General features: G+C 36.9%; 783 protein-coding genes, 27 tRNA genes, 12 rRNA genes, 9 pseudogenes and 1 CRISPR repeat array (2 of these 832 cut by a window edge). Of the genes and pseudogenes, 430 read left to right on the forward strand and 401 right to left on the reverse strand.

From position 1 onward, the window contains the following. The 6 genes in view from NG809_RS10625 to hflX are tightly spaced (at most 15 nt apart) and all read right to left on the reverse strand, a layout consistent with a single transcriptional unit that may run on beyond the window. A protein-coding gene (locus tag NG809_RS10625; protein ID WP_262150487.1) for a hypothetical protein crosses the window boundary here: on the reverse strand, positions 1-2,042 show its 5' portion. Its footprint begins 70 nt before the window's first position; the window shows 2,042 of its 2,112 coding nt (coding positions 1-2,042); its start codon is at positions 2,040-2,042; its stop codon lies beyond the left edge, outside the window. A 12-nt stretch (positions 2,043-2,054) separates the two neighbouring features. Next, the gene (locus tag NG809_RS10630; protein WP_262150488.1) at positions 2,055-2,741 is read right to left on the reverse strand and encodes a hypothetical protein; all 687 of its coding nucleotides are present in this window, start codon (positions 2,739-2,741) and stop codon (positions 2,055-2,057) included. Then, positions 2,738-3,448 carry a DNA alkylation repair protein gene (locus tag NG809_RS10635; protein WP_262150489.1) on the reverse strand — a complete coding sequence of 237 codons (711 nt, stop codon included), beginning with the start codon at positions 3,446-3,448 and terminating at the stop codon, positions 2,738-2,740. The genes NG809_RS10630 and NG809_RS10635 overlap by 4 nt, the downstream gene beginning before the upstream one ends. 7 nt (positions 3,449-3,455) lie before the next feature. Further along, on the reverse strand, positions 3,456-4,745 hold the full coding sequence (locus NG809_RS10640) for a cation:proton antiporter (protein WP_262150491.1): 1,290 nt from the start codon (positions 4,743-4,745) through the stop codon (positions 3,456-3,458). 15 nt (positions 4,746-4,760) lie between these two features. Beyond that, positions 4,761-5,387, reverse strand: coding sequence for a DUF4919 domain-containing protein (locus NG809_RS10645; protein WP_262150493.1), 627 nt, complete (start codon positions 5,385-5,387; stop codon positions 4,761-4,763). Between the two features lie 12 nt (positions 5,388-5,399). Continuing rightward, positions 5,400-6,617: a GTPase HflX gene (gene hflX / locus NG809_RS10650; protein ID WP_262150494.1), complete on the reverse strand. Its 1,218-nt coding sequence runs from the start codon at positions 6,615-6,617 to the stop codon at positions 5,400-5,402. 228 nt (positions 6,618-6,845) lie between these two features. Here hflX and NG809_RS10655 point away from each other — a divergent pair, with 228 nt between their 5' ends. Continuing rightward, on the forward strand, positions 6,846-7,553 hold the full coding sequence (locus NG809_RS10655; RefSeq protein ID WP_262150496.1) for a LytR/AlgR family response regulator transcription factor: 708 nt from the start codon (positions 6,846-6,848) through the stop codon (positions 7,551-7,553). Here NG809_RS10655 and NG809_RS10660 read toward each other — a convergent pair. Beyond that, the gene (locus tag NG809_RS10660) at positions 7,533-9,536 is read right to left on the reverse strand and encodes a tetratricopeptide repeat-containing sensor histidine kinase (RefSeq protein WP_262150498.1); all 2,004 of its coding nucleotides are present in this window, start codon (positions 9,534-9,536) and stop codon (positions 7,533-7,535) included. The genes NG809_RS10655 and NG809_RS10660 overlap by 21 nt on opposite strands. A gap of 149 nt (positions 9,537-9,685) precedes the next feature. Here NG809_RS10660 and NG809_RS10665 point away from each other — a divergent pair, with 149 nt between their 5' ends. From NG809_RS10665 to NG809_RS10675, 3 genes are read left to right on the forward strand one after another with little or no spacing between them, the layout of a single operon-like run. Continuing rightward, on the forward strand, positions 9,686-10,165 hold the full coding sequence (locus NG809_RS10665) for a T9SS type A sorting domain-containing protein (protein WP_262150500.1): 480 nt from the start codon (positions 9,686-9,688) through the stop codon (positions 10,163-10,165). A 4-nt stretch (positions 10,166-10,169) separates the two neighbouring features. Then, the gene (locus tag NG809_RS10670; RefSeq protein WP_262150502.1) at positions 10,170-12,689 is read left to right on the forward strand and encodes a beta strand repeat-containing protein; all 2,520 of its coding nucleotides are present in this window, start codon (positions 10,170-10,172) and stop codon (positions 12,687-12,689) included. Between the two features lie 6 nt (positions 12,690-12,695). Then, entirely contained in the window at positions 12,696-13,115 is a 420-nt protein-coding gene (locus NG809_RS10675) for a hypothetical protein (RefSeq protein WP_262150504.1), read from the forward strand. 89 nt (positions 13,116-13,204) lie between these two features. Here NG809_RS10675 and NG809_RS10680 read toward each other — a convergent pair whose 3' ends face one another. Beyond that, on the reverse strand, positions 13,205-13,639 hold the full coding sequence (locus tag NG809_RS10680) for an META domain-containing protein (protein ID WP_262150506.1): 435 nt from the start codon (positions 13,637-13,639) through the stop codon (positions 13,205-13,207). A gap of 85 nt (positions 13,640-13,724) precedes the next feature. On the opposite strand from NG809_RS10680, the gene NG809_RS10685 reads away from it, so the two are divergent. Both NG809_RS10685 and NG809_RS10690 read left to right on the forward strand, forming a co-directional pair. Further along, complete coding sequence (locus tag NG809_RS10685; RefSeq protein ID WP_262150507.1) at positions 13,725-15,923, forward strand: S46 family peptidase; 2,199 nt, start codon at positions 13,725-13,727, stop codon at positions 15,921-15,923. Positions 15,924-16,045: 122 nt separating this feature from the next. Then, positions 16,046-16,891: a hypothetical protein gene (locus NG809_RS10690; RefSeq protein WP_262150509.1), complete on the forward strand. Its 846-nt coding sequence runs from the start codon at positions 16,046-16,048 to the stop codon at positions 16,889-16,891. Positions 16,892-17,079: 188 nt separating this feature from the next. Here the strand turns inward: NG809_RS10690 and NG809_RS10695 are convergent, their stop codons facing one another. The 9 genes from NG809_RS10695 to NG809_RS10735 all read right to left on the reverse strand — a co-directional run bounded on the left by NG809_RS10695 (position 17,080) and on the right by NG809_RS10735 (position 24,685). Beyond that, the gene (locus NG809_RS10695; protein ID WP_262150511.1) at positions 17,080-17,583 is read right to left on the reverse strand and encodes a hypothetical protein; all 504 of its coding nucleotides are present in this window, start codon (positions 17,581-17,583) and stop codon (positions 17,080-17,082) included. A 75-nt stretch (positions 17,584-17,658) separates the two neighbouring features. After that, positions 17,659-17,940, reverse strand: a complete 282-nt coding sequence (locus NG809_RS10700; RefSeq protein ID WP_262150513.1) for a type II toxin-antitoxin system RelE/ParE family toxin — start codon at positions 17,938-17,940, stop codon at positions 17,659-17,661. Next, the gene (locus NG809_RS10705) at positions 17,937-18,185 is read right to left on the reverse strand and encodes a hypothetical protein (protein WP_262150515.1); all 249 of its coding nucleotides are present in this window, start codon (positions 18,183-18,185) and stop codon (positions 17,937-17,939) included. The genes NG809_RS10700 and NG809_RS10705 overlap by 4 nt, the downstream gene beginning before the upstream one ends. A 52-nt stretch (positions 18,186-18,237) precedes the next feature. Further along, the gene (gene scpA / locus NG809_RS10710) at positions 18,238-20,355 is read right to left on the reverse strand and encodes a methylmalonyl-CoA mutase (protein ID WP_262150516.1); all 2,118 of its coding nucleotides are present in this window, start codon (positions 20,353-20,355) and stop codon (positions 18,238-18,240) included. A gap of 273 nt (positions 20,356-20,628) precedes the next feature. Further along, positions 20,629-21,009 carry a DUF5071 domain-containing protein gene (locus NG809_RS10715; RefSeq protein ID WP_262150517.1) on the reverse strand — a complete coding sequence of 127 codons (381 nt, stop codon included), beginning with the start codon at positions 21,007-21,009 and terminating at the stop codon, positions 20,629-20,631. 23 nt (positions 21,010-21,032) lie between these two features. Then, the gene (locus NG809_RS10720; protein WP_262152571.1) at positions 21,033-23,078 is read right to left on the reverse strand and encodes a prolyl oligopeptidase family serine peptidase; all 2,046 of its coding nucleotides are present in this window, start codon (positions 23,076-23,078) and stop codon (positions 21,033-21,035) included. Between the two features lie 140 nt (positions 23,079-23,218). Beyond that, positions 23,219-23,293 (reverse strand) — tRNA-Val (locus NG809_RS10725). 33 nt (positions 23,294-23,326) lie between these two features. Next, positions 23,327-23,401: transfer RNA gene (locus NG809_RS10730), tRNA-Val, on the reverse strand. A gap of 39 nt (positions 23,402-23,440) precedes the next feature. Continuing rightward, a complete protein-coding gene (locus NG809_RS10735; RefSeq protein ID WP_262150518.1) occupies positions 23,441-24,685 on the reverse strand; it encodes a bifunctional folylpolyglutamate synthase/dihydrofolate synthase in 1,245 nt (414 codons plus the stop codon). Between the two features lie 170 nt (positions 24,686-24,855). On the opposite strand from NG809_RS10735, the gene NG809_RS10740 reads away from it, so the two are divergent. The 5 genes from NG809_RS10740 to NG809_RS10760 are packed head-to-tail and all read left to right on the forward strand — an operon-like array spanning position 24,856 to position 29,069. Further along, entirely contained in the window at positions 24,856-26,190 is a 1,335-nt protein-coding gene (locus tag NG809_RS10740) for a TolC family protein (protein WP_262150519.1), read from the forward strand. Position 26,191: 1 nt separating this feature from the next. Continuing rightward, positions 26,192-26,782 carry a SprT-like domain-containing protein gene (locus NG809_RS10745; RefSeq protein ID WP_262150520.1) on the forward strand — a complete coding sequence of 197 codons (591 nt, stop codon included), beginning with the start codon at positions 26,192-26,194 and terminating at the stop codon, positions 26,780-26,782. Between the two features lie 3 nt (positions 26,783-26,785). Next, on the forward strand, positions 26,786-27,868 hold the full coding sequence (locus tag NG809_RS10750; RefSeq protein WP_262150522.1) for a mannose-1-phosphate guanylyltransferase: 1,083 nt from the start codon (positions 26,786-26,788) through the stop codon (positions 27,866-27,868). Positions 27,869-27,901: 33 nt separating this feature from the next. Beyond that, positions 27,902-28,567, forward strand: coding sequence for a hypothetical protein (locus tag NG809_RS10755; RefSeq protein ID WP_262150524.1), 666 nt, complete (start codon positions 27,902-27,904; stop codon positions 28,565-28,567). Next, positions 28,533-29,069, forward strand: coding sequence for a GNAT family N-acetyltransferase (locus tag NG809_RS10760; RefSeq protein ID WP_262150525.1), 537 nt, complete (start codon positions 28,533-28,535; stop codon positions 29,067-29,069). Before NG809_RS10755 ends, NG809_RS10760 begins: the two co-directional genes overlap by 35 nt. A gap of 65 nt (positions 29,070-29,134) precedes the next feature. Here the strand turns inward: NG809_RS10760 and NG809_RS10765 are convergent, their stop codons facing one another. From NG809_RS10765 to NG809_RS10775, 3 genes are all read right to left on the reverse strand, one after another. Then, positions 29,135-29,461: an SUF system Fe-S cluster assembly protein gene (locus tag NG809_RS10765; protein WP_056083710.1), complete on the reverse strand. Its 327-nt coding sequence runs from the start codon at positions 29,459-29,461 to the stop codon at positions 29,135-29,137. An 18-nt stretch (positions 29,462-29,479) separates the two neighbouring features. Continuing rightward, positions 29,480-30,172, reverse strand: coding sequence for a 3'-5' exonuclease (locus tag NG809_RS10770; protein WP_262150529.1), 693 nt, complete (start codon positions 30,170-30,172; stop codon positions 29,480-29,482). 87 nt (positions 30,173-30,259) lie between these two features. Next, the gene (locus NG809_RS10775) at positions 30,260-30,607 is read right to left on the reverse strand and encodes a tRNA-binding protein (protein WP_262150532.1); all 348 of its coding nucleotides are present in this window, start codon (positions 30,605-30,607) and stop codon (positions 30,260-30,262) included. 165 nt (positions 30,608-30,772) lie between these two features. Here NG809_RS10775 and NG809_RS10780 point away from each other — a divergent pair, with 165 nt between their 5' ends. Together NG809_RS10780 and NG809_RS10785 are read left to right on the forward strand one after the other, a co-directional pair. Next, positions 30,773-31,189, forward strand: coding sequence for a hypothetical protein (locus tag NG809_RS10780; RefSeq protein ID WP_262150534.1), 417 nt, complete (start codon positions 30,773-30,775; stop codon positions 31,187-31,189). A 67-nt stretch (positions 31,190-31,256) separates the two neighbouring features. Beyond that, the gene (locus tag NG809_RS10785; RefSeq protein WP_262150536.1) at positions 31,257-32,792 is read left to right on the forward strand and encodes a YifB family Mg chelatase-like AAA ATPase; all 1,536 of its coding nucleotides are present in this window, start codon (positions 31,257-31,259) and stop codon (positions 32,790-32,792) included. A gap of 63 nt (positions 32,793-32,855) precedes the next feature. Here the strand turns inward: NG809_RS10785 and NG809_RS10790 are convergent, their stop codons facing one another. The 3 genes from NG809_RS10790 to NG809_RS10800 are packed head-to-tail and all read right to left on the reverse strand — an operon-like array spanning position 32,856 to position 36,095. After that, a complete protein-coding gene (locus NG809_RS10790; protein ID WP_262150538.1) occupies positions 32,856-34,016 on the reverse strand; it encodes an FtsX-like permease family protein in 1,161 nt (386 codons plus the stop codon). Between the two features lie 5 nt (positions 34,017-34,021). Beyond that, the gene (locus NG809_RS10795) at positions 34,022-34,669 is read right to left on the reverse strand and encodes an ATP-binding cassette domain-containing protein (RefSeq protein WP_262150540.1); all 648 of its coding nucleotides are present in this window, start codon (positions 34,667-34,669) and stop codon (positions 34,022-34,024) included. Further along, positions 34,662-36,095, reverse strand: coding sequence for a DUF4836 family protein (locus NG809_RS10800; protein WP_262150541.1), 1,434 nt, complete (start codon positions 36,093-36,095; stop codon positions 34,662-34,664). Before NG809_RS10800 ends, NG809_RS10795 begins: the two co-directional genes overlap by 8 nt. A gap of 841 nt (positions 36,096-36,936) precedes the next feature. Here NG809_RS10800 and NG809_RS10805 point away from each other — a divergent pair. The 10 genes from NG809_RS10805 (at position 36,937) to NG809_RS10850 (ending at position 48,792) form a co-directional block, all read left to right on the forward strand. Continuing rightward, entirely contained in the window at positions 36,937-38,328 is a 1,392-nt protein-coding gene (locus tag NG809_RS10805; protein ID WP_262150544.1) for an RtcB family protein, read from the forward strand. Between the two features lie 214 nt (positions 38,329-38,542). Next, a complete protein-coding gene (gene prfH / locus NG809_RS10810) occupies positions 38,543-39,241 on the forward strand; it encodes a peptide chain release factor H (protein WP_262150546.1) in 699 nt (232 codons plus the stop codon). Beyond that, entirely contained in the window at positions 39,228-39,731 is a 504-nt protein-coding gene (locus tag NG809_RS10815; RefSeq protein WP_262150547.1) for a tetratricopeptide repeat protein, read from the forward strand. Before prfH ends, NG809_RS10815 begins: the two co-directional genes overlap by 14 nt. Before the next feature lie 371 nt (positions 39,732-40,102). Continuing rightward, on the forward strand, positions 40,103-40,816 hold the full coding sequence (locus NG809_RS10820; RefSeq protein ID WP_262150549.1) for a C40 family peptidase: 714 nt from the start codon (positions 40,103-40,105) through the stop codon (positions 40,814-40,816). A 1,736-nt stretch (positions 40,817-42,552) separates the two neighbouring features. Further along, a 16S ribosomal RNA gene (locus NG809_RS10825) occupies positions 42,553-44,069 on the forward strand. Between the two features lie 274 nt (positions 44,070-44,343). Beyond that, positions 44,344-44,417, forward strand: a tRNA-Ile gene (locus NG809_RS10830). A gap of 94 nt (positions 44,418-44,511) precedes the next feature. Continuing rightward, positions 44,512-44,588: transfer RNA gene (locus NG809_RS10835), tRNA-Ala, on the forward strand. A gap of 202 nt (positions 44,589-44,790) precedes the next feature. Then, positions 44,791-47,553, forward strand: a 23S ribosomal RNA gene (locus NG809_RS10840). A gap of 163 nt (positions 47,554-47,716) precedes the next feature. Further along, positions 47,717-47,824: ribosomal RNA gene (rrf, locus tag NG809_RS10845) — 5S ribosomal RNA — on the forward strand. Together the 16S, 23S and 5S rRNA genes with 2 tRNA genes alongside form the textbook arrangement of a ribosomal RNA operon. A 479-nt stretch (positions 47,825-48,303) precedes the next feature. Then, entirely contained in the window at positions 48,304-48,792 is a 489-nt protein-coding gene (locus tag NG809_RS10850; RefSeq protein WP_262150551.1) for a hypothetical protein, read from the forward strand. A 213-nt stretch (positions 48,793-49,005) separates the two neighbouring features. On the opposite strand, the gene NG809_RS10855 is transcribed toward NG809_RS10850, so the two are convergent. Both NG809_RS10855 and NG809_RS10860 read right to left on the reverse strand, forming a co-directional pair. Then, the gene (locus NG809_RS10855) at positions 49,006-49,428 is read right to left on the reverse strand and encodes a DUF6146 family protein (protein WP_262150552.1); all 423 of its coding nucleotides are present in this window, start codon (positions 49,426-49,428) and stop codon (positions 49,006-49,008) included. A 69-nt stretch (positions 49,429-49,497) separates the two neighbouring features. After that, positions 49,498-50,685, reverse strand: coding sequence for an endonuclease/exonuclease/phosphatase family protein (locus tag NG809_RS10860; protein WP_262150553.1), 1,188 nt, complete (start codon positions 50,683-50,685; stop codon positions 49,498-49,500). 240 nt (positions 50,686-50,925) lie between these two features. Between NG809_RS10860 and NG809_RS10865 the strand changes: the two genes are divergently transcribed. Together NG809_RS10865 and NG809_RS10870 are read left to right on the forward strand one after the other, a co-directional pair. Further along, on the forward strand, positions 50,926-53,790 hold the full coding sequence (locus NG809_RS10865) for a carboxypeptidase-like regulatory domain-containing protein (protein ID WP_262150555.1): 2,865 nt from the start codon (positions 50,926-50,928) through the stop codon (positions 53,788-53,790). A gap of 26 nt (positions 53,791-53,816) precedes the next feature. Continuing rightward, positions 53,817-55,208, forward strand: coding sequence for a DUF5689 domain-containing protein (locus NG809_RS10870; RefSeq protein ID WP_262150557.1), 1,392 nt, complete (start codon positions 53,817-53,819; stop codon positions 55,206-55,208). Positions 55,209-55,587: 379 nt separating this feature from the next. On the opposite strand, the gene NG809_RS10875 is transcribed toward NG809_RS10870, so the two are convergent. The 6 genes from NG809_RS10875 to NG809_RS10900 form a co-directional block, all read right to left on the reverse strand. After that, a complete protein-coding gene (locus tag NG809_RS10875; protein ID WP_262150560.1) occupies positions 55,588-56,058 on the reverse strand; it encodes a DUF6702 family protein in 471 nt (156 codons plus the stop codon). 60 nt (positions 56,059-56,118) lie between these two features. Further along, positions 56,119-56,871: an LOG family protein gene (locus NG809_RS10880; protein ID WP_262150562.1), complete on the reverse strand. Its 753-nt coding sequence runs from the start codon at positions 56,869-56,871 to the stop codon at positions 56,119-56,121. An 89-nt stretch (positions 56,872-56,960) separates the two neighbouring features. Next, positions 56,961-57,674 carry a nucleotidyltransferase family protein gene (locus NG809_RS10885; protein ID WP_262150564.1) on the reverse strand — a complete coding sequence of 238 codons (714 nt, stop codon included), beginning with the start codon at positions 57,672-57,674 and terminating at the stop codon, positions 56,961-56,963. Between the two features lie 72 nt (positions 57,675-57,746). Then, positions 57,747-58,157: a RapZ C-terminal domain-containing protein gene (locus NG809_RS10890; protein ID WP_262150565.1), complete on the reverse strand. Its 411-nt coding sequence runs from the start codon at positions 58,155-58,157 to the stop codon at positions 57,747-57,749. Between the two features lie 85 nt (positions 58,158-58,242). Further along, complete coding sequence (locus NG809_RS10895) at positions 58,243-58,647, reverse strand: GxxExxY protein (protein ID WP_262150567.1); 405 nt, start codon at positions 58,645-58,647, stop codon at positions 58,243-58,245. A gap of 88 nt (positions 58,648-58,735) precedes the next feature. After that, positions 58,736-59,755 carry an aminoglycoside phosphotransferase family protein gene (locus tag NG809_RS10900; protein ID WP_262150569.1) on the reverse strand — a complete coding sequence of 340 codons (1,020 nt, stop codon included), beginning with the start codon at positions 59,753-59,755 and terminating at the stop codon, positions 58,736-58,738. Positions 59,756-59,806: 51 nt separating this feature from the next. Here NG809_RS10900 and xrtF point away from each other — a divergent pair, with 51 nt between their 5' ends. Together xrtF and NG809_RS10910 are read left to right on the forward strand one after the other, a co-directional pair. Beyond that, on the forward strand, positions 59,807-60,328 hold the full coding sequence (xrtF, locus tag NG809_RS10905; protein ID WP_262150570.1) for an exosortase family protein XrtF: 522 nt from the start codon (positions 59,807-59,809) through the stop codon (positions 60,326-60,328). After that, positions 60,325-60,759, forward strand: a complete 435-nt coding sequence (locus NG809_RS10910) for an exosortase F system-associated membrane protein (RefSeq protein WP_262150572.1) — start codon at positions 60,325-60,327, stop codon at positions 60,757-60,759. Before xrtF ends, NG809_RS10910 begins: the two co-directional genes overlap by 4 nt. Before the next feature lie 279 nt (positions 60,760-61,038). Here the strand turns inward: NG809_RS10910 and NG809_RS10915 are convergent, their stop codons facing one another. From NG809_RS10915 to NG809_RS11015, 21 genes are all read right to left on the reverse strand, one after another. Beyond that, on the reverse strand, positions 61,039-62,031 hold the full coding sequence (locus NG809_RS10915) for a cation diffusion facilitator family transporter (RefSeq protein ID WP_262150574.1): 993 nt from the start codon (positions 62,029-62,031) through the stop codon (positions 61,039-61,041). Positions 62,032-62,258: 227 nt separating this feature from the next. Continuing rightward, positions 62,259-63,251, reverse strand: a complete 993-nt coding sequence (locus NG809_RS10920) for an aspartate-semialdehyde dehydrogenase (protein WP_262150576.1) — start codon at positions 63,249-63,251, stop codon at positions 62,259-62,261. A 76-nt stretch (positions 63,252-63,327) separates the two neighbouring features. Then, entirely contained in the window at positions 63,328-63,759 is a 432-nt protein-coding gene (locus NG809_RS10925) for a hypothetical protein (protein WP_262150578.1), read from the reverse strand. Between the two features lie 90 nt (positions 63,760-63,849). After that, positions 63,850-66,447, reverse strand: coding sequence for a TonB-dependent receptor (locus NG809_RS10930; protein WP_262150579.1), 2,598 nt, complete (start codon positions 66,445-66,447; stop codon positions 63,850-63,852). A gap of 210 nt (positions 66,448-66,657) precedes the next feature. Next, positions 66,658-67,518 carry a carboxylating nicotinate-nucleotide diphosphorylase gene (gene nadC / locus NG809_RS10935; RefSeq protein ID WP_262150581.1) on the reverse strand — a complete coding sequence of 287 codons (861 nt, stop codon included), beginning with the start codon at positions 67,516-67,518 and terminating at the stop codon, positions 66,658-66,660. Between the two features lie 180 nt (positions 67,519-67,698). Further along, complete coding sequence (nadB, locus tag NG809_RS10940; RefSeq protein WP_262150582.1) at positions 67,699-69,276, reverse strand: L-aspartate oxidase; 1,578 nt, start codon at positions 69,274-69,276, stop codon at positions 67,699-67,701. A gap of 31 nt (positions 69,277-69,307) precedes the next feature. After that, a complete protein-coding gene (locus NG809_RS10945; protein WP_262150584.1) occupies positions 69,308-69,937 on the reverse strand; it encodes an NAD(P)H-dependent oxidoreductase in 630 nt (209 codons plus the stop codon). Between the two features lie 127 nt (positions 69,938-70,064). Beyond that, positions 70,065-72,332: a T9SS type B sorting domain-containing protein gene (locus tag NG809_RS10950; protein ID WP_262150586.1), complete on the reverse strand. Its 2,268-nt coding sequence runs from the start codon at positions 72,330-72,332 to the stop codon at positions 70,065-70,067. Positions 72,333-72,496: 164 nt separating this feature from the next. Then, complete coding sequence (locus NG809_RS10955) at positions 72,497-74,764, reverse strand: T9SS type B sorting domain-containing protein (protein ID WP_262150588.1); 2,268 nt, start codon at positions 74,762-74,764, stop codon at positions 72,497-72,499. 217 nt (positions 74,765-74,981) lie between these two features. Continuing rightward, complete coding sequence (rnhA, locus tag NG809_RS10960) at positions 74,982-75,458, reverse strand: ribonuclease HI (RefSeq protein WP_262150590.1); 477 nt, start codon at positions 75,456-75,458, stop codon at positions 74,982-74,984. A gap of 85 nt (positions 75,459-75,543) precedes the next feature. After that, positions 75,544-77,121 carry a replicative DNA helicase gene (gene dnaB / locus NG809_RS10965; protein ID WP_262150592.1) on the reverse strand — a complete coding sequence of 526 codons (1,578 nt, stop codon included), beginning with the start codon at positions 77,119-77,121 and terminating at the stop codon, positions 75,544-75,546. A 155-nt stretch (positions 77,122-77,276) separates the two neighbouring features. Further along, complete coding sequence (locus NG809_RS10970) at positions 77,277-79,337, reverse strand: gliding motility-associated C-terminal domain-containing protein (protein ID WP_262150593.1); 2,061 nt, start codon at positions 79,335-79,337, stop codon at positions 77,277-77,279. Positions 79,338-79,449: 112 nt separating this feature from the next. After that, positions 79,450-81,540: a T9SS type B sorting domain-containing protein gene (locus NG809_RS10975; RefSeq protein ID WP_262150595.1), complete on the reverse strand. Its 2,091-nt coding sequence runs from the start codon at positions 81,538-81,540 to the stop codon at positions 79,450-79,452. A gap of 31 nt (positions 81,541-81,571) precedes the next feature. Then, entirely contained in the window at positions 81,572-82,180 is a 609-nt protein-coding gene (locus tag NG809_RS10980) for a hypothetical protein (protein ID WP_262150598.1), read from the reverse strand. A 124-nt stretch (positions 82,181-82,304) separates the two neighbouring features. Next, positions 82,305-83,540 carry an MFS transporter gene (locus NG809_RS10985; RefSeq protein ID WP_262150600.1) on the reverse strand — a complete coding sequence of 412 codons (1,236 nt, stop codon included), beginning with the start codon at positions 83,538-83,540 and terminating at the stop codon, positions 82,305-82,307. Between the two features lie 71 nt (positions 83,541-83,611). Next, the gene (locus NG809_RS10990; protein WP_262150602.1) at positions 83,612-83,974 is read right to left on the reverse strand and encodes a hypothetical protein; all 363 of its coding nucleotides are present in this window, start codon (positions 83,972-83,974) and stop codon (positions 83,612-83,614) included. A 69-nt stretch (positions 83,975-84,043) separates the two neighbouring features. Further along, positions 84,044-85,543: a GH3 auxin-responsive promoter family protein gene (locus tag NG809_RS10995; RefSeq protein ID WP_262150604.1), complete on the reverse strand. Its 1,500-nt coding sequence runs from the start codon at positions 85,541-85,543 to the stop codon at positions 84,044-84,046. 90 nt (positions 85,544-85,633) lie between these two features. Then, complete coding sequence (locus NG809_RS11000; RefSeq protein WP_262150606.1) at positions 85,634-85,879, reverse strand: hypothetical protein; 246 nt, start codon at positions 85,877-85,879, stop codon at positions 85,634-85,636. Between the two features lie 138 nt (positions 85,880-86,017). Beyond that, on the reverse strand, positions 86,018-86,410 hold the full coding sequence (locus NG809_RS11005; RefSeq protein WP_262150608.1) for a hypothetical protein: 393 nt from the start codon (positions 86,408-86,410) through the stop codon (positions 86,018-86,020). Between the two features lie 194 nt (positions 86,411-86,604). Further along, positions 86,605-87,201: a porin family protein gene (locus NG809_RS11010; protein WP_262150609.1), complete on the reverse strand. Its 597-nt coding sequence runs from the start codon at positions 87,199-87,201 to the stop codon at positions 86,605-86,607. Then, positions 87,201-87,566 carry a hypothetical protein gene (locus NG809_RS11015; RefSeq protein ID WP_262150610.1) on the reverse strand — a complete coding sequence of 122 codons (366 nt, stop codon included), beginning with the start codon at positions 87,564-87,566 and terminating at the stop codon, positions 87,201-87,203. Before NG809_RS11015 ends, NG809_RS11010 begins: the two co-directional genes overlap by 1 nt. Positions 87,567-87,719: 153 nt before the next feature. Between NG809_RS11015 and mfd the strand changes: the two genes are divergently transcribed. The 4 genes from mfd to pth all read left to right on the forward strand — a co-directional run bounded on the left by mfd (position 87,720) and on the right by pth (position 94,069). Beyond that, a complete protein-coding gene (mfd, locus tag NG809_RS11020; protein WP_262152572.1) occupies positions 87,720-91,103 on the forward strand; it encodes a transcription-repair coupling factor in 3,384 nt (1,127 codons plus the stop codon). A 122-nt stretch (positions 91,104-91,225) separates the two neighbouring features. Beyond that, positions 91,226-92,137, forward strand: coding sequence for a hypothetical protein (locus NG809_RS11025; RefSeq protein ID WP_262150611.1), 912 nt, complete (start codon positions 91,226-91,228; stop codon positions 92,135-92,137). A 338-nt stretch (positions 92,138-92,475) separates the two neighbouring features. Further along, the gene (locus NG809_RS11030) at positions 92,476-93,417 is read left to right on the forward strand and encodes a hypothetical protein (RefSeq protein ID WP_262150612.1); all 942 of its coding nucleotides are present in this window, start codon (positions 92,476-92,478) and stop codon (positions 93,415-93,417) included. A gap of 88 nt (positions 93,418-93,505) precedes the next feature. After that, the gene (pth, locus tag NG809_RS11035; RefSeq protein WP_262150614.1) at positions 93,506-94,069 is read left to right on the forward strand and encodes an aminoacyl-tRNA hydrolase; all 564 of its coding nucleotides are present in this window, start codon (positions 93,506-93,508) and stop codon (positions 94,067-94,069) included. 125 nt (positions 94,070-94,194) lie between these two features. Here pth and NG809_RS11040 read toward each other — a convergent pair whose 3' ends face one another. The 8 genes from NG809_RS11040 to NG809_RS11075 form a co-directional block, all read right to left on the reverse strand. Then, on the reverse strand, positions 94,195-95,790 hold the full coding sequence (locus NG809_RS11040; RefSeq protein WP_262150616.1) for a SulP family inorganic anion transporter: 1,596 nt from the start codon (positions 95,788-95,790) through the stop codon (positions 94,195-94,197). A 116-nt stretch (positions 95,791-95,906) separates the two neighbouring features. Then, the gene (locus NG809_RS11045; protein WP_262150618.1) at positions 95,907-96,209 is read right to left on the reverse strand and encodes a hypothetical protein; all 303 of its coding nucleotides are present in this window, start codon (positions 96,207-96,209) and stop codon (positions 95,907-95,909) included. A gap of 15 nt (positions 96,210-96,224) precedes the next feature. Beyond that, positions 96,225-96,893 (reverse strand): carbonic anhydrase, encoded by a 669-nt coding sequence (locus NG809_RS11050; RefSeq protein ID WP_262150620.1) that lies wholly within the window; start codon positions 96,891-96,893, stop codon positions 96,225-96,227. Positions 96,894-97,028: 135 nt separating this feature from the next. Continuing rightward, positions 97,029-97,586, reverse strand: a complete 558-nt coding sequence (locus NG809_RS11055) for a serine O-acetyltransferase (RefSeq protein WP_262150622.1) — start codon at positions 97,584-97,586, stop codon at positions 97,029-97,031. A 47-nt stretch (positions 97,587-97,633) separates the two neighbouring features. Beyond that, positions 97,634-98,884 carry a glycosyltransferase gene (locus NG809_RS11060; protein ID WP_262150623.1) on the reverse strand — a complete coding sequence of 417 codons (1,251 nt, stop codon included), beginning with the start codon at positions 98,882-98,884 and terminating at the stop codon, positions 97,634-97,636. A gap of 76 nt (positions 98,885-98,960) precedes the next feature. Then, complete coding sequence (locus tag NG809_RS11065) at positions 98,961-99,524, reverse strand: acyltransferase (RefSeq protein WP_262150625.1); 564 nt, start codon at positions 99,522-99,524, stop codon at positions 98,961-98,963. 2 nt (positions 99,525-99,526) lie between these two features. After that, the gene (locus NG809_RS11070; RefSeq protein ID WP_262150627.1) at positions 99,527-100,678 is read right to left on the reverse strand and encodes a glycosyltransferase; all 1,152 of its coding nucleotides are present in this window, start codon (positions 100,676-100,678) and stop codon (positions 99,527-99,529) included. Positions 100,679-100,689: 11 nt separating this feature from the next. After that, positions 100,690-101,517 (reverse strand): glycosyltransferase family 2 protein, encoded by an 828-nt coding sequence (locus tag NG809_RS11075; protein WP_262150629.1) that lies wholly within the window; start codon positions 101,515-101,517, stop codon positions 100,690-100,692. Between the two features lie 99 nt (positions 101,518-101,616). On the opposite strand from NG809_RS11075, the gene NG809_RS18375 reads away from it, so the two are divergent. From NG809_RS18375 to NG809_RS11090, 3 genes are read left to right on the forward strand one after another with little or no spacing between them, the layout of a single operon-like run. Beyond that, complete coding sequence (locus tag NG809_RS18375; protein ID WP_262150630.1) at positions 101,617-102,387, forward strand: O-methyltransferase; 771 nt, start codon at positions 101,617-101,619, stop codon at positions 102,385-102,387. 54 nt (positions 102,388-102,441) lie between these two features. Next, on the forward strand, positions 102,442-103,875 hold the full coding sequence (locus NG809_RS11085) for an MBOAT family O-acyltransferase (RefSeq protein WP_262150631.1): 1,434 nt from the start codon (positions 102,442-102,444) through the stop codon (positions 103,873-103,875). After that, positions 103,876-104,799 (forward strand): hypothetical protein, encoded by a 924-nt coding sequence (locus tag NG809_RS11090; protein WP_262150632.1) that lies wholly within the window; start codon positions 103,876-103,878, stop codon positions 104,797-104,799. It abuts the gene before it with no gap. On the opposite strand, the gene NG809_RS11095 is transcribed toward NG809_RS11090, so the two are convergent. From NG809_RS11095 to NG809_RS11240, 30 genes are all read right to left on the reverse strand, one after another. Continuing rightward, complete coding sequence (locus tag NG809_RS11095) at positions 104,791-105,729, reverse strand: glycosyltransferase family 2 protein (protein ID WP_262150633.1); 939 nt, start codon at positions 105,727-105,729, stop codon at positions 104,791-104,793. The genes NG809_RS11090 and NG809_RS11095 overlap by 9 nt on opposite strands. 5 nt (positions 105,730-105,734) lie before the next feature. Next, a complete protein-coding gene (locus NG809_RS11100; RefSeq protein ID WP_262150635.1) occupies positions 105,735-106,982 on the reverse strand; it encodes a hypothetical protein in 1,248 nt (415 codons plus the stop codon). A gap of 57 nt (positions 106,983-107,039) precedes the next feature. Then, complete coding sequence (locus NG809_RS11105; protein ID WP_262150637.1) at positions 107,040-108,128, reverse strand: hypothetical protein; 1,089 nt, start codon at positions 108,126-108,128, stop codon at positions 107,040-107,042. After that, on the reverse strand, positions 108,118-109,065 hold the full coding sequence (locus NG809_RS11110; RefSeq protein ID WP_262150639.1) for a glycosyltransferase family 2 protein: 948 nt from the start codon (positions 109,063-109,065) through the stop codon (positions 108,118-108,120). Before NG809_RS11110 ends, NG809_RS11105 begins: the two co-directional genes overlap by 11 nt. Next, positions 109,062-110,210 (reverse strand): glycosyltransferase family 4 protein, encoded by a 1,149-nt coding sequence (locus NG809_RS11115; RefSeq protein ID WP_262150641.1) that lies wholly within the window; start codon positions 110,208-110,210, stop codon positions 109,062-109,064. Before NG809_RS11115 ends, NG809_RS11110 begins: the two co-directional genes overlap by 4 nt. Position 110,211: 1 nt before the next feature. Then, complete coding sequence (asnB, locus tag NG809_RS11120; RefSeq protein ID WP_262150643.1) at positions 110,212-112,014, reverse strand: asparagine synthase (glutamine-hydrolyzing); 1,803 nt, start codon at positions 112,012-112,014, stop codon at positions 110,212-110,214. A gap of 57 nt (positions 112,015-112,071) precedes the next feature. Further along, positions 112,072-112,887, reverse strand: coding sequence for an FkbM family methyltransferase (locus tag NG809_RS11125; RefSeq protein ID WP_262150645.1), 816 nt, complete (start codon positions 112,885-112,887; stop codon positions 112,072-112,074). 25 nt (positions 112,888-112,912) lie between these two features. After that, a complete protein-coding gene (locus NG809_RS11130) occupies positions 112,913-113,875 on the reverse strand; it encodes a glycosyltransferase family protein (RefSeq protein ID WP_262150647.1) in 963 nt (320 codons plus the stop codon). Between the two features lie 4 nt (positions 113,876-113,879). Continuing rightward, on the reverse strand, positions 113,880-114,671 hold the full coding sequence (locus tag NG809_RS11135; RefSeq protein ID WP_262150649.1) for a glycosyltransferase family 2 protein: 792 nt from the start codon (positions 114,669-114,671) through the stop codon (positions 113,880-113,882). Between the two features lie 9 nt (positions 114,672-114,680). Next, positions 114,681-115,637: a glycosyltransferase family 2 protein gene (locus NG809_RS11140; RefSeq protein WP_262150651.1), complete on the reverse strand. Its 957-nt coding sequence runs from the start codon at positions 115,635-115,637 to the stop codon at positions 114,681-114,683. Between the two features lie 3 nt (positions 115,638-115,640). Then, entirely contained in the window at positions 115,641-116,327 is a 687-nt protein-coding gene (locus tag NG809_RS11145) for an NAD-dependent epimerase/dehydratase family protein (protein ID WP_262150652.1), read from the reverse strand. 6 nt (positions 116,328-116,333) lie between these two features. Beyond that, positions 116,334-117,266, reverse strand: coding sequence for a glycosyltransferase family 2 protein (locus tag NG809_RS11150; protein ID WP_262150654.1), 933 nt, complete (start codon positions 117,264-117,266; stop codon positions 116,334-116,336). Between the two features lie 16 nt (positions 117,267-117,282). Next, a complete protein-coding gene (locus tag NG809_RS11155) occupies positions 117,283-118,227 on the reverse strand; it encodes a glycosyltransferase family 2 protein (protein WP_262150655.1) in 945 nt (314 codons plus the stop codon). After that, the gene (locus NG809_RS11160; RefSeq protein WP_262150657.1) at positions 118,224-119,048 is read right to left on the reverse strand and encodes a glycosyltransferase family 2 protein; all 825 of its coding nucleotides are present in this window, start codon (positions 119,046-119,048) and stop codon (positions 118,224-118,226) included. Before NG809_RS11160 ends, NG809_RS11155 begins: the two co-directional genes overlap by 4 nt. A 373-nt stretch (positions 119,049-119,421) precedes the next feature. Then, on the reverse strand, positions 119,422-119,949 hold the full coding sequence (locus NG809_RS11165; protein ID WP_262150659.1) for a hypothetical protein: 528 nt from the start codon (positions 119,947-119,949) through the stop codon (positions 119,422-119,424). A 287-nt stretch (positions 119,950-120,236) separates the two neighbouring features. Next, complete coding sequence (locus NG809_RS11170; RefSeq protein ID WP_262150661.1) at positions 120,237-121,145, reverse strand: glycosyltransferase family A protein; 909 nt, start codon at positions 121,143-121,145, stop codon at positions 120,237-120,239. Continuing rightward, the gene (locus NG809_RS11175) at positions 121,142-122,011 is read right to left on the reverse strand and encodes a glycosyltransferase family 2 protein (protein ID WP_262150662.1); all 870 of its coding nucleotides are present in this window, start codon (positions 122,009-122,011) and stop codon (positions 121,142-121,144) included. The genes NG809_RS11170 and NG809_RS11175 overlap by 4 nt, the downstream gene beginning before the upstream one ends. Next, positions 121,996-122,886 carry a glycosyltransferase gene (locus NG809_RS11180; RefSeq protein WP_262150664.1) on the reverse strand — a complete coding sequence of 297 codons (891 nt, stop codon included), beginning with the start codon at positions 122,884-122,886 and terminating at the stop codon, positions 121,996-121,998. Before NG809_RS11180 ends, NG809_RS11175 begins: the two co-directional genes overlap by 16 nt. A 20-nt stretch (positions 122,887-122,906) precedes the next feature. Next, on the reverse strand, positions 122,907-123,836 hold the full coding sequence (locus tag NG809_RS11185) for a glycoside hydrolase family protein (protein ID WP_262150665.1): 930 nt from the start codon (positions 123,834-123,836) through the stop codon (positions 122,907-122,909). Between the two features lie 3 nt (positions 123,837-123,839). Then, positions 123,840-124,520, reverse strand: a complete 681-nt coding sequence (locus tag NG809_RS11190; RefSeq protein WP_262150667.1) for an acetyltransferase — start codon at positions 124,518-124,520, stop codon at positions 123,840-123,842. Between the two features lie 6 nt (positions 124,521-124,526). Beyond that, the gene (locus tag NG809_RS11195; RefSeq protein WP_262150668.1) at positions 124,527-125,234 is read right to left on the reverse strand and encodes a WbqC family protein; all 708 of its coding nucleotides are present in this window, start codon (positions 125,232-125,234) and stop codon (positions 124,527-124,529) included. Positions 125,235-125,237: 3 nt separating this feature from the next. Next, positions 125,238-126,320: a DegT/DnrJ/EryC1/StrS family aminotransferase gene (locus NG809_RS11200; protein WP_262150670.1), complete on the reverse strand. Its 1,083-nt coding sequence runs from the start codon at positions 126,318-126,320 to the stop codon at positions 125,238-125,240. A gap of 6 nt (positions 126,321-126,326) precedes the next feature. Further along, positions 126,327-127,517 (reverse strand): ABC transporter ATP-binding protein, encoded by a 1,191-nt coding sequence (locus NG809_RS11205; RefSeq protein WP_262150671.1) that lies wholly within the window; start codon positions 127,515-127,517, stop codon positions 126,327-126,329. A 1-nt stretch (position 127,518) separates the two neighbouring features. Next, a complete protein-coding gene (locus NG809_RS11210) occupies positions 127,519-128,361 on the reverse strand; it encodes an ABC transporter permease (protein ID WP_262150673.1) in 843 nt (280 codons plus the stop codon). A gap of 172 nt (positions 128,362-128,533) precedes the next feature. Next, entirely contained in the window at positions 128,534-129,394 is an 861-nt protein-coding gene (rfbA, locus tag NG809_RS11215) for a glucose-1-phosphate thymidylyltransferase RfbA (protein WP_262150674.1), read from the reverse strand. 64 nt (positions 129,395-129,458) lie between these two features. Continuing rightward, positions 129,459-129,839, reverse strand: a complete 381-nt coding sequence (locus NG809_RS11220) for a GxxExxY protein (protein ID WP_262150675.1) — start codon at positions 129,837-129,839, stop codon at positions 129,459-129,461. Positions 129,840-129,857: 18 nt separating this feature from the next. After that, complete coding sequence (gene rfbB / locus NG809_RS11225) at positions 129,858-130,949, reverse strand: dTDP-glucose 4,6-dehydratase (RefSeq protein ID WP_262150678.1); 1,092 nt, start codon at positions 130,947-130,949, stop codon at positions 129,858-129,860. A 641-nt stretch (positions 130,950-131,590) separates the two neighbouring features. Further along, the gene (locus tag NG809_RS11230; protein WP_262150680.1) at positions 131,591-132,919 is read right to left on the reverse strand and encodes a UDP-glucose dehydrogenase family protein; all 1,329 of its coding nucleotides are present in this window, start codon (positions 132,917-132,919) and stop codon (positions 131,591-131,593) included. A 173-nt stretch (positions 132,920-133,092) separates the two neighbouring features. After that, positions 133,093-133,581 (reverse strand): Hcp family type VI secretion system effector, encoded by a 489-nt coding sequence (locus NG809_RS11235; protein ID WP_262150682.1) that lies wholly within the window; start codon positions 133,579-133,581, stop codon positions 133,093-133,095. 266 nt (positions 133,582-133,847) lie between these two features. Further along, complete coding sequence (locus tag NG809_RS11240) at positions 133,848-136,601, reverse strand: fibronectin type III domain-containing protein (RefSeq protein WP_262150684.1); 2,754 nt, start codon at positions 136,599-136,601, stop codon at positions 133,848-133,850. A gap of 304 nt (positions 136,602-136,905) precedes the next feature. Here NG809_RS11240 and rimP point away from each other — a divergent pair, with 304 nt between their 5' ends. The 12 genes from rimP to pckA all read left to right on the forward strand — a co-directional run bounded on the left by rimP (position 136,906) and on the right by pckA (position 155,911). Then, positions 136,906-137,373, forward strand: coding sequence for a ribosome assembly cofactor RimP (gene rimP, locus NG809_RS11245; protein WP_262150686.1), 468 nt, complete (start codon positions 136,906-136,908; stop codon positions 137,371-137,373). A gap of 70 nt (positions 137,374-137,443) precedes the next feature. Further along, entirely contained in the window at positions 137,444-138,679 is a 1,236-nt protein-coding gene (nusA, locus tag NG809_RS11250; protein ID WP_262150688.1) for a transcription termination factor NusA, read from the forward strand. Positions 138,680-138,752: 73 nt separating this feature from the next. After that, complete coding sequence (gene infB / locus NG809_RS11255; protein WP_262150690.1) at positions 138,753-141,755, forward strand: translation initiation factor IF-2; 3,003 nt, start codon at positions 138,753-138,755, stop codon at positions 141,753-141,755. Between the two features lie 306 nt (positions 141,756-142,061). Continuing rightward, positions 142,062-144,872: a SusC/RagA family TonB-linked outer membrane protein gene (locus tag NG809_RS11260; RefSeq protein ID WP_262150691.1), complete on the forward strand. Its 2,811-nt coding sequence runs from the start codon at positions 142,062-142,064 to the stop codon at positions 144,870-144,872. A 13-nt stretch (positions 144,873-144,885) separates the two neighbouring features. Further along, a complete protein-coding gene (locus NG809_RS11265) occupies positions 144,886-146,283 on the forward strand; it encodes a RagB/SusD family nutrient uptake outer membrane protein (protein ID WP_262150692.1) in 1,398 nt (465 codons plus the stop codon). Positions 146,284-146,351: 68 nt separating this feature from the next. Continuing rightward, complete coding sequence (locus tag NG809_RS11270) at positions 146,352-147,023, forward strand: hypothetical protein (RefSeq protein WP_262150694.1); 672 nt, start codon at positions 146,352-146,354, stop codon at positions 147,021-147,023. Positions 147,024-147,067: 44 nt separating this feature from the next. Further along, positions 147,068-148,996, forward strand: coding sequence for a putative porin (locus tag NG809_RS11275; protein WP_262150696.1), 1,929 nt, complete (start codon positions 147,068-147,070; stop codon positions 148,994-148,996). A 12-nt stretch (positions 148,997-149,008) separates the two neighbouring features. Next, a complete protein-coding gene (gene bshC / locus NG809_RS11280; RefSeq protein ID WP_262150698.1) occupies positions 149,009-150,595 on the forward strand; it encodes a bacillithiol biosynthesis cysteine-adding enzyme BshC in 1,587 nt (528 codons plus the stop codon). A gap of 40 nt (positions 150,596-150,635) precedes the next feature. Then, entirely contained in the window at positions 150,636-152,336 is a 1,701-nt protein-coding gene (locus NG809_RS11285) for an amino acid ABC transporter substrate-binding protein (protein WP_262150699.1), read from the forward strand. A 37-nt stretch (positions 152,337-152,373) separates the two neighbouring features. Next, positions 152,374-153,249, forward strand: a complete 876-nt coding sequence (gene fabD / locus NG809_RS11290) for an ACP S-malonyltransferase (RefSeq protein WP_262150701.1) — start codon at positions 152,374-152,376, stop codon at positions 153,247-153,249. A gap of 12 nt (positions 153,250-153,261) precedes the next feature. Continuing rightward, positions 153,262-154,167: a GYDIA family GHMP kinase gene (locus NG809_RS11295; protein WP_262150703.1), complete on the forward strand. Its 906-nt coding sequence runs from the start codon at positions 153,262-153,264 to the stop codon at positions 154,165-154,167. 127 nt (positions 154,168-154,294) lie between these two features. Next, entirely contained in the window at positions 154,295-155,911 is a 1,617-nt protein-coding gene (pckA, locus tag NG809_RS11300) for a phosphoenolpyruvate carboxykinase (ATP) (RefSeq protein ID WP_262150705.1), read from the forward strand. A gap of 99 nt (positions 155,912-156,010) precedes the next feature. Here pckA and NG809_RS11305 read toward each other — a convergent pair. Further along, positions 156,011-157,577 (reverse strand): annotated as a pseudogene (locus NG809_RS11305) (IS1182 family transposase). 179 nt (positions 157,578-157,756) lie between these two features. Beyond that, positions 157,757-158,164 carry a type II 3-dehydroquinate dehydratase gene (locus tag NG809_RS11310; RefSeq protein ID WP_262150707.1) on the reverse strand — a complete coding sequence of 136 codons (408 nt, stop codon included), beginning with the start codon at positions 158,162-158,164 and terminating at the stop codon, positions 157,757-157,759. Between the two features lie 206 nt (positions 158,165-158,370). Between NG809_RS11310 and NG809_RS11315 the strand changes: the two genes are divergently transcribed. From NG809_RS11315 to NG809_RS11330, 4 genes are all read left to right on the forward strand, one after another. Then, entirely contained in the window at positions 158,371-158,733 is a 363-nt protein-coding gene (locus NG809_RS11315) for a hypothetical protein (RefSeq protein WP_262150708.1), read from the forward strand. 220 nt (positions 158,734-158,953) lie between these two features. Next, the gene (locus tag NG809_RS11320; RefSeq protein ID WP_262150712.1) at positions 158,954-159,229 is read left to right on the forward strand and encodes a YHS domain-containing protein; all 276 of its coding nucleotides are present in this window, start codon (positions 158,954-158,956) and stop codon (positions 159,227-159,229) included. Further along, entirely contained in the window at positions 159,216-159,902 is a 687-nt protein-coding gene (locus NG809_RS11325) for an SCO family protein (RefSeq protein ID WP_262150714.1), read from the forward strand. The genes NG809_RS11320 and NG809_RS11325 overlap by 14 nt, the downstream gene beginning before the upstream one ends. A 110-nt stretch (positions 159,903-160,012) precedes the next feature. Further along, positions 160,013-160,687 carry a superoxide dismutase gene (locus NG809_RS11330; protein ID WP_262150716.1) on the forward strand — a complete coding sequence of 225 codons (675 nt, stop codon included), beginning with the start codon at positions 160,013-160,015 and terminating at the stop codon, positions 160,685-160,687. A gap of 106 nt (positions 160,688-160,793) precedes the next feature. On the opposite strand, the gene NG809_RS11335 is transcribed toward NG809_RS11330, so the two are convergent. From NG809_RS11335 to rpsT, 3 genes are all read right to left on the reverse strand, one after another. Further along, positions 160,794-160,865: transfer RNA gene (locus tag NG809_RS11335), tRNA-Glu, on the reverse strand. Positions 160,866-160,967: 102 nt separating this feature from the next. After that, positions 160,968-161,039, reverse strand: a tRNA-Glu gene (locus tag NG809_RS11340). A 10-nt stretch (positions 161,040-161,049) separates the two neighbouring features. After that, the gene (gene rpsT, locus NG809_RS11345; protein ID WP_056035301.1) at positions 161,050-161,304 is read right to left on the reverse strand and encodes a 30S ribosomal protein S20; all 255 of its coding nucleotides are present in this window, start codon (positions 161,302-161,304) and stop codon (positions 161,050-161,052) included. 692 nt (positions 161,305-161,996) lie between these two features. Here rpsT and NG809_RS18380 point away from each other — a divergent pair. The 5 genes from NG809_RS18380 to NG809_RS11365 all read left to right on the forward strand — a co-directional run bounded on the left by NG809_RS18380 (position 161,997) and on the right by NG809_RS11365 (position 170,814). After that, the gene (locus tag NG809_RS18380; protein WP_317619148.1) at positions 161,997-162,329 is read left to right on the forward strand and encodes a DUF6660 family protein; all 333 of its coding nucleotides are present in this window, start codon (positions 161,997-161,999) and stop codon (positions 162,327-162,329) included. A gap of 154 nt (positions 162,330-162,483) precedes the next feature. Continuing rightward, positions 162,484-166,848: a CusA/CzcA family heavy metal efflux RND transporter gene (locus tag NG809_RS11350; RefSeq protein ID WP_262150721.1), complete on the forward strand. Its 4,365-nt coding sequence runs from the start codon at positions 162,484-162,486 to the stop codon at positions 166,846-166,848. A gap of 4 nt (positions 166,849-166,852) precedes the next feature. After that, the gene (locus NG809_RS11355; protein WP_262150722.1) at positions 166,853-168,166 is read left to right on the forward strand and encodes an efflux RND transporter periplasmic adaptor subunit; all 1,314 of its coding nucleotides are present in this window, start codon (positions 166,853-166,855) and stop codon (positions 168,164-168,166) included. Positions 168,167-168,178: 12 nt separating this feature from the next. After that, complete coding sequence (locus NG809_RS11360) at positions 168,179-168,778, forward strand: methyltransferase family protein (RefSeq protein WP_262150724.1); 600 nt, start codon at positions 168,179-168,181, stop codon at positions 168,776-168,778. After that, entirely contained in the window at positions 168,778-170,814 is a 2,037-nt protein-coding gene (locus tag NG809_RS11365; protein WP_262150726.1) for a heavy metal translocating P-type ATPase, read from the forward strand. The genes NG809_RS11360 and NG809_RS11365 overlap by 1 nt, the downstream gene beginning before the upstream one ends. A gap of 181 nt (positions 170,815-170,995) precedes the next feature. On the opposite strand, the pseudogene NG809_RS18420 reads toward NG809_RS11365, so the two are convergent. Continuing rightward, positions 170,996-171,265: pseudogene (locus tag NG809_RS18420) on the reverse strand (hypothetical protein); the annotation flags it as partial. A 22-nt stretch (positions 171,266-171,287) separates the two neighbouring features. Between NG809_RS18420 and NG809_RS18425 the strand changes: the two are divergent. From NG809_RS18425 to NG809_RS11385, 4 genes are all read left to right on the forward strand, one after another. Further along, entirely contained in the window at positions 171,288-171,428 is a 141-nt protein-coding gene (locus NG809_RS18425; protein ID WP_396124856.1) for a winged helix-turn-helix transcriptional regulator, read from the forward strand. 157 nt (positions 171,429-171,585) lie between these two features. Then, positions 171,586-172,818 carry a hypothetical protein gene (locus NG809_RS11375; RefSeq protein WP_262150730.1) on the forward strand — a complete coding sequence of 411 codons (1,233 nt, stop codon included), beginning with the start codon at positions 171,586-171,588 and terminating at the stop codon, positions 172,816-172,818. Positions 172,819-172,837: 19 nt separating this feature from the next. Further along, the gene (locus NG809_RS11380) at positions 172,838-173,128 is read left to right on the forward strand and encodes a hypothetical protein (protein ID WP_262150732.1); all 291 of its coding nucleotides are present in this window, start codon (positions 172,838-172,840) and stop codon (positions 173,126-173,128) included. A 140-nt stretch (positions 173,129-173,268) separates the two neighbouring features. Continuing rightward, positions 173,269-173,553: a hypothetical protein gene (locus NG809_RS11385; RefSeq protein WP_262150734.1), complete on the forward strand. Its 285-nt coding sequence runs from the start codon at positions 173,269-173,271 to the stop codon at positions 173,551-173,553. Between the two features lie 79 nt (positions 173,554-173,632). On the opposite strand, the gene NG809_RS11390 is transcribed toward NG809_RS11385, so the two are convergent. The 17 genes from NG809_RS11390 to NG809_RS11470 form a co-directional block, all read right to left on the reverse strand. After that, complete coding sequence (locus tag NG809_RS11390; RefSeq protein WP_262150736.1) at positions 173,633-173,848, reverse strand: hypothetical protein; 216 nt, start codon at positions 173,846-173,848, stop codon at positions 173,633-173,635. A 95-nt stretch (positions 173,849-173,943) separates the two neighbouring features. Then, positions 173,944-174,432, reverse strand: coding sequence for a hypothetical protein (locus tag NG809_RS11395; protein WP_262150738.1), 489 nt, complete (start codon positions 174,430-174,432; stop codon positions 173,944-173,946). Positions 174,433-174,443: 11 nt separating this feature from the next. Next, complete coding sequence (locus NG809_RS11400; protein WP_262150739.1) at positions 174,444-175,136, reverse strand: hypothetical protein; 693 nt, start codon at positions 175,134-175,136, stop codon at positions 174,444-174,446. Between the two features lie 392 nt (positions 175,137-175,528). Further along, the gene (locus tag NG809_RS11405) at positions 175,529-176,056 is read right to left on the reverse strand and encodes a hypothetical protein (protein ID WP_262150740.1); all 528 of its coding nucleotides are present in this window, start codon (positions 176,054-176,056) and stop codon (positions 175,529-175,531) included. Between the two features lie 220 nt (positions 176,057-176,276). Then, the gene (locus NG809_RS11410; RefSeq protein ID WP_262150741.1) at positions 176,277-177,071 is read right to left on the reverse strand and encodes a phosphatase PAP2 family protein; all 795 of its coding nucleotides are present in this window, start codon (positions 177,069-177,071) and stop codon (positions 176,277-176,279) included. Between the two features lie 69 nt (positions 177,072-177,140). Then, entirely contained in the window at positions 177,141-177,815 is a 675-nt protein-coding gene (locus tag NG809_RS11415; RefSeq protein WP_262150742.1) for a phosphatase PAP2 family protein, read from the reverse strand. Further along, positions 177,805-178,833: a sulfite exporter TauE/SafE family protein gene (locus tag NG809_RS11420; protein ID WP_262150743.1), complete on the reverse strand. Its 1,029-nt coding sequence runs from the start codon at positions 178,831-178,833 to the stop codon at positions 177,805-177,807. Before NG809_RS11420 ends, NG809_RS11415 begins: the two co-directional genes overlap by 11 nt. 95 nt (positions 178,834-178,928) lie before the next feature. Next, positions 178,929-180,911, reverse strand: coding sequence for an LTA synthase family protein (locus NG809_RS11425; protein ID WP_262150745.1), 1,983 nt, complete (start codon positions 180,909-180,911; stop codon positions 178,929-178,931). A gap of 89 nt (positions 180,912-181,000) precedes the next feature. Beyond that, positions 181,001-182,404 (reverse strand): outer membrane protein assembly factor, encoded by a 1,404-nt coding sequence (locus NG809_RS11430; RefSeq protein ID WP_262150746.1) that lies wholly within the window; start codon positions 182,402-182,404, stop codon positions 181,001-181,003. A gap of 202 nt (positions 182,405-182,606) precedes the next feature. Further along, complete coding sequence (locus tag NG809_RS11435; protein ID WP_262150747.1) at positions 182,607-183,893, reverse strand: sensor histidine kinase; 1,287 nt, start codon at positions 183,891-183,893, stop codon at positions 182,607-182,609. A 10-nt stretch (positions 183,894-183,903) separates the two neighbouring features. After that, the gene (locus tag NG809_RS11440; protein ID WP_262150749.1) at positions 183,904-184,581 is read right to left on the reverse strand and encodes a response regulator transcription factor; all 678 of its coding nucleotides are present in this window, start codon (positions 184,579-184,581) and stop codon (positions 183,904-183,906) included. Between the two features lie 709 nt (positions 184,582-185,290). Then, positions 185,291-186,667 carry a hypothetical protein gene (locus NG809_RS11445; protein ID WP_262150751.1) on the reverse strand — a complete coding sequence of 459 codons (1,377 nt, stop codon included), beginning with the start codon at positions 186,665-186,667 and terminating at the stop codon, positions 185,291-185,293. A gap of 165 nt (positions 186,668-186,832) precedes the next feature. Beyond that, complete coding sequence (locus NG809_RS11450; RefSeq protein WP_262150754.1) at positions 186,833-187,156, reverse strand: hypothetical protein; 324 nt, start codon at positions 187,154-187,156, stop codon at positions 186,833-186,835. 2 nt (positions 187,157-187,158) lie between these two features. Beyond that, a complete protein-coding gene (locus NG809_RS11455; RefSeq protein WP_262150756.1) occupies positions 187,159-187,362 on the reverse strand; it encodes a helix-turn-helix domain-containing protein in 204 nt (67 codons plus the stop codon). A 195-nt stretch (positions 187,363-187,557) separates the two neighbouring features. Further along, positions 187,558-188,637, reverse strand: a complete 1,080-nt coding sequence (locus NG809_RS11460; protein ID WP_262150758.1) for a tyrosine-type recombinase/integrase — start codon at positions 188,635-188,637, stop codon at positions 187,558-187,560. A gap of 199 nt (positions 188,638-188,836) precedes the next feature. Next, positions 188,837-188,908 (reverse strand) — tRNA-Glu (locus NG809_RS11465). A 54-nt stretch (positions 188,909-188,962) separates the two neighbouring features. Continuing rightward, complete coding sequence (locus NG809_RS11470) at positions 188,963-190,252, reverse strand: N-acetylmuramoyl-L-alanine amidase family protein (RefSeq protein WP_262150760.1); 1,290 nt, start codon at positions 190,250-190,252, stop codon at positions 188,963-188,965. A 54-nt stretch (positions 190,253-190,306) separates the two neighbouring features. On the opposite strand from NG809_RS11470, the gene NG809_RS11475 reads away from it, so the two are divergent. The 3 genes from NG809_RS11475 to NG809_RS11485 all read left to right on the forward strand — a co-directional run bounded on the left by NG809_RS11475 (position 190,307) and on the right by NG809_RS11485 (position 193,879). Then, positions 190,307-192,931: a putative LPS assembly protein LptD gene (locus NG809_RS11475; RefSeq protein ID WP_262150762.1), complete on the forward strand. Its 2,625-nt coding sequence runs from the start codon at positions 190,307-190,309 to the stop codon at positions 192,929-192,931. Positions 192,932-193,052: 121 nt separating this feature from the next. Further along, positions 193,053-193,433: a RidA family protein gene (locus NG809_RS11480; protein WP_056074412.1), complete on the forward strand. Its 381-nt coding sequence runs from the start codon at positions 193,053-193,055 to the stop codon at positions 193,431-193,433. Beyond that, a complete protein-coding gene (locus tag NG809_RS11485; protein ID WP_262150766.1) occupies positions 193,433-193,879 on the forward strand; it encodes a hypothetical protein in 447 nt (148 codons plus the stop codon). Before NG809_RS11480 ends, NG809_RS11485 begins: the two co-directional genes overlap by 1 nt. A 53-nt stretch (positions 193,880-193,932) precedes the next feature. Here the strand turns inward: NG809_RS11485 and NG809_RS11490 are convergent, their stop codons facing one another. Then, complete coding sequence (locus tag NG809_RS11490; protein ID WP_262150768.1) at positions 193,933-195,456, reverse strand: trypsin-like peptidase domain-containing protein; 1,524 nt, start codon at positions 195,454-195,456, stop codon at positions 193,933-193,935. 331 nt (positions 195,457-195,787) lie between these two features. On the opposite strand from NG809_RS11490, the gene trhO reads away from it, so the two are divergent. From trhO to NG809_RS11505, 3 genes are all read left to right on the forward strand, one after another. Then, complete coding sequence (gene trhO, locus NG809_RS11495) at positions 195,788-197,146, forward strand: oxygen-dependent tRNA uridine(34) hydroxylase TrhO (RefSeq protein ID WP_262150770.1); 1,359 nt, start codon at positions 195,788-195,790, stop codon at positions 197,144-197,146. A gap of 171 nt (positions 197,147-197,317) precedes the next feature. Further along, the gene (locus NG809_RS11500; RefSeq protein WP_262150772.1) at positions 197,318-197,989 is read left to right on the forward strand and encodes a hypothetical protein; all 672 of its coding nucleotides are present in this window, start codon (positions 197,318-197,320) and stop codon (positions 197,987-197,989) included. Between the two features lies 1 nt (position 197,990). Continuing rightward, positions 197,991-198,566: a 5-formyltetrahydrofolate cyclo-ligase gene (locus NG809_RS11505; protein ID WP_262150774.1), complete on the forward strand. Its 576-nt coding sequence runs from the start codon at positions 197,991-197,993 to the stop codon at positions 198,564-198,566. On the opposite strand, the gene NG809_RS11510 is transcribed toward NG809_RS11505, so the two are convergent. Next, positions 198,515-199,096 carry a hypothetical protein gene (locus NG809_RS11510; protein ID WP_262150776.1) on the reverse strand — a complete coding sequence of 194 codons (582 nt, stop codon included), beginning with the start codon at positions 199,094-199,096 and terminating at the stop codon, positions 198,515-198,517. The genes NG809_RS11505 and NG809_RS11510 overlap by 52 nt on opposite strands. Beyond that, entirely contained in the window at positions 199,080-200,249 is a 1,170-nt protein-coding gene (locus NG809_RS11515; protein WP_262150778.1) for a hypothetical protein, read from the reverse strand. Before NG809_RS11515 ends, NG809_RS11510 begins: the two co-directional genes overlap by 17 nt. 182 nt (positions 200,250-200,431) lie before the next feature. Here NG809_RS11515 and NG809_RS11520 point away from each other — a divergent pair, with 182 nt between their 5' ends. Continuing rightward, positions 200,432-200,662, forward strand: coding sequence for a hypothetical protein (locus NG809_RS11520; RefSeq protein ID WP_262150780.1), 231 nt, complete (start codon positions 200,432-200,434; stop codon positions 200,660-200,662). 78 nt (positions 200,663-200,740) lie between these two features. On the opposite strand, the gene NG809_RS11525 is transcribed toward NG809_RS11520, so the two are convergent. From NG809_RS11525 to NG809_RS11555, 7 genes are all read right to left on the reverse strand, one after another. Next, on the reverse strand, positions 200,741-201,508 hold the full coding sequence (locus NG809_RS11525) for a TrmH family RNA methyltransferase (RefSeq protein ID WP_262150782.1): 768 nt from the start codon (positions 201,506-201,508) through the stop codon (positions 200,741-200,743). 88 nt (positions 201,509-201,596) lie between these two features. Then, a complete protein-coding gene (locus NG809_RS11530) occupies positions 201,597-202,484 on the reverse strand; it encodes a hypothetical protein (protein WP_262150784.1) in 888 nt (295 codons plus the stop codon). A gap of 9 nt (positions 202,485-202,493) precedes the next feature. Beyond that, a complete protein-coding gene (locus NG809_RS11535) occupies positions 202,494-203,867 on the reverse strand; it encodes a DNA recombination protein RmuC (protein ID WP_262150786.1) in 1,374 nt (457 codons plus the stop codon). A gap of 112 nt (positions 203,868-203,979) precedes the next feature. Beyond that, a complete protein-coding gene (locus NG809_RS11540; protein WP_262150788.1) occupies positions 203,980-204,735 on the reverse strand; it encodes a DUF5995 family protein in 756 nt (251 codons plus the stop codon). Positions 204,736-204,792: 57 nt separating this feature from the next. Further along, on the reverse strand, positions 204,793-205,248 hold the full coding sequence (locus NG809_RS11545) for a hypothetical protein (protein WP_262150790.1): 456 nt from the start codon (positions 205,246-205,248) through the stop codon (positions 204,793-204,795). A gap of 353 nt (positions 205,249-205,601) precedes the next feature. Next, entirely contained in the window at positions 205,602-206,780 is a 1,179-nt protein-coding gene (gene pncB / locus NG809_RS11550; RefSeq protein WP_262150792.1) for a nicotinate phosphoribosyltransferase, read from the reverse strand. A 96-nt stretch (positions 206,781-206,876) separates the two neighbouring features. Then, complete coding sequence (locus NG809_RS11555; RefSeq protein ID WP_262150794.1) at positions 206,877-207,353, reverse strand: Dps family protein; 477 nt, start codon at positions 207,351-207,353, stop codon at positions 206,877-206,879. 108 nt (positions 207,354-207,461) lie between these two features. Between NG809_RS11555 and NG809_RS11560 the strand changes: the two genes are divergently transcribed. From NG809_RS11560 to rpsJ, 5 genes are all read left to right on the forward strand, one after another. Continuing rightward, complete coding sequence (locus NG809_RS11560) at positions 207,462-209,045, forward strand: hypothetical protein (RefSeq protein ID WP_262150796.1); 1,584 nt, start codon at positions 207,462-207,464, stop codon at positions 209,043-209,045. Between the two features lie 112 nt (positions 209,046-209,157). Then, complete coding sequence (rpsL, locus tag NG809_RS11565; RefSeq protein ID WP_027383325.1) at positions 209,158-209,571, forward strand: 30S ribosomal protein S12; 414 nt, start codon at positions 209,158-209,160, stop codon at positions 209,569-209,571. Between the two features lie 23 nt (positions 209,572-209,594). Next, positions 209,595-210,071, forward strand: a complete 477-nt coding sequence (gene rpsG, locus NG809_RS11570) for a 30S ribosomal protein S7 (protein ID WP_034962875.1) — start codon at positions 209,595-209,597, stop codon at positions 210,069-210,071. Positions 210,072-210,077: 6 nt separating this feature from the next. Next, complete coding sequence (gene fusA / locus NG809_RS11575) at positions 210,078-212,195, forward strand: elongation factor G (protein WP_262150800.1); 2,118 nt, start codon at positions 210,078-210,080, stop codon at positions 212,193-212,195. Positions 212,196-212,212: 17 nt separating this feature from the next. Beyond that, the gene (gene rpsJ / locus NG809_RS11580; protein WP_002661363.1) at positions 212,213-212,518 is read left to right on the forward strand and encodes a 30S ribosomal protein S10; all 306 of its coding nucleotides are present in this window, start codon (positions 212,213-212,215) and stop codon (positions 212,516-212,518) included. 300 nt (positions 212,519-212,818) lie between these two features. Here the strand turns inward: rpsJ and NG809_RS11585 are convergent, their stop codons facing one another. After that, positions 212,819-213,724: an IS1595 family transposase gene (locus NG809_RS11585; RefSeq protein WP_262147160.1), complete on the reverse strand. Its 906-nt coding sequence runs from the start codon at positions 213,722-213,724 to the stop codon at positions 212,819-212,821. Between the two features lie 120 nt (positions 213,725-213,844). Between NG809_RS11585 and NG809_RS11590 the strand changes: the two genes are divergently transcribed. From NG809_RS11590 to rrf (NG809_RS11625), 8 genes and pseudogenes are all read left to right on the forward strand, one after another. Then, positions 213,845-214,138: a hypothetical protein gene (locus NG809_RS11590; RefSeq protein WP_262150804.1), complete on the forward strand. Its 294-nt coding sequence runs from the start codon at positions 213,845-213,847 to the stop codon at positions 214,136-214,138. A 127-nt stretch (positions 214,139-214,265) separates the two neighbouring features. Then, on the forward strand, positions 214,266-215,069 hold the full coding sequence (locus NG809_RS11595; protein ID WP_262150806.1) for a GLPGLI family protein: 804 nt from the start codon (positions 214,266-214,268) through the stop codon (positions 215,067-215,069). Between the two features lie 140 nt (positions 215,070-215,209). Next, positions 215,210-216,776 (forward strand): annotated as a pseudogene (locus tag NG809_RS11600) (IS1182 family transposase). Positions 216,777-218,018: 1,242 nt separating this feature from the next. Then, positions 218,019-219,535, forward strand: a 16S ribosomal RNA gene (locus tag NG809_RS11605). 275 nt (positions 219,536-219,810) lie between these two features. Beyond that, positions 219,811-219,884, forward strand: a tRNA-Ile gene (locus NG809_RS11610). A gap of 94 nt (positions 219,885-219,978) precedes the next feature. Next, a tRNA-Ala gene (locus NG809_RS11615) sits at positions 219,979-220,055 on the forward strand. 202 nt (positions 220,056-220,257) lie between these two features. Continuing rightward, a 23S ribosomal RNA gene (locus tag NG809_RS11620) occupies positions 220,258-223,020 on the forward strand. 163 nt (positions 223,021-223,183) lie between these two features. Then, positions 223,184-223,291, forward strand: a 5S ribosomal RNA gene (gene rrf / locus NG809_RS11625). 1,092 nt (positions 223,292-224,383) lie between these two features. Here rrf (NG809_RS11625) and NG809_RS11630 read toward each other — a convergent pair. The 10 genes from NG809_RS11630 to NG809_RS11675 all read right to left on the reverse strand — a co-directional run bounded on the left by NG809_RS11630 (position 224,384) and on the right by NG809_RS11675 (position 233,528). Then, the gene (locus tag NG809_RS11630) at positions 224,384-225,958 is read right to left on the reverse strand and encodes a BamA/TamA family outer membrane protein (RefSeq protein WP_262150808.1); all 1,575 of its coding nucleotides are present in this window, start codon (positions 225,956-225,958) and stop codon (positions 224,384-224,386) included. 53 nt (positions 225,959-226,011) lie between these two features. After that, a complete protein-coding gene (locus NG809_RS11635; RefSeq protein WP_262150810.1) occupies positions 226,012-226,809 on the reverse strand; it encodes an SDR family oxidoreductase in 798 nt (265 codons plus the stop codon). A gap of 65 nt (positions 226,810-226,874) precedes the next feature. Next, positions 226,875-227,438 carry a hypothetical protein gene (locus NG809_RS11640; RefSeq protein WP_262150812.1) on the reverse strand — a complete coding sequence of 188 codons (564 nt, stop codon included), beginning with the start codon at positions 227,436-227,438 and terminating at the stop codon, positions 226,875-226,877. Between the two features lie 9 nt (positions 227,439-227,447). After that, entirely contained in the window at positions 227,448-227,942 is a 495-nt protein-coding gene (locus tag NG809_RS11645; protein WP_262150814.1) for a hypothetical protein, read from the reverse strand. Between the two features lie 20 nt (positions 227,943-227,962). Next, entirely contained in the window at positions 227,963-228,541 is a 579-nt protein-coding gene (locus NG809_RS11650) for a Uma2 family endonuclease (RefSeq protein ID WP_262150816.1), read from the reverse strand. 9 nt (positions 228,542-228,550) lie between these two features. Continuing rightward, positions 228,551-229,132: a Uma2 family endonuclease gene (locus NG809_RS11655; protein ID WP_262150818.1), complete on the reverse strand. Its 582-nt coding sequence runs from the start codon at positions 229,130-229,132 to the stop codon at positions 228,551-228,553. Between the two features lie 41 nt (positions 229,133-229,173). Beyond that, on the reverse strand, positions 229,174-230,397 hold the full coding sequence (locus NG809_RS11660) for a 3-phosphoshikimate 1-carboxyvinyltransferase (RefSeq protein ID WP_262150820.1): 1,224 nt from the start codon (positions 230,395-230,397) through the stop codon (positions 229,174-229,176). Then, positions 230,394-231,602: a hypothetical protein gene (locus NG809_RS11665; RefSeq protein WP_262150821.1), complete on the reverse strand. Its 1,209-nt coding sequence runs from the start codon at positions 231,600-231,602 to the stop codon at positions 230,394-230,396. Before NG809_RS11665 ends, NG809_RS11660 begins: the two co-directional genes overlap by 4 nt. Before the next feature lie 6 nt (positions 231,603-231,608). Next, positions 231,609-231,935 (reverse strand): nucleotide pyrophosphohydrolase, encoded by a 327-nt coding sequence (locus NG809_RS11670; protein ID WP_262150823.1) that lies wholly within the window; start codon positions 231,933-231,935, stop codon positions 231,609-231,611. A 180-nt stretch (positions 231,936-232,115) separates the two neighbouring features. Next, positions 232,116-233,528 carry a hypothetical protein gene (locus NG809_RS11675; protein WP_262150825.1) on the reverse strand — a complete coding sequence of 471 codons (1,413 nt, stop codon included), beginning with the start codon at positions 233,526-233,528 and terminating at the stop codon, positions 232,116-232,118. A 181-nt stretch (positions 233,529-233,709) separates the two neighbouring features. Here NG809_RS11675 and NG809_RS11680 point away from each other — a divergent pair, with 181 nt between their 5' ends. The 7 genes from NG809_RS11680 (at position 233,710) to guaB (ending at position 239,967) form a co-directional block, all read left to right on the forward strand. Continuing rightward, a complete protein-coding gene (locus NG809_RS11680; RefSeq protein WP_056075185.1) occupies positions 233,710-233,961 on the forward strand; it encodes a type B 50S ribosomal protein L31 in 252 nt (83 codons plus the stop codon). Between the two features lie 203 nt (positions 233,962-234,164). Continuing rightward, on the forward strand, positions 234,165-235,325 hold the full coding sequence (locus NG809_RS11685) for a GlmU family protein (RefSeq protein ID WP_262150828.1): 1,161 nt from the start codon (positions 234,165-234,167) through the stop codon (positions 235,323-235,325). Between the two features lie 96 nt (positions 235,326-235,421). Next, positions 235,422-235,931, forward strand: coding sequence for an RNA polymerase sigma factor (locus tag NG809_RS11690; RefSeq protein ID WP_262150829.1), 510 nt, complete (start codon positions 235,422-235,424; stop codon positions 235,929-235,931). Next, positions 235,906-236,559, forward strand: coding sequence for a hypothetical protein (locus NG809_RS11695; protein WP_262150831.1), 654 nt, complete (start codon positions 235,906-235,908; stop codon positions 236,557-236,559). Before NG809_RS11690 ends, NG809_RS11695 begins: the two co-directional genes overlap by 26 nt. Positions 236,560-236,571: 12 nt before the next feature. Continuing rightward, positions 236,572-237,846, forward strand: coding sequence for a DUF4252 domain-containing protein (locus NG809_RS11700; RefSeq protein WP_262150833.1), 1,275 nt, complete (start codon positions 236,572-236,574; stop codon positions 237,844-237,846). Between the two features lie 12 nt (positions 237,847-237,858). Beyond that, a complete protein-coding gene (locus tag NG809_RS11705) occupies positions 237,859-238,359 on the forward strand; it encodes a DUF4252 domain-containing protein (RefSeq protein ID WP_262150835.1) in 501 nt (166 codons plus the stop codon). A gap of 147 nt (positions 238,360-238,506) precedes the next feature. After that, positions 238,507-239,967: an IMP dehydrogenase gene (guaB, locus tag NG809_RS11710; protein ID WP_262150837.1), complete on the forward strand. Its 1,461-nt coding sequence runs from the start codon at positions 238,507-238,509 to the stop codon at positions 239,965-239,967. Between the two features lie 110 nt (positions 239,968-240,077). Here guaB and NG809_RS11715 read toward each other — a convergent pair. Beyond that, positions 240,078-241,644, reverse strand: a pseudogene (locus NG809_RS11715) (IS1182 family transposase). Positions 241,645-241,945: 301 nt separating this feature from the next. Here NG809_RS11715 and NG809_RS11720 point away from each other — a divergent pair. Continuing rightward, positions 241,946-243,367 (forward strand): T9SS type A sorting domain-containing protein, encoded by a 1,422-nt coding sequence (locus NG809_RS11720; protein ID WP_262150838.1) that lies wholly within the window; start codon positions 241,946-241,948, stop codon positions 243,365-243,367. A 189-nt stretch (positions 243,368-243,556) separates the two neighbouring features. Here the strand turns inward: NG809_RS11720 and NG809_RS11725 are convergent, their stop codons facing one another. Beyond that, complete coding sequence (locus NG809_RS11725) at positions 243,557-244,633, reverse strand: DUF4407 domain-containing protein (RefSeq protein WP_262150840.1); 1,077 nt, start codon at positions 244,631-244,633, stop codon at positions 243,557-243,559. A 151-nt stretch (positions 244,634-244,784) separates the two neighbouring features. Here NG809_RS11725 and NG809_RS11730 point away from each other — a divergent pair, with 151 nt between their 5' ends. Beyond that, positions 244,785-245,186: a hypothetical protein gene (locus NG809_RS11730; RefSeq protein ID WP_262150842.1), complete on the forward strand. Its 402-nt coding sequence runs from the start codon at positions 244,785-244,787 to the stop codon at positions 245,184-245,186. 3 nt (positions 245,187-245,189) lie between these two features. On the opposite strand, the gene ruvC is transcribed toward NG809_RS11730, so the two are convergent. From ruvC to NG809_RS11770, 8 genes are all read right to left on the reverse strand, one after another. Beyond that, positions 245,190-245,744, reverse strand: a complete 555-nt coding sequence (gene ruvC, locus NG809_RS11735; RefSeq protein ID WP_262152573.1) for a crossover junction endodeoxyribonuclease RuvC — start codon at positions 245,742-245,744, stop codon at positions 245,190-245,192. Between the two features lie 53 nt (positions 245,745-245,797). After that, complete coding sequence (locus NG809_RS11740) at positions 245,798-246,892, reverse strand: serine hydrolase domain-containing protein (RefSeq protein WP_262150844.1); 1,095 nt, start codon at positions 246,890-246,892, stop codon at positions 245,798-245,800. 65 nt (positions 246,893-246,957) lie between these two features. Then, complete coding sequence (locus NG809_RS11745) at positions 246,958-247,767, reverse strand: hypothetical protein (RefSeq protein WP_262150846.1); 810 nt, start codon at positions 247,765-247,767, stop codon at positions 246,958-246,960. Between the two features lie 18 nt (positions 247,768-247,785). Beyond that, positions 247,786-248,634: a hypothetical protein gene (locus NG809_RS11750; protein ID WP_262150848.1), complete on the reverse strand. Its 849-nt coding sequence runs from the start codon at positions 248,632-248,634 to the stop codon at positions 247,786-247,788. Between the two features lie 13 nt (positions 248,635-248,647). After that, positions 248,648-249,520 (reverse strand): hypothetical protein, encoded by an 873-nt coding sequence (locus NG809_RS11755; protein ID WP_262150851.1) that lies wholly within the window; start codon positions 249,518-249,520, stop codon positions 248,648-248,650. Positions 249,521-250,112: 592 nt separating this feature from the next. Continuing rightward, positions 250,113-250,820: a Dph6-related ATP pyrophosphatase gene (locus tag NG809_RS11760; protein WP_262150853.1), complete on the reverse strand. Its 708-nt coding sequence runs from the start codon at positions 250,818-250,820 to the stop codon at positions 250,113-250,115. A gap of 2 nt (positions 250,821-250,822) precedes the next feature. Beyond that, positions 250,823-251,602, reverse strand: a complete 780-nt coding sequence (locus NG809_RS11765; protein WP_262150855.1) for a hypothetical protein — start codon at positions 251,600-251,602, stop codon at positions 250,823-250,825. Between the two features lie 108 nt (positions 251,603-251,710). Then, the gene (locus tag NG809_RS11770; protein ID WP_262150857.1) at positions 251,711-255,082 is read right to left on the reverse strand and encodes a methylmalonyl-CoA mutase family protein; all 3,372 of its coding nucleotides are present in this window, start codon (positions 255,080-255,082) and stop codon (positions 251,711-251,713) included. 211 nt (positions 255,083-255,293) lie between these two features. Between NG809_RS11770 and NG809_RS11775 the strand changes: the two genes are divergently transcribed. The 4 genes from NG809_RS11775 to rpsB all read left to right on the forward strand — a co-directional run bounded on the left by NG809_RS11775 (position 255,294) and on the right by rpsB (position 257,572). Then, positions 255,294-255,626 (forward strand): hypothetical protein, encoded by a 333-nt coding sequence (locus tag NG809_RS11775; RefSeq protein WP_262150858.1) that lies wholly within the window; start codon positions 255,294-255,296, stop codon positions 255,624-255,626. A gap of 127 nt (positions 255,627-255,753) precedes the next feature. Continuing rightward, on the forward strand, positions 255,754-256,209 hold the full coding sequence (gene rplM / locus NG809_RS11780; RefSeq protein ID WP_056075141.1) for a 50S ribosomal protein L13: 456 nt from the start codon (positions 255,754-255,756) through the stop codon (positions 256,207-256,209). 7 nt (positions 256,210-256,216) lie between these two features. Then, the gene (gene rpsI, locus NG809_RS11785) at positions 256,217-256,603 is read left to right on the forward strand and encodes a 30S ribosomal protein S9 (RefSeq protein WP_262150860.1); all 387 of its coding nucleotides are present in this window, start codon (positions 256,217-256,219) and stop codon (positions 256,601-256,603) included. A 207-nt stretch (positions 256,604-256,810) separates the two neighbouring features. Next, the gene (gene rpsB / locus NG809_RS11790; RefSeq protein ID WP_262150862.1) at positions 256,811-257,572 is read left to right on the forward strand and encodes a 30S ribosomal protein S2; all 762 of its coding nucleotides are present in this window, start codon (positions 256,811-256,813) and stop codon (positions 257,570-257,572) included. A 205-nt stretch (positions 257,573-257,777) separates the two neighbouring features. Here the strand turns inward: rpsB and NG809_RS11795 are convergent, their stop codons facing one another. The 11 genes and pseudogenes from NG809_RS11795 to tsf all read right to left on the reverse strand — a co-directional run bounded on the left by NG809_RS11795 (position 257,778) and on the right by tsf (position 276,733). Next, complete coding sequence (locus NG809_RS11795; protein ID WP_262150864.1) at positions 257,778-258,212, reverse strand: DUF6759 domain-containing protein; 435 nt, start codon at positions 258,210-258,212, stop codon at positions 257,778-257,780. Further along, positions 258,209-258,427 (reverse strand): annotated as a pseudogene (locus NG809_RS18430) (hypothetical protein); the annotation flags it as partial. The pseudogene NG809_RS18430 and the gene NG809_RS11795, both read right to left, overlap by 4 nt. A 202-nt stretch (positions 258,428-258,629) precedes the next feature. Further along, positions 258,630-259,322, reverse strand: coding sequence for a DUF6759 domain-containing protein (locus tag NG809_RS11800; protein ID WP_262150866.1), 693 nt, complete (start codon positions 259,320-259,322; stop codon positions 258,630-258,632). Between the two features lie 13 nt (positions 259,323-259,335). Further along, positions 259,336-260,013: a tRNA (guanosine(46)-N7)-methyltransferase TrmB gene (gene trmB / locus NG809_RS11805; RefSeq protein ID WP_262150869.1), complete on the reverse strand. Its 678-nt coding sequence runs from the start codon at positions 260,011-260,013 to the stop codon at positions 259,336-259,338. Between the two features lie 82 nt (positions 260,014-260,095). After that, positions 260,096-260,875 (reverse strand): DUF6759 domain-containing protein, encoded by a 780-nt coding sequence (locus NG809_RS11810; protein WP_262150871.1) that lies wholly within the window; start codon positions 260,873-260,875, stop codon positions 260,096-260,098. 214 nt (positions 260,876-261,089) lie between these two features. Beyond that, positions 261,090-261,881: a hypothetical protein gene (locus NG809_RS11815; RefSeq protein WP_262150873.1), complete on the reverse strand. Its 792-nt coding sequence runs from the start codon at positions 261,879-261,881 to the stop codon at positions 261,090-261,092. 118 nt (positions 261,882-261,999) lie between these two features. Continuing rightward, positions 262,000-265,413, reverse strand: a complete 3,414-nt coding sequence (locus NG809_RS11820; protein WP_262150876.1) for a T9SS type B sorting domain-containing protein — start codon at positions 265,411-265,413, stop codon at positions 262,000-262,002. A gap of 112 nt (positions 265,414-265,525) precedes the next feature. Next, positions 265,526-268,363, reverse strand: coding sequence for a T9SS type B sorting domain-containing protein (locus NG809_RS11825; RefSeq protein ID WP_262150878.1), 2,838 nt, complete (start codon positions 268,361-268,363; stop codon positions 265,526-265,528). Between the two features lie 272 nt (positions 268,364-268,635). Next, positions 268,636-271,497 carry a T9SS type B sorting domain-containing protein gene (locus NG809_RS11830; RefSeq protein ID WP_262150880.1) on the reverse strand — a complete coding sequence of 954 codons (2,862 nt, stop codon included), beginning with the start codon at positions 271,495-271,497 and terminating at the stop codon, positions 268,636-268,638. An 80-nt stretch (positions 271,498-271,577) separates the two neighbouring features. Next, entirely contained in the window at positions 271,578-275,720 is a 4,143-nt protein-coding gene (locus tag NG809_RS11835; protein WP_262150881.1) for a T9SS type B sorting domain-containing protein, read from the reverse strand. Between the two features lie 188 nt (positions 275,721-275,908). Next, positions 275,909-276,733: a translation elongation factor Ts gene (tsf, locus tag NG809_RS11840; protein ID WP_262150883.1), complete on the reverse strand. Its 825-nt coding sequence runs from the start codon at positions 276,731-276,733 to the stop codon at positions 275,909-275,911. Between the two features lie 143 nt (positions 276,734-276,876). Between tsf and NG809_RS11845 the strand changes: the two genes are divergently transcribed. Further along, complete coding sequence (locus NG809_RS11845; protein WP_262150885.1) at positions 276,877-277,560, forward strand: DUF6759 domain-containing protein; 684 nt, start codon at positions 276,877-276,879, stop codon at positions 277,558-277,560. A gap of 72 nt (positions 277,561-277,632) precedes the next feature. Here the strand turns inward: NG809_RS11845 and NG809_RS11850 are convergent, their stop codons facing one another. Further along, entirely contained in the window at positions 277,633-278,589 is a 957-nt protein-coding gene (locus tag NG809_RS11850) for an acetyl-CoA carboxylase carboxyltransferase subunit alpha (RefSeq protein ID WP_056035611.1), read from the reverse strand. A 47-nt stretch (positions 278,590-278,636) separates the two neighbouring features. Then, positions 278,637-280,145, reverse strand: a complete 1,509-nt coding sequence (gene gltX, locus NG809_RS11855) for a glutamate--tRNA ligase (protein WP_262150886.1) — start codon at positions 280,143-280,145, stop codon at positions 278,637-278,639. A 120-nt stretch (positions 280,146-280,265) separates the two neighbouring features. Here gltX and NG809_RS11860 point away from each other — a divergent pair, with 120 nt between their 5' ends. From NG809_RS11860 to NG809_RS11880, 5 genes are read left to right on the forward strand one after another with little or no spacing between them, the layout of a single operon-like run. After that, entirely contained in the window at positions 280,266-280,610 is a 345-nt protein-coding gene (locus tag NG809_RS11860; protein ID WP_262150888.1) for a phosphomannose isomerase type II C-terminal cupin domain, read from the forward strand. 32 nt (positions 280,611-280,642) lie between these two features. Beyond that, complete coding sequence (locus tag NG809_RS11865) at positions 280,643-281,566, forward strand: FkbM family methyltransferase (RefSeq protein ID WP_262150890.1); 924 nt, start codon at positions 280,643-280,645, stop codon at positions 281,564-281,566. Beyond that, on the forward strand, positions 281,567-282,697 hold the full coding sequence (locus tag NG809_RS11870; protein ID WP_262150892.1) for a glycosyltransferase family 4 protein: 1,131 nt from the start codon (positions 281,567-281,569) through the stop codon (positions 282,695-282,697). A 15-nt stretch (positions 282,698-282,712) separates the two neighbouring features. Next, positions 282,713-283,543 (forward strand): glycosyltransferase family 2 protein, encoded by an 831-nt coding sequence (locus tag NG809_RS11875; protein WP_262150893.1) that lies wholly within the window; start codon positions 282,713-282,715, stop codon positions 283,541-283,543. A 40-nt stretch (positions 283,544-283,583) separates the two neighbouring features. Continuing rightward, entirely contained in the window at positions 283,584-284,429 is an 846-nt protein-coding gene (locus NG809_RS11880) for a glycosyltransferase family 2 protein (RefSeq protein ID WP_262150895.1), read from the forward strand. Here the strand turns inward: NG809_RS11880 and NG809_RS11885 are convergent. Both NG809_RS11885 and NG809_RS11890 read right to left on the reverse strand, forming a co-directional pair. Next, the gene (locus NG809_RS11885) at positions 284,426-285,610 is read right to left on the reverse strand and encodes a glycosyltransferase family 4 protein (protein ID WP_262150897.1); all 1,185 of its coding nucleotides are present in this window, start codon (positions 285,608-285,610) and stop codon (positions 284,426-284,428) included. The two genes, NG809_RS11880 and NG809_RS11885, sit on opposite strands and share 4 nt — an antisense overlap. Continuing rightward, complete coding sequence (locus NG809_RS11890) at positions 285,607-286,578, reverse strand: glycosyltransferase family protein (protein WP_262150899.1); 972 nt, start codon at positions 286,576-286,578, stop codon at positions 285,607-285,609. Before NG809_RS11890 ends, NG809_RS11885 begins: the two co-directional genes overlap by 4 nt. A 163-nt stretch (positions 286,579-286,741) precedes the next feature. On the opposite strand from NG809_RS11890, the gene NG809_RS11895 reads away from it, so the two are divergent. Then, positions 286,742-287,818 (forward strand): glycosyltransferase family 4 protein, encoded by a 1,077-nt coding sequence (locus tag NG809_RS11895; protein ID WP_262150903.1) that lies wholly within the window; start codon positions 286,742-286,744, stop codon positions 287,816-287,818. Here NG809_RS11895 and NG809_RS11900 read toward each other — a convergent pair. From NG809_RS11900 to NG809_RS11945, 10 genes are all read right to left on the reverse strand, one after another. Then, positions 287,815-288,558 (reverse strand): polysaccharide deacetylase family protein, encoded by a 744-nt coding sequence (locus NG809_RS11900; protein WP_262150905.1) that lies wholly within the window; start codon positions 288,556-288,558, stop codon positions 287,815-287,817. The genes NG809_RS11895 and NG809_RS11900 overlap by 4 nt on opposite strands. After that, positions 288,558-289,316 (reverse strand): glycosyltransferase family 2 protein, encoded by a 759-nt coding sequence (locus NG809_RS11905; protein WP_262150906.1) that lies wholly within the window; start codon positions 289,314-289,316, stop codon positions 288,558-288,560. The genes NG809_RS11900 and NG809_RS11905 overlap by 1 nt, the downstream gene beginning before the upstream one ends. A 133-nt stretch (positions 289,317-289,449) precedes the next feature. Continuing rightward, the gene (gene rocD / locus NG809_RS11910) at positions 289,450-290,694 is read right to left on the reverse strand and encodes an ornithine--oxo-acid transaminase (RefSeq protein ID WP_262150907.1); all 1,245 of its coding nucleotides are present in this window, start codon (positions 290,692-290,694) and stop codon (positions 289,450-289,452) included. 340 nt (positions 290,695-291,034) lie between these two features. Next, on the reverse strand, positions 291,035-291,592 hold the full coding sequence (locus NG809_RS11915) for a hypothetical protein (RefSeq protein ID WP_262150908.1): 558 nt from the start codon (positions 291,590-291,592) through the stop codon (positions 291,035-291,037). Positions 291,593-292,000: 408 nt separating this feature from the next. Then, positions 292,001-292,438, reverse strand: coding sequence for a hypothetical protein (locus NG809_RS11920; RefSeq protein WP_262150909.1), 438 nt, complete (start codon positions 292,436-292,438; stop codon positions 292,001-292,003). A 674-nt stretch (positions 292,439-293,112) separates the two neighbouring features. After that, on the reverse strand, positions 293,113-293,697 hold the full coding sequence (locus NG809_RS11925; protein ID WP_262150910.1) for a hypothetical protein: 585 nt from the start codon (positions 293,695-293,697) through the stop codon (positions 293,113-293,115). A gap of 186 nt (positions 293,698-293,883) precedes the next feature. Next, complete coding sequence (locus NG809_RS11930; RefSeq protein WP_262150911.1) at positions 293,884-294,039, reverse strand: hypothetical protein; 156 nt, start codon at positions 294,037-294,039, stop codon at positions 293,884-293,886. 689 nt (positions 294,040-294,728) lie between these two features. Next, complete coding sequence (locus NG809_RS11935) at positions 294,729-296,942, reverse strand: M1 family metallopeptidase (RefSeq protein ID WP_262150912.1); 2,214 nt, start codon at positions 296,940-296,942, stop codon at positions 294,729-294,731. An 82-nt stretch (positions 296,943-297,024) separates the two neighbouring features. Beyond that, positions 297,025-297,906, reverse strand: coding sequence for an SDR family oxidoreductase (locus NG809_RS11940; RefSeq protein ID WP_262150913.1), 882 nt, complete (start codon positions 297,904-297,906; stop codon positions 297,025-297,027). Between the two features lie 159 nt (positions 297,907-298,065). Beyond that, on the reverse strand, positions 298,066-298,479 hold the full coding sequence (locus NG809_RS11945) for a DUF1573 domain-containing protein (RefSeq protein ID WP_262150915.1): 414 nt from the start codon (positions 298,477-298,479) through the stop codon (positions 298,066-298,068). 171 nt (positions 298,480-298,650) lie between these two features. Here NG809_RS11945 and NG809_RS11950 point away from each other — a divergent pair, with 171 nt between their 5' ends. The 3 genes from NG809_RS11950 to NG809_RS11960 all read left to right on the forward strand — a co-directional run bounded on the left by NG809_RS11950 (position 298,651) and on the right by NG809_RS11960 (position 302,976). Next, positions 298,651-299,901, forward strand: coding sequence for a sensor histidine kinase (locus tag NG809_RS11950; protein WP_262150917.1), 1,251 nt, complete (start codon positions 298,651-298,653; stop codon positions 299,899-299,901). A gap of 9 nt (positions 299,902-299,910) precedes the next feature. Then, the gene (locus tag NG809_RS11955; protein WP_262150918.1) at positions 299,911-300,591 is read left to right on the forward strand and encodes a response regulator transcription factor; all 681 of its coding nucleotides are present in this window, start codon (positions 299,911-299,913) and stop codon (positions 300,589-300,591) included. An 87-nt stretch (positions 300,592-300,678) separates the two neighbouring features. Next, positions 300,679-302,976 (forward strand): GH92 family glycosyl hydrolase, encoded by a 2,298-nt coding sequence (locus NG809_RS11960; protein ID WP_262150920.1) that lies wholly within the window; start codon positions 300,679-300,681, stop codon positions 302,974-302,976. Position 302,977: 1 nt separating this feature from the next. Here NG809_RS11960 and NG809_RS11965 read toward each other — a convergent pair whose 3' ends face one another. Then, a complete protein-coding gene (locus NG809_RS11965) occupies positions 302,978-303,553 on the reverse strand; it encodes a TetR/AcrR family transcriptional regulator (RefSeq protein ID WP_262150922.1) in 576 nt (191 codons plus the stop codon). Positions 303,554-303,983: 430 nt separating this feature from the next. Here NG809_RS11965 and clpB point away from each other — a divergent pair, with 430 nt between their 5' ends. After that, entirely contained in the window at positions 303,984-306,578 is a 2,595-nt protein-coding gene (clpB, locus tag NG809_RS11970; protein WP_262150925.1) for an ATP-dependent chaperone ClpB, read from the forward strand. Positions 306,579-306,675: 97 nt separating this feature from the next. Here clpB and NG809_RS11975 read toward each other — a convergent pair whose 3' ends face one another. Beyond that, positions 306,676-309,810 carry a UvrD-helicase domain-containing protein gene (locus NG809_RS11975; protein WP_262150927.1) on the reverse strand — a complete coding sequence of 1,045 codons (3,135 nt, stop codon included), beginning with the start codon at positions 309,808-309,810 and terminating at the stop codon, positions 306,676-306,678. Positions 309,811-309,991: 181 nt separating this feature from the next. Between NG809_RS11975 and NG809_RS11980 the strand changes: the two genes are divergently transcribed. After that, positions 309,992-310,744 (forward strand): carboxypeptidase-like regulatory domain-containing protein, encoded by a 753-nt coding sequence (locus NG809_RS11980; RefSeq protein WP_262150929.1) that lies wholly within the window; start codon positions 309,992-309,994, stop codon positions 310,742-310,744. Beyond that, on the forward strand, positions 310,741-311,523 hold the full coding sequence (locus NG809_RS11985) for a carboxypeptidase-like regulatory domain-containing protein (protein WP_262150931.1): 783 nt from the start codon (positions 310,741-310,743) through the stop codon (positions 311,521-311,523). Before NG809_RS11980 ends, NG809_RS11985 begins: the two co-directional genes overlap by 4 nt. Here the strand turns inward: NG809_RS11985 and NG809_RS11990 are convergent. The 5 genes from NG809_RS11990 to NG809_RS12010 form a co-directional block, all read right to left on the reverse strand. Continuing rightward, positions 311,520-312,032, reverse strand: coding sequence for a GNAT family N-acetyltransferase (locus tag NG809_RS11990; RefSeq protein ID WP_262150934.1), 513 nt, complete (start codon positions 312,030-312,032; stop codon positions 311,520-311,522). The two genes, NG809_RS11985 and NG809_RS11990, sit on opposite strands and share 4 nt — an antisense overlap. A gap of 29 nt (positions 312,033-312,061) precedes the next feature. Beyond that, positions 312,062-312,283 carry a PspC family transcriptional regulator gene (locus NG809_RS11995; RefSeq protein ID WP_262150936.1) on the reverse strand — a complete coding sequence of 74 codons (222 nt, stop codon included), beginning with the start codon at positions 312,281-312,283 and terminating at the stop codon, positions 312,062-312,064. Between the two features lies 1 nt (position 312,284). After that, the gene (locus NG809_RS12000; RefSeq protein ID WP_262150938.1) at positions 312,285-313,550 is read right to left on the reverse strand and encodes a DUF2851 family protein; all 1,266 of its coding nucleotides are present in this window, start codon (positions 313,548-313,550) and stop codon (positions 312,285-312,287) included. Between the two features lie 1,088 nt (positions 313,551-314,638). Next, a complete protein-coding gene (bshA, locus tag NG809_RS12005) occupies positions 314,639-315,787 on the reverse strand; it encodes an N-acetyl-alpha-D-glucosaminyl L-malate synthase BshA (RefSeq protein WP_262150941.1) in 1,149 nt (382 codons plus the stop codon). Between the two features lie 33 nt (positions 315,788-315,820). After that, positions 315,821-317,509, reverse strand: coding sequence for a glycoside hydrolase family 3 protein (locus NG809_RS12010; protein ID WP_262150943.1), 1,689 nt, complete (start codon positions 317,507-317,509; stop codon positions 315,821-315,823). A gap of 115 nt (positions 317,510-317,624) precedes the next feature. Here NG809_RS12010 and NG809_RS12015 point away from each other — a divergent pair, with 115 nt between their 5' ends. After that, positions 317,625-318,137 (forward strand): hypothetical protein, encoded by a 513-nt coding sequence (locus NG809_RS12015; protein ID WP_262150945.1) that lies wholly within the window; start codon positions 317,625-317,627, stop codon positions 318,135-318,137. A 68-nt stretch (positions 318,138-318,205) separates the two neighbouring features. Here NG809_RS12015 and ribA read toward each other — a convergent pair whose 3' ends face one another. From ribA to NG809_RS12055, 8 genes are all read right to left on the reverse strand, one after another. Then, entirely contained in the window at positions 318,206-318,802 is a 597-nt protein-coding gene (ribA, locus tag NG809_RS12020; RefSeq protein WP_262150947.1) for a GTP cyclohydrolase II, read from the reverse strand. A gap of 8 nt (positions 318,803-318,810) precedes the next feature. Then, positions 318,811-319,260, reverse strand: coding sequence for a hypothetical protein (locus NG809_RS12025; RefSeq protein WP_262150949.1), 450 nt, complete (start codon positions 319,258-319,260; stop codon positions 318,811-318,813). Continuing rightward, positions 319,257-319,868 (reverse strand): DUF4254 domain-containing protein, encoded by a 612-nt coding sequence (locus tag NG809_RS12030; RefSeq protein WP_262150951.1) that lies wholly within the window; start codon positions 319,866-319,868, stop codon positions 319,257-319,259. Before NG809_RS12030 ends, NG809_RS12025 begins: the two co-directional genes overlap by 4 nt. Before the next feature lie 12 nt (positions 319,869-319,880). Further along, positions 319,881-320,102, reverse strand: coding sequence for a twin-arginine translocase TatA/TatE family subunit (locus NG809_RS12035; RefSeq protein WP_262150953.1), 222 nt, complete (start codon positions 320,100-320,102; stop codon positions 319,881-319,883). Between the two features lie 30 nt (positions 320,103-320,132). Next, positions 320,133-321,695, reverse strand: a complete 1,563-nt coding sequence (locus NG809_RS12040; protein WP_262150955.1) for a murein hydrolase activator EnvC family protein — start codon at positions 321,693-321,695, stop codon at positions 320,133-320,135. Continuing rightward, positions 321,692-322,537 (reverse strand): DUF4292 domain-containing protein, encoded by an 846-nt coding sequence (locus tag NG809_RS12045; protein ID WP_262150957.1) that lies wholly within the window; start codon positions 322,535-322,537, stop codon positions 321,692-321,694. The genes NG809_RS12040 and NG809_RS12045 overlap by 4 nt, the downstream gene beginning before the upstream one ends. A 91-nt stretch (positions 322,538-322,628) precedes the next feature. Continuing rightward, a complete protein-coding gene (locus tag NG809_RS12050; protein WP_262150960.1) occupies positions 322,629-323,654 on the reverse strand; it encodes a sugar phosphate nucleotidyltransferase in 1,026 nt (341 codons plus the stop codon). Positions 323,655-323,685: 31 nt separating this feature from the next. Further along, on the reverse strand, positions 323,686-325,140 hold the full coding sequence (locus NG809_RS12055; protein WP_262150961.1) for a lipopolysaccharide biosynthesis protein: 1,455 nt from the start codon (positions 325,138-325,140) through the stop codon (positions 323,686-323,688). A gap of 122 nt (positions 325,141-325,262) precedes the next feature. Between NG809_RS12055 and NG809_RS12060 the strand changes: the two genes are divergently transcribed. Further along, positions 325,263-326,603 (forward strand): dihydroorotase, encoded by a 1,341-nt coding sequence (locus NG809_RS12060; protein ID WP_262150962.1) that lies wholly within the window; start codon positions 325,263-325,265, stop codon positions 326,601-326,603. Between the two features lie 115 nt (positions 326,604-326,718). Here NG809_RS12060 and NG809_RS12065 read toward each other — a convergent pair whose 3' ends face one another. The 3 genes and pseudogenes from NG809_RS12065 to NG809_RS12075 all read right to left on the reverse strand — a co-directional run bounded on the left by NG809_RS12065 (position 326,719) and on the right by NG809_RS12075 (position 328,856). Continuing rightward, entirely contained in the window at positions 326,719-327,615 is an 897-nt protein-coding gene (locus tag NG809_RS12065) for a helix-turn-helix domain-containing protein (protein WP_262150964.1), read from the reverse strand. A 233-nt stretch (positions 327,616-327,848) separates the two neighbouring features. Then, positions 327,849-328,646: pseudogene (locus NG809_RS12070) on the reverse strand (aldo/keto reductase); the annotation flags it as partial. A gap of 21 nt (positions 328,647-328,667) precedes the next feature. Beyond that, complete coding sequence (locus NG809_RS12075; protein WP_262150966.1) at positions 328,668-328,856, reverse strand: hypothetical protein; 189 nt, start codon at positions 328,854-328,856, stop codon at positions 328,668-328,670. 215 nt (positions 328,857-329,071) lie between these two features. Between NG809_RS12075 and NG809_RS12080 the strand changes: the two genes are divergently transcribed. The 18 genes from NG809_RS12080 (at position 329,072) to NG809_RS12160 (ending at position 345,555) form a co-directional block, all read left to right on the forward strand. Further along, complete coding sequence (locus tag NG809_RS12080) at positions 329,072-330,391, forward strand: phenylacetate--CoA ligase family protein (protein ID WP_262150967.1); 1,320 nt, start codon at positions 329,072-329,074, stop codon at positions 330,389-330,391. Then, positions 330,388-331,473, forward strand: a complete 1,086-nt coding sequence (locus NG809_RS12085) for a 2Fe-2S iron-sulfur cluster-binding protein (RefSeq protein WP_262150969.1) — start codon at positions 330,388-330,390, stop codon at positions 331,471-331,473. The genes NG809_RS12080 and NG809_RS12085 overlap by 4 nt, the downstream gene beginning before the upstream one ends. Positions 331,474-331,598: 125 nt before the next feature. Continuing rightward, on the forward strand, positions 331,599-332,537 hold the full coding sequence (gene paaA, locus NG809_RS12090; RefSeq protein WP_262150971.1) for a 1,2-phenylacetyl-CoA epoxidase subunit PaaA: 939 nt from the start codon (positions 331,599-331,601) through the stop codon (positions 332,535-332,537). 11 nt (positions 332,538-332,548) lie between these two features. Beyond that, positions 332,549-333,001 (forward strand): lipocalin family protein, encoded by a 453-nt coding sequence (locus NG809_RS12095; protein WP_262150972.1) that lies wholly within the window; start codon positions 332,549-332,551, stop codon positions 332,999-333,001. 50 nt (positions 333,002-333,051) lie between these two features. Next, positions 333,052-333,333, forward strand: coding sequence for a 1,2-phenylacetyl-CoA epoxidase subunit PaaB (paaB, locus tag NG809_RS12100; protein WP_034703047.1), 282 nt, complete (start codon positions 333,052-333,054; stop codon positions 333,331-333,333). Between the two features lie 12 nt (positions 333,334-333,345). Then, positions 333,346-334,152: a 1,2-phenylacetyl-CoA epoxidase subunit PaaC gene (paaC, locus tag NG809_RS12105; RefSeq protein WP_262152574.1), complete on the forward strand. Its 807-nt coding sequence runs from the start codon at positions 333,346-333,348 to the stop codon at positions 334,150-334,152. Positions 334,153-334,246: 94 nt separating this feature from the next. Beyond that, on the forward strand, positions 334,247-334,711 hold the full coding sequence (gene paaD, locus NG809_RS12110; protein ID WP_262150978.1) for a 1,2-phenylacetyl-CoA epoxidase subunit PaaD: 465 nt from the start codon (positions 334,247-334,249) through the stop codon (positions 334,709-334,711). Positions 334,712-334,805: 94 nt separating this feature from the next. Further along, the gene (locus NG809_RS12115; protein ID WP_262150980.1) at positions 334,806-335,606 is read left to right on the forward strand and encodes an enoyl-CoA hydratase-related protein; all 801 of its coding nucleotides are present in this window, start codon (positions 334,806-334,808) and stop codon (positions 335,604-335,606) included. Between the two features lie 79 nt (positions 335,607-335,685). After that, the gene (locus tag NG809_RS12120; protein WP_262150982.1) at positions 335,686-336,819 is read left to right on the forward strand and encodes a 3-hydroxyacyl-CoA dehydrogenase NAD-binding domain-containing protein; all 1,134 of its coding nucleotides are present in this window, start codon (positions 335,686-335,688) and stop codon (positions 336,817-336,819) included. Between the two features lie 317 nt (positions 336,820-337,136). After that, positions 337,137-337,439, forward strand: a complete 303-nt coding sequence (locus tag NG809_RS12125) for a hypothetical protein (protein ID WP_262150984.1) — start codon at positions 337,137-337,139, stop codon at positions 337,437-337,439. A gap of 289 nt (positions 337,440-337,728) precedes the next feature. After that, positions 337,729-338,142 (forward strand): hydroxyphenylacetyl-CoA thioesterase PaaI, encoded by a 414-nt coding sequence (gene paaI, locus NG809_RS12130; RefSeq protein WP_262150986.1) that lies wholly within the window; start codon positions 337,729-337,731, stop codon positions 338,140-338,142. Between the two features lie 10 nt (positions 338,143-338,152). Continuing rightward, on the forward strand, positions 338,153-338,860 hold the full coding sequence (locus NG809_RS12135; protein ID WP_262150988.1) for a DUF6624 domain-containing protein: 708 nt from the start codon (positions 338,153-338,155) through the stop codon (positions 338,858-338,860). Positions 338,861-338,916: 56 nt separating this feature from the next. Next, positions 338,917-340,125 (forward strand): 3-oxoadipyl-CoA thiolase, encoded by a 1,209-nt coding sequence (pcaF, locus tag NG809_RS12140; protein ID WP_262150990.1) that lies wholly within the window; start codon positions 338,917-338,919, stop codon positions 340,123-340,125. Between the two features lie 116 nt (positions 340,126-340,241). Then, the gene (locus NG809_RS12145; protein ID WP_262150992.1) at positions 340,242-340,835 is read left to right on the forward strand and encodes an acyltransferase; all 594 of its coding nucleotides are present in this window, start codon (positions 340,242-340,244) and stop codon (positions 340,833-340,835) included. A gap of 21 nt (positions 340,836-340,856) precedes the next feature. After that, positions 340,857-341,684, forward strand: a complete 828-nt coding sequence (locus NG809_RS12150; RefSeq protein ID WP_262150994.1) for an alpha/beta hydrolase — start codon at positions 340,857-340,859, stop codon at positions 341,682-341,684. Between the two features lie 295 nt (positions 341,685-341,979). Further along, a complete protein-coding gene (gene paaZ / locus NG809_RS12155; protein WP_262150996.1) occupies positions 341,980-344,475 on the forward strand; it encodes a phenylacetic acid degradation bifunctional protein PaaZ in 2,496 nt (831 codons plus the stop codon). A gap of 315 nt (positions 344,476-344,790) precedes the next feature. After that, on the forward strand, positions 344,791-344,967 hold the full coding sequence (locus tag NG809_RS18385) for a hypothetical protein (RefSeq protein WP_317619149.1): 177 nt from the start codon (positions 344,791-344,793) through the stop codon (positions 344,965-344,967). After that, a complete protein-coding gene (locus tag NG809_RS12160; RefSeq protein ID WP_396124915.1) occupies positions 344,968-345,555 on the forward strand; it encodes a trans-aconitate methyltransferase in 588 nt (195 codons plus the stop codon). 102 nt (positions 345,556-345,657) lie between these two features. Here the strand turns inward: NG809_RS12160 and NG809_RS12165 are convergent, their stop codons facing one another. Next, positions 345,658-346,488 (reverse strand): T9SS type A sorting domain-containing protein, encoded by an 831-nt coding sequence (locus tag NG809_RS12165; protein ID WP_262150997.1) that lies wholly within the window; start codon positions 346,486-346,488, stop codon positions 345,658-345,660. Positions 346,489-346,510: 22 nt separating this feature from the next. Further along, positions 346,511-347,053: a phage tail protein gene (locus NG809_RS12170; RefSeq protein WP_262150999.1), complete on the reverse strand. Its 543-nt coding sequence runs from the start codon at positions 347,051-347,053 to the stop codon at positions 346,511-346,513. Between the two features lie 164 nt (positions 347,054-347,217). Here NG809_RS12170 and NG809_RS12175 point away from each other — a divergent pair, with 164 nt between their 5' ends. After that, entirely contained in the window at positions 347,218-347,982 is a 765-nt protein-coding gene (locus tag NG809_RS12175) for an enoyl-CoA hydratase/isomerase family protein (RefSeq protein WP_262151001.1), read from the forward strand. Between the two features lie 44 nt (positions 347,983-348,026). Here the strand turns inward: NG809_RS12175 and NG809_RS12180 are convergent, their stop codons facing one another. Next, a complete protein-coding gene (locus tag NG809_RS12180; RefSeq protein WP_262151002.1) occupies positions 348,027-348,569 on the reverse strand; it encodes a GNAT family N-acetyltransferase in 543 nt (180 codons plus the stop codon). A 203-nt stretch (positions 348,570-348,772) separates the two neighbouring features. Continuing rightward, entirely contained in the window at positions 348,773-350,374 is a 1,602-nt protein-coding gene (locus NG809_RS12185) for a class I SAM-dependent methyltransferase (protein WP_262151004.1), read from the reverse strand. Between the two features lie 101 nt (positions 350,375-350,475). Here NG809_RS12185 and NG809_RS12190 point away from each other — a divergent pair, with 101 nt between their 5' ends. From NG809_RS12190 to NG809_RS12245, 12 genes are all read left to right on the forward strand, one after another. After that, complete coding sequence (locus NG809_RS12190) at positions 350,476-351,093, forward strand: hypothetical protein (protein WP_262151006.1); 618 nt, start codon at positions 350,476-350,478, stop codon at positions 351,091-351,093. Positions 351,094-351,253: 160 nt separating this feature from the next. Beyond that, positions 351,254-351,556 (forward strand): hypothetical protein, encoded by a 303-nt coding sequence (locus NG809_RS12195; RefSeq protein WP_262151008.1) that lies wholly within the window; start codon positions 351,254-351,256, stop codon positions 351,554-351,556. Between the two features lie 16 nt (positions 351,557-351,572). Further along, complete coding sequence (locus NG809_RS12200; protein ID WP_056076403.1) at positions 351,573-351,863, forward strand: winged helix-turn-helix domain-containing protein; 291 nt, start codon at positions 351,573-351,575, stop codon at positions 351,861-351,863. A gap of 66 nt (positions 351,864-351,929) precedes the next feature. Beyond that, positions 351,930-352,220, forward strand: a complete 291-nt coding sequence (locus NG809_RS12205) for a hypothetical protein (protein ID WP_262151013.1) — start codon at positions 351,930-351,932, stop codon at positions 352,218-352,220. Positions 352,221-352,353: 133 nt separating this feature from the next. Next, the gene (locus NG809_RS12210; RefSeq protein WP_262151014.1) at positions 352,354-353,193 is read left to right on the forward strand and encodes a metallophosphoesterase; all 840 of its coding nucleotides are present in this window, start codon (positions 352,354-352,356) and stop codon (positions 353,191-353,193) included. A 12-nt stretch (positions 353,194-353,205) separates the two neighbouring features. After that, complete coding sequence (locus tag NG809_RS12215; RefSeq protein WP_262151015.1) at positions 353,206-353,577, forward strand: hypothetical protein; 372 nt, start codon at positions 353,206-353,208, stop codon at positions 353,575-353,577. A 4-nt stretch (positions 353,578-353,581) separates the two neighbouring features. Next, entirely contained in the window at positions 353,582-353,881 is a 300-nt protein-coding gene (locus NG809_RS12220; protein WP_262151016.1) for a hypothetical protein, read from the forward strand. 154 nt (positions 353,882-354,035) lie between these two features. Then, complete coding sequence (locus NG809_RS12225; RefSeq protein WP_262151018.1) at positions 354,036-354,425, forward strand: hypothetical protein; 390 nt, start codon at positions 354,036-354,038, stop codon at positions 354,423-354,425. Positions 354,426-354,436: 11 nt separating this feature from the next. Continuing rightward, positions 354,437-354,922: a ubiquinone biosynthesis protein COQ4 gene (locus NG809_RS12230; RefSeq protein ID WP_262151019.1), complete on the forward strand. Its 486-nt coding sequence runs from the start codon at positions 354,437-354,439 to the stop codon at positions 354,920-354,922. A gap of 64 nt (positions 354,923-354,986) precedes the next feature. Continuing rightward, positions 354,987-356,363 carry a DUF4153 domain-containing protein gene (locus NG809_RS12235; RefSeq protein WP_262151020.1) on the forward strand — a complete coding sequence of 459 codons (1,377 nt, stop codon included), beginning with the start codon at positions 354,987-354,989 and terminating at the stop codon, positions 356,361-356,363. A gap of 1 nt (position 356,364) precedes the next feature. Then, positions 356,365-356,910: a hypothetical protein gene (locus NG809_RS12240; protein WP_262151021.1), complete on the forward strand. Its 546-nt coding sequence runs from the start codon at positions 356,365-356,367 to the stop codon at positions 356,908-356,910. A 42-nt stretch (positions 356,911-356,952) separates the two neighbouring features. Continuing rightward, positions 356,953-357,468, forward strand: coding sequence for a hypothetical protein (locus NG809_RS12245; protein ID WP_262151023.1), 516 nt, complete (start codon positions 356,953-356,955; stop codon positions 357,466-357,468). Positions 357,469-357,545: 77 nt separating this feature from the next. On the opposite strand, the gene NG809_RS12250 is transcribed toward NG809_RS12245, so the two are convergent. The 4 genes from NG809_RS12250 to NG809_RS12265 form a co-directional block, all read right to left on the reverse strand. Continuing rightward, a complete protein-coding gene (locus NG809_RS12250; RefSeq protein ID WP_262151025.1) occupies positions 357,546-358,250 on the reverse strand; it encodes an FKBP-type peptidyl-prolyl cis-trans isomerase in 705 nt (234 codons plus the stop codon). Between the two features lie 165 nt (positions 358,251-358,415). Beyond that, positions 358,416-359,366: a hypothetical protein gene (locus NG809_RS12255; RefSeq protein ID WP_262151027.1), complete on the reverse strand. Its 951-nt coding sequence runs from the start codon at positions 359,364-359,366 to the stop codon at positions 358,416-358,418. A 221-nt stretch (positions 359,367-359,587) separates the two neighbouring features. Then, a complete protein-coding gene (dtd, locus tag NG809_RS12260; protein WP_262151029.1) occupies positions 359,588-360,037 on the reverse strand; it encodes a D-aminoacyl-tRNA deacylase in 450 nt (149 codons plus the stop codon). Continuing rightward, entirely contained in the window at positions 360,038-360,490 is a 453-nt protein-coding gene (locus NG809_RS12265; protein ID WP_262151031.1) for a hypothetical protein, read from the reverse strand. Positions 360,491-360,598: 108 nt separating this feature from the next. On the opposite strand from NG809_RS12265, the gene greA reads away from it, so the two are divergent. From greA to NG809_RS12340, 15 genes are all read left to right on the forward strand, one after another. Then, complete coding sequence (gene greA, locus NG809_RS12270; protein ID WP_262151032.1) at positions 360,599-361,069, forward strand: transcription elongation factor GreA; 471 nt, start codon at positions 360,599-360,601, stop codon at positions 361,067-361,069. Positions 361,070-361,093: 24 nt separating this feature from the next. After that, the gene (locus tag NG809_RS12275; RefSeq protein ID WP_262151033.1) at positions 361,094-361,483 is read left to right on the forward strand and encodes an HIT family protein; all 390 of its coding nucleotides are present in this window, start codon (positions 361,094-361,096) and stop codon (positions 361,481-361,483) included. Positions 361,484-361,548: 65 nt separating this feature from the next. Beyond that, a complete protein-coding gene (clpX, locus tag NG809_RS12280) occupies positions 361,549-362,715 on the forward strand; it encodes an ATP-dependent Clp protease ATP-binding subunit ClpX (protein WP_262151035.1) in 1,167 nt (388 codons plus the stop codon). A gap of 98 nt (positions 362,716-362,813) precedes the next feature. Further along, the gene (locus tag NG809_RS12285) at positions 362,814-364,835 is read left to right on the forward strand and encodes a T9SS type A sorting domain-containing protein (protein ID WP_262151037.1); all 2,022 of its coding nucleotides are present in this window, start codon (positions 362,814-362,816) and stop codon (positions 364,833-364,835) included. A gap of 5 nt (positions 364,836-364,840) precedes the next feature. Next, complete coding sequence (locus NG809_RS12290) at positions 364,841-365,065, forward strand: signal peptidase (protein WP_262151039.1); 225 nt, start codon at positions 364,841-364,843, stop codon at positions 365,063-365,065. 61 nt (positions 365,066-365,126) lie between these two features. Further along, complete coding sequence (locus tag NG809_RS12295) at positions 365,127-366,410, forward strand: TlpA family protein disulfide reductase (protein WP_262151040.1); 1,284 nt, start codon at positions 365,127-365,129, stop codon at positions 366,408-366,410. A 44-nt stretch (positions 366,411-366,454) separates the two neighbouring features. Next, positions 366,455-366,528: transfer RNA gene (locus NG809_RS12300), tRNA-Met, on the forward strand. A 164-nt stretch (positions 366,529-366,692) separates the two neighbouring features. Then, entirely contained in the window at positions 366,693-368,072 is a 1,380-nt protein-coding gene (locus NG809_RS12305) for a rhamnogalacturonidase (RefSeq protein ID WP_262151043.1), read from the forward strand. Next, positions 368,069-370,924, forward strand: a complete 2,856-nt coding sequence (locus tag NG809_RS12310) for a glycoside hydrolase family 2 protein (protein ID WP_262151044.1) — start codon at positions 368,069-368,071, stop codon at positions 370,922-370,924. The genes NG809_RS12305 and NG809_RS12310 overlap by 4 nt, the downstream gene beginning before the upstream one ends. 1 nt (position 370,925) lies before the next feature. Then, positions 370,926-372,248, forward strand: coding sequence for a rhamnogalacturonan acetylesterase (locus NG809_RS12315; protein ID WP_262151046.1), 1,323 nt, complete (start codon positions 370,926-370,928; stop codon positions 372,246-372,248). Between the two features lie 367 nt (positions 372,249-372,615). Then, positions 372,616-375,390: a glycosyl hydrolase gene (locus NG809_RS12320; RefSeq protein ID WP_262151047.1), complete on the forward strand. Its 2,775-nt coding sequence runs from the start codon at positions 372,616-372,618 to the stop codon at positions 375,388-375,390. A 9-nt stretch (positions 375,391-375,399) separates the two neighbouring features. Beyond that, positions 375,400-376,203 carry a lacto-N-biose phosphorylase central domain-containing protein gene (locus NG809_RS12325; protein WP_262151049.1) on the forward strand — a complete coding sequence of 268 codons (804 nt, stop codon included), beginning with the start codon at positions 375,400-375,402 and terminating at the stop codon, positions 376,201-376,203. A gap of 380 nt (positions 376,204-376,583) precedes the next feature. Beyond that, the gene (locus tag NG809_RS12330; protein WP_262151050.1) at positions 376,584-378,458 is read left to right on the forward strand and encodes a rhamnogalacturonan lyase; all 1,875 of its coding nucleotides are present in this window, start codon (positions 376,584-376,586) and stop codon (positions 378,456-378,458) included. Between the two features lie 240 nt (positions 378,459-378,698). Further along, a complete protein-coding gene (locus NG809_RS12335; protein WP_262151051.1) occupies positions 378,699-379,487 on the forward strand; it encodes a rhamnogalacturonan acetylesterase in 789 nt (262 codons plus the stop codon). 220 nt (positions 379,488-379,707) lie between these two features. Next, positions 379,708-380,868 (forward strand): glycoside hydrolase family 88/105 protein, encoded by a 1,161-nt coding sequence (locus tag NG809_RS12340; RefSeq protein ID WP_262151053.1) that lies wholly within the window; start codon positions 379,708-379,710, stop codon positions 380,866-380,868. A 155-nt stretch (positions 380,869-381,023) separates the two neighbouring features. Here the strand turns inward: NG809_RS12340 and NG809_RS12345 are convergent, their stop codons facing one another. Next, a complete protein-coding gene (locus tag NG809_RS12345) occupies positions 381,024-381,401 on the reverse strand; it encodes a GxxExxY protein (RefSeq protein WP_262151054.1) in 378 nt (125 codons plus the stop codon). A gap of 271 nt (positions 381,402-381,672) precedes the next feature. Between NG809_RS12345 and rhaT the strand changes: the two genes are divergently transcribed. The 9 genes from rhaT (at position 381,673) to NG809_RS12390 (ending at position 397,436) form a co-directional block, all read left to right on the forward strand. Beyond that, positions 381,673-382,761: an L-rhamnose/proton symporter RhaT gene (gene rhaT / locus NG809_RS12350; protein ID WP_262151056.1), complete on the forward strand. Its 1,089-nt coding sequence runs from the start codon at positions 381,673-381,675 to the stop codon at positions 382,759-382,761. Beyond that, positions 382,761-383,075: an L-rhamnose mutarotase gene (gene rhaM, locus NG809_RS12355; RefSeq protein ID WP_262151059.1), complete on the forward strand. Its 315-nt coding sequence runs from the start codon at positions 382,761-382,763 to the stop codon at positions 383,073-383,075. Before rhaT ends, rhaM begins: the two co-directional genes overlap by 1 nt. Before the next feature lie 352 nt (positions 383,076-383,427). After that, positions 383,428-386,478, forward strand: a complete 3,051-nt coding sequence (locus NG809_RS12360; protein WP_262151061.1) for a SusC/RagA family TonB-linked outer membrane protein — start codon at positions 383,428-383,430, stop codon at positions 386,476-386,478. Between the two features lie 19 nt (positions 386,479-386,497). Continuing rightward, positions 386,498-388,564: a RagB/SusD family nutrient uptake outer membrane protein gene (locus NG809_RS12365; protein WP_262151063.1), complete on the forward strand. Its 2,067-nt coding sequence runs from the start codon at positions 386,498-386,500 to the stop codon at positions 388,562-388,564. Positions 388,565-389,047: 483 nt separating this feature from the next. After that, positions 389,048-391,150, forward strand: a complete 2,103-nt coding sequence (locus tag NG809_RS12370; RefSeq protein ID WP_262151065.1) for a bifunctional aldolase/short-chain dehydrogenase — start codon at positions 389,048-389,050, stop codon at positions 391,148-391,150. Positions 391,151-391,337: 187 nt separating this feature from the next. Then, positions 391,338-392,615, forward strand: coding sequence for a TIM barrel protein (locus NG809_RS12375; protein WP_262151066.1), 1,278 nt, complete (start codon positions 391,338-391,340; stop codon positions 392,613-392,615). A gap of 345 nt (positions 392,616-392,960) precedes the next feature. Beyond that, positions 392,961-394,346, forward strand: a complete 1,386-nt coding sequence (locus tag NG809_RS12380) for an FGGY-family carbohydrate kinase (RefSeq protein ID WP_262151068.1) — start codon at positions 392,961-392,963, stop codon at positions 394,344-394,346. Between the two features lie 121 nt (positions 394,347-394,467). Further along, positions 394,468-395,619: an alpha-hydroxy acid oxidase gene (locus NG809_RS12385; protein WP_262151070.1), complete on the forward strand. Its 1,152-nt coding sequence runs from the start codon at positions 394,468-394,470 to the stop codon at positions 395,617-395,619. Positions 395,620-396,035: 416 nt separating this feature from the next. Next, the gene (locus NG809_RS12390; protein ID WP_262151073.1) at positions 396,036-397,436 is read left to right on the forward strand and encodes a glycoside hydrolase family 140 protein; all 1,401 of its coding nucleotides are present in this window, start codon (positions 396,036-396,038) and stop codon (positions 397,434-397,436) included. Between the two features lie 21 nt (positions 397,437-397,457). Here NG809_RS12390 and NG809_RS12395 read toward each other — a convergent pair whose 3' ends face one another. The 10 genes from NG809_RS12395 to NG809_RS12440 all read right to left on the reverse strand — a co-directional run bounded on the left by NG809_RS12395 (position 397,458) and on the right by NG809_RS12440 (position 412,104). Further along, complete coding sequence (locus NG809_RS12395) at positions 397,458-398,015, reverse strand: hypothetical protein (RefSeq protein WP_262151075.1); 558 nt, start codon at positions 398,013-398,015, stop codon at positions 397,458-397,460. 50 nt (positions 398,016-398,065) lie between these two features. Next, on the reverse strand, positions 398,066-398,500 hold the full coding sequence (locus tag NG809_RS12400; protein ID WP_262151077.1) for a nuclear transport factor 2 family protein: 435 nt from the start codon (positions 398,498-398,500) through the stop codon (positions 398,066-398,068). Between the two features lie 130 nt (positions 398,501-398,630). Continuing rightward, complete coding sequence (locus NG809_RS12405; RefSeq protein ID WP_262151080.1) at positions 398,631-399,677, reverse strand: GntR family transcriptional regulator; 1,047 nt, start codon at positions 399,675-399,677, stop codon at positions 398,631-398,633. 385 nt (positions 399,678-400,062) lie between these two features. Then, a complete protein-coding gene (locus NG809_RS12410; RefSeq protein WP_262151081.1) occupies positions 400,063-402,198 on the reverse strand; it encodes a hypothetical protein in 2,136 nt (711 codons plus the stop codon). A 169-nt stretch (positions 402,199-402,367) separates the two neighbouring features. Continuing rightward, the gene (locus NG809_RS12415) at positions 402,368-405,931 is read right to left on the reverse strand and encodes a DUF4450 domain-containing protein (RefSeq protein WP_262151083.1); all 3,564 of its coding nucleotides are present in this window, start codon (positions 405,929-405,931) and stop codon (positions 402,368-402,370) included. 1 nt (position 405,932) lies between these two features. Then, positions 405,933-407,336, reverse strand: a complete 1,404-nt coding sequence (locus tag NG809_RS12420; RefSeq protein WP_262151085.1) for a glycoside hydrolase family 28 protein — start codon at positions 407,334-407,336, stop codon at positions 405,933-405,935. Between the two features lie 730 nt (positions 407,337-408,066). Continuing rightward, positions 408,067-409,125 (reverse strand): DUF3810 domain-containing protein, encoded by a 1,059-nt coding sequence (locus NG809_RS12425; RefSeq protein WP_262151087.1) that lies wholly within the window; start codon positions 409,123-409,125, stop codon positions 408,067-408,069. After that, positions 409,115-410,878, reverse strand: coding sequence for an MFS transporter (locus NG809_RS12430; RefSeq protein WP_262151089.1), 1,764 nt, complete (start codon positions 410,876-410,878; stop codon positions 409,115-409,117). The genes NG809_RS12425 and NG809_RS12430 overlap by 11 nt, the downstream gene beginning before the upstream one ends. Before the next feature lie 40 nt (positions 410,879-410,918). Further along, entirely contained in the window at positions 410,919-411,653 is a 735-nt protein-coding gene (locus tag NG809_RS12435; protein WP_262151091.1) for a lysophospholipid acyltransferase family protein, read from the reverse strand. Beyond that, on the reverse strand, positions 411,646-412,104 hold the full coding sequence (locus tag NG809_RS12440) for a GtrA family protein (RefSeq protein WP_262151093.1): 459 nt from the start codon (positions 412,102-412,104) through the stop codon (positions 411,646-411,648). Before NG809_RS12440 ends, NG809_RS12435 begins: the two co-directional genes overlap by 8 nt. A 233-nt stretch (positions 412,105-412,337) precedes the next feature. Between NG809_RS12440 and NG809_RS12445 the strand changes: the two genes are divergently transcribed. The 3 genes from NG809_RS12445 to NG809_RS12455 all read left to right on the forward strand — a co-directional run bounded on the left by NG809_RS12445 (position 412,338) and on the right by NG809_RS12455 (position 416,162). Beyond that, positions 412,338-412,601 (forward strand): hypothetical protein, encoded by a 264-nt coding sequence (locus NG809_RS12445; RefSeq protein ID WP_262151096.1) that lies wholly within the window; start codon positions 412,338-412,340, stop codon positions 412,599-412,601. A gap of 85 nt (positions 412,602-412,686) precedes the next feature. Further along, the gene (locus NG809_RS12450; RefSeq protein WP_262151098.1) at positions 412,687-413,538 is read left to right on the forward strand and encodes an ATPase; all 852 of its coding nucleotides are present in this window, start codon (positions 412,687-412,689) and stop codon (positions 413,536-413,538) included. Positions 413,539-413,873: 335 nt separating this feature from the next. Next, complete coding sequence (locus NG809_RS12455; RefSeq protein ID WP_262151100.1) at positions 413,874-416,162, forward strand: NADP-dependent malic enzyme; 2,289 nt, start codon at positions 413,874-413,876, stop codon at positions 416,160-416,162. A gap of 161 nt (positions 416,163-416,323) precedes the next feature. Here the strand turns inward: NG809_RS12455 and NG809_RS12460 are convergent, their stop codons facing one another. Beyond that, complete coding sequence (locus NG809_RS12460) at positions 416,324-416,734, reverse strand: type II toxin-antitoxin system VapC family toxin (protein ID WP_262151101.1); 411 nt, start codon at positions 416,732-416,734, stop codon at positions 416,324-416,326. Then, positions 416,734-416,979, reverse strand: coding sequence for a DUF6364 family protein (locus NG809_RS12465; protein ID WP_262151102.1), 246 nt, complete (start codon positions 416,977-416,979; stop codon positions 416,734-416,736). Before NG809_RS12465 ends, NG809_RS12460 begins: the two co-directional genes overlap by 1 nt. A 215-nt stretch (positions 416,980-417,194) precedes the next feature. Between NG809_RS12465 and ruvA the strand changes: the two genes are divergently transcribed. The 12 genes from ruvA (at position 417,195) to NG809_RS12525 (ending at position 436,966) form a co-directional block, all read left to right on the forward strand. Beyond that, entirely contained in the window at positions 417,195-417,779 is a 585-nt protein-coding gene (gene ruvA, locus NG809_RS12470; protein ID WP_262151104.1) for a Holliday junction branch migration protein RuvA, read from the forward strand. Positions 417,780-417,785: 6 nt separating this feature from the next. Further along, the gene (gene sov / locus NG809_RS12475; RefSeq protein ID WP_262151106.1) at positions 417,786-424,859 is read left to right on the forward strand and encodes a T9SS outer membrane translocon Sov/SprA; all 7,074 of its coding nucleotides are present in this window, start codon (positions 417,786-417,788) and stop codon (positions 424,857-424,859) included. 329 nt (positions 424,860-425,188) lie between these two features. Further along, on the forward strand, positions 425,189-425,566 hold the full coding sequence (gene gcvH, locus NG809_RS12480; RefSeq protein ID WP_262151108.1) for a glycine cleavage system protein GcvH: 378 nt from the start codon (positions 425,189-425,191) through the stop codon (positions 425,564-425,566). A 97-nt stretch (positions 425,567-425,663) separates the two neighbouring features. Continuing rightward, positions 425,664-425,915: a VanZ family protein gene (locus tag NG809_RS12485; RefSeq protein WP_396124857.1), complete on the forward strand. Its 252-nt coding sequence runs from the start codon at positions 425,664-425,666 to the stop codon at positions 425,913-425,915. Between the two features lie 1,595 nt (positions 425,916-427,510). After that, a 16S ribosomal RNA gene (locus NG809_RS12490) occupies positions 427,511-429,027 on the forward strand. A gap of 274 nt (positions 429,028-429,301) precedes the next feature. Then, positions 429,302-429,375: transfer RNA gene (locus tag NG809_RS12495), tRNA-Ile, on the forward strand. 94 nt (positions 429,376-429,469) lie between these two features. Next, positions 429,470-429,546: transfer RNA gene (locus NG809_RS12500), tRNA-Ala, on the forward strand. A 202-nt stretch (positions 429,547-429,748) separates the two neighbouring features. Further along, a 23S ribosomal RNA gene (locus tag NG809_RS12505) occupies positions 429,749-432,511 on the forward strand. A gap of 163 nt (positions 432,512-432,674) precedes the next feature. After that, a 5S ribosomal RNA gene (rrf, locus tag NG809_RS12510) occupies positions 432,675-432,782 on the forward strand. Between the two features lie 1,119 nt (positions 432,783-433,901). Continuing rightward, positions 433,902-434,078 (forward strand): hypothetical protein, encoded by a 177-nt coding sequence (locus NG809_RS12515; protein WP_262151110.1) that lies wholly within the window; start codon positions 433,902-433,904, stop codon positions 434,076-434,078. A gap of 270 nt (positions 434,079-434,348) precedes the next feature. Then, positions 434,349-435,470 (forward strand): vWA domain-containing protein, encoded by a 1,122-nt coding sequence (locus NG809_RS12520; RefSeq protein WP_262151112.1) that lies wholly within the window; start codon positions 434,349-434,351, stop codon positions 435,468-435,470. Between the two features lie 56 nt (positions 435,471-435,526). After that, complete coding sequence (locus NG809_RS12525; protein WP_262151113.1) at positions 435,527-436,966, forward strand: sigma 54-interacting transcriptional regulator; 1,440 nt, start codon at positions 435,527-435,529, stop codon at positions 436,964-436,966. An 87-nt stretch (positions 436,967-437,053) separates the two neighbouring features. Here the strand turns inward: NG809_RS12525 and NG809_RS12530 are convergent, their stop codons facing one another. The 3 genes from NG809_RS12530 to NG809_RS12540 all read right to left on the reverse strand — a co-directional run bounded on the left by NG809_RS12530 (position 437,054) and on the right by NG809_RS12540 (position 440,208). After that, entirely contained in the window at positions 437,054-437,518 is a 465-nt protein-coding gene (locus tag NG809_RS12530; protein ID WP_262151116.1) for a VanZ family protein, read from the reverse strand. A gap of 250 nt (positions 437,519-437,768) precedes the next feature. After that, positions 437,769-438,434, reverse strand: a complete 666-nt coding sequence (locus NG809_RS12535) for a hypothetical protein (RefSeq protein WP_262151117.1) — start codon at positions 438,432-438,434, stop codon at positions 437,769-437,771. Positions 438,435-438,579: 145 nt separating this feature from the next. Next, positions 438,580-440,208, reverse strand: coding sequence for an acyl-CoA carboxylase subunit beta (locus NG809_RS12540; RefSeq protein ID WP_262151119.1), 1,629 nt, complete (start codon positions 440,206-440,208; stop codon positions 438,580-438,582). A 348-nt stretch (positions 440,209-440,556) separates the two neighbouring features. On the opposite strand from NG809_RS12540, the gene NG809_RS12545 reads away from it, so the two are divergent. The 3 genes from NG809_RS12545 (at position 440,557) to NG809_RS12555 (ending at position 443,464) form a co-directional block, all read left to right on the forward strand. Next, entirely contained in the window at positions 440,557-441,435 is an 879-nt protein-coding gene (locus NG809_RS12545) for a DMT family transporter (RefSeq protein ID WP_262151122.1), read from the forward strand. A 12-nt stretch (positions 441,436-441,447) separates the two neighbouring features. Then, entirely contained in the window at positions 441,448-442,530 is a 1,083-nt protein-coding gene (locus tag NG809_RS12550) for a putative type IX sorting system protein PorV2 (RefSeq protein WP_262151125.1), read from the forward strand. A 178-nt stretch (positions 442,531-442,708) separates the two neighbouring features. Next, positions 442,709-443,464 (forward strand): hypothetical protein, encoded by a 756-nt coding sequence (locus tag NG809_RS12555; RefSeq protein WP_262151127.1) that lies wholly within the window; start codon positions 442,709-442,711, stop codon positions 443,462-443,464. A gap of 48 nt (positions 443,465-443,512) precedes the next feature. Here the strand turns inward: NG809_RS12555 and uvrC are convergent, their stop codons facing one another. Continuing rightward, positions 443,513-445,315 (reverse strand): excinuclease ABC subunit UvrC, encoded by a 1,803-nt coding sequence (uvrC, locus tag NG809_RS12560; RefSeq protein ID WP_262151129.1) that lies wholly within the window; start codon positions 445,313-445,315, stop codon positions 443,513-443,515. A gap of 186 nt (positions 445,316-445,501) precedes the next feature. On the opposite strand from uvrC, the gene NG809_RS12565 reads away from it, so the two are divergent. Beyond that, positions 445,502-446,323: a GLPGLI family protein gene (locus NG809_RS12565; protein WP_262151132.1), complete on the forward strand. Its 822-nt coding sequence runs from the start codon at positions 445,502-445,504 to the stop codon at positions 446,321-446,323. A gap of 63 nt (positions 446,324-446,386) precedes the next feature. On the opposite strand, the gene NG809_RS12570 is transcribed toward NG809_RS12565, so the two are convergent. Further along, entirely contained in the window at positions 446,387-447,148 is a 762-nt protein-coding gene (locus NG809_RS12570; RefSeq protein ID WP_262151133.1) for a hypothetical protein, read from the reverse strand. A 128-nt stretch (positions 447,149-447,276) separates the two neighbouring features. Between NG809_RS12570 and hutH the strand changes: the two genes are divergently transcribed. From hutH to NG809_RS12585, 3 genes are all read left to right on the forward strand, one after another. Next, positions 447,277-448,767 carry a histidine ammonia-lyase gene (gene hutH, locus NG809_RS12575; protein WP_262151134.1) on the forward strand — a complete coding sequence of 497 codons (1,491 nt, stop codon included), beginning with the start codon at positions 447,277-447,279 and terminating at the stop codon, positions 448,765-448,767. A 10-nt stretch (positions 448,768-448,777) separates the two neighbouring features. After that, positions 448,778-449,251: a DUF2059 domain-containing protein gene (locus NG809_RS12580; RefSeq protein ID WP_262151137.1), complete on the forward strand. Its 474-nt coding sequence runs from the start codon at positions 448,778-448,780 to the stop codon at positions 449,249-449,251. Positions 449,252-449,393: 142 nt separating this feature from the next. Then, positions 449,394-450,887: a S8 family peptidase gene (locus tag NG809_RS12585; protein WP_262151140.1), complete on the forward strand. Its 1,494-nt coding sequence runs from the start codon at positions 449,394-449,396 to the stop codon at positions 450,885-450,887. A 53-nt stretch (positions 450,888-450,940) separates the two neighbouring features. On the opposite strand, the gene NG809_RS12590 is transcribed toward NG809_RS12585, so the two are convergent. From NG809_RS12590 to NG809_RS12605, 4 genes are all read right to left on the reverse strand, one after another. Beyond that, complete coding sequence (locus NG809_RS12590; protein WP_262151142.1) at positions 450,941-452,113, reverse strand: carboxypeptidase-like regulatory domain-containing protein; 1,173 nt, start codon at positions 452,111-452,113, stop codon at positions 450,941-450,943. A 123-nt stretch (positions 452,114-452,236) separates the two neighbouring features. Then, positions 452,237-453,061, reverse strand: a complete 825-nt coding sequence (gene ygiD / locus NG809_RS12595; RefSeq protein ID WP_262151144.1) for a 4,5-DOPA-extradiol-dioxygenase — start codon at positions 453,059-453,061, stop codon at positions 452,237-452,239. 177 nt (positions 453,062-453,238) lie between these two features. Further along, a complete protein-coding gene (locus NG809_RS12600) occupies positions 453,239-453,751 on the reverse strand; it encodes a YceI family protein (protein WP_262151146.1) in 513 nt (170 codons plus the stop codon). 896 nt (positions 453,752-454,647) lie between these two features. Further along, the gene (locus NG809_RS12605; RefSeq protein ID WP_056034800.1) at positions 454,648-454,839 is read right to left on the reverse strand and encodes a cold-shock protein; all 192 of its coding nucleotides are present in this window, start codon (positions 454,837-454,839) and stop codon (positions 454,648-454,650) included. Positions 454,840-455,506: 667 nt separating this feature from the next. On the opposite strand from NG809_RS12605, the gene NG809_RS12610 reads away from it, so the two are divergent. The 3 genes from NG809_RS12610 to NG809_RS12620 all read left to right on the forward strand — a co-directional run bounded on the left by NG809_RS12610 (position 455,507) and on the right by NG809_RS12620 (position 459,440). Continuing rightward, the gene (locus NG809_RS12610) at positions 455,507-457,651 is read left to right on the forward strand and encodes a S9 family peptidase (protein WP_262151147.1); all 2,145 of its coding nucleotides are present in this window, start codon (positions 455,507-455,509) and stop codon (positions 457,649-457,651) included. A 1-nt stretch (position 457,652) separates the two neighbouring features. Further along, positions 457,653-458,285 carry a DUF4919 domain-containing protein gene (locus tag NG809_RS12615; protein WP_262151149.1) on the forward strand — a complete coding sequence of 211 codons (633 nt, stop codon included), beginning with the start codon at positions 457,653-457,655 and terminating at the stop codon, positions 458,283-458,285. 135 nt (positions 458,286-458,420) lie between these two features. Further along, on the forward strand, positions 458,421-459,440 hold the full coding sequence (locus NG809_RS12620; RefSeq protein WP_262151151.1) for an LLM class flavin-dependent oxidoreductase: 1,020 nt from the start codon (positions 458,421-458,423) through the stop codon (positions 459,438-459,440). A gap of 306 nt (positions 459,441-459,746) precedes the next feature. Here NG809_RS12620 and NG809_RS12625 read toward each other — a convergent pair whose 3' ends face one another. The 3 genes from NG809_RS12625 to NG809_RS12635 form a co-directional block, all read right to left on the reverse strand. Then, a complete protein-coding gene (locus tag NG809_RS12625) occupies positions 459,747-462,785 on the reverse strand; it encodes an AAA family ATPase (protein ID WP_262151153.1) in 3,039 nt (1,012 codons plus the stop codon). 161 nt (positions 462,786-462,946) lie between these two features. Continuing rightward, entirely contained in the window at positions 462,947-464,155 is a 1,209-nt protein-coding gene (locus NG809_RS12630; RefSeq protein ID WP_262151155.1) for a metallophosphoesterase family protein, read from the reverse strand. Continuing rightward, a complete protein-coding gene (locus NG809_RS12635; RefSeq protein ID WP_262151157.1) occupies positions 464,152-464,322 on the reverse strand; it encodes a hypothetical protein in 171 nt (56 codons plus the stop codon). Before NG809_RS12635 ends, NG809_RS12630 begins: the two co-directional genes overlap by 4 nt. Before the next feature lie 803 nt (positions 464,323-465,125). Between NG809_RS12635 and NG809_RS12640 the strand changes: the two genes are divergently transcribed. Together NG809_RS12640 and NG809_RS12645 are read left to right on the forward strand one after the other, a co-directional pair. Further along, a complete protein-coding gene (locus NG809_RS12640) occupies positions 465,126-465,377 on the forward strand; it encodes a VF530 family protein (protein WP_262151158.1) in 252 nt (83 codons plus the stop codon). 105 nt (positions 465,378-465,482) lie between these two features. Beyond that, complete coding sequence (locus NG809_RS12645) at positions 465,483-465,983, forward strand: FKBP-type peptidyl-prolyl cis-trans isomerase (protein ID WP_262151160.1); 501 nt, start codon at positions 465,483-465,485, stop codon at positions 465,981-465,983. Between the two features lie 278 nt (positions 465,984-466,261). Here the strand turns inward: NG809_RS12645 and NG809_RS12650 are convergent, their stop codons facing one another. Then, complete coding sequence (locus NG809_RS12650) at positions 466,262-466,639, reverse strand: YchJ family protein (RefSeq protein ID WP_262151161.1); 378 nt, start codon at positions 466,637-466,639, stop codon at positions 466,262-466,264. 361 nt (positions 466,640-467,000) lie between these two features. After that, a complete protein-coding gene (locus tag NG809_RS12655; protein WP_262151163.1) occupies positions 467,001-469,145 on the reverse strand; it encodes a M3 family metallopeptidase in 2,145 nt (714 codons plus the stop codon). 218 nt (positions 469,146-469,363) lie between these two features. Here NG809_RS12655 and NG809_RS12660 point away from each other — a divergent pair, with 218 nt between their 5' ends. After that, positions 469,364-470,173 (forward strand): head GIN domain-containing protein, encoded by an 810-nt coding sequence (locus tag NG809_RS12660; protein WP_262151165.1) that lies wholly within the window; start codon positions 469,364-469,366, stop codon positions 470,171-470,173. On the opposite strand, the gene NG809_RS12665 is transcribed toward NG809_RS12660, so the two are convergent. From NG809_RS12665 to NG809_RS12690, 6 genes are all read right to left on the reverse strand, one after another. Beyond that, on the reverse strand, positions 470,174-472,051 hold the full coding sequence (locus tag NG809_RS12665; RefSeq protein WP_262151167.1) for a monovalent cation:proton antiporter-2 (CPA2) family protein: 1,878 nt from the start codon (positions 472,049-472,051) through the stop codon (positions 470,174-470,176). 2 nt (positions 472,052-472,053) lie between these two features. Continuing rightward, positions 472,054-472,575, reverse strand: a complete 522-nt coding sequence (locus tag NG809_RS12670) for an NAD(P)H-dependent oxidoreductase (RefSeq protein WP_262151169.1) — start codon at positions 472,573-472,575, stop codon at positions 472,054-472,056. Between the two features lie 111 nt (positions 472,576-472,686). After that, positions 472,687-473,163, reverse strand: coding sequence for a hypothetical protein (locus tag NG809_RS12675; protein ID WP_262151171.1), 477 nt, complete (start codon positions 473,161-473,163; stop codon positions 472,687-472,689). A gap of 18 nt (positions 473,164-473,181) precedes the next feature. Further along, positions 473,182-473,988 carry a TPM domain-containing protein gene (locus NG809_RS12680; RefSeq protein ID WP_262151173.1) on the reverse strand — a complete coding sequence of 269 codons (807 nt, stop codon included), beginning with the start codon at positions 473,986-473,988 and terminating at the stop codon, positions 473,182-473,184. Next, positions 473,969-474,397: a TPM domain-containing protein gene (locus NG809_RS12685; protein ID WP_262151175.1), complete on the reverse strand. Its 429-nt coding sequence runs from the start codon at positions 474,395-474,397 to the stop codon at positions 473,969-473,971. Before NG809_RS12685 ends, NG809_RS12680 begins: the two co-directional genes overlap by 20 nt. Before the next feature lie 13 nt (positions 474,398-474,410). Then, positions 474,411-475,019: a LemA family protein gene (locus tag NG809_RS12690; RefSeq protein ID WP_262151177.1), complete on the reverse strand. Its 609-nt coding sequence runs from the start codon at positions 475,017-475,019 to the stop codon at positions 474,411-474,413. Between the two features lie 162 nt (positions 475,020-475,181). On the opposite strand from NG809_RS12690, the gene NG809_RS12695 reads away from it, so the two are divergent. Both NG809_RS12695 and NG809_RS12700 read left to right on the forward strand, forming a co-directional pair. Next, positions 475,182-475,667, forward strand: a complete 486-nt coding sequence (locus NG809_RS12695) for a dihydrofolate reductase (RefSeq protein WP_262151179.1) — start codon at positions 475,182-475,184, stop codon at positions 475,665-475,667. 118 nt (positions 475,668-475,785) lie between these two features. Continuing rightward, positions 475,786-476,349, forward strand: coding sequence for a DUF2892 domain-containing protein (locus NG809_RS12700; protein ID WP_262151181.1), 564 nt, complete (start codon positions 475,786-475,788; stop codon positions 476,347-476,349). Positions 476,350-476,408: 59 nt separating this feature from the next. On the opposite strand, the gene NG809_RS12705 is transcribed toward NG809_RS12700, so the two are convergent. The 3 genes from NG809_RS12705 to NG809_RS12715 form a co-directional block, all read right to left on the reverse strand. Next, positions 476,409-477,041, reverse strand: coding sequence for a trimeric intracellular cation channel family protein (locus NG809_RS12705; protein ID WP_262151183.1), 633 nt, complete (start codon positions 477,039-477,041; stop codon positions 476,409-476,411). 79 nt (positions 477,042-477,120) lie between these two features. Beyond that, positions 477,121-477,585, reverse strand: coding sequence for a pantetheine-phosphate adenylyltransferase (gene coaD / locus NG809_RS12710; protein WP_262151186.1), 465 nt, complete (start codon positions 477,583-477,585; stop codon positions 477,121-477,123). Positions 477,586-477,712: 127 nt separating this feature from the next. Continuing rightward, positions 477,713-478,696, reverse strand: a complete 984-nt coding sequence (locus NG809_RS12715; protein WP_262151188.1) for a D-alanine--D-alanine ligase — start codon at positions 478,694-478,696, stop codon at positions 477,713-477,715. 156 nt (positions 478,697-478,852) lie between these two features. On the opposite strand from NG809_RS12715, the gene NG809_RS12720 reads away from it, so the two are divergent. The 5 genes from NG809_RS12720 (at position 478,853) to murI (ending at position 484,135) form a co-directional block, all read left to right on the forward strand. Beyond that, the gene (locus tag NG809_RS12720; RefSeq protein ID WP_262151190.1) at positions 478,853-479,875 is read left to right on the forward strand and encodes a PASTA domain-containing protein; all 1,023 of its coding nucleotides are present in this window, start codon (positions 478,853-478,855) and stop codon (positions 479,873-479,875) included. Between the two features lie 70 nt (positions 479,876-479,945). After that, on the forward strand, positions 479,946-481,016 hold the full coding sequence (locus NG809_RS12725; protein WP_262151192.1) for an RluA family pseudouridine synthase: 1,071 nt from the start codon (positions 479,946-479,948) through the stop codon (positions 481,014-481,016). Between the two features lie 51 nt (positions 481,017-481,067). Continuing rightward, on the forward strand, positions 481,068-482,018 hold the full coding sequence (locus NG809_RS12730; protein WP_262151194.1) for a PorP/SprF family type IX secretion system membrane protein: 951 nt from the start codon (positions 481,068-481,070) through the stop codon (positions 482,016-482,018). Positions 482,019-482,070: 52 nt separating this feature from the next. Continuing rightward, on the forward strand, positions 482,071-483,195 hold the full coding sequence (hemW, locus tag NG809_RS12735; protein WP_262151195.1) for a radical SAM family heme chaperone HemW: 1,125 nt from the start codon (positions 482,071-482,073) through the stop codon (positions 483,193-483,195). A 109-nt stretch (positions 483,196-483,304) separates the two neighbouring features. After that, the gene (gene murI, locus NG809_RS12740; RefSeq protein WP_262151197.1) at positions 483,305-484,135 is read left to right on the forward strand and encodes a glutamate racemase; all 831 of its coding nucleotides are present in this window, start codon (positions 483,305-483,307) and stop codon (positions 484,133-484,135) included. A gap of 38 nt (positions 484,136-484,173) precedes the next feature. On the opposite strand, the gene NG809_RS12745 is transcribed toward murI, so the two are convergent. The 6 genes from NG809_RS12745 to NG809_RS12770 all read right to left on the reverse strand — a co-directional run bounded on the left by NG809_RS12745 (position 484,174) and on the right by NG809_RS12770 (position 487,904). Further along, entirely contained in the window at positions 484,174-484,773 is a 600-nt protein-coding gene (locus tag NG809_RS12745; RefSeq protein ID WP_262151200.1) for a nitroreductase family protein, read from the reverse strand. An 84-nt stretch (positions 484,774-484,857) separates the two neighbouring features. Beyond that, positions 484,858-485,445 (reverse strand): 16S rRNA (guanine(966)-N(2))-methyltransferase RsmD, encoded by a 588-nt coding sequence (gene rsmD, locus NG809_RS12750; RefSeq protein WP_262151202.1) that lies wholly within the window; start codon positions 485,443-485,445, stop codon positions 484,858-484,860. A gap of 62 nt (positions 485,446-485,507) precedes the next feature. Then, a complete protein-coding gene (locus tag NG809_RS12755; RefSeq protein WP_262151204.1) occupies positions 485,508-485,861 on the reverse strand; it encodes a four helix bundle protein in 354 nt (117 codons plus the stop codon). Between the two features lie 55 nt (positions 485,862-485,916). Continuing rightward, positions 485,917-486,633, reverse strand: coding sequence for a DUF3822 family protein (locus NG809_RS12760; RefSeq protein WP_262151205.1), 717 nt, complete (start codon positions 486,631-486,633; stop codon positions 485,917-485,919). A gap of 18 nt (positions 486,634-486,651) precedes the next feature. Further along, positions 486,652-487,146, reverse strand: coding sequence for a Smr/MutS family protein (locus NG809_RS12765; protein ID WP_262151207.1), 495 nt, complete (start codon positions 487,144-487,146; stop codon positions 486,652-486,654). Between the two features lie 260 nt (positions 487,147-487,406). Beyond that, positions 487,407-487,904: a metallophosphoesterase family protein gene (locus NG809_RS12770; protein ID WP_262151209.1), complete on the reverse strand. Its 498-nt coding sequence runs from the start codon at positions 487,902-487,904 to the stop codon at positions 487,407-487,409. A 307-nt stretch (positions 487,905-488,211) separates the two neighbouring features. On the opposite strand from NG809_RS12770, the gene NG809_RS12775 reads away from it, so the two are divergent. Both NG809_RS12775 and NG809_RS12780 read left to right on the forward strand, forming a co-directional pair. Beyond that, positions 488,212-489,756, forward strand: a complete 1,545-nt coding sequence (locus NG809_RS12775) for a serine hydrolase (RefSeq protein ID WP_262151211.1) — start codon at positions 488,212-488,214, stop codon at positions 489,754-489,756. Between the two features lie 76 nt (positions 489,757-489,832). After that, a complete protein-coding gene (locus NG809_RS12780; protein WP_262151213.1) occupies positions 489,833-490,300 on the forward strand; it encodes a hypothetical protein in 468 nt (155 codons plus the stop codon). A 488-nt stretch (positions 490,301-490,788) separates the two neighbouring features. Here NG809_RS12780 and NG809_RS12785 read toward each other — a convergent pair whose 3' ends face one another. Then, complete coding sequence (locus NG809_RS12785) at positions 490,789-491,271, reverse strand: SixA phosphatase family protein (RefSeq protein WP_262151215.1); 483 nt, start codon at positions 491,269-491,271, stop codon at positions 490,789-490,791. A 124-nt stretch (positions 491,272-491,395) separates the two neighbouring features. Between NG809_RS12785 and ruvX the strand changes: the two genes are divergently transcribed. From ruvX to NG809_RS12810, 5 genes are all read left to right on the forward strand, one after another. Then, entirely contained in the window at positions 491,396-491,812 is a 417-nt protein-coding gene (ruvX, locus tag NG809_RS12790) for a Holliday junction resolvase RuvX (RefSeq protein ID WP_262152576.1), read from the forward strand. After that, entirely contained in the window at positions 491,809-492,381 is a 573-nt protein-coding gene (def, locus tag NG809_RS12795; RefSeq protein ID WP_262151217.1) for a peptide deformylase, read from the forward strand. Before ruvX ends, def begins: the two co-directional genes overlap by 4 nt. A gap of 73 nt (positions 492,382-492,454) precedes the next feature. Continuing rightward, positions 492,455-493,012: a DUF5606 family protein gene (locus tag NG809_RS12800; RefSeq protein ID WP_262151219.1), complete on the forward strand. Its 558-nt coding sequence runs from the start codon at positions 492,455-492,457 to the stop codon at positions 493,010-493,012. Positions 493,013-493,273: 261 nt separating this feature from the next. Further along, positions 493,274-494,047 (forward strand): nucleoside triphosphate pyrophosphohydrolase, encoded by a 774-nt coding sequence (gene mazG / locus NG809_RS12805; RefSeq protein WP_262151220.1) that lies wholly within the window; start codon positions 493,274-493,276, stop codon positions 494,045-494,047. Between the two features lie 70 nt (positions 494,048-494,117). After that, entirely contained in the window at positions 494,118-494,984 is an 867-nt protein-coding gene (locus NG809_RS12810; RefSeq protein WP_262151222.1) for a hypothetical protein, read from the forward strand. 78 nt (positions 494,985-495,062) lie between these two features. On the opposite strand, the gene NG809_RS12815 is transcribed toward NG809_RS12810, so the two are convergent. Continuing rightward, positions 495,063-498,776: a metallophosphoesterase gene (locus NG809_RS12815; protein WP_262151224.1), complete on the reverse strand. Its 3,714-nt coding sequence runs from the start codon at positions 498,774-498,776 to the stop codon at positions 495,063-495,065. Positions 498,777-498,801: 25 nt separating this feature from the next. Here NG809_RS12815 and NG809_RS12820 point away from each other — a divergent pair, with 25 nt between their 5' ends. Next, positions 498,802-499,965, forward strand: coding sequence for a Pycsar system effector family protein (locus NG809_RS12820; protein WP_262151226.1), 1,164 nt, complete (start codon positions 498,802-498,804; stop codon positions 499,963-499,965). 67 nt (positions 499,966-500,032) lie between these two features. Here the strand turns inward: NG809_RS12820 and NG809_RS12825 are convergent, their stop codons facing one another. From NG809_RS12825 to NG809_RS12950, 26 genes are all read right to left on the reverse strand, one after another. Then, positions 500,033-502,324, reverse strand: coding sequence for a GAF domain-containing protein (locus tag NG809_RS12825; protein WP_262151227.1), 2,292 nt, complete (start codon positions 502,322-502,324; stop codon positions 500,033-500,035). A gap of 136 nt (positions 502,325-502,460) precedes the next feature. Then, positions 502,461-503,117 (reverse strand): DUF4412 domain-containing protein, encoded by a 657-nt coding sequence (locus tag NG809_RS12830; protein WP_262151229.1) that lies wholly within the window; start codon positions 503,115-503,117, stop codon positions 502,461-502,463. A 131-nt stretch (positions 503,118-503,248) separates the two neighbouring features. Further along, the gene (locus NG809_RS12835; RefSeq protein ID WP_262151231.1) at positions 503,249-504,436 is read right to left on the reverse strand and encodes a hypothetical protein; all 1,188 of its coding nucleotides are present in this window, start codon (positions 504,434-504,436) and stop codon (positions 503,249-503,251) included. 61 nt (positions 504,437-504,497) lie between these two features. Further along, positions 504,498-504,944, reverse strand: coding sequence for a hypothetical protein (locus tag NG809_RS12840; protein ID WP_262151232.1), 447 nt, complete (start codon positions 504,942-504,944; stop codon positions 504,498-504,500). Between the two features lie 14 nt (positions 504,945-504,958). Next, positions 504,959-505,366, reverse strand: coding sequence for a hypothetical protein (locus NG809_RS12845; protein WP_262151234.1), 408 nt, complete (start codon positions 505,364-505,366; stop codon positions 504,959-504,961). A 6-nt stretch (positions 505,367-505,372) separates the two neighbouring features. Next, the gene (locus NG809_RS12850) at positions 505,373-507,055 is read right to left on the reverse strand and encodes an N-acetylmuramoyl-L-alanine amidase (RefSeq protein ID WP_262151237.1); all 1,683 of its coding nucleotides are present in this window, start codon (positions 507,053-507,055) and stop codon (positions 505,373-505,375) included. Further along, positions 506,946-507,263, reverse strand: a complete 318-nt coding sequence (locus tag NG809_RS12855) for a hypothetical protein (RefSeq protein WP_262151239.1) — start codon at positions 507,261-507,263, stop codon at positions 506,946-506,948. Before NG809_RS12855 ends, NG809_RS12850 begins: the two co-directional genes overlap by 110 nt. An 11-nt stretch (positions 507,264-507,274) precedes the next feature. Then, on the reverse strand, positions 507,275-508,210 hold the full coding sequence (locus NG809_RS12860) for a hypothetical protein (RefSeq protein ID WP_262151241.1): 936 nt from the start codon (positions 508,208-508,210) through the stop codon (positions 507,275-507,277). A gap of 273 nt (positions 508,211-508,483) precedes the next feature. Further along, on the reverse strand, positions 508,484-509,875 hold the full coding sequence (locus NG809_RS12865; RefSeq protein WP_262151243.1) for an NADH-quinone oxidoreductase subunit N: 1,392 nt from the start codon (positions 509,873-509,875) through the stop codon (positions 508,484-508,486). Positions 509,876-509,987: 112 nt separating this feature from the next. Continuing rightward, positions 509,988-511,481 (reverse strand): complex I subunit 4 family protein, encoded by a 1,494-nt coding sequence (locus NG809_RS12870; RefSeq protein WP_262151245.1) that lies wholly within the window; start codon positions 511,479-511,481, stop codon positions 509,988-509,990. After that, a complete protein-coding gene (nuoL, locus tag NG809_RS12875; protein ID WP_262151247.1) occupies positions 511,481-513,394 on the reverse strand; it encodes an NADH-quinone oxidoreductase subunit L in 1,914 nt (637 codons plus the stop codon). Before nuoL ends, NG809_RS12870 begins: the two co-directional genes overlap by 1 nt. A 3-nt stretch (positions 513,395-513,397) precedes the next feature. Further along, positions 513,398-513,727, reverse strand: a complete 330-nt coding sequence (nuoK, locus tag NG809_RS12880) for an NADH-quinone oxidoreductase subunit NuoK (protein ID WP_056034936.1) — start codon at positions 513,725-513,727, stop codon at positions 513,398-513,400. Between the two features lie 4 nt (positions 513,728-513,731). Next, positions 513,732-514,229, reverse strand: a complete 498-nt coding sequence (locus NG809_RS12885) for an NADH-quinone oxidoreductase subunit J family protein (protein WP_262151250.1) — start codon at positions 514,227-514,229, stop codon at positions 513,732-513,734. After that, positions 514,229-514,786, reverse strand: a complete 558-nt coding sequence (locus NG809_RS12890) for a NuoI/complex I 23 kDa subunit family protein (protein WP_056034942.1) — start codon at positions 514,784-514,786, stop codon at positions 514,229-514,231. The genes NG809_RS12885 and NG809_RS12890 overlap by 1 nt, the downstream gene beginning before the upstream one ends. Positions 514,787-514,877: 91 nt before the next feature. After that, a complete protein-coding gene (locus NG809_RS12895) occupies positions 514,878-515,267 on the reverse strand; it encodes a four helix bundle protein (protein WP_262151254.1) in 390 nt (129 codons plus the stop codon). An 80-nt stretch (positions 515,268-515,347) separates the two neighbouring features. Then, positions 515,348-516,409: an NADH-quinone oxidoreductase subunit NuoH gene (gene nuoH, locus NG809_RS12900; RefSeq protein WP_262151256.1), complete on the reverse strand. Its 1,062-nt coding sequence runs from the start codon at positions 516,407-516,409 to the stop codon at positions 515,348-515,350. A gap of 177 nt (positions 516,410-516,586) precedes the next feature. Continuing rightward, on the reverse strand, positions 516,587-517,585 hold the full coding sequence (locus tag NG809_RS12905; protein WP_262151258.1) for a 2Fe-2S iron-sulfur cluster-binding protein: 999 nt from the start codon (positions 517,583-517,585) through the stop codon (positions 516,587-516,589). Positions 517,586-517,615: 30 nt separating this feature from the next. Then, positions 517,616-518,449: a hypothetical protein gene (locus tag NG809_RS12910; RefSeq protein ID WP_396124917.1), complete on the reverse strand. Its 834-nt coding sequence runs from the start codon at positions 518,447-518,449 to the stop codon at positions 517,616-517,618. An 11-nt stretch (positions 518,450-518,460) separates the two neighbouring features. Next, positions 518,461-519,816, reverse strand: a complete 1,356-nt coding sequence (gene nuoF / locus NG809_RS12915) for an NADH-quinone oxidoreductase subunit NuoF (RefSeq protein WP_262151261.1) — start codon at positions 519,814-519,816, stop codon at positions 518,461-518,463. A 73-nt stretch (positions 519,817-519,889) separates the two neighbouring features. Further along, positions 519,890-520,399, reverse strand: coding sequence for an NADH-quinone oxidoreductase subunit NuoE family protein (locus NG809_RS12920; protein ID WP_047447219.1), 510 nt, complete (start codon positions 520,397-520,399; stop codon positions 519,890-519,892). A gap of 190 nt (positions 520,400-520,589) precedes the next feature. Beyond that, positions 520,590-521,813: an NADH-quinone oxidoreductase subunit D gene (locus tag NG809_RS12925; protein WP_262151266.1), complete on the reverse strand. Its 1,224-nt coding sequence runs from the start codon at positions 521,811-521,813 to the stop codon at positions 520,590-520,592. Between the two features lie 67 nt (positions 521,814-521,880). After that, entirely contained in the window at positions 521,881-522,375 is a 495-nt protein-coding gene (locus tag NG809_RS12930; RefSeq protein ID WP_262151268.1) for an NADH-quinone oxidoreductase subunit C, read from the reverse strand. Positions 522,376-522,381: 6 nt separating this feature from the next. After that, positions 522,382-522,942 (reverse strand): NADH-quinone oxidoreductase subunit B, encoded by a 561-nt coding sequence (locus NG809_RS12935; RefSeq protein ID WP_056034962.1) that lies wholly within the window; start codon positions 522,940-522,942, stop codon positions 522,382-522,384. A gap of 101 nt (positions 522,943-523,043) precedes the next feature. Next, positions 523,044-523,415, reverse strand: a complete 372-nt coding sequence (locus NG809_RS12940) for an NADH-quinone oxidoreductase subunit A (RefSeq protein ID WP_056074660.1) — start codon at positions 523,413-523,415, stop codon at positions 523,044-523,046. 121 nt (positions 523,416-523,536) lie between these two features. Further along, the gene (locus NG809_RS12945) at positions 523,537-523,713 is read right to left on the reverse strand and encodes a hypothetical protein (protein WP_262151269.1); all 177 of its coding nucleotides are present in this window, start codon (positions 523,711-523,713) and stop codon (positions 523,537-523,539) included. Position 523,714: 1 nt separating this feature from the next. Then, positions 523,715-524,839, reverse strand: coding sequence for a GNAT family N-acetyltransferase (locus NG809_RS12950; protein ID WP_262151271.1), 1,125 nt, complete (start codon positions 524,837-524,839; stop codon positions 523,715-523,717). Between the two features lie 104 nt (positions 524,840-524,943). Here NG809_RS12950 and NG809_RS12955 point away from each other — a divergent pair, with 104 nt between their 5' ends. Both NG809_RS12955 and NG809_RS12960 read left to right on the forward strand, forming a co-directional pair. Next, positions 524,944-525,633 (forward strand): zinc metallopeptidase, encoded by a 690-nt coding sequence (locus tag NG809_RS12955; protein ID WP_262151273.1) that lies wholly within the window; start codon positions 524,944-524,946, stop codon positions 525,631-525,633. A gap of 98 nt (positions 525,634-525,731) precedes the next feature. Next, positions 525,732-526,856 (forward strand): hypothetical protein, encoded by a 1,125-nt coding sequence (locus NG809_RS12960; protein ID WP_262151275.1) that lies wholly within the window; start codon positions 525,732-525,734, stop codon positions 526,854-526,856. Here the strand turns inward: NG809_RS12960 and NG809_RS12965 are convergent, their stop codons facing one another. The 7 genes from NG809_RS12965 to rbfA form a co-directional block, all read right to left on the reverse strand. Then, positions 526,857-527,462 (reverse strand): IMPACT family protein, encoded by a 606-nt coding sequence (locus tag NG809_RS12965; protein ID WP_262151277.1) that lies wholly within the window; start codon positions 527,460-527,462, stop codon positions 526,857-526,859. Between the two features lie 12 nt (positions 527,463-527,474). Continuing rightward, positions 527,475-528,500, reverse strand: a complete 1,026-nt coding sequence (gene ribD / locus NG809_RS12970; RefSeq protein ID WP_262151279.1) for a bifunctional diaminohydroxyphosphoribosylaminopyrimidine deaminase/5-amino-6-(5-phosphoribosylamino)uracil reductase RibD — start codon at positions 528,498-528,500, stop codon at positions 527,475-527,477. A gap of 63 nt (positions 528,501-528,563) precedes the next feature. Next, positions 528,564-530,360 carry a DUF349 domain-containing protein gene (locus NG809_RS12975; protein WP_262151280.1) on the reverse strand — a complete coding sequence of 599 codons (1,797 nt, stop codon included), beginning with the start codon at positions 530,358-530,360 and terminating at the stop codon, positions 528,564-528,566. A 74-nt stretch (positions 530,361-530,434) separates the two neighbouring features. Continuing rightward, complete coding sequence (locus NG809_RS12980; RefSeq protein ID WP_262151282.1) at positions 530,435-531,175, reverse strand: shikimate dehydrogenase family protein; 741 nt, start codon at positions 531,173-531,175, stop codon at positions 530,435-530,437. Positions 531,176-531,237: 62 nt separating this feature from the next. Then, positions 531,238-533,298 (reverse strand): endonuclease, encoded by a 2,061-nt coding sequence (locus NG809_RS12985; protein WP_262151284.1) that lies wholly within the window; start codon positions 533,296-533,298, stop codon positions 531,238-531,240. Positions 533,299-533,346: 48 nt separating this feature from the next. Next, positions 533,347-534,552 (reverse strand): ABC transporter permease, encoded by a 1,206-nt coding sequence (locus NG809_RS12990; protein WP_262151286.1) that lies wholly within the window; start codon positions 534,550-534,552, stop codon positions 533,347-533,349. 3 nt (positions 534,553-534,555) lie between these two features. Further along, on the reverse strand, positions 534,556-534,915 hold the full coding sequence (rbfA, locus tag NG809_RS12995; protein ID WP_262151288.1) for a 30S ribosome-binding factor RbfA: 360 nt from the start codon (positions 534,913-534,915) through the stop codon (positions 534,556-534,558). A gap of 80 nt (positions 534,916-534,995) precedes the next feature. Here rbfA and mce point away from each other — a divergent pair, with 80 nt between their 5' ends. Then, positions 534,996-535,394 (forward strand): methylmalonyl-CoA epimerase, encoded by a 399-nt coding sequence (gene mce, locus NG809_RS13000; protein WP_262151290.1) that lies wholly within the window; start codon positions 534,996-534,998, stop codon positions 535,392-535,394. A 62-nt stretch (positions 535,395-535,456) separates the two neighbouring features. Beyond that, a tRNA-Ile gene (locus tag NG809_RS13005) sits at positions 535,457-535,530 on the forward strand. Between the two features lie 81 nt (positions 535,531-535,611). On the opposite strand, the gene NG809_RS13010 is transcribed toward NG809_RS13005, so the two are convergent. Beyond that, positions 535,612-536,250 carry an MBL fold metallo-hydrolase gene (locus tag NG809_RS13010; protein WP_262151292.1) on the reverse strand — a complete coding sequence of 213 codons (639 nt, stop codon included), beginning with the start codon at positions 536,248-536,250 and terminating at the stop codon, positions 535,612-535,614. A gap of 71 nt (positions 536,251-536,321) precedes the next feature. On the opposite strand from NG809_RS13010, the gene NG809_RS13015 reads away from it, so the two are divergent. Further along, a complete protein-coding gene (locus NG809_RS13015) occupies positions 536,322-537,533 on the forward strand; it encodes a type IX secretion system plug protein (protein WP_262152577.1) in 1,212 nt (403 codons plus the stop codon). Between the two features lie 114 nt (positions 537,534-537,647). On the opposite strand, the gene NG809_RS13020 is transcribed toward NG809_RS13015, so the two are convergent. The 5 genes from NG809_RS13020 to NG809_RS13040 all read right to left on the reverse strand — a co-directional run bounded on the left by NG809_RS13020 (position 537,648) and on the right by NG809_RS13040 (position 540,742). Continuing rightward, positions 537,648-537,908 (reverse strand): hypothetical protein, encoded by a 261-nt coding sequence (locus tag NG809_RS13020; RefSeq protein WP_262151294.1) that lies wholly within the window; start codon positions 537,906-537,908, stop codon positions 537,648-537,650. 4 nt (positions 537,909-537,912) lie between these two features. Next, positions 537,913-538,143: a hypothetical protein gene (locus tag NG809_RS13025; protein WP_262151296.1), complete on the reverse strand. Its 231-nt coding sequence runs from the start codon at positions 538,141-538,143 to the stop codon at positions 537,913-537,915. 231 nt (positions 538,144-538,374) lie between these two features. Next, complete coding sequence (locus NG809_RS13030) at positions 538,375-538,752, reverse strand: VOC family protein (protein WP_262151297.1); 378 nt, start codon at positions 538,750-538,752, stop codon at positions 538,375-538,377. 11 nt (positions 538,753-538,763) lie between these two features. Then, positions 538,764-539,792, reverse strand: coding sequence for a ferrochelatase (gene hemH / locus NG809_RS13035; RefSeq protein WP_262152578.1), 1,029 nt, complete (start codon positions 539,790-539,792; stop codon positions 538,764-538,766). Positions 539,793-539,863: 71 nt separating this feature from the next. Next, the gene (locus tag NG809_RS13040; protein ID WP_262151299.1) at positions 539,864-540,742 is read right to left on the reverse strand and encodes a NifU family protein; all 879 of its coding nucleotides are present in this window, start codon (positions 540,740-540,742) and stop codon (positions 539,864-539,866) included. A 367-nt stretch (positions 540,743-541,109) separates the two neighbouring features. Between NG809_RS13040 and NG809_RS13045 the strand changes: the two genes are divergently transcribed. Beyond that, complete coding sequence (locus NG809_RS13045; RefSeq protein WP_262151300.1) at positions 541,110-541,628, forward strand: gamma carbonic anhydrase family protein; 519 nt, start codon at positions 541,110-541,112, stop codon at positions 541,626-541,628. Positions 541,629-542,040: 412 nt separating this feature from the next. Here NG809_RS13045 and NG809_RS13050 read toward each other — a convergent pair whose 3' ends face one another. Beyond that, complete coding sequence (locus tag NG809_RS13050; RefSeq protein WP_262151301.1) at positions 542,041-542,475, reverse strand: hypothetical protein; 435 nt, start codon at positions 542,473-542,475, stop codon at positions 542,041-542,043. A 71-nt stretch (positions 542,476-542,546) separates the two neighbouring features. Here NG809_RS13050 and NG809_RS13055 point away from each other — a divergent pair, with 71 nt between their 5' ends. Continuing rightward, on the forward strand, positions 542,547-544,667 hold the full coding sequence (locus NG809_RS13055) for a helix-turn-helix domain-containing protein (protein ID WP_262151302.1): 2,121 nt from the start codon (positions 542,547-542,549) through the stop codon (positions 544,665-544,667). A 252-nt stretch (positions 544,668-544,919) separates the two neighbouring features. Here the strand turns inward: NG809_RS13055 and NG809_RS13060 are convergent, their stop codons facing one another. After that, the gene (locus NG809_RS13060) at positions 544,920-545,474 is read right to left on the reverse strand and encodes a thioredoxin family protein (RefSeq protein ID WP_262151303.1); all 555 of its coding nucleotides are present in this window, start codon (positions 545,472-545,474) and stop codon (positions 544,920-544,922) included. 299 nt (positions 545,475-545,773) lie between these two features. Between NG809_RS13060 and NG809_RS13065 the strand changes: the two genes are divergently transcribed. The 4 genes from NG809_RS13065 (at position 545,774) to NG809_RS13080 (ending at position 552,830) form a co-directional block, all read left to right on the forward strand. Next, positions 545,774-546,370 (forward strand): TetR/AcrR family transcriptional regulator, encoded by a 597-nt coding sequence (locus tag NG809_RS13065; RefSeq protein WP_262151304.1) that lies wholly within the window; start codon positions 545,774-545,776, stop codon positions 546,368-546,370. A gap of 344 nt (positions 546,371-546,714) precedes the next feature. Next, on the forward strand, positions 546,715-547,875 hold the full coding sequence (locus tag NG809_RS13070; RefSeq protein WP_262151305.1) for an efflux RND transporter periplasmic adaptor subunit: 1,161 nt from the start codon (positions 546,715-546,717) through the stop codon (positions 547,873-547,875). A gap of 120 nt (positions 547,876-547,995) precedes the next feature. Beyond that, positions 547,996-551,178 carry an efflux RND transporter permease subunit gene (locus NG809_RS13075; protein WP_262151306.1) on the forward strand — a complete coding sequence of 1,061 codons (3,183 nt, stop codon included), beginning with the start codon at positions 547,996-547,998 and terminating at the stop codon, positions 551,176-551,178. Positions 551,179-551,417: 239 nt separating this feature from the next. After that, positions 551,418-552,830: an efflux transporter outer membrane subunit gene (locus NG809_RS13080; RefSeq protein WP_262151308.1), complete on the forward strand. Its 1,413-nt coding sequence runs from the start codon at positions 551,418-551,420 to the stop codon at positions 552,828-552,830. Positions 552,831-553,030: 200 nt separating this feature from the next. Here the strand turns inward: NG809_RS13080 and miaA are convergent, their stop codons facing one another. After that, positions 553,031-553,963, reverse strand: coding sequence for a tRNA (adenosine(37)-N6)-dimethylallyltransferase MiaA (gene miaA, locus NG809_RS13085; RefSeq protein WP_262151310.1), 933 nt, complete (start codon positions 553,961-553,963; stop codon positions 553,031-553,033). A gap of 240 nt (positions 553,964-554,203) precedes the next feature. Here miaA and NG809_RS13090 point away from each other — a divergent pair, with 240 nt between their 5' ends. From NG809_RS13090 to NG809_RS13150, 13 genes are all read left to right on the forward strand, one after another. Beyond that, positions 554,204-555,061 carry a YicC family protein gene (locus tag NG809_RS13090; RefSeq protein ID WP_229985906.1) on the forward strand — a complete coding sequence of 286 codons (858 nt, stop codon included), beginning with the start codon at positions 554,204-554,206 and terminating at the stop codon, positions 555,059-555,061. Positions 555,062-555,143: 82 nt separating this feature from the next. Beyond that, positions 555,144-555,719 carry a guanylate kinase gene (gene gmk / locus NG809_RS13095; RefSeq protein ID WP_262151315.1) on the forward strand — a complete coding sequence of 192 codons (576 nt, stop codon included), beginning with the start codon at positions 555,144-555,146 and terminating at the stop codon, positions 555,717-555,719. A 61-nt stretch (positions 555,720-555,780) separates the two neighbouring features. Continuing rightward, positions 555,781-556,131, forward strand: coding sequence for a type II toxin-antitoxin system RelE/ParE family toxin (locus NG809_RS13100; protein WP_262151317.1), 351 nt, complete (start codon positions 555,781-555,783; stop codon positions 556,129-556,131). Further along, positions 556,094-556,396, forward strand: a complete 303-nt coding sequence (locus NG809_RS13105) for a helix-turn-helix domain-containing protein (protein WP_262151319.1) — start codon at positions 556,094-556,096, stop codon at positions 556,394-556,396. The genes NG809_RS13100 and NG809_RS13105 overlap by 38 nt, the downstream gene beginning before the upstream one ends. 15 nt (positions 556,397-556,411) lie before the next feature. After that, positions 556,412-557,428, forward strand: coding sequence for a quinolinate synthase NadA (gene nadA / locus NG809_RS13110; protein ID WP_262151322.1), 1,017 nt, complete (start codon positions 556,412-556,414; stop codon positions 557,426-557,428). Between the two features lie 212 nt (positions 557,429-557,640). Then, a complete protein-coding gene (gene folB / locus NG809_RS13115) occupies positions 557,641-558,024 on the forward strand; it encodes a dihydroneopterin aldolase (RefSeq protein ID WP_262151324.1) in 384 nt (127 codons plus the stop codon). 11 nt (positions 558,025-558,035) lie between these two features. After that, positions 558,036-559,391, forward strand: coding sequence for a DUF4403 family protein (locus tag NG809_RS13120; RefSeq protein ID WP_262151326.1), 1,356 nt, complete (start codon positions 558,036-558,038; stop codon positions 559,389-559,391). A 7-nt stretch (positions 559,392-559,398) separates the two neighbouring features. Beyond that, positions 559,399-559,896, forward strand: coding sequence for an RDD family protein (locus NG809_RS13125; RefSeq protein WP_262151328.1), 498 nt, complete (start codon positions 559,399-559,401; stop codon positions 559,894-559,896). 57 nt (positions 559,897-559,953) lie between these two features. Further along, positions 559,954-560,024: transfer RNA gene (locus NG809_RS13130), tRNA-Cys, on the forward strand. 133 nt (positions 560,025-560,157) lie between these two features. Further along, the gene (locus NG809_RS13135) at positions 560,158-560,739 is read left to right on the forward strand and encodes a YdeI/OmpD-associated family protein (protein ID WP_262151330.1); all 582 of its coding nucleotides are present in this window, start codon (positions 560,158-560,160) and stop codon (positions 560,737-560,739) included. Positions 560,740-560,847: 108 nt separating this feature from the next. Next, on the forward strand, positions 560,848-561,357 hold the full coding sequence (locus NG809_RS13140) for a CinA family protein (protein ID WP_262151332.1): 510 nt from the start codon (positions 560,848-560,850) through the stop codon (positions 561,355-561,357). Positions 561,358-561,395: 38 nt separating this feature from the next. Further along, on the forward strand, positions 561,396-561,650 hold the full coding sequence (locus tag NG809_RS13145) for a SemiSWEET transporter (RefSeq protein WP_262151334.1): 255 nt from the start codon (positions 561,396-561,398) through the stop codon (positions 561,648-561,650). A gap of 67 nt (positions 561,651-561,717) precedes the next feature. Then, entirely contained in the window at positions 561,718-562,704 is a 987-nt protein-coding gene (locus tag NG809_RS13150) for an SDR family oxidoreductase (protein WP_262151336.1), read from the forward strand. Between the two features lie 149 nt (positions 562,705-562,853). Here the strand turns inward: NG809_RS13150 and NG809_RS13155 are convergent, their stop codons facing one another. After that, positions 562,854-564,590, reverse strand: a complete 1,737-nt coding sequence (locus NG809_RS13155; protein WP_262151338.1) for a RagB/SusD family nutrient uptake outer membrane protein — start codon at positions 564,588-564,590, stop codon at positions 562,854-562,856. Between the two features lie 23 nt (positions 564,591-564,613). Further along, positions 564,614-567,379, reverse strand: coding sequence for a SusC/RagA family TonB-linked outer membrane protein (locus tag NG809_RS13160; RefSeq protein ID WP_262151341.1), 2,766 nt, complete (start codon positions 567,377-567,379; stop codon positions 564,614-564,616). Positions 567,380-567,660: 281 nt separating this feature from the next. Here NG809_RS13160 and NG809_RS13165 point away from each other — a divergent pair, with 281 nt between their 5' ends. The 3 genes from NG809_RS13165 (at position 567,661) to NG809_RS13175 (ending at position 572,729) form a co-directional block, all read left to right on the forward strand. Continuing rightward, positions 567,661-568,788 carry an alkaline phosphatase gene (locus NG809_RS13165; protein ID WP_262151342.1) on the forward strand — a complete coding sequence of 376 codons (1,128 nt, stop codon included), beginning with the start codon at positions 567,661-567,663 and terminating at the stop codon, positions 568,786-568,788. 247 nt (positions 568,789-569,035) lie between these two features. Then, positions 569,036-570,817, forward strand: coding sequence for an alkaline phosphatase (locus NG809_RS13170; RefSeq protein WP_262151344.1), 1,782 nt, complete (start codon positions 569,036-569,038; stop codon positions 570,815-570,817). A 103-nt stretch (positions 570,818-570,920) separates the two neighbouring features. Continuing rightward, entirely contained in the window at positions 570,921-572,729 is a 1,809-nt protein-coding gene (locus NG809_RS13175) for a metallophosphoesterase family protein (RefSeq protein WP_262151346.1), read from the forward strand. On the opposite strand, the gene NG809_RS13180 is transcribed toward NG809_RS13175, so the two are convergent. The 5 genes from NG809_RS13180 to NG809_RS13200 all read right to left on the reverse strand — a co-directional run bounded on the left by NG809_RS13180 (position 572,730) and on the right by NG809_RS13200 (position 580,554). Then, positions 572,730-573,281 carry a hypothetical protein gene (locus NG809_RS13180; protein WP_262151348.1) on the reverse strand — a complete coding sequence of 184 codons (552 nt, stop codon included), beginning with the start codon at positions 573,279-573,281 and terminating at the stop codon, positions 572,730-572,732. Between the two features lie 11 nt (positions 573,282-573,292). Then, on the reverse strand, positions 573,293-573,610 hold the full coding sequence (locus NG809_RS13185) for a hypothetical protein (RefSeq protein WP_262151349.1): 318 nt from the start codon (positions 573,608-573,610) through the stop codon (positions 573,293-573,295). A gap of 93 nt (positions 573,611-573,703) precedes the next feature. Beyond that, complete coding sequence (locus tag NG809_RS13190; RefSeq protein ID WP_262151351.1) at positions 573,704-574,129, reverse strand: hypothetical protein; 426 nt, start codon at positions 574,127-574,129, stop codon at positions 573,704-573,706. Positions 574,130-574,247: 118 nt separating this feature from the next. Beyond that, a complete protein-coding gene (locus NG809_RS13195) occupies positions 574,248-574,799 on the reverse strand; it encodes a hypothetical protein (RefSeq protein WP_262151353.1) in 552 nt (183 codons plus the stop codon). A 61-nt stretch (positions 574,800-574,860) separates the two neighbouring features. After that, positions 574,861-580,554, reverse strand: a complete 5,694-nt coding sequence (locus NG809_RS13200; RefSeq protein WP_262151355.1) for a DUF3320 domain-containing protein — start codon at positions 580,552-580,554, stop codon at positions 574,861-574,863. A 264-nt stretch (positions 580,555-580,818) separates the two neighbouring features. Between NG809_RS13200 and NG809_RS13205 the strand changes: the two genes are divergently transcribed. Further along, the gene (locus tag NG809_RS13205; protein WP_262151357.1) at positions 580,819-581,259 is read left to right on the forward strand and encodes a cupin domain-containing protein; all 441 of its coding nucleotides are present in this window, start codon (positions 580,819-580,821) and stop codon (positions 581,257-581,259) included. A 261-nt stretch (positions 581,260-581,520) separates the two neighbouring features. Here NG809_RS13205 and NG809_RS13210 read toward each other — a convergent pair whose 3' ends face one another. Then, complete coding sequence (locus tag NG809_RS13210) at positions 581,521-581,997, reverse strand: hypothetical protein (RefSeq protein ID WP_262151359.1); 477 nt, start codon at positions 581,995-581,997, stop codon at positions 581,521-581,523. Between the two features lie 250 nt (positions 581,998-582,247). Between NG809_RS13210 and NG809_RS13215 the strand changes: the two genes are divergently transcribed. Together NG809_RS13215 and pelA are read left to right on the forward strand one after the other, a co-directional pair. Beyond that, positions 582,248-583,432, forward strand: coding sequence for a DUF4861 domain-containing protein (locus tag NG809_RS13215; RefSeq protein ID WP_262151361.1), 1,185 nt, complete (start codon positions 582,248-582,250; stop codon positions 583,430-583,432). 7 nt (positions 583,433-583,439) lie between these two features. Then, positions 583,440-584,462 carry a pectate lyase gene (gene pelA / locus NG809_RS13220; RefSeq protein WP_262151363.1) on the forward strand — a complete coding sequence of 341 codons (1,023 nt, stop codon included), beginning with the start codon at positions 583,440-583,442 and terminating at the stop codon, positions 584,460-584,462. A gap of 514 nt (positions 584,463-584,976) precedes the next feature. Here pelA and NG809_RS13225 read toward each other — a convergent pair. The 16 genes from NG809_RS13225 to NG809_RS13300 form a co-directional block, all read right to left on the reverse strand. Beyond that, on the reverse strand, positions 584,977-586,269 hold the full coding sequence (locus NG809_RS13225) for a DUF1593 domain-containing protein (RefSeq protein WP_262151365.1): 1,293 nt from the start codon (positions 586,267-586,269) through the stop codon (positions 584,977-584,979). 14 nt (positions 586,270-586,283) lie between these two features. Beyond that, on the reverse strand, positions 586,284-588,758 hold the full coding sequence (locus tag NG809_RS13230) for a glycoside hydrolase family 95 protein (protein WP_262151367.1): 2,475 nt from the start codon (positions 588,756-588,758) through the stop codon (positions 586,284-586,286). A 265-nt stretch (positions 588,759-589,023) separates the two neighbouring features. Continuing rightward, positions 589,024-589,929 carry an alpha/beta hydrolase gene (locus NG809_RS13235; protein WP_262151369.1) on the reverse strand — a complete coding sequence of 302 codons (906 nt, stop codon included), beginning with the start codon at positions 589,927-589,929 and terminating at the stop codon, positions 589,024-589,026. A 329-nt stretch (positions 589,930-590,258) separates the two neighbouring features. Continuing rightward, complete coding sequence (locus tag NG809_RS13240) at positions 590,259-591,158, reverse strand: alpha/beta hydrolase (RefSeq protein ID WP_262151371.1); 900 nt, start codon at positions 591,156-591,158, stop codon at positions 590,259-590,261. Positions 591,159-591,218: 60 nt separating this feature from the next. Beyond that, the gene (locus tag NG809_RS13245; protein ID WP_262151373.1) at positions 591,219-591,560 is read right to left on the reverse strand and encodes a cupin domain-containing protein; all 342 of its coding nucleotides are present in this window, start codon (positions 591,558-591,560) and stop codon (positions 591,219-591,221) included. Positions 591,561-591,798: 238 nt separating this feature from the next. After that, positions 591,799-592,536: a rhamnogalacturonan acetylesterase gene (locus tag NG809_RS13250; protein ID WP_262151375.1), complete on the reverse strand. Its 738-nt coding sequence runs from the start codon at positions 592,534-592,536 to the stop codon at positions 591,799-591,801. A gap of 106 nt (positions 592,537-592,642) precedes the next feature. Further along, complete coding sequence (locus tag NG809_RS13255) at positions 592,643-593,620, reverse strand: pectinesterase family protein (RefSeq protein ID WP_262151377.1); 978 nt, start codon at positions 593,618-593,620, stop codon at positions 592,643-592,645. A 206-nt stretch (positions 593,621-593,826) separates the two neighbouring features. Further along, positions 593,827-594,729, reverse strand: a complete 903-nt coding sequence (locus tag NG809_RS13260; RefSeq protein WP_262151378.1) for an alpha/beta hydrolase — start codon at positions 594,727-594,729, stop codon at positions 593,827-593,829. A 318-nt stretch (positions 594,730-595,047) separates the two neighbouring features. Continuing rightward, positions 595,048-596,709: a glycoside hydrolase family 28 protein gene (locus tag NG809_RS13265; RefSeq protein ID WP_262151381.1), complete on the reverse strand. Its 1,662-nt coding sequence runs from the start codon at positions 596,707-596,709 to the stop codon at positions 595,048-595,050. A 191-nt stretch (positions 596,710-596,900) separates the two neighbouring features. Further along, positions 596,901-598,541, reverse strand: coding sequence for a glycoside hydrolase family 43 protein (locus NG809_RS13270; RefSeq protein ID WP_262151383.1), 1,641 nt, complete (start codon positions 598,539-598,541; stop codon positions 596,901-596,903). A gap of 216 nt (positions 598,542-598,757) precedes the next feature. Next, positions 598,758-600,017, reverse strand: a complete 1,260-nt coding sequence (locus NG809_RS13275) for a glycoside hydrolase family 88/105 protein (RefSeq protein ID WP_262151384.1) — start codon at positions 600,015-600,017, stop codon at positions 598,758-598,760. Positions 600,018-600,029: 12 nt separating this feature from the next. Beyond that, entirely contained in the window at positions 600,030-601,040 is a 1,011-nt protein-coding gene (locus NG809_RS13280) for a DUF4861 domain-containing protein (protein WP_262151385.1), read from the reverse strand. A gap of 48 nt (positions 601,041-601,088) precedes the next feature. Continuing rightward, positions 601,089-602,507, reverse strand: a complete 1,419-nt coding sequence (locus NG809_RS13285) for a pectate lyase family protein (RefSeq protein WP_262151387.1) — start codon at positions 602,505-602,507, stop codon at positions 601,089-601,091. 154 nt (positions 602,508-602,661) lie between these two features. Beyond that, positions 602,662-603,678, reverse strand: coding sequence for a pectinesterase family protein (locus tag NG809_RS13290; protein WP_262151390.1), 1,017 nt, complete (start codon positions 603,676-603,678; stop codon positions 602,662-602,664). 88 nt (positions 603,679-603,766) lie between these two features. After that, entirely contained in the window at positions 603,767-605,593 is a 1,827-nt protein-coding gene (locus NG809_RS13295) for a RagB/SusD family nutrient uptake outer membrane protein (RefSeq protein ID WP_262151392.1), read from the reverse strand. A gap of 11 nt (positions 605,594-605,604) precedes the next feature. Then, a complete protein-coding gene (locus tag NG809_RS13300) occupies positions 605,605-608,607 on the reverse strand; it encodes a SusC/RagA family TonB-linked outer membrane protein (protein ID WP_262151394.1) in 3,003 nt (1,000 codons plus the stop codon). An 854-nt stretch (positions 608,608-609,461) separates the two neighbouring features. On the opposite strand from NG809_RS13300, the gene kduI reads away from it, so the two are divergent. The 14 genes from kduI (at position 609,462) to NG809_RS13370 (ending at position 630,398) form a co-directional block, all read left to right on the forward strand. Next, on the forward strand, positions 609,462-610,298 hold the full coding sequence (gene kduI, locus NG809_RS13305) for a 5-dehydro-4-deoxy-D-glucuronate isomerase (protein ID WP_262151396.1): 837 nt from the start codon (positions 609,462-609,464) through the stop codon (positions 610,296-610,298). 10 nt (positions 610,299-610,308) lie between these two features. After that, the gene (locus NG809_RS13310; protein WP_262151398.1) at positions 610,309-611,091 is read left to right on the forward strand and encodes a gluconate 5-dehydrogenase; all 783 of its coding nucleotides are present in this window, start codon (positions 610,309-610,311) and stop codon (positions 611,089-611,091) included. A gap of 18 nt (positions 611,092-611,109) precedes the next feature. After that, positions 611,110-612,507 (forward strand): glucuronate isomerase, encoded by a 1,398-nt coding sequence (gene uxaC / locus NG809_RS13315; RefSeq protein ID WP_262151401.1) that lies wholly within the window; start codon positions 611,110-611,112, stop codon positions 612,505-612,507. 309 nt (positions 612,508-612,816) lie between these two features. Beyond that, positions 612,817-613,821: a sugar kinase gene (locus tag NG809_RS13320; RefSeq protein WP_262151403.1), complete on the forward strand. Its 1,005-nt coding sequence runs from the start codon at positions 612,817-612,819 to the stop codon at positions 613,819-613,821. Between the two features lie 314 nt (positions 613,822-614,135). Continuing rightward, positions 614,136-614,795 carry a beta/alpha barrel domain-containing protein gene (locus NG809_RS13325; protein ID WP_262151405.1) on the forward strand — a complete coding sequence of 220 codons (660 nt, stop codon included), beginning with the start codon at positions 614,136-614,138 and terminating at the stop codon, positions 614,793-614,795. Positions 614,796-614,805: 10 nt separating this feature from the next. Continuing rightward, the gene (locus NG809_RS13330) at positions 614,806-616,335 is read left to right on the forward strand and encodes an MFS transporter (RefSeq protein ID WP_262151407.1); all 1,530 of its coding nucleotides are present in this window, start codon (positions 614,806-614,808) and stop codon (positions 616,333-616,335) included. 356 nt (positions 616,336-616,691) lie between these two features. Then, positions 616,692-618,155: a tagaturonate reductase gene (locus NG809_RS13335; RefSeq protein WP_262151409.1), complete on the forward strand. Its 1,464-nt coding sequence runs from the start codon at positions 616,692-616,694 to the stop codon at positions 618,153-618,155. Positions 618,156-618,161: 6 nt separating this feature from the next. Then, positions 618,162-619,775 (forward strand): UxaA family hydrolase, encoded by a 1,614-nt coding sequence (locus NG809_RS13340; RefSeq protein ID WP_262151411.1) that lies wholly within the window; start codon positions 618,162-618,164, stop codon positions 619,773-619,775. Positions 619,776-621,953: 2,178 nt separating this feature from the next. Then, positions 621,954-623,470, forward strand: a 16S ribosomal RNA gene (locus tag NG809_RS13345). Between the two features lie 275 nt (positions 623,471-623,745). Further along, positions 623,746-623,819 (forward strand) — tRNA-Ile (locus NG809_RS13350). Positions 623,820-623,913: 94 nt separating this feature from the next. Then, a tRNA-Ala gene (locus NG809_RS13355) sits at positions 623,914-623,990 on the forward strand. 202 nt (positions 623,991-624,192) lie between these two features. Then, a 23S ribosomal RNA gene (locus NG809_RS13360) occupies positions 624,193-626,955 on the forward strand. A gap of 163 nt (positions 626,956-627,118) precedes the next feature. Then, positions 627,119-627,226, forward strand: a 5S ribosomal RNA gene (gene rrf / locus NG809_RS13365). 1,045 nt (positions 627,227-628,271) lie between these two features. Then, positions 628,272-630,398: a type IA DNA topoisomerase gene (locus tag NG809_RS13370; protein ID WP_262151413.1), complete on the forward strand. Its 2,127-nt coding sequence runs from the start codon at positions 628,272-628,274 to the stop codon at positions 630,396-630,398. Positions 630,399-630,460: 62 nt separating this feature from the next. Here NG809_RS13370 and NG809_RS13375 read toward each other — a convergent pair whose 3' ends face one another. From NG809_RS13375 to NG809_RS13385, 3 genes are all read right to left on the reverse strand, one after another. Next, a complete protein-coding gene (locus NG809_RS13375) occupies positions 630,461-631,285 on the reverse strand; it encodes a ferritin-like domain-containing protein (RefSeq protein WP_262151415.1) in 825 nt (274 codons plus the stop codon). A 34-nt stretch (positions 631,286-631,319) separates the two neighbouring features. Further along, a complete protein-coding gene (locus NG809_RS13380) occupies positions 631,320-632,021 on the reverse strand; it encodes a ferritin-like domain-containing protein (RefSeq protein WP_262151417.1) in 702 nt (233 codons plus the stop codon). 78 nt (positions 632,022-632,099) lie between these two features. Continuing rightward, the gene (locus tag NG809_RS13385; protein WP_262151419.1) at positions 632,100-632,669 is read right to left on the reverse strand and encodes a fasciclin domain-containing protein; all 570 of its coding nucleotides are present in this window, start codon (positions 632,667-632,669) and stop codon (positions 632,100-632,102) included. 346 nt (positions 632,670-633,015) lie between these two features. Here NG809_RS13385 and NG809_RS13390 point away from each other — a divergent pair, with 346 nt between their 5' ends. Further along, positions 633,016-633,525 carry an RNA polymerase sigma factor gene (locus tag NG809_RS13390; RefSeq protein WP_262151421.1) on the forward strand — a complete coding sequence of 170 codons (510 nt, stop codon included), beginning with the start codon at positions 633,016-633,018 and terminating at the stop codon, positions 633,523-633,525. A 1-nt stretch (position 633,526) separates the two neighbouring features. After that, positions 633,527-634,351: an anti-sigma factor gene (locus tag NG809_RS13395; protein ID WP_262151423.1), complete on the forward strand. Its 825-nt coding sequence runs from the start codon at positions 633,527-633,529 to the stop codon at positions 634,349-634,351. Here the strand turns inward: NG809_RS13395 and NG809_RS13400 are convergent. Continuing rightward, positions 634,348-634,722 (reverse strand): DUF1304 domain-containing protein, encoded by a 375-nt coding sequence (locus NG809_RS13400; protein ID WP_262151425.1) that lies wholly within the window; start codon positions 634,720-634,722, stop codon positions 634,348-634,350. The genes NG809_RS13395 and NG809_RS13400 overlap by 4 nt on opposite strands. Positions 634,723-634,788: 66 nt before the next feature. Between NG809_RS13400 and NG809_RS13405 the strand changes: the two genes are divergently transcribed. From NG809_RS13405 to NG809_RS13435, 7 genes are all read left to right on the forward strand, one after another. Next, a complete protein-coding gene (locus NG809_RS13405; RefSeq protein WP_262151427.1) occupies positions 634,789-635,361 on the forward strand; it encodes a Crp/Fnr family transcriptional regulator in 573 nt (190 codons plus the stop codon). A gap of 465 nt (positions 635,362-635,826) precedes the next feature. After that, complete coding sequence (locus NG809_RS13410; RefSeq protein WP_262151429.1) at positions 635,827-636,258, forward strand: DoxX family protein; 432 nt, start codon at positions 635,827-635,829, stop codon at positions 636,256-636,258. A gap of 5 nt (positions 636,259-636,263) precedes the next feature. Continuing rightward, entirely contained in the window at positions 636,264-636,707 is a 444-nt protein-coding gene (locus NG809_RS13415) for a carboxymuconolactone decarboxylase family protein (RefSeq protein ID WP_262151431.1), read from the forward strand. A 341-nt stretch (positions 636,708-637,048) separates the two neighbouring features. Further along, positions 637,049-641,437 carry a type II CRISPR RNA-guided endonuclease Cas9 gene (gene cas9, locus NG809_RS13420; protein ID WP_262151433.1) on the forward strand — a complete coding sequence of 1,463 codons (4,389 nt, stop codon included), beginning with the start codon at positions 637,049-637,051 and terminating at the stop codon, positions 641,435-641,437. A gap of 9 nt (positions 641,438-641,446) precedes the next feature. Beyond that, a complete protein-coding gene (cas1, locus tag NG809_RS13425; RefSeq protein ID WP_262151435.1) occupies positions 641,447-642,340 on the forward strand; it encodes a type II CRISPR-associated endonuclease Cas1 in 894 nt (297 codons plus the stop codon). Between the two features lie 51 nt (positions 642,341-642,391). Then, complete coding sequence (gene cas2 / locus NG809_RS13430) at positions 642,392-642,730, forward strand: CRISPR-associated endonuclease Cas2 (protein WP_262152579.1); 339 nt, start codon at positions 642,392-642,394, stop codon at positions 642,728-642,730. A 178-nt stretch (positions 642,731-642,908) separates the two neighbouring features. Then, positions 642,909-647,949: direct repeats of the CRISPR family, unit length 47 nt; unit sequence GTTGTTGTGTATCCCAAAGATACCGAAAAATGAAAGCAATTCACAAC. Positions 647,950-648,093: 144 nt separating this feature from the next. Continuing rightward, complete coding sequence (locus NG809_RS13435; protein ID WP_262151437.1) at positions 648,094-648,642, forward strand: type 1 glutamine amidotransferase domain-containing protein; 549 nt, start codon at positions 648,094-648,096, stop codon at positions 648,640-648,642. Positions 648,643-649,236: 594 nt separating this feature from the next. Here the strand turns inward: NG809_RS13435 and NG809_RS13440 are convergent. Beyond that, positions 649,237-649,746 (reverse strand): PPC domain-containing DNA-binding protein, encoded by a 510-nt coding sequence (locus tag NG809_RS13440; RefSeq protein WP_262151439.1) that lies wholly within the window; start codon positions 649,744-649,746, stop codon positions 649,237-649,239. A gap of 114 nt (positions 649,747-649,860) precedes the next feature. After that, positions 649,861-650,421 (reverse strand): NAD(P)H-dependent oxidoreductase, encoded by a 561-nt coding sequence (locus NG809_RS13445; protein ID WP_396124918.1) that lies wholly within the window; start codon positions 650,419-650,421, stop codon positions 649,861-649,863. On the opposite strand from NG809_RS13445, the gene NG809_RS13450 reads away from it, so the two are divergent. The 7 genes from NG809_RS13450 to NG809_RS13480 all read left to right on the forward strand — a co-directional run bounded on the left by NG809_RS13450 (position 650,420) and on the right by NG809_RS13480 (position 657,792). Further along, positions 650,420-650,584, forward strand: coding sequence for a hypothetical protein (locus NG809_RS13450; protein WP_262151441.1), 165 nt, complete (start codon positions 650,420-650,422; stop codon positions 650,582-650,584). The genes NG809_RS13445 and NG809_RS13450 overlap by 2 nt on opposite strands. 269 nt (positions 650,585-650,853) lie before the next feature. Next, positions 650,854-651,090, forward strand: coding sequence for a hypothetical protein (locus NG809_RS13455; RefSeq protein ID WP_262151443.1), 237 nt, complete (start codon positions 650,854-650,856; stop codon positions 651,088-651,090). 197 nt (positions 651,091-651,287) lie between these two features. Next, positions 651,288-653,096, forward strand: a complete 1,809-nt coding sequence (typA, locus tag NG809_RS13460) for a translational GTPase TypA (RefSeq protein ID WP_056084933.1) — start codon at positions 651,288-651,290, stop codon at positions 653,094-653,096. 399 nt (positions 653,097-653,495) lie between these two features. Beyond that, a complete protein-coding gene (locus NG809_RS13465) occupies positions 653,496-654,611 on the forward strand; it encodes a M23 family metallopeptidase (RefSeq protein WP_262151447.1) in 1,116 nt (371 codons plus the stop codon). A 239-nt stretch (positions 654,612-654,850) separates the two neighbouring features. Continuing rightward, positions 654,851-655,372: a DUF6624 domain-containing protein gene (locus NG809_RS13470; RefSeq protein WP_262151449.1), complete on the forward strand. Its 522-nt coding sequence runs from the start codon at positions 654,851-654,853 to the stop codon at positions 655,370-655,372. A gap of 128 nt (positions 655,373-655,500) precedes the next feature. Next, positions 655,501-655,848, forward strand: coding sequence for a hypothetical protein (locus NG809_RS13475; protein WP_262151451.1), 348 nt, complete (start codon positions 655,501-655,503; stop codon positions 655,846-655,848). Positions 655,849-656,184: 336 nt separating this feature from the next. Beyond that, entirely contained in the window at positions 656,185-657,792 is a 1,608-nt protein-coding gene (locus NG809_RS13480) for a glycoside hydrolase family 10 protein (RefSeq protein ID WP_262151453.1), read from the forward strand. Between the two features lie 168 nt (positions 657,793-657,960). On the opposite strand, the gene NG809_RS13485 is transcribed toward NG809_RS13480, so the two are convergent. Further along, complete coding sequence (locus NG809_RS13485) at positions 657,961-658,110, reverse strand: hypothetical protein (protein ID WP_262151455.1); 150 nt, start codon at positions 658,108-658,110, stop codon at positions 657,961-657,963. A 427-nt stretch (positions 658,111-658,537) separates the two neighbouring features. Then, a complete protein-coding gene (locus tag NG809_RS13490; RefSeq protein ID WP_262151457.1) occupies positions 658,538-659,083 on the reverse strand; it encodes a hypothetical protein in 546 nt (181 codons plus the stop codon). A 337-nt stretch (positions 659,084-659,420) separates the two neighbouring features. Here NG809_RS13490 and NG809_RS13495 point away from each other — a divergent pair, with 337 nt between their 5' ends. Then, positions 659,421-660,008: a dual specificity protein phosphatase family protein gene (locus NG809_RS13495; protein ID WP_262151459.1), complete on the forward strand. Its 588-nt coding sequence runs from the start codon at positions 659,421-659,423 to the stop codon at positions 660,006-660,008. A gap of 10 nt (positions 660,009-660,018) precedes the next feature. Here NG809_RS13495 and NG809_RS13500 read toward each other — a convergent pair whose 3' ends face one another. The 6 genes from NG809_RS13500 to NG809_RS13525 form a co-directional block, all read right to left on the reverse strand. After that, positions 660,019-661,047, reverse strand: a complete 1,029-nt coding sequence (locus NG809_RS13500; protein WP_262151461.1) for a LacI family DNA-binding transcriptional regulator — start codon at positions 661,045-661,047, stop codon at positions 660,019-660,021. Between the two features lie 309 nt (positions 661,048-661,356). Then, on the reverse strand, positions 661,357-662,778 hold the full coding sequence (gene xylE / locus NG809_RS13505; protein ID WP_262151463.1) for a D-xylose transporter XylE: 1,422 nt from the start codon (positions 662,776-662,778) through the stop codon (positions 661,357-661,359). A gap of 231 nt (positions 662,779-663,009) precedes the next feature. Continuing rightward, positions 663,010-664,338 (reverse strand): xylose isomerase, encoded by a 1,329-nt coding sequence (gene xylA / locus NG809_RS13510; protein WP_262151465.1) that lies wholly within the window; start codon positions 664,336-664,338, stop codon positions 663,010-663,012. Between the two features lie 706 nt (positions 664,339-665,044). Next, entirely contained in the window at positions 665,045-665,755 is a 711-nt protein-coding gene (gene deoD, locus NG809_RS13515) for a purine-nucleoside phosphorylase (protein WP_262151467.1), read from the reverse strand. Between the two features lie 159 nt (positions 665,756-665,914). Further along, on the reverse strand, positions 665,915-666,763 hold the full coding sequence (locus tag NG809_RS13520) for a GLPGLI family protein (protein ID WP_262151469.1): 849 nt from the start codon (positions 666,761-666,763) through the stop codon (positions 665,915-665,917). A 171-nt stretch (positions 666,764-666,934) separates the two neighbouring features. Beyond that, on the reverse strand, positions 666,935-667,291 hold the full coding sequence (locus tag NG809_RS13525; RefSeq protein WP_262151470.1) for a winged helix-turn-helix transcriptional regulator: 357 nt from the start codon (positions 667,289-667,291) through the stop codon (positions 666,935-666,937). A 108-nt stretch (positions 667,292-667,399) separates the two neighbouring features. On the opposite strand from NG809_RS13525, the gene NG809_RS13530 reads away from it, so the two are divergent. Further along, entirely contained in the window at positions 667,400-667,690 is a 291-nt protein-coding gene (locus NG809_RS13530) for an SDR family oxidoreductase (RefSeq protein WP_262151472.1), read from the forward strand. A 62-nt stretch (positions 667,691-667,752) separates the two neighbouring features. After that, entirely contained in the window at positions 667,753-668,244 is a 492-nt protein-coding gene (locus tag NG809_RS13535) for an SDR family oxidoreductase (protein ID WP_262152580.1), read from the forward strand. A 64-nt stretch (positions 668,245-668,308) separates the two neighbouring features. Here NG809_RS13535 and NG809_RS13540 read toward each other — a convergent pair whose 3' ends face one another. Continuing rightward, positions 668,309-669,277 carry a S41 family peptidase gene (locus tag NG809_RS13540; RefSeq protein WP_262151474.1) on the reverse strand — a complete coding sequence of 323 codons (969 nt, stop codon included), beginning with the start codon at positions 669,275-669,277 and terminating at the stop codon, positions 668,309-668,311. Between the two features lie 223 nt (positions 669,278-669,500). On the opposite strand from NG809_RS13540, the gene NG809_RS13545 reads away from it, so the two are divergent. The 9 genes from NG809_RS13545 (at position 669,501) to NG809_RS13585 (ending at position 678,752) form a co-directional block, all read left to right on the forward strand. Then, on the forward strand, positions 669,501-669,833 hold the full coding sequence (locus tag NG809_RS13545) for a DMT family transporter (protein WP_262151477.1): 333 nt from the start codon (positions 669,501-669,503) through the stop codon (positions 669,831-669,833). A 548-nt stretch (positions 669,834-670,381) separates the two neighbouring features. Next, a complete protein-coding gene (locus NG809_RS13550; protein WP_262151479.1) occupies positions 670,382-671,062 on the forward strand; it encodes a hypothetical protein in 681 nt (226 codons plus the stop codon). An 86-nt stretch (positions 671,063-671,148) separates the two neighbouring features. Further along, complete coding sequence (locus NG809_RS13555; RefSeq protein ID WP_262151481.1) at positions 671,149-672,282, forward strand: AAA family ATPase; 1,134 nt, start codon at positions 671,149-671,151, stop codon at positions 672,280-672,282. After that, complete coding sequence (locus tag NG809_RS13560; RefSeq protein ID WP_262151483.1) at positions 672,255-672,998, forward strand: hypothetical protein; 744 nt, start codon at positions 672,255-672,257, stop codon at positions 672,996-672,998. The genes NG809_RS13555 and NG809_RS13560 overlap by 28 nt, the downstream gene beginning before the upstream one ends. Then, a complete protein-coding gene (locus tag NG809_RS13565) occupies positions 672,989-675,391 on the forward strand; it encodes a hypothetical protein (protein WP_262151485.1) in 2,403 nt (800 codons plus the stop codon). The genes NG809_RS13560 and NG809_RS13565 overlap by 10 nt, the downstream gene beginning before the upstream one ends. After that, positions 675,375-677,105: an APC family permease gene (locus tag NG809_RS13570; RefSeq protein WP_262151487.1), complete on the forward strand. Its 1,731-nt coding sequence runs from the start codon at positions 675,375-675,377 to the stop codon at positions 677,103-677,105. Before NG809_RS13565 ends, NG809_RS13570 begins: the two co-directional genes overlap by 17 nt. Next, on the forward strand, positions 677,098-678,117 hold the full coding sequence (locus NG809_RS13575) for a tetratricopeptide repeat protein (protein ID WP_262151489.1): 1,020 nt from the start codon (positions 677,098-677,100) through the stop codon (positions 678,115-678,117). Before NG809_RS13570 ends, NG809_RS13575 begins: the two co-directional genes overlap by 8 nt. 1 nt (position 678,118) lies before the next feature. Continuing rightward, positions 678,119-678,478, forward strand: coding sequence for a hypothetical protein (locus tag NG809_RS13580; protein ID WP_262151491.1), 360 nt, complete (start codon positions 678,119-678,121; stop codon positions 678,476-678,478). A gap of 1 nt (position 678,479) precedes the next feature. Continuing rightward, complete coding sequence (locus tag NG809_RS13585) at positions 678,480-678,752, forward strand: hypothetical protein (protein ID WP_262151493.1); 273 nt, start codon at positions 678,480-678,482, stop codon at positions 678,750-678,752. Positions 678,753-678,798: 46 nt separating this feature from the next. Here the strand turns inward: NG809_RS13585 and NG809_RS13590 are convergent, their stop codons facing one another. The 4 genes from NG809_RS13590 to NG809_RS13605 all read right to left on the reverse strand — a co-directional run bounded on the left by NG809_RS13590 (position 678,799) and on the right by NG809_RS13605 (position 683,326). Beyond that, positions 678,799-680,160, reverse strand: coding sequence for a DUF3526 domain-containing protein (locus NG809_RS13590; RefSeq protein ID WP_262151495.1), 1,362 nt, complete (start codon positions 680,158-680,160; stop codon positions 678,799-678,801). A gap of 2 nt (positions 680,161-680,162) precedes the next feature. Beyond that, positions 680,163-681,608 carry an ABC transporter permease gene (locus tag NG809_RS13595; RefSeq protein ID WP_262151498.1) on the reverse strand — a complete coding sequence of 482 codons (1,446 nt, stop codon included), beginning with the start codon at positions 681,606-681,608 and terminating at the stop codon, positions 680,163-680,165. 33 nt (positions 681,609-681,641) lie between these two features. Beyond that, positions 681,642-682,337 (reverse strand): ABC transporter ATP-binding protein, encoded by a 696-nt coding sequence (locus tag NG809_RS13600; protein WP_262151500.1) that lies wholly within the window; start codon positions 682,335-682,337, stop codon positions 681,642-681,644. Positions 682,338-682,873: 536 nt separating this feature from the next. Continuing rightward, complete coding sequence (locus NG809_RS13605) at positions 682,874-683,326, reverse strand: hypothetical protein (RefSeq protein WP_396124919.1); 453 nt, start codon at positions 683,324-683,326, stop codon at positions 682,874-682,876. A gap of 261 nt (positions 683,327-683,587) precedes the next feature. Between NG809_RS13605 and NG809_RS13610 the strand changes: the two genes are divergently transcribed. The 17 genes from NG809_RS13610 (at position 683,588) to NG809_RS13690 (ending at position 694,552) form a co-directional block, all read left to right on the forward strand. Continuing rightward, positions 683,588-683,716 (forward strand): penicillin-binding protein, encoded by a 129-nt coding sequence (locus NG809_RS13610; RefSeq protein ID WP_262151504.1) that lies wholly within the window; start codon positions 683,588-683,590, stop codon positions 683,714-683,716. Between the two features lie 566 nt (positions 683,717-684,282). Continuing rightward, positions 684,283-684,353: transfer RNA gene (locus tag NG809_RS13615), tRNA-His, on the forward strand. Positions 684,354-684,486: 133 nt separating this feature from the next. Continuing rightward, a tRNA-Lys gene (locus tag NG809_RS13620) sits at positions 684,487-684,560 on the forward strand. A gap of 302 nt (positions 684,561-684,862) precedes the next feature. Then, positions 684,863-684,934: transfer RNA gene (locus NG809_RS13625), tRNA-Glu, on the forward strand. Between the two features lie 5 nt (positions 684,935-684,939). Then, positions 684,940-685,012, forward strand: a tRNA-Arg gene (locus tag NG809_RS13630). 557 nt (positions 685,013-685,569) lie between these two features. Then, a tRNA-Leu gene (locus NG809_RS13635) sits at positions 685,570-685,643 on the forward strand. 96 nt (positions 685,644-685,739) lie between these two features. Continuing rightward, positions 685,740-685,811, forward strand: a tRNA-Gln gene (locus NG809_RS13640). A gap of 73 nt (positions 685,812-685,884) precedes the next feature. Continuing rightward, positions 685,885-685,958: transfer RNA gene (locus NG809_RS13645), tRNA-Leu, on the forward strand. 68 nt (positions 685,959-686,026) lie between these two features. Then, complete coding sequence (locus NG809_RS13650) at positions 686,027-686,512, forward strand: ribonuclease H-like YkuK family protein (RefSeq protein WP_262151506.1); 486 nt, start codon at positions 686,027-686,029, stop codon at positions 686,510-686,512. Between the two features lie 102 nt (positions 686,513-686,614). Next, the gene (locus NG809_RS13655; RefSeq protein ID WP_262151508.1) at positions 686,615-687,427 is read left to right on the forward strand and encodes an ATP-grasp domain-containing protein; all 813 of its coding nucleotides are present in this window, start codon (positions 686,615-686,617) and stop codon (positions 687,425-687,427) included. A gap of 22 nt (positions 687,428-687,449) precedes the next feature. Further along, on the forward strand, positions 687,450-688,223 hold the full coding sequence (locus NG809_RS13660; protein WP_262151510.1) for an ATP-grasp domain-containing protein: 774 nt from the start codon (positions 687,450-687,452) through the stop codon (positions 688,221-688,223). A 28-nt stretch (positions 688,224-688,251) separates the two neighbouring features. Next, a complete protein-coding gene (locus tag NG809_RS13665; RefSeq protein ID WP_262151512.1) occupies positions 688,252-688,983 on the forward strand; it encodes an ATP-grasp domain-containing protein in 732 nt (243 codons plus the stop codon). Positions 688,984-689,073: 90 nt separating this feature from the next. Continuing rightward, the gene (locus tag NG809_RS13670; RefSeq protein ID WP_262151514.1) at positions 689,074-689,637 is read left to right on the forward strand and encodes a metallophosphoesterase family protein; all 564 of its coding nucleotides are present in this window, start codon (positions 689,074-689,076) and stop codon (positions 689,635-689,637) included. An 87-nt stretch (positions 689,638-689,724) separates the two neighbouring features. Beyond that, the gene (locus NG809_RS13675; RefSeq protein ID WP_262151516.1) at positions 689,725-690,273 is read left to right on the forward strand and encodes a 3'-5' exonuclease; all 549 of its coding nucleotides are present in this window, start codon (positions 689,725-689,727) and stop codon (positions 690,271-690,273) included. A 222-nt stretch (positions 690,274-690,495) separates the two neighbouring features. Next, the gene (locus tag NG809_RS13680) at positions 690,496-692,013 is read left to right on the forward strand and encodes a TROVE domain-containing protein (RefSeq protein ID WP_262151518.1); all 1,518 of its coding nucleotides are present in this window, start codon (positions 690,496-690,498) and stop codon (positions 692,011-692,013) included. 1,060 nt (positions 692,014-693,073) lie between these two features. Continuing rightward, complete coding sequence (locus tag NG809_RS13685) at positions 693,074-693,829, forward strand: hypothetical protein (RefSeq protein ID WP_262151520.1); 756 nt, start codon at positions 693,074-693,076, stop codon at positions 693,827-693,829. 531 nt (positions 693,830-694,360) lie between these two features. After that, positions 694,361-694,552 carry a hypothetical protein gene (locus NG809_RS13690; RefSeq protein WP_262151522.1) on the forward strand — a complete coding sequence of 64 codons (192 nt, stop codon included), beginning with the start codon at positions 694,361-694,363 and terminating at the stop codon, positions 694,550-694,552. Between the two features lie 24 nt (positions 694,553-694,576). Here NG809_RS13690 and NG809_RS13695 read toward each other — a convergent pair whose 3' ends face one another. Then, on the reverse strand, positions 694,577-695,188 hold the full coding sequence (locus NG809_RS13695; protein ID WP_262151524.1) for a helix-turn-helix domain-containing protein: 612 nt from the start codon (positions 695,186-695,188) through the stop codon (positions 694,577-694,579). A gap of 200 nt (positions 695,189-695,388) precedes the next feature. Between NG809_RS13695 and NG809_RS13700 the strand changes: the two genes are divergently transcribed. The 4 genes from NG809_RS13700 (at position 695,389) to NG809_RS13715 (ending at position 705,379) form a co-directional block, all read left to right on the forward strand. Continuing rightward, positions 695,389-696,036, forward strand: coding sequence for a hypothetical protein (locus tag NG809_RS13700; RefSeq protein WP_262151526.1), 648 nt, complete (start codon positions 695,389-695,391; stop codon positions 696,034-696,036). A gap of 210 nt (positions 696,037-696,246) precedes the next feature. Beyond that, the gene (locus tag NG809_RS13705; RefSeq protein ID WP_262151528.1) at positions 696,247-698,256 is read left to right on the forward strand and encodes a flotillin family protein; all 2,010 of its coding nucleotides are present in this window, start codon (positions 696,247-696,249) and stop codon (positions 698,254-698,256) included. Between the two features lie 543 nt (positions 698,257-698,799). Continuing rightward, positions 698,800-703,611, forward strand: a complete 4,812-nt coding sequence (locus tag NG809_RS13710; RefSeq protein ID WP_262151530.1) for a DNA repair ATPase — start codon at positions 698,800-698,802, stop codon at positions 703,609-703,611. A gap of 226 nt (positions 703,612-703,837) precedes the next feature. Continuing rightward, positions 703,838-705,379, forward strand: a complete 1,542-nt coding sequence (locus NG809_RS13715; protein WP_262151532.1) for a SulP family inorganic anion transporter — start codon at positions 703,838-703,840, stop codon at positions 705,377-705,379. 166 nt (positions 705,380-705,545) lie between these two features. Here the strand turns inward: NG809_RS13715 and NG809_RS13720 are convergent, their stop codons facing one another. Continuing rightward, positions 705,546-706,481, reverse strand: coding sequence for a LamG-like jellyroll fold domain-containing protein (locus tag NG809_RS13720; RefSeq protein ID WP_262151534.1), 936 nt, complete (start codon positions 706,479-706,481; stop codon positions 705,546-705,548). A 364-nt stretch (positions 706,482-706,845) separates the two neighbouring features. On the opposite strand from NG809_RS13720, the gene NG809_RS13725 reads away from it, so the two are divergent. The 7 genes from NG809_RS13725 to NG809_RS13755 all read left to right on the forward strand — a co-directional run bounded on the left by NG809_RS13725 (position 706,846) and on the right by NG809_RS13755 (position 712,917). After that, entirely contained in the window at positions 706,846-707,520 is a 675-nt protein-coding gene (locus NG809_RS13725; RefSeq protein ID WP_262151536.1) for an HAD family hydrolase, read from the forward strand. 2 nt (positions 707,521-707,522) lie between these two features. Continuing rightward, positions 707,523-708,347 (forward strand): phosphoribosyltransferase family protein, encoded by an 825-nt coding sequence (locus tag NG809_RS13730; RefSeq protein WP_262151537.1) that lies wholly within the window; start codon positions 707,523-707,525, stop codon positions 708,345-708,347. Then, positions 708,337-708,891, forward strand: a complete 555-nt coding sequence (locus tag NG809_RS13735; RefSeq protein ID WP_262151539.1) for a TerD family protein — start codon at positions 708,337-708,339, stop codon at positions 708,889-708,891. The genes NG809_RS13730 and NG809_RS13735 overlap by 11 nt, the downstream gene beginning before the upstream one ends. 6 nt (positions 708,892-708,897) lie before the next feature. Continuing rightward, positions 708,898-710,055, forward strand: coding sequence for a toxic anion resistance protein (locus tag NG809_RS13740; RefSeq protein WP_262151541.1), 1,158 nt, complete (start codon positions 708,898-708,900; stop codon positions 710,053-710,055). Positions 710,056-710,093: 38 nt separating this feature from the next. Beyond that, complete coding sequence (locus NG809_RS13745) at positions 710,094-711,014, forward strand: hypothetical protein (RefSeq protein WP_262151543.1); 921 nt, start codon at positions 710,094-710,096, stop codon at positions 711,012-711,014. Positions 711,015-711,163: 149 nt separating this feature from the next. Next, entirely contained in the window at positions 711,164-711,775 is a 612-nt protein-coding gene (locus NG809_RS13750; protein WP_262151545.1) for a TerD family protein, read from the forward strand. A gap of 104 nt (positions 711,776-711,879) precedes the next feature. Then, complete coding sequence (locus NG809_RS13755) at positions 711,880-712,917, forward strand: TerC/Alx family metal homeostasis membrane protein (protein ID WP_262151547.1); 1,038 nt, start codon at positions 711,880-711,882, stop codon at positions 712,915-712,917. A 181-nt stretch (positions 712,918-713,098) separates the two neighbouring features. Here the strand turns inward: NG809_RS13755 and NG809_RS13760 are convergent, their stop codons facing one another. Further along, positions 713,099-714,100 carry a catalase family protein gene (locus tag NG809_RS13760; protein WP_262151549.1) on the reverse strand — a complete coding sequence of 334 codons (1,002 nt, stop codon included), beginning with the start codon at positions 714,098-714,100 and terminating at the stop codon, positions 713,099-713,101. A 276-nt stretch (positions 714,101-714,376) separates the two neighbouring features. On the opposite strand from NG809_RS13760, the gene NG809_RS13765 reads away from it, so the two are divergent. The 5 genes from NG809_RS13765 (at position 714,377) to NG809_RS13785 (ending at position 718,302) form a co-directional block, all read left to right on the forward strand. Further along, positions 714,377-714,811: an FKBP-type peptidyl-prolyl cis-trans isomerase gene (locus tag NG809_RS13765; protein WP_262151551.1), complete on the forward strand. Its 435-nt coding sequence runs from the start codon at positions 714,377-714,379 to the stop codon at positions 714,809-714,811. Between the two features lie 101 nt (positions 714,812-714,912). Then, positions 714,913-715,497 (forward strand): helix-turn-helix domain-containing protein, encoded by a 585-nt coding sequence (locus NG809_RS13770; RefSeq protein ID WP_262151553.1) that lies wholly within the window; start codon positions 714,913-714,915, stop codon positions 715,495-715,497. Positions 715,498-715,584: 87 nt separating this feature from the next. Then, complete coding sequence (locus NG809_RS13775) at positions 715,585-716,817, forward strand: class A beta-lactamase-related serine hydrolase (RefSeq protein ID WP_262151555.1); 1,233 nt, start codon at positions 715,585-715,587, stop codon at positions 716,815-716,817. 319 nt (positions 716,818-717,136) lie between these two features. After that, positions 717,137-717,547: an Rrf2 family transcriptional regulator gene (locus NG809_RS13780; protein ID WP_262151558.1), complete on the forward strand. Its 411-nt coding sequence runs from the start codon at positions 717,137-717,139 to the stop codon at positions 717,545-717,547. A 101-nt stretch (positions 717,548-717,648) separates the two neighbouring features. Beyond that, positions 717,649-718,302: an NAD(P)-dependent oxidoreductase gene (locus tag NG809_RS13785; RefSeq protein ID WP_262151560.1), complete on the forward strand. Its 654-nt coding sequence runs from the start codon at positions 717,649-717,651 to the stop codon at positions 718,300-718,302. A 140-nt stretch (positions 718,303-718,442) separates the two neighbouring features. Here the strand turns inward: NG809_RS13785 and NG809_RS13790 are convergent, their stop codons facing one another. Continuing rightward, complete coding sequence (locus NG809_RS13790; protein WP_262151562.1) at positions 718,443-719,468, reverse strand: M23 family metallopeptidase; 1,026 nt, start codon at positions 719,466-719,468, stop codon at positions 718,443-718,445. A 219-nt stretch (positions 719,469-719,687) separates the two neighbouring features. Here NG809_RS13790 and NG809_RS13795 point away from each other — a divergent pair, with 219 nt between their 5' ends. The 6 genes from NG809_RS13795 (at position 719,688) to NG809_RS13820 (ending at position 724,965) form a co-directional block, all read left to right on the forward strand. Continuing rightward, entirely contained in the window at positions 719,688-720,725 is a 1,038-nt protein-coding gene (locus NG809_RS13795; RefSeq protein ID WP_262151563.1) for an NAD(P)H-dependent glycerol-3-phosphate dehydrogenase, read from the forward strand. Between the two features lie 277 nt (positions 720,726-721,002). Next, on the forward strand, positions 721,003-722,505 hold the full coding sequence (gene mqo, locus NG809_RS13800) for a malate dehydrogenase (quinone) (protein ID WP_262151565.1): 1,503 nt from the start codon (positions 721,003-721,005) through the stop codon (positions 722,503-722,505). Positions 722,506-722,589: 84 nt separating this feature from the next. After that, positions 722,590-722,982, forward strand: coding sequence for a hypothetical protein (locus NG809_RS13805; RefSeq protein ID WP_262151567.1), 393 nt, complete (start codon positions 722,590-722,592; stop codon positions 722,980-722,982). Continuing rightward, on the forward strand, positions 722,982-723,599 hold the full coding sequence (locus tag NG809_RS13810) for a DUF1684 domain-containing protein (protein WP_262151569.1): 618 nt from the start codon (positions 722,982-722,984) through the stop codon (positions 723,597-723,599). The genes NG809_RS13805 and NG809_RS13810 overlap by 1 nt, the downstream gene beginning before the upstream one ends. Before the next feature lie 3 nt (positions 723,600-723,602). After that, positions 723,603-724,088: a GNAT family N-acetyltransferase gene (locus NG809_RS13815; protein ID WP_262151571.1), complete on the forward strand. Its 486-nt coding sequence runs from the start codon at positions 723,603-723,605 to the stop codon at positions 724,086-724,088. Between the two features lie 67 nt (positions 724,089-724,155). Continuing rightward, on the forward strand, positions 724,156-724,965 hold the full coding sequence (locus tag NG809_RS13820; protein ID WP_262151573.1) for a glucose 1-dehydrogenase: 810 nt from the start codon (positions 724,156-724,158) through the stop codon (positions 724,963-724,965). 7 nt (positions 724,966-724,972) lie between these two features. On the opposite strand, the gene recO is transcribed toward NG809_RS13820, so the two are convergent. The 4 genes from recO to NG809_RS13840 are packed head-to-tail and all read right to left on the reverse strand — an operon-like array spanning position 724,973 to position 729,636. Beyond that, a complete protein-coding gene (recO, locus tag NG809_RS13825) occupies positions 724,973-725,662 on the reverse strand; it encodes a DNA repair protein RecO (RefSeq protein WP_262151575.1) in 690 nt (229 codons plus the stop codon). 3 nt (positions 725,663-725,665) lie between these two features. After that, entirely contained in the window at positions 725,666-727,927 is a 2,262-nt protein-coding gene (gene porZ, locus NG809_RS13830; RefSeq protein ID WP_262151577.1) for a type IX secretion system anionic LPS delivery protein PorZ, read from the reverse strand. A 3-nt stretch (positions 727,928-727,930) separates the two neighbouring features. Further along, positions 727,931-728,881 carry a bifunctional metallophosphatase/5'-nucleotidase gene (locus NG809_RS13835; protein ID WP_262151579.1) on the reverse strand — a complete coding sequence of 317 codons (951 nt, stop codon included), beginning with the start codon at positions 728,879-728,881 and terminating at the stop codon, positions 727,931-727,933. After that, positions 728,881-729,636, reverse strand: a complete 756-nt coding sequence (locus NG809_RS13840) for a 5'-nucleotidase C-terminal domain-containing protein (RefSeq protein ID WP_262151581.1) — start codon at positions 729,634-729,636, stop codon at positions 728,881-728,883. Before NG809_RS13840 ends, NG809_RS13835 begins: the two co-directional genes overlap by 1 nt. 106 nt (positions 729,637-729,742) lie before the next feature. Here NG809_RS13840 and dapA point away from each other — a divergent pair, with 106 nt between their 5' ends. Beyond that, positions 729,743-730,615, forward strand: coding sequence for a 4-hydroxy-tetrahydrodipicolinate synthase (gene dapA / locus NG809_RS13845; RefSeq protein WP_262151583.1), 873 nt, complete (start codon positions 729,743-729,745; stop codon positions 730,613-730,615). A gap of 244 nt (positions 730,616-730,859) precedes the next feature. Further along, positions 730,860-731,366: a GNAT family N-acetyltransferase gene (locus tag NG809_RS13850; RefSeq protein ID WP_262151585.1), complete on the forward strand. Its 507-nt coding sequence runs from the start codon at positions 730,860-730,862 to the stop codon at positions 731,364-731,366. Positions 731,367-731,460: 94 nt separating this feature from the next. On the opposite strand, the gene recG is transcribed toward NG809_RS13850, so the two are convergent. From recG to NG809_RS13880, 6 genes are all read right to left on the reverse strand, one after another. Continuing rightward, entirely contained in the window at positions 731,461-733,569 is a 2,109-nt protein-coding gene (recG, locus tag NG809_RS13855; RefSeq protein WP_262152581.1) for an ATP-dependent DNA helicase RecG, read from the reverse strand. A gap of 264 nt (positions 733,570-733,833) precedes the next feature. Further along, positions 733,834-734,367, reverse strand: a complete 534-nt coding sequence (locus NG809_RS13860) for a thioredoxin family protein (protein ID WP_262151587.1) — start codon at positions 734,365-734,367, stop codon at positions 733,834-733,836. A gap of 21 nt (positions 734,368-734,388) precedes the next feature. Further along, positions 734,389-736,062 (reverse strand): peptide MFS transporter, encoded by a 1,674-nt coding sequence (locus NG809_RS13865; RefSeq protein WP_262151589.1) that lies wholly within the window; start codon positions 736,060-736,062, stop codon positions 734,389-734,391. A gap of 149 nt (positions 736,063-736,211) precedes the next feature. Then, positions 736,212-737,933: a peptide MFS transporter gene (locus tag NG809_RS13870; RefSeq protein WP_262151591.1), complete on the reverse strand. Its 1,722-nt coding sequence runs from the start codon at positions 737,931-737,933 to the stop codon at positions 736,212-736,214. 136 nt (positions 737,934-738,069) lie between these two features. Continuing rightward, complete coding sequence (locus NG809_RS13875; RefSeq protein ID WP_262151593.1) at positions 738,070-739,722, reverse strand: peptide MFS transporter; 1,653 nt, start codon at positions 739,720-739,722, stop codon at positions 738,070-738,072. 163 nt (positions 739,723-739,885) lie between these two features. Then, on the reverse strand, positions 739,886-742,015 hold the full coding sequence (locus NG809_RS13880) for a S9 family peptidase (protein WP_262151595.1): 2,130 nt from the start codon (positions 742,013-742,015) through the stop codon (positions 739,886-739,888). Between the two features lie 116 nt (positions 742,016-742,131). On the opposite strand from NG809_RS13880, the gene NG809_RS13885 reads away from it, so the two are divergent. Next, positions 742,132-742,608, forward strand: a complete 477-nt coding sequence (locus NG809_RS13885; protein ID WP_262151597.1) for a hypothetical protein — start codon at positions 742,132-742,134, stop codon at positions 742,606-742,608. A gap of 90 nt (positions 742,609-742,698) precedes the next feature. Here the strand turns inward: NG809_RS13885 and glgP are convergent, their stop codons facing one another. After that, positions 742,699-744,375: an alpha-glucan family phosphorylase gene (glgP, locus tag NG809_RS13890; RefSeq protein WP_262151599.1), complete on the reverse strand. Its 1,677-nt coding sequence runs from the start codon at positions 744,373-744,375 to the stop codon at positions 742,699-742,701. A gap of 192 nt (positions 744,376-744,567) precedes the next feature. Between glgP and NG809_RS13895 the strand changes: the two genes are divergently transcribed. Beyond that, on the forward strand, positions 744,568-745,368 hold the full coding sequence (locus NG809_RS13895; RefSeq protein WP_262151601.1) for a hypothetical protein: 801 nt from the start codon (positions 744,568-744,570) through the stop codon (positions 745,366-745,368). 108 nt (positions 745,369-745,476) lie between these two features. Next, the gene (locus tag NG809_RS13900) at positions 745,477-747,309 is read left to right on the forward strand and encodes a T9SS type B sorting domain-containing protein (RefSeq protein WP_262151603.1); all 1,833 of its coding nucleotides are present in this window, start codon (positions 745,477-745,479) and stop codon (positions 747,307-747,309) included. A gap of 46 nt (positions 747,310-747,355) precedes the next feature. Here NG809_RS13900 and NG809_RS13905 read toward each other — a convergent pair whose 3' ends face one another. Next, positions 747,356-747,715, reverse strand: coding sequence for a nuclear transport factor 2 family protein (locus NG809_RS13905; RefSeq protein WP_262151605.1), 360 nt, complete (start codon positions 747,713-747,715; stop codon positions 747,356-747,358). A gap of 101 nt (positions 747,716-747,816) precedes the next feature. Between NG809_RS13905 and NG809_RS13910 the strand changes: the two genes are divergently transcribed. Continuing rightward, positions 747,817-748,458: a hypothetical protein gene (locus NG809_RS13910; protein ID WP_262151607.1), complete on the forward strand. Its 642-nt coding sequence runs from the start codon at positions 747,817-747,819 to the stop codon at positions 748,456-748,458. A 66-nt stretch (positions 748,459-748,524) separates the two neighbouring features. After that, positions 748,525-749,871 (forward strand): tRNA (N(6)-L-threonylcarbamoyladenosine(37)-C(2))-methylthiotransferase MtaB, encoded by a 1,347-nt coding sequence (gene mtaB, locus NG809_RS13915; protein ID WP_262151609.1) that lies wholly within the window; start codon positions 748,525-748,527, stop codon positions 749,869-749,871. On the opposite strand, the gene NG809_RS13920 is transcribed toward mtaB, so the two are convergent. Further along, on the reverse strand, positions 749,868-750,548 hold the full coding sequence (locus NG809_RS13920; protein WP_262151611.1) for a hypothetical protein: 681 nt from the start codon (positions 750,546-750,548) through the stop codon (positions 749,868-749,870). The two genes, mtaB and NG809_RS13920, sit on opposite strands and share 4 nt — an antisense overlap. A gap of 166 nt (positions 750,549-750,714) precedes the next feature. Here NG809_RS13920 and NG809_RS13925 point away from each other — a divergent pair, with 166 nt between their 5' ends. Further along, complete coding sequence (locus NG809_RS13925; RefSeq protein WP_262151614.1) at positions 750,715-752,220, forward strand: FMN-binding glutamate synthase family protein; 1,506 nt, start codon at positions 750,715-750,717, stop codon at positions 752,218-752,220. 217 nt (positions 752,221-752,437) lie between these two features. Here the strand turns inward: NG809_RS13925 and NG809_RS13930 are convergent, their stop codons facing one another. Next, on the reverse strand, positions 752,438-753,193 hold the full coding sequence (locus NG809_RS13930) for a hypothetical protein (protein ID WP_262151616.1): 756 nt from the start codon (positions 753,191-753,193) through the stop codon (positions 752,438-752,440). Positions 753,194-753,248: 55 nt separating this feature from the next. Here NG809_RS13930 and NG809_RS13935 point away from each other — a divergent pair, with 55 nt between their 5' ends. Then, positions 753,249-753,686: an RNA-binding S4 domain-containing protein gene (locus NG809_RS13935; RefSeq protein ID WP_262151618.1), complete on the forward strand. Its 438-nt coding sequence runs from the start codon at positions 753,249-753,251 to the stop codon at positions 753,684-753,686. A gap of 16 nt (positions 753,687-753,702) precedes the next feature. On the opposite strand, the gene NG809_RS13940 is transcribed toward NG809_RS13935, so the two are convergent. Next, positions 753,703-754,218: a shikimate kinase gene (locus tag NG809_RS13940; RefSeq protein ID WP_262151621.1), complete on the reverse strand. Its 516-nt coding sequence runs from the start codon at positions 754,216-754,218 to the stop codon at positions 753,703-753,705. 117 nt (positions 754,219-754,335) lie between these two features. On the opposite strand from NG809_RS13940, the gene NG809_RS13945 reads away from it, so the two are divergent. From NG809_RS13945 to NG809_RS13955, 3 genes are all read left to right on the forward strand, one after another. Continuing rightward, positions 754,336-754,408: transfer RNA gene (locus NG809_RS13945), tRNA-Lys, on the forward strand. Positions 754,409-754,443: 35 nt separating this feature from the next. Further along, positions 754,444-754,526, forward strand: a tRNA-Leu gene (locus tag NG809_RS13950). Positions 754,527-754,603: 77 nt separating this feature from the next. Continuing rightward, positions 754,604-754,676, forward strand: a tRNA-Lys gene (locus NG809_RS13955). 86 nt (positions 754,677-754,762) lie between these two features. Here the strand turns inward: NG809_RS13955 and panC are convergent. Continuing rightward, on the reverse strand, positions 754,763-755,611 hold the full coding sequence (gene panC / locus NG809_RS13960; protein WP_262151623.1) for a pantoate--beta-alanine ligase: 849 nt from the start codon (positions 755,609-755,611) through the stop codon (positions 754,763-754,765). A 165-nt stretch (positions 755,612-755,776) separates the two neighbouring features. Between panC and NG809_RS13965 the strand changes: the two genes are divergently transcribed. The 8 genes from NG809_RS13965 (at position 755,777) to NG809_RS14000 (ending at position 765,986) form a co-directional block, all read left to right on the forward strand. Beyond that, complete coding sequence (locus NG809_RS13965) at positions 755,777-756,547, forward strand: glycogen/starch synthase (protein WP_262151625.1); 771 nt, start codon at positions 755,777-755,779, stop codon at positions 756,545-756,547. An 11-nt stretch (positions 756,548-756,558) separates the two neighbouring features. Beyond that, on the forward strand, positions 756,559-758,133 hold the full coding sequence (locus NG809_RS13970) for a DUF4270 domain-containing protein (protein WP_262151628.1): 1,575 nt from the start codon (positions 756,559-756,561) through the stop codon (positions 758,131-758,133). Between the two features lie 27 nt (positions 758,134-758,160). Continuing rightward, a complete protein-coding gene (gene glmS / locus NG809_RS13975; protein WP_262151630.1) occupies positions 758,161-760,014 on the forward strand; it encodes a glutamine--fructose-6-phosphate transaminase (isomerizing) in 1,854 nt (617 codons plus the stop codon). Positions 760,015-760,124: 110 nt separating this feature from the next. After that, a complete protein-coding gene (gene porK / locus NG809_RS13980) occupies positions 760,125-761,540 on the forward strand; it encodes a T9SS ring complex lipoprotein PorK/GldK (protein WP_262151632.1) in 1,416 nt (471 codons plus the stop codon). A gap of 61 nt (positions 761,541-761,601) precedes the next feature. Next, positions 761,602-762,294 carry a type IX secretion system motor protein PorL/GldL gene (gene porL / locus NG809_RS13985; protein WP_262151634.1) on the forward strand — a complete coding sequence of 231 codons (693 nt, stop codon included), beginning with the start codon at positions 761,602-761,604 and terminating at the stop codon, positions 762,292-762,294. 40 nt (positions 762,295-762,334) lie between these two features. Next, on the forward strand, positions 762,335-763,930 hold the full coding sequence (porM, locus tag NG809_RS13990; protein WP_262151636.1) for a type IX secretion system motor protein PorM/GldM: 1,596 nt from the start codon (positions 762,335-762,337) through the stop codon (positions 763,928-763,930). 24 nt (positions 763,931-763,954) lie between these two features. Continuing rightward, a complete protein-coding gene (porN, locus tag NG809_RS13995; RefSeq protein ID WP_262151638.1) occupies positions 763,955-764,893 on the forward strand; it encodes a type IX secretion system ring subunit PorN/GldN in 939 nt (312 codons plus the stop codon). 55 nt (positions 764,894-764,948) lie between these two features. Further along, positions 764,949-765,986: an NAD(P)/FAD-dependent oxidoreductase gene (locus NG809_RS14000; protein WP_262151640.1), complete on the forward strand. Its 1,038-nt coding sequence runs from the start codon at positions 764,949-764,951 to the stop codon at positions 765,984-765,986. A 21-nt stretch (positions 765,987-766,007) separates the two neighbouring features. On the opposite strand, the gene NG809_RS14005 is transcribed toward NG809_RS14000, so the two are convergent. From NG809_RS14005 to NG809_RS14015, 3 genes are all read right to left on the reverse strand, one after another. Next, positions 766,008-766,385 carry a hypothetical protein gene (locus NG809_RS14005; RefSeq protein WP_262151642.1) on the reverse strand — a complete coding sequence of 126 codons (378 nt, stop codon included), beginning with the start codon at positions 766,383-766,385 and terminating at the stop codon, positions 766,008-766,010. 176 nt (positions 766,386-766,561) lie between these two features. Continuing rightward, positions 766,562-766,648, reverse strand: a tRNA-Ser gene (locus NG809_RS14010). 47 nt (positions 766,649-766,695) lie between these two features. Continuing rightward, positions 766,696-767,721 (reverse strand): asparaginase, encoded by a 1,026-nt coding sequence (locus NG809_RS14015; RefSeq protein ID WP_262151644.1) that lies wholly within the window; start codon positions 767,719-767,721, stop codon positions 766,696-766,698. A gap of 236 nt (positions 767,722-767,957) precedes the next feature. On the opposite strand from NG809_RS14015, the gene NG809_RS14020 reads away from it, so the two are divergent. Together NG809_RS14020 and NG809_RS14025 are read left to right on the forward strand one after the other, a co-directional pair. Further along, the gene (locus NG809_RS14020) at positions 767,958-768,617 is read left to right on the forward strand and encodes a TrmH family RNA methyltransferase (RefSeq protein WP_262151646.1); all 660 of its coding nucleotides are present in this window, start codon (positions 767,958-767,960) and stop codon (positions 768,615-768,617) included. Positions 768,618-768,626: 9 nt separating this feature from the next. Further along, entirely contained in the window at positions 768,627-769,286 is a 660-nt protein-coding gene (locus NG809_RS14025; RefSeq protein WP_262151647.1) for an XAC2610-related protein, read from the forward strand. Here the strand turns inward: NG809_RS14025 and NG809_RS14030 are convergent. The 3 genes from NG809_RS14030 to tsaD all read right to left on the reverse strand — a co-directional run bounded on the left by NG809_RS14030 (position 769,283) and on the right by tsaD (position 771,631). Then, complete coding sequence (locus NG809_RS14030; protein WP_262151649.1) at positions 769,283-769,978, reverse strand: RsmE family RNA methyltransferase; 696 nt, start codon at positions 769,976-769,978, stop codon at positions 769,283-769,285. The genes NG809_RS14025 and NG809_RS14030 overlap by 4 nt on opposite strands. 134 nt (positions 769,979-770,112) lie before the next feature. Further along, positions 770,113-770,523, reverse strand: coding sequence for a hypothetical protein (locus NG809_RS14035; protein WP_262151650.1), 411 nt, complete (start codon positions 770,521-770,523; stop codon positions 770,113-770,115). 91 nt (positions 770,524-770,614) lie between these two features. Further along, entirely contained in the window at positions 770,615-771,631 is a 1,017-nt protein-coding gene (tsaD, locus tag NG809_RS14040; protein ID WP_262151653.1) for a tRNA (adenosine(37)-N6)-threonylcarbamoyltransferase complex transferase subunit TsaD, read from the reverse strand. A gap of 4 nt (positions 771,632-771,635) precedes the next feature. Between tsaD and NG809_RS14045 the strand changes: the two genes are divergently transcribed. From NG809_RS14045 to NG809_RS14090, 10 genes are all read left to right on the forward strand, one after another. Further along, the gene (locus NG809_RS14045; RefSeq protein WP_262151655.1) at positions 771,636-776,423 is read left to right on the forward strand and encodes a translocation/assembly module TamB domain-containing protein; all 4,788 of its coding nucleotides are present in this window, start codon (positions 771,636-771,638) and stop codon (positions 776,421-776,423) included. A 134-nt stretch (positions 776,424-776,557) separates the two neighbouring features. Next, the gene (locus tag NG809_RS14050; RefSeq protein ID WP_262151657.1) at positions 776,558-777,028 is read left to right on the forward strand and encodes an Lrp/AsnC family transcriptional regulator; all 471 of its coding nucleotides are present in this window, start codon (positions 776,558-776,560) and stop codon (positions 777,026-777,028) included. A gap of 68 nt (positions 777,029-777,096) precedes the next feature. Beyond that, on the forward strand, positions 777,097-777,486 hold the full coding sequence (locus tag NG809_RS14055) for a hypothetical protein (protein ID WP_262151659.1): 390 nt from the start codon (positions 777,097-777,099) through the stop codon (positions 777,484-777,486). Between the two features lie 87 nt (positions 777,487-777,573). Then, positions 777,574-778,554 carry a pyruvate dehydrogenase complex E1 component subunit beta gene (locus NG809_RS14060; protein ID WP_262151661.1) on the forward strand — a complete coding sequence of 327 codons (981 nt, stop codon included), beginning with the start codon at positions 777,574-777,576 and terminating at the stop codon, positions 778,552-778,554. 127 nt (positions 778,555-778,681) lie between these two features. Beyond that, the gene (locus NG809_RS14065) at positions 778,682-780,679 is read left to right on the forward strand and encodes a KUP/HAK/KT family potassium transporter (RefSeq protein WP_262151662.1); all 1,998 of its coding nucleotides are present in this window, start codon (positions 778,682-778,684) and stop codon (positions 780,677-780,679) included. 71 nt (positions 780,680-780,750) lie between these two features. After that, the gene (locus NG809_RS14070; protein ID WP_262151664.1) at positions 780,751-781,224 is read left to right on the forward strand and encodes a Fur family transcriptional regulator; all 474 of its coding nucleotides are present in this window, start codon (positions 780,751-780,753) and stop codon (positions 781,222-781,224) included. A 3-nt stretch (positions 781,225-781,227) separates the two neighbouring features. After that, positions 781,228-782,967, forward strand: a complete 1,740-nt coding sequence (locus NG809_RS14075; RefSeq protein WP_262151665.1) for an OstA-like protein — start codon at positions 781,228-781,230, stop codon at positions 782,965-782,967. A gap of 237 nt (positions 782,968-783,204) precedes the next feature. Beyond that, entirely contained in the window at positions 783,205-784,380 is a 1,176-nt protein-coding gene (locus NG809_RS14080) for an aspartate aminotransferase family protein (protein ID WP_262151667.1), read from the forward strand. A gap of 125 nt (positions 784,381-784,505) precedes the next feature. Next, positions 784,506-784,892: an START-like domain-containing protein gene (locus NG809_RS14085; protein WP_056033608.1), complete on the forward strand. Its 387-nt coding sequence runs from the start codon at positions 784,506-784,508 to the stop codon at positions 784,890-784,892. 72 nt (positions 784,893-784,964) lie between these two features. Then, positions 784,965-785,774, forward strand: coding sequence for an aminotransferase class IV (locus NG809_RS14090; protein WP_396124866.1), 810 nt, complete (start codon positions 784,965-784,967; stop codon positions 785,772-785,774). A gap of 78 nt (positions 785,775-785,852) precedes the next feature. Here NG809_RS14090 and NG809_RS14095 read toward each other — a convergent pair whose 3' ends face one another. Together NG809_RS14095 and NG809_RS14100 are read right to left on the reverse strand one after the other, a co-directional pair. Next, the gene (locus NG809_RS14095) at positions 785,853-786,434 is read right to left on the reverse strand and encodes an N-acetylmuramoyl-L-alanine amidase family protein (RefSeq protein WP_262151672.1); all 582 of its coding nucleotides are present in this window, start codon (positions 786,432-786,434) and stop codon (positions 785,853-785,855) included. 105 nt (positions 786,435-786,539) lie between these two features. Further along, the gene (locus tag NG809_RS14100; protein ID WP_262151674.1) at positions 786,540-787,088 is read right to left on the reverse strand and encodes a YqgE/AlgH family protein; all 549 of its coding nucleotides are present in this window, start codon (positions 787,086-787,088) and stop codon (positions 786,540-786,542) included. Positions 787,089-787,112: 24 nt separating this feature from the next. Here NG809_RS14100 and pdxH point away from each other — a divergent pair, with 24 nt between their 5' ends. Continuing rightward, positions 787,113-787,754 (forward strand): pyridoxamine 5'-phosphate oxidase, encoded by a 642-nt coding sequence (gene pdxH, locus NG809_RS14105; protein ID WP_262151676.1) that lies wholly within the window; start codon positions 787,113-787,115, stop codon positions 787,752-787,754. Between the two features lie 65 nt (positions 787,755-787,819). Here the strand turns inward: pdxH and NG809_RS14110 are convergent, their stop codons facing one another. Continuing rightward, positions 787,820-788,122, reverse strand: coding sequence for an HU family DNA-binding protein (locus NG809_RS14110; RefSeq protein ID WP_262151677.1), 303 nt, complete (start codon positions 788,120-788,122; stop codon positions 787,820-787,822). A gap of 399 nt (positions 788,123-788,521) precedes the next feature. On the opposite strand from NG809_RS14110, the gene panD reads away from it, so the two are divergent. The 3 genes and pseudogenes from panD to NG809_RS14125 all read left to right on the forward strand — a co-directional run bounded on the left by panD (position 788,522) and on the right by NG809_RS14125 (position 791,075). Further along, positions 788,522-788,872 (forward strand): aspartate 1-decarboxylase, encoded by a 351-nt coding sequence (panD, locus tag NG809_RS14115; RefSeq protein WP_056033595.1) that lies wholly within the window; start codon positions 788,522-788,524, stop codon positions 788,870-788,872. 4 nt (positions 788,873-788,876) lie between these two features. Then, complete coding sequence (locus NG809_RS14120) at positions 788,877-789,956, forward strand: lysylphosphatidylglycerol synthase transmembrane domain-containing protein (protein ID WP_262151681.1); 1,080 nt, start codon at positions 788,877-788,879, stop codon at positions 789,954-789,956. Positions 789,957-790,013: 57 nt separating this feature from the next. Beyond that, a pseudogene (locus NG809_RS14125) lies at positions 790,014-791,075 on the forward strand (NAD(P)H-dependent flavin oxidoreductase). A 190-nt stretch (positions 791,076-791,265) separates the two neighbouring features. Here NG809_RS14125 and NG809_RS14130 read toward each other — a convergent pair. Genes NG809_RS14130 through NG809_RS14145 form a run of 4 tightly spaced genes read right to left on the reverse strand, consistent with a single transcriptional unit; the run spans position 791,266 to position 794,518 of the window. After that, positions 791,266-792,606: a UDP-N-acetylmuramate--L-alanine ligase gene (locus NG809_RS14130; RefSeq protein WP_262151682.1), complete on the reverse strand. Its 1,341-nt coding sequence runs from the start codon at positions 792,604-792,606 to the stop codon at positions 791,266-791,268. A gap of 2 nt (positions 792,607-792,608) precedes the next feature. Further along, positions 792,609-793,049, reverse strand: a complete 441-nt coding sequence (locus tag NG809_RS14135; protein ID WP_262151683.1) for a hypothetical protein — start codon at positions 793,047-793,049, stop codon at positions 792,609-792,611. A gap of 6 nt (positions 793,050-793,055) precedes the next feature. Beyond that, positions 793,056-793,862 (reverse strand): lysophospholipid acyltransferase family protein, encoded by an 807-nt coding sequence (locus NG809_RS14140; RefSeq protein WP_262151685.1) that lies wholly within the window; start codon positions 793,860-793,862, stop codon positions 793,056-793,058. Positions 793,863-793,888: 26 nt separating this feature from the next. Next, a complete protein-coding gene (locus tag NG809_RS14145) occupies positions 793,889-794,518 on the reverse strand; it encodes an NUDIX hydrolase (protein WP_262151687.1) in 630 nt (209 codons plus the stop codon). 228 nt (positions 794,519-794,746) lie between these two features. Between NG809_RS14145 and NG809_RS14150 the strand changes: the two genes are divergently transcribed. The 7 genes from NG809_RS14150 to NG809_RS14180 are packed head-to-tail and all read left to right on the forward strand — an operon-like array spanning position 794,747 to position 801,305. Next, the gene (locus NG809_RS14150; protein ID WP_262151689.1) at positions 794,747-796,543 is read left to right on the forward strand and encodes a beta strand repeat-containing protein; all 1,797 of its coding nucleotides are present in this window, start codon (positions 794,747-794,749) and stop codon (positions 796,541-796,543) included. Between the two features lie 20 nt (positions 796,544-796,563). Then, the gene (locus tag NG809_RS14155) at positions 796,564-796,773 is read left to right on the forward strand and encodes a hypothetical protein (RefSeq protein ID WP_262151691.1); all 210 of its coding nucleotides are present in this window, start codon (positions 796,564-796,566) and stop codon (positions 796,771-796,773) included. Positions 796,774-796,831: 58 nt separating this feature from the next. Then, a complete protein-coding gene (locus NG809_RS14160) occupies positions 796,832-797,239 on the forward strand; it encodes a hypothetical protein (protein WP_262151693.1) in 408 nt (135 codons plus the stop codon). Between the two features lie 2 nt (positions 797,240-797,241). Then, entirely contained in the window at positions 797,242-797,967 is a 726-nt protein-coding gene (locus NG809_RS14165) for a CsgE family curli-type amyloid fiber assembly protein (protein ID WP_262151696.1), read from the forward strand. 12 nt (positions 797,968-797,979) lie between these two features. Next, the gene (locus tag NG809_RS14170) at positions 797,980-798,399 is read left to right on the forward strand and encodes a curli assembly protein CsgF (protein WP_262151697.1); all 420 of its coding nucleotides are present in this window, start codon (positions 797,980-797,982) and stop codon (positions 798,397-798,399) included. 6 nt (positions 798,400-798,405) lie between these two features. Further along, positions 798,406-799,806 carry a CsgG/HfaB family protein gene (locus NG809_RS14175; protein ID WP_262151699.1) on the forward strand — a complete coding sequence of 467 codons (1,401 nt, stop codon included), beginning with the start codon at positions 798,406-798,408 and terminating at the stop codon, positions 799,804-799,806. Then, positions 799,803-801,305, forward strand: coding sequence for a carboxypeptidase-like regulatory domain-containing protein (locus NG809_RS14180; protein WP_262151701.1), 1,503 nt, complete (start codon positions 799,803-799,805; stop codon positions 801,303-801,305). Before NG809_RS14175 ends, NG809_RS14180 begins: the two co-directional genes overlap by 4 nt. 85 nt (positions 801,306-801,390) lie before the next feature. Here the strand turns inward: NG809_RS14180 and NG809_RS14185 are convergent, their stop codons facing one another. The 4 genes from NG809_RS14185 to NG809_RS14200 form a co-directional block, all read right to left on the reverse strand. Beyond that, entirely contained in the window at positions 801,391-802,038 is a 648-nt protein-coding gene (locus NG809_RS14185) for a response regulator transcription factor (protein WP_262151702.1), read from the reverse strand. Between the two features lie 755 nt (positions 802,039-802,793). Then, positions 802,794-804,353, reverse strand: coding sequence for a ribonuclease E/G (locus NG809_RS14190; RefSeq protein ID WP_262151704.1), 1,560 nt, complete (start codon positions 804,351-804,353; stop codon positions 802,794-802,796). 339 nt (positions 804,354-804,692) lie between these two features. After that, on the reverse strand, positions 804,693-805,031 hold the full coding sequence (locus NG809_RS14195) for an HU family DNA-binding protein (protein WP_262483851.1): 339 nt from the start codon (positions 805,029-805,031) through the stop codon (positions 804,693-804,695). A gap of 84 nt (positions 805,032-805,115) precedes the next feature. Continuing rightward, positions 805,116-805,787: a response regulator transcription factor gene (locus tag NG809_RS14200; RefSeq protein WP_262151715.1), complete on the reverse strand. Its 672-nt coding sequence runs from the start codon at positions 805,785-805,787 to the stop codon at positions 805,116-805,118. A gap of 182 nt (positions 805,788-805,969) precedes the next feature. Between NG809_RS14200 and tssO (NG809_RS14205) the strand changes: the two genes are divergently transcribed. From tssO (NG809_RS14205) to NG809_RS14395, 38 genes and pseudogenes are all read left to right on the forward strand, one after another. Then, positions 805,970-806,500 carry a type VI secretion system transmembrane protein TssO gene (tssO, locus tag NG809_RS14205; RefSeq protein ID WP_262151716.1) on the forward strand — a complete coding sequence of 177 codons (531 nt, stop codon included), beginning with the start codon at positions 805,970-805,972 and terminating at the stop codon, positions 806,498-806,500. Positions 806,501-806,517: 17 nt separating this feature from the next. Next, entirely contained in the window at positions 806,518-807,039 is a 522-nt protein-coding gene (gene tssO, locus NG809_RS14210; protein ID WP_262151717.1) for a type VI secretion system transmembrane protein TssO, read from the forward strand. A gap of 30 nt (positions 807,040-807,069) precedes the next feature. Continuing rightward, complete coding sequence (locus tag NG809_RS14215) at positions 807,070-807,978, forward strand: PKD domain-containing protein (RefSeq protein WP_262151718.1); 909 nt, start codon at positions 807,070-807,072, stop codon at positions 807,976-807,978. Positions 807,979-808,028: 50 nt separating this feature from the next. After that, complete coding sequence (gene tssR / locus NG809_RS14220; RefSeq protein ID WP_262151720.1) at positions 808,029-810,431, forward strand: type VI secretion system protein TssR domain-containing protein; 2,403 nt, start codon at positions 808,029-808,031, stop codon at positions 810,429-810,431. A 107-nt stretch (positions 810,432-810,538) separates the two neighbouring features. Further along, the gene (locus NG809_RS14225; RefSeq protein ID WP_262151722.1) at positions 810,539-811,042 is read left to right on the forward strand and encodes a DUF4280 domain-containing protein; all 504 of its coding nucleotides are present in this window, start codon (positions 810,539-810,541) and stop codon (positions 811,040-811,042) included. 18 nt (positions 811,043-811,060) lie between these two features. Continuing rightward, on the forward strand, positions 811,061-813,484 hold the full coding sequence (locus NG809_RS14230) for a peptidoglycan DD-metalloendopeptidase family protein (RefSeq protein ID WP_262151723.1): 2,424 nt from the start codon (positions 811,061-811,063) through the stop codon (positions 813,482-813,484). A gap of 17 nt (positions 813,485-813,501) precedes the next feature. After that, on the forward strand, positions 813,502-814,605 hold the full coding sequence (locus NG809_RS14235; protein WP_262151726.1) for a hypothetical protein: 1,104 nt from the start codon (positions 813,502-813,504) through the stop codon (positions 814,603-814,605). 76 nt (positions 814,606-814,681) lie between these two features. Then, the gene (locus NG809_RS14240; RefSeq protein ID WP_262151727.1) at positions 814,682-815,485 is read left to right on the forward strand and encodes a hypothetical protein; all 804 of its coding nucleotides are present in this window, start codon (positions 814,682-814,684) and stop codon (positions 815,483-815,485) included. A 568-nt stretch (positions 815,486-816,053) separates the two neighbouring features. Then, the gene (locus tag NG809_RS14245) at positions 816,054-817,007 is read left to right on the forward strand and encodes a hypothetical protein (RefSeq protein ID WP_262151728.1); all 954 of its coding nucleotides are present in this window, start codon (positions 816,054-816,056) and stop codon (positions 817,005-817,007) included. A 139-nt stretch (positions 817,008-817,146) separates the two neighbouring features. Continuing rightward, a complete protein-coding gene (tssD, locus tag NG809_RS14250; protein WP_262151730.1) occupies positions 817,147-817,551 on the forward strand; it encodes a type VI secretion system tube protein TssD in 405 nt (134 codons plus the stop codon). Positions 817,552-817,919: 368 nt separating this feature from the next. Next, entirely contained in the window at positions 817,920-818,324 is a 405-nt protein-coding gene (gene tssD / locus NG809_RS14255) for a type VI secretion system tube protein TssD (protein ID WP_262151732.1), read from the forward strand. A gap of 242 nt (positions 818,325-818,566) precedes the next feature. Next, the gene (gene tssD / locus NG809_RS14260) at positions 818,567-818,971 is read left to right on the forward strand and encodes a type VI secretion system tube protein TssD (RefSeq protein ID WP_262151734.1); all 405 of its coding nucleotides are present in this window, start codon (positions 818,567-818,569) and stop codon (positions 818,969-818,971) included. 191 nt (positions 818,972-819,162) lie between these two features. Continuing rightward, positions 819,163-821,382, forward strand: coding sequence for a type VI secretion system Vgr family protein (locus tag NG809_RS14265; protein ID WP_262151736.1), 2,220 nt, complete (start codon positions 819,163-819,165; stop codon positions 821,380-821,382). An 11-nt stretch (positions 821,383-821,393) separates the two neighbouring features. After that, positions 821,394-822,284, forward strand: coding sequence for a hypothetical protein (locus NG809_RS14270; RefSeq protein ID WP_262151738.1), 891 nt, complete (start codon positions 821,394-821,396; stop codon positions 822,282-822,284). A 233-nt stretch (positions 822,285-822,517) separates the two neighbouring features. Next, positions 822,518-823,957, forward strand: a complete 1,440-nt coding sequence (locus NG809_RS14275; protein ID WP_262151740.1) for a hypothetical protein — start codon at positions 822,518-822,520, stop codon at positions 823,955-823,957. A 25-nt stretch (positions 823,958-823,982) separates the two neighbouring features. Then, positions 823,983-824,291: a hypothetical protein gene (locus tag NG809_RS14280; protein ID WP_262151742.1), complete on the forward strand. Its 309-nt coding sequence runs from the start codon at positions 823,983-823,985 to the stop codon at positions 824,289-824,291. A gap of 107 nt (positions 824,292-824,398) precedes the next feature. Then, positions 824,399-824,662: a hypothetical protein gene (locus tag NG809_RS14285; protein ID WP_262151744.1), complete on the forward strand. Its 264-nt coding sequence runs from the start codon at positions 824,399-824,401 to the stop codon at positions 824,660-824,662. 34 nt (positions 824,663-824,696) lie between these two features. After that, on the forward strand, positions 824,697-825,521 hold the full coding sequence (locus NG809_RS14290; protein WP_262151746.1) for a PoNi-like cognate immunity protein: 825 nt from the start codon (positions 824,697-824,699) through the stop codon (positions 825,519-825,521). Between the two features lie 378 nt (positions 825,522-825,899). Beyond that, on the forward strand, positions 825,900-826,301 hold the full coding sequence (locus NG809_RS14295) for a hypothetical protein (protein WP_262151747.1): 402 nt from the start codon (positions 825,900-825,902) through the stop codon (positions 826,299-826,301). Positions 826,302-826,307: 6 nt separating this feature from the next. Next, positions 826,308-827,114 carry a hypothetical protein gene (locus NG809_RS14300; protein ID WP_262151749.1) on the forward strand — a complete coding sequence of 269 codons (807 nt, stop codon included), beginning with the start codon at positions 826,308-826,310 and terminating at the stop codon, positions 827,112-827,114. 4 nt (positions 827,115-827,118) lie between these two features. Beyond that, entirely contained in the window at positions 827,119-828,732 is a 1,614-nt protein-coding gene (locus NG809_RS14305) for a polymorphic toxin-type HINT domain-containing protein (RefSeq protein ID WP_317619151.1), read from the forward strand. Between the two features lies 1 nt (position 828,733). Beyond that, the gene (locus tag NG809_RS14315; protein WP_262151750.1) at positions 828,734-829,300 is read left to right on the forward strand and encodes a DUF6707 family protein; all 567 of its coding nucleotides are present in this window, start codon (positions 828,734-828,736) and stop codon (positions 829,298-829,300) included. A 123-nt stretch (positions 829,301-829,423) separates the two neighbouring features. After that, positions 829,424-829,951: pseudogene (locus tag NG809_RS14320) on the forward strand (hypothetical protein); the annotation flags it as partial. After that, positions 829,948-830,421, forward strand: coding sequence for an Imm30 family immunity protein (locus tag NG809_RS14325; protein WP_262151752.1), 474 nt, complete (start codon positions 829,948-829,950; stop codon positions 830,419-830,421). The pseudogene NG809_RS14320 and the gene NG809_RS14325, both read left to right, overlap by 4 nt. 161 nt (positions 830,422-830,582) lie before the next feature. Further along, on the forward strand, positions 830,583-830,972 hold the full coding sequence (locus NG809_RS14330; protein ID WP_262151754.1) for a hypothetical protein: 390 nt from the start codon (positions 830,583-830,585) through the stop codon (positions 830,970-830,972). 137 nt (positions 830,973-831,109) lie between these two features. Further along, a complete protein-coding gene (locus NG809_RS14335; protein WP_262151756.1) occupies positions 831,110-831,547 on the forward strand; it encodes a hypothetical protein in 438 nt (145 codons plus the stop codon). Positions 831,548-831,722: 175 nt separating this feature from the next. Next, the gene (locus NG809_RS14340) at positions 831,723-832,121 is read left to right on the forward strand and encodes an HNH endonuclease (RefSeq protein WP_449727700.1); all 399 of its coding nucleotides are present in this window, start codon (positions 831,723-831,725) and stop codon (positions 832,119-832,121) included. A gap of 10 nt (positions 832,122-832,131) precedes the next feature. Beyond that, on the forward strand, positions 832,132-832,722 hold the full coding sequence (locus NG809_RS14345; protein ID WP_262151758.1) for an SMI1/KNR4 family protein: 591 nt from the start codon (positions 832,132-832,134) through the stop codon (positions 832,720-832,722). Positions 832,723-832,945: 223 nt separating this feature from the next. Then, the gene (locus tag NG809_RS14350) at positions 832,946-833,509 is read left to right on the forward strand and encodes a hypothetical protein (RefSeq protein WP_396124921.1); all 564 of its coding nucleotides are present in this window, start codon (positions 832,946-832,948) and stop codon (positions 833,507-833,509) included. A gap of 3 nt (positions 833,510-833,512) precedes the next feature. Then, positions 833,513-833,950, forward strand: a complete 438-nt coding sequence (locus tag NG809_RS14355) for a hypothetical protein (protein ID WP_262151760.1) — start codon at positions 833,513-833,515, stop codon at positions 833,948-833,950. Between the two features lie 212 nt (positions 833,951-834,162). Next, positions 834,163-834,702, forward strand: a complete 540-nt coding sequence (locus NG809_RS14360) for an HNH endonuclease (protein WP_262151762.1) — start codon at positions 834,163-834,165, stop codon at positions 834,700-834,702. A 10-nt stretch (positions 834,703-834,712) separates the two neighbouring features. Beyond that, positions 834,713-835,123 (forward strand): SMI1/KNR4 family protein, encoded by a 411-nt coding sequence (locus tag NG809_RS14365; RefSeq protein WP_262151764.1) that lies wholly within the window; start codon positions 834,713-834,715, stop codon positions 835,121-835,123. Positions 835,124-835,170: 47 nt separating this feature from the next. Next, on the forward strand, positions 835,171-835,551 hold the full coding sequence (locus NG809_RS14370) for a hypothetical protein (RefSeq protein WP_262151765.1): 381 nt from the start codon (positions 835,171-835,173) through the stop codon (positions 835,549-835,551). Between the two features lie 2 nt (positions 835,552-835,553). Beyond that, entirely contained in the window at positions 835,554-836,435 is an 882-nt protein-coding gene (locus NG809_RS14375; RefSeq protein ID WP_262151768.1) for a PAAR-like protein, read from the forward strand. 5 nt (positions 836,436-836,440) lie between these two features. Further along, positions 836,441-837,004 carry a hypothetical protein gene (locus tag NG809_RS14380; protein ID WP_262151770.1) on the forward strand — a complete coding sequence of 188 codons (564 nt, stop codon included), beginning with the start codon at positions 836,441-836,443 and terminating at the stop codon, positions 837,002-837,004. Between the two features lie 289 nt (positions 837,005-837,293). After that, positions 837,294-840,161 carry a DNA polymerase I gene (polA, locus tag NG809_RS14385; protein ID WP_262151772.1) on the forward strand — a complete coding sequence of 956 codons (2,868 nt, stop codon included), beginning with the start codon at positions 837,294-837,296 and terminating at the stop codon, positions 840,159-840,161. Between the two features lie 55 nt (positions 840,162-840,216). Continuing rightward, on the forward strand, positions 840,217-840,354 hold the full coding sequence (locus NG809_RS14390; protein ID WP_262151773.1) for a hypothetical protein: 138 nt from the start codon (positions 840,217-840,219) through the stop codon (positions 840,352-840,354). Between the two features lie 53 nt (positions 840,355-840,407). After that, positions 840,408-841,151 carry a hypothetical protein gene (locus NG809_RS14395; RefSeq protein WP_262151774.1) on the forward strand — a complete coding sequence of 248 codons (744 nt, stop codon included), beginning with the start codon at positions 840,408-840,410 and terminating at the stop codon, positions 841,149-841,151. 17 nt (positions 841,152-841,168) lie between these two features. Here NG809_RS14395 and NG809_RS14400 read toward each other — a convergent pair whose 3' ends face one another. Both NG809_RS14400 and NG809_RS14405 read right to left on the reverse strand, forming a co-directional pair. Then, positions 841,169-841,555, reverse strand: coding sequence for an immunity 22 family protein (locus NG809_RS14400; RefSeq protein ID WP_262151776.1), 387 nt, complete (start codon positions 841,553-841,555; stop codon positions 841,169-841,171). A 518-nt stretch (positions 841,556-842,073) separates the two neighbouring features. Next, positions 842,074-842,625 carry a DUF4256 domain-containing protein gene (locus NG809_RS14405; RefSeq protein ID WP_262151778.1) on the reverse strand — a complete coding sequence of 184 codons (552 nt, stop codon included), beginning with the start codon at positions 842,623-842,625 and terminating at the stop codon, positions 842,074-842,076. A gap of 179 nt (positions 842,626-842,804) precedes the next feature. On the opposite strand from NG809_RS14405, the gene NG809_RS14410 reads away from it, so the two are divergent. Further along, entirely contained in the window at positions 842,805-845,675 is a 2,871-nt protein-coding gene (locus NG809_RS14410) for a M16 family metallopeptidase (protein WP_262151780.1), read from the forward strand. A gap of 79 nt (positions 845,676-845,754) precedes the next feature. Here the strand turns inward: NG809_RS14410 and NG809_RS14415 are convergent, their stop codons facing one another. The 6 genes from NG809_RS14415 to NG809_RS14440 form a co-directional block, all read right to left on the reverse strand. Then, positions 845,755-846,864 carry a T9SS type A sorting domain-containing protein gene (locus NG809_RS14415; RefSeq protein WP_262151781.1) on the reverse strand — a complete coding sequence of 370 codons (1,110 nt, stop codon included), beginning with the start codon at positions 846,862-846,864 and terminating at the stop codon, positions 845,755-845,757. A 111-nt stretch (positions 846,865-846,975) separates the two neighbouring features. Beyond that, positions 846,976-848,055 (reverse strand): GNAT family N-acetyltransferase, encoded by a 1,080-nt coding sequence (locus tag NG809_RS14420; protein ID WP_262151783.1) that lies wholly within the window; start codon positions 848,053-848,055, stop codon positions 846,976-846,978. Continuing rightward, positions 848,052-848,999: a polysaccharide deacetylase family protein gene (locus NG809_RS14425; protein ID WP_262151785.1), complete on the reverse strand. Its 948-nt coding sequence runs from the start codon at positions 848,997-848,999 to the stop codon at positions 848,052-848,054. The genes NG809_RS14420 and NG809_RS14425 overlap by 4 nt, the downstream gene beginning before the upstream one ends. Positions 849,000-849,074: 75 nt before the next feature. Beyond that, a complete protein-coding gene (locus NG809_RS14430) occupies positions 849,075-851,204 on the reverse strand; it encodes a S46 family peptidase (RefSeq protein ID WP_262151787.1) in 2,130 nt (709 codons plus the stop codon). 228 nt (positions 851,205-851,432) lie between these two features. After that, positions 851,433-852,020: a Crp/Fnr family transcriptional regulator gene (locus NG809_RS14435; protein WP_262151789.1), complete on the reverse strand. Its 588-nt coding sequence runs from the start codon at positions 852,018-852,020 to the stop codon at positions 851,433-851,435. A 184-nt stretch (positions 852,021-852,204) separates the two neighbouring features. Beyond that, positions 852,205-852,849: an MgtC/SapB family protein gene (locus NG809_RS14440; RefSeq protein WP_262151790.1), complete on the reverse strand. Its 645-nt coding sequence runs from the start codon at positions 852,847-852,849 to the stop codon at positions 852,205-852,207. A gap of 77 nt (positions 852,850-852,926) precedes the next feature. Between NG809_RS14440 and NG809_RS14445 the strand changes: the two genes are divergently transcribed. Then, complete coding sequence (locus NG809_RS14445; protein ID WP_262151792.1) at positions 852,927-853,484, forward strand: sugar O-acetyltransferase; 558 nt, start codon at positions 852,927-852,929, stop codon at positions 853,482-853,484. Between the two features lie 163 nt (positions 853,485-853,647). Here NG809_RS14445 and NG809_RS14450 read toward each other — a convergent pair. Together NG809_RS14450 and ligA are read right to left on the reverse strand one after the other, a co-directional pair. Beyond that, positions 853,648-853,881 (reverse strand): annotated as a pseudogene (locus tag NG809_RS14450) (DoxX family protein); the annotation flags it as partial. 218 nt (positions 853,882-854,099) lie between these two features. Next, positions 854,100-856,100: an NAD-dependent DNA ligase LigA gene (gene ligA, locus NG809_RS14455; RefSeq protein ID WP_262151793.1), complete on the reverse strand. Its 2,001-nt coding sequence runs from the start codon at positions 856,098-856,100 to the stop codon at positions 854,100-854,102. 225 nt (positions 856,101-856,325) lie between these two features. Here ligA and NG809_RS14460 point away from each other — a divergent pair, with 225 nt between their 5' ends. The 9 genes from NG809_RS14460 to NG809_RS14500 all read left to right on the forward strand — a co-directional run bounded on the left by NG809_RS14460 (position 856,326) and on the right by NG809_RS14500 (position 867,807). Next, complete coding sequence (locus NG809_RS14460) at positions 856,326-857,072, forward strand: glycerophosphodiester phosphodiesterase family protein (protein WP_262151795.1); 747 nt, start codon at positions 856,326-856,328, stop codon at positions 857,070-857,072. Between the two features lie 325 nt (positions 857,073-857,397). Next, complete coding sequence (locus NG809_RS14465; protein ID WP_262151797.1) at positions 857,398-860,376, forward strand: SusC/RagA family TonB-linked outer membrane protein; 2,979 nt, start codon at positions 857,398-857,400, stop codon at positions 860,374-860,376. 10 nt (positions 860,377-860,386) lie between these two features. Continuing rightward, a complete protein-coding gene (locus NG809_RS14470; RefSeq protein WP_262151798.1) occupies positions 860,387-861,838 on the forward strand; it encodes a SusD/RagB family nutrient-binding outer membrane lipoprotein in 1,452 nt (483 codons plus the stop codon). Positions 861,839-861,868: 30 nt separating this feature from the next. Then, positions 861,869-863,452 carry a calcineurin-like phosphoesterase family protein gene (locus tag NG809_RS14475; RefSeq protein ID WP_262151800.1) on the forward strand — a complete coding sequence of 528 codons (1,584 nt, stop codon included), beginning with the start codon at positions 861,869-861,871 and terminating at the stop codon, positions 863,450-863,452. Between the two features lie 395 nt (positions 863,453-863,847). Continuing rightward, positions 863,848-864,561 carry a 3-ketoacyl-ACP reductase gene (locus NG809_RS14480; protein WP_262151801.1) on the forward strand — a complete coding sequence of 238 codons (714 nt, stop codon included), beginning with the start codon at positions 863,848-863,850 and terminating at the stop codon, positions 864,559-864,561. A gap of 230 nt (positions 864,562-864,791) precedes the next feature. Further along, the gene (locus NG809_RS14485) at positions 864,792-865,004 is read left to right on the forward strand and encodes a hypothetical protein (RefSeq protein WP_262151803.1); all 213 of its coding nucleotides are present in this window, start codon (positions 864,792-864,794) and stop codon (positions 865,002-865,004) included. A gap of 397 nt (positions 865,005-865,401) precedes the next feature. Then, the gene (prmA, locus tag NG809_RS14490) at positions 865,402-866,229 is read left to right on the forward strand and encodes a 50S ribosomal protein L11 methyltransferase (protein WP_262151804.1); all 828 of its coding nucleotides are present in this window, start codon (positions 865,402-865,404) and stop codon (positions 866,227-866,229) included. 175 nt (positions 866,230-866,404) lie between these two features. Beyond that, positions 866,405-867,244, forward strand: a complete 840-nt coding sequence (locus tag NG809_RS14495; protein ID WP_262151805.1) for an SH3 domain-containing protein — start codon at positions 866,405-866,407, stop codon at positions 867,242-867,244. A 62-nt stretch (positions 867,245-867,306) separates the two neighbouring features. Further along, on the forward strand, positions 867,307-867,807 hold the full coding sequence (locus tag NG809_RS14500; protein WP_262151807.1) for a hypothetical protein: 501 nt from the start codon (positions 867,307-867,309) through the stop codon (positions 867,805-867,807). Between the two features lie 122 nt (positions 867,808-867,929). Here NG809_RS14500 and NG809_RS14505 read toward each other — a convergent pair whose 3' ends face one another. The 4 genes from NG809_RS14505 to NG809_RS14520 all read right to left on the reverse strand — a co-directional run bounded on the left by NG809_RS14505 (position 867,930) and on the right by NG809_RS14520 (position 871,541). Beyond that, entirely contained in the window at positions 867,930-868,235 is a 306-nt protein-coding gene (locus NG809_RS14505) for a cysteine methyltransferase (RefSeq protein WP_262151809.1), read from the reverse strand. Between the two features lie 336 nt (positions 868,236-868,571). After that, complete coding sequence (locus NG809_RS14510; RefSeq protein ID WP_262151812.1) at positions 868,572-869,213, reverse strand: YiiX/YebB-like N1pC/P60 family cysteine hydrolase; 642 nt, start codon at positions 869,211-869,213, stop codon at positions 868,572-868,574. Next, positions 869,191-869,646, reverse strand: a complete 456-nt coding sequence (locus tag NG809_RS14515; RefSeq protein WP_262152584.1) for a DUF1801 domain-containing protein — start codon at positions 869,644-869,646, stop codon at positions 869,191-869,193. The genes NG809_RS14510 and NG809_RS14515 overlap by 23 nt, the downstream gene beginning before the upstream one ends. 98 nt (positions 869,647-869,744) lie before the next feature. Beyond that, positions 869,745-871,541: a T9SS type A sorting domain-containing protein gene (locus tag NG809_RS14520; RefSeq protein ID WP_262151814.1), complete on the reverse strand. Its 1,797-nt coding sequence runs from the start codon at positions 871,539-871,541 to the stop codon at positions 869,745-869,747. A 265-nt stretch (positions 871,542-871,806) separates the two neighbouring features. Between NG809_RS14520 and NG809_RS14525 the strand changes: the two genes are divergently transcribed. The 3 genes from NG809_RS14525 to murB are packed head-to-tail and all read left to right on the forward strand — an operon-like array spanning position 871,807 to position 874,544. Beyond that, positions 871,807-873,006 carry a pyridoxal phosphate-dependent aminotransferase gene (locus NG809_RS14525; RefSeq protein WP_262151816.1) on the forward strand — a complete coding sequence of 400 codons (1,200 nt, stop codon included), beginning with the start codon at positions 871,807-871,809 and terminating at the stop codon, positions 873,004-873,006. 18 nt (positions 873,007-873,024) lie between these two features. Continuing rightward, positions 873,025-873,510 carry a hypothetical protein gene (locus NG809_RS14530; protein ID WP_262151818.1) on the forward strand — a complete coding sequence of 162 codons (486 nt, stop codon included), beginning with the start codon at positions 873,025-873,027 and terminating at the stop codon, positions 873,508-873,510. After that, entirely contained in the window at positions 873,507-874,544 is a 1,038-nt protein-coding gene (murB, locus tag NG809_RS14535) for a UDP-N-acetylmuramate dehydrogenase (protein WP_262151820.1), read from the forward strand. The genes NG809_RS14530 and murB overlap by 4 nt, the downstream gene beginning before the upstream one ends. A gap of 83 nt (positions 874,545-874,627) precedes the next feature. Here murB and NG809_RS14540 read toward each other — a convergent pair whose 3' ends face one another. The 10 genes from NG809_RS14540 to NG809_RS14585 all read right to left on the reverse strand — a co-directional run bounded on the left by NG809_RS14540 (position 874,628) and on the right by NG809_RS14585 (position 882,882). Then, on the reverse strand, positions 874,628-876,913 hold the full coding sequence (locus NG809_RS14540) for a cation:proton antiporter (RefSeq protein ID WP_262151822.1): 2,286 nt from the start codon (positions 876,911-876,913) through the stop codon (positions 874,628-874,630). A 299-nt stretch (positions 876,914-877,212) separates the two neighbouring features. Then, positions 877,213-877,923, reverse strand: a complete 711-nt coding sequence (locus NG809_RS14545; RefSeq protein WP_262151823.1) for a LytR/AlgR family response regulator transcription factor — start codon at positions 877,921-877,923, stop codon at positions 877,213-877,215. Further along, the gene (locus NG809_RS14550) at positions 877,901-878,671 is read right to left on the reverse strand and encodes a histidine kinase (protein WP_262151825.1); all 771 of its coding nucleotides are present in this window, start codon (positions 878,669-878,671) and stop codon (positions 877,901-877,903) included. Before NG809_RS14550 ends, NG809_RS14545 begins: the two co-directional genes overlap by 23 nt. Positions 878,672-878,688: 17 nt before the next feature. Next, complete coding sequence (locus NG809_RS14555; RefSeq protein WP_262151827.1) at positions 878,689-878,991, reverse strand: helix-turn-helix domain-containing protein; 303 nt, start codon at positions 878,989-878,991, stop codon at positions 878,689-878,691. Continuing rightward, on the reverse strand, positions 878,981-879,334 hold the full coding sequence (locus tag NG809_RS14560) for a type II toxin-antitoxin system RelE/ParE family toxin (protein WP_262151828.1): 354 nt from the start codon (positions 879,332-879,334) through the stop codon (positions 878,981-878,983). The genes NG809_RS14555 and NG809_RS14560 overlap by 11 nt, the downstream gene beginning before the upstream one ends. A gap of 144 nt (positions 879,335-879,478) precedes the next feature. Continuing rightward, positions 879,479-879,850, reverse strand: coding sequence for a hypothetical protein (locus NG809_RS14565; RefSeq protein ID WP_262151829.1), 372 nt, complete (start codon positions 879,848-879,850; stop codon positions 879,479-879,481). After that, entirely contained in the window at positions 879,851-881,044 is a 1,194-nt protein-coding gene (locus tag NG809_RS14570) for an alanine dehydrogenase (RefSeq protein ID WP_262151831.1), read from the reverse strand. A gap of 158 nt (positions 881,045-881,202) precedes the next feature. Continuing rightward, positions 881,203-881,610, reverse strand: coding sequence for a tRNA (adenosine(37)-N6)-threonylcarbamoyltransferase complex ATPase subunit type 1 TsaE (tsaE, locus tag NG809_RS14575; RefSeq protein WP_262151833.1), 408 nt, complete (start codon positions 881,608-881,610; stop codon positions 881,203-881,205). A 134-nt stretch (positions 881,611-881,744) separates the two neighbouring features. Next, entirely contained in the window at positions 881,745-882,209 is a 465-nt protein-coding gene (locus NG809_RS14580) for a hypothetical protein (RefSeq protein ID WP_262151835.1), read from the reverse strand. A gap of 55 nt (positions 882,210-882,264) precedes the next feature. After that, positions 882,265-882,882, reverse strand: a complete 618-nt coding sequence (locus NG809_RS14585) for a hypothetical protein (RefSeq protein WP_262151837.1) — start codon at positions 882,880-882,882, stop codon at positions 882,265-882,267. A 106-nt stretch (positions 882,883-882,988) separates the two neighbouring features. Here NG809_RS14585 and dnaG point away from each other — a divergent pair, with 106 nt between their 5' ends. The 5 genes from dnaG to clpP all read left to right on the forward strand — a co-directional run bounded on the left by dnaG (position 882,989) and on the right by clpP (position 888,160). Beyond that, entirely contained in the window at positions 882,989-884,950 is a 1,962-nt protein-coding gene (dnaG, locus tag NG809_RS14590) for a DNA primase (RefSeq protein ID WP_262151838.1), read from the forward strand. A gap of 96 nt (positions 884,951-885,046) precedes the next feature. Next, positions 885,047-886,450, forward strand: a complete 1,404-nt coding sequence (locus NG809_RS14595; protein ID WP_262151840.1) for a beta-lactamase family protein — start codon at positions 885,047-885,049, stop codon at positions 886,448-886,450. An 81-nt stretch (positions 886,451-886,531) separates the two neighbouring features. Continuing rightward, positions 886,532-887,014, forward strand: a complete 483-nt coding sequence (locus NG809_RS14600) for a hypothetical protein (protein WP_262151842.1) — start codon at positions 886,532-886,534, stop codon at positions 887,012-887,014. Between the two features lie 145 nt (positions 887,015-887,159). Beyond that, on the forward strand, positions 887,160-887,309 hold the full coding sequence (locus NG809_RS14605) for a hypothetical protein (RefSeq protein ID WP_262151843.1): 150 nt from the start codon (positions 887,160-887,162) through the stop codon (positions 887,307-887,309). 167 nt (positions 887,310-887,476) lie between these two features. After that, positions 887,477-888,160 (forward strand): ATP-dependent Clp endopeptidase proteolytic subunit ClpP, encoded by a 684-nt coding sequence (gene clpP / locus NG809_RS14610; RefSeq protein ID WP_262151845.1) that lies wholly within the window; start codon positions 887,477-887,479, stop codon positions 888,158-888,160. A gap of 126 nt (positions 888,161-888,286) precedes the next feature. Here the strand turns inward: clpP and tpiA are convergent, their stop codons facing one another. The 4 genes from tpiA to NG809_RS14630 all read right to left on the reverse strand — a co-directional run bounded on the left by tpiA (position 888,287) and on the right by NG809_RS14630 (position 891,269). Continuing rightward, the gene (gene tpiA, locus NG809_RS14615) at positions 888,287-889,045 is read right to left on the reverse strand and encodes a triose-phosphate isomerase (protein WP_262151847.1); all 759 of its coding nucleotides are present in this window, start codon (positions 889,043-889,045) and stop codon (positions 888,287-888,289) included. A gap of 132 nt (positions 889,046-889,177) precedes the next feature. Continuing rightward, complete coding sequence (locus tag NG809_RS14620; RefSeq protein ID WP_262151849.1) at positions 889,178-889,528, reverse strand: tellurite resistance TerB family protein; 351 nt, start codon at positions 889,526-889,528, stop codon at positions 889,178-889,180. A 60-nt stretch (positions 889,529-889,588) separates the two neighbouring features. Further along, complete coding sequence (locus NG809_RS14625; protein ID WP_262151851.1) at positions 889,589-890,701, reverse strand: BT_3928 family protein; 1,113 nt, start codon at positions 890,699-890,701, stop codon at positions 889,589-889,591. Between the two features lies 1 nt (position 890,702). After that, positions 890,703-891,269, reverse strand: a complete 567-nt coding sequence (locus NG809_RS14630; protein WP_262151853.1) for a DUF1599 domain-containing protein — start codon at positions 891,267-891,269, stop codon at positions 890,703-890,705. A gap of 101 nt (positions 891,270-891,370) precedes the next feature. Here NG809_RS14630 and folP point away from each other — a divergent pair, with 101 nt between their 5' ends. Continuing rightward, positions 891,371-892,198 (forward strand): dihydropteroate synthase, encoded by an 828-nt coding sequence (gene folP, locus NG809_RS14635; RefSeq protein WP_262151855.1) that lies wholly within the window; start codon positions 891,371-891,373, stop codon positions 892,196-892,198. Positions 892,199-892,307: 109 nt separating this feature from the next. Here folP and NG809_RS14640 read toward each other — a convergent pair whose 3' ends face one another. The 5 genes from NG809_RS14640 to NG809_RS14660 all read right to left on the reverse strand — a co-directional run bounded on the left by NG809_RS14640 (position 892,308) and on the right by NG809_RS14660 (position 898,043). Then, positions 892,308-894,749, reverse strand: coding sequence for a DUF5686 family protein (locus NG809_RS14640; protein ID WP_262151857.1), 2,442 nt, complete (start codon positions 894,747-894,749; stop codon positions 892,308-892,310). A 105-nt stretch (positions 894,750-894,854) separates the two neighbouring features. Further along, on the reverse strand, positions 894,855-895,091 hold the full coding sequence (locus NG809_RS14645; RefSeq protein ID WP_262151859.1) for a hypothetical protein: 237 nt from the start codon (positions 895,089-895,091) through the stop codon (positions 894,855-894,857). Positions 895,092-895,134: 43 nt separating this feature from the next. Continuing rightward, positions 895,135-897,372 (reverse strand): hypothetical protein, encoded by a 2,238-nt coding sequence (locus NG809_RS14650; protein ID WP_262151860.1) that lies wholly within the window; start codon positions 897,370-897,372, stop codon positions 895,135-895,137. Between the two features lie 130 nt (positions 897,373-897,502). Then, positions 897,503-897,802 carry a type II toxin-antitoxin system RelE/ParE family toxin gene (locus NG809_RS14655; protein WP_262151861.1) on the reverse strand — a complete coding sequence of 100 codons (300 nt, stop codon included), beginning with the start codon at positions 897,800-897,802 and terminating at the stop codon, positions 897,503-897,505. Then, positions 897,789-898,043, reverse strand: a complete 255-nt coding sequence (locus NG809_RS14660; protein WP_262151862.1) for a type II toxin-antitoxin system ParD family antitoxin — start codon at positions 898,041-898,043, stop codon at positions 897,789-897,791. The genes NG809_RS14655 and NG809_RS14660 overlap by 14 nt, the downstream gene beginning before the upstream one ends. Positions 898,044-898,283: 240 nt before the next feature. On the opposite strand from NG809_RS14660, the gene NG809_RS14665 reads away from it, so the two are divergent. The 6 genes from NG809_RS14665 to NG809_RS14690 are packed head-to-tail and all read left to right on the forward strand — an operon-like array spanning position 898,284 to position 905,544. Beyond that, the gene (locus NG809_RS14665; RefSeq protein ID WP_262151864.1) at positions 898,284-899,753 is read left to right on the forward strand and encodes a hybrid sensor histidine kinase/response regulator; all 1,470 of its coding nucleotides are present in this window, start codon (positions 898,284-898,286) and stop codon (positions 899,751-899,753) included. Between the two features lie 3 nt (positions 899,754-899,756). Then, complete coding sequence (locus NG809_RS14670) at positions 899,757-903,368, forward strand: response regulator (RefSeq protein WP_262151866.1); 3,612 nt, start codon at positions 899,757-899,759, stop codon at positions 903,366-903,368. 7 nt (positions 903,369-903,375) lie between these two features. Next, positions 903,376-903,741, forward strand: coding sequence for a response regulator (locus NG809_RS14675; RefSeq protein ID WP_262151868.1), 366 nt, complete (start codon positions 903,376-903,378; stop codon positions 903,739-903,741). Then, positions 903,741-904,571: a CheR family methyltransferase gene (locus NG809_RS14680; protein WP_262151870.1), complete on the forward strand. Its 831-nt coding sequence runs from the start codon at positions 903,741-903,743 to the stop codon at positions 904,569-904,571. The genes NG809_RS14675 and NG809_RS14680 overlap by 1 nt, the downstream gene beginning before the upstream one ends. A gap of 1 nt (position 904,572) precedes the next feature. Beyond that, positions 904,573-905,154, forward strand: a complete 582-nt coding sequence (locus tag NG809_RS14685; protein WP_262151871.1) for a chemotaxis protein CheB — start codon at positions 904,573-904,575, stop codon at positions 905,152-905,154. A gap of 27 nt (positions 905,155-905,181) precedes the next feature. Continuing rightward, complete coding sequence (locus NG809_RS14690) at positions 905,182-905,544, forward strand: response regulator (protein ID WP_262151873.1); 363 nt, start codon at positions 905,182-905,184, stop codon at positions 905,542-905,544. 98 nt (positions 905,545-905,642) lie between these two features. On the opposite strand, the gene NG809_RS14695 is transcribed toward NG809_RS14690, so the two are convergent. Continuing rightward, positions 905,643-907,793: an outer membrane beta-barrel protein gene (locus tag NG809_RS14695; protein ID WP_262151876.1), complete on the reverse strand. Its 2,151-nt coding sequence runs from the start codon at positions 907,791-907,793 to the stop codon at positions 905,643-905,645. Positions 907,794-908,298: 505 nt separating this feature from the next. On the opposite strand from NG809_RS14695, the gene rhuM reads away from it, so the two are divergent. The 3 genes from rhuM to NG809_RS14710 all read left to right on the forward strand — a co-directional run bounded on the left by rhuM (position 908,299) and on the right by NG809_RS14710 (position 913,182). Beyond that, the gene (gene rhuM / locus NG809_RS14700) at positions 908,299-909,297 is read left to right on the forward strand and encodes a virulence RhuM family protein (RefSeq protein ID WP_262151878.1); all 999 of its coding nucleotides are present in this window, start codon (positions 908,299-908,301) and stop codon (positions 909,295-909,297) included. 87 nt (positions 909,298-909,384) lie between these two features. Further along, the gene (locus NG809_RS14705) at positions 909,385-912,735 is read left to right on the forward strand and encodes a DEAD/DEAH box helicase (protein WP_262151880.1); all 3,351 of its coding nucleotides are present in this window, start codon (positions 909,385-909,387) and stop codon (positions 912,733-912,735) included. Between the two features lie 18 nt (positions 912,736-912,753). After that, entirely contained in the window at positions 912,754-913,182 is a 429-nt protein-coding gene (locus NG809_RS14710; protein ID WP_262151881.1) for a UPF0158 family protein, read from the forward strand. A gap of 16 nt (positions 913,183-913,198) precedes the next feature. Here NG809_RS14710 and NG809_RS14715 read toward each other — a convergent pair whose 3' ends face one another. Continuing rightward, positions 913,199-913,594: a winged helix-turn-helix transcriptional regulator gene (locus tag NG809_RS14715; RefSeq protein ID WP_262151883.1), complete on the reverse strand. Its 396-nt coding sequence runs from the start codon at positions 913,592-913,594 to the stop codon at positions 913,199-913,201. Positions 913,595-913,719: 125 nt separating this feature from the next. Here NG809_RS14715 and NG809_RS14720 point away from each other — a divergent pair, with 125 nt between their 5' ends. Further along, on the forward strand, positions 913,720-914,154 hold the full coding sequence (locus tag NG809_RS14720; protein WP_262151885.1) for a nuclear transport factor 2 family protein: 435 nt from the start codon (positions 913,720-913,722) through the stop codon (positions 914,152-914,154). A 139-nt stretch (positions 914,155-914,293) separates the two neighbouring features. Here NG809_RS14720 and NG809_RS14725 read toward each other — a convergent pair whose 3' ends face one another. Together NG809_RS14725 and NG809_RS14730 are read right to left on the reverse strand one after the other, a co-directional pair. Continuing rightward, on the reverse strand, positions 914,294-914,590 hold the full coding sequence (locus NG809_RS14725) for a DUF3817 domain-containing protein (RefSeq protein ID WP_262151887.1): 297 nt from the start codon (positions 914,588-914,590) through the stop codon (positions 914,294-914,296). A 44-nt stretch (positions 914,591-914,634) separates the two neighbouring features. Next, on the reverse strand, positions 914,635-915,069 hold the full coding sequence (locus tag NG809_RS14730; RefSeq protein WP_262151889.1) for a DUF1801 domain-containing protein: 435 nt from the start codon (positions 915,067-915,069) through the stop codon (positions 914,635-914,637). Between the two features lie 433 nt (positions 915,070-915,502). Here NG809_RS14730 and NG809_RS14735 point away from each other — a divergent pair, with 433 nt between their 5' ends. The 3 genes from NG809_RS14735 to NG809_RS14745 are packed head-to-tail and all read left to right on the forward strand — an operon-like array spanning position 915,503 to position 919,291. Further along, positions 915,503-916,090, forward strand: a complete 588-nt coding sequence (locus NG809_RS14735; protein ID WP_262151890.1) for a (2Fe-2S)-binding protein — start codon at positions 915,503-915,505, stop codon at positions 916,088-916,090. Further along, positions 916,087-917,064 carry an FAD binding domain-containing protein gene (locus tag NG809_RS14740; protein ID WP_262151891.1) on the forward strand — a complete coding sequence of 326 codons (978 nt, stop codon included), beginning with the start codon at positions 916,087-916,089 and terminating at the stop codon, positions 917,062-917,064. Before NG809_RS14735 ends, NG809_RS14740 begins: the two co-directional genes overlap by 4 nt. 13 nt (positions 917,065-917,077) lie before the next feature. Beyond that, positions 917,078-919,291, forward strand: a complete 2,214-nt coding sequence (locus NG809_RS14745) for a xanthine dehydrogenase family protein molybdopterin-binding subunit (protein WP_262151893.1) — start codon at positions 917,078-917,080, stop codon at positions 919,289-919,291. Positions 919,292-919,338: 47 nt separating this feature from the next. Here NG809_RS14745 and NG809_RS14750 read toward each other — a convergent pair whose 3' ends face one another. The 3 genes from NG809_RS14750 to NG809_RS14760 form a co-directional block, all read right to left on the reverse strand. Further along, positions 919,339-920,013: a hypothetical protein gene (locus tag NG809_RS14750; RefSeq protein ID WP_262151895.1), complete on the reverse strand. Its 675-nt coding sequence runs from the start codon at positions 920,011-920,013 to the stop codon at positions 919,339-919,341. Then, positions 920,013-920,765 carry a hypothetical protein gene (locus NG809_RS14755; protein ID WP_262151897.1) on the reverse strand — a complete coding sequence of 251 codons (753 nt, stop codon included), beginning with the start codon at positions 920,763-920,765 and terminating at the stop codon, positions 920,013-920,015. The genes NG809_RS14750 and NG809_RS14755 overlap by 1 nt, the downstream gene beginning before the upstream one ends. A gap of 268 nt (positions 920,766-921,033) precedes the next feature. After that, positions 921,034-922,746: the 3' portion of a cytochrome-c peroxidase gene (locus NG809_RS14760; RefSeq protein WP_262151899.1), read on the reverse strand. 96 nt of this gene lie beyond the right edge of the window; only the last 1,713 of its 1,809 coding nucleotides appear in the window; the start codon falls outside the window, past its right edge; the stop codon is at positions 921,034-921,036.

Consider the following 922,746-nt stretch of genomic DNA (forward strand, 5'->3'; position numbering starts at 1 on the left):
ATCAGGCTGTTTTCCGCGGACGTTTTGATTTTGTAATCAATCTCAGTCTGAATGCTGTTGCCTTTCACTTCACTTTTATAATTAAATTCGCCGGCATTTTTCTTCATCAGATTCAGCATTTTTATCTCCGAAGAATCCTTGAATTCCTGATCAAGCCCAATGAGTAACTTCTGAAGATCAAATCTTCCTGAAACTGCGTATCTCTCAGAATCTTTCATCCATTTTTTGGAAATTTCTGTCTGAGATTTAGGATTAATGTTTTCTTTGGAAGTTGTCAGATACACGATGCCGTCTTTTACCGTAAAGTACAGCTGATCCACCGGTCCCTGATTTGTTCCTTCTTTAAATCTGTAGAAATCACCTTCTTTGATGAATTTTTCTTTTGTGTCTTTGTTGGAAGCAAGCATGTCAAAAATTCTGACCCAATATCTTTCGTTTTCAGTAGCAAATGCAAATGTGAAATCCGGAACCATCACATCTTTGGTTTTTTTCACTTCTTTTTCGTTATAATCCTCGTCGTACTCGTAATCTGTATAATCTACTTTTTTAGATTTCAATTCATTCAAAACAAAAATTCCGTTTCCTGGAGCGATTTTCGAAATGGCTTCTTCATCCAGAACGATTTTAACAGTTTCCATCATCAGCTGAATTTCTTTCTGATATTTTCCGTCACCGGTATTTTCAAATAAAGTGTAGATGAGGTCAAAATATTTATAACCATTCAGGTTCAGGGCATAATAACCAATACTTTTGTCATTGATGAGCGCGGTGAGTTTTTTGTTCTTTTTACCTTTGTAAACCGCCGCAAAACTGTTGTTGATGTTGCTGTCTTTGTGCTGGTAATTGTTGATGAGCCTTACCTTATCGTCGTCAAAATATAGATTGTATGAAGAGTTGGAGTTGTACATTTTACCTATGAGATTTTCAATGTCAAACTCTCTGTAGAAGCTTCTGTAGGATTTTAATCCAAATATTTTTGCGTAATCTGTATAGATAAACACATCAGAATTGCTGTCTCTGAAACTCAATACATCTTTTGCCACTTCAAGCTCAAGGTTTGAACTGAAATATTTATCGAAATCTGCTTCTGCAAACTTCTTTACCATTTTAAATGTTTCAATATTAATTGAATCCATTTCCTTCATGTAAAGAGAGTCGGCAACAGCTTCAGCCTCGTAGTCGTAGTCATCCATTTCCTCGGTCATGTCATCCTCCTCACCGGATTTTCGTGGCCCGACTGGAGGTGGAGGCGGCGGAATTTCTTCATCGTAGCTGCCTTCTCTGTAGGTGGTGTCTCTTATGGCTACATCTGTTTTTTCTTCAGGATATTTTTTGTGCTTCTCAAGATATTTTATATCTTTCTGAAGCTTTAAAATTTCGGCATTATTGTCTTTAATATTTTGTTTGATGTAGGAAATTTCATCCTTTAAATTTTGGATTTCTTCCTTGTAATCAAAAGGTCTTTCTGGCTCCTCTTCATAATCGGCGGCCACTGCAACACTGTCCACGGCTACTGCTGTGCTGTCTACATAAGCGACCACACTGTCTGCATAAACATCGTAATTGTACGGTTTGCTGTAGTTCATCATTTTCAGAACCGCTTTTTTGTCGTTCCATGCTACAAAAATATTGTTGTCGATGTCTACAAATTCGTAATTGTTCTTTTTGGTTACCTCCTGACCTTTTTTCTTTACAGAATTGATGAATTCTTTAAATTTTACATTATTATCCAAAGTAAAATAAGTCGTGTAGGCATAGATAGAATCATTCGCCGAAGCAAAATGATATTGCGTTGCATCGTATTTTATTCCCGTCTTTGAAAAGTCGTTCCATGAGGCGGTTTTTTTGTCATTTTCTTTTGAAAGTTCTTTGAAGAAAGGATTTACCTTCTCCCAATTTATTTTTTTATTGAGCTGCTTTCCGTTGATTTCCATGTAGAAAAGTGCGTCTTTGGGCAGCTTTGAGCTCTGCTGTGCACCGAGAAACGCAAAAGCGAAGAGCAGGAAAAAGATCTTCTGTGTTTTTATTAAATATGTTTTCATGAAGTTTTTGGTTTATTGAAATTGAATGTTGTTTTGAAGCTGTTTTTTCTGAAGGATAAAATCAAGAATATTACCATCAAGTTTCAAGGCTCTTTTATTGGGCGAAAGTTGGTAAACACTGTTGCTTTGGGATTTGATGGTGTTTTCAAACTGCATTACAGAAACATATTTTGCCGTTGCGAAAACTTCTTTATCTGCCGCGCTGAGTTTGTTGTAATCTTCTTTGAAAGTATTGATTTTATTTCTCGTAAATGTTTTATTCTGAATATTCTGGCTGTACATATTCGTCGGAATCATCTTTCCGATGATGTTTTTTGCCTTTAAATTTTCCAGTCCGGCGTTGATGTTTTCAATTTTTTTGAAACTGCAGCTGAGTTTAAGGATGTAATTGTCAAAGTCCATCGAAGTTTTCACATTTGAAATTCCAGGTGTGGTTTTAAAAATCTGTGCAGCCTGATTGATTTTAGATTCAATCTCAGATCTTTTCGGAACTTTTTTTCCATTCACGGTCTCCATTTTTGAGAGGGAAGCGATGCGGGTTTTGCTTTTGCTGGCGTTCAGAATCAAAGTATAGTCTCCGCTTCCGTCAGCTTTGATGTTGACTTTATCTAAAATATCAAAACAGCTGGTCAGCAGCAGTAATGGAATCAGGAGCAAAAAGTATTTTAAATTCATATTGTAATCTGTGGTTTGGTTCAAATTCTTCCTTTTAAATAATCCTGTCTCACACTTTCATCCAGCTTTTCAATCGCATAGCGGAGGCTTGTTCGGGGCATGCGTTTGTAGTGTGAATTTAGAAAACTGATCAGTTCAGTTTCATTTTTATTTCCCATTTCCCGCAGAAGCCACCCGTTTGCTTTGTGCATCAGGTCGTGAGTATGAAAAAGGTTTCTCAATACAAGCTTTTTCGTCAGCTCAAAATTACCTTTTTTTACGTAATGCATTGTGCCAACAACTGCAATTCTTTTGTGCCACATATCTTCAGATTCCGAAAGATTAATTAGCAAGTCATCTTTTTGATTTTCAAAAGCATAGCGACCTAAAATTTTGTAGCAGCTGGTGTCTACAAGATCCCAATTGTTGATTCCTTTCAGATTATTAAGATAAAACTGAACGATTTCATCTTTTACAGATGATTCTTTAGCTTTTTCAAATTTAGAAATCAGCATAAAAAGTGCTGTCAACCGATGTTCGTGATATTTCGAAGATAAAAGTTTGGCAATTTCATTTAAAGAAATTTTAGTGCAAAATTCTTTTGCCACAGCTCTTTGGTCAGGAACTTTCACTCCTAAAAACAAATCGCCTTCGCCGTATTCACCTTTTCCGGTTTTGAAAAATTTAGGTAGAAAAGCTGCCTTTTCGGGAATGGCAAGTTCGGCAAGGGCGGTTTTCAGTTCTGTAAGCATGAGAGTATTAATTCTGATTTTCTTCCAACGCAATTGATTCAAGATCTTTTTCTTCGTCAGCAATCTTCTTCGGATTGGCAACCTTTGCAATTGTAAGTCCCTGAACGATAATTGAAAATACAACCACAAAATAAGTGATACTTAAAATCGTGTTGTGATATTCTCCTTTCGGAATTGACATTGCCAACGCTATGGAAACACCACCCCGAATTCCGCCCCAGAATAAAACCTTTATCGTCTGCGGACTGAATCTCGTTCTGAAAGACATGAATTTGGAAGGACCCCAAATCGAAATAAATCTGGCGACGAGCACAACGACAATTGCAATCAATCCTGGAATAACGAAATGATTTAAGTCTTTGATCATCAGAAGCTCAAACCCGATGAAGAGAAATAAGACAGCATTCAGAATTTCGTCAATAAGTTCCCAGAATTTAATGAGATAATCCTGAGTGACTGATTTCATTTTAAACTTAACATTAAAATTACCCATAAACAATCCCGCCGCAACCATCGTCAGAGGTCCTGAAACGTGCATCTGTCGGGCAACAAGGTAGCCACCCATAACCACAGCAAGTGTAACTAAAACTGAAATGATGTAGTCATCCACTTCACGCATCAGTCTGGAAGTAATCCAACCTAGCACAACTCCCAGAAGCAAGCCGCCGCCTGCCTCATGAAGCAGTAAGATGCCAATATTTTCAATACCCAAATCAACCTCTTTTCCTATCGCCAGCTGCAAAACAACCGTAAAAACCACAACAGCCATACCATCGTTAAACAGCGATTCGCCTGCAATTTTTGTTTCCAGGGCTTTCGAAACATTGGCCTGCTTCAAAACACTTAAAACCGCAACAGGGTCAGTCGGAGAAATCAAAGCTCCGAAAACGAGACAGTAGATAAAAGGTATTTTCAGTCCTACCAAAGGCAATAGATAAAACATTCCGAAACCGACAATAAAGGTGGAAATAATAACACCTGCCGTGGAAAATATCAGCACCGGCCGGAACTGTTCCTTTAAATCATTGATGTTAATGTGAATTCCTCCTGCGAATAGAAGGAAATTCAGCATCGCTCCCATGAGAACTTCTGTAAAGTCGATGCTGTTCATCAGATCATTCAAATGACTGAATGTTTTGGGAAGGAAGTTTTCACCAAATAATACCAGAATGATAGAAACCACGATGGCAATAACCATAATTCCGATGGTGCTCGGAAGTTTTAAAAACCTGTAATTGATGTAGGCGAATATAGATGCTAAAACGATAAGTGCTGAAAATGAATAGTATAATTCCATTAAAAAATTTTAAGTTTAAAAGCCCGTGTAAAGTACTTTTATATAGAGTTTCTGGTCCCCTTTCTGCCAGATGTCATACATGGCCCCGTTGGCAGCCTGAGAACCACGTGTATAATCCTGCCCGATGTTGAGCATGTTGAGAAGAATGTATTCGTCACCAACAGAATTCACAACGTAAGCTGTTTTTTCAGATTTTCCGTCGCCCGAACTTTTCATGGCGTCGGTAAGACTTCTGAGCTGATTCATGTGGTGAGAAAAATTGTTAATGTCTTTTTTAATCTCATAGCCGCGAAGCAGAATGAGTAAAACATCAAGATTTGTCGGGTCTTTCCCGTAAATTTCCTTTCCGAGGGTGATGGATTTATCCACATCTTTATCTTTAAAAGCATCTGCAAGCCCCTTAAATTCAGGGCTCGAAGTAGAAATCGTTTTCTGGTAATTTCTGCCGTAGTACAGATGCTGAGCTTCAAGGCTGTCTAAAGATTTCGGAAGACCTTTGTATTTGAAAATCAGTTTGTCGTAGTGAAAATCAGACTTTTTATTCTGAAGATTTTTCTCAATATTTTTAAGGTCGATGTTTGCTTTCTGAGCAGAAAACAGCCCAAAACAAAGAATCACGAAAAGGATGAAATATTTTTTCATCAGAATGTATTTTTAGTTGTTCTCTTCGTCATTGTCAAAATATTCAAAAAGAAAATCGTTGTACGGGAATCTTGAGATATGAATTTTCATCACCTCATCGTAAATCATCCTCTTCATTTCAGGGAAATTTTCTTTTGTTAAAGCTGAAATAAATACGGTTGGATATTTCGATCTTGCCATCCACGTTTTCGTCCATTCTTCAAGCGAAATATTTTTCTTTGAGGCTGGAGTAAGATCGTCTTCATCTTTCTTTTCATAACTGAAATCGTCAATTTTATTGAAAACCATGATCATCGGTTTTTGATGGGCATTGATTTCCATTAAAATCTGATTTACAGATTCGATGTGATCGTCGAAACTTTCATGAGAAATATCAACCACGTGAATCAACAGATCTGCCTCACGCACCTCATCCAAAGTAGATTTGAAAGATTCTACCAGCTGAGTCGGCAATTTTCTGATAAATCCAACGGTATCGGTCAAAAGGAAAGGTAAATTTCCGATCACCACTTTTCGTACAGTCGTATCGAGTGTTGCAAAAAGTTTATTTTCCGCAAAAACTTCAGATTTGGAAATGGCATTCATCAAAGTAGATTTTCCTACGTTTGTGTAACCTACCAAAGCAGCACGAACCACTTTGCCACGGTTGTTTCGCTGGGTCGCCATCTGTTTGTCGATGATTTTAAGTTTATCTTTCAGCAAACTAATCCGGTCACGGATAATTCTTCTATCGGTTTCAATTTCCGTTTCACCCGGACCACGCATCCCGATTCCCCCTTTTTGTTTGTCAAGGTGAGACCACATTTTGCTCAGTCGGGGCAATAGATATTGGTATTGAGCCAGTTCTACCTGAGTTCTTGCATACGAAGTTTGAGCTCTTTGTGCAAAAATATCTAAGATCAAATTGGTTCTGTCGAGGATTTTTACTTCAATTTCTTTTTCAAGATTTTTTAGTTGGGAAGGCGATAATTCGTCATCAAAAATAATGGTTCCGATGCCGTTTTCTTTGACGTATTCTTTTATTTCCTGAGCTTTACCGCTTCCTACAAAGGTTTTTGAATCTGGTTGAGTTAAATTCTGTGTAAACCGTCTGTCTATAGTAGCACCGGCGGTATGAGCCAAAAACTCCAGCTCGTCCATATATTCCTGTAATTTTTCAGCATCCTGATTTTGGGTAACAACGCCCACCAAAACTGCCTTTTCGTAATTATGTTGTTTCTTTTCTAGCATTAAATTCTGTATAATTTATAAGATTTACAAGATACCATTTTTTATCTTTAGATGCAAAAAAGAGTCCGTAAAATAGGGAATCGTTCGGGATTGAAGCTTTTTTTCGTATTAAGACGGGTTATTAAATTATCATCAAATTGATTGTATTTAAATAAAAATTTCGTCATTTATTGACTATCTTTAATTTTTAAATTCTTTTCAGTTAAAATTATTCACACCTCAACTGCGATGAAAAGGGAAATCAAATGCATTATTGTAGAAGACGACGAGCTCGACAGACTGGTTCTGAAACAGCACCTGAAAGGTTATAAAAATATCATCGTTGAAGGAGTTTTCGGGTCTGCTGAAGAAGCGGTTTCTGCAATTTCCTCTGAAACAGATGTTCTTATACTCGATATCGACCTGCCAGGAATAACGGGAATTGAGCTCAGAAAAATCTGCAAAAACGTTCCTGCCTGTATTTTTATCAGTTCACATCCTGAATATGCCATTGATACTTTTGAACTGGATACTTTGGATTTTATTTCCAAGCCTTTGAAAGCCGCCCGTTTCGACTACGCCATGCAAAAGCTTACAGATTTTTTTGAAATGAAAGAAAAATCTGAAGGTTTTGATGCTTTGATTGGTGAAAATACCGTCAAAATAAAAGACGGAAACGAAATTTTTCAGATCAGGATCAGTGATATTCTGTATTTTGAGGCCCTGAAAGATTACACGAGAATTATCACGGCTGATAAAAAGCACTGTATTTTAGATTCTATCGGAAATCTTTTACAGAAGGAGCATTTCAGCAATTTCGTAAGAATTCACAGGAGTTTTGCCATTCCGAAACATCACATCAGAAAAAAATCGGCGCATGAGGTTGAGATTGTTCAGCAAATTAAACTTCCGATTGGCAGGGCTTTTAAAGCTAATTTAGATTTTTTTAATCCTTAACGAAATTTCACTTCCGCTACCGGTTTCAGAATGTACCTCGAGTGAAATGCCGATCGCTTTGCTCATGTCTCTGATGAGGTGCAATCCAAGTCCTTTTTTAATTCCGACCGCAACAGTATCATCAAAAAGCGCTTTAAATTTTTCCTGAGACGCACCTTTTCCGTTGTCTGAAATGGTAAGGCAGACATATTCTGGGTTTTCCACGGCTTTCCAGCTGATTGTTTTCCTGTCCTGTTTTTCTTCCAGCACTTTTACGGCGTTGTTGGTGAGATTTCGGGTGATGGTTTTGAGGTATTCAAAATCGGTTTTAACAGTTAGATTCTCCGGAAAATCAAATTCAAAAATGATATCTTCCGTCCATGTGAAATTGTTTTTGATGTCGTCAAAAATTTCTTTCACTTCAATTTTGGTAATCTCCGGCGAAAAATGATCCATCTGGCCTTTACTCCATAGCAGAAGGTCTTCCATTTGCTGAAGAAGTTTTTCTGAGGCGTCGATGGTTTTGTTTTCCAAACGCAAACGGGTTTCGGCATCCATCATCTCGGGAGCGTCTTTCTGCAGGTGTAAAAAATGAATCAGCCCCGCAACCGGACTGCGAAGGTCGTGATTTAAAATTCCGAAAAATTTAATTTTAGTTTTATTGGCGGTTTCAAGTTCTTTATTAAGTCTCGTAAGTCTGTCGCTGTTTTTCTTACTTTGTCTGTACATAAAGAAAAGGAGAATTACAATGATGAAAAAGGAGGCTAAACCCAGAAGATAAAGCCATTTTTCTCTTTCTTTATTTTTAATGACCAGCTTGTTGAAGGCAATTTCCTTATTCTTTTGTTCAACCACTTTCATGCTTTCCAGCTTGGCCATCTCGTTTTTCCTGTCCTGTGAGTACACCGAATCTTTGATGCTGTAATATTCGTTGATGTTTTTAGCGTAGTTATCTATGTCTTTTGTAATCTTGTAAAGTTCAGACATGCCAAGATGATTAAACATTACCCATTGCTGATTGTTGTTTTTCTGAGCAATCTCTTTGCTGATTTTGAACTCCTGCATTGCTTTTTCGAGCAGTTCTTGTTTAGAAAAACCATGCTTTTTGCTGTAGACCGAAAAGTTTAGGTAAAAATCCATGTAAGAGAATCCCGTGTTGTAATGATTGGCTACCGACATATAATGATGAGGTGAAATTCTGTCCCAGATAGACTGTGCTTCCTTCTGCATTTGATAGCTTTTATCCACATTTGAAACATCAAGTAAAGACCAGTTGGTCAAAAGCCACGCACGGCCATATTCATTTTGATTTTCTTTAAAATACCTGTCTGCCAAAAGAAAATTTTTCTCTGCATTTTTAGTTTTGCCTAAACTCCTTTCCATCTCTGCCAAAACGCCGTAGCAGAATCCCAGTTCGTCAGAAGTTTTTGCCTGTTGGGCTGATTTAATGGCTTTATTAATGTTTTCGTAGGCTTTTTTCTCATCAGATTCATCAAGATAGAGAAAGGCGAGGCTTCGGTAAGCGCTGCTTACAATGCGGGAATTTTTACTTTTTTCTGCGAGATCAACAGCTTTAAGATAATTGGCAACAGCATTTTTATGGTCTGCTTTTAAGTGAAAAAGCCTGCCGTACATATAATAATTGTCGGCTAGAGAATAGTTGTCTTTGTTTTTGAGATTTATTTTTTCAGATTCCTTATTGTAACGTACACCGTCATTGATCTGATTTTTTTCGGTTGCGTAACTCACAAGTCCCAGCAGGACTTTCCCTTTTTTGCTTTGCCAGTTGTTTTTGGTAATGAGTTCGAGATTTTTTTTGGTGTAGATGAGACAGCTGTCAGGATTATAGGTTCTGTAGATATCAACGAGTTTCTGATGAATTTCAAATCTTTTTTCATCCGGAAGCTTTGTTAATAATGCTTTCTGATCATTGGCCGTCTTTGATGAACTCTGCGCAAAAAGGGCAAGAGGAACAAAAACAAATATGAACAGCCTGAATTTCATGGTGGTAGCTAGCTTGTGCCTAAGATACAAACATTTTATCTGTCATTTGTCGATTTTTTAGGTCGTTTATCTATTTTTTTGAAACCGACTGATATGCTGTGCTAATTTAGCCTCATCAAAACATGACCACAATCATAAAACTAATCACCATGAAAATTTTTTACTCACTAAAATTTGCTCCTATTCTGTTGTTCATTGGCACGGGTGTTCAGGCTCAGAAGGCTGTTCTGGTCACAGGATCAAATGCTTCAGGCGCTTCGGGATCTGTTTCCTACAGTGTCGGACAAGTCGATTTTAATCACAAAGGCAGCGGTCTGCCGATGATGGAGGGCGTGCAGCAAAGTTACGAGATCATCACGCTGGCAGTAAACAGTGCTGTTGCAAATACCGAAGGCATTAAACTTTATCCCAACCCTTTTCAGGATTTCATTTATCTGGATTTTCCCGTGAAGGATTATAAGGATGCTGAAATTCAGCTTTTCGATTCTTCCGGAAAACTTTTAAGAACAGAGAAAATTCAGAATTCAAAATCTGAATTTAATTTTTCTTCACTTCCTTCAGCGATGTATTTATTCAATATTGTAGAGAAGGGAAGAAGTATCAAATCATTCAAAATAATCAAAAAATAATACCATGAAAAAACTTTTACTATCAGCCGGGCTACTGCTTGGCTCCATTTGGATATCGGCTCAGGCTCCTGAAAAAATGAGCTATCAGGCTGTAATGAGAAATTCGGGAGGTCAACTTCTTCTAAATCAAAATATTGCTGTACGTGTAAGTGTTTTGCAAAGCACGCCAACAGGAACCGTTGTGTATTCTGAAAGACTTACGGGAACTACCAATGCCAACGGTTTGGTGAGTCTGGAAATCGGCTCGGGAACAGTTTTATCCGGAACATTTGCAGGTATCAACTGGGCTTCAGGAAATTATTATCTTAAAACAGAGACAGATCCATCGGGAGGAACGGCTTATTCCATAGCAGGTACAAGTCAGCTTTTAAGTGTTCCCTATGCAATGTATGCCAAAACAGCAGGGGGAACTTCCGGAGGCGGTTTAACCTTGCCTTATGCAGCAACTGTAAATAATGCAGCAACTCTGTTTTCTCTGACTAATGATGGTGACGGAACTTCTTTGGAAGGTGTAAATAACACTACAACATCAAGCATTGCCGCCGTTCGGGGTGTAGTAAACAGCACAGCTCCGGGAGGATTTTCTTCTGCGGTACGAGGTATCAATAATGGAACAGGAGGTTTGGGAATAGGAACATGGGGCTCACAAAATGGCAGCGGTTGGGGAGTTTATGGTGTAACGCCAAATGGTCTGGGAATTTATGGAAATTCCTCAGGTGCAGGAACTGGTGTGTATGCAAACAGCAATACCGGAACGGGACTTACTGCGACCAGCACAAACGGAATCGCGGCAAGTATTTCAATTTTTAATAATGCAAATAATAACAATGTTCTTAATGCCAATACATTAGGAAACGGAACGGTAGTCAATGTATCTACCACAGGTACAGGGGCTGGCGTTGTGAGTAATTCGGGATCAGGTTTTGCCATCCATGGAATTACTTCTGCGCAGACTTCTGCCGGTGTTATTGCCGATAATAACGGAGCGGGTGAAGCAGTAGTAGGTAGAAATACAAGTGACATCGCAGGAGCAGTAGTTGGTAGAAATGATGGTGGGGGCTATGGCGTAAGAGGTTTTGTCTCAGGAAATACCACAGGAACCAGCGTCGGAGTATTTGGGCAGGTAGGTCTTAATTCCGGGAAAGGTAGAGCCGGACGTTTTGTCAATACAAATACCAATAACGATAAAAATACTTTTGAGGTAGAATCAAACGGGGCTGGAAACATTCCGGATAACACATTAGGGAATGTTTCATCTTTTCTTAATACCAATACAAACAGCGTAAGTGCGGCAGTAAGAGGTGAAGTAAAAACAATCTTTGCAAACTTTGGTGCCGCAGGTATATTTGGAGTGTCGTCCGGAACCGGGGGATTTGGAGGTCTTTTTTATTCTTCCAATGCTACAGGAAACGGTGCCGCTTTGGTAGCTCTCACTGATGGAAACGGAAATGCTATCACAGCAAATGCCGGAAAAAACGGAAATGCAGTAGAAGCCAATATTGATGGCACAGGGCGCGCAATCTACGGTTGGACACCATCTTTCGGTCTGGGTAAAGCTGCAGAATTCAGACATTTTAATGCATCAAATACAAACGATGTGGTAACAGCTATAACAATTGGAAATGGAAATGCCGGAAACTTTAAAGTCGACAGAACATCAGGTACTTCTGCTGCTGTAAAAGGCGAAGTAAATTCGATATTTGCTAATTTCGGAACTGCCGGAATATACGGTATTTCATCAGGAACAGGAGGTTATGCCGGGCTGTTTCACGCTTCAAATCCAGCAGGTAATGGTCCTGCTTTAATAGCCATTGCTGATGGAAACGGAAATGGAGTGACAGCTAATGCGAGTGGTCTTGGAGATGGTGTAGAAGCAACGGCAGACGGAACAGGTTCAGCAATTTACGGATGGATTCCTAATTTTTCGAGCGGTCGTGCTGCAAGATTTACAAATTTTAATACAGGAAATACAAATCCTGTAATCACTGCAGAGCAGAGAAGCGGAGGGAACATTGCGTTATTCAGAGCGGGAAGCACACCTGCGAATGTTGCCAGAATTGATGCTACCGGAAAAGGTTTTTTCAACGGGGGAACTCAAAATAGCGGTGCCGATTTGGCGGAAGCATTCGATGTGGAAGGAAAAACTTCAGAATACGAACCGGGAGATATTCTTGTTATATCAACTGATACAGACAGAACAGTGGAGAAATCATCAAAACCATATTCAACTTTGGTGGCTGGAGTTTATGCTACAAAACCAGGTGTTCTTTTAACAGAAGAAAATATAGATTCTGAGTTGATAAGTAAGGTTCCAATGGGTGTAGTAGGTGTAATTCCTACAAAAGTCTGCCTGGAAGGTGGAAAAATCAAGAGAGGAGATTTTATTGTAACCTCTTCAAAATCCGGAATAGCAATGAAAGGCAATCCTAAAAAAGTGAAAATCGGACAGGTCATCGGAAAAGCCCTTCAGGACTACGATCAAAACGGAATCGGTAAAATTAAAGTATTGGTAAACATTAAATAAAATATTATGAAATCACTATATATCATCGCATTTTTGGCTTTAGGTTTAAATATTTACGCTCAGGAAAATAAAAAGTCCGGTGAAAATCTGACTCAGGAAGCAGAATCCTATAAAGAATCCAAAGCATTTGAGGCTAAAATGATGCAGGAGGCAAAAGATAATCAGAATAAAAAACCCTCTGTGACATTGGCTTCGGAACAGGGTCTATCTGAAAAGCAAAAATCTGCACCAACTGAAACTGTTCAGAATAATTCCGGCAAAATGGTGCCGGGTGATGCAAGTCTGGAAGAAATTTTAGCATCCATTCCGGGAAGAAAAGCAAGAAGATCTGAATTTAAAAGCACTTCTGCAAGTTCTTCTAACGGAGTAGTTATGACCGCGGAAATGACGGTTTACGACATTAAAAAAACGATTCCAAAAAAATAAAACTAAACACAAAAACTGATAACCATTTTCTTTTCATGAATAAGTCCGCCTTAAAAACGGACTTATTTTTATTTAAATTTCAATTAAAATTAATCCCAATCGGCTGCTACAAATTTCATTTGATTACCATCTTCATCAGACAAGATTAGAAAATGACCTTCAATCTGATAATTTTTCACTTTTTTAAATTCTTTAGAAAATTCATCTTCCAGTTTCATGTTTTCACAGGCCATTAAAGTAGAACCTAACCCTGAAATTTCTATTTTATTTTTGGATGTCATCTCAGCGGTAAAAAACATTCTGTTGCAGCCCATGAATGCACCACCCTGTATTTTTTTATCCTTAATTTCTGAGGTTAGATTGATTTCAGCTTTACTTTTAACCAATTCTTCTTTGGTGAAATTTTTAAAAGAGACCAGCATCCACTGTCTTTGGATTTGCTCATTTTTAATCTTTGCTGATGAGCAGTTTACCAGCAATCCCAAACATAAAAAGCCGATAAATATTGATATTGTCTTTTTCATTCGCTTCATATCTCCATTTTCATACCATTTAAAGGTTAAATAGCATAAAAATTAGTAAATTAGCCACACAAAAATTATTTAAAAAATGAAAAGAATATTTTTATTATTCACTTTCTTACTGAGTTTCGCTCAGATGAGAGCTGATGAAGGAATGTGGCTTCTGATGCTTGTCAAGAGACTTAATGGTGTTGATATGCAGAAAGAAGGTCTGCATCTTACTCCGGAAGAGATTTATTCTGTAAACAATTCAAGCCTTAAAGATGCTATTGTAAGCTTCGGAGGATTCTGTACAGGAGAAATCGTTTCAGACAGAGGTCTTATTTTTACTAATCACCACTGTGGTTATGGTGCTGTAGCTGCGGCTTCAACGCCTGCCAAAGATTATCTGAAAGATGGTTTTTGGGCAATGAAAGACAAAGACGAGTTTAATGCTAAAGATCTATACGTAAGATTTTTGGTGAGAATGGATGATGCTACGCAAAGAATCAATTCAAAATTAAACAACAATATGTCTGCTGCTGAGAGAAAAGCAGTAATTGATGCTGAAAGCAAAGCAATTCAGACAGAAAATTCAGAAAATGGAAAATATACAGTTGTAGTAAGAGATTTCTTCAACGGAAATGAGTTTTATTATTTTGTATATCAGGATTATAAAGACATCAGATTGGTGGGTGCACCACCTTCATCTTTAGGTAAATTTGGTGGAGATACAGACAACTGGGAATGGCCAAGACATACTGCAGACTTTACGGTTTTCAGAGTATATGCTGATGCCGCAGGTAATCCTGCAGAATTTTCTCCAAGCAACGTTCCTTTAAAGCCTAAGCATTCGCTTCCGGTTTCTTTGAAGGGAATTAAGCCTGGTGATTTCTCAATGATCTTAGGATATCCAGGTAGAACAAACCGTTACCTTACTTCTTACGGTATTGATCAGATGGTGAATAAAGACTATCCGGCTTGGGTAGCTGCTTCAAAACTGGCGATGGATGTAATGAAGAAGTACATGGATAAAGACAAAACCACACAGTTGGCTTACGCTTCTCAGTACGCTTCAGTAGCAAATTACTGGAAAAACAGACAGGGAACAATTGATGCCGTAATCAAAAACGGAACAATTACAGACAAGCAAAATGTAGAAAATACATTCAGAACATGGGCAGTGCAGCCTGCAAATATCGAGAATGAAATGGTTTTAGATGAAATTAAAACCTATTACAAACAGACTTCAGACAGAAATGTTGAGAGAAACTATGCTTCTCTTTTAACAAGAAATTCAAAATATTTCTCAGTAGCACTTCAGCTTTCAAGTTTACTGAACAGCTATGCAGCACAGGATTTGGCCGGAAGAGTGGCTATGAAACCAAAAGTTGAAGATGCAATCAAGCAGACTTATGAAAGCATCAACACCCAACTTGAGGGCGAAATGATGAATTCTATGGTAAATCTTTATCAGACAAAAGTAAAAGCAGATGTTGCATCGCCTACATTAATGGCTCTTGATGCCAAAAATCTTTCAAACATTGCATTTTCTTCGATTTTTGCCAATAAAACTTCAGCTACCAACTTCCTTTTGAATCCTGATCGTGTAAAATTGGATGCAGACCCTTTATTGAAAATTGCAAGAGGAATTATGGCAGATCAAAAAGCTTCAGCTGAGAGATTTGTGAAAATTGATGATAATTTTGCAAAGAACAACAGACTTTTCTTAGCTGGATTAATGAAGGCTATGCCTGAGAAAAAATTCTATCCGGATGCCAACTCTACAATGAGACTTACTTACGGACAGATCGATACATTGCCATTGAGAGACGACAGAAACTACTTCGGAGTTACTGACAACTATTACACTACAATGGAAGGTTTAGTAGGAAAGTACAAGCCGAAGGATGAAGAATTTGATCTTCCTCAAAGAGTTCTGGCACTTCAGGGAGCAAAAGATTACGGAATGTATGCTGACAAAGCGGGTTATCTTCCAGTAAACTTCCTTTCAAACAACGATATTACAGGTGGAAACTCTGGTTCTCCGGTAATCGATGGTGACGGAAACCTAATCGGAATCGCATTCGACGGAAACAGCGAAGCGTTAAGCGGAGACATCGTTTTCGAAAAAGAATGGCAGAAAACCATCAGCGTAGACGTTCGTTTTGTACTTTGGACAATCGATAAGTACGCAGGTGCAAGAAGAATCGTAGACGAGCTGAAATTAGTAAAGGACGAAAACACTCCTGCAGATACAGGAAAGTCTAAAGTTCCAACTAAGGCTCCTGTGAAAAAGAAAAAGTAATTTTTCTCAAATATATTTTAAAACCGTAGAAATTTTTCTGCGGTTTTTTTATTTTTGAATTTTAGGAGAATGTAATTTTAACTCTAATGAAAATTTAGAAAAAGTTCCAAAGTGTTTATTTTATGAAACATATTTTACTGATTTTATTGACCTTATTTTTTGTCAAAGGTTACTCTCAGAATGATAAAAGTTTTTCAGATAAGGTTAAAAACAAAACACTTAAGACACAGATTAAAAATCATGAGGCGATTTCCAAAGAAATCATACAAATCTTTGACGCCGATAAAACCGCACGTAAATATGCAAATGCAATGACCGATAAAAATGCGATGGAATTCAGAAAATTATATGATATGAAAGATGATCAGAATCTTGTGATTGAACAGTATGTTTTGAGCATTGAAGATTCTGTAAAACTAAAATTGTATGATCAAAATGAACTTTTATACCAAAAGTTTTTGGAGTATTCTTTGAATTTTAATTATATAGAAAAATTAAGTAAAGAGGACGAGAAAATACAGAAGCAATTCTATCGTGAAAACCTCAATTATATTGATAGTCGATATACTGAATACTTTGAAAAGATAAGAAAGAATGAAACTAAATACCAAAAAATCAGATCCCAAACCTATAATTTTAAATATCCTCAACTTATAAAATGCGAAGGAGATTTAGATCTGAAAAAATGTTTTTCCACTATTTTTAAAACTGAGATTGAAAATAATTATGTGGTTGAAGATTACATTATTGATAATTATGAAGGGATTATCAAAACTAATATCCTTTTAAGAATTACAAAAGATGGTACATATGAGCCTTTAGAAATAGCATTTTCTTCTCACAAGTTCTTTTTGGATATGACTGCTCTGGACATTGCAGATGATTTGTTTAAAGATAAAAAAATTGCTATGCCAAATGATAAAGATTTTAATATTGAAATTCCATTAATCTTTAACTTCGAAGACTGAAATTGACTTTTTTAAAATATTCACAAGAACTCCTTGTCTGCGGATCATTTGTGTGATTTCCCTGAATTATATATTTGATTGATGAAAAGGAAATTTTACTCCAATTCATATAGAAGAAACTTACGAGAAACTTCAATGCATAAAAAGGATGGTAGTGAGCCATCCTTTTGCTTTTTTTTAGTGGTCCTTTAATCTTTAGAACCTAAATTATCCATTCTGTCATCCATGCCCTGTTCCGGCGTGGTTGAATAATTTCTTTCTGAACCAAGGAAGTATAAATTGTGTTTTGCCTTGGCAATAATTCCTCGTTCCACATCCTCTGGAATGTCATCTGCAACACCTTTTCTGATAGTTTCTCCTTCTCTCTGTTTAATGATTTCGATGGCACCTTTTCCGTCTAAAATAGATTTTGCTTTTTGGGCTTCATCGTAACTGTTGGTGTACAGAACAATCGTGGTGTTTCCTCTGCTTTTTTTGCTGTAGGCATCAAGCATCTCGGTGTCATTGGCAAACATGTGGTCCCAAAAATGTCTCGTATTTTCGTCATCTTCAAGATCATTTGCAGAATCAGCATCTACTTTGGATTTCGAAACGATGATATTATCATCTGAAAATCCCTCACTCCTTAATTGCGATTTTACTTCCTCGGTATCTGTAGCCGGCGGAAATACTGAAATTACTGTATAAGCCATAATATTTTGTTTTTGGTTATGGCTTTAAATGCAAATGGTGTGCAATTTACAGTCTAATGAAATGTTAAATTGATTTCAATACTGATTTAACGATCTGCTGTTAACAATTGTCACAATATAAATAATGTTATTTTCAAATAAGTAAATTAAGGCATTATTTTTATCTACAAAGCATTTTCTGAGGTTCAGAATTTTAGATTTTGGAAAAATTGAGGTATATCCTGAAATATTGTCTGTAAGAATACTGATTTTAGATTTAAAGTTTTTAACCTCTCTTAAACTCCAGTTTTCAAATAAATAATCGACTGTCTTTCTGAGATTTCGTTTTGCTAAATCCGACCAGACAACCTTAGTCATTTTTTTCTGGATTTAATGTATTCTGAAATCTCATCCATCACAGACTCATGAGAATGGATACGACCGTTATTTATGTCATCAAGTCCCTGCTCATTGCTGTTTTTTTCTTCTTCAGATAAATTTTCTGCCCAATCTTTTTCTTTTTTAAAGAGTAAATAATCCACAAAATCCGACAGTTCATCCGACAGATAATCCGGAATCTGTTTTATTTTATCCGAAATAGTTTTGTGCGTAATTGCTTCCATTTTGCTTGAAATTAGAAATAAATTTACAAAAATTATTAATTTCGTCTTGAATTTAATCTAAAAACCTCTTCAAAATATCCACCGCACATTTCGGTAAATTCGTTCCCGGGCCAAAAATAAAATCAGCACCATTGGCATACAGATATTCATAATCCTGCTTTGGAATTACACCACCAACAACAATCGTTATATCTTCTGCTCCCAGTTTTTTCAGCTGTTCAACAACCTGCGGCACCAAAGTTTTGTGACCAGCAGCCAGCGAAGAAACACCCAAAATGTGAATGTCATTTTCCACAGCCTGCTTCGCCACTTCTTCCGGAGTCTGGAACAAAGGTGCGACATCCACGTCAAATCCCATGTCGGCAAAGGCAGTTGCAACTACTTTTGCACCGCGGTCATGACCGTCCTGACCCATTTTTGCCACCATAATTCTCGGTCGGCGGCCTTCCTCTTCTTCAAATTTTTGGGTAAGCTCAAGGGCTTTTCCAAAGTATTCGTTTTTACCTGCATTCATAGCGTAAACTCCCTGTATGGTTCTGATGTTGGCTTTGTAACGTCCGAAAGTTTCTTCCATGGCATCGCTCATTTCGCCCAAAGTCACTCTTCTGCGTGCCGCCTCGATGCATAATGCCAAAAGATTTCCGTTTCCGGTTTTTGCAGATTCACGGATTTCATTTAAAATTTGCTCAACCGCTTCCGCGTTTCTATTTAATTTTATAGATTCAAGTCTTTCAATTTGCTTGCGGCGAACTTCGGAATTATCGATATCTAAAATCTCAAGTTGCATCTGTTTTAAATTTGATTTAAAAGAGTTGACCCCGATTATAAATTCTTCTCCACTATCGATTTTAGACTGCTTTATCGCTGAAGCTTCTTCAATTCTCATCTTTGGAATTCCCGCTTCGATGGCTTTCGTCATTCCGCCCTCTTTTTCCACCTCATCAATGAATTTCATGGCTTCTTCAATCATTTGCTGAGTCATGGCTTCCACCAGATTACTACCGCCCATCGGATCTACGACATCGCAGATTCCGCTTTCCTGCTGGAGAATAATCTGAGTATTTCTCGCAATTTTCGCCGAATAATCTGTAGGTAGTGCAATGGCTTCATCCAAAGCATTTGTATGTAACGACTGTGTTCCACCTAAAGCTGAAGACAAAGCTTCAATGGCAGTTCTTGTGATATTGTTAAATGGTTCCTGCTCTGTCAAAGACCAACCCGAAGTCTGAGAATGCGTTCTTAAAGCTAAAGATTTTGGATTTTGAGGGTTGAATTGCTTCAACAAGGTTGCCCAAATGTATCTCGCAGCACGCATTTTTGCAATTTCCATGAAGTGATTCATTCCGATTGCCCAGAAAAAGGATAGCCTTGGGGCGAAATCGTCGACATTCATTCCTGCCTTTATACCGGTTCGCACATATTCCAAACCGTCAGCTAAAGTGTAAGCCATTTCCAAAACCGGCGTGGCTCCGGCTTCCTGCATGTGGTAACCTGAGATGGAAATTGAATTGAATTTCGGAATATTTTTAGAGGTGTATTCAAAAATATCAGCAATGATTTTCATGGAAGGTGTTGGCGGATAAATGTAGGTATTTCGCACCATAAATTCCTTTAAAATATCATTCTGAATGGTTCCTGAAAGTTGAGCCTGAGAAACGCCCTGTTCTTCAGCAGCGATAATATAAAAAGACAAAATTGGCAAAACTGCACCATTCATCGTCATCGAAACTGAGATTTCATCCAAAGGAATTTCATTAAATAAAATCTTCATATCCTCAACAGAATCGATTGCTACACCGGCTTTTCCCACATCGCCAACTACTCTTGCGTGATCTGAATCATAACCACGATGTGTTGCCAAATCGAAAGCTACTGAAAGGCCTTTTTGTCCGGCTGCCAGATTTCTTCTGTAAAAAGCATTGGATTCTTCAGCTGTTGAAAATCCGGCGTACTGACGGACAGTCCACGGTTTCTGAACATACATTGTGGAGTACGGACCTCGCAAAAAGGGCGCAATACCGGGAGAAGAGTCGCTGATGGTTTTGTCTTTAATATCTTCTGAAGTGTATTTTGACTTCAATTCAAGTCCGTCTTTCTCGAACTGATAAACTTCCAAATGCTTTTCTGATATGGTAAATTGGGGATTTTTATTTTGAATTTCCCTTCTCATGAGTTATGATTTAAGATTTTAAAAGTAAGCATTTTTGGATTAATGTTTTAGTGCTGATTTTCAATGTAAAAGAATAATTTTAAACACATCAGTCACAGAGAATTTTTAAAATAATTCCGCAGAATAGAACACATTAGTCTTTGAAAATCTTTGATTTTCGTATGTGTTCTAAATATTTTTAAACAATAGAAAATGTAATGTGACTGATGTATCAAATAAAAAGCGACTTTGCATTGTTACAAAACCGCTTTTGAATTTGAATATTTGATAGACTTAATTGTAATCTCCATTTAAAATTGCCTGTGCTTCCAAATCAACCTCATCATCAATTTCATCTTTGGTGGGGAAATTTGCAATTCGGGTAATTTCATTTAATAAAATTTCGTCCTTGGTTCCTCTTCCAAAAAATGTTAAAATCCACAATTTCCATAAGCCATCATTGGTTTTGAAAATCTCCGTGAAATATGGAGTCAGTTTGTCGGCAAAAGGCTTTAGAACATCAGCAACATCGTCCGAGATTGGCCAATTAATATCTTGAAGCCATATTAACAAATCCGGAATAATCGGCTGAATTTCTTCAAATGAAAGATTTTTAAGTTTTTGAATGTTCTCATGATCGCCTTTTTCCTTGGGAACTAAATCTTTAAAATTCATAAATAATTCATTTGAACATAAACCTATTTCCCAAGCTTTCTAATCCCCATTTCATACAAAGCAAAAGAAATCAGATCCGCATTCTCACTAATCACCTGATCGGTTGCTCTTCCCGCGCCGTGACCTGCATTTTTTTCAATTCTTAATAAAATCGGGTTGGCACACTTCTGTTTTTCCTGCAATTCTGCACCGAATTTAAATGAGTGCGCCGGAACCACTCTGTCATCATGATCACTTGTAATAATCATGGTTGAAGGGTAACAGGTTTCTGCTTTTACATTGTGAACCGGAGAATAGGATTTCAAATAATTAAACATTTCTTTGTTGTCTTCGGCTGTACCGTAATCGTAAGACCATCCCGCTCCGGCTGTGAATTTGTTGTATCTCAGCATATCCAAAACGCCAACTCCCGGGAAAGCTACTTTAGCCAGATCAGGACGCATCGTCATGGTCGCACCTACCAACAATCCTCCGTTTGATCTTCCGGAAAGAGCCATGTATTCTTTTGAAGTATAGCCTTTGCTTTGAAGATATTCTCCGGCAGCGATGAAATCTTCGAATACATTTTTCTTATCCATTTTGGTACCTGCATCGTGCCACTTTTTGCCGTATTCACCACCTCCACGGATGTTTGGTACCGCGTAAATTCCGCCGTTTTCCATCCAGATGGCGTTGACTACAGAAAAAGAAGGCTGTAAACTGATGTTGAAACCACCGTAGGAATACAGAATTGTGGGGTTTTTGCCATCCAGCTTCGTTCCTTTTTTGTAGTTGATCATCATCGGAATTTTGGTACCGTCTTTCGATGTGTAAAATACCTGTTCGGAAATATAATTTTCAGGATTGAATTTCACTTTTGGTTTCTGATAAACTTCAGATTTTCCGCTGTCTGCATTGAATTTATAGGTTGTTCCGGGTGTAATATAATTGCTGAAGGAGTAATACATTTCTTTCTCAGCCGTTTTTCCTCCAAAACCTCCGACATTTCCTTTTCCCGGAAGTGAAATTTCTCTGATGAGTTTTCCTGTTTTGTCGAACTGTTTTACTTTGTCAATCGCATCCACCATATACGTTGCAAAGAAATATCCTCCGCCGGTAGAAATTCCCAAAACATTTTCTGTCTGAGGAATCACATCTTTCCACGTTGCAGGAGAAAGATTTTGAATGGTTGTTTTTACAAGACGCATATTTGGCGCATCTTTATCGGTAAAAATGTAGAGATTGTCGCCGTCTGTATCCACAATGCTTGCGTTGATGTCAAAACCGCTGTTGATCTGAACAAAATCGCCGCCTTTTTTTAAATCTTTAATATAGACTTCATTTCCGTTTGTCGCATTTGCTGCGGAGATAATCAAATACCTTTCGTCTTCAGACAGGTAAGCGCCTAAATATCTTCTCGGTGTTTTTTCTCCCCCGAAAATCAACTGATCAGCAGATTGTTTTGTTCCTAATTTGTGATAATAAACCTTGTGTTTATCGGTCATTCCGGAAAGTACCGTTCCTTCTTTCGGCTTGTCATAGCTTGAGTAGTAAAAACCTTCATCGCCCTTCCAAGCAACACCGCTGAATTTTACATCAACAATCGTTTCGTCAATTTGTTTTTTGGTCAGCGCATCGATAATGATGATTTTATTCCAGTCGCTTCCGCCTTCTGAGATAGAGTAGGCTGCCAGATTTCCTTTTTTGTTAAAAGACAGGTTGGCAAGCGAAGTTGTTCCTTTTTCCGAAAATTTATTTGGATCTAAAAACACCTCCGTTTCTTTTGTTTTGTTGTCTGTTCTGTACAAAACAGATTGCGCCTGAAGTCCGTTATTCTTATAATAATATGTATAATCGCCTTCCTTAAAGGGTGCTCCGATTTTTTCGTAATTCCAGATGTCTGTCAGTTGCTTTACAATGTCCTGTCTGAAAGGAATTTTAGATAAATAATTCTGGCTGTAGGCAACTTCCTCGTCTACCCATTTTTTGGTAGGTTCAGAATCATTTTCCAGATCTCTGTATGGATCTGAAACAGCAGTTCCAAAGTAAGTATCGGTCTGATTTCCTTTTATAGCTTTAGGATAATTCATTTTCTGGGAATAAATAGTAGCTGAAAACAAAACTCCAGCGGTTAGCAATACGGGTTTAAAATTCATGATGAAGGATTTTCTCAAAAATAAGGAAAGTTGTGGGAATAAAAAAAGTCTCCTAATAAATTAGAAGACTTTTGTGGGCCCTGAGGGATTCGAACCCCCGACCCTCTGGGTGTAAACCAGATGCTCTGAACCAACTGAGCTAAGAGCCCTGAATTTTTTTGAAAGGTTTCAGTAAACCTTTGTGGGCCCTGAGGGATTCGAACCCCCGACCCTCTGGGTGTAAACCAGATGCTCTGAACCAACTGAGCTAAGAGCCCTAGACGATTTCTCGTTTTGAGTGGTGCAAATATACACACTTATTTTATATCAGTCAAGTTTTTTTCTAAAAATTCTCCCACTACAAAGTTGCTTCCGCCAATAAATATCATTTCTTCATTTGTACATTTCTGTGTTGCAGAAAGATACGCGTCCTGAACCGAATCGAAAATTTTATAAAATATTTTTGAATTTTTTAATAAATCTTCATAATCTAAAGGATGTCTTCCTCTTTCGATAGCTGGTTTTGCAAAATAAAACTCAGAATTTTCGGGAAGAACCGACATCACATCATCAATTTTCTTGTCATTCACAAAACCTAAAACAATATGTTTCCGTTTCGGAATTGAATTTAACTGTGAAAAAACATATTCCAATCCAGTCTGATTGTGTCCTGTATCACAAATCGTCAGTGGATTTTGAGAAAATTCAAACCAGCGGCCGATGAAACCTGTGTTTTGATGAACATTTAAAAGCCCTTTTTTAATATTTTCATCTGTAATGTTGAAATTCTGTTTTTTGAGTTCATCAGTTAGAGCCAGAACAACTTTTATATTCTTTTCCTGATAGTTTCCTTTTAAGTCTGATTTCAAATCTGTATTGATCAAAGTCGCATCGATGAAGGGTGCATTTTCCTTTTCAGCTTTGGCTTTGATGATATTTCTTACCACCTCATTTTCATCTCCTGAAACAATGGGAACGTTTGGTTTAATAATTCCTGCTTTTTCAAAAGCGATTTCTTCAATTGTATCTCCCAGAATATTCTGATGATCGAGCTGAACGTTGGTAATCGCCGAAACCAAAGGTTTAATGATATTCGTAGAATCCAGTCTTCCGCCTAAACCAACTTCAATAATGGCAAAATTCACATTTTTCTGAGCAAAATATTCAAATGCCATGATCGTGGTAAATTCAAAAAACGATGGCAGAATATCTTCGGGCAGGGTTTTTAATTTTAAAATAAAATCATAAACAAATTCTTTATCGCAGTTTTCACCATCAATCTTAATTCTTTCGGTAAAATCTATTAAATGTGGAGAATTGTAAAGTCCAGCCGTATAACCGGCTTCCTGAAGAACAGAGGCCAGCATGTTGCTCGTAGAACCTTTGCCATTGGTTCCTCCGATATGAATGCATTTAATCTTTTCCTGAGGATTGCCAAAAAAAGCACACAATCTGGTAATGTTATCCAATCCTGGTTTGTAGGCCTTCTCGCCGTCAATCTGATAATTCGGAGCCTGTACGAAAAGCCATTCCACAGCTTCCTGATATTGCTGATTTGTCATGCCACAAAATTCCTGAAAGTTTTGTTAAAATAAAATATAAATTTTGCAGTTGCTGTAACTTTTTTGTCATCACTTCGTCTAATGTGAAAAAGCTGATGTGAAGTCGCTGTCGTTTTAAAAATTAAAAACCACCGGTCACCTGTCACTTTAAAAACTATAAATAACTCAATATGAAAAAATTTCTGATTCTTTTTGCGGGACTTTCTGTTTTGAGCCTTAATGCTCAGAAAAAATGGTCGCTGCGGGAATGTGTGGATTATGCCGTGAAAAATAATCTGCAGGTAATTCAGAATGAATATAACAAACAGATTCAGGACGCCAACCTGAAAATTGCCAAAAGCAACTATCTGCCTTCGGTATCTGCCAATATGGGAAATACTGTGAGTTTTGGGCGTGCCTCTTTGGGAACGGGAAGTATCAGAAACGACAGATTCAGCAACAATGCGAATATTGGAGCCGATATTTTGCTTTACAATAACGGAAGACTCGAGAAAACAGTCAGAAAAACCCAGTTTGATGTAGAAGCAAGTCAGTACGACATCGAAACCATCAAAAATGATATTTCCTTACAGATTGCCCAGCAATATCTGAATACACTTTTGAATAAAGAGATTGTAAAAATCAATCAAAGCGCTGTTACGAACGCTCAAAAACAATACGACCGCTCTAAAGCAACTACAGAAGTGGGAACCACTGCGCAGACCGTTCTGGCAGAAGCTGCCGCTGCTTTGGCAAGAGAGAAGCAAAATTTAAAAACTGCCGAAATCAATGTGGGACGAAGCCTTTTTGCGTTAGCTCAACTTCTTCAGCTTAAAGAATACAAAAATTTTGATGTGGAAGATGTAGAAGTATCTGATCAACTGACACCTCAATTGGTAAATGTAGATGAAGTTCTGACTACGGCTTACGAAAATCAGCCACAGGTGAAGGCTGCCGAAAGCAGAATTAAAGCTGCTGTGGCACAAACTGTAGTTACCCGAACAGCATTTTATCCTACGCTCACCGCAAGTGTAGGAGTGGGAAGTTTCTATAATAACCTCCTGAACAGGTACGATGCATTTGGTAGTCCAAACATTAATCCTTCATTTTTTAATCAGTACAGCGATAACTTCGGGCAGCAGGCAGGCTTGTCTCTGAATGTTCCGATTTTCAACAAAGGAATTACGAGATTGCAGGTGGAGCAGGCGAAAATCAATGAAAGCATTGCCAAAAACAATTATGAACAGCAGAAATTTGCAATCAGACAAAGCGTTCAGCAGGCTCAGTTTGATGCTGATGCCAATTATGAAATTTACCTCGCAGCAACCGAAGCTGAAAAGAATACAAAACTTTCACTTGATTTTGCAGAAAAAAGTTATGCTGCAGGCCGCTCCACAATATTTGATGTGAATATTGCGAGAAACAATTACGCAAACGCACAGGGTTCTGTGGCTCAGTCTAAGTACAACTATCTTTTTAGTTTAAAATTATTGAACTTCTATGCGGGAATTCCTTTAAGTTTGTAAAATGTCTATTCAGCCGCTCGAAAAATTTTTGCCGGATAACTGCGTGAGTCATTTAAAGAAATGGTTTTCAGGACATTCCATCCATATTAAGATTACGAGAGACCGGAAATCCAAGCTTGGAGATTACAGAAAAATGCGTGACGGCTCGCACGAAATCACCATTAATTCTACACTTCAGCCTGAGTTATTTTTCTTCGTTTTCACTCATGAGCTCGCTCATTTACTGGCATTTGAAAAATACGGACGGAGAATTGCTCCCCACGGAAATGAATGGAAACACACTTTCAGATTGATGCTTTTGGAAAGCCTTGATGTTTATGGTGAAGATTTACAATCTATTATTATCCGTTTTTCAAGATCTCCGAAGGCCAATTTTATGGCAAGTCCGGAACTTGTTAAGTATTTTCAATTCGAAAAAAACGATGATGAAGGCGTTTACGTAGAAAGCATTAAAAAAGGAGAAAATTTTATCTACCGAAATCAAAAGTATGTTTTAGAAGGTCTGATCAAAAAAAACTATCTTTGTAAGAACCTCGAAACGGGCAGAAAGTATTCTTTCAGGCCTTTGGCGAGGGTGCAAAATTGTAGTTAAAAAATGTCAACATCAAATCAATACTGCGTTATCATGGCAGGAGGAATCGGCAGCCGGTTCTGGCCACTGAGCACGCAAAAATTTCCAAAACAGTTTCAGGATATTCTCGGGACGGGCCGCACGATGATTCAGCAGACCTACGACCGCATCAGCAAACTTATTCCCAAAGAAAATATTTTCGTCATTACGAATAAAGAGTATGTTGCCCTTTCTCATCAGCAGCTTCCGGAAATACCTGAGGCAAATATTGTGGGTGAGCCGCTTGTGAAAAATACTTCGGCGTGTAATCTTTATATGGCCAATAAAATCGGAGAATTAAATCCTGATGCCACGCTTATTGTTCTCCCAGCCGATCATTTAATTTTAAAGGAAGATGTTTTTCTTGAAAAAGTGAAACTTGCCTTGAATTTAGCTTCCGAAAAAGATTATCTCATCACTTTGGGGATCGTTCCTACCAGACCGGAGACAGGTTACAGATACATTCAGTATGTAGAAAGCAGGCAGTCTGATCTGCATAAAGTAAAGACACTTACCGAAAAACCAATTTTAGAACTGGCAAATACTTTTCTGGAAAGCGGCGATTTTCTTTGGAATGCAGGAATTTTTATTTGGAACGTAAAGACAATTCAAAAAGCGTTTGAAGATTTTCTTCCGGAAATGACGCAGCAGTTTACTTCGTGTGAGTACAATTCTGAAAATGAAATCAGCTGCATTGAAACCATTTATCCTAAAATTCAGAAAATTTCTATTGACAACGGAATTTTAGAAAAAGCAGAAAATGTACATGTCATTCCCGCAGATCTTGGCTGGAGTGATCTGGGAACATGGAGATCTGTGTTTGAGAACAGCGAAAAAGATGAAGATAACAACGCTAACCCGCACAAACACTCACTTTCCTACAATTCTACAGGCAACATCATTCATTTAAAAAACGTAAATAAAGCGGTCATCGTAGACGGTTTAAACGATTTTATCGTTGTAGATACAGATAAGGTTCTTCTGATCTGTCCTAGAGATCACGATCAGCGCATTAAAGACTATGTTCTTGATCTGAAAAACCTTAAAAAAGGAGATAAATTTATGTAAAAAGGCGGCATTTTTTCTGCCGCAAATTCGATTATGAATATTTTAAGGAACACTGGATTATTAGTTTTAATGCTTTTTTCAACTCTTGTATTTTCTCAGGAGAAAAAGAAATTTGCCAGCCTGCAGAATGTTTTGGCTAAAATTATTCCGAATGACAGATATGATTTTTGGGTGCTGGTGTACAATGAATACGGCAAAAATAAGGAGATAAAAATTTCAGGGACGAAAAAGGATTATGTTCCGCAGTTTTCCGGTTTTGATCTGATGCCAAGTGAGGATTCATTTTTTTATATCGTTAATTCCAAAGGGGGAAAGATCAGTTATATTACAGATTTAAAAGATTTAAAACCATTTATAGGAAGCATCGACATTGCCGAAGAAGCCGCGCTGTCAGCGGTTTTGGAAGGTTACATTATTGACGAAGAGTTTGTAGATCTTGCCGCAAATTATTATGAGGATGCCAAAAATTATTATCTTGATTTGGGTAAAGTGACTTCTGTGGAATGTCCGTATCAGAAAAAACATTTCACACTTACAATGTCCAAAGCTTCCGGTATGATTGAAAAAGCAGAAGAGAACGGATCTTACATCGAACTTTATAATAAAAAGTGTAAAAACAATCCGCGACTTTTAAAAATAGAAAAAAAGCCTGAGCAGCCAAAAGATGACCCTAAAAAACAACCTACAAAACGAAGATAATTTCTTCGAAACCGAAAGACTCATCATCCGGCTCATTTCTCTGGATGATGCTCAGCTTATTTTTGATCTTTATAATATACCAAATTTTATAAAGTTCATTGGTAACAGGCACATAACAAGTCTTGAAGCGGCTGAAAATTATATTGAACACCGATTTTTCCCGCAGATCAACCGTTTGGGTTACGGGAATTATGCTGTAATTTTAAAGGAAGGAAATATTAAGATTGGTGCAGTCGGAATTTTTGACCGTGAAGGTCTGGATGTTTCGGATATTGGTTTTTCAGTCCTGGAAGAATTTGAGGGAAAAGGTTTGATGTACGAGGCTTCTGCCAAAATTAAAGATGAGGTAATGAACAGGTTCGGTTTAAAAAAGATCTCTGCGATTACTACGAAAGACAACATTTCTTCCCAAAAATTAATCGAAAAGTTGGATTTAAAATTCAAAAACTTCGTTACGCTTCCCAATGAAGATGAAGAATTGATGTATTTTGAAACGGAGTAAAACGCAAGTAAAAAGCCGCCACAATTGTGGCAGCTTTCTGTATGTTTCAGTTAAATTTTTAAAAATTAAAGCATTCCGAGCTCAAATTTTGCCTCTTCGCTCATCATATCTTTGTTCCAGCTTGGTTCAAAAGTAAGTTCGAGATCTACGTCATTTACATTTTCCACCTCTTTCACTTTGTCTTTTACTTCCTGCGGAAGCGTTTCCGCTACCGGACAGTTGGGTGTTGTAAGCGTCATGATTATTTTTACGTCAGCCTCTTCAGAGATCTGCACGTCGTAAATTAATCCCAATTCATAAATGTCAACCGGAATTTCGGGATCGTAAACCGTTTTTAAAACACCAATAATTTCTTCACCAATATCTGCGATCTGATCGTCTGTAAATTTCATTTTTATAATTAATCTAAATTAAGAATACCTTTTCAACAAATCTTCCTGACGCATGCGTCGGAAAATATTCGCCAAAGTTAAGACATCTTTTTCACAATAGTCTACAATTCTCTGCAAGTCTTTTTCAATGTAATAGATTGATGAAACCATTGAACCGTCGATATCATCTTTGGGAGTTGGAATTCCGAAGACGTGGGCTAAAAGTTCCAGTGAAACGAAGCTTTTGTAATCTCCGAATTTCCACAGTTCCATGGTGTCGATGTGCGGAATTTCCCAAGGTTTTTTTCCGAAAAGCTGAAATGGGGAAGGAGGTTGCATGCCATTGATGAGAAATCGTCTGGCAATCCATGGAAAGTCGAATTCTTTACCGTTGTGGGCACACAGAATTACATCACGAAGTCTCGGACTGTTGAAAAGCTCGCCAAATTCTTCCAACAGAACTTTCTCGTCATCGTTAGCAAAACTCTTAATTTTTAACGTGTCGTTTTTTTCCAGCATTCCGATGGTGATGCAAATAATTTTTCCGAATTCTGCCATGATTCCGGCTCTGTCGTAGAATTCTTCTGCTTCAATTTCATTCTTACGCTGGTATTTTGTTTTTTTATCCCAAAGCGTTTGCTCAGTTTCGGGAATTTCATTCCAGTTTCCGTATTGCGGAACGGTTTCTATATCGAGAAATAACACTTTTTCTAATGGAATATTCTGAATCATATTGTGTTTGGTTTTTATAAGTGATAATATTTGTCATTCCGAAACCTAAAGGTTTTTAATCCATTAGATTTAAAAATTTTATTGAATTTACCCAACCTGCAAACCATTTTTTACAGGCAATGAAGGCGAAAGAAGTGTCACATCTTTAGAATCTTCACCATAAACGCCCAAAACAAGGCATTCGCTGAAGAAATTGGCAATCTGTTTTTTCGGAAAATTCACTACAGCTAAAATCTGTTTTCCTACCAAATCTTCCTTACTGTAAAGAGTAGTTATCTGCGCTGCAGATTTTCTGATTCCCAAATCTCCAAAATCAATTTCAAGCTGATAGGAAGGGTTTCTTGCTTTTTCAAAATCGTTTACAGAGATAATAGTTCCGCAACGGATGTCTAATTTTTCAAAATCTGACCAGGATATTTCGGGTTTGATGTTCATTTATTCTTGTATTTTCTGATGTTAAAACAAAAGTATTAAAATTTAGATTTAAAATTTAGCTAAAATGATTTACTGCCAAAAGATTTTCTTTATGTTTGTTGAAACGCTTGCTGTTTTAATAAAACAAAAAGAACTAAATCCAGAAACTAAAAACATTGCGATTTTATGAAAAAGTTTATTTTAATTATTATCTCCTTCCTTTTCTTTGGATGTGTATCAAAGGATAATGAAATTTTAGAAGCTGAAAAAACAATTCAAAATTTTTATACCTTCTTGAAACAGCATAATAAAGAAGATGCTTTTAAATTATTCGATCCACGAGAAACTGATAAAGAAAAATTTGATTTCATTTATGATAAAGTAGAAAATGAAAATGGATCAATTGTCGATTTCAAGCTCGTCGGCTGGCAAAAAACAACAGCTATTGGAACAGGTTCACAATCAGAATATTTATTAACTTATGATGTAATTCGGTCAATTTCTAATACTAAAGAATCTTTTTTACTTCAGAAAATTAATGATTCTATCAAAATTCAAAAGACTAAAATTGATTTTGATCTTTCACAAAAGAAACCACAATAGTAAAATTTAGATTTAAAACTTTGATGATTTGGTGGAAAATTTTTAAATTTACTTCAAACACAAAGCAATGCTGATCAAAATTTACGGAAGTGCCATCTTCGGAGTATCTGCTCAAACCATTACCATTGAAGTTAATATTGATACCGGCGGTGTCGGCTACCATTTGGTAGGTCTTCCAGACAATGCCATCAAGGAAAGCAGCTACAGAATTTCTGCTGCACTGAAAAATGTCGGTTTCAAAATCCCTGGAAAGAAGATTACAATAAACATGGCTCCTGCTGATCTCAGAAAAGAAGGGGCGGCTTATGATTTGAGTATTGCAATGGGAATTCTGGTCGCTTCAGACCAAATCGTTGCCGAAGATATTAGAGATTACATCATCATGGGTGAACTTTCGCTGGACGGAGGTTTACAGCCGATAAAAGGCGTTCTTCCCATTGCTATTCAGGCTAGGGAAGAAGGTTTTAAGGGAATTATTTTACCAAAACAAAACACAAGGGAAGCGGCAATTGTGAATAATCTCGACGTTTATGGTGTGGAAAATATTAAGGAAGTTATTGACTTTTTTAATGAAGGAACACCGCTTGAAAAAACAGTTCTGGATACGAGAAAAGAATTTCAGGATAAAATCAATTCATTTCCCTTTGATTTTTCTGAAGTGAAAGGTCAGGAAACCGCAAAAAGAGCCATGGAAGTTGCTGCAGCCGGCGGTCACAACATCATTCTCATCGGTCCTCCCGGAAGCGGGAAAACGATGTTGGCAAAAAGAGTTCCCAGCATTTTACCACCTTTAACCTTAAAGGAAGCTTTGGAAACTACAAAAATTCATTCTGTTGCCGGAAAAATGGGAACTGAAACTTCGCTGATGACGGTTCGGCCTTTCCGCAGCCCGCACCACACAATTTCGGACGTCGCCCTCGTCGGTGGCGGAAGTTATCCTCAACCCGGAGAAATTTCTTTAGCTCACAATGGTGTTTTATTTCTGGATGAAATGCCCGAATTTAAAAGAACCGTTCTTGAAGTGATGCGGCAACCTTTGGAAGATCGGGAAGTAACGATCTCGAGGGCGAAATTCACAGTCAATTATCCTTCAAGTTTTATGCTGGTGGCATCGATGAATCCCAGTCCGAGTGGCTATTTTCCGGATGATCCGAACAACACTTCCTCTGTTTTTGAGATGCAGAGGTATATGAATAAGCTGTCCGGACCTCTTTTAGACCGAATTGATATTCATGTCGAAGTTCAAAAAGTGGAATTTGAGCAATTGGCAGAGAAAAGAAAAGGCGAAAAAAGTGAAGACATCAGAAAACGTGTTTTGATTGCCCGTGAGATTCAGAATGAACGGTATAAGGATTTGTCTATCAGTTACAATGCACAAATGGGTTCGCGGGAGCTTGAAAAATTTTGTGAACTGGATGATACTTCTTTTAATCTCATTAAAATGGCAATGGAAAAACTGAATCTTTCCGCCAGAGCGTATGACAGAATATTAAAGGTTGCCAGAACAATCGCTGATCTGGAAGAATCTGAAAAAATCCTGTCCCAACATATTTCCGAGGCGATACAGTACAGAAGTCTGGATCGGGAATTTTGGAATGTTTAAAAAATTAATTTAAAAACATTTTGAAAAAACAAAAACGACCATCATCACGACGGTCGTTTTCTGTTATATTTTCCAGCTTTTCAGCAGCCAGCGGTAAATCAGAATATTTACGAAGAAATAAACCAACAGTGGAATGATGATAATCACCGACCACAGAAACGGATTCACATACATGGACAGCAAACCGTTGGAAACATCAGATTTTGCAATCAGATACTGTCCCAAAGCTATCAGTCCTAAACTTAAAATTAATACAAACATTAAGTTTAAACTGAATTTCCTGCTGATATCGCTCACCATTTTCTTCGGTGAATACCCAAGACTGTTTTTAATGGAAACTTCTTCCTGCTTTTCAAGGAACTGAATTTTAATGAAACTTACAATAATATAAAGGCATAAAGCGAAAATGAAAATCCCCAAAACTGCAATCACTTTTAAAACCAAAAACAGTTTCGACTTCATTTTTGCTGAGCGCAGGCTTTCCTGATTCGATTCGTAACCGTTTTCTTTCATTTTAGAGACCAAACCTTCATCTCCGGAATCTTTCACCTGAACCAAAACCCTGTTGTAAATTTTAGGCTGACTGGCAAGCTCCGGTTTTGCAGCAAGATTCAAAGAGTCAAGAAATTTTTTCGGAATCAACACAGAATGAATTCTGTCTGAAAGGCCAACCATTTTTCCTCTGTAGGTTTTGTTTTCCTTATTGATGGTAATATTGATATTGACTTCAATTTTCTTGGCAAAATCCTCAGAAATCTGTGGCAAACCTTGGTTGATGGCAAATCCGTAATTGTAAAGATTCAGATATTCTCTTGAAATAATAATTGGAATTTCGTCACCTTTTACCTGAAATTCTTCTTCCGTCAGAGGCACGTCAATCGCCTTCAAATCTACACTTTCAAAATACAGATCAGTGTAAAAAGGAATAAAATCGCCGCCGTTCGCCGAAGCTTTAAATTCATTGGCAGAAAATGGATAGATGTTTTTTACTTCAGACCATTTTTTAATTTTGGCAACATCATTTTCATTAAAACCAAGAAGCTCTTTTCGTCCGATATTATCCGGAGTCAGTTTTTTGCTGAATGTGAGCCAGTAATTGCTGTCACTGCTTTTGCTTCCGAAAAGTCGGTTGGCATTTTCGTACAGTTGCAGACAGGACAACACCAAAATAAAGGCAATGAACAGTCCGGCGTAAAGAATAAGTGAATTAAAAATTTTCTTCATAGAATTTATAGATGAAGAATTTGATAATTATGCTCAAAAGGAAACTCGTTCAGCTCAAAAAAGATCACCGAACTTCCGCTTTCTTCAGAAACTTCGTTGATGAGAGAAAATGCGATCTTCTTATTATTGATATCAAGATGACTGAAACATTCATCGTAAATCAAAAAATCTGTAGGATTGATCAGACTTCTCACGATGGCACTTCGCTGGCGTTCACCATACGAGCAGTTTTCGGCTTTTTTATTCAGAAGACCTTCAATACCGAGTCTTCTTGAATATCCCTCCATTTTTGGAATAAACTGTTTTTTATCTTTATTAAAAGTGCGCAGCAGAATATTTTCAGAAATGGTCAGATTTTTAATCATTCTCACATCCTGAAAAAGCAGACTGATGCCTTGCCTTCTGTGTTCAACGATTTTCTCAAGATGCAGATTTTTCACAACTTCCGTTCCGTATTTTATCTCTCCTTCATACTGAAAGTGAGTGCCGAGCATTGCCGTCGCGAGAGTAGATTTCCCACTTCCGGACGGTGCAATGATCAGATTTTTTTTACCTTTTCCGAAGGTGATATTCCGATTCCATATTTCAGAATCTTCAATATTTTTCGGAGTAAAATATTTTGGCGAAATATTATTTAGAACAATATCAGTCATTCATCAGTAGGTAATACAGTGCGTTTTCGTCTTTTTTATCTAAAGTGAAAGTAGATTTAGAAAGCAGGTTTCCTCCGTCTTCCTTCGATTCGTTCACCATGCTGATGACTTTCACCGGCGGATTTTCTCTTTGATTGTAATCCTTACCGTCAGACCATGAATAAGACATCACACCTGATTTTTTATCCAAAGTTGAATTTTTTCCGGCTTTTTTCCCTTGAAACTGAGAAAGTACCTCAGGATTTTCAGAAACGATCACCTGATTGTCTGTTACTACATATCTTTTTCCTGCAGAAGTCAGGTACTGATCCATCAGACTTGTCAGTGTAGCTTTGTTTTTTGGGTTAAATCCTAAAACGACCGCATTGTCTGATCTGTAATTATAATAATCAGCCGTATCCTGTTTTACTTTGAAATCAACAAAAGCGTAATCTCCTGTGAAAGTAGAAGTTATATCTTCCAAAGACTTGTTGCTTGAAGCTAAATAATGATTTACCGTAGCCTCAAAACCGGATTCTTTTACAAGATATCTCATAAAATCCAAACTGAAAAACCCGATTGAGTAAGACTTCGCATTATCCAGTTCCACATTCTTTACAAGGTCATAGTTTACTTTATTTTTATCGTAATATTTTTCTACGATTTTCTTCATATCGCTGTTAAAGAAAGTTTTCGTTTCCATATCAGCTTTTCCTTTGTCGAAATTAAAATCAAAACCAATTCCTGAATCTTTGATCAGCTTATTCACCGCAAGCGTTTCAATATAACCTTTAGATGCGAAACTCGCTACAGCAGCAAGGTTTATCCATCCGCTCACATCTTTATCGCCAACTAAAGATTGATTTACCTGCTCTTTGATTGCAGCATTTTTACTTCCTTTTCTTGCCCAGAAATCTATGAAATATTTGTCGTTGATTCTTTCCGAACCTTCAGGCATCGCAGAATTGTATCCACCGTAAGGATTGTACGCTTTTTCGCTGACCATGATGGCCATGTCGCCTTTCATACTTCCGGCAAGTTTCCCACCAATGTAGATATGATCTTTGTTGTCGATGGTAACTTTCGTTCTGGTAAGATCAGTCATACTTTTCTGGAACTTCGCCTTGTCATTAATCCAGAGAAAAGATTTTACATCAAATTCAGAATTTGTTTTTCCCTGATCAACGAGAAGGTAAAGAGGTTTGTCGATGTCGATTCCTGATTCTTCAGGCTTATTGACCAACTGCAGAAACAGCTTTTCTTCTGCCTGAATGTTTTTCTTCTCCTTCAGAATTTTGTCTACCGGAATTTTTTTTGAAATTTCCTTCAGATTCACTCTGGATATTCCCAAAGTAGTGTCTGTTGTGTAGTTTAAGATTTCATCATTCTTGTTAGAATTACATGAAAATAAGATTACCAGCGCAAATGCACACAGTAAAGTTTTCATTAAAGTGCTTTTCATATGTATATACTTATTGTTTTTTTGCCATATCTTATCGCCAAGTCATAATTATTGATTGTTTGGCAAAAGGTATTTATGGCGATTTCATAAATGTTTGAGTTAAGGAAACAAATATAACATTTTGTATCACATGGAAATCATGCTGACGTGAAAAAAAATTACAATTTTATTTTGAGTTTCAAAAAAAATAATATCTTTGCATCTGAAAATCAAGTTTAACCATTTTAAAAACAACGAAGCAATGTTCAGATTCAACTTACATTCAACAGTAGGATTGCCTTTTGCAAAGGCGGGGCTTCGTGGTTTGGTACCTTCTTAGAACAACAGTATAATGAAATATCAAAACCCGAAGTCCTAAGATTTCGGGTTTTTTATTGCGCAATATTTCAAACTCAAAACAAGTTTCCCCGAAATCATTTACATTTTTTTAAATCACAATTGAAGTTACCTGCTCCATAGGAGCAACATCTGTGTAGCAACAAGGTATCATTTTACGAAAGAACTCCGTAGGAGTTCAATCTTTAATGAGCAGATTAGAAGAAATGGAATTTTTATTAGGAGCTTAATCCCGCTGTCCACTGTATCTTTTTTTGCCAACGCTTTTTTCAAGCCAATGCAAAAAAAGGATGCCGTTACCATCGGGGCTAGGACAAACTCCTGCCATAAAACCTAACGGGTTTCAAAAACCGATAGGTTTGTCAAACAAAATAAACCTTCAAGGTTTCCAAAACCTTGAAGGTTTGAATAAAATCAACTAAAAATTTAGTTGGAAAATTAGATGCGAGCTTATCAATCATCTCTCATCAATCATCAATTATATAAAACAATGGGAAATTTAAAACTAAAAGGAAAAGATATATTAAAATTAGGCTATCCAAACAACCAGAGTGTAAACATCGCTTTGGAAGTCATGAAAAGAAACTTTGCAACCAAAAACATTCATTATGTAAAATCTCTTCTCAAGGAAATTCACCAAAATCCGGAGAACTTCGAGAAAGATTTAACCTTCGGACAAATCGCGGAAGCTTTGCTTTCATCCAAGAAAACGGAGAAAAGAATACTCAACACCAACAGAGCCTCTTTTCAGATTTTCGGGAACAATATTTCAGATGAAGCAAAAAACCAATTGTACACCGCATTGAAACTGCCAATTGCAACACAAGGCGCGTTGATGCCCGATGCACACAGTGGTTACGGACTTCCAATAGGTGGCGTTCTCGCGGTAGAAAATGCTGTAATTCCTTACGGAGTCGGGATGGATATCGGTTGCAGAATGTCACTCAGTATTTTGGATACACCAATTTCATATCTCGACGGCGCAAGAGACAAATATGAAAAAGCCCTTGCCGAACACACTAAATTCGGGATGTATGAAACGCACAAATCTCACGTCGACCACGAGATTTTCGACAGAGATACGTTTGATTTGATTCCGATTTTGAGAAGATTAAAAGGAAAAGCCATCAAACAAATGGGAAGTTCCGGCGGCGGAAATCACTTTGTGGAATTCGGGGAAGTGGAAATTATGGAAGCAGATGAACAAATCAATCTTCCAAAAGGAAAATACCTTGGAATCCTTTCTCACAGCGGTTCACGTGGATTGGGAGCAGAAATCGCCCAGTATTATTCAAGAGTGGCGACAGAGCAATGTCCGTTGCCAAAAGAAGCACAAAATTTCGCCTGGCTGGATTTGAACACGCATCTCGGATTAGAATACTGGACAGCGATGAATCTCGCAGGAGATTACGCTTCGGCCTGTCACGACGACATTCACAGAAGACTGGTGAAAGCAGTCGGCGGAAGAGTGAAAGCCAGAATCGAAAACCATCACAACTTCGCGTGGAAAGAAATCCACAACGGAAAAGAAGTGGTAGTTCACAGAAAAGGCGCAACTCCAGCCAATGAAAACGAGTTGGGAATGATTCCCGCTTCGATGACTGCGAAAGGTTTCATCGTCCGAGGAAAAGGAAATCCGGATTCGTTGAATTCAGCTTCTCACGGAGCAGGAAGAGCTTTTTCGAGAGGAGAATGCAGAAACCGTTTCACTCAAAATGACATTAAGAAAGAATTAAAACTCAAAAATGTCACCTTGATGGGCGGAAATGCCGAAGAAGCACCGATTGCGTACAAAGACATCAACGAAGTGATGAACGCACAAAGTGAATTGGTCGATATTCTCGGAACTTTTCAACCTCGAATTGTGAGGATGGATAAATAATGATTAATGTTGGATGCGGGATGTTGGGTGTTTGATGTCAAAAACCTGCATTTTAATTCTTTTGAAAGTCATTAAATAATTTATAACAAATAGTAATACAAAGGAGAAAAACCATAGCCCCGATTGAAGCGGCATCCTTTTTTTGCGTTGGCTTGAAAAAAGCGGTGGCAAAAAAAAGATATAGCGGAAAGCGGGAAATAGCTCCTAAAAAACAATGGACAAAATAATACAAATCACCTCGGGAAGAGGACCTTTAGAATGTCAATGGGTAGTTGCCAAAGTTCTGAAGGTCTTTCTTGAGGAAGCAAAACAAAATAAAATCGATTATGAAATCATCCACCGTGAAAATGGCGATGAAAACCTGACTTTGAAATCTGCGACCTTACTTTTAAAAGGAAAAGAGGTCAACGAGTTTTTGAAAAACTGGCTCGGAAGCATTCTTTGGATTGGAAAAAGCACTTTCAGAAAATTCCATAAACGAAGCAATTGGTTTATCGGGATTTTTGAACTGGAAGGTTTGGAGAAAATGGATTTTAATGAGAAGGAAATTCAGTTTCAGACGGCGAGAAGTCAGGGAAGCGGCGGACAAAACGTGAACAAAGTGGAAACCGCTGTTCGTGCAACCTATCCGAAAACCGGACAAAGTGTTTTCGTACAGGATTCCCGTTCGCAACTGGAGAATAAGAGACTTTCCATTATTCGCTTGAAAGAAAAAGTGATGGAATTTCACATTCAGCAACTGGAAAAACAGATGCAGGAAACGTGGAACAATCATTTGAATGTTCAGAGGGGAAATCCGATTCGAACATTCTCAGGAACCGATTTTAAAAAGAATCATCAGGAGAAATCTTTTAAAAAAGAAAGACATCAACTGAAAAATGAATTAAAAAATTACAGAAATGACCTTAACTAAAAGTAAATATTATTTCGAAGCCTTGGATAATTATCCATACAGCTTGCCGGATTGTTTGGAAGCCTTGAATTATGCGCTTTCTTACGACCCTGAAGATGCAGATTCGCTTTGTCTGATGGGAAGAATCTACAGCGAAATGCTCATCGATTATGAAAAAGCGAAACTTTATTTTGAGGAAGCGATGCAATGTGACGTCACGAATCTGAATACGCCAAAATACTACATCAAATGCCTTTTGGACAACGAAGATTTGCAGGAAGCGGAAAAGCTGATTAACTATTCTTTAAAAATAAAAGGAATTGATAAATCGGTATTATGGTTTTACAGAGCGTTGCTTTCTGAGATAAGAGGAAGTTTTTTGAATTCTTTGAAGTTTCTGAAAGAAGCGGAAAAGTATTGTTTCACTCCTCAAAGTCTGGATTGCATGAAAAGCCGTAGAAAATTTGTTAAATCCAAGTTGCAGAAGAAATCTAAAAACATAAAAAAGTGATAAAAGCATTTCAAGTGTTAATATAGTTTTGATAAAAAAAATTAACTATGCATCAAATATATAAGGTATAGTTTTATACAAACCTTTTTTAAGCGAATAAAATGCTGGAAATCAGATAAAAATCTATGACGTTTGTCATGTTTTTCAAACAAACGTTTCAATTTGTTAAAAAACCTTAATAAAAAAAACCGCTCGACGGCCATTTACGGGCGTCAGCGGTTTTGATTGCTTTAACATAGTTAATAAATATGTTAAAGTGTGTTAAATGCAGTCTTCGCAAGTATGAGATTCGACAGGTTTATAATGCGAATCGATACTTTTGTAACGCTTTAAAAATAAAAGACAACGTTTAACACGGAAATAATTTATCTATGAAGAAAAAAGTTTTGTTGTATTTGGTGATGCTGATCTCTACTGTAAGTTTACAGTCTTGTGTTACTAATTATGTAGTTTCAAAACCAACAACCTATATTAAGGACAACAAATCAGATGCCAATTATGCGGCAGTTGAGAGCAAAAGGTTGGAAATGGATAAAAAGCAGCTAATCAGCTCTTTTGTATCTGAAAAAACAGTAGCGCTATCCAACGCAAAAAACAAATTAAAGAACTCTGAAATTGCTAAGGCAATCAAATACAATAAGGTAATAGACAACATCCTTACAGAGGCAGAAACTTATTTGGGTACTCCTTACAGATATGGTGGTACAACGAGAAACGGAATAGACTGTTCAGCATTTGTACTTTCAGTTTTCGGTGCAGCAGCAAGCCTTACATTGCCAAGAGTGGCAGCTTCACAAGCTAAAGAAGGAGAATCAATTGATAAAACAGAATTACAGAAAGGAGATTTGGTTTTCTTTTCACATGGCAGAAGAATTTCTCACGTAGGAATAGTAGAAAGCATTTCAGAAGACGGTGACATCAAATTTATACATGCCGCAACATCAAAAGGAGTCATGGTTTCGTCACTAAGCGATTCTTATTGGGGTCCAAAATTCAGATTTGCGAAGAGAGTAATCGACGAAAACGGAGACAATTATAATGCAACAGCAAAATTAGACTCACAAGCATCGCTTCAAAATTTTTAAAAATAAATAATTGATATTTAAAAAGAGACTGGAATTTTCAGTCTCTTTTTTTTTAGTCAAAAATCTAACTCAATATTTATTAGCTTTCAACCCTTACTCTCACTCTCAAACCCTCAAACTCTCCAATCCTCCCACATAATTTTCAGGAGCCGGGAACCCGCTGTCCACTATATCTTTTTTGCGGCAGCCTCCATTTCATTCCGTCCGCCACAAAAAAGGATGCCGTTTCCATCGGGGCTAGTAACGATTTTGCTTTTTTAGAACGACTGTATTTTGATAAGTAATGAGTAATAAGTAATGAGCAATCAGCCATTGTCCAAAATAATCTCATTACAGAACGCTACAAAAACTAAAATCGAAAAGACAAAAATTCAATACCAAAGTTTCAAGCATCCATTCTCCACTACAATTTCACTGCAACTAGCAGTAAAAAAAACAATCTCTCCTTATAATATACCCCGTTGAATCATTCCCCTCCTTTGGAGGGGATGTCAAAATCGCAGATTTTAGACGGGGGTGGTTACTCCCACGCAAAACCACTCTTTTAAGAATCGAAGTATAACAACATCAAGTAAAACTCTCACCGCTGGTGCGGGCGTCCCGCCCGTACCCACTTAGATAAGCACAGTTTCCCTAACAAGCACATTTTAGGAATGCCACTCGCTCGTTTTGGAGTTCCGCCCGGAAACCACAAAAAAAATTACACCAACAAAAACTCTCTATTTTCAAAACCCAAACAACTCGTCACCTTCATTTCGCAGCCCGTAATCCATAACCCGCACCCCGAATCTCAAACATCAAATCTCAAATCTCAAACATCAAATCTCAAATTTTTTTTGTCCGCTGGTTCTGGCGTCCCGCCCATACCCACTTAGAAAATCATAGTCTCTCTTCCGGCAACTGTTAGAAATGCCACATTTGTCAAAAATCCGAACAGCAAAATCACATCCACCATCACCGCACTCCGGAGGATTGCTATCTGAAAAACCTGTACAATGACCTTCCGCCCAACATTGCCACACCCCGTAACCTGAAATCAATCATCCCTTCATTCCCCGGCTCTCCAACTCAACCACTAACCAACTCAACCACTAAAGTCCTCCAAACCCCGTACCCTGAAATCAATCAATCCTTCACCCTCCGGCTCTCCAACTCAACCACTAACCAACTCAACCACTAAAGCCCTCCAACCCCGCACCCCTAAAACTCCCATCTCCCAACTTCCATCTCCTATCTTCCATCTCCCATCTTCCCACAACTTTTCCCACACTTAACCAGCGTGTTGTGACATTATGTTAAATAAATATGAATAAAAGTTTGGTGGGGATATTAAAAGTTTCTACTTTTGCACCACTGAAAACGGAAGGAAGTAAGTAGCGCAGGAGGATAAAGATAAGAACAAAACTTCAGAAAAAATATCAGCTGAAAAATTTGCAAGAATAAAAAACAGTTGTATATTTGCAGACCCAATTATGGGGAAGCGCAGAAGTTAGAGATTGAGTGAAAAGGTAAGAAAATTAAGGTCGTCAAAAAACTTTAAAATTTCTTGAAAAAACATTTGGTCATGTTAAAATAACTTATTACTTTTGCACACGCAAATGCGGGGCGAAACTGACAGAAAAGTAGCCCGGTTAAAAAGCGGAAGAGAAGAGATCATTGAAGATACAATATAACAACCAAAAAATAAGGAAAAACTAAAGCGTAATTAAGAAACTTTGAGTGAGTCAGACAAACATACAATGGAGAGTTTGATCCTGGCTCAGGATGAACGCTAGCGGGAGGCCTAACACATGCAAGCCGAGCGGTATTTGTCTTTCGGGACAGAGAGAGCGGCGTACGGGTGCGGAACACGTGTGCAACCTGCCTTTATCAGGGAGATAGCCTTTCGAAAGGAAGATTAATATCCCATAATATATTAAGTGGCATCATTTAATATTGAAAGCTCCGGCGGATAGAGATGGGCACGCGCAAGATTAGATAGTTGGTGAGGTAACGGCTCACCAAGTCAGTGATCTTTAGGGGGCCTGAGAGGGTGATCCCCCACACTGGTACTGAGACACGGACCAGACTCCTACGGGAGGCAGCAGTGAGGAATATTGGACAATGGGTGAGAGCCTGATCCAGCCATCCCGCGTGAAGGACGACGGTTCTATGGATTGTAAACTTCTTTTATACTGGGATAAACCTACCCTCGTGAGGGTAGCTGAAGGTACAGTATGAATAAGCACCGGCTAACTCCGTGCCAGCAGCCGCGGTAATACGGAGGGTGCAAGCGTTATCCGGATTTATTGGGTTTAAAGGGTCCGTAGGCGGATCTGTAAGTCAGTGGTGAAATCTCACAGCTTAACTGTGAAACTGCCATTGATACTGCAGGTCTTGAGTAAAGTAGAAGTGGCTGGAATAAGTAGTGTAGCGGTGAAATGCATAGATATTACTTAGAACACCAATTGCGAAGGCAGGTCACTATGTTTTAACTGACGCTGATGGACGAAAGCGTGGGGAGCGAACAGGATTAGATACCCTGGTAGTCCACGCCGTAAACGATGCTAACTCGTTTTTGGGTTTTCGGATTCAGAGACTAAGCGAAAGTGATAAGTTAGCCACCTGGGGAGTACGTTCGCAAGAATGAAACTCAAAGGAATTGACGGGGGCCCGCACAAGCGGTGGATTATGTGGTTTAATTCGATGATACGCGAGGAACCTTACCAAGGCTTAAATGGGAATTGACAGGTTTGGAAACAGACTTTTCTTCGGACAATTTTCAAGGTGCTGCATGGTTGTCGTCAGCTCGTGCCGTGAGGTGTTAGGTTAAGTCCTGCAACGAGCGCAACCCCTGTCACTAGTTGCCATCATTCAGTTGGGGACTCTAGTGAGACTGCCTACGCAAGTAGAGAGGAAGGTGGGGATGACGTCAAATCATCACGGCCCTTACGCCTTGGGCCACACACGTAATACAATGGCCGGTACAGAGGGCAGCTACTTAGCGATAAGATGCGAATCTCGAAAGCCGGTCTCAGTTCGGATTGGAGTCTGCAACTCGACTCTATGAAGCTGGAATCGCTAGTAATCGCGCATCAGCCATGGCGCGGTGAATACGTTCCCGGGCCTTGTACACACCGCCCGTCAAGCCATGGAAGTCTGGGGTACCTGAAGTCGGTGACCGTAAAAGGAGCTGCCTAGGGTAAAACAGGTAACTAGGGCTAAGTCGTAACAAGGTAGCCGTACCGGAAGGTGCGGCTGGAACATCTCATTTTAGAGCGTCTTTCGACGTTAAACAAAAACAGTACGCAAGTACATTGTACTTATTTAAAGTTTTTTAGCTTTAGTTTTTTTATTTGGTTGGTATATATATGAATGATAAAAGATAATTGATCAGTGATAAAACATCATACATCAATCATCATTTATCACTTATAAAAAACATAAACCCACTAGAAATTAGTATAAGGGATAAGAGATTGGGAATGAAAATGAAATATGCGGTATGAAAATATCAATTATAACTCATTAATCATCACTCATAACAAAGTCTCGTAGCTCAGCTGGTTAGAGCGCTACACTGATAATGTAGAGGTCGGCAGTTCGAGCCTGCCCGAGACTACTAATTTAAGTGATTTGAAATTGAAGGTTTGAAATTTGAAATTCGTTAAGTCTGAATATCAAATCTCAAATATCAAATCTCAAATCAAACTAGAGGGGAATTAGCTCAGCTGGCTAGAGCGCCTGCCTTGCACGCAGGAGGTCAAGGGTTCGACTCCCTTATTCTCCACCATCACCGATGGTTTAATTTTAAAAAGCAGATAGAGCCAAAAACAATATTTTGCGAATTAGATCAGAAGTAGAGAAAAGATCATTGACATTAACGGTAAAGATATCACAAAGAGAAAACCGGGCGCGGAAAAGCGCTTGAGTTTACAAAAATATTATTGGCAGCAATGCTGATTAAAAAATACTGAACTAATCAACAAATTAGGAAAGAAATCGTTAAGGGCGTATGGCGGATGCCTAGGCTTTCAGAGGCGAAGAAGGACGTGGTAAGCTGCGAAAAGCTCGGGGGATTGGCACACACGAATTGATCCCGAGATGTCCGAATGGGGCAACCCGGCATGTTGAAGACATGTCACTCCGCAAGGAGAGCAAACCAGGAGAACTGAAACATCTAAGTACCCTGAGGAAAAGAAATCGAAGAGATTCCGTAAGTAGTGGCGAGCGAACGCGGATTAGCCCAAAAGCTTTTATATGTTTAATAGAATGTTCTGGAAAGAACAGCCAAAGAGGGTGATAGCCCCGTATATGAAAGGCATATTAAAGTGATAAATGAGTAGGGCGGGACACGTGAAATCCTGTCTGAATATGGGGGGACCATCCTCCAAGGCTAAATACTCCTGAAAGACCGATAGTGAACAAGTACTGTGAAGGAAAGGTGAAAAGCACTTCGAATAGAAGGGTGAAACAGAACCTGAAACCGTACGCCTACAAGCGGTCGGAGCCCACAAGTTGGGTGACGGCGTGCCTTTTGCATAATGAGCCTACGAGTTAATTTTACTAGCGAGGTTAAGCACTTCAGGTGCGGAGCCGGAGCGAAAGCGAGTCTGAACAGGGCGCATAGTTAGTAGGATTAGACGCGAAACCTTGTGATCTACCCATGGGCAGGTTGAAGCTTTGGTAACACAAAGTGGAGGACCGAACCGGTTGACGTTGAAAAGTCTTCGGATGACCTGTGGGTAGGGGTGAAAGGCCAATCAAACTGGGAGATAGCTCGTACTCTCCGAAATGCATTTAGGTGCAGCGTCGATTTACAGTTTATTAGAGGTAGAGCTACTGATTGGATGCGGGGGAGTCAAATCCTACCAATTCCTGACAAACTCCGAATGCTAATAAATGATGGTCGGCAGTGAGGGCATGGGTGCTAAGGTCCATGTCCGAGAGGGAAAGAACCCAGACCAACAGCTAAGGTCCCCAAATATATGTTAAGTTGAAGCAACGCGGTTGGACTGCATTGACAGCTAGGATGTTGGCTTGGAAGCAGCCATTCATTTAAAGAGTGCGTAACAGCTCACTAGTCGAGCGGTCCGGCATGGATAATAATCGGGCATAAACATATTACCGAAGCTATGGATTTACAGTCACGGGACTGTATCTGGTAGGAGAGCATTCTGTTTGCGCCGAAGCAGTACTGTGAGGTATTGTGGAGCGGACAGAAAAGAAAATGTAGGCATAAGTAACGATAAAGCGGGCGAGAAACCCGCTCACCGAAAGACTAAGGTTTCCTCAGCCATGCTAATCAGCTGAGGGTTAGTCGGGACCTAACGCGAACCCGAAAGGGGTAGTGGATGGACAATGGGTTAATATTCCCATACTTGCTCACACTAAAAAGGGGACGGAGTGCCGTACTTACTGGAGACTGACGGAATAGTCAAGACCTAGCCTTCGGGCGAAGTTGCTGTAGGGAAAGTGCTTCCAAGAAAAGCCGAAGTGAAGCAACCCGTACCATAAACCGACACAGGTAGTCGAGGAGAGAATCCTAAGGTGCTAGAGTGAATCATGGTTAAGGAACTAGGCAAAATAGTCTCGTAACTTCGGGAGAAGAGACGCCATCAGCAATGGTGGCCGCAGTAAAAAGGCCCAGGCGACTGTTTATCAAAAACACAGGACTCTGCAAAATCGAAAGATGCAGTATAGGGTCTGACACCTGCCCGGTGCTGGAAGGTTAAGGAAGGGCGTTAGCAGCAATGCGAAGCGTTTGACTGAAGCCCCAGTAAACGGCGGCCGTAACTATAACGGTCCTAAGGTAGCGAAATTCCTTGTCGGGTAAGTTCCGACCTGCACGAATGGTGTAACGATCTGGGCACTGTCTCAACCATGAGCTCTGTGAAATTGTAGTCTCGGTGAAGATGCCGAGTACCCGCAATGGGACGAAAAGACCCTGTGAACCTTTACTATAACTTCGTATTGACTTTGAGTAAGTAATGTGTAGGATAGGTGGGAGACTATGAAGCAGGCACGCCAGTGTTTGTGGAGTCAACGTTGAAATACCACCCTTTACTTACTTGGAGCCTAACTTCTTAATTGAAGGACACTGCGTGGTGGGTAGTTTGACTGGGGTGGTCGCCTCCAAAAGAGTAACGGAGGCTTTCAAAGGTACCCTCAGCACGCTTGGTAACCGTGCGTAGAGTGTAATGGCATAAGGGTGCTTGACTGTGAGACCTACAAGTCGATCAGGTGCGAAAGCAGGACATAGTGATCCGGTGGTTCCGTATGGAAGGGCCATCGCTCATAGGATAAAAGGTACTCCGGGGATAACAGGCTAGTCTCCCCCAAGAGCTCATATCGACGGGGAGGTTCGGCACCTCGATGTCGGCTCGTCACATCCTGGGGCTGGAGAAGGTCCCAAGGGTTGGGCTGTTCGCCCATTAAAGTGGCACGCGAGCTGGGTTCAGAACGTCGTGAGACAGTTCGGTCTCTATCTATTGCGGGCGTTAGATGTTTGAGAGGGCTTGAATCTAGTACGAGAGGACCGATTTGAACAAACCTCTGGTGTATCAGTTGTTCCGCCAGGAGCACCGCTGAGTAGCTACGTTTGGAAGAGATAAGCACTGAAAGCATATAAGTGCGAAACTCGCCTCAAGATGAGACATCTTTTAAGGGTCGTGGGAGATGACCACGTTGATAGGCTACAGGTGTAAAGCTGGTAACAGCATAGCCGAGTAGTACTAATTACCCGTAGATTTATAGCCTAATTGGCAGCGTTAATCCGCGCCGCTCAGGTTCTCTCTTTGTGAATGTTTTTATCGATAAAATTATGTAGAATGTATGAAAGTACAATGTACAGAGTAAAGCACAACGCTTACATACTTTATACATTATACAACAGTACGTCCCTACGTTATATACAGCCTTTAGGGTGGTTTTAGCGGTGGGGCTCACCTGTTCCCATTCCGAACACAGAAGTTAAGCCCACCAGCGCCGATGGTACTGCGAAAGCGGGAGAGTAGGTCGCCGCCAGTTTTTTATTCAAATCCTCAATCATTTATTTGATTGGGGATTTTTTTTGTTTTGATGCGGGGTGCCAGATGCGGGATGCGGGGTGTGAAATTCAAGATTTAAGGTTCAATATTCAAGGTTCAAGGTTCGGGATGCGAGATACGGGATGCGGGATGCGGGATTCAAATTCAAGATTTAAGATTTAAAATTTAAGTTGGATGCAAGATTGGGTTAAGATTTACAATGCTGGTAGGTATTAACATCTTAGTTTGAAGACAAATAAACCATTCACCAAACGGACTTTTACCATGCTTTTGATAAAAAAATGATGATGTCTCAGGCACGCATCACCCATCATCCATCATTAATCATCCAACATCAGTTATAATTTAAAGTTCAAAAGAGGCGACTGCCTGTTTTTAAAGTATTTTTTAAATATCCCTCGTTCGGTCATTGTAATTTTCAAAAATATTCACGAATGTTTTTGGGTACAAAATTTTGATATGTTTGTTTATAATTTTAGGCAGAAGATGAATGAGCTTACTGCTTTGTTACTGATAGATATTTCCAACGGTCATAATCCTTCTGCTTTTGAGGAGGGAACACCGGAACAAACTGTTGAAAATCATTTTGCAGATGTAGAAAAGTATTTATATGGATTTACTCCAATGCGAACATTCAGTAGCTACTGCGGTCTAGAGTCACAATACTTTCCTCCGGCTGATTTCTTTACAGATGAAGAATTATTGCTGATCTGCAATGCGTTTGAAAAGATGATGTTCAGTTGGAATCTTGGTGTAGATTACCCAGAGAATCTTCCAATAGCACGTAGATATAAAGCAATAATTCAGACGTTGGATATGAAGACTGGAATTGTAAGCAGTGGAATGTTGCACTTTGATTATTGTACAGGTAATGCACCAGACTGCGTTTGGAAAGAATACTGTCCTTGTCTACGAATATGGAACTCGGAAACCTATGATCATGAATGAATTTAACAGCGATTTCTTTGTTATAAACGCTTCAGGTTTTAACCAATTTCTATTTAATTAACTGGTTTCAGCAACTTAATTAATTTATTATCGGCAAAGTCCCTAGCCCCGATCGCAACGGCATCCTTTTGTGAAGCGGTGGGGAACTTGCGGTGGCCACAAAAGATATAGTGAAGAGCGGGAAATAGCTCCTAAAAGATCTCATTTTAATTTTTAAAATCTTGTTGAGTCTCTTGCTCCCAAGCCACTCATTTTTAAACCGTATTTCCATTGGACATAAGCGAAAACCTGATAGAGTCTGTACTCGAATTTGATACCGTACTTTTCTGTGGGATCGTATTGTATTGATGATTCTATAACGTTTCTGTAGCGTCCTGATGTGAAGTAGGAGTTCCATTCTGTAACGAGGAAGGTGTTTCTGTTTTTCAGGTAGCTTTCAGAATACTGCGAAATAGGTTGGGCAATTGCATTGAGAAAGTAATCGTACTGCGTGTCTATGACTGTAAGTTCCCATTCTCCATCGTCATTTTTTTCCGGTTTCATCACCGCTTCTTCTTCGCTCTTCTGTGGCTTGTTCTGAGCGTAATGAAACGTCGGAAAAAGTGTGAGGGCGAATATTATAAGTAAGTTTTTCATTTGTACATGTTTTTAAATAAGTAAGGCACTCCAATTAGAGTGCCTTTAATGCTGTAGGTTAAATTTTCGTTACGGTTCTTTCTGCAAAACCACGAAAGCAGGAAAGTGATCGCTGTAACCTCCTGTAAACTGATCACCATTCCATGAGCGGAATGGGTAGCCACGGTAATTTCCTTCTTTGTTAACTAAATAAGGCGGTGCAAACACCTCTGCTTTGTAAACAGAGTATTCTTTGGTAACCTCTTTTGAAGTGACATTTTGCGAAACAATGATCTGATCAAACAGGTTTGGAGCATCCTGATACGCCAAAGATGCAACTCCTTTTTTGTACAGTGGATACATCAAATTGAGGTATGGTGTTGTCTCACTAAGATCTTTTGGATTTGCCTGTGCTTTCAGGTGATTTTTTAAACTTGAACTTACAGGGTCGTCGTTAAAGTCACCCATTGCAAATAATTTTACGGTTGGATCTGCTGCACGTACACTGTCCATCTGCTTTTTGAGCAACTGTGCTGCTGCAATTCTTTTTGGTAGAGAGGCTGCCTCACCGCCTCTTCTTGAAGGCCAGTGATTCATAAAAACAGTGATTTTTTCGTTGTCTAAAAGCCCGCTTACCACCAAAATATCTCTTGTATATTCTCTTTTCCCTTCTTCATTAAAAACTTTAAGTTCTTTCTTGAGTGAGTTGGTTACCTTAAATCTTTTTTTCTGATAAATCAGTGCGACATCAATACCTCTGTAGTCGTAAGAATTGTAATGCACTATTCCGTAATCATATTTGGCTAAAGTAGGATGTTTTACCAAATCTTCTATGACCTGACGGTTTTCTACCTCGATAAGGCCAACAACTGCCGGAGCTGTTTTGGTGTATAGTGCGCCCATTTCGGAGATTACTTTTGCTTCGTTAGCCAGTTTCTGCCTGTAGACTTTTGTATTGTAATTTTTGCCGCTTGATGGCGTAAATTCGTCTGCTCCGCTTTGATAGCGAACAGCTTTTTTGCCTTTCAGGGACTCGTCATTCCAAACGCCTTCATATTTTTCTGATTCAAGAAATTTTATACTGTCTAAAGGGATGCTGCGATGAAAAGCAGGGTTTTTTATATCTTTCGTTCCGTCTATATAATCCGCAGATTTTATGGTGTCCCAAAGATTTTCTACGTTTAAAAATCCTACTGTCGCAACTTTTCTAAGCTTTCCCTGCTGTGCAAAACTCCATGTTGTAATTACAAGCATCAGTATGCTCAATGACTTTTTCATTTCTGATATTACGTTTAATTAATGTGCAAATTTAAATTATTTTAAAACACTGCGTTTTAAATATTTGTAAATTTATATCTCAAATTTTTATGACAAGGTATACTGTATTATTAAAATTTAACTATGTTAAGAAAAAGTAACATTAAAATAATTTTTAAATAAATAATTTAATTAAATTTGTGCCCCCAAAAGTTTTTAACTTCTTGAGAATAAGCTAGAAAGTATTAAAAAAGTATATACATGTTTAAAAAACTATCATTAGTCTCTTTATTTACTTTACTTCCCGCATCTTACTATTATGCGCAGACTACAGTCTATGCATATCTGAAAGATGCCGATGGTAAGCCCGTCGAAAGAGCGGAAGTAGATCTTAAAGGGAGCGAAAATGATGTAACGGCAGACAAGATTGGATATTTTCAGTTTGTAGATCTTCAGCCGGGACACTATCAGATGGTGATCACAAAGCCTAACTACGAAACCAAGGTAGTGGATTTTGATGTTACCAGCGATGAAAAAAGAAAGGATTTAGGTGTAGTGGTTCTTGGTTCTGCGCTTACCAGTGCAGATCAGGGATTGGCGATCATCGACAGTGATGACGATGAAGATTCAAACAGCCAGGCATCTACTGTAGGACTTTTACAGTCTTCGCAGGATGTATTCAGCAGAATAGCTTCTTTTGACTTAGGTTTCTACTGGTTCAGACCAAGAGGGATTGACGGCAGAATGGGAGAAAATATGCTGAATGGTGTTTCTATGGTAAAATCTGATAACGGAAACGTTGATTTCGGAAACTGGGGTGGTCTTAACGAGATTACAAGATACCCTGAGATTTCTCAGAATCACGCTCCTTCAGAATATGCCTTCGGTGGAAATTCTTCTGTAATTTACAAGAATACCAAAGCAAGCGAATACAGAAAAGGCTTCCAGGGAACTTATTCTATTACCAACAGAAATTACAGAAACCGTTTTTCTTTGAGATATACTTCGGGGATGAGCAAAAAAGGTTGGGCTTTCACAATTATGGGAGCAAGAAGATGGGCAGAAGAAGGAATTCAGGAAGGTACTTTCTACGATGCCTACGGAGCTTATCTGGGAATTGAAAAGAAGTTTAATGATAAGCATACGATGACTTTCAACTTCATCGCTGCACCTTACAGAAGATCTACTTCAAGCCCAAGTACACAGGAAGTTTATGACTACAGAGGTGTACACTACAACTCTTATTGGGGTTATCAGAATGGTGAGCAGAGAAGTGAAAGAGTGAGAAGAGGTTTCCAGCCGATTTTTCAAATTCAGGATTTCTGGAAAATCAATCCTAAAACCAATTTGTGGACTTCAGTTTCTTACCAGTTCGGAAAAGATAAAGGTTCACGTTTAGACTGGCAAAATGTTCAGAATCCTTCACCAACATATTACAGAAATCTTCCGAGTTATTACGATTTCTTAAATCCTGATGCTTCAGTTACGAATCCGGACGGAAGCCAAACTACAGCTCAGGAAGCTTTTCAGACATCATTAGCGGCTTGGCAAAATGGTGATGCGAATACTACACAGCTTAATTGGGATAGACTTTACAGAAGAAATATGTCTCAGCCGGTGGGCAACTATTATGGTCAATCTGGTAAAAGAGCTTTATATTACATGGTGAATGATGTAAGTGATGATAAAATTTTTAATGCTGCGACTCACCTGACGCATAATTTTAATGATACTTCAAAACTTATCTTAAATGTATCTTATCAGAATTACCGCACTCAGCAATATAGAGAAGTAAATGATCTTTTAGGTGCAGATTTCGTTTTAAACAGAGATCCTTTTGCAGCAACAAACCAGCCGGGAAAATCTGGATTGTTTAATGAACTGGACGATAACGTTACTAAAAAAGTAGGTGATAAAATGACCTACGATTATATTTTCAGAAGACAGGAATTTAAGGTGAATCCTGGTTTTAAATTTACTACAGGAAAATTTGATGTTTTTGTTTCTGCGATGGCAGGATACTCATCTTCAAGCAGAGAAGGCCTTTTCAAACATTACCTGTATAATGATTCTTACGGAAAAGGTAAAAACTACAACTTCCTGAATTTTGGTTTGAAAGCCCAGGCTATCTACAGAATGAATGGTAGGAACTTCTTCGTTTACAACGGTGCAATGTACAATCAGGCGCCTTTCCTGGAAGATTTGTTCTTCAACCCAAGAGTAAATGGTTCGGTAGCTCCAAATATCAAGAGTACAGTAGTAAATGCTAACGATTTGAGTTATGTAGTAGCTACACCTTTTGTAAAAATGAGACTTACAGGTTTCTTGGTTAATACTGAAAACGAAACAACCGTTCAGAGGTTCTTTGCAGACGGTCTTCCTTTAGCCGGTGTAGATGCAGACGGAAATGCTACGAATGTTCAGAGTGCTTTTGTAACTCAGGTAATGACTGATGTGAAAAGACGAAATATGGGTGGGGAATTTGGTATTGATGTGAAAGTTTTACCAACATTATCTGTACAGGGTGTTGCAAGTTATGGCGAATACACTTATCAGAACAATCCTACAACCTATTTCGCATCTGATGCAGTGGGTGCATTCTCAAACGGGCTTTCTTACACCAATTTAGGCAAGTCTTACATTAAGAATTACAGACAGGGCGGAACTCCGCAACAGGCTTATTCATTAGGTTTAAGATACAATTCACCTAAATATTACTGGATTGGTGCCAACTGGAATTTCCTTGATGATAATTATATTGATCCGGCGGCTTTGGTACGTACAGAATCATTCGTTCAGAACAATACTTCCGGAACGCCTTTTTATGGTTTGACAGATGAACAACTGAGAGATGTTTTAAGACCAAACAAATTGCCTTCAGCTCATTTCTTTAATGTGAACGCAGGGAAATCCTGGATTATCGGTAAATATTATGTGCTTATTTCAGCTTCAGTAAATAACGTTTTCGACAATACGAAATATATTACAGGAGGATTTGAGCAGGTAAGAAATGCCAAATTCAATACTTATCAGGAAGATTTCAGCAGAGAATATACTTTGTTTGCACCAAAATTCTGGTACACTCAGGGAAGATCATATTTTGTAAATTTACAGTTTAGATTCTAACATTAATTATCTTAAAAATTACTACAATGAATATAAAAAAATACTTAAGCCTGGTAACAGGAGTTGCATTGTCTGCAATTGCTGTTACTTCTTGTACACAAAAAGACGAGTGGGAAACTCCGCCAATCAATTGCGAAAACAGATTTCCTGCCACCAATACTACTTTGGCAGATTTTAAAGCTCTTACGCCATCTACAGGTTTTAAATTAATTGAGGATGAAAAAATCTTTGACGGTTACGTAGTTTCTTCTGACGAAAGTGGAAATTTCTACAAAACAATTTCTATTCAGGATAAACCTGAAAACCCAACAGCCGCAATTCAAATGGAAGTTGACAGAGCGAGCAACTATGCAGATTTTCCTGTAGGTGCACACGTGAGAATCAGTGCAAAAGGTTTAAGATTGGCGTTAGACAGAGGTACAGTGAAAATAGGTTCTGTAGATCCAAGTTTTACGGTAGGTAGAATTCCGGCATCACTCTTAAGCAAATATATTGCAGGTGTTTGTAACGGAAACGGTCTTGAAGTAGCTACAATCAAACCATTGGAATTACCAAACCTTGCTGCCGCGAAAAATGATCAGTATCTGAATATGTTGGTAAAAGTTCCTGCATCTCAGTTTGCAGATGGTGAACTGGAGCCAACTATAAAAAACTTTATTGATTATGTTGCAGGTGCAGGTGTAGATACAGACAGAACGATAGAAGATGCATTCGGAAACACTGTTGCAATCAGAAACTCTGGTTTCTTTGCTCAGGGTTCATCAAAACTGCCTACAGGAAGTGGTTCTGCAACTTTTGTGGTAAGCAAGTACAACTCCACATGGCAAATGCTGATCAGAAATTCTGCTGATCTTAATTTTACTGCGACAAGAGTAGATCCGGCTCCACCGAAAGGAGGTACTCAGATTGCTTATTTAGGTGCATTCCTTGAAAATTTTGAAAGCTATTCTTTAACGCCTACAAATTTAGAAGTTTACCCTAAATATGTAAACGATCCTACTAAAGGTAACCGTTACTGGCAATTGAAGACTTTCAGCAACAATAAATATATTCAGCTGGGAGCAAATGGAGGTTCAGGTAATTACATTACGTATTTTGCAGTGCCTATCGACTTTACTGCGGCAAGCCAGTTTAAATTTAACGTAAATGTTGGATTCTGGAATGCGAATGTATTGAAAGTTTATACTTCAACAAACTACACTCCACTTGGTAATATCGCTACAGCTACAAAAACAGATATTACTTCTGCGTTTACAATTCCTCAGGCTCCAGCAGGTGGATACGGAACATTGGCTCCTGCCGGTACGTATGATATTCCTGCATCGCTTACAGGAAACGGATTTATCATTTTTGAATATTCAGGTAACGCAGCTACTGCATCTACTACAATTCAGTTGGATAACATTCAGGCTTTGTAATCCAGCAAAGATTTAAAATACTAAAAGGAATCGTTTGAAAGAATGATTCCTTTTTATTTTTGACAATGCACGAGAGATTCTGAGTTTGTTTAAATTTCATTAAAAGGATTTAGATAAACTGTAAGATATAGTTCGGTTGAAGCCTTAAATATATTTCTTCAAAACAAACAGGCTAAAGGTATTCCCATTGAATTGCAGAACCTCCGTTATCCAAAGCCAGGTGAAATTAATGTAATAGTAATTCCGCTGCAAAAGTTTCGCTTCTGCGGAGTTTTGCAAATTTTCTTCTAATGATTTTTAATCTTTTTAAATCAATTTTAAAAAACAAAAAAACCACTGAATATTCAATGGTTTTATAGTTGTAAAGGGATAATTAAATTTAGAAATCAACTTCGTTAACTTCTTTGCCTCGCTGGAAATTCATTGTTTTCTGACTTCCTTTGTAGGCGATGTTGACCAGATTGATCTGTTTCGGAAATGCTCCGAGTAAGATTGTATTTTTTATTTTAAGTGTATTTACATCCGAAATTCCATTGGCTTCAAAATACACCCAAACTGTTTCTCCGCTCACCTGGCTCCCTGTGAAAGTGAGCGTTTTTGGCGATCCGTTGACGTACACATCGAAATTGTTATTCACATATTTCTTTACTTCAGCTTCAAATCCGGCGGTGTTTCTGTTGATTTTTATGGCATCAGAAATGTGACCGGTATTTATTTTTGAGGTAAATTTTAAAGTTTTACTGCCTTCGATATAATCTGCTTTGGTCATTGAAGAGTAAAAGTCAAAAACTGTAAAACTCATCAGAGAAACCAACGCTAAAACTGCTGTTAAATATAAAATTTTTCTCATTTCAGTTGATCTTTTTTTCAATCATTTGTGTTCGGATTAAAATCTCAAATTATGTGCCAATCAGAAGTTTACGTTCACCGAATACTTGTCGTAAAAAGCTTTTATATGCGCAACAGCCTCGTCAGCAGTATCTACCACGCGGTAAAGATCGAGATCGGGCTCAGAAATCATTTTTTCTTTCAGTAAAGTTTCTTTAAACCAGTCTAATAAGCCACCCCAAAATTCGGAACCAACCAAAACAATTGGAAATTTCCCGATCTTATTGGTTTGGATTAAAGTTAAAGCTTCAGTAAGTTCATCCAAAGTTCCAAAACCTCCAGGCATCACAATAAATCCCTGTGAATATTTGATGAACATCACTTTTCTCACAAAGAAATAATCAAAATTCAGAGAATACATTTTATTGATGTACGGATTGAAATGTTGCTCAAAAGGCAAATCGATATTCAAACCGATCGATTTTCCCTGAGCGTTGAAAGCTCCTTTATTTCCTGCTTCCATAATTCCCGGACCGCCACCGGTAATTACTCCAAAGCCAATTTTGGTAATCTTTTCGGCAATTTCAACTGCCATATTATAATATTTGCTTTCCGGCTGCAGTCTTGCAGAACCAAAAATAGAAACACAGGGTCCTATTTTTGCCATTTTTTCGTAGCCATTCACAAACTCTGCCATCACCTTGAAAACCATCCAGCTGTCTTTGGTAATGGTTTCGTCCCAAGTTTTATCTTTCAGGCTGTTGTGCAGTTTTGTTTCGTTAATATCAAATTCAGGGTTTTGTAAACTTTCATCCCTGCTTCCTTCAATTCCCATTTATTTTGTCTCAAATTATAATTAAAATTCTTTTTTTTTTCAGCCAAACTCACTTTATATCAAACACTTTACGTGAGAAATGAATTTTTTTATTTAAAATATTTTTCAGCTTCGATTACAGATTCCGGTCTGCCGACATCGATTAAAATACTGTCATGTAAAAATCCGTGGATCTGTTCTGTATGCATCAAGTCGAGATATTCCTCCATTACAGAAAATTTGCCTTTCCTTTTTATCTTGTTAAAAATCACTGGATTAATACAATGAACTCCGCTGAATGCAAACGGCTTAAAGCCTTTGTTAAATTCAGCAAGACGCTGTTCGCCTGTCTGTACATTAAGCCATCCTCTCAACACAAAATCATCATTAAAGAATAATTTTCTTGAACTCTCCCGATCTGATACCGCTAAAGTAGCAAAATCTTTCATCTTTTTGTGGTATTCTACCAAATCATTGATGTTGATTTCTGTAAGGATGTCTGCATTCATAATAATAAAATCTTCGCCGTGGTCTAAAAATCTTTTGGCAAAGACCAATCCACCGCCGGTTTCGAGAAGTTCTTCAGACTCGTCCGAAATCTCAATTTTAGCATTGAAATTATTATTTGCTTTTAAAAAATCAACAATCTGATTTCCAAAATGATGAACGTTGATTACAAAATCGTTAATACCAAAACTCTGTAAATATTTAATATTCCTTTCCAAAATCGGAACATCATTCACCTTCGCCAGAGCCTTTGGATGATGATCTGTAAAAGGTTTCAAGCGGGTGCCTTTCCCAGCTGCAAAAATAAGTACCTTCATTTTATGATTGATAAGTGATGATTGATAATTGATATTGAAAGTTCTGCATGATCATTCATAAATTATCAATCATCATTTATTATTTAGTTGATGCTGCTCGTCGTGGTGCAGGCTGATTTCTACCTGTTCGCCATATTTTTCTTCGATAAAGTGAGCAATTTTTATGGCAGAATATACCGATCTGTGCTGTCCTCCGGTGCATCCGAAATTAATTTGTAGATTTTCAAAACCTCTCCCTAAATAATTGTCGATGTTGATAGAAACCATGCTTTTTACCAGCTCAAGAAATTTAGGCATGTCTGTTTTTGTTTCCAGATATTCCTGAACGCCGATGTCATTGCCGGTTTGGATTTTATATTCTTCCACTCTTCCGGGGTTTAAAATTCCGCGGCAATCGAAGGTAAAACCTCCGCCGTTACCGCTGTCGTCTTTGGGAATTCCACCCTTTTTGTATGAAAAACTGTGAATGTCTATGTGTAGCATATTTCTAAATTTTTATGTTGAAACATTAAGTTATTTTAGTTTTTAAGTTTTCTTAAGATTTAGATAAATCTAAATTAAGGCACTGTTAATCAGGTAATGTTTTAAAATATTCATTTACGAATGGTCTCAATGATTTAGTGATATTATTTGTAAAGAAGTTTATCAGGAGACCTTGTGGCTTCTTCAAAATCTTCATGTAAGTCAGTAATTGTGCTTCATGTATTGCTAAAATCTCCTCTACAGCTTTCAATTGCACCACGATACAATCATTGATCAAAAGGTCAACTTTCAAATCTGCATCAATTATTATATCTTCATAAATAATAGGAACGCGCACTTGCTGCTTTACATCATAACCGTTTCTAAGCAGCTCATGCACTAAACATTTTTCATAAATGCTTTCAAGAAGTCCCGCACCTAATGATTTATGAACTTTTATTGCATAACCTGTAATTTCGTAAGATAATTGTGTTACCTCTTTTTTCGTCATTTGTTTTTATAAAATATTATTAACAGAAAATTCCAAAGCTTAATAAATCGTTAGATTTCCCTTAAAAAAACTTAAAAATTTAATTCTCTTAATGTTTCAAAATTCCATCAATTTGTAACCTTGTCTTTTCAGAACTGAGTTGTGTAACTACATTTTTCAACTCAGGGTAATTTTTCATTTCGTCCCAGTTTTCTGAGAATTCGGTGATGTTTTGAATTCCTTTTTCTAAGCTGGAGATAAAGTGTGATTTTCTCTGAACCAATCCTCTTAACCCGTAAGCGCCCAAAACCTGTAAAAATCTCATCAGCTGAATGGGTTTTACCGAATTCTTTAGTTGAAATTTTGTTTCTTCATTTTCAAATTGGTTGATGTAGAAATCAAGCATTTCATTTTTAAAATTCTCAGGGAAATTAGCTTTTGCCTGAAATAAAAATGAAATAACATCGTACATCAAAGGTCCTTTCATGGCAGACTGGTAATCAATAAATGAAACCTGACCTGCATCATTCACCATAATATTTCTTGCCTGAAAATCACGAATCATCAAACCGTTTGGCTCAAGATTTCCGATAAGTTTTGTAATTTCCTTAAATTCTTTCAGCAAGGTTGACTTGTGATATTCCAAATCAAGAACGTCTGCGATGAAGTTTTTGAAATAATAGAGATCGTGCATTACAGGAAGTTCATCGTAGCTTTCGTACTCAAAAGTTTGAGAGTAATCAATCTTGTCTTCAGTTTTAATTTGAAGTTCAAAAAGCTTTTGAAGCGTTTGCTTTACCAAACTTTGTACTCTTTCCGAAAGGCCTTCTTCGGCGATGATGTCGGAGAAGGTTTTTGTTCCTAAAAATTCCTGAATGTAGAGCCTTCGGTCATCCGAAACGGCAAAAATCTTAGGAGTATTTAAATTTAAATTCTGAAAAATCTCAGAAAAATACAGAAACGCTTCGTTTTCCCTAAGATTTTCGTTGAAGGTAATAATGTAGTCTCCGTCGGCATTTGAAGCCTTGAAATTCACTCTTGCGGAACCGCTTTGAGCTAAAACTGTAAAGTCATCTGCGGGCTGGCCGAAATGGTTTTCGAAAAAATATTTTGCTTGTTCCTGAGTCATAATAAGGTAACAAATATAACGATTTACCGCCGAATATTTTATCTTTGTGCTATGCTAAAGGACTTTAAACCTGTACTCGGTATTCTGCTGCGTTTCATCATTATTTATGTGGTGTTTATTTTGACGTATCAGTTTTATCTGAACAGTTTTCAGGCGGAAGGTCTTGATCCTTATTCCCGAATGGTTGCCAATCAGGCGGCTTTTCTGCAAAATAAACTTGGGTATGCTACACTTTTGTATAATGATGTGCCGAATGAACAGGTCTGGTTTTATGTAAAAGAAAAATATGTAAGCAGAATGGTGGAAGGTTGCAATGCGATTTCAGTAATCATTTTGTTTATGGCGTTCGTATTTGCATTTTATAAAGGTGCGAAGACATTTGTTTTTACACTGGAAGGTTTTGTTTTTCTGTACATAATGAATGTTTTGAGAATTGTGGGACTGAATATTGTGGTGAGAGATCATCCGCAGTACAGCAAGATTGGGCATGATTATGTTTTTCCAGCAATTATATATGGTTCTGTAGTGATTCTTTGGCTGGTTTGGATTAAATTTTTTGCTCTAAAGAAATGAAAGTTTTAAACTGGTTTTTTGTTTTAATAGGAATTGCAGGGATTGTTTCTGTCAGAATTTTTGAAGATTCACTGTTCTATGATCCTTTTCTGAATTACTTTCACGACGCTACAAAAAATGCGAAGTTTCCCGATTTCGAATGGACTAAATTGATTTTAAGTCATCTCTTCAGATTTATTTTAAATCTTATTTCATCCTGCATTATCATTCATTTTATATTTAAGAATAAAAGCTGGACGGTTCAGGGAGCGATTTTGATCACGATTATTTTCGCCATTACTTTTCCGATTTATCTGTATTGTGTTTCAGACAGGTTTGAAATCGGCTATCTTTTTTCTTTTTACATCAGAAGGTTTGTGATTCAGCCTTTGATTTTACTTTTGATTATTCCTTTGTTCTATTACAGAAAACAAATTTTGGCTAAAGCGTAATATTCCGTTTCATATTACATGGATTTCTTTCGACAGGCTCGGGATGAAATGTTCTTATCTTGAATGGTAGAATTTCTGTTTTCCCGAACTCAGGGTAAATAGTGTAAAAAAGTACTTCCGTGTTCCTAGCCCAGATCGCAGCGGATACCCCACAGCAGGCGTTGGGGAGTTGATGGGCCTCAGCGGTGGAGAGGGAAGGCGCGAGGAGTATGAGCGGAGAGCTGGAAATAGCTCCTAAAAAAATCTCTACAAAATTTGACTTGATTGAAATGTTTTTAATTAAATAGTATGTTTGTCCACGCTTGTGACGTTTTCCGGCGTCCATTTTACGCGCTGAACGAAAGGTAATTCCCGTACAGGGCAGTCGAAGATCTGACAAACCGGACAGGAAATGGTTTTGCAGTCATCCATGTGAAAATTGAATTCAACAGTTCTTTTTGTGTTTTTGGCTAGGAGAAGAATTACTTTTTCCATCTCCTGATGGGCTTCCCGAAGGCTGTAATAATAGGGAAGGGTGATGTGCGCATCGATGTGAAGTGACGAACCAAACTGCTGGATTTTCATGTTGTGAATGTCGATCCATTCGGTATGTCTGTTTTTTTCCAGAAGGTCGATGATGTTTTGGAGAAGTTCAGGATTTTGTTCATCCATAATCCCGCTCAGAGATTTTCTCACAATTTTGTAGCCTACGAAAATGATGTAAAAGCCGAATATCAGGGCAACTACAGAATCGATCCAGTAATTTTTGGTAAAATAAACGATGACCAAACTGATGACCACGCCCAAAGTCGTAATCGTATCGGACTGCAAATGCTTTCCGGATGAAATTAATACAAGTGAATTTTCTTTTTCACCTTTTTTAATGGAAATATATCCTAAAATATAGTTGATGACAGCCGTGGCAGCGATGATGGCGATTCCCCAGTCGATGCTCTTCAGAATTCTGCCGGTCACCAGACTGTTGATGCCTTCGTAGATGATCATGATTCCGGCAATGGCGATGAGGGCGCCCTCAATTCCTGCGGTAACGAACTCTACTTTTCCATGGCCGTAAGGATGATCTTCGTCTTTCGGTTTTGAAGCTAAATACAGGGAATACAGTCCCATGAAGGCACTGATGACATTCACGATGCTTTCCATTGCATCAGAAAAAACGGCGTCGGAATCAGTGAGTTTCCAAGCAATGATTTTTCCGACAAAAAGTACAATCCCAAAAACCGCGATGAGTTTCTGGAAGCCTATTTTGTCTTTGTTGTTGTTTATAGTTGTCATTTCTTCAATCTTGAATTCTTCATTTGCTATATTCTACCTGTTGGGTGCTTTGTAACAGGATTGCATCCGGTCCTTTGTTGTTGGTGTGTTTGATAGGATTTTATCCTATCCTTTGTTAGGTCGTCCCTTTGGGACTTTTACAAGATGTTTTGTACGTAAGAAGCTAAGAGTCAAATGCCAGAAGCCAAAAGCAAAAAGAATCTCAACAGAGATTCTTTTTTGTTAGCTTATACTAAGTTGTTTGCAACAAGGTATTCTGCGATCTGCACTGCGTTGGTAGCAGCTCCTTTTCGGAGGTTGTCTGCTACGATCCAGCAGTTGAGCGTTTTCGGCTGCGATGCGTCTCTGCGGATTCTTCCGACGAAAACTTCATCTTTTCCTTCTGAGTAGAGCGGCATTGGGTATTCGTTGTTTTTTACATTGTCCATTACAACTACACCAGGTGTTTCAGATAAGATTTTTCTTACTTCATCCAAATCAAATTCGTTTTCAAATTCGATATTCACACTTTCAGAATGACCTCCCTGAACCGGAACTCTTACTGCAGTTGCTGTTAAATTGAATGTGTCGTCACCTAAAATTTTCTTAGGCTCTTTCATTAGTTTAATCTCCTCTTTCGTGTAATCATCATCTGAAAATACATCGCAATGAGGCAATGCGTTTTTGAAGATTTGGTAAGGATAAACTTTAGCTACAGAATCGTTGCCTTCAATTTCTCCGTTCAGCTGGTCTACAGCAGCTTTACCCGTTCCTGTTACCGATTGATAAGTAGAAACGATGACTCTTTTAAGATCGTATTTTTTATTTAAAGGCCCCAAAACCATTACCAACTGGATTGTTGAACAGTTTGGGTTGGCAATAATCTTATCTTCCTTTGTCAATACATCAGCATTGATCTCGGGAACGACTAATTTCTTGGTAGGATCCATTCTCCATGCAGAAGAATTGTCGATTACGGTAATTCCGGCTTCGGCAAATTTTGGAGCGTACTCTAAAGAAGTGTCGCCACCTGCAGAGAAAATCGCGATATCAGGTTTGGCAGCTATAGCGTCGTCGATGCTTACGATAGTGTAATCTACCTGTTTATACTTCACCTGTTTACCAATAGATCTTTCCGAAGCTACCGGAATTAATTCAGTTACAGGGAAATTTCTCTCTTCGAGAACTTTAAGCATCACTTGTCCAACCATTCCTGTTGAACCTACTACAGCTACTTTCATTGATTTAATTAAAAAATTTAAAGATTATAATATTTACAAATTATAAACACTGTGTTTACAATTCTTTTTTAAAATTTTAAGCTCCGAAGACTCTTGCCCACGGAAACGCATATCCGAATAATGCAACAGCGATCAATCCCATTACCACAACCGGTACAGTGATTCTGTCGCTTGATTTTACTTTTTTGTTTACTATTGTCATTAAAACTGCTGCTATAAGCATAGAAAACGGGTGTTCTACATATTGAAATCTCAGTTCCGCATTCTTCATTACTCCGCCCATATCTAAGCCTTTAGAGAAATTGACAATCAACATAATGATTCCGATCAAAAACTGAACGTGGAAAAAGATCATGGTGAACAAAGTCGTTTTCTTTAAAAACTTGTTTACTTTACCGCTGAAGCCGAACATTGTAGCTAAAAGTGCGATGATAAAAAGTACCACTAAAAGCAGTTCCAGATAGGCAAAACCTTTGTGTGCGCTGAGTAAAATTTTGTAAAAGTCCATAGTATATTTATTTCTAATTTTTCGCTAACAAAGATAATAAAAAAACCCAGCTGTGAGGCTGGGTTTTGTATGTAATAAAAGTGAATTTTATTAGAAGTTGAAAGATAAATTGGCAGCCCAAGTTCTACCGAAACCAAAGAATACTCTGTTGGCTGTTGCTACACCGTTGTACATTCTTCCTGCCTGTTCATAAGTTTTACCTTTATCAGGGTCAGTATTCCCTGTAATCACATCACTTCCAAATATGTTTGTGGCACCGTCGGCGATGTAAGTTGTATCAAACAAATTATAAACGTTTGCTCCGATAGTGAAGTACTGAGTTGTGTTCTTAAGTCTGATTTTGTAGGATGCTCCGATATCAAATAAATCAAAATCAGGAAGCTGCAATACTCCTCTTTCTTGATTGGCAATATTTGAGAAAGTAGCTACGTCTATAGATGAATATAATTTTCCCACATATCTCCAAGTTCCGTACACATTTAAATCTTTTACAGGTCTTACAGTAGTTCCCAATGATGCTGTTACCTGAGGAATACTGTTGCTGCTGCTACCTCCTACTTTTACACGATCCAAGTATAGCGTTGAATTGGCACCTGCACCTGCAATAGTGATAGGGTTGTTGTTATCATCAAAAGTAGAACCACTAGCATTTCCTCTGTACTGATAGTCTCCGTAAGAAAGCATTCCCTGGAATTCTAAGAATTGGAAAGGTTTGTAAACCGCATCAACTTCTACTCCCATGTGTACCTGAGTGATTCCACTGATTTCTGCATAACCGTTAATTGTAGGAGATCCTGGAACACCTGTGTCAAACTGCATTGATCTTCTTAACCATCTGTCTTTCCATTCAGTTCTGTATAAGTTTACATTAGCATTCAATTTAGATGATCTGAAACCATAACCTACTTCTGCCGAGAATATCTTTTCATTTGTTAAAGTCGGGTTAACAACTTGAAGGTTGCTTGGGAATACAGAGTTCATAAATGGCTGCTTGCTGTAGTATCCAATATTCGCAAACACATTATGATTGTCATTAATATTATAGTTTGCGCCCCCTTTCACATTGTATCCGAATAAATTTTGAAATCCTGTTTTTCTGTTAACAGTCTGACCTTGCTGTTTAGTCACTCCGTCGATCACAAAATTATCAATTCTCTGATAAGACTGATTTGAAACCGATCCTTGTACGAAGGCAGAAAGATTATTCTTCGTATATTCTACCTGGGCAAAACCACTATACCATAGAACTTCCCCGTCATTGCTGTATCCTATCTGATCTGTAAGCGGAGCTGTACTTCCTCCAAATGGATTCCATGATAATTTTTTATAATCATAAACATTGCTGACCACGTATGGAGCAACATTTAAGTTTTTATTCTCTTTGTAGCCCGAAGCACCATATAGATCAGATGCTACTTGATAATGATAACCATAATAGTATCTGTCATCTGTTCCAATAGAGAAGTTCCAGTTATCATTTAATTTATGCTGGAAGTTAGCCAAGATACCATACCAGTCATGAGAGTTTACACTTGCTCTACGAATTAATGTGCTATTTGCTGGTGCCGCTGGATTGCTTAAATTTACAGCCTGGTTTGCTGCAAATACAGCGTCGTAATCAAAATGGCCAGTAGTGTCATAGAAGCCGGTTAAACTTTTGTTCGCAACTCTACCTAAATCTCCAGTTCCACCACCTCTACCATTGGACATGTAAAGCACGGTGCTCAATTTAGACTTTTCACTCATGTTAAAATCCCAGTTGAGCATCATTACCGGTTTTGCGTAGTAATTAGCTCTGTTTGCAATCGCATATCTTTCGCCGTTTGCACCAGTTTTATACCCAAAGTCAGAATTGTACTGTCTGTAAGGAGTTCCGTCTTTATCTGGATTGAAGTTGATATAATTTGCAATAGTTGGAGCAAATGTTCTTTGATTATGCCATTGCGGAGAAGAAGTCAAAGTGAATTGGAAATTATGCTTTTTATTTGGTTCCCATCCTAAAGCAAAGTAATATGCGTAAGCTTCAAACTCTGTATTTTCTACATATGTGCCTCCCGCAGTTCTACTCATTAAGAACGATGAAGACCATCCTTTATCAGTTTTTCCAGTGTTGTAAGCAAAAGAAGTTTTTAAATAATCATCATTACCTACTCCAAGTCTTACTACACCACCTTTTCTCATATCGGCTGATCGTGTAATGAAATTAATTGTTCCACCCACGGACGCAATTCCCAGTTTTGATGATCCTAAACCTCTTTGTGTCTGTACAAAACTCGTAACATCTGCTAGACCAGTCCAGTTAGAATAGTAAACTGAACCACCTTCCATGTCATTTACGGGCATACCATTTACCATTACGGCAATGTTTCTTGATTCAAATCCTCTCATGGTAATACCACCGTCTCCGAAACCACCACCAGATTTTGTAGCGTAAACGGAAGGAGTTGTATTTAGGATTTCAGTAAGTTCCTGATTTCCAAGTCGTTCAATAATCTGTGCTGCTTTAATTGTTGATGCAGCTACTGGTGTTTTTCTGTCCTTTGCGATATCAGTTACACCCTGTAATATAACTTCCTCAATGTCTTTAGACTTGGATTTTACCGTGTCCTGTGTTTCTTGTGCATAATAAATGCTAGCCGTAGATAGCGTAATAAGCACAGTTAGCATCGATTTGTTGATTAATTTCATAATCGTAGTAATAGTTAGAATTAATTTGGTGCAAAATTCATAAAATAAATCCTAACTATTGTTAACGCAATGTTAATTTTTAATCAGTCCAAATACTATGCAACTCATTGCTTTTCAGATCAATGTAAAGTTTTTGAATTTCAACGTGAAAAAAATCATATTATTTAATTTTTAACAAAATAGCGATGTTTTTATTAAAAATGTAATAGTTTATTTAACAGCTTTTAAACTTAAATCTATATTGTGAGCCGAGTGGGTAAGGGCTCCCGCAGAGATATACGTTACTCCGGTTGAAGCAATTTCTTTCAACTGATCTCTTGTAATTCCACCTGAAGCTTCACTTTCGCAAACTCCGTTGATGAGTTTTACCGCTTTCTTCATTGTTGCAATATCCATATTGTCAAGCATAATTCTGTCGACTTTTGCGTTGATCGCTTCCTTTACTTCATCAAGATTACGGGTTTCCACTTCAATCTTAAGTTTCTTCTTCGATTTTTTTACGTAATCTTTCGCCATTTTCACAGCATTGGTGATGCTTCCGTTGTAATCGATGTGGTTGTCTTTCAGCATAATCATGTCATACAAACCGTATCTGTGATTGGTTCCGCCACCGATGGCAACTGCCCACTTTTCGCAAACCCTGAAGTTAGGAGTTGTTTTTCTTGTATCTAAAAGTTTTGTTTTTGAACCCACCAATCTGGAATCCCAGTCCTGGGTTAAAGTCGCGATGCCACTCATTCGCTGCATGCAGTTTAATACTAATCTTTCTGTGGAGAGAATTGATCTTGCACTTCCGGTCACAATAAATGCAACGTCCCCGACTTTTGCCAGTTCGCCGTCTTTGATGTAGTTTTCTACTTTTAATTTTTTATCAAAGGTTTTGAAAATAATTTCAGCCAGTTCAACTCCGGCCAGAATGCAGTTTTCTTTTACCAAAAGTTTTGCACTCTGCTGAAGGTCTTTCGGGATTGTTGACAGCGTAGAATGATCGCCATCCTGAATGTCTTCCTCCAAAGCATTTTTGATGAATTGTTTTAAAACTTTATCGTTTGCGTAGTCTGGTCTTTTCATTATTGTAATTTTTTTAATTCATTTTCAACCTCTTCAATTGATGGAAGATGAGATTTGAAATTTTCGGGGAGTGTTTGTAAATCTTAAATTCAACGGATATTTTTCATTGCTTTTTTGCGGCATTTAAAAATTTACTATAAATTCTACATTTTGATTTGAGAATTATTAAAAAATAATCAATTATGCCTGCACTAAATCTTTATTGTAAAATGCTCCTTTATTTTGAGTCATTTCCATAGATTGAGTGATAATTAAATGAGCAACTGTGGTTAAGTTTCTCAATTCTGAAAGTTGAGGTGATAAAATAGAGTAATGGTAGATTTCATCGACAGCGGCAGCGATTTCTGCATGTTTCTGTAATGCCATTTTCAGTCTTCTGTTGCTTCGCACGATTCCAACCAAGTCACTCATCATTTCCTGAAGCTGTTTTCTGAGGTAAGAAACAATGACCATCTCGTCGATTATTTTCATTCCTTCTTCGTTCCATTCCGGAACAGCTTTCAAATCATCGAAATCAAAATTGTTTTCCTTTAATAATTCTATGGTTTTGATGGCTGCGTTGTGTCCAAAAACCAAACCTTCAAGTAAAGAGTTGGAGGCCAGTCTGTTCGCTCCGTGAAGTCCAGAATTGGTGCATTCTCCAACAGCGAAAAGATTATTTAAAGAAGACTGTCCGTCTTTATCCACATCAATTCCGCCCATTAAGTAATGGCACGCCGGAACTACCGGAATCAATTGTGTGAAAGGATCAATACCTTCTTCTTTACATTTTTTGTAGATATTCGGGAAATGTTCAAGGAACTTTTCGTGGTTCATATCGCGGCAATCGAGACCGACGAATTCGTCTCCCGTAACTTTCATTTCGGCATCAATCGCTCTTGCGACGATGTCTCTTGAAGCCAGTTCTTCACGCTCATCATATTTGTGCATGAATTTTTCGCCTTTTTTGGTTCTCAGTTTTGCTCCGTCTCCGCGAACGGCTTCTGAAATTAAAAACAGCATTCCATCTAATTTGCTAAACAAAGCTGTCGGATGGAACTGATAATACTGCATGTTGCTCACTTTCCCTTTAGCACGGGCAACGAAAGCGATTCCGTCTCCGGTTGCGATAACGGGGTTTGTGGTGTTTTTGTAAACGTGTCCCGCTCCGCCGGTGGCAACCAAAGTGATTTTTGAAGTGATTTTTTTGATTGATTTCGATTTTTCATCTAAAATATAGGCACCGTAGCAATTGATTTCACCTTCGTTCAGTTCTTTGCCTGGAACATGATGTTGGGTTATGATATCGATGACGTAATGATGATCTAAAATCTCAATATTCGGGCTGCTTTTAGCGGTTTGAAGTAAAGCCCTTTCAATTTCAAAACCCGTGATGTCTTTGTGATGTACGATTCTGTTTTCGGTGTGACCACCTTCTCTTCCTAAAGCAAATTCGCCGTTTTTCATATCGAAATTAGCGCCCCATTCTACGATTTCGTTAAATCTTGCAGGTGCTTCTCTTACGACCATTTCCACGACGTCTCTTTTGTTTTCGCCATCTCCGGCACGCATGGTGTCTTCGATATGTTTTTCAAAATTATCATTTTTAGAATCTGTAACTACGGCCAGACCGCCCTGAGCATACTTTGTGTTGCTTTCGTCTTCATCAGACTTGGTAACGATGATGATTTTGGCATCGGGAAACTGCTCTGAAACTTTTATGGCATAAGAAAGTCCGGAAATTCCCGAACCGATTACTAATACATCCGCTTTTATCATATTCTTGCTTTAAGACAGTCGTCTAAAATAATTAAATAAATTTAAACAATTTATCGTTGGGTTTTCTTACTTTTTTCATGTGCTGAAATTCGTCTTCATCAGATCTGTAGCCTAAAGCCAGCGTTACGGTTACTTTTTCATTTTCAGAATCGATATTTAAAATTTCTTCAATCACATCCTGTCTGAAACCTTCCATTGGACAAGTGTCGATATTTTCAATCGCTGCGGCGTACATTAAGTTGGCCAAAACAATATAAGACTGTTTTTCTGCCCAGTTCAGAATATCATCATGTTCACGAGTGTTGAAATGTTTGGTAATGCTTTTTCTGAAAGGGTCTAAATTTTCAAGCGGATGATCGCGGACTTCAGAAATATGTTTAAAGTAGCCATCAAGATAAGCTTCTTCAACATTTTTTTTTGAAACTAAAACAATGAGATGCGAGCAGGTAGAAATCTGTGACGGATTGTAAAAGGCGGGAATGAGTTTATCTTTCATACCGCTGCTTTCCACGACCAAAATTCTGTAGGGCTGAAGTCCCTGCGAGCTTGCAGCCAGTTTGCCGGACTCGAGTATATTTAAAAGCACATCCTGTGGAATGCGCATTTCTGGGTTGAATTTTTTTACAGAATATCTTCTGCTTAAAGCTTCCAAATAATTCATATAACAAATTTAAGAATTGAATGTGAATAAACTGTCTTTTAAACGAATTATCTGTTTGTAAATTGTCTCAACAAAAAAGCCGCTCCTTTTTAGAGGAGCGACTTCGCTAATTAAGTATGAAAAAAAATTATTCTCTGTTTTTCACCACGATCCATCCTGAGAATTTCACTGGTGTTCTGTTTTTATTGTTTTCCGTCCATGTTACAGAGTACCAATAGCTTCCTGTAGGAACTTTTCTTCCGTTGGCGGTTCCGTCCCATTTGTACTGGTTGGTTTTGTCTCCCTGATGAATTTTAGCTCCATATCTGTCATAAACATTAAAGACAAGATTGATCTTATTTCCTAATGCTGAATAATCAATATAATCATTCATTCCATCGGCATTTGGAGTGATTACGTTTACCAGATTTGGTACCGTTACAACTACCTGAATTGGTTCACACTGGTAAGCATCTCTTACATAAATTGTATATTCTCCACGGGCAATATTTTTAAACTCGTTTGAATCCTGCCACACGATATTATCCAGAGAATATTGGTATGGCGGGGTTCCGCCTGCAACATTTACAGTGATGCTGTTGTTTGAGATTTCAACGTAGTTAATGACTGGCTGGTCAGAAGGGAAAATTTTCACGTTCTGAGTTGCCCAACAGTCACCAGACTTTAATTTTACCCAGTATGTTCCTACGCCAACTCCGCTGATGGTTTGTGTAGTTGCTCCTGTGCTCCACTCATATCCATCGAAACCTGAGCCAGCATCTAGTGTTGTTTTAGCTTCAAAGCAGATTACTTTATCCTGTAAAACCGTAGAATAAACCGGAGGAATTACCTGCAAAGTGATTTTAGCAACTCCATAACATTCGTTGTTGGTGTCGCTTACTCTCACATAAACTACGCCTGTTGGAGCAACATAATTGTTGATCAGCGTAATTTCATTGGTATCGTTGATAGCGTCAGTAAGTGATGGATAGAATTTTTTTGCAGTTCCCGGCTGCAGAGTTACAGATGCTGACGACAGATTAAACAGTCCCATTGACGGATTATCCTGTATTGAGCACGCTCTGAGGATGGCATCATTTACCGTAACAACAGGGTAGTGGTTTAATGTTATTTTAGCATTATCAATACATCCCTGCGGAGTAATTACTTTCGCAAAAACAGTTGCTCCGTTTGCTGCGGGATAGGCAGGCCAGTTCATAATTTCATTTGTTCCGGCATTCAGGGCTGCAAGAGTTGGATAATAATGTTTTGACACACCAGGTACGTTAGTTACTGCCGCATCATCAAGATTAAAAATTCCTACGCCGGCATTGTTATTATTACATTCTGTAAGCGTGGCATCTGCTGCATCAAAAGGCTGTGGATTTAAGACTATCCTTCCGTCTCCGTTGTCGCAAAGGGTTGCCGAAGGATCGCTTACAATCACAGTGATGTTGGTTGGTCCGGTGTAAGTGAAGTTTGTCGGATTTGCAATAGGTGTTCCGTTTCCTGTAACAAAGTATGTTATAGTGTAGTTTGCGGGATTGTTCACAAACTGTGATGCATACGTTGTTAGATCTATAGCGCCATTTCCAGTACTTGGGTTGATGCAGACATAAGGTGTTACTGTATTGGTAAAGATGGGCACTTTGTCTACAAATATTTTCACGTTTTTTATAGACTGTCTTGCACTTGCAGCACCGGTAGCAGATGAAAAGCCGAAATATCCTGTCGTCATACCGATTGCACCTCCGGATGGGGCAAAAGATTGATTGGTGATGGTATTTCCATCAATCTTAATGTGGATGAGCCAGTTGTTTGGATTGTTGGGATCAGTTTCACCATTTACTTCAACGTGCTTGTAGTTGGCTCCTACAAATGGTTGTGTAGGATTTAAATCAGCAGAGTGATAAGTGCTGTTGGCAGTTGTATTGTACTCAATATTAGGATTTCCTGCGGGAAGGTTGTTGGTTCCGTAAAGCAGGTGTACTTTACTCATTTGCCCTTCAGTGGAATTGTTGAAAATATCGAATGCAACCATTAACCCGTTGGCATTGGAGGGAATTCCGAGTCCACCTCCGGAAGTAAACCCAGTTGGTGGGTTTGAAAGGTACCAGAACGTCAGTCCGTCGCCTCTTCCGTAAGATGTGGTTCCGTTTCCGTCGATTCTGAAATCAAATTCAACTTTCCATTTATCACAGTATTTCAGGTTGATTGGATCTGAAAGTTTGATAGCCCCAAACTGACTCGTCTGGTCTGGAGTTAATCTGATAAAGTCTGTGCTCACAGTTGCTGCAGAAACAAGATCCCATCCGGTAGTTACCACGGGATTCCCCGTCAGCTGATACGTCTGAGCTTTGTTTAAATTAAAGAGAAAGCATAAAGTGATACTAAAAAATAATAAAGTTTTTTTCATTTAATTATTAGATTTTTGATTAGGTAAATGTATAGGTTTTGTCAAACAATAAATTGTCTGAAATAACTTTAAAGTATCAAATGTGTAGCTGAAGAGTCTCTTTTTGCGATAGAGAAGCGGTAATAAAAATCACTCCCTGAGTTAAGGAGTGATTTTTTCAGGGATTACTCCCTGTTTTTTAATAAAACCCAGCCGTTATAAACAGTCTGTGTATTGTTTTTGTCGTCTTCGTTCCAGGAAATAGTGTACCAGTATGTTCCTGTAGGAAGTTTTTTGTTGCCCGAAGTCCCGTCCCATTTGAAGTTTCTTATTTTGTCTGCTTCAAACTTTTTGTTTCCATATCTGTCGTATACCGTAAAGACAAGATTCTTTTTGTAAGCAAGCGCTGTATAATCAATCACATCATTTACATTATCTCCGTTAGGTGTAATCGCATTCAAAAGATTGGGTACAGTAACCTGAATCTGAACCGGCTCACAATCATAAGAATCTTTAACGAAAATCTTGTTTTCGCCTCTTGGCAAACCAGTAAATACATTAGACGTCTGCCATGCTGTACCATTTAAAGAGTACTGATAAGCAGGAGTTCCGCCAGAAACATTGACTGTAATTGTATTGTTTTTAATGTCTAAACTTGAAATTGTAGGATTTCCGGCAGCTTTTACGTTTACCATCTGCATGGTAAAGCAAGTTCCGGTCTGAAGTCTCACCCAGTAGCTTCCCACGGGAACTCCGGTAATAGATTGCGTTGTAGCGCCGGTACTCCACTCGTAACTCGCAAAGCCAGGCCCTGCATCCAGGGTCGTTCTGTCTTCAATACAGATAATCTTATCTTTTAAAACCGCAGATCTTGTAGGTGGGATCACAGTAAGAGTAATTTTTCTGATAACCCAACAGGAGTTTGTTCCTGTTATTTTCACATAAACCACCGAATTGGATGCGTCGTGAGCCGTAGGATCAGCAATAGGGTTGATATTGTTTACGGCATTGTCTAATGTTGTATAATATACTTTTGTAATCCCCGATTGTGAAGATACATTTGCGGTGGTAAGGTTAAATGTTCCTATCAGACCAACCTCTGTTTTAAAACATGTCTGCAAAGTGGCATCAGTGGCCACAGGAAGAGGGGAGAAGCTCAGTGTAATTTCAGCATTTCCTGTGCATCCCTGTGGAGAGGTTACTTTTACGTAAACTTTTCCGGGAGCAGAAACATACGTTGCAGGATTTGTGATTTCGTTTACATTATTATTCAGATCCTGAATGTTTTTATAGTACTTCTTGGTTGCTCCAGGTGTGGATGTCACCGCTGCTAATGTAAGATTGAATGTCGCAGTGGTTGCATAATTATTGTTACAGGTTGAAAGTGTAACATTGGATGCTGTAAAATCTCCTAATGTGAGCTGGATCCTTCCATCTGCATTGTCGCAGAGAAGACCCGCATTATCCTTAACTCGAACAATAATAGTCGTATTGGCATTGTACTGAAATGTTGCAGGAATAGCGATCGGTGTAGGATTTCCCTGAACAAAATAAGTAAAGGTAAAGTTGGCCGGGTTGGCCACAAACTGATTATTGAATGCTGTTAAATTCACTGTTGCAAAGCCTGTCGTAGGATTTGGGCAGTTGGACTGCGAAATGGTAGGCTGTAAAAGCGGAACTTTATCGGTGTAGATTTTTACATTTTTAATAGAATGTCTTGATCTGTTCCCTCCCGTAGAAGCTGAAAATCCAAAATATCCCTGAGTCATTGCTGCTGCTGTCCCGGATGGTACAAAAGGCTGGTTACAGATTGTTGTTCCGTCAATTTTTATCTGAATTGTCCATCCCGTCGGGCTTGCAGTACTCACTTCGGCAGTTACTTCTACATGTTTGTAAGTCGTTCCCTGAAAAGGCATTGTGGTGTTCAGATCCGGGGAGTGAAATGAGCTTCCTGCTACGTTGAAAAACTCAACATTATTCTGGTCTGTTGTATTGGCAACCTGTCCGTAAGCTACGTGAACTTTACTCATTACGGCTGTCGTGGTATTGTTATAAGTGTCAAAACCCACTATTAAACCTACAGCATTTTGCGAAACACCTAATCCCGAACCTAAAACACTGGCTACCGGTGGATTTTGAAGATACCAGAAGGCAAGTCCGTCACCGTTTGCAGTTTGGTTAGAATCCATTCTGAAATCGAATTCTACCCTCCATTTATCGCAAAATTTAAGGTTGATAGGATCGTTTAGCCTGATTGAACCCGATTGATTATTGGTGTCTGGTGTAAGCTGCACAAAAGCGTCTGTGCCGTTAACCTGTGTTGTTGTAGGAGCAACGACAGTCCATCCTGTTGTGTTTACAGGGTTTCCGGCGAGCTGATATGTTTGGGATTTGAATAAAGCACTGGTACAAACGAGAAAAAGTGCTATATAAGACAATAGATTTTTATTCATATACAAGGGAACTTTGGAATTCAGCCGTAAAGATATAAATAAAAAGTCTATATAATGAAAATATATTATTAATTTTATGATAAATGGTGATTATTTTTCAAAAAATAACAAAGAAGACAGTGAATTGAATAACAATCTATTTTTTCATTTTGATTCATTAAAAATAAGAGAATTAAGTTTTAAATTTAAACATCTGTAAATCAATAAGATTTAGATTTTAAAAAAGTCCGCCGTTTTCAGGCGCTTCAAAGTTGATATCTACTTCAAGGTTTGATCCTGCGGCGGCAGCAACGGCAAGTCTGTCACAGAGCTCATTTTCAAAATGGCCGGCGTGACCTTTAATCCAATGGAATTTTGGCTGATAAGTATTATACAGCGGGATCATTCTTTTCCAGAGATCAGGATTTTTTACATTTTTCCATCCGCGTTTTACCCAACCCGAAATCCAGTTCTGGTTAATGGCATCAGAGACATACTTGCTGTCTGTAAAAATATGAATGTCATTTTCCGCCGACTTCAGTTTTTCGAGAGCGGCAATCACAGCAAGAAGTTCCATTCTGTTGTTGGTGGTTTTTCTGAAACCTTTTGAGAAAGTTTTCTGATAGTTTTTTTCAGGAACACGCATCAGAATTCCGTAACCGCCTTTTCCGGGGTTTCCGCTGCATGCGCCGTCTGTGTAAATTTCGATTCTCAAAGTGATGGGTTGAGGCTGAGGTTAAGGTTGAGGATGGGATAGAGTTCGTAAAAATTTAAATTCAGTATTGATTTTAAAATTAAATTTAAAACGGAAAATCTTCCTCGTCATCAAAATCATTCATCGATGAACCTGAAAGTTTGGAATTATCAGGCAAATCAAATGCTGCTCCCGGCTGAATGGTGGTTTTAATTTTTTCAAATCCGCTCGGTTCATTAAAATTACCTCCGGAATTCATATTAAACGCCTCTTCCACATCACCGAATTTAGCAAAATGCTTCAGGAACGATAATCTCACGTCTGCTGTGGCACCATTTCTGTGTTTTGCGATAATTAATTCTGCCTGATTTTCTGTGGAGGTTTCTGCTCCTTCTTCATCATTATCCCAGGTTGTAATTTTATAATATTCAGGTCTGAAGATAAATGATACGATATCCGCATCCTGCTCGATCGCACCGGATTCCCTCAAATCTGAAAGCTGAGGTCTTTTTCCCGGCCGTGTTTCCACACTTCTTGAAAGCTGTGAAAGTGCAATTACAGGTATATTCAGTTCTTTTGCGATGGCTTTTAGAGATCGGGAAATCATCGAAATCTCCTGCTCACGGTTTCCGCTTCCTTTTCCACTTCCTCCACCGGCGGTCATCAGCTGAAGGTAATCTACCATCACCATCTTTACGCCATGTTGCATCACCAGTCTCCGGCATTTAGCACGGAAATCGAAGATGGAAAGTGAAGGGGTTTCATCTATGTAGAGTGGAGCATTTTCGAGTTCAGAAACGTTGGAGAATAATCTCTGCCATTCTTCGTCATCCAGTGTTCCTTTTCTTAATTTTTCTGATGAAATTCTTGTTTCCGAAGCAATCATCCTGGTAATTAACTGTACAGATGCCATCTCCAGAGAGAATAATGCCATCGGAATTTTATGACCCACAGCAATATTTCTTGCCATGGAAAGAATAAACGCCGTTTTTCCCATTGCCGGACGTGCCGCAATGATAATAAGGTCGGAATTCTGCCAGCCTCCGGTTTCTTTATCGATATCCCTAAAGCCGGAAGGTACACCCGAAAGTCCTTCTTTATCCTTTAAAGATTTAATGGTTTCAATAGCCTGTTTTACCAAAGAATTGGCAGTATCAAATCCTTTTTTTATTGTTCCGTTGGTGATTTCGAAAAATGACTGTTCTGCTTTGTCTAAAAGCTCGAAAACATCGGTAGATTCTTTATACGAGGAATCAATAACGTTTGCTGAAACATTGATGAGGCTTCGGAGGATATATTTTTCGAGAATTACTCTTACGTGGTATTCAATGTGCGCACTTGAACTTACTCCCATCGTCAGTTCAATAATGTAATGATCGCCACCTGCCAGATTCAGTTTCTCTTCTTTTTTAAGTTCCTGAATGATGGTCATGATGTCAACGGGATGGTTGCCTTCGTAAAGCTTAAGAATTACTCTGAAGATCACTTGATGTCTCGGATCGTAAAAAACTTCCGGCGTTAGTAAGTCTATGGAATGGTCCAGACCTTTTTTGTCGATAAGAAAAGTTCCGATTACCAATCGCTCAAATTCTACTGCATTGGGAGGCATTTTCCCATCTGAAATGGAAAGCTCTCTGGCAAAGTTGCCCTGGGTAAGTGATGATAATGTTTCTTTCTGCGCCATAGTGCAAAGATAAATTTTTTAGCAATGAAATAATAAATACTAATCCCCAATTTGCAATGATAATATTCATAAAGCCTTTTGTTGCGGGGTTTTTGGTGTTAATAAAAAAAACACCCTCAAAATTTGAAGGTGATTTTAAAATTTACTTAAAAAAATTATTCTCTGTTTTTAACGAGGATCCAGCCGCTGTATTTTGTCTGCGTGCTGTTTTTGTTATCCTCAGTCCAGGTAATGGTATACCAATATGTTCCGGTAGGGATTTTTTTTCCTCCTGAAGTACCGTCCCATTTAAAGTTTCTGATTTTATCAGCTTCATAAACTTTGTTTCCATAACGGTTGAATACTGTAAATACCAGATTTTTCTTATATGCTAACGCTGTGTAGTCTACTGCATCATTTACATTATCGCCGTTTGGTGTAATTGCATTTACCAAGTTCGGAACAGTCACTGTCACAATTACTGGATCACAATCAAAAGAATCTTTCACATAAAACGTATTTTCACCCCTTGGCAATCCGGTGAATACGTTAGAAGTCTGCCACGTTGTACCGTTGATAGAGTATTGATACGCAGGATTTCCTCCATTAGCAGTAATTGTTACCGTATTATTTGTTATGTCTAGAGAAGAAACAACAGGTTGATCGCTTGGATAAACATTTACATTCTGCGTAGTAAAGCATTTCCCTGTCTGAAGCTTCACCCAGTAAGCTCCCACAGGAACTCCTGAGATGCTGGATGTAGTTGCTCCTGTACTCCATTCATAACTTAGGAAACCTGGTCCTGCATCCAGAGTTGTTCTGTCTTCCATACATATAGTTTTATCTTTAAGGATTGCAGATTTTACAGGAGGAAGTACAATCAGGGTGATTTTTGTAATTGCCCAACATCCGTTAGTGTCAAAAACTCTTACATACACATCCGTGCTTGCTGTGATATAGCTGTCAGCTGGTATAATTTCGTTTGTTCCGTTATTGGCATCCGCTAAGGTTTTATAGAATTTTTTTGTAAAACCAGACTGTGTTGTGACAACTGCTGAAGTAAGATCAAATTTTGCTGTGGTAGTAGCCGTTTCAATAAAGCAAGATTCCAAAGTTGCTGGAGTTAATACTATCGTTGGATAAAATTTAAGTTGAATTTGCGCAATATAAGTACAGTCATACTGATTGGTAGCTTTTACGTAGACAGTCTTTTCGTTTGAGGTGTAGCTGCCTGGAGCTATAATCTCATTGGTGCCCGCATTCAAATCTGTCATCGAAGGATAATATTTGAGTACAAGATTAGGAATTGAAGTAGGGTTTATTGCAGCAGCGGAAAGGTTGAATACTGCAGTCCCTTTGTTGTTGTTGTTACATTCCGTAAGTGTAACGTTGCTCAACTTAAATGATCGGTCAACAAAAGTTACAGTTCCAAATTCTCTACATTGATTAAGAAAGCTCGTGGGATTTACAGGATCTACATAGCTTATTGCATAATAGTATACATTATTTACATTTACAGAAATCGGCGTGTTTATCGGACTCTGCTCATCTAAGGCATTTGATGCATTCAGATAGTATTGAACAGAAAAGTTTGGATTTCCGTTTATAATGCCTGCAGAAAGAGTATTAAAGTTAAATATTGTTGGGTTTTCACAGACCTTGATTGGTAGAGGTGCAATGAAAGGATTTGGCTGATAGGATTGAGCATACTGATTATCAAAAGGGGTAAGTAACGTAGCTGTTCCACCAAAAGATAATGAGAAGCCATTGGCAGTACTTTGAAAATTATCTACCAAAAGATAATAGACCTGTCCTGCAATAACGTTAAGTTCTGCTTCAAAATAGGTGTTAGTCACTGCTGCAAGTCCCGTATTTCCAGTAGGTGAAGATCCTGCATAGTTACATCTGATAGGATTTACAAGCGTTGCAGGTGTACAGTCTGGATCAGGTCCATAAACTGCGAAATCGTAATCGTTGGTATCTACGTTTGCATCAATTATAAAATTAAATGTTCCAGACGTAGCAATGGTAAACTTGTACCAAACCGAGAAATGTTCACCAGTTTTCAGGCATAAAGTTGGTGGAACATTGGTAATTGGTAGTTCTTGCGTGCCATGGCCATTCGGGGTGTAAGAAATATCTAAATTACCACAGATCGGGATGGCAGAACTACAATCTGACTGCGCATAGAATAATTGTGATGATATTAAAATAAAAAGGAGTAGTAGTTTTTTCATTTTAAATTAATTTTTAACAAAGTTAATTATTTTTTTACTTAATGAGTTGTGTTTGTTTAAAGAAAATAAAAGCCGCACAAAAAATGCGGCTTTCTATTATTGATTTGGTAATTTATTCTCTGTTTTTCAACATTACCCATCCTGAAAATTTGATTGGAGTGCTATTCTTATTATTTTCATTCCATGTAACCGAATACCAGTAGGTTCCGGTAGGTACTTTTTTACCACCTACAGTACCGTCCCATTTGAAATTGTTCATTTTGTCTGCCTGATGAATTTTTGTTCCGTATCTGTCGTATATATTCAGAATTAAATTCTTTTTGTTAGACAGTGCGGAATAATCAATTACATCATTTATGCCGTCTCCGTTTGGTGTAATAACATTGATAATGTTCGGAACAACTACATTCACCACAATCGGCTCACAGTCATAAGCATCTTTTACATATATTGTATGATCGCCTCTACTCAGATCTTTAAATATATTCGAGTCCTGCCAGTTGTTATTATCTAGTGAATAGCTGTATGCCGGCGTTCCTCCCACTGTAAATACTGTAATAGTATTATTGGAAATTTCAATGTTTGAGACCACTGGTTGCTCAGAAGGAAATATTTTAACTTCCTGTTTTGCCCAGCAGTCACCTGTCTGTAATTTCACCCAATATGTTCCTACACCTACATCAGAAATTGACTGTGTAGTTTCACCGTTGCTCCACTCATATCCATCAAAACCAGGTCCTGCGTCAAGGGTGGTTTTGTCTTCCATACAGATTACTTTATCAACCAAGACAGTCGAATAAACCGGAGGAATCACAATTAAAGTAACTTTGGCAACTGTATAGCAACCGTTTCCATTCATTACTCTCACGTATACAACACCGTTAGGAGCGGTATATGTTCCGAAATTTAAAATCTTGTTCGTTTGATTGATTGCGTCTGTTTCAGACGGATAATATTCTTTGGTTGTTCCACTGTCTAAGTTTACGACTGCACTTTCAAGGTTAAAAAGTCCTGTTGAAGGATTGCCTTCGATGAAACATGCTCTGAGAGTAGCCTCAGTCACAGAAACAGTAGGATGGAATGTCAGTTTTATTTCAACAATCGTTACGCAGTCAAACTCATTGGTGGCTTTTACAAATACGGAACCTGCAGCAGCTGTATAAGCATACGGAACGGTAATCTGGCTTGTGCCGGCGTTCAGTGCTGCCATTGATGGGTAATACTGCAAAGTAAGGTTAGGAGTAGCGCCAATGGCTGCGGCAGTAAGATCGTATGTTGCTGTTCCGGTATTGTTATTACTACATTCTGTAAGTGTAACCGGTGTAAGCTGGAAAGATTTATCTAAGAAATTAATAGTATTAAATTCCCTACACTGATTAAGGAAACTTGTTGGCTGAGTTGGGTCTACATAAGATATTGCATACGTATAAGTATTTGCGGCATTCACAACAATCGGGGTTGTGATAGGATTAAAGTCATCTAAAGCATCTGTAGCAGATCTGTAATATTTTACAACGAAATTGGTGTTGTTATTTAAAATCTGTGCAGACAAAGTTGAGAAATCAAATGTTGCCGGATTGCTGCAGATTGTAATTTCACCATCCTGATTTTCACCTGGTTCTAAAAATGGATAGGGTTGATAAACCTGAGCAGAACTATTGTCGAAAGGCGTTAGCAAAGTTGCTGTTCCTCCGAATGATAAAGAAAATGGTGCAATGGTAGGAGAGAAATTATTTAAAAGTAAATAATAAACCTGTCCCGGTAAAACATCAATGTATTTCACAAAACCATCTCCGCCAGCATTTTCTGTAGTGTCAGTAGCGGTCATGTTCAGACCGGTAACGGGAAAAAAAGCACTTCCTGATCCAGCGTATGAGCATCTGAGAGGTGTTGCATTCACATTGGCACAGTTGTGATTTGGGCCGTACAGTGCCCAGTCGTAATCAATATTGTTTGCGCCAGGTCCGGTAGGCGTAATCACGAAAGTAAGAGTTCCCGCAGTCTCGACGCTGAAGGTAAGCCAAAGAGAATTACTTTCCCCACTCAGACATCCCCCCGTTTCTGCTTCTTCAACGTTTCCTACACCACCCGGTGTAAGTGCAATATCAGAATCTCTACATACCGGGATTGCCGTTACACAGTCTTGCTGCGCAAACATCAGTTGAGTAACGAGAAGGGTTAAAATAAATAGATATTTTTTCATTTTTATTAACGTTTTAATGTTAATCCGAAGATTATTTAATTGAAGAAATCAGCTGTCTGCCCCAGTTTGGAGAGGTTTCAGTTTCAAAGTCTTTTGCTGCTTTCGCATAGAGTTGGTCAGAATTCAGACTGTTGAATTTCAGATCAGAAAATTTTGCTGCCATTCCCGCTTTCAAAAGAGTAAGTCTTGGGTTGTCCGGAGATAAAGCTTCAGATTCTGAAATAATTTTTATGATAAGTTCTTTATCTTTCTGTACATCTGGTGAATTATCAAGATGAATTCTCTGCAATCTCGCAAGACCCACCAAAACCTTTACATCAGCATTGTTTGGCTGTGCACCCACGATGCTTCCGGCATATTTTAGAGCCAAAGCATTAGATTCAAAAAGTGCTTGATTGGAAGACTTTTTGAGTAAGGATTCAGTTTTTAAGTATTGAGCAACAGCAGAATAATAATATGACCTCCATTTCTCAAGCGAGGTAGATTTTGAAAATTTCGCAAACATAACTTCATAGTCTGATGCGTTTTTAGCAGCATTGATCATCGCAATTTCGTTGTCAGCCGTTTTACCAGCGGTAATCTGTGCCGATACTCCTATTGATGCAACAAATGTGCAGAGAATGAGTATAATTTTATTCATATTTTATATATTTAACAAAAACAAATTTATATAAATTGACAGTACTGAACAAATTTTAGATATGATTATTTAAGAAATTGTCAATGAAAAGGCTTTGTGGTTGAAAAAAAATAATTTTATCGCCTTAATATTGCATTTTCCTTAATTTCGGATTTGTGCTTCCCACGAGTACCGCAATGAGCACCGTTAAACTCCCGCCAATAACCACAGATCTTACAGCGCCTAAAAGTTTTGCAGCCAGACCGCTTTCAAATTGTCCCATTTCGTTGCTCGACATAATGAATATTGAGTTTACGCTCAAAACCCTGCCACGAATGTGATCAGGAGTTTTCAGCTGTACAATGGTTCCCCGGATCACTACCGAAATTCCATCCAGCATTCCACTCATCACTAAGAATAAGAATGATAACCAATAGTAATTTGAAAGTCCGAAACCAATAATGCAAATTCCGAACCCTGCTACAGCAACAAGCAAAATTTTACCCTGATTTTTTCTGAGTGGAACCAACGCCAAGGTTGTTATAATAATCATCGAGCCTATATCTGAAGCTGCGTTTAATAAACCTAAACCGTCTGCTCCGGATTTTAATATATCGGTTGCAAAAACGGGAATCATGGCTACTGCTCCTCCAAAAAGTACAGCAAACATATCCAGATACAAAGCTCCGAGAATTTCTTTGGTTTTATAAATGTACGAAACGCCTTCGCGAATGCTTTCCATTACTTTTACACTTCCTTTTTTATGCTCAGAAAACTGTTTGTTGAGCTGCCAGAAAAATACAGATGAAACTGTAATCAGAATCACAACCGTTAAAACGGTCCATTTAATTCCGTAAAATTCAATCAAAAATCCGCCGGCAGCGTGACCGCAAACTGATGAAATTAAAAATGTTGCCTGATTAAGCGTGATCGCATTGGGAAGATTAATTTGTTTTACAATTTTAGGAATCATAGAAGGAACTATCGGTCCGATAAAAGCCCTTGCAATTCCCGTAAAAAAGATGACAGCGTAGATAAAATAAGTAATCTGATGACCAGTAAAATGAAGTTCGGAACTGTAGAATGCCGGAATCAACAAAAGCCCAATCAGGAAAACGTAAGCGTAAGTACAAATCAGTAAAAGTTTCTTTTTCTCGTTGGTATCAATAACGTGCCCGGCGTACAAAGCACAGCTTACCGCAGGAATCACTTCAGAAAGTCCGATAAGTCCGATGGAAAAAGGGTCTTTTGTCAGCTGATACACCCACCATCCCAACAATGTAGCGAGCATTCTGAAAGCCAAAACAATAAAAAATCTTCCGGTAAGAAGATTTCTGAACTCAACATTTTTCAATGTCTGCAGCGGAGAGAGTGAAATCATATACAAAAGTAGCCCTAAAAATTAATTTAGAGCTACTTATCATTTATTTTAAATTAAAATTAAATCATTTTTTAATCTGCTCTGTTCGAGCTGATCACGATTGCTGCCACTGCTGCTGCGCCAATTACTACGGCACCGCCCGTTACTCTTGCTATGGAACGGTCTTTCACAGATGCGATAGCACTTTTTGGGATGGTAACTTCTGTACTGTCTTTTTTACCTTTTGTACCTACGATATTATCACCAACAATGTTTTTGAAAAGTATTTTTTCTTTTGCTGAACCGTCTTTTTTCTCTACGATGTAGATTTTCCCGGTTTTAAGATTAGAATAATTGTTTTGAGAAATATCTTCGCTATACTTTGTCGTCGCACATGATGAAATCACGAATAATGATGTAAGAAGGGAAGATTTTATTAGTACAGATGCTCTCATTTTAATTTTTTAGTTTTTCAAATTTATAATTTTTTTCGAATATATCTTTTGGGAATTGAAAAAATGTGATTATAATTTATAAATTTCAAGTAATTCTGCCAGTTTTCTGTCATTCGCGAGTCTAGGAATTTTATTTTGTCCACCCAGTTTTCCCTGAGATTTGGCATATTCATTAAAAGCACTCTTTTTAAGTTTTGAAATTTTAAGCTTTTGCAAAATATTTCCGGAAATCAAATCATCATAATAAGTATTTCTGCTTCTGAGCTGACTGTCGAGTTCTTCTTTGAATAATTCTAAATTTTCAGGTTCTTCTTCGAACTCAATAAACCATTCATGGTAAGGAAGTTCGCTCCCTGCATTCACCTGTGGAGCAAGGTGGAATTCTGTAATTTTCGCAGGGTATTTCAGAACGGTAGATTTCAACGCTTCTTCTACTTCAAAAGCAATAACGTGTTCACCAAAAGCTGAAGTAAAATGTTTTGTTCTTCCGCTCACCAGAATTCTGTGTGGGTTTTTATCAATAAACCTGACCACATCGCCGATAGAATAAGCCCAAAGACCTGAATTGGTGGTTAAAATTAAAGCATAATCTTTATTGAGTTCAATATCTTTTAAAGTTAATCTCTCGGCATCCGGTTTTCCATATTGTTCCAATGGAATAAATTCGTAGAAAATACCGTGATTGGTCAAAAGTAAAAGTCCGTCTTTCGTATAATCATCCTGAAAGGCAAAAAATCCTTCCGATGCCGGAAATGTCTGTACAATATCAACTTTTCCTCCCAAAAGAAATTCCATTTTATCTTTGTATGGCTCGTAATTTACGCCACCTGTAACAATTAATTGAAGATTTGGGAAAAGCTGCTTGATTTTTTTACCGTGCTTCTCGGTGAGTTTTTCAAAATACATCACCAGCCAAGGCGGAATTCCGGAAATCAAAGTCATGTTTTCGTGCTCTGTTTCTTCCACAATTTTGTCGACTTTGGTTTCCCAGTCTTCAATTAAATTGGTTTCCCAGCTTGGAAGTCTGTTTTTCTGAAGATAATTCGGGATATGATGCGCTACAATCCCTGAAAGGCGTCCTGTTTTAATTCCGAAAACCTCTTCCAGTTCCGGACTTCCCTGCAGGAATATCATTTTTCCGTTAACGAAATCGGCATTGTTTTTCTTCGCGATGTAATGGAAAAGCGCACTCTGAGCTCCTTTCACCTGAAAAGGCATCCCTTCTTTAGAGATCGGGATATATTTTGAACCCGAAGTTGTGCCCGAAGTTTTGGCAAAATATTCAGGCGTTTCCGGCCAAAGAATACTGCGCTGGCCTTTCTTTACTTTTTCAATGTACGGTTTCAGGTCTTCATAATCATTGATGGCTACTTTGTCCTGAAAATCTTTTACCGTTTTGATATCTTCAAAATTAAAAGTTCTTCCGAATAGTGTTTTTTCAGCAGTTTGAACCAACGACAGCAATAGCTCTTCCTGCAGTTGAGGTGCATTTTTTTTGAAACTTTCAGTTTGGGCTACATGTTTTTTAGCCCAGACAACAGCGATATTTTTCTTGAGGAAATTTAGCATGGTTCAAATTTATAAATAAAGCCGTTTCATTCCACCAAAAAACCGATGAATGTCATCGGTTAGTCTGTATTTTTCACAAAAAGGAAGTGATTATTTGTTCTGTTTGAATTTTTTGTCAGGCGTTCCGTCCTTTTTCAGTTTTTGGTTTTCCTTGTATCGTTTGTCGGGAGTTCCGTCTTTTTTAAGCTTTGCAGCAGGTTTTGCGGCTGGTTTGGGTGCAGCAGCTTTTGTTGTCTGTGCTGTTTTAGGAGCAGTTTTTGTTGCGGGAGCCACTTGCTGTGCCTGAGCAATTCCCAATCCGATGATGAGAAACAGGACCTTAATTAAATTCTTCATGTATTTTTTTTAAAATTTCAAATCAAATATAAAATAAATATTCATCATAACAAACACAACATCAAAAGTTTAAATCTATTTCATAAAAAAACCTGCATCAGTATTGAAGCAGGTTTTAAAATTTTAAATTCTATAAGATTATCTGTTACAGTTGGCGGTCCATGTTTTACCGTCCTTACTGTACGCAATCTTTAAATCATTGTTGTCGATTCTTACGTAAACCAAAGCGTTTGATCCCACCATTACCAATGAGTTGTCGCCTGTTTTTTGAAATTCAAGTCCGTTCAGGTCAGGAATTCCGTTGCTGAATGCGAAATTGTATTTAGTTCCGCTCGCAATCTTAGTTACAAATACACTTCCTTCGTTGGTGCTGATATTATTGCCATCTCCATTGTAAGAAACACTTCCCTTGTAGGTTCCTGCAAAAAAATCATTATCTGCCGGATCGTCGTCGTCCTTGCAAGAAGATAAACTGATCGCTGTGAACATCACAAGCACTAAGACACCGAAAATTTTCATTAAATTTTTCATAAAACTTAAATAGTTTGGTTAGGCTAAAGTCATTTTCAAACGATGTGCCGAAGCGGTAAGCATTAGGTAGTTTTTAACGGAAATTTATAATAATTGGGTGAATTTTAGAAATTAATAAGAATAATTGCTCGTGCATTTCTTCAGATTAAATAGAAATATGGTACTTGATTTTCTCAAAGTTTAGATAATAAAAATTATTTCTCATTTAAATTCAGCCTGACACCAACATTAATGTAAAGCAATTGAGATCTGGAATAATACCTGCTAAGATCACTGTCATCAAATTTTATCTGAGAATTGTAAAAATAAATTTTAGGCGAAGCAAAAACTTCAACAATTTTGTTCTTTGGAAATTTGTAAGAAATCTCAGTTCCTAACAAAAATCCAGCAGCAGTTTCTCTGTAATCATCATCAACATACTGAGATAGGTTACTGAGCCTCATGATTCCGGCTCCAATCTGACCCTGCACGTTTAATCCGTTTTTAAAAGGGTATTTATAAAGAAAATAGGCGGAGAAATTGGTAAGTTGTGGTTTTTCCAAGTCCCCGTAAACACTTTTGTTCTTCACCTCAGAAAAAGCCTGGCTTAGTTCCAGACCAAATCCCATGTTTCGCTTGAATACAGTTTGAAACGTCAGTCCGAAGCCGAAAAAGTTTTTTACGCCGTCTTTTAGATAGTTGTCGCCCATCGGAGTTACACTTACCACATCAATTCCCAAAGATGGCTGTGGTTTTTGACCGAATGACAGAGCAAAACAAAAAACTGTGATTGATAGTAGAAATCTTTTCATTATTTGATCGTTATGTTTGAGAATTTCACGTGACTAAAATTTTCCGGAAGTACTATAGATAAAGAATCCTGTGCTATCGTACAATCTTCTGAATCTGTAGTAAAACTGATTATTTTTTTACCTAAATAGAGATGAACTGTCTCTGCAACATCCGGTGCACCCATTTCGAAAGACCCATCACTTTTTGTAATTGCATTTGAGATTGGATAAGAGAACGTTTCCAGTGAAACTGATGCTTTGCTCACGGGCTGATTATTGGAAGTGATTTTCCCTTCCACAAAAACTCTGGAATTGTTTACGTAATCTGTTTCGCAGGAAATCAATGCCAGTAAAATGAGCATTAAAGGGATAAATTTTAAATTCATAACAAATATTTTCACGAATGTAATCTTTACTGCTTAAATCTCAAAACCGGGAAGATGAATTTTTCTTAAATATTAATTTGCGTATTTTTGCATTCAGTAACGATTTCAGGAACAATTCTTGAAATCGCTTTTGTCGTTGACACCAATATTATTATGCAGCTAAAAAAAATAAGCGAAACTTTACTTCCTGCTTTTCTCAAGAATGAGTTTGGAAAAGATATTTTTACCACTTTACAACAGCAAAATCACGTTTCTGTAAAAGGTTTTGCAGGTTCTGCGGTTTCAATATTTACAGCAGAACTTTTTCTCACGCAGAAAAAAACTGTCTTATATATAATTGATGATAAAGAAGATGCATTGTATGTAAGCACCGAAATGGAAGATCTTTTGGGGAAAGAAAAAGTGCTTTATTTTCCTGCTACTCACCTCGAGCCTTATCAGGTTGAGAAAACACAGAATGCCAATCTGGTTCTCCGCACCGAGGTTTTAAATAAAATCAATGCCGGGAAATATCCTAAAATGATTGTTGCCTATGCCGGAGCTTTGTCTGAAAAGGTTTTAAAGAAAGAAGATTTTAAAGCCATTTCACACCATATAAAAGTAGGCGATCAGCTAGATTTTGATTTTGTGGATGAATTGCTCAATCATTACCAGTTCAATCAGATCGATTTTGTTTCCGAGCCGGGCGAATTTTCTGTACGTGGTGGGATCGTGGATGTTTTTTCTTTTTCCAACGAAAAACCTTACAGAATAACCTTCTTCGGAAATGAAGTGGAAAATATTAAAACTTTTGACATCGAAACACAGCTTTCGGTTTCAAAGGTTGAAAGTTTTCAACTTGTGTCAAATATGAATTTTTCAGTTTCGGGAACTAAAGTTTCTCTCCTCGAAATTTTGCCTAAAGAATCCCTCATTGTATCTAAAAATCTTGAATCTTCCAAATCAAAAATCAGAACTTTCTACGAAAAAGCTCTGGAGAAATTTGAAGGTTTAAGTAAAGATATCGCTCACAGGTCTCCACAGGAATTATTTATTTCAGATGAAGATTTTCTTTTTGAATATAAAAAGTTTAAGACCGTTGATTTTTCCAGCACTGCTGCATCGGGAATCCCGGATCAGTCATCCATCGTTTACAGTCAGACTGCACAGCCTTCATTTCACAAAAATTTTGAACTTCTTGTCGAAGATTTGGAAGAGAAAGAAGCAGCAGGATTTGAAATGTGGATTTCATTCTCCGGCGACAAGCAGAAAGAAAGACTGGAGTCTATTTTTGAAGATTTGGGAAGAGGCGATATCGGGAAGCGCGAAATTAAATTTAAAAGTTTTAAATCTGAACTTCATGAAGGTTTTGTAGATCCCGACAGTAAAATAATTGTTTATACCGATCATCAGATATTCGACCGATATCAGCGTTATAAAGCCAAAAATTCTTTCGCCAAATCTGAACAGCTTACTCTGAAAGATCTGATGTCTCTGAAAGTCGGTGACTACATTGCCCACATCGATCATGGTATCGGAAAATTTATGGGTCTGGTAAAAGTAAACAATGACGGAAAAGTGCAGGAATGTTTTAAATTAACGTATAAAAACGGAGATCTTCTGTACGTCAGCATTCATTCTCTTCATAAAATTTCAAAATACAACGGTCCGGATGGGAAAGAAATAGTTTTAAGTAAACTGGGTTCACCTGCCTGGAAATCATTAAAACAAAAAACAAAAGCCAAGGTAAAACAGATCGCTTTTGACTTAATAAAATTGTATGCCGAGCGGAAAACAGCCAAAGGATTTTCTTTTGCACCGGATTCTTACCTTCAAAACGAACTGGAGGCGAGTTTTATCTATGAAGACACACCTGATCAGGAAAAAGCAACCATCGACGTGAAAAACGACATGGAAGCAGAAACCGTGATGGACCGTTTAGTGTGTGGTGACGTAGGTTTTGGTAAAACAGAAATTGCAATTCGTGCCGCCTTCAAAGCAGCGACAGACAGTAAACAGGTGGCGATTTTGGTTCCGACCACGATTTTGGCGTTTCAGCATTACCGCAGTTTTAAAGAACGTCTGAAAGATTTTCCGGTAAATGTTTCTTATCTGAACAGATTCCGTACGGCTAAGCAAAAGGCAGAAACCATCGCCGGTCTGAAAGACGGAAAAGTTGATATTGTGATCGGAACACATCAGCTGGCATCAGAAAAAGTAAAATTCAAAGATCTTGGCCTTTTAATCATTGATGAAGAGCACAAATTTGGAGTGGCAGTTAAAGATAAACTGAAAACTTTAAAGGCAAACATAGATACGCTTACTCTTACAGCGACGCCAATTCCGCGTACTTTGCAATTTTCTCTGATGGCAGCGCGCGATTTGTCGGTTATTAAAACGCCACCACCAAACCGTCAGCCTGTAGAAACACAGATTGTAGGTTGGGATGAAGAAATTATCCGTGATGCGGTTTCCTATGAACTTCAACGTGACGGGCAGGTCTATTTTATCAACAACAGAGTTGAAAACCTGAAAGATATCGCAGGTTTAATTCAGCGTCTCGTTCCGGATGCAAAAGTGATCACCGGTCACGGCCAGATGGAAGGTAAACAGCTTGAACAGAACGTTCTTGATTTTATGGACGGAAAATACGACGTTCTCGTCTCCACAACCATTGTAGAAAGTGGTGTAGATGTTTCTAATGCCAACACCATTTTCATAAATGATGCGCAACGTTTTGGGATGGCAGATATTCACCAGATGCGGGGAAGAGTGGGACGTAGCAACAGAAAAGCTTTTTGTTACCTCATCACACCGCCATTTGACATGATCACATCTGACGCTAAAAAAAGGCTTGAAGCAATCGAGCAGTTTTCAGATTTGGGAAGCGGTTTTCAGATTGCAATGAAAGATCTGGAAATCCGTGGAGCCGGAGATCTTTTGGGCGGCGAGCAGAGTGGTTTCATCAATGAAATGGGTTTTGAAACGTATCAGAAGATGATGCAGGAAGCTTTGGAAGAGCTGAAAGACGATGATGAATTCGGAAGTTTATTTGAAAATGAAGAAGACCGTAAGAAATTGTTTAAAACCGTAAAAGAAGTCAACATCGAAACCGATTTAGAACTGATGTTGCCGGATTCCTATGTTTCTAGCACCGAAGAAAGACTGTTGCTCTATCAGAAATTAGCTGATATCGACAATGAAAGTGATTTGGAAAAATTTGAAGCGGAACTGAAAGACCGTTTTGGCAAATTGCCGGAAGAGGTGGTTAATCTTTTGAAAAGTGTTGCCCTGAAATGGCTCGCTGCAGAAATCGGTTTCGAAAAAATTGTAATGAAAAACGGAATTTTCTTAGGGTATTTCCCGTCTAATCCTCAGGATAAATTTTATCAGACCGAAAAATTCAGAAATATAATTTCTTATCTTACTCAAAATCCTGCCCGTGCTCAACTGAAAGAAAAGGCAGGCAAAGAAGGAAATAATCTCATGATGCGGAAGGATAAAGTGAAAAATGTGGATGAGGTGAATATTCTTCTGAAAGCTATCTTAGGAAATTAATCTATTGCTCTGCAAATAAATAAAAATCTAAAATTCGTTTTAGATTTTTTTTGTTAATAGTGTAAAAAAAATCACATCGTATTGAAAATAAATTATATTTGTGTCTGAATAATTAAAAACTTATGACTAAAAACAAATTTATTACTGGTGTGGCAACATTGCTTCTCGGTTTCCTTTTTTCCTGCGATAATACTACCGCAGATCCTATCAACAATAATCTTAACAATCCGAACAATCCGAACAATCCGTCAGGCGGTGGTGGCGGTGGAACGCCAACTATTTCTGGACCACGAATTTTACACAAAGTTACAGTAAACAATGTAACGAATCAGGAGTATTTTACCACGGGAACTACTTTGGAAAAAGCAGTTTTCAAAGAAGCGAGCGGGCCAAGTTCTTTTCTGATTGGAAGAGTGACTTATACATCAGGTAAAATTTATAGAGTTAAATTTGAACAGGAAGTTAATGGTTCCGTTCCGGCAAACAGCCTGTCTTACGAATACAATCTGACCTATGATTCAAGCGGGAAAATAAATTATACAACATGTACAACAATGGCTGGATCAATACCCAGCTTCAACAGTGAATACACTTACACGTACGATGGCTCAGGAAAAATGACAAAAATTGTTGAAAAGAAAAAAGCAGGGACAACCTATACTCATTTTACCAATTACACACTTACAAATAGCGGTGACAACATCACTAAGGTAGCTATAGAAAACGGGATGACGAGTCCTACAGGTGTGCCGGATATGTCGACTGTATATATGAGTACTTCGTATAATTTTGACGGGTATGACACCAAAATTAATCCTTACACTACACTACCTAAAGCATTTTTTATAACCTGGAGTCTGTTACACCCTGCTAATTTTTGCTCACTTTCAGCCAACAATGTGATGACCTTTAATATTATAAATCCTGCTCCAATCCCAGCAATTCCGGGAGCGTACACTTATTTGTATGATTCTCAGAATTATCCTGTTTCAGATCAGAGTCAGATGCAGAAATATCTTTACAAAGCATTATAATTTAGCTAAAAATGATTTTCAAACAAGAGAAATTGAATAGAACTTAATTCAATGATAATGTTCGGGAATTTTTAAATTATCCATTGAAAGCTGTCTTTACGGGCAGCTTTTATGTTGAAGTAAATCTGAATTTTGTTTTTAACTGACTTAAATGATATCGTGAATAGTGTTGTTTTAAATTTAAAACCTGAAATATTTTAAGTTTAAGAAGCAGTTATTACACCGATATATTCAATTCTTTAAATTTTTAATATTATTTTGCGACATTCTGCATTAGAAAGTGTTTCTTATTTAAAAAAAAATTATATTTGTGGAAAATATAAGTAATCTCTTTGAAAATGAAACAACTCTTCTATTTTATATTGCTGGTTGCAGGTTTGTCTTCTGTACACTCCTGTAAAGATTTGGTGGATGAAGAAGGAAATCCGCTGATCGACCTTAACGAAAACAGTGGTCTTATCGGGCCGAGATCTTTATTTAGAGAAATTACAGATTCTGATACCATCGCAGAATACCGTTACAACGGTCTTTTGCTTTCTAAAGTTCTTACAAAAGGAAAATATACAAGATCAGTAACAGATCTGATGTGGAGTGGTGATAAAGTCAGCAAGATTACATTCTACGGATTTTTAGATGAAGATAAAAACGGTGCCCTGGATGCCGACAGTGTGGCTTACACGCAGTTGCTTACTTACGGCGCTGGTGGCAGACTTACGATTATCGCAGAAAACAGAATCACTTATGTGAAGAAAATTCCGCCAGGAGGTACTGTACCTGCATTACCTTGGGTAGTTGATAAAAAATATAAAAAAATCTATAACCTTGAATACGCAACCGGTACAGATAAGCTAAGCAAAATCACCATGAGAAACGGTGAGGAAATTACAGGAGTGCCGTTTGATTATACAATGTATTCAGTTTCAAACTATGTTTATTCGGGTGACAATATTGCTACAGTAGAAAGAAACTACGGGCCAATTAATGCAGGGACATTCGGAGCAGCTACTGAGAAATACAAGTATGAATATTTCACTTTAGATACACAGATTAATCCTCATACACTGTTGCCTTTTGCTTACAAAATTTCTCACTTACTTTCTACAAGAGTAAATGATGAGAAAAGCCACAGCTTATCAATCAACAATCCGCGAAGAATGACGATTACCGATCTGATGATTCCTATTCCTACTCCGGTTGTATTTACAACCAATTATACATACGATCCACAGACGTATATGACTAAAGGTTTTGGAATTAATTACATCTACAAGCCACAATAAGAACAAAGTTTTTACACAAACCAAGCCTCATCTTTTATAAGATGAGGTTTTTTTATTTTTAAAAATTTAATTTTGCAAAAAAAATAGAATGAAATACCTTATCGTAGGATTAGGAAATAAAGGAGTTGAGTATGAAAATACCCGTCATAATATTGGTTTTAAAGTAGCTGAAAAAATTGCTGAGACATTAGAAGTATCATTCAACACAACTAATTTTGGCTGGATGGCTGAAGGAAAATATAAAGGAAGAAAAGTTTTTGTTCTGAAACCTGATACTTACATGAATCTCTCCGGAAATGCCGTTAAATACTGGATGCAGAAAGAAAATATCCCTTTGGAGAATGTTTTGATTATCACCGATGATCTTGCACTTCCCTTCGGAACTTTAAGAATGAAAATGAAAGGATCTGATGCTGGACACAATGGTTTAAAAAATATCAACGAAGTTCTTCAGACTCAAAATTATGCTCGTTTAAGATTTGGAATTTCCGCTGAATTTTCTGAAGGCAGACAGGTAGATTATGTTTTAGGAACGTGGAATGCTGAGGAATCTGAAAAGCTTTCTGAAAGAATTGAAAAATTTGCCAAAGCATCTTTGTCTTTCGTCTTTGCAGGAATTGGCAATACAATGTCTGCATTTAACGGAAAATAAATAAAAAAGACCATTTCTAAAACTTTGAAATGGTCTTTTTTTAAATTGAATATTTGAAATCTGAATATCCTCAATCGTCTAAATATATAACACCCAGCATCCAGCACCGAGCACCCAACATTCCGCTACATCGCTCTTTTGTGTGTAATCACAATATGAGAATTTTCGTCGGTCTCATAATCTTTATAGGAAGTTTTAAAACCGAGTAATTCTACTTCAATATCTTCTTCACTCGCTCTGATGTTGGCAAATTCCTGAATCATTTCCAGCACATCTGTGGCAATATAAGCTGTTGATCTGGCGTCAAAAATAACTTTAGAGTTAGGTTTAATGTTTTTCAGTGTTTTTTTGATGGCTGCTTTATTAAGAAATGAAACTTCTTCAGCCAGTTTAATAGTGATTTCATCTGCGTCGTCCAGTTTTTCTTTACTCAGATAATAGGCACGTTTCATATTTCCCTGAAGAATATAAAATACTGAAATTGCAAGACCAATGCCCACGCCTTTCAGCAAATCTGTTGCTACAACAGCCACTACAGTGGCTACAAACGGAATAAACTGAAATTTGCCCAGTTGCCAGAAGTGTTTGAATGTAGCCGGCTTTGCAAGTTTATACCCTACAAGAAGTAAGACCGCCGCCAAAGTTGCAAATGGAATCAGATTTAAGACAACTGGAATTGATAAAACACAGATTAAAAGCAAGACACCATGAATGATTGTTGATGCTTTAGAAGTAGCTCCCGCATTTGCATTAGCAGAGCTTCTTACTACAACAGATGTCATCGGCAGTCCGCCTATAAACGAACTTACAAGATTTCCGAGTCCCTGGGCTTTTAATTCGAGATTGGTATCTGTAATTCTTTTCTGCATATCAAGACGGTCTGATGCTTCTATGCACAATAGTGTTTCAATAGAAGCCACAACGGCAATGGTTGCTCCCGTAAGCCAAACTTTCCAGTTGAGAAAGCCTGCGAAATCAGGAAGGGTTATATAATTTTTAAAATCATCTAAATTTTTTGGAACCGGAAGTGAAACTAAATGTTCTTTCCCAATAGCCAAAGAACTGCCCGTTGATTTAAAGATCTCATTCAACAAAATTCCTATCGTAACAGCTACTAATGCTCCGGGGAGAACTTTAAGCCTCTTTAAAGCGGGGATTCGGTCCCATGACAATAGTACTGCAAGTGAAATCACTGTGATAACAATGGCTCCGGGATGAATAGCACGGATAAGTTCGGAGAAATAATTAAAATTAATTCCGTTGTCAAATATTGATTCATGACCTTCGTAATCTTTATCAAAACCTACCGCATGCGGAATCTGTTTTAAAATAATAATAATTCCGATGGCTGCGAGCATTCCTTCAATTACATTATTTGGAAAATAATTAGAAATACTGCCTGCACGAATGAAACCTAAGACAAGCTGAATAAGTCCTGCGATAATGCCTGCACAAAGAAACAGTTCAAATGCTCCCAAATCTGTGATTGCAGTTAAAACAATAGCTGTAAGACCTGCTGCAGGTCCGGAAACTGAAATGTTTGAGTTGCTTAATGAGCCTACAATTATACCACCTACAATACCCGCAATGACACCTGATAACGGCGGTGCACCTGAAGCTAATGCGATACCCAGACACAAAGGAAGGGCAACTAAGAAAACCACTAAACCTGAAGGCAGATTTTCTTTGATCCCTCCTGAGAAACTTTTATTTTTTTTCATGGCTGAAAAAATGTTTAAAAAAATTTTGAAATATGGACGAATTGCCGCTGGATGAGCGGCATATTATAAAGTAAAAGCAGTGCATTAAATGGATTATTAATACACTGCAAATTTATCTAGGCCTCTGGAGGAGGTGAAAATATATTGAGGTAAGGCGACAGATGACTGCGGTCATCGGTCTGCACAAAAAGTGCACCTTCAGAATCTGGCTCAAAAAACTTCAGGTGATCATACACGCTGAGGGTTTTTGGAAGCGTCTTTTCAACAACAGATAAGAATGATGAATAATGAGAATGAGTTTCTTCTTCATTCACCACCACATTGGTTTTCACCAAATCCCATTTCAGAACCGCAGCGATGCTTGGCAAGGCTGTAAAGTTCAATACAATGAGTAATGTGATCGTGCTCCAGATTTTCATTCTTTTCTAAGATTTTTAAAGAGTTCTTCTGCTCATCGTCCAGGAATCTTCGCTAAGATTATAGATCTTTTGGATGTCTTTCAATTCTTTTTCGAAATCGATTTCAAGATCAATAATTTTACCCGTTCTCATATCGAAAACCCATCCGTGTACAACAGGATACTCTTCTGCGATGTATCTTTCCTGTACACATGCCATTTTGATAACATTGATGCACTGTTCGAGTACATTCAATTCTACCAGTCGGTCATAACGCTTATCGGCATCCTCGATACCGTCCAGCTCTGCCTGATGAATTCTGTAAACATCACGGATGTTTCTTAACCAGGGATTAAGAATTCCCAAATCCTGAGGAGTCATGGCTGCTTTCACCCCACCACAGTTGTAATGGCCACATACTATGATATGCTTCACTTTAAGATGAGATACTGCGTATTCTACTACAGAAGCTGCGCTCATATCTAAAGCATTTACAACGTTGGCAATGTTTCTGTGCACAAAAACTTCCCCTGGCTTTGCCCCCATCAGTTCTTCAGCTGTAGCTCTACTGTCTGAACATCCGATGTAAAGATAATCAGGTGTCTGACCGCTTGCCAATTCACTGAAAAAATCAGGGTTGTCTCCTAACTTAGACTCTACCCACTTTCTGTTGTTTTCGAAAATAACTTCGTACGATTGTGACATAAAAATAAATATTTAAAGGTTATAATTATTTGTTTCGTTTAAATTATTTTCTTTTCTAATAGGTATAATCAATAATTATACAAATCTACTTTATTTGTTTCAGTATAAAAATTTTTTTAACAATGTTTAATATTTTCAGATCTGATTATTTATATAACCTTCTGTAGCGTCCTGATTAGGATAAATTTTTGCCGGATTCCCTGCCACTACAGAATTATCCGGCACATCAAAGTTAACATAAGCGTTCGGAGCTACCAAAACATTTTTTCCGATGATCACTTTTCCCACAATTACAGCATTGGAACCAATCCAGACTTGATCACCAATTACAGGATAACCTTCGTTTTTGCCTCTGTTCTGTTGCCCGATGGTAACTCCCTGAGCAATATTACAGTTTTTACCGATTTTAGTTTTGGGATTGATGACCAGGCTTCCCCAATGCCCGAGATAAAATCCTTCTCCAATTTCTGTTTCAGGGTAAATCTGGAAACCATATTTAATCTGAAAATGACGGAGAACAATTCGCCAGTATAGGCCTAAAACAGGCATTTTGCTGTATTTTTGAGCTTTTCTTAAAATGTAAATAAAATGTAGATTGGGATTCAGACATTTGGTCCAAATCTGAAAAGTTGAAAGCCATTTTCCGCTTTCACGGTAAAAATCTTTTTGAATAGTAGAGTGTTGATCTGCCATAAAACAAATGTAGAAAAATCTGATTCAGTTTTAAAATTACAATTTATTTATAATTCATCAAGTATAGATGCAATTTTCTGAACCGAATTTTCAAGATTAAAAGGCATTTCTGCCTGACTGAGCTTTGCCAGATGCGAATTGAAAAATGTTTTGTCGGTAATGGCGGTTTTCATTCCTTCGTAAATTCCGTTTTCAGAATTTTCCACAATCAGACCTAATTCACCATTATTCAGCATTTCTCTCACGCCTGAAACATCGGTAGCAATAATTTTCTTTTTCAGAGTAATCGCTTCAAACAAAACGGTCGGAAAGCCTTCATATCTGGAACTTAAAATATAAAAATCCGCTTTTTTAAAATAAGGATAAGGATTGTCTGTAAACCCCAGCATTGTTGCGGTATTATCAACGTCGAGTTCGGTTTTTAGCTTTTTGATATTTTCAAAATCGTAGCCGTCACCAACGATTAAAATTTTATTTTGAAAACCTTCATCTAAAAGCTTTTTATGCACTTTCAGAAGTCTGTCGAAACCTTTTTGAGGAAAAACAGTTCCTACGGAAATAAAGGTAGGAGGTTGGGAGTTGGAAGCGGGAAGCGGGAAGCTGGGAGTGTGAAGTTCAGAATTTGAATTTGAAGTTTTTGTGTCTTCCAACTCCCAACTTCCAACTCCCAACTTCCGACTCCCGACTTCTGACTTCCGACTTCCATCTTCCGACTTCCTGATAATTTCTTCAGTATCTAAAGGATTGTAAATTTTTACGATTTTTTGTTTTTCAGTTTCACTTTCAGCTAAATCATGGAAAAGTTTCTCAATTTTTTCTGAAATCACCATAATTTTATCAAATTCGAAGAATTTTTTAATTTCATCTTCATTATAACCTTTTACTTCTGAAAGATCGTTATGAATCCAGACTATTTTTTTCGATGATTTTAAAGGAGAATTCAAAATTTCATCCCGCATTCCGTGGATGGCTGCGAATTCAACATCATATTTTTTATTCTGAAGTTTTCCTTTGTAGAGTAGGTTTGGGCATTTTTTTAAAGCTTTTTGATAAATCACCCGTGCCGCTTTTTTGGGAAGATCCTGAAGTCGGTTGGTGGTGATCATTTCGCCTTTATTCAGATAGATAATATTAATCCAGTCCGGAACATCTTTCAGATATTTTCCTGAATATAAATTAAGAAGAAGATCAATCTCATACTTGTCCTGCGGAAGATTTTTAAGAAAAGTAACCAAAACTTTTTCTGCTCCACCGTGACGGAGAGAACCGATTCTGATGAGAATTTTTTTCTTTTTCATTTTTTCGTGTAAATGTTTTTTTATTTGTCTTAACAGGTTTCGATTGTCATATTAAGATTTCTGCATTTTCTACATATTATTTCCTGACAGGTTTATAAATATGAGGAAGATGGGCTTTGATATGTGCTTCCAAAAGCTCTCGTGTAGGTTCCAGATCACGCGGATACATCACATTATTGGCCAGCAGTTTGTCACCATACTCCTCAATCGTACAGATAAATTTTGCAGGAACACCGGCAAAAACAGTTCCTTTGGGCATCGATGTCGTTAAAATTGAGCCGGCTCCAAGAATACAGTTGTCCTGCATTTCCACGCCCGGCATAATGATGGTGTCTGCGCCAATGAGACACTGTTTCCCGATTTTTATTCTTCCGAAAGTTCTCACGTCCTTATATTTTTCAAAAAAATGCAGTGCGTTTTGTCCGCCGTCATGATTTACAAAACGGATATTGTTTGAAAACGTAGTCTCATCTCCGATTTCTATTAAAAAAGGCTCTGTACCAAACTCCGGAACTTCTACAAATCTCACATTTTTGCCTACTTTCAGTCCTTTTGCGATACATACCTTTAAATATATCCTTTGAATCATAAACTGATACGATGTGTGGAGTTTTAGAACTAATCGGTATAAAAGAAGCATTTCTAATTTTTTGTTAAGTTAATAATGATATTTTCAACAGCGTCAAAAATCTGCTGATTGTCAAACAGTTTTTCGATATCCACCAGATTTGCCCTAATCTTTGCGATGTATTCCGGTTCAGTCATAAATTTTTTCATGGCTGAATACATTTCATCTGCTTCATAATTGATGAGGTAACCGGTTTTGTCGTGAACAATCATTTCAGGAATTCCGCCAACGTTGGTAGAGATGATCGGTTTCTGTAAAATCAAAGAATCGGCGATAATTAGAGGCCAGCTTTCTGATTCTGATGGTAAAATGAAAAAATCTGCGTTTTTAACATAAGGATAAGGATTTAAAAGTGATCCTAAAAATTTAAAACTGTCAGTAACACCTAATTCAGTTGCCTGTTTTCTTAAATTCGACATTTCTTCACCGTCGCCGATTACAATAATCTGCTGATCAAAACCGTCTTTTAAAAGTTTTGCGTGGGCATCCATGAGTTTATGAAAACCTTTCCTGCTGTGAAGTCTTGCCACCGACACAAAAACAGGTTTCTGTGGAAAGTCAGGTGTAAATTCTTCTGATTTTTTCTTTAATTCTTCAATCGGAATCGCATTTCGCACAACCTGATTTTCTGGAATCTGAAGATTGGGATAAGTTTCAATTAAAATATCTTTAGTCTGCTGAGATCCGAAAATAAAATAATCAAACTGTGGAATCTGTTTCAAAATTTCCGGAACCAAAGGCTGAAGTTTCGGTAAAGTAATATCTGAATGAAACCAACCTATTTTTTTTGAATTTTTATTGGATGAATTTAAAACTGCTGCAAAAGTAGCGTACGTAGGTGCGATTTCCACATCGAAATTATCATTTAAAATTTTTGCAGAAACTTTTGGGTTTTTGTGAGCCTTATCCAGCTTTATTTTTCTCTTCGCCAGCTGAATTTTCTGAATCAAACCGTTTTTAGAAAAATTCTCGCGGCCTTCACCGATAAAAACTTTTCTTACATGCACCGGAATTTCATTTCGCAACTCGCCCTGATTGATATTCAGACAAATGGTCATGTCGAATTTTTCTTTATCAAGACCATTGAGCATGCTGAGAATTACTTTTTCCACGCCGCCCATTTCCATGGATCGCTGCCTGAAAAGCACTTTTGTTTTTTTATTCATCATCATCGTTTTTATTGAAACAGGATCTTCATTTTTTTCATGATTCTGAAAGGAATCGAGTTCTGGTATTCCAAAAGATCATAAATTTCTTTCGGATTAGAATACTTTTCAGGAATTTTCTTACCGTTAATGGTTGTAAGATTCCTTCTTTTCATTGCATTAAAGATCACTTTGGCAAAATATTCACGTGATTTTGGCAGATTTTCGTTTTGAGAAATTCCTCCTGAATGCGTTCTGTACAGATAGTTGGCTTCATCGATGAACTTCACTTTGCCTTTTTCATATATTTTTAAGTATAAATCCTGATCTTCGGCAATTTTCATTTCAGAATTCATCTTTTCTGTTTTTTCGTAAACATCTTTTCTGAAACATACAAAATGAACAATATGGACCGGACAATTGAAAAAATAAGGATCGCTGTTCACCACCTGCATTCCCGATTTAAACTGTTCGAGAGGCTTTAAATGCTCATCACATTTCATAAAACTGGAGTAGGTGAGAACAGTTTTTTTATCTTTTTTAAAAACATCAATTGAAGATTTCAAAGCATCGGGAGTAATCGCATCATCAGGATCTACAAAACCGCAAATGTCGCCGTTGGACAGTTCTATAAGTTTGCTTTTTGTTATACCGACGCCGCTGTTTACTTCATTCCTGAAAATTTTAAAACGGCAATCGTCTTTTACCAAAGCAGAAATAACTTCCAGAGAATCGTCTGTGGAAGCATCATCAAGAATAACAGCTTCCCAGTCTGTAAAAGTCTGAGCGATAATAGAATGGTAGCAGTCTTCAAAGAACTTTCCGTTGTTGTAATTGGCAATTAAAATGGAAAACTTCATGAGGAGGGAGGCGTCTTTGTATTAATAAATTTTCACAAAGATAAATATTCTGCTCAATCTGATAAAAATCTTTATTTTTGCACCATTAATAATAACACTGTGAGCGAAATAACCCGAGTTCTCAAGACCTTTATTGGCTATGCGAAACGTCCTGATCTCTATCCTGAATTAGGAAGAAAAATAATCAAAAATATTTTTAACCGGAACAGCGCGTTTAAAGGCAAAGAAAAGACGAACCTTTGGGCTTCGCAAATTGCTGTAAGTCAAAAACATGCTATAAAGGAACTGTTCAGTCTTGATTTTCAGCCTTTCTCAGAAAAATATCCACAGGAATTTCAAAAAGCTTTAGATACCCAAAACGCCTGTCCGATAAAGATGGGTGGTGCGGGAGCTCTGGAACTTTTATACAGTGCCTGTGAATTTGCCAAAGCAAAATCTGTTGTGGAAACAGGTGTTGCTTACGGCTGGAGTTCTTTCGCAACACTTACATCATTACAAAAAAGAAACGGAACTCTTTACAGTTCTGATATGCCTTATTTAGGGCAAAACGGCGATCAGTACGTTGGCTGTGTGGTTCCTGACCATTTAAGGTCAAACTGGAAGCTTTTCCGTCATGCCGATCGTGAATCTTTACCTAAAATTTTAAAGGAAAGTAGCGAAATCGATGTGGTACATTACGATTCTGATAAATCTTACGAAGGAATGAAATGGGCTTACGAAACACTTTATCCGAGATTACGAAGAGGAGGTGTTTTTATTTCTGATGACATAAATGACAATTCTGCTTTTCAGGATTTCTGCGAGCAGGAGAAGATTTTGCCGACTGTAGTGGAATTTGAAGGAAAATTTGTGGGAGTTTTTGTGAAGTAAACGGATTAAAATTCGTGCAGCTAAGGCTTTTGTTACTTAAACTTTTGTACTGTTATGTTATTTAATTCCCTCAGTTTTTTAATTTTTCTTCCGATAGTATTTTTTCTTTATTGGTTTGTTTTCAACAAGAAATATCAGAATCAGAACCGGCTTCTGCTTTTAGCCAGTTTCTATTTTTATGCATGCTGGGACTGGAGATTTCTTTTTCTCTTAATCTTTTCGATTGGACTTGATTATTTCTCTGCTCTTAAAATTGAAGAGAGTAGAAGTAAAAAAGCGGCGAAATTCTGGCTTATTCTCAGTATAGGAATTAATCTGGGATTTTTAGGCTTTTTCAAATATTACAACTTTTTTACAGAAAGTTTCAGTGATTTGCTGTCAGGATTTGGTTTTCAGACAAATATGTGGCTGCTGAATATAGTTCTTCCTGTCGGAATTTCATTTTATACCTTTCATGGTTTATCTTATATTATCGATGTCTACAAAAAGCGGATTAAGGCTGAGCAAAATTTTATAGACTATGCTGTTTTTGTGAGTTATTTCCCACTATTGGTGGCTGGTCCTATAGAAAGGGCAACGCATTTGCTGCCACAGATTCAGAAAAAAAGAGTTTTCACTTATGAACAGGCTGCTGATGGGATGAGGCAGATCCTTTGGGGGTTTTTCAAAAAAATGGTTATTGCCGATAACTGTGCTCCTTTAGTAAACGATATTTTCAATAATTATGAAAATCAAAATCCTGTAACATTGATAATAGGTGCAGTCTTATTTGCATTCCAGATCTACGGCGATTTTTCGGGATATTCGGATATTGCTTTAGGAGTTTCGAGATTATTTGGTATTGAGCTTCTGAAGAATTTTGCTTTTCCGTATTTTTCAAGAGATATTGCAGAGTTCTGGAGACGGTGGCATATCTCGCTCTCGTCTTGGTTCAGAGATTACGTGTACATCCCTTTAGGGGGAAGCAGTGGCGGATTGGGTATGAAAATCAGAAATACATTTATCATATTCCTGCTTTCAGGTTTCTGGCATGGTGCGAATTGGACATTTATGCTGTGGGGATTTCTTAACGCTCTGTATTTTCTGCCGCTTCTCGTTGTTAATAAGAACCGACAGAATATAGAGGTCGTTGCCAAAGACCGTATTTTACCAACTGTTAAAGAATTTTTACAGATGGGTATTACATTTACCCTTACATGCATTGCTTGGATATTCTTCCGTGCAGAGTCGGTATCGCAGGCTTTTTCGTATATTGGTAGAGTTGTAAAGTTTGATTCATTTGCGGTCTCACAATCTTTTCCTGCAAAGGTATTTGCCCTTATTGTTGTGATGCTGCTTATTGAATGGATGAACCGCACCAAGTTTCATGGTTTGGAAATTCGGCGTTACCATCCGGTGGTGAGAAGAGCAGTATATGTTTTTATACTGTTTGTAATTTTTCGTTATGCCAATTTTGGCAATAATGAATTTATCTATTTTCAGTTTTAGATGAAAAAGTTTTTACTAAAAATATCTGTTTACATTGTTGGTGTTATTGCGCTCCACGTCATTTTAGGCAGTTATGCAGATGGCAATACGGATGATAATTATATGCATTTTGCTGTTCCAAAACCCCAAAATATAATCATGGGAGATTCGCGCGGATCTCAGGCAGTTGTATCAAGTGTTTTAGGAAAAAAGCTCTCCGGGAAATTTGATAATTTTTCTCTGAATATTGTGCAGTCTCCATACGGTAAAATTTATTTTGAAGCTTTAAAAAGAAAGATTGACCCTAAAACAAAAGACGGAATTTTTGTTCTGACTGTTGATCCCTGGAATCTGGCATTACACAATGGTGTGAAGCGTGAGGAAGATTTTCCTGAGCAGAAATCTCCGTTTAAAGATATGAAGTTTTACAGCATGTCTCCTAACTATGAATATCTGTTGAGAAATTACTCGAGAAGCTGGTTTAAAATCTATCTCGAAAGAGCTGAAGCAGGTCGTTCCAATACCTATCTCCATGATGACGGATGGATGGAAGTGAACATCAGTATGGAATCGGATTCTGTAAAAATAAGAACCGAAAAGAAAGTTGAATTTTATAAGCAACTTGCGACGGAGCATCACCAGTCTAAAGAAAGAATGAGTGCGTTGAATGATATTATAGCCTACTTGCAGAAGAAGGGTAAAGTATATATTGTAAGAATTCCAGCTGCTGAAGGTATTACAGATATTGAAAATAAAAAGTTTCCAGAGTTTGACGACATCATGAAAAATGTAGCCTTCAAATATAAAATTGATTATTTTAACTTTTCAAAAGACTATAAAAAATACACTTATACCGATGGAAACCACATGCATAAGGAGTCTTCCAGGCTTTTTTCTGCACAGATTGCTGATTCTATTCTGCAAAGCAGAAAAAGATTAAAATAAATCCTTCCTGAAATTAATATTGTACAACCCTGAACGAATACTTTTAAAATCAATTATTAAATATTTCGCAATCATTACCCATTTATTCAGAAATGAGGCATTGGCAATTTCAAAACTACGATGCGTTCTGTTGATATGCGTTTTGTATTCTTCAGGTAATTTTTGTTCGGTTTCTGCCCAGTTTTTCAGTTTTTGCCAAAGTAGAATTTTTGTCGTTGCTGGTTTTGTCTGCTTGGTTTCTACCTTGGTAATTCTGTTGCTTTCATGAATTCCCCTTATCGCAATCGCCCGATCGTTTATTCCTGTATAAAGCTGAAGGTAAAAGGCTAATCTGATGGTAAACTCAGTGTCCTGATGCAGTCTTAAAGACGTCTCAAACATTTTATCCATTTTAGAAAGTGCAGATTTTCTGATGGTCAAGGTGTCCAAATGAATCAGTCCGAAACTTCCGCGTAAATTCATTTGTCCCGGGCAAACATCTTTTGGATCAGCCTTTTTGTAAACCGTATCAAGTTTATCCTGATAAATGTGATAATATTGTTTCTTTGCTTTTTCGGTATAATAATGAACGCCTAATGCGCCGTAAACGCCTTCAACTTCAGAATTTTTAAACAATTCTTTCTCAGCATCAAAACGGTTTGGTAGATAGTAATCATCGGCATCAAGAAAGGCAATGAAATCTCCCGCAGCTTTTTCTAGTCCTAAATTTCTGCTGGCTCCGGCACCGTGGTTTTTTTTATCGGGATGCTGAAATAATTTCACACGGTCATATTTATTGCACAATTTCTGGCAGACCTCCAGAGCATTGTCGGGAGACTGATCTTCAATCAAAATCACTTCAAAAACTTCATTAAACTGAAGCGCAGATTCTACGGCCTGTACGATATATTTTTCAGCATTGTAAACGGGAATGATGACGGAGATTTTCATGCGATTTACAGAAAGTAATTAAAGATTAAACTTAACTTGGTGATCATTTTATAGATAAAAGTGGAATTCAGATAGTTTTCTGTATTCATAATATAACCGGGAATTCCTAAAATAATAAAAAGAATATACAAACTCATCTTTTCTGACACAAAAATAGGATTTTCAGTAAAAAATGAATCTTTTATCCTCATAAACCGGATTATATAGTCCACTGTATTCTCAGGAACAAAGAGAAATGCTGCTATGGATGTAGAAGACCAATAAAAAAACCATCTACCATAATCACATCCCAGTATAAACAACGGTACAACAGCTGTTAATTGTATCAAGGCAACCGTCAGCATAAATTTTCTGTATTTGAGTTTTTTATGAATATCAGCAAAGAAGATACTTAAATTAATAAGAATATAGAAAACGGATGCTGAAATAATAAGCCAAACCAAAGGCGGGAAAATCAAGCCATTGTCTGTAAATGCCTTTCCTTGTGCAAAGGCAATCCGTACTCCGAACTCCAAAGACCAAGACAGCGAAGTTACAGCATTTTCTATCGTTTTATCGTGTAGATTCCATGAGTTTAATATAGCCTCTACTGTTTGCTCATTTCCGCTGAAAATACAGACGGTTAGAAATGTGAAAATTGGAATAACGAAAGAATAGAATTTATTGAAGGTCAAGTGTAAGCATTTATTCTCCGCTATCTGTAAAAAGGTCAGTATAGGGAATGTGATAAAAAATAAGGATTCGTGTATAAGGATTCCAACTGATAACAGTAGATTTGCCATCAGCGTTGAACGCATGGCAGTGGTGTAAAACAATTTCAGTATTAAGATGAAAAATACAATAATCAGTACGTCCTTCCTCACCCAGTCTCTGCTAAAAACGGGAGCTGCAGCAAGTAGAACAGATCCAGCAATGAAAGGCGGAATTTTTTTATTTAGAAATCCTTTGAAGAAAAGGTAAAAGTAAACACCTAAACTTACCACACAAATGCTGATCACGGTATAGTAGGTTGAAAAACTGAAAGTGTTGCAAGCCACATAAATCATCTGACCCAAAAGCCCCCTTCTCACAAAACCTCCTTCGTAATTGATCAGAATCTCACTGATATTCCAGCTGTAAAAACTGAATCCCTCCAGCAGATCGTCTGTAATCTGCCAGATGATGAGAATCATCTCCATCGCCAGAATCACCATTGGAACCGTAAAATATTTTTTTACAGAATTCCAAAGATTTGTATTAAGATTTTCAGACACTATAGATTGGTAATTTTGAATAATGATACTGTAAAAGTGAGAAGTTCCAGCTCTGATTTATACATAAAATCTATAGTCTTTAAACCTGATACTTCTGTGCTCTGCCTGAAGATATATTGTATTTTTTTCTTTAATATTTTGATTAGCAGCAGTTACCACATTTATGGGTGAAAGAAATTCATTATAATAAGCTAAAGCATTTTGTCTCATTTTAATAATTTCATCCTCAGGAAGATTAAAAATTTCTTCTGAAACAATTTTCTCAAGATTCTCCAAACCTTCAAAAATAATCGCGTTCACATTATTTTCTAAATGAGGATACATTACTTCTGCATATTCCTTTTCAATCAAAGGTATGGTTCCCACAGACATTGCTTCTACAACATTGTGGCACAGTGGCATCACAACACCGGGACAGCAAAGATAAAAGTTAAAATAAGACAATAATTCTCTTATTTCCCTCATTTCTATCTGAAAATTTTCTTTGATGGCAAAAGTAAATTTTTCATTTAAATCTGAATTTCCCTCAATGATTTCTTCTCTGGAATTGATCGATAAAAATTGCTGTTTTTCTTTGAAAAAAGATAAAAGTTCTGTTCTCGGAATTACCTTAAAATCAGTTTTTTCTATCTCTGAATAGGCTTTCTGATCAAAATTTCCATAGCAGAATACCGAATTTAACCTCTTCCGGTCTGTTTTAACTTTCATATTCCAGATTTCTTTATGATACATCAAAGGATGAAAACTCATCGGAATATGAAAAGCATCAGAAACCCGATTGTTTTGTTCAAAATAATGGCTGAAATAATCTGCACTGAACATTTGATCATTGATTTCGATAAATTGATCGGGGAGTTTGTTTTTATTAACAGACAAAAAGTTTTTCTCTCTCACAATCAATGCGAGATACTGATCTTTATTTCTGAGATTTCTGAATTTTGAAAAACTCAGCGGATAGTAGATATTATAGCCCGAAATTTTATAAAATTTTAAAAGCAGATAAAAAAAACGGTGATACAATTGTGGGTTTTCAAAATTAACCAAAAGATTATTCTGGCTCGTAGGCGGATCGTAAGAATTCAGCTCACGAAAAGCAACCCAATCACTGACGAGTTTTTTAGCCTGATTTATTTTCTTACGAATCATGGTGTTTATTTAAAGCATGAAAACGGTATCTCGTTTTTAAAATTTTCGGGTTGAAAAGTGCAGCCAAAAAGAAAGAAAACCATTTTTTTAATCCTTTTTCATGGGCGGTTTTAAAACTGAGATAGTTAAGTTTTATTTTTTCAGAATATGGATTTTTTAATTTTACTTCTTTACTCCACAAATAAAGCGATCCGTGAAGAGCAGCCATATTTTTGTAGTACTGAGACGAATACAGCTTCAGTTTTGTAATTCTGTTATCGTCATGAACACCTCTTATCGCTACAGCCTGATTAATGATGCCTGTTTTAAGATAACATCTGTAGGCAAGCTTAAAAATAAAATCAGAATCCTGATGCACACGGAGGTTTTTATTAAAACGCAAATTCGATTTTTCTACCGCAGTTTTTCGAAGCGTAAGTGTATTCAAATGAAAAAAATGACCGAAAGGTTTCGGTGTCAATCCCAAAAGTCCTTTGAAGACATCAATTCCTTCTGCATCAAAGTTTACTGTTGTCAATTTGCTGTCTTTAAATTTTTCCCGGTACTCTTCCTTTCCTTTTTCCGAAAGAAATTCTACACCAATGGCTCCAAAAACGCCCTCAACTTTTTCGTCTTTGAAAATAATTCTTTCAGCATCAAAACGGTTCGGAAGGTAATAATCATCGGCATCTAAAAAAGCAAAAAACTCCTGCGAAGATTTCTCCAAACCTAAATTTCTCGTTGAAGCAGCGCCGTGATTTCCTTTGTCAGGATGTTGATAAAGTTTTACCCGAAAATCCTTTTTTACAAGCTGATTACAGATTTCCAGTGAATTGTCTGTAGAGCAGTCATCAATCAAAAGAATCTCTTTCACCTCATCAAAAAACAAAGCAGAATCTACCGCTTTCTCCAAAAAAGCGGCGGCATTGTAAACCGGAATGATGACTGATATATTCATGCTCTGTCGTAAATTTCTTTTAATTTTACTTCAAATTTCTCAGGGTCGTGCATTTCCCTGATTCTCTTCACCGAATTTTCTGATTTTACAATTAGATTTTCCGGATGCTCAAAAATACCATTTAAAATTTCCTCAAGCTGATTTTTCAGGGTTGTTTTTAAATTTTCCTTTTGTTCATCGGTAAAATAAAGCGCCTGTTTCAGTCGGTTTTGCGGCAGATGAATCAGCCAGCCACAATTTTCATTATTGATTTCCGGCAAAGCTCTGATGTCTGTTGTGATGACGGGAACTCCTGCAGCCTGCATTTCGAGGACAGAAAATCCGTACGTATCTGACCAGGTAGGCAAAATTCCAACGTGGGATTTTTTGATTAATTCTAAAACCTGCTCATTCGGAATGTTTTCATATAGATCAATCCAGTCTTCTTTTTTTAAAGCTTCTTTGGTTTCAAGAGCTTCTCTTTCGGTGACTTTTGTTACGTAATGATCTGTTTTAAATGACGAAATCAGGATCAGTTTAAACCGATGTTTTTCTTTTAATTTCCTGAAGACTTCCACCATTTCAACGCCGCCTTTCAAATGAAACTGGGTTCCTACAAAAATAAATTGCAGGGTTTCAGTTTCATTGTAAATTTCAATATTGTTCCTTGGAATGATATTTTGAGAGGGATGAATTACAGAAAGTTTGCTTTTCACCTGATCTGCAATCTCCGGATAATGTTTCAGTAATTCTAATTGAATGTTAGCAGAAGCTTGGCTTATCGCAATAATTCCTAAGCAGTTTTTCTTTGCAATTTGTTCAAAAGCATTTTTCGTTTTCTCGTTGATTTGATGAGAAGGTTCGGTTTTTTGATGGTCATTTTTGGTTTCAGCAAATCGGGGAACCAATGTTTCGAATGAAGCCATCCATTTTTGAGAGGAATAATTGATATCGTTATAAAGATGAAGAATATCGATTTTGGGTTTCTGATAGAAGAAATATTTCCCTTCAAAATTTAATTTCTTTCTGAAAATCAGTTTTTTAATCGTTGAGAGCGTATGAAAGAGATTGTTGTTTTTCCGTAAAACCAAATATTCTGCTCCGGAAATTTTATTTAAAATATTCCGCCTGATGGGGTAGCCGTTTTCTGCAATACCAATTTTCATTTTACAGCAGATTTTTTTTATTATTTTCAAACCAAAGCGCCAAAACCAGAAGACTCCAGTGTTGAAGCTGCTGATTCAGTTTTTTCTGAACTTCATTAAAATCTAAATAATTAAAGATAAAACTTTCACGGTTTTCCAAAAGATTTGTGCTTAATTCCTGAAGTTCAGTTTCTTTAAACCATTCATTCACGGAAGCCGCAAAACCATTTTTCCCACGTTTTGCAATTTCTTCGGTCCACATTTGGGAATAGGCCTTTCTTAAGATAATTTTATCTTCACTCTTATTTACTTTGTACTGCCAGGGAAGCTGAATGCAGAATTCCGCAAAATCAATGTCCAAAAATGGGATTCTTACTTCTACAGAATTGTACATTGAAGTTCTGTCGCCCTTCAGCAGCATGTTTCCGGGGACATATTTTTCCAGATCGATTCTCATTAAATCATTAAAATCTTTTCCGGTGGGCTCAAAACTGAAATCCTGTCCGGGAATTTTTTCATTGAGTCCCAAATTTTTTATTTCGGATGAGGTAAAATAATTTCTGACTTTATTCTGGTGATAATCAATCGTGTCGTTATATTGTGCACGATGTTGTCTTTCGGATCCTATATTTTTAAATTGATTTGCTAAAAGAAACATTTTTGAAAGATAAGCGGGATAAAACCCTTTCTGGGAAAGATCTATATTATATTTATAAAAAGTATATCCACCAAATAATTCATCGCCCACATCGCCTGAAAGAACTACTTTCAGATTTTTGGATGCTTCTTTAAAAATAAGATGAGTAGGAAGCAGCGAAGAATCCATCAGCGGTTCATCCATGTAAGAATAAACTTCCTTCAGCGTTTCTGAAATTTTTTGTTTCTTATCTAGAAGAATATGATGATCGGTTTCGTATTTGTCTGCAATCGCTTTTGCGTAGGGCATTTCATTCAAATCGCCGCTTTCATATCCGTAAACTAATGTTTTGAGATTCTTTTTATATTTCGAAGCAACCGCCACAATCGTGCTGGAATCTAAACCTCCTGAAAGAAAGGAACCTACCGGAACATCGGCAACCAGCTGTTTTTTAACTGCATTATCCAGTAAATATCTGAATTTTTCTATGCTTTCCTCTAAACTTAATTGAGAAGTTTCAGTCGGAATTGTCCAGTAGGGTTGGGTTTTAATCTTTCCGTTTTTCAGAATTAAAGTGTGGGCAGGCTTCAGGTTAAAAATATTTTTATAAATCGTTTTGTGAGGATGAATGTATCCGTTTTTCAGGTAGTAAGCAATCTGAGCTTGATCAATTTCGGGCTTTACCAATTCTGAAGCAATGATCTGTTTGATTTCTGAAGCAAAAATAAATTCCCCGTTTTTACCAGTTGCATAATAAAATGGTTTTTCTCCAAAACGGTCTCTGGCGCAGAAAAGTTCCTGTTTTTTTTCGTCCCAAATCGCAAAAGCAAACATTCCCGGAAGTTCATTAATGAGATTTTCCTGTTTTTTCTGATACATCGCAAGAATAACTTCTGTATCTGAAGCGCCTTTGTAAGGATAGTCTGAATATTTAGCTTTAATTTCCTGATAACCGTAAATTTCCCCATTCAGAACAATGCATTCGTTTTGTGTAGACGAAAACATGGGCTGTTTTCCGTTTTCAGAGAGATCAATAATCGAAAGTCTGCGGTGTCCCAAAGCAGCATGATCAAAAAATTCATGATCTGCAGAATCGGGACCACGATAAGCGATGACATCGGTCATTTTACCGATTTCTTCGGTATAATTTCGGGCGTTGGGTGAGATGATTCCTGCTATTCCGCACATGGTTTTAAAAATTTATCGCTTTAAAAATGTTATTATACTCCTGTGGAAGGAGTGTTTTTATAATGGTTTCAAAATCCAGTTTCCTGTCTGGTTTAATTCTACACTGTCTTTATCCAGGGGTTTGTTTGAATTTCCTTTAAAAATCTGATAATTGTTTTCTAAAATAAAGTCTGTTAATTCCTTTGAAGAATGAGTTCCTTCTCTGTCTATACATGTGGGACTGAATTCTAAAAAGATAGTGGGTCTGTTTTTAAGAAATAGTTCTTTATTGCCTAGAATGACAACAGCCTCATACCCTTCAACATCAATTTTAACAACATCAAACCGCTGCTCTTTTGGTAAAACATTGCTTAGCAAATCTATTTTTACCTGAAGCAATTTTGCTGATTTACTATTCTGTAAAAATGAACTCGCTCCTGTATTTGCAGGATTAAAATAAAAGCTTTTTGTTTCCTTTTTGTTTCCTATCGCCACATTTTGAAGTACGATATTTTTATAATTGTTTGCTTTTATACTGTTCTGAAATTCTGTATAAATTTCAGATATGGGTTCAAAAGCAAATATCCGCTTGCAGTAAGGTGCCAGAATTAAACTGTGCTGTCCAATATTGCTGCCAATATCCAGCATCACCAAATCTTTGTTAAGTGTATTTCTGATATTATCAATCACATCTTTTTCATAGATACCTTCTGTGAAAATATAGTTGTCAACATATCCAAATTTTTTATTTAAGAATATTTTTGTTGATGTATTATTGTATTTTATTTTAAACAACGTTCTGTTATCCAGGAAAGTGATGTTTTTTTTTCGTTTAATGAAGTTTATAATTCCTTCCTGAAGAACGGTGGATGATAATGATTTGAAAGGATTCATATCTGTTTTTAATTTATTTCAGTTATCAGTCTATAAATACATTTTTAAAAATATCCATCACGGGCTCCGGCAAAAACTTTTCGTAAGCCGTTTTCGGAGACAGACTGAGATCTGAATCAAGAATAATTTCTTTCAGATCTTTTTTGTCATGATAAAGATAAGCTTGTCCTTCCAGCTGCGAAATATGAGCTTTTTCCGGTGAATTTGCGAAAGTAATCACGGGCTTTCCCTTCACGGCAAATTCTGCGACCGTAATTCCGAAAGTTTCGCCTCTCTCTCTACCGTGAAGCAAAGCATTACAGGTATTGATAAATTTCTGTTTTACAGGAATTTCTGCACTTGGCGGGAGAAAAATAATATTTTTTAAGGATGACTTCCACCACTTTTCTTTGATGAAAGAATTGACGCCCATGAAAATGAAGTAAATATCTTTATATTGAGATGCAATTTTCTCTACAGTTTTCTGTACAAAGGCAATATTAAAACTCTCTGATCCACCATGATATCCAAACACTTTTGCGGTTTTGGGAATACTGAGTTCTGCTCTCATATCTTCTGAAACTTCTTCTTCAAAATTAACCATGTGCGGCACGAAAGGGTATTGAGAGCCTGAAACTTCCTCGCTCAGCCATTGAGAAACATAAGCATACACATCACCGTGAGGTTCAAGATGCTTAAAAATAGTGTGAATACCACATTTGCATTCTTTGGTAAGAATATTATCAGGGTTGCCGTTTTTGATGGCGTAAAAAAGATCGACATTGTTTTTTCTGATATACTGATCCACTTCGCTGAAGTCTGAATAGCCGAAAACATTGAAGCGTTTTTCAAATTTTTCGATTCCGAGAGGGTGGTTGCTGGGTACGGTTTTATTATAGATAATCAGAGATTCGTTTCCAAGATATTTTTCATTAAAATCTGCGTAGTCATACAATGCGATGGACGTTCCCCTGTAATTGAGTTCATTTTCGTGGAAAAGTATTTTCATTGATTTATCTCTTGATTTTATTTTTAAGTTTAGACATTATTTTTCTGAAAAAACTCTTTTTTGGATATTTTTTCAGGTCATTATGGGTAAAAAGACCCTCACCCTGTGCTATTCTGAAGTTCTGCTTCACCCACCATGATGCAATATTTCTTTCAAAGGATACAGATTCGCCTGCAAAAGGAAGGATGGTGTCCAACAGGAAATGTCTGTTGATGAGAAAAGGATTGTTCGTCCAGTTCGCCCATCTTGAGGTGGTCACAAATTCATCTCCATCTTTCTGAATCTTATCGGGGAATTTTTCTGCGGGATCCAGCCAGTGGAGAGATTCCAAAAGGTGAGGCGAGGTGCATTCGTGCCAGTCATCGTAATAATTGAGTTCGTTGCCTTTGTGGGTTATTGAAAATAACGGATGCCCAGGATTTTTACGGCTTCTGAAGCGTACTACATCAAATCCATTGTGAATTTTTGAAAGCCCACTTTTGAGTCTGTTACGCGTGTTTTCTTTTTTCTCTATAAGCTCCCAGTCGTTTTCCAGGAAAAGAATATTTTCAAATACAGCATTTTCTGCCAGAAACGTGATACCATTTCCTATTCCCACATTTTCCTTCAGACCAATATATTTTAGTTTAAATTTTTCGGCAATGGCTTTATCAGCGTCTGTCACCTCCTGAAAAAGGATCACAATATCATCAGAAAGATCGAGAAGACCGTTCTTTTTATAGGATTTGAGCGTATTGTGTAAAGTTTTTAAATTGTTCCAGGAAAGGATTCCAATACTCACCGGCAGTTTTTCCATAGGTCAGCTTCAATCTAGTTTAAGAAAAGGGTGTTTTGCTGTAAGCGAGATTTTTCGGAGATCTTCAATTTCCTTAAAGCGGTTTTGAAAATATTTAAGCTGTTCCATGTAGAAATCCGATTCAGATTTATTGCCTTTCAGACGAAGCTTAATGATATTGGAATAAAACTCTTTCTTTTCATTTTTGATATTATAGTAATAACCTGGGTTGAGATATCTCGTTTCCCTTTGCATACGGATAGAAAGTCTTCTCTGCTGAAGGTTATATACCTCATCTTCATTTTCTGTTTTTGCAAAAGACTGCACTTTGGCGTCATGCACCACCTTGCTGTGTGGGCAGACCACAATTTTGTATTCAAAATAATGAACGCGGTTGACATACTCATAATCTTCAGCACCATGAAAAAAATACGGATTGAAACCTCCTATTTTTTCAATGACATTTCTTGGTATAAACCAATGCGCAGCATTCACAAAGTTGATTTCGTACCAAGGCTTTGTATTTCCTATAAAAATATCAGAAAAAATTCTGTTGTCTTTTGTTTCTCTACCCAGATAATTTTCAAAATGAAGATCAAACCTCTTTTCTGTTCCATCGAGGTGCATGGGGCTCAAAATTGCCAGTTTTTCCGGTTCCGGATGTGCGGCATACGCATCAAGCAGTTTCTGAATAGAATCTTCAAAAATCCATGCATCCTGATTCATCAGGTAGAAAAAATCTGCTCCTGCTTTATGAGCCATTGCAATCCCGGTGTTGTTGGCTATCCCGAAGCCTCCATTGGTTTCAGACTGTACAAGCTCTACCTCGGGAAAGTTTTCCTGAATATATTTCTGAGTGCCGTCTGATGACCCATTATCTACCACAATGGTGTGTAGTGGTACTGAAGATTTCCTCAGACTGCTGAAGCACCTTTCAGTCCATTTCATGGCATTGTATGAGACAATAATTACGTATACTTTAGGCATGTTTTATCTGTTTTTATAATATTTAGTAATCAGGTTCACCAGATACTGTTCTTTATCGGTAAGATTATTTTTCCTGAAATAATCTTCGATTTTAGAAACTTCAATCTCATATCCGGAACCTTCGTTCTGAAGCTGCAATAGTGGCTCTGTAAGTAACACTTTCGAAATAGCTTCTGTGATTTCAATGATTGAAAAATTCTGTAGATAGGCAAGGTTGATAATTTGGTTTGAGCTGAAGTTTTCAAGAATGTTTTTTGTAATGGCACACACGTCGCTTACATCAATGAGATTTCTTGTAGCTTTTGTGTGAAGCGTAATTTTTGCCTTATTTTTTATTTCCCTCACCAGATAATTTACCAGAAGATTCGGGTTGCCTCCGTGTCCTACAGCATTGCTTATTCTTAAAATAAAATAGCGCTCGCACAGATCTGAAATAATCTGTTCCATTTTGAGCTTATGCAGAACGTAGTGGCTGTTGTTTTTGGAAGAATCATAAATGCTGCATGTAGAGAAATAAACAAAGGTTTTATCTGGATTTTCTTCTATATTTTTTTTCAGAAGAGCGTGTTCCCGCTCAAATTCAGAACTTCTTGTTTCCAGTGAATTGGAAACACCTGATGCGAAAAAAAGAACACCATCAGAATCGATGCTTTGTAGGGATTTTGCGATAAGTCCGTTGCCTGTAATCATTTGTAGTTATATAAAACCGTTATTCAGTTTCTTAATATTATATTTTTGCATCACAGTGTGATGTGTCCATTTTATAATATTGTAGAGTTTGAAAGGACGGAGTGTAAATTTAGATAAAATATTATAAAAAGCATAGCCTGCGGCAGCCCTGTAAAAGTTTGTCCTGCTGACTGTTTTCGGATAAGTCATGAGGGTATAATAAAAATACGCCATCAATTTTGAAGTTCCGTATTCTGAATTATGTTTTTTGATAAAAGGTACAATTGCAAAGTCTTTCTTCATCACTTCATAAGGCACGTTCTTGGAAATGCTGCCCTGAAACTGTCTGTAGGCTGCAGTTTCTTCTGACATATATTTTACATCACCAAAACATCCTGCAAGTAAATACAGACCGCGGTCAGCAGAAATAATATCGGTTGGAAAATCAGCCTGCAGGATTTCTTTTCTGAAAAAGAAAGTAGAAGTCTGGAAAATGGATAAATCTGTAAGATCTTCCTTTTTTAAAATTCTCGCAGGTCGGTCTGAGTAACTGTGGCTTTCCTTATCCACATCCTCATAAATAACTCTTGAATTGCTGCCTGCAGCAGAAAGAAGACTGTTTTTTTCCAGAAGGTCAAACTGCTTCTGAAGTTTTAAACTGTCGATCCAGTAATCATCACCATCCAGTACGGCGATGTACTTTCCTCTGGCTTGTGAAAAAGTAAACAGTGTGTTTTTTACATATCCTAAATTCGGATTGTTTTTAAAATAACGGATTGTTTTGCCTTTAGAATGGGTTTCTGCGATATGATGAATGATATTTTCAGTTGCATCAGAAGAATTATCGTTGCCGATGATAATTTCGTACCTGCCAGAAAATTCCTGTGCAAAAATACTCTCAAGACATTTCCCAATGTATTTTTCGTGATTATAAGTGGTGATACAGATACTTACGTCCATTGCTACGATGTAATATTTAATGTTTGAAAAGATCAGCCGGTTTTAAATCTAAATACTGATGGCGAACACATTGCAGAATGTATTTTTTTCTTTTGAAAAATGAGAGGGTAGACAGGTATCTGTTTCTGTTTTCAATAAAAACGGTGTATAGCGGCGTTTTCTTTACATCCTCGTTGGGATAAAGGTGCTGATATTTTTTGATGGCCAATAACGAAGGCCCCACCATCTGATGAAAATCCGGATTTTCTTTGGGTTGCGTCTGTTTGTTTTCAGGACTCTTCGCCGCTTCACGGAGACCGCAAACCTGTTCCTCATGCTGACGGTAGAACGACAGAACTGCCGGGATAAAACCCAGTTTCGCTTTAGCAGCCAGTTTTTGAGCAATAAAGTAATCGTGGGCAATTTCAAAATTACTTAATTCGTACTGCTTTAATGCTGTCCTTCTAACAGCCAGTGCACAACCCAAAACGAAGCTTCCCAGTATTTGCTGTTGCACAAACAGAGTATTGTTTATGATATTTTCTTTTATGAATTCATAAGAAATATGTTTCCAGTTGAGGTAAGAAGGTTCAAGTATTTTTTTACTGTTATCTATAATTGCCAAATCATTAAAAACTCCGTCATATTGTGGGTTTTCAAGAAAGAAAGTTTGAGTAGCTTCAATCTTGTTGGGTTTCCAGATGTCATCCTGATCACTCGTTATAATAAAATCTCCGCTACAGGCATAGATGGCTTTTTCAAAATTTTTGAAATACCCCAGATTCGTCTCATTGACCATGATTTTAAATAAGCCGGGGCTTTTCAGCTGATATTCCTTCAAAATCTCCATGGTACTATCCTGTGATCCGTCATCACAAATCACGATTTCATCTGCTTTCACAGTCTGGCTGAGGATGCTGTCCAGCTGTTCAGCAAGATATTTTTCTCCGTTATAGGTGCAGATGGCTACTGATATGGTCATATTTTCAGGAGATTAAAAATTTTATCGACAAACTGGTGTCTTTTGCTGGTGAGGATCTTTTTCAATTGCTGATTTTGCTTATCTAATTTTCTTTTCTCAAAAAAAATATCTGCAAATGATTTTATATTGTCAAGATAGAGTTCAGGGTATTTTTTACAAAGATATTTTCTGATGTTGAGGTCTTCTTCCTGCATAGCCACAGTGTTTCTTGAAGTACTTTTTATTCTGTACTTAAAACCTGAGTAGTTGATTTTTTTTACTTTAAGATCTGCGCGTTTCAGGTTGAGCATTCCTAACCAAAAATCCCAGTCTTCATAACCCTTTAGCATGGATTCATCGAAACCTTCGGTGTTTTTCCAGTCTTGTTTTTTAAAGAAAGCGGTACAGAAAATCTGGTTTTCTAAAAGGATTTCGACAGCGTTGAAATCATCAACTATAATCTCCCCCTGTTTTTCTCCAAAGTATTCTCCTTTACAGTAAACAATGTCATTGTCTGAAAATTCTTTTGATGCCAAATCTAAATATTGGTTGGAGATTCTGTCGTCCCCATCCAACGGTAAAATCCATTCTCCGGCAGCTTTATCAATCCCAAAATTTCTTGCTGCAGAGACACCTCTGTTTTCTTTTCTGAAATATTTGAAGCGGGAATTCCGTTCAGCCCAGCTCTTTGCGATTTCTCCTGTATGGTCAGGCGAACCGTCATCTACAATGATGCATTCCCAGTTTTGGTAGGTTTGGTCAATTACAGACTGCAGACATTCGTCCAGATAATCAGCCTGATTGTAACAGGGAACGATAATGGAAATAAGAGTTTGGGACATACCGTGTTTTTCAACCGCAAAGATATTAAAATTAGGAAATTAACAGGGCGTATTAAGAGGTTTTAATCTGATCTGGATTTGATTTAATTTACATTCAGTTGGCTTCAGACCGTTCACAAAGGGTTCCAGCCAGTTCAAAAGTGGTCATGCCCCGTTATATAAGAGGTTGAGGCTGCTTCAGAACTGGGGATACGCCCCCTTGCGAAAGGGGGTAGGGTGCTTCCGAAGAGGGTGCGGGCAGTTTGGTAAAGGGGCAGGTGTGGTCCGGAGTGGTCTCCAGGGACTTGTACAAGTGGCTGAGTATACTGTAAGAATAAAAAAACTGCCTCAGGATACTGAGGCAGCGGGATATCTGATGCAGATCTTCTTTCAGTTATTCGTCTTTTTCACTGCTTTTCTCTTCGTTATTTTCCATTTTTCTACGGTTGGGTTCTGTGATTTCTCCTGTGGTGGAGCTGATAAAGAACTGTCGCATATCTTCATAAAGAAAAGTCGTTCCCGGAACATTCTCACCAGCCAGATATTTTATGTTTCTGTAGAAGGTGATGGCGTTGTGGTAGTTGTCATGATCCAGCAGTGTTTTGGTGTCAGATAATTGTTCCAATATAGAAGACATTCTCTGATACCTTGCTTCTAACTGTGCGCGGGCAGTAAAATCTCTGTCAAACTCGGGTTTGTCTATGAAAACAGGAACGTGCTGCGGATACTGTTCCATAATTCCTTTTGCTTTGTTGACGAAGAGTTTGTTTTGCTCCGCAATACGCCCGTGCTGTTGTCTCTGTTCGGGTGTAAGATGGATGGTTTTACCCAGTAAAACTGCTTCAAACATGGTTAAAGCCTGATCCATTTGTGCAAGTTCAGCTTCTGTGAAAATTACACTTAGCAAATTGTTGAGTGCCATATTAAAAAATTTTGTTTGTTAATGTCTCTCGAAACTAATAAAAAAAACATGACGTACATCATGTTTTAGGGAATATTATTTTATGTTAAATTGCAGTTTCTCTGTCGTTTATGTACTGGTAAAATATTTATTTTGATATTTTAGTGGGAGTATAAATTTATGGTTTAAAAGATGAAAAAAATATGCAGATTATTTTGAATAATCTGCATGTGAAATTTTTTTAGTTGGGTATTTTGATGAGCCCAAGACTGTGTAAAAGTTTTACCAGTCTGTACTTTTTAAGATGATTAATTATTATGAATTTTTTTTATGTAGAAAATTTTGCGAAGGGTTTTCAGAAATGCAATAATCCCGTTTCTTTTTAAGACCTGGAAAGCAATCAGATATTTTACAGGAAAGTTCTCGATGTGTGCCTTGTACAGGTATTGATCTGTGATCTCGTTGATAAAAATTGATGGAAATATTGAAGTGTTTTCTAAAATAATTTTTTCACGAAAAATCTGGATGGCAAATTCTTTGTCTCGATCGAATTTTGACGAACCTGATATGCTGGATGTAGAAATTCTGACCGATACCTTTGTATTCATATTGTAAAAGATTCTTTTGTATCCGGAAAACTGAAGCAGTGCCAGATCGTCACTTCCCCATGCTAGAGGCAATTGCTGAAATCTAAATTTTCTCCACATTTTTGTTGTAAAAATGTTTTCTGAAAGGCTGCTTTTTACTTCACCAGAATATTTTTTCATGATGAAATGTACAGATTCTAAAAAATATTCTTTATAATTAAAAGATTCCAACAGATTGTTATTTTTATCAATCCAATCATGGGTAGTTTTAAATGCAGTAATATTTTCTTTTTCTAAAACTGGTAAACTTTTGTAAAATTCATCAACAAAATTATTTGCAATCATATCATCATCGCCCAAAATCTGAAACCATTCTTCCTTTACATTGTCGAGAATACGTTCCCATTGAAGAGCAAGATTTTTACTTCCTAAATTATCTTTATACTCAAAATAGATAAACTGATCTGAACTGAAGTATTTTGTGATCAGAGGAAGAGGATTATGCGGGCTTGCATCGTTCCCGATATATAAGACAAAATTTTTATCACTCTGTCGAGCGACAGACTTCAGTGTTTCTTCAAAAAAATCAATCTTGTAGTAAGGTATTACGATGGCGAGTTTCCGTTTCATGGAAAAATTTTATAACGAAGTAAAATCAATTTTCTTAGCAGTGGATATTTTTTTACAAGATAATATTTTGCTTTTTTTCTGTCAATGTAGAGGATATGTTTAGTGTACAAAAGATTCAAAATAATGTCTCCTTCGTATAATTTTGATTGTGTATTTACATTAGATGCCTGCTCGTCATGATGCCTGAATTTCATTAATTTTTCTGGTATAATTCCAATATCATAATAAGCGAGTACCCGAAGCCAGTATTCATAATCTAAAATCTGTTTAGACTTTATATTAAAGGGGCCTACACGGCTGTAAAGTTTTCTTGTAAATAGACTTACGCACGGCTCGCCGATAATATTGTCAATGGAGTATCTTTCAAAATTCAGAGTTCTTAAATGCTTTCTTTTTAATATGACAAATTTGTTAATCTCCATACCTGCGGGTTTCTGCAGATCGTTAAAGTTTTCATACCAACTCCCTTCAGTAATTTCATTTGAATTCTGATCTATGATTTTCCTTTTAGAAACAACAATTTCGAGCTTATGACTTATTAGATGTTGCACCATTGATTCTAAACATTCAGGTACCATCACATCGTCTTGAAAGAGTATTTTTATATAAAAACCATTAGATTTTTCAATAGAATTATTCCAGTTAGCACCAATACCAGATGGAATATGAGAATGTATATGAACCGGAAAATTTACTTCGCGTTTAAATTGCGCACAGATTTCGAGGGTGCGGTCTTTTGATTGGTCATCGGAAATGATTACTTCAATGTTTTTATAGGTCTGTTGTTTGATGGAATCTAAACTTTCTTGAAGGTACTTTTCGCCGTTATATGTTGGAATGCATATGGATATTAATTTGTCTTCCATATTTTACTAAAAATTTTTATTTTTAAAAGTTGAAGTATATGTCCTATATACATTTTTTTAGAAATGAGATGCAAATCTCTATAATCGGCATCAAGAATAATTTTTTTAGTTACTGTCGCTTCTTCTAAAAGTAACCTTACTTGATTTTCAAGATTTTGTTTTACAACTGCGTTGTTTTTGAAATACATTATCAAATAAGTAATGGTGTACACGGTTTTCAATATCTGTGTTTTCACATCCTGTTTGCTCCAAATCCCGCTTCCAATTCTGTAGCAAGCCATTTTTTCAGGGAAATATTTTATTTTTCCATACTGTGCATTTATTAAATGCAGAGGATAATCGCCAATCGGGCAGAACTCGAAAAATTCTGGAAGTCGAGAATAATTTTTTCTAAAAACCACAGAAGGGGTATGGATAAAATTTACTTTTGAAAGATCTTCTATTGTATATACTTTTTCTGAAGATTCCGACTTAAGGATTCTCTCGTGTCTCGTTTTTCCTTCTACATCAACTTCTTCAATATTATGAAAGCATACACTAAAATCTCTGTTATCTTCCAAAAAGGTTATCTGCTTTTGAAGTTTTAATGGATCGGTCCAGTAGTCGTCGCCGTCACATAAAGAAATATATTCACCATCGCACATATTTAAAGTAGATACAAAGTTTTCTTTGCCTGGAATTCCAATACCTCTTTTTTCTCTTAAGTTTAACTTAATTAAGTTCGGGTACTGCAATGCATATTTTTGCAGTAATTCTCTTGTACCATCTGTCGAAAGATCATCGCCGATAACAATCTCAAAATCAAAATTAGTTTGTTGCATTAAGATCCCATCAATACATTGTGAAATGTAGTTGACGTGGTTGTATGTAATCACATGACAACTAACTTTTTTTATTAGTCCTCCCATTCTGCGTATCCTATGCCTGTCTTACCAAAGCCATTACCATTATAAAAAAGGAATTTTCGGTTTTCGACTTCGATTACTGAAGGGTAAGTCTGCATAGTAGAATCCCATCCTTCAGCAGAAAAATCAATTCCTGCTTGTTTATCATTTCTGGTCCAATTCAGACCATCTTGAGATTCTGCGTATCCAATTCTGTAACTTTCTTTACCATCCCGATAATCAAACGATCCACGATAAGTAAACCACATTTTGTATAACGAATCTTCATATATTACTGTAGGTCTTGCTGTACATTGGTATTTTTCTGCAGGAGGAATACAGGTAATATTCGGACGTTCCCAATTGATACCATCTGTTGAATAAGCATATTTAATTTCATAGAGTGGCTCGGGTTTACCTTCGCTATTTACAAAACCAGTGCTTGAGGCATACCACATCAACCATTTTTCGTCTTGTTTAAAGACACATGGTGAAGCGGTGAAGAATGGCTCATCTCTATTTCTTTCAACAATAGCTCCTCTAAATGCTTTTTGAAACGTTTTACCGTTGTCATTACTTATTGCTAAACCTATAGCATTCCGGTAAGGTACCATAACACTAGCATTCCATCCTACATAATAAAGATATAAACATGTTTCTGAAACACGAACAATAGAACAGGGCATTATGCCACCATCATCAAAAGTTCCCAACTCACCCAGTTCCAAAATAGGAGTTTCGTGAATGTAAAGTATTTTTTTGGGATTTTCTGCTGATACATCAATGTAAGTAGGGATGCTTTTACCTTCAGAATTCCTTGGTGCGTAGTAAATGCGAATAGTTTGATCATCTAAAAGGACTGCGGTGGGAACACATGAGTGGGAAACCATCCACTCATTGTAATTATCTATGCTATGTATTCTGCCTTTTTTCTGCCACATAAATTAGCCGTTTGTTTTATGAGAAATACTGTCAATGTCGATACTCTTGGTATCTCTCATTGTAGATTTTGCTCCTAACCAAATACTGTATTCAGGAGTATCTTTAGTAATTATAGCGCCCATTCCAATTAATGAAGCTTTACCAATATTAGTTTCATCCCTTACCGTAGCATTTACACCGAAGAATGAATTTTCACCAATTTCACAACATCCGGAAATTACAACGTGTGAAGTTATAAAAACATGATCGTGGATGTTTGTGTGATGACCTATGTGATTACCACTCCATAAGACACAATTGTCTCCAATAGTAACGAATGGCTGTATAGTATTGTCTTCGAAAATAAAACAGTTTTCACCCACAGTTAAATCTGGCCATGTGCTTGCTTTGCTGGATACATAGCTCACGCAACTGTAACCTTTTTCTTTTGCCTCTTCAAACTTTCTTTTTCTCAAGAAACTCATTTGCTTGAAGCTTATTGGTAAAAATATTTTGTATTCAGACGGTGGGTAAAGTTTTTCCACCTCTTCAAATGAAACGACCGGTAAACCTCTAAATTCATTGTCTGTGATGTAGTCGCTGTCTAAAGTGAAAGCTACAACTTCATGTGGTGAATCATGTGTAAAATAAAAATGTGCTAAACTTGCTAATTGGCTCGTTCCGAAGATTACAATTTTTTCCATAATATTTTAGTTTATTAATTCGTATTGATTTAACATTATTTGTATCTCATCAACGCTATTAAACATCAACACGTCAATGATAGAGAGGTAAGGTACAAATTCATTTTTAAATTGCTGATATTCTTCTGACAAGTTTTTAATGAAATTTAATTCAATTCCCTCATTTAAAAAACTATTTTTCTCATACAATTCCTGACCTCCAATAGAGTTGATATAATGTGTAGCTTTTTCTATTTTGCAAATGTTGAAGAGCCTGACTTCCTTTTTTAAATCTGTATTATTGTAAGATTGGGAAGAAGTTTTAAATTCTGTAGTAATTTGTAAGTACTTAGACACCTTTTTAATGCTGTCAATTGCGATCACACTTATTGTAGTTGGATGTTGTGAAAATACAGATAATATTAAATTATAAATCTGCTCAAAAAAGGGTGCATTCTTATAATTCTGAGTAATAGACAGTAAAAATTTCATTCTCCACTTATCGTATAACTTTTTACTTATCTCTGTATCTTTAATTTTTGTGAAAGAATCTGCCTTTTCTAAAGGTATTGAAAACATAAAACTTTTGCCGTTGACAAGAACTTTATTTCTATTGATCCAACCTTGTTTTATAAAATTAACGTCATCATAAAAAATAAACTTATCCACTGCATTAATCATTTGAAAATATGCAATATGAGGAAATATATAAGGTTGCATTATTGCAATTTTCATGTATTAATTATTTTGAGTTCGCAATAGTAATCTGCAGATCAAATCAACTTCCTCAAAAGTTAGATCATAAAATAAAGGAAGGCAAAGAACCTTCGATGAAATACTATCTGTTGTTACCAAAGCTCGTTTTTCTATATAAGGTAAGGTGCTTGCTAAAGATGGATAGAAGTATCGTCTGCTAAAAATTTCATTGTGCAAAAGTTGGCTCATGCATTCTAACATTAATGCTTCTGTTTCAAATATAACAGGATAGTATGAATGGTTGTTTTCCGATTGCAAACTCCAGATTGGTCGTCTTGCTTTTAAAGTTTTTAAATTACTGTCGTATCGTAAACTAAGTTCTTTTCTTTTTTGATGAATTTTTTCTATGTATTTCAAATTGGCAAGTCCCATTGCAGCATGAAATTCGGAGTTTTTCCCATTAAGCCCCAGTTCTGCAAAAGTATCATAACCTGAGATCCCAAAATTTCTTATATATGCCAGCTTTTTAAGCATATCAGGATCTTTTGTAATTATCAAGCCTCCTTCGATGGAATGATATAGCTTTGTCGCATGCAATGAGCATGTAGAAATATCACCGAATTCAAAAATTGATTTGCCATTGACTTTTACACCAAAGGCGTGGGCAGCATCGTAAATCACTTTCAGATTATGCTTCTTTGCAATCTTTTCAATTTGTTCCACATCACAAGGATTGCCATAGACATGTGTAGCTAAGATAGCTGAAGTCTTTTCTGTGATAGCTGCTTCAATTTTCGAAGCATCAATATTTAGAGAGTTTTGATCAATGTCTACAAACACGGGCTTACAATTTTCCCATACGATACAACTTGTAGTAGCAACAAACGAAAAAGGGGTAGTGATAATTTCTCCTTTTAGATCAAGTGCTTTGATTGCCATCTGTAATGCAACAGTACCATTGGTGACAAATAATAAGTGACTAACTTTAAGATGTTCTTTAAGTTCCATTTCTAGCTGGCTGGCTAAAGGTCCCATGTTAGTAAGCCATTTTCTAGTCCAGATACCATCCAGATACTTTTGATATTCTTCATGAGGAGGAAGAAAGGGTTGCGTTACAGGAATCATTCTTTTTTAATTTAAAGTGATTGTATTTTCTGACTCCAATTCTATTGGAATCCATTGTTCTTCGTCACCACTAACAATGAATTCTAAAATATTATTAATTCGGAGGTGTGGAGAAAAATCATATATACTTAAGTCGACTATATATTTGCCTAATGTGAATAATGGGTTTTTGATCGTTACTAAATATGTTAAAATACTTTTTTCCGGTGAGAATTTCATTTCGGTCTTTACATAAACGCCTGCAATAGGCCGTTGCTCCTTGTCTTTAACCTCTAAGTATAAAGTTGGCAATTTTTGTAGTTCTTTTTTTATTTTGAACACAAAAGTTAACTGAAAATCATTATTCCGATGGACTGTATTATGTAGCAAATTGGTTTCTTTTGAAACTAGTTCTAATGTACCATCGTCGAACACAGTGTTTTCAGCATTGTTTGAAAATTTATTATAATATAATTGAACGCCTTTGCCAATTTCTTTTCCGTAATATTCCACCTTTCCGTGATCCATTAAGATGATTTCATTGCAAATTCTTGAAACCATTGGCATACTGTGAGATACAAAGATAACAGCAGTATGAGGTAGTAGTTCATCAATTTTTTGAAAACACTTTAAAACAAATCCTAAATCTCCTACGGCTAATACCTCATCAATAATCAATACATCAGGTTCAAGATGCGCGGCAATTGCAAATCCTAATCGTACTTTCATCCCAGAAGAATAATTCTGAATTGGCATATCAATAAATTCCCCAATCTCTGAAAACTCAACGATAGAATCTATTCGTTCTTCAACTTCCTTTTTTGTAAAACCTAGAATAGAAGCATTGTTATAAATATTCTCTCTTCCTGTAAGTATTGGATTAAAGCCTGCGCCCAATTCAATAAGTGCACCGATCTTGCCTCTCAGCGTAATCTGCCCTTTATCTGGGGCATAAAGGCCATTTAAAACTTTGAGCAAAGTGCTTTTTCCGGCACCGTTGTGGCCGATCAAGCCGATACATTCTCCTCTGCGAAGTTCGAAACTGATGTCTTTTACAGCCCAGAATTCCTTAGGACGAAGATCTTTGTTGATCTTTATTCCTAATGTACTTTTGATAATATCCGATGCTCCGTATTTAAGCGAAGATTTTAGATCCATCGAAAATTTCTTGGATACATTCTGCACAGAAACTAAAACTTCTTTGTCTTCATTCTTCATCTTATCCTCCGATTTTTTCGATTATAATTGGCATTGATTTTCTAAAAATTACCATTCCCACCAATATTACTATGAAACTGATTCCGGCCAGCACCAGAGAAAATGTAATGTTTTCCAGCTGCATATTGGTTAAACTGCTTCTTGCATCATTAAAAAGAAAAGTGAGCGGATTGAAGTGAAACAGCTTTTTGAACAGTCCCTTGGCAGGCACTGCATACACAACAGGAGTAATATACATTATAAAAGAAACTCCGGTAGTAACTATTTTACTGATGTCTGTATAAATAAGCCCAATTGGAGTAAACAGCAATCCTAAACTGAGGGAAAATGCAATAATTACCGCTAAAATTAATGGGAAATAAAGAATGCCAACCCCTGGATTGATTCCGTACACTACAAGGACTCCGGCAATTAATATCAACTTTAAAATGAGATTGAATATCATTTTATAAAGCCCGGACATTAAAAGTGCTTCTTTCGGAAAATTGATTTTAGACAGCAAACCTCTGGCTCCATTCACTGACGTTAGAGGAATAAACAGTGTCTCACTGAAAATACTCCACAGCGTTGTTCCTATCACTACAAACGCAATATAAGGAATGCTTTGATCTGCGTTAACATTTACAGTTCCTGAACTGCTTAGAAAAATCCAGACTAAAGAATTGGTGATGATTGGCATAAATGCCCAGAAAAATCCTAAAAATGATTGTCGGTACTGCGACTGCAAATCTCTTTTAGCCATTTGATAAGCCAAAAAATTCGATGACCTGGTATCCTGAAAGATCGATTTCAGTTCCTGGAAAAAATGGGTCTTCTTATCAGATGTGTATACTGTGGTTTTCAAAGAGGGAATTTTTGTTGCAAATTTAGTGTTTTTAAAAGTATAAGAGCCGGAGTGAAAAAGAGCCAAGTCAAAAGTAGAAAGAGCCGGGTGGAATTGTGTTTTGAGGGTTTGGGGTCAGTACTAAAAAAGTTAACCACTAAATCACTAAACAACTATACCACCCTGTTTCCTGCTACTTAATCAATTTCTTGAGATATTCCCCGTAGCCGCTTTTACCGTATTTCGCTGCTGTTTCCAGAAGCTTTTCTTCGTTGATGAAACCGTTTCTGAAAGCGATTTCTTCAATACAGCCGATTTTAAAATCCTGTCTTTTCTCAATAACTCTTACAAATTCTGAAGCGTCATTCAAAGAATCAAAAGTTCCGGTGTCGAGCCATGCCGTTCCTCTGTCGAGTACGCCTACTTCAAGTTTTCCTTTTTGAAGGTAAACGTTGTTAATGTCAGTGATTTCAAGCTCGCCACGTGGGGAAGGCTGAATGTTTTTGGCAATTTCCACTACTTCGTTATCGTAGAAATATAATCCGGGAACTGCGTAGTTTGATTTAGGCTGAGCCGGCTTCTCTTCGATTGAAACTGCTTTCAGGTTTTTATCAAATTCTACCACACCGTATCTTTCAGGATCGGCAACGTGGTATGCGAAAACAACACCTCCATCGGGATTGGTTTTATTTTTTAATAAAGTTCCCATTTCAGAACCGTAGAAAATGTTATCTCCAAGAACCAAAGCGGCAGCATCGTTGCCGATAAACTGTTCGCCCAAAATAAATGCCTGCGCCAATCCGTCCGGACTGGGCTGAACTTTATATTCTATATTACACCCAATCTGCGATCCGTCACCCAAAAGTTTGATGAATCCCGCCTGATCGTGTGGAGTGGTAATGATTAAAATATCTTTTATCCCTGCCAAAAGCAATGTTGACAGCGGATAGTAAATCATCGGTTTGTCGTACACCGGCATCAGCTGCTTGCTTACAGCGATTGTCAGTGGATAAAGTCTTGTACCGGATCCTCCGGCGAGTATTATTCCCTTCATTTTTAGATGCGAATTACACGAATTTTTTCGAATTGTACGAATTCTACTAAATATTCTGTTTTGGTTATAAATTAATTATTCTTTTGTGTTTTAAAGATTTCTCGCCAAAATTGATGAGTAAACCTAATTTTTTATGAGTCGCTTTCAGATAGTTTAATGTCTGTCTGGTGAAACTGTCGTGCAAAAAAGAGACAGATTTAATTTCCAAAATGATGTCATCATAACAGACAAAATCAGCTTTGTACTTTTTATCTAATTTCTCACCGTTAAAAAATAAATCAAGCTTTACTTCCCGCTGATATGGTATATTGTTTTTAATAAATTCCTTTTCCAACAACTCCGCATAAACCGCCTCTAAAAAACCAAATCCCATAATGGAATGAATATTCATACAAATTCCGATAATCTTATAACTTTCGTCCTTGTATATAATTTTCTTTTCCATCAATTAGTGAAATTCGTCTTAATTCGAGTCATTCGTATACTGCGAAGCATAATATTTCTGATAGTCTCCGGAAGTTACATTCTCCAGCCATTCTTTATTATCCAAAAACCAATCGATTGTTTTTCCTAATCCCTGCTCGAATGTTACAGATGGTTTCCAGCCTAAATCTTTATTAAGTTTAGTAGCATCGATGGCATAACGTTTATCGTGACCAGGTCTGTCTTTTACATAAGTGATTAGTTTTTCTGAATGTCCTGCAGGATTTCCAAGCTTTTCATCCATTTGTTTGATGAGTTCTTTTACCAAATCAATATTCTGCCACTCGTTGAAACCTCCGATGTTGTATGTTTCTCCGGTTTTAGATTCATTGAAAATCTGATGGATGGCTTTGGCATGGTCGATTACAAATAACCAGTCTCTTGTATATTTTCCGTCACCGTAGATCGGTAAAGGTTTTTCATTAATGATATTCGAAATACAAAGCGGAATTAGTTTTTCCGGAAAGTGATTAGGACCGTAATTGTTTGAACAGTTGGAAAGGATAAACGGCATTCCGTACGTATTTCCGTAAGCTCTTACCAAATGGTCAGACGCAGCTTTTGATGCTGAATAGGGAGATTGCGGATCGTAAGGAGTGGTTTCTAAAAAAAATCCTGTTTCACCTAAACTTCCGTACACTTCGTCTGTGGAAACGTGGTAGAATAAATTTTTTCTCGGCTCGTTTGGAAATCTTCCGTGCGTGTGATCCGGGTTTAATGTCCAGAATTCGATGCACAGATTCAGAAGATTGGCAGTTCCGTTTACATTCGTGTTGATGAATGCGTTCGGGTCGGTAATGCTTCTGTCTACGTGAGATTCTGCAGCCAAATGCACAACAGCATCAGGATTGTATTTTTCAAAAACCTTTCTTAATTCTTCAGGTTTTGTAATATCTGCTTTTTCGAAAACATAATTGGGTTCGTTTTCGATGTCTTTTAAGTTTTCTAAATTTCCGGCATACGTCAATGCATCAAGATTGATGATTGTAGATTCAGGATTATTTTTTACAAATTCACGAACAACGTGTGATCCAATGAAACCGGCACCTCCGGTGATAATAATGTTTTTCATAAGTCTATGCCTTTTCTTTTTATTCTACAGATTTCGTCTGTGTATTATAATGTTGAACCCTGCCGGGTTCTGAATTATTTTTTGTTTTTTCGTAATCCCATAGGTTTCACCTACGGCTACTGATATTAAACCCTGCGGGGTTTCTGAATTATTTCTTGTCTTTCAAATCCCATAGGTTTTTACCTACGGCTACTGATCTTGAACCCTGCCGGGTTCTGAATTATTTTTTGTTTTTTCGTAATCCCATAGGTTTCACCTACGGCTACTGATATTAAACCCTGCGGGGTTTCTGAATTATTTCTTGTCTTTCAAATCCCATAGGTTTTTACCTACGGCTACTGATCTTGAACCCTGCCGGGTTCTGAATTATTTTTTGTCTTTCAAATTCCATAGGTTTCACCTACGGCTACTGATATTGAACCCTGTCGGGTTCTGAATTATTTTTTGTTTTTTTAAATCCCATAGGTTTCACCTACGGCTACTGATCTTGAACCTTGTAGGGTTCTAATTGTTTCATGCAATTCTCAACAGCTAAGGAGTCAAGCAACTCTATGGTTCCACCAAAATATTCATCTCTCTCCATTCTCTGCATTCACCTTGGCTCTTTTTACTTTTGCCTTGGCTCTTGCAAAAGGCTGATCCTACTTTTGCCCTGACTCTTGCAAAACAGTTTTCCTCCCTATCGATTTATAGAAGAAACCATTTTGCTCAGGAATTTCCAGCGGGAACATGTTTCTGCCGTCGAAAATCGCTTTCCCATTCATTTTTCTTGCCATCATTTCAAAATTGGGATTTTTAAATTCAGGCCATTCTGTAGCGATAAATAATGCGTCTGCACCATCCAATGCATCATACATGGTGTTGGCGTACGATATTTTTTCGCCTAAAAGCTTTCTTACATTTTCTTCGGCGATGAGATCGTAAGCAACGATTTCAGCACCTTTTTCCAGAAGGAGTTTTATATTGTCTAAAGAAGAAGCTTCTCTGATGTCGTCTGTATTGGCTTTAAATGCCAGTCCCCACATTGCAATTTTCTTTCCTTCAAGGTTACCCCCGAAGTATTTTTCAATTTCAGATACCAAAATTACTTTCTGTGAAGTATTTACATTCTCGGTAGCCTCTAAAATCTGAAAATTAAATCCATCGTCTTTCCCTGATTTAATCAGAGCCTTAACGTCTTTAGGGAAACAGCTTCCGCCATATCCGATGCCCGGGAATAAGAAACGGTGGCCAATTCTGTCGTCGCTCCCCATGCCAAGTCTTACTTTATCTACATCGGCACCTACTTTTTCGCAGTAGTTGGCGATTTCATTCATAAAAGTAATTTTTACCGCTAAAAATGAATTGGAGGCATATTTAGTAAGCTCAGATGATTTCTCATCCATGAAAATAATCGGTATTCCAGTGTTGGTAAATGGCTGATAAATCTGCGCCATAATGTCTTTCGCTTTATCAGAGCTCGCTCCAACAACCACTCTGGCAGGATTCATTGAATCTTCTACGGCAAAACCTTCACGCAAAAATTCAGGGTTGGATACTACGTCAAAGCTGATGTCTGTTTTTGCAGAGATGGTTTCTCTTACTCTGTCTGCAGTACCTACGGGAACAGTGCTTTTATTTACGATAACTTTATATTCCGTCATCATTTCACCAATATCATTGGCAACTTTCAGAACGTAAGAAAGGTCTGCAGAGCCGTCTTCTCCGGGTGGAGTAGGAAGGGCAAGGTAGATAACTTCGCTTTTATCCAAAGCTTCCTTTAAATTGGTAGTGAAAAACAGTCTTTCAGACTGAATGTTTCTCAGGAACATTTCTTCAAGATTCGGCTCATAGATCGGGACGATGCCCTGCTTCATGCCTTCTACTTTATTTTCATCGATATCTACACAGTACACCGAGTTTCCCAGTTCTGCAAGTGTGGTTCCTGTGACCAATCCTACATATCCTGTTCCTACTATCGTAATATTCAAAATTGTATGTTTTTAATAAATTTCCGACAAAAATACTAAAAATTGTAGAACGGTCTTTTAATTTAATAATAAGTTGTCTCCTTTTGGGCATAAACAGAAGATCAAACCTTTAAATATCTAAAGATTTGAAGTTGTGGTGTTGGTTTGGAGAATACTTAATTATCACATGAAGTTTACCAGTCGTCCTGTGCACTGATTCCTCCTTCATTCCAGATCCAGTCAATTTTCTGATAGGTGAAAGATATTTCTTCATATTCGGTCAGATTCACTAGCTCAGGATTTTTGTTGTTGGGCATTCTGAATTTAATATCCGAAATGCCTGCATTCGTAAGCCTGATGGTGTAATGTTGTTTTTCGGCTCCGACTCCTGAAGTTACTCCTTTTTGTGGCGTCCAGAACTGAAGCTCAAACTCGGTCATCGAATCATTGGTGCAGAGTGCATTATAAAGAAATGGACTGGATTTATCTAATTCTTTAGTGATAATAAGTGGTTTGTGCATTACTTTTCCGGTAGGAAGTCCGCTTGCTGCATCTCTCGGGGAAGTAATGTCGTGATTTACGGCAATGACTCTGATTTTGTTTTCTTTTCCTTTTTCAACTACAGAGCCTTTTATTTCGCCCTGTTTTTTGCCTTTAAGCCTAAGGTATGCATTGAGTGCCATGGTAATTGATTTTAGTTTTAGTAAATTTAAATATAATTATGATTTTCCGCAAAGTTTTGTTTATCGAATTGATCTCTAAATGTTTCTTTTCTAAATATTTAGATTTGTTTTTTGTTTAAATTTTAAGAGATGAAAACTTAAAACTTGTTTAAAACAAAAGAAATCCGCGCTGCAAAATTTCTTGCAAAGCGGATGGATGTTTAATTCTGATTTCCAATATTTGAAGGAAAATCTTCGAAGTTTATCTGCTTTTTTTAAGACTAAAACTATTCAACAATCAGTTTTAAAGTAAATAATTTTCTGGTATGAACTTTCACGAAATATACACCTTTTGGTAAATTTTCATTCACCAAAGTAAATTTCTGATCATTTACATTTTTCGTTTCATACAAAAGTTGTCCTGCTGCCGATAAAAGCTGAATTTTCTCGATAGGATAATCGCTCTTAATAAAGGTTGGCTGCCCTGGCTTTGAAGGATTAGGATACAAAATCACATTTTTTTCTGTTTTGCTGGTGGTTTCGGCTGTTCCCAGTGTTGCTCCAACTACTTCAAACGAAACTCTGTTTGAAACTTCCGTGTAGGAATCATTTGTGAACATGACCATATAATAATTTCCGGTCGTTGTCGGTACTCCGTTCACATTTCCGGTAATGGTTTTACTGCCCTGCGTGATTCCGTCAAAATACGTATAGGAAGTAAACTGGTCATTCGGAGTCTGCACAGCCTGAGGGTAAATTCCCAGCCAGTCTTTGATGATTCCCGGAGAATCCGTCCATGAAGCGGTGATGTTTTCTCCTAAAGTATAAACCGGTTTGTTGATCCAAAGATCGGTAACAATGTCTCCTACTTTAAAGAATACTTTCTCTCCAATTTGCGTGTAGCCGTCCTCTAAAAGATAAGTTGCGTAGTAATATCCTTTTGGCAATCCTGTGAAATTTTTGGTTCCTGAAGCAGTGGTTACATAGCTCCAGGTAGCTGATGGGTTGGCTGATCCGGGCACCTGTCCCATTTTGTAGATTCCTATCCAGTCATTCGTCAAATTCGGCCCGTTGGAATAGTTCACAACCACCGTTCCGCCTACAGGATAAGAATCTGCTGTGGTTTGAAGGAGTACTTTGGGGCCTACGTAGAAATTTTTTCTTCCTGTAATTTCGGTATAACCATTATTGGCAAAGAAACCTGCGAAATACTGTCCTTTGGTAGCAAGACCTGTATTGAAATTGGCTGTACCGGATGTTTGTCCGTTCGTGTATTTATATCCCTGAGATGTTACTGCGGATGGATTTTGTCCTTTTTTGTAAATTCCTACCCAGTCCTGCTGATTTCCGGGGCCGTCTGTATAGGTTGCCAGAATCGCTTCGTTTTGTAAATATTCAGTTTTGTTTAAAACCAATTGAGGATTAGAAACCACACTTCCTGTCACCTCAAAAGATTTTACGTCACTCCAGTCGCTCCATTCAAGATTTCTGTCTCTGTATCTTACTTTTACATAGTAAATACCGTTGGTAATCGAGTTGGCAGCAATGGTTGCTTTGGTGATATCCAGTCCTGCGTTGATGTTTTTCGTTACATCAGGATTTCCGGTGCCGTCTTTCCCAAACCAGTTTTCGTAGTCGCGGTAAAATTCTTTGTCAATCACAGAGAAATCAGCTGTTTTGCTCACAAGAAACTGGGTCGTATTCAAAAGTTCTGCTGTGGTTGTGGCAAATGCACTTCCGTTTAAAGTTAAAGGCAAAGTAACCGGAGCTGTAAAAGTGTTTGTGACAGACGGTTTAGCCGGCTTAGCCTGATTTTTGTACCTGTGGAAACTGTCTACCGTCACACTGTTTTTCTGTTGATAAATGCTTCCGATAGAGTAGCTTTCAATATCCATTTTACCGGTGTTTACATCGACTTCTATAATTTGATAAGTCCAGTCTGTCAGAGTTTTCTGTACGTCGTCAAAGTCCTGTTCATTAGACATACCCCAATATTGATCCCAAGCCGTTCCTCCTGAAATAATCTGGTAATTTGGCGAATTTTTAAGCTGACCTCTGTGGTATAAATGGTGGTGAGCACCAATGTGCATCACATATTTATCAGAAGCCGTCAGCATCGGAACTGCTGTGTTTCTTACCCAAGTAGAAATATCGCCAACATATTGCTCTGCCTGATAAGGTCTGTGGCTTAAAGAAATAATCCATTGAACTGTGCTGTCAGTCGCTGCGGCTGCAAGAATTTGCTGTAACCATATTTGTTGTGCAGATCCGGTGTGTTCTGAGCTTAAACTTACAAAAAGAACATTTCCTGCCTGTTGAGCGTAATAGTTTTCGTTTCCTGAACTGATATTTTTATAGCTTAGTTCATCTATAAAAAAGTGAGCATAGTAAGAGCTCATTCCCAACGTTCCGTACGTTTCATGGTTTCCTACTGTTGTTTGAATAGGAAGATAAGGCGAAAGCTTTTGGTTTTTCTTAAAGTGAACATTCTCATAATGGTCAAGCGTTCCTACATCCACCTGGTCCCCAACCATAAAAGTAAGAGCAATATTATCTGAAGGATCATTGCCTGCTCCAAATCTTTCTTTTATTTTCTTGTAAGCATGAAGGTTTAAAGAATCGTATCTCGGCTCGTTCTTCAATTGGTTGTCTCCCATAATCAGAAATCTGATTTTTCCGTTGGCAGTTACAGCCTGTCCCGGCAAAGGAAGCGTACGGAAATTGTACACTGCAGATTCAGAAGTTCCTGTTTTGGTTTTGTAATAATATTTTGTGTTGGGTTGTAGATTGGTAATTTTCGCGGTGTGATAATAATAATTGTTGCTGTATCCGGTATCTGTAAAGATATTGGTGGTTCCGGTAACAGTAACGTTGAGGTTGGTGGGCGAGGTTCCGTAGTACACCGTCGTCTCATTGTTGGAAGACGTTTTCCAGTTTACAATCATTGAACTTGGGGTGGGGTTTTGAAGATACGGAACTATGGTCTGCCCAAAGCATAAGCTTGTGACAAAGCAGCACAGCAGCAGTAGATAATGTTTCATAAAAGCGGTTTTAGGATTTAATTTTTGATTGGCCAAAACTACCATCCTGAGATTACGGCACTGTTACAAAGCTGTTAAATGATATTTAATTAAAGTGATGATTTTTGGCAAATGACTTTTTTATTATGAATTTTAAATTAAATTTGAGGAAGAGGCTGATATCTCATTACATATATCATTCTGATAATTAGACTTATTTGTATTTTCTTAAAAAATATCTTATATTTGCACAAGATTTACGGGAAAAATGGAAAGGCTTCGAAAAGAAAGCCTTTTTTCGTACTGTAAACCAGTAGTATAACGTATGGAGTTTAGAAAAAAAATTGAAGACTTATTAAATGAATTTCTCGCAACAAGAGAAGATCTTTTTTTAATAGATTTAAAAATCTCAACAGGAGACGATATCACGGTAATCCTGGATGGAGACAACGGAGTTTCGGTGCAGGACTGTCTGGATGCAAGCCGCGCGATTGAATTTAATATGGATCGTGAAGAGCATGATTTCAGCCTTCAGGTAATGTCTGCGGGATTAAGCGAGCCTTTGGTAACGCCGAGACAGTTTCAGAAAAACATCGGAAGGGAAATTGAAGTGATGTTTGAAAATTCTGAAAAAATTGAAGGGGAACTTGCAAAAGTGGATGAGGAAAAAATTACACTAATTCTTCGTTACAGAAAACCGAAAGAAGTAGGTAAAGGCAAAGTGGATGCAGTGGAAGAAAAAGAAATTCTTTACACTGAAATCAAAAAAGCTTTGGTAGTAATTAAATTTTAACTAAAAGGTGAACGGTTTTTGATTTATTAAAATCAATGATCATTCATCATTTATCAATTATATAATAGATATGGATAATATAGCGTTGATTGAATCATTTGGTGATTTTAAAGACGAAAAAGGGATCAGTAAAATTGATCTGATGGCAATTATTGAGGATGCTCTGAAGACTCTTTTGAGAAAAAGATATGATTCTGATGACCATTTTGATGTGATTGTAAATCCTGATAAAGGAGATTTTCAGATTTTCTTAAATAAAACAATCGTGGAAGACGAAATGTCTGAAGACGATGATCTTGAAATTGAAATTTCTGAAGCCAAGAAAATTGACCCAACTTTCGAAGTAGGTGAAGATTTTACAATGGAAATTCCTGTGGCTCAGCTGGGAAGAAGAAATATTCTTACATTGAAGCAGATTTTGGCAACAAAACTGCAGGAGCACAACAACGCAATGTTGTATGAGCAGTTCAGAGACCGTATCGGCGAGATTGTGATTGGAGAAATTCACCACATCCGTCACAAGCACGTTATTCTTCTGGACGATGAGGAAAATGAATTTATCCTTCCAAAGGAAAATCAGATTCCTTCAGATTTCTTCAAAAAAGGAGAAAGCATCAGAGCTATTGTTGAAAGTGTTGATTTTAAAGGTTCTAAGCCTCAGATCATCATTTCAAGAACAGCACCGAAGTTTTTGGAGAAATTACTCGAGCTTGAAATTCCAGAAATCCAGGATGGAACGATCATGCTGAAAAAAGTAGTGAGAATTCCTGGTGAGAAAGCAAAAATCGCCGTAGATGCCTACGACGACAGAATAGATCCAGTAGGAGCGTGTGTTGGTGTGAAAGGTTCCAGAATTCATGGAGTTGTAAGGGAACTGAGAAACGAAAACATCGACGTTATCCAATGGGCAAAAAATCCTGAGCTTTTGGTAAAAAGAGCGCTTGGGAATGTGATTATCAATAAAATTGACATCAACGAAGAAACCAATTATGCATTGGTTTATACACCAGTGGAAGAAATTTCCAAGGTGATTGGTAAGCAGGGACAAAACATCAGATTAGCTTCTTGGCTGAGTGGCTTCGAAATTGATGTGTACAGAGAAGCCAGTGAAGATGATGACGTAGAATTGAAAGAATTTGATGACGATATCGAAGCATGGGTATTGGAAGAATTCAGGAAGGTGGGTCTTACCACAGCAAAATCGGTATTGGATAAAGATACATCGACTTTACTGAACATGGTAGATCTTGAAGAGGAGACAATTGAGGATGTGAAGAGAATTCTGAAAGAAGAATTTGAGGAATGATCATGAGTTGATATCCTGATAAAAAGTAGAAAGTACTTTAATTTTAAAAATTAGAAAACAGTAAAAATATTAGATGCCAAAAATTAGATTAAATAAAGCGGTAAAGGAATTCAATATTTCAACATCCAGATTAGTAGAGTTTTTACAGTCGAAGGGTATTGAGGTTGAAGCCAATCCTAACGCTCAATTAGAAGAAGCGGCATATTCTGCATTGGAAGCTGAGTTTGCCAAAGACGGCGAACAAAGAAAAGCGTCCCATGAGGTGGTGATTACCAAAGTTCCGGAAGAAAAACTGGAAATTGAGGAAAAGAAAACCCCTGAAGTAATAAGAGCTAAATCAAACCGACCTGAAACTAAAATTTTAGGTAAAATAGATCTGGAAGGTAAAAAGCCAGAGCCGGAAGCTGTTAATCCGGAACCACAGAAAGTGGAAGAAAAGGTAGAAGAACCTGTACAGCCAAAAGAAACTCCTGAGCAGAAACCTGTTCCGGAAAAACAGGAATTTAAGGTTCTTGATAAAATTGATCTTTCACAAATCGAGTCTAAGAGCAGACCCGTTAAAAAAGAACAGCCTAAGCAGGAAGATAAGAAACCAGTTGAAAAACCGGCTGAGCCTGTAAAGGAAACTCCAAAACCTGTTGCAGCAAAAGAAGAGGTGAAAACGGAGGAAGCTAAACCAGCTGAACCAAAACCAGTTGAAACTGCATCCGCGGAAACAAAATCAGAAACTCCTGCTGAACCTGAATCTCAAAAAATCGAAACCGTTTATCAAAAGCTTGACGGACCGAAAATCGTTGGTGAAAAAATTGACTTAACTCAATTTGCACCTAAAACCGGTCCGGGAGCAAAGAAGAAACGTAAGAGAATAGAAAAACCAGGTGGCCCTAACCAAAATACTGGAAACAACCAGCAAGGTGGAAACAACCAGGGTGGTCAAAACCGTCCGCAAGGTCAAAATGGTCCGGGAGGAAACCGTCCTCCAGGTCAGGGTGGCTATCAGGGTAACCGTCCAGGCGGTTCGGGGCAGGGTGGTCAAAGCCGTCCAGGCGGTCCACAGGGTAACCGTCCTCCAGGACAAGGTGGAAACCGTCCAGGCGGTCCGAGTCAGGGTGGCGGAAACCGTTTCGGAAACAACAACAGACCAGGACAAAGAACCATGCCTGTTGAGTTGACAGATGAACAGGTTAAAAACCAAATCAAGGAAACCCTTGAAAAATTAACAAATAAAGGAGGTAAATCTAAATCTGCTAAACACAGAAAAGATAAAAGATCTTACCGTAGAGAACAGGATAATCTTCAGCAGGAAGCGGATGCAAGAGATACTTCATTAAAAGTTACGGAATTTATCACTGTCGGGGAACTGGCAAGTTTGATGGATGTAAGTGCAACTGAAGTAATTTCTGCATGTTTCTCTCTTGGTGTAATGGTGACCATGAATCAGAGATTGGAAGCTGATACCTTATTATTGGTAGCCGACGAATTTGGTTATAAAATTGAATTCTCAGACGCTGATCTTGAAGATACAGAAGCTGACGATGAAGTTGATACTGAAGATACATTAGTTTCTAGAGCTCCAATTGTAACAGTAATGGGTCACGTTGACCACGGTAAAACTTCATTACTGGATTACGTGAGAAAAACCAATGTTATCGCTGGTGAATCCGGAGGTATCACCCAGCATATCGGAGCATACAACGTGAAACTGGAAAATGGTCAGAGAATTACATTCTTAGATACACCGGGTCACGAAGCGTTTACCGCGATGAGAGCGAGAGGTGCACAGGTTACCGATATTGCAATTATCGTAATCGCTGCTGATGATGACGTGATGCCACAAACAAAAGAGGCAATTTCTCACGCACAGGCTGCAGGTGTACCGATGATCATTGCAATCAACAAGGTTGATAAGCCAAATGCAAACCCTGATAACATCCGTCAGCAACTTTCCGGAATGAATATTTTGGTGGAAGAATGGGGTGGAAACGTTCAGGCACAGGAGATTTCAGCTAAAATGGGTAATAATATGGATCTTCTTTTAGAGAAAGTATTGTTACAGGCAGAAATGCTTGAACTGAAAGCCAACCCTGACCGTACAGCAAACGGAGTTGTTATTGAAGCATCTTTGGATAAAGGTAGAGGTTATGTAGCAACAATGTTGGTACAGACCGGAACTTTAAAAGTTGGAGATTATGTTGTAGCAGGTAAAAATCATGGTAAAGTGAAAGCCTTGCTTGATGAAAGAGGGAAAAATCTTGCAGAAGCAGGTCCGTCTATCCCGGCAACAATCTTAGGTCTTGACGGAGCTCCTACAGCAGGTGATAAATTCCGTGTTTATGCCGACGAAAGTGAAGGTAAAGCTATCGCAAATAAGAGAGAACAACTTCAAAGAGAACTGTCCATCAGAACCAAGAAACATACGACACTTGAAGAATTGGGTAGACGTATTGCTTTAGGTGAATTCAAGGAATTGAATATTATCCTTAAAGGTGACGTGGATGGTTCAGTGGAAGCACTTTCTGATCAGTTACAGAGATTATCAACAGAAGAAATCAGCGTAAAAATCCTTCACTCAGGTGTTGGACAGATCACTGAGTCTGATATCAACTTAGCGGCAGCATCTGATGCAATTATCATCGGATTCAACGTAAGAGCCGGTGCTAATGCAAAAGAATTGGCAGACCGTGAAGAAATCGAAATCAGAACATATTCTATTATCTACAAAGCTATCGACGAAGTGAAAGAAGCGATGGAGGGAATGCTTTCTCCGGAAATCCAGGAGCAGGTGATCGGTAATGTAGAAATCAGAGAAGTATTCAAAATCTCCAAAGTAGGAACAATTGCAGGTTGTATGGTTCTTACAGGAAAAGTAACGAGACAGTCTAAAGTAAGATTGCTGAGAGACGGTATCGTGAAATTCGATGGTGAACTTGAAAGTTTAAAACGTTTCAAGGACGACGTAAAAGAAGTTACAAAAGGCTACGAATGTGGATTAAACCTTAAAGGTTACAACGACATCGAGCAAAATGACATTCTTGAAGTTTACGAAGAAGTAGCAGTGAAGAAGAAGCTAAAATAAGCTATTCATCGCATAAATAAATTAAAGACCGCAGTTAAATGATTGTGGTCTTTTTTTACAATAAATTTAATTTATAACAATTCTAAATAATATTTTAAATATTGCTTATAAACTGTTAATATTTTTTAACAATTGTCCGTTTTTGAATATTAATCAATAACATTACTTTATCGTTAAATGTTACATACTAATTTAATTAAATGCTTGTTTGAAATAAGTGCACTAAAAGAAGTCTATACATTGATGAGTTTTTATTGTTAATAATTTTTAACATATTTGCAAAGTTAAATATTAAAATTTGTTAATATGAATGTGAAATTAAAAGTGCTAAGTGCTGGTGTATTGTTTTTTACTGGGCAGGCGCTAATTGCTCAGAATATCAAAAGAGATACCGTGCAGCAAATCGAAGAGGTTGTTATGGTTGGTTTTGGGCAGAAGAAGACTATTCAGGAAATCACGGGTTCAACGAGTACAATGACGGCCAAGTCAATTGAAGATGTGCCTGTAGCTTCTGTTGATAAAATGTTGCAGGGAAGGGTGACTGGTGTGCAAACTGGTAGTGCGTCTGGTCAGCCTGGAGGCTTTGCAAACGTAAGGGTAAGAGGGATTTCTTCGATTAATGGTGTCAATTCACCAATTTATATTTTAGATGGAGTTAGAATCGCTAATGGTGATCTTACTACAGCAAATACTACAGCAAACATTCTGGCTAACTTAAACCCGGACGATGTTGAAAGTATAACAGTTCTCAAAGATGCTGTATCCACAGCAGTATATGGAGCTGATGCTGGTGCTGGTGTAATTGTAATTACCACAAAATCTGGTAAAAAAGGTAAAGCAAAGTTTAATCTGTCTTTCAATTCGGGTTTCAATCAACAAGCTGTTGACAGCTATAGAGCTTTTTCCACAGATGAATATAAGACTTACTTACGGACACAGGTAAATAACTACCTTGGAACCAATTATACAAATGAACAAATTGCAGGAGGAGCTCTAAATGCAACATTTTCAAGTATATTTAACTCGCCTTACAGTACAAATTGGCAAGACATTGTGAGAAAAGATGGGTACCAGCAAAATGCTGATTTCAGTATGTCCGGTGGTAATGATAAATTTACATATTATGCTTCGGCAAATATATTTGATCAAAATAGCATCATTAGAAACTCGTTCTTCAAAAGATTATCTTATACAACTAAATTGACTTATCAGGCAACTGACAAGCTGAAAATCAGTACTGATTTCCAGATCTCGCATGGTAAGACCCGGACACTGACAGATGGTGGTGCGTTTTCCAACCCTATCTTAGCTCAGTATTTTAACAGACCGAGTGATCCTGCATATAATCCTGACGGTACATGGTATTGGAACCCTTCAACACTTAGGTTGAGTAATAATCAGTTTAATCCTGGTTATCTGCTTGAGAATAATTACGTACAAGCCGGAACACTCAGAGCTTTTGCGAATCTAAGTGCAGAATATAAAATTCTGAAAAATCTGACATACCGATTTGTTTTTTCTCCAGAGTATGTAAATGCAGAAGAAGATACGTATTGGAATCCGCTACATGGTGATGGAAATACCTATGGAGGTTATCAGAGAACATCTACCAATAGATATTTCAATTTCAATATCCAAAATATTTTAGATTACTCTGTGAAATTTGGAATGCATAATCTAGGAGCATCATTAATACAGGAAGCTTATAAATCTGATCGTAAGTTTCTGAGAGCGACAGGGATTACAGTGGGTTCCCCAGAGCTTGAGACTCTTTCTAATTTTGTTGTGCCATACGGATTCGAAGGATCGAAAGTTATCAGTTCAAGATATGGATACGCTGTTACAGGTCATTATGATTATGACAAATTATTTCTACTCGATGGTTCATATAGAAGAGATGTACTGTCTCAATTTTTGCCTGGAAAAAAAGCAGGTGATTTTTGGTCTGTTGGAGCGGGAGTTGACTTAGCAAGAATTAATTTTGTTAAAGATATAGACGCTATTTCTATGTTCAAATTCAGAGCATCATATGGTAAGCTAGGAAATCAGGTGACGGCCAATCCATTTGCTTTATATGCCTATACAACCAATTATAACGACTTTGCGGCAGCGACCTATTCTGGTGTTTTAAATCCTAACTTGTCATGGGAAACTGTCAACCCATTTAACGTAGGGTTGGATATGGGATTCTTTAATGACAGATTAAAAGTCAGTGCCGAATACTATAATAAAAAGACAAAAGATCTAATATATAATCTTCCTTTATCAGGTGCACAAGGTTTGACCTCATACGTAGATAATATTGGTAGCCTGGTAAATAAAGGTTTTGAATTTTCTGTAAATGCAGATATCTTCAGAGGAGGTAGAGATCAATTCAGCTGGTCTGTTGGAGGAAACTTATCAACACTTAAAAATGAAATTACAGAATTATATGGTGGTGCAGTAAATACAACTACCACAACAATTAGAGTGGGAGAAGGAGTTCGAACATTTTACCTAAGAAAATGGGCAGGTGTTGATTCTGCAAATGGTGATCCGCTGTGGTATGTAAATGGCGTTGATGGCGAAACTACAAATGATTACAACAAGGCTCAGCAAGCTGTGCAGGGTTCATTTATAAGTGATCTTTTTGGAGGATTTAACACAAATCTTGCCTATAAAGGATTCAATTTAGATCTACAGTTCACGTATGGATTTGGTGGTAAGATATTTGATGATTGGTCTCAATATACATTCAGTGATGGTCAATATACTCTAAACTATCCTGGATATGGTGATGTAATGGGAGATTACTGGACACCGGAAAATCCTAATGCGTCAAATCCCAAACCAGTATATTTGGGTAACAAATTATCCAATAGAGCTTCAACAAGATTCTTGTACGATGCAGACTTTATCAGATTGAGCAATGCTAGCTTTGGATATACTTTTGCCGGAGATTTTGTAAAAGGGTCAGGTTTAAATAGTGTTAAAGTTTACGTCATGGCTAACAATGCATGGACTCATATGTTTGATGACAGATTAAAATTTGATCCAGAAACAAATGTATCCGGATTTACAAATTTAAGTTTACCAGTATTAAAGACATACTTATTTGGTGTAAATATTAGCTTTTAAAAATAGAAAAACAATGAATAAAATTATAAAAATAGGATTATTATCACTGGCTGGTGCAATAAGTACCGTCGCATGCTCAGATGATTTTGTAGAAAGAGAGTTTTATCAGGATGTAGAACAGGCTCCTTTGAAAACTTCGCAGGAAATGCAGGCTTTTGTAAGAGGTATCTACACCTCAATGCGTACAACTGCATACTACGGAGCTGATTTTTTAGCCTATGCTGAAGTAAGATCAGATGAAATGTACAGTACGTTGGCAGGAGGCTATTACCAAAATGTATATAACTATACTATGTTGTCTAATGATCCATATGCTGTAACTACTTATAACCAAATTTATACTGCAATTGCGAAAGCAAATATTGTTATAAATAGTGATTTAGGTGCCATACAGGGAACTTCTCAAGACAAAGCGTATGCAACTTTTGCTCAGGGTCAGGCTTATGGACTTAGAGCTATCGCTTTTTTTGATGCATTTAGATTATATGGACAAAAATATACACCTGGTGGTACCTTAGGTATTGTTCTTCCACTAAAATATGATCCAAAAGCTCTAATGCCACGAGCAACCATAGCACAGACAGAAGCACAGATAGATGCAGATTTTACTAAAGCATTACAAATAATGACATCATCTGCTGCACTCAATTATACTTCGGCTAGCAACAAAACTGAACTCTCCGTTAATGCACTGAGAGGTATGATGTCAAGGTACTATTTGTACAAAGGTGATTATGCTAAGGTGCGTACATTAACTAATGACCTTGTAGGTAAGTATACGGTTGCTACTGCTGGATTATTACAGACAACGTTTCAATTTGTAATGAATGGGGCAGCGCCAAATTCAATATTTGAGTTAGCTGTGGGAACAAATGCTTCCTTATCAACTGGATCATACAGACAAAGATTAAATCCACTGGGATACGCAAATATTGTAGTTTCTGCAGATGCTTATAATTCATATTCTACAAGTGATATACGAAGAGGATTAATAACTGTTTCCGGAGGTGTGAGATATCTTTCAAACAATAATGGTACAGGTAAATATACCAATACAGTCGGTGCGGATAATATTAGAATGCTTAGGTATGAAGAGATTCTCTTGAATGGAGTCGAAGCCGAACTCAATGGAGGTAGTGCAGTCACTGCTCTAAATTATTATAATCAAATAGTAACGAACAGAGGATTGCCAGCAGCCACATCTGTTGATATGACAATGCTTAAATCTGAAAGAAGAAAAGAACTTCTCGGAGAAGGTTTAAGACAGTGGGATTTAAGACGTTGGGGGGATGCTGTGCCTAGACCCGCAGGTGTAAGTACGGATCAGAGATTAAATGCATTCCCTATCCCTAGGGGTGAAACAGATTTAGCAAATACGCCGGTTGTGTCAAACCCCGGATACGATAACTAGATAGATTATTTTTTAGCCACTTTTTTTAAAGTGGCTTTTTATTTATAGATTTGTTTAAAATTATTAATATGAAGAAAATACTTTTTTTTATTCTAATCTCATCCATGCTATGCGCGCAGGCAGGAAATGAAAATATTTCTTATTCAACCGGAAATTTTTTCATGAAAGGCAATAGGCCAACAACAAAGGAATATATTGTAGACGGTCTTCCTTACATAGATGGAGATAAGTTTTATAAGGTGGAAGTAAAAGACTACAGTAAAGATGTACAGACTCTAAGATATAATGCATTTGAGGATGAAATGGAATTCAAAAATGGTGACCAGCTCTACTATGCTAATAAAGAAAATAATCTTTCAATACATTTTACGGATTTAAATAAAACCTACAGATGTTTACAGTATAGGTATAATGGTAATACAAAGTTTGGGTATTTGGTTATACTTGTGGAAAATTCTAAAAACTCGTTATATAAAAAAGAAAGTATAGAGCTACTGAAAGGCGAAAAAAGTCCAAATGCGTACTCGAAAGATGCTAATGATTATTATGCAAAAGAAAAAGATCTTTTTTTAATCGGTAAAGACACCCAGCTTTTGAAGTTTCCTAAAAACGCTGGTGATTTTGCTGAAACCTTTTCTTTAGATAAAAATATAGTTGCTGACTACATAAAGAAAAATAAAATTAATTTTAATAAAGAAAAAGATTTAATAAAATTAGTTGACTTTCTGAATCAACGTTAGATATTGTGAAAACATATGTATTTTTGTAATCCAAAATTAATTTAATGAAATACATATTTCTCTTTATTATATTATTTTGCACAAATCTCCGTGCCCAAATTGTAACTGACACACTGGCAGGTAAGTCAGATTCAGACACCATCATCGTAGATTCCGGCAAGAAAGATTCTTTGCAGATTTTCAAGCCAACCATCAACGATTATCTCATACAAAAACAGTGGGCTGAGAAAAAAATATTTGATACGGTGCTGACTGCCGATAAAACCTATATTTTTTCTCAGTACAACAACAGAGATAATTTCGGGAAAGTACAGTTTTCAAATATTGGTGCAGGATTCAATCCTTTGTCTTATGAAGTAATGGCTGAACAAAATCTATCGCTTGTTCCTACAAATAAAGGTTACAATCTTTTAGGAGCGGATGATGTTTTATATTATGATGTCAAAACACCAACAGCATCTTTCATTTATCATAATGCCATGCGAAATGGTGCTGCGCTTCGCTCAACTTACACTCAGAACATTGGGAAAAGATTCAATTTTGCTTTGGAATATGCCGGATTGAGGTCTCAGGGGATTTACAGAAATTATCTTGCTTCCAACAACAACACTATTTTCTCAGGCCACTACACTTCAAAAAGCGGAAATTACGAGTTGTTCGCACACTATCTCCACCAAAATGTTAACAATCAGGAGAACGGCGGGATTGTAGACGATGACCTTTTTCAGGCGGGCGATTCAGATTACAGCAACAAGTGGAACGCTCAGGTAAATCTTGAAAATTCGAGTTCTCAGTTTTCTTACAGAAGATATTATCTCAGCCATCAGTTTTCGCCTTTCAATTCGGAGAAATTTCCTTTCAGAATAAGACATACCCTTTCACATCAGGGCAACAAATATTACTATACTCAGGGTGGTGCAGATCCATACTGGTACGATCTTCCGGCACAGTTGGTCAATGGTTTTTCTCCTTCTACCAAAAAATATTCAGATAATTTCAGCAATACTGTAAGTCTGGTTTTTGATAATGCTAAATTTAAATTGGATGCCGGTTTAAGATATCAGATGTTGAAATTTGGTTTAAATGAAATCAATCTTTCCAACCTTTCCGTTCCCGCAGAGATGAAAGAAAGCAGAATCGGAGCTGTAGGAAATCTTCAGATTAATCTCTTTGATAAAATTGCATTAAAATCATTCCTCGAATTCTCCAACGGAAGTCAGTTTGGAAGTTATCTGAAAACGACAAACAACCTGAAGTTTGAACCGATCAAAGACTATTTTGTTGATGCTCATGTGAATTTCCAGACTGCAACGCCTTCGTTTAATTATCTGGCAAATACTTCCATTTACAGAAGATTCAACTATATGCTTCAGAACCCTGCGAATCAGACCATATCAGATATTGGAGGAAGTGTAAATCTGAAATGGTTCAAAACCCAGCTTTTTGCAAATTATTTCAGAATTGATAATTATGCCTATTTCAATTCTTCTGCACAGCCGATGCAAAGCGATGCCTCGGTAAATATTACTCAGATTGGAGGTGATGCAACTTTCAGCTACGGTAAATTTCATTTCAATACAAGACTGCAGTTTCAGGATGTTCTGTCCAATGGAAATCTTTTGCCATTGCCATCTTTCATTGGTCGCGGAAATCTTTATTTTCAATCCAGAGCATTCAAAAATGCGGCAGAAATTCAGGCTGGGGTGAAGGTGTATTATTTCACTAAATTTGCTTCAAGAGAATATTTCCCGATCTTAAACGAATATATTCTACCGGGCAGCGACTCATTTTCTATAGGAGGAAAGCCGATTGCAGATGTTTACTTTAATTTAAAAGTTAAAAAAATGTTTTTCTTCATCGAAGGACAACAGATTGGAAACCTTGTAGTACCCAACACGGCGTACGCTTTTCCACATTATCCGGTATATGATTTCAGGCTGAATCTTGGAATCGTCTGGTATTTGTTCAACTAAAAACTAAAAAAGTTGAAAACTTTAAAAACCTTAGATTTTAAAAACATAGAAAGTATTCCGCAGCTGATCAAAGATTTTGTCAGCCGTCAAATTGAAGGATTTGAGGAATATACTTTTTCAAAAGATAATTTTCAGAAACAGATTCAAAACAAAAAGACAACTTTCTCAGATGAGCGAAGGCAGATTCTGTTTTATGAATTAAATAATCAGCTTTCAGATTTAAAACTATCAGATCTTCAGAAAAGCAATTTAGATTTAATTAAAAATCCTGAAACGTTCACTGTTACGACCGGACACCAGCTTAATCTTTTTACAGGTCCTGCATTTTTTATTTATAAAATTTTACAGACTGTTAAGACTTGTCTTTATTTAAAAGAACAGTTTCCAAATCAGGAGTTTGTTCCAATCTATTGGATGGCGTCAGAAGATCATGATTTTATAGAAATCAATCATTTCAAAACTCAAAACGGTTTCTACGAAATCAACGAGAAAAGTGGTGGTGTAGTTGGTAAAATTAAACTGACTGACACTCATTTTATATCAGAATTTGAAAAGGAATTTAAAGATCACATTTTCGGAACTGAACTGATTTTAATGTTAAAAGAATCCTATCAGTCAGGAAAAACACTGACTGAATCGATTAAAATTTTAGTCAACAGGCTTTTTTCAGAATATGGATTACTCATCATTGACGGCGATTCAAAAGCTTTAAAATCTCAGATGACAGCTGTTTTTAAAGATGAAATTTTAAATTCTTCTTTAAAACAGAAATCAACAGAAAAAGTAGATTTTCTTACTGAAAAGTACGGAAAAGTACAGGTCAACCCGCGGGATATCAATCTTTTTTATCTTTCGGAAACCCGTGACAGAATTGATCCTTTTCAGGACAAATTTTTGGTCAATGACACTGAAATTTCTTTTTCTAAAGATGAAGTTGTAGCTGAACTTGAAAGTTTTCCGGAAAAATTCAGTCCGAATGCATTAATGAGACCTGTTTATCAGGAAAAAGTGCTTCCGAATTTAGCTTACATCGGCGGAAATGCCGAAATCATGTATTGGTTGGAGCTGAAAGATTATTTTGAATCATTACAAATTACGTTTCCGATTCTTATTCCGAGAAACTCTATGGTGTTTGTTGAGGAAAAAGTGTTGAAAAAAATTGATCATTTACATTTAAATGTCGAAGATTTTTTCGGAAATTTCACCAAGGTTATCAATAAGAAAATTTTGGATAACAATGAAATTTTAAAGACTTTAGAAGAAAAAGAAAGCCTGCTTAAATCTCATTTTGAAAACCTGAAACTCGTCGCTGAAAAAACCGAAAAGTCCTTTGGAAACATGGTGAAAGGCGAAGAAGTGAGGCAGATGAAATCTTTTGAAAGACTGAAAAAAAGACTTTTAAAAGCTGAAAAAATCAAACAGGGCGAGCTTTTGGAAAGACTTGAAACTGTTTTTACCGAAATCAATCCAGCAAAAATCTGGCAGGAAAGGGTTTTGAATTTCAGCGTATTTTTTGCGGATCACGGCACAGAATGGATTGAGACGTGCTACAGAGAAATGGATGTGACAGAATCAAAACTAATAATTGTTGCCATTTAATTTTAAAGAAGTATTTTTGTAAACTATTTAAGATCACAGAATGATTAAAAAGCTTTTCGTTTTATCCGGATTAATCGCATTTATAGGGCTTTCTGCACAGAAGACCCATAAAGTCGTAAAAGGTGATACCCCGTACAATGTTGCAAAAAAATACGGCATCACCATTGACGAATTTTATAAATTAAACCCAAAAACCAAAGACGGATCTTTAGCTATAGGACAGGTTCTTAATGTAAAGTCTTCATCTGCTGCTCCGGCACCAAAAGTTCAGACTTCTGAGCCTAAGGTAAAAGAGTTGGGTAAAATAGTTCTTCAGCCAAAACAGACCATCTACGGGATTACAAAGCAGTATAAAATTTCTGAAACGGACCTCAGAAAACTGAATCCTGATCTTGACTCTCACACTAAAATCGGAGACGAGATTACGCTCCCTTTAGAAAGCATCAAAAAATACGGAGGAACTCAGGCAGCTGTTGTGGAACAGCCAGCAAAAGTAACTCCGGCAAACAACAGGACAAAAATCGACAGCGGCAACGAAAGAACTTCTGCGTCTGTTCAAAACGACGAATATGTAACGTACACTGTTGAAGCCGGCGACACCGTTTTCTCTATTGTCAACAAATACGGAGTAACGATTGATGAGCTGATTGCCCTCAATCCGGATTTGGCAAAAGGTTTGAAAACCGGAATGGTTTTGAAAATCAAAAAACTGGATCCTGCTTACGTAAAGAAAAATGGTGATGCCTTAAATGTAGTATTGATGCTGCCTTTCGGATATAATTCAAACGATTCCCAGTACAGAGCCATGGCTTTGGATTTCCTTACAGGTGCTAAATTAGCTATAGAAAGAAATGCAGGAAACGGACAGAAATTAGATATAAAAGTCGTGGATTCAGGAAGTGAAGCTTCGTTTAGAAATTCTCTTACACAGATTAATCCAAACAATACAGATTTGGTGATCGGGCCTTTCTTTAAATCTAATGTTGTAGATCTTTTAGATTTTACAAAAACACAGAAAATACCGGTAGTTTCGCCATTTGCAAATGCTCCGGATCTCCATGGTTACAGCAATCTGATTATTTTGGAAACCAGCGATCAAACGTATGCAGATAAAATAGTGGACGAGGTAAAAGCTGTTTATTCCAATCAGAAAATTTATGTTGTTGCGGATGCAAAGAAAGACAATGCCAATTATCTGAAAGCAGGATTTGAAAAAGTTTTGAAGAATGCAAACATTATGATCGTAAATTCAGCAGCAGATATTCAGCTGGATCAGAATATGATGACAGGTCAGTCAGCACCGGTGATTGCCGTGTTGGCTAATGACAATGATGGTGTGGGAGAGGCTTTTTCAAATAAAATCATTGCACTTTCAAAAGAAGTTCAGGGTATGAAAGCATTCAGTATGTATTCGGTTCCTAGCTTCGAAAAGAAAGCAGATGATTTGGTACAGGCAAGTTTGGTCTATTTAATGGACAGAAAGATTGACCCGGACGGAAATTTTGAAAAAGAAATTCTTGCTGCCTACAAGGCAAAATACTGCAAAACTCCAGGCAAATATGCCATCATCGGATTTGATGTGGTGAATGATATGCTGACGAGAGAAAATAAAAAAGGAGAAATCTTTAAACAGATGAATAAGGTGCAGACTCAGTTGGCGACCAAATATGAGTTTGAAAGAGCCAAAGCCAATGGAGCTTATATCAACAAAGGCTTCAGAGTCATTAGATTGATGCCTTAATAACTAGAAACTATTTTATAAATATTTAATTAAATACATGAAAGCACTTGTATTTCCTGGGCAGGGTTCACAGTTTGTCGGGATGGGAAAAGAATTATACGATTCCCGAAAAGACATCAAAGATCTGATGGAGTATGCCAACGAAATTCTGGGATTTGATATCACAACCATCATGTTTAATGGGGCTGATGAAGATCTTAAGAAAACCGAAGTTACACAACCTTCAATTTTTATACATTCCGTTGCTGCTTTGAAGGCGGTAAACGGTCTCGGTGCCGAAATGGTGGCCGGTCATTCTTTAGGGGAATTTTCAGCTTTAGTCGCCAACGGAGTTTTATCTTTTGATGACGGTCTGAAGCTGGTTTCAGAAAGAGCAAAAGCAATGCAGGCAGCATGTGATGCCAATCCAAGTTCTATGGCAGCGATTTTAGGATTGGATGATGCTAAAGTGGAAGAAATTTGTGCATCAATCAGCGGAATTGTGGTTCCGGCAAATTACAATTGCCCCGGGCAGCTTGTGATTTCGGGAGAAACTGCTTCTGTAGAAGAAGCCTGCGCAAAATTAAAGGAAGCAGGAGCAAAAAGAGCTTTGCTTTTACCAGTTAACGGGGCTTTCCATTCACCTTTGATGCAGCCGGCTCAGGAAAGACTGGCGGCGGCAATTGAAGTTACAAAATTCAGAAAGGCAACGATTCCTGTTTATCAGAACATTACAACGACTGCAGTTACAGATCCTGAGCAGATTAAAAATAATCTGATCGCTCAGTTGACAGGTCCTGTAAAATGGACGCAGTCTGTACAGAATATGATCAAAGACGGTGCTACCAATTTCATCGAAGTTGGTCCTGGAAAGACATTACAAGGTTTGATCAAAAAAATAGATGGCGAAGTGACATCCGCTTCAGCAATTTAAATTTAAATAAAAATGGGCGAAATTTATTCACCGGGAAAGCTGATGCTTACTTCAGAATATTTCGCTGTAGACGGAGCTCTTGTCCTGGCGGTACCAACCAAGCTGGGACAAGAGTTTTTTTTTGATGAAACTGCAGATGCAAAATCGCTCATTTTCTGGGAAGCATATCATCAGAATAAATTTTGGTTAAAGGCTGTCATCGATTATAAAAACTGGCAGATCTTAGAAACCAATATCAACTCGAGTGCTGAGTTTATTCTTAAAACACTCAAAAATGTTCAGAGTCTTTCTGAAACTAAATTTAAAGGCACAGATTCCTATAATTTAAAAACAAACCTTCAGTTTCCGGCCGATTACGGGCTGGGAAGCAGTTCAACTCTAATGAACAACCTTGCGGAATGGTCAGGAATTGATCCTTTCCTTCTCAATGCGCTTAGTCTGGGCGGCAGCGGCTACGACATTGCAGTGGCAAAAGCTAAATCGGCAGTGCTCTTTCAGAATAAACCTCAGATTCATTTTGAAAAAGTTGATTTCAATCCTGAATTTAAGAACGAATTGATTTTCATTCACTTAAATCAGAAACAGGATAGCAGGGAAGGAATTAACCATTACAGAACAAAACCGAAGTCTCAAAAACTGATAGACGAATTTTCTAATCTCACAAAGAATATTTTGTTGTGTGATGAATTAGATAAATTTTCCGAGCTAATGATGCTGCATGAACAACATATTTCGAATTTCATTGAAATTCCGACAGTTAAATCGATTTTCTTTGCAGATTGTGCAAAATTTGTCAAAAGTTTGGGTGCCTGGGGCGGTGATTTTGTGATGAGTGCAAAATTTGACGGCTACGAGGACTATTTTTGGGGCAAAGGTTTCACTACTATATTCGGGTGGGATGATTTAATTGATTGTTAATCAATTGCTTAAAACGTCTTTTTTTTATTTGTCATTTTCACATATATTTTTATATTTATCGAAGTTTAACAATTCGTTAATATTAACGACGTTAAATAAACAAAAAGCAAAAAGAAAATATAGTAAAATGAAAAACGCTAAAATCATCCAGGATTTACAAAAATTAGGGATTAAAGGAGATTACGAATTAATTTATAATCCTTCCTACGAAGAATTATATCAAGCGGAAATGTCGCCTGAAAATCAGGGTTTTGAAAAAGCTGAACTGACAGAATCCGGTGCGGTTTCTGTACAGACAGGGATTTTCACAGGTCGCTCGCCTAAAGACAGGTACATTGTACAGGATGATGTTACAAAAGATACTATTTTCTGGGACGGTAAAGTAAATTTGCCTACAACACCCGAAATTTTCCAGTCCTGTAAAGATTTAGTTTTAACTCAACTTTCTGATGCCAAAAAAATATATGTTGTAGATACATTTTGCGGTACCAATGATGATACGAGACTAAAAGTAAGATTTATCGTTGAAGTGGCGTGGCAGGCGCATTTCGTTACGAATATGTTTATCCGTCCTTCTCATTACGATTTGGAAAACTATGGAGAGCCTGATTTCACGGTCATCAACGGTTCAAAAACAACCAATCCAAACTGGGAAGAGCAGGATTTAAATTCTGAAAACTTTGTAATGTTCAACCTTACTGAAAAACTTCAGATTATTGGCGGAACCTGGTACGGTGGCGAAATGAAGAAAGGAATGTTTGCGATGATGAATTATTACCTTCCTTTGAAAGGTATGGCATCGATGCACTGTTCTGCAAACGTAGGTGAAGAAGGAGATGTAGCGTTATTCTTCGGGCTTTCGGGAACAGGAAAAACAACTTTGTCTGCAGATCCAAAAAGATATTTAATCGGTGACGACGAGCACGGCTGGGATAACAACGGTGTTTTCAACTATGAAGGCGGATGTTATGCTAAAGTAATCGATTTGTCAGCAGAAAAAGAACCGGATATTTTCAGAGCAATCAAAAGAGATGCACTTCTTGAAAATGTCGTGGTAAATGACGGAATCGCTGATTACACAGACGGATCTATCACAGAAAACACAAGAGTTTCTTACCCGATTTACCATATCAATAAAATCGTTTTGCCATCTAAAGCAGGTCACGCAAGCAAGATTGTTTATCTTTCTGCTGATGCGTTCGGGGTTTTGCCTCCGGTTTCTATTTTAGATGAAAACCAGGCTCAGTACCACTTCCTTTGCGGTTATACTTCAAAATTGGCGGGAACTGAAAGAGGAATTACAGAACCGGAACCATCTTTCTCTCCGGCATTTGGAGAAGCTTTCTTAACATTACACCCAACAATGTATTCAAAAACATTGATCGGGAAAATGAAAGAACACGGTGCAAAAGCATATTTAGTAAATACAGGCTGGAACGGAACCGGAAAAAGAATTTCTTTAAAAGATACAAGAGCAATCATTGATGCCATCATCGACGGATCAATTGAAACTGCTGATAAAACAACGATTCCTGTAATGAATCTGGAAATTCCAACTTCGTTACCAAATGTTTCTGAAGGAATTTTAGATCCAAGAAATACTTATAGTGACGTTGCAGAATGGGAAGAAAAAGCAAAAGATCTTGCTGCAAAATATATCAAAAACTTCGAGCAGTACTGCGGTAATGACGAAGCCAAAAAGCTGATTGCTTCTGGTCCTCAACTTCAGGAACAGACCATTTAGAAATAGTGAAATGGAATCCGTCTCACAACAAAATTTGAGGCGGATTTTTTATTTCAGTAAAATGTATATTATTTTGGAAAATAGAAAAAGTTGTCCTCTTTAGGCAACTTTCTTTCTTAGATTGTGTGCTAAAGCGTGTAAACCGAACTCCAATTCTACTTTTTTCAGACCTTTGAGGGTAAACCGCTTAAAATTATTGCAATGTTTGAGATGTGCAAACACAGGTTCTACTTCAACCGAGCGTTGTTTTCTTTTTTTAATGCCTTTTTCACTGTTTAAAAGCTTTCGTATTTTCTCTTTGTAATCTTCCAAATGATGGTTCCGTTCGATGCTTCGGTTTTCTTTGGAACTGTGGCAAACGCCTCTAATTGGGCATCCATAGCAGTTTTTAGCCTGATAATGGGAGAGCTTTTGAGGATAACCGGTCTTGGTTTTGCGCGTGCTTTCGTGCGTTTTTTCCATCTTTTGTCCCATCGGACAGATATAAAAATCGCCTTCCCCGTTGTAATGCAGATTTTCTTTGCTGAAAGTCTTGTGTTTCGCCTGATAATGGGCATTCTGCTCTTTGTCGAAAGTATTGTATTTTACAAATGGTGTAATATTGTTCTGTTCCAATAATTCGTAGTTCTGCTCGCTTCCGTACCCCGCATCGGCAGTGAGTTCTTCCAACTCTTCCATTCTTTTTTTACCAAACAATTTCTCAAAATTTTCCAAATGACGCTCCAAAGTATTGATATCATTGGTTTGCTGATGGATGGTATAATTGACGATGATTTGATTTTGACTTCGTCGAATCTTCGATTTCTGTGGAAATCTGTGCATTATAAGCCGGTTTGAGCTGTCCATTCATCATGTGATCGTCCTTCATTCTCATGAAAGTAGCATCTTCATCGGTCTTGCTGTAGGAATTCCGCTCTGCTAAAATAGCTTCCTGAGCTTCGTATTTATCGAGGTTTTTCTCAAAATTGTTTTTAATGTAATTCAGTTTGGCTTTGGCTTTTTTGTCGGAATCGGTTTTACCCCCGCTGCCTTTTAATTTGGCATTGATATTTTCTGCCGTTTGCCGGATTTTTTCTTTGCTGATCTCTTTGAACTCCGGCGGTTCAGGGTCTTTATCTTCTTCCTTTGCCACACTTTGAGCGTATTTCCAGAGCTCTTCCAGTTGACGAAGCATTTTTTCTTTGTTGGTTTTGATGGAATTTGCCCAGACAAAAGTGTAGCGACCCGCCTGTGCTTCAATTTTGGTTCCGTCTACAAACACCTGTTTCAGGCTCACCAAACCTTCTTCTGCCAAAAGCAAAACCACCTGGGAGAAAATATTTTTGAAGGCGGCTTCAAGTTTATGGGCACGAAAACGGTTCACGGTATTGTGATCTACAATACTCATGTTGGAGAGCCACATGAAGTTGATGTTTTCACGAAGCGCTTTTTCGATTTTCCGCGATGAATAAATATTGTTCATATACGCAAAAACCATCACCTTGAGCATCATCACAGGGTGATAACTGGGATTTCCTTCTTTACTGTAAGCTTTCAGGAGCGGGTCAATGTTTACCTTCTCCAAAATATCATTAACGATCCGAACAGGATGATTTTCGGGAATCAAATCCTCAAAACTATAAGGAAACAAAACCAACTGATTTTGATTATAATGCTTAAAATTCATAAACAACTATCTGATTATCAGATATAAATATACGAAATCCTGCAATAATTACCAAAAAAAACCGCCTCAGTTGTGAGACGGATTCTTTTTTATTTTAGAGAAAATCTGTATAATTATTTTGATTTGAATGAGGAAAATTCACAATTTAATCTGTGTAAATCCGTGCAATCTGTGGGAAACTACTTCAAACTCAATATCGCCAACCGATACCCCTCCATCCCAAAGCCAGACAAAACCGCATCCGTACAAGCTGCCGTTACAGATTTCTGTCTGAATTCTTCCCTTTTGTAAATATTGCTGATATGCACTTCCACCTTTGGTTTCTGAATATTTTTTAAACAGTCAGCAATTGCATAAGAATAATGAGTGAAAGCTCCGGGATTGATCACAACCGCATCAAAATCATCTTCCTGCAGACGGTTGATCAGTTCACCTTCAATATTGGATTGATAGTACAAAATCTCATGAGAAGAAAACTCCGATTTCAGTTTTTCCAGATATTCTTCCATAGAAACACTTCCATAGATTTCCGGCTCCCTTGTTCCGAGAAGATTTAAGTTAGGACCATTTACAATTAAAACTTTCATAGGATAAATTTAAATAATTTAAATTTAAAAAAGAGATGATCAGTTTATAACCAAGAAATTTTGAAAAAAAATTTGCTTCTCCTCACATCTTGGACGTCGCATCCCGCATCCGGCAACTCGTACCGCGAACCCCGCCTCCCTGACTTTCATCATAAATCAACGCCAAACTCAATTTTCTACACTATATTTGTAGTAAAGATTTTTGTTTGAAGTTTTTCGTATCCTTTTTCATCGTTTTTACCATCGCTATTCGTCCCGTTTTGCCGATGCTTAATTATGCGGTGAATTATGACTACATTGTAAGAAATCTTTGTGAAAAAAGAAATGTGGTAGATTCCAACTGCAAAGGGAAATGTTATGTTGGAAAAGAGCTGGCAAAAACTGAAAAGCAGTCCAATAGTTCTCAGAATGTGAAAATTGCGGGTCTGGATGTATTTCTTTCAAATGAAATTATGTCTTTTTCAGATTGTTTAAGTCTTAATCTTGAATTGAAAAATCCAAATTCCGATTACCTTAATTTTAACACTTCAGAATATCATTTCAGAATATTTCATCCTCCGTTAGCGTAAATTTATTTAAACTAAATTCTTCGTTTGAATGTAATATCTCATCCATTTACATTAAATCTACAGACTCATCTGCATCTTGCTTAAAAATCTATATGATTTTCTTAAAAAAAACTTAACCATTTAAATTTCTTAATGGTTCAGATTTCCAATTCATATTAAATTTAGTTTAAACATTACTCAGTTTTATTCAGTCAAATTATTAATTTCAATTTAAAATAAAATGAAATCAAAATTCTTTTTAACAGCATTTTTGTCGGTTTCTTTAATTGCCTGTGCACAGGAAACCCCGAAAGTAAAACATAAAACAAAAAATAAAAGTTCAAAGTCAGTTTCAAAACCTGTAAAATTCGCCAACGCCATTGATCCTATTTGCGAGATGAAAACCGAACCGGATATGAAGCATACTTTTGAGTACAAAAATAAAACGTACGGTTTTTGCAGTGCTTACTGTAAGGACGAGTTTAAGAAAAATCCGGAGAAATATGTCCAAAAATAAGAAGGCGGAAAGCAATACAAAAAAGAAGATTATTCTTCCGCTTGTAGTGATCGCACTGTTGTTTTTTGGAATCGGTTTTGGAATGAATTATTTTAAAACCAGTCTTTTTACAGTGATGAAGGTTCCTGATTTTAAATTAACCAATCAGAACAACAGGCAGATCACCAATAAAGATATGATCGGGAAAGTTTATCTTGTGGAGTTTTTCTTCAGCAAGTGTCCAACAATTTGTCCGGTGATGAATAGCAATATGAGATTTATTGAAGATGAAATCAAAAGTCCTGATTTTGGAATTATTTCAATCAGCATCGATCCTGAAAATGATACACCAGAATTATTAAAGCAACATTCTCAAAAGATTGGTGCGAAATCTCCTAACTGGCATTTTTTGACTGGCGATCGGGCATATATAGGTAAATTAGCTGATCAGTTTGATATCTATGTTGGAGATCAGGAAGATGAAAGCGAAAATCTCAATCACAGTGGGATGATTGCCTTAGTAGATAAAGAGGGGAAAGTGCGTTGTAGGTTTGATCAGCAGAATAAACCGATTCTCTATTATTCAGGTTTGAATTACGAAGATGCTGAAGGAACAAATCCTCAGCTGAACGGAAAATTTCATCCCGACAGAGAAAAGCTGATTGAAGATATTAAGAAATTATTGAAAGAGTAGGAAGAGGGAAGAGGGAAGTCGGAAGTTATGGCATTTTGTTGTAGACTTCCAGCTTCCATCACCCCGCTTCCAGCCAAAGAATTAAAAGTTTAACCTTACATAAAAATGTTATGAAGATTTTTAAAGTAGCTGCATTCACTGCAGTATTTGCGGCGCAGTTTGCGTTTGCACAGTTCAAGCAGACGCCATTGCCTTATGCTTACAATGCACTGGAAGGTAATGTGGATGCGGAAACCATGGAGATTCACTATTCAAAACACGCAGCAGCTTATGTTGCTAATCTGAATAAAGCAATAGCCGGAACTCCACAGGAAAAGCAGACCCTGTTTCAGATTTTGTCTACTGTTTCAAAGGCAAATCCTGCCGTGAGAAACAATGCAGGTGGGCATTACAACCACGAATTATTCTGGACTGTTCTTACGCCACAGAAAGACACAAAACCTTCAGAAAAATTAGCAAAAGCGATTACTTCAACTTTCGGAAGCATGGATGCATTCAAGGAAAAGATGGCAAAAGCTGGTGCAGACCGTTTTGGCTCAGGTTGGGCTTGGCTTTCTGTCGATAAAAGCGGAAAGTTATTCGTTTCTTCAACACCAAATCAGGATAATCCTCTGATGGATGTTGTAGAAGAAAAAGGGACGCCAATCTTCGGTATCGATGTTTGGGAACACGCCTATTATTTGAAATATCAAAACAAAAGAGCGGATTATTTAACTGCCATCTGGAATGTGACCAACTGGAAAGAAATCAGCAGAAGATATGATGAAGCTTTAAGCAAGAAGTAATCTTATATTATACATTACAAAACCGCATTTCAATCAGGATTGCGGTTTTTTATGATTAAAGATTTAACTTAAAACAAAAAACCATTGAAATAAATCAATGGTTTTGTAGCCCGTAGGGGAATCGAACCCCTCTTACCAGAATGAAAATCTGAGGTCCTAACCGATAGACGAACGGGCCATCTACCAAACTGTAAATAAATGAATATTTGCAGGGTTAGTTTTTTGTTTTTATAAGTTTCAACTCTTATTTAATTGTCCGGTTAGAAACAATTAAGTTTAGTAGCCCGTAGGGGAATCGAACCCCTCTTACCAGAATGAAAATCTGAGGTCCTAACCGATAGACGAACGGGCCAACTATATAATTACGCTAATTTATTAACGTGCTTAGTCAATTTGCTTTTCAAGTTAGCTGCCTTATTCTTGTGAATAATGTTTTTCTTAGCTAATTTGTCCAACAAAGCGATAACTTTTGGCAATTGCTCAGTAGCAGCTGCTTTGTTTTCTTCGCTTCTCAAAACTTTTAATGCAGTTCTTGCAGTCTTGTGGTAATATCTGTTACGAAGTCTTCTTACTTCGTTTTGTCTGATTCTCTTAAGTGCTGATTTATGATTTGCCATATCGTTCAAATGTGAGTGCAAAAGTATAGACTTTTTTTTTATCTGCCAAATTTATTTGTGAAAATTTTTAATTTTCTTCAGATAAATATTTCTGAGCTTTTCTCTTGCGGGTTTTAATTTTTATTTTGTAGTCTATAGGAGAATCGAATAATCTCTGTAAAGTACCATCAATAAAGACTTTCTAAAAACAAGGATAACGTTTTACTAACGTTTTTTCAAATTTCTATAAAACCTTAAAATTTTAGATCTCTGTTCTACCTATTGGTTTAATTGCGGGCAAAGATAAAATAAATTGTTTAATTGTAAAATACTAAATGTGCATTACAATGCCCTGCTATTAAGTTTTTTTTGAAAATCTGTCTGTTTGGTGAGAAGTAAGTAAATATGCGGCTTGTCAAATTAAAGCTTTTTTGAGAGCATTTATTTATGAAAGAGTAATATTGCTCAAATATTATTTTTTAGCAAAGCGGTTCCGTTAGAAAATATTTGGAGTCCTCCAACTCCACTTTAGAAAAAACAACTACCTGTTCAAAAGTGTTTTTTTTAAGCCAGATCTAGTCAGCGTTTCTATTTTTCTCAGTGGGTGTTAAGTTCTCTATTTGTGCGTAATATTTATTTTTAAGTATAATTGCGTACTAACAATTTTGTCTTCAATTAGTCGTTTACTTTAAAAAAAACTTTAAATTTGCTTAATGAATTTTCTGAAACTATTATTAACGATTTATTTTATGGTGCTTTCTGTGGTTCCATGCAATGATGTTAGTGCTCAGTCGAAGAATGGCATAGACCAATCCTACAGCAATTTGATGGATTCTGAAGGGACACATGCAAAAGACCATGGGGATATATGTTCACCTCTATGTACTTGCAACTGCTGCCAGATGACGGTAGCTTCTTTTAAAGTTGAGCCTTTAATGCCTTTATCAAAAAAGGCAACCGAATATTTCTCAAAGAAAATTCATTTCCAAAAAAACGATTTCGCATATTTGGTTTACGACCAAATTTGGCAACCCCCCAAAATATAATTTTTATTGATTAGATGGGAGACGTGTGTCTTTCATCCATTTGTCGTGGAAACTTTGCAATACCGTTGCGATGTATTCCTGTTCATCTTTGTCGCTCATAATTCATCAATTTTATTGATGAAATGAGTTCGATATTCAATAAAAATTAAATCCAATGTTAGATAATATCATACGATTTAGCATCAAAAACAAAATCATTATAGGATTGATGACTTTGATGCTGGTCATCTGGGGGACGTGGAGTGCCACCAAACTACCAATTGATGCCGTACCTGACATCACAAACAATCAAGTACAGATTATTACCGTTTGTCCTACACTTGCAGGACAGGAAGTTGAACAACTCGTTACATTTCCTATTGAACAGAGCATTGCCAATGTTCCGAATATTGAAGAAACGAGAAGTATTTCCCGTTTCGGACTTTCAGTAATTACGGTTGTCTTTAAAGAAGATGTCGATATTTATTTTGCCCGTCAGTTAATCAGTGAGCAGTTGAAGCAGGCTTCTGAAGAAATCCCTCAAGGAGTAGGAACTCCTGAGATGGCTCCTGTGAGTACGGGTTTAGGAGAGGTATACCAGTACATTCTTCATCCTAAAAAAGGAAGTGAGAAAAAGTACAGTAGCAAGGACTTGAGAACAATGCAGGACTGGATTGTTCGAAGACAGCTTAACGGAACTGTCGGAGTTGCAGAAATTAACAGTTTCGGAGGAGAGTTGAAACAGTATGAAGTAGCTGTCGATCCTAACCAATTAAAAGCAATGGGAATAAGTATTTCTGATGTTTTTACCGCTTTGGAAAAAAACAATCAGAATACGGGAGGTGCTTACATTGACAAAAAGCCAAATGCTTACTTTATTCGAGGGATCGGGATTGTAACGTCAATTGATGATGTGAAAAACATTGCTGTAAAAAATGAAACAGGAAGTGTTCCCATTTTCATTAAAGATGTAGCAAACGTAGGTTTGGGTCATGCAGTTCGTTACGGTGCTCTAACGTATAATGGCGAAGTTGATGCCGTTGGAGGTGTTGTTATGATGCTCAAAGGCGCAAACAGTAACGAAGTTGTTCAAAGAATTAAAGATAAAATCCCGACAATTCAAAAGTCGTTGCCTGAAGATGTTGTCATCGAGCCATTTTTAGACAGGACAGATTTGGTAGGAAGAGCAATCAGCACTGTTGAAAAAAACTTAATTGAAGGGGCTTTAATCGTAATTTTTGTTCTCGTTGTTTTTTTAGGAAATTTTAGAGCCGGACTGATTGTAGCATCAGCGATTCCACTTTCATTGTTATTTGCTTTAGGAATGATGAATATTTTTGGGGTAAGTGCAAACCTAATGAGTTTGGGAGCCATCGATTTTGGTTTAATTGTCGATGGAGCCGTAATTATCGTCGAAGCAACTTTACATCATTTAGGATTGAGAAAAACAAATAAAATTCTTTCACAGTCTGAAATGGATGAAGAAGTTTTCCTTTCTGCATCGAAAATTAGAAGCAGTGCGGCTTTCGGTGAAATTATCATTCTTATCGTTTACATTCCAATTCTCACTTTGGTGGGTGTCGAAGGAAAAATGTTCACGCCTATGGCTAAAACAGTCGGGTTTGCGATTTTGGGAGCATTGATTTTATCTTTGACCTATATTCCGATGATGAGTGCTTTGCTTCTGTCTAAAAAGCCGATGAACAAAGAAACTTTTTCAGATAAAATGATGAATAAACTTCAGGAAATTTATCAACCATTATTAGAAAAAGCTTTAAAGATTAAATATTGGCTGGTAGGTGGAACAATAGCATTATTTGCTTTTTCAGTTTTAATTTTTGGAAGAATGGGTGGCGAATTTATTCCGCAATTGCAGGAAGGAGATTACGCTTTTCACTGTATTCTTCCACAGGGAAGTTCGTTGAGTCAAAGTATTGAAACTTCGATGCAGGCTTCAAGAATTATCAAGCAATTTGATGAAGTTAAAATGGTTGTCGGAAAAACCGGAGCTGCCGAAGTTCCAACCGACCCGATGCCACCTGAAGCAACGGATTTAATTGTTGTTTTAAAACCCCAAAAAGATTGGGAAACAAAAAAATCCTACGAGGAATTAGCCGATGAAATTTCGGAAAAGCTGGAAAATATTCCCGGAGTTTTCTTTGAAAAAAATCAACCGATTCAGATGCGATTTAATGAGTTGATGACCGGTATCAGGCAAGATGTTGCTGTGAAGATTTTTGGTGAAAATTTGGATTCACTGGCAATTTATGCTGATAAGACTTCAAAAGTGATTCAGTCAGTAAATGGCGCAACTTCGCCACAAATCGAGCGGGTGAGCGGACTTCCGCAAATCAATGTCGAGTATGACAGAACAAGAATGGCGAATTACGGATTGGATATCGAAGATGTCAATAATGCTGTAAGTACTGCATTTGCAGGGAAATCTGCGGGTCAGGTTTTTGAAAATGAAAGGAGATTCGATTTGGTTGTCCGTTTAGACAGCCTCAACAGGACGAACATCGATGATGTCAACAATCTGATGATTTCAACCAATTCAGGCGTGCAGATTCCGCTTTCGCAGGTTGCAAATATTGATTATAAACTCGGTCCGGCACAAATCAGCCGTGAAGCCGGAAAAAGGAGGATCGTTATTGGGTTTAATGTCAAGGGGCGTGATGTGCAAAGTGTTGTAGAAGAAATTCAAGGAAAACTGGATAAGCAGATGAAGTTACCTTCCGGTTATTATTTCACTTATGGCGGTCAATTTGAGAATTTACAGGCGGCGAGCAAAAGATTGATGATTGCAGTTCCGGTGTCGTTACTGTTGATTTTTATGTTGCTGTATTTTACATTCCATTCATTTAAACAGGCAGCGTTGATTTTTACAGCGATTCCTATGAGTGCAATCGGAGGAGTTTTCGCATTATTATTGAGAGATATGCCTTTCAGCATCAGTGCAGGAATCGGATTTATCGCTTTGTTTGGAGTTGCCGTTTTGAATGGAATTGTTCTGATTGGGACTTTCAACCAACTTGAAAAAGATGGCGAAACCAATATTCTAAAAAGAGTAATGGAAGGTACCAAAACCAGATTAAGACCGGTTCTAATGACTGCAACTGTTGCTTCTTTGGGCTTTTTGCCAATGGCGATTTCCACAGGAGCAGGCGCGGAAGTTCAGAAACCTTTGGCAACTGTTGTAATTGGAGGTTTGGTTACAGCAACGTTTTTGACTCTGTTTGTATTACCGATGTTGTACATTATTTTCAGTAATAAATTTAGAAGAAAAAATATTGGTTCTAAACCTTTAACAACGGTTATAGTCTTGGGGTTTTTATTTTTCGGGCAAACTTTCACTGCACAACAAAGAAGTACTTTGACCGTAGAACAGGCAACGCAGATGGCTCTGACTAATAATGATTTAATGAAATCGAAAGATTTTGATATTAAATCGACCGAAGCTTTAAAACCAACGGCGAAAGAACTTCCAAAAATGAATATTGATGCTCAGTTAGGGCAATATAACTCCAGAAAATTTGACCAGTCTTTTGCTATTTCTCAGACGATTCCTTTTCCGACTTTGTTCAAAGCGCGGAGAGATTTGATTAATTTGCAAATAAGAGGAAAACAAATCAGCAGAGAGATCTCAGAAAACGAATTGGCAAAACAGGTCAGAACTTATTTCTATCAGATAGAATATTTGCAGTACAATCAGTCGAAACTGAAAAATCTTGACAGTTTGTACAATGATTTTATACGAATTGCTACGGTGAGATTCAAAGCCGGAGATATTAAAAAGATTGAGATTAATACTGCTGAAACTCAAAAGGGAGAAATTAATTTATTGTTGAAACAGAACGAAGTTTATTTGATGAATGCCTATAAAAATTTAAAAACGGTTTTAAATACTTCTGAAAATATTGCTGTTGCATTTGACAAAAATTACCAACCTTTAAAAGCCGATTACGTTTTAGATAGTTCAGCAATTGGCAAACATCCTACCGTAAAAGCATTTTATCAGGAAATGGAAATTGCGGATAGATATAAGAATGTCGAAAAATCTCAGGGACTTCCTGAATTTACCATCGGTTACACAAATCAGTCGTTGATTGGATTTCAAAATGTGAATGGAATGGAGCAATATTTTAATGGAAGTAATCGATTTCATTCCGCAACAGTCGGTGTTTCAATTCCTTTGACGTTTGGAGCGACAAAGGCAAGAATGCATTCTTTTGATTATCAAAAACAGATAGCTGCAAGTAATGCCAAATTTCAGCAAAAACAACTGGAAGCACAATTGGAGAATGCGTTTAACCAGTACCGGCAAAATGTAGAACAATATGAGTACTACGTAAATCAGGCAATTCCAAATGCTGAAAAAATTACAAAAGCCGGACAACTCGGATATAAAACGGGTGAGATTTCTTATGTGGAATATCTATTCGCATTGCAAACAGCAACCAACATTCAGTTAAAATATCTGGAATCCATTCAGCAGGTAAATGAGTCTGTTGTTATCATCAATTCAATCATCAATAAATAGACAAATGAAAATCAAAAACAATATAATTTCAGGAGCATTAATATTACTTTTCGCCGTAAGCTGCGGAAAAAAAGAAACAGGTAATCAAGATACCGAAAAGCCTGAGATCGAGCAATCGGAAGAAGGGCATGAAGAGGCACCTCTAACTATTGCGGAGTTAACAGATGAACAAATGAAATCTGTAGGTGTGACTTTGGGAACTGTTGAAATGAAAGAACTGACTTCAACCATAAAAGCCAATGGTTTGTTGAGGGTTCCAAACAACAAAAAAGCTACTGTAACTTCACTGTACGGGGGTGTGATTCAAACAATTAAGGTGCAAATTGGGGATTTTGTAAGACAGGGTCAGGTGTTGGCAACAATCAGCAATCCAGAATATATTCAGTTGCAGGAACAATATTTAACAGTGAATAGCAGAATTTCTTTTGCAGAACAAGAGTATAGAAGGCAAAAAGAATTATTTGACAATGATGCCGGAGCAAAGAAAAATCTTCAGAGTTCCGATGCAGAACTGAAAAGTTTGAGAACTCAAAAGGCTTCTTTACAAAAACGATTGCAATTGATGGGAATCAGTCCGGGTAAAGTTGCCAACGGAAACTTACGTTCAGGACTGGTTATCACTGCGCCAATCAGCGGAACAGTCAGTATTATCAATGCACAGATTGGAAGTTATGTTGATGTTTCATCTCCGGTTTTGGATATTATTGATAACAATTCGATTCATCTGGATCTACAGGTTTTTGAAAAAGATTTGCCAAAAATGAAAGTAGGACAAATCGTTCATTTTAAACTAACCAATAATCCTGAAACGGAATATGATGCGAAAGTTTACAGCATAGGTTCGTCATTTGAAAATGAGAGTAAAACGATTTCAGTCCATGCAAATGTAACCGGAATTAAAACAGGTCTGATTGATGGAATGAACATCACAGGAATCGTAAGTCTGGATAAGAGTACAACGCCTGCAATTCCCAATGAAGCCATTGTAGAAGCTGACGGGAAGTATTATGTTTTTGTTCACACAAATAAGAAAGCTGAAGAACACGCCGACAAAAATGGGGATGATGACCATGGTCACGGTCGCGATGAAGGCGAAGCAGAGCACGGTCATGCATCTGAAAAAGAAGCCGGAAATCACGCAAAAGAACAATCTAAAAAGATGAATTTTGAGAAAGTTGAAATTGTAAAAGGTGCTTCCGATTTGGGATATACCGCAATAACATCCGTAACTCCAATTTCTGCCGATGCTAAAATTGTGGTAAAAGGTGCTTTTTTCGTAAATGCAAAATTGTCTAATTCCGGTGATCACGGTCATTAAACCAATAACATTATGATGATATTAAAATTTTATTTACCGGTGTATTTGGTGTTGTATATGATGGTAGCTTTTGTGCTGCCATCATACCGCACCTACAAGCAAACAGGCATCAATCCGGTAACTTTTGGTAAAACAGATAATGCACACGACTATATCGGTTTTGTGATGAAAGTTTTGATAGCATTGCTTTTCGTTGCGGTATTCATCTATTCGTTCAGCGATAAAATATATCAATATTTAGTGCCGATTTCTTATTTGATGAAAGATGTGTTTTTAATTATTGGATTAATTCTAATACACTTTTCGTTACTATGGATTTCAGTAGCGCAATATCAAATGAGTAACAGTTGGCGCATCGGTATCGATGAAAATAATAAAACCGAATTAATAACAAAAGGATTATTCTCTTACAGCCGGAACCCGATTTTTTTGGGAATGATAATCAGCGTGACGGGAATATTTTTTATACTATCCAATACGGTTACATTTTTCCTGATGCTTGCTACCTATATCGTTATTCAAATTCAGATAAGATTGGAAGAAGAGTTTTTGGAAAAACAACATGGAGAACAATATTTAATTTATAAAAAAACAACTAAAAGACTACTCTAATGGAACACAAACATAAATACGATGCACAAGGCAAACAGCTTTGCTGCACACCACAGGAAGAAAAAATATATACCGATGCCAATGCTAAAAAATTATTGGAGAAGCATCACAACAATGACGGTCACAATCATAAACATAGCGATGATGACGGTCACAACCACGGAAGTACCGACAAATCTACCTTTCAAATGTTTTTACCTGCCATTATCAGTTTTGTCTTACTGATGATTGCAATTGCTTTTGATAATTGGTTAACGCAATCCTGGTTCACAGGTTGGATTAGGATTATTTGGTACATCGTTGCCTATGCGCCTGTTGGATTTCCTGTGATTAAAGAAGCATATGAGAGCATCCGCAAAAGCGATGTTTTTTCAGAATTTTTATTGATGAGCATTGCTACTATCGGAGCTTTTGCTATTGGCGAATATCCTGAAGGTGTTGCCGTAATGTTGTTTTATTCGGTTGGCGAAGTGTTTCAAAATTTGGCGGTTACAAGAGCAAAAGCCAACATCAAAACCTTGCTTGACCAAAGACCCGATGAAGTAACTATTTTAGAAAATAACCAACCTAAAACCGTAAAAGCAGAAACCGTAAACATCGGTACTATCATTCAATTAAAACCCGGAGAAAAATTAGGATTGGATGGCGAATTGTTATCCGAAACGGCAGCATTCAACACCGCTGCATTAACAGGAGAAAGCAAGCCCGATACCAAAACAAACGGCGAAACCGTTTTGGCTGGAACGATAAATTTAAACACCGTAACACAAGTAAAAGTAACCACAGCATATACCGATAGCAAGCTTTCAAAGATTTTGGAATTGGTACAAAACGCTACTGCTCAAAAAGCACCAACAGAATTATTCATCAGAAAATTTGCAAAAATTTACACACCAATTGTTGTGTTATTGGCAGTGCTTATTACTGTTTTTCCTTACTTTTTTGTTGATGATTATTTGTTCAGTCAATGGTTATACAGAGCGTTGGTTTTCCTTGTTATTTCTTGTCCTTGTGCTTTGGTTATTAGTATTCCTTTAGGATATTTTGGTGGAATTGGTTCAGCTTCTAAAAATGGAATTTTATTCAAAGGAAGTAACTTTTTAGACGTAATTGCGGGTATTCAGAATGTTGTGATGGATAAAACCGGAACAATGACCGAAGGCGTTTTCAAGGTACAGGAAGTTAATTTAAAACCTGAATTGAATAAAGATGAAATTCTGAAATTGGTAAATGCTTTGGAAAGCCAGAGTACACATCCGGTTGCTACCGCCATTCATCAATATGTAGGAGAAATCGACAATTCCATAAAATTAGAAAACACAGAAGAAATCGCAGGTCACGGTTTAAAAGCTACCGTAAACGGAAAAGAATTATTGGTAGGAAATTTCAAACTGATGGACAATTTCAATATCAGTTATGATTTAGACCCAAGTACTATTGTGTACACTTTAATCGCCATTGCTTACGATGGCAAATTTGCAGGTTACATTACCGTTGCCGATAGTATAAAAGAAGATGCGCAGATTACAATTGACAAACTAAAAGCATTAGGCGTAAAAACTACAATGCTGAGCGGAGATAAAAGCACGGTGGTAAAATTTGTTGCCGATAAATTAGGAATTAGTAATGCCTTTGGCGATTTATTGCCGGAAGACAAAGTAAATAAAGTAAAAGAAATCAAAGCCAAAAACGAAACCGTAGCATTTGTTGGCGATGGCGTGAATGATGCGCCTGTAGTAGCTTTGAGCGATGTAGGTATTGCAATGGGCGGTTTAGGAAGTGATGCCACTATTGAAACTGCTGATGTAGTCATTCAGGATGATAAGCCAAGCAAAATCCCAATGGCAATCAATATCGGAAAGCAAACCAAGAAAATAGTTTGGCAGAATATCATTTTAGCATTTGTAGTAAAAGGAATTGTACTCGTTTTGGGAGCAGGTGGTTTAGCCACAATGTGGGAAGCTGTTTTTGCAGATGTTGGTGTAGCATTATTGGCAATTTTAAACGCTGTAAGAATACAAAGGATGAAATTTTAAATAAGATAATTATCATAAATGTGATGAGCATAACGTTTATGTAGGTAAATCCTAATATTAGCAGTTTATAAAAGACATAAAAGTCCGTTTCACAGGATGTGAAAACGGACTTTCTGCTGCTTTTTTAAAATATGGTTTGGTTTGTTACAATACAAAAATCGTATTTCATAAATTTCACCTGTTAGTTGTTCATCTTCTGCCTTGGCAACCCAATCTCATGCTCTTGCGGATAGGGTTTTCTGAAAGTCATGCTGACATCTTCCTTCAGGCTTCTCGCTGCTTCGCCTGATTTAATTTTATCCATGGAATAACGTGGATCGGGAATAAACGGCATTTTAGTCATTTTATGAATCGTGATCGTTGGGAAGTGGAAATCCACTTCGGCAGTACCTAATAGCAGGTAACAACCACCGCCCTGAAAAGGATATTGCTCTAAGCAATTAGGGATATACCATAATACCATAAGTCTCGCCTTGCGTTTTATGAATTTAAAAAGGGAACTTTTCAATATTGCTCTAAGAATGTTGTCCAAGGAGTTAAAGCATTTAGAGATGAATCAATTTATTAAGCGTACCATACTTGATTCTCATCCGGTGAAGATAGAATATACTTAAACAGAAAAGAGAAAAGCCTAAATAGAGTTATTAAAGAAATGGCTGGCTGGGGAATTGGCTATAGAGAAAGATTGTTAGAAGGAGATATCAATAAAAACGAGTAAATTAGCTAATAGAAAAACCGAATATTTTACAATTTAATTAAGAAAAAACATTTATGAAATACGGTAGAAAAATTAAATCATTCAGTGAAATTAGTAACTTCGATTTTATCCCACAGCTTAAAGAGTATATAAAAAGAGAGATCGAAGGTAAGTCAAAGGATTACATACTCGGAGTTGATGAAGAGGAATTTAAGTCCTACTTGATTGATAAGCATAAATTAGAATCTTTAGCAATAGATTTTAATAACGAAATCGTCCCACCTCCACTAGTGACAAAAGAATGGGTTGAAGATAGATTTTACAGAGAAAAATACGAAACTGATGTTTACATTTTCACGGTACAATATCCATTTATAGGTTCAGCGGATTTGTTTAGAGTTCAACCTAGTTCTTGGATTATGACATCAGCTGAAATTACTGTAGATGAGCATGATTCATTAGTTTCGTTTGATTTTAAACTATATAAACAAGATCCAGAGGAATTTTTGCAAACAAAAGCAGAATATAAAAGGAAAGTATTTGCTAACTTAGATAGTGCTAATCAAATAGCACAAGGTTGGATGCAATCCTTACCTTCTTTAGTTGATTCGTTATTTTCTGAACAAAAAAATAAATATCAAAAGGAAAATGATTTTTTTACTGCCATCAATGTAAAGGTAGATCCTGATACGACATCTCTTTTTACTGCTCCAACGATAAAGAAAAAAGTCATCCCACAGCCCATTGTTTCTGAAAATAAAGAGTTTTCCTCTGAGCCCATGATGGCAAAGGAAATGTATAACGATATACTTAAAGTCATCTATGATTTAGGAAAAAGTATGGAAAAAAAGCCATCTACATACAAAGACAAGGATGAAGAGGGTATAAGAGATCAATTTTTACTGGTTTTAGAAACTCGATATGATGCAACAACAGCCAGTGGTGAAACATTTAACCGTGGTGGTAAAACTGATATTATTCTGAAATATGCTCCGGATGCGAGCAATTTGTTTGTAGCTGAATGTAAATTTTGGCATGGAGCATCAGAGTTTCACAGCGCTATTTCCCAGCTTTTCGATCGTTATCTTACATGGAGAGATTCTAAGGTTGCAATTTTGCTTTTTGTACAAAACAAAGATTTTACTAAAGTACTGCAGACAATCAAAAATGAAATTGGAGATCATCCGTATTTTCGTAAGCATGTTGGAGAAAGAGGAGAGAGTTCATTAAGCTATGAATTTTGTTTACCACAGGATGAAAATAAAACTGTTTACTTGGAAGTAATGGCATTCCATTTTGATAAATAATCTTCACATTTTATTAATTATGTTGGAAAATTTAAATATTTCACCTGAAATTCTTAGAGGATTTTCAACAGGTGTTTTGAGTGCAATAATATCAGGCTTAGCAGTATACCTTGTTGAAAGTGTTAAAAATCGTAGATTAAAAAGAGATAATGTAAGACTTGTTCAAGAGGGGGAAGAAGTAAAATCGTATTATTCAAAACAGTTAGAAGAACTTAAAAAAGATCATCAACTCGATTTACAAAAAAGAAATATCGATACGAAAGTAAAACTAAGTCCTACTCGAATTTTTTTGCTTAGGTTGATGAAATGAATACAGAAATAAATATTAAAGGTGGAGAAAAAATGTAGATGTATATAGCTGAATACACTAAAAATCTGATGAGATCTTTTACAGATAAAGAGAAACAAAAAGCTACAGTAAACTACCAAAGGAAGACGTAAACGTTAATGATGGATGCAAGCAAAGGACTGGTGAAGTTAAGACACGAGACTAGTGAAATAAGACTTCATGCAAGTAATACTGTAATACAACAATTGGATCTTTTAGAAAGTGCATACAGTAAATTGGTTGATGAAAGTAATAATTTATTGGCATCAATGCCACAGCTTGTTAAATCAAATTCAGGAGAATTACTGCAGCTTCTGCAAGCACCACTTCTTGAAGAAGCTATAAAAGTGGAATATATTAAAGCCGAATTAATAAATCAAATGAGATTGGAATTAGAGGAAATTTAAAAATTCCCGCTAATACTTTTTAACTTACACACTCTGTGGAATAGTGTCTAAATTTATTTTTTCAACTAAAATTCCAAGCTTATCTGTCTTCATTTTCCTTTTTCAAAATAGCTTTATAATACAAAACTGTCATTGTAATCAGAAGTGAAATATCCCATAATATATACAGCACAATATAAAGCTTTGCATTGTGCTTTAAGAGGAATACTAAAAACTCTGAAGCTGAAATAAAAACGTGACCAAGCATAGCAATCATCAAAAGCCATGTGAAAAATAGAATTTGTTTTTGTTTCATTTCATAAAGATACAGCACTGAATTGCGTCCAGCTTTTTTGCTTAAAAGAGAAAAACCGCTTCAAATGAAACGGTTTTTGCTTTTATAAAAACTGATTATTGCTTGACCAAAATTGTAACAACCTTATCAGTTACACCATCGTTATTATAATCCTTATCAAAATAGTCTACATAACCTTCATCAAAACTCTCAATCTGAAGTTCAGAATTTGTAATCGACTTTACTTTATACTCTATATCTCCGTAGAAGCCAATCATTTTTGTTGATGAATTATAACTCCATACACCATTGTCGTTAGTGGGAGTGTCCAAGCAAGCACCTCCGTTAACGTTTTTATACATTCTGATATTTAACCAGTTGTTTTCTCTCAGCTGATATAGATTTTTCCCTGAGCAGTCCGGATTAGCACTTCCAATCTGCTGACCGTTCAGGTTGTTTATAAAGACATACTTTGAAATTTTCCAGTCTCCAATAAAAGCGTTTGCAGGCTGATTTGAAGCTTCCGGTTCATCAGTTGAACTGCTGCAAGAAAATGTAAAAAATGAAGCCATTAAAAGGCTAAGGATAATAGATTTGTTTTTCATTTTTTTAATTATTATAATTGGGATTGATAGAGGTTTTCAGAAATTATCTTTTTAATCCTATAGTTGTAAGATTCAATTTCATCTTCGCTGGAAAGTTGTTCTAAATCTCGTGGTTTGCCGTGAATATAATCAAGTAATGTATCTGTCGAAAGCATTAAGCCTTCTGAAGGTTCGTAATAGTACAAGAGCCATGTAAAAACTTTGTCGTAGTTTTCTTTATCTAATTGTCCGTCAACTGGTCGAATATACCATGAAATTCTAGCTAGTTGATTTGCGAGCATAGAAAAGATCTGTATGGGCATAATTTTCATGTGTATAAGGCTATGTTCGATGAGATCGTCATCCAAATCTAAGGGGAAGTAGCGATACTGAAATGAGTAATTTTGTCTTTGTATGGTTACAAGTTGATTGATTATCTTTTTGCAGGGATGACAATTGTACCATTCTACAAGTTCCATTCTTTCTTTTTTCGAAGAAATTTCTAAAAATAGAGTAATGGTTTTTTCAAAATGTATCATTAACTGATCTTGGTTTACATCTCTTTTCATTCCATCAAATGGGTTAGCTTCAAGGTAGTCTGCTAAATCAGAGGTGAGATAACGGGTGTCCGTGATAAAAACTGATCGCCCAAAAAGAAATAAATCTACAAATCTTCTAATAATGCTGAATTGGGGAGGGGATTCCGGTAGGTCGTTTAAGTCCATAACACTGTTTTTTATGGCACAGTTCCTAATACCTCGTTAGAATGCAAAAAGCGTGGAACTACAGCTTAATTTGCAAACAGAGGTTCTTGGTAGACCATACATCACAAACAAGTTTGCAGTCCACGCCATCGGCGGGACGAAAACTGTTTGTTCTGTGATGATTGAGAATTTACCAAGATTCCTGTTTACAGAACAAAAGCTAACGCTTCGTTAGTTATCGATAAAATTTTAGGGTGTAAATGTAATACAGAAAATGGAAATAAACCATTATTTTACGGCTTTTTTATTGAAAAAAGACCAGATGATACAAAGCTAATGTTTTATACCTTAGAAACGTATCATGTTGGATGGAGGAGTTTAAATTTGCGACTGTGCTGTATTAGGAATAGAGTTTAAAAGAAAAGTCTTTTACGGATTTCTTTTACATCCTGCCAACTGGATTTTTTATATTCGGCTAAAGCAGTTTGATCTAAAAAACTAGTTAAAGAATTTCCAAGAATTGTTTTTTGTTCTTCAAGCTGGTTTCTTACGTGCAGCAAACTAGGAAGAATTTGATCATTAGAAAAAAGGTTTGCAAGCAGCATTACGGAAATTTGGTTGTAAACCGTAATTGGAATCTGAAGCCAATCTAATAGTGGTTTTTGAAATCGAGTGTGAGCCATAATGTCACCGTAGTAATGTATATGACTGATCTTATTTGAGAAATCTTCTGTTAGAAAATATTCTTCAGATACATCTCCATCGTGTTCATTAACAATGTCAGCAGCTAGTCCTGCAAGTTGTGATAGGCAGAATAGGTCGTTTTCGTAAGGATTAAGGCTATCGGGATGCTTAATAAATTTGTATAACATTCCGCCGTCGGAGTAAAGGCTAAATTCCTGACTGTAGTCTGTATCAATAGTGACGTGCTGTATTTCCATTAATTAGGGAATCAAATAACCGAACACTGCATGACCAGCTTCATGGATAGCAATGTCGTTATGAATGGTGAGAGCCATAGATAATCTAGTTTTTAGTTTAGAACATAAAATTACAAAATTTTTTAGTACCTGAAAGTAAGGCTAAATTTAGATTGGGCGTTAGATGAAACAGTATCTAAAAGATTTTGTATTTTATTCGCATCTTTGAGAAATTTAATAATTAAAAACTCGTAACCAATCCAATGCCCATCGTTTTACTTTGATAAAAGGGCATCACCATTGTTGAACTTGTATTATTTTTTCCTGAAATCAATTTATTAATTTTAGGATATAGCCAATAAGCCAATTCGGTTGAAATAATCCCAAATCCTGCACCAGCCATCACATCACCGAACCAGTGTTTGTCATTCAACATCCTATAAATGCCGGTAAAAGCAGCAAACGAATAACCAGAAATACTCAAAAGGAAATTTACGTCTTTATATTCTTTATACATAAAGTGTGCTGATGCAAAAGCGACTGCTGTATGTCCTGACGGAAAAGAAAGTCGGTTGGATTGATCAGGTCGCTCCTCGTTTACGAGATGTTTCAGCGGAACTGTTATTGCTGAAGTGATCAACATTGAAGTTCCGTAAATAATGCTTCTGTCTTTGAAATTATGTTTGCCTTTGATGCCAGCCGCATTTAAGCCATAGACTAGAACCGCCGGAGCAAACTGAGTGTAATTGTCCAGTCGAATGTGATCCGGCTGATGTTCTTTAATTTCATCTCTTGTCGAAAAATTTAGCTGTTTAAGATCCGGGATGGTTAAACTCGCAACGCCGTACCCGACAAGTGCAGAGGGTAGAATGTATTTTTTATAATTTAAAACGACATTTTTCTTTTCTGAAAGCACCGTACTATCTCGTACACTTTGAAAATTAGATATAGAATCACTGACTGTCTGCGCTGAAATGTGTTCGAAAACCGATAGCAAAATAGGAAGGAAGCATAATTTTATAAAATATCCTGACATAATTTTAAAGGATTTTGAGAATTAAAAATGATAAGAAGTTATAATGAATTGATGCGCAAACTGTGTCTGCTAAATTTTATGTTTAAGATAGATTTTTCCTGAAATCAAAAGACAGATTATGCCCAATACAAATGCTGCCAGAACATCTGTAAACCAATGTGCACCGAGATAAACTCTTGATACGGCTCCTAAAAAAATCATAGAAAGACAGCTTACTATCAAAAATGACCTAAATATAAAAGTCATAGTTCTCCAACTCCAAAAGATTATCGTAAGAGAACCAAAAAACATTGTGTAAAACAATACGTGCCCGCTGGGGAAACTCTGATATTTTGTCTCTTCTAACAGTACAACCAGATCATCGGTCGGGCGTGGTCTGTTAATCAGAATTTTCAGAATTAAACCGATAAAACCTGATAATAAGGACGAAAGAATTAAAAGTGCTTCCTGTCGCTTTTTGATGATGGTAAAGAATAATGATAACAGTGAAACCACCAATACCGAAACATGTATTCTTCCCAACAAGCTTATCCAGATCATAATGGTATTTAAATTCACAGTCTGATGCTCCTGAATTTCGTTCGATATCTGTATGTCTAAATATTGCGTAGGATTAAGTAATACGTATACTGAAAGCAGCAGGAAACTTATGGGTAGTAGAATTAGAGCCCAATGGTAAAAAGCTGTCTTGTTTTTGCTGATAAAATTCGATAGCCTGATCATCTTCATTTTTCTAAATTTCAAATTTTGTAAGCTTTTTATTTTTATAGCAGTAAAACTCATGCGCGGGTTCACTTCCTAAAGTGAAAACTTTTTCAATATACACCGTGTCATATTGCTTTTTTAAATTGATATACTTCTGCTTTAGTGGTTCAGGCAATTCTTCAGGCTGTATGGGTCGTTCTATTTCCAGACCGTCTTTTATAGCATATTCCAAAACCATATCGGTATTTCGCCAGGAAATTACCGAACTGTGTTCGTTGTTGTTATTCACTATAGAAATTTTGTCCTGTTCGATTATTTTACCAGATGTTCCTGCCAGCAAAGCAACTCCGGAAATAACCATCGCTCCGTAACCCACTTTCTTAAAAATATTTTCGCTCAGATAAGGAAGAATAAATTTTACTGTATACGATGAAATGATGGTAGCTGCTGCGATTGCCAATCCAAGCCACAACGCAAGATTTGAATATAATCCTAAAGAAATATAGATCAACAGTTTAATGAGATGCAGAAATACTTCATTCGCTGCACGTGTAGCCACGATTTCTTCTTTAGAAAGCCCGAATTTCAGATAAAAACGGTTAAACAAAAGTCCTGTTGCCCCCGTAATTCCCGAAACAAAACCAGCAAGGAAACCAATGACTGCCAAAGCAAAATCAGGATATGGTTTTTCAGATGTAACTTCAATTTTCTTTGATTTGAAAAGCTGTGGAGTATTGCTTACAAGAAAAAGGGCTACAATAAGTTGAAGATAGTTAGGATTAATATATTTGATTAAATAAGCACTAGCCAAAACCGCAGGAATTGAAAATGGAACAAACCAGAAGAATATTTTCCAGTTGATATGCTTCTTAAAAATGGCAATTCTGGATGCAGAACTTGTAAACGTCCCAATCATCAGAGAAAATGGAACAACAGAGGTCGGTAAAAGAAGATTTAAAATCGGAATAAGAATCAGGCTTGCGCCTCCACCACAGATTGCACTCAGCCAAAAAGCTAAGACAGTTCCGAAAAATAATAAGATTATTTGTAAAATCATTTAAAAAAAATTAAAAAAAGTTACACCTGCATTTTAATGATACAAAGGTGTAACCTGATTTTGAAGAAATTTTGAATTTCTATTTTCAGAAAAAATTATTTTAATTTCATTTTTCCATTTTTAAATCTTTCACTTGCTGTCTGATAATGGGCAATTGTTTCCGAAATATGATAATTGTTTGAAGCGTGAACTTCAGACAGTGATTGGTCGGAAGGATTGACTTCAAACTGCTTTATCCTTTTACGGTCATCAATTTGGGTGAAAAGATTATTTTTCAGCATTCCCAAAGTTCTGTAGTTGCCGATAAATGCACGTTCGTCTCCTGCTTTAGTCTGGTTGATGTCTTTGCCATACAGTTCAGTTTTGTAGTTCCAGCCTAAATACCCGAATAATGTTGGCATCAGATCAATTTGTGAAGTCAGACGTGTGATGTTTTGGTGGGGTTGATTCAGATTATAAATTATGGCAGGAATGTGATGTTTAGCAATATTAATTTCCCACTTTCCTGCGCTGCTTGCACAATGATCGGCAACAATTACAAAAACTGTATTTTTAAACCAGGACTTAGTTTTAGCATCTCTGATGAATTTTCCCAAGGCATAGTCGGTGTATTTCACTGCAGCATTTCTGTCTCCCTGAGCAAGATTGATTTTACCAACAGGAAAAGTGTACGGTTTATGGTTTGAAGTCGTCATTACAAACTCGAAAAACGGCTTGTTTTCTTTCATACTTTTATCAGCATACTTCATGGACTGAGTATAAATATCTTCATCACAGATTCCCCAGGCATTTTCAAAAGTGACTTCCTGATCAGGGATTTTAAATCTATGCGTATGAATTTTATCGGATAAAGGATTTCCTCTGTTGCGGTCTACAATATCAAAGCCCTGTCCTCCGAAAAAATTGTTCATATTGTCAAAATAACCGTCGCCTCCGTAGATAAAATAAGGATGATAGTTTTTAGATTTCACAATGGTTGAGACTGAAAACAGGTTGTCATTATCAGGTCTTCTTACGATACTGTTTCCGGGAGTTGGCGGCACGCAGAGTGTAAGGGCTTCCATGCCTCTCACGGTTCTTGTCCCGGTAGCATAAAGATTCGTGAAGAAAACGCTTTGAGTAACGAGTTGATCGTAATTGGGTGTTAAGTGGTCTTTGTTTCCGAATTCTGTCAGGAAATCAGCACTGAAGCTTTCAATTGCAATAACGATGATGTTGGGACGCTGTTCCTGAACGCCTTTTGTAATTCTTGAAATATCATCCTCTTGTGTTGTTTCATACTTTTGGTTTTCCTGCAACAGCGAAGCTTTCAGAACAGAATAGGCTTCTTTATCAGAAAGTTTTGGATAAAAAGTTTTGTAATCAAGTTCATTGGATCTGTAGGCGGAAATAAATGAGAATGCACCGTTTTTACCGATTTCGTTGATCACAAGATTATTGCTGAAATCCGCCATTTTGTTTTTCATTAAAAATCCCAGAACAGAACCTAATAGTATTATAATAACGGCAGGTGTTAATCGTGAAGAAATTGGTCTCTTATCCGAAAAAGTATTTTTAAAAACACGTAATTTTTTAAAACAGATAAAGGTTAAAACAATAACTAAAATCAAAACACCTGCGATCAGAGGAAGAGGATAAGACTGGTTGATATTCCCGACAACTTCGTATGTGTAAATTAGATAATCAACTGCTATAAAATTAAATCTTACCCCAAATTCATCCCAAAATGGAATTTCTGCCATCAGACTGAAATAAATTATAATGAAAATGAGTGTTAAATAAAAATATGTGAAAGCTTTATCTGCAACCGATCCAATCCATCTTTTTGGAAATAATAAAAGATACAGTGCGTATAGAAACAGTAACATTGAACCTATCGCCAAATCATAAAGAAAACCCGTTAAAAATGCCCTAAAAATATAGAAAGGATTAAAATCTACATCTGCTGAAGACCAAACTAAAAAAGCAATTCTGATCAAAAATGAAAGTATTATGTAAAGGCTCAGAACGCTAAAAAGCGCAGAAAATCTTGAATTGAAATGGGTTTTAGCATAACCCGAAAGTTTTTTGAATATCATCACAAATTATTTGAGACGACAAGTTTAGACTTCAATTTTGAAGAAATTTTGAATTTTCAACCCAATTGAAGTCTAAGATTATAAAAGTATTAAAAATTCTGTCCGATTCCGAAGAAAAAAAGACCATCTTCTTTTGATCTTCCGTAATCAAAATACAGTATAGTAGATTGGTTCCAGCCAATTCTCAAACCTGCTCCGTAAGAAGTCTTGATGTTCTGGAAATTTAGATCCTGCCAACGGTTTCTTACAGTTCCCATATCAAAGAATGGAGCAACAGTAAAAGAGAAATGCTGCTTCCATAGATTAGTTTCAGCAAGACGGGCACGCAATTCAAAATTAGCAAACCACATTGATCTTGCCAGAAAACGGTTGGCACGGTAACCTCTTAAAGAAGCTTTTCCACCTAATGCATTAATACTGCCTTCTGGGCTCCATTGATCCTGAAATTCAAAAAATGGAGGATTTTTACCAAAGACATTTCCAACTCCCGCCCGACCTGCAAGTACGGTACGTTTCCCGAAAGGAAGTTTCTGATAATACCTTCCCTGAATCAATAATTTATCAAAATCAAACTGAGAACCGATGTATTTCCCTGAATATTCATTGGCAATCTCAAAATAAGCACCTTTTGACGGATCGGGTTCAAAATCTCTTGTGTCATAGATCAGAGCATTCTGGATGATCGAAACCCAGCCACCGTCTACACCTGAAATATTTCCCTGCTCAAAATCTCTCCTGAGAAGTGAAGTTCCGTTAGGCGCTTTGGTGTTATTTCTCGTAAGCGGATCGATGGCATCGGCTTCCATTCCTTCGAAAGTTGTATAATCAAGGTGTTGAATTTCATAACCTCCCATTATTCTCCATTTTCCGTTTCCAAGAGTATAATCCGCTTTCAGGTTCAGCATAAATTCCGTTTCTCTGAATCGGTTAGAAAGAGCATCCGTTACGAATGCAGCTTCATTACCAAGACCGGGACGTAATGTTTTTCTTGCTTTGTCAAAATCTTTGTAAGTTGAAAATGTAACATTTTCATTGGAGGGAAGGCTTATGTCTCCCAAGGTCTTTTCCGTAAGACCGAAATAAAGGTTTGCAGGATTTTGCTGGGCTTTAAAATCAACTTTAAATCTCCATCTGCTGCCTTTGTAATAGGGAACATCTAATGAGAGTGCCAATTCTCGTGCATTTGATGTGTAGTAAGCAGCATTGGCTTTTAACTTCATCAGATATGGGGTGTAAGCAAATAATTCATTGTCCCGTTTTCCGTTCCAGATGACGTTGGTTCTCACACCAAAACCAAATCCTGTAACGGGATCAGAGGAAATATCAGGAATTCCTGTTACAAAGATTCCCTCTTTTTTTTTAGCTAAATCTGCATCGCTCATCCTTTTGGATTTTGCATACGAAATCGTATCACGTGCTGTTGATGAAATTTCCTGCGCTTCTACTGCGACCGACGAAACTACCGTTGCAGCAATTGAAATAAATTTTCTCATTTAAAATATTTTGATAGTAAATAATATGTAAGAGCAAACACAAAAGCTAATGATCCCCAAGAAGTGTTTCTAAGGAATATTTTTAAAAAAGAATATTTAGGATTAATTTTTTTCTGAGAGTGCCATTGTTTATTTTGACACAAAGAAAAATTCCAATTTTGAAGAAATTTAGAATTAGGGAAAATGAGTGGGAATTTAGATGTTATAATGTCACAGAAAAGATGTGATTTTGCTCTGAAAAATGATAGTCAACAGTCCAGTTTTGCGATTTTGATATTTCTTTAATAATTGCCAAACCCAAACCGCTTCCACTGTTGGCAAAAGATAATTTTGAGAACCTTTTAAAAAGCATGTTTTCATCTAGTTTTTCAGAACCTGAATTGGATACTGATAAGACTGAATTTTCTAAATTAATTTTAATATAGCCTTCAGATTTTGTATGCCTGATAGCGTTTAAAACCAAATTATTGATCAGAATTTCTGCCAGACTGATGTTGCCTTTAATTATTGTTTTCTGCAAAGTAGAAACCTCTAAGGTGATGTTTTTCTGAAGGATGTGCTCTTCAAGATTTGCTAAAATCTGTTTTACAATTAAATCAAATTGGATAGTTTCTGACTTATTAAACTGACTGTTCTCAATTTTAGCCAGAAGTAAAAGGTTTTGATTAATTCTTGCACTTCGGGAAAGTGCTTTGTTCATATCTTCAGCAATATTATACTGCTTTTCCGTAAGATCTGAGTTCTGCAGAAGAAGATCCAGCTTGTTTTTAAGGATTGCCAAAGGGGTTTGCAATTCGTGGGAAGCGTTTTCTGTAAACTCTTTCTGGGTTTTGTAAACCGATACATTTTGAGCAATGAGTTTTTGAAGAGAAACATTCAGTTCCTGAAATTCAATTGTGTCTGATGGCTCGAACTCAATCTGAGTATGATTGTTAAGGTTAAAATGTTTAAGCTGATCCAAAGTTTTACGAAAGGGCTTCCAGATTGATTTGGAAAGTTTCCTGTTTAAAATAAATAAACCGCTTACAATCAGTATAAAAAAGAAAAACGTAACCATTCCGATAATCATTACTGTTCCTTCAGTTTCTTCAATGTTGGTTTCTATAGTAAAAAGGTACGTTTCGTTTTTGATATAGATTACTTTTTCCAGACATCGGTAACGTTCAATTTTGGTATCTGAAGAAAAAGGTTTGTATTTTTCTGTCGTAAAAATCTTGTCCTGTTTCAGAATTTTAGCATTCAGTTTTTCAATATTGGTTCCTGGCTGAATTTGATTCCACAGCGCAATATTCCGTTGCATTTCTTCAGAAGAAATAGACATCCGGTTAAATTCATAAGAAGTTTTTTCAGCTACGATCTCATTGTGCTCGTCAAGTTCATCCTGCCAGATCGCATCTACCACAAAATAATAAACAGGAATACTGATCGTGAGAACAATCAGTACAAAAATTAAGAACGGTCTTGTGGTTTTGCTTAATAAAGGCTTCATTGAAATCTTTTTATTGACTTTCCCATTTATAACCCGTTCCATAAACCGTTTTCAGATAATGGTCACATCCTGCATCATATAATTTTTTCTTAAGATTTTTTACGTGAGCATAAACAAAATCATGGTTTTCAAGCATATCTGCAAAATCACCGGAAAGATGCTCTGCCAAAGTACTCTTTGAAATTACACGGTTTTTATTTCCCAAGAAATATACCAATAAATCGAATTCTTTCTTTGTCAAAGTTATTAAACTGTTATTTACTGAAACCGTTTTTGCCAAAAGGTCGATCTGAAGTTCATTTTGAGCCACGACATTTGTGCTATTAAACTGTTTTCTTCTGATAATGGAATAAATTCGTGCTGCCAATTCCGAGAGATGAAATGGCTTGGTTAAATAATCATCTGCTCCGATTTCGAGACCTTTGATTTTATCGTCCAATGCATTTTTTGCAGATATGATGATTACGCCATCCTGTTTTTGCTCTTTTTTTAGTTCTTCCAGAATTTTTAAACCGTTTCCGTCAGGCAAAGTAATGTCTAATAAAATACAGTCGTACTGAAAGACTTCAATTTTGCTCATCGCTTCGTTGAATGTTGATGCAAATTCACACAGATATTTTTCTTCCGAAAGGTATTCTGCAATACTTTTTGCCAATTCTTCTTCGTCTTCAACAATCAAGATTTTCATATCGCTAATTTAGTCATTCAATTTTGAAGAAAATTTGAATTTTAAGATGATTCTTCATTTTTCTATTAAAACATTGTAAACGTATCGCCAAGCTTGGCATAATGTTATGGCACTATATTGCCAAATCCTTTCTGTAATCATAAGGGAAGAACTGTTTGTCTAACTATATATTAGACCAGCCCTACAAAAAAGCTGTTTTCTAATTTTTATTTTTGACCCACCCCCATCCTTATTTCGCAATTCCAAATCTGAAATTGAAACTCGATTTTTCCGCAGTCTTCTGGCGTATCGCAATGCTCGATTTAAGGTTTCGTTTTCCATGTGAAAACGCCACTAAATCTAAATTTTGTTCTGATAAAATAGATAGATGATAGGTTAAAAAGATTAAAAAAATTTCTGTAATACAATTTGACGAATGATAAGCATAGTCTGTGAAGGACTGTTATTTCAAGCACTCCTACATCATCAAAAACGCTATCACTATAAATTTAGTTATAAAATTATGATGTGACAAAGTATAGCTTTAAATACTTTCCCCCTGACATCTTGATCAATATCTAATAAAAAAGTATCCATCAGTATTATTAATAGAGATAGATGAATAGTATGCCTAGTGTATTATTATGCAGATTATATTTACGAAACGTTACGCTTTATAATTCAGATTTACTGACCAAAGTAAATTTTGCTATTTTTAATTGTAATAGCTTTAGACTTCTATATTCACTTGCGGTTGCACGCCATTAGCTTCCAGCATTATTTTTTGAATTAGGACTGCAAGATCAGTCTTTTTAGCCCATTCTACTGTTGTCATAATGCTATCATGAATCGTGAACAGAGGCATTTTTGGAAACATTTTACTCAACCGTGGTGTAACTATTTCTAAGATGCAGAACGCTTCTATATTCTGCATTTCTTTACTTAAGTCAGTAAAATCATTCTTTTTTAATTTTTTAAGAAATTCTGAAAAATGTGGGAATCTTGATTCAAATACTTTAAAATCTTCGTTTTGATATGCAGCAGAAGCCGTGTCAATATAGAATAGTCGTAGGATCAGCTTCTTAACCAAATCTCTTTTGCTTCCATAGGTTACCCTTCTCACTTTATTTTTTTTCCACTCGTTTCGTGTTAATGGGGTCTCTCGATTACCAAACCAAATGTCAGCCATTCGTGTATAAAAATCGTCTTTTAAAATCCACTGTTTTATGGTCTGATACTCCTCTTGGAAACCATCTTTATGTATTAAATCTTTGACGTTCTCGAACATAAGGGTACGTCTACCCGTTGGCTTTCTAGTTGTTGTTCCAATATTTCCTAGCATTTCTTCAATAAAGACTACTAGAAAGTAGGGTTGGCTAGCCTTAAGGTCGATATTGAAAAAAAATTCGGTGTTGAAACGAAGAAAAGGACGTATTTTTTTCGATAAATTGGTTAGGTTAGTATGAAGCCGATCGTCTGACAGCTTTTTTCGGCTAAAATAGAATTCTTTATTTTTTATTTTTTCAATTGCAAGTAAGTAAGATTGTCGTTTCAAAATATTTGGTTCTTTATTCGCTGTCTGAACAGCTGCGTCGTAATCAATTTCTAAACCTTGATAAAACCATTTTGTAAGATGTGAGCACTTAATACTTCTTCCATTAAAATACTCAACAACGTTTATGTTTTTTAGTTTATTAAGGCTCGTAACATCGATTACTTCAAATTCCGTAGATTCAAATTTTGAATCATTGATGAACCTATATGACTTTGATTTGTTATGGTAGGTCGAATAATTTTTCATCTCAATAATGCCATTTTCTATAAAATAATTGAAGTATTTTCGGTAACCATAAAAGTGTTTTTCCAAAATCTTTGAAGATAAAGGGACAAAGCCGTCAAAACACTCGTTAAATTCAGGGTATTTAAACCTGCGTGAAGCGATTAAGTTTAAAAAATGACAAGCCAGAGGTATGTGTAGATGAAATTTTGGCTTGTTAGTGGCAATTGCGTTGTGTAGATTATTAACCACGGATTTTGGTAGAGTGATCGACTTAGGTATTATAAGAGAATTAGAAGTAGAAAATATCGAAGTTTTGTTTTGTTTCATTATAGATGAAATAAGGATTTTTCACCTTGTTCCTTGCGATATAGGCATAAGACTGTTAGCACAGAAGAATTTCGGTGTTTTGATATTGCTTTAAAAAATGTGGAGTTATCCTGCTGTAGCAACAGGGCAAATTAGAAATCCGTTTTTAATAGAACGGATATGAGATTAGGAAATTCTATCGACTTGATTTTGAATAGCAGATAGGTAAGATAGCAGTTTCTTAGGTACATTTTTTGAGAGACCTGATAAGAGACTGACTTTTTGAAAAAAGCTAATGCAGATATTCTTCGCAACTTTAGAAAGTATACGGAATGCCATTAAGCTATCTTTCATAAAATGAAAATCAATTTCATTGGCTTCATCAAAAAAATTTGATACCCTAAGCTTACTAAAAAACTTAATTTTCGATACTGCCCGCACAACGCAACCCCCCTCTTGGATAATTCTATCTAAGTGATCTTGGACTTCTTTTGCTGTTATTGTGGGCATATTTAGTTATTATTGAGAAAATAATGGGCAGTTTCTATCTGCAATTCTTGTTCAGTTTTTGCTGTGTTTAGAGCGATAAAATCGTCTATTTTTTGCCTGCTAAAAACAAGTTTTCTTCCAAAAGGCTTTGAGAATGGAATCTTTTTTTTATGGATTAGCTGATAGATGTATTTAGGCTTATATCCTAAATATGCTGCTACCTCCATAAGGGTCATAGTGTCCTTCATTTAGTGTAAAAAACTAAATACATTGTTTCGGTATTTTAGTTTAGTGGTATAAAATTAATTAGAATAAAATTAAATACAAAACCATGTAAATGTTGAAATTACGCTAAATAATAAAAAAATTATCATTCAGGTATCTGAATGATAATTTTACATTATTTAAAAAGTTATCCACAATTAGCATAATCCAGCGGTCGCCTGATCTCTCAGGTCAGTAACATGGTTTAAATACTTTGCGGTTGTGTTAATATTTTTATGCCCCATAGTATCTGCTACAACCTTCAAATTAACACCGTTTTTAAGCAATCTTGTGGCGAAAGAGTGTCTGCCGCAGTAACTTGTCAGGTGCTTCGTGATTCCAGCTTTTAAAGCCCATCTTTTTATTACTCCGTTTATGCCGTTAAGCGTTAGATTTTTGCCTGTACTTTTATTTTTAAGGTTAAAAACTAGTTCATCGCCAGATCCTGCTTTTCCTAGTTCAAAGAGCATACGTTCGCTAATTTTATTTCTTATCGAAATTTTGTTTTTCTTACGAAACGTTGATAGTATGGAATCAGGAATTTCGCACCATTTCAAATCAAACATCTCAGCCATTCCTAGACCTGAATAGCAGCCAAACATAAAAGCTTTCTTGACTTCATTATTGCCACAAGGAGTTTCCCATAATAGTAGAATTTCATCTTCGTCTAAAATTTGTTTTTTCACGACTTTTTCAGAGGCTTCAGGCTTCTTTTTAAATATCACATCTTCGAATACCGAAGCCTGTAAGTAGTTTTCCTTTTTTGCGCAGTTTAAAATTTTTTTAAATTTTTTAAAATATCCGGCTGGCGTGGTTCCATTGAGATTCGCTTCGTAATTTAAGTATGTAGCAAAATTTTCGACAATGAATTCTGTAAGATTGGGAAAGGTTAATTTTTCCTGTTTAACCTTCTCTTTCAGAAAAAGCCGGAACTTTTTAACGGATGATATGACTGTGTTGATATCGGTCTGCACATAATTCTCAATATATCTATCGCAGTAGTCGATGATTGATACATCCTTTTTATATGCAGGTACTTTTCCTTGTTTTATTGATTCATACTCATCCAGAAAAGCTATTAAAAGCCTGTCAGCCTCTAATTTTTTATTTTTGAGATTGTCTCCCTTTCGAACTTTTAAAATTGTTTTAGTTCTTCGTTGATTATTTTCAATAATGTCAACATAATAAGAAAACGTCCCATCATCTTTGTGTTTTCTCTTTCTTAGAATTACACCCATAATTTTATACTTTTAAAATTAATAATTTTAAAATCTTTAAACTGTACGGGTTTTAAATAAAAATAAAGAAACGTTTTAGTAACGTTTTTATATGAAATAAAGTAAAGTTGAATAAATTAAAATAAATTTGATTCTACCTTGAATGCCCTAAAATAGGGCGTTTATGCACTCATAGATCCTTGCGGAAAGTGCGATATTGTAGTCTATAGGAGAATCGAACTCCTGTTGCAAGGATGAAAACCTTGAGTCCTAACCACTAGACGAATAGACCAGATTTTGAGGATGCAAAAATATATATTAAGTTTTACATTTCAAAATTTTTCTCCTATTTATACATCTTTTGGATGATTGTATTTTTAATTCCTTTGGCTTCCAGCTCTTTCTGAAGTTTCACAGCATCTTCCAGAGAATACTCCTTTCCGTAAGTATAATAGAAAATTCCGTTCATTTTGTTTCTTTCCACATCTTTCAGAGTCTGCAGTATATGGGAATTTGCACTCAATTTATCTTTCCCTACGTATACTTCTATATTATAATACCCGGAACTTAATTTTTGATTAGGCATAAATCCAACTGCGTAAGCGTTTTTAAATCCGGCATCCTTAGCGGTTTTAATATTCTGGTCTTTCACTGAAGCCATATTGGTAACGCTGTAATAGTATTTATAAACACCACCTTCTTTCAGAGTTAGAATATAGTTTAAACCTCTCAAAGCAGGGTCATTCTCATCATATTTGATAGATGTAGTCATTAAAAGAATTCTGAAATCGTTTTTCAGCGGAACTTCCACAGGTTTTTCCGGCTCTGGTTTTTTATTTGAAGCTACGTTTCCGGTTTTTCTGTCGTAGGCTTTTTTATAATCAATAATTGCAAGATAAATACTCTCAGCAATTTCTTCCTGACCTTTATCTGATGCTAAATAGTGACTTTCTTCAGGATGATTAATGAACCCTGTCTCAATTAATACTGACGGCATCGCGTTCATCCTCAAAACGTGAAGGTTTTTCTGGAATACACCACGCGAAAATCTTTTATCTCTGTTAACGAAATTTCCTTCTACCAGCCCTCCTAACAGCATGCTGGCTTCAAGGTATTTACTTTGCTGAAGTTTAAGAGCTATTAAAGATTCAGGGGAACTTGCGTTGTAGGAGCCGAAAGTCTGCTTATCTTTTTCATCCAAATAAATTACGTCGTTTTCACGTTTTGCCACTTCAAGATTTTCATCATTCTGGTTAGGGCCCTGTACAAAAGTTTCAGTACCGTATGCAGTGTTTCTGGCTGCGGAATTACAGTGAATAGAAACGAAAAGATCAGCCTTACTCCGGTTGGCAAGGTTAGTACGGTCCGAAAGGGAAGGGAATTCATCTATCTTTCTCGTATAAATGATTTTAAAATCTTTATTTTTTTCGAGTCTTGCTCCTAATTTTAAAGTGATGGCGAGCGTAACATCTTTTTCTGCAATTCTGCCAATATCACTGTAGGATCTGTAGGCTCCATGGTCGCTACCGCCGTGTCCTGCATCCAAAACTATCGTGAATTTTTTTTGAGAAAATGCAATACTGGATAAAACAACGAACAGAAATGCTAAAATTATTTTAAATTTTGATTGGTACATCTTTAAGTTTTAAAAATTATACTAATTTTGACCCCAAATTATAGCAAACAAAAATTGGACAAAACCGTCTTCAAAAATATATTACAATTTCTTATTATCCTAATTTTTAACAGTTTTTTAGCACAGACAGTGCCTCAGAAATTGCAGAAAAATACGGTAGTAAATGATACCCTACCGAAAGTGGTAGGTGATACCATCGCAAAAAAAGACACAATTGCTCTGCCACGGGAGTCTTTGACAGACGTACTCCGAACTAAAGCCGACTCAAAAAGAAGAGACGTGCCTGCAAGGATGATTTATCTGAATCAGAACGCACAGGTAAAGTATCAGGATATGCAGATTGATGCAGATTATATCCAGATTGATGAGCGTAAAAGCCTGATCTACGCAAGAGGCAAGCTGGATTCTCTGGGAAAGAAGGTTATAGAACCTGTAATCGTTGTCCAGGGCGGCAAAACCTATGAAACAACAGATTTTAATTACAATACCAAAACAAAACAGGCAATAGCCTACAATGCCCGTACCGAAGAGAATGAGGGAGTTATTGTAGCACAGAAAACAAAAAAATACAATGATTCTGTATTTGTAATGCGCCGCGGTTTATTTACCACAGATGATTATTTCATTAAAAAGAAAGACAGTCTTGCCGATTACCATCTTCTGGCTTCTCATATTAAACTTGTGAAAGGACAAACAGGTTCTCAGGTTATCACCGGGCCGGTTCAGATGTATGTTGAGCAGGTGCCAACACCTCTGGTAATGCCTTTCGCCATTCTTCCGTTTTCAGATAAGCGTTCTGCGGGTATTTTAATTCCGAGTTTTGGAGAAAGGGAAGATGTAGGGTTTTTCCTGAATGGTTTGGGGTATTATCAACCCATCGGAGAGCATTTTGACCTCAGGGTTTTGGCTGATATTTATACAAAAGGCAGCTGGAACTTAAGGCCGGAAATGAATTATATCAAGAAATACCGCTACGGAGGAAATTTCTCCGCAGATATCGGATCAACCGTCCGTGGTATTAAAGGTCTTGATAATTACGGAAAAACCGGAACTTACAGAATTGCATGGAGACACACTCAGGATACCAAAGCCAATCCGTTTCTTACGTTTTCTGCTTCAGTAGATGTTACCAGCCAGACGTTCTACAACAATACGGTAAACAACAACTATATTATGGACCAAAGTGTGCTTAGAACCCAGCAGAATTCTACGCTTACCCTAACCAAAAGATTTTTGACATTACCTATCTCCATCACAGGAACAGCTTCCTACAATCAGAATTTCGCAACGGGACTGGCAGATCTCCGTCTTCCGCAGATGAATATTGCCATCAACCAGTTTTATTTATTTGGATCAAAAACAGGTGTGAGACAGGGTTTACTTGAAAATATTACCGTAAATACCGGTATCAACCTTACCAACTCCGTAAGTACAGAAGAAGGTGAACTTTTCACTCAGGCGATGTGGGATAAAATGCAAACCGGTGTAAAAAATAATATCGCTTTGGGAACCAATACTACCATTGCCAAATATTTTACTTTCAGTTTAGGAGCTAATATTGATAATGCATTAACCACAAAAACACTCACTAGACAATACGATCCTATTCAGAATAAAGTGGTGGATCAGATCAATAAAAAAGTGGCTGGATATTCTACATTCAGCACGAGTGCATCTTTACAGACTACACTTTACGGAATGCTGAATTTCAAAAAAGGAGGTGCTGTTGAGGCTATCCGTCACATGATGATGCCAAGTCTTAGTTTTTCTTATTCTCCCGATTTTGGATCGCCAGGCTTCGGGTATTTCAGAAATTATTATGATGCTGCGGGTGCCTTGACTCCTTATTCAATTTTTGATATGGGTATTGTTGGAAGTCCTTCTTCCGGCGAAACGGGTGCTTTGGGGTACAATATTTCGAATAATATCGAAATGAAAATTAAATCTAAAAGCGATTCCACAGGAGTAAAAAAGATTAAAATATTTGAATCTCTGAATATTAACGGGAATTATAATTTCTTAGCCAAATCCCACCCATTCTCAATCATCACAGTGAACGGGCAGACTTCGCTTTTCGACAGCAAGCTGAGCATCAATACAAGTCTTGCTATTGAGCCATACAAAGTTTTATTTTTACCGGGACAAAATACGGGCATCAGAACAGAAGATTTCGGATCTTTCAGTGTGCAGGGTTTCAACGTGCAGATGTCTTATCCTCTGAGCAGTGAGATTTTTGAAGATAAGAAAGAGAAAAAGGATCTCTCTAAAATATACAGTAAAAAAGGTGAGATCAGAAATGAAAATTATTATTTTGATGACGATAATTATGCTCACTTTAACCAGACCTGGAGTCTGAATATCAATGCAAGTTACGCCTACACCAGAAATTTAACCCGAGAAGGCACGAGAATTGCCTCCGTTGGTTTGGATGGCAATATGAAACTTACACCGTACTGGAATGTAACCGGAAGCACCCACTACGACATGATCACAGGGAAACTTGCCTACACAAGAATCGGTTTTGCGAGAGATCAGCGAAGTTTTACAATTAATTTTAACTGGGTTCCTTTCGGGCAGTACAAAGTCTATGATTTCTTCATCGGAATTAAAGCCAATATTTTAAGTGATGCGCTGAAATATAAAGACAGAAGTTTTACACAGCCTAATGCACCTTTTTAAGATCATCATTTAATTAAAATAGAAATTTTATATTTGCAGCCAAATTAAAATCAGGAAGAGAATAGATTTTAATCAAAATTAAAATTCTTCAAAACATTTGAAATTTATCTAAATCTAAATAATGAAAACAATAATCAACACAGAAAATGCTCCTGCGGCTATCGGACCTTATTCACAGGCTAATTTTGCCAATGGCGTGCTTTATATTTCAGGTCAGATTCCGGTAGATCCTTCAACAGGGAAGCTGGTGGAAGGAATTGAAAAAGAAACGCATCAGGTGATGAAAAATCTTGAGGCAATTCTTACTGAAGCGGGAATGACTTTTAAAAACGTTGTAAAAGCTACAATTTTTTTGAAAAGCATGGACGATTTTGCTGTGATGAATGATATTTATGCATCATATCTTGATGCAGAAAGCTATCCGGCGAGAGAAACAGTACAGGTTTCCTGCCTGCCAAAAAATGTTGACATCGAAATCTCAATGATTGCACACCAGGATTAATGAATTTTTTAAGAAATACATTGGCGGTTCTGGTAGGTCTTGCGATTGCAGGGCTTATGATTACTCTTGGGATAAGAGCATTTCCGCAATGGGTTACTTTTGACGCTTTTGCTCCGTTTGAGCACTGGCAGCGCTTTTTGGAGAGCATGAAAGGCCAAGATGCCTTTTTTGGTTTCCTTCTTTTTATTTCAGGTTTGGGAACTACCGTAGGCGGCGTCGTTACAGCAATGATTGTAAAGTATGCTAAAGTGGCTTATGCTATTTTAATTGGCTTTATCATGCTGTTTATTGCAATGCTTGATGTGATAATTTTCCCATATCATCCTACATTTTACAAGATAAGTATCTTTCTCACTTTTTTTCCTTTTTCATGGCTCGGCGGAAAAATCGTTTCTGTCATTTATGAAAGAAAGAATAAAAGGTTAAGGTTGAAGATAAAACAATAAAAAAATCGCCGTTTCATTTCTGAAGCGGCGATTTTCAATTTCATTCTAATTCTTTAAGGCATCTTAAATCCTTTTGTGTAAATTCTTCCGTACTCATCTACGAATTTCACCTGCACGTTTCCTTTGTAATTGTTAAGTATCTTTTCTACATCTGCTTGTGAATTTACCGGTTTGCCATTGATTTCAATGATGATATAATTATCTACAATACCGATTTTTGCCATTTCACCTCCTTCAACTACACCTTTTGCAACAACACCGCTGTTCAGGCCATAATCAGTTTTGAATCTTTCGCTCAGTTCAGTGAAATCTGAACCTATCTTTTCGCTTACACTCAGATCCGCTTTGGTTCTTGTAGAAGTTCCACCTTTCTGATCTTTAAGTGTAACTGTTGTCGTATTTTCCTTGCCATTTCTCAAATAAGTCAGCTGTACTTTGTCACCAGGTCTTCTGCTTCCTACAGCTGCAGAAAGATCCGCAAAATCTGTTATGGTATATGAATCCACTTTGGTGATGATATCTCCTTTTTTCACGCCGCCATCTTCAGCACCACTATTTTCAGAGAAGCCCGTTACATACATTCCGTTTCCTGCTTTCAGGCTGGTTTTCTGTTCTCTGTTATAGGCTGCTACCAGTTGGTCATTAGATAAATCCAGTGTCATTACGCCAAGGAAACCTCTTTGTACAATACCAAATTTCTTAATATCCTCAACGATCTTTCTGGCAAGATTCGAAGGTACTGCAAATCCGTATCCCTGATAATATCCTGTGGTAGACTGAATCGCAGAGTTGATTCCGATAAGCTCTCCACTTGCATTCACAAGAGCTCCGCCTGAGTTTCCAGGATTAATCGCTGCATCTGTCTGGATAAAGCTTTCAATAGGATTGCTTGCTTTTCCCTGAGAGCCCAGAATTCCAATTCCTCTGCCTTTCGCTGAAACAATACCTGCTGTAACTGTTGAATTTAAACCTAAAGGATTTCCTACCGCCAAAACCCACTGTCCAACTTCAATATTATCTGAATTGGCAAAGTTCAGGAACGGCAAACCTTTTTCTTCGATTTTTAATAATGAAATATCTGTATTCGGGTCAGTTCCCACCAAAGTTGCGATGTATGCTTTTTTATTGCTTAAAACCACTTCAAGCTTGTTGGCTCCTGCCACAACGTGGTTGTTTGAAATAATGTATCCATCCGGAGAAATAATTACCCCGGATCCCATTCCCGATGGCATATTATCCGGTGCCTGTTGTCTTTGCCCACGCTGATTTCTTCCACCCATGGGATCACCAAAAAAGAAATCCCACATATCCTGCTCAGAAGCTCTGCTTGATGCTTTATTTTGATAATTTTTAATGCTCACTACAGCAGGCACAGTTGCCTTGGCCGCTTTCGTAAAATCGTCACCAACTGCTGAAGTATTCATTCCTACAAAAGACGTGTTGCCCGATTTTGTAAAGTAAGATTGATCAGTCATGCCGGTGCCGTCATTAAAATACTGCTGAACACCAACTGTGGTAGCTCCGGAAATTACTCCCACTACTGCAAAAGGTAATAGTTTTTTTAAAGTACTCTTCATTTTATATCTTTTAATTTATAATTATTAAGTTGTTTTCTTTTATAAACAAATTTAATGCTAAATAAGTAGTCAATTCATTTAAAGTGTTTCAGTTTTAACTAAAATTTAACGGGATTTAATGCATTTTAAAGTTTAAGTCATAATTTGAGACATGCTTTAACTAAACTTAAAAATTTATTAAAGTCAAATTGTCATACTTTAGATGCCAAATGTCCCATGAAAGTTAAATTAATGATTGTAACTGGCTCGATTCCGGCAACATTGGCATTATTTAAAAATTCATTAAAATGTTTATCTTTGCAAAAATTTTCTCACTTACAACGTTTATAGCATGCAACTGTACAACACCTTAAGCGCAGAAGAAAGAGCTCAACTTATTGATGAAGCTGGTAAGGAACGCCTTACACTGTCTTTCTATGCGTATGCCAAAATTCAGGATCCCCAAAAATTCCGTAACGATTTATTTATAGCCTGGAATGCACTCGATGCATTAGGTCGTATTTACGTTGCCCACGAAGGAATCAATGCTCAGATGAGCGTACCTGCAGACCATTTTGATGCTTTTAAGGAAACTTTGGAAGCGTATGACTTCATGAGAGGAATCAGATTGAATGTTGCAGTTGAGCAGGATAATCATTCATTTTTAAAGCTGACCATTAAAGTTAGAAACAAAATTGTTGCCGACGGTTTAAATGACGAGACTTTTGATGTTACCAATAAAGGAGTTCACCTTAAAGCTCAGGAATTCAACAATATGCTTGCAGATCCAAACACGATTGTTGTGGATTTCAGAAATCATTATGAAAGTGAGGTAGGTCATTTTGAAGGAGCAATTACTCCTGATGTTGAAAATTTCAGAGAAAGTCTGCCGATTATTAACGATCAGCTTCAGGATTTCAAAGAAGATAAGAATCTTTTGATGTATTGCACCGGAGGAATTCGTTGTGAAAAGGCAAGTGCTTACTTTAAACATCAGGGTTTCAAAAATGTGTTTCAGCTCGAAGGTGGAATTATTGAATATGCAAGACAGGTAAAGGAAGATGGTGTCGAAAGTAAATTCATTGGAAAAAACTTTGTTTTTGATCACCGTCTGGGAGAGAGAATTACCGATGACATCATCGCTCAGTGCCACCAGTGCGGAAAGCCTTGTGACAATCACACCAATTGTGCCAATGATGCGTGTCATTTACTTTTTATCCAGTGTGATGAATGTAAAGCTGCGATGGAAAATACGTGTTCTGCAGAATGTTTTGAAACAATTCATTTGCCTTGGGAAGAGCAGGTTGCCAAAAGAAAAGGGCTTAAAGTCGGTAATAAAGTATTTAGAAAAGGAAAATCTGATGCTTTGAAGTTCAAAAATTCAGGCGATTTGCCTAAACAGACTTTAGGAAAAGCCGAAACCAAAGATATACGCCAAAAGATTAAGATTAAAAAAACATTAATCGGAAAAGCGGAACATTACTATTCAAAATCAAAAATTGCTCAGTTTTTATTGGAAAAAGAACTTTCTATTGGAGATAAAGTTTTAATTTCCGGACCAACTACAGGCGAGCAGGAATTTTCTGTTACGGAAATCTTCGTAGATGGGAAGTCTGTAAATGGGGGGAATGCGGGAGATCAAATTACTTTTGAATTGCCGTTCAGAATTCGTCTTTCGGATAAAATTTATAAGATTTTGGATAAAATTTGAATCAAAAACTCCATCGGAGTTTTATCTGTGTAGCATTATTTTACATTTTTTCATATTGGCGCTCCGTAGGAGCGCTATCTTTTTATACATTTGGATATGAAATGTAAGTCCTATGTAATTACTATAGTTATGCGAAAAAGTCTCTTATTTCTGTTTTTATGTTGCTCAAGAATGTTTTTTTCACAAAATCACTTTGATTGTGAAAAGGAATATAATATAGCAAAACAAAAATATGATTCACTTTTCAGCGATATAAAAAAAGTGAATTACAAATCTTTGCCAAAAGTAATAATTCAGAATATGGATTTAAAAAAGTTTACAGGAAAGAATCTCATACTATATTATTCAAATGTTGTTGAGTCTGATCCTTCGGGTGTGCCAAAAGACATGATAGACTGTAAACATTTTTATCCTCAAATTCCTTATTTTAATGAGAGAAAACTTTGGAGTGGAGAGAATATTTTATTTCTAAAATCAAAAATTAAAAAAAATATAGTACCTAAAACATCTTTTGGTTTTGAAAAATATAATAACGAGTTTGTCAGATTGTTTAACACGGAAAATTTTAGAGAAGGTCTTATGGTAAGATCTAAAGAAATTTATTTTCCAAATTCTGAGAAACAGTTTCTGTATTTTCCCGTAAATTCACAAAAACTGATTCTTAAAAAGGTTTCTAACGGTGCAGATATTTATGAAAATTCGTCAACATTTATAACTAAGGTTATTAATGTTTCTTCAAAAGAAGTAAAAATAGAATACATCTTTGAAAACGACCCATCTTTAAATTATTTTCAGGTTTTTAATTTCATTAATGATGAATGGACATTAGTTAAAAATGAGTAATATGCAAAAATCCGAACTCAGAAAAATCTATTTAGACAAGAGAAAATCTCTTTCAGAAAAGTATATCTTCAAATACTCCAATGATATTTTTGAAAACTTCATCAATCATTTTAAACCTTTACCCAATCAAAAAATTCACATTTTCATTCCAATAGAAAAGTTTAAAGAAATCAATACTCAGATTTTTATTGATTACTTTTTAAGCCGAAAGATCAGGGTTTTTGTTCCGAAAATTGTTGATACGAAATTAATCTCCGTTGAAATTTTCTCTGACTCAAAATTTGAAGTCAACAACTGGGGCATTTCCGAACCTATTTCAAATGTTGATTCAGAAATTTTAGATTTTGATTTTGTCATCACTCCTTTGCTTTATTGTGACGCTAAAGGCAATAGAGTGGGGTACGGAAAGGGTTTTTATGACGGATTTTTCAGTAGTATTTCAAAAGATTCAAAAAAAATCGGAGTTAATTATTTTAACCCCGATGATTCTGTTGATGATTTCTGGGAAAACGATATTCCTCTTGACTATTTGGTTACACCCACCGCTGTGCTGTCCTTCGCCGGCGGATCTGAGTAGAATTTTAAGAAGTAGAATTTAAATTCCTTATTCTTCTGTTCTGGTTTTGAAACGAGCGTGTACTGAGCATTTCTCTCAAAAACACCTATCGGTTTGTTTTTGGCATCAAGATATTCCACATTAAATTTGGCAAAATCCAAAGTATCAAGATCCTTAATTTGCTTGAAAACATTGATATTGCTCACTTTTATTTTCTTCACCTGAAGGCTTTCAAGTTCTTTAAATAATCCCTGAAAAGTGGTGGAATCAGATTTTTCAAAATACTTTTCAATTTTGGCATAAATTGCTTTGTCAATCTCCGTTTTTTTATTTCCGGAAAGATAAAGGGTGGAAAGATCCAGAACGTCCTGTACTTTCTGCATCGTAATGGCGTTGATGGCTTGCGCACTGTCCATTTTTACCGAAATATTTTCTGTGTTTCTGAGTTTTTCAAGGTCGCTTACAGGAGGAGTTTCATCTTTTTTCCTGCATGCAACCGTAGCAATGCTGAGAATGATCGTCAAAAACAAAAAGTTAAGGATTATTTTCATTGTTTGAGATTTTAAATTTTATAGATACAATTTTTCCTTTGTTATCTTTTTTCATTTCGATAACGTTAAGGTTTTTGAGGGATGTTGTGGGAGTTGTTACGAGAGTGATGTAATCTTCCTTATCTAAAGCTTCCAAACCATAAATATCGCTGTCATACACCTGTGTAATTACGGCTGCATTGCTGATCAGGTTTTCAAGCTGTTTCCTTTTTTGCTGGATAAGCTGCTCAGAATTTTCTCCTTTAATATCTTTTATGGAGAAATAATAAAGCGCCATCTTATAATCATCTGGTTTCAGTTCAATGGTTTCTTCTTTTGGAGCATTTTCAAGGTTTCTATTCACTTCAAGATTCTCGTAAACTGCCGAACTGATCTGCATCTTTAAAGCTTTATCCTTTGAAGGATACACAAATTTCTCACCCGGTTTTATTCTGTAAAGAATCGGTGATTCATTTTCCTTGATTACTTTTATTTCAATGTCACTTTGTACACCCTGATTTCTGTCGGCATCGGTAAAATGGTAAGTATAAGTTTTCTGGAAAATTTCATCTTTAAATCCTAAAAGTCCGAGTAAAATCACAAAAACGGCACTTGCAGCGATCCATGCAGTTTTCTGGTAGCTTTTTTTAGCAGGTGAAAGCAGCATGTTTTCTGCTGTGGAATTATTTTGCGAAGATTCTTTAACTGTTTGGTTTTCAGTATTTGATTTTTGTAAATCAGTTGAAAGTACCTCTGTTTTAGCCTCGGAATTTTGGTTTTCCTGCTTTTCTTCGAGATTGATAGAGGCTGAAACTGTTTTTTCCAGTTCTTTTACATCATCATTGGTAATTTCTTCGTCATCTTTCAGCAATTCACCGGCAAATAAGTTTTGTTTTTTGAAATCATACCATGAGTCGAAACCTGCATAAATACTGAGTAAATTAAGCATGTCAATTCTCGGAAGTTTGGTAACGGGAGAAGATTTAAAATAAGTATAAAAAGATTTTTCGCTGATGTTTCCCTTCGCCTTTTTTCTCAGATCTTCCTGAAAATAGATGATATCAATACCCTTCCATTTTGAAATTTCATCAAATGAAGGGGTATATTCTGTTAAATATTGAGCCTGAACTGATTTTTTCAGTTGCTCAAAATGTAATAATTCCAGATCAGTCAATTTTTAAAATATATTTAAAGTATTGATTTTCAATAAAGTTTAATTGTAAAACTGTTTTACAAAGTTATTACAATTGTTTTTCATAAACAAATTTTTCATCTGCTATACCTTTGTCTTGTTCAAATAACGGAACAGAAAAGAGATTTTAAAAAACAATATTAACAAATTAAATTTAATTTATTATGAAAAAGTCATTATTCGTAGCTGCTATCGCTGCAATTTCATTAGTTGCTTGTAAGAAAGGAGATGCTAATGCTGAGAACAAAGATTCAATCGAAGCTTCTAAAGATTCAGCTGTTGAAGCTATTGATTCTGCTGCTTCTGCAGGTAAAGATTCAGTTAAAGCTACTGCTGATTCAGCTAAAGCTGCTGTTGATTCTACAGCTAAGACTGCTGCTCCAGCTGCTCACTAATCAGTTACGAACTGAAAATAAAAGAACCGTTTCGCTCAGCGAGACGGTTTTTTTGTGTTATTAAGTTTCAGATTTATTCTATGACTTCTTTTGTTTTAATGTTTCGTAGCATGTAATTGCTACAGCATTACTCAAATTTAAAGAATCAATACTTCCGCTCATAGGAATCAAGGTGTTTTGTCCTTTTCCATTCCAGAAATTACTTAAACCGGAATGCTCTGTGCCAAATAATACTGCAGAACGTTTCGTGAAATCTCTTTTATACAAGTCATACGACGTTTCATCCATAATCGTTGTATAAATATTAAAATTGTTTTTTTGTAGAAATTCAAAAACATCACTGTTCTCAGCCTGAAAAATTTCCATTCCGAAAAGACAGCCAACACTTGATCGGATAACATTGGGATTGTAGAAGTCAGTCTTTCCGTCGGCTACTATCAAAGCATCAATACCAAAAGCTTCGCAACTTCTTAGAATTGCTCCCAGATTTCCCGGTTTTTCAACACCTTCTACGATAATTACGGTAGAATTATCTTTAGGTTTAAAATCATTTAAATCTGATTCTTTGGTTTTATAAACTCCAATTATTCCCTCCGAAGTTCCGCGGTAAGCTATTTTTTCATAGACTTTATCATTCACGAAATGTGTTTTTTGGTTAGGAAGTTTCCCCTTAAAAATATTTTCGCAGATATAAAATTCCACAGGTTCGAAATTGTATTTTAAAGCTCTTTCGTTTTCCTGCTGGCCTTCAACGACAAAAACATCAGCCTTTTTTCTGAATCTGTTGTCCGTTAAAAGTTTGGTGATGTGTTTTATTTTTTCGTTTTGAAAACTCTCGATAATCATGATTGTTCAATTATGAATAATAATTGTTGCAAAAATACTTTTTTAAAAATGATTTATCAAGAGTTCTGAGGTCGTCGGTAATTTATGATTATTTATAAGTCCTTTTCGTTAATCTATCCATCTGACCGCCGGAATATTGTTCCTTTATCTGCCAATTGTTGTCGGTATTGTAGTTTCTATATTGAGTTTTTCCTGCAAACTGCTTTTGTACCTCTGAGATAAGTTGGTTTTTGTCGTTGTAAAAATATTCTGTAATCATAGGGTTTGGCGAAATACTTTCGTACCATTCCATTTTAGACAGAAGTTTATTGTTGTAATGATAAATGATTCTCTCGTCTACGACACCTTTTGTTATATGTTTATAAAGCGTAACTTTGTTATCCTGATTGTATTCATATACATTTTCAGATTCCGCAAACTTTTCTTTTACCAAGTTACCGTGGTCATCGTATTCAAAATTCGTTTTGTCAAACGTTTTGCCACTGGTTTGTGAAACTGCAGATGTTTCAGAAAGTAGATTATTTCGATAGATGTTATTGTATTCTATATAACTTATTATGCCATTATCTTCTGTCGCCAACAGTGTTATATTCTCGTGATTGTCAAGTTCTTTCCGGAATGTCTTATATGAATCTTTTAAATGAAGAGTAGTCTTGCTTTCAATGCTGTTACCGTTCGAATTAAATTTATTATTAGTAGTTAGATTCAATGTGTCATTCACAAAGTATTTATTGTTGGCGTGGGTAAGTAAACCATTTTTCACCTCAAAAACGTTTACAGTTTCTAATTTTTGCACTCCATCTTTAAAAATAAAAATACTGTCAATAATTTTGGTTGTTTTAGGATTAAGCTTAATTTCTTTAGGCAGCATATCATTTTTCTTGATTGTGGCTTGCGTATTTTGTCCGCAGGAAATCGTGAAAAATAAAAAGGCTGTTATGCCGGTAAGAATTTTAATTGACGGTTTTGATTTCATAGATTGAGATTAGTCGTTGATAAAGTTTTCAGAATCCGTTTCCGAATGATCGATCAGACTTTGTGGGAGCTCTTTTTTATTTTTAATTCCTAAAGATTTTAATTTCTGAGTTTGAGAAATTAAATTATCATTACCTGTCGAAAGCTGTTTGAAGGCATCATTATAAACATTTTTTGCCTGATCCAGATTTTTACCAACCTTTTCCAAATTTTCTACAAAACCTGCAAATTTATCATACAGTTTTGCGCCACGTTCCGCAATTTCCAAAGAATTTCTGTTTTGATATTCACGTTTCCAGAGATCAGATATTAGTTTTAAGGAAGTAATTAAATTGCTTGGGTTTAGCAATAAAATCCGTCTGTCGTAAGCAAAATTCCAGAGATTTTGATCTGCCTGCATCGCAGCAATATAAGCCGGTTCGCTTGGGATAAACATCATGACAAAATCCAAAGATTTCCCGTAATCGTCATACGCTTTTTGACTGAGTTGATTGATGTGATTTTTTATGGAAGATAAATGCTGATTGATTTTTATCTGATAAATTTCGGGATCGGTTTCATCAAAAAGTTCGGTAAAAGCAGTTAGAGAAACTTTAGAATCGATGATCACATTTCTCTCATCAGGATATTTAATAACCGCATCAGGACGCATTTTTTTTCCTGAAAATTCTGAAAATAGCGCTTTGTTATCTTCATCTTTAAGTTCGTGTTCCAAAAAGTACTCTCTTCCTTTTACCAATCCGGATTTTTCCAGAATGCTTTCCAGAATCATTTCGCCCCAGTTTCCCTGAGTTTTGCTTTCACCTTTTAATGCTTTGGTCAGTCTTTTGGCGTCTTCAGAAATCTGCTGATTGAGAAGTGCAAGTTCCTTAACCCGTTCTCCAAGAGAAAAACGTTCTTTGTTTTCCTTTTCATACGCTTCGTTGACTTTATTCTTTAAATCATTGATTTTTTCCTGAAAAGGTTCAAGAATATTTTTAAGATTATTTTGATTTAAAGTGGTAAACTTTTCGGTTTTTTCTTCTAAAATTTTATTGGCCAAATTTTCAAACTGAAGTTTTCCTTCTTCGTGGATTTTTTTTGTTTCTTCTTTTTGGGCTTTCAGAAAAGTGTTTTCGGCGGAGACTTTTGCAAATTCGTTTTTCAAATCATTTAAAAGATCAGCTTGTTGAAGATTGTTTTCTTTTTCAAGTTGGATGATTTGCTCTAAATCCTGAATTTTAAGATTCAAATTTTCTAAATCTGCGTTGGATTTAATATTTAGACCATTTAATGCATCAAAAGAATTTCTTGAAACTGTTGATGATTTGAGATAAAAATAAATCATGGCTGAACCTAAAATTCCTCCAATAAAACAGCCGATGATCAGGTAAGTGATTTCCATTTTTCAAAAATACGAAACGGAAAATAATGAATTTGATTTTGTTTTCCACAAACCTCATAGGTTTTTAAAACCTGTGAGGTTTAAATAGGATATTTTGAAAAATGAATTTCTGTTAAGTTGTTGTTGTTTTCTCCAGAATCTCAATATTTTTGACCACGTCATTGCTTTCGCATTTCTTCAGTTCTTTAGCCAAATTGGAAGAAAGTAATTTCGGATGAAGAATTTGTGAAGCTACTTTTGCGGCAGCGTAGTCTACAATTCCGATGACGTTTTCTTTTAAAAAGTTGGGTGTGTTGGAAGAAATTACAGCCGTTGCCCATGAAGTATCTCTTGCTTTTGAAATTGCAAAATCTAAAACTGCATTATCTTTTCCGTTGGATAATTTGTCAATCAAATTCACGGGATAGCAGATTTTATTTAAAGAATCCTGAACATTCTGATTGATGGACGCGATGACAGAATTGATCCTTTCAAAATCAGTTTTTAATGGTGTGATTTTACGGTATGGCATAATTGAAGCGGCGGAAATTCCCAAATCTAAATTGATGTGTGCATTCATTCCCAAAAATATGTGCTGAAGAATCAAAAGATCTTTATTTTTGGAGGCTTCAAAAGCCAGAAACCAAGCGTTGGTGCATTTTTTTCCTTTAGAATAATTTTCCCAGGCATCTAAATATCTTGTTGCGAAAGCGATGTCGAGCAAAGTCATTCTCGGGTTGTCTTCAAATTTTTTCTGTTGAATTCCTTTTAAAACCTGTGCGGTCATAATTCTGTAGGTGCAGGCAAAATAACCGATGGTGCTTTTGTTTTCTTTGCTCCAGATGATGATTTCGTCTAATTTTTTCAGTACTTCTTCGATGGTTTTCATAGTGGTTTAGTTTTAAATAAAGATATGAAAAAACCCCGCAGGTTTGTGAGGCTGTAGTTATTTCAATTTTTTATAGTCGTACGAAAACTGACAGTCTTTTTCTAAGTATCCAAACAATCCCCATTTTTCATTATTAAAATATTTCATGTTTTCAATCAAAAATTCATGACCGGCAGTTTTTATGAGGATGGTACTTGATATGGGCGCTTTTTCAAATGGCAAAGTAAACTCAATTCTATCTTTATGCTGATTCGAAATTTCTGCTGAGTCAATTTTTACTGAATCCTTTGTAAGGTACAGTTTTATATTTCCGGAATCCTTAGCCATGAGACTATCTGAAATTTCTATTTTAGTATCATTCATAATATATTGAATGCTCGCACATTCTAAATGATCTGCCTCACTGCGTTCTCTGCTGGTAGACATTTGATAATAAAAAAATCCTGCAACAGTAGAAGCGGCCAAGATTAAAATTCCGAGAATTAATAGACAGCCTTTTAGATATTTATTCATAAGATTATGTGTTGAGCCTTATGGCATTACAATCGTGTAGCCTTTCATTCCGTATTGGTCTGTGCATAAGGAATCTGCCGGTTTATGGTTGTATATTGAAAAATCTGTTTTCTTTTGCTGAGCCAGAATCAAAGAAGAGATTAAAAATAATTAAAAAAAAGAAAATTTTGATTTCATATTATAGTTTTTTAATTTTTATTGCTGCGAATTGCACGCGCCCCGACCTGAGTGGAGCTCTTTTTGTTATTGCGATTTACCAAAGTTCAATTTTTTATTCCTCTGATCGCAATGACAAAAAAGCGGGAACGGAGGGCGGAAACAGGCGCCCAAATAATATTATCTAAGTTTAGTTTTCAATCTTTTATTCTCAAAAACTCTTTCGCCAGCTCAATCATTTTCGGATCGCCGGTGTATTTTCCGTGTTCGTCGGAGAGTTTTACCGTGGGAATCCATTCTTTGTTTAAGGCCTGAACTCCAATTAATTTCATTACGATATTCATTGGTTTTAAACCGACGTCGTTGGTCAGATTGGTTCCGATTCCGAATGAAACTCCTATTTTTCCTTTACAGTAATTGGTGATTTCTTCTACTTTCTCAAGATTTAAGGCATCAGAAAAGATAATGTATTTAAATAAAGGATTGATTCCGTGGGATTTATAATGAGCAATGGTTTTGTCGGCAAATTCCAAAGGATCTCCGCTGTCATGGCGTACGCCGTCAAACAGTTTTGCGAATTTTTTGTCGAACTGCTGGAAGAAAACATCGGTCGTGTACGTATCTGAAAGTGCCACTCCCAGATCTCCACGGTAAACATCAACCCAATGTTCAAGCGCCAATCCGTTGGCCATTTTGAAACCAAATTCGGCTCCGTGAAACATGAACCATTCGTGAGCGTGGGTTCCGATTGGTTTTACACCGTATTTCATAGCAAAATGAACGTTAGAACTTCCTATAAATGTAGATTCTTTTTTCTGTGTCAAAGCCTCCATGACGAGATTCTGTACTTTATAAGAATGCCTTCTGCGGGTTCCGAACTCTGCGAACGTAACGCCTAAATTATTGAGTGATTCTGCTTTTTCAAGGGTTTTATTCATCACCACTTCGTTGGAATCTCTTTCAAGATGATTCATTTCGTAATGCAGTTCGCTGATTAGAGCCAATAACGGGACTTCCCAAAGAATTGTTCTGTACCATAGTCCTTCAACTGTCACCGATAAATCATTTCCGGTCTGTAAGATTTTCACTTCTGACGGATCGTAATGATAACCTTCCAGAAAATCGAGGTAAGGTAAATCTAGATACGGACAGGTTTTGGCTAAAAACTTTTTCTCGTCTTTTGTCAATTTGAGTTCAGCCATTTTGTTGACGGTTTCTCTTAAAGCGTGGTCAAAACCTTCGGGAAAATAATGTTTGCCGCGGTTGATGAATTCGTATTTTACGGTTTGGCTTGGGAAGAGTTTTACCACAGCATTTTGCATGGTGATCTTATAAAAATCGTTGTCGAGAATGGAATTGAACGTCATGTTTTGCATATTGTGTAATTTTTACACAAATTTAATTATTTAAAACTAAAAATCGCCTAAATGTAAGACGATTTTTTAAATTTTGTAATGATTTTGGTTTTGTTTTTACTTTCCTAAATAAGAATTATACATCCAGACCTCTTTTTCCTGCTCGGTGATGTAGTCGCTCATCTGTGAATTGGTTCCTTCGTCCCCGGCTTTGTCGGTGATTTCTAAAAGTTCACGCTGCAAATCGATTACGGTTTTAAAAGAATTTAGAATAATTTCTACACTTTTATTTCCGTCTGAAACTTCCTTACTTTCTTTAATTGTAGAAACCTGAAGGTAGTCTGAATAGTTGTGTGCCGGAGTTGCTCCCAGTGTAAGGATTCTTTCTGCAATTTCATCAATTTTTAAAACAAGACTGTTGTAAAGTTCTTCGAATTTCGGGTGAAGGGTAAAGAACTGTTCGCCCTTGATGTTCCAGTGTGAACCGCGTGTGTTTTGGTAGAAAACAGAGTAGTTGGCTAATAAAATATTTAGTTTTTCTGAGATGTTCTGGCAGTCGGTTTCCTGCAGACCGATGATATTGGCGTTTTTCATAATGAATTTATTATTTTATCAACTTGTAATTGTAAATATTATGCCGAAGAGGGAAGTGGATGATTGATGATGATTATCTTTGCTATTTTTACAGTAAATCATTTTTGAATGTATATTCCGAAAAATCCTGTTAGGACTTATGTAATTTCACTTCTTATTTTTCTGGCGATTTGCGCAGGATATTATTTTTTATCCCTGACTAAAACCGACGGACATTATATATATGTAATCGATGATGCTTATATTCATTTGGCGATGGCAAAGAATTTTGCGCTGCATGATGTTTGGGGCGTTACGAAATATAAGTTTTCCTCAAGTTCGTCTTCTCCGCTTTTCACATTTCTGATTGCGGTTTTAATAAAAATTTTTGGCAATCATGATTTGATTCCATTGTATTTTAATTTTGTTTTTTCGGGTGGAATTGTCTTTGTTTTGAATCAGTTTTATTCGAAAATTTTTTCATCAGATTTAAAAGTTGTTTCGGCTGGTGTTTTCACCATTTTATTTGTAACGCTTCATTTGCAGGTTCTTTCAGGAATGGAACATGTGTTTCAGGTTTTTGTTTTTGCCCTGAATGTTTTCTGTTTTTATCATTTAAATCAAAATAAATCTGCCAAATACGGTTTTTTTATTACATTGTTTTTTTTGGGATTAATCAGGTTTGAAAGCATGTTCTACTTTGTGTGTCTTGGTTTTCTTTTCTTTTTACTTAAAAACTGGAAGTATGGAACTGCTGTTCTATGTTTGGGATTCCTGCCGATTGCGGTTTTCTGTGTTTTCAATCATTCTCAGTCTGGATATTGGTTTCCAAATTCGGTGGTGGTGAAAGGGACGGCGGTGCATTTTGATAAAAATTTTTTTAAAGAATTAATTAAAATCATTGATTATAAACTGATTTCCAGCAACAGTCTTTATAAGATTGGATTGTTTCCTATGCTGATCAGTGCATGGTTTATTTATAAAGACAGAAGAAAATCATTCAGTGAAATTTTAAAGCACAACTTTATGCTTATTGTGTTGTCCGGTACTTTTATTCTACACTGTCTGTTTGCGGAAACCAAATCTCTGTTCAGGTATGAAGCTTATATTCTCACGGGTTTTTCAATGGCAGTTTTTGAGCGGATTTCCAGAGACTATGTGTTTTCAGCCTTCTTACGGGTAAAGAAAGCTCTGATCTCAGGTTTTCTTTTGATGAATGTTGTTTTATTGGTTTACAAAGCTTTTGTATCTCATAAAATGCTGGTTTTTGGAAATAGAAATATTTATGAACAACAGGTTCAGTCGGCAAAATTTCTTCATACTTATTATAATGATGCAAGAGTGGTTGCAAATGATATTGGTGCTGTAACTTATTTTACAGATATTCATCTTTTGGATATTGTGGGATTGGGGTCTTCTGAAGCCATTCCTTTTAATGGAAACGAAGTTACTTTTGATTCCAGATTCAAAAACTTTCTTACTGAATATACCGCAGATCAAAAATTTGATGTGGCAGTTGTTTATGATCATTGGTTTAATGGTCAGATTCCTGAAACCTGGGCGAAAGCTGCAGAACTTCGGATAAATGATAATGTGAATAACGCCGGCAGTACGGTTTCTGTTTATTCGGTTGACAGCAAAGATCTGCAAAATTTAAAAACCAATATCCAAAATTTCAAATGGAACAAAAATGTTCAGGTAGTGATAAAATAGGAAAGCGTAAGTTTCTGTGAACTAATTTTTAAGAATGTAAATTATTTGTATACAACTGCTTGTGGATTAAAAAATTATTCATACTTTTGCACCCTAAAATAAAAGCAATTAAATGCCTACTATTCAACAATTAGTTAGAAAAGGAAGAGTCGCACTTACCAAGAAGAGTAAATCGGCTGCCCTTGATTCTTGTCCACAAAGACGAGGTGTATGTACGAGAGTATATACTACCACTCCTAAGAAACCTAACTCTGCACTTAGAAAAGTTGCAAGGGTAAGACTTTCAAACGGTAAAGAAGTTAACGCCTATATCCCAGGTGAAGGACATAATCTTCAAGAGCACTCGATAGTATTGGTACGCGGGGGGAGAGTAAAAGATTTACCAGGAGTAAGATACCACATCGTAAGAGGTGCGTTGGATACTGCTGGAGTAAGCGGAAGAACTCAAAGAAGATCGAAGTACGGAGCTAAGAGACCTAAACCAGGTCAGGCAGCAGCTGCACCGGCTAAAGGAAAGAAAAAATAATCATTAAATAAGGTACAGAAACAATGAGAAAGACAAAAGCGAAAAAAAGACCGTTGTTACCAGATCCAAAGTTTAATGATCAATTGGTAACTAGATTCGTAAACAACCTGATGCTTGACGGTAAGAAGTCAATCGCATTCAAAATATTCTATGATGCATTAGATATCGTAGAAACTAAAAAAGGAGAAACTGAAAAGACTGCCCTTGAAATCTGGAAAGATGCATTAACTAACGTTATGCCTCACGTAGAAGTACGTTCCAGAAGAGTAGGTGGAGCTAACTTCCAGATTCCTATGCCAATCAGAGCTGACAGAAAGATTTCTATGGCTATGAAATGGTTAATCCTTTACTCTAAAAAGAGAAATGATAAGTCAATGGCTTTGAAATTGGCTAACGAAGTGGTAGCTGCTTCAAGAGAAGAAGGTGCTGCTTACAAGAAAAAATCTGATACTCACAAAATGGCGGAAGCTAACAAGGCTTTCTCACACTTTAAATTCTAATCTGAAATGGGTAGAGATCTTAAATTTACAAGAAATATTGGTATTGCTGCGCACATTGATGCCGGTAAAACTACCACTACAGAAAGGATTTTATTCTATACAGGAGTAAATCATAAAATTGGTGAGGTTCACGATGGTGCTTCTACAATGGACTGGATGGAGCAGGAAGCAGAAAGAGGTATTACTATTACTTCTGCTGCAACGACTTGTTCTTGGAATTTTCCAACAGACCAAGGTAAAGCTCTTCCTGAAACAAAACCTTACCACTTCAACATCATCGATACACCGGGACACGTTGACTTCACAGTAGAGGTAAACAGATCTTTGAGAGTATTGGATGGATTGGTATTCCTTTTCTCTGCAGTAGATGGAGTAGAGCCTCAGTCTGAAACAAACTGGAGACTTGCTGACAACTACAAAGTTGCAAGAATGGGATTCGTAAACAAAATGGACAGACAGGGTGCTGACTTCCTTAACGTGGTAAACCAGGTTAAGACAATGTTAGGATCAAACGCAGTTCCAATCGTTTTACCAATCGGTGCTGAAGAAGATTTCAAAGGTGTTGTTGACTTGATCAAAAACAGAGCGATCATCTGGGATGAGGCAGGACAAGGTGCTACTTTCGAGGTAGTTCCAATTCCTGAAGATATGAAAGCTGAAGTTCTGGAATACAGAGAGAAATTAGTAGAAGCTGTTTCTGAATATGACGAAACTTTGATGGAGAAATTCTTCGAAGATCCAGATTCAATTACAGAAGAAGAAATCAATGCTGCATTGAGAGCTGCTACTATCGATTTATCAATTATCCCAATGACTTGTGGTTCTTCTTTCAAAAATAAAGGAGTACAGTTTATGTTGGATGCAGTATGTAAATACTTGCCTTCTCCATTGGATAAAGATGATATCAAAGGTACAGACCCAAGAACTGACGCTGAGATCTTCAGAAAACCAGACGTAAAAGAGCCTTTCGCAGCTTTGGCATTTAAGATTGCTACCGATCCTTTCGTAGGAAGATTGGCATTCTTCAGAGCATACTCTGGAAGACTAGATGCAGGTTCTTATATTTTGAACACACGTTCAGGAGATAAAGAAAGAATCTCTAGAATCTATCAGATGCACGCTAACAAGCAAAATCCTGTAGAATATATTGAAGCTGGTGATATTGGTGCAGCGGTAGGTTTCAAATCTATCAAAACTGGTGATACAATGTGTGACGAGAAAAATCCAATCGTTCTAGAATCGATGGTTTTCCCTGATCCGGTAATTGGTATCGCTGTTGAGCCTAAAACTAAAGCTGACCAGGATAAAATGGGTAACGCTCTAGCTAAATTGGCTGAAGAAGATCCTACTTTCACAGTGAGAACTGATGAAGCTTCAGGACAAACTATCATTTCTGGTATGGGTGAGCTTCACTTGGATATCATTGTTGACCGTATGAGAAGAGAATTCAAAGTTGAAGTTAACCAAGGACAGCCTCAGGTAGAATACAAAGAAAACTTAACAAAAGTTGCCAGCCACAGAGAAGTTTACAAAAAGCAGTCTGGTGGAAAAGGTAAATTTGCTGATATCGTATTCGAACTTGGACCTGCAGAAGAAGGTAAAGTTGGTTTAGAATTCATCAATGAGATCAAAGGTGGTAACGTTCCTAGAGAATTTGTTCCTGCAATTGAAAAAGGATTTAAAGCTGCAATGAAGAACGGTCCATTGGCTGGTTTCGAAGTTGAAGGTATTAAAGTTACTCTTAAAGACGGATCTTTCCACGCGGTGGATTCTGATGCACTTTCTTTCGAATTAGCTGCAAAATTAGGATTTAAAGAAGCGGGACGTGCTGCTAAGCCGGTAATTATGGAGCCTATTATGAAACTGGAAGTTGTAACTCCGGAAGAATATATGGGTAACATCATTGGTGACCTTAACAAGAGAAGAGGTACTATCAGTGGACAAGAAGAGAAGAACGGTGCCGTTGTAATCAAAGGTTCAGTTCCATTATCTGAAATGTTCGGTTATGTTACTACTCTAAGAACACTTTCATCAGGAAGAGCTACTTCTTCTATGGAATTAGAGAAGTACCAGGCTACTCCTCAAAACGTTGCTGAAGATATTATCGCTAAAGCAAAAGGTTAATTTTTTAAATCAAAGAAATGTCACAAAGAATCAGAATAAAACTAAAATCTTACGATTACAACTTGGTAGACAAGTCTGCTGAGAAAATCGTAAAAACGGTAAAGGCTACTGGTGCTGTTGTAAACGGTCCTATTCCATTGCCAACGAACAAGAGAATCTTCACAGTGTTGAGATCTCCGCACGTAAACAAGAAAGCTAGAGAGCAGTTCCAATTATCAGCTCACAAGAGACTGATGGATATCTACTCTTCTTCTTCTAAAACTGTTGATGCTCTAATGAAATTAGAGCTTCCTTCAGGAGTTGACGTAGAAATTAAAGTGTGATAAATTAGCTTGAAGATTGAAGTCGGAAGATGGAAGTTTTTAGCTACACATTAAATATTAAATCCCTTTTCGAAAGAAGAGGGATTTTTTTTTGATTATATTTTAAGATATTTTAACATATGTTTTTTCTGTATTTTAATTTGAAGATGATTATGAATAAATGATTTTTGTTAAAATAAAGTAATCTACTTTAAATCTCGTAAATTAGAGTTAACATAATATAATATTTCACTTTGTTTAGTGAAATAGTTTGGATAGTTTTAATTTTAATTTTAATTTTTAATGTATATCCGTTTTTAATCATACCGCTGTAATATTAGCAATAATGAGCCTTTCGAAGAGTTGGTCGCCGAAATATCTCCGATTTAGTTTGTAGATAAATTCATTTAAATACAGTTGAAGGTATTTTCTTTTGATTTTATGATAATTTCCCAATAAATTCCGTTTTGCATTACTAATGGTAATATGAACCCATTTTAAGGTTTCATTTGTGGTTTCTTTATCCGATTTCTCTGTGATATGAAGCTCTACAAAATCAGAGATATCAACGTACGAGGTACTTTTATCAGTGAAAACAATACTTTGATTATCGATCGATTCCTTAATGGTTTCGTTGATTTCAAGGGAAAGATGCGTTTCTAAAACTTTAGCTTTAAAGTATCTGCAGGATTTTGATTTTTCACCAGTCTCTATATTTTCCAAAGGCGTAGATTCGGCCATTACAGCAACATTTTGTTTGCCCGCTGCACCTCTGCCGCGGACTCCTTTTTCCTGCTCAATCTCACTGGATTCTACTGTAAAATAGCCTTCATCAAATTCAATCATTCCTTCTAAAGTATATTTTTCGTCCCGTGTTCCCATTGCTTTTCTTAGCTTATGAACCATTGCCCAAACAGGCTCATAGCGTTTCAATCCCAATTGCTTCTGAATTTCTTTAGACGAAAATCCTTTTTTTGTAACGCTCATTAAGAACATTGTCTTATACCAAATTAAAAATGAAAGATTAGAGTTCTGCATAATGGTGCCGCTTTTCAAAGAAGTCCTTTTACGGCATTTTTTGCATTCGTAGCTCCAAATGCTCTTAATCCAGAAATGTTCTTTATGACCACATTTGCATGCCACGCCAATCTTATCTCTCTGTTTCTTAAAATGAATTCTGCAATCTTCCTCTGTCCCAAAATGAGCGGTAAAGCTAAATATATCCATCTAATTATTTAAATTACAGATAAATATACGAAATTATTACGAATTACGGATATACATTTAATTTTAATTTTAATTTTAATTTTAATTTTAAAACGTTAAACAAATAAAATATTAACGTTTATGAAAAAATTATTACTTGTGGCAGCTTTTGGAGTTGCCGGACTTATGAGTGCGAATTCAGTAACTCCTTTAAATTCTGATAAGTTACCTACAGAGAATAAAAAGAGCGAAGCTGTTACTGAAACTGCTGCAAAAAGTGTTACAGAAGAACAGACAGAAGTTCGTAAAGAACGCGAATTTATTACCTGTATTACATTTACGATGTCATGTGGATGGACAGATTTTGTTTGCGGATACAGTACTTTTGAGTTAATGTATGAAGCTTTGAGTACAGATGCTCAGGTATGTGGATAACTTTTGAATTACCTAGTGTTTTAACAAATTGAGAATAAGGCTTTAAAATGCATATTTTAAAGCTTTTCTCATTTAAAGTATATTGCTTTAATTTACTTTAATGACCATTAACAAAAATATAGTTTATATGAGATATTTATTAATCATTTTTCTGTTTTGCTTCTCTTTTTCTCATGCACAACAGCAGGGTTCTGACAAAATGCAGATATTTACTTACAGGCTGGTATACTTACCTGATTCTACAAACTCAGACTATAAAAAAGAGGAAGATTTTTATCTTCAGATTAAAGAAGGTAAATCGTGTTTCATAAGTAATACCCATAAATATGTGATGCAGACATTACGTTCAATGGAAGCTTCAAAAGCAGATCTAGGAAGTATGATGTCTAAATTGCCAAGTTTACCGAAACCTCAGTTTCAATCTGTTGTCTATAAAACTCAAGATACGATTTCTGTATATGATAAGGGTGCTGGTTTAGGTATGAAATATATTGATCCGCTGCTAATGAATTGGGAACTTACCGAAGAGAAAAAAATGGTTGATATATATAACTGTCAGAAAGCAAAGCTTTCTTATGGAGGAAGACAGTGGGAAGCATGGTTTACAAATGAAATACCGGTTTCTGACGGACCTCATACTTTCCACGGTTTACCAGGTTTAATTGTTCAGATTTCTGATACACAAAATCATTTTAACTTCTCTTTAATCCAGGTGCAGTCAGAAAAAGATTATCTCTTATTTTATGACAAGATTTTCGATCGCTACAAAAAGGTTGCAAAAACGGAGTATTTCAAAGCCAGAGTAAATATGAGAAATAATTATGTAAATACCTTACAGGGTAATGGCGTTACTTTCAGGGCAGAAGACAAAGCAGCGATACAAAGGAGGATTGACAGTAAGAAAATTAATTATATTGAATTAAAACCTTAGTTTTTTCTTTAGGAAACTATGTTTTTTTAGCAATGCTGAACTTTATTAACAAAATGAATCCGTCTCACAACTGAGGCGGTTTTTTTTGGTAATTATTGCAGGATTTCGTATATTTATATCTGATAATCAGATAGTTGTTTATGAATTTTAAGCATTATAATCAAAATCAGTTGGTTTTGTTTCCTTATAGTTTTGAGGATTTGATTCCCGAAAATCATCCTGTTCGGATCGTTAATGATATTTTGGAGAAGGTAAACATTGACCCGCTCCTGAAAGCTTACAGTAAAGAAGGAAATCCCAGTTATCACCCTGTGATGATGCTCAAGGTGATGGTTTTTGCGTATATGAACAATATTTATTCATCGCGGAAAATCGAAAAAGCGCTTCGTGAAAACATCAACTTCATGTGGCTCTCCAACATGAGTATTGTAGATCACAATACCGTGAACCGTTTTCGTGCCCATAAACTTGAAGCCGCCTTCAAAAATATTTTCTCCCAGGTGGTTTTGCTTTTGGCAGAAGAAGGTTTGGTGAGCCTGAAACAGGTGTTTGTAGACGGAACCAAAATTGAAGCACAGGCGGGTCGCTACACTTTTGTCTGGGCAAATTCCATCAAAACCAACAAAGAAAAAATGCTTCGTCAACTGGAAGAGCTCTGGAAATACGCTCAAAGTGTGGCAAAGGAAGAAGATAAAGACCCTGAACCGCCGGAGTTCAAAGAGATCAGCAAAGAAAAAATCCGGCAAACGGCAGAAAATATCAATGCCAAATTAAAAGGCAGCGGGGGTAAAACCGATTCCGACAAAAAAGCCAAAGCCAAACTGAATTACATTAAAAACAATTTTGAGAAAAACCTCGATAAATACGAAGCTCAGGAAGCTATTTTAGCAGAGCGGAATTCCTACAGCAAGACCGATGAAGATGCTACTTTCATGAGAATGAAGGACGATCACATGATGAATGGACAGCTCAAACCGGCTTATAATGCACAGATTTCCACAGAAATCGAAGATTCGACGAAGTCAAAATCAAATCATCGTCAATTATACCATCCATCAGCAAACCAATGATATCAATACTTTGGAGCGTCATTTGGAAAATTTTGAGAAATTGTTTGGTAAAAAAAGAATGGAAGAGTTGGAAGAACTCACTGCCGATGCGGGGTACGGAAGCGAGCAGAACTACGAATTATTGGAACAGAACAATATTACACCATTTGTAAAATACAATACTTTCGACAAAGAGCAGAATGCCCATTATCAGGCGAAACACAAGACTTTCAGCAAAGAAAATCTGCATTACAACGGGGAAGGCGATTTTTATATCTGTCCGATGGGACAAAAGATGGAAAAAACGCACGAAAGCACGCGCAAAACCAAGACCGGTTATCCTCAAAAGCTCTCCCATTATCAGGCTAAAAACTGCTATGGATGCCCAATTAGAGGCGTTTGCCACAGTTCCAAAGAAAACCGAAGCATCGAACGGAACCATCATTTGGAAGATTACAAAGAGAAAATACGAAAGCTTTTAAACAGTGAAAAAGGCATTAAAAAAAGAAAACAACGCTCGGTTGAAGTAGAACCTGTGTTTGCACATCTCAAACATTGCAATAATTTTAAGCGGTTTACCCTCAAAGGTCTGAAAAAAGTAGAATTGGAGTTCGGTTTACACGCTTTAGCACACAATCTAAGAAAGAAAGTTGCCTAAAGAGGACAACTTTTTCTATTTTCCAAAATAATATACATTTTACTGAAATAAAAAATCCGCCTCAAATTTTGTTGTGAGACGGATTCATTTTTTGGATAAACAGAATGTTTGATGCTTGTTTTAGCCTTTCCGTTTTCTAGCACACCGCTGGTGCGGGCGTCCCGCCCGTACCCACAAAAAAAATTACTGCAGCAAAAACTCTCTATTTTCAAAACCCAAACAACTCGTCACCTTCACTTCGCAGCCCGTAATCCATAACCCGCACCCCGAATCTCAAATCTCAAATCTCAAATCTCAAATCTTTTTGTCCGCTGTTGCGGGCGTCCCGCCCATACCCACTTAGAAAATCACAGCCTTCCTGCCCGCCACCTGTCAGGAATACCATGTTTGTCAAAAATCCGTATATCAAAATCACACTTGCCGCCATTGCACTCCGTAGGAGTGTGATCTGCGTAGAAACAACATTCCAAAACCTTCGCACTCCATAGGAGTGCTATCAACAAAGACGCCCACAATAACCTCCCCGCCACAACATTGCCACACCCCGTACCCTGAAATCAATCATTCCTTCACTCTCCGGCTCTCCAACTCAACCACTAACCAACTCAACCACTAAAGTCCTCCAAACCCCGTACCCCGAAATCAATCATCCCTTCACTCTCCGGCTCTCCAACTAAACACTAACCAACTCAACCACTAAAGCCCTCCAACCCCGCACCCCAAAAACTCCCATCTCCCATCTTCCATCTCCCATCTTCCCACAACTTTTCCCACACTCAACCAGCGTGTTGTGACATTATGTTAAATAAATATGAATAAAAGTTTGGTGGGGATATTAAAAGTTTCTACTTTTGCACCACTGAAAACGGAAGGAAGTAAGTAGCGCAGGAGAGTAAAGATAAGAACAAAACTTCAAAAAAAATATTGGCTGAAAAATTTGCAAGAATAAAAAACAGTTGTATATTTGCAGACCCAATTATGGGGAAGCGCAGAAGTTAATTGATTGAATGAAAAACGGGGAGATTAAGGTCGTCAAAAAACTTTAAAATTTCTTTCAGAAACATTTGGTCATGTTAAAATAACTTATTACTTTTGCACACGCAAATACGGGGTGAAACTGACAGAAAAGTAGCCTGGTTAAAAAGCGGAAGAGAAGAGATCATTGAAGATACAATATAACAACCAAAAAATAAGGAAAAACTAAAGCGTATATAAGAAACTTTGAGTGAGTCAGACAAACATACAATGGAGAGTTTGATCCTGGCTCAGGATGAACGCTAGCGGGAGGCCTAACACATGCAAGCCGAGCGGTATTTATTCTTCGGAATAGAGAGAGCGGCGTACGGGTGCGGAACACGTGTGCAACCTGCCTTTATCAGGGAGATAGCCTTTCGAAAGGAAGATTAATATCCCATAATATATTGAGTGGCATCATTTAATATTGAAAGCTCCGGCGGATAGAGATGGGCACGCGCAAGATTAGATAGTTGGTGAGGTAACGGCTCACCAAGTCAGTGATCTTTAGGGGGCCTGAGAGGGTGATCCCCCACACTGGTACTGAGACACGGACCAGACTCCTACGGGAGGCAGCAGTGAGGAATATTGGACAATGGGTGAGAGCCTGATCCAGCCATCCCGCGTGAAGGACGACGGTTCTATGGATTGTAAACTTCTTTTATACTGGGATAAACCTACCCTCGTGAGGGTAGCTGAAGGTACAGTATGAATAAGCACCGGCTAACTCCGTGCCAGCAGCCGCGGTAATACGGAGGGTGCAAGCGTTATCCGGATTTATTGGGTTTAAAGGGTCCGTAGGCGGATCTGTAAGTCAGTGGTGAAATCTCACAGCTTAACTGTGAAACTGCCATTGATACTGCAGGTCTTGAGTAAAGTAGAAGTGGCTGGAATAAGTAGTGTAGCGGTGAAATGCATAGATATTACTTAGAACACCAATTGCGAAGGCAGGTCACTATGTTTTAACTGACGCTGATGGACGAAAGCGTGGGGAGCGAACAGGATTAGATACCCTGGTAGTCCACGCCGTAAACGATGCTAACTCGTTTTTGGGTTTTCGGATTCAGAGACTAAGCGAAAGTGATAAGTTAGCCACCTGGGGAGTACGTTCGCAAGAATGAAACTCAAAGGAATTGACGGGGGCCCGCACAAGCGGTGGATTATGTGGTTTAATTCGATGATACGCGAGGAACCTTACCAAGGCTTAAATGGGAATTGACAGGTTTGGAAACAGACTTTTCTTCGGACAATTTTCAAGGTGCTGCATGGTTGTCGTCAGCTCGTGCCGTGAGGTGTTAGGTTAAGTCCTGCAACGAGCGCAACCCCTGTCACTAGTTGCCATCATTCAGTTGGGGACTCTAGTGAGACTGCCTACGCAAGTAGAGAGGAAGGTGGGGATGACGTCAAATCATCACGGCCCTTACGCCTTGGGCCACACACGTAATACAATGGCCGGTACAGAGGGCAGCTACTTAGCGATAAGATGCGAATCTCGAAAGCCGGTCTCAGTTCGGATTGGAGTCTGCAACTCGACTCTATGAAGCTGGAATCGCTAGTAATCGCGCATCAGCCATGGCGCGGTGAATACGTTCCCGGGCCTTGTACACACCGCCCGTCAAGCCATGGAAGTCTGGGGTACCTGAAGTCGGTGACCGTAAAAGGAGCTGCCTAGGGTAAAACAGGTAACTAGGGCTAAGTCGTAACAAGGTAGCCGTACCGGAAGGTGCGGCTGGAACATCTCATTTTAGAGCGTCTTTAAGACGTTAAACAAAAACAGTACGCAAGTACAATGTACTTATTTAAAGTTTTTTAGCTTTAGTTTTTTTATTTGGTTGTCATATATATAAATGATAAAAGATATTTGATCAGTGATAAAACATCATACATCAATCATCATTTATCACTTATAAAAAATATAAACCCACTAGAAATTAGTATAAGGGATAAGAGATTGAGAATGAAAATGAAATATGCGGTATGAAAATATCAATTATAACTCATTAATCATCACTCATAACAAAGTCTCGTAGCTCAGCTGGTTAGAGCGCTACACTGATAATGTAGAGGTCGGCAGTTCGAGCCTGCCCGAGACTACTAATTTAAGTGATTTGAAATTGAAGGTTTGAAATTTGAAATTCGTTAAGTCTGAATATCAAATCTCAAATATCAAATCTCAAATCAAACTAGAGGGGAATTAGCTCAGCTGGCTAGAGCGCCTGCCTTGCACGCAGGAGGTCAAGGGTTCGACTCCCTTATTCTCCACCATCACCGATGGTTTAATTTTAAAAAGCAGATAGAGCCAAAAACAATATTTTGCGAATTAGATCAGAAGTAGAGAAAAGATCATTGACATTAACGGTAAAGATATCACAAAGAGAAAACCGGGCGCGGAAAAGCGCTTGAGTTTACAAAAATATTATTGGCAGCAATGCTGATTAAAAAATACTGAACTAATCAACAAATTAGGAAAGAAATCGTTAAGGGCGTATGGCGGATGCCTAGGCTTTCAGAGGCGAAGAAGGACGTGGTAAGCTGCGAAAAGCTCGGGGGATTGGCACACACGAATTGATCCCGAGATGTCCGAATGGGGCAACCCGGCATGTTGAAGACATGTCACTCCGCAAGGAGAGCAAACCAGGAGAACTGAAACATCTAAGTACCCTGAGGAAAAGAAATCGAAGAGATTCCGTAAGTAGTGGCGAGCGAACGCGGATTAGCCCAAAAGCTTTTATATGTTTAATAGAATGTTCTGGAAAGAACAGCCAAAGAGGGTGATAGCCCCGTATATGAAAGGCATATTAAAGTGATAAATGAGTAGGGCGGGACACGTGAAATCCTGTCTGAATATGGGGGGACCATCCTCCAAGGCTAAATACTCCTGAAAGACCGATAGTGAACAAGTACTGTGAAGGAAAGGTGAAAAGCACTTCGAATAGAAGGGTGAAACAGAACCTGAAACCGTACGCCTACAAGCGGTCGGAGCCCACAAGTTGGGTGACGGCGTGCCTTTTGCATAATGAGCCTACGAGTTAATTTTACTAGCGAGGTTAAGCACTTCAGGTGCGGAGCCGGAGCGAAAGCGAGTCTGAACAGGGCGCATAGTTAGTAGGATTAGACGCGAAACCTTGTGATCTACCCATGGGCAGGTTGAAGCTTTGGTAACACAAAGTGGAGGACCGAACCGGTTGACGTTGAAAAGTCTTCGGATGACCTGTGGGTAGGGGTGAAAGGCCAATCAAACTGGGAGATAGCTCGTACTCTCCGAAATGCATTTAGGTGCAGCGTCGATTTACAGTTTATTAGAGGTAGAGCTACTGATTGGATGCGGGGGAGTCAAATCCTACCAATTCCTGACAAACTCCGAATGCTAATAAATGATGGTCGGCAGTGAGGGCATGGGTGCTAAGGTCCATGTCCGAGAGGGAAAGAACCCAGACCAACAGCTAAGGTCCCCAAATATATGTTAAGTTGAAGCAACGCGGTTGGACTGCATTGACAGCTAGGATGTTGGCTTGGAAGCAGCCATTCATTTAAAGAGTGCGTAACAGCTCACTAGTCGAGCGGTCCGGCATGGATAATAATCGGGCATAAACATATTACCGAAGCTATGGATTTACAGTCATGGGACTGTATCTGGTAGGAGAGCATTCTGTTTGCGCCGAAGCAGTACTGTGAGGTATTGTGGAGCGGACAGAAAAGAAAATGTAGGCATAAGTAACGATAAAGCGGGCGAGAAACCCGCTCACCGAAAGACTAAGGTTTCCTCAGCCATGCTAATCAGCTGAGGGTTAGTCGGGACCTAACGCGAACCCGAAAGGGGTAGTGGATGGACAATGGGTTAATATTCCCATACTTGCTCACACTAAAAAGGGGACGGAGTGCCGTACTTACTGGAGACTGACGGAATAGTCAAGACCTAGCCTTCGGGCGAAGTTGCTGTAGGGAAAGTGCTTCCAAGAAAAGCCGAAGTGAAGCAACCCGTACCATAAACCGACACAGGTAGTCGAGGAGAGAATCCTAAGGTGCTAGAGTGAATCATGGTTAAGGAACTAGGCAAAATAGTCTCGTAACTTCGGGAGAAGAGACGCCATCAGCAATGGTGGCCGCAGTAAAAAGGCCCAGGCGACTGTTTATCAAAAACACAGGACTCTGCAAAATCGAAAGATGCAGTATAGGGTCTGACACCTGCCCGGTGCTGGAAGGTTAAGGAAGGGCGTTAGCAGCAATGCGAAGCGTTTGACTGAAGCCCCAGTAAACGGCGGCCGTAACTATAACGGTCCTAAGGTAGCGAAATTCCTTGTCGGGTAAGTTCCGACCTGCACGAATGGTGTAACGATCTGGGCACTGTCTCAACCATGAGCTCTGTGAAATTGTAGTCTCGGTGAAGATGCCGAGTACCCGCAATGGGACGAAAAGACCCTGTGAACCTTTACTATAACTTCGTATTGACTTTGAGTAAGTAATGTGTAGGATAGGTGGGAGACTATGAAGCAGGCACGCCAGTGTTTGTGGAGTCAACGTTGAAATACCACCCTTTACTTACTTGGAGCCTAACTTCTTAATTGAAGGACACTGCGTGGTGGGTAGTTTGACTGGGGTGGTCGCCTCCAAAAGAGTAACGGAGGCTTTCAAAGGTACCCTCAGCACGCTTGGTAACCGTGCGTAGAGTGTAATGGCATAAGGGTGCTTGACTGTGAGACCTACAAGTCGATCAGGTGCGAAAGCAGGACATAGTGATCCGGTGGTTCCGTATGGAAGGGCCATCGCTCATAGGATAAAAGGTACTCCGGGGATAACAGGCTAGTCTCCCCCAAGAGCTCATATCGACGGGGAGGTTCGGCACCTCGATGTCGGCTCGTCACATCCTGGGGCTGGAGAAGGTCCCAAGGGTTGGGCTGTTCGCCCATTAAAGTGGCACGCGAGCTGGGTTCAGAACGTCGTGAGACAGTTCGGTCTCTATCTATTGCGGGCGTTAGATGTTTGAGAGGGCTTGAATCTAGTACGAGAGGACCGATTTGAACAAACCTCTGGTGTATCAGTTGTTCCGCCAGGAGCACCGCTGAGTAGCTACGTTTGGAAGAGATAAGCACTGAAAGCATATAAGTGCGAAACTCGCCTCAAGATGAGACATCTTTTAAGGGTCGTGGGAGATGACCACGTTGATAGGCTACAGGTGTAAAGCTGGTAACAGCATAGCCGAGTAGTACTAATTACCCGTAGATTTATAGCCTAATTGGCAGCGTTAATCCGCGCCGCTCAGGTTCTCTCTTTGTGAATGTTTTTATCGATAAAATTATGTAGAATGTATGAAAGTACAATGTACAGAGTAAAGCACAACGCTTACATACTTTATACATTATACCACAGTACATCCCTACGTTATATACAGCCTTTAGGGTGGTTTTAGCGGTGGGGCTCACCTGTTCCCATTCCGAACACAGAAGTTAAGCCCACCAGCGCCGATGGTACTGCGAAAGCGGGAGAGTAGGTCGCCGCCAGTTTTTTATTCAAATCCTCAATCATTTATTTGATTGGGGATTTTTTTTTGCGCAAAACGCAAAAAAATTCAAGATTTAAAATTCAAGGTTCAAGCTGCGAGATACGGGGGTGCGGGATACAAAATTCAAAATTTAATATTCAAGATTCAAGATTCGAGGTACGTATTCAAAATTGAAGATACGGGATATAGCTGCTGTCAGGAATCAAAATCTTAGCTGGCAGACAATAAACCATCCACAGAAAGCTTTTACCGTGCTTTTGATTAGAAAAATGATATGTCTGTGGCGTCCAACACCCAATATCATTCATCATTCATCAATCATCAGTGCGGGATGCGAAATTCAAAATTTAGAATTTAAAATTTGGGATTTAATATTCAAAATTGAAGATACGGGATATAGCTGCTGGCAGGAATCAAAATCTTAGCTGGCATATAATAAACCATTTACAGAAAGCTTTTACCGTGCTTTTGATTAAAAAAAATGATATATCTGTGGCGTCCAGCACTTAATATCATTCATCATTCATCAATCATCAGTTCGGGATGCGAAATTCAAAATTTAGAATTTAAAATTCGGGATTTAAGATTCAAAATTGAAGATACACGATACGGCTGCTGTCAGGAATCAAAATCTTAGCTGGCAGACAATAAACCATTCACAAGCTTTTACCGTGCTTTTGATTAAAAAAAAATGATATATCTGTGGAGTCTATCATCAATCATCAATCATCAATCATCCATCATCCATCATCAATCACCCATCACCCAGCACCCGACATCAATCATCCATCATTACCTATTACTCATAGAACTTTTTCTTCTCAGCAATAAATATTCTTCCTAGCGCGCTTCCCTAGCCCTGATAGAAGCGGCATCCTTTTTTGTCTTGGAGGAGCAGGTAAACTATCTACAGGAGTCGGTGACAAAAAAGATACAGCGGATAGCAGGAATTAGCTCCTGAGATAGATTCTTTACAGCTGTCTTCTATAATTTTATTGTGGAGTCATGCCTTGTGTAAACGGGCCCCAAAGCTTTTCTAAGGGGGCATACACCGATAATTGTTACGGAGTGCACTTATCAATACGATTATTCTCTAAAATCTACTCAGAATTCCCCAGTGGATTTTAATGTCATTAAATTTGAATGGATTACCAAATTCATTACCGTTTGAGAGCTGAAAACTCATCAAACCAATGGGAATAAAGAAATTAAAGCCAAGCCCAACGCTGTACAGCTTAGGTTTCACACCCAAAGATTTATTGTTGAGCTGCCCATACTGCCCGAAAACATCAAAAAATGCCTGATTGCCGATGAGATAGCGGTATTCCAAACCTCCGTAATAGAAGAAATCGGCGGTGAGAGAGTTTTCATTAAAACCACGCAAAGAGTTCCACCCACCGAAACGATAGAGTTCATTTGCTGTGAAATCTACCTTAGAATCCAGCATTGCGCCTTCAGCTTTGATGTTCAGGAAGTGATTTCCGTTGATGTGGTAATTGTACTCCCCAAAAAAGTAAAACTGATTTTGTGGAGACTTTATATTCTCTCTGGAATACGTGGTTGTAAGGTAATCGTATCCGAAATTTATTTTGGTTTTGTACAGGAAAAGATCAATGTCGCTGGGTTCGGTCATGTCAAAATAAAGCCCGATTCCTTTTTTATTATAATCTTTTCCTTGGACGTAAAGGCTGTCGAGAATGGTTGAATTTTCAAAAGTTCCCCTAAAACCAATTTTTTGACGATTATTAATATGATAATAAAATGCAGGTAATGCTTTTACATTGGCAAAAGTGGAATCCTGACGGAAAATATTCACTTTCATATTCAAACCAACATTAGAATTAAAAAGATAAGGAATATCGGTTTGAAGGTCAAAATTCTGTCCTTTATCCGGGTTTCTCTGCCAGTAGAGATTGATGGTTTCAAAACCGTTAAACATGTTTTTGAAATTCACATTCAGCGTTCCGTTTAGGGTAAATTTCTCAGTTTTGTCATTACCAAAACCGATGACTCCATCAAAAGTATTTGTTTTTTTCTTTTCTAAAAAAAGGTAAATCTGAGTGGAATCTTTGGTAAATAAAGTCTGAGGCTGCCGTTCCAATGAAAGAAAGGGATGCCCCTGAAACTGTTTGTTGACGGCAATCAGGTTTTTGTCGTCGTATGTTTTACCTTTAAATTCTTTGTTTAAATTTTTCACGAAACGCTTGGGAACTCTCGTGTAGCCTTTCATTACAAAGCCATCAATTGTGCGCTTATCGTTTTTATTGATATCAAGTTCTACTACCGGATATCCATTTTTCTTGGTCTTTACAGTTGATTTTAACCGGCTGAAGGCAAAACCGTCATCAATATATGCTTTGTTGATTTTATTTTTTGTAGAATCTAAATTTTTTGTGAAAAAATCTTTTTCCGTCTTTAGTTTTTTGACAATCGAGTCTGAAAGGGAAACATAAGCTACATTATAATTTTGTCCTTTATCGTAGAAAATTTCTGTGCTGTCGCCTTTTACTTTAACCTCCTTCAGTTCAGTGAAAAAATAGTTGCTTTGAGCGAGAGAATCGAGAAATTTTACGGCTGTAGCAGAATCTTTTACCTTTTTCCTGGCCTTGATTTCTGTATCAATCAGAAAATACTGTTTCTTCTGCGCCTGTACAAAGACGCAAAACAAAACAAAAAATATTTTTAAAAACAGTTTCAACCTCAAATCTCAAACTTCAAATCTTACATTTTATTGTATTTCTTCATCAGATTCTCATAAGTTCCCTGTGGAAGAATCCATTTCAAAGGAACACCGATTTTCTGCCCGAATTTACCGAAATAATAATGAGCTTTCCACTTATTTTTAGTTAAAAGTTGATCGATGTATTCCGCAACTTCTAAGGGTTCTGTTCCGTCGCCGACGTGGGAATTCATCAAAGCGTACACTTTATCAAAAACGCTTTTGTAAGGTTCTGTAACCTTTGTGTTTACACGGTTTTCTGCAATGTTGGTTTTAATATCGCCCAAATGAAGCGAACAGACATTTACATTCCATTGAAAAACTTCATATCTCATTGCTTCTGTAACTTTATCCAAAGCCGATTTTGAAGCTGAGTAAAATCCGCGGAACGGCAATCCCATTTCACTTCCGATGCTCGAAACATTGATGATTTGCCCGAATTTATTTTCCCGCATTTTCGGCATCACGGCTGTCATCATCTGAACGGCTCCTACAAGATTGAGATTAAATAATTTTAAAATATCTTCTTTTGATGAATCTTCCACAGCACCCACCATTCCCATTCCGGCATTGTTGATGAGAACATCGATTTTAGTTTCTGTTTTTAAAACTTCAGCAATTGCATTCTTAACAGCTGTGTTATCCGTAATATCAGTTGGGATTGATTTAAAATATTGACTTTCAGTGAATTTCCGGCTCAATCCGTAGACACGATGCCCCTTTTTTCCGAAATATTCTGCGAGTACGAAACCTATTCCTGAGGATGTTCCGGTGATGATGATTGTTTTGTGGTGTGACATTTAATAATAGAAATATTTGTTTGAGTTAGGGATTTTGAATTTATTTACGCCGACCCTAAAACCGTTCATTTTTTTAAGTATGGTAAATTTATGAATAAACTCCGTATAATAATCTTTTGGAATTGCTCTATTTTCATCTCCATCACATTCTGAGTATTGCTAATCAATGATAAATTTTCCGGTCGAAAAATTGACTTCATAGATAAATTATGTTCACATGTATCATCCAATTGATATTTGGAACCAATGAGATAAAAATCTCCGTTTTGAAATCTGGTAAAAAATAGCTGAGAAATAATGAGGCAGTTGTTTTTAATCTTAATGTCAAGCTCATTATCTGTCGGATAAAACCCGTATTTGCTGTTAATAATCACGGATGCATTTTCTTTCCAGATTTTTAAATTTCCGTTGAAGTTTTTGAGGATATAAAATTTTCGTTCAAAACCTTCCGAATCAGTTTTTATGTCTGTATTGAAAACCATTACGGTTTCTTCGTTTCCATCTTTGTCTAAATCTCCTTTAAGCTCAAAAATTTTTTCATACTCTTTTGGAATGGCAAAATTTTTCAGTTCCTGAGATTGGGAAATTGCGATGAATAAGATGCTGAAGAGTAACAAATTTTTTTTCATTGAAAATAATTAAAAACTCAGTCCAATATCTTCTTTTTTAATCATTTTTGTGCTTTCCAAGTTACAGATACAGCCTTTCACTGTTTTGTAGCTTCCGTTAATACGGGTTTCTTTACCTTTGGTGTCTTTGATAATGATGCCTGCAGAAAATGTATGGCCTTCTGCATGATAAGTTCGGTACAAGAGATATTCAAAACTATTATTGCTAAACAAAAGATTGTCTATCTGCATCGCTGAATTTTCAATTCCGCCACCTCGCCAGTAGGAATTATATTGAAATTTTTTCCAGCTTTCTCTGTTTCTTTCTTTTGGGAATTCCATTTCAATTTTATTGGATGTTCCAAAACGGTATTGGATGTATTTGTTCTTTTTATCTTTTACAAGTGACATTCTCTTTCCGTTTTTTGTTGTAAAAGAATAAATTGTTTCTTCATTGGGCAAAAGATATTGCGCCCAAAATATCAATGGAATTAAAAGGTAAATAAGAATTAGCAGTTTCTTCATTAAAATTTCAATAAAGAAAATTAAAATTCATACAAATCTTGAGTCGAAAATTTTAAATCTTTAAAATGAATCGATTGTAGTATTTCGCCATCTGCAACTGGTTTTCTGCTGATATATTCTCCGTTTTCCAAGCTGTAAATTAAAATAAATTTTTCACTCGGATCTACAACCCAGTATTCTGAAACTCCCGCTTCCTCATACAAACTGAATTTTAAATTCATTTCCATTTTGGAATTTCCTGGAGATAAAATTTCAACTACCAAATCAGGTGCTCCAAGACAACCCTTGTCATCGATTTTATTTCTGTCGCAAATCACACACAAATCAGGCTGTACAACATTGATAATTTCTCCGTTTTTACTTGGTAAACGAACATCAAAAGGAGCGTAAAACAGTTCGCAGGGACTCTTTTCAAAATATTGATAAAGTGCCTGATTTATTTTCTGCGATATTTTTTGATGCATCGGAGACGGAGCCGGACTCATTTTCAAAATTTTACCTCTGAAAAGTTCTACTCTTTCCTTGAGTTTCCACATGAGATAATCTGCATACGTGTAAGTAGCATTCATATCAAGTTGGCTGAGGCTTGTGATTTCCATTAGCTAAATTTAAATATTTTCAAAAATTTCTGATGCCGGAAACGCCAAATCTGCAAAAATGTATGATTTCATTTCTTCGTCTTCTGTAATTGGTTTTTTTCCAATAAAAATTCCATTTTCCAAAACAAAAATCTGTATCGTTTTTTCAACCGGATGCACAACCCAATATTCTAAAACACCGAATTCTTCATAGATGCTGTATTTGAGGCTTAATTCTTTCTTTGAATTTCCCGGGGAAATGATTTCTATAATTAAATCTGGCGCACCAACACATCCTTTATCATCAATTTTTTTTGGGTCGCAAATAACACATAAATCCGGCTGGAAAACACTTTTTGAATCCCCGTTTTTAGATGGAAATCTCACATCAAATGGAGCTGAAAAGACTTCGCAGGGATTGTTTTTGAAAAAGTTATAAAAAATTCCACTAAATCTAAATGAGATTTTTTGATGAACCGGAGACGGGGCAGGACTCATTTTCAAAATTTTTCCCTTGAAAAGTTCAACTCTTTCTTTGAGTTTCCACATGAGATAGTCTGCATACGTGTACGTTGCATTCATATCGAGCTGGCTGAGACTTGTGATTTCCATTGGTTTGAATTTTAATTAAACTCCTCACTAAACAAAATTAATCATTTTGAAATTAGCAATTCAGATAAATCCTCCCAAAACATCGGGTACGATTTCTCTACCACATTTTCATCTTCAATATTCAATTCCTTAATAAGGCAAAAAGGTGCAAAACTCATTGCCATTCTGTGATCCTGATAGGTTTTGATGGAAATATTTTCTTCGGGTTCTGCGAAGTTGATTGATTTAATAGTTGAATCTCCAATTTCAGTTTCGCAACCCAGTTTTTTTAATTCGATATTTAAAGCTGAAAGTCTGTCGGTTTCCTTTACTTTTAATGTTCCCAAGCCTGAAATTTCAAACGGAATTTTCAGAGCTGCGGCTGTCACACAAAGAGTTTGCGCAATGTCCGGACAATTATTCATATCCAAAACAATCTTTTCCGGAAACTTAAAATGCTCAATAGGTTTGAGTGTCAATTGGTGTTTTTCTTCGGTGTAAATGGTTTTAATACCGAAGAAATCTTCATAAATTTTTGAAATCGCGGCATCTCCCTGAGTAGAATTTTTGAAAAAACTTTTCAGATAAATAGTTTGTCTTCCAATCGCTGCAAATGAGTAAAAATAAGATGCAGAACTCCAGTCGCTTTCTACTTCGTAACTGATGATTGATGGTTGATGATTGATTAATGATTCAACTTTAATCGTATTTCCTTCAAATTTATTTTTAATTCCGAAATGAGTTAAAATATTGAGAGTCATTTCGATATAAGATCGTGATGTAACTTCGCCAACCAAGTTTATTTCTAGACCATTTTTCAGTTTTCCAGCAATTAAAAGAAGGGAAGTGATAAACTGACTTGAAATATTAGCCGGAACATCAACGCTTTTCTGTGTAATTTTTCTGCCTTTAATTTTCAGAGGCGGAAAACCTTCATTTTCTAAATATTCAATCTCGGCACCAAGATTTTGCAAAGCCGTTACCAAATTTTTAATTGGTCGCTCTTTCATCCTTCCTGAACCCGTGAGTACGGTTGTCTTTCCTTCCTGAATAGAATAGTACGATGTTAAAAAACGCATTGCCGTTCCTGCATGATGAATGTCTACTGTTTCGGAGTTTTCCGATAAAGCTTTTTGAAGTAATTGTGTGTCCTGAGAATTGGATAAATTACTGATTTCTATATTTTTAAACAAACTTTCCAAAATCAACAAACGATTCGAAATACTTTTCGAACCGCTGATTTGTATGGTTTTGCTGTTTTTAAGTGAAGATTTTTTTAGAATCATTTTGAATAATATAATTTACCGTTTTGATCTGCGTAGCAGAAAAATTTATTGTCCTTATCAAACATTTTGAAGAGTTGGAAGCCTTTCTTTCCATAATCTCTCCGGAAAAAATAAGGAATCATTTTAGATTCAGGTGTTATGAATTCCTGAGTTTTATTCATAAATACCAGATATTGATAGTTTTCTGAATTTTTAACTATGAAACCGCTGGCAAAAACGCCGTGACCGTCAGCAGTCATGATTTTATCATATTTCGGCATAATCAGATACTTATTTTCTTTTGTAAGAAAATATCCAAATTTGTTTTTCTCTTTTTTAATATAGGCGTAATCATAAGAGGCTTCAGTCGTTTCAAATGATAATTCTTCAGGTGTTTTGTCCTCAAAAGATTCTCTCACACGAATGATTTTTCCTTCAGAGTTTTCAGGCACCGGACTTTTTTCTACCTCCATATCTGGCATTCTTGTAGCTTCATACGAAGAATAACCGGAGCGACCGTAACCGTCTCTATAATCATTGCTGTTTGTCAGATCTTCAGTTTTTGATGATTTAATTTTGCCGTTTTCAAAATCAATAGTCAGCTTCTTTTTTGTTCGGTTTTCATCATAAGTTATAGAAAAAGTTTTTGGAAACTTCTCGTAATCTGTATCTACATCATTGGAATTTTCAAAAAAAGTTTTGATAATTTTTTTCTGCTTTTTGTCAAGTTGGTATAAACCGTAATTGTTTTCGGAAGAGTAGAGAAGTAAAAGAACCGATTCTTTTAGAGCCATTCCTTTTGTCTCGCTTTCATCTATTACGACAATGTTGTTGTAAGACCGATCGAGAATTTGTTCACCTTTCAGGTTATATAAATTCATTGAAAGATAATTTGGATTTCCGCGCGAATGCTTGTACGATTCCTTATCTTTTATGGTAATACCTTTGACGAATTGTCCTTCATTTTCAAAATATGAAAAATCTGTATCTTTTAAAATGATTCTGTCTTTCAGAATGTATGATTTTTTTATGGTTGGGCTGGATTTGATTCCTGTAAAATCATTATTGTAGCCAACCGCAATCTTATCAAACTGTGCAGGAACAACCAATTTTCCGCTTTCATCAGAAATTCCAAATTTATCACCTTTACGATAAGGCACAAAAATTTGTGAGCTGTAAAAGGTAAATGTAAGAAGAAGGAGTAAGTAAGTTAAGCAATACTTCATGAGCCTCTATTTCAGTTTTTCATTATTCTGATGGCGGTCTTTATCGCGATCAGTTTTTATCTTCATTTTTTTATCAAAAGCTTCCTGCAAATTGACTCCGGTTTGATTGGCTAAACATAAAGTTACAAACAAAACATCGGCTAGTTCCTCGCCTAAATCTTTGCTTTTATCGCTTTCCTTTTCGCTTTGTTCGCCATATCTTCTTGCGATAATTCTTGCCACTTCGCCCACTTCTTCCGTCAGCATTGCCATGTTGGTCAGTTCATTAAAATACCGGACACCAATGGTTTTAATCCATTCGTCCACCTGTGTTTGAAGCGTAGTAATTTCCATGTTTTAAAAAGAGCCAAGTTAAAAGTAAAAAGAGCCGGTTGGAAGAGCCAAGGCAAAAGTAAAAAGAGCCAAAGTATGCAATGTTTAACTATTAATGCTTATGATTTATCACTCATCATTCATCACTCATTAATTATTATCAAATATCAAATATCAAATATCAAATATCAAATATCAAATTTACTGATATGCTCCCAACGTTGTATTTGAAGTTCTCGAAACGCCGACAATATCTGTGGGAACTGATGCTGCGATGGTTGCGTTGCCTTTATTCCTTGCCGGAGAATCTGCTTTTACACGAAGATTCATTTGTGCAGCAAAGAAATTGATAAATTTAGGATCTTCATTTTTTAAACTTTGAATTACGACTGTCGGGTTGTTATCAAAAGGAAAACCTGCCTCGGAAGTTCCTGAATATTTCAATAATGAATTTCTGATCAGAAAATTAAACTGTTGTCCCGGCGTCTGCTCAAAATTTACAGCATTATCTCTGTCCGAATAAACAATCGAATTCCAGATGTTTAATTGTTGTAAGGCGCCCTGTTCTGTTTGTCCGCTTTCGTTTTTCCATTCGTTGGTTGCAAAAATTCCAATTCGGTTTCTGGAACTCAAAAGATCAGAATAATTGGCAATTGTAGAATGTACATAAGAATGATTTCCACCCTTAAAAATTGAAACGCAGGCGTCTCCACAGTTGTTCATAACCAGATTGCTCGCATTTACCGTCGACGCAACAGCATAAATCCCGTTATTCAGGAAAGTATGAATGAAAGAATTGTTGATATTGGCAGTTGCCTGTTTCATTTCCAGACCATTGATTCCCCCAAAAAGCCTTGTGTGATTCATATTGATAATCGATCCTGCTTCCATTTTTACAGAATTCCAGTTGTTGGGAATCGTGTCGTAATAGGTGTCGTTTCTGTCGCCGCGCATGATGATCTGTTCGGTTTGTGTTCCGTTTAAATTTAAAGAAGCGCCGTTGGAAATTTTCATTCCGCTGTTTTTGTGGAAATAAATTTTCGTTCCTGCTTGTACGTTCAAAGCAATGCCATCATCTAAAGTCAGGTTTCCGTAAATGATTTTAGCTTTAGAATTTGTCCAATTGGTATTGGCGTCAATTACATTTGGATTTGTAGGAGTTTGAATAAAAAATTCTGCATCCTGAACAACTGAAAATAAATTCACATGTTGTTGTCCTGCCGGACTTGTAAACAATATCCTGTCTTCAGCAATCGCTTCCGGTCCTGAAGCTGTCGGTGCAATCTCAACAAAAATAAAAAGACTGTCTTTCTTTCTTAAAGGAACATCTTTAAAATCATAACCAGGTTTCCCATCCACATTGATTTTATATAAAGAAGCTGCCCCTTTTTCAAGATGAATTCTTGGGATCAAAACGTCTTTATCTTCGTTATTGTACACTTTCACGGCATACGTTTCAGATCTTACCTGATGATAAACTGTATCGCAAAATACCGTATCACGGTTGAAACTGAGTTCCTGAGAAGGTGCATCGAAGGATATTTCGTCTCTGTTGCAGGAAACGGCCAGTAAAAGAATCCAAAAAGCGCTTAGAAGTATGATTTTAAATTTCATTGAAATTCAGGTTTAAGAGTTCCAAATTTAACGAAAAATACTTCAATTTTCTTATTTCGGAAAAATAATGTTCAAGGTGTTTGGATATTTTAAAAATTATTGTATTTTTGCAACCTAAAATTTAGCAGAAGAAATACCATTACTATTTCGAAAGCAAACTTTAATTTTTTAAAAATTTATTATGAAAAACGGAATTCACCCAGAAAATTATAGACTTGTTGTTTTCAAAGATATGAGTAACGACGAGGTATTTCTTTGCAAATCAACTGCAGACACTAAAGACACAATCGAGTATGAAGGAACTGAGTACCCATTGATCAAAATGGAAATCTCTTCTACTTCTCACCCTTTCTACACAGGAAAAACCAAATTGGTTGATACTGCAGGTAGAGTAGACAAGTTCATGAACAAATACAAAAAATTCGCTAAGTAATTTTTTGATTTTACAATATTTTAAAAGTCTTCCGGATTTCGGGAGACTTTTTTTGTACACATTAATCACAATTAAAATCTCCATAGCAAAAATTTATCCCAAGATTTGTATTTTTGTCACAGTAGAATTCCTGATTTTTGATTTCGTAACTCATAACTCGAATCTCGGAACCCGAAACATAAAACCTTAAACCCGAAACCCGCATGCAACTCGTATTCTCCGATGCACAATATTGGGAAGATTTTCTTCCGCTTACTTTTACCCGTCCTGTCGCAGAAATGCGCTGTGGAATTCTAACATTTTCCGAAAGATGGCAGAAAATTTTAGACTCAAAAGAAATTTCATGGTTTACAGAAATGTATCTTCAGCAGAAATTCAGAGAGCCGGAGAAGAAGGAAAGTCTTTTTTTGGTTCCTAATTTTTTACCGACAGAAAATGTAATTCAGCAAATTAAAGATTTAAAGCAAGGTGAAGCTTTGGTGTATGAAGACGAATTGGTCGCTGCAAAAATCAATATGGATGGTTTTTCTTTAAATCAAATCGAGAAAATGACTGATATTAAAGAAGAACTCGTTTTCTTTAAAAAACCGACCGACCTTTTTACTTATAACAAAGAAGCCATCGATTTCGATTTTGAATTATTGACGAAGGGAAAAACATCGCAGGAATTATCTTCCACCAATGGGTTTTTAGGAAATAAAGAAGATTTATTTATCGAAGAAGGTGCAGAGGTCGAATTTTCAACCATCAATACCAAAACCGGAAAAATTTATATCGGGAAAAATGCCGAGGTAATGGAAGGCTGTAATCTTCGTGGTCCGATTGCACTTTGCGAAGGATCGAAATTTAATTTGGGAGCAAAAATTTATGGCGCTACAACGGTTGGTCCACATTCTAAGGTTGGGGGTGAAGTGAGTAACATTATTATTTTTGGATATTCCAACAAGGGGCACGACGGTTTTGTCGGAAATTCGGTGATTGGAGAGTGGTGTAATCTGGGTGCAGATACCAATTCTTCCAACTTAAAAAACAATTACGGAAACGTGAAATTGTGGAATTACAGAACCAAAGATTTTCAGGATACAGGATTGCAGTTTGCCGGTGTAATTATGGGAGATCATTCTAAAACAGCGATCAACACACAACTCAACACTGGAACCGTAATTGGTGTAGCTTCCAATATTTTTAAAGAAGGTTTCCCTCCAAATTTAATCGAAAACTTTTCGTGGGGTGGCTTTAAAGATGATGAACGTTTTAAATTAGACAAAGCCTATGAAGTCGCCGAAAAAGTGATGGCAAGAAGAAAATTACCTTTAACAGATCACGATAAAGCGATATTTAAGCATATTTTTAATGAATATTAATCGATAATTATAAAAACTTCAATTTTTTTTGAAGTTTTTTTCTTTTCTGTGTAATATATTTTCAATTCAGATTGTCTTATTAATAGAAACCTCTTTATGACTCATGAAACTTTTAAGAATACGGTATTTATTCTCAGAGATGAGATGTTCCGTTTTGCGAAAAGGTTTGTGATGAGCAGTGATGAAGCCGAAGATGTTGTACAGGATTTGATGATAAAATTCTGGCAGAAAAAAGAAGAGCTTGCACAGTTCGGAAATTTTAAATCCTATGCTTTAAAATCGGTTAAAAATGAATGTTTGAATAGATTAAAACATCACGATGTCAAGACAGGATTTGCAGATCTGCAGCTTCACCGCTCGGAATTGTACAGCATGGATGTGAATAATATGAAGGAGCAAATCGTCGGTTTTATCAATCAGCTTCCTGAAAAACAGAAAATGGTCATTCATTTGAAAGACGTGGAAGAGTATGATGTGTCTGAAATTTCTGAAATGTTGGGAATGGAAGAAAACGCAGTAAGAGTAAATCTGATGCGGGCAAGACAAAAAGTAAAAGAACAAATCTCACAATTGATGAGCTATGAGCAACGACAAATTTCAAGATAAATATAACGAGGTCTTCCAAAGTTTAAAGGAAGAAAAAATGAACTGGGATTTTGAAGATTTTCTTCAGAAAGCAGAAGGGCAGGATCAACAGGCAACCGTAATTCCGATCCAAAATAAAAAACCTTCGTTTCCCAAATGGTTTTGGATGGCAGCTAGTGCCGTGATTGTTTTAGGTTTGACCTTAATTTTTAGTTTAAATGAAAACACAGTTGCAGAGCAGGAAAATTTGGTCAAAAATGAAGTTCTAAAGCAGAAAAACGAGTTTGTTGCTGAGAATCACGAGCATGATACGCAAATGGCGGTCAATTTTGCAGACTCTGTGGCGGGAGAGAAAAGAGATTCAATCTTCGTTGAAAGCACGATTGCCGAAAACGATGCTCTGGACGAAATTCTCTCGAAAAAAGCCAGAATGAAAAAGAAAGTAAAGCCTAAATATGTGCAGAACAACTCAGTAACACAGGATTCATCAGGGTACAGAGATTCTTATGTGATTGTCAACGGCAGAAAAATATCAAGTGAGAAAGAAGCGTTGGACGTTACCACTTTTTCACTGATGAAAATGGGAAAAGAATTCAGAAAAACTGTGGCTTCATTCAATAAAGATGAAGGTTTTACAGAAGAATATTAAAATAGAAATACAATGAAAAATATAGTTTTACTCATCATACTTTTTTTGGGCAGCTTTACAACATGTACCGCCCAGAATGAGAAAATTGACCAGCTCTTCAATGATATGCAGAAAAAGGGAGTGACCTCAATTGAAATTAAAAAGCCAATGTTTGCTCTGCTCAACAGCATCGATATAAGTGATGATTATTTAGGGAGAATAAAACCCGTAATTCGTGACGTGGATGGCTTAAAGCTTCTGGTTTTTTCTAAAATTACTTTTCCGGATCATTTAAAATCTGAAAATAAAGGTCAAATAAAAATGAATGAAGAGAAAAGTGAAAGGGTGTCAAAACTTCTTTCTGATCTTAATCTTAACGAATTGATGTCATTAAAAAGTGACGATGTATCAATGAAATTCCTTGCAGAAAACGCAAAAAACGGCATTATTGAAAACCTGATCTTCAATGTGGATTCAAAAGATGAAATCGTAATTTTTATGCTGAACGGAAAGATGAAGATGGATGATGTGAACAGAATCATTAATTCAGACGAAATTCAATCTTCAAATCCTAAAAAAGATTCGAGCGGGAGAGTTCCTCTGAAAATAAGCACAATGGATGAACCTAGAAATGTGGGTAACTTTTCTGGAATTGATGTGAGCAACGGGATTGTGGTGAATTTCACCCAGGAAAATTCCTCTTCAGTAAGAGTTTTTGCTGATATCGATAAATTTTACAAAGTCATTACAAAAGTTGAGAATGGAATTTTAAGAATTTACCTTAAAATTGAGAAGAACGAAACGCTGAATTTTAGAACTTTACACGTAAGTGTTTCTGCACCGGTTCTTGAGCAGATAAAGGCTTCCTCCGGAGCAGTTTTTAATTCTGTAAATACAGTTAATCAGGAAAAAATGATGTTTGAAATCACTTCGGGTTCAGTAGTGAACGGGAATTTTAATATTGATGATCGTGCAGTTGTAGATATCAATTCCGGTGCGGTGATTAATTCTCAGATGAATGTTAATGATCTTTCAATAAAATCTACCAGTGGTTCTGCGCTCAACCTTAATGGAAATGCAAACCTGGGAACGATTGATATAAACAGCGGAGCAGTTTGTAATGCTAAAGATTTTAAATTTAAAACCCTCAAGGTAAAAGCAACTTCCGGAGCAGTAATATCAAGCCATGTAATCGGTGAGCTTTCTGCTAAAGCAACTTCCGGCGGTTCAATCCGATACAAAGGAAATCCGAAAATTGAATCGGGTGTAAATGAAATTTTAGGGGGAAGCCTGAAACAAATTAACTGATAATTTAGAGCTATGAAAACATTTAAAAACCTGTTTGTAATTTGCTGTACTTTATTTTTACTGCAATCGTGTATCGTTTCAAGCAAACCTAATATTGCTTTTTTCTCAAATGCAGATTATGATTATGAAGATGCACAGTTTGCAAGTGTTAATGTTCCGTTATTTTTGGCAAAGCCTTTTATTAAACAGACTTTGAAAAATGATGGTGAAAGTGAGGCTGTAATTGCTATGGTGAAGAAAGTTTCGAAAATAAAAATGATGACGGTAGCCAATGGAAGCGAAAAATTGATGAAAGATTACGCCAGTTATCTCAAGAATGAAAATTATGAAGACTGGGCAACAATAAAACATGAAGGTGAGAATGTAAATATCAAAGTAAAACAGAAAGGCGAGACTATAAATAATATGCTGATTACAGTAAATTCTAAAAAAGATTTAGTGTTTTTGGACGTTAGAGGCAGTTTTACGGCAGATGATATTTCTAATATGATTAATATCGCAACAGACAAATAATTTCACATTCAACATATTTAACTTTTGAAAGTCGCTCGGTGAGTGGCTTTTTTGTTATTTATAAAGTGAATGATTAAGTTTTGTTTAAACTATTACAACCCATTTTCATATTCCGTTTAAAAGTCTTAATTTTGCAAGAAAGTAAAGATGTCTATTCATAACAAAATTGTAGAGACAGCCATCACTTTCGATGACGTGCTTCTAGTCCCTGCTTATTCTGAAGTTTTACCTAATCAGGTTTCATTAAAATCAAGACTTACCGACAAAATTAGGCTTAATGTTCCTATCGTTTCCGCTGCAATGGATACGGTAACTGAGGCTGATTTGGCAATTGCATTGGCAAGAGTTGGAGGTTTGGGTTTCATTCATAAAAACATGACCATCGAGGAGCAGGCTGCTCAGGTCAACAGAGTAAAACGTTCCGAAAACGGAATGATTTCTGATCCTGTAACCCTTTCTAAAGATCATACTTTGGCTGAGGCTAAAGAGACAATGGCGAAATATAAAATTTCCGGACTTCCGGTAGTTGATGCGGAAAATACTTTGATCGGAATTATTACCAACAGAGATGTCAAGTATCAGGAAAACCTTGATCTGAAGGTGGAAGAGATTATGACCAAAAAAAATCTCATCACTTCTGATAAAAATACCAATCTCGAAAAAGCAAAAGAAATTCTTTTGAAAAGCCGTGTTGAAAAACTTCCGATTGTAGATGACAACAATAAATTGGTTGGTTTAATTACGATTAAAGATATAGACAATCAACTTGAGTATCCCAATTCAAATAAAGACCAGAAAGGTCGTTTGATCGTTGGTGCCGGAGTTGGAGTTGGAGAAGATACTTTAGACAGAATTGAAGCTTTGGTAAAGGCCGGAGTTGATATTATCGGTATCGATTCTGCACACGGTCATTCAAAAGGTGTTTTAGATAAAATTTCTGAAATCAGAAGCAAATATCCTGATTTGGATATCGTCGGTGGAAATATCGTTACTGCGGAAGCTGCTGAAGATTTAATAAAAGCTGGTGCAAATGTTCTGAAAGTAGGTGTGGGTCCGGGTTCTATCTGTACAACAAGAGTTGTTGCAGGAGTTGGAGTTCCTCAGTTATCTGCGATCTATAATGTATACGAATATGCTCAGTCTAAAAATGTTGCTGTAATCGCCGATGGCGGAATTAAACTTTCCGGTGACATCGTAAAAGCAATCGCAAGTGGCGCAGGAGCAGTAATGCTGGGTTCACTTCTTGCAGGAACAGATGAAGCACCAGGTGAAGAAATTCTTTTCCAGGGAAGAAAATTTAAAACGTACCAGGGAATGGGAAGTTTGTCTGCCATGAAAAGAGGTGGGAAAGAAAGATATTTTCAAAGTGAAGCCAAAAAATTCGTTCCGGAAGGTATTGAAGGAAGAGTTCCGCACAAAGGAAAATTGGAAGATGTAATTTTCCAGTTAACAGGAGGTCTTAGAGCCGGAATGGGATATTGTGGAGCCAAAAATATTGAAGCTTTGCAGAATGATGCCAAAATGGTCATGATCACAGGAAGTGGTTTGAAAGAATCTCATCCACATGATGTTATCATCACGTCTGAAGCTCCGAATTATTCTTTGTAGATAAATTTGAAAATAAATAAAAAAGAATCCGTCTCACAACAAAATTTGAGGCGGATTTTTTATTTCAGTAAAATGTATATTATTTTGGAAAATAGAAAAAGTTGTCCTCTTTAGGCAACTTTCTTTCTTAGATTGTGTGCTAAAGCGTGTAAACCGAACTCCAATTCTACTTTTTTCAGACCTTTGAGGGTAAACCGCTTAAAATTATTGCAATGTTTGAGATGTGCAAACACAGGTTCTACTTCAACCGAGCGTTGTTTTCTTTTTTTAATGCCTTTTTCACTGTTTAAAAGCTTTCGTATTTTCTCTTTGTAATCTTCCAAATGATGGTTCCGTTCGATGCTTCGGTTTTCTTTGGAACTGTGGCAAACGCCTCTAATTGGGCATCCATAGCAGTTTTTAGCCTGATAATGGGAGAGCTTTTGAGGATAACCGGTCTTGGTTTTGCGCGTGCTTTCGTGCGTTTTTTCCATCTTTTGTCCCATCGGACAGATATAAAAATCGCCTTCCCCGTTGTAATGCAGATTTTCTTTGCTGAAAGTCTTGTGTTTCGCCTGATAATGGGCATTCTGCTCTTTGTCGAAAGTATTGTATTTTACAAATGGTGTAATATTGTTCTGTTCCAATAATTCGTAGTTCTGCTCGCTTCCGTACCCCGCATCGGCAGTGAGTTCTTCCAACTCTTCCATTCTTTTTTTACCAAACAATTTCTCAAAATTTTCCAAATGACGCTCCAAAGTATTGATATCATTGGTTTGCTGATGGATGGTATAATTGACGATGATTTGATTTTGACTTCGTCGAATCTTCGATTTCTGTGGAAATCTGTGCATTATAAGCCGGTTTGAGCTGTCCATTCATCATGTGATCGTCCTTCATTCTCATGAAAGTAGCATCTTCATCGGTCTTGCTGTAGGAATTCCGCTCTGCTAAAATAGCTTCCTGAGCTTCGTATTTATCGAGGTTTTTCTCAAAATTGTTTTTAATGTAATTCAGTTTGGCTTTGGCTTTTTTGTCGGAATCGGTTTTACCCCCGCTGCCTTTTAATTTGGCATTGATATTTTCTGCCGTTTGCCGGATTTTTTCTTTGCTGATCTCTTTGAACTCCGGCGGTTCAGGGTCTTTATCTTCTTCCTTTGCCACACTTTGAGCGTATTTCCAGAGCTCTTCCAGTTGACGAAGCATTTTTTCTTTGTTGGTTTTGATGGAATTTGCCCAGACAAAAGTGTAGCGACCCGCCTGTGCTTCAATTTTGGTTCCGTCTACAAACACCTGTTTCAGGCTCACCAAACCTTCTTCTGCCAAAAGCAAAACCACCTGGGAGAAAATATTTTTGAAGGCGGCTTCAAGTTTATGGGCACGAAAACGGTTCACGGTATTGTGATCTACAATACTCATGTTGGAGAGCCACATGAAGTTGATGTTTTCACGAAGCGCTTTTTCGATTTTCCGCGATGAATAAATATTGTTCATATACGCAAAAACCATCACCTTGAGCATCATCACAGGGTGATAACTGGGATTTCCTTCTTTACTGTAAGCTTTCAGGAGCGGGTCAATGTTTACCTTCTCCAAAATATCATTAACGATCCGAACAGGATGATTTTCGGGAATCAAATCCTCAAAACTATAAGGAAACAAAACCAACTGATTTTGATTATAATGCTTAAAATTCATAAACAACTATCTGATTATCAGATATAAATATACGAAATCCTGCAATAATTACCAAAAAAAACCGCCTCAGTTGTGAGACGGATTCTTTTTAGTTTTTATGTCTTTCCCTATGCGTTTTCGGAGATGTTATTTCGGTGTAATTATTATAAAATGTGGTATATATTCATGTTTGTGTTAAATAAAATTACTGATTGACAGCGGGTTAAGTCTTTAAAATTCGATGAGTTTAAGTATTTTAAAAATCACTGTTATGTGGTATCTTGTGTGTGATTTATTTATATATATTTACGCAAAAAATTTTATGAAAAAATCTCTCCTTTCTTTAGGAATTTTATTTGGTATTCACTTTGGGTTTGCACAATCCATTGATACAAATTTTGGAAGCAACGGAACTGTGACTCATGCAGAAAAAGGTTCTTACTTTGAGCACACATTATTGCCTGATGGTAAAATTATTATCAGTGGAAGTTATGAAAGTAGCTCATCGAACAAAGCTGTGATGATGAAACTTAATACAGACGGCTCCCTCGACACGAGTTTTGCTAATGGTGGCATCTTTACCATGGATCTGCAAGCAAGTACGGATTATTATGAAGCTTTTACAAAGGTTTTAGTTCAGAATGACGGTAAATTGTTTTTTGCATATGGTCATGAATTAGATAACGGCATCGACCCTGAATCTTTGACAATCAATTTAATGAGATTGAATGCGAATGGTACTCCTGATACAACATTTACCAGTCCTTATTCAACTACAACCACAGATATTGATAATGCACCATACGAATTCAAGTTGCTTTCATCAGGAAAATATCTTACTTATGGACCTAATTACATGATGAGGTTCAATGCAAATGGAAGTCTCGATACCACATACGGGACTAATGGTATAAGAACTATTACCTTCAATATCAATGAACTTTTTATAAACGGAGATAATATTTTCATCGACGGAAATCCAAATGGTAATTATTCAAACAGAACTCTTTACAAATTGCAAAACGAAACTTCAGGTATTGCAAGTTCTAATAACTTTGTTACAGGGAGAATATTTCACAATGAAGGATCAATTTATATAGATAGTAATAATATTTCAACACATGAATTGACGAAATTAGACTCAAATCTGTCACCTGTTTCGGGGTTTGGTACAAATGGAAAAGTAACTTTGCCAACTCAAACTTATGTGACAGATATGTTGTTTCAACCGGGAGGAAGCATTATACTATATTCCAATATCAACAATGTTACACAAGGATATACAGAACATAAATATACTAGATTGAACTTTAACGGATCTCTAAATACAAGTTTTGGACAGGGAGGAACATTTACTGTGACATTACCGGCTTCATCAGGTTTTCAACCTTATGCTGAAAATCTAGTTCATCCAAATAATAGTATTTACAGCTTTTTCTACGGAAATAATAATACTAATAATATATATGTTAAAAGAATATTACTTCCAAACGAACTTCTTGCAGTGAAAGATAATGTAAGTGTACTGGATAAAATTTCTATCGTAGAAAATCCTGTAGGAAATATGCTTAGACTGTCTGCTGATTTAGAAAATGCAAATATTTACGATGTTTCAGGAAAGCTGATGATGAGAAATCTGAAAGGGCGTGAGCACGCTGTAGGTTCTCTGTCAAAAGGAGTTTACATCATTAACGGTAAAGTTTCAAACGGACAGACTGTTCAGCTTAAATTTATTAAAAAATAATTTGTAGAAAATCAAAATAACCATTCAAGTCATTGTTTTACAGTGAGAATCAAAACCGGCGGTCACATTGTGGCCGTCGGTTTTGTTATAAATTCGTAATGATTACATTTTGATAAATTTATCTTCACATAATAAAATAGTAAAACCTTACAGAATTAACTGAAAGGTCTTTCTAATGAAATTATATGTTTATATTTTCCCTTTTAAATTCTCTTTAAAATCATCGATTCTAAAGTCGGTCTGTGCATTACCTTTTTCAATCTTTTCCTTTGAATATAGCCTGAAATCATTTTCAGTTTTCTCCAAAAGATAATCATAAGGTCCCACCGAGGAAATTAGTTTAACCAAAACCGGCGAAATTTCAAGGCATATAAAAAGTCCCATGATAAAAGCTGCCGCAGTGGCAATAATCGCGGAGTTTTTTCCTAATTCGTCCAAAGCCTGAAGTCTCGCTGCAAAACCGTTGAATTTATCTTCAAATGTTTCGGTAGATTTCCTTTCCGTTTCGAGATTGGTGTAGACTTTCGAAATTTCTTTGTCTAAATATTCCAGTCTTGGTGCAACCTGCTTTTGATAGTTTTCCAAATCCTGTCTGCGTTGCTCTTTCAGTTCCTGTTTTCTTTTAGCATTTGTTCCAAAACCAACTTTTCCACTTGTTAGATTAGATTGTTTACCTAAAATTTCTTTCTCTAATTCCACTGCCGCAGAATCATAAGATTTTTGATACTGAGCTGTTTTTTCTGCAATCAGATTTTTTTCAGTTTCAAAAGGTCCGCTTTGCTGAAGGATTCTCCCGTTCATCTGCTTTTGAAGTTCGGTTTTATTCCTTTGAATAATGGTGTTCAATTGCTTGTTGACCTCTTTTTCAAAAATTTTAAGTTCCAAAGGTTTAGAAATAATAATTCCTAAAAATGTAGCTAAAATTAATCTGGGAATAGACATTAAAATCTGATTCCACCACGTTCCTGTCTTTTTGATAGACGAAACGATGTATCTGTCTAAATTAAAAATCATCAAACCCCAAAGAATTCCAAAACCTGTGGATGCCCAAATGTTGTCGAAGATTGTGTACATCGCATAAGCTGCAGACAATGTTGCGAAAACTGCGGTAAACAAAACGATTCCACCAATTCCGGCAAATTTATTCCATTCGCTGGGTGTTTTTCTCAGGATGTGAATATTTCCTCCCGAACATATCAGCAAAAACTTCTGAAACCAGTTGATTCTGTGATTCGTTTGATATATAGCTGTTTGTGTGTTTTTCATTATAAAATTTTATACAAAATTAGTATATAAAGTCATACTATTGTTACAAATAGTAATAGGCTTTGCCAAGTATTTTGATTTTAACTAAAATTTGGTCTTGTTCAAATTGCATAATTCTTGTAGTATCATGCGCATCACAAAAAAATGTATTATGAAAAACAGTATTAAAATCTCAGCACTTTCTATTGCGCTTTTAATGGTTTCATGCAAAAATGAAGATCCTGTAGACAAAGAGCTGAAAGACGCGGCGATGAGCATGAATAAAATGACGCCCCAGCTTTTAACCGATGGAATAAGACTTGACAGTGTTTCTGCCGGACATTTAAGTTTAAAATACCACTACACCCTAACAGAAGATATCAAAGAAAATGTGACAGCTGAAGAAATTAAAGTTTTCAAAGATGAAGCAAAACTGGAAGCGGAGAAAAGTCTGAAATCTTCTCAGGAAATGGCAGATTTAAAAGATAAAAAAATAAAATTCGATTACATTTATTACGATAAAAACGGAAAAATAACTACTGATTTTTCGGTTACTCCCGAAGAATATAAATAATCTTTATTTTAAACGATCCGGATTCTGTTTGAGAAAACTTTCCCATCCCGAAAAAGATTTTGTACCGGATATCGTACCGGAATTAAAATGATGGCAAACCGCAACGGCCAAGCCATCGGAAGCATCAAGATATTTTGTGGGGAATTCTTTTAAATTCAACAGATTTTTAAGCATCCCCGCAACTTGTTCTTTGCTGGCATTTCCGTTTCCGGTGATCGCCATTTTCACTGATTTGGGAGAGTATTCTGAAATGGGAATATTTCTGTATAAACTTGCAGCCATCGCTACTCCCTGAGCTCTTCCCAATTTCAGCATTGACTGAACATTTTTTCCAAAGAAAGGTGCTTCGAGCGCCACTTCATCCGGATGAAATTCATCGATTAACGCTAAAGTTTTGTCGAAAATATATTTCAGTTTGGTTTCGTGGTTCGGATATTTTTTCAGGATCAGTTCATGAATGGAAATCATTTCCATTTTCCCTTTTTTTACCGAAATTAAACCAAATCCCATAATGGCTGTTCCGGGATCAATTCCTAAAATTATTTTCTCTGCTGAAATCATTGGTGCAAAGATATGTGAAGTTTTAGTTTATTTTAAATTCAAAACTGTTTTTAATTCTGCTGATTAACGCTCTCGATAAAATCAACAGCTTCTTTGATCTTCTGATGAGGTCTGAAAGCCGCATTTTTCCCTTTTTCCTCGTCAGCAATATTGGATAAAATAATAACGGAAGTTTTAGTTTCGGGATAGTAAATGTTGAGTGATGGCGCACCTTTCACGTAACCGCTGTGAAAATAAGTAACAGGTATGTTGTCATTCATCATAATTCCTAATCCATAACCCATTGTTCCGAAAACAGGATGTTGCCTTTCGGTACTTTTTGCCATAAATTTTTTAAGTGTTTCCGGATTAATGATTTTCCCGCCGTACAAAGCATTATTCCAGATATGTAAATCATCGATTGTCGATAAAACACCACCTGCAGGAATTCCGATTTCTTTTTTACCTAATCTTTTCGGCATTCCGTCAACCACTTTTTGAGATTTTGAATTTCCTACATAAGTTTCAGCAAAATTTTGTCCCTGAAATGCCGTTCCTGTTGAAGAGTTTTTCATTCCCACTTTTTTAAACAGATCAAGCATATTTTCATCAAAAGATTTTCCAGATACCACTTCCACAATTTTTCCTAAAGCATTGAAACCATCGTTGGAATAATTAAAACCAGAACCGCTTTTAAACATGAGTTTTTCGCCAAAATTATTCAGACCCGAACTGTGATTTAAAAGTTGATGAATTGTAATATCTTCATATTCTTTTTTCTGAAATTCTTTGATGTATTTTGAGGCTTTGTCTTCTAAATTAAGTTTACCGTTTTCCACTTCAAGCAAAATTAAAACTGCTGTAAACTGTTTGCTGATAGAAGCAATAGAGAAAACGGTAGATTTATCAATTTTAGTCTGATTTTCAAAATCTGAAAAGCCGTTATTTTTTCTGTACAGCTCGATACTGTCCTTAAAGATACCGACGCTTCCGTTGAATTGATACTGATTGAAAACCGAATCGATCTGTGAAGCAATCAATTTTTTTTTAAAATCTAAAACTGCCGAATCGGCGATGGCTTTCTGGTCAATTTTCTGAAAATTATTAGGTTTGTCACACGAGCAAACCAGAAATGTGAAGAAGAAAATGATTAATAGGTTTTTCATTATTTGGTTTAAATTACCTTTAAATATAATGAAAAATCTACATTTATTAGAGTTTTACATTTGCTTTAAAGTTCAACGAGAGAAAATCTTGTATTTCCTGAAGTAGAAATTGTTTTGGTAGAACCTGTAGTCTGCCAGATTCTTGGAGAAAGCTGTTGTCCTGCATTTAAAGACACTATTCCAGAAATGTAAGCAGTCGAGGTCGAAGTTATTGCTGATGGAAAAGCTTTCAAGTACTTTAAAAACAGTGAGTTGTATTCTATTTGTGCCTCAATCTGCGTATTTGCGTTGATAGCACCTGAATTGAACGAATAAATGAAAGAAACGGCATATATTCCCGTTCTGGGCGCTGTAAAAATACCGGTAGCTGCGTTGTAAGCACCTTCTGTGTTGTCTTTTATTGTTGCCCAATTGCTGACTGTTGTGAGTGTACTCACTGAGATGTTCTGAGCAACATTTTTCTGAGATAATACCTGTAATTTTCTTGCGACAGAAGGCATGCAAGACCATACCGTGCCATTTGAATATTCTAAACACTTGGTAGAAGTGTTGAACCGTACAGCACCCGCACCGGCCTGAGCGGCCGTTTGAGAAGTGTTTCCGATACCTATGGCAGAATTTCCGGAGGTTGCTCGGATATCAAGGTTTGCAATGGCAGTAGTTTTCCCGGCAGCTAATTTTCCTTCATCTGTAAAAATTACATCATCAGAAAACAACGCAGGATCAACTGTATTTGTGCCATTATTTGCCGCAGCGTCAATGTGCATAAGCGAAAGTGGCTTCTCTGTATTGATGCCCAATTGCGCAGCTACATTGCAACCAACAGAAGATAGTAAATATACGATTACTGTGAATAGAGGAAGATTTGTTTTCATTGTAAATGTTTTGAAATTTTAGTTTTCTTTTACGGAAAAGTTCTGAAAACCCTGAGAGCCAACAGATCCTACGTGCAGAGTTTTGTTCGTACCTAAATTGTGAAAAACTGACATTCTTACTTTTTGACCCGCTTGCAAATAGTAGTTTATTGTGCAGTTGTCACCTGCAAAAATTGAAGATCCAGCCGTAGGAAAGCTTGTTGTACACTTGTTTTGATCGATGATAGTATTAGAAGGATCCAGAATCTGGAAATTGATCTGTACGTAAGATCCGGAAACTACAGAGCTGCTTGCAAATAAAAAAGATCCATTGATCATGTAGACAGCATCTTTCGGTGAGGTAAAAACTCCATTTGAGAAACTTCCGCTGCCAAAAGTGTTGCTTACAACGGTTGGCCAGCTGGTGAGCACCGTAGCTGTATTATTATTCAGTGTAGTAGCTGTGGTGTTGTTAGTGACTGCCAATGTCATTTTTTCAGGCTGGCTTGATGAGTTCAGGTTTATCCATTCCAGTCCGTTTGAGTACTGCATTAAACCGGACTCATAACGTATCGCCCCTTCGCCTGCTTCATTTGCCGTGAGCGTATTGGAGCCGATTCCAATGGCATTCTGTGTAGAGCCCTGTGATCTTAAATCTAATCTTACTTTTGGATTTACCATACCTACACCTATATTTCCAGATGGAAGGACAATAAAGTCATTAGACTGCTGAGCAATTGTAATGCTTGTAGATGTAGCTGAACCGTTATCTTTTGCCCCGTCTATATGGAAAGATCCGAAAGGATTGCTTGTGTTGACTCCTACTTGCGAATACAATGTCTTTGTGAATACAAGTAATAATAGTAAAAATTTTATTTTAATTTTCATTTCATTTTAATTTTTAAAGTTCCACAATTGACATGATATTTGCCGAACTGTCATTTAGTAGATTTTTGACTGAGCCGGTATTATTAGTAATTGCAGGTCTTAAAGTGTCGCCTTTTTCCATTGTAATCTGTACATTACAGGATATTCCGAATAAGCTGCCCGAGCTGCTTCCTCCAGTTTCTCTGAGGCATTGATGAAGCTGTTCGCCAGATATAGGATTTACGTGTCTGAAAACTGCTGTGGCACTTCCCAAAGAAAGTGTAGTGCTGGAAAAGGCGACAAAAATATTTACGGAATAACTTCCTGCTTTGGGAGCCGTGAAAACACCAGTAGTGGCATTGAAAAATCCGGGATTTGCGTAGACACCTGCGTTTGTGTAATAAGCCTGAAAGTCTGAAGACAGATTCCAGGTAGCTATATTGGTGGTTGCGTTATTATTAATATTCCCTGTGAATGCAGTAGTAGCCCGAATGTATATTTTTTTAGGGCTTGAAGATATTTCAAACCAGCTGTTGTCTTTAGAAAAAAGAATTTTTCCGCCTGCTTCTGGAGTATACTGTATGGCACCATCACCAGCATCTGAAGCTGTTTGGTTTGTGCTGCCCACAGCGATGAATCCCTGATTGCCGGAGTTTCTTGTATCTACTTTGGTTCTCGGTGTATCGCTGCCGAGAGATAACTGACCTGTAGGCCAAATAAAAATGTCATTATTTTTCTGCGAGGTGCTGGGAGCAGTGATCGGAGGATTGTCACCGGAACCGTCTATATGAAAGACGGTTTGCGGATTTGTTGTATTAATGCCAATCTGAGCATTTATTAGTGTACAATTCGTAAGTAGGAAAATGAAAAGGCTCTTTTTTATATCTCGAGCATTGTTAATTTTCATAAGTATTTTGCTTTATATTAAAATATTATTGATAAAATATTTTATACGTGTATAAAATTACTGATTTTACTAATTATGGTTTCAAATATACATAAATGAAATTTAAAGTCTTGATTGTGTGATTTGTAAAATCGATGAAGAACATTCATGAATTTAAAAAGAGAAAACGGTGAATTAACGTTTTAATCGATTGATTAATACGCTCCTTTGCGTGAAATTGAATTCCAGAATTATTTGTGTAGATCAGGATTTTATGAAAACAAGATAAATATCCTCGTAATCATAATCTTACAAATTCTTTAGGAATATATCGGACAATATATTTGTGAGGAAATAGTGAGTAACTCCTTGTGTACGTTTTGCTATCTAAAATTTTACCTTCAGCTACAACTTGTGAATTTTTTCCCGCCAAAGGAGATTTGTTGGAAGTTGAGTATATGTTTGCTGAAAAATCCTAGATTTTTAAAGATGTAAATTAAGAAAATGACTACATTTTTATTAAAGACTGATCAAAAATTTTCGTAATGATCTGTAATTCTTACAATATTCATTGATACTTAGCTTTGAATTTTAAACGGAAAAATGCCAACATTTATTTCTCTATCAAATCACAAAACCAAAAAACATATTCTCCGCTGTCGTTTTCGTCAGTTCTTGGTTGGGGATAGGTTTTCATCACGGTTTCTCCAATTTCAATTTCAATTTTATTTTTAAAAATCGGCCCATCAAAGGTGAATGTGTGAAATTCTCCGTTTTCTCCGCAGGGATCGACGTTTACGGGTAAATCTTTAATGAAATCTCTATCAATAATTCTTCCTGCAAAACTTTTATCTAAATATGTTTCGTTGACGCAGGTGACAATGGTTTTAAAACCCAGATCTAAAAATTCATGGATGAGGTCGGTTGTGTTTTGCTTCCACAAAGGAAAAACAGCTTTCATTCCGATGGTTTCCAATTGTTTCTCCCGATATTCCTTTAAATCTTCCAGAAAAATATCTCCAAAAATAGAATGCGTAACCCCTTGAGATTTGATTTCGCTCATCGTTTTCGACATAATTTCATGGTATTCTTCCATCGAAGGCTCTTTTGGGATTTCCATTTTGATTAAATTTGAACCTAAACTTTCTGCCTGTTTTTCCAGTAAAGAAACTGGTACGCCGTGCATTGAAATTCTTTGAAATTCTTTATTGATGCTGGTCAGCAGGGAAGTGACTTCAAATTGGTCGTCTTTTAAAATTTTGTATAAAGCAAGAGCAGAATCTTTTCCGCTGCTCCAGTTGAAGATGGCTTTTGGTTTCATTTTTATTTTGAATAGAGCAAATATAAATTGTCGACAAAGCTTTTTTTAGTAAATTTTTGTACAGTCACTTCATCATAAAATGCCAAATATTTATAATCAGGGAATTCTTTTTTTAATTTTTCAAACTTACGTTTTGCTATTTTTTTTCCATCAAGATAATAGAAATCTGGTGGTTTTGGATTTGTAATTACAACCGCACCAATTGTTACATATCTTTCTTCTATTTCAAAGTTTTCTTTTATTAGAAGTTCAGTTGTTCTAAAAGTTGAGGATTTATAATCTGTAAATTCTTTATTGTTAGCTTCTAAAACAGTATAATCAATTCTGATAATATTATATTCTGATAATATTTTTTCTGGAAATTTCAGTGTAAAATTTCCCTTTTCATCGGCTTTTGCTGAATACAGTTTTTCTAAAGTAACCAAAGAAATTTCTCCAGAAACTAGTTTTCTTTTCTCTTTTGAAACTAATTTACCTTTAATTTCAATTTCATTTTGATGAATATTTTCAATCAAAGATTTATTTTCATTTTGAGCATGTATGCTTGTTACTGATGTTAATGTCAAGACTAAAAGAAATCTTGAAAAAGCAGGTTTTATAAAAGATTTTTTGCCACAAATTGAATCATTACTTTCTGTAATCTCATGAATTTCAGATTCTGAAAGTTTATCCAGATCCCAAACTTTTTTATTGCATACATCACAATGTTTTCCATTTGCAACTTCAAGCATGTCATCCCAACGCTGCTGACAAGCTTCTTTTATTTGGAATTGTTTTTTCATCTTAGGGTTTTATTTAAATCTAAAATACAAAAAAACCTCAAAGAAAATCCTTGAGGTTTGATTTATATTTAAACAGTTAGTAGTAAAAACTGCCTGTCCGGCTACGGACTACATATTTCTACGATATTTACCACCCACTTCAAACAAAGCATTGGTAATCTGCCCAAGCGAACAGTATTTCACGGCATCCATCATCACATTAAATAAATTCTGCTGATTGATGGCAGCGTGTTGTAAAGTTTTCAGAGCGGCTTCGGATTTATCCTCATTAGATTTCTGGAAGTTATGAAGTGTTTCAATCTGAACCTGTTTTTCTTCCTCAGTCGAACGGATCACTTCTCCCGGACGAACCGTTGGCGAACCGTCTTTTCCTAAGAAAGTATTTACCCCGATGATCGGATATTCTCCTGTATGCTTCAACCATTCATAATGCATCGATTCTTCCTGAATTTTCGAACGTTGGTACATTGTTTCCATTGCACCCAAAACGCCGCCTCTTTCTGTGATTCTGTCAAATTCTGCATAAACTGCTTCTTCCACCAAATCCGTTAATTCTTCAATGATAAATGAACCCTGAAGCGGATTTTCGTTTTTCGCCAATCCTAATTCTTTATTGATAATCAACTGAATCGCCATCGCTCTTCTTACAGATTGCTCAGTCGGAGTTGTGATTGCCTCGTCATACGCATTTGTGTGAAGTGAATTACAGTTATCGTAAATTGCATAAAGCGCCTGAAGCGTTGTTCTGATATCATTGAAATCAATTTCCTGAGCGTGAAGCGAACGACCCGAAGTTTGAATGTGGTATTTCAACATCTGGCTTCTTTCATCGGCTCCGTACTTTAATTTCATTGCTTTTGCCCAGATTCTTCTTGCTACACGTCCGATTACTGAATATTCAGGGTCGATACCGTTGGAGAAGAAGAAGGATAAGTTGGGTGCAAAATCATTGATGTTCATTCCTCTTGACAGATAATATTCCACATACGTGAAACCATTTGCCAATGTAAATGCCAACTGAGAAACCGGATTTGCACCCGCTTCTGCAATATGATATCCAGAAATTGAAACAGAGTAGAAGTTTCTCACTTTTTCTGTGATGAAATATTCCTGAACGTCACCCATCAATCTAAGGGCGAATTCAGTGGAGAAAATACAGGTATTCTGAGCCTGATCTTCTTTTAAAATATCTGCCTGAACGGTACCACGAACGGTCGCTATTGTTTTAGCTTTAATTTCTGCATAAGCTTCCGCTGGAATCACTTCGTCTCCGGTAAGTCCTAATAATTTTAAACCTAAACCATTATTAGAAGGCGGAAGTTCTCCGTTATATTTTGGTCTTTCTAAACCTTTATCGTCGAATTTTGCTTTTAAAGCTTTCTCAACATTCGCTTCAAGCTTATGTTCAGCAATATATTTTTCAACATTCTGGTCAATCGCTGCATTCATAAAGAAAGCCAGCAACATCGGCGCAGGTCCGTTGATGGTCATTGAAACCGAAGTCATTGCATTGACCAAATCAAATCCGGAATACAATTTTTTAGCATCGTCTAACGTTGCAATAGAAACTCCTGCATTTCCGATTTTTCCGTAAATATCCGGTGGTAGAGCAGGATCCTGACCATACAAAGTTACAGAGTCAAACGCTGTTGACAAACGCTTTGCATCCATTTCCGCAGAAACGTAGTGGAATCTTCTGTTCGTTCTTTCAGGACCTCCTTCTCCGGCAAACATTCGCGTTGGATCTTCTCCGGTTCTTTTGAAAGGATAAATTCCCGCCGTGTAAGGAAATCCTCCAGGAAGATTTTCCTGACCTTTCCATTTAATCAAATCTCCCCAATCAGTATATTTTGGAAGAGAAATTTTTGGAATTTTTAAATGGGATAGAGATTCTGTTGAGGTTTCAACTTTAATTTCTTTTCCACGAACGAAATACGAGTAAAATTCAGCCTTGAAAGCCTCTTTCGTATCATCCCAGTTTTTCAAAAAGTCGATGTTTTCCTGTTGAAGATCTTTTTCTGCTTTTTGATATTCAGTATCTAACGTTTCATTGGAAAGGAATTTTTTAACCCCTTCAATATGATACATTTTTCTTGCTAGTTCGGCTTGTTTTTCAACATTAGCGTCGTAGATTCTATTATTTTCAACTATTTCAGATAAATAACGAACTCTTTTTGGAGGAATAATCGTGATGTCTTCTGAAACCTCCTGTTCAACAAATCCTTGAAGGTTTAAGTCAGAATATTTAGCATTAACTTTTTCAATTAATCTGTTGTATAAATCGGTCGTTCCGTGGTCATTGAACTGAGATGCTTTTGTTGCATAAACCGGCATATCATCCAACGGACTTTCCCACAACAAATGGTTTCTCTGGAACTGTTTCCTAACGGCTTGAAGTGCATCTAAAGCACCACGCTTATCTGATTTATTTAAAGCAACCAAATCTGCATAATCCAACATATCGATTTTTTCCAACTGAGTAGAAGCACCGTATTCAGGAGTCATTACATACATTGAAACATCAGCAAAATCTGAAACTTCCGAACCTGATTGTCCAATCCCTGAAGTTTCCAAAATGATAACATCCGGATGAGCCAATTTTAAAACATTTAAAGCGGAATGAATGAACGGAGAAACCGAAACGTTGTTTTCTCTCGTCGCCATCGAACGCATATAAACTCTTGGGTCATTGATCGCGTTCATACGGATTCTATCTCCTAAAAGTGCACCTCCTGTTTTCTTTTTTGAAGGATCAATGGAAATAATGGCAATCTTTTTACCAGGATTTGAACGGAGGAAACGTCTTACCAATTCATCAGTTAAAGAGGATTTTCCGGCTCCACCGGTACCAGTGATACCGATGATCGGAATTCCTCCCCCAACCCCTCCAAGGGAGGGGAGCTGAGCAACTCTTTTATTGATTTCTTCTATTAATTCAGGTTTTTCTTCTGAGAAGTTTTCAACGGCGGAAATGATTTTTGCAATGCTTGCGGAGTTTTCGAAACTGATATTGTCTAAATCTTCAGCAGTCACTTCTTTTCCTGTTGCAAAGTCTGATCTTTTCACCAAATCATCGATCATTCCCTGAAGACCAAGCTCACGACCGTCGTCCGGAGAATAAATTCTGTCGATTCCATAAGACATAATATCTTCAATTTCTTCGGGCAGAATTACACCGCCACCACCACCGAAAATTTTGATTTGCGGTGAGTTTTTTTCTCTTAAAAGGTCGTAGATGTATTTAAAATATTCGTTGTGACCTCCTTGATATGAAGTCAGTGCAATAGCGTTGGCGTCTTCCTGAATCGCAGTGTTTACTACTTCTTCAGCAGATTTATCGTGACCAAGGTGGATAACTTCGCATCCTGTTCCCTGAATCACACGGCGCATAATATTGATAGCCGCATCGTGCCCATCGAATAGGGAAGCTGCTGTTACAATTCTTACTTTGTTTGTTGGAGTATATTTTTGGGTTTCCATATTGTTTGTAGAAAATTTCTAAGTTTTCAAATATAACAATTTAATAAAAATTAAATTTAATAATATATTTAATTGGTTTTGAGTGATTTAATCTAATTTGTCAAATTGAGAATTCACTTAAAGCCTAACATTTGATAGTTCGAGCCACAGATTATTTAGTTTAAAATTTATTCTTTGAAAAAAACTTTATTTTTGCACAATTATTTAAGGTATGAAAAAAGCATTATTGTATTTCGCACTCGGAACGGTTGTCAGTTTCCTGATTAATTATTTTTTTACGGACACCAAAGATCTGGGGTTGGAAGTTTATTATGCATTATCATTCGGGATTGCCTGGGGATTGGCCTATTATCTTGATATGGGTGATTTTAAACTGGTTCAGAAAATGAGTTTCTCCTTTTTAGCAATGATTATTTTAGTTGTTGTGGGTGTTTTGATCTTTAATGTTGAACTTGCCATTCCGTCTATTCTGAAATTTTCTACGGTGTTTGTTGCCTATTATTTTATTGCAAGTTTCAGATCAAACAGAGCTTCCCGAAAGTAAAGAGGTGAAAATGAAGATGAAAGATATTCTCAAGACATTTTAAATAATATTTTTCTGTTCAAAAAATAAAGTGTACCTTTGCACACCCTTTTAAGGGAAAATTATGTTTAATCTTTAACTAAAACGTGTGAATACATTAAGTTACAAAACTGTTTCAGCGAACAAAGCTACTGCAAATAAAGAATGGGTTGTGGTAGACGCTGAAGGACAGCCGTTAGGAAGACTAGCTTCTACGGTTGCAAAGATTTTGAGAGGTAAGCACAAAACGAATTACACACCTCACGTAGATTGTGGTGACAACGTAATCGTTTTGAATGCTGGGAAAGTTACTCTTTCAGGAAACAAGTGGAACGATAAGACTTACATCTGGCATACAGGTTACCCTGGTGGACAGAAGTCTATGACAGCTCTTGAACTTCAGAAAAAAGATTCTTTAAAAGTATTGGAAAAATCTGTAAAAGGTATGCTTCCAAAAAACAGATTAGGATCTGCATTGCTTAAAAACCTTTATTTATATGAAGGAACTGAGCACAAGCACGAAGCTCAACAGCCGAAAACAATTAATGTTAACGAATTTAAATAATTAAATTATGTCTATAGTTCACAAAATCGGAAGAAGAAAAACTTCTGTAGCAAGAGTTTACGTAAAGCCAGGAACTGGTGTGATTACAGTAAACGGTAAAGAGGCTGCAACTTATTTCTCTACAGACGTGATGGTTTACAAATTAAACCAGCCGTTCATCCTTTCTGAAACTGTTGGTCAGTACGACGTTACCGTAAATGTTTTCGGTGGTGGTAATACAGGTCAGGCAGAGGCTATCAGATTGGGTATTTCCAGAGCTCTATGCGAAATCAATGCTGAATTCAGATTATCTTTAAAGCCAGCTGGTTTACTTACAAGAGACGCAAGAATGGTGGAAAGAAAGAAACCAGGTCAGAAAAAAGCAAGAAAGAGATTCCAGTTCTCAAAACGTTAAGATTTGCTGCTGGCGAATGGCTTCTGGCTATTGGCTACAGGAATTTATTAAATTTTATTTAAACTTAATCCCGGCGAAAAGCCAATTGCCAAAAGCAATCAGCCAAACGCCAATTGCCCGTTATGTTTAGCATCCAAACGCTTCTCCCATCTAAAGAATGCGTTGATTGTTTAAAAAGCGGAAAGTAAACTAACAAAAAACAAAAACATGGCAAAAGCAAATGTAAAAGACCTTCTAGAGGCTGGCGTACACTTCGGTCACATGACCAGAAAGTGGAACCCAAATATGGCTCCATACATTTTCATGGAGAAAAACGGTATTCACATTGTAGACTTACATAAAACAGCTGTTAAATTGGATGAAGCTTGTAACGCTTTAGAAAAATTAACTTCTGCAGGTAAAAAAGTTCTTTTCGTAGCTACTAAAAAGCAGGCGAAAGAGGTAGTTGCTAAGCACGCTGCTGAACTTAATATGCCTTATATTACTGAAAGATGGCCAGGTGGTATGCTTACAAACTTTGTAACTATCAGAAAGGCTGTAAAGAAGATGAACTCTATCGACAAAATGAAAAAAGACGGTACGTTCGAAACTTTATCTAAAAAAGAAAGATTACAAGTTGACAGACAAAGAGCTAACTTAGAGAAAAACTTAGGTTCTATCTCAGACATGGTGCGTCTTCCTTCTGCAATCTTCGTTGTAGATATCATGAGAGAACACATTGCTGTAACTGAAGCTAAGAAATTAGGTATCCCTGTTTTCGGTATTGTTGATACAAACTCTGACCCAAGAAAAGTAGATTTCGTTATCCCAGGAAACGATGATGCTTCTAAGTCTATTGATATGATTTTGAGCGTTGTTTCAGAATCTATCAAAGAAGGTCAGACTCAGAGAAAAGCTGATAAAGAAAAATCTAAAGAAGATGGTGAAGTAGTTTCTGCTGATAAAGATGCAGACTTCGACGCTGAATAATTGAAGATTATCTTTAAAATATTAAAACCGCAGATTTTTGTCTGCGGTTTTTTTGTGTTGATAAATAATTCTTTTAGTGATTAGAACTGCGAATATTTGAGTTAAATTGCTCCATCGGAGCAAAATCTGTGTGGAAAAAAGCGTTCTTGCGATAGGCGCGTTCCGTAGGAACATTATCTCTGATCCTAATCAAACTTGACAAAAATTAATTTGTGATCGTTATAGAATACGACGTGCTCACAAACTTCGTATTCTGATACACCGCCTTGCAAACCATTCCCGATAAATTGTATTTCTGATTTTTTGGAACCATGGTACTTCCAATCTTCCCCGACGGAATCGGGATTTTTTTGAAAAAATTGGGGCCGCTTACTGTTAAAACCATGTTGCAGGCCGATTTATTTTCGACACTGATGGATGTTTCTGGCTTTCCTTCCGAACCATTCAGCAAATCTTCCAAAACTTTTGCAGTTTCAGGTTTATGGGTTTTCATAAGTTGCTCAAATTCTGTTTCGGTCTGCCTGATAACGACAGGCGCAGATGTTTTTGTAGAATTTGTCCGGACTGTTTTCTGCACAGAATGCCTTTTTTCACATCCTATGATGGAAAGTAATATTAATACAGCAAAAAGATTCTTCATTGAATTAAATAAAGATTAAAGCTAAATAATTTAATTTGTTTTACCTTAAATTTAATGTGAAATAATAATCTTTTCGTCAACTCATCAGAACTGCTTTTTACTCTCAGCATATAAGTTCTTTCAGAAATTGATGAAACATTAATCTCCAAACGGTTTGAAACTACGTGATCTGATTTTTGAAGCATAATTCTTCCGCTCATATCTAAAATATGATAATTTACATCGGTTTCTTAAATTCAACATAAACGTATTGATTGTCGGCAAGGGATAAAATATAATGTCCTTTTCTGATTTCTTATTATTGAATTAAAATCAGGTAAACTTCGCTAATAATATCGATTTAAGAAAATAGAATTTAAAACCTTTTCACAATGGGCATTGCGAAAGGGTAGATATTTTAATTTTTTTATTAAGAAATTACTTCCTCTTTTTAGCGCTTTTCTTTTCCTTAGGAGGTGGTGTTTTCTTTACTTCTGGCTGTAACTCTTCTTTTTTAACGGTTTCCGGATTGCTGAGGATGATAACTGCTCCTTTTGTAAACTGCTTTACACTTTTGTAAGGTACATCGCAGACATTTCCAGACAAAGTGTATGTATCCTTGTCTAAAACCAGCGAGTTTTCACTTTTTGCAGGTACGGGAAGATTATAGAATTTTTTACCCGAAATTTCCAACACAAGGTTGCAGTCTGAATTGTTTTTAAGTAGTAAAATAACCTCGTTGCTGGCGATGTCCTGATTAAAAATGGCATTCAGAAGTTGTGTTGTTTTCTGTTTGTGTTCTTCATGTGTTTCAGCTAAAAGTTGTTTAAAGACAGCTTCAGACTCAGGAGAATTTTTTTTAAAAGAGTTTTTGGATGGCAAATCAAGAATCACGGGTCTGGCAGCCATCGGTTTTGCATTTTTTCTGCCTTTTACCCAATCAGCATTTTTGAGGGCGATAACGCGTTGCTTTAAAACCCGTCTTTTAGGATCTTCAGGATGTGCTTTTGAAATGTATTCTTCAATCTCAGCAATATTTGTACTGTTTAAAATATTGTCTCTGTGTTCATTAGAGACACAGGACTGAATGGTGAGACCGAAGAAAACAAGGGGGAACAAAATTTTCTTCATCACATTGTGCTTTTTATTTTATTCTGAATTTTATATAAGTAATCGTTTTTCCTTTTGCCGAAAAAAGTTCTTCATAATAAGTTTTGATGTCTCTTAGATGCGGAGTATTCGGGTCATATTCTGCAGCTCCGTAGATATCGTGGTGGGCAGAAATAATTTCATGTCCTGCACCTTGCAGATAGCCTAAAGTATATCCATGCAAAAACTCAGAATCTGTTTTTAAATGAACGATTCCGCCCGGCTTGAGGAATTTTTTATAACGCTCCAGAAAATCGGGGTGGGTGAGTCTGTGTTTGGTTCTGCGGTATTTAATTTGCGGATCGGGGAAAGTAATCCAGATTTCATCTACTTCATTTTCAGCAAAATAATGTTCTACCAGCTCAATCTGACTTCTGAGAAAACCTACGTTGCGCATATTGTTTTCTACGGCTTCTTTCGCACCAAACCAGAATCTTGCACCTTTGATGTCGATACCAATGAAATTTCTGTCAGTAAAAGTTTTAGCTAAACCTACAGAATATTCACCTTTTCCACATCCTAATTCCAAAACAATAGGATTGTCGTTTTTAAAAAAATCTTTATTCCAGTTTCCCTTCAGCGGAAAACCGTTTAAAGCTTCCTCTCTTGTGGGTTGAACGACGTTCGGAAGTGTTTTGTTTTCTGCAAATCTTGCTAATTTATTTTTACCCATGTTTCAATTTTCAAAGGTGCAAAAATACAAAAAAAGAGACAGCAAGCGTCTCTTTTCGTTGATATTAAGGTTTTAATGTAAATTATTTCGAACTTCCCAGCGCTACCATAATCGGTTTCTGGATGGTTTTCTGTGAAGCATACTGCGCTCCGCAAACGATGCTGGTAAATAAATAGTTGCCTTTTGCTACCACCACAGAATTATCGTCATGTGCAGGAACTGCAAGTCTGTATTTTGTGTTTCCAATACCTTCCATTCTTACAATGATATTACAGTCTGATTTATTTTCGATCATTACAATTGCCTCTTTGGAATTCGGGTCGTTATCAAAAAGAGAGTTCAGGATTTTCACTGTTTTATCTTTATGTTCAGCAGAGCTCATTCCCATCAGCATATTAAATTCATCCGCTTCAGTATCTGCGATGACAGCTGCTTTAGAATTTGCTGGGGTAGCGGTTACATAAACATTCTGACGGTTACTTTTGGTATAGTTTACGGGAACTTTATTTGAAGCCAGAATCGCGCGGTATTTTGCAATTTGTTTATCCTTGATTTTCTGATTAAACTCCTCAAAAGTAATTTTTGTAGAAGGTTTTCTTTTCAGCATAGCCAAATCTTCCTGCATTTCTTTTACCTTTTTGTCATTGGGATCTGCTGCTGCGCTGATGTATTCTTTCATCATCTCCATCACTCTTGGCTTCAGGATTACTCTTTTGGGATCATCGGGATGGGCATCTCTCAGAAAGGCGTTGATTTCATAGATATTTTTACTCTTGAGTATATTGCTGTAATCTTTTCCTTTTCTCTGTGCCGATACTCCTGCGAAAGATAAAGTCAAAAGAAAAATTAAAAGGTTCTTCATGTGCTTGAATGATTTTTTGCTTTAATTTCTGTCAAAAATAAGTATTTTAAAAGAAACAGATATTTAATAACAACAGCAGGGAAATCTTAAATTTAACCTTAGCGTTTGTTAATCAGTCTTTTGATGCTTGATTGATTTGATTTTAATTAAAGTTTTTATTGATTTTATTGGTTTTGATTTTTAAAATTTAAAAATGTTAAAACCTGAATCTGTTTTAGTTCTTAATAATATCCTGTAAATTAGAATTTTTCAATCTTCGCTGATAAATCGGAACATACTTTTCTATCGGCATTTTTACTGCATCAAAATTTCCTGTCTGGACGTAAACTTCAATATTTTCTGAAGTGTAAACAAACTGCAGGAAGTTATCAATAAGGTTTTCAGGAATTTTGAATCTTGTGAAATACTCTGTGCCCAAAACATTTTTGATCTGAGTAACCGAAGAATTCATTCTTTCGTAAGCTACATAACGCTGTTTTTTCTTTCGCTCACCGGAAAGAATATCAAAAATACTTTCGATGCTGAATGTAAGCCCGCCATCGCGAAAGCCTGCAACAGGAAGTTCGGGAGGGGAGCCATCACCTTTTGGCTCGGGAAGTCCGATCACTTTTTTCAAAGCATATTTTTTATCTTCCTTTCGGATAGAATTAACGTCAAATCTTAGATTTCCGGTAGGTCTGAATCTGCTGATGACAACCTCCTGAATATCGTAATAGGCAATCATCAACTCTACAAGATTATTTCCCGAAAGCATGTTGGGCGTAATTTTAATATCTTTTCTTTCGGTAACGATACTTGTGAATCTTACTACATCTCCAGGGCTTGCAGATAACTGAAAATTACCGTTATAGTTGGCCAGTACAGTCTGCATGGTCTTCAAATTGGTAACGTAAACCTGATTAAGGTACATCTGCGAATTGTCTCTTAAAAAAACTTCACCGGAATATATTTGTGCATTGATCTGAGCAATAAAACCCAAAATCAAAAGAGTAAAAAACTTCTTCATATAATGTTGCAAAATTACATAACATTATATTTATTTTTTGCCTTTTACCGTGAGAATACGGGTTAAAGTTGTATTAAACTTTCAGCAATACTGTTAAATTATTGTTATTTAGAAAGTTTTATCTGTCCCAAAGACTGTCGTTTCGGTTTTTTACAAGCAACCAGCTCGAATATTTAACGTTGACAATTTTATTTTCCGTCCATGAAATAAAATACCAGTACGTGGCGGTAGAAACGTGTCTTCCTCTCACCATCCCGTCCCAGGTAAATTTATTCTGCGGAGTTCCGCGGAACTGTTCTGCTCCGTATCTGTCGAAGATTCTGAAAACAAGATTTTCTTTATTCATCAGCGCAGAATAATCTATCACATCATTTACAGAGTCACCATTCGGAGTTATAGTGTTAATTAAATTGATAATCACAAAGGTCTGCTGCACTACCTCACACTGCTGATAATCACGCACATAAACCGTGTGGTTTCCAGTAGGCACTTCCTTGAAAACATTGGAAGACTGCCAGTTGAAACCGTCGAGAGAATATTCGTAGGGAGGAGTTCCGCCAGTCGCTGTGACAGTTACCGTTGTACCGTTGATATCCAGTGAGGTGATGATAAGCGGTGAAGATTCAGATACACTCACAAACTGTCTGTAGGTGCACCCATCAAAAGTAAGTTCAACCCAATAATTACCTGCCGGAACGTTGGAAATACTTGGTGTGGTTGCTCCCGTACTCCAGTTGTAGGAAGTAAAACCCGATCCGGCGTCCAATGTAGTGGTAGCTTTCGGACAGACTGTTTTGTCGGCAAGAATATCAGATTTTTTCGGAATTTTAACTGTTAATGTTAAACTTCCAACGGAAGGACACTGACCGGCTTTTTCAAATCTGATATAGAAGGTCTGCGTTCCGGTAAGATTTACCGAATTATTTATAGCTCCTGTATCATTATTGGCATCTGCCAAAGTTCCATGGAAGGAAATATTAACTCCAGGATCTGTGGTGAATTGCGGAACAAAAAGATTTAAGTTTACAACTTTTACTCCATCGGTATCATCATCGCAATAAAAAGTGCTGAGCGAAGTTTTGAGCAAAGGAACTTTTCCGCCGACAACAAAATTTATATCATCGATTACGGCAGCGCATCCATCGGGAGATTCTACTCGAATGTAAAGTGTAGTATTTGTACTGTAGCTCCAGTTGTTTGGAAGGTTATTATTAAGTCCCAAATTAGCTTCTGTCAATGTAGTGTAATATTTCACATTTGTAAAATATGTAGGATTACTCACCACCAACAGCGTAACATCAGATAAAACCACATTCACAATACCGTCTAAATTTTCATCACAGAAGGCATTAACATTCAGAGGATTGATGACAGCTACTGGAAAAAAATTCAGTGTTATCTGAGCAATTCCCTTACAGCCTGAGGTGTTTTTTATTAAGGCATAAACAACTGTACCATTGGTGGCTGAGTAATTCGTAGCAGATGTAATTTGTGCAGGTAAATTTTCGTTCTGAGCATCGGCAAGATTGGTAAAATAGTTCACAGTAATATTGCTGCCTGTACTTACATTCGCCTGTGTAAGATTAAATGTTCCCTGGCCGTTTACATTGCATGAGGTTAATGTTGTGTTATTAAAAGCAAATGCGGGAATATTTACTGTAACGGTTACCGTCTCACAATCCGGGAAGTTTGGATCATTTCCGCAGAAGGTATATGAAAAAGTATCTGTTCCTGCTGTACCTGGAGAGGTAGCAGTGTAAGTAATGATTCCAGTTGTTGTATTTAAGGCGACAGTTCCCAAAGCAGGTTGAGTTACAATGGAAACCGTTGACGCTACCGGAGTTTGTGTTGAACTTGAGAAAGTTGGAGTAAATATTTTGGTACTACAAACAGTTTGGCTTTCACTGGTGAGCTTTGTACAGTTTTGTACAGGAACTGGCACGGAAACCAAAGGTGCACAACTTCCCATCGTTACTGAAACGGTGTAATTTCCTGATTGTGTCGGCGAATATGACGTTCCGTTTGCTCCAGGAATCGCTGTTCCGTTTCTAAACCATTGATAGGTGTCATAAATAATAGGATCTACCGTGAGCACAACTCCGGGAATACATGTGCCGGATTTTAAAATAACCGGTTGGGTAGGAAATCCTGCAAAGAAACCTCCGTAGCCAACAGCATCACTTCCGGCATTGATTCCAGCTGTAATTGCTTTTGTAGAAAGAATGGTAAGTGTTCCCGTTACGTTTGGAATGCCATAAGTTACCCAGCTGGAAGTTCCTGTCATGGTGAAAGGGCCTGTTCCTGCTGGTGGTGGAACTCCGTTGATGGTAACAACAGCATCTCTTTCGGTAATTAAATTTAATTTTGTTGGAATATTAAGTATGCCCGAAGGATTTACTCCTGTATGAACGAAATTTTCATTGATAAATCCGAGCTCATTGATCTGTTTCGGAAGATAACAGTTTAGTGCCGGAATAAAATTGAAACCTCCGGTTGCCACTTCATCAGCTGCAGAAGAATTTCCGGCTAACATTTGGTAGACGTAAGCGTTTTTACTGGTTTTTAAGTATAAATTATAATGTCCTGAACCCTGCAAAATATATTTTGAACTGGGAACGACGTAATACTGTCCGATATTCAGTGTTGCAACAGGAGGTATTTCATTATTTACATAAACAAGTGTATTGTTTTCTGTGGCAATTACAAGTGCGCCTTCCATGTTCGAGCCGATGCTTCCGTTTCCTTTTACGAGGGCAAATTCACTTCCGAGACGGCTTACAGGAACAGACTGATCCATCAGAATATCAGAACTCAGCGGAATATTTCCTGCATACTGTCCGTTGAAGTTTCCATTGGTTACATTGACCGGTTTGGTTGACTGTATTTTAGCCCCAATAAAACCATCCCAGTTTCCTGCAATAGTTCCGTTTCCGTCTATAATGTAGGACTGACCTTTATTTAAAGTGAAACTCAGGGTAGGATTGGTAACCGCAGTAGTTCCGTTGGAGAACTGTACCGTATTTTTATACCCCGATATGGTAACCTGTGTATTGTCTTCTGTCGCCAAAACACTTGTCATAAAGTTGAGAATTCCGTTACTGACTGTTATCGGAGCGGTCGCAACATGGAAAGTTGTTCCGGTGGAGGGAATTCCTTTAGAAGTGATAATTTCTCCGTGATTAAATACAGAAAATCTTAAGTTGGCATAAAAGGGAAATTCTGCTTTCAGATATAAACCTTTTGTAGAAGTGGTAAATAAGTCTGACTGCACTGTTGTGATGATATAATTTCTTAAAACATCAAACTTCTGGGGATTATTTTTGCTGATGATAACTGTACCGATTACAGTATTGTTGTTATAAATGGTAACAGGAAAGGGTGTCGTTCTGCTGGTTGAAAGATATAAAGTCTGGTAAGGATTCGGGTTTCCTGTACGGTCTACCATCGGTGCAAACCAATGCTCACGGTCAAGCTGTGCCAGCGAAACGGAATATATGAAGATTAAAAGAAAAAAGGATAGAATTTTCTTCATCAGAGATACGGTTTCTACAAATTTAATAATTAATTTTTATTAATTGTTTAAAATAACGCAAAAAACCACAGCCAAATGACTGTGGTTTTTAATTATTGATGAAAATTAAGTATTATTCTCTGTTTTTTACAAGAACCCATCCTGAGAATTTCACAGGAGTTTGAGTTCTGTTGTTTTCGTTCCAGGAAATGCTGAACCAGTAATTTCCGGTAGAGATTCTCTTACCACCAACTGTTCCGTCCCATTTGTACCCTTTGTCTTTGTTACCTTCAAAGATTTGTACACCGTAACGGTCGAAGATTGAGAAGGTAAGATTAGGTTTATGAGCCAGTGAAGAGTAATCAAGAACATCATTTACACCGTCATTATTTGGCGTAATTACGTTGATGATGTTAGGTATTGTAATATTCACCTGCTGTGGTACACAGTTAAAACTGTCTTTCACATAAACTGTTATATCACCTCTCGGTAGATCAGGGAAAACATTAGAATCCTGCCACTTGATATTGTCAATTGAATATTGATATGGAGCAGTTCCACCTGTAACCTGTACTGTAATGGTTGTACCTGATACTTCAATATTTGTAACTACGGGCTGTTGCGTAGGATAAACCGTTACATTCTGCCTTGTGGTACAGTCACCTGTCTGCAGATCCACCCAATAATTACCAACAGTAACGTTGCTGATGGTCTGTGTAGTATCTCCGTTGCTCCACGTATATCCGTCGAAACCTGCTCCTGCATCCAGAGTGGTTCTGTCTTCAATACAGATTTCTTTATCTACTAAAACTGTAGAATATACAGGAGGAAGTACAATAAGAGTAATTACTGCAATTCTGTAACATCCGTTGGTATTGCTGACTCTCACATAAACTACTCCGTTTGGAGCAATATAATTATCGGGATCTGTAATTTCATTAGTCTGATTCTGAGCATCTGTTAAAGAAGGGTAGTATTTCTTAGATGTTCCGGTCTGAAGAGTTACGTTTGCCGCTGTAAGGTCAAATAATGCTGTAGAAACATTGGTGGGTAAAAAACAAGATCTCAGCGTAGCATTGGTAACTGTCGGACTTTCTGAGATCGTGAAAGTAAGTGTAATCTGCTCACAGTCTACGAATTCAGGGTCATTTCCACAGAATTTATAAGTGATTGTATCTGTCCCTACATAAGCGAAATTCGGAGTGTATCCTATTACACCGGTAGTAGGGTTAATGATTGCTGTTCCGTTTGTTGGAGGTGTTACGATTGTAACTGTTGAAGGTACATAAGTCTGTGTTGAACTCGTAAACTGAGGTACAATATTATAATAGCCCTCGCAAACCGTTTTTGCATCCGTAGTCTGCTGAAGACAGGTGAAAACTTTGTAAACAGGAGTTGTAGCAGGTACACAGGATCCAACTGTAATTCTCACAGTATAATTTCCTGCAATTGTTGGTGTATAAGAATAGGAATTGGCACCGGGAATAGGAACATCGTTTCTGAACCACTGATATGTATCATAACCGTCATCTACTTCCAAAACAAGCCCTGGAATACAGTCTCCAGTCTGCTTGGCAATTAATGGAATTGATGAGAAACCTGCAAAATATCCACCATAACCTGAAGTACTGTGACCTCCGTTAATCCCTGCAGTAACAGCTTTGTTAGATTGAATTGCAATATTTCCGTTGATGGGCTGAATGGCATACGTTACCCAGTTCGAGTTTCCGGTTAAAGGAAATGGTCCTTGTGCGGCTGTAGGTGTTAAAGGTGCACCTCCGTTCACAGTATATGTTACGGTGGCACCTACTTCGGTAAGGATATTTAGCTTAACAATCGTACCAGATGGTACAGCACTGGCACCTCCTGCTCCTGTAGGCATTTCTCCCACCTTACCAATCTCATCAATTTTTCTTGGCAGAAAACAGTTTAAAGGAGGTATATAATTAAAACCACAAGTTGCATTGTCATTATTTACCGATACAAGTTGATACAAATAAACATTCTTTGTAGTGCTGATATACATGTTCGGGTGTCCTCCAGGTTGAGTTATATAACTGCTTCCCGAAATTCTGTGCCATTGACCAGCATTTAAAGTCGCTGCAGGGGTGGCAGATCCGTTTAAATATACTTCAGTATTATTTTCTGTAGCAATTACGATTCCTCCTTCCAGTTCTTGCGCTGTAGCAGACCTTGTTCTTACCATCGCAAATTCATTCCCTAATCTGCTAAGTGGAACAGACTGGTCTAAGATGATATCGGTACCGGATGAAGTTGTAGCACCAAAATTTCCTGTTACGTTCCCGTTTGTAAGGGTGATCGGCTTGGTAGCAACGATTTTTGCTCCCATGAACGGTGCTGCGGGACCAATCGTACCTGCAAAAATAAAAGACTGTCCTTTATTTAAAGTAAAGGTATGTGTATTGGTTGTTGGTGTTGCTCCCAGAAAAGTGATCGGAGTAATTGCGCTCCAAGTCGCTGTAACTGTGGTATTATCTTCTGTTGCTAAGACTCCTGCTGTAAAGTTGTCAGCGACACGACTGGTAACAGATGGAGTGTTCGCAACAAAAAACTCGGTTCCGATACCAGCTTTACCTTTGCTGGTCAAAACTTCAGCATGCTGTACGCTGTTGACCATTCTCAACGTACAGTAGAAAGGTTTTGTGCCATTGAGATATAAACCTTTATTGATAACAGTAAACGCCTCACCAGTATTTGTAGCTGCGATGTTTCCCGCGGGTACTATATAGGTCTGTGGACTGTTTTTGCTTATTGTTACTGTTCCCAAAACAGTATTATTGCTGTTTACCGTTACTGTCACGGGTGTCACAGAATCTGTAGAAAGATAAAGTGACTGTGCTGTAACAGATGTGGATGCATAATATGGTGCAATCCAGTGCTCTGTATCTCGCTGGGCAAACAAATTAACCGAGGAGATCATTAGTAGTAGAATTAGTAGAAATTTTTTCATAAGCAGAATTAGGATTTTCGCAAAAATAATGAATTTTTTGTAATGATATGTTTTTAATTTTATATAAGTCGAGATTAAAATTGAATTTTTAGGTTTAATGCTTAAACATGATTGTAAATAAGATAGAATGAACTCAAAGTATATTTTAAATAAAGTTTATTATACTATAACAGAAATTAATTTCATCGAGCATTAATATCTTAAAAAACGAACCATTAAAAAATGCCGTGGTTAAAAAACCACGGCATTTAATTTTTCAGAGAATTTATTTATTATTCCCGGTTCTTAACTAATATCCAACCAGTGTATTTGATTGAAGTTTTCTGTGCATTAGGCTCATTCCAGTTGATGTGATACCAGTAAGTTCCGGTTACCACGCCTTTTTCAAAGAATTTGCCATCCCATTTATAGTTGTTGAATTTGTCTCCTGTAAAGATTTTGTTACCATATCGATCGTAAATAACAAAGCTTAGGTTTTCTTTGTATTTCAAAGCGCTGTAATCTATAAAATCATTTACATTATCTCCATTAGGTGTGATTGCGTTGATCAGATTCGGAACCGTAACTTCTACTGCCACCGGAGCACAGTTATAAGAATCTTTCACATAGAAAGTATGCTGCCCTCTGGAAAGACCAGTAAATACATTAGAATCCTGCCATGTCGTTGTTCCGTCTACCGCATATTTGTAAGGTGCTTTACCGCCGCTGATATTTACAGTAGCTGTTGTATTGTTGATATCAATTGAGGTGATAACGGGCTCCTGAGCTTTGATTACTCTCACAAACTGCTGTACAAAACATCCGTTGTTTTCAAGTTTTACCCAATATTCTCCTACCGGAACTCCAAGAATAGATGAGGTAGTTGCTCCAGTATTCCATAAATAACTGCTGTAGCCTGGGCCTGCATCCAGATCTGTTCTTCCGTCAATACAAATGACTTTGTCTACCAGTTGTGCTGACTTCTTGATCGGAATAGCAATCAGCGTAATTTTTGCATTTGCTTTACAGCCTTCCGGTGTGGTAACTTTTACATAAACAAAGCCTCCTGCAGAAAGGTATGCCGTTGGATCTGTAATAATATTTTGATTCGTATTAAGATCGTTAAGTGTTGGATAATATGTTTTAGTAACACCATTGTAATCAATAACATTTGCACTTGTTAAATCAAAACTTGCTTTATCAGTATACTGACAGGCTGTTAAGGTTTTATCATTTACGACAAATGGAACTAATGTGAGATTAAGAGTGATCTTTTCACAGTCTACAAATTCTGCTGCATTCCCGCAAAACTGATAAACGATGGTGTCTGGTCCTAAATATCCAGCTGTAGGCACATAAGTTATTACTCCCGTTGAAGGATTAATTGTAGCCGTACCATGAGTAGGCTGTGTAATTATGGTAACGGTACCAGCCACCGGCGTTTGGGTAGAACTTGAGAAAGCTGGAATAATCGTTGTCGATCCGCAGATGTTTAAATTTTTTACGGTTTGCTTTAAACATGTAAACACTTTGTAAATTGGTGTTGTCAATGGTGGGCATGTTCCCATTGTTACCGTAACTGTATAGTTTCCTGCTGCTGTCGGTGTATAAGTATTGGCAGTTGCTCCTGAAATGGCAACGCCGTTAAGGTACCATTGATATGTGTCGTAGCCACTGTCAACCTCAAGAATAATACCCGGAATACAGTCTCCTGTTTGCTTTGCGATTACAGGAACTGAATTAAAGCCTGCAAAGAAGCCACCATATCCCGCCGAGCTGTAACCTCCATTCACACCGGCGGTAACTGCCTTGTTAGACTGGATTGTTAAGTTACCTGTAATTCCCGGAATATCGTAGGTAACCCAGTTTGTATTTCCCAAAAGCGCGTACGGCCCTTGTGCTGCTGTCGGAGTAATCGGTGCTCCGCCGTCGACGCTGTAAGTTACAGTTGCTCCTGCTTCGGTAATAATATTAAGTTTTAAAAGAAACGTAGATGTTGGAGTACCAGAGCCGCTGGCACTTGTCGGCATTTCTGTGATCTTTCCAATCTCTTCGATTTTTCTAGGCAAGAAGCAGTTCAATGGTGGGATATAATTGTAGCCACCATTATTTCTTGTATTCATATTTCCTGACACAAATTGATACAGGTACGCATTTTTAGTAGTTCTCACATAAATATTGTAGTGACTGGAGGTACCCTGTTGCACATATCCGGAATCCAGTATTCTATAAAAATCTCCTTCGTTAAGAGTTGCCACTGGAGTTAAACCATTATTTAAGTAAACTTCTGTATTATTTTCAGTTGCTATTACAAGACCGCCCTCCATGTTGTATCCCGTACCATGTGCGCCTAATGTTCTGATCATAGCAAATTCTTTCCCCAAACGGTCTATAGGTACAGATTGGTCTAAGATTAAGTCGGAACCGTCTGTTCCACTTCCGTTTGCATAAAAACCATTAGAATTTCCGTTGGTTACAGAAACTGGCTTATCAGCAGAGATTTTTGCTCCAATGAATCCTGTGTGATTGGCAGATGTGCCAGCTGTTCCGGCAAGGATGTAAGATTGTCCCTTATTAAGCGTGAATGTGATATTGCCGGTAGCAGTACCATTATTGATGAAGTTTACTGCCGGATCAAAACCTGATACTGTTACTGCAGTGTTGTTTTCAGTAGCCATAATTCCCGTCGTAAAATTATAACTAGAAACAGTAGTGTTGGTTATAGGCGCATTTGCTGCATAGAAAATTTTTCCGATACCTGCTTTTCCTTTGGAAGTTAAAATCTCGCCATGTGAACCATTATAAATTCTCAAGGTTAAAAAATATCCTTTATCACCTTGTGTATAAATACCTTTATTGATTGGCACAAAAGCATCTGCAGGAGTTGAAACTTCAACAATATCAGTTGATGCCGTCGGAATATTAAAGTACTGAGGGTTACCTTTAGAAATTGTTACTGCGCCGATCTGTACATTATTGCTATAAATTTTCACCTCAAAAGGTGTGGTCTGATCAGTTGAAAAATACAAGCCATGATTATATGAAGTTGAGGAACTATCATAAAACGGTGCGATCCAATGCTCTGTATCTTTTTGGGCAAACAGACTGGTGAACGTCAGAAACACTAATGCAAAACTTAGTAGAAATTTTTTCATAGGAATTGGAATTAGGATTTCTACAAAAGTAACATAAAATTTTAAGATATAATTAAAAAATATTAACAAAAGTTTAAAGATTATTCTCTATTCTTGATTATTAACCAACCAGAATAAGAAACCGGTAGTTTGGTGTCAGGTTCTGCCCATTTGATTACATACCAATACGTTCCGGTTGGCAGGTTTCTGTTTCCGGCTCTTCCGTCCCATTTGAAATTCTTACCTGTAGATCTGTAAAGCGGTGCTCCATATCTGTCCACTACTTCGATGCTCACATTTTCTTTTATCTGAAGATCAGTGTAATCCAGATAATCATTATAACCGTCTCCGTTTGGTGTTATAGCATTGATGAGGTTAATAATAAGGAAGTCTCTTACAATTGGCTCGCATCCGTCCTCGCTCTTTACGTATGCCTTGTACGGACCTCTCGAAAGGCCGGTAAAAATGTTACTCGTCTGGTAATCAAATCCGTTGATTGAGTAAAGGTAAGGAGGTGTTCCGCCGCTGACATTAATGGTAGCCGTTCCCGCAGTTACATTAATGCTGGTGATCGTAGGTAAAACAGCGGTTGTTACCATTACATTTTGTCTGTAAACGCATCCGTTGAATGTGAGATCAACATAATAATTGCCTTCACCAGCTAAAATACTCTGCGTAGTAGCTCCCGTATTCCATAAATAGGAAGTGAAGCCTGAGCCTGCATCCAGAACAGCTCTCTGCCCCGGACAGACGATCTGATTTTTAAGAACATCAGATTTTTTTCCTGCCTTCAGTGTAATGCTTATCTGTGCAACGACAGGGCAACCATTTGCACCTGTAAATCTCACAAAAAACACCTGAGCACCGGTAATATTCTGAACAGCGTTAACTGGAGCTGTTCCGTTTTGAGCGTTGGCTAAAGTGGTATAAAATGATAATGAAACCGAAGGATCTGCTGTAAAAAGATTTTTATAGTCATTTAAATTAACAGATTCTGAACCACTTAAATCGAGATCGCAAACCTGAGTGATGACGTTGCTGGTGATTAAAGGAATTTTTGCACCAATTGTAAAATTTATCTGTCCGAAAGCCGGTGCACAGCCATTTGCAGATTCCACTCTTACAAAAACTGTTGTATTTGCTGTATAGGTCCAGTTGTTGGGAAGGTTATTGGTTCCTCCCGCTGTGGCAGCCGCTGCAGTGAGATAATATTTAACGGTAAAACTTCCTGAATTGCTTACAATTTGAGGCGTTATCGCAGAGAAGGTAATATTTACCGTTCCATCTAAATTATCATCGCAAACCGCTCCGTTGAAATTGGCGGTATTTATATTGGGTGAAGGATTAACTGCTAAGATAATAGGTACGACCTTGGAACAGCCAAAAGCTGTAGTGACGTTTGCATATACAGTTGTACCCCAGGATACAACATTTGTAGGTGGTAAAAGTGGAATTGTAAGTGCGGCGTCTCCAAAATAGGTAATCGTTGTACCTGCCGTAGTTGTTACAATTGCTGTTGTAAGGTTGAAGCTGGCATTTCCGGCAGCATCACCACAAGCAGTTAAAGTGGCATTGGATGTAACAATCTGATCTAAAGTTAAAGTTAGTTTGGCAATATTCGGACAGCTGTTTGTACTTTGAAATCTTACATAGAAAGCCTGAGAAGGAGCAATCATCTGATTTGCACTGACAGCTCCTGTTGTATTTTGCGCATCAGCCAAAGTATTATAAAACGTCAATGAAACCGCAGGGTCAGTTGTGAAATTGTTTTTATAAGTATTTAAGTCTACATTCTCTGTTCCGTCCCAGTTAGTATCACACACCAAGGTACTGTAATCCTGAGTTAATAAAGTTATTTTAGAACCAATTGTAAAATTGATTTGTCCAAAAGCGGGTGGACATCCATTTGAGGATTCTACTCTTACGTAAACTGTTGTATTTGCAGTGTATGTCCAGTTATTAGGAAGGTTTGTGTTGTTTCCTGCAGTTGCGTCAATCTGATTTAAATAATATTTTACAGTAAAGTTGGCTGAATTGCTTACAATCTGCGGCGTGATAGTTGAAAAGGTGATATTAATACTTCCGTCTAAATTATCATCGCAAAGGTTTGAGTTGTAATTAGCAGTATTGATATTTGGTGATGAATTTATATTTAATGTTATCTGAGCTGTTTTTGAACATCCATATTGTGAAGTTACGTTAGCGTAAACCGTTGTTGCAATTGTGCTGTAACTGTTTGAGTTTCCAATTAAAGAGGTAAGCGCAGCATCAGCATAATATGCAATTGTCGTTCCTGTATCAGATGTTACTACTGCCAAAGTCAAATCATAAGTACCTGTTCCGTTTGCATTTGAGCAGACTGAAAGTGTAGCGTTTGCAGTTTGTAAAACATCAACATTTATGATGACCTTAAAATATTCAATATCAGCAGGATTTCCATTCCCCTGAACTGAGTACATAAAACTGTCTGCAACATCAGCGGTAAGAGATATATTTGGCGTATAGGTTATCTGTCCTGTAGAAGTATTTACAGATGTAGTTCCCGAAGCAGGAGCCTGAACCACATTTACACTTGAAGGCACTATTGTTTGTGTTGAAACCACAAGTGCAGGATTGATTTGCTTTGTTTGGCAGCTTCCAATCGTGTAAGTCGCTGTAGGAATTGGCGGACAGCTGGTATAAGCATAAATAGCTGTCAGTTTGGTTTCACAATTGTTTTTGGTAATCTGACACGTGTAATTTCCGGCACCATACGTTTCAGGATTAATAGAGTAGGATGTTGCACCTGCAATAGGCTGTCCGTTTAAAAACCACTGATAAGCATCGTAACTGCTGTCTACCTGAAGGATCACACCTAAATAACAGTCTCCTGTTTTGGTAATTGCCGGAACAGAAGAGAATCCAGCGAAATAACCGCCGTAACCTACTGCGCCACTTCCGGCTGCTATTCCTGCGGTCACGGATTTTGTAGAGTTTACTGTAACGTTTCCGGAAACATTGGGTACAGAATAGGTGACCCAGTTAGCATTTCCCGGCACAGGATAAGGTCCGGCCGTTGCAGCTACATTGGCACCATTTATAGTAACTGTTGCTCCTGTTTGTGTAAGAATATTCAGTTTAGTAGCGTAAGTGGTGTTGCCGATTCTGTTGATTTGAGCAATTTCGTCAATCTGATTGGGCATAAAACAGCTTAACGGTGGTATGAAGTTAAAACCTCCTGTTGCATATTCTGTTCCTGAGCTCGCACCGGCTAAAAGCTGATAGACATAAACATTTTTGGTAGCCGTTATTCCTAAATTATAAATATTATTGCCCTGATTAATGTAATAGTTTACGGGAAGTAAAAAATACTGTCCTGCGTTTAAAGTAACGCCGGACGCTGTGCCGTTAATTGTAAAGGTGGTATTGTCTTCTGTCGCTACAATCAGGGCAGTTTCCATACCTGTCGTAAGTGAGCCGTTACCTTTTACCAAAGCAAAATCTTTCCCGAGTTTGTCCACCGGCACAGCCTGATCCATCAAAATATCATTGTTGGTGAAATTGTTGTTGGTATAAATGCCATTGAAATTACCATTGGTAACAGAAACAGGTTTTGTAGATTCAATTTTTGCCCCGACAAGACCATTCATATTTTCGGCTGCGTCTGCACTTACAGCATCTAAAATGTAGGATTGTCCTTTATTTAAAGTTACTGTTCTGGTAGGAGCTGAGATCCCGTCGCTGAAAAGTACATTGGGATTATATCCGGAAATAACAACGTTGGTATTATCTTCCGTAGCTGAAATTCCGATCATGGAACTGATGTAAAAATTACTTCCGGTGAGTGGGGCCATGGCTGCGTAAAACTTTGTCCCAAGACTTGCAAGACCTTTTGAGGTAATAATCTCTGCGTGATTGGTTACCGAAAATCTAAAATTGGCAAAAAATCTTTTACTCCCTTTCACATAAATTCCCATACTGTTAGGAGTGAAAAGATCTGCCTGATTCGTTGCAAACATGAATCCTTCAGGAATGTTGACCTGAGCAGGATTGTTTTTGCTTACCTGTACTGTTGTAAAAACAGTATTATTGTTAAAAATCTGCACGCTGAATGGCGTCGTTTCGTTCGTGGAAAGGTACAGTACGCTTTGTAAATTAGCGGTTCCTGCTTTTGCTGCCATGGGAGCAAACCAGTGATCGGTATCAAGCTGAGCATTAAGGGATAAACACAGAAATGCAAAAATACTTAGTAAAAATCTTTTCATTCAGAGATTATAGGGACGCAAATTTACATATTAATAATCAAATTTTTACATCTTTTTATTTGTTTTCATTCTGAAGGGAAATGATTAATTAAATTATTAATAATTCTTTCATATAATAACAGATTCGATAATAAAAAATCCCGATGAAAAACTTCACCGGGACTGATATTTTTGAACTTAAAAAGTTCTTACAAACTAACTCTGATAAATCCAGTAACTTTAAGATCTCCGTTTACAGATTTTACATAATCAGCAACAGACATTGAGCTGTCTTTGATGAAATCCTGATGAACCAATGTGTTGTCTTTGTAGAATCTCTGCATTTTACCTTTCAGGATGTTATCGATAATGTTTGCAGGCTTACCTTCTTCAGTAAGTTTGTGTCTTTCGATTTCCAGTTCTTTATCGATAGTTTCCTGAGAAACTTTAGTTTCGTCAAGAGCGATTGGGTTCATAGCAGCAGCCTGCATAGAAACAGATTTTGCAGCTTCGTCAGCTCCGTCTACTTTAGCAGAAAGTGCAGTGATTGCAGCGATTTTGTTTCCAGCGTGGATGTAAGCTCCAAGGAAAGGACCTGTAATTCTTTCGAATGCACCGATTTCGATTTTCTCACCGATAACTCCAGTTTGCTCGATCAATTTGTCAGCAACAGTCATCCCGTGGAAATCTGTAGCTAATAATTCTTCTTTCGTAGCAGCGAAAATAGCCATTTCTGCCAATTCGTAAGCCAACTCGATGAACGCCTCGTTTTTAGCAACGAAGTCAGTCTCACAGTTTAAAGAAATGATAGTACCCAAAGTGTTATCTTCATTTACTCTAGCGATTACAGCGCCTTCAGAAGAATCTCTGTCTGCTCTGTTTGCAGCTACTTTCTGTCCTTTTTTTCTAAGGATATCTACTGCTTTTTCGAAATCTCCTTCAGCTTCTACTAAAGCTTTCTTGCAGTCCATCATACCTGCACCGGTTTGGTTTCTCAATTTTGCTACGTCTGCAGCTACTGGTGTATAAGACATAATATCTATTATTTTTTATTTAAATTTATAAATGTTTATATTCGTTTAAATTTTGTGGCGCAAAGATAATGTTTTAATGATAAACTAAAAAATGACTTTTTGCGTTATAGTATTTATTTGATAAATTTTTAATAGTAATTTTAATGAAGAAAATTTTTCTAATCCTTTTTGTCTGCCTTTTCAGCTTAGGTTTTGCTCAGAAGAAAAAATCTAAATCAAAAGCGAAAGCTGTTGCAGAAAAAGAGACATTGATTATATATACTGAGCAGGACGCAGAGATTTCGAACGAAGCAAGAATTATTGCAGGTTTTCTGAAACAGAATCCGGGACACGAAAAAACGGAGTATTTCAAAAGAAAGCTAATTGGAATAATCATGGCAGACAATTCTCCGGAAGCCAAACCTACCATCACACCTATGAGTAAGGAAAAGGTGGAGAAAATTACCAAAAGCCAGGATCTGGGAAGCAAATCTGTCGCATCCAATTCCGCTCCGAAACGCACTGTAAATTATGCCAGTGTCGGAAGTAAAAAAGCAGGTACGAGCGAAGAGCACAAAAGAACTGCGGATTATCTTTCCCATATTTTCAATCAGGATGATTCAGATCCCACGGCCTACATCAATATCAAAAACAGATCAAAATGTAACCTCATCGTAAAAATTACCGGAAAAAAATATTACAACCTCAATGTTCCTGCAAACGGACAAAATTACGTGCAGGTTGATAAAGGTGAATATGTTTTAACCACTATGGTTTGCGATGCGAAATATTCTTCTCTGAAGAGAATTGCAAAAGATATCGAGCTTGAATTGAGTGTGAGCGATTGAGAAAAGTTTAAAGAAAAGAAAAACGCAGTGAAATTATCTTTCGCTGCGTTTTTTTATGTTTTGATTTTAATTTTAGCCTTTAAATTGCCCCATCGCAATAAACTTGTCCTGTCTGTGCGTTTCAAGTTCTTTGCCTGTGAATTTAGAGAAAGCCTTAATATTCTGTAAAATTGAAGCTTTTAAATTCAAATAAGTTGTTTCAGGATCGTAATGAGCGCCACCAAGTGGTTCTTCAATGATTCCGTCGATGAATTTTTCTCTTAATGCATCTTGTGGAGTTAAATTCAATGCGTTTGCAGCATCTTCCTTGTGATCCCAGTTTCTCCATAGGATTGAAGAGCAACTTTCCGGTGCAATTACTGTGTACCAGGTGTTTTCAAGCATATACACTTTATTACCAACACCAATTCCCAATGCGCCGCCACTCGCTCCTTCACCGATGATGTAAGTGAAAATAGGAGTTTTAAGCATCGTCATTTCGAAAATATTTCTTGCAATGGCTTCACCTTGTCCTCTTTCCTCAGCTTCCAGGCCTGGATAAGCTCCCGGTGTGTCAACTAAAGTAACAACAGGAATTTTGAATTTTTCGGCAAGCTTCATCAGTCTCAAAGCTTTTCTGTATCCTTCAGGATTCGGCATACCGAATCTTCTGTGCTGTCTTTCTTTTGTCGTTCTTCCTTTCTGAGTTCCAAGAATCATGATTCTCTGACCGTCAAGTGTTGCCAAGCCACCAATCAATGCAGGATCATCAGCGAAATTCCTGTCGCCGTGAAGCTCAAGAAAACTTCCTTTATCTACCATACCATTGATATAATCCAAGGTGTATGGGCGATCCGGATGACGGGAAAGCTGTACCCTCTGCCATGGCGTAAGATTTCCGTAGATTTCTTTTTTGGTATCTCTGATCTTGTCTTCGATCTGGCTGCATGCTAATTTTACATCAACACCACTTTCTTCTCCTACCAATGAACAGGTTTGATACTGATCCATCAGCTCTTTTATAGGAAGTTCGAAACTTAAATATTCCATTCTTGAAGTAAATTAAATCTTTCAAATGTATGAAAAATATGATAAATCTATTTAATATTATTTACAGCATTGCTTATTCTGGCGATACTTTCTTCTTTACCAACAAGTTCCACGATATCGGGAACATCCGGTCCTTTCAATTCTCCTACTAAAGCCAAACGTAGCGGCATCATCACTTTTCCCATTCCCACGCCTTTGTTTTCGGCAAAATCGTGTAATTTTTGTTTGATGTTTTCTGAAGTGAATACCTCTGTGTCGTTTAAAACAGAAGAAAATTCAGTCAAAAGAGTTGAAGTTTCCTCATTCCATGCCTTTTTTGAAGCTTTTTCGTCGTAAGAAGTTGGTGCCTCAAAGAAGAACTTTCCGTTTTCGTAAATGTCATTTGGGAAAGTAGCTCTTTCTTTCATCAAGTGAATGATTTTCAACAACTTTTCATCTTCAATATTTAAATTTAAATCTGAATTTTTCAGAAGATGTAACAATTCTTGATCCGATTTCAACTGAATGTACTGATGATTGAACCACTCAGATTTTTCTTTGCTGAATCTGGCTCCGGCTTTATGAACTTTATTTAAATCAAATTCTTTTGCCATTTCTTCCAGAGACAAAATCTCTTTATCATCTGCGGGAGACCAACCCAAAAGTGCCACCATATTGATGAATGCTTCAGGCAAATATCCGCTTTCTCTATATCCTTTAGAAACATTTCCGGTAGCAGGATCTGTAAAATTCAAAGGAAAAACAGGGAATCCGAATTTATCGCCGTCTCTTTTGCTTAATTTTCCTTTTCCTTCAGGTTTTAAAATTAAAGAAAGGTGTGCAAACTCAGGCGCTTCCCACCCCATTGCTTCGTATAATAATGTATGTAAACCTAAAGATGGCAACCATTCTTCACCACGAATCACGTGTGTAATTTCCATCTCGTGGTCATCGATGATGTTGGCGAAATGGTACGTTGGCATTCCGTCATTTTTTACCAGAACTTTATCGTCTAAAGAGTCTGTATTCACCGCAGAATTTCCTCTAATAATATCCACCAATCCTAAAGTTCGGTCAACTGGCATTTTAAATCTTACAACGTAAGGCGTCTTTTCATCCAAAAGCTTTTGAACTTCCTCTTCAGAAAGTGAAAGGCTGTTTCTTAAGCGGTTTCTGGTTTTATTATCGTAAGAAAATACATCTCCTTTAGCTTCATATTCAGCCCGGATGGCTTCCAGTTCTTCGGCTGTATCAAAAGCAATGTAAGCATAATCTGTTTTCAAAATTTGCTCAGTATATCTGTCGTAAATATCTCTTCTTTCAGACTGTCTGTATGGAGCAAATTTTCCGCCTTTCTTTGGGCTCTCGTCTGGAATAATTCCGCACCATTCCAAAGCTTCTTCGATGTATTCTTCAGCACCTTCAACATATCTTGCAGTATCGGTATCTTCGATTCTCAAAACAAATTCACCACCCTGATTTTTTGCAAAAAGATAATCATATAATGCGGTTCTTACGCCTCCCAAATGCAATGGCCCTGTAGGACTTGGTGCAAAACGTACTCTTACTTTGCTCATTTTTAAATAAAATTTTTGCAAATTTACTTAAATAAAATATTTTGCGCCTGTTTAATGTTTTTGAAGTTGGGATTTTTAATCTTATTATCTACATTTGTACAAATTTAGAATCCACAAATTATGCTTGAAATCGGTGAAAGACCTTGGGGAACGTATTATGTACTGGCTGATGAGGTAAACTACAAACTGAAAAGAATTGTGGTAAATCCCGGAAAGAGACTTTCTTATCAGTATCACTATAAAAGACAGGAACAATGGACTGTCATTGAAGGTGACGCTACGGTGGTTTTAGATGATAAGGAAATCAATCTGAAGTACGGTGAAAGTATTTTTATCCCATTGGGAGCTAAGCACAGAATGATGAATCTTTCAGATCAGCCTGTTGTTTTTATCGAAGTTCAGACAGGAACTTATTTTGGAGAGGATGATATTGTGCGGATTGAAGATGATTACAACAGAAGTTAATTTTAATTCTCAATTTTATCCAAATACATCTTATGAGAAATTTTAGTTTTTTCGGACAGAAAAAGAAAACGGAGATCAACAGAGAAAAAAGTTTTAAGACTGATTATGCAGTCGGAAAATATAAACTTGTCCTAAAAGATAATCATATGCTTGAAAAATATCAGGCACAATATCCTTTGTATGATAGATTTTTACCTTACTTCTGTAGCTTCTTTGATGGCTTGATTGTAGATATAGGTGCAAACATTGGCGATACCAGCATTGCGATTTTCAGCCAGAACGATAAATGCTTTGTTGTAGGCGTGGAACCAGATGCAGATTTTTATAAAGAATGCGTTGAAAGTATTGTAATGAATAATCTTACTGACAGGTTTTTAGGTGTACAGAAATTTATTTCTACCCGTAAAGGTGCATTTGTAATAGAAAAAGATAAAACTTCATCTACAGGTTCAATTAATGAAAGTTCCGGAGAGGAACAGAACAATACCATTTCATTTGAAGATTTATTGAGTGTAATTCCAGAAAAATTATGTGAAAAATTTGATATACTTAAAATCGACACTGACGGATATGACTGGGATGTCATTAATACTTTTTCTGACCTCGGTAAAGCCCATAAGTATTTACCAAAATTTGTGTTTTTTGAAATGCAGACTTTTCTAAATAATGATTCTGCTAAAACGCTTCAGAGAGATGAAATGAATAATAAATATCTTGAAGCTCTGTCAGAATTAAAAGATTTGGGCTACACGCACTTCAGTTTATTCGATAATTTTGGAACTTATGTGAAGACTACAGAATCTATTGAGGAAATTAAAACGCTCAATGATTACCTTATACGTTCGCAGGTTTTGAACCGTTATTCGACAATTTTTTATTTTGATGTTTTAGCTTACAATGAAGGCGAGCTTAAATTTGTAAATGATAGAATTACAGAATTTTATACTCAAAAATAGATGAAGATACTCTTAGATCCACAGATTTTTTATCAGCAAACTTACGGTGGAATCTCCAGATATTATACTGAAGTTTTTTCGGTACTTTCAAAAAAAAAGGGAGTAGAAATTATTTTGCCTGTTTACAATTCGGATAATGCTTATTTAAAGGAAACAGATCTTCCCGCAAAAAATAAAAGCTTGCATATCCTGTATAAAGTCTTGTCTTTTTTAAAAATCAGCACAAGATCTTTAAGAAAAAGAAAATCTGATCAACTTTTGGAAACCAAATTTCAGGAGAATGATTATGATGTAGTAGTGCCTACATATTACAATCCCTATTTTTTAGAGAAAATAAACGGGAAACCTTTTGTGCTTACCGTTTATGATATGATTCACGAGCTTTTACCTCAGTATTTCGTTGATGACGATTTCCGTGTGGTAGAAAGAAAGGCATTATTGTTGGATAAAGCAACGAAGATTATTGCGGTTTCACACAATACAAAAAAGGATATTGTAAAAGTTTATCCGCATATCGATCCCGACAAAATTGTTGTTGTCTACCATGGAACTTCAATTAGAATGCACAGTAATGTCAAGGTTGACTTACCCGAAAATTATGTTTTGTATGTAGGGGCAAGACCCAATTATAAAAATTTTAAATTTTTAGTCAAATCAATTGAATCTTTGTTAAAAAATGACAGTTCATTGATGCTGATTGCAGCCGGCGGTGGTAAGTTTGATGAAGAAGAATCGGCATATCTGAAGAGTTTAGGTGTTGAAAAACAGGTTGTGCAAAGACGTTTTGAGGAAAATGAATTAGGCCATTTTTACAGGCAGGCAAAGTGTTTTGTTTTGCCATCTTTGTATGAAGGTTTTGGGATTCCTGTCGTAGAATCTATGGCCTGCGGATGCCCGATCATACTCTCAACACATGGTTCTCTGCCGGAAATTGCCGGAGATGCCGGAATTTATTTCGATTCTGAATCTGAAAATGATTTGAAAGAAAAAATTGAAGAGCTGATCAACAATCCGGAAATGAGAACTGAATATGCGAAAAAAGGTCTTGAGCATGTAAAAAAATACGACTGGAATGAAGCTGCCGAGCAATGTTTACAGGTTTACAAAGATGCTGCAAATGCAAATTATTAAATTTTAGCAAAATAGATGAGTGTTTCACTAACAATAATTACAATAAATTACAACAACAAAGCAGGGTTGATCAAAACGTTTGATTCCATTAAAAATCAAACATGGAAAAACTTCGAATACATTGTTGTGGACGGTGGAAGCACTGATGGAGGCAGAGAAATAATCGAACAGAATTCTGATATCAGCCAATGGTTGAGTGAGAAAGATTCCGGTGTGTACAATGCGATGAATAAAGGCATCAGAATGGCAACCGGAAAGTACATTATTTTCATGAACAGTGGCGATTTTTTCTTCTGCAATACTGTTCTTGAAAAGGTAGCCCACCAGTTTGAATCTGAAACCGATATTCTCTACGGAGATTCAGTTTATTTTAATGACGACGGTTATCACAGAATTGAAAGTCCGCCAAAGAAAATTACGTTTGGTTTTATGTATTCCGGTGGGATCAATCATCAGGCGGCATTTATCAAAAGGCAACTCTTTACAGATTATTTTTTGTACAACGAAGACTATAAAATCTGTGCAGACTGGGAATTCTTCATTGTTGCTATTTGTCTGTACAATGTATCTTACAATCATTTAGAAGAAACCATTTGCTATTATGATTTTTCAGGAATTTCAGCAAAGCCCGAGAACCTTGCAGTCTATTTTAAAGAAAGAGAAATCACACTGCAGAAATATTTTTCAGCCTTTTTAGAAGATTTGAAATTTAGTCAGGAGGCCAAAGCAAAAAGAATACAACAGGTTTTCCACATCAAAAAATTTCCTGTTGCATGGAGGTTTTTTAAATGGATTATCGGTTTTTTCCTTTTATTTTTACCTAAATTTAAATTGAAAACAGACTGATTCAAACAACTTTTAAAATATTTGTCTTTTAAATATAGCCATGACTTTATCCATCATTACCATCAACTACAATAACGAAAAAGGTCTTGCAAAAACGTTACAGAGTGTAGCAAAGCAATCCTGTAAAGATTTTGAATACATTGTAATTGACGGAAACAGCAGCGATGGCAGCATCAGGGTAATAGAAGAGAACTCCAATAATATTCAGCACTGGCTGAGCGAGCCAGACACCGGTGTTTACAATGCCATGAACAAAGGAATAAAATTGGCGTCGGGAGATTATCTGCTTTTTCTCAACAGCGGTGATATTTTGGCAGATGATGAGGTAATCGCTAAAGTTTTGCCACAGCTTGATCATGTTTCCGATATTATCAGCGGAAATTTAATTTACAGTCTGAATGGCATTCCCAAAACGCTGTTCACACCTCCTGAAAAGACGGATCTCACTTATTTTCTACATTCTTTTCTACCGCATCCCTCAAGTTTTATCAAACGAAATCTCTTTGACACAGCAGGACCTTACAGCGAACATCTGAAAATTATTTCAGACTGGGAGTTTTTTCTGAAAGCGATTGTAATTTATAAAGCAAGATACAGACATATCAACATTACCGTAAGTGATTTTGATAATTCGGGAATCTCCAGTCATGACGTAAATAAGAAGTTGATGGAAAAGGAAAAAGAATCTGTTTACAAAGAATATTTTCCACATTTGGGCGATGAGCTGAAGCTATTACATTTTGCAGGTTCCAGAAGGATGCTTCAAGTCGAAAATATTCACAGCAATTATCCTGTTCTTTGGAAAATGCTTAAAATCTGTCTTAATTTTCTAAACCTGTTTGTTTCAGAGAAAGAGACGAAATCTTTTACAAAAATTAAAAATTAGCTGTTGATTTTCTGATAGTAACTCAGGGTTTCATCTGTCATTTTCTTTAGTGAAAACTTTTCAACCACTGTGTTTCTGGCATTTGTCGATAAATGCATTGCCTTGTTCCGGTCAGAAAATAATTCTAAAACTTTCTCAGAAAACTCACTTTCCGACGCAATCAGTCCGTTTATTCCGTCGCTGACAATTTCACTGAAAACTTCGAGGTTCGCACAGACTACAGGTTTTTCCAAAGCCATTGCCTCAATAAGCGCCAGACCAAAAGTTTCTCCGCGCGAAGGAAATACAATTACTTCTGCCTTCGAAAGCAGCTTCACCACTTCATCAGGATTTTTTTTACCATAGAAAATCACATTGTTTTCCAGCTGGTTTTCAGCGATTTTACGTTTCAGTTGTTCTGATAACTCCGTTTCTTTCCCGATAAAATGCAGCGTTGCTTCATTTTCTTTTTCATGAACTTTTATAAAAGCATCCAGTGCAGTATCTGCACCTTTCTCGGTTGAAACGTTTCCGACGAAGAATATAGATTTAGAGATTGTTTCAGGATTTTGAGGTGGTTTGTACAAGCCGGTATCAATTCCGTTGTAAATTAGATTGTAATCTTTATTGCCAAAAATTTCACGCACCATCTTTTCATTACTTTGCGAAACAGTAATTATATTTTCAGCATTATCAAATGCTTTTTTTTCGCAGTAAATTTTCCCTTTCGCTGCTCCGTAGCCAAAAAAACGGCTCAGAACAGACCAAGAGCCGTGACATCTGATAATGTAAGGGATTTTAAGGTCTTCCGCAATCCTGCTGATCCCTTCCCAGTCATGGGTTTCAATTACATCAATGTTTTTATTTGCTGTAAATTTCGATAGTTCTTTCTTTAGATATTCTGCTTCAAGATCATAAATTTTATAATGAAATTTTTCAAGAAATGAAATTTTTCCGGTTACAGAACGCAAAAGTTCCATCAGGAAATATTTTTTGAAATAATCCTTCACAAAATGCACAGACAAATATTTTTTCTGAATGTCAAAAGGCTTTTTTGCCGAACCAAAAACCAAGACATTGATTTCTCTGTCAGCTAAACTTTCTGCAAGATTTTTATAGAAAACACCGGTTCCGCCCACGTTCTTCTGAAAATCAGACTGGAATTCCTTTGTTATCAGCAGAATGTTGTTGATTTGCTTCATAGCCCGAAAACTTTTTCCACCCAATGATCCAAAGTGTATTTATAGTAAATCTCTTCCGGTAGCTTTTGATATTCGGTTTCAAAAAAAGACTTTTCAATATTGCTGAAATCTTTGTTCAGGATTAAAATATTTTCAGGATTATAAAAATCGTAATTTTTAATATCCTGATTGTCAGTTACGAATTTCTTTTCCAAAGCCATCGCTTCAAAAACTCTGAAACTCAGCCCTGCCTGATTGTTTCTCTGAAAATCTAAAATCGCTTTGGATTTGCTGTACAGTTTCAAAACTTCAGTCTGCGGGATGTTTCCTATTCTGAAATCAAGATTTTTAACCAGTTTTTTGTCAAAAATCTGCTGCAAACGTTTTTTCCAGCTCTTTTTTCCGGCGATGATGGCTTTAAATTTAATATTTAAAATTCTAAGCTTTTCGCTGAGGTTGACAAGTCTTGCAATTCTGGTCTTGTCGAAAGAAGTGATGTAAAAAAGATCCAGTTCGGGATTTTGCCGTTCGGCGGGAGTGTATTTTAAATAGTTGTAATTGTTAATCTTATTGAAACCGAATTTATCAACATCATTGTCGTCAAACGAAAAAACCTGATCAAAATAATGCAGAATATGCTCAGCGGGATTTCTCTGCATGCTGTCATAAAGGTAAGCTATATTGCGGTCTGTGTTGCTTCTGATAACCTGGTGAACTCGGTCTTCAATGGCTTCGGGATTGATCACCAGTATCTGATCCTGCTTTCCAATTTTTTGCAGAGAATCAATAATGAAATTTTGTCTTTGCTCGTTCTTCAGATTTTTACCTAAAAAAACTTTGCTGAAGGTGTTTTTTAATCTGGCAGCAAAATTTTTGTGCGTAAATGCTCCACTGTTGATATGGTGCGCATAAATGCCTTTTTCTTTTAGTTTACTGACGATATGTTCATCGTAATGCCAGAAATCAAAACTGATTAAACAAATTTTCATGTGCAGCTGTTTATTGTTTTTAACAGTTATTCCAAATATTCGAAACAATCTGTGCAATCGCCTAATATTTTCTAATCAATATTGCCAAAGTGCCGATTCGTACAACAAAAGTAAAGATTTTAAACTTTAAATTTATATTTTTGGCTCAAAGTCGCATTTCGCTATGAAAAATAAGATCCTGATTGACGTTGAACGCCTGAAATATCCTAAATCGGGAATTGCCAACGTCTGCATTTCCCTGATTAAAGGATTAGACGAGCTTAAATTCGATTTTCAATTCACTTTTTACGGTCCGGCAAAAAATATTCCCAAGACAAAGTCCGATTTTAAAATCATAAACTGGAAATTCTGGCAAAAACGATTTCCTGTTAAAACTTCAGGATTTGATCTGATCCACACGACACATCAGCTTTCAGAGTATTTTCACAATAAAAAATCCCGACAGAAAAAAGTTGTAACCTTGCATGATCTGAATTTTCTTCATGATAAAAGTTCAGCTAAAAAAGTTAAAAAGTTTACCAACTTAGTTCAGAAAAATGTCGGCAATGCAGATGCAATTGTCTGCATTTCAGAATTTGTGAAAGAAGATTTTATTAAAAACAGGGAATTGTTTAAACTGAAGGAGAATGTTGTAATAGATGTAATTTACAATGGACTGATTTTTTCTGAAAACGAAAATTTTAGTTCAGGAAGAATGTGTGATTTTCAAAATAAAAAGTTCATTCTGACCATCGGTGTTCTTTATCCGAAAAAGAACCAGCATGTTTTGCTTGAAATGATGAATCATAACGACAGAGATTTGGTTTTAATAACTTCTGCTGCGAAATCAGATTACAAAGGACTTTTTTTAGCTAAGATCAAGGAATTAAGACTTGAAAAAAGAGTTCATATTCTCGAAAACGTCAGTAATGAAGAGAAATTCTTCTTCCTAAAAAACTGTGAAGCCTATTGTCATCCATCATTGGCAGAAGGTTTCGGAATTCCGCCTGTGGAAGCGATGTATTTTGGTAAGCCTGTTTTTCTAAGCCGTTTTACAAGTCTCCCTGAAATTGGTGGAAATCTCGCTTTTTATTTTGATAATTTCGATGCGGAAAAAATGAATGAAGTGTATCTGAAGGGACTGGAAGACTTTAAAAATGATTCCGAAATGCCTAAGAAACTTCATCAGCACGCTTTGAAATTCAGTTACAAATCGATGGCAGAGTCTTATGAAAATCTTTATAAAAAACTGTTATCCTAAAGTTTTATTTTGCCGAAGCGCAGTTTTCTTTTAAATGTAGCAAAGCTGTCGCTGCCTTTGATATTGATTCTTTTAACCTCAAATTTATTCTTCCACGGAAAAGAACTGAGATTATTACCGATGCGCAATCCTGCAGAAATATTGAGTTTTTCAAGCAGTTCAAAAAATCTCTTTTTCTCCGATCCTCTTTTCGGAAACTTACCGTACGGATAAACCAAAACATTTGAGAATTGAATCTGATGTTTTTCCAGTGTTGCAATGTTTTCTCTGATGTCTTTTTCGGCATTCTCAATGCTCATTTCAGCGTAGTTCTTATGACTGTGGCTGTGCATAGCAATTTCTACATGCTCTTTTGGCAAAGATTTAATCTCATCAAAACTCATAAAAGTACCTGGAATATTTTCAAGATCTTTCTCGATAAGCTCTGTCGGGATACAAATCGTTGCTTTAAGTTGATATTTAATTAAAAGAGGAATCAGATACACCAGATTATTGTAATAACCGTCATCAAATGTAATGATGAGTTTATTTTTAGTGTCCTTTTTCTCATCAAGCTCACTGAAGAAAACCGTTTCAAAGTTCTGCTTGATATATTTCAGTTGCTCATCAAGCTTTTCTACGGAAATAATCAGGTCGTTATCAATCCTGTCTTTTTCAGGCATGATCTGATGATACATTAAAATTCTAAGGTCAGTGGAAAACTTTATTCCCAAAATACCTTTAATGAAATTGAGCAACATTATTTTTTTACCTTGTGTAGTTCGTAGAGTTTCTGATATTTCAGAAAAGTATAAAATCCGGCAGTTTTTGCAGCGTAATAGCCCACCAGTCCGTCAAGAAAACCCAAACGTATAAAATAGGATTTGATAAACTGATAGATTGGACTGAAAATAATTTTCAAAACACTCGACTCTTTGCCGCGGCTGTACATCTTTTCCGCCATCATCGTCGTGTATTTATTTGATTTTTCGATGTGATGATGAATGTCTTTGTAAGTATAATGATTTAATTTTCCTTCTAAAAGTCCGGTTTTTTCTTCCGTTAAAAACATTTCGTGGACGATGTCTTCGGAATATTTTCCTGCATTTTTCCTGAATAATCTTTCTCTTTTAAGATTTCCCCAACCTCCGTATTTCAGCGATTTACCGAGAAAAATATTATTAAATGAAATATTATAAACCAAATAATCAGACTGATTCTGATTTGCAATGGTCTGAATTGATTTCAGGGCTGTTTCATCCGGAATTTCGTCGGCATCCAAAAATAAAATCCATTCTCCGGAACATTGGCTGATTGCAAAATTTTTCTGCTTTCCGAAACCCAAAAATTTTTGTTGAATCAATTTTACTTTAGGAAATTTCTGACAAATCTCCACCGTTCTGTCATCCGAAAAACTGTCGATCACGACAATTTCATCTGCAATATCATGAACCGAACTGAGCGTTTTTTCGATGATTCTGTCTTCGTTAAAAGTAATAATAGCAACCGAAAGCTTCATTTTTAACCGAGTAATTTCAGCAAAAATACAGTTTATTTTAAAACTATATCAATTACAAAAAAATAACACCCAAAAGAGTGTTATTTATATAAGTATTATAAAATATTTTCCGGATTGAAAATCTAAAAATATTTTAATATTCCGACACAGTTTTCTCAATAATCTTCACACAATCCAGCAATTGCTCTTCAGTAATAACCAATGGCGGTGCAAGTCTGATGATGTTTCCGTGGGTTGGTTTTGCAAGCAATCCGTTTTCTTTTAGTTTTAAACAGAGATTCCATGCGGTAGAACTTTCCGGTGTATCGTTGATTAGAATTGCATTCAATAATCCTTTTCCTCTTACTTTGGTAATCAGATCAGATTTTTCAATCACTTTTTCGATTTCAGATCTGAATAATTTGCCTAATTCTTCAGCTCTTTCAGATAAATTTTCTTCAGCAACAACATCCAAAGCAGCAATCGCAACCGCACAGGCAATCGGGTTTCCACCAAAAGTCGAACCGTGTTGTCCTGGTTTGATCACATTCATGATTTCGTCATTCGCTAAAACGGCAGACACAGGATACATGCCTCCGGAAAGGGCTTTTCCTAAAATTAAAATATCAGGTTGTACATCTTCGTGATGACATGCGATCAGTTTTCCTGTTCTTGCAATTCCGGTTTGAACTTCATCTGCAATGAAAAGCACATTGTACTTTTTACATATTTCAGAAGCATTTTTTAAATAATTCTCATCCGGAACGTAAACTCCGGCTTCTCCCTGAATCGGTTCCACTAAAAATGCGGCAATATTCTGAGCATCATTTTTCAGAACTTCCTCCAAAGCAGTCAAATCATTGTAAGGAATTTTCACAAATCCTGGTGTGAAAGGACCGTAGTTTTTATTGGCATCAGGATCATTGGAGAAAGAAACAATCGTTGTTGTTCTACCATGGAAGTTGTTATCACAAACTACGATTTTCGCTGCATTTTCAGCAATTCCTTTTACTTCATAACTCCATTTTCTGGCTAATTTTACAGCAGTTTCCACTGCTTCAGCTCCAGAGTTCATTGGTAAAACTTTATCAAAACCGAAAAGGGTAGTGATCTTTTTCTCGTACTCTCCCAAACCTGAATTGTAAAACGCTCTTGAAGTTAAAGCCAGTTTCTTAGCCTGATTCACTAAAGCATCTACAATTTTCGGGTGCGAGTGACCCTGGTTTACAGCAGAATAAGCTGAAAGGAAATCGTAATATTTTTTGCCTTCAACATCCCAAACAAAAACGCCTTCACCTTTATCCAAAACCACCGGAAGCGGATGATAATTGTGTGCGCCGTGTTTCTCTTCAAGTTCAATAAAATACTGTGAGTTTTTTGTTTGTTCTGCTGTTGACATATTCTTTTTGCTTTTGTACAAATTTAAGGATTATAAATAACTTGCTTCAATAATTAATTTCTGTTTAAAATGAAGATTCAGAACTGTTGTAAAGAATTGATAAGTAATTCGGAAGATATTTGGTGAAGTATAATTGAGTTTTGGATTTTATATCTTTTTTCAGATAAAATTAAAGTTTAGTCTTAGGATGTTTGGTTTGTAGGATTGACTACACGAAGGGATTCGTGCGGCAGCTGGGAAGGGATTCGTACGGCAGCGGGGGGACAGGACTTGACGTGTTTTATTTTGAATAATAACTTAGAATAAAACTGCAAAGTATCTATACTTTGCAGAGTTGTGTCTATAGTTGTTCTTCTTTAAAAATTTTATTTCTGAATTTATCTGGCAATTCCTCTTTTAATTGTATCAATTTTTCTTCTATAAATTGCAAAGCATTGTTGTAAATAGAATTTTCTCTGTTAAAACTATGACCGCTAGGAAATTCATAAAAATCTTTCCTCAATGCTTTATACAACCATTTATAGGTTTCTGAATCTATACAATAAATAAGATTATAATATTTTACATGAAATTCTCTATCCATATGTTCAACATCATATTCAAAATCTAGGTTGAAATACTGACCCGCTCTTTCATTGTCTTCAAAGAAAATAACAGGTTCTTCCATGAAAGCGTATATCCTTCTTTTTATCCCAAGATCTTCTATTTTTGACCCCACATATTTTTGTTCCTTGTTTAAAGGAGGAAAAGAATATTTAGTAGTATCATAATGAGGAATAAACAAGATACCATCCATTTCATTAAATCTAATCTTAAGCATATTTTTGGAATATTTTTTTTCCAGATTATTCCTAAAAATAAAGCCTAATCTCCAGTTTTTAAATTGTGCTAATTGCATATTTTTTAATAATTAAAATTTTTAAAGTTAAATGCTTCCCCGCTGGCGCAAGCGTCCCGCTTGTGTCCTCACTTACATATGTGTTGAGTTAGATATTTGCAAAATCAGGGGGACAACACGAAAGGATTTATAGTGGTAGAAATTAAATTTAAGAAAATTTGTTTAGCTACATTTCTCAAAGTCAGGAGATTTTGTGCAGCGGGATGTAAACCTTCAGGACTGTAAAATTTGTAATTTTTACTCATCATTATATGTTTTTATAAAGATAAAAATAAAACAATTTTAGAAATTGGTTTTTAAAAGAAAAAGCCACACGAAGGGATTCGTGCGGCAGCCGGGGGGAATTTTTATATCTTCAGATATTTCTTCGTAAGAAAAACCGTCCAATTTCTTGAGCGGCTAAAAGACTTAATCTATTGAAAGATACATTGGCTTGTTTTCTGCCAAACACTCCTCTGCAATGGTTACGATTCTGTAAAGATCCTGAACTTTCATACTTTGAGGACTTATCAGGCTAAGGTTCATATCATACGATTTACTTTTCCATTCCAATGTCCAACTTTTGTATCTTCTGCCTTCTACAGGCTCTATTAAAGGTAATGTTTCATCTATCTGCTGTTCAAAAACTGCCTTTATTAGCTCTGTTTGCTCTTTGCTTAATGCAAAATCTTTAAGGGTTTCATCTACTTTATTTGTTAAGACTAATTTTATTTTCTCTAAATAAAAGGAACCTAGAAAGCTACTTATATCATAAACAGAAAAGAATTTATACTTGTCTTGGTATGAAAAAGTTTTATTATAGTCCTTATCGAAAAAGCTATCATTACTTAATGTTATACTTTTCATTGTGATTTATTTTATAAATTTAATAATTGTTTTATCTCTTTGTAAATCACCCGCTGGCGCAAGCGTCCCGCTTGTGTCCTCACTTACATATGTGTATGAGTTAGATATTTGCAAAATCAGGGGGACAACACGAAAGGATTTATAGTGGTAGAAATTAAATTTAAGAAAATTTGTTTATGTACATTGCTCAAAGTCAGGAGATTTTGTGCAGCGGGATGTAAGCCTTCAGGACTGTAAAATTTGTAATTTCTACTCATCATTATATGTTTTTATAAAGATAAAAAATAAAACAATTTTAGAAATTGGTTTTTAAAAGAAAAAGCCACACGAAGGGATTCGTGCGGCAGCGGGGTGCTGGCGCAAGCGTCCCGCTTGTGTCCTCACTTACATAATGTGTATGAGTTAGATATTGCAAAATTAGGGGAACCACACGAAAGGATTTTATAGTGGTAGGGATTAAATTTAAGAAAATTTGTTTATGTACATTGCTCAAAGTCAGGAGATTTTGTGCAGCGGGATGTAAACCTGCAGCACTGTAAAATTTGTAATTTCTACTCATCGTTGTATGTTTTTATAAAGATAAAAAATAATACAATTTTAGAAATTGGTTTTTAAAAGAAAAGCCACACGAAAGGATTCGTGCGGCGGGGGAACATTGAGAAAATCTAATTTTTTTAACCCAAACCATAATATGCAATCCATTTTTCAGGATTAAAAACAGTCTTTATTTTTTTATTTGTAATTTCTACTTTTGCTATTGGTGAATTCTCGACTTTAAATGTAATTTCTCCATTTGACTGCAATATCTGATACTGCTTTCCATCAAGGCTTCTTTCAACTGCTTCTTTAAATTTATTAATATTTTGTTCTTTCATAAAAGCAAATTCTATATAATTTGAAAAATAGCATCCTTTTTCTAAATCCAATATCATTTTACAGATAAAATGTTTTAAATCATTCCTATCAATTTTTTTCGAACTTAAAAAGGTATCAGTTTCTTCATCTAAATAGGATGGATATTTATCATCTATTAATAGCGAATTGCTAACTAGTAACTTCATAATCCAAAATTGTGTTTGTGCATACTTGTCTTTATAAGTGTGTATAAGCAACTCAATTATTTTGTCTAAAGGTTGTGTTTTTAAAAATTTTTCAAATTTATCAATATCAGGAGTGAGCTCAATCATTTTTGGATCTCTGCCATCTAAAATTGCCTTTTCCTGGTAATAAAAAAAATCTAATTTAAAATTTATGTCCATAATATTTTATTCTTATTGTTTAGTATAATGTATGTACTCTATATCATTTTTAATAGTATTGTACCCCCCGCTGGCGCACGAATCCTTTCCCCGCTACCGCGCGAATCCTTTCGTGTGGTATTTCTTACAAATCAAACATCTTAAAAACAACAATATCGTCTAACAAACCTTTTTCATCAGCATAATCTACAGCACCGCAGTACCTTTCTTTTGGCAGAATCTTACACTTTCCAGAAATAGGTCTTTGTATTCATTTTGAATAAATACATCCAGCCAACCTACTACCGCAAAACTTATAAAATATAATCCGTCGGGATTATGGAATTTGTAATTTCTACTCATCATTGTATGTTTTTATAAAGATAAAGAATAATACATTTTTAGAAATTGTTTTTTTTAAAGAAAAGCCACACGAAGGGATTTGTGCGGCAGTAGGGGGATTCGCGTGGCATCGGGGTTAAAAGATCTTTTCTCAAAGCATCCTGTCCCCATTCGCCCAGAGAGAAAATTTGAGCGCCACAAAGATAAATATCGCAACAGATAAAAACCCAAAAAACATGAAGGATACGCTGTGATCTTTGCTTAACGTAATGACATTGTTCGTGCGGCAGCGGGAGGGATTGCAAATGAGCCTAGCAAAATTTAATAAGCTTATTTTAATATAATCAGTAAATACTTCCTGCTGTTTTAAAAAATAGACAGTGAGCATTTTAAAAAAGGTAACGGGGAGTTTAAAAATGCTCAGTAACGATTTTAAAAAAGGTAACGAGGAGTTTGGTAAATGCTCTCGGGGACTTCAGCAAAACCTCTCGACGATTTGGATAAAGGTCTCAATGATTTTTGTAATTCATTGGGATGAGTTTGAAAGATCATTGAGAGGTTCAGCTTGTCCCGACCTTTCGGGAAAGCAATCTGTTGTAGACTGTTTCGCTATTTCAACAAAGTGCTTCGTCGTTCCTCCTTGCAATGACATAAAAAAGTCCGTTTCAATTGTATGAAACGGACTTTAAATATCTTGAATTACAGTTAATTTACTCTTTTGTAAACTTTACATCCGTACCACCCTGCGCAATGTTGAAAGATTTTTTGTCTTTGCTGAAAACAATTTCAATCTGAGCCATCTCAAAAGAAAATTTGTTGTCGCCCAAATATTCCAATGGAAAAGCCTGCTGTCCCGTCGCCTGAGCATAAAGTTGACCGTCTTTTTCTGTAAGAACGATTTTTACAGGAACCTGTTTATTGCTGAAGGTGCCCACAAAATCTTTAGGATTGATTTTATCTGTCACTCCCGTTGCCTGCGATGCGCTCCAGCTGTTATTTTTTGAGTTGACGTCAGGAATTTCACTTTTCGGATCCAGTTTTACTTCACTTATTTCTTTTGTGGAATTCACTTTGAAAGTCCATTCGTTATTTCTCTTCCAAACCTCCACAGGAAGTTTTACAGTGTCAGTACTTCCGTCTTTAAATTTAAGCTGAACCGTAGTCGGCATTGGCAATTGACCTAAATTTTCCACTGTAATCTGTGCTCCGTTTTTGAAATCTCCATTCACATATTTCACAGTTTTAATTCCCTGGTCAACTTTCCATTTGTTGATAAACCAACCTCTCCAGAACCAGTTCAATTCCTCACCGGAAACATTTTCCATTGTGTGGAAGAAATCCCATGGAGTAGGGTGTTTGAAAGCCCATCTTTCGATATAGGTTTTGAATGCTTTATCAAATTTTTCCGGTCCTAAAACAGATTCACGCAAAATTCCAAGTCCAACTCCCGGTTTGTAATATGCAAGCGTTCCGATGTTTCTTTCTTTCATATTGTCAGGACCTACCATTATCGGTTCAATATTGTCACTTGTGAGAAATGCACCCATCTGTGCAATGTTTTTCTTTTGATAATACTCACCGTTGTTGAAAGCTTCTGTAGAAAGTTCGTTGATGAATGTGTTGAAACCTTCGTCCATCCATGCAAAAAGTCTTTCGTTGGAACCCACAATCATCGGGAACCAGTTGTGCCCAAACTCGTGGTCTGTAACGCCCCAGAGATCTTCCCCTTTGGAATCCATGTGGCAGAAAACGATTCCCGGATATTCCATTCCGCCTTCATTTCCGGCAACGTTGGTGGCTGCGGGATAGGTGTATTCATACCATTTTTTAGAATAATGCTCGATGGAAGCTTTGGTATATTCAGTAGATCTTCCCCACGCTTTATCACCGGCACTTTCTGCAGGGTAGGCAGAGATTGCAAGAGATTTTTTACCGCTTGGAAGATTTATTTTTGCTGCATCCAAAACAAATGCTGCGGAAGATGCCCATGCGAAATCTCTTGTCTGACTGATCTTAAACTTCCATGTTTTTGTTCCTGAAGCCTGACCTTTTTTGATATCAGATTCTTTTCTGATCATCACTGTTTTATCAGAATTTCTCGCCTGCTCCCAACGTTCGTTTTCTTCTTTAGAATAAACTTCTTTTGAGTTTAAAAGTTCCCCGGATGCTACAACATAATGATTGGAAGGAACTGTAATGTTTGCCGTAATATCTCCGTATTCCAGATAAAATTCTGAAGCACCAAGGTAAGGAAGCGTGTTCCAGCCCATTACGTCATCATAAACACACATTCTCGGATACCACTGTGCGAGTGTGTAGATATTTCCGTTTTTGGTTTCTTCAATTCCCATCCGGTCTGAACCGTATTTTGGGGAAACAAAAGAATATTCAATCTTAATTTTTGCCTTTCCTCCTTTTGCTGCAAGATGCTGCGGAAGATCGATTTGCATTCTTGTATCAGTAACTGTATATTTTACAGGTTTGTTGTCATAGGTTACAGACTTGATTTTGTAGCCACCTTCAAAAACTTCCCCTTTAGCCCCGTTTCTGCTTCCTGATAAGGGAACAACGGCATTTCCCCTTGAATCTTTTGCAAATAAATTCTGATCAAGCTGAAGCCAAAGAAAACTCAGCTGATCCGGGCTGTTATTCGTATAAGTGATTTCTGCGCTTCCGGTCAATTCATTTTTCTTTTCATCAAGGCTGATGTCAAGTTTGTAATCGGCAGAGTTTTGCCAGTATGCATGACCGGGTTGTCCGCTTGCTGACCTTGTTTCTGTGCCTGTCTGCGGATAGAAAAATGGTTTAAAAGCTTCAACAAAATCATATTTAGGAGATTCTTTTGGTGTTTCCTGAGCCGAAAACTGAGCCGACACTGCAAAAACGGCAGCAACAAAAATTTTTGTAGGGAATTTAAAATTCATCTGAAAAGGTTTAATTTAAAGTGATAAGTAAAAAATATCCCGCAATCGTTACAAATTTCGGGATAAAAAGAAGTAAATAGTTTTAGTTTGATTTTTTAGATTTAATCATCGCTTCCAAAGCATCCCACATTTCCTGTGGAATATCTTCCAGCATATTGAATTCTCCGGCACCCTGAAGCCATTCTCCGCCATCGATCGTCACCACTTCACCGTTCATGTAAGCTGAATAATCTGAAACAAGATAGGCCGCAAGATTAGCCAATTCCTGATGTTCGCCCACTCTTCTCAACGGAACTTTTTTTCTCATATCAAACTTTTCCTGCAAATCTCCCGGCAGCAATCTGTCCCACGCTCCTTTGGTAGGGAAAGGTCCCGGTGCAATCGCATTAAAACGGATTCCGTATTTTGCCCATTCAACGGCTAAACTTCTTGTCATTGCCAAAACTCCTGCTTTTGCACAGGCAGACGGAACAACGTATGCAGAGCCCGTCCAAGCATAAGTAGTTACAATATTCAAAACCGTTCCTGAAGTTTTAGAATCTATCCAGTGTTTTCCGATGGAGAGCGTACAGTTTTTTGTTCCTTTTAAAACAATGTCCAAAATAGAATCAAATGCGGAATGGGTAAGTCTTTCTGTTGGAGATATGAAATTTCCGGCTGCATTGTTAAGAAGAATGTCGATTTTCCCAAATTCTTTCAAAGTGGCTTCTTTCATAGCTTCTACTTCGTTCCAGTTTCTCACGTCACAGGCAACGCAAAGAACTTTTCCTCCCGTCTCGTCTTCTAATTCCTTTGTTGTAACCTGTAGTTTTTCTAGATTTCTTGAAGTAATCACTACTTTTGCTCCCAGTTCAAGGAAATATTTGGTCATGGCTTTGCCAAGACCGCTGCCACCACCTGTAACGATGGCTACCTTATCTTTGAGAGCGTCTTCGCGCAGCATTGGCTGTGTATATAAGTTCATAAATTATTTTTCTTAAAAATAATAAATATTGACCGGATGAGGTTTAAAAATTTCAGATAAATAATGTTATAAATAACTGTTGCAGCATTTCTTCCGGCAAAAAAAGCAGCCCTGTAAAAAATTACAGAGCTGCCAACACTTTTATATATTTGAAATTTTTTATTTTGCTACAACAGTTCCTTTGAAAGAAAGTGTTTTAGGAGTTTTGCTGTCGCTCGTAGTAACATTTACCGTTTTGATGAAAGCTCCCGGGCTTGCTGCATTATAGTTTGCTGCAACAAATCCTGTTTTACCAGGTGCGATAGGCGTTTTCGTATAATCAGCAGTAGTACATCCGCAAGAAGGTGCTACGTTTTCAATGATAACCGGCGCTTTAGACGTATTTTTAAATTCAAATCTGATCAACTTCGGAGTTCCCTGTGGAATGTTTCCTACGTCAATCGTTTCAGCTTTCCATTTGATGGCGTCAGCGATTACGTTTACAATTGCATTGTTTGCAACAGGCAGAACTTCAGCATAGAAAGTTGAGAATGCTAAAACGGCCAATAAAGCGGAGATTTTCAATTTTTTCATAAAATTATATTTATTGTTGTTATTAAATTCAAAGAATGTGATTTCAAACTTTTGATGTAACAAATTTACTCAACATTTTTAAAATTATTGTTAATCACTTTCAAAGTTTTGTTAATGAGTTGTTAATGATAAAAATTAAATAGATATTTTTGGATAATATTGCCTCTGAAAATGGAAATAAAGAAACTCAATATCATTATAACTTTAGGTCTTGTGGCAATTGTCGGAATTCTGATCGCCCAGCTTCTGTGGACTAGGCAGGCCTACAATCTTGAAGATAAAAAGTTCAATCAAACCGTAAACATCGCGCTTCTTGAAGTCGTTGAAAAATTGTCAGGGCCCGAAACTTCATTCACCAAAAGTCCTGTTCAGAATATCGCCAACGATTATTATGTGGTAAACATCAACAACGAGTTTCATCCCGATGTGCTGGAATATTATCTGAAAACAGAATTTACACGTCTGCAAATCAATACCAATTACGTCTACGCGGTCTACAATTGCCACAGCGACAAAATGTTGTACGGAAAATACATCAGTCCGGAAACAAAATCTTCTGAACATAAGAAAATAAGTTTTCCCAAACATGAAAATCTTACTTATTACTTTTCGATCCGTTTTCCGGATAAGACAACTTACCTTATCAGCTCGCTGAGGTTTTGGTATTTGCTGACGTTTGCCCTGATCATCATACTTTTGGTCTATGTTTATTCTATTTACACGATCATTCAGCAGAAAAAATTCTCAGAACTTCAGCGTGATTTTATTAATAATATGACACACGAGTTTAAAACACCGCTCTCATCAATTCTGCTGGCAACGGAGGCTTTAAATAAACAACAGTCTGTGGTTGAAAATCCGAAACTTCAAACTTATACTTCAATTATAACCAATCAAAGTCTCAAACTGAACAGCCACGTTGAAAAAATTCTGAATATCGCCAAACATGATGCCTCCGGTCTGGATTTAAAGCTGGAAAAAATACATCTCAATACCTTTATTAAAGATATTTTGGAAGTCTTAAAGCAGAAAAATGAAAATGTAAAAATTGAACTGGAAATTGATGATAATCTGGTGATTAATGCAGACGAATTTCATTTCAGCAATGTAGTGTATAATCTTTTGGATAACTCTCTGAAGTACTGTGACGGAATTCCGGAGATCAGAATTTTTTCCGTAAAAGATTCAAAAGGCTTATATTTAAAGTTTCAGGACAAAGGGATGGGGATTCCACAGAAAAACATAGCCCACATTTTTGATAAATTTTACAGGGTAAATTCGCAAAAAAGTGATGAGGTCACTGGTTTTGGTCTGGGATTGTTTTATGTGAAAAAAGTAGTGCAGCAGCATCACTGGAAGATTTCAGTTGAAAATAATCGGGATTCAGGAATCACAACAACGCTGTTTATCCCGAATAATTAATTGTAAGCAATGGAGAAATCTAAAATTTTATACGCTGAGGATGACGAAACGATTGCATTTCTCATTCAGGACAGCCTTGAAAATTTTTACGACATCAGGCGTTTTTCAAATGGGAAAACTGCTCTTGAAGCTTTCAATAATGACAGTTTTGATATTTGTCTTCTGGACATTATGATGCCTGAAATCAACGGTTTTGAGCTGGCAGAAAAGATCCGGGAGAAAAATGCTGAAATTCCCATTATTTTTACATCGGCTAAAGCTTTAAAGGAAGACAGAATCAAAGGTTTGAAAATTGGCGCAGATGATTATCTGGTAAAACCTTTCAGTATTGAAGAATTGATTTTGAAAATTGAAGTTTTCCTCAAACGTTCCAAAAAAACTGAAACACTTCCCCAAAATTTTACCGTTGGGAAATATATTTTCGATCCTAAAAATTATACTTTAAAAAATAATTTAAATACAGTTACGCTTACCCAGCGGGAATCTGAACTGTTGTTTTTCTTTATCCGGAACAAAAATACCGTGCTGAAAAGACAGGATATTCTGAAGGCTATCTGGGGCGACGACGATTATTTCATGGGAAGAAGTCTCGATGTTTTTATCTCAAGGCTGCGAAAGGTTTTGTCTGATGAAGAGCAGATTTCCATTGAAAACATTCATGGAATCGGGTTTCGTTATTCTGAGAAGTAATCTCAATGAGATTTGATTTTACTCAAATCTAAACCATAATATTTTACGGCTGATTTTTATTTAAATTTACGGGTCAAATAAAACTTCATGAGAAAGCCGGCAATTCTTCTTTTTATCATTGTTTCAATTTTCAGTTCAAATCTGAATGCTCAAAAAACGGAAAAGTTAATTCAGTACGTAAATCCACTTATCGGAACTGAAAAAATGGGTCACACTTATCCGGGAGCAACGGCACCTTTTGGAGCTGTTCAGCTGAGTCCGGAAACCGATACGATTTCCTACGCCTTAAACGGGAAATACAACGGTGAAGTTTACAAATACTGCGCAGGCTATCGCTATGAAGACAACACGATTGTAGGTTTTAGTTCGACCCACTTCAGCGGAACGGGACATTCTGATTTGGGAGATTTTTTAGTCATGCCGACAGTCGGGAAATTACAGTTGAATCCCGGAACGTCCGCCAATCCTGAAAACGGTTACAGAAGCAGATTTTCACATCAAAATGAAAAAGCAGAAGCAGGATATTACAAAGTAAAACTTGATGATCACAATATTTTAGCAGAATTAACGGCAACTACAAGAGTTGGCGTTCATCGTTACACCTTTCCAAAGTCTGATCAGGCACATATTATTTTAGATTTAATGGCCGGAATTTACAATTACGACGGCAAAAATGTCTGGACTTACGTGCGTGTAGAAAACGGAAATACTATCACAGGATATCGTCAAACCAATGGTTGGGCAAGAACCCGAACCGTTTATTTTGCTATGAAATTTTCGAAGCCTTTTAAATCTTACGGTCAGAAAAACTTCGATGAAAAGCAGGTTTACAATGGTTTCTGGAGGAAATTTGACCAAACCAAAAACTTTCCCGAGATCGCCGGAAAAAATCTGAAAATGTATTTTGATTTTAACACCAATGAAAATGAAGCGATAGAAGTAAAGCTTGCAATTTCACCCGTTAGTCAGGCGAATGCGATGGAAAATTTGGAAAAGGAAACCGGAAATTTATCTTTTGATGAAGTTAGAAAACAAACTCAGGAAATCTGGAATAAAGAATTAAATAAAATCATCGTTCAAGGTTCTGAAACTGATAAAACCAACTTTTATACAGCAATGTATCACACCTTCATCAGTCCGACAACCTACACGGATTTCAACGGCGAATATAAAGGCTTAGACCAAAATATTCATAAAGCACAAGGTTTTACAAATTATACAACATTTTCAATCTGGGATACTTACCGTGCATTGCATCCTTTTTTCAACATCATTCAACCCAAGCGGAATAATGATATGGTGAAATCGATGATGGCACATTACAACCAGTTTTCGATGAAAATGTTGCCGATCTGGTCGCATTATGCCAATGACAACTGGTGCATGAGCGGTTATCATAGCGTAAGTGTGCTAGCGGACGCGATCATCAAAGGTAATTACGACGGTGATTCAAAAGCTGCCCTGATGGCCTGCGTGGAAACTGCGAACAAAAGAGATTACGAAGGCATCGGTTTTTATATTGACAAGGGTTATATTCCTGCTGAAAAAAGTGGAATTTCAATTTCAAATAATTTGGAATATGCTTATGATGACTGGGCGATTGCTCAGCTGGCAAAGCATTTGGGCGAAACGGAAATTTACAGTCAATTCATCAAACGTTCAGAAAACTGGAAAAATAATTATGATAAAAGCATAGGATTTATGCGTCCCAGACTTGCTGACGGAAGTTTTAAAAAAGATTTTAGTGCCTTAAGCACGCACGGACAAGGCTTCATCGAAGGAAACTCATGGAATTACAGCTTTTTTGTTCCTCATAATCCTACTGAATTGATGACCATGATGGGTGGAAAGAAAAAATTCGCTTCAAAATTGGACGAATTATTCACAATGCATCTGCCAGACGAGTTTTTTGCAGACACGGAAGATATTACCAGAGAAGGAATTATCGGCGGTTATGTTCACGGAAACGAACCTGCTCATCACGTTGCTTATCTTTATAATTGGGCTGGTCAGCCATGGAAAACACAGGCACAAATCAGAAAAATTCTGGAAATGCAGTACAAAGCAACACCCGATGGATTGGGCGGAAATGACGATGCAGGGCAGATGAGTGCGTGGTATATTTTGAGCTCACTTGGCTTTTATCCTGTCGCACCTGGTTCGGAAGATTATGCAATTGGAAGTCCGGCTGTTGAAGGTGCTGTTTTAAATTTAGAAAACGGAAAAACTTTTGAAATTGAAGCCATTAATCAAAGTCCAAAAAGTGTTTATGTTCAGAAAATTCTTTTGAATGGAAAAGAAATTAAGAATTTTACGTTGAAACATTCAGATATAATGAATGGCGGGAAACTGACTTTTTATATGAGTGCAAAAGCGAAGAAATAATCTATTTATTTCTCCCAAGTAATCCATATAGAAGTTTTTCCTTGATTTCTGCGTTAATTTCATCCGTGGATTCTATATTTCTTTTAAACCAGAAATAGGAATTATTCAGTGTATGAAGAATAAATCTCGTTGTGAAAGTCGGGGATTTCAGCTCCCAATTTTCGGCGGTATAAATTTCAGAAATCAACTGCTCAACTTCCTGCTGGTAGTTTTTTCTTAAATCTACAAATTCGGTTAGACGTTCTTCCAGATGTTTCCATTCATTGGAGTAAATGTGCGTTACATCACGGTTTTTCAGAACAATGGAAAGATGTTTGTCAATAAAAAGATTGAGTTTTTCTTTTGGCGGAAGCGATGTGGTTTTTATAATCTGTAGTTCATCAAAAAACTCCTGAGCCACTCCGAAACAGATCCATTCTAGAATTTCTTCCTTCGAGCGGATGTGTGCGTACAAAGATGCCGCCTTGATGTTCAGCTTCGTTGCCAAATCCCTTACAGAACTTGCCGGATACCCTTTTTCTTTAAAAAGTTCTATGGCTACTTCCAGTATTTTCTGTTGTTTTTCTCTCAATTCCATGCTTGGTTACAAAAGTAAATATTCTGAATTTAAATCTATTCTTTTTGATGAATGATTTTCAGACGGTGGCCTTTTACGTTTTAAAAAAAATTAAAAATCGTTTACTGACTATTTTTCATAATTAAATCCATCAATTTTAATCAGAAACGGAAATTTTGTCTTTTCTAAAGGATGGTTAAATGTTAAATTCGGAAATTTTGACCATATTTTTTATAAAATCAATAATTGAATACTTTTTGCGATAAGCTATTCGAATTAAATGATTGACCGAACATTAAGAATTTAAACCTCTAAAATTTAACTTCTTAATGTTTTTTAAAAAGAAAAAACCAAAAATAAATTGTATGGATTTTGATAATTTTTTTAAAAGATAAAATTATATCAGCAGTTAAATTTTGAATCTTAAACATTAAATTTTAAATATAAAAGTATGAATCTTAATCAATATACAGTAAAATCACAGGAAGCCATTCAGGCTGCGCAACAGGTAGCTATGGAATTTGGCAATCAGCAGATAGAACCGCAACATCTTCTGGAAGGAATTTTTCAGGTGGATGAAAATATATCGCCTTTCCTGCTCAAAAAAGCGGAAGCGGATGCAACGTTGGTAAGAGAGCGTAACAGAGAAAATTTAGAAAAACTCCCAAAAGTTCAGGGCGGAAATATTTACCTATCACAGTCAGCCAACAAAGTTTTGCTGGATGCACCGAACATCGCCAAAAAAATGGGTGATGAATTTGTCACCATCGAACATTTATGGCTTTCACTTTTGGAAACCAATTCTGAAGTTTCGAAAACGCTGAAAGATATGGGCGTTACGAAAAGCCTTTTGGAAGGCGGAATCAAAGAATTGAGGAAAGGCTCGAAAGCGACTTCTGCAAGTTCGGAAGAAACGTATCAGTCTTTAAATAAATATGCTAAAAACTTCAACGAACTCGCTGCAGAAGGAAAACTTGACCCGGTAATCGGCCGTGATGAAGAAATCAGAAGGGTTTTGCAGATTCTTTCAAGAAGAACAAAAAATAATCCGATTCTGATTGGTGAGCCGGGCGTTGGTAAAACCGCGATTGCAGAAGGAATTGCACACAGAATTATCAATGGAGACGTTCCTGAAAATCTACAGGATAAAACTTTGTATTCTTTGGATATGGGCGCTTTGATCGCCGGTGCAAAATACAAAGGTGAGTTTGAAGAGCGTTTGAAATCTGTCGTAAATGAAGTCATTAAATCAGACGGACAAATCATTCTTTTCATCGACGAAATCCACACTTTGGTGGGAGCCGGCGGTGGTGAAGGTGCGATGGATGCGGCAAATATTTTAAAACCGGCTTTGGCAAGAGGAGAATTAAGAGCGATCGGAGCAACTACTTTGAATGAATATCAAAAATATTTTGAAAAAGATAAAGCGCTTGAAAGACGTTTCCAGAAAGTAATGGTGGAAGAACCGGATACGGAATCGGCAATTTCCATTCTTCGTGGAATTAAAGATAAATATGAAGCGCACCACAAAGTAAGAATCAAAGACGAAGCGATTATTGCGGCGGTGGAAATGTCTCAACGATATATTTCAGACCGTTTTTTACCGGACAAAGCGATTGATTTGATTGATGAAGCTTCAGCCAAACTGAGAATGGAAATCAATTCAAAACCTGAAGAGCTGGACGTTCTCGATAGAAAACTGATGCAGATGGAAATTGAGTTGGCTGCCATTTCGAGAGAAGGCAATCAGACAAAAATCGACCATTTGAAGGAAGATATTTCGAAAATTTCTGAACAGCGAAATGAAATCAATGCGAAATGGCTGAAAGAAAAACAAAAATCTGAGGATTTAACACAGATTAAAAAAGATATTGAATCTCTAAAACTCGAAGCAGAACGTGCTTCAAGAGCTGGAGATTATGCTAAAGTTGCTGAAATTCAGTACGGAAAGATTAAGGAGAAAGAAGATGCTTTGCAGAAGCTCGAACTTGAAATGCAAAATCATCAGAATGAATTGATTAAGGAAGAAGTAACTGCCGAAAATATCTCTGAAGTGATTGGAAAATGGACTGGAATTCCTGTTACGAAGTTGCTTCAGTCTGAGAGAGAAAAATTACTGCATCTGGAAACCGAACTTCATCACAGGGTTGTGGGTCAGGAAGAGGCAATAGAAGCCGTTGCAGATGCCATCAGAAGAAACAGAGCGGGCTTGAGCGATGAGAAAAAACCAATCGGAAGTTTCCTGTTTTTAGGAACGACCGGAGTTGGTAAAACTGAGTTGGCAAAAGCTTTGGCGGAGTTTTTATTCGACGACGAAAACAATATGACGAGAATTGATATGAGTGAATATCAAGAACGTCATTCGGTTTCCCGTTTGGTTGGTGCGCCTCCAGGATACGTTGGTTATGATGAAGGCGGACAGTTGACTGAAGCAGTTCGAAGAAGACCTTATTCAGTCGTGCTTTTGGATGAGATTGAAAAAGCGCATCCTGATGTTTTCAACACGCTATTGCAGGTTTTGGATGACGGAAGATTGACGGATAACAAAGGCAGAGTTGTGAATTTCAAAAACTCGATTATTATTATGACTTCTAATCTCGGTTCACATATCATTCAGGAGAATTTTGAAAATATTACTGAGGAAAATCAGGATGAGATTGTGGACAAAACGAAAACTGAAGTTTTTGATTTATTAAAACAAACTTTACGTCCGGAATTTCTGAACAGGATTGATGAAACGGTATTGTTCCAGCCATTAAGAAAAAAAGAAATCGGAAAAATCGTTCAGTATCAGTTGAGAGGGTTCAATGACATGCTTGCAAAGAGAAATATCATTATGACCGCAACACAGGATGCTTTGAATTATTTGACCAATAAAGGTTATGATCCTGTTTTTGGAGCAAGACCTTTGAAAAGAGTGATTCAGCAGGAAGTTTTAAACAAATTATCAAAAGAAATCCTTGCAGGAACCGTGAATGACGGCGACAGAATTACGCTGGATTATTTTGAAGAGACAGGTTTGGTTTTCAGACCCACAGAAAAGTAATAGTTTTTTTTCATATTTAGTTTTTTAAAATTCCGGTTGGAGGCATTGCTTCCGACCGGAATTTGTCTTTTAAACCTGAACTTCTAAATTTTTGGAATCAAATATAAATCAACTGTGTCTTCACAACCTTTCTCCCTAAACTTTCCAAAACGTTTTTGTAATTTTCGATTTGAGCATCATTTTTTTCGCTTTCCTCTCCGGTTTTAAAATCGACAATCACGTATTCATTTTGATGCTTTAAAATCCGGTCAGGTCTGTAGATTTTTGTTACTCCGTTTTCAGAAATCATAATGTCTTTTTCGTTGATAACTTCCCATTTTTCATCGAAAAATTCTTTGTGCTGATCAATAATTCTTAGGAGATTTTTTTCGATATCAACTTTCTCTTCCAATGTAATCTGACCTTCCAGAATGTATTTTTCTAAAACTTTTGCGATGTCTTTTTTGGTATTAATTTTCGACAGAAGTTCGTGCACAAAAAGCCCGATTCTCACTTTTTCAATTCTTGTCTGATAATTTTTTGAAGGTGTCGCTACTTTTATTGAAGTCGTCTTTTCGTTGAGGTTTTTAAGCTCGGTAATATTTTTAGTCTTGAAAGAAGATTTTTTATGGTAAATCTTTTTTTTCAGCATTTCAGGTTCTGTTGGGTACAGATCAAATTCATCATCAACATTATTTTTAGACTGGACAAATTCCAAAATCTCCAGATTATTTGAAGTTTTATTTGCTTTCTGAATGTAAAAAAACAACTGCTCAACCGGTCTTGTAGTCGCTACATATTGCAGACATAGCCTGTCGACGAAATTTTTGTACGAGTTTTCCTGATTAAAAATTCCGATCTCTTCATCATACACTTCCAGATTTTTGCTGAACTGGCTGATGTTGACCGATTGCAAAACATCCAAATCTCCGGTGTCGAACCAATTGGTAAATTCCGCATCACGGTTTTTATTGATCATCGGGATAAAAACGATCGGAAACTCAAGTCCTTTCGCCTTATGAATCGTCATGATCTGAATCGCATCAATGTTTTCCGAGGCCTGAATGGTGTGTTTTGAAGCTTCCTCATCCCAGTATTTCAGAAATTCTTTTGTGCTCGCTCCTGCATTTTGAGTGAAATTAAATAACATTTCGAGGAAATTTAAAAGGAAATCAGTTTCCTTATTTTCTACCGAAAATTCATTGATGTAAAATTCGACAAAATTATAAAGATTAAATTTTGGGAAATCGTCCTGATGAAGCTTTACGCCATAAATTTTTTCAATCTGCTCCGCAATGAGTTCATGGTCTGAAATATTCAGAATTTCCTGCATTCCAACAGTAAAATCATCCATTACAATCCGTCCCGATTTTCTCAGAAAATACATCATCATAATCAGGCTCGTTTTGTTTTTTCTGTTGCTTTGCCATCTCAGAAATTCGATGACAGCTTTCAGTGTATTCGAAAGATCCAAAGTAAGTCCTTTGTCTGAAATTGTTTTGATATTGGTGGTTTCGCCTTTGTAATTGACTGTCAGATTTCCCAGTTTTTGAGAGTAGCTGAAAATATCAAAATTGCCACGGCACAGAATGGTAATGTCAGAAAACGAAAAGCCGTTATCAAGGCTTTCCTGAATGTCTTTCTGCATTTTTTCTGAAGTGTCGGTGTAAAAATCTTCATTCGTGAGATTTTCGATGAGGTTTATTTTTACCCTTCCTTCAAGAGACGATTTTGGGTTCTGTTCGCCGTCAGTTCCAAAAATATTCTGATGTTCTTCGTTCAAATTTGCTGAATGAAAACGGTACAGGTCATTATTGAAATTCACAATATTTTTCGCACTCCGCCAGTTGTCTTTTAAAACCAAAAGTGATGCTTCTTTCGGCGTAATTTCTTTTTTGCTGATAATGTCGAGCATCAACTGACTTTCACCACCACGAAAACGGTAAATACTCTGTTTCGGGTCACCCACCAAAGTAAATGAAGTGTTGTCACTGGAAACGGCATGATCTCTCAACGGAAGAAAATTCTGCCATTGAAGCTCCGATGTATCCTGAAATTCATCAAAGAAATAATGATGAAACTGCGAGCCCACTTTTTCATAAATGAATGCCGAAGGTTCACTTTTCAGATTTTCATTGATCAAAATATTGAATTTTGAAAGCAGAACCAAATCGTTTTCCTCTTCAATCTTTTTCAGCTCATCCTGAATGTCTTTATTTACCTTTAAAGGCAAAAGTGCAGCGAGAATTTTTTCTTTTTTCTGTGTTTCAATAAAAATTTTAATGAGTTGAATACGGTTTTCAAGAAGCTGATCAAGAATTTCAAGAATATCCTGTTCCTTATGTTTCGATTTTGCTGCAGCACCCTTCCCGAAAGTATTTCGGGCCGATTCCTCATTGGCCGGAAACGGAAAATCTTTCCTGTTTTTCTGATAATAATCTGCAACTTTTACAAAAAATCCGCCCAAACCATTTTTACCCTGAGCAAAATCTTCAATTTCAATCGCTCTGTCTTTGAAAAGCTGAATTGAATGTAACGTAAGCTCAAGCGACTTCTTTTTATTGGCTGAAATTTCTTTTCGAAGCGTATTTTTAATGTCTTCATATTTCTCATTATCAAAATCTTTATTTTTCTGAAGATTCTCATAATGAATGTCTTTCACAAATTCTTTTGCAGAATCGTAGAGATTTTTGTTGAGGTTAATTCTTTCATTATTTTCTAAACTGTAATCCACATAATCCATGAATGAATTGGAAATCACATCGTTTTCCCCAATCTGATCGAGCATTTTGTCGACGGCTTCAATTAAAAAAGGTTCAGGATCAATTTCAAGATTAAAGTTTTTGGCTAAACCCAATTCGTATGAAAAACTTCTTACCAAACGGGAATTAAAACGGTCAATCGTCCCGATATTTAAAGTGGAATAGTTGTGAAGAACGTAATCCAAAAGCTTCTTCGAACGGTAATGAAGCTCGTGAATATCTATTTTCAAACCTTCAGCTTCAAAAGCGATCTGAATATTTTTTAAATCTGAATTATCTGCATAATTATTTTCAGTAAATCTTCCCAGCCACGAAAGAATTCTTTCTTTCATTTCGTTGGCAGCTTTGTTGGTGAATGTCAACGCCAGAATATTCCGAATTGACTGTGCCTGATTGGGATAACGAAGACAGATCATCAGAAGCCGCTGCACAAGAGCATACGTTTTCCCTGATCCCGCCGAAGCGTTGATTACCGTATATGAATTTTGCATTTTTTACAGAATTTAAACTGCAAGATAATATATTTTCTGTAGGATTTTTAACAGTAGCGATCGGTATTTTAACAAATTCGAACCAAAAATTAATAAGAATTGATAAAACGTGTTAATGCAGGTTAAAATTTATTTTTAAACCTAAATATATTTTAGATTTGCTGAAATAAAACAATGGCCTGTGAAATTTAAATTACTCTTTATCTTTTCGTTTCTTCTTTCACTCAGTTTCCATGCTCAGGAATATATTTTTGGGAAGACGGTTTCTGAGGAAAATGCAGAAATGCCCAACGTCACGGTAATCAACATCCGTACTGACGAAAGAGTGTTGACCAATGACGATGGTCATTTTATGATCTCAGGAAGAAAAGGTGACAATCTGCGTTTCATACTGCTGGGCTACGAACGTTTTCAGACAATTATAACTTCTGAAAATTTAAAATCACCTTTAAATATTACCCTTAAAAGAAATGCGCTTGCGATTGAGGAAGTTGTTTTGAAGAAGAGACTTACGGGAGATCTCGCAATCGATATAAAAAATTACAATCCGCCTACCAAAGTTCAGAAATTGAAGTCTGATTTGGGGAAATACATGAGCCAAAAATCTGATCCAGGAGTGTTGGCAGCAAAACCAGGCGAGTTTGTGCAGCCCGTTACGAAAGGTACTTTTAGTTTTGGGAAAATTAAAGACAAATGGGACGATGTAGATTTTATGAATTATCTGATTCATGCATTAGGAAATGATTTTTTTGCCGAACTGAAGATCGAAAATTCTCAAATTCAGCATTTTATCTACTATATTTTCAACAGTGGTTTTGAGAGAAAGCGAATTCTGAAATACGGTTATTGCAGCGATGCAGATCTGAACAGATTTAAAAGTGCAGTTCTGCTGAGAATAACGTCCTACAAATCTCCGCCAGTCATTACAAAATGAAAATAAATTTATTTTTCCTTTCTTTATTGTTTTCCGTGCTTTCATTTGCTCAGAATACAGTTTCAGGAACTGTTTCTGATGAAAACGGAAGTTTGCAGGGTCAGGTTTTGGTGTTTAATTTTAACAAAAATCAATCTGTTTTTTCAAATACTGACGGAAGTTTCTCGATTCATGCTGATCCAAACGACGAAATTCGGTTTGTGAAAGATGGATTTTATCGGTTTGATTTAAAAGTAACTGCAAAATCTTTCGCTGACAAAAACACTGTGATAATCAGACATGTAGAAATTATCATCCCCGAAGTCGAATTAAAATTTCAGCCAACCGGAAATCTTGAAAAAGATGCTAATAATGTCGGAATTTCTAAAAGAGTTGCAGCCTTAAATTCTAAAATGGATGCGTATATGAAATCTCCCATGACTGAAGCTATACCTGAAAATGCGACGCCAAAATCCTTTCAGCCACACAATTTTAATGAAGGACAGGTGAGTCTTATTGGAGTTGCTGAAGCAATTACAAAATTGATAAGCGTAAAAACTACAAAGCCTAACTATTATGAAACCAGAGATTTTCTCGCCAGATTAAAGTCTGAAATTGATCTCAGTTATTACAGGAAATTTGGGATGGGAGATGAGGGAATTGACCGCTTTCTATTGTATGCTGAAGATATTTTTATGCTCTCAAAAAAGTATCGGAAGAAGTTTGATAAAGCAAAGATTTCCAATGATCTGATGTCAGCATTTAGCGAATATAAAAAGACTAATAATCTTGAATATTAATGATAAACGACATCATGAATTTCGTTTGTTGTCTCACCTAAATTTGTAGGCTGAAAATTAGCCAACAGCCACAAGTCAAGTTTCTTTTTTCCGTTGCCATAGCTTGGCTGGATGTACATTTCGTCAATTAAGCTGAAACCGTTTTTCTGATAAAACGAAAATCTTCGTTTTGAATTTTCATTCAAATTTTCCGGCTCAATCTCCAGAATAATTCTTGGATGGTTTTCCTTTAAAAGATCAATAATTTTTGAGCCTGCTTTTTGATTTCTGAATTCAGCAAAAACTTCAAAATGTTCTACAAAAATAAAATCGGAAAGTTCCCAAATAATGACATAACCGATGTTTTCACTTTCATTAAAAACTGAAAAAACCTTCACGTTTGGATGAGTAAAAAGCTGTACGAACTTGATCCAGTCGCGCCTTTCGTCCTCAGGAAAAGAGGAAGTGTACGAACTGTAAATCTGTCTGATTCTGTAATCGTCGGGTGAAGTAATCTGATTGAATTCCATAATAAAGTAGCCTAAGTTTATTTGAACCGTTAAAGATCAAAAACACTTGGTCGGCGTGTGATAAAAATATCTTTGATCCAAAGCGTAAAAGCAAGACCAAGATAAATGAGAAAGAAAAATCCGGCCGTTGCAAAAGTGGAGTAGATAAAGAAAACCCGAAGTTTAGAAACGGGAATCCCCAGCTTGGCACCCATTCTTGTGAGTACTCCAAACCATTCTCTTTCCATTTTATGACGTAAATTATCCAACATTTTACTGCTCTTTTAATATTTTAAAACCGATACTGCAATTTAGGCAATTTTTTGGTGTGCAGTAGTTTTTATAATGATAAATTAACCCCTGACTCTGCAAAGCATTTTTTATTTTCAGGCCTAAATTTTTCCAACCATCTAAAACTGAGTTTTTTTCTGAAACAATATCTTTATAAAACGCCAGAATCTCTTCGGCAATTTCTTCGTTTTGGTATTTGTGATACGTATATTTTACCGGCAGTACGGTATTCAAAAAAATCAGTTCAATGAAATCTTTAGTTAAAATTTTAGGCTGATCTACAGGCGAAACTTTTCCAAAATTAAAATGATTGTCCCAATATGCTGACGCTTTAATATCTTTGAAAATACGAAGCAGCTCGTCGGTATTTTTAGCATCAATTATTTTTGAAAAAAGGTTTTGATGCTGATGGTAAAGGTTGGCTAATTGCGATAGCCTGACTGTTGGGAAGTTTGGCGGTCTTAATCTTAAAAACTTTGGTCGGATAATAATATTGTTCACTTCAAATTTGGCATTCAAAAAATCAAATTCTCTTTTCCAAATTTGCATTTGTTTATCTTCAGGATTTTCCAGCCAGCCTGAAATGCCAAATAGGAGAGCTTCGATTTGCGTTTTGTTTTGTCTGATTTTATTGAAAACTGTAAAATCAATACTTTCCGCAATCTGTTTAAAAATCTGCGCATTTACTTTTAAACCGAAGGAGTAGGCGAGGCTGTGGAAGAGAACGGCTTCATAATTATTTTTAAATCTCTTCAGATCTTCTTCAATCTCAAGCGATTTTTCTTCGAGTTTTTTCAGAAGACTTTCTTCATAGAAATGAACGGGGATATTTTTAGGATCGAATAAATCTTCACATGCAATAAACTGACTTTCCTTTTCCAGCTTTTCATATTTTGCGAAAATAGATTTGTCAATATGATTGATCAGTTCAAGCGTGGGAATATTTTTTAATTTAAATTCATCAATGTCTGCGTCATTCTGATAAACTACGTGCAGAATAATGTTGTCGTAGTTGGGATCTTTGGTGTGCTGATGAAAAATCCAGTCTGAAGATCTTACGTGGAGCTCAATGTTTCCGGCTAAGGTTACTCCGTTGATTTTTATTTTAGCCATCAGAAAATCGGGTCCGGAGTCTGTATTCCAACGTCCGAAATCGATTATGTCTACGGGATTTCCTTCGGTGTCTTTAAAATCAAAATTGGTAAAAACCCTGAAGTTCCAAAGGTATTGAAGCAGTTTTTCGGTCATCGTCTGTGTGTTTTAACTTAATTAAAATTAAAAAAAAAAAACAGATACCTTGATTATTTTTAATCTTAAAAAAAAGAAATACCGAACAAAACTGTTCTTGATAAATAATTAGAATGCCTAAATACTGCAAAACTCAAAAATCCTTATTTCAAGGGCTTCCTGCATCCCTGCAACAGGTTTGCGGAGCTTCCGCAAGTTCCAAACACCCTCGCAACAGACTTGCGGAACCTAGTGAAAGCTTGTCGCACCCTGGTAACGAACTTGCCGGAAAGCTTGAAAGTCTCCCGCACCCCTGCGACAGGTTTGCCGGAAAAAAGTATGAGCATCAGAATTATTTAAATAGTCTAGTCCAATCGCTCCATCGGAGCATTATCTATGTCGGACATAATTTTATTGATAAAAGTGCAGTCCGTAGGACTGCTATCTGTGTTCTGTAATTGGGATTTAAATTAAATTTTTTCGCTTCCCAATGCAACTGAATTGCTTTTGAAATCATGTGATAAAATTGTAGATTTTGAAATCAAAAAACATTTAGAAACCACTAATATATTTATCCAATATTTATTATTAAACCATAATTTTCGTCCATTTGTAGGATAATATCCTTGAAATTAGTTGTAGTTTGAAATAGCTCTGTAGCCTGATAATTATAGTGAGGCTCATTTAATTTTCTACAATAAATTTCAAAGTCTTTTAAAAAATTAACCTGTGACAATTCGGATAATAATTTTTCTTTATCATCTAAGGCAAATAAAAAAACGGCAGAATTTCTGTTTAAAGAAAGTTTATTAGAATATTGATCTAAGCCAAAAATTATTTTTTTCTCATCAATAATGAAACTTAGTAAATCTGAAAAAATGTGTGAATTAAAATTTTGGTTAATTTTTTCTGTAGTAGATTCTAAATAATTCCAATAATTATCTGTAATCTTTCCATACCATTTTTTTGAATTTCAGAATTTAAAATCAGTTCATTAATTGAAGTATCGAGATTAAATTTTCTTACATCTACAATCATATTTTTATTTTATTATAAAACAGAGAATAAATTTTGATAACAAAAAAAGAGCGTTTCCGCCCTTTCTTATTTTATACTTTCGTCAGTTCCCCTTTGAAATTCTCAATCGTCGTCTTATACATTTCCTCGTAAATTGGGAGAACGTTTTTCAGGTCAAACTTAATCGCCTGCTGCTTGGCATTGATTTTCATTTGGGCTAAAAGTTCCTCGTTGCTCAGAAGCTTGATGCAGTAATTGCTCATTGCCTCCACATTTCCAATCTCAGCAAGGAAACCTGTTTCCCCCTGAATATTCACTTCGGGAATTCCTCCGGCATTGGAACTGATAACGGGAGTGTTGGCAGCCATCGCTTCCAAAGCAGCAAGACCGAAACTTTCCTGTTCAGATGGAAGTAGAAATACGTCAGAAAGCTGAAGAATTCTGTACAGATCATTCACTTTACCCAAAAGTCTGATTTTGGAAATCAGTTCGGGATTGTGTTCCAGAAACTGGTTTACCTTTTCCATATCCGGACCTTCACCAATAATGATGAGTTTTGATTTTACCTTTTTCTCCACACTTTTAAAAATCTGCAGAACTTCTTCAACCCTTTTGACAGGACGTAAGTTGGAAACGTGAATCAGGATTTTCTCATCCGGATTGGCAAATTGCGTACGCTGGCATTCATTGCATTCATCAAATTCAGAATTATCGATAAAATTGGTAATCACCTGAATTTCTTTTTTAATTCTGAAAAACTGAAGCGTGTCTTTTTTCAAACTTTCAGATACCGATGTGATTGCATCCGACTGGTTAATAGAAAATTCTACTGCGTGTTTATAGCTCGGGTGCTGACCTACCAAAGTAATATCAGTTCCGTGAAGAGTGGTCACCAAAGGAATATCGTTATTGTCTTCTTTCAGCATCTGCTTTGCCGTAAACGCTGCATAAGCATACGGAATTGCGTAATGCGCATGCAGTAAATCAAGTTTGTAGAGATTCACAACACGGTAGATCATCGAGCTCAACGCAATATCATAAGGCTGATACTGAAAGAGTGGATAAGTCTGCACGTTTACCTTGTGAAAAAATATATTGGGATTGGTAATATCTAATCTTGCAGGCAGGGCAGAACTGATGAAATGTACCTCATAGCCTTTGTTGGCGAGAGACATCCCGAGCTCTGTTGCTACAATTCCGCTTCCTCCGTAGGTAGGATAGCAAAGTATGCCTATTTTCATTTTTACTTATTAATTTATAGTTTTGGATAAGATTTAATTTGATTTTGCTTTAAGATCAATTCCCGCACCCGCTTTTAGATTATCATTCACTAAAACCGGCAGTCTACCGTGAATTTTTGTCTTTCCTTTCAAAGCATTGGCTGTTGCTGTCATCGAATCATCATTGTTCTCGTAAGAAACTAAAACAGTTGAAATTTTAGACAGATCAATATCCTTCAAAGCATACGGACTTCCGAAAACATTCAGAATGACATTGTGTTTCTTTGAAAGTTCGTTGAGGATTCTCTTGGATTCAACAGATATTTTATAAGGTTTGTACGCTGTAGAATTATCTTTATGAAAACCTACCAATACCGTTGAGCCAGCCGGAATCGTTTTAATCTCATTTGCTTTTTTAAAAATCACCGAACTTTGCATTTCATTAGCAAAAGTCTGATAAGATGCTTCTTCTAGAGGAACGTAATATGTGTTTTCTTTTAAATGTAAAAGTTTCTTTTCGTCTTTAATTAAAGTTAAAGCATTTGAGTACATTTCCTGAACAATCGCCGTATGTGAAGCATTGTTCAGATCAGAATTGATATTTTGCGGATTTTTCGGAGTGTATTGGTTTATGCCTAAAAAATATTTGGTTAACAAAATTTTCTTTACACTTTCTTCCACTCTCGCCTGCGGAATTTCGCCGTTATCGATTGCTTTTTGAATTAATCTTTTACCTTCAGCAACTCCCTGAGAAAACAACATAATGTCATTTCCTGCTTTGAAAGCCATAGCATCCAGTTCGCCTGGCTTGTATTTATTGGCTACAGCACCCATGTTTAGGGCATCCGTGATGATCAAACCTTTATAGCCAAGTTTCTCTTTCAGTAATCCTGTGACAATATTTTGTGATACGGAAGCAGGAATACCTTTTCTGGATTCCAAAGCGGGAACGTAAAGATGAGCGACCATCACACCGCCGATATTTTTATTCATCAGAGCTTTGAAGGGAGCAATTTCAACCTCATTTAACCTGTCAATTTTATGGGAAACTACTGGAAGATCCAGGTGAGAATCTGTGCTGGTATCGCCATGGCCAGGGAAGTGTTTGATAGCAGCAAGAATATTGTTGTTCTGCAAGCCGTTGGAGTAGGCGAGGGCAGATTTGGTAACATTCTTTACTTCTGAACCGAAACTTCTGTTTCCGATAATAGGATTATTTGGGTTAGTGTTGACATCCACCACTGGTGCAAAGTCCCAGTTGATCCCCATTCTGTGACAGTCTTCTGCAATTTTGGCAGACATTTTTTCAATCAGATCTTTATCCTGAATAGCTCCGAGTGTCATTGCCCAAGGGTATTTGTGAGCCGTGGCAATTCTCTGGTACAATCCCCATTCTGCATCCATCCCGATCATCATTGGAGTCTTAGATTTTTGCTGAAATTCGTTAACAAGAGTGATTTCTCTCGCAGCATCGTCCTGCATCAGAATAAGACCACCAATCTGTTCATTTTTAACGATATTTCTGATTTCATCTATGTGATTATCACCTTTATTGGTATAAAGTGCCACTATAAACAGCTGACCCAGTTTTTCGCTTTGGGAGAGGGAATTGTATTTGTCGTCAACCCATTTTTCAGCTTTTTTGATATCCGCTTTAGACCAATCTTTGGGCTGATACTGAGCATGAAGATTTACATTTAAAATTAATAAAACGATAAGCGCTACGTTTGATAATTTTTTCATATTAATTAGAATAGAGACAAAAATACAACTAAAAAATTAGCCTTAACCCAATTTTTCATTTTTTTGGTATATGATTTGATTTGGCAACAGCAATTAAATATATAAATTTTTTACAATGAAAAAAATATTTCCAATTTTCATATTTGCATTACTAAGCATTTTCGCAGTGAGCTGCGATAATAATGATGATGTGATCGTACAAGAGCCAGTAGCTACAGATGTCGCAAGAATGCGTGATGTGACTGGTACCCTAACAGCAGCAAACAGTTATTCTATAAATACAGGAATTAATATTTTAAGTAGCGATGTTGTTTTAGTTTACAGAAATTTCAATTCAAATTTACCTAATACCACACCTGTATGGCAACTATTGCCAAAAACGTTCTATCTGTCAAATGGTAGAATTTTAGAATTTAATTTTCTATTTGATCCTACCAACGTAGAGATTTATTCAGAAGGGAACTTTGACCTGGCAACAATGACACCTGCTGAAGCTGCTGAGTTTAAAACAAATCAAACATTCAGAATAGTTTTAATTCCTGCAGATCCGGCGAAAAATGCAAATAAACCAGACTATAGAGATTACAATGCTGTAGTAAAGTATTACAATCTGAAAGAGCCAAAATAAGGGAACAATATCTTTTCAATTTTTTATAATTAAAAAGCTTCGGGAAATTTTTTCCGAAGCTTTTGTTTTTATCTGTCATTATCATCCAAAAGATGACCGAAAAAATCTTTCTTTGTCTGAAGATATCCGCGGCTATTTTCGTTTGCCGGGATTTGTAATGGAATGCGGGAATTAAGTTCAATGTTGCTTTCTTCAACAAATCTTACTTTCTCAGGATTGTTTGTGAGCAGATTGATTTTTTTTATTTCCAGATTGTTTAAAATATCTATGGCAACACCAAAGTTTCTGTCATCTGCGGGAAGTCCGAGTTCCAGATTAGCCTGAACAGTGTCAAAACCTTTTTCCTGGAGCGAATATGCACGAAGTTTATTGATTATTCCTATATTTCTGCCTTCCTGACGAAGGTAAATAACGATGCCCCCGTGTTCATGCATATATTTCATTGCTGCATCCAGTTGCTGTCCGCATTCACATTTTTGAGAATGAAAAACTTCTCCTGTAATACATTCTGAATGAAACCTGACGTTTACAGGTTGGGTAAAATCTGTGTTTTCAGCAACAATTGCCATGTGCGGCATCCAGTCCTGAGCATTTTCTGCAAACGCAATCATCCGGAAAGTACCGTGTTCTGTAGGAACATTAGCTTCCGCCTGAATTGTAATCATTAATAAAATTATTGTTTTTTGTTGCCATTCACTGCATTTTCAATGACAGCAACATTGGTTTTAATGCGGACTAAATATCTGTTTAAAATATTATCTTCATCAATTGTAAGTGATTTCCGCAGTTTCTGAATCTTTCTGTAAGATTTCTGCATGCCCTTGAGCTGTTTGTCTTTAGCGCTTTTATTTCCGGCATCGATTGCATAGAGATAATTCTGAAGACTGAATTTTAAAACAGAAACTTCTTCATTAATCTCTTTTTTAGAGAATACAGGAAATGTTGACAGTAGATTGCTGATTTCTGCAGCATTGGCATTTTCAGATATTTTCACCGAAAAATCTTCGCCGGTATTTGCTTTTTTCTCAGTAATTCCTGTTGCTATGGGTGAAGTGTTTCCTTTCTCAGTAGCACAGGATCCAAAAACAATAATAATTAATGCAGATAAAAAGAATTTTTTCATTTTTGCTCCTTTTGATAAAGGATTGGGTTAAGACTTTCATCATTGTACATTTTCATCTGTTTGTACACTTTCATCCTAACATTCCCGTTCTCAATATCCAAAAGAAGCTGATCTATTGAAACTGAAAGATCTACTTTCTGAGTAAGAAGTACATCCAATTTAATCTGACAGTTTGCCCTATGCTCTTCAGATGCAGTATCTCTGTTTGCTTCCAAAGCCATGTGATAGACTTTAAGTGCTAAAATAGATAATCTGTCTACAGCCCACGCTGGAGTTTCAGTATTAATTTTTGCATCTGCTTTAGGAGAAATATCCTGATATTTATCTAAAAACCAACTGTCTATAAATTCTACTAGGTCAGTACGCTGTTGGTTTGAAGCATCTATTCTTCTTTTAAGTTTTAAAGCTTCAACAGGGTCTATATTTTCGTCTCTGACAATATCTTCAAAGTGCCACTGAACGGTATCAATCCAATTCTTTGCATACAAAATACGTTCCAAACTGTTGAGTTCATAAGGATTGTTGATTGGGGTATCTACGCTATCTAAAACATGATAGTCTTCAATACTCTGATTGAAGACTTTCCAGGCTGTCTCGGTGAAATTCATAAGGAAATCTTCTTAGTTTACAGTAGTATTGCTGCTGTTTGTAGTGGGATTTTCTTTTTTAACCTCAGTAGTTTTGTCCTCTTCCTTTACAGAATCTTTAAATTCTTTAATACCAGATCCTAAACCTCTCATAAGTTCCGGAATCTTTTTTCCTCCGAATAGTAACAGAACTACAAGGATCACGATAATCCAATGCCAGGCGGCAAATGGAGTTAATATTGTTAATGTATACATGTCTAAAATTTTTACAAAGTTAATCTTTTTTTAATATGAAATCCATCCCAATGGATCTACCGGTGTTGTACCGTTCCAAACCTGAAAGTCAAGTGTATAAGCTCCATCAAAATCCTGACCAACTGCTCCAACAGACGATCCTGCCGATACCTGCTGCCCTTTCGATACACTAACGCTCGAAAGATTTGAATAGATTGTAAAATACGCTCCGTGTTTTACAATCACTGTTTTTGTACCATCGTTATTGGCAATCACAGAATTCACGCTTCCCGGGAAAACAGCTTTTGCTCTTGAACCTGCCGGTACTGAAATTTTAATTCCGCTGTTTTCTTCTTTTATATTTTTAAATACAGGATGCTGTTGAATTCCAAATCTATGGGTAATCTGACCTTTATCTACCGGGAAACCAATTTTTCCTCTGTTTTCGGCAAAATTATTTCCTGCGATACCTGATGAAACTCCAAAGTTGGTGTAAGCTTTTGTTTCAGCAACTTTCTTTTCGTCTTCTTTTTTCTTGTCTAATGCAGCTTCGGCGTCTCTCGCAACTTTCAACTTATTTGCGGCCTCTCTTGCTTTTTCGTTGGCTTCGTCTGATGCTTTTTTAGCGGCAACTCTTCTTTCTTCATCTCTTGCATTTGCGGCAGCTTTGGCAGCATCAGCAGTACGTTTTCTTTCTTCTTCTTCTCTTTTTGCAGCGAGCTCATTTGCTTTTTTGGCTTCGGCTTCTGCTATTTTTCTTTCTCGTTCTAAAGCCTCAGCTCTAGCTTTATTTTCCGCTTCAATTCTTGCTTTTTCTCTTTCAGCAGCTATTTTAGCAAGACGTATCTTTTCAGCTTCTGCTTTCTTTCTCGATTCTTCTTCTGCTTTCGCTATTCTGATTTCTTCAGCAATAATCGATCTGATCTGTCCTTCCAAAGCTTTAGAGCGTGTCTGTTTTTGCTTCAGTTCAGCACTCAGAACACCTTCATTCTTTTTAAATTCTGCTACAAGCTGTTCTTTCTGTTTTCTTTCCACCTCAATTGTAGAAAGATCTTTTTTCTGGTTCACCAGAAGATTTTCTTTGGCATCAGCTGACCTTTTCTTAGATTCAACTGATTTTTTAAGTTCTACTGCAGCATTTGTGATTTCTGCTGCTTTTTTGTCCTGATAATCGGCATATTGCTTTAAATATTGAACGCGTCTTAAAGCTTCGCCCAGATTTTTTGAAGATAAAATAAATGTTACTTTATTTTGAACTCCTTTATTTTTATATGCTTTTACTAAAACTTCAGCATAATTTTTTCTTAAAACACTCAGTTCTTTATTCTGGCGGTTGATTTCAAGCTGACGAAGGTAGATTTCGTTTTCAATAAATTTCTTTTCCTTCTGTGTGTTGTTGTAAACCTTCTCCCTCAGAGCCAGTTTTTGATTGACATTCGTTAGATAAGATACAGAAAGTTTAGATTCATTTCTTGTTTTTGCCAGGTCTGAGTTAATCTGTGCAATCTGCTTTTTTAAATCTGCATTTTCCTTCTGCAGCTGTTCTTTATTTTTCTGAGCATTTGCAAATCCGAAGATTAAAAAACTCAATATGAGACTGATTCTTTTGATCATTTGATTTCAATTTTCTTGTAGGAAGACGGTACAGAATATGGTGTATCCATCCTCGAAAAAACAAAATTCGTATTTTCTAATAAAATCTGACTGTTTTTGCTTCCTTTTATAATTATTTTAACATTCTTTGGAAGCTTTACATTGTTCGGCTGCGTTTCCCAGTTTGAATATACGATTTCTACTGCATCATCGGATTTCACATCTTTCAGTTTTACATCAGTCAGATTATAATCCTCTGAATACTGGAGATTTAATTTGTATTCCCGCTCACCACCGGCAGTCGTAAATTTTAGATTCTGAATGGATTCCATCTGGTATCCCTGCATGTTTTTGGTGATTTTTGAGTTTCTCCCGCTGATGGTAAAAAATGTACGACCGATAAGCAGTTTTTCCAGATTTTTATAGTCGAAAAAATTGACGTTTAAAAGATTATTCAAATATTCAAAATCAGAATCGATATAATTTTTATTGTATCGATCCATTGCTTTTATCCCATCAGGAGTAATAATTGCTCTTGCAGCCGGGATTATCAAAAAGGAAATGTTTGACCATATTTTTTTATCAGTTTCAATATAAATTGTGGCGTCTAATGGACTCACACGGATATTATCAGCAGTAATTTTACTTGTGATTTTTAAATAATCAAACTTTTCATGAAGATAAATTTTTTCATAAAAATTAAGACGGTCACCTACGTTTTCAGCAGCGTCTACAGGATCCCTGGAATCAGGATTTTTGACAGTTAAACTGTCGGAATTCAGCGCTGTGTCATTCGCAGCTTTTCTCGATTTACAGCTGAAAATGAAGAGAGTAAGTATGATTAAAGGAATCCATTTTTTCATATTAAAATTTGCTAAAACTTTGCAATATTAACGCCAAACCACACAAAAGATTTTGTGTGGTTCGGAAATTATTTGTTTAAAGATAATCATTTTAAACTGATTGGTGCGGGGAAAAATCAAGAACAGAAAAATCACCCAAAGAGATTTCTCTCGCCACACCAAAATATTGTGCCGAATTTCCGATCATTGAGTTGGAAAGATTTCCGTGATTGATCTTCGTATTCTCTTGAATTAACGAGTTCTCAATATTAGAATTTACAACTTCTGTATTATTTCCCAAAGAAACCCCAGGCCCGATTTTAGAGTTTGAAATTTTCACGTTTTCACCAATAAAACATGGCTGAATAATCAGTGAATTTTCAATTTTAGCAGATGCAGGATGTTGGGACATTGCTTCTCTTTCATACTCCAGAATTTTTGAATTGGTCTCTACAGTTGCGTTTTTATTACCACAATCCATCCAGTCATTTACTTTACCTAAGCTGAATTTTCCACCCTTCGCTCTCAGGTTTTCCAAAGCGGTTGTCAATTGGTATTCTCCACCGTTTTTAATGTCATTATCCATGATATAATTGATTTCAGACATTAGTTTTTCAGCAGAATTAAAGTAGTAGATTCCGATAATCGCAAGATCTGAAACGAATTCTTTTGGTTTTTCAACGAAATCTGTGATAAAACCATAGTTGTCTAATTTTACAACACCAAAAGCAGAAGGATCTTCTACGCTTTTTACCCAGATAACACCGTCCGCATTTTTATCTAAAATAAAATCTGCGCGGAACAAAGTATCAGCATAAGCGATCACTACATTTCCTTCCATTGAAGCTTCTGCACATTTCAGTGAATGCGCTGTTCCCAATGGTTCCAGTTGATGGTAAATGCTGCCTTTTGCACCTAATTTTTCTGCAATATTCAATAATGATTTTTCAATTTCAGGACCGAAATCTCCGATAATGAAAGCAACTTCTTCAATTTCCTCTCCGGCAACTTTAGCAATATCTTCTACCAATCTCTGTACAATTGGTTTTCCTGCGATAGGAATTAATGGTTTTGGTACGGTTAAAGTATGTGGGCGTAGTCTTGATCCACGACCGGCCATTGGAACTATTATTTTCATGTGTTGATTTATTATAAAGTTTAATGTTTAATTAAGATTTTCTGAGAATTTTATTGATCATCGTTCTCTCGTTGTAAACCAGGAATCCGATAAAGAAGAGAAATAAACCATTTCCGATAAAGTAATTTGTACGGAAAAAGTAAAACGAAATCATCGAGATAGCCACCGAAAAAACAATATAAATCCCGATTTTTGTTATGTTATAATGTATAGGATATTGAATTCTGCCCCAAATGTAAGAAATTACCATCATACTTCCATACGTGGTGAGTGCAGCAATGGCACTTGCCCAATAACCGTACTTTGGAATGAATAAAAAGTTGATGAGAATTGTAATTGCTGCTCCGATTAAGGAAATATAAAGCCCAACTCTTGTTTGGTCAGATAATTTATACCAAATCGAAAGATTAAGATATATTCCTAAAAATAACGCGCCCAGCATTACAAAAGGAATGATTTCAATGCCTTCAAAATACATAGGATCGCCTAAATACTTTTCTGAAATCCACTGCAAATTGACCATTAATCCTGCAAAAATCAAGCAGTTGCATATGACGAAAACATCCATCAAAACCGCATAAGTTTTATGATTGTTTTTATCCTTAAAACTTGAGAAAAAATAAGGCTCGATACCTAATTGATAAGCTTGCCTGAAAACGGTAATGAAAGTAGCTATTTTATACACCGAACCGTAGACGCCTATTTGATGTTTAGCCTGATTTTCCGGTAAAAGAAATTTTAAAAACTGTCGGTCTAAAGTCTGATTAATAATTCCCGCTAAGCCTGCTACCATTACTGGCCATGAATAATTCATAATTCTTTTCCAAAGTGGAAAACTGAATTTTTTAAAACTGAAATTCACAAATTCCTTTCCTACAATTGCCAATGTGATTATGCTTTGAACCAAATTGGCAATGAAAGTATAACCAACTCCAATCTCAGGGTCGTATTTTAATCCTAAAATTCCATCAGGATATTCCGGAAGAATTACAATAAAGAAATAGGTTAATGCAAAGTAAACAAGTGAGCCAATAACTTTGGAAAGTGTGTATAAAACAGGTTTTCCTTCAAGCCTCAAAACCGCCGATGGTATAGTTGAAAATGCATCAAACGTCAAAATAAAAAGAAACATCACGAGATAGTTGACCTGATCGGGAGTTTCGAAAGCGTTTGCTAAATCCTGTCTGAAGGTATATCCTAAAATTAAATAAATGAAACCTATCGCCAAAATACTCATCGAGCACGTAGAAACCAGAGTTTTCTTATCAATTTCCTTTTCCTGTGCAAACCGGAAAAATGAAGTCTCCATACCGTGTGTAAGGAAAACCGTAATTACGCCTGCGATTGAATACCAATCTACAAAAGGTGCTGCAGCTGAAGGACCATACGCATTGGTAATAATAGGTGCAACTAAGAACGGGAAAATTCTTACCAATACCGAACTCAACCCATAAACCGCGGTTTGCCCAAATAATTTTTTATACAATTTTAGGTTTTTAAAATGCAAATGTAAATATTAGAAATCATAATTTTCAGATTGATGCTTAAAAATCATTTCTGAAAATATTAAATTTGTGAAATATAAAATCTCAATTCTAAAAGTAATTTATGATAATCCTTATAAAAAACGCCCAAGTCGTCAACGAAAATCTGGTCTTCGAAAGTGATATTCTGATTGAAAATGATTTGATTTCAAAAATTTCAAAAAATATCTCTGAAGAAAATGTTGACCGGATTATCGACGCCTCCGGAAAATATCTTTTGCCTGGAATTATTGATGATCAGGTGCATTTCCGTGAACCGGGATTGACTCACAAAGGCGACATCGAATCTGAATCACGTTCTGCAATCGCAGGCGGAACTACGAGTTTTATCGAACAACCCAACACAGTTCCGAATGCTGTAACTCAGGAATTGCTGGCTGATAAATACGAAATCGCTTCTCAAAAATCATTCGCCAATTACGGTTTTATGATGGGCGGAACGAATGATAATTTAGAAGAAGTTTTAAAAACAAATCCAAGAAATGTTCCCGGAATCAAATTGTTTTTAGGTTCGTCAACCGGAAATATGCTCGTTGACAATCCTGAAACTCTGGAAAATATTTTCAGCAATACCAAAATGCTGATCGCCGTTCATTGCGAGGACGAAGCAACCATCAGGGAAAATACTCAAAAATATCTGGATGAATATGGTGAGGATATTCCCGTGAAATTTCATCATCTCATCAGAAGTGAAGAAGCTTGCTATAAATCTTCATCAAAAGCAATTGAACTGGCAGAAAAAACAGGCGCGCGTTTACACGTTTTCCATTTGTCAACAGCGATTGAAACAGGACTTTTCAGAAATGATATTCCTTTAAAAGATAAAAAAATTACAGCGGAGGTTTGCGTTCATCACCTGACTTTCACCAATGAAGATTACGATACAAAAGGCGGATTAATCAAATGGAATCCTGCTGTAAAAACACAAAAAGATAAAGACGGACTTTGGGAAGCTTTGCTTGACGACAGAATCGATGTCATCGCCACCGACCACGCGCCACACACCTGGGAAGAAAAACAAAATGTTTATACAAAATGTCCTTCCGGAGCACCCTTGGTTCAACATTCTTTGGTTGTGATGTTGGAAAATTTCAAAAACGGAAAAATTTCGCTTGAAAGAATCGTTGAAAAAATGGCTCACAATCCTGCAATTCTGTTCAGAATTGAAAAGAGAGGTTTTATAAGAGAAGGATATAAAGCAGATTTGGTTTTGGTTGATTTAAATCAAAACTGGACCGTTGAAAAAGAAAATATCCTGTACAAATGTGGCTGGAGTCCGTTGGAAGGAATGAATTTCAGTTCTAAAGTCACTCATACTTTCGTGAACGGAAATCTGGTTTATGACAACGGAAAAATTAATGAAGAAAAATTCGGGGAGCGATTGCTTTTTGAAGTTCAGGAATAAATTAAAAAGGCTGCATAATCGCAGTCTTTCTTTTGTTTCTCGCAGATTAAGCAAATTTAGCAGATGATTGCGTTTGAAAATCTGCTTTATCAGCTTAATCTGCGAGAAAAATATTTTAATTAAAAGACTGCCGAAATTCCAACGGTGACATACTCGTTTTCTTTTTGAAAAGTGTAGAAAACGACTGCGAATGTTCAAATCCCAGTTCATAAGCGATTTCACTTACCGATAATTCTGTGGTTGAAAGTTTCTCCTTCGCCTTGCTGATAAGCTTTTCGTGGATATGTTGCTGTGTATTTTGTCCTGTATGAACACGCAAAAGGTCGCTCAAATAATTCGGAGAAAGATTCATCGCTTCGGCAATGTGATGAACCGTCAACAATCCTTTTTCGGAAGATTCTTTCTCGAAATAATCATTCAGAAAAGTTTCAAACTTCGTCAAAAGCTGATGACTCCCACTTTTTCTGGTAATGAACTGTCTTTCATAAAACCGTTTGGAATAATTCAGCAACAGTTCAATCTGCGACAAAATAATTTCCTGCGTGTGCTGGTCGATGTGCTGACATTCCTTATCAATTTTATTTAAAATTTCCAGCAAATCATTTTCCTCATCTTCAGAAAGATGCAGTGCTTCATTTACGGCATACGAGAAAAATCCATAAGACGAAATGGTCGTTGCCAAAGGCTGTTTCAGCAGAAAATCCTCGTGAAAAATCAACAGATAACCTGTGTTTTCACAATCCATCGTCTTCAAATCCAGATATTGCACCTGATTTGGTGCCGTAAAACTCAAAACACCTTTGTCATAATCGTAATGTTGCTGGCCATACCTCATTTTTCCGGTCGCATTCCGTTTGAGCGCAACGCAGTAATACCGGCTCACAAAACCCTTCCAAACCTCATCTTCAATAAAGACACTTTCAGAAAGATTGATAACACTGACCATCGGATGTTTCGGCTCCGGAAGCGACAGTAATCTGTGAAAAGCGGAGATGGATTTTATCGTGTTCATAACTTAAAATTCTAAATATTAAAGGTAATAATTTGACTCGAACAACTTTGTTAGGTTTGGGCGCCTTTATCCGTCTTCCACTCCCGCTTTTTTGCTCGTCGTACCTCCTCACAAAAAGAGCTCCGTTCAAGCCGGGGCGCGATCGTATTGCGTTTTAAACAAACCTTCAAGGTTTCAAAAACCTTGAAGGTTTAATATTTTTTAAATTAAAATTCGTGCATTTGTGGCAAGAACTAATAATCCAAAAGTCCCATCCCAAACTCATCATAAGTCGCTCCGGTATCTGTTCCCAAAGGTACAATACTTTCCAGCTTGTGAATATCAGCTTCGCTCAGTACGATTTTACTGGCTTCAATATTCTGTTCAAGATAAGTTCTGCGTTTCGTCCCCGGAATCGGAACAATTCCTTTGCTGATAATCCACGCCAAAGCCAGTTGGGAAGAAGTGATTTCTTTTTCCTTTGCCATATTTTCAATCGCTTCCACGAGTTCAATATTTTTATAAAAATGCTCCTCCTGAAATCTCGGAATTGCTCTCCTGAAATCATTTTCTGCCAAATCATCAATCGAACGGATTTGTCCCGACAAAAATCCTCTTCCCAGCGGAGAATATGCCACGAAACCAATTCCCAGTTCGTTTAAAGTTTTAATAACACCTTTTTCTTCAACCGTTCTTTCAAACAGAGAATATTCACTTTGAACAGCCGTAATCGGATGAATTGCGTGCGCTTTTTTCACAGTTTCAGAAGAAACTTCCGACAGACCAATGTACCCGATTTTTCCCTCTTTCACCAAATCGCTCATCGCTCCAACCGTTTCTTCTACAGGAACATTTTTATCAAGACGATGCATATAATACAGGTCGATGTAATCTGTTTTAAGATTTTTCAGCGAACGCTCAATCGATTTTTTCACATAATCTTTTTGTCCATTGATTTTCCACGTAATCTGTTCGCTGTCATCAATTTCCCAACCGAATTTCGTTGCAATAATATATTCATTGCGGTTTCCTTCAATGGCTTTTGCGATGAGTCGTTCATTTGTAAAAGGCCCCTACAAATCGGCGGTGTCGAGAAAATTTCCGCCCAATTCCAGCGAACGGTGAATGGTGGCAATCGCTTCTTTTTCGTCGTGCTTACCGTAAGTGTCGGCATCTCCAAAGCTGGTCATTCCCATACATCCCAAACCGATATTAGGGACAACTAATCCCTGACTTCCTAATTTTACCTGATTCAATTTCATAATGTTGATTTTTATTGATACAAAATTCGGCAGAAATCACAAGTCTGATGTATGCAAAATGAAGATTGTCGTATGCAAATTACAGATTGTATTCGCATTGACTTTTAAAATGTTAAAATACTATTTAGAATCATTCAAAATATGATAAAAGTCAGTTATTTTTTTGTCATATGAAATTTTCTTTTTAATTTTACCTAACAAATGTTAGTTAGTTTATGGATTTTGCAGTTGAATACTTAAAACTCGACCAATTGAGAGCGCTTCAGTCCGAAAGATTGAAGGATCTGGTGGTTTATCTTGAAGAGAAATCAGATTTTTATAAAGAAAAATTTGATGAAGCAGGAATTTCCAATCAGGACATCAGGACAATTGAAGATATTTCGAAACTTCCTATCACGTACAAACAGGATTTAAGAGATAATTATCCGTTTGGATTATTTACAGTTCCCAAAAATGAGCTTCAGAGAATTCACTGTTCAAGCGGAATAACAGGAAAACCGACCGTAGTAGGTTACACAGAAGAAGATGTAGATCTTTTCAGTGAAGTTGTTGCAAGATCTTTAAACGCAGCTGGAGCAAAACCGGGAATGCAACTGCACAACGCTTATGGCTACGGAATTTTCACAGGAGGTTTAGGACTTCATTACGGAGCAGAAAAATTAGGAATGAGCGTTCTTCCAATTTCTGGTGGGATGACTTCAAGACAGGTTGATTTAATTATCGATTTTCAACCAGAAGTTCTTTGTTGTTCACCTTCTTATGCTTTAACCATCGCTGACGAATTTGCAAAAAGAGGAATTTCTGCAGATGAAATCAGTTTAAAATACGCTGTTTTAGGTTCAGAACCGTGGACGGAAATCATCAGACATCACATCGAAGAAAGACTGGGTGTTCACGCAACCAATATTTATGGTTTAAGTGAAATTATCGGCCCAGGAGTTTCGATGGAAGATTTTGAGGAGAAAGGAGGATCTTACATTTGGGAAGATCATTTTTATCCTGAGATTTTAGATCCGGTTACCAAAGAACCGCTTCCTTATGGAGAAGAAGGCGTTTTGGTCATCACAACTTTGACGAAAAAAGCAATGCCGCTTCTACGTTACTGGACGAACGATATTACAAGTCTGTACTACGATGAAAATGCCAAAAGAACGATGGTTAAAATGAAACCGATTCTTGGCAGAGCCGATGATATGCTGATTGTGAGAGGTGTAAATGTGTACCCAAGTCAGATCGAGGAAGCTTTTTCTCATGTGAAAGGCGTTGTTCCAAATTATTATCTTACGCCGATTGAGAAAGAACAAATGTGTATTGGATTGGATATTGATTTAGAAATCGATGATGAATTAGTTGCCGAGGAAAATTTAAATATAAATTCAGATGAATATCTTATTTTCGCAGGGAATTTTGGGGAAAGCATCGAAAACGAAATAAAAAAGAGGGTAGGAATTACCACGAAAGTGAAAATCCATGCTCAGGACAGCTTACCGAAATGCGAAGGTGGAAAAATTAACAGAATACTAAAGACAAAATGAATTCATTTTATAAATTAAAAACGGTAAAAGTTCAGAAAGATACCAATGATGCGGTGAATGTTGCATTGGAAATTCCTGAGGAGCTGAAAGATAAATTCAGGTTCAAACAGGGGCAGTATCTGAATTTTAAACTGATGGTCAACGGTAACGAAGAGCGCCGTTCTTATTCTATCTGCAATGCGCCGAGCGAAAAAAGCAATACGCTGGAAGTTTTGGTAAAGCTTTTGGAAGGTGGAAAAGTTTCAGGATATTTCAATGAACATCTTCACATGGATGAGGTTTTGGAAGTGATGCCTCCGATGGGTGGTTTCAATACTTCTTATCATCCGACCAACACAAAGACTTATGTTGGATTAGCAGCAGGAAGCGGAATCAGTCCTATTCTTTCCAATTTGAAGGAAAGTTTGTATCAGGAACCTAATTCGAACGCGTATCTTTTTTACAGCAACAGAAGCATGAATCATGTGATGAAAAAAGCTGAAATCGATAAGTTGGTTGAGCAGTTTAACGGAAGATTAAAAGTCGTTTATCTGGTTAGCCGTGAAAAACACGCAGACCCGATTTTTGAAGGAAGAATTTCTCCTGAAAAACTGGATCATTTATTTGAAAGATATACCGACATCGACGTTAAGGAAGCAACTTATTTTATATGTGGACCTTCTGAGATGATCAAAGGGATTTCAGATTATTTAAAGAAAGACAAAAAAGTTCCTGCAATTCAGGTTTTGTTTGAATATTTCTCGGCTCCGGACGAAGAAGATTCTGCGGAAATGAGCGATGAATTCAAGGCAATTGCCAATATTGAAAGTATGGTAACGGTGATTATTGATGATGATGAATATTCTTTCCATTTAAATTCAAAAAAAGAGAGTATCTTAGATAAAGCATTGAAAGACAATCTTCCTGTGCCTTTTGCCTGCAAAGGAGGAGTTTGTTGTACGTGTAAAGCGGAAGTTCTCGAAGGAGAAGTTTTCATGGAGAAAAATTTCGCACTTACCGAAGACGAAGTAGCCAGAGGTTTTGTTCTGACTTGCCAGTGTCATCCGACGACGAATGTGGTGATGCTAAATTATGATGTTTAAATAATTTGAAAATGTGCTAATTTGGAAATTTGAAAATGCCTTCATTGGGTATAAATTTTCAAGTTGTCAGACTTTTATAATAATTTTCAAATTAACTAATTCTCAAATTTTCAAATTAAAAGATTATGGATTTAGAAAAATTCGTACAATACGTACACGACGAAAATAAAGTAGAACCGAAAGATGTAATGCCCGATGATTACAGAAAATTATTGGTTCGCCAGATTTCACAGCACGCACATTCTGAGATTGTCGGGATGTTGCCGGAAGCGAACTGGGTTTCAAGAGCACCTTCTTTGAGAAGAAAAATGGCGCTTTTGGCTAAAGTTCAGGATGAAGCAGGTCATGGTTTATACCTTTATTCTGCAACCGAAACGTTAGGAAACGGAACCATCAGAGCCGACAGAGATGCGACTTACGAAGATATGTTGGAAGGAAAGGCAAAATATTCAAGTATTTTCAACTATCCGACGTTAAGCTGGGCAGATATCGGTGCCATCGGCTGGTTGGTTGATGGTGCTGCGATTATGAATCAGGTAATGTTGATGGGGAATTCTTACGGTCCCTATTCAAGAGCGATGGTGAAAATCTGTAAAGAAGAATCTTTCCATCAAAGACAGGGTTATGAGATTCTGATGGCACTTTGCCGTGGTACAAAACAGCAGAAAGAAATGGCACAGGCTTCGTTAAACCGTTTCTGGTGGCCGGCTTTAATGATGTTTGGCCCGAATGACGACAGTTCGCCCAACTCTAAAATCTCTATGAATTACAGAGTAAAAAGAGAGAGCAACGACAGTCTTCGTCAGAGATTTATCGACGTTACTGTTTCTCAGGCTGAATTTTTAGGCTTAACCGTTCCGGATAAAGATTTAAAATGGAATGAGGAAAGACAACATTACGATTTCGGAGAACTTCCTTGGGCAGAATTCATGGAAATCTTAAAAGGAAACGGACCTGCTAACAAAAAAAGACTGCAGACTAAAGTAAAAGCACAGCAGGAAAACCTTTGGGTAAAAGAAGCGGCGAAAGCTTTTGCGGAAAAGCAGAACGAAAAGGTAAATTAAATAAATTGGTGATGAAAATTTTGATTCAAATATTTTTAGTTCTTCTTTTTATTGGATGTCAGTCCAAAGAAGTCAAAAACTATGAATCGAAAATTTTAGGAAAGTGGATTTTTGCAGAAGAATATTTTATTACAAGATATAATGATGAAGGATTTGAAGAACCTCCACCTCCGCCAAGAGAGCGTTTAGGTTACAATTTCTTTTCAAAAGACAGTTGTGAAACCAACTTTTCATTTTTTAAAATTAATGATACTACGAAAATAAATTTTAGAGGGCATTATTCAGATATTGCAAATTTGGGCAGAAAAACTGCTTACAAAATTGAAAATGATTCTTTGAAAATCTTTAATAGGTCATTTAATAGATGGGAATCATTTTACATAATGAATCTCGATAGTAATAATATGGTATTGAATAATCATAATACCATAATTCAAAAGTTTGCCAGAGTTATCAAAAAATAACGATAAAAATAATTCAAAATCAAAAATTTAGAATTTAAAATAAAAAAATAATGAGTCAATTAGATATGTGGGAAGTGTTTATTCAGACTAAACCGGGATTATCTCACAAACACGTTGGAATTGTACAGGCACCAACAGCAGAAATGGCTTTGCAAAACGCAAGAGACGTTTATACAAGAAGAAAAGAAGGAACTTCTGTTTGGGTTGTTCCAAGTAAATATATCGTGACTTCGGAAGGAATTGATAAAGAAGCTTTCTTCGATCCGGCTGATGACAAACTGTACCGTCACCCGACGTTCTACGACATTCCAAACGATGTGAAAAATATGTAAAACAGCGATTGGCTGTTAGCTGCTGGCAATTGGCCAAAAGCTAGACGCCAAAAGCCAAAAGCTAAAATAATGAATCCATTATATAATTATTTATTAAAACTTGCAGACGACAGTTTCATTATGGGACAGCGTTTGTCTGCGTGGTGCGGCGAAGGTCCATATCTGGAGGAAGATATTGCATTGACAAACATTGCTTTGGATGAGCTTGGTCAGGCGAATAACTTTTATGTTTACGCTTCGAGAGTTGCCGATAACGGAAAAAGCGAAGATGACTTGGCTTTCCTGAGATATGAGCACGAATATCTGAATGCACACTGGACAGAACTTCCCAACGAAGATTATGCTCAGACCATTTTGAAAGTGTATGTTTTTTCGGTGTATCAGAAATTGATGTATGAGGCTTTGTCGAATTCAACAAATGAAGAACTTTCTGCCATCGCTCAGAAATCTCTGAAAGAAGTAAGATACCATTACACTCACGCTGCGTCATGGATGAAAATTTTCGGACAGGGAACAGAAGAAAGCAAAATGCGTTTGGAAAGATCCATTGAAAATATTTGGGAATACACGAAAGGTTTATTCGCAAAAACAGAAGGTGAAGATGATTTAATTGCTTTAAATATCGCTCCGGATACTGATGCTTTGTACGAAGATTTTGTTTCTATAACCACCAAAGATTTTGCAGATTTCGGTTTGGAATATCCAACAAATCCTTTCATGCAGCCAAAATCAAGAACAGGTTATCACACGGAATACTTTGGATTTATCCTTTGCGAATTGCAGTATATGCAGAGAGCGTATCCTGGTTGTACGTGGTAAAAATCAATGAGTTAATTTGAAAATTAGAGAATTTGAAAATTAAAAGCGACGCATCATTTTCAAATTAGCACATTTTCAAATTTTCAAATTAATTATGAAAAATCCTTTAGAAATATTAGAACTCGTCCCCGATCCGGAAATTCCGGTAATCAATATTGTGGAATTGGGCATTGTAAGAGAGGCAAAAGTTACGAGCGAGAATTCTTGTGAAGTAACGATTACGCCGACTTATTCTGCCTGTCCCGCCATGTTTACCATTGAGGAAGACATCATCAAAATCATGAAGGAAAACGGATGGGATGCGAAAGTAGTCACCAAAATGTTTCCTATCTGGACGACAGACTGGATTACAGATGAGGCTAGAGAAAAACTCCGTGTTTACGGAATTACACCTCCCGAAAAAGGAGCCGACGAAAATCACATCGGGAAACCAAAAAAATGCCCACGCTGCGGTTCGATGAATTCCAAGCAGATCAGCAGATTCGGGTCTACTTTATGTAAGGCTTCGTATCAATGCTTAGACTGTCTGGAGCCGTTTGATTATTTTAAATGTCACTAAATAATTTGAAAATCTACTAATTTGAAAATAAGTAAATTAGTATTGAAATCAGAATTTTCAAATTGACTAATTTTCAAATTAAAAAATTAATGCTATGTACACACAACTCGATATCGAAACCCATTTTGAAGGAAAACTAAAAATCGCTTACCTCAATCAGCCTGACACGATGAATGCTTTAACCAAGCCATCTTTGGGAGATTTGAAAGATTTTATAAAAGAATGCAGCAACGACCCGACAGTAAGATGTGTTGCAATTTCGGGTAGGGGAAGAGCATTCTGTTCCGGTCAGAATCTGGATGATGCTTTTGTACAGGGAAATGATCATCACGACGATGATATTATCAGAAGAATCGTGACTGATTATTACAATCCTCTGGTGCTTGAAATTACCCGTTGCAAAAAACCTGTCGTTGCTTTGGTCAACGGTCCTGCAGTCGGTGCCGGTGCCATGTTGGCATTGATTTGTGATTTCGTTTTAGCCAACAATAAAGCCTATTTTGCTCAGGCATTCTCCAATATCGGATTAATCCCTGATACAGGCGGAACGTATTTCTTACCTAAGTTATTGGGAAGACAATTGGCAAATTACCTTGCGTTTACAGGCAAGAAATTATCTGCTGAAGAGTCAAAATCTTATGGTTTGGTTGCTGAGGTCTTCACCGAGGAAGAATTCAATTCAAAATCAATGGAAATTTTAGAAAAAGTTTCAAATATGCCGACCGTTGGTTTGAAATTAACCAAAAAAGCTTTCGCTGCTTCTTATAATAATTCATTGAAAGATCAGTTGGAACTCGAAGGAGATTTACAGCAGGAAGCCGCTGAAACAGAGGATTTCAAGGAGGGTGTAAGTGCATTTTTAGAGAAAAGAAAACCGGAATATAAAGGAAAATAAAAAACTTGTATCATGTAAGAAAGTATAATGTACAACGTACTTTGAAATTTTTTACATCATACATTTTACATTATACAACATGAGAAATGTAGGAATTATCGGTGCCGGAACGATGGGAATCGGCATCGCACAGGTAGCCGCAACGAATGGATGCAAAGTTTGGGTATATGACGCCAACGCAAAACAGGTGGAAACGGCAACCGTAGGTCTGGAAAAAACATTGACCAGATTGGTCGACAAACAGAAAATTTCGTCAGAAAAAATGGTTGAAATTTTATCCAATATTTCCATCGCTACCGAACTGGAGGACTTCAAAGACTGCGAATTAGTCATTGAAGCCATCATCGAAAATAAAGAAATCAAAACCAAGGTTTTCACAGAATTAGAAAGTCATGTTTCTGAAAACTGTGTGATTGCTTCCAATACATCATCCATTTCGATCACATCTCTTGGTGCGGAATTACAAAAACCGGAGCGTTTCATCGGAATTCACTTCTTCAATCCGGCTCCTCTCATGCCTTTGGTTGAAATTATTCCATCTTTACTCACAGAAAAATCTTTAGCGGAAAAAATGTACAGCCTCATGAAAGATTGGGGCAAAGTTCCTGTGATTGCCAAAGACATCCCTGGATTTATCGTTAACAGAATTGCCCGTCCTTTTTACGGAGAAGCTTTAAGAATTGTTGAGGAAAACATTGCAACGGTAGAACAGGTTGATGATGCCATGAAAACTCTAGGAAACTTTAAAATGGGACCTTTTGAATTAATGGATCTCATTGGTGTGGATGTGAATTTCTCCGTAACAAAAACAGTTTACAACGAATATTTCTACGATCCGAAGTATAAACCATCACTTCTTCAGCAAAGAATGTCTGAAGCCAAACTTCACGGCAGAAAAACAGGAAAAGGCTTCTACGATTATAGTGAAGGAGCAGAAAAACCTGTTGCTGAAAAAAATGATGCTCTTTATCAACAAATATTTTTAAGAATTATTTCAATGCTCATCAATGAAGCAGTTGAAGCGAAAAGATTAGGCGTTGCGAACGACGAAGATTTAGAATTGGCGATGCAGAAGGGTGTCAATTATCCAAAAGGATTACTGGCTTGGGGAAAAGAAATTGGATATTCTAAAATCTCTGAAACTTTACAGAATCTTTACGAAGAATATCAGGAAGAAAGATACAGACAAAGTCCGTTGCTTCGTAAAATGTAACAATATATCAATCTAACAATGTAGCAATCGTATTGTCATGCTGAGCTTGTCGAAGCATTTTTCGGTAAACTGTTTCATTGTTAAATTATAAAAATCATGACTCAGAAAAAAATAATTTCATCTTTTGCAGTAGCATTGTTCTCAACAATATTTGTGGGAGAGATATTTTATTTAACTGATAATCGTTTTAAAACCGCGGAAGATGATAAAATGTTCAGTTGGGGTTTTGTAATTATTTATTTTTCAGGAATGTTTATCGTGAGTCTTTTCATGGACAAGCTAAGGCAGCTTTTCAAAAAACAATGAAATAAATGTTGATGGATTTAACCAGCTTTAAAGCCGAATTGGAAACAAGACTTTCCATCGAAAAAGAATATATCATTGAGGAACTTTCGACGGTCAGTGATGAAGAAAAGCTGGATTTGTTGGGAAAGTTCAATGAAAAATATAAAGAGCTCATTAAACGAATTGCCACTGAAGAGGGAATAGATTTAAATGCTTTGGATGCCTCAGAAAATTCAGCTGATCATCTCACGAATGAACAGGTAATTTTAGGGAAAACGATGAGTATTTATGACAAGCTGGCTGATGAATTATATGAGAAAATAACAGGCAAATAGTAAATAAAAAATAAATTTTAGTCACAGTAAGTAGAATTTTAAAGACGATGCTTAAAAGAATTTTTACATTAAAGAATTTTCTGAGATCATTGATGAGAGCTTTCATCTTTGTGACAGCTTTTTTTCTGCTCAAACTTCTCTTTTATTATTTAGGATGGGAAGACGAACAGGGCTTCAACATCTTTGGTTTTACAATTTATTTCGCGGGCATTTTTTTAATGTATTTTATTTTAGACGGCAGAGATTATTCATGGAGAGATGTGATTAAATTTAAAAAATTAAAAAATTAATGAATCCGAGACAGGTTGTAGATTATATGATGGAGAAAGATTACTTCTCCCAATTTTTAGGAATAAATATCATTGATATTAAAGAAAATTACGCTTTGATTGAAATGGAAATCACCAGACAAATGCTCAACGGCTTGGGAACAGTGCACGGCGGAGTAACGTTTGCGTTTGCAGATTCAGCCTTCGCTTTTTCATCCAACAACGACGGAAACGCAGCGGTTGCATTAAGTGTAACCATCAATTTCACAAAAGCAGGAAGAGAAGGAGATATTTTCAGAGCTGAAAGTATTTTGGTAAATGATACCAGAAAAACAGCGATTTACGATATTAAAATTACCAACCAAAATAATGATTTGGTTGCAAAATTTGTCGGAACAGTTTATAAGATTGGAAAAAAAGTGGTTGAACTTTAAATTTTAATTGATGAAGTATTTTGCATCTTTTATTTTAGTTTTTTTACTAAGTTTTGCCAATGCTCAAAAGCAACAAGTTAATGAAAACCTGAAGAAAGAGTTAGATGAAATTCTTAGATTAGATCAAACTTACAGAAGACTGTTCGACAATGGAATTACTGCTGAGAAAAAAAGCGAGATTCTAAAAAAATTAAATATCGATGAAGAAGATTTTAAGGAAAAACAATGGCAATTAGTCGTTGATATAGACAGTCTGAATATGCGAAAAATTGAAAAAATTATTTCTCAATACGGCTATCCAGGAAAATCTCTCGTTGGAGAACCTACTAATCAATCGGCTTGGTATGTCATCCAACATTCAAATAAAATCGAAAAATATTTACCAATCATTAAAAATGCAGGAAAACAAAGAGAAATACCTTTTACTTTAGCTGCGATGATGGAAGACAGATTCTTAATGAACAGTGGAAAGGAGCAAATTTACGGCACTCAGGGAGCTGGAGAATTCTTCATTAATAAAGATGGAAAGGAAGATTTTGTGAACTTCATCTGGCCAATAAAAAATGAGAAGAATGTTAATAAATTGCGCAAAGAAACCGGATTTAAAAATACAATAGAAGAAAATGCTAAAGAGCTGTTCGGGAAAGATTTCGTATACAAACCATTCTCCTTGAAAAAGGCTTTGGAATTAAGAAAACAGGCCTCAAATATTCACTAATTAGTAATTATCTCATTTTCAAATTCTCAAATTAACACATTTTCAAATTAAATATAATGAATAACGTATATATCATAGATTACATCAGAACTCCCATTTCAAAATTAATCGGAGGTTTATCAGAAGTGCGTGCCGATGATTTGGCAGCAATCGTTCTTAAAGAAATTGTTGCAAGAAATCCTGAAGTTCCTGTTGAGGAAATTGAGGACGTTATTTTTGGATGTGCCAATCAGGCGGGTGAAGATAATAGAAACGTTGCAAGAATGGGACTTTTACTGGCCGGACTTCCGTACAAAATCGGGGGTGAAACGGTGAACAGACTATGCGCTTCAGGAATGTCGGCGGTGGCCAATGCTTTCCGTTCGATCGCTTCCGGAGAAGGCGAAATTTACATTGCAGGTGGCGTTGAGCACATGACGCGTTCACCTTATGTGATGTCAAAACCAAGTACTGCTTTCGGGAGGGACAGCCAAATGTTTGACACGACATTCGGATGGAGATTTGTGAATCCCAAAATGAAAGAAATGTACGGTGTAGACACGATGGGAGACACTGCTGAAAATTTGGCAGAAATGCACAACATCAGCCGTGAAGATCAGGATAAATTTGCACTTTGGTCACAACAAAAAGCAACAAAAGCTCAGGAAAGCGGAAGACTGGCAGAAGAAATTGTACAGGTTGAAATTCCACAGAGAAAAGGCGAGCCGAAAATCTTTGACACTGACGAATTTATCAAGCCAACGTCTTCAATGGAAGGTTTAGGAAAACTTCGTCCTGCTTTCAAAAAAGAAGGTGGAACTGTAACTGCCGGAAACGCTTCAGGAATGAATGACGGTGCAGCAGCATTGATTTTAGCAAGCGAAGAAGCGGTAAAAAAATATGGTTTGAAGCCAAAAGCTAAGATTTTAGGATCATCAGTTGCCGGTGTAGAGCCAAGAATTATGGGAATAGGCCCTGTTGAAGCGACTCAAAAACTTTTGAAAAGACTGAATCTTTCATTGGATAATATGGATGTTATCGAATTGAACGAAGCTTTTGCTGCTCAATCTTTAGCGGTAACCAGAAGTTTAGGATTAAATGATGATGATTCAAGAATAAATCCAAACGGAGGCGCAATTGCCATCGGTCATCCGCTTGGAGTGTCGGGAGCGAGAATTATCGGTTCTGCAGCTGTAGAACTTCAAAAGCAAAATAAAAAATATGCGTTGTGTACACTTTGTATCGGTGTCGGTCAGGGTTATGCAATGGTCATTGAAAGAGTTTAATTTGAAAATGGGCTAATTTGAGAATTTGAAAATATTATTCAAAACAATTTCAATTCTTAAATTAAAACACCTGTAATTTTCAAATTAATTCATTCTCTAATTTTCAAATTAATTTTATGAACATTTACTCATACCACGGAATTCGTCCCATCATCAAACCTTCCGCTTACGTTCATCCGCAGGCGGTTATTATCGGTAATGTGGAAATCGGTGAAGAAGTTTATATCGGTCCGAACGCGGTTATTCGTGGCGATTGGGGTAAAATAATTGTGAAAAACGGTGCCAATGTTCAGGAAAACTGTACACTTCACGTTTTTCCCGGGATTGAAACCATTTTAGAAGAATGTGCACACATCGGCCATGGAGCGATCATCCATTCGGGACATATCGGTAGAAATTGTCTGGTTGGAATGAATGCTGTTGTAATGGACAAAGCCGTTATCGGCGACGAGTGCATCATCGGAGCATTGGCTTTTGTTCCTGCAAATTTCAGATGTGATGCAAGAAAACTGATCGTCGGAAGTCCGGCAAAAATTATCCGTGATGTTTCTGATGAAATGATCAAATGGAAAACGGAAGGAACAAAACTCTATCAGGAACTGGCAAGAGAAGGAAAAGATGCAATTCTTCCTTGTGAACCGTTTACGGAATATGTTCAGCAGATTCCTACGAAGGTTGTTGATTACAGTATTTGGGATGATGTGAAATAATCCAACTTTACGAAATTTAATATGATTAAAAAACTCCTCATTTTCGTCAGTATTCTATTTACATTTCAATTCACGGCTTTCGCCCAGACTGAAAATGTAAAACCATTAACTATAGGAGAAATCAGAACAATAAAATCAGAAATTTTAAAAGAAGACAGAACACTAAACATATATCTTCCTCAAAATTTCGATAAAACAAAATCCTATCCGATTATCTATCTTTTGGATGGAAGTATGAACGAAGACTTTATCCATGTTACAGGATTGGTACAGTTTTTCAGTTTAATGTATGCAATGCCGGAAACCATCGTTGTCGGAATTGCTAATATTGATAGAAAAAGAGACTTTACTTTTCATACCGATTTAAAGGATTTACAGAAAGATTATCCAACCACGGGACACTCAGATAAATTCATCAATTTCTTTGAGAAAGAACTTAAACCTTATATCGAAAGTCAGTTTAAAACTACTGAAACTTATCTGTTCGGACAGTCTCTTGGCGGACTTTTAGCAACAGAAATTCTACTTAAAAAACCTGAAATGTTCAATAATTATTTTATCATCAGTCCGAGTTTATGGTGGGATGATGAAAGTCTTTTGAAACAGGCTCCTCAATTATTATCTAAAATTCCTGATACCAAGAAATTTATCTATGTCTCTGTAGGGAAAGGAGAGCATAAAGTGATGGTAAAAGATGCGCAGGATCTATTTGAAACTCTGAAAAAAACCAACAAGAAAAACTGGACGGTAGAATATAAAATGATGGAATTAGACAATCATGCAACGATTCTTCACAGAAGTTTGTACGAAGGTTTGCTGAAAATGTTTCCTTACAAAGAACCAAAGTAAATCAATTTGAAATGATAAATGTATTGAAGAAATATTGGTTTTTAATTCTAGTAGTAATTGTAGCAATCAATTTTTTAGGATTTAAATTAATAAATGAATCAATCAGAATTTCAGATGCTTTTGAACATATTGAATCGGATAAAGTAATTGACAGTCTTAAACGTAAAGATTTGTTCTACACAATATTTATTGATTTCGTTTTAATAATAGATGTTTGTATAATTCTTTTGATCTCTTATCTGATAATCAGAAACATTATTAAAAATTTAAATGTAAGTAAAAAGTAAAAAACTATATGGAAAAGTTAAAAAACTATATCCACGGCGAATGGATCGAAGGCAACGGAAACGGAATTCCTTTATACAATGCCGTGACAGGAGAGCAGGTTGCTATTTCAGATACGGAAGGGCTGAATTTTGAACAGGCTTTGGATTTCGGAAGAACTGTAGGTTACAAAAATCTTTCATCCATGACGTTCTACGACCGTGGGGAAATGTTAAAAAAAGTAGCGCTTTACCTTTTAGAAAGAAAGAAAAAATATTACGATTTATCCTATAAAACAGGAGCAACTCACGCCGATTCATGGGTCGATATTGAGGGTGGTTTCGGTACTTTCTTCACGTATTCAGGTTTGGCAAAGAGAATGCTTCCGAATACGCCGTTTTGGGTTGATGGGGAAACTCAGAAAATTTCAGCTAACGGAACTTTCTTGGGAACTCACATTTTAACACCAAGTGAAGGGGTTTCTGTACAAATCAACGCCTACAATTTTCCGGTTTGGGGAATGTTGGAAAAGCTTTCCACTTCGTTGCTGGCGGGTGTTCCTTCAATTGTAAAGCCTTCGCCTTACGGTTCTTATTTGACGAATGCTGTTTTTCAGGATATGATTGAGAGTGGCTTTCTTCCGGAAGGTGCACTTCAGTTGGTTTGTGGCGAACCGGGAAATATTCTGGATTATGTTCAGGATGGAGATTCTGTATTATTTACAGGTTCTGCTTCGACAGGTAGAAAATTAAAATCTTTACCTTCGGTTTCAGGAAACTCCGTCCGTTTCAATATGGAAGCTGATTCTTTGAACTGTTCGATTCTTGGTTTGGATGCAAAACCGGGAACGCCTGAATTCGACTTGTTCATCAAAGAAGTTCGTACAGAAATGACAACGAAAGCCGGACAGAAATGTACCGCGATTAGAAGAATTCTGGTTCCCGAAAACTTGATAGGTGATGTTCAGAATGCTTTGTCTAAAGCTTTAGACCAGACAAAAATCGGAAATCCATTAAGCAGGGAAACGAGAATGGGATCTTTGGTTGGAAAACAGCAGTACAACGAAGTTTTAAGAAAAGTCGACATTCTGAAAACTGAAAATGAACTGATTTACGATGGAAAACATGAATTGGTAGATGCTGATTACGAAAATGGTGCATTTATGTCTCCAAAATTATTCTTAAATGATGCTCCATTCACAAAAAATATATCTCATGATGTCGAAGCTTTCGGTCCGGTTTCTACGTTGATGCCTTACAAAGATGCGGAAGAAGCTGCTGCTTTGGCAAAAAGAGGAAAAGGAAGTTTGGTAGGTTCAATTGTTTCTCACGATGAGAAATTTGTTGCTGAAACTTCATGGAAAATGGCTTCTCAACATGGAAGAATTTTCGTTCTAAACAGAGACAATGCAAAAGAAAGCACAGGTCACGGTTCTCCGCTTCCAACTTTGATGCACGGTGGTCCCGGAAGAGCGGGTGGCGGCGAGGAAATGGGTGGACTGAACGGTCTTCATTTCTTCCTTCAGAAAACAGCGATTCAAGGTTCTCCGGATATTTTAACGGCAATTACAAAAGTATATCAGCAGGGTGCTGAGAAAAAATATTCAGACAAACATCCATTCCAGAAATATTTTGAGGAAGTTGAGGTTGGAGATTCTTTGGAAACAGCAGGAAGAACGGTTACCGATGCAGATATCGTGAATTTCTCGAATGTTTCGTGGGATCATTTTTATGCACACACAGACGCAACCAGTTTGTCAGGAACTATTTTCGATAAAACGGTGGCTCACGGATATTTCATTCTTTCTGCAGCAGCCGGATTGTTTGTTTCAGGGAAAAAAGGACCCGTTATCGCCAATTATGGACTGGAAAACTGTTCGTTCTTCAAGCCGGTTTATGCTGGAGATACGATTACGGTTTATTTAACGGCTAAAGAGAAAATTAATCGTGGCGTTAAAGGAAGAACTATTCCTTCAGGCGTTGTTAAATGGTTGGTTGAAGTGGTTAACCAAAGGGATGAGGTAGTTTGTGTTGCTACAATTTTAACATTGGTGGCAAAACATTCTCCATTTATTGATTTTAAAGTTCAGAATATTCAGAAAAAATTAAATGCTTTAACTGAAAATACGAAACCTGTTTTTGGAGATTTTACACCACAATTGATGGTTGAGCATTTGGAAGAGGTTCTGAGAAACGGTTTTGGTGATTTAAAGCCGAAAGATTTTGATGAAATTCCGGAAGAAAAATTAGAAAAACTTCAGGATTGGCTGTACACCGACAAAAAAATCCGTCCGGGAGCACAATATCCTTTATGGAAAGAAGGTGAAGTTCCTCAGAATAAAAATAAAAATCTGGACGCAGCTAAAACTCAGTTAGTAGAGACGCTAAAAGAGTTTACCGTTTATTTCAAGGAAAATCCTTTTGCGGAACATTACAATCCGAGATTCGGGCATTTGAATAAAGAAATGATGGAGCTTTTCCAGAGAAAGCATTTTACGCATCATTTTGAGCAGTTTGGGTTGGTTTAATCTGAATGTACCAATGTGAAAATTTAGCAGTGTAACAGTTTTTGTTGCACTTTTTTTTTGCAATTATGAATGTTGTTATTTAAAAATTACATAAATTAGAATGTGAAATGGGCATTCCAAAGGAATGCTATCTCTGTAGAAATAGATTGATAACTAAAAGATAGCAGTCCTACGGACTGCGCCGAATCATGAAATTCTTAAATCTACACACATATGACTCCTACGGAGTCCGCCTATTGTCTTCCCAAATAACACAACACAGATAAGAATCATACGGATTTTACTGTATAAATTACAAACCAATAAATAAAAAACATGCCCTGGAATCCCGATACCTACAACCAGTTCAAAAACATCCGCTACCAACCGTTTTTTGATTTAGCAGAAAACATTTCGTCTGAAAATCTTAAAACAGCCATCGACATCGGTTGCGGAACCGGCGAGCAAACTAAAATTCTTTCAGATAAATTTCCTGATGCGCAGTTTTTGTGAATCGATTCGTCTGCTGAAATGCTTCAGAAATCTTTGGAATTTAAAAACGAAAATTTAAGTTTTAAACAAAGAACAATTGAAGAATTATACGAATCGAATGAAAAATGGGGTTTGATTTTCAGCAATGCAGCTCTGCAATGGTCTGATGATCACGGGAAATTATTTCCAAAATTGCTTTCTTTATTGAGTGAAAACGGTCAGTTTGCAGTACAAATGCCTGTGCAGAATGAGAATGTTTTAAACCGGATTTTAATTCAGTTGGCTTCGGAAGAACCTTTCAAGCGTCAATTAAATAGTTTTAACAGAATTTCTCCTGTCTTAGGTATTGATGAGTATGCAAAAATGATGTTTGATTCAGGCTTAAAAGATTTGAATATCTCCGTCAAAGTCTATCCGATTGTTGCCAAAGATGCTGAAGAGTTGTTTCAGTTTATTTCCGGTTCGGCTTTAATTCCCTATCTGGAAAGACTGGATGAGGTGTCGGAGGAAATGTTTACCACAGAATATAAAAAGCGGATCGCTGAAAAATTTGAAAAGTTTCCGGCCATTTATGCTTTCAAAAGAATATTGATGTACGGAAGAAAATAGATTGGTAAAACCAAAAAATCCCGGTTGCCCGGGAAATTTTCATCATGTTTTAGAATCGTATGAAATAATCTTCATTCAAAAAAAGAGTTTTCGTGGTGGTTTTTATTTTTTTATAATCTTTTGAGATGTGGTTTCAGATTTCAGAATGTATACGCCGTCTGGAAATCCGGAGATATCTGTTCTGTTCTCACCTTTTTGTGTTTCAATAGTTTTCAGTAATGATCCTGACAGACTGTAGATTTCAAATTTTCCACTCTTTTCGGTGTTGATGGTCAATGGTCCTGAGGTAGGATTTGGATAAATATCGTGGTTTGTTTTGTCCTTTTTCACTTCAGAAGCAGCCAGCACGAGATTGGTATCTTTTACCCAGGTGAAAGCGTCAAGTCCCAAATATCTGAAATTTCCGCCACCCGTTATCATCAGCTCATCGATGACAATATTTGAATAATTTTGACTTTGAAAACTGGTCAGATCAATAAGTGTGTAGCCATTTGTTGCACCGGGGGAGCCTGCAAAGTCCGCAGTTTTTGTGTTTGAAAATTTTATAGCACCCGACAGTTTGCCCGTTACCGTAAGCGTTCCGGTAGTATTGGGATTTGTATTAAGATCTCCGCAAAAAATCCAGAAACGGCTTACTTTAAACAAATTTGAGGTTGTTTTGATGCTGAATGACGGTGATGAAGTTGTAGGTATACTTCCTGAATTATCTACAAACCGGTAGTCGCCGCCAGTTCCACTCCATCCCCATTGAGATGTAGCGGTGTAGTTACGAAAAAGCCCGTTATGAGAGATAATATTGAAGGTAACATCATTATCGCTAAAACTTGTACTCTGATGTGATTCAGTTTCAAAAAGCTCTGTAGTGGGTGCCTGTCCCAATGACAGAAAAGAGATGAACATACTACAGATTAAGAAAATAGTTGTTCTTTTCATGACGGTTTTGTTTTAAGTTTATTTAAGGTCTTGGTGGATAAATTCCATTCACACAGATAATATAATTCATTCCCAGATAAGGTGGCATGTTATTCACTGGCGCACTTTGCCCCTGATGAAATACAGATTGTCCGCTGATTAAAGTATCAGGATTTCCGTCTACATAACTAGGGATAGGATTAAAATCTCTTCCGTTCGGAGTTCCGGTGATTGCAATTGAAGATGAAGCCGATGGAGTGGTAGAATTGGCGTTTGTTTTTGCCACTTTTATTGCTCCGCTGAAGCTTGGTAAGTTAGCTTCTGTTAGTGTATTTTGATAATTTCCTGCTGCTTCTCCAAGCTGTACAGATTTTCCTGTTGTAGAATTTCCTGCTCCCACGGGTAATCTTCCGTTTAGATTGGGCAATGCAAAAGTTCTCACGCCGTCGCCTCCATAGGTTGTACCAATCAGTGAGAACAGCGCCTGATACTGCATGATTTGCAGTAAAGATCCGTCGCAAAACATAAAGTTTGCCGGTGCATAGGTTCCTGCGAACATCTTGATTGTTGCCATCATTTCTTCCATAATAATAATAAGTTTTTGGGTTAGTTTGTTAGGTCAAAGGTAAAACTTAACATAATTGTTTTTTAGCGTATAAATAACCAATTAGATGATTCAGTATTTATACCTAATGATTTTTTTACCCGAACAATTGTTAGTATTTTTGTTTAAATCATATTTAAAAACAGATGAGCGATTTTGTAACATCAGAAATTAAAAACAATATTGCCGAAATCACTTTCGGAACTGCAAAAAGCAATGCTCTTCCGGGAGCGATTTTAGAAAAATTAGCTGCAACTATTCTTGAAGAGGGAGCGAAAATAGAAGTGAAAGCAATCTTGGTTAAAAGCGAGGGCGAAAAAGCGTTCTGTGCCGGAGCAAGTTTTGATGAACTTTTAGCCATCGGAGAACTTGAAGCTTCAACGAAGTTTTTCGGTGGTTTCGCCAAAGTTTTAAATGCAATGAGAAATTGTGGTAAGATCGTGATTGTAAGAGTTCAGGGGAAAACTACCGGTGGTGGAGTAGGCTTGGCTTGTGGTGCTGATTACTGTTTTGCAACTAAAGATTCTGCTCTGGCTTTGACGGAAATCAATTTAGGAATCGGACCTTTCGTTATTGGACCTTATGTAGAAAGAAAAATCGGGAAGTCTCAGTTTTCTGCCATGGCGATTGATGCAGATTTCAGATCTGCAGAATGGGCGGAACAGCACAATATTTACCACTCAGTTTCTGAAACAATTGCAGAAATGGATTCTAAATTAGAGAAATTCTTAAACACATTATCCGCCAGAAGCGAAGATGCTTTGGCTTTAATTAAAAAAGTTTCATGGGAAGGAACAGAGCATTTTAATGAATTGATGCCAGCCAGAATTCACATGAGTGCAAGTTTGATTCTGGAAGATTCTGCCAAGAAAAATATAGAAGCTATAAAAGAGAGATTAAGAGCTAAATAATTGATAGAAAGCGTTGTCGGAATTAAAACTGACAACGCTTTTTTTTACTTTTTATATTCAGATTTTAAAAGAGAATACAATACGGAATCTTCAAAAACGCCATCCACCAAATAATGTCCGCGTGTAATTCCTTCTTTTGAAAAGCCGTAATGCTCCAAAAGCTTTTTTGAAGGTATATTGGCGTCATCAATTAACGCTTCAATCCGATTGAGATCCAGTTCTTCAAAACCAAATTCAATTATTCTTCCGAGGGCTTCTTTCATGTAGCCTTTGCGTTTATATTCTTCCAAAAACAAATCATAACCTACTTCCGCACGGTGATGTTGAGGATTCCAGGTATGAAAACTGATGTTGCCGATTTTTTTACCGCTTTGTTTTTCTACAATTTTAAAACTCAGTATTTTTCGATTGTAAGATTCGTAGCCGTAATGATTTATTTTTTTCTGTCGTGCAAATTCTTCCTCATCCGTAATGCCCAAAATTTCTTTAATTTTTTCATCATCATTCAATTCAAAAATCTCGATCATCTTTTTTGGATCCAGCTTCAGAAGGATGAGGCGTTCTGTTTCTAATGTTTCAAATGTCATTTTTTATTTTTTTATTCCCGCTGATTGTTCAGATTTAACAGATTAAATTGTGTGGAAAATAATTTGCTTTATCCTTAAAATCTGCGTGAGTTGTTAATTCTAATCATTTAGATTTAAATTTTTTCTCATTCGCCCACCTTTTTTGCCCTTTTGCATAGCTAATTTCCATCTCAATCTTTTGTGACTTTTGTGGTTAAACAAAATCAGTTCTTTAATAAATTAATAGAAACCGTCGCCAGATCAGAATTGGGAAATTTTCTAAAAAGTTCCTTATCGATTTTTAAACCCGTTTCCAGACAAATCTTTTTAAATACATCAACTTCCAGAATATATTGATCTGAAAAACCATGAGTCGCCTCATAAGCCGTTGCAGGAGTTTTTCCCAAATTTTCAGCTGTAAGTTTTGAATCTAAAGCATGAAGTTCGATAATGAGAAGTCCGTTTTCACGAATGTACGGCAGCCAAAGTTCCAGATGTTCTTTTAGACTTTCTTCAACTAAACTGTTAGGTAATCGTTTCCCACGATGGACAAAGGCTCCGGTTGAAGTGCTGATTCTCTCAGGCTGACTGTTTTCGGGAGATTTCCAGACTCTGTTGTGGTCTAAAAATGTTCTTATATTTAATAAATCTGAAAGTTCAATTTCATAATTTTCCTTTAAATCATCTGCGAGCTGTTTCGGATTTCCGATGTCGCCCCAGATTACTTTTGCCCAGATATCATTGTTGATAAGGTTGGCTCGGGTCACTTTCAAAGCCGCCTGATTGTAATCGGCACCCACCAGAAACAGAGGATGTTCTTCCAGCATTTTCCCACGAAGCGTGTATCTTTCAATCGTTTCAAAAATATGTTGAATGAAGGCACCGTTTCCGCAACCCATATCCAAAACGCCTTTTGGCTGCAGATGAATCGGTTGATTAAAAATCTGAATAATAAAATCATTCGCCACTTTAAAGTAATTGGAATGCGAACCACCGCTTCCCCAAACGTTCATCGCCCTGTCAACGTGAATTTCATCTTCACCATCGGCAATTTCTCTGATTTTTGAAGCGTTTCCAAACAGAAGATCATCCATTTTATTCAACAGCGGAAGATAGGAAACCGTAACGCCGTACGATGCCGCTCTTTTGGCAAAGTAAATTCCCGTTTCGGTAAATTTGTAATTGTCGCCAGTCTTTTTAAACCAGTTTAAATAAGTCAGAAAGTCCAAGATCACTTCAAAATTTTCTGAGTTTTTGTGAAATTCTGCTGCCTGAAAGGATGTTTCCATAAAGTATTTGTGAAACATTCCTGTCATACCCAAATAAACGATGACTGGGCCGATGATACAACCCTCGATATGTTTTAAAATCTGTTCCTGTACAGTTTTTTCTTCCAAATCATCAGAAAGCTGAATTCCAAAATTACTTTTGACAGAATTGCTCAGTTGTGTAAATTCTTCAATAAAAGAATTCTCATTAATTTTATTTTTAATATCGGTTGAAAGCTTCAGAAACGGTAGGACTTTCAGATAAAGCAAACTGTATTTCTGAAGAAACGGTGTTCTGTTATTCGCTGAAATTGTAATACTGTTATTTTGATTGTCGACATCATAACTTAGAAATCCTTGTGACGCCAAAGCCCGAACTGCTACATTCAGATAACCATCATTAGCCCCAAATTCGTCCGAAAGCTCATTCAGCAATATTTTTTCACGCTGAATAATCAGAGAAATAATTTCCTTTTTTATGAGCGATGTCACGATGGGAGCGGTTACCACGCCATCCAGATGCTTAAAAATCTCCGACCTCAGAATTTCCTTGTCCATACAATATGTTTTTTCTAAAATAAAAAATTTAGATAAATATTCTGAAAAAAGTTTTGCTGTTTAAAAATTAAATATAACTTTGCAATTCAAAGTTCTTTTATATGGAATCAAAAAACTATCACGAAGACTTATCGCACATCCGTTCTATGATGGAACGGTCGTCACGGTTTATTTCACTGAGTGGCCTGTCGGGAGTAGTGGCAGGTTTGGCTGCCATGATTGGTGCGGCTTATGTTTTTTTTGTTTTTAAAAGAGAGGGAATCGATTATTTTGATGGCGACAGAAATATTTTCAGCAAATCTTTGGTTCAGGAACTTGTTGTAATCGGAGCAGTAATTTTGGTTATTGCGATTGCAAGCGGATACATTCTCACTGCCAACAAAAGCAAAAAGAAGGGACTGAAAATCTGGGATGCAACAACAAAAAAATTGCTTTTTGCCTTTGCCATTCCTTTAGTAACCGGAGGATTTTTCTGTCTCGGACTTTTGTATCATCATTTATTCGTTTTGGTCGCTCCCGCAACATTGATTTTCTACGGATTAGCTTTGGTAAGCGCAGAAAGATATACTTTGACGGATATAAAATATTTAGGCTATTGCCAAATCGTTTTGGGATTGCTTTCCTTCTTGTTTTTAGGTTGGGGATTGGTCGCCTGGACGATTGGTTTTGGGGTTTTACATATTGTGTATGGATTGATTATGCATAAGAAGTACAAGTAAAATGGTTGCCTTATATGTTGTTTTTATAGCGGTTTTTGTTTTTGGTATTTCTGTCGTATTATTTAAAGAGAATAAGAGAAAATTTTTGATAAGCGGAATTACTGCCGCGATTCTTTCTCCTTTAATTTATTTTGCATTTGTCTCTTTTCTCATCTTTACAATGAGCATAGAAAGAAGCAGAGATTTTGACGAAAATCTATGGAAAACAACTTCCGAAGCCGAAGGGGAATTTGGTAAATATGAAATGATTGACGATCTTATCGAAAGTGATTTGTTAATTAATAAAGATTCTCTTGAAGTCAAAAAGATTTTAGGAATGCCGGAATATCGGGATAAAGAAAAGAATTTTTGGCAATACTATGCAGGAATGAGTAACGGTTTCGGTTTTGTCGACCATCATCTTATTGTAAATTTTAAGCATGGTAAAGTAAGTAAGCTGGAACATAAAAGACTTAAAGATTAATTGAATTAAAATTAAAATGATCAACATTTCAAAACTCAACAAAGAATTCGAAAGCCGTGTGAGATTGGGCATCATGTCCGTTCTGATGGTCAACGACTGGGTTGATTTTTCTGAAATGAAAAACCTTCTGGAAATCACAGACGGAAATATGGCAAGCCACAGCAATGCTCTGGAAAAAGCCAATTACATCGAGGTGAAAAAAGAATTTGTCGGCAAAAAACCAAAGACTTCTTACCGTGTGACGCAGTCAGGAAGAACGGCTTTCACACAACATTTAGATGCACTTGAAAAATTAATAGGAAGATAAACTCTATATTTTTTTGAAATTAAACTTTGAAATACAAAGTACTTTAATAAATTAAAATTAAAAATTATGATGACAAAACAGCAAAAAGCAGCACTCATTTTCGCTATTCCTTCACTTTTGATGGTGGCAGCATTCGTCACAAATAATTTTGCAGAAGGCTTTAACTGGACGGGTTCAGACTTCCTGATCGCCGCAGTTTTACTCTTCGGAACTGCCTCATTTATTTACATGATTGTGAATTCAAATCTTTCAGTCAGAGCAAAAATTATGATTTCCATCGTCATCGTTCTTATTCTGATGGTTATTTGGGTTGAAATGGCAGTTGGTCTTTTCGGATCACCAATCGCGGGAAGATAAATGTACTCGAAAGGATTATAAGTAAATAAGTTTCACGCAGATTGAGCTGATTCGGCAGATTTGCCAGCAGTTTAAAATCTGCTCAATCCAAAAAATCTGCGTGAGATAAAAAAACATCGCAAAGAAATTAATCATGACTAGAAAACATTTCCTCAAAAGACTGTTACAGCTTTCCGCAGTCGGAGCTTTACCCTTCCTTTATTCATGGCAGATCGAACCGTTTTGGCTGGAGTTTGTACAAAGAAAACTGCCCATCAGAAATTTACCGAAAGAACTGGAAGGTAAAATCCTGATGCCGATTTCAGATTTGCACGTCGGAAACCGTTTCGACTGGAATTTCCTCATCGAGTCCTTTCAGAAAGCCAAAAATTTCAATCCCGATTTTGTGGTGTACACCGGAGATTTCGTCAATCACGGTACTCCCGAAGATCATGAAAGTCTCAAAAGAGTAATGTCAGAAGCCGTTTACGGAAGTTTAGGAACATTCGGTATTCTGGGAAATCACGATTATGGAGTGAAATTTAGGGATGTTGGAACTTCAGAAATTATCTGTAAAATTCTAGAAGACAGCGGTGTTACAATGATTAACAATGCTCAGAAAGATTGCCATGGCTTAAATCTGATCGGCTTCGACGACTTATGGTCGCCCAATTTTGATCCAATGAAAGTCATGAAAGATTACGATCCTTCAAAAGCCAATTTAGTCCTCTGTCACAATCCCGATGTCTGCGACAAAGATGTTTGGAATGGCTATCAAGGCTGGATTCTGAGTGGTCATACCCACGGCGGACAATGCAGAATTCCGGGAGTTGTTACTCCAATTCTTCCCGTCAAAAACAGAAAATATATTTCCGGAGAAATCGATTTGCAGGACGGCAGAATGCTCTACATCAATCGTGCCATCGGGCATTCTTATCAGGTAAGATTTATGGTGAGGCCGGAGATTACGGTTTTTAAATTAACTCAAGCTTAAAACTTTAAAATTATGAAACTGATATTAACAATTATTGCCTTAGCGTTATTGGTTATTACAATTTTTAATGTGGATTATCCCTTAAAAGATAAAACATTGTATGGAATGTATGTAAATACAAATTATCAAAATCCTATTTGTTGTGTGGAAGCACCTCATGAATCAGATACTTTGATTTTGTACAGCGATGGAAATTTTGAAAGCAGATTTTTCGGTAAAGGACAATTTGAAATGAGTAATGGAATCAGTCCGCGAATTGAACTTCATTATAAAAGTTTTGGAGAATCGGCTTTGTTCAGCACTTATTTTTCAAATCAACTTTTCGGGAAGACTAAAATTATTTTGAATGGAGATATGAATCATGTTTACACAAAAATCAACTAAAATCATGAAAAATTCAACCATCAAAAACATCGGAAATTATACATTTTGGCTCTGTTTCATTCTCGGCAACATCTGCCTTTTCGGGAATATCATTACAAAAAATATTGATTTTGCGCTCTGCGGTTTTGTTTTGCTATATCTTGCGTCGGCGCTCAATTTGCTGATCATTTTTGGATTATTGATTTACGGTTTTTTTCGTCGCAGCCAGCTCCCCAACTGTTTTTCTGCATCCGCAATGCTCTGCATCAATATCCCAATCGCAGCTCTTTACACCTATATCGGACTCACTTTAAATTCTATTTAATTTTTTTTGGGCGCCTGTATCCGCCCTCCACTCCCGCTTTTTTGTGCCTTGGCTCTTCCCATCGCTTACAAAAAGAGCTCCGTTCAGGTCGGGGCGCGTGCAATTCAACTTTAAAACACAATGTATTCATTTAACAAAGAAAAAATCTTACCCAATGGAAACCGAAAATTCAAATCTCACCAACTCACAGATTAAAGAATGGTGGAGTGAAAGAAGATTGCTCTACAATTTCGGATTGGTAGTTTCGGGAATAACTGCTTTTATTCTGTATGTAATTTTAGGTGAATCACTTATAATGCCTTATGATCCCGAATTTGAAATCACTTTTTTTACAATATTCTTTCAGGGAATCGGCTATGTGGTTATGATGTTTTTTGCCAATTTATTCTATTTTTTAGGTGCGAACCATGACTTTAATTTTAATAAAGAAAATTCTCATAAGTTCAGAATTAATCTTTTTAATCTCGGCTTTTGGTTTTCAGTTTCCCTGCCGTTTTCAGTTCCTCTGATGATTGTGATTTCCTACTTTTTAAACTTTTACTAAATACATCAACTATGAAAAAACTCCGCGTAAAATTCCTGCTTTTCGTTTACGACAAAACACAAAAACTCTATAGAAAATACTTCAAAAAGAAGAAAAGACAGTGGCAGTTTAATGAAAAACAGCTTTTGGAATTTGAAAAAGATTCCCTCGGCAGAAAACTAGGTGAATTCTACAAAAAACACGGCTTCACCATGATCCCGAAAATGGAAAACCACGATGTACATCATCTGCTCACCGGTTGCGGAACCAACTTCGAAGACGAAATCGCCATGCAGTTCCTCCTACTCGGCAACGGAAAACTCAACGCTCATCTTTTGGCCGCCATTGTTTTGGGAAGCATCATCCTACCCGAATATCATAAAATCTACAAAAATGCTTATCAGAAAGGAAAATCAATGCGTGCCTTCCATCACATCGACTTCGAAGAACTTCTCTGGCAAAACTTCGAAAACGTAAAAGACTTCTTCCGACAGAAAGAAACTCAGGTTTTATTTTAACACCCTTCATCAAACATCCAACACCCAACATCCATCATCTAACATCCATCCAACACCCAACACTATGAAAACACATCACTATATTCTCCTTTGCACCGCAATTTTCATTGCCCTTTTCTACAACGAAGACGTTGGTCTCAACCTTGGAATTTTAGGAATTATCTATGCCGTTTTGACACTTTACAAAACGCCTAAACAAAACAAAACCAAAGAATTTATAGTGCTCTTTGTCACCAGCGTTCTTTCCGGTTTTGCATTTGCGTGGTACGGAGATTTTCCTTCATTCCTTGCAGTGGTAAGTTCGCTTCTTCTATTGTCCTACCGCTCAAAAAACAGCAGTATGAAAGCAATTTTGCTGATTCCTGTTTTTATCGTGAATTGCTTTACATTTATCTGCAGGTTTTTCAATTTTGACGCATGGTTGCCAAGGACCAATACTTCAGGATTTCTGCAGAAGGCCATCGCATTTTTTGTTATTCCTTTGGTTTTAGTTTCGGTCTTTTTCGGAATTTATGCGGCCGGAAGTGATATTTTTTCAGGTATTTTCACCAACTATGAATTAGATATAAATTTCTGGCAACTGACTGTTGTTACTGTTTTAGGACTCTTCATAGCCTTCAATTACTGGAATTTTGCTGTGGAAAAAATTATTTATAAGCAAAATCATATTTTAAATAATGAATTTAATGATGAAGATAAAATTCAGAAACCTACGTATTCATTTTTAGATTTAAATTCTGAAAGAACGAGTGGTGTCATATCGCTGTTTTGCCTGAATATTCTGTTGCTCGTTTTCATTTTCACCTTCAATTATGAGCAGTTCGTAGAAATTCCCAAAACAACCATTCAGCTTGGCGAAGAAACACATGAACGGGTGAATGCTGTTATTTTATCAATCATCATGGCGATTTTGGTTATTATGATGTATTTCAAGGGTGGATTCAACTTCGATGAAAAGGCAAAATCTTTAAAACTATTGGCGAAAATCTGGATTTTTTTAAATGTCATTTTAATCATTTCCGCTTTTGTGAAAAATACAGAATACATCATCGACATGGGTTTCACGTATAAAAAAATCGGGGTTTATGCATTTCTTATTTTATCGCTGATTGGTCTCATTCTTACCTTTATTAAAATTCAGAAAAAGAAAACCAATGCCTATCTTTTCAACTCTATGATCTGGGCGGTTTATGGAACAGTTTTAGCATGTTCTTACATCAACTGGGGCGGAATCATCACCTTGCAGAACAGCAAACGGAGTGATTTTGCCGTTAATTTTCACCTTCAGTCTGTAAGCTTCAGCGAAAAACAGTTGCTGAAATATGCTGAAGAAAATAAGGATCAACAACTTTTTAAGGATGTTGTAAGCAAAATTGAACTTCAGAAACAGAGTAGTTTCCTCTCAAAAATTCTGTTTTATAAAACCACTAAAACTAAGTAATATGAAATTTTATTTTCCAATAGCCATCGTATTTTTATTTTTGAATTCATGCCAAAAAGATAAAGAGCAGACAGTAACTCAAACCAATGATTCCATTATCGTGGATGAGCAGTCAGCCAATCTGAGTCCCAAAGATTCCGTAGCCGTAAAAATGAAAGATTCCGCCATCAACAACGCTCCCAAAACAAAAGAAGTGCTGGAAAGAGGTGTGATGCGTGAAGAAAAAGACCGCGTCATCATCAGAATGGCAGACGGAGAAAGGCTTCCTTTTACCATCGGAGAAAAGTTTACCGTTGAGCACGATAAATTGATTTTGAAGATAACCGACTTCAATAAATCCAGTATTTCTGCAACGATCAAAGTAAAAGACAGGAACCAAAACATCAGATTTAATCAGATCAAAATGCCGGATGGATCTATGGACGGACCGTTTGGTAAGGAATTGGTACACGAAGTTAAGGGAAAAGGTGAGCTGTGGCTGATCATCGGTAAAAACAATATGGCCGACGGAATCACCACCGGAGACTTTTCAGTAACAGTAGAATAATTGGTATAATTTCTGATGCCAGAAACAAAAAATTGGATTAAAATGAAAAAAATATTTTCAACCGCAGTAATTGCATCCGCAGTTTTAGCGAGTTGCGGTGCAGTACAGTCTATTGTACAAAATACGTTTCCTTACACAACAAATGTCCTTGTATCTACGGGAGTTCCAGCAGATAAAGAAGTGTCTTCAACATCCACGGCTACCAATGTTCAGACCTGGTTTGGTGGTAATAATAATGCTCAGATTAAAGACGTGAGAATTTCTGATGCTAAAATCTCAGTTGCATCACCTGCTGGCGGAACTTTAAGCGCATTGAAATCTGTAAAAATCTACATTTCTTCAGACGGAACCAGCGAAAGACTCGTTGCATCGAGATCTAACATTTCTACAACCTCTGCAAGCCTAAATCTTGATCTTAATAATGAAACCGGATTTTTGGATTCTGTAGTAAAAAGCTCGGGAGTAACAGTGAGAACCGTTTACGAACTGAAAAATCAGACCTCATCAGACATGAATCTCAAAGTTGCTTTGAATTTCAGCAGTGTACCTGTAAGATAATTACATTAAAATCGTAAACATAAAAATGTCTTTCAAATTCTTGAAAGACATTTTATTTATCTGATAATTCAAAAAATCTATTTGATGTTCACCAGTTCCACATCAAAGATAATGGTTGCTCCCGGTGGAATCGCACCTCCTGCACCCTGATCACCATAAGCTAAATCTGAAGGAATGTAAAATCTGTATTTTGCTCCTTTGCTCATCAGCTGAATGCCTTCTGTCCAACCTCTTATTACGCTGCCAAGATTAAGTTCAATCGGTGCTCCGCCATTTTTATCTGTAGAATCGAAAACAGTTCCATCAAGTAACTTTCCTGTATATTTTACTTCTACGGCATCAGTTGCTTTAGGTTTTGTCTTCCCGTCACCCTCAGTTACCACTTCATACTGTAAACCGGATGCTGTAGTTTTTATTTTGGCGTTTTGCTTGTTTTTAGCAAGAAATTCAAGGCCTTTTTTCTTGTTTTCACCTGCTTTTGCTGTAGCTTCAGTCATCTTTTTTTCGCTTTGCTTCTGCATAAAGGTTTGCATGAAAGACTCCATTTCTTCAGCAGGTAACAATTTTGGTTTTCCTGCCATCTCCTCTTTTATCGCCTGAGCCAGAAGATCTGCATCTACATTAATGCCTCCGTTTTTCATGTTTTGAGCGATGTTCAATCCAATGTAGTAAGAAGCTTTCTGGTCGTCAGTATATTTATCTGTAGCTTGTTTGTCTTTCTTCTGAGCACACGAAACGCTGAAGATTGCTACGCAAAACAATGCGATGGTCTGTTTTTTCATTATGATTTAATTATTTTAATTCTAAAATTGATTTTGAGCGTACAAAACTAATGATTATTGGGGAATTTTCTATTTTGATTTTAATAAAAGAAAGTTTTTTAAAATACACATAAAAAGCCCTCCCGAACAAATTCGGAAGAGCTCATTAAAATTATTATTTAAAATTTATTTTATTTTGTAAATTGATATTTCTGCCGAAGCGTCTGCTAATAAATCAATACTGAGACCACCGTCTACAATACCAAATCTCAACTGTTCACCAGCAGAAAGCTGATATATGTGGCTGATCTGACCTTGAGTCAAAGATATGTTTGCCAGCGAAAGCCCTCCTACTAATGGTAGACCAGGTAAAGCTAAAATGCTTAGTCCTCCATAATAGCGGAAATCTAAAGTTGTTGTATTGGATGTAGATAATGGTAATACCGTTCCTGGTTGGGATTTCGCAATAATAATTCCTGGTCTTGTGGAACTCAATGCCTGTAAGCTCAGCCCTTGTCCGGTTCTATAGCTGTAATTAATCTGATATATCCCGGTTGAAGGAACTGTGTAGTATGAATCGCCTCCGCTGCCGGCAATATTAGTAAGATTTGTTGTTGGTATATCAACCAATATTGGAGGGTTTACGCCGGTTCCTGATGTCTGGGGTAAACGTACAAACCGTGCATTAGAACTTAGCAGACCTAAAGAAAGATTTAATACTGAAAGATTTCCGCTCATTCTTGCTGCATAAGCACCATCGCCAGTTCCTCCACCTGTTGGTGAAGCTGGACCGTCAGGAATTATCTGCCAGGATCCGATACCTGCTCCATTGGGTTCTTCGGCATCATAGATAAAAAGCCCACGGCTCGTAATACTTGAAGATTTAGGTTCAGTAATCGCTGTTATGGGAGTTGTTACATAAACGATTGCACCGTTTTGAGCAGCACCATAGACGTTTGCATTCAATCTGAGTTCATCTCCAGTAACACGCGGTGGAATAATTCCTATAGGCTGACCGGCGGTCGTGCTTTTTTGTACGTCCAAAGTAGCACTTGGGGTATTGGTATTAATTCCTACCTGTGCGTTCATGCCGTAACTGCATAGGAGTGCAGCAAGCAAAATATAACATTTTCTCATAAGATTTAATTTTTAGTTGGTGTTAAATTACGAAAATTTAGAACTATAAATGCAAACTTTATGCAATTATGTTGCGATTTGTGGTACAATAATGAATTATTACTGTCTAATCTGCATAGTATGTTTTTGTAACCAAAAAAGGTTTCTTATGGAAACTGTACTGCTTTCACGGGTTTAGGAGTAATTTGAGCAGTTTTAAAATCTCCAAAAATAATAGAAAATTAATTTTTTGTACGGGAATCCATTACGATCGTTACGGGTCCGTCATTAATCAGAGAGATTTTCATGTCTGCACCGAAGATTCCGCTGGCTGTTTTTAAACCTGATTTTGAAATCTCGGATTTGAAATACTCAAATAAAAGAATTGCTTTTTCTGGTTTTGCCGCCTTAATAAAAGAGGGTCGGTTGCCTTTTTTGTAATCGGCAATCAGGGTGAACTGGCTTATGCAAAGTATTTCACCTGAAATATCCTGAATGCAGAGATTAAGTTTATCGTTTTCATCACCAAATACCCGAAAATTCAATATCTTTTGAACGAGCCAGTCTGCATCTGATTTCTCATCATTTTCATCGATGCCAAGCAGGAGCATAAAGCCTTTTTTTATTTCACTTACAATTTTACCGTCAACTTTAACGCTTGCCTCAGAAACTCTTTGAATAACCGTTTTCATCTAAAAATAAACATTTAAAACGTTGGTTGAAGGATCGTAATTGTACAGATATGTTTTAGGTGGAAGTGAGGTAACAGAAGTCGGATTTCCAGTAAGTAAAATCCATGTTGCATTGTCTTTCGGGCAGATGATGCTGATGTTGTCTTTCACTTCCAATGTAGTATTTACGTCCGGGCAAAGATGTGGAGCATTCCTGTCGTAAACTTTAAAGGTATTTCCGGATCCACGGACGATGATTAAACCGCGGGTTCCAGACTGTTGTTCATCCACATAAATCCATCCTTGCGGTTGGGTAAGTTTAAAATAAGCAGGAAGATTGAGATTCAAAGAAACATTCACTGGGGCATTAGGAAAACAGCTTACTGTATCGTTGTTGCTTCCGCATGAATTTAAACTTAAATTACTGAAAATCAGAATTATTGAAAATATGATGAGCGAAAAAGTTTTTTTCATTTGAATTGAAATTTTTATATATTTGTAAAACAATAACGATTAACACGCAAAAACATTGTCCGACAAATGTCGGATTATTTTTTTATACTAAAACAAAATTTTAAAATTATGGCAAGCTATGTAACAAAGGAAGGATTGGATAAAATGAAAGCCGAGCTTGAGCAATTGGAAAAAATTGAAAGACCGAAAATCACTCAGCAGATTGCAGAAGCAAGAGATAAAGGAGATTTGTCTGAAAACGCAGAATATGATGCAGCAAAAGAAGCGCAGGGAATGCTCGAAATGAGAATTTCAAAGCTGAAAGATATTGTGACAACCTCAAAAGTAATCGACGAAACTCAATTGGATACCTCTAAAGTATCGATTCTTACTACAGTTAAACTTTTAAATAACGATACAAAAAAAGAGCAGGTTTTCAAGTTGGTTCCTGATAACGAAAGTGATTTGAAATCAGGTAAGATTTCTGTAAATACTCCTATTGCTAAAGGTTTATTAGGAAAAGTAATCGGTGAAACGGCAGAAATCGTACTGCCGAACGGAAATAAACTTTCTTTTGAAGTTTTGGATATCACTCTTTAATTATCATTTTTAAATCTCAGAAAAATGAGTTCAATATTTACAAAAATCATCAACGGAGAAATTCCTGCATACAAAATAGCTGAAGATGAAAATTTCATCGCATTTCTGGATGCTATGCCTTTGGTGAAAGGTCATACTTTGGTAATTCCTAAAAAAGAAGTTGATCTGATTTTTGATCTTGAAAGCGAAGAATATAAAAACCTCTGGGCTTTTGCTCAGAAAGTTGCCAAAAAGGTAAAAAATGCAATTCCCTGTATGCGTGTTGGTGTAGCAGTTGTAGGGCTTGAAGTTCCTCATGCTCACATTCATCTGATTCCTTTAAACAAAGTAGAAGATATGAACTTCAAAAATGAAAGACTCAAGCTGTCATCTGAAGAATATACCGAAATTCAAAATTCAATTATTAATTCTTAACTAATACAGAGAAGTCGTAAAAAAGTAATTTTTTACGATTTTCTTTCATAATATATCTTATAAAAATGAATCCAAACCAATGTTCTTTCTGTGGAAGAAAAAGAAATGAAGTACAGATGCTGGTTTCCGGGCAGAATGGTTTTATTTGCGAAAGCTGCATCGAGCAGGCGCATTCTATCGTAAAGGAGACTGCGTCTACAGACTCTGCATTGTCTCCCGCAGAACGTATGGAAGATTTAAAAAAGCCTAAAGAGATCAAAGAATTTCTCAATCAATATGTAATTGGTCAGGATCAGGCGAAAAAGCAGCTTGCGATAGCTGTTTACAATCATTATAAAAGGTTGCTTCACGCACAGACAGAAAACCGTGAGGTAGAACTTGAAAAGTCAAACATCATCATGATTGGCGAAACAGGAACGGGCAAAACGCTTTTGGCTAAAACAATTGCCAAAGAACTGAATGTACCTTTCTGTATCGTTGATGCAACAATTTTAACTGAAGCTGGTTATGTAGGCGAAGATGTTGAAAGTATTCTTTCCAGATTGCTGATGGTAGCTGATTACGATGTTGAAAAAGCAGAAAAAGGAATTGTTTTTATCGATGAAATCGACAAAATTGCAAGAAAATCAGATAATCCGAGTATTACAAGAGATGTTTCAGGAGAGGGAGTGCAGCAGGGATTGCTTAAGCTTTTAGAAGGAAGTATTGTGAATGTACCGCCACAAGGGGGAAGAAAGCATCCTGACCAGAAATACATTCAGGTCAATACGCAAAATATTCTTTTCATAGCAGGTGGTGCTTTTGACGGCATCAAAGAAATTATTGAGAGAAGAATGAATAAGCAGGCGATTGGTTTCAGTGCGGAAAAAATCAATAAAGTAGATGAAGATGAATATATTTTGAGAAGCATCAACGCTATTGATCTTCGTACTTTTGGTCTGATTCCCGAGCTTTTGGGTAGGTTTCCAATTATCACTTATTTGGAAAAACTGACAAAGGAGACGATGATTCAGATTATGAAAGAACCGAAAAATTCTATTGTAAATCAATTTATTGAGCTCTTCAAAATGGATGGTACGAAACTTGAATTCACTGATGCGGCAATTGAGAAAATTGTAGATGACACCATGGAGAAAGGTCTTGGCGCGAGAGGTCTCCGCGGAACTACAGAAAAGGTTTTAGAGGATTATATGTTCAGTGTAGGTGAACAGGACGAGATCATATTAACATAATATAAAATTTCCTTTATACACTTGATATTATTTTTTTTAAAGCAAAATTATTCTATCTTTGCAATTGAATATTGTATTAACACATAATCTATTATACAATGAAAAAAAATTTATTAACTGTAGGACTATTGGCTATAGCTTATTCTGTTCAGGCGCAGAGTACAGTCCTTAACGTAGGAAACACCGCTAAGATGTACATTAGCAAAAACACTTTAGTTTATAATGGCGGAAGTGTAAGGCTTGTAGGTAACGGTCTTGTAGAAAACCACGGTAATGTAATGATTGTTGGTACATCTGGTGATACCTTCACCACTGTTACAACTGCCGGGGCTAATAAAACTCCGGATGCAAATGCAACGACTGGAATTTACGCAACAGCTGCAACTCCCAACTTTATCAATAAGCTAAACGAACCGGGTAATTATGGTCTAAGAAACAAACCAGATGTTGCCAGCACGCCGGCAATAGATGAATCTCAGGTTTATACTTATGGTCAGTTATACATTCGAGGATTAGCACAAGGTGATATTCAGGGATACGTAGATCAAGAGCATACAAATGTTAATCATGGTGCTTATCAACAGATTGGAATGCCATTTTTCAACAAGGCTTACTCTACTTTGAGTACTGAATTAGGTAAAACTTTTACAGCTAATAGAGGGTCACAGAATGATATTCATAATTGGAATAATCCAAATGTAGTATTTGATCACGTAACAAACTTTTCTGCGGTTGCAAATCCGAGGTCTTATATGATTTTAGGTAATAAACCAGATGCAACTGTAATAAACTTTAATACTGTAAAAACATTTAAAGGGAGACCAGTGTCCGATTTAGCTGCAGAAATGCCCGCTATGACGCTTGCTGATGCAGGTGCTAACGTTACGTTTGGAGCTGCTGGTGGAAACTATAATCAGTATAACGAAAAATATTATTCTTACTTGCAGGATGGTTTCCATACCTCTACGGGAGGGACAGTGTGGCAGGGTAATTATGGGAAAAATATTTATCAGTACAGTAATCCATTTCTTACAAACTTAGATCTTTCAGGAATTGCTGCAACAAATGGTGCTGATCCCGATGGAGACGGAAATCAACTAGGGGCAAATTTTCAAGGTGTCAGACTTGAGGTTGCAGGTGTCTCATATTCAGCCAATGGCGGGGGATCTACCAGTTATAAATATGTTTCAAGAGATACAACGACAGGAAAACTTATCGTTGGGGACTCTGAATTCTTGAATGTAAGACCAATGGGTACTTTCGTTCTCAAATTTACTTCTCCTACATCCAATACTTTGAATTTTCAGACGCTTCGGAGATTTAATTATCTGCCGAGAACAGGTGATAGCTACAGTGTAACCGCTGCTAAGAATATGAATGTGGGTACAACCAAGCAGCTTACAGTAATTGCATTAAATTCAGCTGGTGCAGAAATTGGTCGTACTTACTATGTTGTATCACCTAATGCATCGACTGGAAACTCGCAAAATGCTAAAATGCAGGTAAATGCATTTTCTGAATATCCAATTGGTACGTATGAAGAAGATCCTGCAGGAGGGTATGATTATAATTTTACAAATTCATACTGGTTATATATAAATGAAGCTAACGAAAGTAACTTCTTAGGAAAAAATATTAAGTTAGTGAAATATAATGCTAATGTTACTTCCTATAAATTTGAAATAAAAGAAGATGGAGTCTTGATTGCGGATGATGCACATGCGTTATCTTCTGGAACTGGTTTCTATTTTAAGCCATCAAACGGAACGGTTCAGCAAGCCAAACAAGGGAATGTAGTTCCAGCTTCTCATGCTGAGTTTGATCTATATTATGGAGCGCCAAATAATCTTGTTCTGGGAACTGCTGAGACTAAAACACCTTCAAGAACAATGGTAATTTTCGTACCAGATATTAATGACTATGTTGTTAGATTTGATCCTAACTGGAAAAAGGCAGATATTACAGTTTATGACATGAGCGGTAAGCTTGTTCTATCTAAAAAGGATGTGAAAACCGATCGTGATTTTGTTATCGATTTAGATGACAATTTGAAAAACGGTTACATTGTAAACATTCTTTCTGATAACGGTGAAAAAGTAGCAACTAAGATCTTAAAATAAACAGTATGAAAATCCAAAATAAATTTTTAGCTTTAGTAATAACGCTCTCTGCATTAATAAAAGTTACAGCTCAGCCAGGAGGAAGCGGGCCGCCACCTGATGGAGGAGGTGGAGGAACAACTCCAGGTGTGCAGTCTATCCCTGTCGATATGTACGTTTACGCACTTGCTGTTTTTGCAATAATGTTGGTTGTATTTTTTGCAAAGAAATACAAGTCTCAAAAAATATAAAAATTATATTAAAATATATTTAACTCTCTGATTTATCAGAGAGTTTTTTTATTTTTACAGTATGAAAAAGATTTTCGCAACAGCAGTTTTCTTTACTGCTTTTAGTATAAACGCTCAGTTCGTAGTCACTATCAAAGCACCTGCAAACTTCAGGGAACAGGAGGCAATTCTATATACTTTAAACGGTTCGAAAGATATTGTTTTTACCAAAGAAACAGCTAAAAAAAATGTCTGGACTTTTAAATATCCTAAGAATTATGTGGGAATGATGAAAGTCTTTCTGCCGAATACAAACAACAGTTTTAATTTTATTTCAGAAAATAAAAATGTAGAAATCACGCTCGAAACTGAGGGCGATAAAGTAAAAAACATAAATTATCTTGATGAAGCCAACTCTCTGATGAATTCCATTCAGGAGGGCTCGCAGAAAAAGGAGATGATTTTACCTGCATTGATTCAGATCAAAGAGTATTATAAAGGAGCAAGTGATTTCGGAAAAGCCTTGGATTCTGAGATTGCAAAACTTTCCAATAAATCAGCTTCTGATTTTTCCACACATCCTTTCATCAGCTATTACAATACCAATTACAATAAGTTTTTAGTTGCAGAAAACTCTAAAAACATTAAGCAGGAAGATATTATCAATTTCATTGATAAGTCGACTGATATGCTTGAAACATCTTCTTTATTAAGACCGGTTTTGGTTTCTTATCTAAATGTGGGAGGTAATAATAACGTAACTGCTTCAGTAGATAAACTTCTTGAAACATTAAAAGTAGAAACGCCAAGAGGACAAACCGTTCTATCTGAGTTGATCGATATTTTTGATGCTTACGACATGAAGGAATTTAAAACTAAATACCTCACGCAGGCAAAAAATTTGAAGTGTACCATCACAGACCGTTTGGCAGCAACATTAAAAACCAATGCAAATGTTGAAATCGGAGCTACATTTCCAGGATATAATTTTTATTCTGTTACCAATACAAAAGCAAAAACCCTGGCAGATGTAAAAGCAGACAAAAAGATTATTGTTTTTTGGTCTTCCACTTGCTCACACTGTGAAAGCGAACTTCCTCAGTTACTGCCAAAATATCAGGAAATGAAGTCTAAAAACATCGAAATTATCGGCCTTTCTTTAGATACAGATAAAGATGCTTATACAAAAAAGATAGCAGCATTCCCTTGGATCAACGATTCAGAATTGAAAGGCTGGAACAGCAGTTATGGTGAGAAATATAATATTCATGCAACACCTACCTATTTTATTTTGGATGCTAATAACAAGATTATCAGTAAGCCAGATCACGTAGGTGATGTTTTGGAATATTTAAAGCTAAAATAATTTTGGAGGTTTGTAAATATTTTCTATATTTGCACCACCAAAACGGCGAGGTAGCTCAGTTGGTTAGAGCGCAGGATTCATAACCCTGAGGTCACGGGTTCAATTCCCGTCTTCGCTACAAAAACCCCTTTTCTTAAGGGGTTTTTTATTTTTTACACATTTATAAAATAATCTTACGTTTTCCTTTGACATGAAAGAGCAGGATACTGCATGCTCTCAAAATGTATATTTTTATTTACTAGCTTTAATGCTCAGAAAATATAAATTTACATCAAACCGATTATGATTTTTAAAAATAGAATTATCCATATTTTTTCCTTTGCATTTATCTTCCTTTTTACATCCGCAATGAAAAGTCAGGACAAATGGCCAGACGGATCCAAGATTGACAAATGGTTCAAAGATAACAAACCCACAGACATCAACAAATTAGGCAAAAAATATATACTTACGGCCAACGGTATGAAGAACGACAGTACAATTCTTCAGACAAAACAGCTTCAGGCAGTCATTGATTTGGCAGCGAAAAATGGCGGTGGAGTTGTCGTGGTTCCAAAAGGTACATTTCTCATCAGTTCAGTTTTCTTCAAGCAGGGAACGCATTTGCATCTGGAAAATGGCGCAAAATTGAAAGGCAGCGATGATATCAACGACTTTCCAGTGGTTACGACAAGAATGGAAGGACAAACCGTGAAATATTTTCCGGCTTTGATTAACGCTGATGGATTGGATGGTTTCACTATTTCAGGAAAAGGAACTTTAGACGGAAACGGACTTCGTTTCTGGAAATCATTCTGGAAAAGACGCGAGTGGAATCCTAAATGCACCAATATGGACGAGATGAGACCAAGAATTATCTACGTTTCAAATTCTAAAAATGTTCAGGTGGAAGGAATTACCATTAAAAATTCCCCTTTCTGGAGCACACATTATTACAAAAGTGATTTCGTTAAATTGTTAAATCTGACGATTCTTGCTCCGAAAGAACCGGTAAAAGCACCGAGTACAGATGCGGTTGATATCGATGCGTGTACCAATTTCTTAATTAAAAATTGCTATATGTCAGTGAATGATGACGCAATCGCTTTGAAAGGTGGAAAAGGTCCAAAAGCTGATACAGACCCGAACAATGGTGAAAACAGAAATATCCTTATCGAAGACAATAGCTTCGGATTTTGCCACAGTGTTTTGACTTGCGGAAGTGAATCGATTCATAATTACAATGTGATTTTAAGAAATTCTAAAGTGAAAGATGCTTCAAGATTATTACATTTAAAAATGCGTCCTGACACGCCTCAACACTATGAATATTTAACGGTCGATAATATTTCAGGAAATGTAAAAACCTTCATCTATGTAAAAGGCTGGAACCAGTTTTTTGATTTAAAAGGTGAAGAAAGACCAAGAAAAGGATTGGCAAATAACATCACCATTAAAAATATTGATTTAAGTTGTGAAACGGCTTTCTCCATTGAAAAATCAGATTTATTTGATTTAAAAGATTTCACTTTCGAAAATTTTAAAATCAAAGCATTAAAACCTGAAATGCAAAATCTGAATCACATTCAGAATTTAAAGCAAAAAAATATCAATGTGACGCAGGTGGCTTCTCTCACGCAATCTTACGACAAAAAAGACGATTCCGATATTTCTGCTAAATGAGTTTTTATTCCAAAATATTCGTTCTTTTATGCTTTTGCTCACAGTTTCTGCATTCTCAATCTAGGGAAATCCAATTCCTGAGCGGGACAGATTCTGGGCACACCAAAGAATGGGATTTTTGGATAACCGGCGGACGAAAATCTGGAAACTGGGACAAAATTCAGGTTCCTTCACAATGGGAACAGCAGGGATTTGGTTCGTACAACTACGGGCGGGATTACGTAACCTACGGCAAAAATTTTAAATTTAACGACGAAACAGGTCTCTACAAACACAAATTTACCGTTCCGAATTCGTGGAAGGGAAAAAGCATCAACATCGTTTTTGAAGGTTCTATGACTGACACCGAAGTGAAAATCAACGGCAAGTTGGCTGGAGCAATTCATCAGGGTGCTTTTTATGAATTTAAATATGATATTTCTGATAAATTAATCTTTGGAAAAGAAAATATTCTCGAAGTCAAAGTTTCCAAAATGTCTGCAGATAAATCGGTGAACAACGCAGAACGTTTAGCGGATTATTGGGTTTTAGGAGGAATTTTCAGACCGGTTTATTTGGAAGCTAATCCTAAAGAAAATATCTCGTGGACAGCTATTGATGCCAAAGCAGATGGAACTTTCCGTTCGGATATTCATTTAAAAGGAATCCAATCTGCCAATAATGTAAAGGTCGAAATCTTTGATATTAAAAATAATTTGGTTGGAGAATCTCAGATTACCATTCAAAAAGGAGATACTTTAAAGCAGATTCAGTTTTCTGTTAAAAATCCAAAAGTCTGGACAGCCGAAACGCCTAGTTTATACAAAGCGAAATTCAGTTTAAATAAAAACAGAAAAAAAATCTTCCAAACCGAAGAAATATTCGGTTTCCGAACGATTGAAATCAAAAAAGGCGACGGCATTTACGTCAACGGAACTAAAATCAAAATGAAAGGCATCAACCGTCACGTTTGGTGGCCTGAAACGGGACGAGCTGTCAACAAAAACATCGATTTGATGGACGTTCAGCTCATCAAAGAAATGAATATGAATGCCGTTCGATGTGCTCATTATCCACCGAATAAATCGTTTCTGCAAATTTGTGATTCGCTGGGCTTATATGTTTTGGATGAACTCGCTGGCTGGCAAAAAAAATACAGCACTGAAGTTGGGAAAAAGCTCGTGAAAGAAATGGTTACAAGAGATGCCAATCATCCTTCCATTATTTTCTGGAGCAACGGAAATGAAGGCGGACATAATTTTGATTTGGATGCAGAATATGCAAAATATGACCTGTCAAATCGTCCTGTCATCCACGCGCATCACAAGCCGGGAAATGCTTTCAACGGAATCGACTGTAATCATTACGAAGATTATTACAGCACAAAAAAGATTCTCGAAGGCGAAAATATTTATATGCCGACCGAGTTTCTGCACGCTCAGGATGACGGCGGTGGCGGGACGTCATTGGCCGATTACTGGGAACTTCACTGGAATTCCCAAAAAGGCGCTGGCGGTTTTCTCTGGGCGTTTGCGGATGAAGGTTTGGTGCGAACAGATTTTAACAATCAACTTGATGTGAATGCAATTAATGCTCCGGATGGAGTGGTGGGTCCACATCGTGAAAAAGAGGGAAATTTTTACGCAATACGGGAAATTTACAGTCCGGTAAAAATTGATTTGAAATCTTTGCCAAACGATTTTAATGGAAATATTCCTATTGAAAACCGATATCATTTTACGAATTTAGATGAATGTCAGTTTGAATGGAAACTGGTTAAATTTAAAACACCATTTTCATCAGAATCCGGATTTGATTTGATTGAAAAAGGAAAAGCTGAATCTCCGAATATTAAACCAACAGAAAAAGGGAATATTAAATTAAATCTTCCAACTAATTGGAAAGAAAGTGAAGCTATAACGCTGACTGCGACCGATTCTTTTGGAAAAGAAATTTATACCTGGACTTGGAAAATTAAATCGAATGATGAAATTTCAAAACAGTTTTCTAAATCTTTAATCAAAGAATTTCCGGTATCGGTGATTGAAAATGACTCATTATTTATTTTAAAATCAGACGAAAAAGAATTTTCATTCGGGAAAAAAGATGGATTATTAAAGTCAGTTATTTTAGATAAAAAAGGCAAAAAAATGACTTTCCAGAACGGACCGATTTTCGTGAATGGAAAAATGGAATTATCGTCCATAAAATCCTTTACAGAAGGACAAAATCAGGTTATTCAAATTTCTTACAAGGACGGGAAAAAAGCCGTTTGGAAACTGAATCCCAACGGGATTTTAGAATTAAATTATGAATATTCTTTGTCGGGAGATTATCAATTTTCAGGCGTAAGTTTCGATTATCCTGAAAATTATGTCATCAACGCAAAATGGCTCGGTAAAGGTCCATATCACGTTTGGAAAAACCGAACTCAGGGACAGACTTACAACGTCTGGCAGAACTTGAAAAACTCCACCCGAACAGGTTTTTCACCTTGGATTTATCCTGAGTTTAAAGGATATTTCGATGATGTTTCATGGTTGCAATTAAATACAGCAGAGGGAAAAATTACGATTGGAACAAAAGAAGAAAAAATGTTCGTCAGACTTTTTGATTTTTATGGAATTTACGGTGGGGAAGGTTATCCGAAATTGCCGACAGGAAATATCTCTTTCCTCGATGCGATTCCGCCTTTGGGAACTGCTTTGGCGTTTAATATTAACAATGATACTGCGACTTTAGGCCCAGAAAGTGAACCGAATCACCTGAACGGGACGTTTAAAAGAACTTTATATTTTTATTTTGGTCTGCCGGATTTGGGTGATGAAAATAAGCAGTTTACAATGCCGAAAGAAAATATTTTAACAGATTAAGATGAAGAATTGGATTTCACTTTTAACCGTTCTTTTCTGCGCAACAATATTTGCACAGCAAACCACTTTCAAATTTGATTTTGGTGGAAGCAGGGTGGAAAATGGTTTCATTCCAATTAATTCGACTTCAAAATTTGACAGGAAAATCGGTTACGGATTTATGGATATTTCAGGTCTAAAATCTGTTGACAACGGCGGAAATGCTTTGACGGGAGATTTTATTACCAGCGATAAACCTTTTTATTTCTCGGTGGCGATTCCTGAAGGAAATTATGATATTACATTAAATCTTGGTGATTCAAAAGGAACATCCGAAACAACAGTACGCGTCGAAAACCGCCGTCTGATGCTGAATGACATCAAAACAAAGAAGGGAGAAATTATAGAAAAACAAATCACAGTTCACGTCAAAGACAGCATCATCCGAAATCAAAACGGAGCTCAGATTGGGATTGTAAAACTTAAGCCGAGAGAAAGAAAATATTTACATTGGGACAATTTGCTGACGATTGAATTTAATGATAAAGCTCCTAAAGTCTGTTCGGTAATCATTCAACCCAACAAAATCGCAAAAACTATTTATTTGACGGGAGATTCAACCGTTGTCGATGCACAGTACGAACCTTGGGCGTCGTGGGGACAGATGTTGCCGTATTTTTTTGTTCCGAACGAAGTCGTGATTGCCAATTATGCTGAAAGTGGAGAAACGTTGAAAGCCTTCGAAGACCGCCACCGAATCGATAAAATCTGGAACAAAATCAGGAAAGGCGATTATCTTTTCATTCAGTTTGGGCACAACGACCAAAAAGCAGGCAACAGCACAAAATCCGGTTACAGAAAACGGTTAAAAGAATGGATTTCGAAAGCCAGAGAATTGGGTGCAATTCCGGTTTTGGTTACCTCAATGAACCGCAGAGTTTTTGATGAAAATAATAAGATAGTCAACACTTTAGACGATTTTCCTGTAGCGATGAGAGAAATTGCAAAAGAAGAAAACGTTGATTTAATTGATTTAAATGCCTTAAGCAAAACCTTATTCGAAGCGATGGGACCGGAAAAAGCAAAGAAAGCATTTGTTCATTATCCTGCAAACGCTTATCCCAATCAACCGGCAGCTTTGGCTGATGATACACACTTCAACACTTATGGCGCTTATGAATTAGCGAAATGTGTTGTAAAATCTATCGTCGACCAAAATTTATCTTTAAAGAAATACATTTCAAAAAATTATAAAAGTTTTAACCCAAATCAACCCGATGATATCGAAAAATTCCATTGGCCGGAATCTGTTTTTATGGAATCTTTGAAGCCTGATGGAAATTAAAAAGTAGGAATGATTCAAAAAGAATTTTGTTTACCCCAACCCTAAAGGGAGCAAAATTCCTTTGAAAATTTCCTCAAAATTACTCCCTTTAGGGTCGGGGAAATAATTTTGACGAAATTTGAAAGTCCTGAAAGGACGACTTTCAATAGCATTGGGTGAAGCCCAATGACAAAATAAAAAAGAATGTGAGCAAGCCCTGAAAAGGCGACATCGTGATTCACCCATAGAAGAAAATCTTTGATTTTCAAAACTTATGTGTTCTTCTAAAGAGCCGAATCACTCACTTAAAATAACTCATGTGTCCAAAATCTTTTGTGACTTTTGACTTCGTCGAATCTTCGATTTGTGGTTAATTAAACAGTAAAAAATGAAAATTAAAAATATTGTCAGTATAAGTATTCTCTGTTTTGTCATCGGAAATCTCTCCGCACAAAATCCGTGGCCTACAGTTACCGAGACCGTAAAACCGTGGACCCGCTGGTGGTGGATGGGAAGCGCAGTTGACGAAAAAGGTTTGGACAAACAACTGACAACCCTAAATAAAGCTGGTTTCGGAGGCGTTGAAATTGTTCCGATTTACGGTGCAAAAGGTTTCGAAAACACTTACATCAATTATCTTTCTCCGGCTTGGATGAAAATGTTGGAGTTCACGACCAGTAAAGCAAAAAGCTTAAATATGAGCGTCGATATGTCTGTGGGAACGGGCTGGCCGATTGGCGGACCGCAAGTCAGTGAAAATGATGCGGCGACCAAAATGATTGTTCAGACGTATGAGATTCAACCGAATGAAAAATTCTCAGAAAAAATTGTTCTGAAAGACGAAAAACAGAAGAATTTAAAGACAATAAAACTTGATATTGTAACCGCTTACAATGACAAGAATGAGGCAACTGTTTTAACAGATAAAATCAATGCTGACGGAACTTTAAACTGGAAACCGACATCAGGAAAGTGGACAATCTACGCCGTTTTTGTTGGTAAAACTTTACAGAAGGTTAAACGTGCGGCTCCAGGCGGCGAAGGCTTTACTTTAGACCATTTTTCGCCCACTGCAACAAAAGATTATCTGAAAACTTTCGATAAAGCTTTTGGAAATTCAAATTATGGAATCCGTTCTTTTTTCAACGACAGTTATGAAGTTTATAATGCCGACTGGACACCGGATTTTAAAGAGGAATTTCATAAAAGACGGGGTTATGATTTAAGTCCGTACATCAAATATTTGGTGGGCAATGAGGAAAACGAAATCGCTGCGAGAATAAAATCGGATTACAGAGAAACGTTGAGTGACTTGATTTTAAATCGTTTTACCAAAGATTTTACCAATTGGGCACATTCCAAAAACTCCAAAAATACCAATCAGGCACACGGTTCGCCTGGGAATTTATTGGATTTATATGCAGCGGTCGATATTCCCGAATCTGAAACTTTCGGAAGTACACCGTTCGATATTTTAGGTTTGAAAAGAGACAGCGCCGACATTCAAAAATCGGATGTTCCCGATATTAATATGTTGAAGTTTTCTTCTTCGGCAGCCAATGTAATGGGCAAAAAACTGATTTCAAATGAAACTTTTACGTGGCTGACAGAGCATTTCAAAACTTCGTGGTCACAGGCAAAACCGGAAGTGGAGCAGGTTTTTTTGTCAGGAATCAATCACGTTTTTTACCACGGAACAACCTACACGCCGGCGGACGTAAAATTTCCGGGATGGCTGTTTTATGCATCGACCAATTTTGTGCCCGAGAACAGTTTGTGGCCACAGTTGAGTGGACTCAATTCTTATGTTGCACGCACGCAAAGTGTGTTGCAGAGCGGAAAATCAGATAACGAACTGTTGATTTACTGGCCAGTTTACGACCAGTGGGCGAGTCCGAAAGGGAAAGATGTTGCCTTTAAAATTCACAATATTGAAAAGTGGTTACAGCCTACAGAATTTTATAAAAACCTCGATAAATTGGGCAAATCCGGATATTCTCTGGATATGGTTTCCGACAGAATGATTAGCGAGGCGAAATTTGATAACCAAAATATTCAGGTTTTAAAAGAGGGTGGTTCGTACAAAGTTTTAATCATTCCTCAATTAAATTATTTACCAGAATCTACCTTAAAAAATATTTTAAATTTAGCTCAAAACGGCGCATCCATCATATTTCAGAACGAGCCGAAAAATATTCCGGGATATTTTGAAGCCGAAAAAAGAAAAACGGAACTGCAGAATTTGTGGAAATCAATTCCTTTTCAGCAAAATGGAAATGTGAAATCGGCAATATTCGGAAAAGGAAAAATTATCCTCACTTCGGATGTTGAAAAAGGTTTGGAATATTTAAAAATTGAGAGAGAAAAACTGACCGACACCGGACTGAAATTCGTGAGAAGAAAATTTGATGGCGGAAAATATTATTACATCGTCAACAACACTTCAAAGGAAATCAATCAGAATATTCCGTTGAATTTTGTTGGGAAACAGGTCGCTTTGATGAATCCTGAAAATGGAGACTTTGGAATTGCCGACACTCAAAATAATTCAGTGAAAATTCAGTTGAAATCCGGTGAATCTTTAATTATAAAAGCTTCCGAAACCGCAGATAATTCTGTTGCAAAATGGAAATATGTTGAAAAAACAGACGCACCGATTGTATTAAATCAACCTTGGCAACTGACTTTTAAAGACGGCGGTCCTGAACTTCCGAAATCAAGAACTTTGAAGAAGCTTCAACCTTGGACGAATTTCACAGAAGACGCTCAAACGCAAAGCTTTTCGGGAACCGGAGTTTACACAACGACTTTAAAATTAAAAAAGAAAAATGCCGATGATTATCTTCTGAAATTCGATAAACTCTACGAAAGTGCAACAGTGATTGTCAACGGAAAAGAGGCTGGAATTGTCTGGAGCAACCCGTTTGAAATCAACGTCGGAAAATATCTTAAAAAAGGGAAAAATACAATTCAAATCGAAGTCAGTAATCTGATGGCCAACCGAATCCGCTATATGGACCAAAATAAAATTGAATGGCGAAATTATCACGAAATCAACTTTGTGAACATTAACTACAAGCCTTTCGATGCATCTAACTGGAAAGTTCAGCCTTCCGGTATGGATGGCGAAATTCAATTAATTCCAATTCATTATTCAAAATAAAAATTAATTATGACTAAAAATATCATAAAAACAATCGCTTTAGGAACTTTGCTGACCTTCAGTTTTTCCAATGCCCAGCAGAAACCGAAAGTCGTTTTAGACAACTTTTTCAACAACGAAAAAAAGGAAAATAAAGAAACCAAAGCTCTGGAATCGTGGCATTACACGTGGAACGACACTTCCAACGGCGGATTCTCTTTGCTGGGAGAAATCTTCCAGAAACAAGGCGCAGAAATCGGCACTTTAACTACAGCTCCTTCAAAAAAAGATTTGAAAAACGCCAATATTTACATCATCGTCGATGCTGATATCGACAAAGAAGCGTACGGTGGAAAAGCCAATCTGATTGACCCGACCAGCATCAAAAACCTGAAAGAATGGGTGAAAAAAGGTGGCGTTTTGGTTTTGATGAGCAACGATAAAGGAAATTCTGAGTTTGAACATTTCAACAAACTTGCCGGAGAATTTGGCATTTATTTCAATGAAGACAGTTACAACCGCGTTCAGAAAAGAGAATTTGAGCAGGGAAAAGTGATGGTTCCGGCAGGCAATGAAATTTTCTCCGAACAGAAATTATATATGAAAGAAGTGGCGACGGTTTCCGTGAAAAGTCCGGCGAAAGAATTGCTGTCTGCGGAAGGCAAAAACATTGCAGCTATTGCGAAATTCGGCAAAGGAACTGTTTTCGCATTAGGCGACCCATGGTGCTACAACGAGTACATCGACGGCAAAAAACTTCCCGCAGATTTCACAAATTATCAAGGAACTGAAGAGTGGGTAAAGTGGCTTTTGAAGCAAACTTCGAAGAAATAATTTTTGTAAAGTGCAATCGGTTGAAGCAGTTCCGTAAATTTTATTTGGGCAGCTTAATCCGCCTTCCACTCCCGCTTTTTTGCTCGTCGTTCCTCCTCACAAAAAGAGCTCCGTTCAAGTCGGGCTGCGAGCGATTCAACGTTTTAAATTGCTTTTAAATTTTAAAAAGCCCTGCAATGGCATAATCAATAGCTTTTGTGTAGTCTAACGATAAGAACAACAGATGTGAACTAGCCCTGAAAAGGGCAATATCAATAGCATTGGGTGAAGCCCAATGACAGATTAATGAAAGATTTCACACAGCCCTGAAAGGGCGAAATCAATTAAAAGAAACCTATAGAAAACGGCAACCATTAGCCAAAACCTACAAAATCAGAATTATGAATGTCAAATTCAAATTTATATTAGCCGCAGTTCTCTTTTCAGAACTCCTGTCTGCACAAAGACAAATGGAATATCTGAAACGGGGAATCGTTGCCTTACCTTCAGATTCGGGCGTTTTTGTAAGTTGGCGTTTGCTTGGCGCAGAAGCTCAAAATACCCATTTTGATTTGTACCGCACTGAAAATAATCAAACAAAAAAACTGAACGAAAAACCACTTTCAAATGAAACCAATTTTTTAGATAAAACCGCCGACAAAGCAAAAAATTACACCTATTTCGTCAAATCCAATACTCAGGATAAATCGGTTGACATCGATTCTGCAAACTATGCAGCCAACCAAAAACCTTATTTTTCAATTCCGCTGAAAACACCTCAAGGTTACACGCCAAATGACGCATCAGTAGCTGATTTGGATGGCGATGGCGTGTATGAAATCATTCTTCATCAAACCGGAAGGTCAAAAGACAACAGCCAAAAAGGAGAAACCGACCCGCCAATTATTCAGGCTTATAAAATGAATGGGACGTTTTTGTGGGAAATTAATTTGGGAAAAAATATTAGGGAAGGCGCCCATTACACCCAGTTTTTGGTTTATGATTTAGACCAGGACGGCAAAGCGGAAATTGTAATGAAAACCGCCGACGGAAGCAGAGACGGAAAAGGAAAATACATCGGCGACCCAACAAAAAATTACGTCAACGAAAACGGAATGATTCTCTCCGGACCGGAATTTATGACGGTTTTTAATGGTGAAACAGGAGCTGAGATTCACACTGTAAACTATGAAGTTCCAAGGTTTGCGGGAAGTTTAAATCCAACTGCTGAACAAATGACCGAAACCTGGGGCGATGCAAAAGGAAACCGTATCGATAGATTTTTAGGAGCAGTTGCCTATTTGGACGGAAAAATACCGAGCGTGATAATGTCGCGAGGTTACTACACCAGAACTGCGATTGCTGCCTGGGATTATAAAGATAAAAAACTCAGTTTGCGATGGCTTTTTGATACCGAAAGCTCAGAAGAAAATAAAAAATACCGCGGACAGGGAAATCATAATTTGAGTATTGCAGATGTTGACAATGACGGAAAAGACGAAATTGTTTTCGGAGCAATGACCGTTGATGACGACGGAAAAGTATTGAACAGTACGGGCTTTGGTCACGGCGATGCGTTGCATGTTGGAGATTTGGACCCATCAAATCCTGGATTGGAAATCTTTGATATTCAGGAAAGGTTTGATGATGCCGGAGCGCATTTCAGAGATGGGAAAACAGGAAAAGTTCTATGGAAATTGCCATCAACGGTTTACAGTGAATCCAGTAAATTTCAGGGGCCTGGACGTGGTTTATCTTTAAATATTGACCCACGCTATGAAGGCTCGGAATCCTGGGCCGCCGGAGCTGGATTGAAAGGTGTTTACGATACAAAAGGAAAAAAAATAAGTAATAAAAATCCACCTGCGAATATGGGAATTTATTGGGACGGTGATTTCTTAAGCGAAATTTTAGACGGAACCAACATTTCAAAATGGGATTGGAAAAAAGAAAAAACAAATCTCATTTTTGATGCTAAAAATTTCCAGTGTGAATCGAATAACGGTACAAAGAAAAATCCTGCTTTGGTGGCAGATTTATTCGGAGACTGGCGGGAAGAAGTGATGTACAGAACAGCCGACAATCAGGAATTGAGAATTTTTTCAACCACAATTCCAACGAAACACAGATTGTATACTTTAATGCATAATCCGCAATACCGTTTAAGCATCGTGTGGCAAAATGTAGGCTACAATCAGCCGCCACACACCGATTATTATCTGGATGAATCGATTAAGGAAATGCCTAAACCGAATGTTGTAACCACGAAAAAATAGATTTAAAGGGGAGATTTTAACCACAAATCGAAGATTCGACGAAGTCAAAAGTCACAAAAGATTTTCGACACATTAGTTATTTTAAGTTTGTGATTCAACTTATTAAAAGAGCACATAAGTTTCGAAAATCAAAGATTTTCGGTACAAACTTTTACTAGCGACAGCGGCTTTGTGAAACAAAAAGTGAGACTTTAAATGAAAACTTAATGCGCTCCGTGTTCAAAAAATATTATAAAAATTATGAAAACAAAGTATATCCTTCCAATCATAGCCTTAGTCATCTTAATTGGAGCATCATTTCAAAAATTTCAAAATAAACCGGTGCTTTACATCATTGGCGATTCCACCGTACAAAACGGTTCCGGTAAAGGTGCTGATTCATTGTGGGGATGGGGAAGTTTTCTAAATTTGTTTTTAGATACCGATAAAATTGAAATTCAGAATCACGCAAAAGGCGGACGAAGCAGCAGAACTTTTATTACAGAAGGCCGGTGGGATTCGATTATGAAAACCATTAAAAAAGGCGATTATGTTTTGATGCAGTTTGGTCATAATGATGGTGGCGAACTGGCAGATACTTTGAGAGCAAGAGGGACAATTAAGGGCATTGGAGATGAGTCTAAAGATATTTACAACCCAATCAGAAAAGTGGATGAAACAGTTTATACTTTCGGACATTACATGAGAAAATATGCGAATGAAGCCAAAGCTAAAGGTGCTGTTCCAATCATCGTATCGCCAATTCCGAGAAATAAATTTAACGATAAAGGAAAAATTGAAAAAGACCAATATGGTATTTGGGCAAAAGAAGTCGCCCAACAAACCGGAGCTTATTTTTTAGATTTAAATACAATGGTCATCGAAAAATATGAAAAAATGGGAGCAGAAAAAGTAAAAGCCTATTTCCCGAAAGACCATACACACACGAATGAGGCCGGCGCAATTTTCAATGCGGAACTAGTAGCGAAAGGCATTAAAGATGTAAAGAAATGTGAACTCAGGAATTATTTAAAGAAGAATTTTAAATAATTCTTGGATCTCGCTTGAATTTCATCAAAATTAATTTCCCCGACCCTAAAGGGAGTTAATTTCGATGAAATTTTCAGGATGTTTTTCCACCTATGTCATCCTGAGCCTGTCGAAGAAGGGATGGGGAAAAGAGAAATATCTTAGAAATTTGGGTTACGAAGTATAAAATAGAAAACAATATTTCATAGAAAATCAACGATAAAAAAATAAATATATACTTATGAAAAAGCTATTAACAACAGGTTTTTTTGCACTGATCATCGGAGGTTTAACCTCATGCTCGGTACAGAAAAATACTGCAGCAGGCAAGGTAGAAATTCCAAACAAGAAGGAGGTTTTGGAAGTTTCAAGAAGGGCAAATCAGTACTTCATGAACAAGTGGCCGGATACCAAAAAAGACATCGTCGGCAAAAAAGTATGGCCAAGTAATCTCTGGACGAGAGCGGTTTATTATGAAGGTTTGATGGCGCTACATTCGGTAGATCCTCAAAAAGAATATTACGACTACGCAATGTCATGGGCCAACAACCACAACTGGAATTTACAGCGTGGAACTTATACCAGAAATGCTGACCATCAGGCTTGCGGACAAACCTATCTTGACCTGTACGAAATCGACGGAAGAAAACATCCTGAAAGAATCAAAAATGTAAAAGCTGCGATGGACAGCATGATTGCGACCAAGAAAGTAGATGACTGGTGGTGGATCGATGCCCTTCAAATGTCGATGCCGATTTTCACTAAATTAGGGAGAATTACAGGCGAGCAGAAGTATTTCGACAGAAATTACGAAATGTATGCCTACACAAAGTATAAACACGGCGGAAACGGATTGTACAATCAGGCCGATAAAATCTGGTGGAGAGACAAGGATTTTGTACCGCCTTACAAAGAACCTAATGGCGAAGATTGCTATTGGAGCCGTGGAAACGGCTGGGTAGTTGCTGCGTTGGCGAAGACTTTACAGGATACTCCGAAATCTGATCCTCATTACAAAGAATATCTTCAGGATTATAAAGATATGTTGGCGGCGTTACTTCCCATCCAAAGAGAAGATGGTTTCTGGAATGTCAGTTTGCATGATCCGACCAATTTCGGTGGAAAAGAAACAACAGGAACTGCACTTTTCGTCTACGGAATGGCGTACGGAGTGAATAACGGATTAATTGACAGAGCTACTTATCTGCCTGTTTTGGTTAAAGCCTGGAACGCAATGGTAAAAGATTCAGTTCAGCCGAATGGATTTTTGGGCTGGGTTCAGGGAACAGGAAAAGAGCCGAAAGACGGTCAGCCTTTAGCTGTAGATAAAGTTCCCGATTTTGAAGATTATGGATTGGGATGTTTCCTGCTTGCGGGAAGTGAGGTTTATAAATTGAAATAATTTATTATGCCAAATAAGTTAATAGAGCGACAGTTTTTGTCGCTCTGTTTTTTTAATTCTAGGATTTTCCCGCAGATTTTCGCAGATGTTGAGCGCGGATTTTCGCAGATTTTTTTGAATGTAAATTGGTAATGAAGTAATTCAATAAGCTGAAATTACAGTCCGTTTACTTTTCTGAAAATGGTCTGTGAGATATCACTGGAATTGAAGTTGACGAGCAATCCTAGTTTTAAACCGGATAATTTTAGGTAGGTAATCAACTGTTTATGATGCACATCAAGTAAATTTTCAACAGATTTTATTTCGATAATTACTTTGTTTTCCACTAGGATATCGAGACGATAGCCGATGTCCATTTTTATGCTTTCGTAGATCATCGGTAAGCCAATCTGAGTGGAAATTTGCAGGTTTTTCTTTTTAAGTTCATAAGCTAAAGCAGCTTCGTATGCAGACTCCAGCAATCCTGGTCCTAATTTGTTGTACACAGTAAAAATACACCCTCGGATTTCGTAGGAAATATCATTTTCGTTCATCGCTGTTTTTTATTAAAATTACAAATTTCAGAGTTAATTTTTCCATACAAACTAAAAAAAAGATCCGCAAAAATCTGCGCAGAAATCGGCGTAAATCTGCGGGAAGAATATGAACGCAAATTTTAACCATAATCTTAAAAAACATCTAAAAGATAAGTCTGGGTGAATCTGCGGGAAAAAAATATCTTTGCCAATTCAGCATGCATGACACCACAAGATGCGAAGTTGTGTGCATATTGCTAATTTTCAAATTCAATCAATCAGAAAAATTATGAACGCATTATTAGGAGTACTATTTCATTTCCTCGGAGGCTTTGCTTCGGGCAGTTTTTATATGCCGTACAAAAAAGTAAAAGGATGGCAATGGGAAACTTTTTGGTTGATCGGGGGCGTATTTTCGTGGATTATTGTTCCGCCTTTGGCAGCATATCTTACAATTCCGAATTTCTGGGAAATCATTCAGAATGAAAGTTCGTCCATTATAGGATTTACATTTCTGTTTGGTGCACTTTGGGGCATCGGAGGTTTCATGTACGGTTTGGGTGTGCGTTATTTAGGCGTTGCACTCGGAAGCAGCATTATGTTAGGACTGACGATGGTAATCGGTTCGCTTCTGCCTTCCATTTATTATGAATTTAATCCTGAAGCAGGAAAAGACAATATTGGTTTGATGTTTTCCAGCGATTGGGGGAAAATGGTTCTTTTAGGACTTTTGGTTTGCGTTGTCGGAATCATCATCAGCGGAAAAGCGGGTGTGATGAAAGACAAAGAACTTCAGACAGATGCCGTCGATCCTCACGGAATGGAAGTGAAGACGGAATATAAATTTGGTTTAGGATTAATCGTTGCGATTATTTCGGGAGTTTTAAGTGCGTGTTTCAATTTTGGTTTGGAGGCGGGAAAACCAATGGCAAGCGTCGCTAATGAAGCATGGAAATTGGCTAATCCGAATCAGGGAGAGTTTCTTTTCCAGAATAATGTGACGTATGTTGTCGTTCTTTGGGGCGGTATGTTGTCGAATCTTATTGGTTGTCTTTATCTTTCGTTTAAAAATAAATCATATTCAGATTATACCAAAAAAAGTGTTCCTGTTGCAAAAAATATCATCTTCTGTGCTTTGGCAGGAACGATGTGGTTTTTACAGTTTTTCTTCTACGGAATGGGCGAAAGTAAAATGGGTAACGGCCCGAGTTCGTGGATTTTGCACATGGCATTCATCATTTTAATTGCGAATCTTTGGGGTGTAATTATTAAGGAATGGAAAGGCGTATCTAAAAAAACAATCACTACCATTTCATTGGGAATGATTGTACTGTTTATTTCTATATTGATTGTAGGATACGGAAATTCAATAAGATAATGGCGAGGAAAGCATTTAAAATGTTCCTCAATAAAGGTGCTGAAGCTGAGTACAGAAAACGTCATGAGGAAACCTGGCCAGAAATTAAAAATTTGCTCAAAGATGCAGGGGTTTCAAATTATTCAATCTTTTTGGATGCAGAAACAAATGTTTTATTTGGTGTTTTAGAATGTGAGGATGAAACCAAATATCAAAACATTCCATTGCAGCCAATAATGCAGAAGTGGTGGAATTACATGAAAGATTTAATGGAAACCAACGAAGACAATTCCCCGAGAAGTGTAGATTTACAGGAAGTTTTTTATTTAAGATAAATTCAAAATACAAGCGGAAATTTCATATTCAGTTAATATAATTTTAGAGTTCAAATTAGCTATTGAGAGGCAACTAAATTATTTTGGTTGCCTTTTTTATCAAGTCTTGTGCCAGTATTTGAAAATGTTCAGAAGAAAACATGATAAATATCATTCGAGTAATGGATTTTATAAATTTAAATAATTCTTACTATTTAATGATTAAATTAATAATAAATTCATTTTTAAATAGAATAATATATAAATTATTAAGAAAAATTATGAATTTTATAATGCAGGATATGGCAGGATGCTAAAACATTTGTAAGAATGTACTTTTCAAACATAATTCAATGTAAATAAAAATTAATATATGTCTATCAAAGTTAAACACAGGAATTTTAAGCCACTCATGGCGCCACTCTTCTTGTTGGCTACAGGTTTTATGTTTGGTCAGCAGACAGTGAATGATACTGTAAAGCAGGGCACTACCAAAGACATTGAGGAAGTTGTAGTAATAGGTTATGGCAAAGTAAAAAAATCTGACCTTACAGGCTCGGTAGCTTCAGTTTCTGCAAAAGAGCTGGCAGCGACTCCGGCTATGAATGCTTTACAGGCTTTGCAGGGTAGAGCGGCAGGTTTGAATATCGTCACCGCAGGCGGTGCTCCCGGTGCAGGTGCCAATGTAACGATTCGTGGAGGTGCTTCTATTACACAGGGAACGAGTCCGTTATATATTGTAGATGGTTTCCAGCTTGATAATGCTTTGAATGTGATCAACCCAAATGATATCGAAAGTATTGATATTTTGAAGGGTCCGTCGGCTATCGCAATCTACGGTGCACGTGGTTCCAACGGTATCATCGTAATTAAAACGAAAACCGGTAAAAAAGGAAGAACGGTTATTAACTACAACTCTTTCATCATGTTCGACATGCTTTCGAAAAGACTTGATATGATGAGTAATGCGGAGCAGTTTGTAAAATATCAATATGAATTTGCTCAGCTTCAGAATAAAATGACTGCATGGAGTGCGGTTTATGATAATGGTTTGGGATTAGATACACCTGGATTTTATACGGGTGCATTCAACAGAATTTCAAACCGTTACGCCAATGCAGGAGCGTTAGACTGGCAGGAAAAAATGCTTGGAGGAACGGGGATGACTCAAAACCAAAACGTTAACTTCTCTACAGGAAACGAAAAAACTCAGGCTTTTGTTAGTTACAATTACAACAAGCAGGACGGTTTATTACAAAACTTCAGCGAAACAAGAAACTCCTTAAGAGCCAACATTACTTCTGAATTAAAGAAAGGTTTAAGAGTAGATTTCAGTTCAATGTTTACGTCTAATTCTACCAATGGTGGAGGTGCTTACAGCGGCATGAAAAAAATTCTTCTTCAGCCGATAACGGGAGGTACTTTATTTAATGATGATCAGCTCTTCAATACACAGACGTTCCCGGATTATACAAGTTTAGATTCAGGGTATGATACAGAAAATCCTTTCGTAGAAACCAGAGCGTCTACCCAAAACAGTCGCTCAAGAGCATTTGTTGCCAATCTTGGATTAGAAGTTGATTTCCTTAAAAACTTCACCTTCAGAACTGCGGGACAATATCAGTTCAGCAACAGCAAATCTCAGTCATTCTCAGATGAAAACTCAAGAGCCTATCTTACAGATCCGGTAAATACCGGTATTAACGGAAGTATCGGTAACAGTGAATCTTACAGATACCAGATTACAAATACCGTTACTTATAACACTACTTTGGGTGAGAACCACAAAATCAATGCTTTGGCTGGTCAGGAAGTGGTTTATTCAGCATCTGAAAGCAACAGCATGAGATTAATCAAATTCCCTGTTCCGAATTTCGGATTGGATGATATCAATAATGCAACCGTGCAGGATAAATCGGCAGGAAGATCTACTCCAAACAGTTTATTATCTTATTTCGGAAGAGTAAATTATAACTATGATGACAGGTATTTGTTAACAGGTACACTTCGTTATGACGGATCTTCTAAATTCGGACCGAATAAGAAATGGGGACTATTCCCATCATTTGCAGCGGCATGGAGAGTTTCTCAGGAAGGTTTCTGGCAGGATTCCAAAATTGCTAATGTGATCAACGACCTGAAATTCAGATATGAATATGGGGTTACCGGAAATAACGATATCGGAAGTAATTTATTTGTAACCAATGTAGTGCAGACAGATTATCCAATAAACAACACACCGGGAAATCCGGCTTATGTACCTGGGACCAACTTAGGAAATGCCAATCTGATCTGGGAAGAATCTCAGAACAGCAACTTAGGGATGGATTTGGCAATGTTTAACAACCGAATAAGGTTAACAGCCGAATTGTACGACAATAAAGTAAGCGGAATGCTTCTGAACAGTCTACTTCCTGTTTCTTCAGGATATTCAAGACAGTTTCAGAACATCGGGTCAATGACCAATCAGGGGATGGAATTTACTTTAAATACCATCAACTTTAAAACTGAAGGTTTCAGATGGTCAACAGATTTTAATATCTCTTCAAACAAATCTAAAGTTCTTTCTCTTGAGCAGAACCAAAACACCAGAACATTCGGTGTTGGAGGAAACAGAACGGGAACCGTTACGTATTACGCCACAGTGGGAGAACAGTTGGGAGATATGTATGGCTACGTTTATCAGGGAGTGTATACCACAGACGACTTCCTTCAGAATACCGACGGAACATTTGGTGCACTTAAACCGGGTGTGGTAAAACCTGCAACAGGAACTGCAAAACCGGGAGATATGAAATTTGCTGCAGATAATGAGAAGGGTGATCAGTTCACCAGAAAAATGCAGAAAATAGGGAATGGTACTCCAGATTTCTTCGGGGGTATGCAAAATAACTTCTCATACAAAGGTTTTGACCTTGGCATATTCATGAAATTCAGTGTTGGTGGTGATATTTATAATGCTACAAAACACAGTTTAAGTCCGTATGCTTTAAATCAAAATATACCTGCTGAATTTGGAAGTAATTACTACCGTTTAATTGATCCTAATACAGGTCAGATTACCAATAATATTGCTAGATTAAAGGAGCTGAATCCTAATGAAGGTGATCGTACATGGAGTTTAAGTCAGGTTAATTCTCAAAACATAACCTATCCTTCATCTTACTATGTGGAAGATGGTTCTTATTTAAGAATTGCACAGGTGACATTAGGCTACAGTTTAGAAAAAGAATTTATTAAACATGTGGGATTAACGAATGCACGTATTTACTGTACTTTGAATAACTTAGCTACCATTACAGGATACTCAGGATTTGATCCGGAAGTATCGGCTGCAAGTGGTGTAGCAGTTACACCAGGGTATGACGGTTCTGCTTATCCAAGATCAAGAAGCTACGTTCTTGGAATAAATTTAACGTTCTAATTATTAAAATTAAAAAGTCATGAAAAAATATACTTTTATTAAAAGTCTGGTTATCATCCCTGCTTTGGTGATTTCCACTCAGATTACCAACTCATGCAGCGAAGATTTCTTAGAGCAGCCTGCATATAATTCTGTTGATACCGAAAGCGTTTTCGAAAGTCTTCTTACTGCAGATATGTTTGTACAGGGATGCTACCGCGGGTTGGTACCTACTGAAATGTATTATCAGTTAGGTGCTGGTGATACAGTAACGCACTCAAGTGAAGATGGCTCTACAAACAACTCTAAATATAACATTGCCAACTATCAGTACGATGCATTTATTCCTAATACCCTTACAGGTATCTATTCAGCAATGTATCAGTCAATTGAAAGAACTAATATCGCAATCAGTAAAATAGGCGGGATGGAGCCGAGTGCGAAACGCGATGCTTTAATTGCTGAGGCGAAAGCAATCCGTGCATACTGTTACTACAATCTGATAAGAGTTTACGGAGATGTTCCTGCGATTTGGACTCCCCTTGAAGAGCAGGATCCTAACGATCCAAACACTTTATACCCTAAACGTGCTTCACGTGACGAAATCTATGACCGCATCATCGCAGATCTTCAGGAATCTATTGCAACCATGCCGACATTGGGACAGGCTGGTTTTCCTACAACTGAAAGATTAACAAGACCGGCTGCTAATGCTCTTTTAGCAAGAATCGCACTATATGCAGGTGGATATTCTCTTCGTTGGCCTTTAAACACGTCTACACCGGGAACAATGTCCCGCCGTCCCGATAATGCCAGAGTTCAGCAGCTGTATCAGATTGCAAACGATGCCTGTTTGGCTGTAATCAATGGAGGTCAGAACTCGTTGATGCAGGCTTCAGGAGGAAAAAGTGGTTTCGAAAGTCTTTGGTTTAATTTCTGCCAGAGAAATTTAAGTACCCTAAATCAGGAAGTTATGTGGCAGATTGCCCAGTTTGGTCCTAATACAAATGGTGGATTCGGTGTCTATGCACACCCTGGATCCCGAGGTGGAGTTTTTGGATCACGTAAAGCACTGCAGTTTATGTTGCCAACTTACTATCTGTCTTTTGCAGCAGGAGATACACGTAGAGATGTTTCCTGTACCGCATACAGTATTTATTTTCTCAATGCAGGTGCAGCCAGTGATACATGGGTAGATGTAGGAACTACATTTTCGTGTATTATGCCGGGTAAATTCAGAATATCCTGGTGTGTAGCACCGCAGGCAGCAGATTCAAGAAACTTAAATGTTCCGTTGATCAGATATTCAGATGTATTGTTGATGTTTGCAGAAACTCAGAATTATCTTAATAATGGTCCTACGGCGGCAGGAAACGCAGCTTTGCAGTTAGTAAGAAACCGTGCAGGTATTGGTTCAATGCCAATTCCAACAAGCCAGGCAGCTTATGATCAGGCACTTCTTCAGGAGCGTAAGTGGGAATTTGCAGGCGAGTTTACATTGCGTACTGATCTAATCAGAATGAACAAACTGGAAAGCGAAATTCTGGCAACAAGACAGGCAATGAAAAACCTTTCAGACAAAACCGGTCCTTACGCAAATACACCGGCAATCCGTCTTTATAAATATCGTAAAGATGCTCAGGCTTACGGAGATCCTTTCCTGGCAATAACTTATATAGACCTTACAAATCCTTCTCAGATTGCTGCAGCTTCAGCAATTCCAACAACTTCAGCGGGGTATGCAGCTTATCAGACAACACTCAGAAATATTGCAACTGCTAACGGACAGACTACAGTAGCTACAGATCTTTGGTATCCGGCAAACATGTTCCAGGCGTATACAAGTACATTTAATGCCAATGCAAGAAGAACAGTAGGGTTCAGTTCAGGAGCAGTGAATACTTTACAGATTGGTAACATCATCTATACAAAACCAACAGGATCAGCTGAAAACGGAGGCACCTATCCAAACTGGATTCAGGGTGGTGGTGATGGTTTATTCTATGGTTTCGTACCGAATAAAACGGAATTGTTGCCATTTGCAAATCAGTCTGCCGGTCACCCAATGATTGATAACCCGAACTTAACGCAGTTACCTGGTTACTAAACAGTTTTAAACATTATAAAATAAGCAATTAAAAGCAGCCTTATGCCATAAACAAGTTATCGCTTTGGCTGCTTTTTATTTTTCAGGATTTTAATATTAATTCAAGTGTTTAATATTTTGTCAAAATGTCATGCTTCACATCTTCTCACTCTCGGCGACCATAAGCAAAGCATAAAGGAAGCATATACCGATCATAGAGCGATAGCTCACCTTTTTTAAGTGACAGAACGGCAATAATGACTTTAAATCTTTCGAAATAACTTTAAAAATGCTTTAATTTTTATTTCCTGTTTAAATTTCTATCAGCTCAATCACAAAATATTAATTATCAATCACTCAATCAATTTGTAATTAGCATTTAATCTGATTTTAAATTAAATGTTAATTATTTTCTAAAAGAAGCATTTAGCAGTATAGTGCGGGATGCTGTAAATTAGATAACAATCTAAATTTGGGTAAAATTCAGAAACAAAAAGAAAACAAATGGAAAACGTAAAAACATTTAAATACGTAGATTATTTATGGGATGAAGAAAAAGCAGCATCTTTCGGAGACGATCAGGTGGCTTTGTTCTTGTACCGTTCAAACATATTAGGAGCAGACCTTAGAATTACCAATTATGGTGGTGGTAACACAAGTTGCAAAACCATCGAAAAAGACCCGCTGACTAACGAAGATGTTGAGGTAATGTGGGTAAAAGGTTCAGGTGGAGACATCGGAACTTTAACAAGAAAAGGAATCGCCGGATTATATACGGAAAGATTAAGAAATCTGAAAAATGTTTACGGAGGTCTTGCAGACGAAGACAGAATGGTTGGTTTATTCGACCACTGTATCTTCGATCTTGAAAGCAAAGCACCTTCTATTGATACGCCTTTACATGGTTTACTTCCATTCAAACATATCGATCACCTTCACCCGGATGCACTTATCGCAGTGGCTGCAGCTAAAGACAGCGAAGCCGTTACCAAAGAAATTTGGGGAGATACAATGGGATGGGTTCCATGGCAGAGACCTGGTTTCGATTTAGGATTACAGCTGGAAAAATGTCTTGCAGATAACCCCGGGATCAGAGGAATCGTTTTAGGAAGCCACGGATTATTCACCTGGGGTGATACTTCTTACGAATCTTACATGAACAGTTTGGAAGTGATCGAAATGGCTTCTGAATTTATAGCTAAAAAAATCGCAGAAAACGGAGAAGTTTTTGGCGGACAGAAAGTAGAATCTCTACCGGCTGACGAACGTAAAAACAAAGCTGCTCAGATCATGCCATTGTTAAGAGGTCTGGCTTCTTCTGAAAACAGAATGGTAGGTCATTTTACAGACAGCGAAGTTGTTTTGGAATTCATCAACAGCAATGATTTGGAAAGACTCGCTCCAATGGGAACTTCTTGTCCGGATCACTTCTTAAGAACTAAAATTCAGCCGTTGGTTTTGACTTTAGATAAAAACGAAGATTTGTCTGACTCTAAAGCGATTTTAGAGAAATTAAATCCTCTTTTCGAGCAGTACAGACAGGAATACAAAGAATATTACGAAACCTGCAAGCATCCAAACAGCCCTGCAATGCGTGACCCGAATCCGGTAATCATCATTTATCCGGGAGTTGGAATGTTCAGTTTCTCAAAAGATAAGCAGACCACACGTGTTGCCAACGAATTCTATGTAAACGCGATCAACGTAATGCGTGGTGCAGAAGCTATTACTTCATACACTTCATTGCCAAGACAGGAGGCTTTCGACATCGAATACTGGTTGTTGGAAGAGGCTAAACTTCAGAGAATGCCAAAAGAAAAGCCACTGTCAAGAAAAATTGCAATCGTAACCGGAGCCGGCGGCGGAATCGGACAGGCTATCGCAGACAAAATGGTTCAGGAAGGTGCAGTAGTGGTTTTCACAGACTTAAATAAAGAAGCTGCAGAATCTGTTACTGCAAAATACAGCAAAGATCAGGCAATCGCCGTTCAGTGCGATGTTACAAGCGAAGAAGGAATCAGAGAAGCTTTCAAACAGACAATTTTAGCTTTCGGTGGTGTGGATATTTTAGTTCATTCTGCAGGTTTGGCTATTTCTAAATCATTGGAAGATACTACTTTGAAAGATTGGGATCTGCTTGAAAATGTTTTAGTTAAAGGTCAGTTCTTAATTGCAAAAACCGGAACTGAAATCATGAAAAAGCAAGGCCTGGGTGGCGACATCGTAAACATTGCAAGTAAAAATGGCTTGGTTGCCGGACCAAACAACGTAGCATACGGAACAGCAAAAGCAGCGCAACAGCACATGACAAGATTATTGGCAGCAGAATTGGCAGCAGATAAAATCCGTGTGAATGTTGTGAATCCTGACGGTGTAATTGTTGGAAGCAAGATTTGGGAAGGTTCATGGGCAGAAGGTCGTGCGAAAGCAAACGGAATCACCGTTGAAGAATTACCTGCATTCTACGCAAAAAGAAACCTGTTGAACGAAATTATTTTGCCGGAAGACATCGCCAACGGAGTGTTCGCATGTGTTGCGATTTTAGATAAAAGCACAGGAAACATCATCAATGTAGATGGCGGAATGGCTAATGCTTTCCCAAGATAATAAATAAATCTAACCACAAAAGTCACAAAAGTTTATTAGAGATATTATTCGAATTTTGAGAAGATCAAAAAAGAATAGCGGAAATTGGTTTATAAATATGCGCCTGCTTATTTGGACTTTAAAGAGTAATACTTTAGCTTTAAGAATAAAAATCTTTTGTGACTTTTGTGGTAAAATAAATTAACGTATGATTATAGGAAAAGATATCATTGAACAACACAACAAAAACGAAGTCGAAAACTTTAATTCAGACTTCGCATATTTATCAGATAAATTAACAAAATCAGGTTCAAACGTTGCTGAAATCGTTAACAAAATCGCCGATTTTCAGGTGGCAATTCCAAGCTGGGCTTTAGGTGCAGGTGGAACGCGTTTCGGAAGATTTTCTTACGGTGGCGAACCTGCTGTTCTGGAGCAGAAATTAGATGATGTTGGTTTGCTTCACGCACTTACTCATTCAGCGGGAGCCGTTTCATTACACATTCCATGGGATATTCCAAGTGACGTAAGTGCTTTGAAAGAAAGTGCAGCGTCTCACGGATTGATCTTTGATGCAATGAATTCAAACACATTTCAGGATCAGCCGGATGCAAAACATTCGTACAAATTTGGTTCTTTAAATTCTGTAAACGAAGATTCAAGAGCCTACGCAGTTGAACACAACAAAGAAGTAATCAGAATCGGGAAAGAATTGGATTCAAAAAGCTTGACCGTTTGGTTGGCTGACGGAGCTAGTTTTCCTGGACAGTTAAATTTCCAGACCGCTTTATCAAATACTGAGAAAAGTTTAAAAGAAATCTACGCAGGAATGCCGGAAGACTGGAAATTATTTATCGAATACAAACCTTACGAACCGAATTTCTACTCAACAACCATTCAGGATTGGGGAACTTCTTTCATGCTGGCCAACGCTTGTGGAGAAAGAGCTTTCACGTTGGTCGATTTGGGTCACCATTTACCAAACACGAATATCGAACAAATCGTTGCAACCTTGATGTACAAAGGGAAATTGGGTGGTTTCCACTTCAACGACAGCAAGTATGGCGATGATGACTTGACTGTAGGTTCTATCAAACCTTATGCTTTATTCCTGATCTTCAACGAATTGGTGTACGGAATGGAGAATAATAAAAATAATCCTTATCCGGCCTGGATGATCGACGCCAGTCACAACATCAAAGATCCTTTGGAAGACTTATTGCAGTCTCTGGAAGCGATTTTAATTGCTTATGCTCAGGCACTTTTGGTGGATCAGAAAGCTTTAAAAGAAGCACAGTTAAATAACGACGTTGTTGCAGCTCAGGATATTTTGCAGAATGCGTACAGAACAGACGTCCGTCCGTTATTGAAAGCGGCAAGACTGCAGACTGGTGCGGCTTTAGACCCAATCGCAGCTTACAGAAGTTTAAAGGTAAGAGAAACCTTGATTTCTGAAAGAGGCTGGGCAAAAGCAACAGGATTGTAAGAACCATTTTTAATTTTAATAATTACTTTCAGGTGCAATCGAAAGTTTAATTATATGTATCCTTAATTATTACCGTTAAGAGTGTTTAGGTTCTATTCTCTAAACACTTCTTAATGGTTTTTGAAATTTAAAATTTGCTAAAATTTTTAATTGAAATAAAGATTTCAACATACAAACGTTTGTATTTCTTTGCTGAATAGAATCCCGAAACTTCGGGACGAACAAAGAATATGCAGGAAAAGTTAAAAAAATCTTTGCGCTCTTTGCGTTAAATAAAAGGATTCTAAATCACATTTTGAAAAAACTAATTCCCATTTATAATAAATCATTAAATTCATCTCAGGAATGTCCAAAAAAAAGGTAACCATCGTATTTGATATTGGAAAAACCAATAAAAAATTCTTTCTGTTTGATAAAAATTATAAAGAAGTTGTTCGGGAATATACAGAATTACCGTTGACGACTGACGAAGACGGTTATCCTACAGAAGATCTTCCGGCATTACAAAACTGGATCAAAGATAATTTCAACGCCATTTTGGATGATGAAAATTACGAAGTAAAAGCCATCAATTTTTCTACTTACGGAGCAAGTTTTGTGCACCTCGATCAGAAAGGAAATGTGCTGACACCTTTGTACAACTACACCAAACCGATGGATCAGGATATTCTTGATTTATTTTACGAAAAACACGGCAGCAAACTGAAAATTGCCCGCGAAACTGCATCTCCTCAGACGGGAATGCTGAATTCCGGACTGCAGTTGTTCTGGTTAAAATACAAACATCCGGAAGTTTTCAGAAAAATCCGTTACAGCCTTCACTTACCTCAGTATTTATCGTATTTATTTACAGGAATCTGTGTTTCGGAATTTACCTCAATCGGTTGTCATACCAATCTTTGGGATTATGACAAAGCAGACTACCACGACTGGGTTTATGAAGAAGGAATCGATGCTTTATTAGGACCAATTGTTCCGACTTCTGCGAGCATCAACACCTCTTACAGAAACAAAAAAATTAAAATCGGCGTTGGAATTCACGACAGTTCTTCAGCGCTTTTACCCTATATTTTAAGTAAAAAAGAACCGTTTTTATTGCTTTCAACCGGAACGTGGAGTATTTCATTAAATCCATTCAACGACGAAAGTTTAACGGATGAAGACATTGAAAATAACTGTCTGAATTACATGAGAATCGATGGAAAACGTGTGAAAGCATCCCGTTTTTTCATGGGGAATGAATACAAAATTCAGGTTGAAAAACTGTGTGCTTACTACGGAAAAGAATACGGTTTCCACCGAGAAGTGCAGTTCGATCAGGAATTGTATTTGCGTTTAATGAAAAATAAAAACATCTATTTCCGTTTTGAAGGGATTATTTTAAAACGAAAAATGATTACCGCAACAGATTTAAATTCATTCGAAACCTTTGAAGAAGCCTATCATCAATTGATGATTGAGTTGATGGATTTACAAATTCATACCATTACCAACGCCATCGGAAATTCAGAAATTAAAAATATTTATATTGATGGAGGTTTTACAGACAATGATGTCTTTATGAAACTGATGTCTCACCATTTCCAGCATTACAACGTGATGTCTACGCATTCTCCGCTGGGCTCGGCTTTGGGAGCATCGATGGTGATTTCAAACAAAAAAATAGACGAAACTTTTTTACAGCAGCATTATCAGATGAAAGTGCTTCAACCTTTAATTTTAAATTATTAAAATCTGCTGGAAGCTGGAAGTCTGATGCTGGAAGTTAAATGAATATTGATAAACATTAAGTTTTCAACATCAAACATCAAACATCAAACATCCATCACCCAACATCAAACACCCAACATTTATGGCATTTCCATTTGATACAAAATATGCTTCGCTTGAATTATTAATCGAAAGAGCACAGAAAAAAATGCCCCGTTTCGCTTTTGAATATCTGGATGGCGGCTGTAATGAAAATATCAACCGCGACAGAAATACAAGTGAATTGCGCGATGTTCTGCTTCGTCCGCAATATCTGAACAACAATTACACGGAAGCCAATATGGAAACGGAATTATTCGGTGTAAAATATTCTGCACCATTCGGAATTTCTCCCGTTGGTTTGCAAGGATTGATGTGGCCGAATGCTCCGGAAATTTTAGCAAAAGCAGCTTTTAAGCATAATATTCCTTTCATTTTAAGTACGGTAACGACGAGCAGTATCGAAAGAATTGCAGAACTGACGGAAGGAAAAGCGTGGTATCAACTGTACCATCCGAAAGAAGAATGGTTGCGTGACGATATTCTCGACCGTTGTGAAGCTTCAGGTTATGATGTTTTATGTGTATTATCTGATGTTCCGACTTTCGGATACAGAGCAAAAGAGATCAGAAACGGTTTGGCAATGCCGCCACAACTGAATTTCAGAAATGTGTCTCAAGCCTTGGCAAGACCGGAATGGTGCCTTGAAATTTTGAAACACGGCGTTCCAAGTTTCAAAACCATGGAAAAATACATGGATAAAAACATGAACGTGAAACAATTGGGACAGTTTATGAATTCTACTTTTTCAGGGAGATTAAATTCAGACAGAATCAAAGCCATCCGTGATAAATGGAAAGGAAAACTGGTCATCAAAGGCGTTGCTTCCGACGAAGATGCAGCAGAAGCAGTCCGTTTAGGTTTCGACGGAATGATCATCTCCAACCACGGCGGAAGACAGTTGGATGCCGGCGAATCTACGATTGCAGTGGTAAAAGATATCAGCGAAAAATACAAAGGTCAGATAAAAATCATGATGGACAGCGGCGTAAGAACTGGTCCGGATGTTGCCCGTGCATTGAGCTGTGGCGCAGAATTTACCTTCATGGGAAGAACTTTTATGTATGCCGTTGGAGCTTTAGGTGACAAAGGTGGCGATCATATTATTGAAATGCTGAAAATGCAGTTCAGACAGGTGATGGAGCAGGTTTGTTGTGATACGCCGGAGGAGTTGCAGAATTTTAGGGTGAAGTAGGTGAAGCGGGAAGATGGAAGCGGGATGCTGGAAGTTTTTTAGTTTTGCTTTTAATCAAATGATCTTTCATAAAAATTGAAATAAAAAATACAGTTCGATGAATTGTATTTTTTGTTTTATAATACTATTTTTAATCAACATTCAAAGAATATTTTCAAGCTTTGCGAAGTAAATCTTATTTGCCTTAGTTCTCTTACAAATATGCAACATCAAAAATAATCTTTGCGTTAAAAAGAGTTTTGTAATGTTTGAAAAATTATTGAATGCGTTTTTTTTACCACAAGGAACACAAAGATTTTTCACAAGGTTCACCAGCCTTGTGTGCTTAGTGAAATGCTTAGTGTTCTTTGTGGTAAAGTCGCATCATGAAAACAAAAGATAATCAAAAAAGATCAATTAAAAACCAAATTACTCTCATGAAAAAATTCCTCATATTTCTCCTCATTATTTATTCTGCTTTTACCTTTTCTCAAAACAAAAAACAGGAATTACCATGGTCAAATGGAGCTTTGCAAGTCAGCTCTAACAACAGATATTTACAGCACAAAAACGGAAAACCATTTTTCTGGTTAGGAGAAACCGGTTGGTTGCTTCCGGAACGAACAGATCGTGATGAAGTTGATTTTTATCTAAGCCAATGCGCAAAAAACGGGTACAATGTTGTTCAGGTACAAACCATCAATGCAGTTCCCGCTTACAATAAATATGGGCAACCTTCGATGATTGATGGTTTTGATTTCACAAACATCAATCAGAAAGGAGTTTATGGATACTGGGATCACATGGATTATATTGTAAAAACTGCCGAGAAAAACGGAATTTACATTGGCATGGTCTGCATTTGGGGTGGCTTGGTAAAAAGCGGAAAAATGAATGTGGAAGAAGCAAAAAGTTACGGTAAGTTTCTGGCTGAACGGTATAAAGATTCTCCAAATATCATCTGGTTTATCGGTGGCGATTTGAGAGGCGATATCAAAACAGAAGTTTGGGAAGCTCTTGCCAACAGCATAAAATCAGTTGATAAAAACCATCTGATGACGTATCATCCTTTTGGTGCTACAAGTTCCGTTGATTGGTTTAATGATGCTGATTGGTTAGATTTCAATATATTTCAAAGCGGTCACAGAAGATATGGACAGCGAAAAGGTGACGGCGAAGCAAAGAAAATTGGCGATACCGAAGAAGACAACTGGAGGTATGTGGACAAAGCGCTTTCCAAAAAACCTTTAAAACCCATTATCGATGGCGAACCGTCTTACGAAGATATTCCGCAGGGACTGCATGATGCCAGCGAACCACGATGGAAAGATCATGATGTAAGACGATATGCGTATTGGTCTGTGTTTGCTGGTTCTTTTGGGCATACGTACGGACACAATTCCATTATGCAGTTTTACCGACCGGGTTTGTCTCCGGCTTATGGAGCGAACCGCCCTTGGTATGATTGTCTTGAAGATTCTGGTTTTGTTCAGATGCAACATTTAAAAAGTCTGATGCTGAAATTTCCTTATTTCGAAAGAATTCCCGACCAAAGTATCATCAAAGGAAACGCTGGCGAACGTTATAAAAAACTCATTGCTACCCGCGGAAATGATTATTTATTGGTCTACAACTACAGCGGAAGAAATATGGAGATTGATTTGTCCAAAATCACCGGAAAGAAGAAAAAATGCTGGTGGTATAATCCCAGAACAGGTGAATTCAAATATATCGGAGAAATGGATAAGAAAATTTTCAAGATTACTCCTGAAAAAGAGAATGGGAAGGCTAAGGATTTTATTTTTGTGGCGGTAGATGCGGAAAAGAATTATCTATAAACTTTAGTTAACTTTAAATTTTTAAAGAATAATTTTTCCATTAAAATCAAATTTATATTTTCTATTTTCCCAATCGGTTGCCAGAATATATTCATCAGTTATTGCGAAGTCGTCTTTGCCATCCAATGTTGTGAAGATGTCTCTTCCTCCTTGTTGCCAGACAATATTTCCGTTTTTGTCAAGTCGTGAAATCTCAAGTTCGCCATGAACAATATAATCATCTTTGTGTTTGAAAATTTCGAAACAAGTTGCTTGATCAGCTTTCGTTTTCCATAACAGACTTAATTCGGGAATAGATAGACAAAAAATCGAGTCTGAAGAACAGATCAGCAATCTGTCATCTTCAACTATTGTCGAAGTTTCGTGAATACCTGTTCCTCCTCCTACAGAACCAATGACTGCACTTTTTAATAACTTATTTATGTTGAAAATTTTTATTCCAAAAACTGTTGGCAATACATATTCTGATTTGTCAAAATAAACCAAATCATAGTTATTGATGTTGTCAGCAGAATTTTCCATAAAAGTTGGTTCGGAAAAAATAGTAATTTGATATCTTTCTGTTGTATAGTTTTTCATTAAACTTTATTTGAACTTGGCTCTTTTACCTTTTTCCTTGGCTCTTAAAATTACTTTGCCTTCACCGCCTGCCTTGCCAGCAATTTCCAATCCTTTTTCACCTTTGTCCAAACCAGCAAAATATCCAAAGTCACATCACCTTGAGCTTTCCCCAAGTCAGCAGTCGTTGCATAAAAATGATGACGGACAATGGCTGTATTACCAACAATCTGTATGTTTTGATTAGAAATATCAATCGTTAAAAAATCTGATTTTTTGCTGACCAGTTTTTCTACAAACTCTTTCGCATCATCGATATGACCTCCCGAATGCCCGTAAGTAAGTTCCGGAACGATCAGTGTTTCCAAAGCAGACTTTTCGCCGCTGATCATTGCTAATCTCAGTTTTTCTGCTGCATCCGTTACAGATTTTACATCGTTGCTTTTTTGTGCTGAAACTGCAATCACCATAAGAAAACTTACAGCGAAGATGAATTTTTTAATCATTATAAATTAAATTTTGATTGTATATTTAATCACCCCTTTTAGTAAAAGTAAGTGTTACGGAATTTTATTAAAATAAGATAAAATTCGATGCCGAGAAACTCCCATCTTCCATCTTCCAGCATCCATCTTTTTACAATGACTCTCTCTGAATAAATTTAAAAACATTATTCACCTGCTCCCTCTTATTTTTCAGAATCATATACGCGGCAGATTCTCCCATCGCTTTAAAATCCGTTGTAATCACGGTAATTCCCAGCAATTCCTTCAAAGGCGTTTCGTTGTAGGAAATAATTCCGATGTCTTCGCCTAATTTCAGATTTTTCTGACGGATTTGTTTAACTAAATTCACCAAATCACGTTCGCGGATGGTGATGAAAATATCTTTGTCCTGCAGTTCCATGTCGGGATAGATTTCATCCAGAATTTCGTAGTCTAATTTAAAATCTCTGCAAAACTGCTCAAATCCACGTACAATACGGAAAGGGTAGGGATGAATCGACTTGTCGGGATAGACCAGAATGATCTTTTCGTAATTTTTTATTTTATCTAAACCTTCCTTTAAAGCTTCATAAATATCGTGCTCAAAATCCTGAAAAATAGATCCGTATTCACCGGAAATATTAGGTTTTGTGTTATCTAAAAGTAAAAGTTTATTCTTCGGAATCTGTTCGATAATATCCAAAACTTCCTGCGTAGAACTCGTATGTTTCGACTGTTCATCACGGAAATGGGGCATCACAACGTAGTAATCAAATCCACCAAGGTTTTTCTTTAAAGCATTGATGAAAAGCGTTTCGTCGCAGTGGTAGATGTACATTTCAACATTGCCTTTGGTACCGATTGCATTGACGAAATAATTGTAAATCATCATTTTATAGGTGCTCGGTTTGTTGATCAGAAAGAAAATATTGATGATATCGTTCTTGTTGATTCGGGAAATGTAGTAGCCTTTTCCTTTCACAGATTCAATGATCTGCCTTTTGCGAAGCTCTTTGTAGGCTTTTTCCACAGTATCCCGGGAGAGAAAGCAGGATTCGCTGAGCTCATTGATTGAAGGAATTTTTTCTCCGATTTTTATTTGTCCACCATCAATTCCGTTCAGAATAGAATCTACAATCTGTTTGTATTTCGGAACTCTGGAGTTTTCATTGATGTTGATTTCTAATGTTTCGGCCATGATATTTTACAGATAGGAACGAAGTTCAGTTAAAATAAAAGCATTAATCAAAAGCGATTAATAGCTGAAAACAAGATACAAAAATTTGAAGTAACGGAATGATGAATGTTTTTAATCACTGTGATAGCTTAAAACTCTTAATTATCAGTAGTTTATAGATTTCTTGTAAAAAGTATTTAAATATCAAAAACTCCCATATCGGCCTTCAAGATTTTCAAAAGGCTAAAGATTTAGCATATTTCACTTTTCACTCAAACACTCAACCCCTCAAAAAAACTGCTCTAAAACTCTCCAACACTCCAACGCTCCAACCCAAAAATCCTCTCAAAAAAAAAGCCTGCCCTTTTCAGAGCAGACTTCAGAAACTATATGAATGTGAAATTTTTTAAGGCATCTTTTTAAAACCTTCCGCTTTTATTTTCCAGCTTCCGTCTTTCGGGAAACCAGGATATTGGCCGGTCGAAGCGTCCCAACCTTCCAACATCATCGCAACGGTTGTCAAAACACCACCATTTCCTGGAAGATAAATTCTAAGTCTTTTGTCCTGGAAATTATGTCCGTTTTTAAGATAAGTGTTGGTTTGAATGTTCATAAATAAAGCGTCCAACGCTTTATTTGGAAGTCCAAGTCTTGCTGCGTTCATTGCAGTCATCGGGAAATCCCAGCCCCAGGTGTGTTCCCAGTTCCATCTTTCCCAAACGATATCCAACGTGTTTTTCATTATTTTTTTATCCAGTTTCGGAGACTCAGGAACCATTCCCAATGCTCCCAAAACAGCAGGGTGGTCGGTCATCCATTTTGGAAATGTGAATGAATCTTTTGCCGATTCAGTTGATAAATAAACACCATCCTGAACCGGAAGCGGAGCCAATTTATTGATGACATCATCCCATTTTTTATCTCTTGGTTGCCCTAATCTTTCTTTCCATTGCTGAGCAATTTTCAGTGACCAATCCCAATACGCAACTTCATAAGTCGGGTTATACGTATCTTTTGCAGGGAAAACTTCCTGAGCTGGAATAACACCTTTACCCAAATTGTAACGGTTTTTTTCTTTATCATACGTTGCAAAATCTGCCATAAAATCAGCCGTCGCAAAAATCAAATCTTTGTATTTTTCCAGAACCTTTTTGTCCTTGCTGTTTCGGTACAAAAGTTCGGTCATATAAATAATGTGTGGCTGTTCCCAAATCAAAAATGCTGCAACAGAAGACGGACTTTCATTGCCTTCATTATCCGACATTTTAATCCAGCGAACGCCTTTGTAACCTTGTCTTTCGGCTAATTTTTTAGCTTTGTCAAACGACCTGAAATAATAATCCAGTTGCTTCTCCAAAATTTCCGGTCTTCCCCAAAGTGCAAAGTGAACGCCGTGCCACCAGTGCATTTCTGTATGCGGTTTTCCGTACCAACTGTTGAAAGTCAAACCCGTTTCCTGAGGCGGATTACTGCCTCCGCACTGAACTTTCGTTAAATATTCTGACAACACAACTCGTCTTTCCAGTTCATTGGCTCTCGGGTCTGTACTTCCTTCAAAATCCACAGCAGCACCGCTTTCCCAGAAGTTTTTCCAGCCTGAAGTACTTTCTTTTTCAGCATCAGCGAATAAAGTTCTGTTAGATTTCGGACTTTTAGCTGAAAACTCAACACTTAATTCCACGGTTTTGTTTTTGGACGAAGGCTCGTAAACGAAGTAATGTTTCCCTGCCTCACGAAGTTTTCCTTCCGTAAAATTCAATTGAGTGTAATAATCTGTACTTTGTAATTTGTGTTGAATCAAACCTTGCATCGGTTTTGAAGATATGATTTTCGTAGTATGCTCATTTTCTTTTCCGTAAAACGCCGCGTCATCCAAAAACTGTCCTGACGGATGCGGATATTTGGCAAAAACTTTAAGCTTTCCTTTAGCCACCAAATCAGATTCGATTTTCACCCCGATTTTATCTGAATTTTGGAAAGAAGCCGTCCAGACCTTTACCGGAGTTCCTTCCAGAGAAAATTCGCTGGTAATAATTCCCGTCCACAAATCAATCTTCTGATTGATGTTGGTTAAATCTGAAATTTTCGCTTTCTGACCATCTTTTTTAGTCAGTTCAATCCCGATATTTCCCAATTGTAAACGGTGTTGATTCACACGGAAATATTCTACAGCACCTTTATTTCTTTCAGGTTCTTTGATTTGAACGGAGTACAAAGCTTTTCGACCATCATTATTGAAATCATAAGGTTTTAAAGTCTCCTCAAACTTGTAATTTTCTTTATTCGGAAAACTGTTCCAGCCCCATTCAGACTGCGTTCCGAGAGAAACACCATTTTTGTAATATTCAGGAAACGACTGCATTCCGGTAATGTCAACCGTGTAAGCAAATTTTCCGTTTCCAACCGTAAAAGTCGAAAGCGTATCGGCTTTGGTGTTGACAATGTTATGTCGCTGAACGACCTTTTTTCTGTCGATTTTCTGGGCGTTTAAGGATGAAAATCCAACGCAGAAAATACTCAGATATATTGCAATTTTCTTCATTTTTTAATTTTATTTATTTTTTTAGCCACGAGGCTTCGACAGGCTCAGCCTGACAATTCTAATACTAATTGCGTTTGGCGCTGTCAGACTGAGCTTGTCGAAGTCTTGCATTTTATTTATATCACATTTTTAAACATACTTATAATTCGTGCATTCGTGGCATTAATTCTTATTTCAAAACCGTCGCACTCATCATTCCAATCACCACATCATTGCTCACGGCTGTTAATTTTATCGATTTTAATTCTTTATTCGCATCAATTGGCAAATCCAAAATCGTCGCAGAACCACCATCCACCTGACGGTCTGTAAATCCTTTGATGCTTGAATATTTGCTCAAAGTTCCGCCTTTGTATAATTCTCCCGTTTTCAGTTTTACTCTGTATGGAATTTTATCATCGGGAATTTCAAACGCAAAATTATCATCAAACAAATCCTGCTCAATCGGCCACCAATTCGTTGGATTTTTCAACTTTAATTCTGAAGTTGAACCATCTACATACTGAACCGTAATTTTTCCATTCACAATCTGCGACTGCATCGGGTTGGTAGTTCCCGCCATCAGAAAATAAATTTTCTTTCCTTTCCCTGAAACCGGAATTTCGAGAGAATCAGAATAATTATCCCACTGACTCACAAACGCAATATTTTTATCTGTTTTATCAATCAAAAATGGAACTCCAAGAAACTCAACTTTATTGTTTTTTCTTTTATTCATCAATCCGCTGTCATCGATTTGCGCGGTGATTAACGGATAACACCAGTTTCCGATTCCCTGCCACGGAAGCTGTAAAGTCGGAACTTCCAGTCTCGGTGAAAGGTATTTCTGATTGAAAATTTCAGTTACTTTTTCATTGTATTTTGATGCCAATGAGATATTGTTAAACTGACCTTGGTTTTCAATTTCCCAATCTGTAATTTCAATATTTTGTTTTATTCCGTTGTAATCAAGCACGATTGAATTGGTTCCTTTGCTTAAATAATTTGAAGGAATTTCAATTGATGTATTTTGATTTTTTTGAATGTTGAAAGTTTTGTTTAAACCATTAACATTCAGTTTTCCATTAATTTGATTTGATGATTTTGATTGAATCTGAAGTGTTTTATTCACCCATTTTGCTTCCAAAGGAAAACGGATATCGACATTCACAGGTTGCCACCAACTTGTTCCGTTTTGTTCAACTTGTACGAAGAAAGTTCCTTTTCTTTCTTTCTGAATCAAATTAAACTGACTTCCATTTCTAGTTTTAATCAATTCCTGTGGGTCAAGAACATCTTTAATTTTCTTTTTTGAATCAAAATTCAACTGAAGACTTTCAGAAATATAATTGGTGAAATCGGTTTGTTCATTTTTCAGTTCTTCTCTGGAATAATTGATTTCAATTTTAAACTCTTTTCCTTTTGGCGTTTCAAACTGAACAAATGGTTGCAGAATGGAATTGGGTTTAATTTTCCAATCCACTTTTTTACCATTCACTTTTACCGATTTGATGTTGGAATAATTCACAGGAATCTGCATTTCCAAAGACACAGGATTTTGATATTTTGATTTAAATAAATACTCAGTCTTTTTTGAAGTTTTGGTAAACTGATATTCCCAATCCGGAAGTTTCAGTTCGGCAAAATTCCAGTCTTTCGGGAATCCCGGTTTGATGCTGATTTTATTCTCCAGTAAATTCGGATAAACTCCGAAAATTCCTTCCGTTAAAGTTCTTGCAGCCACGCCAATCGGGTCAGCGAAATCACGGTACAATTCTCCACGAAAAGCATCGTAATGGGAAAGCTGTTCAAAATTCCCCGGACTGATTCCGTAATACATCGATTCCACAAGATTTCCTTTCCAAAGTTGATAGGCGTCTTCATTTCTTCCCGCCTGCCAATACGCCAAAGCAGTCTGTAAATTTTCCGCCAAAGCGACATTGTTGATTGACCAATCGTACGGTTGCCAGTTGGTGGTCGCTAACGTAAAATAGTCTTTATTATCAGCACCTTTTACCGTAATCGGAATTTTCGGTGTGTGATTATTGATGTATTGTAAATTCTGATAATCCTCAAATTCATTTAAAATAAACGCATCCGAAACGTGATAAATAGACCAAACTCCTGGTTTGTCGTGAACAATTTGATTGCCCAAAGCATCTTTGTATTCAGCAAAATAGCCTTTGTCTTTCATCCAAAGTTGGTTTTTCATTGCTTTTAAAATCGCATCAGCTTCCTGTTCGTAAGGCTGAGGATTTTCGCCAATAATTTTTGCCAGTTTTGCCATTTCACGGTTGGCTCTGTAGTTATACGCTGAAGTATGTGTCACTTTTCCACCTGAATATTGCAGCGCATCGCTCGCCCAAATCGCAGCATACGCATCGTACAAATCGCCGCGCTTGAAATTTCTTTTTTCCCAATCCATATGGCGAACCATCGTCGGCCACATTTTTTTCAGAAATTCTTTGTCGCCGGTGTAATTGAAATGTGAAAACATCTGGTCAAAAAACACCAGATTCATATCGTAATGATGCGGTTTTGTGTTGTCATTCGGATTTCTGGAAATGTATCCGCTTGAAAAAACAGAAGTTCCCATTTTCTCTTCGTGTCGGGCAAGATGACGCATCGTATCCATTTCCACGGGTGCAAAATCGGGCTTCAAAACCTGCGAATTGGCATAACTTTCAAAATGTTCTTTCGCTCTGTCGTGCCAGCTCAACGCATCGGCTGTGTAAGCGCCACGCCAGGCATTCAGCCGCATTCTCCAGGCAACCGCACCGTGAAGGAAAGTCGGGCTTTCCCAAATTCCGTCGGCTGCAACGGCTAAATTGGCTCCGAAATTATTCAAATCTGCATCCGGCGTTTTTAACAGAATTCTATTGGTTAATTTTAAACGAGCTTTTTCAGCTTCATTAAATATATTTTTTAATTCTGCATCAGAAAAGTTTTTAGCTGATTTTCCTTTCGCAATTTGAATATAAATCGGATTCTTTTGAGAAGAATAGGAAGCGTAAACAATCGGAGATTTGTCTGTTTTATTTTGAGTAAACTCAGAAAGTTTTTCTAAAGTCTGAGCATCCGTTTGTTGCAATGATGTAACACTTGAAAAACTTCCGCTGACCGTTTGATTTTCTTTTTTCTTACTTAAATAATTAAGCTGAAACTGATTTTTATTCAACTGAAACTGATTGTTCAGACAATATTCCGGCAACAGATAAAATCCGGATTCAGGGTCTGCGCCAATGTCTCCGTTTCTGCTGAAAGTCGTTCCACTCGCACCGCCAAAAACTGCATAGATTTTTGTTGACGAATCTACATTGACAGTTTCCATTTTTAAAACCAAACCTTCTTCTTTAGCCTGTGCCAAAACAGTTAGTTTTAAAGTTCCGGTTCCAAGAATCGGGTCTTTGATTTCATACAGCATCGTTCCCGGTCGGTAACGGGTTTCAATTTTATCAGCCTGAATTAATTTTTTAATCAAATTTCTTTTCTGAATAACAAACTGCAGATTGCCGCCCATTCCCGGAAGATACAACGCAAATTCCGGCAAATCTCCGGCTTCAACTCTCGATGCACGGTTGTCTCCGTACAACGCACGGTTGAATCTGTATTTTCCGTTGACCAATAAAAAATCGCCTTTGTCTTCTTTGTAATGCAGTTCACGCTCGTTGTTCTGCCAGTGTTTCGACTGGGAAAACGAAAGTGAGAATGCCGACAAAACAAGAAGTCCGGCGAAAATGGTTTTTCTTCGCATTTTATGGTTTTAACTCGGTTAATGGTTGTCCGTTAACGGTTACGTTTTTTAAAGTCACATTTTTTAGATAATCAACTTTATAAGGAATCTGCACGCCAACCATTTTAGCATTAATCATTGTGAAATCCGTGACCGGAGAAGATTCGTAAGCATCAGAGAACACCGCGTATTTTCCACCTTTGTCCACTGTTAAATTTTCAACCCAGATATTTCTGATGGTCGGGATGTGGTTTCCCGGCTTTTCGTAATGCATATTGAAACGCACTGCCGCTTCTTTATACGCACCCACTTTTGTGTTGTAGAAAAATACGTTTTCAATAGTTCCGCCACGGCTGGAGCTGGTTTTAATTCTTAAAGCACGGTCAAGATTTTTGCTGTCCATTACGTTTCCGATAGCGTAAATGTTTCTGGCACCGCCTGCAATTTCGCTTCCAATCACAACACCTCCGTGACCGTCTTTCATTTCGCAGTTTTCGATGATGTGGTTTTCGGCAGGTCTTCCGATGTCTCTTCCGTCTTCGTCTCTTCCGGATTTGATGGCGATACAGTCGTCTCCTGTGTCGAAATAGGAATCTTTAATCCAGACATTTTTACACGCTTCAGGGTCAAAACCGTCGTTGTTTGGTCCGTGACTGATCACTTTTACTCTTTCAATCAAAACGTTTTCACACAAAACAGGATTCAGATTCCACATTGGAGAATTTTTCACCAAAACATCCGCCATATAAAAGTTTTTAGACTTGTAAGGCTGTACGAAATTCGGTCTTAAATACCATCCGTCCCCAAAAATTCTTTCTCTCGCAGGCGTTCTGTTGGCCATATATTCGTGAAGTTTCGCTCTTGCAGGGTTTTGTCTTCCCGGACGGGATGCGTTGTAGCCATATTTTGTAGCACCGCACCAAAACCACCAGTTATCCAAATCTGAATTTCCATCCAAAGTACCTTTTCCGGTTACGGCGATATTTTCTTCCTCATAAGCGTAAATTAATGATGAATAATTCATACATTCCATACCTTCCCAACGGGTGAAAACGATAGGGTAGTCGTTGCTGTCCTGACTGAACAAAATCGTTGAACCGTCTGTCAGATGCAGATTCACATTAGATTCCAGATAAATGGCACCCGTTAAGAAAACGCCATTCGGAACAACAACTCTTCCACCACCTTCTGCGCTGCATTTTTCAATGGCCTTTTTGAAAGCTTCTGTATTTTTTGTTTTTCCATCACCAACTGCACCGAAATCTGTTATCAGATAATCTGCTTTTCTGAATTTTGGAGCTTTAATCTGTTTTTTTAAAGCTTTGATTTCCTTTAAAGGTTGTTTTGCGGAGGTCCACGGTTTATATTGCGCGGAAAGCGGTATTGAAAACAGAAATGCTATGAGTAGAAGCGTGAGTTTTTTCATATTAATAAACATATTTAGTTGAAAGGAAAAATGTCCCTTCTGGTAAAACTTTATTTTGCAAACTAACAGTATTATGCTGAAAAATTATCCTGCACTGTCGGTTTTCTATAAAAAATCAACAGAGTATATTTTCAGGAGGCAATAAATTGTTTTTAATCTTAGATTTATCTAAGTTTCTGATGTTAGAATTTCTTTAGACTTTTCATTAAATATAAAAATCCTAATCCCGATAAGAAAAGGGGAATTGAAAATTTTCGATCATATAATTTAGATTTATCGGAAATTTTCAATTTAAAATAATATTCAAATGTTGGAAAATGTAGAATTGATGGTGATTTGATGAGTGCTTTGACTTAAAACTACCGTTGATATATCACTCTTTTAACTAAATTTAACACTAATGCTGATATTTAAACCTGATTGTATCTTTAATTAATTAATGAAATACCTTTTCCTAATGAAGCAATGTACGTCGATTTTAAGCAATTGTTACAATATTATTGGCGTTTTATTAATGTACTGTTAATTCTTATTGTTGTGATAATCCGTATATTACGACCGTAGAATTGTTAAAGTTGTACTAAAATTTGTAAAAAAAGGGTGGAAGTATTTTGGCAATTAAATTATTGTTGTACTTTTACATCACCTTGAATGAGGGAACAAGTCAAGGTAATAAATTTTTTTTCATCATTTGTGTTTTTAGAATCGTATCGCCTGATACGATTCTTTTTTATTTTTCATAATTCAGAAGGAGATTTACAAAGTAAGAATAGGTAACAGAACCTTCCTGCCTGTTGCTTTTCAGGAAAAGATTGTTGGTGAAACCAAAAAAATCTTCAAGCCGGCCTTCGTGTCTTATCATGAAATTTCTTTCATAGGCACGGTCTCTTTTCATTGCTGAAGAATATTGCTTGATAAGATTTTCGGCAAAAGCTTCATCTTCCAGATAAATGTACCGCAGAAGACTTTTCAGCGTAAAATATTCTGCACTGTAGCGAAGTTCAGGATTTTTTGAGTTGATGCCCACAAGATAGGCTGCGAAATTTGCTTCCTGCTCCCGTGCAAACCCCAACTGATGAGAAGTTTCGTGGGCAATCGTAAATGGAATTATTGAATGGGGAAGGTTTGAATTGAACTGACTCTCGGCAGTAAAAGGATTGTAATATCCTGAAATTCCGGTATAGCTCATCACACCGCTGAAGGTGCTCTCTTTAACTGAAATTTGAGTCAAAGGCACTTTGGAACTGATCTTTTCCGGTAAGAACTTTTGTTGACGGATAATTTCCTCTATCAAAGCATCCCTGTTTTTGATAATGAAAACCCCGTTTCTATCCTCGGAAACCAATTTTCGGCTTTCACCTGCTTTTTTAAGGTATTTTAATGCTAAAATTTTTGCTTTTTGGATATTTGGTTTTTCCTGAGAAGACAGTTTTTTAATTATCGGCGTTTGGAAATACATCATTCCCCAAAAGATCTGATAAGTGAAATAGATGATATTTAAAAAGATCAAAGTACTGAATAACGCTCTCTTTCGTCTGGTTTTTCTAAAGATATTGATGATTTGAATGAATAGAAAAACGCCAATCAGAATATAAAAAAAGTCGCCTGCCGAAAAAGGAATCCAGCTGAAAATTCTGATGTGAAAATTCTTCTGGACGTCGTAAAATTTATCGAAAAAATTAATCCAGTATTCAGATTTTGAGAAGATGTAAAACAAAACAAATTGGGCAAGTAAAATACCTGCCCAAAATCTTTTTTTCTTTATGAACGGAACATTTTTAGTGTCCATGAGATTCAGATTCGCCCATTACAATGCCTTGTTTCTTCAGAATCTTCGGAGTGATAAATCCGTAGAATGCGAGATAAACAAAACATAAAACAGGAATTACGTAGGAGAAATGCGTCCATGTAATTCCGAAAATTCCTTCTTTGCTTACTTTGTCGAAGTCACAAATGTAACCTTGAAGCAATGGGATGATACCACCACCCAAAATCATCATCACAAGGAAAGACGATGCCTTACCTGTGTTTTTACCCAATCCTGCGATGGCAAGGTCAAAAATTGACGGCCACATGATCGAACAGAACAATCCGCCGGAGATGAAGAAATATTTCGCCATTTCTTTATCCGGATAAACCAATCCGATAAGCATCATTAAAACACCTGCAATCCCGAAAATCATCAGCGTTTTGCCTGCATTTTTTCCGCCCAGGAAACTCATTACAATGAAAGCTAGGATCCAGAATCCGTAGATGTAGAATGCTGAAACATCTTTACCGCTTAATGTATTGGCTCCGATAATGATGGCAAAAGCAACAAAAGGAACTACAAATTTCAAAATATTTACTGTTGTTTTAGAAATATTAAAAACATTGATACTTCCGTTCCATCTTCCGATCATTAAACTTCCCCAGTAAAGAGAAACGAATGGTGCAATGTTGTGTTCCAAAACGCCACCGAATTCTTTAGTATGAAGTAAAGCAGGAAGATTTGATATAATAGAAACTTCAACACCAACGTAAATGAAGATGGCAAGCATTCCCAGATACAATTGTGGATAATTAAAGATGCTGAATTTGGCACTTCCTTCTTCAATATTTTCTTCTTCTTCCTTCGCCGGATCTTCAATTTTAGAGAAAAGCATAAATACAGCCACCAAAATAAAAGCAATACCTAAAACGATGAACGGGCCTTTTACCAGTTTCAGATTTTCCTTCACAAATTCAATAGGATAGTTGATTGCAGAAGTTTTTTCTTTGATTTTACCCAGTTTATCAGAAAATTCATTTACCTGCAGATCGCTTGCTGTGGTAATGTTATTCAACTGATTGATTTCTGTATCTAAAGCATTTACATTCTGCTGAACGGTATTCACTGCTGTTGCTACAGTTGTGGGATCATCTTTTGAATCCTGCTTAAGAGATACAATATTTTTTACAAGTTCATCTCTGTGTGTGATGTACTCGTTTTTAACGATTTCAATTTTAGAAAGTTCTTTGTCAGAAGTTGCGGTTTCTTTGTCGTTACCCATTCCGAAAAGCGCGATACCAACAAGAATTGGCCCAATCGTCGTTCCCAAAGAGTTGATTCCTCCGGCAAGTGTCAGACGGTGCGCTCCTGTCTGTGGGCTTCCCATTTTAATCGCTAATGGATTGGCAACAATCTGCTGAACTGAGAAACCAAGTCCTACGATGAACAAAGCTGTAAGGAAAAACCAGAAATTAGCTGATGCCGCAGCGGGTACAAATAAAAATGCACCTAAGGCTGAAAGTACGAGCCCTACTGCCAGCGTCTTTTTATAACCGAATTTCTGAAGGATATCACTTTTAATGGAAACAAGGAAAAATATCACTGATCCAACAAAGTAAGCTACGTAAAATGCCCAGGCCACCAACTGGCTCTGCACCTGTGAAAGCACAAACCACTTTTTAAATACCGGAATAAGGATATCATTACTTGCGGCTACAAAGCCCCAGAAAAAGAATACTACAATGAGTGAGAGAAATTGAGACCATTTGGTCTGTTGCGGGTTTGAATCCATTTTGAATTTTTAATTACACAAATATAATTTATTTATGCAATTAACTGTATTCTGCGAGTGTTTTTTTTATTGTCTCAAAAGCAGACAATTTTAATTCTTTGGGAGAAGCGTTCGGTTCAAGGATATCATTAAAATAAACTTTTACTTTTCCCGGATGTCCTTTTGAATTGTCGAATGGAAACATTTCCTTTAAACCTACAAATGTCAAAACAGAAATCGGTGAATTGTGTTTTGATGAAAGAGTGAATGCACCATCTTTAAATTCATCCAAAACAACAGAAGTATCATCAGGAACTCCGCCTTCGGGAAAAATGACGATGCTGTTGCCTTCCTCCATTTTTTCAGCACATCTTCGGTAAACATCTGCACGGCTTCTGGCACTTCCACGGTCTACCATCACGCAGATTCTCCTGTAAATTGTTCCGAAAATCGGAATTTTTTCAAGCTCTTTTTTACCAACATAACAAAGGGGATGGTTGGGAAATAAAATGCACGGCAGCATAATATCCATAATCGAAGTGTGATTTGAAATCACAACATATTGCTGGTTTCTGTCGATTTTTTTGTCGGTCAGGTTGATAAGTTCGTAGCGGAGACCCATTCCATAGAAAATTCCATAGCACCAGAAACGGATAAATTTGTAGGCATATTTATAATGTTTCTTATTATAAGAAAGTATGTAAACGGGAATACCGAAAATGATGGTTAGTACAAATGCCAGAATAATCAGCCAGCCCCGCCACAGATAGTTGAGGATCTTTTTTAAGTTACCCATTAAATATTACTTTTTTCTTTACTGAATAATTTAAAATTGATACCAAAAGAATCGCAGATATTTTACTTAAAATTTCCGGACTTAAAGTGTACACAATCAAATCGATATTATCTTTAAATACAAAACTGTAGAAAATCTGGAAGAAAATAAGACTGAATATCGTGGAAATGACAGATACCACCATAAAATAAACGAATTCTCTTTTCTTGGAATGCTTTCCGCGCTCAAAAACAAACCAGATGCTCAGGAAATAGTTTGTGATGATTCCGCATGAAGTCGAGAAAATATTACTTAACGGAAAATGTATTCCATGGAAATTTTTCTCTTCTGCGAGGAGTTGGGGAAGATATGAACTGAAAATCTTAAAACTTCCAATCTCTACCATGGCACTCAAGCCGCCGGCAATGATAAAGAAAAGTACCTGTTTCTGCCTAATGAGGATATCTTTCATCAAATTGATCAATTGCTGCAAAGTTATAACTATATGTTAAACACTAAAAAAAGATGTTAATTTTTTTTCTCCATTGAAAATTATTTCTAAATTTAATTTTCAGAACTGAAGAATCGATACCTGATAATAATTTAATTTTCAATCTTTTGGGATTGGAGTTTTTTCTATCTTGTAGTGCTTGTTTACAGCTTAATTCACTAAATTATATTCACATCAATCAATAATATATTTGTATGGAACGTCAAAACAAATACAGAAAATTTCAGCTTCAGCAAAAGAAAATTGAAGATCTGGAGAGACAGAACTCCCGCTTCAAGAGAGTGTACACAGAATACGAAAATATGTCTGACGATCTTTGGAATCTCGAAAACTCTGAAGGCGAGCCTGTACCGGATGATTTTCTTGATGCCATGATCCTGCAGACTTCTTATCTGGAAGATGAAATTGAAGATTGGCTGCATCAGTACAACACTTCACAGAATGAGGTGCAATCCTAGTTTTTGTGAATAAAGTCATCGTGCTTTACCCCTGCTTTTTCAAGATAAATTCATATTTTAGCACCTTTAAATGAAATTGTAAAATATGGTTGCTATTGTTGACAGTGGTTCCACTAAATCAGACTGGGTAATCCTCGATGACTTCAAAAATGTTTTTTTAAAGACCGAAACGATTGGTTTCAACCCCAATTTTATCAGCAAAGAACTCATCGTACCTGAGATTGAAAAGAATCACAGTTTAACATCTGTGAAAAATTCAATTACCAGAATATTTTTCTACGGTTCCGGCTGTGGTGTAAGGCAAAACTGTGAAACCATAGAGCAGGAAATTGGTAAAGTTTTTACCAACGCAAAGATTGCTGTGAAAGAAGATCTCTATGCCGCTGCTTACGCTGCTTACGACGGTAAACCGACGATTGTCTGCATTTTGGGTACAGGTTCCAACTCGTGTTATTTCGACGGAGAAAATTTAAATATTAAACTTCCTTCATTGGGCTATCTTATGGGCGACGAAGGAAGCGGAAGTGCCATCGGAAAACAGCTGGTGCGAAGATTCTTTATGCAGAAACTTCCTCAGGATTTACATTCAGAATTCCAGAATTTATACGGTTTGACAATTGATGAAGCATTGCAAAATATGTATCACAAAACAAGACCAAATGCCTATCTGGCAGATTTCAATAAATTTGTTGTCGAAAGAAAAGACCATCCTTATTTCCAGAATATGGTTTTGGAAGAGATGAAAAATTTCTTCGATTATCAGGTTCTTCCTTATGAAGAATCAAAAAATGCCGAGATCAATTTCATCGGCTCCATCGCTTACTATTACGAAGATATTTTGCGTTCCGCAGCTGCAGAGCTCGGATTAAATGTAGGTCACGTTGTACAGAAACCTATTGAGAGTTTGGTCAACTACCACATTCAATATATATTGTAAGACTAATAGTAAGGCATTAAAGAAAATGGTAAATTAATATCGAATTGGACTGGTTAGTGCATCTAATTTCATGCAGAACATCTCTAAAATGACTTAGTAGTTCGAAGCGTTAAGAAATTTTAAAAAATTCCGTAAAGAAATTTCCATTGTTTGAGTGGCGGCAGAAATTGTAAATAAAATCAGATTACATGTTTCCGCCCGAGTTTGGAAATTTTAGGAAGTTTTTAAAATTTTAGCGTAGAAATCCAGTCTTGAACTTTTGGTTCTTTTGTTTTAAGACAAAAGAACATTTCGAATTCCAATTTGGTAAATGTTAAATAAAAAAATAAAATTTTATGTCAAATAAAACTCATCGCGACGAGAAAAATTTTAATCAGGCCGCGTTAGATTATCATAAAGCTGAACCAAAGGGAAAAATTGAAGTTATTCCTTCAAAACCTCACTCATCGCAGAGAGATTTGTCTTTGGCATACTCGCCTGGAGTGGCAATTCCATGTCTTGAGATTGAGAAAAACCCTGAAACAGTTTACGATTACACAGGAAAAGGAAATTTGGTCGCCGTAATTTCAAACGGAACAGCTGTTCTTGGTTTGGGTGACATCGGTGCTGAGGCTTCAAAACCTGTGATGGAAGGGAAGGGGCTTTTATTTAAAATTTTCGCAGACATCAATGTTTTTGATATTGAAATTGACGAAAAAGATCCCGACAAATTTATTCAAATTGTAAAAGGTATCGCCCCGACTTTTGGAGGAATTAACCTTGAAGATATCAAAGCTCCTGAAGCTTTTTATATCGAACAGAAATTAAAGGAAGAACTGGATATTCCGTTGATGCATGATGATCAGCACGGAACAGCAATTATTTCTGCGGCTGCATTAATCAATTCACTTCAGATTGCCAACAAGAATATCGATGAGGTGAAAATGGTGGTCAACGGAGCAGGAGCTGCGGCTGTTGCCTGTACCAATCTATATATTTCTCTTGGTTTAAAGAGAGAAAATGTGTTGATGTGTGACAGTAAAGGCGTTATCAATCACAAAAGAGAAAACCTGACGCCTGAAAAATTAGATTTTATTGCTCAGACGGATATCGAAACTTTGGAAGATGCCTGTAAAGGTTCAGATGTTTTCATTGGTTTGTCTAAAGGAAATGTGATGACACCGGAAATGTTGTTGAGCATGAATGAGAACCCGATTGTTTTCGCATTATCCAATCCTGATCCTGAAATTGCTTATGATCTGGCACTTTCTACCAGAAAAGACGTGATCATGGCAACAGGAAGAAGTGATTATCCTAATCAGGTGAACAATGTTTTAGGTTTCCCGTATATTTTCCGTGGTGCTTTAGATGTTCAGGCTAAAGGAATTAATGAAGAAATGAAGCTGGCTGCTGTTCATGCAATTGCTGATTTGGCGAAAGAACCCGTTCCTGAAGCGGTAATTTTGGCTTACAACGTTCAGAATTTGCAGTTTGGAAGAGAATATTTTATTCCAAAACCATTCGATAACAGATTGATTACCAAGGTTTCAAGTGCTGTTGCTAAAGCAGCGATTGACAGCGGAATTGCCAGAAAAACCATCACCGATTTTGAAGAATATGAAACTCAGCTTCTCGACAGAATGGGAAGAGATGAGAAGTTGGTGAGAATGATGCAGAACCGCGCAAAAGCGAATCCGAAGAGAATTACTTTAGGAAATGCTGAGGAATACAATGTTCTGAAGGCTGCTCAGATTTTATACGAAGAAGGAATTGCTTACCCGATTCTTTTAGGAGATAAAAAATACGTCAAAGAGCAGATGGAGCGTTTCGGAATCAATATTGATGTTCCGATTATCGATCCGAGCGACGACGACCAGAAAGAAAACAGAAGAAAATACAGAGAAACTCTCTGGAAACTCCGTCAGAGAAAAGGGATGAACGAATACAAGGCAAAAAGATACGTTCGCCAGAGAGATTATTTCGGCCCTTTGATGCTGAAACACGGAGATACAGATGGTTTGATTATTGGTTTTTCTAAAAACTACGTATCAACTTTAAGACCTGTTTTGGAAGTTATTGAAAAAGAAAAAGGGGTAGAAAAAGTGGCGGCAATGATGATGATTCTGTCTGAAAAGAAACCTATTTTCTTCGCAGATACGTCGATCAATCAAAATCCTACCGCTGAAGATTTGGTGAATATTGCTAAAATGGCAGAGCACACCGTGAAATCTTTCGCTATCGAACCGAGAATTGCGATGTTAGGTTTTGAAAACTTCGCAGCGATTTCAGATACTTCCAAAAAAGTAGCAAAAGCGGTAAGCATTCTTCATGAAAAATTCCCGAAAATGATTGTTGATGGAGAAATTCAGCCTGATTTTGCGATGAATTCTGATCATTTAAGTGATTATCCGTTCTCGAAATTAGGAACAACTCCGGCAAACACGTTTATTTTCCCGAATCTTGAATCTGCAAACCTTTCATATAAAATTATCAGAGGAATGAAGGTGGCACAGGTGATTGGACCAATCCTGATGGGACTGAAACAACCTGTTCACGTTTTACAAATGCGTTCAAGTGTAGATGAGATTGTGAATCTGGCGACAGTTGCAGTTTTGGATGCACAGAGAAGAGAAGGCAAAAAATAAAGGTCATTTAAAAGTCCCAAAGGGACGATTTAGCAAAGATTAGGATGAAATCCTGTCAATAAAGCATAATAAAAAAGGCGAACGGAATTTGTAGAATTCGGTTCGCCTTTTTGTTTTCAAAGTATTTTAATTTTTGAGTTTATTTTGATTTTTTTTGAAACTTATTTAATTGAATGCAGAAAACTCTCCGCATTCATCACAGGAATCAGGGCGTTTTTAAAATCTTTTTCATTTCTGGTGATGATAAAATCACATTCTGTAGCGACAGCACTGAAATATTGCATTGCATCTTCAAAATCTTTGAAGTCTGAATTCATCGCTTTTTCAACCACGTCATCGTCCATTATAGCAATAGAACATAAAAGTTTAAACTTTCTGATTTTTTCCATAGCAGTTTTAGAATTTTCGTATTTTGAAATAAGATAATATGCAGTTGAAACAGTATTTGAAGAAGTGTAAATTTTGATTTTCTTCTGATCTCCCAAAGTCATGATTTTTGCTGCCGGCAAATAAAATTCAGCTCTTTCGCCAAGAAAATCCACTACGATATTTGTATCTAAAAATATTTTCATTATTTATATTTTTGATCAAAATAATCATGTCTGGATGAAGATTTTTCTACATCCAGAGGAATACTTTTTCCGGAAGAAATACTTTTCACAAATGGCGAAATTTCTACTTCATCATTTTGCTCACTTGTTAGAGAGCTGAGGTAGTTTTCTACAAGCCTGGATAAACTGATTTCATTACTTAAAGCATATTTTTTAGCGCGTTCGATTACGTTTTCGTTCAATTTTAAGGTTAATTTTGAATCCATAATGTATTTTTATACGTACAAATATACAAAATCCATACGTTCAAAATATATCTTGATAATTAATCATTCAAATTTCTTCAGGAATTTTCATATTCGTTAATTTTTAACGTTTTAAAAGAAAAATTTAATAACGAAAACAAATAAAATCATTCCTTTCCTAGATGAAAGTATTACTTAGTTTAATTTACTATATTTGGGAGTTATAAAAATTGATAATGATATTTTCTTTACAGGGAACCGTTCAGGAGCTTAGTCCCACTTATGCCGTAATCAATGTGGGCGGTGTTGGCTACTACGTCGGTATTAGTTTGATGACCTCCCAAAAGCTGGTTTTCAACAAAGAATCTTTCCTTTTTATTCAGCAGATTATCCGTGAGGATGCCCATTTGCTCTTTGGTTTCCATACCCGTTTAGAGAAGGAAATGTTTAATCTCCTGATCAGCGTGAATGGGGTAGGAGCCGTTTCAGCACTCATTCTTTTATCTACTTTAAATCTTGAAGAAATCGCAACAGCAATCTTGTCTGCCAACAGTGCTTTGATCCAGAAAGCCAAAGGTATCGGGGCAAAAACTGCTGAAAGAATCATCGTAGACCTCAAAGATAAAGTGCAGAAATTCAAGGTTGAAGGCGAAGAGATTTCGGCTGTAGTGAATAATAAAACCAAGGAAGATGCGTTATCAGCATTAGAAGTTTTGGGAATTCCAAAAAGGATGAGCGAGAAGATCGCAGACCGCATGATCAAGCAGAATGCAGACATCACAACGGAAGAACTCGTAAAGCAAATTTTAAAAAATATTTAAGGGTTGGTGAAAAAGATTAGTTTTCTCAATATATTTTCGGTCTTATTTTTCCTGTTCGTTTCGGGCAGTGCATTTGCACAGCAGGAACCTACAGGATTTACCATTAAAAAAGACTGGCAGGTAGAAGATCCTACCTACTACGAAGCCTATTACGACATCAAAACCGGAATGTATTTCGTCTATCCTAAGGTAGGCAATACCATTACCGGGCCATACGTTGCAATGTCGCCTCAGGATTACAAAGAATTCATGGATGCCCAACAGGCAAAGGAATATTACAAAGACAAATCAAACCGATACAGTCTGATGTTCCGTAAAGATAAAGCGGAGGCAGAGAGATTAGGTTTAATTCCATCTTTAACCATCAACAACAGGCTTTTCGAAACGATGTTCGGAAGCAATAAAATTGAGATCATCCCTTCAGGATATGCTTCTTTTGACTTTGCCGGATTGTATCAGAAAATTGATAATCCTTTAATTTTACCTCAAAACAGAACGAGTTTTACTTTCGATATCGACCAGAGAATTCAGTTGGGATTAATTGGAAAAGTGGGTGAAAACCTTCAATTGAAAGCCAATTACGATACCCAAAGTGGTTTTGCATTCGAAAACAGGATGAATCTCGTGTGGCAATCCAAAGGAACCTGGAAGGATCTTCAGACCAAAGGCTTGAATGATGTCAACAAACCAAGTGCCGGAGGTGAAGATAAAATCATCAAAAGAATAGAATTCGGTAATGTCAATATGCCACTTTCCACCAGTCTGATTCGTGGTTCGGAATCGCTTTTTGGGATAAAATCGGAATTTCAGCTGGGTAAAACATTTGGAACAGTTGTGATGTCTCAGCAACAAGGTGAGGCAAGAAATATTGTTGTTCAGGGCGGCGGTGTGATGAATACGTTTAAAATAAACGCCATCGATTACGAAGACAATCAGCATTACTATATCGGTCATTACTTCCTTAATAATTATGATAATGCTCTATTAAATTATCCTCAGATCAACTCAAGAATCAACATTTCAAGAATGGAAGTCTGGGTTTTGGATCAGGGAAACTCAAATTTAGCTTATCAGAAAAGTATTGTAGGGATAAGAGATTTGGGAGATGGACCTTCCGGTTTGCCTGATAACAGCCAGAACAATATCTACAGTGCTGTAACTTCGCTAGGTGCCGGTATTAGAAATCCGGATCAGACTTACAGTACAGTTAATGGCCAGGTTCTTCCGAATTCTGCAGGTGGAACGGAAGCCTATACTGACGGCGAACAGTTTATCTACAACAGAAAAGCAAGAAGATTAACCACCAACGAATATTCATTTCATCCGCAGTTGGGATATATTTCATTAAATCAGAAATTAAATGACCAACAGCTTTTAGCCGTATCATATTCATACACTGTGAATGGTACCAATCAGGTGTATAAAGTCGGGGAATTCTCTGAGGAAAGTCCGGTTTTGATTACAAAATTATTAAAGCCAAATACTACCGTAAAAACTACATCTCCAATGTGGCAGCTGATGATGAAAAACATCTATGCCTTGGATGCGGGTCAAATTGAACAGGACGGATTTATATTAAATGTCCTTTACCGTGATCCAAAAACTGGTGGTAAAGTAAATTACTTGCCGGGAACAAATGTGGCAGACATTAATTTGTTAAAATTATTAAACTGGGACAGGCTCAACCTGAATGGCGATTTACAATCAAGCAGCGGTACTTTGGGTGACGGGATTTTCGATTTTGCAGAAGGAATCACGGTAAGAAAAGAGTTTGGAAAACTGATTTTCACCAAAGCGCAGCCTTTCGGTAGTCACATGCAGTCGGTTTTAGGAACAAATGATCCACAGTATGTATTTTCAGATCTGTATTCTCAGCAAAAGCAGGTGGCGAGTGCCAGCAATCTTGCCCAGCGATATACTTTGGAAGGGAGATATAAAGGAGCTCAGGGACAGGGAATATCTCTTGGTGCGGTAAACGTTCCGCAAGGTTCAGTAAAAGTTTCAGCGAACGGAGTTCAGTTGACAGAAGGTGTAGATTATACCGTAGATTATATGTTGGGATCGGTGACAATCATCAATGAAAATGTGAAACAATCAGGTCAGGCCATTAATATTTCACTTGAAAATCAACTTACTTTCAATACACAGCGAAAACGGTTTTTAGGCTTAAATTTAGAAAGAAGAGTCAGCGAAAACTTTATTTTTGGCGGAACGGTTGTCAATTATTCAGAATCTCCTCTTACTCAAAAGGTAAATTACGGTCAGGAAGCAGTGAACAACACGATGGCAGGTATCAACATGTTGTACAACAATCAGCTGCCGTTTTTGACGAGATTAACAGATAAAATCCCTGGAATTAATACTGAAGCTCCGTCAAATCTGAATTTCAGAATGGAAGGTGCTTATCTACTTCCGGGCATCAATAAAGGAACAAATGATCAGTCTTACATCGATGATTTTGAACAGACGACTTCAAAGATTTCTTTAAAAGAACCTACCGCATGGAGCTTGGCTTCAAAACCTGAAAAGAATCAGGGTAACCCACTTTTCAACGGTGCCGGAGCAAATAATGATATTACAAATGGTTACGGAAGAGGTTTACTTTCCTGGTACAACATCGACCCGAGATTCTGGGGCGTGGGTGGAAGACCTCCTGAAGGAATCACGGCACAGTCAGTTTCCAATCACGCTTCGAGAAGAGTTCAGTTTTCTGAGATTTTCAACAACAGAGACTTCGTAGCCGGTGAGCAGACATTTACAAATACTTTTGACGTGTCTTACTATCCAAACGAAAAAGGACCTTACAACGTCAACCCAAATACAGAAACTACTCAGCAGAGATGGGCGGGGATTATGCGTCCGATCAGTGTTTCCAACTTCATCAATTCCAATATTGAATATGTTGAATTCTGGATGATGGATCCGTATGCCGATAACAGACCTTTGAGTCAGCCGGGAGGTTCACCTAAACTGTTGCTACATTTAGGAAACGTTTCCGAAGATATTCTCAAAGATGGTTTGATGCAGTACGAAAACGGTCTTCCGGTACCATCGGCTCCGTCTACTACAACCAATTCAAACTGGGGTATTCAGCCAAAACAACCTCCGATTTTGTATGCCTTCTCTACTGAAGGTACAGACAGAACTGCTCAGGATTTAGGGTATGACGGTTTGAGTTCAGATCAGGAGGCGGCACGTTTCGGGAATACATTTGTGAACCCTGTTACCAATTTAGCTGACCCTGCGGTTGATGATTTTGTGTTTTATCTTTCTACAAGATTTACAGGAAATTTAGCTTCTTCACTGGTTCAGCGTTACAAATATTTCAGAGGACCGGAAGGAAACTCACAGAGCAATTCTCTAGAAGTAGCTTCTCAAACTCCGGATGCGGAAGATATCAACAGAGATTACAATTTAGATCAAAGTGAAAACTATAATGAATATGTTGTAAACCTTGATCAGGCAAGTTTAACTTTAGGCCAGAATAATATTGTTGATGTTAAAACGGTTCAGGCGACTTTCCAAAATGGTCAGACCGATGATGTGAAATGGTATCTCTTCAGAATTCCGGTTAATAAATTAGATGATCCCAATGCAGGTGGAAACAAAGATGAATCAATCTTAAATAATGTCCGCTTCGCAAGAATGCTTCTTACCGGCTTTGATAACGTGTCTACATTAAGATTTGGTACCATGGATTTGGTAAGGTCAGACTGGAGAAGATATCCTAAAAACATTGCTAAATTTACTGACGGAACTCCGCCTGTGACACCGGATCCAGCAACTAACGAGGGTTCTATTGTTGTCGATAATAATAATTTTGAAGTAGGTAGCGTAAATATTGAAGAAAATGCACTGAATCAGCCTCCATATGTATTGCCTCCGGGAATCGACAGACAGGTTTTAAGTGGAAATGCCGGTGCTCAGAGACAAAATGAATCTTCTTTGTATTTGAAAGCTGAAAATTTGCTGGCAAACGATGCAAAAGGTGTTTTCAAAAATACTGCAATAGATATGAGAAGATACAAGAAGTTGAGACTTTTTGTACATGCGCAGGATCCTACAAACAGAGATGTGAATATCGGACAGATCGATCCAAAGACAAAATTCTTCATCCGTTTCGGTAGTGATAATTCAGATAACTATTATGAGTATGAGTCATCATTAAAAATTACGCCGAGAACAGCGACAACTCCAATGGAAATCTGGCCTTTCGAGAATGAAGTAGATTTCAATATTCAGGATTTTGTAGATGCTAAAATAAGAAGAGACCGTAATTTTCCAACTGGTATTACCGAAAGAAGAGAAGATAATCAATTTGGGGATGCCAATAAAAAAATCTACATCAAGGGACGTCCTAGCTTAGGAAACATTACCACAATTATGGTAGGGATAAGAAACGCTCCGGACCGGGGAAGTTCTTCAATCACCAGAGTTCTTTGGGTAAACGAAATCCGTCTTTCTGAAATCGAAAATGATGGCGGTTACGCAGGAAATGCAAGTTTAAATTTCAACCTTGGAGATTTTGCAACTGTGAACACGAGCGCATCTTATTCATCAGTAGGTTTCGGAAATATAGATTCTAAACCTGCCGAAAGAAGTCAGGCGGCACAATCTGCATTCAGCATCAATACGGCTATCAACGCAGATAAATTCTTACCTGAAAAGACAGGAATTAAAATCCCTGTTAATTATTCCTATTCACAAACCATCGAAGATCCAAAGTATAATCCTCTGGATACCGATGTGGAATTCAGCAAAGCGGCCAATAAGGAAGAGCTTAAGAAAGTGGCACGTACTTACACGCAGCAGAGAAGTCTGGGTGTAGTTAACATGCATAAGGAAAGAGTAAATCCAGACAGAAAGCCTAAATTCTATGACGTGGAAAATATCTCGATAACTGCCGTTTACAACGACGATCACTACAGAGATATTTATACCAAGAAAAACTACAGACAGTATCTGAGAGGGTATGTAGATTACAACTATCAGTTTAAACCTTGGGTGGTTAAGCCGTTCAACAAGATGATCAGCGATACCGCAAAATCGTATAAATATCTGGAGTGGGTAAAAGAATTTAATTTTAATCCGATTCCTACAAGATTATCTTTCAGAACTGAAATTGACAGAAATTACAACGAACTTGAATTCAGAAATATCGAAGCAATCCTTAATGGAAACCCAGGAAATGATTTTGCAGCCATTAAAAACAGAAACTTCTATTTTGGCTGGCAGTACGGTTTAGGATTTAATTTTACCAAATCTTTAAAACTTGAGATCAATTCAGCAACCAGAACTTTGAATGATCATGTGGATGTAAATACAATGGATAATTCTTCCATTTTCGGAAACGTATTCCGTGCAGGACGACCGGTGTTGTACAGACACAATGTTCAGTTGAATTACAAATTGCCGTTCCAGTATCTTCCATACTTAGAATTTATAGATGCTGAGGTAGGTTACGGTTTCACATACAACTGGAATGCAAGATCTACTGCGCAGTTAGCCAGTCCGGACGGAAGTTTAGGATCAATAGGCCAGAATACCAACGTGATTCAGGCAAATGCAACGGCAGATCTTCCACGTTTCTTCGGTCAGTTCAGTTATTTTAAAAGAATTACCGAAACTTTAGGAAAAAGAAAAAGAGAGACAGATTCTCTTAATACTGCTTACACACAAGCCTGGGAGAAAAAAAGATATGCTTATAAAAAGTATAAGTATAAAAATAAATTAACGGCATTGCAGGGTGCAGCGTTTTTCCTGACCTCATTCAAACAGTTGGATGTAACTTATTCTGAAAATAATGGTACTGTACTTCCAGGTCTTATTTCTGCACCAAACTGGTACGGGGTGGGGCAGACATTGGGTGGTCCAACGGTAGGTTTCCTTCTTGGTTCGCAGGCAGATATCCGAAGAACGGTTATTGAAAACGGATGGGTGAGTACCTCAGATTTAATGGTAGATCCTTATGTCCGGATGTCTACAAGGGATCTCAGGGCAAATCTTCAGATGATGCCGCTTAACGATTTGAGGATAGATTTTAATGTTATTCAGACCTACAACAGAAACTTCTCTCAAACTGGTTTCAATTACAGAGACGGCTTTGGTAACGCCAATCCAAATCTAACTTTTGCAACAGACTTAATCAGTTATTCAAATTCTGTGAATACCGTTAAAACTTCTTTCCAGGATGGCATGGCGGTGTATGCAGCGATCAGACAGAACGCTCAGGCGATTTCGCAACAGATAGGAGGAACTCCGGGGGCAGACGGTTATGCTCCAGGATACAGTATTGCCAACGCGTACGTTTTAATTCCTGCATTCCGAGCAGCGGTAGAAGGAAAAGCACCAAAACAGATTGGCAACGCAAGAAAATCAGGACTTCCGTTCCCGAACTGGAGAATCACGTGGTCTGGATTGAAAAATATTCCGGTAATCAGCGGTCAGTTCACCAAGTTTGATATTCTTCACAGCTACAATGCAACCTATACAGCAACGGGAGTACAGTCGAGCATCGATTATTTCAATAATCCGGGAAGCTTCGATATTAATGGAGACCGCATCAATCCTTTCACATTCTCACAGGTAGGTTACGTAGAATCGTTCGCACCGCTTGTAGGAATAGACGTTACAATGAGAAACAATATGCAGTTTGGAATTCAGTACAACAGAAACAGAATGTTGTTGCTGGGTCTTGTAAACCATACCTTGACTGAAGATTCGAATACAGAATATGTAGTCCGTCTTGGTTACATCGTAAGAAATTTCAGATTAGGAAACGCAGGCGGCGGAGGCCGAAACAATAAAGGAGCAGATTTAAATATCAGAGGAGATATATCACTTCGGGACAGCCGCACCAGTATTATGAATATTTTATTGGATGATTCACAGGTAACCGGAGGGCAGCGCCTGATGAACATCAAATTATCTGCAGACTACAACGTTTCGCAAAATTTGAACCTTATGGTATTCTACGAGCAGATGACCTCAAAATATAAAATATCAACAGCCTTTCCACTTTCAACTGTAAGAGCAGGTCTCAGAGCCACCTTCACATTTGGAGACGCAGGAGGTTTCTAAAATAATTTAAATCATGCAAATCCCTTTCAAAAAAACTGAAAGGGATTTTTTTATCTTATACATTTATTAATTTGTATCGCCTGTATTTCCCCGCTAAGTGTAAGGTTCTGTTTATTCTGAAAACAATTAAAATATAAAATCCCTGCATGGCTTTACGTTAAATCAAATTTTAATAGAAATCATTATCTTACTTAACCTTAACCTCAAACCAAAATGCGAATCCCGTAACCCGCATCCCGAACCCCCAACCCAGTAACCCAACAAAAATGAAATTTTCTTTTGACCATTTACCAATTTTAAATTAAATTTGTCGGTATAAAAAAATAAAAATGAATACACCTGCAGAACTAAAGTACACCAAAGACCACGAATGGATCAGGATTGAAGGAAACGTTGCTACAATCGGAATTACAGATTTCGCACAGGGCGAGTTGGGCGACATCGTTTACGTAGACGTAGACACCGTAGACGAAGATCTTGACGGGGAAGCCGTTTTCGGAAGTGTAGAAGCAGTAAAAACAGTATCAGATCTTTTCCTTCCAATCGCTGGGAAAGTAATCGAGTTCAATGCTGAATTAGAAGACCAGCCGGAATTACTAAACACAGACCCATACGGAAACGGATGGATCATCAAACTCGAAATTGCCGAAGGCGCAGATCATTCAGAATTGCTCACTGCAGAAGAATATCAGGCTGTCATTGGATAATTTCAGAACAATATTTAATAAGATTTTGCCCATTTATTGGGCATTTCTTACTTTTATGCTCCTCAGGCCGGGCCAGGAAAACCATGAATATTGGTTCATGTTCAGCGGCATAGACAAAGTTTTGCACCTGAGCATCTTTGCGGCACTTGGATTTCTTTTCATTGCGTCCTTTCCAAAAATAAAATTCGGCTACTACATTCAGATCATACTCATTTACGCCTTCCTCACAGAAATCTTACAGGAAGAAATGCACCTCGGCCGCTCCATGGAAACCCTTGACATCGTCGCAGACACCATCGGCTGCCTTATCGGATATTATACATATAAATATATCGTAGGAAAATTCTAAAACCACACTTTCTCTCTCTCTCTCTCTCTCTCTCTCAACTCTCCAACCCTTCCACATAATTTTCAGGAGCCGGGAACCCGCTGTCCACTATATCTTTTTTGCGGCAGCCTCCATTTCATTCCGTCAGCCACAAAAAAGGATGCCGTTTCCATCGGGGCTAGTTACGATTTTGCTTCTTTAGAACGACTGTATTTTGATAAGTAATAAGCAATAAGTAATAACGTAATTTCAGTAATTTTACTTTTTTAAACTTTTTTACAATCCAATCACGCATCCACAACTTAAAACCACAATTTTAATCGCCCGTTTTCCAATACTTAAATTTCCATCAGCAGTAAAAAACAATCTCCCGTTATAATAATACCATATTGAACCATTCCTCTCCTCTGGAGGGGATGTCAAAAATCGCAGATTTTAGACTGGGGTGGTTACTCCCACGCAAAAATTACTCTTTTAAGAATCGAAGTATAACAACATCAAGTAAAACTCTCACCGCTGGTGCGGGCGTCCCACCCGTACCCACTTAGATAAAGACAGTTTCCCTAACCAGCACATTTTAGGAATGCCACTCGCTCGTTTTGGAGTTCCGCCCGTACCCACAAAAAAAATTACTGCAGCAAAAACTCTCTATTTTCAAAACCCAAACAACTCGTCACCTTCATTTCGCAGCCCGTAATCCATAACCCGCACCCCGAATCTCAAATCTCAAATCTCAAATCTCAAATCTTTTTGTCCGCTGTTGCGGGCGTCCCGCCCGTACCCACAGAAAATCACAGCCTTCCTGCCCGCCACCTGTCAGGAATACCATGTTTGTCAAAAATCCGTATATCAAAATCACACCTGCCGCCATTGCACTCCGTAGGAGTGTGATCTGCGTAGAAACAACATTCCAAAACCTTCGCACTCCATAGGAGTGCTATCAACAAAGACGCCCACAATAACCTCCCCGCCACAACATTGCCACACCCCGTACCCTGAAATCAATCATCCCTTCACTCTCCGGCTCTCCAATTCAACCACTAACCAACTCAACCACTAAAGCCCTCCAACCCCGCACCCCTAAAACTCCCATCTCCCAACTTCCATCTCCTATCTTCCATCTCCCATCTTCCCACAACTTTTCCCACACTTAACCAGCGTGTTGTGACATTATGTTAAATAAATATGAATAAAAGTTTGGTGGGGATATTAAAAGTTTCTACTTTTGCACCACTGAAAACGGAAGGAAGTAAGTAGCGCAGGAGGATAAAGATAAGAACAAAACTTCAGAAAAAATATCAGCTGAAAAATTTGCAAGAATAAAAAACAGTTGTATATTTGCAGACCCAATTATGGGGAAGCGCAGAAGTTAGAGATTGAGTGAAAAGGTAAGAAAATTAAGGTCGTCAAAAAACTTTAAAATTTCTTGAAAAAACATTTGGTCATGTTAAAATAACTTATTACTTTTGCACACGCAAATGCGGGGCGAAACTGACAGAAAAGTAGCCCGGTTAAAAAGCGGAAGAGAAGAGATCATTGAAGATACAATATAACAACCAAAAAATAAGGAAAAACTAAAGCGTAATTAAGAAACTTTGAGTGAGTCAGACAAACATACAATGGAGAGTTTGATCCTGGCTCAGGATGAACGCTAGCGGGAGGCCTAACACATGCAAGCCGAGCGGTATTTGTCTTTCGGGACAGAGAGAGCGGCGTACGGGTGCGGAACACGTGTGCAACCTGCCTTTATCAGGGAGATAGCCTTTCGAAAGGAAGATTAATATCCCATAATATATTAAGTGGCATCATTTAATATTGAAAGCTCCGGCGGATAGAGATGGGCACGCGCAAGATTAGATAGTTGGTGAGGTAACGGCTCACCAAGTCAGTGATCTTTAGGGGGCCTGAGAGGGTGATCCCCCACACTGGTACTGAGACACGGACCAGACTCCTACGGGAGGCAGCAGTGAGGAATATTGGACAATGGGTGAGAGCCTGATCCAGCCATCCCGCGTGAAGGACGACGGTTCTATGGATTGTAAACTTCTTTTATACTGGGATAAACCTACCCTCGTGAGGGTAGCTGAAGGTACAGTATGAATAAGCACCGGCTAACTCCGTGCCAGCAGCCGCGGTAATACGGAGGGTGCAAGCGTTATCCGGATTTATTGGGTTTAAAGGGTCCGTAGGCGGATCTGTAAGTCAGTGGTGAAATCTCACAGCTTAACTGTGAAACTGCCATTGATACTGCAGGTCTTGAGTAAAGTAGAAGTGGCTGGAATAAGTAGTGTAGCGGTGAAATGCATAGATATTACTTAGAACACCAATTGCGAAGGCAGGTCACTATGTTTTAACTGACGCTGATGGACGAAAGCGTGGGGAGCGAACAGGATTAGATACCCTGGTAGTCCACGCCGTAAACGATGCTAACTCGTTTTTGGGTTTTCGGATTCAGAGACTAAGCGAAAGTGATAAGTTAGCCACCTGGGGAGTACGTTCGCAAGAATGAAACTCAAAGGAATTGACGGGGGCCCGCACAAGCGGTGGATTATGTGGTTTAATTCGATGATACGCGAGGAACCTTACCAAGGCTTAAATGGGAATTGACAGGTTTGGAAACAGACTTTTCTTCGGACAATTTTCAAGGTGCTGCATGGTTGTCGTCAGCTCGTGCCGTGAGGTGTTAGGTTAAGTCCTGCAACGAGCGCAACCCCTGTCACTAGTTGCCATCATTCAGTTGGGGACTCTAGTGAGACTGCCTACGCAAGTAGAGAGGAAGGTGGGGATGACGTCAAATCATCACGGCCCTTACGCCTTGGGCCACACACGTAATACAATGGCCGGTACAGAGGGCAGCTACTTAGCGATAAGATGCGAATCTCGAAAGCCGGTCTCAGTTCGGATTGGAGTCTGCAACTCGACTCTATGAAGCTGGAATCGCTAGTAATCGCGCATCAGCCATGGCGCGGTGAATACGTTCCCGGGCCTTGTACACACCGCCCGTCAAGCCATGGAAGTCTGGGGTACCTGAAGTCGGTGACCGTAAAAGGAGCTGCCTAGGGTAAAACAGGTAACTAGGGCTAAGTCGTAACAAGGTAGCCGTACCGGAAGGTGCGGCTGGAACATCTCATTTTAGAGCGTCTTTCGACGTTAAACAAAAACAGTACGCAAGTACATTGTACTTATTTAAAGTTTTTTAGCTTTAGTTTTTTTATTTGGTTGGTATATATATGAATGATAAAAGATAATTGATCAGTGATAAAACATCATACATCAATCATCATTTATCACTTATAAAAAACATAAACCCACTAGAAATTAGTATAAGGGATAAGAGATTGGGAATGAAAATGAAATATGCGGTATGAAAATATCAATTATAACTCATTAATCATCACTCATAACAAAGTCTCGTAGCTCAGCTGGTTAGAGCGCTACACTGATAATGTAGAGGTCGGCAGTTCGAGCCTGCCCGAGACTACTAATTTAAGTGATTTGAAATTGAAGGTTTGAAATTTGAAATTCGTTAAGTCTGAATATCAAATCTCAAATATCAAATCTCAAATCAAACTAGAGGGGAATTAGCTCAGCTGGCTAGAGCGCCTGCCTTGCACGCAGGAGGTCAAGGGTTCGACTCCCTTATTCTCCACCATCACCGATGGTTTAATTTTAAAAAGCAGATAGAGCCAAAAACAATATTTTGCGAATTAGATCAGAAGTAGAGAAAAGATCATTGACATTAACGGTAAAGATATCACAAAGAGAAAACCGGGCGCGGAAAAGCGCTTGAGTTTACAAAAATATTATTGGCAGCAATGCTGATTAAAAAATACTGAACTAATCAACAAATTAGGAAAGAAATCGTTAAGGGCGTATGGCGGATGCCTAGGCTTTCAGAGGCGAAGAAGGACGTGGTAAGCTGCGAAAAGCTCGGGGGATTGGCACACACGAATTGATCCCGAGATGTCCGAATGGGGCAACCCGGCATGTTGAAGACATGTCACTCCGCAAGGAGAGCAAACCAGGAGAACTGAAACATCTAAGTACCCTGAGGAAAAGAAATCGAAGAGATTCCGTAAGTAGTGGCGAGCGAACGCGGATTAGCCCAAAAGCTTTTATATGTTTAATAGAATGTTCTGGAAAGAACAGCCAAAGAGGGTGATAGCCCCGTATATGAAAGGCATATTAAAGTGATAAATGAGTAGGGCGGGACACGTGAAATCCTGTCTGAATATGGGGGGACCATCCTCCAAGGCTAAATACTCCTGAAAGACCGATAGTGAACAAGTACTGTGAAGGAAAGGTGAAAAGCACTTCGAATAGAAGGGTGAAACAGAACCTGAAACCGTACGCCTACAAGCGGTCGGAGCCCACAAGTTGGGTGACGGCGTGCCTTTTGCATAATGAGCCTACGAGTTAATTTTACTAGCGAGGTTAAGCACTTCAGGTGCGGAGCCGGAGCGAAAGCGAGTCTGAACAGGGCGCATAGTTAGTAGGATTAGACGCGAAACCTTGTGATCTACCCATGGGCAGGTTGAAGCTTTGGTAACACAAAGTGGAGGACCGAACCGGTTGACGTTGAAAAGTCTTCGGATGACCTGTGGGTAGGGGTGAAAGGCCAATCAAACTGGGAGATAGCTCGTACTCTCCGAAATGCATTTAGGTGCAGCGTCGATTTACAGTTTATTAGAGGTAGAGCTACTGATTGGATGCGGGGGAGTCAAATCCTACCAATTCCTGACAAACTCCGAATGCTAATAAATGATGGTCGGCAGTGAGGGCATGGGTGCTAAGGTCCATGTCCGAGAGGGAAAGAACCCAGACCAACAGCTAAGGTCCCCAAATATATGTTAAGTTGAAGCAACGCGGTTGGACTGCATTGACAGCTAGGATGTTGGCTTGGAAGCAGCCATTCATTTAAAGAGTGCGTAACAGCTCACTAGTCGAGCGGTCCGGCATGGATAATAATCGGGCATAAACATATTACCGAAGCTATGGATTTACAGTCACGGGACTGTATCTGGTAGGAGAGCATTCTGTTTGCGCCGAAGCAGTACTGTGAGGTATTGTGGAGCGGACAGAAAAGAAAATGTAGGCATAAGTAACGATAAAGCGGGCGAGAAACCCGCTCACCGAAAGACTAAGGTTTCCTCAGCCATGCTAATCAGCTGAGGGTTAGTCGGGACCTAACGCGAACCCGAAAGGGGTAGTGGATGGACAATGGGTTAATATTCCCATACTTGCTCACACTAAAAAGGGGACGGAGTGCCGTACTTACTGGAGACTGACGGAATAGTCAAGACCTAGCCTTCGGGCGAAGTTGCTGTAGGGAAAGTGCTTCCAAGAAAAGCCGAAGTGAAGCAACCCGTACCATAAACCGACACAGGTAGTCGAGGAGAGAATCCTAAGGTGCTAGAGTGAATCATGGTTAAGGAACTAGGCAAAATAGTCTCGTAACTTCGGGAGAAGAGACGCCATCAGCAATGGTGGCCGCAGTAAAAAGGCCCAGGCGACTGTTTATCAAAAACACAGGACTCTGCAAAATCGAAAGATGCAGTATAGGGTCTGACACCTGCCCGGTGCTGGAAGGTTAAGGAAGGGCGTTAGCAGCAATGCGAAGCGTTTGACTGAAGCCCCAGTAAACGGCGGCCGTAACTATAACGGTCCTAAGGTAGCGAAATTCCTTGTCGGGTAAGTTCCGACCTGCACGAATGGTGTAACGATCTGGGCACTGTCTCAACCATGAGCTCTGTGAAATTGTAGTCTCGGTGAAGATGCCGAGTACCCGCAATGGGACGAAAAGACCCTGTGAACCTTTACTATAACTTCGTATTGACTTTGAGTAAGTAATGTGTAGGATAGGTGGGAGACTATGAAGCAGGCACGCCAGTGTTTGTGGAGTCAACGTTGAAATACCACCCTTTACTTACTTGGAGCCTAACTTCTTAATTGAAGGACACTGCGTGGTGGGTAGTTTGACTGGGGTGGTCGCCTCCAAAAGAGTAACGGAGGCTTTCAAAGGTACCCTCAGCACGCTTGGTAACCGTGCGTAGAGTGTAATGGCATAAGGGTGCTTGACTGTGAGACCTACAAGTCGATCAGGTGCGAAAGCAGGACATAGTGATCCGGTGGTTCCGTATGGAAGGGCCATCGCTCATAGGATAAAAGGTACTCCGGGGATAACAGGCTAGTCTCCCCCAAGAGCTCATATCGACGGGGAGGTTCGGCACCTCGATGTCGGCTCGTCACATCCTGGGGCTGGAGAAGGTCCCAAGGGTTGGGCTGTTCGCCCATTAAAGTGGCACGCGAGCTGGGTTCAGAACGTCGTGAGACAGTTCGGTCTCTATCTATTGCGGGCGTTAGATGTTTGAGAGGGCTTGAATCTAGTACGAGAGGACCGATTTGAACAAACCTCTGGTGTATCAGTTGTTCCGCCAGGAGCACCGCTGAGTAGCTACGTTTGGAAGAGATAAGCACTGAAAGCATATAAGTGCGAAACTCGCCTCAAGATGAGACATCTTTTAAGGGTCGTGGGAGATGACCACGTTGATAGGCTACAGGTGTAAAGCTGGTAACAGCATAGCCGAGTAGTACTAATTACCCGTAGATTTATAGCCTAATTGGCAGCGTTAATCCGCGCCGCTCAGGTTCTCTCTTTGTGAATGTTTTTATCGATAAAATTATGTAGAATGTATGAAAGTACAATGTACAGAGTAAAGCACAACGCTTACATACTTTATACATTATACCACAGTACATCCCTACGTTATATACAGCCTTTAGGGTGGTTTTAGCGGTGGGGCTCACCTGTTCCCATTCCGAACACAGAAGTTAAGCCCACCAGCGCCGATGGTACTGCGAAAGCGGGAGAGTAGGTCGCCGCCAGTTTTTTATTCAAATCCTCAATCATTTATTTGATTGGGGATTTTTTTGTTTTGATGCGGGGTGCCCGATGCGGGATGCGGGGTGTGAAATTCAAGATTTAAGATTCAATATTCAAGGTTCAAGGTTCAATATTCAAGGTTCAAGGTTCGGGATGCGAGATACGGGGTGCGGGATACAAAATTCAAAATTTAATATTCAAGATTCAAGATTCGAGGTACGTATTCAAAATTGAAGATACGGGATATAGCTGCTGGCAGGAATCAAAATCTTAGCTGGCAGATAATAAACCATTTACAGAAAGCTTTTACCGCGCTTTTGATTAAAAAAAATGATATATCTGTGGCGTCCAACACCCAATATCATTCATCATTTATCATTCATCAATCATCAGTGCGGGATGCGAAATTCAAAATTTAGAATTTATAATTCGGGATTTAATATTCAACATTGAAGATACGGGATATAGCTGCTGGCAGAAATCAAAATCTTAGCTGACAGACAATAAACCATCCACAGAAAGCCTTTAACGTGCTTTTGATTAAAAAAAATGATATGTCTGTGGCGTCCAACACCCAATATCATTCATCATTCATCAGTGCGGGATGCGAAATTGAAAATTTAGAATTTAAAATTCGGGATTTTATATTCAAAATTGAAGATACGGGATACGGCTGCTGCCAGGAATCAAAATCTTAGCTGGCAGACAATAAAACCATTCACAGAGAGCTTTTACCGTGCTTTTGATTAAAAAAAATGAATATCCTTAATTAGTAATAACCTAGTTTTTAAAAGTTTGATTGTCATTCCGATGGAATCTAAGCTGCTAAATTTTAATGTGTTGAGATTCCTACGGAATGACAAAGTTACTGCTGATCTTAGATTATAATCAAAAACGGACAATCGTAAAAAAAAATGATATATCTGTGGAGTCCAGCACCTAATATCATTCATCATTCATCATTCACCAATCATCAGTGCGGGATGCGGAATTCAAATTTAACATTTAAGATTCAAAATTGAAGATACACAATACGGCTGCTGCCAGGAATCAAAATCTTAGCTGGCAGACAATAAACCATTCACAGAAAGCTTTTACCGTGCTTTTGATTAAAAAAAAATGATATGTCTGTGGCGTCTATCATCAATCATCAATCATCAATCATCCATCATCCATCATCAATCATCCATCACCCATCATCAATCACCCATCACCCAGCACCCGACATCAATCATCCATCATCCATCATTACCCATTACCCATTACTCATTACTCATAGAACTTTTTCTTCTCAGCAATAAATATTCTTCCTAGCGCGCTTCCCTAGCCCTGATAAAAGCGGCATCCTTTTTTGTCTTGAAAGAATAGATAAATGACCGACAGGAGCCGACGACAAAAAAGATACAGCGGATAGCAGGAATAAGCTCCTGAGAAAAATTATAACCTTTCTTGCTGCCTAATTCTAACAATAGTATATCATTGCTTTTACAAGACCGTTAATTTCTATTAACAAATACTTAAATAGACTAAATCATTCGCAATGCTGATGCTGAATGTTGTAACTTTATCTTATGAAAGAAAGAATTGTAAGCGGTTTCAGATTTGGAAACTATACTGCACCTGAATCTTCGTTGTTTGACCGGCTGCTGGAAATCTTTACAGATCTGCTCACCCATACTTCAGGGGATTTTGACGAAGCCATAGACTGGCTCAGAATGCTGGATGACGAATATAAACTGACTACTCCCGATTACACCATCGAGGATTTTATTGAAGATCTTAAAAAGAAAGGTTACATCAGAGAAGAAATTCGTCCTGACGGTAGTGGAACCGGCATTGGTTTAAGTGCGAAAATGGAGCAGAACATCCGCAAGCAGGCGCTTAATCAGATTTTCGGAAACCTTGCGAAAAGTGGTACTGGAAATCACAAAACCAATAAAAGCGGAACAGGTGAAGACAGCACCGGAGAATTCAGAAATTATAATTTTGGTGATCCGGTAGAAAAGATATCTATTACCGAAAGTCTTAAAAATGCTCAGATTAATAACGGAATTGGAGATTTTCATCTGACTGAGGATGATCTGATTGTGGAAGACAGCATTCATCAGTCGCAGATGAGCACAGTGCTGATGATTGACATCAGTCACAGTATGATTCTATATGGTGAAGACCGAATTACTCCAGCCAAAAAAGTGGCTATGGCTCTTGCAGAACTCATAACAACAAGGTATCCGAAAGATACTTTGGATATTATTGTTTTCGGTGATGATGCGTGGCCGGTGAAAATTCAGGAGCTTCCATATCTGCAGGTCGGTCCGTATCATACCAATACGGTTGCGGGATTACAGTTGGCGATGGATATTCTCAGAAGAAAAAGAAATACCAATAAACAGATTTTCATGATCACAGACGGAAAGCCCAGCTGCATAAGAGAATCAGACGGAACTTATTATAAAAATTCATTTGGTCTGGATGAATATGTAGTTCAGAAATGCTACAACATGGCGGCTCAGGCGAGGCGTTTGCATATTCCGGTGACTACTTTTATGATCGCTCAGGATCCTTATTTGCAGCATTTTGTAAGTGAATTTACTGCAGCCAATCAGGGAAAAGCTTTTTATACTGGCCTGAATGGTTTGGGGCAGATGATTTTTGAAGATTATGAAACCAACAGAAAAAAGAGAATTCGTTAATTTTTTTTATGTGAATGAGCATTAAAAATATTCAATATTAAACAGATTTTAAAAAGATGACATCAAAACCGGAAATAAATACTTTAGGTGAATTAAAAGCATCAGGCTATACCGTAAAAAGTATCAAAAATGAATTAAGAGATAATTTAAAAAAGAAAATACTCAATAAAGAAAATGTTTTTGAAGGTATTTTCGGATATGAAAATACTGTGATTCCTCAACTGGAGCAGGCAATTTTAAGCAAACATAATATCAATCTTTTAGGTTTGAGAGGTCAGGCGAAAACCAGATTGGCGAGAATGATGACCAAACTTTTAGACGAATGGATTCCGTTCGTGGCAGGAAGTGAAATCAATGATGATCCCTTAAATCCGATCTCAAGATTTGCTAAAGAGTTAATTAAATCTGAAGGCGACAACACACCCATTGAATGGCTTCACCGCGATGAAAGATTTTTCGAAAAACTGGCTACGCCGGATGTTACAGTTGCAGATTTGATTGGTGATGTAGATCCTATTAAAGCTGCCAATTTAAAACTGTCTTATGCGGACGACCGAGTGATTCATTTCGGAATGATCCCCAGAGCCAACAGAAGTATTTTTGTGATCAACGAGCTTCCCGATCTTCAGGCAAGAATTCAGGTTTCTCTGTTTAATATTCTGCAGGAAGGCGATGTTCAGATCAGAGGATTTAAGGTGAGAATGCCTTTGGATATTCAGTTTGTATTTACGGCAAATCCTGAAGATTATACCAATAGAGGAAGTATCGTTACGCCTTTAAAAGACCGAATTGGTTCTCAGATTTTAACGCATTATCCTGAAAATATTCAGACGGCAAAAGAGATTACGAAATATGAATCTTCGCTTGATGACCGTCAGAATGAAACTGTCTACGTTCCTGAATTGGCTAAAGATCTGCTTGAACAGATTAATTTTGAAGCAAGGGAAAGCGAATATGTTGATGCTAAAAGTGGCGTAAGTGCGAGAATGAGCATCACGGCTTTCGAAAACTTATTGAGTACGGCTGAAAGAAGAGCTTTGATTACGGGTGATGAAAAAACATCTGTGCGATTGAGCGATTTTGTAGGAATTATTCCCGCCATTACCGGAAAAGTGGAATTGGTTTACGAAGGCGAACAGGAAGGTGCTGAAGCCATCGCTGAGTTACTGATCGACAACGCAGTCCGCACTTTATTTGGAGTACTGTTTCCGAAAATTGAGAAGCTGCAGAAAAAAGATGCTGCAACGCCTTATGACAGTATTATCGAATGGTTTTTGGATGATAAAGGTTTTCTTGAAATTACCGACAATTCATCGGACGAAAATTTCACAAAACAGCTTAATCTCATCACCCCTTTGGATGATTTAATTAATGAGTTCAGACCCGAAACAGATGAGAAAGACCATCTTTTCCTGAAAGAGTTCATACTTTGGGGCTTGGCAGTGAGCAAGAAACTGAATAAAGAAAGATTCAGAACGGGAGTTTTCTTCTCGTAAAATTTTTCTGATTTAACATAACAAAAAAGCTTGAGATATTACATTTCAAGCTTTTTTTATAGTAAAAAATAATTTTAAAGGTTATACTTAAGCCGTTTTAAGTGACTTTCTGTCTTCCAGAAGTTCGAAGTGAAACCTGATGTTGGCAATATTTTTCCACGTCGCGTATTTAAAAAGGATAAATCCTATACACATTCCTAACGTATTAAGAAATACATCATCAATGTCTGCAACACCTCTTCCGGAAATATACTGAATTGATTCAATTATGGTGATCACCACCAAAAAAAATCCTGTAATAGGTACCAGAGAGTTGAATCTTCTGACACATAATCCTAACCATCCAAAAGGGCTGAAAACAAAAACATTTCCTATAATATTGACTAAAAATGCTTCGCTGTCTACGTCATCTGTAAAAAAATGCTGGATTGTAATAAACGGTCGCATCTGTAAATACGATACCTCTGAAGCTTCTCTTCCCGAAGCAAAAAACATCATATAAAGTAAAAAAATTGTATAAAGGCTGATAAAAACCACAAAATATCTTCTCATAACTCAATCGCATCATATTAACTATTCTAAAAAGTGGTTATTAAGGGGTAATTATTAGCTAACAATAATCTTTCCTTTCTCTATCAAAACGCGATTTTTTATGATTCTTTAAAAACATTTAACATAATATATGAATTTCACTTGTCAAAAATTTCAGATTTGACTGATGAATACTGGCTTTTTTAATTTTATGCTGAACCTTTATTGCGACTTAACATAATTTATTTTTGACTAAACTTTGTGAAAGGGATTACTTATTTTTATTCTGAATCTGCTGATAACTTTCCTGAATGTATTTCCTCTGTTCAACCTTATCCACTTTTGGAAACCAGAATTTTTCACCGTACGTTCGGGTGATAACTGAAAAACAATTTAAAGATTTGTTGGTAATCTTCACGGAAACAGTATTAATGATGGCTGCAGGACTGTTGGGAAATTGTGGAATTTTTTCTTCAGATTCTTTGGTAGAACCGTCTGCATAGATAGCCTGCCAGTAATAAGAATATTTCTGCGACATCTTATTAGGGAAAAAAGACATGGTGGTATCATCAACTTTAACATCCTTAAAATCAGAAATTTCAATATCGCACTGTTTCTCTTTTACCTGCGAATGATTTTGAATCTCTAAATCTTTTTCGCAGTTCAGTTTGCCGTGAGCGGTTTCTACAGTAAGATTAATATTTGCAGTTCCAGCCTTCAGCGCTTTCAGTGTAATTTTTCCTTCACCGGAAGATTGTATGGAAAGGAATTCATCAGAAGATACGTTCCATCTGTAGCAGTCGATGCATTTTGCAGCGGTGTTGGACATGAGCTGAATACTGTCGCCAACTTTTACTGTGGATGCGCCCGTAATCTGGCATTGTGCCGGAAGCAGTAGACTCATCGACGTCAGAATTAAAATAAATATAGTTTTCATAAGTTTTCAGTTTAGTTTTCAGTTTAAAATTTAGGCAAAAAATGTTGGTGTGAGTTGAACAGCAAAAATCATACTCTTACAAAAAAGCACCAAAAAAAGCCTCACACAAAGGTAAGGCTTATTAACATAATTATTTTTCAGCAAATCAAACCTGAATTACTCCAAGATTGAATTTTTCTGTAATCGGGGAATGATCTGCCGCTTCAATTCCCATAGAAATCCATTTTCTGGTGTCGACAGGATTGATAATAGCATCCGTCCACAATCTTGAAGCCGCATAAGTTGCTTCAGTCTGTTTCTGATATTTTTTTGTAATAGAATCAAGAATTTCTTTGTGTTCTTCTTCTGTAATTTCTTTTCCCTGTTTTTTCAGAGTAGATTCCTGAATCTGTGCTAAAACTTTTGCGGCCTGAGAACCGCCCATCACTGCAAGATCTGCCCATGGCCAAGCCACAATTAATCTTGGGTCGTACGCTTTTCCGCACATTGCATAATTTCCTGCACCGTAAGAATTTCCTGTAATAATCGTGAATTTTGGAACTACGGAATTGGAAACCGCGTTCACCATTTTTGCTCCGTCTTTAATGATTCCGCCATGTTCCGATTTTGAACCGACCATAAATCCTGTTACGTCCTGTAAAAAGATCAAAGGAATTTTTCTCTGGTTGCAGTTCGCAATAAATCTTGTTGCTTTATCTGCAGAGTCTGAATAAATAACGCCTCCAAACTGCATTTCACCTTTACCGCTCTTTACCAGTTTTCTCTGGTTGGCAACGATTCCTACAGACCAGCCGTCGACTCTTGCAGTTGCACAGATGATGGTTTTTCCGTAGTCTGGTTTGTATTCTTCAAATTCAGAATTATCTACAATACATTTGATGATGTCTAAAGTATCGTATTGGTCTGCTCTCGAAACGGGCATAATTCCGAAAATATTCTCCGGTTTTTCTTTTGGTGGAGCACTTTCTATTCTGTCGAAACCTGCTTTGTCATAGCTTCCGACAGATTTCATAATGTTTTTAATTCTGTCTAAAGCATCTTTATCGTCTTTAGCTTTGTAATCGGTCACTCCCGAAATTGAGCAGTGCGTTGTTGCTCCGCCCAAAGTTTCGTTATCAATAGTTTCGCCAATAGCAGCTTTTACAAGATAGCTTCCTGCAAGGAAAATAGAACCTGTTTTGTCTACAATCATCGCTTCGTCGCTCATAATCGGCAGGTACGCACCACCGGCAACGCAGCTTCCCATCACTGCAGAAATCTGGATGATTCCGGCAGCACTCATTTTGGCATTATTTCTGAAAATCCTTCCAAACATCTCCTTATCAGGGAAAATCTCATCCTGCATCGGAAGGTAAACTCCTGCAGAATCTACCAGATAAATGATTGGAAGTCTGTTTTCCATGGCTATTTCCTGAGCTCTCAGGTTTTTCTTTCCTGTGATTGGAAACCATGCTCCGGCTTTCACAGAGGCATCATTGGCAACAACCAGACACTGTTTCCCCGAAACATAACCCATCATCACAACGACACCGCCACTTGGGCATCCGCCGTGCTCTTCGTACATTTCATATCCGGCAAAACCACCTATTTCTATTGAATCTGAATCTTTATCCAGAAGATATTCAATTCTTTCTCTGGCAGTCATTTTTCCTTCATCACGTAACTTCTGCAGTCGTTTTTCGCCGCCACCTTTTTTTATTTCTTTAAAAATCCTGTTGATTTCAGAAAGTTTGAGTTTATTTTGATCTTCTCTTTTATTGAATTCTAAATCCATTAAATTTTATTTTATTGCGTTTTTAAATATACTACTTTTAGATAAATGAGGTAAATAAGAATTTTTTAAGATTAAATATGTGGTATTCAGAAAATTATGATATTTTTAACTATGCATCGCTTTGATTTTGGCAATACTTTTGCTAATTTTACAGTAGAGATAAACGGGATCGTATCTCAGTTTACGCTCTAAGTTCCTAGTTTATTTTTTTAATAGTTTATTATTTGAAGGCCCTGAAAGTTTCATAGATTTTCAGGGTTTTTTTGTGGGATGAGTTTAGCAAAGTTTTTCCTCCGGATAGCGTATGTAATTTGTACTTTTGCTAAGTTTTAATTTGATCTCAAAAACATGAAGCAACAGGCGCTTTTCAGACTGCATTTTATCGTTTTTCTATGGGGTTTTACAGCGATTTTAGGAAAACTGATTACTTCGTCTGCTCCCGTGCTTGTTTTTTACAGAATGCTTTTTGCTGCCCTGTTTTTGTGCTTATATTTAAGAATATTTAAAAAGGAAAGCATTAAAATTTCCAGAAAACTCTTTTTTCAGCTTGCGGGAATTGGTTTTGCGATGGCGCTGCACTGGTACTGTTTCTTTTATTCCATTAAAGTTTCCAATGTTTCTATTGCTTTAAGCTGTCTGTCATTGTCTACATTATTTGCTTCTATCATGGAACCGGTTATTTTTAAAAGGAAAATCGATCTGACCGAAGTAATCATGGGAACGGTGATTGTCGCCTGTATTCTTTTAATTTTTAAAACTGAATTTCAATACAAGGAAGGGATTTTCTACGGAATTTTATGTGCGGTGTTCGGAACTATATTTTCGGTTTTTAATGGAAAAATGTTTGGAAAAACCAGCTCGGGAAACATTATTTTTTACGAAATTTTCTCAGGATGGTTTATTTTAATGGTCATTTATCTTTTCACAGGTCAATTTTTTACTTTAAATGAAATAAATTATCGCGATATTGCGTTAATAATCTTGCTGGCAAGCGGGTTCACGGCCTTTCCAATGCTTGAATCTGTAAAGCTGATGAAATATATTTCGCCTTTTACCCTAATTTTAACAGTAAATTTAGAACCAGTCTACGGAATTATATTAGCTTTTTTTATCTTTGGAGAATCAGAACACATGAGTTCAGTATTTTACGTGGCCTCACTGGTAATGATTTTAGCCATTGTAGTGAACGGTTTTATAAAAGCAAAAAAACAAAAACAACTCAAATAAGCATCAATTTATATGATGAAAAAATATTTTTTACTGGTTTTCTCATTGGCATTTGGGATTTCTCAGGCACAGATTGTAAGAAAATATTCCAACGAATTCCTTAATATCGGCGCAGGTGCGAGAGGTTTAGGGATGGGTGGAGCCGTAATTTCCAATCAGGACGACGTCTATTCACCGATGTGGAATCCCGCAGGACTTTTGGGTATTCAGAAAGACTGGCAGGGAGCAGCGATGCACGCAGAATATTTCGAATCGATAGCGAAATATGATTATTTAGCGTATGCTAAAGTTTTAGAAAACGGCGTTTTCGGAGTTTCAGTGGTAAGATTAGGGGTTGATAATATTTTAAACACAACTCAGTTAATCGACGCTGAAGGAAATATTGACTATGATAAAATCACGCAGTTTTCGCAGTCAGATTACGCGGGAATTTTATCCTATGCTTTCCGTCCGGGAGGAAGTGAAAATCTTGACGTCGGTGTGAATGCGAAAATCGTTTACAGAAATGTTGGAAAATTTGCCAGCGGATACGGTTTCGGGTTTGATGTGGGAGCGATTTACAAATTAGACAGCGGTTACAAAATCGGTGCGATGTTGAGGGATGCGACTACAACAGTTAACTTTTGGAATGTCAATCAAAACGAATTGTCAACAGTGGTGAATGGGGAAGAATTTAACCCTGCACCCACTGATAAAATGGAATTAACGATGCCTAAACTAAACATGGGTGTCAGCAAAAATTTTGCGATTAACAGTTCGATGTATGTTCTACCGGAAGCTGGAATCAATGTAGATTTTGCCAAGACAGCAGCTTTGCTTTCAACAGATTTTGCGAGTATTACACCTTATGCCGGAGCAGAATTTGGTTACCAGAAAATGATTTTCGTTCGTTTGGGGGTCAACAGATTCCAGTCGATTACAGATATCGAAGATTTGAGCAGAAAAGTTTCATTCCAGCCGAGTGCGGGTATCGGTATTCGCTACAGAGGTTTAACTTTAGATTATGCCATCAGCAACTCAGGAATCGGAGCGTCTAATTTTTATTCAAACTTTTTTTCTCTGAAGCTCGACATCGGAGAATTTAGAAATGATTAGTGGTGCTTTGGGAAAATTTCCCAATTCATTTTTAACAAATACTATTTAGGTTTTTAGAATATTTTTTCGTGAACTTTCAAGGGCGGAATTCTCTAAAAATTTAAAAAAATTACTCCCTTTAGAGTCGGGGAAAATAATTTTGAGAAATTGTAAGCAGACTCTTGTTTAAATTTAAATAATGAAAAAATTAGCCATCGCCTTTTCAATGCTGAGCTTTACTGCAATTTTTGCACAGAAGGTTTCAGATTATCAATATATAAGCCTTCCAGAAAAATTCGAAGGTTTTAAAGACAGTAATTATGGTTTGGATAAAGCCTTAATTAAATCTTTAAATACGAAAAAATACATTGTATTACCTGCAAACCGCAACGATTGGCCTGCAGCAGCCATGCAGAATTCATGTAATGTTCTTCTTGCGGAAGTAGAGAATGACAGCGGAATGCTTAGAAATAAAGTTATTGTAAAGTTTAAAGACTGCAACAACAAGGTAATTGCCACTCAAAAAGGAGCATCGTCTATCAAAGAATTTGAGGAAGGATTTCAGGATGCTCTGAAACAGGCGATGACAGCAGTTCCGGCTTCAAATCCAATTGAAAATCCCGCAGTTCAATCTCCGGCAGGAAATAACAGTGTGCCCGAAATGATGACGAAAGAAGTTGTTTCGGAAGTTTCAGGATCTGCTTCAGGAGCGGAAATGTATACCAATCAAGGTGTTAAATTCCAAAAAGTGAAGCTGAGTGCTGAACAGTTTATTTTAACAGACCAAAGCTCGTCTCCTTTCGCTACTTTCACAGCTACAACAAAAAAAGATGTTTACAGAGTTAAATTTAGAGACGGGCAATCAAGCATTGCCTATTTTGAAAATGGAAATCTTATTGTAGAAATGCCATTGTCTGGAGAAAGTTACCTGAAACAGGTTTTCAGTAAAAATTAAAAATATTGTCATTTAAAAAGCCCGATTCCGTAAAGAACCGGGCTTTTTTTATATTTCCGGGTTGTCATTAAAATATTCCCAGACAACCTTTGCCTTGGTTTTCCCTAAAATTTCCTCCAAAGTCTCAAGATTAGCTTCTTTAATTCTCTTGACGGATTTCAGTTTTGATAAAAGCAGTTCAATAGTTTTTTCTCCAACGCCGGGGATTTCTTCCAGTTCCGTTTTTATAGTTGAATTTTTTCGTCTTGTACGGTGATGTCTTACGCCAAAACGGTGAGCCTCATCACGCACCTGCTGTAAAATTTTCAGCGTCTCAGATTTTTTATCCAAATATAAGGGAATAGGATCTTCAGGGAAGAAAATTTCTTCAAGCCTTTTCGCAATCCCGACGATGGTAATTTTGCCGTAAAGCCCAAGAAGTTTTAAACTTTTCACAGCGGAAGAAAGCTGACCTTTTCCACCGTCAATCAGGATTAACTGTGGTAAAGTTTCGCCCTCATCCAGCATTCTTTTGTAGCGGCGGTAGATGACTTCTTCCATGGTTTTAAAATCATCAGGGCCAACAACAGTTTTGGGATGGAAAATTCTGTAATCAGCTTTGCTGGCTTTCCCATTTTTAAAAACCACGCACGCCGAAACCGGATTGGTTCCCTGAATATTGGAGTTGTCAAAACCTTCGATATGTCTTGGCTCAACGGGCATTCTCAGCAGCTTCTGCATTTCAGCCATAATCCTGTTGGAATGTCTTTCAGGATCGACAATCTGAACCTGTTTCAATTTTTCAATTCTGTATTCTTTTGCATTTTTCTCTGAAAGTTCAACGATTCTTTTTTTATCGCCGACTTTCGGAACAATCAGTTTTACATTCGGGATTTCAACAGATAAATGGAACGGAAGCAACACTTCTTTTGAATCAGAATCAAACTTCTGGCGGATTTCAATCAAAGCTTCTTCCATAATTTCCTCATCCGTTTCCTCGAGCATTTTCTTGATTTCGGTGGTGAAACTCTGGATGATATTTCCGTTTCTTATTTTGAAATAATTCACGTAAGCTGCCGTTTCATCACTGGTCATCGCAAAAACATCCACATCATCAATATTCGGATTTACAACCGTGTGTTTCGACTGATAATCTTCAAGAATATGAAGTCTTTCCTTGATCAGCTGAGCATTTTCAAACTGAAGATTTGACGCATATTTTGTCATCTGATTCACCAGATATTCCCTCGCACGGCGGAAATCTCCCTTTACAATTCCACGGATGGCATCTATTTTTTCATCGTAATCCTGCTTGCTTTCCAGTCCTTCACACGGGCCTTCGCAGTTTTTGATATGGTATTCGAGACAGACTTTGTATTTGCCCTCATCAATTTTAGAAGGAGCTAAATTTAAATTGCAGGTTCTTAATTTATAAATATGCTTAATCGTATCCAACAAAATCTTTGCGGGACGCACCTTGGCATAGGGTCCATAGTATTCTGAGCCGTCTTTTATTTTGGTTCTGGTGAGAAAAATCCTTGGGAAATTTTCATTTTTAATACAGATCCACGGGTATGTTTTGTCGTCTTTCAACATGATGTTGTAAAACGGCTGATGTTCCTTTATCAGATTATTTTCCAGTAAAAGTGCATCGTATTCGCTGTTTACGATCGTGGTTTCCAGACGGTTAATCTTCCCGACCATGATTCTGGTGCGGTATCCTGAAAGTGTTTTGTTGAAATAGGAAAGGACTCTTTTCTTCAGATTTTTTGCTTTACCTACATACAGAAGATTTTCGTTTTTATCGTAATACCGATAAACGCCGGGCTCTGATGGTAAAGTTTTAAGCTGTAATTCTAAAGAAGGATTCATTAGACAAAATTACGGAAATTTAAATAATGATTTTCCGACAGGGAGTAGCAATCTTTTAAAACGTAATAGATCTTTCTTAGCTGAATGTTTCATCAGGTCTTTCTAATATTTTCATAATTCTCATCACTTTTCTGGTTAGATTTTAAAAAAAAAGTTAGTTTTAATAATTCAAATTAAATATTCAGGATGAAATTATTTTTCTTTTTACTGTTCCCAATGGTGTTTCTTTCAGGTCAAAACTTCACAGTTATTTATGAGTTAAAATATAAACCTCAAATCGGTAAAGATTTCATCACTGAAAATTTTTATTTAGATGTAGACAAGAATCTCTCTGTATTCAGATCTGAGTACAACAGAGAGTCAGATTCTTTAGTAAATAAAACAGGTTTCGGATATGGTTCTAAACCAACATATAATAATCAATTTGATGTGTTGAAGAATTCAGATGAAAATACAGTTTTTAAAATGGTAACTGCTCCCATGTTTGTTGATGTATATTTCATAAAACCTGATCTGTATACATGGAATATTTCTTCTGAAAAAATGATTATTGCAAATTTGGAATGCCAAAAAGCAGATACTGATTATGGTGGAAGAAAATGGACAGCTTGGTTTACTTCAAGTATTCCGTTGTCTGATGGGCCATATATTTTCGGTCAGTTACCGGGTTTAATTGTGAAAATTTCAGATGAGAATAGTGATTTTGTTTTTGATTTGGTAAAAGTGAAACAAAATAAAACTACTCCACCTTATGTCAAGAAAAAGGGAAAAGAAATTTCGTGGGATGATTTTAAAAAACTTCAGAAAAATTATTATGATCAACCATTTTCAGAGTTAAGAAGCAGGAATATTCCTATGGGTAAGGATGATGGAAACGGAAATACCAAGAGGTTAAATGAAACTGAAATGAAACAGATGGAAAACAGGATGCGAAAGCAGATTAAGGATGAGTATAATCCTTTAGAGCTTAATTACAAGGTAGATTATGATGGAAAAGGAGAGCGCTGATTTCATAAATAAAAAAGCTGCAGAATTTCCGCAGCTTTCATGATATTTTTTTTAATCTGAATTTTATCCGTTGCTCATCTCTGTGTATTCGCTGATCAGGAAGCTCAGATAATCCCATTCTACAGATTTTTTAGGATACATTTTCATAAATTCTGCGTTGTCGCCAAACAGGAAATCATAGTTATCTTCAAAATCATCTTTGTGAAGCCAGATTACTTTGTCGCCTTTTTTCACATAAAAAGATTTTGTAATTCCTCCGCTCACCTGCATTCCGCCGAAGCTCATTCCTCCGGTTTCTTTAGCTCTCGGATCGTGATAAACAGAAATAATATCGTTAAACTCAGGATTGATGAGCTGCATCAAAAATTCTTTCTCGTCTTTCTTATTTTTAAGCGAAACAGTTTGATTGATAAAGTGAATTCTCTCTTCAGAAACATTTTTGTTCATCTTTTTTCTGTTGATGTTGTTCACATTTGAAACAAATTTCATTGCCTTCAGACCTTTTTCAAAATTTCTTGGTAAAAGATACATTTCACTCACATTTTCGGCGTCAAGTTTCAGTTGCTTTTTGGTTGCGCTGTCTTTCAGTACGATTTGATAGATCTGTCCTTTTTTCATGTCAGTCTCTTCACAAAATCCTTTGTGGATGGTTCCGTCTTTAAGAATAACCGTTGAAACTTTCTTGGAAGATGGTGCAGAAAATCCTTCATTGAAGAGATACTGTTCCATATTTTTAATCTGCTCTTTGGTGTATTTTACCTTTTCCTGAGCGAATGAGAAAGCACTTGTAAGTGAAAGTGCCAGTAATAAAGCTTTAATTTTCATACATGTATGTTTAATATTAGGGCGTAAAAATAATAAAATATTTGACTTGTGCTAAATAAATTTTTGCTTCCAAAGATGCCGTTTCCAGTTCGCTTCAAAATGTGTATTTTTAGGCAAATTTTTTTAGAATGATATACGGTATAGATACTTTCAGTTTCCATGATGTTCTGGAAATCTGCAAGACCCCAAATAAAGCACAGCTTACTCAGGAAGCGAAAGATCAGATTATAAAATCTCAGAATAATGTAAAGCAGATTGTAGAATCAGACAGAACTGTATATGGGATTAATACAGGCTTCGGGCCACTTTGTGATGTGAAAATTTCTGAGGAAGAAACAGCTCAGCTTCAGTATAATCTTATTATTTCTCACGCGGTAGGAGTGGGAAAGCCTATAGATAAAGAATTTTCAAAAATCATGATGATTGCGAAAGTTCATGCGCTGTCGAAAGGTTTTTCGGGAGTTTCTCTTGAAGTGATTGAAAGATTTATTCTGATGTTGGAAAAAGACATTATTCCTGTTGTTCCGGAGCAGGGTTCTGTAGGGGCATCCGGCGATTTGGCACCACTTTCACATCTGGTTTTACCACTTTTAGGCCTCGGACAGGTTTGGGTAGGAAACGAAATCTTCGAAACTGCTGAAATTTTAGAGAAAAACAATATTGAACCATTGGTTTTAGGGCCAAAAGAAGGTTTGGGATTAATCAACGGAACTCAGTTTATTCTGGCTCACGCCATTAAAGGTTTAGAGAAATTTGAATACCTTTTGGATTTAGCAGATATGACCGCTGCAATGAGTCTGGAAGCGTACAGAGGTTCTGCAAGTCCGTTTAAAAAAGAACTTCACGACATCAGACCTTTTGAAGGAAGCAAAAAAGTGGCGGCAAGAATGCTGAAATTTTTAAAGAATTCAGACAACCTGAAAGCGCATGAATACTGCGACAGAGTGCAGGATCCATATTCGATGAGATGTGTTCCTCAGGTGCATGGAGCGAGCAGAAATGCTTTCGAACATTTAAAATTACTTACCGAAACAGAATTGAATTCTGTGACCGACAATCCGATTGTTTTGAGTGCCGAAGAATCTATTTCCGGTGGAAATTTCCACGGACAGTTGCTTGCGATGCCTCTCGATTACGCAACTTTGGCGGCGGCTGAGCTGGGAAATATTTCAGACAGAAGAAGTTATCTTTTGCTGGAAGGAAAATATGGTTTGCCAAGATTATTAACTGAAAGTTCAGGTTTAAATTCTGGTTTTATGATCCCGCAATACACTGGTGCGGCTTTGGTAACCGAGAACAAAACGCTTTGTTTCCCTGCGTCGGCAGATTCTATTCCTACAAGTTTGGGTCAGGAAGATCATGTCTCGATGGGAAGTATTTCGGGAAGAAAATTCAATCAGGTTTTAGGGAATTTGGTTAATATTTTAGCGGTTGAACTGATGTTTGCTGCACAGGGATTAGAATTCAGAAGACCTGCAAAATGCTCAAAAATTATTGAAGAAAACCACGCCATTCTCCGTTCAAAGGTTGCCAAACTGGAAGATGACAGACTAATTGGGAAAGATATGCTGGCAATAGCTGAATTGATTAATGAGAGAAAGTTTGTGGTGAATTTTTAAAACGCACAAGATGAAAAAAATTACTATTAGTTGCGCCTTAATGCTTGGGATTTTTGCCTTTGGTCAGAATTCAAAGGAAGTGAAAGTAAGGGAATTGATGACATTGACGGGAGCCGGAAATCTTGGTGTTGATGCTTCAAAAAGAATTGCCGATGCTTTCAAAGAAGTTTATCCTAATATTTCTGAAGAATTTTGGAATGAGTTTGCAAAAGAAATAAAAGCATCAGATTTGGAAGATCTAATTGTTCCAATTTATTTAAAATACTATTCAGAAGATGATTTAAACAATCTTATTTTATTTTACAAAACGCCAATTGGTAAGAAAGTAATAGCGTCTACACCCTTAACAATGAAAGAAAGCAGTGAGGCTGGAATGAAATGGGGCAAAGAAATAGGACAAAAGATTCTAAAAAAATTAGAAGCTGAAGATTCTTCAGTCAGAGTTGAATTGCCACCTCCACCAATGAAAATGCTTTCAAAATGATATAAAGTAAATAAAACTAACATATTTTTATTCAATCAAAGCTTCCAATCCGGAAGCTTTTTTCTTTCAAATTAAATTTAACCTTCTGTCTTTCAGTATAAATTAATAACTTGGCTTCACCAAATATTTTAAAATTTTATACATGAAAACAAAAGTTTTTTGCATGCTTGTGGCATTTATTGCGTTCACATCATGCAGTCAGGATGACATGCAGAGTAACCCTGCAGAAGTTCAGATGACCCAAACCGATCCGCTTACTGCAAAACAAATCAATGAGAAAATCAACGAAACCATCAAAACCGGAAAACGTTTTTCATGGAAAGAATCCTCAGATCATTTTGTCTGGAGCGGTATTTTTCAGGGAAATAAATTAGCATCAATCGGTTTTGGAAATTCTTTCGACCGAAGCGAAACGCCCGACAGCAAAGAGATTGAAAACATGATCCTGCAAACCATTGAAAAATATGAAGGCAAAAAAGACAGGATTTTGTTATCATCAGATGAGTTTTTAAACCAGATCGATGTGGTTGTAGAAAAGCAGGAAACTGTGATTGCTTTAAGAAAATTAAAGCAAATCCGTTATCTCGAACCGGCCGACTACCGATATTTTGAAAATGAAAATAAACTCAGTGGTGCTTCGAAATCAAGTTCATCCTCAGGTTGTGGATATGAATCTTTAGCTTTAAATGCATCAGATTACACCACTGTAACGCCCAATGCAAAAGCGCCATGGTCATTCGCCAAACACAATATTACTTCTGCATGGAGTTACAGCACCGGCGCAGGGGTGACGATTGGTCTGATTGATTCAGGAGTTTCTTCAAATCAGACTTTATTGGGAAGCGGTTTCAACAACGGGAATTCTTCCGGCAGAACCATCATCAAAAACGGAGTTTATGTAGATTCAGTTTGGCCGTGGAGCACTGGTTTTGACGGTTCGGATGATAAATGTGGTCACGGAACGAGCATGGCTTCGGCGATGGCGGCTCCTAGAAATAATCAGGGACAGCCGGTTGGTGTGGCTTACAATGCGAATTTAATTTCTTACCGTGCCGCATCAAATGTTGTTTTAGATGGTTATCACGAACAGAACGGTGTTAAAACCGCTTTTACCAATTTAGGAAATACAGCAAGTGTCAAAATTATTTCCATGTCAATGGGACACATTTTCTCTGTCGGAAAGATTGAAGACGGTGTAAAATATGCCTATTCAAAAGGAAAACTCATATTCTGTGCCGGAGGAACTTCTACGAGTTTTACCACTTTTGTAGGTGTAATTTTCCCTGCGTGGATGCCGGAAACTCAGGCTGTAACAGGTGTTAAAGAAAATACATCCAACCAGAAATGCGATGTCTGCCATTCAGGTGAGGAAATTGACTTTACCTACCAGATGGAGAGAGCTTCGGGAAGCAATATTCCTGTTTTGAGTTATTATAACGGACAAACAGATTACGTAGGCGGTTCATCAGTCGCAACAGCTTCTACAGCAGGAATTGCAGCTTTGGTTTGGTCTAAAAATCCATCATGGACGAGAGATCAGGTTTTAAATAAAATGAGACAGTCGGCAACGTATTATCCAACTAAAAATGCAGATTACGGCTATGGAAATATCAATGTTTTGCAGGTGGTGCAATAATTTGGATTTAAAATTAATACAATGAAAGCTTCCTTTTTGGAAGCTTTTTTGGTTTAGTCACCTAACTGATAATCTAAAGGAAGCAGATTTTCTATTTTATTGTTTGCAAATTCTCCCTGATTGGTCAGCATTCCAGGGTTAGAAGTGTTTCCGTCGGAGCTTATCTCAAAAGTTTCTCCTTCCGGATGAAGATAGGAAGTTTGAACGATTGGAATTTTAGTTTTTACAAACTGACCTTTTTTGTATTCGTAAAAATACTTTTTGAAATTAATTTGCATCATGTAATCATAATCTAAAATTAATTTTCCGTCAGTATCTTTTGTGTAGTCTGTTTCGGGAATGCGCGTTTTTGTGATAGCGATTTTGTACGCAGGTTCGGTACGTTTTCTGCCTGCAATGTCAGAAATGTCACTTGGAATGCTCAAAACTGCATGTTTGCTTTTCAGACTTGCCGTGTAATCTTTAAGTCGCTGAAGTTCGGCAGCTGTAGGATATTTTTCATTTGGAAATTTTGTAATCTGATTGACTATAAAACCCTCTGATTCTACTTTTTTAGCATAAACACTTCTGAAAAAATGAACCTGACTTCCGTCGAAAGCGTTCATTCTGTTCAGTTTCATTTTTGAATTACTTTTTGTTTCTGTAAAAAAACTGGTACCGTAAAATCTTGTGGTCTGGTTATCAAATTCAGAGACAAATTCCACCAAATTATATTTTATGGTATAGCCCAGATTTTTATTTTCGATGATTAAAGTTTGGGGAGCTTTTACGCGAAGAATCTTATTTTCAGAGTCATAGGAGAACTTGAGCGTTCTTTGGTTTTTAATCTTAACATTTTCATGATCATTTCCAATAAATGCATTCAGGAAATGACCAATGTAGCGCTTATAGGTCGCTTCTGTGTAAGGAATGATCTTTACTTCTTCAATCTTCGTGGTCTTCAGTAATTCAACCTTTAGAGTTTTGTTTAAAACTTCTGAAACGTTAATAGAATAAGAATCATATTCATCTTTATAAAAAACAAGAATTCCATTTTTAACGTTCGGAATATCTAAGCTGAAACTTCCGTCTGCTGCAGAGATTGTGCCCGTTTTTGTTCCGTCAAGGTAGATGTTTGCCTGCGGAATTGGTTTGCCTAAGTCATTGACAACAGTCCCTTTGACCTTTTGAGCTATAACAAGATAGAACGGTAAGAGGATCAATAAAAGTAATATTGTTTTTTTCATGGTTTACAATATTACTAAAAATATAGTGATAAAAAAATAACCGAAATAAATAGATCTATTTTAAGTGAAATTTAATCGGTTTTGGCTTGAAATAAACTAAAAAGTTATGTTTAAAGCTTGTTTTCAGCCAATCCTCACACTCGTCATGCTGAGCGATCCTGCAATAAGCTCGTCATTAAAAAGTCTCAGATCTTCAGATTTTTCTTTTAAACCTAAAGTATAAAGCAAAGGGAGATAATGATCCGGAGTAGGGATGGCGTATTCCAGAGAAGTACCATGGCTTCTGTAATCAATCAGATTTTGAAAATTACCTTCAGTCAGCCAGTTGTTGGTTTTTTCTCTTGCCTCAATTGCCCAGTCCCAGCCGGCTCCAACGGTGTTGATGTTTTTCCAGTCTACCATTCTGAGGTTATGAACAATATTGCCACTTCCAATAATTAGAATTCCTTTTTCTCTAAGTTTTGAAAGCCTTCTACCCAAATCGAAGTGATACTGCGGAGGCTTATTATAATCAATACTCATCTGAATCACGGGAATATCAGCTTCGGGATACATGTGTCTGATCACCGACCATGCTCCATGATCGAGTCCCCAACTGTGATCTTCTTCCGCAACCGGATTCAAAATATTCACCACTTCACTTGCCAGTTCCGGACTGCCGTGCACAGGATACTGCACATCAAACAAAGCCTGTGGAAAACCTCCGAAATCATGAATGGTTTTGGGCATTTCCATCGCAGTAACAAAAGTTCCTCTTGACAGCCAATGTGCAGAAATGCAGAGAATAGCGTTGGGTTTTTCAATTTCCTGAGCTGCTTTTCTGAAGCCCTGTACAAATTGATTTTCTTCAATAGCGTTCATCGGTGAACCATGTCCAAGAAAAAGAACGGGCATTTTTTTTGAAGGCTTAAAACTATTGCTGATATTTTCGAGATCGTGGAGATTCATATTAAAAAAAGAAACGTTAAAAAATATAAACCACAAAAGTCACAAAAGAGAAGTTTTTAAAAATTACTTTAAAAAGTTCAAAAAAGATCAATGTTCAGTAACGTTCTCTTTTTTGAACTTTTGTAAAACTTATAAACTTCAAAAGCTTTTGTGACTTTTGCGGTTTTAGAAAAAAAATTAAGCTTGCTTAACAAACTGCAATTCGCCGGCAATTTTAACTTCTTCGCTTACCATTACACCACCTGCTTCAAGAGCTGCGTTCCAGTTCAGACCAAAATCTTTTCTGTTAATTTTTGTTTCAAAAGAGAAACCTGCTTTAGTATTTCCCCAAGGATCAACGTTTACTCCACCGAACTCCACATTCAGAACTACAGATTTTGTCACGCCATTTACGGTAAGATTTCCTTCTACTTCATCATTCAAAGATGTAGATTCGAAAGTGATTGTTGGGTTTGCTTCTGCATTGAAGAATTCTGCAGATTTCAGGTGATTGTCTCTGTCATTATTGTTGGTAAAGATAGAATTTACATCAATGGTAGCATTCACTTTTGCACTTTTGAAAGTGTCGTCATCAGCATCAATTTCTGCATTAAAACTTTTAAACTGACCTTTAATATTAGAGATCATCATGTGTTTTACTTTAAACGTAACTTCGCTGTGTGTAGGATCAAGATTCCATTTTGTAGACATAATATTTTGATTTTTAATTGTTATTTAATGAAGCAAATTTAGGGCAAGACTCGTTTTTCATCCATTGATTTAGGATAAGAAATCTAATTTTAATAAAAATTTAACCTCAAAATCTACAACCTCATTCAACACACTTATCCATCATTCATCGATCATCAATCATCATTCATTACCTATTGCTTATTTTTTCTGGGAGCTGTTTCGTGCTATCCGCTCATACTCCTCGCACCACCGCTGATGCCCTCCCTTGCTGTGGGGTAACCGCTGCTATCACGGCTAGGTGCTTTTTTTGAAATGGATTTGCTATTGTACAGAAGAATGTATTTTAAGAAACCACCCCGTCAAAAATTCTGTCGAATTTTCGCTACCCCTCCAAAGGAGGGGAATTCTCACGATGTCAATTCACTTCCAATATTCTTTATATATTTAATTGATTCGTCGATTTTTCTTTTCTTGATTATCAAAGGAGGGGAATTCTGACGATGTTAATTCTAATTACTGCAGTTTTGGTGACAATTGGTTTAATAAAGATAGAAAAAAGTCGAAAATTGTATGAAAGTCCATCAATAGAGGTCCCTGCACCCTAGCAACAGGTTTGCCGGTAAGCATGAAAGCCTGTTTCACCCCTGCAGCAAACTTGCCGGAAAGTGAGAAAGCTTCTTGCACCCGTGCATGGAAGTTTCTCACCAGTATGGAATATAAAAAAAATTAAATGTAATAGTTCAGATCCCTGCGGAATGAAAGGAAACTGTGAAAATTTGCAAGCTAACGAATAAAAACATTCGTAACATTTATCTCAGAAATTAGATCTGAAATGAGGAATTTTAAGCACAAAAAAAGCAGATAAAATAAATTATCTGCCTGTATCACGATTGAAGATGATTAGTCTTCTGAGATTACGCTTTTTTCACGTTAACTGCGTTAACGCCTTTTGCTCCGTTTTGTAAATCAAATGTTACTACATCATTTTCACGGATAGTGTCTACTAATCCTGAAGTGTGTACGAAAACATCCTGACCTCCTGTTGATGGTGTAATAAAACCAAATCCTTTGGTGTCGTTAAAGAATTTTACTGTTCCTTGTTGCATTGTATTGTATTAAAAAAATTATTGTATTTGCTGATAAATTGTTTGGCTGATGCCATTATCGTTCTGATCAGCAGGTCAAAACCATAATAAATCGATTTGTAAGCAAAAAAATGATGTTGGAAATTTTTAGATCCTGAAATTACTCAGGTTGAAAAAAGGTACTGCACCTGTTCTGTGACGACAAAAATTAGCGACTGTAAAAGCGAAAACTGATAGAAGAGCGAACTCAAAGTTTCAGAAGTAGCGTCGGCAGGAGCCTGATTATGGCACAAATGTACGCATAATATATTGAAAACAAGCACTTTTTATTTTTAATCCATTATTTCAGTGAAATACTGCTTACGAAAATTTATAATTGATGACTTTAATTAAGCCTGAATTTTAGCTAAATTAAATCTCTCCATCACAATCAGTATTGCCTGAAAAAAGGTGCTCAGATGCTGAGTGTATGTTTTGTTTTGAATTAAAAGAGAATTACAAAATTTTTGATAGACATTCTAGTCGTTGAAATCTCATTTCATTTCCGACTGTTTAATGGCTGATATTTATTTCTTATTTTTGGCAGATTCTATTTAATTTTATGAAAATGGCATCAGAAATATTGTTTTATATACATTTATCCTGCTGCCTGACGACATATTATTGATACAAAAATGAAATTTTACTTATGAAACTACATAAATTATCTTTAATGATGATTCTTTTGGGAGGGACGGCTTTCGCTCAAACCCAAAAATTCACGATGGCAGAAGCCGTCAACGGTTTACGAACCAATCTGGCTGTGAAAAATATTTCTCAGTTCTCATGGTCTGCAGATGGGAAATCCTACATCAATGCGGTAAAGAACGGTTATCTGATCACAGATATCAAAACCGGAAAACAGGATACTCTGGTTTCTTTAAACCAATTAAATAAAGGCTTGGCAGAAAATAAGCTGAAAGGTTTTCCACAGGTGAAATTTACAGATGCTTCAAAAGGATATTATATGTCTGGTGGCAAAATGGTCTGGGTAGAAAGATCCGGCAGCGAATGGAAGGCTAAAAAGTCTGCAGATATGCCAAAAACTGCTGAGAATTTCAAAGTATTTAATGACAATCAAACCTTTGCATTTACAGATAAGAATAATCTTTTCGTTAATAAAAATGGAAAAACGATTGCTGTGAGCAACGAAGCCAACGAAAATATTCTTTTTGGCGCAAACAATGTTCACAGAAACGAATTCGGGATTGATACCGGAATTTTCCCCGCACCCAATTCAGAGTCAGTAGCTTTTTACAGAATGGATCAGACCATGGTAGCAGATTATCCCATTATCGATTGGTCTGTAACTCCTGCGGTCAATACAAATATCAAATATCCGATGGCCGGGAAAACTTCTCACGAAGTAACTTTGGGTGTCTTTAATATTAAATCTGAATCCACAACTTACCTTAAAATTGAGGGCGAAAAAGATCAGTATTTAACGGCAGTGACATGGAGTCCGGATTCAAAATATATTTTTGTGGGCGTGCTTAACCGTGGCCAGAATCATTTACAGATGAATCAGTACGATGCGGTAACAGGAAATTTAGTTAAAACTTTATTCGAAGAGAAGAGCGATAAATATGTGGAGCCACAGCATCCGCTTTTGTTTTTCCCAAATTCAAATACAGATTTCATCTGGCAGAGTCAGAGATCGGGTTATAATCATTTGTTTCATTACAATTTAGAGAAAGGTTTAATTGCCCAGATTACAAAGGGGGACTGGCTGGTAACTGATGTTTTGGGTTTCAACGAAAAGAAAAAAGATATTTATTATACCTCGACAGAAGTAAGCCCCACAGAAAGACATTTGTACAGAATCAACTGGAATTCCTACAAAAAACAGAGACTCGACGATGCTGAAGGAACACATGCCGGAGTTTTGAGCGCCGATGGAAATTATCTTTATGATACTTACTCAAACGCAACTACTCCGAGAAAAGTAAATGTAATCAACACCACGACTTTGAAAATTCAAAACCTGTTGACTGCAGAAAATCCTTTGAAGAATTACGCAAGACCGGAAATTAAAAATATCAATTTAAAAGCTGACGACGGAACAATTTTGTACGGAAAAATCATCCTTCCCACCAATTTTGATCCCGCTAAAAAATATCCGGCAATTGTTTATTTATATAACGGACCGCACTTACAGTTGATCAATAATACTTTCCCGGCATCTGGAAATCTTTGGTATGAATATATGGCTCAAAACGATTACATTATCTTCACAATGGATGGGAGAGGTTCTGCTAACCGTGGTTTGAAGTTTGAGCAGGCTGTTTTCAGAAACCTTGGAACTACCGAAATGAATGACCAGATGAAAGGTGTGGATTATTTAAGATCGCTTCCTTACGTAGATTCAGAAAAACTGGGAATTCACGGGTGGAGTTTTGGTGGTTTTATGACGACCAGTTTCATGCTTCGTCATCCCGATGTTTTTAAAGCCGGAGTAGCAGGTGGACCGGTTATCGACTGGAGCATGTACGAAATCATGTATGGCGAAAGATATATGGATTCTCCTCAGGAAAATCCGCAGGGTTATGCAGCTTCAAATCTTTTGGATAAAGTTCAGAATTTAAAAGGAAAACTTTTGATGATTCACGGTGCTCAGGACGATGTCGTGGTTTGGCAACATTCGGTAAAGTTCCTGAAATCAGCGGTTGATAATGGAGTACAGCTGGATTATTTCATGTATCCTGGCCATCCTCACAACGTTGGCGGAAAAGACAGAGTGCATTTAATGCAGAAAGTAACAGATTATTTTGATCAGAATCTAAAAGGTAAATAAGATGAAAAGAGTCGTAGTCATTCATTTTTTATTGGTTATTTCATTCTTTTCAGCGCAGACTTCCGTAGATTTTAAAGACATTGGTGAGAAGGTTAAAGATTCTGCCAGTGCGTATTATTATAAAAAATTAGTTTACAAATTTGTACATCTGCCCCAAAGTCTGGATTCTATCGAGTCAAAATATTTATACTACGGACAGTTTTCAGCCCCGGATTATGATGATAAAAAAGTAGTTGTTGTAGGAGATTTTACAGAATTTTTCAACAGAAAAAAATATAAAGAAGGTATTGAAGAAGGGGAGAAGATTCTAAAACAGGAACCGGTAAATCTTGAAGTTTTAGGAAAACTTGTATTACTTTATGATCAGGGAGACAAAGAAAACAAAATGTTTCCGGTGCGTACAGCTCAGTTCAAAGCACTTCTTGATGCCGTGATTAAAAATCCGGTACAAAAAGATGAAAACAAAGTGTATGTAGTAATGTCTATTGCTGATGAGTATTTGGTTGCCAATTTTTTAGGCTATAATCTTTATACCATGAGAAGGCGTTCTGATCATGTTTCTGACGGAATTATCGACAACTGGAAATTATTAAAAAAAAGAATTTCCTTTTTAGTACATTATAAACGAGATTAGAATGTAGTTCAATTAAGAGATAAAAAATCCGGCTTTACAGTCGGATTTTGCTATTTCTGAATGTATATGTTCTTACCAAACATCAACGTTTTTAAACAAGCATTCAACTAATTTTGCTCTATAAATATCAACAGTATGGAATTAGGAATAGGAATGTTCGGAGATGTGTCATTCGACCAGAAAACCGGAAAATATAGAGATGCCGGAGTGAAAATCCGTGAAATCATCGGTCAGGTAAAACTGATGGATGAGGTGGGGATTGATGTTTTAGCAATGGGAGAGCATCACCGTGCAGATTATGCAGTTTCTTCACCTGAAATGGTTTTGGCAGCAGCTGCAAGTGTTACAAAAAATATTAAGCTCGCAAGCGGAGTAACGGTTTTAAGTTCGTCCGAACCTGTGAAAGTATATGAAGATTTTGCAACATTAGATCTGATTTCAGACGGAAGAGCAGAAATTTTTGTCGGGCGTGGAAGTTTTATTGAGTCTTTCCCTTTGTACGGCTATTCTTTAAATGATTACGAACAGCTTTTCGACGAAAAATTAGAATTGTTATTAAAAATTAATTCAGAAGAAAACGTTTCGTGGTCGGGGAAACTACGTGCTCCGATGCAGAATCAAACCGTTTATCCGAGAGCAAAAAATAATGGCAGACTTCCAATATGGAGAGCTGTGGGCGGAACTCCGCAGTCTGTTTTAAGTGCCGCAAAATTGGGAATGCCTTTAGTGGTCGCCATCATTGGAGGAATGCCGATTCAGTTTAAAAGCCTCATTGAATTTTACAGACAGGAATACCTGAAAGCCGGTCATCCTGAATCTGAAATGCAGATTGCCGTCCATTCTCACACTTTTGTAAGTGAAGATCAGAAGGTGATCGATGAATATTTTTACACTTACAAATCTCAGATGGACAGAATTGGTAAGTCCAGAGGCTGGGCACCTTTTTCAAAAATGCAGTACGAGGGTGGTAGAAGCGAAGATGGCGCATTGTTTATCGGAAATTCCAATCAGGTTGCCGACAAAATCAATTACATAAAAGAGATCTTCGGAATCACCAGATTCATAGGTCACATGGATGTTGGCGACCCAGCCGATGATGTAATGAGAAACTCGATTGAGCTTTTTGGAACTGAAATTTCAAAACAGGTAAGATAATCTATAGACTCTGCAGAATATTTTTCTGTGGAGTTTTTTTCTGTGAAAAGAGAATAATTGCCTGAAATCAATCTGTAAAACTCCCTGAATCAGGATTATTTTACTGCAAAATTATTCCCGTGCAACAGGTCATATAAAATAAAACAGAGCGGTTTTTTCAACCGCTCTGTACCTAAACCAAAACACAAATCATGAAAATGAATGTTGCTTTAAATATAAAATTATTTTACAATAATTTCTAAAAAATTTTAAATTTTCTTCAGCGATAATAAAAATGTGTTGCAGTAACTGCAAACGGCATTCTTACTACACCACCTCGATTAAACTTCCCCGTTCCTCATCCTTGGTAATATTCAGCGACACAGGAATTTTCTCCTTCAGTTCTTCGACGTGGGAAATGATTCCTACGATTCTGTTTTCCTTCTGCAGATTCATCAGGGTTTCAAATACGATATTCACCGATTCCAAATCCTGAGTTCCGAAGCCTTCGTCGATGAAAAAGAAATTCCTGTCTGACTTCGCATTCGCCTGAACACTTTCTGCCAAGGCCAAAGCCAGACTCAATGAAACCTGAAATGCCTGTCCGCCAGACAATGTTTTTACGCTTCGGCTGCGACCTTCGTTGAGATAATCAATAATTTCAAAATCATTGTTTTCGTTCAACTGCAAACTTAGTTGATTCCTGGTCATTCTATGAAAACGAACGTTGGCGTGGTCGCACAACTGACGCAGATAAATCGACGAAACGTACTGTACAAAACCTGCTGCCTTAAAGAGATTGGTCATGATTTTCAGATTCTCGGCACGCTTCTGAAGCTGATTTAAATCTTTCAGTAAATCTTCTTTTTTCTTAAATTCTTTTTCCAGTCTTTCAATTTCTGAACTGATTTTTACCACATTATTGTTGGCGTTTTTTAAATCATTTTCAGCAGTTGTAAACTGACTCTCTGCTGTAGCAAACTGTTCTTCATCAAAGGAAAAATCTTTGAGCTTGGCTTCCAGATCGGCAATTCCGTTTTTCAGAGTTTCAAATTGAATTCTGAATTGCTGAATTTGATTTCGTACTGCCTGAACATTTATTTCCTGAATTAAAATGTTTTGAACTGCAGGTAAATCAGAAAAATTGTTTTCAACTAAGGATTTCGTTAAAATGTTTTCATTTTCAAAAATCTCTTTTTCCAGTTCAGAAATTCGCTTTTCAACCTGATCAACAATCGTTTTCTGCTCAGCCAATTTTGGAGAAATCTCCTTTTCGTCTTTTACAAGCTGCTGATAGTCCCGCGCGGTTTCAAGATTAGATTGTGCGAGTTTTTTGTAAGTATCTTCAATCTCACCGCTTTCTTTTTCCCTGTAATCTGACCATTTTAAAATTTTCAAATTGGCTTCGCTGGTCTTGATTTGCTCCTCTTTTTTCGCTTCATCAAGTTTAAATTCTTCTAAAGCTTTTTTATATTTTTCCAAATGCCCGCGTTCTTTTTCCAGCGTTTTCTGCTGTTCGGAAATCTGTCTGTTCAGTTCTTCGGTCTGCTTTTCAATCTCAAAAGACTGCTGGCGTTTTTGCAGAAACTCGTTTTCATTTTGAGCATTAAAATCTGTCCACGAAAAGTTTATTCGGTGATTTTCAGTTTTAATTTTAATTTGATTTAAATTTTCCAGTTCAGCTTTCTGCTGTTCTTCAAAAATCTTTTTTCGGTCAAGAATCTTTTCAATTTCAGCAAGCTGCTTTTGATTAAAATCTTTCTTAATTTCAATTTGCTCAAGCTCTTTTTTAATTTGATTCAATTCAGCATTCACATCATCAAATTCCACAATATTTGGATGTTCCACCGCACCACAAAGCGGACAGGATTCTCCATCGTGCAGCTCTCCTGCAAAATGTGCGAGTTTCTGCTGAACTTCAAGCTGACTTTTCCGCTCCGAAAGTTTTTTTGCATCAGTTTCCAAAGCATCAAATTTAAGTCTAAAATCTTCTCTAAAAGTTTCGGTATTAATAGAGTAGGGAATAAGTTCAGCGTTCTGTTTCCCGATTTTATCCTGCAAATCTTCAATTTTTTCATTTTGATTTTTTGCTGATTCTGTCAAATTTTTCTGCGCCAAAAACCAGTTTCCAACATTCATTAAAATATGAGAATCTATTTTTTTAGGTTTTAAAATATCAACATGATCGGCAAGTTCCGTAATTTTTTTCTGAATTAAATTCTGTGCAGTTTCTACTTCTTTTACTTTATCGGAACCTTTTTCTGTTCTGATTTTTAAAGCTTGTATATCATTCGAAAATTCAAGCATTTTAAGAATCAAACCCAAATCATTTTCCTGAATTTTAGACTGATCCAAAGCTTCAAATTTAGGTAAAAGTGCAGCCAGTTTATTTTTGATGTCTTCAAATCTGGTTTCGGTTTCCTGCAATAATTTAGATTGATTTTCTTTGTTTTTCTGTTGCTCCAAAATTTCTTTCTGAAGCTTATTTTTCTCAGCAATTATCGGCGTGAAAATCCTGAATACTTTATCAAAAAGTTCCGTTTTGATTTCGAGTTCGTCAACTTCCGTTTTCTGTATACTGAGTTTTTCAAAATCAGATTTCTTCTGCTTCAGCGATTCAAAATCGGTTTTTAAATTTTTAAGTTGCTGGTATTTTTCTTCGATCTGTTTAAACTGAATTTTAAGCTCTTCAAATTTTTGCTGCTCCAGCTTCAGATGTTCTTTCTGCTCAGCAATCTGTTCCTCATTTACTTCTTCAAAACCTTTTAGCTGACCCTCCAGTTGGTCGAGTTCAGATTTATTTTTAGCATTTAAAACAGAGACATTATTCTGCAAATCAAACCGCTGAAGGCTGAAAATTTCCTTCATCATATTGGTGCGTTCTGTAGCTCCAAGTTCCAGAAATTCTTTAAACTGACCTTGCGGAATGATGATGGTCCGCTTAAAATTCGCATAACTCAATCCTACAATTTTTTCCGCATTGGAATGTTCCAAAGGTATCCACACGCCGTTGTTCCATTCGTAGAAAGTTACGGTTGGCGTTTTTACGTCCTCAAAATTTTTGGTATTTCTTCTGAATTCCCTTGTAGCGCGGTATTTTTTGTTTTCAAAATTGATGAAATCAAATTCTATATAGGATTTGTTTGATTTCAGATTCATCATGTTGTAGGCACGTTTGTCCCTTGAATTCAAACGCTCAGTTTCTCCGTACAGTGCAAAAGAAATGGCTTCCAGAATAGAAGACTTCCCTGAACCAACCGAGCCGAAAATCCCGAACAGACCGGCCTCCGTAAGATTTTCAAAATCGATTTTCTGACGTTCCTGATAAGAATACAGACCTTCTAAAGTCAATTGAATTGGAATCATAAAGATGATATTAAAATTTGAACCATTAAGTGATTGAAGAGGTTGAGCTGGGGTTAAGGTTTTGCACACAAAATTAAGATACGGTCTTAAGAAATTTATTTCGCTTATTCCGACTTAAAAACTCATTAACCTTAATGTTTTAAAAAATGTTTTAGATTATATTACTTTTCAGAAACGATTTCATTAAACAGATGAATCAAATCTTCATTGGCTTCCTGTCCGCCGTTTTTAGATTTAAAATAATCCTTAAACAACGCCTGAATATCCTGATTAAGATTGATTTCGCTCAGCTGATTTTCATTAAAATCCTGATTCTTCACTTTCGGAATCAAATGAACAATACCACCATGTGACTGATAAATCAGTTTTCTTTCTTCAGCTTTTAGAAAAGTTTCGCTTTCCAAAGTGAGTTCTACCAGCGCGTTTGGATTTTCCTGAAGCCATTCAATGGTTTTTTCTACAGAATCAAATGTTTTTCTGACTAAAGGTTTTCCGTTTTCCAGAGCAATTTTTTCAAATGAAACCGATTGATTGGGTTCCGCTTCAATGATGGAAACATATTTTTTCTGTCCGGCCTCACTGAAGCTGTAACAAAGCGGTGACGATGAGTAAACGACAGGTTTTTCCGCCGTTCCTATATTCTGAAAGCCGTGCAGGTGCCCCAAAGCTGTATACTGAATCTGATGCGGAATAATATCCGACCAAATCAGATCTGCATTCCCGATTTTAATAGGTTTTTCGCCATCAGGTTCTTCCAAAATAGGTGCGCCTTTTTTGTTCATATACAAATGTGTCATCAAAAGATTGACTCCATTTTCATCACAAAATTCATCGGCAATTTGCTTCCAGTTTTCTCTTAAAACATTGTTGAGCTCAACTTCTTTATTTTCTCCGAAATATTCTTTCAACCGGACTTCATTCGCATAAGGTGTATGCAAAATTCTGACAGGGAAATTTTGATTTTTAAATTCCAGTTCAATAAAACCGGCGGCAGTTTTGGAAATTTTAAAATGCTCCAATTCAAAAGGCTGAACTGTCGCTTTGGGATGACCTATTAAAATAATTCCGCATTCTCTCGCCAACGGATCGGGAGCGTCGATCAAACTGGGAGAATCATGATTTCCCGATATCGCGATAACTGGGCGTTTTCCATTTAAAGATAAGCGTTTCAAAGTTTTATAAAAAAGCTCGACAGCCTCAGTTGACGGATTGAAAGTGTCAAACAAATCTCCGGCGATTAAAACCAGATCAACATTATATTCATCAGCAATCTGAACGATTTCATTCATGACCAAAACCTGTTCTTCCAGTCGTGAAAAACGGTCTAGGCGTTTGCCTAAATGCCAGTCGGCGGTGTGGAGAATTTTCATAATATTTGAGATTCGTTTTCCTGTTCGGCAGCCAATTTTGCTTTAGTATTTTCGCGCATTTCCTTCAAGCGGTTTTTTCTTTTCGCTTCAGCCTCCTGAATCTTGCGTTTCTTATTGGCAATTTTCTTGTTATGAATTTTTTTATTGGCATCTGTATTTCTGCTCATCTCAATTTATTTTAGATAAATTTTTTGAAAATTGATTTAGCTAAATTAATCTATTCTTCAGAGAAAACTTTATTTCAAAGTGAATTTAGATGTTCGATTTTAATTTTATTGATTAGGTTTTGTCAATCAAATTTACATCAAACGTCATCAATTTATTTACGGTTTTACTCAATTCGAAAACATTTTTAATCTCGTTTTGAGATAACAAAGGTTTTAATTCAATAGAAGTGGCCTTTAGCCCGTTTGCGTCAAGAGATATACATTTGGCTTTAACCGACTCTGATCTTAAGTTTTGGCTAAAGCCTTTTTGTTGTCATCCATTTTTAACATCGGGCTAAAGCCCGACGCTATTGATTTAACCCTTTAATATTAAACTTACATCTTAGCTTGAATTCAGTTAATTTTTTAAAAATAACTCAACGTAGAATTAAAATAAACCTCCGTAGGTTTAAAATAATCCTGTTTGCGACTTCCGGAGTCTGCATTTTGTTTAAAACAACCCTGTTTGTAACAAAATGCAGTTGCAGTTGGTTTGCTTCAATGCTGTTTGTAACCAAATGCAGAATACTTTTGTTTAAAACAAGTCTGTTTGTAACAAAAGGCAGTTGCATGTGGTTTGTTTCAATACTGTTAATAACCAAATGCAATTTTGCACCATCAAACCTAACAGGTTTCTAAAACCTGTCAGGTTTAAAACAGTACAGTTCTTACAGATGAATTTGTAGCATGGAAACCTCACAGGTTTTCAAAACCTGTGAGGTTTAGATTAGGTTTACAATTGAAATATTTAACTTTACAACATTATGGAACAACAGTCAAAAGATCCTTTACACGGAAAACGCCTCGATACCATTCTTGAAGAACTGGTAGAATATTATCAGGGTTTTGAGGAATTGGGGAAACAGATCAATATCAAATGCTTTACAGATAACCCGAGTATCAACTCATCACTGAAGTTTTTGAGAAAAACAGATTGGGCAAGAGCAAAAGTTGAAAGTCTGTATCTCTATGTTTTGAGACAGAAGAAAAGAGAGGAGTCGAAAAATAAAAACTAGTATGTTGAGGATGATTCTTTACAGATATTTAATGATTCAATTCTTTCAAAAACAGTATATTTGTGCCGTTTAATCGTGAAAAAAAATTCACGCAAAAAAAGAAATATGACAATTGACAACAATCATGTGGTAGCTGTAAAGTATGTTCTTCACACTATCGAAGAGGATGGGAGCAAAATCCTTGTAGAAGAAACAACTGCAGAAAATCCGCTTACATTTTTATATGGTGTGGGAATGATGATTCCTAAATTTGAGCAAAATATCCACGGTTTGACGGCTGGTGATACTGCTGCTTTCGTGATTCAGCCTGAGGAAGCTTACGGTGAAAAACAGGAAGATGCGATCGCACAATTGCCAATCGATATGTTTGCTGAAGCTGGAATTCCACCAGTGGGAGCGATCTTGCCTTTGTCTGATAACGAAGGAAATAATTTTCAGGCATTCGTAGTGGAAGTGACACCTGAAGCTGTAATTGCTGACCTTAACCACCCAATGGCTGGGAAAGTTTTGGATTTTCAGGTTGAGATTTTAAATACGCGTCCTGCAACCGAAGAGGAATTATCTCACGGTCACGCTCATGATATCGACGGAAACGAGGCTCACTAAGAGTTTTCTATATAAAATTAAAATGTCCTGCAGAAATGCTGGACATTTTTTTTGACACATGAGTCACATTAGTTTTAGTTTTAAACTTTGAAAATATTTTAGAACACATGAGATTTGAAAATCAAAGATTTTCATTGTGTACACAATATAAGAATGTAGGATAATACTTACACTCACTTTAAAAATCTTTGATTTTTTCTCTAATGTGGTCTGGAAATGTTTTCAAACCAAGAAAAATCTCTGTGACTTATGTGTTAACAGTTTTTGTGGTTAAATAATCAGTCTAAAAATTCTCCTGAAACATAGTACCAGCGGTTTTGAATCATTTTAAATGTCGATAACTCATGATGGACATTTTTTTCTCCGTCTTCATCGGTGTAATATGCTTTGAACTCCACCTTATTCATCGATGGTTTACTGACGATTTCCAGTTTTGTCCATTCGTTGATTTCTCCCCATTCCTGCAGATCTTTGGTGTTGTGGAACTGTCTTTTGCTGGGCGAGGTGGTTTCCATTAAATATTTCCCATTTGGAATAGCAAATGCTGAAAACCTTGAACGCATCAAAGCTTCGGCGGTCGGAGCAAATTTTTCTCCGTTGTGATAAGGTTGGCAGCATTCTTCATACGATTTTCCGGAGCAGCATGGACAGTTCATTTTCTTTGATTTTCTTTTTAAAACACAAATGTACACGAATATTTTTTCACTAATAACACAAAGCATTGTTCAATAGGGACGGGCTTTAGCCCGTCTTAAATTTAATTAATTTGATTGGCTTTAGCCGAAACTTATATCTTGCTTTTATATTAACCGAAGAATCTTACGCACGAATCTGTGGAATCCGTGAAATCTGTGAGAATCAATTAGCGCACAGATTTCACAGATATACACAGATTTTATGCTCAAAATCAGCTGAATCAGCAAAATCAGCGAGAGCTAAATTTGAGATAATTCGTATAAAATTCGAGCAATTCGTATCAACAAAAAAAGCATCCAAATGAATGAATGCTTCCTAAAATTATTTAATAAAACCTCTGTTTCTCAACAACGGCTTAATATCCGGATCGTGTCCTGTAAAGTCTCTGAATGCCTGATTCAAATCAACAGAATTCCCGACAGATAGAATGAATTTTCTGAAACGGTCGCCGTTTTCTCGGGTCAGTCCACCATTTTTTTCAATCCATTCCCATGCGTCGCTGTCTAAAGTTTCTGACCATAAATAAGCATAGTATCCTGCTGAATATCCACCGCCCCAAATGTGTGCAAAGTAAGGTGTGTGATATCTTGGCGGAAGAGTTGATAAATTAAATCCGTGATTATTTAAAGATTGTTTTTCAAAATCCAAAACCGGAAGCAACTGACTTTCGTTGGTTACAGAATGCCAATCCATATCCAAAGCAGCGGCAGAAACCAGTTCTGTCGTCATATAGCCTTGATTAAAAGTGGCTGCTTTTTTAATTTTATCAACCAAAGCCTGCGGAATCGGCTGTTTTGTTTCATAATGAAGTGCATAATTTTTTAAAACGACAGGGTCTAATGCCCAATGTTCATTGATCTGAGATGGAAATTCCACAAAATCTCTCGGTACGTTTGTTCCTGAAAGTGAAGGGTATTTCTGGCTCGCAAACATCCCGTGTATAGAGTGGCCAAACTCATGGAAGATCGTAGTTACATCATCATAACTGATTAGCGAAGGCTTTCCGGCAGCTGGTTTCTGATAATTGTAGCAATTGACAATCACAGGTTTTGTCCCTAATAAATAAGATTGCTCAACAAAATTGCTCATCCAAGCTCCACCGTTTTTAGAATCTCTTGTGTAGAAATCTAAATAATAAATGGCCAAAGATTTTCCGTTGTGGTCGAAAACTTCGTAGGTCACTACGTCAGGATGATAAACAGGAAGGTCGGTTCTCTTTTTAAATGTCAGTCCATAGAATTTTTCAGCGGCGAAGAAAACGCCTTTTTCCAGAACGGTTGTGATTTCAAAATAAGGTTTGATTTGATTTTCATCTAAATCAAATTTCGCTTTTCTCACCTGCTCAGCATAGAAATTCCAGTCCCAAGGTTCCAGTTTGAAACCGCCTTTTTGCTGGTCGATCAGATCCTGAATATCTTTTGCTTCACGTCTTGCAGTCTCAACGGCCGGAGTTGCCAATTGGTTCATCAATTTTACCGCAGCATCAGGGTTTTTCGCCATCTGATCCTGAAGTTTCCATTCTGAAAAGCTTTTTTTGCCTAAAATCTGTGCTTTTTTCAGTCTTAATTTTGCCAGTTTTTCGATGGTTTCTCTCGTGTCGCTGTTTCCACCTTTTTCCGCTCTCATCCAAGACGCTTTAAAAACTTTTTCACGGGTAGCACGGTTGGTAAGGTTTTGTAAAACCGGCTGTTGCGTTGTGTTTTGAAGTGCTAAAAGATATTTTCCTTCTTTCCCTGCAGTTTTTGCATCGGCGGCGGCTGCAGCAATTTCGTCAGGAGAAAGTCCGTCCAGTTCTTTTACATTGTCAATGATAATTCCTCCTTCTTTTCTCGCTTCAAGCAGTTTATTGGAATATTGAGTGGAAAGCGAAGCCATTTCCTGATTGACTTGCTTTAATTTTTCTTTATCGGCAGCCGAAAGATTTGCTCCGGCGATTTCAAAATTCTGTTTGTAAAACTGAAGAAGTCTTTTGCTTTCAGAATCTAAACCGCTGTCTGAAATAGATTTAATTCTTTTATAAAGATTTTCATTCAGATACATTTTATCGGAATGTGCCGCAAAAACAGGAGCGAATTCTTCATCCAAAGCCTGAAGAGTAGGGTTGGTATTGGCACTCGTCAGATTTGAAAATGTAATCATTGCTCTTTTCAGAACTTCGCCGCTTTTTTCCAAGGCTACAAGGGTGTTTTCAAAAGTTGCCGCTTCAGAATTATTGGCAATTTTCAGGATTTCAGCGTCGTGCTGTTTCAGACCAAATTCAAAAGCGGGTTTGAAATGCTCATCTTTAATTTTATCAAATTCCGGAGCTTCGTACTGAAGTTGGCTTTTCTTCATAAAAGGATTTGACGAAAGCGAAGCATCGGGCACAGGAACTTCCTGTTTTACATCGGTTGTTTTCATTGTGGTGGTACAAGAATGGTTAAATGCCAAGGCAGAAACTAACAATACGGATGAAATATTTTTCATGTAAACTTATTGTTTTAAAGATTATAAAGTCTCTTTTTTGATTTTAAAATTGGTTTTTATTGTCAATTGTAAGAGATTTCATAATTTAGTTGTTATTAAAATATAAAGATATTAAAAACTAAACTTTTAAACAGCAAAATATCAAACCGCCATGATTTTAAGATTTAAATTCAGACGGAATTAAAAGACATCATTATTAATCAAATAAAAATTTATATATGAAATACACATCAATTTTACTTTTATCAGGATTGGTTACGCTCGCTTCCTGCAAAGAAAGCGAAAGCAGAAACGGAAAGTCAAAATGGCTACCGGACGTTACCAACAAAGACCATGGGCCTTTAAAGCAGAAAGAATTCAGTGGAGATTTTGACGAAATTGAAGTTTCACAAGCCATCGAAGCCGAAATAATTAAATCTGATGTTGAAAGAGTGGTAATCTCTGCTCCGGCAAATATTATTGATGAGGTTTTGGTGGATAACAGCGGCGGCGAACTGCATATTCATTACAAAAACGGTTTCCGTGTAATGAATACAAATAATGTGAAAGCTAAAATTTATGCGAAAGATTTCAAAAAACTGGAAGCCAATTCTGCGGGAATTATCGTGGTAAGAGATCAGTTTACACAGGATAAAACCGATGTAGAAGTTTCCAGTTCAGGTCATATTTCGGGTAAACTCGAAGCCAACGAAATGGATATTGATGCAGGCAGTAGCGGAACTTTTAAAGGACAAATCTGGGCTGTAAAGCTTAATGTAGAAGCTTCTTCAGCTGGAGAAGTGAATATTTCAGGAAAAACCAAAGGTGCCGATTTAAATGCCTCTTCAGGCAGTACGATTTCAGCAAAAGAAGTGGTTGCAGAAAACGTAAAGGCAGAATCTTCAAGTGGTTCAAACGTTGAAATTGGTGTTTCTTCTAAATTTGAAGCACATGCATCTTCAGGCGGATCGATCAATGGATTCAAAAAAGGAAATGTGACAACCGTTTCGAAAGAAGAAAGCAGTGGCGGAAGCGTAAGTTTGCAGTAACTATTTATCGCCTTCCTCTTCACCTTCCGTGGATGAAGTTTCCCAGTCTTTATTTTCAAGATTTAAATTATCATAAGCCAATAAATCCTCCTCCCGCTGGAGGATTTCTCTTGTGGTGAAAAGGCGGATATCTTCATCATCTTTTGATTTTGCCAGCTTACGGATGGAGGCTTTATCAATCGCCATAAATCTCTGTCCTAAACGTCTGGCAGCATATTTTCTCATGCCTATTTCCTGCAGAACATCTACAGCCATATCAACGGCAGTTCCTAAAGTTTCACGGTAAATATTGTCAATGCCGTTGTCGAGATACGCGTAGGCATCAATTCGGTTTTTTGCACGGACAAATATCTTCACGTCGGGATATTGCTCACGAACCAGTTCAGCAACAAACCGGTTGTCATCCGGATCATCAAGACAGAGAACTAAAATTTCAGCATCTCCAATTCCGGCAGCTCGTAGAACGGGAATTCTTGTGGCATCTCCGTAATAGACTTTAAAGCCGTAACTTCTCAACAATTTCACACGGTCAGAATCTCTGTCTAGAATGGTTGCGGTGATTTTATTGGCTTTCAGAAGTCTTCCGACGGTACTTCCGAAATGTCCGAAACCAACGATGATAATTTTTTTCTGAGAAATATCGCTGTCAAGAATATTGAAATCTGATTTTGTTTCAGGAACTTCTCTGATGAATTTCGGTGTGATTATTTTATCATTAATAATTAAAAGAATCGGCGTAATGCACATTGTGATCGCTGTGACAGCCATCATCTGAGCATTCATTTCTGCACTGAAAAGTGATAAATCTGATGCGTAATTGATTAATACAAAGGCAAATTCACCCACCTGAGAAAGCGCAAAAGCGTAAAACAGACTTTGTGGAGAATCTATTTTGAAGAATTTTCCGATGACAAAAAGAACAGCGAATTTTACGGCCAAGACTACAAAAACAGTACTGAAGATAAATGTTGGATCTGCAGCAATAACATTGAAATTCATTGTTGAACCCACGCTGACGAAAAAGACGGCGAGCAAGAGTCCCTTAAACGGATCTATATGTGCTTCAAGCTCATGACGGAATTCACTGTTTGCCAACATCACACCCGCTAAAAACGCTCCTAAAGCCGGAGATAATCCTATGGCAACCATCAGTTCTGAAACGCCAATCACCAGAAACAGGGAAGTAGCTGTGAGTAATTCGGTCATTCCCGCTTTGGAAACGTATCTTAAGAATGGAACAAAGACATATCTTCCCAGTAAAATCAAGGCTACCACGCCAAAAATCACGGTTCCGGCCTGAAGCCAGTCGGGAAGTTTCTGAATTAGAACCTGAACTTCATTTTCGCTGTTTTTCGCTTTGGTGTGAGCCAAAACCGGTAAGATTGCCAAAATCGGAATCACGGCAATATCCTGAAATAAAAGTGTGGAAAAAGAAGCTTCTCCTGCCAGAGTCTTCAGGTTGTTTTTTTCTTGTAAAGTCTGGAGAACGATTGCTGTTGAGGATAAAGCGAAGCACATGGCGACCGCGATGGCTTTGTTAGTACTCCAGCCTGCAACCACGAAAATACCGAATAAAATTAAAATTGTCAGAGCCATCTGGGTGAGCCCGAGCCCTACGATTTTCTTCCGCATCTCCCAGAATTTTCTCGGTTCCAGTTCCAGTCCTACTAAAAACAAAAGCATGATGACTCCGAATTCACTGGCGTGCATAATATCGTTGACGTCGTTTCCTGTAAGTTTCAGGAGATACGGTCCGATGATGATTCCACCCAGAATATAGCCGATTACTGAGCTCAGACCTAATTTTCTTGCCAGCGGAACCATAATAATGGCAACGCCCAAAAAAATCAAGGTGTTCATTGCTATACTGGATTCCATATTTATTGATTTAGGATTTCGACAAATTTCTTTTTATGTAAAATGATTTCTTTTTTAGACAGTTTATTGGCTTCGTAAACAATCGTAATGTCTTTGATATTGGCGCCAAAAACGTTGAGAGAAACAATCAGCGTACTGATGATTTCATCGATGGTGTATTTGTAAGTGCCTTCTTTTGTGAAAGATCTTTCTTTGCCACCCGTCGTCACCACGATGTAAACTTCTTTGTCTTTCAGTGGGTTATTTTCACCTTCCTTGACCCAGTTTCTGTCGAAAACTTCGTCAATCCACAATTTAAGTAGAGGCGGAATTCCAAACCAGATAATCGGAAACTGAAAAATAAAACGGTCGTACTGCTGCAGTCTTTTTCTTTCTCTGAAAGCGGCAATGTGAAAATCGGGATATTCTTCGTACAGATCACGAAGTGTAAAATGCTGATGACGAACGTAGAAATTAATCAGTTCCACGTTTGAGGTAGAATGCTCGAGGTAAGGATGGGCAAAAACCACCAGTGTTTTCTTCATAAACCCGTTTTCAGTAAATATAATGAAAATTTGCTTAGAAATTTGCGGATGTTGACGGTTTTTAATGAAATTTTAATCAGAAGAAAGGATATGAATGAGTGTGATTAAAAATTATTCACACTCTCTAAAGCTCATTAATAATAAGGAAGCTAAATTTTCCGAATTTTTATCTATCATTATTTTTCTTTCTGCTATTTCAGTGTAACCACGCTTATGACCACTCGTATCGCCATTTTTGGTAGGTGTAAAAATAATGTGATGATAATTTCGCAATATTTGAACACTTTTAGAGTTTTTCATTTGCTTTTTTATAGAGGAATGTGAAGTTAATGTTTTATAATTTTCATACATCCTTTTAAAATCATTATGTTTTTCCTTCACAGACTTCGAATAATTCAGATGTTTTAAAATTAAATTATTAAGATTTGATTCTCCTGTATTTTTTTCACAAATGGTAATAAGATCAGTTCTTTTCCATAAACCTGTTTCAATTTTAAAATAGGTCTCGAATATATAATTTTCAGGATATTCAATAACTGAAATTAACTGGCTGTCAGATTCTTTTTTTCTGAATAGTTTTTCAAACATAATCGAGTGAAATTTAAACTACCATCCACCCGAAGCACCACCGCCTCCAAAACTTCCGCCACCTCCAAAGCCACCAAAACCTCCGCCGCCACTTGATGAACCGCCACCACCGAAGCCACCGCCGCCAAAACTGCCTGGAAAAGGAAACGGGAAAAATCCTCCAGGATAATTTCTTCTGCCGCGTCGCGTAATGATCACATCGTCGTCATCGTCGTTTCCGCCACCACGGTTTTTAAAAATAATGATGAGGATAATGATAATGACGAAGGCAATCAAAAGTAGCTGACCAAGATCAAAATCGTTCTCTTTCTTTCTTTCAAAAGGTTTGAATTTTCCCTGAACGGCTTCCATGATCGCAGAAGTCCCACGGTTGATGCCCTCGTACCAGTTTCCTTCACGGAAATGCGGAGTCACGATGTAATCGATGATCTGTTTTGAAGTAGAAGCTGTAAGATATTGTTCAACTGCTCTCCCTTGTTGAATGGCCAGTTTTCGGTCTTCAGTTGCAATCAAAAAAACAACGCCGTTATCAATTCCTTTCTGTCCGATTCCCCATTTTTCGCCGATCATCGTAGCAACAAAATTAATGTCTTCACCTTTTGTGGAAGGGATAATAACAACTTCAATTTCTGTAGATGTAGAATCTGAAAATGCAATCAGCTTTTTGTTTAATTCATCAGTTTCCTGTGTGGAAAGAAGTTTGGCTTCGTCATAAACAGGATAAAGCAATTTCGGCTTTTCGGGAATAGTGTACTGTGCCGATACGAAAGCGTAAAAGCATAGAAAAAGGAATGAAAATACGGTTTTATGAAAATGTAATTTCATTGGAAAGTTCGTTGGTGTTTTCTCCCGTCACCGGAAAATGTTTTTTGAGTTCGAAACCTGTTTTTAAAATAGCATCCCGCAGCGATTCGAAAAATTTTTTCTGAGCAAAACCGGCAGTGATTTCATCATGCAAAGCATCCCAGTAAGACTGATGTACTCGTTCGTGAATCCCTCTGTCGCCAATGATAGTCAGATATTTTTGTTCAAAATTAACATGAAAAAGAACCGCATTCAATTCTGCGGTCTTATTCATGCAAAGTTCTTTGAAAACATCATAAGCTCTGTCAGCATTTTTGTTTTCTGTATTGGAGTCGATGTGCACCCTGATCTCGCCCGTAGAATGATCTTCCGCGGACTGTATCGCATCTACAAGCAATGCGATCTGTTGATCTGTAAGGAAATTGCTCACGTTTACTTTTTAATTATTCAGAAAATACATCCGGTGCTTTTTCTGCTCCTGCAGCTGCTTTGAAAGAAGGTTTTTCTTTAAAGTTGGTAAAGTTGGCAATGATATTTGAAGGAAATTGCTTGATTGAAGTGTTGTAATCTCTCACTGCCTCGTTGTAATACACAGTTTCTGATCTGATGCTGTTTTCAATCGCAATATATTCGCTCTGGAAATTTATGTACTGCTGATCTGCCTTTAAATTCGGATAAGATTCCACAACCGCCATCAATCTGCTCAATGCACCTGATAATTCTCCCTGTGCAGCCTGAAATTTAGCCAGATCCTGCTCGGTCATATTGGTTGGATCAATGTTGATAGACGTCGCTTTAGATCTTGCTTCGATTACTTTGGTTAAAGTTTCCTGCTCAAATTTAGAATAAGCTTTTACAGTTCTTTCAAGATTTGGGATCAGGTTGGCTCTTTTCTGATACACCGTTTCCACGTTCGACCATTTGTTATCTACAATCGCTTCTTTGGCAACGAAGTTATTGTAGCCGTTTTTCCCCCAGAAGAAGGCGATTGCAACAATTACCAAAAGGGCAATTCCGATAGTTCCTGCGCTAAGGCAGCCTTTATTTTTCATATGTGAATTTTTTTAATGTTTTTTAATTGTCATATGCAATCGCCAGACTTCAGAATATTTTAATATTATTTTGTAATGGCGATTTCATAGTTTAAATGTTTTTAAATTTTTGCGTTTTCCAAATATACAAATTATGTGCTATTTTTGTAAAAAATATTAAGAATGACAACAATTGTGGTGGCGATGGGCGAGAAGAACGAAATCGGGGCAGACAACAAACTCCTGTGGCATCTTCCTAAAGATTTAAAACACTTCAAAGATCTTACTTCCGGACATCCGATTATTATGGGCAGAAAAACCTACGAAAGTATTGGTAAACCGCTTCCAAACCGCACCAATATTGTTGTTTCGAGAAAGAAAAACTGGTTTCAGGAAGGTATTTTGATTGTAGGAAGCATTAAAGAAGCTTTAAAATTCGCAAAGAAAATAGACGAAAATGTATTCATCATCGGAGGTGGAAATATTTACGAACAAACAATGGAAGTTGCTGATAAACTGGAAGTAACCTTAGTAAAAGCTCAACTTGAAGCCGATACGTTTTTCCCAAAAATCGATCCTAAAATATGGAAACTTTCAGAAGAAATTTTTCACGAAAAAGATGAGAAGAATGAATATGATTTCAGCTTTCAAACTTATGAAAGAGTTTAATGTTTTGAGTTTAACGTTTGAGGTTTATACATAAGAATGTTGATGTGTCGAAACTTTAAACTTTAAACGTTGAACCTTAAACCTTAAATTATTACCTTTGCATTTCTAAAATTTAAACATGAACAAATACATAAAATTTGTTATCTCTGCACTGATCATCGCAGCTGCAGTTTATCTGATGATGAACAGAAACATTGGGTGGGGAATCGTTTTGGTGATTCTTGCGGCAGTACCGGTTTTCCTTTACTTTAAAAACGAATACATTCTTTTGGCTTTCTGGCAATTGAGAAAACAAAATATGGAGAAAGCAGGAGAGTGGCTTACAAAAATTACCAACTACACTTCTCAGCTGGATAAAAATCAATACGGATATTTTCATTATTTACAGGGTCTGACATTAGCTCAGGACAATCCAACGAAAATTGAACCTTATATGAAAAAAGCGTTGGATTACGGTTTGAATATGAAACATGACCGCGCAATGGCAACTTTGAATCTGGCTGCAGCAGCACTTTCTAAAGGACGAAAGCAGGAAGGACAGAAACTTTTGGAAGAAGCTAAAAGATTAGACACGGCAGGAATGATGACCGAGCACATCAAAACAATGAAAGCTCAGCTGAAAATGCCGACGATGCAAAAACACGTTCACAATCCTCACATGAGACAGAGAGGCAAGTTTTAAGAACTTAAATTTCAATATAATAGAAATGCACCTGAGAAATCAAGTGCATTTTTTGTTGTTTACATTTCAGAATTACTTTCATATCCATAAAATTTTGGGATTTGCCAATGGTATTTTACGGCTAAAGTTCTAACGGCAACGATCATTAAAATCGTAAAAATCTGAATAAAAGTATAGGAAAGTGTGGTGAAATGAGTCAGCAGCAAAAAAGTAGAGCCTCCAACGATACAGGCACTTGCATAGATTTCTTTCCTAAAAATTAATGGAATTCTGTTCAGTAATATATCACGGATAATTCCTCCAAAACAGCCGGTGATCGTTCCTAAACCGATACAAATCAAAGGATGAATGTCTAAATTTAAACCTTTCTGAACACCGATAATGGTAAACAATCCCAACCCAAAACTGTCAAATATAAAAAGGGTAACCTTAAAGTTTTTCTCGATTGATTTAAAAACCATAGAAAAAATACTCGTCGCCAGAATCAGTCCACACATCAAAAGATCGTGCATCCAGAAAACGGGAGTGTCCAGTAATAAATCTCTCACCGTTCCGCCTCCAACCGAAGTTACGAAGGCAATAATCAAAACCCCAAACGGATCAAGCCTTTTCTGCATCGCAGCAAAACTCCCCGACATCGAAAAAGAGATCGTCCCGAGAATTTCTATGATGAAATTGAATTGCTCGTGCATGTTTTATGATTGATGTTCGATAAATGATGATTGATAAAATATTTGTCTTGAACATCACTGATCAATCATCACTAATCATTTATTTTTCTACTCTGACTGCTTCCGGAACCAACAATTCATACTCCCCGCCGTGGTTAATGATTTCTCTCACGATGCTGCTGCTGATAAAGGATTTTCCTGATGAGGTTAAAAGGAAAACCGTTTCCAGTTTTTTGTGAGCTAAAGTTCGGTTGGTGTGGGCAATCGCTTTTTCAAATTCGAAATCAGCAGGATTTCTGAGTCCTCTGAGAATGAACTGAGCGTTTTTTTCGAAACAGTAATCTACGGTAAGGCCTTCAAAATGATCTACTTCCACGTTGGGAAATTCCGCAACGGAGTTTTGGATGAATTCCATTCTTTTTTCAAGCGGAAACATGTATTTTTTTGAAGAATTTTGTCCGATCGCAATAATCACCTTGTCGAAAAGTGCCGCTGCTCTTTCAATAATATCATAATGTCCTAAAGTAATCGGGTCAAAAGAGCCCGGAAAAACGGCAATTTTCATGCGTGAAAAGTTTTGGGTTTTAGGTTTTGAGTTTAAAGTTTTTATAATGTTAAACTCTCCCTACTGAACTATATTTTATTTAAATTAAAAAATGAATGTTAAAAGCAAAATGTAAACTTCCATCTTCCTACTTTTTCAAAGCCTTCTCCACTTCATTTCCGCACAGATCTTTGATGGAAATTCCATAGATTTTTGCCTGTTGTGGAAGAATACTCGCCGGAGAAAATCCAGGATTGGTATTCATTTCCAGCATATACGGAACTCCGTCCATTAAGATAAATTCACTTCTTGAAAAACCGCTCATTCCTAATGAATTGTAGGCTCTTTTTGAAATTTCTTCTACTCTGATTCTTGTTTCGTCGTCAATCCTTGCTGGTGTAATTTCTTCTGAAGCACCTTCATATTTGGCTTCATAATCGAAAAATTCGTTTTGAGGAACAATTTCGGTAATTCCTAAAACAATGGTTTCGCCTTTATAATCAATCACTCCCACAGAAACTTCCATTCCATCAAGGAAGCTTTCAATTAAAATTTCATCATCTTCTTTAAATGCAATTTCAGTCGCAGCAATCAATTCAGATTTTTCTTTCACTTTGGAAATTCCAAGAGAAGATCCGGATTGATTGGGTTTTACAAATACCGGAAGTTTTAGATTTTCAATAATTTCGTCTACATTAATTTCCTCTCCTTTTCTTAAATAAACACTTTTCGCAGACGGAATTCCATATTTGGAAAGTACGGCTAATGTATCTTTTTTATTAAAAGTTAATGCACTCTGATAAAAATCACAACCTGTATATTTTTGTCCGATGGCATCCCAGTAGGCCTGCAGAATTCCGTTTTCGCCAGGTGTTCCGTGGATGATATTGAAGCAAACGTCGAATTTCAAAGTTTGTTCATCAGATAATTTTACTGTGAAATCACCTTTGTTGATGTCATGTTTATTTTCGTTTTCATCCAAAAAGTACCATTCTTCCTTCAGGATGATAATTTTATATACATTATAAAGATCTCTGTCCAGAGAATCAAAGATCAGCTGGCCGCTTTTAAGAGAAACTTTGTACTCGTCTGAGTAACCTCCCATCACAACGGCTACATTTTTTTTGTTCATATCTAAATCTATGTGTCTAACAGGGCAAATTTAATGATTTTAAAGAATGATAGCAGCTCATTCGATAAATTTTAAACCGCAAACCAAATGTATTAAATAAATCCTATTCTAAAATTATTATTTATATTTGCCGTTACAAATAAAGAGTTTATCAGTATGCTGAAATCGCTTTTCAATTGGAGAGTTCTCCTGAATTTAATTCTTGCAGCCGGAGTTTTTGTAGGTTTAATATACCTCACATTCCGCTGGCTGGAGATTCATACCCATCACGGCGATGAAATACAGGTTCCGAATGTGGTAAACAAATCTGTACACGATGCCGTAAAGATTCTGGATGATTCCGGATTGGAATATGAAGTAGACAGCTTTAAATATGACCCAAAATACAGACCTTTTCAGGTATTGCAGATTTATCCTGCGCCGGGATCGCGTGTGAAAAACGGAAGATCGGTTACTTTAAAGGTTAATCCAAGAAACTGGGCTCCCGTTTCTGTGCCTGATGTTATCAATAAATATTCTGGATTAGGTTTCCAGCGTCTGGATCAGGTAGGTTTAAAAGTTGGTGATACCATTTACGAACCGAGCATTCAGAAAGATGCTATTTTAAGAATTTTATTTAAAGGAAACAGTATTAAACCTGGAACCAAAATTCCAAGATTCTCTATTATTGATGTGGTAATCGGCAGTGGACCGATGAGAAATATCGGAATTCCGAACGTGGTTGGTCTTACGGTAAAAGAAGCTAAAGCATTGATTGCAAGAAACCTTTTTGAAGTAGGAATTGTAGACTATGAAGATGGTGGAAGTGATGAAAATGATATCGTTTATTATCAGGATCCTGCATCCGGTGATGTACGGGATCAGGGAATGCAGATTGACCTCTGGGCAAGTAAAAAAACACCTGCCGAGCTGATGAATAAAATCAACGAGCTGAACTCCATGTACAGAATGAAGATCGATACCACGCTTCCTCCGGTACGATATGAAGAGGTTCCGAATTTTCAGGATGTACCACCAATAGAGACAACTCCGGCAACTCCGCCAAAAAGGGAGGTTCCGAGAAGTGATCCTCCGAAACAGAATACGACGCCGGCGAGATCTTCAGGAGATAAACCTAAAACGACGACAACTACAACCAAGCCTGCAGATAAGCCAAAAGCAAAACAGGTTATCAATTAGATTAAAAATTATACAAATAATCAGGCTTCAACGGTATTTTTGCGTTGGAGCCTTTTATATATTTAAAGAAATGACAGAAGACAACGAAGATTTTTTGGATGACGAACTGGAAAGTTCCGATGAGCAAAATCCTGAACTTGACGACGAAAATAAAGGGCTTTATGAGCACGTTAATATAACCGCTGATCCGAAGCAGGAACCTTTACGAATTGATAAATTTCTTTTAAACTATCGTCAGAATTCTTCAAGAAATAAAATTTCACAGACCTGCCGTGCAGGAAATGTTGTGGTGAACGGTGTTCCCGTAAAACAAAATTACCGTGTAAAGCCCGGAGATCAGATCTCGGTGCTTTTGGCTCATCCTCCAAGGCAAAATATAATTATTCCTCAGGATATTCCAATCAATATTGTTTATGAAGATGAGGATGTGATTGTTGTGGATAAAGATCCGGGAATGGTCGTGCATCCGGGTCATGGAAACTGGGATAAAACCCTGATCAATGCCCTCGCTTTCCATTTTGAAAAAAACGGAGCTAAATCTGACCTCGACAGGGTAGGTCTGGTTCACCGTATTGATAAAGATACTTCAGGACTTCTGGTGATTGCTAAAAATGAATATGCCCTCAGTTTTCTTGCCAAGCAGTTTTTCGACAGAAAAACCAAAAGACTGTACTGGGCTTTTGTATGGGGAAATGTAAAAGACGATGAAGGCACCATTAGCGGTCATATAGGAAGGCATCCGAAGAACAGAATGCAGATGCACACTTATGTAGACGGAAGTCAAGGGAAGCATGCGATTACGCATTACAAAGTTTTGGAAAGATTTAAATACATGACGTGGGTGGAATGTAAACTGGAAACCGGAAGAACGCATCAGATCAGAGCTCACTTCAAACATTTGGGTCATACACTCTTTAATGACGAAAGATATGAAGGTCATACGCCTCTCCGTGGAGTGAATCTTCCTAAGTATAAGCAGTTTATAAAAAATGTCTTCGAAATTTTACCCAGACATGCACTCCATGCCCACACCCTCGGGTTTATACATCCCACTACTAAAAAGGAATTGTATTTTGAGAGCCCAATGCCATCAGATATGGCGGATGCTGTAAAAAAATGGAGAAATTATTTAGAAAACTAAAAATATATTGAGAATTTTTTTATATTTGTTGAATTGAAATCAAGATTTGTTATGAGAAAACTATATGCTATCGTATGTTTAGCTCTTTTGTCGAATGCATACAAAGCACAAGAATCACTACCATACTATCAACAATATCTTTTGGATGGTGAGTTCCTGTTCAACCCTGCTCAATACGGTAAAACGGACTATGTACAGCTTAACCTTAACTATCAGCAACAATTTTCAAAGTTCAGCGAATCCCCAAATGTTCAGTCAGTAGGGATCAACGCGAATATCTTTGATAGAGTAGGAGCCGGTATCTCTGTATTCAGAGACAGCAACGGACCTATCTCAGCAGGTGGTATCACGGCCGGTGCGTCTTATTTTATCCCTTTAAGCAGTGAAGGAGAGAGAAAAGATCAGTTTTCATTCGGTACAAGTGTTAATTTTTATAACATGAATTTTGATTATACCAAAATTAATACTGAAGACGGATTTGACCCTTTGCTACAAGGTAACGAGAGCAATATCTTTATGGTTTATGCCAACTTCGGTATGGCTGCAACATACAGAGGTTTATTCGGGGGTGTTTCCGTAAACGATATCGCTTTGAGTAATGACGAATCTATCGTAAACAACTACGAGCCTTCTCCAATCAAATTCTTCTTAAACTTAGGATACGACTGGAATCTTGCAGATAACATCGCTTTAACGCCGTCAGTATTGGTAAATTTAAATACCAACTCTACAAGAATGATGGATTTGAACCTAATGGCAACATTCTCAAACGAAGTAAATGCATTCTCAGTAGGAGCCAGCTACAGAACTGTACAGAACAGATTTGACAACCAGACGCTTCAGATCGCACCGGTAGTAAAAGTAAGATTAAACAAACTGATGATCGGAGCTACTTACAACCTTGGACTTTCTGATATTCAGGAATACGGTGGAAACAGTTTTATGATCGGTCTTGGTTATAACTTTGATAACTTTATTAATCATAGAGGATTTAGATACTAATATGATTTAATTTAAATAAATTTGAGCTCTGAAATTTTTCAGAGCTTTTTTTATGATCTACATTCACATTCCTTTTTGCAAACAGAAGTGCAGTTACTGCAATTTTCATTTTTCAACTTCATTAAATTTTAAAGATGATATGCTTTCTGCGATGAAAAAGGAAATTTTTCTCCGCAAAGATGAACTTCAGAATAAAAATCTAAACTCACTTTACTTCGGTGGCGGCACACCTTCAATACTTTCGTCAGATGAAATCAAGGCTTTGATTGATGAGGTTTTGAAATATTATAGTTTTAATTCTGATATTGAAATTACTTTGGAAGCCAATCCGGATGATTTAGATAAAAATTTTTTGAAAGGAATTTCAGATTCGCCGATAAACCGACTGTCTATCGGTACACAAAGTTTTTTTGAGGAAGATTTAAAACTGATGAACCGTGCACATTCTGCTTCAGAAGCTGAAAGTTCAATCAAAAGAGCTCAGGATTTTGGTTTGGAAAACATCAGTATAGATTTAATTTACGGTTCTCCCACTTCAAATATGGAGATCTGGAAGGAAAATTTAAACAAAACTATAGCTCTTGAAGTTCTGCATATCTCTTCTTACGCTTTAACAGTTGAGCCCAAAACAGCTTTGGAAAACTGGATTGCCAATGGAAAAGTAAAATCACCAAAAGAAGCCGAGCAAAACCGCGAGTTTTTCTACATGAAAGATTTTCTGAAAGATCATGGTTTTGATCATTATGAAATTTCAAACTTCGGTAAACCCGATTTTCATTCAAAACACAATTCTGCCTACTGGAAATCCTGTGAATATCTTGGCATCGGCCCTTCAGCACATTCATACAACGGAAATGAGGTTAGAAGCTGGAATGTCGCCAACAATAAAAAATATACAGACGAAATAAACTCAGGAATTTTGCCTAAAGAAACTGAAATTCTTTCTCAAAAAGATCAGTTTAATGAAATGATTATGATTGGTTTAAGAACGACTTGGGGAGTAGACCTATCCGTTTTAAATGAAAAATTCAATGATGAAATTCTGGAACATTTTCAAAATGAATCTAAATTAAAATTAGAAGAAGGAATTTTACTTATTGAAAACAATCATCTCAAAATTCCTGAAAAGCATTGGTTTATGGCAGATGGAATTGCGTCAGATTTGTTTATCATTTAGGTCGGATGTCGGCTGTCAGATGATGGAAGATTGTGTTTGTGAAAAACTTCAAGCATCCAGCTTCCATCATCCAACAATTTCCTTATTTTTGCACTAAATTTAATCAGTTTTGAAAACTAAAAAACACGATTATTCTCATCTTTCCGCAAAGCAGCCCATCGGTATTTTTGACAGTGGTGTTGGCGGACTGACGGTTGCCAAAGAAATAAAAAGACTTCTTCCTAACGAAGATCTCATTTATTACGGCGATACAAAACACCTTCCGTACGGGGAAAAATCAAAGGAAGCCATTGTAGGCTACTGCGAAAAAATCACAAATTTTCTGCTTGAAAAAAACTGTAAAGCTATCGTCATTGCCTGCAATTCGGCAACGGCAAATGCGCTGAAAGAAGTTCTTGAGCTGGTTGCAGACCATGTGCCTGTAATTGATGTGATTAATCCCGTGGCAGAAAAGGTTTCTTATGAAATTCACAACAACGTTGGAGTGATTGCTACCAAAGCAACCGTAAATTCAGGACTGTACAGAAAAAGCATCAGAAAACACAACAAATGGATCAAGGTTGATGAGTTGGCGACACCGCTTTTGGTTCCGGCGATTGAAGAGGGTTTCAAAAACCATCCAATTACGCATTCTATCATTTACAATTATCTCAGTAATGCGAAGCTGAAAAATATCGAGACACTGATTTTAGGCTGTACACATTATCCGCTTTTGATTGACGAGATCAAACAATATTATGGAAACCGCGTCAGAGTAATAGATTCCCCAAATATTGTAGCAAGTCATCTGAAGATTATTTTAGACAAATATCATTTGCTGAACAACAACAATTCAAGACCTAATTATCACTTTTACCTTTCTGATCTCACCAAAAATTTCGAGAAAATATCTAAAAAATTCTTTGGTAAAACCATCGATCTTGAGCTAAAGGTTCTATAAAACTAAAAGCTGTTTCAAATTCTGAAACAGCTTTATTTTTATCTTTCTACAATGACTTTGTGGCTTTCGAGTCTGCGTTTTGGTGTGTGAATCGGTTGGTTGGTATCTGCTTCAGATTTTTCGCCAATAGCTACAGCAAAAAGACTTTGGTATTTTTCATTTTGCAGAATTTCATCATATTCAACAGATTTAATGCCTTCCATCGGCGTGCAGTCGATTCCCATTTCTGCGCAGGCTGAAAGAAGAATTCCCAATGAAATGTAAACCTGCTTTGCCATCCAGTTTTTGATATAATCCTCACCATTGGGCTCAACCATATTTTTATAATAATTAACAGCCATTTCCGGAAGGTTTTCATTGATTTGAGTCTCAAAATCTTCAACAGATTTTAAAACCTGAAAAACAATAACCAATTTGCTTTCAATTACCTTAGCGGTATTGTGAAAAGAAACTTCCGACAGCTGTTCTTTAACTTCCTTACTCGTCACAAAAACAAAATTCCATGGCTGACTGTTGATGGAGGACGGACTGAGTGTCAGGATTTCTTTCAATTCCTCAATTTGCTCAGCACTGATTTCTCCTTCAGCATTGTATTTTTTCACCGTGTACCGGTCTTTCATTTTTTGCAGAAAACTCATTTTTGAATTGGTTTTAAAATTTTGATCAATATAAATTTACATTTTAAGTCTGACTTTAGAAAATCGACCAAAAAAAATCAGGAATTAATTTTCCTGATTGCTTATTTCTTCATCAACTTCCGGAGTAGGCTCATAAAAACTGAAGCTTACATTTCCGTATTTTCTTGTAAATTTAAAATTCGGATGATCAAGCTTTAATCGGCTTTGATGTTCTACAATCAAAACGCCGTTAGGTTTCAGATATTTATTTTTTAAAACTAAAGATAGCAGTTCATGATACTTTTTTTCTTCAGTTTCAAAAGGTGCGTCGGCAAAAACAATTTCATAAGATTTGTTGTTTCTGAATTTCTTCAGCCAGTCGTAGACATCGCCTCGCTGTGTGCTGATTTGAAGACTCATATCCAGTTCCGCAGCAGTTGAGTTGATGAACGACGTGTGCTTTGGATTCATTTCCACGGAAGTTACATCCTGACAGCCTCTCGACGCAAATTCAAGACTGATGGAACCTATGCCTGCAAAAAGATCAAGAACGGAAATCGACTGCATGTCGTAAGTATTTTCCAAAATACTGAAGAGTGCCTCCTTGGCAAAATCTGTTGTAGGTCTTACATCAAAATGTCTGGGAGCGGCTATTTTTTTTGCTTTCCATTTACCGGAAATTATTCTGTACATTTTTGTTGGGGTGTTTTAATGTTGGGTGTTGGGTGCTGGATGCTGGGTGTTCGATGGTGGTTTTATGTAAGTTTATTTCTGAAAGCGATGATGTGATTAATTAGTTTGTAAGAGAAATTATACATTTCACTAAACTGATTTTCATTGATGTAATTTCTGTTTTTAGCTTTGTAAAGACAGGTTACAACTTCAGCCACAGAACGAATTGAAAAGCCTAAAAATCTCCTGAATTCCAGAGTGCTTTGTAAAATACTGCCTTCAGAAATATTTAGTGCTACAGAATCGGATGCTCTTCGGATTTGAGATGTTAAATTGTATATTTCATCTTTCGGAAACGATAACGACATTTGAAAAATAGATTCTCCAAATGTCATTGCATCCTGCCAGATAATTAATTTTTCAAATTTAAAACTCATCAAAAAAATATACGCAAACATGTAAACATCCATCACCCATCATCCAACATCCAGCCTAATTTAATATGAAATTCTTACTCGGAAGATTATCAAAAACAATCTTCAGATTCTTCACAAACTTCTGAAGTTCCGAAATAAAAGTTTCATTTTCCGTCGTTTCTCCGTAAGCGAAAAATTTGGTTTCATTAATTCCAAAACCAATTTTGCTTAAAGTAAACATCACAAAATAAAGGAAATCAACTTCAGAATTCACATCCAGATTGTTGTAAAGAATCACTTTTTTATCATCAATCGCAAAAAACTCGCACTGATTATGGTATAAATTGATGTGAATCTCTTTATTATTTTTAAAACTGATCGCATTTAAAAACTTTTCTCCCGAAAAATTAAAGAAAACAGGAACCGACAGCGCCTTGATTTTCTGATAATATGCTTTAGGAAAAGTGTAGTAAAACTGAACCTTAAACTTGCGGTTTACCGAAAGCATCAATTCTTCACTATCCTTGTCCACAGGGGTATTGAAGGCAATCAGATCAAAACCGGATTCGTGGTCCGAAAATCCTTCCGGCATCAGCGTAAAACTGTTGAGAGCCGAAACAATATGCACTTCTTCAAATCTCTGTTTGAGCAAAACCTCGTCAAGGGTATTCAGAATAAAGTTTTCCGGCGATTCTTCGTCAGAGAAATAAGATTTTTCTTCCACAATGCTTTTATTTTTAGCAATCTGGTAGATCAGTCCATCTTTTGTGAAAAGTAAATGTAGTACGTTCATAAGTCAATTGCTGCAAATTTAGTGAAAATCTACCATTACCGCACCCGATTGATGATGAAGTATCTCTTTGTTGTAAAAATCAAGATGGGTTTGGCTTTCAAGCACATCCAAAACCATTCTCTGCAAAGTTCCGTCACCGATTCCGTGTACGATTTCAAGTCTTTTCAAATGGTTTTTCCGGCAGAAATTGATTGTCTGAATCAGCTTTTCTTTTTGAAGAAACAACCGCTCAAAACTGTCGTAATCGCTAGGATTTTTAACTAAATTTTCAAAATGAAGATCCAGAATCATCGGATTTTTATCGTGTTTTTTGGAAACTGTTTTTTTCGGTTCAGCCTTCTTTACGATTTTAATATTTTCATAGATTTCAGCATTTTTCGGAACCAGTTTTTCCTTTGGATATTGGTAAGTAAAACCATATTCATCCTTAAAAACCACCGTATTTCCATTGACCGAAGTGACAACTCCGCCCAAATCTTCATCCAAAACTGAAACTTTTTCTCCTATTTTCATTTTATTGCGAGTGAAACGAAGCCATCCGTTTCTTTATTTTTTAATTTTTTTCAGGAGCCAGGAACCTGCTTTCCGCTCATACTCCTCACGCCACCGCTTTTGCCATCGCCGGTTGCGGGGTAACCGCTGCAATCAGGGCTAGTTACGACAATTTCCCCAAAACCTAATGGGTTTCTAAAACCCGTTAGGTTTACTCCCCGAACCTCGAATCCGAAAACTCGAACCCCGAACCCCGAATCTCAAATCTCAAACATCAAATCTCAAACCTTCGCTCCCAATTCTATCACTTCCAAATCCTTTATTTCTTCGCCGTCAATTACAAACCGCATCATCGTTCTCATTTTATGCCAACCCTGTTTTCCGCATGCTCCGGGATTCAGATGCAGAAGATTGTTTTTTTGATCAAACATTGCTTTCAGAATATGAGAATGCCCTGAAATAAATAGTTTCGGAGCTTTTTCAGAAATTTCTTTATTCGCCAATGGCGTGTATTTTCCAGGAAGACCGCCAATATGAATCATTAAAACTTCTACATTCTCACAAAAAAACCGATTCACTTCAGGGAATTCCGAACGGATTTTCGCTCCGTCAATATTTCCCCAAACGCCTTTCAGTGGTTTTATTTTTTCAAGCTTTTCAATGATTTCAAAACTCCCGAAATCTCCGCAATGCCAGATTTCATCAGCCTGCGATGCATATTCTAGAATTCTGTCATCAATGTAGGAATGAGAATCGGAGAGGAGAAGGATTTTGGTCATTGAGTTTTCATTTACCACAAAAGTCACAGAAGATTTTATTTTGCGAAAGCATTTTAAAGTTCAAAAAAGCCTGAGTTTTATTTTTTAGATAAAATTATATTAAGCAAAGCTTCAAAAATACTGTTCAATAATCGGTCTGGATTTTTGCAGATATTAAATCAGCCACAAATTTACTCAATAATCCCGAAATGTTTAAATTTGGTGAAATTTAAAATTTATGAATTCGGCATATTTGATTATTTCTGTGATAAGCAAAAATTAGATTGTGGCGATTCCATATGACCTTAAAAAAAATAAATATTTACATATGAAAAAGAAACTTTCTTTTTTCCTTTTTCTTTTGACGGTAGGCATTGCCAATGCACAGGTTGAAGAAAAAAAACTCGATGAGCTGATTCAGAATACTTTAAAAACATTCGACGTTCCGGGAATGTCTGTCGGAGTGATCAAAGATGGAAAAATAATTTACTCCAAAGGCTTTGGTGTCCGTTCGCTGACCTCAAAACAGCCGATGGATGACAATACTTTGGTGGGAATTGCTTCCAACTCAAAAGGTTTTACCTGTACGGCACTCGCAATTTTGGCAGATGAAGGAAAATTGGATTGGGACGATAAAGTTTCAAAATATATTCCTGAATTTCAGATGTATGATCCTTATGTTTCTCAAAATGTAACCATCAAAGATCTGGTCACTCACAGAGCCGGTTTGGGTCTCGGACAGGGAGATTTGATGTTCTTTCCCGAAGGCGGAAACCTAAGTGTGAAAGATATTGTACACAACGTAAGATATTTAAAACCTGAAAATCCTTTCAGAACGACTTTAGATTATAACAATGTGATGTTCATTGTTGCCGGAGAAGTAATTACAAGAATTTCAGGACTGAGCTGGGCAGAATTTATCGAGCAGAAAATCCTTAAACCTGTCGGCATGACTTCAAGTTTCGGAAGCTACAACAGAGCAAAAGCCGTTGCCAATAAAATCGATGCTCACGCTCCCGTTGACGGGAAGGCAATCGCTGTCCCTCACGACTGGAACGAAACTGCCAACGCAGCCGGCGGAATTATGAGTAACATCAAAGACATGACAACATGGGCAGAATGTCTGATGAATAATTTCACCACCAAAGACGGTAAAAAACTGGTTTCAGATAAAAACATCATGCAGCTTTGGAATCTTCAGATTTCAAGTGGTGCAGCTTTGAAAAATCCTTACGACACAGGTTTCTACGGCTATGGATTGGGATGGTTTTTAAGTGATGTGAAAGGTCACAAACAGGTACAGCATACAGGTGGATTGATCGGAACGGTGACTCAATTCACTTTAATTCCGGATATGAAACTGGGAATTGTGGTGTTGACGAATCAGCAGTCAGGAGCGGCTTTCAATACGGTTACAAATACTGTGAAAGATTCATATCTTGGTGTTGCCGACAGAAACTGGCTGAAAACTTATGGCGACAGAATGAAAAAGATGGAAGAGTTTTTTGATAAGCAGAAAAAAGAGGCGTTTGCAAAATCAGAAGCATTTAAAAAAGACAAAAACCTTCAGCCAAAAGCGGAACAGTTCACAGGAACTTACAATGATGTCTGGTTTGGAGATGTCAATATTATTAAAGAAGGTAATACTTACAGACTGAACTGCAAGAATTCACCAAGACTGAAGGGCGAGTTGCTTCCGTATTCCAACAATACTTTTATCGTCAAGTGGGACGACAGAAGCTATGATGCGGACGCATTTATTATTTTCAGTTACGATGAAAACGGAAAAGCAGAATCTGCAAAAATGAAGGCGATTTCAGATATCACAGATTTCAGTTTTGATTTTGATGATCTGGATTTGAAGATGAAGTAATGATTAAGAGGTAAGAGGAATTTATTTTTCTTGCTGATTTCCATAATAATAGATTTTTTTTAATTAAAATGAAGATATGGCCTCAGGATTTATTACTTTACCCGATGGAAATGACTGGTCAGCTCGCTGGTCCACATATGATTTTGTATTAGAAGCCATTATGAAGAAATTGGCATCTAATGGTGAGGAAGGATATTTGAAAAAATGGTTAGAATTTATTTTACCAAATGAAGAAAACGGAGATATTGAATGTGGTTACTGTTTTTATAAAAAAATTGGTAGTAATGATGATGATTTTGTGACAATTTTAAGAATCATTGATACTAACTTGATGAAACAAGGCTATTACGAAATATTCTGGAATACAGTTGCAGAACTAAATCAGGAAATAGATCCTGGTGCTGGCGATATTGGTTTCTTAATAAATGAGCTTAATAATTGTTTTTTAATAAGTTTGTCAAGCGGTGAAAAATATATTTTTCCAGAAAAAGATGATGTTGAATATGGAATATTGAACATTGGAGAATTTAAAATTGGGTTATAGATTGTACTAATTTTTAAGTCATCTTAAATTACTAAGAAATCTGAAAAGAAGAAGTTATAAAAATCAAAACTATTTCAGACATCACAGATTTCAGTTTTGATTTTGATGATCTGGATTTGAAAAAGAAATAGAAATTTCTAAAAATATAGTTGGGAATTTTATAAACAGACGGGCTTAAGCTCGTCTGTTTTTTTGGAAATATCATTTTGCAGCAAACATTACAATTGCTGTCATCATATTCAAACCTAAACTTATCAGCAAAAAGAAATTGAAGGTCTTTTGTCTGATTAATTTATAAATTGAAAATCCCAATAAAAAAAGAGTAAGCAAAATTGTTGGAATAATGGTGAGCTCTCCGAAAAAAATTAAAATTTTGACAGGCGTGTCCCATTTGGAATAGTTAACGAAAAATAAAATCAGACTCATACAAAAAATACTCGCCATAAAAACCAGTACTTCAGTATTCTCTTTTGTTTTAAATTCAGACATTACATCCTGATTTTTCCCGGTTCGTAAAAGAAAAGCAGTTTTTTTCTGGCTCCTTCAAACTGCGACCAAGAATCACATTCAATCTGAAATCCGGCAACGCCACAGGTCGGGAAGTGATAAATATCCTCGGAAATAGAATTGGCAAAATTGGAAATCCCATTGTTGTGAGAAAAAAGAGCAACAGAATTCAGAGAATCATCTAAAGTATAGATGGCAGATTCAAAATTTCTTTCTTTGGGATTGTAGAGATTCTGATCAGTTCCTATTGTCAGCTGATAGGTTTGGTTGAATATTTCGCAGGTATTCAAAGCCCTCACAGCGGGACTTGAAAGAAGGTAATCAATGCCGATATTATTGTTTTTCATGTATCTTGACATCAACATCGCATCTTCCAGACCTTTGTGAGCAAGGGGTCTGTCAAAGTCTTCTGTTTCTTCCGGCCAGTCGCTTTTTGCGTGCCGTACTAAGATGAGTTGCTTCATAATGAGTGGTTTGGAAAATTAAATTTATAAAAAAATTGTTGAAAATATCAAAATTCATAAAAAAAACTGTGTTTAGAATAAAATCACTAAAATTTATTAAATTTGCAGTCTTATGAAATCTTCACTGAAACAAATCCTTGCAATAGACTACGGAAAGGCAAGATGTGGTATCGCAGCTACCGACGATATGCAAATTATCGCAAGTGCTTTAGATACGGTACCTACCGGTTCACTGACTGATTTTTTAAAAAAGTATTTCTCAGAAAATCAGGTGGAAGCCATCGTAGTGGGTTTGCCGACAGATTTGAAAGGCAATATGTCTGAAATTGAGACCAGTATTTTAGCTTTTATCGAAAAGTTTAGGGCAGAATTTCCTGAGGTGGAAGTTCATCGTTTAGATGAAAGATTTACTTCAAAAATGGCATCGTTTTTTATCTCCCAAAGCGGAAAGAATAAAAAACAGAGAGAGCAGAAAGGTCTTATAGACAAAGTAAGTGCAACGATTATATTGCAGAATTTTTTAGAACAAAGAACAAGATGATTTTACCAATAAGAGCATTCGGGGATCCGGTTTTAAGGAAAGTGGCAAAGGATATTGATAAAGATTATCCGGGGCTGCAGGAGTTGATTGATAATATGTTTGAAACCATGTACAGTGCCAACGGTATCGGTCTGGCGGCGCCTCAGATTGGTTTAGACATCAGGCTTTTCATGGTGGATGTAACGCCTTTGGCAGAGGATGAAGATTATGAAGACATTGCTGAGGAACTGAAAGACTTCAAAAAAGTATTTATTAATGCCAAAATTCTTGACGAATCAGGTGAAGAATGGAAATTCAATGAAGGCTGTCTTTCGATTCCGGACGTAAGGGAAGATGTGAAGAGAAAAAGTACGATTCTGATCGAATATTATGACGAAAATTTCGTTAAACATACAGAAACTTTTTCCGATATTAGAGCCCGCGTTATTCAGCATGAATATGATCATATTGAAGGGATTCTTTTCACAGATCATCTCAGTGCACTGAAGAAAAAACTGGTGAAGGGAAAACTGGTGAAAATTTCTCAGGGCGATGTGGGAATCAACTATAAAATGAGATTTCCAAAGTAGATTTTAGTATTAAAAAAAAAAAAAGAAAATAAACAGGTAAAAGGCAGTTGTATATTGCCACAAAAACAAGATTATGCAGTTAGAAAAAATAATTTCGATTTCCGGAAAACCGGGACTTTTCAAACTGGTTTCTCAGCTTAGAAACGGTTTTATCATTGAAGATGTTACAAACAAAAAGAAAGTGAGCATCGGAAATTCAAGTCAGGTAAGTCTTTTAGACAATATTGCAATGTTTACTTTTGATAAGGAAGTGCCTTTGTTTGAAGTATTTGAAAATATTGCAAAAAACTATGACTATAAAGAAACAATTTCTCACAAATCTTCAGAAGCAGAACTGAAGGAATTTATGAGTGCTTCGCTTCCAAACTACGATACAGAAAGAGTATATGTTTCTGATATCAAGAAGCTAGCTCAATGGTACAACACGCTTCACAAGGCAGGTTACATCACTCCTGAAAGTTTTGTAAAAGCAGAGTCTGAAACTGTAGAAGGAGAAGCGGCAGAGGAAATCAACGTAGAAAAAGAAGCTCCTAAAAAAGCTCCAAAAGCAGAAAAACCGGCAACACCAAAAGTAAAGGCGAGCACCGGAGCGAAAGCAGCTACCAAGAGTACACACAGAAAAATGGGATAATTTATTTATCTGAATTAATACAAACCTCGTCAGCAATGATGAGGTTTTTTTGTCTGAATAAATGATTTTGTAAAATTTCTTCTTCCCCCAACCCTAAAGGGAGGAAGAAATTTTTAATCCAGATGTGTACATAAAAATCAACTTACACCCTGTCGGGTCGGGAAAGTAAATTGATTTTTATTTTGAACAGACACTAAAGAATTTTTATTATAATTAAATTTGCCTTAACCCTAACCTTAACCTTAACCTTAACCTAAAAAAATGAACACCAGACAGGAAAAACTCGAAGCTTTCGGAAGACTTTTAGATATTATGGATGATCTTCGTGAGAAATGTCCGTGGGATCAGAAACAGACGCTACAAACCCTTCGCCATCTGACTTTGGAAGAAACTTATGAGCTTTCTGATGCACTTTTGCAGGAAGATTTAACGGAAATAAAAAAAGAACTCGGCGATGTGCTTTTACATTTGGTTTTTTATGCCAAAATAGGTTCCGAAAAAGAAAGTTTCGATATTGCTGATGTCATCAATTCTTTAAATGAAAAACTGATTTTCCGTCATCCTCACATTTACGGCAATACCGAAGTGAAAGACGAGGAAGAAGTAAAACAAAACTGGGAAAAATTAAAATTAAAAGAGGGCAACAAATCTATTTTGGGTGGTGTTCCCAAAGGTTTGCCGAGCATGGTAAAAGCTTATCGAATTCAGGATAAAGTAAAAGGAATTGGTTTTGAATTTCACGATGCCGAAGATGCGTGGAAAAAAGTGGATGAGGAAATCAAAGAATTTCATGATGAAACCGATTTAAGTAAGAAAGAAATGGAACTGGGCGACGTATTTTTCTCCCTAATTAATTATGCCAGAATTTCAGGTTTAAATCCCGATTCTGCTTTGGAAAGAACCAATCTAAAATTCATATCAAGATTTCAGAAAATGGAAGAGCTTGCAGCTGAGGCAGGTTTAAAATTAGCTGATATGAATTTGGAGGAAATGGACGAACTTTGGGATAAAGCGAAAAGAAAATTGAAAGAATAACTTAAATAATTGTAACTTAAGTGTACATTTAAGTTTGAAATATTTCTAAAATCTATATAAAATATCTGTCATGAAATTCACCTACATTTTCGCTATACTTCTATTAAACTGCAACCCAAAAACACCGGAAAACTCAGCAACCCAAGATTTACAACCTGAATTTTCCCTTCCCAAAAAACTGAAGGAAGTTTCGGGAATGGCAATTTCACAAGACCAAAAAACAATTTGGGCCATTGAAGATGCTGGAAATAAAAATGTGGTGTACGGTCTAGATTTAAAAGGCAATCTTATCACAGATGTTTTGGTGGAAAATGCCGAAAACAACGACTGGGAAGACATTACAAAAGACAACGCAGGAAATATCTACATCGGAGATTTCGGGAATAATGAAAACGAAAGACGGAATCTTTCCATTATTAAACTTGATTTAAAAAACAGTTCACAAAAATCTACGAAAATCGTTCAGACCACGAAGTTTCATTACGAAGGACAAACTGAATTTCCGCCAAAAAAATCAAATTTACTGTACGATTGCGAAGCTTTCGTAGAAAAGGACGGCAGTTTTTATCTCTTCACAAAAAACCGAAGTAAAGGATTTGACGGAAGTTTTCTTGTGTTCCAAATTCCAAATAAAGAAGGTGATTTTGAAGCGAAATTAATTGGAAAATTGAAACTGGAGGGAGGTTACAACGATGCTGCCATTACTTCAGCTTCTATTAATTCTAAAAATGAAATCGTTCTTTTGACGCACAAAAATATTCATGTAGTTTCCGGTTTTACAAATGATAATTTTAATTCAGCTAAAATTCAGAAATTATCTTTAAACCATAATTCCCAAAAAGAGGCTATAGTTTTTCTTGATGATAAAACTGTGCTGATTGCCGATGAAAAGGATAAAAAAGAAGGTGGAAATGTGTATAGATTCGAATTGAAATAGTTCATGTAAAAAACAAACCTTCAAGGTTTCAAAAACCTTGAAGGTTTACTCACTCTTCAAATAAAAAAGGCACTGCCTTTAGAAACTCATTCCCACACCACCGGAAATTCTTCCGCCGTCAGATCCGATAAAATAATCCAGTCTGGCAGAAATCATATCCAGAATTCCAAGCCAGAAGCCGGCGCCGACACCTTGATGCCATGTATCTGAAATTTCATGGTCATTCCAGACTCTGCCCAAATCGTATCCAACCAAAATTCCCATATTGGCAGGAACGATACTGTTTTTCACACGTCCAAAGTCCCAGCGAACTTCTGCACTGTTGACGAAATAAGATTTCCCTGAAAATCTTTCATTTCTGTAAGCACGCAGACCGTTTCTTCCGCCGATGCTTGCCGCCTGATAAAATTCAAAATTATTGTTGTTAATAATCATCGCATTGGCTGAATTGGCAAATACAAATTTCCCGTTTTTATCGATTCTTCTGAAGAGATTCAGAGTTCCCTGGTAAGCCACGAAATTCTGGTCAAAATTTGCAAAATTTGTTTTCCAGCCTGCGTTTAGAATCAATTCCATTCCTAAAGTAGGGAAGGCTTTGCTGTCGGAATTTTTAAAACTAAAAGTATAGTTGGCACCACCAAACTGCTGTCCGTTAAAAACTTCAGGATTTACATCCGGAGAAACTGCGATGAAGCGGTCATCGTTTCTCTGCACTTCAGAATGCTCAAAACTCAACTGAAACTGGTGCTTCAGATTGAGCCAGCTCGTTTTAGAAATGGAAGGAGCAACTTTGATCTGGGAAATTCTAACTCTATTAAAATTTCTGCTGATTTCTTTATTAAACTCACTCTCATTCGACAATCCAAAGAAAGTTCTTGCAAAATGAGGAGTCGTGTAGTACGCATCAACATTGGCATCCCAGCCGAAAATTGCCTTTTTGAAAACACCTTTATACCCTAAATTGAATCCTCCGGTAGCGGTATACAGATTAGCACTCAAAGAATGCTTTTGTGTAAACGGATCGCGGATGAAATTGTTGACGGTATAATTAGCAACAAATCCCAAAATTACCCCATCATCAGGATTAAAATCAGCATTCGGATAGCCGGCGAAAAAGTTGTATTTTGGGTGTTTCCAGTTGTAGGTATTGGCTTCGTAGTCGTTGGTTAAATGTTTTGATGCTCCTTTGGTTTCATACGTATTTTTCTGCGATTTAAAATCGTAAATTTTCACTTTACTTCCGTTGGAAACTCTGTATACATCATGGTTGTAGCCACCAATCAGGCGGATGTTAATTTTAGATTTTCCTTCGCCGTTCACTTCATAAATATCGTCGTCTTCCAATCCGTAAACCCAGATTTCTTTGGTTAAAGTATCGTTATAGGTTTTTTCGAAAACCAGTTTTTCTTTCTGACTTTTGTCGTCGAGTTCGTATTGTTTTACAGTAACCAAACCATCAGATTCCTTTGTAATTACAAATTTATCTTTGTTAATGGTACCTGCGATCGGAACTTTTTCTTCCAGGACAGAAGCGTATTTTGTTGCATATTTTCCCAAATCCTGTTTTCTGACCTTGAGCTTTCTCTGAATATCGGCAATCGTTTCATCCTGAACTTCTTTCGGAAGGTTTTTGAAAGCTTCATCAATATCTTTGTCTGTAATGTTTTGCTGAATAAATTCTGCCTGCGCATTCCACTGTTTTTCGCTGGCGGCTTTCAGAATAATTAAATCCAGCGGATAAGGTTCCATATTCATCCACTTCACATTTTTGATTTCATCTTTAAAAGATTTCATGTGACGGATCATCGGAATATTCATAATCACTTTAAAAGCAGCACCATCATAATTGCTGAACGCCTGATCGTGATCTCTCGGAATAGGTTTGTAAAAAACATTTTTTCCGTTTTTATATTCTGCCCATTTCCATTGGTCTTCGTGTCTGTCCCAGTCGCCGATGAGCATGTCAAAAAGTCTCGCACGGATGTACAAATCCTGATCGACAGCATGATTGCTGTTTTTCTGAAGATTTTTAATTAAATCAGCTGTCGAGATAATATCTGTAGCATTTTCCAGTGAAGCCAAAGTTTTGGGATCAGATGAAAAACGCTCTTCAATCATATACATTTCGTCACCATAATTTTGGTTAAACTGACTGAGTTGCTTTTGTTTCGGAATATAATATAACTTTGGATTGCTGTGAAAAAGACCGATTTTATCCGCAAGATTATTCACTGAAAACGCAGTAAAAGGATGACTTGTAGTGTAGAAATCCATTAAAAATCTTTCAGGAAAAGTATTCGAAAGTTCAGAACCAAAACTACTTTTCTTAAAACCCTGATTGTTTAAAAAACGGATGGCATTTTTCTTCACGCCACGCATCACAAATTCCTGTCCGTCCTTCGATTGCAGTCTCAAGCTGTTCGACTGATTTCCACCACCTTCACGGAAAGGTGTGTAGCCTCCGTTTAAAGTTGATAAGTCTGAAACCTCATTGGTGATAGGTATTGCGTAATATTTTCTGTAATGATCTCCCCAAAGCCAGCTGTAAAATTTTCCGCGTTTCGTCATTTTTTCAGTGTAGACCGTACTTGTGAAAGTGGCAGGTAAATCTGAAGGATAATTATTGACAAATTCTTTCGGAGTTTCTTTCACCTGAATATTTGAAAGGCTTTTCAGTTCATTATTTTTTGCTGAAAAATATTCTACATCAGCACTTTGATCATTTCTTAAATTTAACACAGCAAAACCGCTTCCGCCAAAGGAAAAATCAGATTTTGAAGCAATTGTAACAGGGTCAGTTTTTGAGCCGGCTCCGCTGATGATCTGTCTTAGATTTTTATCTGAATGATACTGCAGATTGTGATCATGTCCCGAAACAAAAATCACATTTTCTTTGTCCTGAACGATGTTTTTAATTCTTCCGGCAAATTCTGCATAATGATTATTGCTGAGGTCTTCCATGCTCGCTCCCGACGAACTTCGCAAAGTATTAATCAAAGTGGCAACGCCCGGAACCGGAAGTTTTCCCTGAAATGAAGACAGATGCGATTTTGCAGAATTGAATCCGGCATGTACACCCGAACTGATGATCGGATGATGCACTGCAACGATAATTCTTTTATCCTGATTTTTTACGATTAGATCTTTAAATTCTGTATAAAAATCTTCCTTTGTTTTGATATCACAACCTTTATTGATGCCGGGATATTTGTCCCAGTCGATCAGTGCCCATTCAGAATCGATGATGATCAGCTTAATGTCTTTGGTTAAATTAATGTCATCAATCGGGCATGAATTTTTTGGTAAAAATGATTTTTTATCATTGAGATAGGTTTTTACGAAATCTTCCTGAGCCTTTAAGCCTTGCAGACCGTGGTACCAATCGTGATTTCCGGGAATCACAAGTGTTTTTCCTTTAAAATTTTTGGTAACAGCCAGTTGATTTTCCATTTTTACCCTAGCAGAATCGTAGTCTTTGCTGCCTTCTTTCGGCATCCCAAGTGGGTAGATGTTGTCTCCCAAAAAGATGACCATCGAATTTTTATCTGCGGAATCGAGTTTGTTTTTAAGAAGATTTAAGGTGTTTTGAGCCTGCTTTTCGTTAGCGTTTCCGGCATCACCGATCAGGAAAAGTTTAAAATCATTCTCAGTTTTGGTCTGTGAAACAGGGATTTCCCGCAATTCTTTTCCTTTCTGAACTTTGTAGGTTGCGCAGGAACAGAGCACAGAAAGTATGATAAAGCCATTAATGAAACGGCTATTTTTAAGGGATTTAATACAAGATAAATTCATACATTTACATTAAGAAAAATCTGCAATGAATATTTTAGATAAGGCTAAAAATCACGTAGAAAGCTTATTCAAAGATAAGTTATCTTCGGTTTACTTTTACCATAATTTTATTCACACCTCTTTTGCCGTTCAGAAGGCGGAAGAGATCATTAAACACAGCCATATTTCTGAAGTTGAAAGGGAAAAAATTATACTTGCTTTGTGGTTTCACGACGTGGGATTTACAGACTGCAATGCCGAAGGACACGAGGCGAGAGGAGCTGTTTTAATGAGAGATTTTCTCAGAAAAGATAATTTTTCTGATGAGTATATTGAAGAAGTGGAAAAGCTGATTCTTTCCACAGAAAAATACCATCAGCCGCAAAACATGGCGGAGATGATTATGAAAGATGCAGATTTCAGTCATTTTGCGAGCCCGTTTTATAATGATTCTGCGGAAGCGCTCAGAAAAGAATGGGAACTCACCGGAGGACCGTGTTTTTCAACCGATGAATGGAATGTGCTGAATGTGGATTTTCTGAAAAATAAACATTCGTATTTTACTGATTATGCGAAAGAAAACTGGGAACCTTTAAAGCAAAAAAACGTCAGAAAAATAGAAAAAAAGCTGGAAAAAGAAGATAAACCTAAAAAAGAAAAGCCTGAGAAAAAAGAAGAAAAATCTGACCGCAGCGTTGATACCCTTTTCAGAGTTACTTTAAATAATCACACAAGGCTGAGCGATATTGCCGACAGCAAGGCAAATATTCTGCTTTCTGTAAATGCAATAATTATTTCAGTGGGTCTTTCTGTTTTGGTTCCGAAACTGGATACGCCGAAAAATACGCACTTGATTATTCCTACATTTTTGCTTTTGCTGTCGAGTGTTTTAACAATTATTTTCGCAATTCTCTCAACAAAACCGAATGTCACAAAAACCAATTTTACGAAGCAAGATGTTGCTGACAGAAAGGTAAATCTTTTGTTTTTTGGAAATTTTCATCAGATGATGTTTGATGATTTTCAGACATCGATGCGGGATTTAATTAAAGACAGGGAATATATTTATGATTCGATGATGAAAGATTTATATTTTTTAGGTAAAGTTTTAGACAGAAAATATAAATTACTTTCAATTACCTATCAGATTTTTATGGCGGGAATCATTATTTCTGTGCTGTCTTTTGCATATGCTTTTATGACTTTGTAGGTTAATAGATTTTTTCGAATGCTGATTTTGCCCTTTCAGGACTTTCAAAAAAGTTATTCTGATTAATTTAAGCCAAAGATACCCGCATTGCCAAAAGTCCGGAAGCGCCTTGAAGATCTTCAACCCGCAATAATTCAACATCATTTTTCAGGATGCCGGTTTTCTGAAGTCGGGAAATATAATTAAGATATTCTTTCTGATTTTCCATACCGAAATAGACGATGGTAATTTTACCGGGACAGGTGATTCTTTCGGTAGAATCTTTAATTTTAGCCTTTTCCAGACGTTTTTTAATGATTTCATAAAAAGAATTGTGGGCTCCGTCTACATCGAATCTTTTCTCATCCATTCGGAAACGGATATCAATTCTTTCATTGTAAACAAAGATCAGGGAAGCAATTTCCAGTGAGACAGGAAGCTGTTTACTGAAATTTTCAAACTCATGCTCAATTTTACAGATTGTTTTCAGTTGCCAGTATCTTAATTCATTGAGTTGCTTTGGAGTATAGCTGATTGAAGGATTAAGATTCTGACCGATGTACAGGTTGTGCTCTACGCCATCAGATTTAAACCTCTCAAAGTAATGCGGATAAATTTCCTGCGCTTCCATCTGACTTTCATCCAAAATATCAGCGATTTTACGGTTGATTAATGTGATCGATTCGTCCAGTTTCCTACGGTTGGAGTAGAATAGACTGTTAACTGAATACACTTTTGAAAAATAATTTTTGATACTTTCAGGCGATTTTATCTCAAGTTGTGCCTGTAAAAAAGGATGGATTTCTTCTCTGAGAAAATACTGAAATCTCTGTTCTGTATCGGCTTTAAAATCATTATTGAGTTCGTTTTCAAAAACGTCGAGAGCGAGAAGGTATTTTTCACTTTCAGGAAAATTCAGATCAGTAAAAAGCTGATGAAGACAATCTATCTGTTCGTTTAGGTCTTCCAACATCAGTTGAAAACGTTTGTCTGAAGAAGAACGGATGTCTGAAACGCCGAAAAGCGGACTGAGATTTTTGAAGCTTATTTCACGTAAGGTATATAATTTTTTTTGAAGTGATGCATTAAAATATTTTTCGGCTTCGTTCCTGAATTTCCAGATGACAGAATTGTGAATCGTGGTGTATTCCCGTTGGATAATTGCTTCAATCTGATTGTCCCGCTCGTGTTTAAAACGGTTAAGAGAAAATACCAAAATGTCGCTCAAAGAATCCAGTTTTCGGAGTTTAAGTCCGTTAAAACTTCCTGCGATTTCTGAAGTGAATTCCATTAAAGCCAAAACTTCACCTTCATGAACAATCGGGATCACCATAAAACTTTTGATGTTGTTTTTGGTTAATACCGAAAAATTGGGTGTGTTTTTAATTTCATCATCAAAATTGTCTACATCGGAAATGACAATGGGTTTTGGATTGTATTTAATATTTTGAAATGCCGTTTTCTGCATTTTTTCATCGTAAAGATTGATCCAGAAATCGAGAAGGTAATTGCTGAAAACGTTTTCGTAGATGGGAAGTTTTTCCAGCTTCTGATGTTGATGATCCATGAGCATCAGTCCGAAATTGAGTTCGGCAACATCAAAATAAGATTTAAAAATTTCCTTTAAATTTTCGTTTGGAAGCGGGTTTTCGGGATCAATCTGAATCATTGTAGATTTCAGGTCTGATAACGCTACTTCTGAGGTACAGTCTACGAGAGAAAAAATATTGAAGCCTTTCAGCATCCACGATTGCGGCGGGAAATGCTTCTTCCAAAGACTTACATCATCCAGATTTTCAAGGAGAATTTCGATCTCACTGTCGGTGGGAAAGTTATTTTGATCTATTGGAATGATCTCTGAGAAATCTGAGTTTACTGTAATTTTATAATGTCGGATAATTCCGTGCTGATCCGGAATGTCATAATAAAAAGGGATTATAAATTTGATATCTTTTTTAAAATACAGCTGAACGATGATGCAGCAGGAAAGCACATACATCTCATCCTGCGTCATATCCCGAAATTCAAGAGTAAAATTGTGCCCTGCATCTGAAAGTATTTTCCTGAACCGCTCTGTGTAATTAAACGAAATATCGGTAAAGGGAATACTTGCCGCTTTGATTTCATTGTGCGTAAGACCGGTAGGGAAGAGGTCTGCCAGCAACATTCTGATAAGATCCTTATGTTTGGTGAGTAAAGAAAAATCCTGCGAACCTTCACAAAGCTCGGGGAATTTTTTAAACCTTTCGATGACCGATTGTGCGTAGTTGACGCGATATTCCAGTCTGTCGTTGTAGCGGATATGTTCCAGCACATCCAAATATTTTTTGAATGATAAATACACCTGAAACGGACTGTCGTCGTGAAAAAATTCTGACACTAATGAAAAAATTGGAGGTTAAAGGTAGGAAAATTAATGAAAATTTTTGCCTGATTGAAAGGTTTAAATTTAAAAGTAAGACAAAAAAAATACAACCCGAAGATTGTATTTTGATATTGTTTTTACGAAGATTTGATTAACCTCCCATCTGTGCCATTTCTTCTTCAGTCATTACCTTGTAACCTTCAGGAATAGTAAGGTTGAAAATTGCAGGCGATACAGTTTTGTCGAAATTAGTTGCTTCAAAACGAACATTCATTCCCTGCTGCATTGTAGAAAATTCTAATGGAACACCTTCGATTCCGTTTGAAAACTGCTCCTGACCAGCTAAAGTTGTTTTAATATCGGTTGTAACCCACAATACTGAGTCGTCACCTTTTCCTTCAGGATCTTTGATCACATACTTTTTACAGTTGAAACCCAGAATTTTTTTCGTTTCAGAAGTTGCAACCGGCTTTCCGATTTTATCTTTATCTACTTTCTTTTTAGAAATAGATTCGATGTTGTTGGCAATTTTCTGTCCCATTACTTCTACCAGAACAATACCTTTATCTGCCTTGGTATCCATCACACTTTTCATTTTCATAAAGCTGCCCATCGTAACATCTGCTGCAGATTTGTCTTTCATAAAATAAAGCTGCATTGTAGATCCCTGCATCATCGGAATAGCTGCTGCCATCTGAGGATTATCGCTGGAAAATTCCATTTTGTAGGTAAGCTGACCTTCGGTGGTTTGTGCTGATAATGTTCCTAAAGAAAGAATCATCATCAACGTAAGAACAAGTGATTTCATTTTTTTTGATTTAATATTTATTGGGTTTAAAGATAGGGAGAATTTTTGATTGGGATAAACTTGTAAAATTTGATTTATCATTTATATTTTTTTCGATAATACTATGTTTCTACACAACTCTATGTAAATATTTATTCCATTCCTGGATAAGTGATTCCACCTGTTTTTGTGTCATCCCAAAATTGTTTAAAATCAGAAATACCGTAAAAATTATTTTTTTTGAATTCTTCTTCATATTTTTTACCACCATCATCACTTCCAAGAATACTGAAAAAATCGTAGTCTCTATTTTTTTTTGAAACAACTTTGGTACAGAAATAGGCTATTTTTCCAAGTACTTCAGCTTTATTCGAAAATTTATTATCAAAATCTGAACTATTACTGTTTACCTTTTTTGATAAGTACTCGGATATTGCATTCAAATATTTTGTTTTGTCTTCTTCGGATGACTTAGAAATTACGTCAAATAGTTTCTGATTTATATTGAATTTTCCATCACATTTTTCTATCCAAAGAACTTTACCCAATTCATCTAAGTTCGAACTGTTTTTTTCTAAAACAAACTTATTTAAATCTTCGTCATTATAGTAGCCGTGAATTTTAACCAAAGATTCTAAAAAGGGTTTGTCATTAAATTTCAACCAAGTAAAATCTGCCTTACTGTCATTAAACAAGTATTTGTTTCTAGCAACAGTTGTTTGAATTGTTAGATTACGTTGTTGCATTAATTTACTTTCATTTCTCCACTTTTTTATTTTTATTTTGTCACCACTTTTGTTTAAATATTCTGTAGAAAGCATTTTTTCATAATCTATTATTGCGGGATATTTTTTTTCGTAATCTATCAATTCAGGAATAGCGAGCAGCGGTGCTATAAATTTATTGTGTTTAAATATAAAGTTACCATCGAAATCAATTACATTATTTTTAAAATAAATAGGATCTCGTGAACATTTACTAAAATTATTAATATAGATAAATTCCTTATTTGAGGAATAATCTATTTCGCGTGTGAATATTGATTTTATTTTTATTTTGAATTCTTCATTATTCAGACTTTTAAATCCATGTTTTTTTAAAATTTCTGTTAAAAGTTGTTCTTCAATTTTAAGATCATCATCGGAATATTCTATTTGATAATCTACCGCATCGCCAATCGTTGCTTTTACACCTTTCTCCAACTGTTTTTTTAGTGTTGTAATTTCGTTATCCATAGAAGTGTGATCTTTTTGATTATTTTTTTGTGTACTCGTGGCTTCTTTTTGACAAGAAGCTAGAAAAAGAATGAATGTACTTATAAATACTAAATGTTTTTTCACTAATCTCTGTATTTGATTTTTTTTTTGCCACTGTTAACAACTTAATATCACTACCTAAAGATTAATTTCGAATGATTTCATCAAGATTTAAATTTTTTAAATCTGTTTTTAACTTAATTTCTTTTTGTAACCATTCTTCATTACCAGTTTTTGCGGTTACTCCCAAAGTTGCTATAAAAATTTTTTCAATGAATAAAACCTTATTTTTATAGAATACAGGAATTACTATTTTTCTAAAAGGTTTTTGATATTGGTCTGCATATTCTAAAACCAAATTAAATGTTTGATTGTTTTTTGTATTGGTTTCTATCGCAATAAAATCACATTCAAAAATTTTACTGAAGAACGTCTTATCATCTATTTTGGCATCTAATCTATAACCTGCTTCATTTTTTTCTACAAGTAAAACATCCTTAGTATCATCTTTATTAAAATCTATCTCATAATTTTTTGCTCTTGTAAGCACGTTTGCATTGTTTTGAGAAAATGAGGAATCTTCTTCCGTCATATTTTCTTTTGATTTTAAAAAATATTTATTGCAATTCGGTAAATCACAGCCCAAAATAATGGTTTCTTTTCCATTAAAGAGAGAGAGAGGTAAGAACCGCCATTAATTTGTACATTATATTTTTTTCCTTTGTAAGAAAAATTCTTAATTTCAATATTACAAGGTGTAGCAGGATATGAAAAATGCCATTCGTTTTCTGTAATTTCCGAGGACAACTTCATTATCTCATCAATATCTTTTTTTGTAAGAGACCAATTTTTATCTCTCCCAGATACTTTCTCACCCGTTGAATATTCATTTTGACAATTTGCCAAATATATTTCAATTTCTTGTTTATCATTTACTTTTACATCTTTATCTTGTCCTTTACATGATAAAATAAATAAAAATAATATTGTGAGATGTATAAATGTATTTTTCATAGTAAGTTATAAATAGTCTTTAATAGCATTGAAGACAACCTGTCCTTCTCCACTTTGTTTGGGAGCTAAATGTTCGTGGCAATCTATTTTGCTGTTATCTAAATTATAATATTTTAACAAAGCTTTTACAAGGCAGGCTACAGATTTTGCTTGCGGCTCTGTTAATTCTTCCCATCCGGTAACAGGATTTTGACCCCTTAAACCTAATGTTGGTTTTCCATTTCTATCAATTGCAAAGCCTACAACTTCTATTCCGACAGATTTAGAATTCCAACCAGCACAATGCCATGTTACTTTTGAGAGATTGGCTGTTTGTGTAATCGTTCCATCCTTTCCAACGATAAAATGTGTTCCATAGTGATCTATGCCTCCCCTTTTATTTCTTCTACCACTTTTAAAAGCATTTATACAAGCATCCGTTGTACCTCCCGCTGTTCTGTGCAATATTATTTTTTGGATACTTGATTTTGGATCCCGGAAGTTTGCTTGCTCAAGGACACCCACACGATTTTTTGTTATCCTAGAGCTTTTTATAAATCCATCTTCAATAGCAAATGTGTCGAGGCAGATACATTCGCTTAAACCACTTGAGCAGGCGGTATTCTCTTTAGCTTCTTCTTTTTTTCCTAAGTTACAACATGATTGAGGATATTTGAATATTGTTTTTAATGCATTTACCGCATTTACTCTTTGATTATAACCATTAATTGAGGAAGGCTTTGTAGCATTAGGCTTATTAACGAGTCGGGATGTATCAAAAATACTATCCTTATCTGCAAATGGATTGATATTTCCCATATCATTGTATTTCCAATACCATCCGCTAGATTTTGCTGCAGCTTCAATATCAGTTGAAACAATTTTTGGATTAGTAATAACATTATAACCCGAATCTTCTTCAAATTTCTTATAATTTCCTGATAATGTTAGATGTATAAATCCTCTTCCTCTGTAGGGATCATACCAAAGTTTATCCTTGGAATTACCTTCTACACTCCTCATAAAACCACCAGTTTCATGATAGCATTGTGCAAGAAAATGTATTTTTCTGATACAAGATGATATATCGTATTTATTAAAGGTTTTATTAAGAACTTCTGCAAATTTTGAATATGATTTATCAACAAATTGTTCATGACCTGCGGTGAACAGATTGTCCTTATTCCATTTGTAGAAATTTTCACCGGCATCATCAAATGTTGCTTTTCTCATTGCTACAATCATTTCCTTAAGTTCTTCTGGAGATATTTCTTTTTCACCACAGTAACATTCACAATTTTCCTCTTTCTTTTCCACTGTCGTCTCTTTCACCACCGCCGGCGATTTTCCCTCCGGCTGTTGCACAGTAGGAAGTTGTTCTTTTATAATGGTTCCTTTTGCTTCCAACCAATCCCACAGCTCTTTTGCTTTATCTACAGCAATATCTCCAATTCCTTTTTCCTCTTTCATGCTCGGAGGTTTCTGTTCTGCTGGAGAGTCTTTAGCTTTCGGGATAGCTTCCGCAGGGGAATCTCTTACCTCTCCATTAATAAGAGGAAGAGGATTGTTGACGTGAATATTCTTTGTAGCGTGTTTCTTTCTAGCATAATATTCTACCGTAACATAAAATTCTAATTGCTTTACATCTGCTTCGCCTTTTCTTCTCCCAATTTTCGGTTTCTGTACGATTTTCAGCTTCAGTTTTGTCATCGGTTTCTTTATCATGTTCATCATCCTCATTCATGCAATCATTTTCATCCTTATAGTCATTTTCTTCTATTAAAAACTGAGGATCTTCAGGAATTAAAACAGTCGTTCCTGTCGGGATTTCTTCGATGATGATTTCATTTTCCGGACAGTTCAGGTTATGAAATGTTCTGAGAAAATTTTCATCTTTAATACTAAATTTTTTTTGCAATACTGGCAAAGCTATCGTTCAGTGGTGTTTGGTAGGCCTTCATCTTGTAGTTTTGTTAAATGTAATGTGTGTTTTTGAAATAAATCATTTTGATGCCATATATTTAAGGAAGTTCTTGCTTCATCAAGTTGCTTTGTTATTTTATCTGTAAAATATTTTATCTGAATTTCTGCATGAATGAAATCTTCAGGATTTTCATCTTCAATTCTAAATCCTTTTAAAAGTTCACGCAAACTGCAGGGATCTGAGATGATGCCGGTGACTGCTGTTTCAACAAAGTCTGGTATCTCATAGAAATTTTCAGTTTTGAAAGTAAATTCTAAGGGAAATGAGTTGATTTGGATAGATAATCTCTCCTTCCACGAAGATGTTTTGCTAAACCATTTCAAGTTTGGAAATAAAATGTGATATAGAAAACAAGATTTTAGTTTTTGCAGAAAATAATCTTCATCAGAAATGTTTTTTTCAAATAAATCAAGATAAGCTGTCGACAATTCTCCAATATAGAAGTCCTCAATTTCATTTCTCTTAGTTTTGAATTTTTTGACAATATGTTGATGATCAGAACAGGATTTAATAGTTCCGTTTTCTGCTAGTTGAAGTGAAACAGGATAAATACTTTTCATACATTCCAGTGACAGCGAAGATACTTTGTCATCAGAAATATTTTGGTTTTTTAAAAAGTTCGATAGGGTAGTTTCGACAATTGAAATACTATTTTCTTCCTGAATCTTTAGGTTAACATGGTAACTGAGTTTTAAATCTTCTTTTCCTGGTTGCTCAAAACTTTCTTCCGCAATATATCGCTTTGAATGAAAAGCAGGAAAATAATTTTCGGGAGGCAACATTTTTCTTTGTTGAACTTCCAATTCTTCTTTTGTAGAAAAATGGGTTGGAATTAAAATAAACTCAATTCCCATAAGATTGTTAACCCAAAGTTTAGACAAGTTTTCACAGTTTTGATTATGAAAATTTTTCAGGTTGATTGCAGAAATATTAATTCTTTTCGCAAGTGAAGCCAAAGTGTCAGTGAGACGAACTTTGTGCAAAATAAAATCCTGGGTTGTCATTTGTGTCTGTGTTTTTATTTACATAAAGCTAAGAAGTTTTGATATAATATTTTGTAGTAGTTCTACGACAAGTGAGATTAAAATTTCTTCCGCACAAAAAAACCTTCCAAAATAATTTGAAAGGTTAGTGTATATTTTAAATTTAATTTCTTATCCTGCGAATGCAAAAACTTTTGCAAACAAATCAGGGAAAACACCAAAGACAACGAGGGATGCAATTACAAAAACTGCTACGATGTTGTACGTGATAGTAGCTTTTTCTGCTGTTTTAAATGTTGTTTCTTTGAAGAAGAACATGGCAATAATTAATCTTAAATAATAAGCAATTGAAATCGCTGAACCTAAAACGGCTACCAATACAATTCCTACATTATCATCATTTCCTAAGGCCTGTGCAAACAATGAGAATTTACCCATGAAACCTGCAGTTAAAGGAATACCTGCCATTGAAAGCAAAGAGATAGCAGTTACTACTGCTAATAAAGGCTCAGATTTTGCCAAACCTTTGAACGCTTCGTAAGATGCTTCTCTCTTGATTTTTTCAACATAAATAAGGCACATGAAAACGCCTACTGTCGCCAATGAATAAGCAAATAAGTAGAAAGCCAACGTGTATGAAGACATGGCATTCATTCCGAAGAAAATCAGACCGATGTAACCTGCATGGGAAACGGAAGAGTAAGCCAACATTCTCTTGGCATTGGTTTGTGCGAGTCCCATTACGTTTGCCAAAAGCAAAGTGATGATAACAAAAACTCCTAAAATATCAATCCACTGCTCAGTAACACCTACGAAACCGATGCTCATCATTTTGAATAATGCAAAGAATCCTGAAATCTTAACCACACTTGCCATAAAAGCGGTGATCAAAGAGGGTGATCCATAATATACGTCAGGACTCCACATGTGGAAAGGTGCCAAAGCTACTTTGAAAGACATCGCACAAAGAATCATAATCACACCAATGGTAAACATGATGTTGCCAGGATGCGCAATACTGAAATCCTGAATATTCATAAGATCAAAACTTCCGGTGCTCCCGTAGATGAAAGCGATACCGAATAGAAGGAAACCTGTGGCAAATGCTCCCATCAGGAAATATTTTATTGAAGCTTCGTTTGATCTTAAATCTGTTTTGTTTGCCCCTGCCATTACGTATAACGGAATAGATAAGATTTCAATCCCGATAAATAATGTCACTAAATTCTGGAATCCAAAAATGGTAATCCCACCGCACAAAGCAAAAAGCATCAGTGCATAGAGTTCAGACTGGTGGCTTCTGTGATTGCTGAATGCAAAACCGCCTAGGAAAAACAGCAATAATGTGGTCACCAAAGATATTTTGGTAAACAATGCCGCGTTGTCGCTGTAGTTGTACATGGCTTTGTACTGATTCAGAAATTCTGCCTGTGGGAAAAAGCTTACTACCAAAGCGATCATAAGCCCCAGAATACCGATGTATCTTGCCAATTTTCCTTTTTCAAAAACTCCTGAAAACAGTGCTGCAACAGCCGTGAGGAAAACAATTATTAAAACACTCATAGTATGGATTTGAGATTTAAAATTTGAGATTTGAAATTAGTCTTATCTAAATTTTTCTGTTCTCTTATTTTTTAAATTATTTAATTAAAATTTATATCACTAAACCTTTTTCTTACGAAACCAAAGATTTGTAAATAAACTGTACGGAACTGCCTACCATATCGATAATTGGCTGAGGGAAAATTCCCATCACGATTACAAATACAGCGATACTAGCCAATACTGAAAACTCTACTGCCGAAAGATCTCTCGCCGTACTTAAAACAGCGTCGTCACCTTTCCCGAACATTGCTTTCCCGTAGAATCTTAAAAGATAAACAGCACAAAGAATAACAGTAAGTCCGGCAATAACTGTTGCCAAAACATTAAAACTGAAAATCGATTTAATCAAAATAAATTCTCCGATAAAACCATTCGTCAACGGAACCCCCATTGAACCTAAAATAATGATCAGGAAAAGAACCGCAAACTTAGGAGCAACTTTCGCCAGTCCACCCATTTGTCTGATGTCTCTTGATTTGAATCTTTTGTATAAAATATCACAACAGTAGAAAAGTCCGACAACGTTGATACCGTGAGCAAAAGTCTGTACCAAAGCTCCTTCAGCACCTTCGACATTGAAAGTTCCTCTTAAAGTAACAACAGCTGAAGCAAAGATTCCCGCTACCATCAAACCTACGTGAGAGAATGATGAATAAGCAATGATTCTTTTCATATCCGTCTGAATAATAGCAATCAAAGCACCGTGTACAATTCCTACAATCGCTAAAATAATAACAATCTGTCCGCTAATTCCTAAAATAGCAGATGGTGTTATCGGTAATAAATAACGAAGAACTCCGTAGATCGCCATTTTCAGCATGATACCTGATAAAAGCATCGATCCCTGAGTAGGAGAGTAGGTATATGTATCTGGTTGCCAAGTGTGGAAAGGGAAAACAGGAAGTTTCACTGCAAAAGCAAAGAAAATCATCCAGAAAACAACTACCTGCTGCGTGTCTCCCAAATTGGCATTGTATAAATCTGTAAGTGCAAATGAAGCAGAGTGAATTCCGACATAGATCAATCCTGCAAGCATAAATAAAGATCCTACGAAAGTATATACGAAGAATTTCGTTGTGAATTCAAATCTCTTGTTTTCCTGACCCCAAAGAGCAGCGATAAACCAGATCGGAATCAAAGTAACTTCCCAGAAAATATAGAATAACAATCCGTCTAAAGAAGTAAAAACTCCGATAAGACCAAACTGCATCAGTAAAATTAAACCATAGAAAGTATTTCTGTAGCTTACATTTTCATTAAAAGATGAAAGAATGATGATCGGCATCAAAATATTGGTAAGCAACAAAAGAAGCAAACTCATCCCGTCAATCCCGAAATGCAGCGTACTTTTGATAAACTGAGACCAAGGATAATTGATTTCGTACTGCAACACGCTGTCTACGGTAGGCGCAAAATCGAAATCCGCAGCCACGTAGAAAGTTAGAAGCATTTGTACAAGGGCAATCGCCAATGCTACATATTTGCTGGAAGCATTTTTCCACGTAAAGACTATTCCCGAACCTACAAGAGGTAAAAGTAATAATGTTAATAGTAAATAAGACATTATTGTAATATAAAGTTAACAATCAATATAATTCCCACAGCTAAAGACATGATGAGAATGTAGGTTTCTACATTTCCGTTCTGGATGCGCTTCATAGATCTTCCGCTGTCTTCAGCACCTTCGCCTACGAAATCTACGGCTTTATCTAAAACGTTTTTATCAAACATTTTTCCGCCACGTCCCAATCCTTCGACTGTTTTTACAATTAGAGCATTGTAAAGTTCGTCAACATATAATTTTCTCGCTGAAAGCTTTTCCCATCCGGTATACTGTTCTTCCGGCAAAGCCTGTTTCTTTTTGTTGACATAAATGTTTTTAACGATAAACCAAACCGTGAAGAACATTACAACTGTCGCTCCCAGAAGAATCATTTCTGTACCGAAAGGAACTCCTGACAAGGTCGCTTCCATTTGTTTGTAGCTTTCTTCTGTAAGCACAGGTTTCAGCCATTCCATTAATTTTGCATAATGACCGTGACCGATAAAGTGAGGGAGATTGATTAAACCACCCAAAACTGAGAATATTGCCAGAACGATCAACGGTAAAGTCATCGTAGACGGACTCTCATGTAAATGATGTTTCTGTTCTTCAGTACCTCTGAACTCTCCGTGGAAAGTCAGATAATAAAGTCTGAACATATATGCTGCGGTTGTTGCTGCCAAAATGAATAATAATACCCAATACATTGGATTTTTAGCAAAAGCTGCAACCAAAATTTCGTCTTTAGAAATCATCCCTGAAAGTAATGGAAATCCTGAGATGGCCAATGTTCCGATAAGGAATGTAAAGTGGGTAATTGGAATGTATTTTTTTAAACCTCCCATGAAACGCATATCCTGCTCGTTGCTCATTGCGTGAATTACAGAACCTGCTCCAAGGAACATCAAAGCTTTAAAGAAAGCATGTGTCATTACGTGGAACATCGCTGTTGTATAAGCTCCAAGACCTAAAGCAATAAACATAAAACCAAGCTGTGAAACTGTAGAATATGCCAATACTTTTTTGATGTCGTTTTGTCTCAATGCATAGAAACCAGCCAACGCTGCGGTTAAGAATCCGATGAATAGAATTCCACCCTGAACGGTTGGCGCTAGTGTGAATAAGAAGTTTGATCTTACCACCAAGTAAATACCTGCCGTTACCATCGTCGCTGCGTGAATCAAAGCAGAAACCGGCGTCGGACCTGCCATCGCATCAGGCAACCAAGTGTACAAAGGAACCTGAGCAGATTTACCTGTCGCTCCAATGAATAAACTTGCTGTGATAAAGATGATGATTGTTCCGTCCAGTTCAAACTGTCCGGCATTTTGTTTTATAGAAAGATAATCGATCGCGTTGGTCTGCGATGCAATCATAAAGATTCCAATTAATAAAGCAAGGTCACCGATTCTGTTCATGATAAAAGCTTTTCTTGCTGCTTTACCATATTCTTCGTTGGTGTACCAGAATCCGATCAACAGATATGAACAAAGTCCTACACCTTCCCATCCGATGAAAAGGATGAGGTAGTTGCTTCCCATTACCAAAAGTAACATGGAGAAGATGAAGAGATTTAAATAAGTAAAAAACTTATAGAAACCTTTATCATGACTCATATATCCGATAGAGTAGAGGTGAATCAGAGATCCGATTCCTGTAATGATCATCACCATCATCAAAGAAAGCTGATCGATAAGGAAACCGAAATTGATTTGAATTCCATTTACTCTGAACCATTCAAAAGCTGTAAAAACCTGTGGCTGGCTTTCAGAATCGAAATTTAAAAATAAATAAACGGCAATGGCAAAAGATCCGAAAACCATTGCTGTAGCCAAAGAACCAACAACTGTTTTAGGAAGGTTTTTCCCGAAAAGTCCGTTGATGAGAAACCCTAAAAGAGGTAAAAGTATTATCGCATACACTAAATTTTCCATTCTTTATCCTCTTAATTTATTAAATATACTTACATCTACAGAACGGGTGTTTCGGTAAAGCATCGCGATAATTGCAAGACCCACCGCAACTTCGGCAGCAGCTACCACCATGATAAAGAATACCAAAAGCTGTCCGTCGCTGTTTCCGTTATACGCTGAAAATGCAGCCAGTAAAAGGTTTACAGAATTTAGCATAAGCTCTACACAACCCAACATCACAATCGCATTTTTTCTTACCAATACGCCCAAAACTCCTAAGCTGAACAATACAGACGAAAGAATAATGAAGTACTCTAAGGGAATGCTTTGCATAAATGTATTTACTTCTCCCATAATTTTATAAATCTTTTTTACCGATTAACACCGCACCTACAATACCAGCCAAAATAAGGATGGATGCAAGCTCAAACGGCAAAACATATTCGTTAAATAAAAGTCTTCCCAGATTTTTTGTAAGACCAACACCTTTATCTACATTGGCAACAACCACGTGTTTCTGATCGATTCCTCTGAAAACACCTAAAATACCGATCAAAAGCAAACCTGCAGTAAAAACTCCGATGAATTTTAAAGTACCTGACTTCTTACTTTCGTCTTCTTTATTAAGATTAAGCATCATTAGTATATAAAGGAACAAAACCATGATCGCACCGGCGTAAACGATGATCTGGATAATTGCCAGAAACTGTGCATTCAAAAGAACGTACATTCCGGCGATGGAAAACATTGTAACAATTAATGACAGAATAGCATATAAAGGATTTTTCGCAAACACGAAATAAACCGCACTTGCCACTGCTAAAAACGCCACCAAGAAAAATAAAAACTGATCCATTATTTTACCGCATTTTTTTGTTTCTCGGACTGTCTTTCAGTAATATCAATCCTTTCATTTATTTTTTCCACCAATTTATCTTTACCGTAGATGAAAGAACCTCTGTTGGTTTCTACATCCACCAAACGGTCTGTAAGATAAATTGCAGATTTCGGACAAGCCTCTTCGCACATACCGCAGAAAATACATCTCAACATATTGATTTCATATACTGATGCATACTTTTCTTCTCTGTAAAGATCTTTTTCTTCTCTTGTTCTCTCAGCAGCAGTCATTGTAATTGCTTCAGCAGGACAAGCCACGGCACATAAACCACAGGCTGTACATCTTTCTCTGCCTTCCTCGTCTCTCTTCAAAACGTGCTGACCTCTCCAGATATCTGCTCTCGGTTTCTGTACTTCCGGATAAGAATAAACATTCGGAGCACGCTTTACAACGGTTCTCACAGCATGTTTAAGAGTAATCCCCATTCCTTTGAAAATCGCCGGAAGGTAGATTTTTTCAGCAAGGGTCATCTCTTTATTCGAAACAACTTTTGATCTGTTGGTTAATTTCATTATATGATTTGAAATTTGAAGTTTGAGATTTGAAATTTAATTCTGAACAGAATTTTCATAATCATAATTCTCAAACCTTTAATTATTAACTTTATCTTTTAAATTTATTCCCGTTATGTTCGGTACTCTTTAAATAATTTATAAATCCTGAAAGTTTTTTAGATAAAGATATTGTTTGCTCTTTTAAAAAGCTGAATGTCTCTTCTTCTAAATAATTTCTGTCGAAAGCTCTAATCAACTGCGAACGAACTTCGCCTGCTGAACCTTTTGACATGGTTAGAAAATTTATAAACTCTTTATTTCCTTCTCTTTCAAAACCTTCAGCAATATTATCCATTATAGATGCTGAAGCTCTGTCAATTTGATTTTTATCGTGATTTAAAAATTTCGGATTCAATAAACATTCTTTTTGAATCAACTTACAAAGACTTCTTGAACTTTGCCATATTTCTAAATCTTCAAAATTGCTAATCGTTGCCATTCTATTTGAAATTTATTTGTTTAAGATAGTGAAAATCTGTTTTACGAAACAATTTCAAATCTCAAACATCAAATCTCAAATTATTGAAAAGCTAAAATCACCGCTCCTGTAATCATTAAGTTTACCAATGCTAATGGAATTAAAGTTTTCCATCCTAAGTGCATCAATTGATCATATCTGAATCTTGGCAACGTCCATCTGATCCACATGAAGATCAAAATTCCGATTACTGTTTTCGTTAAAAAGGCTACGATGCTTAAAATCCCTGCGGCGTTTTCTCCCCAGTTTTGAGTTACCCACTCGATTCCCGGATAGTTGTAACCTCCAAAGAAAAGAACCACCATGAAAGCATTAGAAATAAACATATTCACGTATTCACCGAACATGTATAAACCCAGTTTCATTGAAGAATATTCGGTTGTATACCCAGTTACCAATTCAGATTCACATTCAGGTAAATCAAAAGGGTGACGGTTGGTTTCTGCCAAAGCTGCTACAAAGAAAATTAAGAAAGCTAAAGGTTGGTAGAAAATATTCCAGTTCATTCCGGAACCAATAGGGATAATTCCCCAAAGTTTGCCTTCAGTCTGATTTTCGGTAATTACCTTTAAATCTAAACTTCCTGTCATCATAATGATAGAAAGTAATGCAAGACCCATTGCCAATTCATAAGAAATCATCTGCGAAGAAGCACGGATTGCACCTAAAAGTGAATACTTGTTATTTGAAGCCCAACCTCCGATCATAATTCCGTAAACTCCAATGGAAGCCATACCGATGATGAAAAGTACCCCAACATCAATGTTAGCAACCTGAAGATCGTAAGAAACATCACCAATGTTCAACGTTTTTCCCCAGGGAATAACCGCTCCGGTAATCAATGAAATGAACATCACCAACGCAGGTCCCACTACGAAAAGAAACTTTTCAGCATTGGCAGGTGTAAAATCTTCTTTAAAGAAAAATTTACCACCATCCGCAAGAGGCTGCAGCAAACCGAATGGTCCGGATCTGTTTGGCCCGATTCTGTCCTGCATAATGGCTGCCACTTTTCTTTCTGCCCATGTAGAGTAGGCTGCAATCGTTAATGAAAGCAGGAAAAGTGCAAGTACAAGTATTAATTTAAATGTAATTAAATCCATTTTTTTTATTGTTTGAAGATGGAAGCTGGATGCTGGAAGTTTTGCAATTCGTCGCAGAGCTTATCATCATATAATCAAATTTTATTTTTTTAAATCTAAATGTTTGAATTTGAAAGATGCTTTTGTTTTTAAACAGTTAAAAAACTTCCATCATCCAGCTTCAAACTTCCAGCCTCATTATTTTTCGTCTTTTTCGCTGATTTCCTTCGCCATCGGATTGTCTAAAACTCTTAATTCGTCTTTAGGCTTCTCGTAATGGTTTAGTGAAATCACTGAGTGTCTGTCGATATGTCTTGGTCCTTCTATGTTCCAATCTGAAAGTGATTTTCTTTCGAAACGGCAAGTATCGCAGATAAATTCTTCAACTTCACCCCACTGGTCTTTTCTTGCAGTTACTCTTACAATTTCGTCACCTTTCATGTAAACCGTAGCTTTTCCTGAACATTTATCACATTTACAAGAAGCGTTCATAGGTTTTGTAAACCAAACTCTGCTTGCAAAACGTGCTGTTCTGTCAGTTAATGCTCCAACCGGGCAAACGTCGATTACGTTTCCGATGAAATCATTATCTAAAGCTTTGTTTAAATAAGTAGAAATTTCAGCGTGATCTCCTCTGAATAAAATTCCATGATCACGGTTTCCTGTCAGTTGATTGGCCGCCAAAACGCATCTTGCACACAAGATACAACGGTTCATATTTAATTTGATGTTCGGACCTAAATCGTCTGCATCATAAGTATTTCTTTCGAATTCAGTTCTGGTTTCAAGATTTCCGTGCTCGTAACCCAAATCCTGAAGATGACATTCTCCAGCCTGGTCACAGACCGGGCAATCTAATGGGTGATTCACCAACAAGAATTCAGTAACGGCTTTTCTACCTTCCTGAGCTTTTTCAGAAGAAAGGTTTTTCACTTCCATTCCGTCCATCACATTGGTTCTGCAGCTTGCTACCAATTTCGGCATAGGACGCGGATCTGCTTCTGAACCTTTGGAAACTTCCACCAAACAAGTTCTGCATCTTCCTCCACTGGTTTCCAGTTTGCTGTAGTAGCACATTGCCGGAGGAACAGATTTTCCACCGATTTGTCTTGCAGCTTCCAAAATAGAAGTACCAGGCAAAACTTCAGCAGTCTGTCCGTCTATCGTTATTTTGAATTTTTTAACCTCTTCGCTCATATTCTATGCTGTTAGCTATTAAGCTTTATTTTAATTATACTTTTTCGTATTAAATGTATATCCAATCCCAAAATTGAACTGTGCATATACAAAATCCTGAGAAGCCTTATCTGACTTATTATTCAGGGTAGTTTTTATATCCGGCATGTTGATATAACCTAATTTACCTTCTGCCTGCAACACAATATGTTTGATGGCAACCACAGAAACAGCAGCTCTGATATCAGTTCCAAAACCTGCCAGATGAAATCTGTCGCTCCGTTCATTTCCCATCAGACGAACATTTGATTTCGGCAATAAAGCTCCAATCCCTGCTCCATAACTCAGGAAAATATCAATATTTTTTCTGTCCAGGACATTATGATATTTTTGAGCCCCGATATTGATATAATTAAGACCATCGGTATGTTCAAACGTAAGAAAATCTTCTCCACGCAGATCTACCGTGCCGTTATTTACCATTCCTGCATATTTCGGATCATTAATGTGACCTTTAAAATCTACAGTCTGGTTTTGATCCATCACATATTTCATGTGATCCATTGCTAAAGTAATCCCGAGATTATCTTTTGCAAAATAGGTAATTCTATAGTTTACCTGAGGAATCGTAATTGATCCTGGATTAAAATACTTTCCCCAGGAAAATTCAGTCTGTCTGTCATTGGCTATCACATCATTCAATTGGAAATCATAACCATCACCTTTAAAATGAATGTCTGACCTGGAATATTTTGCATGATTCCATCCCCAAAACGCCATCACAGATCCTTTTTTAAAAGGATTAATATCTTTTTTTTCTGTAGTAACCTGTCCGAAAACAAAATTCGACAACAAAAGACCTACAGCAATTATCTTCTTCAAAATTTCAACCTCTGTTAATTACTTGCTGCAGCCGGAATTGGGTCTGCATAATTGGCCAAACCGTAGTTTTGTGTTAAGCACAATTCAGGATTTTTTACGTGCCATTCAAATTCATCTCTGAAATGACGAATTGCTGCGGCAACAGGCCAAGCTGCGGCATCACCCAAAGGACAAATGGTGTTTCCTTCGATTTTTCTCTGGATATCCCAAAGCAAATCGATGTCTTCCATTTTACCTTCTCCCTTCTCAATTTTCTTTAAAATCTTATACATCCATCCCGTTCCTTCACGGCAGGGAGTACACTGTCCGCAACTTTCGTGATTATAAAACCTTGCTAATGTCATGGTATGTTCTACGATACACTGGTCTTCATCCAAAACAATGAAACCTCCTGAACCCATCATTGTTCCGGTAGCAAAACCACCGTCAGCAAGAGATTCATAGTTCATGTATCTTGGTTCACCGTTTACCGTTTTCAGTAATAAATTTGCCGGAACAATCGGAACTGAACTTCCTCCAGGTATACACGCCTTCAGCTTTTTACCATTTGGAATTCCACCACAGTATTCGTCAGAATAAATGAATTCTTCAACCGTAATGGTCATGTCGATCTCGTAAACTCCAGGTTTATTGATATTTCCGCACGCAGAAATTAATTTTGTACCTGTAGATTTTCCAACACCGATTTTAGCATATTCAGCACCACCAATTTCAATAATTGGAACAACTGCTGCGATTGATTCAACGTTGTTGACAACCGTTGGTCTTTCCCAAAGTCCTTTTACAGCCGGGAAAGGTGGTTTTAATCTTGGGTTTCCTCTTTTTCCTTCAAGAGATTCAAGCAAAGCAGTTTCTTCGCCGCAGATATAAGCTCCACCACCTCTTTGAACATAAATTTCACAATCGAAACCTGTTCCTAAGATGTTTTTACCTAAAAATCCTGCAGCTTTAGCTTCTTCAATGGCTTCTTCCAAAATATCAGGAATCCATGAATATTCTCCACGAATGTAGATATAGGAAACATTTGAACCCAAAACGAAAGATGAAATCAACATTCCCTCAATCAAAAGATGAGGAATAAATTCCATTAAATATCTGTCTTTGAAAGTTCCCGGTTCAGATTCATCTGCATTTACAACCAGGTGTCTTGGAACTCCTTCCGGTTTCGCCAGAAAGCTCCACTTCATTCCCGTTGGGAAACCTGCACCACCACGACCACGAAGACCTGAAGTTTTTACTTCTTCAAGAATCTCTTCCGGTGTCATTTTAAAGGCTTTTTCTGCTGCTGTGTAACCTCCCTGTTTACGGTAAGTTTCAAAATAGCGGATGCCTTCTACGTGTGCGTCTTTAAGTAAAAGTTTTTTACTCATTTTTAATTATGCTTTTAGCAGTTAGCTGCTGGCTTTTGGCTTTTGCTGACTGCTATTTTGTTTAAATTTATTTTTACCCCAAATCAACCTGTCCTTCTCTGCAAAGATCAAGGATTTCGTCAACTTTTTCTATGGTTAAATTTTCGTGATAGAACTTTCCTAACTGTAGCATTGGAGCGTATCCACAAGCACCCAGACATTCGGCAGGTTTCAATGTAAACATTCCGTCTGCTGTTGTTTCACCATCTTTAATGTTCAGTTTTGTTCTGATGTGGTCTAATATTTTTTCGCTTCCACAAACCATGCAAGGTCCGGTTCTGCAAACTTCCAAAACATATTTACCAACCGGTTTCATATTGAACATCGTATAGAAAGTAGCTACTTCGTACACTTCAATTGGCTTAATACTCAATAATTCAGCAACATAATCCATCACAGGAACGTCTAACCAACCTCCGAATTCTTTCTGCGCAATGTGAAGCACAGGAAGAAGAGCAGATTTTTGTCTTCCCTCAGGATATCTTGCCATGATTTTATGGACCTGCTGTAAACTTTCCGGTTTAAAAGCTATTGTTTCGCTCATTTTTATCTGATTTGAAATTTGAGGTTTGAAATTTGAGATTCAAAAGCTCAATTCTAAATTTATTTTGATTAAAAAGTTCTTTTTGGAACTATTTAGTTGTAAAATGTACGTTGTACAAAGTACAAGGTATTTATTAACTATTTATATTTTCAAGTACATTATACATTACTACATTGTACTTTCTACAATTTTACGCGTCTAATTCTCCCGCAATCACATTCATACTACACATCGTTACGATGGCATCTGAAATTACCGAACCTGTAATCATCTCAGGATAAGCCTGATAATAAATGAAACAAGGTCTTCTGAAATGCAGTCTGTAAGGTGCTCTTCCTCCGTCACTTACCAGATAAAATCCTAATTCTCCGTTTCCACCTTCTACTGCGTGGTAAACTTCGCCTTTCGGAACATCAGTTTCTCCCATTACAATTTTGAAATGGTAAATTAAAGCTTCCATTTTTTTGTAAACATCAGCTTTTTCAGGAAGATAAAATTCCGGAACATCTGCGTGAAAAGGTCCTTCAGGTAAATTGTCGTAGGCTTGGTTGATAATTTTTAAAGATTCCCAGATTTCCTGCTGACGAACCATAAAACGGTCGTAAGTGTCACCGGAAGTTCCTACAGGAATGATAAAATCAAAATCTTCGTAAGAAGAGTAAGGTTCTGCAACTCTTACATCATAATCTACACCACATGCACGAAGATTTGGACCTGTAAAACCATAGCTTAAAGCTCTTTCTGCTGAAATTGCACCTGCACCAATGGTTCTGTCCATGAAAATTCTGTTTCTTTCTAATAAATTACAGAATTCCTGAAATCTTGCAGGGAATGTTTTAAGGAAATCTTTCAGCAACTCATGGAATTTTGGAGTGAAATCTCTTTCAAAACCTCCGATTCTTCCCATATTTGTAGTCATTCTTGCTCCACAGATCTGCTCGTACATATCGTAAATACGCTCTCTTTCGATGAACATGTAAGTCAATCCTGTAATCGCACCTGCATCCATTCCGGTTACTCCGTTACAAATCAAGTGATCACCGATTCTTGCCAGTTCCATTAAAATAACACGCATATAATCTACACGTTTAGGAACTTTTACACCGATCAGTTTTTCAACCGTCATGTGCCATCCGATATTATTAATCGGAGCTGAACAATAGTTCATACGGTCAGTAAGCGTAGTAATCTGAGCATAATTTCTTCTTTCAGAAATTTTCTCAAAAGCTCTGTGGATATAACCAACTGTCTGCTCTGCGTGAAGAATTCTCTCGCCGTCCATAGTAAGAACATTCTGGAAAATTCCGTGTGTCGCAGGGTGAGTAGGACCAAGATTCAGGGTATATAATTGCCCGTCAATCTGTTCGTTACTGTCGTGTTGGTTAAGTATATTAGATAATGAGTTGTCTTTCATAATATATAATTGATAATTGATAAGCAATAATTGATCATTCATCAATCATCATTAATCATTTATATTTTTATCTTCCGAACATGCTGTCGTTCTTATCTGTTCTTGTTCCGTCTTCCAGACGATATTCCTTCAACATTGGATGGTAGCCAAGATCTTCCATATTCAGGATAGGTCTGAGGTCAGGATGTCCTTTAAATTTAATTCCATAAAAATCAAATGTTTCTCTTTCCATCCAGTTGGCACCGGCGTATAACTCCGTTAAAGAATCTACTTCCACATTTTCTCTTGTCATAAAAGCCTTGATACGAATTCTGAAATTCGTCATCATATTCTGCAAGTGGTAAATAACACCGATTTCTTTTTCAGGAAATTCAGGGTAATGGATTCCACAAACATCCGTAAGGAAATTGATTTCCAGTGATGAATCTTTAAGATAATGAATTATCTTTTTAATATCATCTTTGTTCACTTCCACAGTCAGCATTCCATAAGGTTCTGAGCTGGAAATTATTGATTCCGGAAATTCTCTTGAGAGTGCTTCTAATACAAATTCGTTCGTCATTTTTCCTTAGTTGTCGATGTTGTAAGAGTCTAATAAATGCTGATATTCAGGTGTGTCTCTTCTTCTGATGCTTTCGCTTTCTGCCAAAGCCTGCACCTGCATTACACCTTCAATGATTTGCTCCGGTCTTGGAGGACAGCCGGGAACATAAACGTCCACAGGAATAATTTTATCAATCCCCTGAAGAACCGAATACGTATCAAAAATACCACCGCTGGAAGCACATGCTCCTACAGCAACAACCCATTTCGGTTCTGCCATCTGAGTATAAACTTCTTTTAAAACCGGACCTAATTTTTTTGAAATAGTTCCGCAAACCATCAGCATATCTGCCTGTCTTGGTGAGAAAGAGTTTCTTTCCATACCAAATCTTGATGCATCATAGGTTGGATTCAGGGTAGCCATGAACTCGATTCCACAACAAGAAGTGGCGAAAGGTAAAGGCCAAAGTGAAAACTTTCTTGCCATCCCGATGACGCTGCTCAATTTCGTTGCGAAAAATCCTTCTCCTTCAAATCCTTCCGGAGCTGGTGCATCTGTTCTTATAATTGGTTTTTGATCTGACATTTTGTTGATTTTTAAGATTTTAATTTAGATTCCAAATCTGTTATTATGTTAACTTAGATTTGATAGAGATAATCTAAAAGTCTTATTTAAAAATTAATGGTTTATTTATCCCAGTCTAAAGCACCACGTTTCCAGACATAGAAAAATGCGAGGAAGAAAATGGCAACGAATGTAAGTACCGCAAGGAATCCTTCAAAACCGAATTCTCTGAAGTTTACAGCGTACGGATAAAAAAATACGATTTCAATATCGAAAAGTACAAAAAGTACTGCCGTTAAGAAATATTTAATGGAGAATGGAGTTCTTGCGTTACCTTCTACAGGTACACCGCATTCCCAACTTTGATTTTTTACAGAATTTCCCTTTTTCTGTTTTGGTCCTAAAAAATGTGCGCCTAGTAGTGAAATCGCTACAAATCCGACAGCTACACCCGCTTGAATAAGGATTGGAATGTAATTTTCTGGTAAATTCATTTTTACATTATTATCTCAAGTTGCAAATTTAGGCAATAAACAAGAAAGGGTGAAATTAATCATACTAAAAGTCGCTTCATAATGAAGAAAAAGTATAATTTAGAATTATTAAAAATAGGGATTATTTTTTCATTTTTCTCAGTACTGTAAATGCCACAAACGAAATATAGCCAAAAAGAATACTGGCGTAAACAATGTTGATTAAGGTATTCATCCGGTCATCTGATACCGCAAAGAAAAGGTTGTAAATGATGAAACCGGCAATCAGAATTCCGAATATGATGAGATGTGGTTTCATGTTAAAATTGTAATGAGTAAGTTCTTCTTCTTTTATGATTCACAGGGTTGTAATCCTGCCAAAGGAGTTGTACGCTTTTGTTTTCTTCAAGTTCCGGATTTGTTTCTGCAAAATCAATTCCCATATTGTTGAAGCGTACAAAAATTTCTTTGAAAATAATAGCAGTTACGCCACGTCTTTGGTATTCGGGGTGAATTCCTATAAGATAAAAATTAGCACGGTCATTTTTCTTTTGAGCCTGCATAAAATGCCACCAGCCAAACGGGAAAAGTTTACCTTTTGATTTCTGTAAGGCTTTGGAATACGAAGGCATGGTCACCGCAAAAGAAATCAACTCATCATGCTCATCAACTACGCAGATCACATAGTTTTTGGCGATCATCGGGAAGAATTTTTCTTTGTATGTTTTGATCTGTTCTTCGGTAATAGGAGTGTAGGTGGAAAGATGTTTGTAAGTTTCGTCAAGAAGTTTAAACATCGGTTTCACATAAGGTAAAATCTCTTCTTTGCTTTGGAAATTTAATACTCTTAAATTATATTTTTCAGCAATAAGCGAACTGAATTTTTCTACTTTCGGAGGAAGTACTTTCGGGAAATTCATTTCAAATTCTACCCATTCTTTTTCTTTTACCAAACCAAGTTCTTCAATATGCTGATGATAGTATTCGTGGTTGTAAATTCCGATCATCGTCGCAATTTTTTCAAAACCGAAAGTCAGCATTCCTGCTTTATCGAGATTTGTGAAACCCATTGGTCCTTCAATTTTATCAATCTGATTTGATTTGGCGTAATTAATAACCGTATCAATTAAAGCTTTTGAAACTTTTTTGTCATCTATAAAATCAATCCATCCAAAACGAACTTTTCTGATGCCCAGTTCCTTTTCTTCCTTACGGTTGATCATCACCGCAATTCTGCCTACAATTTTACCATCTTTTTTTGCCAAAAACTGTTTTGCTTCCGAATAGTTCAATGCCGGATTTTCTTTTGGATTCCAGACATTGATTTCATCTTTGATAAAGGAAGGAACGTAATAAGGATTGTTTCTGTACAATTCCATCGGGAACTTTACAAATTTCTTTAAATCTTCAGGTGTTTTTACTTCAAATATGGAAACTTCAGACATAGTTTTCGGGTAAATAGAACCACAAATATAATTAAATTAAGCGTAAACTTTGGCACAATTTTTACATCTTCTAACCCTAATTTCAGATTAAAATTAAAGTAAAAATGACAGGTTATTATATAATTATAGGACTCTCAATGCTCATAAGCTGGTGGGTCTCCTCAAGATTAAAATCAAAATTTGAACATTATTCGAAGATAAGACTTCGCAATGGACTTTCTGGAAAGGAAGTTGCAGAAAAAATGCTTTACGACAACGGAATTCATGATGTTCAGGTTATTTCTGTTCCGGGACAGCTTACCGATCACTACAATCCTGAAAATAAGACGGTAAATTTATCAGAAGCGGTATACATGCAGAGAAATGCAGCGGCAGCAGCTGTTGCGGCACACGAGTGCGGTCACGCAGTACAACATGCAGTTGGCTATTCGATGTTACAGTTGAGATCAAAACTGGTTCCTGTGGTAAGTATCAGCTCAAATCTGATGCAGTTTGTGTTAATGGGTGGGATTATTCTGATGGCGATGAGTGGAAACAGAATCCTTTTGTTTGTGGGTGTCATCATGTTTGCATTAACAACATTGTTTGCATTCATCACACTTCCTGTAGAATATGACGCCAGTAACAGGGCGATGAAATGGCTCAAAGATACCGGTACTGTTACATCCGAAGAATATGTCGGAGTTGAGGACAGTTTAAAATGGGCGGCAAGAACTTATTTAGTGGCTGCATTAGGTTCTTTAGCACAGTTGTTATACTTCGCCTCGCTTTTGATGAGTGGAAGAAGAGATTAAAATTCACAAAATAATATTGAAATCCCGAATTGCTGTTCGGGATTTTTTTTGTGAGTAAGAGTTTTTAATTAGTATTTTTGAATTTAAACTAAAAACTTTTGACCACATCATTAAATAATTTTTTGTCAGATAAAAGCAGGGAAAATGTTCTGTTGAAAGTAATTGCTTTCGTTTGGTTCATCACAAAGCTGTTCAGCTATAAAACATGGATTGCAGACAGGAAATATCCCGTTATTGCCCCGCTGGATTTTCTTCAAAATATTCCTTCAGGAATTCATCTCTGTTTGTTTGGGATCGCAATGTTGATGCTTTGTGCGATTATTATTTCCTCTGAAAAATTTTTTATAATACTGTTCTTAATTTTTGAATTTCTGAGTTGCAGTCTTGACACTGTTCGTTGGCAGCCATGGGAATTTATGTATCTCTGCATTTTTGTTTTGTATCTGTTTAATCTTAAAAGAAAAGAATCATTCTATCTTCTCGTTCATTTGTTTCTTGCCTCCATTTACATTTTCAGCGGACTGCATAAGTTTAACCGCGGATTTTTGACGAATGTCTGGACACAAATGATATTGCAGAATTTCATGAATCTATCTATCGCGACTATCCTGTCATACAAATTATTTTTCATTGGATTAATGATTCCTTTTACAGAATTTGCTGCGGGTTTTCTACTTCTTTTTTCAAGGTACAGAAAATGGATCAGCTATTTTCTGATCTCTGTTCACATCATCGTTTTGATGATTATTGGACCGTTTGGATTAAATTACAACCCCATTGTGTGGAGTTGGAATCTGGTGATGATTTTTCTGTTAGTCAGCATTTATGGAAGGCCAATAGGCAAGATTGATACAGTTTTTCTGAAACAAAACGTAATGTGGTTACTTCTTTGGTTTGTGATGCCTGTTTTTAGTTTTTTTGGATTATGGTATCAGTATTTTTCTTCTGGTTTATATACCGGAAAAGAAAAGCAGCTCTACATTTATATTTCAAAACAAAATCAGGAATATAAAGCATTTTCTGAGGCTGATAATTTAAATTCAAATCGAACTTATTACATCATAAATCTTCAGAACTGGGCTTTAGATGAAATTAAATCAGCGCCTTTGCCGGAAGACGAAATTTACCGGAAAATCAGTGTTTTTTTAAAGCGAAAATTAGGGAAAGGCTGTGAAAAGATTATTCTGTCTGATCCGAAAACCAAAAAGCAGATACTGTTGTAGCTAATCTTCAAATTCAAATGTTACGTGCTGCATCTCAGACAACTTTTCTTCAAGATTATCTTTTTCCGACAGTTTTAATGACGCTTTTATCGAACATTTTTCAAGTGTTTCAAAATTTAAAATCTTAGCATCAAATTTTGAGAGTAGGGTGAAAATAACATTTTGCTGATCAAAATTAAACTGAACCGTTATTTCCGTTTCCAGTTCTCTGGTGATGATTTCAGCTTCTTCTAAAGTGATTTTAGCACATTCTTTATATGCTTTTACCAAGCCCGAAACACCAAGCTTAGTTCCTCCATAATATCTTACCGAAATTACAAGAACATTCGTAATTTCATGCGCTAACAGTTGGTTATAAATGGGTAAACCTGCACTTCCGGAAGGTTCGCCATCGTCATTGGCGCGATAGTTTTCTCCGTTTAAACCCATTCTGAAAGCATAGCAATGGTGCGTTGCTTTCGGATGTTCACTGCGTATTTTTTCCAAAGCGGCTTTCAGCTCAGATTCACTGTTTACAGGGAAGGCAAATCCGATAAACTTGCTTCCTTTTTCTTTAAGAAGAACGTTTTCTACAGGTTTCGCAATGGTTTTATAATCGTACAACATTTGATTCCCTGCTTAATTTTTTCTGAAGTGAAATTCAATGACGTTATCTCTGAAATCCTGAATTTCGGAAGCTTCATTTTCAAATTTCGGTGCCTTTGTGCCGTTTTCTAAAACCAGATTGTTGTTTTTGATAACAATCGCTTCATCCCAGAGACCGGCATCAATAAACTGTTGCAGAACCAGACCGCCGCCTTCTACAATCACCGACTGAATCTGGCGTTCGTGTAGTGTCTTCAACATATTTTCAATAAAATTTTTCCTTGATGTTTTGATGAATTTTACATTTCCCTCTTCATCATTTTTTATTGAATTGAAAACCAGTGTTTCAGCGTCATTATTAAAAATATTGTAATGCTGAGGAACTTTAAGGTCAATATCGATGAGTATTCTGATCGGGCTTCTGCCTGAAATTTCCCTTGTCGTAAGGCTCGGATTATCTCTCATTGCCGTCATCGTGCCGATAAGAATTGAGTGTTCATTACTTCTGAGCTGATGAACAAACTGTTTGGTGAGTGTATTGCTGATTTGGGTGGGTTTAAAATCCTTGTCCATATAGCGGTCTGCGGATTCTGCCCATTTCAGGACAATGTACGGACGTTTTTTTTGATGATAGGTAAAAAATCTTTTATTTAAATCCAGACATTCTTTTTCCAAAACTCCGGAAACAACTTCAATTCCGGCGTTCTGAATGATTTTTTTGCCCTTTCCATTTACTTTATCATGAGAATCCATCGCACCGATGACCACTTTTTTAAAACCGAGTTCAACTATCTTTAAAGCACAGGGCGGTGTTTTTCCGTAATGAGCACACGGTTCAAGCGAAACGTAAATGGTTGATTCCGGAATGAGGTTTTTATTTTTTACAGAATTAATGGCGTTGATCTCAGCATGCGGTTCGCCGGCTTTGTGGTGATAGCCTTCCCCGATAATTTTGCCTTCATGTACAATCACACTGCCGACCATCGGGTTGGGATAAGTATTGCCTGAAGCTTTTCCGCCAAGCTCAATGCATCTTTGAATATAAACTTCGTCGTTCATTTTTAAAATTAAAAAAGGCGAAGACAAATTGCTTTGCTCCGCCTGTATTGAGTTTTTCAGTAATTATTCACCGCTGATAATGTTGTGAAGATTCTGTTTTAAAGTTTCCAAATGAGCTTTTTTACTGTCTAATGTGTTGTAAGTTTCCGCCAGTAAAGGATTTTCTCTCGTCGGTTTGGTGAAGAATGAGAGGTTGTTTTCAAGTTTTACAATTTCACCTTCCAATTCAGAAATCTGAGTCTTGATTTTTCTTGCCTTGTCAGTGAGCTGGTTTTCAGATAAACCTTCTTCTTTCAGTTCCAGTTCGTTCATTTTATTCAGCTTCAGTTTTTCTCTTAAAGCTTTATTAAATTCAGAATTGATCCCGATTTTATCACGTGGAACTTTTCCGATGTTGTTCCATGCCGTTTTAATGCTTTCTATTTTTTCTACGCTGCCTTCTTCGTCGGTAACCAGTTTAAGGTCATCCAGCAAAGCTCTTTTGGTTTTGTAGTTTTCTTTCCAGTTATCGTTGGAAACATTGCTTTTTTCTCTGTAATTGTTGAAAAAAGTATTGCAGGCCTCACGGAAATCTTCCCAGATCTTATTGGTCATACTTTTTGGTACGTGACCGATTTTTTTCCAGTCTTCCTGAAGTTTTTTGAAAAGCGGAACAACGATGTCCCAGTCTTCACTATTCATGTTATCTTTCGCGGTTGCAATAAGTTTCAGTTTTTCATCAAGATTGGTTTGCTGTGAACCTTTTAATGATTTATAATAAGAATTTTTCTGAGTATTGAAATTTCGTAACGTTACTTTGAAATCATTCCAGTTTTGGTTTGAAAGTTTTCTTGGAACGCTTCCTGTTTTTAAAAACTCTGTACGCAGATCTTCCACTTTTCTGATGGCGTTCTGCCAGAAGTTGTGGTTTGGATTATCGCCAGGCTCCGAAAGTTTTTTAATATCTTCAATAATCCTGTTTTTCTTCTCAAGATTTTCATTCTGCTCAGATTCGATTGCGGCAGAAAGTTCAGATTTTCTCTCGTGAATTTTATTGGAAATTTCTTTAAATTCTTCCCATGTTTTTTCACGGTATTCTTCTGCAACCGGCTCAGCTTCCTCTTTCCATAGTTTATGAAGATACTGAAGCTCGTTCAGGGCTTTTTGGATTACAGGTTCGTTTTCAAGTTCCTTTGCACGGTCGATGATGTGTTGCCTTTTTTCAAGATTATGGGCATATTCCTGCTCCATGTATTCTTTATTAAGATCAAGCATCTGATAAAACTGATTCAGATGATGAAAATAATTATTGTTTAAAATTTTAAACTCAGATTTGGCAACCTGACCGGAATTTGACCAGTCTTCTTTTATTTCTCTGATAGATTTAAACAGATTTACGCCAGGCTCAGAATTAGTATAAAGATTTTTCAGTCTTTCGATGATTTCCTGTCTGTGAGCGAGATTTTTATGCTGTTCCTCATCCAGATGTTTCTGGAAATCGTCGTGCTTCTCCTTAAAAATATGCACCAAAGCATTGAATCTCGACTGCTGCGGATGATGATAGCTGAAGTGCTCAGACGGGTTTCCGGCATCAGTATGTTCATGCCTTTTATCTTCCACCTCGTCATGAATGAAATGATTTGCCTTTTCTTTCAGGAAGTTGAATCTTTTGTGCTGTTCGCCGGCTGCAGTACTGTTGATGATGCTTTCCATCTCTTTCAGTGCGTCTGCAAGATTCAGTTCTTCATGTTCCGGTTCATCATGATGTTCGATTTCTTCATTAGCTGAAGTTTCATCATTCTGAACGGTATTAGTAGTTTCCTCCTGGTTGTCCTGGATGTTCTTTTCTTCGTTTTCAGAAAAGTTATTTTCTGCAGTCATAGCAAATCTTTTATGTGTTTTGGTGTCATGCTTTTCAAATTTTGAAAAAAAACATAACAAAGTACTAATTTATACTATTTTTTTTGATTATTCCAAATTTCCCATGCTTTTTCTGCTTGTTGCTCAAGCATATAAAATCCGTTGGCGGTTTTTGCTCCTTTTTCGGAAGCGTTTATGATAAATTTGGTGTAGTTTGGATTGTAAATCAGGTCAATAATCAAATGCTGATCGGTGATTCCGTCAAAGGGAAAATCCAGACAGTCGTCCACATTCGGGAAAGTTCCAACAGGTGTAGTTTGGATAATCATCTGATTATTTCGTACAGTTTCTGCCGAAATATTTTTAAAATTAAACTCTTCAGAACTTCTCGCAACAGTGATATTAGGAATCTGCATTTTATCTAAAACATATTTTACAGCTTTTGCTGCGCCACCGTTTCCTAAAATCATTGCAGACTGGTGATGCGGTTTAATATGAAGAAGTAAAGTTTTCTCAAAACCTGTTGCATCGGTATTGAATCCTTTTTTAATTCCGTTTTCGATTTTTACACAATTTACAGCACCGATTTTTTCTGCTTCATCACTGAGTTCATCAAGATAATCAACAATTTTTTCTTTAAAAGGAATAGTTACATTAAAACCTAAAAGTTCGGAATCAGCGAAGAGATTTTCAACCTCATTAATATTCTTCAAATCAAAAATTTCATAGGAATAATTCTTAACCATCAGTTTATGAAATTTATCCTCAAAGTATTTTTTCGAAAAAGAGTAGGAGATATTCTGCCCGATCAACCCCAGTTTATACTTGCTTTCCATAGTTCAAAAATAAAAAAAAGACCGGACAATGCCGGACTTTTACGTTTGAAAATCTTTTTAGATTAATCAATAATGAATTTTGTCGAAAACTCCTCCGCTTTAAGAATATAAATTCCTTTTGAAAGTTCTCTTACTTCAATTTTATTTGAATGAATAAATGGTTTTTCAATTTTCTTTAAAAGCTGACCATTCAGGTTATAAATTTCAGCAGATTTAATCTTATCCAGTTTTTCACCTTTAACAAAAATCTGATGGTTTTTTACCGGATTTGGATAAAGCTGATACTGAGATTTCTCAATTGTAAGATCCTGAGTGCTTAAACTTCCGCAAGTCCAGCTCAAATCGTCAATTCCGACTCTCTGATTGTTTGAATTGGTGATTGAAAGTACCGCATTCCCGGAAACATTAATATTACTGATGGTTGTAGTCTGTGCTGTAGTGCTGTAAGGAACAGTTCCTACCGTAGTTCCGTTAACTGTCACTGTAAGGCTACCGCCATTATCACTGAATGGTAGCTTTGTAGTCAGTGTAAGACTTTGAATTCCGTTGGTGATTGTTGAGCTGGTAAGACTTCCTGTTCTTATAACAATAGCTCTGCCGTTGATGGATTGGTCTGTTCTTGCATCAGTTGCAGTCCATGTGATTCCGTTATTCGTCCAGGTTCTTGTTGTGTAGTTGTTGGCATTTGCCGGGATCGTAGAAAAATCTTCCGTTCCGCAATTTGTACCGGCTGGTGGAGTAGCGGTTGTTGTTCCCTGAACACTGTTGCTTTGAGCAGAAAGATTATTTGCTGCATCTGCGGCAACAACGTAGAAAGAATAAGTTGTTGAAGGATTTAAACCAGAAACAGTTGCCGAAGTTCCCGTTACTGTTGAATGGAAAGTTCCGTCCACATAAATATTGTATCCTGTAACGCCCACATTATCTGTTGAAGCAGTCCAGCTTAATGATATCGAATTGCTTGAAGTTCCCGTTATAGCAAGGTTTGCCGGAGTTGTCGGAACCTGAGTATCTGTAGTTGTAGTTCCCTGAACCGTGTTGCTCTGAGGCGAAAGGTTGTTGGCTGCATCTTTTGCAATCACGTAGAATGAATATGTCGTACCGGAAGAAAGGCCTGGAATGGTAGCCGTAGTTCCTGTAACGGTTGAATGTAAAGTTCCGTTTACGTAAATATTATAGCCTGTAACACCTACATTATCTGTCGAAGCTGTCCAGCTTAAAGAAACTGAATTTGGTGTTGTGCCTGTAACCAAAAGATTTGTCGGACTTGTTGGGGCTTGTGTATCAACACTTTGGTTCCCCCAAATAGCATTGGCATAGGAAGGATTGTCTATAAAAGGATTTCTGTTTCCCTGATACTGGTAAGAAGCGTTGTTTCTGATAACTTCGTTGGGAGATACAGGATCTGCATTATGCCACGCCAAAAGCTGCGTAAGCTCCCAGGCCTGAAGTCCTGGAAATGCTGTGTTTCCAAGCATATTGCCGGAAGAAAATCCTGACAGCTGATTCTCATATCTTGTTACAAAGTAAAAAATCATTCTAGCAACATCACCTTTGAAGGCGTCAATGGGTTCAAAAACAGTTCCTGTAAAACCTGGTGAAACAGAACTTCCTCTTTTGGACCCGTTTTGTGAAATATAATCGGTAACTCCTACAACTCCGAAAGGTAAATTTCCTCTTTTGTTGTTGACGGATCCGTCTGTGGCTCTGATGAAATGGATGTCAGAAACCATAGGTGAGTTTTCATTAAATAAACTTTGCGGTACGATGTGTTCTCTGTTGTAGCAGTCGCCTTCGTTGTTATAATTTCCACATTGCGAGCTTGTGCTTACATAATTGTAAGGATCCGGACCATTAGGATTTTCTGAATAGATGTCAAGAATGCTATTGTCATTTTCCAGACCGGCAACTCCGGGAGCATTATCGCGGTCGGTCGTTTGGTAGGCAAACCATAAACCTGCATAGCTTCCCGGATTGTGATTTGCAGTAATGATATTTTTCAGAGCTGTTTTTAAATTTGCTCCGGTGAGACCTGCGGCGTTGTTGTAATACCCTGCAGGAGCCTGCGCGTTGCTGATGATTACAGCAAAACTGAATGCTAAAAAAGATAGAAATCGCTTCATTTTTTTGAAATTGGGCGACAAAGGTACAAAATTTAAATCGCTGATATATTAACTTTTAGTAATATAGCCTTTGCTGATTTTAGAAAAAATCCACGAGATAAGTAAGCCAAATCCCGCTGCTGTGGCAGAAACGATGATATAATTTTTCCACTCAATTCTTACCGGGAAAGGAAGATTTTCAACAACTTTAAATAATCCTGTATATTCCTGAAACAGACAGAGTGCAGTTCCAATCAGAAGTCCGCTTAAAATACCGGCGAATACGATGAGAACTCCGGTGTAAAAATAAGTTTTTCTTAAATGACTTAAAGGGAAGCCTAATGAAACCAGAGATCTTGCCTGCTCGCGTTTATCTAGTTGCAAAATAATGATTGCACCTGCCAGATTAAAAGTTGTTATGAAAATAACCAGCCCGAAAATCAGATAGATAAATAGTTTTTCAGTATTAATCATCTTCCAGAAAGCTGCATTCTCTTCAGATTTTGTGGTAATGATTACAGTTTTGCCTAAGTCCTTTTCAAGATCTCTTCTTACATCAGGTGCTTTTTCAGAATTTTTAAGTTTGATAACAATGTTATAGGCAGAGTTTTTCGGAAGATTTAGAAGTTCTTCTGCCATGGCTATCGGTGCGATGATGTAATTGTTGAGCTGTTCTTTTCCTGGAAAAACTCCCGTAACAAAAATATTTTTACGGTTATAGATATCTTCTTCTTTATTAATAAGACCTTTCCCAGGTTTAGGCATATATAAGGTCGCCTGATCCTTTTCAGAATTTACAGGAATTGAAAGTCTTAAATCGAGAGAATTTTCAATTAAAACCTCGTCATTATATTTAAAATCAGGATAGCTTCCATAAACGATACTCCGGTGAATAGGATTTACCTGAACATAAACAGAATCTACACCTCTCAGATAGGCAATATCACCTTTTCCATTAAAATTGATATAAATCTTCTCTTCAATAACCCTTGAAAACTGAGAAATTTCCGGATTCTTTTTTAAAACTTTTACAATTTCAGATGGATTTTTAATTGTTTTTCCGGCAGCACTTTTAATGGTAATATCTGCGTGCAGGTCTTTAACAAGGTCTTCATTAAAATCTTCAAGACCCGAAAAAACCGAAATAATCACAAACATTGCTGTCACGGCAACACTCATTGCTCCCACGGCAAGCCATGTGATAAAAGTGACCGCTGTGCTTCCTTTTTTCGAAATAAGGTAGCGCGATGCAATGTAAAATGAGATGTTTTTCAAAATTTACAGAATAGGATTTTCTCCTTCGCCACGAAGTTCTTTCTCAATTTTTTCCACATCATCCAGAGTGGTATCCAGATAAAAATTCAGCTGTGGAATAATGCGAACCTGTTTTGCCATTTTCTGACCGATAAAATTTCTGTACTGAGGCTTGTTTTCCTCAATTTCCTTCATGATCGAGGAGCGGAATTCCTGAGGGAAAATGCTTAAATAAATCTTTGCAATCCCCAAATCCGGAGTTACCTTCACATCAGAAACTGAAACCAAAAAATTCTGCTTGCTTTCTGACGCCTGTTTGCGGAAAAGTTCTGCGAAATCTTCCTGTATAATCTGTGCTACTTTTCTTTGTCTGTTACTTTCCATAATTTGTGCAAATTTACTACTTTTGTTTTAATTGATCTTTTTAAAAAAGGTCAAAGAATTAATTATCTTACAATAAATTTATGAAACTTGAACATATCGGTATTGCTGTAAAATCATTAGGTGTTTCTGACGAACTTTTCACCAAACTTCTCGGTAAGGAATCTTACAAAAAAGAATCTGTGGAGCGGGAGGGTGTTGTAACGTCCTTTTACAATGCCGGAGAATCAAAATTAGAACTTTTGGAAGCGTCGAAAGACGACAGTCCGGTTTCAAAATTTATTGATAAAAAAGGAGAGGGCATACATCATCTTGCTTTTGGGGTACAGGATATCGCCTTTGAAATTGAAAGATTAAAAAAAGAGGGATTTCAGTTTATCTCAGAAGAACCGAAAGAAGGTGCTGATAACAAATTAGTTGTCTTCCTTCACCCCAAATCCACGAATGGAGTTTTGGTAGAATTGTGTCAAGAAAAGCCATAAAAAGTTTTGCAGAGAAAGAAATTTTACTATTTTTGCAAACACAAAATTTAACCAGATTTTGAGGTCCTATAGCTCAGTTGGTTAGAGCACCTGACTCATAATCAGGTGGTCCCTGGTTCGAGCCCAGGTGGGACCACATTAAAACCCTTGAATATGCTGATATTCAAGGGTTTTTAATTTTATAACAAAAAGTTTTTGAAGTGTTTTGACGAAATGATTACCTTAAAAACGGATTATACTGTTTTTCAAAACCAATTGTAGTTGGATTTCCATGGCCTGACAAGACCTGGGTTTCTTCATCCAAAATTAAAAGTTTGGTTTTGATTCCTTCTATTAACTGTTCGTAATTTCCTTTGTACAAATCGGTTCTGCCGATGCTTCCCTCAAACAGGACGTCTCCCGACAGCATAAATTTCTGAGTTTCGTTATGATAAACAACGCTTCCCGGAGAATGTCCCGGAACGTGATAAATCTTAAATTTTTCTCCGTCAAAATCAAGTTCGTCTCCTTCGTTAATATATTTCGGATCTACATTGATATGATCCAGTTCAAACCCAAATCTCATTCCGCTGATTTGGAACATATCGAGGACTTCTTTGTCGTCCTGATGCATAATTACAGGTACTTTGTAGGTGTCAAAAGCCCATTGCAAGCCTAAAATATGATCGATGTGAGCATGCGTTAAAACAATTTTTTCAATTTTCAATTCGTTTTCACTGATGAAATCTTTGATAGCTTTCGTTTCCTGCTCATTCATATTTCCCGGATCGATGATCCATGCGTTTTTATTTCCGTTAAAAAGAACATAAGTATTTTCACTCGCAAAATTGAAGACGAAAGCCTGTATCTGAAACATATTAAGATTAATTTTTCATCAAAAATACGATAATAATAGTGAAATGGGCATTTTTCATTATCTTCGTAAGAATGAAAACGTTGAAGATATTTTTACTGGGTCTGAGCGGTCTCGTATTCGGACAAAACATACAGAGCATACAGCTTTTTAATCCTCAGACGAATGACGAAACACCCGTGATCAACATGGGTGAACAGCTGGTTTTAAGTTTTGATGATCTTACAAACAGCAGCACGATTTTTCGTTATACTTTAAAACATTACGACAGAAACTGGCAGGATGATAATTTGTTTTTTACAGAGATTGCTACCGGAACTATGAATGCCCTGCTTGATCAGTTTGAATATTCTTTCAATACACTTCAGCCTTATACGCATTACAAGCTTTCATTTCCGAATGATAAAATCAGACCTAAAATTTCCGGTAATTTTGAAATCATCGTTTACAAAGATTCTGCAGATAAGCCTTTATTTAAAAGAAGATTCAGTATTTCTGAAAACGGAGTTAATTTAGCTTTAAATATTACCAGAGTTTCAGATGCCAGAAAACCGAATATCAACCAAAGAGTTGAGGTACAGGCAACTTCCAAAGGTGGCGACATTTCTTCAAACGTGAATTCAATGACCATGAATGTAGTTCAGAATAACAATCCACACATGACTGTTTTTAATCAAAAGCCAAGTTCTACAATGGGAAATCAGCTTCTTTTTCAGCAGATGAATCTTGCTTTTCCCGGAAATAATGAGTTCTATTATTTTGACAATAAAAATATCAGAATGCCGGCGGATATGGTTCGGGCTACGGAAATTATTGAAAATGTTCATCAAACCTATCTTCATCCGGTTTGGGCATATCCGTTGGATTACCAGTATCAGCCGGACGTGAATGGTGCGTGGTATTTCAGAAGAAACGATATGGGTATTGAGCGAAATGCCGAGCGTGAGGGAGATTATGCAGTCGTTCATTTTTCTTTAGATTCTGAACCGATGGATAAGGAGCTTTATGTTTTAGGTGGTTTTAATGATTTTAAACCTTCTAAAGAATATATGATGACTTATGATGTGGAAAAGAAAAAATATATTGCCAAAATTTTTATGAAACAAGGTTTCTACAACTATATTTTAGCCACAAAAGAGGCGGATGGAAGAATGAATTTCGGGGAGATCAACGGGAATTTCTGGCAGACAGAAAATCTTTATCAGGCCTTCCTTTACTACAGACCGTTTGGTAGAAATTACGACGGACTCATTGGTTACGGGGAATTCAGAACACCTGTCAGATAAAAAAACCAAAACCCTACAGTTCAAGTGTAAGGTTTAGGCGATCAACCGTCTTATGAAGACTCACAGAAAAATAAAATATAATGTCAACAAACAAAGTGTTCTGGGTTCAGGTCTTTAATCTTTAAAGACCGCTGTTATCAATAGATTTTCATCATCTTCAAATATATAATGAATATTGATGGGAAGATTTTCGGTTTTAAAAACCTGCATTTCCTTATCTTTAATATCAATATGCTCTGAATTTTCTACAATCTGTTGTACAGAATCTTTCAGTACATTCAGAAATATTTTGTCTTTATGCTCTTTTTCAGCATTGAAAACCCGCATTAGCATTCGAATGTCATTTTTTGCAATGGATGACAGAAGTACTTTCATTGTACTATGCACAATTTTGTTCCAGTTCTTTTACATTATCAAAGAAATCTAATTTTGTAGCAGGATTTTCAGAATGAAACTGAATTCTGTACGAAACTTCATCCAGATGAAATTGTGGAATATCTGCCAACACATGTGTTTCTACCCTGTCAAGAATCTTTGAAAGAGCTTCCAAAAGATCCGGACTCAAAACCTCGATTTTCTTTTTTAAAATTTCAATAGTAGCCTCCATCATTTCAAATTTTTAAGTGTCATTTTGTTTTTTGATGAAGTAAAGGTATGAAAAAATATCAATAAACAAGACAATACCCCTATAATTTCATGGGTATATTTAAAATATTTTATCTTTTTTTAAATATTTTAAGTTAATTTAAAGGGGTGTTGTAGAAAAAGTAGTGAAAAAAGACAGTATCTAAACTTATTAAATACTGTCTTTTAAAAAACTTCTCAGATTTACCAAAGAGCTTTATCTTATTTTAATATCAGATACAATTATTTTGTAATGGTCGCAATCTTCAAAACAAATTCCATTTTTCTTCCAATAAGGATTTTTTGGTTGCAAAAGAGGAACTTCAAATTTTTTAAGATTATCCAGAATTTTGCGATAATCTTCATTTGACTCAGGATAAAAGACCAGTGTATCGTCTTCATCAAATTTTGAATTAGGCTTTTCTCCGTTTTGTGTGAATTCCAAATGCCAGTTTTGTCCTTTTATTCCAAGAAAAACTCCGTCATAATTGTCGTGATTTTTAAATTCTCCAAGTATCTCGAAATTTAAAACCGAAGTATAAAAGTAAATTAAACTTTCAAGTTTTTGAGTATGTCTTGCGTATCGGAACTGCATGTCTTTACAATTTAAACCAAATAAAATTCATTTAATTTTTCTTCACAAAGTGTTTTTACCACTTTCACCCATCGGTCTTCATCATTAAGACAAGGGATATAATGGAAATTTTCACCGCCACCATGCTCAAACTGATGTTTTCCTTCCACGGAAATTTCTTCTAAAGTCTCAAGACAGTCTGCCACGAAGGCCGGACAAACGATTGCTAAGTTTTTCACCCCTTTTTTACCGACAGTTTCCAATGTTTCATCGGTATAAGGCTCCATCCATTTGTCTTTCCCCAAACGGGACTGGAAAGTGACCATCACTTTTTCTTTAGGTAAACCTAATTTCTTTATAACCGAATTCGTTACATCAAAACACTGATGACGGTAGCAAAACTGATGACTCGGATTGCTTTCACGGGAACAGCAATCATTTAGATTACAGGTATTGGTAGGATCTGTCTTAAAAATATGCCTTTCCGGAACACCGTGATAGGAAAACTGTAAGGCATCGAAATTTTCAGGAAGTTTTTCTTTAATGCTTTCTGCAAGACAGTCGATGTAAATATCTCTGTTATAAAAAGGCTGAATGTAATTTATTCTAATCTGTGGAAAAGATTTTTTTCTTACTTCCTCAGCTTTTTCAATTACGGTTTCTGTCGTACTCATCGCATATTGCGGATACAGCGGAAAAAGGACAATATCTGTAACGCCCTGATCCACGAGTTTCTGAATTCCAGCTTCAATGCTGGGTTGAGCATATCTCATTCCGATTTCTACCGGAACATCGACCAATTTCTGAAGTTTTGCCTGAAGCTGTTTGGTGATGACGATTAAAGGAGAGCCTTCGTCTGTCCAGACTGTTTTGTAAGCCTCGGCAGATTTTGCAGGTCTTGTATTGAGGATGATTCCTTTTACCAGAAGTGCACGGAAAAACCAACGGTAATCAATTACCTTCTCATCCATCAAAAATTCATCAAGATATTCTTTCACATCCGGAACAGATGTTGACCTTGGCGAGCCGAGGTTGACTAATAAAATTCCCTTTTTTGAGATTTGAGATTTGAGATTTGAGATTTGAGATTCGTTTTGCAAAACTTTAAACATTAAACTTTGAACATTAAACTCTAGCCGTTTACGGCTTCTACTTTTTCCACCAGTTCAGGCACGAACTGTTTTAAGATATTTTCAATTCCTCCTTTTAAAGTTGCAGTTGAGCTTGGACATCCTGAACATGCGCCCTGTAAAAGCATTTTGGCTGTTTTTGTTGAGCCGTCATATTCCATTAAAGAAATTTTACCACCGTCATTTTCTACTGCTGGAGCAACATATTCATTTAAAATATCAGAAATCTTCTGCTCGTCGTCGGTGTAATCTCTGTTGATGATCTTCTCTACAGGGTTTTCATGCTTTTGAGCTTCGATGGTTGAAATTACTCCACCATTTTGAAGGTATTCTGCAATCATCCCACGAACCGCCATCATTACCTGATGCCATTCTACAGAATGATCTTTGGTTACAGCCACAAAATTATCAGATATAAAAACTTCTGTAGCAAAATCAAACTCCCTGAAAATAGCTTCTGCCAAAGGAATTCCTTCTGCTCCATCCCTTGATTTTACTTCTACGAAACCTTCCATCAGCAGCTGGCTTGAAACGAACTTCATCACGTTAGGATTTGGCGTCATTTCAGCATAAATTTGATACATTTCCTTTTTCTTCTGAAGATAAATTCTTGGATTTGCCAAAAGTTCGTCTTCGATTACATTTTTCAGGCTTTCAGCAACGTGTTCCCACTCCACGGTATCCTGTTTAGCAACTGCTATAAAATTGGCTGTAATGAAAATTCTTTCCACAAAAGGATAGTTAAAAAGCTCTTGTGCCAAAGGAATTTCAGAAATATCTGAATCTCTGTCCAACTCCAAAGACCCAGGAATCAAATTGTAGTCGGCTACAAATTTCATCACTTTCGGGTTTTCGGTTGGTTCTATAAGTATGGTATGCATTTTTTAATTAAATTTGAATGTACAAAAATACGGATTTAGAAGTTAGAAGCTGGAAGTTGGGAGTTAGATTTTTGCTATGATGATTATTATATCTAAAATTTTTATTCTGTTCTTTTGTCTTGAAACAAAAGAACCAAAAATTCAAGACTTGGATTTCTTCGCTAAAATTTTAAAAAGATTCCTAAAATTTCCAAACTCGGGCGGAAACAAATTTATAGGTATTAAAGATATTTGTTGCCGCCACTCAAACAGTGGAAATTTCTTAACGTAATCTTTTTAAAATTTTTTAACGCTTCGATCTCCTAAGTCAAATAAAAACACAATCAACGATTTTAAAAATCATTCATTTAAAATATCAAATTAAAATATGGCTTTAATAAAAGAACTTTTAGGAAAAACTCCTCAGATCGGAGAAAATACTTTTCTGGCAGAAACCGCAACCATTATTGGAGATGTTACGATGGGAACTGACTGCAGCATTTGGTATAATGCCGTAATCAGGGGCGATGTTCATTACATCAAAATGGGAAACAAAGTCAACATTCAGGATAACGTGATGTTGCACTGCACGTACCAAAAACATCCTTTAAACATTGGTAACAACGTATCCATCGGTCACAACGCAATTGTTCACGGATGCACCATCAAAGATAACGTTCTTATTGGAATGGGGTCAATCGTAATGGATAATTGTCTGGTGGAAGAAAATTCGATAGTTGGTGCAGGATCTGTGGTAACACAGGGCACGCATATCAAATCCGGAGAAGTTTGGGGCGGCGTTCCGGCCAGGAAATTGAAAGATATCAATTCCCAGCTTTTGGAAGGCGAAGTCAACAGAATCGCAGATAATTATGTGAAGTATTCTTCGTGGTATAAGGAGGAATGATGAGTTGGAGAGTTTGAGGGTTTGAGAGTCGGAGTGGTTTAGTGGACTGGTGGTTTAGTACTTTACTGATAATTTAATTTTGCAATGACTTAAAATAAAAACGACTTTGGAAATGTTTTTCAGAGTCGTTTTTGTTGTTGTATAGCTTGGTTAGTTGAACCACTTCGTGGTTCTTGTAAATATCGTTTGTCATTTTCCGTGGGTTTAGCCGAATCTCGTTCCTCGATTTCACCCACGGCTATTAATATTAAACCACTTCTTGGTTTTGATTACCTTAAAATTATTTTGAAACAGAATTATTCAAAAATCAAACTTATTATCTAATTTCCTGCACCAAACTTGGCTCTTTTACCTTCTTACTTGATTCTTTTAGATAACCTTGGCTCTTTTTACTTTTGCTATGTTTCTTACCTTAAGGATACACCAACACCGCTTTCCCCGCTTCACATCTGATGGAAACCGGTTCTGCCGGAAGCATACAGTCAGAAACAAGTTCGTATTTCTTATTGTGAGCGATCATTCTGTTTTTGAAATTTTCAAGTTTTGCAAGAATAGATTCTTCATTTTTCTTTGGATAGGCAATATAAGAATACGGTCCGCCACAGGCTTTGGCACCGATTGGAGCAAATGCCCACTCTTTTGAATCTGTGCATTTTTCTTTTTCGATTTCTGCGTCTATGGCAGATTTTAAAATATCAAGCTGTGCCTGATCATATTTTCTGCTGTCGGCGTCAGCAGGTCTTTCGGCTATATCTTTTGGGAGTGTTTCGGGATCCGGAGCAGCCGTTTTGCATGCCGTAATTGTAAGAGAAAATACGCAGACTGAAATTATCTTTATGAAATTCATTTTCATTATATCATTTTTTTACACGAAATCAAAGTGTATGCCTTCGCAACATTTTTGTAATTTTGAACACGATGAAAGATCATTTTTTTGAATTAATTGAGCATACCAACAGAAGCGTATTTTTAACAGGAAAAGCAGGAACCGGAAAAACCACCTTCCTGAATGATTTTGTAAAACGCACCCGAAAAAAACACATCGTGGTTGCACCCACAGGCATCGCCGCCATCAATGCCGGCGGAGTTACCGTGCATTCTATGTTCGGCCTTCCGCTGCGGACTTTTTTGCCGACCACCGACAGAATTGATACCAATCTTGCCAATAATATTTTTGATCTTCAACAACATTTCAAATATAGAAAAGATAAATTAAAACTCCTGCGTGAAGTAGAAGTAATCATCATCGATGAGGTGTCGATGCTGAGAGCCGATGTTTTGGATATGATGGATCATTCGCTGCGTTTTATCAGAAGAAACGCCTCGCCTTTCGGAGGTGTGCAGATGCTTTTTATCGGAGATTTATACCAGCTTCCACCAGTGGTGAGAGACGAGTATGTACTGAAAATGTTTTACAACTCGCCGTTTTTCTTCGACAGTTTAGCCATCAAACAGATTCCGTTACTTACCATCGAACTGACAAAGGTTTACAGACAGACCGACGAAGATTTTCTTGAAATTTTGAATGCGATCCGCGACGGCGATGTTGCGAATATTAATTTTGAAGAATTAAATAAAAGATACGATCCGCTTTTTGATTCGGGAGATCAGCCTTATGTTTATCTGTGTTCGCACAACAAAATGGCAGACGACATCAATCAGGAAAAGCTGCAGGAGCTGAAACACGACGGTACAACTTATGAAGCCAAGCTTTTTGGTGAATTTAAAGAAAACCAATATCCGAATGAGCAATTTTTAGATTTAAAAATTGGCGCTCAGGTCATGTTCATCCGAAACGATATTTCAGGTGAAAAAAAATATTACAACGGAAAATTAGGTGAAATTTCTTCTCTGGATGAAAAGGAAATCAAGGTTGTTCTGGAAGGTTCTGAAAGAGAAATTACTGTAAAAAGAGAAGTCTGGGAACAGAAAAAATACTTTCTCGACAGCGAAAAAAATATCAAAGAAGAAGTTCTGGGAAGCTTCGAACAGTTTCCGATAAAACTGGCTTGGGCGGTTACCATTCATAAAAGTCAGGGTTTGACGTTTGACAAAGTGATTATTGATGCCGGAAAAAGTTTTACAGCAGGGCAGGTTTACGTTGCTCTTTCGCGTTGCCGTACTTTGGAAGGAATAGTTTTAAAATCTAAAATTACCCCTGAAGTTATTTTTAAAGATAACAGAATCCTCAAATTTCAGGGAGATACGCACGCCAATGATCATGTGGAAACTATTATTCATAAAGAAAAATACGATTACAGCATCAAAAAAGTACTCAGAACACTCGACTGTCATTGGTTTCTGAAAGAAGTGGAAGACTGGAACAACCGATCCATCGTTACCAAAAGCATAGATCATCTTAAGGCAAAAAAACTGTATCAGGAACTGAAGCATGATACTCTGAACCTCATCAAAATTTTTGAGAAACTTGACCGTATTTTAAACCAAAAAATCACCAGTTTCATTTCAGGTGAAGAAGAATGGACTGAAATTGAAAGCAAAACCAAAGGCGCCGTCAATTTCTTTTTCAGCGAAACACGGAATAAAATTTTTGATCCGATGAAGGATTTTTATTCTGAAATTAAAGGTGCGAAAGGTTTAAAACAATACAACGACGACCTCAGAAACTGGCTCGAAGATATAGAAGAATACCTCAACAGTTTAAGGGAAATTCATTTACTGGAAACCAAACTTTTAGATGAAAAAAATGATAAGGAAGTGACGATGCAGATTGCAAAAGTTCCTTCTCAGGTTTTAACTTTCCAGTTATTCGAGCAGGGAAAAACCATTTCTCAGATTGCCATGGAAAGAGGTTTGGTAAAAGAAACCGTGATCGGTCATCTCGCAAAATATGCAGAAAACGGTCTTTTGGATATTACGAGAGTGATTACTTCAGATAAAATCAAAAAATTTGAAGATGAATATTACAAAAACCCTCACGAAACCCTCAACGAATGGAAATCTGCACTGCCGCCGGATTTTGAGTTTAATGAAATCAGAATTTTGATCAATCATTTTAATTTTAAAAAAGGTGATTAAATAGTACCTCAAAATATTAACTTAACAATATTTTTGGCAGTGAAATGCAAAATATTTAAAATAAAAATGAGCAGTTGCCATTCGGTAGCTGCTCATCTGTTTTGATGATCAGGATATAGAGCAATTAAGTGACCAAAAATTGTTTCACCGGGTTTTAGCAAATTGAATTAAAATAAAAACATTTTTCCTAAAAAACCACAAAAAAAAACCATCACACAGGACGGTTTTACATTTTTATTTATGAATGAAAAACTACTTCCATTTTATATTACAACCCATGCTCGGTCTTTGAATTTCCTCCTGAGGCTCGCCAGAAAGAAGATTTTCAAAAGCAATAATTAAATCTTCGCCAGTAATATCCTTGTTGTTTCCAGGTCTTGAATCATCCATTTGTCCTCTGTAAATCAAGTCTAACTTGTGATCAAAGAAGAAAAAATCAGGTGTGCAGGCTGCTTCGTAAGCTTTGGCAATTGCCTGACTTTCGTCGTACAGATAAGGGAAATCAAATTTTCTGTCGATTTGAAATTCAATCATCTTCTCGGGAGAATCATCAGGGTATTTTTCTACGTTGTTTGAATTGATGGCAATGAATTCGATCCCGTGTTCATTGTAATCTTCGTACAGTTCATTTAACTTGTCGATGATGTGAAGCACAAAAGGGCAGTGGTTGCACATGAAAACTACCAACGTACCTTTTTCGCCTTTCAAATCATCTAATGATTGTATTTCATTGGTTTTTGAAGGATTTGGAAGTTCAAAAAACGGTGCTTTCGTTCCAAGAGCCAACATATTTGAAGGAGTGTTCATATCTTGTTTATTTGCTGACAAAGATAGAGATTTCTTTTATTATTAAAGAGGGGAGATTGAAGATGGATGAAGGAAGTTTATAGCATTTTTAATAAACTTTATTTCCAATTGAGGGAGACTATAAAATGAATACGATTTTACAATAATAAAAAGATTCTCCCTTCAAATGCCCATCCCATCCATATTCAGTCAATTTGAGAATGATTCTGATTGATCCTTCAAAGTTAAATCCTAAAATTATTTTGGAACTTATACTTAAAAGTTTGTAGTTTTGCTAACACTGTTAGTAAAATAAAATCATGGGTTTACATGAACGTCGTCAAAGAGAAAAGGAATCTATCCGTGCAAATATTTTGCAGGCTGCATTCACTTTGGCTAAAACTGACGGTTGGGCATCCCTTTCAATCCGTAAAATAGCAGATGCCATTGAATACAGTGCTCCGGTGGTGTATGATCATTTTGAAAACAAGGAAGCTATTTTATATGAAATTTCCGTTAACGGATTTCACTGTCTTCAGATTGATCTTGAAAAAGCAAAACGAAAGCACGAAACTCCTGAAGATCAGTTAACAGCAATTGTGGATGCGTATTGGAATTTTGCATTTAAAAATAAAGAATACTATCAACTAATGTTCGGATTGGGAATGCAGTGCAGCGGAAAAGGAATGATGAAGGAAGAGTTTTCGTCTTTTCAGGATATGCTCTACGATTGTACTTTTGAGATCATCAGTAAGAAAGGTTCAAATCCTGATAATGCCTGTCACTCGTCGCACGCTTTGTTTTCTGCGGTTCACGGATTGATCTCCATTATGATGATGAGAAATGACGATATTCCTTCAACAATGAACAAAACTACTTTGGACGAAACAGTTTCGGCTTTTATCAAATCTCTGTAAATTTTTTTGAACCATAAGTTAACGCTGTTAGGAAAATTAACAATAGATTTTAAAATAATTTAAATTAAAACAAACTAAAACTTTAAAAATGAAATACGATTTCTTTACATTATTTCTTGCCATCTTTTTTCCTTATCATTAACACCGTTAAGAAAAATAACACTCGAAAACACTCAAGCAAAACTTAACTCAAAAAACTGTAATCATGGAAATGACTATCTAAACCATATCAAATCAAGTATTTTTTTTAACTCATCTATTAACACCGTTAGAAAATATAACGTGATTTAAAATAAAAACATCATTATTTAATTTAACACATCATTAAAAAAATAAAACTTACAATGAAAACAACTGCAAAAGCAAAATTAATAGTACTTCTGGCAGGTATCCTGTTTTTACAGAGTTGCACAAAAGCGGCAGAAGCCAGCAACACTCTTCCACCAGCTCCTGCATTGCCCGTATATACCGTAACCTCTGCGCCTGCCACTACTTATCAGGAATTTCCAACTGCACTGGAAGGAAAAAATAACGTCGAAATTAGATCTCAGGTTGACGGATATTTAGATAAAATTTATGTGGAAGAAGGTGCTTACGTGAGAGCCGGACAGGCATTATTCAAAATAGATTCGAGAGCTTACGGTGAGCAGATGAATATGGCAAACGCCAATTTACAGGTTGCCAACGCCAATATTCAAAAAGCAAAAGTGGAAGTGGACAGACTTCAGCCATTAGTCGCTGCAAAGGTAGTTTCTGATGTACAGCTGAGAACTGCAAAAGCAAATTACGCCGCAGCCGTTGCCGCTGGTTCTCAGGCGAAAGCTTCAGTTGGCGGAGCAAGAATTAATGTCGGATTTACAACCATTACAGCTCCCGTTAGCGGTTACATCGGAAGAATTCCTTTCAAAAAAGGGAGTTTAATTTCAAGAACAGATGTTAATCCGTTGACGATGTTATCAGACATCAGCGAAATTTATGCGTACTTTTCTTTAAGTGAACTGGATTTTATCGGTTTCCAAAAGAAATATCCGGGAGCAACTTTAAATGAAAAGCTTAAAAATATGCCGATGGTAGAATTGGTGATCGCCGACAACAGTACGTATCCTGAAAAAGGAAAAATGAGTATTGTTGACGGACAGTTCGACAAAACCACAGGAGCAATCAGCGTTCGTGCCGTTTTCCCCAATGCCAACGGAGCGTTGAGAACGGGAAATACAGGTAGGGTTCGTATGCCGCAATTATTCGCCAACACGCTTGTTATTCCTCAGGAATCAACCTTTGAAATACAGGATAAAGTCTACGTTTATGTAGTTGGAAAAGATAAAAAAGTAACCTCAAAACCGATCACAATTTCAGGGAAAACAGAGAACTATTACTTTATTTCTGAAGGACTTGCTGCAGGTGACAAAATCGTTTACACAGGAATTGGAGCGTTGAAAGATGGTGTTACGATTCAGCCAAAAGCGATTTCTTCTGACAGTTTACTTAAAGCAAAACCATTGTAAAACAGCTTTTTGCTTCTGGCTTTTTTCTTTCAATGCAATATCTAAAATATTATTACTGAAGCATTATCTAGCCAATGGCCAAAAGCTAATCGCTATTAGCAACTTAAAATTAAACTTCTTATGTTAAAAAAATTTATAGATCGACCTGTACTTTCTACGGTGATCTCCATCATATTATTGCTGTTGGGAGCGATGTCGGTTTTCAACCTTCCGATCACGCTGTTTCCCGACATTGCGCCGCCCAGCGTTCAGGTGACGGCATTTTATCCGGGAGCAAATGCTGAAGTTGTTGCCCGTTCCGTGGCTGTTCCTATCGAAGAAGCCGTAAACGGTGTTGAGAACATGACGTACATGACCTCAAATTCAAGTAACGACGGCTCGATGACTTTGAGCGTGTTTTTTAAACAGGGTTCAGATCCGGATAACGCAGCCGTAAACGTTCAAAACCGTGTTTCGAAAGCGATGAGCCAGCTTCCGCAGGAGGTTGTGCAGGCAGGAATTTCAACTCAGAAAGTTCAGAACAGTATGATTATGTTTATGGGACTTTCAAGTAATGACCCAAAACAATACGATGAACTTTTCCTTCAAAACTATCTGAAAATCAATGTAATTCCACAAATCCAACGTGTTCCGGGAGTTGCTCAGGCACAGGTTTTCGGAACGAGAGATTATTCGATGAGACTTTGGCTGAAACCGGATCGTTTGGCAGCCAACAATCTTTCTCCGCAGGAAGTTTTAGCGGCAGTAAAAGATCATAATCTTGAAGCCGCACCGGGACGTTTGGGACAGGGAAGCAAGGAAACTTACGAATACATTTTAAAGTATAAAGGTAAATTAAACAAAAATGCAGACTATGAAAACATCGCGATCAAATCCAACAGTGACGGTTCGTTTTTAAGATTGAAAGATGTTGCGAGAGTAGAATTCGGTTCCTACACATACACCGCAGCCAACAGAATGGACGGGAAGCCGGTCGCAGGATTTGCAATTCTACAGACTGCAGGTTCAAATGCGAATGAAATTTTAACCGCTATTGAAAAGCAGATTGAAGAAATGAAAACTACCTTGCCTAAAGGAGTTGAACCCATCATAATGTACAATTCAAAAGACTTTTTGGATGCGTCGATTCATCAGGTTGTGGAAACTTTAGTGATTGCGTTTATTTTGGTATTTATTGTAGTATATATTTTCCTTCAAGATTTCAGATCTACATTAATCCCTGCGATCGCCGTTCCTGTAGCGATTGTCGGTACGTTTTTCTTCCTGCAGCTGTTTGGTTTCAGCATCAACATGTTGACTTTATTTGCATTGGTTTTAGCCATCGGAATTGTGGTGGATGACGCGATTGTCGTCGTGGAAGCCGTCCATTCTAAAATGGAACAGACGGGAATGCCGGTTGAACAGGCAACTACCAACTCGATGAGCGAAATTTCCGGAGCGATCATATCGATTACTTTGGTGATGTGTGCGGTGTTTATTCCGGTTGGTTTCATGCAGGGTCCGGCGGGAGTTTTCTACAGACAATTTGCCTTTACTTTGGTGATTGCAATTTTGATTTCAGCAATTAATGCATTGACTTTAAGTCCGGCCTTATGTGCTTTATTATTGAATGATCCTCAGGGAGAACATGGCGAACATGGTCAGAAAAAAGGTTTTGGAGCGAAGTTTTTCAATGCTTTCAACAAAAGTTTCAACAACATGACCAAAAAATACATTTACAGCCTTAAATTTTTAATTAAAAATAAATGGGTTGCCGTTACTGGTTTAGCGTTGATCACAGCTGGAAGTATTTTCTTAATCAACAAAGCTCCGACCGGATTTATTCCTACTGAAGATCAGGGATTTGTGTTGTATGCAGTGAATACGCCTCCTGGAAGTTCATTGGACAGAACGCACAGAGCTACTGAACAAATTGATAAGATCATCAACGGCGAAAAAGCTAAAAACCATCTTTGGGTTGCTGACGGAATGAACTTTATCAGCAATTCCAATGCTTCTCCTTATGCTGCAGGTTTCATTAAACTGAAAGATTTTGAAGACCGTGGCGAAGTGAAAGATCCTGATCAAATTGCAGCAGGTTTGACAGGGAAAGTGGCGCAGGTAAAAGATGCCAACGCATTTTTCTTCAACTTCCCAACGGTACAGGGTTTTGGTAACGTTTCAGGATTTGAATTTATGTTGCAGGATAAAACCAACGGGTCTTTTGAACAGTTGGGAAACAATACTCAGGCTTTCATTGGAGAATTGATGAAGCGTCCTGAAATTGCTTTTGCCTTCACAACATACGCAGCCGGAAATCCTCAATACACCATTGATGTAGATACCGATAAAGCCAATCAGCTCGGAGTTTCCGTAACTGAATTGATGCAGACGATGCAGATTTATTACGGAAGCAGCTTCGTTTCAGATTTCAACAGATTCGGAAAATATTACAGAGTGATGGCTCAGGCAGATATTGATTACCGTAACGATGCGGATTCCATGGAAGGAATTTTTGTTAAAAACAAAACAGGCGAAATGGTTCCTGTAAAGACTTTGGTGACATTAAAAAGAACTTTCGGGCCAGAAACGGTTTCAAGAAACAACTTATTCAATGCTGTAACAATTAACGGAACTCCAAAACCTGGTTACAGTACCGGAGATGCCATCAAAGCGGTAGAGGAAGTTGCCCAAAAATCACTTCCAAGAGGTTATGGTTACGAATGGACAGGAATTACCCGTGAAGAAATCAAAACCGGTGGACAAACTGCTTTTGTTTTTATGTTAAGTATTTTGTTCGTTTATTTCCTGTTGGCAGCTCAGTACGAAAGTTACATTCTTCCGTTTGCAGTTATTTTAACCATTCCTACAGGGATTTTCGGAGTATTTGCTTTCACAGGATTGGCTGGAATTGATAATAATATTTACGTTCAGGTCGGATTGATTATGCTTGTCGGATTGTTGGCGAAAAATGCGATTCTTATTGTCGAGTTTGCCGTTCAGCGAAGAAAAGCAGGAAAAACATTGATTGAATCTGCACTTCAGGCTTCAAGATTACGTTTAAGACCAATCTTAATGACCTCATTCGCCTTCATTATCGGTATGCTTCCATTAGTTTGGACGCAAGGTGCGGCCGCAAAAGGAAATCACTCCATCGGAATCAGTACTGTTGGTGGAATGTTTACAGGAGTAGTTTTCGGGATTTTTATCATTCCGGTAATGTATGTGATCTTCCAGTATTTACATGAAAAAATGCCAAGCAGAAAACAAAAAAGACTTCAAAGACAAAAACTGGAGGAAGAACTTTTAGCATCAGCACATTAATAAAAATGATTAGCAAAACTTTGAGATTGTTTTAACCACAAAAGTCACATAAGATGATGCACATATCTTAAAGTGAAAATGTTTGAAAACAAAAGATCAAATAAGTTTTTAAGAACAAACATCTGTGTAAATCTGTGAGATCTGTGGGAAAATTAACAGGCAAAATATTTTCTCCTACTAAAGACAACTTTGCCTACCACTCAAAGTTTTGTGATCAATTTAAATATCATATTAAAATTATGAAAAGAGTAAAAAATATAATCATCGCTTTTGGAATTGCATTAGGTGCCGTTTCCTGTGTGCCAAAATTGGCCTATCAGGAAACAAAACCCGAACTTCCTGAAACATTCAAATACACTGCAACCGCCGACACTGCAAGCGTTGCCAACCTGCAATGGAAACAGTTTTTCAACGATCCAATCTTACAGGATTTAATTGAAAAAGGAATTAAAAACAACTACGATTTGCAGATTGCCTTAAAACAGGTCGCTTCCTCTCAGGAAAAACTGAAACAGGCAAAACATCTTCAGTATCCAGACGTTGGTTTTGCAGTTTCCGCACAAATTACGAGACCATCGGACAACAGTTTGAATGGACAAAGTTTAAATTTATTTCTAGGAAAAAGTTACGTTGAAGATTACAATGCAGCATTCAATTTATCTTGGGAAGCAGATATTTGGGGCAAAATAAAAAATCAGCAGGAAGTTTCAAAAATGCAGTATCTGCAGACGTATGAAGCGACGAAAGCAATTCAGACTCAGGTTGTTGCTGCGATTGCTCAGGGATATTACAATTTGTTGATGCTTGACAAGCAAATGGAGGTTGCAAAATCAAATTTACAATTGAGCGCCAACACGCTTTCTCTTACTGAAAAATTGTGGCAAAGTGGCGACACTACTTCTTTGGGAGTTCAGCAGGCAACCGCCCGAAAGCAATCGACAGAACTTTTGATCACACAATTGGAACAAAATATTGCGATTCAGGAAAACGCTTTGAGTATTTTGGTTGGTGAAAATCCAAACAAAGTCAACAGAACGATTGAAATGTCGGATAGCTCTTTACCACAGGATATTTCTGCAGGTCTTCCCGCTGCGATGGTAAGCCGTCGTCCTGATGTCCGTCAGCAGGAATTGGTTTTGTTGGAATCTAATTCAATCGTGGGAATTGCTCAGGCAAATATGTATCCTTCGTTGAAAATTACAGCAAACGGTGGTGTGAATTCTTTTAAAATTGATAACTGGTTTTCAATTCCGGCATCATTGTTCGGATCTGTTTTGGGTGGATTGACTCAGCCTATTTTCCAGAAAAGACAGTTGAAGACGGATTTAAATGTTGCTAAAATTCAGAGAGAAAAAAACGTTTTGGCGTTCCGTCAGTCTGTTTTGAATGCTGTGGGCGAAGTTTCGGATGCATTGGTTTCCAACGAAAGTTTGAAAGTTCAGGAACAAAAAGCAACTGAACAGGTTACAACTTTAAAAAATGGAATAAAGAGTGCCGAAATGCTTTACAAAGGCGGGATGGCAAACTATTTAGAAGTAATTACAGCTCAGGGAAATTCTCTGCAGGCTGAACTGAATCTTGCGTCGGTGAAAAGACAGAGATTGAGCAGTATTGTAGATCTGTATCGGGCTTTAGGTGGCGGATGGAAGTAGTAAATTAATTATATTGTTTGAAGTGCGGTCTTTAGGGATCGCATTTTTTTGTTTAAATTTCTTGAACCATTAAGGATAGATTAAGGGGTTAAGAATATTAAGTTTTGCTTCGCTTTTAAGCTCAATGCTTTTTCAAATCTATTTTATGTGCTTAATAAGACTTAACTTCTTAATAAAAATCTTAATGGTTTAAAAACGCTTCAAATTTCAGACTCAATATATTTAATCAAACCATCAAAATCCTTTTCAGAATATCCTACTTGAATATAATGAATATTTAATTCTTTTCTATACCAAGTCAATTGGCGTTTTGCAAACCTCCTTGAGTTTTTTTTGATCTCAGAAACCGCAAATTCCAAATTCCATTCTCCGTCAAAATATTTAAAAAGTTCAGAATAGCCGACCGTATTCAACGATGCTAAGTTCCTGCCTTCCAGAGATTTTCTCAATTCGTCAAGATTTTTAGCCTCATCGAGCAAGCCATTTTCCATCATTTTATCAACACGCAGATTGATTCTTTCATAAACGATTTCCCGTGGCGCTTCAATGCCGATTCTAATCGTTTTGAAATTTCTTGGATTTTTGTCGTGAGAAATATTTTCTGTATATGTTTTTCCGGTTTGCCAAATAATATCGATTGCTCTCAAAAGCCTTCTCTGATTATGAACATCTACGTTTTCATAATATTCAGGATCCAAATCTTTCAGCATTTCCTGAAGTTTTTCAATACCCTCATTTTTCCAGATGGTTTCCAGTTTTCCCTGATTTTCTTCGTTGGCTTCAGGCAAATCATTCAAACCTTCAATCACTGCTTTTTCATACATCATACTCCCGCCAACCATGATGACGATGTCATATTTTTCGAAAAGTTGGTCTAGTAATTCCAAAGAATCATGCTCAAACTGACCGATAGAATAATAATCTTTCACGGAAAGCTGACCAATGAAATGATGTTTTGCCTGCAAAAGTTCATTTTCCGAAGGAGCAGCGGTGCCGATTTTCATTTCACTGAAAAACTGTCGGGAATCGCAGGAGATAATTTCTGTATTGAATTGTTTGGCAAGCTCTATAGCAAGTTTTGTTTTGCCAATTCCGGTAGTGCCTACAACAGAGATTAAAGTTTTATTTTTCACTCGGCTAATTTACGAAAATGAGTTTGTTTTTCTTAAAAGGTATTTGCTGGAAGATGGATGCTGGGAGATGGAAGTTAAAAATTTAATTATTTACAATATGCTGCCAACAGACAAAATATGAATTTTCATTAAATAGCATAAGTATTGTCATCTTCCCGCTTCCCACTTCCTGCTTCCCGCCATCTCACTTTAGCAAAAGTAAAGACTTAAATGTTTATCTTTGTACAACAATAAAAAACTATGATTTTATCAATGACTGGCTTCGGTAGAGCCGAAGGTGTTTTTGAAGGAAAAAAAATTTCGATAGATATTAAATCACTGAACAGCAAGAGCTTTGATTTAAACATCAAAATTCCTTTACGTTACAAAGAAAAAGAATTTGAAGTAAGAAAAATTCTGAACGATAGAATCATCCGCGGAAAGGTAGATTGCTATATCAATATCGAGAATCTTGAAGAAACCAATGATGTGAAAATCAACAGAAGTTTAATCGATTCTTACATGAATGAGCTTAAAAATATCGCTTCTGACGGACCGGATTTTGAGTACCTGAAAATGGCGGTAAGACTTCCTGATGCCATCACTTCAAGACCAGACGAACTGACTGAAGGCGAATGGGAATCTTTGGCGAAAATCGTAAATAATGCTGTAGATAAATTTCAGGAATTCAGAAAAACGGAAGGGAAAATTCTTCACGAAGAACTGGAGAGAAACATCAGAAATATCGATAAATCTCTGGCAGAAGTTGTTCCTTACGAGCAGGTGAGAATTGACGCTGTAAAAGAACGTTATATGAAGACTTTAAAAGAGTTTGAAAACGTTGACGAAACAAGATTTTATCAGGAAATGGCTTATTTTACTGAGAAATTAGACATTCAGGAAGAAAAAGTGAGACTTTCCCAGCATTTGAAATATTATTCTGAAGTAATGGAAAACGAAGATTTCAACGGAAAAAAATTAGGTTTTATTTCTCAGGAAATCGGAAGAGAAATCAATACTTTAGGTTCAAAAGCCAATCACGCCGAAATTCAGAAACTGGTGGTGATGATGAAGGATGATTTGGAAAAAATTAAAGAGCAAACGCTTAATGTATTATAAATGATCATTGATAAATGATGATTGATTAAAATAGTAATCAAGTTTTAATCAATTATCAATTATCGATCATCAATCATTATTTATGAGTAAGGTTATTATATTTTCAGCGCCGTCGGGAAGCGGGAAAACAACATTAGTAAAACATTCGCTGGAGGTTATTCCTGAATTGGAATTTTCCATTTCATGCACCACCAGACAGCCTCGGGGTACAGAAGTTCACGCGGTTGATTATCACTTTATTTCTCCTGACGAATTCAGAAAGAAAATTTCTGAAAAAGCTTTTGTAGAGTTTGAGGAGGTTTACACTGATAAATACTACGGTACTTTAAAATCTGAGGTCGAAAAGATCTGGAATCAGGGAAAAGTTGTTATTTTTGATGTAGACGTGAAAGGCGGAATTTCATTAAAAAAATATTTTGGCGACAAAGCATTATCCATTTTCATAGAACCACCTTCGATTGCTGAGTTGGAACGAAGATTGAATTCAAGAGGAACGGATGACGCTGAAACCATAAAAACCCGTGTGGAAAAAGCTGAAGAAGAACTTACCTACGCAATAGAATTTGACCAAATCGTTATCAACAGCGATTTGGACGAAGCAAAAAGAGAAATAGAAAGTTTAATAAAAGGATTTATCGGAAGACAGCCAGATTTGTGATCTTTAGTTTATAATATTTCAGTTAAAAGTTGTATATTCGTACAACTTCATCTTGCTTTAAATGAAAAGAGAAATCATCACTTTTAAAGATTATTTTGAGAATTTTTCTGCAAGTTTACCGGCAAAAATAATTGATAAAATAGAATATATTTTTGAAATTATAGAAACGCAGGAACGAATTTCGGAAAAGTTTTTAAAACACTTAGAAAGTGGTCTTTTTGAAATTAGAATAGGGTATCAAAGCAATATTTACAGAATTTTCTGCTGTTTTGATGAAGGTAATCTCGTGGTCTTGTTCAACGGATTTCAGAAAAAAGATCAGAAAACACCTCGCAGAGAAGTTGAAAAAGCTTTAAAAATAATGTCGGAATATTATGAATATAAACGAAAACAACGAAATCAAAAGTTATAGCCGGATTTTAGCAAAAAAACATGGTGAGCACGGAACTGAAGACAGAGACAGGTTTCACGAAAAAGCTATGGCATATTATACGGGTCAGATTATTGAGCACGCAAGAAAAGATGCTCAAATGACACAGGAAGAACTTGCTGAGAAGATTGGGGCAGACAAATCTTATATTTCAAGAATCGAAAATGGCAAGACAGAGCCGAAAGTTTCCACGTTCTACAAGATTATGGAAGCATTGGGTTTCAACATTACTTTCCAGCCATCCTAATTATTTATAAAAAACATGAACGAAACATTAGAAAAAGCAAAATCTGCAATTCCTGTAAGAGGATTTTTAGATATTAAAGACCTCATTATTCCGGAAGGAGAGGAATTGGTAAAGGCGATTTTGAAATTAAAAGAAGAAAAGAACGCCGTTATTCTGGCGCATTATTATCAACCGGCAGAAATTCAGGATATTGCTGATTTTCTTGGGGATTCTCTTCAACTGGCGAGACAGGCAAAAGACACTAACGCTGATATGATTGTATTCTGCGGAGTACATTTCATGGCAGAAGCTGCAAAAATTTTGAACCCAACTAAAAAAGTAGTTCTTCCTGATACAATGGCTGGATGCTCATTGGCAGACGGATGTTCAGGAGAAGGTTTAAGAAAAATGCGTGAGCAGCATCCAAACGCGTTGATTGCAACGTACATCAACTGTAACGCAGAAACAAAGGCCGAAAGCGACATCATCGTGACGAGCTCAAACGCTGAAACAATTATTGAAAATCTTCCGGTTGACCGACCGATTATTTTCGCTCCGGATAAAAATTTAGGAAGATATTTATCTCAAAAAACAGGTCGCGATATGATTCTTTGGGACGGAAGCTGCATCGTACATGAAGCTTTTTCGATGGAAAGAATCGCACAACAGTTGGCAGACAATCCTGACGCAAAACTGATTGCGCATCCTGAAAGTGAAGAATCTGTTTTAAAACTGGCTCACTTTATAGGTTCTACTTCGGCTCTTCTGAATTATGTTGAAAAAGAAGACTGTCAGAAATTCATCATTGCCACTGAAGAAGGAATTCTTCACGAAATGAGAAAGCGTGCTCCACACAAGGAATTAATTCCGGCTTTGGTTTTTGACGAAAGCTGTAACTGCTCAGAATGTTTTTACATGAAGAGAAACACAATGGAAAAGCTGTATCTGTGCATGAAATACGAACTTCCTGAAATCATCATTGAAGAAGAACTTCGATTGAAAGCATTGAAGCCCATCGAGGCGATGCTTGACCTTTCGAAAAGCATCAAATAAATTTTAAAGCGGGTTTTTACTCGCTTTTTTTAATTATTTTTCTACCACAAAAGCCACAAAAGAATTAGATGAAATACAAAGTCGTAAAGTTCATCGCTGAAAGAGCAAAAAAGTTAAAAATTGCTTTGCTACATCCTTATTTGAACTTTTATTTTCAAGGTAATTCACTTAAATAAAAAACTTTTGTGGTTAAATTTTTAAATTAAAAATTCATGAGCAAAATATTCTTAGAAGACGTAAAAATCTACGCCTACCACGGCGTTCTTCCCGAAGAAAACATTATCGGGACTTATTATATTTTAAATGCAGAAATTCATACCGATTTGTGGGATGCCGCTGAGTCTGATGATTTAAACGATACCATCAGCTATGCAGATATAAATCAGATCATTCACGATGAGATGAAAATTAAATCTAAACTTTTGGAACATGTTGCCGGAAGAATCATCAGAAAAATAAGTGAAAATTTCAAAGATGTTTCTTATGTGAAACTCAAAATTACCAAAACTTCTCCTCCAATGAAAGGTGAAATGAAGGGTGCAAGCATCGAACTTGAAAAAAGCTTTCTTTTGGGAGGTTCTGCCGATCAACTTTAATGAAGATTAAATTGAAAAAGTTTATTTTACTCCTGTTTATTTTTGCCAATGTTTTCATTTTCAGTCAGGAGACAGAGCAAATCTATACGTTCCCGAAAATAAAATCCAGCATCACGATGCCGGTAAGAATTCCGCTGGCTGAGGTCAGCAAAATGGTAAATTCTTCTGTGAAAGATTTGATTTTTGAAGACAATTCTTATTCAGACAATAATAACGATCAGTTTAAAATTAAGGTTTGGAAAACAAAACCTATCCGTCTGGTAGGAGATGTCAACAACAGGATTTTTATCGAAGTTCCTCTGAAAATATGGGCAGAAAAGGGCATTGGAACGCTTGGTGTTTACACTTATCAGGAAACAACTTTTGAAACTGTGATGTACTTTGTGGCATCTATGGAGTTTAAAAACAACTGGACGGTGGTCACCAGTACCAAGCCCAACGGTTTCAAATGGGTCGTAAAACCTGTCCTGACTTTCGGCAAAATTAAAATTCCGATCACAGGTCTTGTGGAAAAAAGTCTGAAAGAACAACAGGCAGAATTTTGTAAAACAATTGACAGCCATATGGCTTCACAGCTGAATTTTCAGCAGTATGCGGTTTTAGCGTGGAACAGTTTTTCGCAGCCTTTCAAAATCTCGGACGAATATGATACGTGGCTGAAAGTGACGCCGATTAATGTGAATATTTCTCCACTAAAATTCTACGGAGATGCCATTGATACCACAATCGGAATTGACGTCTTTACCGAGACTTTCACGGGATTGAAGCCCGAATCGTCACAGCCGATCAGAACAGCAATGAATTTCAGTTTTGTACCTTTAATGAACGAAGGCTTTCTGCTTCAGACCACTGCAAATATTCCGTATTCTGAAGCGACCGAAATCGCAGAAAAAATGTTTTTGAATAAAGAGTTTGATGTTCGGAATTCTAAAGTGAAAATCACCGATATTAAAGTCTATGGCAAAGATGACAGAATTATAATTGAAGCCGGGACCGAGGGTTATGTGAAAGGAAAATCTTTTATTTGCGGAATTCCTGTTTATGATAAAGCTACAAGGAAAATCGTGCTTTCGCAGACCAAATTCAAACTGAAAACAGGCAATGTTCTTCAGAAAACTGCATCCGTGCTTTTTCAGGGCAAGATTGTAAAAATGATCGAAGATGAATACGGAATTCCAACGTCTGAGCTTGAGGTTTCTTCACAAAAAAGTATTGAAGAAGCTTTCAATAAAGAATATTACAAAGGTTTGAAAATGAATGGGAGAGTTTTTAAATTAGAACCGTCAAAAATTCTGATTAACAATTCCGGTCTTACTGCAGTGATCGACATTCAGGCTGGATTAAGATTGATGCTGAATGCATTCTAAATAAATTATGAGAAAACACCTGAAAATCATAGAGAACAACCGTGCATCCGGCGGACAGCGATTTGCAAATTACCTGATTGATCTGCTGGCACTTTTTGCGGTGAATTTTGTACTGTCGCTGGCAGCACTTTTTATTTATGAAATGACAGGCAGCTATTTCTTTTATTTTTACAACAACGGCGGACTGGTTTGGGAATTTGCAAGCGGCTATCTTATTTCATCGGTTTACTATTTTGTGTGGGAATATTTCAGCAACGGACGGAGTTTGGGGAAACTGGTAACCGGAACGCGCGCTGTAAGTATTGACGGAGAAGATGCTTCAACTTCACAGATTTTTTACAGAACTTTGTGCAGGCTGATCCCTTTCAATGCATTTTCGTTTCTTGGAGAAAATGGCTGGCACGACACATTAAGCGATACGAGAGTAATAGATATCAAAAAATATCTTGCTGATAGACAGATAAAAGAAGAAATTGAGAACATCGGATCAAAAGAAATTGCCTGAAAATTTTGGCAGACAATCTTATTTTTCTATATTTGCACACCTGAAAATGGTAAAAATGGTGCTTTGGCCGAGCGGCTAGGCAGTGGTCTGCAACACCATCTACAGCGGTTCGAATCCGCTAGGCACCTCGCAATAAAATCCTGAAACATCAATTGTTTCAGGGTTTTTGTTTTATATATTCTGTTGGATTTAAAAGAATTAAATTTTTAAATTTGAATGGATTATTTTTAAATCTAATTAAGATTTAAACTTAAAACTACAATGTCAGAAAATAAACCTAAAGTTTTTCATGCTGAAACAGTTTCACAATGGCGAAAATGGTTAGAGAAAAATCATGTTTCAGAGGATGCTGTGTGGCTGGTTTTTCATAAAAAATCATCAGACAAAAAATCGATTACGTGGAGCGAATCTGTAGATGTTGCGCTCTGCTTTGGGTGGATCGACAGCAAAAAAATCAAAGTTGATGAAGAAACTTCCCATCAGTTTTTCAGCAAAAGAAAAGCAAAAAGTACATGGTCAAAAATCAATAAAGATAAAATTGATAAGCTGATCGGGCAGAATCTGATGACTCCGGCAGGTTATAAATCTATAGAAATTGCGAAAGAAAACGGCTCTTGGACAATATTGGATGAGGTGGAAGATCTGATTATTCCCGATGATCTTGACGGTGCCCTAAAAAAATATTACGGTGCTCATGAGTATTTTTTAAGTCTCAGCAAATCAGTGAAAAAAATGATGCTGTACTGGATTGTCAGTGCAAAACGTCCTGAGACACGGCAAAGCAGAATTTCTCAGATTGCTGAAGCTGCATCAAAGAAAATGAAACCCAAACAGTTTCTTTAATTGAAAAATTCAAACCGGATTAAGTTTAAATACCACATTTACTGTTTTCCATAATTTAGGGCATTCTTTTTGTGTTTGTGATTTTATCCAACCACTAAATCATTTTATATGGAACTTCAGAAAAGCCTTTTACAGAATATAGGGCATTGTCTCTCGGCAGCCGGTGAGTCGGTGGCCGTTGCAGAAAGTGTTACCGCCGGTTTTTTACAGTTTTCTTTTTCTCAGATTCATGATTCTGCCAATATTTTCAAAGGTGGACTTACGGTGTACGATAAAACACAGAAAAAAGAGTTACTTAAAATCGATAAAGACAGAATGAATAATGAAGACCTTGTCTCAGCGGAAATTGCTGAAGAGATGGCCTTAAAAATTTCCGAAATCTTCGATACAGACTGGGGAATAGGAATTACTGGGTACTCGCAGCCTTCAGAATTATCAGAGTTCAAGACTTTTGCCTATTTCAGTTTTTCCTACAAGAAAGAAATTATTTTAACTAAAATTTTGGAGCTTCATCCGCGCACAGAAGCGGTGAACGCACAGCTGTACTACACAGAATTTCTTTTAGGATGTCTGAAATGCGAGCTCAACAAAATCGCAATGCACACTCATGCGGGATAAAAACGCTTTTTTTAAATGAATCAAGGATGTAATTAATGATGGATGAAAATATATTAGGTCTTATCGCCGGCGCACTTACAAGCATTGCTGCACTGCCGCAACTTATAAAAGTTCTGAAAACAAAAAATACCAACGATCTTTCTGCACTGATGTTGGTTATTTTGATTTCAGGACTTTCTTTATGGGTGTGGTATGGTATCATCAATGACGAATTACCCATAATTCTGTCGAATGCGTTTGCCGTTGTTTTGAATGCGGTTTTGCTTTTCTGCAAACTCAGTTTTAAAAAGTAAATTTTTCAAATCCTCCTTTTGCATACTATTTGTTTAAATGATAGGATAACATCACAATCAAAGTATTATGGAAAATCAAATAAAAGATAGAAGTCTGGAAGGAAAAACAGTGGTAATCACCGGAGGAACCAGCGGAGTAGGGCGTGCTGCAGCAGAAGCTTTTGCGCTTGAAGGCTGCAATGTGGTGATTGCTGCAAGAGGTGAAAAAGGGCTCGAAGATACCACCGCACTGCTTCGTGATCTTGGAGCTGTAACCTTAGCCGTAAAAACCGATGTTTCGGTGGCGGACGATGTGAAAAATCTTGCCGAACAGGCGCTTCAGTTCAACGGACGAATCGATATCTGGGTAAACAATGCCGGAGTGATGGCAACTGGTAAATTTGAGGATATGTCTGCGGAAGCTGTTGATCAGGTTGTTAAGACCAATCTGTTAGGTTATCTGCATGGTGCTCATACAATTTTGCCGATATTCAAAAAACAGACCGACGGAATTTTAATCAATAATATTTCAATCGGCGGATGGATTCCAACACCTTACGGAACGGCCTATTCTGCCTCAAAATACGGAATCAGAGGAATGGCAGATGCCTTACAGGGCGAAATTTCTGACTTCCCTAACATTCATGTATGTTCTTTATATCCGGGAATGCAGAAATCTACGGGAAATTCTCACTCCGCAAAATTTTCCGGATTGGATTTTAAAGTTCCGCCGGGAGCAGCAGATCCGAGAGATACGGCTCAACTGATGGTGAAGACTGCAAAAAATCCCAAAAAATCTGTCATGCCGGATGTTTCAACCATAATGATGAAAGGTTTTTATAAATTATTACCGGGCGTTTTCAGTAATGTCAGTTCAGGTGTGTTGAGAATGATGATGAAACCGGATAAAAACAAAGAATCCAATGGGAATATATTTATTCCTTCACCCGGGCCATCAAGAATTTATGGAGAAACAGTACTGCCGGAAATTACCAGAAAAACAAAGATGATTGCTGCAGGAGCATTAGCTGCGGGAGCAATTTACCTTCTTCTGAAACGAAGAAATAATCATTAAATCACAAATAACAGTCATTTAATTGATTTAAAATATTATGAAGGCAAGATTTTGATTAGTTTTAAACCTAAACCTTACAAAATAAAAAAAACAGCCTGCAAAAAAAAATTGCAGGCTGTTTCTGAAGTATAGAAATTAGTAAAATAAAGTTAATAACCTTCGTTCTGCACCAGGTATCCCGGCGAACTTGAAGCCCCGTCAATTGCCGACTGTGGAATCGGGAAAAGTCTTTTTCTTGGGTCGGCATTGGTTTTTGAAGTGTAGGTATCTTCATACCGGCCAAATCTGATCATATCTGTTCTTCTGGAAAATTCCCAGTAAAACTCAAAACCTCTTTCTCTGTACAATGTGTTTAATGTAATTGAAGTAAGAGCCGGAGGTGTTACCGAAGGTCTTGCTGTTCTTGAAGCACGTACAAAGTTGACATCTGCCAAAGCTGCACCTGCATTTCCTTTTCTCAATTGAGCTTCTGCTCTCATCAGATAAATATCTGCCAAACGCAACAGAACGATATCGGCATTTCCTCTGTTTCTTCCCGTATCTGAAGTTCTGCTGAATTGATATTTTGCCACTCTATACCCATCTGTATAATCTTTGTTGTTTGGGTTTTCAAGATCGATTTCCAGTGTGTGATTTACGTAATTTACAAATCCATTTCTCTGTTCGATGATCGGATAGATTTTATATTGTCCGTTTACTGTTTGAAAAGGCTGTCCGTTTGCTGAATTTCTCAATCCCCATTGCACACCTCTTTGGATTCCTCTGTTGATTTCGTACGTAGAACCATTTACCAGGAAGAAGTGATTGGCATCATTTGCTGGAGTCACTCCCGTTAAATTCTGTAAATTCTGTGGCACCGTGAAGTTTTCTTTAAAAAATCTTGCATCTGCCAAAGCAGGATCGGTGCTTCCGTAAGCTTGCGTCCATGTTGCATAAAAATCTGAGGTAATAGCGGGACCATCTGTGCCATTCGCTTTCGGGAATGCTGCTAAAGGATATTGACTTCCTGAAAGCGACCAATAACCTAATCTGTTGTGAGACGTTGTTAAATCCTGGCGTTGATCAATTGCAAAAATTAATTCTTTGTTGGAATGATTGTTATCATCAAAAATCGCAAAATATTCCGGTGATAAAGCGAATAATCCAGAATTAATTACTTTATTGGTGTATTCAAGTACTTTATCCATGTCCGCCGCCGCAAAAGTTGCCGCTCCGTATGGATTTCTGTAAACTCCTGCATTAAGATACAGCTGTGCTAAAAATCCGTTCACAGAGGCTTGAGACATTCTTCCCGGTCCTTTTGCGTTATCCAATTCGTTGACAACGGCAAGAAATTCACTTTCAATATAAGATACTGCTTCCTGTCTTCTCAAAATTTGAGAATCTTCAGAAGTTGAATCTTTTTTAAATGCTAATCCCCAGTAATCCAGCATCAGCATATTGTAATACGCTCTTAAAGCTCTCATTTCAGCCAATCCTTTTGCTGCTTCAGGATTTGTTGCTGCAAGTGGCTGTAGTCTTTCAATAGCAACTACTGTTCTGGAAAGCATTAATCTGAATGCATTCCAGGTATCTCTCACAACCACGTTTGCAGTTGTCGCAGTGTGTTGATGAAGTTCAATATATTTACCACCATCGTACCAGTCGTTTCCGCTTCCTCTTGGGGGAAGAATTCCTTGATCTGTACTTATTAACTGTAGTCCGTAGTTTTTGGTATGGGTAAATGCGTCAGGAAGAGGTCCGTAAGCAGGAGCCATTACTTCAATCACGACATTGTTGGTTTGTACATCCAGAGATTCGTCGATAACCTGCTCCGCAAGATCACTACATCCAATGTTTACAAGGGCACTTAGGCTTAAAATACTTATTAGAAATTTATTTTTCATTGTTTTCTTTTTTAAATAATTAATTAAAATGCTACGTTCACACCAAATACAAAGCTTTTTGCTTTAGGATAAGTAGCGTAATCGATACCGAAAGACTGAATTCCGCCTTGAGAAATACCCGTGTTGATTTCTGGGTCAAAGCCTGAATATTTAGTGATTACAAATAAATTCTGAGCAGTTACTGTAAATCTGACGTTTCTGATATGTTCTCCAAGGCCTAAGATTTTAGGATTTAAATTATATCCCAAAGTCGCATTGTTTAATCTGAAAAAATCTCCTTTCTCTAAATATCGTGTAGAAATAACATTGGTGTTATTAGCGCTTTCGTTTGGAAACTGGGTGGCAACTTCGGTCGTGTTTTGAGACAGACCTAATCTTCCTCTTGTAAATAAAGTGGAGGCCGTATTGTTGTAGATCATATTTCCTGCAACTCCGTTGAAGTTTAATCCAAAATCAAAATTCTTGTAGGCTGCTTTCAGATAAAGGTTGTAGGTAAAGTCTGGTAAAGCACTTCCAGCGGCAACTCTGTCATTATCTGTAATGATTCCGTCTCCATCAACATCTCTGAAAATATTGGTTCCATTTTCATTTAAACCTAAAAATTCTCTCACGTAAAACGTACCGATGGGCTCATGGTTGATATATCCATTGATGACTGCATTTGTCGTTCCGGGACCTTGAGCTTCTCCGGTTGAAAGAACTTTATAAGGAGAGTCTTTTACTACATTTTTAATGAATGCTGCATTTCCACCGATGCTGTAAGTGAAAGCTTTATTTGGATTACTGTTGTAGTTTAAAGATATTTCATAACCTGTATTGTTGATGGTCATGTTTGGGATATTTTTCCACATTTTTTCTTCAGCACTGATGGGATCAACAGGATTAATATCCAGCAAAATATTATCTGAAACCTTATTGAAGAAATCAAATGTACCCGTCAATCTGTTGTTCAAAAATCCGAAATCTACCCCAATGTTAGTTTGAGTTGTCACCTCCCACTGAATGTTTGGATTGTCTGCTCTTACCAAATAAAATCCTACGGGATAATTTCCGCTTCCATCCATTGGATAGGTTGCCTGTCCGCCACCATCAGATGCTGATTTGTAACTTCTTTTTGTAATTTTATTAGGAATTTCCTGATTTCCTGTTTTACCCCAGCTTGCTCTTAGTTTTAAATTGCTTACTTCATCTACCTCCGAAAGAAAGTTTTCTTTCGTTACATTCCAGCCTGCAGCCACTGATGGGAAATATCCGTAGCGGTTGTTTTCTCCAAATTTTGATGATCCGTCTGCTCTTAAAGTTGCAGTTAAGAGATATTTGTCATTAAAGTCATAGTTTACTCTACCAAACCATGATTGAAGCTCATTTTTGCTGGCAATAGATGATGAGGTAGTATTGTTTTTGTTAGCGGCTCCAATTTGATATTGTGGCTCAATTCCGTTATTGGGAAATACTGAGTAATCCCAGCTTCTTGCTACAAGTGAAAGTTTTTGATAAGAATGTCCTGCCATTACGTTGAAGTCATGACGGTTGATCTTGAATTTATATGTTAAAGTATTTTCTACAAGCGTATTGTTGTTAGAATAATAATTTAAGTTTAAAGATCCTATTTCCAAAGGAATAGCATGTGGCATATTTTGGATCACCCGGTCGGCCGAAGAATAGTCAACTCCAAGATTCATTTTATAGGTTAAACCTTTAATGATTTCTACTGAAGGAGAAATATTGGCTAAAATCCTGTTGTTGTTTGTAAAATCTTTATAAATATCCTGACGGATAAGGGGATTAAAACTTCCGTTATTGAAAACCGTTGTCGGCGAACCATTGGTGAAAGCAGGATAGGTTGGATTGAGCGTAAGCATTGTAGAAACCATGCTCGTTACGCTCGGTCTGTTGTTTTCGGTTCTTGTTCCGTTTAAGTTGAAATCAATATTTACCCTTCCGTCAAATGCTTTTTGGGAAACATTTACACGCCCCGAATACCTTCTCAGATTACTGTTATACAAAATACCTTCCTGATTTTCGTAACCTAAAGCTGCATAATAATTTGAATTATCTGTTGCACCTGCTGCGGAAAAATTTACATTTTCTGAAATTGCTGTTTTCGTCAGTTCATCCTGCCAGTCGGTGTTTCCACCCATGTCGTCAACTTTGGCTCCCATTGCGGCAACCTGTCTTCTGAATTCATCAGCACTGAAAACATCCATTTTGCTGGCCAGTTTTGAAACAGTAAGGTTTGAAGAAAGATTCATCTGAGTTCTTCCTTTTTTACCTTTTTTGGTAGTAATGACGATAACTCCGTTTGCACCCCTTGCCCCATAAATTGCAGCTGCAGAAGCATCCTTCAGAACATCCATCGATGCAATATCATCAGGGTTGATGAAGTTCATCGGGTTATTGGCAACTCCCGTGTTGCTGTTATCGATAACAAAACCGTCGATCACATACAATGGAGTAGTTCCTGAACGCAAGCTTCCGACACCTCTGATGACGATATTTTGATTGGCTCCGGGCTCGCCGCTCACGTTGGCAACATTTACTCCGGCTACTTTTCCCTGAAGAAGCTGACCTACGTTGGCAACCATACCTTTGTTAAAATCTTCGGCTTTTACAGAACCTACAGCTCCGGTTACATCCGATTTTTTCTGGGAGCCATAACCAATCATTACTACTTCTTCAAGATCTGTCTGCCTGTTACCGCTGCTAATCGAGTCTGACTCTTTTTTTTGTGCAAATGTTAAGCTGACACAACCCATCAAAACAGTTGGCACGAGATAAATAAGCTTCATTCCTTTTTATTTTGGTGCAAAATTAGGCTCAAAAAAAGCCGACTTCCGTTAAATTACCGTTAAGTAACCCATTTTTAAAATTAATAAAATGTGAATTTTATTGCGAAAAATTAAATTTCAGTAAACTTATTGTTAAATGGTTTTGTCTAAATGTCTGTACGTAAGGATAAAGTCTGTTAACATTGAATTATGCAGCTATTAGGTCAATGTTTCGTTTTGATGTAATGCCTAATTTTGCACGTTGATTATGGAAATAATTAATTATTAAAATAATAATCATTATGAATTATATTTGTAAAAGTCCTAATGTAAAGGTGTTTGCTGCTTTTTTAATGTTTCTGTTTGAAACTTTAATAAATGCGCAAAGTCAAAAACCCATCAATGTCATCTTTATGATTGGTGATGGAATGGGAGTATCTCAAGTAACATCTGCATTTTATTTTGGAGAAGGAAAACCGAATTTTCAACAATTTAAATATGTAGGTCTTTCTGAAACGTCAAGTACGAGCGACCGAATTACAGATTCTGCGGCTGGCGCAACAGCTTTGTCGACAGGACAGAAAACCTATAAAAGAGCAATTGGAGTAGATAAAGATTCTGTTGCTATCCCAACAATTCTGGAGCAACTGCGGGATAAAGGTTACAAAACCGGACTGGTCAGCTTAACAAGTCTCACCCATGCAACGCCCGCTGCCTACTATGCACACATCAAAGACCGCGACTGGCACGAGGATATCGCTTTGGATTTTATAAAATCTGATGTCGATTTCGCAGCAGGTGGAGGTTTAAAGTTTTTTACCAAAAGGAAAGACAGCAGGAATCTTTTAACAGATTTAGCAAAGAAAAATTACAGGATAGACACCGTTTCCCTTTCAAAACCGGTTGCCGGAAAAAGAAATTTATACCTTCTGGCTCAGGATGAATTGCCCAATAAAATTCAGGGACGGAAAGATTTCCTTCCGGAAGCTACTCAAGCCGCATTGGATTATTTTTCCGGCGAAAAGAAACCTTTCTTTTTAATGGTTGAAGGTTCGTTCATCGACTGGGGCGGCCACGCAACCAATGCAGAAATGATGGTAAAAGAAGTCCTTGATTTCGATAAAACCATAGGTGTTGTGATGGAATTTATCAGGAAAAATCCAAATACTTTATTGGTTGTAACTGCCGATCACGAAACAGGGGGTGCAAGCATTGGGAAATTTATGGAAAAAGATGACGCAACAGGAAAAAAGAAAGAAGTAAAAGATAAAGTACAGGTCAATTTTATAGACAATCAGCACACTGCCGCTTTGGTACCTGTTTTTGCGATGGGAAAAGGAGAAGAACTGTTCTCAGGAGTTTATCCCAACAACACCATTTACCATAAACTGGTGGAAGCCCTGAAAAAATCGGGTGTCTTTTTAAAGTGACTGTAAGAAAAGAAAAATCTTATCCTGGTTAATCAGCAGTTTAAAAAATAATCCTGACAGGATTTTCCCAGCTGAAAAAGTAAAATAAATACAGCTGTTTAATTTTTTTTCTCTAAAACTTGATGGTTTGCTGAGCATACAGCGATCATAGAGCGATCATAGAGCGATGATACAGCGATATATTAGATATAATCTTTGAAATTTTGAAACTGTTTAATTTTTTTTCACCTAAACCTCAACCTAAAAAATGATTTCCACAATAAAAAAAATAAGTTTTGCCATCGCTTTTTCAGCAGCGAGTTATGCTTTTGCACAGAATTATTCGGCTCATTCTCATAACGATTACGAACAGAAAGTGCCGTTTTGGTACGCTTTGGGATCAGGCGCAAAATCGTTTGAAGCAGATGTTTATCTTGTGAATAATGAATTGTTTGTTTCGCATGAACAGAAAAATATTCAGAAAGAAAGAACTTTCGATCAACTGTATTTAGAATCTATTGAAAAAGCTCTTGATTTAGGAATAATCAAAGATCAGCCGGTTCAGATTTTAATTGATTTGAAAACAGATGGCGAATCTACTTTAAAGAAGATCGTTGCTGAAATTTCAAAATATCCAAAAATCACTGCTCAGAAAAATATCAGTTTTGTGATTTCCGGAAATCAGCCAAAGCCTGAAAAATTCGCTTCGTATCCTGATTTTATCAAATTTGATTATCAGTCTTTGGAAAATCTCACGCCACAGCAATGGGAAAAAGTAGGACTTTTAAGTTTAAATTTTAAAACCTATTCTGTCTGGAACGGGAAAGGCGGATTAACCGAAGACGACCTTCCGAAAGTAACAGACGTCATCAAAAAAGCAAAATCATTTGGTAAACCATTTCGTTTTTGGGCAATTCCTGACGGAAAGACTTCCTGGGAATTTTTTGCGCACGCCGGCGTCGATTTTATCAATACAGACCATCCCAAAGAATGCGCAGATTATCTAAATAAATTAGACCAACGGACTTTCAAAAACACGCTGTACAGCGAAGTTTATCATCCTAAATTTTTATATGAAAACAAAAATGTTCCCGTAAAAAATGTAATCTTATTAATTGGCGATGGAAATGGATTATCTCAAATTTCGTCTTCAGTTTTGGCTAATAAAGGTCAGTTGACTTTAACTCAGCTTAAAAATATTGGTTTAATTAAAACTACTGCAAACGATAATTTCACAACAGATTCCGCAGCGGGAGCCACCGCTTTTGCCACAGGAAAGAAAACTAAAAACAGATTTATCGGCGTAGATTCAGATGGTAAACCTGTTCCGAATATGACTGAAGTTTTGTCTGAAAAAGGCTTCAATACAGGAATTATTACGACTGATGAAATTGTGGGCGCCACACCATCCGCATTTTATGCCCATCAAAAAGACCGTGGGATGGAAAAGGAAATTGCACAGGATTTAACTAAATCAAAACTCACTTTTTTTGCAGCCGGAGGAAAATCTAAAGTTTCAGGTTTAAATCATTTTAAACTCGCCAATAATGCTAATGAGGTGGGAGAAAGTAAAGCAGAGAAGGTTGCGTATTACCTTTCAGACAACGGAGTTCCACAGGTTTTGAAAGGCCGTGGAAATCTTCTCGCAGAAACGGTGGAAAACGGTCTGAAGTTTCTAAACAGCAAGAATAAACCGTTTTTTATGATGGTAGAAGCTGCCCAAATCGACAGTGGCGGGCACAGCAATAATGTAGGAACGATCGTTACCGAAGGAATTGATTTCGACAGAGCCATTACCAAAGCCATTCAGTTTGCAGACGAGAACGACGGAACGCTGGTTATAATTACGGCAGATCACGAAACGGGCGGTTTCAGTATTCCACATGGAGATATGAAAAGCAGCACGATTGAAGGAGATTTTACGACAGATGACCATTCGGCGACTTTGATTCCTGTGTTTTCTTACGGTTCCGGTTCTGAAAATTTCATTGGCGTTTATGAAAATAATGAAATTTTTCATAAGATTTTGAAGTCTTTGAAACTGCAGTAAATTGGCTCACGCAGATTTTGCAGATTGAGCTGATTTTAAAGATCTGCTGAATCCGCCTAATCTGCGTGAGATTTTTTTTCATTAAAATTTAAAAAATATCGGTTTGAAAACGTTTTTAAAACTCCTTGTAATCATCTTTTATCTAAAGCATTTTACGGTTTGTGCTCAACAAACCCCCGTAAAGATTGCATTTCTGGCGGATGTTCATTTTCAGGATTTGTATGGTGAATTTTCAGATTCAGATTTTAAAGGAATTGAAAATCCAAAGACGGGTAAGAAAACCATTCTCAGAACAATGGATTCTCAGCTTCATTCGACCAGAATTTTTAATGAAAATTATTTTGCTTTCCTTGCGGCTTTGGATGATATTGCCAGGAGAAAAATTAAAATCGTTGCACTTCCTGGAGATTATACGGATGACGGGCAAGCCTACAATCTCCGTGGTTTAAAGAAAATTTTAGACGAATATCTGAGAAAATATGAAATGCGGTTTTTCATCACAACCGGAAATCATGATCCGGTCGGTCCGTTTATGAAACAGGGCGGAAAATCTGATTTTATGGATGAAAATGGGGGAGAACTTTCGATTGTAAGTGATAAAAATTTAATTAAAAATAAAGATTCAAAAGCAATTGTTACAAAAGACATTGCGATGTCGGGTTATCTCGAAATTCTCAGCAATATGCAGAATTTTGGTTTTAAACCTTCAGTAAAAGATCTGTTTTGGCAAACGCCTTTCAGTAAAAATTCTTTCGAAAACTACAGCTACAAAACTGCTTCAGAGGATGCTCGTTATGAAAACAGAATGTATGAAGTGCGTTCAGGATTTTCCATTCCCGATTTTTCTTATGTTGTAGAACCGACCGACGGAATTTGGCTGATGGCTATTGATGGAAATACTTATATTCCAAAAAACCTTAAAGGCGATCCGGATGATGAAAATAACTACAGCGGCGCATCTATTGGCTATAACAATGTTTTGACAAATAAAAAACATCTGTTTGCGTGGGTGGAGAAAATCGTCAGTGAAGCAAAAAAGCACCATAAAACTCTGATTGCTTTCACGCATTATCCGATTCTGGATTTTAATGACAATGCTGGTGCTGAAATCAAACAACTTTTAGGTGAAGACAAATGGCAAATGGATCGGGTTCCGCAGGATGAGGTTGCAGAAGTGTTTGCAAAAGCAGGTTTGAAGCTCCATTTTGCGGGGCACATGCACATTAATGATACGGGAATTAGGAAGTTCAATGATGGAAAAGTGCTGGTCAATATTCAGGTGCCTTCTTTGGCGGCATATATTCCGGCTTACAAAATTCTGACCGTGAATTCGCAGGATGAGTTTGAAGTGGAAACTATTTCGATAAAAAATGTTCTAAGATTTGATGAATTGTTTCCCCTGTATGAAAAAGAATTTGAAAATTTAAAAGTTATAAACTCAAAAAACATCTGGAACAAAGATATTTTAAAGACAAAAAACTATCAGGATTTCACATTATTTCATCTGAAAGAATTGGTGCGTTTGAGATTTATTCCATCAGATTGGCCTAAAGATTTTATTGACAAAGCGTCGAAACTTTCAGGTAAAGATCTGTTGAAATTAAGTTTAGGAAATTCTAAAGACTTCAATAAATTAAATACAAAAAGTTTTGAGAAATGGAAGTTTGAAGATGCGCTTTTAAACCTTTACCAATTTCAATCTGCGGATGAATTGGCCAAAAAAGATATTCCGACAAAAAGACTTGAGCAATACAGAATTTTAGAGAAGAATTTTGATAATTTAGAAACAAAAGATGAATTTTTAAATCAGCTTAGAACGTTCTTTAAAATCTTAGAAAAACTCTCTTCCGGAGATGCTTCTGATCATTTTAAAATAGATTTTCAGAAGGGAGAAGTTGTGAAATTGAAGTAATTATTTTTTAAATTTTATAGTTCTGATAGCGGTCAATAGTTCTTTTTGATTTTTTGTATTTAGATTTAAACCGTAAAAATTAAACTTGATTTCTCCAATTGAAGATGTGCCTAAACTATCGATGTAAATTCCAGTAAGACCGTTCCCTGATTTTTTAGGACTGACAATTTTAGCATTATATCCCGATATGCTTTCGAAGTGGACCTTATTGATTTTAAAATCTTCCTGATTTACTTTATTTATGTCTGAAACAATTATCATCTCAGAAGTATCGGTTTCAGGATGTTCTGTTAAAATCATTTTCAAAAATTCCCTGTCATATACGACAATGTTTTCCTCCAAAGAATTTGAGTAAGAACCGTAATCGAAATGAATAGTGTCATTTTCTTCTGTAACAATAGCTCCGACTTCACTATCTATTCCAAAAATTTTTATTTTTTTCCAACCGTTGGGTATTTCTATAGTAAACTGACTAAAACTTATTCTCTTTGTTTGCTTTTTCGTGCAATTCTGTAAAAATAGTAACAGGAAACAAAATGTGAAAATTTTCATAACTGAATATTTTAAGCAAGCTGTCCGTCATCAAATCCCACTTCGCAAATCAAGCAAAACAGATCTTCGCGCAAAACACGGTTGAGTCTGTAATCGAGGATGGCTCTTATTTCAAGATCAAAATCCTGCTCAGCAACAGATTTTTTTGGATCTGATTTTTTATCAGTCGAAATTTTAGGAATTTTAGGGTTTTGCGATTCTGTTTTTACGATGCTTTGCTTCAAAGTTGTTGTGACAGAATCTGCTTTAGATTGATTTTCATGCGGCTGTCTTTGTGCAAAAGTAAAATGACAGCTCAATAGAAATATGATGGGTAGAAATATTTTCATCGATGATAATTTGTGAAAACTAAGGTAAGAAAAATATGCTTTTATTGTTCTCTTGTTTGTGATTTTTTTGAAGACAACTTCTTATACAGGAATTTACAAATTCTTAAAACGATACGGAATCTTTACAATATCAATCACCTTTTGTCCCTGACTGTTTTTTCCGGCAGTCCATTTTACATCCTGAGTTGATTTTGTGGCGGCGGCTTTTACTTCTTTGTTAAAAACTTCATTTTTTCCGTAGGTTGAAATATTGAGCACATTTCCCTGCTGGTCTATCTTTAAAATGATTTCGGTACTTAAAGTTTTATCTAAACTTTTCAGATTATTCTTATTGATATTTTGATCTGTTAATTTCAAAAAAGCTTTGTTTCCATTTGGAAATTGTGCAGGAAAGCTCACTCCAGGCGGTGGCGGTACAGACTGATCCTGTGGTTGGAAAGACTGGTAGCGGTCTGCGATTTTTTGAGAAAAACTGATTGTGAAGAGTAAGAGAGTTGGAAGTAAGAGTATTTTTTTCATAATCATGTTTTAGTATTTATATAAAATTATCACAATATTTCACTCGTGAAGATAATATCTGCCCGTTTAAAACTCAAAATTAGTATAATCTTTTCTGAGTTTATAATTGTAACTTTTGCTAATTGTTTTCTACTTTGCTTTTAATCTCAGAAATTTCAGGATATTTTACGGAATAAATTATATCGTATTTGTCTCCTTTTTTGAATCGGCTATTATAATTATAAATTCCTTTTTTAAAAATACCGTCTTGGGTTCTGTATTGAAATATTGCCCAGATTTTCCACCCACCTCTTGTATGTCTGCTTTCCAGATTTATTACTTCTGCGACAGATTTTCCGGTTGGTTCATTATTTAATATGTTTTGAATCTTTTTATCAGTTAAATTTCCAGTGACAATAATTGAACAGAACAATCCGATAACTGCAAAACTTATTATTGCGATGTTTTTGATAGTTTTTTTTAACCAAAGAATTTTATTTTTAGTGAATTTTGGTTTATCAAAGCTATAATACTTCCCCAATAATGAAAATGTAATAATTAGCCAGCCACAGAAAAAAGTTAAGTAACTTATTATTCCCAAAAAATTGTTGTCCTTATAACCAAAAAAGAAGACTATTAAAAAGCCTACGGAGATTAAAAGTATTCCATACAAGAAAGATTTATTTTTCAATTTGAATATTTTATTGTTTAATAATTTCAAGGTTCACATATCCAATAAATGCAGCACTAATTCACCCCAAACCAATCCTCCCATCAACCTCCTTCAGCATCCCTTTCCCAATCAAATCCTCCACACAAAACTTCACCACCGCATCAATCTGCGAGCCTACTTTTGAAAAACCAAAAGTCTTGCAGACGGCACGTACCAGTTCCTCTTTATTCAGGCTTAAATTAGAATGCATCAATTCCATCATTGCCACCGAAATCTCTTCAGGTGCAATCTCGTCAATAAGCCTTTTTTCTGCGGAATTATCCCGGTAAAAATCAAGATTTTGAGGTTGTGAATTTTCGCTCCAGTAAAATTTCTGGTAACTTTCCGTGGTTTGAATATTCGGAATGGAAGCCAAGGTTTCCAAAAGATAGATATTCAGTTTTCCGCCGGCTCTTGAAGTATTCCAAAGCTTGAGAATCTTCCTGAACAAGGCATTTTGGCTGATCGGCGATTCTGTATCGATGATGGTTTTTAACTGACTTAAAAGAACCTGCCTGTTTTCAAAATGATAAATCGATTCTGAGTTGGCATTGGCTTCCGGAGTCAAATTTGCCGCAACATAAGAAATCATTTTTGAAGGTTTTTCTTCCTCTGAAACCTCACTCAGATAGATTTTTTCAGAAGTTTTCAGTTCGGTAATTTCTTCCTTTTTTTCTTTAACCTGTGTTTTGATTTTTTCTATTTCGACCTTGATTTTTTCAAGAATTTTCTCTTTATTTTTAATCCAGTCCAACGTCCAGATCCTGAAAACATTCCAGCCGAGACCTTTCAGTACATTCGGCACAAGAAGTTCGCGGTCGTTTGTGGTATGGATGTTAAAATAATTTTCACTGTCCAGCAAAATCGCCAGAAGATATTCGCTTTCGTTTTCAGGATCGATGATTCCGATGTCGATTTTATATTCAGAAGTTCCGATGTTGGTTTTGATTTTCAGTCCATGTTCTTCAAGCGTTTTCGCAACAGCATTCACCATCAGTTTCTGCTGATTGACGGTTTGATTTGAGTTTTGATACACCAAGCCTTTTTCAGAAAAATTCAGGAAGTTTTTCAATCCCAAAACACCTTCCGAACTGGTTCTGTTCATGTCAATCTGGTCGCCTTTTAACGAAGAGAATACCTTCATTTCGTAACGCGCTCTCGTCACAGCAACATTCAGTCTTCTCCAGCCACCATCACGGTTGAGCGGACCAAAATTCATTGAAACTTTTCCGTCTTCATCGGGTCCGTAGCCAATTGAAAAGAGAATAATATCGCGTTCGTCACCCTGTACATTTTCAAGATTTTTAATGAAAATAGGTTCTTCAGAATTGATTGCAAATTCTTCCAGATTCGGATTTTCCTGAAATAATTTCTGCAGCAAATCCTCAATCAGACTTTGCTGAGTCTGGCTGAAAGTCACGACCCCAATCGATTTTTTATTCTGATTTTCGAGATGATTTTTAATGTATTCAATAATCGCTTCCGCCTCATTTTTATTAGTTCTCGTTTTTCCTTTGTCATAAAATCCGTCGATAAATTCAAACGTTACTTTTCGGTTTAAATCATCCGGAGACGGGAACGTAAGCAATTTATTATCGTAAAAATGAGCGTTAGAGAAAGAAATCAGACTTTCATGCTTGCTTCGGTAATGTCTCAGCAAATAATTCGACGGAATGGATAGCGCCAAACAGTCATCCAAAATACTTTCTAAATCTTCGAGCTCAAAATTTTCTTCATCCACTTTTTGAGAAGCAAAGAAACTCGTCGGCGGCATCTGTTTCGGATCGCCCACAATAATTGCCTGTTTTGCCCTCGCCAAAGCACTTACCGCCTCAGAAGTCGGCAGCTGCGATGCTTCATCGAAAATCACCAAGTCAAAATGCTCTTCATTCACATCAAAATACTGCGCCACCGAAATCGGACTCATCAGCATACACGGTTTCAGCCTCGGAATCAAAGTCGGAATCTGATCAAATAATTTTCTGATGGACAAACCCCTGCCTTTATTGCGAATCGCTTTCTGCAAAATCCCAATTTCTGAGCTTTGGACGGCTTCCTGCGTAAAATTCGGGAGTCGGTCGCTGAGTTTCATTGTCAGCTGATTTTTTGTCAGTTCGGTAAATTCTTTGTGCAGATTTTTATACTGCTGAATCTGAGATTCGTAAATATTTGCATCAAAACCGTTCAATGTTCCTGAACTGTAAATTGCTTTAATGAATAAATTCAGATGAATGATTTTTTCAAATTCCAGTTCGAGAGATTCTGTATCGAGCCAGCCTTTTTCAAGGAAATCAATGAACCAGTTTAAGTTTAATTCCTGTGCTTTTTCTTTTAAACCATTAAAATTAATCCAGTCTTCAAGCTGATGAATATTCTGTACCACCGTCTGCAAATCGACTTCATTAGGGATTTCGTCTACATATTTCAATAAATTATTTTCTGCATCGTAAAGTTCTTTCAGTTTTTCAACATGGTCAGAAATATTCAGACTGTTGTTTTGTTTTAATGAAAAATCTTTCAGCCATTCATGGAAATTTCTGATGGCTATTTTCTGGGCCAGATCTTTCGCATTTTCAATGGTTTTTTTATCTTTCTCAATCGCAGAAACGTCAAACGAATTTCCGTTAAAATAAAGATTCGTCACTGGTGAAAGCGCATTGTAATGAAGATTTGAAAGTTGATTTTTAAGCTGCTGATAATTTTCAAGCTTCTCAAAAAGTCCGTCAATCTGCACATCAGACTCTATTCCTGATTTTGCGTAACCGTTCAGTTGTTGCTTCACTTTCCTTTGTTTAAACCATTTCGGAATAAACCAAGTGTGCTTTGCCTGATTCCAGATTAATTTTAATGAGGCAAAATCAATATTTAAAATGGACGAATTAAAATTCGATGTTATCTGACTTTCAATTTGCTGAAACTGCGTTTGCTGCGTCATCCAGTTTTTAAATAAATTGAGTTGACTTTCATTGAAAACCAAATCAACCAAACCGGATTTTACAGGATTATCTTTTAAAAATTCAAGAATTTCCACACTGTCCGCATTGGAAACTTCCTCGAGCTGAAACTGCTTTTTAATCTCTTCGGCTTCATTTTTCTTTTCATTAAACTGAGAAATCGCCGAGAGAATCAGGTTTTTATTTTCAAACTGATGACTTGAAGTTTTTATTGGCCGTAAAGCATGAAGCGATGGCTGCCCGATTTTCCGCACAATCGATGCAAACGGAATGAGCCAGTCTTTCCACTGATTCCAGTTGAACACATCAGCACTTTCCAATGGAAAATTAATGTGGAAACGTTCATCGGCCTGTACGTGATTGGTTTCCAGAAAGGCAATTGTATCAAATAAACTCCAGCCAATCGGGAATTTCTGATGCAGGTCATTCACATATTTTCCAAGCTCTTTTCTGCGTTCGTCGAGACGTTTTGCCTCCTCGTGATAATCGGCATTTATTTTATATTTCGGAACTTCCAAAGTTCTTTCAAACTGTTTGAGAACGTCCGATTTTTTAGATTTATTGGAATGCAGTTCGAGACAGAATGCCCCCAAACCAATATTTTCCAGACGGTTGTGAACGACATCCAAGGCGGCTTTTTTAGCAGCAACGAAAAGCACTTTTTTATCATTCGACAAAGCATCGGCGATGATGTTGGTAATCGTCTGCGATTTTCCTGTTCCGGGCGGGCCGTGAAGGATGAAACTTTTGTTAAGGTTGGCATTTTTTACGGCATTCAACTGAGAATTATCGGTTGAAATCGGTAAAACCAATTCGGAAGCTGATATATTTTCAAGACTTTCTGCATCATTTTCAACGCTCTCCAAAGTTCCCGTCAAACGTCCGTCAATCAGACTTTTTACAATCGAAGATTTCTGAATTTCTTCTGAATATTTTGAAATGTCCTGCCAGAGAATCAATTTATTGAAAGAGAAAATTCCCAAAACCAACTGTTCAAGAACATCCCAGCCTTCAAGGTTCAGAACGGCATTTCTGATGATTGCCAGAACTTTCGGAACATCAACTCCCGATTCGTCCATTGGAAGATTTTCGAGGCTGTTGATATTGAGTTTGAATTCCTGTTTTAAATATTCAAGCAACGTAATGTTGATCATGGTTTCCTCCTCGCGACTTCGAAGCGTAAATTTTGAATTAACCGACTTCCTCGATAGTTCGACAGGAATAAGTAAAATCGGAGCGAGCCTTGGGATGTCTTTATTTTTTGGTTCAAACCATTTCAATAAACCAATTCCCAAGTACAATGTACTTTTTCCATTCTCTTCTTCGGCGAGTTTTGCGCTTCGGTAAAGGTTGGTGAGAATGTTGTCGAGGTCGTCCTGATGGTAATACGTTAAAAGTCGATTGTATTTAAACTCATCCTGCGCCATTTTAAAAAGCGGCTGCGACTGATGCAAAGGTTCGCCGTAAAGACTGTATTTTCTGAGAACCGCCTGATTGTTGTCGGGATGAATGGTGAAAGATTTTCCGTCGGCAAGGCTGTCTTCGAGCACATTTATTTTCGTATCGATCAGCTGGAGCATGCTTTTGGTAAAGCGCAGATTCAGAAGGTTGTTTCTGAGCGATAGATCGAGCAGTTTTCTTTCCCAGACTTTTTGTTTGGTTAAATTTGAAAAATCGGTCAGCTCGAGGTCATCATACTGTGTTCCCAAATCAAAATCCTGATCAAGTTTCGTTGAATGTTGAACGGAACTGAAATCCTGAGTTTTTACCATTTCATTTTTCAGAAGTGGGAGAGGTGAAATTCCCGCCGACCGTGCATTTTTAATGTCTAATGACAACAAAAATCGTGACGAATCCATCAGTTGGGTTTCAGCAGAATTCATCGCATCTTTGAACGAAATGTTGCTTCCTCGGCAGAGACTTGTCGATTCAATTAAAGCAATTTCCTTAATTCCCGAAGCAATTCTTTTGGAGATTGCCGCCTGATCAAAATTAACCATTCCGTCAAACCGTTGGTCATCCAGCCAGACTCCTACAAAAGTGTGACCTTCTGTTACCACGATAATCGGGTTGAGATCAATCGCTTCCAGACAAGCTGCAAACAAAAGGGAAATATCGATGCAGTTTCCGAATTTTGTTTCCAAAACGGTATCTACAAGTCTGATTCTTTGTCCGTTCTTTTCAAAACTTGGAGGCATCGAGCTATAAATTAAATCCAGATTCTGAATGGCTTTGTAAATCGCCGAAACCATCTGCAAAACCCTTTCCTTGTTTTTCTGCTGATAGCCTTCAAACGACGGCGTGAGTTTATTTCTTGCTAAAATATCGATGGCATCGGCTTTCAGTTTGTACAGAGAAGTATTATTGGAAAGGACATACGAAGCCAGAAGTTGCGGATACGACTGCAATCCACCGAAATAATCCATCGGCAGCACTTCGATGCTGAAAGTTTTTTCAAAAATCGATTCGCCGTCTTTAAAAACCTGAATTTTTATCTGATCTAAATCTTTTTCCGTCAGTCTTTTCAGCAAAGCATTATCAAAGACAAAATTGAAAAGCGAGATTTTGTACAGTGCATTCGCCTTGATTTTATCAATATAAACATCGTATTTTTGAAATAAACCCAATGAAGAACTGATCTGAAGATTGAGATTTTCAAAATCTTCAGTCACGTCTCTGAAAGCAATGCTTTGAAGAAAAGGATATTGATTTAAACAAAAAGTATAGTTAAAATAAGGGCTGTGCTGTATCTGCAAGTCAAACGGAATAATCTGATTCATAAATGTTTTTTGTGATTGTCACTCTCTTTTTTGGGAGATAATGCAATTTAGAAATAAAACAGATATTGACAAAATGGTTTTCCGGAAAGGGGATTTGGATTTTGGACTAAAATAACAGAAATGTTCTAAAATTAAGAGTATATAATTTTCTCACGCAGATTAAACAGATTTAGCAGATTCAATACTATCTGTTTTATCAGCAAAATCTGCGAGAGCTTTAATAGTTAATTATTTAAAATTCGATTTTTTTTCATATTATTAAAAATGAAAAAATTACCCCAAATTATACCGGCCATTATTATCAGTTTTCTGTTTCAGCAGAATGTAAATGCCCAAAAAGTTGAAAATAAGAAAGAACCCATCAATTACACGATAGAAAACTGTGTGAACGAGTTTGATCTGTCGAAAGCGAAAAAAACAAATTCCGGTTATCAGTATTGGTTTGCTGACAAAAAATTCACGGAGGAAAACACGCTGAAGATGAGCATTGTGGAAGCTGGAAAATCCACTCACGCGCCACACCGACATCCTGAGGAGGAATTTTTTTATATTCTCGAAGGTAAGGCTGCATTTTATCTCAACGGAAAAACTGTGGAAGTAGGCCCAAACACGAGTTTATATTGTCCGCCAAATTCAGAGCATGGAATTAGTAATGCGGGGGATAAGGATTTGAAGTATCTGGTAATTAAAAAGGATTTGAAGTAAGTTCAGAGTCAAAAATGGCTTACTGCTGTCCCCGACCTTAAAAATTGAATCTTATTATTGTGTTTATTTTTACCACAAGGAGTACAAAGATTTTTTCACAAGGTTCACTACGTCTTGTGCTCTTTGTGAAATCCTTAGTTTTCTTTGTGGTTGAAAGCACCATTTGATCAAAAGCAGATATTCAAAAAAGATTAAATTGGATTTAATTCATACTTGAAAATCACCAAAGATAAAATTTAGAATAGATGAGAGTTATTTTTTTTAGTTGAGTTCTTCCAGAAACCGCTTGATCTCTACCGACTTCTGTGTCCCAATCAAAAGTTTCTTCCCATCCTTAAAAACCAACTGCAGTCCTAAATCTCCTGAAATAGTATACGCTTTTCCGCGACCGAACATTCCCAGCCTTAAACCCCAGCCACCATAATCCATAAGCGGAGAATATTGCCGGATGAATGCTTTGTCAATGTTTTTCCATGGAAAATATTTGAACTGCAGATGAAAAGGAAAAAGCCGAACCCTTATGCCCAAATGATCAATTTTAGTTTCGAGTTTAGTAATGAAAAATAAAAAGAAAATCACAGCAGGAACAGCAGTTGAAATTATCAACTCTGTGCGGGAGAAGTGTTCTGCATTTTCATAGGAGTTGTAGACAGAAAATCCAAGTACAAAAAAAATAATCAGCCACAGCCACCATTGTCTGAAGCGCTGTATTTCGTAAAATTCGGGATTCTCTTTCATTGGATTTAATTGATGTTTAAAAATAAGAAAATTTTAATTGGTGTTTTGTCGCAAGTTCGTTCTGATTTTGCAAATGATGATAATTTCACAGAATTTCAGTTTAAAATTTGAAACTCCACATCAGTTTGACAGATGAAGATTTATCCGTTAAATAATATCGGGAGAAGTTGAAATGACTTTTAAGAAACATTTAAGGTTTTAAATCTAATAAATACTCAGAATATTTTTACTTTTGATAAAACTACATTTTATGTTCAGACAAAAAATAGTAAAACTGGGTTTAAGTTGTGCAATCGTTTGCATTGCTGCGGATTTTATGAATGCACAGACTTCAGTTCAGGTTAAAAATACTCAGGATTTTGCAAGAAATGAAGTCGTTTCTGTCTCAGTAAAGCAGTTGAAAGCATTTTTAGGGAAAAATAAAGCGGAAGATTTAAGAATAAAAGACGCCCAAAAGCAGTATCTGCCGATTCAGTGGATCGATAATGACGGCGACGGGAAAAATGATGAACTTCTTTTTCAGGCGAAACTGGATGCTAAAAAAACAAATTCTTACACCATTGTTGCTGATTCAAATACACCGATTCCGGAGAGTAAATTAACCACTTATTCAAGATTGGTTCCTGAAAGAGTAGACGATTACACTTGGGAAAACGATAAAATTGCGTTCAGGGTGTATGGTCCGAAAGGTCAGGCTGAAGCGTTGGCAAAAGTGAAAGGAAGCACACTTTCCAGCGGTGTCGATATTTGGTTTAAAAGAACTGAAAAATCGGTTATCAACGAATGGTACAAAGGTTATCTGACGGATCCGATGTATTACCACAAAGACACGAGAGGTGAAGGTTATGATCCTTATCACGTCGGAGACAGCCGCGGAACAGGAGGAATTGGAATCTGGAAGGATGAAAAACTGCAGGTTTCCCAAAACTTTGTGACTTCGAAAACGATTGCTGAAGGACCGTTGAGAACCGTTTTCGAACTGACGTATGCACCGTGGAGCGAATTTGGAGTAAAAGAAACGAAAAGAATTTCTCTTGATTTAGGTTCTAATTTCTCTAAGTTTGAATCTACTTTTGAAACTGAAAAACAAGTTCCAAATTACACGGTCGGGATTACTTTACATAAAAATGAAGGTGAAAGCAAGCTGAATGATAAAGTAGGATATTATCTGCACTGGGAAAAAATCGATGATGCTTTTGTAGGCGAGGGAATTGTTGTAGATCCTAAAATTGTTCAGAAATCTATGGCTCACAAATCTGAAACTCCGGACCAGAGTAATTTGCTGGTTGTAACGAAACCTCAGAAAAAACTGACTTATTACGCAGGGTTTGCATGGCAGAAAAGCGGACAGATTCAGACCCAGAAAGACTGGGAAAATCTGCTGCAGAAACAGGCGAAAATTGTTGCCAATCCGCTTATTATTACTCTTAAATAATTAAAAAATGATTAATTTAAAACTGACTGTAGCTTCATTTTGTCTGATAACATCGGCATTTTCTGCGCAGGTAAAAGATACTTTAGCCGAAAAAATGATGGTGTATCAGCTTCCGAACGGCGGTTGGGGAAAACATAACAGCGACAAAAAAAATGTAGACTACACTAAAAAGATAGATGCGAAACTTTTAAAAGTCATCAAAGCCAACGATAATGATCTTGCGACGATTGACAACAACGCGACTTCGAAGGAGATTAATGGTTTAATAAAAGCTTACGGTACTACAAAAAATCCCGCATACCTGAAATCTGCTGAAAAAGGAATTGAGTATTTGCTCTCTATGCAGTATAAAAACGGTGGATTTCCGCAGTATTATCCGAACTCTGCGATTTACAGAAAGCAGGTGACTTACAATGATAATGCGATGATCAACGCCTTAACTATTTTGTACAATGTTTCGGAAGGAAAAGAGGGTTTCGATGCGGTAGATCAAAAATTAAAGGAAAAATCAAAAATTGCCGTTCAAAAAGGGCTTGACTGTATTCTAAAAACTCAGGTCATGCAAAACGGAAAACTTTCCATCTGGGCAGACCAGTACAACGAAGTGACTTTGGTTCCTGAAAAAGCGAGGGCTTTTGAGCCGATGTCTCTGGCGACAGGTGAATCTGTCGGAATTTTAAAATTTCTGATGATGCAACCCGTAACTCCGGAGATTGAAAAATCAATCCGATTTGCCGTTCAGTGGTTTGATGAAAGCAGAATTAAAGATCACACATATCAGGTTTCGAGAGAAGGTGAGAAAGCAATCCGTACTTTAAGCAAAAAAGAAGGATCATCAGTTTGGGCAAGATTTTATGATATTCCGACCAATAAACCTGTTTTCGGTGACCGTGACGGAAGTGTAAAATTCAATTACGAAGAGGTTTCCGAAGAGCGTAGAATGGGTTACAGCTGGTACAATGAAGCGGGAACGAAACTCATTGATAATGATTATCCAAAATGGCTGAAGAGAAATAAACTTTCGCAATAAATGAAGAAACCTCATAGGTTTTCAAAACCTATGAGGTTTGATCTAAGAACAAATCCTGACGCTTGACTGCATCAGGATTTCTTATTCCAGCTCACGCAGATTTTGCTAATTGTGCTGATTTTTTCTTCGATTAATTTTACCTGAAATTAGATTAAAAATTCGTGTATGCGTGGCAAACTAAAATCCTTGAAATCTGTGCGAATTTACTTCACTTCAAAATTATAAACTCCGCCTTTTCAGTTTTGAAATGAAATTTTAAAAACCTGTTAGGTTTGCTGTAAAACAAATCCTGACTCTTGACTTCATCAGGATTTCTTATGTTTACAGCTCACGCAGATTTTGCGGATTGTGCTGATTTTTTCTTCGATTACTTTTACCTGAAATTAGACTAAAAATTCGTGCATTCGTGGCAACAAAAAAATCTATGAAAATGCGTAAAATCTTTGGGAAACTCATTTCGCTAAAATCTCTAAAGTTCTATACATTATAAAATTCATGCATTCTTGGCAAAAAACTACTTCAACCAGTCCCAACGCTTCGCCCAATCCAGAAGAATATCATTTTTCCATTTTGAAATGGTTTTTCCACCCTGAAATTTCCCTTCATAAAGTGTTGGATCAGATTTATCAGAAAACCATGTTTTGCCTAAAGGAATATCAGTCGGATTTTCCTTTCCCGGCCATAGATTGACAATATTTAATTTGCCTTCATGACCATTCAGTTCAGGAATTTCTGACACAAATTTATAGTTCAGAACTTCAGCACCTTTTGGTACATATTGTATAGCATAATTTCCATCTCCAAGGTAAGAACCTGCCCATTTCTGAACATCTTTTTTTTTGTGCATGGTTTCCATGTGAAAAGGTGCAGTAGCAGGATTGTCTCTAATAATAGGGCCTTTAAAACGAAATTCGATTAATGAACAAAAAGCAATGTCTTCTGATGTTCCTTTATTTCCGTCAACAATAATATGAGCACTTCGGTTGATCTTTTCAAAGCTTCCGCCCCAGCTTTCTCCGGTAGGATCATTGGGATTTCCTTGCATCAGATAAAACAGGGTAGGACTGTCGCCCATTTTGATTTCGCCTTTATAGTAATTTTTAAAATCTTTTCCCATCGCCCCGTAACCTTTAATGTATCGGTCATAATACTCAGGACTTTTAAGGATGTTACGATCTTCATTTTTAGAAAAGAAAGCATAATAAGTCGAATTGGCTTCAATAAACCAAAGATCAGGAAAGTTTTTCACGATGTAAGAATACGAATTGGCGCTCCATTTTTTATTGGGCCCACCAATCCAGTAAATTTTAATTTTATTCTGAATATCAGGCGCATCGTGCAAGGCCTGAGCTACATCTTCCAAACCGCCCCAAACCAAAACCCACAAAGGTTGTGTAGATTTTTTTCTGGCAGATTTTACAATCCATTCCGAACCTTCTGTTGATTTAGAAAAGCCTTCATAAGGAGCATTTCCATGCAATCCCTGCTTAGAAACCGAGCGAAGATATTTCGGAGTTGGAAAACCTGAACTGTGCTTTTTTAATTTCGGTAAATCTTGTTCGTAAAGACCGATCATTTTCAAGATTTCTTTCTTGCTTCCGTTTCCAAAAGATGGTGAAGAAACCAAACCTTCAATATTGAATTTGTCCGAATACATCAGCAAATGTATCATCGACTGATTATCATCGGGATCGGTTCCGCCAATATCTGTACTGATGAGAATTCTTGGTTTTTCTAAAGTGGATTTTTGAGCTTTTATTGATGAAAAACTTAGAATCAATAGAAGTATAGAAAAAATATTTTTCATAGAATTTACTTAAATTAATTTACTTCAAAAGTGTAGGTTTTACCTTTTTCAGTTTTAAAATCAAACATTTCTGTTTCCGGAACTGCAAAACCTTTCAGCTCTGTTTTGGCCGATTGTAAAGGCGTTTTTATCACATCCACATGATAATATTCGTTGGAATTTGATCCTTTTGCTGAGGTGAAATTTGTTTTGGATTTTAAATTTAAACCATTCGCCACTCTGATTCTTGCATTTCCACCCAAAGCAGATTTAACGGTCAATCTAGTCAGTTTGGAATTTTTCCAATCCATATCGATTTCAAAACCGCCTCTTGCTTTCAGACCTTTCACAGAGCCGTTTGGCAATGCGTCGGGAAGTGCCGGCAAAAGGTAAATGTATCCGTCATAGCTTTGCAACAGCATTTCAGCAATTCCCGAAGTACAGCCGAAATTTCCATCAATCTGAAACGGCGGATGTGCATCCAAAAGATTCGGGTAAGTTCCTCCGGATTGGCCTTTGGTTTCAAGCGGAGCAGGAGTTAACTGGTCTGAAATGAGTTTAAAGGCACGGTTTCCATCCAGCAATCTTGCCCACCAGTTCACTTTCCAGCCCATCGACCAGCCTGTGGATTTATCGCCACGGTAAATCATCGAATTTTTTGCGGCTTCCGTTAAATCAGGATTTCTGAAAGGCGAAATCTGTCCCGATGGAAATAAACCGTACAGATGCGAAATATGTCTGTGTTTATCATCGGTTTTGTCCATATCAGTCAGCCATTCCTGCAATTGACCGTGTTGCCCAATCTCCATTGGCGGAAGTTTTGACAAAGCTGATTTCACTTCCTCGGAAAGATTTTTATCCTGATTTAAAGTTTTTGAAGCATTGATGAAATTATTAAACACATCAAAAACCAACTGATTATCCATCGTTGTTCCGGCGGTAATGCTTACATTTTTAAAGTATTTATTTTCTGGTGACATCGATGGCGACACCACGAGATATTTTTTGGAAGGATCCTGTTGAAGAACATCCAGATAAAACAAAGCGCAACCTTTTAAAGCTTCATAATTTTTCTTTAGAAATTCTTTGTCTCCGGTGTATAAATAGTGATTCCAGACGTGTTGGGTCAGCCATGCTCCGCCCATTGGCCACATACCGTAGAAACCGCCGTCAACGATTCCTGTGATTCGCCACAAATCGGTGTTGTGATGCATGTTCCAGCCTCGTGCTTTGTACATCTCTTTGGCAGATTCCTGTCCAGTGACCGATAAATCCTGAATCATATCAAACAAAGGCTCGTGCATTTCGCTGAGGTTGGTATTTTCAGCAGGCCAGTAATTCATTTCGGTATTGATGTTCACCGTGTATTTGCTGTCCCAAGCCGGATTCAGCTGATAATTCCAGATTCCCTGAAGATTGGCAGGCTGCGTTCCCTGTTGTGACGAAGAAATCAAAAGATAACGCCCAAACTGGAAATACAAAGCCACCAAATCCGGTTCCTGCGAATTTCCGAATTCTTTAATTCTGATATCTGTCGTTTTCTTCGCCTGGTCGGTTGTTCCTAAATCTAAACTTACCCGCTTGAAATATTTCTGATATTTCGCAACGTGAGCTTTTAATTCGTCATTGTATTTTTTGCCTAAAGCTTTATTTAAATATTCTGAAACTCTAGCATCGGGATTTCCAGAAAGGTCATTGTACTTTTTAAAATTCGTAGCAATGGAAACATAAATTACGACTTCATCTGCATTTGCAATTTCAAGTTTGTCTTTTGTTGAGGTGAGTTTTCCGCCTTTTAAAACAGGAAAAGCAACCGTTTTAAATTTAATTTTTCCGGCTTTATTGTCTACAGAACCGCTTGTTCCGTTAATTACCAATTGGTTTTTCTCTGTCAAAATTGAATTGATGAGATGTGGAGTAGAAGCGTTGATATTGAAATTTAAACTTCCTTTTTTGCTTGAAGTCAGCTTAATCATGATCACATTATCGGCAAAAGAAGAGAATATTTCACGCTTGAAAGTCACGCCGTTTACCTCATAAGAAACCGTGCTGATTGCTTTTTCAATATCTAAAGTTCGGTTGTAATTCTTAAAATTTTCATGACCTTTAAAATCCAGAAACAAATCACCCATAGTCTGGTACGGCATTCCATAGTTCAAATCTTTTGGAGCCTGTCTCGGATAGGTTTTGTTGGTTAAATCCTGTGCTTTTTCGAACTGACCTTCATTAATCAAACGACGGACTTTCTGAATGCTGTCAAATGTATTTTTCGGAACATTGTTTCCCGGCTCGCCTGCCCAGATTGTTTCTTCATTCAGTTGAAGATGTTCCTGAACTGCACCACCAAAAACCATCGCACCCAGTTTACCATTCCCGATGGGTAAGGCTTCGTTCCAGTTTTCTGCGGGTTTGTTGTAGGTTAATTTTAAATTTTGCTGAGCAAATGCCGAAACAGAAATCAATGTTCCGCAAGCCAGTAAAAAGATTTTATGTTGAATGATTTTTAGCATTTTATAAATTTTTTTGATGATTTGATTCGATGTTTTTTTAACGCAAAGATTTTCTTTTTATAAGCATAGTTTAAGGAGCAAAGAATAATCAATGAATTGATTTTAAGCTGATTTATAATTTCTTTTAATTAGAAAGAAAAAAGTTTAACAAAGAATATATTTCAAGCTTCATCAGCGATCTATCGCAACCTTTGCACCTTAAATTCAAAATGTTTAAATAAATCTTTACGTTTATAATAATTCTACACTGATTACTCATTACCCATCACTTATTACCCATACTCACAAGCCAGTCTGCACAAACTTTTTTCCAATTATCCGTCAGCACAGTTTTGTTGGAAATCCCGATGTTGTGTTCGCCTTCGGGAAAAATAAAGATTGCACCTTTCACTTTATTTTTAATCATCGCCTCGTAATATAAAATAGAGTTGATGACAGGCACAGCATTGTCGTTTTGAGCATGAAACAGAATCGTTGGAGGCGTTTTTTCTGTCACGCGGTTCTGCATGGAGTATTCTTTGATTTTTTCTGCTGAAGCATCCAATCCCAATAAATTGTCCCGACTTCCTTTGTGTGCAAATTCGCCTAAATCAATGACGGGAGAAACGAGAATTGCAAAGTTCGGAACTGTTGAAATACTTGTCCAGTCGCCTTTCAAGTCAGTATAGTCGGTAGAAATATTGCTTGCCATAGCAGCCAGATGTCCACCTGCGGAAGTTCCCAAAACTCCGATTTGGTCGGGAGAAATTCCATATTGAGCGGCATTTTTTCTGATTAATTTTATTGCAGCCTGGATATCCTGTAAAGGCCCGATTTCTCTTTGTTTTAAATCGGGAGAAGTTGGTAAACGATAATTCAGAACAAAAGCTGAAATTCCCAAGGTATTGAGCCATTTTGCGTAAGAATATCCACCCAAATCGTAAGTCAAATGTCTGTAACCACCACCTGGAATGACGATGATGGCCATTTTTTTTCGTTCTTCTTTTGCAGGGAGAAAGGCAAACAGTTCAGCCTCCTGAATCTGTGTAATTCTGCCTTCTTTTTCTTCCACAATGCTTAATTTTAAACCTTTGGAATTGGGCAATGTACCTTTTTCCCAAACTGCAATTTTCTGTTGAGCTGAAATTTGAATTCCAATAAAAATGCTGAATGTAAGGATGAAGTTTTTCATTGTTAATTTTTTTTAAACGTCTGCGATTTATTATAATTTTTAATTTAAACGCAAAGCCAAACAAAGAATTTAAAATGATGACCGTTTCTTAAGTTATACAAAGGCGTAAACTTAATAAAGAAATACAAGTGTTCTAAATAAGGGTAATTTGCGAGCATTCATTTTTTTTATCTGAATTATTGACACGTTTTTGGTTAATGACAAATTTTGTTTTAACGACAAAATCCGCAGCCCGACTTGAACGGAGCTCTTTTTGTGAGGAGGAACGACGAGCAAAAAAGCGGGAGTGGAAGGCGGAATAGCTGCCCAAATCAATTACTAATTACCCATCACTTATTACCCATACTAAAAAGCCAGTCTGCACACAGTTTTTTCCAGTTTTCGTTCATAGGATCTTTATCGGTCACAAAAAATCGGTGGCCACCTTTCGGAAAAATAAACATAGCACCTTTCACTTTATTTTTTGTCATTGCTTTGAAATACAAAATACTGTTCATCGGCGGAACGGCGGTATCATCCTGATTGTGAAATAAAATGGTGGGTGGCGTCTTTTCCGTTACTCTATTTTGCATCGAAAATTCTGCAATTTTATCTGAAGAAGCGTTTTCTCCGAGCAGACTTTCCCGACTTCCTATATGGGCAAATTCACCAAAGTCGATGACCGGACAAAAGAGAACCGCAAAATTCGGGATGGTGGAAATTTCTGACCAGTCGCCTTTTAATTCGGTATAATCTTTAGAAATATTGCTTGCCATTGTTGCCAAATGTCCACCTGCTGAAGTTCCGACAACGCCTACCAGATCGGGAGAAATTCCCCACTGGTCTGCATTTTTTCTGATGTATTTTATGGAAGCCTGAATGTCTTGCAAAGGCGCAATTTCTCTTTGAATTAAATCGGTTGAGGTAGGCAATCTGTAATTTAAAACAAATGCGGAAATTCCCAAAGTGTTCATCCATTTTGCAATCTGAAAGGCACCTTCGTCATACGTTAGCTTTGAATAACCGCCGCCGGGAATGATGATGACCGACTTTTGGTTTCTTTCCTTTGTGGGAGGGAGAAAAGCGAAAAGTTCAGGCTCTTTCAGTTCTGCCAGTTCTTTTTTCTTCTTTGTTTTAGAAGCCAGAATTTTGGAATTGGGCATTTCACCTTTTGGCCAAAACGATATTTTTTCCTGTGCGGAAAACTGGAAGAAAGAGAAAATAATTATTAAAAAAAATACTTTTTTCATTGGTTTTAAAATAAGAAACCTTGAAGGTTTCGAAAACCTTGAAGGTTTGATTTTATAAAGTTAATCTTTCAAAAAATCTTCTCTAAATGGTGTGAAGGCATCTATCAGTTTTCCTGCTTCCAGACATTTTACACCGTGGAAAATATTAGGCTGGGCAAAGAAACCGTCGCCTTTTTGTAAAGTTTTGGTTTCGCCGTCGACGGTTACTTCAAATTTTCCTTCAGAAACGTAGGTGATTTGGGAATGAAAATGTTGGTGCAATGTTCCGATTGCATCTTTTTCAAATTTTACGATGACCATCATGACCTGAGAATTGTATCCTACAAATTGTCTGGAAACGCCGTCTCCTAAATCTTCCCATTCAGAATTGCCGTCGAAAAAAGGTTCTTTTTTGAAATTCATTTCTAATTGATTTTTATTAATGTTCTTTTGTCTTGAAACAAAAGAACCAAAAGTTCAAGACTTGGAAACTTCCGCTAAAAATTTAAATTAAATCCTAAAATTTCCAAAACTCGGGCGGAAATGATTATTATACTTATTAAGAAATTTCTTTGCCGCCACTCAAACAGTGGAAATTTTTTAACGGATTGAATTTAAATTTTCTTGACGCTCCATTTTCCTATGTTCTTTATTGATTCAACTACTTAATATATTTTTCCAAACCTGTTTTTAAATCTTTCAAAGATTTTACTGCAAGTTTAGCCACAGTTTCTGCGCCTAATTTTGACAAATGCGTGTCATCCGCTTTGTCTTTATCGTAATACGGATTTTCTCCAGCTTTAAAATAAAGGTGTAAAAGTTTTGATTTTTCCGGACCGGCTGCAATTTCCATTTGTTCGGTCAGTAACTGCATGTCAACGAAAGCAACTTTCATGTCATTTGCCACCATCCTTACTACCAAAGGATAATCGGTATGTGTGTCGATGAGAACTCCGTTTTCATTGAAATTTCTTCTGGTAATCGAGGTCATCAGAATAGGTGTTGCACCTTTTGCTCTGGTCTCATTAACATATCTTTCCAGATTGGCTCTGTACTGTGTGTGCGGATTGGTAAATTTTGTTGAATCTTTCAGTTTTTGGTCATTATGACCGAATTGAATGATCACAAAATCACCTTTTTTCAATTGCTTTTCAACCTTGTCCCATCTTCCTTCAGTTCTGAAGCTTTTTGAACTTCTTCCATTCATGGCGTGATTTTGAAGCTCAATATTTGGAGTTAAAAACTGTCCTAAAACCTGTCCCCAACCGTGTTCCGGATTTTTATCGGGATTGTCTTTATTAGACATTGTGGAGTCGCCGATTAAGAATAAAGTAGGTTTTTTCTGAGCTATCGATAATGTTGAAATTACGATGCTTAAGACTAAAAGTATTTTTTTCATTTTAAAAATTGATTTGTTTGGAGATGCTTCGACAGGCTCAGCATGACATCGCTAATACTAACTGTTATATTTAAATGGCTATAAGATTATCATTACTCATTACCAATTACTTATTACTCATGCTCGGTTTCCAATCTCCGAAAATATTTTTAATGGTGTATTCTTTTGCTTCTTTTTTTGTCAGCTGATGTGACCAAGCTACACGGTTTTCAATTTTTCCGCCTTCACCTTTGCTGTTGTATTCTGCATAATAAGCGGTTTTGTCTTTGTCGGGGAACATTTTATCTCCTTTCCATGGGTTCCAGCCTTCGGGAAGGATATGATTGCCCATTTCTGTGTTAATGAAAACGGTTCTTGCATAAGGTCTCCAAGGTCTGCCCAAAAATACTTTATTGATGCCTTCTTTTGCAATTAATTTACAGTCAAAAAAGACATAACCAAATTCTTTGCTTTGATCTGTGGATGCGGCTGTAATGTAAGAATTGGCCAAACTTTTTATCGTACAGTTTTTAAAAACAACCGTTGCCGAACCAAAAATAAAGTCGGTTGTTCCTTCAATAAAGCAGTTTTCATAGTACTGTCTGCTGTGATTTCCGCCTGTGTAAAGGGTATCCTGACATCCCAGAATATTAGAATTTTTGACGATAAAACGGTCACCTTCCACATGTAACGCAACAGCCTGTCCCTGATTGCATGATGAATTTTTTATGGTGAGGTTTGATATTTTCACATCATCAGACATTACCAAAAGCGTGTACGAGTTGAAGGTCGTCATTTTCTGGTTTAAAGCATCCATTTTGCCTGAATAATCATCGTTGGTGATGATTGTGTTTTCTTTACTCTCACCCTGTAAAGTGATTTTATGTTTTGAGGATGGAATAACGATCTTCTCGTGATACGTTCCTGCTTTAATTTTAACCAAAGCTTCAGCTGGCCCGAAATCTCTGATGGATGTAATGGCCTGTTGAATGGATTTGAACTGGCCGCTGCCGTCCTGCGCCACGGTTACGGTGATGTAGGGATTGCTTTGAGCCAATACAAAATTGGTTGCTGAAATGATGAGAATTAAAAATAGTTTTTTCATAAATACATTTTACGATTGATTCTTAATTTTTTAACGCAAAGATTTAATTTCTTGCTGTAAATGTTTAAGGAGCAAAGGATGCGAACAAGTCGCTTAAGCTTGAAAATAAACATAAGCTTAAAATCAATTTATTGATTATTCTTTGCTCCTTAAATGTTTTCAATTTAAATAAATCTTTGCGTTTAAATTTTGCCTAAACCTAAATCTTACTTCAAATGTTTGTCTAAAAACTGTAGCGTCAGATTTAAAGTTTCTGTGAACCAAGGTTCAGCAGACCAGAAGGAGTGCGGTGTGTCTTTGATTTCGTGATATTCTGTGAAAGTTCCGTAGCTTTTTAATTTTTTCATCATGTCATCCCGTCCTGCATGGAAGCGGGGTTGAGAAGAATTGATGAACAGAGTAGGAGCTGTGTTTTTATCAACGTATTCCAATGGGGAAGCTTCTGTCCAGTTTTTTAGATTAACATTTCTGTCGCCGCCCAACCAAAATGCTGCATAAGTGCTTTCTTCTGCTTCGGGATGAATGAAAGATACAATTCCGTCTACATTTACGATAGCTTTGATTTTATTTTTTTGCTGAACTCCAACCAAAGTGGCGATTTGAGCTCCTGCAGATTCACCTAAAACAGCAATCTTTTTAGTATCCACAGCATATTTTTTTCTGTTTTTCTTTAAATATTCAATCGCATTGTTGATGTCATCAATCGCTGCAGGAAATTTTGCAACTTCACTTAAACGATAACTGACAGCTATAGCAACATAACCTTTGGAAGCCAATTCCTGAGCCATGTACTTCTCATTTTCTTTACTTCCGGAAATCCAGCCGCCACCGTGAACCAGTGCGATTGCCGGATGTTTTGTGGATTTATCGAGAGGGTAGTAGATGTCGGCTTTCAGGGAAAGTCCGTTGACGTTGGAATATTCTACATCTTTATCAATACCGATGTTGGGCGGAACCGGTCTGTTCAGTGGAGTGATGAACGGATGCTTCTTTTTTAGTTTTTCATAAGTTGCTTCGTTTGTGTAAGGAGTAGCATTCGGCTTTGTCTGACCGAATGCTGTTGCTCCTACAAAAAAAACAAAAAGAAAATATAGTTTGTAAAAACTCATTTTTAAATTAATTTGGTTTTGTTCAACCGCAACTTTTTAGTTTAACCACAAATCGCCGGATTCGACGAAGTCAAAAGTCACAAAAGATTCTTGCAGTTTTTTAAGTTTAAAACTTTGAAAATACAAGTTCAAATAAGTTTGATCTAACCACAAAAGTTTTTGACACATTAGTTAACTTCAAGTTTAAATGTTTGAGAATATTTTAGAACACATCAGTTGAAAAATTAAAATTTTTCCTGTGCACTGAATTATCAATCTTAAATTTTGAATTTTGAATGGTGAATCCCGAATCTCAAATCTCAAACGTCAAATCTCAAATTACTTCACCGCATTCTTCGCAATCTCTTTCGAAATGCTCAGTTGCTCACCTTTAACGTCTTTTGGAAGTTTTACCGATGTAGTTTTTGCTCCCAGAACTTTGATGGTTGGTTTTTGATCTGATTCCAGTTTTAAAGTGGAAAGGTCAATATTTTTACTGTTTAAAATCGTTGTACCGGTTCCTTCAGAGTATTTTAATTTTACATTTTTCAGCTGAATTCCGTCTGCGTCAACGATGGTTAGACCTTTTTTAGTTTCAAACTGAGAATCTTCAATCACGATATTTTTAAGATTCATTTCTGCCAGACCGAATAAAGTAATCGCTTCATCAGAATTAGTTGCTGTGATATTTTTAAAATAAATATTTCTGAAAACCGGCGTTTCTTCCGTTACCGGATATACTTTTTCAGGAGCTTTGTTTCCTTCCGCTTTTTGTCCGTCTTCCAGAACCGGTGAAGCACCTTCGTAGAACATATTGAAACCAATGGTCTGCGTCGGAATGTTGATCATATCGATGTTTTTGATATAAATATTTTCAACGACACCACCTCTTCCACGGGTTGTTTTGAAACGGAGACCAATATCTGTTCCGATGAAAGTACAGTCTGAAACATGCATATTTCTCGCCCCACCAGACATTTCACTTCCGATTACGAATCCTCCGTGACCGTGATAAACCATGTTGTTTTTGATGATCACGTTTTCAGTTGGCATTCCTCTTTTTCTTCCGTCTTCATTTTTCCCTGATTTAATGCAGATCGCATCATCACCAACGTCAAAAGTATTGTCATAGATCAGAACATTTTTACATGATTCCAAATCTACACCGTCACCGTTTTGAGAATACCAAGGGTTTCTAACGGTTAGATTTCTTAAAATTAGATTGGAAGTCATCAATGGATGAAGATTCCATGCCGGAGAATTCTGGAAAGTAGGGCCATCCAAAAGAACCTGATCACAACCAACGATGCTCACCATTACCGGACGAAGGAAATCTTTTACAGATTCAAGTTCAGATTTGTTGATTTTATCGGGAACGTTGAAGCTTGAGCTGCCTTCAAATCCTTTTTTATAGCTTTCTGACGGGTACCATGTTTTACCGTCTTTGGAAACAATTCCGCCTGAAGCAACGAATTTTTTCCATTCCACTTCAGAAAGTTTTGATTTCTTTACGGCTCTCCAAGCATCGCCACTTCCGTCGATTACTCCTTTTCCGGTAATGGCAATGTTTTTCGCATTTCTCGCAGAGATTGGAGACTGACATCGGATGGTATTTAAACCTTCGAAACTCACATCTACCAAAGGATAATCGCTTTTGTCTGTGCTGAAAATAATCATGGCACCGTCTTCCACATGAAGATTGATGTTGCTTTGCAAAACGATAGGTCCGGTTAACCAAAGCCCTCTCGGCACAACCAGTTTACCACCACCTTTTTTCACCAATGCGTCGATTGCTTTTTTGAAAGCTTCTGTGTTTTTTACACTTCCACCTGCAACACCTCCAAAATCTTTGATTGATACGGTATTTGCTGCGAAAGAAGTTTCCATAACCTTTGGCATTTTAAACTCAATGCCTTTGTAAATATCTGTATTTTGAGCGTAGAATTGTCCTGAAGACATCATTGCCGCGACAAGACCTATTATTTTTATTGATTTCTTCATTATATATATTCTTATTTATTTTTCTGTTGATGATTGTGTTTAAACCTAAAGAGTTTCGAAAACCCGTTAGGTTTGGTGTTTTATTTTTTGTTTCCCAACGATTTCAGCGACTTTCAAAAATTTTATTGAAATTTATATTTCAATTTGATGTGCAATCATCTGTGAAAATCTATGAAATCTGTGTGAAATATTTAATTTTTTGTTATTCTGAAATATTCAAAATCTGCGTAGCCACCACGATTTGCTTTCTGCGTGCTTACTGAATATAATCCCACTTTGGCACCAATCCATTTTCCGGGTTTCGCCTGGAATGGTTCACCTGCTTTGATGAAATTTTTACCGTTTTCGCTGTAGCTGAACGTGCAAATTCCGTTCGGCTCGCTGACATTAACTTTAAAATAGGCTTCGTTTGATTTCAATTTTGTTTCAAATAAAACTTTTTCCTCGCCACCTTTTTCAGCCTTTTCCGCTTTTCTTAACTGAACATAATATCCGTCTGTTTTATTGGTGATGACAATCGATGCGTGATCTATTCCCATTAGTAAAAGTCCGGCAGTTTTTCCTTCTTTAGCATCTTCGGGAGTCAATTTAACTTTCGTGGAAGCGACAAAATTCGGTGCTGGAAATTTTTGGGTTAAAAGATTCGGAACGTTCCAAAGGTTTTTATCGTTTTCTGCCATTTTCATGGAGAATAATCTCAGAAATTTCTGTCCGGGAAGTTTCGATGACCAAACAATGTTTTCGTTGGCGCTCCATTGCCATTGTAAACCTAATTTTTCACCATCAAACTCATCCGTTTCAGCTGGAGTTACGACAGGATATGTTTTCCCAACGTTTGGTTTTTTATAAGTTAAAACCGGTTCGCCGATACCATTTTTATCGTTGTCGATTCCCATGACAGGCCAGTCTTTTTCCCATTTCATCGGCTGCAAATGCACAATTCTTCCACCTGCATCCACATCCTGAAAATGATAGAACCAGTCTTCTCCCGAAGGCGTATCCACCCACGCTCCCTGATGCGGACCGTTGATTTTTGTTTTTCCCTGCTCAAGAACAATTTTGTCTTCGTACGGACCGTAAATATTTTTTGATCTTAAAACCAACTGCCATCCTGTGGCAACACCTCCCGCCGGAGCGAAAATGTAGTAGTAGCCGTTTCTTTTGTACATTTTTGGACCTTCAACGGTAGGATGAGCATCGTGACCATCGAAAATATGAACACCTTTATCTAAAACTTTTGTTCCTTCAGGATTCATTTTATTTAATGACAGCAAACTTTTCACTCCGGCGCGGCTTCCTGCCCAACCGTGAACTAAATAGGCCTGTCCGTCCTCGTCCCAAAACGGGCATGAATCGATTAAACCTTTTCCTTCCATTACCAAAACGGGCTCGTCCCATTTTCCAAGCGGATCTTTGGTTTTAACCATGTAAATTCCGAAGTCAGGATCGCCCCAGTAAATGTAAAATTCACCTTTGTGGAAACGTATTGCGGGAGCCCAAACGGCGTCACCTCTTCTTGGAACGGAAAAATGTTCTTTCGGCAAAACATCCTGAATGGCGTAGTTCACCAATTTCCAGTTGACCATATCTTTTGAATGAAGAATTGGCAATCCAGGAGCTTCGTTGAAACTTGAAGCGGTCATATAATAATCATCACCAACACGCGTAACGTCCGGATCTGAATAATCTGCGTATAAGATCGGGTTTCTGTAATTTTTTCCCTGATCGGCAGTCCAGACTTCTGAAACGTAAGGTTTTTCCTGTGCGGTCAAATATGTTGATGCAATTGAAAATGCGGTGATTGAAAGTATATTAAAAATTTTGTTTGTCATAAAATCAGATTTTTGATCTGGTTTGTGTGATGTTTAGGATGAAAATATTTTTTTACCATTAAGGATTTAAGAAAATACTAAATGTTTTATTTAAGAATCAATAAATTGATTTTGATTAAGATTATTAAGGATTGTGCTTAAACAATTAGCTTAATAAAATTTTAGATTTTTAACTTAAAAAAACTTAACCATTTAATAATCTTAATGTTTTAAATATTATTTTTCAAATTCCAAACTTGCCAAAATAAACGGTCCTGTTCCTTTTCCGTCATTCGAACGGATTTCTTCATTCACGTAGTATTCGTAAGAACCGTCTCTGTAAGGTTTTCCTCCCAAACCGGCAACAGCACAACATTTATTTAAATTCACAACGCCATTTTCATCAACTGTGATTAGATTTTTGATGATTCCGTCGTAACCTTTTTTAGCGGCGGTTTTGTATGATTTAGGCAAATACCCTTTGTTTACAGACTTTATCATTGTGTACACAAACATGGCTGAAGCCGTTGCTTCTTCATAGTTTCCGTTTGCCAATGGCTTATCCAAAACCTGATACCAAAGTCCTGATTTTTTATCCTGATATTTGATAACTGCGTCAGAATACGACTTGATGTAAGAAATAATTCTCGCTCTTCCCGGATGGTCTTTCGGTAAATAATCCAAAACGTCTACCATCGCCATTCCGTACCAGCCCATGGCTCTTCCCCAGAAATTCGGCGAAAGTCCGGTTTGTTTATCTGCCCATGCCTGTTCTTTGCTCTCATCCCATGCGTGGTAAAGTAATCCTGTTTTTTTGTCTAAAAGATTTTTCTGAACAGAATCAAACTGCATCACGATATCGTCATACGCTTTCTGAGCGTCGGCACCTTTTACGAAATCTTTCGTATAATGCGTATAGAAAGGCATTCCCATGTACAAACCATCCAGCCAAACCTGATAAGGATAGATTTTTTTGTGCCAGAAAGAACCTTCATTTGTTCTCGGCTGTCCGTCGATTTGCAAACGTAAAGTTTGAAGTGCTTTCAGATACTTGTCTTTTTTCTCTTTTTCGTAAAGATAAAGCAATACGTTTCCACTGTTCAACATATCGATGTTGTACTTGTCAAGGTCGTAGGTTACGATGGTACCGTCATCTTTAATCAAAGTTTCGCCGAAACCGCTGATGTAATCGTAGTATTCTTTTTTGCCTGTTTTAATGTAAAGCTGCTCAGCTCCGTCCAAAACAATTGCTGAAGGGTAGGTCCATTTCGGACTTTTGCTGAAATCAAGCATCCAAGCTTCAGGGAAACGCTGCATTTCAGAAAGCATCATTCTCTCTGACCATTTCAGGTTGGTAGGAACTACTTTTCCGGATTTTGCAGTTTGCGTAGTAACTTTTGCAGCCGTTGCCGTTTTTGTCTGTGCACAGGCAAGGAACATTCCCGAGCCTAAAACCGCAACAGCGTATATTTTTAATTTTTGATTAATAAAACTCATTATAAGTCAATTTTAAAGTTGATTGTTATTATCTAAAATTTCTAGTTTTTTATCTAAATCTTTGTAAAATTCTTCTTCGGTTTTTATTCCGTTGGGTTCCTGCGACCACGCTCCCATAAAGTAATACGAAACATTTTTGGTCTTTTTGAAAACCACAACGTGAGTCGATTTTGTTTTTACAATTTTATCTAAATTTCCGATAGGGTAGAAGATCACCATTCCCAGATTGTCTTCTTTTTTAGCCAAAGTCTGCGTTCCGTACGTTGCAATATAACCCCATTTTTTGTTTTTACTAACCGCCTCTTTCATGGGAATATCTTTGAACGCGACAATTCCGGTGCATAATCCTGAAATGGTTTCATTTAAATTCAAATCAACCTTCACAAAACGGTCTCTGTTAAAAATCGTCAGTTTGGATTGAAGATCAACTGCTTTTCCCCACGTTTTCCAGCCTTTATAGTCGATGGTTGCGAAAGATTTATCGTTTTCATTAAAAACTTTTGCGGTTGTAGTTTTTACGGTTTTAAAAGTTTCGACAAAATCATTCTGCTCGTCATATCTTCCGTAAGAACCAACACCGATGGTACGGCCAGATTTCAGAATATCCTGTCCCCAGGGCGCATCGTGATGATACGTTTCAAAACCGTCCTGTCCGACTTCCGGCAAAACCAACGTATTCACTTTTTTACCAAAAATATCTGTGGCATTTCTCCAGTCTAAATATAATCTGTAGCCGATTTGATTGTTTTCCAAACCTATTCCTTCGTATCTGATGTAGTAAGAATGGTCAGTGTGTTCAGCAGGAAGCTGTAATTCGTTAACATTTTTGAAAGTTCCGCCAAGGTACTCGTTGCCTTGCCATTTTCCGCCGTCTTTTATAGATAATTCTGCGTAGGAGAAAGGAGCTTTAGGGTTTTTACGGATTTTCTCAATCGCATTTTTTTGTGCGAAAGATGGACCGGCTGCAAAAACAGCCCCCGCGAGTATAAGTTTGAATATGTTTGATCTTAATTTTTCTGACATAATACTTTCGTTTTAGATAACCATTTGCTCAAAAAGTTCAGTGACTTTTTACTGTTTTTCGGTTATTTTTTTCACAAGGTCATTCATGTAAACCTCGATATTATCATAGTTTTTGTCTAAATCTCTTCCGTTGGCGTCGGATTTTTTTGGATTGAGATTGTGTTTGATTTCCCATGCATCGGGCATTCCGTCGTTGTCTGAATCCAAAGGGATTTTTCCCATTTTTAAATTTGGAAAACCGCCTACATCATTTTGTGAATCGATAATTCCGTTTTTGCTGCCGAGTGAACCTTCGTAAGTGAAAGTTCCTTTTTTCATATCTTTTAAAACTCTCAAATCTACCGCATCCCGAACCAGACTTGCTCCGCCGATTTTTAATATTTTTTCGTAAGCTTCTATTGGAGAATCAGTTTTTACATTATTCTGAATATCGTGTGGCTGATTGATTTTAATTGAATTTTTATCAGCATCAGTGAGATTATACGAGCTTTTCATTTGATTGAAAACGCCTAAATTCCAGTTGTCAGCCGTCACTTCAGGATTGCCTTCCGAAACATTTCCGTTGATGTAATATTTACCCCAGATGTTGTAAACTTCGGTTGCAGGCTTTTCATTTTTGTCGATGGCGACAATTCTCTTCCTGGTTAACGTTGCCGCTCCGGGCTTAAAATAATTATTAACGATGTTCACGTTCATGCCTTCGCCACCGTAGATATTGTTGTGCCCCCAGTTGTAAATCACATTGTTTCTGAAGTCCACCAAATCGGTCAGTGCAAATTTACTTCCGGCATATTCTCCCAACCTCGGATTTCTGCTGTCGTGATTGGCATATAAATTATGATGGAAAGATGCGAATTTTCCGCCTGCAATTCCTCCGTAGCCGTGAGCGCCTTTCTGGTGGGCAGAATTTCTGAGGCTTTCTGTAATCACACACCATTGAAGCGTGGTATTTTCATTGACGTAGATGGAAACCGTCTCGTCTGTAGACCAGCTCATCGAACAGTGATCGACAATCAGATTTTTGATAAATCTCGCGCCTAAAGCATCGCCTTCCACCTTTTTCTGGTCGCCCATTCTGAATCTCATGTAACGGATGATGACATTATCTGCAGCTACAAAAGTTTCGTAGTTGGCAATGGTGATTCCGTCTCCGGGAGCGGTTTGTCCGGCAATGGTGACGTCGCCTTCTTTTATTCTTAAAGGAGATTCCAAATAAATAGTTCCGGCAGTTTTAAAAACGATATATCTAGCGCCTTTTTGTTCCAAAGCATGTCTTAAAGTTCCTTCTGAGCCGTCATCAGTGAGTTTAGTTACTGACAAAACTTTTCCGCCCCGTCCACCTGATGTAAATCTTCCGAAACCTTCAGCACCGGGGAAACTTAGCGTTTTTTCCTGAGCTGATACCTGCAGAGAGAGCATTGCGAGAATGCCTGTTGCGAAGATTTTATGTTTCAGATTAAATTTCATTTAAAATAATTTAAGCTTAAATTTTATTTTAATTTATAAGACAGGTTTTACACAAAGTGCACAAAAGGTTTTAAACTTTCTAATTGTTTTTAAGACTCATAAAGGCTTGGACTATCAAGAGAACACGAAGTTTTTACCGGAAATAAATAGAATATTATTTAAAACTTTTCTTAAAATTCCAATTGTCTTTTCCTTTCAAAATATTTTTTGCTGTATATTTTTTACTTTGTTCTTTTGTAAGTTGATGAGACCATGAAACTCTTTTCTCAGCGTTGGCTCCTGAACCTTTTGAATTGTATTCTGCATAGAAAGTAGTTTTCTCTGCATCAGGTTTAGACCAGTTATGCCAACCTTCCTGTTTAATTGTGGAATCGATTGCACAGTTAACGTAAACTGTTTTGGCAAACGGCCTCCACGGACGACCCAAATATACAGAATTTGCATCTGCATCGCCTGTTAAATTACAGTTAATAAATACGTAACCGAACTCATTTCCCTCGATGGTAGAAGCTGCGGTAACGTAAGATGCATTTTTTTTAGAGTAAATTGTACAGTTTTCAAATACTGCGGTTCCGGCTCCGAAAATATAGTCGGTAGTTCCTTCGATGTAGCAGTTTTTAAAATAGTTTCGGGAAACTTTTGTTTTATCAGGATTGTCCTGAGCACCTTTAGTGTAAAGTGTGTCCTGAAATCCTAAGAATTTACAGTTCTCAAAAGCGATTCTGTCGCCAGTTGTTAAAACGGCAACGGCCTGTCCGACAGGACCTGCATCGTTTTGAAAAGTGATATTTTTAGCTGAAAAATCATTTGAAAAAATGAATAGGGTAGAAGATCCCGTGGTTCCGATATTTCTACCTTCAGCATTTTGCTTTGAAGCATGATCATCGTAAACGAGAATTGTGTTTTCAGGATTTTCTCCAATCAAAATGACAGGACTTTTTGTGTCGGGAACAATTATTTTTTCTCTGTAAGTTCCGGGTCTAATGATGATTTTTGTCTTTCTTTCAGAGTTGTTTTCAACAGAATTTATGGCTTCCTGAATGGTTTTGAAATCTGCTTTTCCGTCTTTCGAAACCACGATTGTTCTGTCGGAAGTTTTGAAAGAAAAAATATTGAGAAGAATGACCAATGGTGAAATTACTGTGAGAAAATTTTTGAAAGTTGATGACATAAAATTTTTCTTTAGGAAAAATACAGACTTGCTCCCGTGAAGGAGAAAGTCTGTATTAAAATCAATTTAATATGAATGTGTATTTTTACTAGTAACCATAATCTTGGGTAAGATTGAAGTTATTCTGAATGTATTCGAAATAAATCGGCAATAATTCTCTCTTGTTAACCTGGAAATACTGTGCATATCCTGAAGCTGGATTATCTACATAAGTTGCAGTAATTCCAGATCTCCATGCAATAGATTTGTAACCTGCAGGAGTGGTAGCAGACTGGTTCGGAAGATAAAACACCGCACTCTTATCTGTTCCTGTAGTGTAAACGTCGATTGCAGCGATATTTTGCTGAGCCGTTTTAGTAGGATCGTAAACAGAATTTTTGTAATAAATATTCAAAGGTACATTGGCATACGCGCCTGTGCCGTTGATAAATGCTGTAAGTTTCGCTTTTGTTTCAGCAATTTTAGTTGCCAATAAATTCCAACGGATCAAATCATATTTTCTGATTCCTTCTGAACCTAATTCTAATAATCTTTCCTGCACAATAGCATTAAAGAATCCTACTTTATCAGAAGGAATTGCTCCTACCTGACCAAGGTTTCCTGTGTATGCTCTGTTTCTCACTGCCAATAAAGCATTTTTAGCTTCCTGAGAAGGTGCACCATTGATTTCGTTGTCTGCTTCTGCAAACATCAACATTACATCTGAAAGACGAAGTAAAGGCCAGTCAACAGCTAATGTCTGAGAAGGACCTGTAATGCTTGTCCATGATTTTCTGTATTTAGAATCTGTCCATGCATTAGATGCAGCCAGTTCCGCTTGGTTCGCAGCGTTAATGGTAAAGATTCCGACATTCATATCTCTTCTTAAGTCAAACTTTGAAAACTCGTAGAAATATGTTGGAAGTGCATTGATGCCTCCACCACCTTTCCATACAGAATTGTCGTGATGCTTTAAGCCATTGTAATATCCGATTTTAGAGTCTGTTCTTACACCACCTCCAAATGCTCCTACTGCAAAAATCACTTCATTGGTTGCATCCTGAGCATTGGTATGTAATGCTCTGAAAACATTTTCATAGCTAGGGTTAAGACTATGCTCACCAGAGTGGCTCATGATGTCTTTACATTCGGTTAAAGCAATCTGATAATATTTTTGAGGGTTTGATCCCTGAGCCATAATCTGCGGGCTTCTTCTAAGGGAATATCCTGCTCTTGCTAAAGCAATTCTAGCTCTTAAACCTTTTACAAATCCTTTAGAAATTCTGTTACTCGTTGTACCACCTTCAGACCTCCATGGAACTAGTGTTGCGGCTTTTTCAAGATCGTTAATAATCTGATCATAAATAATATCGCGATCTGTTTTTGGCTGGTTCTGTTCAGTTAATTCAGAGGCAGGCACTAAATAAAATGGTACGTCGCCCCAGTTTCTGATTAATTCATAATAATACTGAGCTCTAAGCGTTAATGCTTCACCCATGTACCTGTTCATCAGAGCTTTTTCCTGTGCACTTCCTGTCTGCATAACAGGAGATAGCGGAATGTTTTTCAGAACGAGATTGGCACGTTCAATTCCTGTATATAATTTCCCAAACGGATTGTTGAGTTCTGTATTGGTTGCACATGCGCCGAAAGTGGCAACACCCCTTCTGTCATTACAGTTATAGTTTCCTGAAGTTCTGAAGTCGTCACCGGATTGAGGGATAATAAGAGATAATCTTTGTCCGTACCCATCATCACCACCTAATTGCGCATAAACACCGATTAATGCTGAAAAAGTATCGTCTGTACTGTCAAACTGTTGTGCTTCAGAAATACTTGAAAGATTTTCCGGATCAAGGAAATCGTTACAGGAATTAGTAAAGAAAAGTGCTCCGACGAGGCAACTTGCTATAAATATTGATTTTGTTTTTTTCATGATAATAAATTTTAGAAAGTGATATCTACACCTGTTACGAAGAATCTGCTGCGCGGATAAGCTGAATAATCAACTCCCGGAGTTAAAGGATTTCTTCTGGTACTTGCTTCAGGATCGTATCCAGAGTATTTCGTCAGAACGAAAACGTTGTTTACTGTTGCATACAGTCTGAAGTTTTTAACACCTACCGCCTCAAGGGAACCTTTAGGTAATGTGAAACCTAAAGTTACGTTATTTAATCTTAAGAAAGATCCGTCTTCGATTCCGTAAGAGTGTAAGATGTACTGTCCGCTTGGAGGAGTCCACATTGTTGTGTTAGCGTTTAATGCTGCCAAAGCAGTAGGATCATTCACTTTCACCCCATTGTTGTCAAACCATCTCCATCTGTCTGCCACTTCCGCAGCCATGTTGTTGTCTCTGTAAAGATATTGAGTTGTGTTTTCTATTTTATTAGCATTGTATACTTTATTTCCTACAGAGAAGTTGAAGAATAAACTCATGTCAAAGTTTTTGTATCTGAATGTTTGGTTAAAACCTCCAAAAAACTTCGGCTGGGCGCTTCCTAATTCCTGTCTGTCTGCATCAGTAATCTGTCCGTCGCCATTTAAATCTTTTAATTTAAGATCTCCTGGCTGCACAGCTCTTGCTCCCAAAGCAATTGCACTTGTACTTGGTACACCTGCTTTTAATGTATAAACCTGAGTTGCGGCATTGTAATCAAAATCGCTTACTTCGTATCTTCCTTCAGTTACATATCCGTAATAGGTTCCTACAGCGCTTCCCACTTTTGCAATAAAGTCAAATCCGCCGATACCTCCAGATTGAACCAGATAATAATCCTGACCTGGACGTACACCGCTACCCAAACTTAAAATTTTATTTTTGTTTGCAGAAAGGTTGATGTCTGTTTTCCATGTGAAATCTTCTTTGTTGACGATAGCTCCACCTAAAGTAAATTCTAAACCTTTGTTTTGAGTTTTACCGGAATTCTGGAACTGGTTAGCATATCCCGGGAAAGGAACTTTAGCCAAAACCAACAAATCTTTAGTGTCAGTAATATATCCGTCTACACTACCATACAATCTACCGTTGAAAAATCCGAAGTCAATACCCGCATTTTTAGAAACCGTAGCTTCCCATTTTACATTAGGGTTGGCCTGAGTTGTAGAGATTCCGGCTCCCGGAGTTACAGAAGTTCCGAATACATATCCGTTGTTTGCACCGATGTTGTAGAAATTCGCCCACAGGTAAGATGTGATTCTGTTGTTACCTGAAAGACCGTAACCAACACGAAGTTTCAATTCTTCAAGCCAGGAAACATCTTTCAAGAATTTCTCTTCGTTAACTTTCCACGCCAATGAAGCTGCCGGGAAATATCCCCACTGATTTCCCTTCATGAAAACGTTAGATCCATCAGCTCTTACAGAGGCGGTAAGAATATATTTATTATCAAAAATATAATTTACACGTCCGAAAAATGAAGCTAAACGGTCAGGAGCCAAAGCTGCTGTTCTTGCCGCATCCTGTATTAAACCTGCCGGTGGTGTTGCTGCAGCAATGTTAGAAAATGCTTCTTGCGGAAGAATAGACTTTGGAAACCATTTTACATAGGTGTTACTTGTTTCTCCGTCAGTCTGAATGATTTCCTGACCAAGCAAAACATCCAGTTTATGTCTGCCAAATTTTTTAGTGTAATTTAAGGTATTGGTATTGGTAATTCTTCTCGATTGAGATCTGTCTAACTGTACAATCGGCATATCTGCATTAGCTCTCGCCTGTGATGTAACCGTACCCCAAAACTGATTGGTGATAATATCTCTCTGTACATACCCGATAACACTTCGGAACGTGAAGTCTTTTGAAATGTTCCAGTTGATGTAACCGTTTAATAATAAGTCATTTGAGCGGTTGGTTCTAACTTCGTTCTGATTTAGAATTAAAGGATTAACCAGGTTGGTATTGGTAGCGTAATCTGGGTCAAAATCATCAACAGGAATATTAGATCCTCCTTCGAAAGGCTGATATCTCACGGCATTTCTCAATCTGTTGTTACTTTGTGAGCCGGTGCTTGAAGTACCTACACCATCTATTAGTGATCTGCTGTATCTTGCATTAAAACCAAACTTTAATTTTTTGCTGATATCATAATCGTACTTAAAGTTAACCATGCTTCTCTTGAATCCAGAGTTGAGCATGATCCCATCTTCGTCTACATGATTTAATGTTAAAGCAAAAGCCGATTTTTCTGAACCACCATTTACCGTAAGGTTATGTGTAAAGTTAAAAGCTTCACGACCGAATAATTCATCCTGCCAATCTCTTCTTTTAACGTTGGTGTATTTATTGTACAGCTCGTTATATGTTCCATATCTGGTTGCGAAAGCCAAAACATCAGCTGCCACACCATTTTTGTTGTATAGTTCGTACTGATACATTACAAATTCATAAGGATCTAAAACATCCAATGTGTTCATGATTTTCCTTACACCTGTAAATCCGTTGTAGTTAATGGAAGTAGTTGCTCTCTTTTTACCACTTTTTGTAGTGATGAGCACCACCCCGTTTGCACCTCTGGAACCGTAGATGGATGTAGATGAAGCATCTTTCAGAACTTCGATTGATTCAATTTCTTTCGGAGTAAGAAGCGACATAGCGTTATCCATCTGTACACCATCCACAATATAGAGTGGGGCATTGCTTCCGGTAATAGAAGTTCCACCTCTTACTTTAATATCTACTTCTGCACCCGGGGAGCCTTCGCTTGCCTGCACCTGAACCCCTGCCAGTCTACCCTGAATTGCTTCAGCGGCACTGTTTACGGGCATATCTTTCAAAGCTTCTGCTTTTACAGATGAAACAGCGTTGGTTACGTCTTTTTTAGAAACTTTGGAGTAACCTACCAAAACCACCTCGTCGATATTTCTTTCCTTATCTTTCTCCTGTGCCATTGCAAGCATTGGCAAAAGAAAAGCGGAAAGATATAACCACTTAATCTGTTGTACATTTTTATTCATTGAACTGTATTCTTAATTTAATTACTTTATTCTTCTGTTGTCTGTTTTTGTGATAAGAGGCAAGTATTTTTATCGTTAAGTGGCCAGGAATTAATAAAAAAATATGCATTCTAGTGTGCAATCGATTGCGTAAATTTTTACAACTATAAATTCCTGGCTCCTAAACTAATATTATTTTCGATTACGCAAAGAAAGTTTGAATAATTTTTTATTAATTTAATTGTTTAAGTTTTAAAAATTTGCATAACAATCGTTAGGTTTTTCATTTTAAATAACTGATAATAAATTAATTAAAATAATGATTTACATTTTAAATTTTCTTTAAAATTTCTTAATATTTTTTTCTGTTTAATGTATTTCAGCTATCTTTTTCAGCCTGAATTGCCCGAATTTTAAGGGTTAAAAATTCCCAAAATGTGTACTCAAGATTAATTTTAATGAAATTTAATGATTTTTATCACGTTTTTCGAAACATTTTCATTGTTTCTTTAGGGAACTAATTAGAGTCACCTCTTTATGAGAGCCTTATCATAAAATTTGATGATAATTGTCATCTCGAAAACATGATTTTTTTTGGCATGATTTTATGTTTGCTTAATGGTTTGTACCGATTTCAGGGATTAATTTTACCGTAATCCCTTCTTTACAGCACCGTTTTTTTCGCTGTTTTTAAATTTATTTTACTGAAAATGAATGATTTAATAATTAATATTAAATTTTTGTGAACCAATTAAATTTTAATTCTATATTTAACACCAAGTATTTCAATCGTTAAAAATGTGTAATTTTATGCAATCGATTACACAATAAAACTTATCGGCTTTCGGGCCACAGAAAAATTCAAAATTAAGAGTATGACAAAATCAGAATTTCGTTACGCCCATCATCCTGAAGATGTAAAAAAATATACAACTGAAGACCTGAGAAGGGAGTTTTTAATGAATGATTTATTCAATGAAGATCAAATCAATGTAGTGTATTCTATGTACGACAGAATGATCGTGGGTGGTGCAATGCCTGTGAAAAGCGCATTGAAACTGGAACCTACTGATGATCTGAAGGCAGAAAATTTCTTAGATAGAAGAGAATTGGGAATCATCAACGTTGGCGCTGCCGGAAAGGTAACTGTTGACGGAGAGGTTTTTGAACTTGGTAATAAGGAAGCATTATACATCGGTAAAGGAGCAAAAGATGTTGTTTTTGAAAACGGAAATGAAGGTCAGACTTTATTTTATTTCAATTCGGCACCTGCTCATCACACTTTCCCTACAAAGAAAATTACTAAGAATGAAGCCGAAATTGTAGAATTAGGTGAAGCAAAATATGCGAATAGAAGAACAATTAACAAATTGATCGTCAACAGCGTATTGGAAACTTGCCAGCTGCAAATGGGAATGACAGAGTTACACGAAGGAAGTGTTTGGAACACAATGCCTTCTCATACACATACCCGAAGAATGGAAGCTTATTTTTATTTTGATCTTGAAGAAGGGCAGGCGGTTAGTCATTTTCTTGGCCAGCCGAACGAGACCCGTCATATCTTTATGAAAAACAATGAAGCAGTCCTGTCTCCGGAATGGTCTATTCACTCAGGGGTTGGTACTTCCAACTACACTTTTATCTGGGGAATGGCTGGGGAAAATATGGATTATGGCGACATGGACGCTGTTAAAACTAACGAACTAAAGTAATTTTTTCTACATGAATTTATTCGATTTATCCGGAAAAGTAGCTGTTGTAACAGGCGGTACTCACGGATTAGGAATGGCAATGGCTGAAGGTCTTGCCTCTGCAGGTGCTGAGCTGGCAATCACAAGTACAACTCCCTCAAAATTAGACGAAGCCTTAGAATATTATCGCAGTAAAGGATACAACGCTACAGGTTATCTTTTTGATGTGACAGATGAACTGGAAGCCGCTCAGAAAGTAGCTTTAATGCTTGCAACCCATGGAAAAATAGACATTTTGGTCAACAACGCGGGAATCATCAAACGTGTTCCGGCTTTGGAGATGGATGTGGCAGACTTTAGAAAAGTAATCGATGTAGATCTTACCGGTCCTTTCATCATGTCTCAATTGGTTGGGAAACACATGATCAAAAGAAAATCAGGTAAAATCATCAATATTTGCTCGATGATGAGTGAGCTTGGCCGTGACAATGTAGTAGCATACGCTTCTGCAAAAGGCGGACTGAAAATGCTTACCAAAAATTTAGCAACAGAATGGGCAAAACACAATATTCAGGTGAACGGTATCGGTCCCGGATATTTTGCCACAACCCAGACAGAACCAATCAGAGTAGACGGTCATCCGTTTAACGAATTTATCATCAGCAGAACTCCGGAAGGAAGATGGGGGAACCCTGAAGATCTTGCAGGAACCGCTATTTTCTTGGCTTCAGACGCAAGTAAATTTATCAACGGACACATTATTTATGTAGACGGAGGTATTTTGGCGACCATCGGGAAACCTGCTAATGAATAACACAAGAATTTTACAGAAATGAAATCTTTTATTACAGATAACTTTTTATTACAAAATAAATACGCGGAAGAATTATACTTCAATTTCGCAGAAAAACAGCCGATCATCGATTATCACAATCACTTGATTCCTAAAGATATCGCTGAAGATACGGTTTTCGAAAATATTTCTAAAGTCTGGATTGCGGGCGATCATTACAAATGGCGTGCAATGCGTACGATGGGCGTGAACGAAAGATTCATTACAGGTGACGCAACAGACAAGGAGAAATTCGAGGCTTGGGCAAAAACGGTTCCTTATACTTTAAGAAATCCTTTGTACCACTGGACGCATTTGGAATTAAAGCGTTATTTCGGAATTGATGAATTATTAAACGAAAAAAACGCATCAGATATTTACGATAACATCACGGCACAGCTTCAGACTCCAGAAAAGTCGACAAGAGGTTTGCTGAAAATGATGAACGTAGAATCTTTGTGCACGACTGAAGATCCGATTGATGTTTTAAATTACCATCAGGATTTGGCGAAAAGCGATTTCAGTATTAAAGTAAGCACGGCTTTCCGTCCTGATAAAGCGATTTTAATTGAAAATCACAACTTCGCAGACTATATTTCTAAATTAGGCGAATCAGCAGGAATTGAGATCAACTCTTACCAGACTTTGTGCGATGCTTTATTAAAAAGAGTAGAATATTTCCACGAAAACGGATGCAGATTATGCGACCATGGACTAAACAATATTTCTTTCGAAGAAGCTTCAGAAGCTGAAGTAAGCGCAATCTTCAATGATAAAATTTCAGGAAAAGTAATCGCTGAAAAGCAGGTGAATCAGTTTAAAACTGCGATTTTATTGTTCCTAGGCGAAACATATCATAAATTCGGATGGGTTCAGCAGTTCCACTTGGGAGCATTGAGAAACAACAACGAAAGAATGCACAGAATTCTGGGTCCTGATACAGGCTGGGATTCTATCGGTGACTTCGTCCAGGCTGAAACTTTGTCTAAATTATTAAACGCTTTAGACGAAAAAGACAAACTGACCAAAACAATTCTCTATAACTTAAATCCTGCCGACAACGAAATTTTCGCAACAATGATCGGGAATTTTAATGACGGCAGTATAAAAGGAAAAGTACAGTTCGGTTCGGGCTGGTGGTTTTTGGATCAGAAAGACGGAATGATCAAACAGATGAATGCCCTTTCAAACATGGGATTGATCAGCTGTTTCGTAGGAATGCTGACAGATTCAAGAAGTTTCCTATCTTACCCGAGACACGAATATTTCAGAAGAGTTTTGTGTAATCTTTTCGGAGAAGAAATGAAAAACGGCGAATTGCCGGATGATATGGAGCTGATCGGTAAAACTATTTCCGATATCTGTTATCATAATGCTAAAAATTATTTCGATTTTTAAATTTCGAATTAAATAAATTTTTAAACCATTAAGATAATTAAAAGGTTAAGTTTTTTTAAGATTAAAATCTGAGATTTTATTAAGCAGACTGCTTAAAGCGAAGCTCAACTTAAAAAATCTTAAAAACTTATAAATCTTAATGGTTTAAAAAATAAAACTTTAAATAAAAAAAGGTCAAGCGTCAACAAAAATCTTTGATTTTTAAACTTATGTGATCTTTATATTTTCAATATTTTAAACTTCAAAATAACTAAAGCATCAAAAAACTTTTGTGCCTTTTGTGGTTTAAAAAGAAGTCAATTAAAAGTTATGGGTAAAATACTTACTTTCGGTGAAGTAATCATGAGGCTTTCACCTCCCGGAAACAAAACAATGAAACAGAGCCACGAGATGGAATTCTTTTTCGGCGGAACTGAGCTCAACGTAGCTTCTTCATTGGCAACAATGGGTTGCGAGGTAACGCACATCAGTAATGTTTCTGATGATTTTGTGGGAGAATCTGCACTGTCTTTCATCAAAAGTTTTGGGATCGACACGACTTTCATCAATAAAAACGAACATCCTTTAGGTTTATATTTCCTTGAAGTAGGTGCATCTGTTCGTGCAAGCAGAATTGCCTACAACAGACTGAACGGTTCTTTCGCCAACATTAAACCCGAACAGGTTGACTGGAAAAAAGCTTTGGAAGGTTGCAACTATTTCCACTGGACAGGCATCAGCCCGGGAATTTCTGAAGGTGCTTATGAAACTTTGAAAGAAGGTTTATTGACAGCCAGAGAAATGGGAATTGAAGTGACAACCGATCCGGCTTACCGTTCCAACCTTTGGAAATACGGTAAAAACGGAAACGAAGTTTTAAAGGAATTGGTTTCTTACTCAACGATTTTTATCGGTGGTGTAAATGAGATTAATGAAATTTTAGGAACTCAGTTTTTATCAGATCAGCAAGGTTTCATGGAAGCTTGTGAGGAATTAAAAAAACAATGTCCTTCAATCCATAAAATTTTCGATAAAATAAGAATCGGGATTACGGCAAGTTCTCAGCAGACGCAGGGAAGAGCTTTGATTAACGGAATTTATTTTGAAACCAAATTTTTAGAAATAGACAACGTAGTCGACAGAATCGGAACGGGAGATGCCTTTGCCGCAGGTTTAATTTATGGATTATTAAATTTCGATGACGAAAAAGCATTGAATTTTGCCAACGCAGCCTGCGCCATCAAACACACCATTTTAGGCGACATCAACTACTGCAGCGCAGAAGATATCATCGAAGTAATGGCCGGAAATTCTGGAGGACGCATCAAGAGGTAACTCTTCCTTTTGTCTGTTAGCTTTTGGCAGTTGGCTTTAAAAGGTTTATCATTTCAAATGAAATATAACTAATAAGTTTTGGTCTTATATAAGCGAAGCGGCTTTGTGAAACTAAAAAACAGTTAACAGTAAAAAAAACTTTGTGAACTCTGTGTTCAAAAAAAAATAACATAGAAAGTCCCAAAGGGACGATTTAGCAAAGGATAGGATAAAATCCTATCTAATAAAATCAACAAAGTCCCCAACAGGACAGCATACCAAAGGATGGATAAACCCCCATCAAAGATTATTTTAACAAAATAATTAAAACAAAAATGACAAAAATTCAATTGGTTACAAACACCATCATCAATCAGGGAGCTTTGCCTCTGTATTACAATGCTGATGAAACGGTAACTTTAGAAATATTAAAATCACTTTACAAAGCAGGAATCCGCGCTGTGGAATATACCAGCCGTGGAGAAGCTGCGTTGAGCAATTTCACAAAAATGGTGGAAGTCCGTAATGCAGAAATGCCTGAGATGCTTCTCGGAATCGGAACCATCAAAAATGTAAAACAAGCTGAAGAATATTACAAAGCAGGTGCTGATTTCTTTATCAGTCCAGGTTTTGTGGCGGAAGTTGCAGCATTTTTAATTCCTAAAGATTTGTTGTACAGTCCGGGTTGTATGACTCCGACTGAAATCATTGCTGCTGAAACTGCAGGGGTAACTTTCATCAAATTATTCCCAGGAAATGCTTTGGGGCCAGGATTTATGAGTGCTATTAAAGATGTTTTCCCGAATTTGAAATTTATGCCAACCGGAGGTGTTGATACTACAAAAGAAAGCATCGAAAGCTGGTTCAAGGCAGGAGTTTCGGCAGTAGGAATGGGAAGCAAGCTGGTAAGCAAGGAATTAATGCTTGCGAAAGACTATGCGACAATAGAAAATGAAACCAAAAAAGTGCTGGATATTATTCAGACTTTAAAATAAATAAATGACTATGAGTTCAGTTAAATCTCTTAAGCCGACGCAATACAGATGGACGATTTGTCTTCTGTTATTCCTCGCCACCACGATCAATTATCTGGATCGTCAGGTTTTATCTTTGACGTGGAAAGATTTTATAGCACCGGAATTTCACTGGAATAACAACGATTACGGAAACATCACCGCATTATTCTCTATATTCTACGCAGTGGGAATGCTTTTCGCAGGAAAATTCGTGGATTTCATGGATACCAAAAAAGGTTTCCTTTGGGCAATCGGAGTTTGGTCTGTGGGTGCAGTTTTACACGCATTCTGTGGAATCGCAACTTCAGGAATTCTTACCGGAAATTGGTTAGCAGGTTTTCATGGATCTAAAGAATTAATCGGAACAGTTTCCAATACTTCTGCAATAATCAGTACGAGTGTAACTTTATTCATTTTTGCACGTTTCGTATTGGCAATTGGTGAGGCAGGGAATTTCCCCGCAGCAATCAAAACCACGGCAGAATATTTCCCTAAAAAAGACAGAGCTTTTTCTACAAGTATCTGGAACGCAGGAGCAACTGTTGGAGCTTTGGCGGCACCGCTTACAATACCGTTTATTGCAAAATCAATGGGTTGGGAATGGGCATTTATTATTATTGGTGCTTTAGGATTCGTCTGGATGGGACTTTGGGTATTCGTCTACAAAAAACCACATTTACACAAAAGAGTTAACGAGCACGAATTAACGTACATCAATCAGGATCAGGATGATCTTCCGAATGAAGACACTTCAGTTCCGGAAAAAGTATTTACATTCAAAGAATGTTTCAGCTACAGACAGACTTGGGCTTTTGCCTTCGGAAAATTCATGACAGACGGCGTCTGGTGGTTCTTTTTATTCTGGACTCCGGCTTATTTAAGTTCGGTTTACGGAATGGATTCCACTGAAAGTGCCTTGCCGCTATTCGTACTTTATATGATTACTTTATTATCAATCATCGGCGGATGGCTTCCAAAATATTTTGTTGAAAAGAAAGGAATGAACGCCTATTCTGGAAGAATGAAAGCGATGTTGATTTTCGCATTTTTTCCTCTGTTGGCACTTTTGGCTCAACCTTTAGGAACTGCAACGTATTGGATTCCGGTTTTAATTATCGGTGTAGCAGGAGCAGCACATCAGGCATGGTCAGCGAATATCTTCTCAACCGTTGGCGATATGTTCCCTAAAAAAGCCATCGCAACCATCACGGGAATTGGCGGAATGGCTGGAGGAATCGGTTCATTTATCATTAATAAATCTTCAGGAGTTTTATTCGATCATGCTCACAAAGCTTGGTCAACCGTAGATGGAGTTCCTTTATTGGAAAAATATCCACAATACGTTAACGACCGTTTGCCGGACGGTTTCTTTGAACAATTGGAAAAATCAGGTGCCGTAGTTTCAGACGGAATCGACAAAGGATACATGATTATTTTCTCGATCTGTGCAGTCGCTTATTTAATTGCATGGACAGTAATGAAAATGTTGGTTCCTAAGTATAAAGTAATTAGTAAGTAGAAATTTTCAAGACATTTTTCTTTTCCCCAACCCTAAAGGGAGGAAAAATGTCTTGAAAATTTCATCAAAATTAACTCCCTTTAGGGTTGGGGTAAATTAATTTTGATGAAATTTTGTAAGAAAAAATAATCCTTCAAGGTTTCAAAAACCTTGAAGGTTTGAAAAATAACTTTGAGCTCTTTGCTAAGTAGAACGCCTTTGCCTCAATTTTTAAATTGATTATTTGAATCGGCGAAACTTCGTTTTGCGAACTTAAAAATATACATCAAGCATTAAAAAAATCTTTGCGGACTTTGCGTTTAAAAAGTTCCAAGATTTAGCAGAATTAAAAACACAATTTAATTCAAATTAGAAAAATGGAAAATCAGACAAAACAACAGTTAAACCGTCAAAACAGCGGTCTAGATACAAAATTACCAATCAAAATAGTACAGTTCGGGGGAGGAAACTTCATGCGTGGATTTACAGATTATGTAATTGATAAATTAAACAAAGAAGCAGATTTCAACGCTGGAATTGTCAACATTCAGCCTACTCCAAACGGTTCAGTTCACAAACTTGAAGAACAGGGAAATCTCTATACTTTATTTTTGCGAGGAATTAAAAAAGGCGAAATCATTGATGAGAAATGCGTGATTTCGGCGATTCAGAAGTCGGTTAATCCTTATGCAGATTACAACAGCTTTTTGGAGTTGGCAAAAGAAGAAGAACTCGAATTTGTTTTTTCAAATACAACCGAAACCGGAATCGCTTACGACGAAACTGAAAATTCTTACGAAGGTCCGCACAAAAATTTTCCAGCGAAAGTGGCGGTTTTACTTCATGAAAGATACAAGCATTTCAATGGTGCGACAGACAAAGGTTTAAGAATTATTCCCTGCGAGCTGATTGAAGAAAACGCAATCGTTTTAAAAGGAATTATTTTAAAATATGCCCAACTTTGGAATTTAGACGAAGGTTTTGCAGAATGGGTTGAAAACAGCAATCACTTTCACAATACTTTGGTCGACAGAATTGTTCCGGGCTATCCAAAAGATGATGCTGCGACGTATGAAGACCAGTTGGATTATGAAGATCCAATGATGGTAGTTTCTGAAACATTCCTATTATGGGTGATTCAGGGAGGTGAAGACTTAAAACAGAGAATTCCTTTCGATCAAATCAACGAACAGATTTTGGTGGTGGAAGATATTCAGCCATACCGTTTAAGAAAAGTAAGAATTCTGAATGGCGGACATACTTTGATGTTGGCTCCTGCGATTTTATCAGGTAAAGAATTGGTAAAAGAAGCAATCGATGACCAGTTTATCGGAACTTTTTTAAGCGAATCAATATTTAATGAAGTCAATCAGACTTTAGGTTTAGATGAAACTGAACTAAAGGAATTTGCGGAAGAAGTGTTCGACAGATTCAGAAATCCTTTTATTAAGCACCATTTGGCGAGCATCGCTTTATATTTTGTTTCTAAATTTAAAGTAAGAGTCGTTCCGAGTTTACTGACTTATGTTGAAAGAAATAATAGACTTCCGTTGAACCTAACGTTCTCTCTGGCAAGTTTAATCAGATTCTATCAGGGAAGTTTTGGTGAAAAATCTCTTCCTCTGAATGACGAAGAAGCGATCGTGAACAGATTCAAGGAAATCTGGAAAAACGAAGATTATGAAGTTGTTTCAGAACAGGCATTAAGCGAAAAACTGTTCTGGGATACCGACCTTACACAACTTGAAGGCCTGAAAGTCGCAGTAGCAAAGGCATTGTACGAAATCGACCACAATGACATGGAAACTGCCTACAAAAATTTTATTCAATTTTATTCTTAAACAATCATGCAAAAGAAAGTACTGAAAGTAAATTCCAAAGACAACGTTATTGTAGCGCTGTTGGATTTACCTGCCGGAGAATCGGTGCACTTAGACGGTACAGATTATACGATTCTTAAAGATATTAAAGCAAAACATAAATTCGCTGCCGTAGATTTTGAGGATGGCGACCATATCATCATGTATGGCGTAATCGTTGGAAAAGCCAACCAATCCATCAGTCAGGGCGAAGTGATTACCACCGAAAACGTAAAGCACCAAAGTGCAAAAGTTGTAGGTAAAACCGAAACGTTGGGATGGACTCCACCCAATGTTGACAAGTGGAAAGACCGTACTTTCATGGGCTATCACCGTGAAGACGGACAGGTAGGAACAGAAAATATCTGGCTGTTTTTCCCCTTGGTATTCTGCGAAAACAAGAATATCGAAACACTGAAGGATATTTTTGAAAAGGAACTGCTTCACGATAAAGCCAGCAAACATCAGTTATTACTGCGTTCTTTATTAAACGGCGGTGCAGCTGTTGAAGTTGAAGAAGAACAAGCGGATACAAGAGTATTTAAAAATATCGATGCAAGATTCATCACGCACCAGGGTGGTTGTGGCGGAATCCGTCAGGATGCTGAGGCGTTGGGAAGACTGTTTGCAGGATATGTCAACAACCCGAATGTGGCGGGAGCTACGGTTCTCAGCTTAGGGTGTCAGAATCTTCAGGTACAGATTTTCATGGATGCACTGCACGCATTGGCTCCAAATAATAAAAAACCGATTGTCGTTTACGAACAGCAAAAATCGGGTACCATCGATGAAATGCTGACCGGCGTTATCAAAGATTCATACGAAGGCATTAAAAAAGCCAATGAAATAGAGAGAAAACCAGCATCCATCACCAAACTGAACATTGGTTTGGAATGTGGTGGCTCAGACGGTTTCTCAGGAATTTCTGCAAACCCAGTTTTGGGCGAAGTTTCAGATATTATGGCGGCAGTGGGCGGAACAACCATGCTCGCAGAATTCCCTGAATTGTGTGGAGTAGAGCAGGAGTTGGTCAACCGTTGTATTAATGATGAAGATGGCGTAAAATTCCTGAAACTGATGAAAGATTTTGAAGCCTCTGTGGTTGCGGCAGGTTCAGGATTTGATATGAATCCGTCTCCCGGAAACATCAAAGACGGTTTAATTACCGATGCCATGAAATCTGCAGGAGCATCCAAAAAAGGTGGAGCAGCGCCAATCGTGGAAGTTCTCGATTTTACAGAATACGCCACAAAACCAGGTCTGAATCTGTTGTGTACTCCCGGAAATGATGCCGAATGTACAACGGCTTTAGTCGGTTCAGGTGCGACAGTCGTACTTTTCACTACAGGTCTTGGAACTCCGATGGGAAATCCTATTACACCGGTTGTGAAGATTTCTTCCAACACGGTTTTGGCAGAAAAAATGTCAGACATTATTGATTTCAATGCAGGTACCGTAATCAGCGGAGAAAAAACAATTCCCGAAGCAGCAGACGAACTTCTGGAACTCATCATCAACGTAGCCAGCGGCGAAGTAAAAACCAAAGCAGACGTTCTTAATCAGAATGATTTCATTCCATGGAGACGCGGAGTCTCTCTATAATGGGTTAATTATATTAAATATTAGGGTTGAAAATGCTTCTTGCTTCGGTAGGGAGCATTTTCTTTTTACAGATAGTGTGGATTTGATAGCGCAGATTTGCAATCCGTGACGACACCATACAAAAAGTCACCCCATAAAAACCACAAAAACATCTAAAGCACTATCTAACTCCGCATAATTTATGGCACTGGGATTTTGATGAATATAATTTATCTTCTCTCCAATCTATTTATTTGAAAAAACTTCTTCAGCATGATAGCCATCTTGCCAAACTTTAAACTTTTGCTCTCTGGATAAATGCTCACAGGATTTTTGAAAATATTGTAACAACCATTCTTTTGTGCTTTCAGGTTCAGACTGCATAGCTCGATTATCTTTTTCGAAGTAAATTTTTAAAACCTCTCATGAGTTCAGAAAAAGTATTTAGATCGTCTGCAAGACAAAATAATTAAAGATAATTTCACACCAGGCAGTATGCAAAAATGAAAGCCCGCCAACACTCAAACCCTCCAACGCTCAAATCCACCAACTCTCCAACTCTCCAACCCTCCCACATAATTTTCAGGAGCCGGGAACCCGCTGTCCACTATATCTTTTTTGCGGCAGCCTCCATTTCATTCCGTCCGCCACAAAAAAGGATGCCGTTTCCATCGGGGCTATTAACGGGCGTAGCTTCTTTACAACGATGTTATCCTGATAAGCGATAAGTATTAAGCAATTAGTAATAAGTAATAAAATAATGTACTTTCAGAAATTTAATTTATAAAACATCTTTAGAACTTCAATTACAAATCAAAAACATATAACAAAAGTTTTTTGGGGATCCTTTTCTCCAATATTTTTCAGATCGATTATTAGTAAAAAAGCAAACCCTCCTTCTTATAATGTATTGTTAAACCATTCCCATCCTCTGGAGGGGATGTCAAAAATCGCAGATTTTAGACTGGGGTGGTTACTCCCACGCAAAAATCACTCTTTTAAGAATCGAAGTATAACAACATCAAGTAAAACTCTCACCGCTGGTTCTGGCGTCCCGCCCGTACCCACAAAAAAAATTACTGCAGCAAAAACTCTCTATTTTCAAAACCCAAACAACTCGTCACCTTCATTTCGCAGCCCGTAATCCATAACCCGCACCCCGAATCTCAAATCTCAAACATTAAATCTCAAATCTTTTTGTCCGCTGGTTCTGGCGTCCCGCCCGTACCCACAAAAAAAATTACACTAACAAAAACTCTCTATTTTCAAAACCCAAACAACTCGTCACCTTCATTTCGCAGCCCGTAATCCATAACCCGCACCCCGAATCTCAAACATCAAACATCAAATCTCAAATCTCAAATCTCAAATCTTTTTGTCCGCTGTTGCGGGCGTCCCGCCCATACCCACTTAGAAAATTACAGTCTCCCTGCCCAGCACTCCATCGGAATGCCACATTTGTCAAAAATCCGACCAGCAAAATCACACCCACCATCACCGCACTCCGGAGCAGTGCTATCTGAAAAACCTGTATAATAACCTCCCCGCCACAACATTGCCACACCCCGTACCCCGAAATCAATCATCCCTTCACTCTCCGGCTCTCCAACTAAACCACTAACCAACTAAACCACCAAAGCCCTCCAACCCTGCACCCCTAAACTCCCATCTCCCATCTCCCATCTCCCAACTCCCAACTTCCATCTCCCATCTTCCCACAACTTTTCCCACACTTAACCAGCGTGTTGTGACATTATGTTAAATAAATATGAATAAAAGTTTGGTGGGGATATTAAAAGTTTCTACTTTTGCACCACTGAAAACGGAAGGAAGTAAGTAGCGCAGGAGGATAAAGATAAGAACAAAACTTCAGAAAAAATATCAGCTGAAAAATTTGCAAGAATAAAAAACAGTTGTATATTTGCAGACCCAATTATGGGGAAGCGCAGAAGTTAGAGATTGAGTGAAAAGGTAAGAAAATTAAGGTCGTCAAAAAACTTTAAAATTTCTTGAAAAAACATTTGGTCATGTTAAAATAACTTATTACTTTTGCACACGCAAATGCGGGGCGAAACTGACAGAAAAGTAGCCCGGTTAAAAAGCGGAAGAGAAGAGATCATTGAAGATACAATATAACAACCAAAAAATAAGGAAAAACTAAAGCGTAATTAAGAAACTTTGAGTGAGTCAGACAAACATACAATGGAGAGTTTGATCCTGGCTCAGGATGAACGCTAGCGGGAGGCCTAACACATGCAAGCCGAGCGGTATTTGTCTTTCGGGACAGAGAGAGCGGCGTACGGGTGCGGAACACGTGTGCAACCTGCCTTTATCAGGGAGATAGCCTTTCGAAAGGAAGATTAATATCCCATAATATATTAAGTGGCATCATTTAATATTGAAAGCTCCGGCGGATAGAGATGGGCACGCGCAAGATTAGATAGTTGGTGAGGTAACGGCTCACCAAGTCAGTGATCTTTAGGGGGCCTGAGAGGGTGATCCCCCACACTGGTACTGAGACACGGACCAGACTCCTACGGGAGGCAGCAGTGAGGAATATTGGACAATGGGTGAGAGCCTGATCCAGCCATCCCGCGTGAAGGACGACGGTTCTATGGATTGTAAACTTCTTTTATACTGGGATAAACCTACCCTCGTGAGGGTAGCTGAAGGTACAGTATGAATAAGCACCGGCTAACTCCGTGCCAGCAGCCGCGGTAATACGGAGGGTGCAAGCGTTATCCGGATTTATTGGGTTTAAAGGGTCCGTAGGCGGATCTGTAAGTCAGTGGTGAAATCTCACAGCTTAACTGTGAAACTGCCATTGATACTGCAGGTCTTGAGTAAAGTAGAAGTGGCTGGAATAAGTAGTGTAGCGGTGAAATGCATAGATATTACTTAGAACACCAATTGCGAAGGCAGGTCACTATGTTTTAACTGACGCTGATGGACGAAAGCGTGGGGAGCGAACAGGATTAGATACCCTGGTAGTCCACGCCGTAAACGATGCTAACTCGTTTTTGGGTTTTCGGATTCAGAGACTAAGCGAAAGTGATAAGTTAGCCACCTGGGGAGTACGTTCGCAAGAATGAAACTCAAAGGAATTGACGGGGGCCCGCACAAGCGGTGGATTATGTGGTTTAATTCGATGATACGCGAGGAACCTTACCAAGGCTTAAATGGGAATTGACAGGTTTGGAAACAGACTTTTCTTCGGACAATTTTCAAGGTGCTGCATGGTTGTCGTCAGCTCGTGCCGTGAGGTGTTAGGTTAAGTCCTGCAACGAGCGCAACCCCTGTCACTAGTTGCCATCATTCAGTTGGGGACTCTAGTGAGACTGCCTACGCAAGTAGAGAGGAAGGTGGGGATGACGTCAAATCATCACGGCCCTTACGCCTTGGGCCACACACGTAATACAATGGCCGGTACAGAGGGCAGCTACTTAGCGATAAGATGCGAATCTCGAAAGCCGGTCTCAGTTCGGATTGGAGTCTGCAACTCGACTCTATGAAGCTGGAATCGCTAGTAATCGCGCATCAGCCATGGCGCGGTGAATACGTTCCCGGGCCTTGTACACACCGCCCGTCAAGCCATGGAAGTCTGGGGTACCTGAAGTCGGTGACCGTAAAAGGAGCTGCCTAGGGTAAAACAGGTAACTAGGGCTAAGTCGTAACAAGGTAGCCGTACCGGAAGGTGCGGCTGGAACATCTCATTTTAGAGCGTCTTTAGACGTTAAACAAACAAACGGGACAATGTCCCAGGTACTTATTTAAAGTTTTTTAGCTTTAGTTTTTTTATTTGGTTGTCATATATATAAATGATAAAAGATATTTGATCAGTGATAAAACATCATACATCAATCATCATTTATTACTTATAAAAAACATAAACCCACTAGAAATTAGTATAAGGGATAAGAGATTGAGAATGAAAATGAAATAGGCGGTATGAGAATATCAATTATAACTCATTAATCATTACTCATAACAAAGTCTCGTAGCTCAGCTGGTTAGAGCGCTACACTGATAATGTAGAGGTCGGCAGTTCGAGCCTGCCCGAGACTACTAATTTAAGTGATTTGAAATTGAAGGTTTGAAATTTGAAATTCGTTAAGTCTGAATATCAAATCTCAAATATCAAATCTCAAATCAAACTAGAGGGGAATTAGCTCAGCTGGCTAGAGCGCCTGCCTTGCACGCAGGAGGTCAAGGGTTCGACTCCCTTATTCTCCACCATCACCGATGGTTTAATTTTAAAAAGCAGATAGAGCCAAAAACAATATTTTGCGAATTAGATCAGAAGTAGAGAAAAGATCATTGACATTAACGGTAAAGATATCACAAAGAGAAAACCGGGCGCGGAAAAGCGCTTGAGTTTACAAAAATATTATTGGCAGCAATGCTGATTAAAAAATACTGAACTAATCAACAAATTAGGAAAGAAATCGTTAAGGGCGTATGGCGGATGCCTAGGCTTTCAGAGGCGAAGAAGGACGTGGTAAGCTGCGAAAAGCTCGGGGGATTGGCACACACGAATTGATCCCGAGATGTCCGAATGGGGCAACCCGGCATGTTGAAGACATGTCACTCCGCAAGGAGAGCAAACCAGGAGAACTGAAACATCTAAGTACCCTGAGGAAAAGAAATCGAAGAGATTCCGTAAGTAGTGGCGAGCGAACGCGGATTAGCCCAAAAGCTTTTATATGTTTAATAGAATGTTCTGGAAAGAACAGCCAAAGAGGGTGATAGCCCCGTATATGAAAGGCATATTAAAGTGATAAATGAGTAGGGCGGGACACGTGAAATCCTGTCTGAATATGGGGGGACCATCCTCCAAGGCTAAATACTCCTGAAAGACCGATAGTGAACAAGTACTGTGAAGGAAAGGTGAAAAGCACTTCGAATAGAAGGGTGAAACAGAACCTGAAACCGTACGCCTACAAGCGGTCGGAGCCCACAAGTTGGGTGACGGCGTGCCTTTTGCATAATGAGCCTACGAGTTAATTTTACTAGCGAGGTTAAGCACTTCAGGTGCGGAGCCGGAGCGAAAGCGAGTCTGAACAGGGCGCATAGTTAGTAGGATTAGACGCGAAACCTTGTGATCTACCCATGGGCAGGTTGAAGCTTTGGTAACACAAAGTGGAGGACCGAACCGGTTGACGTTGAAAAGTCTTCGGATGACCTGTGGGTAGGGGTGAAAGGCCAATCAAACTGGGAGATAGCTCGTACTCTCCGAAATGCATTTAGGTGCAGCGTCGATTTACAGTTTATTAGAGGTAGAGCTACTGATTGGATGCGGGGGAGTCAAATCCTACCAATTCCTGACAAACTCCGAATGCTAATAAATGATGGTCGGCAGTGAGGGCATGGGTGCTAAGGTCCATGTCCGAGAGGGAAAGAACCCAGACCAACAGCTAAGGTCCCCAAATATATGTTAAGTTGAAGCAACGCGGTTGGACTGCATTGACAGCTAGGATGTTGGCTTGGAAGCAGCCATTCATTTAAAGAGTGCGTAACAGCTCACTAGTCGAGCGGTCCGGCATGGATAATAATCGGGCATAAACATATTACCGAAGCTATGGATTTACAGTCATGGGACTGTATCTGGTAGGAGAGCATTCTGTTTGCGCCGAAGCAGTACTGTGAGGTATTGTGGAGCGGACAGAAAAGAAAATGTAGGCATAAGTAACGATAAAGCGGGCGAGAAACCCGCTCACCGAAAGACTAAGGTTTCCTCAGCCATGCTAATCAGCTGAGGGTTAGTCGGGACCTAACGCGAACCCGAAAGGGGTAGTGGATGGACAATGGGTTAATATTCCCATACTTGCTCACACTAAAAAGGGGACGGAGTGCCGTACTTACTGGAGACTGACGGAATAGTCAAGACCTAGCCTTCGGGCGAAGTTGCTGTAGGGAAAGTGCTTCCAAGAAAAGCCGAAGTGAAGCAACCCGTACCATAAACCGACACAGGTAGTCGAGGAGAGAATCCTAAGGTGCTAGAGTGAATCATGGTTAAGGAACTAGGCAAAATAGTCTCGTAACTTCGGGAGAAGAGACGCCATCAGCAATGGTGGCCGCAGTAAAAAGGCCCAGGCGACTGTTTATCAAAAACACAGGACTCTGCAAAATCGAAAGATGCAGTATAGGGTCTGACACCTGCCCGGTGCTGGAAGGTTAAGGAAGGGCGTTAGCAGCAATGCGAAGCGTTTGACTGAAGCCCCAGTAAACGGCGGCCGTAACTATAACGGTCCTAAGGTAGCGAAATTCCTTGTCGGGTAAGTTCCGACCTGCACGAATGGTGTAACGATCTGGGCACTGTCTCAACCATGAGCTCTGTGAAATTGTAGTCTCGGTGAAGATGCCGAGTACCCGCAATGGGACGAAAAGACCCTGTGAACCTTTACTATAACTTCGTATTGACTTTGAGTAAGTAATGTGTAGGATAGGTGGGAGACTATGAAGCAGGCACGCCAGTGTTTGTGGAGTCAACGTTGAAATACCACCCTTTACTTACTTGGAGCCTAACTTCTTAATTGAAGGACACTGCGTGGTGGGTAGTTTGACTGGGGTGGTCGCCTCCAAAAGAGTAACGGAGGCTTTCAAAGGTACCCTCAGCACGCTTGGTAACCGTGCGTAGAGTGTAATGGCATAAGGGTGCTTGACTGTGAGACCTACAAGTCGATCAGGTGCGAAAGCAGGACATAGTGATCCGGTGGTTCCGTATGGAAGGGCCATCGCTCATAGGATAAAAGGTACTCCGGGGATAACAGGCTAGTCTCCCCCAAGAGCTCATATCGACGGGGAGGTTCGGCACCTCGATGTCGGCTCGTCACATCCTGGGGCTGGAGAAGGTCCCAAGGGTTGGGCTGTTCGCCCATTAAAGTGGCACGCGAGCTGGGTTCAGAACGTCGTGAGACAGTTCGGTCTCTATCTATTGCGGGCGTTAGATGTTTGAGAGGGCTTGAATCTAGTACGAGAGGACCGATTTGAACAAACCTCTGGTGTATCAGTTGTTCCGCCAGGAGCACCGCTGAGTAGCTACGTTTGGAAGAGATAAGCACTGAAAGCATATAAGTGCGAAACTCGCCTCAAGATGAGACATCTTTTAAGGGTCGTGGGAGATGACCACGTTGATAGGCTACAGGTGTAAAGCTGGTAACAGCATAGCCGAGTAGTACTAATTACCCGTAGATTTATAGCCTAATTGGCAGCGTTAATCCGCGCCGCTCAGGTTCTCTCTTTGTGAATGTTTTTATCGATAAAATTATGTAGAATGTATGAAAGTACAATGTACAGAGTAAAGCACAACGCTTACATACTTTATACATTATACAACAGTACGTCCCTACGTTATATACAGCCTTTAGGGTGGTTTTAGCGGTGGGGCTCACCTGTTCCCATTCCGAACACAGAAGTTAAGCCCACCAGCGCCGATGGTACTGCGAAAGCGGGAGAGTAGGTCGCCGCCAGTTTTTTATTCAAATCCTCAATCATTTATTTGATTGGGGATTTTTTTTGCGCGAAACGCAAAAAAATTCAAGATTTAAAATTCAAGATTTAAGATTTAAGGTTCAAGGTTCAATATTCAAGGTTCAAGGTTCGGGATGCGAGATACGGGGTGCGATGCGGGATTCAAATTTAAGATACACGATACGGCTGCTGGCAGGAATCAAAATCTTAGCTGGCAGACAATAAACCATTCACAGAAAGCTTTTACCGTGCTTTTGATTAAAAAAAATGATATATCTGTGGCGTCCAACACCCAATATCATTCATCATTCATCATTCATCAATCATCAGTGCGGGATGCGAAATTCAAAATTTAGAATGTAAAATTTTGGATTTAATATTCAAAATTGAAGATACGGGATATAGCTGCTGGCAGGAATCAAAATCTTAGCTGGCAGACAGTAAACCATTCACAGAACGACTTTTACCGTACTTTTGATAAAAAAAGGATAATGTCTCAGGCACCCATCATCCAACACCCAACATCATGCATCAATAATCAATCATCAATCATCAATCCATGACTCGTCACCTTTCAAAAAATACCTTTCAACTTAGCTCACTTCCCCAACCCTGAAAGTTCTAACTGATTATTTAAAAAAATAATGGTTAATGAATGAACTGTGATCGTATTCCTTTACAATAATTCATAACGTCTCAGGCACCTATCACCCAACATCCAACACACAACATCATTCATCAATCATTACCCATTACCCATTGCTCAGTACTCATAGAATTTTTTCTTCTCAGCAATAAATATTCTTCCTAGCACGCTTCCCTAGCCCTGATAGAAGCGGCATCCTTTTTTGCTTTTTAATAAATATTGTTTTGATAAATAACTTTTCTGAAGCAAAAAAGATACAGCGGATAGCAGGAAAAAGCTCCTAAAAAAATTGTGAAAAATATTCATCAACGGAAGAGTTCATTTTATAAAAAACTCCTGATGCAATTTTTTTTTAGACTTTTATTTGTCGATTTTTGCAGATTATAATCTTATTATTTCAGATGAAACTTTGTATCGCAGAAAAGCCAAGTGTAGCACGGGATATAGCTAAAGTTTTAGGTGCAACGATGCCTAAACAGGGCTATATGGAAGGAAATGGATATTGCGTTACCTGGACTTTCGGGCATCTCTGTACCCTGAAGGAACCCCACGATTACGGTCAGGAACTGAAATCGTGGAACCTTATTTTTCTTCCGATTATTCCTAAAAACTTTGGGATTAAACTGATTCCGAATAAGGGGGTGGAAAACCAGTTCAGAGTAATTGAGAAACTGGTAAGTGAATGCGATGAAGTGATTAACTGTGGTGATGCCGGGCAGGAAGGTGAACTGATCCAAAGATGGGTGCTTCAGAAGGCTAAATGTGACAAACCAATCAAACGTTTATGGATTTCGTCTTTGACAGAAGAAGCTATTAAAGAAGGTTTTGAAAAATTGAAACCTGCTGATGATTATAAAAATCTGTATCTGGCGGGAAATGCGAGAGCTATTGGTGACTGGCTTTTAGGCATCAACGCAACCCGTCTTTTTACTAAAAAGTTTGGAGGTAACAAGGCTGTCCTTTCTATCGGGAGGGTGCAGACGCCCACTTTGGCGATGTTGGTGCAGAGGCAAAAAGAAATCGACAGTTTCAGCACAGAAGAATACTGGGAACTGAAGACGAAATACAGAGAAGTGGTTTTCAGTGCTGCAATTGACCGTTTGAAAACTTTAGACAGGGCAGAAAAAGGTCTTTCATATCTTAAAGAAAATCTTTTTGAAATTGTTTCATTTGAAATTAAGGAAGGAAAAGAGAAAAATCCAAGATTATTTGATTTGACGGGTCTTCAGGTGGAAGCGAATAAGAAGTACGGCTATTCTGCCGAAAATACATTAAACTACATTCAAAGTCTTTACGAAAAGAAGCATGTGACCTATCCGCGTGTGGATACGACTTACCTTTCTGAAAGTTTATATCCGAAGATTGGAGGGATTTTAAAAAGCATGAACTTTTACAGAGAGCTGATCGCTCCTTTGCTGGAACAGCCCATTCCTAAATCGAAGACTGTTTTTGATGATACGAAAGTGACGGATCACCATGCCATTATTCCCACCGAGGTTTCTCCTTCACAGAACTTAAGCAAAGAAGAAAAACTTATTTATGATTTGATTGCCAAAAGATTTATTTCTGTTTTTTATCCTGAATGTAAGATTTCAAATACTTTGGTTGAAGCTAAAGTAGGCACCATTCCATTTAAAACCAGTGGTAAACAGATTCTGGAGCCAGGCTGGAGAGCTGTTTATGCAAAAGAGCCTAAAGACAAAGAAGAGATGTCAGATAAAGACAAAAACGCTGAGGAAGAGCAGCTGATTCCTGAATTTAAAGCGGGAGAGAGCGGTCCGCATGATCCATTTATTCATCAGGGAAAGACATCACCACCAAAATATTATACAGAAGCTACTTTACTTCGAGCCATGGAAACTGCCGGAAGACAGATTGATGATGAAGAACTGCGTGAAATGCTGAAAAACAACGGCATCGGAAGACCGTCGACCAGAGCAAATATTATTGAAACTCTATTCAAGAGAAAATATATTGAGAAGAAAAGGAAAAATCTTATTGCTACCCAAACCGGAATTCAGCTGATTGATGTGATTGATGATGAAGTGCTGAAAAGCCCCGAGCTTACCGGAGAATGGGAATTTAAGCTTAGAAAAATTGAGAGTGGGGAATATGAGGCCAACACTTTTAAAGAAGAACTCATCGCCATGGTGACAGATTTAACCAAGAAAGTGATTGATAGCAAAGGAAAATCATTTGTTTTTGAAGAAGAAAAACCAAAAGAAAAAAAGAAAACTGAACCGGCACCTAAAAAGGAATTGCAGTCCTGGGAAGAAATGCAGTGCCCAAAATGTAGGCAGAATCATTTGATGAAAGGAAAAACTGCTGTTGGCTGTTCGGATTTTAAAAACTGCGGATTTAAAGCTCCATTTGAAATCTTTGGAAAGAAAATTACCGAAAAACAGCTGATGGATCTTATTGTAAAAGGTAAAACTTCCAAACTGAAAGGTTTCAATTCTCATCCTCAAAGTGTTGCTGAAGGGGTACTTTCCTTTTCGGATCAGAATTTTGAAGTTATTTTATCATAAAAAAAACAGTAAACATCAAAAATGCTTACTGTTCATAAAATTAAAATATTAAACAGAGAAAACTAATCAATAAATAAAGTTGCAATCGCAGTAGCCTGTGCTCCTGTAAGGATTTCGTCGAAAGACGCAGATCCTGCCTCAGCTCCAAATGCTGTTGCTGTGTTGAATCCAGCCTGTACTGTTACCTGCTCTCCTGCGTAAACAGGATCAGTAGCAGCCGGCATACTTCCGCCATTATTAAGCTCGATCCAACCTTTGTTCATTCTCATTCTTCTCACCTGTGAAGCGTGTCTTGCTTCTACCGAGTGAATCTGTAATGCTGCCTGTAGAATCGCTTTGTTACCCATAACATTCCCTGCCTGACCTTTATAAGCTCTCACACCTGTATCTTCAAATGCCTGAGCGAGGATAAGAAACTGCTGATAATCAGTCATAGGAGAAAATGCTCCGTTTACAGTAAAATCGAAAGTAGGCTTAGCTCCCGGCGTTGCTCCCAATGAAGTGATAGCAGCTTTCAGGAATGCTACGTGAGCTTTTTCGTGTTTAGCAATCTGTTGAAATACAATACGGTCTGCAGCTGGCATTGTTAAAGTTGTTGCTGCAAGTCCTTTAGCATAATATTCGTCTTCAAGATATTCCAAAACCAAAGCAAGCTGTAAAGCATCAGTTAAAGCATCTTTTTTGAATGCTAAACTTTCTTCTGTTTCAACTTTTTTTGTTTCAGCTTTTGCATTTCCTGATAAAAAAGCTCCCAATCCTAATGGGATTGCTGCTGCTGCGGTTCTTTTTCCAAAAGATGACAATTGGCTCAGATTTTCATTTCTTGATAATGATTTTGTGTACAGAGCGTCATCTGTTAATGAATCTAGTATTTTAAGAATATTCATAATTTTTGATTTTGAGGTTAATGATGATTAATTTTTATCCGATTCCCCTTTCTTTCCAGGTAAACGGTGTTTTGAAGAATCCGCCTGCTGCGGCTACCACGTCTTTTGGCTCTTTGGCAACATCTAGACCGTTGGCATCCACTACATCATCACCAGAAAATGCTGCTGTGCCCGGGTTGATCATATCACGGATTGCACTGGCGTGTCTTGCTTCCACTGAAACAATTTTTCCTGCAATTACCAGATAATCCGGATTGGTAATAAATTTTCCTGCTGCATTATAAGCTGCTACCCCGGTATCTTCAAGAGCTTTGGCAGTTGCAAGTACTGAATTTCTGTCGCTGAAGTTTACATTAGGATACTGAAATTCAAGTTTTGGAAGAACCTGACTTGTTGCTCCTGTTAAAGCAGCTTTAAAAAAGTCTCTGTGAATCACCTCATGATGATAAATGTCTGTAAGAACAGTCTTTTCTGCAGTTGATGCATTCGTATAGAAACTGTTTACCACTTTGGTGTAGAAGTCGGCTTCCAGCTGTTCAAGAGCGTAGGCATAGTTTAAAACGCCAACATCTCCCATTCCGAGGTCAAAGATTCCTGTGTTGACATCTTCGAAATCATCATTACATCCTACAAGCGCAAGACCGGCTACCATGGCACCGACGCCGCTCATTTTTAAGAAATTTCGTCTTCCGGCGTCCAGTGTGGGCTTGCCGAGAACAGTAATCGTTTTTTTCATAATATTAATAATTTAATGGGTTTATATCTAAAGAAATTCTGCACCGGTACTATCACCCGATGCAGAAAAAACACTAAACTAAGGCATCAATACCGTATCTATAACATGTATTACACCATTTGACTGGTTAACGTCTGCGATGGTAACTTTTGCTTTGTTTCCTTTCGCATCAGTTACATAGAGATCTTTTCCTTTTGTCCAGAAAGTTAAGGCTTCACCCTGAACGGTTTTCATTTCAGCTTTGCCACCTCCTGATTTTACTGCTTCCCAAACTTGTTTAGAAGAATATTTCCCAGGTAAAACGTGATAAGTAAGAACTCCCTGAAGCATAGATTTGTTTTCAGGTTTAAGTAGATTGTCTACTGCTGATTTTGGAAGCTTTGCAAATGCAGCATTGGTAGGTGCAAAAACGGTGAACGGACCGGCTCCCTGTAAAGTTTCTACAAGATCTGCTGCTTTTACAGCGGCTACAAGAGTTGTGTGATCTTTAGAATTCATTGCATTTTCTACAATATTTTTTGAAGGGTACATGGCAGCACCTCCAACCATTACTGTTTTCTCTTTCATGTTCTGTGCAGCGGCGTTTCCGCTTAATGCGAATGATAATGCGATCATTCCGAAGGCTGCGAATTTTGATGTGAAGTTCATTGTTCTGATTTTTAAATTATTTGAATCTTAATTTTCGATCTCCTATGTGGTGATCTTATGGTGATGTACGAGGATATGACAATTATCAGTTTTACAAAATCAATAATAATTTTTAACTTGTTGATAATCAGCTTTAAATATTTTAAAAATTTGTTTAGAATCAGAATATTTTTTAATAAATCAGATAAGATGCAATGCATAATGGTTCACTTCTTGCTAAATCAGTTTTAATTATTTTCTGTAAACCTTATTTAATCATAATGTTTAGAGAGATAATTTTACTACATTTGAAAATCTTAAACACCAGGTCATCAAAACAAAGTACTCTGAAGACGAAATTATCGCCATGATTAAGAGGCATGACGAAAATGGATTTCATTATTTATATGAAAACTATTCGGCTGCTTTGTATGGAGTAATTTTGAAGATTGTACATTCCAGGGAAGCAGCAGAAGAAATCATTCAGGATACTTTTGTAAAAGTCTGGAATTTTATCCCTCAATACGATAAAGGTAAAGGCAGGCTGTATACGTGGATGATCAATATCGCCAGAAATACGGCACTCGATTATTTAAAATCAAAAAGTTTTCAGAACGAGCTAAAAAACCAATCACTTCCGGATTTCGTATATAACGATACCAAACTCTCAGTATCAGATAATCAGGACTTTATTGGTTTCAGTAAAATTCTGGACAACTTAGATGACGATAAGAAGGAACTTATCGATCTGGCTTATTACAAAGGATTCAGTCAGTCTGAAATTGCAGAAAAGCTAAGTATACCCTTGGGTACGGTGAAAACAAAAATGCGGAATGCGTTAATGAAATTAAAGGATTTGTTAATAGATTACAGATAAAGTGAATACTCAGGAATACATATCATCAGGCATACTTGAGGCATATATTTTGGGCACAGCAACTCAGGAGGAAGCAGGCATTTTAGAATGCGTGATGTCTCATAATGCAGAAGTGCGAAATGCTTTTGAAGAAACGCAGAAAATTCTTGAAGACCTTGCAACGGCTCAGGCGGTAAAGCCTGCGGATGATTTAAAAGATAAGATCTGGCTTAAAATCTCTCAAAGTCAGCATGAAACTGTTGTTTCAACTGATAATCTGCAAAAGACAAATACCATACCGTTGCCTGCAGAAGTGCATGTAGAATCTGCCGGCGCATCCAAATCTCTGTGGAGCAAACTTTCTGTGGCAGCATCAGTACTGCTTGTGATTAGCTTAGGCGCCAACCTTTTCTGGATGTCAAAATCTTCCGAAAAAGATGATCAGATCATTGCGATGAGAGATCAGCAGAACGAGACTGAAAAAAAGATTAAAAATATCAACGATAAACTGAGTTTAATTTCAAACCCTGATCTTCAGAAAATTGTTCTGGCAGGAGTTGAAACCCATCCCGACTCTAAAGCAGTTGTTTTCTGGGACAAGACCAATACCAAAGTTTATCTGAATGTACAGAATCTACCTGAAGCTCCTTCAGGCAAACAATACCAGCTGTGGGCAATCGCCGATGGCAAACCTGTAAGTGCGGGAATGTACAGCAAAGACAAAGATACCCGAATTGCTTTATCAGAAATTCCAAACGCTCAGGCATTTGCTATTACCCTTGAGCAAGAAGGTGGAAGCCCGGTACCTACAATGGAAAACATGTACGTGATGGGTACGGTACTTTAAAGGTAAGCACTCATCAAAACCGCAATAATTCCCAAAATAGCAGGCAGAGCCTGAACAAAAAAGATTTTCTTCGTAGCTGAAATGGCGCCGTAAATTCCTGCAACTGCAACACATCCCAAAAAGAAAAGCGATACGTTATATTGCCATTTTTCATCACAAATGAGGAGTGACCAGATTAATCCTGCCGCAAGAAATCCATTATAAAGTCCCTGATTGGCGGCCAAACCTTTGGTGGGTTTAAACATTTCCGGCGGAAGGGCAGATTTAAAAACCTCTTTGCCTTTGGTTTCCCACGCAAACATTTCCATCCAGAGAATATATAGATGTTCCACTGCTACCAATCCGATTAATATTTTTGCGACAATTTCCATGATGTTTATTTTTTGTTGATGTAAAACTAAAAAAATAAACTTAAGTTTGATCCTGTAAATCTGAAAATGGATCAGTTTAAAATACATTTAGATAAATTTATCACGCTTTCTGAGGAAGACTTTTCTTCGGTGATGTCGTTTTTTAAATCTATTGAGGTGAAGAAAAAGCAGGATCTGATGACGGGCGGAGAAACCTGCCGATCCATTTATTTCGTAGCTTCCGGTTGTCTCAGAAAATTCTTTATTAACAGTAAAGGTGTTGAGCAGACCACAGAATTCGCCATTGAAAACTGGTGGATCACCGATACTTTCGCTTTCGAAAGACAGATAAAATCGGACTTTACTGTTCAGGCGGTTGAAAAATCGTTGGTTCTCGTTTTAGATTACCACAGTCAACAGTTGCTTTTTGAAAAACATCCACAATTGGAAAGGTATTTCAGAATGGTTTATCAGAGAGCCTACGCAGCCTCCGAAAGAAGAATCCGTTATCTGTATGAATTTTCGAGAGAAGAACTGTATCAGCATTTCAGCACACAATATCCATGGTTTATTCAAAGAATTCCGCAGTATCTCATCGCATCGTTTTTAGGTTTTACACCGGAATATCTCAGCGAGATAAGAGCAAAGCTGAAACTGTGATTTTGGTTTGATATCTTATCAACTATAACTTTAGAACTCATGCAGCGCTGTCAGGCTGAGCGTAATCGAAGCCTGGTTCATTAATGAGAGTATACAAACTGTAACTAAAAAGTATTTCTTCAAATATAATTTAGATGGCTTCAGCGATGTCAGGCCATGCATAGTCTAAGCTTTTTTTCTGAAGTAGGAAATAAAACAAAATTTTTGTTGTCTTTTTTCTTTACCCCGACCCTCAAGGGAGGAAAAAAGTATGACTTAATATTGTTAAAAAACTGCAATTTTTAATCATCATACAAACTTAAATCTGCTTTGCAGATTCTTAAAAAAAAACTTAACCATTTAATTCTCTTAATGGTTCAACTTTCCACCAAACTGTTATCTTATTCTAAAAATTATCTTCTTTCTTAAACCAGTTTAAGATTATTTTGTCGGGATATTCTGAACTTTGTCCTGTAAATAAAAACAATGAAAAACACACTCCAACCTCTTCCACAGTTATTTTTAAGACTGGCCCTTTCGGTGACAATGCTTTCTGCTGTGGCAGACCGTTTCGGGTTTTGGGGTGAAAATTCAGCCTGGGGAAACTGGGAAAACTTTGAGAAATACACACAACAGTTGACCTTTTTTCTTCCTGAAAGCGTGGGAAGTTTTTCAGCTTATGCCGCAACATTTTTAGAAATACTTTTTCCGCTGATGCTGATCTTTGGAATTAAGACAAAATGGGCATCATTGGGAACAGGTTTTCTACTTCTGATTTTTGCTTTTTCAATGAGCGTAGCTTTAGGAGTAAAAGCACCTCTGGATTATTCAGTATGGATAGGTTCAGCAGCCGCTTTTTTACTCTCCGTACAGTCAGATTATAAATATTCAATAGATACATTAATTAAAAAATCATAACAGTTATGAGCGCAAGATTCAACATGGCAACTGTACACAGTGCCGCTTACAAAGCAGGAATAGGAATGGAGGCAGCCCTTCAGAACTCTTTTTTAAATCCGATTCAGAAAGAATTGATAAAAATCAGAGCATCACAGATCAACAGCTGTGCCTTCTGTCTGGATATGCACACCAAAGATGCCCTGAAGTATGGAGAAACACCTCAAAGAATTTTCCTTCTCAATGCATGGAGAGAGGCTGCAGAACTTTTTTCTGATGAAGAACAGATCATTCTCGCAATGGCCGAAGAAATCACACTGATCAGCCATAAAGGCCTTACAGAAGAAACCTATCAGAAAGCAAAAACGGTTTTCAATGAAAGCCAGATTGCCGACATTATTATGGCAGCAGTTTCCATCAATATGTGGAACAGAATTGCGATTTCAACGCACCTGCCGGTTGCAAAATAATATTTCAAATTATAGTAAAATTTCTCCACTGAAGCAATTTTAGTAGGTTTGACTAGAACGTCAAGGATATTTCTCCATCTGAAAAGGTGGAGATTTTTTTTTATTTATAGTAAACTTAAAGAGGGAAATGAGTAGCATTCACTAAAAACAGTTGGGCATAAAAAAACCTCCTGATTATGGACAAGAGGTGACCCAAATGTTTTCACAACGGAATAATCCTTATTGTGAATTGCTTTCGGTTTCAAAGATAAAAATATTTTTTTTATTGCAATTGATGAAACCCGTAAGGAACTTAATTTTTTTCTGTTTATTTTTAAGCAATTTCAAAAAACTCAATAATTATGATAAAAAATATACTTGGATTAGACTTGGGAACTAACTCTATTGGTTGGTCGTTGATCAAACAATACTTTGAAAATAAACAAGGAGAAATTCTTGGGATGGGAAGTAGAATTATTCCAATGTCTCAGGATATTTTGGGAGAATTTGGGAAAGGGAATTCTGTTTCTCAAACTGCTTCGAGAACTGGTTACAGAGGAGTCAGAAGATTGCGTGAAAGATTTTTATTAAGAAGAGAAAGGCTTCACAGAGTTTTAAATGTTTTAAATTTTCTTCCTGAATATTATGCTTCGCAAATTGATTTTACTAAAAGATTTGGAAAATTCAAGGAAGAAACCGAACCGAAATTAGCTTATAATAAAGAAGGATTTATTTTTAAAAATTCCTTTGAAGAAATGCTTGCCGATTTTAAAAATCATCAACCTCAACTTTTAGAAAACGATAAAAAAATTCCTTATGACTGGACGATTTATTATCTCCGCAAAAAAGCGCTTTCCCAAAAAATAGAGAAAGAAGAGTTGGCTTGGATTCTTTTGAATTTTAATCAGAAACGTGGTTATTATCAATTGCGGGGTGAAGATTTTGAAGAAGAAAAAGATAAAACTTTTGTACGTCTGAAGGTTGAAAAGATTGTTGATTCTGGAGACAATATAAAAGGCAAAATATTGTATGATGTTTATTTTGAGAATGGATGGAAATACGATAAACAAATTGTAAAAACTGAAGATTGGATTGAGCGTGTAAAAGAATTTATTGTAACTGAGTCCTTTTTGAAAAATGGCGATATTAAAAGAACTTTCAAAGCTGTTGATTCTGAAAAAGATTGGATTGCTATTAAGACTAAAACCGAACAGGAAATCGACAAGTCTCACAAAACCGTGGGAACTTATATTTATGAAACACTTCTTCAAAATCCGAAACAAAAAATCAAAGGAAAATTGGTTCGGACAATTGAGCGAAAATTTTATAAAGATGAACTCAAACAAATTTTAGAAAAGCAGAAAGAATTTCATCAGGAACTGAAAAATGATGATTTGTACAGCGATTGCGTTCGTGAATTGTATCGAAACAACGAAGCGCATCAATTGACTTTGAGCAAAAAAGAATTTGTTCATCTTTTTATGGATGATATTATTTTCTATCAAAGACCATTGAGAAGTCAAAAGTCTTCTATTTCTAATTGCACATTGGAGTTAAGAAAATATAAAGACGAAAATGGAGTAGAGCACACTCAATATTTAAAAGCTATTCCAAAATCTAATCCGTATTATCAGGAATTTAGGCTTTGGCAATGGATATATAACCTGAATATTTATTTGAGAGATGATGATTCCAATGTTACAAAAGAGTTTTTAAATACCACTGAAGATTTTGAAAATCTGTTTGAGTTTTTAAATAATAGAAAAGAGATTGAACAAAAACCATTAATCAAATTTCTTTTGGAAAAAAAGGATTTCAATAAAAAACTGATTAACGCAGAAGTAGAAAAATATCGCTGGAATTTTGTCGAGAACAAACCTTATCCTTGTAACGAAACCAAATCAATGATTTCTTCAAGGTTGGATAAAGTCGAGAATATTTCTGCGGATTTTTTCACAAGAAAAATTGAGCAAAAGATTTGGCACATCATCTATTCTGTAAATGATAAAATTGAATACGAAAAAGCATTAAAGTCGTTTGCCGGAAAAAATAATCTGGATGAAAATTCTTTCTTCGAAGCTTTCAAAAAGTTCCCACCGTTTAAAAGTGAATATGGTTCTTTTTCGGAGAAAGCGATTAAGAAATTGTTGCCTTTGATGCGACTGGGGAAATTTTGGGATGAGGATGAAATCTTAAAATATAGTGATGATTATTTTAAAAATATAGAATCATTATTAGGTGTGTTGAAACAAAGAGATGAAAACATTTCTGACGTTGACCGTGAAAACTATAATAAAACAATTAATAATAAGCTTCGGGCAGAATTAGAGAATTTCCAAAATGCAGAAATAGAATCTTTTCAAGGTTTAAGATTACATATTGCCCAATATATTCTTTATGGTAAACATTCTGAAGGAGATAATAAAAAATTCAATTCTGCGGATGACTTGGAAGAATTTTTAAAAGAATTCAAGCAACATTCACTTCGCAACCCGATTGTAGAACAAGTGATTACGGAAACACTTCGTGTAGTTAAAGACATTTGGGTGAAATACGGAGATGGTGCTAAAGATTTCTTTAATGAAATTCATATTGAGCTTGGAAGAGATATGAAACTTCCCGCTGAAGAACGAGATAAATTAACTCGTCAGATTTCTGAAAATGAAAACACTAATCTTCGTATCAAAGCACTTTTGGCTGAAATGGTGAATGATAATTTAGTGGAAAATGTTCGTCCGTATTCGCCGATGCAACAGGAAATTTTGAAAATATATGAAGAAGGAATTCTAAAATCGGATATTGAAATTGAAGACGATATTCTGAAAATCAGTAAAACTGCACAACCTACTCCATCTGATTTAAAAAGATACAAACTTTGGTTGGAGCAAAAATATAAATCGCCTTATACAGGACAAATTATTCCATTAAATAAATTGTTCACGCCGGAATATGAAATTGAACACATCATTCCTCAAAGTCGATATTTTGATGATAGTTTTAGCAATAAAATTATTTGTGAGTCGGCGGTTAATAAACTAAAAGATAATTATATAGGACTTGGATTTATTAAACAGTTTGGTGGAACTATCGTTGAATGCGGCTTTGGCAAAAGTGTGAAGGTTTTTGACGCAGAAGAATATGAAGATTTTGTTAAAAAGCATTACGCTAATAATCGAGGAAAAAGAAACAAGCTTCTTTTGGAAGAAATTCCTGAAAAAATGATTGAGCGTCAGTTGAACGATACTCGTCATATCAGCAAATATATTTCAGGCGTACTTTCCAATATTGTGAGAGTAGAAGATGGTTCAGATGAAGGTGTAAATTCAAAAAATATCGTTCCTGGAAACGGAAAAATTACGACACAATTAAAACAAGATTGGGGATTGAATGACGTTTGGAATGAATTGATTTTGCCGCGTTTTGAAAGAATGAATCAGCTTACAAACTCTGCGGATTTCACAGCTTGGAATGAGAATTATCAGAAGTTTTTACCAACCGTTCCAATTGAGTTTTCAAAAGGATTTTCAAAGAAAAGAATCGACCATCGTCATCACGCTTTGGACGCTTTGGTGATTGCTTGTGCGACGAAAGACCACGTGAATTTATTGAATAACCTGTCAGCAAAATCGGATACGAAACGTTACGATTTGAAAAAGAAATTGATGAAGTTTGAAAAGGTGATTTACAATCATCCGCAAACTGGAGAAAGAATAGAACGAGAAGTTCCGAAACAATTTTTAAAACCTTGGGAAAACTTCACTGTTGAAGCTAAAAATAGTTTAGATAAAATTATTGTAAGCTTTAAACAAAACCTTCGTGTTATTAATAAAGCCACTAATTATTATGAAAAATATGTGGAGAAAGATGGCGTGAAAACCAAAGAAAGAGTGGAGCAGACGGGAACGAATTGGGCGATGAGAAAATCACTACACGAAGAAACGGTTTCAGGAAAAATCGATTTACCTTGGGTGGAAACGAGCAACGGAGAATTTATTACTGCCACAAGAAAATCTCTGGATACAAGCTTTAATCTGGAAAAAATCAAAAAGATTACGGATACGGGAATTCAGAAAATTCTCAGAAATTATCTTGAAGCAAAAGAAAATAACACTGAATTGGCTTTCTCGCCAGAAGGAATTGAAGATTTAAATAAAAATATTGAAAAATATAATGATGGCAAATCACATCAACCAATTATCAAAGTTCGTGTTTACGAAAAAGGAAAAGGAAGATTTGCTTTAGGACAGACAGGAAATAAATTTGATAAATACGTTCAAGGTTCTCCCAATTTATTTTTTGCGATATATAAAGATGAGAATGGTAAAAAAAGTTTTGAAAGTATTCGTTTGGATATTGTGATTGAAAGAATGAAACAAGGTTTAGAAGCAGTTCCTGAAACAAATCAAAATGGATTTGCTTTATATCAAACTTTATCTCCATTAGATTTAGTTTACATTCCTACAGAAGATGAAATTGAAGTACCACATTTAATTAATTTTGATAAATTGGATAAAACAAAGTTGGAAAGGATTTATAATGTAAATGATTTCTCGGGCTACACAATTTATTTCAGTCAAAATTCTTTTGCTAAAAACATATATCCAAAAGAAATGGATATGACTTGGAATCAAAAGAAACAAAAGCCTTCCGGTTCATTTGATTCTAAGACGGCTTCATTTAATAAAAAATCTATCAAAGATAATTTTATTAAGATAAATGTTGACCGTTTAGGAAATATCACTAAAGCATAGCAAAGTATCATGATCACCCGCTCCATCTACATCGGCAATCCCGCTTACCTCAAGCTCAAAGATGAGCAGATGAAAATTCTCTGTCCGGAAACCAAAACCGAAAAGGGGAGTGTTCCTGTGGAAGATTTGGGACTGTTGATGCTGGATCATTTTCAGATTACGATTTCGCATAACCTTATACAGAAGATGATGGGTAATAATGTGGTGGTCGTCAGTTGTGACAGTCATCACTTGCCACACGGAATTATGTTGCCATTGTACGGACATACAGAACATTCAGATCGGGTAAAAGACCAATTGGAAGCGAGTGAGCCTCTTAAAAAGCAACTGTGGAAACAAACCATTGAGTGCAAAATAGAAAATCAGAAAGAAGTTTTGCTGAGGTTGGGGAATTATTATGAGCCGATGCTGGATTATCAAAGCAACGTGAAAAGCGGTGATATCACCAATATGGAAGGGATAGCTGCTCAGCATTACTGGAAATATCTGATCAGTCTTGATTTTTTAAGACAGCGTTTTGGAGACTCACCGAATCAGTTTTTCAATTTTGGTTACGCCGTTTTGAGAAGTATTGTTGCCCGTGCTATTGTAGAAACCGGATTGCTTCCTGTTCTCGGGATTTTTCATAAAAACAAATACAATCCCTATTGTCTTGCGGATGATTTAATGGAGCCTTACCGACCGTTTGTTGATCTTTTAGTCATGCAATGGCTGGGGAAAAATCCTGATGTTGAAGAATTGACTAAAGAATTCAAAGCCCACATTCTGCAGATTGCCACAAAAGATGTGCTGATAGACATGAAAACAAGACCACTGTTGGTGGCGGTAAAATCAACCGCTTCTTCGCTTTACAAATGTTATACAGGAGAAAAAAGACTGATTTCTTATCCTGAACTAATTTAAAAAACGTCCCGTAAAACTCCATTATCTTTGGATAGGGTTGGGGAGAAGACCATGAATGCCGAAAGGTTTAACGCTTACAGAATTATGTGGGTTTTAGTATTGTACGACTTGCCGACAGAGACCAAAGCCAATATGCGGGATGCCAATAAATTCCGCAAAGGTTTGCTGGATGATGGTTTTACGCTTTTTCAGTTTTCAATGTATGTTCGCCATTGTCCGAGTCGTGAAAATGCTGAAGTACATATTAAAAGAGTGAAATTTATGCTTCCAAAAGCTGGCAAGGTTGCTATTATGTGTATTACCGACAAGCAATTTGGGGATATTGAAATTTTCTTTGCCAGAAATAAAGAAGAACCACCGCCAACTTTCCAACAGCTTGAACTTTTTTAATGAGACGCAGAGTCTAAAAATTAAAATAGCATTTTATTTGTCATGCTGTAAGCATCTAAGCAACATTAATAGAATCTAAGAAATTAAATAAATTTGTTAATTGAATATCAAAAAGAAATACTTTTACAATTCTAAAACAACAACAAACCCTCTGGAAAACAGAGGGTTAAATTTTGAGGTTGTTGTGTATCCCAAAGATACCGAAAAATGAAAGCAATTCACAACCAAAGTAGCTCAGTTTGCAAGAAATGAAAAGTTGTTGTGTATCCCAAAGATACCGAAAAATGAAAGCAATTCACAACTAAAGATACCACCGACCGATGGAGTACTTGGTTGTTGTGTATCCCAAAGATACCGAAAAATGAAAGCAATTCACAACAACAGAAAGATATTTTCAAACGCAAGATGAGTTGTTGTGTATCCCAAAGATACCGAAAAATGAAAGCAATTCACAACTTCTCCACGAGCCACCCTTGCGATATTTTTGTTGTTGTGTATCCCAAAGATACCGAAAAATGAAAGCAATTCACAACCATTTCTATAAACATTGCCTTTTTTATCAAGTTGTTGTGTATCCCAAAGATACCGAAAAATGAAAGCAATTCACAACTAAATATGGTTCATCGAACGCTTATGTTCTGTTGTTGTGTATCCCAAAGATACCGAAAAATGAAAGCAATTCACAACGAAAAAAAGCATGTCCTTTTGATTCCTTACGTTGTTGTGTATCCCAAAGATACCGAAAAATGAAAGCAATTCACAACACGACTTCAGGCTGGTAGCACGGGAAATCGGTTGTTGTGTATCCCAAAGATACCGAAAAATGAAAGCAATTCACAACGCCTTCTTCGCGTACTGGTTCGGGTCTCATGTTGTTGTGTATCCCAAAGATACCGAAAAATGAAAGCAATTCACAACAAAGTTCTAATAAAAATAAAAAAGTTTTAAGTTGTTGTGTATCCCAAAGATACCGAAAAATGAAAGCAATTCACAACGGGTGCGTACGGTTTAATTGTTCGATGTAAGTTGTTGTGTATCCCAAAGATACCGAAAAATGAAAGCAATTCACAACTTCCATCGACGTGGATAATATCTCCTGCATGTTGTTGTGTATCCCAAAGATACCGAAAAATGAAAGCAATTCACAACTAACAATCCAATCATTGAACTGCCAAGTCAGTTGTTGTGTATCCCAAAGATACCGAAAAATGAAAGCAATTCACAACACTCAGCAACTGTAGGTGTCGTTATTTGTAGTTGTTGTGTATCCCAAAGATACCGAAAAATGAAAGCAATTCACAACATGGTTTCGAGTTGGTCATGGGTGCGAGTTGTTGTTGTGTATCCCAAAGATACCGAAAAATGAAAGCAATTCACAACCACAGGCAGGTCAGGGCATTGCTGATGCACGTTGTTGTGTATCCCAAAGATACCGAAAAATGAAAGCAATTCACAACAACATGCTTGTTAATGTTGAATGCGCTGTAGTTGTTGTGTATCCCAAAGATACCGAAAAATGAAAGCAATTCACAACTTTAGCCCGTCCTAATCCTAACCAAACTTGGTTGTTGTGTATCCCAAAGATACCGAAAAATGAAAGCAATTCACAACTTATTTTCATTACGTTAAATAAGAGACGCTGTTGTTGTGTATCCCAAAGATACCGAAAAATGAAAGCAATTCACAACTTTGTGATGAAAGGTCTTTGAAGATTATCATCCCAAAGATACCGAAAAATGAAAGCAATTCACAACTTATTCTGAACACAGGATAATAACAGGCACGTTGTTGTGTATCCCAAAGATACCGAAAAATGAAAGCAATTCACAACCCTTTCAACCTCTGCAGAATTTCCCGCATAGTTGTTGTGTATCCCAAAGATACCGAAAAATGAAAGCAATTCACAACTAACTGGATCTGTTCCAGTATAAATAGTTTGTTGTTGTGTATCCCAAAGATACCGAAAAATGAAAGCAATTCACAACCATGGGTTCAATTATTCCGCGATTTCCATTGTTGTTGTGTATCCCAAAGATACCGAAAAATGAAAGCAATTCACAACTACGGTAAGATTGATAAATATTTCATCAATGTTGTTGTGTATCCCAAAGATACCGAAAAATGAAAGCAATTCACAACTTCCGTTGATACCTGTGATTTTGGCAGCAAGTTGTTGTGTATCCCAAAGATACCGAAAAATGAAAGCAATTCACAACAAATACAATCATTAAAAAAATAAAAGACAAGTTGTTGTGTATCCCAAAGATACCGAAAAATGAAAGCAATTCACAACGCTTTTTTGATCAACATTTCAAGCCGTTGAGTTGTTGTGTATCCCAAAGATACCGAAAAATGAAAGCAATTCACAACGAGATGTGATCAACATATTGAGTAGAGCGTGTTGTTGTGTATCCCAAAGATACCGAAAAATGAAAGCAATTCACAACACTCCGATGGTTCAGGCAAATTCTACCGGAGTTGTTGTGTATCCCAAAGATACCGAAAAATGAAAGCAATTCACAACGGCTATGCCCTGGAACAATGGAATAGCGTCGTTGTTGTGTATCCCAAAGATACCGAAAAATGAAAGCAATTCACAACTCCGAAACTTTAGGAATTAAAAACCGAGGTGTTGTTGTGTATCCCAAAGATACCGAAAAATGAAAGCAATTCACAACATCTTGTCTCTTCTCCCGTATGTAAATCGTGTTGTTGTGTATCCCAAAGATACCGAAAAATGAAAGCAATTCACAACAGAAAGCTTCACAGCCTACATTTTCAAAGCGTTGTTGTGTATCCCAAAGATACCGAAAAATGAAAGCAATTCACAACAATCTCAAAAGAGTTCACCAAAAGATCAGTGTTGTTGTGTATCCCAAAGATACCGAAAAATGAAAGCAATTCACAACAAGCTTTTTGATCAGGGTATTTTTGAGATTGTTGTTGTGTATCCCAAAGATACCGAAAAATGAAAGCAATTCACAACATATTTTATCCATCCCATACTGTGACCAGTGTTGTTGTGTATCCCAAAGATACCGAAAAATGAAAGCAATTCACAACAATGAATGATTCAGTTCTTTTTATAGCTCGGTTGTTGTGTATCCCAAAGATACCGAAAAATGAAAGCAATTCACAACCAAATGCTGAAATTGAATTTTTAAAAGGCAGTTGTTGTGTATCCCAAAGATACCGAAAAATGAAAGCAATTCACAACTACAATGTTTTTCATCTAATTTATTTTTTTGTTGTTGTGTATCCCAAAGATACCGAAAAATGAAAGCAATTCACAACCTTTGTACCAGCAATCAATTAACCGTCCTGGTTGTTGTGTATCCCAAAGATACCGAAAAATGAAAGCAATTCACAACTCAAGCAGTCGCCGAAAGACGTTTTTAAAAGTTGTTGTGTATCCCAAAGATACCGAAAAATGAAAGCAATTCACAACCAGCATATCCTATCACAGGAATATTAGGATGTTGTTGTGTATCCCAAAGATACCGAAAAATGAAAGCAATTCACAACGATCTGTTGCGTCGTCATACTTCTCATTAAGTTGTTGTGTATCCCAAAGATACCGAAAAATGAAAGCAATTCACAACCTTTAATGGATATATCTATAAAAGTAGATTGGTTGTTGTGTATCCCAAAGATACCGAAAAATGAAAGCAATTCACAACCTGTTCAGCAAGAGACATAGAAGATATTTTGTTGTTGTGTATCCCAAAGATACCGAAAAATGAAAGCAATTCACAACCCCGAATCGTTTTTGAATGGAATAATCTTGGTTGTTGTGTATCCCAAAGATACCGAAAAATGAAAGCAATTCACAACTACAATTTGTAACAATAAATATTTGGCTATGTTGTTGTGTATCCCAAAGATACCGAAAAATGAAAGCAATTCACAACCAAAAGGATTAGTTCCAGGTCCTATTCAAAGTTGTTGTGTATCCCAAAGATACCGAAAAATGAAAGCAATTCACAACCGCTTCCTTTATTTCCAACATCTTCAAGGTGTTGTTGTGTATCCCAAAGATACCGAAAAATGAAAGCAATTCACAACTTAGTAATGAATTAAGCTATGAGAAAATTGGTTGTTGTGTATCCCAAAGATACCGAAAAATGAAAGCAATTCACAACTGGTTCATAACTATTTTTAATAAAAGGATAGTTGTTGTGTATCCCAAAGATACCGAAAAATGAAAGCAATTCACAACGCACGTTCAACTGTTTAATAATTATATCGTGTTGTTGTGTATCCCAAAGATACCGAAAAATGAAAGCAATTCACAACAGAGTGAACTACAAGCATTTGATAACCTACGTTGTTGTGTATCCCAAAGATACCGAAAAATGAAAGCAATTCACAACTTGCTGTATGACTGATATAAACACCTTTGCGTTGTTGTGTATCCCAAAGATACCGAAAAATGAAAGCAATTCACAACTAACTCTCTAACTTTAAGAAAGTAATTTCTGTTGTTGTGTATCCCAAAGATACCGAAAAATGAAAGCAATTCACAACGCTCCCTCATTCCAATTTTCAAGAACAAATGTTGTTGTGTATCCCAAAGATACCGAAAAATGAAAGCAATTCACAACAAAGATGACAGACCACAAGTTGCAGTTATGTTGTTGTGTATCCCAAAGATACCGAAAAATGAAAGCAATTCACAACCCTAATGAAATAACATTTAAGCAATTCAAAGTTGTTGTGTATCCCAAAGATACCGAAAAATGAAAGCAATTCACAACGTACTCTATCATATTCATTATGCGAGTTCCATTGTTGTGTATCCCAAAGATACCGAAAAATGAAAGCAATTCACAACCCAATGCAATGAGGGTTATCGGTGAAAATGGTTGTTGTGTATCCCAAAGATACCGAAAAATGAAAGCAATTCACAACTATAATGATTATCAGGCTGTAATTTCTGAAGTTGTTGTGTATCCCAAAGATACCGAAAAATGAAAGCAATTCACAACACAGCATTGAAAACACAAAGAATAATAAAAGTTGTTGTGTATCCCAAAGATACCGAAAAATGAAAGCAATTCACAACATAATTCCTTTTCATCATCTTCCATTAATTGTTGTTGTGTATCCCAAAGATACCGAAAAATGAAAGCAATTCACAACGGATGCAACAAAAGGAAGTGCAAGTTCACGGTTGTTGTGTATCTCAAAGATACCGAAAAATGAAAGCAACTGACATCAAAAAAAAATATATCCAACAAGAGTCATCCCGCATCCAACGCCCATCACCCAACCCTCTTTTTAACATTTTTTAAATACCACAAAACCCTCCGCGGCATTATATTTTCTTAGTATTTGGCATTAACACCAAAAAATAAAATATTATGTCAAAGAAAATTGCCATTCTGGCGACACACGGTTTCGAGGAAAGTGAATTGAGTTCCCCTAAAGAACATATTGAACAGCAGGGCTGGACAGCACACATCATCAGTCCGGAAAGCGGAAGCATCAAGGCATGGGCAGAAAAAGACTGGGGTAAGGAATATCCGGTAGATAAAACTCTGGATGAGGTTTCAGCGTCTGATTATGATGCGCTGGTATTGCCTGGCGGAGTAATCAATCCGGATAAAATTAGGGTGAATGATTCTGCATTGAGCTTTGTGAAAGATTTCTTTCAGCAGCACAAACCAGTAGCAGCCATCTGTCACGGTCCGCAGATCTTGATCAACGCAGGGGTAGTGGAAGGCAGAAAACTGACGTCTGTGAAAAACATCAGTCAGGATCTTAAAAACGCCGGAGCCCAGTGGGAAGACAGCGAGGTGGTTGTAGATCAAGGGTTGGTGACCAGCCGTACTCCGGAAGATCTGCCGGCCTTCAACGCAAAACTGGTAGAGGAAGTAAAAGAAGGAAAACACAGCGGACAAACCGTCTAAAATCCCTTCATCTAAAGAAAAATCAGCATTCGTCATCCGGATGCTGATTTTTTTTGGTTCAAAGTCTCAATTCAAGATTTAAGATTCAAGATTCAAGCTTCAAAATTTAAATAGTACAACTTTTTAAGTATTTTTCCACGCTTTAGGGGTGCATGAAGAAAAATGCATTCAGGATTTAAGATTCAAAATTTAGATAGCACAACTTTCGGAGCATTTTTCTGCCAATGTCATCTTGAGCCTGTATAAGGAAGAGTGAGCGTAATAAGAAACGTTCAAAAATTCAAGATTTAAGATTCAAATAGTGCAACTTCCGGAGCATTTTTCCACCATTTAGGGCTGGGGGAAGAAAAATGCGCTTAAGATTCAAATATTACAACTTTTCAAGCATTTTCCCACGCTTTAGAGGTTCAGGAAGAAAAATGCATTCAGGATTTAAGATTTAAAGTTCAAGATTTAAGATTCAAAATTTAGATAGCAACAACTTTCGAATCATTTTCCCACCTATGTCATCCTGAGCCTGTCGAAGGAAGGGCTGGGGAAAAAATGCGTTCAAGATTCAGGATGAAAAAAAATAAGATTTGGACAGTACAAATCCTACCTTCCGCAGGGTATCTGCAGAACATTGGCATTCAGAGGTTGTTCCACTTTTCTTTCCAGCTTTTCAGAGAAGGTTGTGATATAAATTTCCATAGAGCCGGTTCCGACTTTCAGGGCTAAAATATGCCCGCCATACGCGTCAAATTTATCGTCGGTTGCAACGCCATGAACGTGAATGGACGGCCCTTTTTCATTCCACGCAATCGAACCTGTAATGCTTCCCATTTCTACTTTGCTAAAAGTTTTAGGATTAAACTTCTTAGCTTTAAAATCATAAAACCCAAAGGTAACATCAGACGCAAACCCAATACCCGTAAAGTTGGCAGACGGAATATTTTCTTTTCTTGCAAGATCTTCAATACCCGCCAATACATCATCACCCTCCCGGAAAACCATCAGAAATCCTGTTGGAGTTTCAGTGTATCTGCACATTTCTTTATTTTGAGCCGTTATATTGCTGAAAAAAAGAAGAAGGATGAGTGCGCAAATCGTTTTAATGAAATTCATAAAGTTTAATTTTTATTTTACAGTGAATGAAACATCTGCACCAAACTCATTAAAAGAGATAATCCCCAAACCCCATAAACTCTAAAACTCTACCACACTCCAACTCTAATACACTCAAACACTCAATTTCTCAAACATCATCTCCCTTTTAAAAATTTTAGTCAAATGTTCTTTGTAAATCTTCATATCCCTTTCAACGTCTGCATTTTTTTCTACATCATGAAAGTGGAAACTCTCCATTTTTTCTAACGACACAAAAGCATTCATTCTGTGAAAACCAAATAATGCTCCATCATCAACACTGGTTTCGCTAAAGAATTCTCCAGGCAGCGTAAAGGCAGTTTCGGGTGCATTCCAGCTGGTGGTCAGCATATATTTTCGTCCACCCAGCATTCCTCCGGTGCCGTAGTTGATCTTTGGATTTTCGGAGGATCTGCCGTCGCTCATATAAATTCCTTTGGCATGACCGGCCGTGAAAACTTCATCAATATACCTTTTAAAACCATTCGGCAACTGAAACCACCAGATCGGTGTGTGATAAATAATATAGTCTGCCCAGACAAATTTTTCAACTTCCTCGCCTGCATTGTACGCACTGCTGGTGTTGGTGATTTTAACTTCAATATTTCCAAATGAGTGAAGGGCTCGGGAAATAGGAGATGGGAAATTGGAGATGGAAGAGGGAAGATGGAAGAATGGTGGTGCAAGATTGCAGGTTGGAGGTGCAAGATTGCGGGTTGGAGATGGAAGATGGCAGGTTGGAGATGGAAGATGGAAGAATGGAGGTGCAAGATTGCAGGTTGGAGATGGAAGATGGCAGGTTGAAGGTGAAAGATGAAAGAATGGAGGTGCAGGATTGCAGGTTGGAGATGGAAGATGGAAGATGGAAGATGGAAGATGGAAGATGGAAGATGGATGATGGAAGATGGAAGATGGATGATGGGAGAGGAATGAAGGTTTTTATTTGGGCAGCTGTTTCCGCCCTCCGTTCCCGCTTTTTTGCTCGTCGTACCTCCTCACAAAAAGAGCTCCACTCAGGTCGGGCTGCGGGGAAGAGTGAAGATGAGTAATGGGTGATGGTTTATGATTGATGATTAATGATGTTTGGTGTCAGTCATCCGCTGTCTGAAAGGTGGAAACGGTCTTGAAGTGATTCCTGATTTTCTCTGTAAAAACAAGATAGGATCCGGTGAAGTAAAACTCATTTGGAAAGGAAAGGAGAAGCTGGAAAACACCCTCTATTTCGGATGCCGAAAAAGCTCAATGTACCAAAACGAAATCGATCACATCAAAGGTCTCTTCAGAAGAATGATGTCTAAAACTGATGAAGTTATTGTTAAATAAAATATTATCCTGAATGAAAGCACACCTGGATTTAAAATTAAAGAAAGAACAGAAGCCCAATTACTAATAGGACAAATGAAATTTATAGCAGTAAAAGTTGGTGTTCCAAACTTGCTCATTATGAATTTGTTAAATATGGAAACAAATTTTTAGTTATTCATAAATTATCACTACTTTTGCATCCGTAAAAATCATTCATGCAAAACATTAGAAATATTGCGATTATCGCACACGTTGACCACGGTAAAACTACTTTGGTTGATAAGATTATTCATGCTACAAACATTTTCAGAGAAAATCAGGAAAGTGGAGAATTAATAATGGATAACAACGATCTTGAAAGAGAAAGAGGAATTACCATTTTATCAAAAAATATTTCTGTTACTTATAAAGACACAAAAATCAACGTAATCGATACGCCTGGTCACGCCGATTTCGGTGGTGAGGTAGAGAGAGTATTGAAAATGGCAGACGGTGTAATCCTTTTGGTGGATGCATTCGAAGGGCCTATGCCTCAGACAAGATTCGTATTGCAGAAAGCTTTGGAATTAGGTCTTAGACCATTGGTTGTTATCAATAAAGTAGACAAACCAAACTGTCGTCCTGAGGAGGTTCACGATCAGGTATTTGATTTGTTCTTCAACCTTGAAGCTACTGAAGAGCAGTTGGATTTCCCTACATTCTACGGTTCATCAAAACAGGGATGGTTCAACACTTCACTGGAACAGACAGACAACATTTTCCCGTTACTGGATGGGATTTTACAATATGTACCTGAGCCTAAAGTAGAGGAAGGTAACCTTCAAATGCAGATTGTTTCTCTTGATTTCTCTTCTTTCCTGGGAAGAATTGCGATCGGAAAAGTAATCAGAGGTGAGATCAAAGAATCTATGTGGATCGGTCTTGCTCAGGCAGACGGAAAAGTAGTGAAGGGTAAAGTAAAGGAACTTTACGTTTTCGAAGGTCTTGGAAAGAAAAAAGTAACTGAAGTAAAAGCCGGAGATATCTGTGCTGTTGTAGGTTTCGACGCTTTCCAGATTGGTGATTCATTCGTAGATATCGAAAATCCTGAACCATTGCCAAGAACGGCTATCGATGAGCCTACCCTGAACATGACGTTCTCTATCAATAATTCACCTTTCTTCGGTAAAGACGGTAAATATGTTACTTCAAACCACCTGAAAGAAAGATTAACAAAAGAATTAGAGAAAAACCTTGCATTGAGAGTTCAGCAGACTGATGATGCCAACACTTTCCTTGTATTCGGTAGAGGTATTCTTCACTTGTCAGTTTTAATTGAAACAATGAGGAGAGAGGGTTACGAAATGACAATCGGGCAGCCACAGGTTATCTTAAGAGAAGATGAGAACGGACAAAAACTGGAGCCTTATGAGTCTTTGGTAGTTGATGTTCCGGAGGAATTTGCTTCAAGAGTAATCGATTTGGCAACTCAGAGAAAAGGTGACCTTCACATTATGGAAACCAAAGGTGAAATGCAGCATATGGAATTCGAAATTCCTTCAAGAGGTCTGATCGGACTGCGTTCTCAGATGTTAACTGCTACTGCTGGTGAAGCTATTATGGCGCACCGTTTCACAGAATACAAGCCTTTCAAAGGTGCGATTCCTGGAAGAAGCAATGGTGTATTGATTTCTAAAACTCAGGGTCCTGCAACTGAATATTCTATCGCTAAGCTTCAGGACAGAGGTAAGTTCTATGTTGATCCGGGCGAGGAAATCTACGCTGGTATGGTCATCGGTGAGCAAAACAAACCGGGAGATTTGGTGGTAAACATCGTTGAAGCAAAGCAGCTGAACAACATGAGAGCTTCAGGTAAAGATAAAGATACAGGTGTTGCACCAAAAATCTTATTCTCTCTTGAAGAATGTATGGAATATATTCAGGCTGACGAAGCAATCGAGGTGACTCCAAACTTTATCAGAATGAGAAAGAAAGTACTTTCTGAAGAAGAAAGAAAAAGAATGGAAAGAGGAGCGAAAGCATAATCTGAAATTCATAAATATACCTAAAGCCTTGATTATTCGGGGCTTTTTTCATTTTTAGACCATTTGTTGTGATAAATGTATTAAAAGTATGGCAGAGCAAAATAAATATGACAGAATCTTCGATTTGTAACTTATCTGGTATTTATGGATCATTTAAAATGACCTAGGAAGCGGAGGCGTTAAGAAATTTAGAAGAAATTCCGTTTAGAAATTTCCACTGTTTGAGTGGCGGCTATAATCATCTTAAAATGATGCTTCGTCATTTCCGCACGAGTTTGGAAATTTTAGGAATTACTTTTAAATTTTAGCTGACGATTTCAAGTCTTGAATTTTTGGTTCTTTTGTTTCAAGACAAAAAAACTGAGGACTTCGCGGCTAAATTTTTGTACTGAATATGAAATGTTCAGATCAAAATCAATAATTTTAATATTAATCACCCTTTCATTCATCATCTCTTGTGATGGATTAAAAATTCCTAAAAATGTTTTCGAAACCTCTGAACGTGTAAAATACGAGCGCAGCTTTTCAGGAGCCGACAGCCTGTTGACTCAGTGGAAAGCAGGTTTCTCATCAGCTTCTGCCAGTCAGCTTAAAATTAAAGATGGAACGTCACTGCTGATGAATTCAGATCAGTTAAAATCCGATGCTGTAGGTTATTTAATAGATTTAAAAAAAGGAGATTTGCTCGTTGTCGAAACTGAATCAACCCTTCCAGATAAAAAGATCTTTGTCGATTTACTGGATCCAACTTCAGGGTCAGAAATGATGAAATCACAAATCATTGAAGATAATCTATTCTCAAAACCAGTTGAGACTGACGGTTTACATAAAATTATTGTACAGCCCGAAATTGGCTACGGAAGTCAGCTTAAAATAAAAATCTACACTCAGCCCTCGCTCAAATTTCCCGTAGCAGGAAAAGGTAACAAAAATGTGCAGAGCTTTTGGGGAGCCAGCCGCGACGGAGGCGGAAGAAGCCACGAAGGAGTTGATATTTTCGCATCAAAGGGAACACCGGTGGTTGCAGTTGCTGATGGCTATATCACCCGAACCGGAAATCAGGGATTGGGAGGAAAGCAGGTTTGGCTGAGAGATGATGAGGTAGGCAATTCCCATTATTACGCCCATCTCGACAGCATTCTTACTGAAGATGGTAGAAAGGTGAAAACCGGAGATACATTAGGATGGGTGGGAAACACCGGTAATGCCGCCGGAGGAGCGACTCATCTTCATTTTGGAATTTATTCCACGGGAGGCGCTGTCGATCCTTATCCGTTTATCCGTGAACGTTCAGTTCCAAAATTTGTTACTGAGAATAATTCAGAAAAGTTTTCAGGAAAATATCTGAAAGCAGGAAGCAGTCTGAGGTCAGGTGCCGGTTCGGACTATGAGATTTTTTCAACAGTTAAACCAAGAACACAGATAACCGTTATTGCATCACACGGAATTTGGCTTCACATTAAAACCTTGGACGGAAGAGAAGGTTTCGTAAAAAGCAACCAAATCGAGAAATAGCTGCAGTAAATTTTAAACCTTTTTTATAAGTAATAGCATTTTAATGCTCATTTTTGGTATTTCCAACACCACATTTTATTCTGACACTTAAAAATAATTCCTATTTTTGGGAACAATTAATTTTTAACCAAAAATGGGCAGCCTGTTTTGGGATATGACATAAAATAGAAATGAAAATAAAAAAAATACTATTCAGCATATTTGCCGCTCTTGTTGTAATGATTTCAATATTCCTTTATATGAATAGGGATAAATTTGTCTATGTAGGTTCAGTAGATATTATTGAAGTCGATTGCAGCAAAAAACGTCAAATCCTGAGCGAAGTTTTCGAAAGTGACCAAAGGATTAGAAAAGCAAATGAACCCATCAAATACGCTAAAGAAGATCACAGGAATCAGGAATTAGTGATCAGCATTATTGAAAAGTGCGGTATGCCAACATTAAAAGAGGTGAGTCAAAAACAAATGGATGCAATCTGGTTGGGACTGCAACACAGTACTGAAGAAATCAGAAAAAAGTATTTTCCACAAATAGAGAAAGCGGTTAAAAATGGAGACTTATCTAAAGGACAGTATGCATTGATGAAAGACAGGATTTTAATGGACGAAGGAAAACCCCAAATTTATGGTTCACAAATAAAAAATGGTAAACTGTACACATTAGAAAATCCTGCAACGGTGAACGAAAGAAGAAAAGAAATGGGAATGGAACCAATAGAAGATTATTTAAAGTATTTCAATATTCAGTTCAATCCGAATTAAAAACAACTGTTTTTTTTAATCATTTTTCCTTTCAATTGATGCTAACTGGCGTGTTCAAGTTTATAAATTTGCTAACTTACTATAGTTTTATCTAGATCAATTTAATTTGTGGTTCGTTTTAATTATTCATGCAAATCGGAAATCCGGATGGCTTAACGAAAGTTCATGCCATCAACACGGAAGCAACCTTGAAAATTATGCGAATCAGTTTCCTGCTTTCTTTTGCCGGTGCAGCAACTTATGAACCTTTAGGAGCGTTTATGCTTGAGATTTTTCCGACAAAAATCCGTTATACCAGTATGGGATTTGCACAGAATATGGGAAATGGTTTCATCGGTGGTGCAACAACCTTTGTCACTGAATTTATCAAAACTTCCTTTGCGGTGAGCGTATTTATGGCACTGTTTATCGGGCTCGTTTATCCAATATTTCTGGTGGTTCTGGCGATTTATCGTGAATGTTTTGTTCATTCCTGAAAAGTATAAGACGGATCTGACTGAAGAAGAAAATGTAGATACTGCAAATGCTGCTAAGGCAAACCAAAGTCTTTAAAAGATTTAAATTTTCATTTAATCCTATTTAACTGAAGTGCAGCGTTTGTCTGCACTTTTTTTGTTGAGAAACGAAATTTTCACATTCAGATTCCTTAAAATTATCTTTATATCATTAGTTTTGTGTTTTATCAATTCAGAAATTCTTCAGAAGAATCAATTATGAAATCGCCATGATTTGCAAATACAAACGATGACAGCGATTCCATAATTTGTCCCGACCATTCGGGATGACTGGTAAAAAAGAATAAGTAAATACATATGAAAATCTCAACTATAAAAATAGTCACCATATTAGGTTTGTCTGCATCATTAAGTGTTTCCTGTGCTGCGAAAAACAATGCCGTAAAAAATACGCCTGCAAAAGCAGTAAAACCTATTAAGAATATTGCAAAACCATCAGATTCTATCACATTTAATACTCCTCCAAAAGCAGTTGAGGAAGATCTGAAAGTCAACCTACCGGCCATCAAACGGGAATTCCGTGGAGCTTGGATTGCGAGTGTTGCCAATATCAACTGGCCTTCAAGAAATAATTTATCAGTCGAGCAGCAAAAAGCTGAGGCTATCAATATGTTGAATATGCTTCAGGAAAATAATTTTAATGCGGTGATTTTTCAGGCGCGTCCTTCTGCAGATGCTTTGTACACCAGCGAACTGGAGCCGTGGTCGTATTTTCTGACAGGTAAAACAGGTGAGCCGCCTTATCCGAACTATGATCCTTTGCAGTTTTGGATCGAAGAATCCCACAAACGCGGTATGGAGCTTCATGTCTGGCTCAATCCTTACAGAGCGCATCATTCCAACGGTGGGGCGATGACAGGTCTTTCGATGGCCAATAAATTATCAGATATCACCATCAGATTAAAAAACGGAATGTACTGGTTTGATCCTGCCAATCCGAAAACGCAGTCTCATGTTTCAAATGTTGTGAAAGATATTGTGAAAAGATATGATCTGGATGCCATTCATTTTGATGATTATTTTTATCCTTATGCGACTTACAATAACGGTAGAGATTTTCCGGATTCCGCAAGCTGGAACGCTTATGTAAATTCCGGCGGAACACTTTCACGGGCAGACTGGAGAAGAGATAGTGTGAATCAGTTTGTAGAAAGAATTTACAAGGAAATCCATGCGGAGAAAAATCACGTCCGTTTCGGAATCAGTCCGTTTGGAATCTGGAAGCCAGGCTATCCCGCAGGGATTGTAGGATCTTCGCAATATGACGAGCTGTTTGCTGACGCAAAATTATGGTTAAATAAAGGCTGGGTAGATTATTTTTCTCCGCAATTGTACTGGCCTATTGAATCAAAAGGTCAGGCTTTCGGGCCTCTTTTGGAATGGTGGAAATCTGAAAATACCATGAACCGCCATCTTTGGCCTGGACTGAATACTGTTGATATAAAAGTTTCAGACAGACCGACGGAAATAAAAAACCAAATCGAACTTTCCAGGCAGATTCTAGGTAATGACGCAGGCGAAATTCACTACAGTATTGCCGGCCTAACCAAAAATGCCAATATGCTGCCGACCCTTAAAAACGGCCCGTACGCAGAAAAAGCATTAGTCCCAAAAAGCCCATGGATAAAGACTGTTGTTGTAGAAAAACCAACTCTTTTCATCAACGACCTTGGCTCAGTAGTCAATGCCTCATGGAGTTCAAAAAAGATAGCTGCTGTTTCGCAATGGGTGCTTTTCAAACAATACAACGGTGTTTGGGAGACCGAAATTCTTACTTTAGAAAATCTCTCACAGCAAATCTCCAAAAGCAAAGATGGCAAAATCCTGAATGCGGTGGCAATCAAGGCAATTGACAGGCTTGGGAATGAGAGTGATTATTTTGCTAAAGCTATTGGGAAGAAATAATTTAGAAACTCAGGGTTTTCTCTGAGTTTTTTGTTGGAAGAAATAATTGGACGTTTTGAAAAACGTTTGCGAACTGTTATTATTCATTTAAGTTGAAAGTTCAATCAAGTAATTCCAATTGACTTTTATGTGTTAATTCCACTATTAAAAATTACTTTTTTGCGGCAGTTATTTTTCGTTGAATAATTTGTTGAGATTGTTTTCATATTTTCCGTTCATATCAATCCTCGTTATGTCATCAAGTGATAAGAGGATAAATTTTCTGTCTAAGGAAGATTTAGTTCCAAACTCATTTATTACAATTGAATTTTCGTCCATTTCATGAATTCGTCCTATAAAGGAGATGCTTTTGTCAATGTCCTGAATATAAACTGTTAGATGATTGTAAAGTTGGTTTACACTTTTTAAAATTGTCTGAGTTGATGTTAAGTCAATGCTTAATTTTTTTGCTTGCCTTTTTGTTACATCAATAAGTTTTGCAACACTTTCAATATCATTTCCAGCCCACCTGATTCTTGTAATATTATGTCGTAAAAAAATTGTAAAACCGTCATAATTACATTCATCATCAAATTTTTCGATGAGCAGAAAATCATCATTAAAATCAATTACAAAACCATAGTAAGATTCATCATAATGGCCGGTGTAAAAGTCAGCTCAAGTATTTTCGTTCTTTAGTTTCTCTAAATATTTTGTATTCAAGTCCATTGTTATATAGTTTGATTTAGATCATCTCAGAATAATCTTATTTTTTCATGGTGAAACTTAATTCGTTTATCAAATCTGAGATATATGTAAAATCCTGCTGATTAAACTCTATATTTTCATCAATTTTTTTTCTCAATTTTTGAACTTCAAAGTGTAGAAAACCAGTTTCTGCTTCAATATTAATTTTATCTTCACCAAACCCGGTTTTTCTCCATTTTTCGATTGGTATTTTATGAAATGTACCTCTGTCGGAAAATGTAATTTCTGAAGTGTCGAATTTATTTTCAATCTGCTTCAATAGTGCATTAAAAATGTTTCTTAAGTCAGAAACATTTACGGAATCTCTGCTTTGAATAACATATTTCCTGCGAGCTTCAAAATATTCATTTTTCTCAAAATAATAATGTATTAAAAACTCTGTTAATTCATCTTCAGAATCAAAATAAATATGAAAGTCGCCCGGCCCGGGTCCTGGAACCCAGTCCCAGCATGAAGCTGAAAAACTATTTTTGTCTTTCGAAATCTGAATTATTGGACAATCAGAATACAAATCTTGATCATTGAAACCAAAAGGTATTTTCAATTCTTTATTTTCCGGCAAAAAATTTCCGCTTAAGCCTTTGGGCTTTATTATGCTTAATCTACTTTTATTATCACCTGAAATTTTTAACCCTTTCGATTTTAATTTATCTATGTTTTTATTATCAAGCATATTTTTTAAAATTACCGCTAATATCCTGCCTCACGCAACTCATCAATGCAAACTATTATTTATTAAAAATAATTAAATTAAGACAAGCTGCAAATTTTATTTTAATCTGAAGATTTACTTTTTTTTAAAATTTTAAATTTCATGACCCTTCCTTTTTTTTTACAAAAACATTGTAGTTTCGCAACATCCAAATTTTAAATCTAAACCAATGAAGCCAGGTTTTAAAACTAAAGTATTGAAAAGAGTATTGATTCCATTGTTGATCGTGGCAATTGGGATTTTGGCTTTTGTATTTTACCAGAAGAAAATGCGTTATAATTTGGTAACTATTTCAGAAAATAAAGTTTACAATTCTGGTGTGGTTCCTCCGCATCAGTTGGAAGATTTTGTGGATGACCATCAAATTAAAACGATTGTCGATTTGAGGGATGGTTTAATACAGACTGAACTTAATCCTGAAAATAAAAATCAGGTGAATGCAGAAGAGTTGGCAGCAAACAAAATCTCAGGAATCAAGTATTATAATCTTCCTACAGACCAGCTTCCCGCGGATTCTACGGTACAGAAGTTTTTGACAATAATGGATGATCCAAAAAATTATTCGGTTTTGATTCACTGTCATCATGGGGTGGGGCGGTCACGTTTGTTCAGCTCCATCTACAGAATCGAATATGAGAATTTCACGAATGATGATGCCAGAAAAAAGGCAAGATTATTTTGGGAATTCGGCACCAACTTTTCGAAAAGTTCAGAAAAAGGTGCTTATCTGATGAATTATAAGAAAAGAGACCAATAAATAATATCAGTTACTTTCTTTTGGAAGATTTTCTCACACAAATCTGAGGTGCCAAAACCACTTTTTTCTCCACAGAAACGCCTGATGAATTGTCTTTGATATGATCCAGAAAAACCTGACCCGCCATATTTCCCATAATCACGGGAGTCTGATCCACCGAGCTCATCGGAAGCTCCATAAATTGGGTGAAAGGCTCATTTGAGAAACCGATTACAGCCACTTCCTGAGGAATTTTTATTTTCCGTTTTTTCAATTCCTGGCAAGCACCCAAGGCAGCAAAATCACTGGCAGAAAATATTGCATCAGGAATCGACTGGCTTCCCCATAAAGTTTTTATAGCCTCAATTCCGGCATCGATCGAACTTCCTGTGGAAATGATGTTTTCCTCTTTTACCTGAAAGTTGTGATCGATTAAAGCCTGTTTGTAGCCACTCAGACGGTTTCTGTAAATCTCCAGGTTCTGGTCTCCGGAAAAGTGACAGATATTCTTGTAACCTTCGGAAATCAGATGTTCAGTCGCCATATATCCGCCACGGTAATCATCAATGGTCACTGTACTTATGCCTGAGATATCTTTCTTTCTGTCGAAAAATATTATTGGTGTATTTGAAGTATTTAAAATGTGTTCAATGTGTTCTGTATCCACAGTTGTACGCGAAACCGACATGAAAATTCCGTCAACCTGAGCGTTAAGCAAAGTGTTTAAATGCTTTTTTTCAATATTTACATCTTCATGACTTTGACAGATAATCACATGATAACCCTGCACTGAGAGCTCCTCTTCAATTCCGCGGATGACAGACGAGAAAAAGTTGGTATTGATGTAGGGAACAATGATTCCGATGTTTTTCGTTTCACCGCTTTTAAGGGCTTTGGCAAGATTATTCTGCTTGTAGTTCATTTCCTTGGCAGTTTTCACCACCAGCTCCTTTGTTGCCTGGCTGATTCTCGGGTGGTTGTTTAATGCCCTTGAAACCGTTGCCACACTTACATTCAGCTTTCTCGATATATCATAAATGGTGGCGTTTTTTTTTGTCATGTGTATTATGGAATAACGTTTAAATTTCCCTTTAATAATCCTTTTGCAGAATGGTGGTAAATTTAATCAAATAAACAGTATCGCAATACAGGACGGAAGAAATTTATCATTTATTTGTACATGTCTTTATCAGGAAATCAAATTTTAAGAGATTCAAGATATAAAATTCAAAGCTCAATTTATAGCATCACAGTAATAATGTATTGATACTAAAAAAGTAATTATTTAAAACTTTAACTAGTGTGATGTGAAAAATGAAAAAGAGCGTCAAAAAATGACACTCTTTCAAATATTGATATGAGCTAAATTTTATTTCTCCCAAACCTTCTCAATCTCCTCCAAAGATTTTCCTTTCGTTTCAGGAACCCATTTCCAGACAAAGAACAGCGATAAAACACTCATCACCCCGTAAAATCCGTAGGTAAAAGCGCCGCTGAATTCCATCATAAAAGGATAAGTAGATGAAATTAAATAATTGGCTGCCCATTGTGCGGCAACAGCAATCGCAATCGCACTTCCTCGGATTTTATTAGGGAAAATTTCTGAGATTAAAACCCAGCAGATAGGTCCCCATGACATCATAAATGAAGCTGTGTAAACGATGATGAATACCAAAGTTGCAATTCCGATGATTTGATAGTAGGATAAAACTGCGATCGCAAACATACCAATTGCCATACCAACCGAACCGACGATTAACAAAGGTTTTCTTCCCCATTTATCAACCGTGAAAATAGCGATAACGGTGAAGATTACATTCACCAATCCCATCACAACAGTCTGCAGCATTGATGAATCTTTGTGAACACCCATGCTTTCGAAGATTCTTGGAGCATAATATAAAGCCACATTAATTCCCACAAACTGCTGGAAAACAGAAAGCAAAATCCCAATCACAATCACGGTTTTCCCGAAGGCGAAAATTTCACTTTTATGCTCTACAACGGTGCTTTTTATCTCAGAGAAAATTTCTTTTCCACGGGCTTCACCATTGATTTTGGTTAAAATTTTCAGCGCTTCTGCGTCTTTGTTTACGAATGTCAGATAACGCGGTGTTTCAGGTACGAAAAATAAAAGGATTCCGAACAGGGCAGAAGGAATTGTTAAAGACAAAAACATATATCTCCATCCGATTTCGTTGATCCATTCTACGGTTTGTCCACTCGCAATGCCCCAGTTCACAAAGTAAACCACGAGCATCCCGAAAATAATGGCAAACTGATTCAGAGAAACCAGTTTACCACGTATTTCGGCAGGTGCAATCTCGCCAATGTACATCGGGCAGACCGCCGAAGCCAAGCCCACACCGATTCCACCGATGATCCTATAAAAATTAAATGCCAGCAAAACACCCATTGAATGTTCGCCGTGTTTGAAGAATAAAAACTCAGGATACGCCGCTCCCAAAGCACTGATGAAGAACAGAAATGCTGAAAGCATCAATGATTTTTTTCTTCCCAGCTTCGTGGAGATCATCCCGGAAATAGCGCCACCGATGATGCATCCGATCAATGCACTTGAGATGGTGGCTCCGTGGGCCAATGAACTCAATCCCAAAGGAATAATAAGATATTCCTGAATTGATTTTTCGGCTCCCGAAATTACTGCCGTGTCGTATCCAAACAAAAGTCCTCCCAAAGTGGCAACCAATGTGAGTACTGTAACGTACAGCATATTGATCTGCGCCTTTGTTCCTGAAGAATATTTAGGACCGGAATCTATTATTTGCATAGTTTGATTTAGTTTTAATTGTTAAAAGTTTCTAGACATGATATTTTTTTTAACCGCAAAAGAATCAAAAGAATTCGCGGCATTTTAGCTTATTCAAAAGATGGCAAAACGAATGTTTTAAAAGTTTTTTTACATTTTTGCAGACTTTTGATTAGCTGTTTTTCGATTATTTCTTTTGAACCTTTTGCGGTAAAAGAAAATAGTCGATTGGTATCATGCATTCATATAAAATTACAAATACTGATTGATAATACTCTCCAAATATTCCTGCTTTCCGCTTTCTCTACCAACTTCTCCAAGACCTTGAGCGTAAGTGGCAAGATCGGTTAAAGATAAGCTTCCGTTTTCGAAATCTTTTCCTTTTCCGGAGTCGAAAGAAGAATATCTGTTGGTTCTGATTTCAGAATATTTTGATTTCTCTAAAATTTTATCAGCAGCTAAGAAAGATCGTGCAAAGTTGTCCATTCCGCTGATGTGAGCGATGAAGATATCTTCTAAATCTGTAGAATTTCTTCTGATTTTAGCGTCGAAATTAACTCCACCACCCTGGAAACCTCCAGCCTGAATAATCACCAACATTGCCTGAGTCATTTCGTACAAATCAACCGGGAACTGGTCCGTATCCCAACCATTCTGGTAATCTCCTCTGTTCGCGTCAATGCTTCCCAAAACATTGTTGTCAGCAGCCACTTGAAGTTCGTGCTCGAAAGTGTGTTGTGCTAAAGTTGCGTGGTTAACTTCAAGATTTAATTTAAAATCATTCAATAGATCGTACTGACGAAGGAAGTTTAAACACGTTGCCGCATCAAAGTCATACTGATGTTTTGTAGGCTCCATCGGTTTTGGCTCGATGAAGAATGTTCCTTTAAATCCCTGAGCTCTTGCATAATCCTTAGCCATGTGTAAAAACTTAGCCATGTGCTCCTGCTCACGCTTCATATTGGTGTTTAGAAGAGACATATAACCTTCACGGCCACCCCAGAATACATAGTTTTCTCCACCTAATTTGATCGTTGCATCCAAAGCATTTTTTACCTGTCCGCCAGCGTAAGCCAAAACGTCAAAAGAAGGATTGGTTGCTGCACCGTTCATAAATCTTGGATGCGAAAAACAGTTGGATGTTCCCCAAAGTAATTTCACTCCGGAAGCTGCCTGCTTTTCTTTAGCATAATCGGTAATGAATTCTAATCTTTTTGTAGATTCTAAAAAGTTATCTGCCTCGTCAATCAAATCATAATCGTGGAAACAGTAGTAAGGAACACCCAGTTTTGTGAAAAATTCGAAAGCGGCATCCATTTTTTCTGTTGCTCTCTGTTTTTCATCAGAAGCGGTTAACCAGTCAAATTGCTGAGTTCCTGCACCGAACGGATCTCCACCGGTTGCGCAGAACGTGTGCCAGTAAGCAGAAGCAAACTTGAAATATTCTTTCATTGTTTTGCCACGAACAACCAAATTCTCATCGTAAAATTTGAATGCCAACGGATTGTCTGATTCTCTTCCCTCAAACTTGATTTTTTCTATCCCTTTAAAGTACTCTTTGTTTCCTAATGTAACTGACATATTTTTTATATTTTAAATTTATTGTAACCGATTGCATTTTACAGTATTATTTTCTCAAATACTTTTCATAAAATTTACACTATATTTCTTTAAAACCAGAAATTGATGTGGTTTAAACTAAATGTAAAAATTCTCTGATTAAAAACGAACATTAGCAAAAAAAATATAATTTTCTCATCTGGTTTTTATATAAATCCTTTATTAATAGGGTTTTGTGGAATTGATATTAATCAGAAGTAAATTCAATTTAAAGCCAATATTAAATTTTCAACTCACGAAAAATATCTTCAACATTCTCGGAATTTCACTTTTTTAATAATTTTAATTAGTGAAAAAAGGAAATAATTGAATAGGCTTATCATAAAAAATACGATAAATGTAACTGCGACATTTATCGTATTTAAATTTAATTTATTTTTTATAATAGTTATTATAGAATTACAACCTACATAACATAATTTTGATTCTTGTTCTTTTGCCTTGAAGCAAAAGAACCAAAAATTCAAGACTGGAAACTCGGCTAAAATTTTAAAATTTTTCCTAAAACTTCCTAAACTCGGGCGGAAACAACGAGTTTAGCATTTAAAATAAATTTTTGCCGCCACTCAGACAAAGGAAGTTTTTTAACGGAAATATTTTTAAATTTCTTAACGCCTCCGTTTCCTAAGTCAATCGAATACTTATTAACGTGATATAGTAAAACTTACTAAGAAACTTTCCACGCCGCTTCCAAAGCAAGCTCAATCATTGGTTTCAAAGCTGTTTCTCTTTGGTCCGCTGAGATCATTTCTTTGGTCGGAATAATATCTGAAACGGTAAGAATAGTCGCTGCATTTTTACCTAAATGTTTTGCATTGGCAAATAATCCGAAAGCCTCCATTTCCACTGCCGGACAATTGTATTTCTCAGCAATAGCAGGCACTGCGGGATCTTTTCTGTAGAAAATATCGCTGCTGTGGATATTCGTAGCTCTGGTTTTCAAACCTAATTCTTCAGCAGTTTCATTGATGATGCTGTAGATATTTCCCTGGTTTGAAAGGATTTCTTCTTCAAATCCCCATGCATATTTTGCATACGTGCTTTCGCTGGCCGCATTTTCTACATTCAGAAGATCAAATAATGCGACATCAGAAGAATATCCTCCACAGGTACCGATTCTGATGATGGTTTCCACTTCATATTCTGTGTAAAGTTCGAAAGAATAAATTCCGATGCTTGGGAAACCCATTCCGCTCGCTCCGACTGTGATTTCCTTACCCTTATAAGTTCCGGTATAGTATAAAATACCTCTGGTTTGGCTGACTAATTTTGGGTTTTCAAGAAAGTTTTCTGCAATATATTTCGCTCTCAAAGGATCTCCCGGCTGCAGAACTACTTTTGCAATTTCTCCTTTTTTAGCGCTGATGTGTATGCTCATACTGTTGTTTTAATGGTAGCAAAGATAATCATTTATGCTGTTTATTTTAAGTTAGTATAGCTCTTTACATTTCTTAAAACAAAAGATTTAAAATAGGAGATGTGAAAAAGGGTATATCGACTTCGAATTAAAAATAATTGTTGATTGAATAATGTTTAGCTACAATTTTTTATAAAGCTCAATGTTAATGTGATTATTATAATTTTCCAGCTGTTTTTTAGCGTATGCTCTTTCTTCTTTTGTCCTTTCGATGATGAGTGATTTGTTGCCATTTTCATCATAACTTTCCCCACTCAGCAAACCGGGGTTCATCTGCATAAACTGTTCGGTTCCACCCAAAGGCTGTTTTCTGTAATCATTCCACTTTTTGTTGAAAGATTTTGCATCAATTTTTACCGGGACAAAATAAGGCCTTATATAAATGCCAGTAGAGCCTGCAGGTATTTTGTAATTGGCTTTTAAAGTGAATGTATGGTGATTTTTTGTATCATTAATCTGAACAATAATTCCCGGCAGTCCAGAAAAAACATAAGGTCCCTGCTGAACAGGAATTTCTCGGGTAAACCATGCTTCCCAAATTCTTCCGCCATAATGAAGATTTGCTTTTTGGCAGAGATAGCCTTCAATGGTTTTCGTTTCTTTTGAAAGTTGCCATTTAAAACTATTGTTCATTTCAATTTTAAATGGCTGAATGCCGATGTACTCGATTGTAGAGGTGAGTTCTTTGGTTTTAGAGGTTTTATTCTGATAAATTCCATCAGGTAATTTGATGTTGGCCTGACTCTGATTATTGTTTATGGCAAAAGCGATTGCGGAATCTTTTTTGGCGGTCACATCACTCAAAAATTCCGAATGGTCAGCAAAAACATCCAGTCTAGTCAGTTCTGTAATCACGCTGTCTCCTTTAGCAGAATTGGGGACGAATTGATATGAATAAAGAAACCTGTGGCTTTGAGCAAAGATTGAAAACGGAATAAGAAGAATCAAAAGCGTAATTTTCAGATGCATGGTTTTATTATAAAGAATTTCTTCTTCAAAACTATGCAATAATACACTTTCAGGTGTGTTAAATAGTGATAAATTAAATGTTTTGAACGTTAAATATTTTAAAGTTAATTTATGAACGTATTCAAAACCACAGAGATTTTGTTTTTTCGGATTCTATTTTAAGAATTGAAATCACCCCTCCACAATTTTTTTACGATGCTGAACACCCCAGTCCTTCAAATTGTTGATAATGGTTTTCAGTGTATTTCCATGATCAGTCAAAGTGTATTCTACCGTTACGGGTTGGGTACTGAACACGTTTCTGTGGATGAGTTTATTAAACTCCAGTTCCTTCAGTTCTTTGCTGAGCATCCGGTTTGAAATTCCGTCTATATCATTCAGAATATCCGAAAACCTTCTTTTGTTGTAATAGCAGATAGAAGAGATGACGGCAATCTTCCATTTGCCGTGAAGAACGTCCATAGAATCCTGTACTGCACGCATTTCTTTTTTATATTCCTGCTGAAAATCTTTTGCCTGACACTCCATATTGTTACCTTGTTACACCGTTGTTACTGTTATTTTTTGGTACAAAGTTACTAAAAGTAACTAAATGATGATACATTTGTCATCAGAAATAACAAAACATATTTTAACATGAATTTTACAGACAAAAATGTAGTCATTACCGGTGGAAGTACAGGAATAGGATTTGCAACTGCGAAAGCTTTTATCGAAGCGGGAGCCAACGTTTTGATTACAGGGAGAAACGCCGACAATCTGAAAAAAGCGGCAGAAAGAATCAATAATCCAAAACTGAAAACTTTAGTTTCAGATACTTCAAATTTAGCTGGAATTGCTGTACTCGAAAACCATGTTGCAGAAAGCGGAAACAAAGTAGATGTCCTTTTTCTGAATGCAGGAACAGCCGTTTTTACACCGATTTAGCTGGAATTGCTGTACTCGAAAACCATGTTGCAGAAAGCGGAAACAAAGTAGATGTCCTTTTTCTGAATGCAGGAACAGCCGTTTTTACACCGATTGAACAGACTACTGAGGAAGATTTTGATCATCAGTTTAATACGAATGTGAAAGGATATTATTTTACTTTACAAAAAATGATTCCGCATTTTACGGAAGGTTCTTCGGTAGTATTTAATTCATCAACGGTAGCTACAACCGCTCAGATGTACGGAAGTGTTTATTCTGCAACCAAAGGTGCGGTAAATAAAATTGCCCAGATCGCAGCCAATGAGCTGGCAGAAAGAAAAATCAGAGTGAATATTGTGAGTCCGGGACCTACAAAAACAGAAGGTTTTGACAAAGCTGTTCCAAGTCTGGACATGCAGAATGAGTTTGTCAAATCTGTGGCATTGGGAAGAATGGGTGATCCTTCAGAGATTGCTAAGGCTGTACTTTTCTTAGCTTCAGATCACGCAAGCTTTATTACAGGAACCGAATTGCTGGTTGATGGTGGTGCGATAGGCTATCTCTTGAAATAGCAGTATTCAAATTTAAAAATAAACAACCGCTAAGTGTGATGCTTTGCGGTTGTCTGTTTTAAGATTATTTTATCATGAGCCATTTTTCGGCTTCCTCTATTACTTCATCTTCGGGCGTAGTTTTTAAATTTTCCACGTAAACATCAGGTCTTATTTTGTCTGTATACACTTTTCCCGTTCTGTCGGCTGAGGTACTGGTCGCCAGATTGAAATTCGCTCCGTTGGAAAGCGTGAAAGTTCCGTTGGCGGTAATATATCCCATCGAATCTTTCCCGAAAGTCTTTACATTTGGTAGTCCAATCAAAGAAAGGGCGGTCATTTCTCCGCTGCTTGCAGTATATTCATTGATGAGAACGGCAATTTTCAAGTTCGGATTTTTAATTTTATAATCACTGATTTTTGCTTTGCTTCCAACCATTCTTCCGTTTCTGGTAAGCCACGGAGATTTATAATTCGGAGCAACAAAATATCCAACGATTCCGTCTTCAGTAAGGGCATTCAGACCTGCTACCATTGGCCACATATTGCCGCCCATATTATTACGGAGATCCACTATCCAGCCCGTCACCGTATTTTCGCTGTCCAGTCTTTTGATTTCAGAGCGGATGGTTTCGGCGAAGACAAGGTCTTTCTGGTTGTCGTAATTGCTGCAGGCCGGAACTTTTATCATGGCAATACCGTTCCCGAGATATTTTCCTTCAGGTTTTACGATCAGCGGTTGCTGACCTCGTTCTTCCATTATACTTTTTGTAATAAAAAAAGAGTGGTTATCGCCAGCGGCTTTAAGCTGATCCAAATAATAGTCAAACAGAATTTTCTGACTCACCGAATCATTTTCAGTTAACGGGAGTTTAGTCAGTTCCGCATCTATTTTTTTCCAGTCCAGAGAATCGGAATATAAAGCCTTCTTTTTAATCAGATTATAAATTTCCGTCTGCAGTTTAAGCGTTTTTTTGCTTGCCTTTGAAGAATTCTGCTGTCCGAAAATAATTGCTGAAATAAGGAAAGAAATTAATAATACCGGTCTGAACATGTAATTTGAGTTTTATATTAAATTGAATTTTAGCACCGCAAAACTATTAAATAAAACACTTTTCGGTGTAATAAAGTTTGTTAAATAAATTTCAAAGAAAATTATCTTGTTCACCTGACGCTTGAAGGATATTTAATTTTTTCAGCATTCTTTTTTTGTTAATTTTGAAAGATGTTGTTGAGCAGAAAACAACGTCTTTGAATTAATTTTAAATTCCAAACCCTTGAAAAATTATCTCTTTCTCGCCGCCGCCATCCTTTGTGAAACCATCGGAACATCATTTTTAAAGAAGACCGAACAGTTCACAAAACCCCTTCCAACCATTGTATTTGTAGTTGCAATGACAGCATCATTTTACCTCCTTACATTTGCCTTGAAAGGAATTCCGATTGGCATTGCGTATGCCATTTGGTCTGCAGTTGGAATTGTTTTGATTTCCTTAGTAGGATATTTTGTATACAAACAAACTTTAGATTTACCTGCCATTCTTGGGATGGGACTCATCGTTGCGGGTGTGGTGATTATCAATCTTTTCTCAAAATCGGGAGCACATTAGAGATAAGGTTAAGGTTAAGGTTAAGGTTGAAAGTCAGCATACTAAATTAGAAAATGTGCCGCCACCTTAATGAATATCTTCAGATATTTCCTTAAAAAAACTTAACAACTCAAGTTACTTAATGGTTCAAAGGATTAGTACACAAGACAGAAAATTAAAGATTTTCAAAACTTATGTAATCTAAAAATATACGCAGACAATTAAAACTAAAACTATGTCACTCATGTGTCAAAACAATTACATCTCTCATCTTATTTTCAAAATCCGGAGCGTATTGAATTGTTCAGACAATAAAGCACTTAAGTCACATTAGTTAATTTATTATATTGAAAACAATTAGAACACATCAGAGAAAATCAAAGATTTTCAAAACTTATGTGATCTAAAAATATACGCAGACAATTAAAACTAAAACTATGTGACTCATGTGTCAAAAAGTTTACATCTTTCCATCTGTTTTTTATTAAAACTGATCGTGTCTAAATTATTTTAGTTTTCTGTAAATCAATATTTCTTCATCTCAGAAATATCATTATTTTTGTTTAATGATGGAAAATAAGTCCCCTTTTTTAGATACGCTCTTTCTGCTCCGAAAAGAAGGCACAATGACCATTTTTGCCGACATTCAGGAAATTTCTAAAAAGGAAGAAGAAGATGCTGCCACATATTTTGAATCCGAATTTGAAAAAGAAAGACTGAATTTTTTATCAGACGAAATTCCTTTCAACAAAGATGCTGCTGTCTGGGCGGGAAAAGTTTTGTATCACAGTGCCCAACTGTATTTAATCAGAAAAGACACGGCAGAGGATTTACAGAAATTATTACCACCTTTTCACGGCTTGAAAGATGTTTCAGCGGTTCTGTCGGCAGACTTATCATTAAGATTTTTACCGCAAATCAGGGATGCACTTCATGTGGCAGACGCTGCAGATCCGGTGGTGAAAATACTGGATGAAATTTTAGTACAGTTTCATTATTCAGCCATTGGCTCAGATGTGAATCCCGAAAAATTAATTTGGGAAGATGGTTTAAAAGATAAAACTTACAGAAAATTATACCTCGAAAGGATAGTTGAGAAGAAAGCTTACAAACTGGCAGAAATTCCCTACATCAATCAACTGTTGATGGCAGAATTTGGAATGTACAAGGATGTTTTCTGGAGAGATTTACAAATCATAAATAAAGAATCAGAAAAGCCACAAAATGGCAAAATCAACAGCACAGGGTAAAGCCTTGTGACAGATTTTTACTTAAAGTAAAAAATCCCTGAAAGGATAAAATCAACATCCTATTATTTTAAACAGAATATTAAACAATGAGTCAAAATATAGAAAAATTAAACAAAGTTTTAGCCTTCGTGAAAGACACCTTCGTCGGTAAAAACGATGTCGTGGATCTTCTCGGAATATGCCTTTTGGCAAGGGAAAACGCATTTCTCTACGGTCCTCCGGGAACTGCAAAATCAGCAATTGTAAGAACGTTGGCGAAAACCGTAACCGACGGCAAAAACTTCGAATATCTTTTAACACGTTTCACAGAACCGAATGAGATTTTCGGTCCTTTCGATATCAGAAAACTGAAAGAAGGAGAGCTGTTTACCAATACCGACGGAATGATGCCCGAAGCGTCAATGGTCTTTCTGGATGAGATTTTCAATGCCAACTCTGCGATTCTGAATTCACTTCTGATGGCTTTAAATGAGAAGATTTTCAAAAGAGGAAAGGAAACCAGAAATCTCCCTGCATTAATGTTTGTGGGCGCAAGCAACGTTCTTCCTGAAGATGAGGCTTTAAATGCATTATTCGATCGTTTTCTAATCAGAATCAATGTTGATTACGTCAATCCTGATCTCCTTCAACAGGTGCTTTTGGCAGGGAGACGACTGGAAAATATTTCAGAAAGTGAAAGTCCGGAAATTCTTGCCAATGAAATCAAAGAACTTCAGCAGCTTTGTAAAACTGTTGATTTAAAACCGATCTACGAAGTTTATTTAAACACTATTATCAACCTTCGGAATACAGGAATCGCCATTTCCGACCGTCGTGCTGTGAAACTCCAAAATCTGATTGCTGCGAGTGCTCTGATTTGCGGACGAAATGAAGCAATTCTTTCAGATTTATGGGTACTGAAACACATTTGGGACACTGAAGAACAGATTGAAATTCTGGAAGGAATCATCAACAGGACCATTGAAAAAGATGATAATCCAAAATCCCATCCTCAGGCTTTGCAAAACAAAGCTCCGAATCCGGAGGAGGTGATGAAAGATGTAAAAATCTTAATAGACCAATGGCAAAACGGAAATTTAACTTTTGAGGAGCAGAATGTGATCAAAGACAAACTGAGATACCTGCAAACCCGCTGCGACTGGATCAGAAATCCTGAGCAGAAACAGTACATCCAACAGGAAATAGAAAGCTTATGGCAAAAGATCCTTCAGGCGGTTTAAAAGAATTCTGGGCAGAAATTCCTAAAGCTGATGAAGATTTTTTGGGCTCCATCCGCGACTGGAAAAATATTCACATCGCCACAGATGGGGAAGTGATCTGGCTGAAAGGTTTCACCGACGAACAGGCTGTTTCGCCCGAAATTCAGCAGTTGCCCAACTTTATTTTATACGAATTAAGAAACGGACTTTTATTCCGTAGAAATGCCTTGGTTCCCACAAAAAAAATGCGAACGGCTTTGCTGTGGACGGTTATTGACAAAGCTTTAAAACTGACTTTTCCCATTTTAAATAATAATTTCTTTGGAATAGACGAAAGAGTAGAGGTGAGATTAAAACCAAGCGAAAACGAACAGTCTGCAACCGCTTTGCTGTGCTCAATTGCTGAAATAAAAGACATCATCATCACATTGCCAAAATTTAAACTGGAAAAATTAGATTGGATTGTTATCAACGATAAAGCATTATTTTTAGGAAGTCCGATGTTGAGCCTGAGAGGAAAAACGTTCTGGTCAAAAGACAATCATCTTTTGCCGACAGGTTTTGATTTTGAACTTAAAAATATGAGTTCATTACTTCAAAAAAAATATAACTCAAATCAGGAACAATGGCTTTTGTGGAACGAAGATGGAACTGTTTTGTATCTCAATAAAAAAGACTTCCGGAAACTTTCTGTAAGCTCATTCCGTCTCACCGAAAAATCTAAGGAATGGATGTAAAAGAATATTTTCAGTCCTACAAAGATTATTTCTGGGAATGGCAAACCGATAACGATATTCAGGATGATTTGCACCCTCTGGCCAGTCACAACATCGTTTATTTTCCAAACGTTGCCTCGGTTGTAGGATATCGCGTTTACATTATTGAAATTCTGAAAGAATTACAATTGCAGGGATGGCCGCCGTTTGGAGCTTTGCTTTTGGTTTTGTACGCCACTCAGGATGGCTACAAACAGCTGAGAACTTTGGTCGACGAACTGAAAAAACACATATCTAGAGAGGAAGTAGAGGCATCGTACAATGAAGCTGTTTTTTTACTAAAAAAACTGGAGATTTTAGACCGTAAATATAAAACCGGACGAAACAGAATCTTTCTGATTCAGGCTTTATTTGCCGGAAACAAGATGAGCCTCACTTTCTCAAAATCAAAAGAACTGTGTGATAATTACGTTTCCCGACCCGATATTGTTGAGAGGTCTGCCAACGTATTGGAACTTACCAGTAAAGTGTTCAGAAAGGATATTAATGCACTTGCTGAAATAAATAAAAAGTTTCCGACCACAGAATCTATCGAAAAAGCTTTGCAGGGAGTGATTGAGATTCCCGAGCTGGAAGACGAAGTGGTAGAAGAAGAAACCACTGCAGAAACCGACAAAAATTTTATCCAGGAACTTATTGAAGAACCGAAAACTTTTCAGGTGGGAAGTTTAATCAAAAGAATATGGAGCGGACTGAAAATTCCGATGCGTCATCTCTCTCCGGGCGAGCAGCCGATTGGTGGGGTTTCGGATATGACTAACAAAGGAGATTTCAGCAGAATGCTTCTGTCTGAATTTGCCAATGAAGATGAGGTTTTCATGAACCGTGTCGCCAACAACGAAGCATTATACATTCAAAGAGAAATTCCGCCTGAAGAAAATGTTTTTGAAAGGATAATTCTCATTGATACTTCGCTGAAAAACTGGGGAACACCGAAAGTTTTGGCGTTTGCGTCTGCGATTGCTGTCATCAAACATCCGAAAGCGCATTCGGAATGTAAGGTTTTTGCTTTAGGACAATCTACCACTCTCATCAATCTTGATAAAGTGGATGAGGTGATCGAAAATCTGAATCACGTGAGTCCGGTTCTGGAGGTTTCAAAGGCTTTGCAGAAGTTTTTTAATGAAGAACATACAGAGAAAAATCTGGAAGTTTTTTTTATCACTCATCAGGAAAATTTAAGTCATCCCAATCTTCAGAAAGTCATCCATGAAAATAGGGATCAGCTGAAATTTCTGGTAACAACCTCTGCAGACGGCGAACTCAATTTTTATAAACATCACAAAGGAACCAGAAAGCACGTTCAGAAAATGATGCTTCCTTTGAATGAATTATGGGCGAATCCGCCAAAAGGCAGACAGAATAAAAATAATAATACTTCTCAAACCGGCAGCAGAGCATATTTTCCAATGAATTATCCGTTGCTGTTCCCGATTTCGCAAAACAGAATTGCCACATTTTTGTATGAAGGAGAATTTTATATTTTAAGTTCTAAAAAACAGTTGCTGAAGACCTATCTTTCCAACAATTATTATCACAGAGACTACTACGATCATTATAAAATTCATCGTGGGGCTGAAGTTCTTTTTCAGGAGATTTCTGTAAAGCCGAGAGGTCAGTTTGCGCTGGCGAAAAATAAACAGCAACAGGTTATTTTGTGCCAATATCAGCCTGCTAAAAGATTGATTTCAAAATTAAACATCATTACAGGAGAATATTCAGAACTGAATCTGGCAGGCCGTCAAATCCCGCATAATCATAAGTTGCTGTATTTTAACAAAAATTTTCATCTTCATTCGAATGATATTCCCTACAATTACTTTATAAATATTGAAGGCGATATTTCACTGGAAGAGGCTACAGATCATTCTTCAGAAATTGATAAAAGCACGGTTAAAGTTGAGGCAGAGCTTAATAAACTCAAGCGTTACGGAACAAAAATCATCAGCAGTTTTAATCATATTGGTATTAATGCTGATCAGAATTTGGTAGTTTCAAACAGGGAATTGTTTCTAAATTATGATGATGCCTTGGTCTTTGATAAAAACAGAAAAGCAGTAAGAATTTTTGCAAACCAGTATAAGAACAGATTTACTTTTTCCGAAGGCAGCGAAATTGTCGCAGATTCCAGAGGAATGTTAACTTTTAAAAGCATTGATAAAGAAATCGGTCATTTTTACATTCCTTCAGTGCAGATGGAATATTTGGCCATTGCAACCTCGAATGAATTCGGTGGCTCAGAATATTACTTGCCGGAACATCATCTTTTGAAAATCAGAACAATTGAAGAGATGATTTCAGATTATCTTGAACCTTTTATTGATCATATTTTACAGTATGGAACTGAGAATTAAACCTTTTCCGAAAAATACTTATCCCAAAAAAGGACTTTTAATTAAAGGTTCCTCGCCATTGATGTGGCTTCATGAAATGGAGATTCTGGGGATTGATTTAAATGAAGTTCAGTCATATCCGATTCCGTCGAACGAGCCCAATATTTTATACGGATGTTTTCTTATTTTTAGACACCACGCACCTGCGGAAATCGGCAAAAATGCTTATTTTCAAAGTGTTGACGACAAACTTTTTATTCCCGAAAACACTTTTTTTTATCCCAAAATAAATCCTGAAGACTGGAAAAATATCGTTGCGGATTACATTGTGATGCACCCTGATTTTGGTTTGGCGAAATTAAATATGGAAATTGATTGGCTTGCAGTCATTCAGAATCCTGAACTCAGTTTAGATAAAGTAAAAAAACCGTCCAACGGAGTGGAAATTCCTTCTGAAATCAAAAGTTTCATGGTGGAAATGGATGATGAGAAAGTGTTGGAAGCCCTCCAAAAGCCGCAAACTGAAGAAGAGTGGATGAAAAATCTGCCTTTCGATATGAAAAAAGTAATGGCGGGAAATAAAAAAGAAATTGAAAAATACCTGAAATACATAGAAAAGCATCCCGAAAGAGCTGTAGAATTGGGCGTTCCGCTTGATATCATGGGAACTTCAAGAGGTGATGGTTTCAGCCAGTATAAATTTGCCAGCTGGTTTGAGAAAATTTTCGGAAGAGGATCATCTTTAGGAGGGGACGGTTCGTCAAAAGGCGGAAGTTCAGGAAATTACCGGTGGATTTTTTATGTAGTTCTGATTGTTTTCGGGATTTCAAGAATATTTTTCTACCTGAATAAAGAAAGTTCGTCTGAAATATCTGAAAATCTCCACGCCAGCGACGCTTCAATAATGGAAGGCGCACCAATGCCTCCGCCTCCTGCGATTGCTTATGAGTCCGGCGTGACAGATATCGACATGAAAATTGATTCGATGTTTGGAGACAGGAGAAATCAGCTCAGAAAAGAAAACAGTGATGCAATGACGCTTCTGATGAGTTCTAAACGTCAAAAACTGTATGAGGAATATGTGAAAAACGGCGGCCGGCCGGTTGAAAAAATTCAGATGGAATATCTGGCAATACAGAAAAGAATAAAAATGGCAGAAGACTCGCTGAGAAATGTTTACAACGGTAAAATTGATAATTTTCTGGTGGAAAATGAAGCGGTTTTAACTGAAAAAATTACAGATTCTTTGAGAAGTGCAGGTTCTTCAAAGGTTTACGACAAAGTTTTTATTGCAGAAATTGTTGAGCGACAGCAGACTCCCGTGCGTGATTCTCTCTCTTACCGATACGGAACTAAAGAATATGTGCCACCGCCTCTTGCCATTCCGGAGGAGCCGTCTTCCATTCAGACTATGGAGCCGCTTTCTTTGCCTAAAAAATCTGTTTCATTCACAGAAATTATCGGACTTATTTTACTGATGACTGCTGTTATTTTCGGGTATTTATTTTTTGTACAGAGAAAATCGCTGGATACGGGAGGTGAAAATGTTCCGGCCGGAGTAAAAATCTTTCTGATGACCGTTTTGCTGGCTTTGCTGGTATATATTTTCTATCCCATCATCACAATGTTTGGCTACAACTGGTTTGTGTGGTTGCTCATCATCTGCGTTGTGCTGCTTCTTTACAGGCTTTTCAGGGAAGATAAAACCATTTTAAAATCTGATGACGATGAATAAGCAGAAATTTACAGAGAAGTTTTTCATGGCAGTTTTAATTTTGGCTGTCATTAAAATCATTGCCATTTTTGCTGAGCTTTTTCAGAAAACATTCTGGAGTGTCATCGGAAATCTCGCCATTTTTGTTGTGGTTGCCTTCATTATTTTACTGATCATCACCGGTCTCAAAGACAAGGAAAAATCAGGAGATGCGTCAGGAAGAGGAAGAAGTGGTGGCGGAAATTTCTACCTTGAAACTTCACTTTTCGACAGAATCCGAAATAAATATGAAGAATTGGCCGAGAAATACATCGCCGAAAAAGACTACACAAGAGCTGCGAAAGTGTACATGAATTTGCTTCAGGACAATTACCGCGGAGCCCAGACTCTGGAAGATGGCGGTCTGTACAACGAGGCTGCCGTAGTTTATCTTAAAAAGTTAAAAAATAAATCGGAAGCGGCATCGTGTTTTGAAAAGGCAAAACAATATCAAAAGTCCATCGAATTGTACAAAGAACTGGAGCAGAAAGAGAAAGTGGGAGATTTATACAGGATAATTAATGATACGAAATCTGCCAATTCTTATTATCAAATGGTCGTTGACGATTATGTGGGAAACAGCCAGATGGTTAAAGCTTCTTTGATTTACCGAAAGAAAATGGATGTTCCCGAAGAAGCACAGAAAATTTTGCTGAAAGGTTGGGAAGAAAATAAAGATGCTTTCAACTGTCTCAACAATTATTTTGTGAATGTTTCTGACGTGGAAGATTTAAATCAAAAAATTCAGAATTTATATCGGGAAACACCTTCAGACAGAAAATTAATTTATCTTGAAGCGATGAAGCATGAGTTTAAAAAAGACCAGAAACTTCAGGAAACCACCCGAAATATTGCCTACGAAATCATTGCCGAAAAAGTAGAAACCAACACAACCATCATCAACGAACTGAAACATTTCAATCCGCAGGATGAGGTGATTTTGAAAGATATTTCGAGGTACAAAACGGGGAGGAATAAAATGTTTAGGAATTGATATGAGTCTTACTATTTCATTTTTGTATTTATCAAAAAAAACTTTCAGTATCTCTAATACTGAATTGGGAAATGATGTATTTGGTTTTGAAATTTGTAGAAAAGAACTTTGGGGAAATCAAAAATTAAAAGATCTAGGATGCGAAATTATTCCGCAATTAAATGAGGGTGATCTGTATCTAATAAACGGTGAACTTCAAAGAACTTACGAAGATTGTCTAATCATTTTGAAGAATATTAATGCAATAAGTTTAGTCACAAATTATTCTACAGAGTTTATTGAATTTAGAATTAATAATTTGCTAAAGTTTATTGAAGTTGCTCTAAGAAATAAAAATGATTTAGGAATTAGTATATCATAAAATGGACAATACAAATAAATACATTTACCTCATTAAAGATGGTAAAAATCCTTATGAAATTGTAGGTGAAATGATAGATATTTACAATTCGCCACTGTTTGCAATAAAGAAAATCAGAGAAATCTATCCTAACCTTTCTTTAGTAGATGCAAAGGAAATAGTAATTATTGCAACTTCGGAGCACAAAAGTTTGGAAGATTATCAGGGAAGTTTGTTGCCTGATCTTGAAGAGTCTTTCAGAATAATTAATGGTGAAAGTGAAAATTTACAGTAAAATTTAAATAATTTGGGGCGGAAATTTAAAGATCTGCCCCAAATTATTATTTGAATAGTCTTCTGAAATTTAAATTACCGACAATCAATAAAATCAAGCTTAGTAAAACAAGCGAAATCACAGATTCCAATTTCAAAGGAGAAACGGGATTTTTATAATGTTTTAGACCAAATTTTTCCACCTCCGCCAGAGAAACTTTCTGTTCCTGAAAAATTACGGGATAAAAATGAAGCCTCACTTTTTCATGATAATCTCTCACAAAATTCTGAAAGTCTAAATGTGATTTTAAATCTGAACCAGCCAAAGAATTCACAGAAAGCTGCGTCTGAATCGTAGGAAAAAACAGTGCCACTACAGAGGCAAACTGCTGCCGGTTTTCCAGTTTATGTTCCATTGCTTTTCTGCTTTCCAAAGCCTGATCATCTCCCATTTGCTGCATTCCGTAATACCAGAACCATGAGAACGTTTTTTGTTCATCAAACGGATATTGCTTCAACTGTGGATAATGTTTATAAAATGGTTCCATCGTCACATTTTTGGGCAAATCCCATTTTTCGTGATAGCCCTGTCGCTGCTCCATTACATTTTTTAAAGCCTCGGGAACAGGATATTTTGCAGATAGATAGAGATTTAATGAAGCGGGAACGACGATGGCCAATCCGACCCATAAACCAATTAAAGATGATGCATTGAAATTGGATGTTTTTCCAAATGAAATAACGAAGAAAACTGCTGCAAACCAAAAAGTTAGATAGAGCAGAATCAATCCGAAAATCGAAAAGAAGATAAGGTCTAATTCAAGATTTAAATAAAACAAAGCCGCAGTCATTAAAACAAAAGCAGTCGCAAAAATCACCAAAACCCTTACCAAGAGCTTATTCCAAATGATCAGGTGAGGTTTTGAAGTCTGAGATCTAAGTAAAATCCAGACACCGTTTTCCTGTTGCGATGAAAGAATATTGTAACTCAATGCAATAATCACCAGCGGAAACAGGAAAATAAAAACAAAGCCAAGATCGATATTTCCCATCAGCAAACTTGACGGATTTGCAATATCAGTATCGTAAATCTGTCCCTCCAGACCCAGCATCGTGACGGAAATAAGATAAGGATTGATGTCTCGCTGTCCGTTCGAAAAAGCAGCCCATTTCGTTGCGGTGTTGGCAACTGAAAACTTGTTGTGATAAAAGAAAAGTCCGGTATCTTCGCCGAAATGTTCGTAATTATTCCCGGTGTTTTCTTTCTGTAAGTTAATGGCTTTCTGAACAACATTTTCCTGCCGTTCGATAAAAGTTTTCCCAAAATATAAACCGACAAAACCAGCCAGCAACAAAATGACGATGGCCGTGATCGAAGAAGTATTTCGAAAGAATATTTTGAGTTCAAATAAAAAAAGGTTCTGTCTCATGTTTAAATCGTTTTGATCCGTTTTACCGAAAATTGAATAGCGAAAATGCTTACCACCAACCAGAAAAAAAGTGCTGAAAATGCAGTCGAATTTTTAGAAACCGCCTCACTGATTTTGGTGAAATGATATTCAAAATCTTGCTGCGATGCCCAGTTGTTCTGGCTGATGATGTGTGGTTTTTCGTGCTCAGCAGGTTTTTCATTACTGATATGTTCGATCTGCAGCTGATTCATCTTTTGAGCCAATCCGTACCGGTATTGTTCGGCCTGATTTTGAAAATCGGTGTAGGTACTGTAGTCGGAAGCCGTCAGAATCATCGAAACTTCTTTCAAAGCAAGATAAGGATTAAGAAAACTGGCGAGTTTTGTGATACTGTTTTGATTTTCAAAGGTTTTATTTAAATTTTTCTGATGTCGGCTGTAAATATTTGATGTAATTTTCTCTCCTTCCGCCATAATAAAACCACCGTAGTTGAATGGAAGTTTCTTCACATCATCCACGTTGTATTTTTTCAGTAAAGAATCTTTGATTTTCGCATAATGCGGATCATCAGGATTGTGGCTGTCACCTTCTTTGCTCACATCTTCAGCAATATTGGCCAGAAAAGGAATTTTGGAAGGAGAAGGATAAATCTGATTTCCAACAGACTGTGTCACTCTCGGCATGATCACAATGAAAAATATCCAAGATGCGAGTAAAGTCGTCAGAGCAGGTCTTGAACCGGAAGACAGTGCTGAAACCAGAGCAGTAATCACAGAAATCACAAAAAAGTAAATGATATAACCGCCAATCAGCAGCAAAAGCCTTACAACAGAATCTCCGGAAAGCTGCCATTCACTTAAAATTCCCCATAAAATAATGGTGAGAATAATAAAAGGAATAAAAATTGAAAGCGATAAAGCCAGCAGCCCAAATGTTTTGCCCCAAAGCAAATCTTTCCACGTGGTATTCTGACACAATAAAATTTTCAAAGTTCCCGATTCCCGTTCTGCCGAAATGCAGTTGTACCCGACAAAAATAATGAGCAGCGGAAACAGAATCTGTAAAACCATTGCCACGCTCAGCTCTCCAAAACGGAGCATCCCGTTGGAGAAACTCGCTTCGCTGAAGTTGACGCTGTTTTGTTTGTGTGCTTCAAGAAAAATGGAAACGCCCGCAAAACTCTCGATTCCGAAATCAAAAAAACTGAGTTCATGCTTTTCCCGAAATGCAAGATAGCCGTAATGCGCCATTCTGTGCGGATGTTTGTCGGGATTCGCAAGCCATTGTTTTCTGACTTCTTTTTTATACTGAAGCCTTTGTTCGTTCTGTACTTTATAGTTTTTCCAGCCGACAAAAGTGGCCAGCACCAGCGAGAAACTGAGCAGAACCGCAAACGCAAAAGTCGCTTTGTTGCTGTAAGCCATCCTGAAACTCTGTCTGGCTATAATAAATATGTTGTTTGACATTTGATTTTAATTAATTAGAAAATCCGGATTGATCTAAATAGTCTGCAAATACAGTTTCTGCAAATCTGCCGCGGTGATTTCATCAGCTTTTAAAGTGTGAATCAGTTCACCACGTTTCATAATTCCGATGTGAGTGCCGACATTCACGGCATTGAAAATATCATGGGTCGCCATCAAAACAGATTTTCCTGAATCTGCGAGTTGCTTCACCAAAACGGTAAATTCTTCAGTCGCTTTCGGGTCTAATCCACTGGTCGGCTCATCCATTAAAATCAGTTGAGCATCTTTCGCCACGGCGATGGCAATTCCGACTTTCTGACGCATTCCTTTGCTGAAACCGCTGAGTTTTTTGTGGTGAGCATCGGTCTGTAATCCGCATTGATTCAGGAAATTTTCCAGTTCGTTTTTAGTAAAATTAAATCCTGCCAGTTTTGAAAAATAGCTCAGATTTTCAACAGCGGTAAGATTTCCGTACAACATCACCACTTCCGGAATGTAAGCGATATTTTTTCGGCGGTCGCTCTTGCTGTCGTTGATATTTTTACTGTTGAATAATATTTCTCCCGAACTGGCTTCCAGAAAGCCCAGAATTAGATTGATAGTCGTGGTTTTTCCCGCACCGTTCTGGCCAAGCAGACAGTAGACTTCGCCTGCATTTACCTTTAAATTTAATTGATTGAGCGCCAGATGAGCACCGTAACTTTTTGTAAGTGAAACAGTTTGTAACATAAGTTGATGTAAATAGATGATTGCCCCTTCTCAAAGAAAGAGCCTGAATTTTTTAAATGAATTGTTGAGGGTTTTTGACTTTTAAGCCAAATGAGAAAATGTCGGCGGCCCTTTATTGGCGCACGAAAGAAGATACGCACGGCTCTCGCCAAGCACAAAATAAGATTTTGAACTGAAAATATTCAGCTTCAGAATTGATATCTGTTGAATCTTTTCGGATAAAAAATCCGTTGACTGATGTTTAATAAAATCACAGAAATCACATTTTTCAGCCAAAGATTTGAAATGATTTGTCCCTGAATCTTTTGTTGAATCAGAATGAAATGCTGTTTCAGTTTCCGAATTGTGATGGTGGAAAAGCTTAATAAAATTGGCCTGCACAAAAATAAAAAGCAGAAAAACCGACAGAAATCGGATGAAAGTTTTGCTTTTGTATGTAGGATTTTTTGCTAACAAGACTTCAAAGTTAGTATTTAAAACTTGGAAGGCAAAATTTGGAAAGGATTGTTGAAAATAAATTAATACACTTTAAAAGGTTATAAACCCCAATCGATAGGCATTTGTTGAAATTTTTCCTGATCTGGTTTTCCGCTAAAAGGAAATTCCTGTAAAATTACGTATTGACCTGTTTTTGGATTAAATCGTCTCAAAGCTAACTGACAGCAATCGAATTTGAAACTTTTATCAGCAAAAAGTTGAACTGCAATTTTTAGCTGATCTTCTGAAAGATCCCGACCGATACTCACATGGGGTTGAGATATTTTGCTCATTTCTGTAACAGGAATTATGTTTCTTACATTCTTAGTTATATTGTGAATTCTATCAGTAAATTCAAAAGAAGTCAAAAACACAGCACATTTTGAAAAAGCCGAACAACTTAATTGATTGAATAATGCAGTAAAAGGAACCTCATTTTCTACAAATTTTTTTAGATATTCCTTGACACCCGTGAGTTGATTCTCAGTAGCTTCAAAACCTGCAATAGTGATATGAGCTAAAGAGTTTGGCTTGCATAATCACCAGCTTTTGATGTCAAATGTACTTTGAAGTTCATTACATCCTCAATTGTTTGAGCCAACGGATGGAAAATGATTGAATAAGTATATGGTTTTTTCAAGTATTTCATATCTAAATCGAAATTAAACTAAATTATAAGAAGAATTTTAAATTTTAATAGTGAAAACTGCAGGCCTAAAAATCTCAATAATCAACAATTATAGAAAAACATTTATCTTTGCATCAGTAAAATTATGACAATTCAAAGAGCACATATCAGTTTAAATCTATACGACAGCCCTTCAATAAAGGGATTTTCCGGATGTGAATACATGATGTGGGATGAGGCGAAATGTGCTTACTTTGAAAATTATTTACTGTAAACCTGTAAAAATTAAATCAAGATACAACAGAAACGCCTCGATAATCGGGGCGTTTTTTGTGTTTTTAAGGTCGAAATTATTTAGAATGAAAAAAAATTAAACAGAAATTGAAAATTTTTTAATGAAAAATGAACATTTAATACGATAAATAAGAGTGATTAATAAACCGATGAGAGACAGTCATTTAGGTATTTAAAGCATCTGCAAACTATTGCGGACAGGAATTCTTTATCCTAAAAACTAGATATAATTAGTTGATTTTCAAATAGTTAATCAAAAAATAAATTTGTGAGTTAAAAAATTTCATACTTACTTTGCAACCGAAAATTAAAAGCAACACGTTTTTAAGATTCAATAAAACATTTTTAAAACAGAACAAAATGAAACATTTACAAAACATACCCAATCAATATTCAAGTCTTAAGGGGCAAGATCCGAAAGGAAGTCTTATGCTTTGTCTTGATCGTGAATTTGTGGAGAAAAGGTGCTTATATACATGGGTCAGCTAATGAACTGACACGTTAGAATAGATACAGCACCTCCCGAAAAGAGGTGCTTTTTTTATGGTTTCTTTAGCTTATTTGGTAAAGCGTCGGTTTGTGGCACCGGAAAACAGGGTTCGATCCCCGAAGAAACCCCGAGGGTGAATGAAAAAATGGTCAATTGTGAATGGTGAATTTTGCTTCGCAAGTGAATTTTTAAAATTTCGTAAGCAGAGTTAATATAAAATTGACAGCAAAGCGAATTGACGATTGACAATTCACCAAATCAATCTCATAGCTCAATTGGTTAGAGCACCAGTCTTTTAAACTGGGGGTTGAAAGTTCGATTCTTTCTGGGATTACAGGATAGTGAATGAGTGAAATGTGAATTTTGCTTCGCAAGTGAATTTTAAAAATTGACAAGCATAGCGAAATGACAATTGACAATTCACTCCAACTTAATATAAAGATTCACGGAAAAATTTCCAATCCGACTGTCTCTCGGAAAAGAATTTTGAAGTGAATCTGAAAACTGGAAAGATAACGGTGGTTGTTTACCCGCCTTGGACGCGGGAGGTCATAGGTTCGAAATGCGAAGCATTCGTGAATACCTTTAAAAAATAATAAATAAAGATAATGAACAATCCTGCTTTCCAGACAATTTGCTCCATTAGCATAGAGGTTAGTGCATTCGGCTTTCTACCGAACGACAAGGGTTCGATTCCCTTATGGAGTGCAATAGATTTCGTAACTCAACGGATAGAGTATAGGTTTTCTAAACCTAAAGTTACAGGTTCGAATCCTGTCGAAATCACAATTAATTTATGTTAATTGGTTCAAAGAGAGAAAGAAAAGGTTTGTCAAGAGCAGGAGTTCTTTATATAAAACACAAATTACAATAGACGGACTTTTTCTTAACTCGAAATTGAAATTTAAATGAAAATCGATTATCATTCATCAATGATCATTTATAAACTTGATGGTTCGCCGAAGTGGGAGAGTCGGGCGGTCTGCAACACCGTTGTGAAAACTGAGTGGGTTCGAAATGTGAAACATTCGTGAATTCAAATAAAAAAAATAAAAATGGTTATGAACAATCCCATAGCCATCTCAAATAACTAAAATGAGATTAGTTTCGAAGAAAAAATTAAAGTTTGTCGAGCTCAGAAGTTCTTATATCAAACCAAAAATAAAAGACAGGCTTTGTTTTTCTTCACCAAAAATATAAGTAATGAGTAATCTGCAATGAGTAATATTTCTGATTACCAATTACTTATTACTCATAAAATTTGTGGTATGGTGGAAATGGTAGAGATACTTGATTTAGGCTCAGGGTTCTGGGGTTCGAGTCCCTTTTTCCGTACAAAAATTGCCTCTCTATTCCAATTGGCAGAGAAAACGGCTTTAAACCCCGTAAAGTCCCAGTTCGAATCTGGGGAGAGGTACAAAATATAAGTAATAAGCAATGAATAATTATTGCAAACACAAATTGAAGTATGATTTTAATATTACTAATTACCAATTACTCATTACTTATAAATTGATTCATAGTGTAATTGGCAGCATACAAGACTTTGACTTTTGTTGTTCAGGTTCAAGTCCTGATGAATCAACAAAATTTTATGCTCAATAATTAATATAGTATGAAAAATCACTCATTACCAATTACTTATTACTCATACTGTCGCGGAGATGGCGGAACTGGCAGACGCACTTGATTTAGGCTCAGGAAATTGAGGGTTCAACTCCCTCTCTCCGTACGATTATGTGGAAACACATTATTTCAATTTAATAATTTAACAAAACAAATTCAAAAAATGTAGAAAAAATGGAAACGCAACAACAAACATGGCAAAACATGACCGGAAAGATTTTTCAAAATTCTATCACAACATTGGTAGAAGAAGCCATCATCCGCGAACTAGCCAACGGACACCGACTGAAAGTTTGTGTGGGTTCAGATTCCCATGTGTATGGTGATGAAATCAGTTATGCAACCGCAGTTGTTGTTATTCGTGAAGGAAAAGGAGCGTTTACCTTTATCAGAAAGCAAAGAGAATTTCAGAAAATCAGCATCAAAGAACGAATGCTGAACGAGGTTAACAAATCTGTGGAAATCGCTTATGCCATCTGCTCTGTTTTGGAAATGTACGATGTGGAAATGGAAGTTCACGCCGATATCAATACAGACCCAGATTTCAAATCCAATGTCGCTTTGAAGGACGCAATGGGATATATTTTGGGAATGGGTTACACTTTTAAAGCAAAACCCTTTGCATTCGCAAGTTCAAATTGTGCTGATATGATGGTATAAAAGCGGGAAGATGGGGGAGGGAAGCGGGAAGTTTGGCAGTATGATGTAGACTTCCAGCGTCCAGCTTCTAAATTCCATCTTAAAAATATAAACTTAAAAAAAATGAAAACAATTTTGATCATTAACGGAGAAAAATACTGGAAAGATTATTTTGCAGGATTTAATGTGGTTCAGAAGAGAGTTCAGACCTCAGAATTTATCATAAAAGATGCTGAATTGTATGTTATTGATGCAGATGGAGTCTGCAAACCGGATGTGATTTTTTGGAGATTGGGAGCTGTAAATCCTGAAGCAAAACACAGAACTATTTTGGAATTAATTGAATATTCAGGTATTCCTTGTGTGAATTCAGCTTCAACATTATTAATGGGGTATGAAAGATTGTCAATGTTAAATAGATTGAAAAAATTGGGATTACCTGTTATTGATTTCAATGTAGCAACCAACACAGCTCAATTGAAAAATTTGGAAATGCAGTTTCCTTTTGTGGTTAAAGTTGGAAATCATCACGGTGGATATGGAAAAAGCTTGGTTTCAACCGAAGAACAATGGGAAGAACTGAAAGATTTACTCTTTATTCATCAGGATTATGTGACAACAGAGAAATTTATTAATTATAAATATGACATTCGTTATCTGGCTATAAATGATAAAGTTTGGGCAATGAAAAGAAAAGGCAAATATTGGAAAGCCAATTCTTTAACCCAAGAATATCAAATCGTCGAGCCGGAAAAAGAATGGATAGAAAAAGTGAAACTTTTACAGGAAAACATCAAAGCAGATATTGTTGCCATTGATGTTCTGGAAAAAGAGAACGGAGAAAAAGTGATTTTAGAGTACAACGATATTCCTGGACTCTCAGGATTTCCCGAAGATGCAAAACTGGAATTGTCAAGTACTGTAAAAAGTAAATAAAGAACCTTTAAAAACCAAGACCATGTATTTCTTAATCCAGGCAAATGTGTATTTAGACCCAGACCATTACAAAATTTTTGACGCTTTGGAAGAATTAAACATTGATTACGGGGTAGTTAATATTCCTCCCAATGCTGAGAAAATAGACTTTGATACAGACCGAAAAGATGTTTTTGTCTATGGATCGGTAACGATTGCGAGATTGGCAAAACAAAATACCGACTGGTTTCCGTGCTCGTTTTATGGCGGTAACCATTTGTATGAAGTTTATTCTCAATATTATGGTGAAAATCTGCTCAATTATAAAGTTTCTGTTCATAAAATTTCGGAAGCGTTGATCTGGGGGAAAGGAGAAATTAAATTCATTAAACCTTACAATGAAGCTAAAATCTTTACTGGACGCGTTTTCAACGAAACAGAATGGAAAGACTTCGTTTTTGAATCATTGGAAAATCAATCCAACAGAATTACAGAAGATTGTTTGGTTCAGATTTCTGAGGCAAAACAAACGATTAAAGAAGTAAGACTTTGGATTGTTGGCGGACAGATTATTGATGCAGGATATTATAAATTCAATGACAATGCACCTTTCGAAGAAAATGTTTCACCAGAAGGATTGTGTTTCGCCAATGAAATGATTCAGATTTTTAATCTTGAAAAAGCCTTTGTAATGGATATTTGTTTAACAGTTGAAGGCTGGAAAATAGTTGAAATGAATTGTATCAACAGTTCCGGATTTTATCCAAACACCAATGTGAAAAGTATTATCAAAGCATTAAATATTTACTTTTCTTAATTGAAAAAAATTTAATAAACAATTTATGATGAAAAATATAGTTGCATTATCGCCTGTCTTTACTGAAGACAGTATCAATTTGAAACACGCATCAATTGGCTCAGATTACAGTTTGAATCGGTTTGATCTAAAATGGAATGTTCCAAAAGAATTCAGAAATGATGTAATTGCAGTTTATGGCGAAGATATTTATGCTGAAATTGTTTCCAGTCAATGCGATTTGACTTTACTGAAAACTGAAGATAATTGGTTGTCAAATATTTCAGAAAAATTCACCAAACGTAAAATTCAATATGGTCAGTTGGAGCAGTTTATCAATCATCAGAATATTTTTATTAAATGTTCAGATTTTAAAAGTTTCAAAGCCGGAGTTTATGAGAATGTTTCTGATATGAAAGGATTTGACAGTCTTGATCAACAAAGTATGGTGTTTGTTTCTGATGTTGTAGAGTGGCTGCTGGAAGTTCGTTGCTTTGTTTTAAACGGAAAAATTGAAACATATTCTACGTATTGGAGAAATAATCAATTTGACACGAATGGTTTATCTGATTCTGAAGAAATAGAGCTTTTCAGTTTCTTCGAAAGTTTTGTAAAAGACAATTCAGATTCTTTACCAATTTCAATTGTATTGGATTTTGGAATCATAAAAGATAAAGGTTGGGCATTGATAGAAGCAAATCCAGCTTGGTGCTCTGGTTTATACGCCTGTAATGCTGGAAAAGCACTTGATGTAATTATTAAAAGTTGTACTAAAAATTAAAAAAAGCATGGAAAAGGAAGCTGCACATTGAAAGTTTTACAGCATATTAAAACTTCCAACACCCAGCTTCCATCTTCCAGCATCCTAAAAATGAAACAAAATATATTTTTTACGGCAGACCATCATTTTGGTCACGCCAATATTATAAAATTTTCCGAACGGCCTTTTGAGTCGCTGGAACAGATGAATGAAGAACTTATCAAACGGTGGAATGAGAAAATCGGTAAAGATGATACAGTCTACCATTTGGGTGATGTCAGTTTGGGCAAACCGGATTTCACAAAAGAAATTCTGGATCAGCTCAACGGCAAAATCCATTTGATAAAAGGCAATCATGAGTATTCCGCACTTCGACTTCCCGAAAGGTTCGAATGGATAAAAGATTACCACGAATTGAGAATTGATGAACCGGAAAACAGCAATGGCAAACAGAAAATCATGCTTTTCCATTACGCGATGAGAACGTGGAACGGCTCACACCGCGGAACATGGCAACTCTACGGTCATTCGCACGGAACTTTGCCAGATGATGAAATGGCTTTAAGCCTCGACGTCGGTGTTGACTGCCACAATTTTTATCCGCTTTCCTACGAAGAAGTGAAGGAACTGATGAAGAAAAAGAAATGGACGCCGCCGTTTGCGCCGAGAAATTAGCGAGACGGAAGTCTGAAGCTGGGAGCTGGAAGAAAAATGCGAATTGCAAAACTTGCAGCCTCCATCTTCCCACTTAAAAACAAACAAATGAAAACAACAGATAAAATATTAATTATAGACCTCGAAGCCACGTGTTGGGATGACCGCCCGCCGATTGTACAGGTAAACGAAATCATAGAAATCGGAGTGTGTATTATGGATACAAAAACCGGTAAGATTTCACACAATGAAGGAATTTTAGTGAAAACTAAATACTCAAAAGTAAGTCCTTTCTGTACGAAACTGACTTCCATTACGCAGGAAATGCTCGATGAAAAAGGCGTTTTTCTGGAAGATGCTCTGGATATTCTGAGGGAAAAATACAATCTTGAAGATTTGACCTGGGCAAGCTACGGAAACTACGATCTGAGTATGCTTAAAGAACAGACCAGAAAATTCAACCTCGATTATCCTTTGAGTGATGATCACGTCAACGTGAAAACATTATTCGCTCAGCTGCATCCCATCAGAAAAAGTGCAGGAATGGACAAAGCTCTGAAAGAGTTGAAATTCCCTTTGGAAGGCACACATCACAGAGGAGTTGACGATGTAAAAAACATTGCGAAGATTCTGTTTTGGTGTCTGCAAAGAACTTAATTGCAAAATAATTTAAAATTTTTAGTAATTAATTTTACTACGCAAAATGATTGCGCAATAAGGGTTTTACTTTGCATCAGAAATCAGAGAGGAAGTGATAATCCTCCAAAATGTTTAACCATAAAAACAGTAATTATGAAATCGCCATTAACAAATTTGTAAATGAAAACCAAATATGTTAGGCGATAACATATGACCTTTAAAACCAATAAACAACTGCATATGAAATTTAATTTTTTAAGAAAATCAAATAACCTAGTAACCAACTACGAAGGTGCAAAAGCTTACAAAATGGCACCTGCAGAAGAACTATACAGTGCTGTTGTTACAACAGGATTATCCAACGCAACCTATGAAAAAGGAAATGACAGATTGGCGAGAATACAGTCTCTGATTCAGAAAAACGATCCGGAATTTGTTGCAAGACTGGCGGTTTATGCAAGAAAAGATATGTATCTGCGTTCGATTCCATTGGTTTTGACGACCGAATTGGCGAAGCAGACTTCAGGTACGAACCTGGTAAGCAAAACCGTTGACGGAGTAATCCAAAGAGCCGATGAAATCACAGAATTGCTGGCGTACTACCAATTGGCAAACGAAAGAACAGAAACAAAAAAATTGAACCGACTTTCAAAACAAATCCAAAAAGGTTTGGTAAAATCTTTCAATAAATTTGATGAATACCAGTTCGCAAAATACAACAGAAAAGCGGAAGTGACTTTGAAAGATGCCTTGTTTTTGGTTCATCCAAAAGCAAAAGATGAAAATCAGCAGGTCATTTTCAACAAAATCGTCAACGACTCGTTGGAAACGCCTTACACGTGGGAAGTTGAGCTTTCTGTTTTGGGTCAGACGAAATTTGCTGATGATGCAGAAAGAAAATTAGCCTTCAAAAACAAATGGGAGGAATTGATTTTCAGCAACAAACTGGGTTATATGGCGACTTTGAGAAACCTTAGAAATATTCTGGAAGCCAACGTTTCTTCGGATGCGATGTACAAATTGTGCAGCTATTTGTCAGATGAAAAAGCGGTAAGAAACTCAAAACAATTGCCATTCAGATTTTTGTCGGCGTACAGAGAATTGAAAAACATCGATTCAAAATACATCTCATCAATCCTCGAAGCATTGGAAGATGCAGTGATGGTAAGTGCAAAAAATATCAAAGGTTTTGGTTTCGAAACTTCAGTCGTGATTGCGGCAGACGTTTCCGGTTCGATGCAACAGCCTGTTTCTCCGAAATCTAAAGTGTTGCTGTACGATATCGGTCTGCTAATGTCGATGATGTTGCAGTCGCAGTGCAAAAACGTGATCACAGGTATGTTTGGTGACCGTTGGAAAAGAGTTCCGATGCCGAAAAACGGTATTCTGAGAAACGTGGATGCATTCTACAAAAGAGAAGGCGAAGTCGGCTATGCCACAAACGGTCATCTCGTGCTTGAAGATTTGATCAACAAGCGGGAAATTGCCGACAAAATTATGCTGTTTACCGACACTCAAATGTGGGGTACCGGTGGATTTACCAACGCTTTCGAAAACTCGTGGAGCCGATACAAAAAAATCAATCCAAACGCGAAATTGTATATTTTTGATTTGGCAGGTTACGGAAAACCACCGTTGGATGTCAGAAGAAATGATGTATATCTTATCGCAGGTTGGTCCGACAAAATTTTCGATGTACTGAACGCTTTGGAAGACCGAAAATCTGCAGTGGAAATGATTAAAAAAGTAGTGCTGTAAAAGGCACTGCTTTACATTATGATTGATGAATTATCAGTGATAATTGATAAAAAGAATGAATTTTTAGGAGCTGTTTCCCGCTTTCCGCTGTATCTTTTTTGTTATTGCGAATAAAGTGGATGAATTAGTTGAACTGTTTTGCAATCGCAATATCAAAAAAGGATGCCGCTGCAATCGGGGCTAGTGAGCAATTCGAAGAGATAACTGATAAAAAACATTTAGTTTGTCATGCTGAAGGCATCTCAATAACTTAAAATTGCATTTTAGATCCTTTTAGGATGACAATCATTAAATAAAACAAACCAATGCCGTAAGAAAAGAAATCCTTCGACTTCCAATTGACACAGAGTCTTTTCGCTATATCGCTCGGTTTAAACTAACCAATGTCGTAAAATAAGAGTTCCATCGTCAAACTTAAAATTTGAACAACATTCAAAAACTCTTATAACCTGTTACTTGGTTTTAATTTAAAATAATTTCAACTGCGTAAAAAGAATGCGCGCTAACAAATTAATTTTGCAACAACAAAAAACAATAATCATTAAAATTTAAATTAAAAAGTAAGTGTCGTAAAACAGAATTTCTTCGTTTAAGGGACAGCAATACAGGTTCGACTCCTGTTTCCGAAAATTCGGGATGGTGTAACGGTAACACTCTGTCAGTAAGTCTCTGTTTGATTTTTTACCTTACTTTAAAAAATATCCGATGCCGTAAAAAAGAGTTCCTTCGACTTTCATTGAACAAAAAACTCTTTTTATCAATTGCTCGGTTTTAAAAAAACTAATCAAGTGTCGTTTTAGAATCATACTTCGATATCCAAACTTTGGGTCACGGGTTCGAGCCCTGTCTTTTCTTCGGGAAAAGTAGCTCAGCTGGTAGAGCAAAAGCATTGAAAGATTCTATACTTTTTACCTTGATTTTAAAATAAAGAGTGTCGTAGAAAAGACTTACTTCGGTAAATCTAACGATCTTGGTTCAACTCCAAAAAGCAGGTCTGTAAAAGTCCTGTTAAATGTAGTTTTTTCGAATTTTACCTCTTTTTAAATTTAAATATAAGAATATGAATATACCAGAAAATTTCACTGAATTTTTGTATTGGATTAAGAAACGTACAGAAACTTTATGGTCAAATGAAGATGATTGTGTTCAAGGATTATATGGTGCGAAATGGCAACCACTTACTGAAGAACAGATTGATTCCATTGAATTAAAATATTCCATCAAATTTATTACTGAGCATCGGGAGTTTTTAAAGGTTCTCCATGCTATTGATAAAAAAGAAATTTTTGAATATGAGGATGAAAATGGGGAGGTAGTTTTGGAGGAACATATGTTATTTTATAATTGGTTGGATGATGAAGAAGAAATTCAACATAGGTTTCATGGTTTATCAGATTGGCTGTTTTTTGATGTGGAAGGAGGTAATGAAGTTTGGTTAAAATCATGGGGAATAAAACCAAAATCTGAAGCAAAAAGAAAAGAAGTTTTTGATGAATGGTTTTCTAAAATTCCTCAGCTTATCCCAATGTTGGGTCATCGTTTTGTTGTGAGTGATTCTAATTTGAAATGGAAACCTATACTTTCTATGTGGGGTACTGATATTATTGTAATGGGTTGGGATTTTAGAACTTATCTGTTAAATGAACTAAAAAATCATCTCGATATTCATATTCAGGTTTTTGATGAAGAAGACCAAATGTTTTATCCTGAATTATTACCGGAAGTGCAGGAGATTTTTGATCAGAACTTTAAATATGATGAATCAAAAGATGTTCCGTATCTTAAAGAAATGATGCTGTATTGGTCATCTGGATAGTCAAGCTTTGACATGAATTATCATCCTGAAAATTCGAAAATTCATCCAATTGTGAAAACATATAACGCTGAAGAAGAAATTTGAAAACAAAAACAAGTGCCGTAGAATAGTGTTACTTCGATATCACGACGGGGTCGCGGGTTCGAATCCCGTCTCTTCCACAAATAAAACACAATTTCTATTGGGAGAGTAGCTCAGATGGATAGAGCACGATACGCTTTTTGACTGTTGCCTTGTCTAAATAAATAAAAGTGTCGTAGAGAAAAGATACTTCGTCAACATTTGAAGGGGAGGAATAATGAAGCAGATAATTACTGCAAGATTATCCGGTTCGACTCCGGCAAGACGCTGCCCCGCTTTTCTTTTCTCGCTTTTACCTTTTATAGTTTTAATCCTTTCCGATATCCGGAGAGGATTTTTATGTTTGAGTTTTTGTGGAATTTATCTTATTGAAGTGAAATTTATTTTTAGTTTTGTGATTGATGAAAATTAGCTTTCGACTTTAATTCTAACAAAATAAAAACAAAAACCATGGAAAACAAAAAAGGAGGGATATTTTTCTTTGCCATTATCGCAATCATCGTAGGAAGTGCTTTGTGGAAGCAGATCGATTTTAAAACCATGACCGTAGACAAAATAGGATTGAGCATTCTCTATCTCTGCACGTTTTTATTTGCAGTTTTCTTTTTAGTCAGAAATCTTAGAAACCGCAATCAGAATTAGAAAAAAAAATGATTTAATACTTGGTTATTTTCCCTTTCTCTCCAAAATCTCAATCCTTTCCAAAATACTGGAGAGGATATTTTTTTGGTCAGAAGAAAGATAGCCTGCGATTCTATAAACTTCTTTTTCAGAAAATAGTTCTTTGTCAATCGCTGAAAGATACTGCAGATTTCCGTTGTCAATAAAAAGAAGCGTTTCAGGATTTTCTTCCATGAGATTTGACTTCATTAAAAAAAGAAAATCACCTGCTTTATAATTCGATAAAAGCAATTTATCATCTGCAAATTCATAGATTAAATCGATATTTGCCAATGCTTTTTGCAGTGAATTATATTTTTCATTATTGTCAATAGTATTTTCCTGATAAGGCAATTCTGAATTGAAGGAAAGCTGATATTTCTCAAAACTTTCTGGTTTATTTAAATCATCAACCGTCAGCGGAACAGTAAGAAATTTATCCAGATCGAGATTAAAGTAATGAACTACAGTTAGTAATGTAGCGATTTTGGGTTCTGAACGTCCTTCCTCGTACGCTCCTATTACGCCTCGGTTTAATTCAAATAAATCTGCGAACGCCTGTTGGCTTAATCCTTTTGCGTGTCTTATTGTTTTAATATTAGCTCCGAAATAACTCATGGGTTCTAATCTTTTTTGCAAATGTAAGATTAATTTTAATTAATTTGCTAATAATATTTGCATTTTAAGATATTTTTATTATATTTGTGAACATCCGATAAAAATGAAGTGGATAAATGAGTGTTTCTGGTCGGATTGTTTAAATATTTGAGAGGAATCAGGTATTTATTATAAAATGAATAATCTATTAATAATGAATTATGATTGATCAGGAGTTTTTACAGATAGCTTTTTCGCCGGTCAACACGGTTTTAAGTGTCTTGCTGATTTTGTCGGTCATTTACTGGCTTTTCACCATTATCACAGGTTTGGATATTGATATCGGACTGGATGCTGATTTTGATGCCGATGTCGACATTCCTGATGGTCACGTTCATGTTCCGGATGATGCTTCGGGATGGCTTCAGTTTTTGAAATTCCTGAATTTAGATATTGTGCCGATTACCTACTTTCTCACACTCTCACTTTTGTTGACGTGGTTAGGATCATTTTATCTCGAATCGTTTTTCTCCTTTGAAATCTGGGTTTCTGCTTTGCTGGTCATTCCAATATTTTTAGTCAGTATTTTATTAACGAAAATAATTTTAAAACCTTTAAATCCATTCTTCAGAGAAATTAACCATAAAGGCGAGATATCACATGATTTTCTGGGCCGGCAGGGAAGGTTGAAATCAACCATACATGGTGACAAGACCGGAATGCTTGAGGTTTTTGTAAATAAAGATCCGATGATTCTGATGGTGAGAAGCAAAGACGGCGAAGAGATAAAACACGGAACAACGGTTTACATCGTAGACGAAGACTGTGAGAAAAGAATTTATTACGTCGCAGAGGAAATTAAATTTTAAATGAAATTATGGTCACCTTTTTTATGCTGATGTTCAGCTATATTTTAGAATTACTTCTGTAATTAGTATTAATCATTTGTATTGTTAGGTGTCTTTGCTGAGTCAAACGCCTTTGCGAACGAAAGTATGCAGAACTATATGTAAACAAAATCTTTGCGCCTTTTGCGTTTAAAAAATTAAAACACATTTAAACAAATAAACTATAAAAATATGAATACACCTTTGATTGTTGGGATTGTTGTCACCGTGGTGGCGTCTCTCGGATTGATTTTCTGGATTTTATCGATGTATAAAAAAACCGTTCAGGGAATCGTAATTTTAAGGACAGGTTATGGAGGAACCAAGGTTTTCTTCAACGCAGGAATTGTAATTCCGGTCATCCACAGAATGGAATCGATGGATATTTCAGTGAAAAAACTGGAAATCGCCAGAGAAGGCCGTGCCGGACTGATCTGTAAAGACAATATGAGAGCCGATATTCAGGTGGCTTTCTTTATCAGAGTCAATAAATCGGCGGATGACATTGTGAATGTCGGTCAGACGATTGGTTGCCAGAGAGCTTCTGATATCAATACGTTGAGAGAATTATTTGAGGCTAAATTTTCTGAAGCTTTGAAAACGGTTGGTAAAAAGTTTGAATTTATCGAACTCTACGAAGCAAGAAGCGAATTCCGTCAGGAAATTCTTCATATTATCGGAACAGATTTGAACGGTTATGTTTTGGATGACTGTGCGATTGATTATCTGGAGCAGACTAAAATTGAAAATTTAGATAAAGACAATATTTTAGATTCTGAAGGTATTAAAAAGATTACCGAATTAACAGCAACTCAAAATATTAAAGCCAATCAGGTTCGCAGAGATGAGGAGAAAACCATCACCAAACAGAATGTAGAAGCCCGTGAAGCAATTTTAGAACTGGAAAAACAATTAGCTGAAAAAGAAGAATCTCAAAAAAGAGAAGTGGCTAATATCAAAGCGCGTGAAAATGCTGAAATATTGAAAGTTGATGAAGAAGAGCGTCTGAAATATGAAACCGTTCGTATCGCAACAGAAGAAAAGCTTCAGATTGCTGAAGAAAACAAGCAAAGACAGGTCGTGATCGCTTCCAAAAATAAAGAACGCGCCGATTTGGTGGAAACAGAAAGAGTACAGAAAGATAAAATGCTTGAAGCAACTGAAAGAGAAAGAATTGTTTCTCTGGCTCAGATTGAAAAAGAAAAGGCCATCGAACTGGAAAAGAAAAATATTCAGGATGCAATCCGTGAGCGTTTGACGATGGAGAAAACCGTAGTTGAAGAGCAGCAGACCATCAAGGATTTGGAAGCCTTCAAAACGGCTGACAGAACCAAGCAGGTTGAAATTACTCTGGCAACTCAGGAAGCGGAAAAGAAATTAATTCAGGAAACGAGAGCGGCAGAATCAAGAAAATTATCTGCTGAAAAAGATGCTCAGAAATACGTCATCGAAGCTCAGGCAAAAAGAGATGCTGCAGAAAAAGAAGCGGAAGCCCGTAAAATTATTGCTGATGCAAAAGCCAAAGAAGAAGCGACGGTAGGATTATCTGAAGCTCAGGTTCTACATGCAAAAGCCGATGCTGCCGAAAGGCAGGGAATCGTTGAGTCAATCGTTATTGAGAAAAAAGCAGAAGCGGAAAGAAAAGAAGGTATCGCACAAGCAGAAGTTATCAGGGAGAAAGCATTTGCAGAAGCTGCCGGAATTACAGAAAAAGCGGAAGCAATGAAAAAACTGAACGATGCCGGAAAAGATCATGAAGAGTTCAGACTGACTTTAGCGAAAGAAAAAGAAGTGGAATTGGCTCACATTTCAATTCAGAAAGCTATCGCACAGGCACAAGCCGGAGTTTTGGCGGAAGCGTTCAAGTCTGCAAAAATTGATATCGTAGGTGGAGATAATACATTCTTTGATAATGTGGTTCGTCAGGTTTCTGCAGGAAAAGGTTTGGATAAATTCATCAGCCACAGCGAAAACGCAACTTTGGTCAAAGAAAATCTTTTGGGAGACGGCGAAAATATCATCGGAAAAGTAATGGGAATGGTTGATAAATACAATATTTCTTCTGAAGACATCAAAAACATGAGCATCGCAAGCCTGATTTTCAAACTGAATGGAGTTGCCGACCAGCAGGAAAAAGGTCTTCTCGCAAGAGCAATGGACATGGCGAAAAATCTGGGTATCGAACAAAAACCAATCAGATAAAATTATTTTGAACTCACCGGAAAGTCCCAAAGCGGCGATTTAGCAAAGGATAGGATATAATCCTATCAAATAAATATTGTTTTTTTTCGAATGAATTTTTAACTGAATTATATTGTAAAACTCTCATTGTGTAATTTTTCAATGATGTTTTGAGAGTTTTTTTGAGTCTGTTCAATTATTGTAAATCAAAATTTTAATGGAATTTTTACTCAGACTCTAAAGGGCGAAAAATACCATTAAAATTAAGCAAAATTACTCCCTTTAGGGTCGGGGAAATAATTTTGATTAATTTTTAGATAGGCTCTTTATTTTAAAATAAATTTAGATTTGCAAAAAAAAAAAATCAATAGGAACGGGCTTTAGCCCGTTTAATAAAAAGTCAATTCATTCGGCTTTAGCCAAAACTTAAATTAAAGTTTTAAATTAAGACCTCGCTAAGTGTGAACACCTTTTCGAACGAAAAATACAGACAATATTTTCAAAAATATAACAGAATGATGGTACATCAAACACCCATCATCCATCACCAAACATCAAAAACCTATGTCAGAAAAATTAAATTCAGGGACATACGAAATAATTCAAAGCCGTCTGAATGAGCAGAAAAACGACCTCATTCAAAGGCTTCAGAAGCTGAACGAAAACCGTAAAGAGATTTTCGGCGGAGTTGATTTTTCACTCATCGCCAACGAAAGAATTTCTACGGAGCACAACTGCGTTGCCAAAGATATTTTTTCACTGAAAAACACGTTGATTTTCGGATCAAATGCGCATTTGGGTTTACAGAGCGAAATCAATATTACGGATGTTTTTTCGATTTATACGATTAATAACGACCGCTTTGAACCCCGCGATTCATCACTGATTAATGATGAAATTTTCGTTGAAGAATTTAAAAATCTCTATAAATATTACAGAAATACATTCTTTGCACGCTTTCATTTTACAGAAAACTATCTGTACATGGTTTTTCAGTTGTCTGAAAGTCCGTCAGATATCAAAGCCTTTAAATGGTTGATTAAAGATGGTGAACTTACCTACGTCGATTCCAGAAGCGCTTCGGAGGTAACATATCCGCCGCAGCATGGTTTTGCATGGACGAAAGCCACCCGAGATATGCAGCGAAGCGGGAAATTTCCGCACGTTTCTCTGGCGGATAAAGTTTTTGTGGAATCAATCGGTGGAGATTTAACCATAAAAATTGAAGACAATACCGACACCGGAAAAGGAATTTATTCTGAAGACGTCATTCACAAAGATCAGAATCTCGATGATGCTGAAATTCACTTCTGCGACCTTGATAATTTGGTTTTATTTAAAATCAAACCTTATCAAGAAGCAGAAAGATATTTCATTTACAATCACAAAGAAAAAATCGTTTCCCGTGTCGATACCTTGAAGCATTCGGCAGTTTTGCTTCCGGAAAATCAGGGTGTTTTGTTCTCGAACGGCTACGCTTTGCAGACGGGAGGTTTAAAGGTGATTTCTCAGGATGTCAACCGGCTTCATTATCTTAAAACGATTCAGGAGCCGAACGGTGAAAATTTCATGTACGTTTTTTACGATGATAAAACCAATAATTATCAGCTGATTTCCTACAATATCATCACACAAACCATCGAAACACCGATTCGTTGTAGTGGGTATTCAATTTTAAATGATGGAAAACTTATTTATTTAAGGGAAAGCGTAGAAACGACGAAACATCATCTAGCTCAGATCTGGCAAACACCTTATGCGAAAGAATTACTGCCGAATACGGAGAAGTCAGACACGCTGATTTATAAAATCGGGAACAAAGATATCGTTCGTGTGATGGCAGAAAGTCAGGAATTGATCACCTTGCTGAACAAAGAAGATTCCTACAGCGGATTGTATGATGATATTGTCAAACTTTCCACGACGATTTTAGATGCGTATTATTTCCTCGGCGATGATGAGGTTGAAAATCTGGATCAGCCTTTAAAGGAAATCAGAAGCATTGCTCATTCGGCGATTAATGAGTTTGAAAAAGTAGTCGAGCAGAAAAAAAATACCGCTGAAGCCGTTGAGAAAATCAAAATTTCCTGCGAAAAAATTCTGGATGATACGAAAAGAATTCACTATTCTGAACTGACGGAATACATCGACATGCTTTCACAAATCAGAGCGTTGCGTGGTGAAATTACTGGTGCAAGAGATCTGAAATACGTGGATTTAAAAACTCTTGATGCTCTAGATCAGTCGTTGGCTGCGAGATCAGAAGAACTTTCCAATGCCTGTGTGAATTTTCTGTTGCAGGAAAATTCTCTGTCGCCTTACGAAATCAGAGCGCAGTCCATTTCTGAAAATATTATCAATTTGCAGAAGGCGATTGATGCTAAAACCATTGAAGAAGAAATCACCAATTTATCTTCACAGCTCGAGCTTTTGGTGGATATCGTCAACAATTTAAAAATTGAAGACACTTCGCAATCTACTCAGATTATTGAAAATATTTCGGTGATTTTTGCAAGATTAAATCAGGAGCGTTTAGAATTATCAAAAAGGAAAAGAGAAATTTCCGGTAAAGAACTTTCTGCTGATTTTCAGGCTCAGATGACGTTGTTTGATCAGTCGGTGATTAATTTTCTTGAGCTTTCTCAGACTCCCGAAAAATGCGATGAATATTTAACCAAACTTTCCATTCAGCTGGAAGAAATGGAAACGAAATTCATTGATTTTGATGAGTTTAACCAAAAAATTGGTGAAAAAAGAGAAGAGGCCTACGGTCATTTTCAAAACAAAAGAGTTCAGCTTACGGAATCGCGCAACAAAAGAACACAGAATTTATATGATTCCGCAAAAAGGATTTTGCAGTCCGTAAAAACAAAAACCGAATCTTTCGATGCTGAAAATGAGATCAACGGCTATTTTGCGACCGATTTAATGATAGAAAAAGTCCGTGATATTTCCCGACAGCTGATGGAAATGGAAGATTCTGCGAAGGCGGAAGAAATTCAGACTTTGCTGAAAACTTCGCAGCAGGAAGCAGTCCGAAAACTTAAGGATAAAAAAGAAATTTACGCAGACGGCGACAATGTAATTGCTCTGGGTGATTATAAATTTGCGGTCAACCGTCAGAAATTAGATCTCACCCTAGTTCTTAGAAATGCCCAGTATTATTATCATTTAACCGGAACCGGATTTTACGAACCTTTGAATTTTGAAGCAATTTCTGAGTACAAAGACGTCTGGAATCAGGAATATATTTCAGAGAATTCAAATGTAAAAAGATTCGAATATTTAGCTTGGAATATTTTTTCAAAAAATAAAAACATCAACACTGAAGAGCAAAACCGAAATGCCATCCAGCAGTTTATGACGGAACATTTTGGCGAAGGTTTGGTAAAAGGAATTCATGATGAAGATGCGCTGACAATTGTTTCAAAACTTCAGCAGATGCACAATGAATTGGGATTGATGCAGTTTACGCCTTCAGAAAGAGCGTTGGCGCAACTGTTCTGGCACTTTTTGAATAATGAAAGAAAAGAATATTATCAGAAACAGTTTGAAGCAGCCAATTTAATTTCAAAATCTTTCGTCACCGATAAGGGTTTTCAATATCTCAACGAAGAACTTTCAAATGAAATAAAATTGTTTGCCCAAACCCATCATCTTTTTGCTGAGGTTAATGATTTTAATGCTGCTGTTTATTTAAAAAGAGAAAATAAATCAGCGTTTGTGGTTTCCGAAAAGGCGGCTTTGCTGTACGAATCATTTTTAAAAAATCTAAAAGAAAAAGGAAAAGATCTTGAATTTATCGATCAGCTGAATGCGATAAAAAACTATCCTTCAGCCTGCTTCTCCATTGCTGAAAGTGCTTTGAATGCGTTCTTAATAAACTCAGAACTGACTTTTGAAGATGATATTAAAAAAGAAACTGCTGTGTTTTTTGTCACCCAACAATTCAATGCTGAAAATATTCTGCATGTCACGTATGAAGCGGATTTAAAAGGTTTGAAATCATTAGAAAAAGATTTGGATTATGATCTAAATTATTATGAATTTAATTCCCGTTTATCTGATTTCAATGAAGTTGTTGTTCCGAAATATAAGCAGTTGCAGGAGTTGAAAGCAAAATGGGTGAATGATAAAAAGAAAAGTCTGAAAATTGATACGTTCAAATCTCAGGTTTTGAGTTCTTTTGTAAGAAATAAATTGATCAGCGATGTCTATTTCCCTTTGATCGGAGCAAATTTAGCCAAACAATTGGGGACAGTCGGAAACGACAAACGAACCGACAGAATGGGGATGTTACTTCTCGTTTCACCGCCGGGCTACGGAAAAACAACCTTGATGGAATACATGGCAGACCGAATGGGATTGGTTTTCATGAAAATCAACGGTCCGTCAATCGGTCACGATATTGTTTCCACTGATCCGAATGAAGCTAAAAATGCGGGAGCAAAACAGGAACTGGAAAAACTTAATTTAGCTCTGGAAATGGGTGATAATGTGATGTTGTATCTGGATGATATTCAGCATTGTAATCCTGAATTTTTACAGAAATTTATCTCTTTAGCCGACGGGCAAAGGAAAATCGAAGGAATTTATAATGGGGAAAGCAAAACCTATGATTTAAGATCAAAACGTTTCTGCCTCGTTATGGCTGGAAATCCGTACACGGAAAGTGGGGAGAAATTTAAGATTCCGGATATGTTGGCGAACCGTTCTGATACGTATAATTTAGGTGAAATTTCAGGGAGTAAAACAGAATTGTTTGATTTGAGTTTAATTGAAAATGCCTTAATGTCTAACGATTATCTCACGCGACTGACCAATCAGGGAATGGAAAATCTCTACAGTTTATACAAAAGTATCCAAACCAATTCTCCGAATGTGGATCTGGCTGGAAACTTCAGCTCCAATGAAATTTCCGATTTCAGAAAAGTGTTGGAAAATACGTTGAGAGTGCGTAATATTGTTTTAAAAGTCAACAAACAATACATCGCTTCTGCCGCAATGGCTGACGATTACAGAAACGAACCGTCTTTCAAACTTCAGGGTTCTTACCGGAATATGAATAAGCTGATTTCACAGATTCAACCCATTTTAAAAGAAGAGGAAGTCACGCAGATTGTTCTGAATCATTACCAAAACGAGTCTCAGACGCTGACAACCGGAGCAGAATCGAATATGCTGAAACTGAAAGAGCTGATGAATCTGATTTCTGAAGATGAAAAATTGCGTTGGGAAGACATCAAAAAAACCTTCGTCAAAAATAAAATGATCAAAGGCTTGGGAGAAAATGATCGAATGACGCAGATTGTGGCTTTGCTGGCGCAGTTCAGTGAAGGTTTGGATGGGATTAAAGATGTGCTGAAGCGGGATTAAATTTTAAAAACTGGAAAATGAAGACCACAAATTTCTGTGGTCTTTTTCGTGCAATAAACAGATTTTAAAATCATTAAAATTCATTTCCAAGTGCCTATCTTTGCCGGAAATATTTGAAGAAATCCATTTTTCGGTGAAGTAAATATTTAATGATTAAATCAAGTTTGCAACTGCCTGAAATGCATTTTTTTAAAATCTTATCCCCTTATAATTCTGACCAGATTCAATGAGAAATACAGTCCGACTTTTTGATTTTTCAAAAAAAATAAACTATAAAAATGAGATTCTTGCCGGCTTCACAGTCGCCATGACGATGATTCCCGAGTCGCTTTCGTTTGCGATTCTGGCAGGACTTTCTCCGCTGATCGGTCTTTACGCCGCATTTATGATGGGACTGGTAACAGCTGTTTTAGGCGGTCGCCCCGGAATGGTTTCCGGTGGAGCAGGAGCAACAATAGTTGTTTTAATAGCACTTATCAAATCCCACGGTGTGGAATATCTTTTTGCGACTGTAGTTCTGGCGGGTATTTTTCAGTTGATGGTAGGCGTTTTCAAGCTTGGAAAATTTGTAAGACTCATTCCGCAACCGGTGATGTATGGTTTTCTGAATGGCTTGGCGGTCATTATTTTTATGGCGCAGGTTGAACAGTTTAAATTTACCGATGCAAACGGAACCGTAAACTGGCTGCAAGGCTCAGCTCTGTACATTATGGCTGGCTTAACCGCTTTGACGATTGCGATTGTTTACTTCTTTCCTAAAATCACAAAAGCGGTTCCCGCGTCTTTGGTTGCAATAATTGTGGTTTTTGCGGTTGTTTTAGGATTTGATATCAATACCAAAACGGTCGCAGATATTGCGAATATCAGCGGAAATCTTCCTGTTTTTCATATTCCTGCAATTCCTTTCTCCCTTGAAACCCTGCAGATTATTTTTCCTTATGCCATGATTATGGCAGGTGTTGGCTTGATTGAATCGCTCCTGACGCTGTCAATGGTCGATGAAATTACCGATTCTAAAGGCAGTGCCAACAAAGAATCTGTTGCTCAGGGTCTGGCCAATATCACCAACGGTTTTTTCGGTGGAATGGGCGGTTGTGCAATGGTTGCCCAAACTTTGGTAAACCTGAATGCAGGTTCCAGAGCAAGATTGTCGGGGATTTTTGCATCGATTACCATTCTTATCATAATTTTGGTAGGTGCTCCTTTTATAGAAAAAATTCCGATGGCAGCGCTGGTTGGCGTGATGATGATGGTTGCGATTTCCACATTTCAGTGGGTTTCCATACGGATTGTCAACAAAATGCCGAAGTCTGATATTTTTGTTGGAATTACTGTTGCTTTAATCACTGTTTTGCTTCATAATTTGGCTTTGGCTGTGTTGGTCGGAGTCATTATTGCTGCTTTGGTTTTTGCATGGGACAATGCCAAAAGAATCAGGGCCAGACAGTACACCGACGAAAATGGAATTAAGAACTATGAAATTACCGGACCATTGTTTTTTGGTTCTGTGACAGCATTTACCGATCAGTTTGATCCGAAAAATGATCCCGATGAGGTGGTGGTAGATTTTAAAGAAAGCAGAATCGTAGACATGAGCGCCATTGACGCATTGGACAAATTGTCTAAGAAATACAGTCAGCTGAATAAAAAGCTGGTTTTAAAGCACCTCAGTGAAGACTGCCGTAAAATGCTGGAAAATGCTGAGGTTGTTATTGCTGTGGATGTTGAGAAAGATCCGACGTATAAGGTGATGGCAGGGAAGCTGTAGGTAAGATAGAGATGGGAGTCTGAAGTCTGAAGAGGGGAGATGGGAAATGGGAGATGGAGGTCTGAAGTTTGAAGATGGGAGATGGGAGATGGAAGTTGGAAAAGGGATTTTGGAAAACCATCCGGCGTTACACCGGAATGGTTGTTTTAGTCTAAAGGACATAATTTTACTTTTTTAGAAATTTTGTCGTTGAAAGTCCTTCAATATCAAGGAAGTACGATCCTTTCGTTAATGCTGAAATATTGATCGTTTTTGAATCATCCAGCTCTCCTGATATTACGGTTCTTCCGTTTACATCATGTATTTTGTAAGCGTTTTTCCCTTTGAGCGGAATGTTGACGTACAAAACATCATCAGCAGGATTAGGCGCGATGCTCAAATTTGATTTTGTAACTTTTGCTTCTGCGGTTGCTAAATTGCTGCTGTAAATCTGTGAAATTTCTGTAGAAGTCAGCACACGGTTCCAGATTCCCACGTCGTCGATAGCTGCGGCAATATTTCCGCCTCCAATTGCTCTTCCAATATAAAAAGGCATTGCCGCAGATGTAGAATTGCTGTAAGTATTGGTTGAGGTCGCCACTAATGCTCCGTTCTTATAAAGCTGCATGGTCTGGGCGTTATAGACGGCAACATAGTGTTCCCAGGCTGTTGTAGAGTAATTTGGTCCGTTTGCCCATGTCCAGGATTCACCCTGTTTGTTGGTTCCGAAGATGGTTTTGGTTGTATCACATTGCAACAACCAGATGAAGTTTCCGCCTGTGTTTGAACCGCTCATCATGGCAACGCCATCTGAATTGCCGTTCTTCTTCATCCAAAATGAAATAGAGAAATTTCCGCTTTGCGCAAAGTTGTAGGAGAGGGATGACTTAGTCAGATGAGACGTAGATCCATTAAACAGGTAAGCTGAATTTGCAGTTCCGTTTCTGTCCGCAGTCAGGGTCGCTCCGTTCACGGTCAGGTCATTGGAATTGCCACTGGAATCGATTGCATTACCGCTGAAATTCCACCACGCAACGAGGCCGTTCGTTGGAACGTAAGCTGGGATTTGAGCATTTGTAAATAGAGAAAACAGAACTGATGAGAGAAGAAAGATTCTTTTCATAGATATTAATTTTTAATGGTTTCTCAAATATACTTATAAAATTTATATAAATATCATTCATATGGGATAATTTATGAGTATTTATTTAATTATGGGTGTTAATTTTGTTTTTGTTGTGTTAAAATTTTAAATATGTTGCGTTTTATGAATTTGGATTCATTTTCAAATTTATTAGTTCTGCCTTCGAGTTTTCAAAAAAATAAAGTTGATGTATGAACCATATCTTAAATAATCTTAAAATGAATTAAGATTGAAAGAAAAATTTTATCTTTGAGTTTAAAATAAGACACAAAATAATGATAAAAGAATTTTATAACTAAAAATCTTTTTCAATAAAGCTAAAAACAATTTAACTTAAATCACTTTGAAAACAGATATTGATATTCTGAACCATGATCATTTTTCTTTTGATCTGTGGCTTACCCTGATTAAATCTCATCCCGAATTTAAAGCCAAAAGAGTTGAGCTCTTTGCTTCTTTTTTTGAAGTGGAAAAACCCGTTGATGAGGTTGCGAAAGTTGTAAAATATTACGATGATCTTTGCAATACCATCAATGAAGTAATTGGCGGAAATGTAGATACTTTTGAGATTTATCTGTTGATTTTAAATTCGCTTAAAGTCGATGTGAAGCAATTGAGTAAAGATGTTTTAAACGAATTCTATCAGAAAAGTGAAAACTTGTTTTTAGAGTATAAACCGGTTGTGATTTTCGAAAATTTACATCAGTTTTTTAATGAAATTAAAAATCAGGGAAAGACGATTAATATTCTGAGCAACACAGGTTTCATCAAAGGAAAAACAATGAGAAAGTTTTTGATTGAAGAAAACCTTGATCAGTACATTGATTTTCATATTTACTCTGATGAACTGAAAATTTCCAAACCTAATCCACTCGTTTTTCAGGAAGTGAGAAATTTAGTTAAAAACCCTGATCTTTTGTCGGAAAAAATCCTGCATATCGGCGATAATCCTGTTGCTGATTACAAAGGTGCCCTCGATTTCGGATTCAGTGCGCACCTGCTCAAACCCAAAATATAGTCATGAACAAACGCTACAGTTTACACAAAATAAATTCTGCTTCAGAATTCAGTTTTTCGCCGGCAGAGTACAGTTATTTCAAATATGGTGATAAATTTTTTGCAGAGAAATTTGCAAAAGAGCTTTTCGCCGGATTCATTGCTGAACATCAGGACATTTTAGATACAGACAAAGAAATTGTTGTTTTGCCAAGTCCCTACATGGCCATACCGACGGCTTCTAACTTTCTGTGTTTCTATTTCAAAAAACATCTTGATTTTTATCTGTTCCAAAAGGGAAAAAAATCAAGTATTATTTCGAAAATCAACAGAAATCATACTTATACAACCGATTACGGAACGCTCAGTTTTGAAGACCGTAAAAATCTGATTGCCAACGATACGTATTATCTTGATAAAGATTTTTTAAGAGGTAAACTCTGTATTTTTATTGATGATATTAAAATAACGGGAAGTCATGAGTTTACGGTAAATAAAATTCTCGATCAGTACTCAGTAAACGCCGATTTTCTCTTCATGTACTACGCAGAACTGACGAATTTTGAGATCGATCCGAAGATTGAGAACTATTTTAATTATTACACCGTAAAAGACGTTCAGGACGTTGTAGAGGTGATGTCTAAAGACAGTTTTCAGTACAATACCAGAATTGTAAAATATATTTTAGGCTTAGATTCAAGTAATTTTGATTATCTTACGTCTAAAATTAAAAAACAGCATCTGGACGACCTGATTGAGCTTGCAATAAGCAACAATTATCATTTATTAAAAGAATTTGAAAATAATATAAACACTTTAACACAAACAGAAATCTACTATGGCAATTAACTTACAGAAAGGACAGAGAGAAAACATTAACGCACCTAAATTCACGATTGGTTTAGGATGGGATACCAACAATACTTCAACCGGTGGAGCTTTCGATTTAGATGCTTCTTTATTTTTATTGAATGACAGCAAAAAACTGGTTTCAGACAGTCATTTTATTTTTTACAACAATCTTGAATCTCCGGATAAATCAGTAATTCACTCAGGTGATAATTTAACTGGTGACGGCGATGGTGATGACGAGCAGATTAAAATTGATTTAACGAAAATTGACGATGCAGTAAAAGAAATTACTGTTGTGGTAACGATTCACGAGGCAGACGAGAGAAGACAGAATTTCGGACAGGTAAGAAACTCTTTCATTAGAATTTTCAACACAGATACCAACGAAGAGATTTTAAAGTATGAATTAGACGAAGATTTCTCAATCGAAACCGCAGTGGAATTCGGAAGAATCTACAACAGAAACGGAGAATGGAAATTTGAAGCGGTAGGAAGCGGCCAAAGAGAAGGCCTGAATAAATTTGTATCAATGTATCAATAATCAGTTATGGACAATCAAAATACAGATCCGCTAGGGTCAATTGAACCATTAAAAACATTTGATCCGACACCACTTCAGCCCGCACAGCCAGCGCAAAGTTCGGCTCCGGCAGTGTTGGTGGACAGAGACGGAAATGTCAACTTAAATCAGATTCAGGAAGCTGACCGTAAGAAATATGAACTGATGGCGAATTCCATCGATGAAACCAATCCTGGTTCAATCGTGAATTTTGGTTCAGAATTACAGAAAACGTTAGCGAATCAGAGTGACAGTTTCTTAGGAAATGTCAGAAGATCAAATTCAGGTGAAGTAGGAGAGTTGATCAATAATTTATTGATTGAATTAAATTACGTTGATGTTGATGAAATCAATAACGGTGGTGTGAAAGGCTTCCTGAGCAGACTTCCTTTCATGAAAAAGGTAATGAATCAGATGGATAATCTTTTTGCCAAATACGACAAGATCACAGGAAATATCGATCAGATTTCTCATAAAGTCAATGCAGGAATCATCACTTCTACGAAAGATAATGCAGTTTTGCAGACCATTTTCGACAGCAATGTCAACTCAATTAAAGCCATTGAAGAACTGGTGATCGCAGGAAACCTGAGAATGGAAAAAGCAGCCGGAGAATTGGCCGACATGGAAAATAATGTCCAGAATTTTGCTGATTATCAAATTGCTGATAAAAGAGATTTTATCAACAGGTTAGACAGAAGATTGGCTGATTTGAAAGTCGTTCGTTTGATTATGATGCAGTCGCTTCCGCAAATCAGACTGGTGCAGAATAACAATGTTTCTATTGCTGAAAAAGCACAGACGATTTTAACGACGACTTTACCGGTTTGGAAAAATCAGCTTTCATTAGCCGTTGCGATGCACAGACAGCAGCAGAATATTGAAGTCCAGCAGAAAGTTTCGTCTACAACAGAGGAAATTTTGAGAAAAAATGCTGAGCGTTTGGGTCAAAATTCAATCAATGTGGCAAGAGCCAACGAACAGACTATTGTTTCTGCTGAAACATTGAAAGAAACAACTGCAAAACTAATCAGTACTTTGAATGAGGTAAAACAAATTCAAAAACAGGGAACGGAAAGCAGAAGAAAACTGGATCAGGATCTACAGACTTTAGAATCAGAATTAAAAGCTAATATCAGAGGGTAAAAACAGTTTAAGGCGTGAATGAAGAGGTTGCAAACATAATGTCTCAGAGTACAAGAAGATTAACAAGGCTTAAACTTCTCTCTAATTTTTTTGAAAATGTTGATATCATTGCAATCTACATCAAAACCGACATTATTCATCAGCTTTTTGACAACAACAGGACGCTGGAATATAACAAACTGGAACTTTTTCATCTTCAGTATACCGACAGTCTGATTGAACTTTTAACCAAGATCAAGAAGAAAAAGGAAAACGATTTGCTGGCTGTGATCAACGAAATCAACATCAACAAACGGTATATTTCCAACTTTGAAGAGAAGAAAACCGACAGTTTTGAAATGGACAGAAAAATCTACAGCGGAGTTTTTTCTGAACATCTGAAAAATCTGTATAATGAATTGATCGAGGAAAAAAACACGCTGAACTGGAACAAGGTTTTGTATTTCCACAAGAAATACGGAAGCGAATTTTACCGTACAAAAGCAGATGAAGACAAGCTGAAACCTCAGTCTGCACCATTCTACCAGTATCAGGATTACTGTATTGAAAGAAAGCTTTTAGGTAAACTGAATATTCAGAATTTTAAGGTTCGGTTTGTCTGCGGATATAAACTGGAAAGGAATGAATATGAACTGTTCAGGATTTTTCAGAGTGATGAATATTTCATTTTTAATGTAGACGAAAAAAAACTGTATCTCATTGATGATGAATTGACTTCACTAGATATTTCCGAGAATGTATCCAATCAAAGTTCCATCATCAGCCAGCTCACCGAGAAAAACGATGAACTGACCGAAACAATGGAAATGAGAAGAAAAACCATTCCTGAAGATGTGCAGTCTGTTTTGAAAGATTATCTGCGAAACCTTGAAAGCATCGATATTATGAGCAAAATTTTCAATGTCAACGAAGAGACCAATATTCTTCGGGCGATGTTGAATTTAAATTTAAATAATTGATTTAAAGTAAAAAGTAAAGAGTAAAAAGTAAAAAGTAAATAGTGAAAAATTTACAATAATTGCCGAATTGAAATTCACAACTGACAATTCACAATTCACAATTCACATTTTCACTTCTTCAAAAATATAACTAAAACAAACAAAAAATAATGGCAATTAACTTACAAAAAGGTCAGAGAATTAACCTTACAAAAGAAAACGGGACAACGCTGTCGCAGGCTTGTGTCGGGATCAACTGGGGCGCAATCGAGAAGAAAAGTTTCTTCGGTGGTGTTTCAAAAGAAGCAGTAGACTTGGACGGAAGCTGCATTTTATATGACTCAAACAAAAATGCTACTGAAGTAATTTATTTTGGAAATTTAAAATCGAAAAACGGTTCTGTAAAACACAGCGGCGATGATTTAACAGGTGATGTAAACGGCGATGACGGTTTGGATAATGAGGTAATCACTGTTGATTTTGCCAATTTGGATTCCAGTGTTGAGCATGTAGCTTTGGTTTTAAACAGCTACAAAGGTCAGGATTTCGGAACAATTCCTTTTGCGTCAATACGTATTTATGAAGGAACTCCGACGAATGTGAGAGAAGTTTTTGCGAAATATGACATTGCCAATGACAAATCTTTCAACGGTCACGTTGCGATGGTGATGGGCGTTTTTTACAGAAGAAACAACGAATGGAAATTCAATGCCATCGGAGATCCTACCAGCGATAAAAAACTGGAGCAGACGATTGAAACGGTAAAACAGAAATACCTGTAAAAACATTTAACAAATTGTCTGAAATAAATAATTTTAGGCTCATGAATTAAGCAATACCTGTATCTTTACAGCTATTGCTTTTATCATATAATAACAAAAAAATAGTGGAACAACACAACATTTTAGATCTTCACCCAGGCCTGGTGTGGGGATTTGCGGTAACAGTCGTTATCATGCTGCTCCTGGATTTGGGAGTTTTCAACAAAAAAAGTCATGAAGTATCTTCTAAGGAGGCAACCATCTGGTCAGTCGTTTGGATTTCACTTTCGATGATTTTTTCCGGCGTTGTGTATTGGGTTTTCAATACCGACGGCTCGGCGACAAGTCATGCTGTTGCGGTAGAGAAGTTTACGCAATATCAGGCTGCGTACTGGATTGAGAAAGCACTGTCTGTAGATAATTTATTTGTATTTATCCTCGTTTTCGGCTTCTTTAAAGTTCCAAAATTCCTTCATCACAAAGTTTTGTTCTGGGGAATCATCGGAGCTTTGATTTTCAGGGCGATCTTCATTTTTGCCGGAGTTGAGTTGATTGATTTAACCTATTTACCGGAAATGAATATTTTTGGTCATGCAGTAAGAATCAACGTTGTGATGACGCTTTTCGGACTGTTCCTGATCTATGCAGGAATTAAATCCTGGGGCGACGGCGGCGATGACGATGACGAAGATTACAGCAATACTGCCGGAGCAAAACTGATTAAAAGGTTCTGGAAAGTTTCTGATAATTATGTTGGTGACAAGTTTTTTACAGTACAGAATGGAATCAGAATGGCCACTCCGCTTTTGGTTGTGGTAGCTGTAATTGAGTTTACCGACGTATTGTTTGCGGTGGATTCTATTCCCGCGATTTTTGCAATTTCAAATGACCCTTTTATCCTTTATACATCGAATATTTTTGCGATTTTGGGATTAAGATCACTGTATTTTCTACTGGCGAATTTCATTCACATGTTCAGCAAATTGCCTTATGGTTTGGCAATTATTTTAGCCTTCATTGGTGTAAAAATGCTGATTGCACCGTGGTATCACATCTCATCACCTGTTTCATTGGGAATCGTAGGTGGTGTCTTAGTCATCTCGGTTTTACTTTCAATTATTTTCCCCGATAAAAAGGAAGACGAAAAGGAAACATTAGAATAATAAATAATGAAAGGCTTTACAATGTGTAGAGCCTTTTTTTATGTACTCAAACCTTCAAGGTTTCCAAAACCCTGAAGATTTTTTATGCAAAATTTTTCAGGAAAATAGTTTGTTTTTCAGCGATCACCCATCTCCCATCTCCCATCTTCCATCATCCATCATCCATCTTCCCTCACCAAACTCACCTATATTTCAAAAGCTTATTAATTTTCTTCCTCGTCTGCAGCGACACTTTATACGCCTCATCCCTCAATTTCTGAATTTTACCAACGGGCTGAAAGATTGCAGCACTTTCAAACGGATTAAATGACAGAAGTTCCTGCTCACAAATGTTGGGGTTAAGAACCGAATTTTTTTCAAATTTAATTTGACCTAAAAGAATATCCGTAGAGTTTTTCCAATGTACATTCAGCTTATTGACAGGTTGATTTTTGAGGTCGTAACATATCTGAATGAAAACATCGGCAGTATAATCAAGGTCTTTAAAATAGGTTCGGATCTTTTTTCTGTTACTCACTTTCTTTATAAATTTCGTCGGAACGTTTAAGGGAACTATTTTTATTTTGACAATTTTTTCGTCTAATCTGTAGGCTCCAACTGAGTAAAATTCATGAGAAAGAATAAAATTATTTCTCTTTTTTATAAATTTAAAAACTTCAGAAATAAAATCTCCATTAAAACATGATGGTAAAATCTTGTACAAACTGGTGAGAAGCGGAAAAAAAGTTCTGATTTTTTTTAAATAAAACCTGTTGATATTGGTGAATAATTTCAGAGAAACTGACGGAGAATTAACCGGAAACAAAGGAAAATTGACCAATGGATAATTAGCAATCGTACGTCCTGCGTCATCTTTAATCTTGAAAGCAAAACCATAAGCCGGAATCTGTTTCTGCTTTTTACTTATTTTCATATTGGCATTGGAAACCCTTGCAATAATGTCAAATTGGTCTTTATCAAAAAGATATTTAATGTCCGGACAAAGATCAGGATTGATTTCCAAAACACCATGCAATACAGAATGCGTCTTTGCATGAGCATTTCTCGTCGCAAAATTTAAATCGCTGATTTCCGGTGAGCTTTCAACGAAATCTGCAATGCTCTGTTTGGCTTCATCAAGCAGTATTTTTTCGTCGTAAGACAGCTTGTCGAAGTTCCTGTTGTATTTCAAGGGATTTAACATAATTTGAAAAGTCAAGTATAACGCCAAGTTTTTAATTCTACGTTACGAGAATATTAAACGTTTTTTAATGTTTGGTATGCTGTAAACAGAAGCGTTGAGAAGCAGTTTTTTTAAAAAAAATATCCTGACCTAAAAATCCCTCTCTCCAAAGATCTAACCCACTAACCCACTAATCCACTAACCCATTAAAACTCTCAAACTCTCAAACTCTCAAACCCTCAAATTCCCAAACCCCCACTTCCCGCCAAATCCCTATCTTTGCAAAAAAAAAATATTATGGGAGTAGCAGATATGTTATTTAAGCGTAAAAAAGAACAGGCAGCAAAAAACCTGAAAGACGGTCAGGAATACATGGCTGAATACGGAAAAAGAGAAAGTGTTGTGGAATTGCCAAGCGGTTTGCAGTACGAAATCATCACGGAAGGAGACGGTGAAAAACCAGGCCCAAGATCAACTGTAAAATGCCATTACCACGGTACAACCATTACCGGAAAAGTATTCGACAGCTCTGTAAAAAGAGGAACTCCTGCATCATTTCCTTTGAATAAAGTGATTAAAGGCTGGACAGAAGCTTTGCAGTTAATGCCTGTTGGCAGCAAGTGGAGATTAATTCTTCCTCCGCATCTAGCTTACGGCGAGCAGGAAATCAGCAAAGAAATCGGACCGAATTCTACTTTGATTTTTGAAGTTGAGTTATTGGATATCAAGTAAATTCAGCTCACATATTAAATTAAAATTACCTGTTTTTCGGGTAATTTTTTGTTTAAATAAATAGTTTGAATCAGTAAATTTGTTCTCGTAAAGTTTAAGCAATGTCGGCATTAAAAAGAATCAGGGAAGAACAAAATCTCACTCAGGAAGAATTGGCAGAAAAATCCGGACTTTCGGTGAGAACCATCCAAAGAGTTGAAGCAGGAACTGAACCAAAAGGATATACCCTGAAAACCCTCACTGCAACTCTTAATATCTCTGAAAAAGACTTATCAGATGCTGATAATTTCAGCAGTGAAGCAGAGATCATAATCGAAAGTGGAGAACCTGGTTTACAGACAGAAAAAGTTGAAACTTTCAATTCCACAATAATTAAAATCATCAATCTTTCTTCTCTACCTTTTGCATGGTTTCCGGTTGTTAATTTTTTGCCGCCTTTGCTGTTGATGATATTCACAAAAGAGAAAACACTCATCGTGAAACAAATCATTTCGCTTCAGATATTTTTAGCTGTAATCTGTCCTATTATTTTTCTCATCATTGCCTTCCTGAAACTCGGTTCGGGATCTGTAATGCTCACCATGTGTGGATTGACCCTCACAAATGTCTTCATTATTTTAAGGAATACTTACGAAATTGACAGGAAACAAAAGCTTCGTTATTGCCTGAATTTCAATATTATATAAATTCTTTCAGCCGATTGTCGGGTTTTTGTCGGGTTGTTTTTTTGAATTTTAACTGATAAATTCAGAATCTTTGTCAAAAATTTATTCATGACAAGACAGTTTTTCCTCGGCATCATAATTCTCTTTATTTTCTTTGGGAATCTTAAAGCTCAAATCAGTAAAAATTCACCATTATTTTTAGAATTAAAAAAACAGGACAGCCTCTTTTTTGAGCGTGGTTTTAACCAGTGCGATATGGTTTTTTTGGATAAAAATGTGGATGAGAATTTAAAGTTCTATCATGATAACGGCGGTTTTCAAAATAAGAAACTGTTTATGGAAAGAACCAGACAGAATATCTGCGGAAACTCTAACCAAAAGCCCATCAGGAAAGTGATTGAAAGCAGTCTTGAAGTTTTTGCTCTATATAACGAAGGTAAGCTGTATGGTGCAATTCAAACCGGAGAACATCAGTTTTATATCCGTGAAAAAAGTAGGGCAGATCTGTTGGGCGGTCAGGCAAAGTTTACCACAGTTTGGACAAAAAAAGAAGGAAAATGGCTGATGAGCGACGTTTTAAGTTATGATCATGGCGATGCAAATAAAAGAGAACTTACAGACGGTTTAGAAAAGTTATTAAAAGACAATAAAATTCCCACTTTGGGATTGGGTGTGATTGAAGATGGAAAATTAACAGAAATCAAAGTTTACGGAACGCTCGACGGAAAAACCAGAGCTCCTTACAACAGCCTTTTTAATGTAGCTTCTTTAACAAAACCTGTAACTGCAATGACTGTTTTAAGTTTGGTGAGTTCAGGAAAATGGAACCTTGATGAAACCCTTGAAAAATATTGGATTGATCCGGAGATTGCAAATGATCCGAGGTACAGAAAATTAACCACGAGAATGATTTTGAGCCATCAAACAGGGTTCCCGAATTGGCGCTGGATGAATAATGACAAAAAACTCAATTTTGAATTCGAACCGGGAACGAAATATCAGTATTCAGGTGAAGGTTATGAATATTTGCGAAAAGCCATTGAGAAAAAATTCAACAAAAGTCTGGAAGAATTAGCGGGAGAACTTATTTTTAAACCATTGAATATGAACGATACCAGCTATATTTGGAATGAGAAAAAGCAAGCCGGAAAAACTGTAATTGGTTACGACAATAACGGAAAATCCTATGAAACTGTAAAAAATAATACTGCCAGTGCAGCAGATGATTTAACGACTTCTGTAGAAGATTACAGTAAATTTTTAATTGCGGTGATGAATAATAGTTTGCTCTCAAAGTCTGTTTTTGAAGAAATGAAAACAAAGCAGATTAAAACGAAATAAAATAAATTTTTCGGACTGGGTTTCGAAATTTATGATTTGGGAAATGATGAAATAGCACTTTCGCATGGAGGTTCAGATCAGGGTGTTAATACCATTTTTATTATGCTGCCAAAGACAAAACAGGGATTGGTAATTTTTACTAACGTGGATAATGGAAATCGTATTTATGAGCCAGTCATTAATAGCTATTTGGGAAATATCGGGAAGAAAATTGTTGAGATTGAAACCAAATAATGTTAATTCAAAGTTGATCAAGTCAGAATTTAAATTGTAATAAAATATGTTACATTAAAAAATTTCCTATCTTTGCAGTAGAATTATGAGCAATACAAGATTTGCAACTGCGATACACATCATGACTCTTCTGGCAAAATGTCCGGAAGAATGGCTTACGTCTGACTGGATTGCAGGAAGTATCAACATCAATCCTGTGATTGTTCGTAAGGAATTGGGAATCCTGAGAGATTCAAATCTTGTGATCAGCAGACAAGGGAAAATAGGAGGGAGCCAGATTGCCTCAGACCCTGCAAAAATTAAAATTTCAGATATTTATAAAGCCATAAAAAACTCTGAGGTTTTGGGCAAAAAAAATCAGAATCCAAATCCTGTCTGTCCTATAGGAAAATGTATCAATGAAAATTTAAAGAATTTATTTGTGGAAACAGATCAGCTTGTTGTTGACTTTTTAGGAAACAAAAACCTGAAAGAATTTGCTGATCAGTTCAAATAAAATTTTTTTGACTATAAATGTAATAAAAAACATTACAATTCAAACAGAGGAAAAATAAAACCGAAAGGTTGATAAAATTAATTAAAAAAAAATAAAGAATTATGAGCAAAAAAGTAGCAGTAATTGGTGCAACAGGATTTGTTGGAGCCCACGTGGTAAAAGAATTATCAGACAGAGGATATCAGGTTGAAGCCTTGGCGAGGGATATTTCAAAAGTTCCCGCTTTTGAAAATGTTTCAGCAAAAAGTGTGGATATTAATAATTTAGAAGAACTTTCAGAAGCTTTGAAAGGAAATGATGCAGTGATCAACACCTTCAATCCAGGCTGGACGAATCCTAATCTGTACGATGACTTTTTGAATGGTTCAATCGCCATTGAGAAAGCTGTGGAAAACTCCGGAGTGAAAAGATTTATTACCGTAGGCGGAGCCGGAAGTTTATACATCGACGGAAATCAACTGGTAGACGGTCCGGATTTCCCTGCAGACATCAAACCTGGAGCAACTGCAGCAAGAGATTATCTGGATGTGATTAAGAAAAACACAGTGCTCGACTGGACGTTCTTCAGCCCCGCCATCGAAATGCATCAGGGTACGGCGGGCGTAAGACTTGGAGAATACAGAACAGCCCTTGAAAATCCTGTTTTTAACGAAGAGGGCAGAAGCGTGCTTTCTGTGGAAGATGTTGCGGTAGTTTTGGTAGATGAGCTGGAGCAGAACAATCACATCAGAGAAAGATTTACTGCTGCTTACTAACTTTTAAGCGGTTTAAAATAAAATTTCGGATGAGCATTTAGCTGATCCGAAATTTTTTCTGTAATATTAATTTTGCTCCCAAAGAGACGAATTATTAAAGCATCGGGTAAACCCGAGGTAAGATTTTAAATGTTATAATTTTAAAAGTTCATAAACAATTTAGGATTTACCGGAGTATTGTTTTTATGCACTTCGTAATGAAGATGCGGTCCCGTAGATCGCCCTGAGTTACCTGATTTTGCTATCACCTGTCCAACTTTCACTCTGTCATTGGTTTTGGCAACCAATTGTGACAAGTGGCCGTACAGTGTAGCCAAACCATTTCCGTGAGAAACAATCACACAGTTTCCGTAGCCGCCTTTTTGTCCTGAAAAAATCACTGTTCCCGCAGCTGTTGCAATTACATCAGATCCGAACGGAACGGCGATGTCTAAACCTTTGTGAAACTGCATCTGATCAGCTTCCGCAGGAGGATTGTTTTTCTCCATCGGTTGGTTTTTTATCACAGCACCTTGTGCCGAAGGACTTGAAGTGGCTGCAGAAGCCGTTTTGGCAGCGGCTGGTGCTTTTGGCGTTACCATCACTTTTACTTCTCTCTTATTTCCGTAGCTGTCGGTCACTTCAATAATTTTTTCTACAGGTGTAGCTTTCACTTCCGGAGCCGAAACTGCCGTAGCAGCAGCCGGAGCATCATTTTTTGGTGCAGAAACAGAAGCCAAAACTCGCTTGAAAGGAATCGGATTTTTTCTGATCCCAAAATTTGACGAAATATAGCCTTCAGAAGGCATTCCCAAAGGAACCTGCTGTAGTTTTTCCTGCAGATTCATCAGATATTCACTGTATCGGTTGGCTTGCTTCGAAAGATAAACCGAGTTGGAAATGCTGTCCTGATCCAAAACTTCCAGTCTTCCGTTGTTAATATTTTTGGCTTTCAGAAAAGAGTTGAGTTCGGTAACGGTTTTGTCTACCATTCCAAGATCAGTTTTCATTTTCAGATAGTCTACACTGTCTTTTTCGGTATTTATCTTTACAAGATTAACCTCGTAGGTTTTGTCGTCTTTTTGATTAAAAAGTTTTGCAATAAATATACTTTGAGCAAAAACAGCAGTAGAAAGCAGACCGATCAGAACGGTTACTTTCTTTTTGTTTGATAAAAAATTCTTCATTTTTCTTTCATTAAACTTACTTACACCAGAAGGGTGCAAATTTACTTAAAATATTTTTCCTGAAAATTTTTTGTTTGATTGACCTTTTAGTCGTTATTAAACGCAGTTTTTTATAAAAAATTGTTTTCCATATTAAATTTTAGCAAAGATTTTGATAATCTGCATTTCGGTCTTTCATTATTTCATGGTTTTAATATATTTGCAATTCACAGTATCATTATGGCGAAGAAAAAAACAAATTCAGATTCTACCTCAAAAAAACCAAAGACGGAGTTGGCAGTTGGCGTTCTGGGAAGCGGAAGTTTTGCAACTGCAATTGTAAAAATGTTGGTTGAAAACTGCAAAACCGTGCATTGGTGTGTAAGAAATGAGTTTGTGAAAGGAGCAATTGAGCTCAGAGGTCACAATCCGACTTATCTTACGGCGGTTAATTTCAATTTAAAAAATTTAAAACTTACAACGGATATCAACGAAATGGTTTCTGCCTGCGACATTGTAGTTCTGGCAACACCTTCCATTTACCTTTCAGATTCAATGGATAAGCTGAATTGCGAGTATGGCGACAAAATTTTCGTATCAGCCATCAAAGGTATTATCCCAAAAGTCAACGACGTTGTTGCCCATTATCTGAAAGATGAATTTAAAATAGGTTTCAGAAATCAGGCGGTGATCGCAGGGCCCTGTCACGCAGAAGAAGTGGCGATGGAAAGGCTTTCTTATCTTACGGTAGCAACTGTAGAAGATGAAAATTCAAAGAAATTACTGGATATTTTCTCATCAGATTTCATCAAAGTAAGTGCGAGCAAAGATATTCTAGGGAATGAATACAGCGCAATTTTAAAAAATATTTTTGCCATTGGAGCTGGTATTGCAAGTGGATTAGGTTATGGAGATAACTTCACCGCAGTTTTCGTATCCAACGCCATCCGTGAGATGGAAACGTTTTTGGAAGCGATTTACGAAGCTCCAAGAGACGTGAACGAAAGTGCTTATCTGGGAGATTTACTCGTTACAGCTTATTCCTTATTCTCCAGAAACCGAAACTTAGGAAACTTAATTGGAAAAGGATATACTGTAAAATCTGCAATTCAGTCGATGAACATGGTGGCGGAAGGATATTACGCTGCAGATTCTATTTATAAAACAGCTCAGGAGAAAGGTTTAAAACTACCAATCATAGAAACCATTTACGGAATTCTCTATGAAGGTAAAAACGCCGAAAAACAATACCGCAAACTTACAGCGAAGCTGAATTAATCTCAATAACAATCTCCTTTTTCGGGAGATTTTTTTTGGTATTTAACTAAAATCAATTTTGAATTAAAATTTTGATGAAATTTAAACAGGCTTTAAATAAGAGCTGAATTTTTTTTGATATATGATTTTTAAAACAGAAAATGGACAGAGTTTCATTAAAACTTCATTTGTATTAAACATAATTCAGATGAATTATGAGTATTATCAGTTTTAAACTGAAGCAATGATCGCCAGTTTTGAAAACTTTTCCCGAAATTCGTAGTAAATTTTTAGAACAATGCCACACACTTTAATCAGCGTAACTCCAAAACCGAAATATGATGTCGTGATGATCGGCGGAGGTATTATGAGTGCTACACTTGCCACACTACTTCATGAGCTTGATCCTCAGTTGAATATTGCCATTTTCGAAAGACTTGGAAGGTTTGCAAAAGAAAGTACCGCCGCGTGGAATAACGCAGGCACAGGTCATTCAGCGTTTTGTGAACTCAATTATACTCCGCAGAAGGCAGATGGAAGCGTAGAAATTTCAAAAGCAGAAAATATTGCTGAGCAATTTGAAGTTTCAAAACAGTTCTGGTCTTACCTTATCAATAAAAACTATATAAACAGACCTCAGGATTTCGTTAATTCCTGTCCCCATTTGAGCCTCGTTTTTGGAGAAAATGATGCCGAATTTCTTAAAAAACGTTTCGATAATATGTCGAAATCTGTTCTTTTTGAAGGCATGGAATTCACCACAGACCACGATAAACTCAGAGAATGGATCCCTTTGGTAATGAGCAAAAGAAATCAGTCTGAAGTTTTGGCAGCCACAAAAATGGATGCCGGAACAGACGTAAATTTCGGAACGCTCACAAGAAAAATGGGTCGCCATCTGATGGCCAATACTAACGTTGAAATATTTGTTTATACGGAGGTAAAAGATATCGATCCCATCAAAAACGGTTGGAAAATGAAAGTGAAAGACCGTACACACAATATCAAACACGACGTTACAGCAGATTTTGTGTTTATCGGAGCAGGCGGTTACGCTTTGCCGCTTCTGGACAGCTCGGATATTGAAGAAAGTGCAGGTTATGGTGGTTTTCCCGTTTCAGGACAATGGTTGGTAACTCACAATCCGGAATTGGTAGCGCAACACGAGGCTAAAGTCTATACACAGGCACCGGTAGGAGCACCACCGATGTCAGTTCCCCATCTGGATCTCAGAATTATTGACGGTAAAAAGGCTTTGCTTTTCGGTCCTTTTGCAGGTTTTTCAACTAAATTTCTGAAAGAAGGAAGCTATCTCGATCTTCCGGAAAGTGTAAATACAAAAAACATCAGATCTCTTTTTGGTGCGTGGTGGCACAATTTGCCGTTGACAAAGTATCTTATTCAGCAGGTAGCGATGAATAAAGCCCAAAGAATTCAGCATTTGAGAGAGTTTGTAAAAGACGCCAAAGAAGAAGACTGGGAACTGAAAGTGGCCGGACAGAGAGTGCAAATCATTAAAAAAGATGATAAAGCAGGTGGAAAACTCGAATTTGGAACCGAAGTCGTAACCAACAAAGACGGAACAATCGCCTCATTACTCGGCGCATCTCCCGGTGCATCCACCGCAGTAAGTGCAATGATTAACGTTCTTGAAAAATGCTTTCCAGAAAAAATGGAAAGTGAGTGGAAGGACAAACTGAAAGAAATGATTCCATCCTACGGAACAAAACTTTCTGAAAATCCGGAAATGACAGCGATGCTGCGTGCCTACAGCAAAGAAAAACTGCAACTCAAACATTAGATGGGTAATTAGTAATGTGCAATCAGTAATACTTGCGCCGCTACTGACATTACTTATTACCTATTACCCATTACTTATGTAAATATGGAAGTCATTGTAAAACCAATCATTGCAACAGAATTGCTTGCATCTCTGAAAACTAAAATAGAAGAAGAGAAGCAGGTGATTGTGCATTGCTGTTTTCCTGCCTCGCCGTCTTTGGGAAATCTTATTCGTATTTGGAATTCTACTTATCTCATCGATAATCATTCTGATCACAGGAGCAAACTTATTCATGCAGAAAATATTTCGCTATTTCCGTATTGGACTCCGGTGCCGTTTATGAAAGATTTTTGGTTTACGCTAATTTTTTCCGGACTTCCGAAAGAGTGCAAAAGCTTTGATTTTCAGGAGGTCATTCCCGAGGAAGGTGGTTTTTTTGTAAATTCGATTAAAAGAAATTCCTCAGATGTTTACAGAATTAAAATTTCAGAATGATGATAAAACAAATAATTTTATGCCTTTCAATTTTTCTAGTTCCGGTCTGTGGTTTTTCGCAGAAAAAGGAGATTAAAGAAATAAAGAAATTTCAGAAAGAGCTTAACGAAGGCTATTTAAATCCAAAAGAAACACCTTTGAGAGATGATAATTTTAAAAATTTTAAAGCTCACCCTTTCTTTCCTATCGATTTAAAATATAGAATTAAAGCCAGATTTATTAAAAATGAGAATCCGGAATCATTTGATTTTCCAACTTCATCCGGACACACAAAAAAGTATCAGGAATTTGGAAAGGCTTATTTTAATTTAGGTGGAAAAGATTTTGTTGTAAATATTTACCAAAGTCTGGATCTGATGAAGCAGGAAAAATATAAAAATGACCTCTTTCTTCCATTTCGCGACGCAACTAATAATAATCAAACCTACGGTGGCGGAAAATATGTTGATCTCACCATTCCGAAAGGCGATACGATTCTTATAGATTTTAATCAGTCTTATCATCCATACTGTGCTTACAATGCCTATGATTACAGTTGCCCGATTGTTCCTGAGGAAAACAAACTTTCCGTGGAAATCAAAGCGGGCGTGATGTATGAAGATATTTATCATCATTAAATTATGGTAAGTCTAAATTTTTATCAAGCCAAAGATTTAGCTGATCTCGATTTTCAATTGGACGAAATTCAATCCGATTATTCTGCCCTTCCTAAACTGGCTTTGGAAAGAATTGAAGAGCGAAATCTAAACGATGATTTTTTCGCTTATCCCGTTACCGTTTTCGCTGAGGGAAAAATTGCAGGCTTCTTTGTTCTGGATTTTGGCAATGATAAATTTGAATTTACCACCCAATCAGATTCAGTTTTGCTGAGATCATTATCAATAAATCCCAAATTTCAGGGTAAAGGAATCGGAACTTCGGTAGTGATTACAATTGATGATTTTGTGAAAGAGCATTTTCATAACTGTAAAGAAATCGTTTTGTCAGTCAATGAAAGAAACATTTCTGCATTAGAAATTTACCTGAAAACCGGCTATCACTTAACAGGAAAAATCAAGGAGGGCAGAAGCGGACCGCAATTGGTGATGGCGAAAATTTTAGATTAAATTAAAGTGCAGTTTTCAAGTTTGGCGTGATACTTTCAATTGGTTTTGAACATCACAAAAATATTCTATGGAAATCTCTCTTAAAAATCAAATTGCTATTGTTACAGGTGCTTCAAGCGGAATTGGAACCGGCATTGCGAAATCCTTAGCTGCCGCAGGAGCTACGGTTATTGTTAATCATTCATCAGAACATTCAAAAGACGAAGCTGAAGAAATTTTAAATGAAATTAAAAATGCCGGAGGTAACGGAATGGTATTTCAGTGCGATGTTTCCAAAGAAGATGAGGTGAAAGCCATGTTTTCAAAAACAATTTCTGACTACGGAACGGTAGATATTTTAATCAATAATGCAGGACTTCAGAAAGATGCAGAATTTACCGAAATGACCGTTGAAGAATGGGATACGGTAATGAATGTGAACCTGCGAGGCCAGTTTCTTTGCGCCCGCGAAGCCATCAAAGAATTTCTGAGACGCGGAATTAATTTGTCTAAATCTGTTGCCTGCGGAAAAATAATTCATATCAGTTCGGTACACGAAGTCATCCCATGGGCGGGACATGTGAATTATGCTGCCAGTAAAGGCGGTGTAAAGCTTTTGATGCAGTCGTTGGCTCAGGAGTACGGTGCGAAAAAAATCAGGATCAATTCTATCTGTCCGGGAGCGATTCAGACGCCGATTAACGAAGAGGCTTGGGGAACTGAGGAGGCAATGAATGATTTATTAAAACTGATTCCGTACGACAGAATTGGTCAGCCCGAAGATGTAGGAAATCTGGCTGTATTTTTGGCAAGTGATTTTGCGGATTACATCACAGGAGCCAGCATTTTCGTCGATGGTGGAATGACGGTTTTGGAAAGTTTTTCTAAAGGAGGATAAATTTAAATCATTCATAAATCTGCTGAATGATTTCCAGTGAATTCGGAATTCTGAAATCTGTAAAATGATAGTGGTAATACACCAAAATACTTTCCAGTAATTGTTTTCGGTCAGCAGTTTTTATTTTAATCTCATAAGGATTTTCTGAGGTAGAAATCTGTTTCCAAATTGCAGAAATTTCCTTTGTAAAAAGATGATGTGTTCCGTTTAAACTAAAGTTTCCTGTCTCCGGATCAAGGTATTCTAAATGGCTGTTGAGTGGAGCAATTCCCTGTATTTTCAATAAAAGAATCAAAAAAACCAGATGCGATCTGTAATTCTGAGCATCAAGATTCTGATTAAACTCAATGATTGCTTTAAAAATATTCGGGTTTGAATTTTCATGTTTCAAAACCTGATTCAGAAAATCTGAAATGAAAAAAACGATGGTATTGGCTTTTATATCTGTATAAAAATCGTAAGATTGTTCAAGCTCAAATTTTAATACAGAATTGATTTCTACACCGGGTTTTGATTTTCTACAGTTAAAACTGAGCATGCTCAATGGCAGCAAGAGTGCTTTTTTCTTATTTTTCTGTGTGAAAACAGACTTTAGAAAAAAGCTTTGAAAGCCTTCTTCTAAAGTAAAACAATGCAGAATTGCATCACTGTCTCCATATTTTAAAAAAGAGAGTATAAAACCTGTCTGTGAAATCATAGATTAATTGACCACGGCGATTTTAGCAGTTGCTTTATCGCTTCCGTCTTCGTTGGTCATCAGTACAAAATAAATTCCTGAAGCCACTCTTTTTCCTTTTTGGTTGTTAAGATCCCATTCATAATATCCTGTTCTTGCCTGTGCAGAATGAACGATATTTCCGGCAGCATCTGTAATTCGGATGTTGGCAACCTGTGCAAGTCCTTTAATCGTGACCTTTCCTTTAAACTGAGTGTAAACCACAGGATTAGGATATACCAAAACATTTCCGAAATTTGAGGTTACGTCAGCTACATCTCCCTGATAAGTAACAACTCCGTCATAGGTTACGAAATAAACCTTTCCTGTTTTTTTGTCGATTTTAATGTCAGTTACTGAGTTGGTAGGCAAAGGAGAATTTTGTCTTGTAAAATGCTTGATGGTACGCTCCCCATCTGCTGAAAGGTAATATACGCCGCCACCGTCTACCGATACCCACTTCTGATTTCCTGCATCCACTTCTATTGCGAGGATCTGAGAATTTCTGAACAGTTCTTCTGCCAAACCATTCTGCTCAATTACAACAGCCTCAAGTGTCGGGTTATTTTTTACTTCCGATGTTGCATTAGGTAAAATTCTGATTCCGAGGTCGGTACCAATCCATGCATCACCATCTTTATCGATAGCTACAGAAATTGAGTTTGCAGGAAGATTATTTTCAGATCCCAAAATGTAGGAAGTGTCATCAGATGTACTTACAGTTCCTTTATAATCATAAGCCAAAACGTGTTGAGAACGTGGCAGTGCTGTCCAAAGCAGTCCCTCATGAAATATGGGGACTTGTATCCCGTTGCTGGTGAGGATGATAGTATTAATCAAAAACTGGTCAGTATCCCTTTTATAAGGAGCTATTGCCGGATTAGCACCGGTTTCAGTATTAAATGCAATAGAGAGAAAGATATTGTTTTTATCATCCACAGCAAATCCTACTGGTCTGTTGACATAGATGTTAGGTTTGTCGAGATCATAATACTTTACAAAATCAAAATCTTTGTTGGCTGCATTATATTTCATTTTATAAACGCCCATTCCGGCCCAAATAGTGTAATTTGTGAAAAACACGATGGATGGATCTACAGGATCAGCTATAGCATCGAGTACATTATAGATATTGGGATTTGTTTTAAAATAAGAAGGATACACCCATTCTGTACCATTAAAATAATAGAAACCAGGATTTCTGGGGTTTTCTAATCTAAAATTAAATCCACCTTCTCTACCGCCGGAAGATAAGAGTAACTGATTATCGTTAAACGGTCTTATTTTATAGGAATAATTGAATGCTGGTCCATCTGGTTTGAAAGCATTATTGCTTTCATTTTTAATTCCGGACAAAGCAGTTCCGAAATAAAATTTGCCGGCAATTCTTGTAGCGGTATTGCATTCTTCGCCCGGAGATGCCGAGCCGATAAAATTCCCGTTATCGGCATAAGAATACACTCTGTTATTATCTGTAACAGTAATGTTTCCGGAGGTTGCTACCACATCTTTCACATTAGTAAATGTCTGAGAAATAGGTGTAGAAGTTCCGTTACTGTACAGATAAGCGGTTGTAGCACTTGCGTAGGATAAAATACTTTCAGAATCTATATGTTTAAAATTTCCCGCCTGCTCAGTAACCCAGGTTGTAAATACAGGGAATGTTGTATTGAGTTCATGGCTTTTAAGACCAGTATTGGTTACAGAGTACACTTTATTTCCGAAAATTGTTGCTTCATTGCTGGCTTCAAAAACACCACCAGTTACAAAGAAGGCAGAATCTGCAAACTCTTTCTGTTTTAATTTGAAAATTGAAACACCATATCCCACAGAAATCACAGCCCGATCTCCAGTAATGGAAATATGATTAATTCTTTTGCTTCCTGAATATCCCGTTGCAAGCGGAATATCCACAATGTAAGTAACGCCGTCGGGAGCGATTACATCCAAAGCACCGCTTTGATAACCTACCAACGCAATTTTAGACTGAGGATCATAATCAAACGCTGAAATTTTAACCTCATGAAGACCCGAAGCCTTAGAAAGTTTTGAAATTTCCCCACTGGATATATTGTAATAAAAAATTCCGTTTTCTGTGCCGGCAATTATTTTTCCGTTGTCTTCTTTCATGGCAAGGACGTTGTTGTAGGAAAACAAATCCATCCACTTTTTAGAAGAAATATTCTGAGCTTTCATCATTTGGAAAGCCATAAGAATACCGAGGGAAATTATAGAGAATTTTTTCATATTTTAAGCTGTTATACTGCTGTCGATCGCCTGATTGTTCCAGGAAACCTGTTTTATATTTTTATTATGATCAAAAAAGAAATCTATTCTTCCTAAAAGGAGCCCTGCCCAGCCCACCTGGTTTACCAAAACGTTTTTGCCCTGTCTGTTTTGGAAGGTTTGGGGTTCAGGTAAGAAAGTATGGGTGTGACCGCCTAAAATTAAGTCAATATTTTCTGTTTTTGATGCTAAAATTTTGTCGTTTAATTTTTCAGGTTCGTCGTGATAATCGTACCCGATGTGGGAAAGACAAATCACAAGGTCACATTTCTTTTCATTTTTTAAGAAATTTGAATAATGTTGCGCCATATCAATTGGGTCATTCCAAATGGTTTCCTGATATTGTTTTTTACCGACCAAACCGTCAAGCTGAATTCCCACTCCGAAAATTCCGACTTTAATTCCGTTTTTATTGAAGATTTTATACTGAGAGGTTTTTCCGTCTAAGATGGTGTTTTTAAAATCATAATTAGAACAGATAAAAGGAAATTTTGCGTTTGGTAAAACTTTCAAAAATCCGTCTAAACCATTGTCAAAATCGTGATTTCCCATTGTGGAAGCATCGTATTTCATCATTGACATCAGTTTAAACTCAAGCTCGCCACCGAAAAAGTTGAAATAAGGTGTTCCCTGAAAAATATCTCCGGAATCGAGCAACAAAAGATTGCTTTCTTCGCTTCTGATTTTCTGAATTACAGTTGCTCTTCTCGCAAAACCACCTTGATTCGGATTTCTGGTGTAGCTCGAATCAAAAGGTTCAATTCTGCTGTGCTGGTCGTTGGTGTGAAGTATCGTTAATTTATTGGCTGAACTGAAAGAATTTAAATTTAATTCTTCTGCCATTACCAGATTCGGAGCTAAAGTCATTGCTAAAGTTCCGCCAGTTATCGTTTTTAAAAAACTTTTTCTATCCATTACTTCTTCCCGATAAAATTTAAACGGATTTCCTCCTGAGGATTAATCTGCTGATTTTTCTTAAAATATTCAATAAACAAATCTCTCAGTTTGATTCCTGTCGGAATTGATTCTCCTCTTGCAAAAAACTTCATATTATCTCCACCTAAAGCCAGATAATCTGACGTTGCAATATAATAATCCTGATTTGGATTTACAGCTTTTCCATTAATAAAAGATTTAGAAGCTAAACCATTATTCGTTTCGATATACAGATGTGAAACCGGATTGTTTTTCTGATTTTTTGCATAATAATCAAAAAGTCCCTGCAAATCCGAACCTTTGAATTTGACGATAATTACTTCATTTTCAAAAGGCATTACTTCGAAAACATTTTTCAGAAGAATATCGCCTTTCCCAATTGTGGTGCGGATTCCGCCGATGTTGATCAATGCTGCATCAATGTTTTTATTCAAATTGGCTTTTGCCCAGACAGTGGCTCCGTCAAAAGTATAATCTGCCAAAAGATTTCCCAGATTGCTGTTGTCGCCTTCTTTCGTCAGATCAACCTGTGTGTAAGAGATTTTCTGATTCATCTCTTTGTTGAGTTTCTCGGTGTAAGGCTCGATAAATTGAGCAAAATCTTCATTAGCCTTCAGGTCCTGATTAATAGAAATATTCTTCTGCGTCTGTACACTGGCCACCTGCAACGAAGTCGTTTTGCAGGCTGTGAGCGAGAGCAGGGCAATTCCTATCAATAAGAATTTATTTTGCATAATTTCTTTAGTATAATGCAAATATAATTATATGTATAATAAAACAGGATTAATATTGCAAATTCTTGCGTGAAATTATTAAATTTGGGGAAAATAATTCGAACAGATGAGCATTTTAAAAGGAGTAGGTGTTGCTTTGGTGACGCCCTTTAATGAAGATTTATCCGTAGATTTCGAAAGTTTGACGAAACTCATTGAGTACAACATCGAAAACGGAACCAACTATTTGGTAGTTTTGGGAACTACAGCGGAAGCTGCTACACTTTCTTCAGACGAGAAGAAACAGGTGGTTGAGCACATCATTAAGGTTAATAATAAACGTCTTCCTCTGGTTTTAGGAATCGGCGGAAACAATACTCTTGAAGTCAAACAGCAAATTGAAGAAGCAGATTTATCTGATTTTACAGCTGTTTTATCGGTGTCTCCATACTACAACAAACCGAATCAGGAAGGGCTTTACCAGCATTATAAAATGTTGGCTTCTACCGGAAAAAATATCATCATTTACAACGTTCCGTCAAGAACCGGACAAAATGTTGAGGCAGAAACGACTTTGCGTTTGGCAAAAGAATTCCCGAATTTATTCCTAATCAAAGAAGCTGCGCCCAACATCCTTCAGTACTTTGATATTTTAAGAAAGAAACCTGAAGGCTTCAATTTGGTTTCGGGAGATGATGAATTTACACTGCCCGTAACTCTGGCGGGTGGAGCAGGAGTGATTTCTGTAATTGGACAGGGTTATCCGAAAGAATTTTCGACAATGGTTCAGCTGGCTTTTGATAAAAAAGTAGATGAAGCCTATGAAATTCATAATAAATTAGTTGAAATCACAAGATTGATTTTTGCAGAAGGAAATCCTTGCGGGATTAAAGTGGTTTTGGCAGAAAAAGGCTTGATTAAAAACTATCTGAGACTTCCATTGGTTCCTGCATCAGAAGGACTTTATGCGAAGATTAAAGCTGAAATGAGTAAAATTTGAAATTTGAAATTTGAGGTTTGAAATTATAATTGAAGTGAAAGGTGTGATGCTTTTCACTTTTTTAATCTAAAAAATTGAACTTTAACACATGAGTCACATTAGTTTTTTAGTTATTATGTTTGAAAACATTTTTAGAGCACATGAGTTGTGAAAATCTTTGATTTTCTCTCTTATGTGCTCTATAATATTTTCAGGATTAATCTAAAATCTTTGTGACTAATGTGTTTAAATCTATCTTTATCATATGAAACTAATCAAAGCAAAAGAAAAAGACATCCCATTAATTCAGGATTTGGCGAAAAGGTCGTGGGAAGACGCGTATGCCGAAATTCTTTCTCAGGAACAGATGAAATATATGTTGGAAACCATGTATTCGGAAACTGAAATTTCAGACCACTTAAAAAATCCAAATTATCACTATTACTTGGTTTTTGATGAAGTTTTAAATGTTTTTGACGGATTTTTAGGCTACGAAAATCATTATGAAGATAAGACTACAAAATTGCACAGGATTTATCTCGTTCCTGAAAGCAAAGGAAAAGGTTTAGGCAAAAAAACTCTGGAATTTTTAAATGAAAAAGTAGAAGAAAGTGGCGACAACAGAATTATTTTAAATGTAAATAAATACAATTCCGCTCAGAAATTCTACGAATCACAAGGCTATAAAATTTATGATGAAGGTGTTTTTGATATTGGCAATGGATATGTAATGGATGATTATCTGATGGAGATATCGCTCTATAATTCATAATTATTAAACAGCTTATTTGTCATGCTGTAAGCATCTCTAAAAAGTCTGTTTAGATTCCTACGGAATGACAAAATTAGGTTGAAGTGATCAATAATTACGAAATCTTACTCCACTTATTTTTCCCTTTATAATACTGCAGATAGTAATTTTTTATAATCAAATGTTCGCTTCTCGACAGTAATGGATCGGTTTCCAGAATTTTTTCAACCAGACTTTTGGTATTTTTAATAATCGCTGAATCATTCACCAAATCCAGCTTTTTAAAATCAACCACGCCGCTTTGTTGAGTTCCCAAAATATCGCCGGGACCACGTAATTGCATATCAACCTCAGAAATTTTAAACCCGTCGTTGGTTTCGGTCATGGTTTTAATTCTCGTTCGGCTGTCTGAGGACAATTTATCCGAAGTCATCAAAATACAGTAACTCTGCTCGCCGCCTCGCCCAACGCGGCCTCTCAGCTGATGAAGTTGCGATAACCCAAATCTTTCTGAACTTTCAATCACCATTACAGAAGCGTTTGGAACATTCACACCAACTTCGATTACGGTTGTAGCGACCATAATCTGCGATTTTCCGGATGCGAAATAATTCATCGCTGCATCTTTTTCGTCAGGTTTCATTTTTCCGTGAAGCATCGTGACGTTGTAGTTTGAAAAATTATCCATCACGCTTTCCAGACCTTCCATGAGATTTTTGTAATCCAAAGTCTCAGATTCTTCGATTAATGGGTACACGAAATAAATCTGTCTGCCTTTGCGGATTTCTTCATGACAGAAATTGTAAACGTAAGCTCGGTCTTTTTCTCTTCTGTGAGCCGTGATAATCGGTTTTCTTCCGACAGGCATTTCGTCAATCACAGAAACATCCAGATCAGAATAAAAACTCATCGCCAAAGTCCGTGGAATCGGCGTTGCAGTCATGACCAAAATGTGTGGCGGAATTTTATTCTTTGCCCAAAGTTTTGCCCTTTGAGCCACTCCAAACCGATGTTGTTCATCAATAATGGCTAAACCAAGGTTTTTAAATTTCACTTTATCTTCCAAAACGGCGTGCGTTCCAATTAAAATGGAAAGTTCACCGTTTTCCAGTTCTTCATGAATGATTTTTCTTGCAGAAGCCTTTACAGAACCCGTTAGAATGCTGACTTTGATTTCCGTATCTTTCAATAAATCTTTTATTCCGGCAAAATGTTGCTGGGCGAGAATTTCAGTCGGAGCCATCAGACAGCTTTGAAAACCGTTGTCCATAGCAATCAGCATCGTCAGCAAAGCTACCATCGTCTTTCCGGAACCGACGTCACCCTGCAAAAGCCTGTTCATCTGGATGGGCTTTTTCATATCAATCCTGATTTCCTTTAAAACTCTTTTCTGTGCATTAGTCAGTTCAAACGGAAGATGATTTTCGTAAAAACCAGTAAAATAATCGCCGACAATCGGGAACGGATTTCCGTGGGACTTTGTTTTGTGATGTGCTTTTTTTAAACCAAAACCCAATTGAAAAAAGAATGATTCTTCAAACTTTAAACGGGAATCTGCCTTGTCAAGATGCTCCTGATTTTTCGGGAAATGAATATTGAGAAACGTATGTTGCCTCGATAAAAAATGATAGTGCCGAATCATGTATTCCGGAAGATTTTCCTGGATGAGATTGGGGATTTCTTTGCAGATACTTTTCAATATATTTTGAAAGAATTTCTGGCTTAAACCTCTCTTGCTGAGTTTTTCGGAACTTGGATAAATGGGAGTTAATCTTGTTTCAGTTTCCTTGTTTTCTTCAGCTTCAATTTCCGGATGGGGCATTGAAAACTGATTGTTGAAAGCATTGATTTTTCCAAAAATATATATATCTTTATTCACGGGAATCTGCTCCTTCAGCCATTTTGAATACTGAAACCAAACCAAATCCATCGTTCCGGTGTGGTCGTTAAATTTTGCCGAAAGTCTTTTAATTTTTCCGGTCTGAATTTCCTGAACAGAAGTTATTTTTCCCTTCAGCTGAACTTCAATATTGCTTTCCTTAAGCATTGAAACCGTTAAGATTTTACTTTTATCCAGATATCGGATAGGGTAGAAGTTCAGAAAATCTTCCACAACAGAAATTCCCAGCACATTTTTGATGAGCTTGGCGCGTTCGGAACCGATTCCTTTTACAAATTCTATGGGAGTTTCTAAAGTCAGAACTGAATTTTTTGAAGCACGAATTTCGGGAAAATTTAGTAATAAAAAAAGCTTTCGATTTTGAAAGCCTGATTGTTTTACGTCTCCCGCAGATCATGCAGATAGAGCAGATTTTTAAATTGAATGAAATTGCAAAGATGTCAACTAAAATCAATTTAAATTTAAAATGTTTCTTTTAAAAATATTGCCACGAATAAACGAATGAGTTTGAAACATTTCAAAACAATTTAATTCGTGAATTCGTGCCAGTTTATAGCCAAAAGCTAAAAGCCAGCAGCCATTCGCCAACTATTCTTTTATCTTAGACTTAAATTTTTTCTGATAATCTTCCCACTCAGCCTGAGTTTTAAATTTTTTATGAAGATCTCCCGAAATGAAAACGAGGTAAGGCTCCAGTTCCTTAGCTGTCAATTCGCCCTGTAACATGGTAATCGGACGACCGGTTTCATCCAGGAAAGCGGTTGTGGGAACTGCATTCACATTCATAAACTGAGTAAACTCGTGAAGGGAATTTCTTCCTCTTTTCTGCGAAGTGTTTTCATTTGAAAATTTCCTTCCGTAAACTTCTATCGTTTTTCTATCCTCAGCATTGAATTTTACGGGATAGTAACTGGTGTTGAGAATATCGTAAATCACGGCGTTTCCGTAGGTTTTTTTATCCATTATTTTACACGGTCCGCACCAGTCTGCATAGAAGTCGATGAGTATTTTTTTTGGTTGTGTTTTCTGGGCTTCAAGTGCTTCTTCAATGGTCATCCATTTTACCTGAGAAAAGGCGAAAACGGATTGGATAATGAAGATGAAAGCGAATATTTTTTTCATAATTAATTTAAAATTAAATCGTTAGCGAACCTCCTGCATCAGTTTTTTCACCCACGGAGATATCAAAATCAGTACCACTCCGGCAATTACGGCGTAGAGGCCGAGCTGTTTGTAGCCTTCGGTGTACGTGATGAGCGCATCAAGATTGGTAGAGCCTTCTTTGGCATCAGCAAGTCCAGCACCGATAATTCCGGCAACGTACTGTCCGTAGGCAGAGGCGAGAAACCACATTCCCATCATCATTCCCTGAAGATTTTTGGTGGAAAGTTTGGTCATAATCGAGAGACCAATTGGGGAAAGGCATAATTCTCCCAATGTAATAACTAAAAGCGCTAAGGTGAAGAAGTTTAATGAAGTAATTCCCTGCAAATCCGCAAATAATCTTGTGGCAAACAAAACGTAATATCCTAAGCCCAAAAATATAAAACCAAGACCGAATTTGATAATGGTATTGGGCTCTATTTTCTTTTTGCTCATCCAAATCCATAATAATCCGAGTAAAGGCGCAAGAAAAATGATAAAGAAAGCACCTCCGGAATTGTTGACACCATTCGGATCTAAACCTAAAAGATCTTTATTTAAATTTTTGGCTGCAAAGATACTCAGCGAGCCACCGCTCTGCTCATAGATTCCCCAAAAAAGGATTGAAAATATAATAAAAATCAGAGCTGCCCAAAGTTTATTTCTCTCTGCTGAAGTTACTTTTGACATTTCGTAAAAAAGATAAATCAATGTCAGCGGTCCCACGGTCCACATAAAATAATCGGTATATTCAGGAACGGAAACCATCAGCATAATCACAGGAATTAATGCCAGAGAAATAAGATAGACGGCATATTTTAAAAATTTCCCTCCCAAATAAATCAGATAAGATGTTGCAGCAAATAATGCAGTAAAAGCTACGAGACTTAAAACAATTTTCACAGCGTCATCTTTAAAGATGCTGCTGTCTAAAAATCGGACAAACATTCTTGCCATAAATAAATAGGCAAGAATTGCAATGATGCCAAACTTTTTAACATTTTTCTTTATTGAAAGCTGTACTAATTCAGGTTCTAAACCAATTGTTCCCAAGCTTCTCTGAGTAAATACGAAATTAATCAAACTGATTACCATTACAATTGCTGCTAAACCAAAAGCAACATTCCATCTTATGCCTTCAGGAATAATGCTGCCGAACAATTCACCTTTGCCAATGGCAATACATAAATAACCACCAAGCAAAGCACCAAGGTTTATTCCTGCATAAAAAAGCGAAAATCCGGCATCGGCGCGTGAGTCGTTTGGTTTGTAGAGCTGGCCAACCATTAAGGAAATATTGGGTTTGAAAAAACCTGTTCCAACAACGGTGAAAGCGATTCCCAAAAAGAAAAACTGATGTGGATCTGCTGCTAAAATCAAACTGCCGACAATCATCAGAAGGCCTCCCCAAAACAGCGATTTTCTGAACCCTAAAATTTTATCAGCAAAAAGTCCTCCTACAAAAGTGAATGCATATACAAATGCCTGAGTCGCGCCGTACTGAAGATTAGCTTCTTTTTCGTGGAAGTTGAGCTGTGAAATCATAAAGAAAACCAGCATTCCGCGCATTCCGTAGAAGCAGAATCTTTCCCACATTTCAGAGAAAAAGAGTGACCAGATCTGTTTTGGATATTTTCCTTTGAAATTTTGGATTTCGTCGAGGGTTAGGTTCATGGGTTATGATTGATGGATGATTAGTGATAAGTGATTGAATTTGTGAAATATTACGTCAAGAAAAAATCTCCGGAAATTTCGATAGTACGAATGTAAAAAAAACCTCTGAAAAATCAGAGGTTTAAGATAATTATTTTGGAAACACGAAATTAGTTTACACCGTGCATCATTTTCTTTAAAATTGGAGAGATTAATGCAAGAATTACTGCTGCAATTCCACAAAGAACCACGAATACCATGAAGAATTCAAATAAATTGTGGATTTCAAACCCGACAAAAGTAGGATTTTCCAAAGGTAACTGTGCTTTTTCGAAAGCCGCAACCTGAGTTGGATTTAAGGTTACTTTTTTATCCAGTACTTCCTGTAGATTCACTCCGATTTCTTCAGCTTTTTTAAATTTATCGCCTGTTGCAGGAATAAGTGCACCCAAAGATCCAGCTAACGCATAACCCGCTGCATTTGAAATAAAGAATACACCGTAAAGCAATGAAGCAAATCTTTTTGGAGCTAATTTTCCAACCAAAGACAAACCGATTGGTGAAAGACAAAGCTCACCACAAGTCTGAATGAAATACAGTAACATCAACCATTTGATAGCCAATAGCCCTGAATTTCCTAAATCTTTTACATTATATGCGATGATGAAATAACTTAAAGCAATTAAAGCTAATCCCATTGCCTGTTTCATAGGTGAAACCGGTTCTTTGCCTTTAGCTCTTAATTTATCCCAACATAAACTGAAAGGAACTGCCAATAATACAACGAAAATTCCGTTGAAAATCTGTACCATTGATGGTGGCATGTTCCACCCTAAAATATTTCTGTCAGTCTGGTTGTCAGCAATAAACGTTAATGATGAACCTGCCTGCTCGAATGCTGCCCAGAAGAAAATAATGAAGAATGAAACGATGTAGATCACCCAGATTCTGCTTCTCTCAATCTTGTTTTCTGCTGAAGACATGATAAGAAACGCCAATGAAATACCGGCTGCATAAATGAAAGGATAAATAATTCCTTTAATCATCTGCCCCATTTCTACAGAGTTGAATCCGAATTCACCCACCAAAAGATATCTGAAAACAAAGAATAAAACAACAAATAGACCTCCTGTGATTCCTAATGCTCCACCAGTAAATTTTGCAGTCTGAGTTTCACCCTCTTCAAAATCTTCACTTGAATTGTTTTTAGGTAAACCTCCGATTGGTCGCCCCTCCGGAGTTACAACGTATTTGTTTTTAAGGATAAAAAATGTGATTGTACCTATTACCATTGCGATTGAAGCTGCAAGGAAACCCCATTTGAATGCAAAAATATCTCTTACTCCTGTCGTTGCATCCTTCACGTCACCAACGTAAGGGCAGATAAACTGTCCTAAAAATGCTCCGATGTTGATTCCCATATAGAAAATCGTAAACGCAGAGTCTAATTTAGATTTTTCCTGTTTTGGATACAGACTTCCCACCATTGATGAGATGTTTGGCTTAAAAAAACCATTACCAAATATGATAATAAATAAAGCCAGCCACATAAACATTTTAGCTCCATCGATATTCGCAGAGAAAGTTGATGCACTGATGAACAGTAAAAACTGACCAATCGCCATCAAAGATCCACCGATCAAGATTGCATTTCTGTTTCCGATGTATTTGTCAGCGATAAATCCACCCAAAAGTGGAGTTAAATAACAAAGTGCTAAAAATCCACCATAAATGATTGCTGCATCGGCTTCTCTTATAAGTAAAGAATTTACCATAAAGAGCGTAAGAAGAGCTCTCATTCCGTAGAAATTGAAACGCTCCCACATTTCGGTTCCGAATAATACCCATAATCCCTTTGGATGTTTGGTCTTCGACTGAACTGCTGTATCCATATATACTTGTTAAATTTTTGTTAAGACCCACAAATATAGTTTTTTTTGGGTTTTTGGCAAGTTTTAATTTTTATTTTAAACAAAAAAGCTGCAGAAGAAATCTACAGCTATGGTTATGTTGAATGAGAATAAGAATTTAATTAACTCCTTTTTCCTTCATTATTTTATTTAATCTTTTTAAAATGGATAAACCCAGAAGAGTTGCTAATAGTAATAATCCAAAATTCACAATAAAGAAATTGGCTTTGTTATCGTAGTCATACCAGAAACTGGCTAAAACTCCCGAAAGTTTGTTCCCGATAGATGTGGAAAGGAAAAATCCTCCCATCATTAATGCTGTCAATCTTGGCGGAGAAAGTTTTGATACCAAAGACAGTCCCATAGGCGAAAGACAAAGTTCACCCACTGTAATTACGCCATAAGCTGCAACGAGCCATAAAGCTGAAACTTTTACCAGACCGTTTTGTCCCGCATACACGGCTCCCACCATGACCAGACAAGATAATGCTGAAATGAAAAGTCCCAAAACAATTTTTGAAGGCGTGCTTGGCTCTTTCCCTTTTTTACGAAGCATCATAAAAAATGCAACTACAACTGGAGTCAGTAAAATTACCCAACCCGGATTGATGGACTGAAACAGTTCTGTATTGTATAAACTCACCTGTTGTGCAGGGTTTGCCTCAAGTCTGGCTCTTTCAGTTGCAGAAATGTTTCTGAAGTAGATATCTTTCCCCTGTTCTTTGATTGCATCGCCGGCTTCATTCTTTTTCACCTGATACTGATCATCGTAGACCGAAACTTCCTGATCTTTATAATCTTTTATATCAACCAGATAAATTGATTCCAAAGGTTTTTCGAGTGGGGCAGGAATGGTTCTGTCTGTGTAATTTTTAGCCCAACGGGTCAATGCTGTTCCGTTTTGTTTGAAAACTGCCCAAAACATTAAACTTACTGCAAAAATTGCCAAGAGGGCACCAATAGGTTTTTTGTCTTCTGAATTGGCTTTTACATAAAGCATGACGTAGAAATAGATAACCGGAACACAGGCGAAAATAAATGCGTCCGTGCTGTCACTTCCGAAAATATTGTTTGGAATAAACCATCCAATCAAACCAAAAATTACTGCAGGTAAAAATACTTTCACCAAAACATCAGAAATTTTGGTATCACCATCCTGAGCAGGTTTTAAAATGTTTGCCTGAAGAATATGTTGTCTGCCGATGGTAAAAACTATTAAACCAACAAACATTCCTACTCCTGCCGTCATAAAAGCCGGTCCCCATCCATATTTATTTCGCATAAAGGCAGCGATGATATTACAGACAAATGCCCCGATGTTGATTCCCATATAGAAAATGTTGTAACCCGCATCTTTATTGGCTTTGTAAGGTTCTTCGTTGTATAGATTTCCCAGAAGAGTCGAAATACTTGGCTTAAAAAATCCGTTTCCAACGATGATGAGTGCTAAAGAAGCGTAAAACAGAGGCAATTCTTTAAAAAGCCCAATCCCAAGATAGCCCAATCCCATTAGAAATCCTCCGATATAGATTGCTTTTACATATCCTAAAACTCTGTCGGCTAAAAATCCACCTAAAAATGGGGTCAAATAGGTTAATGCTATAAAAGTTCCGAAAATATCATCAGCACTTTTATCGTCAAAAGCCAATCCGCCTTTCTCGCTGTCGATCATATACAAAACGAAAATTCCGAGAATTAAATAATATCCGAAACGTTCCCACATTTCTGTGAAAAATAGATAGGGAAGCCCTTTAGGGTGTTTGCTTTTCATGAATATAATTTTTTACAATTTCACAAATATAATTTTTTTAAAACAATATTTGAATTTTATTAACTTTGAGTAAAATAAACCATAAAAAATTCCGAACCTCAATCTGAGATTCGGAATTTTTCATCTTCCGACTTCCATCTTCCATCTTCCAACTTCCATCTTCCTACAAATTCTCCAAAATAAAATCTGTCATTTTCTGATAGAGCTGCGGTCTGGTCTGTCCGCCATAAATTCCGTGGTTTTTATCCGGATAAGCCATAAATTCAAACTGTTTTTTGTTTTGAATCAAAGCTTCAGAAAACTCCATAGAATTCTGGAAATGTACGTTGTCATCGGCTGTTCCGTGGATTAGAAGGAATTTACCTTTCAATAAATTTGCATAGGTTGTAGGCGAATTTTCATCGTATCCAGCCGGATTTTCCTGTGGAGTCAGTAAAAATCTTTCTGTGTAAACAGAGTCGTAATATCTCCAGTTCGTTACCGGAGCAACTGCGATTCCTGTTTTGAAAACATCAGCACCTTTTGTCAATGCTAAACTCGCCATATATCCACCAAAACTCCATCCGAAAATTCCGATTCTTGATTTGTCGATATACGATTGATTTCCAAACCATTTTGCGGCAGTAATCTGATCTTCGATTTCGTATTTTCCTAAGTTTTTGTAAGTCACTTTTTTAAATTTCGCACCTTTATAACCTGTTCCACGCCCGTCTACACAGGCAATGATGTAACCTTTCTGAGCCAGCATTTCAAACCAAAATGTATTTCCGTTATCCCACGAATTGGAAACCTGTTGCGAGCCCGGACCGGAATATTGATACATAAATAATGGATATTTCTTGTTCTTATCAAAGTTTTTAGGCTTGATAATCCATGCATTCATCTGATCTCCGGCTTCGTTCGGAATCGTGATGAATTCTTTTACCGTAAAATTATCCTGCTGCAGTTTTTGAAGCTGAGCTTCGTTGTTCTGAAGTTCTTTCAGTTGCTTTCCGTTGCCGTCTTTTAAAACAAAAGTGTAAGGTTTTGCAACAGTTGAAGAAGTTTCGATGAAATAATTATAATTTTTGCTGAAATTTGCAGCGTTGTTTCCTTCAGCATTGGAAATCAGCTGAGATTTTCCGTTTTGAATATTGATTTTAGAAACAACTTTATTGATGCTTCCTTTTTCTGTTGTCTGAACGAAAACTTCTTTTGTCTTGGGATTAAATCCATAATATTCAGTGACTTCCCAGTTTCCTTTTGTGATTTGTTTTTTCAGTTTACCATCTTTGTCGTACCAGTACAAATGTCTGTAACCATCTCTTTCAGAAGCCCATAGGAAAGAATTATCTTCCATGAATTCTAAAGTTACGTTGTCAGTATCAATCCATTTGTCATCGGTTTCGGTAAACAGTTTTGTAGCCTGTCCGGTTTTGGTGTTTACTTTTAAAACATCCGATGCATTCTGAGTTCTCTGTGAAGTAATTAAAACAATTTCATCCGGATTTGAAGTTTGAATCACATTCGGAATGTAATAATTTTTAAAACCGTCCAGATTTACTTTGGTCTTTTTACCGTCAGAAAGTTGATAAATATGCGCTGTAGCAATTGAGTTTTTTTCTCCGGCTTTTGGATATTTATAACGCATTTCCGTTGGATAAAGTGATTTCCCATACATTGGAATGTAAATTTCCGGAACATCAGTTTCAACCAGTTTTACAAATAAAATATCTGCTGAATTTTTCGTCCATTCATACAATCTTGCATGCCCAAATTCTTCTTCGTAAACCCAATCCGCCAAACCATTCAGAACCTTATTTTTTACACCATGTTGTGTAATCTGAGTGATTTTTCCTGAATTTAAATCTTGGTAAAACAGATTATTATCAACAATGAAAGAAATTTTCGTCGCATCAGGGGAAAACCTTGGTTCCTGAACAGCTTTTCCTTCATTCAGACTAACGGTTTTGCCTGTTTTTAAATCCTTAATATCGTATTTTCCTAAAAAAGAATGTCTGTAAATTGGCTGACTTTCTTTTAGCAAAAGAATTTTAGATTCATCATCAGAAAACTCATAGCTTTCGAAATTTCCGTCTACCAGATTGCCTTCTTTCTGTGAAGTTTTGTAAGAATATTTGGCAATTCCGCCCTGTTCAATGACCAGATAATTTTCACCGTTTTTCATAGATGTAATTCCGGCGATACCTTTACCGCGGTAGTAGCCCGAATATATCTTGTCTAAAGTAATTTCCTGAGCATTCAGGCTTTGAAAAACAGCAGCAATGCTGAGTGTAAGTATAAGTTTTTTCATTTTTAAAATAAAAGGATTCCAAATATAACATTTTTAATAAAATCTTTTAAGAATGAATATTAAAACTTCGTTTTTGGCAAAAAAATTGGAGTAGACGTTTCATTAAATAAATAATTATGGAAACGAATAACGAAAAAAAGCTCAACCGTTACGAACTGACGAACGAAATTTTATATACGGGATTTGCAGATTTCAACGCTGCCGAACTTTACGCAAAAGAAAATAACGGGAAATTGATGGAAGTGGCTTTCAAGGATGGTAACGACAATCCTGTGGAAACTTCCGAAGCGGGCCTAATCGAAAAGAAATTACATTATTTTGTGGATGCCGGACCGGAATATAAATTTATTCATTCATCAGACGAAGGTTTCAAACAATATGCTGACGAGCTGCAGAAAATCAAGGCTAAACTTACACAATCTCCGCCGGACGAAAGATATTTAGCCAATTTTGAAATTGAAAACGCCGAAGATCCGATTGTTGTTTTAAAGAACGATCAGTTTGAATCTGTAACTTCAAGAGAACGTTCAAAATATCTTAAACACGCGAATGTGTATGAAATCGCTGTTTCAAAACCGAAAGCACAAGCGTAACAAACAAAGTATCATAATAAAATCAGCCCGAACAAAACGTTCGGGCTGATTTATTTATAAGATTTTGTCAGCATTATTCTTAACCTCAACCTAAGCCTTAACCTCAACCTCAAGATTATACAGCATTTTGTAATATTCATCAGCCATTCGGTCAGAATTGAACTGGTCTTTTACATCATTCATGGCATTGTACTGAATTTTTCTCCATTTATCCGGATTATCGTAATACGTCGGAAGAATTTCTTTTTCAAGAATTTCGTAGAGCTTATTTAAATCATAATTATCCTGCTCATAGATGCTCATGTTGGCATAATCTGCTTTTGGAACAACGAAAGAATTTTCTCCGTGTTTTGCATATTCGGGAATCCAGCCATCATCGGTAGAAAGGTTTACACTACCGTTCATAGAAGCTGTCATACCCGAGGTTCCCGAAGCTTCTCTTGGTACACGGGGATTATTTAACCATAAATCTGAACCTTGTTTTAAAGATTTGCTTAATGCTAATTCATAGCCCGTCAAAACTGCCATATTTTTATTGTTCTTGCTTTCTTCCACAAGAGAATTGAAGGTAGAAATCGCAGAATAGTCCATCGGATAAGGCTTTCCTGCCCAAATTACCTGGATTGGATATTTTGGATGATTTAATAATTTATAAAATCTGGATTTATCGTGCAAAAGCAAATCTGCTCTCTTGTAACCTGCGAATCTTCTTGCCCACACAATGGTAAAAACATTCGGATCGAAAAGATTTCCGGTCTGGTCTGCCACAATTTTAAAAAGCCGCTTTTTAAGAAGTTTCTTGCGATAATCAAACATTGTTGCGTTGTTCTCATCCTTTGCATTGTACAAAGGTTTATCACTCCAGTATTTGAATTCCTGAGCGTTGGTAATTGATTTTATTTCGCAGATTCCGTCATATTTACTCCACATTTCACGGGAAACTTCGCCATGCAGCTGAGAAACTCCGTTGGCGATTTTTGCCATTTTCAGAGCACACAATGAATGATTGAAACGCTCATCTTCAGAACCTTCAATTTTGTTTACTTCTTCTAAACTTAAACCTGAGAAATAGGACATTTCGTGGCAAAGTCTGCGATTGTGTTTTTCGTTTCCGGCTTCTTCCGGTGTATGAGTTGTGAAAACCAGTTTTTCTTTTACTTTATTTAAATCTCCATTAAATTTTTTCAATAAATGGAAAGCTGTCGGCAAACCGTGAGCTTCATTCAAATGATAAATATCTCTTTCTAAATTTATTTCTTCCAGAAGTCTAGCTCCGCCTTTACCTAAAAGAATGTATTGAGCCAGCTTTGTGGATTCGTTGGCATCATACAATTTGTGACTGATGGTTTTTGAGATATGATCATTCTCAGGAACATCAGTAGACAGGAAAAACATAGGTGCCGTGTTGAAAGTTTCAGGATTAAGATAAAAAACCTTTACCCACACCGGTGCACTGTGAATTTCAATTTGAAATTTTATACCCGTATCTTCCAGAAAACTGTACATTTTCTTTGTCCACGTCGGCTGAAGGGTTTGATCATGGTTTCTTGCCTGATCGTAGTAGCCAAATTTCCAGAGAATTCCGATTCCTACAAGATCCTGCTTCAGATTATAAGCACTTCTCATATGCGAACCCGCCAGAAATCCCAGACCTCCGGAATATATTTTAAGAACCTGCTCGATGGCAAATTCCATTGAAAAATAAGCGACTTTTTTTGTGTATTGCTGGTTTACAGCGTAAGGTATTTTGAAGTTTTTGAAATCCATTTTGTGTTAATAATATTTTAGATATTGAACAAATGTAATTATTATCGAAATAAATCGATTGTTAAATAATTAATAATTTAAAATTTTAAAATCATTTCAATTGAAAAATTCACTACATTTAACTTGTAAATTTTTGATAATCAAAATGTTTATGCTTGAGTCAGTTTTGTAATTCTGCTAAAATTTAAACTCATGAAAAAGACTTTTTCAGATGAAGATCTTGTGAAAAATCTCAGTTTGTATCATCTCAACAGACATCTCAAAAAGAAGCCTATAGAAAAATACCACCGCAGCATAGACGCTTCTGCTCTGCACGACCGTGAGAAATACAAAAAGAAAGCCGAGATTTTACTGCTGAATTCTTTTATGCACCATTTTCCTGAGATGAAGTTTGAAAATCTCACCTGCGAAAGTCCGGATTTTATTGCAAAATTAAACGACAAGAAAATTGGTATTGAGCTTACCGAAGTGATCAATCATCTGGAAATGAAAAAAGTAGAAAGCTGCTTAAACAAGATTTTCCGTCAGGCCGAAATATTATTGGAACAGGAAGACACTGCGAAATATCGTGGTGTTTATTTTTTAGAATTTAACACAAATCTTAAAATAGATAAACCTGAGTTTCAGCAGGAAATTATTTTGGATATCTACAAAAGCGTCCGCAAAAAAAAGCCGGTGGGCTGTGTAAAAAAAATCAGAAAATCTTCGCACCGCAGAAATGTTTTTATCACGCATGAGTACAATCTCAATCTCTTTGATGAGCTTTGTTCAGAAAAAATCCTTGAACTGATTGAAAAGAAAAACGAAAAATTTCCGTACTACGATACTTCTGTGGATGAATGCTGGCTTGTGATTGTTTCAGATATGAATTCTCTGGCTTCACGATACACTTTCATTCAGAACAGGGAAAGTCTCGATGAGGTCAAAAGCCCGTTTCATAAAATTTTTCATCTTGAGAATCTTTTCGGCAATATGACGAATATTAAATCATAGAATTTGCTTATTTATTAAAAATTAACAAATTACATTCAAAATTCTGCTTCTTTTTTTGTAAAGGTTTAAATATTTGTTTAAATTTGATACGAACTAATACACGGGGGTATGAAAAAAACTATACTGTTTCTGTTAATCATCATTTCAAATTTTTATTATTCTCAGGGAGACTGCATCACAGCATTAGGTGTTTGCGGAAATTCGAGCATTACATATAGTCCAACTGGAATTGGAGCTGTTGATGAGAGCTTAGGCGACTGCCTCAGTACGGGTGAGCATAATTCTATCTGGTACAAATTTAAGATTGCCACAAGCGGAACGCTTACTTTTGTAATCAATCCTGTAGATCCCACTGTAGACTACGACTGGGCTGTTTACGGACCCAATACAACTTGTGGAAGTCTTGGTTTCCCTATACGTTGCAATGCCGCTACAGTAATTGGCGTTAATCCCGATACCGGTTTAAACATGACCAGCACAATAACCAGTGCAGCAGGAGGATCTCTTACACCATACTGCAGATACATGGATGTGGTCGCAGGTGAAACTTACTATTTGTATCTGGATAATTTTCAGGGAGGGGCAAGTACAAATGTTTCACCTTTTACGCTTACTTGGGGAGGTACAGCAACCTTAGCATCGCCGTTTACCGATCCGGCTATACTCCAGTTTCCTCTTGTTTCACCGGGAACGCCGGCTGCAAATCCTGCAGATCCCAAAGAGATTTTAATATGTCTGAATCCTTCGGTTTTTAATTTCAGTACTTTAACACCGGGAATCTTAAATGGCAACAGTAATTTTGTAGTTTCTTATCATCTGAACCAAAACGATGCAATCTCCGGAGCAAGCCCAATTACAACGCCAATTACTGTAAATACGACCACGGTGTATTACTACAGCGTGCATTATCAGGATCCTGCCAACCCCACCAATCCTATTAATTATTGCAGGGAAACCGGTAAATTTAAATTTAAACTTGGATCCATTTCTGCCTATGACGGGAATCTTGAGGTCTGTTCAAATCCCGGAACTCCTAATTTAGGAACATTTAATCTTGAGCTTGCAAACGTCACTGTTCAGTCAGGAGCGATAAAAAAATTCTATGCTACACTGGCAAATGCTCAGGCAGGAACTAATGAAATTTCTCCTGCTACGGCATATATCTCAGCAAGCGGAGAGGTTTATGTGAGGGTTTCTGATCAAGCGGGATGCTATACGATTGTAAAAATTACGCTCAAAATAGTTCCTCCAAAATATTCTACCGTCCTGAAAGATCAGGTGATCTGTATTGATGGCCGTGCTACACTGGATGCGGGGCCTGGTTTTACTTCCTACGAGTGGAGTACAGGCGATACAACTCAGGTTGTTTCTGGGCTTCCGGTAGGAATGTACTGGGTGAAACTTCAGACAGGAAATTGTTTCGCACTTCAATATGTAAGCGTTTTGCCTTATAAACAGCCTGTTATTACAAGCATTGATATTTCTTTCCAGAAAGTTGTTGTAAATGTTTCCGGAGGAACAGCTCCATATAAATACTCAATGGATGGCACAAACTGGCAGGATTCAAATACTTTCACCGGTGTGAAAAGAGGAGAGCAAACCGTCTATGTGAAAGATGCCAACGACTGCCAGCAGGTGGAAATAGAAATTACAGTTCCCAATATCGTGAATGCTATCACCCCGAACGGCGACGGGTTGAATGATTATATAGACTATTCTGCGCTTGCTTACAAAGCAAATCTTGTTTTCACGGTGTATGACAGATATGGAAATAAGCTTTTCACAGCAGATAAATTCAACGATTACAAGTGGGATGGCACCGCAGGAAATAAGAAAATTCTTACAGGGAATTATTGGTTCTCGTTCACATGGAATGAGCCAAAAAGAAATAATACACCTGTAAAATACTCAGGATGGATTTTATTGAAAAACCGGGAATAACTATAAATAATTGATTGTTAAAAGCCATTTCGAAAGAAGTGGCTTTTTAACTGAATGCTTCAGTATCCTTGAAATAATCTGACAAATAAAGGATTTTGCCGGATTCTGAAAATTGTATAAGTGTACAGATCTGGTTTGTGTAAGGATCTCTTCCTGAAAGATTTCCCAAAGAATCGGTGAGATAAAAATATTTATTGTTTCCTAAATTGAAAATCTCGGAAACATTCCATTCGATTTTTTCGTATCGTCTGAAAATAGCTCTGAATAACGCCAAAACACGCGTCTTTCCGGAAATTTCTTTTGCTGGAGGAATCCAGATTACGGTTTCATCAGTAAACCATTTTTCCAGTTCTTGAAGATTCAAGGAGTTCAAATCCTGCATAAAATGGCTGATTTTACAATTCATAGGCTGCAATTTACCATAATATACGTGAAAAACAGTAAATTGGATTTACCAAATTTTGGAAATTAGAACAATGTAAAATTATCCAAATCAACATTATTTCAATGGAAAATTTCAAAATACAGATCAACGGAGGTACTATTTCTGAACAGTTTTTGAAAAGAAGTATCGCAGATTTTCATGCCGCCTGTAAATACATTTCAGAACTTCCGTACAAAAGAAATTCAGATAAAAATAACATCCAATGTGTTTTTGATGATTTGGGCGGAACGTGTAGCACCAAACATGCAACCCTTCGAAAACTGGCTTTAGAGAACAATCAGCCCGATGTAAAATTGATTCTCGGTATCTTTAAAATGGATTCAGAATACACAGGAAAAATTAAAAATACTTTAGAAAAATTTAATCTGAATTACATTCCCGAAGCTCACAATTATCTGAAAATCAATAATGAATACTTTGATTTTACCAAACCCAATTCAGAATATACTCAATTTAAATCTAAATTATTGATTGAAAAAGAAATAGAGTTTAATGAAATTGTTAATGAGAAGATCTCATTCCACAAAGATTTCCTAAAAAAATGGATTCTAGATGAGAACATTTCTTACAATTTGGATGAAATCTGGAATATCAGAGAACAATGCATCAAAGATTTAGAGGAAAATGATGACAACGAAATTCAAAATTCTTCGCCCGTCTGCTTTTCCAACAGTCCTGAAGTGCGGGACGATTATAAAGTATAGATTGAATCAATTTAGTTTTCATATTTTAAATTATTATCTTTGCACCCACAAAATTCAGAACAATAAATGTCTCATATTCACAGAACTGCCGCATTTCATACCCTTGGCTGCAAATTAAATTTTGCAGAAACATCCACTATTGCCCGTCAACTGACAGATGCTGGTTATGATAAGGTGAGTTTTGATGATAGAGCAGATGTTTATGTAATCAATACGTGTTCAGTCACAGAAAATGCCGACCGTGAATGTAAACTTCATGTAAAACGAGCCATGAAAGCCAATCCGGAAGGTTTGGTTGTGATTGTCGGTTGCTATGCCCAGTTAAAACCGGAAGAAATTTCTCAGATTACGGGAGTAGATTTGGTTCTTGGAGCGAAAGAAAAATTCAACATACTGAGTTATCTGGATGATTTGGAAAAGTCTGAAAGTGAAGGTGTTGTCCACTCATGTGAAATCGAAGAAACCGATTTTTTCATCGGAAGTTATTCAATTGGAGACAGAACCAGAGCTTTTCTGAAAGTTCAGGATGGTTGTGACTACAAATGTACCTACTGCACAATTCCTTTGGCCAGAGGGATTTCCCGTTCAGACACCATCGAAAATGTTCTGAAAAATGCAAGAGAAATTGCAGCCAAAGATATTAAGGAAATAGTTTTAACCGGTGTCAACATTGGAGATTACGGTAAAGGTGAATTTGGAAACAAAAGACACGAGCACACTTTTTTAGATTTAATAAAGGAACTGGATCAGGTTGATGGGATCGAAAGAATCCGTATATCATCGATTGAGCCGAATCTTTTGAAGGATGAAAGCATCGAACTGGTTTCTAAAAGCAAAAGTTTTGTTCCTCATTTTCATATTCCTCTGCAGTCTGGAAGCGATGATTTATTAAAAAAAATGAAGCGCCGTTATCTGACGAAATTGTACAACGAAAGAGTTAACAAAATCCGTGAGGTCATGCCTCATGCTGCGATTGGCGTTGATGTCATCGTAGGCTTTCCGGGAGAGACAGAAGAATTATTTATGGAAACCTATAATTTCCTGAATGAGCTTCCCATCAGTTATCTCCACGTTTTTACTTATTCAGAAAGAGAAAATACCGAAGCTGCAGAAATGGACGGTGCGGTTCCGGTTCCTGAGCGAAAAAGACGCAACAAAATGCTGAGAATTCTTTCCGAGAAGAAGAAAATGTCATTCTATCAAACCCAGCTTGGGCAAACGCTTCCTGTACTTTGGGAGCACGAAAATAAAGACGGAAAAATGTACGGCTTCACAGAAAATTATGTGAGGGTGCAGAAAGATTTTGACTCTGCCTCTGTCAATCAGATCGAGTTTTTGAAACTTGAAAAAATTACTGAAGATGGTGCGGTTTCTGTCATGAATTCATTTGAGAGTTTTTTGGAGAAAATCTAATCCATTTTTTTCTTTCTATCTTTTACAATAAAAAATACAATCATTGCGCCTATTAGACCGTAGAAGCAAAGACTTCCTATAAGTTTACCAATCTTATAAGCCTGAGAATCTTCTTGATTTGTATTGAATTGATTCTGTGCCGTGAGATTATTTTTTATTTTTATAGAATTAATGATTTTCTTTTCAAAAAATGCTGTGTTTTCACCATTTTCAGAAGGACTTATCAGTAAAAACGAGTATGGGATTTGATTAAGTAATAAAACGTAATTTGTCCAAATGTTTTCTGTACCAGTGATTTTCGTGCTGAAACTTGATTTGAAAAAGTGAAATCCATTTATTGTAACAAGTTCTTTTTTAATGAGTTTGCCTTTACTTTTATCCACCATTCCTTTAAGAAAGCTTTCGTAAAATTTTAGAAGTTCACTCTGGTCTTCCAGATAATCATTTATTTTATCCGTGGGTTGCATCACGAGAATCAGATCATCTCCCAAAGCAGACTGTATCACTTTTTGCCCAAGAGTATCTGCAATGCTGAATTCCTGTGGAAAATCAATCGAAAGATCATTACTGAACTGGTAAGGAATTAGTTTTTGTCCAAAAGTATTAATAGACAGAATACAGAAGAAAATAAAAGTATAATAAGATTTTTTATTGGTCATAGTTCTGTTTAAATTCATCAGTGCATATTTTTCCAAAGATAATTATTCGGTTTATAAATTCAGTGATTAATAAAATAGAATAAGAAGAAATGGCGTGTTTTCTGCATGATTGTATGCTTTTTTAAGGGAAGAATATTCTTTTAATCTAAATAATACTATATTTAATTTTTAAAACCACATTTTTATGAGAGATAAGTTTTTATCCTGGGGATTGGCGTTGGTTATTGCAACATGGGTTGTCGCATTACTCATCAAAGCCCATTACTGGATCCCAATATTTTTAACAGCAGTTTACGCGCTGGGTGTTTATAATACCTATCAAACGAAACATGCTATTCTTCGAAATTTTCCTGTTTTAGGGTATTTCAGATATTTTTTTGAAGGCATTTCTCCCGAGATGCAGCAGTATTTCATCGAAAGAGAAACCGACGGAAAACCATTTCCACGAAATCAGCGTTCTGCAGTGTACAGACGTTCAAAAAATTTAAGTGACACCGTTCCTTTCGGAACTCAGCTGGAAGTGAATCACCGAAAATATGAGGGAATAAAACATTCTATTTATGCGAAATCTCCAAAAGAAGAATTGCCAAGAGTTTTGGTGGGTGGCGAACAGTGTACACAGCCTTATAATGCGTCATTGTTTAATATTTCAGCGATGAGTTTTGGTGCATTGAGCGACAGAGCACAGATTTCGTTAAACAGAGGAGCTAAAAAAGGAAATTTCTACCACAATACTGGTGAAGGTGGGATTTCTCCGCATCATTTGGAGGGTGGAGATTTATGCTGGCAAATCGGAACGGGGTATTTCGGTTGCAGAGATGAGGAAGGTAACTTTAATCCGGAATTATTTACAAAATATGCAACGCTCCCGAATGTCAAAATGGTTGAAATTAAATTATCCCAAGGCGCAAAGCCCGGTCACGGAGGCGTTTTGCCTGGCGTAAAAAATACTCCGGAAATTGCAAAAATCCGTCACGTACAACCGGGAATGACTATTATTTCGCCACCATCTCATTCCTCTTTTTCTGATGCGGCAGGTCTGCTAAATTTTGTACAGCATTTAAGAGAGCTTTCAGGCGGAAAACCTGTTGGTTTCAAACTGTGCATCGGCGATACCAAAGAGTTTGAAGACATTTGTGTTCAGATGAACGTTTTACAGATTTATCCCGATTTCATCACTGTTGATGGGGCAGAAGGAGGGACAGGAGCGGCGCCACCGGAATTTTCCGATGGAGTAGGAATGCCTCTAGAACCTGCATTGATTTTCGTCAACAGAACACTTAAAAACTATCATTTAAGAGAAAAATTAAGAGTCATTGCCAGCGGAAAAGTGCTCACGAGTTTAGATATCCTGAGAGCGGTCGCAATGGGAGCAGACATGTGCAATAACGCAAGGGGATTTATGTTTTCTTTGGGTTGCATTCAGGCGTTGAGGTGTAATAACAACAACTGCCCGACGGGTGTTGCTACGCAGGATAAAATGTTAATCAAAGGTCTTGATGTCACAGACAAAGCCGAGAGAGTATATCATTTCCACAAAAATACGCTGCACACATGTAACGAATTAATCGCTGCTGCAGGCAGAGAATCTTACGAAGAAGTTGATGCCACAATGTTTATGAGAGGAGATGAGTTTGAGCACCTTTCAGACCATTATTTCCCTGATATTTTAGGGAATGTTAGAAAATAAAAGATTTCAATTCAAAATTTTTATGCGCCTTTTTCCACCCGAATTTATCCTGAGTTTTGTCGAAGGATTCCCGCTTTTTTGTGCCTTTGCTTTCCCATTGCTTACAAAAAGAGTTCCATTCAGGTCGGGGCGTGCGGGATTCGCTTTCAGATTTAATTAAAAAAAATGCTTCGTCACAAACGAAGCATTTTTTCTTTAATAATATATTTTCTGAAATTTAATCCTGAGTAGCCATGTTTCTTGGCGTAGATTTATATACCTGAAGATTAAAGATAAATGTTGTATTTCTAAAAGGCGAAGAATACTGTGTTCCGAAATTAAAGTGCTCATCTCTGGCATAAGCTGCTTTTGAAGGAACAATAATCACTCCTTGAAGATTGTAATTTTCAGAATCTGCCTGGTCAAAAGCTTTAAATTTTCTGATAGCTTCCTGAAAACCTTCCATTTCATAATAGCTTCTCTGCTTGGCTGCATCTGTAGTAGCTTTTCCAAGAGTAGAATTTTTCACATAATAAAAAATAGGATCTGAAACAGGATTTCCTGTCTCATCAAGGGGAGAAAATCCTGAGAAATTAGAACTGGTAAGAAATGATGTATTTCCGTCAGTATTTCCTGCTAAATAAGCTTTAGCTCTCATCATAATTCTCATCACATCTGTATCACCGATTGCAGTTCCTGGATTAGGCTGTCCTGTAGCTCTTATAATATAAATGGCTCCTGATGGCGTTGTCTGAGGATTGAGATCCTTTAACTTTGTTTCATTATCATCTGCAGAATCGGTACTGCTGAATGGTTTTATATTTCCTTTGGCATCAAGATAGTTATTTTCCATAAACTTCTGAATCGCCTCGTTGTCGTAGGTATTTTGAAGGTTAATGTCTTCAGGTTCTTTATAAGTTTCTACTTCATCGTCTTTTTTACATGCTGAAAAACAAAGTGATCCGGCGAGTACATACAAAAATATTTTCTTCATTTTAAAAACTTTACTTACTTTACAAATAATTATCGACAAAAGTATAAAAAAAAATATGAGAATAGATAAATTTTTGTGGAGTATTCGGTTTTATAAGACAAGAACAGTTTCTACAGATGAGATAAAGAAAAACAGAGTAACCATTGGAGGCTCTGTAGTTAAGTCTTCAAAAGAGGTAAAAGAGGGTGATGTCATTCAGATCCGGAAAAACCAGATTGATTATAAAATTAAAGTTTTACAGATCCCTACAGGCAGAATGGGAGCTAAATTGGTTCCTCTGCACATTAAAGACATCACAGATAAAGAACAGATTGAGTTGCTCAAGCTTCGCCGTGAATCTCAAAACTATTACAGAGGAAAAGGCGAGGGCAGGCCTACCAAAAAAGACCGCCGTGACATTGATGATTATTCCGGGAATGACATCGATCCGGATTTTACAGACTGGGATGATTTCTTCGGCGAATCTGATTCTGAAGATAAAAATGAAGATTAAATTAGAAAACTTTACCTCACAGGTAAAGTTTTTCTTTTATTTCCGAAACAATGTCTTCAGGATTTCTACCATCGGTACTGATCATAAACTGGGATTTTGAATAAAAAGCATTTCTCTCAAACAGATGCTTCGCAATAAACTCAGGTAAATCTTCTTCCGGAATTTTCGCCACTAAAGGTCTTTTGTCTTTTTGTTTTGATAATCTTGCGACCAATGTACTGATATTTGCCCTCAGAAATATACTTTTAGAATTCAGGTTGATAATTTCCATATTATTGTAATAAGCCGGAGTGCCGCCACCAAGGCTCAAAACGATGTTGTCGTCGCTTACCAGAATTTCTTCCAACACTTCCCTTTCTGTCTTTCTAAAGAAAATTTCTCCTTTTTTTTCGAAGATTTCGGGTATTGTCATTTTTAAACGCTTAGAAATCTCTCTGTCGAGGTCTAAAAGTGTAAAATTTATTTCGTCGCTTAAGATTTTGGAAATGTGAGATTTGCCGCTCCCCATGTATCCGACCAGTGAAATTATCATGAAATTATTTTAAACAAATTTGCAAAAAAGTTTTGAGATAACGAAAAAAGCTATATCTTTGCACCACTTAAAACGGAAGACGTTACAACAACGAAAAACGTTACACAATAAGTGACCGACTCGGTAGCTCAGCTGGTAGAGCAATACACTTTTAATGTATGGGTCCTGGGTTCGAATCCCAGCCGGGTCACTAGCAAAAATGAATTACTTTTCTGTAATTTTTTTGCCTGCGTGGTGAAATTGGTAGACACGCCATCTTGAGGGGGTGGTTTCCTAAGGATGTGCTGGTTCGAGTCCAGTCGCAGGCACAAGCAAAAAAAATGTTTGTTAACTTGTAAGTTTTATAAAATTAATTATATATTTACGGCGTTAATATTACGTGACCGACTCGGTAGCTCAGCTGGTAGAGCAATACACTTTTAATGTATGGGTCCTGGGTTCGAATCCCAGCCGGGTCACGAGTTTACTGAAAAGTAAATTTTTTTCATATTAATATTTTGTGATTTGGTGTTTCAAAGGCTTCTTTCCAGAAGCCTTTGATTTTTTATTTCATCGGGAGATTGTCAATTAACCTTACTCCGTCTACAACGACAACAATAAATGCTCTGTAATCTCTGTCTGCATAAAAGAATTCTGCTTCTTTCAGATTTTTTTCATCGGCAATCAGAAAATACTCAAGCTGCATATTTTGCTGGTCATCAAAAATATCTTTTACCTTATGTTTGATAATTTCATAAGAATCTTCTTTAAACCAGGTCTGCACCTTTTTTAAAGTTTGATAAATTACCTTTGATGCTTCTCTTCTGGCTTCAGGCAGTCTTTGATTTCTGGAGCTTAATGCCAAGCCGTTTTCTGCTCTGTAAGTGGGAACTCCCACAATTTTTACCGGAAGATTCTGCATTTCAACCATTTTTTTAATAATGGCAAGCTGTTGAAAATCTTTTTCACCAAAATACGCACAATCCGGTTTTACCTGTCTGAAAAGTTCTTCCACTACAGTTCCCACGCCATCAAAATGCCCGGGACGTGATTTTCCTTCCATTTCATTTTCCAGTCCTCCAAAATCATAGCTTTTACTTTTCGCCTGCTCAGGATAGATATCTGAAACTTCAGGGATGTAAACAGCATCAACCAAACCGGAGTTTTTCAGAATATTGATATCCCTTTCTGTATCTCTCGGATATTTTACCAGATCTTCCTGATTGTTAAACTGGGTAGGGTTTACAAATATTGAGGAGATGACGAGATCATTATCTTTACGTGCTTCTTTATATAAGGAAAGATGCCCGTCATGCAATGCTCCCATCGTTGGAGCAAAACCAATCCGCTTTCCCATTTCCCTCTGTCTCTCTATAAAATCCTGAAGAATTTTTCTGCTTTTTAAAACTTCCATATTACTTTAATAGTTTATTCAAAAATAATAAATATTGGTGTAATTGAGATCATTTGTTGAAAGGATAAGTGGTCTTTTATCGTAAAAAAATGTTAATTAAAATAATGTTGAATGTTTTTTCGTAATTTTGCACCTTATAGCATTTTTAAATATAGAAAAGAATTTATGCCCAATCAGAAAATACTGTACATTACCACAGAGATGTACCCTTATCAGGAAGATACAAATTTAGCTTCGGTGGTAAACAAAATGGCGCTTAAAATGCACAATGAAGGCAATGATGTAAGAGTTTTTATGCCAAGATTTGGACAGATAAGTGAAAGGAAATTTCAACTGCACGAGGTGATCCGCCTTTCCGGGATGAATATAATTATTAATGATCTTGATCAGCCACTAATCATCAAGGTAGCTTCTTTACCGGGAGAAAGGCTTCAGGTTTATTTTATTGATAACGAAGAATATTTCAAGAGAAAACAAAGTTACTTCGACGATGAAGGAACTGCTTTTGAAGATAATGATGAGCGCGCCATCTTCTTTGCAAGAGGTGTAATCGAAACAATCAAAAAACTCAACTGGGTTCCGGATGTTATTCATTTGAACGGGTGGATGGCTTCTTTTGTTCCGGTTTATCTTAAAACATACTATGGTTCAGATACTTATTTTAAAGATGCAAAAATTGTACTCTCGGTTTACAATGAGAAAAATGCAGCTTTAAGTTCTACTATTTCTGAAAAACTTAAGTTTGATAATATTTCAGACCTCAAATCTTTGGAAGACCCAAGTTTTGAAAGCTTCGTTATTGAAAGCATGAACTACGTGGATACCATCGTAAAAGGGGACGAATTTTTAAATGAAAATCTGGATAAAGCTTTTAATGAAGCTTCCACGCCAAAGTCGGAATATCTTGATGTAGATTCAATTAAAACTTTATATTAAAAACATATTTAATGATCAATAATATTAAAAGAGCATTTGCCGTGCTGTCTCTGATGATTTTCGGAAGTGCTGTGCTTTATAATTGCGAACCGGAAATCGACAGTTTGGGTGAGCAGCTTTTTTTAAACGACGGAACTAACGGAAATGAGGTTTCCTATGACCTTATCGCCTATAATATTGATAATAACAATGCAGTGAGAGCCGATTACAATACTTTAGGAAGTGCGGTAATCGGAGCTTTCAATGAACCGCAGTTTGGGCGTCAGGAAGCATCTTATTTTACACAAATCAGAATGTCTGCTTACGACCCTGATTTTGGAACAAACGCAGTTGTGGATTCAGTCGTTATGGTTTTAAAACCCGTTATTCAACAGAGTTCAGATTCATTAGTAACTACAACAAACGAAAGTTATGTGTATCCTGATGGAAATGTTGATGCCAAACTTGAACTTAAAACTATTCCTGTTACAAAATATGGAAGAACGAAAACTGCCGGTAATATCACCCCACTTACTTTAAAAGTACATGAAGTAACTGAGTTTATGGGAAGTTTCACAGACAGTGTGTATTCAAACAAAGAGTATTCGGCAGGTGTTGAGCTTGGCTCAAAAGTTTTCAGAGGATTGGCAAAATCTGTAACAATCACAAAAGATTCAGACAATAGCGTACTGTTTACATCTACTAACGATATTAGAATTCCTTTAGATAAAACTTTCTTTCAAAATAAAATTATCGCCAAAAAGGGACAGCCTGAGCTTAAGGATATGTCAAACTTTATCAGATATTTCAGAGGTTTAAAAGTTTCTGTTCAGGAGAATGACGGTTATTTGTTTTCAATCAATCCTAATGATGCCGGAACGCAGGTGATTATGTATTATAAATATGATAAAACTGAAAATGGAACTACTACAGCAACGCGTGCAAGCTATAATTTTGGTTTAGGCGCAGGAAATGCACACTCTTCTTTAATAAATTATACAAGACCTGCAGGTTTTACCGCTGCAATTAATGCAGATGCGACCAACGGTCATGCAAAATTGTATGCTCAGGGAATGGGAGGGCCTTCAATTGGAGTTAAATTTAGACCTGATGTAATTCAAGGGCTTAGAGAACGTTTCAAAAACGATAAAACGGCAATTGTTTCAGCAAAGATCAGAATGTATACAGATTCTTTAAATTGGAATAATTCATTATTAAAGCCAAGTGAACTTACTATTGTACAGAGATATAAGAAAAAGAATTCTACTGATATAGTGTCCAGCTTCACATCAGATATAACATCATTAAGTGGTGCTCCTAATTTTGCTTATATGAGAGCTTTTAACTTAGATAAAAATCCTGCTTATTATGAATTTACGGTTACGAAATCTTTGAAAGATATTGTTGAAGATACTGAACAGAAGGATTTCTCAGATAAATATTTCAAAATTGATCTTGCTCAGTTTTTAAGAGGTTCAGATGGAGTCGCATTGGCGGGATATAATCTTACGACAAGACCCTTTGCAAGGGAAAGAATGGTTTTTGTAGGGTCAGATCCACTTCATTCAAGAAAAATTCAGTTAAAAGTAGTTTACGGATCAAAATAATTTTAATAAAAACACAATATATAATTTATGTGCGGAATTGTAGGATACACAGGTTTCCAGGATGCTTACGAAATTGTAATCAATGGGCTTAGAAGACTCGAATACAGAGGTTACGACAGTGCAGGTATTGTACTTGAAAAACCGGATCACAGCCTTGAAGTACAGAAAACCAAAGGTAAAGTAGATGATTTGGAAGGAATTGCAAGTCAGTTAAAAGGAACTGCAAAAATTGGGATGGGGCATACAAGATGGGCTACACATGGTGTTCCAAGTGACAGAAATTCACATCCTCATTTATCAAACAACGGCAAAATAGCAATTATTCATAATGGTATTATTGAAAATTATGATACTATTAAAATTATGCTTACTGAGAAAGGATTTACTTTTCAGTCGGAAACAGATACTGAAGTTCTGGTGAATCTTATTCAGTATTTTATGGATCTGAATGCCGAAACAGATTTTCCTACAGCAGTAAGATTTGCTTTGAATGAAGTTTACGGAGCTTACGCAATCACCGTAATGCACGAAGATTATCCTGGAGTTTTGGTAGTTGGCAGATTAGGATCTCCTTTGGCTATCGGAATTGGTGACAAAGAATATTTCATCGCTTCAGATGCATCTCCTTTCGTAGAATTTACAAAAGAAGCTATTTATCTTGAGGAAGGTCACATGGCAATCATTTCTCTTGAAAATGGTGTTGACATCAGAACAATCATCGAAAACTCTAAAATACAGCCTGAAATTCAGGAGCTTAAATTAAGTCTTGAGCAAATAGAGAAAGGAGGTTATGAGCATTTTATGCTGAAAGAAATTTTCGAACAGCCAAAATCTATACACGACACAATGAGAGGGCGACTTCTTGTAGATGAAGGAATCATCAAAATGGCCGGGATCTGGGATCATATTGAAAAATTCAAAAATGCCAACAGAATCATCATTATCGCTTGCGGAACTTCTTGGCACGCAGGTCTGATTGGTGAATATTTAATTGAAGAATTTGCAAGAATTCCTGTAGAAGTAGAATACGCTTCTGAATTCAGATACAGAAATCCAATTATTACTGATAAAGATGTTGTGATCGCAATTTCCCAATCTGGAGAAACGGCAGATACAATGGCTGCTTTAAAATTAGCTAAAGAAAAAGGCGCATTTATATATGGTATCTGTAATGTTGTAGATTCGTCTATTGCACGAATTACAGATGCAGGATCTTATACACACGCTGGTCCTGAGATCGGTGTTGCTTCCACTAAAGCATTTACAGCGCAGCTTACTATTTTATCCATGATTGCTTTAAAGTTAGGTAAACATAATGGTAACTTAGGTAATGCCGAATTCATGAATCTTATTGCAGAACTGGATGCTATTCCTAAAAGAGTGGAAGAAGTTCTGGCTGCAACACATGAATTAACTCAGGAGATAGCTAAGGATTTTATCAATGCGACCAACTTCCTATATTTAGGAAGAGGTTACAATTATCCTGCGGCTTTGGAAGGAGCTTTAAAACTTAAAGAAATTTCTTATATTCACGCCGAAGGTTATCCTGCTGCAGAAATGAAGCACGGGCCGATTGCTTTGATTGACGAAAATATGCCAATTGTAATCATTGCACCTAAAAAAGGTCATTACGATAAAATTGTAAGCAATGTTCAGGAAATCAAGGCGAGAAAAGGTAAAGTAGTTGCGGTTGTAAATAAAGGAGATACTCAGGTAAGTGCCATGGCTGATTACGTGATTGAAATCCCTGAAACATCTGAATGTTTTTCACCTATAGTGGCGTCTGTTCCTTTACAGCTCCTTGCTTATTACATCGCAGTTTATAGAGGGGCAAATGTGGATCAGCCAAGAAATTTGGCAAAATCTGTAACTGTAGAGTAAAAAAAAGACTAGGAAATAAAATAACTTTAGTTTTTTTTCGTTATTCTAAAAAAAATCTTAAAAGTTTCTTAAAAAAATTATATATTTACGGCTTAATTATAAAAATTAACATGAAAAGGATATTTCTTTTATTAGTGTCTGCGTCGGTAGCATCGGTATCTTGTTCAGGTGGTGGATCTTCTTCTGTTGGGAAGCCAGGAACAAAAGGAGAATTGATACCTAGAGAAAAAACATCGTCATTTGTAGCGGAAAGACCATACGGTATGGTTGCAATTCCCGGAGGTTCATTTATTGCTGGTATGTCTGGTAAAGACTTAACAGACAATCCTGAAAAAGCACCTCTAAAAACAGTTACAGTTTCTTCATTCTTCATGGATGAAGCTGAAACTACAAATGCTGAATACAGAGTATTCATTAATTATGTAAGAGATTCTATCGCTAGAACAATGCTTGCTGAAGCTGCCGGTGAAGGCGGTGACGGTGGTGGCAGAGGCCAGAGCATCGGAGACTATGCTTATCTTGCTAAAAAAGAAGAAAACCTTACTCCGTACCAGGAATATCTTGACGGTGCTGGTGGAAGAGATGACGGTTTCGATGCTACTAAAAGATTAGACTGGAAAATTCCTTTGCATTGGAGCACTTCTAAATATCCTGATGTAGAATATGCTGAAGTTCTTGAGTCTATGTATTTACCGGCTTCTTCAAGAGTAGGTAGCGAAAGACTTTTGGATGTTAGTAAATTAAAATATACATACAGATGGGGAGATATGGATGCTGCTGTAGCTGAAGATCAGAGAGGTGCAAGCTTCCTGAGAAGCGAAAGTATCGCAATTTATCCTGACACAACTGTCTGGAAAAAAGATTTCCACTTTACTTATAATGAGCCTCTGTTTGAACAGTATTTCTGGCATAAAGCTTACAAAGATTATCCTGTAGTAGGTGTTACCTGGGATCAGGCAAGAGCTTACTGTAATTTCAGATCTAAATTAAAGTCTGATTACAATGAAAGCTTGAAAAGAAGAAAGCAACCGCCAATGAGATTCAGACTTCCAAACGAATTTGAGTGGGAGTACGCAGCAAGAGGTGGTATGCAGAATGCAGATTATCCTTGGGGTGGTCCTTACTTGATGGATGACAGAGGTTGCTATCTTGCAAACTTCAAGCCAAAAAGAGGTAACTATATGGAAGATGATGTAAAAGGTACTTATACTTACACAGCTCCAGTTAAGAAATTTAAAAAGAACGGTTTCGGTTTATTTGATATGGCCGGTAACGTTTCAGAATGGACAGTTTCTCCTTACAATAACTCGTCTTATACATTCTCATCTACACTCAATCCTTCTACCAAAGATAAAACTGAAGTGAAGAAAGCTGTAAGAGGTGGTTCTTGGAAAGATGTTGGTTACATGTTGATGAACGGTGCTAGAGATTGGGAAAGAAAAGATTCTGCAAGAAGCTACATCGGTTTCAGAACAGTACAGGATATTCCGGAAGCTGCAGTAAAAGCTAAAAGAGTAAACAGATAATATTACCATTTAATTTATATATCAATTTATTTAACAACTCATTTAAAAAAAACTAACGTATATGTTTAAGACTAAAGATGCGTGGATGAATTTCTTCTATTCATTCGGTGCGGCAATTGTAATTCTTGGAGCTTGGCTTAAAATTACTCACATTACTCTGGGACCTATTAATGGTAATATCGCACTTACTGTGGGATTGGTTACTGAAGCGATCATCTTCATCATCTTCGCTTTCGATCCACCTGCAGCAGAAGAATCTTACCACTGGGAGAATGTTTACCCTGAATTATTGGATAAGCATGCAAACCCAAATCCTTTACACTCAAATGTTTCAGCTAAAAATACTGTAGATCATTTTGCAGAATTAGAAAATTCTTTATCAGGTAAACTTGATAAAATGCTTCAGGATGCTAAACTTGATGTACAGTTATTCGACAGATTAAGAACAGGAATCGATAAATTCTCAAGTTCAGTTGATCAGATCAACCAAACTGTAGACGTTTCTGCTTCTACACACAAATATAACGACCAGTTAAACAAAGCTGCTACCCACATGGAAAGCATGAACGCTCTTTATGCAATGCAGTTGGAGAACGGTCAAAGACAGTCAGAGTTTGCTAAAAAGTATGTTGATGACATGCAGAAATCAGCAGAACAATCTGAGAAGTTTAACCAAGAATTACAAGGTTTAACAACTAACTTAAACAGCTTAAACAGAGTTTACGGTGGTATGTTAACTGCTATGAAGTCATAATCCCTAACCATTAATTTAATCAAAAACTAAAGAAAAGATAATGGCAAAAGGAAAACAGACTCCACGTCAGAAGATGATCAACCTGATGTACTTGGTGTTCATCGCAATGATGGCCCTAAACATTGATGTTGAAATCATCAGATCATATTACGATTCTACAAGAGCTCTTAACGAAACCAGAAGCTTAACGGAAGATAAAAACGAGAAGATTTTTGAAAAGACACTTGAAGCAAAAGCAATGCAGGTACCTGAGACTTATGCAGAACCTTTGAAGCAGTACCGTGTTCTTAAAACAAAGATCGATGAGTTGGTTAAATTCGCTGAAACTGTAAAGGTTGATCTTAAAAAGAAATCTGAATTTTTTGATACAGATCCGAAGACAGGTAAAATCATGGATGTAAGTGAGAATTTCTCTGCACTGAACAACAATGAGGCTACCACTGAATTTTTCTTCAAGGAAGGTGATGAGAACTCTACATCGAAAGGTGCTGCAGATCTTAAAGCTAAAATGGATGATGTGAGAAATTATATCAATACTACCTTCGGGAAAAATCCTCAATTGGTTGATGTAGTAAACAGAGCGAACAAATCTATTATTACAGATTATCCTCAGGGTAAATCTCCAAACGGAAAAACATGGTTCCAGAATAAATTTTATCACCAGCCGCTTATTGCAGCAATCTCGAATTTAGAAATTATTCAGAATGATGCAAGAAATGTACAGTCTGATGCATTGGCAATGTTATTATCTGAAAAAGTTGATGCAACCATTAAATTTAATCAGTATGAAGCAATTGTTTCTGCACCTACAGACATCGTTGCTGGTGGTAAAGCTGAAGCTGTTGTAATGTTAGGATCTTATTCTAACAGTGATAAAATCAGAATCTCAGGCGTAAGCAGACAGGAAAATGGTAAGGGTTATTTACCGTTAAATACTGGAGGTATTGGTAAAAGAGAATTTTCAGGTGTAATTTCATTAACTGATTCTGAAGGTAAAGTAACAACACACCCTTTCAACCATACATATAATGTAATCGCTGGTCCGCAGGAAGTAAAACTTGAAAAAGGATTATTATTATCTGCTGATAAGATGAATGTAATGTATAGAGGTTTAGAAAACCCTGTATCTGGATCTATCTTAGGTGCTGATAATGCTAGACTTTCTTTAAGTGCATCTGCAGGGGCAACAGTAAAAAGTACTGGACAAGGTAAATGGAATGTAACTCCTACAACAGGGACTGTAGTTAAACTTACACTTTCAGGTACTGAACCAAATGGAAAATCTGTTTCTCAGGTATTTGAGTATAGGATTAAAGGAATTCCTAAACCTCAAGGTCAAATAAGAGGTAAGAGCGTAAACTTTATGCCAGCTGCATCTATCGAGAATCAAATTGTCACTGCGGCATTGCCTGACTTTGATTTCCCGGTGTCATTTACAGTTAATAGTTTCATCTTGAAATTACCAGGCAGAGCAGGTACTTTGATTCAAGGGAATTCATTATCATCTGCTGCTGGTTTACTTAGAAACTTGAGATCTGGTGATGTTGTACAGATTTATGACATAAAAGTTACTGCAACAGGCTTAGGTAATCAGATTTTAAAAGAGCTGTCTCCAGTTACCATTAATGTTCAATAAGATTATAATTTGAAAAATCATATTATGAAAAAATATATAAGCAGTCTTTTAGTTTTAGCCTCTGGGTTTGCTTTTTCTCAGACTATTCTAAATGCTTCATCTCCTGAAGAATTCAGACAGATGAGATCAGATAACATGAGAAAGGTAGGAGATACTGTGATCAGTAATAAAGTTGCACCGTTAGAATATGGCTTTGTTGATGAGAAAGATATTCTTAAAAGCATGATGGTATGGGAAATTATCGATTTAAATGATAAAATCAACCAGCCTTTCTACTATGATAATCCAAATGGTTTATTATCTAAGAATACAAGATCTTTATATCAGATTTTGCTTGATGCAGCTTTAAATGGTGAAATTGAAGAAGTTTATGATGATGAAAATTTTACTACAAAGTTATCTCCGGATGGAATAAAAGCTAAATTAGAAAGTGTAAGAATCGCAGAAGAGGCTATAGAAATTCTTAATAGTGGAAGAGCCCTTACTGAAGAAGAGAAGGTTAGATATACTGACTATATTAAAACAACTACTGATAAGGTAAAAGTTTTAAAAATCATGGGTATGTGGTTTATCGACAGAAGAGATGGACAAATGAAGTACAGACCTTTAGGGATTGCTGCGATGGGTCCTGATCCTACTTCTCAAGGTAGAGTTGATGCTGAAGGTAAGTTAATGGAAGGAGCTAATGATCTTGTTGATTTATTTTGGATTTACTATCCTACAGCCAGAGATATTTTAGCAAATAATTACGTTTATAACAAGAAAAACTCTTCAGCAGATATTTCTTTTGACGATGTAATCAACGCAAGAAGATTCTCTTCTGTAATCTACAAATCTTCTACAGGAACAGGTGATGGAGTTATCGAAGAATATATCCCTAAAAATGCAGAAGAGCAGTTAGCTGAAAGCCAAAGAATCAAAGAACAGATTCTTCAAATGGAAAATGATATGTGGAATTATTAAAAATCCACTTGATATTTATAAAAAACCTGAGTACTTTTACTCAGGTTTTTTTATTATGAAAAATGTAGATTATATTATTGTCGGAGACGGTTACGCAGCACTTTTTTTTGCTCATCATTTAATTAAAGAGCAAAAGTCTTTTAAGATATTCTCAGAAGGCAGAAAAGGTGCATCCCAGGTCTCTGCAGGTATTATCAATCCTGTTGTTCTCAAAAAATTTACAACCTTTTGGAAAGCTCATGAACAAATCGATTATTTGACAAAAGTACTTTCAGAAATTGAAAAGTACACCGGCATAAACTATTTAATTAAACAGCCCATCCATCGTATCTTCCATGATGAAAATGAAAAAAACTTATGGCTTAAAAAAGCTGCTTCCGAAGAGTTAAGGAATTTTCTGAATACAGAGTTTTCTGAATTGGATGATGTGCGAAATCCATACGGAACAGGCAGTGTCAGCCAATCTGCGCGTCTGGATGTGGCTTCTTTTTTCAGCGATATGTTTTCTTATTTAGATTCAAAAAATTGTTTAGTCAAAGAGAAATTCGATTACATTCAGATCAGTCTTTCAGAAAATATTTATCAAGAATTTAAGTTTAAAAATATACTTTTCTGCGAAGGAATGGGAGTTACAGAAAACCCTTTTTTCAAAGATATTCCGGTTATTCCAAACAAGGGTCATCATATTAAAGTTAAGCTTCAGAATGATTTAAAAACAAGTGTAACTATAAAAAAGAAACATTTTCTCTTTCCCTTAAAGAACGGACTTTATTTCTACGGCGGAACTTACGACAGAGATCAGCTCCATTCTAAAATCGATGATTCTGCGGTAGAGCAACTTGTCAACAGCTTAGCCGAAATTTATCCATACGATTTCGAAGTTAAAGACATCAGTTTCGGCTTCAGACCCACTGTTAAAGACAGAAGACCAATTGCGGGAAGACATCACAATTATAAAGATTTTTACGTCTTCAACGGCCTAGGTGCACGCGGGATCCTCAACGGATGTTATTTCTCAAAAAACCTCTACGATTTTATTGAGAAAGATATCCCGTTGCCTGAAGAAATTTCGCTTGAAAGATTTTTAGTTTGAAAAATTGTAAATAAAGCTCAACTACTGCATTTGAGTTGTAGCCTGCTCAGCGCTTTTCTTTGATGTAAAAAGAACCATGTTGTAATTCTTTTTCAGAAAAGTAACTTCCTTGTTGTTTTCAGTAAACTGATATTCGTTATCAGACGTGGAGTAGGTGTTGCTCTCAAAATCTTTTTCAAGAACGTAGACACTTCCGTTGTACTTCACTGTTTTGGCTTTTTTCTCTTTGTGAGTTCCCACAGAAAGTTTTTCACCGAGCTGATCTGTGTAATCGTGAAAAACGATTTCCTCGTGTGCTTCAGTTTCCTGTTTCGGAATCTGGATATCCGGATCCTTTGATGGCGCTGTACAGCTGTATAAGACGACAGCTGTCATGATGATGAATAGTTTTGATGACATATTGTGTTTATTTTGTAGCTTTAGTGTGATGCAAAAATACAACATTTTATGCTAATAAATGTTAATTTTTATTAAAATAACGAATATTTTATAATAAAACTAAAATATTATGCGAATGTGATATTCAAACCTGGTGTATGGAAACAAAAAAACCGCCTGTAAACAGACGGTTTCAGCAGAGAGGAAGGGATTCGAACCCTCGATACAGTTACCCGCATACTACCTTTCCAGGGTAGCTCCTTCAACCACTCGGACACCTCTCTAGTTTGAAGACTGCAAAAGTACAGCAAATTATTGAATTAACAAAAGCTTAATTTCCCAATTCGCTGATTTCCCCACAAATATTTTCAGAAAAATTGTCTGCAAAGCTTCCTTCATACTTTGGATTGTTCAGCAAATGCATCGCTTTGGTAATCGCAGCTTCCGCAGTCATGTCTTTTCCGCTGATGGCACCGATTTTTGCGAAAATATTGCTGTTCTCATATTTTCCGAAAGAAATTCCGCCGGAAATACATTGGCTCACCACCACTATTTCCGTCCCGTTATTTCTGATCTGTTGCAACGTTTCAAAAGTCTTCGAGCTGCTGAAAATAGTTCCCGAACCAAAAACCTGCAGAATCAAAACCTTCATTTTCGGTATTTCCTTAAAATGATTCAGATTCATACCCGGAAAAATCCGCCAGAAAAGAATGTCCTCACAAATATGATCGTCAACGTAAAACTCAGATTGTAAAGAATCTCTCCATAGATTATCCTTATCAATCTTCAAATGCACTCCGGACTGCCCAAGAATAGGGTAGTTCGGACTGGAATAGGCATCAAAAAATTCCGCAGAATATTTCAAAGTCCGGTTGCCTCTCAAAAGTTTATATTCAAAGTAAATTGCAACCTCCTGAATTACCGCTTCATTGTTTTCATAAAGACTTGCGTAATAAAGGCTCGTCAGAAGATTTTCCTTCGCATCCGTTCTCAAATCACCAATGGGCAGCTGAGAGCCTGTTAAAATCACGGGTTTGGAAAGACCTTTCAGCATAAAACTCAATGCTGATGCAGTGTAAGACATCGTATCCGTTCCGTGGAGAACAAGAAAACCGTCGTACTGGTCGTAATTTTCAGAAATTAACTTCGCAATCATTCGCCATTCGTCAGGTCCCATATCAGAAGAATCGAGCGGTTGTTCAAACGGATGCACAAAAACCTCGCACTCCATCAGCTTCATTTCGGGCATTTTCTCAAAAATATTTCCAAAATCAAACGCACGCAGACTTCCGGATTCGTAGTCCTTTTCCATCCCGATTGTTCCGCCGGTGTAGATCAACAGTACTTTTCTTTTCATAGATTCAAAAATACGTTTTTTTATAATATTATTTTCGTTTTGGGCGCCTGTATCCGTCTTCCGTTCCCGCTTTTTTGCTCGTCGTCCCTCCTCACAAAAAGAGCTCCACTCAAGCCGGGGCGCAGATTGTTTTGTTAATCAACAGTGTTTCAGTCATCACTTTCATTTTATTTTCCGCCTTATTTCAAACCTTTTGATCACTCGTTTTGCCTCAAAAAAATTATTATTTTTGCCGGATGAAAGACCAGCAGATTTACGATTACCTCAAAAATTTCCTTACAGACGAAAGACTTTCCAAAATAGAACATTTTGCCCCGGAGAGTTCAGATTTTATACTTCCGGTGATTGAAGATATTTATCAGTTCAGAAATGCAGCAGCCATTGTGCGTTCCGTTGAAGCTTGTGGTTTTCATAAAGTGGTGGCATTACAGGAAGACAATAATTTCGAACCGAATTTGAGAGTCACAAAGGGTGCAGATACTTGGGTTGAAGTAGAAAGACTTCCCAGAAATATGGAGTCCTTCCAAAATATCAAAGACCGTGGCTACAAGATGGTTGCTGTTTCGTTAGAGAAAAATGCAAAATTTCTACCCGAATACGAAATTACCGAACCGATAGCTTTGGTCTTCGGAACCGAAATGCAGGGCGTAACTGAAGAAATTCTTGATTTTGCCGACGAGACTTTAGCGATTCCAATGTACGGTTTTACGAGAAGTTTCAATGTTTCTGTTGCGGCTTCAATCTGTATGTATGAACTAAAACAGAAACTGATCAAATCAGATATCGATTATAAATTAGACGAAGAAAAACTGCTGCAGATGAAAATCCGCTGGGCTGTAAATTCCATTAAAAGTGGACAGCAGATTTATGATAAGTTTTTGAGGGAAAATACATAAATTCATTTGATGAAAAATACAGTTGTGTTAATTGTCTTGATTTTGATTTTTTCATGTCAAAAAAATGAAAAATCGATATCTCATTCACTTGAAATAGTACAGCATTCTCCGGTAATTGCAAAAGATAAAATAGTTAAACTGTCCGACGGGGAAATTTTGAAAATTCAGGAACAGGAAGAGAAAGAAAGATCTCAAATAGTGAGAAAATACACAGTTTCGAAAAAAGGAAATGGTTTTGAATACAAGGTTTTCTGTGAAGAACAGAAAAGTGGACTTATCAATTTTCCAAAAGTAGAGGTTTTAAAGAGTGGAAAATTATTTCAAAAGTTAGAGGCTGAAAAAGATTCAACGTTGGTTTTGCATGATTATGAAGTGAGTTTTTCCTGTGATGAAGACTGGAATTTTGATGGTCATAAAGATTTTAAACTGATCAAGTGGGTAGGAATGGTTGACCAATCGTATTACCTGTGGCTTTTTGATAAGAAATCCGGCAAATACGTATTTTCTCCTTCATTCGGTAAAATTATAAATCCGGTTTTAGTTAAAAAGAATAAAGAAATCACGTCCGGTTATCACGCTGGTCCTTCCACTTATTACTACTCAACGTATCAGTTTAAAAAAGGAAAGTTTGTAAAAACACATTTTAAAATTGAGGGTGAAGGCGATTAAAACATCTGATTGTAATTCCATGCCGCTACAAAAACTCCAGCAGTTTCTGTTCTCAATCTCTGATTGCCCAAAGAAACCGCTCTAATTTCCTTTTCAGCCAAAAATAAAATTTCCTTATCCGAAAAATCCCCTTCAGGACCAATCAGAAAAGTGTAATTCTCAAGTTTTGGAATTTCATTCAGATTGATTCTTTCTAGATTTTCGTTGCAATGTGCTACAAAAGTGGTTTCAGAATTTATATTTTTGAGAAAATCAGGAAGTTTAATTAAATCATTAATGACAGGAAAATGAAATCTTAAGCTTTGCTTTGAAGCCGCAACCGCCTGTTTTCTGATTTTATCAATGTTCAGATTTTTGCGCTCTGTTTTTTCTGTTTGAAGAATAGTAATTTCAGAAATTCCCATTTCTACAGCTTTTTCAACGAAAAATTCAATACGGTCAATGTTTTTTGTCGGAGCAATTGCAATGTGAAGTTTTGGGTTAAAATCAGGAGTTTCAGTTTTAATTTCTACAACTTCGATTCCTGCTTTTTTTCCTTCAATAATCAATGTTCCGGAAGCCAGATTTCCCTTTCCGTCGGTTATGTGAATTTCTTCACCACTTTTCATACGGAGAACTTTCACAATATGCTGTTGCTCTTCGTCGTTGATAATTGCTTTTCCGTTATTGATTTCGCCAAAAAAAAGTTTCATAAATGATAAAAATTATAGTCTGCTTAAATTTTATTTAAAATGAATAATCTGCATTATCAAAAGTTGATTGAACGTTGTCAGACTGAGCCTGTCGAAGTTCCTTTCTGTAAACGGCTCCGTCAATTCTTTAATATTTAAAAATAAATCTCATTCTCACTTACAAAAGCAACTCCTGTTTTCATTGTCGTGTAAACATCGCCTTCGCAGTCTCTGTAAGAACACATGTAAATTTCTTCCACCCAAAGAGTATTCATGAAAATTAAATTCAGATATTCATTTTTTCTCAAATTATTTTTGATGGAAAGATAATCACCTTCTTTCGGTTCATAATCAAAACTGAAAACATTCTCAGCATTGATTTTTTCAATAATTTCTTCCTTTACGTTCTGAATAAAACCGGTCTCTGAACTTATCATTTGAAAATCATCTTCATCAAATTCAGACGAAGCATCATTTTTTCCTGTAATGGTTTCCAAAACCCAGTAGTATTTTGAGTTCTTTTTAGATTGGGTTCCCAGTATTTTTTCTTCCAGTAATATTTTCATCTGTTAATGTTTAATTTAATTTTTTTTAGAAATTTTCCAGCCTTGTCATCCTGAGCCTGTCGAAGGATTCATTGAAGTAAGGAATTTTTCTTTACAAATCGTATTTTGAAGTTGCAGTTGTTCTCAAATCTGTAAATTCTCCTCTCTCAAATTTCAGTTGAGCCACCATCGCAATCATCGCTGCGTTATCAGTTGTATATTCAAATTTCGGAATGTAAATATTCCAACCCAGTTTTTCGCTGTTGTTCTGCATTGCTTTTCTCAGTTCAGAATTGGCAGAAACGCCGCCGGCAATCGCAACATCTTTTATGTTTAAATCTTTGGCGGCTTTTTGAAGTTTATTCATTAAAATTTCAACAATACATTTCTGTACCGAAGCACAGATGTCATTCAGGTTTTCTTTAATGAAATCAGGATTTTTCTTTACTTCTTTCTGAATGAAATACAAAACAGAAGTTTTCACACCACTGAATGAATAATCATAATTTTCAAGCCGTGGTTTGTTAAACTGAAAAGCATCGGGATTTCCTTCCTTTGCAAGTATGTCAATAATCGGTCCTGCAGGATAATCAAGATTTAAAATTTTTCCGATTTTATCGAAAGCCTCGCCAGCTGCATCGTCTATTGATTTACCGATAATTTCCATCTCAAAATAGTCTTTTACAAGCACAATCATGGTATGTCCGCCGCTTACGGTAAGGCATAAAAACGGGAATTTCGGAGGCACGGGATTTGCATCGTCGATGAAATGTGCCAAAATATGTGCCTGAAGATGATTGACTTCAATCAAAGGTACGTTAAGGCTCATCGCCAGAGACTTAGCGAATGAAGTGCCCACAAGCAGGGAACCCAAAAGTCCGGGACCTCTTGTGAAACCTATCGCAGAAATTGCATTTTGTTGTATATTTGCTTTGACGAAAGATTTTTCAACAACAGGAATAATGTTTTGCTGATGTGCTCTGGAAGCCAGTTCCGGAACCACACCACCGTACTCGTTATGAATTTCCTGATTGGCTGCGATGTTGGAGAGAATTGTATTTCCTTTGATAATCGCCGCAGAAGTGTCGTCACAAGACGATTCGATACCTAAAATAATAGAGTCGCTCATTATAATGGCAAAGTTAGAGAATAATAACGAAAATAAGAACAAAAAATCGGTAAGTGAAAATCTGGGAGATCAGGTTCAGAAAACCGTAGATAATGTTCAGGAGTCGGTGAAAGAAGCTTCAGATTTTGCTGCCGAAGCCATTAAACATCCTATAGACACCGCTCAGGAATTGGGAAAGCAGGCTGCAAAGGATGTGGTAAGCTATTCGTGGTGGGCAAAATTATTGTTGATTCTTTTCTGGACGGTTCTTTCCATCGTCGTTCTTGTTTTTATAGCCATCAATTTACCGGTCACCAAAAGATGGGCTGCCGATCAGGCTTTGCAGATTGTCAACAGAGATTTTAAAGCTAAAATGTCTACAGAAAGTGTTGAAGTGGATTTTTTCGGCGACGTTACCATCAAAGGTCTTAGAATCAAGGATTATAAAGATGTAGATTTCATCAAGGCACGCGAATTCAAGGCAAATTCAGACTGGTTTTCTCTCGCAACCAATATCGGAAAACACAATTCTTTAAGTTTTAACGGTTTAAGATTGATTGATGCTGATATAAAGGTTATTACGTACAAAGGCGACAGCATCTCAAACTTCATCCGTTTTACCCAACTTTTCGACAGTGGCAAAAAGAAAGATTCCACTAAACCGCCATTTCAGTTAAATTCAAGACTGGAAATTTTAGATTCTAAAGTTTCAATCGTTAATCAGAATTCCGTGGGAGAGGCAGGAAAGTGGCTTACTGCAACGAATGTGAATCTCATTGCTCCAAAAGTAAAAGTAAATGGAGTCAACATCGCAGCCACCATCAATAATTTTACTTTTACCACAAAACGGTGGGGCAAGGCTCACTTTGTAGAGACGTTTTCCACAGACTTTGCGATGACCAAGGATTTCCTTTTGCTGAAGGATTTAACTTTTAATACAGATCATTCACTGCTTCAGGGAGATATTAAATTTAATTTAAATGATGGCTCGTGGGCAGGTTTCTCAGATAAGGTAAAATGGGAAATGGATATGAAGCTCGGAAGCCAGATCAGCGGCTACGACATCAGTTATTTTGTGACGAACTGGGATAATTTTATTCCTTTCAATGTGTCGGGGAAAATGACCGGACCTTTGAATAATTTTACGCTTGATAACTTCCTGATCAGAAATCCGTCTGTCAACATTGCCACCAAAAAAATGGAGGTAAAAAACTTATTGAAAGGCAATTTTTTAATTGAAACCAAAGATTTATCTGCGGACTTTACCTACATAGATTTAAAAGCGATGATGCCGAAATTCATCTCTGCTAAAATGAAGAATTTTGCAGACGATTTTGGTAAATTAAAATACAACGGAAGTGCAAGGGTAAATGCAAAAGAGGTTTATGTGTCCTCCGGAAATCTTATTACAGGAATCGGACAGGCGCAGATCACCAATTTTTCTTTAAGGGAATACAGTTCGCCAGTGCCGAAATATTCCGGTTTGGCAGTTGTGAAAGATTTGAATACTTCAGTGATCACCAAGAGCAAAGCTGTAGGTTTGATTTCTGGTAGATTTGATATTAACGGGCAGAGTTTCGATGTTAACACGATGAGAATTTCCACTAAATCCCAGATTTCAAGCATCGAAATTATGGATAGGGAAATAAACAATCTTAACCTCGACGGTCTGCTTGATCACAGGAAATACAACGGTCTCATCACCGTAAATGATGAAGAAGTAAAGGCGACTGTAAAAGGCTTAATAGATTTCAGTACAAAACGGATTTCTGCCGATGTGGATGCAGATATCAATTCTTTAAATTTAAATTATTTCACCGGACAGGCTGGAAAACAGATCGTCAGCGGAAAGATCAACGGGAAAATGGCGATGTCTGATCTGAATGATTTAGGTTTGGATGTGAGTGTAGACAATGTTCATTTTGCGAATGGAGGAAAACAATATCACATTCCTCACGCCAAAATCAATACGAGGGTAGAAGGTGGCAACAGAATTATTGATGTAAATGCTCCGGAAGCGATCAACGGACAGATTTCAGGGAAATTTAATCTCGCAGATCTTTCTGGAATGGTGCAAAATGGTCTGGCTAAAATTCTCGTCGGTCCTGCCCCAAGAAAACTCTACCGCGGACAGAAATTTAATCTGAATTTTGATATCGAACAGGGTTTGGTAGCGTTATTTATGCCTGATCTTCAGCTTTCTCAGGGAGCGAAAGTGGTCGCTGAATATGATGGGGAATCCAATAATTTAATTCTTGATCTTGATGCTGCTTCGATGAGATACATCATGACCAAACAGCAGGAAATTACCGATGCAGACCGTGCATTGGCAGAAGCGAATCCTAATTATAAAATCAACGACCGCCTCGTGATCACCCGCGACAGTGCGATGGTAGACAGTGTAAAAGTAAGAATCAATACAGCGAGTCTTGATCAGCAGATTTTTGCCAAAGTCAACAGACTTCAGTATAATCAGAATGTTCTCAAAGACATTACAATTACAGGTAAAAACGAAAATAATTCGCTGCTGAAAATTGCCACAAGCTTCAAACACGGAAGTCCACAGGATGAGGAAGATGAGAATCTTAAAAGTTACACCGTTAATTTCAATCAGTCGAGCAACGAATTTGGTGATTATGTTTTCAGATTTGAACCGACGGAAGTTAATTTTAACAACGTAAAATGGGCGATTGATACGAATCCTGCGCTCGATCATTCGATAACTTACCGAAAAAAGACAGCCAATTTTGAAATTAAGAACCTGAGAATTTTTTCTGATGAAAGTTCACTGCAAATTAACGAGTCCACTTTTAAATCTGCCAAAGATTTTTATGTAGATGCGGAAGTGAGCAATTTTGCCATAGGAAAGATTCTTGAAATGACTCCAAACGGAAACACCATGGATATCAAAGGTCTGGCGAACGGAAATGTGAAGATCAGGATGGATCAGAGCACGCTGCAACCGCTGGTAGATCTCACTATTGATGATATCATGATGAACGGAAATGATATGGGAGATATTACCATTTCTGCAACCAACAGTTTTTCACTGAACGTATACGATGTGGATGTAAAGGTGACTTCAGCAGGAATTATCGGAAACAATAATCTTCATCTCACAGGAACGGTGAATAACAACACAGCTACACCAACTATTGATCTGAATGCTGAGCTGGATGAGTTTGATCTCTCTTTTGCGCAGCAGTTTGTTCAAACGGTTTTCGGTAACATGAGAGGTAAAGCAACCGGTGACCTGAAGATCAACGGAACGATGAAAAACCTTGATTACAGCGGAAGTATTGGCCTGAAAGATTTTGGTTTAAAACTTCTTTTCACCGGAGTGGATTATTCATTTGACAATACAACTATTGATTTAACTAAAGGTCTTGCGATTCTGAACAATATCGGTGTGCACGATGGAAGAGCCAATTCCAAAGGAACAATTTCAGGATTGATCAGATTTGAAACACTTTCGTCGATGGGAGTTTCGCTTCTGATGAGAGCTGATAATTTATTAATGCTTGATACCACTCAGAAAGATTACGATTTGTTCTGGGGTAGAGTTTACGGTCAGGGCGAACTTTTCGTTGATGGGCCAGTTTCGGCTTTAAGTCTTTCAACCCCAAACATGAAGGCTTTGAATGGGAGTAATTTTACTTTTAATTCAGCTTCTACCTCAAATGTTGAGGAATTTAAAATGTTGAGATTTCTACAGGAAAACAAGAGCGGATTTGTAGTTTTGGAAGAAAAGAAAAAAAGCGGTGCCAATATGGATATCGATTTTAATCTTGATGTAGATAAAGGTACAAACGTAAACGTTCTGGTAGGCGATGACGTAGGAAACATCAATGTAAAAGGTGTTGCAGATGACCTCAGATTCAGAATGAGCCGCACAGGAAATATAGAACTCAGCGGAGATTACATTGTAGAAAACGGAACTTTCGTTTCGAAAGCAATCCTGAACAGAACTTTCCAGATCCAGAAAGGAAGCAGCATCAGCTGGGATGGCAACGCAATGACTCCAACCCTTGATATTACCGCCAACTATGTGAGAATGGTTTCCAATGCAGGGGAATACCTGAATATGGGAGTTGGGCCGATCAGCGTCTTGCTTCAGGCAAAAATTACGAGAACATTAAATGATCCTGATGTAAAACTGGGTGTAACGGCTTTGGATGTTTCCAGTCAGGTGAAAGAAGCTTTGGCAACAAGAATCAATCAGGCTGAAGGTGAAGATGTGTTACAGTTTGGTTCAATTTTACTTTTAAACAGCTTTAATACAACAAGTACGGTAAGTCTGGATGCCGCAGGTCTGGCGCAGTCTTCAGGTTACAATCTCGCTCTGAAGCAGCTCGGATCAATCATCAATACGATGAGCAGCGAGTTTCAGATCGATTTAAATTATATCCGTGGTGACGTCGGCTCTAATACAGGAGACCGTGCCAATGCAGGTTTGAGCTTTGCGCTTTCACCAAGAATTGAAGTTAAAACAGGTCTGGGAATACCGTTAAATCAGACTGAAGGAACAACTCAGAATTATTTGTCTGGTGAAGGTTCAATAGAGTACGATATTTCTAAAAAGAACGACGGAACGCTTATCTTAAGAGGATATTCTAAGCCCAGTAATATTGGAATGAGCAATGGAGCTAATGGAGCGGTGATCTCTAACGGTTCTGCAAATCAGGCGTATGGTGGCGGTATTGTCTGGAGCAAAAGTTTCAATTCTTTCTTTAAAAAGAAGAAAAAAGATAAAAAACCGGCGGTTAAGAATGATTCGATAAAAACAGATTCCGTAATTTCAACAAAGAAATAATCCTAAAATCATAATGATTTTTATCATATCTGTTAATTATAGTTAATATTTGATATTTTTTTTTCAGTTAAATAATTTTTCCTAATTTTGTAAAAAATTTATGGATTTTTTAGGAAAAATATAATTTCACTATTATGAACTATCAACTGGACGAAATAGACAAGAAAATTCTTGACTTCTTAGTAGAAAACACAAGAATGCCTTTTACAGAAATTGCAAAGCAGATGGATGTATCTGCAGGAACAATTCACGTAAGAGTAAAGAAAATGGAAGATGCGGGTATTATTTTAGGCTCATCTCTAAGCATTGATTATGGTAAATTAGATTATCACTTCACCGCTTTCATCGGTATCTTATTAACAAAATCAAACCGTACTCAGGAAGTTTTAAAAGAACTTTCTACATTACCAAACGTAATTGAAGCGAGCGTGATTTCAGGAAAATACAATATTTTCTGTAAAGTAAGAGCTAAAAATACGGATGATGCGAAGAGAATTATTTATCAGATAGATGATATTCAGGATGTTATGAGAACTGAGAGTATGATCTCTATGGAAGAATTCCTCAGCGACAAAAACAGATTGATCAACGCAATCACGATTTAATTTTTTTTACGATATAATTATTCAAAGGAACTTATGATTTTTTTTCATAAGTTCTTTATTTTTGCACTATGGAAAAGGAATATAAAGAATACAGTTATTTTGATGAAGATCCAAAAAAAGGCTGGGGTTTTATTTTAGCATTGGCTGCTCTGCTGCTGTTTACTTTTATGGGAATCGGGCTCGATCTTGATGAATATCTGCAACATGAAGCTTTAAACATTCCAAAAGGTTATTTTTACCTGATTTTCTCTGTAGACGCTTTGATGATTTTAGGAATTGTCCTGATTTTTTTCTACAGAAAAATCGGAATTTTTTTGTTTCCATTTATGCTGTTGATGCATTTCTTTATGCACAACTATTACCTTTCTACATTTTTGTACTCAGATATTACCAATCTTTTTCTGTTTACGGGCTTCGGAATGTTGGCAATTATCCCAAAATGGAAGTTTTTCAGATAATATTTTCCAAAAATTAATATTGAAAGGTGCCTTTTTTTTCGATTAATAAATAAAAACATTATTTTTGTATAAATTTTTAAAATTACTATGGCAGAATATACTTTTCGTGAGGTGATTGCACAGGCAATGAGCGAGGAAATGCGCAAAGACGAATCTATCTTTTTAATGGGTGAGGAAGTTGCAGAATACAACGGTGCTTACAAAGCATCTAAAGGAATGCTGGATGAGTTCGGTGCTAAACGTGTAATCGATACACCAATTGCAGAGCTTGGTTTTACAGGTATTGCAGTGGGTGCTGCGATGAATGGTAACCGCCCGATCGTAGAGTATATGACTTTCAACTTTGCGCTTGTTGGGATTGACCAGATTATCAACAATGCTGCGAAAATCCGTCAGATGAGTGGTGGACAGTGGAACTGCCCAATCGTTTTCCGTGGTCCTACAGCTTCTGCAGGTCAGTTGGGAGCAACGCACTCTCAGGCTTTCGAAAACTGGTATGCAAACATTCCAGGTCTTAAGGTGGTAGTTCCTTCAAACCCTTACGATGCAAAAGGATTGTTGAAGACTGCTATTCAGGATAACGATCCGGTGATTTTCATGGAATCTGAGCAGATGTATGGAGATAAGATGGAAATTCCTGAGGAAGAATATTATTTACCAATAGGAAAAGCTGATGTAAAAAGAGAAGGTACAGATGTAACTCTGGTTTCTTTCGGAAAAATCATGAAACTGGCTCTTCAGGCTGCTGAAGACATGGCTAAAGAAGGTATTTCTGTAGAAGTGATCGATTTGATGACCGTTCGTCCTTTGGATTTTGAAACGATTCTTACTTCAGTGAAGAAAACAAACAGATTGGTAATTTTGGAAGAAGCATGGCCATTTGGTTCAGTATCTTCAGAGATTACTTATATGGTTCAGCAGAAAGCATTTGACTATCTGGATGCACCAATCAAGAGAATTACAACTCCTGATGCTCCTGCTCCTTATTCATCCGCACTGTTTGCAGAATGGTTCCCGAAACTTGAAAAAGTAAAAGAGGAAATCAAAAACGCAATGTACGTTAAGTAAAAATTAAACGATTATAGAAAAAAACTTCCGAAAGGAAGTTTTTTCATTTATTCTATTCATCGATAAAAATTCTTCGGGTTATAATTTTAGTATAAATTTGCCCGTTTAAAATTTTAAAATTGCTGATATGGCAGAAGTTACAGAAGGCGGTCATCATATTGATCTGAAAAAGCTTTCTTTTGTTGGGGTTTTGGTCTCGTTAGGGATTGTATTCGGGGACATCGGAACCTCGCCTTTGTATGTAATGAAGGCCATTGTAAATGCGCGGAAGGGTGGAGGCTCATCCATGTCGATCAACGATTACATTGAGGGAGCGCTTTCCTGCATCATCTGGACGCTAACTTTGCAGACTACGGTCAAGTACGTGATTATTGCTTTAAAAGCAGACAACAGAGGTGAAGGCGGTATCCTGGCTTTATATTCTTTGGTTAAAAAGCTCAAGAAAAAATGGCTCTACGTCGTGGCCATCATCGGTGCTTCAACTTTGGTTGCAGACAGTGTAATTACGCCGTCTTTAACGGTAATGTCGGCCATTGAAGGTTTAAAAATCTACAATCCGGAAACGCCTGTTGTTACTATTACTTTAATTATTCTTTTTGTAGTTTTTGTTGTACAGCAATTCGGAACAGCTTTCATCGGGAAGTTCTTCGGACCTGTGATGGTAACGTGGTTTCTGGTGTTGGGAGGTTTTGGTTTCATGCATATTTTTGATCATGTTGAAATTTTAAAAGCTTTCAATCCGATGTATGCTTACAACCTGATCACGCATTCGCCAAGTGCGATTGTGATTATGGGTGCTGTTTTTCTTTGTACGACAGGAGCAGAGGCTCTGTATTCAGATTTGGGACACTGTGGAGCTAAAAATATTCAGTTCAGCTGGGTTTTTGTAAAACTGATGTTGATTTTAAATTATTTAGGTCAGGGAGCCTGGCTTTTGGATAATTACGAGCAGGTCTATAACGGAACCAATCCGTTTTTTGGTATTATGCCGGAATGGGCTGTTCTTCCTGGAGTAATTTTGGCAACTTTAGCGGCGATTATTGCAAGTCAGGCGGTAATTACCGGTTCATTTACGATGTTTTCTGAAGCGATGTCGATTTCTTTCTGGCCTAATCAGCATATCGAATATCCATCTGGGGTAAAAGGTCAAATGTACATTCCTAAAGTGAATTGGGGATTAATGATTTTATGCTTTATTGTGGTAATATTTTTTGAGAAATCAGAGAATATGGAAGCGGCTTACGGTCTTACTATAACCATAACCATGTTGATGACAACGATTTTACTCACCTACTGGCTCAGCCGTACAAGACTGAATAAAATCTTCATTTTTGGTTTTGCGTTGATTTATTTTGTCTTGGAATCAGGCTTTTTCTATGCAAATGTTACAAAATTCCTTGATGGTGGTTGGCTGACTATAGTTTTAGGCGGATTTATCGCAGTCTGTATGTATGCATGGTACAACGGCCGACTTTTGAAAGCTACCTTTACCCAATACGTTAAAATCAGCAAATACGTAGAAATTATCAAAGACATGAAACTGGATAATACGATTCCAAAATACTGTACCAATCTCGCTTATCTCTCCAGAGCAAAGAAAAATGATGAGGTGGAATCTAAAATTATCTACTCAATCATTAAAAAACAGCCGAAGAGAGCAGATCATTATTTCATTTTAAGTATTATCAATCAGGAAGATCCTTATACTTTTAAATATACTGTGGATGAAATTTTGCCTGGAACGATTTTTAAAGTTAATTTCCTTCTCGGATTTAAAAGAGACAGAAGAATCAACGATTACTTTAATATGGTGCTGAAAGATTTAATGGCAGACGGAACAATACCTTCACGAAGCAGCCACCCTTCTCTGAGAGCATACAATATTCCGCCGGATCTGAAATATGTAATCATCGATAATACCTATATCAACGATATGCTTCTTACGGTGAAAAACAAGATAACACTCAATATTTACAACTTCGTGAAATATATTGGCAGTGATGATTTCAAGTCATGGGGCGTTACATCACACAATGTAGTGGTGGAATCTGCACCGCTCACCGAAGAAGCAGTAGCCAATAAAGACAGAATTCAGCAGGCGAAGTTTGAACGTCATGATTCTTAAAATAAGTTAATCAGGATGATCCGATTTTATATTCAATAAAAAATCGATAAATTTGTAGTATAAATTGATTAATGGATACTTTACAGAAAGAAAAAAATATAACGCTGATAAAAGATGTTTTACGAAACTATTTATTGGAAAAAGGTTTCAGAAATACACCTGAACGTTACACTATTTTAGAAGAAATATACGGGATGGATCATCACTTCAATGTTGATGATCTCTACCTGTTGATGATGCAGAAGAAATACCATGTTTCAAAAGCGACCATCTACAATACAATTGAGATTTTCCTTGATGCAGGGCTGATCCGTAAGCATCAGTTCGGAGAAAAAACGCTGACTTCATCTTCCTACGAAAAATCTTATTTCGACAAACAGCATGACCATTTGGTGATCTACAAAAAAGATTCAGACAAAGAAATTCAGGAGATTATAGAGTTTTGTGATCCTCGTATTCAGGGGATTAAGGAAGCAATTGAGCAGGCTTTTGGCGTAAAAATTGATTCGCATTCGCTGTATTTTTACGGCACCAAGAATGATTAATTAATGAAGATATTCTGTTTTTTGTTAATTTTCCTCGCTGCATTTTTTAAGGCACAGGAAAAACCTAAACCTGTACAAAAAGATCCTTTTTTACAAAACAATTCTGCAAAAACACCATCCGGCCCCGGAAAGAAGGTGAAAATCATCAATGCAGATGAGATCATTAAAGATCCCAAAATATACGATGGCAATCAGACGCTGAAAGGAAATGTGAAGGTTGAGCATCAGGGGTCTATTTTAAGTGCAGATATTATCGTTATTTACGAAGAAGAAAACTTTGCCAGAGCAATTGGTAATGCCAGACTTGTAAATCCCGATGGTTCCGTTATCACTTCTTCAGAAATGGAGTACGACGGAAATACTCAGAAAGGTGTAGCCAAGAAAAACGTTGTTCTGAATGATCCCAAAGGCACCATCATTAAAACTGAAACGCTTTATTATGACAGATTGGGCAATCAGGCGTACTACAACACAGGAGGAACAATCAATGACGGTAAAAGCACTACTTATTCAAAATCTGCAACTTATTTTTTAGATACAAGAACGATCGATCTTACCGGGAGGGTAAAGATTGAAGACCGGGAATATACGCTGGAAGGTGATAATGTGGTTCAGAACCAGAATACCAATGTCGTGACCATCAACGGTTATACCGTAATCACCAACAAGAAAAATCCTAAGAACAGGATTATTACAGAAAAAGGTACTCATAACATGAATACCAAAGAATCTTTTCTTACAAAGAATTCAAAGATTTACTACAACGATAAAATCCTCACCGGTGACGAACTGTACTTTAATCAGCTTACAGGTTACGGAACAGGAACCGGAAACGTGACTCTCGATGATCCGTTGGAAAAACGGTACATCAAAGGTGGCTACGGTGAGATCTATGAGAAAAAAGATTCTGCGATGATGACTAAAAGTCCGTATGCAGTTAAGATTTTAGAAAAAGATTCCATCTATTTTGCTTCAGAAAAGATTCTTTCTTATCAGAAACCGGATACATTGGACGTTACAAAAAAGAAAAGTTTTTTAAGGGCTTTCAAAAAGGCAAGAATTTACAAATCTAATGCGCAGGGCAGGGCAGACTCTATCGCTTTCGACGAAACCGACGGGATCATGCACATGTACAGAGATCCTATTCTCTGGAGCGATCAGAAGCAGGTGACCGGCGATAAGGTGGAAACCTATTTCAATACCGCAAACGAAAACATAGATTCCATTAAAGTAATCGGAAACGCATTGGCAATAAGCAAGGCAGATTCTCTGAATATGAAAGATGAATTTAATCAGGTAAAAGGAAAGCTGATGACTGTCTATTATCAGGAAGGAAAAATTCACGAAGCGAAAGTTATTGGTAATGCCCAGGCCATTTCTTACGTAGACGATGTGGATGCAGTGACTAAAAAACCGGTAAGAATCGGGATCAACCTCTCATCATGTGGGATTATTGGTGCTCTGTTTCAGGATCAGGCGCTCTACATTCTTTCGTGCAATATCGGTGCGACTGACGATACCTATCCTATGAGTATGATTGAACCCTCCAAACGGAAATTCCCCGACTTCAACTGGAACACCAAAGACCGGATACGGAAATGGCAGGACATCCTTGTCGATACCCCCAATTACGAGGAAATACAATATGAATCGGATACCTCGCTCTACGATCAGTCTCAAAAAATAATTGATGACGCAAAAGCTAAAGAGGAAGCGAAAAAACCGAAAAGAGTACGTAAATAAAATAGAAAATCAGAGTTTTTGGCTCTGATTTTTTATGGGTTTAAGATTTCTTTTGAAAGGTTGCCAGTTTGGTTTTTTAAATCCTTTAGCTGCCGCACGAATCCTTTCGTGTGGCATTTTTTTAAACAATCCCAACTTTCTGAAGTCTCCTGACTTCGGAGTTTCATTTTCTCCCAATTTCTAAAAAACTTTCCTCCCAATCTTATTATCTTTGCCCAACCATTTTTAAATAAAATCATGCAAAAGGAATTTTTTAAATATCAGGCACAGACGACGCAGTTTGCCGCAGGTTTTGAAGTTGAAAAAGCAGTGGGAAGTTATATTTATGGAACTGACGGCAGAAAATATCTTGATTTTGTTGCCGGAGTTTCTGCCAATACTTTGGGTCACTCTCATCCGAAAATTGTCAGTGCCATTAAGGACCAGGCAGAAAAATACCTTCACGTGATGGTTTACGGCGAATATGCTCAGGAAAAACCGGTTGCACTTTGCCAGCTTTTGGCAGAATCAGTTCCCGATCCTTTGCAAGTTACTTATTTGGTTAATAGCGGGGCAGAAGCCATTGACGGCGCTTTAAAATTAGCCAAAAGATATACCGGAAGAGAAGAGATTATTTCGATGAAAGATGCTTACCATGGCAATACCCACGGTGCACTTTCAGTAGCAGGAAATGAATATCACAAAAGGGAATTCCGTCCGTTGTTGCCGATGGTAAACTTTATAGAATTTAATAATGAAGCAGACTTTTCAAAAATTACTGAGAAAACAGCCTGTGTTATTGCTGAAACCATTCAGGGTGCAGCGGGATTTTTGATGCCTTTAGAGAATTACTTTGGAAATCTTAAAAAACGTTGTGAAGAAGTGGGTGCTCTTTTAATTTTAGATGAAATTCAGCCTGGCTTTGGACGAACGGGAAAATTGTTTGCTTTCGAACATTACGGAATCGTTCCGGATATTCTGGTAATGGGAAAAGGGATGGGCGGCGGCGTTCCGGTGGGCGCATTTATGAGTTCCAGTGAAATTATGGAAACCCTTTCGCATTCGCCGAAATTGGGTCATATCACAACTTTCGGGGGAAATCCTCTGATTGCAGCTTCAAGTCATGCCACTTTAAAAGAAGTTTTGGAAAGCGGAGTGATGAATGAGACTGATGCTAAAGAAAAACTTTATAGAGAACTTCTGGTTCATCCTAAAATTAAAAATATCAACGGAAAAGGTCTGATGCTCGCTGTGAATTTAGGCTCACCCGATTTCACACTTCATATTGCCAAAAAATGTATGGAAAAAGGTCTTATTGTTTTCTGGCAGCTTTATCGCAATGAATACATGAGAATTTCTCCGCCACTCACGATTTCTGAAGATGAAATCCGCAAAGGTTGTGCTGTAATTCTGGAGGCTTTAAATGAAAATTAACCGTCAGTAAAAGCTTTGCAAAGTCTTATGACAAAAATCATAAACCTTTTATAAAAAAGTAACCTCTGTTTTGTTAAATAAAAAAATTAATTTATATATTGCGACACGATTAAAACAGAGATAATATGGCGAAAAATAAAGTCCATTATGAGTTTCCAATGCACTGTCTGTCAGAGATTTTATACGAATATTTGGCTACAGCAGAGGGTTTGTCAGAATGGTTTGCAGAGGATGTTGTGGAGAAAGGAGACGATTTCTTTTTCAGCTGGGGCGGCGGTCCTGCTGAGAAGGCTACATTAATCAGATATAAGCCTGAAGGTTTTGTGCGTTTCAGATGGGAAGAAGATGAAGGGACCAAAAATTTCTTTGAAATGACCATTACAATTGATGATATTACAGAAGATTTAGCCTTGAATATCACCGATTTCTGCGAGGAAGGTGATGAAGAGGAAAACGCAATGTACTGGGAAAATCTGATTGAAAACCTCAGAATAAAATTAGGTGCTGCCTAAGAATAAAATATCAATGGATAAAACTGATGAACGATTTATCGTTCATTATTTTTTTAGCTAAACTCAGAAAAATTGAAAAATTATATTTTTACTTCCGGAACTGTGGAAGAAGCCAACAGAGCTTTTACGATGGGTGATGCCGTGAAAGTTTCCTTTTTTATCAGAAATTCAAAACTGATCATGGACGAAGAATGCTATTTCTTTTTAATGGCATCCATGCGGAAAATGCGTCTTAATATTCCTTTAAGCTACACTTTGGAGTTTTTTCAGAATCTTTTCAATACCGAAGTCATTCAGGGGAAATCTGTATCCAATGGAATCATCAACTTTTTGGCTTTCAGAAATAATGATGGAATAACGCTTTCAAAATCTTCTGTTTCTTATTTTTACGAAGTTTCCGAAGTGAATGATGTTTTAGATATTCATCAACGGGCTTTAGAATTGGATTTAATTAAAGAAATCAACGTCAATACCAATCTTTTAAGCAATATCAGGGTTCATTCGCCGGAAAATATTTATGGGAGCATTTATGCCGAAGAAAATGATCTGGATGATGTAATTTTCCTTAATCCAAACAAAAGAATTGCCCGCACCACGTTGGGAAATCTTCTCTTTCTGGAGGAAGACACCATTAAAATTCCGAAACATACGGAAGGTGCTTACATTTCGCCTTTGCTGGAGAATTTTGTGACCTTTTTGGATAAAAATAAACTTGCAACGATTCAGGAAAGTGAATTGATTGCCTTCGAATCTCAAAAAGCTGAAGAAATTCTCTTGATTTCTGATGAAAAGGGAATTTTTTCAGTAGGGAAAATCCGCAATAAAACCTTTACCAATTCAGGATTTAGGGAACTGGTAAATCAGTGGAAAGCAGGTTTCTAATAATTGACAAACCCGGTAAACAACGTTTCAAGTCCTTTACCGGGTTTTTTCTGAACCAGTCAGATTTGTATTTTTAATCTATAACTCGCTGAAAATCTTCTCAAACTTAGCTGCAACTTCTTTTTGCCCTTCTTCGCTTGTAAGATATTTTCTGTCTTTTGTACTGTTAATGAAGCCTAGTTCAACCAAAACCGCAGGAGATTTTGACTGTTTTAAGATATGAAGATTTTTTTCTTCAATTCTACATTCGCCTAGATTTTTTGAGATAATTTTTGCTAAATTTTTTGATTCTTCCGAAGATTGAGTGTAAATTTCAGTTCCTTGCCTGTCAGACTCAGGTTTTGGGCTGCTGTTGACATGAAGAGAAATTACAGCTGCAGGATTCAGTTCGTTGATTTTATCCGTACGCTCGCTTAGGGAGGAATTTAAATCTGAATCTCTCGTTAAAACAACTTCATAATCAGAATCACTGTTGTTTCGGCTTTTAATCTCACGGGCAATCTTAAGTACAATTTCTTTCTCAGAAAAACCGCTGTGTTTAGCTCCGAAATCATCACCGCCATGACCGGCATCGATCACAATTATTTTCTTGTTTAATGGGGTAAAAGATAAAAAAGATGCTGCAAAAAGAGCGCAGCCAAAAAGTTTAAGTGCTTTCATATCAATCAGAATTTTATTTATCCAAATAACGTGAAATCTATCTTAAAACTGCGTTAAAAACTACTTAAAAAAATGTTAATATTTGAATTTCAATCCTTTGTAAATCTAATTCATTGAAATGTCTTCAGGTGAATTGGCCCAAAGCAGAAATTCGCCACCCAGATTCTGCATGATTGATTTCCATAAAGTCTGATCATTTGGAAGCGTGTAATCTAGATTGTAGACGTCCACCACAGTCCATACCTTCCGTGAAATCTCGTCCTCCAGCTGGCCTGCCATCCATCCGGAATATCCTGAAAATATTTTCAGATCATTTACACTCAGTCTGTTGGTCATCACGGCATTAATTACTTCCTCTACATTTTCCGTCAGATAAAATTCACTGTTGATTTCAGAATAACTATCAGTAATTTTTTCACCTTTTATAATGAAAAAAACTTTGTCGTTTTCAACAGGTCCGCCATCGTAAACATCGATTTTAAATTCAAAAAGGCTCTTAAACCGTGTGCTTATTTTGGAGTTTTTTTTATTGAGAATAAGCCCGAAACTTCCATTCTGATCATGATCAATTATGAGAACCACAGACCTCGAAAAAATATCACCCGAGATATCAGGTGTAGAGATTAATATTTTACCTTTGTACGAGTAATGCATACTCAAATGTAATAAAAAATCTTTATGGAAAATCTGCACGATAAGAGAAAAGTTTACGAAAAATTACAACTTATTGAAAATGAGATTAAACAAAATCCTTTCGAGCAGTTCAGAGACTGGTTTTTGGAAGCTACTGAGAATCCTGCGGTATCAGAATCCAACGCAATGGCCGTGTCTACAGTAGAAGATGACGGTTGCCCGCGCACCAGAATGGTTTTATTGAAATCTTACAGTCATGATGGATTTGTATTTTTCACCAATTATGACAGCCGCAAAGGAAAGTCTATTGAAAAAACGCATAAAGCCTGTCTTCATTTTTTTTGGCCATCACTGGAAAGGCAGATCATCATCAAAGCAGATTTGGAAAGAATTGCTGAGAATTTAAGCGACGGATATTTTCATTCCAGACCAAAAGGAAGTCAGCTGGGAGCGGTGGTTTCGCCTCAGAGCGAAAAAATTCCGAACAGAGAATTTCTTGAAGATAAACTTAAAAATCTGGAGCAGGAATTTGAAAATAAAGAAATATCAAGACCGCAAAACTGGGGTGGCTACATTGCAAAACCTTACGAAATTGAATTCTGGCAGGGAAGACCTAACCGATTGCACGATAGGATTATATACGAGTTGGGAGACTTGGATTGGGAGATTTCACGTTTAGCGCCATAATTTTCACTTTTAAAGCACAAAAAAACCTCATCTTGCGATGAGGTTAATTTTTTATAATCAGATGATTATTTCTTTTTCTTCTTATCACTTGCACCTGCAACAGCAGTAGCCAGTTCAGCGCCAGCCTTAAATTTAGCTACTTTCTTGGCAGCGATTTTAATTGGCATCTTAGTAGCAGGGTTAATCCCCTGTCTTGCAGCTCTTTCAGCTACAGAAAAAGTACCGAAACCTACCAATGAGATTTTTCCGTCTTTCTGCTGTAAAGTAGAAGTTACATTGGTCATAAAAGATTCTAGAGCAGCTTTTGCTGCAACTTTAGTAATTCCTGCATCTTTTGCAATTGCGTCGATTAATTCAGACTTGTTCATAATTTGTAATATTAAAAGTTAGTTTGTTATAAAAGCAAATTTAATACAATTTTCATATTGTGCAAATTTTTTGGTAAAACTTATTGAAATTTTCATAAAACTGAAAAAATCGTTACATTTTGCTAATTTGAAAACTGACGAAAAATACGCATTTGCAGCCGCTAAAATTGTGCCAAATGCCCTAAATATAATGTTTTACGAAAATTGGTCAATTTTATTTTGATTTTATTAAATCCTAAATCTGTAAAATTTGATAAGTAATATCAAAATATGATTGAAAATCTGCTAAAATAATTTTATTATCAATTAAAATTCATCAATCGAATTAATATTAAAATTGAAGGGGTCACAGGATTTTAAATAGGTTACATTTTGGAAAATTATTAATAAATTTGCACCATGTTTATAGAAGTTTTCAAATCTAAAATTCACAGGGTAAGAGTTACGGCTTCAGACCTTAATTATATAGGAAGTATTACCATAGATGAAGATCTGATTGATGCTGCAGGTTTGGTAGTTGGAGAAAGGGTTTACATCGTGAATGTAAACAACGGTGAGCGTTTCGACACTTACGTTATCAAAGGAAAAAGAAAATCCGGCGAAGTTTGTCTGAACGGTCCTGCGGCAAGAAAAGTGCAGCGTGACGATATCATCATCATCATTGCTTATGCTCAGATGAGCCCTGAAGAAGCCAGAGATTTCCAGCCAAAAATTGTTTTCCCTGACGAAAAAACCAATCTTCTTACCTAAAACAATGGAAGAGAAGAAAAAAAGTCCCCTAAAAAGTTTTTTAACGATCCTTATTTCATTGGCTTTTGCAGCTTTCTTTTTGTGGTATGCTACAAAAGGACTTGATTTTAAGGTTATTCAAAAATCCTTATCCAAAGCAAATTATTGGTGGGTGGCTTTCGCAGGTGTTTTCGGTTTGTTAGCTTATTGGTTTCGTGCCGTTCGTTGGAATCTTCTGTTGGAACCGATGGGTCACAAAATCTCCAGTTCAAACGCTTTGTGGAGTATCTCTTTCGGATATCTGATGAATCTTACCATCCCAAGAAGTGGTGAAGTGGCTCGTGCTACGGCTTTGTATGGGGTTGAAAAAGTTCCTGTAAGCAAATCTGTCGGCACTATTATTTTGGAAAGAGTGATAGATCTTGTCTGTATGATGGGTTTCCTTCTTTTAACGGTAATTTTTAAATTTGACACCATTATTTCTTTTTATGATTATGTCACTGCTAAAAAAGAAACAACTACAGAAAAACAGGTTCCCAGCGGTTTTGAAGAGTTTTTGATGAAGATTGGGATACAGGATTTTGCATTCTTCTACATGACCGTCAAGATTTTTGTGGCTATACTGCTTGTAGCTGTTGTGGTCTATTTGATTACATTTAAAAAAGCACAGCTCATTAATTTTGCCAAAGGGATTTGGGAGGGTATTGCTTCCATCTCAAAACTGGAGAAGAAGGGACAATTTATTTTTTATACACTTGCCATTTGGATTTCATATTACTTTGCGGCATATTTAGTTTGTTTTGCGCTTCCCGAAACGTCAGATTTTACTTTTGCAGACGGCTTTTTCATTATTGTTGTCGGTACTTTAGGAATGATCGTTCCTGCCAGCGGAGGCATCGGAGCTTTCAATCTTGCCATGAAATATGGTTTTATGACCCTTTTTCTTGCCATGGGCAAAAATGGCGATGCTGGCGGTGAACTTGGGATTACTTACTCATTTATTTCTTTGCCATTGCAGTTATTTCTGATGCTTATTATGGGCGGAATCTCTGTAATCATGCTGGCAAGAGAACGAAGCAGGGTAGTGGAATCTTCGCACATTTAGTCTTTAATAAAACTCATTCCGGTTTAAAATCTTTAACTTTACTGAAAGCGATTTTTTATGCATTTAAAAAACGATCTCAGTAAGAAACTTCGTACTCAATTTCCTATTATTCAGGCGCCGATGTTTGGGGTGAGCAGTCCGGAAATGACGTCAGCAGCAAATAATGCAGGCTGTTTGGGTTCTTTGGCTTTGGCAGATTTGTCCGCTGAAAAATCCTTGGAACAGATTCAAAAAACGAAAAAACTCACCAATCGTGATTTTTCACTCAATATTTTTGTTCATCAAATTCCTGAGGTTACTGAAAAACTGAAAACTGATTTTTCTAGAACTAAAGTGTTTTTGGAAAATTTAGCTTCAGAAAATAATATTCAAGTTCAATTACCTGATTTTGATGATATTAAACTAAATTCTTACCACGAACAAATCGAAGCGGTAATTTCTGAAAAATGCAGAATTTTAAGTTTCACGTTTGGAAATTTAGATTCAGAAAGTATTCTTAAATTAAAAAATAATAACCTCCTTCTGATTGGAACCTGCACTTCTGTTGAAGAAGCGATACAACTTGAAAATTCCGGAATCGACATCATCTGTGTTCAGGGTTGGGAAGCTGGCGGACATTGTGGAAGTTTTAATGATGAAAATATTCCGCAGATTGGCGGTTTTTCTTTACTGGCGCAGGTTTTTGATGCGGTAAAAGTTCCTTTGATCTACGCTGGCGGAATTTATAATGCCCAGACTTTAAATGCTGCAAAAGATTTGGGAGCACAAGGATTTCAGATTGGAAGTATGCTTTTGGCTTCTCAGGAAAGTGCCCTATAGGATTTTGAAAAACAGCGGTTGTTTAAAGTAAAAGAAAACGAAATTATTTTAACGAAATCTTTTTCCGGAAGATTGGCGCGGGGAATTCAAAATACTTTTACAAAAACGCTGGATGAGTCTTCTTACATCCTTCCGTATCCTTACATGAACAAACTGACCGCTGCATTCAGAACCGCTGCGAGAGAAGCTAAAAATGCCGAATTTGTCAATCTTTGGCTGGGACAGTCCATTCAAAAATACAGTAAAGATTCTACGGAAGTTATTTTAAAAAATTTTATTCAGGACTGCGAATCTTTTTAACGAAAAAATCCCTTTCAAATGAGAAAAGGATTTTGAATTTTATATAAATTTAAACTTTAGTAAGTTGGAACTGTTCATTATCAATACTAATTGATTTAAATACAACTTAATTTTCATCTTTGATGAAACTCAAAAATCTTAATCAATTATCTTAAAATTTTAATAACCTTAATGGTTTAAAATCTTAAACTTACTTCGTCAAATCAAGTCCGCCGAAATTTCCTGAACTCATCATCATATATACACCTTCGGTTTTGTCTAAAGTATTCCAGTATTCATGAAGATCTTCAGCATTGGTAAAGACTTTCAGATTTTCATTTTTAAATTTTTCTTTAATCAATTCAGGAGAAATGGCTTCCATCCTTTTGATTTTCAAAGCGTCTTCAGAGTAAAATACTATTGCATCTTCAGGTCCATCCATCGCATGATCATACTGTTCCAGAAATACAGGATTCAGGCTTGAATATGTATGAAGTTCAAGAAAAGCGTGTTTTTTTTCATTTTTAAACTGCTCGCAGAACGCTTTTACGGCTGCTTTTACCTTACTTGGTGCGTGTGCGAAGTCTTTGTAAAGAATTCCGCCATCATTTCTTTCTACTTTCTCCAGACGTTTTGAAGCACCCTTAAAACTCATAATCGCTTCATAGAATTCTTCATCCATAATGCCTAAGGTGTGGCAGATATGTCTTGCGCCTTCAAGATTTAACAGATTGTGAGCTCCAAAAACAGAAAGCGGAACATTGCCCATCACATCGGTTTTCAAAAGAACTTTTCCGTTGCTGATTTCGTATTCAGGAGTTCTGTAAGGCATTTTTCTGAAATAATTTTCAGCATTTTCCACTACTTTTACGACTTCGGCATCTTCTTCATTATAAACCAAAACACCGCCAGGCGTAATGCTTGCAACGAATTTTCTGAACTGCTCGATATAATCATCAAATGTTTTAAAAACATTAATGTGATCCCACGCAATACCGCTCAGCAAAGCGATATTAGGCTGATACAACAAAAATTTTGAACGTAAATCAATAGGAGAAGAAAGGTATTCATCACCTTCCAAAACCATAAAATCGTTATCCTCCGTAAGTTTCACCATACAGTCGAAACCTTCCAGTTGTGCACCAACCATGTAATCTACATCTTTCTGATGAAAATTGAGGACGTGCAAAATCATCGATGTTATTGTGGTTTTGCCGTGAGATCCTGCGATGACAACTCTGGTTTTATTTTTAGCCTGTTCGTAAAGAAATTCAGGATAAGAATATATTTTTAAACCTAATTCTTTAGCTTTTGCCAGTTCAGGATTATCGTTGTGGGCGTGCATTCCTAAAATAACAGCATCGATATCCGAACTTATTTTTTCTGGAAACCAACCTAATTCTTCGGGAAGAATATTTTTGTTTTCAAGTCTTGATCTTGAAGGTTCAAAAATAGCATCGTCTGATCCGGTTACCTGATATCCTTTGTCTTTAAGAGCGATGGCTAAATTATGCATCGCACTTCCACCAATGGCAATGAAATGGGTTTTCAAAATTATTTTGTGTTATTTACGTTGTTGTCTATGATTTTCTGGAAAACTTCTACAATATTTTCCCATTTTTTCTGGTCAACCGCCATGATCAGGCTTGCATCTGACTTGCTTCCGGAATTTTTACCTTTTTTAACCGTGATGGTCACGGAAGCACGGTCGTAGATTTTTTTGCGGTCTTCAATAATTTTTCTGAATTGATTTTCGCTTAAAACTTTATCGATATTCTGAAGTTCAGCATCAGAAATCTTAAATTTTTTCCTTGTCTTTTTTCCGTTGGACTCCAGCGAGTAAAACACCTTGTTGTCTTTGATCAAAAGGTTTTCATACATCGGGGCATAACCTCCGGCTTTTGCGTAGCTGAAATCAAATTCTGAAAAAGCCTTTTGTGTATTGCAGGAGATTAGAAATGTGAGAATCAGAAAAAATGCAGCTAATTTTTTCATTTGTTTTTAGTTTAAAGGATTGTTACCCTGTGATTTTTTGGCCTTTAGCTCTTCGTCGTAGGTATGAAGTACATTAAAATCTTCAGTCTGCTCAATGGCTGTCATAATTTTCAGAAGAATATCGTGAGAATTTTCTGTGTCGTAATCAATATCCAAAGGTGCTTTAAATTCCATGGTTGGTTTTACTCCGGTTACTTTTACACGAAGTCCTTTCTTATCAAAAGCTCGTCTGAAGCCATTAATTTTAATCGGAATTACAATTGGCCGCTGATTTTTTACCAGTTTGGCAGTGCCACGTCGTCCCTGAGCAAAAGCTGCTGTTGTCCCTTGCGGAAATGTCGCTACCCAGCCATTCTGTAAAGCTTTCATAATGTTGTCAACCTCGGTAAGGTCTACCATCCGGTTGACATTTTTTCCTTCAGCTCTCCAGGTTCTTTTTACTGTTACTGCACCGGCAACTTTGAAAATTTTAGGTAAAATCCCTTTATTCATCGTTTCTTCGGCAGCTACGTAATAAAAGTCGATTTTTGGGTTAAGCAGATAGATCGGGTTTTTGATGGTATTGAGATACCCGTTGTTCACCGAACAGAATGCGTGATACATCGCAGCCACATCAGCAAAATAGGTCTGATGGTTGGATACAAAAAGTACGTTGGAATCCGGAAGGTCTACCAAATGCTCGGTTCCAGAGATTTTTAGTTTATTAAAACCATTAAATCTTCTGTAGGAAACGATACCGAGAATAAAGATGATAATCCTTTTTAAAAAGTAAGGAGTTCCGAATGCATCGGTAAATATATTTTTTTTGGCCATGCTTCAGTAAAAACGATTGTGCAAAGTTACATTTTTTTAAGTAATTGGCTGAATTCGCTCAATATCATTGCGGTTGCACCCCAAATGATGTATCCGTTAAAATTGATTACCGGAACTTCTTTTCCACCTGCGGCATCTAGCGTCATCAGTTCAGGTGTATCCGGGAGATTCAGAAATGAGGTGATGGGAAATTCTATAACTTCCACAGCTTCACTTTCCTGAAGAATAAATTCAGGGTTTCTTTTTGAATACGAAATGAACGGATAAACATAAAAATTACTTGGCGGAATGTAGATTGGTGACATTTCACGGATAATTCTTACATAAGGCTTTTCGAGACCAATTTCTTCGGAAGTCTCGCGGATGGCTGTCTCAGCAAAATCTCTGTCAAATTCTTCTCTTTTTCCGCCTGGCAGGGAGATTTGTCCGCTGTGACGATCTCTTTGATTTTCAGTTCGCTGAATCAGTGGGAAGTACCATTCATCATGTTTCAGATAGATCACAATATTGACAGCGGCAAATTTTGGATTTTTCTCTAAAACCTGCTCATAAGTAAAAACCGGACGTGATGGAGGCGAAAAAATGCCGTGCGCATCTTCACCGCTCAGTTCTGTCTTTTTGATTTTATTTAAAAGGTCTTTTCCGAAACTTTTCATAGGGTAAAAATAGTAATATAAGATAGAAAATCCGACATAAAACATTTCAAATTGCATACCGTATTTCTACGATAAAGATTATAACGGTTTATGATGAGTTAGGCATGACTGAAATATTGATGTAAACTAACTGAATATGTGATTTTTAAAATTTACCCTGTTTCGGTGGCGTTTTACAGATGTTGATCGGCATATATTTGTTTCATTAACAAATAAAAATTTTTAATCATGAAAAAATTAATCTTTAGTGCAATAGCACTTTCTGGAGCATCACTATTTTATGCTCAAGGAACTAACAATAACAATAGTGTGACGCAATCAGGAGGCGGCGGCAATCAGTCTAATGTAAACCAAATGGGGTCATCTGAAAAAAATGTAACAAACCAGAGCGGTAATAATAACCAATCTTTAGTAATACAGAGACACATGCTGAACGAAACGTCAACTACACAAACCGGAGACAATAACCGAGCCAGTTCTGTTCAGGGAGGTACTTCTAACTGGTCAAACAAAAGTTATGTAACACAGATACAAAACGGGAACAGTAACGAAATGAATTCGATACAGACAGAAACTTATATGACTGTAATTAATCAGACGCAAACTGGTGGTAATGGTAATATTGCAAATGCAACTCAGGCGAAAGCACCAAGGATGAATATCGATCAGGTACAGACAGGCTCAAGCAACGCAGCTTATGCACATCAGACAGGAGCAGATCCCCTTGCGGCTAGTTCAAGTGCAAATAACAGTAAAATCAATCAAAAACAAAACGGTGTTGGTAACGTAACTCAGACTAACCAAAATGGTTTTGATAATGGATCTAATCAAACTCAAGATGGAGTTGGTAACCAGGCATTTACTAACCAAGAGTATTACCATAACAGAGCAACACAATTGCAGGAAGGTGATGGTAACGTTGTAAGTTCACGTCAGGAAGGGATGGCTTTTCAAAATACTTCAGATCAAAAGCAGGATGGTAATTTTAACAATGGAGTTTCTTATCAGGAAGGCTATTTAAACGTTGCAAATCAGACTCAAACTGGTGATCGTAACTATGCTAATGCATATCAATATAACAATGGTCATAAATCTACTCAAACTCAAAGTGGAGATGATAACGTTGAAAACGGACTTCAATACGGTAATGGTAATACTTTAACGCAAGGTCAAACTGGCAACGCAAACAACGCATATACTTACCAAAGTGGTACCAGTAACATTGCAAGTTCAACTCAAAATGTTAATAATAACGCTTCCAACCAAAGACAGGTTGGCAGTACCAACAGAGCTACTTCAAGTCAAAGTGGTCTGAGAAATCAGGGAACTCAAAATCAAACTGGCGACAACAATATTATTTTTGCAATCCAGACTGGTAATGATAACGTTCAGAATCAAGTACAAACTGGTAACAATAATGTTGGATACGGATTTAATGGAGTAGAGCAATATGGCAGCAATAACACGTCTTCTCAATCTCAGGTAGGAAATAGTAATATTAGATTACATGTTATTCAAGATGGAAATGGAAACGCAGCAATCCAGAACCAAAGCGGAAACCAGAATGATTCTGATGCTCATACTTATGGAAGCAATAACAAAACTACACAGATTATAAACGGTAATTCAAACTTTGAAGGTATTTATCAAAATGGTAACAGCAGTGAAGGTACTCAAAGTCAGACAGGAAACGGCAACAGTGCTTATCTGTCACAGATTGGCGACTCACACAAATCTGTGTCGACTCAAAACAGCAGTAACAACATTTCTAATACATACCAGTACGGAGGAAACGGAAGCCAGGCTTATACAACTCAGGCAGGAGGAACCGGAAACAACTCCATGATTGAGCAAAATGGATCGTTTAACTGGACTTCTGTAAACCAATTGGGTCTTACCAATACTTCAAACAACACACAGAACGGCAGCTATAACCAAGCTACAATATCGCAAAATGGTACATCAAACGTACACATGGGTATGCAGTCTGGTACAGGCAACGTGATTGTTGCAACACAGCATTAATCTTGTGAAAAATCGTCAATATGAGAGGCAGTAATGATGAAGCATTGAATCAAAGAGGAAATGCTGATGTTTCGTACTCTGTACTAAGAGGAGTCAACAATGTTACTTATCCAAAACAATGGGGTAATCAGAATAATGCTGCCTTTAGTAAAAAAATTACAGATCATTCACATAACGGTTTAAAGCAAGGTAGTGGAAATTCTATTGTAGTATCACATTTTAACTATTAGAGTTTCTTCAAATGTATAGGAGAGCAATCTCCTATACATTATACTATTTTTTTTTGAGATGAAAAAACTGGCTTACATATCAATACTTCTTTTTTTCTGCACTTTTTTAAAGGCACAGAAAAATATATCATTCGAAGAGCTGAACTCGCAGAATGTTTTACAGCTATTTGGCAGTGGCAATTCTACGGTGAATGCAACAACGGGTTTCAACTCCAATGTTGTGCAGATTGGGAATAATAATGAAGTTCAGATTTATGATCTTAATCCTAAGCAGGTTTCTATAAGCCAGATCGGGAATGAGAATAAAACTGTTTTCATTAATACTGGCAATAAGCCCAGTACAGCAACCATCAATTCGGTAGGCAACAAAAACTATGTGGATATGGTGGGCAGCAACAGCATCTCAGAGAATATGAAAATCAATATCAGAGACAACAACATGATTATTTTTATCAGAAATTATTAATAATGAAAATTAAATTTCTATGGATAATCTCAATACTTTTTTACTGTAATTTTTTCTCACAAACCAAAACGGAGAAAGGGCTGCAAGCCAAAATAATTACAGAAAGCGCAGACGGTCTTTACAATATTATTGCTACAGCAGAAAATCAATCAGATTTCCATTACCCAATAAATTTTATTCTGCTATCAATAAAAAAAGGAGCCTCAGGTAACACTTCCACCAATAAACAGGAAGGCAAATTTGTCGTAAAACCAAAAGAAACTTTAAAACTTTCTGAGGTGAAAACCAATCTCGACAGAAAAGATGTGCTCAAGGTTTTTCTTTTTATTAAAGACGAAGAAAGCGACAAGGTGATTTCTAAAGACAGTTTAGAGATACGACCGGAAAAAATTGCTCAGAACAGTACAAAATCATTATCTGAAAACGATATCGAGCTATCGGGGCTTACCATAGACGATACCAGAAGCAGAAACGGCAAGTATTATTACGATCAGTTTTATATGAAGTATCTGCAGACCGATGAGAAATTTCCAGGCACTGTAAAAATCATTGAGATCCCAGGATTAGGACAAAGTACCAGAATTTCTGTAATGTACAACGAGCAGGAGATTTACCTCTTCAACACATCTCCGGATGAGGAAGTGATGAATCAGGAAGCTCAGACTACTTTAGAAATTCTAAAAGAAATGATTCTTCCAAAGAATGAATTGTTAAGAAGTTCAACCTAAAAACTTTAAAAAATGAAACTCTTTTATACTACTACAATATTATTTCTATCAGCAGTTGGCTTTTCCGTGAATGGGCAGCAACTGGTATACAAACCCATAAATCCTGCCTTTGGTGGGGATACTTTTAATTATCAGTGGCTTCTGAGTTCCGCGGCCGCGCAAAATCAGTTTGATAATAATATCGGGGGTTCTTCTCTTTCAAATCTAAACTCGTTAAGCAGTTTCACAGATAGCTTAAACAGGCAACTTTTAAGCCAATTGTCTACCAAATTGTTTGGCAATCAGTTTGGTGATGGTGAACTGAAACCGGGAACTTATGTTTTCGGCTCAATGTATCTGGAGGTAACGCAAGCCAATGGAGGACTTTTAATTAAAATTCTTAATACAAGTACCGGCGAGCAATCTGAAATCATAATTCCCGGACAAAACTAATTTACCATGAAAACAACATACAAATATCCAAAATTTTGGGTAGTACTCCCTGTGTTTTTTCTGGTAATGACCGGGTGCAACTCTTTGCTGAATTACCCCTCTCACAGCGAAAAATCTACTTTAGGCGAGACGACAAACTTCACTTCCCAAATTAAGAATCTGCCGGTACCACAGGATAAAATTGTGGTTGGGGTATACAAATTCCGTGACCAGACCGGCCAGTATAAAGCTGCAGATAACGGAGCCAACTGGAGCACAGCAATTCCGCAGGGAACCACCACCATCCTTATCAAAGCACTCGAAGACAGCAAATGGTTCAGGCCAATTGAAAGAGAAAATATAGGAAATCTACTCAATGAAAGACAGATTATCCGGACTACAAGAAAAGAATATATGCCTAACCAAATTAACGAATCCGGAAATCTTCCTCCGCTTTTGTATGCAGGTATTATTCTTGAAGGTGGTGTGATATCTTATGATACCAACGTGGTAACAGGAGGTTTGGGAGCCAGATATTTCGGTATTGGAGCTTCTACTCAGTACAGACAGGATAGAATTTCAGTTTATCTGCGTGCCGTTTCTACCCAAACCGGAGAAATTCTTAAAACAGTATATACTTCCAAAACCATACTTTCTACAGCCATCAGCGGAAGTTTTTTCAGATATGTAGATACCGAAAGATTGATGGAGGCTGAGGTTGGTATTACCCAAAACGAACCTGTACATCTTGCTGTAACTGAAGCTATTGAAAAAGCTGTTTACGGTTTGATAGTAGAAGGTATGAGAGATAATATCTGGGGAAGTACCCTTCGGGATCCAGGTAAATTCAGCCAACTGATTAATGATTATAACGCTGAGCAGACCGATAACGATATGAAAGTTTTAGGCAAAAAATTAGCAGACAATCAGCGTGCAAAAATTTCAATGTACGGATTGGCTGAAGGTACCCAGATTCGGGGTGATTATGTGAATGCTAAAATGCATCCCGGAATAAAAGGTGGTTTAAAATATTTCGTTAGCGACCATTTTAATATCGACGGAAATGCAAGTTATTTCATCTTTGAAAATAAAAACATTTTCTGGCGACGGGCAATTTCTCTTGATGCAAACGTCGAGTACATGCTTCTTCCGAAAAGTAAGTTGACACCGTACGCTTATGGCGGTATCGGATCTGTATTTTATCGCGACAAAAATTATTTTAAGTCTCAGTTTGGTGGAGGTCTTGAATATCTTATCAACCGCACTTTTGCTATGCGTCTAAATGCTCAGTACGATCTTGGCTTTAATGATGACTGGGATTTTAAAGTTCAGGGAACAAGAAAAGATCAGAGTGTAAGAATCGGTTTGGGGCTGAATGTTTATCTCAACCGAAAATCTACAAAACCTTTAAAAACAGTAAATCCATGAAAAAAATATTAAAATATATTCTGATTCTCATGCTTGGCGTTTTGGCAAGCTGCAGCGAAGATCTTATTGGTGAAAGTACCAAAGGAATTATAAAAGGAACAGTGGTAAAAAAAGGAACCAACACTCCAATAGCCAATGTAAAAATTTCAACAAGTCCAACTACGACTACTGTTTTCACGGGAACAGACGGGAGTTTCACTATCAAAGATGCGCCCACAGGAGATTATTCTGTAAAAGCTGAATACAGTGGATATGTCACAAATTATCAGGGAATCAATCTTAAAAATGACGGACAGACTGTTACTGTGGTTTTTGAAATGGCTGATGATTCAAGTTTAAATTCATCACCTTCAATTCCTGTTTTGGTGAGTCCTGCAGATAATGCTGTTGAGCAACCTTTATCCCTCAATTTGTCATGGACTGCCACCGATCCTGAAAATGACAGCCTAAAGTTTGATCTGATTTTAAAAAATGCCAACAATACTGTAGTTCAAAATATTACCGGAATTAAAACTAAAAACTACAACGTCACCAATCTTCAGTACAATAACACTTATTTTTGGCAGGTAGCGGTTTCTGATGGGGTAAATCCAAAGGTTTTCAGTGAAACGAGACAGTTTAAGACAGTTGTGACGCCTACCAACAGATTTCATTATGTGAAAAAAGACAGCAACGGAAATTATTACATTGTTTCTGCCAACGAAACCAATGTAAATTTTAATCTGACAGCGTCAACACAGAATTCCTTCAGGCCAAGGCTTAATAATGATGCCAATAAAGTCGCTTTTCTCAGAAACGTGGGCGGAAATTTTCAGATTTTCACTTCAAGAAGAGATGGTTCATCTATGATGCAGGTTACAACGCTTCCCGCAACGGGCTTCAGCAATGCTGAAATTGATTTTTCCTGGAATAAAGTCGGGAGCCAGTTTATTTACGCCAATTTCGATAAACTATACAGAATCAATTCAGACGGAAGTGGTCTTACTCAGATTTATGCAACTTCCGACGGAAGCCTTATTTCAGAATGCGACTGGAGCTATGACGGAAGCAAAATCGCTTTAAAAACCAACAACTTAAGTGGATATGGCGTGAAAGTTTTCATCATCAATATGTCAGGAACTGTAACACAAAGCGTTTTAACTGGAGTGACTGGTGGAGCAGGAGGTCTTAATTTCTCAGCAGATGGCAAGAAACTGCTCTACACAAGAGACTTTGCCGGATTTGAAAGTGTTCAGTACAGACAGTTAGATTCCAGAATTTTTATCTATAATCTGGAAACCAATACACAGCAGGACATTTCTTCCATGAGCCAGAAAGTAAATGGTACAAATGATCTGGATCCCAGATTTTCACCAAATGATGCCGATGTAATTTTAGTTAATACTTCCAACGATAACGTATCAGTAAAAAATGTTGTCAAAATTACGCTTACAGCAACCAATGGGAATTTTCCGCGTGCAGTTCTTTACACCGACGCAGAGATGCCTGACTGGGAATAAAAATAAAATATCTTTGTATTAAAAAAAAAGAAAGTCAGAACTTATAATGGTTTTGACTTTTTTGTTAGATAAAAAAATAATGATTTTATTCTATTAGATTGTTTTCAAGTGCGTACTTTACAATTCCTACAGAATTTCTTACATTCAGTTTGGTTAAAATCTTTTTTCGGTGTGTTTCTACAGTGTTGATGCTGATGAAAAGTTTTACAGAAATATCTTTACTGCTGAGGCCGTCACAGATTAGTTTAAGTATTTCAGTTTCCCTTTTGGTGAGTGATTCTTTAGCTTGTGTGACTTCAAAATTTTTGCCGTTGCTCACAAAACTGATCATCTTTTCTTTTGCCTGAGAGCACAGGAAAATTTCTCCGGTTGCGAGAGCCTGCAGACAGTCTGTAAACTCGTCAAAAGAGCTTCTTTTATCCAGATAGGCTGTAATTCCTTTGTTGAAAAGTTTCCGGATGGAAGTTACATCGTAATCATTGCCAATGATGATGATTTTCAGGTTGGGATTATTCTGTTTCATCTCCTCGGCAGTCTGATAGATCTCAGAAAGCATCATCATATTAGAACTGAACATCAACAAATCAAAACCGCCTGTTCTGAGGTATTCCTTCAAATTAAGCGGGCAGCTGCAAACCTGAATCTGATCAATAAACTCTGTTTGTGAGAGAAGTTTGGATAGGCCTTCTGCGTAGATTGCAGGCTGATCAAAGATTATTAAATTTGATTTCATCTAGGTGTGTGTTAGAAGTTTTTAAAATTAATAAAATTTATTTAATTTGCAAATATTTACTGAAAATATTACACATAAATAATTTTAATGTGGTATATTTTAATATGTATCTAATTATACTGCAAAAAATATAAATTCTAAATTTCTCGCTGAAATAGGCGCATAACAAACGATCCGAATTATTGTGTGAATAGGAAACACTGGACTTAAGACCTATAAAATTTCTCCGACATCTGAAAGCTAAACATCGATTTTTTCTGTACTTAAAAGTCAAAAATTAGGTTATGGCAAGAAAAATTTTCACAGAAAACGAAAGTGAATTACAGTTTTAAGAAAATAAAGTTTGAAAGATGTAGTTTTGTAACATTATCTTAAGCTCTGCTGAGAGTAGTGATTTCATATAACTTTCCCCCTTTAAATACATGAATTAACAATCCAAAACAAAGATCATATCTATAAGTTTCATTTCTTTGAATCAAAGGCATAATCCTGCAAGTCATTCTAAAAAGATACATCTTAAAAATACTTCTCAAAATAAAATCAAAATTATATTCTGGGTTTAAGAAAGTATTTTATAATCTTGTTTTACAGAGTATTTAATACAGAAGCGATTTCTGTGGAAGCGGTTCTATTAGAGCATAATCGAAAAAAAATTTTCAGTGATGTTACCGTGACTAAATTTGATCTTTAAGTGTTTGATAGAAAACATGATAAAAACAAAATCCGCCTCAGACGAGACGGATCGTAGATTTTTCTTAGTTGGAGTAACTTGCGAGCTCTTCTTTTTTAGAATTGTAAACCTTGTATTCAAGGTATTTAAAAGAGTCTCTTGGGATGATCGTTACCCACTTTTTGTATTTGATGAACCATTTCATCTGAATACTTTTAATTCCCTTCGTTAAATAAGCTTCAACAAAAGGATGTACGTGCAGGAAGAGTTTTCCTTTTTCTTTTTGTAAAATCGTTCTCAGGGTATCACCCATTTTTTCAACGATTACGATTGGAGCAACGATCTCACCGTCTTTGTTCGGGTTTTCTTCGCTGGTCTCAATCTGTTTTTCGGGGCGGTTTCTCTGTCTTGTAATCTGGATCAGTCCAAACTTACTTGGAGGAAGAATTTTGTGGCGGGCTTTGTCTCTGCTCATTTCATTACGGAAATGCTCGTATAGCTCTTTTCTGTGCTCGGGATTCGTCATGTCGATAAAATCTACAACGATGATTCCTCCCATATCACGAAGCCTCAGCTGTCTCGCAATTTCTGTAGCGGCCATTTTGTTGACATTAAGGGCGTGCTCGCGGTTGGCTGTGCTTCCAAGGCTGATGTTGTTGCCGGAATTTACGTCTACCACGTGCAGTGCTTCAGTATGCTCAATAACCAGATAAGCACCTTTCGAGCTTGGGATATTTACATGTTTCCCAAAACTCTGTTTCATCTGCTTTTCTACGTTGTAATGTTCCAAAAGAGGAATGTGTGAACCATGAAACTGTACGATGTTTTTACGTTCCGGAGCGATAACTTCGAGGTATGCCTTCATTTCAGAAACCATTTGCTCGTCATCACAAATGATATTCACAAAGTCCTGATTGAAATTATCTCTAAGGATTGCAGATGCTTTATCATCTTCGCTCAGGATCTTTGAAGGAACCTTATTTTTCTGAATGTTTTTAAAAGTGCTTTCCCATTTCTGAACCAGCTGATTCATATCATTGTGAAGATCAGCTACTTTTTTTCCTTCGGCTACAGTACGGATGATTACACCGAATCCTTCAGGTTTAATACTGTCGATAAGCGTTTTCAGGCGTTCTTTTTCTTCCGTTGTTTTTATTTTCTTTGAAACAGAAATTTTATTGTCGAAAGGGATAAGTACCAGAAAACGGCCCGTTAGCGATACCTGCGTGGAGATTCTTGGTCCTTTTGTGGAGATAGGTTCTTTGGTGATCTGCAGAATGACGATATCGTCTTTTGCAATTACCTTGTCTACGAGACCGTTTTTGTCGATTTCAGGTTGAATTTCAAAATTCTTCAGGCTCGAAGAACTCTGTTTTTTTGAAATGCTGTCTTTCAGAAATTTTTTATAGGTAAGAAACTGGGGTCCAAGATCCTGATAATGCAGGAATGCATCTTTTTCATACCCAATGTTTACGAATGCTGCATTAAGGTTTGGAGCAAGTTTTTTTACTTTACCAATGAACAGGTCGCCTACTACAAAGTTGTTTTTGTCTTCTTCCTCATGAAGTTCGCAGAGTTTTCCGTCTTCCAGCAAAGCAATTTTGGTGAAATCGTCTTCATGCGAAACTAGCAGTTCTGTCTTCATTTTGTTGTAAGATATTTTTTTTAGATTGAGGATTTATAGAAATCTTAATTTTTAAAATTACTAATAAAAATGTTAAATTATTGAAAAATAATTAAAGATTATTTTCAGTCTCCTCAGTATCACACTTTGCACAAACAAAAATATAGTCGGTGATTATTAAATAAAAATAAAACACCAACTATATTATTATATTATAAATCTCAGTTGAGATTATTTCTTCTTATGTCTGTTCGCTCTTCTTCTTTTCTTTCTCTTGTGAGTCGCTACCTTGTGTCTCTTTCTTTTCTTTCCGCTTGGCATAATTTTAATTTTTTAATAACTAGTTAATATTCTATTAATTTATTTTACTGCAACTTTAGTTTTTACTTTCTCCACAAAAGATTTTGATGGCTTGAAAGCAGGAATATTGTGTGCAGGTATTTCGATTGCAGTGTTCTTAGAGATGTTTCTTCCCGTTTTTGCTGCTCTGGTTTTAACGATGAATGATCCAAAACCTCTTAAGTAAACATTATCACCATTGTACATAGAAGTTCTGATTTCTTGCATAAACGCCTCTACAACTTTCTGTGTTTCATTCTTTTCTGTTCCCAATTTATTTGAGATGGTGTTTACCAATTCTGCCTTTGTCATTTCCTGTGTAATTTTAAATTTTAGGTGTGCAAATTTAGTTAAAAAAATTGAATATTAGCAAATTAGTAAAAAATATTTTTAGTTTTCGGAGATGAATATCGGGTGAAGTTAATGTGAATTAATCTTTAAATATCACATGCTGCTGTTGTAATATCCGTTCTCTACACAAAATCTGATGAGGTGCAGTTTGGTTTTAAGACCCAGTTTTTCTGTCAGTCTGTTGATATAAGTGTCGATGGTGCGGGTGCTGAGATTGAGCTGTTCGCCAATTTCCTTGTTGCTGAGACCTTCATAACAAAATTTCATCAGCTGGATTTCTGAAGGTGACAGCTCATCCTGACTGTTTTTCTGTCTGTTCATATACTCCTGCACAGAAAGTGGCTGTTGTTTCCATTGTTCGGTGTACGCAGCGTAATCAAACAATTCTGCTTTGGTCATTCCCTTGATGATATCTTTTATAATAAGACTGTTTTTCTGGCAGTAATACACATTCGGGATCTCAGAAAGTATTTCCGCAATATCTTCCTGATACATCCCTGAATAGGTGATAATGGGCGTTTCCGCATTGTTTTTACGGATGATTTTGATGGCTTCAAGACCGCTCAGAACCGGCATGAAAAGTTCAATGATGAAAACGTCTTCCTGACGGCGGTAAATTCTGTTAATCAACTCGTGACCGTTATTACAATCGTTCAACAGCATGTAAAAAGGATTGTCTAACAGCGATTTTATCATTATTTTTTTAAAATAATAGTCACTGTCCGCAATAGAAAACCGAACGGTACCTGCGATAATTTTATTCATTTAATGTTTGTGAGGTTTGGTGCGTACAAATTAAGAAAATTCTCCGAAATGTGTAAAAAAAACTTTGTTAAATACAATTTAATGCAATGTTTCCATTCATAAAAACAATATTTAATGCTAATTTTTTTTGTGAGTAAGGTTTTTTTTTATAATTTTCAGCTACCAAAAACCAAACACATAATATGTCTGTTTATAATGATAAAAAATTAAACAGGAGTGACGTTCGCACAGGGATCTTGCGATTTGTCATTTCATTTATTGTTCTCTCTGCTGTTTCCTTTACAGCAGTTTATTTCTTTTTCAAAAGTTATGATACACAAAGAGCAGGTATTGCCAAAGAAGTAAGGGATTACGAAGAACTTCTCAACAAAAATCAGCTTCTTAAAATCTCTCTTGACAGTATTCAGTACAACATGTCACTTCTGGGATCAAATCAGGTGGAAAATGACTTTTATCTGCGTGAATCTGTTATGCGCAAAATGCGTGAAGCTAAAGCTATCATGGGTGAAGACAGCGCAACAAATTTCAAACACTATAATGTTCTTATCAAAAAAGTAGATCAGATGCTTTTGCTTAAAAGCAATATAATCACTGCTAATAATGATGAGCAGTCAATTCTCAGGCTTTTGAATAATTGCCAGAATAAAGATCAGCAGATTATTGGTGCTCTTAGAAAGGATCCTTCACGTGTTTTTACAGGACGGAGACGTTAATTTTTTAAAATTAAACTATGCAGGCTCACATTACATTATCAAAACAGGAAAAACGCTATCAGTTTTTGTACTTAATTCTAATGCTTTTCCTGGCGCTTATACTTTTAGGTATTATATTTTTAAATCATTTCAGATCTCCGTTTTCAGAGGCAGATATACTGAAGGTACAGACACTGGAACAAAAAAATAAATTTGATATTCAGCAGAAAATCACACAACCCATTGTGGACAGTACTTTTGCCAAAATAGCTTCACTGTCAGAAAAAAATCCCGATCCGGTGAAGGAAAGTCAGATTGACTATGATATCAGCACAATTAAAAATTCTTTTGAGAACGCAAGTATTAATGATGATAGAAAAGTGGGATATCCCGTAATTGCTGAATTCTATAAAATGTTTCTTGAAGACAAAAAATGGCTTGCCAAGAAAAAAGAAAACGTGATCAAATACGAAAGAGAGTATGAAGAATGTACTATTGGGTTTCAAAAAAATAAAGATCAGCTCATCGACCGCAGAAATTCTTTCAACAACCGCAAATAACAAACACAAACTATATTATAAAAATTTATTATGAACTATTTTCAGAAAAACAGAACAAACATCGTTATCGGTGTTATTGCGACATTGCTCATTGCGGCACTGATTGCATTATGGTTCCAGAAAAAAACGATAAATTCTGCCGATGATATTGTTGCAGAAGTTTATCCTAAAACGGTGAATGTGAGTGATAGTTTGTTTTTTGCAGACAAAACCGCTTTTGCAAAAACAAAAAGATGGGATTTTGGTGATGGAAGTACTTCAGATAAATCAAATGGAGTACATTTCTATAAAAAACCAGGCTATTATCAGGTTACTTTGATTATTGACAATAAATATTCTAAAAACTTCGGAATTTTAGTTTCTCAGCAGCAAGCCGTCAAAAATGACAGCATCCCTTCGTTCACGAGGATTGATGCCGTTTCACAGGCGCGGCAGTTTGAAAATGTACAGTTTAAAGCTATTTCAGACGCTAAACAGTTTACCTGGAGGTTTGGGGAGACTGGAAATATAGATTCAAAAGACAAACTCGCTTACTTTACTTATTCAAAACCTGGAAACTATGTTGTCACACTTTCCACAGACGAAAATACAGCACCCATCCAGCATGCAATTACAATTTTACCGGCCTATGATCAACTGGATGATGCAGAACTGAAAATTGATGATAATTATCAGAAGATGGATAATGATTTTAAATACCGTCTTCAGCAGATCGCCAACGGAAACAGTTTTAACTTGAATTACAACTATCTGCTGAATAAGTATTTGTGTAATAACGAAAACGCAACTGTAAGTGTGAATGACAGTAAAATCAATAACTTCTACCTCTACTGCGCTGGGCTTCAGTTTGATAAAAATATGGTCATACAAACCGTTAAGCTGAATTTTGATGATAGCCAGAACTGCGTAACAAAAGTAGAAATCAATCAAACCAAATAACCAAAAAAGCAAACCTGAAAATTTTGCTCCCAATCATAAAGATCATTAAGATGAAAAATAAACTCCCTCTTGCCGCCTGTTATGCCGGATTAGGTATTTTACTCACAGCCTGCAATGTAAAACTTCCCTCTGCAAAAACCCCTGAACCCAAAAGATACGGGCAAATTGATACCAATCCTATAGTAGATGGTTTCCCGAAAAAATCTGTTCCATGGATTGTGATTTCAGACCGTTCAAGAAATACGGCTTACATTGATAAAAACGATGAAAAATCGTACAAGGATGTTAAGTTTTTGGAACCATTGATGGTTTTGAAAGAACGCAACGGCATGCTTAAAGTAGCAGAATACAATTCTGATGCACTGATGACCAAAAAAGTTTCTCCAAAATCAGTAAAAACATATGGCTGGATTCCGGAATCTGAACTTCTGCTCTGGACGTCTTCTCTTAAAAGTGAAAAAACAGGTTATCCTGCGAAGGTAGCTGTACTCCCGAGCAACAGTGATGTGATCCGTAATTCTGAAAATTATTATAAAAACGATTCTATTCTTGTTTTTAATTCTCCCGCACTCACCGAAGCAGCGAACGTTAAAATTCCAAACGGGCAGATGGTGTATGTCTACAAACAGGCAGAAAACAACAAGAGATTTTTGGTCGGTAAAAAACCGGATCTGGATATCGACAGCATCAGCACTGGGCTATACGGATGGGTGAGCTCAAATGTGATTTCTTCATGGGGTGAAAGATCTGCCGTAAAAATGAAAAATACAGCCGGCATAAAAGAATCAGCTTTGGGAATACACGAAGGTGCTCCCGGTGTGAATACTACAGAAGACAGGACTGCTGTTTTGCTTACAGATGTAAATAAAAGACCGCCATTGGAAAATATTTTCCCTGTCACCTTGACCTTAAGCGGAACAGAAACACCTCAGTACAAAACAAAATATTTCACCAATGTTTTGGATTACAGTAAAAATTATGTTTTTAACGTATTGGGTGAACCGGTTTATTTTGACAGATATAAAGAGATTACCGAAAAAAGCAGAAAATTAAATATAGTTTTTGTTTTGGATATTAGTCCATCCAATGCTTCTTATGCTCCAATCGTAAAATCTCTTTTACAGGATCTACAGTTGAGATTTGAGAAGCCTTCTTATTTTAATGAAGTAAAATATGCAACAGTTTTGTATAAAAACAATTCTTGTGGTGAAAATGTTGCTCCTTCAGGTCTGTCAGCAGATTACAACAACATTACAAAGTTCATCGATGATAAGATGAATGAAATGAATTGCCCTGGAAGCAATACCAATCAGCCTCTTACTGAAGGTCTCGCGGCTGCAGGAAATATGCTTGCCGTTTTTCCTGATGAAACCAATATTGTGGTTACCATTGGTTCTTCAGCAAGTCGTGCGGGAAACATGTACGATGTAATTAATTCTCTTACATTGGCTCAGGCACGTCTTATTATGTTCCAGACCAATGCCAGATCAGCAGATACTTACAATGATTTTGTACTGATGGCAGAAAACATTGTAACCAACACAGCCAAAAACTCAGCTGAACTAAAAAAGCAGAAAATTATCGACCAAAAGGATGTTTTGACCAAGAACAATTTTAATCTGGTGGAAGGTGATGAGGGATTCTATTCTTTGGATTTTCCAAAGCAAAGTATGTCTCAGGGATTTGTAATTTTTCCTAAAAAAGGAGATGTTGCAGCACCCGGATATTTGAAAAAGTCTGTTGACAGTTTGATTGCACAAGTAAGTCTGGACAACCAGCTTATTGATGAATCGCTTCACAAAAACTTCCATTCTTCTGTGGGAGCAGGGCACACGGATGTCGATTTTAAGTATAAATATCTATATCCTGGTCTTACAAATCCGGTTCCTCACGGTATTGCGGCTCAGCTGATCAATTATGGTAATCCGTTTTTGGCGAAAGGCTATATTCCTAAAGATTTGAGAGATTACAAACCCGGACTGGAAAAAGGAATTTTGATTTCAGATAAAGAGTATGATCAGTTGAAAAACTTCTATCAGGAAGTTTATGAAAATACAGGCGCAGCACGTACAGATTTTAAGCAGTCGAGAGCCATAAAGGAATATGTGAAATTACTTAAAAAATACAATCCAACCCTCGAATTTGCTAAAGATGTTGATATTACTGAGCAGCCAATGGCCTACGCAGTAGGAATTTCGACAGGATTTGATCTTACAGAGGAAGAGATGATGGCAAAATACAAACTGAAAGCCTGGAGAAAATCTGATATTATTGATCCTGAAGCAGCAAAATCTTATTTTAAACACTATAAAGTTCTTGCAGACAGAATGCTTACACACAGAAATAACCCTGCGGTTAAAATTCAGCATAACGGTCAGACATTCTATTGGTTGAACGAATATTTTACGCCGACAATGCTTCCAACCGAAGAGCCGAAGTATAACAAGCATTAGGAATTGTATCTGATTCAATAGTAATATGTTAAAACGGAAATTTTTGTTTCCGTTTTTTTTATGTTAAATAAGTTTTATTTATCTTTGAGTACCAAATTTCGCAGAATATGTCTACTCAATCATCATCCCATGATGGCAAGCACTTCGTTGTCCAGAAGGGAACATGTCAGTGTGATCAGGGAGATCTTTTCCCTCAGCATATCGTAAGTGTACATGAAAAACATTACTGGAATGATTCTGCAGGTGAAGCAGATTATCTTGCTGTAACCGAAGATGATTTACAGTTCAAACCTTCAGGTCCCAGTTTCGGAAAGTGCAAACTTAAGCCAAGTTCCGGCGGCTATCTACCATGTGCTTATGCCCCAGCTGGAAAATGGCAGAAAACCTATGATAAAGTTTTGGTTATGGGTAAAAAAGCCGTGACGGAAGTTTCCGAATTGCAATGCACTACCGGAGGGAAAATAACCATTAAAGATCACGGCCAGCGGGGCGAGATGAGTAAAAGTAATGTGAAAAATGCTGATGCAAAGACGGCTCAGCATATCAATCCTTTGGTGGATATGAATGACTATCAGGAAACTGTTTCAGAAAATGAAATAGACGCTTATTAACCTAATTTTCTTTTCACCATGTCAAAAAAAGGAGTTTCAAGAATTTCAGGAAATGCTTCACCAAAAATTGGAGAAGCTACCACTTATACTATTACAGATTGGTACCCAGCGACCCCGCAAAACCAGAGAAATTTAGCCAACGTTACCTGGGAATTATTTAAAAAAAGAGAAAACGGCAGATTCACAACGACCAACATAAAAAAAACGGGTGTTGGAACTTTTACTTTTGGGGAAGTTGCACATCGGCATACTTACAGAATCGAGGCTTACCTCTACGAATCTGAAGGCGATGGTGCTTCAACGATAGAAGTCAACCCTCAGCCAGCAGCAGTTCCCCGAATTAATAAAGTAGAATTAAAATATATTGATGATACGCCGGGAACGACTTTCAGCTATACAGAAAAGCTTGTAGCAAGTGCGGAAACAGTTAATTTGGGAGGGCAAAAACTTAAATTCAGTCTTTGGGAAGATGATGCGGATATTGAAGGACACAATTCACGAAATCTCTTAATTGAAACCAAAGAAGCTACTGTAAACCGACAGGGAACTGCCACGGCAGAATTTATGCTAACCAGAGCTTTGATGCAGAAGGCAATGCAGGGCGAAACCGATCCCGGAAAACTTGAATTTTACGTTACAGTAGAATATTTTTCGCACAACAAACATGCTACCAACAATGTAAATGTAGACAACCCGCTTCATACGCCACCCCGTCCGCAGCCAAGACCTTCAACGAATAATCGACCCGCACAGCCCACTCAAAATCAAAATGGAAATACTCCGCCACGGGCTCAGAATTCTCCTGCTGCAGAAAAACCACAATCCCAAAAAGAAGAAAAGGGAATTATGGACAACGTACGCAATTGGTGGAATAATCTTGAACTTTGGGACTGGGGTGAAGCACAGGGAACAGTACAGCCTCAGCAATCGCCTGCACAGCCGACTGCCGGTGGAAGAACCGTTACGACGGTTGAAGGTAATACTGTACAGGGTGAGTGCCCAAGGTGTAAGGTTCTTTCGCTTACGGAAGTGAATGAAATTTTCACAGAGGCAACCTTAGAGGAAAAATCTGCAATTATGAATGCTTTTAATGAGGCAAATGAACAATTTGGTTTAGATAAATGCCGTCAGAAAGCTCATTTTTTTGCACAGGTTTTACAGGAAATTGGTGCGTCTGTAAATGTAAGTAATGGTGAAAGCCTGAATTATCCTGTAGAAAATTTACCTCTCCATTTTTCAAGATTCAGTACCACAGGAAGACTTCGGGGAGCACCAAATGATCTGGCATTTCAGCATGGACGGATTGATGACAGAAATATAGAAATGCTGAGACGTACCTACCGCCAGACAAATCTCCGCCAGCAGGCAGCAAATCAGGAAATGATTGCCAATATTGCCTATGCCAACAGGGAAGATCTGGGAAATGGAAGTATAGAAAGTGGAGATGGCTGGAATTATCGTGGAAGAGGTATTATTCAGATTACAGGTAAAGAAAAATATACAAGAATTAATACAAGAATTGACAACGATTATCCATCCTTTGGAATCGATATCAACGCCAACAATATCAATAATCTAAGGGAAGGAACTGTTGCCAGCATGGCGTATTGGGAGGAATACGGATGCAAAACAAAGGCAGATGCAGGCGTTACCAGAGCAGACCTGGATAATATTGTTGATATTGTGAACAGCCAGACTCCGACAAGAAATGCAAGATGGCAGAATTTGCAGAATATGATCAATATTTTCCAGCTTGAATTGTGTACCGGAGATACTGCTGCAGCCGCCACACCAGCCGGACCATCAAATTGGCACGAGCCTGTTGATAATCCGATTTCAACTTTGTATATGCAAAGTGGTAACGGTGGTGTAGGCACGGTTGGAGAAAACTGGGGACTTTTCGGGAGAACCAGAAACGGCGGAGTTCATCAGGGTCTGGATCTTTTCGCTGAGGTCGGTAAAGACGTTTTTGCCTGCACAAAAGGAATTGTGCATAAAGCTACATGGCACAATGGCTATGGAAATACAGTGACCATTAAAATTACAGACAAAGAATCTTTTTTCAATCACAGAAGAGAATATGTACGTCTGCATACCGATAGGGGAGAGATTATTCAGGGACCTTCTTTTGACAAGCAGCAGGATATTTATCTATTCTACGCTCACTTAAATGAAGTTTTAGTGACAGAAGGAGCAGAGGTAGAAGCCGGAGCGGTTATTGCAAAAACAGGAGTTTCCGGTGTACGAGGTGGCACTTGTGCTCCCCATTTACATTTCGAAATATTTACCACAATTTATGCAGTAGGCCACGGTCTCAATTACCGTTGTAATCCTGGTTATTACGTTCATTTCAAAGGGCCTGCTGCGCAGTCTGCAGCAGATACTCTCAGACAGAAAACAACTGCAGAAGGTGGAAGAGTCATTAACTTTGAAGGCATTTAATTATGATGAAATCAAAAATGTTAGTTATAATATATTGTATCCTCTGCATTTTATCATGCCAGGGGAAAGATAGCAATATCGCTGCAAAAACTTTGGTGACGACGGCTGCCGCTGAGGATTATAAAGAGGTAAGATTCACCTCAAAATCTGATTATACAAAAGATTCTGAAAATTATCTCGAAATTTCGTTCAACGGTTTTTTATTTAAAATTAAATTTGTAGATGAGCGCGCTTATCTGAAAACGGATTATAAAAACAAAACCATCAAAGATTTCCAGCAGGTTATCTATAATTTTACTTATGATTCAGATTATGATTCTGCACAGAAAAATATAAGGATTCTTTATAATGGAAAAGACGGATATCTCTTTCTCCCCGGTTACACTGAAGAATTTCCCAATTTTACGGTATACCGTTTTTCTCAAAACAGTTTTAGTTACGACAGGGCTTTGATGTTGAAAGATAACAGTTGTAACGATGGAGAAATTGTAGCAGACGGCAAAAATGCAGCCCGTTTTTTCATAATAAATAAAAAATCCGGAAAAAAATGTGATTTTGTGAATGATGAGCCGTATCCCATTTCAACAGATAGTCAAAACAAAGATCTTTTGAAACTTAAAAATGCGGTTGAAGATAAAAATGATTCCGATCTGTTAAATGAATTTTCTGCAGATCTCAATAAAGATGGAAAAACCGATAAAATTCAGATTTTCAAAAATGAAAATGCAAAAGATGACTTCGAAAAGTCACATTTTGGACTTCCTATAAAAGTCTTGTTATCTGGAAATGACGGCTCTTGGCGTGAAAACAGTAATTCAAAACTCATATTTTCAAATGATGGAAACTGCACCTCTGAAGGATTTTCAAATGTCGTAACCAAAGATTCTTATTTTACTGTAGAACTGCAGTCATGCTACGACTACAATGTTTTGGTCTCAGGATTTATCACCTTTAAAGTAGAGCAGAATAAAATCTGGCTGCATAAATATGGTGAAGAATATTTTGATAAAAGTAACCACGAAAAAAAAATACCTTCAAAAGTATGGACGCAGAAAGATTTTGGAAAGATAAAATTTGAAGATGTTGATGGTAATTTTTTACTGAAATTAAAAAGGAGATAATTTAATTCTAAGTCATTTTGTGATTTTCACTCAGGATAATTATCTTTATTGAGTTATTTAAAAGCTTTCATTTATTATGATGCGTACTATTGTGGCTCTTTTTTCACTTCTATTGTTAAACTGCCAGAAAGCAGCGGATAAACCGGAAATAAAAGATGAGGTACAAAAAACAGAAAGTTCTCAAACTGAGAAAGGTGCAACTCATAAGTCCAATCCTTATTGCGAAGAATTTTTTAAGAAAATTTTACTTTCAAGTAATCTTGCAGCACTTAAAAATTATAAAGATATTTTCATTAGAATTGAAGATGTTTCGGATGATAAAATTGTTCTGGAGGTTTATGTGAAAAATACAGATAGTGATTCGCCTACAGGCACACGCATTACTGAAAATACAGTCGCATGGCTTCATTTTTTACCCGATAGCGATAAACTTCTCGACATTACATCTGATGCTGAAGATCCAATGGTGTTGAGTTTTGATAAAAATATTCTCAAAGAATCTGACTACAGGAACATCTGTGGACTGAGTGAAAAAGAATTACAGAATAAAGTTTCTGTCAAAGCCGATGTCCAATGTAAAGAAATTAAGGGTACAATGCTCCGGGGTGAGGAATGTTTGATTTCTGGTGCTTCTTTAGAGCAGGTTTATGAAGAAATGGTACAAAAATCTCTGGTTAAAGATGCCCAGTTTCTTTTAAAAAAAATTCCCAAAATTGCAACGACACATAAGATTAACAAAAATGGAATCATTGACATCAAATACATGCCAGGCAATAATAAAATCGACATTGAAATGTTTTATGAAGGTGGAATTACTGACATCCATTTGATGAAAAAAGGTCAAAATGTAAAGAGACAGATCATTTATAATCTCGATTAATTTTTGATGAACAATAAAATATTTTTTCTGATATTTCCATTGACGGTTCTCCTTTCCTGCGAAAAAACAGTATCGAAAAAATATGAGTCAACTACAGATTCCTCGTTGGATAAAGTTGCAGCGAAGTCCCGACCAGATTTGAACGATTCAATAATGATCGGGGAAAAACAGAAATAGGTAAAAATAAAAATGCAGATTGGTCCGGACTTTATACCTGTAACTTTCTCAGAATAAAAGAAGAATCTGGCGATCCCAGAGGTTGGGGAATGATCTATATTGACTTGAAACGGGAATCGGCAACATTTAAATTAGAGTCCTATATCGGGCAAATCTCGAAAGACCTGGTTATTTTAAATCAAAATAGATCTGAAATTATTTTGTCATTAAAAAACCAAAGAGATTCAACCTTTATCATTCATAAAAAGGAAAATCAATATTTTGTGAAAAGCAATTACATCGATAAAACGGTTGGTGAAAAAAAACTTATCTTTTAATTAAGAAATAAATTTCAACAAAAAGGTTTAGAATTTGTTGCTTGATTTTACACATCAATTCTGAAAATTAAGGCATGAATATTCATTTTATTTTGCCAGGCGAGACACTGGAAATCATTTCGAAAAAAATTAAACTTGAAAATCCGGTTTACCTGAAAGAATTTCATAATTCTCACTGCATGCCGTATGATTTCATACAGGATGATCTGTTGCCGGGCAGAAAACTGCTCATCCCTGACCTTAATAAAGTGAGTTTTTACAACTCAAAAAATGACGCACCTCACAAACTTGCCAACCGCAATCCAAAGATCAGTTTTAATCCTGAAAATCTTAAAAAAAGTTACAAAGTATCGGTTATACAAACTTCTGAAACCGATGGGAAAAAGAAGATTTCTAAATTTTCCTACAACATCCATCTGGAGTGGAAAGGTAAGGCTGAAAATATCCATTATTTTAATTTTTCGAAAACGGAAATCAATGAGCAGAACCAAACCAAAATGTCGACGCTTGCTGCGGCCTGCACTCAGTCGATTAATCCAATAGAATTGGCGGTTTCGGAGCAGGGAAATCTTCTTGAAGCAAAACTTAGTGATGAGGTGAAAAGAAAATTTCATAATATAAAAGCAAGTCTTGAAGATCAGTTTCCTGATGAATTTGCGAAGATTTATTTGGATAAATTTGAATTCAGCATTGCCAGTCCTCAGATTTTTAATGATAAAATGAATGGTGACTGGTTTTTAAAAACCTATTTCGCCCAGTTCAGAAAGCACTTCATCAATGGTAGGTCAGAATACCCAATGGCGATTTCATACTTGCCGCTCACTCTCTTGCAGGAAGGATTTCAGGATGATCATATTGTTCTTAATTCTGCTTTGAAAACGCAGGAAGAGCAAATTAGATTTACATCAGAATATCATCTCGATGGAGAAAACGGAATCATTCAGAATTACCGTTATACCCTTGTAGAAAAGGAATTTGGAACCTTGTACACCACTGTTTTTAAAGCCAGAGAAATAGAAAAGTCGTAGAACTACTACACAAAATCGTAGAATTACTACAAAATCTGAGATAATTGATTTTTAGGATTAATTTTCAAAAATGTGGTTCTATCTTTGGAATACCAAAAACAACAGATCACAAAATATTAATTTTAAAAAATTTACAGTTATGGCACTTAATTCAAGAGGAATCTTAAAATTCAACGGAGGCGAAGGACAGAAATTATTAAAGCTGAACTACAGCGTATCGAGATCTACAGACGTTTCAGGACGTGTAGCTTCAGATCCTTCCAATGCAATCATCAAAGTAACCGTGGAAGCTACAGAAAAATCAGATATTCTGGAATCTCTGCTTAACGGAAAATACAAGCCAACAACAGGCGAAATTACTTTCAACAAATCTCACGAAGAAGGTACTTTGATCACTTTGAACTGGGAAAACGGTTACGTTATTCAGCACGCCGTTGATTTTGATGCCACAGACGAAAATTCAATGTACATAAGTTTCGTGATCACGGCAGAAAAAATCAATTATGGTAATTCTGCTTACGAAGGTCTTTGGCCAACGGTATAAAAAAAGAAATCATCAGAGTTTTATAGTTATTAAGGGAAGAAGACTGCCGGATCCGTTTGGCAGTCTTTTTTATTTTAACCCATTTTTCAGAATCGAACTTAAATCGCTTAGTCTGAATTTAAATTCAATTGAAAAAATTGCTAATAGATTCAGCATCTGACTTAAAATAAAACCCTTTCAATTGATAACCTTCAGAACTGGTTTTTAATCTCTGATTTTGACTGTCGTAATTCTACTACACAAAATCGTAGTTCTACTACAAAATCTCAAATAATTGATATTTTGAGTATTTAAATGGAAAGGTGGTTTTATCTTTGAACTACAGGAAACAACAAATTACAATATATTAATTCCAAAAAATTTATATTATGGCACTTAATTCAAGAGGAATCTTAAAATTCAACGGAGGCGAAGGACAGAAACTTTTAAAAATGAACTACAGCGTTTCAAGATCTACGGATGTTTCAGGACGTGTGGCTTCAGATCCTTCGAACGCATTAATCAGAGTAACTGTGGAAGCTACAGAAAAATCTGACATTCTTGAGTCTTTACTGAACGGAAAATACAAACCAACCAGCGGAGAGATCACTTTCAACAAGTCTCACGAAGAAGGTACATTGATTACTTTGAACTGGGAAAACGGTTACGTAATTCAACACGAAGTCGCTTTCGACGGAACAGACGAAAACTCAATGTATGTAAGCTTCGTGATCAGTGCAGAGCAGATCAATTATGGTAATTCTGCTTACGAAGGTCTTTGGCCGTCGGCATAGAAAGAAAATTCATCAGAGTTTTATAGTTATTAAGGGACGAAGGCCACCGGAATTATCTGGCGGCCTTTTTTGTTGTGAAAATGTTGTAAATCAATATTTAACAGTTTTTAAGATTCATAGTCGTAGTTCTACTACAATTTTGTAAATAAATGTCTTATGACTTCGTTTTCTTATCATATGGCTTTATCTTTGAGGTACCAACAACAATAATCACATATTTATTAATATAAAAAAATTACATTATGGCACTCAATTCAAGAGGAATCTTAAAATTCAACGGCGGTGAAGGACAGAAATTACTGAAACTGCATTACAGTGTGTCAAGATCGACAGACGTTTCAGGACGTGTGGCATCAGATCCTTCCAATGCAATCATCAAAGTTACGGTAGAAGCAACAGAAAAATCTGATATTCTGGAATCTCTCCTTAACGGAAAATACAAACCTACCACAGGAGAAATTACTTTCAACAAATCTCACGAAGAAGGAACTTTAATTACTTTAAACTGGGAAAACGGTTACGTAATCCAGCATGAAGTAGATTTTGACGGTACAGACGAAAACTCAATGTACGTAAGTTTCGTAATCACAGCAGAAAAAATTAACTACGGAAACTCTGCGTACGAAGGGCTTTGGCCATCATCTTAACAGCAGAAAATCAGTTCCACGAAAATCAAAATTTAAAAAGAATAGCATGCTTGTAAAAAGTGGGCTATTCTTTGGTTAAGGTGATTTCAAAATGATTCAGGATTTCGGTTCGTGCATCTTTTAATTTGTAGAAATTTCTAATCACCTTCTTTTAAAGGATAAAATTAAATTCACAAATAGAAAAATCAGCTATGTTCAAAGACAATAAATCTGCAAAAATAACAGTTCCAAAAGGTGTAGAACCGTCTTCGGAGATTGAGAATATTAAAGATACTGTAACATCACAGGCTGTTGATAAAACCAACGAGAAGCTACAGAAGGTGGGTGGTAAAGCTCAGAAAGTCAGTCAGAAATTTTCTCAGGCTCAGTCTGCGGCGGGTACGGCATCAGCAGCATCAGGAATGTTTATGAACCAGCCTTTGCTACCGGAAAATAAAGCTGTTGCAAATGATAAATTATGGTCAAATCAGCCGACCTCCAAAATTCTTAATGCAGGCTCAATCTCTACAAGTCAGATTTTGGGAATCAACAGAGTGGTAAAACTGGAAGTTGTAGTAGAGGGATATACCATCGCACACTTCAAGCATTTCACCCTGAAACAAAGCGCTGTAAAACATCATCAGTTCAGCCTTACTCTTGCTCATGACAGCCTGGGCAACGCAGAAAATTACCAGCTCGGCGAGGCTCAGAATTTTTTAGGAAAGAGACTTACTGTTATTTTTAAATATAAGGATGTTGAAGGTGGTCCCGAAAGAAACTTTGTCGGTGTCATTACAGAAGTAGGTTTTAGTCAGGAAAAAGGCAGTCTGGGAAATATTGTATTGAAAGGATACAGCCCGACGGTGCTTCTTGATGCAGCCCCACACATCCAAAGCTTTGGTGGTGCACAGGAAATAAGTCTTAACAGAATTGCAGATCAGGTCATTAAAGAAGCCTTCAGTTCCAATAAATTTGATTTCAGAGTAGATGCTCAGTATGGCAATGTTTCCTACAGCTCTCAATACGAAGAAACGCATTACAACTATCTTGCAAGAATTGCAGAAGCTTATGGCGAGCAGTTTTTCTATGACGGCGAAGTGCTGCATTTCGGGAAACTTCCTCCTCAGGAAAAACCTGTAAAACTCGTATACGGAAGCAGCGTGAGTGATGTAAGCATTACCATGAAAGCGCAGCACGTAAATCCTACCTTTTATGGCTATAATAGTAGTAAAAATGAAAAACTGACAACAGGAAAATCTTCAATTTCGCATGCGTCAGATATTGCAAAAAGAGCATACGATATTTCACAGAAAACTTTTACAACACCTTCCCTTAGAGTTGCACCTATTAAAGCAGCATCATTTACTGATATTGATGCCTCCCAGAAAGGAACTGCCGGAAGTAAAGCTTCAGATGTATTTGTTACTTCGGGGAATACTACGGTTCCGTTTCTGTATCCCGGCTGTGCTGCTGATATCGAAATGCGTAAAAATGACAGCAGCGAAACAGCATATTTCACAAAATTACTGATTACCGATGTCACACATGAGGTAGATGCCAGAGGTTACTACACCGGGACTTTTGAAGCCATCGCAGCAGACAGCGGTTACCTTCCAAGACCCGAATTTGAAAGTCCTAAAGCCGAAGCTCAGTTTGCAAAAGTCACAGAAAATGCCGATCCAAAAAATCAGGGCAGGGTGAAAGTTCAGTTTGACTGGCAAAGCGGTTCAGATACTTCAGAGTTTATCCGCGTAATGACTCCGGACGCCGGTGGAAGCGATAAGGTAAGTAAAAACAGAGGATTTATGGCGATTCCCGAAATTGGTGATCAGGTAGTTGTTAATTTCGTTCATCAGCATCCAGACAGACCTTTTGTAATGGGAGGAATGTTTCATGGTGGGGTTGGCGGTGGCGGCGGTGCCGGGAATAATATCAAAAGTTTAAGCAGCCGAAGTGGTAATAAACTGGAACTGGATGATGGTGCAGGTTCGGTATTCCTTACCGATCAGGGCGGTGCCAATATGAAATTTGATGGTGCTGGAAATGCGACTTTTAATGCCAATAATAATGATACAAAAACTATTGGAAATAATAAAAGTCTGGAAGTGGGAAACAATAATAAAATCTCTGCTGGAACTACAAATGTAATTAATGTGGGAGGAAAAGGCGGAGGTGCTGCCAACTCTATGTTTTCGATGGATAGTGCAGGAAATATTTCTTTGGAGTGTGATACTAATGTTACAATAAAAACAGGATCAAGTTCTATCACACTCAAATCTGATGGTACTATTATTTTAAGTGGAAAAATTATAGGAATTGGCGCGGAGGGAATTGGTTTGGCAGCAACTGAAGGTATTGATCTTAGTTCACCTGCTAATCATATTGGAGGAGGTCAAACCAAAATTGATGGTGGTGATGCTTTTATAAACTAAAAATGGTAAGTATGAACGAAAACTTTGAGATTAAAAAAATCTTTAATGAACAATATATACTGGTCATTGATTCTGATATTAAGGCAGTAAATGTACACATGACATCTTCATCACAAATGAGATGGGATTTCAGTATTCTTAATATTTCAGAAGAATATTGCGATGTAAAGCTCATATTGCTAGATCATATTCTGCTGAATTCTAATAATCCTTTAATTAAAGAAGTTGCATCGCTTACCAATGCGTTTTCGCGACTGTATAATGAGCTTCATATCAAAATCAATCATGAAGGTACAATTATTGAGGTGTTGAATATGCATGTTATCATGTCTAAATGGAACCAAACTAAACGTGAGATGGAGAGTATTGCAGCCAATAATCCTGAAATTAAAAATGCAATTATTCTTAATGATAATGTATTTACAAACAAAAATAAAGTGATTGAGAATATACAGAGCAGCGAGTTTTTTTTGATTTTCTTCAATAAGGTTTATGGTAAAAAAGTTCCCGGAAGATTTAGCAAAAATTCATTAAATATTTTTAATTCAGCAAACGTAAACTGGAGTTATCATCTTTCTTTTGCGCATAATCCTCTGCTCAGTTTAGATGAAATTATTATTGAATCTTTTGCGGAGCCATCTTTACTTTTGAATATTGGTTTCTACAACCGGGCATATATTCAGTTTGCCAATCAGATTGATACTAAAAAGTTGGATACATCTCTAATTGAGAAAGGCATTTACAGAATAGAAAAGTCATCAGGCCGCATTATCGAAGCTTCTTTAAACAGAGAAGAAATAGCCCATCCTGAAGAGCTTTATGCTAAATTAAAATACACTTTTTACAGTGATGAAATCCTGAAATACAAAATGTCTGATGAATACCTTACAGCAAAAAACTAATTCATGTTCTTTCAAAAGAATAGTTTCCTTTGGAAAGTACAGTCTTGAGGTTAGATTTTCTAATGATAAGGCTATAGCTTCAAAAGCATTTTGTGTTTTTTTTGAGAAAAATTTTAATCAAGAAAGCGAAAGTTTTAAGATCCGGAAAACGTATGCTTTTGAACTCAAAAAAATTGCAGACCGAAATAGATGGATTACCTATTCCAGAAAGCAAATTTTAAAAAAAGTATGACATGGGAAATAAAATCATTACCGAAAAAGACTTCTGGATGTGCTCAAGTGGTGCGGTTCCGGCACAGCTGCAGGGAACAAGAAAAAGCAACAAGAAAAGTTCCGGTGAGGTATATATCACTGTTGCAGACACAGCTACCAGCAGCTGGATAGATTTCGGATGCACCAAGAATATGCTTTTGGCTGCTATTATTACTGCCGTTGCAGTGGTAGTGGTAGTAGCTTTGATCGTAGGAACAGGTGGTGTAGCAGCTATTGGTTTAATAGGAATGATGGCTATTGGTGCAGCAGCAGGTGTAGCAGGAGGTGTAATAGCCGCTATAGATGGTGCTTTGAAATGCGGACAGAAAAACGCAGCAGCCAGAACCTGGGACGGAAGTAAAGATAATATGATTCTTACCGGTACATCAGCAATAACTGGTGACCGTACAATGGCCTGCTCTATTGGTGGTGTTGTAAAATTTGCTCCGGAAGTAAAAAGCTGGACACATGCTCTTGCCTTAGGTGGCTTCAATTATATAACCCAGCTTGCAGGTTGTGCTTTGGGAGGAGCAGGTGTGGGAGCAGGTGGTTTTTTGGCGGCAGGTCTCGCCGGCGGTTCGCTTGCCATTGCAGCACCCACATTTTCAAGTGTATTGTCTAATGTTGCAGGAGGTTTTACGGGAATCTGGGGAGGAAGCAGAGCATTATTCGGATTAAATTCTCTGGCTAATGAGCATGCGTATGGGAATGTACAGGATGCCGGTGATGCCGGAGAAGCACTGCTCAATGGTGGCGTTCCCGAAATTGGAATGGCACAGAGAATTTTTACAGGTCAGGCGCAACCATCCGATTATTTACTTTTCTTATATTTGTTAAACATTAAGGCGAAAGGATCTAAACCACCAGCAGAAGACGGCACCCCTCAGGGAGATAAGGATGGTAATAATAGTCCAAGAGAAGAAAAGGGAAATCAGCCAAGAGAAGAAGATGGCAACCAACCCAAAGACGAGGATAGTGCTCCACAAAATAAAGGGAAAGGCGATGAAAAACAAAATAGACAAAATGATGTTAAAGGGAATGCTCATGAACATTCATTAGTTGATAAAATTGATGATGTTCAGAAAACCATGACTGAAGGTGAAGCGAGCAGAACGACTTACTCAGTTGCCAAGGTTAAATTGGCCGACGGATCTACTGAGCTTTGGGTGGCTGCTGCAGGTAAAAAAGGTTACGTTCCGCCACGAATCAGAAAAGCTGCGGGAACAGAAAAAGTAGTTACAAATAAAGTGGAAGAAGGTAATTCTCAAAATAGATTAAATGATGCTGAACAAACCATTTTAAGAGAAGCAAAAGCACAGGGTGCGACAGTTGAAGAAATAGGTGCTACAAGACCGATGTGTCCAATGTGTCAAAAAGCATTTGATGGTCATCTTCATACAGTAAAAACGCCTTTAAAATAAAAGAATTAAATTTAATTATAATATTATGATATCTTTAGAATTATATAAAGAAGAGGTAAAGGAATTAACCGAACTTTTTAGAAATGAATGGAAGGATGTTCAAGAAATTGCAACAGAAAATGGTTTAGACCCAACAAATGATTTTTTGCTGAGTTTTATTGAAGGAGAAGATGAAAGTGAAACGTGCTTGTTTTTTAGCAAAGAGAAAGGTCTCTATTTATATGAAAGGAAAAATGAAAACATTACGTTTAAATCATTTCTAAAAGAAGAAATTGAGCAAGAATTTCCACAAGTTCGAACACTGGATGATATAAATAATTTCGATAATTGGTAAGAAAAGATTGTAAAAAAATAATAGCACTATTAAGTCGTCAATTTGGCGGCTTTTTTAATTAGAATGTCAACCAACCCAAAGAAGAGGATGCTGCTCCTTAAAATAAAGTGCAAGGTGAAGAAGGACAAGGTAAGCATAAAGATGGTGAAGGGAATGCGTATGAAGAAGGAGAGTTTGGAGACAAAACTCAACAGGCAACAGGTTCTGCAATCGGTGGTGCGGCTGGTGCATGGGCTGGTGCTCAACTTGGTGCCACGATAGGAGCGGTTGGAGGACCCGTAGGAGTTGTTGTAGGGGGTATTGTAGGAGGAGTAGTTGGTGGAATCATTGGAAGTGGTGTTGGCTCAAAAGTTATGGACTGGTTATTTTAGTATATTTGGTTAAATTTGTTATAAATATTGTAATATGGGATTATTTGGTAATTTATTTGGTTTAAAAAATCAACAAAATATTAATAAGAAGAATGAGGAAAATGAGATTCCGAAAGAAATAAATGAATTGAAAAGTAGAGACATAAATCAGAGTTCACAATATTTTTATAACTTTCTGGAGAGAATAAAACCTAATAGTGATAGGATACTTAGTGCGTATGCGGAATCCAAAAAAAGTAATAATGAACGTGGAATCAAAAATAGTACAAGAGGTCTTAGTGAAGGGATATATACTAAACCGTCTATTTGGTATAGTATGGGAGTCACTATAGATAAAGATTGGCAAGTTTACTATAGAGATTATATAAAATACTACCAGGAACGTATCAATAAGGATTTAATTAATGGTTCATACCAATTTAGTTTAAAAATATTGTCTATAGGTATCTTACTAAGAATTGAGAAAGATGTTTTCAAGAAAATATCCGAACGGTATGTAGAAGAGGGTTATGAAGATTATATTTTAGACCGTTTAATACATTCTCAGTATCCATCACATCCCATTTCTACAGAATTGCAATTTCCAGCTGAAATTTATATTCAGAAGCTGGCTCAGATATTAAAATCTTCATCAGTACAGGAATCTGAAACTTTGGCAAAAGAATCATTAGAGAAGTATTTTTACACAAAAGAGAACCTTCAAACATCTTACGACAGCCATAAAACAGATTTTTATTCCGGGTATTGGGCATGGGAAATTGCTGCAATTGTAAAAATATTAGCATTGGACGATAGCAGTTTCAAAGATAATCAATACTATCCCTACGATATGGTACATTGGTTAAATAAAATAAAATAGTTTAAGAGAATTTTTGAATAAACTATTTGCAGAATCTGATGTATCCGGAAAAATATAGTGAGAGTCAACTTAAAAATGCAAATTATTTTTTATGAGCAAATGGAGAAATGTAATCAATTTATATAATTATATAAATTAAAAGAGAGAATTTTTTATAAGAGTAAGAGCAGGCAAAACCTGCTCTTTGCTTATTTTAAAGCAAATATTAAAGTCCTATTAATATTTTAAACGATTGTCTTGTTTCTAACTTTGTGACAAAAAAAATATTTCCAAACTGAATTAAAAAATGATGAAAGTTTAAGCAGCCGAAGTGGTAATAAACTGGAACTGGATGATGGTGCAGGTTCGGTATTCCTTACCGATCAGGGCGGTGCCAATATGAAATTTGACGGGGCAGGAAATGCGACAACGAATACCAATAATGATAAAACTGTAACTGTAGGAAATAATAATTCTGTTAATGTTGCTAATGACAATTCCATAAAGGCTGGAAATACAAGTATGATTGATGTGGGTGGAAACTCTGTTCTGCAAATGGATAAATTAGGAAAGGTTTCGCTTACTGCAAGTACAGAATTTAAAATTGTTGTAGGAGCAAGTACCATTGTCATTGATAAAGAAGGTAAAATTACAATCAATGGTAAGGAAATTAAAGTAGATGCAACGCAGTCGATCAATCTTTCCGCAACTAATGAAACGACAGTCGGAGGGAAAAATGTAAAAGTAACAGGAAGTACTGAGGTGCAGATTAACGGAAGTAAAGTCAATATTAATAAGTAAATTCTGATGGAAGTAGGAAAAGCATATTTATATAACACAGATATTAGTGGAAAAACTAAAGTTCACAGTTTAGACAGTAATTATAAAATTAATATTAAAACTTCAGTTACTTACAAAGGAAAAGATCCTAATGAAGATTATCACATTTTTGAAATTACCGAAAACGAATATAATCTTGAAATGTACGAAGATCCATTAATCGTACAAATTGCTGAAATGACCAATAAAGTATGCAGTATCTACAAAACCCTTGAAGTGGGCGTTAACAGGAAAGGTGAGATTGCAAAGATTTATAATGGTGAAATGATTCGTGATAAATGGAAAGAAGTAAAAGACTGGCTTACCAATGCTCATCCAATCGAGGCCTACGAAATAATCAGAGCCAAAGAGTATGAGCTTACCAATGAAGAAATGGAGATCAAAAGCATCAGATACATTCACTTTCTGTATCAGTTCTTCTATATTTTCGGAAAAGAGCCGCTTGCTGAAGGCAGTAAAAGCTATCAGAAAAGAGAAGACATGGACAGATTTGGAGCCGGCGTTGTGATTCCGGTAAACATTTCGGTTAATGAAAAACTGAATGAGCAGCAGATGAGCGAATGGAATGTTGATGGCATGATGATCAGAGATGATAAAATGATCCGAAGGTTACGGGAGTTTGCAAAAGACAGTTACATGCATCCCGATTACAAAGTAAAAGGAAAGTACTTATATGATGACAGAATCTTGCTGAAGTCTGATTTTACAATTACAGAACAGCTGGGCGAATTCTTCTATTATCATTGTTATATGGATACGAAATTAGAATTCTAACAGTATGGCAGACGAACAATATCTTACCGAAAAACATTATGTTGTTTGTGACAAAGGGATGTCTCCTAAAAAGATGAAAGTCACAAGCCAGGATTTCGTTACGTTCAGTGGGGATAAAGCAGCCACAGAGCTTGATACCCTGAAAGGCAATAATTTTATCTGTTTGGGCAAAACAGCATTTATAGCAGGAGCCGTTGCGGGAATTGCTGTGGGAATCTGTGCAATGATTCCTGGTCCGGGATGGCTGGTTGCGGCAATTATTGCAGCAGCTATCTTAGCAGCAGTTGCGATAGGAGCTCTGAAATGTAAAGCAGCAGCAGCCACGAGAGTTTGGACTGAAACAGCTCAGCAATTTTCAATACAGGATAAAAAAGCGCTGACATTATCGTCAATCATGATGTGCCCTGCAGAAGGAGGAATGATTACACCAAAAGAAACTGCATGGGAAGCCTGGGGAAGTGCTGCCCTCACCAATCTTGGTCACGTAGCCAATTTTGCTTTCGGATTTCTTGCCGGTCGTGGAGCTGTAGGAATGGTGGGAGGTGCCGCCGGAGCCACCACAGCAGCCGGAGTAACGGGAGCACGACAAACTGCTATGACTTTCGGGCGTGAATTTGGTAAACAGTTTGCCAATACGGCAAGAAAAGAATTAATTGAGCAGTTTACTTTTAAAGGTTTTAAAAATGCCTCACTCTTCTGTAAAACCATGCGTGGACTGGGAATTGGAGGAGCATACTATGAGCAGTACAATATTTGGAGCAGCGATAAAAGCGCCATTGAAAAATTACAGGAGAGTGGAGTAAGTCTTATATTAGGAATTTTTGCAGCAAAAGGTGCAACATTGGTATGCTTTCCTGCAGGAACAAAAGTTCATACCCAAAATGGATTGGCTAATATTGAAGATTTATATGAAGGAGATTTCGTACTCACTTTCAATGAAGAAACAAAACAAGAGGAATACAAACCGATTCTTACAAAACACGAAAGATATACGCAGCACATGCTCTCCATGGAATTACCAACCGGAGAATTTGTTCGTGTTACTCCCGAGCACCGTTTTTTTTGCAATGATGAATGGATAGAAGCGGGAAGTCTGAAAGCAGGAGATTTATTACATTTAAAAGGTGGCGATTATACTACAGTTATCAGCATAGAAACCTTGCCTCATTACGAAAAAGTTTATAATTTTGATATTGAAGGCAATGAGAATTATTATGTAACCAAAGACGGGATCTTGGTGCATAATGGATATAAACCAAAAGCCACTGTTAGGGAAGTTGATGAGTTAACTCACGATTTAGAAATTAGCATAAGTAAGTCCGATTATCCTGAAACCGCAGCACATATTGAGGATGCAATAAAGAATGGTCATCCTGATTTAATAACAATAGACAGAACAATGGCTGATGCAAACAGAGCTGCATCATTGGATGGAATTCCTACAAAACCTGGTTTTGACAGAGATGAATGGCCAATGGCCATGTTTACTGAAGGAGGTGATGGTGCAAGTGTAAGATACATAAATCCTTCAGACAATAGGGGTGCAGGAAGTGCTATTGGAAATGGATTACGAAAATATCCCGATGGAACAATAGTTAAAATAATAATTACAGATTAATATGGAAAATACTTTTGAAAAGATTAGGCATACGTTTGAAAATAGAAAGCCTTTCATTGACATATTTCGAAATTTTGATAAGAATGATTTAAATGACCCGGAAACGTTAAAAAATCTAATGATGGCAGCGTATAGCTACTATTTCATAGGAGATTTAAATTCGATGGAACAAATTTTTGATTTATTACATCAAATGAAATTTGATGGAGATTACAATAAATGGACTTGGGTTGAAGGGATTATCTTGTTAAAGTTATTTATTGATGATTTTAAAAATGAAAAGTTAAAAGATAAAATTTTAGCTACATTAGATTATGGAAACGATGAATCCTTAAATAAAATAAAAAATAAAGCTTTCCAGAGAAGGCTTTTGGGACAGTTATTAAATAAGAGTAAGGTTAAAGAAGCTGAAAATAAAAATGATGAAAATTTAATTGTAGCATCAATAATCCCGTACTTAAAAGAACTGTTTTTTATTAAATCCTTCAAGGAATTAGAGAAGTCTGAAAATGATAATTTAAAAAGTGAAATTTCGGAAAATATTATAAAGGTAAAAGATCTTTTATAGAACTATTGATTGTTTTTAATAATAAAATGAGTTTTTATCATCAAGATAAAAACTCATTTTATTATTAAAAAGTGGAAAGATTGTTGCTAAGCTTTTAAAGATTTCCCTCATTACGAAAAAGTTTATAATTTTGATATTGAGGATAATGAGAATTATTATGTGACTGAAGATGGAATTTTGGTGCATAATGGGTATAATAATGTTGATGAGATTGCCGATGATGCAACTGATGGAAATAGAATATTAGACGGAGAAGGAAATGTTGGAACTTATCGTGACTTGAGTGATAATGGTTCATTAGGAGACAATATTACTCCTCATCACATGCCATCTGATGCTTATATGAGTAGAAACAATATAGATGGTTATACAAGAAATGATGGAATTTCGATGAATATGGAACATCCTCATCCTGGAGTTGGTGGAAGACATAGACAGACTGCTACAAATGGTAGTAATATGACTCAAGCACAAAAAGAAGATTATTGGAATCTGACTCCGAGAGATGCATTGGCTCATGATATTAGAGATGCTAGACGAATATATCAAGAGCAAGGGCTATATAATGAAAATATACGAAATTCATTATTAGAGGTAATTAAACAAAACCAAACTAAATATCCAGTGCATTTGGAAAATAAAAAAATATGAGAACAGAAGAAACTATATTGCAACAACTTATTGATAATAGGTTGATGAGCAACAACGAAGAGATAGATAATTATCAAGATGCTCTAGACAGTCTTTTTGTAAAAGAAGATCATCATTCAATAGGTAAATTATTTAATGGATTTTTAGATGCTACTGAAAATGATGAAGTGATGTTTTCAACAGTGCATGCTATTGAGTATTTCTCCAAAACAATGGGTTTGGAAAAATATATTTTATATGTTATCCCATTTTTAAAAAAATTAGATAATGATTCTTATGATTGGGCAGAAACATTTTTTCTGAGAATAATAAACAATGATGAATCTTTTAAGATGCTAATTAATAACATTCAATCGTTAAAAAAAATAGACCTCCAATTTATAGAAAAACTAAGTAAAGGACTAATTAAAAGAAACCCAGAAAAATTTAGCATAAAATGCAACATTATTCTAGACAAGCTTCAATATTAGAATGAAATAAAGGCAACCAAAGATTTGGTTGCTTTTTTCATATACATACGAAATGTAGATTTTTCTGTAATGATGAATGAATCGCAGCAGGAAGCCTCAAAGCAGGAGATTTAGTACATTTAAAAGGTGGCGATTACACTACCATCATTAGTATAGAAACCTTGCCTCATTACGAAAAAGTTTATAATTTTGATATTGAAGGTAATGAAAATTATTATGTTACTGAGGATGGAATTTTGGTGCATAATGGGTATGCTGCAGGTTCTCCGGAACATAAAGCGTCAAGATGGGAAGAATATCAAGCGAATGGGGGACAATGGAATTATGATAGATGGAGCAATGTTTATAATGCAAATATGCTTAACGCTAAAAGAGGAAATGCAGCGGCTGATGCATATAGAGATCAACTTGGCTGGGGGAAAAGAGAAGTAACTGTAGACGTTAATGGCACACCTAGAAGATTAGATATAGCAGATGTTGATGATATGCGTGGTGTAGAGGTTAAACTGGAGATTATTTTTCCAGAACAGAAGAAATTAGATCAGAAATAGCGAGAGATCGACAACTCGTTGAGCAAGGATGGGATATTGAATGGAGAATAGAAGGTGGTGCAAGTCAACCATTATTAGACGATCTCAGAGAAGCAGGTATAAGAGTGGTACATGTAAAATAATAAAATGAATATATAATGAAAAATATCACGAAAGATGATTTTGAAGAATGGGTTTTTGCTCTATCTGATAAGGAGGAAGAGTTTGTAAATATTTTTAGAGAAGAAATGAATGTTGATTTAGATTATTCTGTTGATTCATTAGATTATGTTGAAGAATGGTTATTAGAAAAATTTAAAACAAAAGAGAATCTGTTGAGTGATGAAAATAAAGATATTTTTGATCTCGTTGTCTGCTACATTGGAGGTGTATTTAGACGAAATTTAGAAGGGCATTGGGAAATTGGTTTAAATAATGAAAAAAATGCATACTACAGATTACCGATAGTTATAAGTGAAAATGTCCCGGCTCCGATTTCTCCGCATACTTTAATTACTGCTTCATTTAGTAGAAATAAAGGAAATTTTATATCAACAGTTTTGAAAAATACTTTAAAAAATAAAAATAGTATTTAGATATTCTAATTCTTTTATTAATAAATGAAAAACGGAATCTATTCAATAATTATCAGAAAAATAGAAATAGAGATTTTAAAAATAAACAGATTGTTTTAAATACAGTCTGTTTTTTCTTTTAACCAATCACGAAAAAGTTTATAATTTTGATATTGAAGGCAACGAGAATTATTATGTGACTGAGAATGGGATTTTGGTGCATAATGGGTGTAAACCAAGAAGCCCTTCATCTACAAACAAAAAAATTGATCATTCCAAAACAATCAATCATCCTGATGGTAGTACAACTTATACAGATATTAACGGAGATTCTGTCACTTATAATTCTGCAGGTTATCCAGATTTTTCGCCACATGCAATTGATGAAGTTAGTCCAGTAACAGGTATGAATGGAAAGTATTCACATGACGAAGCTTTAGCTAATGCAGCTGCAGGTTACACGGAAACTCCAGCAGGATATGTTTGGCATCATGTCGAAGATGGATTAACAATGCAATTAGTTCCTAAATCAATTAACGGTAATTTTCCACATACCGGAGGAGCCTCTGGTCTAAGAGATGGAACTTTGCCTTAAAATAAATAATATGAATAAATTAGTAACATTAGTAGAATTAGACAAAGAGGTCTTGATTGGAAAAATTAAGGGTTTTGAATTGAGATATGATTTGGAGCTTCCTATAAGCTTCAAGCAACTCATACTGGATTATAATGTCTGTAAGCCCGTTAAAACATTCTATAAAAAAAATAACCTTGAATTTAATCTAAATTATTTTTTTGGAATATCAGAAGATAAATACCAAAGTTTATCAGAGAATTACGAGACGTATGTAAATAGAATGCCTGATGAAATTTTTCCTGTAGGAAGTATAGATGGCGGAGATTTATTGTGTATGAACAAGAAGTCTGACGAGCTTTATTATTGGTTTCATGAAACTGATGATTGGGGACTTGAGGGAGTTGATAAATGGCCGAAAAAGGTTGCTGAAAGTATAGAAGAATATACAAACCAATTAATTTTACCTGAGCTTCCTTCTCAACAAGAGATTGAAATTGCAAAGAAGAATAGTAGAGTGAAGATTACACCAATTTCAGTAAAAATTAAAAATGAGCAGAGAGAGAAACAAGGTTTACCCCCTCTTTCTTTTGAAGAGTGGGAAGTACTATTAAATGGATAGTATTTATTGGAATAAATTTCTTTACCATTGAAACTATTTAGTAATAGCGTGATTTGCATAAAATAACAAAAGTTTTGGTTCAATAACTTACAAAATTGAATAAAAGGTAACATTATTCTGTACAAACTTCTATAGTTATATTTAAACAAAAAAAGCAACCTTAAAGATTTGGTTGCTTTTTAATATACAAATGTAATGTAGATTTTTCTGCAATGATGAATGGATAGAAGCGGGAAACCTCAGAGCCGGAGATTTATTACATTTAAAAGGTGGTGATTACACTACAATTATCAGCATTGAAACTTTGCCCCATTACGAAAAAGTTTATAATTTTGATATTGAGGATAATGAGAATTATTATGTGACTGAAGATGGGATCCTGGTGCATAATGGGCGATATAGAGCCATAGATAAAGCACAACAATATGAGGATGATATTCAGGATTTATATGGAGGCGCTGCAAATTTTAATTCACGACAGTACTCTGCGGTAGTAGATGGGCAATTAGTTAACGGTGTTGCAGATAATGTTGTTAATATAAATGGTAAAACAGTAGCTATTGAAGCAAAATTTGTGGAAGATTGGAACAAATCTTTGAGAAATCCTCTTGATACAAAGCCTTGGGCAATTACAGAGCAAAACAAAATGCTTAGTCAGGCAAAAAAATATTCTAATGCATTTGATGAAGTAATATATCATACAAATAGCCAAGATTTAGCTGATCATTATTCACAAGTTTTTAGTCAAAATGGCATCACTAATGTAAAATTTGAAATAACGCCTTAAATTATGAAAGTAGAGAAGATATATCTTCCTGGGAAAGAAGAATCTGAACTTAGAGAATATAGATATATTCACATTAAAAGCAATATTGGAAAAATTAATAAAGATAATTTTGTTAATGCAATAGCAGCTGCTAATACACCATTGATTCCTAAAAACGGTGGTGTTTTGAATGAAAATTTTATCATAATCACCCCAGATGAAAAAAGATTTTATGGATTATCATATTCAAAAGATATAATTGGATGGAGACAGCAGATTATAAAAGGAGCTGCTTTGCTCGATGTGGAAACTGCACAAATAAAAAACGGAGAACATTTCGCAGTCAGTAATGGAGAAAATTATGAATTAAAAGATTGTCAGTTTGAGCGATATAACTTTTATGACGATATGGGGAATATAGTAAAATCAAATACGCCTGTTGAAAGCAGTGAAATTCTTTAATAAAGCTCTCACATTTTTATTTTCTCATAAATTTTTTATAATGAAAATAAAACAAAGCTATTAAGTTGTATAACGAATCTAGCCATTAAAAAAATGATGTATTAATAGAAAAAGAGTAAAAGCATCAATGAATATAACGCTTGCGTAATCTACTTACGACATTTGATTTTTCACAAGATAAGAAAGCCTATCTCAAAAGATAGGCTTTTTTTATGATTAACCATACAAAGCTTACTTTCATACATTTAAAAGATGGAGATTACGCTACGATTATCAGCATTGAAACCTTGCCTCATTACGAAAAAGTGTATAATTTTGATATTGAGGATAATGAGAATTATTATGTGACTGAGGATGGAATTTTGGTGCATAATGGGTATGCTAGTGCAGAGGAACTCCAAAAAGTAAAAGATAGAAGTTTTAATGGAGTAGAAGCAACGCCTAATGGTGGATTAAAGTATGCAAATAGTGACGCACTGTATCCTGTAAAGCCAGGACAAAAAAATACATTACCTATACAATATTCTGGAGATTATAAGACGGATTTCGAAGCTGCAAGTTTGGCAGCTTTAGGGCAAAAAAGTACACCAAAAGGATATGTGTGGCATCATTTAGATGATTATGATCCGGTAACTAATACAGGAACCATGCAATTGGTGAAGCAACAGGCTCATAACGGAATTTCGCATGTTGGAGGTTGTAGCCAGTATAAAGCCGCTACAGGTAATTCCTATACATTTAAAACTTGGTAAATATAATATTATGGAATTTGAACAGACAGAGCAACAAATAACTGGATTTGAGATTTTAGAATTTGAAAAAACAAATGAGATTAATCTTCCTAAAGATTTTGTAGAACATTATCTGAGTTATAATGGTGGTTACCCACCTTACGAGTACGTAAAAGGAGTGAAAAATATCTTTACAATTAATGGTTTTAATTCAATAAAGTATGGTTCTTTGCCTATCGAACAAATTATTGCAGACTATAAAAAAAGCGGAATCATTTTCGAAAAAAAAATTCCATTTGCATATGATAATGGTGGGAATGTTTTCCTAATATCTGAGAATGGAGAAATACATATTATTGAAGCTGAATTCTTAGAAGATAAAAATTACATTTTAGTCTCCGAATCGTTTACAGATTTTATAAATTCTTTTTATAATGAATAACTTATTCAGGTTATTGAAATAAATATAATATATGATGGTAATCAAGAATGAAATGGTTACATAAAAAAGAATTGAAAGACATCAATTCTTTGAAAAAAGTCGAAGAAACTTTTGGAATTAAATTTCCATCAGATTATCAAAATATAGTCTTAGAAAATAAAGCAGCAACACCCTCTCCTAATACTGTTGATACATCTAGACAGACTGGAAAGGCTTTTGGTGAACTTTTGAATTTTAATTTGGATGAAAATGAAAAGAACACATGGGTAGTTTGTACCATGCAGCAAAATCCAAATCCAAGAAAATTAATTGCCACAAAAATTGAAAGAGAACAGTTTTCGGTTTTATTTAAAGGAGATAAAAAACGTATTTTTCTTCCGTTGGTGACAGAAATACAGCTGAAAAATTTGTTTGTAAAAAACCTATGAATATGTGGTTGGCTGCCGGGGGGCTTGCTGCCCCTGCACTTTTGGCGGTAGCTGTTACTGCTACTTCTACAGCTGGTGTTGTGATAGGTGCAGTGGGTGCAGTGGGTGCTCTTGCATACGGATTTTATAGAGAAGCTCACGATTGCGATGCAACACTAGAATCAAATTGGGAAAGTTTTCATACCAATGTATTATTTCAGGACAAAAATGCATTGCTGAACAGTTCTTTTATGGCATGCAGTGTTGGCGGTAAAATTACATTGATTGTCGATGATGCTATTGCTCAGCAGGCAGCAGACTTTATCAGTAATAATAATGCTAAGGAAATAACAGCTCAGGCGCTCAGTAAATTTGGTGCCGGATTGATTGGTGGTTTAACAGGGGGAGCAAATATTCCCGGAATGCTGATAGCTATCGGATGTGATATTAAATTTGAAGACGGTGAAAATTCGACTTATGATATGGACAAATTTAAATCTGAAACCGGAGAAACTATCACTGAAGAAAGTATAGGGCTGGGTGCAGATGCCATTGAAGAAAGCAGTGAAATGTATAGTATTACACAGCATAATCAGGCGGTAACACGTGAGATGACGCAATATAGCACTGATGCCATTAATGCTGGGATTGCAGGTGATTCTTCGCGACAGGCAAGCCGGGAACTGGCAGCAGATATTGCATCCCGCTCATTCAGAGACTACGGTTGGAAGAATGCATTGAAAGGTGTAGGACTTGGTCTAGGCGGAGCGGTTGTGGGCTTTGCTTTAGAGCAATCAGTGAATGTTTATGAGAATAGTTTGCAAGATGAAACGTTTGCAAAAGCAGATGATTTAGAACTGTTAGATAGAAAGAACAATATTGAAGTCATTGCTAATAAAAAATAAATTTAATGAAAAAAATGGGCTATGCTATCGGAGTATTAATCGGAATACCCCTATTTATCTTATTAGTAAATTTTCTTTTTTTTCGAGGAAATAATGTTACAGAAAATAATGTCACTGAATACATTAATCACTCATTTATCGATACTGTACGATTGAAGCCAGAGGTGGAGAGGTCTTCCACACAATATATTATTGGATTAAGTAGAAGAGGAAATCCTTCTGCGTTTTTATACAGATACTTATTTTACTCTGAAAAATATAATAAACATTTTTCTCTGATGTTTTTTAAAGGTTTTGACTCCAATTCAGAAGAGAGGCATATGGTACTGCGAAGAAATGAAAATGGTGATTTATTAAGTGTAAGAATAAATCAAGATCAGTTGCAATCAAAAAAATATGGAACAAAAGAAAATCCAGTACCAATATTTGCTATAGATCTTCTAAATCTGCAAGGTGGTTTCTCTAAAAATCCGTTTAAAGTTTCAGAACAAGCTAACCTTATCTTCGTAGAACAGTATCTGAAATTTTTTATGCCAAAAGAAGAATTCAAAAATATGTTCGAAAAATAATTTTGAATGAAAAACAGAAAAAAGGTATTAAAACCAAAATAAATATCCTGATGCCTCGGCTTTTCATATATAGAAAAGAAGTATTGTCAATCTGCAAAATCTAATTTCAAAATTGCATAAGCTAGCGGAATTGGAAAAAAGGGCTACTTTGATGCGATACCAAAGTCATTAGGTATTTGTTATATTACTTAAGTAATCTGTAAAATTTATAATCTGTAAAATTCTTTTTGCTCTATAAAAACCCACCCCAAACAATCCCATTTTCTTATATTTGCTCATTATTCATAATATGGACGCAACACAGGACAAAAGGCTTTATCTTATCGATGCTTATGCCATGATTTTCAGAGGATATCACGCAATGTCAAAAAACCAGAGGTATACAAGTTCCGGAATGGAGACAACAGCAATTTTTGGTTTTATGAATTCTTTGATTGAATTGATTAGAAAAGAAAGACCTACTCATTTAGCCGTGATTTTTGATGTCGGACAGGCGAGTATTCGAACAAATGACTATGCTGATTATAAAGCTAACCGTAGTGAAACACCAGAAGCAATAAAATTTGCAATTCCCTATATTCATCGTATTCTGGAAGCGATGCATGTTCCAAGTTTGGGGGTTGAAGGTTACGAAGCTGATGATGTGATTGGAACAATTGCATGTAAAGCAGAAAAGGAAAATTATACAAGTTTTATAGTTAGTGGAGACAAAGATTTTGCCCAGTTGGTTACTGACAAAATTAAACTGTATAAACCGGGTTTCAGAGGCGGTGAAATTTCAATTTTAGGAGTAGAAGAAGTAAAAGCCAGATATGGAATCGAAAATCCAAAGCAGGTTATTGATTTCTTGGCGATGATGGGAGATTCTTCGGATAATATTCCTGGACTGGATGGCGTAGGCGAAAAAACAGCCATGAAATTCCTTCAGGAATTTGGAAGCATTGAAAATCTTTTGGCCAATACGCATCAGCTTAAAGGAAAAATCAAAGAAAAAATTGAAGCCTCTGCGGAACGTGGAATTTTATCTAAAAAATTAGCCACCATCATCTGCGATGCTCCCGTAGAATTCCATCAGGAACAGTACGATCTCGAAACGCCTGATTTCGAAAAAGTAAAAGAAATTTTTGACGAAATTGAATTCAGGAGACTTTATGAAAATTTGTACAGAGCATTCGCACCAGCGGAAACACTTACCGTAAAAACGACAGCTGTGGAGAAAGATGGCATTATTATCAGTGAAACAGAGGTGTCTTCATCCGAAACTCCGCAACAGAAAGTTGCCAGAAATGTCGGACAGCTCGATCTTTTTGCCAGTTTTGAAGAACTCGATCAGGCAACTTCTACCAAAGAAACCATTACGGAAAATGATCATCTGTATCAGTTTGTAGACAACCCGAAAGCTCAGAAAATATTAGTTCAGAATCTTTTAAAGCAAAGAGCCGTATGTTTTGATACCGAAACAACTTCTTTAAATGAACTGGAAGCCGAATTGGTAGGGATGAGCTTCTCCTACAAAAAAGGATTGGCCTATTACGTGCCGCTTTCAGCAGATCAGGGTGAAGTTTTGCAGACCCTGGAAATATTCCGACCGTTTTTTGAAAAGGAAGATTTAATCAAAATAGCTCATAATTTAAAATACGACTATAAAGTTCTGAAGCAGTACAACATGACCGTAAAAGGTGCCATGTTCGATACCATGATTGCCCATTATTTATTGAATCCTGACGGCAGACATGGGATGGATTATCTTTCAGAGGTTTATTTAAATTACAAACCAGTTTCCATTGAAACCATTATCGGTAAAAAAGGGAAAAATCAGGGAAGTTTCAGAGATGCAGATTTAAGAACACAAACGGATTATGCTGCCGAAGATGCTGACGTTACTTTCCAGTTATATGAATTGTTTGCGCCACAGTTAAAGAAAGAAAATCTCGAAGATCTGTTCTACAAAATCGAGATGCCTTTGATGGAAGTTTTAGCAAAAATGGAACTGGAAGGAATTTCTTTGGATGAAAAATGGCTCGCTCAGGAAAGCATCGATCTTGATAATGATTTAAGACAGTTGGAATCCAAAATATTTGAAATTTCCGGTGAAGAATTTAATATGAATTCTCCGCGACAGTTGGGTGAGGTTTTGTTTGAAAAAATGCAGCTCGACCCAAAAGCCAAAAAGACTAAGACCGGACAATACGCTACGTCGGAAGATATTCTTCAGAAATTATCTTCGAAGCATGAGATCATCCAGCACATTTTAGAGTACAGAACGTATCAGAAGCTGAAATCAACTTATGTGGATGCGTTGCCGTCGCAGATTGATAAAGATGATAAACGTGTTCATACCAATTTCTCGCAAACCACGGCTGCTACAGGTCGTCTGGCAAGTGTAAACCCGAATTTACAGAATATTCCGATCCGTACGTTGAGAGGTCAGCAAATCCGTGGAGCTTTTGTTTCGGGTGAAGGAAAGAAAATTATTTCTGCCGATTATTCTCAGATCGAACTGCGTTTGATTGCCGAAATTTCCGGTGAAGACAATATGATCAAAGCGTTTCAGGATGGTGAAGACATTCATGCTTCTACGGCTGCAAAATTATTTAATATTCCGTTGGAAGAAGTCTCAAAAACCCAGCGTGGACAGGCAAAAACGGTCAACTTTGGGATTCTTTACGGTCAGGGCGCTTTTGCTTTGGCAGAGCAAACCGGTTTGTCAAGATCTGAAGCCAAACAAATGATCGAAGCCTATTATGAAACTTACCCAAAATTAAAAGCTTACATGGCCTCACAGGTACAGATCGCCCGTGACCAGGGTTATGTGGAAACCATTTTAGGAAGAAAACGTCATTTAAAAGACATCAATTCCGGTAATTTTGTGGTGCGTGCTCACGCCGAAAGAAATGCCGTGAATGCTCCAATTCAGGGAAGTGCTGCCGATGTGGTAAAAATGGCGATGATTAAAATTCAGAAAGAATTAGAGAAAGAAAAACTGCAAACCAAAATGTTGCTTCAGGTACATGACGAATTAATTTTCGAATCTCCGGTTGATGAGGTTGAAGTCGCCAAGCATATCATAAAAACCGAAATGGAAAATGCCATTGAAACTCAGGTTCCGTTACTGGTTGAGGTTGGAGTAGGGAAGAACTGGCTGGAAGCGCATTAAGAGATAGAATGAGTAGAACTAAGGCACATATTTTTTTGTTCTGGGTATTGTAATAATGATATCAGTTATCATTTATTTTTATCTGAATAATAAAAATAGTGCTGTTGTAGCAAAACTGGAAAAAACTGAAATTTTGGTCACAGATTCTGCAAAAAAAGAAAGTGATTCTACAGCTATTTTAAAGATTTTGTAAAAGATTTTAACTCTCATCAAGAGAAAAATATTAATAAATATATTGATGAAGGTATGGGAATGGTCATGTATTATCATGACGGGCCTTATCTAATCATCACTGCTCTAAAGGAAATAGGATCTGAAATAGACTGGCTAGACATAGATTTATCTGAAAATGTGAAATTTGAAGATTTTCCTGAATACCTAGGTGATTTCAAATTTTCTAAAACCGGTTTTTTTGTACAGAAAAATAAGAACAGTTTTTCACTGAAAAATTTTGATAATTCTTATAATTCTCATCCACAATCTTTTTTTGATGAATATAAAAAACTGGAGAAGCTTTGTAATTTTTGGGCGATAGGAATAAGCAAAAACCACAAGAAACAGTTTTATTTCTATTTCAGATTAAACCAGAAAAAGCTCACTTTGCTTGGCTTAGAAGTTGATCGGTTGAATGATGTTTTGTTTGCCAATCCGGATGCTTCTTTTATCCCGTTTAGAAATAAAAATGATATCGAAAATTATTTAAAACATCATCAATTATTTTTAGATAAAGAACAAAATGCAAGCATAGATTTGGCGAAAAAAGAAATTATATACTACGATTTTCCTGTAGATAATCCTTTCATATTTGACCATTACGAAATTGGAGAAATTGAGGAAAATTCCTCAAAAATAAAATCTGCTGAAGTAATATTTTATCCAAATGAATCTAAAGAAGATGGTTTTATTACTTTCTTTTCAAATAAAGGTGGATTTGTAGTTTATCCGATGGGCGTAAGACCGCCGTACTTTTATGATGTTGTAAAAAAGTAAATTTGGATTTTAAAATTTTAATATTCAAACTCAATCCCACCCAAATAAACCAAAGAAAACTCATCATTTTCTGCAGATTTCGGTTGAGGAATTTGTCCTTGGCTTACGAAAACAAGCGAGTTAATATCAAATTTCAGATTCATCTCATTAATTCTGTTGTATAAAACCGGAAGCCACTGCTCGGCAAAAGAATATTCGGAAAAATGCTGGATGCTTTGTTCGAAACCATATTCCATCAAATCCTGATCAAACCAAACGGTTTCCTGAGATTCAGCAAATTTTGAAATATATGTGTCATCAGATTCTTCCTCTATATAGTAATTTTCATCTTCCTCTACAAATTGGAAAAAATCTTCTTCCGTTCTGAAATTTCCTACCCAAAAATCTAAAGTCTGTACATCCATAATATCGCTTTGAAATTTCAAAGATAAAATAATCCTTCTCGTTTTCCAAAAATTCAAATAGGGCAATGTTAATATTTAATAATTATTTTTACTTGAATATCAAATCAACTTGATAGATTTGTAGTATATGATAATTGTAATATTAAAATTACAATTCAAAATACTTCGCAAAATTCAGCGTATTTTATGAAATTAATAATATAAAATACCGATTATGTTTTGCATATATTGAAAAAATACTGTAATTATTTTAAAGATTCTATGTTTAAAATCACAAATTATTTGTAATTTTTTGCAAATAAATTATTCATTGAGCGAATTATTTTTGCATCAACAAGTTTATTCTTAGAAGGATTCTAAAAACACACGGCTAAATATCTCAACTTTTGGCTGAAAAATTGATAGGATAACTTGTTTTTACTTTAAAGAAATGTTTTTTTAGATAAAGTTTTTAAATAATATAATTTATAAGCTTTAGTTTTTAGTTGGGGCTGCGTGTATAACGCAGCTTTTTTATCTCAAATTGTTACAAAACCTCTGAATCCTCTTGCTGCGTAATAAGACTGTACGCCGTTATGGTAAAGAAAAACAGAATCATATCTGCGGTCACAAAACAATGCTCCACCTAGTTTCCGTATGTGACGTGGCGTCTTAATCCAGCTGGAAGTTTTTTCGTCAAATTTACCAAGGGTTTGAAATTGTCGGTATTGCTGTTCGTCTAAGAGTTCTATACCCATTTCCTGTGCAGCATTAACAGCAGAGTTTTGTGGTTTGTTTTCTTTTCGTGCTAAAAGTGCTTCGTGATCGTAGCAGAAGCTTCTTCTTCCCGTTGGGCTTTCTTTCGAGCAATCACAGAAAACGATTGCATTATCGATCATTATAAGATCTGGTTCTCCGCCTGTTTTTTCCATTTGCTCAAGACTCCATAATTTATCAGGATTTGCACGTAGCTTTTTTTCGATCGCGTCCCAGTCTGGATTTTTCAGATTAAATCTGTTTTTTTGAATTCTTGCTTTCAGAATGTTCAGAATCTTATCAGTTTCTTTTTCTGACAGTTTTTTTTTGGTCATAAAGCATATAGTTAGTTTGGTGTGTTCGAAATTTTAAAAGTGAATTTAACCAAATTTAAACACAAATACGTACATTTTAAATAGAAATTTCCAATTAACAGTGAGTTATTTAAAAATTTTTATCTATCAAAGTTCTCATTATTTTCGGTAAATTTGTATTAATCCTTCGATTAAATTTAATGAATACGATTATACATAAAGAGATTGCAGCTCCGGCTTTAGAATTAGATTTTCCGTACACAACGGTGAGTCAGGACGAAAACAAAGTCAGGATTTACACGTTAAAAAATGGACTGCAGATTTTTCTCGCGCAGAATTTTGATGCTCCACGAATTCAGACGTTTATCCCTGTAAAAACAGGCAGCAATAACGATCCTTCAGACAATACCGGGCTGGCCCATTACCTTGAACACATGATGTTTAAGGGAACTTCAAAAATAGGAACTAAGAATTGGGAAGAAGAAAAAATCCTTCTCAGTGAAATTGCAGATCTGTATGAAAAGCACAAGGCAGAAAAAGATCCCGGAGTGAAGAAAGAAATTTACCGCAAAATTGATGAGGTTTCTCAGGAAGCCAGCAAATTTGCCATCGCAAACGAATACGACAAGGCGATTTCTTCTCTCGGCGCTTCGGGAACCAATGCTCATACTTGGTTTGATGAAACAGTTTATAAAAATGTAATTCCCGCCAACGAGCTCGAAAAATGGCTTAAAGTAGAAAGAGAACGCTTCTCAGGAATGGTTCTCAGGCTTTTTCATACTGAATTAGAATCTGTCTACGAAGAATTCAACAGGGCGCAGGATAATGATTCCCGCCTGGTAAATTATGAACTGATGGACGCTCTTTTTCCTACCCATCCCAACGGTCAGCAAACTACGCTGGGTAAGGCTGAGCATTTGCGAAATCCTTCTATGAAGGCTATTCATAAATATTTTGAAGAATATTATGTTCCCAATAATTACGCATTTGTTTTGGTTGGTGATTTAGATTTCGACAAAACCATACAGCTGATCGATCAGTATTTTGGAAATATTCCTTATCGTGAGCTTCCGCCAAAAAATAAAATTGTTGAAAAACCAATTACCGGGATTATCGCAAGAACAGTCGCAAGTCCCACTACGCCGAGAGTTCAGCTGGCATGGCGTACAGACAGCTATGGTACAAAAGAAGCAATTCTTGCCGATGTTGTTGTCAATATTCTCAGCAACAGAGGCGAGGCAGGTTTATTGGATTTAAACGTCAACCAGACCCAAAAATTACTTTGGGCACAGGCTTATTCTCTAGGTTTGAAAGAGTACGGCTACTTTTCTCTCGTAGGCGTTCCGAAAGAGTCTCAGACATTGGATGAGGCTAAAGAAATGATGCTGGAGCAGATTGAGTTGATTAAAACCGGTGAGTTTCCGGATTGGATGCTTCCTGCAATCATCAGCGATTTTAAACTTCAGAGAATGAAAGCCCTGGAAACAGCCGAAGGTTTGGCTACCAATCTTTATGATACTTACATCAAAGGTAGAACCTGGGAACAGGAACTTAATGAAATGAATGATTATGCTGCGATCACCAAAGATGATGTTGTCACTTTTGCGCAGGAATTTTTTAAAGATAACTATGTCATCATTTATAAAGAAAAAGGCATTAATGAAAATCTTCTGAGAGTTGAAAACCCCCGAATTACAGCTGTTAAAATAAACCGTGATGATCAGTCTGATTTTCTTACAGAAATTCTGGAAGATAAAACGGAAGACATTCAGCCTGAATTTATTGATTATCAGAAAGAAATCGCTACCGATGTTGTCGCTTCAAAAAAACTCAGTTTCGTTAAAAATAAATACAACGAAATTGCACAGGTGCATTTTATTTTGCCTTTGGGGAGCGATCACGACAGAGATTTGGGACTGTCAACTCAGGTTTTGCAATATCTTGGAACAGACCGTTTTTCACCGGATGAGCTGAAGAAAGAATTCTACAAAATCGGAATCAGTAATGATTTTAAAACCACAAATGATCAACTGACGATTTCAATCTCTGGTTTAGAAGAAAATATTGAAAAAGGGATTCAGCTGCTTCAACATTGGATGCAGAATGTGCAGTCTGATCAGGAGATTTACAATCAGTTTGCAGAAACCGTTTTAGAAAACAGAATTGCAGTAAAAAAAGATAAAAACAGAATCATGCAGGCTCTTACCAATTATACAAAGTTGGGAGCGTATTCAAGATTTACCGACGTGATTTCTAAAGAAGAACTTCTGAACGCTAATGTGGAAGAATTTACTGCAAGAATAAAAAATATATTCAGCTATCCGTATCAGATTTTTTTCTATGGTAAAGATTTCATCAGTTTTAAAAATTATATTTCGGATTACATTTCGGACGAAACTCTATCGATACCTGTAAAAAGGGAATATCCTGAGCCTGAAACGGGAGGGAATGTTTATTTTATGAACTATGATATGGTTCAGATGGAAATGAGTAAAATCGCAAAAGGGAAGGAGGTGAGTCTTTCCAATTTTGGTAAGATTAATATTTTTAATGAATATTTTGGCCGTGGTTTGTCTTCCATCGTCTTTCAGGAGATCCGAGAAAGTAAGAGTTTAGCGTACTCAGCTTACGTCTCTTACAGTCCGAATTCTGAGCTTGCGCATCCTGATTATGTGACTTCATACATCGGAACGCAGCCAGATAAACTGCAGATTGCTGTAGATACCATGTCTGAACTGATGTCTGAACTTCCCGAAGTTCCCGTTCAGTTTGAAAATGCACGAAGTGCAGCTTTGAAGCAGATTGCGTCCACAAGAATTACCAGAACCAATATTTTCTTTAATACTTTGAGGCTTCAGAAATTAGGTGTGAATTACGATATCAGAAAAGATATTTACAGTCAGATTAAAAGTCTTGATTTTAATGAAATGAAAGATTTTTATAATTCTCATGTCAAAACTCTGAATTTCAACACAGCTTTAATCGGAAAAAGTGAAAATCTGAATATGGAGGCAGTTTCAAAAATGGGAATATTTAAAGAACTGGATTTAAAAGATATTTTCGGACACTGATTTTCCGGATAATTTTAAAAATGAAAGGCGACAGTGTTGAATTGTCGCCTTTTAAGTTTTAAATCAAATAAGATCAGAATTATTTTTTAATAATTTTCAATGTTTTTTCACCATTGTTAGTTTTTACTTTTAAAAGATAAGTTCCTGATGGAATTCCCGAAATATCAACGCTGACTTTTTTCTCGCGGTTGATTTTTTCAGTTTTTAAGATCTGTCCGTTCAAAGAATAAATGATGATCGACTCAATTTCATTTTCAGTCGACACATTTACAATTCCGCTTGTTGGATTGGGATAAATCTTTGCTTTAATTTCTTTTTTTACTTCACTCACACTTAAAGTTAAATCAAGGGCTTTAAGATATTGATATCCGCCCGAAACAAGCAATGAAGTAGCACCCGTGGTCGCGTTGATACTGTAAACACCGCTTCCTGTTGTATAGAGATAATTTCCGTTTCCCATTTGAGCGCATCCTCTTGCACCGCCTACCAAATAAGAATTAAGAATGCTGCCGTTTGTGGCTGACAGATGATAGACGCCTGCATTATTACCTGCACTGTTATTGTTAGAAAAAACGGCAATCAGATAATTTCCGTTCTGCAGTTTTGTAATCTGCTGAATTCCTGTGAAAACCCCTGAATTCACAAAATTTCCGGTCACTGTTCCCGCATAATTCATTGTCTGAATTCCTGCTGAATCAAAAGATGTGATATAAGCTGTCCCGCTTCCTGTGTCGAGCGCATCAAAAGGAGATCCGAGCGTAGGATAAACCCCGAGAGATGTACCTGAAAAACTTAATCTGCGTATAGAATTGGCAGTTGCTCCGTTGGCTGTTCCTGCATTCGTTACCCAAACTTCATTATTAACAACATTCAACCCGCGGATGTTACTTAAACCTACTGTCGATGGGATGGTGGAAGAATAAGTTCCATCAAGATTATAGATGTAAATCACATTATCGGTCTGGTCAGAAATCCAGATTTTATCCTGCACACGGATGATTCCTTTAATAGTTCCCGGGCTCAGAGATGAAAGGTTGATGAAATTGGCATTGATTACCGTTCCGTCGGTGGCATTCAGTTGTGCAACTGTTTTGGTGGTCGAGTTTACTGCTAGAATTACATTTTGTGCAAAATGATGCAGATGGCAAAACAGAAACAAGCCTGCTGCTAAAAGTAATTTTGTTTTCATAAGATCGATTTTTAATGATGGATATCAGCAAATTACGAAAAAAATCTTATTAAAACCGCTTTTTAAATTGAAAATCAACAGTTTGCAGTTATGCTGAAAGCGAAAATAAAATTAGGTCAAAGCGCAATCGCCGTCTCCATCCTGAAAGTTTGATGTAAAATTATCCGGTAGATGATTCAGCATTTTCTCGTGAAACATATAACGTCTTTCTGTATTTCTGCTGTGAATTTTCGGGAAGTTTCCGTTGTTTTCAATTTCGCTGTTTAAATCAGTCTGATAACTTGTCATCAGTTTCACTTTGTTTTTTTGTGAAAAATAAGCGAGAAATTCTGTGAAATTTTTGAGATTATTTTCAGAAAAAAGGTAAGGAATTTTTAAATGTCCGTCACGCAAAAGCAGGATTGCGGAAGTCTCCAGTTGATCTTGCGAATCGAAAATTTTAATCCAGAAATATTTAAATTCTTTGGAATAACTTGAAAATAGATAATCAGAATCAGATTTTTCACCTTCGAGAATCCATGGATTTTTTACAAACCAATTGATTTCATCAGCATTTCGGTTGGAAGGAAATTGAGAGATGAAATTTTTACTTTCCTCATCAATTTCAGACAGAATTTCGAATTTAAAATCAGGTTTTTCCTGAAATGAATTTTTAAATGAAATTAAACTGTTAAAAATAAAATCTGAAAATTTAAAAATAGGTTTTAAGTTTTTTAACTGCAGTTTTTTCGCCGGAATAATGTTTTGGAAATCTGTTTTAAGGTAAAATCGTCTGCCCGTTTTTGCCGGAATATATTTGAAAACTTTAATTTTATTATAGAGACTTTCAGCTTCGGGAGTAAATTCTGTGATGGCAATATTTCCGTTGTACTCTTCGAAAGCTTTATCCAAAAGCTTTTGTGCAATTCTTTTACCTCTGAAATCGTTGCTCACAAACAAAGTGCTCAGCCATGCGTATTTAAATTTTTCGCCTTGAATTAAGAAAAGATCTGGAAGACAGCCAACGTAGCCTGCCAGTTTTTCGCCTTCATAAGCTAATATTAAAAGCGTCTGATCCTCATCCGCTTTCGGGTTTTTGATCTGAGATTCTGCGCGGTGTTTTGTGATGGGAATGAAGGCATCAGAACGGTATTTTCCTGAAGAAATAAATTCCCGTAATGCACTTTTATTTAGCGTTTTCAGCTCAATCATTTTCTCTGGATATGGTTTTTGTTGAGATGTTTTTTCAGTTTGAAATAGGCAATTTCCTTTTTTAAAATCGTTTCTGCATTTTCACCTGTCTCCATCGGAATTCTTTGGAAATTTCGGGCAACAGAATCTGTTTTTACACCTGCACTTCCGAAAGTACAGAAGATATCATCATTTTTAAATAGTTCGTCAAAAAAAACTTTTTCAACGCCAAAATCGGTAAAGGGAAACGCAAAACTTTCATAATGAAAATTGTTTTCTTTCATGAAAGAATAGCTTTGAACGGTATTTTCAAGTTGCTCAGAAAGATCTAAATTGTTATAAAGCGGATGATCCCAGCCGTGCGATGAAATTCCGTAACCTTTTTCTGTGATTTTATTTAACTGTTCAAAAGTAAGATACGGTTTTTTCTCATCGAGATACGTATTAAAATCGATTCCAAAAGTGGGTGCAATTCTATCCAGGGAAAACTTCTCTTTAAATGAAACATTCTGCAGAAAATTGTCTGTAATCTTCATCGCATTCATCACTTCAAGCACCAGACTTACTTTGCAGCGGAACATCAAATCTTTATTGTCTATAAATGCAGGATTCACAAAGTTCATTGCATAAATTCCTTTCCTTTCCAGAATAGGAATTACAACATCATAAAATTCTCTGTAACCATCATCAAAAGTAAGCAGGGCAATCTTTTTTTTAGGCTTAAAATTACCTTTCACATAGTCCTTAAATTCATCAAATGTTACCCATTGAAAACTCCGCGACAGACAGTCGAGATCTGCTTTAAACTCTTTTTCATTTTTGTAATTGACGATTTGCCTGAGGTGGGGAAGATGCTCGTTGGAAACGTTGTGATAGACGGGCAGACAATAATCCAATGGGAAATTTCCGGAAAAATTTTCATTCTCGAAACGAGCCAGAGTATTAATGATTACCTTTTTGAACATACAGATGTAAAAATAAAAAAGAATCTGCTCAAAAACAATGTTTTGAGCAGATTCTGAGATTTTATGTAAGGAAAATTACTTCACAATTTTCATTTCGTCAATCAGCCACTTGGAATCGGCAAATTTATCGATGATGAAAAGAATATATTTCGTGTCAACCATAATGTTTCTGCTGAATCGCGGGTCGTAATTGATGTCGCTCATCGTTCCTTCCCACTGTCTGTCGAAGTTCAGTCCTATAAGATTTCCCTGAGCATCCAGGGCCGGCGAACCTGAGTTTCCTCCAGTGGTGTGATTGGTTGCTGTAAATCCTACAGGAACGTCACCGGATTTGTCTTTGTAAACTCCGTAATCCTTTTTGTTATAAAGATCAAGCAGTTTTTGCGGAACATCAAATTCATAATCTCCCGGAACATATTTCTCCACAACACCAGCCAAATGGGTTTGGTAATCGTAAGAAACAGCATCTCTCGGACTTGAACCTTTCACTTTTCCGTAAGTCACTCTCATGGTGGAATTGGCATCGGGGAAGAATTTTCTGTCTTTATCCGTTTCCATTTGCTGAGCCATAAATTTCTTCTGCAAAACATCAATTTTAGCTTGCAAAGATGTGTACTGAATATCTGCAGTTTTAGAATAAGTATCTTTCAGACTGCTGAAAAGAATGTACATTTCATCCTTTTTAATGGCTTTTACCAGTTTATCCGGATTAGAAAAAGCTTTATCAATATCTCCGGAGAGGCTTGCTCCATTGATCTCAGATCTTCCTGTGATCACAGAATTTTTAGATAAAGTTTCTATGGTCTGAAGATTTTGAGCTTCGTTTTTGTACTTGTCAAATCCTGCAGGTAAAAACTGAGAAGCGGTTTTATTGGCATAAAGCGCTAAAAGTTTTGCGGTTACTTTTGCATCCAGTTCTGCGCTGTAATCTTTGTAGAACGATGCCAGACGGTTTTTGAAAGCGGCTGTATTTTTCTCATCCATTTTCCCGGATTCCACTGCTGTGATGTAGCTTGAATAAAAATTGGCAAGCGTTAATGTTTCCGCATTTCTGATGGTTTCAGTATAATAAGCATTGTTTAAAGCGTAAGGAGCCTGCTCATTATACAGCTGATTCAACTGATCGATTGTTGTTTTAATATCAGGATTCTTCGCGATTAAAGTTTGCTCGTAAGCCGCTTTTTTCTGAACTGCGTTAGATTTTTTTAAACCTTCCACTTCGCCGATCCATTTTTTCCAGTAATTGGCAACGGAAGCGTATTTTGAGGCATATTTGATACGCGTTGCATCGTCAGCACGCATTTTTTCGTCTAAAGTTTTCAGAGCAACATCACGTACTGCAATTCTCGCAGGGTCTGTATCTTTCATGATTTTGTCGACGGCGATCGACGGAAGATATTCTGTAGTTCTTCCCGGAAACCCGTATACGAAAGTGAAATCGTTCTCTTTTTTGTCTTTAATGGAAACCGGCAGGAAGTGTTTCGGAACATAAGGAATATTGTCTTTAGAATATTCTGCAGGTCTGTTGTTTTTGTCAGCATAAATTCTGAACATTGAGAAATCTCCCGTATGTCTTGGCCAAACCCAGTTGTCGGTGTCTGAACCAAATTTCCCGATGCTTTGCGGCGGTGCACCCACCAAACGGATGTCTTTGAAAGTATCAATTACAAAAGCATAATATTTATTTCCGTAATACATCGGTCGTACCATCACCTTCTGTCCGGATTCGGTTTTAATCGTCGACTGTACCTTTTGGATGTTGGCATTGATGGTAGCTGCATCCAAATGAGGATTTCCCTGAAGAATCTCTTTGGTAACGTCTTTAATGTCAACGATGAAATCTACTGTTACTCCGGGATTTGCCAATTCTTCACCCGTATTTTTCGCCCAGAAGCCGTTTGAAAGTAAATCATTCTGAACTGTAGAATGCGACTGAATCTGGCTGTATCCACAGTGATGATTGGTCAGCAAAAGGCCTTTAGGAGAGATGATTTCGGCAGTACAACCGCCGTTAAACTGAACTACAGCATCTTTAATACTTGGTTTTTGAGTGTTAAATATATCTTTGGCAGAAATTTTCATACCCAGATCCTTCATTTCTTTTTCGTTAAGCTCAGTCGGGATCCACATTCCACCGTATTGCTGAGCAAATCCCAGAGAGAAACTGAAGAATGCAGAGGCAATCAGAATATTACGTTTTATCATTAGGAAAATTTTTTGCCTAATTTACGCATTTAAAATTTTGTGAAAAAAGAAAAACCCTTCCGAATTTCATTTCAAAGGGTTTTTGCATTGTCTGTGTGTTTTTAGACCATAAAAATTACAAAAAAAATACTTCGACGTCGGGAACAGTCTCAGGATTTAGCGTCCACACTTTTCATCATAATTTAGACGTCACAAAATAAGGAAATATTTTACTGAAATAAAATGAACCTAAGTTAATGCAATCCGCCTTCTGATGCGGCTTAACGCCTGAGGCGTAATCCCGATGTAAGAAGCAATATGTTTAAGCGGAATGTCTGAAATAAAATTGGGATAGGCTTTGGCTAAATTTAAATACCGTTCTTCGGCACTGTTTACCAATAAGGAAATTTCGCGCTGGGTTTTTCTTACGTAGAGATTTTCCGCAGAAATTCTTCCGAGATAATTTCCAACCGCAGATCTGGCATATAATTCCTGCAGATCATCAAAGTGAATTCTGTAAACCGTTGTTTCCTGCACGGTTTCAACGTTGTATGCACACGGGTTTCTTGTAATGAATGAATCGTAAGCGCTGCAGAACATATTTTCTGCGATAAACGAAAAAGTAATTTGCTTTGAAGGTTCGGTAAGGTGTGTTTTATTAACAAAAAAGCGGATGATTCCCTTGTCAATGAAGTAAAGGTAATCTTCTGTTGTTCCTTCCTTTAGAATGAGTTTTTTCTTTGGATAAACGATTTTTTTAAATTTACTCACATGATATTGAGCTTCTTCATCAGAAAGACCATCGATAGTCTTGTAAATACTGAGCAATTTTTCCATTAAAGGCTTATGAATATGGTGTTTTAGTTCCACAAAAATAATTCTTATAATTTAATGATGCAAAAATTTACTTTCGTTTTTTAATTTCAGTTAAAATTTTTCACAAACCTTATCGTGAGTTTTTTTAAGGTAACTTATAGTTTAAGAATCTTTTTAAATTTCTTTTTTAAACAGGCTCTTAATTTTAAAACTGAAAAGAATTTATTTTTTCATCATGCATCATTTGCTGAATCAGCATCTCGTGATTTTTATTTTTGCCCGTCAGCAGCCAGCCTGTGCTCAAATTTTCTTTTGAAAACTGCTGTTTTACAACCGTGAATTTCAGTTGATGAGTTTTAAAAAGATTTTCGCAGTATTTCAGATCTTCAGGTTTTGAAACTGTAATTTTATATTCCCGTAATTTGTGATTCTGGTCGATAAAGTTTTGAAAATAGCTGAGCGAACTCAGAATCAACAGAATCAAAACAGTTCCTAAAAGCGATAAATATACGTAGCCTGCGCCCACCGCCATGCCGACAGATGCTGTTGCCCAGATCGTTGTAGCAGTGGTAATTCCATCGATTTTATTGTCACCTTTAAAAATAACGCCGGCTCCTAAAAATCCGATTCCGGTGATAATATTGGCGGCGAGACGGTCAGGATCTTTAATTCCTATTTTTACGGAAAGAATGGTGAACAGACACGAGCCGAAACAGACAAGAATAAAAGTTCTCAGACCCGCCGATTTATTTCTGTATTCCCTTTCTGCGCCGATGCAAAGACCGAGAAACACAGAGATAAAAATGAGTACGAGCTCGTTTTGGATAGAGTGGTCTTTCAGGAAATCCATTTTGAAATTGTTTAAATAAAATTACAATATTTTTTCTTTTAAAACATCTTAACTTTGCTTCAATCAATATAAATTCAATGAATCTGAACGAAAAAGAAAAAATGCTGCGTGGAGAAATGTACGATGCTACAGACGAACTTCTAGTGCAGGAAAGAAATGTCTGCAAAGATCTCTGTTTCGACTACAATCAACTTCGCCCTTCAAAAATTGATGAGAGAAAAATTTTAATCAAAAAACTCTTCGGTAAAACCACAGAAAATTTTCATATCGAGCAACCCTTTTACTGCGATTACGGTTACAATATTGAAATTGGAGAAAATTTTTACACCAACGTCAATGTCGTAATTTTAGACTGTGCAAAAGTGACTTTCGGCGACAATGTTTTTATCGCTCCCAACTGCGGATTTTACACAGCCGGTCACCCTTTTGATGTTGAAGAACGCAACAAAGCTTTGGAATACGCTTACCCAATCACCGTTGGAAATAATGTATGGATTGGCGCTGGCTGCAGCATTCTTCCCGGCGTCACCATTGGCGACAACACGGTAATCGGGGCGGGAAGTGTCGTTACAAAAGATATTCCTTCCAATGTTTTGGCGGTGGGAAATCCATGTAAAGTGATTCGTGAACTTTAATTTTTTCAGGAGCCGGGAACCTGCTGTCCATTGTATCTTTTTTGTCATTGCGACTCACATTTTTTGCGTAAAAGAAATATTTTACCGCAATGACAAAAAAGGATGCCGTTTCCATCAGGGCTAAGGATTATTAGGTCAAACAAAAGTGTTTAAAATATAGATTTTAATTTCTTTTAAGCAGCACATAAGAAACCGACAAAACTCCCATCAAAATTACAAGCATCACAGAAATTCCCACCGAATCGCTGTGTGAAATATGCGCCACCAAAGCCGTCAGAAAAAACAGCATCGTTCCGCAGTATGCCCATTCTTTTACGACAACCGGAATGTTTGGGAATAAAAGAACAACAGCAGCGAAAATTTTCAAGACCGCGAGCTGGACAATAAAAAACTGCGGAAACCCAAAGCTTTCACGCCATCAATCGTCATTTTGTGAAAAAAATAGGTTGCCGAACTAATCAAAAGAAAAGCACTTACAACAGACGTCGAAATCCAGTAAATTAAATTCATCAATGTGTTTTTATATTAATCAGACTCAAAAAATGTAATCTTTCTCAAACTCTCAAACGTCTCCAACCCTCCAACTCTCAGACCTTCAAACTCTCCAACTCAAACCTATCCAATCAAATCCAAAAACTGTTGTTCATCCAGAATCGTAATTGTCCCGATATCCTGTGCTTTTTTCAGTTTGCTTCCTGCTTTTTCGCCAACCACCAGATAATTTAAATTTTTAGAAACCGCAGAAATATTTTTTCCGCCATGTTTTTCTACCATTTCTTCAGCAGATTCTCGGGTGAAAAGGGATAATTTTCCGGTGAACAAAAAGGTTTTTCCATCTAAAGCATTCGATAAAACTTCATTGGTGTTTTCTCCTTTTTCTAATTGAACACCATAAGATTTTAATCTTTCAAGCATCAGAATATTTTCAGGATTATTGAAGAAATCAACGATGCTCACCGCGATTTTCATCCCAATATCTTCCACTTGACACAACTCTTCAGCAGTCGCTTTTTTCAAGTCATCAATAGTATTGAAATTCTTCACCAGTTTTTTCGCAACGGTTTCTCCAACGTGTTTAATACCAATCCCAAACAACACTTTTTCAAAAGCAATCTCTTTCGATTTTTCGATTCCGTCGATGATATTCTGAGCCGATTTTTCAGCCATTCTTTCCAGAGGCAGAATCTGTTCTTTCGTTAAAGCATAAAAATCAGCAGGATTTTCAATAAGTTTTGAATTATATAGCTGTTCAATCGTTTCACTTCCCAAATTGTCAATATTTAAGGCTTTTCTTGAAACGTAATGAATCATTCTACCTACAACCTGTGGGGGACAATGTAAATCATTCGGGCAAAAATGTATCGCCTGATCTTCCAGTTTTATCAATTCAGTTCCGCATTCCGGACAGTTTTTGATGTATTCAATTTCTTTGCTTTCAGAAGTTCTTTTCTCCTCATTAACGCCGACGATTTTTGGAATAATCTCACCACCTTTTTCCACATACACAAAATCGTGCTCGTGCAGACCGAGTTTTTTAATAATGTCTTCGTTGTGAAGAGAAGCACGTTTTACGGTTGTTCCTGCCAATAAAACCGGTTTAAGATTCGCAACAGGTGTAATCGCTCCCGTTCTTCCAACTTGATACGTCACTTTTTCAAGTTCGGTTTCTACTTTTTCAGCTTTAAATTTATAAGCCATCGCCCAACGGGGAGATTTTGCAGTGTAACCGAGCTGTCTCTGTTGCTTCAATGAGTTAACTTTCAGTACAATTCCGTCAATTTCAAAAGGTAGATTATGTCTTTCTGTATCCCAAAAGCTGATGAAATCTTTAACTTCCTGAAGTGTTTTGCAGAGTTTTGCCTGAGCCGAAATCGTAAATCCCCAATTCTGAGCCTGATGAAGCAGTTCCCAATGGGTTTCAGCCGGAACTTCCTGCGAAACAAACTGGTACAGAACCGAAGACAGTCTTCGTTTTCTCACCTCCGCGCTGTCCTGCATTTTCAAACTTCCGCTTGCCGTATTTCTAGGGTTCATGAAGAGGTCAAGACCTTCTTCCTCACGCTGTTTGTTGATTTTATCGAAGTTTTTTCTCGTCAGATAAATTTCACCCCGCATAAAAAAGCGTTCAGGAAAATCGCCGTTCAGTTTCACGGGAATATCCGAAATGGTTTTTACGTTAGAAGTAATCTCATCACCCTGAAAACCGTCACCACGCGTCACAGCCTGAACCAGTTTTCCGTTTTCATATAAAATAGAAATCGAAGCACCGTCATATTTTAATTCAGCAACAAATTCTACGGGTTCATCAATTGTTTTGATGATGCGTTTTTCCCAATCTGCCAAATCATCATAATCGTAAGAGTTATCCAGAGAATACATTCTGAACTGATGCTGAATAGTCGGGAAAATCTTTGTCACACCGCCACCAACACGCACGGTCGGGGAATTGTCATCGTGAAATTCGGGATGTTTGACTTCCAGATCCTGAAGTTCCTTTAATAATAAATCAAATTCAAGGTCAGAAATGCTCGGCTCATCCATCAGATAATAATTTTCATTGTGCTGGTTGAGTTCTTTGCGGAGCCGTTCTATTTTTTGCTGAATGTTTTCGGACATGATCTGAGTTTATTTCCAACAAAAATAATAAGTCTTGATGAAATTCTGACGATTAAAATTAAGATTAAATTTAACGAATGTTTAAACTGATTTTAGAGAACATCAAAAAATCTCTTATTACCTTTGCGCTCAATTACTTTAATTTTGTCTGACGGTTTCAGATTTATTTTAAAAATGAAATTTATTTTGATCAGAAAAATTTTAATGAAGAAGAATATTTAAATTATGAAAAAGTTTATCTTAGGGTTTGCAGTTTTAACGACAGCTTTTATGAATGCACAGACTCAAATTATCGCTCACAGAGGTTATTTCCAAACCAATCCACCGACTACCGAAAATTCAATTAAAGCTTTGCAAAATGCTCAGGGTCTGAAGATTTATGGTTCAGAATTCGATGTGAGAATGTCTAAAGACGGTGTTTTGGTGATTAATCACGACGAGCATCACGGCAAAATGGAAATTTCGGAAACGAATTTCAAAGATTTGGCAAAAGTAAAACTGTCGAATGGTGAAAAATATCCAACACTGAAAGATTATCTGAGAGCCGGAAAACTGGACAAATCCCTGAAACTTATTGTAGAAATAAAACCTGCCAAAACACCGGAGCTGGAAAACGAAATGGTAGAAAAAACCATCAAAATGATCCGTGAAATGAAGCTCGAATTTCAGTGTGAATACATTTCTTTCAGTTTAAATATCTGTAAGCAAATCAAAAAACTGGCTCCTGATTTTAAAGTACAGTATCTGAACGGCGAATTGTCGCCACAGCAGATCAAAGAAAATGGTCTTGATGGAATGGATTATCACTATAGCGTTTTCCAGAAAAATCCGACGTGGATTGCAGAAGCGAATGCTTTAGGTTTAATCACCAATTCGTGGACGGTAAATGAACTTATTATTTTCGAAGATTTAAAAGCTCAGGGAATCGATTTCGTAACCACCAATATTCCGGATAAATTGAAAAATCAATAAACTTATCATTTTCAATTAAGATTAATCTGCCTTTTTTAGGCAGATTTTTTTGTCTAAATACTAAAAAAATTCCAGTGAAACTCCGTTTGAGGTATGCGTGTGGTATATTTTATTTTCTCAGGAAAAGACAATAAAGGTATGGCAAAACAACTGGTTTTCAGCATTAAAAAATATTCATTTTTCTAAACTGCTGTCTGCTAAAAGTTTATGCATATCCGTTAATCATAAATTAATATGGTGTTTAAAAATCCTTTAAAATATGTTAAAACGTTATTAAACTTATGCTCACCATAGCTTTCTAATTTTGCGCAAACAAAAATTGGATATGCGTAAAACGACTCAGAAAGTTATAATGTTGTCGCTCTTAGGACTTATCAGTCTTAATGTCGCGGCACAGGAAACGGCAAAGCAGGACAGTATAAAGACAATTGATGAAGTGGTAGTCACTGCTTTGGGGATTAAACGACAGGATAAATCTCTTGGCTATGTGGCTGAGAAGGTTAATTCAGAAGTTTTTGAAAATATCCAGAATAATAACTGGGCTCAGGGGTTGGAAGGACGTGTTGCCGGTTTGAAGATTCAGACTGCGGGAGCGGGACCTTTAAGCTCATCAAGAATTACTTTGAGAGGTGAAAAATCTTTCAATCTTGACGGAAACTATGCTTTGATTGTTGTGGATGGTGTGCCTTTAAGTAATTCTACCACCGGAACGGGAACTGCAGCTTATGGAGCCGGAACTGGAGGAGATTTACCAATCGATTTAGGAAATGGTTTAAACAGCATCAACCCTGATGATATTGAATCAGTAACTGTTCTGAAAGGAGCTTCAGCAGCGGCTTTGTATGGTTCAAGAGCAGCCAACGGAGCCTTAATGGTAACCACTAAATCAGGGAAAAGCAAAAACGGAAAACTTAGAGTTTCTTTCAATAGTTCTTTGAGTTATGATTCAGTTTTAAAATGGCCTGATTATCAATATGAATACGGACAGGGAACTCTTGCAAAAAATACAACCGGACAGTTTTTCTATTCTTACGGTGCCTCTGCAGATGGCGTAAATACGGGAGGAACGAGTAGTGCATTTGGACCAAAATTCAACGGACAGTCGTATTTTCAGTACGATCCGAATCTTTTAGGGCAGAGCGCCGAAAGACAGTTGTGGAGACCTTATAAAGACAATATCAAAGGCTTCTGGGAAACCGGAGTGACGTCTTCCAACAATGTATCTGTGGAAAGCAGTACAGATAAAACAAGTTTCAGAGCATCGCTTTCTTATCTTGATAATAAATGGATGATGCCAAACACAGGTTTTGACCGTTTTAATGCCGCTTTTTCATTGGATCACAAAGTCACAGATAAATTCAGGGTTTCTACTAAATTCAATTATGCCAATACGAAAAGTGATAATCTTCCGGCAACGGGATATAATAATCAGTCGATTTCTTATTTCATGATTTTCCAGAATCCGAATGTTGATTTGGCCTGGTACAAACCAATTTGGAAACCTGGACAGGAGTTGGTTGATCAGATTCACCCTTTCAGTTCGTTCATAGATAATCCTTATCTGATAGCTTATCAGATGTTGAATGGTGTTGAAAAGAAGATGATTACCGGAAATATTATGGGAACCTACGACTTCAACAAAAATTTCAGCTTGATGTTGAGATCAGGGATTGAAATGTTGGACGAAGAAAGAACGACCAAGAGACCGTACAGTTCTGCCAATTACCTCAAAGGTTTTTACAGAGAACAGTACATTAAAAATAATGAGTTTAATAATGATTTGTTATTCACATTTAAGAAAGATTACAATAAATTTCATATCACGGCAAATGCCGGGGCAAGCGTCCGTTACAACGAATATGTAATGAATGATTACCGTGCGGAAGGTTTAAAAGTGGTGGGAGATTACAGTTTAAATAATGCGATTTCATTAATCACAAGAGTTCCGAAACCAAATGACCAACAGACCAATTCTGTTTACGGATTGTTAAGTGCCAGTTACAACAATGTGGTATTTCTTGATGTAACGGGAAGAAACGACTGGAGCAGCACACTTCCGGTACAGTACCGTTCGTTCTTTTATCCTTCGTTGAGCAGTAGTTTTATTCTTTCAGACATATTTAAATTATCGAGTCCGGGTTTTAACTATTGGAAATTAAGAGCTTCCTGGGCAAAAGTTGGGGTTGCAGGACTTCCTTATCAGCTGGATAAATATTATACGCCAAGTGATTTTATCGGTTCCGTTTTAACGCCGGGAACCTATCCAAATCCTTTGCTGAAGCCTGAAGACAACACCAACATCGAAGCGGGGATGGATTTTTCAGTGCTGAAAAACAGATTGAGCTATAATGTTACGCTTTATCAGAATGATACGGATAACCAAATTATTACAATTCCAACATTATTAGAATCGGGATATTCAAACCGAATTATCAATGCAGGAAAAGTACGAAACAGAGGGGTGGAAATGAGCTTAAGCGCTATTCCTTTCAAATCAAAAGATTTCAGCTGGAATGTTTCAACCAACTGGACTTTAAACCGAAATAAGATCCTCACGTTACCAGCCGAATTTGCAGGTGAAAACTCTTACACCATCTCAACAGTTGCTGGGGTTTTATATTACAACGCCGTTGTAGGCGGTTCTCTGGGAGATTTATATGGATTTAAATTAGTTCGGAATGAAAACGGTCAGGTCGTTTACGATGCCACAACCGGACTTCCCGCAAGACCCGACAGAGTGGAAAAAGTAGGAAACGCATTCCCGAAATGGAGAGCCGGATTGCAAAATGATTTTAAATTTAAAAACTGGCAGGTAAGTTTCTCATTCGACGGTCAATACGGTGGTGTTGCCTATTCTCAGACGCATCACAAAATGTCTGAACAGGGTAAATTGGGGCATACTTTGATGGGAAGAGAAAATCCTTCAGGAACTATTGTCGGAGACGGTGTTGTAAGAAATCCTGACGGAACTTACAGCCCGAATACAAAAGCTGTCGGTTTAGCCGCTTATTACGGTGATTATTACAGAAGAGCCAATATTGAAACCAATACTTTCGATACCTCATTCATTAAATTAAGAGATGCAAGAATTGCTTATTCATTCTCAAAAGACGTTATCGCACCTTTAAAACTTACCGAACTTACGATAGCCGTCTTTGGAAAAAACCTATGGATGTGGACAGAATTTCCAATGTTTGATCCTGAAGTTGCGGCTCTTAACGACTTTACGATTACTCCCGGTGCTGAAATCGGTCAGCTTCCAACGGCAAGAACTGTCGGTTTTCAAGTTAATTTAAAATTCTAAAATCAATCTCATGAAAAAAATATTTTTATCTACCGCAATCGCTTTTTCAGTTTTCAGTATGAATTCCTGTGAAAGAAGTTTTGAAGAGATTAATACAGATACAAGCAGAATAAAAACGCCGTCTGTAGGTAGTTTTCTGGTTCCGATTCAGTACGAAATGGGTTCTTACGGTTACAACAGAGCCGACGATTTTACTTTCGATATCATGCAGGTTGCTTTAGCTTTTCCCAATGAAGGAACCACGGTAAGCCGCTATTATCTTACAGAAAGTACTGGAAATGGCTATTGGAATACAAGTTACAAATGGCTAAAACAGGTTAAAGAGCTCAACGAAGCTGCAAAAAAGGAAAATAACGCCAATTATTTAGCAATTTCCAAAGTATTGAATGCCTGGATCATGGCTAATTTAACCGATGCTTTTGGCGACGTTCCGATGACGGAAGCTTTGAGGCTTGAAGACAATATCATGAAGCCTAAATATGACAAGCAGAAAGATATTTATCTCTTCCTTTTGGATGATTTAAAAGAAGCAAATGCTTTATTTGACACAACCAAGACTTTGAGTGAAGGTGATCTTTTCTTTCAGGCAAACTCAAGTACAGCCGGAATTACAAAATGGAAAAAATTCTGTAATTCTCTTTCTTTAAGACTTTTAACGAGAATTTCAAAGAAGAATGGTGAAGTGAATGTTAATCAGAGAATTACCGAAATTGTGAATAATCCTGCCCTTTATCCCATCTTTCAGAATAATGCAGACGGAGTGGTTTTGGATATTTCAGGAGTTGCCCCTTTGATGCCTCCTATCGCACGACCGCAGGATTTTACAGCATATAGAGCAGCTGGAGGATTTTTCACACAAACTTTGGTAGACAATAACGATCCAAGGTTGAGCATGTTTTTTACTCAGGCTAAAAGTCTTCCTCCGGCAAACGCCAATATTGGTTTTAAAGGTGTGCCTTCTGGTTATGCTTTGGGATCAACTTTCGATTATCAGCCTTCCAATTTAAATCAGAATTTAGCAAAAGCTCCTATGAAAATTTTGGTGATGCCTTATGCGGAACTTCAGTTTATTTTATCTGAATTATCGTTTAAAGGAATCATTTCCGGAAATGCGCAGACTTTCTACGAAAACGGTGTAAAAGCGACAATCGAACAGTGGGGAAGCACAGTTCCTGCCAATTATTTTACCAATCCGAAAGTGGCTTACAACGGTACTTTAGAAAGAATTATGCTGCAGAAATATGTGGGATTGTTTTTTGTTGACCATCAGCAGTGGTATGAGCAGAGAAGAACAGGTTTCCCGGTTTTACCTAATAATGGCGGACTGATGAATGAAGGTAAAATGCCTCAGAGAATGCCTTATCCAACGGTTACGAAAGTTCAGAATTATGATAATTATGTTACCGCTTCCCAAAGTATGGGTGGAGATAATATCAACACCAAAATGTGGTGGAATCAATAATTTTCTTTTTTAAAATTTAAAACAATTAAAATGAATTTAAAATATATCATTCCGGCATTGCTGATTTCTTCAATGGCTTTGGCGCAGACTTCAGTTTCAGGATATGTTTATGAAGACATAAACAAAAATCAGAAAAAAGAAAGCAAAGAAAAAGGAATTGAAAATGTTGCAGTTTCCAATGGAGCTCAGGTAGTTTTAACGGATAAAAACGGAAAGTACAGCTTGCCAGTTGCTGAAGGACAGACGGTTTTCGTGATCAAACCTTCAGGTTATATGATGGGTTTAAACCAGAATAATCTTCCACAATATTATTATCAGTACAAGCCAAAAGGTTCTCCGGCAGATTTTAAATACAAAGGAACTGCACCTACGGGAACGCTTCCAAAAGAGCTGAATTTTGGTTTATTTAAACAAAATGAAAGCAAAAATTTCGACATTCTGGTTTTCGGAGATCCGCAGCCTTATTCAGCAAAACAATTGGATTATTTCAAGAGAGCGATCGTGAATGAGGTGAAAGGAAATAAGAAAAACGCAGTTTTCGGAATCAGTTTGGGAGATTTGGTTGGTGATGATTTGAGTTTACAAAAACCTTACGCAGACATTATGAAAGAAATTGGTCTGCCCTGGTACAACGTGATGGGAAATCACGACATGAACTATGATGCCAAAGAAGATATGCTTTCAGACGAAACTTTTGAAGCTACTTTCGGACCGGCAAACTATTCTTTCAATTACGGAAATGTCCATTTCATGGTGCTTGACGACATTTTATATCCGGATCCGAGAGATGGAAAAGGGTACTGGGGTGGTTTCAGAGAAGATCAGATTCAGTTCATTCAAAATGATTTGAAACTGGTTGATAAAGACAAATTAATTGTGGTTTCTTTCCACATTCCTTTGGAACATAATAATGAAGATAATTTCAGAAATGCTGACCGTCAGAAACTGTTTGATGCTTTGTCGCCTTTCAAAAATGCACTGATGCTGTCGGCTCACACGCACATTCAGCAACAGATTTTCTACGGAAAAGCACAAGGGTGGACGGGAGCGAAAGATCTGCACGAATACAACGTTGGAACAACCTGTGGCGACTGGTGGTCTGGAACTTCAGACGAAATCGGTTTGCCGACTTCCACCATGAGAGACGGAACTGCAAAAGGATATTCTTTCATCAGTTTCAATGATAATCAATATAAAGTTAAGTACAAAACAGCGGGGAAACCTGAAGATTATCAGATTCAGTTATATGTTCCGAAAGTGATTCCTTATCCATCAAAAACTTCGGCTAAAGTATTGGCAAATTTCTTTATGGGAAGCAAAAAAGACAAAGTAGAATACAGAATCGACGGCGGAAAATGGGAAGAAATGGAGTATAACGAAACCATCGACCCGAACTTTGCCAAGTCGGTTTTCAAATGGGATTCTACAGACACACTTTTTGCTGGAAGAAGACCATCAAACCCAGAACAGTCTAAGCATATTTGGGTTGCAGGATTTGGAAATAAGTTAACATTAGGAAAACATAAAGTTGAGGTCAAAGCCCACGATATGTACGGAAACGAATTTACCGCAACGGAAGAATTTGAGGTTCAGAATTCTGTTCTGATTCCTTAGATTATTTCATTTTTTTACTATACTTCAGTCAAAACCGGCCTCAGCAATGTTGCCGGTTTTGATGTTTTAATGAAATGTTTTAATGAATAATTTCATCAGCATTGTCAGTCTGAGCCTGACGAAGACCTTTTGAAGAAAAAATTGATCTACTTTTAAATCTTGGAATTTCTAAATTAAGTTTACGCCTTTGTCTATCTTTAAATCAACATGATCAATCAAAAAAAACTTTGTCTGTCCTTGCGTTTAAACCTTACAATATTCAGCAAAAATCCCTGCTTTCATTAACATTAAAATTCCAAATAGAATTTCAACATAACACATTTTTATGAAATCAAAAACATAAACACGTGTTTAAAAAATAGGTTTCGTAAATTTGTACCTTCAAAAATTAAAGAATGAATTTAAAAGGAAAAAATGCCATCATTACAGGTGGTGGAAGAGGTTTGGGGAAAGCAGTTGCTTTAATTCTTGCCAATGAAGGTGTGAATATTGGGATTACCGGAAGAAATGAGGAAAATCTTAAAATGACCGTTGACGAAATTCAGAAATTAGGAGTAAATGCAACGTACGCAGTTTTCAGTATAGATAACGAAATTCATGTGAAAGCAGGAATCGAACAGATCGCAGAGCAATTGGGAAGTGTTGATATTCTCATCAACAACGCAGGAATCGGGGATTTTGGAAGCATCGAAGAAATGTCTTCTGAAGTTTGGGAGCAGGTGATCAAAACCAATCTTTTCGGAGTATATTATGCAGCTAAAGCAGTGTATCCTTTCCTGAAAGAAAAAGGAGAGGGCGATATCATCAATGTGGCATCAACAGCAGGTTTGAAAGGGGGTCCGAATATGTCGGCTTACGCAGCATCCAAGGCGGCAGTGGTTTCACTATCTCAATCCATGATGGCGGAATGGAGAAAGCAAAACATCAGAGTTGTTACCTTGACCCCAAGTACAATTGCTTCCGACATGTCCATCGAAGGTGGCTTAACAGACGGAAATCCCGACAAAGTTCTTCAGCCTGAAGACTTCGCAGAATGGGTAAGAGATATTCTGAAAATGAACAGAAGAGCGCTGATCGCCAACGGTTCTATTTTCTCTACAAATCCGTAAAGATTTGAGATTTGAGATTTGAAATTTGAAATTCGAGATTCAAAATATTTCATTCAGGTATTAATAAAGCGGACTTTTTTGTTCGCTTTTTTTATCTTTAATAAGTGGAAATCATGGATTTTGCTGTGGTTTTTGTTTGATGTGGAGAGACTTTCGATAGCGTTTTAAATGAGTTAAAATCTTATGAAAGTTGGTAGCTCAAAGTCAGAAGACTTTGCGCAGCGGGGATTATGTCAGAAGAAAGGTATTTAAGAAACTGGGAAAAATTAGCTGACGGTACAAGAAAATCTACATTATCTGGCTTTGGTAAAGAGATACACAGATTTGAATGGAAATATGGATATAGGTTTGATGCAAAAACAAAAAGAATGTTATCACCTGAACAGCTAAAAGGAAAAAGACTTCCTATATTAACACCGATGTTGCGGATTTGCAATCCGTGACTGCGCTTTTTCTAAAAGTCTTATAACTCCGTTTGAAATTTCTAAAAAACGTCAATCCACTACACAAACATAATTATAAAATTTCACATGACATTGTGTGCGATAAACCTTTATTTGAAACTAAAAAAAAACTCTTCAGTCATTTTGTCATATCACGTTCAGCGGTAAGAATCTGTAAAAATAGTTCAGGGTTTACAAAAGGTATCTCGAGTGTATCTCGATCGCGCATAAAAAGACACTGACAAAATGACAAAATTTATCGTCACTCAACAAACTCATCATGTTTTTTCGCCCGTACCTTAGCCTAAATCTCCGATTCCGCATGGTGCTCATCAATTTCAAATCTCAAACCTCAGATCTCAAATCAAATTCCCTATTTTTGCAACAAATTACTCACATGCAAAATTATTTGGAATTTGATTTTAAAATAGAACCACTTCAACCTTGGGGCGAAATATTAATGGCTGAACTGATTGAGATTGGTTTCGACAGTTTCACGGAAGAAATTCATGGTATTTTAGGATATATTCAGAAAGATTTATTTAAAGAAGAAGACCTTAAAGCTTTGCCTCTTTTTCAGAATGAGGAAGTGAAAATAGAATATACTTTCACGGAAATGCCCAACATCAACTGGAACGAGGAGTGGGAAAAGAATTTCGAGCCGATTAATATCGATGATAAAGTCTTAATCAGAGCAGAATTTCACGAGTCTGTGGAAGACATGCACGAGATTATCATTCAGCCAAAAATGTCTTTCGGAACAGGGCATCACCCGACCACGCATCTGATGATTCAACAGATGATGGATATTGATTTTAAGGACAAAAAAGTTCTCGATATGGGTTGCGGAACTTCGGTTTTGGCGATCTATGCAAAACAAATCGGTGCCGGCGACACCAAAGCCATCGATATCGATGAATGGTCAGTTGAAAATTCCAGAGAAAACGCTGTAAGAAATGGCGTAGAGCTGGATATCGAACTGGGAACTGCCGATAATTTAGGAAAAGAAAGCTACGATATTATTTTAGCCAACATCAACCGAAATATTTTGATTTCAGACATTCCAACCTACGTTAATGTGTTGACTGCAGGTGGAAAATTGTTGCTTTCAGGCCTGTGTTTCTTTGATGTGGATGATATTCTGGAAGTTTGCAAAGAGAATAATCTGGAACTGAAAAAGAAACTGCAGCGTGAAGAATGGGTAAGCCTTCTTCTTGAAAAGTAGATTTACGAAATTGCAGAGGCTTTGTAAACTTCGTTCGCAGACAATCTATCTGTGCTTAGCGTGATAGTATTATCTGAAATTCTTTTGGTAATCACTGTCACGCCGAGCCCAGTCGAGCATTATCGAAATAATCCATTCTCAACCTCTGCCTCAACCTTAACCTCAACCTCACAAAATGAAACTCTTCCTCACCACACTTTTCTTTTGTTTTCTCCAAACCATTTCCGCTCAGGATAATGATGTTTATGCCAACGGTGTTTTTCATTTTGAAGACAACAAAACGCAGAAGGTTTTTACCGATTACACGAGAGTGAGACAGGCTCCGGATGTGAATGCTCAGATTTTGGATTCTCTTAAAACCAATCAGCAGATTTTAATTGTCAGAAAAGAAGAAAAAGTTTTGAAATTAGGTGAAAGAGGTGCCAACTGGTACAAAGTATCGTATCAGAAGGACAATCAGAATTTCGAAGGATTTATCTGGGGCGGAAATCTTGCGGTAGGTTTCAGAAACAAAAATGGTTACGATTTTCTTTTCGGAATCACAAAAACTGAGGACAGAACGGATAAAAAATACAATCAGAAATACAAACAGAACTTTGCATCGATAAAAATGCTGACGGGCGAAACTTTAGAGGATGAAGTTTCTTTTGAAACCGGTTTGGTCGAAAGTTTAAGCTACGCAACATTCGGTATTGAAAGCAGTCACCGTCTGAAAAATGTGGAGCTTACTCTGAAAGCAGCCGTTTCGGGTGAAGCTTGTGGAATTGCGGCCTATGATCAGTATGTTTTGCTGAAAGATAAAAAACTGATTGCCCTGCCTCAATTGATGAATGTGGGCGACGCAGATGTTTATTATCATTCAGAAAAGTTTATTTTCCCTAATGATAAAGGCGGAATTCCGAATGCTTTTGTTTTTAAAATGGAAGAAATGGAAAAGGATGAAAAAGAGCGCGAGAAATTTAAACGCTCGTCAAAAACATATCTTTGGAACGGAAATTCTTTTAAAGCAAAATAATATTTTATTATAAAATTGAAAACCAGTGTATATTTACGGTGGTTTTTCTTCAAAGTAATGTAATGGATTATTTTCTTTATGCTCTCGAACATACTTATACGGACGATACCCACCGTGATAGTAAGTTTTTAGGATATTTTGATGATCTCTCTGAAGTAGAAAAAGAAAAGCAAAGGTTATTGTTTTTTCGTGGTTTTTCAGATTATCCTCACGATTTCTATGTGAAAAAAATAGGACTGAATAAAATTAATTGGCAAAATGGCTTCACAGAAGTTGTTGGTGAAATTGGACGGGATTATTTACCCGAAGATGATTTTATTCCAAATTATAGTCAAGTAGTTACGAAGCTGAATTTAAAAACAGTTTTTAAAGTAAGTCATGTTTATACAATTCATACATTTTTGGATGATGAGAGAGAAATAGGAGTTTTTTCTGACAAAAAAATGGCAAATGATGTTGTGAATTTCCTTCAACAAAAAGTTGGCTTTAAAGAATATCCTGACGATTTTATTATTACCGAAATTCTGTTGAACGATTGGCAGTGGAGTTCGGGATTTGGATGAGATTTGAATAGTTTTATTAATAAAACTTGAACTTTTCAATTCATCAATTTCAAAAGGTAAAATAAAAAAAGCGCTCATACAAATGGATGACGAGCGCTTCAATCAAATTATATGGAATTCAATTAGGAATATCTTCTGCAGATGTACTCTACATTGGTATTCAGTAATTTATTTTTATTTAGGAAATATTCCAGATTCTGAAATTCTTCCGTCGTCGTATTCAGATAAAGCTGAAAAGAGCCAAAATCAAATCCGTTGATGTATTCCACGTCTGCGTTTAAAACTTTGTAGCACATGCCCATCTGATTGCAAATCACATTAAGAAGATGATCAAATTTCATTTTCCCGTTCAATTCTACTTCAAGAACAATTTCTTTTTTGCTGATGGTCAGTTTTTGCGGTAAAGACTGCAGATTTCGTGTAATCATGTTTTGGTGATTTTTTTAAGTTAATGACTCAGTTCCTTTGTACATAAAGTTTTATTTTGTTTTAAATACTTAGCAAAAGTATAAAAAATTATTAGTCCACCAAATTTGTAGACTAATAATTTGTAAAATTTAACAAAAAAAAGAAACCCGCGTCGGATTTCTTTAGAATTAAAGCTAATTGGAATTTGATAAAAATTAAATTCTGATAAATTTCGCTCTGTTTTTTTTATTCCCGCACATTTTGCGGATTGAGCTGATTTCAGTTGCTGAAAAATCTGCATTATCCGCCAAATCTGCGAGAGAAAATTAAATTTAGGTAAAATTCATTTCAGATTTTTATAGTTCTTTAATTCTAATCAATTTGTCTGAACCGGCGAGTCCGTTGGGATTGCAGCCCAATTCGCCTTCGGGAACTTTCAGATTTTTTTTGTTGTAGAAATCCTGCCAGAACTCATTCGTTTTTCCGGTTTTAGGATCCTTGAAAGTCATCGGTTCAAGTTTGAAAATTTGATTTTCTCTAAAAGCTCTTTCAATAAAATCTGAACAGTAGTAAGAATTTTCATCCAAGATATAATTGAAATTATAAGGCTTGCCCAGCATTAAATCTGCATTTGACAAAGCTTTTGAAATGGTTTTCTGAAATTCAGGTTTTAAACGGTAGACTACAATATTTTGCTGATCTTCTTTTTGATCCTTAATAAAATCTTTCAGATTCTGTCTGTTTGAACCATTTTCAGGAGAAGCGTGAAGAACAGAATATTGCCCGTTTTTAATTTCTAAAATTCCGATGTGATCAAATTTTTCGGTTTCCTTTTTCTGCGTGACATTATTAATCGCGCCGGATAATCCTGAATTTTTTGCCGTTACAAAAAGCAGATCACCATTTTTTAAATCCGATTTCAGATTGGAAGCACAGCTGATTAATGAGAAAATCAGAATTAAAAAAGCAAGCAGCTTAACGTTTAAGATTTTTCTCATACAGCTCGATCCAGTTTTGTACAGTCATTTTTTTGCTCAGTTCACCAATCAGTTCAAAAGGAATTTCATTCATATTTTTAAACCTTACACAAGATTTTCCCATATCAAGTTTTCTTTTTGAATGTTTCGGAAATTCTTCGGTAAACCAATTCAGGATTTCCGGATTGGCATACATTCCCATGTGATACAGCGCAATAAAATTTTTCTGGGATGCGAGACTGATGAACGGAAGAGATTTGCCCGGTGTGCAGTGATATCCTGAGGGATACGCTTCCAAAGGTACATTCCAGTTGATCATTCCACTGCTTAAGGATTCTTCAAACCCTTCAGGTAAATTTTCTTTTATCGTAATGTAAAGTTTTATAAAAGCTTCCTGTCTTTCTTCAGGTATATTTGATAAATATTCTTCTACAGAATCTGCCGGAATTTGCATAGCTATATTTTTTTTCAAATTAACAAAATTTAAATCAAACAAAAAACGGCTGTACAAAAATGCACAGCCGTTTGGAAAATAATAATTCAAAAATAATTCTACTTTTTAATGACTTTCACGCTTTTCTGCGATCCGTCTTTGAACTGTAGATTTAGCAGGTATAATCCGCCACTCAAATCACCTAAATTGATTTGCGCTTCAGGATTTTCAATTGTCTTAAGCGTTCTTCCGGATAGATCTGTTACTTTTAGAGTTTTAATATCTTTAAATTCTGAGATATTGATTACATCTGTGAATGGATTTGGAGAAACTTTAATTTCTTTTTTAGCTAAAGATGTTTCAGCTGTTGCCAACTGTGCAGCTTCTACAATAAAGTTGTCCACATAAAAGTTATAATCCTGAGGGTCGTCTACAGTACCATCAGTCCCGAATACAGCAAATACGGTATTGGCACTGTTATATCCGGTAAGGTCGTACGAGTAAGTATTTAATGTGTTAGATGGTGCATTGGTATTATTCCAGGTTTGGAGAACCGTCCATGTTGATCCGCCGTCATTCGATACTAAAAACTGTACATAGTCATCTGTTCCCATTGCAATAGATGCTGTGCCTGTAAAAGCGGTTACTCCATAATCAAATTTTACTCTATAGCCACCTCCTGACAGATCAAATGGTACAGTTTTCATCCATCCTCTTCTGTTGGTTGAGTAAAGGTTGATTCTTGCAGCTCCAGTGCTTCCATTGTTTAAATATCCGTCTTGTACCCAAAGTGCAGTTCCTGTGCCTGTAGGACCACTTGTACTGTCTCCTCCTACGAGATTGAGAGCCCAACATCCTCCTGGGAATGGGGTAAAAGTATTTGTATATGCAGGTACTACAGCTGCGCATAATGTTGTAAAGCTTCCTGAGAAAGACCATAAGCTTTGTCCTGTTGTTGTGCTACAATTGGCACGTACCCAATAATAATAGGTTGTAGTGGGAGCTAGCCCTGGAATTGTTGTAGAATTACCGGTAATGCCAGTTAAGTTAGGTGTGGTAGATGATGTAGGTGCAGTATTGGTTGTACTGTAATAAACATCATAGCTTGTGGCAGTGGTGCCGTTAGCGGGCGTCCATGATACTGCTGCTGTATTTGCAGTAAGTGCACCAACAGGATTTAATGTGGGAGCTGCACAGTCTGAATAAGCATCTGCAGAAAATGCGAAGATGTTGGCATGTCCCTGTACTGAAGATGTTTTTGTAATCGTTACACTTTGAATTGGCTTGCTTTGATTAGCGGCATCAATATTAAGTAAAGATTGATATAATCTTGGGTTTGTTCCGCTTCCGGATTCCAGAGTGTCATTAGTTCTATTAATTCTTCCAAAGCCCTGAACTGCAAATCCTGAATTGTTATACCAGTCTGAAACTGCAACATCTGTAAATGTCTGAGAAGTGTTGTCTGTGAAATTAACCACAACATTTACTGTTGAAGAACCACTTCCTGTAGTAGCAAGCATGTATAATTTGAATGCTGCTTTAGGAGTTGTGAAAACAATAGTTCCGCTGTCGTTTTGATTGGAAAGCTTTAAAGAATTATTGCCGCTATAGCTTGGTAAAATGTAGCTCAATCCAGGTGTGCTGGCTACTACAGAATTAATAATTTGGTTTACCGGCAGACCATACGTGAGCGCTGTGCTTGAAGATGTAAGCTGAAAATCTCTTGAAATAAAAGCAAATGAAACACCATCTACGTCCGTAGAAGTTGATGTCATTGAAGAGCCTACACCGTTGGCGATTACGTCTGCATTAAGACCTGAAGCAATCGGCATTGTCTGATAGTTCTGTGCAAATGCGAGGGAGCTTACAGCAATACCCAAGACACCCATCACACGAGTTGGTAAAAATTTGTTCATAAAATACAGTTTATTAAGTTTGCTGTAAAACTAAGAAATAAATCAATACGCTGAGTTTTAATTTTAAACATTTTTTAAACATTTTTAGCTTATCATAAAAATTAGATAATATGTAATCATTTGCGTTGTGAAAATATTTTAAAATAATGAGTTATTAACAGTTTAATCATAATTTCTATTTGAAGCATTGTATCGGCTGTTTTGGTGATTTTAAATTGAGGCAAGACAAAATAATTTGCTATTTTTGCACATACAAATTCCCAATATGCCAAACATCTCCAACAGAGCTCAGAATATGCCGGCGTCTCCGGTAAGAAAACTGGTTCCTTTTGCCTTGAAAGCAAAACAAAACGGTACAAAAGTCTATCACCTGAACATCGGTCAGCCGGATATCGAAACTCCGGAAACTGCGCTGAATGCTTTGAAAAATATTGATCTTAAAGTTCTGGAATACGCCCTTTCTGAAGGCAATCTAGAATACAGAAATGCACTTAGAGATTATTACCATTCACTGGATTTTACAGATCTTACTGCTGATAATTTTATTGTAACCAACGGTGGTTCGGAGGCTTTAAACTTTGCCATTTCCACACTTTGTGATGACGGAGATGAGGTGATTATCCCTGAGCCGTATTATGCCAATTATAACGGATTTACAAGCACTTTCAACGTAAATGTTGTAGCTGTTCCTTCTACAATTGATACTGGCTTTGCGCTTCCTCCAATTGAGGAATTCGAGAGAAAAATTACGGCAAAAACAAGAGCTATCGTGATCTGTAATCCCGGAAATCCTACCGGTTATCTTTACACCCGCGAAGAACTTCAGCAACTGGCGGCAATTGCTGTGAAATACGATATCGTAATCATTTCAGATGAGGTTTACAGAGAATATGTTTATGATGGAAAACAGCAAATTTCGATGCTGGCTTTTCCTGAGCTGGCCGACAACTGTATCATTATCGATTCAGAATCCAAAAGATATTCTATGTGTGGTGTGAGAATCGGTTGTATGGTTACGCGTTCGAAAAAAATTCATGACGCAGCAATGCTTTTTGCGCAGGCAAGATTAAGTCCTGTTTTATTGGGACAAATTGCAGCAGCAGCAGCTCATCAGAATGACGGAGCTTACATCAGAGCCGTGAGAGAAGAATATACCCACCGAAGAAATGTTTTGGTAGAGCAGTTGAACGCTATTCCTGGAGTAATCTGTCCGAAACCTAAAGGTGCTTTCTATTGCGTTGCTGAGCTTCCTGTAGATGATACCGAAGTTTTTGCTCAGTGGCTTTTAGAAAAATACACCAACAAAGGAGAAACGATTATGGTTGCTCCCGCAGGTGGTTTCTATTCTAATCCTGAACTGGGTAAAAAGCAGGTGAGAATTGCGTATGTTCTTAATGAAAAAGATCTTCGCAGAAGTGCCGAAATCTTAAGAGATGCCCTTGAAAAATACAATCTCGAAAAATAATTTTTGATTTTAAAATACATGTCAGCAATAAAAATATCAGGTTTGAAAATCTTCTTTCCAGTGTTTTTATTGCTGATTTTTTCTTGTTCGAAATCTACAGATTCAAAGAAGACATCAACTGGCGAAGAAACTTTGGAGTACGTTATCTTTTCAAAGGTTGGAGGCGATGAAGGAAATTATAAAACGATAAAAGTTACTCAGGATTCCATACTTTTAGATGTAGGTAAAACTTCTAGAAATATACACAGATCCTGGAAAATGCCTCTAACTGAAAATGGTAAAAAGCAATTGTTTAGTAGTTTTAAAATCAATCAGTTACCTTTTATTAAAAGTTCTGAAAGTCTTCAGGCGAACGATGGCGTAGATGAAACTTTTCAAATCAAAACCAGCCGAACTTCCTATGTATTTGTAAACGCCTACAACGACGAGTACAATTACCATCAGCTTAAAAATTTTAAAACACAGTTAGAAAAATTAATTCCGAAAGAATTCAAACCATTATGAAAGAAAATTTCTCTTTAAAACCTTTCACAACTTTTGGTGTAGAAGCTAAAGCAAAATATTTCGTGGAAGTAAATTCTGCTGAAGAATTAATTGAAATGCTCCAACCCTCAAACGCTCCAACTGGTCATCCTGAGCTTGTCGAAGGACTTCAGCCCTTATTTCTCGGCGGTGGCAGCAATATTTTGTTTACCAAAGATTATGACGGATTGGTCATTAAATTAAATTTAAAAGGAATTTCCAAAGAAGTTTTAAATGAAAATGAAGTTCTTATCACGGCTCAGGCGGGCGAAAACTGGCATCAATTTGTTCTATATTGTTTAAGTAAAAACTATGGTGGACTGGAAAATCTTTCATTAATTCCGGGGAATGTGGGAACATCGCCAATGCAGAATATCGGTGCTTACGGAACGGAAATTAAGGATACTTTTGTGAGCTGTAAAGTTGTAAATCTTGAAACTCTCGAAGTGGAAACTTTTGATCTTGAAAAATGCAGATTTGGATACAGGGATTCTATTTTTAAGCAGGAAGGAAAAGGAAAATATGTCATTTTGGAGGTTACTTTTAAGTTAACTTCAAATATTCACGCAATCAAAACCGAATACGGAGCAATCAAAAATGAACTGGAAAATTTAGGAATTTTAAATCCCACCATTCAGGATGTTTCCAAAGCGGTCATTAATATCAGGCAAAGTAAATTGCCGGATCCAAAAGAAATTGGAAATGCAGGAAGCTTTTTTAAAAATCCAACAATCCCTTTGGCTCAGTTTGAAGATTTAAAATCAAAATTTGAAAATATTCTAGGTTATCGGAATGGTGATTTTGTAAAAGTTCCTGCCGGCTGGCTCATCGAACAGTGTGGTTGGAAAGGAAAGCAGATCGGAAATGTAGCCTCTCACAAACTTCAGGCGCTGGTGATTGTCAACGCAACAGGAAATGCTTCAGGAAAAGAAATTTTCGATTTTTCAACGCTGATTATCAATTCGGTAAAAGAAAAATTCGGGATCGAACTGGAAAGAGAGGTGAATATTCTTTAGAGTTTTCAACATTTTTAAAAATAAAAAAAGCATTCTTTTAAATATAATAAAGAATGCTTTTCTATGAAAATATGAAACTAAAATTAAGGATTCGAAATAATCAAGGTGGAAGGAATATCAGACAGCCAAAGACTTTTGGAATCAATCAGTCCGCGCCAGCTTTTTTTGCTGATCAGCATTAAATCCTGACCCTGAAGAAATTCCTTTTCAATCTGTTTTTCGTTGTATAAAGTGATATGGTTCGGAGCAACCTGTTCGATGCTTCTGATCAGTTCTTTCACTTCAATATTATTTCTGATCTGTCCGGCAACATCCAGAATAATAATCTGAGAATTGTTATTATTAATCAGCCTCTTGGCATATTCAAGAAGATAAAAATCGCTTAAATTAAATATCGGAATAAAAACCCTGTCGGCCGACGTAAATTTTCTGTCCACCAAAACACCCACAGGAATATTGGTATTGTCCAGAATCTGTAAAGTAGAGTCGTCGAATGGTGAATTATTGAAAATATTGCTTTTCCCCTTTACCGTATTCAGTAACTTTTCAGGATTGATGATTTTTGTGGTAAAACCTAAAAGTCTACCCAGTAAACTTCCTTCATACATTGATTTCCCCAGCATAATCAAAAGAAGGTCATAATTTCCTTTGTTAGAAATATTTGTTAAATCATTTTCCAAATCGGTAGAAGCCTTGAAAAGTGTTGTCACTTCTAGTGAAAGTTCCTCAGAAGTTTCGATAACGTTTTTAAACTGTTCTTTCTCAAAGTCTTCAATGTCAAAAGCATGCAGTTCGTCTACCGGAGCGATATTCATTGCTGTAATGCTTTTGTTCCCGTTCATTTTACTGGTCAGATTGTCTGCCAGTTTCAACAAAGTACTTCCTGAAGCCGGCGTTTCAAAAGAAAGAAGAACTCTGTATTTTGCATCGTTTTCTCCATCATCATCTTCCTCTTCCAGTGATGATTTTTTTCCTTTAAATAAGTAATTGATAAGGTCAAGACAAGGTCCCGTCATAAATGTGGTAAACAGAGCCATAATCACAAGCATTGCAAACAGTTCAGGACCTAATACACCTAAGTCATAACCGATATTTAAAACAATTAACTCAGTTAAACCTCTCGTATTCATTAAAGCTCCGATGGTGAGGCTGTCTTTCCAGCTAAGCTTTAAAAATTTTGCAGTCAAAGCACTTCCTACAAATTTCCCGACAACTGCAGTCAAAATAATAAATCCACCGATTTTCCAAAGATGCGGATCATTTAAAAGTCCAATTTGTGTTCTTAAACCAGTGAAAACAAAGAAGAGCGGAAGCAATAAAACCAAAGCAACATCTTCTATTTTTTCGATAAATAAGTTTCTGAATTTTACATTTTCAGGCATAATTGCTCCGGCCATAAATGCGCCGAATAAGGCATGAATTCCGATTACTTCTGTGGCGTAGGCCGATATAATTAAGATTAAAAAAAACACCGCAACCAAACCTTTGCTGATAAAACCTTTTCCTTTCTGAGACTCTGCAATTCTGTGTAAAAACGGTCTCACCGCTTTGATCATAATGAAAACGTACACAATTGCCATAATGATGACGAAGATTGATCCTGAAAAAGATCCTGCTTTTACCACAGCAATAACCGCAGCCAAAATACACCATGCTGTAATGTCATCGGCGGCTGCACAGGTGATTACGACGGTTCCGATTTTCGTTTTATGTAAATTCCGTTCCTGTACAATTCTGGCGAGAACAGGAAATGCTGTAATACTCATCGCAATGGCGATGAACAGGGCAAACGAACTGAACTGAATTCCTTCCGGAGCAAATTCTTTGTATATGAAATAAGAAAGTCCGACACCCAAAGCAAACGGAATAATAATACTTGCATGGCTGATGACTACTGCATCGTGTGCTTTTTTTCTTAAAACACTCAGGTCGAGCTCCATTCCAACGATATACATGAATAGAATTAAACCGATCTGACTTAAAAACTGGAGATTTCCCAAGGATTCTTTAGGAAAAAGAAAGGCTGAGATTTCAGGAAAATACATCCCGAAAAGCGATGGTCCCAAGACGATTCCTGCAATCATTTCTCCAATCACGGAAGGCTGTTTCAGTTTCACACAAATCCAGCCAAACAGTTTTGCCACCATGATTATCGTGACAATTTGGGTAAGCAAAAGCGCTAACGGATGATGAAGATTCGATAAAAAAGAATCAGTAAACGTTTCCCACATTGTGTTTCCCGAAGCCTTTGCAGGTGGAATATTTTCACCGATTTCAAGCGTTTTTCCTTCCACAAAAAACCAGTACATCAATCCGGAAAAAAAGACAATCGTTGCTACATAAAAAATAATATTTCTATACTTTGCCATAATCATTCAGTCATTATATTAAAATGCAAATTTCTTAAGAATAAACGGATGTTTGAACCTGTTTTACTTGAAATGTAATGAATGATTGGAATAATGTAATGAAAATGATTCTGATGCAGGAGAATATCAATTTTCGGTTTATTTACATGCAAATCTACCTTAGATATCAATTGTCAAAACCCTTTTGTAGGCTTCTACAAGTCTACGGCTTTGTGAACCTTGAAAACGGTCAGTCAGTGAAAAAAAACTTCGTGCACTTTGTGTTAAAAATTCCCGCAATATTAAAAAACAATCAAAAATCATTTCCCAAACATTTCCATCAAAGAATTTCTGTACGTTTCCCCAATTTGCAGTTTCAAAAAATGATCAGATTCTGTAGAAATAGTCGTGATAATTTCGTTGGTGGATAAAACTTTTACAGAAGATAAAGCGATGATTTCCTTTTTGTTTACCTGCGCAAAATCCTTTGTTGGAAGCATTTCCAGAAGAGATTTAAAATTGAGATTTTTTAAAACAATCACAGTTCCGTCTTTGAGAATAATATCTTTGTCGCGGCTGTCGATTTCAGAGGTTTTGATGTAGGCAATCTGCTCAGTGAAAATTGTGGATTTACCGATGTTGGTATTCCATTCAATAAATTCTTTTCTTTGGGTTGTGACCAGAAGATCCGAAGCTTTTTCGAAAGCCTGAACAAGTCTTTCTTTTTTGATGGGTTTTCTTACATAGTCCACCACATTCAGGTCAAAAGCTTCGGCAGCGTATTCTTTGTAAGCAGTGGTAAAGATGATTTTTTTTGAACCGGAAATCATTTCGGCAACCTGTAGGCCAGTCATTCCCGGCATTTCTATGTCTAAAATACAGAGGTTACAGTCGAGGTTGTTGATTTCGCTAAGGAAGATTTTAGGATCGTTAAAGGCTTTTACAACTTCTACGTTTTCAATCTGTTCGCAAAGAAGTTTCAGATAGCTTATCGCCAGTAATTCATCATCAAGAATAACGCATTTTATCATAGAATTCACCTAAATTGATTGTTAGTTCTGCTGTGAAAACACCGTTTTTTGAATTTTTACGAAGGGTATAAAAATCACTGTAAATTAATTTGAGCCTTTGGTCTAAAGACTGGCTTCCGAAACCGCTGTTGTCTTTATGAAGAACGTTTTTCAGCGAAGCTTTGTTGCTTACTTTCATTGAAAAAATTCCGGCATCGAGTTCCATCTGTATGGAAATGAATGAATCCTGTGCCAGAAAATCTGTGTGTTTAAAGGCGTTTTCAATTAAATCTACAGAAATCAGCGGAGCAAAAACTTTCTCTTCAAAAACAGAATCTGACTTATCAATTTTAGATTTAATTCTGAAATCAAAAAGCGGGTTTACCTTGATTTTATTGATTTCGATAAGACTTAAAGCAAAACTCAGTTCTTCTTTCGGGCTTACAAATTTATTGTTGCTTTCATAGAGAATATAGTCCAGAACATTTGCCAGTTTGTCGAGTGACATGTAGGTTTGATAAGCATGAGACTGAACGGAATTGAGGATATTTTTAAACAGGTGCGGATTCAGTTTTGTTCCGATATGTTCCAGTTGAACTTCATTCAATCTGTTTTGAATCAGTCTGTTGCTTTCGGAAAGTTTTGCGTTTTTAATTTTAAGCCTTTGATTTCGACTGAATAAATAAATGCTGAGTGTTAAAAATAAAAAAACGGCAAAAACCCCAGTGAAAATGACGTAGTCATGGATCAAGTTGTAATTGCCTTCCATATTGTAGAAAATTTTGGTTAAAGATTAACATTTAATTTTAAGCTTCCACCGAGACCTTCTCTAATAATTCTCATTAATGTCGAGAGCCTGATGTCGCTTGCATCATTTTCAATTCTTGAAATATAAGTTTTGGTAGTTCCGCATTTTTCAGCAAGTTGTTCTTGTGTTAACCCCTTTTCTTTACGCAATTCTTGAAGCATAGCCCCAAGTTTGAAAGCTTCAAATTCCTGCTCGTATTTTTGTCTTTTTTCAGTATCCATTTTACCGTATTGTTGATCTAGATGTTCTCTGAAAGAAGTTGTTTTTAGCTTATTTTCCATATTTCTTACTTATATATTCTTGTTTTAATTCCTCTGCCTTTTGCAGTTCCTGCTTTGGCGTTTTTTGCGTTTTTTTTTGAAAACCATTTACCAGAACAATAAGATTCCCTCTATCGAAAAAACTGAAAACCCTGTAAATATTTGAAGCGTATTCAACTCTAATTTCGTAGATTCCGTTGGAGTTTGTAAGATGCTTAAAATACTTTTGAGGTATTCTTTCAAGTGTTGCAATGAGTTGTAACGTCCAGTTAAACTTTTTTTGAATATCAGGTTTTAAAGTTTCAAAAAAATTTAAATAGTAATCCTCGTAATATTCAATTTCTCGAATAAAATTATCATTCATCTGTTTGTATTTTCAGATACAAAGTTATTGAATTAGATAACCTTATGCAAGGACCTATGTATTGTATTTTTTGATTAGATATTTTCAAAAACCATATCGTATGTACTATTGAAATTTAGGGTACATTTTATTAGAAAATAAATACTATCTCAACTTTTTCAGAGAATTCAAAACTGCATTTTCCTCACATTTCTCAAACGTAATTTCATACTGAGGATTTTTCTCAGGATACGTCATCAGATAGCCCGGGCAAGGCTTTTGCTGAGCTTTGCTGCGGTCAAAATCAATTTTTCCCAAAGTGATGATGCTGTCTTTTAAGAATTTCTCATCGACTTTCAAAGTATTCATTTCAGTTTTGAAACTTTCAGAATACTTAAAATCTTTGGATAATGTTTCGGCGATTACTCGGCTGTTAGGAAGGTATCCGCTGCAGCTGGCACCTTTTTTATTTAGAACAAAAAATACAATGATTAATCCGGGAATAAGCCCGAATGCAAAAAATTTGATTTTTCTCATTTAGAAAATTAAAAGATTGATATCATGATACGTCAGCCCAAAGCGTTCGCAGATGATTTTTTTGGTATGACGGCCTTTGTACATGTAAAGGCTCTGTTTCATTTCGTTTTTGCGGAGAAGCATATTTTCGAAACCGCCTTCTTCATCGTAGTTTAGAAGATAAGACAGAAAGAAATTAGAGATTGCCTTCGTGGTAGTTCTCGGCATTTTTGAGGTTAGATTTGGCAATCCACAGTGAATTACACCGTGTTTGATAACATAAGGGTCTTCCATCGTTGTAAGCTCGGAAGTTTCGATTACTTTGCCGTTATCAATGGTGATGTCGATGATTACGGTGCCTTTTTTCATTTTTGTAACCATTTCTTCGGTTACAACAGGCGTCATATTCATTCTCGGAAGTGCTCCGATGACAACGTCGGCACGTCTCAATGCTTTTTTAAGTTCTTTAGGATCAATGATTGAAGTAGGAACTCTGCTATCTACCAAAGTGTGAAGTCTTCTCAGTTTTGAAAGTGAATTGTCAAAAACTCTTACGCTTGCACCCAAACCAATAGCTGCTTTCGTAGCAAATTCGCCCACAATTCCAGCTCCGATGATGACAACTTCTGTGGGTCTCACTCCTGTGATTCCTCCAAGCATCAGTCCGTTGGATAAAGCTAAAAGTTCTGATGCATATAAGATAGAAACTGTACCGGCGATTTCGCCGATTAATCTTACCAGAGCAAGCTGATTGTATTCATCAAAAATAAATTCGAAAGCGATTGCGTTGACTTTTTTCTGAGCAAGCCTGCAGAAATAATCTTTATCTCTCAGGTTGATCTGTAATGCCGAAACGAGATAGGTGTTCGGCTTAAAGTACTCTATTTCCTCGTCTGTCGGCGGATTGATTTTTAAAACCAAATCCTGCCCGAAAGCCTCTTTAGGATCGTTGGTAATTCTCGCTCCCGATTCAGAATACTGAAGATCTGTGAAAAAAGATCCCTGTCCGGCACCCGATTCTATAACGATTTCGTGGCCGTGTTCTACCAAAACCTGCACTGCATCTGGCGTGATGCACGTACGCCTCTCGTTGAGGCAGGTCTCTTTTGGAATTCCTATACTGAACTGTTTACCTTTTTTGATGACCTCAAGTTTTTCTTCTTTCGGCATCAGTTCTTCTTCGGTGAACGGAGTAAAAATATTGGTGGTGCTCATTTTTCAGGATGGATTTTGACTGATATAAAATTTAAAAATCAATCGGTTTCACTAGGCAAATATACAGATTAACTCGCTGATGGCAATTAGCTTTTTGCTCTGGGCTTAAAACCGGTATTTTAAATTTAAATAAACTGGTGAATTATTTCAGACAATTATTATTCAAAAGAAATATTTCTGCTTTCGCCGTTATTATCAATATTCATGGTGTGATAACCGAGCCCTTCGAGCTCTTCTTCGTAAACTTCAGGCCATTCGATGATGCAGAGAAATGAATTGTCAAGATATTCTTCAATACCGATGTCATAGACTTCTTCGATGTTTTTCAGACGGTACAGGTCGAAATGGAAAACTTTTCCTTTTTGCGAACTGTACTCGTTCACAATCGAGTAAGTGGGAGAGTTGACCTCGTCCTTACTGCCAAGATTTTTCAGTAAAACCTGTGTGAAAGTAGTTTTACCAGCGCCTAAGTTTCCTTTCAGTAAAAGAATATTGTGTTTCAGTTGTGGTAAAATTTCGGTTACCACATCCTGCCATTGTTCTAAATTTCTGATCTCGAAATGCATGCAATTTATTTGAAACGGTAAAATTAGTAAACGTTTCAGTGTCTGAAAGATTTTTGGATGAATTTTTATTCAGAATCTACCTTAAAATAATTATATGTCCACAAAGATTTGCTTAAAATTTCTCTAATGTTTTCTTAGAAACAGTTTCCATTACAGTGTATTGCATTATGAAAATCACTTGCGGTGATGATGTAAGTTTCTACAGTCCCATTGTTGTAATCGTTGCTGAAAATATTTTTAGAATCAATACAGGGTGTTCCATTAAAATCACAGATTTGATAAGTTATTTTTCTGGAATTATTAAAAACGATACCTATTTTTTTTGGATAATTGAGCAATTTATAATAGCTGAAACCATCGTAGGGAGCCAAATCTCTAAATTTTTCAGTATACTTTTTAGAATTTTCAATCGTTATTTTTTCAGACAAGTTAACTTCTTCAACTCCTGCAGAATTTAAAGTGTAGGGTATGATTTCAACTTTAGCCCCCGAACTGTTTTGTATACTGTACACATATTCAATAGGCTGGTCGTCACAGTGATCACAATGTCCACAGCCGATTAGTACTGATAAAAGAAAGAAAACGATGATACTTTTCATAATGAAATATGTCTTTTTGTCTGAGTTTTTCAGGTGAATGTTTAAAATTTTATCATCAATTTACCTGTACGAATATGTCACCTTCTCTCAGGTTGGCCATTGCATTTGTATTTCCACAGAATTCCCATCTCATTTTGTTGGGTCCGGTAATCGGATAAGAGTCAAGTAAATTTTGTTTTTTGTTGATGGTCTCGACGGAGAAAGTATGATCAAAATGAAGCACAAAATCACCTGTTTCTTTAGGGATCATTTTTATTTCGTAACGGTATAGCTTATTAGCCGGATCTTCCTTTGCAGAAGTATTGATAAAGGTATTCGGGCAATTGCCATGATCATCCGCGACATAACCTTCGGCTATTATTTTAAATTTTTTCTCGGCATAAAGAAGATTGTAAGATGTGGAAGCTTTTGTAAGTTTGGAAGCAGATATCACAAATGGCGGTGTATATTCCAGTTTTACAGAATCCATTTTTATGACGTGATATCCATTGGTTGAGACACGGCCACGGATGGTGATTGTATCACCGACGTTGTAGATTTTGTCGTTATTCAGACTGATTTTGATGAGGCTGGGGTTTACTTCAATTTGTTCCTCATGAAATCCCGAACAGTCTGTTGACATCATCAGGTGAATACCCAGAACAAATATCGCAATCGTGTAGAATTTTTTCATTTTATTTATTTTCTAAAATTACTCTAAAAAACAATTACATAGATAAAATTTCGGCATTTGACTGTAATTTTGCTGAAGCTCAAAATCATTTCATTATTTTTGCAAAATGATCTCCAAACAGACCATTGATAAAATATTTTCCACGATCCGTGTTGAAGAGATCGTGGGCGAATATGTGCAGCTGAAAAGAGCGGGATCCAATTTTAAAGGGTTGAGTCCGTTTCATGAAGAAAAATCGCCGAGTTTTGTAGTGTCTCCAAGCAAGCAGATCTGGAAAGATTTCTCAACAGGTAAGGGCGGTACAGCGATTTCTTTTTTAATGGAAATCGAAAATTTTACGTACCCTGAAGCACTTCGCCACGCAGCCAAAAAATATGCAATTGAAATAGAAGAAGACCGTCAGGAATTCTCCGAGGAAGCCAAAATTGCACAGACAGAGAGAGATATTCTTTATAAAATACATGAGATTGCCAACGATTATTTCCAGAATATTTTGTGGGAAAATGAGGAGGGAAGGTCTATCGGTTTGTCTTATTTCAGGGAGCGTGAACTGAAAGATGACATCATCAGAAAGTTTCAGTTGGGATATTCACCCGAAAAGAAAAACTCTTTTACAGAATTTGCTTTAGAAAAAGGCTATTCCAAAGAAATATTAGAAAAATCCGGACTTTCAATATTTCCGGAAAATTCTCCTGCTGGGATCGACCGTTTCCGTGAAAGGGTGATGTTTCCAATTCACAGTTTTTCGGGAAGGGTTTTGGGTTTCGGAGCGAGAATACTGAAAAATAACGTAAAAACTGCCAAATATCTTAACTCTCCTGAGACGGAAATTTACCATAAATCAAATGTTCTTTACGGTTTAAACCAAAGCAAACAGGCGATTTCCAGAAAAAATGTCTGTCTTTTGGTGGAAGGTTATATGGATGTGATTTCGCTCCACCTTTCAGGAATTGAAAATGTGGTGGCGAGCTCGGGAACTTCTCTTACAACAGAGCAAATCAAACTAATCAAAAGACTTACGGAGAATGTAACGATTTTGTTTGATGGTGATAATGCGGGAATTAAAGCGAGTTTCAGAAGCATTGATATGCTTTTGGCGGAAGGAATGAATATCCGTGTTTTGCTTTTCCCAGAGGGCGACGATCCCGATTCTTTTGCCCGAAAACATCCTCAGGAATACGTCGAGAAATTTATTGAAAATGAAGCGACAGATTTCATTGATTTTAAAGCTGAAATTCTTCTTAAAGACGCCGGAACAGATCCGATAAAAAAGGCTGATGCCATCCGAAACATCGTAAAATCGGTGTCGTTTGTGCAGAATGCTTTGAAAAAAGAGGTGTATCTGAAAGAAGTTTCCAATAAGTTCGGGCTTTCAGAACAGAGTCTTTTTAATGAGCTGGATATTCAGAAACAAATCACGCAGAGTCAGACCCAACATCAGCCAAAAGAACAGCAAAAGCCGGTAAAACTGGAGGTTGTCCCTCAGCAGGCTCCGTTGGAAGATTCCGTTCAGTTTAATATTATTCATCAGGAAAATAAACTGATTGAAACGATGCTGATGTTTGGCGATATGGTTCTGGAAAGAGAAGATGCGAATCATGAAAAATATGAAATCAGCGTAATTGAAGAGATTCTGCATCATTTTGAGGATGAAAACTACGAGTTTCAAATTCCGACCAATCAGAAAATTATAGAAAATATCAAGATTGGAATTGAAAATGAGGAAATACGCTCGGGAGATTTCTTTATGAAGCTGATGGATGAAGATATTACGTTGAAAGTTGCCGATGCACTGCTTTCCCCAGACGAACTCAGCGATTGGTCGACCCGAAATATTTTTCCGCCAGCCATCGGCGATCACCTTGCATCAGAAGTTGAGGCCAATATACTTATTCACAAATACTACTACATTCATCTTCTCATCAGAAAAATGACTGCCGACCTCGAAAACCATCGTGAAAATAATCCCACAGCCTATTTTGATTCAATAAAAAAAATCATGATGCTGACAGAATTTTCAAGACAGTTGGCTACAAAACTGGAGTGGTCGCCCATCACGAAGGTTTGATTTTAAACTAAAAATCACAGATTTCGACGCAATTATTAATTGTTGATTTGAATTAATTTTATCTTTGGCTTTTAAATTTATTCAAAGTAAATCTCAATGAAAAAACTGCTTTTCTTACTGGTTTTGATCTTATCGTCAAATATTCTGTCTGCACAATCTGACAATTATTCAACAGCGATTAATAATTTTCAGAATCAGTATAATTCTGATCAGTACGATTCTGTTTTCAAATCGTTTTCTGCTGAAATGCAGAAAACACTGCCAGTGGAAAGTACAAAACAGTTTCTTACAGGTCTGAAAACGCAGGCAGGAAAAATCACTTCAAAAGAACTGACAACAAAAGAAGGCACAACGGCAATTTATAAAACAGATTTTGAGCGGGCTCAGCTGGAAATTCATCTTTCACTGGATGCCGGCAATAAAATCAGCGGACTTCTGATACAGCCTGTGACTGAGAAAAAAAATGTCAGTGAAAGTCAGGCTGCAAATGGTTTAAATGTTTATCCAAAAGAAATCTCGGAGATTATATTTTCAAAAACAAAAGATTTCCCGGAAAACACTCAGGTTTCAATTGCTGTTATTAAAGATGGAAAAACAAGTTATTACGGAATTTTAAAATCAGATAAAACCGTGAAACCATCTGAAAATCAGAATAAGGTTTTTGAAATCGGTTCGCTGACGAAAGTTTTTACTTCCACCGTACTGGCTTCTCTGGTTACTGATAAAAAACTGAAACTGTCGCAGGAAATCAACGGGTTTTATCCGTTTCCATTTAAAAATAATGCCCTATTTACTTTTGAAAGCTTAGCCAATCACACCTCTGGATTGCCGAGACTTCCCGAAAATATTAACCTTTCGGATATTTCCAATCCGTATAAAAATTATGGAAGTGATCAGCTTTATGATTATCTGAAAAATGTTTTAAATGTAAAACCAGACGCTGAGAAAAAGTACGCGTATTCCAATCTGGGAGCGGGATTGCTGGGGCATACAATGGCTGTGTCGCAAAAAACTACGTTTACACAACTGCTTCAGAAAAGAATTTTTGAAAGGTTTAATATGAATAATTCTTACACCAGTTCAAAAGATTTAGGTTCAAAACTGGTTGACGGACTGAATGCAGATGGACAGAGGGTTTCCAACTGGGATTTTGATGTGCTCTTTGGTGGCGGTGGAATTTTATCAACGACTGAAGATCTTTCAAAATTTGCCGCAGCACAGTTTAACTCAGAAAATAATGATCTTTCGCTTACGAGAACACCCACTTTTACGGTCAGTGAGAAAATGAAAATGGGATTGGGATGGCATATTTTAAAATCCCAGAACGGCAAAGATCTCTTTTGGCACAATGGAGGAACAGGCGGCTATTCTTCGTCGATGGCGATTGAAAGTGACAGCAAAACGGCAGTCGTAATTTTATCCAATGTTTCGGCTTTCAACCCGAAAATGGGAAATATTGATCAGCTTTGTTTTGAACTGATGAAGGAAATCGGGAAGTAATTTTAATTTAAAATCAAAAGTAATATCTCTGCATTTGTTTCGTTTTTAGTAAATTACATCTCTGATTTAAAACTGAAAACCATGAAACCAATCTTAATTTTTCTTCTAATAAGTTCATTCTGCTTTTCACAGGAAAAAGAAATTGTAAAAATCCTCAATGATGAACTGAAGAAAGAAATCGAAAATCAATTTCAATATCCCAATTTTGATGGCGATACCTTGACGCTGACAAAAGAATTTTCTATCGATAAAAATAAAATTCTGAGTGTGGAAATCAGGAAGCAGAACGGTTTTCGGACTTATACGGAAAGACAGGAAGTTCATCTGTCCAAAATTTCAGGCATTGGAAAAGACATCAATATTGTCATGAATTCTGACGGAGGAGATGTGATGATCAAATCTAAAAGCATTGACGAAAACAACAATCAGCAAACCCGAAGCACCAACAGCGAAACTTTTTTTACCCATTTGCATTTCAATAACAATGAACATATTGGGAATGATCTTGTGAAAGCCTTTGCCAAAGCCGGATTTCCGATTAAAAAGGTGTATTGGTACGACTGATTTTTATTAATAATTAAATCCAACAGATTACATAAACCTAACGGGTTTTTGAAACATGTTAGATTTGTATTCGAATACATAAAGTTTTCAAAAAATTTAATCATTAAATCATCCTAAAAAAAACGGGTGAAACCGCGGCGGTTTAGTGCAAACTCTTATTCGGGGAAGCAGGATGGCGACGGTTTGGGGCAAAGCTGTTTTTGGCGAAGCCGGAAGTCGGCGGTTTAGCTTCATACTGATTTCTGCGAAGCAAAACGGCGGCGGTTTCGGGCAAACCGATTTTTGGGAAGACTAAACGGCGACGGTTTAGTTAAAACCTATTTTCGATAGTGAAAATTTAGAGTTTTTCTCCTGTGTTTTGTTTAAATTTTTCACAATAATTTTTACAAATCTGCCATAATGTCCTTACATTTGTTTGGAACGAAATTAGTCACTCAAAAGGAAAAGATAATTTAATTACCTATGGATATTAAAAAAGAATTCAGAGATTTCTCTACAAAACATTTAGGAAACAGTGGTCTCGTGACCGATCAGTATATGGGAATGTACGGCCCGACTAACCTTACGCCATATATCATGGAAGAAAGAAGACTAAACGTTGCTCAAATGGACGTGTTTTCACGTTTGATGATGGACAGAATCATCTTCCTTGGAACAGGTATCGACGATCAGGTGGCCAATATCGTGACGGCTCAGCTTTTATTCTTAGAAAGTGCTGACCCTTCTAAAGATATTCAGATTTACATTAATTCTCCTGGTGGAAGCGTTTACGCTGGTTTGGGGATTTATGACACGATGCAGATCATTAAGCCGGACGTTGCAACCATCTGTACCGGAATTGCCGCTTCAATGGGAGCTGTATTATTAGTTGCAGGTGAAAAAGGAAAGCGTTCAGCATTAAAGCATTCAAGAGTGATGATTCACCAGCCAAGCGGTGGTGCACAGGGTGTAGCTTCTGATATGGAAATCAACTTAAGAGAAATGTTGAAACTGAAAAAAGAACTGTACGACATTATTTCTGAGCATTCAGGACAAACCTATGAGTGGGTGGAAAAAGCATCTGACAGAGATTACTGGATGACTTCCACTGAAGCCAAAGATTTTGGTATGGTAGATGAGGTTTTACAGAGATCAAAAGAGAAATAGTTTTAATTTGAAAATTTGACAATGGGATAATTTGAAAATTAATATAATAAAAAAGGGATGTAACTTAAAAATTGCATCCCTTTTTATTTTCAAATTGACGAATTGACGAATTGCCAAATTTTCAAATTAATTAAATCCCTCAATAATTTTAGAGAAATCCTCAACTTTCAACGCTGCTCCTCCAATCAAACCACCATCGATGTCTGGTTGAGAGAAAATTTCTTTTGCGTTATCAGGTTTTACCGAACCGCCGTAAAGAATTGACACTTCGTCAGCTACTTCCTGTCCGTATTTTTCAGCGATAATTCCTCTGATGTGAGCATGAATTTCCTGAGCCTGTTCAGGTGTAGCTGTTTCTCCTGTGCCGATAGCCCAAACAGGTTCGTAAGCGATTACTACTTTTTTAATTTCCTCTGCAGAAAGGGTGAATAAAGCGGTTTCAGTCTGTGTTTTTACAACGTCAAAATGCTGTCCGGCTTTTCTCTGGTCTAAAGTTTCCCCATTACAGTAAACAGGAATCAACCCTCGATCTAAAGCCAGTTTTACTTTTTTGTTACAGCTTTCATCGTTCTCGCCGTGGTACTGTCTTCTTTCAGAATGCCCGATTAGAGTTCCTTCAGCATCGATAGATTCAAGCATATCGACAGAGATTTCTCCGGTGTAAGCGCCACTTTCGTGCGTACTGATGTCCTGAGCAAAAACCCCGATTTCGTCGTTTTCAAAAACGTCTTTTGCCATCATCAGATACAATGCTGGTGGTGCAATCCAAACTTCGCAGTTGGCTTTGTTGCTCATCGTGTATTCAAGCAATTGAGTCATCAGCTGTTGAGCTTCGATTACGTTTTTGTTCATTTTCCAGTTTCCTGCAACTATTTTTCGTCTCATTATATTTATTTTCTATTAGGGTTTAGAATAAATTTTAATTTTTTGCTTCAGCAATTAATTCCTTAAAATTCTTCTCCCTTTAGGATTGGGAAAAAGAAAATTTTTGGGGAATTTCAATCTGCGTGAGATTTACTAATTCAAATTCCAAAGATTTTTCAAAAGCACATAGAAAGTATGCTCCTCATCAGTTACCACTTCATCAGCTTTGATTAATGTTTTAGCGAATTGAATGAAATTCAGACGTTCTTTTTCAGTAGAATCTTCAAGGAAACATCTTCCATGAAATTCAAAATGATCTTTCCATTCTTCAGGTTGCAACAATGCAATGGTTTCCAGTTCGTTATCCAGATTCATTTTAAATGGAAATTCGTCAGCTAAATATTGTTGTACCAACATTCCTTCTTCGGGAGCAAACTCGCCGTCAACAGACGAAAGGATCATCAGTAAGTGATATCCGGCGATTGATTTATTTGATTTTTGCATGCTTTAATAATTTAAGATTTAAAATTTAAGATTTAAAATTTGCCTTTAACAAATATTCTGCTATTTGATGTATTCTTTTGCAGGTTGTTTGTCGATTATTTTTCCGTTTTTTAAAGTTAAAACGAAAGGATTACTTCTGGCAATGGTCTTAATTGCAGTCTCATCCATGATTGCATTTTTCACAGTTTTAAAAGTTGTCGGAATTGTCGAAACACCGTATTTTACTGCGTTTTTATTCAAATTTACTTTTGCTTCAACCTGTTTTAAAAGTTCCGGCGAAACTTCATTTGGATGATACGAGAAAATAATAACTGCTTCCGGAGCGTTCAGAATTTCGTCTGTAAGCACAACAGCATTTGGATCTTCAACTTTGAATTTTGCAATTTCAGATTTGTAACCTTCCTTCACCAGAACAGATTCATTTTTTCCTTCTTCAATTTTCCATGGGGTGTTTTCTGCCCAATATTCTGTCTGCTTGATGTAATCGTCCTGATTTACTTTTCTTACCTCTTTCGTTTTTTCATTTTTCATTGAGTAAAACGTTTTGTATTCAAAAGGGTTTGCAAGGATTTTCTTCTTTTCGGCTTTCAGATCCGTTCCAATTTTGTAGTCTCTGAAGTCGATTAATGGCTCGCTTACAATTCCCATCGTCATAAAATAAATCAAAACTAAAGAACACACACCTAATACAGCGTATTTTATTTTAGCATAAGACCTTGTAGTCTCATTAAAACTGTATTCATCGGTCTTTCTGAATTCTTTGCGATACAGAATAAACACAATTATCAATCCTGCCAAAAGAACAATATCTTTAATAAAACTCTGCCACGGGGTGAATTTGATGGCATCTCCAAAACATCCGCAATCAGTTACCACATTGAAGTAAGCCGAGTAAAATGTAAGGAATCCAAAGAAAACGCACAAAGCGATGAGCGCAGAAAGTATGAATTTAAGTTTGAGTTTCAGTAAAAGCATCAGTCCCAGCCAAAGTTCCAGAACGACCATAATTATAGAAAAAAGCAGCGCGAACTTTTCCAGAAACGGCATGTTGAAAACCGGAGGTTCAAAATATTCTTCCATTTTAAAAGAAAAACCGACCAAATCGACGGCTTTCACAAATCCGGAAAGAATGAAAATAATGGCAATAACGATGCGCAGTAAACCTTTAATCATATTAAATTGTTTTGGTTTCAGATTTTTGTTCTTTTTCAGCAAATTTTATCAGACAGAAAACAGCGTAATTCAACATGTCAAAATAGTTGGCATCCAGACCTTCGGAAACAATGGTTTTTCCCTGATTGTCTTCTATCTGTTTGGTTCTCAAAACTTTTTGATAAATTAAATCGGTAATCGAAGAAATTCTCATATCTCTCCACGCCTCGCCGTAATCATGGTTTTTCTTTTCCATTAAAGCCTGCGCTTCAGCAGCATATTTGTCGTAAAGGCTTAAAATTTCTTCAGGATTTTCATTAAAATCATTGGAAAGACCTTTCTCCAGCTGAATCAATCCGATAATAGAATAATTGACGATGGCAATAAATTCTCCTTCTTCACTTTCGTCAATCATTTTGACGTCTGTCATTTGCAAAGTACGGATTCTGTTGACTTTAATATAAATCTGATCGGTGATAGAGCTCGGCCTTAAAACCCTCCAGGCTGCACCGTAATCGTGCATTTTTTTTCTGAAAAGATCACGGCATTCACCAATGATAAGACCAAACTGTTCTGAAGTTTTTGACATAAATTTTCTTAATCTTTCAAAGATACAAAAATTGATTTTTTTAGTGCTCAACACTTGCACATATTTGATTAGTTTTGCGAAAAGAAAATCATAGATCATTGATGAGTCATCATTCGATAAATTGCAATGGGAGATTGGTAGATTTTAGTTCGCCAAAAATCATGGGAATTCTTAATCTCACTCCCGATTCCTTCTCAGATGGAGGAAAGTTTAATAATGAAATTTCTGCTCTCAGACATGCAGAAAAACTGTTGAAGGATGGTGCAGAAATCATCGATATCGGACCACAGTCTACGAGGCCGAATGCTGAATTTTTGAGTTCTGATGAGGAAATCAAACGTTTAGGAAAAATCATTTCTTCCATCAAAAAAGAGTTTTCGGAAGCTTTGATTTCATTGGATACATTTTATTCTGAAACGGTTAAGTTTGGTTTTGATAAAGGAATCGATTTGGTGAATGATATTTCAGGCGGACAGTTTGATTCTGAAATGTTCAAAACAGTAGCAGAAACCGGACTTCCCTATATTTTGATGCACGTCAATCCTTCGTACGAAACGATGCATGACAAAATTAATTTTCAGGATATCACGTTATCCATCAACCATTATTTCTCTCAAAAAACGGCTGAACTTCTCAATTTGGGTCTGAAAGACATCATCCTCGATCCTGGTTTTGGTTTTGGGAAAACGGTGGAAGATCAGATGAAAATGATTGATGAAACAGAATATTGTGGTTTTGGTAAATATCCTCTACTCATCGGTATTTCAAGGAAATCTTTTATCTACAAACCGTTGGGAAAATCACCTTCAGATATCAATGAAGAAACGCAGAAATTACATTTAAAGGTGTTGAAACAAGGTGCAAAAATACTGCGTGTACACGATGTTGCCGAAGCAAAAAAAACGATTGAAACTTATCAGAACAGATGAAAATTGCATCCTAAAAACTTCCTGACCTTAATTTTTCAAATAAAAACCCCTCAAAATTAAATTTCGAGAGGCTTTATATTACTCATTACCAATTATTCATTACTCATATTTAAAATCCTAAGATTTTAAACTTAAACTGTACCGCAAAATTATCTTTGAAACCTGGCGTGTTATAGTGACCAATGCGGTAAAAGAAACCTAAATTGAATTGAGAAGAAAGGAAATTATTCCATTCCAAACCAACTTCGTTGTACAGATGATCCAGTTTTTGGAAATCAAACTGGTGGAATTCAGGATTTTTCATATCGCCGATGATTCCACGGTAGATCAAATCAAAACTTGAAACATTTTTACCGATACTTTTAAAATACCACGGAATTCTGTGTGTAATATACGTTCCGACAAATTTGTCGCTGTAATATTTTCCGCCTTCCATCGTTGCAAAACCAATGTATGAAGTCAGATTAAAATTAAAACCTGTGCGGCCATTTGCCAATCCGTTCATGGTGAAATTTTTCCAGATCGGTGCGTCTCCTACGATTAAACCACCGTACAGACGAACGCCCGTTACACCGATTTTTGTTTTAAAATTATGCGAAATCAAGGCATCCAATCTGCTGAAATTAAAATCTCCGCCTAAAGTTTTGTAGCCCTGTTCATAATTAAAATAAAATTCAGGAAACTGCTGGTCGTAAGTGTATTTTCCCTGTGAAGTCATGATATTTTTGGAGTTCGGGGAATATTTTAAAGTAATCGTAGACGATGCGAAATCAAATTCTCTTCCTGAATTTTGATAATTGTAATCAAAAAGTGCTTCTTCCGTTGTTCTTTTTGCTGAAACATTTAAGGTCAGACCATTGGTAAGATCATTTTCATAACTTACTTTGAAACCTCGGTAACCATTGAAAACATTGTTGTTAATCGCTACTCCGGAGTTCATCAGTTTCATCCTGAAATTCCAGAGATTTTCTGAAAAACGTCCTGCCGCCATCACATCATCAAAATATTCAACTCTAAAGAACGAATTTTTCTCAAGCGTTGTTTTGATGTCTACACCAGCACCGAATTTGAAATCTTTATCGTAAATTCCATAGGCAAAATAGGCATCCGGAGAAATGTATTTGTTGAATCTTTCGTTCAGTTTTGCTCCTGCACCCAGTCTGAAATGTTCATATTTGTTATATCCGACGATTTTAGACAGATCAAAATCTACCATTCCCAAACGAAGTTTTCCACGAACCAATCCTGCTAATGCTTTTGCTTTTTGGTTGAGTTTGTATTTATTGCTGAGGCTGTCGATTTTGGTGTATGTCGTTTCTTCACGGTCAGAAAGTTCTTCAGTTCTGTACTGATTTATCGTGCTGCCATCGGTATTCTGCACGCTTACGCTATAACCTTTAAAGTTTTTCGGATTGGTTTCCTGATTGGTTTTAAAATCAAAATAATCAGCTGTTGCAAAAGCATAAGTTCCGAATTTCTTTTTCAGGTTTTTCGTTTCTTCGGTATCTTTTTTACTCGATGTTCCATCCAGATTAATGGCTGCGGCTGGCATTTTCAGTTTAAAATCTTCCTTTGTCAAAAACCATTTACCATCAATTGGTTTCCAGATGCTGGTGATGGTTCCGTCGGTCTTCACTTTAGAATTACTTTCAATCTTTTTTAAGGCATAAGACTCTTTATCTACATAGATGTAACCATTAAACTGTCTGTTATTCTGAATTTTTTTGTAACCCACTTCACGAAATCTGATGACGTAATTCTGTCTGCCGTCAATCTCAATAGAATCTGTGAGGAAATAGCGGTAGAGATTTCTGTTTTCCTCTTTTATTTCTCTGGGAATATCACTTCTGTTTGACCGGAAAGCAATCAATTCGTAAATGGGTTCTTTCATTCCCGAGATTTTGTTGTCGAGAATATTTATTTTTTCGCCGTACTTTTCAGAATACATAAATTCTGAGGCTCTTTCCCAGAGAAAAAGTTTGCTTGTTCCAATAAGTTTCATGATGTTTACAGACTCCAGAGAATCTTTTTTCTCATCTGCTTTCATTGGTTTTTCGGGCAGATTCTGTAGAGAATCAATTCTTCTCGTAATGAATGAATTGTAAGCTTTAATGCTGTCTTCATCAATGTCGAGCGATATTTTTTCGTAAGATTTAAAAGAATAGGAGGGAAGGCTTTGAGGCGAATTTTCCTTGTATCTGTTGTTAACTTCACGCAGAATTCTCAATGCTTCAGGGTCACTTTTATTTTCGAGAACTACGGTCTGTATGTTTTTCGTTTTGGGGTCTTCAGTGCTTAAAAAAATCTCCATCACTTTGTCTACCACAACTTCATCTTCATAAAATCCTTTTGCAGAAACATCGGCTTTTTTGCATTTTGTTTTAAATTCAAGTTCTCCGGAAGTATTGGTTTTGCCTAAAATGGTTTTACCGCATTTTACGGTTGCGCCGGAAATAGGTTGCTGGTTTGCTGCGTTTTTAACGATGATTTTTGACTGCGAATGTAATGTCGCACAAAATACCGCAAACATGAAAATAAAGATTTTTTGCATAAATTTTTAAATGGTGTTTAAGTAAATCTTTCTGCTGAAAGACCTACCTTTTGCCTAAGAAAAAACAATGCCACAAAATAGGAGTGTTAGTTTTAAACTGAATTTTTAGTTTAAATGAGAAAGTTTTTCAGTGAACTGTTTTGAAAATTCTTTACGGTCTTCATCCAGTTTTTCCTTGGTCTCAGGCAAAACATAGTTGAACAGAAGGGTGTCATCTTCATTTAAAAAAATAATTTCTTTTTCTTCACCATCAATCATCTGAGCGAAAATTTCCCACATGGAAACATCTCTCAGTTTTAAAGTTTCAAAAAATGGATCGGCCTTTATTTCTATTGATTTCATTGTAGATTGTATTGAGTGCAAAGCTAAAAATTTCATTTTAAATTTAAAATTGCAGAAGTTTCAGCTTAAACTGAAGAGCGAAATTTTCTTTAAAATTCCCAGTCGTGTAATATCCAACACGATAGAAAAGCCCGAGATTGAAATAACTTGAAAGAAAATTGTTCCATTCCAGACCGACCTCCTGATAGAGTTTGTCGAGCTGCTGATACTCAAACTGATGATTTTGTGGCCTTTTCATTGCGCCCAATGTTCCTCTCAAAACCAGATCCACGCTTGAAACATTCTGCCCGAAACTTTTGAAATACCAAGGCAACTGATGCGTAAAATAGTAGGCGATAAACCTGTCGTTATAGTATTTTCCACCTTCCAGCGTTGCAAAACCGAGGAATGAAGTCAGGTTAAAATTCAGGTCTCGGCTGTTGGAAGCCATCCCGTTCATGGTAAAGTTTTTCCAGATCGGTGCATCGCCGAAAACCATTCCTCCATAAAGTCTGAAACCTGTAGTTCCGATTAAAGTTTTAAAATTATGAATGAAAAGCGCATCAAATCGGGTGTAATTGAAATCTCCGCCAAAAGCATTGAAACTTTTTTCAAAATTAAAGTACAGCTCAGGATTTCTCTGTTCCACAATCGATTTTCCCTGCGGCGTCATTATATTTGTAGAATTCGGAGAATATTTCAGCGTAAAAAGTGTGTTGAAATTGTGAAACCCAGCTCCTTCATTTCTGAAATTGTAATCAAACTGAGCTTCCTCAAAATTTCTTCTCGCTGCAAAAGCCAAAGTCAAACCATTGGAAACATCATTTAAATAAGAAACGGAAACCCCTTTGTGATGGTAATATTTATCATTATTGATGTTATTTCCGTAGTTCATCATCCGCATTTTGAAATTCCAGAGCCGGCGGTGGAATTCTCCTGAAGCAAAAACATCATCAGTATATTCTACTCTGAAAAACGAATTTTTCTCCAGAGTTGTTTTAAAATCAATCCCTAAACCGTATTTCCATGAATCGTCTTTGAAACCGTATGCCACATAATAATCCGGCGATACGTAAGCGTCAAAATTTTCATTTACTTTGGCTTTCAGGCCAAGTCTCAAACCTTCGTAAAGGTTGTAATTGACCAGTTCGCCCACATCAAAATCCAGACTTTTTAGTCTGATTTGCCCGTTGATCAATCCTGTGGCAAATTTGGCTTTGCTGTCGATTCTGTAAATTTTCCCGAGACTGTCTATGGTTTTGTAGGTACGCATTTCACGGTCGCTCAGTGGTCTGGTTCGGTATTGATCAAGTGTTTTTCCGTCAGCGTTTTTGAGGTTATACGTGTAACCTTTAAAGTCACTTTTATGCTCCTCAATAGGCGACTGAAAATCGAAATATTCGGCATAAAGATAAGCGTAGGTTCCGAAGCTTTTCCTGATCTTTTTCTGGCTGCGTTTTTCAGCGCTGTTATCCTGCTCAGATTCTTCTTCCATCACCATTCTGCTCATTTCGAGCTTCACTCTTTCCTCAATCAGAAACCATTTTGAATTGAAATAAGTCCATGTGCTGGAGATTTTACTTTCATCATTTTCTTTGCTGAGGCTTTCAATTTTTTTTATTCCGAATGTCTGTGTGTCAATATAAACGGTTCCGGTAAATTTTCTCTTTTTGATGGGCTTTTTGTAGCTTACTTCCCTGAAATTAATAACAAAAGTTTTTCTGCCAACCAGTTCGATTGTATCTGAAAGAAAAAAATGATAAAGACTGCGGTTTTCCTGTGTGATCTGATGTGGAATCTTGTTTCTGTTGCTCTGAAGCGTGATCAGTTCGTTGATGGGTTGTTTTAAACCTGAAATTCTGTTGTCCAGAATGTTTACTTTTTCACCAAACCTTTTGGAATATTTAAATTCCTGTGCACGTTCCCAAAGAAAAAGTTTGCTTTTGGAGAAAATCTGTCTTGCCGAAATATCGCTTAGCGAATCACGTTTTTTTTTGTTGAATAAATGGATGTTTTTATTGAAAGCTTCCTTAAAATTGGAGATGCTGTCCTGATCAATATCGAGAGAGACCTTTTCGTAGGCTTTATAACTGTAAGAATTGAGGCTTCGGGGTGAATTGAAATAGTAAAGCCGGTCTGCCTTCCTGAGAATTTCAAGTGCCTTTGGATCACTTTTATTTTCCAGAATCACTGTTTCAATTTCCTGAATTTTTTCGTTTTCAGAGTTTACAGTTTTGCTCTTCGATTGAGAATAACCAAAAATAACCATACACAAAGAAAGAAACGTGAAAAAACTTTTCATACAAAATTGCGCCTCAAAATTAAGGATATCGATTAGATTTTGAGACTTTTAAATTATAAATTTTTGTCAATGAAAGTTAAAATGATATTATAAACAGTGAAATTTTTTTTGACTTTATAAAGTGAGAAAATTATTTGTTCAGTCTGTTTTTTAAGTCCATCTGTTCATGCAGAATCCTTGTTATCTCTATTGAATTGTCGTTTAGTTTTCTGTAAAAGATGATATGTCGCATAGTTTTCAATCCATAAAGATCGTTTCTGATTTCTGAATAATTTCTTCCGATCTCAGGATGATCAGCAATTTGCTGAAAACTTTCAAGCAACATTTTATAATACAAATCGGCTTGTTTTTCAGACCATTTTTCATAAGTGTAATTCCAGATATCAGTTAAATCATCTACTGCTTCATTGGTCAAATTATACTTTGCCATGATTCAGTTTTTTAGATTTTAAATCTTTAAGATGTTTTTCCGGATCGAAATCAGAAGCAATTCCGCTGTCTATGCCTTTCTCTATTGCCTTTTTCAATGCTATAGCTTTGCTTTCTTCGTCTTCCAGCAATCGAAGTCCGGCGCGAATAACTTCACTGACATTTTTATAGCGACCTGATGAAATCTGACTGTTTACAAAATGATCAAAATAATTCCCAAGTGATACTGATGTATTTTTCATATTTTTTAAATTATTCTCAAAGTTACCAAAAATTGGTAAAATTACAAATCAACATAAAAGTTTTGACCTCATTTAAAGGTAGATACGTTAAAATAATTCTTTAAAAAAATATAAAATATAATTTAAAACTGAAGATATCGTACCACAAGAATAAGATAGCATAAAAATAGCTTGTGATATTTCGGTTTTTAGCATTATTTTTGATGAGCAAGCCACACATTCCAATCAGAATTAATACTTATGATCTTAATCGTAGATGATAATGAGAATAATCTTTTCTCTCTTAAAAAACTGTTGCAGTCACAGGACTTCCCTGTAGATACGGCATCTTCGGGAGAGGAAGCTCTTACCAAAGCTTTAAAAAAAACATACTCGCTTATCATCCTTGATGTTCAGATGCCTGATATGGACGGTTTTGAAGTAGCCGAAACTCTTTCAGGATACAGCAAAACAAAGGAAATTCCTATTATTTTTCTCTCTGCGGTCAATACCGATAAAAGATTCATTGCAAAAGGCTATGCCTCCGGTGGAATCGATTACGTTACCAAGCCTGTTGATCCTGAAATTTTAATGCTCAAGGTGAAAACCTTTAATAATATTCAAGAGCAGAGTATGGCGCTCAAAAAAAATCAGCAGAGCCTTGAACTTGAAATTAAAGGCCGCCGGGAAATGCAGGTAAGCATGAAATCCCGAATCGACCACTTTCATCTGATGCTTGAAGCGCTGCCACAGATTGCTTTTACTTTAAACCAAAACGGAGACGTAGATTTCGTCAATAGAAAATGGTATGAGTATTCAGATAAAGAGACAGAATTTCCGGAAACCCACGTTGATGATGTGGATATCCCTGAAGAATCCGAGCGTTTCCGGAAAAAGAAAAAAGCTTTCGAGCTTGAAGCGAGAATAAAAAATCTGCAATCCGGTGAGTTTAGATATCATTTGCTGAAAATGTCTCCGGTTTTGGAAGGTGAAGTGGTAAAAAACTGGGTCGGAACCTTTACGGATATTGAAGATCAGAAAAAAGTAGAAAAAGAAAAAGATGAGTTTTTAAGTATCGCAAGTCATGAGCTTAAAACGCCGCTTACAAGCATTAAAGCCTATATTCAGCTGTTGGTAAGGAAACTGAAACTTGCACCGGACTGTGCTGAATCAGGCTATCTCAATAGGACTCAGGATCAGATTGATAAACTCAATAATCTGATTACCGATCTTCTGGATGTATCTAAAATTGACAACGGGAAACTGAAAATCAACCGTCAGTCTGCCAATCTTGAAAACGTAATTCAGAATGCGATAGACACTATTATTCAGACGCATGATCATCTTGATTTAAAAATTGACTGGCACGGGAAAAGACCGAGTCAGCCTTTTCTTTTTGATGCGGTGAGAGTAGAGCAGGTGATTATTAATTTTTTAACCAATGCTATAAAATATTCTCCGAAAAACAACCAGATTATCATCAGTACTTTTGCGGATGATGATGAAGTGAAAGTAAGCGTTACAGATTTTGGGATTGGTATTCCTGAATTTAAGCAGGATGCGGTCTTCAAGAAATTTTACAGGGTTGAAGAATCTTCGGTGCAGTTTCAGGGCATGGGAATCGGGCTCTACATCTGTGCAGAGATTATCAAACAGCATCACGGAAACATTGGTCTTTCGAGCATTGTAAATGAAGGTTCCACTTTTTATTTCACACTTCCTTTAAATTAATTTATGGCTAAAAAATTCCTGAGAAATTTACAATACGGCGTTGGTTTTTCACTTTTAGTATTGATTTTGAGCTCTGTAGCATCATTTTTCAGCTATCAGCGTCAGATCAACAACAGAGAAGAACTTTCAAAAAGCAAACGTGCCATCACCGCAATGAAAGACGTGATGATCGCACTTTTAGATGCTGAAACCGGTAACAGAGGTTATCAGCTCACAGGAAAATCAAATTTTCTTGAGCCCTATAATGCGAGCATTGCAGCTCTTCCCAAGGCAATGGAAAATGCCAATGAGCAGGAGGTTACAGATACCAGTCAGTTAAAAAGAATTGCTGCGCTGGAAGACAATGTCAACAACAGAATAAGCAAATTAAAATATTATGTAGACCGTCGAAAAACGGGTATCATGATGTCTGAAGCAGAAATGCTCTCGGGAAAAGTAGATATGGACAACTGCCGTAAAATCGTCAGGGAATTTGTACAGTACGAAGAAGGAGTTCTGGCCAGAAAAGACAGAAACCTCAATACATCTACTACTACAACGATTATTTTTATTCTTTTCTCTACTTTCGCTGCGGTTGTGGTAACTATTTTCTTTTACTTTAAACTGAAAAATGATCTTTTAAGAAGAGAAAAACTTGAGCGTCAGCTGAAATCCAAAGATCATGAGATCTCCCGAAGAGTCAACGCCATTAAGGAAATTGCCAACAGGGTGGCACAGGGAGATTACAGCCAAAAGTCGTCAGATAATTCTCAGGACGATTTGGGTGACCTTGTAGAATCTCTCAACAACATGACAGATTCTCTTAAAAATTCGTTCGATGTCATCAATGCCAGCGACTGGCGACAAAAAGGCCTTGCTGCACTGAACGAATCTTTAGTTGGAAACAAAACCCTGAGGGATGTTTCTCAGGAGTCTTTGAAACAGTTAATAGGATACGGAAACTGCATCAACGGTGCGATTTATTTGTTAGAGGACGGAGTTTTAAAACTTTCTCACGCTTTAGGTCTTGAGAAATCGATGAAACCGGTATTCGAATCTGGAGAAGGCATGATTGGTCAGGCTTTTCTGAATAAAAAGGTTAAGGTTTTCAATGATTTAAATGAAGAAAATTTTACGGCTACTTTTGCCGGAACTGATTTGAAAATCAAAAGCATTGTTTTGCTGCCGATCATGTCGGGAAGGCAGATTTATGGTGTGATTGAGCTTTCGTCATCAGAAAATTTTAATGAAAATACTCTTCAGTATTTTACCGAAAGTGCAGGAAATATCGCTGTAGCCATCAACGCAGCAAGAGGCCGCGAAAAAGAACAGCGTCTTTTGGAGGAAACTCAGACGCAGGCAGAAGAATTACAGGTACAACATTCTGAACTTGAGTCTCTGAACACTGAACTGGAAGCCCAAACACAAAAACTTCAGGCTTCGGAAGAAGAATTAAAGGTTCAGCAGGAAGAATTAATGCAGATCAATGCCGAGCTGGAGGAGCGGTCAAGAAGTCTTGAAGAGAAAAATCATCTGATTGCCGAAAGAAATATTGAAATTCAGAAAAAAGCTGAAGAATTGGCTTTAAGCACAAAATACAAATCTGAATTCTTGGCAAACATGTCCCACGAATTGAGAACTCCGTTAAATTCCATCCTACTTCTGTCGAGGTTAATGGCTGAAAATTCTGAAGAAAATCTCAGTGAAGACCAGATAGAATCGGCGAAAGTGATTCAGAGTTCGGGAACGAGCCTTTTGGAACTGATTGACGAAATTCTTGATTTGGCCAAAATAGAATCCGGAAAAATGAGTCTTGAATATGTGTCTGTCAACTTGAACGAAGTAGCTCAGGACATGAAAAAGATGTTCCAGCCGCTCATTCGTGAGAAAGGTCTGGAATTTAATATTAATATTTCCGGTGAAGCCTCCAGTCAGATCGAAACAGACCGGATGAGGCTCGATCAGGTGTTGAGAAATCTTCTTTCCAACGCATTAAAATTCACTTCTGAAGGACAGATAGATTTAGATATACTTCCGCATCAGCAAAGGAAAGATTTTATTATCTTTAAAGTTAAAGATTCAGGAATTGGAATTCCTAAAGATAAGCAGGCGGTTATTTTTGAAGCCTTCCAGCAGGCCGACGGCTCTACCCGAAGAAAATTTGGAGGCACAGGACTTGGTCTTTCCATCAGCCGTGAAATTGCAAAACTTTTAGGCGGAGAACTGGTTCTTGAAAGTGAACCGGATTCAGGAAGTGAGTTCAGTTTAATCATTCCTGTGAAAAAATCAGGAAAAAATGTTCATCAGACCGTAGAAAAGGAGCTTTTGGATGTGATTCACACCGATGTTGAAGAGATTATCAATCTGGCTGAAGGTTCCTCTGATGCAGCAAAAGTTTTCACCCAGCCGGTACACATTATTCCTGACGAGATAGATGATGACCGGAACAATATTAATGAAGACGATAAGGTAATTCTGATCGTTGAAGATGATACCAATTTTGCTAAGGCATTATTAAAATATTCAAGAAGAAACGGCTATAAAGCTGTGGCGGTTGTGCGTGGCGACCATGCTTTGGAGGCTGCTAAAAAATACAGACCTGTCGCTATTCTTCTGGACGTTCAGCTGCCTGTGATGGACGGCTGGCAGGCGATGGAAGCATTGAAATCTGATCCCGCGGTAAAAAATATTCCGGTGCACATGATGTCTGTTTTGCAGGTGAAGAAAGAAAGTCTGATGAAAGGTGCCATTGATTTTATTTCAAAACCAGTCGCTTTGGATCAGATGTCTGAAGTTTTCAGAAAACTGGAAGATGCCTTAAAGAAATCCCCAAAAGTTTTAATTGTTGAGGAAAATGCAAAACATGCTTCGGCGTTGTCTTATTTCCTGAGCAATTTTAACATTTCACTTTCAGTAGAAAATAATGTGGAAGACAGTGTGAAGGCTTTAACTCAAAATGACGCAGACTGTGTAATTTTAGATGTGGGAGCTTCCAAAGGCAATGAGTATCAGATTATCGAAGAAATTAAAAGCTACGAAGGTCTTGAAGATCTTCCGATCATTATTTTTACCGAAAGAAGCATGTCTGCCGGTGAAGAACTGAAAATCAGAGAGTATGCAGATTCAATCGTGGTGAAAACTGCTCATTCTTATCAGAGAATTTTGGATGAAGTAGGGCTTTTCCTGCATTTGGTAAAAGAAAAAAATACTCAGGAAAATTATTCTTCAGGTAAAAATTTAGGGTCACTTTCAGAAGTTTTAAACGGAAAAAAAATACTGATTACCGATGACGACGCCCGAAATATCTTTTCGTTAAGCAAAGCTTTGGAAAAATATCAGGTGGAGGTTGTTGTTGCAATGGACGGTAAACAGGCATTGGAACAGATGGCAGTAAATGCCGATATAGACGTGGTTTTGATGGATATGATGATGCCTGAAATGGACGGTTACGAAACCATCAGGCAAATCAGAAAAGATCATAAATATTCAAGGTTGCCGATAATTGCGGTGACGGCAAAATCTATGGCAGGTGACCGTCAGAAATGTATTGATGCAGGTGCTTCAGACTATATTTCAAAACCTGTGGATCTTGATCAGTTATTGTCTCTTCTGAGGGTTTGGCTTTACGAAAATTAATTTTAGGATGAAGAAGAAAATCTTAATTGTAGACGACGATCCGCGAAATATTTTCGCTTTAAAATTAACTTTAAAATCAGAAGGGTTTGAGGTAATTTCTGCCTCAATGGCCGATGAAGCTATCCGGATGATGATTCAGAATACAGATATCAAAGTTGTGCTGATGGATATGATGATGCCGGAAATAGACGGTTATCAGGCGATGGATATCATTTCTCAAAATCCGGATATAGCAAAAATTCCTGTCATTGCCGTAACCGCTCAGGCGATGACGGGAGACCGTGAAAAATGTCTGGATGCAGGTGCAAAAGACTATATCACAAAACCGATTAACGTGGAACTTCTATTAAAAGCAATTCAAAATATAGCCTGATGCTGGAGCCGAGTATTGTAAAAGACGAAGAAGTAGAATATCTCATCAGGGATGTTTACGATCTTTACGGCTACGATTTTTCAAGATACAGCCGTGCATCTTTCAAGAGAAGGGTCAACAGACTGTGTCTTATTGATAAGTTTACCAGCTTTGCAGAACTTCGCTACACCATCATCACCGAACCCGATTATCTGAAACGTTTTGTGGAAGAAATCACAGTGAACGTCACAGAAATGTTTCGTGATCCTTTGTTTTTTAAAGAAATCCGAGAGCAGATTTTACCGCATTTAGGAACTTTTCCACTCATCAGAATCTGGGTGGCGGGTTGTTCAACAGGTGAGGAGGCTTATTCAATGGCGATTTTGCTTAAAGAAGCAGGCTTGTATGATAAATGTTTAATTTACGGCACAGATTTAAATCCTTCCGTTCTGGAGCAGGCAAGGTCAGGCGTTTTTCCGATACAGCAGATGAAGCAGTACTCAGAAAATTACATACTTTCCGGAGGAAAAAAGGATTTTTCTGAATATTACACAGCCAACTACGACAGTGTACAGTTTGACAAAAGCCTTCAGAAAAAACTCATTTTGTCGACACATAATCTGGTTTCAGACAGTTCATTCAACAGTTTCCAGTTGATTATCTGCAGAAATGTGCTGATTTATTTTGAAAAAGATCTTCAGGAAAGAGTTTTTAAACTTTTTGATGACAGTTTAGAGAATTTGGGCTATCTTGCTTTAGGTTCAAAAGAAACATTGAGGTTTTCAAATCTTAAAAAATCTTACGAAACCGTGAGCGAACAGAAAATCTGGAAGAAAACAGAACATCAGTAAAATGGAACAGAGCATACACAGTGATTACGGGTTGGTACTTATCGGCGGATCTGCCGGAAGCCTTCATGTAATTATGGAAATGCTTAAAAATATACACTTCAGTTTAAATTTCCCTGTAGTAATCGTGGTTCACAGGAAACCATATTCTACGAGTGTGCTTCCGGTTTTGCTGCAGCAGTTTACAGAGATTGAAGTTATAGAAATTGAAGATAAAACAGATCTTCTGCCCAACAGAATTTATATTGCGCCGGCAGATTATCACCTGCTTTTTGAAGATACAAAAACCGTATCTTTAGACAGTTCAGAAAAGATGAATTATTCGCGCCCGTCAATTGATGTTACCTTCAGATCTGCGGCGGAAATTTTTGGTTTAAATCTTGTAACTGTGCTTCTTTCAGGAGCCAATTCTGATGGTACGGAAGGTTTAAAATATGTAAAAACAAACGGTGGGAAAATCTGGATTCAGAACCCTGAGACCGCCGAAGTGGATTATATGCCCAGGATGGCATTGGAACAGGTAGATTATGACCTTGTTTTCAACCCAAATGAGCTGGCAGAATTATTGAGAAATTTGAAAAGATAAATATTAATTAGTAAGTTTTTAGAGTAAATGAACAAAAAGAAGATCTTAATTTTTGATGATGACACCACAATTCTGGAGGTAGTCACCATTATTTTTGAGGAAAACGGTTACGATGTCGAGATTTCCGAAACTTCGCACGACATCCTCGAAAGGGTAGAGAGTTTTCGTCCCGATCTTATTTTGATGGACAACTGGATACCCAATATCGGTGGTGTGGAAGCTACAAAAAAATTAAAAAATCATGCTGATTTCAGATCAATACCGGTAATCTACGTAACGGCCAATAACGATATTGCCAAGCTTGCCAAAGAAGCCGGTGCAGATGATTTTGTAGCCAAACCTTTCAACCTTGATGATATCGAGGAGAAAGTGGCAAAATATCTTCAGTAAATTATAATGTGTAAAGACATTGCAAAAATCCTTTCAAAATAAGTTTAAAAGGATTTTTGTTTTGTCGGTTATTTGCATTTCAGTCAAACCAGAAATTCTTATTTTCCGCCGCCGCTGTTTTTCTCAACATCGGTTTTGGTGTTTTCCTTTACTTTCTGATTTCCGAAACGTTTCACAAATGTAAGTGATACGCCGTGCCAGTCTGATTTGGTAGTATTTCTGTTGCTCCCGATTTGGCTGAAGGTCGTAGAGTCAAAATTCGGTCTTGCAAAAATATTCATCAGCTGTAAACTGACTTCCATCTGCGTTTTCGGGAAGATTTTTGTGGCTGAAATATTGTGAAAAACATTCGTCACATTCGCAACAGAATTACCGCTGTTTTGGTTCGAAACTTCTACCCAAGCGCTGAGGTTGATATTTTTATTCCATAAATTGGTGTAAGTAAGGTTGGTCGAACCAGACCAGAAACTCAGATAATTTGCTGCTTTCAGGTCATTTCTTGCATTAAAATCGCTGTTGTCAACATAGTTCCATCCAAAACCAAGGTTTACGGTAAGTTTATTTTTCAAAAAAGTCTGATTGGTATTGGCGTAAAGGTTATACTTGTGAACTTTCCCTAAGAAATTGGTAGGTTCAGAGATTATTCTATCGCCTTCTGTTACGTAAGCCTGCCAGTAATCCTGCTTGATAAAAGAGTATCGGGCAGAAAGAAAGTATTTTTTCAGAAATCCAAACTTCATATAAAGTCTGTCGCTCGGGTTCGGCAGGAGATTGATGTTTCCTCTTGTGAAAAAACCGTCGGTTGCAGGCTGCAGAAAAGGGTTGAATTCCGCATACCAGGGTCTCCACAGATTTCTGTTGTAGGTTAAGCTTATGTCGTATTTGTCTGAAAATGAGTATTTAACCAAAAAATTCGGCAGAAAAGTTCCGTAAGAATCTCTTCTCGAAGTTCCCGCAACATCCTGACGGAGCTTAAAATCGATGTATTCATATCTCACACCAATTCTCGTCTCCAGTTTCTTAAAAAATGTTTTAGAATAATTCGCGTACAGAGAGTTGATATTGTCTTCATAATGAAATACATCCCTTGTGCTTAAACCGTCGGGCAGACTTCCGTAAAGTGTGTTGGGAATTACGTTGTTGTTAAAATCCATCTTACCTCCGATTTCAAAATTCCCGCCTTCCTTTCCGAGGGGTTGCGTGTAATCTATTTTAAGGTAATAATTTCGGTTTTCAATATCAGAAATTCCGCCGATTTCATCAATTACAGTATTGTTTGTAAACGCTGTATTTCTCAGAAAATAACTTTCTTCAGATTGCCCGTTGTAGTTGCTTCCGAGATTGATGTCGAGAATTCTGTTTTTCTCTTTATCATAATATTTGTAGAATACGTTGCTCCCCAAAGTCCGATTCATGCTGTTAGAACTCTGGCTCTGATTTCTCAGAAAATTAAAATTCCCGTTTACAGACTGCGTAGATTCAAGCTCTGAAGTATTGTCGCCTTTGCCCTGATAATATTCCAGAATGACACCTACAGTATTTTTATCGTTGATTTCATATTCTGAAGTCGAAGATAAAGAAGGATTTTTTCCGCGGTAGATATTTTGAGTAGTCCCTTGGGTTACATTGTTGTTTTCATAGATTGTATTCACAAAAGAGCTTCCCTGCACCCAAGTATTGTCGCTGTAGCTTCCCACCAACGTCTGCGTGAAACTTTTTCTGTGATAATTCAGATTGAAATTGGTGTACTGTGAGTTTTGCGTATTCTGTCTGTTATTCAGGGTTACGCTTCCTTTCAGCCCTTCATCGTCCCGCTTTTTCAGAACGATGTTGATTACAGAACCGGTCGCATCATACCTTGCAGAAGGGCTCGTTATCACTTCAATTTTCATCAGATTGTCTGCGGGAATGGTCTTCAGATATTCTTTAAGCTCCTTTCCGGTAAAAACAGATTTTCTGTCGTTGATGTAAACGGTTACAGATTCACCTTCGGCTTTCAGTGCGTCGTTGTTGTCAATACTCACCAGCGGGGTCATTCTCAGAACATCCCACGTCGTATTTCCGGCGAGAATTGAGCTGTTGGCAACATTAAAAACCGTACGGTCCACTTTAGATTCCACAGTCGGTTTTTTAGCGACAAAAGTAACTTCTTTTATTTCACTTACTTTGGCATCTGCACTGTCTATTTGTTCCTGAGAAAATGCAAGAGTTCCTATCAATAAAGCAATCGGTGCTAATATTTTTTTCATTAGTAGTTTATAGTCTTGACCATAAGACACCGAAAAGGGAATATTTGTTACATCGCATGAATGTTAAATAGTGTTAATTAATTTCCGGAATTAATCACGGTGAATAGAATACAAACTTTATTCAATAACAGAATAATTTTGGCGTATCCCTTTGCATTCCCAGCCCACAACGCTGGCAGGGTCTGAAACCCTGCCAGCGTTCCCCTCACCAATGCAAGCGGGTCGGGCTATCCGCTGTATCTTTTTTGTCATTGCGAACAACGTAATTTTATCGATTGAACTTTTTTCGCAATCGCAATCACAAAAAAGGATGCCGCTTCTATCCCTTACGCAATAGCAGAAAATCAAAATATAGAATGATTAAAACTGGTTTATTTCAAAATTTCTTCGGTACTTCCTCAATATGAATTGAAAAAATACATTGTTTTTTCGTTCATTATTTTCAATTCAAAATCATCAATGAAAATCTTTCTTTTTGTAAATTTGATTTCCATTAAAAGAAAAAATGTCAGAAAGCAATATTATCATATACCAAACAGAAGACGGCAAAACCAAAATCGAAACAAGATTAGAGGGCGAAACGGTTTGGTTAACGATTGAGCAGATGGCAGAATTATTTCAAAAATCTCGTTCTACAATTAATGAACATATTATTAATATTTACAAGGAAGAGGAACTGGATGAAAAACATTCAAAGAGGAAAATCGGAATTTCCGATTTATCTACCAAGCCAACTAATTTTTACAATTTAGACGTCATTATATCAGTTGGTTACCGAGTAAAAAGTCATCAGGGAACAAAATTCAGACAATGGGCTACAGCTCGGCTCAAAGAATACATCATCAAAGGTTTTACAATGAATGACGATCTGTTGAAACAGGCAGGCGGTGGGAATTATTTCGATGAACTTTTAGCTAGAATTCGGGACATTCGTTCGTCGGAAAAGGTTTTTTGGAGAAAAGTTTTGGATATTTATTCAACCAGTATCGATTATGACCCTAAGCTTGAAATTTCCGTGCAGTTTTTTCAAACCGTGCAGAATAAAATGCATTGGGCCGCACATGGGCACACAGCTGCTGAGATTATTTTCAACAGGATTGATGCCAGTAAACCTAATTTGGGATTAACCATTTTTAAAGGTGTAAAACCTACAAAACAGGAGACTGAAATAGCTAAAAATTACTTAACAGAAAACGAAATCAATATTCTCAACAGAACGGTAACAGCTTATCTCGAACTTGCGGAACTTCAGGCATTAAATCAAAGACCGATGTATATGAAAGATTGGGTTTCCCGTCTTGATGATTTTTTGAAAATGACAGGTAACGAAATTCTGCAAAATTCAGGAAGCGTAAGTCATGAGCAGGCTCTGAAGAAAGCAAAAGATGAATATGAAAAGTATAAACAACAGACAAAAAATTTAATTACCAAAGCAGAAGAAGATTTTCTTAACCAAATTGAGAATACAAGTAAAAAGTTAGGCAATAAAAACATCAGGAAGTAGTATTTTTCTTTTTAAACATCTCAATTAATTACCAAATAGTCATTCAGTACAATTTCAAATTTCGCAAATACATTTGTTCCTAATTTAATGCAGCATCTCAAAAATCAATACATTTTCGAAAACATCAGCCTCTCAGATTTTTCGGTTTTTGATCTGCAGAAATATTGTGCGGAAAAAATTGATATTGAGAAAGAAAATTTAAAATATATTCAGCCTTATTTTATTGAAATCAACTCCGCAGTATTTTTCAAACCTGTGTCAAATCTTGATTTTCCAAGTGTTGCGGTCAACTTAATTGGAAATTCGCTTATTTTAGACTGTCCCTGCCAACAGCCCAAAACAAAATTATGCAACCATCAGGCTCAGGTTTTTTACACAGTTCTTGAGCGTCCAGATTTGCGCGTTTTCTTTGATGAAAAACTTAGGATGAAAAAACTGCAGGACTTTGCAAAAGAGTATGGACTTGAAAATGAAAGCAACCTCGACGAATACTTTCAGTTAGAACACGTTCATTATTCTTTAAAAATAGAACCAAAAATCAAGGAATTAATCAAGTTAAACGCTGACGATCTCCAGAATAAACTCTTACCAAAAAGTACAGAGAAATTTCCTGAAATAATTACCCGAAACAGTTCCAAAAAACTTTTTTTGGTTCTTAAAAAACATAAATATTACGATAGTTTTGTCATAGAACTTTTCGAAGCAGAAACCACACAGGCCGGAAAAATTAAAAATCCGTTTACGGTTTTGGAAGCCTCAAATTTAATATGGAAAGCGGAAACCATTAACGAGACAAAATTTTTCACCGCCGTTTCCAAATTTGAAAATATTCTCAGCGAAGAGAAAAATGAAGCGGATGTCGAAGCTTTAAAAGTGATAGTGAAAAACCCACTTAATCTGCCCGTTTTTTATCACGACAAAGACATTTCGGAAAATGTTTCGGCAAAATCCGTTGTTCCGGTAGATTTAAATTTATTAAATGCCGAAATAGAACTTTCTGTTTTCAAAAAAGAACCTTTCTTTGAAATCACTGGCGGAATTTGGCTGAATGATGTTTTGCAACCTTTTAAAAATATCAAAGTTCAGTTTAATTATTTTCTTTTTCACGAGAAAACACTGCATTTAATTACCAGTTTGGATATGCTTCGTGTTTTGGAATTTTTCAAAGCCAACCGTGAAATTTTACTGATTCACTCATCAAAATTTGAGGAATTTAAACAGAACATTCTCGCGAATCTGGAAAAGCAGATAAAAATCAATTGCGCTTACATCAAACCCGCTACCAAAAGGCAATTGCAGGAAAAATCCTTTGATGAAAAAACAGAGAAAATCATTTATTTATCAGATGAGAAAGACTATGTTTCGATAACTCCGGTAATGAGATACGGACAAGTCGAAGTTCCGGTTTTTTCCAGAAAACAGATTTTTGATACCGACCAAAACGGCAATGTTTTCAAGGTAGAAAGGGATGAAAAAGAAGAAATAAAATTCACCGCAGCCATCATGCTGCAGCATCCGGAATTTGCCGAACAAATCGAACAGTACGAGTATTTCTACCTTCACAAAGATAAATTTTTGGATGCAGACTGGTTTTTGGAAGCCTTCGAAAAATGGAAAGATGAAGGGATTGTTATTTTAGGTTTTAATGAATTAAAAAAGAACAGACTCAACGCCAATAAAGCTGTGATTTCCATCGCTGTCCTCAGCGGAATCAACTGGTTTAATACAGAAATCACTGCAAAATTCGGCAATCAGAAAGCATCGCTGAAACAGCTGCACAAATCCATCAAAAACAAAAGTAAATTTGTACAGTTAGACGACGGAACCAATGGGATTCTGCCTGAAGAATGGATTAAAAAACTCAACCGCTATTTCGATGCTGGTGAAATTTATGACGAACTTGTAAGAATTCCCAAAAGCAATTTTTTGGATATCAAAAATCTTTTTGAAATGGATGTCCTCAGTAAAGAAGTTGCTGCAGAAGTCGATTTTTACGACAGAGCTTTGTCTGAAAATAAAAATATTCCCGAAACAGAAGTGCCTTCAGCATTAAATGCCACACTACGGGACTACCAAAAACAGGGTCTCGACTGGCTGAATTATCTTGATGTTTTCAGTTTCGGAGCTTGTCTGGCAGACGATATGGGATTGGGAAAAACAGTTCAAATCATCGCATTTATCCTTTCACAGAATAAAAAACATCCGCAAAATACCAATCTGGTCGTGGTGCCGACGTCATTGCTTTTCAACTGGCAGGCAGAAGTTCAGAAATTTGCACCTTCCATTAAAATTCTGACGCATTACGGAGCCAGTCGAATCAAAAATACAACTCACTTTGAAGGTCACGAGATTGTATTAACCACTTACGGAACAATGCTTTCAGACATCCGTTTTCTGAAAGATTTTCATTTTAATTACATCTTTTTAGACGAATCTCAGGCCATTAAAAATCCAAATTCTGAGAGATACAGAGCTGCACGCTTACTGCAGTCTAGGAACAGAGTTGTTTTAACGGGAACTCCTATTGAAAACAATACTTTTGATATTTATGGTCAGCTTTCGTTTGCCGTTCCGAATCTGTTGGGGAGCAGGCAGTATTTCAGAGATATTTATTCGATTCCGATAGACAAATTTGAGTACACCAAGCGGTCTCAGGAATTACAGCAGAAAATACAGCCTTTTATCCTCAGAAGAACAAAAAAGCAGGTCGCAAAAGAGCTTCCCGATAAAACCGAAATGGTAATTTACTGCGAAATGGGTGAGGAGCAAAGAAGAGTTTACGAAGCCTATGAGAGAGAAATCCGCGAATATATTTCTGCAAAAGACGAGCGGGATCTCCCTAAAAGCAGCATGCATGTTCTGACGGGTTTAACGAAGCTGAGGCAGATTTGCAACTCGCCCATCCTGTTAAAAGATGAGGAACAGTATGCCGGCGGCTCAGCAAAAATTGAAGCGCTGATGGAGCAGATTGAAAACAAATCTTCACAGCACAAAATTTTGATATTTTCACAGTTTGTTTCGATGTTGGATTTAATTAAAGTTGAGCTTCAAAAAAGAGAGATTCAGTTTGAATATCTTACCGGACAGACGAAAAACAGAGCCGCAAAAGTAAATGAATTTCAGGAAAATGAAAATGTTCGTGTATTTTTGATAAGCCTGAAAGCCGGAGGAACAGGTTTAAATTTAACCGAAGCCGACTATGTTTATCTCGTCGACCCGTGGTGGAATCCCGCCGTTGAAAATCAGGCGATTGACCGCTGTTACCGAATCGGACAGAAGAAAAACGTCATTGCTGTAAGACTGATTTGTCCCAACACGGTCGAAGAAAAAATCATGAAATTGCAGCAGTCGAAAAAAGAACTTGCGAATGATTTAATAACAACAGACAGCTCGGTTTTCAAAAAATTATCGAAGCAGGATTTGTTGGAATTACTATAGATTTTTAAAAAAAATAATATGAGCACTGAAGAATTAATAATTGAGATTGAACAGGAATTGGAAATGGACATGAAAGTGTATGTTCATAAAGACACTTTAAGCCTGTTGATGCTTCCTGACGATGATATGATTGATTTTGCAGACGATGAATTCTGGGAAAACGAACAGGAAGAATTAGAGAAAAACTCTGAAAATTATATCGAAGTCGAAAAATGGGACGCTTCTCACTCGTTCAGAATAATGGAATCTTTTGCAGAAAATATCTCCGGAAACAGGATTTTACAGGCGAAACTTCTTGACGCTCTGGAAAATTCAAAACCTTTTAAAAACTTCAGAAATATATTAGACCGTTATGAAAAATATCTGCAGGAATGGTACAGTTTCAGAGCTTTAAAACAGAGAGAATTTGTGAAAAAACAGCTCACTGCTTTAGAGATTATTCATTGATATAAGTTTCACAGTTTTATTTTTCCGCTTTCTCAGAACCCATTTCCGCTTTGATTTTTTCACGGTGCTGCATTCCCCATTTGGTCATTGCACCCACAACTTCTTCCAACGTCTGGCTGTAGGGTAGAAGTTCATATTCGATGGTTACCGGAAAGCCACTTTCCACTTTTTTGATGATAAAACCGTTCAGTTCAAGTTCTTTCAGTTCACTTGAGAGTACTCTTGCCGAAATTCCTGTCACCTGACGCTGGATTTCGGTAAAACGTCTGTTGCCTCTCGCCATAGCGATGATAATCATCAGTTTCCATTTTCCGCCGATGGCGTACAACGCATCAGAAACGGCCATTAAAACTTTGTGACAGTCTTCTGTAAAAGCCTTGTTATCGGTCTCTGTTTCTTTAGATTTTGCCATAAATTTGGTTTTTGTTAGTCGCTAACCTTTAGGTAACAACTAATAAAATGTAAGCAAATATACTATAATTTTGTTCACGAAATAATTACTGAAAGTAATTTTAAAATTGATAAAACAACAAAATTATGACACTAGAAATTCTAAAAACAAAAGAAGATTTAAGAAAGCTTATTGACGATTATGCCTACCTGGGTGACGAGTGGAAAATCTCAGAAGTAATGGATTTATTCACTCCGGATTTGACCTATAAAGTATTCATGGGCGGAAATCTGGTGGGCAACACTTCAGGCAGGGAAACGATGGAAAAAGAATTCAACGCTCATGCCTCAGAGGTGAAAAAATATTTTACTTTAAACGGACAGCATACCGTAAATATCGATGGCGATACAGCAACCGGCGTTTCTTACAGTCAGATCAAAATGATAAGAGATGTGGAAGGAAAGGATGTTTTAACTGATTACAGCGTGAAGTACGAAGACAATTATGTTCTGCAAAACGGAAAATGGTTGATTAAAGACAGAATCGCTCATTTTATAATAGTTGAGTCCCGAACAATTTAATTATTGTGGGACTTAATATTCTCCAATAGTTTTTATCTGGTAGAATTCTTTGTTTCGGCAGAGAATTCTATTTGATTTTCCATAACATAAAGTAATTTTAAATCAAGAAACTTATGGTTTTTTTTAACTGTAAAGCAGATTAACGAAGTTTCAATTCATCATATTCCTTCTTCAGATTTTTATCCAGATAAAACGGCACAAAAGGCAAAACAGATCCTACAAGGTAAATGACGATTCGCTTAATGCTCCACTTGTACATAAAAGCAGCAATGATAAGTACGGCGAAGTAAAACAGAAACAAAACCCCATGAATCCAACCGAAGTACTTTACGGGTTCAGGAATATCAAAAATATATTTGATGGGCATGGCAATAAAAAGCAAAATCAGGTAAGAAATTCCCTCAATAATGGCGGTTTTGCGGTATAGGTTGATCATTTTGATTTAATAAAATTTTGGTTCAGATTTAATTTAAAACTCAATTATCTGCAGCTGCATTCGTTATTTTCACTGATGTATTTGATTGTAGATTTGCTCAGTTTTTCTAAAACATCAAGATTTAGATCAGAAAGTTTTTTAAAATAAATACAGGCTTTTGCCATTTTAAATTTTCCCAAATCCTCAAGCAATTTTTTATCTTCCTCTTCCGGTGCTGCAACGTAAAGTGAAAATTGTGCTTTTCTCGGAGAAAAACCAATGATCATCGCATCTCCCTCGTGTCCGCTTTCATATTTATAATGATAACTGCCAAAACCAATCATCGTTGGTCCCCACATTTTAGGCTCGTAACCAGACCATTCTTTCATCAGCTCAATCAGCTGAAAACTGTCCTGTTTTTTCTGCTCACTTTCTACAAATGACTGTATAAATTCGGTAACATCAATTTCGTTTTTTGCCGTTTTATTTTTTGAAGCCATAATGAAGTTTCATTAAATCTGAATGCAAAAATAATATGGAACATCCAATAAATGAAAGATTTGTTTGAAAAGTTTAAGTAAATCAATATCAATTTTATCTGAACAAGTGAAATTTTAGTTAATATTTCAATCAAATGAATTTTCCATTTAAAATTTGGAATAAAAGAGATCTTAAAAATTTAGAAAAACCTCTGTTTCTAATTAAAAAAAAATCATATTTAATTCTAATTTTTCATCATTCTAAATTATTCTGTGGTATCGAAAACCTTCGTTAAAAGCCGTACCTTACAGCAAATTGTTTCATATTTAAATTGTTAAAACTTTGAAATCGCCATTAACAAACTTTTCAAACAAGCAGGAGTGAAGATTGGGCGATTGCATAACTTGTCCCGATTGTTCGGGATCACCTAATAAAAAAAATAAAGATCTACATATGAAAATACCTTCAATCAGCCGCCGGAAGTTCCTGATGACTTCAGGGCTTCTCGTTTTCTGGGCAGCAATCCCTGTTCATGTGAAAGCAGCAGGCGAAAAAGTGCGGAATCTTTTTGTAAAACCCAAAAAAGTTCTTCCGCTGAAAATGAAAGTTAACGGTCAGAATTATGATCTGAATTTAGATACAAGAACGACCGTTTTGGATATGCTTCGTGAAAATCTTGATCTTACAGGCTCGAAAAAAGGCTGTGATCACGGTCAGTGTGGTGCATGCACAGTTCATATCGATGGCGAAAGGGTTTTGAGTTGCCTTACGTTGGCCTGTACCGCTCAGCAGAAAGAAATCACAACCATTGAAGGACTTGCCAACGGAGAAAATCTTCATCCGATGCAAAAGGCTTTCATCGAATGCGACGGTTTCCAGTGTGGATATTGCACGCCGGGCCAGATTATGTCGGCAGTGGCCTGTGTGAAAGAAGGTCATACCGGTTCAGTAGAAGAAATAAAGGAATTTATGAGCGGAAATCTTTGCCGTTGCGGCGCGTATAACGGAATTGTAGAATCTATACAAAAAGTAGCAGGATGAGACCATTTGAATTTTTCAGAAAAGATGATATTGCCAAAACGATTTCGCAGAAGAACGACAAGGCAAAATTCATCGCAGGGGGAACCAATCTGGTCGATTTGATGAAGAAAAACATTGAACAGCCGGATTATATTATTGATGTAAATTCAGTTTTATCCACAACAGTTGAGGTGGATAAAAAGAAACTCAGAATCGGAGCGATGTCTAAAAACTCGTCAGTAGCCAAAAACGCTGATGTTTTGAAAGAATATTCCCTGATTTCGAAGGCAATTTTAGCCGGAGCTTCACCACAAATCAGAAATATGGCTTCGTGTGCCGGAAATATGTTGCAGCGAACAAGATGTCCCTACTTTTATGATGTCACAACGCCTTGCAACAAAAGAAAACCGGGCTCAGGCTGCAGCGCAAAAGAAGGTGAAAACAGAATGAATGCCGTAATTGGTTACAGTGACGATTGCGTGGCTGTACATCCCTCAGATTTCTGTATTTCTCTCGCAGCTTTGGATGCGACGGTCATTACAAGAAATTCTAAAAATAAAAAGGAAGAGATTGAGTTTAAAAACTTTCATCGTCTACCAGGAAATACACCCCATCTGGACACCAATCTTCCTCAGAATTCGATTATTGAAGCTATTGAAATTCCTAAAAATAATTTTGGAAAAAACAATGCCTACGTGAAAATAAGAGACCGGTCTTCCTACGCATTTGCACTGGTGTCAGTTGCAGCCGCATTAGATCTGGAAAACGGAAAAATCAAAGATTCACGTTTGGCATCCGGTGGTGTGGCTCATAAACCGTGGCGGTGGTACGAATCTGAAAATTTCCTGAAAGGAAAAATGCCTACAACTGAAAATTTTTCAGCTGCAGCAGATTTAGCAATAAAAGATTTGAAACCGCTTTCGAATAATGGTTTTAAAAAGGAAATGCTCCGCGGAGCGATGATTACAGCACTTCAAAACAGTTTAAATCCTTAAAAAAAGAACAGATATGGCATTTTTTGATAATGATTTAGATTTCAATATAGAAAAAGAAGGACGCGCCGAAGCTTTGGCAAAAGTGACAGGCCGTGGAAAATACTCCGCAGAATACAAAACCGAAAATGTAACCTACGCCGTAATTGTTGGAAGTACTGTTGCATCAGGGAAAATTACTGGAATTGATACGGCAGATGCAATGCTTGCAGATGGTGTGTTGGATATTTTAACGCACAACAATAAGCCGGTTGTAGCTGGTTTAGCGTCAGAAGAAAAAATTAAAGAAAGCAAAATCGGGCTTCCGGTTCTGCATACCGATACGGTTTATTTTAAAGGTCAACCCGTTGCAGTCGTGATTGCAAAAACTTTGGAGGAAGCTCAATACGCTGCCTCTTTGGTTAAAACTTCCTACCAGCAGACGAAAGCTAATGTTGATTTCAAAAATTCTCATCCTTCAATCCCATTAAAAAACGACGGAAAGGAAAGAGGAAATGTTGACAACTGGAAATCCTCAGCCTTCAATGTCGATCAGGAATATTACATCGAAGGCGAAGTGCATCATCCTATGGAAATGCACGCCACCATCGCCATTTGGAATGGCGATGAAAAACTGAAATTATACGATAAAAATCAGGGTGTCAACGGAGTTCAGAATACGGTGGGCAAACTGTTTGGTCTTCAGCCAAAAAATATTGAGGTCATCACTGAGTTTATGGGTGGTGGTTTCGGCTCAGGTCTCAGGGTCTGGCCAAATACGATTTTAGCCATTATGGCGGCGAAAAAGATCAACAAGCCTGTAAAACTGATGCTCACACGAACTCAAATGTCTTGTCTGGTCGGCTACCGTCCGGAATCGTGGCAGAAAATAAAGTTGGGTGCAGATGCTTCAGGGAAATTTACCGGTTTGCTTCACGACAGCAAAAATACAACCTCACTCTACGAAAATTTCCTTGAAAATATCACGAGAATCAGCCGTCTGGCGTATGGTTTTGAAAATTTAAAAACGCAGATGGCAACAGTGCCCCTGAATATGTCGACGCCGACCTGGATGCGGGGTCCTGGAGAATGCACCGGAGCTTTTGCTTTGGAATCTGCCATTGATGAGCTTTGTTTTAAAATGAATAAAGATCCATTGGCCATCAGACTTCAAAATCTTTCAGATATCAAAGATCCCGAAAGCGGCAAAGACTGGTCTACCAATTACATCAGAGAATGTATGGAAAAAGGGGCTGCGAAAATAGGCTGGAATCAAAGGAATCAGCAGCCAAGACAGAAAAAAGAAGGCAACTGGCTCATCGGTTACGGAATGGGAGTAGGAATGTGGACTGCCGGACGTGGAAAAGCAAGTGCCGGACTGGAAATGGACGTCAACGGAAATGTAATTGTAAAAACGGCGATGACCGACATCGGAACTGGAACGGGAACTTCAATGCGGAATATCGTTCATGAAAACACCGGAATTCCTTTAAGTAAAATTAAAATCGATCTCGGAAAATCTACGCTTCCGCAGGCACCGAGTCAGGGGGGAAGCCGCGGACTTTCTTCCATCAGCGCATCGTCTAATGCGATTGCAGAAACTTTGAAAAGTGAGTTGATAAAATACGCTGAAAAAATAAACCCTGATTTTAAAAATATAAAACCTTCAGATGTTATTTTGTCTGAATCTGATATTAAAATTAAAAATAAAACAGCTTCAGTAAGTTTTCAGAAAATTTTCAGTGACAATAATTTAACGGTCATTGAAGTTGAGGAAACTACCGAGCCTGGTGCAGATCAGAAGAAGTATGCTTTTGCATCGGGGGCAGCTCATTTCTGTCGTGTAAAAGTAAATGAACTGACCGGAAAAGTAAAAATTGACCGTTTTGTGAGCGTCGTTGATGGTGGCAAAATCGTCAGCGAAAAACCGGCAAAAAACCAGATTATCGGTGCCGTTGTGGGCGGAACGGGAATGGCCTTAATGGAAGAGATGACAATAGATAAACGTCTTGGTGCTTTGGTAGCCGAAGATCTGGCGGGTTATCATTTTTCTGTAAATGCAGACGTTCCAATCATCGAAGTTGACTTCATCAATAAACCTGATTTTAATCTTAATGCCAGTGGAGCAAAAGGTCTTGGTGAAGTAGGAATTATCGGATCAGCCCCAGCCATTGCCAATGCCATTTTCAATGCTACCGGAAAACGCTTTAGAAATTTACCGATTACACCGGATAAAATTTTGAAAGGATAATTTAGATCAAACAAAAACTCCCGAATTTAATTTTTCGGGAGTTTTTTTTATTTGATAATCTGCGAGATCAATGAGAATGCCTGCAGCTGAAGATCATCTTCGGATAATTTGTTGCTTTCGATTTCCAGCGCGGTGAAATGGCCTTTGTCTGATGTCAACAGTGCGTAGCCATTGGTTTTCTTTCCGCTTTTTTTAATACTGTAAGAAATAAATTTCGAATCTTTATCGTCAACTTTTACCTTGAGATTCTGCAAATCAAACCTGCTTTTTACAGCTTTGAAATTCGTCATTAAGTCATCAGCAGACTCGTAAGAATGCAGAAAAATACTGGTATTGTCAGGTTTTTTGATTGCTAGATTCAAAGTGTCGTCATAGTTTTTCTGAAAATAAGCACCCGATTCCACATTGATTTTCGAGAAAACATCCAGTAGAATCAAAGAATCTCTTTCCAGTTTTATCACCTTATAATTTTCTTTTTCAAAATCACTGAGATGGCTGATGCTGTCATAGCTTTCATAGAAAAGATTGTTGGAAGCTGTTTCGTCTGCAGATTCTCTCTGATGGTCGTAATTTTTAGCATTAAATTTACTTCCATTGAAAATTATATCTTCAGAATAAGAAGGTTTTGAAGTCTTGTTGCATGTCATCGCAATACGAATGATGCTTATTAAACAAAGAGCCACTGTCAGAATGGTTTTCCATACTGAAGAATTATCGTTCATTACTTTACGTCTGTTCTTTTGATGGTGATTTCGTTCAGTTTTTTACCTTTGCTGTCTTTGTAGATGTATTTGATATTGTTTACACCAATCGCCTCGGTTTGTGCAAAAATCTGTCTTACATCAGGAGATCTCATCATCTCATCTTTCATTACCTGTGTCGCTTCATTGGTTGCAAGCACGTCTGCATACTGATCCGGCACCTCTGCGGAATACAAAATGTTGTTGTCAGCATCAGCAGTGATGGCAACGATTTTTACGCCTGAGGCTTTGTCTACGATTGGTAAACTTTTGCTGAAAACCTTCAGAATTTCATTTAACTGTGAGCTGTCTGGTTTTCCTCCTTTTGCTATGGCTTCAAGATCGATGTTGCCTTTTTTTGTGTTTTTGTCAATAGTCTGAGCAGACATCATCACATCGTTTGCACTGTAAACTTTTAGATTAAATTTCACACCTTCTGCCAAAAGTTCCTTCCCCGACGGCTCTGCCTGAATTGCCTGTCCGATAATATCAGGAATTGCATTTTTCATCAGCTCAGCTTCCATATCGTTATTCTGGTAAGTCGTTTTAATTTCAATATCAACATCACCGGTCGGAGTAGATGTTGCTTTTGTGGATTTAAAGCCTGCACTTCTCACCATCATATCGCTGGTGTTGTTGTACATTTTTACGAATTCTTCAGTTCTTGTTGCTGTAGATTTTTTGCAGCTGACAAGCATGAAGGCAACAGCAAAAACAAATAGGAGTTTTTTCATTTCTAATGATTTAAAATTTTTGAAAAGATAATAAAAAACAGAATCCGAAAATGAATTCTGTTTATAAATTTCACAAAATAATGAATTTGTCATTCTTTAAAGTATGTAAACTTCTAGTTTAAAACTTTTATTACAAATAAAAGCTTCGACAAACTCAGCCTGACAATGAAGAAATAAACAGTCGGTGTAAGCGATGTCACCCTGAGCTTGTCGAAGAGTTTTTCTTAGATGTTTTTTAATATTAATTAGAGGGATAGGTTAATAAAACTTACCTGTCTGTTAAAGCATTCAGAAACTCAATAATCTCATCAATTTCGGTTTGGGATAAATTCAGTTTTGCATCTGAAAGCGTTTGATTTTCAACTTTTAAATGAAAACCTTTTCCGCCGCCCTGGTTGTAAAATTCCATTACTTCCTGCAAGGTTCTATAACCACCGTTGTGCATATATGGAGCGGTTTTGCTAATATTTCTCAAGGTTGGTGTTTTAAATGAATTCTGAAGAAAAGCTACTGTTTCATGAAATTTTCCTCTGCCTAAGTCTGAATCGAGCTTTTTATTGGAAGAATTTTCAGCTACGCCCAAAACTTCCTGCTCCGTTTTTTTATAATTCGGTGGAACAGTTCCGTTGAAAAGTGGTAAAAAATGACAAATCGCACACTGTGCTTTTCCCATAAAAAGATTAAAACCTGTTTTTTGCTTTTCGGTCATAGCGTTTTTATTTCCCCGCATGTATTCATCAAAATCTGAACTGAAAGTTGCCAATGAACGGATGTAGCTCGCCAATAAATTCTGCAGTTGCCACTCTTCAATTTTATCAGTTTTAAAAATTTTAGCAAACGCCAGCTGATAATTTTTATTTTGATTAATTTTTACAATAATGGTTTTCAAATCGCCGTGCATCTCCTCTTTATTGGTAATCACGTCCGAACTTTGACCTTCCAGATCATCTTTTCGCATATCCCAAAACTGACCATGCTGAAATGCTGAATAGTTCAGAGAAGGCGTATTTCTCTGTAATTTGGCATTTTCTAATGACATTGATTTTTCCAAACCGTCTGTGAAGGCTTTTTCTGCATTGTGACAGCTTGCACAACTTCTTGAATTATTGTTGGAAAGTAATTTATCATTAAAAAGCTGTTTGCCGAGCTGCACTTTTTCGGGCGACATTTCATATTGCTTTCCAGGAGCAAATGCATTCACATCAAAAGCGTCCTTTGAGTAAAAATTGCCTGCGTTCTTTCTCAGGGCAGTCGTCACTTCCACATCAGGAATGTTTTCTTCCTTTCTGAAATCGAGCAGGAGAGAAGAAAGTGGGTTGAGGTGAACACTGATAAATTCAAGATAGTTGAAAGTATTTTTATCTTTACTTTGATTTAAAAATTTTTGAGATAGATCAATTTGTGAAACGATTTTTTTTAAAGAAGAATTTTGAGATTTTTCAGTTGAAATTGTGTTTAAAAAAGATTTTAAAGATTCAAGCGAAACGGGCATTTCATCCAGAAACTTTCCTGAGATCGGCGTGTCAAAACCTGCAATTCCAAGACTTGATATTCTGAAAACCTGCTGTCGCAACGCATCAAAAGTCTGATCTTTGGTAACCGTGATGACCTGAAAATTGGTTTTAATGGTATTCCCTTTATTGGTCAGCTTTTTAAGTATTCTGATGACTTCATTTTTGTCCTGTTTTTCATCCGTATAAAACATTTCTTCCAAAACCTGAAGACCTTCGGGCTCAATTTCTGTGTGTTCGGCCATCTCAATTTCGGGTAAAGCCGGTCCGTTGATAAATCTTGCAGAATGAGGCAGGAAATATTCTATCGCCCATTCCATTTTTTTGTAGGTCTGGCGGAGGTTGTCAAATTTTTTCTGAACAATTTTGTTGTCGGCATCTTTGGAAACCAAATCAATTAATTCGTCAATTTGAGCAAGAAAAAGTTCATTGTTTTTAAAAACTGCATTTTTCACTTCCACCAAATCGTC

Origin of the sequence: Chryseobacterium foetidum, from assembly GCF_025457425.1 — a bacterium.
Classification (GTDB): Bacteria; Bacteroidota; Bacteroidia; order Flavobacteriales; family Weeksellaceae; genus Chryseobacterium; species Chryseobacterium foetidum.

Bases quoted from the DNA above. Each gene is read 5' to 3' on its own strand.
- NG809_RS14475 (WP_262151800.1), top strand. From the start codon at position 861,869: ATGAATTTAAAATATATCATTCCGGCATTGCTGATTTCTTCAATGGCT.
- NG809_RS11075 (WP_262150629.1), bottom strand. From the start codon at position 101,517: ATGAAGTTTTCCATTTTAATTGCCAATTACAACAACGGAAAGTTCTTT.
- NG809_RS13290 (WP_262151390.1), bottom strand. From the start codon at position 603,678: ATGTCATCAACTTTCAAAAATTTTCTCACAGTAATTTCACCATTGGTC.
- NG809_RS11595 (WP_262150806.1), top strand. From the start codon at position 214,266: ATGAGATATTTATTAATCATTTTTCTGTTTTGCTTCTCTTTTTCTCAT.
- NG809_RS13690 (WP_262151522.1), top strand. From the start codon at position 694,361: ATGGAAAACAAAAAAGGAGGGATATTTTTCTTTGCCATTATCGCAATC.
- NG809_RS11705 (WP_262150835.1), top strand. From the start codon at position 237,859: ATGAAAACATTTAAAAACCTGTTTGTAATTTGCTGTACTTTATTTTTA.
- NG809_RS11435 (WP_262150747.1), bottom strand. From the start codon at position 183,893: ATGAAGCCTTTATTAAGCAAAACCACAAGACCGTTCTTAATTTTTGTA.
- tssD (WP_262151730.1), top strand. From the start codon at position 817,147: ATGGCACTTAATTCAAGAGGAATCTTAAAATTCAACGGAGGCGAAGGA.
- NG809_RS12330 (WP_262151050.1), top strand. From the start codon at position 376,584: ATGAATGTCAAATTCAAATTTATATTAGCCGCAGTTCTCTTTTCAGAA.
- NG809_RS11170 (WP_262150661.1), bottom strand. From the start codon at position 121,145: ATGAAACGGAAACTCGCCATCGTAATACCTTACTACAAGATTGATTTT.
- NG809_RS14335 (WP_262151756.1), top strand. From the start codon at position 831,110: ATGAAAAATATCACGAAAGATGATTTTGAAGAATGGGTTTTTGCTCTA.
- NG809_RS14230 (WP_262151723.1), top strand. From the start codon at position 811,061: ATGTCAAAAAAAGGAGTTTCAAGAATTTCAGGAAATGCTTCACCAAAA.
- NG809_RS14470 (WP_262151798.1), top strand. From the start codon at position 860,387: ATGAAAAAAATATTTTTATCTACCGCAATCGCTTTTTCAGTTTTCAGT.
- NG809_RS13380 (WP_262151417.1), bottom strand. From the start codon at position 632,021: ATGAAAAAAACGATTACTGTTCTCGGCAAGCCCACACTGGACGCCGGA.
- NG809_RS13080 (WP_262151308.1), top strand. From the start codon at position 551,418: ATGAAAAGAGTAAAAAATATAATCATCGCTTTTGGAATTGCATTAGGT.
- NG809_RS12245 (WP_262151023.1), top strand. From the start codon at position 356,953: ATGAAAAAAATATTTTCAACCGCAGTAATTGCATCCGCAGTTTTAGCG.
- porN (WP_262151638.1), top strand. From the start codon at position 763,955: ATGAAAAAATATATAAGCAGTCTTTTAGTTTTAGCCTCTGGGTTTGCT.
- NG809_RS14645 (WP_262151859.1), bottom strand. From the start codon at position 895,091: ATGAAATCAATAGAAATAAAGGCCGATCCATTTTTTGAAACTTTAAAA.
- NG809_RS14110 (WP_262151677.1), bottom strand. From the start codon at position 788,122: ATGAACAAGTCTGAATTAATCGACGCAATTGCAAAAGATGCAGGAATT.
- NG809_RS11480 (WP_056074412.1), top strand. From the start codon at position 193,053: ATGAAAACAATAATCAACACAGAAAATGCTCCTGCGGCTATCGGACCT.
- NG809_RS11050 (WP_262150620.1), bottom strand. From the start codon at position 96,893: ATGTCACAATCGTACGAAGTTATTTTCGAAAACAACAGAAAGTGGGTA.
- NG809_RS13580 (WP_262151491.1), top strand. From the start codon at position 678,119: ATGAGTCTTACTATTTCATTTTTGTATTTATCAAAAAAAACTTTCAGT.
- NG809_RS13450 (WP_262151441.1), top strand. From the start codon at position 650,420: ATGGAAGAGGGAAGATGGAAGAATGGTGGTGCAAGATTGCAGGTTGGA.
- tssD (WP_262151732.1), top strand. From the start codon at position 817,920: ATGGCACTTAATTCAAGAGGAATCTTAAAATTCAACGGAGGCGAAGGA.
- fabD (WP_262150701.1), top strand. From the start codon at position 152,374: ATGAAAGCACTTGTATTTCCTGGGCAGGGTTCACAGTTTGTCGGGATG.
- typA (WP_056084933.1), top strand. From the start codon at position 651,288: ATGCAAAACATTAGAAATATTGCGATTATCGCACACGTTGACCACGGT.
- NG809_RS13730 (WP_262151537.1), top strand. From the start codon at position 707,523: ATGAACAAACGCTACAGTTTACACAAAATAAATTCTGCTTCAGAATTC.
- NG809_RS11135 (WP_262150649.1), bottom strand. From the start codon at position 114,671: ATGGAAAAACTGCCGGTGAGTATTGGAATCCTTTCCTGGAACAATTTA.
- NG809_RS13245 (WP_262151373.1), bottom strand. From the start codon at position 591,560: ATGAATTTCAAAAAAGAACCTTTTTTCGACGGCAATTCTGAATGGGAA.
- rpsL (WP_027383325.1), top strand. From the start codon at position 209,158: ATGCCTACTATTCAACAATTAGTTAGAAAAGGAAGAGTCGCACTTACC.
- NG809_RS14070 (WP_262151664.1), top strand. From the start codon at position 780,751: ATGGATACTTTACAGAAAGAAAAAAATATAACGCTGATAAAAGATGTT.
- NG809_RS10950 (WP_262150586.1), bottom strand. From the start codon at position 72,332: ATGAAAAAAACTTTATTATTTTTTAGTATCACTTTATGCTTTCTCTTT.
- NG809_RS11275 (WP_262150696.1), top strand. From the start codon at position 147,068: ATGAAATACATATTTCTCTTTATTATATTATTTTGCACAAATCTCCGT.
- NG809_RS13540 (WP_262151474.1), bottom strand. From the start codon at position 669,277: ATGTTCAGACCGGTATTATTAATTTCTTTCCTTATTTCAGCAATTATT.
- NG809_RS13060 (WP_262151303.1), bottom strand. From the start codon at position 545,474: ATGAACACTCCTTCAAATATGTTGGCTCTTGGAACGAAAGCACCGTTT.
- NG809_RS14435 (WP_262151789.1), bottom strand. From the start codon at position 852,020: ATGGAAAAATTGCTCAGTATTTACAAGACTATCGATGGTCTTTCTGAT.
- rbfA (WP_262151288.1), bottom strand. From the start codon at position 534,915: ATGGAAAGTAACAGACAAAGAAAAGTAGCACAGATTATACAGGAAGAT.
- NG809_RS10860 (WP_262150553.1), bottom strand. From the start codon at position 50,685: ATGAAAAAGTCATTGAGCATACTGATGCTTGTAATTACAACATGGAGT.
- NG809_RS14755 (WP_262151897.1), bottom strand. From the start codon at position 920,765: ATGAAAAAACTCCTATTTGTTTTTGCTGTTGCCTTCATGCTTGTCAGC.
- NG809_RS12605 (WP_056034800.1), bottom strand. From the start codon at position 454,839: ATGCAACAAGGAACAGTAAAATTCTTTAACGACACCAAAGGATTTGGT.
- NG809_RS11920 (WP_262150909.1), bottom strand. From the start codon at position 292,438: ATGAAAAGTATAACATTAAGTAATGATAGCTTTTTCGATAAGGACTAT.
- NG809_RS12530 (WP_262151116.1), bottom strand. From the start codon at position 437,518: ATGAGAAGATATTTTGTGGTTTTTATCAGCCTTTATACAATTTTTTTA.
- NG809_RS10780 (WP_262150534.1), top strand. From the start codon at position 30,773: ATGAAAAAGTTTATTTTAATTATTATCTCCTTCCTTTTCTTTGGATGT.
- NG809_RS14730 (WP_262151889.1), bottom strand. From the start codon at position 915,069: ATGGCTTCAAAAAATAAAACGGCAAAAAACGAAATTGATGTTACCGAA.
- NG809_RS11835 (WP_262150881.1), bottom strand. From the start codon at position 275,720: ATGAAAAGATTTTTACTAAGTATTTTTGCATTTCTGTGTTTATCCCTT.
- NG809_RS11285 (WP_262150699.1), top strand. From the start codon at position 150,636: ATGATTAAAAAGCTTTTCGTTTTATCCGGATTAATCGCATTTATAGGG.
- NG809_RS10975 (WP_262150595.1), bottom strand. From the start codon at position 81,540: ATGAAAAAATATCTATTTATTTTAACCCTTCTCGTTACTCAACTGATG.
- NG809_RS12320 (WP_262151047.1), top strand. From the start codon at position 372,616: ATGAAAATTAAAAATATTGTCAGTATAAGTATTCTCTGTTTTGTCATC.
- NG809_RS11695 (WP_262150831.1), top strand. From the start codon at position 235,906: ATGAGCAACGACAAATTTCAAGATAAATATAACGAGGTCTTCCAAAGT.
- NG809_RS13285 (WP_262151387.1), bottom strand. From the start codon at position 602,507: ATGAAATTTAATCTGAAACATAAAATCTTCGCAACAGGCATTCTCGCA.
- NG809_RS12325 (WP_262151049.1), top strand. From the start codon at position 375,400: ATGACTAAAAATATCATAAAAACAATCGCTTTAGGAACTTTGCTGACC.
- NG809_RS12610 (WP_262151147.1), top strand. From the start codon at position 455,507: ATGAAACTACATAAATTATCTTTAATGATGATTCTTTTGGGAGGGACG.
- NG809_RS14540 (WP_262151822.1), bottom strand. From the start codon at position 876,913: ATGGCAAAGTATAGAAATATTATTTTTTATGTAGCAACGATTGTCTTT.
- xylA (WP_262151465.1), bottom strand. From the start codon at position 664,338: ATGTCAGTTACATTAGGAAACAAAGAGTACTTTAAAGGGATAGAAAAA.
- NG809_RS11060 (WP_262150623.1), bottom strand. From the start codon at position 98,884: ATGAAAAAGAAAAAAATTCTCATCAGAATCGGTTCTCTCCGTCACGGT.
- NG809_RS12935 (WP_056034962.1), bottom strand. From the start codon at position 522,942: ATGTCAGATCAAAAACCAATTATAAGAACAGATGCACCAGCTCCGGAA.
- NG809_RS13525 (WP_262151470.1), bottom strand. From the start codon at position 667,291: ATGGAGTGTCAGGCAAAAGATTTTCAGCAGGAATATAAAAAAGAAATG.
- NG809_RS12150 (WP_262150994.1), top strand. From the start codon at position 340,857: ATGATTAAAAAACTCCTCATTTTCGTCAGTATTCTATTTACATTTCAA.
- NG809_RS14750 (WP_262151895.1), bottom strand. From the start codon at position 920,013: ATGAACGATAATTCTTCAGTATGGAAAACCATTCTGACAGTGGCTCTT.
- NG809_RS12010 (WP_262150943.1), bottom strand. From the start codon at position 317,509: ATGAAAAAATTATCAAACGTAGCGCTTATCGTTTTATTAATTTTAAAT.
- NG809_RS14625 (WP_262151851.1), bottom strand. From the start codon at position 890,701: ATGATTAAAGGTTTACTGCGCATCGTTATTGCCATTATTTTCATTCTT.
- rpsJ (WP_002661363.1), top strand. From the start codon at position 212,213: ATGTCACAAAGAATCAGAATAAAACTAAAATCTTACGATTACAACTTG.
- kduI (WP_262151396.1), top strand. From the start codon at position 609,462: ATGACAAAATCAGAATTTCGTTACGCCCATCATCCTGAAGATGTAAAA.
- mqo (WP_262151565.1), top strand. From the start codon at position 721,003: ATGCCACACACTTTAATCAGCGTAACTCCAAAACCGAAATATGATGTC.
- NG809_RS13340 (WP_262151411.1), top strand. From the start codon at position 618,162: ATGCAAAAGAAAGTACTGAAAGTAAATTCCAAAGACAACGTTATTGTA.
- paaB (WP_034703047.1), top strand. From the start codon at position 333,052: ATGAGTCAATTAGATATGTGGGAAGTGTTTATTCAGACTAAACCGGGA.
- NG809_RS11065 (WP_262150625.1), bottom strand. From the start codon at position 99,524: ATGCTTCTTTTATACCGATTAGTTCTAAAACTCCACACATCGTATCAG.
- NG809_RS11810 (WP_262150871.1), bottom strand. From the start codon at position 260,875: ATGAAGAACCTTTTAATTTTTCTTTTGACTTTATCTTTCGCAGGAGTA.
- NG809_RS12985 (WP_262151284.1), bottom strand. From the start codon at position 533,298: ATGAAGCGATTTCTATCTTTTTTAGCATTCAGTTTTGCTGTAATCATC.
- NG809_RS14710 (WP_262151881.1), top strand. From the start codon at position 912,754: ATGAGCACTGAAGAATTAATAATTGAGATTGAACAGGAATTGGAAATG.
- NG809_RS12080 (WP_262150967.1), top strand. From the start codon at position 329,072: ATGGATTTTGCAGTTGAATACTTAAAACTCGACCAATTGAGAGCGCTT.
- NG809_RS12755 (WP_262151204.1), bottom strand. From the start codon at position 485,861: ATGAGTTTTAAATTTGAAAAATTAATTATCTGGCAGGATGCAATGACA.
- cas2 (WP_262152579.1), top strand. From the start codon at position 642,392: ATGAATGCCGAAAGGTTTAACGCTTACAGAATTATGTGGGTTTTAGTA.
- NG809_RS14735 (WP_262151890.1), top strand. From the start codon at position 915,503: ATGAAAATACCTTCAATCAGCCGCCGGAAGTTCCTGATGACTTCAGGG.
- NG809_RS14155 (WP_262151691.1), top strand. From the start codon at position 796,564: ATGAGAGGCAGTAATGATGAAGCATTGAATCAAAGAGGAAATGCTGAT.
- NG809_RS10685 (WP_262150507.1), top strand. From the start codon at position 13,725: ATGAAAAGAATATTTTTATTATTCACTTTCTTACTGAGTTTCGCTCAG.
- NG809_RS10990 (WP_262150602.1), bottom strand. From the start codon at position 83,974: ATGAGAGCATCTGTACTAATAAAATCTTCCCTTCTTACATCATTATTC.
- NG809_RS13860 (WP_262151587.1), bottom strand. From the start codon at position 734,367: ATGAAAAAAATATTCGCTTTCATCTTCATTATCCAATCCGTTTTCGCC.
- rpsG (WP_034962875.1), top strand. From the start codon at position 209,595: ATGAGAAAGACAAAAGCGAAAAAAAGACCGTTGTTACCAGATCCAAAG.
- NG809_RS13230 (WP_262151367.1), bottom strand. From the start codon at position 588,758: ATGCTAAAAATCATTCAACATAAAATCTTTTTACTGGCTTGCGGAACA.
- NG809_RS11395 (WP_262150738.1), bottom strand. From the start codon at position 174,432: ATGAAAAACAAATCTATTATCCTTAGCCTTTTAATGGCTTCATTTTTT.
- NG809_RS11380 (WP_262150732.1), top strand. From the start codon at position 172,838: ATGTTGGAAAATTTAAATATTTCACCTGAAATTCTTAGAGGATTTTCA.
- NG809_RS12945 (WP_262151269.1), bottom strand. From the start codon at position 523,713: ATGAAACCACATCTCATCATATTCGGAATTCTGATTGCCGGTTTCATC.
- NG809_RS10695 (WP_262150511.1), bottom strand. From the start codon at position 17,583: ATGGCTTATACAGTAATTTCAGTATTTCCGCCGGCTACAGATACCGAG.
- NG809_RS11865 (WP_262150890.1), top strand. From the start codon at position 280,643: ATGAGAAATTTTAGTTTTTTCGGACAGAAAAAGAAAACGGAGATCAAC.
- NG809_RS12465 (WP_262151102.1), bottom strand. From the start codon at position 416,979: ATGGATTCAAAATTAACCTTAAAATTGAACGAAAACGTAATCGAACGC.
- NG809_RS11540 (WP_262150788.1), bottom strand. From the start codon at position 204,735: ATGAAAACCATCGAAGAAGTACTGAAAAAATTAGACGAAATCATCATC.
- NG809_RS11115 (WP_262150641.1), bottom strand. From the start codon at position 110,210: ATGAAAATTGGTATTGCAGAAAACGGCTACCCCATCAGGCGGAATATT.
- NG809_RS10985 (WP_262150600.1), bottom strand. From the start codon at position 83,540: ATGATTTCACTCTCTCCGCTGCAGACATTGAAAAATGTTGAGTTCAGA.
- cas9 (WP_262151433.1), top strand. From the start codon at position 637,049: ATGATAAAAAATATACTTGGATTAGACTTGGGAACTAACTCTATTGGT.
- NG809_RS13160 (WP_262151341.1), bottom strand. From the start codon at position 567,379: ATGAAGCTTATTTATCTCGTGCCAACTGTTTTGATGGGTTGTGTCAGC.
- NG809_RS13720 (WP_262151534.1), bottom strand. From the start codon at position 706,481: ATGAAAAGAATCTTTCTTCTCTCATCAGTTCTGTTTTCTCTATTTACA.
- NG809_RS13820 (WP_262151573.1), top strand. From the start codon at position 724,156: ATGGAAATCTCTCTTAAAAATCAAATTGCTATTGTTACAGGTGCTTCA.
- NG809_RS12360 (WP_262151061.1), top strand. From the start codon at position 383,428: ATGTCTATCAAAGTTAAACACAGGAATTTTAAGCCACTCATGGCGCCA.
- NG809_RS12780 (WP_262151213.1), top strand. From the start codon at position 489,833: ATGGCCTCAGGATTTATTACTTTACCCGATGGAAATGACTGGTCAGCT.
- NG809_RS11945 (WP_262150915.1), bottom strand. From the start codon at position 298,479: ATGAAAAAATTGAAAATCTCCGCTTTATTGGCCGTTTTAGCATTCTCA.
- NG809_RS13550 (WP_262151479.1), top strand. From the start codon at position 670,382: ATGGAAAATAAGTCCCCTTTTTTAGATACGCTCTTTCTGCTCCGAAAA.
- NG809_RS14715 (WP_262151883.1), bottom strand. From the start codon at position 913,594: ATGGCAAAATCTAAAGAAACAGAGACCGATAACAAGGCTTTTACAGAA.
- NG809_RS10800 (WP_262150541.1), bottom strand. From the start codon at position 36,095: ATGAAAACTTTACTGTGTGCATTTGCGCTGGTAATCTTATTTTCATGT.
- NG809_RS10870 (WP_262150557.1), top strand. From the start codon at position 53,817: ATGAATATAAAAAAATACTTAAGCCTGGTAACAGGAGTTGCATTGTCT.
- ygiD (WP_262151144.1), bottom strand. From the start codon at position 453,061: ATGAATCTCCACGATCTCGAAAATATCAGCAATAGTTTTAAGCCTTCA.
- NG809_RS12890 (WP_056034942.1), bottom strand. From the start codon at position 514,786: ATGAAATTAACCAACAGATCAAAAGTTGTTTCGAATAAAGAGATGACC.
- NG809_RS11800 (WP_262150866.1), bottom strand. From the start codon at position 259,322: ATGAAGAAAATTTTGTTCCCCCTTGTTTTCTTCGGTCTCACCATTCAG.
- rhuM (WP_262151878.1), top strand. From the start codon at position 908,299: ATGTCAGAAAGCAATATTATCATATACCAAACAGAAGACGGCAAAACC.
- NG809_RS13660 (WP_262151510.1), top strand. From the start codon at position 687,450: ATGTATTTCTTAATCCAGGCAAATGTGTATTTAGACCCAGACCATTAC.
- ribA (WP_262150947.1), bottom strand. From the start codon at position 318,802: ATGATTACAATTCAGGCGGAAGCTAATGTTCCTACAGAACACGGTACT.
- NG809_RS12065 (WP_262150964.1), bottom strand. From the start codon at position 327,615: ATGAACACGATAAAATCCATCTCCGCTTTTCACAGATTACTGTCGCTT.
- NG809_RS12770 (WP_262151209.1), bottom strand. From the start codon at position 487,904: ATGACCAAAATCCTTCTCCTCTCCGATTCTCATTCCTACATTGATGAC.
- NG809_RS12120 (WP_262150982.1), top strand. From the start codon at position 335,686: ATGAGAAATGTAGGAATTATCGGTGCCGGAACGATGGGAATCGGCATC.
- NG809_RS11795 (WP_262150864.1), bottom strand. From the start codon at position 258,212: ATGAAGAATCTTTTTGCTGTATTAATATTACTTTCCATCATAGGATGT.
- NG809_RS11560 (WP_262150796.1), top strand. From the start codon at position 207,462: ATGTATATTCCGAAAAATCCTGTTAGGACTTATGTAATTTCACTTCTT.
- NG809_RS12000 (WP_262150938.1), bottom strand. From the start codon at position 313,550: ATGACCGAAAAACTGCTTCAATACCTTTGGAACTTCAGGGTTTTTACC.
- NG809_RS13680 (WP_262151518.1), top strand. From the start codon at position 690,496: ATGAAATTTAATTTTTTAAGAAAATCAAATAACCTAGTAACCAACTAC.
- NG809_RS14075 (WP_262151665.1), top strand. From the start codon at position 781,228: ATGAAGATATTCTGTTTTTTGTTAATTTTCCTCGCTGCATTTTTTAAG.
- NG809_RS12705 (WP_262151183.1), bottom strand. From the start codon at position 477,041: ATGCACGAGCAATTCAATTTCATCATAGAAATTCTCGGGACGATCTCT.
- NG809_RS11320 (WP_262150712.1), top strand. From the start codon at position 158,954: ATGAAATCAAAATTCTTTTTAACAGCATTTTTGTCGGTTTCTTTAATT.
- NG809_RS12925 (WP_262151266.1), bottom strand. From the start codon at position 521,813: ATGAAAGACAACTCATTATCTAATATACTTAACCAACACGACAGTAAC.
- NG809_RS11960 (WP_262150920.1), top strand. From the start codon at position 300,679: ATGAGAAAGCCGGCAATTCTTCTTTTTATCATTGTTTCAATTTTCAGT.
- NG809_RS13045 (WP_262151300.1), top strand. From the start codon at position 541,110: ATGGCTTTAATAAAAGAACTTTTAGGAAAAACTCCTCAGATCGGAGAA.
- ruvA (WP_262151104.1), top strand. From the start codon at position 417,195: ATGATATTTTCTTTACAGGGAACCGTTCAGGAGCTTAGTCCCACTTAT.
- NG809_RS13125 (WP_262151328.1), top strand. From the start codon at position 559,399: ATGAGAAAACACCTGAAAATCATAGAGAACAACCGTGCATCCGGCGGA.
- NG809_RS13190 (WP_262151351.1), bottom strand. From the start codon at position 574,129: ATGAAAAAAATACTCTTACTTCCAACTCTCTTACTCTTCACAATCAGT.
- NG809_RS11820 (WP_262150876.1), bottom strand. From the start codon at position 265,413: ATGAAGAAAATTCTATCCTTTTTTCTTTTAATCTTCATATATTCCGTT.
- NG809_RS12455 (WP_262151100.1), top strand. From the start codon at position 413,874: ATGTCAAATAAAACTCATCGCGACGAGAAAAATTTTAATCAGGCCGCG.
- porK (WP_262151632.1), top strand. From the start codon at position 760,125: ATGAAAAGGATATTTCTTTTATTAGTGTCTGCGTCGGTAGCATCGGTA.
- deoD (WP_262151467.1), bottom strand. From the start codon at position 665,755: ATGAGCATACACATCAGCGCTAAAAAAGGAGAAATTGCAAAAGTAGTT.
- NG809_RS14430 (WP_262151787.1), bottom strand. From the start codon at position 851,204: ATGATAAAACGTAATATTCTGATTGCCTCTGCATTCTTCAGTTTCTCT.
- NG809_RS14570 (WP_262151831.1), bottom strand. From the start codon at position 881,044: ATGAGCACCACCAATATTTTTACTCCGTTCACCGAAGAAGAACTGATG.
- tpiA (WP_262151847.1), bottom strand. From the start codon at position 889,045: ATGAGACGAAAAATAGTTGCAGGAAACTGGAAAATGAACAAAAACGTA.
- NG809_RS14120 (WP_262151681.1), top strand. From the start codon at position 788,877: ATGGAAGAGAAGAAAAAAAGTCCCCTAAAAAGTTTTTTAACGATCCTT.
- NG809_RS10865 (WP_262150555.1), top strand. From the start codon at position 50,926: ATGTTTAAAAAACTATCATTAGTCTCTTTATTTACTTTACTTCCCGCA.
- NG809_RS11460 (WP_262150758.1), bottom strand. From the start codon at position 188,637: ATGGGTGTAATTCTAAGAAAGAGAAAACACAAAGATGATGGGACGTTT.
- NG809_RS11890 (WP_262150899.1), bottom strand. From the start codon at position 286,578: ATGAAAATTTGTTTAATCAGTTTTGATTTCTGGCATTACGATGAACAT.
- NG809_RS12345 (WP_262151054.1), bottom strand. From the start codon at position 381,401: ATGAACGAAAATGATATTTCCTACGAAATCCGAGGGTGTATTTTTACT.
- NG809_RS13595 (WP_262151498.1), bottom strand. From the start codon at position 681,608: ATGTCAAACAACATATTTATTATAGCCAGACAGAGTTTCAGGATGGCT.
- NG809_RS14245 (WP_262151728.1), top strand. From the start codon at position 816,054: ATGAATATTCATTTTATTTTGCCAGGCGAGACACTGGAAATCATTTCG.
- NG809_RS14395 (WP_262151774.1), top strand. From the start codon at position 840,408: ATGGGAATGGTCATGTATTATCATGACGGGCCTTATCTAATCATCACT.
- NG809_RS14555 (WP_262151827.1), bottom strand. From the start codon at position 878,991: ATGGAAAATAAGCTAAAAACAACTTCTTTCAGAGAACATCTAGATCAA.
- NG809_RS12310 (WP_262151044.1), top strand. From the start codon at position 368,069: ATGAGTTTTTATTCCAAAATATTCGTTCTTTTATGCTTTTGCTCACAG.
- NG809_RS11385 (WP_262150734.1), top strand. From the start codon at position 173,269: ATGGATGCAAGCAAAGGACTGGTGAAGTTAAGACACGAGACTAGTGAA.
- NG809_RS12565 (WP_262151132.1), top strand. From the start codon at position 445,502: ATGAAATTATTTTTCTTTTTACTGTTCCCAATGGTGTTTCTTTCAGGT.
- NG809_RS11140 (WP_262150651.1), bottom strand. From the start codon at position 115,637: ATGCCTAAAGTATACGTAATTATTGTCTCATACAATGCCATGAAATGG.
- NG809_RS12215 (WP_262151015.1), top strand. From the start codon at position 353,206: ATGAAACTGATATTAACAATTATTGCCTTAGCGTTATTGGTTATTACA.
- tssD (WP_262151734.1), top strand. From the start codon at position 818,567: ATGGCACTCAATTCAAGAGGAATCTTAAAATTCAACGGCGGTGAAGGA.
- NG809_RS14705 (WP_262151880.1), top strand. From the start codon at position 909,385: ATGCAGCATCTCAAAAATCAATACATTTTCGAAAACATCAGCCTCTCA.
- NG809_RS12670 (WP_262151169.1), bottom strand. From the start codon at position 472,575: ATGAAGAAAACACTGGTGGTTTTTGCCCATCCTTACCTCGAGCATTCT.
- NG809_RS13670 (WP_262151514.1), top strand. From the start codon at position 689,074: ATGAAACAAAATATATTTTTTACGGCAGACCATCATTTTGGTCACGCC.
- NG809_RS11260 (WP_262150691.1), top strand. From the start codon at position 142,062: ATGAATGTGAAATTAAAAGTGCTAAGTGCTGGTGTATTGTTTTTTACT.
- NG809_RS11125 (WP_262150645.1), bottom strand. From the start codon at position 112,887: ATGAATCCTTTCAAATCATTATCATCCACCGTTCTTCAGGAAGGAATT.
- NG809_RS12830 (WP_262151229.1), bottom strand. From the start codon at position 503,117: ATGAAATCACTTGTTCTTACGTTGATGATGATTCTTTCTTTAGGAACA.
- NG809_RS12045 (WP_262150957.1), bottom strand. From the start codon at position 322,537: ATGAAAAAATGGATTCCTTTAATCATACTTACTCTCTTCATTTTCAGC.
- NG809_RS12095 (WP_262150972.1), top strand. From the start codon at position 332,549: ATGAAAATTTTGATTCAAATATTTTTAGTTCTTCTTTTTATTGGATGT.
- NG809_RS12410 (WP_262151081.1), bottom strand. From the start codon at position 402,198: ATGAAGAAAATTGCAATATATCTGAGTATTTTCTGCGTTGGATTTTCA.
- rhaT (WP_262151056.1), top strand. From the start codon at position 381,673: ATGAACGCATTATTAGGAGTACTATTTCATTTCCTCGGAGGCTTTGCT.
- NG809_RS12730 (WP_262151194.1), top strand. From the start codon at position 481,068: ATGAGAAAACTATATGCTATCGTATGTTTAGCTCTTTTGTCGAATGCA.
- NG809_RS12850 (WP_262151237.1), bottom strand. From the start codon at position 507,055: ATGACAAAACTGAAGCTGAAAATCGTACAGAAACCGAAAATTGGGAGA.
- rocD (WP_262150907.1), bottom strand. From the start codon at position 290,694: ATGTCAACAGCAGAACAAACAAAAAACTCACAGTATTTTATTGAACTT.
- NG809_RS12235 (WP_262151020.1), top strand. From the start codon at position 354,987: ATGAAAACACATCACTATATTCTCCTTTGCACCGCAATTTTCATTGCC.
- NG809_RS12265 (WP_262151031.1), bottom strand. From the start codon at position 360,490: ATGAAAAAAACTTTTTCGCTCATCATATTTTCAATAATTCTGATTTTC.
- NG809_RS14365 (WP_262151764.1), top strand. From the start codon at position 834,713: ATGGAATTTGAACAGACAGAGCAACAAATAACTGGATTTGAGATTTTA.
- NG809_RS14480 (WP_262151801.1), top strand. From the start codon at position 863,848: ATGAATTTAAAAGGAAAAAATGCCATCATTACAGGTGGTGGAAGAGGT.
- NG809_RS13750 (WP_262151545.1), top strand. From the start codon at position 711,164: ATGGCAATTAACTTACAAAAAGGTCAGAGAATTAACCTTACAAAAGAA.
- NG809_RS12555 (WP_262151127.1), top strand. From the start codon at position 442,709: ATGAAAAAATTAGCCATCGCCTTTTCAATGCTGAGCTTTACTGCAATT.
- NG809_RS14215 (WP_262151718.1), top strand. From the start codon at position 807,070: ATGAACTATTTTCAGAAAAACAGAACAAACATCGTTATCGGTGTTATT.
- NG809_RS12135 (WP_262150988.1), top strand. From the start codon at position 338,153: ATGAAGTATTTTGCATCTTTTATTTTAGTTTTTTTACTAAGTTTTGCC.
- NG809_RS11665 (WP_262150821.1), bottom strand. From the start codon at position 231,602: ATGAAGTATTGCTTAACTTACTTACTCCTTCTTCTTACATTTACCTTT.
- pelA (WP_262151363.1), top strand. From the start codon at position 583,440: ATGATTAATTTAAAACTGACTGTAGCTTCATTTTGTCTGATAACATCG.
- NG809_RS12415 (WP_262151083.1), bottom strand. From the start codon at position 405,931: ATGCGAAGAAAAACCATTTTCGCCGGACTTCTTGTTTTGTCGGCATTC.
- NG809_RS14200 (WP_262151715.1), bottom strand. From the start codon at position 805,787: ATGAATAAAATTATCGCAGGTACCGTTCGGTTTTCTATTGCGGACAGT.
- NG809_RS11175 (WP_262150662.1), bottom strand. From the start codon at position 122,011: ATGGAAGACAAATTAATATCCATATGCATTCCAACATATAACGGCGAA.
- NG809_RS13770 (WP_262151553.1), top strand. From the start codon at position 714,913: ATGTCGGCATTAAAAAGAATCAGGGAAGAACAAAATCTCACTCAGGAA.
- NG809_RS13375 (WP_262151415.1), bottom strand. From the start codon at position 631,285: ATGAATATTCTTAAAATACTAGATTCATTAACAGATGACGCTCTGTAC.
- NG809_RS12695 (WP_262151179.1), top strand. From the start codon at position 475,182: ATGACAACAATTGTGGTGGCGATGGGCGAGAAGAACGAAATCGGGGCA.
- NG809_RS12640 (WP_262151158.1), top strand. From the start codon at position 465,126: ATGGAACAACAGTCAAAAGATCCTTTACACGGAAAACGCCTCGATACC.
- NG809_RS14180 (WP_262151701.1), top strand. From the start codon at position 799,803: ATGAAAAAAATATTAAAATATATTCTGATTCTCATGCTTGGCGTTTTG.
- NG809_RS10945 (WP_262150584.1), bottom strand. From the start codon at position 69,937: ATGAATTATTTGGAAGCTTTAAGCAGAAGATATTCTGTAAAAAAATTC.
- NG809_RS13475 (WP_262151451.1), top strand. From the start codon at position 655,501: ATGCAAATCGGAAATCCGGATGGCTTAACGAAAGTTCATGCCATCAAC.
- bshA (WP_262150941.1), bottom strand. From the start codon at position 315,787: ATGAAAATAGGCATACTTTGCTATCCTACCTACGGAGGAAGCGGAATT.
- NG809_RS12920 (WP_047447219.1), bottom strand. From the start codon at position 520,399: ATGAGCGAAACAATAGCTTTTAAACCGGAAAGTTTACAGCAGGTCCAT.
- NG809_RS14740 (WP_262151891.1), top strand. From the start codon at position 916,087: ATGAGACCATTTGAATTTTTCAGAAAAGATGATATTGCCAAAACGATT.
- dnaB (WP_262150592.1), bottom strand. From the start codon at position 77,121: ATGGCGCAGAAAGAAACATTATCATCACTTACCCAGGGCAACTTTGCC.
- NG809_RS11815 (WP_262150873.1), bottom strand. From the start codon at position 261,881: ATGAAGAAGTTTTTTACTCTTTTGATTTTGGGTTTTATTGCTCAGATC.
- scpA (WP_262150516.1), bottom strand. From the start codon at position 20,355: ATGAGAAGGGAAATTCAAAATAAAAATCCCCAATTTACCATATCAGAA.
- NG809_RS10655 (WP_262150496.1), top strand. From the start codon at position 6,846: ATGAAAAGGGAAATCAAATGCATTATTGTAGAAGACGACGAGCTCGAC.
- NG809_RS12930 (WP_262151268.1), bottom strand. From the start codon at position 522,375: ATGACGAACGAATTTGTATTAGAAGCACTCTCAAGAGAATTTCCGGAA.
- NG809_RS14050 (WP_262151657.1), top strand. From the start codon at position 776,558: ATGAACTATCAACTGGACGAAATAGACAAGAAAATTCTTGACTTCTTA.
- NG809_RS12445 (WP_262151096.1), top strand. From the start codon at position 412,338: ATGGAACGTCAAAACAAATACAGAAAATTTCAGCTTCAGCAAAAGAAA.
- NG809_RS14515 (WP_262152584.1), bottom strand. From the start codon at position 869,646: ATGCAAATTCCGGCAGATTCTGTAGAAGAATATTTATCAAATATACCT.
- NG809_RS13675 (WP_262151516.1), top strand. From the start codon at position 689,725: ATGAAAACAACAGATAAAATATTAATTATAGACCTCGAAGCCACGTGT.
- nuoL (WP_262151247.1), bottom strand. From the start codon at position 513,394: ATGGAAAATTTAGTGTATGCGATAATACTTTTACCTCTTTTAGGGTTT.
- NG809_RS13835 (WP_262151579.1), bottom strand. From the start codon at position 728,881: ATGGATAGAAAAAGTTTTTTAAAAACGATAACTGGCGGAACTTTAGCA.
- NG809_RS11955 (WP_262150918.1), top strand. From the start codon at position 299,911: ATGGAGAAATCTAAAATTTTATACGCTGAGGATGACGAAACGATTGCA.
- NG809_RS11200 (WP_262150670.1), bottom strand. From the start codon at position 126,320: ATGATTCCTGTAACGCAACCCTTTCTTCCTCCTCATGAAGAATATCAA.
- ribD (WP_262151279.1), bottom strand. From the start codon at position 528,500: ATGAACGACGAAGTTTATATTCAAAGATGCATTGAGCTTGGCGGAAAA.
- NG809_RS11160 (WP_262150657.1), bottom strand. From the start codon at position 119,048: ATGTCCCAAACTCTTATTTCCATTATCGTTCCCTGTTACAATCAGGCT.
- NG809_RS14680 (WP_262151870.1), top strand. From the start codon at position 903,741: ATGCTGGAGCCGAGTATTGTAAAAGACGAAGAAGTAGAATATCTCATC.
- NG809_RS14695 (WP_262151876.1), bottom strand. From the start codon at position 907,793: ATGAAAAAAATATTAGCACCGATTGCTTTATTGATAGGAACTCTTGCA.
- NG809_RS11825 (WP_262150878.1), bottom strand. From the start codon at position 268,363: ATGAAAAAATTTCTACTAATTCTACTACTAATGATCTCCTCGGTTAAT.
- hutH (WP_262151134.1), top strand. From the start codon at position 447,277: ATGATATACGGTATAGATACTTTCAGTTTCCATGATGTTCTGGAAATC.
- NG809_RS11500 (WP_262150772.1), top strand. From the start codon at position 197,318: ATGTTTTTTTCACAAAATCACTTTGATTGTGAAAAGGAATATAATATA.
- NG809_RS11150 (WP_262150654.1), bottom strand. From the start codon at position 117,266: ATGGACGTAAGTATCTGTATCACCACTTATAATCACGAAAAATACATT.
- NG809_RS13410 (WP_262151429.1), top strand. From the start codon at position 635,827: ATGAAAAACACACTCCAACCTCTTCCACAGTTATTTTTAAGACTGGCC.
- NG809_RS11975 (WP_262150927.1), bottom strand. From the start codon at position 309,810: ATGCAAAATTCATATACGGTAATCAACGCTTCGGCGGGATCAGGGAAA.
- NG809_RS11190 (WP_262150667.1), bottom strand. From the start codon at position 124,520: ATGGAAAAAATTGTAATCTTCGGAACGAGCCAATTAGCAAGTTTAGCA.
- NG809_RS11700 (WP_262150833.1), top strand. From the start codon at position 236,572: ATGAAAAATATAGTTTTACTCATCATACTTTTTTTGGGCAGCTTTACA.
- NG809_RS13390 (WP_262151421.1), top strand. From the start codon at position 633,016: ATGATTAAGAGGCATGACGAAAATGGATTTCATTATTTATATGAAAAC.
- NG809_RS11055 (WP_262150622.1), bottom strand. From the start codon at position 97,586: ATGGCAGATCAACACTCTACTATTCAAAAAGATTTTTACCGTGAAAGC.
- NG809_RS11450 (WP_262150754.1), bottom strand. From the start codon at position 187,156: ATGCCCACAATAACAGCAAAAGAAGTCCAAGATCACTTAGATAGAATT.
- NG809_RS12580 (WP_262151137.1), top strand. From the start codon at position 448,778: ATGAAAAAAATTACTATTAGTTGCGCCTTAATGCTTGGGATTTTTGCC.
- NG809_RS14485 (WP_262151803.1), top strand. From the start codon at position 864,792: ATGTCAGAAGAAAGGTATTTAAGAAACTGGGAAAAATTAGCTGACGGT.
- NG809_RS14175 (WP_262151699.1), top strand. From the start codon at position 798,406: ATGAAAACAACATACAAATATCCAAAATTTTGGGTAGTACTCCCTGTG.
- NG809_RS11000 (WP_262150606.1), bottom strand. From the start codon at position 85,879: ATGAAGAATTTAATTAAGGTCCTGTTTCTCATCATCGGATTGGGAATT.
- NG809_RS11845 (WP_262150885.1), top strand. From the start codon at position 276,877: ATGAAGAAAATTTTTCTAATCCTTTTTGTCTGCCTTTTCAGCTTAGGT.
- NG809_RS14725 (WP_262151887.1), bottom strand. From the start codon at position 914,590: ATGATCAACCTATACCGCAAAACCGCCATTATTGAGGGAATTTCTTAC.
- NG809_RS13330 (WP_262151407.1), top strand. From the start codon at position 614,806: ATGAGTTCAGTTAAATCTCTTAAGCCGACGCAATACAGATGGACGATT.
- pth (WP_262150614.1), top strand. From the start codon at position 93,506: ATGAAATACCTTATCGTAGGATTAGGAAATAAAGGAGTTGAGTATGAA.
- NG809_RS13320 (WP_262151403.1), top strand. From the start codon at position 612,817: ATGGGTAAAATACTTACTTTCGGTGAAGTAATCATGAGGCTTTCACCT.
- NG809_RS14560 (WP_262151828.1), bottom strand. From the start codon at position 879,334: ATGAATGATAATTTTATTCGAGAAATTGAATATTACGAGGATTACTAT.
- NG809_RS11360 (WP_262150724.1), top strand. From the start codon at position 168,179: ATGATGATATTAAAATTTTATTTACCGGTGTATTTGGTGTTGTATATG.
- NG809_RS11390 (WP_262150736.1), bottom strand. From the start codon at position 173,848: ATGAAACAAAAACAAATTCTATTTTTCACATGGCTTTTGATGATTGCT.
- NG809_RS14595 (WP_262151840.1), top strand. From the start codon at position 885,047: ATGAAAAAACTGCTTTTCTTACTGGTTTTGATCTTATCGTCAAATATT.
- NG809_RS14160 (WP_262151693.1), top strand. From the start codon at position 796,832: ATGAAAAAACTGGCTTACATATCAATACTTCTTTTTTTCTGCACTTTT.
- NG809_RS12630 (WP_262151155.1), bottom strand. From the start codon at position 464,155: ATGAAAATTCTCCACACCGCCGACTGGCATTTAGGCAAACGCCTAGAC.
- hemW (WP_262151195.1), top strand. From the start codon at position 482,071: ATGATCTACATTCACATTCCTTTTTGCAAACAGAAGTGCAGTTACTGC.
- tssO (WP_262151717.1), top strand. From the start codon at position 806,518: ATGCAGGCTCACATTACATTATCAAAACAGGAAAAACGCTATCAGTTT.
- NG809_RS10700 (WP_262150513.1), bottom strand. From the start codon at position 17,940: ATGACTAAGGTTGTCTGGTCGGATTTAGCAAAACGAAATCTCAGAAAG.
- NG809_RS13940 (WP_262151621.1), bottom strand. From the start codon at position 754,218: ATGATAATTTCACTGGTCGGATACATGGGGAGCGGCAAATCTCACATT.
- NG809_RS10915 (WP_262150574.1), bottom strand. From the start codon at position 62,031: ATGACAACTATAAACAACAACAAAGACAAAATAGGCTTCCAGAAACTC.
- NG809_RS13935 (WP_262151618.1), top strand. From the start codon at position 753,249: ATGAGAATAGATAAATTTTTGTGGAGTATTCGGTTTTATAAGACAAGA.
- NG809_RS14185 (WP_262151702.1), bottom strand. From the start codon at position 802,038: ATGAAATCAAATTTAATAATCTTTGATCAGCCTGCAATCTACGCAGAA.
- NG809_RS14150 (WP_262151689.1), top strand. From the start codon at position 794,747: ATGAAAAAATTAATCTTTAGTGCAATAGCACTTTCTGGAGCATCACTA.
- NG809_RS14265 (WP_262151736.1), top strand. From the start codon at position 819,163: ATGTTCAAAGACAATAAATCTGCAAAAATAACAGTTCCAAAAGGTGTA.
- NG809_RS14045 (WP_262151655.1), top strand. From the start codon at position 771,636: ATGGCAAAGTTAGAGAATAATAACGAAAATAAGAACAAAAAATCGGTA.
- NG809_RS12680 (WP_262151173.1), bottom strand. From the start codon at position 473,988: ATGAAATTACATTTTCATAAAACCGTATTTTCATTCCTTTTTCTATGC.
- NG809_RS13875 (WP_262151593.1), bottom strand. From the start codon at position 739,722: ATGAAAAGCAAACACCCTAAAGGGCTTCCCTATCTATTTTTCACAGAA.
- NG809_RS14550 (WP_262151825.1), bottom strand. From the start codon at position 878,671: ATGGAAGGCAATTACAACTTGATCCATGACTACGTCATTTTCACTGGG.
- NG809_RS10715 (WP_262150517.1), bottom strand. From the start codon at position 21,009: ATGAATTTTAAAGATTTAGTTCCCAAGGAAAAAGGCGATCATGAGAAC.
- NG809_RS10640 (WP_262150491.1), bottom strand. From the start codon at position 4,745: ATGGAATTATACTATTCATTTTCAGCACTTATCGTTTTAGCATCTATA.
- coaD (WP_262151186.1), bottom strand. From the start codon at position 477,585: ATGAAAATTGCCGTTTTTCCGGGCTCTTTTGACCCGATTACTTTAGGA.
- NG809_RS10745 (WP_262150520.1), top strand. From the start codon at position 26,192: ATGTCTATTCAGCCGCTCGAAAAATTTTTGCCGGATAACTGCGTGAGT.
- NG809_RS11445 (WP_262150751.1), bottom strand. From the start codon at position 186,667: ATGAAACAAAACAAAACTTCGATATTTTCTACTTCTAATTCTCTTATA.
- NG809_RS14085 (WP_056033608.1), top strand. From the start codon at position 784,506: ATGGCGAAAAATAAAGTCCATTATGAGTTTCCAATGCACTGTCTGTCA.
- asnB (WP_262150643.1), bottom strand. From the start codon at position 112,014: ATGTGCGGAATAGCAGGAATCATCTCACCCAACGCCCGAAATTATACC.
- clpB (WP_262150925.1), top strand. From the start codon at position 303,984: ATGAATCTTAATCAATATACAGTAAAATCACAGGAAGCCATTCAGGCT.
- NG809_RS13025 (WP_262151296.1), bottom strand. From the start codon at position 538,143: ATGATGGAGGCTACTATTGAAATTTTAAAAAAGAAAATCGAGGTTTTG.
- NG809_RS11915 (WP_262150908.1), bottom strand. From the start codon at position 291,592: ATGCAATTAGCACAATTTAAAAACTGGAGATTAGGCTTTATTTTTAGG.
- NG809_RS11670 (WP_262150823.1), bottom strand. From the start codon at position 231,935: ATGGAAATTACTACGCTTCAAACACAGGTGGACGAATGGATTAAAACC.
- porM (WP_262151636.1), top strand. From the start codon at position 762,335: ATGGCAAAAGGAAAACAGACTCCACGTCAGAAGATGATCAACCTGATG.
- murB (WP_262151820.1), top strand. From the start codon at position 873,507: ATGAAAGAAAATTTCTCTTTAAAACCTTTCACAACTTTTGGTGTAGAA.
- NG809_RS14345 (WP_262151758.1), top strand. From the start codon at position 832,132: ATGAATAAATTAGTAACATTAGTAGAATTAGACAAAGAGGTCTTGATT.
- NG809_RS12085 (WP_262150969.1), top strand. From the start codon at position 330,388: ATGAATTCATTTTATAAATTAAAAACGGTAAAAGTTCAGAAAGATACC.
- recO (WP_262151575.1), bottom strand. From the start codon at position 725,662: ATGATTTCACAGACAGGTTTTATACTCTCTTTTTTAAAATATGGAGAC.
- NG809_RS11270 (WP_262150694.1), top strand. From the start codon at position 146,352: ATGAAGAAAATACTTTTTTTTATTCTAATCTCATCCATGCTATGCGCG.
- NG809_RS11760 (WP_262150853.1), bottom strand. From the start codon at position 250,820: ATGAAACCAAAAGCCATCTTCAACTGGAGCAGCGGAAAAGATTCTGCT.
- rpsB (WP_262150862.1), top strand. From the start codon at position 256,811: ATGGCAAAAGCAAATGTAAAAGACCTTCTAGAGGCTGGCGTACACTTC.
- NG809_RS11155 (WP_262150655.1), bottom strand. From the start codon at position 118,227: ATGACCATATCAGTAGCCATCTGCACCTATAACGGAGAAAAATATCTT.
- NG809_RS12015 (WP_262150945.1), top strand. From the start codon at position 317,625: ATGAAAAAAATATTTCCAATTTTCATATTTGCATTACTAAGCATTTTC.
- NG809_RS14100 (WP_262151674.1), bottom strand. From the start codon at position 787,088: ATGCATTACTCGTACAAAGGTAAAATATTAATCTCTACACCTGATATC.
- NG809_RS11965 (WP_262150922.1), bottom strand. From the start codon at position 303,553: ATGGAATTGAGAGAAAAACAACAGAAAATACTGGAAGTAGCCATAGAA.
- NG809_RS13685 (WP_262151520.1), top strand. From the start codon at position 693,074: ATGAATATACCAGAAAATTTCACTGAATTTTTGTATTGGATTAAGAAA.
- NG809_RS13170 (WP_262151344.1), top strand. From the start codon at position 569,036: ATGATTTCCACAATAAAAAAAATAAGTTTTGCCATCGCTTTTTCAGCA.
- NG809_RS11675 (WP_262150825.1), bottom strand. From the start codon at position 233,528: ATGAAATTTAAAATCATACTTCTAAGCGCTTTTTGGATTCTTTTACTG.
- NG809_RS11905 (WP_262150906.1), bottom strand. From the start codon at position 289,316: ATGAAGCTTTCGGTTGCTATTATTACTTTTAACGAAGACAGAATCATC.
- NG809_RS14500 (WP_262151807.1), top strand. From the start codon at position 867,307: ATGGATTATTTTCTTTATGCTCTCGAACATACTTATACGGACGATACC.
- NG809_RS11880 (WP_262150895.1), top strand. From the start codon at position 283,584: ATGACTTTATCCATCATTACCATCAACTACAATAACGAAAAAGGTCTT.
- NG809_RS10850 (WP_262150551.1), top strand. From the start codon at position 48,304: ATGTTTGTTTATAATTTTAGGCAGAAGATGAATGAGCTTACTGCTTTG.
- cas1 (WP_262151435.1), top strand. From the start codon at position 641,447: ATGATCACCCGCTCCATCTACATCGGCAATCCCGCTTACCTCAAGCTC.
- NG809_RS11005 (WP_262150608.1), bottom strand. From the start codon at position 86,410: ATGAAAAATTTAATGAAAATTTTCGGTGTCTTAGTGCTTGTGATGTTC.
- NG809_RS11010 (WP_262150609.1), bottom strand. From the start codon at position 87,201: ATGAAAAGATTTCTACTATCAATCACAGTTTTTTGTTTTGCTCTGTCA.
- NG809_RS13225 (WP_262151365.1), bottom strand. From the start codon at position 586,269: ATGAAAAATATTTTTTCTATACTTCTATTGATTCTAAGTTTTTCATCA.
- NG809_RS12690 (WP_262151177.1), bottom strand. From the start codon at position 475,019: ATGAAAAATAAAGGCTGCCTTAGCGCAGGAACTATCGGAATTGCCCTT.
- NG809_RS13105 (WP_262151319.1), top strand. From the start codon at position 556,094: ATGAATATAAACGAAAACAACGAAATCAAAAGTTATAGCCGGATTTTA.
- tssO (WP_262151716.1), top strand. From the start codon at position 805,970: ATGTCTGTTTATAATGATAAAAAATTAAACAGGAGTGACGTTCGCACA.
- NG809_RS13585 (WP_262151493.1), top strand. From the start codon at position 678,480: ATGGACAATACAAATAAATACATTTACCTCATTAAAGATGGTAAAAAT.
- NG809_RS12030 (WP_262150951.1), bottom strand. From the start codon at position 319,868: ATGAATTTCACCGAGACAGCCTGGAAAGTCTTCAATCAGAGTATTGAA.
- NG809_RS12940 (WP_056074660.1), bottom strand. From the start codon at position 523,415: ATGAATTTACCAGAAAATTACATTCCAATCCTTATTCAAGCGGGTGTA.
- NG809_RS12550 (WP_262151125.1), top strand. From the start codon at position 441,448: ATGATGAAAAAATATTTTTTACTGGTTTTCTCATTGGCATTTGGGATT.
- NG809_RS10790 (WP_262150538.1), bottom strand. From the start codon at position 34,016: ATGAAGAAAATTTTTAATTCACTTATTCTTTACGCCGGACTGTTCATT.
- NG809_RS10980 (WP_262150598.1), bottom strand. From the start codon at position 82,180: ATGAATAAAATTATACTCATTCTCTGCACATTTGTTGCATCAATAGGA.
- NG809_RS10880 (WP_262150562.1), bottom strand. From the start codon at position 56,871: ATGGGAATTGAAGGAAGCAGGGATGAAAGTTTACAAAACCCTGAATTT.
- NG809_RS14145 (WP_262151687.1), bottom strand. From the start codon at position 794,518: ATGAAAAGTTTCGGAAAAGACCTTTTAAATAAAATCAAAAAGACAGAA.
- NG809_RS13910 (WP_262151607.1), top strand. From the start codon at position 747,817: ATGGAAAATTTCAAAATACAGATCAACGGAGGTACTATTTCTGAACAG.
- NG809_RS12315 (WP_262151046.1), top strand. From the start codon at position 370,926: ATGAAGAATTGGATTTCACTTTTAACCGTTCTTTTCTGCGCAACAATA.
- NG809_RS13565 (WP_262151485.1), top strand. From the start codon at position 672,989: ATGGATGTAAAAGAATATTTTCAGTCCTACAAAGATTATTTCTGGGAA.
- NG809_RS14140 (WP_262151685.1), bottom strand. From the start codon at position 793,862: ATGGCCAAAAAAAATATATTTACCGATGCATTCGGAACTCCTTACTTT.
- NG809_RS12585 (WP_262151140.1), top strand. From the start codon at position 449,394: ATGAAAACAAAAGTTTTTTGCATGCTTGTGGCATTTATTGCGTTCACA.
- NG809_RS12285 (WP_262151037.1), top strand. From the start codon at position 362,814: ATGAAAAAAAATTTATTAACTGTAGGACTATTGGCTATAGCTTATTCT.
- NG809_RS14025 (WP_262151647.1), top strand. From the start codon at position 768,627: ATGAAAAATACAGTTGTGTTAATTGTCTTGATTTTGATTTTTTCATGT.
- NG809_RS10930 (WP_262150579.1), bottom strand. From the start codon at position 66,447: ATGAAATTAATCAACAAATCGATGCTAACTGTGCTTATTACGCTATCT.
- NG809_RS14005 (WP_262151642.1), bottom strand. From the start codon at position 766,385: ATGTCATCAAAACTATTCATCATCATGACAGCTGTCGTCTTATACAGC.
- NG809_RS12430 (WP_262151089.1), bottom strand. From the start codon at position 410,878: ATGGATTCAAACCCGCAACAGACCAAATGGTCTCAATTTCTCTCACTC.
- NG809_RS10970 (WP_262150593.1), bottom strand. From the start codon at position 79,337: ATGAAAAAACTACTACTCCTTTTTATTTTAATATCATCACAATTATTC.
- NG809_RS13250 (WP_262151375.1), bottom strand. From the start codon at position 592,536: ATGAAAAAAATACTTTTAGTCTTAAGCATCGTAATTTCAACATTATCG.
- NG809_RS11885 (WP_262150897.1), bottom strand. From the start codon at position 285,610: ATGAAGCAAATCAACAACATTCTGCTGATAACAAAGGAATTCCAGTCT.
- NG809_RS13765 (WP_262151551.1), top strand. From the start codon at position 714,377: ATGGGAGTAGCAGATATGTTATTTAAGCGTAAAAAAGAACAGGCAGCA.
- NG809_RS13870 (WP_262151591.1), bottom strand. From the start codon at position 737,933: ATGGATACAGCAGTTCAGTCGAAGACCAAACATCCAAAGGGATTATGG.
- NG809_RS11925 (WP_262150910.1), bottom strand. From the start codon at position 293,697: ATGGACATAAATTTTAAATTAGATTTTTTTTATTACCAGGAAAAGGCA.
- NG809_RS12800 (WP_262151219.1), top strand. From the start codon at position 492,455: ATGCAGTTAGAAAAAATAATTTCGATTTCCGGAAAACCGGGACTTTTC.
- NG809_RS11420 (WP_262150743.1), bottom strand. From the start codon at position 178,833: ATGATTTTACAAATAATCTTATTATTTTTCGGAACTGTCTTAGCTTTT.
- NG809_RS14720 (WP_262151885.1), top strand. From the start codon at position 913,720: ATGACACTAGAAATTCTAAAAACAAAAGAAGATTTAAGAAAGCTTATT.
- NG809_RS10680 (WP_262150506.1), bottom strand. From the start codon at position 13,639: ATGAAAAAGACAATATCAATATTTATCGGCTTTTTATGTTTGGGATTG.
- NG809_RS11205 (WP_262150671.1), bottom strand. From the start codon at position 127,517: ATGAAGAATGAAGACAAAGAAGTTTTAGTTTCTGTGCAGAATGTATCC.
- nadA (WP_262151322.1), top strand. From the start codon at position 556,412: ATGAACGAAACATTAGAAAAAGCAAAATCTGCAATTCCTGTAAGAGGA.
- NG809_RS13780 (WP_262151558.1), top strand. From the start codon at position 717,137: ATGAGCAATACAAGATTTGCAACTGCGATACACATCATGACTCTTCTG.
- NG809_RS14505 (WP_262151809.1), bottom strand. From the start codon at position 868,235: ATGATTACACGAAATCTGCAGTCTTTACCGCAAAAACTGACCATCAGC.
- NG809_RS10885 (WP_262150564.1), bottom strand. From the start codon at position 57,674: ATGAAGGTACTTATTTTTGCAGCTGGGAAAGGCACCCGCTTGAAACCT.
- NG809_RS13435 (WP_262151437.1), top strand. From the start codon at position 648,094: ATGTCAAAGAAAATTGCCATTCTGGCGACACACGGTTTCGAGGAAAGT.
- NG809_RS13775 (WP_262151555.1), top strand. From the start codon at position 715,585: ATGACAAGACAGTTTTTCCTCGGCATCATAATTCTCTTTATTTTCTTT.
- pncB (WP_262150792.1), bottom strand. From the start codon at position 206,780: ATGCAAAACATGACGTTCAATTCCATTCTCGACAACGATTTTTATAAG.
- NG809_RS12715 (WP_262151188.1), bottom strand. From the start codon at position 478,696: ATGAACAAAAAAAATGTAGCCGTTGTGATGGGAGGTTACTCAGACGAG.
- NG809_RS12340 (WP_262151053.1), top strand. From the start codon at position 379,708: ATGAAAAAGCTATTAACAACAGGTTTTTTTGCACTGATCATCGGAGGT.
- NG809_RS11025 (WP_262150611.1), top strand. From the start codon at position 91,226: ATGACTAAAAACAAATTTATTACTGGTGTGGCAACATTGCTTCTCGGT.
- NG809_RS13865 (WP_262151589.1), bottom strand. From the start codon at position 736,062: ATGAACCTAACCCTCGACGAAATCCAAAATTTCAAAGGAAAATATCCA.
- NG809_RS12615 (WP_262151149.1), top strand. From the start codon at position 457,653: ATGAAAAGAGTCGTAGTCATTCATTTTTTATTGGTTATTTCATTCTTT.
- NG809_RS11730 (WP_262150842.1), top strand. From the start codon at position 244,785: ATGAAAAACAGTATTAAAATCTCAGCACTTTCTATTGCGCTTTTAATG.
- NG809_RS10875 (WP_262150560.1), bottom strand. From the start codon at position 56,058: ATGAGAAAAATTTTATATTTAACAGCAGTTTTAGCGTTGGTTTCTCTG.
- NG809_RS14525 (WP_262151816.1), top strand. From the start codon at position 871,807: ATGCCAAACATCTCCAACAGAGCTCAGAATATGCCGGCGTCTCCGGTA.
- NG809_RS13205 (WP_262151357.1), top strand. From the start codon at position 580,819: ATGAAAAAATTACCCCAAATTATACCGGCCATTATTATCAGTTTTCTG.
- NG809_RS13695 (WP_262151524.1), bottom strand. From the start codon at position 695,188: ATGAGTTATTTCGGAGCTAATATTAAAACAATAAGACACGCAAAAGGA.
- NG809_RS11950 (WP_262150917.1), top strand. From the start codon at position 298,651: ATGGAAATAAAGAAACTCAATATCATTATAACTTTAGGTCTTGTGGCA.
- NG809_RS11650 (WP_262150816.1), bottom strand. From the start codon at position 228,541: ATGGAAATCACAAGCCTCAGCCAACTTGATATGAATGCTACTTACACG.
- gltX (WP_262150886.1), bottom strand. From the start codon at position 280,145: ATGAGCAAAGTAAGAGTACGTTTTGCACCAAGTCCTACAGGGCCATTG.
- NG809_RS13255 (WP_262151377.1), bottom strand. From the start codon at position 593,620: ATGAAAAAACTATTTTTAATTCTCATCATTTCAGCAACCAATTTTGTA.
- NG809_RS12955 (WP_262151273.1), top strand. From the start codon at position 524,944: ATGACAGGTTATTATATAATTATAGGACTCTCAATGCTCATAAGCTGG.
- NG809_RS11775 (WP_262150858.1), top strand. From the start codon at position 255,294: ATGAAAAAAGCATTATTGTATTTCGCACTCGGAACGGTTGTCAGTTTC.
- NG809_RS14445 (WP_262151792.1), top strand. From the start codon at position 852,927: ATGAATCTGAACGAAAAAGAAAAAATGCTGCGTGGAGAAATGTACGAT.
- NG809_RS14240 (WP_262151727.1), top strand. From the start codon at position 814,682: ATGATGCGTACTATTGTGGCTCTTTTTTCACTTCTATTGTTAAACTGC.
- NG809_RS13705 (WP_262151528.1), top strand. From the start codon at position 696,247: ATGAATACACCTTTGATTGTTGGGATTGTTGTCACCGTGGTGGCGTCT.
- NG809_RS12395 (WP_262151075.1), bottom strand. From the start codon at position 398,015: ATGAAAAACTATACAACAGAAAGATATCAAATTACTATTTTTTCCGAA.
- NG809_RS13895 (WP_262151601.1), top strand. From the start codon at position 744,568: ATGAAAAAGACTTTTTCAGATGAAGATCTTGTGAAAAATCTCAGTTTG.
- NG809_RS12865 (WP_262151243.1), bottom strand. From the start codon at position 509,875: ATGAGTGTTTTAATAATTGTTTTCCTCACGGCTGTTGCAGCACTGTTT.
- NG809_RS12725 (WP_262151192.1), top strand. From the start codon at position 479,946: ATGACAGAAGACAACGAAGATTTTTTGGATGACGAACTGGAAAGTTCC.
- NG809_RS13300 (WP_262151394.1), bottom strand. From the start codon at position 608,607: ATGAATAAAAATGTACAACAGATTAAGTGGTTATATCTTTCCGCTTTT.
- nadB (WP_262150582.1), bottom strand. From the start codon at position 69,276: ATGATAAAAGCGGATGTATTAGTAATCGGTTCGGGAATTTCCGGACTT.
- NG809_RS11895 (WP_262150903.1), top strand. From the start codon at position 286,742: ATGAAAAATAAGATCCTGATTGACGTTGAACGCCTGAAATATCCTAAA.
- NG809_RS12115 (WP_262150980.1), top strand. From the start codon at position 334,806: ATGTACACACAACTCGATATCGAAACCCATTTTGAAGGAAAACTAAAA.
- NG809_RS13235 (WP_262151369.1), bottom strand. From the start codon at position 589,929: ATGAAAAACTTCATCCTTACATTCAGCATTTTTATTGGAATTCAAATT.
- xylE (WP_262151463.1), bottom strand. From the start codon at position 662,778: ATGCAAATAATAGATTCCGGTCCTAAATATTCTTCAGGAACAAAGGCG.
- NG809_RS12420 (WP_262151085.1), bottom strand. From the start codon at position 407,336: ATGAAAAAACTCACGCTTCTACTCATAGCATTTCTGTTTTCAATACCG.
- NG809_RS10995 (WP_262150604.1), bottom strand. From the start codon at position 85,543: ATGCTAAATTTCCTCAAGAAAAATATCGCTGTTGTCTGGGCTAAAAAA.
- NG809_RS13925 (WP_262151614.1), top strand. From the start codon at position 750,715: ATGAGAGATAAGTTTTTATCCTGGGGATTGGCGTTGGTTATTGCAACA.
- NG809_RS12660 (WP_262151165.1), top strand. From the start codon at position 469,364: ATGAAATACACATCAATTTTACTTTTATCAGGATTGGTTACGCTCGCT.
- NG809_RS12210 (WP_262151014.1), top strand. From the start codon at position 352,354: ATGACTAGAAAACATTTCCTCAAAAGACTGTTACAGCTTTCCGCAGTC.
- NG809_RS13140 (WP_262151332.1), top strand. From the start codon at position 560,848: ATGGAACTTCAGAAAAGCCTTTTACAGAATATAGGGCATTGTCTCTCG.
- NG809_RS12645 (WP_262151160.1), top strand. From the start codon at position 465,483: ATGACAATTGACAACAATCATGTGGTAGCTGTAAAGTATGTTCTTCAC.
- NG809_RS11410 (WP_262150741.1), bottom strand. From the start codon at position 177,071: ATGTCAGGATATTTTATAAAATTATGCTTCCTTCCTATTTTGCTATCG.
- NG809_RS13740 (WP_262151541.1), top strand. From the start codon at position 708,898: ATGGACAATCAAAATACAGATCCGCTAGGGTCAATTGAACCATTAAAA.
- NG809_RS11425 (WP_262150745.1), bottom strand. From the start codon at position 180,911: ATGATATTCAAAAAACTTTCGGGTTATGCTAAAACCCATTTCAATTCA.
- NG809_RS14585 (WP_262151837.1), bottom strand. From the start codon at position 882,882: ATGAAAAAATTCTACACGATTGCGATATTTGTTCTGGGTATTCACCTG.
- NG809_RS12375 (WP_262151066.1), top strand. From the start codon at position 391,338: ATGATTATAGGAAAAGATATCATTGAACAACACAACAAAAACGAAGTC.
- NG809_RS10775 (WP_262150532.1), bottom strand. From the start codon at position 30,607: ATGAACATCAAACCCGAAATATCCTGGTCAGATTTTGAAAAATTAGAC.
- NG809_RS12535 (WP_262151117.1), bottom strand. From the start codon at position 438,434: ATGAAAACTATATTTATTTTAATTCTGACGTCGATGAGTCTACTGCTT.
- NG809_RS10755 (WP_262150524.1), top strand. From the start codon at position 27,902: ATGAATATTTTAAGGAACACTGGATTATTAGTTTTAATGCTTTTTTCA.
- NG809_RS12195 (WP_262151008.1), top strand. From the start codon at position 351,254: ATGAGCATAGAAAGAAGCAGAGATTTTGACGAAAATCTATGGAAAACA.
- NG809_RS11040 (WP_262150616.1), bottom strand. From the start codon at position 95,790: ATGAAAAAAAATAAAAGTTTCTCAGGAGGGATCAAAGAAAATCTGCCT.
- NG809_RS10890 (WP_262150565.1), bottom strand. From the start codon at position 58,157: ATGCTACACATAGACATTCACAGTTTTTCATACAAAAAGGGTGGAATT.
- tsf (WP_262150883.1), bottom strand. From the start codon at position 276,733: ATGTCTTATACACCAGTAGCTGCAGACGTAGCAAAATTGAGAAACCAA.
- NG809_RS14000 (WP_262151640.1), top strand. From the start codon at position 764,949: ATGAAAAATGTAGATTATATTATTGTCGGAGACGGTTACGCAGCACTT.
- NG809_RS12775 (WP_262151211.1), top strand. From the start codon at position 488,212: ATGAAAAAGAAACTTTCTTTTTTCCTTTTTCTTTTGACGGTAGGCATT.
- NG809_RS11130 (WP_262150647.1), bottom strand. From the start codon at position 113,875: ATGAAAATACTTTTCCACGAAAATGAACTCAATTACAGGGGAACGTCC.
- NG809_RS13815 (WP_262151571.1), top strand. From the start codon at position 723,603: ATGGTAAGTCTAAATTTTTATCAAGCCAAAGATTTAGCTGATCTCGAT.
- NG809_RS11030 (WP_262150612.1), top strand. From the start codon at position 92,476: ATGAAACAACTCTTCTATTTTATATTGCTGGTTGCAGGTTTGTCTTCT.
- NG809_RS13335 (WP_262151409.1), top strand. From the start codon at position 616,692: ATGGAAAATCAGACAAAACAACAGTTAAACCGTCAAAACAGCGGTCTA.
- clpP (WP_262151845.1), top strand. From the start codon at position 887,477: ATGGATATTAAAAAAGAATTCAGAGATTTCTCTACAAAACATTTAGGA.
- rpsI (WP_262150860.1), top strand. From the start codon at position 256,217: ATGTCTATAGTTCACAAAATCGGAAGAAGAAAAACTTCTGTAGCAAGA.
- NG809_RS11520 (WP_262150780.1), top strand. From the start codon at position 200,432: ATGAAAAAGTCATTATTCGTAGCTGCTATCGCTGCAATTTCATTAGTT.
- NG809_RS12050 (WP_262150960.1), bottom strand. From the start codon at position 323,654: ATGAAAATAATAGTTCCAATGGCCGGTCGTGGATCAAGACTACGCCCA.
- NG809_RS13400 (WP_262151425.1), bottom strand. From the start codon at position 634,722: ATGGAAATTGTCGCAAAAATATTAATCGGATTGGTAGCAGTGGAACAT.
- NG809_RS11405 (WP_262150740.1), bottom strand. From the start codon at position 176,056: ATGGAAATACAGCACGTCACTATTGATACAGACTACAGTCAGGAATTT.
- NG809_RS10765 (WP_056083710.1), bottom strand. From the start codon at position 29,461: ATGAAATTTACAGACGATCAGATCGCAGATATTGGTGAAGAAATTATT.
- NG809_RS10955 (WP_262150588.1), bottom strand. From the start codon at position 74,764: ATGAATAAAAATCTATTGTCTTATATAGCACTTTTTCTCGTTTGTACC.
- NG809_RS11430 (WP_262150746.1), bottom strand. From the start codon at position 182,404: ATGAGAAAATTTATTTCAATTGCTGCAACGGTAGTTTCGTCGGTCGCA.
- rsmD (WP_262151202.1), bottom strand. From the start codon at position 485,445: ATGTACAGAATAATTTCCGGTAAATGGAAAGCAAAAAAAATAGCCGCT.
- NG809_RS13150 (WP_262151336.1), top strand. From the start codon at position 561,718: ATGGAAAATCAAATAAAAGATAGAAGTCTGGAAGGAAAAACAGTGGTA.
- NG809_RS12485 (WP_396124857.1), top strand. From the start codon at position 425,664: ATGTTCAGCGGCATAGACAAAGTTTTGCACCTGAGCATCTTTGCGGCA.
- NG809_RS14620 (WP_262151849.1), bottom strand. From the start codon at position 889,528: ATGCAAAAATCAAATAAATCAATCGCCGGATATCACTTACTGATGATC.
- NG809_RS13145 (WP_262151334.1), top strand. From the start codon at position 561,396: ATGGATGAAAATATATTAGGTCTTATCGCCGGCGCACTTACAAGCATT.
- NG809_RS14300 (WP_262151749.1), top strand. From the start codon at position 826,308: ATGGAAGTAGGAAAAGCATATTTATATAACACAGATATTAGTGGAAAA.
- NG809_RS11690 (WP_262150829.1), top strand. From the start codon at position 235,422: ATGACTCATGAAACTTTTAAGAATACGGTATTTATTCTCAGAGATGAG.
- NG809_RS12520 (WP_262151112.1), top strand. From the start codon at position 434,349: ATGAAAGAAAGAATTGTAAGCGGTTTCAGATTTGGAAACTATACTGCA.
- NG809_RS11770 (WP_262150857.1), bottom strand. From the start codon at position 255,082: ATGGAAACCCAAAAATATACTCCAACAAACAAAGTAAGAATTGTAACA.
- NG809_RS11400 (WP_262150739.1), bottom strand. From the start codon at position 175,136: ATGGACTTAAACGACCTACCGGAATCCCCTCCCCAATTCAGCATTATT.
- NG809_RS11765 (WP_262150855.1), bottom strand. From the start codon at position 251,602: ATGAAAAAACAATTCCAAATAAAAGAAGCTTGTCAGCAGCGTTGGGAT.
- NG809_RS11940 (WP_262150913.1), bottom strand. From the start codon at position 297,906: ATGAACTTATATACACAGCCAATGCTGCGCGAAGACGCTCTCAAAGAT.
- NG809_RS11535 (WP_262150786.1), bottom strand. From the start codon at position 203,867: ATGGAAATCACTTACCTGATCATCGGCTGTTTTATTGGAGGAATTTTA.
- NG809_RS14545 (WP_262151823.1), bottom strand. From the start codon at position 877,923: ATGATAAAATGCGTTATTCTTGATGATGAATTACTGGCGATAAGCTAT.
- NG809_RS11265 (WP_262150692.1), top strand. From the start codon at position 144,886: ATGAATAAAATTATAAAAATAGGATTATTATCACTGGCTGGTGCAATA.
- NG809_RS18385 (WP_317619149.1), top strand. From the start codon at position 344,791: ATGCCCTGGAATCCCGATACCTACAACCAGTTCAAAAACATCCGCTAC.
- NG809_RS12205 (WP_262151013.1), top strand. From the start codon at position 351,930: ATGATGACAAAACAGCAAAAAGCAGCACTCATTTTCGCTATTCCTTCA.
- NG809_RS13795 (WP_262151563.1), top strand. From the start codon at position 719,688: ATGGCGAAGAAAAAAACAAATTCAGATTCTACCTCAAAAAAACCAAAG.
- NG809_RS11900 (WP_262150905.1), bottom strand. From the start codon at position 288,558: ATGTTGCTCAATTTCATTAAAGGTATTTTGGGAATAAAGTTTTCCACT.
- NG809_RS11310 (WP_262150707.1), bottom strand. From the start codon at position 158,164: ATGAAAGTTTTAATTGTAAATGGTCCTAACTTAAATCTTCTCGGAACA.
- NG809_RS11440 (WP_262150749.1), bottom strand. From the start codon at position 184,581: ATGAAAATCTTGATTGTTGAAGACGAAGAAGAATTGGCAAAAAGTATT.
- nadC (WP_262150581.1), bottom strand. From the start codon at position 67,518: ATGAAAAGACCAGACTACGCAAACGATAAAGTTTTAAAACAATTCATC.
- NG809_RS12765 (WP_262151207.1), bottom strand. From the start codon at position 487,146: ATGAAAATAGGAGAAAAAGTTTCAGTTTTGGATGAAGATTTGGGCGGA.
- NG809_RS10760 (WP_262150525.1), top strand. From the start codon at position 28,533: ATGACCCTAAAAAACAACCTACAAAACGAAGATAATTTCTTCGAAACC.
- nusA (WP_262150688.1), top strand. From the start codon at position 137,444: ATGGATAATATAGCGTTGATTGAATCATTTGGTGATTTTAAAGACGAA.
- NG809_RS14035 (WP_262151650.1), bottom strand. From the start codon at position 770,523: ATGAAAATATTACTGGAAGAAAAAATACTGGGAACCCAATCTAAAAAG.
- NG809_RS14390 (WP_262151773.1), top strand. From the start codon at position 840,217: ATGATATCAGTTATCATTTATTTTTATCTGAATAATAAAAATAGTGCT.
- NG809_RS12440 (WP_262151093.1), bottom strand. From the start codon at position 412,104: ATGAAAGATATCCTCATTAGGCAGAAACAGGTACTTTTCTTTATCATT.
- NG809_RS13155 (WP_262151338.1), bottom strand. From the start codon at position 564,590: ATGAAAAATAAATTTCTAATAAGTATTTTAAGCCTAAGTGCCCTTGTA.
- NG809_RS10855 (WP_262150552.1), bottom strand. From the start codon at position 49,428: ATGAAAAACTTACTTATAATATTCGCCCTCACACTTTTTCCGACGTTT.
- paaZ (WP_262150996.1), top strand. From the start codon at position 341,980: ATGGAAAAGTTAAAAAACTATATCCACGGCGAATGGATCGAAGGCAAC.
- NG809_RS13240 (WP_262151371.1), bottom strand. From the start codon at position 591,158: ATGAAAAAAGTATTTTTTTTAATAATTATTTTCTCTTTCTTCCAGTTT.
- NG809_RS11240 (WP_262150684.1), bottom strand. From the start codon at position 136,601: ATGAAACATTATCTACTGCTGCTGTGCTGCTTTGTCACAAGCTTATGC.
- NG809_RS14170 (WP_262151697.1), top strand. From the start codon at position 797,980: ATGAAACTCTTTTATACTACTACAATATTATTTCTATCAGCAGTTGGC.
- NG809_RS11525 (WP_262150782.1), bottom strand. From the start codon at position 201,508: ATGATTATCGAGAGTTTTCAAAACGAAAAAATAAAACACATCACCAAA.
- NG809_RS13905 (WP_262151605.1), bottom strand. From the start codon at position 747,715: ATGAATTGTAAAATCAGCCATTTTATGCAGGATTTGAACTCCTTGAAT.
- NG809_RS11655 (WP_262150818.1), bottom strand. From the start codon at position 229,132: ATGGAAATCACAAGTCTCAGCCAGCTCGATATGAATGCAACGTACACG.
- NG809_RS11485 (WP_262150766.1), top strand. From the start codon at position 193,433: ATGAATTTTTTAAGAAATACATTGGCGGTTCTGGTAGGTCTTGCGATT.
- NG809_RS14055 (WP_262151659.1), top strand. From the start codon at position 777,097: ATGGAAAAGGAATATAAAGAATACAGTTATTTTGATGAAGATCCAAAA.
- polA (WP_262151772.1), top strand. From the start codon at position 837,294: ATGGACGCAACACAGGACAAAAGGCTTTATCTTATCGATGCTTATGCC.
- NG809_RS11330 (WP_262150716.1), top strand. From the start codon at position 160,013: ATGAAGATTTTTAAAGTAGCTGCATTCACTGCAGTATTTGCGGCGCAG.
- NG809_RS13415 (WP_262151431.1), top strand. From the start codon at position 636,264: ATGAGCGCAAGATTCAACATGGCAACTGTACACAGTGCCGCTTACAAA.
- NG809_RS12365 (WP_262151063.1), top strand. From the start codon at position 386,498: ATGAAAAAATATACTTTTATTAAAAGTCTGGTTATCATCCCTGCTTTG.
- NG809_RS14655 (WP_262151861.1), bottom strand. From the start codon at position 897,802: ATGGCAAAGTATAATTTGACCAATGAAGCAGTAGATGATTTAACTGAT.
- NG809_RS14015 (WP_262151644.1), bottom strand. From the start codon at position 767,721: ATGAAAAGAAAAGTACTGTTGATCTACACCGGCGGAACAATCGGGATG.
- paaD (WP_262150978.1), top strand. From the start codon at position 334,247: ATGAAAAATCCTTTAGAAATATTAGAACTCGTCCCCGATCCGGAAATT.
- NG809_RS13485 (WP_262151455.1), bottom strand. From the start codon at position 658,110: ATGGACGAAAATTCAATTGTAATAAATGAGTTTGGAACTAAATCTTCC.
- NG809_RS12665 (WP_262151167.1), bottom strand. From the start codon at position 472,051: ATGGAATCCAGTATAGCAATGAACACCTTGATTTTTTTGGGCGTTGCC.
- NG809_RS12675 (WP_262151171.1), bottom strand. From the start codon at position 473,163: ATGTTTGAAAAACTATTCAGAAAAAAAGAATCTGACAGCCAGTTAATT.
- NG809_RS12785 (WP_262151215.1), bottom strand. From the start codon at position 491,271: ATGAAGCAACTCATCTTAGTACGGCACGCAAAAAGCGACTGGCCGGAA.
- NG809_RS11585 (WP_262147160.1), bottom strand. From the start codon at position 213,724: ATGGATATATTTAGCTTTACCGCTCATTTTGGGACAGAGGAAGATTGC.
- NG809_RS13010 (WP_262151292.1), bottom strand. From the start codon at position 536,250: ATGTTTCAGATACAGGCTTTCGTCTTCAATTTTGCGAGTGAAAATACT.
- NG809_RS13590 (WP_262151495.1), bottom strand. From the start codon at position 680,160: ATGAGACAGAACCTTTTTTTATTTGAACTCAAAATATTCTTTCGAAAT.
- trmB (WP_262150869.1), bottom strand. From the start codon at position 260,013: ATGGGTAAAAATAAATTAGCAAGATTTGCAGAAAACAAAACACTTCCG.
- NG809_RS12125 (WP_262150984.1), top strand. From the start codon at position 337,137: ATGGATTTAACCAGCTTTAAAGCCGAATTGGAAACAAGACTTTCCATC.
- NG809_RS14295 (WP_262151747.1), top strand. From the start codon at position 825,900: ATGAAATTTGACGGGGCAGGAAATGCGACAACGAATACCAATAATGAT.
- NG809_RS11015 (WP_262150610.1), bottom strand. From the start codon at position 87,566: ATGAATTTAAAATTTATCCCTTTAATGCTCATTTTACTGGCATTGATT.
- NG809_RS11860 (WP_262150888.1), top strand. From the start codon at position 280,266: ATGCTTGAAATCGGTGAAAGACCTTGGGGAACGTATTATGTACTGGCT.
- NG809_RS11165 (WP_262150659.1), bottom strand. From the start codon at position 119,949: ATGGCACTCAACAATTTGCTAAGTGTAATTTTCACAGAAGCTGAACTT.
- NG809_RS11985 (WP_262150931.1), top strand. From the start codon at position 310,741: ATGAAAATAAATTTATTTTTCCTTTCTTTATTGTTTTCCGTGCTTTCA.
- NG809_RS14420 (WP_262151783.1), bottom strand. From the start codon at position 848,055: ATGATTGAGCTGAAAACGCTAAATAAAAGTGCATTACGGGAATTTATT.
- dtd (WP_262151029.1), bottom strand. From the start codon at position 360,037: ATGAAAACGGTTATTCAAAGAGTTTCTGAGGCAAGCGTTAAAGTTGAC.
- NG809_RS13805 (WP_262151567.1), top strand. From the start codon at position 722,590: ATGGAAGTCATTGTAAAACCAATCATTGCAACAGAATTGCTTGCATCT.
- NG809_RS13020 (WP_262151294.1), bottom strand. From the start codon at position 537,908: ATGAAAGTACTTCTGTCATCCATTGCAAAAAATGACATTCGAATGCTA.
- NG809_RS13470 (WP_262151449.1), top strand. From the start codon at position 654,851: ATGAATAGGGATAAATTTGTCTATGTAGGTTCAGTAGATATTATTGAA.
- NG809_RS11870 (WP_262150892.1), top strand. From the start codon at position 281,567: ATGAAGATACTCTTAGATCCACAGATTTTTTATCAGCAAACTTACGGT.
- NG809_RS14440 (WP_262151790.1), bottom strand. From the start codon at position 852,849: ATGGATTTCCTGAAAGACCACTCTATCCAAAACGAGCTCGTACTCATT.
- NG809_RS10720 (WP_262152571.1), bottom strand. From the start codon at position 23,078: ATGAATTATCCTAAAGCTATAAAAGGAAATCAGACCGATACTTACTTT.
- NG809_RS14600 (WP_262151842.1), top strand. From the start codon at position 886,532: ATGAAACCAATCTTAATTTTTCTTCTAATAAGTTCATTCTGCTTTTCA.
- NG809_RS13135 (WP_262151330.1), top strand. From the start codon at position 560,158: ATGTCAGAAAATAAACCTAAAGTTTTTCATGCTGAAACAGTTTCACAA.
- NG809_RS14080 (WP_262151667.1), top strand. From the start codon at position 783,205: ATGCAAAAGGAATTTTTTAAATATCAGGCACAGACGACGCAGTTTGCC.
- NG809_RS11090 (WP_262150632.1), top strand. From the start codon at position 103,876: ATGAAAAAGTTTTTACTAAAAATATCTGTTTACATTGTTGGTGTTATT.
- NG809_RS12240 (WP_262151021.1), top strand. From the start codon at position 356,365: ATGAAATTTTATTTTCCAATAGCCATCGTATTTTTATTTTTGAATTCA.
- NG809_RS11105 (WP_262150637.1), bottom strand. From the start codon at position 108,128: ATGATTCGTAAGAAAATAAATCAGGCTAAAAAACTCGTCAGTGATTGG.
- NG809_RS14235 (WP_262151726.1), top strand. From the start codon at position 813,502: ATGTTAGTTATAATATATTGTATCCTCTGCATTTTATCATGCCAGGGG.
- gcvH (WP_262151108.1), top strand. From the start codon at position 425,189: ATGAATACACCTGCAGAACTAAAGTACACCAAAGACCACGAATGGATC.
- NG809_RS11490 (WP_262150768.1), bottom strand. From the start codon at position 195,456: ATGAAGAGTACTTTAAAAAAACTATTACCTTTTGCAGTAGTGGGAGTA.
- NG809_RS10770 (WP_262150529.1), bottom strand. From the start codon at position 30,172: ATGATTCAGAATATTCCATTAGAAAAAGTGTTATTTCTCGATATAGAA.
- NG809_RS14630 (WP_262151853.1), bottom strand. From the start codon at position 891,269: ATGTCAAAAACTTCAGAACAGTTTGGTCTTATCATTGGTGAATGCCGT.
- mfd (WP_262152572.1), top strand. From the start codon at position 87,720: ATGCAGCTAAAAAAAATAAGCGAAACTTTACTTCCTGCTTTTCTCAAG.
- NG809_RS12975 (WP_262151280.1), bottom strand. From the start codon at position 530,360: ATGACTGCAGAAAATAACTTTTCTGAAAACGAAGAAAAGAACATCCAG.
- NG809_RS13575 (WP_262151489.1), top strand. From the start codon at position 677,098: ATGAATAAGCAGAAATTTACAGAGAAGTTTTTCATGGCAGTTTTAATT.
- NG809_RS13265 (WP_262151381.1), bottom strand. From the start codon at position 596,709: ATGAAGAAATCAATAAAAATAATAGGTCTTGTCGCGGCAATGATGTCT.
- NG809_RS10785 (WP_262150536.1), top strand. From the start codon at position 31,257: ATGCTGATCAAAATTTACGGAAGTGCCATCTTCGGAGTATCTGCTCAA.
- paaA (WP_262150971.1), top strand. From the start codon at position 331,599: ATGGATTTAGAAAAATTCGTACAATACGTACACGACGAAAATAAAGTA.
- NG809_RS10815 (WP_262150547.1), top strand. From the start codon at position 39,228: ATGACCTTAACTAAAAGTAAATATTATTTCGAAGCCTTGGATAATTAT.
- NG809_RS14270 (WP_262151738.1), top strand. From the start codon at position 821,394: ATGAACGAAAACTTTGAGATTAAAAAAATCTTTAATGAACAATATATA.
- NG809_RS13665 (WP_262151512.1), top strand. From the start codon at position 688,252: ATGAAAAATATAGTTGCATTATCGCCTGTCTTTACTGAAGACAGTATC.
- NG809_RS13790 (WP_262151562.1), bottom strand. From the start codon at position 719,468: ATGAAGAATTTTTTATCAAACAAAAAGAAAGTAACCGTTCTGATCGGT.
- NG809_RS12380 (WP_262151068.1), top strand. From the start codon at position 392,961: ATGTCCAAAAAAAAGGTAACCATCGTATTTGATATTGGAAAAACCAAT.
- NG809_RS14020 (WP_262151646.1), top strand. From the start codon at position 767,958: ATGAAAGACCAGCAGATTTACGATTACCTCAAAAATTTCCTTACAGAC.
- prmA (WP_262151804.1), top strand. From the start codon at position 865,402: ATGCAAAATTATTTGGAATTTGATTTTAAAATAGAACCACTTCAACCT.
- NG809_RS14280 (WP_262151742.1), top strand. From the start codon at position 823,983: ATGATATCTTTAGAATTATATAAAGAAGAGGTAAAGGAATTAACCGAA.
- NG809_RS12335 (WP_262151051.1), top strand. From the start codon at position 378,699: ATGAAAACAAAGTATATCCTTCCAATCATAGCCTTAGTCATCTTAATT.
- NG809_RS13295 (WP_262151392.1), bottom strand. From the start codon at position 605,593: ATGAAAAAAACAAAATCAATATTTATAGCAAGTTGCCTCGTCGGAGCA.
- NG809_RS12435 (WP_262151091.1), bottom strand. From the start codon at position 411,653: ATGGGTAACTTAAAAAAGATCCTCAACTATCTGTGGCGGGGCTGGCTG.
- NG809_RS13500 (WP_262151461.1), bottom strand. From the start codon at position 661,047: ATGACAAAAAAAAACGCCACCATTTATGATATATCGAGAAAGCTGAAT.
- trhO (WP_262150770.1), top strand. From the start codon at position 195,788: ATGCAACTGTACAACACCTTAAGCGCAGAAGAAAGAGCTCAACTTATT.
- NG809_RS10665 (WP_262150500.1), top strand. From the start codon at position 9,686: ATGAAAATTTTTTACTCACTAAAATTTGCTCCTATTCTGTTGTTCATT.
- NG809_RS13785 (WP_262151560.1), top strand. From the start codon at position 717,649: ATGAGCAAAAAAGTAGCAGTAATTGGTGCAACAGGATTTGTTGGAGCC.
- NG809_RS12820 (WP_262151226.1), top strand. From the start codon at position 498,802: ATGAATATTTTAGATAAGGCTAAAAATCACGTAGAAAGCTTATTCAAA.
- NG809_RS11850 (WP_056035611.1), bottom strand. From the start codon at position 278,589: ATGGAATATTTAAGTTTCGAACTTCCTATAAAAGAGCTGATGGATCAG.
- NG809_RS11755 (WP_262150851.1), bottom strand. From the start codon at position 249,520: ATGAAAATTAACAATGCTCGAGATATAAAAAAGAGCCTTTTCATTTTC.
- NG809_RS13185 (WP_262151349.1), bottom strand. From the start codon at position 573,610: ATGAAAATATTTCTACCCATCATATTTCTATTGAGCTGTCATTTTACT.
- NG809_RS11930 (WP_262150911.1), bottom strand. From the start codon at position 294,039: ATGAGTAGAAATTACAAATTCCATAATCCCGACGGATTATATTTTATA.
- NG809_RS14030 (WP_262151649.1), bottom strand. From the start codon at position 769,978: ATGAAACTTTTTTTTGGCGAAATCAATAACGGAAAAGCAATTATCAAC.
- NG809_RS11745 (WP_262150846.1), bottom strand. From the start codon at position 247,767: ATGAAAACAAATCTTCCTCTATTCACAGTAATCGTATATTTACTATCT.
- NG809_RS10645 (WP_262150493.1), bottom strand. From the start codon at position 5,387: ATGAAAAAATATTTCATCCTTTTCGTGATTCTTTGTTTTGGGCTGTTT.
- NG809_RS14745 (WP_262151893.1), top strand. From the start codon at position 917,078: ATGGCATTTTTTGATAATGATTTAGATTTCAATATAGAAAAAGAAGGA.
- NG809_RS14315 (WP_262151750.1), top strand. From the start codon at position 828,734: ATGGAAAATACTTTTGAAAAGATTAGGCATACGTTTGAAAATAGAAAG.
- NG809_RS12720 (WP_262151190.1), top strand. From the start codon at position 478,853: ATGCTGAAATCGCTTTTCAATTGGAGAGTTCTCCTGAATTTAATTCTT.
- NG809_RS10910 (WP_262150572.1), top strand. From the start codon at position 60,325: ATGAAAGTTTTAAACTGGTTTTTTGTTTTAATAGGAATTGCAGGGATT.
- NG809_RS11555 (WP_262150794.1), bottom strand. From the start codon at position 207,353: ATGAAAAACGCCAATATCATCGGTCTGCAGGAAACCGACTGCCAGAAC.
- NG809_RS13520 (WP_262151469.1), bottom strand. From the start codon at position 666,763: ATGCATCTGAAAATTACGCTTTTGATTCTTCTTATTCCGTTTTCAATC.
- NG809_RS14135 (WP_262151683.1), bottom strand. From the start codon at position 793,049: ATGAAAAAATTAGCTGCATTTTTTCTGATTCTCACATTTCTAATCTCC.
- NG809_RS13275 (WP_262151384.1), bottom strand. From the start codon at position 600,017: ATGAGTTTTATTAATCAAAAATTAAAAATATACGCTGTTGCGGTTTTA.
- folP (WP_262151855.1), top strand. From the start codon at position 891,371: ATGAGTCATCATTCGATAAATTGCAATGGGAGATTGGTAGATTTTAGT.
- NG809_RS13040 (WP_262151299.1), bottom strand. From the start codon at position 540,742: ATGCATACCATACTTATAGAACCAACCGAAAACCCGAAAGTGATGAAA.
- NG809_RS13270 (WP_262151383.1), bottom strand. From the start codon at position 598,541: ATGACAAACAAAATTTTTAATATACTTTCAATCACCGCATTTTCAATT.
- NG809_RS13965 (WP_262151625.1), top strand. From the start codon at position 755,777: ATGCCCAATCAGAAAATACTGTACATTACCACAGAGATGTACCCTTAT.
- tssR (WP_262151720.1), top strand. From the start codon at position 808,029: ATGAAAAATAAACTCCCTCTTGCCGCCTGTTATGCCGGATTAGGTATT.
- NG809_RS12220 (WP_262151016.1), top strand. From the start codon at position 353,582: ATGAAAAATTCAACCATCAAAAACATCGGAAATTATACATTTTGGCTC.
- NG809_RS12570 (WP_262151133.1), bottom strand. From the start codon at position 447,148: ATGAAAATTAAAGCTTTATTACTGGCACTTTCACTTACAAGTGCTTTC.
- fusA (WP_262150800.1), top strand. From the start codon at position 210,078: ATGGGTAGAGATCTTAAATTTACAAGAAATATTGGTATTGCTGCGCAC.
- NG809_RS11830 (WP_262150880.1), bottom strand. From the start codon at position 271,497: ATGAAAAAATTTCTACTAAGTTTTGCATTAGTGTTTCTGACGTTCACC.
- NG809_RS11235 (WP_262150682.1), bottom strand. From the start codon at position 133,581: ATGGCACTCAATGCATACCTTAGGCTTAAAGGCAAAAAACAGGGCGAA.
- NG809_RS13280 (WP_262151385.1), bottom strand. From the start codon at position 601,040: ATGTCAGAAAAATTAAGATCAAACATATTCAAACTTATACTCGCGGGG.
- NG809_RS10925 (WP_262150578.1), bottom strand. From the start codon at position 63,759: ATGGACTTTTACAAAATTTTACTCAGCGCACACAAAGGTTTTGCCTAT.
- NG809_RS12845 (WP_262151234.1), bottom strand. From the start codon at position 505,366: ATGAAAAATACATTTATACATCTCACAATATTATTTTTATTTATTTTA.
- NG809_RS12745 (WP_262151200.1), bottom strand. From the start codon at position 484,773: ATGAGTTTTCTGCAAAAAATGAAAGACCGGTACACGGTGAAAAAATAC.
- NG809_RS12870 (WP_262151245.1), bottom strand. From the start codon at position 511,481: ATGTCTTATTTACTATTAACATTATTACTTTTACCTCTTGTAGGTTCG.
- NG809_RS14685 (WP_262151871.1), top strand. From the start codon at position 904,573: ATGGAACAGAGCATACACAGTGATTACGGGTTGGTACTTATCGGCGGA.
- mce (WP_262151290.1), top strand. From the start codon at position 534,996: ATGAAACTTGAACATATCGGTATTGCTGTAAAATCATTAGGTGTTTCT.
- NG809_RS12655 (WP_262151163.1), bottom strand. From the start codon at position 469,145: ATGAAAAATATTTCATCCGTATTGTTAGTTTCTGCCTTGGCATTTAAC.
- NG809_RS14530 (WP_262151818.1), top strand. From the start codon at position 873,025: ATGTCAGCAATAAAAATATCAGGTTTGAAAATCTTCTTTCCAGTGTTT.
- NG809_RS11750 (WP_262150848.1), bottom strand. From the start codon at position 248,634: ATGAAAATTAAAATAAAATTTTTACTATTATTACTTGTATTCACAAAG.
- glgP (WP_262151599.1), bottom strand. From the start codon at position 744,375: ATGGATTTCAAAAACTTCAAAATACCTTACGCTGTAAACCAGCAATAC.
- NG809_RS14355 (WP_262151760.1), top strand. From the start codon at position 833,513: ATGAAAGTAGAGAAGATATATCTTCCTGGGAAAGAAGAATCTGAACTT.
- NG809_RS13760 (WP_262151549.1), bottom strand. From the start codon at position 714,100: ATGTTAAATCCCTTGAAATACAACAGGAACTTCGACAAGCTGTCTTAC.
- NG809_RS12305 (WP_262151043.1), top strand. From the start codon at position 366,693: ATGATTTTTAAAAATAGAATTATCCATATTTTTTCCTTTGCATTTATC.
- NG809_RS12290 (WP_262151039.1), top strand. From the start codon at position 364,841: ATGAAAATCCAAAATAAATTTTTAGCTTTAGTAATAACGCTCTCTGCA.
- greA (WP_262151032.1), top strand. From the start codon at position 360,599: ATGGCAAGCTATGTAACAAAGGAAGGATTGGATAAAATGAAAGCCGAG.
- NG809_RS13930 (WP_262151616.1), bottom strand. From the start codon at position 753,193: ATGAAGAAAATATTTTTGTATGTACTCGCCGGATCACTTTGTTTTTCA.
- NG809_RS13215 (WP_262151361.1), top strand. From the start codon at position 582,248: ATGTTCAGACAAAAAATAGTAAAACTGGGTTTAAGTTGTGCAATCGTT.
- rimP (WP_262150686.1), top strand. From the start codon at position 136,906: ATGGAGTTTAGAAAAAAAATTGAAGACTTATTAAATGAATTTCTCGCA.
- NG809_RS12400 (WP_262151077.1), bottom strand. From the start codon at position 398,500: ATGATTAAAAAATTCATCTTCGCTGTAAGTTTTCTTATGGTGATTGCA.
- NG809_RS13260 (WP_262151378.1), bottom strand. From the start codon at position 594,729: ATGAGTTTTTACAAACTATATTTTCTTTTTGTTTTTTTTGTAGGAGCA.
- NG809_RS13075 (WP_262151306.1), top strand. From the start codon at position 547,996: ATGTTAAAAAAATTTATAGATCGACCTGTACTTTCTACGGTGATCTCC.
- NG809_RS11350 (WP_262150721.1), top strand. From the start codon at position 162,484: ATGTTAGATAATATCATACGATTTAGCATCAAAAACAAAATCATTATA.
- NG809_RS11220 (WP_262150675.1), bottom strand. From the start codon at position 129,839: ATGGAAAAGAAAATTATATACAAGGACGAAAGTTATAAGATTATCGGA.
- mazG (WP_262151220.1), top strand. From the start codon at position 493,274: ATGAACACCAGACAGGAAAAACTCGAAGCTTTCGGAAGACTTTTAGAT.
- NG809_RS13055 (WP_262151302.1), top strand. From the start codon at position 542,547: ATGAAAGATCATTTTTTTGAATTAATTGAGCATACCAACAGAAGCGTA.
- NG809_RS12815 (WP_262151224.1), bottom strand. From the start codon at position 498,776: ATGAATTTATCTTGTATTAAATCCCTTAAAAATAGCCGTTTCATTAAT.
- nuoK (WP_056034936.1), bottom strand. From the start codon at position 513,727: ATGGGAGAAGTAAATACATTTATGCAAAGCATTCCCTTAGAGTACTTC.
- NG809_RS11295 (WP_262150703.1), top strand. From the start codon at position 153,262: ATGGGCGAAATTTATTCACCGGGAAAGCTGATGCTTACTTCAGAATAT.
- NG809_RS14640 (WP_262151857.1), bottom strand. From the start codon at position 894,749: ATGCAAAAAATCTTTATTTTCATGTTTGCGGTATTTTGTGCGACATTA.
- glmS (WP_262151630.1), top strand. From the start codon at position 758,161: ATGTGCGGAATTGTAGGATACACAGGTTTCCAGGATGCTTACGAAATT.
- NG809_RS11325 (WP_262150714.1), top strand. From the start codon at position 159,216: ATGTCCAAAAATAAGAAGGCGGAAAGCAATACAAAAAAGAAGATTATT.
- NG809_RS13555 (WP_262151481.1), top strand. From the start codon at position 671,149: ATGAGTCAAAATATAGAAAAATTAAACAAAGTTTTAGCCTTCGTGAAA.
- NG809_RS11375 (WP_262150730.1), top strand. From the start codon at position 171,586: ATGAAATACGGTAGAAAAATTAAATCATTCAGTGAAATTAGTAACTTC.
- NG809_RS13495 (WP_262151459.1), top strand. From the start codon at position 659,421: ATGAAGCCAGGTTTTAAAACTAAAGTATTGAAAAGAGTATTGATTCCA.
- NG809_RS13560 (WP_262151483.1), top strand. From the start codon at position 672,255: ATGGCAAAAGATCCTTCAGGCGGTTTAAAAGAATTCTGGGCAGAAATT.
- NG809_RS13610 (WP_262151504.1), top strand. From the start codon at position 683,588: ATGACAATTCAAAGAGCACATATCAGTTTAAATCTATACGACAGCCCT.
- guaB (WP_262150837.1), top strand. From the start codon at position 238,507: ATGTCTATTCATAACAAAATTGTAGAGACAGCCATCACTTTCGATGAC.
- NG809_RS10690 (WP_262150509.1), top strand. From the start codon at position 16,046: ATGAAACATATTTTACTGATTTTATTGACCTTATTTTTTGTCAAAGGT.
- NG809_RS12450 (WP_262151098.1), top strand. From the start codon at position 412,687: ATGGTTGCTATTGTTGACAGTGGTTCCACTAAATCAGACTGGGTAATC.
- NG809_RS11085 (WP_262150631.1), top strand. From the start codon at position 102,442: ATGTTATTTAATTCCCTCAGTTTTTTAATTTTTCTTCCGATAGTATTT.
- NG809_RS14510 (WP_262151812.1), bottom strand. From the start codon at position 869,213: ATGAGAAAAATCTTAAACGTTAAGCTGCTTGCTTTTTTAATTCTGATT.
- NG809_RS12885 (WP_262151250.1), bottom strand. From the start codon at position 514,229: ATGGATCAGTTTTTATTTTTCTTGGTGGCGTTTTTAGCAGTGGCAAGT.
- NG809_RS14405 (WP_262151778.1), bottom strand. From the start codon at position 842,625: ATGACCAAAAAAAAACTGTCAGAAAAAGAAACTGATAAGATTCTGAAC.
- NG809_RS13650 (WP_262151506.1), top strand. From the start codon at position 686,027: ATGGAAACGCAACAACAAACATGGCAAAACATGACCGGAAAGATTTTT.
- NG809_RS13810 (WP_262151569.1), top strand. From the start codon at position 722,982: ATGATAAAACAAATAATTTTATGCCTTTCAATTTTTCTAGTTCCGGTC.
- NG809_RS13310 (WP_262151398.1), top strand. From the start codon at position 610,309: ATGAATTTATTCGATTTATCCGGAAAAGTAGCTGTTGTAACAGGCGGT.
- NG809_RS14095 (WP_262151672.1), bottom strand. From the start codon at position 786,434: ATGAAAGCACTTAAACTTTTTGGCTGCGCTCTTTTTGCAGCATCTTTT.
- NG809_RS12385 (WP_262151070.1), top strand. From the start codon at position 394,468: ATGGCATTTCCATTTGATACAAAATATGCTTCGCTTGAATTATTAATC.
- NG809_RS11530 (WP_262150784.1), bottom strand. From the start codon at position 202,484: ATGAAATCAAAACCGTCAATTAAAATTCTTACCGGCATAACAGCCTTT.
- NG809_RS13090 (WP_229985906.1), top strand. From the start codon at position 554,204: ATGATTTTATCAATGACTGGCTTCGGTAGAGCCGAAGGTGTTTTTGAA.
- NG809_RS12225 (WP_262151018.1), top strand. From the start codon at position 354,036: ATGGAAACCGAAAATTCAAATCTCACCAACTCACAGATTAAAGAATGG.
- NG809_RS12370 (WP_262151065.1), top strand. From the start codon at position 389,048: ATGGAAAACGTAAAAACATTTAAATACGTAGATTATTTATGGGATGAA.
- NG809_RS14290 (WP_262151746.1), top strand. From the start codon at position 824,697: ATGGGATTATTTGGTAATTTATTTGGTTTAAAAAATCAACAAAATATT.
- NG809_RS12175 (WP_262151001.1), top strand. From the start codon at position 347,218: ATGAGCGATTTTGTAACATCAGAAATTAAAAACAATATTGCCGAAATC.
- NG809_RS12980 (WP_262151282.1), bottom strand. From the start codon at position 531,175: ATGGAAAGCAAGTATAAACTGGGGTTGATCGGGCAGAATATCTCCTAC.
- NG809_RS12545 (WP_262151122.1), top strand. From the start codon at position 440,557: ATGAAGCAACAGGCGCTTTTCAGACTGCATTTTATCGTTTTTCTATGG.
- def (WP_262151217.1), top strand. From the start codon at position 491,809: ATGATTTTACCAATAAGAGCATTCGGGGATCCGGTTTTAAGGAAAGTG.
- NG809_RS12515 (WP_262151110.1), top strand. From the start codon at position 433,902: ATGTCTGTGGCGTCTATCATCAATCATCAATCATCAATCATCCATCAT.
- NG809_RS13370 (WP_262151413.1), top strand. From the start codon at position 628,272: ATGAAACTTTGTATCGCAGAAAAGCCAAGTGTAGCACGGGATATAGCT.
- NG809_RS12180 (WP_262151002.1), bottom strand. From the start codon at position 348,569: ATGACATTTGAAACATTAGAAACAGAACGCCTCATCCTTCTGAAGCTG.
- NG809_RS11045 (WP_262150618.1), bottom strand. From the start codon at position 96,209: ATGAAAATCTGGAGCACGATCACATTACTCATTGTATTGAACTTTACA.
- NG809_RS13030 (WP_262151297.1), bottom strand. From the start codon at position 538,752: ATGCAGTTCCGATACGCAAGACATACTCAAAAACTTGAAAGTTTAATT.
- NG809_RS13920 (WP_262151611.1), bottom strand. From the start codon at position 750,548: ATGAATTTAAACAGAACTATGACCAATAAAAAATCTTATTATACTTTT.
- NG809_RS12185 (WP_262151004.1), bottom strand. From the start codon at position 350,374: ATGGACAAGGAAATTCTGAGGTCGGAGATTTTTAAGCATCTGGATGGC.
- NG809_RS12250 (WP_262151025.1), bottom strand. From the start codon at position 358,250: ATGAAAAAACAGACCATCGCATTGTTTTGCGTAGCAATCTTCAGCGTT.
- NG809_RS12275 (WP_262151033.1), top strand. From the start codon at position 361,094: ATGAGTTCAATATTTACAAAAATCATCAACGGAGAAATTCCTGCATAC.
- NG809_RS12620 (WP_262151151.1), top strand. From the start codon at position 458,421: ATGGAATTAGGAATAGGAATGTTCGGAGATGTGTCATTCGACCAGAAA.
- NG809_RS14410 (WP_262151780.1), top strand. From the start codon at position 842,805: ATGAATACGATTATACATAAAGAGATTGCAGCTCCGGCTTTAGAATTA.
- NG809_RS14665 (WP_262151864.1), top strand. From the start codon at position 898,284: ATGATCTTAATCGTAGATGATAATGAGAATAATCTTTTCTCTCTTAAA.
- NG809_RS12810 (WP_262151222.1), top strand. From the start codon at position 494,118: ATGAAATTCACCTACATTTTCGCTATACTTCTATTAAACTGCAACCCA.
- NG809_RS13715 (WP_262151532.1), top strand. From the start codon at position 703,838: ATGAGAAATACAGTCCGACTTTTTGATTTTTCAAAAAAAATAAACTAT.
- NG809_RS13745 (WP_262151543.1), top strand. From the start codon at position 710,094: ATGTCTCAGAGTACAAGAAGATTAACAAGGCTTAAACTTCTCTCTAAT.
- NG809_RS11070 (WP_262150627.1), bottom strand. From the start codon at position 100,678: ATGAATAAAAAAACAAAAGTGCTTTTCAGGCAGCGATCCATGGAAATG.
- NG809_RS18380 (WP_317619148.1), top strand. From the start codon at position 161,997: ATGAATTTTCTGAAACTATTATTAACGATTTATTTTATGGTGCTTTCT.
- NG809_RS11720 (WP_262150838.1), top strand. From the start codon at position 241,946: ATGAAAAAATCTCTCCTTTCTTTAGGAATTTTATTTGGTATTCACTTT.
- NG809_RS13840 (WP_262151581.1), bottom strand. From the start codon at position 729,636: ATGCAAAATAAATTCTTATTGATAGGAATTGCCCTGCTCTCGCTCACA.
- NG809_RS13530 (WP_262151472.1), top strand. From the start codon at position 667,400: ATGAATTTTACAGACAAAAATGTAGTCATTACCGGTGGAAGTACAGGA.
- NG809_RS11995 (WP_262150936.1), bottom strand. From the start codon at position 312,283: ATGTTGGATAATTTACGTCATAAAATGGAAAGAGAATGGTTTGGAGTA.
- NG809_RS11935 (WP_262150912.1), bottom strand. From the start codon at position 296,942: ATGAATTTTAAATTCCCTACAAAAATTTTTGTTGCTGCCGTTTTTGCA.
- NG809_RS11470 (WP_262150760.1), bottom strand. From the start codon at position 190,252: ATGTACCAATCAAAATTTAAAATAATTTTAGCATTTCTGTTCGTTGTT.
- NG809_RS10820 (WP_262150549.1), top strand. From the start codon at position 40,103: ATGAAGAAAAAAGTTTTGTTGTATTTGGTGATGCTGATCTCTACTGTA.
- NG809_RS12950 (WP_262151271.1), bottom strand. From the start codon at position 524,839: ATGTCTGAAGTTTCCATATTTGAAGTAAAAACACCTGAAGATTTAAAG.
- NG809_RS14660 (WP_262151862.1), bottom strand. From the start codon at position 898,043: ATGAAAAATACATCAGTATCACTTGGGAATTATTTTGATCATTTTGTA.
- NG809_RS13480 (WP_262151453.1), top strand. From the start codon at position 656,185: ATGAAAATCTCAACTATAAAAATAGTCACCATATTAGGTTTGTCTGCA.
- NG809_RS13900 (WP_262151603.1), top strand. From the start codon at position 745,477: ATGAAAAAAACTATACTGTTTCTGTTAATCATCATTTCAAATTTTTAT.
- NG809_RS12460 (WP_262151101.1), bottom strand. From the start codon at position 416,734: ATGAAAATATTTTTAGATACAAATATCGTAGTGGATTTTCTTGGCGAA.
- NG809_RS13065 (WP_262151304.1), top strand. From the start codon at position 545,774: ATGGGTTTACATGAACGTCGTCAAAGAGAAAAGGAATCTATCCGTGCA.
- NG809_RS12165 (WP_262150997.1), bottom strand. From the start codon at position 346,488: ATGAAAAGAACAACTATTTTCTTAATCTGTAGTATGTTCATCTCTTTT.
- pcaF (WP_262150990.1), top strand. From the start codon at position 338,917: ATGAATAACGTATATATCATAGATTACATCAGAACTCCCATTTCAAAA.
- NG809_RS11455 (WP_262150756.1), bottom strand. From the start codon at position 187,362: ATGGAGGTAGCAGCATATTTAGGATATAAGCCTAAATACATCTATCAG.
- NG809_RS14060 (WP_262151661.1), top strand. From the start codon at position 777,574: ATGGCAGAATATACTTTTCGTGAGGTGATTGCACAGGCAATGAGCGAG.
- NG809_RS14670 (WP_262151866.1), top strand. From the start codon at position 899,757: ATGGCTAAAAAATTCCTGAGAAATTTACAATACGGCGTTGGTTTTTCA.
- NG809_RS10705 (WP_262150515.1), bottom strand. From the start codon at position 18,185: ATGGAAGCAATTACGCACAAAACTATTTCGGATAAAATAAAACAGATT.
- NG809_RS14380 (WP_262151770.1), top strand. From the start codon at position 836,441: ATGAAAAAAATGGGCTATGCTATCGGAGTATTAATCGGAATACCCCTA.
- tsaD (WP_262151653.1), bottom strand. From the start codon at position 771,631: ATGAGCGACTCTATTATTTTAGGTATCGAATCGTCTTGTGACGACACT.
- dapA (WP_262151583.1), top strand. From the start codon at position 729,743: ATGAGCATTTTAAAAGGAGTAGGTGTTGCTTTGGTGACGCCCTTTAAT.
- panC (WP_262151623.1), bottom strand. From the start codon at position 755,611: ATGGAAGTTTTAAAAAGCAGAAAAATTCTTCAGGATTTTATAGAGAGA.
- NG809_RS13655 (WP_262151508.1), top strand. From the start codon at position 686,615: ATGAAAACAATTTTGATCATTAACGGAGAAAAATACTGGAAAGATTAT.
- NG809_RS11740 (WP_262150844.1), bottom strand. From the start codon at position 246,892: ATGAAAAACCTATTAATCATTTTCTTCTTCACATTTCTGGTTTGCTCG.
- NG809_RS11875 (WP_262150893.1), top strand. From the start codon at position 282,713: ATGAGTGTTTCACTAACAATAATTACAATAAATTACAACAACAAAGCA.
- NG809_RS11110 (WP_262150639.1), bottom strand. From the start codon at position 109,065: ATGAATATATCAGTCATCATTCCGGTTTACAATGCCGCCGCTTTTTTG.
- nuoF (WP_262151261.1), bottom strand. From the start codon at position 519,816: ATGAGTAAAAAACTTTTACTTAAAGACGCACACGTAGAAGGCATCCGC.
- NG809_RS11365 (WP_262150726.1), top strand. From the start codon at position 168,778: ATGGAACACAAACATAAATACGATGCACAAGGCAAACAGCTTTGCTGC.
- paaI (WP_262150986.1), top strand. From the start codon at position 337,729: ATGAATCCGAGACAGGTTGTAGATTATATGATGGAGAAAGATTACTTC.
- NG809_RS13570 (WP_262151487.1), top strand. From the start codon at position 675,375: ATGGAACTGAGAATTAAACCTTTTCCGAAAAATACTTATCCCAAAAAA.
- NG809_RS14650 (WP_262151860.1), bottom strand. From the start codon at position 897,372: ATGAAAAGTTTTTTCACGTTTCTTTCTTTGTGTATGGTTATTTTTGGT.
- NG809_RS13210 (WP_262151359.1), bottom strand. From the start codon at position 581,997: ATGAAAGAGAATCCCGAATTTTACGAAATACAGCGCTTCAGACAATGG.
- NG809_RS12405 (WP_262151080.1), bottom strand. From the start codon at position 399,677: ATGGCCGAAACATTAGAAATCAACATCAATGAAAACTCCAGAGTTCCG.
- NG809_RS13050 (WP_262151301.1), bottom strand. From the start codon at position 542,475: ATGAATTTCATAAAGATAATTTCAGTCTGCGTATTTTCTCTTACAATT.
- NG809_RS13440 (WP_262151439.1), bottom strand. From the start codon at position 649,746: ATGAATTTCATTAAAACGATTTGCGCACTCATCCTTCTTCTTTTTTTC.
- NG809_RS14400 (WP_262151776.1), bottom strand. From the start codon at position 841,555: ATGGATGTACAGACTTTAGATTTTTGGGTAGGAAATTTCAGAACGGAA.
- folB (WP_262151324.1), top strand. From the start codon at position 557,641: ATGAGCAAAATATTCTTAGAAGACGTAAAAATCTACGCCTACCACGGC.
- NG809_RS12295 (WP_262151040.1), top strand. From the start codon at position 365,127: ATGAAAAAGATTTTCGCAACAGCAGTTTTCTTTACTGCTTTTAGTATA.
- NG809_RS13710 (WP_262151530.1), top strand. From the start codon at position 698,800: ATGTCAGAAAAATTAAATTCAGGGACATACGAAATAATTCAAAGCCGT.
- NG809_RS10920 (WP_262150576.1), bottom strand. From the start codon at position 63,251: ATGAAAGTAGCTGTAGTAGGTTCAACAGGAATGGTTGGACAAGTGATG.
- NG809_RS12200 (WP_056076403.1), top strand. From the start codon at position 351,573: ATGATCAACATTTCAAAACTCAACAAAGAATTCGAAAGCCGTGTGAGA.
- NG809_RS12075 (WP_262150966.1), bottom strand. From the start codon at position 328,856: ATGAAATTGAATCAGGTAAAATTAGGAAGTCAGGGATTAGTTGTCCCT.
- NG809_RS12060 (WP_262150962.1), top strand. From the start codon at position 325,263: ATGATAATCCTTATAAAAAACGCCCAAGTCGTCAACGAAAATCTGGTC.
- rpsT (WP_056035301.1), bottom strand. From the start codon at position 161,304: ATGGCAAATCATAAATCAGCACTTAAGAGAATCAGACAAAACGAAGTA.
- porZ (WP_262151577.1), bottom strand. From the start codon at position 727,927: ATGAAAAAATTCTCTATAATTTCCCTCGGTATTCTTATGGCTTTCCAA.
- dnaG (WP_262151838.1), top strand. From the start codon at position 882,989: ATGATCTCCAAACAGACCATTGATAAAATATTTTCCACGATCCGTGTT.
- NG809_RS11990 (WP_262150934.1), bottom strand. From the start codon at position 312,032: ATGGAATTCAATCAGATTACTTCACCCGACGATTACAGAATCAGACAG.
- NG809_RS13700 (WP_262151526.1), top strand. From the start codon at position 695,389: ATGATTGATCAGGAGTTTTTACAGATAGCTTTTTCGCCGGTCAACACG.
- nuoH (WP_262151256.1), bottom strand. From the start codon at position 516,409: ATGGATTTAATTACATTTAAATTAATACTTGTACTTGCACTTTTCCTG.
- NG809_RS12040 (WP_262150955.1), bottom strand. From the start codon at position 321,695: ATGATCAAAAGAATCAGTCTCATATTGAGTTTTTTAATCTTCGGATTT.
- NG809_RS12760 (WP_262151205.1), bottom strand. From the start codon at position 486,633: ATGAACGTACTACATTTACTTTTCACAAAAGATGGACTGATCTACCAG.
- NG809_RS14305 (WP_317619151.1), top strand. From the start codon at position 827,119: ATGGCAGACGAACAATATCTTACCGAAAAACATTATGTTGTTTGTGAC.
- pdxH (WP_262151676.1), top strand. From the start codon at position 787,113: ATGGAAAATCTGCACGATAAGAGAAAAGTTTACGAAAAATTACAACTT.
- NG809_RS14675 (WP_262151868.1), top strand. From the start codon at position 903,376: ATGAAGAAGAAAATCTTAATTGTAGACGACGATCCGCGAAATATTTTC.
- NG809_RS12635 (WP_262151157.1), bottom strand. From the start codon at position 464,322: ATGAGCAGAAATACAGATGCCAATAAAAAAATTCATAACAAGAAAATT.
- hflX (WP_262150494.1), bottom strand. From the start codon at position 6,617: ATGCTAGAAAAGAAACAACATAATTACGAAAAGGCAGTTTTGGTGGGC.
- NG809_RS12170 (WP_262150999.1), bottom strand. From the start codon at position 347,053: ATGGAAGAAATGATGGCAACAATCAAGATGTTCGCAGGAACCTATGCA.
- infB (WP_262150690.1), top strand. From the start codon at position 138,753: ATGCCAAAAATTAGATTAAATAAAGCGGTAAAGGAATTCAATATTTCA.
- NG809_RS11095 (WP_262150633.1), bottom strand. From the start codon at position 105,729: ATGAAAATCTCCGTCATCATTCCCGTTTACAATGCTGAAAAATATATC.
- NG809_RS11640 (WP_262150812.1), bottom strand. From the start codon at position 227,438: ATGAAAAAAAATTTGTTACTCTTCAGCATCTTATTCATCGCAATTTCC.
- clpX (WP_262151035.1), top strand. From the start codon at position 361,549: ATGAATCCAAACCAATGTTCTTTCTGTGGAAGAAAAAGAAATGAAGTA.
- NG809_RS12025 (WP_262150949.1), bottom strand. From the start codon at position 319,260: ATGAAAAAATTCTTTTTATCTGCATTAATTATTATTGTTTTTGGATCC.
- NG809_RS12425 (WP_262151087.1), bottom strand. From the start codon at position 409,125: ATGGACACTAAAAATGTTCCGTTCATAAAGAAAAAAAGATTTTGGGCA.
- NG809_RS14520 (WP_262151814.1), bottom strand. From the start codon at position 871,541: ATGAACAAATTTTTACCAACTCGTGTGATGGGTGTCTTGGGTATTGCT.
- NG809_RS10795 (WP_262150540.1), bottom strand. From the start codon at position 34,669: ATGACTGATATTGTTCTAAATAATATTTCGCCAAAATATTTTACTCCG.
- gmk (WP_262151315.1), top strand. From the start codon at position 555,144: ATGAGTAAGGTTATTATATTTTCAGCGCCGTCGGGAAGCGGGAAAACA.
- NG809_RS14370 (WP_262151765.1), top strand. From the start codon at position 835,171: ATGAAATGGTTACATAAAAAAGAATTGAAAGACATCAATTCTTTGAAA.
- NG809_RS14360 (WP_262151762.1), top strand. From the start codon at position 834,163: ATGATTAACCATACAAAGCTTACTTTCATACATTTAAAAGATGGAGAT.
- NG809_RS14225 (WP_262151722.1), top strand. From the start codon at position 810,539: ATGTCTACTCAATCATCATCCCATGATGGCAAGCACTTCGTTGTCCAG.
- NG809_RS11590 (WP_262150804.1), top strand. From the start codon at position 213,845: ATGAAAAAATTATTACTTGTGGCAGCTTTTGGAGTTGCCGGACTTATG.
- NG809_RS12390 (WP_262151073.1), top strand. From the start codon at position 396,036: ATGAAAAAATTCCTCATATTTCTCCTCATTATTTATTCTGCTTTTACC.
- NG809_RS14275 (WP_262151740.1), top strand. From the start codon at position 822,518: ATGGGAAATAAAATCATTACCGAAAAAGACTTCTGGATGTGCTCAAGT.
- NG809_RS12145 (WP_262150992.1), top strand. From the start codon at position 340,242: ATGAACATTTACTCATACCACGGAATTCGTCCCATCATCAAACCTTCC.
- NG809_RS11680 (WP_056075185.1), top strand. From the start codon at position 233,710: ATGAAAAACGGAATTCACCCAGAAAATTATAGACTTGTTGTTTTCAAA.
- NG809_RS12540 (WP_262151119.1), bottom strand. From the start codon at position 440,208: ATGGATTTAGAATTCAATAAAAGAGAAGATCAAAATAAACTCAAACTT.
- NG809_RS12600 (WP_262151146.1), bottom strand. From the start codon at position 453,751: ATGTCTACAAAATGGAATCTTGATCCTACACACAGCGAAGTTACGTTT.
- NG809_RS12190 (WP_262151006.1), top strand. From the start codon at position 350,476: ATGGAATCAAAAAACTATCACGAAGACTTATCGCACATCCGTTCTATG.
- panD (WP_056033595.1), top strand. From the start codon at position 788,522: ATGTTTATAGAAGTTTTCAAATCTAAAATTCACAGGGTAAGAGTTACG.
- uvrC (WP_262151129.1), bottom strand. From the start codon at position 445,315: ATGAATCCTTCTTTAGAATTACAGCTTAAAACTTTACCATCAGAGCCC.
- NG809_RS11685 (WP_262150828.1), top strand. From the start codon at position 234,165: ATGCAACTCGTATTCTCCGATGCACAATATTGGGAAGATTTTCTTCCG.
- NG809_RS14565 (WP_262151829.1), bottom strand. From the start codon at position 879,850: ATGAGAAAAATCAAATTTTTTGCATTCGGGCTTATTCCCGGATTAATC.
- NG809_RS11510 (WP_262150776.1), bottom strand. From the start codon at position 199,096: ATGAAAATAATCCTTAACTTTTTGTTTTTGACGATCATTCTCAGCATT.
- NG809_RS12525 (WP_262151113.1), top strand. From the start codon at position 435,527: ATGACATCAAAACCGGAAATAAATACTTTAGGTGAATTAAAAGCATCA.
- NG809_RS11660 (WP_262150820.1), bottom strand. From the start codon at position 230,397: ATGATTCTAAAAAAATCTTCACTTAAAAACAGCAAAACCATACAAATC.
- NG809_RS12965 (WP_262151277.1), bottom strand. From the start codon at position 527,462: ATGTTGTACGATTATAAAACCATTGCGAAACCTGTAGAAAACGTTCTT.
- NG809_RS13880 (WP_262151595.1), bottom strand. From the start codon at position 742,015: ATGAAAAAACTTATACTTACACTCAGCATTGCTGCTGTTTTTCAAAGC.
- NG809_RS14190 (WP_262151704.1), bottom strand. From the start codon at position 804,353: ATGAAGACAGAACTGCTAGTTTCGCATGAAGACGATTTCACCAAAATT.
- NG809_RS10635 (WP_262150489.1), bottom strand. From the start codon at position 3,448: ATGCTTACAGAACTGAAAACCGCCCTTGCCGAACTTGCCATTCCCGAA.
- NG809_RS11545 (WP_262150790.1), bottom strand. From the start codon at position 205,248: ATGAATAAATATCTAAAAGGCTGTCTATTAATTCTCGGAATTTTAATC.
- NG809_RS10675 (WP_262150504.1), top strand. From the start codon at position 12,696: ATGAAATCACTATATATCATCGCATTTTTGGCTTTAGGTTTAAATATT.
- NG809_RS13165 (WP_262151342.1), top strand. From the start codon at position 567,661: ATGAATTATATTTGTAAAAGTCCTAATGTAAAGGTGTTTGCTGCTTTT.
- NG809_RS11635 (WP_262150810.1), bottom strand. From the start codon at position 226,809: ATGTCACACCACAAAACAATCATCATCACCGGAACATCCTCAGGAATA.
- mtaB (WP_262151609.1), top strand. From the start codon at position 748,525: ATGTCTCATATTCACAGAACTGCCGCATTTCATACCCTTGGCTGCAAA.
- NG809_RS11145 (WP_262150652.1), bottom strand. From the start codon at position 116,327: ATGATTACAGGCAACGGACTTATCGCAAAATCCCTACAAAGCATCGAT.
- NG809_RS14325 (WP_262151752.1), top strand. From the start codon at position 829,948: ATGAGAACAGAAGAAACTATATTGCAACAACTTATTGATAATAGGTTG.
- NG809_RS13385 (WP_262151419.1), bottom strand. From the start codon at position 632,669: ATGAACTTCACATCAAAATTCGCAGCCTTCGGAATGATCGCATTATCA.
- NG809_RS10660 (WP_262150498.1), bottom strand. From the start codon at position 9,536: ATGAAATTCAGGCTGTTCATATTTGTTTTTGTTCCTCTTGCCCTTTTT.
- NG809_RS14065 (WP_262151662.1), top strand. From the start codon at position 778,682: ATGGCAGAAGTTACAGAAGGCGGTCATCATATTGATCTGAAAAAGCTT.
- rfbB (WP_262150678.1), bottom strand. From the start codon at position 130,949: ATGAAAAACATTATTATCACCGGAGGTGCCGGTTTCATTGGATCACAC.
- NG809_RS10895 (WP_262150567.1), bottom strand. From the start codon at position 58,647: ATGACGAAAAAAGAGGTAACACAATTATCTTACGAAATTACAGGTTAT.
- NG809_RS14415 (WP_262151781.1), bottom strand. From the start codon at position 846,864: ATGAAAACAAAATTACTTTTAGCAGCAGGCTTGTTTCTGTTTTGCCAT.
- NG809_RS12230 (WP_262151019.1), top strand. From the start codon at position 354,437: ATGAAAAAACTCCGCGTAAAATTCCTGCTTTTCGTTTACGACAAAACA.
- NG809_RS10740 (WP_262150519.1), top strand. From the start codon at position 24,856: ATGAAAAAATTTCTGATTCTTTTTGCGGGACTTTCTGTTTTGAGCCTT.
- NG809_RS13180 (WP_262151348.1), bottom strand. From the start codon at position 573,281: ATGAAAATTTTCACATTTTGTTTCCTGTTACTATTTTTACAGAATTGC.
- rfbA (WP_262150674.1), bottom strand. From the start codon at position 129,394: ATGAAGGGAATAATACTCGCCGGAGGATCCGGTACAAGACTTTATCCA.
- NG809_RS13465 (WP_262151447.1), top strand. From the start codon at position 653,496: ATGTTCAGATCAAAATCAATAATTTTAATATTAATCACCCTTTCATTC.
- NG809_RS13735 (WP_262151539.1), top strand. From the start codon at position 708,337: ATGGCAATTAACTTACAGAAAGGACAGAGAGAAAACATTAACGCACCT.
- NG809_RS13885 (WP_262151597.1), top strand. From the start codon at position 742,132: ATGGAAACGAATAACGAAAAAAAGCTCAACCGTTACGAACTGACGAAC.
- NG809_RS11645 (WP_262150814.1), bottom strand. From the start codon at position 227,942: ATGAAGAAACTGCTAATTCTTATTTACCTTTTAATTCCATTGATATTT.
- pckA (WP_262150705.1), top strand. From the start codon at position 154,295: ATGAAAAACGCTAAAATCATCCAGGATTTACAAAAATTAGGGATTAAA.
- NG809_RS14690 (WP_262151873.1), top strand. From the start codon at position 905,182: ATGAACAAAAAGAAGATCTTAATTTTTGATGATGACACCACAATTCTG.
- NG809_RS14495 (WP_262151805.1), top strand. From the start codon at position 866,405: ATGAAACTCTTCCTCACCACACTTTTCTTTTGTTTTCTCCAAACCATT.
- NG809_RS11725 (WP_262150840.1), bottom strand. From the start codon at position 244,633: ATGAAAAACACACAAACAGCTATATATCAAACGAATCACAGAATCAAC.
- NG809_RS12625 (WP_262151153.1), bottom strand. From the start codon at position 462,785: ATGATTCCAATTCAATTGACTTTAGAAGGTCTGTATTCTTATCAGGAA.
- NG809_RS10805 (WP_262150544.1), top strand. From the start codon at position 36,937: ATGGGAAATTTAAAACTAAAAGGAAAAGATATATTAAAATTAGGCTAT.
- rhaM (WP_262151059.1), top strand. From the start codon at position 382,761: ATGGCGAGGAAAGCATTTAAAATGTTCCTCAATAAAGGTGCTGAAGCT.
- NG809_RS11505 (WP_262150774.1), top strand. From the start codon at position 197,991: ATGCAAAAATCCGAACTCAGAAAAATCTATTTAGACAAGAGAAAATCT.
- NG809_RS12255 (WP_262151027.1), bottom strand. From the start codon at position 359,366: ATGAGAAAATGTTATATTTTGCTTGCTGCACTCCTATGCAGTTACGGC.
- NG809_RS12840 (WP_262151232.1), bottom strand. From the start codon at position 504,944: ATGACGGAAGAAGATTCCTCATTTTCTCAAAACAATGCAAACGTGCTT.
- NG809_RS12650 (WP_262151161.1), bottom strand. From the start codon at position 466,639: ATGAACTGTCCATGCTGCTCCGGAAAATCGTATGAAGAATGCTGCCAA.
- prfH (WP_262150546.1), top strand. From the start codon at position 38,543: ATGGACAAAATAATACAAATCACCTCGGGAAGAGGACCTTTAGAATGT.
- NG809_RS14465 (WP_262151797.1), top strand. From the start codon at position 857,398: ATGCGTAAAACGACTCAGAAAGTTATAATGTTGTCGCTCTTAGGACTT.
- NG809_RS13850 (WP_262151585.1), top strand. From the start codon at position 730,860: ATGAAACTAATCAAAGCAAAAGAAAAAGACATCCCATTAATTCAGGAT.
- NG809_RS10735 (WP_262150518.1), bottom strand. From the start codon at position 24,685: ATGACAAATCAGCAATATCAGGAAGCTGTGGAATGGCTTTTCGTACAG.
- porL (WP_262151634.1), top strand. From the start codon at position 761,602: ATGTTTAAGACTAAAGATGCGTGGATGAATTTCTTCTATTCATTCGGT.
- NG809_RS10900 (WP_262150569.1), bottom strand. From the start codon at position 59,755: ATGACTCAGGAACAAGCAAAATATTTTTTCGAAAACCATTTCGGCCAG.
- NG809_RS13325 (WP_262151405.1), top strand. From the start codon at position 614,136: ATGACAAAAATTCAATTGGTTACAAACACCATCATCAATCAGGGAGCT.
- NG809_RS12895 (WP_262151254.1), bottom strand. From the start codon at position 515,267: ATGGCAACGATTAGCAATTTTGAAGATTTAGAAATATGGCAAAGTTCA.
- NG809_RS14165 (WP_262151696.1), top strand. From the start codon at position 797,242: ATGAAAATTAAATTTCTATGGATAATCTCAATACTTTTTTACTGTAAT.
- NG809_RS14460 (WP_262151795.1), top strand. From the start codon at position 856,326: ATGAAAAAGTTTATCTTAGGGTTTGCAGTTTTAACGACAGCTTTTATG.
- ligA (WP_262151793.1), bottom strand. From the start codon at position 856,100: ATGTCCGAAAACATTCAGCAAAAAATAGAACGGCTCCGCAAAGAACTC.
- NG809_RS13100 (WP_262151317.1), top strand. From the start codon at position 555,781: ATGAAAAGAGAAATCATCACTTTTAAAGATTATTTTGAGAATTTTTCT.
- NG809_RS13015 (WP_262152577.1), top strand. From the start codon at position 536,322: ATGAAAACGTTGAAGATATTTTTACTGGGTCTGAGCGGTCTCGTATTC.
- NG809_RS12700 (WP_262151181.1), top strand. From the start codon at position 475,786: ATGAACAAATACATAAAATTTGTTATCTCTGCACTGATCATCGCAGCT.
- uxaC (WP_262151401.1), top strand. From the start codon at position 611,110: ATGAAATCTTTTATTACAGATAACTTTTTATTACAAAATAAATACGCG.
- NG809_RS12590 (WP_262151142.1), bottom strand. From the start codon at position 452,113: ATGAAAAAAACAATATTACTTTTATTGATCCTCTTACCGTTCTATCTT.
- NG809_RS13600 (WP_262151500.1), bottom strand. From the start codon at position 682,337: ATGTTACAAACTGTTTCACTTACAAAAAGTTACGGTGCTCATCTGGCG.
- NG809_RS11185 (WP_262150665.1), bottom strand. From the start codon at position 123,836: ATGTGGCAGAAAAAAGGCAGAATACATAGCATAGATAATTACAATGAG.
- NG809_RS12035 (WP_262150953.1), bottom strand. From the start codon at position 320,102: ATGTATACATTAACAATATTAACTCCATTTGCCGCCTGGCATTGGATT.
- NG809_RS10670 (WP_262150502.1), top strand. From the start codon at position 10,170: ATGAAAAAACTTTTACTATCAGCCGGGCTACTGCTTGGCTCCATTTGG.
- NG809_RS10750 (WP_262150522.1), top strand. From the start codon at position 26,786: ATGTCAACATCAAATCAATACTGCGTTATCATGGCAGGAGGAATCGGC.
- tsaE (WP_262151833.1), bottom strand. From the start codon at position 881,610: ATGCATTTCGAGATCAGAAATTTAGAACAATGGCAGGATGTGGTAACC.
- NG809_RS13405 (WP_262151427.1), top strand. From the start codon at position 634,789: ATGGATCAGTTTAAAATACATTTAGATAAATTTATCACGCTTTCTGAG.
- NG809_RS13200 (WP_262151355.1), bottom strand. From the start codon at position 580,554: ATGAATCAGATTATTCCGTTTGACTTGCAGATACAGCACAGCCCTTAT.
- xrtF (WP_262150570.1), top strand. From the start codon at position 59,807: ATGCTAAAGGACTTTAAACCTGTACTCGGTATTCTGCTGCGTTTCATC.
- NG809_RS14375 (WP_262151768.1), top strand. From the start codon at position 835,554: ATGTGGTTGGCTGCCGGGGGGCTTGCTGCCCCTGCACTTTTGGCGGTA.
- NG809_RS13970 (WP_262151628.1), top strand. From the start codon at position 756,559: ATGATCAATAATATTAAAAGAGCATTTGCCGTGCTGTCTCTGATGATT.
- NG809_RS11355 (WP_262150722.1), top strand. From the start codon at position 166,853: ATGAAAATCAAAAACAATATAATTTCAGGAGCATTAATATTACTTTTC.
- NG809_RS14425 (WP_262151785.1), bottom strand. From the start codon at position 848,999: ATGTTCAAAAAGGTAATCATTAATACTCTGGCTCGTTTCGAGAATGAA.
- NG809_RS11195 (WP_262150668.1), bottom strand. From the start codon at position 125,234: ATGAAAATTGCAATAATGCAACCTTATATATTTCCTCATATTGCATAT.
- NG809_RS12905 (WP_262151258.1), bottom strand. From the start codon at position 517,585: ATGAGCGAAGAGGTTAAAAAATTCAAAATAACGATAGACGGACAGACT.
- NG809_RS13070 (WP_262151305.1), top strand. From the start codon at position 546,715: ATGAAAACAACTGCAAAAGCAAAATTAATAGTACTTCTGGCAGGTATC.
- NG809_RS14580 (WP_262151835.1), bottom strand. From the start codon at position 882,209: ATGAAAAGTATCATCGTTTTCTTTCTTTTATCAGTACTAATCGGCTGT.